This window comes from Rhizobium sp. SYY.PMSO, from assembly GCF_046840415.1.
GTDB lineage: Bacteria > Pseudomonadota > Alphaproteobacteria > Rhizobiales > Rhizobiaceae > Rhizobium.
Window position 1 is genome coordinate 2088673 of record NZ_CP177349.1, and the last position, 676328, is coordinate 2765000.

General features: G+C 61.2%; 654 protein-coding genes, 7 tRNA genes, 2 rRNA genes, 1 other RNA gene and 6 pseudogenes (2 of these 670 only partly in view). 314 read left to right on the plus strand and 356 right to left on the minus strand.

Annotated elements, in window-relative coordinates; translation table 11 throughout:
- Positions 1–690, plus strand: the 3' end of a protein-coding gene (gene xdhB / locus ACJJVH_RS10130) for a xanthine dehydrogenase molybdopterin binding subunit (protein ID WP_412063838.1). It extends 1650 nt beyond the left edge of the window; only the last 690 of its 2340 coding nucleotides appear in the window; its start codon lies off the left edge, out of view; its stop codon occupies positions 688–690.
- A gap of 320 nt (positions 691–1010) precedes the next feature.
- On the opposite strand, the gene ACJJVH_RS10135 is transcribed toward xdhB, so the two are convergent.
- Positions 1011–1214: a hypothetical protein gene (locus tag ACJJVH_RS10135; protein WP_412063839.1), complete on the minus strand. Its 204-nt coding sequence runs from the start codon at positions 1212–1214 to the stop codon at positions 1011–1013.
- Between the two features lie 81 nt (positions 1215–1295).
- On the opposite strand from ACJJVH_RS10135, the gene ACJJVH_RS10140 reads away from it, so the two are divergent.
- Positions 1296–2213, plus strand: a complete 918-nt coding sequence (locus tag ACJJVH_RS10140; protein WP_412063840.1) for a LysR substrate-binding domain-containing protein — start codon at positions 1296–1298, stop codon at positions 2211–2213.
- Positions 2214–2309: 96 nt separating this feature from the next.
- Here the strand turns inward: ACJJVH_RS10140 and ACJJVH_RS10145 are convergent, their stop codons facing one another.
- The gene (locus tag ACJJVH_RS10145; RefSeq protein WP_112803721.1) at positions 2310–2642 is read right to left on the minus strand and encodes a hypothetical protein; all 333 of its coding nucleotides are present in this window, start codon (positions 2640–2642) and stop codon (positions 2310–2312) included.
- Between the two features lie 212 nt (positions 2643–2854).
- On the opposite strand from ACJJVH_RS10145, the gene ACJJVH_RS10150 reads away from it, so the two are divergent.
- Genes ACJJVH_RS10150 through ACJJVH_RS10160 form a run of 3 tightly spaced genes read left to right on the plus strand, consistent with a single transcriptional unit; the run spans position 2855 to position 6584 of the window.
- On the plus strand, positions 2855–4093 hold the full coding sequence (locus tag ACJJVH_RS10150) for a urate hydroxylase PuuD (protein ID WP_112803719.1): 1239 nt from the start codon (positions 2855–2857) through the stop codon (positions 4091–4093).
- Complete coding sequence (gene guaD / locus ACJJVH_RS10155) at positions 4090–5397, plus strand: guanine deaminase (protein WP_412063841.1); 1308 nt, start codon at positions 4090–4092, stop codon at positions 5395–5397. Before ACJJVH_RS10150 ends, guaD begins: the two co-directional genes overlap by 4 nt.
- 47 nt (positions 5398–5444) lie before the next feature.
- The gene (locus ACJJVH_RS10160; protein ID WP_412063842.1) at positions 5445–6584 is read left to right on the plus strand and encodes an L-lactate dehydrogenase; all 1140 of its coding nucleotides are present in this window, start codon (positions 5445–5447) and stop codon (positions 6582–6584) included.
- A 150-nt stretch (positions 6585–6734) separates the two neighbouring features.
- On the opposite strand, the gene ACJJVH_RS10165 is transcribed toward ACJJVH_RS10160, so the two are convergent.
- From ACJJVH_RS10165 to ACJJVH_RS10200, 8 genes are all read right to left on the minus strand, one after another.
- Entirely contained in the window at positions 6735–7475 is a 741-nt protein-coding gene (locus ACJJVH_RS10165; RefSeq protein WP_113356508.1) for a metallophosphoesterase family protein, read from the minus strand.
- Positions 7476–7478: 3 nt separating this feature from the next.
- Positions 7479–7835, minus strand: a complete 357-nt coding sequence (gene uraH / locus ACJJVH_RS10170) for a hydroxyisourate hydrolase (protein WP_113392758.1) — start codon at positions 7833–7835, stop codon at positions 7479–7481.
- Entirely contained in the window at positions 7832–8335 is a 504-nt protein-coding gene (locus tag ACJJVH_RS10175) for an ureidoglycolate lyase (protein WP_113392759.1), read from the minus strand. The genes uraH and ACJJVH_RS10175 overlap by 4 nt, the downstream gene beginning before the upstream one ends.
- A 7-nt stretch (positions 8336–8342) precedes the next feature.
- A complete protein-coding gene (locus ACJJVH_RS10180; protein ID WP_113385730.1) occupies positions 8343–8705 on the minus strand; it encodes a HepT-like ribonuclease domain-containing protein in 363 nt (120 codons plus the stop codon).
- A 232-nt stretch (positions 8706–8937) separates the two neighbouring features.
- Positions 8938–9435, minus strand: coding sequence for a 2-oxo-4-hydroxy-4-carboxy-5-ureidoimidazoline decarboxylase (uraD, locus tag ACJJVH_RS10185; RefSeq protein WP_412063843.1), 498 nt, complete (start codon positions 9433–9435; stop codon positions 8938–8940).
- 1 nt (position 9436) lies between these two features.
- Positions 9437–10360, minus strand: coding sequence for an allantoinase PuuE (gene puuE, locus ACJJVH_RS10190; protein ID WP_112803704.1), 924 nt, complete (start codon positions 10358–10360; stop codon positions 9437–9439).
- 117 nt (positions 10361–10477) lie between these two features.
- Positions 10478–11185 carry a DUF1045 domain-containing protein gene (locus ACJJVH_RS10195; protein ID WP_112803702.1) on the minus strand — a complete coding sequence of 236 codons (708 nt, stop codon included), beginning with the start codon at positions 11183–11185 and terminating at the stop codon, positions 10478–10480.
- 106 nt (positions 11186–11291) lie between these two features.
- The gene (locus ACJJVH_RS10200; protein WP_412063844.1) at positions 11292–12476 is read right to left on the minus strand and encodes an NAD(P)/FAD-dependent oxidoreductase; all 1185 of its coding nucleotides are present in this window, start codon (positions 12474–12476) and stop codon (positions 11292–11294) included.
- Here ACJJVH_RS10200 and mnmD point away from each other — a divergent pair.
- Positions 12475–13209: a tRNA (5-methylaminomethyl-2-thiouridine)(34)-methyltransferase MnmD gene (gene mnmD / locus ACJJVH_RS10205; RefSeq protein WP_113369551.1), complete on the plus strand. Its 735-nt coding sequence runs from the start codon at positions 12475–12477 to the stop codon at positions 13207–13209. The two genes, ACJJVH_RS10200 and mnmD, sit on opposite strands and share 2 nt — an antisense overlap.
- 99 nt (positions 13210–13308) lie before the next feature.
- Here the strand turns inward: mnmD and ACJJVH_RS10210 are convergent, their stop codons facing one another.
- Complete coding sequence (locus ACJJVH_RS10210) at positions 13309–16554, minus strand: response regulator (RefSeq protein ID WP_412063845.1); 3246 nt, start codon at positions 16552–16554, stop codon at positions 13309–13311.
- Between the two features lie 317 nt (positions 16555–16871).
- Here ACJJVH_RS10210 and ACJJVH_RS10215 point away from each other — a divergent pair, with 317 nt between their 5' ends.
- The 3 genes from ACJJVH_RS10215 to ACJJVH_RS10225 all read left to right on the plus strand — a co-directional run bounded on the left by ACJJVH_RS10215 (position 16872) and on the right by ACJJVH_RS10225 (position 20960).
- Positions 16872–18458: a trimethylamine methyltransferase family protein gene (locus ACJJVH_RS10215; protein ID WP_412063846.1), complete on the plus strand. Its 1587-nt coding sequence runs from the start codon at positions 16872–16874 to the stop codon at positions 18456–18458.
- Between the two features lie 145 nt (positions 18459–18603).
- Positions 18604–18927 (plus strand): hypothetical protein, encoded by a 324-nt coding sequence (locus tag ACJJVH_RS10220; RefSeq protein WP_112803692.1) that lies wholly within the window; start codon positions 18604–18606, stop codon positions 18925–18927.
- Between the two features lie 338 nt (positions 18928–19265).
- On the plus strand, positions 19266–20960 hold the full coding sequence (locus tag ACJJVH_RS10225) for a DEAD/DEAH box helicase (protein ID WP_412063847.1): 1695 nt from the start codon (positions 19266–19268) through the stop codon (positions 20958–20960).
- Positions 20961–21100: 140 nt separating this feature from the next.
- On the opposite strand, the gene ACJJVH_RS10230 is transcribed toward ACJJVH_RS10225, so the two are convergent.
- Positions 21101–21994 carry a DMT family transporter gene (locus tag ACJJVH_RS10230; RefSeq protein ID WP_412063848.1) on the minus strand — a complete coding sequence of 298 codons (894 nt, stop codon included), beginning with the start codon at positions 21992–21994 and terminating at the stop codon, positions 21101–21103.
- Positions 21995–22391: 397 nt separating this feature from the next.
- Here ACJJVH_RS10230 and ACJJVH_RS10235 point away from each other — a divergent pair, with 397 nt between their 5' ends.
- From ACJJVH_RS10235 to ACJJVH_RS10245, 3 genes are read left to right on the plus strand one after another with little or no spacing between them, the layout of a single operon-like run.
- Positions 22392–23801: a circularly permuted type 2 ATP-grasp protein gene (locus ACJJVH_RS10235; RefSeq protein ID WP_113356494.1), complete on the plus strand. Its 1410-nt coding sequence runs from the start codon at positions 22392–22394 to the stop codon at positions 23799–23801.
- 7 nt (positions 23802–23808) lie between these two features.
- Positions 23809–24750: an alpha-E domain-containing protein gene (locus ACJJVH_RS10240; protein WP_412063849.1), complete on the plus strand. Its 942-nt coding sequence runs from the start codon at positions 23809–23811 to the stop codon at positions 24748–24750.
- Positions 24751–24762: 12 nt separating this feature from the next.
- Complete coding sequence (locus ACJJVH_RS10245) at positions 24763–25587, plus strand: transglutaminase-like domain-containing protein (RefSeq protein WP_112803873.1); 825 nt, start codon at positions 24763–24765, stop codon at positions 25585–25587.
- Positions 25588–25749: 162 nt separating this feature from the next.
- Here the strand turns inward: ACJJVH_RS10245 and araD are convergent, their stop codons facing one another.
- The 6 genes from araD to chvE all read right to left on the minus strand — a co-directional run bounded on the left by araD (position 25750) and on the right by chvE (position 34088).
- The gene (gene araD, locus ACJJVH_RS10250) at positions 25750–27495 is read right to left on the minus strand and encodes an L-arabinonate dehydratase (RefSeq protein ID WP_112803684.1); all 1746 of its coding nucleotides are present in this window, start codon (positions 27493–27495) and stop codon (positions 25750–25752) included.
- A gap of 63 nt (positions 27496–27558) precedes the next feature.
- Positions 27559–28992 (minus strand): aldehyde dehydrogenase family protein, encoded by a 1434-nt coding sequence (locus ACJJVH_RS10255; RefSeq protein WP_412063850.1) that lies wholly within the window; start codon positions 28990–28992, stop codon positions 27559–27561.
- A 66-nt stretch (positions 28993–29058) separates the two neighbouring features.
- Entirely contained in the window at positions 29059–30057 is a 999-nt protein-coding gene (gene araD1, locus ACJJVH_RS10260) for an AraD1 family protein (RefSeq protein ID WP_112803872.1), read from the minus strand.
- A gap of 116 nt (positions 30058–30173) precedes the next feature.
- The gene (mmsB, locus tag ACJJVH_RS10265) at positions 30174–31382 is read right to left on the minus strand and encodes a multiple monosaccharide ABC transporter permease (RefSeq protein WP_112803680.1); all 1209 of its coding nucleotides are present in this window, start codon (positions 31380–31382) and stop codon (positions 30174–30176) included.
- Positions 31379–32917 carry a multiple monosaccharide ABC transporter ATP-binding protein gene (mmsA, locus tag ACJJVH_RS10270; RefSeq protein WP_112803678.1) on the minus strand — a complete coding sequence of 513 codons (1539 nt, stop codon included), beginning with the start codon at positions 32915–32917 and terminating at the stop codon, positions 31379–31381. Before mmsA ends, mmsB begins: the two co-directional genes overlap by 4 nt.
- 106 nt (positions 32918–33023) lie before the next feature.
- Positions 33024–34088: a multiple monosaccharide ABC transporter substrate-binding protein gene (gene chvE / locus ACJJVH_RS10275; protein ID WP_112803677.1), complete on the minus strand. Its 1065-nt coding sequence runs from the start codon at positions 34086–34088 to the stop codon at positions 33024–33026.
- A 273-nt stretch (positions 34089–34361) separates the two neighbouring features.
- On the opposite strand from chvE, the gene ACJJVH_RS10280 reads away from it, so the two are divergent.
- Positions 34362–35369 (plus strand): LysR family transcriptional regulator, encoded by a 1008-nt coding sequence (locus ACJJVH_RS10280; RefSeq protein ID WP_112803675.1) that lies wholly within the window; start codon positions 34362–34364, stop codon positions 35367–35369.
- Between the two features lie 78 nt (positions 35370–35447).
- Positions 35448–35915: a hypothetical protein gene (locus tag ACJJVH_RS10285; protein ID WP_113422088.1), complete on the plus strand. Its 468-nt coding sequence runs from the start codon at positions 35448–35450 to the stop codon at positions 35913–35915.
- Here ACJJVH_RS10285 and ACJJVH_RS10290 read toward each other — a convergent pair whose 3' ends face one another.
- Positions 35916–36176, minus strand: coding sequence for a hypothetical protein (locus ACJJVH_RS10290; RefSeq protein WP_113422089.1), 261 nt, complete (start codon positions 36174–36176; stop codon positions 35916–35918).
- A gap of 230 nt (positions 36177–36406) precedes the next feature.
- Between ACJJVH_RS10290 and iolG the strand changes: the two genes are divergently transcribed.
- The 4 genes from iolG (at position 36407) to ACJJVH_RS10310 (ending at position 38937) form a co-directional block, all read left to right on the plus strand.
- Positions 36407–37399: an inositol 2-dehydrogenase gene (gene iolG, locus ACJJVH_RS10295; RefSeq protein ID WP_112803671.1), complete on the plus strand. Its 993-nt coding sequence runs from the start codon at positions 36407–36409 to the stop codon at positions 37397–37399.
- A 199-nt stretch (positions 37400–37598) separates the two neighbouring features.
- A complete protein-coding gene (locus tag ACJJVH_RS10300; RefSeq protein ID WP_112803669.1) occupies positions 37599–37913 on the plus strand; it encodes a metalloregulator ArsR/SmtB family transcription factor in 315 nt (104 codons plus the stop codon).
- Positions 37910–38269 carry an SRPBCC family protein gene (locus ACJJVH_RS10305; RefSeq protein WP_113356489.1) on the plus strand — a complete coding sequence of 120 codons (360 nt, stop codon included), beginning with the start codon at positions 37910–37912 and terminating at the stop codon, positions 38267–38269. The genes ACJJVH_RS10300 and ACJJVH_RS10305 overlap by 4 nt, the downstream gene beginning before the upstream one ends.
- Before the next feature lie 44 nt (positions 38270–38313).
- Complete coding sequence (locus ACJJVH_RS10310; protein WP_112803665.1) at positions 38314–38937, plus strand: ATP-dependent Clp protease proteolytic subunit; 624 nt, start codon at positions 38314–38316, stop codon at positions 38935–38937.
- A 115-nt stretch (positions 38938–39052) separates the two neighbouring features.
- Here the strand turns inward: ACJJVH_RS10310 and ACJJVH_RS10315 are convergent, their stop codons facing one another.
- The gene (locus ACJJVH_RS10315) at positions 39053–40294 is read right to left on the minus strand and encodes an ROK family protein (protein WP_412063851.1); all 1242 of its coding nucleotides are present in this window, start codon (positions 40292–40294) and stop codon (positions 39053–39055) included.
- 224 nt (positions 40295–40518) lie between these two features.
- Between ACJJVH_RS10315 and xylF the strand changes: the two genes are divergently transcribed.
- The 9 genes from xylF (at position 40519) to ACJJVH_RS10360 (ending at position 50455) form a co-directional block, all read left to right on the plus strand.
- On the plus strand, positions 40519–41559 hold the full coding sequence (xylF, locus tag ACJJVH_RS10320; RefSeq protein ID WP_112803661.1) for a D-xylose ABC transporter substrate-binding protein: 1041 nt from the start codon (positions 40519–40521) through the stop codon (positions 41557–41559).
- Positions 41560–41854: 295 nt separating this feature from the next.
- The gene (locus ACJJVH_RS10325) at positions 41855–43168 is read left to right on the plus strand and encodes a sugar ABC transporter permease (RefSeq protein ID WP_112803659.1); all 1314 of its coding nucleotides are present in this window, start codon (positions 41855–41857) and stop codon (positions 43166–43168) included.
- A 15-nt stretch (positions 43169–43183) separates the two neighbouring features.
- Complete coding sequence (locus tag ACJJVH_RS10330) at positions 43184–43966, plus strand: sugar ABC transporter ATP-binding protein (RefSeq protein WP_112803657.1); 783 nt, start codon at positions 43184–43186, stop codon at positions 43964–43966.
- 150 nt (positions 43967–44116) lie between these two features.
- Positions 44117–44190: transfer RNA gene (locus tag ACJJVH_RS10335), tRNA-Arg, on the plus strand.
- 209 nt (positions 44191–44399) lie between these two features.
- Positions 44400–45713, plus strand: a complete 1314-nt coding sequence (locus tag ACJJVH_RS10340) for a tyrosine-type recombinase/integrase (protein WP_412063852.1) — start codon at positions 44400–44402, stop codon at positions 45711–45713.
- A gap of 134 nt (positions 45714–45847) precedes the next feature.
- The gene (locus ACJJVH_RS10345) at positions 45848–46486 is read left to right on the plus strand and encodes a hypothetical protein (protein WP_412063853.1); all 639 of its coding nucleotides are present in this window, start codon (positions 45848–45850) and stop codon (positions 46484–46486) included.
- Positions 46487–46723: 237 nt separating this feature from the next.
- Positions 46724–48799, plus strand: coding sequence for a flagellar hook protein FlgE (locus ACJJVH_RS10350; protein ID WP_412063854.1), 2076 nt, complete (start codon positions 46724–46726; stop codon positions 48797–48799).
- Between the two features lie 83 nt (positions 48800–48882).
- Positions 48883–49329 (plus strand): DUF6641 family protein, encoded by a 447-nt coding sequence (locus tag ACJJVH_RS10355; protein WP_412063855.1) that lies wholly within the window; start codon positions 48883–48885, stop codon positions 49327–49329.
- Between the two features lie 343 nt (positions 49330–49672).
- Complete coding sequence (locus ACJJVH_RS10360; RefSeq protein WP_412063856.1) at positions 49673–50455, plus strand: DUF2958 domain-containing protein; 783 nt, start codon at positions 49673–49675, stop codon at positions 50453–50455.
- Positions 50456–50464: 9 nt separating this feature from the next.
- Here the strand turns inward: ACJJVH_RS10360 and ACJJVH_RS10365 are convergent, their stop codons facing one another.
- Positions 50465–51829 carry a hypothetical protein gene (locus tag ACJJVH_RS10365; protein WP_412063857.1) on the minus strand — a complete coding sequence of 455 codons (1365 nt, stop codon included), beginning with the start codon at positions 51827–51829 and terminating at the stop codon, positions 50465–50467.
- Positions 51830–51921: 92 nt separating this feature from the next.
- On the opposite strand from ACJJVH_RS10365, the gene ACJJVH_RS10370 reads away from it, so the two are divergent.
- Both ACJJVH_RS10370 and ACJJVH_RS10375 read left to right on the plus strand, forming a co-directional pair.
- A complete protein-coding gene (locus tag ACJJVH_RS10370; RefSeq protein ID WP_412063858.1) occupies positions 51922–52209 on the plus strand; it encodes a DUF6626 family protein in 288 nt (95 codons plus the stop codon).
- A 71-nt stretch (positions 52210–52280) separates the two neighbouring features.
- A complete protein-coding gene (locus ACJJVH_RS10375) occupies positions 52281–53294 on the plus strand; it encodes an ABC transporter substrate-binding protein (protein ID WP_412063859.1) in 1014 nt (337 codons plus the stop codon).
- Between the two features lie 69 nt (positions 53295–53363).
- Here the strand turns inward: ACJJVH_RS10375 and ACJJVH_RS10380 are convergent, their stop codons facing one another.
- On the minus strand, positions 53364–54713 hold the full coding sequence (locus ACJJVH_RS10380; protein ID WP_412063860.1) for a hypothetical protein: 1350 nt from the start codon (positions 54711–54713) through the stop codon (positions 53364–53366).
- 98 nt (positions 54714–54811) lie between these two features.
- Here ACJJVH_RS10380 and ACJJVH_RS10385 point away from each other — a divergent pair, with 98 nt between their 5' ends.
- Positions 54812–57466 (plus strand): hypothetical protein, encoded by a 2655-nt coding sequence (locus tag ACJJVH_RS10385; RefSeq protein WP_412063861.1) that lies wholly within the window; start codon positions 54812–54814, stop codon positions 57464–57466.
- Positions 57467–57504: 38 nt separating this feature from the next.
- Here ACJJVH_RS10385 and ACJJVH_RS10390 read toward each other — a convergent pair whose 3' ends face one another.
- Positions 57505–58074 (minus strand): tyrosine-type recombinase/integrase, encoded by a 570-nt coding sequence (locus ACJJVH_RS10390; protein WP_412063862.1) that lies wholly within the window; start codon positions 58072–58074, stop codon positions 57505–57507.
- Positions 58075–58255: 181 nt separating this feature from the next.
- Positions 58256–59088 (minus strand): annotated as a pseudogene (locus tag ACJJVH_RS10395) (ABC transporter permease).
- A gap of 363 nt (positions 59089–59451) precedes the next feature.
- Between ACJJVH_RS10395 and ACJJVH_RS10400 the strand changes: the two are divergent.
- Positions 59452–60120: a hypothetical protein gene (locus ACJJVH_RS10400; protein ID WP_412063863.1), complete on the plus strand. Its 669-nt coding sequence runs from the start codon at positions 59452–59454 to the stop codon at positions 60118–60120.
- Positions 60121–60150: 30 nt separating this feature from the next.
- On the opposite strand, the gene ACJJVH_RS10405 is transcribed toward ACJJVH_RS10400, so the two are convergent.
- The 8 genes from ACJJVH_RS10405 to ACJJVH_RS10440 form a co-directional block, all read right to left on the minus strand.
- Complete coding sequence (locus ACJJVH_RS10405; RefSeq protein ID WP_412063864.1) at positions 60151–63465, minus strand: SIR2 family protein; 3315 nt, start codon at positions 63463–63465, stop codon at positions 60151–60153.
- A 404-nt stretch (positions 63466–63869) separates the two neighbouring features.
- Positions 63870–64115 (minus strand): Sf3a2-prov protein, encoded by a 246-nt coding sequence (locus ACJJVH_RS10410; RefSeq protein WP_113369543.1) that lies wholly within the window; start codon positions 64113–64115, stop codon positions 63870–63872.
- 423 nt (positions 64116–64538) lie between these two features.
- On the minus strand, positions 64539–64736 hold the full coding sequence (locus tag ACJJVH_RS10415) for a hypothetical protein (RefSeq protein WP_112801855.1): 198 nt from the start codon (positions 64734–64736) through the stop codon (positions 64539–64541).
- Between the two features lie 45 nt (positions 64737–64781).
- The gene (gene rpsU, locus ACJJVH_RS10420) at positions 64782–65024 is read right to left on the minus strand and encodes a 30S ribosomal protein S21 (RefSeq protein ID WP_112801853.1); all 243 of its coding nucleotides are present in this window, start codon (positions 65022–65024) and stop codon (positions 64782–64784) included.
- A 25-nt stretch (positions 65025–65049) separates the two neighbouring features.
- The gene (locus ACJJVH_RS10425) at positions 65050–65334 is read right to left on the minus strand and encodes a cold-shock protein (RefSeq protein ID WP_412063865.1); all 285 of its coding nucleotides are present in this window, start codon (positions 65332–65334) and stop codon (positions 65050–65052) included.
- A 110-nt stretch (positions 65335–65444) separates the two neighbouring features.
- Positions 65445–65654: a cold-shock protein gene (locus ACJJVH_RS10430; protein ID WP_112801848.1), complete on the minus strand. Its 210-nt coding sequence runs from the start codon at positions 65652–65654 to the stop codon at positions 65445–65447.
- Between the two features lie 306 nt (positions 65655–65960).
- Positions 65961–66272, minus strand: coding sequence for a hypothetical protein (locus tag ACJJVH_RS10435; protein ID WP_412063866.1), 312 nt, complete (start codon positions 66270–66272; stop codon positions 65961–65963).
- A gap of 395 nt (positions 66273–66667) precedes the next feature.
- Complete coding sequence (locus ACJJVH_RS10440) at positions 66668–67768, minus strand: porin (protein ID WP_412063867.1); 1101 nt, start codon at positions 67766–67768, stop codon at positions 66668–66670.
- 425 nt (positions 67769–68193) lie between these two features.
- Between ACJJVH_RS10440 and ACJJVH_RS10445 the strand changes: the two genes are divergently transcribed.
- A complete protein-coding gene (locus ACJJVH_RS10445; RefSeq protein WP_112801842.1) occupies positions 68194–68655 on the plus strand; it encodes a cupin domain-containing protein in 462 nt (153 codons plus the stop codon).
- A 30-nt stretch (positions 68656–68685) separates the two neighbouring features.
- On the opposite strand, the gene ACJJVH_RS10450 is transcribed toward ACJJVH_RS10445, so the two are convergent.
- Positions 68686–69204 (minus strand): GNAT family N-acetyltransferase, encoded by a 519-nt coding sequence (locus tag ACJJVH_RS10450; protein ID WP_412063868.1) that lies wholly within the window; start codon positions 69202–69204, stop codon positions 68686–68688.
- A 19-nt stretch (positions 69205–69223) separates the two neighbouring features.
- Entirely contained in the window at positions 69224–70219 is a 996-nt protein-coding gene (locus tag ACJJVH_RS10455; RefSeq protein ID WP_112801838.1) for a LysR family transcriptional regulator, read from the minus strand.
- 120 nt (positions 70220–70339) lie between these two features.
- Here ACJJVH_RS10455 and ACJJVH_RS10460 point away from each other — a divergent pair, with 120 nt between their 5' ends.
- From ACJJVH_RS10460 to ACJJVH_RS10470, 3 genes are all read left to right on the plus strand, one after another.
- Positions 70340–71740 carry an MFS transporter gene (locus tag ACJJVH_RS10460; RefSeq protein ID WP_112801836.1) on the plus strand — a complete coding sequence of 467 codons (1401 nt, stop codon included), beginning with the start codon at positions 70340–70342 and terminating at the stop codon, positions 71738–71740.
- 328 nt (positions 71741–72068) lie between these two features.
- Positions 72069–72446: a VOC family protein gene (locus ACJJVH_RS10465; protein WP_112801881.1), complete on the plus strand. Its 378-nt coding sequence runs from the start codon at positions 72069–72071 to the stop codon at positions 72444–72446.
- Between the two features lie 213 nt (positions 72447–72659).
- The gene (locus ACJJVH_RS10470; RefSeq protein WP_412063869.1) at positions 72660–73427 is read left to right on the plus strand and encodes a phosphatase PAP2 family protein; all 768 of its coding nucleotides are present in this window, start codon (positions 72660–72662) and stop codon (positions 73425–73427) included.
- A gap of 11 nt (positions 73428–73438) precedes the next feature.
- On the opposite strand, the gene ACJJVH_RS10475 is transcribed toward ACJJVH_RS10470, so the two are convergent.
- Positions 73439–73825 (minus strand): response regulator transcription factor, encoded by a 387-nt coding sequence (locus tag ACJJVH_RS10475; RefSeq protein ID WP_412063870.1) that lies wholly within the window; start codon positions 73823–73825, stop codon positions 73439–73441.
- Between the two features lie 245 nt (positions 73826–74070).
- Here ACJJVH_RS10475 and ACJJVH_RS10480 point away from each other — a divergent pair, with 245 nt between their 5' ends.
- Positions 74071–75732, plus strand: coding sequence for a phosphoethanolamine--lipid A transferase (locus ACJJVH_RS10480; RefSeq protein WP_113385696.1), 1662 nt, complete (start codon positions 74071–74073; stop codon positions 75730–75732).
- A 60-nt stretch (positions 75733–75792) separates the two neighbouring features.
- Here ACJJVH_RS10480 and ACJJVH_RS10485 read toward each other — a convergent pair whose 3' ends face one another.
- Positions 75793–76170 carry a cupin domain-containing protein gene (locus ACJJVH_RS10485; RefSeq protein WP_412063871.1) on the minus strand — a complete coding sequence of 126 codons (378 nt, stop codon included), beginning with the start codon at positions 76168–76170 and terminating at the stop codon, positions 75793–75795.
- 198 nt (positions 76171–76368) lie between these two features.
- Between ACJJVH_RS10485 and ACJJVH_RS10490 the strand changes: the two genes are divergently transcribed.
- The 5 genes from ACJJVH_RS10490 to ACJJVH_RS10510 all read left to right on the plus strand — a co-directional run bounded on the left by ACJJVH_RS10490 (position 76369) and on the right by ACJJVH_RS10510 (position 80226).
- Positions 76369–77406 (plus strand): LLM class flavin-dependent oxidoreductase, encoded by a 1038-nt coding sequence (locus tag ACJJVH_RS10490; protein ID WP_412063872.1) that lies wholly within the window; start codon positions 76369–76371, stop codon positions 77404–77406.
- A 142-nt stretch (positions 77407–77548) separates the two neighbouring features.
- Positions 77549–78439 carry a MurR/RpiR family transcriptional regulator gene (locus ACJJVH_RS10495; RefSeq protein WP_113406069.1) on the plus strand — a complete coding sequence of 297 codons (891 nt, stop codon included), beginning with the start codon at positions 77549–77551 and terminating at the stop codon, positions 78437–78439.
- A gap of 124 nt (positions 78440–78563) precedes the next feature.
- Entirely contained in the window at positions 78564–79310 is a 747-nt protein-coding gene (locus tag ACJJVH_RS10500) for a COG4280 domain-containing protein (protein WP_113356434.1), read from the plus strand.
- On the plus strand, positions 79307–79513 hold the full coding sequence (locus ACJJVH_RS10505; RefSeq protein WP_113356433.1) for a hypothetical protein: 207 nt from the start codon (positions 79307–79309) through the stop codon (positions 79511–79513). The genes ACJJVH_RS10500 and ACJJVH_RS10505 overlap by 4 nt, the downstream gene beginning before the upstream one ends.
- A gap of 131 nt (positions 79514–79644) precedes the next feature.
- Complete coding sequence (locus tag ACJJVH_RS10510; RefSeq protein ID WP_113406067.1) at positions 79645–80226, plus strand: histidine phosphatase family protein; 582 nt, start codon at positions 79645–79647, stop codon at positions 80224–80226.
- An 88-nt stretch (positions 80227–80314) separates the two neighbouring features.
- On the opposite strand, the gene ACJJVH_RS10515 is transcribed toward ACJJVH_RS10510, so the two are convergent.
- A complete protein-coding gene (locus tag ACJJVH_RS10515) occupies positions 80315–81250 on the minus strand; it encodes a phytanoyl-CoA dioxygenase family protein (RefSeq protein ID WP_412063873.1) in 936 nt (311 codons plus the stop codon).
- Between the two features lie 133 nt (positions 81251–81383).
- Between ACJJVH_RS10515 and ACJJVH_RS10520 the strand changes: the two genes are divergently transcribed.
- Positions 81384–82247, plus strand: a complete 864-nt coding sequence (locus tag ACJJVH_RS10520) for a helix-turn-helix domain-containing protein (protein ID WP_412063874.1) — start codon at positions 81384–81386, stop codon at positions 82245–82247.
- Here the strand turns inward: ACJJVH_RS10520 and ACJJVH_RS10525 are convergent.
- Positions 82237–83664, minus strand: a complete 1428-nt coding sequence (locus ACJJVH_RS10525; RefSeq protein WP_412063875.1) for a PLP-dependent aminotransferase family protein — start codon at positions 83662–83664, stop codon at positions 82237–82239. The genes ACJJVH_RS10520 and ACJJVH_RS10525 overlap by 11 nt on opposite strands.
- 94 nt (positions 83665–83758) lie before the next feature.
- Here ACJJVH_RS10525 and ACJJVH_RS10530 point away from each other — a divergent pair, with 94 nt between their 5' ends.
- Together ACJJVH_RS10530 and ACJJVH_RS10535 are read left to right on the plus strand one after the other, a co-directional pair.
- Complete coding sequence (locus ACJJVH_RS10530; protein WP_113356428.1) at positions 83759–84442, plus strand: pyridoxamine 5'-phosphate oxidase family protein; 684 nt, start codon at positions 83759–83761, stop codon at positions 84440–84442.
- 131 nt (positions 84443–84573) lie between these two features.
- The gene (locus ACJJVH_RS10535; protein WP_112801809.1) at positions 84574–85233 is read left to right on the plus strand and encodes a GNAT family N-acetyltransferase; all 660 of its coding nucleotides are present in this window, start codon (positions 84574–84576) and stop codon (positions 85231–85233) included.
- A gap of 36 nt (positions 85234–85269) precedes the next feature.
- Here ACJJVH_RS10535 and aac(6') read toward each other — a convergent pair whose 3' ends face one another.
- Positions 85270–85710, minus strand: a complete 441-nt coding sequence (gene aac(6') / locus ACJJVH_RS10540) for an aminoglycoside 6'-N-acetyltransferase (protein WP_412065157.1) — start codon at positions 85708–85710, stop codon at positions 85270–85272.
- A gap of 133 nt (positions 85711–85843) precedes the next feature.
- On the opposite strand from aac(6'), the gene ACJJVH_RS10545 reads away from it, so the two are divergent.
- The 5 genes from ACJJVH_RS10545 to ACJJVH_RS10565 all read left to right on the plus strand — a co-directional run bounded on the left by ACJJVH_RS10545 (position 85844) and on the right by ACJJVH_RS10565 (position 94253).
- Positions 85844–86839, plus strand: coding sequence for a sterol desaturase family protein (locus tag ACJJVH_RS10545; protein WP_412063876.1), 996 nt, complete (start codon positions 85844–85846; stop codon positions 86837–86839).
- Positions 86840–87157: 318 nt separating this feature from the next.
- Positions 87158–90481, plus strand: a complete 3324-nt coding sequence (locus ACJJVH_RS10550; RefSeq protein WP_112801804.1) for a thiamine pyrophosphate-dependent enzyme — start codon at positions 87158–87160, stop codon at positions 90479–90481.
- A 254-nt stretch (positions 90482–90735) separates the two neighbouring features.
- Positions 90736–91881 (plus strand): PspA/IM30 family protein, encoded by a 1146-nt coding sequence (locus tag ACJJVH_RS10555; RefSeq protein ID WP_412063877.1) that lies wholly within the window; start codon positions 90736–90738, stop codon positions 91879–91881.
- 3 nt (positions 91882–91884) lie between these two features.
- A complete protein-coding gene (locus ACJJVH_RS10560) occupies positions 91885–92538 on the plus strand; it encodes an OB-fold-containig protein (RefSeq protein WP_412063878.1) in 654 nt (217 codons plus the stop codon).
- Positions 92535–94253, plus strand: coding sequence for a flotillin family protein (locus ACJJVH_RS10565; protein ID WP_412063879.1), 1719 nt, complete (start codon positions 92535–92537; stop codon positions 94251–94253). Before ACJJVH_RS10560 ends, ACJJVH_RS10565 begins: the two co-directional genes overlap by 4 nt.
- 82 nt (positions 94254–94335) lie before the next feature.
- Here ACJJVH_RS10565 and ACJJVH_RS10570 read toward each other — a convergent pair whose 3' ends face one another.
- From ACJJVH_RS10570 to ACJJVH_RS10625, 12 genes are all read right to left on the minus strand, one after another.
- Positions 94336–95181, minus strand: coding sequence for an aspartyl/asparaginyl beta-hydroxylase domain-containing protein (locus ACJJVH_RS10570; protein ID WP_112801798.1), 846 nt, complete (start codon positions 95179–95181; stop codon positions 94336–94338).
- A gap of 615 nt (positions 95182–95796) precedes the next feature.
- Positions 95797–96627, minus strand: coding sequence for a class I SAM-dependent methyltransferase (locus tag ACJJVH_RS10575; protein ID WP_412063880.1), 831 nt, complete (start codon positions 96625–96627; stop codon positions 95797–95799).
- 42 nt (positions 96628–96669) lie between these two features.
- Complete coding sequence (locus ACJJVH_RS10580) at positions 96670–97713, minus strand: Gfo/Idh/MocA family protein (protein ID WP_112801794.1); 1044 nt, start codon at positions 97711–97713, stop codon at positions 96670–96672.
- Between the two features lie 8 nt (positions 97714–97721).
- Complete coding sequence (locus tag ACJJVH_RS10585; protein WP_112801792.1) at positions 97722–98507, minus strand: ThuA domain-containing protein; 786 nt, start codon at positions 98505–98507, stop codon at positions 97722–97724.
- A 163-nt stretch (positions 98508–98670) separates the two neighbouring features.
- The gene (locus tag ACJJVH_RS10590; RefSeq protein WP_112801790.1) at positions 98671–99012 is read right to left on the minus strand and encodes an SMR family transporter; all 342 of its coding nucleotides are present in this window, start codon (positions 99010–99012) and stop codon (positions 98671–98673) included.
- Positions 99013–99031: 19 nt separating this feature from the next.
- A complete protein-coding gene (locus tag ACJJVH_RS10595) occupies positions 99032–99595 on the minus strand; it encodes a TetR/AcrR family transcriptional regulator (protein WP_113356420.1) in 564 nt (187 codons plus the stop codon).
- A gap of 96 nt (positions 99596–99691) precedes the next feature.
- On the minus strand, positions 99692–100780 hold the full coding sequence (locus tag ACJJVH_RS10600; RefSeq protein WP_412063881.1) for an ABC transporter ATP-binding protein: 1089 nt from the start codon (positions 100778–100780) through the stop codon (positions 99692–99694).
- 93 nt (positions 100781–100873) lie between these two features.
- On the minus strand, positions 100874–101749 hold the full coding sequence (locus tag ACJJVH_RS10605; RefSeq protein ID WP_112801783.1) for a carbohydrate ABC transporter permease: 876 nt from the start codon (positions 101747–101749) through the stop codon (positions 100874–100876).
- Between the two features lies 1 nt (position 101750).
- Entirely contained in the window at positions 101751–102656 is a 906-nt protein-coding gene (locus tag ACJJVH_RS10610; protein WP_112801781.1) for a carbohydrate ABC transporter permease, read from the minus strand.
- 72 nt (positions 102657–102728) lie between these two features.
- The gene (locus tag ACJJVH_RS10615; RefSeq protein WP_112801779.1) at positions 102729–103997 is read right to left on the minus strand and encodes an extracellular solute-binding protein; all 1269 of its coding nucleotides are present in this window, start codon (positions 103995–103997) and stop codon (positions 102729–102731) included.
- 234 nt (positions 103998–104231) lie between these two features.
- Positions 104232–105125, minus strand: coding sequence for a sugar phosphate isomerase/epimerase family protein (locus tag ACJJVH_RS10620; RefSeq protein ID WP_112801778.1), 894 nt, complete (start codon positions 105123–105125; stop codon positions 104232–104234).
- Between the two features lie 4 nt (positions 105126–105129).
- A complete protein-coding gene (locus ACJJVH_RS10625; RefSeq protein ID WP_112801776.1) occupies positions 105130–106173 on the minus strand; it encodes a Gfo/Idh/MocA family protein in 1044 nt (347 codons plus the stop codon).
- A gap of 135 nt (positions 106174–106308) precedes the next feature.
- Here ACJJVH_RS10625 and ACJJVH_RS10630 point away from each other — a divergent pair, with 135 nt between their 5' ends.
- The 3 genes from ACJJVH_RS10630 to ACJJVH_RS10640 all read left to right on the plus strand — a co-directional run bounded on the left by ACJJVH_RS10630 (position 106309) and on the right by ACJJVH_RS10640 (position 108217).
- On the plus strand, positions 106309–107352 hold the full coding sequence (locus tag ACJJVH_RS10630) for a substrate-binding domain-containing protein (RefSeq protein ID WP_112801875.1): 1044 nt from the start codon (positions 106309–106311) through the stop codon (positions 107350–107352).
- A gap of 90 nt (positions 107353–107442) precedes the next feature.
- Positions 107443–107832 (plus strand): group II truncated hemoglobin, encoded by a 390-nt coding sequence (locus ACJJVH_RS10635; protein ID WP_113356417.1) that lies wholly within the window; start codon positions 107443–107445, stop codon positions 107830–107832.
- Between the two features lie 7 nt (positions 107833–107839).
- Positions 107840–108217 (plus strand): DUF423 domain-containing protein, encoded by a 378-nt coding sequence (locus ACJJVH_RS10640; RefSeq protein ID WP_113385677.1) that lies wholly within the window; start codon positions 107840–107842, stop codon positions 108215–108217.
- A 147-nt stretch (positions 108218–108364) separates the two neighbouring features.
- On the opposite strand, the gene ACJJVH_RS10645 is transcribed toward ACJJVH_RS10640, so the two are convergent.
- The 5 genes from ACJJVH_RS10645 to ACJJVH_RS10665 all read right to left on the minus strand — a co-directional run bounded on the left by ACJJVH_RS10645 (position 108365) and on the right by ACJJVH_RS10665 (position 111288).
- On the minus strand, positions 108365–108679 hold the full coding sequence (locus ACJJVH_RS10645; protein ID WP_113356415.1) for an antibiotic biosynthesis monooxygenase family protein: 315 nt from the start codon (positions 108677–108679) through the stop codon (positions 108365–108367).
- An 18-nt stretch (positions 108680–108697) separates the two neighbouring features.
- Positions 108698–108976, minus strand: coding sequence for a hypothetical protein (locus ACJJVH_RS10650; protein WP_412063882.1), 279 nt, complete (start codon positions 108974–108976; stop codon positions 108698–108700).
- Positions 108973–109377, minus strand: coding sequence for a DUF2325 domain-containing protein (locus ACJJVH_RS10655; RefSeq protein ID WP_112801768.1), 405 nt, complete (start codon positions 109375–109377; stop codon positions 108973–108975). Before ACJJVH_RS10655 ends, ACJJVH_RS10650 begins: the two co-directional genes overlap by 4 nt.
- A gap of 191 nt (positions 109378–109568) precedes the next feature.
- Complete coding sequence (locus ACJJVH_RS10660; protein WP_412063883.1) at positions 109569–110684, minus strand: TonB family protein; 1116 nt, start codon at positions 110682–110684, stop codon at positions 109569–109571.
- A gap of 139 nt (positions 110685–110823) precedes the next feature.
- Positions 110824–111288: a hypothetical protein gene (locus ACJJVH_RS10665; protein ID WP_112801873.1), complete on the minus strand. Its 465-nt coding sequence runs from the start codon at positions 111286–111288 to the stop codon at positions 110824–110826.
- A 192-nt stretch (positions 111289–111480) separates the two neighbouring features.
- Here ACJJVH_RS10665 and hemP point away from each other — a divergent pair, with 192 nt between their 5' ends.
- The 7 genes from hemP (at position 111481) to ACJJVH_RS10700 (ending at position 116497) form a co-directional block, all read left to right on the plus strand.
- Entirely contained in the window at positions 111481–111654 is a 174-nt protein-coding gene (hemP, locus tag ACJJVH_RS10670) for a hemin uptake protein HemP (protein WP_112801870.1), read from the plus strand.
- A 9-nt stretch (positions 111655–111663) separates the two neighbouring features.
- Positions 111664–112716 (plus strand): hemin-degrading factor, encoded by a 1053-nt coding sequence (locus tag ACJJVH_RS10675; protein ID WP_412063884.1) that lies wholly within the window; start codon positions 111664–111666, stop codon positions 112714–112716.
- Positions 112717–112726: 10 nt separating this feature from the next.
- On the plus strand, positions 112727–113659 hold the full coding sequence (locus ACJJVH_RS10680) for a heme/hemin ABC transporter substrate-binding protein (RefSeq protein ID WP_112801762.1): 933 nt from the start codon (positions 112727–112729) through the stop codon (positions 113657–113659).
- Between the two features lie 19 nt (positions 113660–113678).
- A complete protein-coding gene (locus ACJJVH_RS10685) occupies positions 113679–114770 on the plus strand; it encodes a FecCD family ABC transporter permease (protein WP_412065158.1) in 1092 nt (363 codons plus the stop codon).
- A gap of 7 nt (positions 114771–114777) precedes the next feature.
- Entirely contained in the window at positions 114778–115569 is a 792-nt protein-coding gene (locus ACJJVH_RS10690) for a heme ABC transporter ATP-binding protein (RefSeq protein ID WP_112801758.1), read from the plus strand.
- Between the two features lie 160 nt (positions 115570–115729).
- A complete protein-coding gene (locus tag ACJJVH_RS10695; RefSeq protein ID WP_113356410.1) occupies positions 115730–116080 on the plus strand; it encodes a glycine zipper domain-containing protein in 351 nt (116 codons plus the stop codon).
- A 9-nt stretch (positions 116081–116089) separates the two neighbouring features.
- Entirely contained in the window at positions 116090–116497 is a 408-nt protein-coding gene (locus tag ACJJVH_RS10700) for a hypothetical protein (protein WP_112801755.1), read from the plus strand.
- A 151-nt stretch (positions 116498–116648) separates the two neighbouring features.
- Here ACJJVH_RS10700 and tnpA read toward each other — a convergent pair whose 3' ends face one another.
- From tnpA to ACJJVH_RS10715, 3 genes are all read right to left on the minus strand, one after another.
- The gene (tnpA, locus tag ACJJVH_RS10705; protein ID WP_113356627.1) at positions 116649–117083 is read right to left on the minus strand and encodes an IS200/IS605 family transposase; all 435 of its coding nucleotides are present in this window, start codon (positions 117081–117083) and stop codon (positions 116649–116651) included.
- A gap of 152 nt (positions 117084–117235) precedes the next feature.
- Positions 117236–117787, minus strand: a complete 552-nt coding sequence (locus tag ACJJVH_RS10710; RefSeq protein WP_112801753.1) for an RNA polymerase sigma factor — start codon at positions 117785–117787, stop codon at positions 117236–117238.
- 11 nt (positions 117788–117798) lie between these two features.
- A complete protein-coding gene (locus ACJJVH_RS10715) occupies positions 117799–118005 on the minus strand; it encodes a NepR family anti-sigma factor (RefSeq protein WP_112801751.1) in 207 nt (68 codons plus the stop codon).
- Between the two features lie 262 nt (positions 118006–118267).
- On the opposite strand from ACJJVH_RS10715, the gene ACJJVH_RS10720 reads away from it, so the two are divergent.
- The 5 genes from ACJJVH_RS10720 (at position 118268) to ACJJVH_RS10740 (ending at position 123976) form a co-directional block, all read left to right on the plus strand.
- Positions 118268–119062: a response regulator gene (locus tag ACJJVH_RS10720; protein ID WP_112801749.1), complete on the plus strand. Its 795-nt coding sequence runs from the start codon at positions 118268–118270 to the stop codon at positions 119060–119062.
- Between the two features lie 228 nt (positions 119063–119290).
- Positions 119291–120241 (plus strand): sensor histidine kinase, encoded by a 951-nt coding sequence (locus ACJJVH_RS10725; protein WP_412063885.1) that lies wholly within the window; start codon positions 119291–119293, stop codon positions 120239–120241.
- Between the two features lie 581 nt (positions 120242–120822).
- Complete coding sequence (locus ACJJVH_RS10730; protein ID WP_112801745.1) at positions 120823–122181, plus strand: NAD(P)-dependent oxidoreductase; 1359 nt, start codon at positions 120823–120825, stop codon at positions 122179–122181.
- A gap of 13 nt (positions 122182–122194) precedes the next feature.
- On the plus strand, positions 122195–123508 hold the full coding sequence (gene preA, locus ACJJVH_RS10735) for an NAD-dependent dihydropyrimidine dehydrogenase subunit PreA (protein WP_112801868.1): 1314 nt from the start codon (positions 122195–122197) through the stop codon (positions 123506–123508).
- Between the two features lie 381 nt (positions 123509–123889).
- On the plus strand, positions 123890–123976 hold the full coding sequence (locus ACJJVH_RS10740) for an SEC-C metal-binding domain-containing protein (RefSeq protein ID WP_349958930.1): 87 nt from the start codon (positions 123890–123892) through the stop codon (positions 123974–123976).
- 87 nt (positions 123977–124063) lie between these two features.
- Here ACJJVH_RS10740 and ACJJVH_RS10745 read toward each other — a convergent pair whose 3' ends face one another.
- Positions 124064–124708 carry a TetR family transcriptional regulator C-terminal domain-containing protein gene (locus ACJJVH_RS10745; RefSeq protein WP_112801743.1) on the minus strand — a complete coding sequence of 215 codons (645 nt, stop codon included), beginning with the start codon at positions 124706–124708 and terminating at the stop codon, positions 124064–124066.
- Here ACJJVH_RS10745 and ACJJVH_RS10750 point away from each other — a divergent pair, their 5' ends adjacent.
- From ACJJVH_RS10750 to hydA, 4 genes are all read left to right on the plus strand, one after another.
- Complete coding sequence (locus tag ACJJVH_RS10750; protein WP_412065210.1) at positions 124709–125077, plus strand: hypothetical protein; 369 nt, start codon at positions 124709–124711, stop codon at positions 125075–125077.
- Positions 125017–126270, plus strand: a complete 1254-nt coding sequence (locus ACJJVH_RS10755) for a Zn-dependent hydrolase (RefSeq protein WP_412063886.1) — start codon at positions 125017–125019, stop codon at positions 126268–126270. The genes ACJJVH_RS10750 and ACJJVH_RS10755 overlap by 61 nt, the downstream gene beginning before the upstream one ends.
- A 2-nt stretch (positions 126271–126272) precedes the next feature.
- Complete coding sequence (locus ACJJVH_RS10760) at positions 126273–126905, plus strand: endonuclease domain-containing protein (protein ID WP_412063887.1); 633 nt, start codon at positions 126273–126275, stop codon at positions 126903–126905.
- Between the two features lie 124 nt (positions 126906–127029).
- Entirely contained in the window at positions 127030–128484 is a 1455-nt protein-coding gene (gene hydA, locus ACJJVH_RS10765) for a dihydropyrimidinase (protein ID WP_112801737.1), read from the plus strand.
- A gap of 33 nt (positions 128485–128517) precedes the next feature.
- Here hydA and ACJJVH_RS10770 read toward each other — a convergent pair whose 3' ends face one another.
- Positions 128518–128931 (minus strand): cupin domain-containing protein, encoded by a 414-nt coding sequence (locus ACJJVH_RS10770; protein WP_112801735.1) that lies wholly within the window; start codon positions 128929–128931, stop codon positions 128518–128520.
- Between the two features lie 121 nt (positions 128932–129052).
- On the opposite strand from ACJJVH_RS10770, the gene ACJJVH_RS10775 reads away from it, so the two are divergent.
- The 7 genes from ACJJVH_RS10775 to ACJJVH_RS10805 all read left to right on the plus strand — a co-directional run bounded on the left by ACJJVH_RS10775 (position 129053) and on the right by ACJJVH_RS10805 (position 138450).
- Positions 129053–129844: an ABC transporter ATP-binding protein gene (locus ACJJVH_RS10775; RefSeq protein ID WP_112801733.1), complete on the plus strand. Its 792-nt coding sequence runs from the start codon at positions 129053–129055 to the stop codon at positions 129842–129844.
- A 201-nt stretch (positions 129845–130045) separates the two neighbouring features.
- Positions 130046–130381 carry a hypothetical protein gene (locus ACJJVH_RS10780; RefSeq protein ID WP_112801731.1) on the plus strand — a complete coding sequence of 112 codons (336 nt, stop codon included), beginning with the start codon at positions 130046–130048 and terminating at the stop codon, positions 130379–130381.
- 2 nt (positions 130382–130383) lie between these two features.
- Positions 130384–131271, plus strand: coding sequence for an ABC transporter permease (locus tag ACJJVH_RS10785; RefSeq protein ID WP_112801730.1), 888 nt, complete (start codon positions 130384–130386; stop codon positions 131269–131271).
- Complete coding sequence (locus tag ACJJVH_RS10790; protein WP_112801728.1) at positions 131268–132401, plus strand: ABC transporter permease; 1134 nt, start codon at positions 131268–131270, stop codon at positions 132399–132401. Before ACJJVH_RS10785 ends, ACJJVH_RS10790 begins: the two co-directional genes overlap by 4 nt.
- Positions 132402–132457: 56 nt before the next feature.
- Positions 132458–133426: an ABC transporter substrate-binding protein gene (locus ACJJVH_RS10795; protein WP_113356407.1), complete on the plus strand. Its 969-nt coding sequence runs from the start codon at positions 132458–132460 to the stop codon at positions 133424–133426.
- A 495-nt stretch (positions 133427–133921) separates the two neighbouring features.
- The gene (locus ACJJVH_RS10800; RefSeq protein WP_412063888.1) at positions 133922–135112 is read left to right on the plus strand and encodes an efflux RND transporter periplasmic adaptor subunit; all 1191 of its coding nucleotides are present in this window, start codon (positions 133922–133924) and stop codon (positions 135110–135112) included.
- A gap of 14 nt (positions 135113–135126) precedes the next feature.
- Entirely contained in the window at positions 135127–138450 is a 3324-nt protein-coding gene (locus ACJJVH_RS10805) for an efflux RND transporter permease subunit (RefSeq protein ID WP_112801723.1), read from the plus strand.
- 39 nt (positions 138451–138489) lie between these two features.
- On the opposite strand, the gene ureG is transcribed toward ACJJVH_RS10805, so the two are convergent.
- The 16 genes from ureG to urtA all read right to left on the minus strand — a co-directional run bounded on the left by ureG (position 138490) and on the right by urtA (position 152286).
- Complete coding sequence (ureG, locus tag ACJJVH_RS10810) at positions 138490–139101, minus strand: urease accessory protein UreG (protein WP_412063889.1); 612 nt, start codon at positions 139099–139101, stop codon at positions 138490–138492.
- Positions 139102–139207: 106 nt separating this feature from the next.
- Entirely contained in the window at positions 139208–139894 is a 687-nt protein-coding gene (locus ACJJVH_RS10815) for an urease accessory protein UreF (RefSeq protein ID WP_412063890.1), read from the minus strand.
- Between the two features lie 6 nt (positions 139895–139900).
- Positions 139901–140404 (minus strand): urease accessory protein UreE, encoded by a 504-nt coding sequence (gene ureE, locus ACJJVH_RS10820; protein ID WP_412063891.1) that lies wholly within the window; start codon positions 140402–140404, stop codon positions 139901–139903.
- Positions 140405–140482: 78 nt separating this feature from the next.
- Positions 140483–141265 (minus strand): GGDEF domain-containing protein, encoded by a 783-nt coding sequence (locus ACJJVH_RS10825; RefSeq protein WP_412063892.1) that lies wholly within the window; start codon positions 141263–141265, stop codon positions 140483–140485.
- A 440-nt stretch (positions 141266–141705) separates the two neighbouring features.
- Positions 141706–143418, minus strand: a complete 1713-nt coding sequence (gene ureC / locus ACJJVH_RS10830; protein WP_412063893.1) for an urease subunit alpha — start codon at positions 143416–143418, stop codon at positions 141706–141708.
- Between the two features lie 3 nt (positions 143419–143421).
- Positions 143422–144045 carry a Urease operon accessory protein gene (locus tag ACJJVH_RS10835; protein WP_113406053.1) on the minus strand — a complete coding sequence of 208 codons (624 nt, stop codon included), beginning with the start codon at positions 144043–144045 and terminating at the stop codon, positions 143422–143424.
- A gap of 17 nt (positions 144046–144062) precedes the next feature.
- Positions 144063–144491, minus strand: a complete 429-nt coding sequence (locus ACJJVH_RS10840) for a lysozyme inhibitor LprI family protein (RefSeq protein WP_113406077.1) — start codon at positions 144489–144491, stop codon at positions 144063–144065.
- A gap of 19 nt (positions 144492–144510) precedes the next feature.
- Positions 144511–144816: an urease subunit beta gene (locus tag ACJJVH_RS10845; RefSeq protein ID WP_112503616.1), complete on the minus strand. Its 306-nt coding sequence runs from the start codon at positions 144814–144816 to the stop codon at positions 144511–144513.
- Positions 144817–144826: 10 nt separating this feature from the next.
- Positions 144827–145081 (minus strand): DUF1272 domain-containing protein, encoded by a 255-nt coding sequence (locus ACJJVH_RS10850; protein ID WP_113356400.1) that lies wholly within the window; start codon positions 145079–145081, stop codon positions 144827–144829.
- A gap of 7 nt (positions 145082–145088) precedes the next feature.
- The gene (locus tag ACJJVH_RS10855) at positions 145089–145391 is read right to left on the minus strand and encodes an urease subunit gamma (RefSeq protein ID WP_034503828.1); all 303 of its coding nucleotides are present in this window, start codon (positions 145389–145391) and stop codon (positions 145089–145091) included.
- Between the two features lie 143 nt (positions 145392–145534).
- Positions 145535–146356: an urease accessory protein UreD gene (locus ACJJVH_RS10860; RefSeq protein ID WP_412063894.1), complete on the minus strand. Its 822-nt coding sequence runs from the start codon at positions 146354–146356 to the stop codon at positions 145535–145537.
- 163 nt (positions 146357–146519) lie between these two features.
- Positions 146520–147215 carry an urea ABC transporter ATP-binding subunit UrtE gene (urtE, locus tag ACJJVH_RS10865; protein WP_112801708.1) on the minus strand — a complete coding sequence of 232 codons (696 nt, stop codon included), beginning with the start codon at positions 147213–147215 and terminating at the stop codon, positions 146520–146522.
- A 168-nt stretch (positions 147216–147383) separates the two neighbouring features.
- A complete protein-coding gene (gene urtD / locus ACJJVH_RS10870) occupies positions 147384–148139 on the minus strand; it encodes an urea ABC transporter ATP-binding protein UrtD (RefSeq protein WP_113371002.1) in 756 nt (251 codons plus the stop codon).
- A gap of 4 nt (positions 148140–148143) precedes the next feature.
- Complete coding sequence (gene urtC, locus ACJJVH_RS10875; protein WP_412063895.1) at positions 148144–149304, minus strand: urea ABC transporter permease subunit UrtC; 1161 nt, start codon at positions 149302–149304, stop codon at positions 148144–148146.
- Positions 149301–150926: an urea ABC transporter permease subunit UrtB gene (gene urtB / locus ACJJVH_RS10880; protein WP_412063896.1), complete on the minus strand. Its 1626-nt coding sequence runs from the start codon at positions 150924–150926 to the stop codon at positions 149301–149303. The genes urtC and urtB overlap by 4 nt, the downstream gene beginning before the upstream one ends.
- A 70-nt stretch (positions 150927–150996) precedes the next feature.
- Positions 150997–152286 (minus strand): urea ABC transporter substrate-binding protein, encoded by a 1290-nt coding sequence (urtA, locus tag ACJJVH_RS10885; protein ID WP_112801700.1) that lies wholly within the window; start codon positions 152284–152286, stop codon positions 150997–150999.
- A gap of 229 nt (positions 152287–152515) precedes the next feature.
- On the opposite strand from urtA, the gene ACJJVH_RS10890 reads away from it, so the two are divergent.
- Both ACJJVH_RS10890 and ACJJVH_RS10895 read left to right on the plus strand, forming a co-directional pair.
- On the plus strand, positions 152516–155896 hold the full coding sequence (locus tag ACJJVH_RS10890) for an ATP-binding protein (RefSeq protein ID WP_412063897.1): 3381 nt from the start codon (positions 152516–152518) through the stop codon (positions 155894–155896).
- A 1-nt stretch (position 155897) separates the two neighbouring features.
- Positions 155898–156821 (plus strand): response regulator transcription factor, encoded by a 924-nt coding sequence (locus ACJJVH_RS10895; protein ID WP_113356394.1) that lies wholly within the window; start codon positions 155898–155900, stop codon positions 156819–156821.
- A gap of 39 nt (positions 156822–156860) precedes the next feature.
- Here the strand turns inward: ACJJVH_RS10895 and ACJJVH_RS10900 are convergent, their stop codons facing one another.
- From ACJJVH_RS10900 to ACJJVH_RS10955, 12 genes are all read right to left on the minus strand, one after another.
- A complete protein-coding gene (locus ACJJVH_RS10900; RefSeq protein WP_412063898.1) occupies positions 156861–157832 on the minus strand; it encodes a 2-hydroxyacid dehydrogenase in 972 nt (323 codons plus the stop codon).
- Positions 157833–157990: 158 nt separating this feature from the next.
- The gene (locus ACJJVH_RS10905) at positions 157991–159112 is read right to left on the minus strand and encodes a branched-chain amino acid ABC transporter substrate-binding protein (protein ID WP_113434087.1); all 1122 of its coding nucleotides are present in this window, start codon (positions 159110–159112) and stop codon (positions 157991–157993) included.
- A 183-nt stretch (positions 159113–159295) separates the two neighbouring features.
- Positions 159296–159649: a DUF6867 family protein gene (locus ACJJVH_RS10910; protein ID WP_112801690.1), complete on the minus strand. Its 354-nt coding sequence runs from the start codon at positions 159647–159649 to the stop codon at positions 159296–159298.
- Between the two features lie 24 nt (positions 159650–159673).
- Positions 159674–160402, minus strand: coding sequence for an ABC transporter ATP-binding protein (locus ACJJVH_RS10915; protein ID WP_112801689.1), 729 nt, complete (start codon positions 160400–160402; stop codon positions 159674–159676).
- Positions 160402–161274 (minus strand): ABC transporter ATP-binding protein, encoded by an 873-nt coding sequence (locus tag ACJJVH_RS10920; protein ID WP_112801687.1) that lies wholly within the window; start codon positions 161272–161274, stop codon positions 160402–160404. Before ACJJVH_RS10920 ends, ACJJVH_RS10915 begins: the two co-directional genes overlap by 1 nt.
- Complete coding sequence (gene livM / locus ACJJVH_RS10925; RefSeq protein WP_112801685.1) at positions 161274–162665, minus strand: high-affinity branched-chain amino acid ABC transporter permease LivM; 1392 nt, start codon at positions 162663–162665, stop codon at positions 161274–161276. The genes ACJJVH_RS10920 and livM overlap by 1 nt, the downstream gene beginning before the upstream one ends.
- A 4-nt stretch (positions 162666–162669) precedes the next feature.
- The gene (locus ACJJVH_RS10930; RefSeq protein ID WP_112801683.1) at positions 162670–163572 is read right to left on the minus strand and encodes a branched-chain amino acid ABC transporter permease; all 903 of its coding nucleotides are present in this window, start codon (positions 163570–163572) and stop codon (positions 162670–162672) included.
- Between the two features lie 306 nt (positions 163573–163878).
- Complete coding sequence (locus tag ACJJVH_RS10935; protein ID WP_412063899.1) at positions 163879–166305, minus strand: GcvT family protein; 2427 nt, start codon at positions 166303–166305, stop codon at positions 163879–163881.
- A 219-nt stretch (positions 166306–166524) separates the two neighbouring features.
- Positions 166525–167079 carry a sarcosine oxidase subunit gamma gene (locus ACJJVH_RS10940; RefSeq protein WP_412063900.1) on the minus strand — a complete coding sequence of 185 codons (555 nt, stop codon included), beginning with the start codon at positions 167077–167079 and terminating at the stop codon, positions 166525–166527.
- Between the two features lie 7 nt (positions 167080–167086).
- Positions 167087–170044, minus strand: coding sequence for a sarcosine oxidase subunit alpha family protein (locus ACJJVH_RS10945; protein ID WP_412063901.1), 2958 nt, complete (start codon positions 170042–170044; stop codon positions 167087–167089).
- Complete coding sequence (locus ACJJVH_RS10950) at positions 170041–170319, minus strand: sarcosine oxidase subunit delta (RefSeq protein ID WP_112801675.1); 279 nt, start codon at positions 170317–170319, stop codon at positions 170041–170043. The genes ACJJVH_RS10945 and ACJJVH_RS10950 overlap by 4 nt, the downstream gene beginning before the upstream one ends.
- Before the next feature lie 13 nt (positions 170320–170332).
- Complete coding sequence (locus ACJJVH_RS10955) at positions 170333–171583, minus strand: sarcosine oxidase subunit beta family protein (RefSeq protein WP_112801673.1); 1251 nt, start codon at positions 171581–171583, stop codon at positions 170333–170335.
- Positions 171584–171917: 334 nt separating this feature from the next.
- Between ACJJVH_RS10955 and cysQ the strand changes: the two genes are divergently transcribed.
- The 3 genes from cysQ (at position 171918) to ACJJVH_RS10970 (ending at position 173914) form a co-directional block, all read left to right on the plus strand.
- Positions 171918–172712, plus strand: a complete 795-nt coding sequence (gene cysQ, locus ACJJVH_RS10960; RefSeq protein WP_412063902.1) for a 3'(2'),5'-bisphosphate nucleotidase CysQ — start codon at positions 171918–171920, stop codon at positions 172710–172712.
- A gap of 379 nt (positions 172713–173091) precedes the next feature.
- The gene (locus ACJJVH_RS10965) at positions 173092–173367 is read left to right on the plus strand and encodes a DUF1153 domain-containing protein (protein ID WP_004107124.1); all 276 of its coding nucleotides are present in this window, start codon (positions 173092–173094) and stop codon (positions 173365–173367) included.
- A 265-nt stretch (positions 173368–173632) separates the two neighbouring features.
- Positions 173633–173914 carry a GNAT family N-acetyltransferase gene (locus tag ACJJVH_RS10970; RefSeq protein ID WP_113356386.1) on the plus strand — a complete coding sequence of 94 codons (282 nt, stop codon included), beginning with the start codon at positions 173633–173635 and terminating at the stop codon, positions 173912–173914.
- Between the two features lie 206 nt (positions 173915–174120).
- Here the strand turns inward: ACJJVH_RS10970 and ACJJVH_RS10975 are convergent, their stop codons facing one another.
- Entirely contained in the window at positions 174121–174471 is a 351-nt protein-coding gene (locus ACJJVH_RS10975) for a flagellar export protein FliJ (protein WP_112801669.1), read from the minus strand.
- 442 nt (positions 174472–174913) lie between these two features.
- Here ACJJVH_RS10975 and ctrA point away from each other — a divergent pair, with 442 nt between their 5' ends.
- On the plus strand, positions 174914–175615 hold the full coding sequence (ctrA, locus tag ACJJVH_RS10980) for a response regulator transcription factor CtrA (protein WP_069611718.1): 702 nt from the start codon (positions 174914–174916) through the stop codon (positions 175613–175615).
- Positions 175616–175791: 176 nt separating this feature from the next.
- On the opposite strand, the gene ACJJVH_RS10985 is transcribed toward ctrA, so the two are convergent.
- Both ACJJVH_RS10985 and chpT read right to left on the minus strand, forming a co-directional pair.
- Positions 175792–176154: a response regulator gene (locus ACJJVH_RS10985; RefSeq protein ID WP_112801667.1), complete on the minus strand. Its 363-nt coding sequence runs from the start codon at positions 176152–176154 to the stop codon at positions 175792–175794.
- Positions 176155–176358: 204 nt separating this feature from the next.
- Positions 176359–177006 carry a histidine phosphotransferase ChpT gene (gene chpT / locus ACJJVH_RS10990; protein WP_112801665.1) on the minus strand — a complete coding sequence of 216 codons (648 nt, stop codon included), beginning with the start codon at positions 177004–177006 and terminating at the stop codon, positions 176359–176361.
- A gap of 303 nt (positions 177007–177309) precedes the next feature.
- Between chpT and ACJJVH_RS10995 the strand changes: the two genes are divergently transcribed.
- On the plus strand, positions 177310–177921 hold the full coding sequence (locus ACJJVH_RS10995) for an EipA family protein (RefSeq protein ID WP_112801663.1): 612 nt from the start codon (positions 177310–177312) through the stop codon (positions 177919–177921).
- A gap of 185 nt (positions 177922–178106) precedes the next feature.
- Positions 178107–179318 (plus strand): hypothetical protein, encoded by a 1212-nt coding sequence (locus ACJJVH_RS11000; RefSeq protein ID WP_412063903.1) that lies wholly within the window; start codon positions 178107–178109, stop codon positions 179316–179318.
- A 153-nt stretch (positions 179319–179471) separates the two neighbouring features.
- On the opposite strand, the gene ACJJVH_RS11005 is transcribed toward ACJJVH_RS11000, so the two are convergent.
- Positions 179472–180302: a TrmH family RNA methyltransferase gene (locus ACJJVH_RS11005; protein ID WP_412063904.1), complete on the minus strand. Its 831-nt coding sequence runs from the start codon at positions 180300–180302 to the stop codon at positions 179472–179474.
- 10 nt (positions 180303–180312) lie between these two features.
- Complete coding sequence (locus tag ACJJVH_RS11010; protein WP_113371015.1) at positions 180313–180690, minus strand: hypothetical protein; 378 nt, start codon at positions 180688–180690, stop codon at positions 180313–180315.
- 50 nt (positions 180691–180740) lie between these two features.
- Between ACJJVH_RS11010 and ACJJVH_RS11015 the strand changes: the two genes are divergently transcribed.
- Positions 180741–181766 (plus strand): RluA family pseudouridine synthase, encoded by a 1026-nt coding sequence (locus tag ACJJVH_RS11015; protein WP_112801655.1) that lies wholly within the window; start codon positions 180741–180743, stop codon positions 181764–181766.
- A 372-nt stretch (positions 181767–182138) separates the two neighbouring features.
- Entirely contained in the window at positions 182139–183047 is a 909-nt protein-coding gene (gene rpoH / locus ACJJVH_RS11020) for an RNA polymerase sigma factor RpoH (RefSeq protein WP_112801653.1), read from the plus strand.
- Positions 183048–183229: 182 nt separating this feature from the next.
- Here the strand turns inward: rpoH and ACJJVH_RS11025 are convergent, their stop codons facing one another.
- From ACJJVH_RS11025 to ACJJVH_RS11040, 4 genes are all read right to left on the minus strand, one after another.
- Positions 183230–185602, minus strand: coding sequence for a hypothetical protein (locus tag ACJJVH_RS11025; protein ID WP_412063905.1), 2373 nt, complete (start codon positions 185600–185602; stop codon positions 183230–183232).
- A 61-nt stretch (positions 185603–185663) separates the two neighbouring features.
- A complete protein-coding gene (locus ACJJVH_RS11030; RefSeq protein WP_113356380.1) occupies positions 185664–186959 on the minus strand; it encodes an adenylosuccinate synthase in 1296 nt (431 codons plus the stop codon).
- Between the two features lie 201 nt (positions 186960–187160).
- Positions 187161–187961, minus strand: a complete 801-nt coding sequence (locus tag ACJJVH_RS11035; protein ID WP_412063906.1) for a class I SAM-dependent methyltransferase — start codon at positions 187959–187961, stop codon at positions 187161–187163.
- A gap of 195 nt (positions 187962–188156) precedes the next feature.
- Positions 188157–189014, minus strand: coding sequence for a GNAT family N-acetyltransferase (locus ACJJVH_RS11040; protein WP_113400279.1), 858 nt, complete (start codon positions 189012–189014; stop codon positions 188157–188159).
- 349 nt (positions 189015–189363) lie between these two features.
- Between ACJJVH_RS11040 and ACJJVH_RS11045 the strand changes: the two genes are divergently transcribed.
- Both ACJJVH_RS11045 and ACJJVH_RS11050 read left to right on the plus strand, forming a co-directional pair.
- On the plus strand, positions 189364–190686 hold the full coding sequence (locus ACJJVH_RS11045; protein WP_412063907.1) for a UDP-glucose dehydrogenase family protein: 1323 nt from the start codon (positions 189364–189366) through the stop codon (positions 190684–190686).
- 71 nt (positions 190687–190757) lie between these two features.
- Entirely contained in the window at positions 190758–191762 is a 1005-nt protein-coding gene (locus ACJJVH_RS11050; RefSeq protein WP_412063908.1) for an NAD-dependent epimerase, read from the plus strand.
- A gap of 141 nt (positions 191763–191903) precedes the next feature.
- Here the strand turns inward: ACJJVH_RS11050 and ACJJVH_RS11055 are convergent, their stop codons facing one another.
- From ACJJVH_RS11055 to ACJJVH_RS11065, 3 genes are all read right to left on the minus strand, one after another.
- Positions 191904–192632, minus strand: a complete 729-nt coding sequence (locus ACJJVH_RS11055; protein ID WP_112802279.1) for a class I SAM-dependent methyltransferase — start codon at positions 192630–192632, stop codon at positions 191904–191906.
- A 67-nt stretch (positions 192633–192699) separates the two neighbouring features.
- The gene (locus ACJJVH_RS11060; protein WP_112802281.1) at positions 192700–193089 is read right to left on the minus strand and encodes a RidA family protein; all 390 of its coding nucleotides are present in this window, start codon (positions 193087–193089) and stop codon (positions 192700–192702) included.
- Positions 193090–193150: 61 nt separating this feature from the next.
- Complete coding sequence (locus tag ACJJVH_RS11065; protein ID WP_112802282.1) at positions 193151–194047, minus strand: DMT family transporter; 897 nt, start codon at positions 194045–194047, stop codon at positions 193151–193153.
- A gap of 247 nt (positions 194048–194294) precedes the next feature.
- On the opposite strand from ACJJVH_RS11065, the gene ACJJVH_RS11070 reads away from it, so the two are divergent.
- Positions 194295–194720 carry a hypothetical protein gene (locus tag ACJJVH_RS11070; protein WP_113371173.1) on the plus strand — a complete coding sequence of 142 codons (426 nt, stop codon included), beginning with the start codon at positions 194295–194297 and terminating at the stop codon, positions 194718–194720.
- Between the two features lie 51 nt (positions 194721–194771).
- Here ACJJVH_RS11070 and ACJJVH_RS11075 read toward each other — a convergent pair whose 3' ends face one another.
- The 5 genes from ACJJVH_RS11075 to ACJJVH_RS11095 all read right to left on the minus strand — a co-directional run bounded on the left by ACJJVH_RS11075 (position 194772) and on the right by ACJJVH_RS11095 (position 200773).
- Positions 194772–195383, minus strand: a complete 612-nt coding sequence (locus ACJJVH_RS11075; RefSeq protein WP_113356372.1) for an alpha/beta hydrolase — start codon at positions 195381–195383, stop codon at positions 194772–194774.
- Between the two features lie 16 nt (positions 195384–195399).
- Positions 195400–196332: a VOC family protein gene (locus ACJJVH_RS11080; RefSeq protein WP_112802286.1), complete on the minus strand. Its 933-nt coding sequence runs from the start codon at positions 196330–196332 to the stop codon at positions 195400–195402.
- Positions 196333–196499: 167 nt separating this feature from the next.
- Positions 196500–197201, minus strand: coding sequence for a uracil-DNA glycosylase (ung, locus tag ACJJVH_RS11085; RefSeq protein WP_412063909.1), 702 nt, complete (start codon positions 197199–197201; stop codon positions 196500–196502).
- Positions 197202–197437: 236 nt separating this feature from the next.
- Positions 197438–199885, minus strand: coding sequence for a GcvT family protein (locus ACJJVH_RS11090; RefSeq protein ID WP_412063910.1), 2448 nt, complete (start codon positions 199883–199885; stop codon positions 197438–197440).
- 9 nt (positions 199886–199894) lie between these two features.
- Positions 199895–200773, minus strand: a complete 879-nt coding sequence (locus tag ACJJVH_RS11095; RefSeq protein ID WP_113383784.1) for a choline/ethanolamine kinase family protein — start codon at positions 200771–200773, stop codon at positions 199895–199897.
- A gap of 307 nt (positions 200774–201080) precedes the next feature.
- Here ACJJVH_RS11095 and ACJJVH_RS11100 point away from each other — a divergent pair, with 307 nt between their 5' ends.
- The gene (locus ACJJVH_RS11100) at positions 201081–201887 is read left to right on the plus strand and encodes a DeoR/GlpR family DNA-binding transcription regulator (protein WP_412063911.1); all 807 of its coding nucleotides are present in this window, start codon (positions 201081–201083) and stop codon (positions 201885–201887) included.
- Between the two features lie 103 nt (positions 201888–201990).
- On the opposite strand, the gene ACJJVH_RS11105 is transcribed toward ACJJVH_RS11100, so the two are convergent.
- The gene (locus ACJJVH_RS11105; protein WP_113383782.1) at positions 201991–202914 is read right to left on the minus strand and encodes a LysR substrate-binding domain-containing protein; all 924 of its coding nucleotides are present in this window, start codon (positions 202912–202914) and stop codon (positions 201991–201993) included.
- 116 nt (positions 202915–203030) lie between these two features.
- Between ACJJVH_RS11105 and ACJJVH_RS11110 the strand changes: the two genes are divergently transcribed.
- Positions 203031–204053: a YeiH family protein gene (locus tag ACJJVH_RS11110; RefSeq protein WP_112802299.1), complete on the plus strand. Its 1023-nt coding sequence runs from the start codon at positions 203031–203033 to the stop codon at positions 204051–204053.
- Here ACJJVH_RS11110 and ACJJVH_RS11115 read toward each other — a convergent pair.
- The 6 genes from ACJJVH_RS11115 to ACJJVH_RS11140 form a co-directional block, all read right to left on the minus strand.
- Complete coding sequence (locus tag ACJJVH_RS11115) at positions 204016–205848, minus strand: GGDEF domain-containing phosphodiesterase (RefSeq protein ID WP_112802301.1); 1833 nt, start codon at positions 205846–205848, stop codon at positions 204016–204018. The genes ACJJVH_RS11110 and ACJJVH_RS11115 overlap by 38 nt on opposite strands.
- Positions 205849–205976: 128 nt before the next feature.
- A complete protein-coding gene (locus tag ACJJVH_RS11120) occupies positions 205977–207761 on the minus strand; it encodes an IlvD/Edd family dehydratase (protein WP_113435601.1) in 1785 nt (594 codons plus the stop codon).
- 7 nt (positions 207762–207768) lie between these two features.
- On the minus strand, positions 207769–208653 hold the full coding sequence (locus ACJJVH_RS11125) for an NAD(P)-dependent oxidoreductase (RefSeq protein ID WP_412063912.1): 885 nt from the start codon (positions 208651–208653) through the stop codon (positions 207769–207771).
- A 334-nt stretch (positions 208654–208987) separates the two neighbouring features.
- Complete coding sequence (locus tag ACJJVH_RS11130) at positions 208988–212185, minus strand: efflux RND transporter permease subunit (protein ID WP_412063913.1); 3198 nt, start codon at positions 212183–212185, stop codon at positions 208988–208990.
- Positions 212186–212316: 131 nt separating this feature from the next.
- Positions 212317–213504: an efflux RND transporter periplasmic adaptor subunit gene (locus ACJJVH_RS11135; RefSeq protein ID WP_412063914.1), complete on the minus strand. Its 1188-nt coding sequence runs from the start codon at positions 213502–213504 to the stop codon at positions 212317–212319.
- Positions 213505–213674: 170 nt separating this feature from the next.
- Positions 213675–214487 (minus strand): alpha/beta hydrolase, encoded by an 813-nt coding sequence (locus tag ACJJVH_RS11140; RefSeq protein ID WP_112802312.1) that lies wholly within the window; start codon positions 214485–214487, stop codon positions 213675–213677.
- 234 nt (positions 214488–214721) lie between these two features.
- Between ACJJVH_RS11140 and ACJJVH_RS11145 the strand changes: the two genes are divergently transcribed.
- Positions 214722–215633, plus strand: coding sequence for a LysR family transcriptional regulator (locus tag ACJJVH_RS11145; RefSeq protein WP_113356361.1), 912 nt, complete (start codon positions 214722–214724; stop codon positions 215631–215633).
- 304 nt (positions 215634–215937) lie between these two features.
- On the opposite strand, the gene ACJJVH_RS11150 is transcribed toward ACJJVH_RS11145, so the two are convergent.
- Positions 215938–216699, minus strand: a complete 762-nt coding sequence (locus tag ACJJVH_RS11150) for an AraC family transcriptional regulator (protein WP_412063915.1) — start codon at positions 216697–216699, stop codon at positions 215938–215940.
- 137 nt (positions 216700–216836) lie between these two features.
- Between ACJJVH_RS11150 and ACJJVH_RS11155 the strand changes: the two genes are divergently transcribed.
- From ACJJVH_RS11155 to ACJJVH_RS11185, 7 genes are all read left to right on the plus strand, one after another.
- Positions 216837–217796 carry a DMT family transporter gene (locus ACJJVH_RS11155; RefSeq protein ID WP_113394291.1) on the plus strand — a complete coding sequence of 320 codons (960 nt, stop codon included), beginning with the start codon at positions 216837–216839 and terminating at the stop codon, positions 217794–217796.
- Between the two features lie 83 nt (positions 217797–217879).
- Complete coding sequence (locus tag ACJJVH_RS11160; RefSeq protein ID WP_112802320.1) at positions 217880–218602, plus strand: GntR family transcriptional regulator; 723 nt, start codon at positions 217880–217882, stop codon at positions 218600–218602.
- Positions 218603–218718: 116 nt separating this feature from the next.
- Entirely contained in the window at positions 218719–219999 is a 1281-nt protein-coding gene (locus ACJJVH_RS11165; RefSeq protein WP_113435582.1) for a cysteine desulfurase-like protein, read from the plus strand.
- 174 nt (positions 220000–220173) lie between these two features.
- The gene (locus ACJJVH_RS11170; RefSeq protein WP_113356857.1) at positions 220174–220956 is read left to right on the plus strand and encodes an aldolase/citrate lyase family protein; all 783 of its coding nucleotides are present in this window, start codon (positions 220174–220176) and stop codon (positions 220954–220956) included.
- Positions 220957–221144: 188 nt separating this feature from the next.
- Complete coding sequence (locus tag ACJJVH_RS11175; RefSeq protein ID WP_412063916.1) at positions 221145–222353, plus strand: pyridoxal phosphate-dependent aminotransferase; 1209 nt, start codon at positions 221145–221147, stop codon at positions 222351–222353.
- An 81-nt stretch (positions 222354–222434) separates the two neighbouring features.
- Positions 222435–223232, plus strand: a complete 798-nt coding sequence (locus ACJJVH_RS11180) for an ABC transporter substrate-binding protein (RefSeq protein WP_112802325.1) — start codon at positions 222435–222437, stop codon at positions 223230–223232.
- A gap of 95 nt (positions 223233–223327) precedes the next feature.
- On the plus strand, positions 223328–224002 hold the full coding sequence (locus ACJJVH_RS11185; protein ID WP_112802328.1) for an amino acid ABC transporter permease: 675 nt from the start codon (positions 223328–223330) through the stop codon (positions 224000–224002).
- Positions 224003–224073: 71 nt separating this feature from the next.
- Here ACJJVH_RS11185 and ACJJVH_RS11190 read toward each other — a convergent pair whose 3' ends face one another.
- Both ACJJVH_RS11190 and ACJJVH_RS11195 read right to left on the minus strand, forming a co-directional pair.
- Entirely contained in the window at positions 224074–224589 is a 516-nt protein-coding gene (locus ACJJVH_RS11190; RefSeq protein ID WP_112802435.1) for a MarR family transcriptional regulator, read from the minus strand.
- A 96-nt stretch (positions 224590–224685) separates the two neighbouring features.
- Positions 224686–226257 carry a phytoene desaturase family protein gene (locus tag ACJJVH_RS11195; protein ID WP_412063917.1) on the minus strand — a complete coding sequence of 524 codons (1572 nt, stop codon included), beginning with the start codon at positions 226255–226257 and terminating at the stop codon, positions 224686–224688.
- A 396-nt stretch (positions 226258–226653) separates the two neighbouring features.
- Between ACJJVH_RS11195 and ACJJVH_RS11200 the strand changes: the two genes are divergently transcribed.
- The 3 genes from ACJJVH_RS11200 to ACJJVH_RS11210 all read left to right on the plus strand — a co-directional run bounded on the left by ACJJVH_RS11200 (position 226654) and on the right by ACJJVH_RS11210 (position 229634).
- The gene (locus ACJJVH_RS11200) at positions 226654–227436 is read left to right on the plus strand and encodes a cyclase family protein (RefSeq protein ID WP_112802332.1); all 783 of its coding nucleotides are present in this window, start codon (positions 226654–226656) and stop codon (positions 227434–227436) included.
- 78 nt (positions 227437–227514) lie between these two features.
- Positions 227515–229104: a phytoene desaturase family protein gene (locus ACJJVH_RS11205; protein WP_412063918.1), complete on the plus strand. Its 1590-nt coding sequence runs from the start codon at positions 227515–227517 to the stop codon at positions 229102–229104.
- Positions 229105–229127: 23 nt separating this feature from the next.
- Positions 229128–229634, plus strand: coding sequence for a MarR family winged helix-turn-helix transcriptional regulator (locus tag ACJJVH_RS11210; protein WP_412063919.1), 507 nt, complete (start codon positions 229128–229130; stop codon positions 229632–229634).
- Positions 229635–229666: 32 nt separating this feature from the next.
- Here the strand turns inward: ACJJVH_RS11210 and ACJJVH_RS11215 are convergent, their stop codons facing one another.
- From ACJJVH_RS11215 to ACJJVH_RS11225, 3 genes are all read right to left on the minus strand, one after another.
- The gene (locus ACJJVH_RS11215; protein WP_412063920.1) at positions 229667–230977 is read right to left on the minus strand and encodes an MFS transporter; all 1311 of its coding nucleotides are present in this window, start codon (positions 230975–230977) and stop codon (positions 229667–229669) included.
- Positions 230978–231075: 98 nt separating this feature from the next.
- Positions 231076–232635 (minus strand): indolepyruvate oxidoreductase subunit beta family protein, encoded by a 1560-nt coding sequence (locus ACJJVH_RS11220; protein WP_412063921.1) that lies wholly within the window; start codon positions 232633–232635, stop codon positions 231076–231078.
- A 9-nt stretch (positions 232636–232644) separates the two neighbouring features.
- A complete protein-coding gene (locus ACJJVH_RS11225) occupies positions 232645–234798 on the minus strand; it encodes a thiamine pyrophosphate-dependent enzyme (protein ID WP_412063922.1) in 2154 nt (717 codons plus the stop codon).
- 377 nt (positions 234799–235175) lie between these two features.
- Between ACJJVH_RS11225 and ACJJVH_RS11230 the strand changes: the two genes are divergently transcribed.
- From ACJJVH_RS11230 to ACJJVH_RS11255, 6 genes are all read left to right on the plus strand, one after another.
- Entirely contained in the window at positions 235176–236711 is a 1536-nt protein-coding gene (locus tag ACJJVH_RS11230; protein WP_412063923.1) for an ABC transporter substrate-binding protein, read from the plus strand.
- 231 nt (positions 236712–236942) lie between these two features.
- Positions 236943–237950: an ABC transporter permease gene (locus ACJJVH_RS11235; protein WP_412063924.1), complete on the plus strand. Its 1008-nt coding sequence runs from the start codon at positions 236943–236945 to the stop codon at positions 237948–237950.
- Positions 237943–238836, plus strand: coding sequence for an ABC transporter permease (locus ACJJVH_RS11240; RefSeq protein ID WP_112802341.1), 894 nt, complete (start codon positions 237943–237945; stop codon positions 238834–238836). The genes ACJJVH_RS11235 and ACJJVH_RS11240 overlap by 8 nt, the downstream gene beginning before the upstream one ends.
- The gene (locus ACJJVH_RS11245; RefSeq protein WP_112802342.1) at positions 238833–239705 is read left to right on the plus strand and encodes an ABC transporter ATP-binding protein; all 873 of its coding nucleotides are present in this window, start codon (positions 238833–238835) and stop codon (positions 239703–239705) included. Before ACJJVH_RS11240 ends, ACJJVH_RS11245 begins: the two co-directional genes overlap by 4 nt.
- Positions 239702–240556: an ATP-binding cassette domain-containing protein gene (locus tag ACJJVH_RS11250; protein ID WP_412063925.1), complete on the plus strand. Its 855-nt coding sequence runs from the start codon at positions 239702–239704 to the stop codon at positions 240554–240556. Before ACJJVH_RS11245 ends, ACJJVH_RS11250 begins: the two co-directional genes overlap by 4 nt.
- Before the next feature lie 77 nt (positions 240557–240633).
- The gene (locus tag ACJJVH_RS11255) at positions 240634–241227 is read left to right on the plus strand and encodes a VOC family protein (protein ID WP_412063926.1); all 594 of its coding nucleotides are present in this window, start codon (positions 240634–240636) and stop codon (positions 241225–241227) included.
- A gap of 33 nt (positions 241228–241260) precedes the next feature.
- Here ACJJVH_RS11255 and ACJJVH_RS11260 read toward each other — a convergent pair whose 3' ends face one another.
- Positions 241261–242874: an AMP-binding protein gene (locus ACJJVH_RS11260; protein WP_412063927.1), complete on the minus strand. Its 1614-nt coding sequence runs from the start codon at positions 242872–242874 to the stop codon at positions 241261–241263.
- A gap of 300 nt (positions 242875–243174) precedes the next feature.
- Here ACJJVH_RS11260 and ACJJVH_RS11265 point away from each other — a divergent pair, with 300 nt between their 5' ends.
- The 8 genes from ACJJVH_RS11265 to ACJJVH_RS11300 all read left to right on the plus strand — a co-directional run bounded on the left by ACJJVH_RS11265 (position 243175) and on the right by ACJJVH_RS11300 (position 252421).
- On the plus strand, positions 243175–245493 hold the full coding sequence (locus ACJJVH_RS11265; protein ID WP_412063928.1) for a bifunctional salicylyl-CoA 5-hydroxylase/oxidoreductase: 2319 nt from the start codon (positions 243175–243177) through the stop codon (positions 245491–245493).
- Between the two features lie 7 nt (positions 245494–245500).
- Positions 245501–246280, plus strand: coding sequence for an SDR family oxidoreductase (locus tag ACJJVH_RS11270; RefSeq protein ID WP_113435571.1), 780 nt, complete (start codon positions 245501–245503; stop codon positions 246278–246280).
- A gap of 5 nt (positions 246281–246285) precedes the next feature.
- A complete protein-coding gene (locus ACJJVH_RS11275; RefSeq protein ID WP_113435570.1) occupies positions 246286–247137 on the plus strand; it encodes an enoyl-CoA hydratase family protein in 852 nt (283 codons plus the stop codon).
- Positions 247138–247141: 4 nt separating this feature from the next.
- The gene (locus tag ACJJVH_RS11280) at positions 247142–248320 is read left to right on the plus strand and encodes an acyl-CoA dehydrogenase family protein (protein WP_113435569.1); all 1179 of its coding nucleotides are present in this window, start codon (positions 247142–247144) and stop codon (positions 248318–248320) included.
- A 116-nt stretch (positions 248321–248436) separates the two neighbouring features.
- Positions 248437–249618, plus strand: a complete 1182-nt coding sequence (locus ACJJVH_RS11285; protein ID WP_412063929.1) for an acyl-CoA dehydrogenase — start codon at positions 248437–248439, stop codon at positions 249616–249618.
- An 8-nt stretch (positions 249619–249626) separates the two neighbouring features.
- Entirely contained in the window at positions 249627–250058 is a 432-nt protein-coding gene (locus tag ACJJVH_RS11290) for an acyl-CoA thioesterase (protein ID WP_112802357.1), read from the plus strand.
- On the plus strand, positions 250036–250434 hold the full coding sequence (locus tag ACJJVH_RS11295; protein WP_412063930.1) for a RidA family protein: 399 nt from the start codon (positions 250036–250038) through the stop codon (positions 250432–250434). The genes ACJJVH_RS11290 and ACJJVH_RS11295 overlap by 23 nt, the downstream gene beginning before the upstream one ends.
- 19 nt (positions 250435–250453) lie before the next feature.
- Complete coding sequence (locus ACJJVH_RS11300; protein ID WP_412063931.1) at positions 250454–252421, plus strand: 3-hydroxyacyl-CoA dehydrogenase NAD-binding domain-containing protein; 1968 nt, start codon at positions 250454–250456, stop codon at positions 252419–252421.
- 4 nt (positions 252422–252425) lie between these two features.
- Here ACJJVH_RS11300 and ACJJVH_RS11305 read toward each other — a convergent pair whose 3' ends face one another.
- The 3 genes from ACJJVH_RS11305 to ACJJVH_RS11315 form a co-directional block, all read right to left on the minus strand.
- Entirely contained in the window at positions 252426–253637 is a 1212-nt protein-coding gene (locus ACJJVH_RS11305) for an adenylate/guanylate cyclase domain-containing protein (protein ID WP_112802364.1), read from the minus strand.
- 157 nt (positions 253638–253794) lie between these two features.
- Complete coding sequence (locus ACJJVH_RS11310) at positions 253795–254697, minus strand: SDR family oxidoreductase (RefSeq protein ID WP_412063932.1); 903 nt, start codon at positions 254695–254697, stop codon at positions 253795–253797.
- A 51-nt stretch (positions 254698–254748) separates the two neighbouring features.
- The gene (locus ACJJVH_RS11315; protein ID WP_412063933.1) at positions 254749–255489 is read right to left on the minus strand and encodes an SDR family oxidoreductase; all 741 of its coding nucleotides are present in this window, start codon (positions 255487–255489) and stop codon (positions 254749–254751) included.
- Positions 255490–255610: 121 nt separating this feature from the next.
- Between ACJJVH_RS11315 and ACJJVH_RS11320 the strand changes: the two genes are divergently transcribed.
- From ACJJVH_RS11320 to ACJJVH_RS11330, 3 genes and pseudogenes are all read left to right on the plus strand, one after another.
- Positions 255611–256522 carry a LysR family transcriptional regulator gene (locus tag ACJJVH_RS11320; RefSeq protein WP_412063934.1) on the plus strand — a complete coding sequence of 304 codons (912 nt, stop codon included), beginning with the start codon at positions 255611–255613 and terminating at the stop codon, positions 256520–256522.
- A gap of 137 nt (positions 256523–256659) precedes the next feature.
- Positions 256660–258006, plus strand: coding sequence for an LLM class flavin-dependent oxidoreductase (locus ACJJVH_RS11325; RefSeq protein WP_112802441.1), 1347 nt, complete (start codon positions 256660–256662; stop codon positions 258004–258006).
- 13 nt (positions 258007–258019) lie between these two features.
- Positions 258020–258561, plus strand: a pseudogene (locus tag ACJJVH_RS11330) (carboxymuconolactone decarboxylase family protein).
- Between the two features lie 220 nt (positions 258562–258781).
- Here ACJJVH_RS11330 and ACJJVH_RS11335 read toward each other — a convergent pair.
- Positions 258782–259210 (minus strand): OsmC family protein, encoded by a 429-nt coding sequence (locus ACJJVH_RS11335; RefSeq protein WP_112802372.1) that lies wholly within the window; start codon positions 259208–259210, stop codon positions 258782–258784.
- Between the two features lie 210 nt (positions 259211–259420).
- Between ACJJVH_RS11335 and ACJJVH_RS11340 the strand changes: the two genes are divergently transcribed.
- The 4 genes from ACJJVH_RS11340 (at position 259421) to ACJJVH_RS11355 (ending at position 266497) form a co-directional block, all read left to right on the plus strand.
- Positions 259421–260686: a glycerate kinase gene (locus ACJJVH_RS11340; protein ID WP_412063935.1), complete on the plus strand. Its 1266-nt coding sequence runs from the start codon at positions 259421–259423 to the stop codon at positions 260684–260686.
- Between the two features lie 581 nt (positions 260687–261267).
- Complete coding sequence (gene ggt / locus ACJJVH_RS11345; protein WP_412063936.1) at positions 261268–263010, plus strand: gamma-glutamyltransferase; 1743 nt, start codon at positions 261268–261270, stop codon at positions 263008–263010.
- 348 nt (positions 263011–263358) lie between these two features.
- Positions 263359–264813: an MFS transporter gene (locus ACJJVH_RS11350; RefSeq protein ID WP_113383761.1), complete on the plus strand. Its 1455-nt coding sequence runs from the start codon at positions 263359–263361 to the stop codon at positions 264811–264813.
- A 130-nt stretch (positions 264814–264943) separates the two neighbouring features.
- Positions 264944–266497: a VOC family protein gene (locus tag ACJJVH_RS11355; RefSeq protein ID WP_412065159.1), complete on the plus strand. Its 1554-nt coding sequence runs from the start codon at positions 264944–264946 to the stop codon at positions 266495–266497.
- Between the two features lie 57 nt (positions 266498–266554).
- Here ACJJVH_RS11355 and ACJJVH_RS11360 read toward each other — a convergent pair whose 3' ends face one another.
- Together ACJJVH_RS11360 and ACJJVH_RS11365 are read right to left on the minus strand one after the other, a co-directional pair.
- Positions 266555–267832, minus strand: a complete 1278-nt coding sequence (locus tag ACJJVH_RS11360; protein WP_112802382.1) for an L-fuconate dehydratase — start codon at positions 267830–267832, stop codon at positions 266555–266557.
- A gap of 41 nt (positions 267833–267873) precedes the next feature.
- On the minus strand, positions 267874–269034 hold the full coding sequence (locus ACJJVH_RS11365) for a CaiB/BaiF CoA transferase family protein (RefSeq protein ID WP_412063937.1): 1161 nt from the start codon (positions 269032–269034) through the stop codon (positions 267874–267876).
- 231 nt (positions 269035–269265) lie between these two features.
- Between ACJJVH_RS11365 and ACJJVH_RS11370 the strand changes: the two genes are divergently transcribed.
- Positions 269266–269679, plus strand: a complete 414-nt coding sequence (locus ACJJVH_RS11370; RefSeq protein WP_412063938.1) for a carboxymuconolactone decarboxylase family protein — start codon at positions 269266–269268, stop codon at positions 269677–269679.
- A 56-nt stretch (positions 269680–269735) separates the two neighbouring features.
- Here ACJJVH_RS11370 and ACJJVH_RS11375 read toward each other — a convergent pair whose 3' ends face one another.
- Positions 269736–270125, minus strand: a complete 390-nt coding sequence (locus ACJJVH_RS11375; RefSeq protein WP_113356332.1) for a hypothetical protein — start codon at positions 270123–270125, stop codon at positions 269736–269738.
- A gap of 341 nt (positions 270126–270466) precedes the next feature.
- Between ACJJVH_RS11375 and ACJJVH_RS11380 the strand changes: the two genes are divergently transcribed.
- The 4 genes from ACJJVH_RS11380 to ACJJVH_RS11395 all read left to right on the plus strand — a co-directional run bounded on the left by ACJJVH_RS11380 (position 270467) and on the right by ACJJVH_RS11395 (position 273904).
- Complete coding sequence (locus ACJJVH_RS11380; RefSeq protein WP_113371178.1) at positions 270467–270970, plus strand: cupin domain-containing protein; 504 nt, start codon at positions 270467–270469, stop codon at positions 270968–270970.
- Positions 270971–271183: 213 nt separating this feature from the next.
- Positions 271184–272032, plus strand: coding sequence for a MetQ/NlpA family lipoprotein (locus ACJJVH_RS11385; protein WP_113356331.1), 849 nt, complete (start codon positions 271184–271186; stop codon positions 272030–272032).
- 140 nt (positions 272033–272172) lie between these two features.
- Positions 272173–273258, plus strand: coding sequence for a methionine ABC transporter ATP-binding protein (locus tag ACJJVH_RS11390; protein WP_112802392.1), 1086 nt, complete (start codon positions 272173–272175; stop codon positions 273256–273258).
- Positions 273248–273904, plus strand: a complete 657-nt coding sequence (locus tag ACJJVH_RS11395; protein WP_113371057.1) for a methionine ABC transporter permease — start codon at positions 273248–273250, stop codon at positions 273902–273904. Before ACJJVH_RS11390 ends, ACJJVH_RS11395 begins: the two co-directional genes overlap by 11 nt.
- Positions 273905–273967: 63 nt before the next feature.
- Here ACJJVH_RS11395 and ACJJVH_RS11400 read toward each other — a convergent pair whose 3' ends face one another.
- Positions 273968–274999, minus strand: coding sequence for a hydroxyacid dehydrogenase (locus tag ACJJVH_RS11400; protein ID WP_412063939.1), 1032 nt, complete (start codon positions 274997–274999; stop codon positions 273968–273970).
- A 51-nt stretch (positions 275000–275050) separates the two neighbouring features.
- Entirely contained in the window at positions 275051–275749 is a 699-nt protein-coding gene (locus ACJJVH_RS11405) for a DNA-3-methyladenine glycosylase I (RefSeq protein ID WP_113392832.1), read from the minus strand.
- 259 nt (positions 275750–276008) lie between these two features.
- Between ACJJVH_RS11405 and ACJJVH_RS11410 the strand changes: the two genes are divergently transcribed.
- The 4 genes from ACJJVH_RS11410 to ACJJVH_RS11425 all read left to right on the plus strand — a co-directional run bounded on the left by ACJJVH_RS11410 (position 276009) and on the right by ACJJVH_RS11425 (position 277785).
- Positions 276009–276269, plus strand: a complete 261-nt coding sequence (locus ACJJVH_RS11410) for a DUF982 domain-containing protein (protein WP_112802400.1) — start codon at positions 276009–276011, stop codon at positions 276267–276269.
- Positions 276270–276612: 343 nt separating this feature from the next.
- Entirely contained in the window at positions 276613–276870 is a 258-nt protein-coding gene (locus tag ACJJVH_RS11415) for a DUF982 domain-containing protein (RefSeq protein WP_112802402.1), read from the plus strand.
- Positions 276871–277158: 288 nt separating this feature from the next.
- On the plus strand, positions 277159–277413 hold the full coding sequence (locus tag ACJJVH_RS11420) for a DUF982 domain-containing protein (protein ID WP_113356326.1): 255 nt from the start codon (positions 277159–277161) through the stop codon (positions 277411–277413).
- Between the two features lie 120 nt (positions 277414–277533).
- Positions 277534–277785, plus strand: a complete 252-nt coding sequence (locus tag ACJJVH_RS11425) for a DUF6074 family protein (protein WP_112802447.1) — start codon at positions 277534–277536, stop codon at positions 277783–277785.
- A gap of 5 nt (positions 277786–277790) precedes the next feature.
- On the opposite strand, the gene ACJJVH_RS11430 is transcribed toward ACJJVH_RS11425, so the two are convergent.
- From ACJJVH_RS11430 to ACJJVH_RS11450, 5 genes and pseudogenes are all read right to left on the minus strand, one after another.
- Positions 277791–278117 carry a hypothetical protein gene (locus tag ACJJVH_RS11430; RefSeq protein ID WP_112802406.1) on the minus strand — a complete coding sequence of 109 codons (327 nt, stop codon included), beginning with the start codon at positions 278115–278117 and terminating at the stop codon, positions 277791–277793.
- A gap of 454 nt (positions 278118–278571) precedes the next feature.
- Positions 278572–278967, minus strand: coding sequence for a DUF6941 family protein (locus tag ACJJVH_RS11435; protein ID WP_412063940.1), 396 nt, complete (start codon positions 278965–278967; stop codon positions 278572–278574).
- On the minus strand, positions 278967–279374 hold the full coding sequence (locus ACJJVH_RS11440) for a helix-turn-helix transcriptional regulator (RefSeq protein WP_412063941.1): 408 nt from the start codon (positions 279372–279374) through the stop codon (positions 278967–278969). Before ACJJVH_RS11440 ends, ACJJVH_RS11435 begins: the two co-directional genes overlap by 1 nt.
- On the minus strand, positions 279364–279840 hold the full coding sequence (locus tag ACJJVH_RS11445) for a hypothetical protein (protein ID WP_412063942.1): 477 nt from the start codon (positions 279838–279840) through the stop codon (positions 279364–279366). The genes ACJJVH_RS11440 and ACJJVH_RS11445 overlap by 11 nt, the downstream gene beginning before the upstream one ends.
- 174 nt (positions 279841–280014) lie before the next feature.
- Positions 280015–280122 (minus strand): annotated as a pseudogene (locus ACJJVH_RS11450) (ATP-dependent DNA ligase); the annotation flags it as partial.
- A 179-nt stretch (positions 280123–280301) separates the two neighbouring features.
- Between ACJJVH_RS11450 and ACJJVH_RS11455 the strand changes: the two are divergent.
- From ACJJVH_RS11455 to ACJJVH_RS11480, 6 genes are all read left to right on the plus strand, one after another.
- Complete coding sequence (locus ACJJVH_RS11455; RefSeq protein WP_412063943.1) at positions 280302–281036, plus strand: hypothetical protein; 735 nt, start codon at positions 280302–280304, stop codon at positions 281034–281036.
- Between the two features lie 73 nt (positions 281037–281109).
- Positions 281110–281349, plus strand: coding sequence for a hypothetical protein (locus ACJJVH_RS11460; protein WP_412063944.1), 240 nt, complete (start codon positions 281110–281112; stop codon positions 281347–281349).
- Between the two features lie 59 nt (positions 281350–281408).
- Entirely contained in the window at positions 281409–281618 is a 210-nt protein-coding gene (locus ACJJVH_RS11465; protein WP_412063945.1) for a hypothetical protein, read from the plus strand.
- Positions 281619–281658: 40 nt separating this feature from the next.
- Positions 281659–282126 carry a hypothetical protein gene (locus ACJJVH_RS11470; RefSeq protein WP_412063946.1) on the plus strand — a complete coding sequence of 156 codons (468 nt, stop codon included), beginning with the start codon at positions 281659–281661 and terminating at the stop codon, positions 282124–282126.
- Positions 282127–282137: 11 nt separating this feature from the next.
- Positions 282138–282860, plus strand: a complete 723-nt coding sequence (locus tag ACJJVH_RS11475) for an SOS response-associated peptidase (RefSeq protein WP_412063947.1) — start codon at positions 282138–282140, stop codon at positions 282858–282860.
- 11 nt (positions 282861–282871) lie between these two features.
- The gene (locus tag ACJJVH_RS11480) at positions 282872–283171 is read left to right on the plus strand and encodes a hypothetical protein (protein WP_412063948.1); all 300 of its coding nucleotides are present in this window, start codon (positions 282872–282874) and stop codon (positions 283169–283171) included.
- Between the two features lie 400 nt (positions 283172–283571).
- Here the strand turns inward: ACJJVH_RS11480 and ACJJVH_RS11485 are convergent, their stop codons facing one another.
- Positions 283572–283805, minus strand: coding sequence for a hypothetical protein (locus tag ACJJVH_RS11485; protein ID WP_412063949.1), 234 nt, complete (start codon positions 283803–283805; stop codon positions 283572–283574).
- 282 nt (positions 283806–284087) lie between these two features.
- Between ACJJVH_RS11485 and ACJJVH_RS11490 the strand changes: the two genes are divergently transcribed.
- From ACJJVH_RS11490 to ACJJVH_RS11500, 3 genes are read left to right on the plus strand one after another with little or no spacing between them, the layout of a single operon-like run.
- Positions 284088–284639, plus strand: a complete 552-nt coding sequence (locus ACJJVH_RS11490; RefSeq protein WP_412063950.1) for a hypothetical protein — start codon at positions 284088–284090, stop codon at positions 284637–284639.
- Positions 284636–284920 (plus strand): hypothetical protein, encoded by a 285-nt coding sequence (locus tag ACJJVH_RS11495; RefSeq protein WP_412063951.1) that lies wholly within the window; start codon positions 284636–284638, stop codon positions 284918–284920. The genes ACJJVH_RS11490 and ACJJVH_RS11495 overlap by 4 nt, the downstream gene beginning before the upstream one ends.
- Positions 284893–286116, plus strand: a complete 1224-nt coding sequence (locus tag ACJJVH_RS11500; protein WP_412063952.1) for an integrase — start codon at positions 284893–284895, stop codon at positions 286114–286116. Before ACJJVH_RS11495 ends, ACJJVH_RS11500 begins: the two co-directional genes overlap by 28 nt.
- Here ACJJVH_RS11500 and ACJJVH_RS11505 read toward each other — a convergent pair.
- The 5 genes from ACJJVH_RS11505 to ACJJVH_RS11525 all read right to left on the minus strand — a co-directional run bounded on the left by ACJJVH_RS11505 (position 286102) and on the right by ACJJVH_RS11525 (position 288352).
- Positions 286102–286449: a DUF1515 family protein gene (locus tag ACJJVH_RS11505; protein WP_412063953.1), complete on the minus strand. Its 348-nt coding sequence runs from the start codon at positions 286447–286449 to the stop codon at positions 286102–286104. The two genes, ACJJVH_RS11500 and ACJJVH_RS11505, sit on opposite strands and share 15 nt — an antisense overlap.
- Positions 286450–286784: 335 nt before the next feature.
- Positions 286785–287195, minus strand: coding sequence for a hypothetical protein (locus tag ACJJVH_RS11510; protein ID WP_412063954.1), 411 nt, complete (start codon positions 287193–287195; stop codon positions 286785–286787).
- A complete protein-coding gene (locus tag ACJJVH_RS11515; protein WP_412063955.1) occupies positions 287195–287515 on the minus strand; it encodes a DUF6527 family protein in 321 nt (106 codons plus the stop codon). Before ACJJVH_RS11515 ends, ACJJVH_RS11510 begins: the two co-directional genes overlap by 1 nt.
- Positions 287515–288117, minus strand: coding sequence for a glycoside hydrolase family protein (locus ACJJVH_RS11520; RefSeq protein WP_412063956.1), 603 nt, complete (start codon positions 288115–288117; stop codon positions 287515–287517). Before ACJJVH_RS11520 ends, ACJJVH_RS11515 begins: the two co-directional genes overlap by 1 nt.
- Positions 288104–288352, minus strand: a complete 249-nt coding sequence (locus ACJJVH_RS11525) for a hypothetical protein (protein ID WP_412063957.1) — start codon at positions 288350–288352, stop codon at positions 288104–288106. The genes ACJJVH_RS11520 and ACJJVH_RS11525 overlap by 14 nt, the downstream gene beginning before the upstream one ends.
- Before the next feature lie 153 nt (positions 288353–288505).
- Here ACJJVH_RS11525 and ACJJVH_RS11530 point away from each other — a divergent pair, with 153 nt between their 5' ends.
- The 4 genes from ACJJVH_RS11530 to ACJJVH_RS11545 all read left to right on the plus strand — a co-directional run bounded on the left by ACJJVH_RS11530 (position 288506) and on the right by ACJJVH_RS11545 (position 291676).
- Positions 288506–288766 (plus strand): hypothetical protein, encoded by a 261-nt coding sequence (locus ACJJVH_RS11530; RefSeq protein ID WP_412063958.1) that lies wholly within the window; start codon positions 288506–288508, stop codon positions 288764–288766.
- A 727-nt stretch (positions 288767–289493) separates the two neighbouring features.
- Positions 289494–289781: a type II toxin-antitoxin system RelE/ParE family toxin gene (locus ACJJVH_RS11535; protein ID WP_412063959.1), complete on the plus strand. Its 288-nt coding sequence runs from the start codon at positions 289494–289496 to the stop codon at positions 289779–289781.
- Position 289782: 1 nt separating this feature from the next.
- On the plus strand, positions 289783–290079 hold the full coding sequence (locus ACJJVH_RS11540) for an addiction module antidote protein (RefSeq protein ID WP_113400824.1): 297 nt from the start codon (positions 289783–289785) through the stop codon (positions 290077–290079).
- Positions 290080–290296: 217 nt separating this feature from the next.
- On the plus strand, positions 290297–291676 hold the full coding sequence (locus ACJJVH_RS11545) for a BNR repeat-containing protein (protein WP_412063960.1): 1380 nt from the start codon (positions 290297–290299) through the stop codon (positions 291674–291676).
- Between the two features lie 206 nt (positions 291677–291882).
- Here ACJJVH_RS11545 and ACJJVH_RS11550 read toward each other — a convergent pair whose 3' ends face one another.
- The 3 genes from ACJJVH_RS11550 to ACJJVH_RS11560 form a co-directional block, all read right to left on the minus strand.
- Positions 291883–292965, minus strand: coding sequence for a glycosyltransferase family 61 protein (locus ACJJVH_RS11550; RefSeq protein WP_412063961.1), 1083 nt, complete (start codon positions 292963–292965; stop codon positions 291883–291885).
- Between the two features lie 90 nt (positions 292966–293055).
- Complete coding sequence (locus tag ACJJVH_RS11555) at positions 293056–293925, minus strand: glycosyltransferase family 2 protein (protein ID WP_412063962.1); 870 nt, start codon at positions 293923–293925, stop codon at positions 293056–293058.
- A gap of 1 nt (position 293926) precedes the next feature.
- Positions 293927–296158 (minus strand): rhamnan synthesis F family protein, encoded by a 2232-nt coding sequence (locus ACJJVH_RS11560; RefSeq protein WP_412063963.1) that lies wholly within the window; start codon positions 296156–296158, stop codon positions 293927–293929.
- A gap of 179 nt (positions 296159–296337) precedes the next feature.
- On the opposite strand from ACJJVH_RS11560, the gene ACJJVH_RS11565 reads away from it, so the two are divergent.
- The 3 genes from ACJJVH_RS11565 to ACJJVH_RS11575 all read left to right on the plus strand — a co-directional run bounded on the left by ACJJVH_RS11565 (position 296338) and on the right by ACJJVH_RS11575 (position 297840).
- Positions 296338–296577 carry a hypothetical protein gene (locus ACJJVH_RS11565; RefSeq protein WP_412063964.1) on the plus strand — a complete coding sequence of 80 codons (240 nt, stop codon included), beginning with the start codon at positions 296338–296340 and terminating at the stop codon, positions 296575–296577.
- A 191-nt stretch (positions 296578–296768) separates the two neighbouring features.
- Entirely contained in the window at positions 296769–297419 is a 651-nt protein-coding gene (locus tag ACJJVH_RS11570; protein WP_412063965.1) for an ABC transporter permease, read from the plus strand.
- Between the two features lie 139 nt (positions 297420–297558).
- The gene (locus tag ACJJVH_RS11575; protein ID WP_412063966.1) at positions 297559–297840 is read left to right on the plus strand and encodes a hypothetical protein; all 282 of its coding nucleotides are present in this window, start codon (positions 297559–297561) and stop codon (positions 297838–297840) included.
- A gap of 142 nt (positions 297841–297982) precedes the next feature.
- Here ACJJVH_RS11575 and ACJJVH_RS11580 read toward each other — a convergent pair whose 3' ends face one another.
- The 25 genes from ACJJVH_RS11580 to ACJJVH_RS11700 all read right to left on the minus strand — a co-directional run bounded on the left by ACJJVH_RS11580 (position 297983) and on the right by ACJJVH_RS11700 (position 320016).
- Positions 297983–300475, minus strand: a complete 2493-nt coding sequence (locus tag ACJJVH_RS11580; protein ID WP_412063967.1) for a glycosyl hydrolase family 28-related protein — start codon at positions 300473–300475, stop codon at positions 297983–297985.
- Positions 300476–300536: 61 nt separating this feature from the next.
- Positions 300537–302723: a hypothetical protein gene (locus ACJJVH_RS11585; protein ID WP_412063968.1), complete on the minus strand. Its 2187-nt coding sequence runs from the start codon at positions 302721–302723 to the stop codon at positions 300537–300539.
- Positions 302720–303127, minus strand: coding sequence for a DUF6950 family protein (locus tag ACJJVH_RS11590; RefSeq protein WP_412063969.1), 408 nt, complete (start codon positions 303125–303127; stop codon positions 302720–302722). The genes ACJJVH_RS11585 and ACJJVH_RS11590 overlap by 4 nt, the downstream gene beginning before the upstream one ends.
- Before the next feature lie 15 nt (positions 303128–303142).
- On the minus strand, positions 303143–303742 hold the full coding sequence (locus tag ACJJVH_RS11595) for a hypothetical protein (protein ID WP_412063970.1): 600 nt from the start codon (positions 303740–303742) through the stop codon (positions 303143–303145).
- On the minus strand, positions 303742–304473 hold the full coding sequence (locus tag ACJJVH_RS11600) for a hypothetical protein (RefSeq protein WP_412063971.1): 732 nt from the start codon (positions 304471–304473) through the stop codon (positions 303742–303744). Before ACJJVH_RS11600 ends, ACJJVH_RS11595 begins: the two co-directional genes overlap by 1 nt.
- A gap of 28 nt (positions 304474–304501) precedes the next feature.
- The gene (locus ACJJVH_RS11605) at positions 304502–307753 is read right to left on the minus strand and encodes a phage tail tip lysozyme (RefSeq protein WP_412063972.1); all 3252 of its coding nucleotides are present in this window, start codon (positions 307751–307753) and stop codon (positions 304502–304504) included.
- Positions 307754–307764: 11 nt separating this feature from the next.
- A complete protein-coding gene (locus ACJJVH_RS11610) occupies positions 307765–307935 on the minus strand; it encodes a phage tail assembly chaperone (protein ID WP_412063973.1) in 171 nt (56 codons plus the stop codon).
- Positions 307936–307961: 26 nt separating this feature from the next.
- Positions 307962–308345 carry a hypothetical protein gene (locus ACJJVH_RS11615; protein WP_412063974.1) on the minus strand — a complete coding sequence of 128 codons (384 nt, stop codon included), beginning with the start codon at positions 308343–308345 and terminating at the stop codon, positions 307962–307964.
- An 11-nt stretch (positions 308346–308356) separates the two neighbouring features.
- Positions 308357–308803 (minus strand): phage tail tube protein, encoded by a 447-nt coding sequence (locus tag ACJJVH_RS11620; protein ID WP_412063975.1) that lies wholly within the window; start codon positions 308801–308803, stop codon positions 308357–308359.
- A 35-nt stretch (positions 308804–308838) separates the two neighbouring features.
- The gene (locus ACJJVH_RS11625; RefSeq protein ID WP_412063976.1) at positions 308839–309249 is read right to left on the minus strand and encodes a DUF3168 domain-containing protein; all 411 of its coding nucleotides are present in this window, start codon (positions 309247–309249) and stop codon (positions 308839–308841) included.
- 2 nt (positions 309250–309251) lie between these two features.
- Positions 309252–309758, minus strand: coding sequence for an HK97 gp10 family phage protein (locus tag ACJJVH_RS11630; protein ID WP_412063977.1), 507 nt, complete (start codon positions 309756–309758; stop codon positions 309252–309254).
- Positions 309758–310144 carry a head-tail adaptor protein gene (locus ACJJVH_RS11635; RefSeq protein WP_412063978.1) on the minus strand — a complete coding sequence of 129 codons (387 nt, stop codon included), beginning with the start codon at positions 310142–310144 and terminating at the stop codon, positions 309758–309760. The genes ACJJVH_RS11630 and ACJJVH_RS11635 overlap by 1 nt, the downstream gene beginning before the upstream one ends.
- Before the next feature lie 180 nt (positions 310145–310324).
- On the minus strand, positions 310325–310546 hold the full coding sequence (locus ACJJVH_RS11640) for a hypothetical protein (RefSeq protein WP_412063979.1): 222 nt from the start codon (positions 310544–310546) through the stop codon (positions 310325–310327).
- Positions 310543–311097, minus strand: a complete 555-nt coding sequence (locus ACJJVH_RS11645; RefSeq protein WP_412063980.1) for a class I SAM-dependent methyltransferase — start codon at positions 311095–311097, stop codon at positions 310543–310545. Before ACJJVH_RS11645 ends, ACJJVH_RS11640 begins: the two co-directional genes overlap by 4 nt.
- Entirely contained in the window at positions 311094–311285 is a 192-nt protein-coding gene (locus ACJJVH_RS11650; protein WP_412063981.1) for a hypothetical protein, read from the minus strand. Before ACJJVH_RS11650 ends, ACJJVH_RS11645 begins: the two co-directional genes overlap by 4 nt.
- A 2-nt stretch (positions 311286–311287) precedes the next feature.
- Complete coding sequence (locus tag ACJJVH_RS11655; RefSeq protein ID WP_412063982.1) at positions 311288–311911, minus strand: hypothetical protein; 624 nt, start codon at positions 311909–311911, stop codon at positions 311288–311290.
- A complete protein-coding gene (locus tag ACJJVH_RS11660; RefSeq protein WP_412063983.1) occupies positions 311911–312570 on the minus strand; it encodes a hypothetical protein in 660 nt (219 codons plus the stop codon). The genes ACJJVH_RS11655 and ACJJVH_RS11660 overlap by 1 nt, the downstream gene beginning before the upstream one ends.
- Before the next feature lies 1 nt (position 312571).
- Complete coding sequence (locus ACJJVH_RS11665; protein ID WP_412063984.1) at positions 312572–312901, minus strand: head-tail connector protein; 330 nt, start codon at positions 312899–312901, stop codon at positions 312572–312574.
- The gene (locus tag ACJJVH_RS11670; protein WP_412063985.1) at positions 312901–313767 is read right to left on the minus strand and encodes a hypothetical protein; all 867 of its coding nucleotides are present in this window, start codon (positions 313765–313767) and stop codon (positions 312901–312903) included. The genes ACJJVH_RS11665 and ACJJVH_RS11670 overlap by 1 nt, the downstream gene beginning before the upstream one ends.
- Positions 313764–315125, minus strand: coding sequence for a phage portal protein (locus tag ACJJVH_RS11675; RefSeq protein ID WP_412063986.1), 1362 nt, complete (start codon positions 315123–315125; stop codon positions 313764–313766). Before ACJJVH_RS11675 ends, ACJJVH_RS11670 begins: the two co-directional genes overlap by 4 nt.
- A complete protein-coding gene (locus ACJJVH_RS11680; protein ID WP_412063987.1) occupies positions 315125–315424 on the minus strand; it encodes a hypothetical protein in 300 nt (99 codons plus the stop codon). The genes ACJJVH_RS11675 and ACJJVH_RS11680 overlap by 1 nt, the downstream gene beginning before the upstream one ends.
- 15 nt (positions 315425–315439) lie before the next feature.
- A complete protein-coding gene (locus ACJJVH_RS11685; protein WP_412063988.1) occupies positions 315440–315724 on the minus strand; it encodes a hypothetical protein in 285 nt (94 codons plus the stop codon).
- 70 nt (positions 315725–315794) lie between these two features.
- Entirely contained in the window at positions 315795–317774 is a 1980-nt protein-coding gene (locus ACJJVH_RS11690) for a phage major capsid protein (protein WP_412063989.1), read from the minus strand.
- Positions 317775–317785: 11 nt separating this feature from the next.
- On the minus strand, positions 317786–319540 hold the full coding sequence (locus ACJJVH_RS11695; RefSeq protein ID WP_412063990.1) for a terminase large subunit: 1755 nt from the start codon (positions 319538–319540) through the stop codon (positions 317786–317788).
- Positions 319537–320016, minus strand: a complete 480-nt coding sequence (locus ACJJVH_RS11700; RefSeq protein WP_412063991.1) for a hypothetical protein — start codon at positions 320014–320016, stop codon at positions 319537–319539. Before ACJJVH_RS11700 ends, ACJJVH_RS11695 begins: the two co-directional genes overlap by 4 nt.
- A gap of 247 nt (positions 320017–320263) precedes the next feature.
- On the opposite strand from ACJJVH_RS11700, the gene ACJJVH_RS11705 reads away from it, so the two are divergent.
- Positions 320264–320470 (plus strand): hypothetical protein, encoded by a 207-nt coding sequence (locus tag ACJJVH_RS11705; protein ID WP_412063992.1) that lies wholly within the window; start codon positions 320264–320266, stop codon positions 320468–320470.
- Between the two features lie 62 nt (positions 320471–320532).
- Here ACJJVH_RS11705 and ACJJVH_RS11710 read toward each other — a convergent pair whose 3' ends face one another.
- The 3 genes from ACJJVH_RS11710 to ACJJVH_RS11720 form a co-directional block, all read right to left on the minus strand.
- Positions 320533–320853 (minus strand): HNH endonuclease, encoded by a 321-nt coding sequence (locus ACJJVH_RS11710; RefSeq protein ID WP_412063993.1) that lies wholly within the window; start codon positions 320851–320853, stop codon positions 320533–320535.
- 263 nt (positions 320854–321116) lie between these two features.
- Positions 321117–321581, minus strand: coding sequence for a transcription termination/antitermination protein NusG (gene nusG / locus ACJJVH_RS11715; RefSeq protein ID WP_412063994.1), 465 nt, complete (start codon positions 321579–321581; stop codon positions 321117–321119).
- Positions 321582–321771: 190 nt separating this feature from the next.
- Positions 321772–323118 carry a helix-turn-helix domain-containing protein gene (locus ACJJVH_RS11720; protein WP_412063995.1) on the minus strand — a complete coding sequence of 449 codons (1347 nt, stop codon included), beginning with the start codon at positions 323116–323118 and terminating at the stop codon, positions 321772–321774.
- A 59-nt stretch (positions 323119–323177) separates the two neighbouring features.
- Between ACJJVH_RS11720 and ACJJVH_RS11725 the strand changes: the two genes are divergently transcribed.
- Positions 323178–323420 carry a DUF982 domain-containing protein gene (locus tag ACJJVH_RS11725; RefSeq protein ID WP_412063996.1) on the plus strand — a complete coding sequence of 81 codons (243 nt, stop codon included), beginning with the start codon at positions 323178–323180 and terminating at the stop codon, positions 323418–323420.
- Positions 323421–323437: 17 nt separating this feature from the next.
- Here the strand turns inward: ACJJVH_RS11725 and ACJJVH_RS11730 are convergent, their stop codons facing one another.
- From ACJJVH_RS11730 to ACJJVH_RS11775, 10 genes are read right to left on the minus strand one after another with little or no spacing between them, the layout of a single operon-like run.
- A complete protein-coding gene (locus tag ACJJVH_RS11730) occupies positions 323438–325555 on the minus strand; it encodes a DNA cytosine methyltransferase (protein WP_412063997.1) in 2118 nt (705 codons plus the stop codon).
- Positions 325555–325827, minus strand: a complete 273-nt coding sequence (locus tag ACJJVH_RS11735) for a hypothetical protein (protein WP_412063998.1) — start codon at positions 325825–325827, stop codon at positions 325555–325557. The genes ACJJVH_RS11730 and ACJJVH_RS11735 overlap by 1 nt, the downstream gene beginning before the upstream one ends.
- Positions 325827–326120 (minus strand): hypothetical protein, encoded by a 294-nt coding sequence (locus tag ACJJVH_RS11740; protein ID WP_412063999.1) that lies wholly within the window; start codon positions 326118–326120, stop codon positions 325827–325829. The genes ACJJVH_RS11735 and ACJJVH_RS11740 overlap by 1 nt, the downstream gene beginning before the upstream one ends.
- Entirely contained in the window at positions 326117–326311 is a 195-nt protein-coding gene (locus ACJJVH_RS11745) for a hypothetical protein (protein ID WP_412064000.1), read from the minus strand. The genes ACJJVH_RS11740 and ACJJVH_RS11745 overlap by 4 nt, the downstream gene beginning before the upstream one ends.
- Entirely contained in the window at positions 326308–326592 is a 285-nt protein-coding gene (locus tag ACJJVH_RS11750; protein WP_412064001.1) for a hypothetical protein, read from the minus strand. The genes ACJJVH_RS11745 and ACJJVH_RS11750 overlap by 4 nt, the downstream gene beginning before the upstream one ends.
- Positions 326582–326872 (minus strand): hypothetical protein, encoded by a 291-nt coding sequence (locus ACJJVH_RS11755; RefSeq protein WP_412064002.1) that lies wholly within the window; start codon positions 326870–326872, stop codon positions 326582–326584. The genes ACJJVH_RS11750 and ACJJVH_RS11755 overlap by 11 nt, the downstream gene beginning before the upstream one ends.
- On the minus strand, positions 326862–329486 hold the full coding sequence (locus ACJJVH_RS11760; RefSeq protein ID WP_412064003.1) for a DNA methyltransferase: 2625 nt from the start codon (positions 329484–329486) through the stop codon (positions 326862–326864). Before ACJJVH_RS11760 ends, ACJJVH_RS11755 begins: the two co-directional genes overlap by 11 nt.
- On the minus strand, positions 329483–330673 hold the full coding sequence (locus ACJJVH_RS11765; RefSeq protein ID WP_412064004.1) for an MT-A70 family methyltransferase: 1191 nt from the start codon (positions 330671–330673) through the stop codon (positions 329483–329485). Before ACJJVH_RS11765 ends, ACJJVH_RS11760 begins: the two co-directional genes overlap by 4 nt.
- A complete protein-coding gene (locus tag ACJJVH_RS11770) occupies positions 330670–331638 on the minus strand; it encodes an AAA family ATPase (protein ID WP_412064005.1) in 969 nt (322 codons plus the stop codon). The genes ACJJVH_RS11765 and ACJJVH_RS11770 overlap by 4 nt, the downstream gene beginning before the upstream one ends.
- Positions 331638–332306, minus strand: a complete 669-nt coding sequence (locus tag ACJJVH_RS11775) for a DUF2312 domain-containing protein (RefSeq protein WP_412064006.1) — start codon at positions 332304–332306, stop codon at positions 331638–331640. Before ACJJVH_RS11775 ends, ACJJVH_RS11770 begins: the two co-directional genes overlap by 1 nt.
- Positions 332307–332473: 167 nt before the next feature.
- On the opposite strand from ACJJVH_RS11775, the gene ACJJVH_RS11780 reads away from it, so the two are divergent.
- Positions 332474–333577: a hypothetical protein gene (locus ACJJVH_RS11780; protein ID WP_412064007.1), complete on the plus strand. Its 1104-nt coding sequence runs from the start codon at positions 332474–332476 to the stop codon at positions 333575–333577.
- Between the two features lie 13 nt (positions 333578–333590).
- Here the strand turns inward: ACJJVH_RS11780 and ACJJVH_RS11785 are convergent, their stop codons facing one another.
- Positions 333591–334097: a hypothetical protein gene (locus tag ACJJVH_RS11785; RefSeq protein WP_412064008.1), complete on the minus strand. Its 507-nt coding sequence runs from the start codon at positions 334095–334097 to the stop codon at positions 333591–333593.
- Positions 334098–334246: 149 nt separating this feature from the next.
- Positions 334247–334324: transfer RNA gene (locus ACJJVH_RS11790), tRNA-Met, on the minus strand.
- 139 nt (positions 334325–334463) lie between these two features.
- Here ACJJVH_RS11790 and ACJJVH_RS11795 point away from each other — a divergent pair.
- On the plus strand, positions 334464–334709 hold the full coding sequence (locus ACJJVH_RS11795) for a hypothetical protein (protein ID WP_412064009.1): 246 nt from the start codon (positions 334464–334466) through the stop codon (positions 334707–334709).
- Positions 334710–334864: 155 nt separating this feature from the next.
- On the opposite strand, the gene ACJJVH_RS11800 is transcribed toward ACJJVH_RS11795, so the two are convergent.
- Positions 334865–335020, minus strand: a complete 156-nt coding sequence (locus ACJJVH_RS11800) for a hypothetical protein (RefSeq protein WP_412064010.1) — start codon at positions 335018–335020, stop codon at positions 334865–334867.
- A gap of 234 nt (positions 335021–335254) precedes the next feature.
- On the minus strand, positions 335255–335440 hold the full coding sequence (locus ACJJVH_RS11805; protein WP_412064011.1) for a helix-turn-helix domain-containing protein: 186 nt from the start codon (positions 335438–335440) through the stop codon (positions 335255–335257).
- A 71-nt stretch (positions 335441–335511) separates the two neighbouring features.
- Between ACJJVH_RS11805 and ACJJVH_RS11810 the strand changes: the two genes are divergently transcribed.
- The 24 genes from ACJJVH_RS11810 to ACJJVH_RS11925 all read left to right on the plus strand — a co-directional run bounded on the left by ACJJVH_RS11810 (position 335512) and on the right by ACJJVH_RS11925 (position 350348).
- Entirely contained in the window at positions 335512–336138 is a 627-nt protein-coding gene (locus tag ACJJVH_RS11810) for a LexA family protein (protein ID WP_412064012.1), read from the plus strand.
- 271 nt (positions 336139–336409) lie between these two features.
- On the plus strand, positions 336410–336598 hold the full coding sequence (locus tag ACJJVH_RS11815; protein ID WP_412064013.1) for a hypothetical protein: 189 nt from the start codon (positions 336410–336412) through the stop codon (positions 336596–336598).
- 76 nt (positions 336599–336674) lie between these two features.
- Complete coding sequence (locus ACJJVH_RS11820) at positions 336675–337097, plus strand: helix-turn-helix domain-containing protein (protein WP_412064014.1); 423 nt, start codon at positions 336675–336677, stop codon at positions 337095–337097.
- A gap of 62 nt (positions 337098–337159) precedes the next feature.
- Positions 337160–337315 (plus strand): hypothetical protein, encoded by a 156-nt coding sequence (locus ACJJVH_RS11825; protein ID WP_412064015.1) that lies wholly within the window; start codon positions 337160–337162, stop codon positions 337313–337315.
- Between the two features lie 2 nt (positions 337316–337317).
- Positions 337318–337593, plus strand: a complete 276-nt coding sequence (locus ACJJVH_RS11830; protein ID WP_412064016.1) for a hypothetical protein — start codon at positions 337318–337320, stop codon at positions 337591–337593.
- Entirely contained in the window at positions 337593–337949 is a 357-nt protein-coding gene (locus ACJJVH_RS11835; protein WP_412064017.1) for a hypothetical protein, read from the plus strand. The genes ACJJVH_RS11830 and ACJJVH_RS11835 overlap by 1 nt, the downstream gene beginning before the upstream one ends.
- A complete protein-coding gene (locus ACJJVH_RS11840) occupies positions 337939–338091 on the plus strand; it encodes a hypothetical protein (protein ID WP_412064018.1) in 153 nt (50 codons plus the stop codon). The genes ACJJVH_RS11835 and ACJJVH_RS11840 overlap by 11 nt, the downstream gene beginning before the upstream one ends.
- Entirely contained in the window at positions 338091–338711 is a 621-nt protein-coding gene (locus tag ACJJVH_RS11845; RefSeq protein ID WP_412064019.1) for a hypothetical protein, read from the plus strand. The genes ACJJVH_RS11840 and ACJJVH_RS11845 overlap by 1 nt, the downstream gene beginning before the upstream one ends.
- The gene (locus ACJJVH_RS11850; protein ID WP_412064020.1) at positions 338704–339012 is read left to right on the plus strand and encodes a hypothetical protein; all 309 of its coding nucleotides are present in this window, start codon (positions 338704–338706) and stop codon (positions 339010–339012) included. The genes ACJJVH_RS11845 and ACJJVH_RS11850 overlap by 8 nt, the downstream gene beginning before the upstream one ends.
- Positions 339013–339045: 33 nt before the next feature.
- Positions 339046–339918: a hypothetical protein gene (locus tag ACJJVH_RS11855; RefSeq protein ID WP_412064021.1), complete on the plus strand. Its 873-nt coding sequence runs from the start codon at positions 339046–339048 to the stop codon at positions 339916–339918.
- A 49-nt stretch (positions 339919–339967) separates the two neighbouring features.
- Positions 339968–340858 carry a hypothetical protein gene (locus ACJJVH_RS11860; protein WP_412064022.1) on the plus strand — a complete coding sequence of 297 codons (891 nt, stop codon included), beginning with the start codon at positions 339968–339970 and terminating at the stop codon, positions 340856–340858.
- A 49-nt stretch (positions 340859–340907) separates the two neighbouring features.
- The gene (locus tag ACJJVH_RS11865; RefSeq protein ID WP_412064023.1) at positions 340908–341834 is read left to right on the plus strand and encodes a hypothetical protein; all 927 of its coding nucleotides are present in this window, start codon (positions 340908–340910) and stop codon (positions 341832–341834) included.
- Between the two features lie 43 nt (positions 341835–341877).
- Positions 341878–342258, plus strand: a complete 381-nt coding sequence (avd, locus tag ACJJVH_RS11870) for a diversity-generating retroelement protein Avd (RefSeq protein ID WP_412064024.1) — start codon at positions 341878–341880, stop codon at positions 342256–342258.
- A complete protein-coding gene (locus ACJJVH_RS11875; protein WP_412064025.1) occupies positions 342255–343583 on the plus strand; it encodes a reverse transcriptase domain-containing protein in 1329 nt (442 codons plus the stop codon). The genes avd and ACJJVH_RS11875 overlap by 4 nt, the downstream gene beginning before the upstream one ends.
- Positions 343580–343933: a hypothetical protein gene (locus ACJJVH_RS11880; RefSeq protein WP_412064026.1), complete on the plus strand. Its 354-nt coding sequence runs from the start codon at positions 343580–343582 to the stop codon at positions 343931–343933. Before ACJJVH_RS11875 ends, ACJJVH_RS11880 begins: the two co-directional genes overlap by 4 nt.
- A complete protein-coding gene (locus ACJJVH_RS11885) occupies positions 343930–344178 on the plus strand; it encodes a hypothetical protein (RefSeq protein WP_412064027.1) in 249 nt (82 codons plus the stop codon). The genes ACJJVH_RS11880 and ACJJVH_RS11885 overlap by 4 nt, the downstream gene beginning before the upstream one ends.
- Complete coding sequence (locus ACJJVH_RS11890) at positions 344171–345304, plus strand: DUF5131 family protein (RefSeq protein ID WP_412065160.1); 1134 nt, start codon at positions 344171–344173, stop codon at positions 345302–345304. The genes ACJJVH_RS11885 and ACJJVH_RS11890 overlap by 8 nt, the downstream gene beginning before the upstream one ends.
- Positions 345301–345642 carry a hypothetical protein gene (locus ACJJVH_RS11895; RefSeq protein WP_412064028.1) on the plus strand — a complete coding sequence of 114 codons (342 nt, stop codon included), beginning with the start codon at positions 345301–345303 and terminating at the stop codon, positions 345640–345642. Before ACJJVH_RS11890 ends, ACJJVH_RS11895 begins: the two co-directional genes overlap by 4 nt.
- Positions 345636–345845, plus strand: coding sequence for a hypothetical protein (locus ACJJVH_RS11900; RefSeq protein ID WP_412064029.1), 210 nt, complete (start codon positions 345636–345638; stop codon positions 345843–345845). Before ACJJVH_RS11895 ends, ACJJVH_RS11900 begins: the two co-directional genes overlap by 7 nt.
- Complete coding sequence (locus tag ACJJVH_RS11905; protein WP_412064030.1) at positions 345842–346081, plus strand: hypothetical protein; 240 nt, start codon at positions 345842–345844, stop codon at positions 346079–346081. Before ACJJVH_RS11900 ends, ACJJVH_RS11905 begins: the two co-directional genes overlap by 4 nt.
- Entirely contained in the window at positions 346078–347172 is a 1095-nt protein-coding gene (locus ACJJVH_RS11910) for a hypothetical protein (protein WP_412064031.1), read from the plus strand. The genes ACJJVH_RS11905 and ACJJVH_RS11910 overlap by 4 nt, the downstream gene beginning before the upstream one ends.
- Before the next feature lie 470 nt (positions 347173–347642).
- Positions 347643–348104: a hypothetical protein gene (locus tag ACJJVH_RS11915; RefSeq protein WP_412064032.1), complete on the plus strand. Its 462-nt coding sequence runs from the start codon at positions 347643–347645 to the stop codon at positions 348102–348104.
- A complete protein-coding gene (locus ACJJVH_RS11920; protein ID WP_412064033.1) occupies positions 348104–348628 on the plus strand; it encodes a hypothetical protein in 525 nt (174 codons plus the stop codon). The genes ACJJVH_RS11915 and ACJJVH_RS11920 overlap by 1 nt, the downstream gene beginning before the upstream one ends.
- Before the next feature lie 106 nt (positions 348629–348734).
- Positions 348735–350348: a recombinase family protein gene (locus tag ACJJVH_RS11925; RefSeq protein WP_412065161.1), complete on the plus strand. Its 1614-nt coding sequence runs from the start codon at positions 348735–348737 to the stop codon at positions 350346–350348.
- On the opposite strand, the gene ACJJVH_RS11930 is transcribed toward ACJJVH_RS11925, so the two are convergent.
- The 8 genes from ACJJVH_RS11930 to ACJJVH_RS11965 form a co-directional block, all read right to left on the minus strand.
- Positions 350305–350381: transfer RNA gene (locus ACJJVH_RS11930), tRNA-Met, on the minus strand. The genes ACJJVH_RS11925 and ACJJVH_RS11930 overlap by 44 nt on opposite strands.
- A gap of 164 nt (positions 350382–350545) precedes the next feature.
- Positions 350546–351745: a tRNA 2-thiouridine(34) synthase MnmA gene (gene mnmA, locus ACJJVH_RS11935; RefSeq protein ID WP_412064034.1), complete on the minus strand. Its 1200-nt coding sequence runs from the start codon at positions 351743–351745 to the stop codon at positions 350546–350548.
- 376 nt (positions 351746–352121) lie between these two features.
- Positions 352122–352790 (minus strand): CDP-alcohol phosphatidyltransferase family protein, encoded by a 669-nt coding sequence (locus ACJJVH_RS11940; RefSeq protein WP_412064035.1) that lies wholly within the window; start codon positions 352788–352790, stop codon positions 352122–352124.
- Positions 352791–352796: 6 nt separating this feature from the next.
- Positions 352797–353201: a hypothetical protein gene (locus tag ACJJVH_RS11945; protein ID WP_412064036.1), complete on the minus strand. Its 405-nt coding sequence runs from the start codon at positions 353199–353201 to the stop codon at positions 352797–352799.
- Positions 353198–354145: a phosphatidate cytidylyltransferase gene (locus tag ACJJVH_RS11950; RefSeq protein ID WP_112802413.1), complete on the minus strand. Its 948-nt coding sequence runs from the start codon at positions 354143–354145 to the stop codon at positions 353198–353200. Before ACJJVH_RS11950 ends, ACJJVH_RS11945 begins: the two co-directional genes overlap by 4 nt.
- Positions 354142–354795: a lysophospholipid acyltransferase family protein gene (locus tag ACJJVH_RS11955; RefSeq protein ID WP_113356323.1), complete on the minus strand. Its 654-nt coding sequence runs from the start codon at positions 354793–354795 to the stop codon at positions 354142–354144. The genes ACJJVH_RS11950 and ACJJVH_RS11955 overlap by 4 nt, the downstream gene beginning before the upstream one ends.
- A 204-nt stretch (positions 354796–354999) precedes the next feature.
- Positions 355000–356595 carry a phosphoglycerate dehydrogenase gene (serA, locus tag ACJJVH_RS11960; RefSeq protein WP_112802451.1) on the minus strand — a complete coding sequence of 532 codons (1596 nt, stop codon included), beginning with the start codon at positions 356593–356595 and terminating at the stop codon, positions 355000–355002.
- A 146-nt stretch (positions 356596–356741) separates the two neighbouring features.
- A complete protein-coding gene (locus tag ACJJVH_RS11965) occupies positions 356742–357920 on the minus strand; it encodes a phosphoserine transaminase (RefSeq protein WP_412064037.1) in 1179 nt (392 codons plus the stop codon).
- Positions 357921–358185: 265 nt separating this feature from the next.
- Here ACJJVH_RS11965 and ACJJVH_RS11970 point away from each other — a divergent pair, with 265 nt between their 5' ends.
- Positions 358186–358971: a glycosyltransferase family 25 protein gene (locus ACJJVH_RS11970; RefSeq protein WP_113371061.1), complete on the plus strand. Its 786-nt coding sequence runs from the start codon at positions 358186–358188 to the stop codon at positions 358969–358971.
- A gap of 39 nt (positions 358972–359010) precedes the next feature.
- Here the strand turns inward: ACJJVH_RS11970 and ACJJVH_RS11975 are convergent, their stop codons facing one another.
- The gene (locus tag ACJJVH_RS11975) at positions 359011–359844 is read right to left on the minus strand and encodes an outer membrane protein (protein WP_113371062.1); all 834 of its coding nucleotides are present in this window, start codon (positions 359842–359844) and stop codon (positions 359011–359013) included.
- 241 nt (positions 359845–360085) lie between these two features.
- Positions 360086–360937 (minus strand): outer membrane protein, encoded by an 852-nt coding sequence (locus ACJJVH_RS11980; protein ID WP_112802453.1) that lies wholly within the window; start codon positions 360935–360937, stop codon positions 360086–360088.
- A gap of 398 nt (positions 360938–361335) precedes the next feature.
- Between ACJJVH_RS11980 and ACJJVH_RS11985 the strand changes: the two genes are divergently transcribed.
- Positions 361336–361812: an SH3 domain-containing protein gene (locus ACJJVH_RS11985; RefSeq protein ID WP_412064038.1), complete on the plus strand. Its 477-nt coding sequence runs from the start codon at positions 361336–361338 to the stop codon at positions 361810–361812.
- Positions 361813–361899: 87 nt separating this feature from the next.
- Here ACJJVH_RS11985 and glmM read toward each other — a convergent pair whose 3' ends face one another.
- The 11 genes from glmM to ybgC form a co-directional block, all read right to left on the minus strand.
- Positions 361900–363252, minus strand: coding sequence for a phosphoglucosamine mutase (gene glmM, locus ACJJVH_RS11990; RefSeq protein ID WP_112802455.1), 1353 nt, complete (start codon positions 363250–363252; stop codon positions 361900–361902).
- Positions 363253–363616: 364 nt separating this feature from the next.
- On the minus strand, positions 363617–365560 hold the full coding sequence (ftsH, locus tag ACJJVH_RS11995) for an ATP-dependent zinc metalloprotease FtsH (RefSeq protein ID WP_112802427.1): 1944 nt from the start codon (positions 365558–365560) through the stop codon (positions 363617–363619).
- A gap of 115 nt (positions 365561–365675) precedes the next feature.
- Positions 365676–367007, minus strand: coding sequence for a tRNA lysidine(34) synthetase TilS (gene tilS / locus ACJJVH_RS12000; RefSeq protein WP_412064039.1), 1332 nt, complete (start codon positions 367005–367007; stop codon positions 365676–365678).
- Between the two features lie 5 nt (positions 367008–367012).
- On the minus strand, positions 367013–368005 hold the full coding sequence (gene ybgF / locus ACJJVH_RS12005; protein WP_113356316.1) for a tol-pal system protein YbgF: 993 nt from the start codon (positions 368003–368005) through the stop codon (positions 367013–367015).
- Positions 368006–368163: 158 nt separating this feature from the next.
- Positions 368164–368700, minus strand: a complete 537-nt coding sequence (gene pal, locus ACJJVH_RS12010; protein ID WP_112800825.1) for a peptidoglycan-associated lipoprotein Pal — start codon at positions 368698–368700, stop codon at positions 368164–368166.
- Between the two features lie 152 nt (positions 368701–368852).
- Positions 368853–370157 (minus strand): Tol-Pal system beta propeller repeat protein TolB, encoded by a 1305-nt coding sequence (tolB, locus tag ACJJVH_RS12015; RefSeq protein ID WP_113371179.1) that lies wholly within the window; start codon positions 370155–370157, stop codon positions 368853–368855.
- Positions 370158–370185: 28 nt separating this feature from the next.
- Positions 370186–370602 carry a hypothetical protein gene (locus ACJJVH_RS12020; RefSeq protein ID WP_412064040.1) on the minus strand — a complete coding sequence of 139 codons (417 nt, stop codon included), beginning with the start codon at positions 370600–370602 and terminating at the stop codon, positions 370186–370188.
- On the minus strand, positions 370602–371828 hold the full coding sequence (locus ACJJVH_RS12025; RefSeq protein ID WP_412064041.1) for a hypothetical protein: 1227 nt from the start codon (positions 371826–371828) through the stop codon (positions 370602–370604). Before ACJJVH_RS12025 ends, ACJJVH_RS12020 begins: the two co-directional genes overlap by 1 nt.
- 9 nt (positions 371829–371837) lie before the next feature.
- The gene (gene tolR / locus ACJJVH_RS12030; protein WP_112800819.1) at positions 371838–372299 is read right to left on the minus strand and encodes a protein TolR; all 462 of its coding nucleotides are present in this window, start codon (positions 372297–372299) and stop codon (positions 371838–371840) included.
- A gap of 27 nt (positions 372300–372326) precedes the next feature.
- On the minus strand, positions 372327–373049 hold the full coding sequence (gene tolQ, locus ACJJVH_RS12035; RefSeq protein WP_112800817.1) for a protein TolQ: 723 nt from the start codon (positions 373047–373049) through the stop codon (positions 372327–372329).
- A 417-nt stretch (positions 373050–373466) separates the two neighbouring features.
- On the minus strand, positions 373467–373922 hold the full coding sequence (gene ybgC / locus ACJJVH_RS12040) for a tol-pal system-associated acyl-CoA thioesterase (RefSeq protein ID WP_113356855.1): 456 nt from the start codon (positions 373920–373922) through the stop codon (positions 373467–373469).
- 136 nt (positions 373923–374058) lie between these two features.
- On the opposite strand from ybgC, the gene ACJJVH_RS12045 reads away from it, so the two are divergent.
- The 3 genes from ACJJVH_RS12045 to ACJJVH_RS12055 are packed head-to-tail and all read left to right on the plus strand — an operon-like array spanning position 374059 to position 377095.
- The gene (locus ACJJVH_RS12045; RefSeq protein WP_113356313.1) at positions 374059–375279 is read left to right on the plus strand and encodes an NAD-dependent epimerase/dehydratase family protein; all 1221 of its coding nucleotides are present in this window, start codon (positions 374059–374061) and stop codon (positions 375277–375279) included.
- Positions 375279–376142: a glycosyltransferase gene (locus ACJJVH_RS12050; protein WP_113356854.1), complete on the plus strand. Its 864-nt coding sequence runs from the start codon at positions 375279–375281 to the stop codon at positions 376140–376142. The genes ACJJVH_RS12045 and ACJJVH_RS12050 overlap by 1 nt, the downstream gene beginning before the upstream one ends.
- On the plus strand, positions 376139–377095 hold the full coding sequence (locus tag ACJJVH_RS12055) for an NAD-dependent epimerase/dehydratase family protein (protein WP_412064042.1): 957 nt from the start codon (positions 376139–376141) through the stop codon (positions 377093–377095). Before ACJJVH_RS12050 ends, ACJJVH_RS12055 begins: the two co-directional genes overlap by 4 nt.
- Here the strand turns inward: ACJJVH_RS12055 and ACJJVH_RS12060 are convergent.
- From ACJJVH_RS12060 to ruvC, 8 genes are all read right to left on the minus strand, one after another.
- Positions 377040–377603 (minus strand): DinB family protein, encoded by a 564-nt coding sequence (locus tag ACJJVH_RS12060; RefSeq protein WP_412064043.1) that lies wholly within the window; start codon positions 377601–377603, stop codon positions 377040–377042. The two genes, ACJJVH_RS12055 and ACJJVH_RS12060, sit on opposite strands and share 56 nt — an antisense overlap.
- 12 nt (positions 377604–377615) lie before the next feature.
- Positions 377616–378125, minus strand: coding sequence for an NUDIX hydrolase (locus ACJJVH_RS12065; protein WP_412064044.1), 510 nt, complete (start codon positions 378123–378125; stop codon positions 377616–377618).
- Positions 378126–378131: 6 nt separating this feature from the next.
- Positions 378132–379034, minus strand: a complete 903-nt coding sequence (locus ACJJVH_RS12070; protein WP_113383717.1) for a metallophosphoesterase — start codon at positions 379032–379034, stop codon at positions 378132–378134.
- Positions 379035–380075, minus strand: a complete 1041-nt coding sequence (ruvB, locus tag ACJJVH_RS12075) for a Holliday junction branch migration DNA helicase RuvB (protein ID WP_112800807.1) — start codon at positions 380073–380075, stop codon at positions 379035–379037. It lies immediately after the preceding gene.
- 154 nt (positions 380076–380229) lie between these two features.
- Positions 380230–380844, minus strand: a complete 615-nt coding sequence (gene ruvA, locus ACJJVH_RS12080) for a Holliday junction branch migration protein RuvA (protein WP_412064045.1) — start codon at positions 380842–380844, stop codon at positions 380230–380232.
- Positions 380845–380856: 12 nt separating this feature from the next.
- Complete coding sequence (locus ACJJVH_RS12085; RefSeq protein WP_113371070.1) at positions 380857–381270, minus strand: type II toxin-antitoxin system VapC family toxin; 414 nt, start codon at positions 381268–381270, stop codon at positions 380857–380859.
- Between the two features lie 2 nt (positions 381271–381272).
- On the minus strand, positions 381273–381524 hold the full coding sequence (locus tag ACJJVH_RS12090; RefSeq protein ID WP_075851557.1) for an AbrB/MazE/SpoVT family DNA-binding domain-containing protein: 252 nt from the start codon (positions 381522–381524) through the stop codon (positions 381273–381275).
- Between the two features lie 60 nt (positions 381525–381584).
- Complete coding sequence (gene ruvC / locus ACJJVH_RS12095) at positions 381585–382097, minus strand: crossover junction endodeoxyribonuclease RuvC (RefSeq protein WP_004117339.1); 513 nt, start codon at positions 382095–382097, stop codon at positions 381585–381587.
- 190 nt (positions 382098–382287) lie between these two features.
- On the opposite strand from ruvC, the gene ACJJVH_RS12100 reads away from it, so the two are divergent.
- On the plus strand, positions 382288–383286 hold the full coding sequence (locus ACJJVH_RS12100; RefSeq protein ID WP_112800801.1) for an LLM class flavin-dependent oxidoreductase: 999 nt from the start codon (positions 382288–382290) through the stop codon (positions 383284–383286).
- 232 nt (positions 383287–383518) lie between these two features.
- Here ACJJVH_RS12100 and ACJJVH_RS12105 read toward each other — a convergent pair whose 3' ends face one another.
- The 8 genes from ACJJVH_RS12105 to ACJJVH_RS12140 all read right to left on the minus strand — a co-directional run bounded on the left by ACJJVH_RS12105 (position 383519) and on the right by ACJJVH_RS12140 (position 392895).
- Complete coding sequence (locus ACJJVH_RS12105; RefSeq protein ID WP_113356308.1) at positions 383519–384265, minus strand: YebC/PmpR family DNA-binding transcriptional regulator; 747 nt, start codon at positions 384263–384265, stop codon at positions 383519–383521.
- Positions 384266–384400: 135 nt separating this feature from the next.
- Positions 384401–385243, minus strand: a complete 843-nt coding sequence (locus ACJJVH_RS12110; protein ID WP_412064046.1) for an MBL fold metallo-hydrolase — start codon at positions 385241–385243, stop codon at positions 384401–384403.
- 125 nt (positions 385244–385368) lie between these two features.
- Positions 385369–386193, minus strand: a complete 825-nt coding sequence (locus tag ACJJVH_RS12115) for a YmdB family metallophosphoesterase (RefSeq protein WP_412064047.1) — start codon at positions 386191–386193, stop codon at positions 385369–385371.
- 3 nt (positions 386194–386196) lie between these two features.
- Complete coding sequence (locus ACJJVH_RS12120) at positions 386197–386784, minus strand: 5-formyltetrahydrofolate cyclo-ligase (protein ID WP_113383715.1); 588 nt, start codon at positions 386782–386784, stop codon at positions 386197–386199.
- 102 nt (positions 386785–386886) lie between these two features.
- Positions 386887–387507 carry an HAD-IA family hydrolase gene (locus ACJJVH_RS12125; RefSeq protein ID WP_412065162.1) on the minus strand — a complete coding sequence of 207 codons (621 nt, stop codon included), beginning with the start codon at positions 387505–387507 and terminating at the stop codon, positions 386887–386889.
- Between the two features lie 280 nt (positions 387508–387787).
- Positions 387788–389185 (minus strand): virulence factor family protein, encoded by a 1398-nt coding sequence (locus ACJJVH_RS12130; protein WP_112800792.1) that lies wholly within the window; start codon positions 389183–389185, stop codon positions 387788–387790.
- Entirely contained in the window at positions 389182–391791 is a 2610-nt protein-coding gene (mprF, locus tag ACJJVH_RS12135) for a bifunctional lysylphosphatidylglycerol flippase/synthetase MprF (RefSeq protein ID WP_112800790.1), read from the minus strand. Before mprF ends, ACJJVH_RS12130 begins: the two co-directional genes overlap by 4 nt.
- Before the next feature lie 621 nt (positions 391792–392412).
- The gene (locus tag ACJJVH_RS12140) at positions 392413–392895 is read right to left on the minus strand and encodes an SRPBCC domain-containing protein (RefSeq protein WP_112800885.1); all 483 of its coding nucleotides are present in this window, start codon (positions 392893–392895) and stop codon (positions 392413–392415) included.
- Positions 392896–392964: 69 nt separating this feature from the next.
- Here ACJJVH_RS12140 and ACJJVH_RS12145 point away from each other — a divergent pair, with 69 nt between their 5' ends.
- A complete protein-coding gene (locus ACJJVH_RS12145) occupies positions 392965–393288 on the plus strand; it encodes a helix-turn-helix domain-containing protein (protein WP_112800788.1) in 324 nt (107 codons plus the stop codon).
- A 30-nt stretch (positions 393289–393318) separates the two neighbouring features.
- Here the strand turns inward: ACJJVH_RS12145 and ACJJVH_RS12150 are convergent, their stop codons facing one another.
- The gene (locus ACJJVH_RS12150; RefSeq protein ID WP_412064048.1) at positions 393319–394182 is read right to left on the minus strand and encodes a helix-turn-helix transcriptional regulator; all 864 of its coding nucleotides are present in this window, start codon (positions 394180–394182) and stop codon (positions 393319–393321) included.
- Between the two features lie 220 nt (positions 394183–394402).
- Here ACJJVH_RS12150 and ACJJVH_RS12155 point away from each other — a divergent pair, with 220 nt between their 5' ends.
- Positions 394403–395119, plus strand: coding sequence for an SDR family oxidoreductase (locus tag ACJJVH_RS12155; protein ID WP_412064049.1), 717 nt, complete (start codon positions 394403–394405; stop codon positions 395117–395119).
- Positions 395120–395158: 39 nt separating this feature from the next.
- On the opposite strand, the gene ACJJVH_RS12160 is transcribed toward ACJJVH_RS12155, so the two are convergent.
- The gene (locus ACJJVH_RS12160; protein ID WP_113356302.1) at positions 395159–395596 is read right to left on the minus strand and encodes a MarR family transcriptional regulator; all 438 of its coding nucleotides are present in this window, start codon (positions 395594–395596) and stop codon (positions 395159–395161) included.
- 228 nt (positions 395597–395824) lie between these two features.
- Between ACJJVH_RS12160 and ACJJVH_RS12165 the strand changes: the two genes are divergently transcribed.
- On the plus strand, positions 395825–397624 hold the full coding sequence (locus ACJJVH_RS12165) for a chloride channel protein (protein ID WP_412064050.1): 1800 nt from the start codon (positions 395825–395827) through the stop codon (positions 397622–397624).
- Positions 397625–397697: 73 nt separating this feature from the next.
- Here the strand turns inward: ACJJVH_RS12165 and ssrS are convergent.
- The 3 genes from ssrS to ACJJVH_RS12180 form a co-directional block, all read right to left on the minus strand.
- Positions 397698–397856: non-coding RNA, 6S RNA (ssrS, locus tag ACJJVH_RS12170), on the minus strand.
- Between the two features lie 66 nt (positions 397857–397922).
- Complete coding sequence (locus ACJJVH_RS12175) at positions 397923–398300, minus strand: cell division protein ZapA (protein ID WP_112800778.1); 378 nt, start codon at positions 398298–398300, stop codon at positions 397923–397925.
- A 47-nt stretch (positions 398301–398347) separates the two neighbouring features.
- Entirely contained in the window at positions 398348–398623 is a 276-nt protein-coding gene (locus tag ACJJVH_RS12180) for a DUF4164 domain-containing protein (protein ID WP_015341018.1), read from the minus strand.
- Positions 398624–399025: 402 nt separating this feature from the next.
- Between ACJJVH_RS12180 and tkt the strand changes: the two genes are divergently transcribed.
- The 7 genes from tkt to ACJJVH_RS12215 all read left to right on the plus strand — a co-directional run bounded on the left by tkt (position 399026) and on the right by ACJJVH_RS12215 (position 408445).
- Positions 399026–401008: a transketolase gene (tkt, locus tag ACJJVH_RS12185; protein WP_112800776.1), complete on the plus strand. Its 1983-nt coding sequence runs from the start codon at positions 399026–399028 to the stop codon at positions 401006–401008.
- Positions 401009–401072: 64 nt separating this feature from the next.
- Positions 401073–402083: a type I glyceraldehyde-3-phosphate dehydrogenase gene (gene gap / locus ACJJVH_RS12190; protein ID WP_113383710.1), complete on the plus strand. Its 1011-nt coding sequence runs from the start codon at positions 401073–401075 to the stop codon at positions 402081–402083.
- A gap of 2 nt (positions 402084–402085) precedes the next feature.
- Positions 402086–402670, plus strand: coding sequence for a putative glycolipid-binding domain-containing protein (locus ACJJVH_RS12195; RefSeq protein ID WP_412064051.1), 585 nt, complete (start codon positions 402086–402088; stop codon positions 402668–402670).
- A gap of 317 nt (positions 402671–402987) precedes the next feature.
- Positions 402988–404838, plus strand: coding sequence for a potassium/proton antiporter (locus ACJJVH_RS12200; protein ID WP_113356298.1), 1851 nt, complete (start codon positions 402988–402990; stop codon positions 404836–404838).
- A 72-nt stretch (positions 404839–404910) separates the two neighbouring features.
- Positions 404911–406113 carry a phosphoglycerate kinase gene (locus ACJJVH_RS12205; RefSeq protein WP_113371078.1) on the plus strand — a complete coding sequence of 401 codons (1203 nt, stop codon included), beginning with the start codon at positions 404911–404913 and terminating at the stop codon, positions 406111–406113.
- A 211-nt stretch (positions 406114–406324) separates the two neighbouring features.
- A complete protein-coding gene (locus tag ACJJVH_RS12210; RefSeq protein WP_112800766.1) occupies positions 406325–407350 on the plus strand; it encodes a class I fructose-bisphosphate aldolase in 1026 nt (341 codons plus the stop codon).
- A gap of 177 nt (positions 407351–407527) precedes the next feature.
- A complete protein-coding gene (locus tag ACJJVH_RS12215; RefSeq protein WP_112800764.1) occupies positions 407528–408445 on the plus strand; it encodes a PhzF family phenazine biosynthesis protein in 918 nt (305 codons plus the stop codon).
- Positions 408446–408483: 38 nt separating this feature from the next.
- Here the strand turns inward: ACJJVH_RS12215 and ACJJVH_RS12220 are convergent, their stop codons facing one another.
- Complete coding sequence (locus tag ACJJVH_RS12220; RefSeq protein WP_113371080.1) at positions 408484–408717, minus strand: hypothetical protein; 234 nt, start codon at positions 408715–408717, stop codon at positions 408484–408486.
- Positions 408718–408871: 154 nt separating this feature from the next.
- Here ACJJVH_RS12220 and ACJJVH_RS12225 point away from each other — a divergent pair, with 154 nt between their 5' ends.
- The 4 genes from ACJJVH_RS12225 to ACJJVH_RS12240 all read left to right on the plus strand — a co-directional run bounded on the left by ACJJVH_RS12225 (position 408872) and on the right by ACJJVH_RS12240 (position 413467).
- Complete coding sequence (locus tag ACJJVH_RS12225; RefSeq protein WP_113356295.1) at positions 408872–410146, plus strand: MFS transporter; 1275 nt, start codon at positions 408872–408874, stop codon at positions 410144–410146.
- Positions 410147–410173: 27 nt separating this feature from the next.
- Positions 410174–410365, plus strand: a complete 192-nt coding sequence (locus tag ACJJVH_RS12230) for a DUF1192 domain-containing protein (protein ID WP_112800760.1) — start codon at positions 410174–410176, stop codon at positions 410363–410365.
- 370 nt (positions 410366–410735) lie between these two features.
- Positions 410736–411251: a DUF1465 family protein gene (locus tag ACJJVH_RS12235; RefSeq protein ID WP_112800758.1), complete on the plus strand. Its 516-nt coding sequence runs from the start codon at positions 410736–410738 to the stop codon at positions 411249–411251.
- Positions 411252–411529: 278 nt separating this feature from the next.
- Positions 411530–413467: a GTP-binding protein gene (locus ACJJVH_RS12240; RefSeq protein ID WP_412064052.1), complete on the plus strand. Its 1938-nt coding sequence runs from the start codon at positions 411530–411532 to the stop codon at positions 413465–413467.
- Positions 413468–413541: 74 nt separating this feature from the next.
- On the opposite strand, the gene rpmE is transcribed toward ACJJVH_RS12240, so the two are convergent.
- A complete protein-coding gene (rpmE, locus tag ACJJVH_RS12245; RefSeq protein WP_112800755.1) occupies positions 413542–413763 on the minus strand; it encodes a 50S ribosomal protein L31 in 222 nt (73 codons plus the stop codon).
- A 174-nt stretch (positions 413764–413937) separates the two neighbouring features.
- On the opposite strand from rpmE, the gene ACJJVH_RS12250 reads away from it, so the two are divergent.
- From ACJJVH_RS12250 to ACJJVH_RS12270, 5 genes are all read left to right on the plus strand, one after another.
- Positions 413938–415758: an ABC transporter transmembrane domain-containing protein gene (locus tag ACJJVH_RS12250; RefSeq protein ID WP_113371082.1), complete on the plus strand. Its 1821-nt coding sequence runs from the start codon at positions 413938–413940 to the stop codon at positions 415756–415758.
- Positions 415759–415867: 109 nt separating this feature from the next.
- Positions 415868–416056: a YegP family protein gene (locus ACJJVH_RS12255; protein WP_015341032.1), complete on the plus strand. Its 189-nt coding sequence runs from the start codon at positions 415868–415870 to the stop codon at positions 416054–416056.
- Between the two features lie 249 nt (positions 416057–416305).
- On the plus strand, positions 416306–416644 hold the full coding sequence (locus ACJJVH_RS12260; protein WP_113356292.1) for a YciI family protein: 339 nt from the start codon (positions 416306–416308) through the stop codon (positions 416642–416644).
- A gap of 6 nt (positions 416645–416650) precedes the next feature.
- Entirely contained in the window at positions 416651–417892 is a 1242-nt protein-coding gene (locus ACJJVH_RS12265) for an RNA polymerase sigma factor (protein WP_412064053.1), read from the plus strand.
- A gap of 90 nt (positions 417893–417982) precedes the next feature.
- Positions 417983–418931, plus strand: a protein-coding gene (locus ACJJVH_RS12270; RefSeq protein ID WP_412064054.1) for an IS630 family transposase whose coding sequence is annotated in 2 segments (ribosomal slippage) — positions 417983–418318 and positions 418320–418931 — 948 coding nt in all. Because the reading frame shifts where the segments join, the coding sequence is not laid out codon by codon here.
- A 117-nt stretch (positions 418932–419048) separates the two neighbouring features.
- Here the strand turns inward: ACJJVH_RS12270 and ACJJVH_RS12275 are convergent.
- From ACJJVH_RS12275 to ACJJVH_RS12295, 5 genes are all read right to left on the minus strand, one after another.
- Positions 419049–420080: a peptidoglycan -binding protein gene (locus tag ACJJVH_RS12275; RefSeq protein ID WP_112800749.1), complete on the minus strand. Its 1032-nt coding sequence runs from the start codon at positions 420078–420080 to the stop codon at positions 419049–419051.
- 3 nt (positions 420081–420083) lie between these two features.
- The gene (locus ACJJVH_RS12280; protein ID WP_112800746.1) at positions 420084–421127 is read right to left on the minus strand and encodes a flagellar motor protein MotA; all 1044 of its coding nucleotides are present in this window, start codon (positions 421125–421127) and stop codon (positions 420084–420086) included.
- A gap of 130 nt (positions 421128–421257) precedes the next feature.
- On the minus strand, positions 421258–422058 hold the full coding sequence (locus tag ACJJVH_RS12285; protein WP_112800881.1) for an inositol monophosphatase family protein: 801 nt from the start codon (positions 422056–422058) through the stop codon (positions 421258–421260).
- Between the two features lie 192 nt (positions 422059–422250).
- Positions 422251–423471 carry a tetratricopeptide repeat protein gene (locus tag ACJJVH_RS12290; protein WP_112800744.1) on the minus strand — a complete coding sequence of 407 codons (1221 nt, stop codon included), beginning with the start codon at positions 423469–423471 and terminating at the stop codon, positions 422251–422253.
- Between the two features lie 9 nt (positions 423472–423480).
- Complete coding sequence (locus ACJJVH_RS12295) at positions 423481–424134, minus strand: thiamine phosphate synthase (RefSeq protein ID WP_412064055.1); 654 nt, start codon at positions 424132–424134, stop codon at positions 423481–423483.
- A gap of 222 nt (positions 424135–424356) precedes the next feature.
- Here ACJJVH_RS12295 and ACJJVH_RS12300 point away from each other — a divergent pair, with 222 nt between their 5' ends.
- On the plus strand, positions 424357–424617 hold the full coding sequence (locus ACJJVH_RS12300) for an ArsR/SmtB family transcription factor (RefSeq protein ID WP_034476040.1): 261 nt from the start codon (positions 424357–424359) through the stop codon (positions 424615–424617).
- A gap of 179 nt (positions 424618–424796) precedes the next feature.
- Here ACJJVH_RS12300 and ACJJVH_RS12305 read toward each other — a convergent pair whose 3' ends face one another.
- Positions 424797–424970, minus strand: coding sequence for a DUF465 domain-containing protein (locus ACJJVH_RS12305; RefSeq protein ID WP_112800877.1), 174 nt, complete (start codon positions 424968–424970; stop codon positions 424797–424799).
- A 232-nt stretch (positions 424971–425202) separates the two neighbouring features.
- Between ACJJVH_RS12305 and ACJJVH_RS12310 the strand changes: the two genes are divergently transcribed.
- The 6 genes from ACJJVH_RS12310 to ACJJVH_RS12335 all read left to right on the plus strand — a co-directional run bounded on the left by ACJJVH_RS12310 (position 425203) and on the right by ACJJVH_RS12335 (position 429160).
- Positions 425203–425406 carry a YdcH family protein gene (locus ACJJVH_RS12310; RefSeq protein ID WP_112800742.1) on the plus strand — a complete coding sequence of 68 codons (204 nt, stop codon included), beginning with the start codon at positions 425203–425205 and terminating at the stop codon, positions 425404–425406.
- A gap of 19 nt (positions 425407–425425) precedes the next feature.
- Entirely contained in the window at positions 425426–425920 is a 495-nt protein-coding gene (gene purE, locus ACJJVH_RS12315) for a 5-(carboxyamino)imidazole ribonucleotide mutase (RefSeq protein ID WP_112800875.1), read from the plus strand.
- Entirely contained in the window at positions 425917–426975 is a 1059-nt protein-coding gene (locus tag ACJJVH_RS12320) for a 5-(carboxyamino)imidazole ribonucleotide synthase (protein WP_412064056.1), read from the plus strand. The genes purE and ACJJVH_RS12320 overlap by 4 nt, the downstream gene beginning before the upstream one ends.
- A 152-nt stretch (positions 426976–427127) precedes the next feature.
- Complete coding sequence (ykgO, locus tag ACJJVH_RS12325) at positions 427128–427253, plus strand: type B 50S ribosomal protein L36 (RefSeq protein ID WP_003582204.1); 126 nt, start codon at positions 427128–427130, stop codon at positions 427251–427253.
- Between the two features lie 91 nt (positions 427254–427344).
- On the plus strand, positions 427345–427974 hold the full coding sequence (locus ACJJVH_RS12330) for a hypothetical protein (protein ID WP_112800738.1): 630 nt from the start codon (positions 427345–427347) through the stop codon (positions 427972–427974).
- Positions 427975–428110: 136 nt separating this feature from the next.
- Complete coding sequence (locus ACJJVH_RS12335; protein ID WP_412064057.1) at positions 428111–429160, plus strand: alpha/beta fold hydrolase; 1050 nt, start codon at positions 428111–428113, stop codon at positions 429158–429160.
- On the opposite strand, the gene ACJJVH_RS12340 is transcribed toward ACJJVH_RS12335, so the two are convergent.
- Entirely contained in the window at positions 429139–430080 is a 942-nt protein-coding gene (locus ACJJVH_RS12340; RefSeq protein ID WP_112800734.1) for a LysR substrate-binding domain-containing protein, read from the minus strand. The two genes, ACJJVH_RS12335 and ACJJVH_RS12340, sit on opposite strands and share 22 nt — an antisense overlap.
- 110 nt (positions 430081–430190) lie before the next feature.
- On the opposite strand from ACJJVH_RS12340, the gene ACJJVH_RS12345 reads away from it, so the two are divergent.
- The 4 genes from ACJJVH_RS12345 (at position 430191) to ACJJVH_RS12360 (ending at position 432620) form a co-directional block, all read left to right on the plus strand.
- On the plus strand, positions 430191–430583 hold the full coding sequence (locus ACJJVH_RS12345; RefSeq protein ID WP_113383698.1) for a tautomerase family protein: 393 nt from the start codon (positions 430191–430193) through the stop codon (positions 430581–430583).
- A gap of 5 nt (positions 430584–430588) precedes the next feature.
- On the plus strand, positions 430589–430990 hold the full coding sequence (locus tag ACJJVH_RS12350; protein WP_113383697.1) for a cupin domain-containing protein: 402 nt from the start codon (positions 430589–430591) through the stop codon (positions 430988–430990).
- Positions 430987–431559, plus strand: a complete 573-nt coding sequence (locus ACJJVH_RS12355) for a DUF4865 family protein (protein ID WP_113383696.1) — start codon at positions 430987–430989, stop codon at positions 431557–431559. The genes ACJJVH_RS12350 and ACJJVH_RS12355 overlap by 4 nt, the downstream gene beginning before the upstream one ends.
- Positions 431560–431648: 89 nt before the next feature.
- On the plus strand, positions 431649–432620 hold the full coding sequence (locus tag ACJJVH_RS12360) for a threonine/serine dehydratase (protein WP_113383695.1): 972 nt from the start codon (positions 431649–431651) through the stop codon (positions 432618–432620).
- A 4-nt stretch (positions 432621–432624) separates the two neighbouring features.
- Here ACJJVH_RS12360 and ACJJVH_RS12365 read toward each other — a convergent pair whose 3' ends face one another.
- From ACJJVH_RS12365 to ACJJVH_RS12375, 3 genes are all read right to left on the minus strand, one after another.
- Positions 432625–433260 (minus strand): LysE family translocator, encoded by a 636-nt coding sequence (locus tag ACJJVH_RS12365; protein WP_412064058.1) that lies wholly within the window; start codon positions 433258–433260, stop codon positions 432625–432627.
- 364 nt (positions 433261–433624) lie between these two features.
- Entirely contained in the window at positions 433625–435064 is a 1440-nt protein-coding gene (gene pyk / locus ACJJVH_RS12370) for a pyruvate kinase (protein ID WP_112800725.1), read from the minus strand.
- A complete protein-coding gene (locus tag ACJJVH_RS12375; protein ID WP_112800873.1) occupies positions 435064–435552 on the minus strand; it encodes a DUF1036 domain-containing protein in 489 nt (162 codons plus the stop codon). Before ACJJVH_RS12375 ends, pyk begins: the two co-directional genes overlap by 1 nt.
- A gap of 205 nt (positions 435553–435757) precedes the next feature.
- Between ACJJVH_RS12375 and ACJJVH_RS12380 the strand changes: the two genes are divergently transcribed.
- The 3 genes from ACJJVH_RS12380 (at position 435758) to ACJJVH_RS12390 (ending at position 437321) form a co-directional block, all read left to right on the plus strand.
- On the plus strand, positions 435758–436552 hold the full coding sequence (locus ACJJVH_RS12380; protein WP_412064059.1) for an N-formylglutamate amidohydrolase: 795 nt from the start codon (positions 435758–435760) through the stop codon (positions 436550–436552).
- Positions 436553–436592: 40 nt separating this feature from the next.
- Complete coding sequence (locus tag ACJJVH_RS12385) at positions 436593–436898, plus strand: DUF1244 domain-containing protein (protein ID WP_113356851.1); 306 nt, start codon at positions 436593–436595, stop codon at positions 436896–436898.
- Positions 436899–437069: 171 nt separating this feature from the next.
- Entirely contained in the window at positions 437070–437321 is a 252-nt protein-coding gene (locus ACJJVH_RS12390) for a DUF2312 domain-containing protein (protein WP_069613239.1), read from the plus strand.
- A gap of 77 nt (positions 437322–437398) precedes the next feature.
- Here ACJJVH_RS12390 and ACJJVH_RS12395 read toward each other — a convergent pair whose 3' ends face one another.
- The 4 genes from ACJJVH_RS12395 to ACJJVH_RS12410 all read right to left on the minus strand — a co-directional run bounded on the left by ACJJVH_RS12395 (position 437399) and on the right by ACJJVH_RS12410 (position 442231).
- Entirely contained in the window at positions 437399–438451 is a 1053-nt protein-coding gene (locus ACJJVH_RS12395; protein ID WP_412064060.1) for an NAD(P)H-dependent flavin oxidoreductase, read from the minus strand.
- A gap of 169 nt (positions 438452–438620) precedes the next feature.
- Entirely contained in the window at positions 438621–439544 is a 924-nt protein-coding gene (locus ACJJVH_RS12400; RefSeq protein ID WP_412064061.1) for an NAD(P)-dependent oxidoreductase, read from the minus strand.
- Between the two features lie 134 nt (positions 439545–439678).
- On the minus strand, positions 439679–440776 hold the full coding sequence (locus tag ACJJVH_RS12405; RefSeq protein ID WP_113356282.1) for a branched-chain amino acid aminotransferase: 1098 nt from the start codon (positions 440774–440776) through the stop codon (positions 439679–439681).
- 192 nt (positions 440777–440968) lie between these two features.
- The gene (locus ACJJVH_RS12410) at positions 440969–442231 is read right to left on the minus strand and encodes a flavin monoamine oxidase family protein (RefSeq protein WP_412064062.1); all 1263 of its coding nucleotides are present in this window, start codon (positions 442229–442231) and stop codon (positions 440969–440971) included.
- 389 nt (positions 442232–442620) lie between these two features.
- Between ACJJVH_RS12410 and ACJJVH_RS12415 the strand changes: the two genes are divergently transcribed.
- Positions 442621–442884 (plus strand): hypothetical protein, encoded by a 264-nt coding sequence (locus tag ACJJVH_RS12415; RefSeq protein WP_412064063.1) that lies wholly within the window; start codon positions 442621–442623, stop codon positions 442882–442884.
- Positions 442885–442896: 12 nt separating this feature from the next.
- Here the strand turns inward: ACJJVH_RS12415 and ACJJVH_RS12420 are convergent, their stop codons facing one another.
- The 6 genes and pseudogenes from ACJJVH_RS12420 to ACJJVH_RS12445 all read right to left on the minus strand — a co-directional run.
- Entirely contained in the window at positions 442897–443598 is a 702-nt protein-coding gene (locus ACJJVH_RS12420) for a polysaccharide deacetylase family protein (protein WP_412064064.1), read from the minus strand.
- A gap of 10 nt (positions 443599–443608) precedes the next feature.
- Complete coding sequence (locus ACJJVH_RS12425) at positions 443609–444364, minus strand: glycosyltransferase family 25 protein (RefSeq protein ID WP_412065163.1); 756 nt, start codon at positions 444362–444364, stop codon at positions 443609–443611.
- A 207-nt stretch (positions 444365–444571) separates the two neighbouring features.
- Positions 444572–445189: a hypothetical protein gene (locus ACJJVH_RS12430; protein ID WP_412064065.1), complete on the minus strand. Its 618-nt coding sequence runs from the start codon at positions 445187–445189 to the stop codon at positions 444572–444574.
- A gap of 501 nt (positions 445190–445690) precedes the next feature.
- Positions 445691–447628 carry a DUF882 domain-containing protein gene (locus ACJJVH_RS12435; RefSeq protein ID WP_112800705.1) on the minus strand — a complete coding sequence of 646 codons (1938 nt, stop codon included), beginning with the start codon at positions 447626–447628 and terminating at the stop codon, positions 445691–445693.
- Between the two features lie 175 nt (positions 447629–447803).
- Positions 447804–448016: pseudogene (locus ACJJVH_RS12440) on the minus strand (helix-turn-helix domain-containing protein); the annotation flags it as partial.
- 116 nt (positions 448017–448132) lie between these two features.
- Positions 448133–449384: pseudogene (locus ACJJVH_RS12445) on the minus strand (sigma-54-dependent transcriptional regulator); the annotation flags it as partial.
- A 220-nt stretch (positions 449385–449604) separates the two neighbouring features.
- Here ACJJVH_RS12445 and ACJJVH_RS12450 point away from each other — a divergent pair.
- The 10 genes from ACJJVH_RS12450 to hemH all read left to right on the plus strand — a co-directional run bounded on the left by ACJJVH_RS12450 (position 449605) and on the right by hemH (position 460810).
- Positions 449605–451449, plus strand: a complete 1845-nt coding sequence (locus ACJJVH_RS12450) for a M3 family oligoendopeptidase (RefSeq protein WP_412064066.1) — start codon at positions 449605–449607, stop codon at positions 451447–451449.
- Positions 451450–451737: 288 nt separating this feature from the next.
- Positions 451738–452898 (plus strand): aminodeoxychorismate synthase component I, encoded by a 1161-nt coding sequence (locus tag ACJJVH_RS12455; protein WP_412064067.1) that lies wholly within the window; start codon positions 451738–451740, stop codon positions 452896–452898.
- Positions 452883–453524 carry an aminotransferase class IV family protein gene (locus tag ACJJVH_RS12460; protein ID WP_412064068.1) on the plus strand — a complete coding sequence of 214 codons (642 nt, stop codon included), beginning with the start codon at positions 452883–452885 and terminating at the stop codon, positions 453522–453524. The genes ACJJVH_RS12455 and ACJJVH_RS12460 overlap by 16 nt, the downstream gene beginning before the upstream one ends.
- Before the next feature lie 3 nt (positions 453525–453527).
- Positions 453528–453812, plus strand: coding sequence for a YciI family protein (locus ACJJVH_RS12465; RefSeq protein WP_113356272.1), 285 nt, complete (start codon positions 453528–453530; stop codon positions 453810–453812).
- Between the two features lie 47 nt (positions 453813–453859).
- Positions 453860–454753, plus strand: coding sequence for a heme-dependent oxidative N-demethylase family protein (locus tag ACJJVH_RS12470; protein WP_412064069.1), 894 nt, complete (start codon positions 453860–453862; stop codon positions 454751–454753).
- A gap of 194 nt (positions 454754–454947) precedes the next feature.
- Positions 454948–456399, plus strand: coding sequence for a homospermidine synthase (locus tag ACJJVH_RS12475; protein WP_112800691.1), 1452 nt, complete (start codon positions 454948–454950; stop codon positions 456397–456399).
- 190 nt (positions 456400–456589) lie between these two features.
- Complete coding sequence (locus ACJJVH_RS12480; RefSeq protein WP_112800689.1) at positions 456590–456976, plus strand: hypothetical protein; 387 nt, start codon at positions 456590–456592, stop codon at positions 456974–456976.
- Positions 456977–457002: 26 nt separating this feature from the next.
- A complete protein-coding gene (locus ACJJVH_RS12485) occupies positions 457003–457326 on the plus strand; it encodes a hypothetical protein (RefSeq protein WP_112800687.1) in 324 nt (107 codons plus the stop codon).
- A gap of 147 nt (positions 457327–457473) precedes the next feature.
- Positions 457474–459678: a 5'-nucleotidase C-terminal domain-containing protein gene (locus ACJJVH_RS12490; protein WP_412064070.1), complete on the plus strand. Its 2205-nt coding sequence runs from the start codon at positions 457474–457476 to the stop codon at positions 459676–459678.
- Between the two features lie 97 nt (positions 459679–459775).
- On the plus strand, positions 459776–460810 hold the full coding sequence (hemH, locus tag ACJJVH_RS12495) for a ferrochelatase (protein WP_112800683.1): 1035 nt from the start codon (positions 459776–459778) through the stop codon (positions 460808–460810).
- Positions 460811–460933: 123 nt separating this feature from the next.
- Here hemH and ACJJVH_RS12500 read toward each other — a convergent pair whose 3' ends face one another.
- On the minus strand, positions 460934–461842 hold the full coding sequence (locus ACJJVH_RS12500) for a S1C family serine protease (protein WP_112800681.1): 909 nt from the start codon (positions 461840–461842) through the stop codon (positions 460934–460936).
- 301 nt (positions 461843–462143) lie between these two features.
- Here ACJJVH_RS12500 and ACJJVH_RS12505 point away from each other — a divergent pair, with 301 nt between their 5' ends.
- Entirely contained in the window at positions 462144–463160 is a 1017-nt protein-coding gene (locus ACJJVH_RS12505) for an SPFH domain-containing protein (RefSeq protein WP_113356268.1), read from the plus strand.
- Between the two features lies 1 nt (position 463161).
- Positions 463162–463620, plus strand: a complete 459-nt coding sequence (locus ACJJVH_RS12510; RefSeq protein ID WP_113371109.1) for an NfeD family protein — start codon at positions 463162–463164, stop codon at positions 463618–463620.
- Here ACJJVH_RS12510 and ACJJVH_RS12515 read toward each other — a convergent pair whose 3' ends face one another.
- Complete coding sequence (locus tag ACJJVH_RS12515) at positions 463621–464616, minus strand: KpsF/GutQ family sugar-phosphate isomerase (RefSeq protein ID WP_112800675.1); 996 nt, start codon at positions 464614–464616, stop codon at positions 463621–463623.
- A 196-nt stretch (positions 464617–464812) separates the two neighbouring features.
- On the opposite strand from ACJJVH_RS12515, the gene ACJJVH_RS12520 reads away from it, so the two are divergent.
- Positions 464813–466342: an outer membrane beta-barrel protein gene (locus tag ACJJVH_RS12520; protein WP_412064071.1), complete on the plus strand. Its 1530-nt coding sequence runs from the start codon at positions 464813–464815 to the stop codon at positions 466340–466342.
- Between the two features lie 154 nt (positions 466343–466496).
- Here the strand turns inward: ACJJVH_RS12520 and galU are convergent, their stop codons facing one another.
- On the minus strand, positions 466497–467384 hold the full coding sequence (gene galU, locus ACJJVH_RS12525; protein WP_112800671.1) for a UTP--glucose-1-phosphate uridylyltransferase GalU: 888 nt from the start codon (positions 467382–467384) through the stop codon (positions 466497–466499).
- A gap of 201 nt (positions 467385–467585) precedes the next feature.
- On the opposite strand from galU, the gene ACJJVH_RS12530 reads away from it, so the two are divergent.
- From ACJJVH_RS12530 to ACJJVH_RS12540, 3 genes are all read left to right on the plus strand, one after another.
- On the plus strand, positions 467586–468809 hold the full coding sequence (locus ACJJVH_RS12530; RefSeq protein WP_112800668.1) for a lytic murein transglycosylase: 1224 nt from the start codon (positions 467586–467588) through the stop codon (positions 468807–468809).
- A gap of 82 nt (positions 468810–468891) precedes the next feature.
- On the plus strand, positions 468892–470079 hold the full coding sequence (locus tag ACJJVH_RS12535) for a DUF459 domain-containing protein (protein WP_412064072.1): 1188 nt from the start codon (positions 468892–468894) through the stop codon (positions 470077–470079).
- Positions 470080–470319: 240 nt separating this feature from the next.
- Positions 470320–471069, plus strand: a complete 750-nt coding sequence (locus ACJJVH_RS12540) for an aminoacyl--tRNA ligase-related protein (RefSeq protein ID WP_412065164.1) — start codon at positions 470320–470322, stop codon at positions 471067–471069.
- Positions 471070–471151: 82 nt separating this feature from the next.
- On the opposite strand, the gene ACJJVH_RS12545 is transcribed toward ACJJVH_RS12540, so the two are convergent.
- Positions 471152–472606: a glutamate synthase subunit beta gene (locus tag ACJJVH_RS12545; RefSeq protein ID WP_113356263.1), complete on the minus strand. Its 1455-nt coding sequence runs from the start codon at positions 472604–472606 to the stop codon at positions 471152–471154.
- Between the two features lie 177 nt (positions 472607–472783).
- Positions 472784–477523, minus strand: a complete 4740-nt coding sequence (gene gltB / locus ACJJVH_RS12550) for a glutamate synthase large subunit (RefSeq protein WP_412064073.1) — start codon at positions 477521–477523, stop codon at positions 472784–472786.
- Positions 477524–478090: 567 nt separating this feature from the next.
- On the opposite strand from gltB, the gene ACJJVH_RS12555 reads away from it, so the two are divergent.
- Complete coding sequence (locus ACJJVH_RS12555; RefSeq protein ID WP_112800662.1) at positions 478091–479137, plus strand: threonine aldolase family protein; 1047 nt, start codon at positions 478091–478093, stop codon at positions 479135–479137.
- 64 nt (positions 479138–479201) lie between these two features.
- On the opposite strand, the gene ACJJVH_RS12560 is transcribed toward ACJJVH_RS12555, so the two are convergent.
- Together ACJJVH_RS12560 and ACJJVH_RS12565 are read right to left on the minus strand one after the other, a co-directional pair.
- Positions 479202–479336: a hypothetical protein gene (locus tag ACJJVH_RS12560; RefSeq protein WP_412064074.1), complete on the minus strand. Its 135-nt coding sequence runs from the start codon at positions 479334–479336 to the stop codon at positions 479202–479204.
- A 200-nt stretch (positions 479337–479536) separates the two neighbouring features.
- Positions 479537–480394: a LysR family transcriptional regulator gene (locus tag ACJJVH_RS12565; protein ID WP_412064075.1), complete on the minus strand. Its 858-nt coding sequence runs from the start codon at positions 480392–480394 to the stop codon at positions 479537–479539.
- Positions 480395–480501: 107 nt separating this feature from the next.
- Here ACJJVH_RS12565 and ACJJVH_RS12570 point away from each other — a divergent pair, with 107 nt between their 5' ends.
- Positions 480502–481518: a bile acid:sodium symporter family protein gene (locus ACJJVH_RS12570; protein ID WP_112800658.1), complete on the plus strand. Its 1017-nt coding sequence runs from the start codon at positions 480502–480504 to the stop codon at positions 481516–481518.
- Between the two features lie 111 nt (positions 481519–481629).
- On the opposite strand, the gene ACJJVH_RS12575 is transcribed toward ACJJVH_RS12570, so the two are convergent.
- Together ACJJVH_RS12575 and ACJJVH_RS12580 are read right to left on the minus strand one after the other, a co-directional pair.
- Positions 481630–482094, minus strand: a complete 465-nt coding sequence (locus tag ACJJVH_RS12575; protein WP_112800656.1) for an Hsp20 family protein — start codon at positions 482092–482094, stop codon at positions 481630–481632.
- A 384-nt stretch (positions 482095–482478) separates the two neighbouring features.
- Complete coding sequence (locus ACJJVH_RS12580; protein ID WP_412065165.1) at positions 482479–482895, minus strand: DUF2000 family protein; 417 nt, start codon at positions 482893–482895, stop codon at positions 482479–482481.
- A gap of 132 nt (positions 482896–483027) precedes the next feature.
- Between ACJJVH_RS12580 and ACJJVH_RS12585 the strand changes: the two genes are divergently transcribed.
- Both ACJJVH_RS12585 and ACJJVH_RS12590 read left to right on the plus strand, forming a co-directional pair.
- A complete protein-coding gene (locus tag ACJJVH_RS12585; protein WP_113356259.1) occupies positions 483028–483507 on the plus strand; it encodes an Lrp/AsnC family transcriptional regulator in 480 nt (159 codons plus the stop codon).
- 133 nt (positions 483508–483640) lie between these two features.
- Entirely contained in the window at positions 483641–484615 is a 975-nt protein-coding gene (locus tag ACJJVH_RS12590; protein ID WP_113383670.1) for an alpha/beta hydrolase, read from the plus strand.
- A 54-nt stretch (positions 484616–484669) separates the two neighbouring features.
- Here the strand turns inward: ACJJVH_RS12590 and hisN are convergent, their stop codons facing one another.
- Together hisN and ACJJVH_RS12600 are read right to left on the minus strand one after the other, a co-directional pair.
- Positions 484670–485443, minus strand: a complete 774-nt coding sequence (gene hisN / locus ACJJVH_RS12595) for a histidinol-phosphatase (RefSeq protein WP_112800648.1) — start codon at positions 485441–485443, stop codon at positions 484670–484672.
- 549 nt (positions 485444–485992) lie between these two features.
- Entirely contained in the window at positions 485993–486892 is a 900-nt protein-coding gene (locus ACJJVH_RS12600; protein ID WP_412064076.1) for an N-formylglutamate amidohydrolase, read from the minus strand.
- A gap of 272 nt (positions 486893–487164) precedes the next feature.
- Between ACJJVH_RS12600 and cpdR1 the strand changes: the two genes are divergently transcribed.
- Together cpdR1 and ACJJVH_RS12610 are read left to right on the plus strand one after the other, a co-directional pair.
- A complete protein-coding gene (gene cpdR1, locus ACJJVH_RS12605; RefSeq protein ID WP_004117561.1) occupies positions 487165–487527 on the plus strand; it encodes a response regulator CpdR1 in 363 nt (120 codons plus the stop codon).
- A gap of 84 nt (positions 487528–487611) precedes the next feature.
- Positions 487612–487686, plus strand: a tRNA-Val gene (locus tag ACJJVH_RS12610).
- A 126-nt stretch (positions 487687–487812) separates the two neighbouring features.
- Here the strand turns inward: ACJJVH_RS12610 and ACJJVH_RS12615 are convergent.
- The gene (locus ACJJVH_RS12615; RefSeq protein ID WP_112800644.1) at positions 487813–488121 is read right to left on the minus strand and encodes a hypothetical protein; all 309 of its coding nucleotides are present in this window, start codon (positions 488119–488121) and stop codon (positions 487813–487815) included.
- Between the two features lie 212 nt (positions 488122–488333).
- On the opposite strand from ACJJVH_RS12615, the gene ACJJVH_RS12620 reads away from it, so the two are divergent.
- Together ACJJVH_RS12620 and ACJJVH_RS12625 are read left to right on the plus strand one after the other, a co-directional pair.
- Positions 488334–488576 (plus strand): hypothetical protein, encoded by a 243-nt coding sequence (locus ACJJVH_RS12620; protein WP_112800642.1) that lies wholly within the window; start codon positions 488334–488336, stop codon positions 488574–488576.
- A gap of 170 nt (positions 488577–488746) precedes the next feature.
- Positions 488747–489217 (plus strand): hypothetical protein, encoded by a 471-nt coding sequence (locus ACJJVH_RS12625; RefSeq protein ID WP_112800640.1) that lies wholly within the window; start codon positions 488747–488749, stop codon positions 489215–489217.
- A 29-nt stretch (positions 489218–489246) separates the two neighbouring features.
- On the opposite strand, the gene ACJJVH_RS12630 is transcribed toward ACJJVH_RS12625, so the two are convergent.
- Positions 489247–489498: a hypothetical protein gene (locus ACJJVH_RS12630; RefSeq protein WP_412064077.1), complete on the minus strand. Its 252-nt coding sequence runs from the start codon at positions 489496–489498 to the stop codon at positions 489247–489249.
- A gap of 421 nt (positions 489499–489919) precedes the next feature.
- Between ACJJVH_RS12630 and ACJJVH_RS12635 the strand changes: the two genes are divergently transcribed.
- From ACJJVH_RS12635 to ACJJVH_RS12695, 13 genes are all read left to right on the plus strand, one after another.
- Complete coding sequence (locus tag ACJJVH_RS12635; RefSeq protein ID WP_412064078.1) at positions 489920–491017, plus strand: DUF475 domain-containing protein; 1098 nt, start codon at positions 489920–489922, stop codon at positions 491015–491017.
- Positions 491018–491309: 292 nt separating this feature from the next.
- A complete protein-coding gene (locus ACJJVH_RS12640; RefSeq protein WP_112800634.1) occupies positions 491310–492737 on the plus strand; it encodes a mannose-1-phosphate guanylyltransferase/mannose-6-phosphate isomerase in 1428 nt (475 codons plus the stop codon).
- A gap of 181 nt (positions 492738–492918) precedes the next feature.
- Complete coding sequence (locus ACJJVH_RS12645) at positions 492919–496239, plus strand: DUF2126 domain-containing protein (protein WP_412064079.1); 3321 nt, start codon at positions 492919–492921, stop codon at positions 496237–496239.
- A 12-nt stretch (positions 496240–496251) separates the two neighbouring features.
- Complete coding sequence (locus tag ACJJVH_RS12650) at positions 496252–498669, plus strand: circularly permuted type 2 ATP-grasp protein (protein WP_112800630.1); 2418 nt, start codon at positions 496252–496254, stop codon at positions 498667–498669.
- A 4-nt stretch (positions 498670–498673) separates the two neighbouring features.
- Positions 498674–499552 (plus strand): transglutaminase family protein, encoded by an 879-nt coding sequence (locus tag ACJJVH_RS12655; protein ID WP_412064080.1) that lies wholly within the window; start codon positions 498674–498676, stop codon positions 499550–499552.
- A gap of 147 nt (positions 499553–499699) precedes the next feature.
- Positions 499700–500917, plus strand: coding sequence for a vWA domain-containing protein (locus ACJJVH_RS12660; RefSeq protein ID WP_412064081.1), 1218 nt, complete (start codon positions 499700–499702; stop codon positions 500915–500917).
- Between the two features lie 297 nt (positions 500918–501214).
- The gene (locus ACJJVH_RS12665) at positions 501215–503677 is read left to right on the plus strand and encodes a glycogen/starch/alpha-glucan phosphorylase (protein WP_112800628.1); all 2463 of its coding nucleotides are present in this window, start codon (positions 501215–501217) and stop codon (positions 503675–503677) included.
- Positions 503674–505881 (plus strand): 1,4-alpha-glucan branching protein GlgB, encoded by a 2208-nt coding sequence (gene glgB / locus ACJJVH_RS12670; RefSeq protein ID WP_112800626.1) that lies wholly within the window; start codon positions 503674–503676, stop codon positions 505879–505881. The genes ACJJVH_RS12665 and glgB overlap by 4 nt, the downstream gene beginning before the upstream one ends.
- Positions 505882–505907: 26 nt before the next feature.
- Positions 505908–507170 (plus strand): glucose-1-phosphate adenylyltransferase, encoded by a 1263-nt coding sequence (gene glgC / locus ACJJVH_RS12675; protein ID WP_112800624.1) that lies wholly within the window; start codon positions 505908–505910, stop codon positions 507168–507170.
- A 3-nt stretch (positions 507171–507173) separates the two neighbouring features.
- Positions 507174–508616 carry a glycogen synthase GlgA gene (gene glgA / locus ACJJVH_RS12680; RefSeq protein ID WP_112800622.1) on the plus strand — a complete coding sequence of 481 codons (1443 nt, stop codon included), beginning with the start codon at positions 507174–507176 and terminating at the stop codon, positions 508614–508616.
- Positions 508617–508620: 4 nt separating this feature from the next.
- Positions 508621–510249, plus strand: coding sequence for an alpha-D-glucose phosphate-specific phosphoglucomutase (locus ACJJVH_RS12685; protein WP_113356252.1), 1629 nt, complete (start codon positions 508621–508623; stop codon positions 510247–510249).
- A 213-nt stretch (positions 510250–510462) separates the two neighbouring features.
- A complete protein-coding gene (gene glgX / locus ACJJVH_RS12690; protein WP_412064082.1) occupies positions 510463–512433 on the plus strand; it encodes a glycogen debranching protein GlgX in 1971 nt (656 codons plus the stop codon).
- A 164-nt stretch (positions 512434–512597) separates the two neighbouring features.
- The gene (locus tag ACJJVH_RS12695; RefSeq protein WP_412064083.1) at positions 512598–513086 is read left to right on the plus strand and encodes a MaoC family dehydratase; all 489 of its coding nucleotides are present in this window, start codon (positions 512598–512600) and stop codon (positions 513084–513086) included.
- A 496-nt stretch (positions 513087–513582) separates the two neighbouring features.
- Here the strand turns inward: ACJJVH_RS12695 and ACJJVH_RS12700 are convergent, their stop codons facing one another.
- The 7 genes from ACJJVH_RS12700 to ACJJVH_RS12730 form a co-directional block, all read right to left on the minus strand.
- Positions 513583–514131 (minus strand): sarcosine oxidase subunit gamma, encoded by a 549-nt coding sequence (locus ACJJVH_RS12700; RefSeq protein ID WP_412064084.1) that lies wholly within the window; start codon positions 514129–514131, stop codon positions 513583–513585.
- On the minus strand, positions 514124–517120 hold the full coding sequence (locus ACJJVH_RS12705) for a sarcosine oxidase subunit alpha (protein WP_412064085.1): 2997 nt from the start codon (positions 517118–517120) through the stop codon (positions 514124–514126). Before ACJJVH_RS12705 ends, ACJJVH_RS12700 begins: the two co-directional genes overlap by 8 nt.
- Positions 517117–517482 carry a sarcosine oxidase subunit delta gene (locus ACJJVH_RS12710; protein ID WP_112800608.1) on the minus strand — a complete coding sequence of 122 codons (366 nt, stop codon included), beginning with the start codon at positions 517480–517482 and terminating at the stop codon, positions 517117–517119. Before ACJJVH_RS12710 ends, ACJJVH_RS12705 begins: the two co-directional genes overlap by 4 nt.
- Before the next feature lie 15 nt (positions 517483–517497).
- On the minus strand, positions 517498–517917 hold the full coding sequence (locus tag ACJJVH_RS12715) for a hypothetical protein (RefSeq protein WP_412064086.1): 420 nt from the start codon (positions 517915–517917) through the stop codon (positions 517498–517500).
- Positions 517917–519170 (minus strand): sarcosine oxidase subunit beta family protein, encoded by a 1254-nt coding sequence (locus tag ACJJVH_RS12720; protein ID WP_112800606.1) that lies wholly within the window; start codon positions 519168–519170, stop codon positions 517917–517919. The genes ACJJVH_RS12715 and ACJJVH_RS12720 overlap by 1 nt, the downstream gene beginning before the upstream one ends.
- 175 nt (positions 519171–519345) lie before the next feature.
- Positions 519346–519702 (minus strand): hypothetical protein, encoded by a 357-nt coding sequence (locus ACJJVH_RS12725; protein ID WP_162746736.1) that lies wholly within the window; start codon positions 519700–519702, stop codon positions 519346–519348.
- A 72-nt stretch (positions 519703–519774) separates the two neighbouring features.
- Positions 519775–520050: a hypothetical protein gene (locus tag ACJJVH_RS12730; RefSeq protein WP_112800603.1), complete on the minus strand. Its 276-nt coding sequence runs from the start codon at positions 520048–520050 to the stop codon at positions 519775–519777.
- A gap of 339 nt (positions 520051–520389) precedes the next feature.
- On the opposite strand from ACJJVH_RS12730, the gene rpsU (ACJJVH_RS12735) reads away from it, so the two are divergent.
- From rpsU (ACJJVH_RS12735) to ACJJVH_RS12750, 4 genes are all read left to right on the plus strand, one after another.
- Positions 520390–520602 carry a 30S ribosomal protein S21 gene (gene rpsU, locus ACJJVH_RS12735; protein WP_004117638.1) on the plus strand — a complete coding sequence of 71 codons (213 nt, stop codon included), beginning with the start codon at positions 520390–520392 and terminating at the stop codon, positions 520600–520602.
- 138 nt (positions 520603–520740) lie between these two features.
- Entirely contained in the window at positions 520741–521616 is an 876-nt protein-coding gene (locus ACJJVH_RS12740) for a tetratricopeptide repeat protein (RefSeq protein WP_113356245.1), read from the plus strand.
- Between the two features lie 114 nt (positions 521617–521730).
- Positions 521731–522849 carry an NAD(P)/FAD-dependent oxidoreductase gene (locus ACJJVH_RS12745; protein ID WP_412064087.1) on the plus strand — a complete coding sequence of 373 codons (1119 nt, stop codon included), beginning with the start codon at positions 521731–521733 and terminating at the stop codon, positions 522847–522849.
- A gap of 205 nt (positions 522850–523054) precedes the next feature.
- A complete protein-coding gene (locus ACJJVH_RS12750) occupies positions 523055–524710 on the plus strand; it encodes a sensor histidine kinase (RefSeq protein WP_412064088.1) in 1656 nt (551 codons plus the stop codon).
- Between the two features lie 35 nt (positions 524711–524745).
- On the opposite strand, the gene ACJJVH_RS12755 is transcribed toward ACJJVH_RS12750, so the two are convergent.
- The 7 genes from ACJJVH_RS12755 to ACJJVH_RS12785 form a co-directional block, all read right to left on the minus strand.
- Complete coding sequence (locus ACJJVH_RS12755) at positions 524746–526140, minus strand: NAD(P)(+) transhydrogenase (Re/Si-specific) subunit beta (RefSeq protein WP_112800856.1); 1395 nt, start codon at positions 526138–526140, stop codon at positions 524746–524748.
- 10 nt (positions 526141–526150) lie between these two features.
- A complete protein-coding gene (locus ACJJVH_RS12760; RefSeq protein WP_113392944.1) occupies positions 526151–526549 on the minus strand; it encodes an NAD(P) transhydrogenase subunit alpha in 399 nt (132 codons plus the stop codon).
- Between the two features lies 1 nt (position 526550).
- Positions 526551–527714 (minus strand): Re/Si-specific NAD(P)(+) transhydrogenase subunit alpha, encoded by a 1164-nt coding sequence (locus ACJJVH_RS12765; RefSeq protein WP_412064089.1) that lies wholly within the window; start codon positions 527712–527714, stop codon positions 526551–526553.
- Between the two features lie 112 nt (positions 527715–527826).
- The gene (locus tag ACJJVH_RS12770; RefSeq protein WP_112800593.1) at positions 527827–528051 is read right to left on the minus strand and encodes an aa3-type cytochrome c oxidase subunit IV; all 225 of its coding nucleotides are present in this window, start codon (positions 528049–528051) and stop codon (positions 527827–527829) included.
- 176 nt (positions 528052–528227) lie between these two features.
- Positions 528228–528983 carry an N-acyl amino acid synthase FeeM domain-containing protein gene (locus ACJJVH_RS12775; protein ID WP_112800591.1) on the minus strand — a complete coding sequence of 252 codons (756 nt, stop codon included), beginning with the start codon at positions 528981–528983 and terminating at the stop codon, positions 528228–528230.
- Positions 528984–529335: 352 nt separating this feature from the next.
- Positions 529336–531639, minus strand: coding sequence for a putative bifunctional diguanylate cyclase/phosphodiesterase (locus ACJJVH_RS12780; RefSeq protein WP_412064090.1), 2304 nt, complete (start codon positions 531637–531639; stop codon positions 529336–529338).
- Positions 531640–531868: 229 nt separating this feature from the next.
- A complete protein-coding gene (locus ACJJVH_RS12785) occupies positions 531869–532975 on the minus strand; it encodes a TRAP transporter substrate-binding protein (RefSeq protein WP_412064091.1) in 1107 nt (368 codons plus the stop codon).
- A 292-nt stretch (positions 532976–533267) separates the two neighbouring features.
- On the opposite strand from ACJJVH_RS12785, the gene ACJJVH_RS12790 reads away from it, so the two are divergent.
- Positions 533268–534056 (plus strand): gamma-glutamyl-gamma-aminobutyrate hydrolase family protein, encoded by a 789-nt coding sequence (locus ACJJVH_RS12790; protein WP_113356238.1) that lies wholly within the window; start codon positions 533268–533270, stop codon positions 534054–534056.
- On the opposite strand, the gene ACJJVH_RS12795 is transcribed toward ACJJVH_RS12790, so the two are convergent.
- The 3 genes from ACJJVH_RS12795 to ACJJVH_RS12805 form a co-directional block, all read right to left on the minus strand.
- Positions 534057–535025 (minus strand): 2-hydroxyacid dehydrogenase, encoded by a 969-nt coding sequence (locus ACJJVH_RS12795; protein WP_113356237.1) that lies wholly within the window; start codon positions 535023–535025, stop codon positions 534057–534059.
- Positions 535026–535159: 134 nt separating this feature from the next.
- Entirely contained in the window at positions 535160–536179 is a 1020-nt protein-coding gene (locus tag ACJJVH_RS12800; RefSeq protein ID WP_412064092.1) for a LacI family DNA-binding transcriptional regulator, read from the minus strand.
- A 119-nt stretch (positions 536180–536298) separates the two neighbouring features.
- Positions 536299–536811 carry a MarR family winged helix-turn-helix transcriptional regulator gene (locus tag ACJJVH_RS12805; protein ID WP_112800580.1) on the minus strand — a complete coding sequence of 171 codons (513 nt, stop codon included), beginning with the start codon at positions 536809–536811 and terminating at the stop codon, positions 536299–536301.
- An 86-nt stretch (positions 536812–536897) separates the two neighbouring features.
- Here ACJJVH_RS12805 and ACJJVH_RS12810 point away from each other — a divergent pair, with 86 nt between their 5' ends.
- From ACJJVH_RS12810 to cysE, 4 genes are all read left to right on the plus strand, one after another.
- Positions 536898–537689: a creatininase family protein gene (locus ACJJVH_RS12810; protein WP_112800578.1), complete on the plus strand. Its 792-nt coding sequence runs from the start codon at positions 536898–536900 to the stop codon at positions 537687–537689.
- Between the two features lie 140 nt (positions 537690–537829).
- Positions 537830–538960, plus strand: a complete 1131-nt coding sequence (locus ACJJVH_RS12815) for a CobW family GTP-binding protein (RefSeq protein ID WP_412064093.1) — start codon at positions 537830–537832, stop codon at positions 538958–538960.
- Positions 538960–539949: a WD40 repeat domain-containing protein gene (locus ACJJVH_RS12820; protein WP_112800574.1), complete on the plus strand. Its 990-nt coding sequence runs from the start codon at positions 538960–538962 to the stop codon at positions 539947–539949. The genes ACJJVH_RS12815 and ACJJVH_RS12820 overlap by 1 nt, the downstream gene beginning before the upstream one ends.
- Positions 539950–540072: 123 nt before the next feature.
- Positions 540073–540888 (plus strand): serine O-acetyltransferase, encoded by an 816-nt coding sequence (cysE, locus tag ACJJVH_RS12825; RefSeq protein ID WP_412064094.1) that lies wholly within the window; start codon positions 540073–540075, stop codon positions 540886–540888.
- A 314-nt stretch (positions 540889–541202) separates the two neighbouring features.
- On the opposite strand, the gene ACJJVH_RS12830 is transcribed toward cysE, so the two are convergent.
- A complete protein-coding gene (locus ACJJVH_RS12830; RefSeq protein ID WP_112800569.1) occupies positions 541203–541793 on the minus strand; it encodes a GNAT family N-acetyltransferase in 591 nt (196 codons plus the stop codon).
- A 113-nt stretch (positions 541794–541906) separates the two neighbouring features.
- A complete protein-coding gene (odc2, locus tag ACJJVH_RS12835) occupies positions 541907–543040 on the minus strand; it encodes an ornithine/lysine decarboxylase (RefSeq protein WP_112800567.1) in 1134 nt (377 codons plus the stop codon).
- 527 nt (positions 543041–543567) lie between these two features.
- Between odc2 and ACJJVH_RS12840 the strand changes: the two genes are divergently transcribed.
- From ACJJVH_RS12840 to ACJJVH_RS12850, 3 genes are all read left to right on the plus strand, one after another.
- Positions 543568–544461: a LysR family transcriptional regulator gene (locus ACJJVH_RS12840; RefSeq protein WP_112800565.1), complete on the plus strand. Its 894-nt coding sequence runs from the start codon at positions 543568–543570 to the stop codon at positions 544459–544461.
- A gap of 91 nt (positions 544462–544552) precedes the next feature.
- Positions 544553–545212: a DUF1007 family protein gene (locus ACJJVH_RS12845; protein WP_412064095.1), complete on the plus strand. Its 660-nt coding sequence runs from the start codon at positions 544553–544555 to the stop codon at positions 545210–545212.
- A 32-nt stretch (positions 545213–545244) separates the two neighbouring features.
- Positions 545245–546315, plus strand: a complete 1071-nt coding sequence (locus tag ACJJVH_RS12850) for a nickel/cobalt transporter (RefSeq protein WP_412065166.1) — start codon at positions 545245–545247, stop codon at positions 546313–546315.
- 13 nt (positions 546316–546328) lie between these two features.
- Here the strand turns inward: ACJJVH_RS12850 and ACJJVH_RS12855 are convergent, their stop codons facing one another.
- The 3 genes from ACJJVH_RS12855 to ACJJVH_RS12865 all read right to left on the minus strand — a co-directional run bounded on the left by ACJJVH_RS12855 (position 546329) and on the right by ACJJVH_RS12865 (position 548112).
- On the minus strand, positions 546329–546544 hold the full coding sequence (locus ACJJVH_RS12855) for a hypothetical protein (protein WP_412064096.1): 216 nt from the start codon (positions 546542–546544) through the stop codon (positions 546329–546331).
- Between the two features lie 91 nt (positions 546545–546635).
- The gene (locus ACJJVH_RS12860) at positions 546636–547343 is read right to left on the minus strand and encodes a tellurite resistance TerB family protein (protein ID WP_113371135.1); all 708 of its coding nucleotides are present in this window, start codon (positions 547341–547343) and stop codon (positions 546636–546638) included.
- 130 nt (positions 547344–547473) lie between these two features.
- Positions 547474–548112 carry a 2-dehydro-3-deoxy-phosphogluconate aldolase gene (locus tag ACJJVH_RS12865; protein WP_112800556.1) on the minus strand — a complete coding sequence of 213 codons (639 nt, stop codon included), beginning with the start codon at positions 548110–548112 and terminating at the stop codon, positions 547474–547476.
- A 158-nt stretch (positions 548113–548270) separates the two neighbouring features.
- Here ACJJVH_RS12865 and ACJJVH_RS12870 point away from each other — a divergent pair, with 158 nt between their 5' ends.
- The 3 genes from ACJJVH_RS12870 (at position 548271) to ACJJVH_RS12880 (ending at position 550857) form a co-directional block, all read left to right on the plus strand.
- Positions 548271–548756, plus strand: a complete 486-nt coding sequence (locus ACJJVH_RS12870; protein ID WP_112800854.1) for a CYTH domain-containing protein — start codon at positions 548271–548273, stop codon at positions 548754–548756.
- A complete protein-coding gene (locus ACJJVH_RS12875) occupies positions 548734–549651 on the plus strand; it encodes a CHAD domain-containing protein (protein ID WP_113356230.1) in 918 nt (305 codons plus the stop codon). The genes ACJJVH_RS12870 and ACJJVH_RS12875 overlap by 23 nt, the downstream gene beginning before the upstream one ends.
- Before the next feature lie 261 nt (positions 549652–549912).
- Complete coding sequence (locus ACJJVH_RS12880) at positions 549913–550857, plus strand: rhodanese-related sulfurtransferase (protein ID WP_113356229.1); 945 nt, start codon at positions 549913–549915, stop codon at positions 550855–550857.
- 2 nt (positions 550858–550859) lie between these two features.
- Here the strand turns inward: ACJJVH_RS12880 and ACJJVH_RS12885 are convergent, their stop codons facing one another.
- The 3 genes from ACJJVH_RS12885 to ACJJVH_RS12895 all read right to left on the minus strand — a co-directional run bounded on the left by ACJJVH_RS12885 (position 550860) and on the right by ACJJVH_RS12895 (position 555174).
- Entirely contained in the window at positions 550860–553073 is a 2214-nt protein-coding gene (locus tag ACJJVH_RS12885; RefSeq protein ID WP_113383648.1) for an EAL domain-containing protein, read from the minus strand.
- Between the two features lie 110 nt (positions 553074–553183).
- On the minus strand, positions 553184–553732 hold the full coding sequence (locus ACJJVH_RS12890) for an NADPH-dependent FMN reductase (protein WP_412064097.1): 549 nt from the start codon (positions 553730–553732) through the stop codon (positions 553184–553186).
- Positions 553733–553800: 68 nt separating this feature from the next.
- The gene (locus ACJJVH_RS12895) at positions 553801–555174 is read right to left on the minus strand and encodes a GH1 family beta-glucosidase (protein ID WP_113383647.1); all 1374 of its coding nucleotides are present in this window, start codon (positions 555172–555174) and stop codon (positions 553801–553803) included.
- A gap of 258 nt (positions 555175–555432) precedes the next feature.
- Between ACJJVH_RS12895 and ACJJVH_RS12900 the strand changes: the two genes are divergently transcribed.
- Complete coding sequence (locus ACJJVH_RS12900; RefSeq protein ID WP_113371141.1) at positions 555433–555837, plus strand: DoxX family protein; 405 nt, start codon at positions 555433–555435, stop codon at positions 555835–555837.
- 47 nt (positions 555838–555884) lie between these two features.
- Here the strand turns inward: ACJJVH_RS12900 and ACJJVH_RS12905 are convergent, their stop codons facing one another.
- The 5 genes from ACJJVH_RS12905 to ACJJVH_RS12925 all read right to left on the minus strand — a co-directional run bounded on the left by ACJJVH_RS12905 (position 555885) and on the right by ACJJVH_RS12925 (position 562187).
- Entirely contained in the window at positions 555885–557072 is a 1188-nt protein-coding gene (locus tag ACJJVH_RS12905) for a Gfo/Idh/MocA family protein (protein ID WP_113371142.1), read from the minus strand.
- A gap of 188 nt (positions 557073–557260) precedes the next feature.
- Complete coding sequence (locus ACJJVH_RS12910) at positions 557261–558316, minus strand: sugar phosphate isomerase/epimerase family protein (protein ID WP_113356224.1); 1056 nt, start codon at positions 558314–558316, stop codon at positions 557261–557263.
- A gap of 259 nt (positions 558317–558575) precedes the next feature.
- Entirely contained in the window at positions 558576–559526 is a 951-nt protein-coding gene (locus ACJJVH_RS12915) for a substrate-binding domain-containing protein (RefSeq protein ID WP_113356223.1), read from the minus strand.
- 63 nt (positions 559527–559589) lie between these two features.
- Complete coding sequence (locus ACJJVH_RS12920; RefSeq protein WP_112800539.1) at positions 559590–560603, minus strand: ABC transporter permease; 1014 nt, start codon at positions 560601–560603, stop codon at positions 559590–559592.
- Between the two features lie 60 nt (positions 560604–560663).
- Positions 560664–562187 carry a sugar ABC transporter ATP-binding protein gene (locus tag ACJJVH_RS12925; protein WP_113356222.1) on the minus strand — a complete coding sequence of 508 codons (1524 nt, stop codon included), beginning with the start codon at positions 562185–562187 and terminating at the stop codon, positions 560664–560666.
- Between the two features lie 166 nt (positions 562188–562353).
- Here ACJJVH_RS12925 and ACJJVH_RS12930 point away from each other — a divergent pair, with 166 nt between their 5' ends.
- A complete protein-coding gene (locus ACJJVH_RS12930) occupies positions 562354–563379 on the plus strand; it encodes a LacI family DNA-binding transcriptional regulator (RefSeq protein WP_112800537.1) in 1026 nt (341 codons plus the stop codon).
- Between the two features lie 12 nt (positions 563380–563391).
- Entirely contained in the window at positions 563392–563748 is a 357-nt protein-coding gene (locus ACJJVH_RS12935) for a VOC family protein (protein WP_412064098.1), read from the plus strand.
- Between the two features lie 39 nt (positions 563749–563787).
- Here ACJJVH_RS12935 and xylA read toward each other — a convergent pair whose 3' ends face one another.
- From xylA to ACJJVH_RS12960, 5 genes are all read right to left on the minus strand, one after another.
- Positions 563788–565098 carry a xylose isomerase gene (gene xylA / locus ACJJVH_RS12940; RefSeq protein ID WP_412064099.1) on the minus strand — a complete coding sequence of 437 codons (1311 nt, stop codon included), beginning with the start codon at positions 565096–565098 and terminating at the stop codon, positions 563788–563790.
- 160 nt (positions 565099–565258) lie between these two features.
- Positions 565259–566716: a xylulokinase gene (gene xylB / locus ACJJVH_RS12945; protein ID WP_412064100.1), complete on the minus strand. Its 1458-nt coding sequence runs from the start codon at positions 566714–566716 to the stop codon at positions 565259–565261.
- Positions 566717–566753: 37 nt separating this feature from the next.
- Positions 566754–567779 carry a LacI family DNA-binding transcriptional regulator gene (locus ACJJVH_RS12950; RefSeq protein ID WP_412064101.1) on the minus strand — a complete coding sequence of 342 codons (1026 nt, stop codon included), beginning with the start codon at positions 567777–567779 and terminating at the stop codon, positions 566754–566756.
- A gap of 147 nt (positions 567780–567926) precedes the next feature.
- Positions 567927–569537 (minus strand): DHA2 family efflux MFS transporter permease subunit, encoded by a 1611-nt coding sequence (locus ACJJVH_RS12955; protein ID WP_412064102.1) that lies wholly within the window; start codon positions 569535–569537, stop codon positions 567927–567929.
- 26 nt (positions 569538–569563) lie between these two features.
- Positions 569564–570784, minus strand: coding sequence for an HlyD family secretion protein (locus ACJJVH_RS12960; protein ID WP_112800525.1), 1221 nt, complete (start codon positions 570782–570784; stop codon positions 569564–569566).
- 164 nt (positions 570785–570948) lie between these two features.
- Here ACJJVH_RS12960 and ACJJVH_RS12965 point away from each other — a divergent pair, with 164 nt between their 5' ends.
- The 3 genes from ACJJVH_RS12965 (at position 570949) to ACJJVH_RS12975 (ending at position 573460) form a co-directional block, all read left to right on the plus strand.
- A complete protein-coding gene (locus ACJJVH_RS12965; RefSeq protein ID WP_112800848.1) occupies positions 570949–571635 on the plus strand; it encodes a TetR/AcrR family transcriptional regulator in 687 nt (228 codons plus the stop codon).
- Positions 571636–571743: 108 nt separating this feature from the next.
- Positions 571744–572583, plus strand: a complete 840-nt coding sequence (locus ACJJVH_RS12970) for an AraC family transcriptional regulator (RefSeq protein WP_412064103.1) — start codon at positions 571744–571746, stop codon at positions 572581–572583.
- A 133-nt stretch (positions 572584–572716) separates the two neighbouring features.
- The gene (locus ACJJVH_RS12975; RefSeq protein ID WP_113356215.1) at positions 572717–573460 is read left to right on the plus strand and encodes a TerC family protein; all 744 of its coding nucleotides are present in this window, start codon (positions 572717–572719) and stop codon (positions 573458–573460) included.
- 65 nt (positions 573461–573525) lie between these two features.
- On the opposite strand, the gene ACJJVH_RS12980 is transcribed toward ACJJVH_RS12975, so the two are convergent.
- The gene (locus tag ACJJVH_RS12980; protein ID WP_112800522.1) at positions 573526–573936 is read right to left on the minus strand and encodes a hypothetical protein; all 411 of its coding nucleotides are present in this window, start codon (positions 573934–573936) and stop codon (positions 573526–573528) included.
- 361 nt (positions 573937–574297) lie between these two features.
- Between ACJJVH_RS12980 and gltX the strand changes: the two genes are divergently transcribed.
- Genes gltX through ACJJVH_RS12995 form a run of 3 tightly spaced genes read left to right on the plus strand, consistent with a single transcriptional unit; the run spans position 574298 to position 577589 of the window.
- Positions 574298–575755 (plus strand): glutamate--tRNA ligase, encoded by a 1458-nt coding sequence (gene gltX / locus ACJJVH_RS12985; RefSeq protein WP_412064104.1) that lies wholly within the window; start codon positions 574298–574300, stop codon positions 575753–575755.
- 16 nt (positions 575756–575771) lie between these two features.
- Positions 575772–577268: a lysine--tRNA ligase gene (lysS, locus tag ACJJVH_RS12990; protein ID WP_112800518.1), complete on the plus strand. Its 1497-nt coding sequence runs from the start codon at positions 575772–575774 to the stop codon at positions 577266–577268.
- 36 nt (positions 577269–577304) lie between these two features.
- The gene (locus ACJJVH_RS12995) at positions 577305–577589 is read left to right on the plus strand and encodes a hypothetical protein (RefSeq protein ID WP_112800516.1); all 285 of its coding nucleotides are present in this window, start codon (positions 577305–577307) and stop codon (positions 577587–577589) included.
- Between the two features lie 42 nt (positions 577590–577631).
- Here ACJJVH_RS12995 and ACJJVH_RS13000 read toward each other — a convergent pair whose 3' ends face one another.
- Entirely contained in the window at positions 577632–578465 is an 834-nt protein-coding gene (locus ACJJVH_RS13000) for a hypothetical protein (protein ID WP_113356212.1), read from the minus strand.
- Between the two features lie 195 nt (positions 578466–578660).
- Here ACJJVH_RS13000 and ACJJVH_RS13005 point away from each other — a divergent pair, with 195 nt between their 5' ends.
- From ACJJVH_RS13005 to ACJJVH_RS13040, 8 genes are all read left to right on the plus strand, one after another.
- Positions 578661–579569 (plus strand): LysR family transcriptional regulator, encoded by a 909-nt coding sequence (locus ACJJVH_RS13005; protein ID WP_112800514.1) that lies wholly within the window; start codon positions 578661–578663, stop codon positions 579567–579569.
- A 65-nt stretch (positions 579570–579634) separates the two neighbouring features.
- Positions 579635–580261 (plus strand): 3'-5' exonuclease, encoded by a 627-nt coding sequence (locus ACJJVH_RS13010; protein ID WP_412064105.1) that lies wholly within the window; start codon positions 579635–579637, stop codon positions 580259–580261.
- Between the two features lie 135 nt (positions 580262–580396).
- Positions 580397–581557 (plus strand): ABC transporter substrate-binding protein, encoded by a 1161-nt coding sequence (locus ACJJVH_RS13015; protein WP_412064106.1) that lies wholly within the window; start codon positions 580397–580399, stop codon positions 581555–581557.
- A 192-nt stretch (positions 581558–581749) separates the two neighbouring features.
- Positions 581750–582736, plus strand: a complete 987-nt coding sequence (locus ACJJVH_RS13020; protein ID WP_412065167.1) for an ABC transporter ATP-binding protein — start codon at positions 581750–581752, stop codon at positions 582734–582736.
- The gene (locus ACJJVH_RS13025) at positions 582733–583704 is read left to right on the plus strand and encodes an ABC transporter permease (RefSeq protein ID WP_113356209.1); all 972 of its coding nucleotides are present in this window, start codon (positions 582733–582735) and stop codon (positions 583702–583704) included. Before ACJJVH_RS13020 ends, ACJJVH_RS13025 begins: the two co-directional genes overlap by 4 nt.
- A complete protein-coding gene (locus ACJJVH_RS13030; RefSeq protein ID WP_112800504.1) occupies positions 583694–584509 on the plus strand; it encodes an ABC transporter permease in 816 nt (271 codons plus the stop codon). The genes ACJJVH_RS13025 and ACJJVH_RS13030 overlap by 11 nt, the downstream gene beginning before the upstream one ends.
- A gap of 13 nt (positions 584510–584522) precedes the next feature.
- Positions 584523–585950 carry a gamma-aminobutyraldehyde dehydrogenase gene (locus ACJJVH_RS13035; protein ID WP_112800503.1) on the plus strand — a complete coding sequence of 476 codons (1428 nt, stop codon included), beginning with the start codon at positions 584523–584525 and terminating at the stop codon, positions 585948–585950.
- Between the two features lie 355 nt (positions 585951–586305).
- Complete coding sequence (locus tag ACJJVH_RS13040; RefSeq protein ID WP_112800501.1) at positions 586306–586479, plus strand: DUF1328 domain-containing protein; 174 nt, start codon at positions 586306–586308, stop codon at positions 586477–586479.
- Positions 586480–586603: 124 nt separating this feature from the next.
- Here the strand turns inward: ACJJVH_RS13040 and ACJJVH_RS13045 are convergent, their stop codons facing one another.
- The 11 genes from ACJJVH_RS13045 to ACJJVH_RS13095 all read right to left on the minus strand — a co-directional run bounded on the left by ACJJVH_RS13045 (position 586604) and on the right by ACJJVH_RS13095 (position 597106).
- On the minus strand, positions 586604–587275 hold the full coding sequence (locus ACJJVH_RS13045; RefSeq protein WP_112800499.1) for a DUF1345 domain-containing protein: 672 nt from the start codon (positions 587273–587275) through the stop codon (positions 586604–586606).
- A 205-nt stretch (positions 587276–587480) separates the two neighbouring features.
- Positions 587481–588212, minus strand: coding sequence for an SDR family oxidoreductase (locus tag ACJJVH_RS13050; RefSeq protein ID WP_112800846.1), 732 nt, complete (start codon positions 588210–588212; stop codon positions 587481–587483).
- Positions 588213–588318: 106 nt separating this feature from the next.
- Entirely contained in the window at positions 588319–589452 is a 1134-nt protein-coding gene (locus tag ACJJVH_RS13055) for an extracellular solute-binding protein (protein WP_412064107.1), read from the minus strand.
- Complete coding sequence (locus ACJJVH_RS13060) at positions 589449–589910, minus strand: MaoC/PaaZ C-terminal domain-containing protein (protein WP_112800496.1); 462 nt, start codon at positions 589908–589910, stop codon at positions 589449–589451. The genes ACJJVH_RS13055 and ACJJVH_RS13060 overlap by 4 nt, the downstream gene beginning before the upstream one ends.
- A 3-nt stretch (positions 589911–589913) precedes the next feature.
- Positions 589914–590987 (minus strand): Gfo/Idh/MocA family protein, encoded by a 1074-nt coding sequence (locus tag ACJJVH_RS13065; RefSeq protein ID WP_412064108.1) that lies wholly within the window; start codon positions 590985–590987, stop codon positions 589914–589916.
- Positions 590988–591272: 285 nt separating this feature from the next.
- A complete protein-coding gene (locus ACJJVH_RS13070) occupies positions 591273–591602 on the minus strand; it encodes an L-rhamnose mutarotase (protein ID WP_112800492.1) in 330 nt (109 codons plus the stop codon).
- A gap of 13 nt (positions 591603–591615) precedes the next feature.
- Positions 591616–592728 carry a mandelate racemase/muconate lactonizing enzyme family protein gene (locus tag ACJJVH_RS13075; RefSeq protein ID WP_412064109.1) on the minus strand — a complete coding sequence of 371 codons (1113 nt, stop codon included), beginning with the start codon at positions 592726–592728 and terminating at the stop codon, positions 591616–591618.
- An 11-nt stretch (positions 592729–592739) separates the two neighbouring features.
- Complete coding sequence (locus ACJJVH_RS13080; protein ID WP_412064110.1) at positions 592740–593837, minus strand: ABC transporter ATP-binding protein; 1098 nt, start codon at positions 593835–593837, stop codon at positions 592740–592742.
- Positions 593838–593842: 5 nt separating this feature from the next.
- Positions 593843–594709 carry a carbohydrate ABC transporter permease gene (locus ACJJVH_RS13085; RefSeq protein ID WP_113356201.1) on the minus strand — a complete coding sequence of 289 codons (867 nt, stop codon included), beginning with the start codon at positions 594707–594709 and terminating at the stop codon, positions 593843–593845.
- A 2-nt stretch (positions 594710–594711) separates the two neighbouring features.
- Positions 594712–595605, minus strand: a complete 894-nt coding sequence (locus tag ACJJVH_RS13090) for a carbohydrate ABC transporter permease (RefSeq protein WP_412064111.1) — start codon at positions 595603–595605, stop codon at positions 594712–594714.
- Positions 595606–595789: 184 nt separating this feature from the next.
- The gene (locus tag ACJJVH_RS13095) at positions 595790–597106 is read right to left on the minus strand and encodes a sugar ABC transporter substrate-binding protein (RefSeq protein WP_112800483.1); all 1317 of its coding nucleotides are present in this window, start codon (positions 597104–597106) and stop codon (positions 595790–595792) included.
- A gap of 180 nt (positions 597107–597286) precedes the next feature.
- On the opposite strand from ACJJVH_RS13095, the gene ACJJVH_RS13100 reads away from it, so the two are divergent.
- From ACJJVH_RS13100 to ACJJVH_RS13115, 4 genes are all read left to right on the plus strand, one after another.
- Positions 597287–598078 carry an IclR family transcriptional regulator gene (locus ACJJVH_RS13100; RefSeq protein WP_112800844.1) on the plus strand — a complete coding sequence of 264 codons (792 nt, stop codon included), beginning with the start codon at positions 597287–597289 and terminating at the stop codon, positions 598076–598078.
- 65 nt (positions 598079–598143) lie between these two features.
- Positions 598144–598980: an amidohydrolase family protein gene (locus ACJJVH_RS13105; RefSeq protein ID WP_412064112.1), complete on the plus strand. Its 837-nt coding sequence runs from the start codon at positions 598144–598146 to the stop codon at positions 598978–598980.
- Positions 598981–599010: 30 nt separating this feature from the next.
- The gene (locus tag ACJJVH_RS13110) at positions 599011–599556 is read left to right on the plus strand and encodes a MaoC family dehydratase (RefSeq protein WP_112800480.1); all 546 of its coding nucleotides are present in this window, start codon (positions 599011–599013) and stop codon (positions 599554–599556) included.
- Position 599557: 1 nt separating this feature from the next.
- The gene (locus tag ACJJVH_RS13115; RefSeq protein ID WP_412064113.1) at positions 599558–600715 is read left to right on the plus strand and encodes a CaiB/BaiF CoA transferase family protein; all 1158 of its coding nucleotides are present in this window, start codon (positions 599558–599560) and stop codon (positions 600713–600715) included.
- Between the two features lie 340 nt (positions 600716–601055).
- Here ACJJVH_RS13115 and tal read toward each other — a convergent pair whose 3' ends face one another.
- Positions 601056–602021 (minus strand): transaldolase, encoded by a 966-nt coding sequence (tal, locus tag ACJJVH_RS13120; RefSeq protein WP_112800476.1) that lies wholly within the window; start codon positions 602019–602021, stop codon positions 601056–601058.
- A 503-nt stretch (positions 602022–602524) separates the two neighbouring features.
- On the opposite strand from tal, the gene ACJJVH_RS13125 reads away from it, so the two are divergent.
- Positions 602525–603514: a sugar-binding transcriptional regulator gene (locus tag ACJJVH_RS13125; protein ID WP_112800842.1), complete on the plus strand. Its 990-nt coding sequence runs from the start codon at positions 602525–602527 to the stop codon at positions 603512–603514.
- 74 nt (positions 603515–603588) lie between these two features.
- Here ACJJVH_RS13125 and ACJJVH_RS13130 read toward each other — a convergent pair whose 3' ends face one another.
- On the minus strand, positions 603589–604461 hold the full coding sequence (locus tag ACJJVH_RS13130; RefSeq protein ID WP_112800474.1) for a bifunctional helix-turn-helix domain-containing protein/methylated-DNA--[protein]-cysteine S-methyltransferase: 873 nt from the start codon (positions 604459–604461) through the stop codon (positions 603589–603591).
- Between the two features lie 112 nt (positions 604462–604573).
- On the minus strand, positions 604574–605077 hold the full coding sequence (locus tag ACJJVH_RS13135; RefSeq protein WP_412065168.1) for a DUF2244 domain-containing protein: 504 nt from the start codon (positions 605075–605077) through the stop codon (positions 604574–604576).
- 22 nt (positions 605078–605099) lie between these two features.
- On the opposite strand from ACJJVH_RS13135, the gene nth reads away from it, so the two are divergent.
- Positions 605100–605879, plus strand: a complete 780-nt coding sequence (gene nth / locus ACJJVH_RS13140) for an endonuclease III (RefSeq protein WP_412064114.1) — start codon at positions 605100–605102, stop codon at positions 605877–605879.
- Here the strand turns inward: nth and ACJJVH_RS13145 are convergent.
- A complete protein-coding gene (locus ACJJVH_RS13145; RefSeq protein WP_412064115.1) occupies positions 605876–606598 on the minus strand; it encodes a sulfate transporter family protein in 723 nt (240 codons plus the stop codon). The genes nth and ACJJVH_RS13145 overlap by 4 nt on opposite strands.
- A 254-nt stretch (positions 606599–606852) precedes the next feature.
- Between ACJJVH_RS13145 and ACJJVH_RS13150 the strand changes: the two genes are divergently transcribed.
- Complete coding sequence (locus ACJJVH_RS13150; protein WP_112800838.1) at positions 606853–607704, plus strand: MurR/RpiR family transcriptional regulator; 852 nt, start codon at positions 606853–606855, stop codon at positions 607702–607704.
- 5 nt (positions 607705–607709) lie between these two features.
- Here ACJJVH_RS13150 and ACJJVH_RS13155 read toward each other — a convergent pair whose 3' ends face one another.
- The 9 genes from ACJJVH_RS13155 to ACJJVH_RS13195 all read right to left on the minus strand — a co-directional run bounded on the left by ACJJVH_RS13155 (position 607710) and on the right by ACJJVH_RS13195 (position 617533).
- The gene (locus ACJJVH_RS13155) at positions 607710–609293 is read right to left on the minus strand and encodes an FGGY-family carbohydrate kinase (protein ID WP_112800468.1); all 1584 of its coding nucleotides are present in this window, start codon (positions 609291–609293) and stop codon (positions 607710–607712) included.
- Positions 609294–609313: 20 nt separating this feature from the next.
- Entirely contained in the window at positions 609314–609988 is a 675-nt protein-coding gene (locus tag ACJJVH_RS13160; protein WP_112800466.1) for an HAD family hydrolase, read from the minus strand.
- Between the two features lie 96 nt (positions 609989–610084).
- Positions 610085–611566, minus strand: coding sequence for a mannitol dehydrogenase family protein (locus tag ACJJVH_RS13165; protein ID WP_412064116.1), 1482 nt, complete (start codon positions 611564–611566; stop codon positions 610085–610087).
- Positions 611567–611718: 152 nt separating this feature from the next.
- Entirely contained in the window at positions 611719–612717 is a 999-nt protein-coding gene (locus ACJJVH_RS13170) for an ABC transporter ATP-binding protein (protein ID WP_112800463.1), read from the minus strand.
- Positions 612718–612728: 11 nt separating this feature from the next.
- Positions 612729–613571: a carbohydrate ABC transporter permease gene (locus ACJJVH_RS13175; protein ID WP_112800461.1), complete on the minus strand. Its 843-nt coding sequence runs from the start codon at positions 613569–613571 to the stop codon at positions 612729–612731.
- Between the two features lies 1 nt (position 613572).
- Positions 613573–614445 carry a carbohydrate ABC transporter permease gene (locus tag ACJJVH_RS13180; RefSeq protein WP_112800459.1) on the minus strand — a complete coding sequence of 291 codons (873 nt, stop codon included), beginning with the start codon at positions 614443–614445 and terminating at the stop codon, positions 613573–613575.
- A gap of 147 nt (positions 614446–614592) precedes the next feature.
- Positions 614593–615909: an ABC transporter substrate-binding protein gene (locus ACJJVH_RS13185; protein WP_112800835.1), complete on the minus strand. Its 1317-nt coding sequence runs from the start codon at positions 615907–615909 to the stop codon at positions 614593–614595.
- A 146-nt stretch (positions 615910–616055) separates the two neighbouring features.
- On the minus strand, positions 616056–617009 hold the full coding sequence (locus ACJJVH_RS13190; RefSeq protein ID WP_113356191.1) for a sugar-binding transcriptional regulator: 954 nt from the start codon (positions 617007–617009) through the stop codon (positions 616056–616058).
- Between the two features lie 68 nt (positions 617010–617077).
- Positions 617078–617533, minus strand: a complete 456-nt coding sequence (locus ACJJVH_RS13195) for an RbsD/FucU family protein (RefSeq protein ID WP_113383789.1) — start codon at positions 617531–617533, stop codon at positions 617078–617080.
- Between the two features lie 222 nt (positions 617534–617755).
- Between ACJJVH_RS13195 and ACJJVH_RS13200 the strand changes: the two genes are divergently transcribed.
- From ACJJVH_RS13200 to ACJJVH_RS13225, 6 genes are all read left to right on the plus strand, one after another.
- Positions 617756–618415 carry a response regulator transcription factor gene (locus tag ACJJVH_RS13200; RefSeq protein ID WP_112800455.1) on the plus strand — a complete coding sequence of 220 codons (660 nt, stop codon included), beginning with the start codon at positions 617756–617758 and terminating at the stop codon, positions 618413–618415.
- The gene (locus tag ACJJVH_RS13205) at positions 618412–619764 is read left to right on the plus strand and encodes an ATP-binding protein (RefSeq protein WP_113356190.1); all 1353 of its coding nucleotides are present in this window, start codon (positions 618412–618414) and stop codon (positions 619762–619764) included. The genes ACJJVH_RS13200 and ACJJVH_RS13205 overlap by 4 nt, the downstream gene beginning before the upstream one ends.
- Positions 619765–619851: 87 nt before the next feature.
- Positions 619852–620778 carry an ROK family protein gene (locus tag ACJJVH_RS13210; protein ID WP_112800452.1) on the plus strand — a complete coding sequence of 309 codons (927 nt, stop codon included), beginning with the start codon at positions 619852–619854 and terminating at the stop codon, positions 620776–620778.
- Positions 620768–621478, plus strand: a complete 711-nt coding sequence (locus tag ACJJVH_RS13215; protein ID WP_412064117.1) for a copper homeostasis protein CutC — start codon at positions 620768–620770, stop codon at positions 621476–621478. Before ACJJVH_RS13210 ends, ACJJVH_RS13215 begins: the two co-directional genes overlap by 11 nt.
- Positions 621479–621725: 247 nt before the next feature.
- Positions 621726–622613 (plus strand): DUF6030 family protein, encoded by an 888-nt coding sequence (locus ACJJVH_RS13220; RefSeq protein ID WP_412064118.1) that lies wholly within the window; start codon positions 621726–621728, stop codon positions 622611–622613.
- 238 nt (positions 622614–622851) lie between these two features.
- A complete protein-coding gene (locus ACJJVH_RS13225; RefSeq protein WP_412064119.1) occupies positions 622852–624291 on the plus strand; it encodes a DHA2 family efflux MFS transporter permease subunit in 1440 nt (479 codons plus the stop codon).
- A gap of 6 nt (positions 624292–624297) precedes the next feature.
- Here the strand turns inward: ACJJVH_RS13225 and ACJJVH_RS13230 are convergent, their stop codons facing one another.
- The 13 genes from ACJJVH_RS13230 to ACJJVH_RS13290 form a co-directional block, all read right to left on the minus strand.
- The gene (locus ACJJVH_RS13230; protein WP_112800427.1) at positions 624298–625848 is read right to left on the minus strand and encodes a SpoVR family protein; all 1551 of its coding nucleotides are present in this window, start codon (positions 625846–625848) and stop codon (positions 624298–624300) included.
- Positions 625848–627119, minus strand: coding sequence for a YeaH/YhbH family protein (locus tag ACJJVH_RS13235; RefSeq protein ID WP_112800425.1), 1272 nt, complete (start codon positions 627117–627119; stop codon positions 625848–625850). The genes ACJJVH_RS13230 and ACJJVH_RS13235 overlap by 1 nt, the downstream gene beginning before the upstream one ends.
- A gap of 18 nt (positions 627120–627137) precedes the next feature.
- Positions 627138–629084, minus strand: coding sequence for a PrkA family serine protein kinase (locus tag ACJJVH_RS13240; protein WP_412064120.1), 1947 nt, complete (start codon positions 629082–629084; stop codon positions 627138–627140).
- 335 nt (positions 629085–629419) lie between these two features.
- A tRNA-Phe gene (locus ACJJVH_RS13245) sits at positions 629420–629495 on the minus strand.
- A gap of 196 nt (positions 629496–629691) precedes the next feature.
- A complete protein-coding gene (gene yacG / locus ACJJVH_RS13250) occupies positions 629692–629907 on the minus strand; it encodes a DNA gyrase inhibitor YacG (RefSeq protein WP_112800831.1) in 216 nt (71 codons plus the stop codon).
- 5 nt (positions 629908–629912) lie between these two features.
- Positions 629913–630533 carry a Maf-like protein gene (locus ACJJVH_RS13255; protein WP_112800421.1) on the minus strand — a complete coding sequence of 207 codons (621 nt, stop codon included), beginning with the start codon at positions 630531–630533 and terminating at the stop codon, positions 629913–629915.
- A 109-nt stretch (positions 630534–630642) separates the two neighbouring features.
- Complete coding sequence (infA, locus tag ACJJVH_RS13260; RefSeq protein WP_004117876.1) at positions 630643–630861, minus strand: translation initiation factor IF-1; 219 nt, start codon at positions 630859–630861, stop codon at positions 630643–630645.
- A gap of 143 nt (positions 630862–631004) precedes the next feature.
- A complete protein-coding gene (locus tag ACJJVH_RS13265) occupies positions 631005–631472 on the minus strand; it encodes a low molecular weight phosphatase family protein (protein WP_112800419.1) in 468 nt (155 codons plus the stop codon).
- A gap of 5 nt (positions 631473–631477) precedes the next feature.
- A complete protein-coding gene (locus ACJJVH_RS13270; protein ID WP_412064121.1) occupies positions 631478–631951 on the minus strand; it encodes a UPF0262 family protein in 474 nt (157 codons plus the stop codon).
- A gap of 3 nt (positions 631952–631954) precedes the next feature.
- On the minus strand, positions 631955–633253 hold the full coding sequence (gene hisD / locus ACJJVH_RS13275; protein ID WP_412064122.1) for a histidinol dehydrogenase: 1299 nt from the start codon (positions 633251–633253) through the stop codon (positions 631955–631957).
- A 58-nt stretch (positions 633254–633311) separates the two neighbouring features.
- Complete coding sequence (locus tag ACJJVH_RS13280) at positions 633312–633755, minus strand: DUF2948 family protein (RefSeq protein ID WP_112800413.1); 444 nt, start codon at positions 633753–633755, stop codon at positions 633312–633314.
- A 233-nt stretch (positions 633756–633988) separates the two neighbouring features.
- The gene (gene murA, locus ACJJVH_RS13285; protein ID WP_112800411.1) at positions 633989–635281 is read right to left on the minus strand and encodes a UDP-N-acetylglucosamine 1-carboxyvinyltransferase; all 1293 of its coding nucleotides are present in this window, start codon (positions 635279–635281) and stop codon (positions 633989–633991) included.
- Positions 635282–635423: 142 nt separating this feature from the next.
- Positions 635424–635618, minus strand: a complete 195-nt coding sequence (locus tag ACJJVH_RS13290) for a hypothetical protein (RefSeq protein ID WP_412065169.1) — start codon at positions 635616–635618, stop codon at positions 635424–635426.
- A gap of 257 nt (positions 635619–635875) precedes the next feature.
- Here ACJJVH_RS13290 and ACJJVH_RS13295 point away from each other — a divergent pair.
- Positions 635876–635950: transfer RNA gene (locus ACJJVH_RS13295), tRNA-Thr, on the plus strand.
- A gap of 427 nt (positions 635951–636377) precedes the next feature.
- Here ACJJVH_RS13295 and ACJJVH_RS13300 read toward each other — a convergent pair.
- On the minus strand, positions 636378–636785 hold the full coding sequence (locus tag ACJJVH_RS13300) for a hypothetical protein (protein ID WP_162751887.1): 408 nt from the start codon (positions 636783–636785) through the stop codon (positions 636378–636380).
- A 310-nt stretch (positions 636786–637095) separates the two neighbouring features.
- Positions 637096–637734, minus strand: a complete 639-nt coding sequence (locus tag ACJJVH_RS13305; RefSeq protein WP_113356181.1) for an outer membrane protein — start codon at positions 637732–637734, stop codon at positions 637096–637098.
- Positions 637735–638046: 312 nt separating this feature from the next.
- On the opposite strand from ACJJVH_RS13305, the gene ACJJVH_RS13310 reads away from it, so the two are divergent.
- The gene (locus ACJJVH_RS13310; RefSeq protein WP_412064123.1) at positions 638047–639111 is read left to right on the plus strand and encodes a D-alanine--D-alanine ligase family protein; all 1065 of its coding nucleotides are present in this window, start codon (positions 638047–638049) and stop codon (positions 639109–639111) included.
- Positions 639112–639131: 20 nt separating this feature from the next.
- Here ACJJVH_RS13310 and ACJJVH_RS13315 read toward each other — a convergent pair whose 3' ends face one another.
- Positions 639132–639479 carry a hypothetical protein gene (locus tag ACJJVH_RS13315; protein ID WP_004117911.1) on the minus strand — a complete coding sequence of 116 codons (348 nt, stop codon included), beginning with the start codon at positions 639477–639479 and terminating at the stop codon, positions 639132–639134.
- Between the two features lie 456 nt (positions 639480–639935).
- Between ACJJVH_RS13315 and ACJJVH_RS13320 the strand changes: the two genes are divergently transcribed.
- The 3 genes from ACJJVH_RS13320 to ACJJVH_RS13330 all read left to right on the plus strand — a co-directional run bounded on the left by ACJJVH_RS13320 (position 639936) and on the right by ACJJVH_RS13330 (position 643023).
- Positions 639936–641135 carry a four-carbon acid sugar kinase family protein gene (locus ACJJVH_RS13320; RefSeq protein ID WP_412064124.1) on the plus strand — a complete coding sequence of 400 codons (1200 nt, stop codon included), beginning with the start codon at positions 639936–639938 and terminating at the stop codon, positions 641133–641135.
- Entirely contained in the window at positions 641132–642145 is a 1014-nt protein-coding gene (gene pdxA / locus ACJJVH_RS13325; RefSeq protein WP_412064125.1) for a 4-hydroxythreonine-4-phosphate dehydrogenase PdxA, read from the plus strand. The genes ACJJVH_RS13320 and pdxA overlap by 4 nt, the downstream gene beginning before the upstream one ends.
- A 134-nt stretch (positions 642146–642279) precedes the next feature.
- On the plus strand, positions 642280–643023 hold the full coding sequence (locus ACJJVH_RS13330) for a metallophosphoesterase family protein (protein WP_412064126.1): 744 nt from the start codon (positions 642280–642282) through the stop codon (positions 643021–643023).
- A 106-nt stretch (positions 643024–643129) separates the two neighbouring features.
- Here ACJJVH_RS13330 and ACJJVH_RS13335 read toward each other — a convergent pair whose 3' ends face one another.
- The 4 genes from ACJJVH_RS13335 to ACJJVH_RS13350 all read right to left on the minus strand — a co-directional run bounded on the left by ACJJVH_RS13335 (position 643130) and on the right by ACJJVH_RS13350 (position 648776).
- Complete coding sequence (locus tag ACJJVH_RS13335) at positions 643130–646285, minus strand: efflux RND transporter permease subunit (protein WP_412064127.1); 3156 nt, start codon at positions 646283–646285, stop codon at positions 643130–643132.
- 23 nt (positions 646286–646308) lie between these two features.
- Complete coding sequence (locus tag ACJJVH_RS13340) at positions 646309–647457, minus strand: efflux RND transporter periplasmic adaptor subunit (protein WP_112804322.1); 1149 nt, start codon at positions 647455–647457, stop codon at positions 646309–646311.
- A gap of 57 nt (positions 647458–647514) precedes the next feature.
- Positions 647515–648123 (minus strand): TetR family transcriptional regulator, encoded by a 609-nt coding sequence (locus ACJJVH_RS13345; RefSeq protein ID WP_112804323.1) that lies wholly within the window; start codon positions 648121–648123, stop codon positions 647515–647517.
- Between the two features lie 221 nt (positions 648124–648344).
- The gene (locus ACJJVH_RS13350) at positions 648345–648776 is read right to left on the minus strand and encodes an OsmC family protein (RefSeq protein ID WP_113356174.1); all 432 of its coding nucleotides are present in this window, start codon (positions 648774–648776) and stop codon (positions 648345–648347) included.
- A gap of 344 nt (positions 648777–649120) precedes the next feature.
- Here ACJJVH_RS13350 and ACJJVH_RS13355 point away from each other — a divergent pair, with 344 nt between their 5' ends.
- Both ACJJVH_RS13355 and dgoD read left to right on the plus strand, forming a co-directional pair.
- Positions 649121–649915, plus strand: a complete 795-nt coding sequence (locus ACJJVH_RS13355) for a FadR/GntR family transcriptional regulator (RefSeq protein ID WP_412064128.1) — start codon at positions 649121–649123, stop codon at positions 649913–649915.
- A gap of 31 nt (positions 649916–649946) precedes the next feature.
- Positions 649947–651095: a galactonate dehydratase gene (dgoD, locus tag ACJJVH_RS13360; RefSeq protein ID WP_412064129.1), complete on the plus strand. Its 1149-nt coding sequence runs from the start codon at positions 649947–649949 to the stop codon at positions 651093–651095.
- A 326-nt stretch (positions 651096–651421) separates the two neighbouring features.
- On the opposite strand, the gene ACJJVH_RS13365 is transcribed toward dgoD, so the two are convergent.
- From ACJJVH_RS13365 to ACJJVH_RS13390, 6 genes are all read right to left on the minus strand, one after another.
- On the minus strand, positions 651422–652138 hold the full coding sequence (locus tag ACJJVH_RS13365; protein WP_112804254.1) for a Bax inhibitor-1/YccA family protein: 717 nt from the start codon (positions 652136–652138) through the stop codon (positions 651422–651424).
- 22 nt (positions 652139–652160) lie between these two features.
- Complete coding sequence (locus ACJJVH_RS13370; protein WP_112804253.1) at positions 652161–652931, minus strand: anti-sigma factor family protein; 771 nt, start codon at positions 652929–652931, stop codon at positions 652161–652163.
- Positions 652918–653457 carry a sigma-70 family RNA polymerase sigma factor gene (locus ACJJVH_RS13375; protein ID WP_112804252.1) on the minus strand — a complete coding sequence of 180 codons (540 nt, stop codon included), beginning with the start codon at positions 653455–653457 and terminating at the stop codon, positions 652918–652920. The genes ACJJVH_RS13370 and ACJJVH_RS13375 overlap by 14 nt, the downstream gene beginning before the upstream one ends.
- A gap of 64 nt (positions 653458–653521) precedes the next feature.
- The gene (locus ACJJVH_RS13380) at positions 653522–654445 is read right to left on the minus strand and encodes a bestrophin family protein (protein WP_113372518.1); all 924 of its coding nucleotides are present in this window, start codon (positions 654443–654445) and stop codon (positions 653522–653524) included.
- Between the two features lie 122 nt (positions 654446–654567).
- The gene (msrA, locus tag ACJJVH_RS13385; protein ID WP_412064130.1) at positions 654568–655320 is read right to left on the minus strand and encodes a peptide-methionine (S)-S-oxide reductase MsrA; all 753 of its coding nucleotides are present in this window, start codon (positions 655318–655320) and stop codon (positions 654568–654570) included.
- Positions 655321–655439: 119 nt separating this feature from the next.
- Positions 655440–655649: a SlyX family protein gene (locus tag ACJJVH_RS13390; RefSeq protein ID WP_412064131.1), complete on the minus strand. Its 210-nt coding sequence runs from the start codon at positions 655647–655649 to the stop codon at positions 655440–655442.
- A gap of 235 nt (positions 655650–655884) precedes the next feature.
- Between ACJJVH_RS13390 and ACJJVH_RS13395 the strand changes: the two genes are divergently transcribed.
- The 5 genes from ACJJVH_RS13395 (at position 655885) to ACJJVH_RS13415 (ending at position 661031) form a co-directional block, all read left to right on the plus strand.
- On the plus strand, positions 655885–656721 hold the full coding sequence (locus tag ACJJVH_RS13395) for a metallophosphoesterase family protein (protein WP_412064132.1): 837 nt from the start codon (positions 655885–655887) through the stop codon (positions 656719–656721).
- Positions 656718–657881, plus strand: coding sequence for an ABC transporter ATP-binding protein (locus ACJJVH_RS13400; RefSeq protein ID WP_412064133.1), 1164 nt, complete (start codon positions 656718–656720; stop codon positions 657879–657881). The genes ACJJVH_RS13395 and ACJJVH_RS13400 overlap by 4 nt, the downstream gene beginning before the upstream one ends.
- Positions 657874–658797: a carbohydrate ABC transporter permease gene (locus ACJJVH_RS13405; RefSeq protein ID WP_113361340.1), complete on the plus strand. Its 924-nt coding sequence runs from the start codon at positions 657874–657876 to the stop codon at positions 658795–658797. The genes ACJJVH_RS13400 and ACJJVH_RS13405 overlap by 8 nt, the downstream gene beginning before the upstream one ends.
- Positions 658794–659630 (plus strand): carbohydrate ABC transporter permease, encoded by an 837-nt coding sequence (locus ACJJVH_RS13410; protein WP_113361338.1) that lies wholly within the window; start codon positions 658794–658796, stop codon positions 659628–659630. Before ACJJVH_RS13405 ends, ACJJVH_RS13410 begins: the two co-directional genes overlap by 4 nt.
- Positions 659631–659765: 135 nt before the next feature.
- A complete protein-coding gene (locus ACJJVH_RS13415; protein WP_113372523.1) occupies positions 659766–661031 on the plus strand; it encodes an ABC transporter substrate-binding protein in 1266 nt (421 codons plus the stop codon).
- 70 nt (positions 661032–661101) lie between these two features.
- Here ACJJVH_RS13415 and ACJJVH_RS13420 read toward each other — a convergent pair whose 3' ends face one another.
- Entirely contained in the window at positions 661102–662085 is a 984-nt protein-coding gene (locus ACJJVH_RS13420; RefSeq protein WP_112804243.1) for a substrate-binding domain-containing protein, read from the minus strand.
- Positions 662086–662190: 105 nt separating this feature from the next.
- Between ACJJVH_RS13420 and ACJJVH_RS13425 the strand changes: the two genes are divergently transcribed.
- Positions 662191–663213, plus strand: coding sequence for an FAD-dependent oxidoreductase (locus tag ACJJVH_RS13425; protein ID WP_412064134.1), 1023 nt, complete (start codon positions 662191–662193; stop codon positions 663211–663213).
- 72 nt (positions 663214–663285) lie between these two features.
- On the opposite strand, the pseudogene ACJJVH_RS13430 reads toward ACJJVH_RS13425, so the two are convergent.
- Positions 663286–664871: pseudogene (locus tag ACJJVH_RS13430) on the minus strand (aldehyde dehydrogenase (NADP(+))).
- A gap of 226 nt (positions 664872–665097) precedes the next feature.
- Here ACJJVH_RS13430 and ACJJVH_RS13435 point away from each other — a divergent pair.
- Positions 665098–666597: a mechanosensitive ion channel family protein gene (locus ACJJVH_RS13435; protein WP_113361329.1), complete on the plus strand. Its 1500-nt coding sequence runs from the start codon at positions 665098–665100 to the stop codon at positions 666595–666597.
- Between the two features lie 6 nt (positions 666598–666603).
- Here ACJJVH_RS13435 and ACJJVH_RS13440 read toward each other — a convergent pair whose 3' ends face one another.
- Positions 666604–668130 (minus strand): S10 family peptidase, encoded by a 1527-nt coding sequence (locus ACJJVH_RS13440; protein WP_412064135.1) that lies wholly within the window; start codon positions 668128–668130, stop codon positions 666604–666606.
- Between the two features lie 217 nt (positions 668131–668347).
- Between ACJJVH_RS13440 and ACJJVH_RS13445 the strand changes: the two genes are divergently transcribed.
- Positions 668348–669103: a dienelactone hydrolase family protein gene (locus tag ACJJVH_RS13445; protein ID WP_412064136.1), complete on the plus strand. Its 756-nt coding sequence runs from the start codon at positions 668348–668350 to the stop codon at positions 669101–669103.
- A gap of 107 nt (positions 669104–669210) precedes the next feature.
- Here ACJJVH_RS13445 and ACJJVH_RS13450 read toward each other — a convergent pair whose 3' ends face one another.
- The gene (locus ACJJVH_RS13450; protein WP_412064137.1) at positions 669211–669867 is read right to left on the minus strand and encodes a cysteine hydrolase family protein; all 657 of its coding nucleotides are present in this window, start codon (positions 669865–669867) and stop codon (positions 669211–669213) included.
- 247 nt (positions 669868–670114) lie between these two features.
- Between ACJJVH_RS13450 and ACJJVH_RS13455 the strand changes: the two genes are divergently transcribed.
- A complete protein-coding gene (locus tag ACJJVH_RS13455) occupies positions 670115–671005 on the plus strand; it encodes an amino acid ABC transporter substrate-binding protein (protein ID WP_112804255.1) in 891 nt (296 codons plus the stop codon).
- A gap of 200 nt (positions 671006–671205) precedes the next feature.
- The gene (locus ACJJVH_RS13460; protein ID WP_412064138.1) at positions 671206–673767 is read left to right on the plus strand and encodes a GcvT family protein; all 2562 of its coding nucleotides are present in this window, start codon (positions 671206–671208) and stop codon (positions 673765–673767) included.
- A gap of 366 nt (positions 673768–674133) precedes the next feature.
- Here the strand turns inward: ACJJVH_RS13460 and ACJJVH_RS13465 are convergent.
- From ACJJVH_RS13465 to ACJJVH_RS13475, 3 genes are all read right to left on the minus strand, one after another.
- Positions 674134–674210, minus strand: a tRNA-Met gene (locus tag ACJJVH_RS13465).
- A gap of 326 nt (positions 674211–674536) precedes the next feature.
- Positions 674537–674651, minus strand: a 5S ribosomal RNA gene (gene rrf / locus ACJJVH_RS13470).
- 192 nt (positions 674652–674843) lie between these two features.
- Positions 674844–676328: ribosomal RNA gene (locus ACJJVH_RS13475) — 23S ribosomal RNA — on the minus strand; it runs 1404 nt beyond the window's last position.

Below are 676328 nucleotides of genomic sequence, written 5' to 3' on the forward strand. Positions count from 1 at the left end.
CTTGTCGCCTTCGCAGTCGAGAAATGGGGTGTCAGCGCCGAGGAAGTGCAGTTCCTGCCCAACCGCGTGCGCGTGGGCGACGCCGAAATCCCCTTCCCGGATTTCATCAAACAGGCCTATTTCGCCCGCGTCCAGCTTTCCGCCGCCGGCTTCTACAAGACGCCGAAGATCCACTGGGATCGCAAGGCAGGCCGCGGCACGCCTTTCTATTACTTCTCCTATGGCGCCGCCTGTTCGGAAGTGTCTATCGATACGCTGACGGGCGAATATCTGATCGACCGCGCCGACATTCTCCACGATGTCGGCCGCTCCCTCAATCCGGCGATCGATATCGGCCAGGTCGAGGGCGCCTTCGTGCAAGGCATGGGCTGGCTGACGACCGAAGAATTGTGGTGGGATGGCAAGGGGCGGCTGCGCACGCATGCGCCGTCCACCTACAAGATCCCCCTCGCTTCCGACCGGCCGAAGATCTTCAACGTGCGGCTGGCGGAATGGTCCGAAAACACCGAGGCAACCATCGGCCGCTCGAAGGCTGTCGGCGAGCCGCCTTTCATGCTGCCGATCTCGGTGCTCGAAGCATTGTCGATGGCCGTCGCCAGCATCGCGGACTATCGCGTCTGCCCACGCCTCGATGCTCCGGCGACACCGGAGCGGGTGCTGATGGCGGTCGAGCGGCTGAAAGGGATGTGAGTCCTTTGGGACGCGAAGTTTGCCGTGATGAGGCAAGAAGGTATTTTAGGCCAAACCGGAGATTTGAGTATGCGGTAGCATACCCCCCTCTGTCACTTACGTGACATCTCCCCCACAAGGGGGGAGATTGGTAGCCTGTAGCCTTCCCCACGCGTATCAAGCGCACCAGGCATCTGTGGAAACAATGTCGCGATATTCCGCAAGGCGGGCGCGGCAAACTCCTAACGATCTCCCCCCTTGTGGGGGAGATGTCACGAAGTGACAGAGGGGGATGCACACTCTCCGCTCACAACCATCGAGCCTTCGACGCTCTCCGCCGCCTATAGCAGCCGGTTGTCGTCATAATGCGGCTCACGCCCATCCAGAAATCCGAGATCACGCTTCAGGCGGTCCGGCATCTCGTCGAGATCCAGATGCGGCGATGGTTCGCCATGCGTCACGAAGACCTGCGCCAGCGATTCCAGAAGACGGGCCAAAAGCGTGGGCCTGGCTGCATCCACCGGTTCCATGACATAACAGTCCATGACAACACCTCAATCAAATCCGTGATATGGATTGCAGTTTGTCGCGGAAAATGCTGAAATTCCAATCGAACTATCGTCTACATGCATAAAGAGAACTTATTCATTAAGCTGTCGAAACGCTTTCCGCTGAATGCGCTGCGCGTCTTCGAAGCCGCGGCACGACTCGGCAGCTTCACGCGCGCCGGCGAAGAGCTGGGCATGACGCAGACTGCGGTCAGCTATCAGATCAAGCTGCTGGAGGAGACGACCGGCGAGCCACTTTTCCTGCGCCGCCCGCGTCAGATCCTGCTGACCGAGGCCGGCGAGCAGCTGGCCCCGAAAGTCGCGGAAGCCTTTGCCATGCTGCAGGAGGCTATGGCGTCCCTCAGCGGCGACGCCGAGACGACGCTCCACATTCACTCCACCCCGACCTTCGCATCGCAGTGGCTGGCGCGTCATATCGGCACGTTTCAGCTCAAGCATCCGAAAATCGCCGTTCGCCTCGCCACCTCGGGCTCGATCATCGACTTTGCCCGCGAACCGTCGGACATTGCCATCCGCGCCGGACGCGGAGAATGGCCCGGATTGCGCGCCCACCTGCTGATGAAGATGCATTTCACCCCCATGCTGAGCCCGGCTCTCGCCGCGACCATCGGCGGCGTGCACGAGCCGGCCGACCTCCTCAAGCTGCGCATCATCGATGCGGGCGATCCATGGTGGGTCCAGTGGTTCCATGAGGCAGGCGTTCCCGACCCCGGGCTTCAGGGCAGACCGCGCAGCCGGCTCGGCGCGCAGTCCTTCGAGGCAAGCGCCGCCATAGCAGGCCAGGGCGTTGCCGTTCTCACCCCCGAATTCTATGCCGACGACCTGGCCTCCGGCCGGCTCATTCAACCCTTCGATCTTCTTTCGACCGACGGCGCCGACTATTGGATCGCCTATCCGGAAAACAGGCGTCACACGCCGCGAATCCGCGCCTTCAGGGACTGGATCCTCAACGAATTCGGCATGCCTCTCGACTAAACGCTGGCTCCGGGAAAAGCGCGATGCGGTTTCCATCCAGAACCGCTTGGAACAAGGCAATAGGGCGACCCGAGACGAGATGAATCACCAGAGCGCTCAATCGGACATGTCGGGTGCATAGAAACAGCGCGGCGTATTCTCGTCCGGAAACAGGCAGAGGTGATAGGCTCCGTCAGGCGAACGCATCGCCTTGCCCTGCGGCAGGGTGAAGATATGCGCGTGCGTTATATAGCGATGATCGCCGGGATTGAGCGTCACCCGATAGCCGCCCGGTATGATGGTGACGGTGCGCGAGGGGATCATCTCGCAATCGCCGGTCTTGCTGTCGCCATTGCAGCAATAGGGATCGTAGGACCAGCCGGAGGGCGCGTCATGCGCCAGGGCAGCGCTTGCAAAGAGAAGACATACGAACGCCGGAACACCACGCATGGGCAATTCTCCGTCGAAAGATGACGGCTGCCGCGGGCACGGCCCGCTCCAAGCAGCCGAGGGCGTTTTATTAAAAATCGCCATAATCTGATTTAATGCGCCCCGGACACTCGACAAGACCGTCGCTTTTTGCCGGCACATCAAACTCTCCGCTTCCATCCGTCTTCAACATTTTGCAAGGTGCGGAGTCGGAAGAAGAAAAGGGGAACTGAATGTACGAATACGCCATAGCGTGGGAGTGGCTTGCCTTCGCAGCACGCTGGTTCCACGTCATAACCGCCATTGCCTGGATCGGTTCGTCATTTTACTTCATCGCGCTCGATTTGGGGCTGGTGAAGCGACCCCATCTTCCGCCCGGCGCCTACGGCGAGGAATGGCAGGTTCACGGTGGCGGCTTCTACCATATCCAGAAATATCTCGTCGCCCCCGCGCAGATGCCGGAACATCTGACCTGGTTCAAATACGAGAGCTATTTCACCTGGCTTTCCGGCTTCCTGATGATGTGCATCGTCTATTACGGCGGCGCCAATCTCTTCCTCATCGACCGGCATGTGCTCGATGTCAGCGTCCCCGTCGCGATCCTGATTTCGCTCGCCTCGCTTGCCGGCGGCTGGATCGTCTACGACCTGCTGTGCAAATCGCCGCTCGGCAACAATACATGGGGGCTGATGATCGTGCTTTATGCCGTGCTGGTCTTCATGGCCTGGGGCTATACGCATCTCTTCACCGGCCGCGCCGCCTTCCTGCATCTCGGCGCCTTTACCGCGACGATCATGTCGGCCAACGTCTTCATGATCATCATTCCCAACCAGAAGGTGGTCGTCGCCGACCTCATCGCCGGCCGCACGCCCGACCCGAAATACGGCCGCATCGCCAAGCAGCGCTCGCTGCACAACAACTACCTGACGCTGCCCGTCATCTTCTTCATGCTGTCGAACCATTATCCGCTCGCCTTCGGCACGGCCTACAACTGGGTGATTGCGGCACTGGTGTTCCTGATGGGCGTCACCATCCGCCACTGGTTCAATACCACCCATGCCCGCAAGGGCCGCCCGACCTGGACCTGGATCGTCACGCTCGTCCTCTTCATCGTCATCATGTGGCTCTCCACCGTGCCGAAGGTGCTGACCGGCGAGAAGGATGCCAATGCGGTCGCGCCCGCCTTCCAGCAATTCGCCTCCGACGCGCATTTCCCGGCCGTCAAGCAGATGGTCTCGACGCGCTGTTCCATGTGCCATGCGGCCGAACCCGTCTATGAGGGGATTGTCCGGCCGCCGAAGGACGTCATGCTGGAAAACGACGCGGAAATCGCTATGCATGCCCGGGAGATCTATATCCAGGCCGGCCGCAGCCACGCCATGCCGCCCGGCAACGTCACCGACGTCACGCCGGAGGAGCGCAAGCTGCTGGTCGCCTGGTTCGAAAGCTCCATCGGAGAAAAGAGCCAATGACCACCCTTCTGCGCGGCCGCCTGCTTTCCTTCAAGCGCCTGCCGCAAAGCCTCGATGACACCGCCAGCTACGCCTACGAAAGCGACGGCGGCCTGCTGATCGAAAACGGCACGATCGTCGCGACCGGCCCCTATACGGATATCAAGGCGCAGGCGCCGGAGGACGCGACCGAAATCGACCATCACCCGCATCTGATCCTGCCGGGCTTCATCGACATGCACTTGCATTTCCCGCAGATGCAGGTCATCGCCTCCTATGCCGCCAACCTGCTGGAATGGCTGAACACCTATACGTTTCCCGAGGAATGCCGTTTCGTCGAAAGCGCGCATGCGGAACGCATCGCCACCCATTTCTATGACGAGCTGATCCGCCACGGCACGACAACGGCCGTCGCCTACTGCTCGGTGCACAAGACCTCCGCCGACGCCTATTTCGCCGAAGCCATGCGGCGCAACATGCGCATGGTCGGCGGCAAGGTGATGATGGACCGCAATGCTCCGCAAGGCCTGCTCGATACGCCAGAGATGGGCTATGACGAGACCCGCCAGGTGATATCAGACTGGCACGGCAAGGGCCGCAACCATGTCGCCATCACGCCGCGTTTCGCCATCACCTCGACACCGGCGCAAATGGAGGCGACCGCAACCCTCGCCCGCGAGTTTCCGGACCTGCACATCCAGACGCATCTGTCCGAGAACCACGACGAGATCGCATTCACCCGCGAGCTCTATCCGGACGCGATCGACTACACCGATATCTATGCGCGCTACGGGCTTCTCGGCCCGAAAAGCCTGTTCGGCCATGCGATCCACCTTTCCGAGCGCGAGGCCGACGCCATGAGCGAGGCGGGTGCGGTCGCGGTGCATTGCCCGACCTCCAACCTGTTCCTCGGCTCCGGCCTCTTCCCGCTGAAGGCGCTGGCTCGCCGCAAAAAGCCCGTCCGTATCGGCGTGGCCACCGATATCGGCGGCGGCTCCAGCTATTCCATGCTGCGCACCATGGATGAAGCCTACAAGATCCAGCAACTGCTCGGCGAGCGCCTGAATCCGCTGGAAAGCTATTATTACATGACGCGCGGCAACGCCGAATCCCTCTCCCTCGTCGACAGGATCGGCACGCTCGACGCCGGCACAGAAGCCGACCTCATCGTCCTCAACGCCGCCGCCACACCCGCCATGGCGCTGAAGATGGAGGTGACGAAGAGCCTCACCGAAGAACTGTTCCTGTTGCAGACCATGGGTGACGACCGCGCCGTCGTCGAAACCTATGTCGCCGGAAAACCGATGAAATCCATCCTGCAATAAGGCAATCCGAACCCGCCATACGATAACCTTCCAGAGGGCAGACAGCTATGACAGCGCCGCTTACCATCGCCGAACTGAAGACGCTCGCTCAGCGGCGCGTGCCGAAAATGTTCTTCCAATATGCCGATTCCGGTTCGTGGACCGAATCGACCTATCAGGCGAACGAGGCGGATTTCGCCGCGATCAAGCTGCGCCAGCGCGTCCTCGTCGACATGTCCGACCGGTCGCTGGCGACCACGATGGTCGGCCAGAAGGCATCCATGCCGGTGGCGCTGGCGCCAACCGGCCTCACCGGCATGCAGCACGCCGATGGCGAGATGCTGGCGGCCCGCGCGGCAGAGGAATTCGGCATTCCCTTCACGCTTTCGACGATGAGCATCTGCTCGATCGAGGACATCGCCTCGGTCACGAAGCAGCCCTTCTGGTTCCAGCTCTACGTCATGAAGGACCGCGATTTCGTCCTGAACCTCATCCATCGCGCCAAGGCGGCGAAATGCTCGGCGCTGGTGCTGACCGCCGACCTGCAGATCCTCGGCCAGCGCCATAACGACATCCGTAACGGTCTTTCGGCGCCGCCGAAAATGACGGTGAAGAATCTCTGGCAGATGGCGACCCGGCCGGGCTGGTGCATGGGCATGCTGAAGACCAGGCGTCATTCCTTCGGCAACATCGTCGGTCATGCCAAGGATATCTCCGACATGACGACGCTGTCGCACTGGACGCATTCGCAGTTCGACACCAAGCTTTCGTGGAACGATGTCAGCTGGATCAAGGAGCAATGGGGCGGCCCGCTCATCATCAAGGGCATTCTCGATGTCGAGGATGCGAAGGCGGCAGTCGATACGGGCGCCGACGCCATCATCGTTTCCAATCATGGCGGCCGGCAGCTCGACGGCGCCCACTCCTCCATCAGCATGCTGCTGAGGATCGTCGATGCCGTCGGCGACAGGATCGAGGTGCATATGGATGGCGGCATCCGCTCCGGTCAGGACGTGCTCAAGGCGGTGGCGCTCGGCGCCAAGGGCACCTTCATCGGCCGCCCCTTCCTCTACGGCTTGGGAGCCATGGGCAAGGAAGGCGTAACCCTCGCACTCGAGATCATCCGCAAGGAGCTGGATATTTCCATGGCGCTCTGCGGCAAGCGCGATATCAAGGACGTGGATCGATCGATACTGGCCGATCTTTAAGACGCATGTCGTTGCCGCAAAGCCGCCGCGCTCTTTTGCGCGCCAGGCTCCAGAGCGATTCCAGGAAAAGTGCGCAGCGGTTTTCCGCCCGGAAATGCGTAAAAACAAAGGGATGGAGCGGCTCATCGATTCCGTGAAACGATGAGCGGTCTAACGCAACCAGCCCGTCGCCAGACCGCTTGCCCATTCCATGCGGCCGTTCTGCGCCGCCAGCTTCGCCATCGCCATATGGTCGTAAGCCACCTGCCGGAAGACCGGCAGCCAGTGGTCGCCGGTCTTTTCGAGAATGGCGTAGGAGGCAAAGGGATGGCCGGCCTCCACCTTGTGGTAATGAGGCAGATCGTCGTCATAAGCAGGGCAGCCGACGCTGCCGGGATTGACGATCAGGCGGCCATCGGAAAGCCTGACAAGGCGCGGAATATGGGTATGTCCGCACAGGATCAACGGAAAGTCGATGCCGGCGGCCAGCGCTTCGATGTCCTCGATAGGCTTCTGATGGACGTGGCCGTCCGCCGAGACGGACTCCAGCCAATAGACATTATCGGCCCCCGGCGTGGCATGGCAGAGATAGGCCGTGTTCCGATAGACGGCGCTGAAGGGCAGATTGCGCAGCCAGTCGAGATGGCGCTCGGCAAGCTCGGAATAGGCCGCCTTGTCGGACAGATGCATGGCTTCCGGCGCCTGCTCGATCAGATACCGGTCGTGATTGCCGCGCACCGTCAACGCATTCAGCGCCAGCAGCGCATCGGCCGTCCTGCCTGCCGTCAGCGGCCCGCTGAAACAATCGCCGAGATTGACGATATCGGCGATGCCCTGCTTGCGGATATCCGCAAGCACCGCCTCAAGTGCCAGATGATTGCCATGAATGTCCGCAATGGCGGCAAACCGCACAGCTCAACTCCCGCGATAAGTGGAATAGCCGTAGGGTGAGATCAGCAAGGGCACATGATAGTGCGCCGTCGTGTCGGCAATGCCGAAACGGATCGGCACGAGGTCGAGAAAGGCCGGTTCCGGCAGCTTGGCGCCGCTCGCCCGCAAATAGTCTCCAGCCCGGAACAGCAGTTCGTAGGTGCCGGCGACGAAACCGTCTCCGATCAGAAGGGCACCGCCGTCCACGCGTCCGTCGGCATTGGTCCTGACCGTCTTCAGATGCGTGCGGCGATCACCCTCGATCCTGAAAAGATCGATCGTCAGGCCCTCGGCCGGCTTGCCGAGCGCGGTATCGAGCACATGGGTCGTCAGTCCGGTCATGGCGTCGGCGCTCCGATGATGAAGGGCGTCTCGAAGAAATACTCTTCCAGATTGTTTCCCGGCCCGTCGCGATCGACGATCAGGAAATCGCTCTGTTCGTCGAGCGCCATCAGGGGATAATGCCAGACGTTGATCCGATAGTTCACCCCCTGATCGCCCCGGGCCAGGAAGACCTCCGGCCGGCCGGGCTTGCCGCCATCGTCCTGCGCGACGACCACGAGAAACGGCCGGCCGTTCAGCGGTATGAAACACTGGCTGCCGAAAGGATGACGCTCCATCATGTCGATGGAGAAGGGAAAGGCACGCGGCTGGCCACGAAAAAGGTTCAGAATAACCCGCGCGCCATCGCCGACCGCCTCGGCATTGGACAGCGCATGGAAACGCTCCGTCGTGCCGCCGTTGATGAACCGCATCGTCGCCGGATCGGCCTCGATCACATCGCCGAACGGCGCGAACGCCGATTTTGTCAAAGGATGAATGTCTAGATACTGCTGTGCCATTGAATGATCATTCGCCTTCCGCCCGCCAGTGGCGAACGGAGTCCAGTTGCAGGAGCAACTCCGGAACCGATTTTTGCGCGATGTCCCACAGGGCCGTCGACTCGATGTCGAAATACCCTTGCGTAATCCGATTCCGGAAGTCTTGCATCACATGCCAAGGCAATTCCGGATGGTCAACGACAAACTCCGGATATTCGTCCGCAATACGCGCGGCCGCCTCGCCGATCAGCATCAGATTCATGCCGACGGCGCGCTGTTTCTCGACGGCGCCGAAAAACGCGCCCTGGTCGACTCCCCGAAGGAACCGCCCGATTTCGGATGCTGCCTGCTGCATGCGCCCAAGATGAGCAAGAAGCCGGTCCAAGCTCATGCCGGCTTCACTTCCTGGACAATGCGCTGCCCCGCCGGGATAAATCGCCTTTCGACGCCGCCGGTCTTCAGTCCGCTTCTATCTCTGTCCACTGCTTTCCATGGCCTCGTCACAGCATCGCACGGGCGGATACTAAGCCATGAACGAACTTAAGGACAGCAGGCACATCGTTGGGAAAAACGCACACAAATGCATGCACGGAGCGATGGCGGCCCGAAAGCCGCGCATGGCATCAGGCTTCCGGAAGCATGGATTGCAGACGCAGCAGCGCGATCTTTTCGACCTGGGCGGCCGCGGTCGCAAACTCCGCATCCCGGCTGTTGTCGATCCGGGTTTCGAAGGCGGCCAGAATATCGTCCTTGTTCAGCCCCTTGACCGCGATGATGAAGGGAAAACCGAACTTCGCCACATAGGCGGAATTGAGTTCGGTAAACCGGGCATGTTCTTCGGGGCTCAGCCGATCGAGCCCGGCGCCGGCCTGCTCCTTGCGGCTGTCTTCCGTCAATTCGCCGGCAATCGCCAACCGGCCGGCCAGATCGGGGTGCGCCTGCAGCACTCCAAGCCGCTCCGTCTCGCTGGCCGCGCGGAAAATCCGCACCAGCGCGCCATGCACACCGCCGGAAGTCAGCGGCTCGGCGATGGCGCCCGCATCGTAGGCACGCTCTGCGATGAAAGGCGAATGCTCGAATACGCCGCCGAAGCGGCCGACAAAATCGTCCCGCGATATCATCTCAGCGCTCGCTCCCCGGCAGGTGATTCTCATACCAGTGGTTGGCGATCTCGATGCGCTTCGGAATCCAGACCTTGTCGTGCTTCTGCACATATTCGATGAACCGCCGCAAGGCGGCTGCGCGACCGGGACGGCCGACGAGGCGGCAATGCAGCCCGACAGACATCATCTTCGGGCTGCCCTGCTTGCCCTCTTCATAGAGCGTGTCGAAGGCATCCTTCAGGTAGGTGAAGAACTGGTCGCCGGAATTGAAGCCCTGCGGCGTCGCGAAACGCATATCGTTGGTTTCGAGCGTATAGGGGATGATCAGGAATGGCTTGCCGTTCAGGCCGTCGATCCAGAAGGGCAGATCGTCGGCATAGGAATCGGAGGAATAGAGGAAACCGCCCTCCTCCATCACCAGCCGCAGCGTGTTGTCGGATGGCTTGCCCTGATACATGCCGTAGGGCCGTTCGCCGGTCAGCTCAGTATGCAGCCGCACGGCCTCGAGGATGTGCTTGCGCTCCAGATCCTCGGAAAAATCCTTGTATTCCAGCCAGCGGTAGCCGTGGCTCGCAATTTCCCAGCCGGCTTCCTTCATGGCGGCAACCGCTTCCGGGTTGCGTGCCATGGCGAGCGTCACACCATAGACGGTCGCCTGAACCTTGAGTTCGGTGAACATGCGCCACAGCCGCCAGAAACCGGCGCGCGATCCGTATTCGTAGATCGACTCCATGTTGAGATTGCGCTGATTCGGCCAGGGAGCCGCGCCGACGATCTCGGAGAGCAGGTTCTCGGAAGCCAGATCGCCGTCGAGAATGCAGCTTTCCCCGCCCTCTTCATAATTGATCACGAACTGCACCGCGACGCGGGCATCGCCGGGCCATTTCGGATCCGGCGTGTTGCGGCCATAGCCGATGAGATTGCGGGGGTAGATTTCCGTCATTGAAGCACCTTCTCTAATGGCGGAACGGTAACATTCACGCGGGGAAAGTCGAGACGGAAAGTGGGAAAATCACTTTCGCTTCAAAGCGAGGTATTGGAGCAACCGCCAACCGATATTCTAGGCGATCTTCCGTGCGCTCACCTTGCCCATCGGATGCAGCGAATGCACCCGGAAGGGACCGCCGGACCCCTCCTCAACCATCAGGGCGATGTTGGACACGGGCACCGGTACGGCCAGGGCCGGCTCGAAGACATCGCGCAGGACGCCCTCGATGCGCGGCATGTCGCAGAGACTGACCGTGCCCGTCAACATCATCTGGAAACGGAACTCCTCCATGACATGCGGATGGCCCCAGCGATGGAGATTGGCAAATTGCGCCGCCGAAAGACCGTCCGGGTCGATGCGTTCGATCTCCGCTTCGCTCAACGGCGCCCTGTAATGGTCGAAAGCCTGCACCAGCGATGCCGCCAGGAAGTTTATTTGCTGGCTCGGCACGGAAGGAACCAGCCCCAGGGCGCCGCCGAGCCGCGCAACTTCCAGCCTGGGGATTTCGAAGGGCGTGATGGTTCCGGAAAACCGCATCAACTCGCGCAGCAGCCCCGCCTCGGACATATTCTCCGCCAGCCGGAACGGTGCCTTCAGCAGGCCCATGAAGCCATAACGGCGGGGAACCGCGGTGTAAAAGGCGATCTCATGGATACCAAGCCCGCGGATCGCGGGTGGATCGACCATCTCGCCGGAATAGACGTTGCGACCGAGCCACGTCGCCGCCACAAGCGTCAGCGGGTCGCTCGCGGACGGCGTGAAGCAAATGGCGTAGCGCATAAAAATCTCCTCCAGAGCGCGACAAGCCGGCTGACCGGACCGGCACCGACGGCCAAGGAGATAGGTGATTTGCGTGACAGATTGACGAACCGAAAGGGGCGTGAACTCACGTTTTATGTGACACGGCTGAAATATGACTTGCTAAAGTGAAAGTCTGCGGCAACTGGAAGCGAAGCGGCATATCCGCCGCCTCCCGCACCGCCGTCTCGGCCAGCCGATGCGCCAGACCGAAACTCACCTTGAAGCCCCCGGTCAAGGCAATGAGGGCCGGATGATCCGGGTGCGCGCCGACCATCGGGTCCCGATCCACCGCTTTCGGGCGCAGGCCCGCCCAGCGTTCGAGCACCTTCGCGCCGGCCAGCACCGGCGCCATGGCGCGCGCGGCGACGAGCAGATCGTCCAGCTGCCCGTCCGTCGACAGCGGATCCGCAAAGCGGTTCTCGCTCGTGCTGCCGACGGCGACCAATCCCCCCTCATGCGGAACGATGTAGAGCCCATCCCGGAAAATAACCGGTAGGGCGCCGTCGATATCGGCTTTCAGCATGGCCGCCTGCCCCTTGACCGGTTGGCCGAGCGAGGCTTTGCGGCCCTCCGTCAGCCCGTCCAGGATTGGAAACGACCGATGCCCGGCGGCAAGGATGCAGCGCCCGAATCGAACGTCGCCCTCATTCGTGCGGGCCAGCCCTCTGCCGGGATCAATATTCTCGACGGCAATGCCCTCGGCAAACCGGACATGCCGCGCCGCGGTCAGAAATTTGCGCAGCATCGCCAGCAAGGCGCGGGGCGCGACGCGCGCTGCCAAGGTATCGAAGACGAACCCGCTTTCCGCAGCGGAAGGCTCGATCCAGCCTTCGACGGGAGGCGCATCGAGCACATGCCAGTGAAACCGACGGTCTTCATGCCGCCAATGCACTTCCGCATCCTGGGAGTGACCGAGCGCGATCTGTCTCAGATGCGGTTTCGGCAGCGGGATCAGGCGGCCGGAGCGGCGGTAGCCCGCCGAAAGCCCGGTCTCCGCCTCCAGCGCCACGATCTCCTCTTCCAGCGAAATGAGCGCGTCGAACTGAAACTGCTTCTTGCCGGACCATTTGTCCGGCATGTGCGGCATCAGCGCGCCCAGCAGGCCGCCGCTCGCCCCCTGCCCGAACCGGCCCGCATCGACAAGCAATGCCTGAATGCCGAAACGCTCGGCATGAACGGCCGCCCACAGGCCCATGATGCCGCCGCCGACGATCAGCAGATCGACGGACGATTGACCGGCAGGTCGCGGAGGATTATCGGCTCTTTCCATGACAGATCCAGTTTCCGATCGGACAGAAGCGTCCGAAACCAATGCGGCAAGCCCGGAGCTCGAATGGCGCGACGGCGATATGCCCTATTCGACGGCATTTGGCGACCATTTTTATTGCCAGACGGACGGCCGGCTGGAATGCGGCCATGTCTTCCTGGCGGGCAACGGCCTGCCCGCCCGCTGGCAGGGACGGCAAAACTTCCTCATCGGCGAACTCGGCTTCGGCACGGGGCTGAATTTCTGCGAAACATGGCGCCAATGGCGGCAGTTGTCCGCGCCCGGCGCGAAACTGCACTTCATGTCCTTCGAACTCTACCCCATGCGCGCCGAGGAGATCGGCCGCGCGCTGTCGCACTGGCCTGAAATCGATGGGGAGCGTCAGGCTCTCACCGATGCCTGGCCGGTCGATCCGCAGGGCGTTGTGTCACTGACGCTCGATGCACATACGCACCTCAGCGTCGTCTGCGGTCCGGCCCTTGAAGGCGTGAGCCGCGCGGCGCCGGGCTTCGATGCCTGGTATCTCGATGGCTTCGCACCCTCGCGCAATGCCGACATGTGGTCGCCGGAGCTCATGCGTGCGCTCTACGACAGGACGTCTCCCGACGGCACTTTCGCCACCTATGCCGCCGCCGGCTTCGTTCGGCGAAACCTGCAAGCGGCGGGATTTGCAGTGGAACGGCGCAAAGGCTTCGCCGGCAAGCGGGAAATGCTTTGCGGCGTCAAGCCTGCCTAGAGCATTCCTGCTTTTCATCGAACACGAAAACGCCCTATCCTTTTGTCTTCCCGCAAGTCCAAACGGAAAGCTGCCGTTCACTTTTCCTGGAATTGCTTTCTAGTTCTTGGAACGATCGGCCTGAAAAACCGCGTCGCCGAGATAGCGCTGGATCTTGGCCTCGAGAATTTCGGGGCTGATCGGTTTTGACAGGCAGTCGTCCATGCCGGATTGCATGCAGTTGATGCGGTCGACATCCAGCGCCTGCGCCGTTACGCCGACGATGGGGACATGCCGTTCCTGTCCGAGCTGCGCCTCGAATTGCCGGATCATGCGCGTCGCCTGATGGCCGTTCATGACGGGCATGGAAACGTCCATGAGGATCAGCGAGGGCCGCAGCTGACGCCATGCATCAACAGCCGCCTGACCGTTCTCCACCACGAGAAAGCGCAGGCCGGTCGCCTGCAGGATCTGCGTGAAGACGATCTGGTTCACCTCGTTATCCTCGGCGACGAGAACGTCGAGCGCGCTGCCGCCTCTGGCCGGCGTCATCTGCTCGGTGGCGTCCGGCGCGGAGGCAACCTCCGTCTCCATCGGCAAGTGCTGCGCGGCAAGGCCCGATTGCTCGTCCGCCTGCTTCCGCCGCGCCGTCCTCACGACATCGATGATCGTGTTGCGCAGCACGTTCGAGCGTACCGGTTTCATCAGATGCGCCTGCCCGTCGACAGCGCCAAACTCCTTGTCGAAGCCGGCGACGCCCATCGATGTGAGAAACACGATCGGCAGCATGTCGAAGCGTGGATCTGCGCGAACGGCGCTCGCCACCTGATAACCGCTCATATCGCGAATACCGTCGTCGATGATGATCGCATCGACCGATACGCCCATATCGAAAGCGGCATTCAGGATAGCAAGCGCAATCTCGCCATTCTCCGCGGCGTGCCCGTCGAAACCCCATTGCGCCAGTTGCTCGGTCAAGATGCGCCGATGGGTTTCATCGTCTTCCACGATCAATATTCCGGCCTGCTTCACATTGGCCGGCAATTCCGGAGCGTCGCCGCGCGCGGCGACCAGCGGCATCGGCAGATGAACCGTGAAGACCGACCCCTTGCCCCACTCGCTTTCGACGGACAGCGATCCGCCGAAAAGATCGACGAGGCCGGCCGTGATGGCGAGGCCGAGACCCGATCCTTCGAGACGCCGTGCAAAGGACGAATCCGCCAGCGAGAACTTGTCGAAGATCGTATCGAGCTTGTCGTCGGGAATGCCGATCCCCGTGTCTTCGATACGAAGCACGAGCAATATATCGTCGTCCGGCGCCGGCTGGCTGTCCAGCTCCACCAGCACATGACCGCGCTCGGTGAACTTGATCGCGTTGCCGACGAGGTTGGTCACGATCTGCCGGAAGCGGCCGGCATCGCCGAGCATTGCCGCCGGCACGCCGGGGGCGATGCGGACCATCAACTCGATATTCTTTTCCGATGCGGCCGCGGCCAGCAAGGTCGCGATATCTTCGACGGCCTCGGCGGGATCGAACGTCATCTTGCGCAGATGCATCTCGCCGGTGTCGATGCGGGAAAAATCGAGAATGTCGTTGATGATGGTCATCAACGCATTGCCGGATTTGACGATGATGTCGACGAAGGTCTTTTGCCGGGCATCCAGATCCGTCTTGCCGAGCAATTCCGCCATGCCGAGAACGCCGTTCATCGGCGTGCGGATTTCATGGCTCATATGGGTGAGGAATTCGGATTTCGCCCGGTCCGCCGCGTTGCTGCGCGCCAGCAGCATCTGCAGGTCGGCCTCGCGTTCCTTCATGTCGGTGACGTCCGTCAGCACCACCGTCCAGCGGCGGTGCTCGCCGATCGCAGCGTCGAGCTGCATCCAGCGATCGCCGACGACCTGGAACACGCAGGAGATCGGCTTGCCCGACGCGACGTTCTCACCCCACGATTTCCGCAGGGTTTCGGACTCGTCGCCGAAATCGCCGCGTTGCGCACAATAGTCGAAGGCCGCAGACCAGTTTCTGCCGACATCAAGGAGCTCCGCCGGCAACCTCAACATGTCCTTCAGCCTGTCGTTTGCCAGCATGATGGTGCCGTCCTGCACGATCAGCAGTCCCTGCGACATGGCCTGCATGGCATCGGCCATGAGCTCGCCGAGACGTTCCAGCGCCAGGCGGGTCTCGGTGATTTCCTGTGATTGCTGCCTGACGGAGGAAATATCCGTGTAGGTCATCAGCGTCCGGCCGTTCGAGATCCGGCGGGCATCGATGATGACGGATTTGTCGTCGGCAAAGTTCACTTCCGTCTGCAGATGCTCTCCTGCCTTGCGCAGCGCTGCCAGACGCGCCTGATAAATGTCGTCGATGCTGCGGCTATCGGCGCCGAAGCGTGCCAGCTCGTAGTGTTTGGCGATCAGATCGCGATAGGGGCGGCCTTCGAAGCGATCCTGCCTCGAAAACTCCCAGATGTCGTAGAAGGCGTCGTTGACGTATTCCACGATATAGTCGCTGTTGTGGATCAGAACGCCGATCGGCATCGAACGGAGAATATTGTCGAGATCCTGGTGCAGCGCCTCGGCGCGGGCCTGCGCCTCGATCAGCTGCGTCTCCCGCTGCTTCAGTGCCGAGGTATCGGTCACGGAACCGATGGCATAGTGCCTGCCGTTCGTCGTCGCACGATTGAGGCGAATCCTCACCGGGCGCTTCACCTGCTGCCGGTTGACGATCTCGCTTTCGAATTCATGCCCTCGCCCTTCGCGCAGCACGGCCTCGTTTTCCGCGAAGAAGTCGTCGGCGCCGACGTCGAACATCTCGCGCTCGGTCTTCCCCAGCATTTCCGCAAGGTCGAGCCCGATGATGTCGGCATGCGCGGCATTGGCATAGATCAGCCGATGGTCCTCGTCACGCACGAAGGTGGCGACCGGCAGGTCTTCCAGAACGCTGCGAAAAAAACCGGCTTCCTCGACATCCTTGCGCACTGCCCCGGCAGCGGAAACATCGTGCTCTGCCGCCGAAGCGGCGAGAAATATGCCAAATATGTAGACGCGCTCTTCCGAAGGAGAGAAGCTTTCGATCTGGACGCGCGAACGTCGGCGGCCCGACGCATCGAAGCACAGCGCCACCTCTTCCGAGCCGAAGACGAGCGCGCGGCGCTCCCTGTCCTCCCTGTCGGCGCTTTCGGCTGCATCGAGAAGATCATGGCTGCGATTGCCGATGAAATCGGAAATCTCACGCCCGAAAAAACGCGCATAGGCTTCGTTGACGGCGACGTAGCGCAGTTCGCTGTTCTTGATGTAGGCGGGCCTGTCCAGATAGGCGATCCGGTGGCACGCTATGTCAAGCAGTTCACCGTCCAGGGTCAAATGGAGCCTCTCTTCTCACCACGCATGACAGTTCATGAGACCACGCTCTAGCACATGTCGCTTTAACAAGCCGTTAACCATGTTTAACCATCGCGGCCACGTCGCGTTCTGACCATGCACTATCCTATAACGGTCATGCCGTGGTCGCAAACAACGACAGCACGCGGCCGTAAACTCTGCCAAGAATCCCATGAAGCAATCCCGGAGGCGTCTGCGGCGGTCGTCGCTCCGGAACTGCGTAAAAACAAGGACATGGAGCGGCAGCGCGGCTCTCGCCGAACGTTTGTCGCCCCGACCGATCACTGGGAGCGAGTGTCATGAGCGACGAAGCAAGCCTGACCCTGAACGAAGCGCAGAATGCGGCGGCGACAGGGGAGCGGCGGCGGCGTGCCGGCGGGCGCGGGGCCGAGCGCAGCCGCAAGCCGAGCGGCACGAAATACCTCAATCTCGTCAACAATCTCGCTCACACGGAACTCCTGTCTCCCGAGGCGCTGGACGACATTCACAACGCCTCCCTGACCATTCTCGAAGAGATCGGCATGGACATCATCCTGCCGGAAGCGCGCGAACGGATGAAGGCCGCCGGCGCCGATGTCACGCCGGGCAAGGAACGCGTGCGCTTCGACCGCGGCATGATCATGGAGTTGATCGCCTCCGTGCCCTCGACCTTCACCCTGCATGCCCGTAACCCGCTCAGAAGTGTCCAGATCGGCGGCCGTAACCTCGTCTTCGCCCAGGTTGCCTCCGCGCCCTTCGTCGCAGACCGCGAAGGCGGCAGGAGAGCCGGCAATCAGGAGGATTTCCGCAAGCTCATCAAGCTCGCCCAGTCCTTCGACGTCATCCACATGACCGGCGGCTATCCCGTCGAACCCGTCGATATCCACGCCTCGGTGCGCCATCTCGATTGCCTGTCCGACATCGTGAAGCTCACCGACAAGGCTTTTCACTGCTATTCGCTCGGCAAGCAGCGCAATCTCGACGCCATCGAGATCGCCCGCATCGGCCGCGGCATCAGCATGGAGCAGATGGAGCGCGAACCCTCGCTCTTCACCATCATCAACTCCTCCTCACCGCTGCGTCTCGACGGGCCGATGCTGCAAGGCATCATCGAAATGTCGTCGCGCGGCCAGGTCGTGGTGGTCACGCCGTTCACGCTGGCAGGCGCCATGGCGCCCGTCACGATCGCCGGCGCGCTGGTGCAGCAGAATGCCGAGGCGCTCTGCGGCATCGCCTTCACACAGATGGTGCGCAGGGGCGCGCCGGTCATGTATGGCGGCTTTACCTCCAACGTCGACATGAAGACGGGAGCGCCCGCCTTCGGCACGCCGGAATATATGAAGGCCGTGATTGCCGGCGGCCAGCTCGCCCGCCGCTACGGCATTCCCTACCGCACCTCGAACACCAATGCTTCCAACACGCTCGATGCCCAGGCGGCCTACGAATCGGCCCTCTCCCTGTGGGCTTTGACCCAGGGCGGCGGCAATTTCGTTCTGCACGCCGCCGGCTGGAGCGAGGGCGGCCTGACGGCCTCCTTCGAGAAATTCATCCTCGACATCGACATGCTGCAGATGGTCGCGGAATTCCTGGCGCCGCTCGATGTCAGCGCCGACGCCCTGGCGCTGGAGGCCGTGCGCGATGTCGGTCCCGGCGGCCATTATTTCGGCACGGCACACACGCTCGCGCGCTACGAAACCGCCTTCTACTCGCCGATCCTCTCGGACTGGCGAAACCACGAGACCTGGACGGAAGCCGGCAGGCCCACAACCTACGATCATGCCAACCGCATCTTCAAGGAAACGCTCGCCCGCTATGAGCAACCGCCGCTCGATCCGGCCATAGAGGAAGAGCTCGACGCCTTCGTCGCCAAGCGCAAGGAAGAAGGTGGCGTTCCCACCGATTTCTAGCTGAAAATCAACGAGTTTCGTCCGCTCCATCATGAACGAAATTTAATGTCGCGGTCCATGTTTTAGCCGCGACTTCGCCCCCTTTGCCCTGCACCTTCAAATCCGGCTTCGGCTGGGAGGCCTCTGTTTTGGGAAAGGGATCTCAATGTCTGTGCTTCGCACTTTAACGACGGCCGGTTTGATCGCGCTGACACTTGGCAGCGCCGCCACCGTAACCACCACCTCTGCCGGCGCCTCCGAGCGCGGCGCCATTTTCGGCGGTCTTGCCGCCGGTGTCGTCGGCGGCGCCCTGGTGGCGGGAGCCATGCGACCGGCCTACCCGGCCTATTATCCTGCCTACCCCGCCTATCCGGCCTATTACGCCGGCCCGGTCTATGAGCGCGTTTACGTGCGCCCCTACCCCAGATGCTATTGGGCCTGGCGCCACGATGGCTGGGGACGGCCCTATCGTGTCGAGGTCTGCCGCTGAAGCCTGACGCCCCGCACGGTGCCGGCGGCGTCCCTGTCAGTCTATCTCCGATCTCGAATGCCGTCGGTTTTCCGGCGGCATTTTCGTCTGTCTGTTGAAAAGCTTTTGCTCACACCCCTTGACTTTGGCAGCAATTAGGACCAAATGCGCCTCAGCTTTCACCTTCCGGCCGCCGCGTGAGCGTGCCCTGCGGGACTAGACGTACGCAAGAGAAGGACAAAAGCGCTTGATATGAAGAGACCGTACCCCAAGACGGTCGGATGCGCTGGAAAGCTTTTTCCAACTTACAAGTTCCCACTTCACGCGGGGTTCTTGACGCCAGAGACAGACCGGACCGCATGGTGCGACCCGGCCTATTTGCTTTGGCGCCCCCGAAAGGTATTGAATTGACCGATTTTCACTCGCTTGGCCTCTCCAAGCAGATCGTCGACACGCTGTCGCAGAACAACTTCGCGACGCCGACGCCCATCCAGGCACAGGCGATTCCGCTCGTTCTCCAGGGCCGCGATCTCATCGGCCTCGCCCAGACCGGCACCGGCAAGACGGCCGCATTCGGCCTCCCGATCATCGAAATGCTGCTGAAGGACGCCAAGCGCCCCGACAACCGTACCGTCCGCACGCTGATCCTCGCCCCGACCCGCGAACTGGTGAACCAGATCGCCGACAACCTCAAGCTCTTCGTCCGCAAGTCGCCGCTGCGCATTAACCTCGTAGTCGGCGGCGCGTCGATCAACAAGCAGCAGCTTCAGCTCGAGCGCGGCACCGACATCCTCGTCGCCACGCCGGGCCGTCTCCTCGATCTCATCAACCGCCGCGCCCTGTCGCTCGGCCACGTCACCCACCTCGTCCTCGACGAGGCCGACCAGATGCTCGATCTCGGCTTCATCCACGACCTGCGAAAGATCGCCAAGCTCGTGCCTGCCAAGCGCCAGACGCTGCTGTTCTCGGCCACCATGCCGAAGGCGATCGCCGATCTCGCTTCCGATTATCTGAACAACCCGGTCAAGGTCGAAGTCTCGCCTCCGGGTAAAGCGGCCGACAAGGTGGAACAGTATGTTCACTTCGTCGCCGGCCAGAACCACAAGACCGAAATCCTCAAGGAAACGATCTCCGCCAATCCGGATGGCCGCGCCATCGTCTTCCTGCGCACCAAGCATGGCGCCGAGAAGCTGATGAAGCACCTCGATCACGTCGGTTTTGCTGCCGCCTCCATTCACGGCAACAAGAGCCAGGGCCAGCGCGAGCGCGCGCTCAAGGGCTTCCGTGATGGTGAGGTCCGCGTTCTCGTCGCAACCGACGTCGCCGCCCGCGGCATCGATATCCCCGGCGTTTCGCATGTCTACAACTTCGACCTGCCAGAAGTTCCGGACGCCTATGTCCATCGCATCGGCCGCACCGCGCGCGCCGGCCGCGACGGCATTGCCATCGCCTTCTGCGCGCCGGATGAAATCCGCCTGCTGCGCGACATCGAGCGCCTGATGGGCATCGAGATTGCCGTCGCCAGCGGTGAGGCTCCGGCCGATCGCGGCCGTCCCGTTCGCGGCAAGGGTCGCGGCGGCCAGGGTCAAGGTCAGGGTCAGGGCCGTGGCGCAGGCCAGGGTCGCGCCGAAGGTCGCCCGGCTCGTCCGGCCCGTCGTCCCTTCTTCGACAAGGAAAACGGCGAAGCCCGCGGCCAGAACGGCGAGCGTCAGGAACGTCGCCCGCGCGAAGACCGCCCGCAACGGGAAAACAACCGCAACGCCGATTTCCGCGGCCAGCGCCGCAACGAGCAGACGCCGCGCCCGGAAGTAGACAACGATCTCGCATCGACGTCCGATTTCCGTCCGGCGCGCAAGCCGCATCACGGCAATGCCGCGAATGGCAATGGCGCAGCTCATGAGGGCGGTGCCCATCGCGGACAGCGCCACGCTCATGGCCGTCCGGCAGGCCGTCATGGCGAGGAGCGTGGCCAGGGCGAACAGCGCAACGCCGGCAATGGCCGCATGCGCCGTCGCGGCCCGGGCAATGGCGGCCAACGCCGCGAACGCGCCTGATACGATAGACCCATAGATGACAGACAAGGGGGCCGATTGGCCCCCTTGTTTTTTGGATCAGCGCAACGATTTTCCGTCCGGAATCGCGTAAAAACAAGGATAGAGCGATTCCGTGAAATGCGGAACCGCTCCGGGCCAGCCTATTCCGGCACCACATCCGCCGCGCGCCGGTTGGTGAGATAGACGCCGATCACGACGATGACCGTGCCGATGACGATCGGCAGCGTCAGCGGCTCGCCAAAGGCAATCGCCGCTTCGATGGCGACGGCCGGCGGCATGAGGTAGATCAGCGATGCCGCACGCGAAACCTGGCCGCGCCGGATGAGATAGAGCAGCAGGCCGACCGCACCCATGGAGAGACCGAAGACAGACCAGAGCAAGGCGACGATAGCCTCCTGCGTCCCGTCGAAATGGAGGTCCTCGAATATGAAGGCCAGCGGCACGGTCACGATCAGCGCCCCGACATATTGCAATGTCGCGATGGTGCGCAGGTCTCCGGTCTGCAGGTGCCGCTTCTGGTAGAGCGTGCCGTAAGTCACCGACACCATCGCCAGCAGATTGACGGCCAGGGGAACCGCGGCCTGCCAGAGGTCGGCCGCGTCGGTCGTCAGGAGCTTCGGCGAGATCGCGATGGCAATGCCGAGAAAACCGAGCAGCAGGCCGACGCGCTGGATCGGCTGCAGCCGTTCGCCGACGAGAAACGGCGCGGCCATCGCGGTCATCAGAGGCTGCAGCGCCGCGATGATGCCGGAAATGCCGGCCGGCACGCCTTCGGCAATCGCCCACCACAGGCCGGCCAGATAGAGGCCATGCAGGAACATGCCGGAATAGATGGCGCGAAACACGCTCGACCAGTCGCGCGGCCACCTGGCGCCGACGATCGAACAGAGCAGCACGAAAGCGAGCGCCGACAGCGCATAGCGCATCATCAGGAACGTGAACGGACCCGAATGCAGCGAGGCATACTTGGCGACGATCCAGCCGGTGGACCATAGAAAGACGAAAATCGCCGGCGCGAACTTATCGAGGGACATGAAAATGGACCGCTATGCGTGTGATGCGCGGGAACCGAAACGGGGGCGAACTCGGAATGCCGCGCGAGGGGCTGCAGGCTGATAGCCGATGGCAGCAACGCGGTCAAAATCGATCTGCTGAAAACAGCGATCAATTTTTCTTCACCGCATACGTGCCGTCGCACAGCTTCAGGAAAGCAGAGCCGCCATCCCGAAGTGCAGTCTGCAAAAGAAGCAGATGCTTAAATTTTGATCCCTGTGCAAGGACGAGACGCGGCAAATAGAGAAAGCGCCATCGCTAAATACGGGCAAATCCTCCATTTTTCGGTTTGGCGAAATTCGTGCGGCCAACTGCGCATAGTTCTTGCATTGTCGAAATTGTTGTATTCAAATGGAAAAAAATACGGGGACCGCACCTTTGGCATTTGATGAAATGATGACTGCGGATGAAAATCCGCGCGCGCCTTACGAGAAATACTTCGAGTGGTACTCAGGCCAGGATAGAGGCCATCTCATTGCCAAATCCCGCGATGCGGAAAACATCTTCCGGAAGACGGGGATTACCTTCGCGGTTTACGGACACGCAGACTCCTCCGAAAAGCTCATTCCTTTCGACATTATCCCCCGCATCATATCAGGCCGGGAATGGCGCAAGCTCGCCCAGGGCATCGAACAGCGGGTCGTCGCACTCAATGCTTTCCTTCACGATATCTATCACAAGCAGGAAATCATCCGCGCCGGCCGCATCCCGCGCGAGCTGATCGAGAAAAACGACGCCTTCCTGCCCGAGATGATCGGCTTCCGGCCGCCGGGTGGTGTCTATACCCACATCGTCGGCACCGACATCGTCCGCACCGGCGAAGATCAGTTCTATGTGCTGGAGGACAATGCCCGCACGCCTTCCGGCGTCAGCTACATGCTGGAAAACCGTGAAACGATGATGCAGATGTTTCCGGAGCTGTTTCATCAGAACAAGGTGCAACGCGTCGAAGACTATCCGCTGCTGCTGCGCCAGAGCCTGGCGTCGCTCGCCCCTCCCGGCTGTAGCGGCAAGCCGCGCGTCGCCGTGCTGACGCCCGGCATCTACAACTCCGCCTATTACGAGCATTCCTTCCTTGCCGACATGATGGGCGTGGAGCTGGTGGAAGGCTCGGACCTTCGCGTCATCGACGGCAAGGTGAAGATGCGCACGACGCGCGGCTACGAGGCCATCGACGTGCTCTATCGCCGCGTCGATGACGATTTCCTCGACCCCCTCACCTTCCGCCCGGATTCCGCGCTCGGCATTCCCGGCATCATGGATGTCTATCGCGCCGGCCACATCACGATCGCCAATGCGCCCGGCACCGGCATTTCCGACGACAAGGCCATCTACTCCTATATGCCGGAGATCGTCGAATTCTACACCGGCCGCAAGCCGATCCTCGAGAACGTGCCGACCTGGCGCTGTTCGGAGCCCGACAGCCTGAAATATGTGCTGGATAATCTCGCCGATCTCGTCGTCAAGGAGGTCCACGGCTCCGGCGGCTACGGCATGCTCGTCGGCCCGACGGCCACGAAGAAGGAGCGGACGGCCTTTGCAGAAAAGCTCAGGAGCAAGCCGAACAACTACATCGCGCAGCCGACCCTTTCGCTGTCGACCGTGCCGATCCTGGTCAACAAGGGCATTGCGCCGCGGCATGTCGACCTGCGGCCCTATGTTCTCGTGTCCGACAAGGTACGGATCATCCCCGGCGGGCTGACCCGCGTGGCGCTGAAGGAAGGCTCGCTGGTGGTCAATTCCAGCCAGGGTGGCGGCACCAAAGACACCTGGGTTCTGGAGGACTGAAACGGACATGCTTGGAAGAACCGCGAATGGCCTCTACTGGATGTTCCGCTATATCGAGCGTGCGGAAAACATAGCGCGCCTGGTCGATGCCGGGCAACGCATGTCGCTGACGCGCAGCGGCGCCGTCGATGACGACTGGGACGGCGTCCTGCAAAGCGCCGGCGTGCGCGAAGCCTACAATGAAGTGCACGGCAAGCTGACCGGCACCGACGCGATCGATTATCTGATGCGCGATCGCACCAATCCATCGAGCGTGATGTCCTGCATCGAATACGGCCGCAACAACGCCCGCATGGTACGCACGGCCCTGACCCGCGACACCTGGGAGGCCACCAACGAATGCTGGATCGAACTGAAGTCGCTGCTCGGCAAGAAGCTGAAAACGGCCGAGCTGCCGGAAACGATCGACGTCATCAAGCAGCGCGCCGGGCTGATCCGCGGCGCCTTCCACGGCTCGATGCTACGCAACGAACTCTATAACTTCGCCCGCATCGGCACCTTCATCGAACGCGCCGACAATACGGCCCGCATCCTCGACGTGAAATATTACGTCCTGCTGCCGTCCGTCTCGCATGTCGGCTCCTCGCTCGACAATGCGCAATGGGAATCGATCCTGCGGTCCGTCTCGGCGCATCGGGCCTACAAATGGGCCTACGATCCCGAGTACAAGCCTGCCAACATTGCCGATTTCCTGATCCTGAACGGGCAGATGCCGCGCTCGCTTGCCTATTGCTACGACAAGATCGTCAGCAACATGGGTTATCTCAGCGCCGAATACGAAACACGGCTGCCGGCCCACGATACGGCCGAAACGATCCGCCAGTCGCTGCAGCGGCTGACGATCAAGCGCATCATGGACCAGGGCCTGCACGAATTCCTCGAGGATTTCGTCGCCCACAACAACAAGCTTGGCGCGGAGATTTCCGATGGCTACCGGTTCTATGAGTAGGTGGGCGATATCATGAGACTGACGATCAGCCACATCACCGAATATCGCTACCACGAGCCGGCGCAATTCTCCCTGCAACGCTTGCGCCTCACCCCGCTGACGGATGTCGGGCAAACGGTCCTGAACTGGAAACTGTCCGTCGAGGGCGCCAGTCCGGAAGTCGAGTATGACGACCAGTTCGGCAATCGCATTACCCTCGTCTCGCTCGACGGCCAGCAGGAGGCAACGAGAATCAGCGCGACCGGCGAAGTCGAAACGCAGGATCTCAACGGAGTCATGGGAGAGCATCTCGGCTTCGCTCCGCTTTGGCTCTACCTGCGGGAATCGCCACGCACCAAGGCCGGCAAACTGACGAAAGATCTGCTGCGCAATATTTCCGGCGACAACGAACTCGGCAAGATGCATGCCCTGATGTCCGCGATCCATCAAACGGTGGAATACAAACCGGGCACCAGCGACACCGAGACAACGGCGGAGCAGGCACTGGAAGCCAAAAGCGGTGTCTGCCAGGATCATGCCCATATCTTCATCGCCGGCGCCCGCGCATTGCGCATTCCGGCGCGCTATGTCTCCGGCTATCTCATGATGGACGGCAAGAACGAGCAGGCCGCAACGCACGCCTGGGCCGAAGCGCATATTCCCGGCCTTGGCTGGGTCGGCTTCGACCCGGCCAACGACGTCTGCCCCGATGCCCGTTATGTTCGCATCGCGACGGGCCTCTGCTACCGCGACGCGGCCCCCGTCTCCGGCATGCGGGTCGGCACGCCGGGCGAGACCCTCACGGTGAAGGTGACGGTCGCGAGCCAGGGGCAAAGTCAAAATCAAAGCCAGAGTTAAGAGCGGCACTGCGTTCGACGGGAATGGCTGGGCCGCTCCATCTCATCGTTGTTGTGCGATTCCGCGCGGAAGATCGCCGCGCACTTTCCTGGCATTTCTATAGCGACTTATGAAAAGGGCGGGGCTTCCGCCCCGCCCCCTTTTTCAATTCAGGCATTCGTTTCAGTGGCTGTCGCGGTTGTTCGGGATTTCCGAGCCGCGTGGGCCGACGAGGAAGTCGAGGTCGGCGCCGGTATCGGCCTGCATGACCGACTTCACATACAGACCGCCGTAGCCGCCGTTGAGCGGCTTGACCGGCGAAACCCAGGCGGCGCGGCGCTTCGCCAGTTCCTCATCCGAAACCTCGAGCTGGATCGTGCGGGCCGGGACGTCGACGGCGATGATGTCGCCGTTCTGGACCAGCGCCAGCGGGCCGCCATCGGCTGCTTCCGGCGCGGTATGCAGGATGACGGTGCCGTAGGCCGTGCCGGACATGCGCGCGTCGGAAATGCGGATCATGTCGGTGATGCCCTTCTTCAGCACCTTGGGCGGCAGGCCCATGTTGCCGACCTCGGCCATGCCCGGATAACCCTTCGGGCCGCAATATTTCAGCACCATGATGCAGGTCTCGTCGATGTCGAGATCGTCGCGGTTGATGCGGGCGTGATAGTCCTCGATACTTTCGAAGACCACGGCGCGGCCCTTGTGCTGCATCAGATGCGGCGAAGCGGCCGACGGCTTCAAGACCGCGCCCTTCGGCGCAAGATTGCCGCGCAGAACCGCGATGCCGCCCGACTGCGTCAGCGCCTTCTCCCTGGGAACGATGACGTCGTCATTGTAGTTGACCACATCCTTGACGCCGGCCCAGATCGTGTCGCCGGTGACGGTGATAGCATCCTTGTGCAGCAGGCCCATTTCGCCGACTGCCTTGATGACGACAGGCAGGCCGCCGGCATAATAGAACTCTTCCATCAGGTGCTTGCCCGACGGCTGCAGGTTGACGATCGTCGGCACTTCGCGGCCCAGACGATCCCAATCGTCGAGCGACAGATCGACGCCGACGCGGCCGGCCAGCGCCAGCAGGTGCAAGACGGCGTTGGTCGAACCGCCGACGGCACCGTTGACGCGGATCGCGTTTTCAAAAGCTTCCTTCGTCAGGATGTCGGAAGGCTTCAGATCCTCCTTCACCATGTCGACGATACGCCGGCCGGAAAGCTGCGAGATGACACGGCGACGGGCATCGACGGCCGGAATGGCGGCGTTGCCGGGCAGCGTCATCCCGAGCGCTTCGGCCATCGACGCCATGGTCGAGGCCGTACCCATGGTCATACAGCTGCCGGCCGAGCGGGCCATGCCCTGTTCCGCATCCATGAATTCGTCGAGTGACATCTCGCCGGACTTGACCATTTCCGAGAACTGCCAGATCGCCGTGCCGGAGCCGACATCCTTGCCGCGCCACTTGCCGTTCAGCATCGGGCCGCCGGACACGAGGATGACCGGGATGTCGACGGAAGCTGCACCCATCAGCAGGCTCGGCGTAGTCTTGTCGCAGCCGCCGAGCAGCACGACGCCATCGACCGGATTGCCGCGGATCGCCTCTTCGACGTCCATGGCTGCAAGGTTGCGGAACATCATAGCCGTCGGGCGCAGCGTGCTTTCGCCAACGGAGAAGACAGGAAATTCGACGGGGAAGCCGCCCGCCTCGTAGACCCCGCGCTTCACGCGCTCTGCAAGATCGCGCAGATGCGCGTTGCAGGGGGTCAGCTCCGACCAGGTATTACAGATGCCGATGATCGGGCGACCATCGAACGTATCGGCCGGCAGGCCCTGGTTCTTCATCCAGGAGCGATGCATGATCGCGTTCTTGCCGGTGCCGCCGAACCAGTCGTAGGAGCGCAGTCTGCGCGGCCATTCAGCTTTCTTCTTCATAGTCTCAGTACCTTTTGAGTCGCCCGGGCCGCCTCGTTCGCGCCCGGGCCGTGAAGTCGGCGGTCAGGCCAGCGTGTAGGCGGTCTTGACCGTGGTGAAGAACTCGGTGGCGTACTTGCCCTGTTCGCGCGGACCGAAGGACGAGCCCTTGCGGCCGCCGAACGGCACATGGAAATCGACGCCCGCCGTCGGCAGGTTGACCATCACCATGCCCGCTTCCGCATTGCGCTTGAAATGCGTTGCGTATTTCAGGCTCGTGGTGGCGATGCCGGAGGACAGACCGAACGGCGTGTCGTTGGCGGTTGCCAGCGCCTCTTCATAGTCCTTCACCCGAATGACGGAAGCGACCGGCCCGAAGATCTCCTCGCGGCTGATGCGCATCTGGTTCGTCGCCTCGGTGAACAGCGTCGGCTGCAGGTAGAAGCCGGGCGTGTCGCGGCTGACGAGCTCGCCGCCGAAGGCGAGCTTTGCACCTTCTTGGCGGCCGATCTCGATATAGTCCGTGTCGGTCTTCAGTTGCTTGGCGTCGACGACCGGGCCGATATGGGTTCCGGCCTTGATCGCATTGTCGACGGTGAGCGTCTTCAGCTTCTCCGTCAGCGCCGCCACGAACTTGTCGTGAATGCCTTCGGTAACGATGAGACGCGACGAGGCCGTGCAGCGCTGGCCGGTCGAGAAGAAGGCGGAATTGGCGGCCGCCTCGACCGCGACAGTCAGATCGGCATCGTCAAGCACGACCATCGGGTTCTTGCCGCCCATTTCGAGCTGGTACTTGCGGCCATGCTCGACGGAGGAGAGCGCCACGCGCTTGCCGGTGCCGACCGAGCCGGTGAAGGTGATGCCGGACAGAACCGGGCTGTCGAGCATCGCCTGGCCGACGACCGAGCCCTTGCCCATGACGAGGTTCAGGACACCCTTCGGCAGGCCGGCGCGATGGAGGATATCGACGATCGCCCAGGAGCAGCCAGGCACGAGATCGGCCGGCTTGAAGACGATGGTGTTGCCGTAGCAGAGCGCCGGCGCGATCTTCCAGGCGGGAATGGCAATCGGGAAATTCCAGGGCGTGATGATGCCGATGACGCCGAGCGGCTCGCGGGTGATTTCGACGCCGATATTCGGACGCACGGAGGGAAGCACCTCGCCCGCAAGACGCAGCGCCTCGCCGGCGAAGAATTCGAAGATCTGCGCGGCGCGGATCGTCTCGCCGATCGCCTCGGGCAAGGTCTTGCCCTCCTCGCGGGCAAGCAATGCGCCAAGTTCGTCCTTGCGCGCCAAAATCTCGTCGCCAGCCTTCTTCAGGATCGTGTGGCGCTCCAGAATGCCGGAACGGGACCATGCGGGGAAGGCCGCCTTGGCGGCAGCGATCGCATCGGCGACATCCTGAACGCCGGCGCTGGCATAAAGGCCGACGACCTCGTTCGTGTCAGACGGGTTGATACTTTCGCTACCGTTCGTTCCGGTCCACTCGCCGGCGATCAGGTTCTGATGAATGGTCATGGCGTCATGCCTTTCTGGATCGTATGGAAAACCCCCGGCCGATCCCTTGCGGCCGGGCTCGACGAATTAGAGTTGGCGAACAGCCACATTTTCCTCGGCCGCGACAGCCAGCGGATTGCGCAGCGGCAAGCCGAATTCACCCACTTCGATCTCGAATACGTCGCCCGCCTCCGGCTTAATGCCCTCGGCAAACGAGAGCGTCGCCGTGCCGAACATGTGCACATGCACGTCGCCGGGAACGCGGAAAAGACCATACTTGAAGTGATGATATTCAAGGTTTGCGAAGGTGTGGGACATATTCGCCTCCCCCGACAGGAACGGCTTTTCGAAGATCACCCTGTCGCCGCGCCTGATGCGGGACGTGCCGCGAATATCGTCCGGGGCAGCGCCGATGCGGATTTCCGGCCCGAAGCTCGCCGGACGCAGCTTGGAATGGGCAAGGTAGAGATAGTTGATCCGCTCGGTGACGTGATCGGAAAATTCGTTCGACAGCGCAAAGCCGATGCGGAACGGCGTGCCGTCCTTCGCGATGACGTAGATGCCGGCCATCTCAGGCTCTTCGCCGCCGTCGAGCGCGAAGGAAGGCGACACCAGCGCATCACCTGGAGCCGCGGCGCCATAGCCATTACCCTTGTAGAACCATTCCGGCTGCACGCCCTTCTCGCCATCCTTGGGCTTGCCGCCCTCGATGCCCATCCTGAACATCTTCATGGAATCGGTCAGCGTCTCTTCCGCCGCCTCGGTCGTCTTCTTGTGCATGGAATCGCGGGTGGCGGCCGAGCCCAGATGCGTCAGGCCGGTGCCGGTCAGATGCATGTGCGCGGCGTCAGGATGCGTGATCGGCGGCAGGAAACGGCCTTCGGCATAGGCTTTTTCGAGATCGACGGCATCGCCGAGACCATGGGCCTCGATAACGGCGGCAAGCGACTTTCCACCGTCGGCCGCTTCCATCGCGAGCTTGTAGACACTGCCGCCATTGACGACGGCCTTGGCAACTTCGCCCGGGCCGTTCCGCACGGCAACGACGATTTCGCCGTTCGAGCCCTTGATCTGCGAGATGAGCATATGTTTCATCCTTTCCTAACGGACAGAGATCGGATGCAATCCGCCGTTCCGGCTCTCAGCGAGAGCCGGGCTCTGTCATGGATTTGATTTTAAAGCCTCGGCCGGTCGCGCGGCGATCAGCCCTTGTTCTTATTGTAAACGTCGATGAATACGGCAGCGAGCAGAACCGCACCCTTGATCATCTTCTGGGAGTCCGTCTGGTAACCCAGGATCGACATGCCCTGGTTCAGCACGCCCATGATCAAGGCACCGATGACGGCGCCCGTCACCTTGCCCACGCCGCCGGAGGCCGAAGCGCCGCCGATGAAGCAGGCCGCGATCACGTCGAGCTCGAGACCGTCGCCGCCCTTGGCGGTTGCCGAGTTCAGGCGCGTGGCGATGATGATGCCGGCGATGCTGGCAAGAATGCCCATGTTGATGAAGGTGTAGAATGTCAGGCGGCGGGTATCGATGCCCGAAAGCTTCGTCGCCTTCTCGTTGCCGCCCATGGCATAGATGCGGCGGCCGATCGTGGTGCGCTGCGTGGCGAAGGCGTAGAGAGCGATCAGCAGCAGCATGAGGATGAGAACGTTCGGCAGCCCTCTGTAGGAGGAAATCTGGTAGCCGATGAAGATGGTCGCAGCAGCAACGACCAGATTCTGGCCGATGAAGAAGCTGAACGGCTCGACATCGATACCATGCTTCTCGTTCACGCTGCGGCGGCGCCACGACAGCAGGAACATGATGATCGGGATGGCGATCGTCAGGAAGATCGACGTCGAATGGATCGTGCCCATATCGACAAAATCGGGAATGAAGCCCGTCGCGACGATCTGGAACGCCGGCGGGAACGGACCGATGCTGCTGCCGTTGCCGGTCGTATTGATGATCGCATAGGTCAGGCCGCGGAAAACGAGCATGCCCGACAGCGTGACGATGAACGACGGTATGCGGTGATAGGCGATGAAATATCCGTGCCAGGCGCCGACCGCAGCGCCCATGAGAAGACAAATGACCGTCGCGAGCGCGAGATTCATATGCATCTGCACGACCAGCACGCCGGCAACGGCCCCCACGAAGCCGACGACGGAGCCGACGGAGAGGTCGATATGTCCGGCCACGATCACGAGCAGCATGCCCAGCGCCATGATGACGATGAACGAATTCTGCAGCACGATGTTGGTCAGGTTCTGTGGCCTGAACAGAACGCCGTTGGTGAGATACTGGAACAGCAGCATGATGACCACGAGCGCGATCAACATGCCGTATTCGCGAATATTGTTGCGGATATGGTCGCCGATGGAAACGACGTGGCTGCTTTCCGTGGCAGGGCTGGCCGAACTCATTGATGCTTCTCCCCTGAGCGCATGATAGCGCGCATGATGCTTTCCTGGCTCGCTTCTGCCTTCGACAATTCGGCGACGATGCGACCCTCGTTCATGACGTAGATGCGGTCGCAGGTGCCGAGAAGCTCGGGCATTTCCGATGAGATCATCAGAACGCCCTTTCCGTCGGCGGCAAGCTGGTTGATGATGGAATAGATTTCGTATTTGGCGCCGACATCGATGCCGCGCGTCGGCTCATCGAGGATCAGGACGTCCGGATCGGAAAACAGCCATTTCGACAGCACCACCTTCTGCTGGTTGCCGCCCGACAGGTTGCCCGCCTCCTGGAAGACGCCGGCCGAGCGGATGCGCAGCTTGGCGCGATAGTTCGTCGCCACCTGCAGCTCCCGTACGTCGTCGATGACGGTGCCCTTGGAAACGCCGAGCAGATTGGCGAGCGTCGTATTGTGCAGGATGCTGTTCGACAGGACGAGGCCGAGCTGCTTGCGGTCTTCCGTCACATAGGCAAGACCGGCATCGATCGCCTTGCGCACGGTGCTGGTATCCACCGGCTTGCCTTCGAGGAAGACTTCCCCGCTGACCTTGTGGCCATAGGACTTGCCGAACACGCTCATGGCGAATTCCGTGCGTCCCGCACCCATCAGGCCGGCAATGCCGACCACTTCGCCCTTGCGGACGTTGATGTTGATGTCGTGCAGGATCTGCCGGTCGCGATGCTGCTGGTGAAAGGCGTTCCAGTTCTTCACTTCGAAGATCGTCTCGCCGATCGGAACCGAGCGCGGCGGATAACGGTCGGCCAGCTCGCGGCCCACCATGTTGCGGATGATGATGTCCTCGCTGATCTCTTCCTCATGACAGTCCAGCGTCTTCACCGTCATGCCGTCGCGCAGCACGGTAATCTCGTCGGCCACCTTGCGCACTTCGTTCAGCTTGTGGGTGATGATGATCGAGGTGATGCCCTGATTGCGGAACTCGATGAGGAGATTGAGGAGCGCGTCGGAGTCGCTTTCGTTCAGCGATGCCGTCGGCTCGTCGAGAATGAGCAGCTTGACGCTCTTCGACAGGGCCTTGGCGATCTCGACGAGCTGCTGCTTGCCGACGCCGATGTCGGTGACGAGCGTGTTCGGAGATTCTCTGAGGCCCACCTTGGCGAGCAGCTGCTTGGTGCGGGTAAAGGTTTCCTGCCAATTGATCATGCCATTGGCGACGACCTCATTGCCCAGGAAGATATTTTCGGCAATCGACAGCAGCGGCACGAGCGCCAGCTCCTGATGGATGATGATGATGCCGATGTCTTCGGAATCCCTGATCGTCTTGAACTGGCGGACCGCGCCATCGTAATAGATATCGCCGTCATAGGTGCCGGCCGGATAGACGCCTGAAAGCACCTTCATCAGGGTAGACTTTCCGGCTCCGTTTTCACCGACCAAGGCATGAATCTCGCCCTGACGGACCTTCAGATTGACATTTTCCAAGGCGTTCACACCGGGGAACGACTTGGTGATGTTCCGCATTTCGAGAATGGTATCGTCCATTGTCCAAATCCAACGCCGCGATCGAACATAGCAGACCGCGCGATCGTCTTAAATATCAAAGCCAGGGCTCGCATTTCGGCGAGCCCTGACCGGGTATGCGGGAAAATTACTTCAGCTGGTCAGCCTTGTAGTAACCGCCATCGACGAGGATCTTCTCGTAGTTGCTCTTGTCCACTGCGACCGGGGTCAGCAGGTAGGACGGAACGACCTTGACACCGTTGTCGTAGGTCTTGGTGTCGTTGACTTCAGGCGTCTTGCCTTCCATCAGGGCGTTGACCATGTCGACAGTGACCTTTGCGAGGTCGCGGGTGTCCTTGAAGATCGTGGAGTGCTGTTCGCCGGCGATGATGGACTTGACCGACGGAATTTCGGAGTCCTGACCGGTCACGACCGGCAGCTTCACGCCGCCGGAGCCGTAGCCGACGCCCTTGAGCGAGGACAGGATACCGATCGACAGGCCGTCATACGGAGACAGGACCGCATCGACGTGGGCGTCGGTGTAGTAGGCCGACAGCAGGTTATCCATACGGGCCTGGGCCGTTGCCGGATCCCAGCGCAGGGTGCCAACCTTGTCCATGCCCATCTGGCCGGACTTCACGACGAGCTTGCCGCTGTCGATATAGGGCTTCAGGACCGACATCGCGCCGTCATAGAAGAAGAAGGCGTTGTTGTCGTCCGGAGAGCCGCCGAACAGCTCGATGTTGAACGGGCCCTTGCCATCCTTGAGGCCGAGGGCGTCGACGATCGAGTTCGCCTGCAGGACGCCGACCTTGAAGTTGTCGAACGTTGCATAGTAGTCGACGTTCGGACTGTTGCGGATCAGACGGTCATAAGCGATGACCTTGATGCCGGCGTCATGAGCCTTCTGCAGAACGTCGGACAGCGTGGTGCCGTCGATCGAGGCGATAACGAGAACCTTGTCGCCCTTCGTGACCATGTTTTCGATCTGCGAGAGCTGGTTCGGAATGTCGTCGTCGCCATACTGCAGGTCGGTGCCGTAACCGGCGGCCTGGAGCTGCTTGACGATGTTGTTGCCGTCGTCGATCCAGCGAGCCGAAGCCTTGGTCGGCATGGCGATGCCTACCGTGCCCTTGTCCGCCGCGAAGGCAGGTACCACCAGCGTAGCGACGCCGAACGCAGCGCCGGCCATCAATGAGATAATGGATTTCATTACTCTCTCCCTTGTTAATAATATGACGGACAAAAAATGCCCGCCCGAAACTGCGGCAGGTTCCATAGAAGGAATAGTTTACTTCTAATTGTGAGACACGAAGCAGGTCTCCTCCACGCTCTCACGGTTTATGAGCTGCACCCAGCGCACGATCGGCAAACTCGTACGATTTCGTATAACTGTCAAATAGAATAACTGGCTAAACGCATACCAAGTTTGGTATGATGTCAAAAAATAGTACTTTTTTGCCGACGAACGGGAAATTTGGCCGCCATGGAGAAAATATATAACGATTATTTCAGCGAAGGCATTGAGATTCATTCCGACAGTTTTCGCGACGACACGCTGCTGAAAGCCGGTTTGAAGCTCAATCATCTGCGCATGATCGTCACGATCGAGGATTATGGGCAGATATCGGCTGCCGCTGAGTCCATGAACATGTCACAACCTGCGGCTTCGCGGATGCTCTCCGAAATGGAGTCGATCGTCAAAAGTCCGCTATATGAGCGGGTCGCCAGAGGCGTCGTTCTCACCCCTTTCGGCCTTGCGCTGGCCAAGCGGGCGCGCAAGATTCTGCTCGAGCTGCGTGAAGCGGGTCGCGAACTCGGCGCACTGCGCACCGGCAAGGGCGGCTCCGTGTTTCTGGGTGCGGTAACGGCCCCGGCGATCAGCCTCGTGGTGCCGGCGATCCAGCGCGTGACGCGCACCTATCCCGGCATCGAGATCAATATCGAGGTTGAGAACAGCAATGTGCTGGCGCGCGAGCTTCTGGCCGCCCGTCACGACTTCATCATCAGCCGCATTCCCGACGATCTCGATCCGCGCCTGTTCACGACCCATGAGATCGGCGTCGAAAAGGCCTGCCTCGTCGTCCGCAACGGCCACCCCCTGCTTGAGAAAGGGGTAGCCGGCCTGCACGACCTTGGCGGTTACGATTGGGTCTTCCAGCCGCCGGGCACATTGCTGAGACGCAAGGTGGAAGATATTTTTCTCGCGGCCGGCGTGCCGCTGCCGGAAAATGTCGTCAACACCTCCTCCCTGCTGCTGACGCTTGCCGTGGTCTGCAAGACGGATGCGATCGCCCCCGTCGCCCTCGACATGGCGCAATTCATTTGCGGGCAATCCTCCCATGCCGGCGAATCCTGCATCCTGCCGATCGACTTCGATATCGACGTCAGGCCCTATAGCCTCATCACGGCGCGCGAGCGCGCCATGCCGCCAAGCGCCCGTCTTCTGCACGACATGATCCTGGAAGAGAGCAGAAATCTCTCCATGCGGTAGCTATCGCCTCGGCCACCGCCATGTTCCATAAGCTCCGCGCCAACTTCCGCCCCTATGAAGCTTGGCGTGGAGGCTCGCATGCTGTTCAGGCAATCATTGTTCCAATCCGTGCTCGATCGTCTCGATACGGAAGAAGACGTTCCGGAAGCAGAGGAAGCGGCGCATCGTATTCGCGGCCTGAACGTCAGCTTTGCCGCGACGGTCCCCGGCGGCGAGACGCCCGAAACGTACCGCCCTGACGAAGCCTATCGCGACAATCTCGGCGATCCGATCATACCGGCCGAACCGGAGCCGGCGCCAATGCCGCAGGAACCGGAGCCGTCGGTCATGCCGGAGCATCTGGCACGGACGTCACGGGAAGAGGTCGCCGCGGAGCTGGCGATCACCTCCGACCACGCGCGCGAAGCCCTGCAGGAAAAGCGCCGCCGCTTCGCCAGGGCCAATCATCCCGACGGCGTCGATGCCCTGTTTCGCGAGCAGGCAACGACCCGCATGACGCTCGCCAACCAGCTGATCGACGAAGCCATACGCCGCCTGAAACGATGATTATTTCTTGTCGTCCGTCGGCATATCGTTCTCCTCCGCATCATCCTGCGACGGAGCTTCGACATTGGCCGCGGGCGGCTGCGGCTTGAAATTCAACAGCAGCATCCATGCCGAATAGGCACCCAGCGCACCCGATAGCATGGCCCAGAACGGTTGCGCGCCGAGCGTCTCGACCGCTGCCCAGCCGAAGCAGACGGCCACGATGAGGATACGCACCCAAAGCGGCTTGTAGAGGGGATGGCTGGGATCGATCAGTTGCATGAGTCTTCTTTGCCTGTTCAAGGAGACTTGTCTTAGCGCATCATCGGGAAAATTGGGAAGCCATCGGCATAAAATAAGGTTTCGCGGGCGGATTTCGGATAAGCCGATATCGAACTGCGATTTTAAGAAATGTGAAGGCGGGGCGGCTTGACGTCGCCTTTGGAAAATGGAATGAAAATTCCATATAGGTTGACATTCGGTTCATTTGTTCCGAATCCAGGGAGGTAAAAATGACTGTCAGATTTGGTCTGCTCGGTGCCGGACGCATCGGCAAGGTGCATGCGAAGGCCGTCAGTGGCGATGCCAATGCCAAGCTCGTCGCCGTTGCGGATGCGTTCCCGGCCGCAGCGGAGGCCATTTCCGCCGCCTATGGCTGCGAGGTCCGCACCATCGAGGCAATCGAAGCCGCCAAGGATATCGATGCCGTCGTGATCTGCACGCCGACCGATACCCATGCCGACCTTATCGAGCGCTTTTCCCGCGCCGGCAAGGCGGTCTTCTGCGAAAAGCCGATCGATCTCGACGCTGCCCGCGTCAAGGCGTGCATCAAGGTCGTGGAAGAAACCAAGGGCAAGCTGATGGTCGGCTTCAACCGCCGCTTCGACCCTCATTTCATGGCCGTCAAGAAGGCCATCGACGAGGGCCGCATCGGCACCGTCGAAATGGTGACGATCACCTCGCGCGATCCGGGCGCCCCGCCCGTCGACTATATCAAGCGGTCCGGCGGCATTTTCCGGGACATGACCATCCATGACTTCGACATGGCCCGCTTCCTGCTCGGCGAAGAGCCGGTGGCGGTGACGGCAACCGCCGCCGTGCTGGTCGACAAGGCGATCGGCGAAGCCGGCGACTACGACAGCGTTTCCGTGATCCTTCAGACGGCATCGGGCAAGCAGGCCATTATCTCCAACTCGCGCCGCGCCACCTACGGCTACGACCAGCGCATCGAAATCCATGGCTCGAAGGGACTGGTTTCGGCCGAAAACCAGCGCCCCTTCTCCATCGAACTCGCCAATGGCGAGGGCTACACCCGGCCGCCCCTGCATGATTTCTTCATGACCCGCTATACAGAAGCCTATGCCAACGAGATCGCAAGCTTCATCGCCGCCGTCGAAAAGGGCGCTCCCATCACGCCGTCGGGCGCCGATGGCCTGGCCGCGCTGAAGCTGGCGGATGCCGCCTTGCAGTCCGTCAAGGAAGGCCGTCTGGTCAAGATCGACTAGGCAGCCACCCGATCCTTCCAAAGGATACGATCCTCCCGACAAGTCCGCCGCGAATCGCTTCGCGGCGGACTTTTTCTTTGCCTCCACGCATGGTCGCGATTTGCCAAAGGCACTCAGGGCACCGGCCCCGCAAGCCATCGATCACAGGCCGGAATGGAAAGCTCTTGCGAATCACATAAGTCCGTGCTTATCTGTTTCCATGATAGAGAACGAGATATTCCGTGCTTTGGCAGACCCGACCCGCCGCGCCATCTTTGAAAAGCTGGCGGCAGGCGCCATGAATGCCAGTGCCCTGCGCGAGGGCATGGATATCAGCCAGCCGGCAATGTCCCAGCATCTCGGCGTCCTGCGCGGCGCCGGACTGGTCAGGGAGGAACGACAGGGGCGGTTCGTGAACTACGAGGTCGATCCGCAGGGGCTTGCCCTCATCGCTCAATGGCTGGCGAAATACCGCGCCTATTGGCCAGCCCGTATCGAAGCTCTCAAGGTCTTGCTGAAGGATATGGATCAATGAACCGACTGACGATCCCGGAGCGGAAGAACAGTATCGAGCTGCAATACGACCTCAGCGAACCGCCGCAAAAGGTCTGGCGCGCGGTCAGCACTCCTGAGCTTCGGGAGAGCTGGCTGCCGAAGGAAGCCCTGGCCGACCCCGAGGCGATCTCCGTCACACCGGGCAAAGAGGTCTGCTACAGGCTGCGGGATGACGCGCCGCCGTTTCTCGAAAGCATCGTGACGTTCCAGCTCGCCCCCAATGCGGACGGCGGCACGAGCCTGCGGATCATCCACGAGCTGGACGATGCAAGGCTCCGCAAGGCTGCGAAGGCCGCGGCGAACAATAACGGCGTCTCCGTCATGCGCGCCGCCTGACGCACCACCCTCACCAACAATCTCATCAACATTGGAGTTCGCCGATGCGCGAAGCGATGCAACTCGTCCCCATGGTCGTCGAGCAATCCAGCAAGGGAGAGCGGTCTTTCGACATCTATTCCCGGCTGCTGCGCGAGAGAATCATCTTTCTGAACGGCGAGGTGAACGATGCCGTCTCGGCCCTCGTCTGCGCGCAATTGCTGTTCCTCGAAGCCGAAAGCCCGAAGAAGCCGATCAGCCTTTATGTCAATTCGCCCGGCGGCCTCGTCACCAGCGGCTTTGCCATGTACGATACCATGCGCTATATCCGCGCGCCCGTGCACACGCTCTGCATGGGGACTGCCCGCTCTATGGGATCGTTCCTGCTGATGGCGGGCGAGCCCGGCCAGCGGGCCGCCCTGCCCAACGCCAGCATCCTGATCCATCAACCCCTGGGAGGCTTCCAGGGTCAAGCCTCGGACATGCTCATCCACGCCGAGGAAATCAAGCGCACCAAGTACCGCATGACGCGGCTTTATGCGGAGCATTGCGGGCGCAGCTACGAGGAATTCGACCGCGCCATGGATCGCGACCACTTCATGACGGCGGAAGAGGCGCTGGAATGGGGATTGATCGACCGCATCCTGTACGTCCGCGACGAAGATCAAAACCCGGGTCCGGCGGATTGATGCCGATGCCAGATGCGGCGGCCCATCACGGGGGCGGCTTTTGCATCTGATCTGAAACTCCGGAGGATTGGGCAGCTTGCGCCGGGCGCAGTGGTTTAGCCCGTCGCCGCTCTCCTCAAACGGCCTCGCCGCGCAACTCCACGACCGTAGCTCCCCTCTTCACGATGCCGTTGTCGATGATCGACAGCGCGCGGTTCAGATGCCCTTCGAAGACAAGCGTCGGCTCGTCGATGACGACGCGCAGCTCCGGCATGCCTTCCATGCGCACGACATGCGATTCCGCCAGCCCTTCCGTGATACCCTCGATCAGGAGATCGTAGTAACGCACCCCCGGACCGGTGATGACGATCGGCATCCGCTCATGCAGGCTCAAAACGCGCGAGAGACCGTTGCCGAGCGCCAGCCCCGCCTGCCGGAAGGCGAGCACATTGCGCCGCCCGCCATGGCGTGCGCTCGCCGCGATCTTGTCGAGCTCGGCGATCGGAACGAATTTCGCGGGAATCGTGTCGAGCGGCACGTCGAAGGCCGTGCGAAGCATGGCGTAGAAGCCGGCATAGGCTTCGATGCATCCGCGCGCGCCGCAACGGCAAAGGCCGCCGCCTGGCACATGCATCATATGACCGAAATTCGGCGCCGATATCTGATGATTGCCCTCATGGTCCCGCCGCACGATGCCAAGTCCGATGCTGTGGCCAAGCGACAGGGCCGCCATTGCGCGGAAATCGCCTCCCTTGCTGATTTCCTCCTGCCGCCCGAGAGCCGCGGCGACCAACAGCGTCTCGTTGCCGAGAATGATCTGTGCCAGCCATTCGTCGCGAAACACGGCCGCGAAATCGATCTCGTCCCGCCCGAAGATCGGCGACCATCGCAGCACCGGCTCCGAGACATCGACAAGCCCCTTGCTGCTGATCGAGATCATCAGCACCTTGTCGCGCGACAATTGCGAGCGGGCAACGATCCGGTTCAGCGCGTCGCGCATTCCCGCCACGAAATGGTCGACGCCTGCGACGTTCTGCTGCCTGTCCTCGGTAAACCGGTCGATGAGACGCCCGGTATAATCCACGAGAGAGTATTGCACGGCATCCGAAGAGATGACGACGACGATCAGATAGCCGCAATCGCGCCGCTGCGAAAACAGCACGCGCGGCCGCCCGCGGCCGCTGGCAGCCTGCTGCTCCGCCTTTTCGATGATCTGCGCCCGCTCCAGGTCGGCGGTGATGACCGAGACGGTCGCAGACGAAAGCTTGGTGAAGTCAGAAAGCTCGGTATGGGCAAGCGGGCCGTGCCGGCGCAATGCCGACAAAACCAAGGCGCTGTTCTTTTGACGGACCAATTCGGTGCTCGATTTGGCCAGCATAGGCAAGCTCCCCGCTCATTCAACCCTCCCTCTCCGCAGCTCCTAATAGCTCTTTTCGGGTGACCAATGAAAGCTGTTAGTACGGGTGTTGACAGTTGAAAAAATCTCTGACACTAAATTTCTCGACTGTCGAGAAAAAAATCCAAGGTGTTTTTCGTCAGCATTATCGCCGCGACCGACGGGAGTTCAGGATACGTGCGGTCGCATTCACTCGGGAGGATAATATGAAAGCTTTCATCAAGCTGGCTGCGGGCGCGGCCATCGTTTTGACCATGCAGACGGCAGCCTTCGCCAAGGATCTCGTCGTCGGCGTTTCATGGTCGAACTTCCAGGAAGAGCGCTGGAAGACCGACGAAGCCGCCATCAAGAAGGCGCTCGCATCGGTCGGCGCCAAGTACATTTCCGCCGACGCCCAGTCTTCCGCTTCCAAGCAGCTGACCGACGTTGAATCCCTGATTTCCCAGGGCGCCAACGCTCTCATCATTCTCGCTCAGGACTCGGACGCCATCGGCCCGGCCGTTGAAAAGGCCGCCGACGAAGGCATTCCGGTTGTCGGCTACGACCGCCTGATCGAAAATCCGGCCGCCTTCTACATCACCTTCGACAACAAGGAAGTGGGCCGCATGCAGGCTCGCGAAGTGCTGAAGGCCAAGCCGGAAGGCAACTACGTCTTTATCAAGGGCTCCTCGTCCGACCCGAACGCCGACTTTCTCTTCTCCGGCCAGATGGAAGTGCTGAAGCCCTCCATCGACGCCGGCAAGATCAAGAACGTCGGCGAAGCCTACACGGACGGCTGGCTGCCGCAGAACGCGCAGCGCAACATGGAACAGTTCCTGACCGCCAACAACAACAAGGTTGATGCGGTCGTCGCCTCCAACGACGGCACCGCCGGCGGCGCCGTTGCCGCTCTCGACGCCCAGGGCCTGGCCGGTTCCGTGCCGGTTTCCGGCCAGGACGCCGACAAGGCCGCGCTGAACCGCATCGCGCTCGGCACGCAGACCGTTTCCGTCTGGAAGGACTCGCGCGAACTCGGCAAGCGCGCCGCTGAAATCGCCATCGACCTCGCCAAGGGCAAGACGATGGACCAGATTTCCGGCGTCCAGACCTTCACCGGCGGTCCGAAGCATGTTCCGATGAAGTCCGTGTTCCTGACCCCGATCGCCATCACCAAGGACAACCTGAACGTCGTCATCGACGCCGGCTGGATCTCCAAGGCTGAAGCCTGCCAGGGTGTCAAGGCCGGCAGCGTTGCTGCCTGCAAGTAAGCACGAAAGCTTGACGGGTTGACCCGACGATAATGCCGACGCCGCAAAGGGCTTCCATTGCGGCGTCGAACGCGGATAGGAAACAGACAACAACCCCGCCTGGAACGGGGCGTCGATTTCCCGTATTGAGTTGCGTCATCGCATATACGCCCGGCCCGCCGGATGGCGGCCATGGAACCGGACGAAGACCGGATGGGCGAGCGATGACGTCTATTGAGACCAGCGCGGATACTGCCGGCGGATAGCCTCTGTGCTTTCGCGGGCCTGCGCCCAACAGTGGGAGAACGGCAAAGCGATGGCCGACATGACACACTCCACAACATCGAGCGGCCCGCGCAATGCAGAAGAAGGCGTGATCACGCGCTTCCTGCGCGCCACCGAAATCGATACCCGCCTGCTCGGCATGGTCGGCGCGCTGCTGATCATCTGGATCGGCTTCGACCTCTATACCGGCGGCCTCTTCCTGACGCCGCGAAACCTCTGGAACCTCTCCGTCCAGACCTGCGAGATCGCCGTGCTCGCCACCGGCATGGTGCTCGTCATCGTCACCCGCAACATCGACCTTTCCGTCGGCTCGCTGCTGGGCTTCGTGGCTATGGTCATGGGCGTCATCCAGGCCAAGTTCCTGCCGACCTATCTCGGCTTCGACAGTGCGTGGACCTGGGTCATCACGCTCGCCTGCGGCCTGGTCGTCGGCACCTTGCTCGGTACTTTCCAGGGCGTGATCATCGCTTTCTTCAAGGTTCCCTCCTTCATCGTCACCCTCGGCGGCTTTCTCGCCTGGCGTGGCCTTGCCTGGTACGTCACCAGCGGCCAGACGGTCGCTCCGCTCGACGTCACGTTCCGCATCATGGGCGGCGGTGCCGAAGGCTCGATCGGCGCCACCTGGAGCTGGATTCTCGGCGTCCTTGCCTGCGTGATGATCGTTCTGGGCATTGTCGGCGAGCGTCACCAGCGCAAGCGCTTCAACTTCCCGCGCCGTCCGCTCTGGGCCGAATATTTCCTTGCCATCCTCGGCTCGGCGCTGGTGCTCGGCACGATCTACGTCTTCAACATCTATTACTGGCCCGTCGGCATCGCGAAAAAATACGCGACCGAACACAATATTCCCTGGCCGGAAACCGGGCTCGATATTCCCTATGGCATCGCCGTCCCCGTGCTCATCGCAGTCGGCATCGGCATCGTCATGACCTTCATCGCCACGCGCCTGCGCTTCGGCCGCTATGTCTTCGCGATCGGCGGCAATCCGGAAGCGGCCGAACTCGCCGGCATCAAGACCCGCTGGGTGACGGTGCGCATCTTCGCGCTGATGGGCTTGCTTGCAGCCGTCGCCGCGGCCATCTCCACGGCCCGCCTGAACGCCGCCGCCAATTCGCAGGGCACGACCTACGAGCTCTTCACCATCGCTGCGGCCGTCATCGGCGGCACGTCGCTCGCGGGCGGCAGCGGCACCATCGCCGGCGCCATGATCGGCGCCCTGGTCATGCAGTCGCTGCAGTCGGGCATGGGGCTCGCCAACGTCGATACGCCGATCCAGAACGTCGTCGTCGGCGTCGTGCTCGTCATCGCCGTCTGGCTCGACATCGTCTATCGCTCGCGCGCCAAGTAAAAGGAATTCTGAACCATGACGGATCAAACCACTCCGCTTGTGGAAATGAAGAACATTTCCATCTCCTTCGGCGGCATCCACGCAGTGGACAACGCCTCGGTAGAGCTCTACCCCGGTGAAGTCGTCGCGCTGCTCGGCCATAACGGAGCCGGCAAGTCGACGCTGATCAAGATCCTCTCCGGCGCCTACAAGCGCGATAGCGGCGATATTCTGATCAACGGCGAGCCCGCCGACATCCGCAGCCCGCGCGACGCCAAGAAATACGGCATCGAGACGATCTACCAGACGCTCGCCGTCGCCGACAATGTCGACGCCGCCGCCAACCTCTACCTCGGCCGCGAGCTGCAAACCCGCTGGGGCACGCTCGACGATGTCGCCATGGAAGCCAAGGCCCGCGAGGTGATGGGGCGCCTCAACCCCAACTTCAAGCGCTTCAAGGAGCCGGTGAAGGCCCTTTCCGGCGGCCAGCGCCAGTCGGTCGCGATCGCCCGCGCCATCCTGTTCGATGCCCGCATCCTGATCATGGACGAGCCGACCGCGGCCCTCGGCCCCCAGGAGACGGCGCAGGTCGGCGAGCTGATCAAGCAGCTGAAGAAGGAAGGCATCGGCATCTTCCTCATCAGCCACGACATCCACGACGTCTTCGATCTCGCCGACCGCGTGTCGGTCATGAAGAACGGCCAGGTCGTCGGCCATGCCCGCACCGAAGACGTCACCAAGGACGAGGTCCTCGGCATGATCATCCTCGGCAAGGTGCCCCCAAAGGCCACCCCCGGCCCCGGCGCGATGCGGGAATGAGCCGGCACCGCCGATAAAAAACGAGGCCGCGCGCCAAAACCCGCGGCCTCATCCCGCTAAAACGTCCGATCTGAATTTTCCTCATTGAAGCCAAACGTTTCCTGAGCTAAGAACCAGCCATCGGACAGGCGATTCAAATCGCCACGGCATGCACCCGTAGCTCAGCTGGATAGAGTGTTGGATTCCGATTCCAAAGGTCACAGGTTCGAATCCTGTCGGGTGCGTTTCCCAACTTATTGATATAATTGACTTTTTAGTCTTTGCTTGCCCTTCCGGAAAACGGCAATATCGGTAGCACAGCGTTAGCACAACGCTTACCGTCTTCGAAAAAACTCTTTGTTTTCAATGTCGATGATTCTCGGCCCGGGCCGGTGTTAGCACAGTGTTAGCGCGGCCTGCCTACCGTAGTAACACCATTGGAGACCCGGTTCCCGTGCTGCACAGCCTCAAACAATCCAAAGACCCCTTCGTTCTTTTCCAACGCGACGGCACCAATTGGTCCATGCGCTATACGATGAATAGCCGCCAGATCAGAAAGTCCCTCGGCACATCGGATGAAACGGAAGCCCATCGGCGGGCAAATGAAATCTGGCATGAGCAGAATTATCGCCTGAAAAATGGCATGAGCATCAGTGAACACGCCTTCAATGATGTTGCCGAGGAATTCGTCAAGAAGATCGAGGACGAAGCCGAGCGTAAAGAGCGCAGCGCCGATCACGCTTATTTCTGGCCTCCGAAGATCAGACGCTTTCTCATCGGCTATTTCGGCGAAAAGCCCATCGACAAGATCACCCCGCCCGACATCGAACGCTATCTGGAATGGCGAAAGACCTACTGGACCTCGGGACCGGGCAGCGACATCGAGAAAATCCGCGTCGAGCGTGAAGATGGCCGCGTCTTCAGCCGACCCGCTCCGCGCAAAATCGCCTCCTTGAGCACGATCAAGGGCGAGATGGTTATCATCCGCAGCTTGTTTCAGCAGGCTGTCCGTTGGGGCTATTGCCAGCAGATCGTTATTCCAAACCCCGTCGTGCGCAAACGCATCGACAACCGCCGCCCCGGTTTCACACCGGAAGAATACGAGAAGCTATTCAACACGGCGCTCGCCCGTATCTCCGAACTCCAGCCGAAGACGAAGGATGTTAAGGCCAAGGATGGCCGTGAATGGACGATGAAATTCACGCCGAAAAACATCAGAGCGGATCGTATCCGGCTCTACTGCTACATCGAGATCATGGCCCATTCAGGGATGAGGCCGACAGAGGCCAAAAACCTTACCTGGGCAAACATCATCGGCTTTCGCGAGTGCAAGAATAAGCCCATCGGAGAGCAGGACGTGCGCCTGCAAGTGCGTGGCAAGGGTAAGCATGGCACCTCTATCCCGCTTCTTGACGTTATCCCGGCGCTATCGATGCTTTGGGATATGTTCGAAAAGGAGGTCGGGCGAGAGCCAGAAGACGACGATCCGGTGTTTGCCGATGCGGAAGGAAAACAGATCCTGTCTTTCAAGCGTAGCTTCAACGAACTTCTGAAAGCAGCCGGTCTCGAATACGACTATAGAGGCGTCCGCCGCACACCATATTCGCTGCGCCACTACTATATCTCGACAATGCTTATAAAAGGCGCGTCGATCTATGACGTGGCGTTGAACACGCGTACCTCATTGCAGATGATTGAGCAGCACTACGCCCACGTAGCCACCGAGCATATCAAGGATCGGCTGAGGCCGGGACAGAGTGAGTGGTGACAATTTCGGTTGGGTTATCAATCCAAGTTGGATTGTTTTCCCGCAGAACACGGCTATTGATATTTTGCCGGATAGTTCAGTGAACGAACTTTCAGACGGCCCATTGATCGTGCATAATTGAGGAATTTCCCGATTTGAGTAACGGACGCCCCGGATTAGATAATCTGGAAAATCAGTTCTTCCGCGATAGCATGAAGGCTTTGGATCTAATTGCTAACCGCAAGTCTGATTCAGGCTTTGTCATATGCATGCGTCGCCTACTCGGTAATAATCCTCAGAAGGGGAAATCCTTTAGGATTGCCAAGCGCGAACACGTTTACGCGGGAGTGGATAAGAGCCGCGTAATCTTTCTGCCCGCGCAGTGGCGGGAGGAATTCGACAAGACGAAAAGCGCATGGGCCGGGTGTGAAAACTGGTGGGCGGGCTATCCGTTCATTCTGTGGGTCGAAATACGTCTGGGCGATGACGGGACCACAGGATATCTCAAGTTGATTGCCGAAATCGGCCCCATTTCCAACTACAAAGTCCGCAAGGGGATTATCGATACGATTAGGGCTGCAGCATCTGCGAAGAACTTGGAACGAATTCAATTTCCGGCTGATGCCGCTGACAAGGGGCGGCTCTATTCGCGCTTTTTCACCAAAAATTCGATCACCGTGAATGACATTCGCGACCCGGATGAAATGGAACGTAAATTCATGCAGCTCGTTGCAGACTTCGAAGCGGAGTTCGACTTGATCGCGAGCGCGATACCGCAGCTTCTTGAGCTATGAGAACGCATTCGTCGTTAACTTCTTGTTAATCTATCACGATGCGACTAGATTTATGGCTAGTGTTCGATTCGTGAACAGCCTTGAGATATCATATGATTTGATTTCTCAGGGTGACGGCCTCGCCATGATGGCGGGTACCCTCCGTGGTTAACCGTTAAAGGTATCCTGCAATTGCTAGTTTTCATTGGCCCGGTTTCCGGTCCGATGGCTCTAGTTTGTTCTTCAGGAGCTTTTAGCATGAGCCTGTACGGAACCATGCGTACCGCCACTTCCGGCATGAATGCCCAAGCCAACCGGCTTTCGACCGTTGCAGACAATATCGCCAACGTGAACACGAGCGGCTATAAGCGCGCATCCACCAGCTTTTCATCGATGGTCCTGCCCTCCACATCGGGCAACTACAATTCCGGCGGTGTACAGACGAGCGTGCACCGCGCCGTCTCCGAGCAAGGCGATATCAGCTATACGACGTCGGGCACAAATCTCTCTATCAGCGGCGCGGGCTTCTTCATCGTGCAGGATGCTTCCGGCATTCCCGTTCTGACGCGTGCCGGTGATTTCAGCGAAGATGCGCTCGGCAATCTGGTCAATTCGGCCGGCTACACGTTGATGGGATATACGTTCGACGGCGGCGCCCCGGCCGTCGTGGTCAACGGCTTTTCCGGTCTGGTGCCGATCAATCTCAATGGAAGCGGCCTGTCCGTCGTGCCTTCGACGTCAGGTGTCTTCAAGGTCAATCTGCCGGCAAATGCGGATGAAGCGGCAACCGACATGATGCATGCTCCATCGGACAACAAGCTGCCGGCATCCTATGACCGCAAGTTCACGGTCTCCTCGTCCGATGTTACCGAGGATTTTTATGCTGACGTCTACATGACCAAGATTGGTGACAACGAATGGGAGGTGACGGCCTTCGGGCGGCATGGCGCGTTGTCGTCGGGCCTTCCCTATGACGTGTCCGATCCCGCGCCAATGGCGACGACCACGTTGACCTTCGATCCCGCGACGGGAGCGATCGTCGGCGGCAATCCTGTGCTGACGATCTCGGCGCTCGACGACCCCTTCACGATCGATCTTTCCGGAATGACCCAGGCGACCGGACCGAGCACCAACAATATTGCAGCGCAGACGAACCTGCCTTCGGATGCTCCCGAGATCGATACGGCAGGCGGCGAACTGCCACCGTCTTCAAACGATCCTGCCAGCGTTTACGTTGCCAGGCAGACGTGGACAGGCTTTGTCGATTTTGGTCCGCCGACCTCGCTCGACGTTTACTACGCCAAGACCGGTCCAAACACATGGGAAGTCAGCTTCTACGACAGCGCAGCATCCACGGCAGGCGGCTTTCCCTATTCGACGCCAGCATTGACCACGCAGAGCCTCACTTTCGATCCCGCGACTGGCGCGCTGCTTGGTCCGGCCTCGCTCACAGTGGCGATTTCGGCGGGTAACAGCTTCGATGTCGATCTGACCGGCATGACCTCGCTTGCAAGCAACGACCCGACCGTTGCCAATCAGAGCGGCGGCATGAGCCTCTCCTACAATCTCTCGCCATCAACCAGCATATTCAAACCCTTCCTGATCGGGCAGACACCGGCACAGAACCAGACCGACAGCGTCTATACGAACAAGACTTCGCTGATTGCGTATGACAAGCTCGGCGCGACGGTCCAGCTGGATATCTATTACTCCAAGGGTCCTGATGGTGCCTGGGAGATGACGGTGTTCAATCATGCCGACGCGTCCAGTGGCGGCTTTCCTTACGGCGCTGCCGGTTCGCCTCCGCTCGCCACGACATTGCTAAGGTTTGGGTTGCATGGAGAGTTGCTGTCAACTCCGACGAACATAACTCTCGCAATTCCGGGCGGCGAGCAGCTAACACTCGACATTGCCGGAACCACGCAGCTTGCGGCTGGCTTCATGACCATCGACGGCGATGTGAACGGCAACGGCGCGAGTGCCGCGATCGGCTACGATATCTCGGACGATGGCATCATTTCCCTGAAATATGCGGACGGAACGCTTCAACCCAAGTACCGCATCCCTCTCGCTGATGTGGCAAGCCCCGACAATCTCACAGCATTGAGCGGCAACGCCTACGCGGCAAACGGCACATCCGGCGTCACGATCATGGGCTTTGCAAATTCGTCAGGCTTCGGATCGATTAAATCGGGATCGCTGGAGGGATCCAATGTCGATCTAGCCAGCGAACTCACGCAGATGATCGAAAGCCAGCGCAGCTATACGGCGAGCTCCAAGGTCTTTCAGACCGGCGCCGATTTGCTCGACGTGCTGGTCAATCTCAAGCGATAGGGACGATCGAACTCTCCGCTCGCCCTTTGGGCGGGCGGCTGTATGCCGGAGACATGGAAACAAATCCGGGAAAGGATCACCGCATGTCTCACCTCAAGGCCCTCAAGCTCGCCTCCGCAGTTCCAGTTCGCGCGACCAACGACCCGGTGATGCGCGCCCGGGAAAAGATGATTGCGGCTCTGATCGAACAGAAGCAGATGGCCGAAGCGAAGATCGCGGGTCAGGCTTTCACACCCACTCATATCGTGCGCAAGAAGAACGCTGAAGGCGTCCGCGTCGAGGTCGAAGCGCCAAAGCGCGTCCGTCAGGGCTGGTTCACTGATGCAGCGGGCAAGGTGTTCTTCGCACTGCGTTACGCGGGTAAGGCAATTGAGTTCGCCAAGGACAAGAATGCTGTTGATGTGGGCGACCTTTCAGCGCTTCCGGCGATCATCGATACGCTGGCCGAGGCGGTGCGCGCCGGGGAACTTGACGTGCAACTGACCGCTGCCGCTATCGAGCGTGGCAAGATGCTGAGCAAGGCCGGATAAGCAGCAGCGCAATTCCATCAATACGGCTCCGATCCCCATGAGATGGTTACCATCTCATGGGGATCGTGCTTTCCGCCTCCGGTCCAATGGAGCGTCAACGATAAGCGCACGGCGCCGGATGCTACCGCGCTGCGCTTTTTCCCTTCGTCGCGCTCCTTGATATGTCTGTGCGTGCCTATGACGGCGCCCGACGCATGCAATTGCCCTTTCCGCTTTCTTCATTCCTACGGGATATGAAACATGACAGGCCGGTGCTTTGGGTTTTGCGTACACCGCGCCGTCTCTTCGCTCGCCCTTTGCGCGATCTGGAATTTTGTTTCCGCCGAAATCAAGCGGAGACGAGATGCAAAACCATTCAAGCGATCAGAACGGTGAGAGGCCTACGCAAGCCCAAATCGACTTGGCCTTACTGTTCACGACCGATCTGCATGTGGGTGCCGTGGCCTTCTACAAGCGGAAGTTCAAAAGCGCGTCACTGGATCTTGCTTACGACATCGACGGGGTAATTCATCACCGCAGCTATCTTTCGCCATTGTCATGGAGGGCGATTATGCTGTTCGCGTTGAACGACGACAAAACAGTCACCGTTCACGAAATAGACCGGCCCGGCCGATATCGTCGGCTCTTTCCGAAAACCGTGCTTCGCCGCATGCACTGGCACGCGCGACCGAATGCCGATTTCCCACCGGTTGTCCGTCTCCATGATCCGAATGGGCAGACCGTGATGTTGCTAACGCGCAGCCGATTTTCCGGCCATGCCGTCGACGCGCTCCATAATCTCGCTGATGGCAAGCCTGTGTTCCAGCCATTATGGATTTCCGACATCATGGCGCTACGCCCCATGCTCGGCATCGAGCTTTTTCGGGACGAAACGTTTACGGCGTCATTTTCGATCAGCACGTATATCAGGGCAGCGGCAAGGACAGGCCGGATTGTCGATGAGCCGGAATTGTCGGGGATAGACCTTTCCGGCATAGCGCCATTGCTTCCATTGCCGCAGCCCGCGCCGGTCGTCTCCCGCATCTTCGACCAGCAATGCCGCGAATACCCGCAGATGGAAGAGCTTCGCGGACGGACGATCTACGACGACTATTCGTTTCAGACTTGCGCTGAAAAAGTTCGGTGAGCGAACTTTTTACGACTGCATCATACCGCCCCGCTGAGCACCGCTGACTTGCTTCAAGGCCAAAATGCTACGCAGACGCTCGGAAAGGCCGACAACGTTTCCGGTGCATCTGGAGGTCCCGCTGATAGCTGTCGCGGCCGTCCGGTTGGTCCCTGCCAAGGGGCTGTCAATGTCGATGACTGTCCAGTTCGTATCCTGTATAATATTATTATACACACAACGCGTTACGCCCTTGCCGATACCAAAGACACCAGCGTTATTCCCTGAAACAACACGACTGTCTTCGACAACGAAAGTTCCATCCATATCGAGCCCAACGGCATGAGCTTTCATCTCATCATCAATGACTGCATGAGCAACAAGACGGTCAGACATCTCACCGTTCTCAAGCTCTTCAGCAATTGAAATACCCGAAGACACGGCACGTTGAGCATCATCGGTTGAATTGCCCTTGGCTTGCCCGATGACAACGCGAAGTGATCGAAAGCCGGATCGCTCCAGGCAGAGCCAGTCTACATATTCGCGGATATCTTCAGCTGGCCACCAGTTGCGTTCGCTTGGCATTGCCGTGCCCGCTTGCTCCTGCTCCACGAAGTCCTGTGCATCCGGTGCCTTGTAGTCGCATTCGATGCGGAATTTCAGGCAATACCGGACGATGCTCTGGATGTTCTCCTTGACATCGCGATATGCGCGAAATGGCTGAATATCCACCTGATATTTCGCCGTGTGGGTTTCCTTGCGCAAGGCGCTCGCGATTTCGTCTGTCGTCAATCTCCCCTTTCGGACAATCGCATGAAGATGCGGACGCCAGATTGTTTTGTCCGGCGCGGCCATCAACGGAAACCCCATAGCATCCAGCGCGATACGCGTGTTACGGCCACAGCTTTCGAAATCACCGAAGCTCATGCGGTCGATTTCCCACCAGCCCAACAACTGGAAATCATCCCAACGGCTATCTTTCCTGCGCTGGCGGTCGATGAAAGTGCGAAGTCGGCGCTTTTCGTTCTCCACGAGATCGGTCATGCCGGAGAAGTCCAATTGCGGCGGCAGCAGGATCGTTGCGAAGGCCAATTCGTCATTAGCGGCATCGCAGAATATCGTCTTGATCGCCTTGCCCGTTTGCACCGCTCGTTCCCGCATGTGGCAACGCGGGCAAAGCGGAACACCGCAATAATCGATATTGCTCCAGTCATCGACTTCGCCACAGGTGTCCATCCAGCGTCGGGCCAGATGGTTCGCTGGAAGTGCCGCCCTAACATACTGGCGTTGAGCTTCGTTCGCTTTCGTCAGATATTTCATCTGGCGGCGTTCGTGACGGGTGAAGACGCCGTTCGTCATCATGTCCGCCTGTAGTTGCTCCATTCTTGTCTTCATTGAAAATCCCCTTGAAAATATCCTGCTATTTATAAAGCACCCATTTTAGCACCGTGCCTTGGAAATAAATATTTGTTTCAAGGAGATAGGCTATGAAGATCAAGGAAATCTACGGCACGTTGAGCGATACCGGGCTCGCCAGTTCCCAGATGAAATTCTCGCAAATATGGCTCGGGCGCAGTCCGCGCTATTACTCGCATCTTATCGCCGTTGGACGAGAACCCGGCCTTGCGACGCTCTGCGGCATCAACTGGCGGCTTGAGCAACTGCTCGGCCATTCCTCGCCTGCGTCCAATCCACAACTGGTAGATCTCAAGCGACGGCTCACGGCGGAGATTGAACGGCGCGCAATCACAGACATTCGACGTCATTCGTCTTAACCGTCGGCAAACGAATGGGCCGGTACACCGAGGATGTTTGTCTTGTCTGCTTTTTACTTCAGGTATTATCAATGAAAGCTACGGGTTATCGCTTTGCCAGCGCCTTCTTCATGGTGACGGCAATCTCCACCTCATCCGCCTTTGCTCTCGATAAAGTTCGCTTTGGCACTGATTGGCTTGCGGAAGCCGATCACGGCGGTTTCTACCAGGCGCTTGCCGATGGCACCTATGCCAAATACGGGCTTGATGTCGAAATCGTTCAGGGCGGGCCAAGCGCACAGAACCGGGCTATGCTTCTCGCGGGCAAACTGGATTTCTATCTCGGCACGCAGCAGGAGCAGCTTGTCGGGCAGGAACAAGGCATTCCACTGGTCGATGTTGCGGCAATCTATCAAAAGAACGCTCAGGTCATTTTGGCGCACCCCGGCAAAGGCATCGACAAATTCGAAGACCTCGCGAAACTGAAAACCATCTTCATGACGCAGGGTGGCTTCGGTGCCTATTTCGAATGGATGAAAGCTAACTTCGGCGGTTTCAGCGACGAGCAGTTCAGGCCTTACAATTTCAGCCCTGCGCCATTCCTCGCGGACGAAAATTCCGCTCAACAGGGTCTGTTGACCTCGGAACCCTATGCAATCAAAACGCAAACTGGCGTAGATCCCAAGATATTCCTGCTCGCCGACGCCGGCTACGCCCCCTACGCGACGATGATCACCGTGCAGCGCCAGTTGGTCGACACCGATCCCGATCTCGTACAGCGGTTTGTCGATGCCTCGATTGAAGGTTGGTACAACTATCTTTACGGGGATAATTCAGCAGCAAACGCGCTGATTAAGAAAGAGAACCCCGACATGACGGATGACCAGATTGGCTATGCCATCGGCAAGCTCAAGGAATACGGCATCGTTGACAGTGGGGATGCACTGGACAAGGGCATCGGTTGCTTGACTGCCGAACACTACACGCGGTTCGCGAAAACTCTGGTCAGCGTCAAACTTCTCAAGTCCGAGACCGATGTTACCAAGGCATTCGACACGCGTTTTTCCTGCAAAGGCGTCGGGTTGTCGCTAAAGAATAAATCATAGGATGGTCAACGGCGCGGTGATCGAACTCCGCGCCGTTTCTTGATTGCTGGGAACTAGCTCCGTTTCGTCTCACGCCGCTGCCAGCGTATCAAGGAATGACGCCCACTGCGTTGTCTTGGATTGCGGATCTGCCCATATGTCCTCGATAGCGAAGCGGAGACCCTTTAGAATAACGGGAACATCATTTCCGTATTCTTCTGGGTTATCGAAAATCCTATTCACCTGCTTGAACACACGCAGATATGCTTCCGCGTTGTGGTTCATGAGGATCATGATGCTATCATTGTCGAGATCGGACGAACCGTTCGAGCCGACGCAAATTTCATTGACCTTCACTCGGGAACCTATCGTCGTTGCAACAGGGATGGTGTAAAAGGTCTGCTCGCCCTGCAAAGCACCATTGCTCCGCTTGGCCTTCGGGCGACGTTGCGCAATTTCCCATGCAAGCTCATTGAGAGTGCGGGTATCCGAAGGATTGCCTTCTTTCGGCATGGATACCGTCGAAAAGGTCCAGCCGGTCTTATCCAGGCGGTGTGTCATCAGCGCTTGAAACTTCGCAGCGGAAATAAACGGCCCTGCTGTGTCGAAGGTGATCTGGAGATCGGGATTGACTTCGCTGACGCAGCGTTGAAGCGCGTTGAACAGATAAGCGATCGCTGGCGTGGAGATACCCAATATGTGTATCCACTTCGCCGTTTGCAGCAAACCGTCGTTTCGCATGTCGTGAAGTCGGTTGAGCAGCAATGAAAACGAGTTCTGATGCGCGCCCGCAAAAGCCCAGCCTTCAAGGCCATACCCCTTCACGGCCTCGTACCAAGCCTTGCTTTCGGCTTCATTGCGGCCCTGAAGGACATTGAGAAGGTTCGTCGCACCTGGTTTTCGGCTGCGCATGAAATAATCGAGATTGAGCAAAGACTGCTTCAGGCACGCATTGAAATCCAATGACAAGCCGTTCGCGGCACACATAGCATTGAGGTTGTGGCCTTCGGCTATCAACCGTTCGGCGTGGACTGCGACATTGCCCGGCGTGATACCACCTGTGGGAAAATCCAGCGACATTGAATAGTCGGCATGTGTTTCCAGCCAACGCAGCATGCGTTCGCATGTGGCATCGCCAGTAAACTTGATTTTGTTTCCTTGTATCTGGAAGCCGCCGCTGTCACCGATGACCCTCGTGCGCTGGCGATCACGCGATTTGACTATGTTGTCTTCAAGCGCCGAGTTTGCGGTTTTGGCGGCTTGGCCGGCGCTATAGAGCGCATAGGGATAGTGAAACAACCCGCTTTTTGGATCGAGAAAATTCAGATCGGTTTCGAGAAACGAAAAGCTGCGTTTGAGATGCTGCGAATATCCCAACCTCGCGAATTCCTGACTGATCGCAGGAGTATAGATGGCGTAATTTGAAGGTTTGGTAATCATATCGCCTGCCAGAAAAGTTATGCGTTGAAATCGTCTGCAATTTTTAAGGATTACACCGTCTGATTGCGCCACGTTTTTAGGAATGCAGGGGGTATCCAATGGGATCGGCAGTTAAGAAATCAACAACTTACGACCAGAATTATTACGAGGCACAGTTCTCCACGATCAAAAACGCCGCCAGCGCATTCGAGCATCACGAGAGCGAGACCGAGAGCCTGCTGCACGTCGCATTGGACCAGATTTTCCAATTCGGTGAAAGTATCCGCCAGGACGCACAGGCATTCGAAAGCTTCCTGAGCGTCCATGGAAAAACCTGCAACAAGGTAACGAAAACCAACCCCTACAATGCTCTTGTCGACCTGGCTTTTTCAAATCGGCGAAGCAAATCGTGGCGCAGCCAGATGAGCAACGTTCTGGCCCTTGCAGCGGAAACAATCGGTGATCAACAGTTTGTCGACTGGCTTGTGAGCAATAGTGGTGTGTCGGGCTGCTACAATCTCGCCGTCGATCACTTTGAACGACCGGCGACAGCCAAGGCCAAAAAGCTCCGCTCGATCCGGTTGAATACGATATCGGAACAATTGAAGCGCAAGCCGATTGTCAAAACCGCCTTACCGGGTGTCAGCCTACCGAATGGTTTTCATCGATCGATGCTGTTTTCGCAGGGAGGTCAGACTTTCCTTGTCGATATCCGTGAAGGCGACAATGACGCGACAATTGAAAAATATCTTCTGGAAGCAATGGGCGACAAGGCCGTAGCAACCAATCCGCATGTCAATAAACCGCTGTTTTCTCTGTATCGAGCCATCGATCTGATTTGCGGCACTTGCAAGCCGTCATCGACAGGTCAGTTACAATGCATTGCCGTCTGGAACGAAGAAGCTGAAAGTGGCGCGGTTACGAAGCTCCGCTTTCTTTCCGAGGCTTACAGCTTTACGAACGCCACGGTCACGCTGGCCCATACGCTTTCCGAACTGAACGGCAAGGGACAACTCATTCTTGATCTGCCTGATGCCGATATTTTCCGGCAGCAGTTTCAGCAGGATCCGGAATGGACGATCCGTGAAGACAATCGTGGATTGGTTCTAGCAGACAATGCCAAGTCCCCCGCACGGTTGAGATTGCTGCCCGCGTCAGACTATGCAGACAAGAAACTCCGGCAAGGCCGCAAACTCGGACTGCGCACACGGCACTTCACGATGTCGCTGGATGCGATGCAGCGCGATAACAAGAATCTCGATATCGCAATGACATTGTTTCAGAAGGCAAACACGCAAAGGACGACGCCGATTTCGCGACCCAAGCGGTTCCAGTGGGTCTTCAACGGCAAGCATATTGAACTCGGCTTCGAACAGACGTCCGGCATGATAAACACCAACTATCCCTCCATTGCGTTCAAGGCCACTGCAACCACAGTACCTCACAACGAGCTCTTGCTTGCGGATGCGCAGGCTGTCTGGAACTCGTTCCTGTCTTACGGGGAGGATATCGGCGGATACATTGCCCATGGCGAAGTCGCAGATGCCGCATTTTGCATCGATCACGCCTTCGTCAATGGTGACATCATCGAATACAGATCGCCGCTGATTATCGGCAGAAAGACGGACCCAACGCAGATTTGCGAACCGTTTGTTCCGGTAACCGCGCCGACGCCAACAACACCGCAAACGCCGACGCAGCGATCGAAAAGCTCCACACGGCCGGGAAAGCGCAGCGGACCTGTACAGTCGATCGTGAAAAAAGCAGCATCAGCGCCGGCAAGCACCGCTGCGAGTGTAAAAGCCACTCGCAACCCTCGCCCCCGAAACTACCGGCTGATCGAAAACAACCGGCGAGCAAAAACAATGTTCCCGGCGATCCCAGTTTCAAGCGAGAAGGCCTTCGGTGCCTTCATCACCAGCTATCTACCCGATGAGGCCGAACACAGAAAAAATCGGAAATTCGATTTCGAATGGCAACTGGAATGGTGGCGTCGCATGACGGACATTCCGATTCATGTCATCGCGTCCAACTGGACTGACGAAGACGTTACAGCTAGCAAGGAACTCGGTCTGCTTACCGGGCATGGCGGCAGCATCATACGCCAGCCCGCCCAATCAATTGCCCAAAATCGCAATCTTTGCCTATCGGAACTTTACGCGAGCGATTTCGATTGGGGCATAGTCATGGATGACGATGCTGTTTTAATGCAGGCCGAAAACCATAACAGTAGCTACCGGCTGTTTGCCGAGATGGCAGCAAACGGGAAATCCGCCTACGATGGGGTAGACCTGTTCCAACCAATCTTCGGTCGGCAAGTGCCCTTCAATAAGAAATACAGCGCAGCCAACAATCCCTATGCCGACAACCATGTGTTTGAGCGAAGCACGAACCTCAAGGGAACGATGATCGTTGTTCGTAATTTTGTGAAGGAAGATCGCGAGCCGCTGTTTCTGCCGGAGGAATTCGGGTTCGTCGGTGAGGACACCTATTTGACCTTGCAGGCCATTTCCAAAGGCTTTGCGCCGATGACCTGCTGGAACCTCATCCTTGAGGAACTTGGCGGCGAAAGCCATTTCGCGATGTCGGATGCCGAAAGGGCCGAGAAAATGCGCGAAGGGCACGAAAAGCTTGTCGAGTTGTTCGGTCAGGATGGACTTAAAATGAGCGGCGATGGCTCGCACAAGTTGGACAAAGGCGATTTTACCGCCAAGTTCTGGGGAGTCAAAAAGCAAACAGTTACGGTGTCGAAACGGAGCCGCCAGACGCCGTAAAAGTTTGTTGAGCGAACTTTTACGGTGCTGGACGATGCCTAAAGCAGATCGACGGCGGCTTTCATCATCTCGTCGCGCACGTCGATATAGCGCTGCGTCGTCGTCAAGTTGCGATGTCCGGCCAGCGTCATGATGACCTTCGGGCTAACGCCGGAATGTGCAAGCCGCGTAATGAACCAGCGACGACCACTATGAGAGGTCGCCCCGTCGAGACCGGCGCCTCGGTACAGCTGACCCATCAACTGGCACAGCGTATTTGCGGAAAACGCCGTACGCTTCTGCGTCAGCAGCAACGGTGCGTCGGCAGGTCGCACGATTTTCCATTCGCTGCGATGCCGTTCGATCTCCCGGCGTAGTTTATCATTCAGGAACACCACCCGCGCATGGCCGCCCTTGGTGATCTCCGCGCTAAGCCGCAACTGCTCGCGCACCTTGCCGTCGCCCTCAAACACATCGCGCAGTGTCAGCGCGGCGATCTCGCCGACCCGTAATCCCGCGAGATGCGAGAGCATCAGCGCCAACCGGTTACGGCCCGCATGCTTCATCTGCGCAATCACGGCCAGTAGCCGCTTGAACTCCGCATCCGTCAAAACTCTCGCCTGCTTCATCAGAACCTCACAAAAGACAGCGTTTCCGTGCCGTCCGTTATGTTGCCGATGAACCGAAAGGGCGAGCCAAGTATTCAGGCCGGCTTTTGCTCTTCGGGCACAGTAGGTTAACGCGGGGAACCGATCACACATCAGAAGATTTGCATTTTGTGAGGTTTGCGTTTCGAAGGCCCAGCAGTGGCTATTTCAGTTCGCTTTCGTGCCAACGGCGAAGGACAATATTCGACAGCGTGGATGTGATGCGAAAGACTGCCGCCCCGAGAATGGCCAGAAGGATAAGGCACGCAAACAAGCGCGGCATATTCAGCCGGTACTGCGCTTCCAGCAAGCGAAAGGCCAAGCCCGCGTTGTTGCCGGCCTGCCCTGCCGCAAACTCTCCGACGACAGCGGCCACCAAGGCAAGCCCACCTCCGATTTTGAGACCAGCGAAAAAGCTCGGCAACGCCGATGGCAGTTTCAGGTAGAGAAGGGTCTGCCAGCGGGACGCGCTATACGTCTTAAGCAGATCAACATGATGCCGGTCGGCGCTCTTCAAGCCCTGCAGCGTATTCAGCATGATCGGAAAGAACGTTACGAGGAACGCGCAAATCAACTGCGCACTCCACGGTGTCGGCGCGTAAATCAGGATCAGCGGCGCTATCGCGATAATCGGCGTCACCTGAAGCGTCACCATGACCGGTGCAGCGCTTCGAGCCAGCGCGATTGTGCCAAGAGTACCGCTGCGCATCCTCCTCCAACAACAGCGAGCAACAGCGCCACGAGGGTCGTTTGGGCGGTTGTCCACAAAGCCAGCAGCAAAATGGGCCAATCCCTCACAAGCGCAGCAGCCACGGCACCAGGCCCCGGGAGGATATATGGTGGAATGCCAGACAGTTCTACCAAAGCGGCCCAACACGCAATCAGTACGCAGGCGCCAACCATCGGAACGGTGACGCAGTGTATCCATTCCCTCGTCACTATTTTTGACAGGCGTAACTTGGCGCGTCTGACGGTCACGTTGTTCCTCGAATGCATCAATCAGCCGCACGCATATTGAGCCGAGATGTTGCGAAGCTTGCGAAATGAACGGCGAGACCGAATGTCACAAAATGTGCGGAATGTGAGGTTTTGCGATTACCGCCCAAGACAACGTCACGCCAAAGCTCGGGCTGCATACCAGTGACGGAGAACGATCCTATCAATTGCCGATAGGGCTAAGACTTAAAAACATTGTAGGAAGTGAAATCCAAGGGGCACCAGCTATTATAGACGGCAAAAATGTCGTGAAGCTTGCGTAGATCGGCTAGCATGTGAATTCCGCTACAAATAACAAGCGTCTTCATTGACTTAGAACTATTGCTGAGGCCAACTTTACACGGCTGTTCCGCAGAGGTTTTCATGTCTGTTTTAGATATCCCGCTTCGTAAGGCATTGCAGTTATTTTACGCCCCGCAACACCTGCGGCGGTCTATTTTAAAGGAGGACATTCGCCTCGACCGTAGAAAGGAGAGAGGCGGAAGCAGAAGCCAGGGCGGCGACTTTTACTTGCCCTTTTGGTCTGATGTGAAAAAGCACATTGGAGGGACCGCCGATCTTTCAGAGCTGACGGATTTTCGGATAAGATCGAACAAGCGTTTTAAACGCCTTTATCCGCTCCTAAAGGATGGGGTCATTGAGTTGCTCAGTGCAAAGCTGCGCTGGTCAAACGAACCCGTAGAAATCGTGCCTCAAAGTATCCACGGAAGCCTAGCATTCTCTGACATTGGGGGGACTGTTCGTATACGCGATGCTTTACATGCCCGCGTCAGAGGCGAATATACTAGAGTTGTCTACCCATACTTTAGCGAGGATCCCACTCTTTCGGATGAAGGTGGCAGGTTAGGCTTGTGGGCGATGCAGAAAGCCTTGATTGAGATAGACCCACAAGACGCACGTGTAATCGACATTCTTCGTCGAACTTTCTTTTCTCCGCAAACGACTCCATTGCTCGGCAACGAAGAGAGTATTTTTCGAAACAATTATATCTCTTTAATAACAGAATGGGAGCGCCTGAAGGCGGAAGAGTAGAGTAAGCACGCTACCGCAAGAATACCGGTATCAAGAGGCTGTATCGCTTGAGCGCCGCTTGACGGCTCGAGGCCGACGCGATGGTGGGCGTGCGGTTTCAATCCCCAAAGCTTCCAAAATATCGAAATTCTCTTTGTATCTTACGGTGGTCTCTGGAATTCCTTTTATCTGTTCTCTCAATTCATCATCAGTAAACGCACTTTTTATCGCAAAAGAAAGTCGTACCGCACCATCCAAATAAGATCGGCGAACAGAGTGTTTCTTGAGAACGCCCTTCTGCTTCTGCGTTAGCTGATAATCAACCGAGTTTCGACTTAGTCCATACAATGTAGACGCGGCGGCGGCAAAACTACTGGTTTTGGCTTCGCTATCGCGGAAAAACCCCTCGATAATGCAGGCTATCGTAGCTTTGTCTGGTGTGGGCAAAGGCTTGTTTCTATTAAAATTTAGGTGCCGCCAATAGCCCCACACCCAGGCTGCGGAATGGCTACCCAACCAAGCCACATCTCTAAGCTGTGTCTCAAGCAAATCATATATTTGTCGATCGTTCACCGCAATTGATTCACGCCTGTGGTTGATGAAAGACCCCCCAATACCCAATATGGTACCGAGCCTATACGAAGCATCCTGGCTTTTGAGCCCTTCCACCATTTCTGGAAGTGACGCTTCGTGACCCCAGTACCCATTTTCTTTTGCCTCTGCATGAAAAAGCGCGGCGGTGTTGATGGCCTCCCACTGCGCGCCTAACGGTGCCCCGAGCGCCATATCTATGGACGCCTTCAGCAACTCCGGGCTGTATGGCCCACGAGCTAATGTGCGAATTGTGCTGTCTTGCCCATGACTACCCTTGAGGTGCGCAACGATTACATTGGCACTTTCCTGTACGATGGAAGGTGAAAACTCAGCTTCCTCCATCATTGCCTGCATCAATCGATTTGCAGCAGGTCGGCGACCATTAGAATCCAACGCGTCATTCAAATTCTCATTTCTTTTGGATTCCTTAGATATTTCCCTCAATGCAAGCCGCAAAAGATGTTCAAGGAGTGGCTGTGATCTACGCCCCAGCAGCACCGCAGTCATTGGAACGACTTCTTTCCATTCGCTACCCAAAAGGTTATCTCCGAAAGAGACAACAGGAGACGATGAAGGATCGACTGATATCATCTGACCGTTCACGACCGCCGCGGCCGCAAGGTATTCTTGGAATGTCAGATGGCGAAATTGGTAGAAAGGAACAGGCTTACCGTCCTCGAGTTTATGACCTCCTTCCAACAGGAGGCTTGAGCGGAGTTCTACCCGCTTAAGAAATTCGTCCGGTGAATCCTTCGCGTAACGTCCGATGAGGGGCAACTTGTTTCGAGCACTGGCGATAATCTCTACGATCTCTTGCTCAGTCGCCGTTTGTTTGCCTTGGCGTAGCATTTCAAATGCTAGACAGGAGAGCTGCGGGACAGCCTCTTTTGGGTTTAGTGCAGCATGACCTTTGATGTTCCAGCTGTCTAATAGGATCTCTACAGCACGCTCATAAAGGCTAACTCGGTCGGGAGGAAGTTTACCGGCACCGTGCTTCACAACTAACAGCATCGTCAACAAAAGCGGATTTTCAGCCAGTCGTCGAAGGGAGTTTGACCCCAAAATTTGCGACGCAGTCTGGGTGGCCTCTTCCTGTGCCTCTTTCGTGCTTGACGACATTAAGTTGTGCCAATAGCCGCACAGAGCGTTGATAGCCTTTTCGTTCAATGGCGAAATTCTAAACTTATCGCAGAAACGGCCGAGAGTTGGCGCAACTAAATCGAAGCCAGCTTCACGACTTGTAACTATTACCCTTATCTCAGGATATGCAGCGATGAATTTCTCTAGGTTTTCGACGAACACCAATCGATCGCCATCGTCATGAATTTCATCCAACCCGTCGATGAGAAGCAGAGCATTGCCGGACTTCAGTGGAGCTTCGAATGCTTCTAGCAACCCATCCAAGCTCGCATCACCTACGATATCAGCAAGGCTTTTGATCATACTTTGGATAGGCTTCCTGATATGATCCTTCCACTCGCGGCAACGAATGATTAGGGGCACTAAATCCAGTTCTGGGAGATCATCATCACAAGCTGTGCGTCTCGCCTTGCTGGAATAAGCGACCGCGAGACGTTTCAGAAGTAGGGTCTTGCCACCGCCAGGAAGTGCCAGCAGAGACATCCGCTTGTTTTTGCTAAACACTTCGGTAAATGGAACAGGATCTTTGTTGTCTTGCTTCCATTTTTCAAGCTTGGTCTCCCATTGTGGATCAAGCTTTGATACAGCCGGCGGAATAGCCAATGTTTCGATTGGAACGAAAAGCTTCTCAAGATTGAATTTCCGCCCAGCGGTATCGATATCTGCTCTTACTCCTTCGATAGTCATTTCACCACAATCGCGGATTAGGAAATTGCGGTAGGCATCGAGTACATGTGAAGCTTTACCTGCGGCCGCGCGCATTTGCCGGGTCGGCTTAGTAGAAGACTCAAGGGTAGGAAAACATTGCAGTAAGAAGCCTGGCAAATCCTCATGGCTGGGTCCATAGGATAGGGGCTCTACGAAATCTCGCCACGTAGGATCGGAAAGCTTCTGCTGCACCTCGCTTTCGCGCACGAGAGCATAATGGCGAGGCATGTTGGTGCCCATATTCGTGCGCAACCACTCAATCAAATTCGCGAAATTGGGGTCAGAGAACGTATCGCCACAGCCCACGAAGAGTAGGCGATTCAAGGTTGAAAGATATCTCTGAAGCAAATCTCGAGTTTGATCAGATAAGGCTTCATGATAATCTCGGATTCCGAACACGCATCCGGGCGGATTGGTCCAAACACCGTGGAGATGTAGGACGCCGCCAATTTCCCCACGAGCCCACTCCATAACCGATTTTTTGTCGGAGAAATCGATGGCTGACAAACCAGTGGCAGTCTCAACCATTGTATCATAATTTAAAGTAGCTATGGGAAGGCGCCTGGCTTCAAGCGAGCGAAGAGCGTTTACCATCCCTCCATCTTCAGGCTTCCAATGCCTAAATTCTTCCTGCATCCACCGCGCGTAATCTGACCCGTTCGGTGCTTGCAACTTCCGTGAAGTAAACTCAGCAACACCGAGTAAATCATCCACATCATTGGAGCTGAGCGCCGAGGAGTATCGGTCTAATTGCTCCTGGGCCAGCAAATTTCGGTCGAAAGAGTATCGCAACGCGGATCGTACAAGATCTTTCCAGGATAGGGCTTTGCGAGACTTCTGCGTTAATGCGATGCTCGCGCCAGCGCCAAACACAATCACGAGACGCTTCTGCTCAGCAGACGCTTTGATATCACTAATACTCACGCAGCCCCCGGACGCTAGTCGAATCTTGTCGAAATAATGACATGGACCTAACTTCTGTACGCCTAGAACAATCTAAAGTTCAAGCGGGTATCAGGTTTTGTCTTCTTTCCTACAGCTCGCATCAAAAAAGCATGATGCGTATATCGCCTCGTGAACCGACGCTGTGATAAAGCGGAGGTCTGGATTATTAGCGCAGAACCAGCACAGGTAGATGTATGTAAAAGTAATTACAGTTACTTATAAATATTATCTCCCAATTCCGATTCCAAAGGTCACAGGTTCGAATCCTGTCGGGTGCGCCACTTAGATCCTCGAAAACCGTTGTTTATGAGTCGGCTTGCGAGCGTGGCAAACTATTTCGCCTGGCCGGTGACGCAAGCCGGTCGTCCCGGTAGGGCGCTGCTTTAGCGTCGTGCCTTTTGCCCATCGAGATAGCCGTGCTCAAAGGCTTTGGCGAGTACGCTTCCTTCGGGATAAGGGTTTTCGCCGTCTTCCGTTTCACGCATGCCGGCATCGCCTCCGCGTTCGTAGGCTTCTCTGGCCGCCCCATCGGAAGTTTCCGGATCCGGAGCTGCGAGCGCCCCTGCCTTTATCGGATCGGGCAGTTCCGATCCCGAGCCGGACGAGACGGCGGAATTTTGGACGCGCATAACGGTTTCCTCCTTATTGCGGGAAAGCGGCATGCAGGGATGCTTCAGGCTGAATTGACCTGTTCTCCGAAGCGCCTGCGCTTGTAAGGGCTGTGCCGCGAAAGAGCGCCGGCCGCGCTTCTCACCGAAGTACGGATGCACCGGCGCCGACAGGAGTATTATCGCTCTTCATTTACGGCTATTTCATGCGCCGGGCTCGCGCGATCTGTCGTTCCTGGTGGAGGGGGTTTCCACGGGTATGGAGACGGCAAAGGCAGGCTCCGGTGGCGCGAAACCACCCGTCGCCGCCATGAACGATAAAGACAGGCGGGCTACGCTGGCTTTGGAGCAATTTCAGGAAAGGCGCGCAGCGGTTTTTCGTCCGGCATCGCGCACAGACAATGAGATGAAGCGGTCAGCGATTCCGTGAAACGCGGAACCGCTCTACCGCTTCTTTTTGGTTTTCCCGGTCGTTTCTGCGATCGGCTGCGCCAATCGCAGAGCACGCAGCTTTTCCGTCTTCACCTTACGTGCAGCCGTTTCAGCCGCGAGAATATCCCGCGCCACAGAGTCCGTGAGGTCGGCCTTCGCCTGAGCAGAGACCTTTGCGGGTTTGAAGAAACCATCTTTGGTCGCGGTCATGCTTCCTCTTTCTCATAAGAGCCTGGATATCGAGACGTGAAGCGGCTACCGAGCGGCAGCAGGGGCTTTCCGTTTGGGGGAAGGAAGCAGTCCTTCTCGCTGTGCCTGCTTGCGCGCGTTCTTGCGAGCCCGGCGGATCGCATCGGACTTCTCGCGGACCCGCTTCTCAGAAGGCTTCTCGTATGACTGACGCGCTTTCATTTCCCGAAACAAGCCTTCGCGCTGCATCTTCTTCTTCAGGGCGCGCAGAGCTTGGTCGACGTTGTTATCCCTCACGAATACCTGCAAAACGGCTCCTTCCTGGCTTCCTTGCCTATTTCTTCGTTCTGATTGAATTCAAATTGACCCATCGCGATCCGTCTGCCTTCGGCGTGCCGGGTGCACCGTCGAAAGAAGCTTGAGAGGTTGCAGGGTCGATGTCGTCCTGGCGAATGCTGCGTTCGAAACTCTCGTTTTCGAATCGCACGCGATAATGCGCCAGACCGCCGGCCTCAGGCAGGCAGGATAGAACCCGCCCCTCGCCCTTCGGATGGGCATTCCCGAGAACACCGGCCTTCAGCACAATCATGTCGCCGGCCTGGTAGCGTCCGTGTCGCATATCGTTCTCCAGGAGAATAAAAACAAAAGGCCGGGCGTTGAACCCGACCTCTCACAGTCACACCGCTACACTGCCAGTACATCCGTGGTCAGCGGGAGCGAGTGACAAATTCAAGCTGCCTGAAGATTGTCAGCCGAGCTCTTGCCGGACCTGCGGTCCTGCACGATATCGTAACGGATCTTCTGGCCGTCGTTGAGCGAACGCATGCCGGCGCGCTCTACAGCCGAGATATGGACGAAAACGTCCGTGCTGCCATTGTCAGGCTGAATGAAGCCGAAGCCCTTGGTGGCGTTGAACCACTTTACAGTACCAGTGTTCATAACGATTTCCTTTCATAGCAATCGTTGTTGATTCCCGCGCTACCTTGCGGGATTGGATCGATTATTTGAGAGGAAATCCGACGAGGAGCCTAAAGCTCTTAAGCGACGTCACAAGCAATGGTCGATGTACTTAACATAGGCTCTATTTCTGATTTGACAATAAGCATGCTCAAAATAAAGCCAGAGAATGCATCCGCCGCCTGCGATGAGATCCAAGGAAATCGAATCCGCATCGCAGCAGCGTCCTTGCTTCGGGTCGACAGGCGTCCTTGAGCCAGGCCGGCGAGCCTTGGGCCCGTCGCTCGATCAATGGTTCTTGTTCGGCCCTTTGCCGGTGGTAAAGCTGCAGGTTTTGATCTTGCAGTTCGGGTCATCGCTCGTCGGGACACTGGCGCTGGCCATTACCCCCTGGCCAAGACACGACATCGAATTCGAGACGGTTCGATTGTACATCATCATGCCGGGATGAAGCGACGGATAACGCAGCACGACCGAGCCTTCCTGCGCCATCTTTTCATGCACGGCTGCGCAGGTCATCGACTTGGAATTGTAGGCCGACATGGCCATCGCATTCGTGGACATCATCCCGATTGCCGCAAGTATGAGGATCGTCTTCATGGGGCTTCCTTTAGTCGGCACCTAATGGCGCTGAAAATGACTTATTCCTTCATTAGCTTCAGATTTATGACAGCGAGCCGGCTTCCCTCTGCCAGCTATTCACATCACTGTCAGTAGGCCGCCCCGCACCGCGCATCGTCCGGATGCGATCGAGCGGAGGGCTGTCTTCAGGCCGCATATGCTCCTGGCGGGATGCGGGCCGAGCGGAGAGCTTCAAATCATCCGGCAAGACAAACGAGGCCCGATGTGAATATCGGGCCCCATTTGCAACGCGATAGGGCGAACCCCAGACGTTGGAACGTTTCCGCTTTCCCTCGAATCGCGAAAACGCTCTATCCCGCTGGGTTGACGCAATTCCGGACGGAAAACCGCTATCCACGTTTCCTGGAATTGACCTAGAAGGTGCGCTCGAAACGAAGGATGCCCGAGAAGGTGTCGTCACCCGGCAGATCGTAGTGAACATAAGTCACTTCCGGCTCGACCAGAAGGTTCTTGACCGGATTGAACTTCAGGTTCGTCGTTGCCTCGAAGATCTTCGAGTCGGTGTAGGCGAGCTGAACGTTCCACTTCAGCTTGTCGTTGAACGGAACGCCGACGCCACCCCAGACAGCCCAGTCGCCCCAGCCGCAATCTGCGCCGTGCACGACGCCGGAAGACGTCGTGCAGGCCGAGACGTTCTGGTTCGAGCCGGCATATTGATTGAGCTTGTCGCCGTCCGTGTTCCAGCCGCCCATCAGGAAGGCGGAGAAGACGCCGAAATCGGCATCGACACGAGCCTTGATGGCGCCTTCCTCGACGATCGAGTCGTAACCGCCGACGACACGAAACTGCCATGCACCGGCCTTGTAGCCGAGACCGGCAACGACGTTCGGCGCGTAGTGATCGGATTCGGACAGTTGCCAGCTCCCGCCGTAGGCGCTGGTGGTCGATCCGGAATTGCTGTCTTCGAGCGAGATGACGCCTGTGAAGCCGGTGCCGCTGTCATAATTGTAGGTGATCTGGTTCAATTCGTACGGACCGTCATAGATCACGTCGTCGTTGATGACGTCGCCGGCATAACCGGTGAACTGGTTATATTGCGAGTCGGTCTTGCCCACCGTGAAGCCGCCGAGGGTGATATAGGCCCACAACAGGTTGGTGGTGGTCGCATTGCCGTCGTTCCAGTCCCAGCGAACGATGGTCTCGGTCTTCAGCGGGCCGTATTCGGTGTCGGTTGCGGTATTGACGTTCAGTTCGGCGCGGGTGTGCCACTTCGTACCGAAGCTGCTGTCGCGATTGTAGGGGTCCTTCCACTGGCCTTCCGTGCGGACCTTGCCGCCGACGCGCAGGCAGGTCTCCGTGCCGGGGATGAAGAAATAGCCGGCACCGTATGCATCACAGATGCGAACATATTCCAGCGGCTCCGGTTCCGCGGCGACGATCGCGTCGGCCGCGTGCGTACCCGATACCGCGCAGAGGGCCGCAGCGGAACCGATCAGCAAGCTCTTGATGTTCATGATCACTCCATCCGTCAAATGAACTTGCGCGACGGACGAGCCTGGGGGGCCGCTCGACATCAAGTTCCAGTGCCTAACTCGAAGCAAAACGCTTCGCTTCCGGACAGGAAATTGCTGTCGCGCGCCACCTTTCACAAGAGCTAAAATATATGTGACAGCAGGTACATAGGCCCTGTTGCCCAAACGACGCATATGTGTAGGAAAGATGACAGTCGTGTGACGGAAACAGCAGATCAGGGTTGCCGCAACCGCCACCGACGCACGCCTGAGGCGATGCCGCAAGAACAGGTCCGCCGGATCGGCGACGGCAACTTGACGCGAATTCGATCAGGATACGGCGCTGGACCGGCAGGGGCGAGTCTTGATAGACTTGCCGGAGCGCAGGATAGCGTATCCATCCATGTCAAATCCCGGGCAGGATCGTCATGCCGAAGATCGATATTGCAACCGTAGCGAAAGTCAAAGGCACCCGTTATCCCGCCCCGTTCAACGACCCCTGCGCCGAACGCATACGCCAGCGGCTGGGCGATGCCGGCGGCCTCACGGATTTTGGCGTCAACCTGATGCGGCTGCCGCCGGGCAACTGGTCGAGCCAGCGGCACTGGCACTCCGAAGAGGATGAATTCGTCTACGTGCTGGAAGGCGAGTTGACGCTGATCGAGGACGATAGCGAGACGGTGCTGCGCGCCGGCGACTGCGCCGCCTTTCCGAAGGGCTCCGGCAACGGCCACCACCTGATCAACAAATCGAACGCCATGGCGATCTATCTCGAGGCCGGTACGCGTTCGCCGACCGACCTGATTACCTGCTCCGATATCGACATGATGAGTTCCAGCACGGACGGACGCTTCGTGCACAAGGACGGCATGCCCTATCCGGACGGTTAGAACCGCCGTAAAGTCGGCTCGGGCGAGCGGCTATTGCCGTTCGCCCGTCGCGCCGGCGAACGTGCGGCATGAGAAGAGATGCGTCGGTGCGCCATGCAGCACCACTTCACGCTCGAAACCGAAGCCGCATTTCTCCAGCACGCGCCGGGAGGCGACATTGACGGGGCGAACAAGCCCGAGAACGCGTTGCGCCTGCAGATCGCCAAAGGCGAAGGCCAGAGCCTCCTTCACCAGTTCGGTCGCATAGCCGTTTCCCCAATGATCGGGATGCAGGTGATAGGAGAGATTAAGTCCTTCGAATTCCGTCGAGACGGTAACGCCGCCGAATCCGATCAGCCGCCCCTCGGCTTCGACCGCCCAGCGCCCGAACCCATGCAAGCGCCAATGTGCCCGGTCGCGGGCCAGACGCCGCCTGCTTTCGGCGGGAGAATCCGGCACCGGCTCCGGCCTGTGGGCGACGATCTCCGGCCTGGCAAAAAGCGCCGTAACGAAATCAAGGTCCCGATCTTCCGGCATGCGCAGGGATAAACGCGGTGTATGCCGGATCATGGTCCCCCCTTTCGAAGGATCATACCGCTTCGGCCAAGGGTGGGGAATCGTAGCAGCAGGCATCCGTTGAAACGCCTATGCGGCATCCGCTCGCCTCCAGCGCATCCCTGACCACGTCCACGAACAGGCGGCGCAGCCAAACGGAGCGACTGTCGGCCTGATCGACGCGCCGATAGAGCATCGTCACCGAATCCGCGGGCAGTTCGAATGGCGGCGGCGAGATGGTCAGATCGTGCAGTTTCGCCATGCAGCGGGCAATGGATTCCGGCACGGTCGCGATTGCCGGAATGGCCTGCAACGTCATCGGCAGGGCGGAAAAACGCGGCGCGGTCGCCACCACCTGACGACGGTAGCCGAGACGCGCCAGAGCGGCATCCACGTTTGTCGATATGGTGCCCTCGATAGACACGGTTACATGCGGTGCGCCGGCGAAATGCTTCAGGCTCAGCGGCGTGGCGCATTTCAGATGCCGCGCATCGTAGATGCACAACGATGTCTGTTCGAACAGGGGCGCGCGAATATGCCAGGAGGCCGGTTCGTCATGCACCGAGATGCTGAATTCGTAGGCGCCCTCGTCCAGCAGGCGCGCGGCGTCGCGCCTGTCGAACGCGACGCTGACCAGCCGGACGCCGGGAGCCAGTTGGCGCAGCCGCGCCGCCAGCGGCCCGAAGAAAGACGATTCGAGATTGTCGCACAGCCCGATGCGAAACTCGCCCTGCCAGTTTCCGGGATCGAACGCCGCCGGCGGGCGGATGGCCCGCTCGATGCCGGAAAGCGCCTCCTCGATCGCCGGCGCGATGGAAAGCGCCCGCGGCGTCGGCTGCAAGCCGCGCCCGACGCGCACGAACAACTCGTCATCCAGCGTCTCGCGCAGGCGGCGAAGCGCGGCGGAAAGGCCGGGTTGCCCCAGCAGCAGGCGCTCGGCCGCACGGCTCACGTTCCGCTCCTGCATCAGCACGGAGAAGGCGAGAAGCAGATTGAGATCGATTTTTCGAAGCGTCGCATCATTCATCATCGCCAGTAATACCTGACATGGTTACTATCAATTTGCAATAGGGTTTGAAGATGTACATTTTCTCGTTCCCTGCCGCTCTCAGCCTCCCAAAAGACGGCAGCACAGAAAGGAACGATCCCGATGACTTCTTCCCAAACCCGAAGCGGGGCCGGATTGGCGTTGCTGCTGCTATGCGCCGCCAACTTCCTCGACGCCATGGACGTCTCCACCATTGGGGTGGCGCTGCCCGCAATCCAGAAAGAGCTCGGTATGCAGGCGACGTCGCTGCAGTGGGCCGTCAGCGCCTATGTGCTCGGCTATGGCGGCTTCCTGCTGCTCGGCGGCCGCGTTGCCGACCTCTTCGGCCACCGCCGCGTGTTCCTCTGGTCGCTTGCCGTCTTTGCCGCCGCCAGCATCGCCGGCGGTTTCGTCGACAGCGCCCCGACCCTGATCGCCGCACGCCTGATCAAGGGCATCGCCGCCGCCTTCACGGCACCGGCCGCCCTCGCCCTGCTGCTCTCCGTCTTCGGGGAAGGCAACGCCCGCGCCAAGGCGCTTGGCGTATTCTCCTCCACCGGCGCCGCCGGTTTCGTGCTCGGCATGGTGCTGGGCGGCGCGGCAACCATCATCAGCTGGCGCGCCACGCTGGTCATGGGGGCTCCGGTCGCCATCCTCGCGCTGATCGTCGCCCCCTTCGTTCTGCCCGCCGATCATCAGCGGAGCGGCCCGAACGCCCGTTTCGACTGGGCCGGCGCCATCACGATCACCCCCGGCCTGCTGCTCTTCGTCTTCGGCGTCACCAACGCCGCGGCCGACGGCTGGCAGGCATTCGCGACCTGGGGATCGCTGCTGGCGGCTCTGGTGCTGATCCTGCTCTTCCTGCTGGTCGAGTCGCGCCATGCCGACCCGATGGTGCCGCTTGCCATGTTCCGGCGCGCCAAGCTCAGCCACGCCAATGCCATCGCCGCACTGTTCCAGGGAGCCTATGTCGGTTTTCAGTTCATCGCGACGCTCTATTATCAGACCGTCGTCGGCTGGTCGGCTTTCGCGACCGGCTTCGCCTTCGCGGTCGGTGGCGTCTGCGTGATGTTCCTCGCACCGCGCTTCGCCACGATCGGACAGGCCCGCGGCACGACCCTGCTGATGACGTTCGGCGTCGGATTGCAGGCCATCAGCTATCTCTTCTGGGTATTGTCCGCCGGCCAGATCGATACGATCGTACTGGTCGCCATCTCGCAGCTGTTGCTTGGCGTCGGCTATGCCATGACCTATCCGTCCATTCAGGTCGCGGCATTGTCCGATATCGAGGAGGATAAGTCCGGCCTGGCTTCGGGCATGCTCTTTGCCTCCTTCCAGATCGGCGGCGGCATCATTCTGGCGGCAGCCTCGGCGGTCTTCAGCGCGGCGCCCGGCTATGGTTGGAACCCTTACATCGCCGGTATCGGTTTCGTGACGATCCTTGCTGCCGCCATAACGCTGCTCGCTGCCGTCGGCCCGCGCTCATCCGCGGCAAGAGCCGCGAATTATCAGGCGGCCGAATAGCGCAAGACAGGTTGACCCGATAGGTGCCGGCGGTCGTCACGACCGCCGGCACCCATCAAAGCCCGAAAACATCAGGCCCTTGCTTCGGCGAGCGGGGACCATACGGCCGACCTTGATTTCACGAACGTCGTCGCCCAGGCGACTTCGACACAGGTGAAAGGTCCTGCTCGAACGATCCTCCACCCCGTTGCATGCCTTTGTTGACTTCCCACAATCCTTGCAAGATGGTGGGGCGTAAATGGACCTGCGGACTTTCGATGGCGCGGCGTTTCTTCCTTGGGCACGGCCTTCCGCAAAACTCCGCAAAACCTGGCGGGAGCCTGTTTTCATGTTCGACCATATCTCGATCGGCGTCAAAGACCTGGCGACGGCGCAGAAGTTTTACGATGCTGCTTTGGCACCGCTCGGCTATGAGCGCCTGAGCAATTTCGACGGCACGATCGGATATGGCGCGGACCGCGCCCAGTTCTGGGTCAACGAAGTGGAACGCCCCGTGCCTGCCGATCGCGGCTCCGGCCTGCATTTCTGTTTCGTGGCACCGAGCCAGGCGGCGGTCGATGGCTTCCATGCCGCCGGCATCGCCAATGGCGGGGAAGACAACGGCCAGCCGGGCATTCGGCCGGACTACAGCCAGTTCTACTATGCCGCCTTCGTCATCGATCCGGACGGCTACCGGCTGGAAGCCTATTTCCAGACCGGCGAATAGGGCACGGCCGGTCGCGACATCGGGAACCGCCTGCCCCGTCGGAACCGGCCGAAGGGGCATCAGCTTCGTGCAACCAACTTCCTAAGCATTTGAACTTTCAGGCTGCTGTCAGGCTTCTGTCGTAGTGGACGCCCGTCAGTGGCCGTCGTGGCGTTTTGTAAACGCTGGCGGAGGCTCGTTTCGAACTCGTTCAGACAGTGGCCAGCGTTCCCGATGTACGACAATTCCATCGCTTATACCAAACGGACCGCATCGGTAAGCAGACCCTTCCTGGCCTTTCTCGCACTGTTTGCGCTTTGGTGGCTGCTGCTGCTTGTCTTCTATCGGTTTCCAGGCATAGATCTCGCCGTTGCCCGAAGCGTCTTCACCGCCTCACCCTGCGCATCATCCGCTCCCTTGGGAAAAATCTGCGGCACCTTTGCTCTCGCCAGGAATCCCCTCCTTGAAATCGTGCGGGGATTAACGCTGGCGCTGCCTTACATCGCCATCGCCGTCCTGCTGACAAACCTGATCGCCTCCTGGCGCCGATACGGCATCCGGCGGAGAACATCGAAAACGGATCGGTCCATCGCCGCCCTGCTGTCGCTGGCGATCGGCTGCGGGCTCATCGTGAATACGCTGCTTAAGGGCTATGCCGGACGCCCGCGTCCGCGCAGTACGGATCTGTTCGGCGGTTCTCTCGATTTCGTCCAGGCGGGTTCGTTTGCCGGCCGGTGCCTCGGAAATTGCTCCTTCGTTTCCGGAGAGGCGTCGTCCGGCGGCTGGTTGCTTTGCCTTGTGCTGCTATTGCCGCCGCGCCTTCGCCTCCCGCTCGGCATCCCCCTCGCCGCCGCCGCGATCATTATGCCGTTCATGCGCGTGCTGACCGGCGCGCACTATCTGTCGGACGCCATCCTGGGTTGGCTTTTGTCGCTGGTGGTGTTTGCCGCGGCCATGACGGTCGTCGACTTCATGCGGCCGGAAACGCTGGTCAGATCCTGAAACCAGCCCATTTAGCCTGCATCGCGCATGCGGTGCAGGCGGCCATGCCCGGCGGCCTTCCGCACACGAGCCGTCATTTCGGCCAGCGTGAAAGGCTTCACCAGATAATCCGAGGCCCCGCTTCTCATCGCCGCCATCTGATCCGACAGCTGATCGTAGGCGGACATGACCACCACCGGCGTCGAATCCCCGTGCGCTTCCATGAGCCTCAGCACGTCGAGGCCGCTCCCATCCGGCAATCGGAGGTCGAGGAGAACCACGTCGCGCATCTCAGCCGCGACGGCGCCGGTTGCGGATTCCAGATTCATCGACCAGTCGACCGACCAGCCGTCGGCATGCAGGTGATCCCGTACGGCATTGCCGATAATCGGATTATCTTCGACCAATAAGAGCCGCACGATTGCTCCCCCATTGCAATCCGGCAGCTATGATCCCTATCTCTGACGCGAACCTGAACTCCAGTGCGGAGACCACAAAAAGCAAAGACAAGCCAAATTAGGGCCAAAACAGCCTCGCATAAGAATGCCTCGTTCAGGTAAATGTCAGGATTGGTCGCCATGGTGGCAGGCTTTAGCAGCCAAAGCACCTTGCGCTAGAGGGGTTCCCCGCCCAGCCGGCAGCAACAGGTTTCGGAGAAAAACCATTGACTCATGAAAAAGCGCCTACCGGGTGGCTAAATATCAGGCCAGCCGTCGGTAGCGTCACGCTGTGTTTTATAGCAGCCCTCTATGTACTTCTTGTGACCAACCGCATGTTCTGGACCAAGGCCTACAGTTATTTCACGGCCGAGCCGGCTGCCTTCGCCGCATTCGTCATCGGCATTTCCGCAGGCATCATGGCGCTCTTCACATTCTTTTCCGCAAAGTACGTGACGAAACCGATGCTGATCTTCTTCGTGCTGGTGGCATCGGTATCGTCCTGGTTCAACGACCAGTTCGGCGTCATCATCGACAAGGACATGATCCGCAACGCGGCGGTCTCGACGGGCGCGGAAAGCGGGCATCTGATCACGACGCGCTTCGTGACATATGTTCTGCTGACGGGCATCCTGCCCTCGCTCGTCATCGCATGGGTGCGGATCGTCCATCGCCCGATCCTCAAGAAGCTTGCCTATAACACGGCCGTCATCCTCGCCTGCGCGGCGATCTTCGTCGTGGCCGGCACCAGCTTCTACAAGACCTATGCCGGCGTCGGCCGGGCTCATCGCGATCTGATGGATACGCTTAATCCGGTGATTCCGATCGCAAGCGTGGTGCGTTACGCCATCGATACGCAGAAGAACGCCAACGTGGTCGCCCAGCCGCTGGGCACGGACGCCCGCAGGGTCGGCGTGGCCGACAACGGCAAGCCCCGCGTCACGATCATCGTTGCCGGCGAAACCGCGCGCGCGCAGAATTTCTCGCTTGGCGGCTATGGCAAGCTGACCAATCCGGAACTGGCAAAGCGCAACGTCGTCTACTTCCCCAACACCAGCAGCTGCGGGACGGCGACGGCGACCTCCATACCCTGCCTGTTCTCGATCTATCCGCGGGCACAATATACGCACCGCAAGGGACTGGAGTCCGAGAACCTGCTCGACGTGCTGACCCACGCCAAGGTCGATGTGACCTGGCTCGACAACGACACGGGCAGCTACGATGTGACGAACCGCGTCTCCTATACCTATCTGCCGCCCTCGGCCGATCCGCGCTTCTGCAAGGATGGCGAATGCAAGGACGAGATTCTCGTCGACAAGGTCGACGGCTGGCTGGACAAGGTGAAGGGCGACAGCGTGCTCGTGCTCCATCAGCTCGGCAGCCACGGCCCGGCCTATTATCAGCGCTATCCCGAGGAGTTCCGCCGCTTCCGTCCGGACTGCCGTTCCAACGACTTCAGCTCGTGCTCGCAGGAAGAAATCACCAATGCCTACGACAATACGATCCTCTACACGGATCACATCGTCGCGATGGTCATCGACAAGCTGAAGCAGCGTTCGAACTCGCTGTCCGGCGCGGTGCTCTATTTCTCCGACCATGGCGAATCGCTCGGCGAGAACGGCATCTACCTGCACGGCACGCCCTATATCATCGCCCCGTCGCAGCAGACGCATGTGCCCATGCTGGTGTGGATGGCCGACGATCTCGCCAAGGCCGCCGGTTTCGACATGGCATGCCTGTCGAAACGTGCCGGCGAAGGCGCCTATTCGCACGACAATATCTTTCACAGCGTTCTCGGCATGATGGATGTCTCGACGAAGGTCTACGATCCCAAGCTGGACGTATTTGCTGCATGCCGCACGCCGTCGAACAAGCTGGCGTTGAACTGACGAACCGTACGATACCCGGCGGCCCATGTTTCGACAGGGTCGCCGGTCATCAGGGGGCGCTCAAAGACGCCTGGGCTCGCGGATCGTCCGCTCGTTTTCCACATTGCCGGTATTGAGCGTGGTATTCCGTTCGAACAGTACGACCTCGCAGGTCGGCTCGGCGACCGGGCAATGTTCCACCCCATGCGGAACGACGATGTATTCGCCGGATCCAAGCACGATATCGCCGCCGTTTTCGTCGCGCAGCTTCATGCGCAGCGTGCCCCGGACCACGAGGAACAACTCGTCTTCCTCTTCATGATGATGCCAGTGGAATGCGCCATCCAGCTTGACGAGCTTGAGCTGGAAATCGTTGATGTCGCCGCCGATGCGCGGACTCCAGGTCTCATCCAGCGCCGCAAAAGCCTTGGCAAGATTGATCTTTTTCAGCACGGCCATGGACCTCCTCCCGCAATCCCGAAAGAATTGATGTCGCTGGGCTAATATTGGCCGGCGCGCGGAAGAAGACAACGCCGCTCGCCGCCCTGGCATATCGAATTCCTCGAAGATTTCAGCCGAAACTTTCCGGGTAGTTGATGACCTGCAACGACACTACATGCTGTCTCAACATCATTTCGACACACGACAGGAAAAACCATGACGATAAACAATGTCGAATTCGGCCTCGATACTTTCGGCGACGTGACTTTTGACGACAAGGGCACGCCGTTGCCGCACGCGCAGGTCCTCCGCAACGTCGTCGAGGAAGGCGTCCTCGCCGACCAGCTCGGGATCGATTTCTTTGGCATCGGCGAGCATCATCGCGAAGACTTTGCCGTCTCCTCGCCCGAAACGATCCTGGCGGCCATCGCCAGCCGCACATCGAAAATCCATCTGGGATCGGCCGTGACGGTGCTGAGTTCGGACGACCCGATCCGCGTGTTCCAGCGCTTCTCCAGCCTCAATGCCATTTCCAACGGTCGTGCCGAGGTCATTCTCGGTCGCGGCTCCTTCACCGAATCCTTTCCGTTGTTCGGCTTCGAGCTGTCGCAGTACGAACAGCTCTTCGAGGAAAAGCTCGACCTGTTCGCAGCCCTGCTCACCAACGAGCCGGTGAACTGGCAGGGCAGCATCCGCCAGCCGCTGCAAAACCAGAAGGTCTTCCCGTCCATCGAGAGCGGTCATCTGAAAACCTGGATCGGCGTCGGCGGCAGCCCGGAATCGGTTGTTCGCGCGGCCCATTACGATCTGCCGCTCATGCTGGCGATCATCGGCGGCAGCCCGTACCGATTCCAGCCCTATGTCGACCTCCATCATCGTGCCTACGAGCAGCTGGGCAAGCCCGCCAAGCCGATCGGCATCCATTCGCCCGGCTACATCGCCGAAACGGATGAACAGGCGCGCGAGGAATTGTGGCCCTGCTTCAAGGCGATGCGCGACCGCATCGGCCGCGAGCGCGGCTGGCCACCCATGACGCGCGCCGAATTCGACAACGAGATCGAAAAAGGCTCACTCTACGCCGGCTCGCCGGAAACGGTCGCCGCCAAGCTCGCTCCGGTCATCAAGACGCTCGGAATCAGCCGCTTCCAGCTGAAGTACAGCGCAGGCGCGCTCGGCCATGACAAGATGATGCGCTGCATCGAGCTCTACGGCCAGAAGGTGATCCCGGCCGTGCGTGCCGCCTTGGCGGCATAATACAAGGCAGATAGCCTCCCGGCTTCTGCGGGCGCTTCGCTGCATGGCGGAGCGCCCGTTGTTTTTTCCGTTGTCATTTTCATGTAGCAAATGCTACTTATGTTTATATCGGTAACATTTGCTACATAACGGCGACTTCGGAATGACCCAGGAGTTTCAAAGCTTCGACGATCGCGTTCTCGGGATGCTCGCCACGCTGGCGCCCGCGGAACAGCGCATCGCCCGCTTCTTCATCGATCAGAAGCAGGCCGCCTTACTGAATTCGGCAGCCCAGATCGCGCAGACCGCCGGCACCAGCGACGCAACGGTCGTGCGCACGGCACGCGCCCTCGGCTTCGAAAGCCTTGCGACGCTGCGCGCGGCCCTGCTTGCGGAATTGACCGGAACGCCCTCACCCGGCGCACGGCTGGAACGGACGCTGGCTGAAACGGGCAGTCATGCCGGCGATGCGCTTCGCCACGTCGTTGCCATGCATGAACGGGCTCTGGACGTGCTGCAGCGAGAGGAATTCGCCGCGAGCTTCGAACGCTGCGTCGATATGCTGGCAGGCGCGGCCCGCCGCCACGTCTTCGGCATCGGGCCATCCGGCGCCATGGCGGATTATGCCAGTCTGCAATTCAACCGCATCGGCCTGCCGACCAACGCCATTTCCACCTCCGGCGTCGCCCTTGCGGATCGCCTGCTCTGGATAGGCAAAGGCGATGCGGTACTCGTCATGGCCTATGCGCCGCTCTATCGCGAGGTCGACATATTGCTCGAACATGCAAACAGGCATGGCGTGCCGGTTATCCTGATCAGCGACGATCTCGGCCCGCTGGTTGCCGACAAGGTGGCTGAAGTCCTGCCCGTCCCACGCGGCAATGCCGGCCATCTCGCCATGCACGGCGGTACGCTGGTGCTGATCGAAGCCTTGATCGTCGCACTGGCGGCAAAGGACAGGACGGCCGCCATCGACAGCCTCGACCAGCTCAGCCAGCTGCGAGGCGCCATCGACAAGGCATGGAGCAAACGCGGCACGAGGAAACGCAAATGAACAGGCCGCGCCGGCAGCGGAAACACGCGGCCACGGACGGGCATCCACCCTCGGCACCCCAACAAAGTCGACCGGAAAAATAACGCGAATTCAAACCTTTAACCATTCATTTGAGAATCAGTTCATGAACAGCCTCACACCCATTCTCTCCACAGTGACGGCCTCTTTTCTCGGCTCGTTCGTCGAGGTCGTGGAGGCCTTCACCATCGTACTGGCCGTCGGCGTCACCCGCAGCTGGCGCCCGGCCCTGACAGGTGCCGCCCTTGCCCTTGCCGTGCTGGCCGCCCTCGTGCTGATCTTCGGGCCGCTGCTGGCACTGATACCGATCGAGACGCTGCAATTCGTCGTCGGCATTCTCCTGATCCTGTTCGGCATGCGCTGGCTTCGCAAGGCCATTCTGCGATCATTGGGCGTCATCGCCCTGCATGACGAGGCGGCGGCCTTCTCGAAGGAGACGGCCTCGCTGCAAGCGCAATCCACGGATCGCCGCGCCGATTACCTCGCCGGCCTCGCCGCCTTCAAGGCGGTGCTGCTGGAAGGCGTGGAAGTGGTGTTCATCGTCATCGCCGTCGGCGGGGCGCATGGGCTGACGCTCTATGCCGGCCTCGGCGCGCTGGCCGCCTTCGTGCTCGTCATGCTGATCGGGCTGTTGGTCCATCGCCCGCTCGCCAGTGTGCCGGAAAATACGCTTAAATTCGTCGTCGGCCTCATGCTCACAAGCTTCGGCATCTTCTGGACGGGGGAAGGCATCGGCGCGCACTGGCCGGGAGCAGATCTCGCCTTGATTGCCATCTTCGCGGTCGTGTCGCTCGCCTCCTATGCCATCATCCGCAGCATGCGCGGCACCCAAACAGCAAAGGCAGCCCAATGACCGTTTTGCGCATCGCCCTGTCCGAGCTCATCGGCATGTTCATCGATGACGGCAGCCTTGCCACGCTCTGCCTCATCCTCATTCTCGTGATTGCCGGAGCGGTGGAGTTTCTCGCCATGCCGCCGCTGGCAGGAGCGCTCCTCCTGCTGCTCGGCTGCCTCGCCATCCTGCTCTACAGCGTTCGCCGCGCCGTGAAACGATGAGATTCACAACAGCCAGCAAGCTCTTGGATTTGCAGGCTGTTGTCGCCCCGCCTTCCATCCAGCTTTAACTCTCGACAGAACTCTTCGCAGATGCGAAGAATTCCGCATCCGCCGCGAAAAGGAGAACCGGCATGAGCAGCGCCTATCCCGAAGTCTATCTCGTACGGCACGGACAGACGGAGTGGAGCCTTTCCGGCAGGCATACCGGCCGGACCGATATTCCCCTGACCGCTGCCGGCGAGGAAGCTGCGCGTAATCTTCCCAACCGCCTGCCTTCGATCGATTTCGCCGCCGTCTGGTCCAGTCCGTCGCAGCGCGCGCAAAACACCTGCGCGCTGGCCGGCTTCGGGGACCGGCGCATCGTCAAGGACGATCTGGCGGAATGGGATTACGGCGCCTATGAAGGCATCACCACCAAGGCGATCCTTGCCGAGCGCCCCGGCTGGCAGGTCTTTCGCGATGGCTGCCCGAACGGTGAAACGGCCGCCGACGTCGGCGCACGCGCCGACCGGATCATCGGCGAACTGCGCGCCATCGACGGGCCCGTCCTGATCTTCTCCAGCGCCCATTTCCTGCGCGTCTTTGCCGCCCGCTGGGTCGGCCTGCCGCCGGAAGGCGGCGAGCATCTGGTCCTCGATACCACAAGCATCAGCGTGCTCGGCTACGAGCACGATCTGACCGAGCCGGTCATCCGCCGCTGGAACCAGACCTGACGGGCGCGCCGCACTCCGGACATCTCGACAAATGTTTCGAGCGGCCAAGGGCCGCTCGATGTCTTTCAGAAAGTCGATCTTCAGCCGCTTACCAGGGCTTGAGGCCCAGCAGCTTCTCACCGAGCGGCGTCAGCTCGGCCGTGGTCGCATTGTGCTTTTCCCAGTCGCGGGGGTCGCCCGGAAAGGCATCGCGCTTCGGGGAGTCCAGCTCCCGCCACAGGCGGATACGTTCCTCGCGTTCGGCGACATTGTCGTATTCCGCCGGATGCATGGAGATATACTGCGCCATGCGAACGCGGTTGTCCGAGTGGTTGGGGCGCACGCCATGCGCCAGCAGCGAGTTGAAGATCATCAGGTCGCCGGGCTCCATGTCGATGTTGACGACCGATAGCCCCGTCATGTCGGGATGCATGGGATCGCGATCCGCCGGCTGCGTCTTTTCCCACTCTTCGAAATGCTCGAAGAGTTGCGGCACGCACTGAAAGCCGCCGACATCGCCATCCTGCTTCTTCAGGCTGAGAACGCCCTGCACGCCGATCGGCAACGGGCGGATCGAGGTGTCGACATCCCAGTGGATGAAGCCGTTCGGATTGCCCTTCACCTTCTTCGGCGGATTGAGATTGGCGCGATCGATCGTGACCCAGAGATCCTCCCGATCCCAGATGTCGACGAAGACATCGTAGATGCGCTTTTCCATCCGGTTGTCCCAGAGATACTGGTGATTGTAGATCTCCAGCATGCCGGTGTTGTTGAGCTCCTTCATCTTGTGCTCGCGCCGCTGCGGCGCATACCAGGTGGAGGGGTCGTTCGGGTCCTTCTCGTCAAAACGCCACAAAACGTCGGCAAGCCGCTCGACATTCACCGCCGGCACCGCCTGACGCACGATCACATAGCCCTTCGTGATCCAATGCTGCCAATCGTCCTTTGACAACACCCTGAGCGGCAGCGTCTTCCGGATATCCTTCAGTTGCGTCGTGACCGTGGATGCGGTCGGGTGAGCGTCTCGTTTCAAGGCAGGCTGCATCGGTTTCCTCCATCTCGGCTACCCCTTTGGTTTCGGGTGACGGAAAACTTGTAGCTGCAAGCGGCGCTTCGATGTTGCCCGGCTCTGGCCAGTTCTGATACTATTCTGGCTTCCTTGTCATTACGGACGCCCCATGAGGCCTTATCTCGAAGTCCTGCCCCGTTCGCCGGAAGCATCCTGGAGCATGCTGAACCGCCGGCTCGACGACTGCATTCCCTTTCAGTGGCATCACCATCCGGAGTTCGAGCTGACGCTCACCCTGAATTCCATCGGGCAGCGCTTCATCGGCGACCATAGCGGGGACTATGGCGACGGCGATCTCGTGCTGGTCGGCCCCAACCTGCCGCACAGCTGGGTGTCGCGCGCCAAGATCGAAGAGGAGACGCCGCATATCGCCCTGGTGCTCTGGTTCAATCGTGAGTGGCTGCAGCAGATGACGGGCGGCGCCGTCGAATTCCGAGCGATCGAGGCGATGCTGCGGCATGGAGACAACGGCCTGCGCTTCTCGGCAGCGACCTCCGCAGCCGTCCGCCCCGCCTTCGAAACCATTTTCGAAAAGCCGCCCGTGGAGCGCCTTCTGGCCTTGCTCGGCATTCTGGTGCGGGTCGCGGAAGACCGGCAGGCGATACCGCTCGCCAGCGCGCCGGCTCAGGCGCCGGACAGCAAGGAAAGCCGCGAGCGCATAGACCGTGTCCTGACGCATATGCACCTTCACTATGCCCGCGCGATCGGCCTCGACGAGCTTTCCGATATCGCGGCGCTCAGCGTCTCCGGTCTGCACCGCATGTTCCGCCGCCATACCGGCGGAACGATATCGGATTATCTCATGCGCATGCGCATCGGCGATGCCTGCGCCCGCCTTTCCTCCACGGATCAGGCTATCCATCACATCGGCGATGCGGTCGGTTATGCCTCGCTCGCCAATTTCAACAGGCAGTTCAAGGCGCTGAAGGAAGTGACGCCACGGGAATACCGGGCAATGTTCCTCAGGCGCTGACCGGCGGCGCCGCAAGCAGCCTTGCGATCTTCGCCGCCGCCGCGTCCGCCGCCTGCGCCTCCATGCGGGCGATGCCGAGCAGCAGCCCCGGCCGCGCAGGGCCGAGATACAGCGCCGATATCGGCCGCACCGCGAAACCCTGGGCATTGATGATGCGCGCTGCGGCGAGATCGTCGGTCTCGACCTCCCGGAACCAGCTTGCCAGCTGCAGCCCGCCGCCACCCGCTCCGACCTCGAGCCGGGCGCCGCAATGGCGATCGAGTGCAGAGACCGTAGCTGCCATGCGCTCCGCATAAATTCCGTTCATGCGTCTCAGATGCGCGCGGAACCGTCCCTCCCGCATGAAATCGGCAAGCGCCGCCTGGATATGGATCGGCACCACAGCTCCTCTAAGCCGCTGCGCCGCCTCGGCGGCGGTCACGAGCCTGGAGGGAACGACGGCATAGGCGACGCGCAGGCCGGGCGCGAGAGTCTTCGAGAAGGTGCCGATATAGGCGACCACCTCGTCGCGATCGATGCCCTGCAAGGCGGCGATGGGGCGCGATGCATACTGGAACTCGCTGTCATAATCGTCTTCCAGCACGATCGCGCCGCTCGCGCGAGCATATTCGAGCAGGGCGAGCCGACGCGGCAGGCTCATGGTGACGCCGGTCGGATATTGATGCGAGGGCGTGACATAGATCAGCCGTGGCGGCGAGCCGGCGCCGCGGGCAATATCGATGCCCTCGGCATCGCAAGGCACCGGCACGAGGCTGGCCCCGGCCATGCGCAGAATCGCCTGCGCGCTGGCATAACCCGGCTCCTCCATCCAGACTACCTCATTGGCCGGATCGCCTGGACGAATCAGCACGCTCGCGAGAAGCCCGATTGCAGCCCCGGTCGATGGAACGATGACGATCTGTTCGGGACGGGCAATCACGCCGCGCGTCGCCACGATATGTTCGAGGATGGCTTCGCGCAGTTCGCGCACGCCGCCATGGTCGCTGTAGCCGAGATCGTGCACCCGCAGAGAGCGGCCGCGGGCGCCGAGACAACGCGCCCAGGCGGCATGGGGAAAGGCCGAAACATCCGGCACGCCGGGCTCGAACAATCCCCCGGTCTTGAATTCAGTAATGCGGGGCTGGTTCGGCAGCGGCGCGGCGGCACGCCCGGACAAGGGTGCCGACGGGAAAGCGGCGACACGCGTTGCCGCACCGGTCGCAGACTGCAGATAGCCCTCCGCCTTCAGGCGATCATAGGCATTGACAACGGTCGAGCGCGCAACGCCGAGCGAGAGCGCCATCGTCCGTGTCGATGGCACGCGCTGACCTGCCGGCATTTGTCCGTGCAGGATCCGGTCGCGCATCACGCGATAGACCTGCCCCTCCAGATCGCCCGAAGTCCGGTCGAGTGCCGGCCACTGCGCCACCGCTGCCATGAAACCTCAACTGGTCTGCTGAAAATCAAGAAACTGGCTATTTATAGCCTACCCCTTTGCTGGCAGAGATCAACGCTCAATCGATGAGGAAGACATGACCGATCTCCGCCCGCCCGACACAGAGACCTATGCGACCACGGAGCGTACCCGCGTGCGGCGCAGCCCGAAGCGCGGCAGCCACGCGCATGCCGACGTCCATGCGATTCTGGATGCCGCCCCGCTCTGTCATGTCGGCTATGTCATCAATGGCGCGCCCTATGTGACGCCGACCCTGCATTGGCGCGAGGACGATCATGTCTATTGGCACGGTTCGTCTGCCAGCCGCTTCCTGCGCGCGGCGCAGGACATGCCGGTCTGCCTGACCTGCAGCATCATGGACGGCTATGTGCTTGCGCGCTCGGCCTTCAATCATTCGGTCAACTATCGCTCGGCCATGGTCTTCGGCACGGCTCGCCTCATCGATGACATCGAGGAAAAGACCGATGCGCTGCGCCGCCTGGTCGAAGACCTGTTTCCCGGCCGCTGGGACAGCCTGCGGCCGATGACCCGGCAGGAGGTCAAGGCGACGTCGATATTGCGGATGAAGATCGATGAAGCCAGCGCCAAGATCCGCAACGGTCCGCCGGGGGATATCGACGAGGCCGGCCATCCGGTCTGGGCCGGCGTGCTGCCCATCGAAAGTCGTCTGGTGCCGCCGCAGCCGGCGCCCGGCTTGCCCGAAGGGATAGAGCTGCCGCAATCCCTAGCAGAGCTGCTGCGATCCGGCCGGCTTCGCTAGAGCGGTTCCGCGTTTCACGGAATCGCTGAACCGGCCTATCTCTTTGTTTTCATGCAATTCCGAACGGAAAATCGCTGCATACTTTTCCTGGAATTGCTTTAGACTGCATCTGATGACCAAAGGACTGTGACATGGATCTCACGAACTGGAAGGGTGTGGCCCGCCCCGAACGCATTACCCTCGACGGCCGCTATGCCAGGATCGAACCGCTCGATCCGGCCCGCCATGGCGACGAGCTGTTTGCCTCAGCCCGGGCGCCCGGTGCGGAAGAGCGCTTCCGCTATCTTTTCGAGGATGTACCGGCCGACCGTGCCGCTTTCACTCAATGGCTCGATAAAGCGGCATCCGGTGCCGATCCGCTTTTCTTCGCGACGATCGACAAGCGAACGGGCCGCGCCGAAGGACGGCAGGCTTTGATGCGGATCGACAGCGCGCATGGCGTCATCGAGATCGGCAGCATCCTGTGGGGGCCTGCCATCGCCCGTAGCCGCGTGACGACCGAAACCCTCTATCTGTTCGCATCCTACGTCTTCGATACGCTCGGCTATCGCCGTTTCGAATGGAAGTGCAACGATCTCAACGAGCCGTCGAAGCGGGCGGCCGAACGCTTCGGCTTCGTCTTCGAGGGTATCTTCCGCCAGCATATGGTTGCGAAAGGCCAGAACCGCGACACCGCGTGGTTTGCCATGATCGACACCGACTGGCCGCGGCTGAAGGCCGGCTACGAGCGCTGGCTCGCTCCCGGGAATTTCGACGAGGCCGGGCATCAGAAAACCAAGCTGACATTCTGACTCCGCCCCACACTGACTCCGCCCCGCAGTTCCGGCCTACAGGGGCTTGCGAAAATAAACCACGCGCTCGGTTTCGATAAAGCCGAGTGCGGCATGGAAGGCATGGCTCGCAAGATTGTCGATCAGCGCGTCCGAGGCGAACTCCCGGCAACCGGCAACCCGCCCCCATGCGGCGACGGCTTGGCAAAGCGCCCGTGCAACGCCCTGCCGCCGATGTTCACCGCGCACATAAATGCCCTCGAGGAAGAGAACCGGAGACGTCTCGCAGCCATTGACGTAATCGTGCCGCAATGCCGCTTCAGCAAAGCCGACGTCATGACCGGCAGAATCGATCGCCAGAAAAGCAACCCCGTTTTTAGCCAAGCGAAACCGCGCCAGCTCCGCGCGGTGACGTTCGAGCGAACCATCGGGCCAAAGTTCTGCGCGCAAGCGCGTCCAGCCCTCCAGATGCGCGTCTTCCGCTTCCACTATCCGCATGTCCTGACCTCCAACCCGGTCGCCCGTAATCGGCCAACGGAAAAATTTCGCTTTCGACTCCACAATCATCGCGCTACATATCGCGCATACTCACGCGTCAATTTTTCGCCTATCAGAATCTGAGGACGATGGAATGAGATTTCAAAGCAGTTCGCGTCTTTACGCTGCTGTTTCATCCCTGTTGTGGCCCGCGATTCTCTGCGCCGGATTGACCGGCGCCTATTTCGCCTTCAACTCGGACATGCACCTGCTCTGGTTCAACGTCGTCTATCTTTCGACGGTGGCGGTGATCGCCTTCTTCGAAAGGCTCATGCCCTATCAGAAGACCTGGCTGAAACGGGATGACGAGACGTTCAACGACGTCGCTCACACGCTGCTGAACAAGGGCGGCGTGCAGATTGCCGCCGCGATCGGCACGTCCTTTCCCATGGCCGTCGCGACCGTCGCGCAGCCGGCGTTGAGCTATCATTCGCATTTCTGGCCCGATCAATGGCCGATGGTATTCCAGGTGGCGCTCGGCCTGGTGATTGCCGAGTTCGGCCTCTACATGGCGCATCGCCTGGCTCATGAGCATCTCTCGCTATGGCGCTTCCACGCCCTTCATCACAGCGTCGAGCGCCTGTGGGTCATCAACACGGGCCGCTTCCATGTCATCGACACGCTGTTCAAGATCGCGCTCGGCCAGATTCCTCTCTATCTGCTCGGCGCACCGTTGCCGGTATTCCTCTGGATCGGCGCGGTCACGGCCTTTATCGGCCTGCTCACGCATTGCAACGTCGATATGCGCACCGGCCCGCTCGATCTGATATTCTCCACGCCGCGCCTGCATCGCTGGCATCATTCCAAGGTGCTCGCCGAAGGCAACACGAATTATGGGGAAAACCTCGTGATCTGGGACCAGCTTCTCGGCACTTTCTACAATCCGCCGCGTCCCTCCTCGACGGACATCGGCATTACCGGCAAAGTCGCCAAGGGCTTCCTCGCCCAGCTCGCGCAACCTTTCTCCAGGAAAGGCCGCAGGGAAATCATCGGCAAGAAGCCCAAGGAACTGATCCTAAAGGAAGAACAGGCGGCAAACGCCGCAGCGGCAAGGCAGCGCGCCGACGCCTCGATCCGCAGATCCGGCTAGAGCAATTACAGGAAAAGTGCATGGCGGTTTTCCGTCCGGAATTGCGTGAAAACAAAAGGATAGAGGTTTTCGCAATTCGAAGAAAACCAAAAGCGCTCTAGCCGCCTTTCGATGGAGCATGTTATGAGGCACCGGCGGCGCCTTGCCGACCATGCCTTGTGGACAGAAACATCAGGAAAAATTTCCGCCCGGCAATATGCGTATTTCGATTTCAAACCGAAAAGATATTGTCATTTAACGTGTATTGAAAAAGGCTGCCTAGGGGTCTACCTAGGTCCAAGCAATTGAATTAGACGAAAGATTAGGAAAATCATTGAGATGGAAGGGAGGTTTACCAAAGAATACCTCAAGCAGCTTCATAGGTTATTTTTCATTTCCCGAGAAATAGACCGCCTTGAGCGAGAATTCATCAAGCAAGGCATAGCACACTTTCATGTTTCCGGCGCCGGACATGAGTCGACGGCGCTGCTCAACGAATTTCTTCAGGACGACGACTGGCTGCACCTGCATTATCGCGACAAGGCCCTGATGCTGGCGCGCGGCATGCCCATCCGGGAATTCTTCTCCAGCCTCCTCGCCACCGCCAATTCTCACTCCGCCGGCCGGCAGATGAGCGCGCATCTTTCCTCCCGCGCTCTCAACATCACGTCCATCGTCGGCCCCGTCGGCAACAATGCGCTTCATGCCGTCGGCGTCGGCGCTTCCCTGAAGCACAAGCCCGGCATGCCGATTGCCATCTGTTGCGCTGGCGACGGCACCACACAGCAGGGCGAATTCCTCGAAGCGATCGCCGAGGCCGTGCGCAGCCAATACCCCGTCGTCTTCGTCATCGAGGACAACAGCTTCTCCATCTCGACGCGTACCAGCAGGCAGACCTTCTTCGACCTTCCCGCCGGGCCTGCCTCTTCCTTCTACGGCATCGATATCATTCGCACCGACGGCGACGATCTGGCGGCATCGCGCGAAGCGTTCCGCAAGGCCGTCCGCCACAGCCGCAACAACCGCACGCCGAGCATCGTGCTTCTGAACGTCGAGCGACTTTCGGATCACACCAACGCCGACGATCAGAAGACCTATCGCACCTTGCTCGAAATCGAGGCGGGCTCCTCGCGTGACCCGCTGCCGAGCTTGCGGGCCATGCTGCACGAGGCAGGTGTCGACGCCGACGCGCTTCAGAAGATCGAGCAGGATCTGATTGCGGAAGTGCAGGCGGAGGCCGCTCTTGCCCGTAAGGAAGACGCTCCCAAGGTCGAGCCGGATGCAAAGGCTCCCTACCCCGCTTCCTTCGATGGCAAGGTGGAATATCGCGGCAATGACAGCGCGTCGACGCTGACGATGCGCGAGGCGCTGAACGCCGTTCTCGACCGGCAGCTTGCCGCCAATAGCGAGGTGGTGCTGTTCGGCCAGGATATCGAGGACCCGAAGGGCGATGTCTTCGGCGTCACCCGCGGCCTCAGCAACAAATATCCCGGCCGCGTACGCAACGCCGCCCTCACCGAATCCACCATCGTCGGCACCGCCGTCGGCCGCGCGCTGGCCGGCCAGCGCCCCGTCGCCTTCCTGCAATTCGCCGATTTCCTGCCGCTCGCCTACAACCAGATCGTCTCGGAAATGGGCAGCATGTTCTGGCGCACCAATGGCGCCTGGGAAGCCCCGGTGATCCTGATGGTAAGCTGCGGCGGCTACAAGCCCGGCCTCGGCCCGTTCCATGCGCAGAGCTTCGAGGGGATGCTGGCGCATACGCCGGGCATAGACGTCGTCATGCCCTCCAGCGCCGGCGATGCCGCCGGCCTGCTCAACGCCGCCTTCGAGTCGCGGCGCCCGACGGTCTTCCTCTATCCGAAGGCCGTGCTCAACAATTCCGACGGCCGCACGTCCGAGGATCTCGACAGGCATTTCGTCCATCCCGGTCTGTCGCGCCATGTCGCCCGCGGCCGCGATATCACCCTGGTCAGCTACGGCAACACCGTTTCGCTCTGCGCCAATGCGGCAAGCGCGTTCGAAGCCCAGGGCTTTTCCGTCGAGGTGATCGATCTTCGCTCGATCTCGCCATGGGACGAGAAGGAAGTGCTGGCGAGCGCAAGGCGCACCCGCCGCCTGATCGTCGTTCATGAGGACAACCGCACCGTCGGCATGGGGGCGGAAATCATCGCCACCGTCACCGAAAAGACCGATGTGCCGGTTGTCGTGCGCAGGCTTGCGCGCTCGGATGCCCACATCCCCTTCAATTTCCGCAATCAGCTCGAAACCCTGCCTTCCTATCGCAAGCTGGTCGACCTGATGGCCGAAGTGCTCGAATGTGAAGTGACCTGGCACGAAGAAGACGACAGCGGCCCGACGGCTGCCATCAAGGCGATCGGCTCCGGCCCAGCCGACGAAAACGTGCTGGTGACGGATCTGCTCGTCAAGCCCGGCGACAAGATCGAGGTCGGCCAGCTGGTTGCCGTCGTCGAGGCGACGAAAGCCTCCGTCGAAATCTGCGCCAATATCGGCGGCGTGGTGCAGGAAGTCTTCGCCAGGATCGGCGACCAGATCGCCACCGACAGCCCGCTTCTGACCGTCGACGCCAACCGCGATCTGAGCGAGCAGAATTTCGCGCTTGCTTCCGAGACGCAGAACAAATTCGTGCTTCGCCGGCTGAAGTCGCATGTCATCCCGACATTGCGACGTCATTCGGGCAACTTCTCGGAAATCGCCATCAACGGCATCGGTTTCGCCACGGGAGCCCGTCGCGTCACCAACGAAGAAATCATCCACAACTGGCCGAACCGGCGGGCCGAGGAAATCTTCGCACTGACCGGCATCAAAAGCCGTTTCTGGGTCGGCCCCGAGGAAGGCACGCTCAGTCTTGCCGCGAAGGCCGCGCGCGACCTGCTGCGGCAGAACCAGATCTCCATCCACGATATCGATCTGGTGATTGCCGCAACCGGAACGCCCGATATCGCCACGCCATCGCTCGCAAGCCGCGTCGCGGTTGCCGTCGCGGAAGATGGCGTGCGGCCCTCGCTTGCCGCCTACGACATGGGTGCCGCCTGCTCCGGCTATCTTTACGCGCTTCAGCAGGCCCACGATTTCATCGCGCAGCAAAACGACGCCAAGGTGCTCATCATCACCTCGGAAGTCCTGTCGCCGCTGCTCGACATGAACGACTTCTCCACCGCAATCCTCTTTGGCGATGCCGCCACGGCCAGCCTCGTGACGAGCCGCGACATGGCGCGCAACCCGCTCTTTACGGCGAGCCGCCCGATCGTCAGCGGCCGGCCGGAGCCGGGAGACCTGCTCTACGTGCCGCTGCCGGACGACGGCGTCATCGCCATGAACGGCCGCTCGGTCTTCACCGAAGCCGTACATTCCATGACCCGCTCGATCGAGAATGCCTGCGTCGACGCGGGTATCGAGCTTGCCAATCTCGATCTGCTCGTACCGCATCAGGCCAACCAGCGCATCATCGACACCATCGCCAAGCGCAGCGGCCGCCCGGCACTGAGCGTCATCGAGACCTATGGCAATACCAGCTCGTCCAGCATTCCGCTTGCCATGCTGCATGTCGCCAACGAACGCTCCGAACCCCTCAATCTCGGCCTCGTCGCTTTCGGCGGCGGCATGACGGCGGGTGCGGCTATCGTGCGGACCGTGAAGTAGCCACATCGGCGGCCGGCCCTCTGTCCGGAACGGGATTCATATCGCGATAGATCCGCCATGGCTCTCGATCGGCAATGGCTTCGCCCAATCATGCTCACCACATATGCGCGAGGCTTCGAAAGAAGCCATCGCCCATAGGAAGCGTGAAGCATCAAGTTTTTGCAACCTATGCGGCCTATCGTTCATTACAATTCATTCATGTTTGATGTCGCCATCCCTTGAAAAGCACCTGAGCGGTGCTTTACTTGAAGGGCATGGCCAAGGTAAACGCAACATCCCACCGTTCTCATCTGCGATATGATCTCGCACCCGATGAGGTGGCACGGCAGGCGCTGGACGACACCTTTGCCGCATACGGGCAGATGATGAAACTACTGGCGGAAATCGTTCCGGACAGAGCCGGTGCGAACCTCGTCACGCTTCACGACCTTGCCTATGAGACCATCCGCGAACGCACCGCCTTGCCCGCGCGCCTGGTGACGCTCGGGTTGCGTGATTTCGCGGCCAGTCGAGGCGAGCCCACCGGATCGAACCGGCTGCCGCTCGATGAGAAGCTCTTTGCCATCAAGGGTCCGTCAGACCTGACGATCTCGACGGTTCGCGGCCGCGTTGCCGTGCCCTTCGACGTGGCCGGCTATTTCAAAGGCTGGGATAGCAATATCCCCGCCTATCTGATCGCCGATGGCGGCCACTATGCGATTCACATCGGGGTAACACCAAACTCCCCCCGAACGGAGGATAACATGACGATGCATGAAGGCATTCTTTCCCGCATGGGACGGCTGATCGCAGGCCTCGCCAATGCCGCAGTCGACACCGTAGAAGGCGCCAACAAGGTCGCCGTCATCGAGCAGGCGCTGCGCGAGATCGATGCGGCCGCTGACGAAGCGCGCGCCGATCTCGGCAAGGCGCGCGCCGAGGAATACCGCATCCAGAGCCGCCGCAACGAAATCGTCGAGGATCTCGCGGCTCTGGAGGCAAAGATCCGGCTCGCGATCTCCACCGACCGCGAAGATCTCGCCAAGGCCGGCATCGCGCGCCAGATCGATCTCGAAGCCCAGACCGCCGCGCTCGACAAGGCTCTCGCGGATGCGAATGCGCAGATCGACGAGGGCCAGAAGGCGCTTCAGGCCGTGCTTGCAACCCGCCGCGAGGCGGAAGCGCGGCTGGTCGATTTCAAGCGCAGCATTGCCCGACATGCGCCCGAGGAAGCAGCGGGCGGAAATCCGCGCGCAACGCCGACAGCCGGGGCAGCCCGCGCAGCCGCCGCCGTTTCGCGCCTGACCGGCGTCCCGTCGGGCGAACCCGCCACCAGTGCCGAGCTCGATGAGCTCGACCGCCTGCACCGGGAGCAAGCCATCGAAGCACGCCTTGCCCGCTTCAAGGCCAACGGCCAGTAACCGATGCACCTCTTCCTCGCACCCGAATGTGCGCCCTTTGCCATTGCGGCAATGATCCTGGTCGGATTGACCGTCATCGAAATCCTGTCGATGCTGCTCGGCTTCTCGCTGAGCGAACTCATCGGCAAGCCGCATTTCGAAGGTCACGAAGGCGTGATCGCCGGCCTGCTGTCCTGGATCAATATCGGCGGCGTGCCGCTGCTGATCCTGATCATGCTGGTGCTCGGCATCTTCGCCGTGACAGGCTTCGCCATCCAGACGGTGGCCGACATCGCCTGGACTCCGCTGCCGGCTATGATCGCCGCGGCTCCGGCGCTCCTCGTCACGATTCCCCTCGTTCGGGGCTCGACCCGCACGATCGCCAGGATCGTGCCGCGCGATGAAACCTATGCCGTCGACGCCGCCGATTTCGTCGGCCGCACCGGCACGGTTTCCATCGGCCCTCTGGATCAGGGCCTGCCCGGCCGCGTCAGCGTCAAGGATGCGCATGGCAACTGGCATCAGCTGCGCGCCTGCGCCGCCAAGGGCGAAAGCCCTTTGCCGATCAGCGCCAAAGTTCTGCTTGTCGACCGCAAGGCCGACATCTTCATCGCAGTTTCCGCCCCATCCGACCTGGTCAGGTCCGATGACAAATCCTCTACGGAGCAACATTCATGAACGGCCTTTACGACCTTATTCTTCCCGCTGGCATCGGCCTCGTCCTGATCCTCGGGATCGGCTTTGTCCTTGCCTCGCTATACGTTCGCTCGAGCCGGGATGAAGCCTATGTGCGAACCGGCCTCGGCGGCCAGAAAGTCGTGCTCGACGGTGGTTCCGTCGTGCTGCCGATCTTCCACTCGATCGCTCGCGTCAACCTCAAGACCCTGCGCCTGGAAGTCCAGCGCGGCGAGAACGACGCGCTGATCACCAAGGACCGCATGCGTGTCGATATCGGCGCCGAGTTCTATGTCCGCGTCAAGCCGGACAGCTCCTCCATCGCGCTCGCCGCCCAGACGCTCGGCAACCGTACCAACGACAGCGAGCAGCTGCGCCAGCTGATCGAGGCGAAGTTCGTCGACAGCCTGCGCTCCGTCGCCGCCACGATGAGCCTCGATGCCCTGCAGGAGCAGCGCATGGATTTCGTCAAGGCCGTGCAGGATGCGGTCGGCTCCGACCTGCAGTCCAACGGTCTCGAACTGGAATCCGTGTCGCTGACGCGCCTCGACCAGACCGATATCAAGCACTTCAACGCCAACAACTTCTTCGACGCGCATGGTCTTGCCGCACTGACCCGCGTTACCGAGGCACGCAAGAAGGAACGAAACGAAGTCGTGCGCGATACCGAAGTCGCCATCGCCCAGAAAGACCTCGAGGCCCGACAGCAATCGCTGACCATCGAGCGGACGAAGCGCGAGGCCGAGCTGAACCAGCAGCGCGACATCGCCAACAAATCGGCAGCGACCCGCGCGGAAACCGCGCAGCAGGAACAGGCCGCCAAGCGCGCCGAAGAGGAAGCCCGCATCGCTTCCGAGCAAGCCATCGCCGAACGCGAGGCCGCTGCGAAGCAGGCCCGCGAATCCGCCAACATCGACTCGACCCGCGCCGTGCAGCAGCGTGAGACGGAAGCTCGCCGCGACAACCAGATCGTCGCGCAGGAAAGCGCCATCGCGGTTGCCAACAAGAGCCGCGAGGAGTCGGAGGCCAAGGCAAAGGCTGAAGCGGCCCGCGCGCTCGCCATCGCTGCTGAGGAAAAAGTCGGCACCGCCAAGGCCGTCGAAATCGCCGAGCGCGAAAAGCAGATCGCCGTGATCGACGCCCAGAAGCGCGCCCAGACCCAGGCAACCGCAGTCACGATTGCGGCGGAAGCCGAAAAGCAGGCCGCCACCGACCAGGCGGACGCCATCAAGACATTGGCGACCGCCGAGGCCGATGCCGCGATCATCAAGGCCAAAGGTATTCTCGAAACCGGTAAGGCGACGGCCGAAAGCGAGGCGCTGCTCAACGAGGCGCGCAACAAGCTCAGCCCCGCCATCATCGAATTCGAAATCACCCGCGAGCGCATCCGCATCGTGCCCGCAGCCCTTGCGGAAGCGGTCAAACCAATCGAGAAGATCTCGGACATCCGGATTTTCGACACCGGCGGCATGCTTGGCCGCAACGGCACCGGAGCGAGCAGCGGCAATGGCGTCGGCCTCGGCGAAGGTCTTGCCGGCCAGCTGCTTTCCTACCAGGCCAACAAGCCGATCCTCGACCGTCTGCTGAAGGAGGCCGGCTTCGACGGCGACAATGCCATCTCCGCGCTGCTCGGCAATCTGGACGGCATGGCCAATGCCCGGCAGCCGGCCGAAGAATATTACGACGACGATAGCGAGGGGACGGACAAGCCGGCCTGACGGACAAGCTCGGACGGCCTGAAAATAAACCCCGGAATCCGCAGGGATTCCGGGGTTTTTATTATATTACCAACCGGCCTGATTAAGCCTTCGGGCGATTTCTCAACGCTTCGGCCTGGGCGTAGAACTTCTTTTCCCATTCCTTGTGGTTATCGAGGCCCTCCTTGATGAAGGGCGTGAAGATCGCCAGGTTCATCAAGGCCCAGTTGACGAAGCGGGCCGGGAACTTCAACGGCTTGACGAAATCGACGAACAGCACGACGCGGGTCTTGTCGGAATGGTTCCAGGCTTCATGCTCATAGGCGTCGTCGAAGATCAGCGCCTTGCCTTCCTGCCAATGGCAAACCTGCTTGTCGACGCGGATGGCGAGCTTCTCGTTCGGCTCCGGCACGATGAGGCCGAGATGCAGGCGCAGCACGCCGTTATAGGGGCCGCGATGGGCGGGAAGATGCTTGCCCGGCTCGAAGATGGAGAACATCGCTGTCGTCAGACCCGGGATTTTCTGAACGGCCGCCCACGTATTCGGGCACGCCTTGATGTTCTGCTCCGACTTCACGCCGAAGCCGAGAAGGAAGAAGGTCTTCCAGCGCGTATCGGTGGAAATGGTCTTAACGTCGGTGGAGATGTCCTGGAAGGTCGGCAGCTCGCTCTGGCGCAGCAGTACCTTTTCGAGTTCCGCGCGGATGGCGGGATAGTCCTTCTCGATCTCGGCCGCCCAAGGAAAGGTCGCATTGTCGTAGACCGGCGGATTGCCGAGTTTGGCATATTTCAGATTGAGCCGCTCGGCCCATGAGACGATGCCCATGAAAAAGCGCGTCGTGGCGCTCGGACGATCCATCGGCGCGATGCCGGCAGTGCCGAAGGTCTGTTCCGGACTGGGAGATTGATTGGAAGTGGGAGCAGGTGCGCTCAAGGGGCTCTCCGTCATGTCTGTCTCTAAGGGCTGTCCAGGGAAGAAGTCTTGGCCCGGGGGATTCGCATGCGGATCCCGAAGAGGCGACAGGCTCGAAGCTTGGGATATTCGTCTGTCCCTTCCCGATTGACACCCGACTCCTTATGTTATGCGGTGATCACAATAGCCGATTATATGAGTTGATTAGTCGAATTTCGCAAGAGAGTCTGTCCACAACGAGCGGTGGTTTGTCATGAAACGAACTGTCGCGATTCCCGAAAGGGATTCACCTCGGAATCGGCAGAAATACGGCGAAATCGGCCGACCCCCAATCACCATGCGGACAAGCCTGAATGATTAGCCGGACAATTGCAAGTCCCGCTATCGGAACGCCGTTCGGCAGGAAAACGGATGGCGCGATAGGAGCGTTGACCAACATCCATCGGCCGCCCGTCCAGAGCGCTCCGGCGCAAAGCCGTCAGAACCGCCTGTTGTCCGCTACGACCGGACATGCTGCGACACACCGCCGCGGAAGATAAACACCCGGCTGGCTCATGATGAATGTTGCGGGGAGATCGATGATCCGGCTGCCGAACGGAAAATCGAGGCCCGAGGAAAGCGCCGGGATCGCGATGCGGGGCATCCGGGCCCTTACACCGCCCGGGCGATCATCTCGATCGGCGCCAGCAGGCCGGCTTCCACAGACGTGTTGACATTTCCGCTCCGTTCCGATGCCCGTGGCCCCATCAGCGTGCGAATTCCGGGATTTCCCCCTTCGCCTGCCGACGCTGCCTTGGCCCGCGCCTCATGCGCCAGCCGAATTGCCAGGGCGCTGCGATCCTGCTCCAGCTCAACCACGAAGCCTGCTTCCTCCAGCAGCTGGCGATAGATTGCCGGGCTGCGGACAAAACTTGTCTCCGGCGTCATTGCCCACGGCATAGGATAGGGTAGCGTGCCTTCGCGCATCTGCATGATTTCGTAAAGCCCGAAGCGACCGCCCGGCTTGAGGATGCGCCTGATTTCGCCAAACAGCGCGGCCTTTTCCTCGATGTTCATGCCGACGTGAATGAGCGTCGTGCGGTCGAAGCCGCCGCTCTCGAAGGGTAGCGACAATGCGCTCCCCTGCCGGAACGACACTCGATCCGCCAAACCGCATCGGGCCGTCAGCGAATTGGCGACCTGAACGAATTCGTCGGTGAGATCGATGCCCGATACGGTGCACCCATAGGCATCGGCAAAATGGCGGGCGGGTCCGCCCAGCCCGGAGCCGATATCGGCGAGCAGCAGACCGGCGGCAAGATCGAGATCGCGCGCGAACTCCGCCGTGGCCGCATGACGCCCCAGATGAAACTCATCGACGCCTGCGAGATCGCGAAGGCGCAGATTGTCGATATCCTTGCCGTTCTCGGCAAGCGTTTGCAGGATCGCCGTTTCCAGCGATCCGTGCGTATAGTGGCTTGCAACTTTTTCCTCGGTCGACATTCGAACCTCTCCCAAGGCGTTGCCCGAAGGCCGATGATGACATCAAACCTTCAGTTCGCGCCGTTCCGTTTCCGTCACCATGGCAAGATCCAGCACGCGCTGCAAGTTGGCGGCGTGACGGAAGCTCGGGTCCTGACTGCTGCCGGTCATGACGGCCTCGGCGAAGCGTTGATAGTTCGTCGGGACCGGCGGCACCTCAAGAACCCGCCATGTCGCCGTTTCCGTATCGTCGCCAAGGCAGCCGCGCAGTTCGGAACCGTTCGGGCTGTGGGATACTTCCAGGCCGCCGCGCTCGCCGTAGATACGCAGCTTCAGCTCGTTCAGATGCCCCGTCGCCCAGCGGCTCGCATGCACGACGCCGAGCGCGCCGTTGGCGAAATCGACCGACATCGAGAAGCTGTCGTTCGCATCGAGCGTATATTCGCCGATGCGCTCGCCGGGTGCTTTCGCAAAAGTCTTCAGCCGGGCGAAGACGTGATCGATATCGGTCGCGGCGCCATAGGCGGCAAAGTCGAGGATGTGGATGCCGATATCCCCGAGAACACCGTTGGAGCCATGCCCGGTCGACAGGCGCCACAGCCATTTGGATTCGCTGCGCCAGTCGCCCCACGCCTTGGAGACGAGCCAGCTTTGCAGATAGGAGGCCTCCACATGCTTGACCGTGCCGATCTCGCCCGAAATCACCATCTCGCGCGCCTTCTGCAGCTGCGCGACATTGCGATAGGTCAGGTTGACCATGTTGACGACCCCTGCCCTTTCGGCAGCTTCCGTCATCTCCAGTGCCTTTTCATAGTTCTCCGCGAGCGGCTTCTCGCAGAGAACGTGCTTGCCGGCGGCAAGCAGCGGCAGGGTCGTCGGATTGTGAGCCTTGTCCGGCGTGACGTTCGTCACCGAATCGAACTCACCCCAGGCCAGCGCCTCGTCCAAAGACAGGAAGCGCTTCTTGATATCGAACGTATCGCAAAAGGCGGTGAGCCTCGTCGCATCCGTGTCGACGGCGCCGACAATCTCGACGCCGGGAATGCGGGCAAAATGCTCCACATGGTTCTTCGCCATGCCGCCCGTGCCAACTACAATGAGACGCATCTGATACCTCAGCGATAACCGGCTTCGCCGGCCTGATGGAGTTTCGGGCCGCGCTCGACGATCGGCTCCAATGCCTTCTCGACCGGCACGTTCGGCGCGTCGTGGATGCTGGCCTGCGTGCCGAGCGGGTTGTGCGCCCACTTCACGGAGTTGATCAGAACCTTTTGCACCGTGTCGTTGTGATAGGTCGGATAAGTCTCGTGACCCGGGCGGAAATAGAAGATGTTGCCCGCGCCGCGGCGCCAGGTCATGCCCGAACGGAAGACTTCGCCGCCCTGAAACCAGGAAATGAACACGGTTTCCAGCGGCTCCGGAACGGAAAACTGCTCGCCATACATTTCCTCGTTCTCAAGCTCGAAATGCTCGCCGAGACCCGCTGCGATCGGATGGCGGGGATTGATGACCCACAAACGCTCGCGCTCGCCGGCTTCGCGCCACTTCAGCGCGCAGGGCGTTCCCATCAGGCGCTTGAAGATCTTGGAGAAATGGCCGGAATGCAGGACGATGAGCCCCATGCCTTCCCACACGCGCCTGGCGACGCGCTCGACCACCTCATCCTTGACGGCGCCATGGTCCTTGTGGCCCCACCACAAAAGGACATCGGTATCCTTCAGCCGGGCTTCGGTAAGACCATGCTCCGGCTCCTGCAACGTTGCAGTGGTTGCCTGAATACCGGCATCGGCGTTCAGCGCCTTGGCGATGGTGTTGTGCATGCCTTCCGGATAGATCTCGGCGACGACCTTGTTGGTCTGCTCATGAATGTTCTCGCCCCAAACGACGGCACGAATAGTCATTACGGCACTCCTCTGATACCATTGAGATTAAATAGGTTATGCGGTCCAAAGCGCTTTGGGAAAGCGCCGCATTTCAAGCCTCCGGCAGCCTATCTGCGCAAGACATAATGCCTCCACAGCGATTTGACAAAGGCAAAAGCAACCATGAACAACACCTGTGTTTTCAGTGCGACACGGATTTTGAAAACAGGTTCACGACCAGCACGCCGGCGATGATCAGCGCGAGCCCGACGATGGCGGCGAGATCGAGTTTCTGGCGGAAAAGCACCACCCCCACCATCGAAATCAGCACGATGCCGAGCGCGCTCCAGATGGCATAGGCGATGCCCACCGGGATGACCCGCAACGTTACCGAGAGGCAATAGAATGCCGCCGTATAGCAGATCACCAGGACGATCGTCGGTCCGAGACGGGTGAACTGCTGCGACAACTGCAACGCCGTCGTGCCGATCACCTCCAGCACGATCGCAACCAGCAGCATTGCATAGACCGATGCGTTCGCCATTCCATAGTCTCCGATAATGTTAGAGCTGCGTCAGTTCGACCAGCCGGTCGACCAGCCGTTGACGGGCGCTTTGGTCCATGTCGTGGCTGCCGAGCAGATCCGCGAGCCAGATCCCGTCAGTCGCCAGCCTGACGATCGCCGCATCCACCGAGGAGTCGGTGCCGACATATTCCTCGCTGCGCTCGCGCACCCATTCGCGCCAGCGCTGCCGCAGGTGCGGCTCGCTGAGCAGCACCATCGTTACCTGCGCCCAGTCCTTGTTGCCCTGCGGCTGATCGCGCAGAGCCAGGCAGGCATGCAGATAGCCTCGGGTAAAGCGGCCATGCGGCAGCGGATCGGCGCGCATCGCTTCTTCGATCGCAGCGTCCAGCCGCGCCAGCAGACTGTCGAACAACGCTTCCAGAAGCATGTTCTTGCTGGGGAAATGATGCAGCAAACCACCCTTGCTGACGCCGGACGCGCCTGAAACGGCATCCAGCGTCACCGCCGTCATCCCCTTTTCGGAAGCAAGCCGCGCCGCCACCTCCAGCAATTGCTGGCGGACGAACACTGGTTGCTTCTTTCTATGGTGCGCAGTGGACATGGCGGCATAACATACCAGTTGGACGGTTTCGTCAATGATCTAATCGGCGACCTTCGAAGGTCCTTGAATATGGCTGGTCTTTCTGTTGTTTCCTCCTCAGTTTACGGAATGATGGGCCGCATCCGCTTCATCGAAGATACTGACCTTTGTGGCATCGACGGCAAAGGCGATTGGCGAGCCGGTGGTAATCGTCGTCATGCCGGGATCGGTGCCGATGATCTTCGAGCCGTCCTTGAGCCGGACGTGAACGAGCGAACGGTCGCCCAGACGCTCGATGGTCTCGACCTGACCGCCAATATCGCCCTTGTCGGCCGTCGTGACGACCAGATGCTCCGGGCGTATGCCAAGCGTCAGTCCGGAATTCGACAAGCCTTCGAGAGCAATCGCCGTCTTGATCACCGATCCGTCCGGCAACGTGGCCGTCGCCAGCCCGCCCGCCTCGCTGACGCCGGCGATATTGATGAAGTTCATGCCCGGCGAACCGACGAACTGTGCGACATAGCGCGTGGCGGGTCGTGTATAGATCTCGACGGGTGTCGCCACCTGCTCGATCTTCTTGTTGTTCAGAAGCACGATGCGGTCGGCGAGCGTCATTGCCTCCACCTGGTCGTGGGTAACGAACACCATCGTCGCGCCCAGCCGCTCGTGCAGCTGCGCCAGCTCGACGCGCGTGCGCGTGCGCAGGCCGGCATCGAGGTTGGAAAGCGGCTCGTCGAAGAGGAAGACATCGGGTTCGCGCACGATGGCGCGGCCGATGGCGACACGCTGGCGCTGGCCGCCGGAAAGCGCCGAGGGCTTGCGATCCAGCAGATGCGGCATTTCCAGGATCTTCGCAGCCTCTTCGATGCGCCGGTCGATCTCGGCCTTCGGCGTTTTGATATTCCGCAAGCCGAAGGACATGTTGTCGCGAACGGTCATATGCGGATAAAGCGCGTAGGATTGGAAGACCATCGAGACGCCGCGCTCGCCGGGCGGCAGCTGGTCGACGCGCTTGCCGCCGATCCAGATTTCGCCGCTGGTGATCGATTCCAGACCCGCGATCATGCGCAGCAATGTCGACTTGCCGCAGCCCGATCCGCCGAGGAAAACGACGAACTCGCCGCGCTCGATCGTCAGATCGATGTCGTTCAGGACCTGCACGGCACCGAAATGCTTGGTGAGGGATTTGATATTGATACCTGTCACTTTACGCCTCCTGCGGAAAATCGAATGTCGTCGGACTTGCCATTCTTCGCGCCCCGTCCGACCGGCAAGGCCGGAACGGGACTTCCGCATTGTTCATTTGACGGCACCCACGGCGACGCCGCGCGTCAGGGTCCGCTGGAAGATCAGGAAGAAGATGATCGTCGGGGTAATGCCCAGCAGCGATGCCGCTGCGATCGCGGTCGGCTCCTGCGTGTTGGAACCTGAGAGAACGCCCATGGCGACAGAGACCGTCTGGTTGTTGTTGGAGACAAGAAAAACCAGGGGAATCAGAAACTCGTTCCACGTCCAGATGAAGAAGAAGGTCGCCAGCACTGCCAGCGTCGGCCTGAGCACCGGGACGATCACCAACCACAGGATCTGCCAGCGGGAGGCATTGTCGATCTGTGCCGCTTCGATGATCTCTCGCGGAAATGTGGCCATGACTGACGACAGCAGATAGGTGCCGAAAGCCGTGTGCAGGACGCCGAAGATCAGTATCACGGCGAACATCGAGTCGAACAGGCCGACCTGCTTGGACATGTAGTAGAGCGGATAGACCAGCGCCTCCTGCGGGGCCATGATCGAAATCAACAGAATGACGAGCATCACCTGTCCGCCGCGCACGCGGCCAATACCGATGGCATAGGCATTGAGCAGACTTAAAACGACGGCCAGGATAGCCGTGCAAACGCTGATGAGGATGCTATTGAAGAGCTTGCGCGGAAAATCGACGGTGGCCCAGAAGTTCTTCAGCGCCGTCAGATCAAAGCTGTGAGGCAAGGCGAGCGGTCCGTTGGCCGCATAGTCTGACGGCGTCTTGATCGCGTTGAGCGCCGCCAAAAGAAATGGAAACAGCGTGCTTGCCAGGAACACAAGCAGGATGGCCAGGACGACCCAACGCCCGAAGCCCTTTTTCTGAGGATTGTCAGACGAAACCGCCTGCGCTGAAATCGAGGATGTGGCCGTCATATCAGTGCCCTCCTTCGGATTGCTTCGACTGCATGCGCAGGAATACCACCCCGAGCACGATGGTCATGACCGTCTGCAGGGTTGCGATGGCGGCGGCATAGCCGACGCGGTTCGTCGTGAAGAAATGATAATAGGACAGATAGGATGGCACCGTCGTCGCATTGTCGGGACCGCCCGAGGTGAGCACGTAGATCGGCGCGAAAACCTTGAGCGCGGCGATCAGCGTCGTCAGCGCAACGACGAAGATTTCCGGCATCAGCATCGGGATCGTGATGGAGCGGAAGCGCCCGAACCAGCTCGCATTGTCGAGCTCGGCAGCCTCGTAAAGCGAAGGATCGACACGCGCCAGACCCGACATGAAGACGACGAGGCAATAGCCGACCTGCACCCACACGATAACGGCCGAAACCGCCCAGAGCGCGTAATTGGCGTCGCCCAGCCAGTTTTTGGCAAGGAAATCGAGCCCGATCGCCTTCAACACCGCATTGATGATGCCGATCGGGTTGAGAATCCAACCCCATAGGACGCCGGCAGCAGTCAGAGGCAGGATCTGCGGCAGATAGAAGCCTGCGCGGAAGAAGCTCGACCACGTCTCGTTGAATTTGGCGCTGATATAATCGAATAGCACCGCCGCGAGCACCAGCCCGAGAAGGATCGGCACGATGGTCATCGAAATGATGAAAAGGACCGTATGCTGGATCGAGCTCCAGAAGACGGTGTCCTGCAGCAACCTCTGATAATTCTCCAGACCGACATAGCGGGGCAGGAAATTGCCGCCCTTCCATGTCGTGAAGCTGATTGCGAAATTGGCAATCAGGGGAATGAGCACGATAAGAACAAACCCCAGCACGCCGGGGATCATATAAAGATAGTACCCCGCCCTGCCGGCGCTCTTCGACTTATCCATCGAAATCCTCCAGTCCGATACGGCGAGGCGGCATGAAAGCCGTCCCGCCGTTGTGATTGTAGCCGATGGTGTTTACTGCGCTGCCTGCGCGTCGTCGTAAGCCTTCTTCAGGCGCTCCACGAACTGGTCAGGCGTGGTCGAGCCGTTCACGAGGCCGGTGGTTGCCTGGATCAGCAGCTCGTAATAGCCGGGAACCGGCCAGTCCGGATAGAAGCCCAAGCCGCCCTTGCCGGAAATCTGATTGAAGAGTTCGACGTTGCGCTTGCCGACTTCGTCGGTGATGGCAGCCGGATCGGCAGCGATGGCGACACCGCCGAGGTTTGCCTGCAGATTTTGGTTATCCTTGCTGAGAACCAGATCGATGAACTCGTAGGAGAGGTCCTTGTTCTTGGCGCTCTTCGGCACCATGAACATGCTGCCCGTCGAACCCGTGCTGTACTTCGGCGTCGGGAAGATGAACTGGCTCCACTTGAAGTTCTTGATCGTGCCGGCGAAGTTGCCGTTGTTCCAGGTGCCGCTGACGAACATCGGCGCCTTGCCGGACGAGAAGAGGTTATCGGCACCGCCGGTACCCTTCAGACCCGTCGAATCCTTGGAGATGTACCCCTTGCTCACCCAGTCGGCGATCTTCTGTGCGGCGAACAGGAAAGGCTTGGTGTCGAGCGGAGCCTTGAGGCCCTGATAGTTCTTCACCCAGGTATCGTCGGCCTGCGTGAGCGCCAGCGTATAGAGCAGGTGCTGCGCATTCGAATCCACCGTGCCATAGGCGAGCGGCGTGATGCCCTTCTCTTTGAAAGTAGCGAGCGCCGCTTCGAATTCTTCGAGCGTCGTCGGCACCTTCACGTTGTTGGCCTTGAACATATCCTCATTATAGAAGACCGAGACGAATTCGGCGTAGGCCGGAATGCCGATCATCGGACCGGAGCCATAGACGCCGTTCTCGTCGTATTTGCTGAGCTGCGTGTTGGTTTCATTGAGGATCTTGTCCCAGCCGCGCGATTTGAATTCGTCGTCGAGCGGCGTCAGCAGGCCCTGCGAAGCGACGAGACCGGCCGTGGCGTTGCCCTTGTTATATTCAAGGACATCCGGGGCCTGGTCCGAATTGAGGATGAGGCTCCCTGCCTTCTGCAATTGTTCGAAGGTCTTCTGTTCGAAATTGATATTGATATCGGGGTGCTTGGCCTTCAGCGCTTCCAGAGCCTTCGTCCATGCCTTGGCCTGCGGGGTATCCGGCAGCTCGTACCACCAGACGTTAAACGTCTTGCTCTGGGCTTGCGCCACGCCGGCAGCCAACAGTAGCGACATGCCAGCCGAGATCGCCAGCTTCGAAAAAATATTCATATATTCTCCTCCACCATGCGAACCGTGACGGTGTTAGTCCGACGACATGGCTCGCGCTGCCGTCGGCGTTTTTCTCTTCTTTTGCCGGGTGCCCGCCTCTCCCGCGGGACGACGAACAGACGCTCGGCAATTCCTCCGTTTGGATGCCCGTCTTGCGCCGGGGCGTCAGCCTCCGGGCAGTTGATTAACGCACAACTCGTCTTCTAAATCGATGCAGATTCGCAAATATGTGCGCTATTCGACGAATTCCCCACCCCGGCAGCTCTTCAAATAGTTCAAGCCGTGGACCTGGCCAGTCATCTCCAGCGCATCGCGATAGACCGGATCGTGCCAGCCCTCGATGTCGATGGAGCCGGACCAGCCGGCAAGGCGCAGTTCGGAAATGATGTCGGTCCAGTTGCTGTCGCCGAAACCGGGGGTACGCATGAAGACGAACTTCTCCTTGCCGAAGATGCCGTGCTCCTTGATGACATCCCAGCGGATCGTCGCATCCTTGCCATGGACGTGGAAAATCTTTTTCGCCCATTTGCGGATCTGCGGCAGCGGCTCGATCAGATAGACCATCTGATGGCATGGCTCCCATTCCAGCCCGAGATTGTCGTCCGGCGTCTCGTTGAACATCAGCTCCCAGGCATCCGGATTGTGCGCGATGTTCCAGTCGCCGGTCGCCCAGTTGCCGTCCATGGCACAATTTTCGAAGGCGATCCTGATGCCCTTGTCGGCAGCACGCTTGGCAAGCTCGCTCCAGACCTGCTTGTAGCGCGGCAGGCTGTCGGTGAGCGGCTTGTTGCGGACACGGCCGGTAAAGCCAGCGACGCAGGTGGCGCCGAAATGATGGGCGTTGTCGATGCAGTCCTTCCAGCCCTGCAGCGTCTGCAGGTCCAGCTCGTGCTCTTCCAGCGGATTGCCGAACATGCCAAGCGTCGAAATCGTGATGTCGCGATCGCCGATGGCATCGCGGCAGCGCTTGCCGAGTTCCGCAAGGTTCTGGCCATTCGTGGTCTGCCAGAAGAAAGGTTCGAAGCTCTCGAAGCCCAGATCGGCGATCTTGGCGATGCCCTTGGCGGCATCCTCGTTCGTGGCCCTGATCATCGTTCCGATGCGGATGGCCTTTGCCGGATTAGTCATGATGTCACTGTCCTTGTGCTGAGATATCGACGCGCCGGCCTGTCCTGGCGCTCTCGATCGCACCGAGAACCATGGCGAGGCTGCGAATGTTGTCACCGCTGGCCGTTTCGGGCGGCTTGCCGGTCCTGATCGCTTCGATGAAGGAGGCGATGACGCTGGCATGGCCATGCGTCTCTTCCTCGTGACTGGGCCCGGGAACCTCGATCGGCGTGAAGCCGTGCAGCAGCCCCGGCTCGTTGCCGGCGACGGCGGCCTCGAAATTCTCCTCGCCGTCCCAGGTCAGCATGCCCTTGCTGCCGGTCAGCCGCCATTGGCTTTCCCAGCTCGTGCGCCGTCCCTCGGCGCACCAGGAGCCGCGATAGCTGAAGACGACATCGTCGGAAAAATCGAAGAGCGCATGAGCCGATGCGCCATGCTTGTACCAGGATCCGACCGGGTTCTTCTCGACGCAATAGACCGAGAGCGGCACCTTGCCGGAAACGAAGCGGGCGGCATCGAAGGTATGGATGGCCATGTCGAGCAGCAGCACATTGTCCATCTCCTCGCGGAAGCCGCCGAAATGCGGTCCGAGGAAGAAATCGCAATGAATGCCCGTCAATGCGCCGATCGCCCCCTCTTCCACCAGGCGCCGCATGCGACGGATGCCGGAGATGAAGCGACGGTTCTGGATGATGGCGTGAACCCTGCCTGCCTCGGCTGCGAGGTGGATCAGCTCGGCGCCCTCAGCCAGTGACGTCGCCATCGGCTTTTCGCTCAGCACATGGCAGCCGGCCTTCAGCGCCGTCGAGACCACGCCGAAGCGGGCCGCCGGGATGACGATGTCGAAGACCAGATCGGCCTTGGTCGCGGCGATGACCGCAGCCAGATCCGAGCCGATGACGACATTTTCGAGGGAAAACTCTTTCGCAAGGTTTTCTGCGGTCGCTCGATTGAGGTCGACCAGACCGACGATGCGAATGGATTCGGCGAGCGCCGGCGTCGAGGCGATGGCCCTGAGCCAGCCCTTGGACATAGCTCCGCACCCGCACAAAATGGCATTAAATTTCACGATGTCCTCCAGCGGGCGGCGCGCAACCCCTCATGACACGCGCTCCGTAAACGTTTACGATACTATGCGAAAAGATTTTCCTGTGTCAATAGAGGAGGACTATGGAAAATGGTTCAGGGAGGAAAACCGCGGCCGATGAAGGGAATTCGTCAGCTTGCCGAACATCTCGATATTTCGATCGGCACAGTATCACGAGCATTGAACGGCAAGCCTGATGTCAACGAGGAGACCCGCAAGCGCGTTCTCGCCGCCGCCGAGCAGTTGGGCTATGTCGCCAACCAATCCGGGCGCAGCCTTCGGCAAGGCACGACGAACGTCATCGGCCTGATGATCCAATCCAGCCGGGAAACGGTCGAAAACAGCGACAATTTCTTCCTGACCGTGACGGGCGGATTGCAGAGCGTCTTCTCGCGCCACAAGCTCGATCTGATCATGCTGCCCTGCCCGCATGACGAAGACCCTTATGAATATCTGAAGCGCATGGTGGCGCGGCGCATCGTCGATGCCCTGATTATTTCGGAGACGCAGCGTGTCGACAAGCGCTTCGATCTGCTCGCCAAGGCGAAGATTCCCTTCGCAGCGCTCGGACGCAGTCTTTCGGGCACGCAACATCCCTGGGTCGACCTCGATTTCGGCGGCGTGATCAATTGCGCCATCGACCGGCTCGTGGCGCATGGGCATCGCCGCATTGCCATCAGCGCGCCGTCGAGCGACATCAATCTCGGCTTCGTTTTTGTGGAGGGATATCGCCGGGCGCTGGAGCGGCATGGCATCCTCTATGACCCCGCCCTAGTCATTCGCGCCAAATCGAGCGAACAGGGCGGCTATCAGGTCGCGGACGAGCTGCTTCGTCTCGAGGACAGGCCGACGGCCGTGATCCTGATCTATGAGCTGATGGCGATCGGCCTTTATCGGCGCGTCATGGAATCCGGCATCATTCCGGGCCGCGACATTGCCGTGGTGAGTTTCCGCGAGGCGCCGCGCGCCAAATTCCTGCAACCGGCGCTGACCTGCTTCCGAACGTCGCTACACGACCTCGGCGTCGAACTGGCGGAAATCCTGCTGTCCAGCATGCCTGCCTACAGCCACGAATATTCCAGAAAGTCGCGCCAGACGGTCTGGCCGCTGGAGCTCATCCCCGGCGAAAGCGATGCTTTCCGGCTGACAACAACGAAATAAAGCAGCGCCGAAACGCCGCACCGGCCGCATCGACGGTTGCGGCGCCATCCGTCAGTTGTCATGTAGGACATCGCAAACAGGGGCCGAGGCTTGAGCGAAGAAACCATCACACTTTACGAAGCGATCGGCGGCGAGCGGACAGTGCGGGCGCTGACGTCGCGTTTCTACGAACTGATGGATACCTTGCCGGAGGCAGCCAATTGCCGGGCGGTGCATCCGCCGAGCCTCGAAGGCTCGCAGGAGAAATTCTACGAATATCTGACCGGTTATCTGGGCGGACCGCAGCTTTATATCGAGAAGCGCGGCCACCCGCGCCTGCGCAGCCGGCATTTCGTCGCTGCCATCGGCCCGCGGGAGCGCGATGAATGGCTGTTGTGCTTTCGCCGCGCCATGGACGAAACCATCGAGAACGAAAAACTAAGGGCGATCATCTGGGAGCCGGTCGAGCGTCTGGCCTTCCATATGCAGAACAGGGAATGAGAAAGTCATGAGCATTGGCGCCAAGATCCGACCAGTCACCCTGTTTGTCGCCGGCATTCTCGGCGGCGGCGGCGTCGCGCTCGCCGCAGCCGCAACTCATGGCGGCGATGCCCATTTCCTCGGCGCGGCCTCTGCCATGAGCCTCGCCCACGCCCCTGCCCTGCTGGCGCTTTATGCCGGCTATGACCGCATCCGCACGGCGCCGCTTGCCGCTGTTCTGCTGGGACTGGGAACGCTGATTTTCGCCGGCGACCTCATCAACAGGCATTTCGGCGGCGGCTCGCTCTTTCCGATGGCGGCCCCGGCGGGCGGAATGGGCATGATCGCCGGCTGGGTTGCGATAGCGCTCGGCGCGTTCTTTAGGGCCGGCACCGCAAAAGCGTGACGCAGGCATCATTGCGACCGGTGTTCTGCCTAACCCGGCTGCCCGGAGCGGTTCCGCGTTTCACGAAATCGCTCTATCTCTCTGCTTTTTACGTAATTTCGGACGGAAAACCGCTGCGCACTTTTCCGGGGGTTGCTCTAATTCGGTTTAGATCCCCGGCACCACGCTGAAACCTTCGAATTGCGGCGGCCCCCAGTAGAGGCGCTTGTTTTCTCCCGCATTGCGATGCGCCATGCGGAAATGCTCGGATTTCGTCCAGTTGATGAAATCCTCTTCGCTGTGCCAGGTGGTGTGCGAGGAAAACAGCGTATAGCCTTCCTCGATATCCGACTTGCCGCGCAGGAGCCGGAACTCCAAGAAACCGGGCACCTCGGAGAGCCGGGAATCCCGCCCTCGCCAGACCTCTTCGAATTCGCCCTCCAAACCGATGACGACCTTGAAGCGGTTCATGGCGATGTACATGGCAACCTCTTTCGACGATCAGACCTTCTTGCGGCGCGGAGCAGTTTTATCCACCCTCGGCGCAAAGGCAACGACATTCGCGCCATCGCGGCTGGCTTCATCCAATGGCTGGTCCGGCGCCTCCCCCGGCTGCCGTGTCTTCCAGACAGGAAAAGCCGCCACGTTCGCGGCACGCTGCCGGTCTTCGGCACGGCGCATCAACAGTTCGTAAAGTTCAGGCACCAGCCCGTCGCCATTCTGCGCGGCCAGCTTATGCAGGCCGATCAGCATAAACCCGTCAGGGCCATTCTCGATCATTGGGAAACGTCTCGTTCTTTCATGGTCTGCAGCGCACGCTCGAGGCTGGACTTGCTGCCGTTGCGCAGGGGAATGAAGGCCTTGCCGAATTTCTTGCAGCCGGTCTTCACCCGCAGGCAGGCATCGTGGCTGATACAGTCGATGGGGCAGAAGACGCAGTCGACCGAAGGCAGAACGGTATCGATGCGCGACACCGCCTCACGCAGGCCGCCATCGTGGTGGATCAGCTCGGCGCCGAAGTTGCTGGCGATCTGGCGCAAATGCGCCACCTGGCAATCGCGGCCGCCGACATAGAGGAAACTGCGGCCGTCGAGACCGGATCTTCCGGACACCGGCTCCGGCGCCGACGTTTGCGCCTGCCGGCCATCGCGGCCAAAATCCCTCTTCCCCTTACGCGCCATGTATCACCCGTTTGTTGGTTGCTCTCGCGCTCGATTCCATCGAGCACGAGGCGACCATATTAAACATGAGTTTTGGAGTAAAGTATAAAGTTGAGAGTTTTCATCATATTTTAATACGGCGAACTGCCGCCTGTATTTTTCCGGAACCAAAGCGCGATATAGAAGCGGCATGAGCACCGTTACGGTTAAACTCAGCGCCCCGTCACCTGAACTTCCTGAGTAAAGGACCAGCTCGGCTTGCCCCATTCCGGCGGCAGCGGCGGGAATGGAGCGGCACGACGAATTCCATCCGTAACAGCCTGATCCAGCTCGGGAATACCGGAACTGCGCGCAATCGAAAGAGAGCTCAAATCACCGCCCGAGCCGATCGTAAGGCGTACACGTACCGTAATTCCACCTTGATATTTCGACGAAAGTCGAACAGCTCTACGAATGCGAGCCTGGACTTTACCCGGGTAGTTGGCAACGGCCGCGCTACCCGAACCCATCCGGCGAGCATTCGATTGCGAATTGTTATCCGACTGTACCGCCTCGGTGCCGTCGACGGAACCTCTCTTCGAATCCTGCTGACTTTCGCCTCTCGATCCCGATTTCGCCTTCACGATCTTTGCGACCGGCTTTTTGATTTCCTTCGGCTTTGCAACCGGTTTCGGCTTCGCAACAGGGGTCACTACTTCCGGCGCGGGCTCGACCGGTTGGGCCTCAACGACCTGAGTGTCTACCGGCTGCACGGGTTCGGTTGGCTGAATGACCGTCGTCTCGGCCGGTGCCTGAGTTGCCAGAATTTGCGGCTGCTCGGATGTTACTGTTTCAGGTTGCACCTGCTCGACCGGCTGGACAGCTTCGGCCGTTTCGACCGGCTGAGCCTCTGTCGTCTGCGGCTGAACGACGTCCGGCTGAGGTGGCTGCGCTTCCTCAGGGGTAACTTCCGTGGGCTGAACCGTCTGCGGCTGAACGGTCTCTGCCGTCACCTGTTCCGGCTCAGGCTGTTGATTCTCTTCACCCTCCGCCATCTGATCGGTATCGGAACTGCCGATCATGATCACGCTGACGGTATCCCCTGCCTCTTCCTGCGCATCTTCCGGCGTCGGTACGAAAGTTATCAGCAGGATCGCCACGATCGCGACATGAAACAGGCAAGAGCCGAGGCCGGAGAAAACAAGCGACGTTTTACGCCGTGTCGCTGCCCTGCCTTCCCTTTCCGGCAGCGCATCCATCGACAACGGCTCGGTTGTCTCGATGGCGGCAGGGCCTGCCGGGTTATCCGGAAAGGAATCGATCTGCGTAAAGCGGATGTAGTGCGCCACGGCCTCGCCGGCCGGCGGCCGCGGTCCGTCGAGGCCGGTCAATTCGTGGCCCGGCAGCACGCTCGGATAATTGTCATTCATGCCGCCGCAGGTGCGGTGGCGCTCCATGGGAACCTTCACCGAGCGCGGCGCCATGGCGTCAGCCCTCGAAAGGAACTGATGTCTGGGAGCGGGTCGTCAGCGCCGCCTTGCATTCGCCGGCGGCCGGGCCATCGCAGACCGGCGTGTCGTTGATGATGATGCGCGTCACGGTCTCGCACTTCACGCCGGGCATGTCGAATTGCCGCACCCGCTTCTTGCCGAGCGGCAGATCGCGGAAATCGAGAACGGTGACGCGATCGACGGCGTTCTTGTCGTTGAAGAAGGCAAGCTCGAACGAAATCTTGTTGATGGGCGTCGCCATGTCGTTTTCGGCGACGAACGTCATCATGCATCCCTTCTGCGAAGGAGCCAGGGCATTGAGTTCGACGTTGAGCTTGTGCGCAGACGACGGAGCGGCCGATGCAGGCGCTGCCGCGTTCGCGTCCTGGGCAAAGGCGGAAACACAGGAAGTTGCCGCAAACAGCCCCGAAGCAGCGAGCGCCAAGATCGTTTTCGTCAGCATCGACATGTCTCCTGAATATCCTTGACGCGTGCTTGCCCGGCCAACGGCCCTGGCGTGTACCGTCGAAATTTTTAAACTTGACTTTAGTGGTCTTCTATTGCGTCTTTATGGAACCATGAGTATGAGAGTCAAGATAAATTTGGCCGGACAACGGTTCGGCCACCGATGAATTTTCAGGCAAAACTAAACAGGATGATTGCTGAGAAGACCCCACCGCAGCCGGCGCAATGCACGGCGGCACCACAGATAAGAATGGTCGAGAGCACGGATATTTTCCGGGGCCAGACCGAAATCATGATCAAGCATGAAGGCGTCATCTACCGCATGAGGATTACGCGCCAAGGCAAGCTCATACTCAACAAATAGGCATGACAGATGACTGAGACCCGACCCACTCCCGCCGAAATCCGCGCCTTCCGCGCCGAGAACCCGAAGATGCGCGAGCGCGACATCGCGGCCCGCCTCAATATCTCCGAGGCTGCCCTTGTGGCGGCCGAAGTCGGCATCTCGGCCATCCGCATCGATGCCAGCGTCGATCGCTTCCTGGAGCGGATCGCCTCGCTCGGCGAGATCATGGCCCTGTCGCGCAACGAAAGCGCTGTTCACGAAAAGATCGGCGTCTACGAAAACATGAAGTCCGGCGTGCAGGCGGCTATCGTACTGGGCGAGAATATCGACCTGCGTATTTTCCCGAAGCGCTGGGTCCATGGTTTCGCCGTCACCAAGAGCGACGGCGATCAGAAGAAGCTCAGCCTGCAGTTCTTCGACAAGGCGGGCGATGCCGTCCACAAGATACATCTGCGTCCCGCCTCGAACGTCGATGCCTATCACGCCATGGTCGCCGAACTGCGGATCGAGGACCAGTCGCAGGAATTCGTCGAGGATCGCTCGGGTTATGACAACGGCGCGACGGATGGCGACGTCAGCCGCGACGAATTGCGCGACCACTGGAGCCGCATGACCGATACGCATGAATTCTTCGGCATGCTGAAGAAGCTGAAGATCGGCCGCCAGGACGCGATCCGCACCATCGGCGACGATTACGCATGGAAGCTGGATTCCGGCGCTGTGGCCGAGATGATGCACGCCTCCGTGCGCGAGGGCCTGCCGATCATGTGCTTCGTCGCCAACGAAGGCACCGTGCAGATCCATTCCGGCCCCATCTTCAACGTGCAGACCATGGGCCCGTGGATCAACATCATGGACCCGACCTTTCATTTGCATCTGCGGCAGGACCACATCGCCGAAGCCTGGGCCGTGCGCAAGCCGACCAAGGACGGCCATGTAACCTCGCTGGAAGCCTATAACGCCAAGGGCGAGATGATCATCCAGTTCTTCGGCAAGCGGAAGGAAGGCTTCGATGAGCGCCCGGATTGGCGCGTCATCATGGAAAACCTGACGAAAGCCGGCACCAGCGTCGCCGCATGAGAGATGGCCGATGACGATGTTTAGCAACCTCAAGCGCATCCGGCCGTGGGAAATCGCCCTGACCGTGGTGGTGATGGCCCTCCCCCTCGTGCCGGCGAATCCCATTGCCGGCTTCGGTAGCCTCGTGCGCCATGCGCATGCTGCCGAATCACCCAAGCTGGATACCTCGCGCCTCGTCTCCATCGGCGGCGATGTCACAGAGATCATCTATGCGCTCGGTGAGGAAAAGCGGCTTATCGCTCGCGATTCGACCAGCCTCTACCCCAAGGAGGCGACCCAGCTTCCGGATGTCGGCTATATGCGCGCGCTGTCGCCGGAAGGCATCCTGGCCGTCAATCCGACGGCCATCATCGCCGTCGAAGGGTCCGGCCCGCCGGAAGCATTGGCTGTACTGCGCAATGCCAGCCTGCCATTCGAGACCGTGCCGCAGCATTACGATCGCGACGGCATTCTGAAAAAGATCGAGGTCGTCGGCGCGCTGCTCGGCGTACCGGACAAGGCCAAGGCGCTGGAAGACAAGGTCGCGGCCGATCTCGACGCGGCGATCAACGATTCCGCCAGGCGTCCGGAAGCCGAGCGCAAGCGCGTGCTCTTCATCCTGAGCAACCAGAACGGCAAGATCCTCGCCTCCGGCAGCGATACGGCCGCCGATGGCATCATCAAGCTCACCGGCGCCATCAATGCGATCAGCGGCTTCTCCGGCTACAAGTCGGTAACGGATGAAGCGATCATCGAAGCCAAGCCCGACGTCATCCTCATCATGGATCGCGAAGGCCCGCTGTCGATGTCGAACGAGGATCTGCTCAAGCAGCCGGCCATTTCGCTGACGCCCGCCGCCAGCCACAAGGCTGTCGTGCGCATGGACGGCCTGCATCTGCTCGGCTTCGGACCACGCACCGCCAGCGCCATCCGCGAGCTGAACGCCGCGATCTACGGAGGCTGACGTGGCATTCAACGATGCCATGGCAGGGCTGAAGCAGATGTCGCAATCCACGGCACGCCGTCGCGAAGGGGATCGCACCGCACTTGCGGTCCTCGTCATCGCCGGCCTCGTACTGGTTTCGGCGGCTGCATTTCTCTTCTCGATCACGACCGGCGCCTCGAATGCCTCCGTCATCGACGTGATTGCCGGCATGCTGGGCGGCAGCGCCGAAAGCACGCTCAGCATGCGCGACCGCATCGTCATTTTCGATATCCGCCTGCCGCGCGCCGTGCTGGGCTTCCTGATCGGAGGCGGCCTGGCTGTTTCGGGCGCGGTCATGCAAGGCCTCTTCCGCAATCCGCTGGCCGATCCGGGCCTGATCGGCGTATCCGCCGGCTCGAGCCTCGGCGCAGTCGCCATGATCGTCCTCGGCGGCGGCGTGCTGGCTCCGGTAGTGCATCTCTTCGGCATTTTCGCCCTGCCTGTCGCGGCCTTCATCGGCGGCCTGGCAACGACGATACTGCTCTACAAGATCGCGACGAGGCATGGACAGACATCCATCGCAACCATGCTGCTCGCCGGCATCGCCCTCGGTTCGCTCGCTCTCGCGGCGACCGGAATCCTCATCTACATGGCCGATGACAGGCAATTGCGCGACCTCACCTTCTGGAGCATGGGCTCGCTGGCCGGCTCGACCTGGGGCAAGGTTGCCGGTGCCGGCCCGATCATCGTCCTTTCCCTCCTGCCGCTTCCCTTCATGGCGCGCGGGCTGAACGCACTGACGCTCGGCGAGGCGGCGGCCTTCCACATGGGAATCGCCGTGCAGCGGCTGAAGAATATCGCCATCGTCAGCGTGGCCGCGGCTGTGGGCGCCTCCGTCGCGGTCAGCGGCGGCATCGGCTTCGTCGGCATCGTCGTACCGCATATCCTGCGCATGGTGATCGGTCCCGACCATCGTTTCCTGCTGCCCGCCTCGGCGCTGCTGGGCGGCTCGCTGCTCGTCACCGCCGATGTGGTGGCCCGTACCATCGTCTCGCCGGCGGAATTGCCCATCGGCATTCTGACGGCCGGCGTCGGCGGCCCGTTCTTCCTGTGGATGCTGCTGCGGCAGCGCTCTCGCCTCAGCCTGTGAGCCTGCGATGATCGAAGTCTCCAATCTGAGTGTCCGGCTTGCCGGCAAGACCGTCGTGCAGGACATATCCTTCACGGCCGAGGCCGGAACGCTGACGGCGATCTGCGGACCGAACGGCTCGGGCAAGACCACCACGATGAAAGCCGTCTCCGGCGAGCTGGCCCATGGCGGCGCCGTGCACATGAACGGTGCGGAGATCGGCGGCCTGGCAGCCTGGCAGCTTGCCGAAATGCGCGGTGTCCTGCCGCAGGCAAGCTCGATATCCTTTCCCTTCACCGTCCGCGAAATCGTCCGCATGGGCCTTACCAGCGGGCGCAACCGCCATCCGGAACAGGCCGACCGCACGGCGGCGGAAGCCCTTGCCGCCGTCGATCTCGCCGGCTTCGAAGGCCGCTTCTATCAGGAGCTGTCCGGTGGCGAACAGCAACGCGTGCAGCTTGCCCGCGTGCTGTGCCAGATCTCCGAGCCGGTCATCGACGGCAGGCCCTGCTGGCTGCTCCTCGACGAGCCGGTGTCCAGCCTCGATATCAGCCACCAGCTCACCATCATGACGCTTGCCCGGCAGTTCTGCCGGCGTGGCGGCGGCGTCATCGCCGTGATGCACGACCTCAACCTGACCGCCCTCTTCGCCGACCGGATGGTGCTGCTGAAGAACGGCCGGCTGCATGCCAAGGGCTCGGTCAAGGACGTCCTGACGGACCAGCACCTGCAGGACGTGTTCGGCTGCAACCTGCGCGTCAACCGTGTTCCCGCCGATGGCGCTCCCTTCGTCCTTGCGCATAGCGCGCTGATCGGCTGAGTCGTCTGTTCGTTCTGGAACTTTTGTTGCAGCCGCGCGTTGAGACCCGGTGATCGGAATTGAGGTTCCGAGCGCAAGGTAGCGAGTGTGTCGGATAGCCTCCGACCGCGTGGATAAAAGGCGCCTGAGGGCGCCCGGACAAAGCGAAAGGGAGCTGAACATGGCCACATCCATCCTCCATTCGGCACGAGGCAAGCGCAACGGCAGCAGCCTGCATGATGTCGAGGCAAGCATCGAAGACCAGATCGAATCGCTGCGCGAAGAAGTTGCAGCCTTCGCCAAGCTGATTGGCGAGAACAGCGCCAAGCATGGCAAGAAATTGCGGGCGACTGCCGAGTCCAGTTACGACGACCTGGCGGTGCGCGGCGAGGAACTGCTGCGCGATCTCCAGCGCGGCTATGCGAAAAGCTCGCGCGAAGTGCGCAGAACCGTACGCCAGCATCCGGTCGCCACCGTCGGCGCGGCTGCGGCGTTCGGCCTCGCTGTTGCGCTGCTGCTGTCTCGCCGCTAGGGTGGCGGGATGCTCGCTCCGATCCTCGGCCTGTTTCTGTCAGGCACTTTCAACCGCACCGTTGCGCGAACCAAGCGCAACGGTATTTTCATCGCCGTCGCGGCCCTTCTCCTGCTCACCGCCTATGCCTTCGCCCTGGTGGCGGCAGCCATCTGGCTTGCAACGATATACGGGGCCGCGGTGTCGGCGCTGCTGATCGCGGCGGGCGCTCTGCTGCTGGGGCTAATCGTCCTCGTCGTCATGGCCATCATCAACCAGCAGGAGAAGCGCCGGGTTCGCGAACGTCGGCTGGCGATGGAATCGATGGCGGCGGCGGCTCTTGGCCTGGTGCGCAAACAGCCGCTCATGACTGCGGCCATTGCCGCAGCTCTCGTATTCGGCAATCTGTTCGGCACGAGGGATGACGACGGCGATTGATCCGGCTGCTCCCGGCGCCTGAGGCGACCGGCAAATACCTCGCATCGTGATGCGGCAAAAATACAGGTAAATGATCAGAAGTCATGACCTCCACCAAAGGTGGAGGTTTGAAACGCTGCGCTTGAACCACTAGAAGTGGTTTTGTTAGCGCTTAGTAGCTACGATTAAAGAGGTCGGCAAAGTCGGAAGCTTTGTCGGCCTTTTCTTGGTTCCGGATATATTGTCTGACGACCTGCTCGTTATAGCCCGTCGTCGACACGAAATACCCACGTGCCCAAAAGTGATACCCTTTGTAGCGGCGCTTACGCGCGTACTTGTTGGCAATGTAAAGAGCCGTCTTGCCCTTCAAAAATCCAACTATATGCGCGACCGAGTATTTCGGCGGGATCGATATCAACATGTGGACATGATCGGGCATCAAATGACCCTCTTCGATCTGGCAGCCCTTTTGCTGAGCCAGACGACGTAAGAGTTCACCCAACTCTCGACGCACATCCCCGTAGAGTCTTTTCGTTCGGTATTTGCTGCCAAAAACAACGTGATATTTGCAGTCCCACGTCGCATGCGAGAGCGATTGCTCGTCCATATAACCTCCTTGTTTGAAGTCTGGGCCACACCAGAGGTTCAAGCAGGAGGTCTCTCAACTACCGTGTAAAACTCGTCCAGTCCTCCACCGTAGGTGGAGGTTTATTCTTGATATAAAAAAGAAAGCCCGGTCGTCCGACCGGGCTTTTCGTGTCAGAAAGCGAAGGCTTTGGAGGTCAGCGGCGCCGAGGTGGCATCCGGACCGAAATCCGCCTCGCCCGAAATGCCGAGCAATTCCTGCAGGCGCTGACGCGCGCGGTTGACTCGGCTTTTGATGGTGCCGACCGCGCAGCCGCAAATCTCGGCGGCTTCCTCATAGGAAAATCCGGATGCGCCCACCAGGACGATGGCTTCACGCTGATCCGACGGCAGCCGATCCAGTGCCTTGCGGAAATCCTGCAGGTCGACAGCGCCGTATTGCGAGGGATGCGTTGCCATGGATTCGGTAAAGACACCGTCGCTGTCCTGAACCTCACGGCCGCTCTTGCGCATCTGGCTGTAAAGTTCGTTGCGCAGGATCGTGAAGAGCCAGGCTTTCATATTGGTGCCCATCTCGAAATGATCCTGCTTGGCCCAGGCCTTCATGATCGTGTCCTGGACGAGATCGTCAGCGCGGTCATGACGACCGGTCAACGAAATGGCGAAGGCCCGAAGGCTCGGCAGAGCCGCGAGAAGTTCGCGCTTGAAGCTCGATTGCGTTTCCATCCCGCCTCCTCCTATTCGGAGACCTTTGCAGAGGCCAAGCGCTCGGCCTGATCGAGCTTCTCGAGAAGATCGAGAAAACGATCGGGGATGGCTTCGTCCTGCATGGCGGCATAAAACGAACGCAGCCGGTTGCCGATCTGATTATTGGGATCGAGGATATCTATCGCACGGAGGTCCGATACCTTCTTGTCTGCGTCCTCGTGGTTTTGGATAGTCATGTAACCCGCTCGCTTCTTACTTGTCCCGCGTTCCTGGATAAGGCGCACTCTTGCCTCCCCGTCCGGGAGACCGGCCAACCCCTCCAAAACTATTACCTAACGAATCGTAAAGGATGAGGTTTGCCGATTGTAAGCATTGTAATGCGACTGCCTAAAAAAAGTTCCGACAAAGAGGAACTTTTTTACTGAACTGACGTTTGTTAGTCATTGCAGTCTCTCCGGCTGTATTTAATTAGAATTTGATAAAAGGCGGGAGCCCTTGATGACACTTTCCACACGTATTGCGCCGCATCTTCCATATTTGCGTCGCTATTCCCGCGCCTTGACCGGAACACAGACGTCCGGGGACGCCTACGTTGCTGCGGTTTTGGAAGCTATCATCGCCGACATTTCCATCTTTCCCGACACGGACAGCGACCGTGTCGCACTTTATAAACTGTTCACGAAGCTGTTCGGTTCCGTAACACTGCAGATTCCTGAGCCAGCCTCTCCATTTGCCTGGGAGCAGCGCGCCTCGGTGAACCTTTCGAAGGTCTCCCCGCTGGCCCGCCAGGCATTCCTGCTCGCGTCCGTCGAAAGCTTCCGTCTCGGGGAGATCGCCGATATTCTCGACGTTTCGGAAAGCGAAACCATGCATCTGCTCGACACCGCCTCCCAGGAAATCTCTCGCCAGGTGGCGACGGATATCATGATCATCGAGGACGAGCCGCTGATCGCCATGGACATCGAACAGATGGTGGAAAGCCTCGGCCATCGCGTCACCGGCATTGCCCGTACGCATGCCGAAGCCGTCGCGCTCTATAATGCGACGAAGCCGAGCATGGTGCTTGCCGACATCCAGCTTGCGGATGGCAGCTCGGGAATCGATGCCGTCAACGACATCCTGAAGTCCGCCACTATCCCGGTGATCTTCATCACCGCTTTCCCGGAGCGGCTGCTGACGGGCGAGCGGCCCGAACCCACCTTCCTCGTGACCAAGCCCTTCAATCCCGACATGGTTAAGGCTCTGATCAGCCAGGCGCTTTTCTTTAATGAAACCACAAAGGTGGCTGCCTGATCGAAGTGAAAACCCTGAATTGGAACAAAGATTTTAACCGGGCGTTTGTGTCGGGAACGGCCGGTTTACCGACTGTTATACGGCGTTATCTTATAGGTCGGTTCAAATTGTTACGGGTGAGAATATCCTATCGGCGGGGTTCTCGGAATTCGAGTGAAAGGCAAGCCGGTGAATACGTCTGAACCATTACCCGGCGCGCCTTTGAGTTTGGAAGGCAAAGCCGCTCTGATGGAGCGGGCGCTTACGAGCGCCAACGTGTCGATTCTGTTTCAGGATATGACCCTTGCAATCCGCCATGCGGATAACCTGCCCGATCATCTGCAGCCCCTTCTCGTCATCGGCGGCAATGACACCAATCTGTTCGGTGAAAAGGATGGCGAGCATCTTTCACGCCTGAAGAAAGGCGTGCTTGAGAGCGGCAAGCCCGCGACCGCCGAGGTCGAAATCGCCAGTGGCGACGGCATCCGCATCTACGAGCTGAAAATGGAGCGCGTCGGCGCGCGCAAGCCGCAGGGCGTGCTCTCGGTCATCTCCGAAATCACCGAAAGCCGCCACCGCGAGAAAGTCCTGAAATCGCTGCTTCGAGAGTTGTCGCATCGCTCGAAGAACCTTCTGGCGATCATTCAGGGCATCGCCACGCAGACCGCCCGCCACACGCTGTCCGTCGACAATTTCCTGATCAAGTTCCGCGGGCGCCTGCAATCCCTGTCGAATTCGCAGGATCTCATCACGGATTCGAGCTGGCGCGGCGCCTACCTGTTCGAGCTTGCGGAAAAGCAATTCGCCCCCTATTGGCCCGATGCCGGCGTGCCGATGCCGATCTACGGCATCAACGCGCATCTGACGCCCAATGCCGCTGTGCATCTGGGGCTTGCCCTGCACGAGCTGATCGTCAATTCCGCATCGCACGGCGCCATCTCGACGGGCGCCACCAGCATTACGCTCAACTGCAGGGAAGCGGAACTCGACGGCAAGAAAGCCATAGAGGTCGCCTGGTCGGAACGCTTCTACCTGCCTTCGGATCACGAGTTCGAAGACAACAGCTTCAGCCGCACGGTGCTCGAGCGCGTCGTTCCGACCTCGATGAACGGCCGCGCCGATTTCGCCATCACCGACGGCGGCATCGGCTATCGCCTGACCATTCCCGAAACCGAATATGAAATCCTGAGACGCCGCTAGGAGCAATTCCGGGAAAAGTGCGCAGCGGTTTTGCGCCCGAAATTGCGTCAAGACAAAGGGATGAAGCGTTTTCGCAGTTCGCAGAAAAGCGGAAAGGCTCTGAGGCGTGCGACGATGCGATGACGGGCAAAAGAAAACAGCCAGTGCGAGGGCGGCGCACTGGCTGCTTTGCACTCATCGGGAGGGGACCGTGAGTAGAAGTCCTGAGATATTGGGCGTGCATCAGGAGATGCGATCATCATCAGGACATCTTCATAACGAGGCTGCGGGACCTTGGTTCCATGAAGTCATGAACAAATTCGTCTTTTCTTCATATCCCTGCGGCAGCGGCAATGGCACCAGCTGCACGCGCCGGCTCCAGCGCCCGCGTGGCCGAGGCAGGCACATGCGAATTCCGGCATCCGCGCTCCATAGAAATATCATTTAAAAACAATAGTATGGGCAGAATCCTCCAAGCCGCGCCGACCATGGCCGGAAAGTCGGCCGGGGCGCATCCAGCCGCCAAAATTTTACCGTTTGATAAATTTTTTATCCTGAGTTACCGTTCCCGTACTAGCCGTTTACTATAAGAGGGAACTTCAATGGGACGACTGGAAACTGGGATTCATAAAGGCAGGCTCACGCCCGCCGAATATGATACGAATTTTTCCGATCTTCACCCGCGCCTCAACAAGCATGAGGCGCTGGTCGCATCCGACCGCTGTTATTTCTGCTACGACGCGCCGTGCATGACGGCCTGTCCCACCTCCATCGACATTCCGATGTTCATCCGCCAGATCTCGACGGGCAATCCGCTCGGTTCTGCCAAGACGATCTTCGACCAGAATATCCTCGGCGGCATGTGCGCCCGCGTCTGTCCCACCGAACAGCTCTGCGAGCAGGCGTGCGTGCGCAACACTGCCGAAGAGCGCCCGGTCGAAATCGGCCGCCTGCAGCGCTATGCGACGGATGCGGCGATGGCGGAGAACAAGCAGTTCTATTCCCGCGCCGAACCCACCGGCAAGAAGATTGCCGTCATCGGCGCCGGCCCGGCCGGCCTTGCCTGCGCCCACCGTCTCGCCGTCAAGGGTCATGACGTCACCATCTTCGACGCCCGCGAAAAGGCCGGCGGCCTGAACGAATACGGCATCGCCACCTACAAAGCGGTCGACGACTTCGCGCAGAAGGAGGTCGATTATGTGCTCGCCATCGGCGGTATCGAGGTGAAGAACGGCCAGGCGCTCGGCCGCGATTTCAGCCTTTCCGACCTCTCGCAGCAATATGACGCCGTCTTCCTCGGCCTCGGCCTCGCCGGCGTCAACGCGCTGCGCGCCGAAGGCGAGGAGCTCGATGGCGTCGCCGACGCCGTCGCCTACATTGCCGAGCTTCGCCAGGCTGGCAGCAAGGCCGATATCGCCATCGGCCGCCGCGTCGTCGTTCTCGGCGGCGGCATGACCGCCATCGACGCGGCCGTGCAGGCCAAGCTGCTCGGCGCCGAAGAGGTGACGATCTGCTATCGCCGCGGCAAGGAGCATATGAACGCCTCGGAATTCGAGCAGGATCTGGCCGCCTCCAAGGGCGTCATCATCCGCCATTGGCTCGCCCCGAAGCGCATCCTCGACAAGGACGGCAAGGTTGCCGGCATCGAGGTGGAATATACCGAGCTGCGCGACGGCAAGCTTACCGGCACCGGCGATGTCGGCGTCATTGCCGCCGACCAGATCTTCAAGGCGATCGGCCAGACGTTCGAAGCCTCGGGCCTCGGCGCACTGCGCATGGAAGCCGGCCGCATCGCCATCGATGGCGAAGGCCGCACCTCGATCGAAGGCGTATGGGCCGGCGGCGACTGCGTGCTCGGCGGCGATGACCTGACGGTCTCGGCCGTGGCGCAGGGCCGTGATGCGGCCGAATCCATCAACCGTGCGCTCGCTGCCGCCAAGCCGGCCGCGGCAGTCGCCTGAAAGGAGAACCGACATGGCTGATCTCCGCAATAATTTCGTTGGCATCAAGTCCCCCAATCCGTTCTGGCTGGCCTCCGCGCCGCCGACCGACAAGGCCTACAACGTCGAGCGCGCCTTCAAGGCGGGCTGGGGCGGCGTGGTCTGGAAGACACTCGGCGAGGAAGGCCCGCCGGTCGTCAACGTCAACGGCCCGCGCTATGGCGCCATCTGGGGTGCGGACCGCCGTCTGCTCGGCCTCAATAATATCGAGCTGATCACCGACCGCGACCTCTACACCAACCTGCGCGAAATGAAGCAGGTGAAGAAGAACTGGCCGGATCGCGCCCTTATCGCCTCGATCATGGTTCCCTGCGTCGAGGATGCCTGGAAGGCGATCCTGCCGCTTGTCGAGGAAACGGAAGCCGATGGCATCGAGCTCAACTTCGGCTGTCCGCACGGCATGTCCGAGCGCGGCATGGGCGCCGCTGTCGGACAGGTGCCGGAATATATCGAGATGGTGGTTCGCTGGTGCAAGCAGTACACGCGCATGCCCGTCATCACCAAGCTGACGCCCAACATCACCGATATCCGCAAGCCCGCCCGCGCTGCCAAGGCCGGCGGCACGGACGCCGTCTCGCTGATCAATACGATCAACTCGATCGTCTCGGTCGATCTCGACAGTTTCGCGCCGAACCCGACCGTCGGCGGCAAGGGCAGCCATGGCGGCTATTGCGGCCCGGCGGTGAAGCCGATCGCGCTCAATATGGTCGCCGAAATCGCCCGCGATCCCGAAACCTACGGCCTGCCGATCTCCGGCATCGGCGGCGTCACCACCTGGCGCGACGCGGCGGAATTCCTGGCGCTCGGCGCAGGCAATGTGCAGGTCTGCACGGCTGCGATGACCTACGGCTTCAAGATCGTCGAGGAGATGATATCGGGTCTTTCCGACTGGATGGACGAAAAGGGCCATCGCAGCCTGGACGACATCATCGCCCGCGCCGTGCCGAATGTCTCCGACTGGCAGTATCTCAACCTCAACTACATCGCCAAGGCCAGGATCGACCAGGACGCCTGCATCAAATGCGGCCGCTGTTACATTGCCTGCGAGGACACCTCGCATCAGGCAATCACCAACATGGTCGATGGTGTCAGGCATTTCGAGGTCATGGACGACGAATGCGTCGGCTGCAATCTCTGCGTCAGCGTCTGTCCGGTCGAGAACTGCATCACCATGGAAGCCCTGCCGGCCGGCGCCCTCGACAAGCGCACCGGCAAGGTCGTCGACCCGAACTACGCCAACTGGACGACCCATCCGAATAATCCGATGGCGCGTCAGGCGGCTGAGTAAAACGACAAAATCCGCAATCATTCAAAAGGCGGTCGCAGCTTGCTGCGGCCGTTTTCTTCTTAGAGCGGTTAAGCTTTTCACGGAATCTCTGAACCGCTCTATCAATTTGTTTTCACGCAATTCCGGACGGAAAACCGCTGTGCACTTTTCCTGGAATTGCTTTAGTCAATACGCCTCGCAAAAGCATGGAAATAACGCTACAGAGGGCGCGAACTGCAAACCATCGCAGGAACAGCAACCCAGAGGAGGCGACCATGTCACGCAAGTCCAAACCCCTCCACGACGTGAGCTTTTGAGGTCACGTCCAAACGACGCAAGTCTTTCCCATCGGAAACTCGGGTCAAAACCGGTTCGCAATTCGTTCACGGCGATGTCGAGCTGATCGAAAAACTCGGCCGTAACGATCCCTGCCCCTGCGGTTCGCGGAGGCGGTTTCAAGAATTGCTGCCTGACGTCGGGCCGCTATGATGGCATTGAACGGGATTACTACTTTTAGGGAGAAGGGCTGACGTCATCACCTCCAAGCGCAGCGCAATTTTTGAATTGCGCTGCCGTTCAGCCCTGACGAATCCGAAGCCCATCGACGAAAAGCTGCTCCAGATAGCGCGCGGCATCCTCGAAACGCCCCTCGCCCGAATGTTCGTCGCCGAGCACCGCGCGCACCTGCACGTCGAAATCCGCATAGTGCTGCGTGGTCGACCAGATCGAGAAGATCAGGTGATAGGGGTCGCATTTGGCTATCTTCCCGGCCTGGGCCCAGGCGCGGATGACCTGGGCCTTCTCGTCGACAAGGCTCTTCAGCGGCCCGCGCAGCTCGTCCTCCACATGCGGCGCCCCCTGCAGCATCTCATTGGCGAACAGCCGGCTTTCGCGCGGAAAATCGCGGGCCATCTCCAGCTTGCGGCGGATGTAGGAGCGAATCTCGCTCTCGGGATCGCCATTGGAATCGAACGCACGCAACGGTTCCAGCCAGGTGAACAGCACCCGGTCGATCAAGGCCCGGTGCATCGCCTCCTTGGTCCGGAAATAATAGAGCAGATTGGGCTTCGACATGCCGGCCACTTCGGCGATCTGATCGATGGTCGAGCCACGGAAACCGCTGACGGAAAACACGTCCAGCGCGGCCTCCAGTATGATCTCCTCTTTCTCTTCCTGGATTCGGGTGCGGCGCTGTGTCCTCGCAGCTCTGGGGATGGCCATGTGGCTCTGTTTCTCCTTGAAATGCAAGCCTTTCGGCCGAGCTGTCGTTCACTTTGCGGATGCATCGAATTTAGGCAATCGCCTGAAATTTTATCGGAAATTTTCGTGCTTTACGTCTTGAGCCGCGCCACGGAAGTTGTAATGTTTACCAATCGGTCAAATTATCCGTCAGATGTTTCTCAAAGGCAACTGGCGATTTTCCAGGCGAAAAAAACAAGACGGCGCCAGGGAATTTGGAATAAGACCAACGGGAACAATTTTGGGCATGCACCTTGCATGCCCCAGGACAAACAGGTGAGGATTGCATCATGGTGGCAGCGCCAGGAGAAAACATGCGTATCAATGGCGATCGCCTTTGGGATACGCTGATGGACATGGCGAAGATCGGCCCCGGCATTGCCGGCGGCAACAATCGTCAAACGCTGACCGATGCCGACGCCGAGGGACGCAGCCTTTTCAAGACCTGGTGCGACAAGGCAGGCATGACCGTCGGCGTCGACAAGATGGGTACGATGTTTGCGACCCGCGCCGGCACCGATCCGGATGCCCTGCCGGTCTATGTCGGCTCGCATCTCGACACCCAGCCGACCGGCGGCAAATATGACGGCGTGCTCGGCGTGCTTGCCGCGCTCGAAGTCGTTCGCACCATGAACGACCTCGGCATCAAGACGAAGCACCCGATCGTCGTCACCAACTGGGCCAACGAGGAAGGCGCGCGCTTTGCGCCCGCCATGCTGGCCTCGGGCGTCTTTGCCGGCGTGCACACGCTTGATTATGCCTATGGCCGCAGGGACCCGGACGGCAAGACCTATGGCGATGAGCTGAAGCGCATCGGCTGGCTCGGGGACGAAGAGGTCGGCGCCCGCAAGATGCACGCCTATTTCGAATATCATATCGAGCAGGGCCCCATCCTCGAGGCCGCGGACAAGACCATCGGCGTCGTCACGCACTGTCAGGGCCTGTGGTGGCTGGAGTTCACGCTCACCGGCAAGGAGGCGCATACCGGCTCGACGCCGATGGCCATGCGCGTCAATGCCGGCCTTGCCATGTCGCGGATCGTCGAGATGGTGCAGAGCGTCGCGATGGAAAACCAGCCGGGCGCGGTTGCCGGCGTCGGCCAGGTCTTCTTCTCGCCCAACTCTCGCAACGTCCTGCCCGGCAAGGTGGTCTTTACCGTCGACCTGCGCACGCCCGACAAGGAAAAGCTCGATCGCATGCGTGCCAAGATCGAGGCGGAAGCGAAAAAGATCAGCGACAGCCTCGGCGTCGGCTGCGCCGTGGAAGCCATCGGTCATTTCGAGCCGGTGACGTTCGATCCGAAGCTCGTGGCTTCCGTGCGCAATGCGGCAGAGAAGCTCGGCTACAGCCATATGGACATCATCTCCGGCGCAGGCCACGACGCCTGCTGGGCCGCCAAGGTCGCACCCGCCACGATGGTCATGTGCCCCTGCGTCGGCGGTCTCTCGCACAACGAGGCCGAAGAAATCTCCAAGGAATGGGCAGCCGCCGGCGCGGATGTGCTGTTCCACGCAGTCGTCGAGACGGCGGAGATCGTGGCCTGAACATGGCTCGCACCCAGCCATCCCCCTCATCCGCCCTTCGGGCACCTTCTCCCCTCGGGGAGAAGGGGGTACTAGCTGCGGTCTTCAACCTCAAATTCGCAAGCTTTGCTGAAAAACTATTGTTTGCCTGGCAAGGCGCAACGGAAATCCCCTTCTCCCCTCGGGGAGAAGGTGCCCGAAGGGCGGATGAGGGGGTGTTCCGGATGCGAGACGATACCGACATCACCAAACGCCGCCCCGGCAAAACCCAACAAGCCCGTCAGTTTCGCAAGAACGATACCGAGGAAGAGTATCGCCTCTGGAGCGATCTGCGTGGCCGCCGCTTGAACGGATACAAATTCGCCAGGCAAATTCCGCTCGGCCCCTACGTGATCGATTTTCTCTGTCGCGATAGGTTGCTGATCGTTGAAATCGACGGTTTCCAGCATGCGGCATCCCAATCGGATATCATCCGAACCCGCTGGCTCAATGAGCATGGCTATTCGGTGCTGAGATTCTGGAATCATGAGATCACGAGGGAGCGTCGAGCGGTCCTGGAAACGATTCTCGCCGCGCTCGAGGGACGGATATTCGCAAGAGATGACATTCTGCGCTTTTATCCTGCGATTCAGCTGACAGAGGGCGGCAATAAATGATCTACTCGAACCATACCCCCTCATCCGCCCTTCGGGCACCTTCTCTCCTCGGGGAGAAGGAGGGAGCGATGCGGACATATGCGTGTCCTAATCGCCTGAACACCAAAAACAGGGAACAAACACCATGAGCACAGTCATCAAGGGTGGAACCATCGTCACGGCCGATCTGACCTACAAGGCGGACGTCAAGGTCGAAGGCGGGAAGATCGTCGAAATCGGGCAGAATCTCTCGGGCAGCGAGGTGCTTGACGCTTCCGGCTGTTACGTCATGCCTGGCGGCATCGACCCGCACACGCATCTCGAAATGCCGTTCATGGGCACCTACTCCTCCGACGATTTCGAGAGCGGCACGCGCGCGGCCCTCGCCGGCGGCACGACGATGGTGGTGGATTTCGCGCTTCCCTCGCCCGGCCAGTCGCTGCTCGAGGCGCTGACCATGTGGGATAACAAGTCCACCCGCGCGAATTGCGACTATTCCTTCCACATGGCGATCACCTGGTGGGGCGAACAGGTTTTCAACGAGATGGAAACCATCGTCCGCGACAAGGGCATCAATACCTTCAAGCACTTCATGGCCTATAAGGGCGCGCTGATGGTGGATGACGACGAAATGTTCTCATCCTTCCAGCGCTGCGCCGAACTCGGTGCCTTGCCGCTCGTCCACGCCGAAAACGGCGATGTCGTCGCGCAGATGCAGGCAAAGCTGCTGGCCGAAGGCAATAACGGACCGGAGGCGCACGCCTATTCCCGCCCGGCCGAGGTCGAGGGCGAGGCGACGAACCGCGCCATCATGATCGCCGACATGGCCGGCTCGCCGGTCTATATCGTCCATACCTCGTGCGAACAAGCACATGAAGCCATCCGCCGCGCCCGCCAGAAGGGCATGCGCGTTTACGGCGAGCCGCTGATCCAGCACCTGACGCTCGACGAGAGCGAATATGCCAATGCCGATTGGGATCATGCCGCCCGCCGGGTCATGTCGCCGCCCTTCCGCAACAAGCAGCATCAGGACAGCCTCTGGGCAGGCCTTGCCTCCGGCTCGCTGCAGGTGGTCGCGACCGACCATTGCGCCTTCACCACCGAGCAGAAGCGATACGGCATCGATGACTTCACCAAGATCCCGAACGGCACCGGCGGCCTGGAAGACCGCATGCCGATGCTCTGGACCTATGGCGTCAACACCGGACGCCTGACGATGAACGAATTCGTCGCCGTCACCTCCACCAATATCGCCAAGATCCTCAACGTCTATCCGCGAAAGGGCGCGATTCTGGTCGGCGCCGACGCCGATATCGTCGTCTGGGATCCGAAGCGCTCGAAGACCATCGCCGCCAAGACGCAGCAGTCGGCGATCGACTATAACGTCTTCGAAGGCAAGGAAGTGACGGGCCTGCCGCGCTATACGCTGACGCGCGGCGCCGTCGCCATCGAGGAAGGCGCGGTGAAAACCAGGGAAGGCCATGGCGAATTCGTCAAGCGCGATCCCTTCACCGCCGTCAACCGCGCGCTTTCCACCTGGAAAGACGTCACCGCGCCACGCAAGGTGCAGCGCAGCGGCATTCCCGCAAGCGGGGTGTGACGCTTGGCTCCAGCGCTTCGGCTCATCGGCCGCCTAGCGCGGCACATACCGCTCCAGATCCGGCAGCAGGACTACGCTCTCCTGCTCGTTCGGGTCGGTGCGGGCGATGACCGCTGTCGCCGGCCGGTCGCCGAGATTGGCGGGAAGATGCGGAACGCCGGCCGGAATATAGAACATCTCGCCTTCGCGCACGATGACGTGCTCCTCCAGCCGGTCGCCGAACCAGCAATGCGTCTCGCCGGAAATCGCGTAGATCGCCGTCTCATGCGAGGCGTGAAGATGGGCCTTCGCGCGGGCACCCGGCGGAATGGTCAGAAGATGCATACAGATCCCCGTCGAGCCTACTGTCTCGGCGGCAATCCCTTCGAAATAGCTGAGGCCCTGTTTTCCGGCATAGGTGCTGCCGGGCCGCACGATACGGCAGGTGGGCTTCGATGAAACACTCATGGCATTGCTCCCCTGGATCCAGCAGCCGCAAGGCACCCTCGCCAATCCAGGCCGCAATGCCAAGCAGGATAACACGCAATCCGCCCCGATCGCGCGGCGAAAACAGGACTGGTAGGTGTTAATGACGTCATCCGCTTCCTCCGTCGTCTCCGCGCGGAATCTCTGTCTCACCTACAATACAAACGACGGGCCGGTGCATGCGCTAAGCAATGTCGACCTCGATGTTCGCAAGGGTGATTTCATCTCCTTCATCGGTCCGTCCGGCTGCGGCAAGACCACCTTCTTGCGCGTCATCGCCGATCTCGAGCGCAAGACATCGGGCGACATCACCGTCAACGGCATGTCGCCGGAGGATGCCCGCAAGGCCAGGGCCTACGGCTATGTCTTCCAGGCGGCAGCGCTTTACCCCTGGCGCACGATCGAAAAGAACATCGCCCTGCCGCTGGAAATCATGGGCTATGCCAAGGAGGAGCAGGCCAAACGCATCGCCCAGACGCTCGAACTCGTCAATCTCAGCGGCTTCGAGCATAAATTTCCATGGCAGCTTTCGGGCGGCATGCAGCAGCGCGCCTCGATCGCCCGCGCGCTGGCCTTCGATGCCGATCTGCTGCTGATGGACGAGCCCTTCGGCGCGCTCGACGAAATCGTTCGCGACCACCTCAACGAACAGCTCCTGAAGCTGTGGAAGCGGACGAACAAGACCATATGCTTCGTCACCCACTCGATTCCCGAGGCAGTCTACCTCTCGACCAAGATCGTGGTCATGTCGCCTCGCCCGGGACGCGTTACCGACGTCATCGAATCGACGCTCCCGGCGGAGCGGCCGCTCGGCATTCGCGAAACGCCGGAATTCCTCGAAATCGCCCACCGCGTCCGCGAAGGGCTGAGAGCGGGACACAGCTATGAAGAATAGGATGATGGATAGTTCCGTCGCGTGGCCGCCCCTCACCCTGGCCTTCTCCCCGTATGCGAAAAGGGGGAATGATCCTGACAAGGCAGCCAAGCTCCTTCGACGGCGGGAAGGCTGTGGTCGCTATCCTCATCTCCTCGTCAGAACGGGGAGAAGGTGGCCGGCACGCCGGATGAAGGGCCAAGCCATGACGAGAGGTGCGCTATGAACCCGCAGTTTCTGCTTTGGCTCACCGGCGCAATGGCGATCTTCATCAGCGGAGCCACAGCCTCGCGCGCCTATATCGCCAACAACAACATATTTATCCTCATCCTGGCCCTCCTCCTCTATTGCCTCGGCAATCTCATGATGGTGCGGCTGATGCGCGAAGGCGGGCTCGGCCTGGCGATATCGGCGTCCTCCATCGCCCAGCTCGTCGTCGTCAACGTCATCGCCTTCATCGTCTTCGGGGAACGGCTGAGCCCGCAGCAGCTCGCCGGCGTCGGCCTCGGTGTCGTCGCCATGGCGCTCATGCTGTTTCCCGCGCAAGGAAAGGCGTGAGCATGGAGAAGGAACAGTTCTTCAAGCACAAGTTCCTGCCGGTCACGACCATCGTGCTGGCGATCCTTCTCCTTTGGTACGTTTTCGCCGTCATCCTCAACGCGCCGTTCCAGCGCGATCTCGACCGGCGTGGCAATGTCACTCCAACGACGATGGAATTCATCGGCAAGACGCTGGCGCAACCGAAGCCGACCCTTCCGGCGCCGCATCAGGTGGCGCAAAACGTATTCGAGAATACCTTCCTTCGCGCTCCCACGAGCAATCGCAGCCTCGTCTACAATGCCTGGGTGACTTTGTCGTCGACGGCGGTCGGCTTTGCCTTCGGCACGGTTCTCGGCATCCTGATCGCGGTCGGCATCGTGCATGTCGTGGCGCTGGACCGCAGCCTCATGCCATGGATCATCGCCTCGCAGACCGTGCCGATCCTCGCCATCGCGCCGATGGTCATCGTCGTGCTGGCGGCGGTCGATATCACCGGCCTCATTCCGAAGGCGCTGATCTCGACCTACCTCTCCTTCTTCCCGGTCGCCGTCGGCATGGTGAAGGGGCTGCGCTCGCCGGAGGTCATGCATCTCGACCTGATGCGCACCTACAATGCCAGCGCCGCGCAGACTTTCTGGAAGCTGCGCGTGCCGGCTTCCATCCCGTTTCTCTTTACCTCGATGAAGGTGGCGATCGCCGCAAGCCTCGTCGGCGCCATCGTCGGCGAATTGCCGACGGGAGCCGTCGCCGGCATCGGCGCAAAGCTGCTGGCCGGCTCCTATTACAGCCAGACCATCGACATGTGGGCAGCACTCGTCGCCGGGTCGGTTCTGGCGGCAATCCTCGTGGCCATCGTCAGCGTCGTCGCGCGCATCGTCGATCGCGCGATGGGAGGGAGAACGGCATGAGCTATTTTCGTTTCTCCTGGCAGGGCGTGCTCTCGCTCCTCCTCTGTCTCGCGGCGGTTCCGGCGCTGCCGCTCCTGGCGGCAGATGCCGCCACGCCGGTCAGCAGCGGCACGACTTTCGTCATTTTCATCCTCATTGCCGCGGCGGCGGCGCTTTCCTTCATGAAGCTGTCCGACGGTCTCTGCGCGGGGATTCTCTTCTTTGCCGCGCACGCGGCCGCGTGGCTGCTGCTGGCCGGAATATCGGGCAACGAAGGACAGGCGCTCGCCTCGTTCTTCATTCTGATCGCCGCGGCCTGGCTGCTTGCCTGGCGCTGCGTCTCCATCCTGTCCGCCGTCCGGGCGCAATCGACTGCCGGCAGCTACACGCTGCGCCTGCTGATCCCGGCGATCTTCGGTGCCTGGATTCTCATCATCTGGGAGGCCGTGACGCGTGGCGCCGGCATTCCCTTCATCCTGCTGCCGCCGCCGAGCGCGATCGGCATCCGCATCGCCGGCTCCCTTTCGACGCTCTGGACGGATGTGCAGCAGACGATCTTCAAGTCGGTTCTGATCGGCTACATCATCGGCTGCGGCAGCGGCTTCGTCGTCGCCATCCTCGCCGATCGCGTCGCCTTCCTGCGCCGCGGCCTGCTGCCGATCGGCAATCTGGTTTCGGCCTTGCCGATCATCGGCGTCGCGCCGATCATGGTCATGTGGTTCGGCTTCGACTGGCAATCCAAGGCCGCCGTCGTCGTCATCATGACCTTCTTCCCGATGCTGGTGAACACGGTCGCAGGCCTTACCGCCGCAGGCAGCATGGAACGCGACCTGATGCGCACCTACGCATCCAATTACTGGCAGACGCTGTGCAAGCTGCGCCTGCCGGCCGCCGCTCCCTTTATTTTCAATGCGCTGAAGATCAACTCGACCTTGGCTCTCATCGGTGCCATCGTGGCGGAGTTCTTCGGCACACCCATGTCGGGCATGGGCTTTCGCATCTCGACCGAAATCGGCCGGATGAATGTCGACATGGTCTGGGCCGAAATCGCGGTTGCCGCGGTCGCAGGCTCCGTCTTCTACGGTATCGTCGCCATTATCGAAAGAATGACGACGTTCTGGCATCCGTCTATCCGCGGTGGGCAGACGTAATCCGGGGTCTCCTCGAGGGATCAAGGCATAACTTCAGAGGGAAAAAGGGTGAAGACATGAAAAAGCTGATATTCGCATTGATGGCAGGCACGATGACACTGGCCGCCGCGCAGGCCGCAATGGCTGCGGATAAAGTGACGCTGCAGTTGAAATGGGTCGCTCAAGGCCAGTTCGGCGGCTACTTCGTCGCCAAGGACAAGGGTTTCTACAAGGAAGAAGGTCTTGACGTCGACATCAAGCCGGGCGGCCCGGATATCGCCCCGGAACAGGTGATCGCCGGCGGCGGCGCCGATGTCATCGTCGACTGGATGGGCGGCGCCCTCGTTGCCCGCGAAAAAGGCGTGCCGCTGGTCAACATCGCCCAGCCCTTCGACAAATCCGGCCTGGAACTGATCTGCCCCAAGGATGGCCCGATCAAGACGGAGAAGGATTTCAAGGGGCACACGCTCGGTGTCTGGTTCTATGGCAACGAATATCCGTTCTTCGCCTGGATGCACAAGCTCGGTCTCAAGACCGATGGCGGCAAGGATGGCGTCAACGTGCTGAAACAGAGCTTCGACGTGCAGCCGCTCGTCCAAAAGCAGGCCGACTGCATCTCCGTCATGACCTATAACGAATACTGGCAGGCGATCGATGCCGGCTTCAAGCCGGAAGACCTGACCGTCTTCAACTACACCAAGCTCGGCAACGACCTTCTGGAAGACGGCCTCTACGTCAAGGAAGACAAGCTGAAGGACCCGAAGTTCAAGGCCGACATGGTGAAATTCGTCCGCGCGTCGATGAAGGGCTGGAAATATGCCGTCGAACATCCGGACGAAGCTGCCGAAATCGTCATGGACAATGGCGGCCAGGACGAAAACCACCAGAAGCGCATGGCAGCCGAAGTCGCCAAGCTGATCGGCAGCGGCAAGCTCGACATGAAGACATATGACCGCACGGTCGAAGCCCTGCTCGATCAGAAGATCATCAACAAGAAGCCATCCGGCGCCTATACGCATGAGATCACGGACGCTGCCCTGAAATAGGCAGAGGCCACCCAAATCTGTCGAGACGCGCGAGGCTCCTGGCCCCGCGCGTTTTTTTCATTTTGTAACAGCGGCAAGAAAAGGCTGGCTTTGTCAGGGCATTTGGCTGAAAAGCCCTCGGCCATCAACTATTCGAATGCCGACATCACAATGCCGTGATTGCTTCGCAAAGTTGCAGGCGTTAAAGCAATTCCAGCAAAAGTGCATAGCAGTTTTCGGTCCGGAAGTGCGCAAAAACAAAGAGATAGAGCGGTTCAGCGATGCCGTGAAAAACAGAGCGGCTCCATATATACCCGCGAAATCACTTTCGCGTGATCTTGCGAGAAGGGAAAACCGCTCCCATCTACAGGAACAATGTCAGGATGAGGGACCCGCAGCACATGACAGACGGATGTTGATCCGCCGGATAAGCCGGCTTGCATGATTGATCCCCCCGTGTTCGCAACGGATACCAGCGAAACCCCATCTACCGAACGCCGAACTGGAACCCGACGCATGGCCCTGACGCCGTTTAGACTTCTGAGCACGACTGCAATCCTGCTTTCCCTGCTGGCGGCGCCCGCCGCCCTGGCTGAGCAGCCTGCCGTCGCGACGCCGAAGCAGAACCTGCCCGCGATCGTCATCACGGCAGCCGCGATCCGCCACCTGACCGATAAGGTCGTTGCGACCGGCACGGTGAAGGCCGTCGAGGAGGTTTATATCCAGCCGCAGGTGGACGGCCTCTCGATCCGCTCGCTCAATGCCGATGTCGGCGACAAGGTCGATGCGAACAGCACGCTTGCGACCTTGAACGACGACGCACTGATCCTGCAGAAGAGTCAGATGCTGGCGACGCGCGCCAAGGGCGAGGCAAGCCTTGCACAGCTGCGCGCGCAGCTCACCGAGGCGCGCGCCAATGCGGAAGAGGCGGAATTGCAGCGTGTCCGCGCCGTCGCCATGGGCGCCAAAGGTACGGTCTCGACCTCTTCGGTCGAACAGGCGAATGCGGCAGCCGCTGCCAACAAGGCGCGCGTGGTCTCCGCCGAACAGGCGATTGCGGTTGCCGAAGCCGATCTCAAAGTCACCGACAGCCAGATCGCCGACACCGACCTCAAGCTTGCCCGGACCGGCATCAAGACCCCGATCGCAGGCACCGTCGCCTCGCGCAACGCCCGCGTCGGCGCCATCGCCAATGGCAACGGCGACCCGCTTTTCACCATCATCCGCGAAAGCCGGCTTGAGCTCGTGGTCGACGTCTCCGAAAGCGACATCACCAAGATCGCCGTCGGGCAGAAGGCGTCCATCGCCCTTTCCGGCAGTCGCGAAAAACTTGCGGGCACCGTCCGTCTCGTCGCCCCGATCGTGGATCCCGTCACCCGCCTCGGCGCGGTGCATATCTCCATCGACGACGGCGAGAAGGCCCGGGCCGGCATGTATGGCAGCGCCGAAATCGTCATTCGCCAGGAAGACGGCATCGCCTTGCCCCTGACGGCCGTCAACAGCGATGAAAACGGTTCCTCCGCCCGCAAGGTCGACAACGGCGTGGTCAAGTTCGTGAATGTCGAGACCGGCATCCAGGATGGCGGCTATGTCGAGATCCTCAAGGGCCTGAAGGCGGGTGACGAGGTCGTGGCCAAGGCCGGCGCCTACGTTCGCGACGGAGATCACATCACGCCCGTCCGCGACGCGTCGCAAGCCTCCAACTGAGCGGGAACGGCAAGATGAATTTCTCCGCCTGGTCTATCCGAAATCCGGTCGCCCCGCTCCTCGGCTTTTTCCTGCTGCTGGTGGTCGGCGCCCATGCCTTCTTCAACCTGCCCATCACCCGCTTTCCGAACATCGATGTGCCCGTCGTCAACGTCACCGTGACGCAGAGCGGCGCCTCGCCGGCCGAGCTCGAAATGCAGGTGACGAAGGAGATCGAAGATGCCGTCGCCAGCATCAACGGCATCGACGAGATCCAATCGACCATCACCGACGGCCAATCGCAGACCGTCGTCATCTTCCGTCTGGAAGTCCCGACGGAACAGGCCGTTCAGGACACCAAGGACGCCATCGACCGCATCCGCGGCAACCTGCCCTCCACGATCGACGAGCCGATCGTCTCGAAAGTCGACGTCGAGGGCCAGGCGATCCAGAGCTTTGCCGTCTCCTCGCCGAACATGACGCTGGAAGAGCTGTCCTGGTTCGTGGACGACACGGTCAAGCGCGCGCTGCAGGGCCAGGCGGGGATAGGCCGCGTCGACCGCTATGGCGGCGCCGACCGCGAAGTGCGCATCGAGCTCGACCCGAACAAGCTGAACGCCTACGGCATCACCGCCCTTTCGGTGAGCCAGCAACTGCGCGGCACCAACATCGACCTCGGCTCCGGCCGTGGCCAGGTTGCCGGCAGCGAGCAGGCGATCCGCGTGCTCGGCGACGCCCGCAATGTCGCCCAGCTCGCCGATACGACGATCGCGCTCACCAATGGCCGCTTCGTCAAGCTCTCCGATCTCGGCGTGATCAAGGATACCTACCAGGAACCGAAATCCTTTTCGCGCTTCAACAGCGCGCCCGTCGTCACCTTCGGCGTGTTCCGCGCCAAGGGTGCCAGCGAAGTGACGGTCGCAAAGACGGTCGCCGATACGCTCGACAAGGTACGTGCCGAAAACCCGAATGTCTCGATCGAGATGATCGACGACTCCGTCTACTATACCTATGGCAACTACGAATCGGCGATGCATACGCTGCTCGAAGGCGCCTTGCTGGCCGTCATCGTGGTGTTCCTGTTCCTGCGGAACTGGCGCGCGACGCTGATATCGGCCGTTGCGCTGCCGCTATCGGCGATCCCGACCTTCTGGATCATGCATCAGATCGGCTTCTCGCTGAACCTCGTGAGCTTCCTGGCACTGACGCTCGCGACCGGCATCCTCGTCGACGACGCCATCGTCGAAATCGAGAATATCGCCCGCCACATCAAGATGGGTAAAACGCCCTACCGCGCCGCCATCGAGGCCGCCGACGAAATCGGTCTCGCCGTCATCGCGACGACCTTCACCATCATTGCGGTCTTCGTGCCGGTCTCCTTCATGCCGGGCATACCGGGCCAGTATTTCATACAGTTCGGCCTGACCGTCGCCTTCTCGGTGTTCTTCTCGCTGCTGGTGGCGCGTCTGATCACGCCGATGATGGCCGCCTATCTGATGCGCGCCGAAGACGGCGCCGACGATCATCACGACAAGGACGGCCGCTTCATGCGCGGCTATAGCTGGCTGGTGCGGCAGACGACAAAACGCTGGTATACGCGCTATCCGACGCTGCTTGCCGCCTTCGCCTTCTCGATCGCTTCCGTCGTCGCGCTCGTGATGTTCGTTCCCGGCAGCTTCATACCGCCGGACGATTCCTCGCGTATCGTATTGTCGGCCGAACTGCCGCCGAACGCGCGGCTCGACGATACCGAGCTTGCGACCAACGAAATCTATCGGCGCGTGAAGGATATCGATGGCGTCGAGAGCGTCTTCGTTCTCGGCGGCGCCTCGCCGAAGGGCGATCTGGAGCTGCGCCGCGCCACCGTGACGCTGGCGCTCGGCAAGCTCGACCAGTCGCTGACGAAGAAGCTGGTGAACGACGTGCTGGGCTCGATTCCCGGCATCGGCCCCTATCTGCCGAAGGTCACAGTCCATGGCCGCGTACGCCCGCAATGGGAGGTGGAGAAGGAAGTCTTCGCCAAGCTGCGCTCGATCCCCGATGTCCGCATCACCAAGCTGAACGATCGTGGCGACCGTGACCTGACCTATAACTTCCTCTCGCGCAGCGAGAAGGACCTGAACCAGGCCGTCGGCATTCTGGAAGCCAAGCTGCGCACCGATCCGGCGCTCGCCAATGTCAGCGCCGACGGCGCCCTGCCCCGTCCGGAACTACAGATCTATCCGCGCAAGGACGAGGCCGCGCGGCTCGGCATCACCCCGCAGATGATTTCCGATACGATCCGTGTCGCCACCATCGGCGATATCGACGCCTCGCTGGCGAAGATCTCGCTCGACGACCGCCAGATCCCGATCCGCGTTCAGGCCTCGCTCGGCATGCGCCGCGATCTGGCGGCGATTCGCGCCTTGCGTATCAAGACCGCCACCGGCAACACCGTGCCGCTGTCGAGCGTCGCCGATATCGATTATTCCGAGGGCCTGTCCTCCATCAAGCGCAACAACCGCTACCGCGTCGTCGCCCTCGGCGCCGACTTGCCGCAGGGCGTGGCGCTGGATACGGCATCGGAGCATTTCCTCGACATCGTCAACAGCGCCAAGATCCCGGCAACGGTGCATCTGGCCGAAAGCGGCGACACCAAGGTCCAGAAGGAAATGCAGCAGAGCTTCGGCAACGCCATGCTGCTCGGCCTCCTGCTCGTCCTGACCGTGCTGATCCTGCTGTTCAAGGACGTGATCCAGCCCTTCACCATTCTGCTGTCGTTGCCGCTGGCGATCGGCGGCGTGGCGCTGGCCCTGATCCTGACCGGCAATGCACTTTCCATGCCCGTCATGATCGGCATCCTCATGCTGATGGGCATCGTGACGAAGAACGCCATCCTCCTGGTCGATTTCGCCATCGAAATGATGCATCAGGGCATGCCGCGGCTTGAGGCTGTCATAGAGGCCGGCCGCAAGCGCGCCCGCCCGATTATCATGACCTCCATCGCCATGTCGGCCGGCATGCTGCCGTCCGCTCTCGGCGTTGGCGAAGGCGGCTCGTTCCGCGCGCCGATGGCCATCGCCGTGATCGGCGGCATCATCGTTTCCACCGTGCTCAGCCTGGTGGTCGTGCCGTCCTTCTTCCTGATCATGGACGACCTGTCGCGCCTGCTCGGTTTCCTCTTCGGCAAGCTCGTCGGCAAGAAGGATGCGGATGACGAGGTCGTGACCAAGGAAGGTCTGGCAGCCGCCGTCGATGAAAACCGCAAATCGCTCACCAACCTGGAAGAGCGGCTTGAAGCCATCGAGAGCAAGGATGAAAGAAGCGCGAGGTCCGTGCGCAGGAATGTGCTGAAACTGCCGCCCTTCGCGGCTGAATAGGCGAGCGCGGCTGAATAGGCGGGATAGTTACGGGGCGGCTCAGAGGCCGCCCTGTTCCTTCAGGAAATCGACGATCCTGCTGACGCCCTCGCCCCGCTTCATGTCGGAAAACACGAACGGACGCGCCTGACGCATCCGGTTGGCATCGCGATCCATCACCTCGAGGTCGACGTCGACGAACGGCGCCAGATCCTTCTTGTTGATGACGAGAAGGTCCGACTTGGTGATGCCCGGGCCGCCCTTGCGGGGAATCTCTTCGCCCTGGCACACCGAAATCACGTAGATGGTGATATCGGCGAGATCGGGTGAAAAGGTCGCCGCCAGATTGTCGCCGCCGGATTCGATGAAGACCACGTCGAGATCGGGCAGCCGTTCGTTCAGGCCGGCAATGGCCTGCAGATTGATTGTCGCATCCTCACGGATGGCGGTGTGCGGGCAACCGCCCGTTTCGACGCCGACGATGCGATCCGAGGTCAGCGCCTGCATCCGTACCAGTGCTTCCGCGTCCTCGGTCGTGTAGATATCGTTGGTGACGACGGCGACGGAATAGTCGTCCCGCATCGCCTTGCACAGCTTCTCCGTCAGCGTCGTCTTGCCCGAACCGACCGGGCCGCCGATGCCGACACGCAAGGGTCCATTTCTCGATTTCATGCTCGCAACTCCGATAAAGCGACAGCATAGCGAAGCGTCCGGCTGCCGCACAGCGGCGAATGACGTAGGCCGTGCCTCGATTTCAGTATTTTCCCGAGACTCCCCATCACGAACGAAAGAGCCGCGTGCCCTGGGTTTCATGCCGCAGGCTTGCCATATCCGCCTGCATGCTCGCCGAGCCGAGATCATCGAGGGTGGATTGCGCCGCCCGCCGTGCGGTATCGGCCAGCAGAACCTCCAGCCGCGCGAGGATGGCGACGCCGTCCTTCTGTCCGCTGACGCCGAGGCGGATACCGGCCGACACCATCTGCGAGGTCAGCGCATGCAGAAAGGCGGCAGCCGCCTTCTCGGCCGAGATGCCATGAGCGCCTGCGACGGCGCCGACCGCGACCGGATAAGCCATTCTTGCCGGGAGGGCGGAAAAGATCCCGTGCGGCCAGGCGGCAGCGGCCGAAAGGAAGGCATCGCCAAGCAGCATGGTCTCGCCATGCCGCTCTTTCGAGCCCGCCAGCGCCTCGGCAAGCTCCGCAACGGCCGCAAGCCGCGCCATGTCGCCACCTGCCCGATGCGCCTCGACCAGCAACACCGCGTCGTTCCACACGGAGCCATGCCGGACAAGTGCCGCGATCCAGTCCTCCAGCCCGGTACTGTCACCCACCAGGCCGTCGTGGACAGCGCGCTCCAGGCCGCCGGAATAGGCGAACGAACCCACCGGAAATGCCGGCGACAGCCATGCCATCAGCCGCAGCAGCGCCTGGAGATCGCCATCGTCCGTAACCGTCTTGCCGGTCATCGGCGCTCAATCATGCGAGTGGTTGTGATGATCGTGCCCGTGGTCATCATGATGGCCATGGCCATGCGAATGGCCGCCGTGGGAATGATAGGCGCCGCGCGCCGGCTGGAAAGGCTCGCTGACTTCGGTAACGACAGCTCCCAGCCCTTCGAGCATGGAGCGGATCACATGATCGCGCAGGATCAGGATGCGCTCTTCCTCGATCTGCGCCGGCAGATGCCTGTTGCCGAGATGCCAGGCAAGCTCGACCAGATGCCTGCGATCGCGCGGGCGAATCTCGAAGAGCTTCTCGTCCGAGGCCACGATCTCGATCAGCTCGCCGTCCTCGCGCACCAGCAGATCGCCGCCGGCGAACAGCACCGGCTCCTTCAGGTCGAGCATGACCATGTCGCCGTTTTCGAGATGCAGCAGCTTGCGGCGCAGATGCCTGAGATCGTGCGGCAGGACGACGCGATCGATCGGATTGGAGGAAGGGGTGCCGGCCGGCAGATAGGAGGTAACGCGTTGCATGGCGGTTCCAAACGAGAGCTTTGCCAGACCATGCAGAATAGTCGCCTTCGACGCAAGCGCCCATGAGGCTTATCGGCTCTACATCTGCTGCACGTACCGCTGAAAATCCCTGACGTCGGTCGTCGCTTCCTGTTCGTGCTCGGTGGCGCAGCGATGCCAGACCTGAGACAAGCGCTCACGCTCGTGCATGACGCGGTTCCGCCCGAGCGTCTTGGCAAGATAGAGGGCCTTGTCGGCCGCGGCATAGACGGTCTCCGTCTTGCGATCCCTGCCAATCTCGGCAATCCCGGCGGAGATGGTGATCTTTACCGAACCGCCCTCGATGGAAATCGGATGCTCGGCGATCTGTTCCTTGATCGCCTCGACGCGCGCGATGCGCTGGGCCGTATCGCTGCCGTGGATGATGGCGCCGAATTCCTCGCCGCCAAGCCGGGCAATCACGTCATCTCCGGTAAAGACAGCGGAGAATATCTGCGACACCGCAACGATCACGGCATCGCCGGATGCATGGCCGAACCGATCGTTGATCGCCTTGAACCGGTCGACATCGAAAATCGCCAATGAGGCGCCATCCCCGGCCATATTCAGGGCCTCGGTGAAGGCCCGCCGATTGAGCAGGCCGGACAGCATGTCCGTGCGGCTCAATCGCTCGAACTCGGCGCGAGAAACGGCGAGCTTGTGGATCGAAAAGCCAGCCAGCACCGCCAGCGCACCGGAAACGGTGCCGCCGATGATCCAGGCCAGGAGAACGCCGAGCCGCATCGCCTCCAGAATCGGCAATGGCAGCAGATCGAGCGCTTGCAGCACGAACAACAGCGCAAGGAGGATCGCAAGCGACATGATGACGGCGATAAAACTCATCTTAAGCGCGAAAATAAAAATTTCACGCCGCTGCTGAAAGTTAGCGAGCTCGGCCTGCAGCGAAATCCATCGTTTCATGCGATTCACCTTCCTCAGCCCAGCGTTTCGATCATGTGAGATAGGGGCCAAGGCGCTTCCAGGTCTTTAATGTAATGATTAAAATGCGCTGCATTTCCCAACTTGTGAACAGCGCGAAACATCCACCCGCAAAATCGGTTGCCGATAAAAATGCAGGTGCCGCCGCGCCGCCATCTCATGCCTTTGATAATGCTGTGTTCCACGCGCAAGATGGCAAAAACCCCGGAGAACCGGGGTTTCCACACGCGTCAGGACAATTCTGGAAAAATGCGCGGCGGTTTCCCGCCCGGAATTGCGTAAAACAGAAAAATGGAGCGGTTCGGGGGTTCTGAACCGCTCCGACGATCGGCCGTCGGAAAATCTCAGAAGAGGAAATAGCGTTGCGCCATGGGCAGCGTCGTCGCGGGCTCGCAGGTCAGAAGCTCGCCATCGGCGCGCACTTCGTAGGTTTCCGGGTCCACCTCGATATGCGGCGTCAGGCTGTTATGGATCATCGACGCCTTGGAGATGCCGCCGCGCGTATTCCTGACAGGCAGCAACGCCTTGGCGACGCCGAGCCTGCCGGCAAGCCCGGCATCGAATGCCGCCTGGGAAACGAAGGTGACGGAGGAATTCGTCCGGTTTTTGCCGTAAGCGCCGAACATCGGCCGATAGTGCATCGGCTGCGGCGTCGGAATGGAGGCGTTCGGGTCGCCCATCGGCGCTGCGGCGATGGAGCCGCCGATCAGCACCATCTCCGGCTTTACGCCGAAGAAGGCCGGATTCCACAGAACCAGGTCGGCGCGCTTGCCGACCTCGATCGAGCCGACTTCGTGGCTGACGCCATGGGCGATTGCCGGATTGATCGTATATTTGGCAATATAGCGCTTGGCGCGGAAGTTGTCGTTGTCGCCGATCTCCTGCGCAAGACGGCCGCGCTGGCGCTTCATCTTGTCGGCGGTCTGCCATGTACGGATCGCCACTTCGCCGACGCGGCCCATGGCCTGGCTATCGGATGAAATGATCGAGAAGGCGCCGATATCGTGGAGAATATCCTCTGCCGCGATCGTCTCCTTGCGGATGCGGCTTTCGGCAAAGGCGATATCCTCCGGGATCGACGGCGACAGGTGATGGCACACCATCAGCATGTCCAGATGCTCGGCGATGGTATTAACCGTATAGGGCCGCGTCGGATTGGTCGAAGAGGGAATGACGTTCGACTGGCCGCAGATCTTGATGATATCGGGCGCATGGCCGCCGCCGGCGCCTTCCGTGTGAAAGGCATGGATCGTGCGGCCCTTGATGGCGCCGATCGTATCTTCCACGAAGCCGCTTTCGTTCAACGTGTCCGTGTGAATCATCACCTGCACGTCATATTCGTCTGCAACGCTGAGGCAGCAGTCGATCGCCGCCGGCGTCGTGCCCCAATCCTCATGCAGTTTCAGGGCACATGCGCCACCGAGCACCATCTCTTCCAGCGCGGCAGGCAGGGACGCGTTGCCCTTGCCGGAAAGGCCGATATTCATGGGAAAGGCATCGAAGGACTCGATCATGCGCGCCAGATGCCAGGGGCCTGGCGTGCAGGTCGTCGCCAGCGTTCCATGCGCCGGCCCGGTGCCGCCGCCAAGCATGGTGGTGATGCCCGACATCAGCGCTTCCTCGATCTGCTGCGGGCAGATGAAATGAATATGGCTGTCCATGCCGCCGGCGGTGACGATCCTGCCCTCGCCCGCGATCGCCTCCGTGCCCGGCCCGACGACGATGTTGACGTCAGGCTGCATATCCGGATTGCCGGCTTTGCCGATTGCGACGATACGGCCGTCCTTCAACCCGATATCCGCCTTGACGATTCCCCAATGGTCGAGGATCAGCGCGTTGGTAATGACAGTGTCGACCGCGCCATTTGCCCGCGTCACCTGGCTCTGCCCCATGCCGTCGCGGATGACCTTGCCGCCGCCGAACTTCACTTCCTCGCCATAGGTGGTGAAATCCTTCTCCACTTCGATGAACAGTTCCGTATCGGCCAGACGAACCCTGTCGCCGACGGTCGGCCCGAACATGTTGGCATAGGCGGCGCGGGAAATCTTGTAAGGCATGGATCAGTCTCCTTGGGAGGCAGAGATGAGGTTCGTGTCGGCAAGGCGTGTCAGGCGGCCGAGGGAGACGTAAGCATCCACCAGCCGTTTCTCGGCAGCGAAAGGATGCTCCTCCCAGCCGGTATGGCCGAAGCCGGTAATGGCGACATCGTCGTCCGGATAGCGCAGCAGCACATCGGCAATCACGATCATGCCGCTGCTCGGCACCACATAGGAGCCGGGATGATGGCTCGCGAGCGCGGCATCGACGGCCTCGTGAACGGATTGATCGATCACCACATGGCGTTTGCCGGTCGCCTGACAGAAGGCGGCAAACTGGTCTGTATAATCGTCGCAGAAATCGTCGAGTTCCGGATGCGAAACCGCGAGCGGCGCACGCAGCGCGGCAAACTTGCGAGGATCGCGCACGCTCCAGATTTCCGACGCGGAGGCGACGGCCGGGCTCCTGCGCCACTCGGCCGAACCGAGCATCGCGCGCGCCGGGCGGCCGGTGTTGCAGACGGCGACGACATCGGTCCGGCTGCCGCCGGCGCCCATCGAGCGGCAATCGTTGAACCGGATCACGAGATCGGCGGCATCGACCGCGGCGGCTGCGCCTGCCGCGATATCACCGTTGCCGACGATCATCACGGTTCGCCTGGGGCTCACTGACTGCCCTCCGGCCCATCGGCGAGATCCTTCAATTCCCTGGTCCGCTTTTTCGTCAAATCCGCCTTGCAGCCGGAAACCAGCATGGGCTCCATGGAGCCGCCGCGTGCCTGGAACCCTTGCGTCTCGCATTCGCCGTCACGATAATCCACCCAGGCGCGCTGCGCCTTTATGAGCGCCTTCTCGGCACCCTTCATGTCGCTGTCGAGATCGGCATCGATCGCAACCATCGCGGCGCGCGTCTTCTTGTACTGCGCATTCAACGCCTTGTCGGCCGTGTCGAAATCGCGCGCGGCGCAAATATTCAGATCCTTCTGGGCTTCCGCCTTGGCGCAATCGATCTTCGGCTCGTCCGCATTCTGCGCAAAGGCGGGTCCGCAGATCAGCACAGCGGCCAGAACCGCCACGGGCGCAAGCAATTTCATCGACATCAATTCCCCCAACTTAAAGCTTGCCCATGACCTGCTGACGGAAGCCGTAGACTTCGCGCTTGCCCGATAGCGGGATCAGCGTCACCGAACGCGTCTGCCCCGGCTCGAAACGCACGGCGGTCCCGGCCGGAATATCGAGCCGCATACCCCGCGCCTTGTCGCGATCGAAGGAAAGCCCGGCATTGGTTTCGGCAAAATGATAATGGCTGCCGACCTGCACCGGCCGGTCGCCGGTATTGGACACCTCCAGCGTCACGGTCGGTGCTCCGGCATTCAATTCGATGTCGCCGCTCGCAGCGATGATTTCACCTGGGATCATGATTTTCTCCTCATGCGGCCCGCACGGGCGCGCATCCCTCAGCTTTCAGAACGCGCCTGGTCGAAGCGGGATATCTGGCAAGCATCGCTGCCGGACGGATAGGACGACGGGCGAATGCGCCGCCGCAATTCGGGCAACTGCCACCCAATACCGTTTCGACGCAATCGACGCAGAACGTGCATTCGAAGGTGCAGATCATCGCCTGCCCGCTTTCCGGCGGCAAATCCCTGTCGCAGCATTCGCAATTGGGTCTCAGCTCCAGCATTTCGGCCTCACCGGATCGGCTCGTGGACGGTCACGAGCTTTGTGCCGTCGGGAAATGTCGCCTCGACCTGAACGTCGTGGATCATCTCGGCAATACCCTCCATTACCTGGTCGCGGGTAATGACGTGGGCGCCGGCCTCCATCAGTTCGGCGACCGGCCGGCCGTCGCGTGCGCCTTCGACCACGAAATCGGTGATCAGCGCGATGGCTTCGGGATGATTGAGCTTCACGCCGCGCTCCAGCCGCCGCCGCGCCACCATCGCCGCCATGGAAATCAGCAGCTTGTCTTTTTCTCTCGGAGTGAGGTTCATCGCCTACCTATGTGATTGCTGTTTTTCACAGCATGATGCCGAAAAGTGTGAGCGGTCTTTAGACGGCGTCATGCACTGCTTCCTTGAGTTTGAAGCCGGATGATTTCAGGTCAAGCAGGTCTGAGATCATCCGGCTCCGGGGACTACAGGTTCCAGACTTTCGGCACAGGCGCTCCGTTGCGCAAGGCGGAAATGATCGGAATCAGGATTTTTCTGAGCGCGAAACCATCGGCGGCGGCAAGCCTCACGACAAGCTTTTCGCCCCATTGACTGGCACCTCCCATATGCGTTTCGAGGAGCGGCCTGACCCGGCCGAGATAGGTCTCGGCCAGCGGTCCGGCATAGAGCAAGGTCGCGAAGGCAACCTGACCGCTCAAGACGGCTGCCCTGGCCGTCAATGCGGCCACATCGCCATCCAGCCGCAATTCCTCGGCATGAACAAGCCGCCCGGCGCGACGGATGCGCCAGCGGTCGCGGAACAGCCCCTGCTCCATCGCTTCGCCCATGGCTTTCCGCCCGAGCAGGACCGCCTCGACGGCCAGGAATTCCGCCGTGTCGGCGAGCTCGACGTTCAACGCACGCGAAAGCGAGGCTCGGTCGAACAAAATGGTCTCCTGCGGCAGCCAATCGACCCGCGCGCCGCTGCCGACCTTGATCGACGTCTCGACCTCGGCCGTGCCGGCCGAAGCCTTGTAGATCTTCTCGCAGGCCTGCGTCGTCACATCGATGCGCGTGCCCGGCGCGGCAACGACGCTCCAGTCCATCCGGTCGCCACCGGTCAGGCCGCCGGCCGTGTTGATGATGACTGCTTCCATGGAATGGTCGAAGGTCTCGGGCAATCGGATCTTGGCCGCCCCCTCCTGATAGAGCTCGGCAAGGCGCGTGCGGCCGCCCAGCCACTTGGCCGCAAGATGGCCGCAGCCACGCGCGCGCTGCGGTCTTGCGCCTGTCGCCGTCATTGCCATCCGCCTCTCCACACATCACACCGCGCCGATGCCCGGTCATTGAAACCCGGCAAGGAATAAACGCAAGCAATTTCTGTGCCTTATGCGATCCGCCGCGATGACGGCCCATCGCCCGCCGGCCCAGCCGCATTTTTGGTCAAACGCCGAAAAGAAAGGCAGACGCTCAGACGGTCAGATGCCTGCGGGCCTCCGGCGTATCCAATGTCTCCGCCAGCCCCTCATGCACGATCTCGCCGCGATCCATGATGTAGACATAGTCGGCAAGCTCGCGGCAGAAATCGAGATACTGCTCGACCAGCAGGATCGCCATGCCGGTGGAATCCCTGAGATAGCGGATCGCCCGGCCGATATCCTTGATGATCGACGGCTGGATGCCTTCGGTCGGCTCGTCCAGCACCAGGATTTTCGGCCGCGTCACCATCGCCCGGCCGATCGCCAGCTGCTGCTGCTGGCCGCCCGAAAGATCGCCGCCACGGCGCGACAGCATGGATTTCAGCACAGGGAACAGGCTGTAGATATCATCCGGAATGTTGCGGTCGCGGCGGGCAAGCGGCGCGTAGCCGGTCTCGAGATTTTCCTTCACGCTCAGCAGCGGAAATATCTCGCGTCCCTGCGGCACGTAGCCGATCCCCTGCCTGGCGCGGGCAAACGGAGCCATGCCGTTCAGCGCGACGCCGTTGAAGGCGACCGTACCGGCCGACAACGCATGCTGGCCGGTGACGGCGCGCAAGAGCGAGCTCTTGCCGACGCCGTTGCGCCCGAGGACACAGGTAATCTTGCCCATCTCCGCCTTGATGGAGATGCCGCGCAGCGCCTGGGCGGCGCCGTAGTGCAGGTTTGCGTTTTCGACTGTCAGCATCTCGACTTCTTCCTTTTCCCTCACCCTGCCCCTCTCCCCGAGGGGATGCCCCCTCCATCCTCGCTCATATCGATGGCCGAGTGGCGAGGCCGCTTTTGCCTTCTCCCCTCGGGGAGAAGGTGGCCGACAGGTCGAATGAGGGGGGTCTCCACCCGCCACTTGGACGACCTACCGCCCCAGATAATTCTCGATCACCTTCGGATCGCTGCTGACGAAATCGATCGACCCTTCCGCCAAAACCGATCCTTCCGCCAGACACGTCACCTTGACACCCAGATCGCGGATAAAACCCATGTCGTGTTCGACCACCACCACGGAACGTGTCCTGGCGATTTCCTTCAGGAGCACGGCCGTCTCCGCCGTTTCCGCATCCGTCATGCCCGCAACCGGCTCGTCGACCAGAAGCAGCTTCGGCTCCTGCGCCAGCAGCATGCCGATCTCCAGCCATTGCTTCTGGCCGTGGGAAAGATTGGCGGCCAGTTCGTCTCGCCGATGCGAGAGGCGCACGGTCTCGAGGATCTCCTCGATGCGGCTGCGATCGGCAGGCGTCAGGCGGTAGAAGAGCGTCGCGAAAACACCGCGATTGCGGTTGAGCGCCAGTTCGAGATTGTCCCAGACGGTGTGGCTTTCGAAGACGGTCGGCTTCTGGAATTTCCGGCCGATGCCGAGCTGGGCGATATCGGCCTCGTCCTTCTTCGTCAGGTCGACCTGGCCGTTGAAAAACACCTCGCCGTCGTCGGGCCGCGTCTTGCCGGTGATGATGTCCATCATCGTCGTCTTGCCGGCGCCGTTCGGGCCGATGATGGCACGCAGCTCCCCCGGCTCGATGACGATCGACAGCGCATTCAATGCCTTGAAACCGTCGAACGAAACCGAGACGTTGTTGAGATAGAGCATGCTGTTGGGCTTGATATCCGGGATCATGGTCCTACTCCGCAGCCTGCACGGATTGTTGAGTGTCATCCTTCGCAGCCTTCGGCGGCGGGCTTGCCGGCTTATGTTTCCTGCCGAGATATTGCGCGACGGTGCCGACGATGCCCTTGGGCAGGAACAGCGTCACCGCGACGAACAGGCCACTGAGCGCAAACAGCCAGAAATCGGGAAACAGGCCGGTGAAGACTGTCTTGCCGCCATTGACGAGAACGGCACCGATAATCGGCCCGATCAGCGTCGCCCGCCCGCCGACAGCCGTCCAGATGACCACTTCGATGGAATTGGCTGGCGCGAATTCGCCGGGATTGATGATGCCGATCTGCGGCACGTAGAGCGCGCCGGCGATACCGGCCATCATCGCCGATACGACGAAGACGAAAAGCTTGATGTGCTCGACACGGTAGCCGAGGAAGCGCGTCCGGCTTTCCGCGTCGCGCACGCCCACCAGCACCTTGCCGAACTTCGAGCGCACGATGGCCGAGGACAGCATCAGGGACAGCGCCAGGAATACCGCCGTCACACCGAACAGCACGGCGCGCGTGCCGTCGGCCTGAATGTTGAAACCGAGGATATCCTTGAAGTCGGTCAGGCCGTTATTGCCGCCGAAGCCCATGTCGTTACGGAAGAAGGCAAGCAGCAAAGCATAGGTCATCGCCTGCGTGATGATCGACAGATAGACGCCGTTGACGCGCGAGCGGAAGGCGAACCAGCCGAAGACGAAGGCGAGCAGGCCGGGCGCGGCAAGGACCATGAGCATGGCGAACCAGAAATGGTCGAAGCCGTACCAGAACCAGGGCAGCTCCTTCCAGTTCAGGAAGACCATGAAGTCGGGCAGGATCGGATTGCCATAAGTGCCGCGCGAGCCGATCTGCCGCATCAGATACATGCCCATCGCATAGCCGCCGAGCGCGAAGAAGGCGCCGTGGCCGAGCGAGAGGATGCCGCAATAGCCCCAGACGAGATCGAGCGCCAAGGCCAGAAGCGCATAGGTCAGATATTTGCCGAACAGCGACATCACATAGGTCGGCACATGCAGCGCGCTGCTTTCCGGCAACAGCAGGTTCGACAGCGGCACCAGAACCGCCACGGCAAGCAATATCGCGATGGCGATGCTGATGCGGCGGTCGAGCGAACGCAGAATGAAGGCGGTCATCATGCTTCCACCGCCCTTCCCTTGAGCGCGAAGAGGCCGCGCGGACGTTTCTGGATGAAAAGAATGATGAGGGCGAGGACGAGGATCTTCCCAAGCACCGCCCCCGCATAGGGTTCGAGGAACTTGTTGAGAATGCCGAGCGAGAAGGCGCCGACGAGCGTGCCCCACAGATTGCCGACCCCGCCGAACACCACCACCATGAAACTGTCGATGATGTAGCTCTGGCCGAGGTTTGGCGAGACATTGTCGATCTGCGACAGCGCGACCCCCGCCATGCCGGCGATGCCCGATCCGAGAGCAAAGGTGAAGGCATCGACCCAGGACGTGCGTATCCCCATGGAGGAGGCCATGCGCCGGTTCTGTGTCACCGCCCGCATCTGCAACCCGAAGGCCGAGCGCTTGAGGAGCAGCAGCAGCGCCACGAAGACGCCGAGCGAGAAGACGATGATCCAGAGCCTGTTCCAGGTGATCGAGAGATAGCCGAGGTCGAACGAGCCCGACATCCACGAGGGATTGCCGACTTCCTGATTGGTCGGCCCGAAGATCGAGCGCACTGCTTGCTGCAGGATCAGCGAAATGCCCCAGGTGGCGAGCAGCGTTTCCAGCGGCCGGCCGTAGAGGAAACGGATAACGGCGCGTTCGATGACGAGGCCGACGGCGCCGGTGACGATGAAGGCGACCGGCAGGGCAATCGCCAGCGACCAGTCGAACAGCGCAGGATAGGAGCTACGAATGATGTTTTGGACGACGAAGGTGGAATAGGCCCCCAGCATCACCATCTCGCCATGCGCCATGTTGATGATGCCCATGACGCCGAAGGTGATGGCAAGGCCGATGGCGGCCAGCAGCAGCACCGAGCCGAGCGACAGGCCGTACCATATGTTCTGCACCGCATCCCAGAACTTCAGCTGCTCCTGAATGCCGGCAATGGCGGAGGCGACGTCCGGCTTGAGACTGTCATCGACGGAAACGGACGAGAGAATGCCGATGGCATCGCGGCCGCCTTCGTTCTTGATGGTCTCGATCGCCGCCTTCTTGTCTTCCGCAGGCCGATCGGAACCGAGCACGGCAACGGCCCGCGCCCGTTCGAGCACGCTGCGAATTTCTCCATCCTTCTCGGTCTGCAACGCAGCCTCGACCGCCTCCAGCGAATCCGCGCCCGGCGCTTTCAAGATGGATTGCGCCGCCTCCAGCCTCGTCGCGCGATCCGGGCTCATCAGCGTCAGGCTGCCGAGAGCCGCGCGAACCGCACGGCGCAGATTGTTGTTGATCTTGATCTTGCCGAGATCGTCCTTGGCTTCCTGTCCGGCGGCCTGCCCCGTCAGAGGGTCCAGCAGATCCATCGTCTCGCCGGAGGATTTGGCGATGAACACCTGATTGTCGGATTTGCGGACATAGAGATCGCCATCGGAAAATGCCTGCAAGGCCGGGACGACCTTCGGATCGCCTGTCTTGGCAAGGGCTTGAACGATCTCGCCGGCCTTCTGGAAATTCGCCTGGCCGAGCGAGTTGATCAGGCCCCGGGCATCTTCCTCGGCGCGCAGGCCTGTGGCCGTCAATGCCAGCACCAGGCAGAAGCCGGCGACCAGCGCCAGGGTTATGCGGTAAACGAATTTGTCGAACATTGCGCTCGTCCCCTCAAGCTGCCGCGGGCAGAGAAGCCTGTCCGCGGCGGTCTCGCATCGATGGCGGAACTCAGGAGCCCTTGCCGCCGCACTTGCCGGTGGAAACGTTGAAGTTGCCGCAGTTCAGCGGCATGCGCCAATCCGAGATCAGATCCTTGCTGTCCGGCAGGTAGTCCGACCATTCCTTGCCGACGACTTCGGGCGTCTGCGAGACGATGTCGAACTGGCCGTTTTCCTGCACTTCGCCGATCAGCACGGGCTTGGTGATGTAGTGGTTCGGCATCATGGTGGCATAGCCGCCCGAAAGGTTCGGAACCGAGACGCCGACGAGTGCGTCGATGACCTTGTCCGGATCGGTCGTGCCGGCCTTCTCGACGGCCTTCACCCACATGTTGAAGCCGATATAGGCGGCTTCCATCGGGTCGTTGGTCACGCGCTTGTCGTTCTTGGTGTAGGCGTGCCACTCCTTGATGAAGGCGGCGTTGGCGGGCGTGTCGACGGACTGGAAGTAGTTCCAGGCGGCCAGATGTCCCACAAGCGGCTTGGTGTCGACACCGGCAAGCTCTTCCTCGCCGACCGAGAAGGCGACGACCGGGATATCCTCGGCCTTGACGCCCTGGTTGCCCAGTTCCTTGTAGAAGGGAACGTTGGCGTCGCCGTTGATGGTGGAGACAACGGCGGTCTTCTTGCCAGCAGAGCCGAAGGCCTTGATCTTGGAGACTTCCGTCTGCCAGTCGGAGAAGCCGAACGGCGTGTAGTTGACGATGATGTCTTCGTCCTTGACGCCCTTGGATTTCAGATAGGCTTCGAGGATCTTGTTGGTCGTGCGCGGATAGACATAGTCGGTGCCTTCAAGCACCCAGCGCTGCACGCCCTCGTTCTTCATCAGGTAATCGACGGCCGGGATCGCCTGCTGGTTCGGAGCGGCACCCGTGTAGAAGACGTTGCGCTCGGATTCCTCGCCCTCGAACTGCACCGGATAGAACAGGATCGAATCCAGCTCCTTGAACACAGGCAGCACGGATTTGCGCGACACCGAGGTCCAGCAGCCGAACACGGCCGCGACCTTGTCCTTCTGGATCAACTCGCGGGCCTTTTCGGCAAAGAGCGGCCAGTCGGAGGCCGGGTCTACGACGACCGGTTCGAGCTTCTTGCCGAGAACGCCGCCCTTCTTGTTCTGCTCGTCGATGAGCATCAGCATGGCGTCCTTCAGCGTCGTTTCCGAGATCGCCATGGTGCCGGACAGCGAATGCAGCACGCCGACCTTGATGGTGTCGTCAGCGGCGAAAGCGCCGTGGAATGCGGTGGTGGACATGATGGCGCCGAGCAGCGCGCCGGAGACGAGAGTCTTGAATTTCATCGTGGTTCCCCTCTTTTTGTCTGCCGCAACGGCCGGTAGACCAAGATTGACCGTTGCCTTTCGCGACTATCCGGCAGCCATCGGGGAAACCACATACGTAATATGACGTAGGCGTCGGGGCGAAATGTGCAGCTTTGCGCGCCCTCGTGCCCTTAAGCACCGTATGGATCCATGTTACGACATCTCTGGACTGCCGGAATTCCGATGGCGGGAGTGCTGAAGGGTAAGCATGGCTGCGCGGCAACGCATCATTCCTGTGAGACGCGAGTACAACCGCTGGGTCGCGAACCAGACGCTGGAAGACTACGCCCTGCGTTTCACCGCCAAGAGCGCGCGGCAATTCTCCTCGCAGCGCATCTCGCAGACGGCGATCGGCGCCATTTCCTTCCTGGCGCTTGAGGCGATCGGCGGCGCGATCACGCTGTCCTACGGCACCACCAACGCCTTCTACGCCATTATCGTCGCCAGCCTCGTCATGCTGGCCGTCGGCCTGCCGATCAGCCGCTATGCCATCCGCCACGGCGTCGATATCGATCTTTTGACGCGCGGCGCGAGCTTCGGCTATATCGGTTCGACAATCACCTCGCTGATCTATGCCAGCTTCACCTTCATGCTGTTTGCGATCGAAGCCTCGATCATGTCCGGCGCGCTGGAGCTGACGCTCGGCATTCCCGTATGGATCGGCTATATCGTCAGCGCCGTCATGGTGATCCCGCTCGTCACGCACGGCGTTCGCCTCATCAGCCGGTTCCAGTTGCTGACGCAACCTTTCTGGATCGTTCTCAACATACTGCCCTTCGTCTTCATCGCCTTTGCCGACTGGGGCAAGTTCGATCTCTGGCGGGCCTTTGCCGGCATCCATCATCCCGCAAGCACCCCGGGCAGCGCCGCCCCCTTCGATCTGGTGGAATTCGGTGCCGCCTCCGCCGTCATCCTCGCGCTGATGTCGCAGATCGGCGAACAGGCCGATTTCCTGCGCTTCCTGCCGCCGGACGGCCATCGCAAATGGCGCCACCGGCTGGCAGTGTTCCTTGCCGGACCGGGATGGGTCATCATCGGTGCGCCGAAGCTTTTGGCCGGCTCCTTTCTCGTCGTGCTGACGCTGACCTCGGGCGTGCCGGCCGATCGCGCCGCCGATCCCGCGCAGATGTATCTGACCGCCTTCGGCTACATGATCCCCTGGCACAACGCCGCGCTGCTGCTGATGGCCGCCTTCGTGATGATCTCGCAGCTGAAGATCAACGTCATGAACGCCTATGCCGGCTCGCTCGCGTGGTCGAACTTCTTTTCGCGGCTGACGCACAGCCATCCGGGCCGCGTCATCTGGCTCGTCTTCAACGTCGCCATCGCGCTGCTGCTGATGGAGCTCGGCATCTACCGGCTGCTGGAGGAAACGCTCGGCATCTTCTCGATCATCGCCATGGCCTGGCTCTGCACCATCTCCGCCGATCTCTTCATCAACAAGCCGCTGGGACTGGCGCCGCCGGGCATCGAATTCAAGCGCGCGCATCTCTACGACATCAATCCGGTCGGTCTGGGCGCCATGGCGCTTTCCGCAACCATCGCCCTGATCGCGCATTTCGGTGCCTTCGGCACGGTCGCCGCTTCGCTCGCCCCCTATATCACCCTGATCGTGGCGCTCGTCACCTCGCCCGCCATCGCCTGGGCCACCAGGGGCAAATACTATCTCGCCCGCAAGCCGCGACAAAGCTGGAAGAACCTCGCCACCATCACCTGCTCCGTCTGCGAGCACCCGTTCGAGCCGGAGGACATGGCGTGGTGCCCCGCCTATGCCGCGCCGATCTGCTCGCTCTGCTGTTCGCTCGACAGCCGCTGCCACGACATGTGCAAGCCGAAAGCCCGGCTCAACACGCAGGTCGCCACCGTTGCAAGGACCCTGCTGCCGGAAAGCATCGTCGCCAAGCTCGCCACACGCCTCGGCCGCTACGGCATTGCCGTCGCCCTGGCGCTGACCGCCATGGGCGCCATCCTCGCCATGATCGCGCATCAGGTCGGCGCCGCCTCCCCCGAAACGGCCTCGGTGGTCGACCGCACCATTCTGATCGTCTTCTTCGTCTTCGCCGTCATCGCAGGCGTCGTTTGCTGGTTCTACGTGCTTGCCCATGACAGCCGCGTGGTCGCTGAGGAAGAATCCTCGCGCCAGAATACGCTGCTGCTGAAAGAGATTGCCGCCCACAAGAAGACGGATGCGGCTTTGCAGAGCGCCAAGGAGGCCGCCGAGGCGGCGAACCGCGCCAAGAGCCGCTATGTCGTGGGCCTGAGCCACGAATTGCGCACGCCGCTCAATGCCGTGCTCGGCTACGCGCAGATCCTGGAGCGCGACGAGACCATTCCCGCTCCCCGCCAATCCTCCCTGAAGGTCATCCGCCGCAGCGCCGAGCATCTTTCCGGCCTGATCGACGGGCTGCTGGACATTTCGAAGATCGAGGCGGGCCGCCTGCAGGTCTATTCCAACGAGATCAACATTCAGGATTTCCTCGATCAGATCGTCGACATGTTCAGGCCGCAGGCACAGGCGAAAGGACTGGCCTTCGTCCACGAGCGCTCCACCGCCCTGCCCGATTACGTCCGCACCGACGAGAAGCGGCTACGGCAGATCCTCGTCAACCTGCTCTCCAACGCCATCAAGTTCACCGATACCGGCAGCGTTCGCTTCGAAGTCGGCTACCGCAATCAGGTCGCCACCTTCACCGTCGCGGACACAGGCCGGGGAATCGCCGAAAAGGATATCACCCGCATCTATGAGCCCTTCCAGCGCGGCGAAGCCGATAGCGTGAGGCCGATGCCGGGCCTCGGCCTGGGGCTGACCATCACGCGGTTGCTGACGAACACGCTCGGTGGCGAAATCGCGGCCGTCAGCGAAAAGGACAAGGGCTCGACATTCCGCGTGCGCCTGATGCTGTCGGCGGTGCTCCGCCCGATGAAGCCGCCGGCTCAGGAGCAACGGATCGCCGGCTACGAGGGGCCGCGTCGCACACTCGTCATCGTCGACGACAACGAGGATCATCGCGAGCTGATGCGCGAAATCCTGTCGCCGCTCGACTTCATCGTACTGACCGCCGCCGGCGGCCCCGATTGCCTGACATTGATCGAAGGCATCAAGCCGGATCTGTTTCTGGTCGATATCTCCATGCCCGGTATGAACGGCTGGCAGCTTGTCTCACGGCTCAGGGAAAACGGCCAGACGGCGCCGATCCTGATGCTGTCGGCCAATATCGGCGATGCCGCCGCCGCAACCGACAGTGACGACAGCCATAACGACGCCATCTCCAAGCCGGTCGACATCCGCCAGCTGCGCGACAAGCTTGCGCTGCATCTCGGCTTGCAATGGATTTATGCCGATGCCGCCGCCCCGATCGTGCCGAAGCCGCCGCCACCGCTGAAGAGTCCGGGGACAGAGCATGTGCGCGAGCTGATGCGGCTTGGCGAGATCGGCTATATCAGGGGCATCGAGGCGAAGCTTGCGGACCTCGCCAAGCTCGATGACAACAGACCGTTCACAGATGCTTTGCGCGGCTATGTTCAGGCCTTCGATCTCGACGGCTTCCTGACCGTGCTGCGCACCTTCGACACCGAAAAGGTAGAATAGATTGGCCGAGCCCACCCTTCCCCGCGACATAGTCTTGCTGGTGGACGATTCGCCGGAGGCTTTAGGCTTCCTGACCGACGCGCTCGAGCAGTCCGGTTTTTCCGTGCTGATCGCGACATCCGGATCGGCCGCGCTGAACATCGTCGAACGCATCACGCCGGATATCATCCTGCTCGATGCCGTCATGCCGTCGATGGATGGTTTCGAAACCTGCCGCCGGCTGAAAGCCAATGCCGGCATCGCCCAGATTCCCGTCGTCTTCATGACGGGACTTACCGAAACCGAGCATGTGGTGCATGCGCTGGAATCGGGCGGTGTCGACTATCTCACCAAGCCGATCAATGTGGATGAGCTGCGCGCCCGCATCCGCGTCCACCTGCGCAACGCCCGCTCCGCCCAGAGCGCCAGGGTGGCGCTCGATGCCGCGGGCCGCCATCTGCTCGCCGTCAAGGGCAACGGCGCCATCCATTGGTCGACGCCACAGGCGACCCGTCTCATCAATGCCGCCACCGGCAGCGACGACGGCCTCGACCTCGCCTCTAAACACATCGCCGCCTTCATGCTGGAACGGGAGCGGCTCGGGCCGGGGCGCGACAATCTTCTGTCGATCAGCAATGGCGGCCAGTCCGCCCTGCAATTCACCTTCCTCGGTGCCATCGGCGCCGACGAATATCTCTTCCGCCTGACAGCCACCAACCAGCGCGCCGATGACGATATCCTGCGCCAGCATTTTTCGCTGACGCAGCGTGAATCCGAAGTCCTTCTCTGGCTCGCCAAAGGCAAGTCCAACCGCGACATCGGCGAAATCCTTGGACTATCCGCCCGCACGGTGAACAAGCATCTGGAGCAGATTTACGTAAAGCTCGGCGTCGAAAACCGCGCATCCGCCGCCGTAAAGGCCGCGCATGTGCTGCATGAAGTATAGAGGATTCACTCCCACTCTCCGCAAGCGGAGGAAAGGCGATCAGACCACGCGGTCCGGCGGCTCCTGCCCGGCAAAGAAAGCGGTGATATTGTCCACTACCTTCATGCCCATGGCGGTGCGCGTCTCCTCCGTAGCGCTGCCGAGATGCGGAAGGAGCACGACATTGTCCATGGCCCGCAGCCGCTCGGGAACATGCGGCTCCGCTTCATAGACATCGAGGCCGGCACCACGGATCGTTCCTTGCTCCAAGGCCGCAATCAGCGCCGCCTCGTCGACGACGTCGCCCCTTGCCGTATTGATCAGGAAAGCACCGGGCTTCATCGCCGCGAAGCGCGCCGCGTTCATCAGGTGGCGATTCTCCGCACCTCCGGGGCAATGCAGCGAGACGAAATCCGAAATGTCGAGAACATCCTCCACCGTCTGCAACTGCATGGCGCCATAACGCGACGCTTCCATCGGATCGATGGCGGAGCGATTGTAGAAGACGACATCCATGCCGAAGCCGAAATGACAGCGCTGCGCAAAGGCGCGGCCGATACGGCCGAAACCGATGATGCCGACGGTCTTTCCCGTAACCTTGGTGCCGACCAGATGGGTAGGCCGCCAGCCGGTCCATGCACCGGCCCTGACCTCGCGCTCGCCTTCGCCGCCGCGCCGGGCAACGGAGAGAAGAAGCAGCATGGCGATATCGGCCGTGCAATCGGTCAGGACGCCGGGCGTATTGGTGACGACGATACCTTTTTGTCTGGCAGCGGCGATATCGATGTGGTTGAAGCCGACGCCGAAATTACCGAGAATTTTCGTCCTGATCGTCTGGCCTTCGAAGAGAGCGGCCGGAAGCTTGTCGGAGACCGTCGGCAGCACAGCGTCATGGGCATGCAGCGCTTCGCGCAACTGCCCGGAATCGAGGGCGACGTCGTCCTTGTTCAACGTGGCGTCGAACCGCTCCGAAAGCACCACCTCGACCGAGGCCGGCCAGCGCCGGGTAACGAGAATACGGGGTTTGCTCATGCTGCCATCCTCCTGCCGATAGGAAGGAAGACTTAAAGCAGGTCTGCCGCGAAGGAAATGGCGAACGCGGTGATGGGTTGAGCCCCGAAGCGAAAAAGCCCGGCCATTGGCCGGGCTCCTTCATATATAGAGCGTGCCGTAAACCGGCGCCGCGAGGCTTACTTCCCGATCTCGGCGTAGTTGTACTTGCCGTCGGACCCCTTGGACCACTTGTACATGACGTAGTCCGGGCGGGTGATGTCGCCCTTTGAGTTGAAACTAAGGTCACCGATCGCGGTCTTGAACGGACCCTTTGCCTTGATTGCGTCGGCAACGGCCATCGGATCGTTGGAGCCGGCAGCCTTGGCGGCAGCAGCAATGACCTGCATCGCCGCATAGCTGTAGAAGGTGTAACCTTCCGGTTCGTAACCGGCAGCGCGGAACTTGGTCACGAGATCGGCAGCAGCCGGATTCTTGCGTGCATCCGGCGCGAACGTCATCAGCGTGCCGTCGACGGCATCGCCGGCGATGGAAGCAAGCTCGTTGGTGACAATACCATCACCCGACATGAAGTGAGCCTTCACGCCCTGGTCGGCCATCTGGCGCAGGATCAGGCCGGCTTCGGTGTGGAGACCACCGTAGTAGACGAAATCGATGCCTGCCTGCTTCATCTTGGCGATGAGGGCCGAGTAGTCCTTGTCGCCGGGAGTAATGCCTTCATAAAGAACTTCCTTCACGCCAGCGGCATTTAGGTTCTTCTTGGTTTCATCGGCAAGGCCTTGGCCGTATGGGGTTTTGTCGTGAACGACGGCAATCTTCGCGCCCTTGAAATTGTCGACGATGTACTTGGCGGCAACGATGCCCTGCTGGTCGTCACGGCCGCAGGTACGGAAGGTGTTCCAAAGGCCACGCTCGGTGTAGGTCGGGTTGGTGGCAGCCGGCGAAATCTCAAGAATGCCGTTTTCAGCGTAGACTTCCGAAGCCGGGATGGAAACGCCCGAGTTGAAGTGACCGACAACGAACTTGACACCATCGGCGACGAACTTGTTGGCAACCGAAACGCCCTGCTTGGCGTCGGATACGTCATCGCCGAGTTCGATCTTGATCTTTTCCCCATTGATGCCACCAGCCGCATTGATATCGGCGGCAGCCTGCTCGGCGCCCTTCTGAAGCTGCGCGCCAAACGCGGCATTCGGGCCCGTGAGGGGCGCGCCGACGGCAATGATGACATCGGCCTTCGCAACGCCGCCGAATGCGATCATCGCCGACAAAGCCACCGCCGACAGAAGATACTTCTTCATATTGTTACTCCCAATTTTTGAGCGGGTTCCGTTTGATCTGCCCTGCGCGATACCCACCAATCATCACGCCGGTAACGCTTGCATTCCGAACTCTGGAAGCATGATCCTGCCCCGTATCATTTGTTGTTATGGGCAGGATGACGCTCACTGTGCGTGCAGACTGTGCCTAGTTTAGGCACACTGTCAATTCTTCTTCTTCCAAGAAAAGGCCGAGGTCTTTTCATAGAGCCAGTAATAATTATTCACCATCTGATCGGTACGGCGATACCTGTAACCTGCCGTCGCAAAGACCAGCAGAAGAACGACATCGATGATGTAGATGACGATGTCGAATACCGGGCCGTTGAACAGCGCATGGTGCAGGAATTGCAATCCGAGGCCGATCAAAAAGCTGTAGATGACGACAAGCGGATAGGATTCCCAATTGGAAGCCACAGCGCGGCCGGCGCGCCATGCGGTCCAGAACCCAAGGATGACGATGATCGCGCGAATGACGACGCGGCCACCGGTATCGCTGTCGAAGAAAAGTCCCTGCATGTCAGATTCTCCGCGGAACGAAACTCAATGATGGCCGCCTTCGAGATAGGCAGCGCGCACTTCCGGATTGGCGAGCAGTTCCTGGCCGGAGCCGCTCATCGTCACCCGGCCGTTGACCATCACATAGGCCCGGTCGGAAAGCTTCAGCGCCGCAAAGGCATTCTGCTCGACGAGGAACACCGTCAGCCCCTGGGTCTGGTTCAGGACCTTGATGGCCTCGAAGATGCCCTTGACGATCAGCGGCGCGAGGCCGAGCGACGGCTCGTCCAGCAGCAGGAGCTTGGGACGCGCCATGAGGGCGCGGCCGATCGACAGCATCTGCTGCTCGCCGCCCGAAAGCGTGCCGCCGCGTTGCGACTGACGCTCCTTCAGGCGCGGGAAGAGCGTGAAGATCTTCTCGACGTCCTCGTTGAAATATTTGAGCTTGTCGAGGCTCGCGCCCATCTGCAGGTTTTCATAGACCGTCATGCGCGGAAAAATGCGCCGCCCTTCGGGCGACTGGGCGATGCGCAGCCGTGCGATCTCGTGCGTCGGCATGCGCGTGATATCGCGGCCATCGAAAGTGACCGACCCGGTACGCGCCTGCGGGCTGCCGCAGATCGTCATCATCAGCGTCGATTTACCCGCTCCGTTGGCGCCGATCAGACTGACGATCTCGCCGCTGTTGACTTCGATATCGACGCCGGCCAGAGCCCGGATATTGCCGTAATAGGTTTCGACACCCGCGACTTTCAGAAGTGGTTGCCCCGCCATCAGTTTTCACCCTCTTGGAGGTGTTCGACTTCGGCAATCACCTCTTCCACTTCCTCATCCTCGACACCCAGATAGGCGGCGATCACCCTCGGATCGTTCTTGACCTCCTCCGGCGTGCCGTCGGCGATCTTCTGCCCGTATTCGAGCACGATGACGTGGTCGGAAATTTCCATGACCACGGACATGTCGTGCTCGATCAGCAGGATCGATGTGCCTGTGTCCTTGCGGATGCTGCGCAGGAACTCGTTGAGCACCAGGGATTCACGAGGATTGAGGCCGGCTGCCGGCTCATCCAGGCAAAGCAGTTCCGGACCCGTGCACATGGCGCGGGCGATTTCCAGGCGGCGTTGCGCACCATAGGAGAGATCGCCGGCAGGATCGTCGGCACGATCGACGAGATCGGCCTTTTCGAGCCAGAAGCGCGCAAGCTCGATCGCGTTCTTCGCCTCGGCCCGATAGGGACCGATGCCGAGCAGGCCGAGGATCGTGTAGCCGGAGGCGCGCATCAGCTTGTTATGCTGCGCCACCAGCAGGTTCTCGAGCACGGTGAGACCCGAGAACAGGCGGATATTCTGGAAGGTACGCGCCACCTTGGCCTCGCGCGTGATCCGGAAATCCGGAAGCCGCTCCAGCAGATAGTCCTTGCCGCTCTTCTGGTTGAGCGTGATCATGCCCATCGTCGGCTTGTAGAAACCGGTGATGCAGTTGAACACCGTGGTCTTGCCGGCGCCGTTCGGCCCGATCAGCGCCGTGATGTCGCCGCGCTTCGCCTCGAAGGAGAAGTCGTTGATCGCCATCAGGCCGCCGAACTTCATCGACAGGTGGTCAACCTTCAGCAGGATGTCGTCGGGGGTTCTGGTCACAGCGTTCATCAGCCGTGGCCCTCCTTGGTAAAGCTGCCGGAGACCGCTTTTCGCTCCTTGAGGAACGCCGTCGGCTCACGCGTGCCGACAAAGCCGCGCGGTTTGACGATCATCACGATCACCATGGCAAGGCCGAAGATCAGCATGCGGTAGAGTTCCGGCGTGAAGTCGTCACCGAAGACCAGCTTCAGGAAATCCATGTCGCGCAGCAGCTCGGTACCGCCGACCATGGCGATCGCGGCAATCGCGATGCCCTTGAGCGACCCCATGCCGCCGAGAACCACGATCGCCAGGATCACGGCGGATTCGAGGAATACGAAGGACTCCGGCGAGACGAAACCTTGGCGCGCCGCAAAGAAAGACCCCGCGAAACCGCCGAACATCGCGCCGGTGGCGAAAGCGGTCAGCTTCGTCGTCACCGTGTTGATGCCGAGCGAACGGCAGGCGATTTCATCCTCGCGCAATGCTTCCCAGGCACGTCCGATCGGCATGCGCCGCAGGCGGATCGTCACATAGGCGGTCAGCATGCAGAGTCCCAGGATGACGTAGAACAGGAAGATCTTGTACCAGGCCGACGAAATCGGCAGCCCGAAGGACCGGATGAAGTTGTGCGGGTCCTTGAGGTCGAAGGTATAGAGGCCGAACAGCGATGCCTTGGTGATGTTGGAGATGCCGAAGCTGCCCTGCGTCACATCGGTCCAGTTGGTCAGCACGATACGGATGATTTCACCGAAGGCCAACGTGACGATCGCCAGATAGTCACCGCGCAGGCGCAGGACCGGAAAGCCCAGGATCATGCCCCAAAGCGCGGCGAGGATGCCCGATATCGGCAGGAGCAGCCAGAAGGACAGGCCGAAATGCATCGAAAGCAGGGCATAGGAATAGGCGCCGACGGCATAGAAGGCGACATAACCCAGATCGAGCAGGCCGGCGAGACCGACGACGATATTCAGGCCCCATGCGAGCATCACATAGATCAGGATCTGGATGCCGAAATTGTCGACGTAGGTGAGCGATCCCTGCGGGCCTAACATGACCACCGCCGCAATCGGATAGATGAGCAGCAGCACGAGCGCGATCTTGTTGAAGTGCCTGGCGACGAAGCCGGGCTCGCCTTCCACCTGCACGACCTTGGCCTTGGCTGCCTTGCGCGCGGCCAGATAGGGCTGAACGGCGACCGTCATGACAAAGCGGCCGACGGCGGCAATGGCAACGATGATCGCCAGAAGGCCCCAGCGCTGCACGATGATCAGCTTGTTGTCCATGTTCTGATCGGTCTTGAGACCGATATAGAGGACGAACATGCCGAAGGCTATGACCGCGGCCCAGAGGGCATCCGTAATCCCTTTCCGGACAAGGCCGGGCGCGGTCTTGCCTGCAACGAAATTTGAATTTGCCATGGCGTTATACCTTTTCGACTTCCGGCCGGCCGAGAATACCCGTCGGCTTGAAGATCAGCACGTAGGCGAGGATGGCGTAGGTCGCGACATCCTTATACGCGATGGGAAAGTTGCCAGACCAGAAGGATTCGATGAAGCCGATCATCAGGCCGCCGAGAACCGCGCCCGGCAGCGAACCGATGCCGCCGAGAACAGCCGCGGTGAAAGCCTTGACGCCCGGCACGAAACCGTCCGTGAAGTTGGCGACGCCATAATACATCAGATACATCGTGCCGGCCACGGCAGCGAGCGCGGCACCCATGATGAAGGTGACGGAAATGGTGCGGTCGACATTGATGCCGAGCAGCGCCGCCATCTTGCGGTCCTGCTCGGTGGCGCGCTGGGCGCGGCCGAGCGCTGTTTTGTTGACCAGATACCAGAAGGCGGCGAGCAGCACGATCGTCACGACGAAGATGATGATCTGCTTCAGCGATATCGAGACGCCGCCGATGTTGTAGACGTCGCCTATCAATGTCGGGATCGGCTTGTTGCGCGGGCCCTGGGCGACCTGGATGAAGTTCGACAGCACGATCGACATGCCGATTGCCGTGATCAGCGGCGCAAGCCGGAAGGAGCCGCGCAACGGCCGATAGGCGACCCGCTCGATCACCCAGTTCCAAAGGCTCGTCATCAGCATGGCGACGATGAGCATGACCAGCAGCATGACCGCTACCGGCAGGCCGGCAAAAAGCGAGACGAGGACCAGATAGGTGATGAGAGCGGCAAAACCGCCGAGCATGAAGACATCACCATGGGCAAAGTTGATCATGCCGATGATGCCGTAAACCATGGTATAGCCAATGGCGATCAGGCCGTAGATCGACCCGAGAGTCAGCCCGTTTAAGAGCTGCTGGATAAAATAATCCATATGTCATTTCCCCTGGATGCGGCGTCAAACGACCACATCTCTTATTACTTTTTAGGGTTCCTTCGAGAGGCCCATGGCCCCGATTCCATACCGCTTTCGAAGGAAATGTGAAGCCAAAAAGGCGAGAAACTGACAAATTCTTTTCAAATCGCCGCGCGCTGATGCGAAACCGACCAAAAATAACACAAAAGCGGCAGTGCCTGGCTCGAAATTAGTCAGAATCGTTGGACAATGCGTGCTTTTTGAAAAGCTTTCGTCAGCGGCGGGCCTTGCCGGGCCTGCCGCCCTCGTCTCCGACATCGCGTGTCACGCACGCATCCTTGCACCGTCAGCATCGAATAACGGCTCGGCCTGCAGGCTTGCCGGCAGAAGCTCGCCGAGCAGTTCCACCGACCACCCTTGCGGCTCGTCGGCGATTTCCTTCGGCACGTAGCCGACGGCAACGGAAAGGCCGGACGCATGGGCATATCCGCCCGATGTCACCCAGCCGCAGACGGCGCCGTTGTGATAGATCGGCTCGTCGCCGATGACATCGGCATCCTTTGCGCTCAGGATGAACGTGCGCAGCCGCAGCGCCCCGCCCTCGGCCTTCTCCCTGGCGGCTGCCGCCTTGCCGATGAAATCGGCTTCCTTGGAGAGCGCCACGAATCGGTTGAGGCCGGCTTCCAGAGGCCCGTAGAGCGGCCGGTATTCTCGCGCCCAGCTGCCGTAGGACTTGTCGAGGCGCAACGCGTTCAGCGCCCGCAGGCCAAAGAGGCGGATATCGAACTCGGCGCCTTCCTGCATCAGAAGGTCGAAGACGTAGCGCTGATATTCCGGCTTCATCCAGATCTCGTATCCGAGGTCGCCCGTATAGGAGACGCGGCCGACGAAGGCGGGCGCCATGCCGACATCCATGCGCCGGATCGACATGAAGGGGAAGGCTGCGGTGGAAAGATCCTGATGCGTCAGCTTCTGCAGCAGCTTGCGGGAATTCGGGCCGGCGATCGAAAGGCCGAGCAGCGACAGGCCGAGGGCCTTCAGCTCGACCGAGCCGTCCTTCGGCAGCAGGCTTTCGAACCAGCGCATGTGATAGGCTTCGGCAATGCCGGAGCCGATGAGAAGGAAATCCTCTTCTGCGAGCTTCGCCAGCGTGAAATCGCCGATCAGCTTGCCGTCATGCTTCAGCATCGGCGCCAGCGTCATGCGGCCGACGGCCGGGATGCGGCAGGTCAGCAGCGTATCGAGGAATGCTTCCGCGCCCGGTCCCTTGACCGAATATTTGGCGAAGCCCGACGTCTCCATCAGGCCGACGCTGTCGCGCACCGCCCTGGCTTCAGCGCCAACGACATCGAAATCGTTGGAACGGCGCCAGGAGAATTGATCGACCTCGCCTTGCGGAGCGAACCACAGCGCCTGCTCGAGGCCGTAATAGGCGCCGAAGACGCCGCCGGCCTCCTTCAGCTTGTCGTAGATCGGCGTGGTCAGCAGCGGACGTCCGGCCGGCAGCTCTTCATTGGGATAGCGGATGGAGAATCGGCGCGCATAATTCTCGCGCACCTTGGCATTGGTATAGGCGAGCGTTGCGTAGTCGCCATAGCGGGAAACGTCCATGGCGAAGACGTCGAAGCCCGGATCGCCGTAGATCATCCAGTTGGCGAGCGCCAGACCGACGCCGCCGCCCTGGCTGAAGCCGGCCATGACGGCGCAGGCCGACCAGTAATTGCGCAGGCCCCGCACCGGCCCGACGAGCGGATTGCCATCCGGCGAGAAAGTGAAAGGCCCGTTGATGATCTTCTTGATACCGGCATTGTTGAAGGCCGGGAAATGGCGGAAACCGACTTCCAGCTCCGGCGTGATGCGCTCGATATCCTCGGCCAGCAGCTCGTGGCCGAAATCCCAGGGCGTCGTCACCGGCGACCATGGGCGACACGCCTTCTCGTAGGTGCCCATCAGCATGCCCTGCCGCTCCTGGCGCAGATAGATCTCGCCGTCGAAATCGACGCAGTGCATCAGCTCCTTGCCCGTCGTCTTGTTGAAGTCGATGACCTCGGGCATGTCCTCGGTGATGAGGTACATGTGCTCCATGGCGAGCACCGGCAGCTCCAGCCCCACCATGCGGCCGACTTCGCGCGCCCAGAGGCCTGCGGCGTTGACGACGTGCTCGGCGATGATCTCGCCCTGGTTGGTGACGACGCGCCAGCAGCCATCCTCGCGCTGTATCAGCTCCTCGACCTTGGTATGCAGATAGATATCGGCGCCGTTCTTCTTGGCGGAGCGAGCATAGGCATGCGTCGTGCCATAGGGGTCGAGATGGCCTTCGACGGGATCGTAGAGCGCGCCGACAAACTGATCGGGGTCGAGAAGCGGCATCATCTCATGCGCTTCCTTCGGCGTCAGCAGCGTCGCCTCCAGACCGTTATAGCGACCCTTGGCGAGAATGGATTTCAGCCAGTCGAAGCGCTGCGGCGTGGCGGCCAGCATCAGGCCGGAGGTCAGATGCAGGCCGATGTCCTGACCGGAATACTCCTCGATCTCCTTGTAGAGCTCGACGGTATATTTCTGCAGCTTGGCGACGTTCGGATCGCCGTTGATCGTGTGCATGCCGCCGGCGGCGTGCCAGGTCGAGCCGGATGTCAGCTCGGAGCGCTCGAGCAGCACCACATCCTTCCAGCCGAATTTCGTCAGGTGATAGAGCACCGAACATCCGACGACACCGCCACCGATGACGACGACCTTGGCATGGCTTTTCATCTGGGAATCCCCTGTTTCCGGCACGAAGCCGCCGGGTGTCTTCCCGCGCGACCGACCGTGTTTGAGAGGAAACCTAGAGACTATCCGATAGGCCAAATAGCCCGAACTGCGAAACCGATATGTCTGTTTGCGCCATCGCAATTGTTCGGATCGCGCCATTGCCGCGCATAGGCGCAAGCCGGCCGGCAAGGCATCCGAACTGCGCTAACATTAGGCTTTTCAGTCGGCAAAACCGGCCGTCAGCGCGAACTCGCGGCCCATCTCCATGATCTCATCGAATACGCTGCCGGCATAGGAGCGCGGCACGATGATTTCGAAACGGTCGGGGCCGGTGCGCGCGATGTTGGTACTGACATGGCAGCACAGCATGTTGGCCGAGTGCCCTTCGGCGAAGACCTGCGGATGCAGATCGACGGCTACGCATTTGGCGAGGATGCGCCGGACGCTGGGGCCGGAGATGCGAACCATGACGCGACCATCGCTCTGCTCGAAAAAGGAGACCTTGGCTGGGTCGAGCGTGAAGAGATCCCGCGCCACGCTGTCGGCGCCCAGTGTCTCCGACACGACGAACCACTCCCGCGGCCCGATTTCGCGAACCGACACGTCCTTCATCGCCTTCAGGCTTGCCAGAACGCCGTCGTGGTCTCCTGCCCTGCCGAGCACGGAGAAGATGGCGGGACGACGCACGACGGCGAGATGGTTCGGATTGGCGGCAGCCTCGAAACCGGAAATATGATCTTCCAGCACATGCCTGTTCTGAAACGCGACGCTCATCAGCCCATCACCCCAAAAGCTTCTTGTTGTCCGGATCGACAAAGACCGGGCTGCAGACCTCCGCCGCCACTTCCTCGCCGCGCAATCCGTCCCAGACGATCACACGCTCGCCGATACGCTCCCGGCCCGATTTCAGGAAGGCCAAGGCGATGAAATGCCCGAGCGTGGGCGAGAAGCACACCGACGAAACATGGCCCTGATCGTTCACGGTCGAGGGCCTGGCGCCCTCCTTCAAGATATGCGCGCCGGCATGGATTTCCTTGGCGGTGTCGATCGGCTTCAGGCCAACGAGTTGCACGCGGTCGGCGGCGGTCAGGCCGAAGCGGGTCGACAGCCTCTTGCCGATGAAATCCGGCTTCTGTGTCGACAGCATGCGGCCAAGCCCGACATCGTCGGGAGTGGTGCGGCCATCGAACTCGCTATGGGTGATATGCCCCTTTTCGATTCGCAGCACATTGAGCGCTTCGACGCCATAGGCACAAATGCCTTGCGCCTTGCCGGCTTCCATGATCGCATCCGCAACCGCCTCGCCATAACCGGCCGGAACCGCAAGCTCGTAGGCGAGCTCGCCCGAGAAGGAGATACGGAACAGACGCGCCCTCAGGCCGCCCTTCAGTATCACCTCGGCGGCGGCGAGGAACGGGAAGAACGCATCGGAAATATCGTCCTCGACAACCTGCTCCAGCACCAGCCGCGCCTTCGGACCGGCAATCGCCATCTGCGCCCATTGATCGGACGAGGAGACGAACCGAACGTCGAGCTGCGGCCAGAGCGTCTGCGCCGAGAATTCCATGTGGCTCATCACCTCGCCGGCCATCGCCGTCGTGGTCGTCATGAAGAAATGGTCGGGCGTCAGCCGGCTCGTCGTGCCGTCGTCGAAGACCATGCCGTCCTCGCGCAGCATCAGCCCGTAGCGCGCCTTGCCGATCGGCAGCTTCAGGAAGGCGTTGGAATAGAGGCGGTTGAGGAACTCCGCCGCATCCTTGCCGAAGATCTCGATCTTGCCGAGCGTCGACACATCGCACAGGCCGACATTGTTGCGCACGTTCAGCACTTCGCGGTCGACGCTGTCGCGCCAGCCCTTCTCGCCCGGCCGGGCAAACCAGGCCGAGCGATACCAGAGACCGGCCTCGACGAAGGTCGCGCCGTTCTTCTTGGCCCAGCCATGCAACGGTGATTCCCTGACCGGTTGCGCGTGCTTGTCGCGCGCCGTGCCCGCCAGCGCGCCGAACGAAACGGGCGTGTAGAACGGCCTGAACGTGGTCGTGCCGACAGCGGCAGGGCTGACGCCGCGCATGCCGGCGATGATCCCGGCGGCATTGACGTTGCCGAGCTTGCCCTGATCCGTCGCCATGCCGCTGGTCGTATAGCGCTTGGCATGCTCCACATGGCCGAAGCCTTCGCGCAACGCGAGGCCCAGATCCTTGGTATGGACGTCGTTCTGGAAATCCACGAATGCCTTGTCCTTCGCGCCCGGCACATGCCAGATCGCCGCAAAGGACGCATCATACTCTCCTTCGACGTCGGGCAGGTCGGCCGCATGAGCGGTGCGGCCAAGGCTTTGAACGATCCGCCGTGCCTTTTCCACGCCATCGGCAAGGCAGCCGGCAACGCTCTCGACACCGGCAGCCGAGCCGGCAATCTCCAGCTCGCCACCGACGAGCGGCGCCATGAAAGCCTGCTTTTCGTCCGACCACACCGGCTTCGCGCCGCGCTGGCAGGCGAGATGAATGATCGGCGACCAGCCGCCCGACATGGCAAGCGCATCGCAGGCAATCAGCTCATCCAGACCGCCGCGATCGGCGATGACGCCGCTGAGGCGATACCTGCCCTTGGTTGCATGGACGCTCGCGCCATGCACGACGCGGACACCTTGAGGAGCAGCGTCTACCGATGCGCCCCGCGCATCGAGGATCGCCGAAATCTCGACACCTGCGGCAGCCAGATCGGCCGCCGTGCGGTAGCCGGAGCCGCCATTGGTGAAAATCGTCACCTTCTGCCCGGCAACGACGCCGTAGCGGTTGAGATAGCTGCGCATGGCGCCGGCCATCATGACGCCCGGCCGATCGTTGCCACCGAACACCAGCGGCCGCTCCTCGGCGCCGGAGGCGAGGATGGCGCGCTTGGCGGCGATGCGCCAGAGACGCTCGACCGGCAGGTCGGGCGACGGCACCGCCACATGCTTCTGCACCTTCTCGACCGCGCCGAAGACATTGTCGTCGTACCAGCCGAACACGGTCGTTCGCGGCATCAAGGTCACGTTGTCGAAGCTCTGCAACTCCTCCAGCGTCGCCTGTACGAAGACATCGGAGGAAGCGCCGCCGACAATCAATCTTTCCGAAAGCAGCGAACCGCCAAGGCGAAAGCCCTCGTCGGCCAGGACGACGCGCAGGCCCGCGCGAGCGGCGGTCAGAGCCGCCATCAGTCCCGCAGGACCGGAGCCGATGACAAGCAGGTCGCAATGCGCCCAGGCCTTCTCGTACCGATCCGGATCGGCTTGCATGACCGCCTTGCCGAGGCCGGCGGCGCGCCGGATGATCGGCTCGTAGACCTTCTCCCAGAAGGCGGCCGGCCACATGAAGGTCTTGTAGTAGAAGCCCGCACCGAGAAAGGGCGATAGCAAGCCATTGATAGAGCCGATGTCGTGCTTCAGCGACGGCCAGCGGTTCTGGCTCTCGGCCGTCATGCCCTGATAGAGTTCGGCAACGGTCGCCCGCGTATTCGGTTCGGTGCGTCCGCCCTTGCCGATGGTAACGAGCGCGTTGGGCTCGGCCGAGCCGGCGGTGAGGATGCCGCGCGGCCGATGGTATTTGAAGCTGCGCCCGACCAGCAGCTGGTCATTGGCGAGGAGAGCAGCGGCGAGCGTATCGCCCTCCAGCCCCTTCATCTCCTTGCCGTCGAACTGGAAGGAAAGCGGGCGGCTGCGGTTGACGAGGCCGCCGCTGGACAGACGATAGGCCGTCATCGCGCCGCCTCCTTCGCCTTTTCTTCGGCGTCGGTAACGGAGAAGACCTCGTGGGTGACGTTGCTGCGATCGACGACCAGCCAGCGGCGGCACCCGGCGCTGTGATGCCAGTACTCCTGAATGCGGCCGCGCTCGTTGTCGCGGACAAAGACATAGCGATTCCAGTCCTCGTCCGGTGCCGCGGGTGCCGGGCGAACGACGGACGCCGAGCCGCGAATGGAGAATTCTTCCTTGGGTCGCACGCCGCAATGCGGGCAGTTGATCAAGCTTGCCATTGGTATTGTGCCCTCAATGCAGGTTCGGCTGCGGACCCTTGCCGCCTTCGTCGATCGCGAATCCGCGCTCGAAGCGGTCAAGACGCAGAAGGCGGCTGACATCGTGGCTTTCGCCCCTGGCGATCAGATGCGCGAAGCAGAAGCCCGAGGCCGGCGTCGCTTTGAAGCCGCCATAGTTCCAGCCGCAGTTCAGATAGAGATTGTCGATGGGAGTGCGGTCGATGATCGGCGAGCCGTCCATGCTCATGTCCATGACGCCGCCCCAGGCTCGCAGCACCCGCACGCGCGACAGGCCGGGGATGAGCGACACCCCCTCCTCCATCGTATGCTCGACGGTGGCGAGATTGCCGCGTTGCGCATAGGAACTGTAATAATCGATATCGGCGCCGAAGACCAAGCCGCCCTTGTCGGACTGCGAGATGTAAAAGTGTCCCGCGCCGTAGGTGATGACATTGTCGATGACGGGCTTCAACCCTTCGGACACGAAAGCCTGGAGGACGTGTGTTTCGATCGGCAGTTCCAGATCGGCCATGTTGCCGAGGATCGAGGTATGGCCGGCGGCTGCGAGCGCCAGCTTGTTGCAGCCGATGAAACCGCGATTGGTCTCGACGCCGGTGACGATGCCGTTTTCGCGGCGAATGCCGATCACCTCGCATTGCTGGATGAGATCGACGCCGCGGCTATCGGCGCCGCGCGCATAGCCCCAGGCAACCGCATCGTGCCGCGCCGTGCCGCCGCGCCGCTGCAACAGGCCGCCGAGGATCGGAAAGCGCGCGTGGTCGAAATTGAGATAGGGCATCATCCGCCGAACCTGCTCGCGATTGAGCAGTTCCGCGTCGACCCCGTGCATGCGCATGGCATTGCCGCGCCGGGCGTATTCGTCACGCTGGCCATCGGAATGGAACAGGTTGACGATGCCGCGCTGGGAGACCATGGCATTGTAATTGAAGTCCTGCTCCAGCCCTTCCCAGAGCTTCATCGAGAACTCGTAGAAAGGCTCGTTGCCCGGCAACAGATAATTCGAGCGGATGATCGTCGTGTTGCGGCCGACATTGCCGGAGCCGATATAGCTCTTTTCCAATACCGCGACATTGGTGATGCCGAATTCCTTGGCGAGATAATAGGCTGTTGCCAGCCCATGCCCGCCGCCGCCGACGATGATCACGTCATAATGCGGTTTCGGCTCCGGCGTCCGCCACACCGGCTGCCAGTGACGATTACCCGAAAACGCCTGTTTCAGAAGCTGATATGCCGAATATCGCATGCATTCATCCCGATACTACCCGGCCGCACATTCGCATATGCAACAAAAACGACAAGTCCCGAAAGAACGAAAAAGCTTCGCAAACAGAACATGTTCTTTGCTGAATGCGCAGGCACGGCCACGCATGGCTTTCCGATGGAATACGCCATCGCCGGTCGGCAATTCCGGCAGCAGCGGGAGTGACGACAAGCTCTGTTGCTAAACCCGCGGACACGCGGTAAGGCGAAGGAAACCGGGGCATCGGAAGTCTAAACTTCGCAATCGGAACTTCCTATCTATAATGTCCGGAGACTTGAAGCGCGGAGCGGACAAGGCGCGGAAGACGAAGAAGCACATGCTTGCAACTTTTGAAAAGGCGGCGCTCGAAGCAGGAAAGGCCATATTGGAGGTCTATCGTGCCGGCTACGCGGTTGCCCTGAAGCAGGATATGAGCCCCGTCACCCTCGCCGACGAGCGCGCCGAACATATCATCCTCAGGCACCTCGAACGGGATTTCCCCCATATACCGGCCGTCGCCGAAGAGCAGGCTTCCGCCGGCAAAATCCCGAATGTCCGGGGCCGCTCTTTCTTTCTCGTCGATCCGCTCGACGGCACCCGCGAATTCATCGAGCACCGTGACGAATTCACCGTCAACATCGCCTACATCGAAAACGGCATTCCCATCGTCGGTATCGTCTACGCGCCGGCCCTCGGAATAGCCTTTACCGGCGGGTCTGGAGGAGCGTGCAAGCTGTTCGTCGACGAGCATTTCGGCATCTCCGACCGCGTGGCCATCGCCGTGCGCGAGCGCCCTGCCAGGCTGACGGCGCTTGCAAGCCGCTGCAACAGCAACGCGAAAACCGAAGACTTCCTGACCGATCATTCGGTTTCCGCCTGCACGTCGATCGGCTCATCCTTGAAATTCTGCCTGCTCGCAGAAGGCAAGGCCGATGTCTATCCGCGCTTCGGCCGCACCATGGAATGGGATACCGCCGCCGGCGACGCCGTGCTGCGTGCCGCAGGCGGCTCGACCCTGACGACCGACGGCCGCCTTCTCGCCTACGGCAAGATCGGCCAGAGCGAGGATTGCGACTTCGCCAACCCTCATTTCATCTGTTGGGGCGGCAAGAAAAGCGAGGCGCGCGCTTAGAGCTTTTCCGCTTTTCTTCGAATCGCGAAAACGCTCTATCCTGCTGCCTTCACGCAGTTCCGGACGGAAAACCGCTGCGCGCTCTTCCTGGAAATGCTCTGGGATTATACTTGCCGGAAAGGGAAATTGCTTTCATCCAGCCAAACGGGTCGCCGCCGGAAGCGTAAGTTCTTACTGACAAAAAATCATAGGATGAACGGCATTTTCCCCGCAATATCAGGGGACTAACGGGAATTTCATCCCGTCGCCCGCAAGGGCAAATCAACTGCCCGCCACATTCATTAAAGTTATTATCAAAGTCTTACCATGGGCTTAGGCAATTTTTAAATGTGGCAAGATAGAGTGCCACTCGTGGTCTTGAGTGTGTGTAGAGAGTCCAATGACCGAAATGATACGTCCCCGAGTGAAGTATGTCATCGGCCCCGATGGCAGCCCGCTGACGATAGCAGACCTCCCGCCGCCGAATACGCGCCGTTGGGTCATTCGTCGTAAGGCAGAGGTTGTCGCCGCCGTGCGTGGTGGTTTGCTCAGCTTGGAAGAAGCCTGCGAACGTTATACGTTGACCGTCGAAGAGTTCCTCTCCTGGCAGTCGTCCATCAATACCCACGGCCTTGCCGGCCTCCGGACGACCCGCATACAGCAGTATCGCCACTGACAGCAGCGACAGCACCACCTTAATCCGATCTTGCGTTCGGGCCTCTTTTCCTCAAACGGGATAAAAGAGGCCCGAATTGTTTGATGATCGCCCTGAGGCCCGCCGCCATGCCGCTCGCGCAAAACCGTCGCGCACTTCGGTGCGATATGCCGTAACTCCCTCTCAATTCGCCTGAAAGCTGGGCTGCCATATATCATTCGGCAGTTGGCAGCGCAGCGAGCGCGTGCAATCCTCGCCATCTGCAACACGGATCAGGGAGACAATCATGGATATCCGCAACGAAAACAATGCATCCGGCGGCCGTTATGTCGCGACCGCCGAAGGCCACGAGGCGGAGATGACGTTTTCCCGCACCTCTCCCAAGCTGATCATCGTCGATCATACCGGCGTGCCGGATGCCCTGCGCGGCAAGGGCGTCGGTCAGGCGCTGGCTCTTCATGCCGTCGAGGAAGCCCGCCGCGGCGGCTGGAAGATCATTCCGCTCTGCCCATTCTTCAAGGCACAGGCCCTGCGTCATGACGACTGGCGCGACGTCGTCAATCTCTAGATTCGACGGCCGCATGAGATGGCCAGACCTTAATCCGTCCATCCAGCCGGATTGATCCTGAAAATGCAAAAGCTGCGCATGGCCGGCCCCGTCACGGCCAGTCATGCGCAGCTTTCATCTGCCTTCCGTCATGTCTCTCGCGGCTCGAAAGAGATCCGTCTTACGACGCACCAACGCTCGATCCGAAAGCCGACGGAATCGCGATCTCAGGCGCGTGCCCGCGCCGGACCATCGCGCTCCTCGAGCGCGGCAGCCTTGGCATATTCCGCCTGCATTTCCTCAAGCGAAGTTTCCAGCGCCTCTTCCTGAACCTGCAGTTCGCGAATCGACACCTGCAGGTTGTCCGCGCGCTGGCGGGCGGCCTTGGCAAAGGTCGGATAAGCAAAATGACCCGGATCGGAAATGCCCGATTTCTTCTCTTCGAGCACGATCTGGCTTTCCAGCTCCTTCGTCATGCGGTCGAATTCCGCCATCATCATCTGCAACTGCTGCAGCTGGCGGCGTTTTTCGTTCACCTGAAACTCTTTCAGGCGAACAAGGCTCTCACGTGACTTCATACGCATTACTCCCGTGATGCGAGACCCCGGCTCTCGTTATTTCCGCCCGCCATGCCGCTTTGAGACGGCATGGTTAAAAAAAATTCCAGCGATCTTAATAAAAGCCTACCGCTGGTAACCTTTCGTTTACGGGCATCGTTAATGATAGGCGCAATGATTTAAGGCTCAGTAAATGTTGCGGTCGGAATTCGATATGTCGGCATTGGTGAGTCAAGTGAATCACTTGGCGTTGGTTCTTAATGTGATACTTTAGGAGATGATTTTACTGATTGTTGTTGGAAAACAGTGCAATGGAAAAATTATTTAATAAATTCGATACGACTTGCCAGAGTGAATCAGAATTTGTTAACCATTGCGTGGCAGCTTCCAAATCAAGCAGTGATTTGATCGGTATCGCGTAAAGGGGGCTGACGACCTTTCGGCGGCGGTAAAGGGGACAATTATGCGGGTTCTACTCATTGAAGACGACAGCGCGACAGCGCAGAGCATCGAGTTGATGCTCAAATCCGAAAGTTTCAACGTCTATACCACCGATCTCGGTGAGGAAGGCGTCGATCTCGGAAAGCTCTACGACTACGACATCATTCTTCTCGATCTCAACCTTCCCGACATGTCCGGCTACGAAGTGCTGCGCACGCTGCGCCTTTCGAAGGTCAAGACGCCCATCCTCATCCTCTCCGGCATGGCCGGCATCGAGGACAAGGTTCGCGGCCTCGGCTTCGGCGCCGACGACTATATGACCAAGCCTTTCCACAAGGATGAGCTGGTCGCCCGCATCCACGCCATCGTTCGCCGCTCCAAGGGCCATGCCCAGTCGGTGATCATGACCGGCGAGCTCATCGTCAACCTCGACGCCAAGACCGTCGAAGTCGGCGGCCAGCGCGTGCATCTGACCGGCAAGGAATACCAGATGCTGGAGCTGCTCTCGCTGCGCAAGGGCACGACGCTCACCAAGGAAATGTTCCTCAACCACCTTTATGGCGGCATGGACGAGCCGGAGCTGAAGATCATCGACGTCTTCATCTGCAAGCTCCGCAAGAAGCTCGCCAACGCCGCCGGCGGCGCCAACTACATCGAAACCGTCTGGGGCCGCGGCTACGTGCTGCGCGAACCCGATAGCAGCGATTTCGCCGAAAGCGCCTGATCCGCCTCCCCGCCATACCCGCCGAAATAAACAGGAATCCCGCCCCTTCAGGCGGGATTTTTTGTGGGCCTCGCCCGACGCATCCATGAGCATTTATGGGCGCCCGGCGAAGGAATGCCCAAAATAATAGCCGCCCCTAAAGGGCGGCCGCGATTGTTTCGAGATGTCTCGCCAAATCAGGCGGCTGCGGCGCGATTGCCGAATATCGCCGTCAGGATCTTGCGATCGAACGGCTTCAGCAGAAAATCCGTGGCGCCGGCGCGCTTTCCGGCCATCAGCTTGCGCAGATCGGCCTCGACCACGCAATAATAAATCTTCACGTCCTTGCCTTTCGGCATGGCACGGATACTGGCGATGAGTTCGAGCGCCCCTTCCATGCCGGCATCGACGATCAGATAATCCGGGATTTCGGCCTCGCAGCGCGTCAGCGCCTCGCGGGCATCGCCGGCTTCGCTCACGAGAAAGTCCAGCTCGGACAGGATTCGCTTGCCGACCTTTCGTACGACATCCGAACTATCCGTTATCATGAACCGCTGCATGTATGAGCTCCCTGGCATCAGCCGTCATTGCCCGAACGACGGCTTCAAATCGAGACGATAGGGGGAGCAGGCTAAGGATTCGTTACCGTTACATTATCAATTGCACGGACAACCCGGAGATTGCACGGAATCGTCAATACACGAAACAATAAACCCGCGACCGGGCTTCGGTCGCGGGCGATGGATGCATCCGCATCCTTCGGTTCATTGGGCCGCCATGGCCGCCACGAAGGTCAATTCTTCCGGTGTCGCATTGTAGGAAAGCTCCATGCCGCTCTCTTCGGCCAGCAGAACCGTGTAGTACGGCTGGATCGAATGAGCATCGACAGACTCCTCCGGCGTGCCTGAGCAGATTTCGGCAAACTTCGGCGGAATGCGCATCAGCCGCCCCTTGGCGGTGATGGTGAACCTGGCGTCGAACTCCGGATTTTCCAGTGTCACCTCGATATTGCCGCCGCGCGGAATGGCGCCGTAGGCAACGAGGAAGAGGTTGAGCAGCAGCTTGACGCGGTTCTTCGCGATGATGGCGCGCGGGCCGATCCAGCTGACCTCGGTCTTTTTCTCTGCGGCGGCGAAATCCTTGGCGGCCCGCTCCGCTTCGCCGGTATCGATCGAGGCACCTACAGAGCCGGAGGCGCCAAAGGCCAGGCGCGCGAATTTCAGGCGGACGGAAGCATTGAGCGCGCTCGTGCGGATCAGGTCCATCGCATCGGCATCCGCACCACCCTCGTCGAGCAGCTCCAGGCCATTGTTGATCGCCCCGACCGGCGAGATCACATCATGGCAGACGCGGCTGCACAGCAGCGCGGCCAGATCCGGTCCGGTCAGAGTGAGATTCGGGTTCTTCGACATTCATTGTCTCCTGAATGCTGGCAAGGCAAAACGCAGTAGAGTCCACGTTGCCACGGTAAGGTTGCCCGAGGGTTGTCGCAGCCAGTGTACCGCGCGCCATAATGACACCATATTTGGTAAACCGATTATTAAGACCATCCACGCAAAATGCATTCATCACCATCAGACTCGTTCGCGCGCGAATCGTCCTGCGATAGGTGGGCGGAAAGTCTGAGAAAAGGGGGCGTGCCATACCGGCGCGTACAGCCGAATGCGCCGTGTGTTCGTCCCCGAAGCACCGACCATGATGAACGGAAGACTTTCATGCGCTATGAATTCCTCAAGAGAATGCCAAGCCCCGGCACCAGGACGCTCGGCCTCGGCCTGATCCTGGCCATTGTCGCATTCGTCAGCTTCGTATTGCCGGTCCATCAGGCTGCTGCGTCGCCGAACAATCAGTACTCGGCGCAAGAAATCGTCGATGCCGGCCATTCCTTCTTCGGCTCCACCAGCGGCGGCCTTGCCAAGGTGGTCGAACGCGCCTTCCAGCAATATGGCCTGCCGAACGGCTACATCCTCGGACAGGAAGGCTCCGGCGCTTTCGTGGCCGGCCTGACCTATGGCGAAGGCCAGCTCAACACCAAGAATGCCGGCGAACATCCGCTTTACTGGCAAGGTCCATCGCTCGGCCTGGACTACGGCGGTCAGGGGACGCGCGTGATGATGCTGGTCTACGATCTCCCCAGCATCGACAGCGTCTATACCCGCTTCGGCGGCGTGAGCGGTCAGGCCTTCGTGGTTGCCGGCTTCGGCATGACCGTCCTGAAGAACAACAATATCGTGCTCGTCCCGATCCGCACCGGCATTGGCGCCCGTCTCGGTGTCAATCTGGGCTATCTGAAGGTTACGCCCAATCCAACCTGGAACCCTTTCTGAGCCAACTGCTATAATATCTCCCAGGCAGCAAACGCCTCGGCCCGCCTGGTTCGCGGGCCTTTTCTTTCGAAAAATCCCCTCTCGCACCGATAAACCATATCCGTGTTAAACGCTTGCTTGCATGGCTATCCCATGATTAATCATTTTATCGAGATCGAACATAACCCCAGGATACTGGCCGCGTCGTGATTCAATATGCTCTCTTGTTCGGATTGGGCTTTCTGACGGCCGCTCTTCTGGTCTTTCTCATCGCGCCGGCAATCCATCGCCGCATCGTCTGGTTCACCGAGAAGCGCATGAAGGCGACGATGCCGCTGAGCCCGCAGGAAGTGCGCGCGCAGAAGGACATGGCGCGCGCCCTGTTCGCAGCCGAAAACGCCCGGACCGAGCATGCCCTGACGCAGGAACGCGACAAGACGGTGGCGCTGCAGATCCATAGCGGCAAGCTCCAGCAGGAGGCGAGCCGCCTCTCCGCCGGCAACACCGAGCTGCAGACACGCATCGACGATCTGGAAGTCGAGGCAGGCGAACTGCGCTCGCGCCTGCGCCAGGAGGAAAGCTATATCAGCCAGCTCAAGTCGAGCATCCACGCAGCCGAGCAGGCCAGTGCCGAGAAGGAAGCCGATATCGACGGGCTGCGCAAGCGAATGACCAAGATGGGCGCCGACGCGGACAACCTCAAGATCGACCTCGCGACCCGCGAAACCGAAATCGAGAGCCTGAAGCTGCGTATCAAGACGTTGCGGGACGAACGTGATACGCTGCGCCAGGATCTGAATGCGGCAAGCCTGCGTGCGGCGGACGCCGAACAGGCGCTGCGCCAGGAAAGCGACAAGAACAAGCGGCTCGAGGAACGCCTCAACCGCGAGATCGCCGGCAGCGCCGACAAGGAAACCGCGATCGAGCGACACGCACAGGACGTCGTCCGCCTGCGGGAACGGCTGGAGGCTGCGGTCAATGAATCGCGGGAGGCGAGCAAGGCGCTGCGTGCCGCCGGCATCATGCCACCGCAAAAGCCGACGAGAACGCCGAAGCTCGCCGCCGCATCCATGATGGCGGGTGCGACTGATGACCGGCCGAATGCAACCGAGCCGCCACAGGTGGCCGAACCGGAACGAACAGTGGAAGACGAGATCGCTCACATGACGGATGAGGTCCGCAATCGGGCCGCCGCCCTATCGGATCGCCTGGTAAAGGCCCGCACGCCGGCACATGACGACGCCATGCGCGAGGAAATTGCCAGGATCGCCGCCAATATGGTGGCACTGACCGCGCTCAAGGAAGGCGACGGCTCACCGATCTTCGATCTTCTGCCGAAAGATCGGGAGCCCGCCGAACCGGGCGCTCGCGTCAGCCTCGCCGATCGGGTAGCCGCCATCCTGCCGAAACATCCTTAGAGCGATTGCCGGAAAAGCGCGCAACGGTTTTCCGTTCGGCATTGCGTAGAGATAAAGGAGCGGAACCGTTCGAGGATTCCGTGAAGAACAGAGCCGCCTCGAACGTCGGATCCTTGATTTTTCGCATGCCGCTGTCGCAAACAGCGCCACTCTTTAGATGCGCCTGCTCCTTGCGGCCATCTCGAAAAGAGCGATACCGCTCGCCGTCGCCACGTTGAGGCTGTCCAATCCCGGCGCTTGCGGAATCCGCACGCTGCCGAAGGCGGAAAGGATGCTCTGCGGCAGGCCATCGCCCTCCGTACCGACCACAAGCGCCATGCGTTCCGAAGCCGGGACGTCGCGAATATCGACGGTTCCGCGTGGCGACAGGCTCCAGATCGCAAAGCCGCGCGCGGCGAGCGCCGCAAGCAACTCGACGCCGCTCCCCTGGCGGCAATACGGCAGGGTCAGGATCGAGCCGACAGAAACCCGCAACGCCTTCCGATAGAGCGGATCGCAGCAGCTTTCATCAAGCAGTACCGCATCCGCGCCGAAGGCAGCGGCATTGCGGAACATGGAGCCGATATTGTCGTGATTGGAAATGCCGCAGCCGACAAGCACAAGCGCCTGTTTCGGGATGCGATCGAGAAAGGCGCTCATCCCGCCATCCCTCGTCCTGCGCCCGAGGGCGAGAACGCCACGGTGCAGATGAAAGCCGACAATGCCGTCCAGCACCTCTGACGCTGCGACATAGATCGGGACATCGGCTGAAAAAGTCTCGATGATGTCGCCAAGCCCGGAGACGCGGTTTTCAAGCAGCAACACTTTTTCAGCCACAAAGTCGCCGCCCGCCGCATGCGCTCCGGCCAGAAGCCGCAGCACCACCGTTCCTTCCGCAATGAAGCGGCTGTCGCGACCGGTGAGATCGCGTTCCCGAATGTTGCGGAACTCGGCGATGCGCGGATCGTCGGGATGGGTAATCTCGATGAGCCGATCGCTCGTCATCGCCAGACCGTCAGTTGGACAGCGATATGGTCGCCACGATGCGGCCGATGCCGTAATCGAAGACGATGGCCTGGCGCTGACCGCCGGCGAGCGCGCCGTAGAACAGCACCTGATTGCCCGACAGCGCCGTGGACTGGACGACAAAGCCCGCCGGCAGCAATGCCGTCACGGCGACGGGGGCATCGGACGGGATGCCGGACGCTGCTTGCCCGGCCGGCTTGGCCGATGGCTTCATCGTCTTGTAGACAACGGCGCCGAAGACGGCCATAAGGCTCACCACCATGACGGCCGCAGAGACGATCTGCAGGCGGATCATCTTGCGTCGGACTTTCTCCAGGGCCGGATCGAGGGGCTTTTCCTCTTGATCGTCTGGCTCGAGATTCGTCATCGATGCGTCCTTGCTTCCAGTAGAGCGCTTTGTGCGCCGGAGAAATACGTTTGAGCGACCCCTTTAAAGAAGCCGCGAGCAATAGAAAAGTCCTTACCGCCGATGAAAGTGCCGAAGGACGGCTCGATTCATGGTTGACGGCCGAGATCGGCGAGGAATTCTCCCGCAGTCGCGTGCAGGCGCTGATCAAGGAGGGCTCAGTTTCGCTCAAAGGCGCGCCGGTAACGGATGCAAAACGCAAGGTGCGCCCCGGCGACGTCTACGAGATCACGATGCCCGAACCGGAGGACCCGACGCCGCAGGGCGAGGATATCCCGCTCGACGTGCTCTATGAGGACGATGACGTCATCGTCATCTCCAAGCCGGCCGGGCTGGTCGTCCACCCTGCCGCGGGCAACTGGACGGGAACATTGGTCAATGCACTGATCCACCATTGCGGCGCCAGCCTTTCCGGCATCGGCGGCGTCCGCCGCCCTGGCATCGTGCACCGCCTGGACAAGGATACGACCGGCGTGATGGTCGTCGCCAAGAACGACGTCGCGCACCGGCATCTATCCCTGCAATTTGCCGATCACGGCAGGACAACGGCGCTTGAGCGCGCCTATCAGGCGATCGTCTGGGGACGGCCGCGCCAGCTCGTCGGCACCATCGACGCGCCCCTTGGCCGTTCGAGCAGCGACCGTACGCGCCGCGCCGTCAAGCGCGCGGATTCGCAGGATGCGGACGAAGCCATCACGCATTACGAAGTGCTGGAACGCTTTCACGAGACACCGGATGCGGCCGCCCTCGCGGCGCTGATCGATTGCCATCTGGAAACCGGCCGCACCCACCAGATCCGCGTGCATATGGCCCATATCGGCCACCCGCTGCTCGGCGACGCCGTCTATGGCGGCGGCTTCAAGACCAAGGCCAATCTCCTGCCGGAAGCCGCAAAGGCAGTGGTCGGCCGCTTCACGCGCCAGGCCCTGCATGCCTACATGCTGCAGTTCGAGCATCCGCGCACCGGCGAAATCATGCATTTCGAGGCGCCCCTGCCCGACGATATGGAAGAGCTTGTAGAGGCCCTGCGAGGATAAGCCATAATCTTTCGCAGCGCCGCCGCTGGACGCCTGCGGCCAGCCGCCCTATAATGCAATGTATGAAGGACCGAAGTCCGAGCGCCTGTGCTTGCCGAAAACGCGATCGCGTTTTGGAGGCCGATGTGGCGAAGTCATATGGCGCCGGAATATTCGGGAGGATAATCCCAAGGGCGATGTCACGACGGGACCAGTGGTCACGCCGCTATAACAGTTGCGTGACCAGATCCTTGAATCGCCGTTTCGCCATACTTATCTTTACATTGGTTCAGTGCGGGGTCCTCGGACCCGTACGCCTTGGTCCGCTTCGCAGAAGGCGCGCAAAATACGCCCCCAGAAGGAACCAAATCTCGAATAGGAGGGTGCACAATCATGGCCCGTAATACCTTACCGTCCATCGCTGCCGGAGAAGCCGGCCTCAATCGTTATCTCGACGAAATCCGCAAGTTCCCGATGCTGGAACCGCAGGAAGAGTACATGCTCGCCAAGCGCTATGCGGAACATGCCGACCGTCAGGCCGCGCACAAGCTCGTCACCAGCCATCTGCGCCTCGTGGCGAAGATCGCCATGGGCTATCGCGGCTATGGCCTGCCGATCGGCGAAGTCGTATCGGAAGGCAATGTCGGCCTGATGCAGGCCGTCAAGAAATTCGATCCGGAACGCGGCTTCCGCCTGGCGACCTACGCCATGTGGTGGATCAAGGCTTCCATCCAGGAATATATCCTGCGCTCGTGGTCGCTGGTGAAAATGGGCACGACGGCCAACCAGAAGCGCCTGTTCTTCAACCTGCGCCGGCTGAAAGGCCGCATCCAGGCAATCGATGACGGCGACCTGAAGCCGGAGCACGTCACCGAGATCGCCACCAAGCTGAACGTCTCTGAGGAGGAAGTCGTTTCGATGAACCGCCGCCTCTCCGGCGACGCTTCGCTGAACGCTCCGATCAAGGCCGCCGAAGGCGATTCCGGCCAGTGGCAGGATTGGCTGGTGGATGATCACGACAGCCAGGAAGACGTGCTGATCGAGCAGGACGAACTCGATACGCGCCGCCGCATGCTAGCACGTGCGATGGGTGTTCTAAACGATCGTGAGCGCCGCATCTTCGAAGCCCGCCGCCTCGCCGACGATCCGGTGACACTGGAGGATCTCTCGACCGAGTTCGACATCAGCCGCGAACGCGTGCGCCAGATCGAGGTTCGCGCCTTCGAGAAGGTTCAGGAAGCCGTGCAGAAGGATGCGCTGGAACGCGCCAAGGCCCTGCGCGTCGTCGAAGCGACAGCCTGAAGATCACATTCGGGAGGTCCTGGAGCAGTTCCAGGAAAAGTGCGCAGCGGTTTTCCATCCGGAATTGCGTAGAAACAAAGGGATAGAGCGCTTCCATGAAACGTGGAACCGCTCTGAAGGGTAGAAATGAAAAGGCGGGCCGCAAAGCCCGCCTTTTCCATATCCATCGATTTCGCGAGATCTTATTGACCGCTCGAGGCGACACCGCCAAGCGCCTGCCACTCCGCGATCGCCTTGTTGAAGGCGTCTGTGCCGGTCGGCCCCTTTTCCATCGTCAGCAGCGCACGCCGACCGTTGCGATAGACGACGGGAATATCGATCCAGTTGCGGTTCTTCAAAAGATCGAGGTTGGTCTTGCGCGCATCCGGGAAATCGTTGAGCGCGACCATGTAGACATCGTCGGTGACTTTGGCCGGCACCGCGATCAGGGCATCGCCGCGATCCTGCTCGGTTGCCTTCAAGGCGACGCGCTGGACATTATCGATCGCCCCGCCCTCGAAATTCGGCGGCACCTGGAAGGCGAGTTCGATCAGATGGCTGGCCGGTAGCGAGGAATCCGAATTCCGCGAAACCGTGATCGTCGCGGTCAGGCCGCGATCCGGAACATTGATGAGACCCTGCACCGAAGGCTCAGGCCGGCCATCGGCCCCCTTGCCTTCCTGAACTGACCAAGTGACCGTGCCCTGGAAGGCGGCGGGCGATGTCTGGCCGAGGCGCTCCTCATAAAGGAAAACCTTCTGCCCGTCCGTGGCTGAGGCGGTCTGTTGCGTCACCGGCGGCGGCTGATTGGCCGGCGCCTGCTGTTGCTGGTTGGCCGCAGGAGCCTGCTGGTCCGCAGAAGCGGCAGGTGTGGCCGGCGCGGCGGTCGCAGCAGTCGCGGGCGACTGTGTCTGCGTAGCACCGGCATCGCTGGCGGGCGGCGGCGTTGTCGCGGCCGGAGCAGCGGAAGCGACATTCTGCTCCGCCACGGATTTGCCCTCCACGACGCCCGGCTGGCTGCTCGGAGCCGGCCCGTCGTCTTCTTCCGTGCCATTGGGAAGAAGGCGCTGCGTGAACTTGGTATTGACGGTATTCGGGTCGCTCAACGCGGCGACATCCGTATTGGTGGAGCCCGCCGGCTGCTGGGCCGCAGCCGTATTATTGCTCTGCGGCGGCGTTGCAGCTGCCTGCTGCTGCGCAGGTGGCGCAGCAGCGCCGCTATTCGAGGCATTGTTGTCTGCCGTATCCGACGTCGCGGGGGCGGCCGCATTTTTCGGCGCCGAGCTGACAAGTTTCGTCACCATGTTGTTGAGCGCATCACGGTTCAGCCAGGCTGCGTAGCCGCCACCGCCGACGACGGCAAGACCGACAAGCGTGACGATGATGCCGGTAACGTTGATGCGACGGCGCTTCGGCTCCATGCGATAGCTTCGGCCCTGAAGCTTTGCAGCCATGCCCTGATCGAGATCGGGCGGGATGGAGGAACCGCCGCCCCGTTCGTCTTCCGCGCGCTTGTCGAAGCCGGCAAGCTCCTTGAGCTCGCGCCAGCCGTCATTGGCAGCATCGGCATCGGATGCCGGCTTGCGGGAGGAATGCACGTCCGCAAAGAGATCGACGTCGTCAAAAGCGTTTTCGGGCGCCTGCTGCTGGGCCGGCTTGGAGGCCGCAGGGACCGGCTCCAACTCCTCGAAGACATCGGCGTCCCAGACGAAGCCCTTGTTGCCAGCAGGCGCCTTTCCAGGCTCCGGCGGCTCTATCGGCTGCCCGAAAGGCGTTTCCGCGAAAGCCGCAGCCGGCATGACCGGTTCGCTCTGATCGGCAGCCGCCACTTCAGGCGCGGGCTGATGAGAAGGCGCATCGACCTCGGCCCAGATCTGATCGACCTGACTTATGACATCGTCGACCGAGGGTGTCGGCGCGGGCGCTGCTGGCGCGGCCTGAACGGGCTCGGCGACAACCTCCGGCACCTCTTCCACCGGATGATGCGGCTCGTCGTGAGAAACCGGCTCGGGAATCGGTTCCTCGTGAACCTCCGCTTGATGCTCGGTGCCGGCGTGCTCGGCAGCGGGAACATGAGGCTCTTCCTCGCGGTGCGGCTCGCTCTGCTCCTCTACCGGCTGCGGCGCCTGCTCGTGGCTTTGCTCAGCCTGCACCGCCGGCTCGTCGTAGGCGGGCTCCTCGTGAGCGGGCCGGGCAACGCTCGGCTCCTCATGCGCATGGATTTCGGCTGGAGCGGGTGCGGGCTCCTCTACAGGCGGCTCGGCGTGAGCTTCCTCCGCCGCATGATGTTCCTGCACGGGCTCGGGAGCGACCTCCTCATGCACGACAGGCGCTTCGGCGGCCGGCTCTTCGGCTCCCGGCAAGGCTTCGGCATGCTCGGCCTCGACCTCGACGATCGCGGCCTCAAGCTTGTCGAGCTGACGGCGCAGCATTTCCTCCGGCGGGCGCGGCTTCATGCTCTCGAGCTGCCGCTGCACGGCACCACGAGCTCGATCGTAAACCTTGACCCGCATCTCGGGAGTATTGTCCGTCAGGCCGTCAACGGCCCGTCGAATAACTGCTACAAAATCCGCCATCAGCACTTTCTCATGATGCCCGGCGCGCAGCCGGGCCGGGATTCGTCATAGGTTCGCGACTTTAGCCCTCAAAAGGGTCAGTCACAAGTATAGTGTCCTCGCGCTCCGGGCTGGTCGAAAGCAGCGCCACGGGCGCGCCGATCAGCTCTTCCACCTGCCGGACATATTTGATCGCCTGCGCGGGCAGATCGGCCCATTTGCGGGCACCGACGGTGGACTGCTTCCAGCCTTCGAGCGTGATGTAGACCGGCTCGACGCGCGCCTGTGCCGCCTGGCTTGCCGGCAGATAGTCGATCTCCTTGCCGTCGAGCTTGTAGCCGACGCAGATCTTCAGCTCCTCGAGACCATCGAGCACGTCGAGCTTGGTGAGAGCGATGCCCGTAATGCCCGAGGTCTTGACCGTCTGGCGCACCAGCACGGCATCGAACCAGCCGCAACGCCGCGGACGGCCGGTATTGACGCCGACCTCGCGCCCGACGGTCGCCAGATGCTTGCCGATCTCGTCATGCAATTCGCAGGGAAACGGTCCTTCGCCGACGCGCGTCGTGTAAGCCTTGGTGATGCCGAGCACATAGCCGAGCGCCGTCGGGCCGAGACCCGAACCGGCGGCCGCCTGGCCGGCGACCGTGTTGGATGAGGTTACATACGGATAGGTGCCATGGTCGTTGTCCAGCAGCGCGCCCTGCGCGCCTTCGAACAGGATGCGCGCACCGATCTTGCGCTGCTCGTCGAGCAGCCGCCAGACCTGGTCGACATAGGGCAGGATGTGTTCGGCAACGGAGGTCAGCTCCTGATGCAGCGCATCGAAGGAAATTTCGTCAAGGCCCATGCCGCGGCGCAGCGCATTGTGATGCGTCAGAAGGCGGTCGATCTTGGCCGGCAGCGTCTCCGGCTCGGCAAGGTCGATGACGCGGATGGCGCGGCGGCCGACCTTGTCTTCATAGGCCGGGCCGATGCCGCGGCGGGTCGTGCCGATTTTCGTGCCGCTATTGGAAGCGGCATCTTCGCGCAGCCCGTCCAGGTCGCGGTGCAGCGACAGGATCAGCGGCGCGTTCTCGGCGATGCGCAGAACATCGGGGGTCACCGCGACGCCCTGGGCGCGCAGCTTCTCCACTTCGGCGACGAAATGGTGGGGATCGACGACGACGCCGTTGCCGATGACGCTGAGCTTGCCGCGCACGAGCCCGGAGGGCAGCAGCGCGAGCTTGTAGCTGACACCGTCGACGACAAGCGTGTGACCGGCATTATGGCCGCCCTGAAAGCGTACAATCACGTCGGCGCGTTCCGAAAGCCAGTCGACAATCTTGCCCTTGCCTTCGTCACCCCATTGCGAGCCGATCACTACAACATTCGTCATTTATCCATTCCCGCTTCCTGCGCGCGGAGGCGCGCCTTGCTCAAACCCGCGCATCTATAAAGCTTTGTTTTTGGGAAAGCGACCCTGTTGTCTCAGGAGATTCGGCTTTTTGCATGACGAATCAGCGCCTCCAACAGGATTTTTCCGGCTGCGGCTGGACAGGGGCTGCGGACCAGGCCCCGTCCGGCCTGCGACCTTGCCTCATCGAACGCCCGGTTTGTGTGCGACGACGTGGAAATATTCCTGCTCGGGCGAAGCCACGGCGCCGATCGGCTTTCCATCCAGATCGAGCACCAGCGCCGGCATGGCAAAGCCGGCACCGGCCAGTTGCGACTGAACCTGCGCCGGCGTCGTGGCATAGACCATGACACCGAAATCATGCGCGCCGTGCAGCAGGATCGCATGCTCGCCCTCGCGCTCCTCCAGCGGCCTCAGGCGACGCTGGCGCAACGTGCCGGAAATGCGGCCTTCGACATAACGCAGGGTCCGCAATCCGAGCCGCACCGGATTGGGCGTCCATTCCAGCCGGCGATAATCGACGCGGCGATCGAAGCCGCGCCAGCCGCGATGGAAGGTCGAAAAGACGAAGGCTCCGCCGGAAGCCAGCACGCGCGCCGCCTCGTGCAGGATCGCAAGCCTCCCCGCCGCATCGACGGAATCGATGCCGTTATAGCTGAAGACGACCAGATCGAAACTGGCGTCGCCGAACGCCGAAAGGTCGCGCGCATCCATGTGCTCGAACCGCAGGTCCGGATGGTTCTTTCGGCACAGTTCGACCATTTGCGGCGTATAGTCGACACCGATGTAGTCGCTTGCCGCATCGCGCAGCAGCCGCGCCGTGCGCCCCCCGCCGACACCGATATCGAGGACGCGCCCCCTGCCCGTCTGCGGAATGCCGATGGCAAAGGCGGCACGCTCGCCTTCGTTGAGATAGCCGTTACTGCGGCGGTAGTCGCGCAAAGCCCAAGGATTACGCCAGGTCTGCCGGTTAATACTTTCCATGACATGCATTGCCGACTCCAATACAGAAAATGAACAATCATTGTTCAATTCCCCTTGGCGCCCCCAGGCAATCTATATAGCGGCCACGCGGAACATGCAGCCGTTAAGGTTGTTTAAGCTCCCCGTGCGGCGATTAATCGTTTGTTAAGGTTAATATCGGCGTTTCCATTCCCGCGTGAAACAAGAGGAATGGCGTTAGCCGAGCTCGAGCGTGGTGATGCCGAAAACGCGATCGAGAGGCGTTTCCGGCGGCTTGCCGCGATACATGCGTGCCGTTTCGAAGACGGGAGAAAGACCGCAATCTTCGGCAATGCGGATGGCTTGCCCGTTGTCCACCGGCACATCCAGATAGACCGGCGCGCCCCTGGTCTCGGCAAGCAACCTGCTCAACAGGGCCTGGGCCACTTCCGGCTTGCTGGCAAACAGCGGGCCGATCTTGTAGCCCTCGAAACAGCGCCGGATCGTCCCGAAGCCGCGAACTCTGCTGCCGCCGCCGACGATGAAGGACTTTCGCCTCTCGGGAGCGCCGCACCATGCCCTGATGAAGGAATAGCGCAAGCCGGGAAAAATCTCGGCATCGTAGCGCACCAGTCCGTCAAGCTTGCCGTCCGTCACCGGCACCACCTGCCTGGCCTGCTGCTCGTCGACGTCGAACGTCTTGGGGATGCCGCCATAGCGCATGGTTCGATATGCGACCTCGAAACCGTGCCGGCGGTAGTTTTCCTGCTGCGCGACTACTGCGTCCAGCCCGATAGTGCGATTTCCGGCCAGCGCCATGCCCTTGTTCCAGAGCTGCCTGCCGTATCCCTTGCCGCGAAACTCCGGGTGGAGCATGTAGAGGCCGAGAAACGCAAAAGCTTCGCCGTAGCGGACGACGGAGATGCAGCCGACCGGCACCTCGCCGATCGCGCCGACGAGAAAACCGGACGGATCCGCCTCCCAGAATGCCGGGGCATCGTCCACGCCGGGATTCCAGCCCTCTTGGCGGGCCCATTCCAGAGCGAGTTCCAACTCGCCGGCCCGCATCGTACGCACGGCAAAAATCGCTTTCATGCAAAAGTCCCGAACCGCCAACTCGATACCCGTTCCCCGCGGAACGATCATGCCACGTCCATCATGCGGTAACATGATGCCAATCACAAGCAACGGGCGATGATAAGCTTAAAGTACAAAGGCTTCGTTTCATCCGCGGCATGGGGAGCGGCATCGGTACACTTGCCGCAAATACGATCTGCTCTTTATGACACTTCCGTCGCAAAACCCCATCGCGGAGCATCGTATATAGGCGTCACCGGCGATCCTGTGTATAAGCGCATACGATCGCAATGCCGGTTTTGCTTCGAAGGCCTGGTCCGGCGCCGGCAAAGGGCCAGCAAGAGGCCAATAAGAGGATTGAAGTTTCATGCGTATCACGATGATCGGCTCTGGTTATGTGGGGCTCGTGTCGGGCGTTTGCTTTGCCGATTTCGGCCATGACGTGATCTGCGTCGACAAGGACGCCGGCAAGATCGAAGCGTTGCGCCGGGGCGAGATACCGATCTTCGAACCCGGTCTGGAGCAGCTGGTTGCCGACAATGTCCGCGCCGGCCGCCTTTCCTTTGCGACGGATGTCGAGACAAGCGTTGCCGCGAGCGACGTCGTCTTCATCGCGGTCGGCACGCCTTCCAGGCGCGGCGACGGTCATGCCGATCTTTCCTATGTCTATGCCGCCGCGCGCGAGATCGCCCGGCACGTCGACGGCTTCACCGTCATCGTCACCAAGTCGACCGTGCCTGTCGGCACCGGCGACGAGGTCGAGCGCATCGTGCGCGAAACCAATCCGGATGCCGAGGTCGCCATCGTCTCCAACCCGGAATTCCTGCGCGAGGGGGCTGCCATCGAGGATTTCAAGCGCCCGGACCGCATCGTCATCGGCCTCGACGACGAGCGCGCCCGCTCCGTCATGACCGAGGTCTACCGGCCGCTCTACCTCAACCAGGCGCCGCTGCTGTTCACCACCCGCCGCACGTCGGAACTGATCAAATACGCCGCCAACGCCTTCCTGGCCATGAAGATCACCTTCATCAACGAAATGGCCGATCTGTGCGAGAAGGTGGGCGCCAATGTGCAGGAGGTCTCGCGCGGCATCGGCCTTGACGGCCGCATCGGCTCGAAATTCCTGCATGCCGGTCCGGGCTATGGCGGCTCCTGCTTCCCGAAGGATACGATTGCGCTGGCCAAGACGGCGCAGGATTACGACAGCCCCGTGCGCCTGATCGAAACCACGATTTCGATCAACGACAACCGCAAGCGCGCCATGGGCCGCAAGGTGATTACGGCCATGGGCGGCGACATCAGGGGCAAGAGGATCGCCATCCTCGGCCTGACCTTCAAGCCGAACACCGACGACATGCGCGACAGCCCGGCGATCTCGATCATCCGGACGCTGCAGGATGCCGGCGCCGGCGTGACGGGCTACGATCCCGAAGGCATGGACAATGCCCGCCTGGTGATCGACGACATCGCCTATGCCGACGATGCCTACAGCGCCGCGCGCGACGCCGACGCCCTCGTCATCGTGACGGAATGGAACCAGTTCCGCGCGCTGGACTTCGAACGGCTCAAATCCGTCATGAAGGCACCGGTTCTCGTCGACCTCAGAAACATCTATCGCCATGACGAGGTCACAAAGCACGGCTTTGCCTATACAAGCGTCGGTAGACCCTCGAACGACGTCACGCTTTAGGGCGTTTACGCATTCCGAACGGAAAACCGCTACGCACCTTTCCTGGAAATGCTTCAAGCAAAGGCCGATCCATGCGCTACCTCATCACCGGCACCGCCGGCTTTATCGGATTCCACCTTGCCAGGCGCCTGCTCGACGAGGGCCATTTCGTGGTCGGCTTCGACGGCATGACGCCCTATTACGACGTCAGGCTCAAGGAAAAGCGCACCGCCATCCTCGCCCGCTCCAACGGCTTCAAGGCCGTGACCGGCATGCTGGAGGACAAGGCGGCGCTGGATCGCGCGGCCGAACTCGCCGAGCCGGACGTGATCGTCCACCTCGCCGCCCAGGCCGGCGTGCGCTACAGCCTCGAAAATCCGCGGTCCTACGTCGATTCCAATCTCGTCGGCTCCTTCAACGTCCTCGAACTGGCGAGAAACCTGCAGCCGAAGCACCTGCTTTTGGCCTCGACGTCCTCGGTCTACGGCGCCAACGAAAAGATCCCCTTTGCCGAAAGCGACAAGGCCGACGAGCAGATGACGATCTATGCCGCGACCAAGAAGAGCATGGAACTGATGGCGCATAGCTACGCCCATCTTTTCCATGTGCCGACCACCTCCTTCCGCTTTTTCACGGTTTACGGCCCCTGGGGCCGGCCGGACATGGCGCTGTTCAAGTTCGTCGACGCCATCCGCAACGACAGGCCGATCGAAATCTACGGCGAAGGCAAGATGAGCCGCGATTTCACCTATATCGACGATCTCGTCGAAGGCATCGTCCGCCTCATCAACGTCGTACCCTCGGAGGAAAACCGGGTGGTATCGGATACGATCATCGATACCCTGTCGAAAAATGCGCCCTTCCGCGTCGTCAATATCGGCGGCGGTCAACCGGTGGGCCTGATGAACTTCGTCGAGACCATCGAAACGATGCTCGGCAAGAAGGCGATCCGCAAGATGCTGCCGATGCAGCCCGGCGACGTGCACAACACCTATGCCGTGCCGGACCTGCTGGTAGCGCTGACCGGCTTCAAGCCGGGTATCGAGGTGGAAGAAGGCGTGCGCCGCTTCGTCGAATGGTATCAGGAAAATTATTGAGGAAACCGGTGCCGGCAGGGTGACAGGCCCTGCCGAAATAGACGAGCCCCAGGCCGCCGTCACGCCGGTTCCGACCATGCGGCGGCGAACCGTTCCGCAACCGGAGATTTTCCGCCGAAAAGGCGTCCGGGCGATCTGCCGTCAGGTTCTGGTCGAAATCAGAAGAAACATCGGCCGCTCGCGCTCGATCGCCCAATCCGGGTGAATGGCGAGATCCTCGTCGCTCGGCGACCATTCCTCGACATGAGCGATGGTGAAACCGGACCTGATCAACAGGTTGAGCGTCGTGCCCATCGTGCGATGCTGCTTGACGACACCCTCGGCGAGCCAGTTGGTCAGCCTTTTCCCTTCGATCTGATAGGCGCTGAGCGGCCAGATATTGCCGCCTTCGGCATCCGCCTGCCATTCAGGCTGTCGCGGCGCCATGTAGATCGGATGCTCGATCGAGAAGATCAACCGGCCACCCGGCTTGAGCGCCTGACGGATCGTCGACAGCAGCCCGGCAAAGCCCTCGATATAGTGGAAAGCAAGGGAGCTGTAGACGAGATCGAAGCCAGCCTTCGGAAGCTGGAGCCTTTCCAGATCGGCCCTGTCATAGCGAATGCGCGCATCCGCCGTCTGCGCGCGGGCGCGCTCCAGCATTTTCTCCGAAACATCCAGTCCCAAGACGCTGGCGGCGCCCTGCTCGGCGGCCCAACGGCAGTACCATCCAAAGCCGCAGCCGAGATCCACGACGTCGAGACCGTGCATGTCCGGCATCAAGGCCCGTATCGCCGGCCATTCCGCCGCACCTGCCAGCCCATCGACCGAGCGCTGCAGGCGGCTATAACCCTCGAAGAAGCCCGGATCGTCATAGATGTTTTGCGTCATGTTCGTCTCCTGCAGATCGGCAGTGCCGATCCGGCAGCGCTGAATTGAGAGGTCCTGACCGCCGGGATTACATCACCTTCGCCGCCGTCACCTCGACCTCTACCAGAAACTCGGCTCGGGTAAACCCGCCAACGATCAGCAGCGTGGAAACCGGTTTGGGATCGAGAATATAGCGGTCGCGCACGGCCATATAGGCCGGAAAATCTTCGCGCGTGGTGACGAAGCCGGAAATGCGGATGACATCGGCAAAGCTCATTCCGGCATCGTCGAGAATGGCCTTGATCGCTTCGAAGCACATCTCGGCCTGCGCCGTAACGTCAGCCGGAATACGGTCGTCGAGACCAATGCCGAGCTGGCCGGATGTGACCAGAAGACTGGCGCCCGGCGGCACCAGCAGCCCGTGATTGTAGTTGCCGAAAGGGCGGCGAACGGATGGCGGATTGAATACCTTTTTCATCGATACCGACTCCTGATGACCGCGTCGATTTCAGCATTTTGAGACGAAAGGGGCAAGACGCTCAATGCGCCCGCGCCGAGGTCACGGCGCGATTCCGCCGTACTTCCAACAGGATATGCCCGAAAAGCGCGGCCAGGACGATTGGGCCGCCGACCAAGGTCGCCGCCGAAGGGCGTTCGGCAAAGACCATCCAGACCCAAAGCGGCGTCAGCGGCACCTCGAGCGCCGTCAGCAGTGCCGCGTCTGATGCCGGAAGCAGCCGGGAACCGAAGGTATAGAGGCTGAGACCCATCGCATTCTGCACGATGCCGAAAGTGACGATCAGGCCGAAATCCTGGCCCGAGATCGAAAGCGGCGAAGCGAACCAGAATGTAACGAAGGAGCACAGCCAGGCGGACAGCGCCATGGCCGGCAGCATGGGCACACTGCGATGCCGGCGCATAATGACGGCAAGCGCGGCGACGGTCAGCGTCATGACGGCCGCAAGCCCTTTGCCGAGCCAGCTGCCGCCATCGCCCGAATGGCCCGAAAGCATGACGAGCACGCCGGCGAAAGCGATGCCGCTGGCAATCAGCGTCCTCATATTCGGCCGCTCGCCGATGAACAGAAATGCGACGCCCGCGGTGACGAAGGGCACGGTCGCATAGATGACCATGGCATCGGCAACCGAGGTATAATAGATCGAGCCGATGCCGCTGATCATGGATGCGGTGGAAAAGATCGTCGCCGCCAGCGAAGGCCCGCGCATGGAGCGCAGGATGCGGAAGGCGTTGCGGCGCTCGATGTAGAAAAACAGCACGAAGACACCGAGACCGGAGACGATTCCGCGACAGAACAGGATGGTCATGAGATCGGCATGGATCGCCCGCACGAAAAGACCGGATGTCGACCACGCCAGTGCCGAAAGCGCAACGTAGATCACGCCGAGCCTGTATTGTTGCTGTTCCGCCAGCGTCACGATGAATCCCCCGCCCCTTGGTGGCAGATCATTAGCGGGCGGCATCGAGGCCCACAAGCCAAGCTTGCGTCGCGGCTTGTCGCTGATGCGGGAAGATGGCGAGGGTTGCAGGAAGGCCACGGCCAACCCCTGCTCGCATGTGCATGACATGCCTCCGCGGCCGGCCCATGTTGGCAAGACCATATCGATCTTGCACATATTTGCGATCTCTCTAGGGTTCCGCGCAGCCCGGTCGAAGGAGAATCAGTTGCGCCTGCTGTCCGCCACGTTGTTCGCCTGCGGCTGCGTCAGCCTGGTCGACGGTCCATTGTGGCCGCCGGCGCAAACCTATGTCGACAAAACGGTGCAATGCAGCCAAAGCAGCAATCCCGCCCGCTGCGAGCATACGCGCGATAGCTGGAAGGTCGATTACGAGGAGGCCATCGCAGGCGGGTATCGCGCGCAGAAGCATGTCGCCTTATGCCTGAGCACCGGTTGCGACGCGGCGATCCAGCCCGACAGGATGCTCGGCTGCGCCTGGCGCATGGTCATTGCGGAAGCCAACCACGCTCAACCAGGCAGCACGGATTTTACAAATCTCAACCGCTTCTGCGGAACGGATTATATCGACGGGAAGGCAAAATTCGCGGCCGCCTCGCAAGCCAAGGCGATGCTGCGGCTGATCGGCAAATAGCGGACCACGCGCCGGAGATCTTCCGCCGCATGGTCCGGTCGTTATCCTTGCTTACGCATAGGGCGCAAGGAAGGTGCGAATGGCCTCGATCTCGCCGGGACGAATATCATGGCCGCCCGGATGCCAGTCGAGCGTCACCTCGGCACCCTGCACCGTAAAATAATCGGCCAGCGCCTTGGTCACAGGCGCGGGCGCGATCGGGTCGCGCTCGCCGGCCGTGATCAAGACGCGCTTGCCTTCCAGCCTGGCATTGGCCTTCGGCTCGAACGGGATGAGCGGATGCATCAGCACAGAGGCGTCGAACAGATCGCCATGCTCGATCAGAACGTTGGCAAGGATGTTGGCACCGTTGGAAAAGCCGAGGCCAAGCACCTGCGATGCGCCGTATTGCGCCGCCAGTTCCGAAACATAGGCCGCCATCTTTTCCGTCGCCCGGGCAAGATCGGCCATATCGTATACGCCCTCGCCCGTCCGGCGGAAGAATCGCGCCGCGCCATGTTCCGAGACATCGCCGCGCGGCGACACGATGGTCGCCTCGGGCAGCAGCCGGGCGGCGAAATCGAAAAACTGGTTCTCGTCGCCGCCGGTGCCGTGGAACGTGAAGAGAATGGGCTTTCCGGCTGCGCCGGCCTTCAGCCGGTGCACGTAACTCGTATCCGTCATGATGTCCTCTCCTGGATTAGCCTTCCAGCGGTTCGAGGTGCTGCTCGATCAAGCCGCGCAGATGCGCGTGCTGCTCGGGCAGTTTCAGCGCCTCGCCGAGATGAGCGGTATCCTCGTCGCGGTCGAAGCCGGGTTCGTTGGTGGCGACTTCGAACAGCACGCCACCCGGCGTGCGGAAGTAGATCGCCCAGAAATAATCGCGGTCGATGACCGGCGTCACCTGGTAGCCCGTATCCATCAGCGCCTTGCGAACTTCGAGCTGCTTTGCGCGGTTCTCGACGGCAAAGGCGACATGGTGGACGGAGCCCGCACCCGGAAGCGCACGGTTGATGTTCGGCATGGTTTCGAGGTCGACATAGTCGGCACCGTTGCCGCCGGGAATGGCGAGCCGCTTGATGCCTTCATGCGTATCGACCACCTCGTAGCCCATGTATTTCAGCAGCTCGGCCGTGGCGCCCTCGTCCCGCAGCCGCATGGCGACGGAATGAAAGCCCCTGATGGCATGCTCGGCATCGACGCCGCCATGGGTCCAGGGAAGGCGCTTGTCGTCCCTGACCTCGACGAGAGCGAAGCCATCGCCGTCCGGACCGGAAAAATGCAGGCGCTTCTGGCCGAAGGATTCGTCGGCCTTCAGGCCCTCGACGCCATGCTGGCCAAGCCGCTCGGTCCAATAGCCGATGGCACCCTGCGGAACGGAGTAAACCGTGTTGCCGACCTCTCCGGTGCCGGGCCGACCGCGTGCCATCTTCGGGAACGGGAAGTAGGTCATGATCGTGCCGGGCGTGCCGATTTCGTCGCCATAGTAAAGGTGATAGACATCGGGCGCGTCGAAATTCACGGTTTTCTTGACGCGGCGCAGGCCGAGCGTATCCGTGAAAAACTTGTTGTTGGTGCGGGCGTCTTCCGCCATCGAGGTAACGTGGTGAAGACCTTTGATCTGGTTGAGCATCTCTAACCCCTTTTCTGCGCCTGCACCGGCAGGCGTCTCTCATGGGCAGAAGATGGTCTTGCGGGCCCTGTTTCGATAGCCCTCAATAGCCAAACGGATTGTCTTCGATAAGTGAACGATAAATTCGGATCGTTCAACGATAAGCAATGGAATATGAGAGCAGCATCTCACGGCGCGTCCGGATTGCTCGGCAGGGCCCAGTCGATCGGTTCCCTGCCGTGCTCGACCAGATAGGCATTGGCCTTGGAAAAATGCCGGCAGCCGAGAAAGCCGTTATGAGCGGACAGCGGCGAAGGATGTGCCGCCTTCAGCACCAGATGGCGTTCGGTATCGACAAAGGCGGCCTTCTTCTGTGCGTAGGAGCCCCAGAGCATGAAGACGACGCCATCGCATTCGTCGTTGACGCGGCGGATGACAGCGTCGGTAAAACGTTCCCAGCCCTTGCCCTGGTGCGACGCTGCCTGCGATTCCTGGACCGTCAGCACGCTGTTGAGCAAGAGCACACCCTGTTTCGCCCAGCTTTCCAGGAAACCGTGCCGTGCTGGCGGAATGCCGAGATCGGTTTCCAGCTCCTTGTAGATATTGACCAGCGACGGCGGAATGCGCACGCCGGGGCGCACGCTGAAGCAGAGTCCATGTGCCTGCCCGAAGCCATGATAGGGATCCTGTCCGAGGATGACGACCTGTACCTCATCGAGCGGGGTCAGATCCAAGGCGCGGAAATACTCGCTGCCGCGCGGAAAGATCGCCTTGCCGCGCTGCTTTTCCTCGACAAGAAACGCCTTGAGCTGCTGCATGTAGGGGCTTTCGAACTCCTGCGACAGCGCCTCTTTCCAGCTTTCCTCAAGCTTGATGTTCGCCTCCGCCATCGTCTTTCGCCTCCGTTCGTTGTCAGCATGCCGATTGAGGATGAAAGCGGCGGCGTGTCAAGGAAAACGACTTGCATCGCAGCAGGCAGATCACAGCTTTTCCAACCGGCGCGACCATGCTTCTCCTGCATTTCCTGTGTCCGGGCGCGCTCGCACGCGCGTTTTGCCGCGTGTCACTTCGGCAAATTCCAAGCTGGAACAACGATGGGGGAATAACTCGCCCGCACCTCTGGCAGTCACCCCTTGATCCGCACCATCTGCGGATCATAGAGCGGCTTCAGCGACACCTGGCACGGCACGCGGCTCTGCGCGACGTCGAGCTCGTAGCGTCCTGACAACACGAAATCTTCCGTCACGCCGCCGGGGTCGCGGACATAACCGTAACCGATGGCCTTGCCGATCGTGTAGCCGTAGCCGCCGCTCGACAGCCAGCCGACACGTTGTCCATCGCGATAGATCGTCTCGCGGCCGAGAAGCACGATCTCGGGATCGTCGGGCACGAAGCAGGCGAGCATCTTCTTCACGCCGAATGCCAGCTGCCGCGCGATCGCCTCCCTGCCGCGGAATGGGACGTCCTTCTTCATCTTCACTGCCCAGCCGAGCCCGGCCTCGACCGGCGTATGGTCCGGGCCGATATCGGAACCCCAGGCGCGATATCCCTTCTCCAGACGGCAGCTTTCGATGGCGCGATAACCGGCATTGATAAGGCCGTGCTCACGGCCAGCAGCCATCAGCACGTCATAGACGGTAGCGGCATATTCCACCGGCACATGCAACTCATAGCCGAGCTCGCCGACATAGGTGATGCGCAGCGCCCTGACCGGGCAACCCGCAATCCCGACGGTCTTCACCTTGCCGAAGGGGAATGCGGCGTTCGAAACGTCGGCCGAGGTCACGGCCTGCAAGATGGCGCGCGACTTCGGCCCCATCAGCGACAGCACCGAATAGGCCGAGGTCACATCCACCAGCTCCGCATGCATCTCCGGCGGAATATTGCGGGCGATCCAGTCGAAATCATGGGTAGCGAAGCCGGTGCCGGTGGTGATGTAGAATTCGTTCTCGGCAATGCGGGCAACAGTGACGTCGCACTCGATGCCGCCCCGGTCGTTCAGCATCTGGGTATAGGTCAAGGCGCCGACGGGCTTGGCGACATCGTTGGAGGCGATCCAGGACATCGCCGCCTCGGCATCCCGCCCCTTCAGCACGAACTTGGCAAAGGACGTCTGGTCGAAGATGACGGCCGCCTCGCGCACCGCCTTGTGCTCTCGCCCGACGGCGTCGAACCAGTTCTGCCTGCCATAGGTGTAGACGTCCTTCGGCTCCTCGCCGGCAAAGAGATCGGCAAACCAGTTCGGGCGCTCCCAGCCGAGCTTTTCGCCGAAGCAGGCGCCCTGCGCCTTCAGGCGGTCGTAAAGCGGCGACTTGCGGCAGGGCCGCCCGCTCGAATGCTCCTCGAAGGGCCATGCCATGGTGTAATGCTTGCCATAGGCTTCCAGCGTGCGGGTGCGCACCCAGTCGGTGTCGAAATGCGGACGGCCGAAGCGCCTGATGTCGACCGGCCAGAGATCGTAGGGCGGCTCGCCCTTGGCGACCCATTCGGCAAGCGCCATGCCCGCCCCGCCGGCCGAGGCGATGCCGAAGGCGTTAAAGCCGGCGCCGACGAAGAAATTCCCCAGTTCCGGCGCCTCGCCAAGAATGAAATTGCCATCGGGCGTAAAACTCTCCGGGCCACAAAGGAGCTGCTTGATACCGGCGGTCTGCAAGGCCGGCACACGCACCAGCGCCTGCTCCATGATCTGTTCGAAATGATCGAAATTGCTGTCGAGCAGCGTGTAATGGAAATCCTTAGGGATGCCATCGAGCGCCCAGGGGATCGGGTTCGGCTCATATCCGCCCATGACCAGCCCTCCGACCTCCTCCTTGTAATAGGTCAGCCGGTCCGGATCGCGCAGCGTCGGCAGGTTGGAGGGCACACCGAAGGATTCGGTGATGAGATATTGATGCTCCACCGAGACGAGCGGCACGTTGACGCCGAAACGGGCGGCAAAGGTTCGCGTCCATTGGCCGGCGCAGACAACGACGCGCTCGCATTCGATACGGCCCTTCTCCGTGACGACGGCGCGAATCCGGCCTTTGTCGATCTCCAGATCGAGAACCTCGGTATCCTCGAAAATCGACACACCGCTCATGCGGGCGCCCTTCGCCAGCGCCTGGGTGATGTCGGAAGGATTGGCCTGCCCGTCGGTCGGCAGGAAGGCTGCGCCGACAAGGTCGTCGACATCCATCAAGGGCCAAAGATCGCGCGCCTCCTGCGGCGTCAGGAGATGCATCTGCAACCCGAAGGATTGCGCGGTCGTCGCCTGCCGCTTCACCTCCGTCCAGCGTTCCTCGTTGCAGGCGAGGCGCAGGCCGCCATTCATCTTCCAGCCGGTGGCAAGCCCCGTCTCCGCCTCGAGCTTCTTATAGAGATCGACGGAGTAGCCGAGCATCTGCGTGATGTTGGCGCTGGTGCGCAGCTGACCGACGAGACCGGCGGCATGGAACGTCGTGCCCGAGGTCAGCTTCTTGCGCTCCAGCAGCACCGTATCGGTGAAGCCGAGCTTGCCGAGATGGTAGGCCGTCGAGCAGCCGATGATGCCGCCGCCGATGACGACGGTTTTCGCTGTGGTCGGCAGTTCCTTCATCGCATCACCTCAAGAATTGCGAAAATCCTGCCAGGCGCTCTCGAAGCGCCGCAGATTTTCAGCTGTATAGGAAGAATAATCGAAATCGATGTCGGAATGGATTTCCGAAACCATGCTCCACATCGTCTCGCGCAGGAGCGACGCGCATTTCATCGCCTGATAGCGCCGGCGCAGATCGTCGCTGATACCGGCCTCGAAATAGGCCGCCAGCATCGCCTCCTCCTGTGCCTCGGAGAATTCATTGTTGGAGGCAAGGCCGCCGAGGTCGAAAAGCGGCGTGTTGAAGCCGGCATAATCCCAATCGATCAGCCAGAGCCGTTTGCCGTCGTCGAGGAAATTCGCAGCCAGCAGGTCGTTGTGGCCAAAGACTATCTCGAAAGGTCCGGCTTCGCGTTCGAGCCGCTCGGCAATCTCCAGGAAGGAAGGGAGCAGCGTCTCGTGCCGGCTGCCGTCCGCTTCCAAAGCCGCCGCATAGTCCCTGACGACATGGAAGACCCAGAAAATCGCCGCCGGGCCGCGAAAATGCCGGCCGATATCGCGATGACAGGAGCGGACGAGACTAACTACCCGCGCCATCGTCGCAGGCTCGCGGATATCCTGCGCAGACAGCGGCTTCGCATCGATATAGTCAAGCACCAGCAGGCCGGGCTCGTGATGGAGAACGGCCGGCGACAGGCCGGCGGCATGGGCTGCCCTGCTGGCCGCAACCTCATTGGCGCGGCTGATGTGATGGACGGGAATATCCGACCCCAGCCGCACGACGAAACGCCGGCCCGCATTGCCGACCAGATAGTTGCGATTGGTAATGCCGCCCACCAGCGGGGCGATCTCGATCGGCCCGTCCCAGATGGCGAGAGACTTTATCCTGTCTTCCGGCGTCGCAGTCATTCCCCTCTCCGGTGCTGCGCATCCTTTGGAATAAGAAGCTTCTTCACAAAAACAATGCTGTCAAGACGCGCCCCACAAAATGAAACGATTATTTGGCTTTTTGTTGGATTTTGAAGGCAAAGCCCGATTGGATGCGCTATGGATATTGTGAATACGACGCTTCACCGCCAGTGGGAATTGCCTTAAAAACTCAGGCGCGAGGCAACCGGATCGGGGTCGTGCGCGTTGACGCCTCTGGCGGCGACGGGCCGTTTTTCCGGAAGACACGCATCTTTTGGGATCGATACCCTCAATAGGATCAAGCACCATGTCGGGCATATCCCAGCCGCTTCACTCCAATCATCGCGAACGCGAGATCCTGGAGGAACTGCGCCTGGCCGGCGGCGCAAGCCGCATACAGTTCCTGGCCGAACGGCTCGGCGTTTCCGAGGAAACCATTCGCCGCAACATCCGCAGCCTGGAAGCCAACGGGCTTGTGACCAAGGTGCATGGTGGCGTCCACCTGAAAGACTCGATGAACGAGCCGCCGCTGCATCTGCGCATGAACGAGAATGCCGAAGCCAAGCGGATGATTGCCGCCGCCGTGGCCGCCATGATCGAGGATGGCGACACGATCTTCCTCGACGTCGGCTCGACCACCGCCTTCATCGCGGTCGCGCTGCAAAAGCATCAGAATCTCTTCGTCGTCACCAATGCCATCGCGGTCGCCCACGCGCTTGCCACCCGCAACGGCAACCGCGTCTTCTTTGCCGGCGGCGAACTGCGCGGCCATGATGGCGGCGCCTTCGGCATGGAAGCCGCCAATTTCCTGCGCCGTTTCAATGTGCGCCACGCCATTCTTTCGGTCGGCGCCATCAACGCGACGTCGGGCTTCATGCTGCACGATCTTGAAGAGGCCGAATATTCACGGGAAGCGGCTGCCCGCGCCGAAAATCGCATCGTCGTCGCCGACAGCGCCAAGTTCGGCCGCAGCGCGCCGATCGTCCTCAGCGAGCCGGCATCCTTCGATGTCCTGGTGACGGACGATACGCCTCCGGCCGATATTCGCGCCATGCTGGATCGCAACGAGATCGACCTCGTGGTCGCCAACCGGCAGCGGCTGGAACGGCGATAGCCTGCCGGAATTCCAGGAAAAGTGCATAGCGGTTTTCCGTCCGGAATTGCGCAAGAACAAAAGGATGAAGCGTTTTCGCGATTCGAAGAAAGGCGGAAATGCTCTATTGCTCGCGCTCGTCTGCGTCGAAGGCGATGGACTTGCGATAAGTCTTGCACATGGCTTCCAGCGTCTGGGCCGCCTTGCTGGCATGGCGCTCCTTGTGGCGCAGCAGCCGGAAGCTGCGGGCGGGCAGATCGAAGGTTGCCTGAACCAGCAGCCCCTGCCCGAGATAGGCTTTCGCCGCCGCGCTGGAAATAGCCGCCGCACTTTGACCCACGCAAACCGCCGACAGAACGGCTTCGTTGGACGGCAGGACCAGCGCCACCTCGAGTTCCCGGGGCGCCGCGCCGAGCCTGGCGACCGCATTCTCGAATTCCGAACGAGTGCCAGACCCCTCCTCGCGCATCACCCAGGATGTGCCGCCGGCAAGATCGGCGGCCGTCAGTTGCCGCCCGCCCGCCCAGGGGTGGTGCGGCGGCACGACGATGACGAGTGCATCCTGCGCGACGATCTTCATCGATAGTGCCGGCGCATCGACCTCGCCTTCGATGAAACCCAGTTCGGCCGCACCGTCGACCACGGCCTCGGTGACGGTGCGGGTATTGCCGATCGTCAGGTCCAGCTCGATGCCGGGATAGTCGCGGTGGAACCGCATCAGCAGCGGCGGCAGCCAGTAGCTGGCAATGGTCTGGCTCGCATAGAGGCTGAGCCGGCCACGCTGCAGCCCGCCCAATTCCGAGAGCATGAGCTCTGCCGAGCGCACGCGCGCAAGCGTCGCCTTGGCTTCACCCAGGAAAGAGCGGCCGGTTTCCGTGAGTTCGATCCGCCGGCCGACACGATGGAAGAGTTCGACGCCGTAATAGGCTTCCAGGTTCTTGATCGCGGAGCTGACGGCGGAGGGTGTCAGGTGGATGGCTTCCGCGGCCTGCGTCAGGTGCTCTCGCTCCGCGACGGCGACGAAAATGGCGAGTTGCTCGAAGGTCATGGGAAATCATTCTAATTAATCGAACGAAACATAGGATAATATTCGATGGATGTCGACATAGACAGATGAGACTTTCCTACCGTCACCAAAGCATAACAAATGAATGACGGCACGATATGTCCATTGCCCAACGCACGAATATGATCCTCCCAGGCCTGGCGCTGACCTGCGCCGTCGCTCTTTTGGCCTATGCCGCCGAACATGTTGAAACCAGCCTTCTCGGCGGCCGATGGATCGAAAGCCTGGTGCTTGCCATCGCGCTCGGCATCGCCGTCTGCACGATCAGGCCGCTGAAGCCGGCCATGAAGCCGGGCATCGATTTCAGCGCCAAGTTTCTTTTGGAAATCGCCATCGTCCTCCTCGGCGCCTCCATCAGCCTTTCGGCGATCCGCGGCGCAGGTGTCTGGCTGATCGCCGGGATCGCCATCGTCGTGGTCCTGTCGATCGCCGCCACCTATATGATCGGGCGGGCGCTTGGCCTGCCACCCAGGCTCGCAACGCTGATCGCCTGCGGCAATTCGATATGCGGCAACTCGGCCATCGTCGCCGTCGCACCGGTGATCGAGGCGGATTCGCAGGAAATCGCCGCAGCCCTCGCCTTCACCGCCGTCCTCGGCATCGCCGCCGTGTTCCTGCTGCCGCTTCTCTATTTCCATCTCGGCATGAGCGTTCCGCAATATGGCACCCTGGCCGGACTGACGGTCTACGCCGTGCCGCAGGTGCTGGCCGCGACCGCCCCCGTCGGCCTGCTCGCCGTCCAGACCGGCACGCTGGTCAAGCTCGTCCGCGTCCTGATGCTCGGTCCGGTCATCTTCCTGCTCGGCATCATCACCAAGGCGGAGACCGCCGGCACGGACGGACGCACCGGGCACCATCATTCGCTGGTTCCGTGGTTCATCTGCGGCTTTCTCGGCCTGATGGCCCTTCGCTCCTTCGGGCTTATTCCGGATACGCTGGTGGTGCCGATGGAAACGGTTTCCGGCATCCTGACCGTCATCGCCATGGCTGCGCTCGGTCTCTCGGTAAATATCCGTTCCGTCGCCCATGCCGGCGGCCGGGTGATCGCGGCGGCCACCCTATCGCTGCTGACGCTGGGCGCCATCAGCTATGGTCTGATCGTTGCCCTGCAGATTCAGTAGCACGCACGCCGGCACCGGCTGGCGATCGGCTCCGGCTCGTTGCCTGGGCCGATTTCAGCAAAATAGCGGTCTCACTTTCGCAAGCGGGATAGCCGATCGCATAACCCTGCAGCTCGTCGCAGCCGAGCTCGGCCAGAATACGCGCGTGATCCTCGGTTTCCACCCCTTCGGCGACGACCTCGACATTCAGAGCCTGCGCAATTTCGACGATGGAACCGACGAGACGGCGCTGTTCGTCGGATATGGCTATCGCCGTTACCAGCTGCCGGTCGATCTTCAGCCGTTTCGGCTTGAGCTTCACCAGGCCGATCAGCGAGGCATGGCCCGAGCCGAAATCGTCGATCTCGATATCGATCCCCATTTCCTTGATGCCGGCGATATTGGCGAGCACCCTGTCGTCGGGATCGTCGAGAAATATGGTTTCCACCAGTTCGAAGGCGATGGCGTGGCGGGGTATCCTGAGTGCCCGCAATCCGTCGATCAGATCGGGATCGGCAAGCCGCCGGCCGGAGATATTGACGGCGATGCGCGGCGGCGAGAGACCTTGCGAGACCCAGGCGGCCCGGTCTGCCAGCGCGCTTTTCAGCACGGACGCATCGATCTCGGCGGTAAGTCCGTATTCGTCGGCAACCTTGAGGAAGGCGGCCGGGTTCAACAGACCTCTTTCAGGATGCCGCCAGCGCGCCAGCGCTTCCAGCCCGACGATGCTGCGGGTGCGGGCATCCACCTGAATCTGATAGAAGGGTTCGATCTGGCGCAGCACCGGCGCCAGCCGCAATTCATCGGCCAGCCGGCGTTCCGCCTGCAGATCGGATTGCAGCTTCGATGTGAAGAACTCCACCCGGTTGCGCCCGAGCTTCTTGGCTTGAAAGAGGGCCACATCGGATTCCGCCAGCAGGTTGCCCGCACCCTCGGCCCCGCTCATGGCGACGCCGATGGAAGCACCGATCTTCAACATCTCGTTGCCGAAACGCACCTCGCGCCGCAAGCGCGAGAAAATATCGTCCGCGATCGCCTTCAGCTTCTCGACGCTGCCGACATTGACCAGAACAGCCACGAATTCATCGCCGCCGATGCGCGCGACGACATCGTTGGCGGTGATCGCGCCGGAGATTCGCGCGGCTGCGCTCTGCAGCGTGGCGTCGCCGGCGGCATGGCCCCATTTGTCGTTGATTTCCTTGAAACCATCGAGATCGATATGAAGCACGGCCAAGGTCTCGACCGACGCGTCCTTGCGCAGCTCGGCCAGCCGCCGGTCGAAATAACGGCGATTGGGAAGCCCCGTCAGATAGTCGTGATCGGCGGCATGCTCTATCCGCGATCGGCTCTGTTCCAGCGCCACGGCGCGCGCTTCGGCAATGGCTTTCTGCTTCGTCAGTTCCCGATTGAGCAGAACGTCGGCGGTGACATCCCATTCGGCGCCGATGAAGGAGGGCGCTCCATCAGGGCCTTCGTAGTAATGTGCGCGCGAGCGCAGGTGGCGCACCTCTCCGCCGGGCAGGATGATGCGGAACTGGGAATTGTAGAAGCCCTTGTTCTCCAGGGCGGTGTCGAAGTCGTTGATCGCCCTTTCCAGATCCTCCGGATGCAGCGCCTTCATCCAGACATCGGAAGAGACCCTGCGATTGTGCCGGCGGGTTCCGTAGAGCCTGTGCATCTGGAGATCCCAGAGCAGTTCCTGGTCATTGACGTTATGCTGCCAGACACCGATTTGAGACGCCTCCAGCGCCAGCTCCAGCCTTCTCAAAAGGTCCTGGAACTCTTCCTCGCTTCGTCCTGATATCGTCTCTGCCAAAGAGCTCCACCCCCTTCGGAATTTGAAGAGACTGCCTGACTGCCGCTAAATATATATGCACTACTCCCTTTCACGAACTTTAATGGCAGCGCATTGTTTCCAATCAGCGGTTTTTTCCAAAATCCCGGCTAGTGATTATGCCGAGGCGGAATGGCGGCGATGTTGCGGAAATCGGCAGCACCGTCGAGCACCGCGCCATCGGAAAGCTGCGTGACCGAATGGCGGTAGATGCGCTGCCATGGCGTCGCATCCGGCGGAACGGCGGGAATGCCGTCGCCCTTGCGGCGCTGAATTTCCGCCTCGTCCACCAGCATGTCGCAACGGCCCTGATTGAAATCGATGCGGATGACGTCACCGGTCCTGAGCCAGGCAAGGCCGCCGCCAGCGGCACTCTCCGGCGAGGCGTTGAGGATCGACGGGCTGTCGGCCGTGCCCGATTGCCGCCCGTCGCCGATGGTCGGCAGGCTGCGGATGCCCCGCTTCAAAAGCGCGTCCGGCGGCTGCATGTTGACGACTTCGGCAGAGCCCGGCCAGCCGATCGGTCCGGCGCCGCGGATGACGAGGATCGTCCTCTCGTCGATGCCGAGGCCGGGATCGTTGATGCGCTTGTGATAATCCTCCGATCCGTCGAAGACGACGGCCCTGCCCTCGAACACGCCTTCGTGGCCCGGCTCCTGCAGATAGCGGCTGCGAAACTCCTCGGACACGACGCTCATCTTCATGATGGCGAAATCGAAGAGATTTCCCTTGAGAACGAGGAAGCCGGCGCGCTCCTTCAGCGGCTCGGCGAATGGACGGATGACCTCGCGATCCGTTGCCTGCCGGCCCTTCAGGTTTTCCGCCATCGTCCTGCCCGTCACCGTCGGACAGTTTCCGTCCAGCTTGCCGGCCTGCAACAGCTCCCACATGACGGCCGGAACGCCGCCGGCGCGATGGAAGCGCTCGCCGAGATAGGCGCCCGCCGGCTGCACATTGGCGAGCAGCGGAATGTCGAAGCCGTGCACCTGCCAGTCGTCGGGATAAAGCGCGACGCCGGCATGCTTGGCCATGGCGGCCAGATGCGGCTGCGCATTGGTCGAGCCGCCGATGGCGGAATTGACGCGGATGGCATTGAGGAAAGCCTCCCGCGTCAGCACGTCGGAAGGCTTGATATCTTCCAGCACCAGTTCGACCGCGCGCCGTCCGGTGCGATAGGCCATCTGGCCGCGCTCGCGATAGGCGCCGGGAATGGCGGCGCAGCCGGTCAGCGACATGCCGAGCGCTTCCGCCATGGCATTCATGGTCGAGGCCGTTCCCATCGTATTGCAATGGCCGATCGAGGGCGCCGAGGCGAGCGAGGCCTCCATGAACTCCTCCTCGTCGATCTCGCCCGCCGCCAGCTTGCGGCGCGAGCGCCAGATCACCGTGCCGGAGCCGGCAAGCTCGCCCTCATGCCAGCCATCGAGCATCGGGCCGCCGGAGAGAACGATTGCCGGAATATTGACCGTGGAAGCCGCCATCAGCGCCGACGGCGTGGTCTTGTCGCAGCCGGTGGTAAGGACGACGCCGTCGAGCGGATAGCCATAGAGCACTTCCACCAGGCCGAGATAGGCGAGATTGCGATCGAGCGCCGCCGTCGGGCGCTTGCAGTTCTCGAAGATCGGATGGGTCGGAAACTCGATCGGAATGCCGCCGGCATCGCGAATGCCGTCGCGCACGCGCTTGGCAAGATCGAGGTGATGCCGGTTGCAGGGCGTCAGGTCGCTGCCACTCTGGGCAATGCCGATGATCGGCTTGCCCGACCGCAGTTCCTCCGGCGTGATGCCGTAGTTCATGAAGCGCTCAAGATAGAGCGCCGTCATATCGATATGATCCGGATTGTCGAACCAGTCCTGCGAACGCAGGCGACGCTTGGATGCACCCTTCTCGCTCATCTCTTCCTCAAGCCTTTCCTCGGGCATTCTTGTCTTCCAGATGCTGCAGCAAACCGCTGTGATCCCGCTCGCCGCCGCCGTCCTCGACGAATTCGGCAAACTCCGCCCTCACCACCTCGGTCAGCGGCAAGCGAAGCGACAGGCCCTCGGCCGTAGCCAGAACGGTGTCGAGGTCCTTCAGCTGGTTGCGTGCCGTTCCGCCGGGTTCGAAATTGCGCTCGATCATCCGCTGGCCATGCAGCTCCAGAATCCGGCTTTCGGCAAAACCGCCACGAATGGCGGCGCGAAAGGCTTCAGGCGATCCGCCACCGGCTTCGACCAGCAGCATCGCTTCCGCGACGGCTCCGATGGTGACGGCAACGATCTGCTGATTGCCGAGCTTTGCCAATTGCCCCGTACCGCTCGGGCCGACGCGGGTCACGCGGCCGAACGGCGCCATTATATCGCGGACGCTGTCTATGACATCGGCTTCGCCGCCGGCCATGATCGCGAGCGTTCCGCCCTCCGCACCCACGACGCCGCCCGACACCGGGGCATCGACATGCCTGATACCGCGTTCGGCGAGCTTTACCGCATGTTCGCGGGCAGCCGCGGGCGATATCGAGCTGGTATCGACCACGACCGCACCGGCCTCCAGTACATCGGCAACGCCGCTGCCGAACAGGACTTCGCTGACGGCGCCGCCATTGGTGAGCATGGTGAACAGTACCGATGCTCCCCGCGCCGCCTCAACCGCCGTATCCATGACGACAGCGCCCTCGGCGCCCAGAGGCTCCGCCTTGCTTCTGTCGCGATTCCAGACGGTGACGGCAAAGCCGGCGGCCAGCAGCCGCCGCGCCATCGGCGCTCCCATCAATCCCGTTCCGAGAAAAGCGATCTTCCTGCCGCCCATAGACTATCCTCCGAATTGAACCGCGCAGGCTCCAAAGCGGCATCGGGTCCGATCGTGGCTGTTGCATCCAGCCATGGTCTCCGGCCCCCCATCGCCCTTGAAAACTTTCGGTCCACGGGCAACTCCTCATGCCCGACGTACGTTAATCAACTCATCCAAGAGCTTGATAAACCCATGCTGCCAGCATGCAAAGGAAATTGGCGGCCATGCGGCAAATTCTTCAGGAATCGTATTCCATTAGCAAAATAAACATGCAGAGCCGTGAACGCAAAAGGCGGGACCTTGCGGTCCCGCCCATAGCGTGTCGAGCACTGGAGTATCCTCGGCACGGCTCCTATTCGGCGGCGATCGGGAGTACCGCCGCCGAATGGTCGTTGTCGTTGTGATGGTGCTGCTTCAGCGGACGGTTGCCCGTCAGGCTGCGGATCAGCACATAGAAAACCGGCGTCATGAAGATGCCGAAGAAGGTGACGCCGATCATGCCGGCGAACACTGCGACGCCCATGGCCGCGCGCATCTCGGCGCCGGCGCCGGTCGACGTGACCAGCGGCACGACACCCATGATGAAGGCCATGGAGGTCATCAGGATCGGGCGCAGACGCAGGCGGCTCGCCTCGATTGCCGCCTGCACCGGCTTGCGGCCTTCCAGCTCCAGCTCGCGGGCGAATTCCACGATCAGGATCGCGTTCTTCGCCGAAAGCCCCACCAACACCATCAGGCCGATCTGCGTGAAGATGTTGTTGTCGCCCCCCGTCAGCCAAACGCCCGTCAAGGCGGCCAGCACACCCATCGGCACGATCATGACGATCGCAAGCGGCAGGGTGACGCTTTCATACTGGGCAGCCAGCACGAGATAGACGAGCAGCAAGGCCAGCGGGAAGATGATGACGCCCGAGCTGCCGGCCAGGATCTGCTGATAGGTCAGATCCGTCCATTCGAAGCCGATGCCCGGAGGCAGCGTCTCGCTGGCGATCCGCTCGACGGCAGCCTGCGCCTGGCCGGACGAGTAGCCCTGTGCCGGTCCTCCGTTTATATCGGCGGCAAGGAAGCCGTTATAGCGGGTCGTGCGTTCCGGCCCGGTACTGGCCTCGACCTTCAGGAGCGCCGATAGCGGGATCATCTGGCCCGACGCCGAGCGAACCTTCAACTGGCCGATATCGCTGGCATGCGAACGGAACTGGGCGTCCGCCTGCACGCGCACGCTGTAGGTGCGGCCGAATGCGTTGAAGTCGTTGACGTAGAGCGAACCCAGATAGATCTGCAGCGTATCGAAGACATCGGTCACGGAGACGCCGAGCTGTTCGGCCTTGGCGCGATCGAGATCGGCAAAGAGCTGCGGCACGTTGATCTGGTAGCTCGAGAAGATGCCCGTCAGTTCCGGCGTCTGGTAGGCCTTGGCGAGGAACGCCTTGTTGGCCTGGTCGAGCGCCTGATAGCCGAGACCGGCACGGTCCTCGATCTGTAGCTTGAAGCCGCCGGTCGTGCCGAGACCCTGGACGGGCGGCGGCGGGAACATGGCGATGAAGGCATCCTGGATCGCGCCGAACTTCTGGTTCAGCTGCATGGCGATCGCCCCGCCCGACAGAGTGGGCGTCGTTCGATCCTCGAATGCCTTCAGCGTCACGAAGACGATGCCGGCGTTGGAGGAGTTGGTGAAGCCGTTGATCGACAAGCCCGGGAAGGCGATCGCATGCTCGACGCCCGGCTGTTCCAGGGCGATCTTGCTCATCCGCTGGATAACGTCATCCGTGCGGTCGAGGGTCGCGCCGTCGGGCAGCTGGGCAAAGCCGATCAGATACTGCTTGTCCTGCTGCGGAACGAAGCCGCCGGGGACGGCCTGGAACAGGTAGTAGGTCGCGCCGATGAGCGCGAGGTAGACGACCATGACGAGGCTTTTCACCGACAGGATGCCGCCGACGCCCTTGCCATAGGCGGAAGAGCCGCGATGGAAGACCTTGTTGAAGCCGCGGAAGAACCAGCCGAACGCGAAGTCCATCACCCGCGTCAGCATGTCCTTCGGCGCATGGTGATCCTTCAGAAGCATCGCCGCCAGAGCCGGAGACAAGGTCAGCGAATTGAAGGCGGAAATGACGGTGGAAATCGCGATCGTCAGGGCGAACTGGCGATAGAACTGGCCCGACAGGCCGGAGATGAAGGCCAGAGGCACGAAGACGGCGACCAGCACCAGCGCGATCGCGATGATCGGGCCGGAGACTTCCCGCATGGCGCGATAGGTCGCTTCACGCGGGCTGAGGCCGTTCTCGATGTTGCGCTCGACGTTTTCGACAACCACGATGGCGTCGTCCACCACGATACCGATCGCCAGCACCAGACCGAAGAGACTGAGAGCGTTGATCGAGAAACCGCAGATATACATCACGGCGAAGGTGCCGATGATCGAGACCGGAACGGCGATCAGCGGGATGATCGAGGCGCGCCATGTCTGCAGGAACAGGATGACGACGATGACGACGAGCACGATGGCCTCGAGCAGCGTGTGCACGACCTTGTCGATAGACGCGCGCACGAACTGCGTGGTGTCGTAAACAATTTCATATTTCACGCCGTCGGGCATTGCGGTCTGCAGCTCGTTCATCGTCTTGACGACGTTGTCCGAGATGGTGATCGCGTTGGAGCCCGGCGACTGGAAGACCGGAATGGCGACGGCCGGCTTGCCGTCGAGCAGCGAGCGCAGCGAATAATCGGCGGCGCCGAGTTCGATGCGGGCGACGTCTCGCAGACGCGTGATCTCGCCATTGCTGCCGCTCTTGACGATGATGTTGCCGAATTCCTCCGGCGTCGTCAGACGGCCCTGGGCGTTGACGTTCAACTGCACGTCGATGCCGGGAACGCTCGGCGACTGGCCGATGATGCCGGCAGCCGCCTGGATGTTCTGCGCGCGAATGGCGTTGGCGATGTCGCTTGCGGCGAGACCGCGCTCCGCCGCTTTCTGCGGATCGACCCAGACGCGCATCGAATAATCGCCCGAGCCGAACACGCGGACCTGGCCGACGCCGTCGATGCGGGCGAGCCGGTCCTTGACGTTCAACGTGGCGTAGTTGCGCAGATAGGTGATGTCGTAGCGATTGTCCGGCGAGATGAGGTTGACCACCATCATCAAGTCGGGCGAGCTCTTGACCGTGGTGATACCGAGGTCACGCACGTTCTGCGGCAGGCGGGGTTCCGCCTGCGAGACGCGGTTCTGCACGAGCTGCTGCGCCTTGTCCGGATCGGTGCCGAGCTTGAAGGTGACGGTCAGCGTCAGCAGTCCGTCCGATGTCGCCTGGCTGCTCATGTAGAGCATGCCTTCGACGCCATTGATCTGTTCCTCGATCGGCGTTGCCACCGTCTCGGCGATGACCTTGGGGTTGGCGCCCGGATATTGGGCGGTGACGACGATCGATGGCGGCACGACTTCCGGATATTCGGAAATCGGCAGCAGCTTCAGACCGATCAGGCCGGCGACCACGATGAGGATCGACAGCACGCCGGCAAACACCGGACGGTCGACGAAAAATCTTGAGATGTTCATGGCAGAACCCTCTCCACGAGTGAATCAAGGGACAAGAAAGTCCCGGCCCGCGGCCCAGGAGGCACCACGAGCATTGCAAAATCGAAGCATTGGAACGAACGGCCGGAAGCTAAACATTCCGGCCGGATGAATTACTTGGCGGCGACCTTCTCTTCCGGCTTCGGATCGACCACGGCACCCGGGCGAACCCGCTGCAGACCGTTGACGATGATCCGGTCGCCGGCGTTCAGGCCCGACCTGACGATGCGCAGGCCGTCCGAGGTGTCGCCGAGGCTGACGGGACGATACTCGACCTTGTTGTCTGCGCCGACCACGAAGACGAACTTCTTGTCCTGATCGGTGCCGATCGCCCGTTCGCTGATCAGCAGCTTGGTCTCGGCCTTCGGCTGGCCCATGCGGACCCGCACGAACTGGCCGGGGATGAGACGTCCGCCGCCATTGCCGAAGACGGCGCGAACGCTGACGGTGCCGCTCGCGGCATCGACTTCGTTGTCGATCAGCTGCAGCTTGCCCTTGATCGGCGTGCCGTCATCGCTTGCCGTGCCGATCTGCACCGGGATCTGCTCGACGGGCGGAACGGCTCCGCCGGTGGCCGGCAGTTCGGCCAGGGCCTGGGTCACGGTCTGCTCGTTGGCGCTGAAGCTCGCATAGATCGGATCGACAGAAACGAGCGTCGTCAGCGCCGGCGAGGAAGAACCGGCAGCCACGAGGTTGCCCACGGTGACGGCGATCTTGCCGACACGGCCGGCGATGGGAGCGCGGACCTGCGTGTAATCGAGGTTGAGCTGCGCCGTCTGCAAAGCCGCCTCGGCCGCTTTCAGATTGGCGCCCGCCTCGGCATAGTTGCTGATGCGCGTGTCCATGTCGCTCTGCGAGATCGTTCTGCTGTCGGAGAGCTTCTGGCCGCGATCGACCTCGACCTTGGCAAGGTCGAGCTTGGCTTTTGCGGCGCCCACCTCAGCCTGTGCCTGGGCGACGGCCGCCTCGTAGGGTGCGGGATCGATCGTCACCAGAAGGTCGCCCTGCTTGATCAAAGCGCCTTCGCGGAAATGCACCGATTGAATCGCTCCGGCAACGCGCGGCCGGATCTCGACGCGGTCGATAGCCTCGAGCCGGCCGGAAAACTCCTGCCACGCCGTGACGTCGCGCGGCTCGACGGCAGCAACGGTGACGGGGATGGCCGGCGGTGCCGCCTGGCTGGCCGTTTCGGTTGCCTGAGCGCCGCGCGGCAGCTCCAGATAGAAAGCCGCGCCTGCAACAGCCGCAGCAACACCCATGCCGGCGCCCCACAGGGCCCAGCTTTTACCGTTGGACTTCATGTTGGTCTCTCCTTTGGCCTCGTCTTGGGATACGAGACCGAATTCCTATCGTCGCAATAAAATCGGGGGCCCGAAGCGCCGCTTATCCGCGTGACCATCGCTCCGGTCTCGTGCCTTCGACATCCGGTCCGGTCCGCGCTTGTTCCTCGCGAACGGGATACCCTGGTCGATCAAGCCTGCACGTCTTCGACAAAGCCCTTGAAACAACAGCAGACATCCTGCTGCCACGAAGGCTTGTCCTTCGACTGCCCGCCGTAGAGAGTGGGCCAGCCTGTCCCGGCGGGAAGGACTTGCTGGCGAACACGGACCCCGGCCGCTTTCAGCCGACTGCCGTATTCCATGCTCTCGTCGCGGAGCGGGTCGTCCTCGGCCGTGAGCACCAATGCCGGCGCGAGGCCCGAAAGCCGCGAACAGTATCGAGGCGCTGCATAGGGGTGGCAGACTCCGCCCAGGAAACCCAGGTATCGGTTCCAGCCTTCCGTCCAGCGCTCGCGCATGCCGCTTTCCTCCGCCTGGAGGAAAGATTTCGATCCCATGAATGGATCGAGCAAAGGCGATATCAGCACCTGTCCGTCCAGCGAACCGGGTATCTGATCGCGCGCCTTTAAAGCGACACCCGCTGCGACATTGCCACCCGATTCCTCTCCGGCGACAAACAGCAGCGATTTTTTCGCCCCACCCAGCGCAAGCATGTTCCGCTTGTTGCTGAGGTAGGCGAGAATCCCGTAGGCGCATTCCAGCACCTTCGGAAAAGCATTCTGATTGCAGCTCGTATAATCAGCCGCAACCACGATGGCACCGGCCTCGGCGAGGCTTGCGGCCACCGGTCTGTCGGTCGCGTGCTCGGTGTCGAGAAAAGCGCCGCCGTGCAGATAAAGCACGAGAGGTGCTGCTTTCTTCAAACCTTCGCCGTTGTAGATCCGAGCTGCCACCGGCCCCGTAGGCACGTTTTCCAGCACAACATCTTTCCACGGCGCACTCATCGACCCAAATCCCTGTCTGCTCGAGTAAATATGATCCAATCCACAAGCGGTTTATCATGCTTTGCAATCATATTCTCGAAAATGCGATCCTTGGCGCCCCCATGCCGCATTGCATCAATCACGATAAAAACATATTGTTATTCCGCCTCGAGAATAAGTAGCCTATATTCGATCAGACTATTCAGGATCACAAACAATCGACTCCTTTTCTTCGGCGTCGAGGGACATCATAGAATGGATCAGTTGTCAGCAATGCGGGCATTCGCGCGTGTGGTGGAAACGGGTAATTTCACCCGCGCAGCAGCGGCCCTTTCCATGCCGAAAGCGACGGTGACGACGCTCATCCAGTCGCTGGAAGCGCATCTGCATGCCAAGCTTCTCAACCGGACGACCCGCCGCGTCATGGTGACGACGGATGGCGCGCTCTATTACGAGCGCGCAGTTCAGATCCTCTCGGAAATAGAGGAGCTGGACGGCAGCATCAGCAATTCGCAGAGCCTGCCGAGCGGGCGCCTGCGTGTCGAGATGGCCGGTGCCTTCGCCGAACGCATTGTCATGCCGGCGCTATGCGACTTCCACCAGCGTTACCCCGATATCCATATCGACCTCGGCGTCGGCGACCGGCTCGTCGATTATCTCGCGGAAAACGTCGATTGCGCCCTGCGTGCCGGCATTCCGAGCGACCAGTCGCTGATTGCCCGCCGCGTCGGCGAAATACATCTCGTCACCTGTGCCGCTCCGCTCTACATCGAGAAGCATGGCATGCCGGAACGGCCGGACGAGCTGGAAACCAGTCACTATGCCGTCAGCTATTTTCGCGCTCAAACCGGCCGCACGGTTCCTTTCACCTTCGAACGCGGCAACGAGTCCCTGGAAATCAGCCCGCGCTACATCCTTTCGGTGAACGACAGCCGCAGCTACGTCGAGGCCGCCTTGACCGGGCTGGGCATCGCGCAGGTTCCGAGCTTCATGGCGCGGGACGCGCTTGCCAGCGGCGAACTCGTCCCGATCCTACCCGGCTGGACACGCCCGTCGCTGCCCCTGCATATCGTCTATCCACCCAATCGCCACCTCAGCAACAAGGTGCGCGTCTTCGTCGACTGGCTGGCAAAGCTGCTGGTGACATCGCGCGTCGCGGAAGCTTGAAACGCCGGGGCGCCTTTTTCTCCGGCGCGTGAGAAGAAGGCGCAGCCCTCGTGAAGGATCATTTCCCGAAAGCACCTGCCGGCTGATGGACTGTCGAAGTCAACCGGTTCCAGATCTCGTCGATCGATCACGACATCCGCTCGGTCGGCGAGCCGGGTGATCGCCTCCCCGAGCATAAGGGTCGTACGCTCGGCCTCCGAAAATCGGGGCATTTCCGCCATACGGAAACGGCGACGATCCGAAAGAACAGCGCAAGCTGAAGATCGTTTTGACGGAGCCTTGCATGCGCCAATGCGTGACAAGCCTAACGCATCTGCAGTGGGCTCGTGCCCGTCAGCCTGCGGAACATGGCAATGAAGGCGGACGCATTGCTGTAACCCAGCCGCGATGCGATCCGGTGCACGGGCTCGCCCGCCTCGATCAGCGACAACGCGGCAACCAGTTTCAGGCGCTGTCGCCACTCGTTGAAGGAAAGGCCGAGATCGTCCTGACAGCGCCGCGACAACGTGCGCTCGGTCGTCCCCATCCGGCGCGCCCATTCCACCAGGGAATGCCGGTCGCCGGGATCGGACTGCAAAGCGCTCAGTACGGGACCGAGCAGCGGATCGTCCGAAAGCGGCAGGTAGCTCTCGCAGCGTGGCGCCGCCCGAATCTGATCGACCAGAACCTGCGCGAGCCGCAAGTCCTCGGCCGTTTCCGGTATGGTGACATCGCGCGCCGCGAAATCCGCCAGAATCGCCTTCAGCAGCGGGCTGATGCTGAGCGTCGAAGGCGTATCCGGCAGATCGATGCAGAGCGCGCGCTCGACATAGACGGTGACATAGCGCAGATCATGCTTGTTATGAGCGCCATGCATGGTGTCTGGCGGCAGCCAGATGGCATAATGCGGCGGCGACAGATAAGGGACGCCCTGAATATCGAACTCGCAGACGCCGACAAGCGCATAGTTGAGCTCGCCCCAGGGCTGGCTCTTGTTGGGAAAAACCGTGCCCGCCTTATAGTTCTCGGTTCGGAAGGAAACCGGGTTGGGCGGATCGCCCTCGATGCGTGGAACCCTGACCGACATGTCCTCATTTCACTACCGTTTGTCTTGATATCGTTATATACCACGATTCGGACAAAGGGTAGAAAGGCCGGGATGGCGAACCACGTCCGCCTTCCTGCATTTTGCCCCAAGCCAGAAGACGACGAGAGACCGATTCCATGAACACCCAGCCGAACACGTCCACCTCCATCCTCAGCGCGGCGGGTCTTGCGCCGCTGCTGACGGTGCTGATCTGGTCCGGCAATACGGTCGTCACCAAGGCGTCTGCCGGCGTCATCTCGCCGGGTTCCATCTCCTTCTATCGCTGGCTGCTCGCCTTCGTCGTGCTGCTTCCGTTTATCGGCCGGGCAGCATGGCGCAACCGGGCACAGTTGCGCGAACATTGGCTGAAGCTCGCCACTCTCGGCGCGCTGGGCATGGTGATCTACCAGAGCCTCGCCTACGAGGCGGCCAAAACCACCTCGGCCGTCAATATGGGCGTCATGATCGCTTTGATGCCGCTGCTGTCGACAGTGCTTGCCGGCTTGCTGGCGGGCGAAAGGCTTACCGTTGCGAGCCTCGCCGGCGGGGCAATCTCCCTGATCGGGCTTGTCTATCTGACGTCGCAGGGCGATCCGATGCGGCTGGTCACCGGCGGCTTCCATATCGGCGACGGCCTGATGATAATCGCCGTGCTCTCGAACGCGCTCTATGGCGTGATGCTGAAGCGCTGGGCGATGCCGCTGCCGATGTGGCAGCAACTCTTCTGGCAGATCGGCTTTTCGACCTTGCTGCTGATCCCGGTTTTTCTCATGGGCGATATCTCGCCAATCACCACGGCGAACCTGCCGCTGATCCTTTATGCCGCGATCCCGACCTCACTGATCGCGCCGCTCTGCTGGATGGTCGGCATCCATAAGCTCGGGGCGAGCCGGACCTCGCTGCTGATCAATCTCCTGCCCATCGTCGTTGCGGCGCTGGCCTGGGCGCTTCTTGGCGAACAGCTGCATTCCTACCATGCCATCGGCGGCGCCCTCGCCCTCATCGGCGTCGGCCTTGGCTTACGGAAGCGCCGGGCGAAGAGCGATCGGACCGCGCCCGCGACCGATCGGGCAAGCTGGGAAGCGGAGGAAGCCTGACGGCCGCTCCGGGAGACCCCTTTCCTTTCGCCCGCCCTTCGTTCTACCATGAACGAGTCCTGAAAAGCGAAAAGGAAGCGAGCGTGCGCATAGCCCTGGAACCGGTGTCCTCCAGAACGACGATCCAGGAGAGCGTCTATCAACAATTGAGAAACGCGCTCATGGCCGGCAATTTCGATCCCGGCCAAACGCTGACCATTGCCTCGCTCGCCGAAACCTTCGGAACCAGCAACATGCCGGTGCGCGAGGCACTGCGCCGGCTGGCGGCGGAAAATGCGCTGGAAGTCGCCGCCAACGGCTCGGCCAGGATTCCGATCGTCACGCTCTCCCGGCTGGACGATCTCTGCCGCGCCCGCATCGCCGTGGAAGGGCTGGCCGCCGAACTCGGCATGCCGAACCTCACCCCGACGGACATTGCGACCCTGGAGCGCATCGCCGGCGAACAGCATGTGATCGGCCTCGGCGCCAACGTCTACGACCTGATGGCCAGGAACCAGCAGTTCCACTTCACCATCTACCGCGCCTCCGGCTCCGAGGTGCTGCAGCAGCTGATCGAGACCCTGTGGCTGCGCTTCGGCCCTTACATGCGCATGCTCTCTGCCTCCGTCGAGCCCCTGATGCGCAGCGGCGAGCTCGATCCCGCCGGCGAGCATGTCGCGATCGTCAAGGCCCTGAAGGCCGGCGATTTCGCCGGCGCCCGGGACGGCGTCGTCGCCGATATCAGACGCACCCATGAAATCCTGCGGGATTATTGCCCGGCCACGCAGGACGAGCCGCGCAAGGGCTCCGGCTCGGCCCGCCGCTAACCTCACGTCGCGAACCTTCAAAGAAAAGATCGAGAAATTTGGTTGAACCTTAAAGTATTTTGTGATCAAATGATCAAACTAGAGATTTCAATCCCAACGTCCAGAGCGAGATCCCCATGAGCTCCGCACCTTCCGCCTCTCAATTCGCCGGCCATAACAGTTTTCCGGTCGATGAAGTCCGTGCCATGTTCCCGGCCATCCAGAAGGCCGGCGATTTCGTCTTTCTCGACAATGCCGGCGGGGCGCAGGTTCCCCAGACGGTGGTCGACGCGGTTGCCAACCACCTCATCGACTTCAACGTCCAGCGCATGGCGAAGTACCAGCACAGCCAGGGTGTCGACCGTAATCTCGATGAAGCGCGCGAAAGCGTGGCCATGCTGGTCAATGCCTATCGCCCCGAAGAAGTCTCATTCGGCCAGAACGCCACCTCCTTCATCCGCCTCGTAAGCCTCGGCATTGCCAAGCTGCTCGGCGAGCGCAACGAGATCGTCGTCACCGACATGGATCACGATGCCAACATCGCCACCTGGATGGCGCTGGAAGCGGATGGCGCCAAGATCGTCTGGTGGCGCATGCGCGAGGACGGCACGCTGCATCCGGAAGACCTGAAGCCGCTGCTCAACGACAAGACCCGTCTCGTCGCCTGCACCGTCACGGCACACTCCATCGGCACGATCGTCGATGTCGCCGCGGTCTGCAAGCTGGCGCATGCCGCCGGCGCCGAAACCTTCCTCGATTGCGTCCATTATGGCCCGCACGGCCTGATCGACGTTCAGGCCTGGGGCTGCGACTATCTCGTCTGCTCCGGCTACAAGAATTTCTCGCCGCACATGGGCTTCCTCTGGGGCCGCTACGACGCGCTGGTCAAGCTTCCCACATTCAAGGAAGACTTCATTCCGGACGTGCCGCCCTACAAGATCGAAGTCGGCACCTTCACCTATGAGAACGTCGCGGGCATGAACGCCGCCGTCAAATATCTCGAAGGCCTCGGCCGCCGTTTCCTGCCGGCCGGCGATCATAGCCGTCGCGAAGCGCTTGCAGCCGCCATGGGCGCAATCCGCCAATACGAGCTGATGCTTTCGCGCGAGATGATCGCGGTGCTGAAACGCCACGGCGCCACCATCTACGGCATTTCCGACGAGGCCCGCCTGGCGCAGCGCGTTCCCACAATCTGCTTCAACATGCCAGGGATCACGCCGCAGGAATTTGCCGGCGAGATGGGCAAGCAGCGCATCGGCCTGCGCGACGGGCACATGTTCGCACCGCGCCTGATGAAGCGGCTCGGCCTTTCCATGGAAACGGGTGCCATCCGCGTGTCGCTGGTGCATTATAACAAGGTCGAAGAGATCGCCCGGTTCGACGCGGTCCTGACTGAAATCATGGCACGGCGCAAATAAGCCATGCCTGTGAGCGGTGGCGGCGCCCGAACAACTCCGCCACCGCAAATCCTCCGTGCCGGCACATCGACCGGCACGAAACGCTGTCCTGAATTCAGAACAGGTTGCCGCTTCGCAGTTGTATCTTTTCGGTCTATCCCTCGTTGAGAGGACCGCTGAAATGTGAGGATGACGATGAGCGATTTCCGACGGAACTGTATCGAGCAGAAGCTGCTCGTCGGTACGTTTGCGGCCATTCCGCATCCCGTCGCCATCGAAGTCACGGCGGCCTCGGGCATCGACTTCCTCTGTATCGACTGGGAGCATTCGCAGATCGGCCGCGAGCGTATCGAGGATCTGATCCGCGCCGCCGATGTCCATCGCGTTCCGGCCATGGTCCGCGTGCCCGGCCATGCGGCGGAGGATATCGCCGCCGTTCTGGATGCGGGTGCCGCGGGCGTTCTCGTGCCGCGCATCTCGACGGCGGAGGAGGCCCGCGCGGCGGTCAGGGCCACCCGCTATCCCCCACATGGCGCGCGCGGTGTCGGCCCCGGCCGCGCGGCGGCCTACGGCTACCGCATTCCGGATTATCTCGCCAAGGCCAATGCCGAGCTGGTGCTTGCCATCCAGGTCGAAACGGCCGGCGGACTTGCCAATATCGCCGAGATCGCTGCCGTCGAGGGCGTCGATCTCATTTTCATCGGTCCCGGCGACCTTTCGGTCTCGATCGATGCCATGGGACCGGGCGGCAAGGAAAGGCTGGATGCGGCCATCGGAACCATCGCGCAAACGGCTTTGTCCGCCGGCCGCGCGGTCGGTATCTTCCGTCCCTCGCCTGACGATGTCGGCGCATGGGCGCAGGCCGGCATAAGCTTCTTCGTGCTGGCAAGCGACACCATGTTTCTCGGCGCCGCCATGGCGGCGGGCGCCGACGCCGCAAGACGGGGAAAGCAAACCGCGCAAACGAGAGAAAACTGATTATTATCAGCATGTTAAAAAGTGGGACGGCCACATGGAATCAAGCAGAGAGGTAGACTTTTTAAGCTTAAACTTTGTCCTTGAAATGCAGCCGTTTTTGGATAACCATTCGAAATTGAGGGGTCTTCCGAACGAAAGCTTCCGCAGCCGTTTCAACCCTCCAGCACCGGATTCCCAGGGGAAATTCCTTGTCTCTTCAGCCGCAGCATAACTTGCCGAACGCGATGTCAGGCCGCGATGCCCTCGAAGGCATCCGCGCCCAGATCCGCGACATGCGCACCGACAACATCGCAGTCCTTGCCAAGCGCGCCCGCGAACTCGGCGGCGTCATTCCGCTCTGGTTCGGCGAAGGCGATATGGTGACGCCGGACTTTATTCGCGAGGCGGCAAAGAAGACGCTCGACGACGGCGCCACCTTCTACGTTCCGAACATGCGCGGTCTGGCGACGCTGAACGAGGCGCTGTCGGATTATCAGACGCACTGGCACCAGCGCCCCATCCCCATCGAGCGCACGACTGTCGCTCCCGGCGGCATGCAGGCGCTCTACATGGCGCTCGAGCTGCTCGTCGATGTCGGCACCAATGTCGTCTACGTCGCGCCGCAATGGCCGAACATTCACAATGCCATCCATCTGATCGGCGGCGAGCCGCGCGCCGTATCGCTCGATTTCGACACCGACTGGCGGCTCGATCTCGACAAGCTCTTTGCCCGCTGCGATGCCCGCACCCGCGCCATCTTCCTGTCGACTCCCGCCAACCCGACGGGCTGGACAGCCTCGCGCGAGGAAATGCAGGCCCTGCTCGATTTCAGCCGCCGCACCGGCATCTGGATCATTTCCGACGAAGTCTATGCCCGCCTCTATTTCGACGGCGAAATCGCTCCTTCGATCCTGCAGGTGGCCGACGACGGCGATCGCGTGATCGCGATCAACAGTTTCTCGAAAGCCTGGGCGATGACCGGCTGGCGCGTCGGCTGGCTCACGCACCCGTCCGCCATCGCCGACCAGCTCGGCGCCATGACGCAATATATCAACAGCGGCACCTCGGCCATGGTTCAGGCAGGAGCAGCGGCCGCCCTGCGCGAGGGTGAGCCACTGGTCGCCGAGATCCGTGGCCGGATCAAGGCCGGCCTCGATCTGGCCTATGAGAAGCTGCCGAAGATACCGGGCATGATCCTGCCGGAGAAGCCGCGCGGCGGCATGTATGCCTTCTTCGCGCTGCAGGGCGAACCCGATGCGACGGCACTCTGCGAGCGCATCCTGGAAACGGCCCGCGTCGGTCTGGCACCCGGATATCATTTCGGAGAGACGTCGCGCGCGTTCCTGCGCATGTGCACGTTCCGCGAAACCGGACAGATGCGTATCGCACTCGACCGCATGGTCGATGCGATGTCATGATACGGCCGCCCGACCGGGCGGACGAGAATACTGCGGGCGAGAGGAAAAGCCTGCAGCCGTAACCAGAGGGAGACCAAGAAAATGCCTATTACTCGTCGCAGTCTGCTGGTCCTGGCAACCGCCGTCGGCCTGGCGGGCGGAAGCCATTTCGCCTATGCCGCCGATGTGCTGAACGTCGGCTCCTATCCGAACAACCCGCCTTTCGAATACAAGACCGCCAATGGCGGCTTCGAGGGCTTCGAGGTCGATGTCGTCAACGAAGCGGCCAAGCGCGCCGGCATGACGACCAACATCGCCGACTACGGCTTCCAGGCCCTGTTTGCGGCAACCAGCTCCAAGCGCATCGATGTGGCGATCTCGTCGATCACCATCACGCCGGAACGCCTGAAGTCGCAGTCCTTCACGCAGCCCTACTACGATTCCGACATGGGCGTCGCCACCAAGGAAGGCAGCTCGATCAAGTCGCTTGCCGATCTCAAGGGCGCGGTCGTCGGCGTGCTGTCGGGTTCGACCGGCGAAAAATGGGTCAACGACAACAAGGCGGCCCAGGGCTTTGCCGACGTCAAGGGCTACAATTCGCAGCAGGACATGTTCCTCGATCTCGGCGCCGGCCGCATCGATGCCGTCGTCAGCGACATTCCCGGCATGCAGTACCTCTTCATCAAGACCAAGGGCTTCGCCATCAAGGATCGCATCAAGACCGGCGAGCAGTACGGCCTGATGATGACCAAGGATTCGCCGCTGGTCGCCAAGATCAACGACGCCATCACGGCGATGAAGAAAGACGGCACGCTGGAAAAGATCCACGAGAAGTGGTTCGGCAGCAAGGCCCCGGCAGGCTCTTCCACCGTCACCGAATTGCCTATCCCCAAGGCGTGATCAAAAGATCATCATCGAAATGAACTACGCCGGTCGCAACGACCGGCGTAGATATGGAAACCTTATCCCTGTCTTCGTTGCACGCGGGAGTGCCAATGTCTTTCGTCGATACCTTCCTCAACTCCGACGTCATGATCTCGGCTTTCCCGCAGCTGCTGCGCGGGCTCTGGATGACGATCGCGCTCGGCGTGGTCAGCATCCTGATCGGCGTGACCGGCGGCCTCGTCATCAGCCTGATCCGCCTCTATGCCCCCAGGCCGCTGCAGCTGCTGATGGTCGCCTATATCGATATCATGCGCGCCATGCCGATGCTGGTCGTATTGATCCTGATCTACTACGCCCTGCCCTTCGTCGGCGTCAGCTTCTCGGCCTGGTGGTCGGCCATTCTCGGCTTTTCCATCGTCCTTGCCGCCTATTCGGCCGAAGTCTTCCGCTCAGGGATCGAAAGCGTGCCGCGCGGCCAGTTCGAAGCGGCCGCCGCTCTCGGCATTCCCTTCCTGATCACGCTCTACAAGGTCGTACTGCCGCAGGCGGTCCGCATCGTCATCCCGCCGACGACAAGCAACTGCGTTTCGATGTTCAAGGACACCTCGCTTGCCTCGACCGTGGCCTTGCCGGAATTGCTGAAAGAGGGGCAGAACGCGCAAGGATTCTATGCCAATCCCTCGCCGCTGATCATGGCCGCGGTGATCTACGTCATCCTGCTCTGGCCGATGGTGCGCCTCGTCAGCGTGCTGGAGAGGAAATTCAAGAGCGAGCGCGCCCGATAAAGCGCACCTCCGGAAAATCGCAGAGCGGTTTGGCATTTCTGTGAGATACCGGACCGCTCCCGGCGCGACTGTCAATCGAAGTCGGCACCGGAAAGATGGTTGCTCACCGATGACTTCACCGCGCCGATATCCCGCCAGAGCTCGCTGACGATCGCAGGATCGACATCCGCCATCATGTCGCGCAGCCAGCCCTCATGGGCAGCGGCCATGGCGCCGAACAGCGTCTCGCCCTTGGCCGTCAGCTTCGCGACCGTCACCCGCCGGTCGCCGTCGGGCGTTACGCGCAGCACGAGCCCATCCGTCTCCAGGCGTTCGACGAGCCCGGTGACATTTCCGTTCGTGACCATGGTTCGCTTGGACAGTTCGCCGAGCCGCAGGCCGTCACGCTCGCGGTAGAGCTGCGCCATCAGGTCGAACTGCGGCAAGGTCGCCCCGAACTCGTTGCGCAGCCGGCGGCGGATTTCCTGCGAGATCAGCTTCGTCGTGGAAAGCATGCGCAGCCAGAGCCGCAGCTCCAGCTTTTTGCCTTCCTGCGTTCCCTGAACGATGATCTCCAGGTCAACGGTTGCACTCTCGGACTCTGTCATGACGTCGCCTCGATCTACGTTCCACATCGTTCGCCTATGCGATCTAGGGAGCAATATTTGAAATGTCAAAGGTTTGGACGTCAAGTCGCGCGACTGTCACTTCGCCAGCATTTTCGCCAACATGAAACCGGAGCCGGCCCCCGTCCCCGCACCCGGCCATGTCGAGGCGCCGCACATGAACAGCGAACCCACCGGCGTCTTGTAGCGCGAGTAGCCGGCAACGGGCCGGAAAAGGAAATTCTGGTCGAGATGATGGCTGCCCGAGAGGTTGTCGCCGCCGACAAGGTTCGGATTCTCGCGTTCGAGATCGATGGGCGAAAACACCGAACGTCCCAATATCTTGCCGCGCAGACCCGGAGCGTAGCGTTCCATGATATCGAGCACGCGTTCCGCGTATGTATCCTTGATCTCGTCCCAGCTTGCGCCGCTGATTTCGCCGGCGGCGTCGCCGTGGAATTCCGCCGGCAGCACGCGCACCTGGATCCAGAGCGCATGTTGCCCCGCGGGAGCGCGGGAGGGATCGATGGCGGTGGGCTGTCCGACCACCAGCACAGGCTCCGCCGGCAGCAGGCCCCCCATCGCCTCGGCATAGACACGCGACATCATCTCCAGATCCGGCGCGATATGCACATAGGCGAAATTCTGGAGCGCCTTGCCAGCCAGCCAGTCCGGAAGGCCCGAGAGCGCCAGGTGGATCATCATCGTGCCGGGGCCGGCGCGGAAGCGCGAAACCTTGCCGTCGAATTCCTGCCGCGACGGGTCCTTTTCCAGAAGCGTGCCGAACAGGATCTGCGGATGGACATTGGCGATCACGGCGCGCTTCGCCTCATAACGGCGCCCGTCGGCAAGAACGACACCCGTCGCCTTGCCGCCCGTCGTGACGATCCTCTCGACCCGCGTGCCGAGCATCAGCTCGCCGCCCTTGCTGTTCAACACCGCCGCCATCGCCTTGATGACGGTATCGGCGCCGCCCTTGCCGATCACCATGCCGAAGGCCTGGTTGGCCATGGATTCGAGATAGGGAAACAGCGCGCCGCCGGCGACATCCGGTGCGAAATCGAGATGCAGCCCCCAGGCGGCCATCATCGTCTTGAGCTTGATATTCTGGAAGCGCGCGTCGAGAAAATCGCGGGGCGAGGCAAACAGCATGCGCGCCGTGTCGTAGACCCAGCCCATCCCCTTCTCGCGCCAGGCCTTCCACACGACCTTGGCTGCCGCCATGGAAGGCATGGGCGAGCCGAGCAGGCCGAAGATATGGGGCGCATCCGCGCCGAACTGCGAGAGCATATTGCGCCACGCCGCAGCATCCTGCGGCGATATCTCGGCAATGGCGCCCGTGGTCTTTTCAAGGTCGGTGCTGACGCCGAGATAAGTATTGTCGCGAAAGACGCTCGCGAAGCAATCCGCGGCGGGAACGAAGCCCAACCCCTCGGCCGTCAGCTCGTTCTTGTATTGAGCGAAGAAAGCCGAACCGGCGAACATGGAAAGGTTCATGGCGCAAAGATCGTGCCGGAATCCGGGCAGCGTCACCTCGCGGGTCTTGACCGCACCGCCGGCCTCGGCATTGCCCTCGATGACGGCAACCTTCCAGCCTTTGGAGGCCAAATGGACCGCTGCCGCCAGGCCATTATGGCCGGCCCCAACGACAATCGCATCATAGCTCATCACTTGCCCCTCTTTCGTCGATTATTATTATTGTCACATGCATACATCTTGAGCTTTAAGCTTCAAGTACCTGTTGGCGCGAATTGTGATCGCAAGGCACAATCAAAAGTAGATTCCCTCCAGAGTTTCCGGAAATTTACTGTTTCGCTTCAGCGATTTAGCGATATCTCTCAACCGGCGGACGAAGGATCAAATTTGGCCGCCGAAACCGCACCGGAATGCTTGCAATATCATATATTGTGACATAGGCTCCCCTTCATTCCGCTGCCGCGCGGACCCGGTGCCGGGAGGAAAGGCACCCCGCGCATGGCGATATCGACTTCAAGCCTGATCCCGATCGGAAGGTCCGCCTGACGGTTTTCCGCGCGGGATCACGCGACAACAAGGGGAACCCGACACATGACTGCCAACACCCTCGCCAGCCTCGCCTCGGCCCTGATTTCGGGCTCCGTCAAGGTCGTCGACCTCACCGCGCCGCTCGGCCCTGATACTCCGGTGCTCTACCTGCCGCCGCAGTTCGGCAAGAACACGCCCAAGGTCGCGGTCCACACGATCTCCGAATACAATCAGGACGGCCCTTTCTGGGCCTGGAACTGGCTGGAGCTCGGCGAGCATACCGGCACCCATTTCGATGCGCCCTGTCATTGGATCACCGGCAAGGACAATCCGAACAACACGACGGACACCATCCCGCCGCAGAATTTCGTGGCTCCGGTCAACGTCATCGACCGCTCCAAGGAATCCGCCGCCGATCCCGACTACCTGCTGACGGTGGACAGCATCAAGGAATGGGAAGCCCAGAACGGCGAGATCGAAGCCGGCAGCTGGGTGCTGCTGCGCACCGACTGGTACAAACGCAACGGCTCCACCGATACCTTCCTGAACGCCGATGAAAACGGCCCCCACTCTCCCGGTCCGACGGCCGAGGCGATCGAGTATCTGCTGAGCAAGGGCATCATCGGCTGGGGTTCGGAAACGGTCGGCACCGATGCCGGCTCGGCCGGCGGCATGAACCCGCCCTTCCCCGCGCACAACCTCATGCACAAGGCCAACCGCTACGGCCTCGCCAGCCTCTCCAACCTGGATCAGCTTCCGGCCAAGGGCGCGGTGCTGATCGCCGCTCCGCTGAAATTCGTTAAGGGCACCGGCTCGCCGGTTCGTGCACTGGCATTGATTGCATGATAGGCTGGAAAGGCCGGAGTCCGGGGGCGAATTAGACTCCGCCTTTCCACATATCCTGGCTGTGAGGGGCAGCGCGCAATGGGCGATCATGATTACGTCATCGTCGGCAGCGGCATCAATGCGCTTGTCGCAGCCGCGATGCTTGGCAAAAAGGGCCATAAGGTGCTCGTCCTCGAGCGTAGCGATCGCATCGGCGGCTGCCTGCGCACCGAGGAAATCACCGAGCCCGGCTTTATCCACGATGTCATGGCAACGACCATGGTGCTGTTCCTCACCTCGCCGGCCTATGGCGCCATCGGCAAGGATCTGGAGGCGCGGGGCCTGGAATTTGCCCATGCCGATCTGCCGACAGGCGTGCTGCGGCCCGACGGATCGCATGTCATCTTTTCCAAGGACAGGCGGCGAAACATCGCCACCTTCGACGAACTGTCGCTCGGCGACGGGCAGACCTTCTCCCGCGAGATGGATGCGCTTGGCGCCGATGCGCCATTCCTGTTTTCCCTCCTCGGCGGCGCGCTGTGGTCCGGATCGACCCTGAAGACCGTCGGCAAGCAAGGCTGGAGCCGCGGGTTGCGCAAGCTCGCGGCCTGGTTCGGCGATGCCCTGACGCCGGCGCGCGGCTATCTGGAAACCAATTACAAGTCCGAGGACATCCATGCGCTCTGGGCGCCCTGGGTGCTGCATTGCGGCCTCGGGCCGGAAAGCGCCTATTCCGCCGAAATGTTGAAGGTAATCGGCTTTGCGATAGAGCTGGCCGGCGCACCGATCGTCAAAGGCGGTGCCGCGAAACTGCTGACGGCCTTCGAACGGCTGATTACCGATCATGGCGGAGAAATCCGTCTCGGCGCCGATGTCGAGGCCATCCTTCCAGGCCCCGGCCGCCGCGCCGCCGGGGTACGCCTTGCGAACGGCGAAACGCTGGGAGCGAAGGCCGGGGTCATCTGCTCCGTGACGCCCAACCAGCTCTACGACCGGCTGATGGCGGATTGGCCGGACCCGCTACCGGCCGAGGTCAGGTCCGGCGTCGCCAATTACCGTTACGGCAAGGGCGACATGCAGATTCACTACGCCCTTTCCGAGCCGCCGCGCTGGAAAGCCGATGCGGAGCTCGGCAAGGTGGCGCTGCTGCACCTGACATCCGGCCTCGACGGCGTCTCGCGCGCCGCCAACGAATGCGAGCGCGGACTATTGCCCGCCGAGCCGACCGTCTGCGTCGGGCAGCCCGTCGCGCTCGATCCCAGCCGCGCGCCGGCGGGAAAATCGATCCTCTGGCTGCAGCTTCCCGAAGCGCCGCGGCATATCAAGGGCGACGCTGCGGGCGAGATCGCAGCGCCACTGGACGGCCGCTGGACGGAAGAGGTGCGCGAACGCTATGCCGACCGCATAGAAGCACTGCTCGCCAGCCACATCGAGAACTTCGCGGAGATAAAGCTCGCGCGCCGCGCCTACTCTCCGGGCGATCTGGAAGCGATGAACATGAACCTCGTCGGCGGCGACCCTTACGGCGGCTATTGCGGCCTCGACCAGTTTTTCATCTGGCGCCCTTTCAAGTCATCTGTTAACCACCGCACCCACATAACAGGCCTGTACCACATCGGCGCGTCGGCGCATCCCGGTCCAGGCCTCGGTGGAGGCTCCGGCTTTCTGCTCGCATCATCGCTGAAGTAACACGTTCCGGAGGAGTATCGTCGATGGAAGAGCGGTTTTCAGGCACCGTTTTGAGGCGCAAGCGCGATGAAAACGCCACGCGCCCGACCATGGGCGAAATCGGCCTCAATCACTTCGCACCCTATCTGATGAACCGGCTGATGGCGCGCTGGAACGCCAACCTGTCGGAAGAGCTGCGCGAATACGATATGACGACCGCCAAGATGCGGGCGCTGGCGGTCCTCTGCGTCTCCTCCAGCGTCACCATCAACGAGCTCTCCGTCTTCGCCGTGACCGAACAGTCGACGATGAGCCGCACGCTCGACTCGCTCGAGCAGCAGGGCTACATCCGCCGTCAGCCCCGGGTCGAGGATATGCGCATCCGCGACGTTTCCATCACCGAAGAAGGCCGCACCGCCTTCGAGAAGGTGTGGCCGACCATGTACGACCTGTTCCTGCAGATGTTCGACGGCGTCGAAGAGGCCGAATATCGGGCCTTCATCTCGACCCTGCACAAGGTATTGCACAACATCCGCAAGCATGAGATCTGAGCGGGCGGAAGCAGTGCCCGCTCCCGATTTCGTCAGCGTTTGTTCGGAATGAGCGCCGTTGCCAGTGCCGCGATGGCGGCGACGATGGCGAAGACATAGAAATTCCATTCGGGGCCAACGTTCAGGCTGGCGATATATCCTCCCATCAGCGGGCCGGAGAGCGCGCCGATGCGCGAGAAGCTCAGCGCCCAGCCGGTGCCGGCCGCCCGCACGAAGGGCGGAAGGTAGGCGGCAAGATAGCCTGTGAGAATCAGCGAGGCCGAAACCGTGCCGAAGCCGGCAATGGCCACGACTGTATAGTTCAGCCAGATGGAACCCTTGAAGGCGAGAAGCGCGATACCGACTGCGCCGAGCAGATAGGAGAGCGTCACGGTCAACCGCACGCCGAAACGATCCGCCCATTGGCCAAGCACGATGCCTCCGATCGCCGAAGTCAGGCTGAAAACCGCGAGAAACAGCAGGCTGTCGCCAAGGTCGTAGCCGCTCTTGCGCATGATCTGCGGCAGCCACTGGGCAAGCCCGTAGACCAGAAGCAGCCCCATGAACAGGGCAATCCAGAAGCAGGCGGTGGCAAAGGCGTTTCTCGGCGAAAAGATCTCGCCCAGCACGGCCCGCCAGCCGAGGCCGGTTTCCCGCATTGCGCCCCCTGCGGGAACGGCGACGCCGAGCCTGGCGGCCAGCCGTCTCGCGCTTTCGCTCCGTCCGCGCGCCACGAGGAAATCGAGAGATTCGGGAAGCAGCCACGCCATGAAGGGCACGAACAGCACCGGGAGCGCGCCGACCAGAATGACAGGTCGCCATCCGTAATCCGGCAACAGCCATCTGCCGACGAGCGCCGCGGCGAAAAGGCCGAGGGAATAACCGGAATACATGATGCCGTAATTGACGTTCTTCCGTGCGGCCGGCGAATATTCGATGGTCAAGGCCGCTGCCAGGGGGATGATGCCGCCGAGCCCGAGGCCTGCCGCAAAGCGGCTGACGCCGAACCATGCCGGCGTCGGGGACCATGCGGTTATCGCCGTGCAAAGGGCAAACAGCGAAAGGCAGGCCAGAAACATCGGCTTGCGGCCATAGAGATCGCTGAGCGTGCCGACGACGATGCCGCCGACAAGCATGCCGAAGACGGTGTAGCTGCCCATCGCTCCAAGCTGAAGCGGCGACAGATGCCAGACGTTGTCCGTGGACAGCGCCGGCAGGATGGCGCCGAGGACGCCGACATCGTATCCCTCCGCAAAGATCGCCAGCCAGCAGATGAGCACGACGACAAGGCTTTTGGCATGCGAGATTTCTCCGCCGCCAGGACTTGAAAGGTCCCTCGCGACGCCGTTTCGAAGACTGTCCATGCGATTATCCCTCTTGGAAGTTATCAGCCTCGACCAATATTGCCCGCTTCCCAAGCATACGGGGCGGACTGCCACCCCGTTCGGCCGATCCGGTCGGATCAGAGCGTGCCCACCGTTTTTAGCGCGCCGTCGAGTGCAGCACCCTTCTCGTCCAGAAGAGCCGCCTGCCGCAGCCGCCGCATCCAGGCGGCGCCGTCTTCCCGGTCTCGCAGCAGCGGCAGGGCCGACATGACGCGATCGAACTTGGAAAGCCCGCGCGCATGCGTATCGGAATAGCCCTTGACGAGGCGACGGTTGCCGAGCACTTCGACGGCGAGATCGTAATTCACGGCCAGCAGATTGGACGCTGCTGTCAGCCAGGCCTCGCGATGCTCCACCTCGCGCGTGTGCCGCAGCGTGCCGCGACGAATACGGCGTAGCGCCGAAACCATGTAGAGACCGAGGAACCAGAACAGCGTGCCGGTCTGAACGCGCCGCCCCTTGTTGATGAAGCGGTCGAGCCGGGCAAACAGGCGCGGCCGGCTTTCGATCCAGAGACCCATGCCCTTCGGCATCGTGCCGCAGACTTCGTCCATGCGCGGATGCATGTACTCGGTCATGTAGACGATCTGGTCGTCCCTGGCGCCGACCTCCTTGCGAACGCGCTCGAAGCGGGAGCCGCGCACCTTCAGGTCTGCGACGCGAATGACATCGTCGTAAGCCATGGCGACAGCGACATATTTGGCGGCCTGAACGGTGAAGGCGAAATCCTTGCTCGCACCGCCGGCCTTGCGGTCGAGCGCATGAAGTGCTGCGACACGGCTCAGATATTCGTCGGCATAGGCCGGGTCCTGATAGTCGGTGAGCTTCTTGGCGCCGGCAAACAGCAGCGGCCACGCCACTTCCGGAAATTCGGAGCGGATGCGGTTGACCAGACGGTCCAGCGCCGGATGACCGGCCGTCCCCGGCAGGGCATCGAAATGCTTCGGCGGCGTGGCCGAGACAGCATCTCGCGGCTTGTCCTTGACCCTCTCGAACGCGGCATTGAATGCCTTGAGGCTGGGCTCGATGCCCTTGCCGCCGGCACGGATCATCGCTTCGAAAGCCTGCTTGCCGAAAGGCAGCGCCCCGGAGCCGGCGAGCGCGCCGAACATGGAGGCGGAAATCACGCTGCCGTTCCTGACGGCCATCGTTTCCATATCGAAAGCGATGGTGCGCTTGGCAGCGAAATCCGTAGCATCGACCACCACCTCGGCATTGCCGATGCCATCGCCCGGCTTTTCCTTTTCCGCGACCGCAAAGGAGCGGTGCGTCGAGGCGATCAGCAGCGTCTTGTCCGGCGTGACGAGGCCACGCAGCACCGAGCGGCCGGCCTCCATCAGCTCCGCGGCCATGACGACATCGACATCGCCGGGCGTCGGCATCAACGAGAAGATCGGCTCGTGGCCGTCGCGGGCCGGCAGCATCTCGATATAGTAGATCGTCGCGCCGGTACGCTGTGCCACGCCGGGCACGGACGTCGTCTGCGCCATCCAGCCTTCGGCTTCGGCAAGGCCGACGATCCAGTCGGCCAGCACGCCGCCGCCCTGCCCGCCCATGGCGAGGATTGCAAGCGACAACGGCTTGTCCGTGGAAAGTCTGTTCGCACCGAGATCACTCATGTTCACATGCTCGTTCATATCGCCCTCTCAATCCGAAAAGACGATGCGGCCGGCGCGGCGGCGCGCCTGCAGCCAGCCGATGACGCGGGAGCGCATGCGGGCGACGAAGCGATCCCAGCCCGTCGGGTTATGGATGATATCGGCGCGATAGAAGGAGGGACAGAGCACCGCCGCCTCCGAGACCTCGCCGCAATTGCCGCAGCCGACGCAATTATTGTCGATCGCCGCCACCGGATCGTCCTTCAGCGGATCGTCGGTGTGCTTGACCGACAGCGAAGGACAGCCGGAAAGACGGATGCAGGCATGATCGCCGGTGCAGACGTCCTCGTCCACGCCGAAGCGCTCCTTGACCATGCGCTTGCCGTCCTTGACCGCCTTGGCGAATTGCGGCTTCACGCGCCGCTGCTTGTTCAGCATGCACTCCGAAGACGCGACGATGATCTTCGGCCCCGGCTCCTTCGATGTCAGCGCCTCGCGCAGCGTGTCGCGCATTTTTGCGACATCGTAGGTCCGGTCGATCTGCCGCACCCAGGTCGCGCCGATGCCCTTGACCGCATTGACGATGGAATTGTTGGTCTTGCGGCGCGGATTGAGCGCGCGCGAGGACGGTATGTCCTGCCCGCCGGTCGCCGCCGAATAATAATTGTCGACGACGAGGATGACGCCGTCCTGCTTGTTGAAGACTGCATTGCCGACCGAGGTCGCAAGGCCGTTGTGCCAGAAGCCACCGTCGCCCATGACGGAGATCACGCGTTTGTCGGCCTCGACATTGAAGGCGGACGCGGCGGCCGGCCCGAGCCCGTAGCCCATGGTCGTGCTGCCGATATTGAATGGCGGCAGGATCGAAAAGAGGTGGCAGCCGATATCGCCCGATATGTGATGCTGGCCAAGCTCGCTTTCCACCATCTTCATCGCAGCGAAGATCGGCCGCTCCGGACAGCCGATGCAGAAACCCGGCGGACGCGGCGGCACAACTTCGGCCAGCGCCTTGATCTTCGGATCGTTGAGGATCGGCGTCGGGTCCGGCAGCGGCGGCTGGTTGCCGAGCAGCACGCGCTGGTGGATCTCCAGAAAATTCTTGATGCCCTTCATCAGCACCGGCGCGGTATATTCGCCGCCCATCGGCAGCACGTCCTTGCCCGCGACCTTGGTCTGGATATCGCGGCGGCGCAGGATGGTGTTGAGGGACTGCTCGATATATTCGGGCGCCCCTTCCTCGACCATCAGCACGGCCTTCTTGTTGGCGCAGAAGTCGGCGAGCTGGTCGTCGACCAGCGGATAGGCGACATTGAGAACATAAAGCGGCACGGCGGAATTACCGTAGACATCGGCAAGCCCGAGCTGCTGCAGCGCGCGCATGACGCCATTATACGCACCACCCAGCAGGATGATGCCGACCTCGCCTTCCGAAGGGCCGAAATACTCGTTGAGCTGGCGCTTCTTGATGAAATCGACGGCCGCGGGCCAGCGCTTCTCCAGCTTTTCCTTCTCATGAATGAAGGATGCCGGCGGCAGCACGATACGGTTGACGTCGCGGACGGGATTTTCGAGCGCCTGCTTCAGCGTATAGCCCGGCCGCTTGTTGTCCTTGGCGACGAACTGGCCGTGCACATGACAGCTGCGGATACCGACCTGCAGCATGACGGGCGTGTTCGATACTTCCGAAAGCTCGAAGCCTTCCTCGACCGCCTGCACGATCGACGGCAAGTTCGGGCGCGGGTTGAGCAGCCACATCTGCGATTTCATCGCATAGGCATGGCTGCGCTCCTGCATGATCGACGAGCCCTCGCCGTAGTCCTCGCCGATGATGATGAGCGCGCCGCCCGTGACGCCACCCGAAGACAGGTTGGAAAGCGCATCGGAGGCGACATTCGTTCCCGCCGTCGATTTCCAGGTGACGGCGCCGCGCACCGGATACATGACAGAGGCGGACAGCATCGCGGCGGCCGCCGCTTCCGACGCCGATGTCTCGAAATGGATGCCCAGATCCTGCATCACGTCCTTGGCGTCCGCCAGGACGTCCATCAGATGGGAAATCGGCGAACCCTGATAGCCTCCCACATAGGAGACACCGGATTGCAAAAGTGCCTTGGTGATCGCGAGAATACCCTCGCCGCGGAAGACATCGCCTTCCCCGAGCTTCAGATCCTCGACCTCGCGCGCAAATGATCGCTCGGCCATAGACGTTACCCCTTTGCCCCATGGGCTTCTTCTAAATCATTTGCAAAATCATATTTTGAACTTCCTTGAACTGTCAACGAACAATTATCGGATCGCGCGCCTCTGATTTGCGATATCGGCGACGCATCCAGATCGTTCAGCCATTCGAATCCATCACTCCACGCATCGGGAGATTGGTCAAATCTATGCATATGCATAAAATTTACGCGAAATTTTGAAACCATTCGCGAAAAGAGGCCGGATTTTGCGAAACGGCCCGAGAAAGCGCTTGCCGCTCCGAAATACGTATTTTAAGATTAAAACATTCCGACAATAAATCGCCAGCGGCAGGCGGGCCTCATTGCTTTTTTGCCGCTCAACAGGGGAACGGAGTGACCATGACAACGCTTACTCGGCGCGAGGCCCTCAGCCTCGGCGCAGCCGCATTCATTACCGGGATTCTCGCAGGCAGGACGCCGGTGGAAGCCGCCGAAACCGGCACGCTTACCATCGCCTTCAACGTCAACCTGCCCTCCTTCGATCCGACGACCGGCCCGTCCGCCGTCAACCCGACGATCCAGGCGATCTATCGCTCGGTCTTCGACCAATACATCGGCCAGGGACCGGATCTGAAGTTCCAGCCCGGCCTGCTGACCGCCTGGGGCTGGAACGACGACAAGACGAAGGTCTGGATGGACGTTCGCGAAGGCGTCACCTGGCATGATGGCTCCAAATTCACCCCCGACGATGTCGTCTGGTCGCTGGAGCGCGCCGCCAAGCAGGACACCGGCAACCCGATCCAGTTCATCTGGTCCACCGCCAACAATTACAAGGTGGAAGGCAATCGCATCACCGGCGATGTCGTGCGTTTCGAGCCGACCTTCTTCAAATGGATGGCCTTCCTTACCGGCTATGTCCTGCCGAAGGACTATTATACCAAGGTGGGTGCGGAAGGCTTCGAAAAGAAGCCGATCGGCACCGGGCCCTATATGGTCGATGCCTATGAGGGCAATTCCTATCTGCGCCTGAAGGCAAACCCCAACTATTTCGGCGGCAAGCCCGCTTTCGAGACGGTCATCTTCAAATTCGTGCCGGATACGACGAGCCGCGTCGCCGAAATCGAATCCGGCTCGTCCGACGTGACGCTGGAAATCCCCTATGAGGATTTCGACCGGCTGAAGAAGAAATCCGGTCTTGCCGGCGTCGCGACCCCGATCTCCGACATCGGCATGATCTTCATCAGCAATGTCGAACCGATGCTCGACAAGAACGTCCGCCTCGCCGCCAACATGGCGATCGACAAGGAAGCGATCATCAAGCGGCTGCTGCGCGGCTACGGCAAGCCTCTGTCGACGCTGGAAGCGCCGGAATACGAGGCTTACGACGCCTCCATCAAAATTCCCTACGATCCGGAACAGGCCAAGAAGCTGCTCGCCGCCAGCGGCTATTCGCCGGAAAAGCCGGTCAAGTTCGGCATCAAGACTACCCGCGGCTTCAAGCCGAAGGATTACGAGATGATCCAGGCGATCGTCGGCATGTGGCGCAAGGTCGGCATCCAGGCGGAAATCGAAGTCTACGAAATCGCCAAGCACTACGAGTTGCGCGCCGCCCATCAGCTCGGCCCTGCCGCCTTCTACAACTGGGGCAACGCCATCGGCGACCCGACGACCTCGACGGGTTTCGCCATGTTCGGCCCCTCGCCGCACTCGGCCTGGAAGACCAAGGATGTCGACGACATGATGGGGCCGCTCTGGGTCGAAAAGGACGAGACGAAGCGCATCGAGGGCTGGAAGGCGGTGATCAAGTACATCGCCGAGCAAGGCTATGTGATTCCGCTGCTGCAATACGCCCAGCCGATCGTCTACAAATCGAGCCTGAAGGTCACGCCGAACGTTTCCGGCGCCCTGCAGCCGACGCTGGTATCGAAGGCCTGATATCGCTCTTGCGGCTTTGCCCTTCACCCCAACCCCCTCCCCGCCCCTGCGACAAGCTCAGGACGGGAGTGGGAACGATCTCTGTTCCCTCGCGTGAACAGGCGGTTGGGGGTAGGCTGCAGGCGCCTCCTTCCCTTCTCCCCGTCATGGCGGGGAGAAGGTGCCCGACAGGGCGGATGAGGGGCTTGGGACTCTTCAGCGCCATAGCCGTGCGATCGGAACTCATAACGAATGATAGCAGTGTCCATTCTCAATCGGCTGATCATGGCCGCCATCACGCTCTTCGGAGTGGCGGTGATCGTCTTCGTTCTGCTGCGGGTCGTTCCGGGCGATCCGATCGCCATGATGATCTCGCCGGGAGCAAGCCCGGCCGACATCGCCGCACTTCGCGCCCATTACGGTCTCGATGCAAGTCTGACCACGCAATTCTGGCTCTGGCTGAAATCGGTTCTGACAGGTGATTTCGGCACATCGATCTCCCTGAAGCGCGATGTGCTGTCGCTGCTCGGAGAACGCCTCCCCGCAACATTGGAACTGGCCTTTGCCGCCCTCGTGCTGGCCATTCTTCTCGGCGGTGTGGTCGCCATCGTCGGCACGCTCGCCCGCCGCACCCTGTTCGAGCCGGTCATCGACAGCCTCAACGGCCTCTTCCTTGCCGTGCCGGATTTCGTCTGGGCTCTGGCTTTGGTCCTCGTCCTCGGCGTTCTCTTTCCGCTTTTCCCGCTTTCCGGGCGCATCGATCCAAGCATCGACGCACAGTTCGCCACTCCCTTCTATCTGCTGGAAAGCCTCGTCACGCTGCGTTTCGGGATTTTTGCGGACATCTGCGCCCATATGGTCATGCCGGTTCTGGCCCTCGGCCTGCCCCTGGCGGCCATTATCGCCCGCGTGCTGAAAGCCGCGCTCTCCGAGGCGATGGTGCAGGATTATGTCCTGCTCGCCAAGCTGAAGGGCATGTCCGATCTGCGCCTCGTTCTTCAAGAGGCGCTGCGCAACGCCGTCGGGCCGACGATCGCGCTGACCGGCGTGCAATTCACCTTCCTGATTGGCGGCACCGTCATCGTCGAGCGCATCTTTGCCTATCCCGGCATCGGCAACATGGCGATCGATGCCGTCATCAACCGCGACCTGCCGCTGATCCAGGGGCTGGTGCTGGTATTCGGCGCCCTCTTCATTCTCGTCAATCTGGCCGTAGACTTGCTGGTCGCGGCTTTCAATCCGAGGCTCGCTCATGGCTGACGTCACCTCGCCCGCCATCCCCCGCCCGCCGTCGAGAATGGCGAAACGTGTTCGAGCGCTGCTTTCCGAGCCGAAGGTGATCTTCGGCGGCGGCTTCATTCTCATCCTTCTCATCCTCGCGATCTTCGCGCCCTATATCGCGCCGAAGGATCCGCTGGAGCAGGACCTGATGTCCGGCACCCTGCCGCCGGCGTGGATCGATGGTTCCGATCCGGGCTTCCTGCTCGGAACTGACGATCTTGGCCGCGATGTCCTGTCGCGCGCCATCTTCGGCACGCGCATCGCTCTGACGGTCGCCTTCGTCGCGGCCGGGCTTGCCGCCTTGATCGGCACGCTGCTCGGCCTTCTCGCCGGCTGGTACGGCGGCTGGATCGATAAGGTCATTTCCCGGCTCGTCGATATCTGGATGGCCTTCCCGCCGGTGCTCTTGTCGATCCTGCTCGTCGCCGTCTTCGGCTCGGGCGTTCACTCGGTCATCGCGGCCATCGTCATCATCGACTGGACGCGCTTCTGTCGCGTCGTGCGCTCGGAAACGCAGGCACAGGCACGCATGGATTATGTGACAGCCGCCCATACGATCGGCTTTTCGCGCGCCAGAATCCTTTTCAGCGAAATCCTGCCCAATGTGACGCCGGTGCTGATCGCCCTCGTCAGCCTGGAAATGGGCATTGCCGTCATCGTCGAAGCCATCCTGTCCTTCGTCGGCCTCTCGGTCGCCTCCGACACGCCGACCTGGGGCGGCATGATCGCCGAAGGGCGGCAGATGATCTATCAAGGCTGGTGGGTGCTGGTCGTGCCGCTGATCGCGCTCTTTGCGACGGTGCTTGCCTTCAATCAACTCGGCGACGGCCTGCGCCGCGCCCTCGATCCGGTGATGCGCCGATGACGACGCCGCTTCTCTCCATTGCCGGCCTCAGCGCCGTTTCCGATCGCGACGGCGGCATGCCGATCCTGCGCGATGTCTCCCTCACGCTGGAGCGCGGCGAAGTGCGCGGGCTCGTCGGTGAAAGCGGTGCCGGAAAATCGACCATCGCCAAGGCCCTGCTCGGCATTCTGCCGCGCAGCGTCCGCATCACCGCCGGCTCGATCCTCTTCGAGAGCCGCGACCTCCTCACTCTCTCGGCCAAAGAGCTGCGCGGCATCATGGGCAGCGAAATTTCGCTGATCCCGCAGGACCCGCAGACGGCGCTCAATCCCGGCCGGCGCATCGAGGCACAACTGACCGACGGCCTCAGGCTGAAGCGCGGAATGTCGTCGCGCGATGCAAGGCAGCGCGCGTTGAAACTGCTGGAGGAAGTGCATATCCGCGATCCCGAGCGCGTGCTGCGCGCCTATCCGCATGAATTGTCCGGCGGCATGCGCCAACGCATCCTGATCGCCGCCGCCTTCGCGCTGGAACCGAAGCTGGTGGTGGCCGACGAACCGACCACCGCGCTCGACGTCACCGTGCAGAAGCAGATCCTGCGGTTGATCCGCGGCCTGCAGGAAGCGCACGGCACCGCCGTCGTCTTCGTCACGCACGATCTCGGCGTCGTCGCCCAGATCTGCGACAGCGTCACCCTGCTTTACGCCGGCAAGGTTATCGAAGAGGGGCGAACGGGTGACGTGCTCGCGCATCCGCAGCATATCTACACGAAATCGCTCATTGCCGCCGGGCCGCGCTACGACCGGCCGGATGCGGGGCTGACGCCGGTTCCACAGGCGGTCTTCGACCAATTGCGCCGCGAAATCGGCATTGCGGAGGGCGGCCGATGAGCGTTTCCGACAGCCTTCTCTCTGCCAGGGGCATCGAGGTAACCTATGGTGCCAAGCCGCATCTCTTCGGCCCGGCTGGCGTCGGCATCAAGGTGCTGCACGGTATCGATATCGACATCCGCCGCGGCGAGACCGTCGGCATCGTCGGCGAAAGCGGCTCGGGCAAGACGACGCTCGGCCGCGCCCTGCTGCGGCTGGTCGACGTCACCGCGGGCAGCATCCATTTCGACGGCAAGGACATCACCCGTCTGCCCGATGCCCGCATGCGACCGCTACGCCGCCGCATGCAGATGATCTTTCAAGACCCGATGGCCTCGCTCAATCCGCGCCATACGATCCGCCGCATCCTCGCCGAACCGCTGCTCCTGCATGGGCTGGCTTCGAACCGGAAGGACGCCGAGCGACGCGTCGCCGAAATCCTCGAGCGCGTAACGCTGCCGCAGGTCTGTCTCGACCGCAACCCGCAGGAGCTTTCCGGCGGTCAGCGCCAGCGCGTCGGCATCGCGCGGGCGGCCCTGCTGAAGCCGGACTTCGTGCTTGCCGACGAAATCGTCTCCGGTCTCGACGTATCGACCCAGGCACAGGTGCTCAACCTGCTGAAAGAGCTTTCGCGCGACCTCGGCCTTTCCATGGCCTTCATCAGCCATGATCTGTCCGTTATCCGCGCCATTTGCGACCGCGTCTATGTGATGCGCCATGGCCGCGTCGAAGAGCAAGGCGAGTGCGAGCGCGTCTTCACCGCACCCGCCTCGGCCTATACGCGCATGCTGCTCGACGCCATCCCCTTGCCGGAGGTCGACCCGCACTGGCTGCGCCGCGAGAGCGTGGCCGCAGAAACGTCCGATGCCTGACCGAAGGGCGAAGCGAAGGCTTGAACAGGGGTAGCGGCGAGCGCGCAACAATACCCGCCTACAGAAAGGGAACGACTATGAAAGACCCGGAGTCAAAGGCAACGAACGTTTCAACTGTTGGACCGGAAGAGGCAAAAACCGCCGGACTGCCCGGCCTTCGCGGTCACGACCATACGGGAATTACGGTGCCGGACATGAAGCAGGCGATCGATTTCTTCGAGAATGTGCTGGGCTGCAAGGTCGCAATGTCGTTCGGGCCGTTTGCCGACGACAAGGGCACCTTCATGACCGATCTGCTTGGTGTCGACCCCAAGGCTGAAATAAAGCAGATAGTGCAAGTTCGCTGCGGCTTCGGATCGAACATAGAGCTGTTCGAATATTCGGCTCCCGATCAGCGCGACCTCAAGCAGAGGAACAGCGACATCGGCGCGTTCCATATCTCGCTCTACGTCGACGACATCGATGCGGCAAAGGCTTATCTCGACAGCAGGAACGTTGAAACGCGGTTGGGGCCGCTCCCGATCAACGATGGCCCGGCCGCAGGCCAGTCGATCCTTTACTTCCAGGCACCATGGGGTCTGCAATTCGAGGCAATCAGCTACCCCAGGGGCATGGCCTATGAAAAAGATGCCGAAACCGTGCTATGGAATCCGAAAGATCCAGCCAAGTGAAACGAGGCGGGATACCGTCCGTTGACGGTATCCTCAGCTACGCAGGCGGAAGCGCTGTATCTTGCCGGATTCCGTCTTCGGCAAGGCATCCACGAAGACGATGGAGCGCGGATACTTGTACGGCGCGATGACCGCCTTGACGTGATCCTGCAGCGCCTTGACGAGCAGATCCGAGCCGATGATGCCGGGCGTCAGGACCACATGGGCCTGAACGATATGGCCGCGGTCCTCGTCCGGCTTGCCGATGACGGCGCATTCCAGCACGTCGGAATGTGAAAGAAGCGCGGCTTCCACTTCCGGCCCGGCGATATTGTAGCCGGCCGAAAGAATGATGTCGTCGGAACGCGCGGCGAAATGAAAATAGCCGTCCTCGTCCTGAATGAAGCTGTCGCCGGTCAGGTTCCAGCCATCGCGCACATAATCGGCCTGGCGGTGATCTGCGAGATAGCGGCAGCCGATCGGCCCGCGAACCACCAGTTTGCCGATCGTACCGCGCGGGACCTCGTTCATCTCGTCATCGACGACGCGAGCCTCGTAGCCCGTCAGCGGCTTGCCCGTGGAGTTCGGCTTGGCGTCGGACAGCCGGTTCGAAATGAAGATATGCAGCATTTCCGTCGAGCCGATGCCGTCGAGGATCGGCTTGCCGGTCTTGCGCGTCCATTCTTCGAAGATCGGTCCGGGCAGGGTCTCGCCGGCCGAAACCGCAACTCGAAGCGAAGAGAGATCCGCCCCCTCCTCCATCGCCGCCAGCATGGCGCGATAGGCCGTCGGCGCGGTGAAGCTGATCGTCGCGCCATACTCCTGGATAATCTCGACCATGTTCTTCGGCGAGGCGTTTTCAAGCAAGGCCGTCGATGCGCCGAAGCGCAGCGGGAAGACCACCAGACCGCCGAGCCCGAAGGTGAAGGCGATCGGCGGCGAGCCGATGAAGACATCCTCGGGCGTGACCTGCAGCACCTCCTTGGCATAGGCATCGGCGATGATCAGGATATCCCGATGAAAATGCATCGTGGCCTTGGGCACGCCGGTCGAGCCCGAGGTGAAGCCGAGCAGCGCCACATCGTCACGCCCGGTCTTGACCGGCTCGAAGCGCACAGGCTTGTTGAGCGCGATGCGGTCGAGTTCGGCATCGTGATTGGCGGTGCCGTCGAAACCGACCGCCTGCTTCAGGAAGCGGCTGTCCTTCGCCACCGTGACCAGTTCCTCGAGCAGCCGCGTATCGCAGAGCGCAAAGGAAATCTCCGCCTTGTCGATAATCTTCGAAAGCTCGCCGGCCCGCAGCATCGGCATGGTGTTGACGGCAACCGCACCGACCTTCGTCACCGCCAGCCAGCAGGCAATCATCGCGGGGTTGTTTCCGGAACGGATGAGAACGCGATTGCCGGGCTTGACGCCGAAATTCTCGACGAGGGCGTGCGCGATGCGATTGGTCCAGTCCGCCAGTTCCTTGTAGGTGCGGCGGCGGCCATTGCCGATCAGGGCCACATTGTCGCCGAAGCCCTTTTCGACCATCCGGTCGCTGAGTTCGAAGCCGGCATTCAACCACTCCGGATAGTCGAAGCCATCCATCAGCAACTCGGGCCATTCGCTGAAAGGCGGCAGATTGTCCCGCGTGAATGTATCGGTATGACCGGTCGGTCCCAGCATTGCCTCGCTCCCACATTCTTCTCGATCAAACCGCCATCATCGCCGCCTCCCCCAAGAACGGCATGCATGGCGTGCCAAAAAGATCGCATTGAAGATAGAATTGTTCAAGCGAGAAATTTTAAGTCTAAACTATTTCTGATTTACCATTGATTCTAAAGGACTATTTTCGAGTTTCAGACGACTGCCGCGTACAGCGGACCGCAGATTCCGGCGGGATGAGCCTTGACGAATGGCAGCGACAAGATATTTTAAACTTAAATGATTTCGCGACAGGCTCCGGCCTCAAAGGAGGGATAAGCGATGCGTATCGTCTGTATCGGCGGCGGCCCCGCAGGACTCTACTTCGCGCTTCTGATGAAGAAGCTCCATCCTGAACATTCGATCCGCGTGGTGGAACGCAATCGCCCCTACGACACCTTCGGCTGGGGCGTCGTCTTTTCCGACGCGACAATGGTATCGATGCGCGAGTGGGACCCTGAAAGTGCTGCCGAGATCGAGGATGCCTTCAACCATTGGGACGATATCGAGGTTCTGTTCAAGGGCACGCGCCAGCGCACCTCCGGCCACGGTTTCGTCGGCATCGGCCGCAAGAAGCTGCTCAATATCCTCCAACGTCGCTGCGAGGCACTCGGCGTCGAGCTGATCTTCGAAACGGAGGTCGATTCCGATCTCGATTACCCCGACGCGGATCTGGTGATCGGCTCGGACGGCCTCAACTCCAAGATCCGCAATCATTATCCGGAGGTTTTTCAGCCGGATATGATCACACGGCCGAACCGCTACATCTGGCTCGGCACCAACAAGCTTTTCGACGCCTTCACCTTCGATTTCCGCCGCACCGATCACGGCTGGTTCCAGGCGCATATCTACAAGTTCGACGATCAGACCTCGACCTTCATCGTCGAGACCACCGAGGAAGCCTATCTCGCCCACGGCCTCGACAAGGTGGATCAGGATGGCTCCATCGCCTTCTGCGAGAACCTGTTTGCCGAAGTGCTCGAAGGCTCGTCGCTGATGACCAATGCCCGTCATGTCCGGGGATCGGCCTGGCTGAACTTCAACCGCCTGATTTGCGGCAAGTGGAGCCATTTCAACGGCAATTCGCATGTCGTGCTGATGGGCGATGCCGCCCACACCGCGCATTTCGCCATCGGCTCCGGCACCAAGCTCGCCATCGATGACGCCATCGAATTGACCCGCCAGTTCCAGATCCACGGGCACGAGAAGGACAAGATACCGGCCGTCCTCGAAACCTACGAGGAAATCCGCCGCGTCGACGTCGCCCGCATCCAGAATGCCGCCCGCAATGCCATGGAATGGTTCGAAGTCGTCGGACGCCGCTATGCCGATACGCTCGAGCCGCCGCAGTTCATGTATTCCATGCTCACGCGCTCGCAGCGCATCAGCCACGAGAATCTGAGGCTCCGGGACAAGACCTGGCTCGAAGGCTATGAGCGCTGGTTCGCCGAGAAATCCGGCCTTACCGTCGGCAACGACCGCTGCCTGCCGCCGATGTTCACGCCCTACAAGCTGCGCGATGTCCAGCTCGTCAACCGCATCGTCATGTCGCCGATGGCGATGTATTCCGCCGAGGACGGTGTGATGAACGATTTCCACATCGTCCATCTCGGCTCGCGCGCGCTCGGCGGCGCCGGATTGATCTTCGCGGAAATGACCTGCGTCACCCCGGACGGACGCATCACGCCCGGCTGCCTCGGCCTGTGGAACGAGGAGCAGGTAGCGCAGTGGAAACGGCTCGTCGATTTCGTTCACATGAACAGCGCGGCCAAGGTCGGCATCCAGATCGGCCATGCCGGGCGCAAGGGCGCGACGAAGCTCGCCTGGGAAGGGATCGACCAGCCGCTCGCCGAAGGCGGCTGGCCGCTGATCTCCGCATCGGCGATCCCCTATCTCAAGAACAGCCAGGTGCCGAAGGCCATGGATCGCGCCGATATGGACCGCGTCAAGGCCGACTTCATCCGCTCGACGGAACTGGCGGTCGAAACCGGCGCGGACTGGCTGGAGCTGCATTGTGCCCACGGCTATCTGCTGTCGAGCTTCCTGTCGCCACTGACCAATGTGCGCGACGACGAGTATGGCGGCAGCCATGAAAACCGCGCCCGCTACCCGCTGGAAATCTTCCATGCGATACGGGCGATCTGGCCCGCGGACAAGCCGATCTCGGTTCGCCTTTCCTGCCACGACTGGACGGACGGCGGCAACACGCCGGAAGATGCTGCAATCTTCGCCCGCATGTTCAAGGAGGCCGGCGCCGACCTGATCGACTGCTCTTCCGGCCAAGTCTCGAAGCAGGAAAAGCCGGTCTATGGCCGCCTGTTCCAGACGCCCTTCTCCGACAAGATCCGCAACGAGATCGGCATCCCGACGATCGCCGTCGGCGCGATCTCGGAGGCCGACCATGCCAATTCGATCATCGCCGCCGGCCGTGCCGACCTTTGCGCCGTCGCGCGCCCGCATCTGGCGGACCCGGCCTGGTCGCTACACGAGGCCGCCAAGATCGGCCTGACTTCCATTCCCTGGCCGAAGCAATATGTTTCCGGCAAGATGCAGTATGAAACCAATCTCGCCCGCGCGGCCGCGGCCGCACCGGCAAAATGAGGATGAGATGACGACTTCGGGCAAACTCGCCGGCCGTCACGCCCTCGTCACCGGGGCCGGCAGCGGCATCGGCGCCGCGATTGCCAGGGCGCTCGCGGCCGAAGGGGCTAATGTCAGCCTGGCGGGACGCCGCAGGGAGCCGCTGGAAGCGGTCGCCGCCGAACTCGGTGCGGCTGCATTCGTCGTCGATGGCTTCGATGTCACGAGCCCCGAAGCCGTGGCTCAAGGTCTCGCCAAGGCACGCGAAACATTCGGCCCGGTGGATATCCTCGTCAACAATGCCGGCGAAGCGCCGAGCGCGTCCTTCGAGAAGACGAGCCTCGATGCCTGGAACCACGTATTGTCGGTCGACCTGACAGGCGTTTTCGTGGTGACGCAGGCAGCCCTTTCCGACCTGAAAGCCTACGGCCCCGGCGCACGGATCATCAACGTCGCCTCGACGGCCGGCCTGAAGGGATATGGCTACGTTTCCGCCTATGTCGCCGCCAAACATGGCGTCGTCGGCCTCACCCGCTCGCTGGCGCTGGAACTTGCCAGAACCGGTATCACCGTCAATGCCGTCTGCCCCGGCTTCACCGACACGCCGATCATCCAGCGCTCGATCGAGACGATCGTCGCCAAGACCGGGCGTACGCCGGAACAGGCGCTTGCCGAGTTCACCAAGTCCAATCCGCAGGGACGGCTCGTCAAGCCGGAAGAGGTTGCAGATACCGTATCGTGGCTGGCATCGCCGGCCGCGGCATCGATCAATGGACAGGCAATCGCGATTGCCGGTGGAGAGGTTTGAACGCGATGAGCGATCGGGACATGACGATGAAGGGACATCTGAAGCCCTTCAAGGATTTGAAGCCTGAGCATTTCCTCTGGGATGTCAGCGAGGACGGCCGCGTCGCCACCATCCGTCTGAACCGCCCCGAGCGTAAGAATCCGCTGACCTTCGACAGCTACGCGGAGCTGCGCGATCTCTTCCGCGACCTCGTCTATGCATCGGATATCCGCGCCATCGTGCTGACCGGCGCCGGCGGCAACTTCTCCTCCGGCGGCGACGTCTTCGAGATCATCGAGCCTCTGACCCGCATGGCGATGCCGGAGCTTCTGGCTTTCACCCGCATGACCGGCGATCTCGTCAAGGCGATGCGCAAATGCCCGCAGCCGATCATCTCGGCAGTGGACGGCATCTGCGCCGGCGCTGGCGCGATCCTCGCCATGGCCTCCGATCTGAGGCTTGCGACGCCGGAAGCGAAGACCGCCTTCCTCTTCACCCGCGTCGGCCTTGCCGGCGCCGATATGGGCGCCTGCGGCATCCTGCCCCGCATCATCGGGCAGGGCCGCGCCGCCGAGCTTCTCTATACGGGCCGCTCGATGACGGCGGCGGAGGGACAGGCCTGGGGCTTCTATAACGGCCTGCACGCCAGCGCCGATCTGGAGCAGGAAGCAGTCAAGCTCGCCCGTTCGCTGGCCGACGGCCCCTGGTTCGCGCACGGCATGACCAAGACGATGCTGAACCAGGAATGGGCGATGGGCATCGACGAAATGATCGAATCCGAGGCGCAGGCGCAGGCGATCTGCATGGCGACGCAGGATTTCCGCCGCGCCTTCGAAGCCTTCGCCGCCAAGCGCCGGCCGGAATTCCAGGGGGATTGAACCAATGTCCACGGCAAGCAGCCTCCCCGGCCCGACCCGCGATCATCTGGATTGGCCCTTCTTCGAGGAGCGCCATCGCCGTTTCGCCGCCGAGGTCGATGCCTTCGCCAAGTCCGGCGTCATGGCTTCGATCGATCACGCGGATGTCGATGGCGCCTGCCGCAAGCTGGTCAAGGCGCTGGGCGAAGCCGGGCTTCTGACCGCCGCGACCGGGTCCTCCGACAGCGAACCGCTGATCGATTCCCGCATGGTCTGCCTCGCTCGCGAAACGCTCGCCTGGCACGACGGCCTTGCCGATTTCGCCTTCGCCATGCAGGGCCTCGGCACGGGCGCCATCGGCCTCTCCGGCTCGCCCGAATTGCGTTCGGCCGTTCTGCCCAAGGTGCGCTCCGGTGACTGGCTCTCTGCTTTCGCGCTGTCCGAAAAGGATGCCGGCTCCGATGTCGCGGCCATGAGCTGCGCCGCACGCCTCGACGGCGAGCACTATGTCCTTGATGGCGAGAAGACCTGGATTTCCAACGGCGGCATCGCCGATGTCTATACGGTCTTCGCCCGCACCGGCGAAGCGCCGGGAACGCGCGGCATCTCGGCCTTCGTCGTCTTCGCCGACGACCCCGGCTTCTCGATTGCCGAACGCATCGAGGTGATTGCGCCGCATCCGCTGGCGACGATCCGCTTCGACAATTGCCGTATTCCCGCCTCGCGCCGTCTCGGCGCGCCGGGCGAAGGCTTCAAGATCGCCATGCGCACGCTCGATATCTTCCGCGCTTCGGTCGCCGCCGCCGGCCTCGGTTTTGCCCGCCGCGCGCTTGATGAATCGCTTGCCCATGCGCGTGCGCGTCCGATGTTCGGCGCCACCCTTGCCGACCTTCAGTTGACGCAGGCCGCTCTCGGCGATATGGCGACCGGCATCGACGCGGCGGCATTGCTCACCTACCGGGCAGCCTGGCGTCGCGACGTGCAGCGCTTGCCGACGACGCGCGAGGCGGCCATGGCCAAGATGACGGCGACGGAAACCGCGCAGAGCGTCATCGACCGTGCCGTGCAGCTTTTTGGCGGGCGCGGCGTGAAGTCGGGCGAGATAACGGAAAAACTCTATCGGGAAATCCGCGCGCTTCGTATCTATGAAGGTGCGACGGAAGTTCAGAAACTCATCGTCGCGCGCGAACTTCTGAAGACCTAGGGCAATGCCGGGAAAAACGCCGAGCGGTTTCCCCCCGGGATTGCGTGAGACAAGGAAAATTGAGCAGTTCGGGGCCAACTGGACATATCGAACCGCTCCAATGGGAGATTAAGAGCATGAGCCGCGAGATTTTCGACTGGGCCGACCCGTTCCGGCTGACGGAGCAACTCACCGACGACGAACGCATGGTGCTGGACACGGCGCATTCCTATGCGCAGGAAAAGCTCGGCCCCCGCGTGCTCGAAGCTTTCCGCAACGAAAAGACCGATCCGGCGATCTTCCGCGAAATGGGCGAACTCGGCCTGCTCGGCCCGACGATCTCCCCCGAATATGGCGGTGCCGGCCTCAGCTACGTCGCCTACGGGCTGATCGCCCGCGAAGTCGAACGCGTCGACAGCGGCTATCGCTCGATGATGAGCGTCCAGTCCTCGCTCGTCATGGTGCCGATCGAGACCTTCGGTTCGGAAGCGCAGAAGCAGAAATACCTGCCGAAGCTTGCGACCGGCGAATGGATCGGCTGCTTCGGCCTGACCGAGCCGAACCACGGCTCCGATCCCGGCTCGATGGTCACGCGGGCAAAGAAGGTCGACGGCGGCTACAGCCTGACCGGCGCCAAGACCTGGATCTCCAACGCGCCGATCGCCGATGTCTTCGTCGTCTGGGCGAAGACCGAGGATGGACTCATCCGCGGCTTCATCCTTGAAAAGGGCTGGAAGGGCCTGTCCGCACCTGCCATCCACGGCAAGGTGGGCCTGCGCGCCTCCATCACCGGCGAAGTGGTCATGGACAATGTGTTCGTGCCGGAAGAAAACCTGCTGCCGAACGTTTCCGGCCTCAAGGGTCCCTTCACCTGCCTGAATTCGGCGCGTTTCGGCATTGCCTGGGGCGCGCTCGGCGCGGCTGAGGATTGTTATGCCAAGGCACGGCAATATGTGCTGGACCGCACGCAGTTCGGCCGGCCGCTGGCCGCCAACCAGCTCATCCAGAAGAAGCTCGCCGACATGGTGACGGAAATCACGCTCGGCCTGCAGGGTTGCCTGCGCCTCGGCCGCATGAAGGAAGAAGGCCATCCGCCCGTGGAACTGACCTCCATCCTAAAGCGCAACAGTTGCGGCAAGGCGCTGGATATCGCCCGCGCCGCGCGCGACATGCTGGGCGGTAACGGCATTTCCGATGAGTTCGGCGTCGCCCGCCATCTAGTCAACCTCGAAGTGGTCAATACCTACGAGGGCACGCACGACATTCACGCCCTCATCCTCGGCCGCGCCATCACCGGCATCGCCGCCTTTTCGAACTGAGGCCCGACGTGGCGTTCAAGACCATCAGACCTTTGCGTTTCGGAGATTGCGATCCCTCGGGGATCGCCTATTTCCCGTCCTATCTGAACATCCTCGTCGGGGTGTTGGAAGACTATTTTGCCTCGCTCGGCTTTCCCTGGAGAAAACTGATCGACGACCGCCGCCTCGGCGTGCCCACGGTGCGGCTCGATCTGACCTTCGTGAAGCCGGGCCTTCATGGCGACGATCTCGAATTCCTGCTGACGGTTCATGGCATCGGCCGCTCCTCGCTCGACCTGCAACATCAGGTCTCGGCGAACGGCCATGTGTTGTGGACGGCCAGGCACCGCGTCGTCGCCACCTCGCTCGATACGCATACATCCATTGAATGGCCGGAGGATCTCCGCGCCGCGCTGACCTCTCATCTGGAGAAAACCGATGCACACCATCCTGCAACCTGAAGGCTGGGCCAAGCCGATCGGCTATGCCAATGGCGTAGCGGCGACGGGCCGCACGGTGTTCGTCGGCGGCCAGATCGGCTGGAATGCCGATTGCGAATTCGAAAGCGATGATTTCGTCGAACAGGTGCGCCAGACGTTGAAGAATGTCGTCGCCATCCTTGCCGAAGGCGGCGCCGAGCCGAAGCACATCACCTCGATGACCTGGTATTTCACCGACAAGCAGGAATATCTCGGCAATCTGAAAGGCCTCGGTCAGGCCTATCGCGAGATCATCGGCCGGCACTTCCCGGCCATGGCTGCCGTGCAGGTCGTGGCGCTGGTCGAGGATCGCGCCAAGATCGAGATCCAGGCAACCGCCGTCATCCCGGAAGAATAGAGGACAGGCGGTCAAGGTCATGTCGGCATTGCGCTTTTCGGACACCATCTCGGCGACGCTGACCGACGAGGTGCTCGTCGTCACCATCGACAACGCGCCGGTCAACGCGCTTTCCGCCGATGTCAGGACCGGCCTGATGGCCGCGTTCGAGCACGCCGAGAAGGACGGCAATGTTGCCGCCGTCGTGCTGACGGGGGCAGGCAACAGCTTCATCGGCGGTGCCGACATCAAGGAATTCGGCAAGCCGCCGGTCGAGCCGCTTCTGCCCGATGTCATTGCCCGCATCGAGATCTTTGCAAAACCCGTTATCGCGGCGATCAATGGCGCCGCCCTCGGCGGCGGACTGGAAGTGGCGCTCACCTGCCACCGCCGCCTTGCCGCATCCGCCGCCAAGCTCGGGCTTCCCGAGGTCAAGCTCGGCATCGTGCCGGGTGCCGGCGGCACGCAGCGCCTGCCGCGCCTGATCGGCATCGCGGCCTCCATAGATATGATCGCCAACGGTCGCATCATATCCGCCGCCGAAGCCCGCAAGTTCGGTATCGTAGATGAGGTGGCCAAGGGTGAGCTGATCCCTGAAGCCATTGCCGATGCGAAATCCGCCATCGCCGCCCCCATACGCCGCACCGGATCGCTGACGGTTCAGCCGGAAGCTCCCGAGGCGGTCGACAAGGCAGCAGCCGATGCATTGCGCAAGGCGCGCGGTCAGCGCGCGCCGGCAGAAGCCGTCCGCCTCGTGCGTCTGGCGGCAACCGCCTCCCTTTCGGATGGTCTTGCCGAGGAGCGACGCACCTTCATCGCGCTGCGCGACAGCGAAGAGGCGGCCGCACTGCGCCATGTCTTCTTTGCGGAACGCGCAGCCGGCAAGGTCGACGGGCTCGATGCTGTCACTCCGCGCCGGATCGAAACCGTCGGCATCGTCGGCACTGGCCTCATGGGATCCGGGATTGCCGTCTCGGCGCTCAACGGCGGCTACCGTGTCATTGGCGTCGAGCAGACCGGCGAAGCGGCCGAAAAGGGACGCGAACGCATTACCGGCCTCATCGACAAGGCGGTGCAATCCGGTCGCCTCGATGCTGCCGGCCGTGACGATCGCCTTAGCCGCCTGACGGTGACGGCGCAAATGCAGGAACTGGCGAAGGCCGATATCGTCATCGAAGCCGTCTTCGACGATCTCGCCGTCAAGACCGAACTGTTCCAGCGCCTCGATGACATCGTTCGCGCCGATGCGATCCTCGCGACCAATACGAGCTATCTCGATCCGGATACGATTGCCGCGGCCACCAGGCTGCCGGCGCGCGTCGTCGGGCTGCATTTCTTTTCGCCCGCCAACATTATGCGGCTGCTTGAGGTGGTGAACTGCAAGGAGACCGCGCCCGACGTGCTGGCGACGGCCCTTGCCTTCGCAAAACGGCTGGGCAAGCTGCCCATCGTCTCCGGCGTCACCGAAGGCTTCATCGGCAACCGCATCTTTTCCGCCTATCGCCGCGAAGCCGAATATATGCTCGAAGACGGTGCCTCGCCGCAGGAGATCGATGCCGCGCTGGAAGCCTATGGTTTCCCGATGGGCCCATTCGCCGTCTTCGACATGGCCGGTCTGGAAATCGCCTGGGCGCGCCGCAAGCGGCAAGCCGCAACCCGTGACCCGAATGAGCGTTACGTCGTCATCGCCGACCGGCTCTGCGAGGCCGGACGCTTCGGCCAGAAGTCCGGTCGCGGCTGGTATGCCTATCCCGATGGCAAGCGCACCGTCGATCCGGCAGTGACGGCGATGATCGAGGCCGCGCGGGCCGAAAAGGGTATCACGCGGAAGCATTTCACCGCCGAAGAGATCGTCGCCCGGCTGTTGAAGGCCATGGTCGCCGAAGGAGAGAAGTTGCTTTCGGAAAGCATCGCCGCCCGCGCAAGCGATATCGATCTCGTGATGATCAACGGCTACGGCTTTCCCGCGAGCAAGGGCGGCCCGATGTTTGCCTCCGGCCGCCGTTAAACGGCTACGCAGCCGAGGAGAGCAGCGTGAACAGTTCCTGCGGCCGCTTGACGCCACGCAGCGCATAACGCCCGACGGAAACTAGGTCGTTGCTCTGCTGGCCCGAAAGCGCCTCGACGAAATTCGACGACATCAGAATATTGCGATCGGCCGAACGGCACATCGAGGCGATACGGCTGACCTCGTTGACGGCCGGCCCGATGACCGTGAAGTCCAGGCGATCCATGCTGCCGATATTGCCATAGAAGACATCGCCGATATGCAGGCCGAGATAGACGTCCGTCACCGGCCTGCCTTCGATCTGCCGCTGCGAGTTCAGGTCGCTGAGGCGTTGGCGCAGCAGCGATTCCGCCATCAGCGCGGCAGTGCAGGCATCGGCGGAATTCCTGGCCTTGAAGATCGCCAGCGTACCGTCGCCGATCAGCTTCAGCACGTTGCCGCCCGCCTCGTGGATCGAGGAGATGACCGCATCCGCATAGGCGTTCAGCATGGGAATGATTTCGTCGGGCTCGGCCGTATCCGAGATGCGCGTGTAGTTGGCGAGATCGGAGAACCAGAGCGCCGCCGAGATCCGTTCCGTCTTGCCGCGCGTGATCTTGCCTTCGAGCACATGCCGGGCCGCGTCCTCGCCGAGATAGACCTCGGCAATGGTGCGGGCGATGCGGCTCATGCCGGTGCACTTGATTGCCAGCGCCAGCGCCGGCGTCAGCTTGCGCAGCACGCGCAAATCTTCTTCCAGGAACCCCATTTCGGCGGCCGTGGCGAAGTTGGAATAGAAGCAATCCATCTCGCCGATCGTACCGCCCTCTTCGAAACGGTGCACCATGGCGATGTAATCGGTATGCCCATCGGCGAGCAGCGTGTCGAGCCCGAAGAAATCGATCGGGTCGCCAAAACCGATACGCCGGCGCACCTCGTCTCCCCCCGTCGACAACATGTGATAGAAGGCGGAACGCTGCCAGTTCTCGGAGGCGATGCCCTGGTGCGATGGACCGTATTCGAACTCACGTTCGATTACCTGGTTGCCGTCCCAGCGGAAGGCGCGGCCTTCATAGACCGGATGCAGCGTATCCATCAGCGCCATGGCCCGATCGACGTTGAGGCCATGCTGACGGCATTGCTCGCAGAAACCCGACAGGATATCGGCTTCCGCCACCCCTTTCAGGCCGGCCTGCATGAGCCAGCTGGCAATTTCGCCGATGTCCTTCGCGTCCATGGATGTCTCCCGACCCTTTGAAGGATTCGCTTTAGTACGAAACGAATAGGCTTGGAATGCCGTACGAAGCAAAATAGCCCCGATACAAGCGACAGATCGCCGCCTCTGTGGCACAGAAGCGGCGATTTGACACGTTAGAAGCGCAGCAGCGGGAGCCTCAGGCCTTCGCATGCGGCGTCAGCAGGTCTTCCAGGCCGATGCGCCGGAAAAGCTCCGCCCGGACACGATCGGCAACACCATTGACGATTTCCGCGCCGTCCTCGGCGGGATCTATATGGGTGCGGAACGGGCGCGTGCCAAACGGCATGTCGACGACATCGGCGATCGCGGCCGCAACCGAAGCGGCATCGGCATCCGCCGGCTCCAGCGAAGCAAGCCCCTTCAGCGCCTGGTCGGGCACGCCGGCATAGGGGCCGTCATCGTATTCGGCGGCCCGGGCCTTGTCGGCCGGCGAACCGGAATGGGCAAAATGGTTCGTCCCCTTCGTAAAGGCGCCGGGCACGATGATGGCGGTCTCGATCCCCCAGCGGGTCAGCTCCGAAGCGTAGGAGACGGCAAGCGAGTCCATGGCCGCCTTGGCAGCGAAATACGGGGAGAGATAGGGCGGCGTGCCGCCGCGCGTGCTGGAGGAGGATACCCAGACGACCAGCCCTTTTCCTTGCTTGCGCATGTGGGGCAGCACGGCGCGATTGACGCGCTGGGTGCTGAGCACATTGATGTCGTAGAGTTCGGCGAACTGCTCCGGCGTGAAGGCTTCCGCCGGGCCGAAGGACATATGGCCGGCATTGTGGATGATGGTGTCGATGCGGCCCTGCTCGGCGATGACGGCGGCAATGCCGGCCTCGACGGAGGCGTCCGATGCGACGTCAAGCTCGACGGTTCTGAGATCGACGCCGTTCTCTTCGGCGAATGCAGCTGCCGCCGCGACCTGCCCGGCATTGCGCCCCTTGGTTTCGCGGATGCCGGCATAGACCGTGTGTCCTGCCTTGGCGAGGGCGCGTGCCGTCAGGGCGCCGAAGCCGCTCGATGCTCCCGTGATGACGATGACTTGTTTGCTCATGATCCTGCTCCTTTCCTGGATCGGCTGTTGCTGGCGATGGCTACGGGTGTCTCAGATCATGCCGCCATTGGCGCGCAGCGTCTGGCCGTTGATCCAGCCGCCATCGGGACCGACGAGGAAGGAGACCGCCGCGGCAATATCCTGCGGCGTGCCCAGGCGCTCGAGCGGGTTCATCTTGGCCATGCGGTCGATGAGTTCGTCGCTCTTGCCGTTCAGGAAGAGATCCGTCGCCGTCGGACCGGGCGCGACGGCGTTGACGGTGATCGACCGGCCGCGCAATTCCTTCGCCATGATGCCCGTCAGCAGTTCGACCGCCGCCTTCGTCGCGGCATAGACGCCGTAGGTTTCGAGCTTGAGACCGACCACGCTGGTCGAGAAATTGACGATGCGGCCGCCGTCGCGCAGGCGCTTGCCGGCTTCGCGCAACGTGTTGAAGGTGCCCTTGAGGTTGATGGCGATATGGCGGTCGAAATGCGCGTCGTCCGCATCGGCGATCCTGGCGAGCTGCATGATCCCGGCATTGTTGACCAGCACGTCGACGCCGCCGAAGGCAGCCTCTGCCGCATCGAACATGCGGCGCACGGCTTCGACATCGGAAACATCGGCTTTCGCGGTCAGCGCCTTGCCGCCTTTTGCCTCGATCCTGCGGGCAAGTTCCTCGGCGGCGGCTTCGCTGCCGGCGTAGTTGATAACGACGGTGAAACCATCCTCGGCCAAACGCTCCGCAATAGCCGCGCCGATGCCGCGGGATGCGCCGGTGATGATCGCTACCTTATTGGAATTGCTGCTCATTTTCCTCATCCTTCTTTGCTTTGCGCCATAGCGCCTTTCGATGAGGAGAAGATGCCCCTTTTCAGGATGCGGATAATCAGCCATTAATCGCCATCACTATCCGGAATTGTCGAATAAAAAGATGGACAGATTCGATGCCATGCGAGTGTTTTGCCGGGTCGTCGAGCGGCGCAGCTTCACGCTTGCCGCCGAAGACACCGGCCTGCCCCGCTCGACGGTGACGGATGCGATCAAGCGGCTTGAGGCGCGGCTCGGCGTGCGCCTGCTGCAGCGCACGACGCGGCACGTCAGCCCGACGCTGGATGGAGAGGCCTATTACCAGCGCTGCCTGCGCATCCTCTCCGATATCGAGGATGCCGAAGGCGCCTTCGCCGGCGCCAGGCCGAAGGGCGTGCTGCGCGTCGACGTACACGGAACGCTCGCCCGGCACTTCGTCCTTCCGAACCTGCCTTCATTCCTCGAAACCTATCCCGATATCGAATTGCAGATCACCGAGGGCGACCGGTTCGTCGATCTGATCCGCGAGGGCATCGACTGCGTGCTGCGCGTCGGCACGCTTCAGGATAGCGACATGATCGGCAGGCGTGTCGCGATGCTGGAGGAAGTCACGCTTGCGGCGCCCGCCTATGTCGAGCGCTTCGGCATGCCGACTCATCCGGATCAGCTCGACGGCCATCGCATGGTCGGCTTCCGCTCTTCCGCCACGGGCGGATTGCTGCCGCTGGAATTCCAGATCGGCGGCACCGTGCGTGAAATCACACTGCCCGCCACTATTTCCGTCAATGCGGCCGAGAGCTATTTCGCTGCGGCCAGGCTCGGCCTCGGCCTGATCCAGGTTCCGCGCTATCACGCGGAAGAAGCGCTGCAATCCGGCGAGCTGCTCCATATCCTGCGGAAATATCCGCCGACGCGAACGCCCGTCTCGATGCTCTATCCGCGCAGCCGCCAGCTTTCGCCGCGCGTCCGCGTCTTCATCGAATGGCTGGTCAAAATATTTGGCGAACAGAACAACGCCAAAATACGGGCTGGATGATTATTCCATAAAAGCGATCAAATAAATGAAATCGGCTCTTTGAATGCGTCAGGGCCGCGCCTACGTCGTAATGCATCATTCCGCTGGCGATGCCGCTCCGGCGGCGCGATAGCCTGACGACCTTCGAGAGAGAGCCGATGACCGAACAGAAGCAATTGAAGCTCGGCGCCTTCATGCGCCCCGTCAGCCTGCATACCGGTGCCTGGCGCTATCCCGGCGCCTACCCGGATGCCAACTTCAATTTCAAGCATATCAAGAGCTTCGCCCAGGAGCTGGAAAAAGCGAAGTTCGATGCCTTCTTCATGGCCGACCACCTGGCGGTTCTCAACATGCCGATCGAGGCGTTGAAGCGCAGCCAGACCGTGACGTCCTTCGAGCCTTTCACCCTGCTTTCGGCGCTCGCCGCCGTCACCGACAGGATCGGCCTCGTTGCGACGGCATCCACCACCTTCGACCTGCCCTATCACATCGCCCGCCGCTTCGCCTCGCTCGACCACATCAGCGGCGGCCGCGCCGGCTGGAACATCGTCACCACGTCCAATCCGGACGCCGCCCTCAATTTCGGCCTCGAAGAGCATATGGAGCATGGCGAGCGCTACCATCGCGCCCGCGAGTTCTACGATGTCGTCACCGGCCTGTGGGACAGTTTTGCCGACGACGCCTTCATCCACGATGCCGAAAGCGGCATCTTCTTCGATCCGGAACGCATGCATGTCCTCGGCCACAAGGGCGAGGAACTCAGCGTCCGCGGCCCCCTCAATATCGCCCGCCCGCCGCAGGGCTGGCCGGTCATCGTGCAGGCGGGGCAATCGGACGCCGGCCGCCAGCTTGCCGCGGAAACTGCCGAAGCGGTTTTCGCCGCCCCCCGCAATCTTGCCGACGGCAAGGCGATCTTCGCCGATATCAAGGGGCGGATGAAGGCGATCGGCCGCAATCCAGATCACCTGAAGATCCTGCCCGCCGCCTTCATCGTCGTCGGCGACACCATCGAGGAGGCAAAAGCCAAGCGGGCGAAGCTCGACAGCCTCGTCCACTACGACAGCGCCATCGCATCGCTTTCGATCGCACTCGGGCACGATGCCTCCGGATTCGACCCCGACGGCCCCCTGCCGGAAATTCCCGAGACCAATGCCAGCAAGAGCGGACGCGAACGCGTCATCGCCCTTGCCGAGACCGAAAAGCTGACCGTGCGCCAGCTTGCCCAGCGGCTCGGCGGCTACGCCGGCCTCGCTTTCGTCGGCACGCCTGAGACCATTGCCGACGAGATGGAAAAGTGGCTGCATGAGGAAGGTTCGGATGGCTTCAACGTCGTCTTCCCCTTCCTGCCGCAGGGCCTGCTTGACGTGACCACCCGTGTTGTTCCAGAGCTTCAGCGACGCGGCATCTTCCGTCGCGACTACGAAGGCACGACATTGCGCGAACATCTGGGCTTGCCGCGCCCGGAGAACCGCTTCTTCAAGGCAACGGCTGCGGCAGCGCAGTAAGAGAGACATGAAAATGAGCCATATCACCCCGATCGACTATGAAACCGCTTCCGAGGCCGTGCGCGCCGAACATGATCGCGAGGTGCAGCTGCGCGGCCGCATGACGAACATGAAGCGGACGCTGCTGCATTCGCCAGTGGCGCATCGCATCTATGCGGAGTGGTTTCCCTTGCGCGAAGAGCTGCGCCCGGCGCTGGACGACCGCGCCGTCTGGCTGCTTTGCCAAGCTATCGCGATCGAATGCCGCTCGATCATCCCCTCGGTTTCTTCAGGCGCGCGCTCATCAATGCCGGCCTGACGCCGGAAACGATCGTGCCGACCGAAGATGAGGCCCTGCTGATCGAATTTGGCAAGGCGATCGTCAGGGATTCCAATGCCATTCCGGAAGAGGTCTGGACACGGCTTAAAGCACGCTACGACGAACCGACACTCGCCAATCTCGTGGCTTTCGCGGGGATTATGATCGCCACTGCGATCTACAACAATGCCGTCAAGGTAGATATCGATCCGGAGCTTGGCCCCTATCTCGAAGGATTTCAGTTTCCCACGAAATAGAATGGCCCCTCACCCCAGCCCTCTCCCCGTTTTGACGGGGAGAGGGCGATCCTGCCAGATCACGCCGCCCAGCGGCCAAATAAGAAAATTGATCTCCGTACCTCGCCCAACTCCGCGAGCAGAGAGGGATGGTGATAGCGCGGCTGTCCCCTTCTCCCCGTCCAAAACGGGGAGAAGGTGCTCGCCCTTCGACAAGCTCAGGGGGCGGATGAGGGGCTATTTATCCCGATATCGTCGTCGAAAACTGCGGATTGCCGCGGATCGTGTTGCTCACGGTGCAGATTTCATCTTCGGCCGCATGGGCGATCGCGTTGCGGATCTCATCGCTGAAATCGCCCTTGATGATGAAAGCGATGTTGAACTTTTCCACGCGAGAAAGCCCTTCGGCAGCCTTTTCGCCTGTGACGACGGCAGTCACTTCGGTCAGTTTGTCGAGCACGCCGAGACTGCTTGCCGCCATGCGGGCGCTTAAGACCAGACAGGCGGAGAGTGACGAATAAAGCAGATCGAGCGGGTTGAAACCGGGCTGCGACGGCGAGGTGACGATGTCGATCTCACCGCCCGTCACCGAGGTCACATGCGGAAAACCGGTGCGGCCGAGCGTAGCGGTGGCGCCGGTCTGTCTTGTCTTCACTTTCAGTTCTGCCATGTCGAAAATCCTTGAAATAAAGCCGTGAAACCCTTTCCTTCTACATAGAGATTCTTCGCGCCGGACACAATTGCCGTTCCCGCCCCTTGCGTCTTCCAACCAGTTAAGCCACCAAATGGTTACAGGCTCTTAGTGCAATTCCAGGAAAAGTGCGGTGTGGTTTTCCGTCCGGAATTGCGTACAAACGCTCCAGCAGACAGGCACTTCGACATGACCGTTTCCGATCCACGCGCCTTCCTGACTTCGCTGTTCGATGCCGCCGTTCGCGCGGCCGATCCGCTGGCCGGCATCCGCGCGCATCTGCCGGCCAGGCCGAAGGGTCGGACGATCGTCATCGGCGCCGGCAAGGGTTCCGCACAGATGGCCGCAGCCTTGGAACAATGCTGGGACGGCCCGCTGGAAGGACTTGTCGTGACGCGGTACGGCTTTTCCGCTCCTTGCCGCCGGATCGAGATCATCGAAGCGGCTCATCCGGTGCCGGACGAAGCAGGGCTTACCGCCTCCCGCCGGCTTCTGAAACTCGTCGAGGGCCTGACAGAGGACGATCTGGTGATCGCCCTGATATCGGGCGGCGGCTCGGCGCTGCTGCCGTCGCCGGCCGGCGCGCTCAGCCTTGCCGACGAGATTGCCGTCAATAAGGCGCTGCTCGCCTCCGGCGCCCCGATTTCGGCGATGAACGTCATCCGCAAGCATCTATCGGCCATCAAGGGCGGCCGCTTGGCGACCGCTGCCCATCCCGCCAAGGTCGTCTCTCTCGTCGTTTCGGATATTCCCGGCGACGATCCGGCTCTGGTGGCATCCGGCCCGACGGTGCCGGGCGCGGGCACGCGCGCCGAAGCGCTCGACCTCATCCGCCTCTACCGCATCGAACTGCCGCCGGCCGTTCTCGCCCATATCGAGAAAGCCGAGGCGGATGCGCCGCGCCCGGACGATCCGCGTTTTGCCGGCAACGAAGTGCATCTCATCGCGTCCGCCGGCGTCTCGCTGGACGCCGCCGCCGAGGTGGCGCGGGCCGTCGGGATCGAGGCGGCCATACTCTCCGACGCCATCGAGGGCGAAGCGCGCGAAGCCGCCCATGTTCACGCCGCCATCGCCCGCGAGGTGCTTCACCGCAACCGCCCCTTCGCCAGGCCCATCGTGCTCCTATCCGGCGGCGAAACGACGGTGACGCTGAAAGGAAAGGGCAAGGGCGGGCGAAACTCCGAATTCCTATTGTCGCTGGCGATCGATATCGACGGCCACACCGGCATTCACGCCATGGCGGCCGATACGGATGGTATCGACGGCAGCGAGGACAATGCAGGCGCCTTTGCCGATGCGGGCACGGTGGCGCGGCTGCGCGAGGCCGGACTGGTGCCGGCCGACATGCTGGCGAACAACGATGCCTGGACGGCCTTCAACGCGATCGGCGATCTCTTCGTGCCCGGCCCGACAGGAACCAACGTCAATGACTTCCGCGCCATCCTGATCGTCTAGATCCGCAACGCAGCCCGATATCAGGCGGTGACACTGCAATCATCGCAGCGCCAGTAGATCGCCGCCATCGACGACCATCGAAAGAAGTGCCGGCTGCAATGGCCGCACTCGATTTCAATAACATGCGTCCTTTCGGAAACGATGAGCGGCTTGACCTTCGTCAAGCGCTCGCTATTCCTCTGCTCCAGCTTCATCACAGCCATCATGGCCCCCCACGCAATACCTGGAGCGATTCCGCTTCCTTCGAATCGCGAAAACGCTCCATCCTTTTGTCTTCACGCAACTCCGGACGGAAAACCGTTCCGCACCTTTCCCGGAATTGCTCTCGCCTTGCTCGAGAGCCTATTCAGTAGCATCGACTAATAACTAAAATGTTGCACCTGTGACGTCATCTCGCACATTGGGCCGACGCCGCCGCCGCCAATGCGCATGCGCGGCGCCGCGCCGGTGGGCCCCATCCGCCGGGCGTGTATCGGCCGGATCCGAAAAATTGTGACGGCGGATATCGCCATTTTCCCGCTAGGCACCATGTCATTTAAGGGGCATTTTCCATCAATATGACAACGGGAGGCATAACCATCATGCGCCAGTTCCACCAGCGGGTGATTTCGTCCGTAACCCTGGTCACATTCGCGCTCTTTTCGGTCACGGCCAAAGCCGCCGCACCCCCGCCGGTCGAGGCGGAGCACGGCATGGTCGTCACGGCACAGCATCTGGCGACCGATGTCGGCGTCGAAGTGCTGAAAAGCGGCGGCAATGCCGTCGATGCGGCCGTTGCCGTCGGCTATGCGCTTGCCGTGGTCTATCCGACTGCCGGCAATATCGGCGGCGGCGGCTTCATGACCATCCGCCTGCGGGACGGCAAGACGACTTTCCTCGATTTCCGCGAGCGCGCACCGCTCGCCGCCACCAAGGGCATGTATCTCGACGACAAAGGCAATATCGTCAAAGGCGCAAGCACGGACGGCTATCTCGCCGTCGGCGTTCCCGGCTCGGTCATGGGCTTCGAGACCGCCCGCGAGAAATACGGCACGAAATCCCGCCAGGATCTGATGGCGCCGGCCATTCGTTACGCCAAGGAAGGCTTCACGCTGAACCAGGCCGATGCGGCGGAGCTCAACGAGGGCAGGAAGTGGCTCTCGCGCGATCCGGCCACCGCCGCGATCTTCACCAAGGCGGACGGCAAGCCCTTCGCCGCAGGCGATACGCTGACGCAGCCGGACCTCGCCAATGCCCTTTCCGGCATTTCGGATCAAGGGCCGGACGGCTTTTACAAGGGCCCGGTCGCCAACGCCATCGTCAAGGCGAGCCAGGACAAGGGCGGCATTCTCGCAAATCAGGATTTCGAACAATACAAGGTGCGCGAACTCGATCCGGTGAAGTGCGACTATCGCGGCTATCAGATCATCTCCTCGCCGCCGCCCTCTTCCGGTGGCGTCATCATCTGTGAAATCCTCAACGTGCTGGAAGGCTATCCGCTCTCCTATACCGGCTACGGCTCGGCCGACACCGTGCATTTCATGGTCGAGGCCATGCGCTACGCCTACGTAGACCGCAACTCGGCCCTCGGCGATCCGGATTTCGTCGACAATCCCGTTAGCAAACTCCTCGACAAGGCCTATGCCCAGAAGATCCGCAACAGCATCGACCCGTACAAGGCCGGCGTTTCCAAGGACCTGATGCCGAAGGGCCTCGGCGAGAGCCACGAGACGACGCATTATTCGATCATCGACAACGACGGCAACGCCGTCGCTGTCACCTACACGCTGAACGGCTCCTTCGGGGCGGGCGTCGTCGCACCCGGCACGGGCATTCTCCTGAACAACGAGATGGACGACTTCACCTCAAAGCCCGGCGTGCCCAATCTCTACGGTCTCGTGCAGGGCGAGGCCAACGCCATCCAGCCGAAGAAGACGCCGCTGTCTTCCATGAGCCCGACGATCATCGCCAAGGACGGCAAGCCCTTCATGGTCATCGGCAGCCCCGGCGGTTCGCGCATCATCACCATCACGCTCGAGGCGATCATCAACGTCATCGACTTCGGCATGAACATCCAGGAAGCGATCGATGCGCCGCGCATCCATCATCAATGGCTGCCGGATAAGGTCTATATGGAGCCGCACGCGCTTTCGCCCGATACGGTCAAGCTTCTGACCGGCATGGGCTATACGGTTCAGGTAGACAACGACTGGCCGATCTGGGGGCAGTCCGCCGGCATTCTCGTCGGCGGCAAGAGCCTCGGCGACATCGCCAAGGGCGGCGGCGCCCGCTACAACGGCGCCATGGACAGCCGCGCCGGCTCCGGACTGGCAGCCGGCTACTGATCGCCCGCCCGATACCGATGAATGAGGCCGGTGCCGCTATCCCCGGCACCGGCCTCTTCCGGCGTAAATGCCTGACGGAACAAGCACATTATCTTACGTCGCAAAACCAAGCGTGAGCGTTTCGGCGGGATATCCGGCCCATTCATTCACCTCGCGTTCATTTGTTGCGCGTTTTGGCCGTACGTGCGTTATTTTTTTCATCCCATCAATAAGATTTGCGATTTCTGATATGGAAATCGCGCCGATGCGGGAGTATACAAACCGCCGTTCAAACAGGCCTTCGCGCCGTGACCAGACTTGCGGTTCTGTCTTACGACCCCACCGCCCCATCGAGAGCGATCCCCGACAATGTCGGATCAGATATTCCAGGCCGCCCACGTCAGGCGGGCCGCACCGAATTTTCGTGTAGTGGCGCTTATTGTAGCAAGCGCGATGTTCATGGAGCAGCTTGACGCGACCGTGCTCGCGACGGCCCTTCCGACCATGGCAAGAGACTTCGGCGTCAGCGCGCCGGCCATGAGTATCTCGCTGACGTCGTATCTTCTCAGCCTCGCGATCTTCATTCCCGCCAGCGGCGCCATTGCCGACCGCTTCGGATCGCGCACCGTCTTCCGCTCCGCCATCGCGGTTTTCGTCGTGGGATCGCTTCTGTGCGCGCAGGCTCCGAACCTGTTCTTCCTCGTGCTCGCGCGCCTGCTGCAGGGTCTTGGCGGCGCGATGATGCTGCCCGTTGGACGTCTCGTGCTGATGCGCAGCGTCGCCCGCAAGGACATGGTCAACGCCATGTCCTGGCTGCTGATCCCGGCGCTTGTCGGCCCGATCCTCGGCCCGCCCGTCGGCGGCATGTTCGTCACCTATCTCGACTGGCGCTGGATCTTCTACATCAACGTGCCGATCGGCATCATCGGCTTCATCCTGGTGACGATGTTCATCGAGGAGGTGAAAGGTCCGCGCACCGGCCGCTTCGATCTCTCGGGCTTTATCCTCTCGGGCATTTCGCTCGGCTCGCTGCTCTTCGGTTTCGAAATGTCGAGCCGCGAGGGCGAAGGCTACCTGGCCGTCTTCCTCATCTCCATCGGCCTGCTGTTTGGCATCGCCTATCTGCGCCACGCCCGCAAGCATCCCTCGCCGATCATGGATTTCTCGCTGATGAAGGTGCCGACATTCCGCACCTCGGTCATCGCCGGATCGCTGACGCGCATCAGCCAGGGCGCCCATCCCTTCCTGATCCCCCTGATGCTGCAGCTCGGCTTCGGCCTTTCGGCGGCCGCCGCCGGCCAGATCGCCATTGCGACCGCGCTGGGCTCCATGGCCATGAAGCCGTTCCAGGTGCACATTCTGCGCAAGCTCGGCTTCCGCACGGCCCTCATCATTTTCGGCCTGATCGGCACGCTCGGCTACGGCATGTGCGCGATCTTCAAGCCCGACTGGCCGCTGTCGGTCATCTTCGTGATCCTGTTCTTCTGCGGCTTCTTCATGTCGTTCCAGTTCACGGCCTACAATACGATCGCCTATGACGAGATCGAGCGCGACCGCATGAGCATCGCGACCAGCTTCTACTCGACCTTCCAGCAGTTGATGCTCTCGCTCGGCATCTGCGTCGCCGCCCTTGCCCTGCATGGCTCGATGCAATTCTTCGGCCACGCAAAAGCCGAGATGGCCGATTTCTCCATCGCCTTCATCGTCGTTACGGCCATCGCCCTTCTTGCTGTGATCTGGAACGCCAGCTTCTCGCGCAGCGCCGGCTCTGAAATCAGCGGCCATCGCCGCAAATCGCCGGAAGACAGCCTCGGCGAGCATTGACGCTCGCCACCGGCCGGCGCAGACAAGAGCGACTTTTGTGAACAGTGCCTCCACGGACGGCACATTGAATTGAACGCCGCCAGCGGCCTAAATAGCGACCAGACGTAAAATGACAGTCTGGAGCATCCCCATGGTCGCCGGCATCCATCACATCACGCTGATCACCCGCAAGGTACAGGCGAATGTCGATTTCTACGTCGGCTTCCTCGGCCTGCGCCTCGTCAAGCGCACCGGCGGCTTCGAGGACGCCACGCAGCTTCATTTGCTCTATGGCGACGCCACGGGCTCGCCCGGCTCGCTGATCACCTTTCTCGTCTGGGAAGACGGTTCTCCCGGCCGCGCCGGCGTCGGTCAGATCGGCGAGATTTCCCTCGCCATCGATCCGGCAAGCATCGGCTTCTGGCTGACACGCGCCCTCAGCGCCGGCCTCAAGCCGGACGGCCCGTCGGAGGAATTCGGCGAGCCGGTCCTGCGGCTGAAGGACCCGGATGGCGTCATCGTCAAGCTGGTGGGAACCACGACGCTTAAGGCGTCGGCACCATGGGCAAGCGATTCCATCCCGCAGGAGCACGCCATCCGCCGCATCCGTGGCGCGACGCTTTTCAGCGAGACGCCCGAGGAGACGCAGGCGATGCTGGTCGATCACTTCGGCTACCGGCCGCAGGCAACGGGCGGAGCGATCAGCCGGCTCGTCTCGGAGCCCGGCGATATCCTCGACATCCGCGATGCAAGCGGCTTCTGGGCAAACGCACCCGGTACCGGCACGGTCGATCACGTCGCCTTTCGCGCCAGCGACGATGCGGAATTACAGTCGGTCCATACCGCGCTGCAGGCAATCAATTCCGGGCCGACGACGATGCATGACCGCAAATATTTCCGCTCGCTCTACGTGCGCGAACCCGGGCAGATCCTGTTCGAACTCGCGACGGATGCTCCTGGCATGTTGATCGACGAGGACGAGGCAACGCTCGGCTCACGCCTCTTCGCCCCCGGTGACAGCCCGAAGCTTTTGGCCGAACTGAACGTGATCCTGCCGCAGTTCTCGATGCCCGGCGAACCGCGCGTCATCTATCGCGATCTGCCCTTCATCCATCGCTTCTTCACGCCCGGTGAGCCCAACGGCAATGTCTTCATCCTGCTGCACGGCTCCGGCGCCGATGAAACGACGATGCTGCCGCTCGGCCACGAGATCGACGCCGCCGCGACGCTGCTTACCGTGCGCGGCCGCGCGCTTGAGGAAGGTGCGCCGCGCTGGTTCCGCCGCACAGGGCCGATGACCTTCGACCAGAACGATATTGCCGGCGAAGCCGAAGCCTTCGCGGCCTTCATCGATGGCGCAATCCACGCCTATGGGCTCGATCCCGCCCGCATGGTCTATATCGGCTATTCCAACGGCGCCAATCTGCTCAACGCCATACTGTCGCTGCACCCGCATCTCATCCGCCGTGCCGTGCTGCTGCGGTCCATGGCAGCCCTCGAAAAACCGCCGGCCGCCGACCTGTCCGACACCGACGTGCTCGTGATCGCCGGCGAAAAGGATTTGTACGGGCCATATGCTCGGCCCCTCGTCGAACGCCTGCGCGACGGTGGCGCAAATGTCGAGCTTGCCACCGTCCCCGGCAGTCACGAATTCGCCGATGCCGACGTGCCGGTCATTCAGCAATGGTTGAAGCGGAACGTGTAGGGCCGACATGCGACGGACCCCTTCTCCCCTTGGGGAGAAAGAACTTGTAGCAGAGGCTCAGCCCTTGAACGTATAGTCCTTGATCGATTCCGGCTTCATCTCGATCGAGAAACCCGGCAAGCTTGGCGGCATGTAGGCCGCATCGCGAATGATGCAGGGGTCGATGAAATGCTCGTGCAGATGATCGACATACTCGATGACGCGGCCGTCCTTGGTGCCTGAGACGGCGATGTAGTCGATCATCGACAGGTGCTGGACATATTCGCAAAGCCCAACGCCGCCGGCATGCGGCCAGACCGGCAGGCCGTACTTGGCGGCAATCAGCAGTACCGCCAGCACTTCGTTAAGACCGCCCATGCGGCAGGAATCGATCTGGACGATGTCGATCGCACCCTCGGCGATGAACTGCTTGAACATGATGCGGTTCTGGCACATCTCGCCGGTCGCGACCTTCACCGGGCCGACGGCCTGGCGAATCTTGCGGTGTCCGGCAACATCGTCCGGGCTGGTCGGCTCTTCGATGAAGAAGGGCTTGGCGAAGGCAAGCTTGCGCACCCAGTCGATCGCCTGGTTGACTTCCCAGACCTGGTTGGCGTCGATCATCAGGTAGCGGTCGGGGCCGATCACCTCGCGGGCGATGGTGAGGCGGCGGATATCGTCCTCGAGATCGCGGCCAACCTTCATCTTCACATGGTTGAAACCGGCGTCGATCGCTTCCTGGCAAAGGCGGCGAAGCTTGGCGTCGTCATAGCCGAGCCAGCCGGCAGAGGTGGTATAGCAGGCATATCCCTCGCGTTCGAGCGTCGCGATGCGATCGGCCTTGCCGGCCTCCGCCTTCTTCAGGATGGCGACGGCTTCGTCGCGCGTGAGAACATCGGTGAGATAACGATAGTCGACGATATCGGCGATGTGCTCCGCATCCATCTCCGAAACCAGACGCCAGACCGGCTTGCCGGCCTCCTTGGCAAGCAAGTCCCAGACGGCGTTGACGACCGCGCCCGTCGCCAGATGCATCGCGCCCTTTTCCGGCCCGATCCAGCGCAACTGGCTGTCGCTGGTCAGGTGCCGCCAGTATTTGCCGGGGTTTTCCAATACGGTCGAGAGTTCCGTGCCGACCACCAGATGCCGCATCGCCTCGATCGCCATGCAGCAGATGTCGTTGCCGCGCCCGATGGTGAAGGTCAGGCCATGCCCGGCAAGACCCGGCTTGTCGGTATCGAGGATGACGTAGGCTGCCGAATAATCCGGATCCGGATTCATCGCATCCGAGCCGTCGAGGCTCTGCGATGTGGGGAAGCGCAAATCGAAAACGCGAAGATTGGTGATGCGCGTCATTGGAAAACTCCTTCTAGATCCATCGGCGACCTCTCGACCCCTCAGCCGAGGTCGAACTCCTCCCAGAGCGCCGCATTATGCTCGCCAACGTGCGGGGCCGCACGCTCGAATTTCGGTCGCTGCCCGTCGATGCGGATGGGCGAGCGGGTGGTGTGCAGGCTGACGCCATCGTCCCGCCCGATAGTCTGTAGCATGTCGAGAACGCGAAAGCCCTCGCTGCCCAGCAGTTCCGGCCAGTTCAGCACCCGCGCGCACCAGATGTCGGCAGGTTCGAGAATGGCGAGCCAATCATCGACATTGCGGGTGGCGATGCGCGCCGCGATCAGCGCCTTGATCTCGTCGCGCGACGTGAACCAGCTTTTCGGATCGTCGCGATAAGGTGCGAGTTCCGCCATCCCGAGCAGATCGGCGAGCTTGGAAATCGGCGTCATGGCGATGGCGAGATAGCCGTCGGCAGCGGAATAGACGCCATAGGGCGCGGAAAGATAGGCATGGGCGCTGCGGACATGGGAGCGCTCGGGCAGCTTGTTGCCGCTGTTCATGTGCACGCTCAACACCTCGACCTGCAGGTCGACGAGAGCCTCGAGCAGACTGGTTTCGACCAGCCCGCCCTCGCCCGTCACGCCGCGCCGGACCAGCGCCGCGAGAATGCCCTGGGCCGCCGCAGCGCCCGCCAGCATATCGCCGATCGCCAGGCCGAAGGGCACAGGTCCCTGCCCCTCGTCGCCGTTCAACCACATGACGCCGGAGCGCGACTGCGCCAGGAGATCCTGCCCCGGCCGCGAAACCCACGGCCCATCCTCGCCGTAACCGCTGATCGAGCAGTAGACGAGGCGCGGATTGAGTTTGCTCGCAGCCTCGTGGCCCAACCCCAGCCGCTCGATCACCCCCGGACGGAAATTCTGGACGAGAACGTCGGCTTTGGAAATGAGATTGCGCAGCGCGGCCATGTCGCGCTCGTTCTTCAGATCGATCGCCAGGCTCTCCTTGGAGCGGTTGATCGCATGGAAGATGGTGGAATCGCCACTCTCGTCATCGCTGAGATAGAGCCCGCGCGAAAGATCGCCGCCGCCCGGCCGTTCGATCTTGATGACCCTGGCGCCCAGATCCATCAGCCGGAGGGTGCAGTAAGGACCGGACAGGAACTGGCTCATGTCGACGACGACCAGCCCGGCCAACGGCAAGTCCTTCTTCAGCACCATCGATATTTCCGCTCCCCTGACATCACCGGCTCAAGGCGGCCGGCCTATCCGGGAATAACCCCGCGATCGGCGTCCGCATCAGCCTCAGTTTTCTTATGTGAATAGTATTTTCACATATGGATGATTTTTGCAAATGAAAAGAGGCAGGATAATGGAAGCTCCGTGCGGGCCGGCCATTGGAAAATGCATTATGCTTCCATGCGATGAGGGTTCGCTGAAAGGAGAAAGAGAATGACGACGGTCAAGTTGCTCGATGATGCGGAGGCGGAGACACTTCCCGCGGTCAAGGCGGTGTTCGACGACATCCGCGCGGTCAGGAAGTCCGACTTCGTCAATAATTTCTGGCGCGGCCTGGCAAACGATCCCGCGCTGCTAAAGCGCACCTGGGAGGGCCTGAAAGCGGTCATGATGGCCGAAGGCGCGCTCGACCCGCTCGTGCGCGAGATGATCTATATCGCCGTCTCGACTGCCAACGGCTGCAGCTATTGTGTCCACTCCCATACGGCAGCGGCCAGGGCGAAAGGAATGACCGGCGCCCAGCATGCGGAACTGCTCGCGGTCATCGGACTGGCAGGACAGACGAACCATCTGGTGACGGCGATGCAGATCCCGGTCGATCCGGAATTCGACGTTGGCCGGCGATGAATGCAAAAGGCCCGCCGGCGCATGCCGGCGGGCCTCCGATAAGCGTACGTCGCTCCTTAACGATCTGATTTTTCCGTCGTCTGAGCATCCGCCGCGAGAACGGCGACGTTCAGACCGTTGTTCACGGCCAACAGCCTTTTGCGGACCAGCACGCCCATCACGCGGGCGGCGGTCGAAAAGGTCATCGTGTCGAGCGGACCTTCACCCTCCCAGGGCTTGGTCAGCCGCTCGGTCACGGCCGAGACGATGTTGTTGGGCACGATGTCGGTGCATTCGCGCATGGTTTCGAACACGACGCTGATGGGATGGATACGACCATCGAACGTCACGATCGGTTCGGTTACTTCGCTGTCCCATTCCTCGAAAGCGTAGAGCGCTTCACGGAAAAGCTGCTGCAGGGTGATGGGGGCATGACCCTCATGAAGGGGCGGCAAGGCATTCGACATGTCTGTCTCCTTTCAATTGGAAGTCGGGCGCATATATGAAAACTGACGGGTCCCGTCCCGAGACCCAAGCGCTGCTTCTTCGGTTTGGCGCGCCCTGAAACGCATTCCATGGGGGCAGGCGGCGCGGCAAACCATCTCGTGACCGGCGCAACGCGGGATGCACACGAAATGTTCCCACCGGTCATTTAACTTGATCAAGTCTATAGATTAATCACGACTTGAAAAGCCTCTTTGAGAACTTTCTGCAATTCCCTTTATTTTTGAATGACTTCGGATAGAGTGAAATAACAGCGTTGCTGTGGACAGGCTGCGAATCCCTCTGCAAAGCCGAAAGGACGACCATGTGCGGCGATCACGAGCATGAGCATCAGAACGGACACGATCACGATCATCCGCCGGTCGACTGGCGCGAACACGGCATCAAGATCATCCCGGGCAACGCTCTCGATCCGAATACGGCGCAGACGCCGGGCATGAACCGCGCGACCGCGATCAACAACGCCCGCGCGGGCGCGGAAAAGATCTGGGCCGGAACCGTGACGATCCATGCCAACGCCAAGACCGGCGCCCACCATCACGGCGATCTCGAAAGCATTATTTACGTCGTCAAAGGCAAGGCGCGGATGCGCTGGGGCGAAAATCTGGAATTCGTCGCCGAAGCCGGCCCCGGCGATTTCATCTTCGTGCCGCCCTATGTGCCGCATCAGGAAATCAATGCCAGCCGCGACGAAACGCTGGAATGCGTTCTGGTCCGCTCCGGGCAAGAGCCGGTGGTTGTCAATCTCGATATCGAACCGGTCGAAAAGCCGGAAGAAGTCCTCTGGAAAGACCCGATCCACCGCTGACCGTGCCTTATTTTTTAGCAGACGCCTATTTTGCCATAGAAATAATCTACAGTATTTATAGAAAATTAGTTTGCTCTTTTGCGCCGCACAGAAAAGAGTTTTTCAGAACCGCAATGCACAACGCATGATCCTGCTTCGCGGACGAAGCACGCCTCTGAGATGATCTAGCCGTCAACGAGAAAACGATCTCGATCATCTGGAACAGGATTTCCCATGACTGAAAAGCTTTCCAAAGGTCTCGGCACGCTGCGCCTTTCCCGCAGGGCCGGCCTTGCCGCCATCTTTGCTTCCGCTGTCGCCGTATTCGGCTTGACGGCAACCGCCCCGCAGTCCTTCGCTGCAGACAAGACGATCAAGGTCGGAATCATGAGCGGCGAGGACGAGGACGTCTGGCGCGTCGTCGTTTCCGAAGCCGCCAAGAAGGGCCTGAAGGTCGAGCCCGTCGTCTTCAACGACTACACGCAGCCGAACGAGGCGCTTGAGCGCGGCGAAATCGACGCCAACGCTTTTCAGCATCAGCCTTATCTCGACAATCAGGTGAAGCAGCACGGCTATCATATCGTCAATGTCGGCTTCACCGGCATCTGGCCGATCGGCCTCTACACCAAGAAGTACAAGACCGTGGCTGAGCTTCCGAAGGGCGCCGTCATCGGCGTGCCGAACGACCCGTCCAACGAAGGCCGTGCGCTTCTCGTGCTGCAGCATGAAGGCGTGATCAAGCTCAAGGACGGCACCGGCATCCTCGCCACCACCGCCGATATCGCGGAGAACCCGAAGAACGTCGAGATCAAGGAGCTGGATGCCGGTATCGTCGGCCGGTCGATCGACGACCTCGACGCCGCCGTCGTCAACACCGATTGGGCGCTGAAGAGCGGCCTGACGCAGAACGACCGCATCGCGCAGGAGCCGACCGAAGGCAACCCATACCGCAACTTCATCGCCGTCAAGCAGGGCAGCGAAAACGAAGCCTGGGTCAAGACCCTGGTGGCGTCCTACCAGAACGACACCGTCAAGGCCGAGTTCGACAAGGTCTACAAGGGAACCGGCCAGAGCGCCTATTGATGTCAGGACAGCGCGGGGGACAGCGCGGGGGACAGCGCTGAGCGGCGGGCGGCCGGGGCAATTTGCCCGGGCCGCCTTCGGTGTTTAAAGCCCAGCCTCAGCCCGCGCCGTACCCAAGAAAAGAAGATCGGGAAGCAGACATGAACTCCTTCATCCCAGCCACATCAATCGACGGACAGGCGCCGCCTGAACGTTCGACGGGCGACGAGATCATCCGCCTGGTCGACGTCCGCCGCCGGTTTGGCACCACACCCGCGCTGGACGGCATATCGCTGACCGCGCGACGCGGCGAAATCGTCGGCATCATCGGCCGCAGCGGCGCCGGAAAATCGACGCTGATCCGTTGCCTGAACGGGCTGGAGCGCGCCGATAGCGGCGAAATCCACATCGAAGGCCGCGATATCGCCCGCCTTTCGGAAAAGGAGCTGCAGCCGTTGCGCCGCCGCATCGGCATGGTCTTCCAGCATTTCAATCTGCTCTCCGCAAAGACGGTCGAAGAGAATATCGCCCTGCCGCTCAAGATCGAGGGCGTCGCCAAGGCCGAGCGGCTGCAGCGCGCCCGCGAACTGCTGGAGCTCGTCGGCCTTTCCGACAAGGCCAAAGCCTATCCCTCCGCGCTTTCCGGCGGCCAGAAGCAGCGCGTCGGCATTGCCCGCGCCCTTGCCGCCCGGCCGGCGCTGCTGCTGTCCGACGAGGCGACATCTGCGCTCGATCCCGAAACCACGCGCTCCATCCTGGCGCTGCTGAAGGACATCAACCGCAAGCTCGGCCTGACCATCCTGCTCATCACCCACGAGATGGAAGTGGTCCGCTCCATCGCCGATCGCGTTGCCGTCATCGATGCGGGCAGGATCGTCGAGGAGGGCTCGGTCTGGTCCGTCTTCGCCAATCCTCAAGCCAGCATCACGGCAAGCCTGCTGGGCGGCATCCGCCCACAGCTGCCGGAGCATATCGCGGCGCGCCTGTCGCAAACATCCGGCGCCGAAGCCATCCTCAGCGTCGATCTCGCCGGCCCGGCCGCGCAAGGGGCGCTCTTTGCCGAGCTTTCCGCGACCCTGCCGCGCTCCTTCCGGCTGGTCCACGGCGGCATCGACCATATTCAAAATCAGCCCGTCGCCCGGTTCTTCATTGCCGTGCCGACGCGCGACGCAACCCTGCCGGCACGGGTCGGCGATTTTCTGAAAGCCCGTTCCGCCCGGGTGGAGGTTCTCGGCTATGACAACTGACGTTATCCTCAACCTGCTCTGGCGCTCCTTCTGGGAAACGATCTGGATGACCGGCGCATCCGGCCTGCTCTCTTTGGTCATAGGCCTGCCGCTCGGCCTTGCCCTCGTCGTCACCGGCCGTGGCGGGATTGCCGAGCAGCTGCCGATCAACAGCGTCCTTGCGGCCCTCGTCAACGGCTTCCGCGCCGTGCCCTTCGTGATTCTGCTGATTGCCTTGATTCCGCTGACACGGCTGATCGTCGGCACCTCGCTCGGCACGACGGCCGCGATCGTGCCGCTCACCATCGCCGCGATCCCCTATTACGCCCGCATTGCCGAGGTCTCGCTGCGTGAAGTCGATCGCGGCCTGATTGACGCGGTGCGCGCCATGGGCGGCAACCGCTGGACCATCATCCGCGAGGTTCTGGTGCCGGAGGCCATGCCCGGCATCGTCGCGGGCTTCACGGTCACTCTGGTCACATTGATCGGCGCCTCCGCCATGGCCGGCACAATCGGCGGCGGCGGCCTCGGCGATCTTGCCATCCGCTATGGATACCAGCGTTTCGAAACCAGCGTCATGATCGCCGTCGTCGTCGTGCTGATCATCCTCGTCTGCGGCATGCAGTGGCTGGGTGATCGCCTCGCCACCCGGCTCGATCGCCGCTAGCCTTATCGGCACAGTCTCGTTCCCGGCGCGAAAAGACACCGCGCCGGGAACGGAGCACAGCGATCAGTTGCGCGTGACCGGCTTCGAGCGCATGCGCGACACGGTCTCCCGTTCCGCGCGCTTGCAGCGCATCGGCGGCAGGCCGCGATCCATCAGATCCATATCTTCCAGCACCATGTCGCCCATTCTCTTGAAGGCGCTGTCCAGCGCGCCCGCGCGATGTGCCGAGCGCAGGAAGCCCTTCAGCTTGCGAACCGGATGATCGAGGCCGAGCGGCTCTTCCGGATAGACGTCGCTTGCCGCCACGATATGGCCGGAGGCAACCGCTGCCATCAGCGCATCGAAATCGACGACATCGGCCCGGCTGAGCAGAATGAAGGCCGCTCCCGTGCGCATTTTCGCGAAAGCTTCAGCACCGAGAAAACCCTTGTTCTCGCTCGTGACGGAAGCAACCACGAAAACGAAATCGCTGCCGGACAGGACTTCGTCCAATCCCGCCGGTTGAACGCCATGTTCCCTGAGAATAGAGGGCGGCATCCAGGGATCGAACACCCTGATATTGGCGCGGAAACCGGAGAGAACCCGGTTCAGCGCCTTACCCAGGTCGCCGAAGCCGATGATGCCGATATCGCTGCCGGAAACGAGCCGCGCCCTCGCATTGCCGTCACCGCCCCAAAGCTCCCTGCCCTCGCGGAAATCCAGATCGGCATCCACGATGCCACGCGCCAGGCTGAGCGCAAATCCCAGGCCGATTTCCGCGACCGGCTCGGCAAAGACCTGCCCGGTGGTGACGACATGGATGCCGCGCTCGAAAAGCACCTCATAGGGCATATTGTTGATAAGATTGCTCTCGACATTCAGGATGCAGCGCAGCTTCGGCATGCGATCCAGCGTCTCCTTCGACAGGGGCGGCTGGCCGATGACGTAGCGCGCCTCGGCAAGCACCTCATCCCCCAGCCCGGCAATATTTTCCGGGTCGGCCTCGACGATGCGATATCTCGAATGAAGAAGCGACATCGCGTCCTTCGTGAAGATCAGCTCGAGCGAGCGCGGTTCCGGCGCGCTGATGGCCAAGGGCCGGCTGTCGGTCGTCATTCTGTTCCTCCCAGTCCCGGAGCGCGATCCAACATCATTCCACTGACCATATCAATCGGCCTCATCCTCTCCTCCCGGCATTCCGACGGAGAAGGCGCAGATGCGCGAGAGATGGGTGAACGGCAGGCCCGTTTCCGCGTGCCAGGCGTTGAACCGCTCCTGGATCAAGCGCAGATCTTTCTTGCCCGGCTTGCTCTCCGAAATGGGCAGGCCGGAAAGCCGCAGGCAGGCGAGAACGTCATGGCTCATGACGAAGCCGTCGCGGCCGAGCGCCCGCAGGAGATATTGCCCTGTCATACCGCCCAGCCGGTTCGCCTGCTTGTCCAGCACGGCAAGCAGGCCGATCTGATCCTCCAGCGGCCAATCGGCGAAGAAGCGCCCGGCGCTGCCGTGCTCATCGGCAAGCCGGCGGACGAACTGAGCGTTGGCCCGAACCGACATGATCTTGGCGCCATTGCGAATGACCCGCGTATCGGAGGTCAAGTCATGCCAGTAGTCGTCGGGGGCAAGATTGAGAAAGGCGGGGTCGAAGCCTGAAAAGGCCGCCTCGAAGCCCGGCCATTTGGAATCGATGACGTTCCGCACGAAACCTGCATAGAAGACGTAGCGCGTCATCTCGGACAAAATCCGGTCGTCGGACAGGGCGCGCAAAGCGTCATGATCGGGCATCTTCGGCAGCAAGGCCTTCAATCCGTCGGCACCGCCCTTGCGCTTCTCGGCCCGTTCCTGAATCTCCGCAAAGCGTCCCATCGCTATCCCTCGTCCGGCTGTGCTGCGCCCCCAAATCTTTTATGATCTCCCACGTCCGCGCAAGCAATCTCCGCGTCCTGATCGCCGAGGAAAACACGGCATCGGAAGATATGACTCGAAAGTTGATCGCCCCGTCGTTGGAATTGGTTTCCCGGAGATTGAAACAGTTCCAGACTGCTCCAGATATCGTCTTGAAATTAACTTGAGATTTCGCGCATCGTGGCGTTAATTGCGGCGGCGTTGGATCGGAGCCTGTACCATGAATAATAAAGACTGGAATGATCCCATCATGGTCATCTGCAAGCGTACCGGAAAAACCTACACGGTCGCCAACACGAAAGAAGCGCTGGATATGCTGCTGAACGCATGGCCCGTGGCGGAAGGCAAGGCGTTCATGATGGCCCTGCAGATCTGCGCCGACGTCGAGCGAGGCCAAGGCCGGTCGCTCGAGGCCCGAAACAGCTTTCTCGCGGCAGCGATGGAGGCTGGCGTGCCGATCGAAGTCCCGGTGGTCCAATAGAACTGCGGTCCCCTTCTGCCATGCTCTTTCGCGTGCGGCGCGATTTCCTGTCTCATTTTCGGACAGTTCGATGGCCTGAGCGGACAATGACCGACGTCGGCCCCTCATGATTGTCGCACTCTTGCTCCTCATTTTCCTCGCGGCGATGTTTCGAGGCATCCTGCGCGCCCTTTTCTTAGGATTGGCGCTCCTCGCGGTGGTCCTGCTGCTGATTGCGATATAGCAGCCAAGCATTTCCGGCCGCCGGCCCTGCTTTCGGAACCGGCCGCGATCGATTTTCACGAAATCACGAAACCTTTTGCCACCACGCGAGTTTCGATGGCAATGTCGGAGCATCATCGAAATGAACATGATCTTTAATAGCGGCGATATTCGCTGGCATGAGCCCGTTTATCTCCGTATCGGCTATGGCATCCCGGAAGCGATCAGAAGCCCGAAGGAAGCCTGCAACCACCTCCTTTTCCGTTGGCCGGCCGTTCGTGGCGAAAAATACGACGCAGCCCGAAATCTCTGCACGGAGGCGAACACCAATCCGCTTCTCTGCCAGAAAGCCCGGGAGGTGTTCGTCGAAGCCTGCATCGAGGCCAACGTGCTGGATTAGGCCATTCGTACGAGACCGAACCTGCCGCCGGCCACCCCGGAGACTGAGGGCTTGGGCACAGATTCCAAGGGATCGGCATGGCATCGCCACCGAAAAGCCCGATCGGGCCTGAAGCTCCCATGACGTCTTCGGACATATGTTCGCGCGCGCTGCAAGATCCATGGCCGGCGATTCAGCCTCAACCGGCAGACGAACGAAACCAGCCTCGTTGACGGTGGCAATCGGCGTTCGATCCGGAACGTTTCTTGCTGGGTCACCGAAGCATTTACGTTTCGGAGGTAATGCGTTTTGAAACGAAACACTTTACGGCCATTTCCAGCCGTTACGCTGGTGATAGGAGAAAGCGGCGGAACCCGTCGTATCAATTCAGTGCACCAGGTGGCGGAATTGCTGCTGGGGCAATGGCCGGTCGAAAACGGCGAGGAATATGTCGCCGCAGTGCGCGTCTGCCTTGAAGCCATGCTCGGTGCGGTTCCGCCCGAGGCCGTGAGAGATGCCTTGATCAAGGCCGCGCGGGAGGCAGGCATATCCGTCATGCAGTGAGCCGCCTCTTTCTCCCGGCGGCGATCGAGATCTCTCAAGGACAATTCACTTTTTATGAACGAGTGCCAGCGATGTTTCCAACAAAGGCGGGCGATTCGCCTTGCCAATCACGGAGAGAATATGTCGCTTCTACCATTCCCGGCCGACAGGCGTACCAGTAATGTCAGGCGGTGTGCCACAGCCCTGCAACAGCTTCACGGAGAAGCGGCAAATCGCTTCTGGCGCTCGGAAATGGCTGGCTTTGCCGCTGCCCTGCGCGAGCAGGGAGTGGAGGATGAAGAGATTTCGCGGCAGGCCGGCCTCTTCATGCATGCGGTTCAGATGGAACTGCAACTCGTCTATGCCGCCGATGAGATGAACGCATCGGCCTGACGGCGCTATTTCGGCAATCTGCAAAATGCGATCGACTTGTCGCCGCTGGTCGGAGACTTGATCTGCACGGTCCAGTTTCCGCCGGGGAAATGAAATCCCTTGGACGAGACCACGCCGGCAATCTGCGTGCAGGCCTTTCTGGCATCGGCGCTCGGCAGATCTATCGTCGCCATGACGGCATTTCTCCGGCTGGAAACCTGGCACGGGGCTGTGAACAAGCCGGTATTGTCGATCATCTTGCAGACCCGGAACGCATTAGTCACGGCATCGTCGGCAGCCATCGCAAAATTGGCGACCGCCAGCATAGTGGTCACCGCCCAAAACAGTCTCATCGAAAACCCCGATCCCCTATGACGGCACGGTGCCAGAGCACGTTTCCTCTTGCAAGACATGTTGCGCGGTTTTCCGATGACTGTTTGATAATACAACGCAAACGACGCCAACTTGTTCGCCTTGGAAACCGACAGCCCTCCGTGGCCCAGGATATCATCGTGAAATCAGGCCAGAATTCGCGCCCTTCTCGACCGAACGCCACCCGCGCTCAGGCAACCGCACCGTCATCCACGACATATCGCCCGGTCACGTCAAAGCAAAAGTCACCAACAGACTTTCGGCTCCGAACGGCGAGCGCGCTGGTATTTTTTGGGGGGATACGATGGTAGCGGAGGACCGTCTCAACCGATCCCCCCATATTTCGCTTGGCCGCGTAAGCGTCGCATAAAGCTATGTTCGCGCTAATCGGACGAATGCATCATCCTAAGTCGGCATGTCGGCTCGTCACGCCATTTATTGGGAGGCAAGGTCGCTTTTGGCTGCAGCCACATTCAATTTCGTGGCAATCAATTCACGTCCAGCTACGTTGATCGTTGCAACTATGTCGCCGGGCTGTTCCACAGTCATAGGAAATCCACTGAAAATCAAGACGAGCGGTGTCTTTGGATCACCTACTTCGGCTATATCTTTTTGTTCAAGAATGCGCTGACCGCTCGGAGAGGTAAGCGCAAAGTCGAACTCGTGAGCCCCCTTACCCAAGCCATGAACACGTAGCATCATAGCCATTGGAAACGTCGAAGGAATGACACCCGGCACCAGGTCACCGGGATAGACTCCAACGAATAGGAATTTTCCGGTTATCTCCTGCCGAATGTCGTCGCAAAAAATTGCGTCTGCTACGATGCTCATTACTCCGCAGCCTCAACGAATTTGGTCTGATCACCTTTCGTACTATTCGTCTGCGAATAGATTGCCACTTTACCGCTGGAAGTTGCGGCAGATTTTCGTTGCAATGATACATGCTCAGGCGCTCCGTTGGATGCGTCATGTTTCACGCGCCGTTTCATTGTAAAATCGGGCTCCCAACCAAGCGCCCACGCCAGCTCCCCTATTGAACGCAACGTTATGTTACTGTCACCCTTCAACATACGGTTGATAACAGAACGATGGACTCCCAACGCTGTCGCAAGCTTTTGCTGGTTGATGCCGGTTTCGCTTTTCTCATCGACTATCGCTGTCACCAGAGCTTTTCGAACCTTCCCAATAAACCGGGAGCCGGCTCTTTTTTTGGGATCGATCTTGAGTTCATAAGACATCGTCATAGTCTCCCGTGATGAACTTTGGCTCATCTAGTTGTAATTGTTGTCGTCTATAGACAACGCTATTGCGGTAGCCCGGATATAAGGCATGCTGTTTGCAGCGAAATGCGGTATCAATCTCAGCTATGACAAACACGCATTTCTGTACAAACCATCCAAATAAGCGCAAATCAGAGGTCTTAAGTTCCCAAACTCCCGGTTCTGTAGGCTGCATTGAATGCGACTTCTCGTAAAACGAGAAGTCGTTGCCACTAACGAAGTCATGGAACAACAGGTCGGCCTGTTCCAAAGGATCCATTTTCCCGTCATGAAAGTCCGCTTCATATTCAGGAAGGTCGGTTTCAAGCCAATCAACGACATGAGGAAGCGCATATAAAAGCCGCTCCGGCTGCTGATGCGCATCGAGACCACCCCCTATCGCGATTACCTCTCCTATTTTGCATAATTCAATGATTGTTGCCATATAAGTCAACAGAAAAAGGTTAACAAGATTTAGCTTGCGGGAAGCTGGTGCGGCATTTTTGCATCCCTTCGCGCGATGCGAGTCTAGGTGTATCGTAAAACATTAAGATCGCCAATGGGTTGTCTTCGCCCTGTCCACTTAGCGGGCGGAGACGACATGCTCTCACGAGGGATTCTATATCACGCGGAAGACTGCAGCATTATCCTGCTGTTCGCGTATGCCCTTATACGAGTCGTGCCTCAAATTGCCATCATGCGTCCAAACTCGATATTCGATCTCGGCACCTTAAAGCTGCGCCTTCACAGCGACGACAATATAAATATTAGTCATTCTAAATGCGTACCCGTTACTTTGCGCTTTTCATAATTGAAAATTTTAACAGACAGCAATTTACACAGGCGCCAGTTGACTAAAATCACTCATCATAGCAACCTCATTTTGAACATGGTGGAGGTGCCAGAATGAGATTTTTTACTTGGGTTATTCTCGGATTTCTTTTCACGCCTGTCATCTCTTATGCTTGCCCAGCAGGTTATGCGTCGGATTCCTTCGGCTTTTGTGAACCCACCAGCGGCCATTTATTGACTGCGGCAGATCAATATGCCCAACGATTTATTACTCTCGCAGATGCACTGGCAAAGGGAAACGACAAAGCTATAGACCAAGCTTTGGGCGACGTTCTTGTTAATTCGCCGGGTTGTCTAGGTTGTGCCGGCCTAGCTCATGAGATTGCACCGGGCCTTACAAAAGAGCAGATAAACGAAATTGTCGGGGACGGCGCGATAACATTCTATACTACCGGTGATCCCGTGCTGGTTATGGTCGATGTAGGTCAAAAACTGGTCACCGAAAAACCTATCGCGACAATGCCTATAGCGCCCTCACAATCGCCAGGACCGCGACCACCCGTAGGCTATTCGGTTCAAGCCAATTGCATTATTGGACATCAGAATCTTATAGTAGCTACTCTCCCGTCAAATGCTGTTTTCAAGAGCCCTCAAGCGTTGTCAGCATTCCCGTGGGTTGATGTACGTGCAGATGACCTGATTTATTTGACAGCACGTAGTGACTGTCCGTTTATTCTCGATCGAGCGGCGCAAACCGCCAGTTATACGGCAATTACGGTGAAGCTCTTAAATATTAAATCGGCTTCCGCAAATGAGATAGTTTTGTCGGGAGCGTTTGTGTCGCGCTAGGAGGAGGCGAAAATACGTGGCTTGACTCTTCCCCAAAATGAGAACATTTTGAGAACAAACTAAGGAAGACGCCATGAGCACTGCCGAGAAATTCATTGTCCTGCCGTATCGCAAGAACCGAGGCAACCTTGTGCCTGGTGAGATGCGCCAGGCATCGAGCGTGCCGTCTGCGGAGAAGATTGCGGCCTCCATGGCTTCCCGCTTCGTCGGCGTCGCGGCTTATGCCGTCATGGTCGATGAAGAGACCGGGGATATGTCATCCCCTCGCCTGCTTGTGAAGCATGGCGAAATCGCGGACCTGAACGCCGCCTGAAATAGATCAACCATTTTCAATATTGGACCGCCACAGTGATGGGGGCGGGATGAGGACGTATGACTATGACTGCCCAATCGATCGCCGTTGAAGAGCTTGACCTTGATCCGGTCGATGCAGCGCTTGCCCTGTATGGCGGCGATGCACGCGCGACAATCGCGGCCGCTCTGGACATGCTGCAATTCGTTCGGGGTCAGCTCGCGTTGACGGAAGTGGCAATGAGCCATGGCTTCACGAGAGGCTTCAGGCCGGGCTACGAGCCGGATTAACCCAATGTCTCACGTTAGGCTTGTAACGTCGTCTGAAAACATGCTGGCGGATGAGAAGAGAGAGACCGTCGATTTCATCTGCGAGGATTGCGAGATCCTGAAACGCATCAAGCCGGCCGTGCTTTTGAAAGAATATGGCAATCTGACTATGCCATCACTGCCGCCGCTGGTTGCCAAGTCGCTTGGATGCACACGCACCGAAAACACCTTTTATGGTCGTTGCAAGATGCATTTCCATTTTTCGGCCGACGAATGGGCAAAGCGGATGGGTTACATCGACCCTAAGGCCCAAAGAAAGGATGCGCTCGTCTTTTCCGATTTGAAGAGCTGGAATAGGCTTTACGCGCATTGCTCGTGTGGGAGGAAAAGCGAGATCGACAAAGGGGCGCTGGAAAAGGTCCTTGGAAAAGACGCGCCTGTTTCCGACGCCAGCGGGATTCTCAGGTGCCGGAAATGCGATCTGAAGGGGGAGGCAAAGATTGTCGTCACCTCGAAGGCGCGCGAATAGAGGAGGTTTTAATGTGCAATCTCTATAATATTTCGACCAATCAAGAGGCGATCCGGCAGATCACGCGCGCGATGATCGATAGTATCGGCAACCTTGAGCCGGAGCTCGATCTCTATCCCGATCAGATGGGGCCTATCGTGCGAAACACGTCGGCCGGCCGCGAACTGGTGAAAGTTCGCTGGGGTCTGCCCTCCTCGCCCAAGGCCATCTTCGACAACGCCACCAAGCGCGCCGACAAGCTCCGCGCAAAGGGTAAAGAAGTGAATTTCGATGAGCTTTTGAGGATGGAACCGGACGGCGGAACGACGAACGTCCGCAACACATCGAGCAAGCATTGGACAAGATGGCTGGGAGTTGAGAACCGCTGCGTCGTGCCCTTCACTCGTTTTGCCGAGCCGGATCCGGCAAATAAAGTCGAGGGAGGCCGAACGCCGAATGCCTGGTTCGCCGGCAGCACGGACGAGCCGCTGATGTTCTTCGCGGGGCTATGGGTGCCACAATGGCGATCGGTGAGAAAGGTCAAGGAAGGAGAGATTACGGTTGACCTCTTCGGCTTCCTGACCACGGACCCGAATAACGTCGTGAAGCCCATCCACTGGAAAGCCATGCCGGCGATCCTAAGAAATCAGGACGAGGTCGAGACCTGGCTCACCGCGCCGTGGGAGGAAGCTAAGGCGCTTCAGCGGCCGCTGCCGGATGATGAGTTAGTCCTGCTACCGCCTAAACAAGCTTGATGAGGTCTGACATGCTGAAAGAACGCGTTGATGAGCTTGAAAGCGCCATTCAGGAGATCGAGGGCCGCACCCTCATGCACGATGTCTTCATCGCGCACCTGTTGGGCCACATAGGAGCGGCCTCTGGCGATATGGAGGGATTTATTAACTCAGTGCTACCAGAGGTTGGCAGGGATCTCCAGCAGAACGCGGCCCAAGCCTCCGACGATGATGCCAAGGTTCGCTGCGCCTATGCGCTGGAAGCTTTCGAAAACTTTGCGGCGTCGATGCGGAGGTCGCTTAAATCAGCGCACAAGAAAGGCATGAACTAATATAAGCGATGAAGCTACTTCAGCAATCAATATCGCGCCATCTCACTTATATGGCCGCCACTTTTACGTAGCGTGAAGTGCCGCCAACGGCGGACCGTTTTATGACCAAATATCACCGAAGGCTTTTAGCGACAATTGAGCACAGACTGACAATGGAGACGATCATGTATCCGCGAGATCTAGGTGGCTTGATATTCCTGATCGTGATCCTGTTGGCACCGTTCATCATCGGCGCGGCTGCGCTGCTACAGCATTTCGGATTGATCAAATAGTGGATCGGAACATTCGGGGACTCGACTTCCTCCGGATTTTATCCTTTAACTGTTCACGTACCGTTTTTCTGGATTTGAATTGGACACGCCACTTTCATTCGCCCCGTCAGCCATCTGGCGGGGCATTTTTATGGCCTGACAACAGGCGTCCGGAAAATGCTCTTCTCCGCTTTGCCCTGCATGTCATCCAGCTTTGAGGAAAGCACCTGAACCTGTGTGGCAACCTTGTTCAGGCTGCCGGCGATGGCATCGAGTTTGTCTCCGAAAGATTCTACGACACGGTCGATTCGCTGGTTCGCGGCCTCGATCCCCTTCTTGTTCTCGGCCGTCGCTTCGAGGGCACGCGTCGTCTGAAAGGACAACTGCGAAGCTCGGCTTTGTCGATAGCGCCATCACTTAGATGTAAAACTCAGCTGCGCGCGCCTGAAAAAGTCTTTTGATATCAATGGGGCTGTAAAACACTGTAGGTTACGATTGTCCTTAAAATCAGGCATATTGACTCTTACCTCGATAAGAACATAATGAGAACACACGAGGCGATGGCGATCCCGCTGCCGGCTTCGGCTGCTTATGTTGGCCGCCTCGATCAAACCCGAATTTGACCCCTGAACCTGCCATGCGCGCCGCATCCGGAGGATGAAATCGTGTACCTGCGAGACAGCTATTTCAAGGCAATCGACAGATGGCCAACCGTCGACCTGCTCGACGGCTATTTTACGATCCTGTGCCGGCAGACCAACGAGGAAGTAAATCCCGCCCTGCGGCGCGAAATCTTCCGGCTGCAGTCGTCGAACAAGTTCGAGTATTTCTACAAGGGGGAGGAAACGTTCAACGGCGTGGTGAACACCGGCCCGTCAGACAACTGGCTCGAAATCGCCTGGTGCGAAGCGGCCGGCGTTGCCGCCATCCTCTACCGAGGAGAAGGCATCCCCTCACGCGTGCTGTGGTTCGACGCGTCGTCACCGGAAGAGGCCATTGACCAATGGTGTGAGGAATATGTGGTGCCTACGCCCGTCACTCAAGCCGAAGATGGGGGCGATAGCCAGCCTCCTGCTCCTTTGCATGGGAAATCCACGCAAGGCAGCGGCAATGCTGAACGAGGGGCTCGTGCCCGGCATCGAAGAGAGGTTGTCCCTTTACGCTTCGAAAGGAACACGCTCATGAGCGCACCAACAGCTGGCAAGGAGGGAAAATGACACCGTCTCCGCTCGATACATTACCTGTTTTCGCAAACGACCGAGCAATTGCCGAGGCATTGGTCGGCAAAAAAGATGCGTCGAAGTGGCTCACGGAGCGGTTGCCTGCGCTGGAGCGCGTCCCCGGCTTCCCTAAAATAGATGCACTACATGGCGGCCGGCCTGTTCCCTTGATCAAACTCTTCTACGACAACTATTTCGCCCTGCCCAAAGATGGCAAAGGCCTTCCCAATGGAAAAGAGGATGAAGAAGCATGGAAGAAATCGCGGCGCCGGGCCTGAAATGGATAAAGCGGGCCAATGGAAAAACACCATATTGGGTCGCTGCCGAACTTGACGTCAAGAATGGCTACGTGCCGAAGACCGTCAATCTCAGGGCCGTAAAAGACAATCCGTCGATGCTAAAGGCGAAATGCGATGTTCTCCAAGCAGAGATGCTGCTTTGGCGAACAGGTTATCGGAGTGAAGCCCTAAACTACAATGGAACGGTCAAATCGCTCCTCAAAATCTATCAGCATCACGAGGAAAGCCCATATCAAAAACTAAAACCTGGAAGCCTCGTACCGTACAATCACTATCTGAAAAATCTTGAGGGTCATATTGGAGCCCTCCGTCTCGATGCCATCAACGGCGTTGATATTATCAGGTGGCATCGCCTCTGGTCGTCGAATGGGAAGCATCTTGCCGCCGCATCCTTTGCCCGTTCTGTGTTCGCAGCCGCTCTTTGGTTTGGCGTTATAAACAGATGTGATGGCGCCGCGGAACTTCTCGCAATTGTTCGCGAGAGCTCGGCGAAATTACCAGGCCCAAAGGCGAGAACAACCAAGATGACGGCTCAACAGATCGCCGCCGCCAGGGTTGCAGCGCATGCTGCGGGACGGCCATCGATGGCGCTTGCATACGCCATTGCTTTCGAAACAGTTCTGCGTTTATGGGATGTCATCGGCCAATGGTGGCCGATGGATAGAGGCGGAGTATCCGACATTCTGAATGCAACCGCCGGAACGAAATGGTTCGGTCTGCGCTGGGATGACATAGATGACAATCTGCAACTCGATTATACGCCATCCAAAACCAGTGAAACCAGCGGCAAGCGCGTCCTCTATCCGCTTGTCGACGCCCCAATGGTGATCGAAGAGTTTGCTTACTGGCCGGAGCACAGGAGGAGAGGTCCGATCATCGTCTCGGAAGAAACTGGTCTTCCCTATGAGGCGCGTGAGTTTAGGCGCCTTTGGGATAAAGATCGCGCCACAGCAAGAATTCCATCGAATGTGTGGGCACGCGATCTTCGGGCATCAGGCATTACGGAGGGGCGCGCCAGCGCCGCGGCTGTGGACGATCTTGGAAAAGTCGCCGGCCACACCGGTCGCAAGATGACGGACGAAGTCTACGACCGTGCCCAGATCGAAGCGGCCGGGCGAGTTGCAAAAAGCCGAAAAGAGCACCGGGGCCGGAAAGACTTTCTAGCGCCCCAATAAGACAACCGCTATCCGCTTCAGGGCATCGGCAAACGACACCCCGAGCGCCATGCCGCCGATCCCGATCATGCCGAGGGCTCCAAGGCCCATCAGCTTCCATCGTTTCACGTCGTCTACCACTGGCCGCATCTCCTTCACGTCATCCTGAACGGCTGATGAAGTGTTTTCAACCTTTGAGACTCGGTCAACTATCTCGTCCATCCGTCGATGCATCGAGGCTCTACTGACATCGGATTTCTCCTCTGACCGCCGCGTCGCCTCGATCAGCATATCGACCTTGGCCGTGAGCGTGCCGATCTGCTGATGGATATAGTTGTCGTCGGGTGGCGTCATGTCGGAACCGTCACTGTCAGCAAGGAAGCAAGGCCAATACCGATCATGCAGATCAAAAGGCCGGCGGTGATGAAGAACAGGATGAGAGGCTTGTAGCTCGACATCAGGGACTCCTTTCGAAGTTGGTCTTGGTGTCGTCATAAAAGGAGGCGCATCGCCCTACACGAGCATTGGCGCGATTTAAGGCGCTGCGCTCCTTCACGAGAACGGAACGGAGTTCGTCCCCTACCTCTACGCGGGCATGGGGTTCTTGGTTCCGACAATCGTCGGGAAGAGCCGGAAGATTGATCCCGGCCGATATCCTGCCCTGTTCCGCGGCGGCGCTCTTCAGCCGCTCAGTGCTTGAGCAGGAAATCAACATCAGCGGGATCAGCAAGGCACTCGCGATTGGCAGCAGCGAGCTTCTTTTCGTAGTCTGCAATTGCAACATCGGTTTCGGCATCCTTTGCTTGCTGTGCGATTTCATCTGCGACCTGGCGCTTGGCGGCTTCGGTGAGGGCTTGCGACGCGGCATTGCGTTGCCGCTCCATCTCCGCGGCCTTGGCTTCGGCCGTCGTCTTCTCGGCGAGTGATACATAGCCTTCGCGTGCCGCCGCTGCGGCATTGGCCACGCGACCATTGATCAGCTGACCGATCAGCGGGAGATGCAGGCCTTCGTAGAAGAAGAGCAGCACGATTGCGGAGATCGCCATGCCGATCAGCAGCGCGGCCGGGATCTTGATGACGTCGGAAAGGTTCGCGAACATCAGAGGTCTCCATCAAAATCAGGTATTTCAACCGTCTGTCCGGCAAGCGCGTGCGTGCAATCGCTGAGGAACTGGATGCGGCCGGCCGTGACAAAGGAGTGACAGATCGCCGGCGGAGCGCCATCTATTCCAGCATCCTTGCCGTTATAGGTGACGAGGATAGACGGCGTGAACGTCGGTCGATCCGGATCGCCGTTAAAGCCCCATCGCGGACCTGGTCCTTCACCGACTTGAATCCGATGCGCACCGTCACATCCGGGACACCAGAACAGAAGGCTTCCACCATCGGCAGCGCGAAGCTTCTTTGATAGCGCGCCCATCAGAGGCCACTCACGCAAAGCTCGCCTTCGCCAACGCGGGACGCATCCCCCATCTCGCGGCGCTTGGCGAGGCCGATGATCATCCGTCCGCCAGCTTTATTGAAGGCCGTCGCTGCGTTGCAGCTCGCAAGATAGTCGGGTCGCTTACCCTGACGTGTTGCGTCATTGACGATGCGGGCTGCAGCCGAGCCGCATGCGCCGCCGGTCCCGATGTTCCATGACAGAGAAAGCATCATGCCGCGCCAGGACAATGGTTGGCTATCCCACTTCGCGATGCATGAGACCAGCGCCGGCCGATAACGCTTTTCCATCTTCATTGCCGTCCGCTGATCGCAGCCGGCCGGCGTCTCGACCAACCCAGGCCGAACATCGTCCGTGTCGCCATCACAGACTGTCCATACAGGCGGCTTGGCGATGCGATCGAGGTAGGCGACAAGCGCCCTACCCTCCCATGGCGTTGCGGTCTTGATTGCCAGGGCCGTGTCATCATGAACCTTCGGCTGTCCCGGGAAGATCGTGACATACCCGGCGATTGATGCGGCAACGATGGACGCAATGAGGGCCTTTGCCCGCGGCGTGGCGCGGAGCTTACTGATCGGCATCACGATCTCCTGAGATTTTAGCTTGAAGGACGAACCGGAAAGCCCACGCCAGCGAACCGCAGACGGACGCCGCGCCGAGAAGCCAGATCGGATTGAACGGAAGATATGCCGCGAACGCAGGCGCTATCGCCGCCGCCAGTTCCAGCAGAGTGATCGCGAGGAAAGCCTCGATCATCCGCAGACTGAGCGAACGCTTAAGCACCCGGCCCGCATTCGGGACGAGTTTCGGTTTCATTGGATGTCCTGAATTCTAAATGTTGGCCGGAACCTTTGGCCGCTAGTCGGCGTTGGGAGTTTGGTAGGGCTTGGAAACCCCGCTCCCACAGCACTTCTCACATGGCCCGACGCAAATCGGGCCATTTCTTTCTAACAACATTGGGAAAGTTGCATGGACGATGTAGATGACCAGGCGGTTTGGGATTTTTTCAAGAGCTTTGGCGCGCGCGGGATAAGAGCATTTGTCTTCTGGCTTGCATCTTTCATTCTCCTGCTATGCCTGCCATATGAACATTCGAACAGTTTCTTTCTGTCCGTCGGCCTTGGGTTGCTCTCAAGCGTAAACCTAGGCGCGCGAATAGCCGCAATCGCAATTTTTATTGTTTTTGTTCTGAACGTCCTGCCGCCACAGGTTTTCGCCGCTTTCGGTTAAGCCGTCGCTTATATCGACTAAGGGAAGCGATCCCTCGATGGCGGCCATACCCCTTCGATTACCATAAGACCAGTTCCTTTGCGACGTACGTTCGCTGGGTCAGCGGAACGCTTTCACGACTACTATGGCCCGCGGCGACTTAGACAGATGACGGCAGTTGACAGCATTTTTCCGGAGCGGCTAGAAAGCTACCCATTCGCATTGCGTTGCAACGAGGTGCGAAGCACGAGAGAAGAAATGAAGAAAGCCCGCTCTCGTTCAGCGGGCTTTTTCCTTGCACTTTAGGCACCTACTAAGCACGATAGCGCTCGTCAGCGCTTGGACTACCCGCTAGGCGTCGATACCAGCAGTTGCCGCTGGTGAGGCGACAGCAGGGAACCCTAGCCGGTGGTTCTTGCTGTCGCCGACGCGGTTTGGTTCAACGAAGTTCAGCAACATTCAGAAACGGAATAATCCTTGCGACTCGCGCGTCGCATGTGCATGACAGCGCTCATCAAATCTTGGCTACTCGCTAGGCGATGATACCGGCAACACCCCAAGCAATTGTCGGTGGCCGCGGCGGCAAGAGACAAGGATGGCTCCAAATCCTTGCCGTCGCGACTGAAGGTCTTGATCCGTTCTTCGCTCCATAGGGGCCTGCGACCATCTTTTCGTTTCGGCATTTTTGCGGACTAATTTAGTCAGCTGATTATTGACATAATACGCCATTGTGAACTATAGATTACACATGATCGAAGTTCGCAAGACCGACGTATTCCTCAAATGGCTTCAATCCCTGAGGGACATTCTGGCTCAGTTGCGGATTCAAAAGCGCATAGACCGCTTGAGCCTTGGACTTCTTGGTGACGCCAAATTTTTCAGCGGCATCGGTGAACTACGTATCGACTATGGTCCAGGCTACCGCGTCTATTTCGTCTCCCGAGGCAATGAACTCATCATCTTGCTGTCTGGCGGCGATACGGATTCTCAGGATCGGGACATCAAGCGCGCCATCGAAATGTCAAAGGAGGTCTGAAATGGCTATTGAAACCACCCCATGGGAAGGGACCGAGCTTCTGACCAGTGACGAGGCTATCCAGGCATACCTTGAGATCGCCTTCGAAGATGGTGACGTTACCGACATCGCCATTGCTCTCGGCAATATTGCCAAGGCCAAAGGCATGACCCACGTCGCCAAAGAAGCCGGCATCACTCGCGAGGCTCTTTACAAATCCCTCAGTGAAAAGGGAGACCCGAAGCTTTCAACGCTTCTCGGCGTCATGAAGGCGCTCGGGCTTCAACTGACTGTCACTCAAGCCCCCAAGGCGGCTTAACGGGACGCCTCCTCCAGGATATCGGAGCTGGAAAGCCGCTCAACCAGATGACTGCAACTTTTGCGTTTCAGCCACGCGCAGCAGAGCGGCCCTTTGACGCGAGCCACATTCGGGACGAGTTTCAGTCCTATACGGTGTTTTTTCGGGGGTAATTCCCGCTAGCGACTAATGCTAACGGTAATTTATGGCACCTAGAATCCACCAAAGGATGAGCCGAATGATTAAATCTCTCTGCATCAGCGCCCTTTTAGCAATCATGCCTGTAACTTCCTCCATGGCTGCCGATTGCTCGGCTGCCACTACCACTCCTGTTGGGAATGGAAAGAATGGTATTGTGATCGACAAAGCCTGGTCAGGGACATCCGTGATTTTTGACGCTGTTGCCCGAAAGCAGAACGTCTACTTCGGATATTATGATGCAGATCGATGGCTCACCGTCGCGGAACTGGATACCAAGTCCAACACGGTATGTCGTGTTCGACTAAACTCCCGTTATGTCGGCTGGGACAGCCATAACATGATCGCGCTTGCTTTTGACGGCAATGGGCAGCTTCAAGTTGCAGGCAACATGCACTCCAGTCCTCTGGTTTACGGGGCGGCAGCTACTTCGGATAGCATTGCCGACATGGCACTGGCACCGATGATTGGCCGCGATGAACAGAGGGTCACCTATCCAACCTTCATCAACGGACCCGACGGGAAACTTTATTTTACCTACAGGAGTGGTGACAGCGGAAATGGCGAGTGGGTTGTAAATGTTCGTGCAGGCCAAAAGTGGAAACGAACGCTGAACGGCCCAATATTTTCATCGACATGGGATGGTTCACCAACAAATGCCTACCCGAGTCCCTTCCGGATCTTCACGGATGGTTATGCGCACATTGCCGCCATCTGGCGTCGAACCTCTGATGTGGCCAGCAACTATGCAATCACCTACGCACGCACGCGTGATTTCATTCATTGGGAAGACCATAATGGAAAGCCAATCACGCCGCCGATGGACCCCGGTAACAGCGACATGATCGAAGCTACCGGTGAAGGAAAAGGGTTGGTTAATGCAGCTCGGGTGGGAATCACGAATTCTGGGACGCCAGTTGTAGCTTACACGAAATATGGTCCAGACGGGAAAAACAGCATCCTTCTGGCATCGCCAGACGGAAATGGGTGGCACCATTCTATCATTGCGACTGCAGAGAAAAAAACCGTTATCGCTGGCGGCGGGTCTGTGCCTAATCTGCCGTCCATCGGCGATCCATATGTTAACAGCGGATCATTGGGGCATATCGACGTCGCGTTTTCGGGAGAAAAACGAAAACGTATCTTCTTCGAAACAAATACGCTCAACGTTGTCAACGGGCCTAAGCCTGAGGCCAAACCCACTGCTGCTGTCAATTCTATTAACGTTTCACCACCCCTTGGCCTTGCTAATGTTCGCACCAATTCGCGCAGTGTCCGCATCGATGGAGAATCAGGAAAGACCGCTGGCTCAATAATTTACTTCTCCCAAGGTGTTAATCGCGATAGGCCTCGCAAATGCACCTCCGCACAACCGGCAGCTTGCGATCCGCCGGCATCGCCTCTCATATTCGTACCGTAGCTCGGATCCGACTTGCTCTAACTCTGAAAATGGCAGACCAGAATGTAGCTGGCCGTTGCATAAAACGGCGAGCTACGGAGCTCCGATCCTTAACAAGGTGGCTTTCGTAACGTGGCATTCGGAACCGCGACTACACGGAGAAACCGACTGAGTATCTATAACTGCACTCCCGTCAGACGCGGGAGCAAAGTATCACCAAGTAACGGCTAACCGCCAAACATCATGCTGGCCGCTTCTTCTACGATCGAAATATCAATCTCCCAATCATCGAACATTGGACCTCTTCCGTTCTGAACGGCTTGCCCTGTCACCACTCTTAACAAACTGCGGGTAGCGTGAGCTATCAACGGGTCATTAGGAAGAACGAATTTTTCAGGAGACATGAATAGTCTTTTACCTTGAGTTTGCGAGTAAATTGCCCCGTAAACGTTCGATCCCGAGGGGCCAGCGATACATTTGGCCGCGGCAAAAATTTTAATTTGGTCCTTAACGCTTAAAGTTTCAGGTGAAATTACAGTGAAACCTAGTCGTTTAAATACACTCGAGACCTTATCCTCGTTAATTAAATTTCGCTGCTTATTAAATTGCAGGCGGCCCACATAAATCTTCTCAGGAGTACCCGGCTCTAGAAATTTTGACCCTATTTTGCGCCATAGGTCATAAACCTCCTCCGACGCCGATCGATCAAGTATATAACCTTGACTGGCGATATAAATCTCACGGCACCGAATTGGTTTGTTGAAATAGATTATATTCTGTTCAAGAACGCCTAATGAAGTTAAGACTGTTTTGACATGCTCTACCAGCTTGGAAGATGTAACGAACTTAAGTTCCGTAAGAGATTGATGATGCACCAATGGCCAAAGTCTACTAAGAACTTCGAGCGTCCAATGGCCGAAGTGGGAAGCCTGCTCTCCGTCCAAATAGAAAACTGGTTCCGCGATGTCCGCCGCATCGTCAATATGTCGAGTGGGGAGAAAGCCATCGTCTCGTATCTTCAGGTGTGGGTGAGGAGATGTCACATCGTTTCTTCGAAAACTGTCTGGCAGGATCCTACCGTCTTCGCAAAGCAAGACCTGTCCAGGGATGCAGACAACGTTGCGCAACTTTACCATGTAGGTGTCCGGCGGGTCGATGCGCTTAGCAGGAGCGCCCTCCGCACCCATGTTTATCTCAAATGACATCCCATGGTGCCAATGGAGAATCTCCGCATGCGCATCGGCATAAGACGTTACGGCACGGCCTGCTCGAATGTTGGCCGCCCCCTCTGTTGACGACGATTGAGCCATACCCAGCCTCCAATAAAAAAACGACAACCGCTCCGGAACGATTGCCGCACACATCCAGAAACGTGTAAGACGATTATGCTGCTAGACGCGTCATCCGTCCAGACCGCCATAGTGCGTAGGCCATTTGGCTAGGACAGCATTTCGCATTGTCTGGAGATGCGGATTACTTTCCATGTACTGGATTGCCTGCCGGATTCGCTCCGAGCCATGTTTTTGCGCAAACATCTTTGAACCTGCGTTCATAAACGCTATTCGATCTTGAGTTGAATAACTCTTTGACTTCACATGGTATACAAAAGTGTCTATAGCAATCGCAAGGATAAAACCAGCGTCTTCGGCTCTGAAGCAATAATCATTCTCTTCGCCATACCCGCGCGGAAAGCTTTCCTCATCGAAATATCCAATAGTCTCGATTACTTTTCTGCTGATAGAAAGACAAAACCCATGTACTAGCGGAACGAACGGAAAAGTTTGTCCTGCCGCTTCTTTGCTTACGAACGCTGCGAACTCATCAATGGAGACGCCCGGGGGAAGTGAGTTGATCGCAGTTTGATTAGCTGAACTTTTCACGAATGGCAAAGATTGCGTGCTGGCAGCGTTAGAAAGTGGCCCCACTATCCCAATTTGAGGAAAGGCCTTAAAGGTGGCTCGTATCCGCTGGTCCCAACCTTGCGTAACGATTGTGTCACTATTCAAAAGTGTGCAAATGTCCGCTGAGCTTTCGGATAAGCCCTTATTTGCAGCCTTCGTATAATAATGTTGCTCATTGAGCCGGATTATAGTTACAAAGTCACGCCCTTCAGCGAATTTGCTGAGTGTCGAGACCATAGCGGCGTCGGACTGGTCATCTACGATTATTAGACGTTGTAATCCATTATTCCAATTACTGATAAGGCTCTCTAAGCAGTTTTCAACATCGTCATGTCCGTTATGAACGCATACAACCACATCGTGTAGCATATTAAAATCCCCGAAGTACGCTAATCATGCGCTCACGATCATGGTGCCGATGGCTGAAGAGCATAAAATCTGGGTGCTCACGCACTGATCGGCCTGATGGAAGCAACTCAATCCATTTCAATCCGGAATTCTCAATCGCATAGTTCACACTTAGTTGGTCTCGGTGGGTAAATCGGTTAATCTCCCCCCACCAGAGAGACATAAATTTCGCTACTCGCGGGGATTTAGGTCGGCAAATGAAAAAATTTGTTTCTATCAAGCGTGACTTAGCGACCCTTATATCCTTCGAATAACGGTCGGTCTGTCGCTCCACCGCTTCAATAGGAACAATCCCCTTTTCCGCGAGAGTTTTCGCCTCTTCCATATAAGTTTCACGGACTGGATGAGGAATAAATGCGCAATCAGCTCCCGCGTTCTCAAGTTCATCGATGTATTCGGAGAGGTCGCCAAAAAAGTGCACATTCGAATCTGACCAAACTGCATAATCGTAATCTGAAAACCACACATGAGGATGGGTTTTTACAAAACGGGCAGTCCTAACAGGTATATGGCTAATATAATTACTTACCTTATTGATATACCCAGAAGGCACCTCAACAGGGGCGTCAGTAAAGATAACCCGATCGACTTTACCTGGATTAGTTATTAATGGCATTATCGATTCGTAAGATCCCGACACGCATGAATACAATGCGACTTTCTCTTGCCTCAATCTTATATTTTTCTTTGGTGCACGTATGGATGGAGCAACCCTCGTGCGATATTTCTCAAAGTGACGAACGAGATCATAGGCTACATCAACGGTCACAAGGTGCAACTCGGTGTCGGTAAGGGCCGGCAAGAAGCCAATAACTCGTTCGATGCCGTGCGCCACCGTTCCATCCTTTTGCCCCTCTTCCTCGGCAAAATCCTCTAGTTTTAAACGTAGATCCAGAAGTGGCTTTAGCGCAGAGGTTCTTGCCCAAAAGAAGGAACCGGCTGGATAGTCAGGGCATTGCTCAGGAAGTGGATCAGAGCTCAAGCGCTTATAGAGCTTAGCAACGATCTCCTTATTTTTCCCGTAGTTCGGCTGATCAGCCAACGTCCAGAAATAGCAGGGCGCAACGAAACCTACTCGCTCATTCTCTGTAAAAATTTTGAATATTCCGTCCACGACGCCAACGGAACCAAGGAGAGTATGCGACAGGTAGCGGAACCAACCGTTATGTGAGCGGTTATGGGTCGAACGTTTCGTGTGGATATGACCGAACAGGGTTGAATCGCTCAAGACATCTGAAAAGCCTACGACCCAAGATGCAACATCCCGCCCTCTATTAGGGAAATTTCGAACGATCACGTCATTTACAGACGGTAACCTGCTGACGAAAAACGTCGTCCAAGCCTCAGCATCCTCTTGCTCTTGAACCGACACCAAAAGCGTGAATGGATGGCGAATATTACCAAGATAGCCAGCGACTTCGTCAGCCATTTCGGAAAAATAAAGGTGAACGTGGACGGCTATCTTTTCCCGATCAATTCCCGGCACCGGCGACGCAGGAGAATCAAATTCAAGTACGGTTTTCGGCGTTCCAGCCTCCGCGGGCGAGTAACGAAGGAGGCCTAAGTTATTTTGGCGGGCGGTAGGTTTTGGCGACCGTCCCTCAATCGCGCCGTGCTGGATATAATGAAGGAGGGGATTTCTCCGGGCGGCACGCACATCACGGTAAATCTCCAAGTATAAGCTGGTCGAAAAATTGGGACTTGGATCAAATCCTAAAGTGGCTCCTATACGTAAGTAGTGAAGTATTGGATCTTCGTCGCCTACCTCTTTCCCATATTCTGAAATATACCACTTTTCATCGAACAATCCGGACGAGCTTATCAGGGTAGAATCGGGACCTCGAACGGTAATTTTGGGAGGAAGAGCAGCGGGAGTAGGTACTGGCGTCTGTTGTATATTGATTTTGACAGACTTTATCGACGTTGTTTCTCGCGCCTCGTTATGACCATACTTCACATAGTGAAGGAACGCCGGATGGCCTGATGCAGCCACGTCCTCGTTCGCGCTGAGATACGACTTTGGGCAGAAGTGTGGGTTGGGCTTCCTCCCCATATGCTCGCCAATCCACAAATAATGCTCAACGGGGTCCATACGAAGCTGAAGCACATCCGGGTACTTCTCAAGGTACCATTTTTCGTCAAAGACCCCTGATCCTTTAACGATATCGATATCTTCCTGGCTAACCCGCGTCATGAAACATCCCCGTTCTAAATATGACCCTCAGTATCACCAATTTCCCCAACCTCCTACAGGCGGATAAAGCGAGGGTTAACGGCACGCTCTGGTCGAGTCAACGTTCCGACGCTTTCCAGTCAAAATGTAACCATGCTAGGATGCCGGCAAAACTTCAAAAAAGAATGACAGGAATCGTCATGCAAGACACGGAACTGGCAGATCTTCGCAATCAGTTGCGCGGCATGGGAACAATCCCTTCCATGGCGCTGTCTACGATGGGTATGCAAGAAGAAGTCCATGCCCGCATTGGGGAGATAAAATCCGCTATGCGCCAGGAGAACGCCCCCCTCTGGAGTGATCGAATCATAAAATCGTATCGGATCGCTTTTCAGGGCAGTGCGGCGGCAATAGACACCAATAGCGAACATTTAGTTTAGAACACGGCCATCTTCGATGAGAGAGCTGCAATATGCATAATAGACGATCGCTTACGCACAAATATCCTATAATCGAAGCTCTGAACTCGAAGCGAAATGTCATCGGTGCGGTTATTCTACGGGACATGCGTACTCGTTTTTTTAACCACGGCCTGGGGTTCCTTGTCGTACCGCTATGGCCGCTGGTGCACATGAGTATCTTGATACTTATTCATTCCATCGCCGGACGAACCCCACCATACGGGGAAAGCTCTCCACTCTTTTATGCTACAGGTTTGGTTCCGACACTCACCTTCATGTACATATCACGCTTCATGGGACTTTCGCTTGTGATGAATAGGGCAATGTTGGCATTTCCCGTCGTCAAGACATTGGATGTCATGACCGGTCGCGCTTGCCTGGAAATTATCGCCTCATGCATAACGCTCACCGTTATCATGCTGATTTTGTGGGGAACGGGTCAAAATCCGTGGCCGGTTGATTTGGAGCGAGCTGTTGACGCTTATCTATCCGTAGTTGTTCTAGCATTCGGTTGCGGCACACTCGTCGGCGTTATCGTAATGTTCTTTCCGCTTATGGTAACAATCTGGCAGATAACGCTAGTATGTCTTTACATTTCTTCTGGCACAATGTTTGTCGCATCGAATCTCCCAGATAAATATGCATATATTCTCGCATACAACCCACTAGTTCAATGTGTCGAATGGATGCGGACGGCATTTTATGAGAGCTACAGCGATAAGCTCGTAAATCCGGCCTATGTCTTAAGTTTCGGCTTCGGAACGCTACTCTTCGGGCTTGTCGTTGAGCGATTTTTTAGAAGGCGCATGCGGGAGACGTAAACTACTTTCATAGAGAAGTGGTCTCGATTGCTTTGGAGAGGCATGCAGGCTGATCGTAGGCCACGGCTTAGGCTCGGGCCAATCGTCTGGGTCATCAGAGGCGTAAAGGCCGCCATCCCAGCCGGTAACGATATCGGCCGTGGCCTTGATTACGCCATCGGGAAGAGGATTATCCTGGACAGTCTTCTGCGAGGATTACATCGACAGATGCGGACTTACGGAAGAGGAAGCTTTGGGCGAGCCGCCCAAACAAGAGGTTGCCGCACCTCAGGCAGCTGACGTCCTTGCCGAAGCCGTGAGGTTGTACATTTTGGAAATGGATCGCTCCAATTTTTTCGTCCACTTGGGAAAGGCAAAGGATCGCCTCATTGAGATGAAAGAAGCGGTCACCTTATACTATCTACAGCGCGGGCAGCCATAAGCTCAGAGTTGAACCCAAGAGTTCCAAGCCGTGCCGGTCCATCGGCGTCGGTACACCGCGTCGGAAATTCCACTATAGAACAGTTGATGAGCCGCGCCGCCGCCTGACTGTGAATAGGTCGCCTGACCCCTGCCATCGCAGCCTAGTCCACATACAGCATGTGTCCCGTGCCACCTGGACCTGTGCCAGCGGCACCCGGTTTGACTGTCCTCAGGGAGGTGGTGGTCCCGTCATTCACCAGTAGAATGAGCGTCGTTGTGTTTGCCAGCGCCTGGTAATTTATGCGGGCAAGCTCCGTGCCAAAGTTGTTGGCGAACCATTGGTGTAACGCATTACCCTTAGTGGAGTACGAAAACCCAACATTCGCGTCACTGCCGTCAGAGGCAAGACGAGGATTGCCGCCAGTGGCCCGACCCTCGGCGCGAAAATAGTTCACCCATGACGACGAAGGGCGGCCCAGGATCAGCGCTGCGGGCGTACCCCGGCAGCCGATAAGTTCCGTGTTGCCGCCAGCATTGAGGGAGGTGGGCGCGGACGTGTTGCCAGAAAAACCACAACCGATAAGCATATTGTCGGCAGCGGTACCGATCTCGTCAAAGCCGACGACGTTGCCGATGAGCTGCAGAGCCGCGAAAGTCCCGCCGCTGCCCGCAGTAACGACGCCTTGCTGTGCGTTTCCTTCGAAGATGCCGCCAGTGAGGGAAATCTTCGCGCCGGCTGACGGATTATTGAAGCCGTGCGCTCCGTTACTCCAACAATGGATATCGGACCCGACCAGCTTTATTTTGCCACTACCGTTCGGATCAGCGATGGCAATGCCGTCCAGCACATTTCCGTAGCTTCTCACGTCCGACAGAACAACGACAGAGTAAGCTTCACCGTCGCCGGCTGCGTCGCTGGTTGCAATCTGGACCCCTCGGGTTCCGTTATTGTACGTTTCAAGGCCCTTGAAGGAGCAATATGCTGGCGTTCCGCCGGTTGGCACGGGTCCAGCCTGAATGCTTATGCCAAACGTCGTGTTGTCATATGCAATGCAGTTTTCCGCGTAAACCTGCAGGCCACGGAAATCGAGCCCCTTGTCGGCATTGCCGTAGGCGATGCAATTCACAGCCCACAGCCTGTTGGCGGACTTCATGTCCAGGCCGTCATACTGGTCAGTGCCAGCGTTATGCCCGTTGTAGCGGAAGACGCAGTCTTCCAGCCAGCAGTCCTCCTGTGGGCCGCTGATATCGGATCCCGTGGGCTTCGCCTGCAGGCCAAGTCCATACCCGGACGCGTTCTGGAAAATACATGCCTTGGCGCGGAGACGCTTGTAACCGTTAACCGTGACGGCGCTCGCGCCGACGCTCTCGGTTCCAGAAGAGTTCCCATCAAAGATGATGCCATAAACTGACAGATCCTCGATGGGGATAGCCGACTTTTGCTTGAGGTTTGAAAATAGCTCGACGTTTATTCCACGATCGAGAGTGAATTTCGTTTGGCCGGGAACACCCACTAATTCAAGGCCGTTGCACCAACCTACATTTCCCGTCATTCGCATATTGCGAGGCGGCAAAACAATCCTCCCGCCGCCATTTGCCTCTATGTATCGAATTGCCCGATTTATGGCCGCGGTGTCGTCTGTCGCACCGTCTCCAACCACGCCCATCATTTCGGCAAACAAAAGAGGGGCGTCAAGCTCCCACCATGCTCCGTCTGCCGACTGGTACTGCCACGACTGAGGAGAGGCAGGAACCGATATACGTCTCTGACGCTGAAAACCCTTATCGCCAACGGAGGTATATCCAAGCAGTTCCACAGTGTCGGCGGAGACAGGCACATCAGCCGCCACCAAATCGCCGACCGTGGCGATACGTACACTGTTAGGCGCCGTCATCTGCCCCTCAAGCGCAGTGAGCCTATCGCCGGCGTCAACGCTCTCCAGGGCGGCGGTACGGCCCTCAAGCGCCGTCAGATCCGGCGAATAGGCCGACGCATTGGTAATATCCGTCCAGCGAATGACCTCAATGTCCGACTGTACCAGCGTGCCATAGGTCTGGACGAAGGGACGGCAATAACGGGCCGCGCCAGGAGAGACGACATTCACATCATCGGCCGCGGCGCGAGAAACCACAGCCTGGACCGTCAAACGGCCCGATCCCGTCGTGACGCCGAGCAGATTTTGTACAACGGCCTGCCCGACAGCGCCGCGTGCCTGGTCGTACCAGGCAATCGCACATTTGATCGCATCGTTATCCGGATCGGGAGAATTGACCCGCCGCTGGACGGCATATTCCACCAGATATTTGCGGCCGGGCTCCAGCGGATAAAGGGCGCGGGATGCAACAATGCCATCGCCAGCCTGCCGAATGACATAGCCGGCGTCATCAAACCGAACCCTGGCAGCATCAACCGATGGAAGTGAGGCGGGATCACCACCGGCGAGCGAAGGCGTGAAATAGGAGGCCGCGTCACCGGGACGTGTGTTGACCGGTTCCGCCAAGGGCACCGCGGCGATCGCCGATTTTCGTGCGGCTGTTTCTGCATCGAGCGCAGACTGATCGGCCTTCGTCGGTACGAGATTGGCCTGGTCGATGGCCAGGTTGACCTTGGCAATAGAATTAACGTCGCCAACCGAGATATGATCGATTGCCATGCCTTACTCCCTGCAAAGGCGTCCGGACATGAACCGGCGCGCGTGTATCGAATGAGTGAAATCAGCTAACCGTAAAGGCGCCTGTCGCGACCGGCGTACCCTCGACGCCGGACCGGTTCAGCGAAACGACCCATGCGTATTTGACGCCGGCCGTCAGAGTGATGGTTGTGCTGGCGAAAGCGCCAGGCGAGCCGTAGGTGGGTGGACTGACCGCGCTGGCCGTCGAGATACTGTCGACCGTATTCCAGTAGATGCGCGAGCCGAGATAGTTGGCGCTGTTCGGGGCTTCCCAATTGATCAGCGCATTTCCCGTGCCGGGAGATACCAAAACATCCGAAACCGGACCGGCCGGCGTCGGATCGGCCGTGGTATGTACCTCTTCCGTCGGCGATCGAGGGCCATAGGACCCATTCGAACCGATATAGCCGGCTTCAACATCGAGATCGACGTCGACAGGCACGGCGCCCGTATTCAGCTCAATAAATCCGCCCGACAGAGACCAATCCGGAAACTGCTGCTCGATCCATGCACCCGGCGATCCGCCGCCGGCGTCCGTCAACCGATAGAAGATGACAGGCGTCCAGCTATCGGAGCCAGGATCTACCAACACGATGCGGAGATAGACCGATCCGCCATTGGCGACAGCCTGGACCGTATTAATGACGCCGGGAGAGATCTCGGCCGTCCCGAGGGTGTTGGGAACAGGAGGCTGTTTTCCCTCATCGGTCGCCGGGTCCCAGTTCTCGATCCTGTCGGCGGGGTATTGAGCGATCTCCATGGTGAAGACGCCATTCAGGATCGAAAGCTCCGCATTTTTATTTTCAACGATCTTGCCGTTCAGTTCCGGAAGGCCGATCGGCGTGTCCAGTCGCACCCAACGGCTGTAGGCGGCATTGACGCCGGAAAACCGGCTGTCGATCTCGCCGCGCGGCTTTTCCTGAAGGCATTCCCATTCTCTCTTTCCGAGCCGTCTCGCCTGACGCCACTGATGGCACCACAGATATTCGCCATCCTTCGACAGCACCCGGCCAGAATCCATCTGCGCAGCGGTATCCTCGAAGTAATCGGTATCGCATGTCGAATAGCCCGTGTCGGGATATGTGAACTTCGGAACAAGACGATTGACCTCCTCCTCGAAAAGGACATCGAACTGGATGCGATGCCCGATCAGATCGTCATCCGTGATCGTCTCAACGCGGCTTTGGCGAAACTTTCCGACCGTGAGCAGGAGCGCACCATCCGGCCGTTCCTGCATCCATCCATCACAGGTCGCCAGAATGGCTTTCGTTCCGACCTTCGGGCCATTTTCCGTCGTGTCCCAACCGTTGCATTCGTAACGCTTTTCAGTGCCGCCGGAAGCTCGAGGCACATCCTCATCGCAGATATCCGCTTCCTCGATCCACATATCGAGAAGAGGCAGAATGGCGATGCGATAATCCCGCCTGTTGCCGAACTCATTGAAGCATTCGTGCCAGCAGAGGATGAGCACGCTGTTCTGCGTCCAGGCCCACGCCGCGGGGTTGGACGGATCCGCATCAATCCGGAAATCCCAGCAGATCGCCCAATCGCCTTCCGCAGAAGCCTGCGGCGCGCCGTAGGGGAAGCGCTTGTTCTGGTTTTTTGCCTCTGTCGATTCGGCGATCATGGCAAGGGAGGTCTGCCCGTCGCCGCGATGATTGTTCGTCCAAACCCCAGAAGCAGCGAGCTTGTCGACCAATGGCGCGTAAGCCGTTTCGGTCGAAAGGCCAAGCCTAGTCAACAATCGGACATTGTTGCCATAACGGCCATTATCGTCATTGGTGGTATAACCGTCCGCATCGATGAAGACTTCATCATTGTGCAACCAGTAGCGATTGATCGAGCGCGAACGGTGCCCCACCAGCGCCTGCGTCGCATACAGATAGTCTCCGCTTGCCTCCCATAGCATGTAAGCCCCGGCAATACGCGTCCGGCCCACGCCCCAGATCCGAAACGGCGTACTCTGCGTCTTCGGCACGCGGCCGCTCTCCGGATCCGGCACCTTCGGCGCCATCAGCGCATTCACGCCGATCGCCAGCGCCGTCGTCGCAATGGCGCTCGACGCCGTCACGGCGACGGATAAAGCCGTGCCGGACAGACCGAGACCGCTCGCGCCAAATATGGCGGTGAACAGCGGCGTGAAGATCGGATCGAACAGAACCTGGCTGTAAAGCGACGTGCTGTAGGAAAGCCCATAGCGCACCAGCATGCGCTGCTGATGGTTCATCATGGCATGACGCTCCAGGCGGCGATGAATTCCGCCCGGCATCCGGCGACACCCTGATATCCAAGGCATGCCCATTGATGCCCGAACTTGATGGCGCCGATCTCCTTGATTTGCATATCAGCGGCCGATCTGGCTGCGATGAGAGCGATGTCGCCGTTCGCGGGATTATCCGTGCGGGCCAGCCCACTCCTTTCGCCGATGCGGCCCACCAGAGCGAGCATACCGCCAGCCTTCCGGATCAGCGCAACCGCCTGCTCCTCGGTCTCGTAGGCGCCCCTATATTCGGCCGCCGGGTCGAAGCCGCGCACATGGTGCACCCATGAAGCACAGAACATCAGGCAGTCATCTCCGCCGATGCCGCCCCAGCAAAAGCGGTGCGGCAGCTCCAGCCATTCTCGCAAGATCATGAATTTCTCTCGAGACTAATAATTCGGCCAAACCGGCGCGATGCCATAGGAGAGGCGCTGGACCTGCTTGCAGAAATCATCGGTCGGTGAAATCGCCTTCTGCTGGGCGTCGGACCAGAGCGTCCGTGTCGCCCGAGAGCGCGTGAGCGTGCCGGCCACCACAGACAAGGCCAGCGTGATCGACGGCTGGCTGACGCCGAAAACGGCCTGACGCGCCTTGGATACATGCGAAGCCGTTCCGCGCCAGACGGGCACGATCGGCCCCATGGGCTGGTAATAGTCGTCTAGTGTCATCATCCCGACCTGAACCGTCGCACCGCGCACCGGGGGGATCGACGCGAGCACGTCGCTTGCCGTCGCCGGATCTATCCCGGAGAGTGTGATGTCGACGCTGTCAGCGGTTCCTCCAATGAGGTTCTGCAACACCGGCAGGCCGACCAGGCGGCCGCCACCAATATAGACAACGCCGTCAGGATCAACGCTCTCGAAGCGGGCCGGAATGTCGTTCACACCGAAATAGATATGAAGAGCCGGATCGGTATCGATGCGCAGGAAGATGCCAAGCATGTGGCTCTTCCGCATGGCGGCGATCACAGTGTCAGGAAACCACCCCATCAGCCGAATGCCTCGCGGAAACGGATTGTCTGCTCGAAGACGACGAACGCATCGATCGTGACCGGCAGCGTGAAGTCGGCTGGGAAATGCGCCACGAAACGAGGCCTGACGAACTCAATCCTTGTGCCGACAGTGACCGCCTGTCGCAGCGGTGGCTGGATCGCCAGAGTGTAGTCATCATAAGGCATCGTAATGCCTGACGAGGCGGCGGTACCGGAGCCGGTCTTGACGCCATCCCAATCGCGATACGCTCGCCATCCCTTTACATCATGCTCGACGGAAAACACGTCGCCGTCGATGTCGCGCGGCGCGCCCCAAACCCGGATATCGACCTGACCTGCATTGAGCGCCGCATCGGAGCGGAACTCACCCCAGACAGTCGGCTGCGTGAACCCGGATGTGCTGGCAAATACCGAGCCGTCCGTATGCGGAATAGTGGTAACAGTCGTCGTCTGCTTGCCGCCAATCGATGGGAACGGCCCAAACCAGTCGGTCGGGATTGGAACAGTGATGTTTCGAAAACTGCCATTCAAGCGCGCGGCGAGCTTGTTCATATAACGCAAGCCCTCTCTCGTGACGATTTTGCAATCGTTCAGGACGAAGGTGGCGACGCCACCGCCGCTCAGTTCGATCGCGAAGCTTTCACCGACCGCATTCCTGCCACCGTCGATGGCGTTCCCGACGACATCGAACTCTGCTTTCGGGCTTGCCAGAAGATCGAGATCGAGCAACGGCTGATTGATCAGGCTTCCCACGAAATCAGGCCTTCTGGTTTGCGTAGCGGGCCTGCACCGTGCCAAAGCCGCCGCGCTCCTGCCGCTTGTTATAAGTCTGCAAGCCTTCGCCAACGCCCTGGCGCACGAGCATGCGAACATGATCGTCGCCACTGGCGCCACTGATATGGACCTGCAGGATACCGGGCTGACGATTGTCGTTACCTATCGCCGCCATGCGTGGCACCAGAGAAGGCGCAACAGGCGCATTCACCATGCGCGGCGTCACGAGACCGCCATCGGCAAATCGTGCGATCGAGCCATTGTTGATCGCCTCCAGCATGGCGCGATGCTTCTTCGTGGCCGCCGAATTAACGACGAACTCGCCATTGGACAACCACGCGGGAACGCTGTCGCTGCGGCTGGTGCCGGGACCGGCGACATGGCCGCCATCGGCAAACAGCCCGGGTTTGAGCAGGCCAGCTTGGGCGGCCTTGAACTGACTGCCTCCGCCTCCGAAAAGTTTTCCTAGCCAGCCAAAGATGCCGCCGCCGCCAGCCGCCACACCGCCCGCACCGCTTCCCAGTGTCGAGCCGAGCTGGCCGAGACCGTTTCCAAGTGCACCAAGCCCTTGGGTGGCCTGGTTCGTCGTGCCACCGAATTTCGACAGCGCCTCATTGGCAGCATTCAGCCGGCCGGAGAAGTTATCGGCGCCTTCCGGATTGGTGAGACTCCATCCCCGTGGCCGCTCGAAACCGGCAAAGGCGGCAGTCGCCGACTTGACATCGGGCGCCGCCAAGAGGCGCTTCAACGTGGCGTTTTCCGGCCCCTGCAGTTCGTTCCATGCATGCTGGAGCTGTCCAGACGCGCCACTGGCAACAAGGCCAGAACCGCCCCCACGATCGGCATGATGCTGAAACAGGCCGAAGGCTTTTCCCGCATCACCGACAGACTTCGGATTGAACGAACTTTCGGCGCTGATATTGCCGAGAACGCCGGCGATCTGGTGCGGCTGCAACCCCTTCGACGCAAAGAAGTTCCAGGCTTGCGCCGCAACGCCGGTCTGGGTCGTCTGCCCCGCGACGGAGCCGTTGAGCGACGATGGCGACAAGAGACGCCCTACCGTCTGCGCGCCAAGGCCGGCCACCCCACTACCAGCAGCCGAATTCGTTGCAGTCGTGCCGCCGCCGAACAGCGCATTGCCGATCTGGTTGAAAAGGTTCTCCCAGAGCTTGTCCGCCTGCTTCATCAGCGCGTTTTGCAATGCCTTGCCGAACGCCTCGCCGACGCTTTCGCCATTCTTGACGAGGCCATCCTTGAACTCGGTCAGGAACGAGGTCACCGTCTCGCGATTATCATTCGCGACGAGTTGCGTGCGGATCTGTTGCGCCTGCGGACTGCTGAGATCCTTATCGTCAAGGCCATATTGGCGCAGCGTACCCGCAATCTGCTGATCCTGCTTTGAAAGTGCAGAGAGCCGTGCCTGATCGTTGAGATCCTGACTAAGCTTCAGCCTTGCGAGCGTATCCGCCAGTTGGCCATACTGATCGATCCTGTCTTGCAACGCCTTCTTCTGATCGGCGCTAAGATTGAGCTTTTCCGCCTTCTGCCATGTCTCAAGCGCAAAACGGGCGTTATCCTGAGCCACTCCATATTTTCCCAGGAGGGACGTTTCCAACTGAATGGAAGCAATGCGATCGCCAGCGGTCTTGAGGAGGTCAGCCTGCTTCTTTTTCAGCTCCTCGGCAGCCGTGGCCGCCTTCTTCTCAGCCGCCTCCTGTTTTTCCACCTCACCCGGCAATCCCTCCAATTCAATGTTTGGACGCGGCGCGGGCTGGGGAACGGCAACGATGCGGCCATCGCCCATATCGACGCCGGGATTTTGATCGGAGATGCGCTTGTTGGCGCTATTGAACGCGTCCGTTGCATTCTGGACATCCGCCTCGGTGCGAGCATTGCGCATGGCTTCGTCGAAGATCTTTTGCGCCTTCTCGCTATCGGTCAGCGGCGTGGGAGCGATATCGCCGAGCTTGTCCACCGCATCAACGAAAGCCTTGATATTTTTCGCCTGCGCAGCAGCAGCCATGCCGACACCTTCGATGGTCTGCACCAAAGGGGCGAGCTTGTCCTGCGCCTCGACGCCAGCCTTTGCGGATTCGCGGACCTGTTTGATGATTTCCCTGATATTGTCGGGCGTACCGGTCTGGTTTTCGATATCGATCAGTTGCTCGACAAATTTCCGAAGGCCGGGATTGTCCGAGCTTATAGATGCGTCCAACTGGCCAACAGCAGAACGGATCTGCTCAATCGTGTAGGTGGCGCCCTTGAAGTCACCCATTGGGATGCTGCGAAATGTCGATGCAGCCGTCCGGGAGGAATCCGCAATCTGCTGTTTGTAGAGCTTTATGGAATCCTGAAGGTCCTGTGTCAGGATCTTCTTACTTTCCGCAGCATACTCCTTCAGGCCGGCTTCAGCCTCCGGCCACGCCTCCTTGATGCGCCTTATAAGCTCTGCATGGTTCTTGATGGCCTCGGCGGCCTTGTCTGTCTCGTTTTTACTCGAAGTAAAATACTGGATGAGTGCAGCCGCACCTGCCGTCAGACCGACGGTGATTAACGACACAGGACTGACGAGCGAGGTGAAGGCAGCGCCCAAGCCGGCAATGGCGCTCCTGCCGCTGCTGAACGTCTGGATGACGTCGGCGAGCTGCGTGCCCTGCTGCAAGGCGATCGTCAAAGGCTTCTGGCCGCCGAAAGCGCCGACGCCGATATCCTGCAGCTGCGCGACGATATTCCCGGTCTGCCATGGACGCGAAGATGTCGGCGCGCTCTCGGACGCACGCGGCGTCTGCGATATCGCTACATTGCGCCCCTTGATGGCGGCGGTCGAGGCAAGGGCGGCCTGACGCTCCCTGCTCATGGCGGCCTGATACTCGGCACTGGATATTGCGCCAAGCGCATGCGCGCGACGGATATCCTCAACATTCGTCTTATACTGATTGATGACAGCGAAGAGCGGGGAATACTTGCTGCGCAACCGCTCCAGCTCCTTTCCCTGATCGGAAAGGGCGCCCGTCCATTCCTTCGCGGCCTTCGTACCGATGCCGGCCATCGCATTGATGCGGTTTTGCATCGACGTCGAGACGGAATCGTCAATTGTCTTGCCAACCGCCGCGAACTTCTGTCGCACACTGCCGGTCAGACCATCAAGCGATTGCTCGATGCGCTGGATGCTGCGGCGCAAGGTCGCCTGATCGGCGCTGATGCTGATGATCAGGTCGTCGGCATTATCGCTCATGCTGGAAGTACCTATCCATATCGGCTCACAAGGGCTTGCAATTCATCGTCACTCGGCGCATCGGACGATTTTCCAGCGCCATTGGCGTCGTTGAAGCCGCGGATCGCCTCGAAGAACTCCGTGAGGGTGGCGCTCCAGAAGTCATCCGGCCGCCATCCCAATCCGCCTATTCCAAGACGCATCCATTCGCGCCATGGAAATGGTTTGTCTATGCCGTCTCGTCGACGGCTTCCGCGTTTCCCTCGTCACCATCGAAGTGATGAGCAAGGATCGCGTTAAAGGCGATGCCGCAGGCCTCGAAGTGCCTAAGCTGGAGCTTCTCGAGCGCCTTCATGACATTTCCCTTGACTGCCAGGAGCTCGATCGCCGCCCATGTGGCCGATGCCTCGACACCGGACAGCCGAATGAAGAGATCGTTCAGGGATTTGCATTGCAGCCTGCTGGAGACAGCAGACAGGCGGCCCATTTCAGCGGCAAGCACCAGCGGGACGTCGCCGATCCACAACGGCACTTCGCCGCGCGCCTCATTGACCGGAAGCGGAAACGGCTTCTCGGTTTTTGCCGCTTCCGGTTTTTTCGTTGGCTTCTTCATCGTTCAGATCCTTACGGCGTCTCGGCTTCGTAGGTGTAGTCCGTGACCGTGTTCCAGGTCGCGCTGAACTCCATGGTATTGGTTTCATCGCCGGAGAGTTCGAAGTTGGTGACGGTCCATTGGGCCTCATAAATGCCGTCACCGGGAACGACGACCTGTGCGTTGAACGGCTCGTTATTGCGCACATAGCCCCTGAATGTCGCCATCGTCGCACCGTTGATGGCCTTGCCGGCGCCCGTGAAGCTGACGCTCTGCACGCCGGGACGCGACGTCTGCACCACCTTGCCGCCTGGGTTGGCGCAATTCGGCGTGGTCGTATCGACCCGATCGGCCGACAGTGTGAAGCTGCGCGTCTTCAGACCGCAGAAGTTCGAGAAGACTTCCGGCGAGTTGCCGTCGCCGATCTTGATCAATAGGGTGCGGCCCCATTCCTGGCCGTCCTGGAATTCGTCAGCCATGTGACTGTCCTTTTCGATGTTAGGAGTTAATCCGGTCAGGCCGGGATTTCCTCGATACGGGCATCGAAGGTGATGACCGCATGAGACGTGGCACCGTCGGCATCGCGAAACACGCGCGTCTGGCTATGAGTGATGAGTGCGAGCCGGAAATGCTGCATGGGCAGGCTCACAAGATACAGTGCGTCGGCAACCGCAGCGGCGACACGCTTGACCTCCGGATAGCCGGTCTGCTGCGACCAGGCATGCAGCGTCAGATATGCCCGCCAGGCGCGACGGCATGTCATGTCGTCGTTCAGCAACTGGCTTTCGCCGAGCGTCACATAGGGATAGCGCGCGCCATCCGGCGGCTCGTCGTAGATGCGGTCGTCAACCAGCGCCGACAGATGGGCATAGGTAGTCAATCGCGTCAGCAGCGCGCCCTGCAATTCGAGATCCGGGCTGGGCATGGCTATCTCTTCATCGCCTCGCGGACACCGCGGTTGACGGCCGCCAGCAGCTTGCGCCGCGCCTGCGGCCTGAAGGCGCGCCAGACCGGAAACAGATGCGGGTGCGCCCGTGAACCGGGATGTTTCACGCCTTCGGCAAAGACCTGTTCACCATCCTTGCCGGAAAATGCCAACATCTTCGCAAGCTTCGGCTTGATCGCATGGCCGCTCGTGCCGAATTCGAGGAAGCGCCAGATAAACATCGCGAAGATGCCGGCCGCGCTCGGGTCCTTCGTGCCATTGGCACCGTTCAGGGCATGGGCGCCCGGGCGGTTACGCAGGAAATCGCCGTCGATGCTTTCGGCGTATTCGAGCGTTGCACCGCGCGGAGCCGCATCGCGCATTCTTTCGGCCGCCTCCTGGGCGATCTCATATTTCGCATCGGCGGCATATTTTTCGACATTCGGCGCCAGTTGCGCCAGCCGGCGCGAAAGCGCCTCGCGCCCGACGATTTTCGCTTGCAAAGCCATCAGCCCGCCAACCCCTGTACGATAAGCATTTCCAGATATTGCCGGCGCTCATCCGGATCGACGATCGTCTTGATGGCGAAGAAGCGCTTCGGCTCGCCCTTGTCGGTCTTGCCGGCGCGAGCATCGTAGACGCGCCAATTCGGCGTGATCCCGCGCGTGTCGGCGCAACTGCGGACGATCAGGTTATAAGGCTGCTGTGATTGCAGCCGCGCCTGCGAAACGCCTTCGACATCGAGTTTGCTTGTGAAGAGCGGCTGCAGGCGCGCCGACATGGTGAAGCGATCGACCCATATCGTCTGCTTGTTGCCATACCCGTCATCGACGAAATCCTTATCCTGAAAGGTCACGCGCTGATCGAGCGAACCGGCACCGCTACGCTTGACCATTCCGCTTTCCTTTCGACGCGCTATAGCCAGCTGGACGGCCGATGATCTCCGCACGCCCTGAGGCAACCGCCTTGTCAGCGCAGCGGCGGTGAACGAATAGCGTCATCCCGGCGCGGTATGCGATGGTGACCGCCGGCGTTACGGCAAAATTGAAATTGCCGGTGAAGCGAACCCAGGGCATCAACGGGAAACCTTTCCGAAAACCCACAGTCCAAGAAGATGCGCGCCCCACAACGGCCAGAAAACTGGCCAGAACACGATCAGGTGAAGGTCGATCATGTCGTCGCCGGAGAAGCTGTCACCATAGGTATCGGCGCTTGCTAGCCCCATTTGCCGCATGACAGCATTGGAGAACACAGCTCCAGCCAGCCAGAACGCGAAACAAATTATCCAGATCATCATACCCGAACCCACCATGTGAAATTTGCATCCACCTGGATACGATCCCCGAACGCCTCGTCGACGGCGCGATCGACACCGAAACGGAAACGCGGATCGGGATTGCGGTAATCGTGACCGCCGATCCAGCCACCGCTCTTAACCTTGGGAAGCCATGCGGAAATATCGGCTTTCACACCCTCATAGGAGTGGTCGGCGTCGATAAACACCAGATCTAGCATGCCGTTCTCAAGCCGGGATGCCGCGTCTATCGAGGCCATCGGCATAATCGCAGCGCGAGAGCCGAACCGTTTTGCTCTGGCCTCCGCCTGCTGCCGATGACTGCGCACGCGGGCAGCGTCGGTGTGCAATGCATGATCGTCACCGGTCGCCCTGTATGCTTCCGGCTGCTGGTCGGCCGTCAGCCAGTTATCGATCATCAGCAGTTGCAGATCCTGCCGCTTGGTGAGCAGATATTCCGAAAGCTGACCGATAAGAACGCCAACTTCGGCAGCAATGGCATTTGCGCCAAGGCGCTTCAGAACCGCATGTCCGCGCTGTTCGAACGGCTTCATGCGGCCTCTCCCGAAAGCACATCGAGGCTCATGCCATCGTCGAGAACGAGCACGGGCACGCCCGGAGCGAAAGCTTCCAGAATTCTCTTTATGCGCTCGAACATCTCCGCCGAGAGACGGCCCTTCACCCGCAGGACAAGCCGATCGCCCGGCCGAAATTCAATGCGCCTGACATCTTCGATATCCATCGTCACCATCCAATGTCCCAAGGGCGCGGCTTGCCATGGAAGATCACGACGCGGGCACCCTCCGGAATGGTTCCGTTCCCGATTTCACGATCCTTGCGCACGGCTTTCCGCACATGCGCCTTGTAAGAGACGATCTGCCCCGGCAACACGTCCTGCCAGCGGTCGGCCCTGTCGAGCCAGAAGCGCTCCAGAAATGCCTGATCGCCGCCGTTGCGATAGACCGTCATCCATTGCGCGGGCCGCTCGATCCATTCCAGCCACACCCGCTCGCGCTCGGCTTCCGTCAGGAACATCATCGAGGACTGGAGGCCGAGCGGTCGATAGACGTCGCGCATGATCGTCAAACGGTCGACTGCCGCGATATCGCCGATGCTGCCGACGATCGAAGTATCGAGATCGAGGAACAGGACCGGCCCTTTGATCGATGGCCGAAACAGCTCCATCTTGGCCCACCAGCCCGGCCAACCGAATTTCAGAGGAACGGTCGAAATACCATCAATCGGTACATCCGACAGGCAGCGGAAATCCGCATCGGTAAGATGCTCCAACACCTGCTGTTGCAGGCGAATGACATGCTGGGGGCGATAATCCCCACCGACGCGAAGCACGCAGAAAACCGTCACCATCAACCGACGATCGCCTCCGCGAGGCTCATTTTCGGATAGTTCTGCAACGTCGATATCTCGCTTGCGTTGATGACAGTGACGCCGATCTTCCGCATGTCTTCCGCCGCGCCGTCGATCGCGCGGCGCCATCGGGCGATGTTCTGCTCGGTCGGATTGTTCATTCCCGACGGATGCGCGCCATGCCAATGAAGGCCTTGTACCGTGGTCATGTCGTATCCGACGAGAACGATCCGGCTGGCGCCGAACTGGATGGCAAGATTCAGCGCCTGAAAGCCGCTGTTGCCGCCCCATCCAACGTGATTGAACCGGACGAGATCCAGCCGGTCGCTCTGCTTGTTCAACCCGACCGGCTGCACGCCCCAATGCATTCGAGGCTCGCAGCAATTGCGGTCCGTCGATAATCTCAGACCTCCGAAGGCGAGATCGGGCCCATAGCGTTTCCACCAGGCGAGATCGCAAGCGAACAGGACGTCTGCAAATGGTACAAGCCGATGTGCATTGTTGATGACGATCACCCGCGCATCGTGCATGCGCAGAAGTTCGTAATCGTGCCCGGCGGCCGATGGACCGCCTGCGACGATGACGCATGTTTCGTCATGCCAGTTCGGCCACCAGGACGGGATATCCTGCTGGATAAGGTTCGCCAGATCGTGATGCATATCAGGCCAAGGCGGGATCGCGAAGCGGATAGAGAAGCGATATGACCGGCCCCGGTAGATAGCCGGGATCGAAGTCACGATCTGGATCCTGATCGGGATTTCTGTAAAGATAACCGACCATCATCACCGTAGCCGTCTGTATGACCGGGGGGATGTCGATGCCGCTCGGAACCGAACCGCCGCTGTCGAGATATTGTTCGGCAGCACTCTTCAGATAATTGATGACGGCATCTGTCGCAGCATCGATCAGCCCATCGAGCAGAGCGTCGTCATCGGCGAAATCGATTTTCAGCCGCATCTTCACGGTTTCGAGAGAAACGAACGCTGGCATCAATCTTTCCTCGCCGGGGCGCCGACACGGATCGACCCGATCGGGTTCACATCCTTGGCAACGCCATCCTTTCCGTCCCTGCCCTTCTTGGCGCAGAGTGTCCAGTCGGGGGAACCTTCACCCGGCTTTGCGTTCGTCTTGGGCGCATCGCAATGCCAGAGTGAACCGCCCCAGGTGACGGTGTCTCCTCGTTCATATTCGCCTTCACGATAGACGCCGCGATAGATCATGACCGGGAACCCAAGCTCGACCTTGTATTCAAGGTCGCCGCGGCTGAAAGACAGCAGCACCGTTCGACTGTCGTCCATCACGGCCGCATCGAACTCCTCGAGCTGAAAACCGTCGCGGCCGGGATCACCATCTTTTCCGACCACCGGCCCCAAGGCCCGTGTCTCGCCATTGGTGAGCGTGACCACGAGTTCGCCCTTGCGATCGATGAATGCTCCAGCGAGACCAATGCCATCGTTACCATCCTTTGGCTTCGGCAGCTCCGCGATCCGCTTCTCGATCTCTACGGCCATCATCGGGGCGACATCCTCGATCGTGACGCTCTTGCCGTCCTGCGGCAATGGAAGCGCCGACAGCGCCTCATCCACATGACGCTGCAACGCCGGCATTACATCGTCGATCGTGACGGAGGCGCCGTCACGGGCCGGCGGCAACTCCGCGACCCGCTTCTCGATCTCGGCGGCAATCATCGGAGCGACGTCCTCGATCGTGACGCTCTTGCCGTCCTGTGGCGAAGGCAAGGCATCAAACCGGCGTTCAAGCGCCTCGATCCTGGCCTCATATGCGTCAAATGATCGATCGACATAGGATTTGACCGCATCAAACCCGGCATCAAATGCTTCCTGCAGGTCCATCATGCAGCCTTTCGTTGCTGGCGACGACCGCTCCAGCTCGATCGAACATGCGTTAGAGAGAGAGATTTTTCGGGCGCTGGCGATAAACCGCTCGGCGCTTCGGTCTTTGACGAACCGGTCTCAAAGGGATCATCCTTCGCGTCGCGTTTGGCGAGGGCCTCAAGGCTGAAGTCCTGCTGCTGACGATAGACGCTCGATCCACCGGGAACGGGCGGAAGATTGATGCGAGCACGCGCCTCGTCCGGCGTGAGGACATTCTTGCCCTTGTCGAGAACCTCCATCTGCGTGATGCTGTCCATACGCAGAAGGTTGTCGACATCGAGCTCCGTTCCCAGCGTTTCGCCGGTTCCAAGGCCTTCATCAAGGCAAAGCTCGATCGACTCGATCAGCACCTGCAGAGCTTGAGTGTAATATTCGAGGTTCAGCGCCTGCACATTGGCATTGACCGGCAACTGGCCGACGCCGGCCTTGTAGGGCGGAACATGATAGACGCTGCAAACCACTTCCGCCGTCCATTTGAGCTGTTCGATCAACTGGGCATCGGTGGCCTTGGATTTCATCGCCTCATATTTCAGGCCATCGCCAAGAACCGCGACCTTTCCGGCATTCTTTCCGGTGAAGTTGCTGTCCCAGTTCTCCTTCAGGCGCTTTGCCGTATCGTTGCTGATGGCGCCGGGGGCAGTCAGAACGCCGCCCGGTTGCGCTCCATTCTGGAAAAAGACCGTGCTATCATTCTGAATGGCGAGGCCATGCATGGCTGCAAGGCCGCCGGCGAATATCGGCGAGAGACCAACCAGTGGATGAAAGAAACAATTGAAGCGATCATGAATGATCTCGCGCGCCGGCACGACGATACTTTCGGTGATGCCGGCAAGCGCGTCGACACTCAGCTGGTAGAAAACGCTTCCATCGTCGGCAACGAGCGGAAGAACAAGCTTCGGATCGAGAACGTAAAGAGCCACGACAACACCGCGGCTGTCACGCTGCTTCAGTATATAGGTATTGCCATTCTGCAGTTTCGAAAGCACCCAGCTTTCCAGAAACTGGATGCGATTCTGGAAACTGTTCGGCTTTCGAAGAACGGGAGAATAGGCAGGATTCCTGGTTTCGCTCCAGATGCCGTTCTTGTCCCGTTTCACCAGCTTGATCCGCAGCTTGGCGATATCCGAGGCGATCAGCGTCCTGCAGGCGAAATCGGCATGATGGCTCAAGACGAGATCGAATTTGACCTCGATATTACGCTGCCACGCACCCGCAAACGGCTCCAGAATACGAAACCATCCACCTCGGCCCTGAATGACAGGCGCAAGTGTCTTCTCCGCAATCTTGGCGATCGAGATGTCGAAGCCAAACAGGCGCATCAGATCGCTTCCTTCGCCTCGGCGATTTTCGCGCGGAGCGCCTCGGCATTCCAGCCATGGTAGGGTCTTGTGCCGACAACTGCCTGATATTCGGCGCGAAGACTCGTCAGCTCGGCCGCAGCCTGCCCATCGTTGGAAGAAAGCCCAAGGCAGCTTGCTGGCGGAACGGAATCAATCGATTGCGGCTTGCCTGTCGATCGCGACGAGATCGGCGCGATATGGCCGAGCTTTCCCAGGACGACGGCGAAACGTCCATCCTTCGATGCCAATGCGCGGCTCATATATCTGGAATTCCTCATAGGAAGTCTCCGATCTCAGGCGGTAATGTGCTTCACAGTCCACATGACTGCTTCTTCGATCCGCTCGGCAGCAATGACCAGTTCGCGGTCAATCGTGCCGATCGCCATCGAAATGCCGTCGACGTTCTCTTCAAGCGGCTGCGTGGGCGTGCGCAGACCGTCGATGAGGTCAAGGAACTCCTGCCCTTTGACCTTCACTGCGGCCATATTGGCCTTCTCCTGATCGGAAAGAACGCGATACGTGTGACGCAGGGTATTGTTGACGGTGCGCTCGTCGGAAGCGCTATCGACATGTGACATCGGATGTCTCCTCAGACTGGAAAATGATCGGCCGCACATCGATGCGGCCGATCGCGACATTTCGGGCCGATCAGGAGCCGGAGCCCGGAACGCCCCAATTCACGCCGGTCAGGTATGCGACTGCACTGTCGCGGCGCCGCTTCCAATTGATGGTGCGCTCGCCGCGGAAGCCGACGCTGTTGGTCTGCCACAGCGATACGAGCTGCGCGGCGGTTGGCGTCGTCGAATTGTGGGCCGGCGCATCGGACATTTCGAGCGAGGCCTCCATGCTAACATCGACGGTGACATCGCCATCATCGGCCAGGTAGATGTCGGATGCGTTGACCAGCGCAACGATGGCGCCGTCGCTGTCGGTCGGAACATATTCCGAGACGATCACCGGCAGACCGACGAAGGTGCCACCGTTCATGGTGATACCGGGAAATTCCGCCTGGCCGAGTGGATTGGTCATCAGCGACAACGCAAGCGCCGTTGTCGCCGGCATCAGCCATACACCCGTCGTCGGCGCATTGTTGGCGGCGATGAACGCCGCCATTAGCGCCCGCACATCGGCGCGCACATCGTCGGCCGTACCGCCGAGCGAGGCGATTGCTGCGATGCCATTCAGAACCGACGCCGGCGAAACTCCGGCGGACGCAGCCTTGGCCGGATCGATGAAGTCGATATCGAGACGCTCCCGCAAGGCGGCCGCCAGCTGGTCGCGGACGATGGTATCGGCCGAGGGGCTGGAGTCCCGGATCGTTTCCATCGTGACGACGGCGATATTGGCCACCTTGAGCGGCTCCAGCGTGGTGCGGCTGAAATCGAATTTCGTGAGCGGCTTGGCCTTGCCTTCGCCAACCCAATAACCGGAGCCGCCGGAGGTCTGCCCGATCAACGGAACGCGGAATGGCACGCGGCGCAGAGCCGGAATGCCGTTAGCGCCGAACTTGCCCACGATCGTCTGTGGCCGCAGGAACTCGACGAAGTCCGCGAAGACGGAGGTTTCTTCACCAACCAGATTGCCGGCCCAGTTCGGATTGCCGGTGTTCGCGGCAGCAACCGCAGCCTTGACGATGTTGACGACGATCGGATCGTCCTTATAGCGCTCTTCAGCAACGCTGATCGGGCTGTTGCTGTTGATCTTGGCAAGGCCGAAGCATTTGGCAACGCGCGCGAAGCGAATGCCCTTTTCGAGCACAGGCGCCTTGATGACGACCCCGGCGCGAGCCTGCGTACCGTCTTCACTGGTCTTGATCTGGTTGGCGATGATGGGCCGCGCGGTTGCGGCCTGGGCCTTTTCCAGGGATCGGAGACGCTTCAGATCGCCATCGATAGCGGTGATCTCGCCATCGAGTGTATCGAACTCCTCCTGTTCGGCCTGATCGGTGGATCGGCCTTCATCGATGGACTTCTGCATGACTTCCGACATGCGCGCGGCCTTGGCCTGTCGCGAAGCTTCCAGCGCCGCGATCTGTTCTGCAATGGTCTTCATTGCCGTTCCTTTCTTCGGGTTCAAATTGACTGAGGTGACAGATTTTCCCGAGACGCCGGGTTTCATGGGCCGATCGGCACTTCCCGGCTCCTTGCCTGTCGCGGCGAGCAGAGGACGATCAATCGACTTGATGGTGGAGATCACCGCATCGGCGTTGGCCGGAACAGTGACGAGCGAAAGTTCAAGGACTTCCGTGGACAGGAAGCGGATACCGCCATCATCCATCCAGGAATATTCCAGCGCGCGAAAGCCGATCGAGACGGCGCGCACAAGGCCGGCCTTCAGTTCACCCCACGCGGTCTCAATGCGATCACGCAACGGCCCCGGTTCCTCGATCGTCGGCAGGCTCGCTTCGAAGGTGATGCCGTTGGCCGTGGGTTTGTCGAAGGTTACGGTGCCGACGGGCTTCTCATGATCGTGCTGATGCAGTAGTGGCATCGGGTTCTTGAACTGGACACCCAGGGGTTCCACGATGTCACCGACCCGATCCGGATTGGGTGTCGTCGCCATACCCCGGATAATGCGCTGATCTTCCTCGACCGCCTTGACGGTCAGGATCGAATACATCCTGTTCATCTCTGGATTCCCTATTGGCCGAAGACCATCATCTGGTAAGCCGGCTCACGCTTGATCTCTGGGTTGCGGCTCATGACGGTGATCGCATTGAACATGGCTGTCGCGGGATCGATCTTCGCGTCTCCGGCGGTTTGTTTGGTGGCACGGATGGCGGTCGCGGTCGGCTCGATCTTCAGGTTCGATACGCACCACTCCATCAGGCCGCCGCCAGCATGCTTGAAGAGCCCATTCTTCAGCCGCCGCTCGGCGGTCTTGATCGCATTCATCATGCCGATGCCTTGCGGCGCGCCGACCAGCAGTCCGTTTTCCGGCGTGATGTCTATTTCGGCGAACGCATCGATGAGATCACCGATGACCGCGGGATCCGCCGAAACCGCCGCAAGTTTCCCCGCCTTCTTCACCTGGTCGACATACTCGACCACTTCGCCGATATCGGACAGACCATCACTGACGATCTTGAGTGATTTCTCCGCTTTCAACTCGAGCAGTTTTGGAGCGATTTTCTTGCGTCGACGCAGGACGCCTTCATCACACCAGGCATGCGACCATGAAAGCCAGCGCTTCATGAAAACCATTCTGCGGAAACCGTCGACTTCCAGCTCGACCTCGATTTCCGCAGGCTCCCTGCCGACGGCCGAGAAGCCGAGAAGGTCGTCCAGACCTCCGCCATCAATACCGATGACAATACATTCGGAGCGTCTGATCAGCTCATGAAACGCAGCCATGTGCGGCATTGCTGCCAGCGTTTCGTCTGTACCGTCGATCCAAAGAGGAGCGCCGGTCCAGCGGTTTGCCCGGTTGCGCATCCCGATCTCGACGTTGAGATGCTTGGCGAGAAACGACTGGATCGTGTCGCCTTCCTCATCCTCGCCCGACAGCACGCTTGCAAGCTTTCGCTCCAACCAGACCTGGCGGACAGACCTTCCCATGTTGGGGTTGGTGACGTAAAAGTTCGCCGGATCGAGATAGGCCTTGTCCTCGATCATATGCTCCGGAAATTCGTAGAGCACCGGCAGGCTGCGTGGGTCGTCGATATTGCCGTCACGGACATTTCGGAAGTAATCGAGCTTTTCCCGGAAAACCCCCGTTGGCGGCTCGTCCGACTGCGTCGTGATATAGATAACGAAGCCTTCCGGCCGCGATATCAGGCCGCCTGTCGCCTCCTGCAGCATCGAGGCAGCGCCGGCTTGCTTCCCGAACAGCCAGAGCTCTTCGATCAACACGAAAGCCGACTTCTTGCCGCCCGATGTCTTCGAATCGGCCGAGACGACCTTCAGGACCGCTTTCGTCCGCAGATGCGTGATCTTCTTCAGATTGCGATTGACGTCGAGGAATTCCTTCAGCTCGGGATCGGCATCGACCATGTCCGCCGCCGGATTGAAGGAGTTGCCGGCAATTTCCTGCGTCGGCGCCAATATGAGCAGCTCTGCGGAATGACGCCAATTTCGGATCAATGCCGTCAGCATGATACCGGCGGCCAACGTGCTCTTGATGTTCTTCTTTGAGATCAGGAGAAAGAACTCCTCGATCAAGCGGTGTCCCGTCTCCGCATCGTACGCGCCGAAGATGGCGCGGACGAAATCGAAAACATATTCCTCACAGGCTTCACCGAAGGTTGGCTGTCCGGCCACGTCGACGATGCGGAGCGATTTGAAGACCTCGAGGGCCGCCTCCGCCTCATCGGGAAACAGAGGCTCGAACGGAATGAGCGACCGTCGATTGACGATCCGATCCTCCCAATCTGGGCAGGCTGTGGTCCACTTCATGAGCGATTGTCAACGATGAGCTTCGGGCCGGCCGGCGGCGCGAACTTGCCCGATACCTGCTGAGCGGTAAGCTGGCGCTGCTCTTTCTTGCCGAGTTTCTTCGTCGGTGCCGGCTTTTTATGCCGGTCGCTGAAATTCGCTTCCGCACGTTCGGAGCCGACCCTGTCGAGCATCGATAGTGCGGCGTTGAGCGCAGAGGCATTCCCTGCGAGACCTTGCTTGATCTGCGTAACCCTGAGCTTCGTTTTCAGGCGATCGAGCATGAGGTGCCGTTGCTTGATCAAATGAAAATAATGTTTCCGAAAAGTCGGCACCGAAAGACCGAGCGTTTTCGCAACCTCTCCGTTGTTCATTCCGGAGGCGAGTAACACCATGACAAATATGATGTTTTCCTCGGATGGCTCATGCTCGGGCCGACCACGCTTTGGGTCACTCGCCAGCAGAGGATTACCGAAGAGGTCAAAATCCTGGGTCATAGAAAAAAATTGTGTGCGTGAGAGGGACGCGGGTCTAGGCGGCAAGAGCTTCCGGACTTTTGACCCACCCCCCCGGTCCGGCTAGGTCTCGGTGGGTGCCTCGCCGCCCTCGGTCATGACCGGCGGGTGCAACGTCCAAAGTTCGTCAGGCGTCGACCGATGAACGGATAGCCTTGAGCTTGACCAGAGGCCATGCTCTTATCTGAGCGTTTTTCGAGCCAGCGTGGACCAGCCCGGGAGGATGAAAATGAAAACCTTAAGCGATGCTGACGCACAAGAGTTTGATCGGCTCGGCGAGGAGTATGATGCCCTACAGGAGCAGATCGCCATCCTCCTAAGCAATCGTTCGACCGGCATGTCTGCTGAGGAAATCGCTGCCGTGTACGAGCTCACTAAAGAGCAGTCCCAAATCCATCAGCAGCGAATGGCCCTACTAGACTACCAACCAGCTTAGCCCAATTAGTGCATCTCGGTCCTCGCCACCGACATCCGATCTCGCCGCAGTCACGCGCCATCTTACCATCGGGCTTGCGCCCGTTCCTCTTTCTGCTTCAGCTTATCGTGGCAGGGCTTGCACAGGCATTGGAGGTTGTTCTCATCCCAGAACAGCGCTTCATCGCCATGATGCGGGATCTTGTGGTCGGCGACGAGCTGCGACGTATCGGCCTCGATGCGGCCGCATCCTTTCATCTGGCAAGTGAAGAGGTCACGCACCAACACGGACATGCGCAGCTTCTGCCAGCGCGAGGTCTTGTACCAGGCGCGCCATGGCTGCACGCGGTCGCGTTGGCGATGGCGCTCCGCTTCCGCATCCTCCCTCGTCGGCGAACCTGCCACGAGGCGAGATCCGATCGGCATCAGTCTGGATTTGATGGAGGCAAGTCTACCCATACCCCTTGACGCAAAAAGGCGACCCGAAGGCCGCCCGTCATCAAGTCATAGCAGTAGCACTGGCCCTGAATCGGCGCTCCACCTGGAAGCTGTCAGAGCGGGGTCCTACCGGTTACCAACTCCGAGGCTTTCACCTCGCTTGCCGATGGTCACGCCATCGACTCAAAGCCCACGCTGGGATCTAGGATCGTCCACGGACGGATTCAGAATCACATTTTCTCGATCTGATCAAGATGCATGTGAACCGGTGTCGGACGCCCGAAGATGTCCACCTCGACGGACACCAATGCCTTTTCGTCATCGATCGCGACGATGATCGCCGGGAAGGATGCGAATGGCCCATCCGTCACACGGACCTTTTCCTTCAGCTTAAAGCCGTGCGCTTTGGGAGTGCCGGGATCGTACTTGCCTTCAGCCGCCATCTTCTTGAATCGGCTTATCGAATCCGCATCGGCGCGATAGGGCCGGATTGCCCCGCCGACAATGTCGATCACGTCGTCAACCTGCAGCAAACCCATCATCGCAGCCGGTATGGGGCAGCAGCGCACAAGCACGTATCCCTTGATCACAGGCCGCGATGCAATGATGCATGAACGTCCCCGCTTCCACACTCTACGCTCATTCGTCATCACGACGAGCGATTCGACATCAGCCGCAGACAGCACCTTTTCCACAGCCTTTTCGCAGCCGGTCATGACCCGCAGGCAGAACCACCCCGGCTTTGGCGCATCGCCGTCAGCCTCAAGCCGCGCGACAACCCGCCTGGACGCCATGCTCAGATGATCGATGCGCATGCGATTCGCAGACGCCGCCCTGTCGCTTTTCGCCCAAGCCTCGGCGCTGACCACGATCATCCCGCGCAGATCACTTTTCCTGAATTGCATCGTCATCGCCCCGCTCCATACTCATCACTGCGCTGGCCGCCCGCTCGAAAGCAAAAAGCCCATCTGGACCACCCTTCGGGAAAAACACGACCTTCATCACCGCGGGCGTTGGCACGAACGGCAAGCCCTGATCCTCGTGATAGGTACGCCAGCGCTCCCACATGTCCGAGCCGACGGGCACCGGTTCACAGAACTCCTTCAATCGCTCGAAGGCCGGCTCGACGGTGACATGGTTGCGGTCCTTCGCCGCCGCATGCAGCCTGGCAACCTCTGGATAGCCCTCGTCTGTCTTCCGCCGCTCCCATTCCCGAGCCTCAAAATCGTCCGGAAATATCAGCTCATCGTCTTCGGAGAGCATGAGGCCGAGCTTCTGACGATAGTTCAGTGCAGCAGTGACTGACGCCCGCGCATAAACTTCGTACGTGCTTGCGACCTTGTCGCGCAGATCGTCGGGAAGCTCAAAGTACACCGGACCCTGCAGGAGAGCCCATGCCCGTGCTGCGGCGAATGCTGGTCCAAAGACGGGCACCGCCACCTTGCCGCCAGCCACGGCCGGCGCTCCGCCCGCAACAGGTCGAACCGCCGCTTTGTCGGCTTCGCCAAGCATCTCCCAGACCTTATCCCGAAAATAGTTCGCGACGGGCATTGGCGTGGTCACGCGATCGCGCTTGCACTTCGCCAGGAAGGCATCGCGCCACTCGCAGGCCAACTGTTGCTCTTGCGCAGTGAGCTGAGCAAACCGCTTGGCGATATGACCGATCGTCGATGACGACCATTTCTTCCATTCGCCTTCGCGATACCCATCGCCAGTGCAAAACTTCTGCACCCGCTTGATCAGATCGGCATTCACGATCGAACCAGAACGATCGCGCTCGCGCGCCTCTCTCTCCCTTACTGGTTCATTTACTGGTTCCCTTACAGGGTTACTGTCCAGATTCTGGACTCGGCTTTCGCCATTTTCTGGACTCGGCTCGGCCGCGTTTTCGGACACGGCTTCGTCATCCCCGTGTCCAGATTCTGGACACGGATTTTGCGGCTTTTTCGCCACAAAATCCTTTTCGAACGCCAGCCGGTAACGCGTCCGCTCCTGCTTGTTCGAACCCTTTTCGCGGCGCTGCTCACGGGCAATGAGGCCGCGCTCTTCCAGTTCGTCGAGATAGGTGTTGAGGGCCGAGCGAGAGACCTCCGCATCAAAGGCCAGCGTCTCCTGCGACGGGAAGCAACCATTGTCGGGATTATACCGGTCGCAGAGATGCCAAAGCACAACCTTCAGCGCCGGCTTGATACCGCGCTGCTGTATGGCCCAGTTCGTCGCGTCGTGGCTCATACGCACCCTCGCGGAACAAATCCGGTCGCCGCCAGTTTCCGCAGCGGAGGAATGGAATCATGCACATTCACAGCTGGACGCCGGCCGTCGAGATCGAGGTCGGCCTTGGGAAGTATCGGCACATCGCCAGCGTCGAGGATGCCGCCCGTCATCTGCTCGGAGACTGGCCGGGCCATGGCGATGCCCACAAAAAGGCGCAGCAGGCCTGCCTTGATGCGATCGAGGAAAAAGCGCCGGCCAGCAGGGCGCGCAAGGCCTTTATCGAGGCGTGCCGCGAAGCGGATATTTTCGTCAGAAACTAGCACGCATTCATGCGCCGTCATGCCGCCATCCTCTCGACGCGGCAGTGATCCGCGTTGGCGGCGGCAAGTGCCGCCGCCACGACAGGCGACACGGAGTTGCCAACGCAGCTGACCTGCACCGATTTCGGGAACGCGCGCCAGACCGCCTCACCCCCTATCTCGGGCGCGATCCAGACGCCATCTATGACATACCGCGGTGGAAAGCCCTGCGCGTTGTACAGCTCGCGCGGCGTCAGCATGCGCATGCCGATATCGACGATGACGAAGGTCTCGCCATCGATGACGACGGTCACGAACTCGCGTTCATCCCAGAAGCCGTGCGACCGGAGGAAATCGGCCACCTGCTGCGCCTGCGCAACCTGCGCTTCGGTAAATGGCGGCGCGCTGATCGACGCCTCGACGTGGCCGTGGCGATCTTTGGTGGTGATCGTACGGCAGGGACGATCTTCCTCGCCGCCGTCGCCAGTCCCGTAGTAAGCCTGGAGATACGGTGCAACGAGCAGCGACTTGCCGCCGCCATCCGCCGTCGTCGTCGCCAGCGGCTTTTCCGCTTCGTGCCCGGTCGATGCTCCGAACTGACGTGAGATGAACGCGGTCACCACGCCTTGTTGCGCACCGGTCGAGGTTACCGTCGACAGCGGCGCGTCTGCTGAACGCCCCGGATTTCCCAAACCACTGTGGCCGTCGATATTGTGCTGTGCAAGGAAAGCCGTCGCAACACAGACATCAGCCTTCGCCGTGATCGTGGCTGTCGGCTCGTCCCCACCCCGCGGACGGCTTTGTCCGGCCCTGCCGCCGCAGCCGACCAACGTCGGCGCTACAACGGTCAATCCTGCGCCGCCAGCGGTGATCGTATGTGTCGGCTCGTCAGCTCCGTTGAACGGCTTGCCGGAATTGCGCATCGTCATCAAATGCGGCGCGACGATGCCAAGCGGTGCAGCCCCGCCAGGACGCTTGATGTAGCCGTTCGCCGTGATCGTCGATAACGGCTCCCGCACATCCTGACCCGTCGCGCCGGTATTGAAGCGGATGACTGAGGGAGAGATGACCGCGTGGCGATTCTCGCATGTGACCGTCGCCAAGGGATCATTGATCTCTCTGGTTCGCTCGCTGCGATTGCCGGTATGGCTGTAATACGAGGCCAGGTGTGGCGACACGACCGCCTTCTCCCCACGATGTGCCCCGGTGATCGTATTGAACGGCTGCGCAAGATCCTCGCAGCGGCCGCCATGCGTCAGATTGACGATAAACGGGCGTTCCGCATCGAGCACATAACGCTTCATCCCGCGCGCCACGCGGGCCATGGTATTGTCCGCGAGCGGGCGAACCGCCTTGAGGCCATGCTTTGCCATGATCTCGTCGCTGGTGTCGAAGATCGACGGGCAAGGCAGCGACCAGTCGATGATTTCCGCCGCGGTGCGCCATGGCAGCTTGCGTCCGGCGATCACGTCGCGATCGTCAGGCGCACCATGTGTCGGCTTCGGCCAGACGACCGGCTTGCCGTCGAAGCGGATGATGACGAACAGACGCTTGCGGATTGTCGGAGCGCCGTAATCGCAGGCGCGCAGCTCGCGATATGCGATGCGGCCGCCGAGCTTGCGGATCTCCCGGCACCACTTGCGGAAAGTTTCGCCCTTCCGCTCGGGATCAGGCATCAGGCCGCGATCCGTCTGTACCAGCGGCCCGTAATCCTTGAACTCCTCGACGTTCTCCATGATGATCACGTCGACTTGGCCACCGCTCTTCTGGATGCGCTCGACCCACGCCGGGATGATCCAGCAGAGATCGCGGATATTGCGCTCGACAGGTTTGCCGCCCTTGGCTTTCGAGAAGTGCTTGCAATCGGGGCTGAACCACGCCAGCCCGATATGCCGGCCGCTGAGATAGTCGAGCGGATCGACCTTGTAGACATTTTCCGACAGGTGCAGGGTGTCGGGATGATTGGCGGCGTGCAGCGCCAGTGCATCGGCATTATGGTTGATCGCGATATCGGGAGAACGGCCCAACGCCATCTCGATCCCGGTCGACGCGCCGCCACCGCCGGCGAAGCTGTCGATGATCATGGGCGGAAGATGACCATATCGGGTCCGAAGGTCAGCGGTGCTGGCGTCTCCGAAGAGCGTTTCGATATACATCAGGACCGCCTCCAGACGCCGCCATAATCGACCACCAGATCGCGCACGTTCTCTTCGCTGCCAATAAAGACCGGCGGCTGCGTGGAGCCGGAAAGGATGGAGACGAAAACGCGGCCGGTGCGCATGATCTCGGCAAGCTCTTCGGGCGAGAACTCCCAGCAGGACACCGAGCAGCGGCCGTTCGTGTAGGTGAAGAGGTCGGCAACGTTCTCGGACCCTTGCGGCGGCCCGAGAACCATGTTCGCGCCATGGAAGTGAACCGGCTGAGCCATCAAAGCCCTCCCTCTTGTCTTGCGGAAATCTTGAGATCGGTCTCGGCGATATGGACCGCCGTTCGAATGGTGATCGCGATCGAGCCGTCGGCCATGCGCGTGCGCATCTGCTCGGCGAGCTTGGCCTCGACATAGGCGATGGCGGCATGGTGACGTCGCTCGTGAAGGATGCGGCGCAGCGCCATGTGCTCGCGATGGAAGACGTAAGGCGGCGCCCGCAGCAACCAGTCCACGCGCTCGGCATTCGTGGTGCAGTCGGCCAGCTCTTCGAGGATCGGCAGCAGATCCGTCATCGCAACAACGCCGCCCACATGAGCCAGACGGCCGCCGAGGCGAGCGCGGCGCCGAATAGAAGCATGCCGTTGCGAAAGGCGGAAAGCGCGCCATCCGCCGGCGTGGCGTTGGCGAAGGCCAGCGCGAACACCAGCGCCGTCAGGATGAGCGGCAGCCAGCCCATTTCGGTTTCCAGCGATGCCGCGCTCACGATCGCACCCCCGTTCCGCCGGATGTTTCACGGGTATCGATTGCTGTAACAGCCTGATTTCGCTCGGGCAGCACGAGGTAGTTCATCGGGTCGAGACCGGCGAAGCGGCATAGCAGCAGCACACTCGCCACGCTCAGGTCGTGCTGATGGATCGCCCGCGAGAGCATCGCGGTATTCAGGCCATCATGCCGGATCATCGCGGCGCGATAGGAAAGCCCCTCACGCCCCAGCCATTGGCTGATGTCGCGCCCGAAGGAAGCGCGGTCGAAGTCAGCCCGCATCGCGCATCTCCTGTCCGCCGTCGTCGGTCAGAAGGATTCTGAATTCAGCCGGATCGACCCAGAGCGCCGCCCAGATCTTCGCCCGCACACGCCCCTTGGTCAGCGAACCCTGCCAGGCATCCCAGAATTCCTGACGCGTCACATCGCACCGTTGCCGCAGCTCGGCGCGCGCCGCCTTCTCCGCCGAACGGCTCGGCGAAGGAAAGGACAGACGCACCATCATGTCGACACGGAGCCGAAGGAAGCGTTTGAGCATGTCGGGTGAAAAGTCAGGCTGCATCGTCGGCAGCCTCCAATCCCATGGCCGCAAACATGTCGGGCACGGCGATCTTCGCCTCGGCGGCGCGGCAATAATGCAGTCCGTCCGGGAAATATGTTCCCGACAACTCCGAGGCCTGACCGCGCCGGCCTTTCAGGATGGCGCGATACGGTACAGTCATCAGGCCGCCGAAGGGATCGTAGATGATGTCGCCCGAATTCGAGTAACGGTCGATCAGCCGGTCGACGATATCGAACTGAAGCGGGCAGACATGCTTTTCCAGATTGCGCTGCGACTGCTCTCCATTGAGCGTTCGCATGCGGACGACATCATGCCAGACGGCCGGATCGGCGGATGGCGGGTCGAGAAGCATGAACGTCTTCGGCAGAGCCGATCGCACCGCCAGCTCTTCGCCGAGCTCGACATGACGATCGAAATTGTAAACCGCCCTGAACGCTTCATCGAACAGCTTGCCGATGACGTTGGAGCCGAGGTGCTTGATCTCGTCGGGAGAGAGCAGTCGGTTTCCGGAGGATATCCAGAAGGCGTGCGCGTCGAGCTGCCACCGGGCCAGCGTGTAGCCGGAACCGGGGACATGCGGTCGACGGTCACCGTCCTTCCATTGCGCCGTGCCGCCGTCCTCGGTCACGACGAGCGGCTTCGGCTGCACGACCGGCACATCCGCGTAACCCTTGGACCGGTCGCTCTGCGGCTTGCGGAACAGCAGCACATATTCCGGGCAGCCCACGCCCATCTTCGTGCTGTCCTTCATCATCTCGGAATAGCCGAGGCGATAGGTCTGGTTGTTCTCGCGCACGACATCGGTGACGACCGTGATCATCCCGAAATACTGGAAGCCATGCTTGCGATAGTGGAAGATCGCTTCGGCATGGAAGGGCGAGATCGTCGGAACGCCCTCGCCGGTCACGTTGCCGAACAGCACGCGATCCTTGACGTGGATGCAGGCAAGCCGGCCGGGCTGGAGAATGCGCAGCAGCTCCGGCGTCAGATAGTCCATTTGACCCCAGAAGTGATCGTTGTCGTCGGTATGGCCGAAGTCGTTGTAGCTCTCGGTATATTCGTAATGGTTCGAAAACGGGATCGAGGTGATGATCTCGCCCACCGAGTTGCTCTCGGTTCTGCGCGCCTCGTCGACGCAATCATTGTGGGCGATCTTGAAGAAGCTCCCCTCCTCCACCCGGCGCGGCACGCCGATGGAGCGGGTCAGCATCTGATCGACGGGAAGGCTGTCGAGGCCATAGCGGCGAATGATCTCCGCCATGCGCTCCATCAGGCGATCGTGCTCGGCCCATTTGGTTTCGAGCGAACGCCTGACCTCGCGCTCCGCCTCCGAATAGATGATATCGATCCGGCATGCCCTGCTCTGCCCGAAGCGCACGATGCGATGGACGGCCTGGATAAAGTCATGGAACTTGAAGCCGATCCCAACGAAGATTTCCCAGGCGCAATGTTTTTGGAAATTGCAGCCGGCCCCGCTCATCTCCGGCTTGGTGGCCAGATCCCGGAAGGCGCCGTTCTTGAACCCGATGGCGTTCTGCTCATTGAGGTTGATATCCTGGCTGCCATAGATCGACCGCACGCCGGGCACCGCCGCCTCTATGGCGCGGCGCTCATCCTCGAGGTCGTGCCAGAGAATGCGATGTGCCTCCGGATCCTCGGCGATCAGCTCGACCATCCTGGCGATGCGCGCAGGCAGGCTGTCGCGCTTGGCCGCACTCGCCTGCGTGACGCCGAGGGCGGCATTGCGGATAAGCAGGCCCTGATTGTCGCGGTCGAAGCCGGCCGTCGAGTGATCGATGGGAACCTCGTGCCAATGCACGGTGACTTTGGGAAGCCGGTACCCTTCATCGGAAAAGCCGAGATCGGACGGGTTTTGCAGGAAGACCGCCCAGCTGTGCACCCAGAGCCAGAACTCCTCTTCCTTGTGCGGAAACAGGGTGAGGTCGCCGGCGCTTTCGGAATTGCGCTGAAAGAAGCGGGTCAGAGCCTGGCCCGTGTCCATCACGCCAAGGAAGCCGGCATAGTGGATCAGTTCCTTCGTCCGGTTCGGAGAAGGCGTGGCGGTCGCCACGAACTTGAACCGCACGCCGGCGAAGAGCGGCAGGAAGGTCTGAAACGTCTTCGTGCCGTAGCCGCGCAGCACGGCCGCCTCGTCGAGCGACACCGCAATGAAACCGGATGCGTCGATCTTCGATTCTCGGGCGCTTTCGTAGTTCGTCAGATAGATCAGCGGGCCTTGCGCATCATCCTGCTCGGCCGCTTCGTCGATGCCGGCCATCGACTGGATGAACTTCAGCCGCACGGCATGATCGCCGACGAAACGTTCGCGCACCTCATCGAAGAACTCCTGGCGGACGCCGAGCGGCAGGACGATCAGGCAACGCCCTTTCGTCTCGTTCGCGATCAGGCGCATCAGCTCGATCTGCATCGACGTCTTGTGCAGGCCGAAGTTGGCGAAGATCGCCCTGCGGCCACCCTTCAGCGCCCAGCGGACGATGACCTTGCAATGCGGCGCGAGCGCCGGATTGATCCGATCGGGCTCGATGGTGATCCCGCTGGCTTCGGCAACCTGCATCTTGCCGCGGAGAAAGCTGTCATAATCCTGAATCGTCATGCCGCCTCACCTTCCGGCCGTCCGGCCTGATTGCCCCAGAATTCCCATTGACCGGCCAGACGCACATCACCGTCCGCAAGGCTTTCCTTGCGCTGGAACATCTCCAGTTTCGGCATGTCGGGATAAAGCCGATCGATCTGCTCGGCGAAAAACGCGGGCTTGCGGGAATGGCGCCCGACCGGATGATCCGTGCACTTAATCGGCTGCGTACCCGGCAATGGCGCCGGGAAATCACCACGCGTGCCGATCAGCAGCAGCTCGCAATTGTCGAAGCTCCAATAGCCGGTGCCCGCCTGCTCGCCGGGATAGAGCTTCTTCCATGCCCAGAAGGACTTGTAGACGAAGCCCCACGACCCCATGATCCTGAGGCCATTGGCAAGATCGGTTACCCAGAGGAACAGGGCGGAGACCGACGCGGCGGGGCAACCCAGCGCGAGGATATCGTCGAGCGACATCGTCGGGTAATGATTGTCGGCGCTCTTCTCGCCCCCGGTCACGGCGGAATAGGTCTCGAAGCGATGCGGCGGATCGGCGTAGATGACCGGAAACGCCTTGCCGCTGTTTCCACCGGCCGCCCGCCACCAGGGCGACGCGTCCTGCCGGGCCGCAATCTGGGTGGCCAGATCGGAGCGCACCGCATGCCGCGCCTTCTGTTCTTCCGCGCGGATCTGCTTGCTGACCTTCTTCAGCTCGGGAATATTGGCCCTATCCGGCACGAACATCGTCCGGATCGGCTTGCGACGCTCGCGACCGTCCGCTCCGACCGTCTTGTCCAACTGCGGAATTTCCGCAGTTGCCTCAAGCTTTCCGCGCACGGATAAAACCGTCTTGTCGTCAACGCCGAGGCGCGCAGCGATGGCGCGCGACGATAGCGACGGCGTCTCGCGCAGCTGCGTCTCGATCAGATCCCGCTTCTGCGCGCTGGAGAGATGACGGCGGGCAAGATTGAGGGATCGCGCATGCGACCGCTTTTCTTCCTCCGAAAGCCCCTTGCGCACGAAGCGCGGCCAATCGACAAGGCCGAGGCTTTCGCAGATGGCGACGCGGTTATGACCGTCGAGGATATTGCCATTCTCGTCGTATTCGACGGGCACGAGGACGCCATTCTTGACGATATCGGCTTCGAGCGCCGCATAATCGTCGGCCGAGAGCGGCGGCATGACCTGATAGGGGGCGCTTTCGCTCATGCCTCGCCTCCCGGCCGCTTGAACGGAACGACCGCTTCGCCATGCGCAGCGACGGCCGGCTCTGGCGGATAATCTTTCAGGCTCTTGTGCAGCGGCCAAGGAAATCGATTGGCCGCGAGGTCCTTCGCGCCGAGGCTCCACAGGCGCGGCTTGCCGGCGTCCGGATGCGGCTGCACCGAAGACAGGACACGGCCGATCACCGCAACCCGGTTCATCTCCCATCCGGCCTTCGGCCCGACGACGATCTGCCGCTTGATGTGTTCCGCAAACTGCCGCATCAGGGCGGGCGTCGCGCCTTCCATCGACACGGACAGCGCCGTCAGCGCCGGTTCCGGCAGCACGAAGGGCGCGAAATACCGCGCCAGGATATGGCGGCGTTCGGCTTCGCCCGGCAGATCGATGACGATCTGGATCTCGAAACGGCGCCAGACGGCCTCGTCGATCCGGTCGGCGAAATTCGTCGCCGCCACCATGAAACCCTTGTAGCGGTCGAGATGCGCGAGCAACGTATTGATCGTCAGGTTATGATCCTGCTCTGCCGTCTGGTTATGGCCGCTGTTCATGCGCCTGGCGGCGAAGCTGTCGAACTCGTCGAAGAACAGGAAGACCGGCTCCGGTCGGCGCCTGAGCACGTCGAACAGCTTGCCGATCAGGCCGGCGCTGTCGCCGAGATATTTCGATTGCAGCCGCTCCGGGCGGATCACCAGCATGGGAAGCCCGAGCCGACCCGCCAGATGATGCGCCAGCGTCGTCTTGCCGGTCCCGGGAACGCCGGAAAACAGCGCGCGTTTGCGCGGCTGCAGCTTCACCGCCTCCAGCTCGTCCTTCGCCCAGATTTCGTTCAGCCATTCGAGAAGCGCTTCCCGCACGGGCCGCGAAAGAATCGGCTCGGATGCTTCCGAAGGCTCCAGCACGTCGCCGAACTGCTGCAGGCTGTCGATCTGTGTGGGGAACAATTCCTGCATCAGGTATCAGGCCCCATGCCGTCGGAGCCCGAAGCGTCGCGCCAGCCCGCATCGAACTGCGGCCGGCGCTTGTCATCCCAGGCAAATGGATTGGAGGTGATCGGCTCGTTGGCGTGATAGGCCGCCTGCCCCAGCTCGAAGGCGCCGCCCTCATCCACGTCGGGCACCTCGCGCCGTGACGCCGGCGATGGCTTGGGACTGCTGGCAGGCGCCGCCGTCTCTTGAATATCCTCGGCATGCGCCACGCCCTTGGCGTCGCGCCAGAGCCGCACCGGTTGCTTGCCGACCTTGACGATAATCTCGCCTTCCATCGGCACGAGCTGTTTGAAGGCGTCGATCACCTGCTCGCGCGCCGCCAGGTCGACGTTCATCATGCCGACGGCGCGGAACAGCGGCGCCTCAGTCGTCATGCCGAGCGCATTGAGATACATATCGAGTTCGGCCTCGACCTCCTCGATATCGGCAGGCTTGGCGGCACGGCGCTTGATGACGAGACGGACGATCTTCGGCGTAAAACCCGCCGCGCTCATCTCGGCATAGACGGCCTTCTCATCTTCGCCGATCTGCTTTTTCTCCTCGCCCAGCCGTTCCAGCCGCTCGATGTACGATTGCAGCATCTTGCCGGAAACCGTGTTGCGCCCGGTCACGCGCCCTTCATCGTTGGTCATGGTTATGCCTCCCGAGCAATTTTTGAGGAAATGTTGGCAGGCGGCCGTCTTCGTCCCGCCATGGCCCCGTAGCGTCGTATGTCACGCTTTAGTGTTTCTTTGCTTTTAGCTTTGCTCGCCTCGTGATAGGGCTTCGCTACTATTTGGCGAACTGGCGAGAAGCATGAATGGCGGACGAACACGAAGAAAAGGCGGTGTCTGACTACGCAACTTTGAGCGACAAAGATTGGTTCACGTTGGCGCTCGTCACGTTTCTGCTGTCCGCCATTATTATCGCAGGAGCCGCAATTTGGGTTTTCGCTCCCGACGAGCAAAAGTCTCTTTGGAGAGCCTTTAGCGGTGGAAGCTCGATGGTGCAGAGAGCGCAAGCTTTTGCCCCATTCGGTGTCGCACTTGGGGCTGTCGTCACATTTTGCACGATTGCCTGGCGCGGCGTGCTGAATACACGTCAATTGGAGTATCAGGCCGAGCAAATAAAACATCAGGCTCAGCAGCTCGCGCTCGCCCAAAAGCAGAACGACGCGAAAGATGAGGAAAATCTCGCAAAACTTCTGATGGAAGGCACCAAGCTGCTTGGAGCGGAACAGGCTTCTCACATCTTGGCCGGAATTGCTGCACTGCAATCTGTTGTGGTGTCCGCAAAGTTGCCGTTTGCTCCTGTCGGGATGGACATCCTGGCAGACCAAGCCCAGGCCGCGGGAAAGGAAGATTCCACAAGAAATATTCTTGAGGCGGCGGCGAATGCGCTCAATGAAGGCGCACGCGCAGGTCAAAAATCGCGCAGAAAGATTTCTTTTAATTTTTTCAACAACGCAGAAGACCGCGCACTTGCAATTAACGGCATGGTAGAGGTCAAGTATTACAATGCAGAAGTTTCTGGGGCTGAGTTCAGCCAGTTTGACGATTTGAAAAGTTACATCTTTCGCAAATGCGTTTTCAACAATTGCACCATTAAAAAGGGGGTTCAGGCACGCGATTGTACCTTCAAGAATTCGCGTATTCGCCATCTTACGGATAGAATGATGCTCGATAATACCTTCGAGAAATGTGACTTCACTGGCGTCACATTCCGCCGCATCATGGTTGCCCGAGCCCGAAAAGCCGAACTGGAGGAACGTCTGGAGGCTTTGCGCGATAAGGGCAATTTCATGGAGGTCGACTATACCGACACTTCTTGGCTCGATCCCTCTCCGATTACTTGGGGAAATTATTTGGAGTTGCGAGACGTGACAGAATCCGAAGAGGATGAATTCGACATAACTACGCAATGAACGCTGCATAGTCTTATTCCTCCCCGACCACACGCAACGGCGCTACGGTAGCGCCGCCCGCAGCGATGATTGCGGAATGGGCATTGATCAGGTCGTCGGCCTTCTCCTTGATCCGCTCTAGGTCGTTGATCGCCTGCTTCGATTCATTGCGCGTCAACTTGAAATCGGCGAATGCGACGGCAGCATTACTTTGATAGTCCGCCGTCCGCCGGGTCAGTTCCGCATTCTCGCGCATTAGGCACTGCGCATCGATGGCGCGCTCGCGGGGGTCAGACAGCTTGCAGCCGTGGATCTCCGCCTGGGCGCGCGTCACCGCATAATCACCGCATTCCGCTTCCAGCCGCATGAATGCGGTGAGCGGCAACAGCTCCGTATCGGTGTCGTTGTGGCAGCGGCCGATCTGGCTTTTCGAGAGCGACGTAATACGCGCGCTCTCTTCGATACCGCCGTTCTTCTTGATCAGCAGGCGATTAGCCGCCTTGAGCCGATGGAACCATGCATCTGTCAACGTGTCCTGCATGCCGCTCTCCAGACAAAAAAGAATTTCCCACGCCGGGAAATCAGCGAGGTTTTTCCCGTAGTGGGAAAGGATCGAACATGTGAGTGTGCAGCCGTCAGCAGATCACGGGGGACCGCATGCGCGAGGCATCCATTTCAACAACGGCAAACTGGTTGCAGGCGCTGGATTCGAACCAGCGATCTTGTGGGTATGAACCACATGGGATGACCAGGCTTCCCTACCCTGCGAAAAATGGGCCTGCGAAAAACGAACCCGCGAATAACGGGGATGAGCGCCAGCAGCGCGACGCCGGCGGGGCCGCGCTGCTGGACTATCGTCATGGATCCTGCTCCGATGGCAGTGCGAACAAACACAGGAGATATGATCATGACGAAAGTGCCCAATGCCAACGAGAGTGCGGACTCCGATCCTCTCGCTCCGATGAAAAGTACGTTTGCCCTCGCCTTCGCCTATCTGACGTCCGGAAAAACGCCGACTGTCGACGGGCTGGAGGAATGGTATCGCCGGGCTCACGACCTGATGGCCGACCCCGAAGATCGCGCGTTGCAGATCAAATGGGATCAGGAACTCATCGACCTTATTCGACACGTTCAGTCGAATTTGTCGGACTGACATCCCGCGATGAGGCATGCCGAGCAGAGTATGCGGCGGCGAGAGAAGCAAATCCCCCTTTCCGTTCGATTTCGCAGAGGCGCGCAAGGATATATGGCGCGAGATCGGCGGCAAGCCGGGCCAACGCCCTGTCATATAATGTTCGCAGCATAGCTTCATCCAACCGAATTGATCGAAAAGAAAACATCCAGCCCATGAAACGATCTCACGGGCATGAACCGCATGGGATGACCAGGCTTCCTCACCCAGAAAATAGAAATGAGCGCCAGCAGCGCGACGCCGGCGGGGCCGCGCTGCTGGGCCGTCGTCATGGATCCCGCTCCGAGGAACGTGCAACCAATCACTGGAGAGATGGCCATGACGAATATGAAGGACGAGAAGAGAAAGCGCGCCGGACGTCGAAGGTCCGCCAGTCCGGCGCGAATTGGCGCAGTCAGTTGACGACCTGCGCGAGGGAAAACGGTCGTGCCGGGCCGTAGCAAAACCCGGCACGACGATCAGGCATCCCGAGGTGAAGGACAGGACGCCGATGGGAGGAAGGCGGTTCATTCGGCAGCCTCCTCAATAATTGAGAGGCGATCCAGAAGCTTTTGCGCCGGGCCACTCGGCTTAGCTTTGCCGCTCTCCCATTTCGAAATGGTTCCCTGATCTACACCAACAAAATCGCCAAGCGTTCGCTGGCTCCAGCCGCGCTTCTCACGAATCCGAACAATGTCCTCTGGTGTTGTCATGGCGCGACTATGCGTTACGCATATTTCCGTGTCAATGCCTAACGCATATTGTTCTATGCGAAATGTAGAACATGAACGACACGAAGAAAATTGGCGAACGCCTCAAGGAAGCGCGGAGACATGCAGGTTTTGCCACTGCGGTAGAGGCGGCAGAATCGCTTGGTATCCGTTACCCAACATATGCCGCCCATGAGAACGGCAGCCGTGGCGTGGTACGAGCAGCGCAACAATATGCTCGCAGATACCGGGTTTCACTCGATTGGTTACTTCGAGGCGTGGGGGCAGGTCCAGGCGAAACCGATGAGGTACTTTCCGATCGAGCCATCGACGTCCCGCTACTTACAACTATCAGCGCTGGCGAGCTGCAACGTGATGACATCGCCGATGAAGCAAAAGGTATTGTCACCGTGGGTCAGTTGCCAGAAGGCGACTGGATCGCTCTTGAGGTTGTCGGCGATTCAATGGACCGGATATCGCCACCCAACTCCATAATTATCGTCAACCGAGCGGACAAACGCCTAGTGCCTAATGCGTGCTATGTCATTGCGGACGAAGATGGTCAGGCAACATATAAGCGCTATAGGCCTAGCCCTGATAGATTCGAGCCCGTCTCGACGAATAGTGCGCACGAACCCATATTCCCTGACAATACACCCCCTGTTGTCGGCAGAGTGAAGATGTCCATATTGAAGATGTAACGTCGCCTGCTGTCCAAAAGCCCGCCTAATGCGGGCTTTTTTTATGCCGAATCAACAGTCTGGCATCGACAGCAAGACGAGAACTTTTCCTGAACATAACTATGCATTTTGCAGATTATGCATTTCGCATAATTTCCACTTGACGACGAATTATGCGTAATGCATATTCTCTTCGTCCGGCCCACCCCTCCCAGACCGGATCGCGAAAAGCAGCCGCTGCGGCTTCCTCCCCGTAGCGGCTGCCGGAACCCCAAAGGCGAAAGGAACGGCCATGAAAACGAAAACCGCATCCACCGAAGACAAGCGCGACATCAAGCTTGCGATCGACAAGATCGTCGAGCTCGGCTCGATGAGCGACGAACAGATCCTCGATCTCGGCATTTCGCCGGAAAGCCTCGCCCGCAACCGCCACGCCATCGCGGCCGGCGTGCGCGCCAGCGGCATGCAATTCGCCGCCTGACCGGTCTGCTTTGATCTCCGCCCGGACCACGGGCGGCTTCCAAAGCAGAAGTTCAACGTCAGCACAGGGGAATACCATGACGAAGCGTCTCACCGAGACGACGGCGCAGATGGATTGCGCCATTGGGTCCAGAATTCGAAGCATCCGGTTGCTGCGCGGCATGAGCCAGATGGCGCTGGCAGAGCGGCTGGGCATCACCTTCCAGCAGGTGCAGAAATACGAGAAGGGCACGAACCGCGTCGCCGCCTCGACACTGGTCATCATCAGCGGCGCGCTGCAGGTGAGCCCGATGGAACTGCTCGGCCTTGAAGCCGATGCGGGTGAGAATACTGCCTTCGCGGAGCTGACGCACCGATACCGGGATCTCGAATTGCGTGTCGCCCGCGCCAGACGTGCGCTTGGCAGCGACGACATCGCGCCGGAGACATCCGTCACCATAGGCGTCGAGATCGACAAGGCCGGGCGCATGCAGCCGCTCGTCGGTTCACCGCCGAACTGAGCGCCCACTCTCCCGCCTCCATCCACGACACGACGATAGAGATCACCGCCATGATGCATCGCATGTCCAGCCCGTATCGGCACGGGAACCATTTCACGCCGTTCCTGCCAACCGCCAGGATGCGGGAAGCCACAGCAGACCAGCTGCGCCGGGTCGAGCTCGCCCTTCTCGCCATCATCGCCGTTTCACTCGGCGCGGCCATCGCGGGGATGATCTGACCATGGCCGCCCTTCTTGTTGTCCAGACCGTCATTTTCATCGCGAGCGCCGCGCTCTTCTACGGGATACTCGTTGGCTACCAGCGTCAGGAGGCGCGTCAGCTGCGCCTCTTTACCGCAACGCTGGAATACGCCCGCCAGCTCGGCATTTACGAATGCCGGGAATTCCTGCTGGTAGCGCAGACCGGAGACCAGGCCGAACTCGATCGCCGCTGGCCGACGTGGGTCGACTTCCGCGACGCCGCCCTGCGGGGCGACTATGCATGGGGGATTGCCTGATGGGCGACATCCTCACCTTCCCCCGCTCACCTGCCGCCGCGCACCTCGCCCTTGTTTCCGACGGCAACAAGGAGCCTGACGCCGACGGTCAGAGAAAGAATTGGCTCGCACACCAGCTCTCGGAGGCAATGGCATCGCTCTCGATCGCCGGCGCCGACATTTCCGAAGCCCAGAAGCTCTTCCATCAGCAGGGCACCGACCCGAGGTCGGGCGTCGCCGTCGACACGATCGAAAGCATCGTGCTGGCGCTCATCCCGACCATTCATCTCGCCGGCATGTCGAACCGGGATCGCGCGCTCTATGCCGCGCTTCTCCATTGGCTACAGGACCATCAGGGAGGCGACCATGCCAGCTGACACCCAGCCGCTTTTCCGCGTCCATTTCGAAGACGGCGAGAAGATCGACGTCACGGCGAATGACGCCGCAGCCGCCAACAAGGCCGCGCTCGCGCGGCACGACGGCATCATCCGCAAAACCAAGATCGTGAGGGAAAAGTGATGCTCGACGCTCTCACCGACCGCCTGTGGCAGGAACTTTGCGATACCTACGATCGCTCAATCTTGCCCGTCGAAAGTCGGGATATGTGCCTGATCACCAAGGGAGAGCTTGGTCGCTTTCTCGCCGATGCCGCCTTCGAATGGAAGCAGAGCCGCACCCACGGCATCGCGATCGAAGAATCGCGCGAGCTCGACAGCCGCGATGTCATGGGTTTCTTCGCTCGAGGCCATCATCCGGTCCATCACTTCGCCGAGGCATGCAACGCCTACACCGGGGCAGATCCCTATTACGACCGCCGTCACGTCCGGCCGGACGATTGCCGACACGAATGGTGGCGCACGGTTCCCGTGGGCGGAGAGCCCGGCGTCACGTCCTACCATCAGGCGGAACCACACTCGCGCGGCGCGTTCGCCGTCACGGTGACGACAGTCGTCGAAGATCGTGAACGCCGGCTGCAACAAAGAGCGATCGACGAGCATCACAAAGGCCGCGCGGCCGGCTTCGCGGACGGGCTGAATTGGGCGCTGCGAAAGCTTGACCAGTTGCAACATCAGGATGCGGCCGAGGCGCTGCTGCGGTTCTACCGGGAAGAGAACAAGAAGGAGCGCACCAGTGCCTGATATCACCCTCTGGCTCCCCGAAAATGACCTCATCCGCCGCCAGGTCCTCAACAAGCTCACCGAAGAAACCGGAGAGCTGCTGCAGATCGTCGGCCGCTGCCTCGCGCAGGGCGTCGACAAGGCCGACCCACGCACTGGCAAGCCGAACATCGAGGCGCTGGCAGATGAGATCGCCGACGTGACGGCCGCCGTCGCCTGGCTCGGCGAGGTCATCACGCTTCCGCCCGGCCGCGGTGCCCGCACCGCCCGAAAACTCCATGGCTTTCGCGAGTGGCAGCAGTTGCTCGACGCGGCCGAGTGAACCCATCCAACCCGTAGACCGAAGGAACAGGTCATGACCTCAACAACAGGCATCAGCATCAAACGGCCGGATCTCGCGTCCGCCATTCTCGTCGCCACCACGGGCGACGCGATCGCGATCCGCGCCGGCACGACGATCAAGGTCGGCGAACAGTCACACGTCTTTGAGACCGAGACGCCGGTCGGTATCAGCCAACAGATCGTCGGGGCCGACTATGCCGTCCTGATCGATATGGGCAGCAAACCGTATGCTACGCCGGTCGCAGCAAATCCGCTGACATCGCCCTTCGTGGCGGGCTTCCACTTCGCCCCGGGCGCATGTGTGGCGGACCGCAACGGCGGAGACGCGACGCCGGCGATCAATCCCTATTCGCTCTGGGATCTGGACTTTCGCCCGAGCTGCCCGGACCCGCGCGGCATGGCGCTCGTCGAGGCCAAGGACGGTCATCGCTTCTGGGTCGATATTTATCTGACCGGCGTCGGTCACAAAGACGATGGCACCAGCCGATATGGCGTCGAGATTGCCGACGGCTGGTCGCTTCCCCGTCTCGATTACCAGACCGCCTCCGATATCGTGTCAATCCATGGCAAGCGCCTGCTCACTTATGACGAATTCCGATCCGCCGCCTTTGGCGTAACGGAACGCTCGTCCGCCGATGGTGATCCGAAGAAAACAGGTCTGGACGCGGCGCGCACCAGCCGGTTCGGATTGATGCAGGCAACCGGCAATCTCTGGATCTGGGGCACCGATGGAGACGACGAGGATCCGCGCCCTTCCATCTTCGGCGGCTCGTGGCTCAACGGCTCGTACGCTGGTTCCCGCTGCGCGGGCTTGGACTGCTGGGCCGGGCCCTCGTCCGGCGATATCGGTCTCCGCGCGGCCAGCGACCACATGGCCCCTGTCTAGTTTGCGCGGAAGCGCAAACACCCTCCCCATACAACCAAGGAACAAAATCATGACGGCAACAGCCGCAGCCAACAACATCATTCGCATTGAAGCCCTGAATTACGAGAAGCCCATCCTGTTTGCCGCCGATCGCAACAATGCCAGCATCCGCGCCGGCACGATCGTCGAGATCGGTGACGCAGTCTATCGTTTCGCCGAGGACACGCCCGTGACAATGGGCGACATCGAGCCAGGCAAGGATTATGCGGTCAGGATTGATGCGAACGGTCAGCCCATCGCCGAAGATGTCGGCGCACAAAATCCCCTGACGATCGAAGGCTATTTCGCAGGGTTTCATTTTGCGCCCGGCGGTCACGCAGAAGGGATCGCAGGCGGCGATACGACGCCTGCGATAAACCCGTATTCTTTCTGGAACGTCGGCTTTCAGGCGACCTGCCCCGATCCGCGCGGCATGGCGCTCATCGAACTTGTGGGCGGAAAACCCTTCTGGATCGATATCTACCTGACCGGCAGCAATCACAAAGAGGAGGGCACGAGCCGCTGCGGCGTCGAGATCGCCCACGGCTCTTCACTGCCTCGGCTTGACTACAAGGTGGCTACCGAGATTTGCGCCAGCCATGGCAAGCGCCTCCCGACCTATGACGAGTTTCGCACGGCTGCCTTCGGCGTTACTGAACGCTCATCGGCAAGCAAACATCCGAAGAAAACAGGTCTGGACGCTTCGCGCACCAGCCAGTTCGGATTGATGCAGGCGACCGGCAACCTCTGGATCTGGGGCACGGACGGCCATCCAAATGATCCACGCCCTTCCATCTTCGGCGGCTCGTGGGTCAGCGGCTCGAGCGCTGGTTCCCGCTACGCGAGCTTGGGCTGCTGGGCCGGGGACTCGAGCGACAGATTCGGTCTCCGCGCGGCCAGCGACCACATGGCCCCTGCCTAGTTTGCGCGGAAGCGCAAACACCCCTCTCCCTCAACCAAGGATCAAGATCATGACGGCAGCAGCCGCACTCAACAGCAGCATTCGCATTGAAGCCCTGAACGTCGACAAGCCCATCCTGATCGTAGCCGATCGCGACAGCGTCAGCATCCGTGCCGGCACGATCGTCGAGATCGGAGACGCCACCCATCGCTTTGCCGAGGATACGCCGGTTCTGCTAGGGACGCTGGAAGCCGGCACGGACTATGCCGTGATGATCGACGCCGATGGACAGCCGTTCGCCGAAAATGTCAGCCAGCAAAACCCGCTGGCATCGGGATATCTCGCAGGGTTTCATTTTGCACCCGGCGGCCATGCACAAGGAATTGCAGGCGGCGACACGACACCCGCCATCAACCCTTACTCCCTCTGGAATATCGGCTTTCGGCCAGCCTGCACCGATCCGCGCGGCATGGCGATGGTAGAGTTCGCTCACGGCCGCTTCTGGGGCGATATCTATCTGCTTGGCACCGACCATCAGCAACAGGGCACCAGCCGTTACGGAGCCACCATTGCCGATGGCCGCGATCTGCCCATGCGGCCGGATGGCAGCGGCAGGTACAAGAAGCTCGATTATGCCGTTGCTGTCGAAATAGCCGCGCACCACGGCAAGCGTCTGCTCGGTGCGGAAGAATTCTTCGCCGCGAGCTACGGCGTCAAGGAGCGGTGCTCGCGCAGCACGGAGCCGGCCAGGACCGGCATGCTCGACGACGAGGCACAACGCTTCATTAGCAAGCGCGGGCTCTTCGACGCGACCGGGACGATGTGGCAGTGGGGCACGGATGGCCATCCCGACGACCCGCGCCCTTCCCTCTTCGGCGGCTCGTGGATCGTCGGCTCGGACGCTGGTTCCCGCTACGCGTGCTTGGACTGCTGGGCCGAGTACTCGATCGACTCTATCGGTCTCCGCGCGGCCAGCGACCACATGCGCCCTGCCTAGTTCGCGCGAAAGCGCGAACGTCCACCACACTTGACGATTGCCAATGATGACACGCGACGAACACGTAAACGCCAAGGATCTGGCGATCGTCGAAAAATACGAGGCCGCTGTGAGCTATCTCTATCCGATCATCCAGAATTGCCCGCGACGCCACGGCGTCCTGCGCGACCGGCTGATCGGGCTGATCTTCGATCAGGTCGGCCTCCTTTATGATGCGGCGAAGTCGAAGCAGGCTTCGCGGCTCTATGCAGCGGACTCCAATCTGGCGACGCTGCGCTTCTGGTTGCGCTTCGCGGCAGATCCGAAACTGAAACTGATCTCGCACAGGCAGCATGCGGTGGCGCTGCGCCACCTCGCTGAAACCGGCGCGATGCTCGGGCAGTGGATCAAGACCGCGAAGGGCAATGGGAGGTCGGGGCAATGACGTTGCGGCGCCCTTCCATCTTCGGCGGCTCGTGGATCAACGGCTCGAACGCTGGTTCCCGCTACGCGAACTTGGACTACTGGGCCGAGAACTCGAACGACAATATCGGTCTCCGCGCGGCCAGCGACGACCCGCTTTCGACTCGGCGCCGGTCACGGCCACGCCGGTCCTCTTCCACAGACGCGGTCATCGTCAGGATGGCCGTAGGGTGGTCGGCCCGACTTTCCAGCTTCGGCGAACACATTGCAAGGTCCGGTACAGCGGGGAGTAGCGGCGCTACGGCTGTCGAAACCCGCGACCGGCATCAAGAGGACGATGCCATGGCCAGGAAATACCGCAACCTGATCGGCCCGATTACCGACGACGCGAACATGCGGCGGGCCTTCCGCCTCACCTCGCTCGGCAAGCGGCTGACGCCGGGCTTTCTGGAATACAAGGAATTCTCGATCATCAACCTTCAGGATCTGGCGCGCGCCATGCGCGACGGGACCTACGTACCCGGCATGCCTTACGAGTTCCGGATCTTCGATCCGAAGGAACGTCTCATCTCGGCATTGCCGTTCGAAGATCGCATTGCCCAGCATGCGCTCTGCGCCGTCATCGGCCCAATCTTCGAAGCTACATTGCTGCCGCGCGCCTTCGCCTGCCGCCCCGGCAAGGGCACCCATGCCGCGGCGATCGCGGTCCAGGCAGACATGCGCCGGCTGTCTCGCGACAGCGGTCCGCTCTACGCCCTGAAGACGGACTTCTCGCGCTACTTCGCCAGTATCGAGCATGCCGCCCTCTGGCGGCTCATCGAGGCAAAGATATCATGCAGGGCGACGCTGCGCCTGATCGAAACCATGCTGCCACGGACCGGCATTGGCCTGCCGATCGGCAATCTCATCTCGCAGATCTTCGCCAACATCTACGCCGGCGTCGTCGACCGGCACCTGCAGCAGGATCTCGGCGAGCGCTACTGGTATCGCTACATGGACGATATCGTCGTGCTCGGCCATTCCACTGATCATCTGCGCCGTGTCCGCGCCTCAATCGAAAACCTGTCGCGCGAACGGCTCGGGCTGCGCTTCTCCAAATGGAGCATCCAGCCGGTCAGCCGCGGCGTCAATTTCGTCGGCTATCGCATCTGGCCCACCCACAAGCTGCTGCGCCGCGACAGCGTGATCCGCGCCCGGCGCAAGATCGCTGCCTATCGCGCCGCCGGCGAGCATGAGCGCCTCGAGCGCTTTCTCGCCGCCTGGACCGGGCATGCCCAATGGGCCGACAGCCGCAACTTGATGAAGAGCCTTGGTTTGGACCAAAGACACGCGAAAGGCATCCAATGAGCAGGAACAACCCGACACCCGCTTCTCAGCATGCTGGCCCGATCAGCAAATCCACGGCGATGGATCTCGCGCTCGCCTACCGCGACATGGAAATGGCAGAAACGCTGTTGGCGCAAATACTGGAAACGATGGATCGCAAACAGGTGCCCGATATCCGCGACGCTTTTGGGCGCCAGGTCGGCGGCCTGCAGCTCGGCGTTCCAAACGGAGCATCAGGCCATAGGTTGTTCGATGTCCCATGGCCGCTCGCCCGTCCGATCCTTGAAGCCTACATCGCGTCGAAGCGGGCAGCGATTGCCGCTCTCTCCGAGAAGGCGCGCGCTGAGATCGGTTTGGAGACTATCCAATGACGGATACCCGCCAGTCACCCAGCGAGCAATTCGTCAGCGAGCTCGCCGCCCTCGACGTCAAGCTGCCCGTCAACGTGACCGACGATGTCGGCGTGATCGCCGACGCCGACGGCCAGGCCATCATCACCGTCGACGTTAATGGCGAAATGGCCGACGCCCGGGTTGAACGGATCGCATTGTGGGTCGTGCTCGCCATCAACACCTGCGGCGGCTTCAAAGCCGAGCGTGGTGAGCGCCATGGCTGATCAGACCAAAATCGAGTGGACCGACGCCACCTGGAACATCGTCACCGGTTGCCAGATCGTCTCTCCCGGCTGCACGAACTGCTACGCCATGCGCCTCGCCGGCACGCGCCTGCGCAATCTCCCAAGCCGCGCCGGCCTGACGAAGGATAGCAAGGCCGGTCCGGTCTGGACCGGCGATGTCCGCTTCAACCGCGAATGGCTCGACCAGCCGCTGCGCTGGAAACGTCCGCGCATGATCTTCGTAGCCGCCCATGGCGATCTCTTTGCCGATGGCGTGACCGATGAGCAGCTCGATCAGATCTTCGCCGTGATCGCGCTCAGCCCGCAACATACCTTTCAGGTGCTGACAAAGCGACCGGAGCACATGCGCGATTATCTGCTGGAGATGCAGCGCTGTTTCAATGAAGACGAACGAGAGTACTCCAGGCGATGGGGCGCTGCAGCGACGGAAGTCACGGGTTCACCATGCGCTGCTGGCGCAATAGAGGACATCGAATTCCCGCTTCCCAATGTCTGGCTTGGAGTTTCCGTCGAGGATCAACGCCGCGCTGATGAGCGGATTCCCTGTTTGCTGGGCACGCCCGCCGCGATCCGCTGGATCAGCGCAGAGCCTCTTCTCGGCCTTACTGATATCAATCCATATCTATTCATATACACCCACGAAGATGACCGAATCCTAGGCTTGGCGGATTCGCAAGGTTTAGACGTTCCGATCCTGCCATGGCATGACCCGGCGACAACGCCAGAAGCAGACATCGCCACACCTCGCCTAGACTGGGTTGTTGTAGGCGGAGAAAGCGGACCCGGCGCTCGCCCGATGCATCCGGATTGGGCGCGACTGATCAGGGATCAGTGCTCGGACGCGGACGTGCCGTTCCTGTTCAAGCAGTGGGGCAACTGGCAGATCGCCAGCGAAGGCAACGGCCATCTCGATCACAACATGGCGCGCAACGACGCCTACTGGATCGACATCGAGGGCAAGCGCCACAAGCCCAGCTCCATCGACCTCACGAGGCCCTACGCCATGCACCGCGTCGCCAAGGCCGTCGCCGGCCGGCTGCTCGATGGCGTCGAGCACAACGGTTTTCCGCCTCTTCCAAAGCATTTCCAAGGAGCATGTCAATGACCAGAAAGCTTCCGGACATCCGCGTCCTGAAACAGCATATCGACGCCGGCATGGGCCGTATCGAGATCGCCACCATGTACGGCTGCCATCCGGATACGCTCCGTTATGTCATGCGCAAGGCTGGCCTGTTCATCGCCATGCGCAGCACGCCCGAGGCAGGACCGCGGCCGGCCTATCGCCCTCCCCATCTCCGGCGCCAGGTCGAGGTCAAGCCCGACCGCATCATCTTCACCAAGGAGGTGGCGGCCGGCATGCATGGTGGCACGATGTTCCAGCGGATCTCCGTGCCGCGCATCACCTCGCACGTTGCCGCCCTTCAGGACGCCGGCCGATGCTGACCGTCGACAAGGCCAGCGGCCGCGCGACGCTCCGCTGCGAGAGCTGCCCCGCCGCCTTCACCCGCATCATCGAGCCCTTCGATGTGCAAACCACCGTCACGAGCGCCAGGAACGATCGCTGGAGCGTCCAGCGCCATGCCGGCACCTGGCAGCATTATTGCCCGGCCTGCGCCCAAACCAGAATGAGAGGAAAGCTGCTGTGAGCGAAAATCTCAAAGACACGCACCGCGCCTTCCGCGCCGCTAAGGAAATCATCGACGGCCGCGATCCCGTCGCGCACCAGTCTGCGATCTTGGTCACCGCGGAACATGCGATAGCCAGCCTCCTGCTCCTTTGCATGGGAAATCCACGCAAGGCAGCGGCAATGCTCAATGAGGGGCTCGTGCCCGGCATCGAGGAGAGGTTGTCCCTTTACGCTTCGAAAGGAACACGCTCATGAGCACGCCGGCAGAGCCAAGACTTTACGGCCCCTACGGCTATCTGAACGGTTGCCGAGCGCTGACCGAAGATACATGGGTACTTCAGGATGACCCTATCGAGAACAACGATGAGTATTTCTCGATCCCGCTCTTTGCCAAGGTCGACATCGCGTATCCGGTTTCCATCGCTGCACCCGCGCCGCAGCCTGTGAGCGTTAAGGTGCTGGAGTGGGACCCGTATCGTGCCGAAACTCCATTTGGCTGGTATGAGATCAACGATCAACGCGATGTCCCGGATAGCGAACTTAAAGGACGCCCTCGGTTTCTGCTTTGCGGAAGCCGCATGGACTATTCCCGGCATGAAACATTAGCGGCCGCGCGAGCCGCCGCCCAAGCCGATTACGCCGAACGCATCCGCTCCGCTCTCCATTCTACATCGGGAAATGACCCCATACAGGGGCTTGTTGACGCATGCCATGCGATGGCGGGCGACTATCAAACAAGTGACACCCACCATCCAGAGCATGTCCTTGTTCCGATTGGCGCATTTGAGGCTATGCGCTCCGCTCTCTCCTCTCCGGTAGAGGGAGGGACGGATAAGGGTGAGCCGATAGCTTGCCCATGCACGACGTTCGAGCAGGGCGAAGACTGCCCAGTTGGGTATCCGTCATTGCTCTGCAGCGCATGTGAAGTCAAAGGTATCGCCACGATGGAAACAGTCGCGGCCTTGGCCGCCGAGATGCTGAAGGTCGCCGAGCAGGTAGATGAGCTGGAAGATCCGTTTGCGGCTTGGGAGAGCATCCAACTCCTCAAAAGCACCCAACGCGCATTTGACCAGCGCACGGACAAGCTTCTTGAGCTTGTGGAAGAGAACGGTCTCCTAAAGGGCCAAGCCGCCGCGAATGAGCAGGCTCTTGCTTCCTATGCCCGTGAGATAGAGTCGCTGCGGGTGGAGAACGAGACATTACGCAAGATTATTTCTGACTGTGCCGCCTCGCTGCCAAACGGAGCCTTCATCGGCACGGCCTGCTCATTGGAATTTATGCAGGAGCTTCCGAAGGAGATCTCGCTCGTTTGCGCCGCCCTCCAGCAGCAAGGGGAAGGCAAGTGAGCACCTGGGGAACCGTTTACAGTCGCTACGTCGCCAAGGGGCATGATCATGGATCAGCCGCCTATGCCGCTGACCAGTGGGAAAAGCGTCAATCCCGCGATCGCTGGCATCATTGCTCATCCACACATTGCGAGCGCTCCGAGGAGTGCCGCGCGCCGCACGACTGCAACGCATCGTTGAAGAGAATTCGCGCCGCCCTCCCACAAGAGGAGGCGTCGGATGAACGATAGGTCAGCACGCGAAATAGTCCGTAACCCGGTTCTATCGCTTCCATCGGCGAAGCGTCTCCAAGAGCTTCCTCCAGAAACACGGCAAGTCGTCGCTTCGCTCTTCAAGGAACTGTCGGCAGATGCCCGCGACCGCGCCCAGACGAGCTGGAAGCGCAACAAAGGACCTATGGCCGCCTATTGGAAGGCCGTAGGCGCGTACGCGACACATATTCACCGCGTTCTCCGGGTGGCCAAAAAATCATGAGCAACACGACAAGGGTGAATCATTCGCAAGGGCGACTTGGCCTCAAGCCGCACACGATCCAATATTCGACAGGCTTGCCGAACCTCGACGATTGCATCGTCGAACGCCCGAAGCCGTTTCGTCTCGTAATCTGGGAGCCGATCCTCACGAAGGCACCGGGCCCATCTCGCGCCCAGCCCTATTGCTGTTATATCAAGACGGTCGTCTTCTACCATCGACCCTACATCGCACGGCCGTTCAAAACCTTCTGGCGGGACAGGAGCGGAAAACTTCACACGTCGTCATCCGGGTACGAGCAATGGGATCAGGTCGAAACTCGCCTGGCTTGTGATGATGTCGTTGTTTTCGAGGGCGAACGTTTCTCCGTCGGCCTCGGCGAGGTCGTATGGGCGAACGCGCCGGCGCAGCCGCGCCGCTGGTATATGCGCCGCGACGCACGTCGCGTGGAGAATCGCTGATGGCGACGGAGGAAGAAATCCAGCGCCTGAAGCGCATACGTCATGAGCTGGCGGCGATCGGTCCTGACCTGACGATCCACGCCGATGGAAACCAGCTGTGCCTCTGCGCGGCTGACCCGATGGATGGTGAAATCGCGCCGATCGCCATCCTGCTCCCTGGCATCGACATCACCCTGCAGAACTTCCTCGTCCACTCCGTTGCGCAGCAGCGCTTCCTTGTCGCGCTCCTCGATCGTTGCGCGAGGGCACGCCAGGAGCTTGCGAGCCGTCTTCGGCAACAGGAAGAGCGACGCCAGCTGACCCGCGCCAACCTCTGCGCCATCAAGTGCCAGAAGGATCAGGCGTTTCGACGCTATCTGATCGAATGCCACGATATGCCCGAAGCGGTCGACACCGAACGGGTCAAGGTCAAGGTGCGCTCGCTTCTTGCGATCCAGTCCATGGCGCAGCTGGATGAAGATCCGGCCGCGGCGGCGCGGTGGGACGATCTGACCAAAGATTTCAATCGCTGGAGGCGCATGTGACAGCGCTGCCGCCTCCCGATCCGCTCCTGCTTGATTTTGTGCGCGCTTTGGCCAAAGCTGACGCGCGCCGCGATCGGCTGGCGGCAGCGCAGCAAGTGGAGAAGACATGTCATCGCAGCGAGCAGCCATCTACGCCCGCTTTTCAACCGACCTCCAGAACGAGAGATCAGTCGATGACCAAATTGCAATCTGCCGAGAATTCGCGAGCAGAAGCGGGTACGTCGTCACCAAAGCCTATTTCGACAAGGCGAGGTCGGGCGCATCCATCCTCGGAAGAGACGGCCTACACAGTCTTATGGACGATGCCCGATCCGGACTCTTCAGCGTCATCGTCGTTGAAGCCTTAGACAGACTGTCCCGTGACCAGGAAGACCTTCCGCACCTCTACAAGCGCCTGACGCACTATGGCGTCGAGATCATAGCGGTCCATGACGGGCGCGCAGACCCAATTCAAATTGGTATTCGCGGTCTCGTCTCGACGCTGTTTCTGGCCGACCTCAAGAACAAGATCAGACGCGGCATGACCGGCGTTGTACGAGAAGGACGTCATGCCGGCGGACGTGCCTATGGTTACCGACCCACACCGGGACAGCCAGGCATCTTGCAGATCTATGAGCCAGAAGCCGAAGTCGTTCGACGCATTTTCCATGAGTTCATCGCCGGCAAGCTGCCGCGCGAGATCGCGAACGGGTTAAACCGCGACGGCATACAGCCACCTCGCGGCGTCGCGTGGAATGCCAGTACAATCAGTGGCTCGGCGCAGCGTGGGAACGGAATTATCCGCAACCCACTCTATGCCGGGCAGATCGTCTGGAACCGGCTGCGAATGATGAGAGATCCCGAAACAGGAAAAAGGGTCAGCCGCATCAATGACCCGGAAGAAGTTCGAAAGGCGGAGGCGCCCCACCTCGCGCTCATTGATCACGAGACAGTTGAGAAGGCGATCGCCGTCTGCGAGCGTCGGGCGCGCAAGGCCAAGAGAGGACAATACGTGCGCAGGCCCAAGCGATTGCTCTCAGGACTTCTGCGCTGTAGCCATTGCGGCGGCGGCATGTCGACGCACGACAAAAGCGGGAGTGCAATCCGCATCCGTTGCTCGCGCTCAATGCAAAGCGGTATCTGCCTAAACAAACGCAAGTATCGGCTCGACAAAATCGAGACCGCGGTCATCGACGGCCTGAAATCGCAGATGTTACATCCCGCGCTATTGACGGAATACGTCAGGGCCTACCGCGAGGAGCGGCGAGACGAAGCAGCAAAAGCCGCGCGTGAGCGATCCTCGCTGGAACGGCGATTAGCGGATATCAACTTACAAATGGAACGCCTGGTGCAGGCGATGGCACGCGGCATCTTGCCGATCGAGGCGGTGGAGGCTCAATACCAGCCCTTGGAGACGGAAAGGGATCGCATCATCGCAGAGCTCGCGCATGTGCCGCAAGCAACGACTGTGGAACTGCATCCTCAGGCCATTCAACAATATAGGAAAGCGGTCGAAGATCTCGCCGGCCGGCTGAGCGAGCTGGATGAGCACGCCGACGCGGATGCGATCGCATCATTCCGAGCCCTTGTGGATCGCGTTGTTGTCCACGATACCCCTACTGGCGGGGTCGAGGCAGAGGTCGTGAGCCGTATTTCGGCACTGATCGGAGACAAGGCCGATATGTTGGGGGGACGCATGGTAGCGGAGGAGGGATTTGAACCCCCGACACAAGGATTATGATTCCTCTGCTCTGACCTACTGAGCTACTCCGCCACGTCGACGCATGATCTTTTTGGATCGTGCGCAAAGGTCAAACGAACCGTCGCTCGAAAGCATCAGCTCGTCGGTTGAGCGGCTTATAAGGTGCGGTTCGGCTTGGTGTCAAGCGGATGATTTGGAAAAATCAGTGCTTTCTCGCAGGCGGATGCATCCGGCCTTCAGGCTGCCACCGGGCTTGCCAGCAGCGCCTTGAGGGATGCCTCCGCCATGGGCTCGCGTTCCGAGCGCTCGATGAAGCCGCCGCCGTAGACGCGGGCGTCGTCGCCCGGTGCCGAATAGAGCGCGCAGGCCTGGCCTGGAGCGACCCCAGCCTCGCCGACGGCGAGGTCGACATAGATGCCGCTGGCATCGGCATGCAGCACGGCGGGAGACGGCGCGCGGGTGGAGCGGACCTTGGCGAAGCAGGCAAAGCCTTGGCCGGATGCCGCCTGCAGCAGCGGCTCGTCGCCCAGCCAGTTGACATCGCGCAGATGAACGCGGTGCGTTTCCAGCGCCTCCTTCGGGCCGACGATGACACGGCGCGAGCGGGCGTCGAGATAGACCACGTAGAGCGGCTCGCCGGTGGCAATACCAATACCGCGGCGCTGGCCGATGGTGTAGTGCAGGATGCCTTCGTGATGACCGAGCACGCGGCCGTCGAGATGGACGATCTCGCCGGCGAGCGCCGCATTCGGCTTCAGCTTGGCGATCACGTCGGAATATTTGCCCTGCGGCACGAAACAGATGTCCTGGCTGTCGGCCTTCTTGGCGACGACAAGGCCCATTTCCTCGGCAAGCGCGCGCGTCTCCGCCTTCGGCATGCCGCCGAGCGGAAAGCGCAGATAATCGATCTGCTCCTGCGTGGTCGCAAAGAGGAAATAGCTCTGGTCACGGTCGGCATCCGCCGGGCGGTAGAGTGCGCGGCGATGCGGGTGTTCCGGCGATGGATTCGGCCGCGAGCGGATATAGTGGCCAGTCGCCAGCGCATCGGCGCCGAGTTCCTTGGCCGTCAACAGAAGGTCAGCGAACTTGACGGTCTGGTTGCAGGCAACGCAGGGAATCGGCGTTTCGCCGGCCACGTAGCTCTCGGCGAAGGGATTGATCACCGTCTCGCGGAAACGCTTTTCGTAGTCGAGCACATAATGCGGGATGCCCAGCGTCTCGCAGACGCGGCGCGCATCGTCGATATCCTGGCCGGCACAGCAGGAGCCGGCGCGGTGAACGGCCGCGCCGTGGTCATAAAGCTGCAGCGTGATGCCGAGCACATCATAGCCCTGCCGCTTCAGAATGCCGGCGACGACGGAGCTGTCGACACCGCCCGACATGGCGACGACGACGCGGGTATCTTCCGGCCTCTTGTCAAAATCCAGTGTATTCACGGTCGTTGCCGCCAGTCTTGAACGATCTTCGATGCTGCGGAGAACGGGATGACTTTTCTTCGAAACGCCGTCACGATCTTGTTATTTAATATCGCATGATCTGATCCAAAACCGCTGTGCACTTTCCGGGATCATGCTTCTGACCGCCGGATGCCATGCAAAAGCGGCGAATTTCCATCATGCGGGGCTACTGCATAATTCCTTAAATCGGAACCGATTTAAGGAGAAATTATGCAGCATCTCAAAGCGTTACAGCATCCTTTGCGCGTCTCGAAAGATGCGTGGCGCTGCAATGGCCACTCTTTGCGGCCAGCCTCAATTGTGGAGGGATATAGAAAGGATTGCCAACCCATGCAAGGGGTGGGCGAATCGCTCGCTATCCCCGCGCCTTCAAATGCCGGATCAGATTGCCGCTACGCCGCAACACCGTAACCGCCGATCCGATGGCGACGATCCAGAGGGCAATGGTCAGGATCCACGCGCCGCCACTCCAAAAAGCCTCGACAACGGAGAGGAGTGCGGCCGCCGTGGTGACCGCCATGCGGTGCTGCTTGGCCATCGGTCCGCCGAAATCGCTCGGGTTGCCGGTCGCGCGTCCGAGTTCCCGCACATAGGCCGTCAGGACGGCGAAGGCGGCGGCCGCCCAGCCGAGCCCCGGCGCTGCGACACCATAACCAATGCCGGCGAAGATGAGGATATCGGCGACGCGATCAGGAAATTCGTTCCAGAAAGGGCCGTCGGCCTCCCCTTTTCCGCCCTCGACAGCCACCATGCCGTCAAGCAGATTGCAAAGCAGGCGCAACTGGCAGAACAAGGCCGCCAGGATCAGCAAGATTGCGCGTGGCCCGACGTTGCCGACGACACCGGAGAGCCAGAAGGAGACCCCCGCCAGCGCCGCCATGGCCATGCTTGCCTGCGATATCCGGTTCGGCGTCACCGAAAGCGCGGTCATGCGCCGGGCCAGCGTCTGAGCCCATCGTGTGTTGCGGCTCGCCAGCGGCCGCCTGTCGCCGGTTCCCTTGCCTGCCTGGTCCTCGCCTGTCATCGCCCCTCACCTGCCATGGCTTCGATGCCTCCCGCCCGATATCGAATAATTGTAGATGGCCGCATAGCTGGAGGAAACCAGCAGCGGCACGGCAATGGTCTTGAGGATTTCCGGCGTGCCACTCAGCGCATGGATGACGATCAGGATCGTCGCCGAGCCCAGGCAGGCAATCAGCGGCGGCACCCACAGGCGCGTGAAGCCAGCGAACCGCCTCGACAAAGCTTCCACCGCGGATTTCAAGAACAGCGTCAGGCAGCCCGAAAGCACGCCTTGCACGATGCCCGATATCAGCGGGCGCGGCATCGGATGCATGCGATTGGCGAAAACGGCCCAGCTGCCCATGGCGAGGAAGGCGAAAAGCACATGCACGATGCTGCTGCCGGCCAACGCCTTGAGCGTGCCGCCGCTCAAACCGACCACCAGAAGCGCACGAGGTGAAAGAAGATCGGCGCGGAGAATACCACCGAATCCAGCCGGTCGATCAAGCCGCCATGCCCCTCGATGAGATTGCCCCAATCCTTGACGCCGCGATCCCGCTTGATCGCCGACATGACGAGCCCGCCGAAGAATCCCATGAGGGTGATGACGAAGGCAAGCAGCCCGGCCTGCAGCGGCGTGAACGGCGTCACCCACCACAGAGCCGCCCCGATCAGCGACGCGCTGATGACACCGCCGACAAACCCCTCCACCGTCTTCGACGGCGAAAGCCGCGGCGCGATTTTCGTCTTCCCGAAAAGCTTGCCCCAGACATATTGCAGGACATCGCTGAGCTGAACGACGATCACCAGGAAGGCGATCAGCAGCACGTTGCGGCCCTCATAGCCGGGGATGTGCAGCGTCAGCAGCGCCGGCACATGCGAGGCGCAGAAGACGCAGATCATCAAGGCCCACTGCACCTCTGCGATCCGCACCAGAAACCGCTCGGTGTCGCCGCGCAGCACGGCGATGATCGGCATGAAGAGGAAGGCATAGACGGGAATGAAGATCGAATAGATGCCGTATTGCTCGTCCCAGAGCAGGTAATATTGCACCGGCAGGGCCACGAAGAAGGCGGCGGCAAGCGCCCAGTGATCCGCGCGCTTCGTGTTGATCAGCGTCACGAATTCGCGCAGCGCCGCAAACGAGCAGAAGGCGAAAAGCAGGATGACGCCGGCGCGGCCCGCCACGAAGGCGATGCCGATCAGCACCACCATCACCCACCAGGCCTTGATGCGCGCATTCAGGTTTTCGATCGCGGCATTCGATCCGTCGGGCGACAGGCGCTTTTCCAGCACGTAGCCGATGACGGAGGCGACGACCAGGACGCCGAAAATGCCGAGGACGAGATGGATCAGATCGGCGCTTGCAGCACTCATGCGCGCTCTCCCGCCCGCTTGGGTGCGAGGGCCAGCAGCGCCGCTTCCGCCCTCGCCAGGAACTCCGCCTTCTCCTCGGTCGCGCCGATACGCAGCGCCTCGCCGAAGGTGACGGTGCAGATCAGCGGAATGGGCACGAACTCGCCCTTGGGCATGACGCGGTTGAGATTGTCGATCCAGACCGGAACGAGATCGATATCGGGACGAGCCTGCGCAAGATGGAAGAGCCCGCTCTTGAACGGTTGCAACGGCTCCTCGGTCAGATTGCGGGTGCCTTCCGGAAACAGGATGAGCGAGGAGCCGGCATCGAGCGCCTGCGTCATCTGCGTGACCGGATCCTCCTTGCGGGCCTCGCGATCCCGCTCGATCAGCACGGCGTTGAAGACGTCCCGGCCGATGAAGCTGTTGAGCGGCGATTTCAGCCAATAGTCGGCGCCAGCCACGGGCCGCACGCGCCGGCGCAGCCGTGGCGGCAGAACAGTCCAGATCAGGATGAAATCGCCGTGGCTGGAATGATTGGCGAAATAGACGCAGCGGCGGGTCCGCATGCCGCTTTCGGGCCAGATCGCCCGAACGGCGGTAATCGCCCGCGCAAACAACACGATCGCCACGGAAACGGGTTTCGCCAGCCATTCGATCGGCGTACCCATCCCTTCCCCGAGAATGTTCTTCCTCAACGCCTGCATGACACAAGAGATAGGCGCGTTTGATCTGCCTCGATAGCCGATGGCCGACCTTATCCACAACCCACGCATCATGAACGAAGCCCGGCGCAACTCATGTCGCGCCGGGCTTCCGGATCGGCCTTGGGAGGAGCGAACTGCGTGGCTGCCGCCCTTCGAAAGCAGGCAGGCTCAGTCGACGTTGAACACCAGGGGCTTTGCTTGGCGAATGGCCTGATGCGCCGTCAGCTTGGCAAGCACATCGTCGCTGATCGGACCGTCGACATAGAGCAATGCGATGGCATCGCCGCCCTGCTTGTCGCGTCCGAGCTGGAAGTTCGCGATGTTGACGCCGGCGGAGCCGAGCGCCGTGCCGATGAAGCCGATCATGCCGGGAACGTCGGTATTGGCGATATAGACCATGTGGTTGCCCACGTCGGCGTCGAGATTGATGCCCTTGATCTGGATGAAGCGCGGCTTGCCGTCCGAGAAGACGGTGCCGGCAACGGAGCGCGTCATGCTGTCGGTGGTGACGGTCAGCTTGATGTAACCGTCATAGACACCGGTCTTGTCGCGCTTGACTTCGGCAAGCACGATGCCCTTTTCCTTGATCATGATCGGCGCCGAGACCATGTTGACGTCGGCGACCTGATTGCGGATCAGGCCGGCGAGCAATGCGCTCGTCAGCGCCTTGGTATTCATGTTGGCGGTCACACCATCATAGAGGATCTCGATTTCCTTGATCGGATCTTCAGTGACCTGGCCGACGAAAGCGCCGAGAACGTCGGCAAGCTTGATGAACGGCTTCAGGATCGGCGCTTCCTCGGCGGTGATCGAGGGCATGTTGATGGCATTCGAGACGGCGCCCTTCACCAGATAGTCCGCCATCTGCTCGGCGACCTGGAGAGCGACGTTTTCCTGCGCTTCCGTGGTGGAAGCGCCGAGATGCGGCGTGCAGACGACGTTCGGCAGACCGAACAGCGGGCTTTCCTTGGCCGGCTCGACTTCGAAGACGTCGAAAGCGGCACCGGCGACATGGCCGGACTTGATGGCGGCGGCAAGGGCTGCCTCATCGACGAGACCGCCACGGGCGCAGTTGATGATGCGGACGCCCTGCTTCATCTTGGAGAGAGCGGTTGCGTCGATGATGTTGCGGGTCTTGTCGGTCAGCGGCACATGCAGCGTGATGAAGTCGGCGCGGGCGAACAGCTCGTCGAGCTCGACCTTGGTCACGCCCATTTCCTCGGCGCGCTCCTTTGACAGGAACGGGTCGTAGGCAAGGACGTGCATCTTCAGGCCGAGGGCGCGGGCAATGACGATGGAGCCGATGTTGCCGGCACCGATGATACCGAGCGTCTTGCCGGTGATTTCGACACCCATGAACTTCGACTTTTCCCACTTGCCGGCCTGCGTCGAAGCGTCGGCTGCCGGAAGCTGGCGGGCAACGGCAAACATCAGCGCGATGGCGTGCTCGGCCGTCGTGATCGAATTGCCGAACGGCGTGTTCATGACGATGATGCCGCGGCGCGAGGCAGCCGGGATATCGACATTGTCGACGCCGATGCCGGCGCGGCCGACGACCTTGAGGTTCTTGGCCGCCTCGATGATCTTCTCCGTCACCTTGGTCGCGGAGCGGATGGCAAGGCCATCATACCGGCCGATGATTTCGAACAGCTTGTCCTTGTCTTTGCCAAGCTGTGGCTGGAAATCGACTTCGACGCCGCGATCGCGGAAGATCTGGACGGCGGTTTCCGACAGTTCGTCGGATACGAGAACGCGAGGTGCCATTGAGGCCTCCTGAAAAAGGTCAGCTACGACGAGCAATTCCAGGAAAGATAAAGGACGGCTTTCCGTGTGGAATTGCATGAAAAACAATGAGAATTTCGAGATGCCGGGCTCCGCCTGTCGCGGCGGAGCCATAAACGCTTCAAGCCTCAGGCAGCAGCCTGGGAGAGCGTCGCTTTCTGCGTTTCGAAAGCCCAGGCAAGCCAGGGCATCAGCTTCTGCATGTCGGAAGCTTCGATCGTTGCACCAGCCCAGATGCGCAAGCCCGAGGGTGCGTCGCGATAGTGGCCGACGTCATAGGCGACGCCTTCCTTCTCGAGGAGCGCAACCAGGCCCTTGGCGAAATTCGCCTGACCGTCGGCATCGAGAGCGACGACATCCTTGTCGACGATCTTCAGGCAGACGGAAGTGTTGGACGCCGTCTCGGCCTTGACGGCAAGATTGGCGATCCAGTCGTTGGCGGCAACGAAATCGTGGATGACCTTGGCGTTGGCATCGGCGCGGCCGACCAGCGCCTTCAGGCCGCCGAGGTCCTTCGCCCAGAGAAGCGCGTCGATATAGTCTTCCACGCAGAGCATCGAAGGCGTGTTGATCGTTTCGCCGCTGAAGATGCCTTCGATCAGCTTGCCGCCGCTGGTCAAGCGGAAGATCTTCGGCAGCGGCCACGCCGGCACATAGGTCGTGAGGCGCTCGACGGCGCGCGGCGAGAGAATGATGACGCCATGTGCGCCCTCGCCGCCCAGAACCTTCTGCCAGGAGAAGGTAACAACGTCGAGCTTGGCAAAGTCGAGGTTCTGAGCGAAGGCGGCCGAGGTGGCGTCGCAGATCGTCAGGCCCTTGCGGTCCGCCGGGATGAAATCGGCGTTCGGGACGCGCACGCCGGAGGTGGTGCCGTTCCAGGTGAAGACCACGTCGCGGTCGAAATCGACCGAGGAAAGATCGGGCAGCTCGCCGTAGCCGGCTTCGAGCTTGCGGACGTCCTTGAGCTTCAGCTGCTTGACGACGTCGGTGACCCAGCCGGCACCGAAGCTTTCCCAGGCGAGCATGTCGACACCGCGTTCGCCGAGCAGCGACCACAGGGCCATTTCGACGGCGCCGGTGTCGGAAGCCGGAACGATGCCGATGCGGTAATCCGCCGGTACTTCCAGAATTTCGCGGGTGAGATCGATGGCCTGCTTCAGCTTGGCTTTACCGACCTTCGCGCGGTGCGAACGGCCGAGGGCCGCGTCGGAAAGAGCATCGAGCGTCCAACCGGGGCGCTTCGAGCAGGGGCCAGAAGAGAAATGGGTATTGTCCGGACGGATGTCCGGTTTGGCGAGCTTAGTCATGATGCTATCCTCTCAGATAGAAAGCTCCTCGTTGGGGAGGAGTGTCCCGCCGCCGGATATATGGGAAGCCGCCTACAAGCGCAATAGCAAAAATTACGGATGGCGCTTCATCACGAAGTCGTGCGAAAAGTTTGCTGGCGTGCAAGTCACGCGCAATGAAATAACGCTAAATTCGATCTTCCAAAAGCTGGTTTTTGTGCCGGCGGACGATCATATAAGGCTAGACGCCCGATGGTTGCGCCGACAAAAATAATAAGTGTGCTTGATGTCTTTAATTGCACTCGCCGAAAGCCAATCTGCGCCTGCGCAAGCCATGCCTGTCTATCTGATCAACATCGATCGGGCGGCGGAAAGGCTCGCTGAAATCCAGCGGCAGGGCGATGAATTCGGCTTCCAGTTCGAACGTATCGACGGCGTCGACGGCGCCCTCGTTCCACGCGAGCAATGGGTCGATGTGGATCACGATCGCTTCCAGCGCAGGCATGGCCGCACCATTCTGCCGGGCGAATACGGTTGCTACCGCAGCCACCTGATGGCGCTGCGCCAGTTTCTGGCCGGCGGCGACGAGGTGGCCGTGATCATCGAGGACGATGTCGCCCTTGATGCCGATTTCCTGTCGCGCGCGCTGGCAGCGAAGGAAGCCGCGCCCACCGCCGACCTGATCAAGCTCGTCAACCACCGCTGGGGCGGCTTCCGCACCACGACGCGCAGCCGCATGGGGGATATCGTCGGCCGCTGCCTCTTCGGCCCGCAGGGCTCGACGGCCTGCTATCTCGTCACGCGCGGCGGCGCCGAAAAAATCGTGAAATCGCTGACGATCATGTCGCTGCCCTGGGACGTCGCCGTAGAGCGCGGCTGGGACATGCGCGTGTCCATCTTCAGCACGCGCACAAACATTGCAGGCTTCAGCCGGCTGCAGAGAAAGACCATGATCGGCTGGCGCCGCGATTACCGCGCCGCCAAATCATCCGCGTGGCGCCGCATACCGGCCCATCTGTTCCGTACCTGGGATTTCTTTCGCCGCATCGCCTATGTACTGACGACGCCTTAGGGAGGTTCCATGAAAGGCCGAGCCGCTCCGGGCATCGGCCTACCAGGTGGTGATCCTGAGGCCGACGCGAATTTCGTGACGCGACAGCGCACCGTCGCGTCCCATGGTGCCGCCGGCGCCCGCAGCAGAATCGGCCGCGGAATAGCCGAACATGTCGCCGCCGGCGATATGGGAAAAGCGATAGCCAAGGTCGACCTTGACGTTCGGCGCGACCTCGTAGGCGACGCCGGCCATCAGCGCATAGGTCATACGCCAGTCGCTCTCGCCGGGATAGCGCGTGCTGACCGAAGCCGCACCCGCACAGCCCGAAATTCCATCCACGCAGGAGCCGACGGCATTGACGCTGCTCCAGGAGACATGCGTCGCGCCGAGACCGGCGCCGACATAGGGTGTAAAACCGGCAACCGTTCCGAGATCGACATAGCCGTTGACCATCAGGCTACCGGCCTTGAAGGAGGACCGTGCCTTGGTGGAGCAACCGGTACCGCCCGCTCCGCCGGAGCAAGACGAATCGCTTGAAACGCGCCCGTTGAAGTCGCCAGTGAAGAAATCGCCGGTGACATCGGCCCGAAACAGGTCGTTGAATTGATAACCGATGCCCAGGCCGCCGGAAAAATCGCCGCCGAAGCGGTTCGAATCGAAATGACCGGAATCGTAATCGCCTCCAGCGGGATCATAGGCGCGGAATGTCGTATCGCTGCGGCTGGCGTTGACGGCGTATCCGACATCGCCGCGTACGTACCATCCCTTTGCAGCCTGGACGCTGACTTCGGGCATCTTGATCTCCGGCGGCGGCGCATCGCCCGCAAGCGCAACATTCGCGGATGCGCCTGCCATCGCCGCGGCCAGCGCCAAAGCGTCGAAACGGATCATTACCCCTCGCCTTCCAACCTTGGACAAACGCCCGCATGTCGAACCGGCCGACTTCTTTGCCTTGCGCAATGCCTCAAAGGAGCACTCTCTGCAGAAAGCCGCCGTTCTCATTTCATTAACCATAGGGAATTCATGGTTAATGAAGCTTTAAGACCACAAGGAATTGCTTAACGAGAGGGAAAATAGCAAAAGCCGCCCGGATGGAACCGGGCGGCTTTTCAACGACTTGGATGCGAAGTGCTTACTTGTAGACCGAAGGCTGCACCGGAATGTCGGCCGGCGGCATATAGCTTGCGGTCTGGCAGCCGCCGAAGGTGTAGCGGGCGCCGATACGGGCTTCGTGCAGGTTCAGGCCCTTGTCATAGCCGGGACCGCCGTTCTCGGCGTAACCGAACATGTCTCCACCCTGAACATGGCGATAGCGATAGCCGATATCAGCCTTCAGGTTGCAGGTCAGGTCGATGGAAGTACCGGCCATCAGCGCGTAGGTGAAGCGCCAGCTGCCGCGGCCGTTGTGCGAAACCGTCCCGTCGCACGAATCCGGATTGGCATCCGAACAGGAGGTATTCTTCAGCTTGTCCCATTTGACGTAAGTGCCGCCGAGACCGCCGCCGACATAAGGCGTGAAGACGCCGTAGGTGCCGAGATCGACATAGGCGTTGGCAAGCAGGCTGTATGCCGTCAGCGATGTCAGGTCGCGGGAGGTTGCCGCGGTCGGCGTGTAGCCCGGCCCGCAAGCGCCGCAATCGCCCTTCGTCGAACCCTTGAAATCGGACTTGAAGAGGTAATCCAGCGTCAGGTCCGTGCGCAGGTAGTTGTTGATCTGATAGCCGACGCCGCCGCCGAGGGTGACGTTGTTGTCAAGCTTCGCACGGTCGAAATCGACCAGGCTGGAGTTGGAGCCCTGGAAATAGTTGGCGCCGCGCAGGTTCGTGAAGGCGTAGCCGACATCGCCGCGCAGATACCAGCCGCTGGACTGGGCGACGGTCACTTCCGGTGCCGGCTGGGCCGGTTCCGGTGTATAAAGATCAGCGGAAAAGGCCGACGTGCCGACAAGCAAAGTGGCAAGTGCCCCCAACAGGGATTTCATCATGGCTTTGGCTCCAAATTTCTCGCCTTTGGCACAGCAGATGCTTGCCAAGCGAAAAGACATCGCAGGGATAATGAAGAAAAGGAGTTAAAACCTGATTAACTACGAATATTTACCCTGTTTTTTAAGGCATATACTTCGATCAATATATTAGTGATTTTAGATTCTACAATAAAGAGAAAGAGATACGGATGGTGGCCCCCGTTACTTCTGTAGTAAGAGATGAGCCGAAGGAAGATATCTGAGCCGGTTTTCTAAACCAATTGGCAAGAATAGCGCCATTACAGTACGGCGGCAGGAAAGCTGACTCAGGGAGGAAATCTTTGACTTGTCATCGAAGAATTTGGGCCTGCCTGGGGCTCGCCGTTATCTTCCTGAGCTCGGGCGCTCTGGCCGGCACAATGCCGATAAAGCCCGTCGCAGCCACGGTATGGAACAAGGGGCGCGAGACAGGGCTGCCGATCCCGCGCTATGTTTCGCTCAGAGCCCATAAGGCGCGCATGCGCGTAGGCCCGTCGACGATCTACGCAACCAAATGGATCTATATGAAGCCCGGCCTCCCTCTGGAGATCATCGACGAATACGGCCATTGGCGGCAGGTCCGCGACGATACCGGCGTGACCGGCTGGATGCACAGCGCCCTGCTCTCCGGCATGCGTACGGCGGTGATCGCCCCATGGCTGACGAAGAACGCCATGTTGCGCGCCGATCCCTCCGCGACCGGCAGGGCGATCGCCGAGCTGCAGCCGCGCGTGCTCGTTTCGCTGCAATCCTGCACGGGAACATGGTGCCGGGTTTCAGTCACCGAGCACGCGGCAAGAGGCTATGTCAGGCAGGACAAGCTTTGGGGCGCTTATCCCGGCGAAATGTTCCGGTAAGCCGAACCCGTATCCGGAGCCGGACAGCAAAATGGCCACCTCGACAAGGCGGCCATGATCTGAAATTCGCGATTGTCCCGCCGCCGTTCAGGCAGCCGAGCGGACATTCGATATTACGTCGATCAAGCCGCCGACAATGCGCTCGATCTGGCCGCGATCGTCGCCTTCCGCCATGACGCGGATCAGGGGTTCGGTGCCAGACGGTCGGATGACGAGGCGGCCATTGCGGGCAAGCTCGCTTTCGGCATCGGCGATCGCCTGACGCACCTGGATGTCCTCCAGCGGCTTGCCGCCGGATATGCGGACATTGCGCAGCAACTGCGGCACGGGCTCGAAACGGCGGCAGACTTCGCTGACCGGCTTGCCGGTGCGCTTTACCGCGACAAGGATCTGTAAGGCAGCCACCAGGCCGTCGCCCGTCGTGCCATAGTCGGAAAGCACGATATGACCGGACTGCTCGCCGCCGACATTGTAATCGTGCTGGCGCATATGCTCGACGACGTAACGGTCGCCGACAGCCGTGCGGGCAAGCGACATGTCGCGATCCTCCAGGAAGCGCTCCAGGCCGAGGTTGGACATGACCGTCGCCACGATGCCGTTGCCGCGCAACGTCTGGCTCTCGGCCCAGCTCTCCGCGATGACGGCCATCAGCTGATCGCCGTCGATGATGGCGCCGGTTTCGTCGACGATGATGACGCGGTCGGCATCGCCATCGAGCGCGATACCGATATCGGCGCGCACTTCATCCACCTTCTTTTGCAGCGCCACCGGGCTGGTGGAGCCGCAATTGAGATTGATATTCGTGCCGTTCGGCTCGTTGCCGATGGTTACGACATCCGCACCGAGCTCCCAAAGAACGGCCGGGGCAACCTTGTAAGCGGCGCCGTTCGCACAATCGATGGCGATCCTGAGCCCCTGCAGCGTGACGTCGCGCGGCAGCGTACGCTTGGCATGCTCGACATAGCGGTCGTGCACGCCGTCGATACGTTTGGCGCGGCCGATATTGCCGGACTTTACAAGATGCTCCGACATGTCCCGGTCCAGCATATCCTCGATCTTCATTTCCAGATCGTCGGACAGCTTGTAGCCATCGGGGCCGAAAAGCTTGATGCCGTTGTCCTCATAGGGATTATGCGAGGCGGAAATCATCACGCCGATGTCGGCGCGCAGCGAGCGCGTCAGCATGGCAACGGCAGGCGTCGGAATGGGGCCAAGAACGAAAGCGTCGACACCGGCCGCTGTGAAGCCCGCGACTATCGCATTTTCCAGCATATAGCCGGAGAGACGCGTGTCCTTGCCGATCACGACGCGGTGACGGTGGCTGCCGCGATGGAAGATCGTGCCGGCGGCAATCCCCACGCGCATGGCAAGATCCGGGGTCATCGGGTAGATATTCGATTGACCGCGAATTCCGTCCGTTCCGAAATAGCGACGCTTCATAAGCACTCCTGTCGTTGCTGCATCGTTGCGAGACATGCAGCGGCATCGAAATCGTCGCTCCGATCCGGAGGCGCTACGAGGATCGATGCTTGTGGCTCATGCCACAGATTGTAAAACTCGGCACTTAAATTACCGAGACCGCCTATTACAACGCGTTACCATTAATAAGCACTAAAAAACTGCGCCGGGCGGAGACTGACAATATTCCAATTCGCAGCATGCGCTGCCCGTATTACTTCTTCCGGCTAAGCAGATCGTGCGTCTGCCCACGTCCGGAGTATTGCGCCGGCCGGCCAGACGGAAAAAGGCCGGCTCCCTTTTTCAGGTGCCGGCCGTTTGTATTTCGCTCAAAGGTCTCAGGCCGTCAGCGCGGCTGCGGTTCGAATCCGCCTTCGGGCTCGTCACCCTTTGCGCCGAGAGAACCGTCTTTCTTCGCACCGGTTTTCGGCACGGCCGAGCCACGGCTCGGCGGCGTGTCGTCGCCAAGATCGCGGGCAGGCTTTTCGCCACGGATCAGCGCCTTGATCTCGTCGCCGGTCAGCGTCTCGTATTCAAGAAGCCCCTCCGCCAGGGCCACGAACTCGTCGTGCTTTTCGGTGAGGATATCCCGAGCCTGCTGATAAGCCTGGTCGATCAGACGGCGAACCTCGTTGTCGATCTTCTGCGCCGTTGCTTCCGAAACGTTCTTCGATTGCGAAACGGAGTGACCGAGGAAGACTTCCTGCTGGTTTTCGCCATAGGCGACCTGGCCGAGCTCGTCGGAGAAGCCCCACTGCGTCACCATCGCGCGGGCAAGCTTGGTGGCCTGCTCGATATCGGAGGATGCGCCTGACGTGATGTTCTCCTTGCCGAAGGTCAATTCCTCGGCAACACGGCCGCCCATCATGATGCAGAGGCGCGAGACCATCCACTTGTAGCTCATCGAGTAGCGGTCGCCCTCGGGGAGCTGCATGACCATGCCGAGGGCACGGCCGCGCGGAATGATGGTCGCCTTGTGCAGCGGATCGGCGACGGCGACGTTGAGCGCCGTGATCGCGTGGCCGGCTTCGTGATAGGCGGTGAGCTTCTTTTCCGCTTCGGTCATGGCCGAAGAGCGGCGCTCGGCGCCCATCATGATCTTGTCCTTGGCGTCTTCGAATTCCTGCATCGTCACCAGACGCTTGTTGCGGCGGGCGGCCATGAGGGCAGCTTCGTTGACGAGGTTCATCAGGTCGGCGCCGGAGAAGCCGGGCGTACCGCGTGCGAGCGTCTTCAGATCGACATTCGGCGCCAGCGGCACGTTGCGAGCGTGAACCTTGAGGATCCGCTCGCGGCCGACGATATCCGGGTTCGGAACCACGACCTGACGGTCGAAACGGCCCGGACGCAGCAATGCGGGGTCGAGAACGTCGGGACGGTTGGTCGCGGCAATGAGGATGATGCCTTCATTGGCCTCGAAGCCGTCCATTTCGACCAGCAGCTGGTTGAGCGTCTGTTCCCGCTCGTCGTTGCCGCCGCCGAGACCGGCGCCACGATGGCGGCCGACGGCGTCGATTTCGTCGATGAAGATGATGCAGGGCGCATTCTTCTTGGCCTGCTCGAACATGTCGCGCACGCGGCTTGCGCCGACACCGACGAACATTTCGACGAAATCGGAACCGGAAATGGTGAAGAACGGCACATTGGCTTCGCCGGCGATGGCGCGCGCCAGAAGCGTCTTGCCGGTGCCGGGAGGTCCGACGAGCAGAACGCCGCGCGGGATACGGCCGCCAAGACGCTGGAACTTCTGCGGATCGCGCAGAAATTCAACGATTTCCTCCAGGTCCTGCTTGGCTTCGTCGACACCGGCGACGTCCTCGAAGGTGACGCGGCCATGCGCTTCCGTCAGAAGCTTCGCCTTCGACTTGCCGAAGCCCATGGCACCACGCGAGCCGCCCTGCATCTGGCGCATGAAGAACAGCCAGACACCGAGAATGAGGAGCATCGGCAGCAGCGTGCCGAGGTAGCTCAGGAAGCTCGACGAGCCGTCCGATTCCGGACGCGCGACGATGTTGACGTTCTTGGTCTGCAGGCGCTCAAGCAGGCTGTCGTCGATGACCGGGGCATAGGTCTGGAAAGGGGTGTCGTTTCCGACATAGCTGCCGACGACGCGGTTGCCCGTGACGGTCACATCACGAACGCGGCCGGAATCAACTTCCCGGAGGAACTGCGAATATGGAATTTCCCTGGAGCCTGTTTGTGCCGGCGCGTTCTGGAACATGCTGAACAGGGCAATCAACAGCAGAGCTATGATTGCCCACAGAGCGAAATTACGAAAATTAGGGTTCATCGAACTCCCCAGCACTGAAACTTCCGTCGCTGAGCGACGGCATTACTTGATCCCTAACATAGGGTTGCGCCAAGCCGTTGCCAAGGCAAACCGCATCGCCGCATGTTTTTTCCGTCTATAGGGCCGAAAGCGGCAGCCGCCTATAGGCTTCTCGCCCAAAAACGATCGAAAGACGATCGGCAAATGTGAGGTCAAATCGTGTCAGAAAGCGGTCGAACGGCGCAAGATAAGGCGTAATCTCCACCGATGCCGCTCCAGTTCCGGCTTCCGCCGCAATCAGCGGCATCGCCGCGCGAGCGCGTTTCACCGCCGCTTTCGGCAGCGCCGACGGGAAAATCGTTGAACCTTCCGCTCCGCAGGCACGCACGCCGACCGGCGTCCGGCCCAAATTGCCGACCTCGAAGCGACCGTCCCAAATGCCGTTTGCGCCGGGCAGGATCGACAGCGGCGCGATGTTGCGGCTTTCCCGCATGAGGTAGAGCGCATCGCGGCGCAGGTCGAAGACCACACCGCCGGCCGTACGTCGGCCGGAATCCGCACCCTTCACGAATTCGAGAATACGTTCCATCTGCGCGCGTCCGGGGGCATAAGCCTTGCCGCCGAAGACGGCAGCCAGATAAGACAGGGCATAGGCCACGACCGCCTTATCCGCGCCGAGCGCGGATCGATCGATGGCGCAGAGCGCGTTCGCATAAACGGCGACGTGATCGTCCAGCCACGCGGCCGCCCGCCGCGAAAGGGCCGAACGATCGGCAGCCCCATCCACAGGCATGGCCATCGCCACATCCCGTGCGAGACCCATGCGGGTGCGAACCCGCTCGTACTTCACATCCTCGTTGCTGGGATCATCGAGCCAGGATACGCCGCGCATCTTGAGATAGGCTCTGATATCCGCCCTCCGGCATGCCAGAAACGGCCTGACAATCCAGATGCGGCGGTCGAACAGCACCGCATCGGCGATGCCGGTGCCGGTGCCACCTTCGTCTTCCTGCCGCCGCTTGCTGCGCATCAGCATCGTCTCGCGCTGGTCGTCCAGAGTATGAGCGGTGACGATCAGATCGGCGGAAATCTCGTCGGCGAGATCGGCAAGCAGCCCATCGCGCGCCTCGCGCGCAGCGGCCATGATACCGCTGTTCGGCTTCTCGTCGTTCCAGCGACGGATGAAATGGGAAATACCGCGCGAAGCGCAGAGTGCGGCGACATGGCGCGCTTCGTCTGCCGCTTCAGCCCGCAAGCCATGATCTATGGTCGCGGCGCTAAGAGTAACATCTTTTTGAAGGTTCGATTTCAGCCGCTCGGCAAGCGTAACCAGCAGCCCGGTGGAATCGCTGCCGCCCGAAATGGCGACCAGGATATGGGCAGGCTTCGATAGGGAATGCAGAAATTCGCCTGTGGCCACTTCGGGCACGGGAGCTGTGGCACAGCCGGTCACAGCGTCAACAGACATGGCGTTCAGCAGGCAAGCCGCTTCTCTTCGCTGGCGACCTTGCCGGTCACGGCCTTGGAGGCCTTGGGGTAACGCTTGGTCACTTCGCGAAGCGTAGCGCAAGCCGTATCCTTGTTATCAAGCGCGGCGAGCGACATGCCGAGCTTCAAAAGCATTTCAGGCGCCTTTTCGGAGCCGCTGTATTTCTGATGCGCATTCAGAAAGGTCTTGGCGGCCTCGTTGTACTTGCCCTGCGAATAAAGCGCTTCGCCGAGCCAGAAATTCGCATCCGCAGCCCGCGCGCTGCTCGGATAGCTTTCGATGTACTGGCGGAACTCCTGTTCGGCGACACTGTAGTCGCCGGACAGGACATGGCCATAGGCAGCCTTATATTGCTCGCTCTCGCTGCCGAGCGAAGCGGTCTGCGCTCCGGAACCGGCGCTCGGCGGCGCCCCCGCACCATTGCTGGCCCCCGACATCGATGAGCCAAGCTGGTTTCCGCTCTGATCGAACTGCATCGAGCCGAGCTGGCTCGGCGGCTTGCCCGCGCCGCCTCCCTGCTGCGAATCGCCGATGACGTTGGCGATGTCGTCCTGCTGGCCGCCGGAGCCCTGCGCCGGGACATCGGCCTCGCTCTTCTTCATCGCTCCGCCTGCTGCCGGCGCACCGCCGCCGCGCTTCTCAAGCTGCTGGAAGCGGAATTCGTTGTCTTCCTGCGTCTTGCGGATCTGTTCCTGCATCTGCAGGAGCTGATAGCTCATTTCCTCGACGCGACCGTTCAGCTGGCGCATCTGGTCCTCGAGCTGTTGCAGGCGAACTTCGGCATCGCTGTTTTGAACATTGACGACCGGTGCCTGGCCGTATTGCGCTTGTCTCTGATACGCGTTGTTCGGAGCCGACTGCGCGGAGGCATTGCGGCCTCCGAGATGGATGCCAAACAGCGACAAGGCAGAAGCATCGCGCTCACTACCAGCAAAGGCAGCGAGACACAGCATGCTCGCCACGACAAGTTTTCTCATATGGATCGTCCTGTCTCATTGATTCTTCGGGCCGGGGGCTCGAACAGGAGATTTTTACAATTGCTCTCAAAAAGCAACGGAGTTCGGCCAAAGTGTGGTCAAAAAAGTAAAGGCGACCACGAGGGCCGCCTTTACAGGTTTGGACAGAGTTTTACCTATCAGGAACCGGCGCCGTTCAGCACGGTGACGGCACGGCGGTTCTGCGACCAGCAGGACTCGTTGTCGCAGGTCGCGACCGGGCGTTCCTTGCCGTAGGAAATCGTCTTCATGCGGTTCGCGGGGACGCCGCGCGAAGCGAGGTAGCTTTTCGCTGCCGCTGCGCGACGAGCGCCGAGCGCGAGGTTATATTCGCGGGTGCCGGTCTCGTCGGCGTGACCTTCGACCGTGATGGAATAGTTCGGATAGCGGGCGAGCCACTGGGCCTGGCGATCGAGCGTCTGGGCAGCCTCGGAGCTGATGGAGGAACTATCGACAACGAAGAAAACGCGGTCGCCGACATTGACCGTGAAGTCCTGCGGCGAACCCGGGGCAGCATTGCCGGCGCCGCCGTTCAGGCCAAGACCGTTGGCATCGTTCGGCAGACCCTTCTTCGAGGCGCAGCCGGCCAACGAAAGGCCAACGAAAAGCGCGATCATGATCGGGTTGCGGGCGAGGTTCTGCATGTGGCCAACGGCCGGGGTTGCGATGCGGCTCATGGCCGGTCTCTCCTTAAGTCTCTATCAGGGTTGCCAGACTGTAACCGGGTTCGGTTAATCCGATTCCAACAAGTATGGTTAATGATGTCCTAAAATTGTCCCTAAACGGTCCACTCACAGGACTTTGCGGCGATAACGTGGCAAGCGCCGTCCTACTCGAGAAGCGGCGACCATGCGGGGTCGGAAGCGAAGCCCGGAGTCGGGATTTTCTGCTCGTTATAACCGGTCAGATCGATCGAATAGATTTGCGGGCCGCTCGCAGCGGACGGCTGGCGGAAGAACATGATGACACGGCCGTTCGGCGCCCAGGTCGGCCCCTCGGCGTAAGAGCCGGAGGTCAAGATTCGCTCGCCGGAACCATCCGGCTTCATGACGCCGATGGAAAAATTGCCGCCGCCCCGCTTGGTGAAGGCGATCAGATCGCCACGCGGCGACCAGACCGGCGTGGAGTAGGAGCCGTTGCCGAACGAGATGCGATGCTGGTTCGAGCCGTCGGCATTCATCACATAGATCTGCGGCTGGCCGCCGCGGTCGCTTTCGAAGGCGATCTGCGTACCGTCCGGCGAATAGGACGGCGAGGTATCGATCGCGGCGGTCGAGGTCAGGCGCGTCGTCGTGCGCGAACGCAGGTCCATCGTATAGATGTTGGCGTTGCCTTCCTGCTGCAGGCTCATGATGACGCGCTGGCCATCCGGCGAGAAGCGTGGCGAGAAGGTCATGCCGGGGAAGTTGCCGACCAGTTCGCGCTGGCCCGTCTGCAGCTGCAGCAGGTAGACGCGCGGCTGCTGGTTGGCGAACGACATGTAGGTGACTTCCTGCCGGTTGGGCGAGAAGCGCGGCGTCAGCACGAGGTCGCTGCCGTCGGTCAGCATGCGCACGTTGGCACCGTCCTGATCCATGATGCCGAGCTGCGTCTTGCGGGCCGTCTTCGGGCCGCTTTCCGCAACGAAGACCACGCGCGTATCGAAGTAGCCCTTCTCGCCGGTGATCTTCTCGTAGATCGCATCGGCGATGATATGAGCGACGCGGCGCCAGTTTTCTGGCTGGGCGAAGAACTGCTGGCCGATCATCTGCTGATTGCCGAACGTATCCCACAGGCGGAACTCGGCACGAAGACGGCCCCCTTCCTGCGTCACGCGGCCGGTCATCAACGCCTGCGCGTTGATCGACGTCCAGTCCTGGAAACGCGGAGTCGAATCCGGATTGGTGATCTTCTCGATGAATGCCTGCTTGTTGATCGGAGCGAACAATCCGGAGCGCTGCAGATCGGCGGCGATCACACCCGAAATCTGCTGGCCGAGGCTATCATTCGACAGAAGGTCGGTGATGGCGATCGGCATGGGCTGGACGTTGCCCTTGTTGATGTTGAGCTCGACCACGGCATAAGCCGGAGTAGCGAGCGCCGCCGTAAGGCCTGCCAGCACCAGCAGGAGACGAACGAGGGATTTTCTGATCATATGCGCCAAGCCTTTCAGCATTAATTCGTCAAATAGCCGATTCGAAGTTGATGGTGACTTCTTTCCAGTCGTCATATTGATCTATTGGCAGATTCTTGAACGGGGCAGCCCGGAGCACGGCTCGCATCGCGGCTGCAGCCATGGCCTGCCGTGTACCCTTGGGGCCACCGGTCACGCTAACCTTCGGTTCGCCCACAATCTCTCCGCTTCGGCTGAGCCTGAGATGCACCCGGATGCGGACATCTTTCGCCCCCTCCATGCCCGGAGGGATGTTCCAGTTTTTCGCGACGTCCTCGTGGACGCTGCCTCCGATCGAATTTCCATGTGATTGCGCAGCGCTTGCAGCATGCACCGACACGGGACCGGCCAACATCATGCCCAAGACCGTCAGCAAGCTCAGGCCGAAACGGGGACAGTGGTTGGTCGAAAGCGGCACTTCCCCCATTACATCCCCATATCCGCTGCGCTGAAGTTCACGACGACTTCCTGCCAGTCGTCATATTTATCGGCCGGAAGAATTTTCAGATAATCCGACTGTGCCCGCAACACGGCGCGCACCGCGGCGCCCTGCATTGCAGCCTGGGTCGAAGCCGGTCCGCCGCTGGTCGTCGCCTCCGGTTCGCCGACGATCTGCCCGGACTTGTCGAGCCTGAAATGCACCTTGATTCGCACGTCGCCCGCGCCTTCCATACCCGGCATCAGGTTCCAGTACTTGGCGATCAGATCGCGCAAACCGTCCTGCTGGCTCTGGCTGAGCTTGCCGGCCCCGAGCGACTTCATACCGCCGCGCGAGGCGACCTGGTTATCGGCGCCTGCCGAAGCCGGTTTGGATGAACGTGCGGCGCCACCCTTGGATGACGTATTGTTCAGAACGTCGGCGATCTCATCGGCAAGGCCATCATCCAGGCCTTTATTAGAGGCTTTTGGGGTCTGGCGCTTCTTGTCAGCGTCCTTCTTGCCGTCGTCGGCCGAGGTGGTCTTGCTGGTGCTCTGGGTCGTCGTCTTGTCCGTCGGCTTGGCGTCGGCCACCTTCACGTCCGGCTTCGGCGTCGGCTTGACCTCAGGCTTCGGCTCGGCAGCCTTCGGCGGCGTCGGCTGCGGCTTTATATCCGGCACGGGAACGTTGTTCGGTACCGGAATTTCGGCCTGCTCGGTCGGCTGCTGCGTCGGCGGCGGGGTTGGCGTGGCATCAGCCTTCGGCGTCGGCGGCGTGGGATCCGGCTTGGGCGTCGGCGTCACATCGGGCTTCTGCTGCGGAATGGCAGCCACTTCCTTGGGCGCGGCTTCCGTTTCCTTCTGCTCGATGGTCTTGACGTCGTTCGGGCGCGGATCGTCCTGCGGGACGGGCGTATCGACCTTCTTCGGCGCCAGTGCCGCCGTATCGCTCTCCGGCCGTTGCGTGGGTACGACCGGATTCTTGATATCGACCTTGTTCTCGCCGTTATTCTGGGCGTTGGCGACCTGATCCTGCTTTGTGGTCTGCTTGCGCGAGACGTGATCCGTCACCGGCGCCTTCTTCTCGCCCTGCTGGAGCTGATCCGCCTGGACGATATCGACGTCCATCGCCGTGCTTTCCGGCGTCTCAAGCGGCGCCGGCGCACTGAGCGTCACCATGGCGCCGATCAGCACCAGGATGTGAATGACAGCAGATGTAGCAAGACTGCGCTTCATGTCGGTTCGTCAGTGATCCGTTGTCTGCTGCTGCGTAACCAGGCCGATGTTTTTGTAACCGGCTTCCTGAATGCGTGACATGACGTCGGCGATGACGCCGTAAGGCGCTTTCGCGTCGCCCTTGACGAAGATGCGTTCGCTATAGCCGGTCGTGGCGATCGCTTTCAGCTTGTCGGCGATTTCGGTGGCCTGAATTTCCGATTCGCCGATATACACCTGGCCGTCGGCCTTGATCGAAATGGTGATGGGCTGGGTCTGGGCGTTCAGCGCGCCTGCCTGCGTCTGCGGCAGGTCGATCGGAACGCCCGACGTCATCATGGGAGCCGCCACCATGAAGATGATGAGCAGCACGAGCATGACGTCGACCAGCGGCGTCACGTTGATATCGGCGATCGGACCGCCCCGGCCACCGCCGCGACGACCGCCCCGGCGGCCACCGCCGCCACCCTTGCCTCCAACAGACATTGCCATATGAATTACTCCGGTTCCGTCCGCTGTTTACTGCGCAGCCTGACGCGGCTGCAGCTTCTCATCGATCTGGCGCGAAAGGATGGCGGAGAATTCGTCCGCGAAACCTTCCATGCGGCCCGAGAGCTTGCCGGCATCGCCAGAGAATTTGTTGTAGGCGATAACGGCCGGGATAGCGGCAACCAGGCCGATGGCGGTTGCCAGCAGCGCTTCGGCGATACCGGGCGCAACGACCGCAAGGTTGGTCGACTTGGAACCGGCGATCGCCTGGAACGAGGTCATGATACCGACGACCGTACCGAACAGACCGATGAACGGACCGGCCGAACCGATGGTGGCGAGCGATGCGAGGCGAGCGGTCAGGTGCTCCGATTCGCGGGCCAGCGTGACGTCCATGGCGCGGTCGATACGCATCTGAAGGCCGATCGGCGAACGGGCGCCGCGCTCGAAGGACTTTTTCCATTCGCGCATCGCCGCGACGAAGATGGCGCTGAGGCCCGTATTGTTGCGCTCCGAAAGCGTGCGGTAAAGCTCTTCGAGCGACTGGCCGGACCAGAAGACCTGCTCGAAATGATCGAACTGCCGGCGCGCTCGCGCGTAGCTCAGATATTTGTCGATGACGATCGCCCAGGTCCACACGGACGCTGCCAGCAGACCTATCATGACGAGCTTGACCACCAAGCCCGCCTGCATGAAGAGCGACCAGAGGGTGATGTCCGGTGTGGTGGCCGCTGCCAATGCTACTTGTTCCATTGATCCAAAATCCCCGAATCCAAACGCCCGGCGCTAGACCGGGCGGCTAAAAGTGATCTCACAAGAATTGTTTGGCAGCCGCCGCTGAACGCCCTGGTCAAGCCTTCCAAGCTTACAACTGCCTTCTTGCCGTCAAATTTGGTCAAAGGAAGGCGTGCACCGCACAAACTCCGACATAACCAGTAAGACACTATTATGGTTAAAAGAATGTTAGCGTCGAAACGAGAAGGATTTAACGGCGGCGAAGGCTATTCTAGCTCCTGGGAAGAATTGACCGGACGAAACCGGCGGCAAACGCAGACAGATCTTGCGCGCCGAATTCCTTCACATAAAACTCAAGTTATTGCAAGGCAGCCGTTAACGATCGCGATAATCTTTGCAAGCAGCCGATCGCCGGCGCGAACAAGGCCCCTTCGCCTAACCGGCGGTTTCCGACGCAGCCAGCATCTGCGAGGCCAGCTTTTCCGGGAGCCGGCGCGGGCGGCCCTTGGCGTTGATGACGGCGATGATGACCTTGGCAGCGATCAGCAGCGTATCGTCGCGCCTTATCTCCTGCGACAGCACCATCTTGGCGCCGCCGGCCTTTTCGGTGACGGTGCGAATGGTCAGCACGTCGTCCATGCGCGCCGGTCCCTTGAAGTCGATCTCCATGCGGTGGACGACGAAAACCAGCCCTTCCTCATCGGCATTCAGCAGCTCGCGCTGTTCCACGCCGAGACAGCGCAGATAGTCCGTGCGCCCCCGCTCGAGGAAATGCAGATAGCGCGCGTGATAGACGAGGCCGGAAAAATCCGTATCCTCGTAGTAGACTCGCTGCACCAGCCGGTGGCTGCCGGCTTCCAGTTCCCCAGCTATCAGAAAGGGGCTGTTCATCGTTGCCGCATCTCCTTGAATGTCCGGCATCTCTTTGGCCGAAGTTCTGCCATCAAGCAAGCTTTGAACAATTGTCATAAATTCCGACTATCCGGAACAGTGCCGGATAGCGGATCGGCGCAGAAGGAATACTCTCATGAAAATAGCGGTTATGGGCGGCGACGGATTCATCGGTTGGCCAACTTCGCTCCATCTCTCAGACGCTGGTCATGAAGTCCACATTCTCGACAATCTCTCCCGCCGATGGATCGATACGGAGCTTGGCGTCCAGTCGCTGACGCCGATGGATTCGATTCAGGAACGCACCCGCATCTGGCACGCCGAAACCGGGCGCCGCATTCATTTCAACCTGATCGACCTCGCCAAGGACTACGAACTGCTGAAAAAGTGGCTGGCCGAGCATCGCCCCGATGCCATCGTGCATTTTGCCGAGCAGCGCGCCGCGCCCTATTCGATGAAGAGCGACCGTCACAAGAACTACACTGTGAACAACAACGTCAACGCCACGCACAATCTTTTGAACGCGCTGGTCGAGCTCAATCTCGACGCGCATCTCGTGCATCTCGGCACGATGGGCGTCTACGGCTATTCCACGGTCGGCGCCGCCATCCCCGAAGGCTATCTCCCTGTCGGCATCGAGACGACCGATGGCCGCACCGTCAGCCAGGAGATCCTTTACCCTGCCAATCCCGGCTCGATCTATCACATGACGAAATGCCTCGATCAGCTGCTTTTCCAGTTTTACGCCAAGAACGACGGTCTGAGGATCACCGACCTGCATCAGGGCATCGTCTGGGGCACGCATACGGAGCAGACGCGCCGGCACGAGCAACTGATCAATCGCTTCGACTATGACGGCGACTACGGCACGGTTCTGAACCGCTTCCTCATCCAGGCGGCGATCGGCTATCCCCTGACGGTGCACGGCACCGGCGGCCAGACCCGCGCCTTCATCCATATCCAGGATTCCGTGCGCTGCATCGAGCTGGCGCTGAAGAACCCGCCGGCCCGCGGCGCGCGCGTCGAAATCTTCAACCAGATGACGCAGACGCATCGCGTGCGCGATCTTGCCGACATGATCGCCAGGATGAGCGGCGCGGAAGTCGTCCGATTGCCGAACCCGCGCAAGGAAGCCCCGGAGAACGAGCTGATCGTCAAGAACGACAAGTTCCTCGATCTGGGATTGGCGCCGATCACGCTGGAAGCCGGTCTTCTGGGCGAAATCGTCGATGTCGCGAAGAAATACGCCTACCGCGTCGATCGCTCGCGCGTCCCGGCCGTTTCGGCCTGGACCAAGGATCTCGCGGCTACGGTCAACCATGATCCCGAAGGCAAGAGGTTGAAATCCGTGTCATGATGCCGGGAAGCGAGATACTGCAGGGGTTGCGCCCGCGAACCCGCCCGCGCGCCGGGCAGGCATTCGTGACGCTCGTCACGAATGCCGATTATGCCATGGGTGCGCTGGCGCTCGCCCGCTCGATCGCCCGCAGCGGCACGAAGGCCGATATCGTCGTGCTTCATACGGCAGGTGTCTGCGAAGACGACCTCGCCCCGTTGGCGGCGCTCGACTGCCGGCTGGTCGAAGTCGAGCATCTGCCGCTGTCGGAAGCGTTCAACGAGCGGCATGCCCGCGGCAATCTTCACGCTGCCGCCCCCTTCACCAAGGGCCGCAAGCCCTCCTTCCACACGCCGCTCGACAATTTCTGCAAGCTGCGGCTCTGGCAGCTGATCGAATACGACACCTGCGTCTTCATCGATGCGGATGCGCTGGTGTTGAGAAATGTCGATCGCCTGTTCGACTATCCGGAATTCTCCGCCGCACCGAACGTCTATGAAAGCCTTGCCGATTTCCATCGGCTGAACTCGGGCGTCTTCGTCGCCAAGCCGTCGCTTGCGACATTCCGGCACATGCTGGAGCGGCTCGACCGGCCCGATGTCTTCTGGCGGCGTACCGACCAGACCTTTCTCGAGACATTCTTTCCGGATTGGCACGGATTGCCTGTATTCATGAACATGCTGCAATATGTCTGGTTCAACATGCCCGCACTCTGGGACTGGAACAGTGTCTCGATCCTGCACTACCAGTATGAGAAGCCCTGGGAGGAAAACCATCCCAAGACCGAGCAGCTCAGACCGCTGATCGAGCTGTGGCATAGTTTCCATACCGGCCGGAACATGCCTGACATCGCGACGCTCGCAAATCCGCGAGTCGCCGCATGAAAATCCTCGTTTCCGGGGGAACGGGCCTGGTCGGCAGGTACATCGTCGAGGAGCTGCTGTCCGCCGGATACAAGATTGCGATCGGCGGCCGCAACGCGCCGCCGGCCGGCCTCTTTCCGCAGCCCGTTTCCTTCGTGCCCCTGAGCCTCGATCCGGCGGAGGATCAGAGCTGCGCTTTCGACGACGCCTATTTCTTCGTGCATGCGGCCTTCAGCCATGTCGCCGGCAAATATCGCGGCGGCGAGGGTGACGATCCGGAAGGGTTCCGACGCCTCAACCTTGATGGCACCGTCAAGCTGTTCGAAACGGCCAGGAAGGCCGGCATTCGCCGGTGCATATTCCTCTCCTCCCGTACCGTCTATGGTGACGCGGTTGCCGGCGGCGAACTGACCGAGGCGACCAAGCCGATGCCGAACACGCTCTACGGCGAGGTGAAGCGCGATGCCGAGCATGCGCTCTTCTCCCTGTCAGCGCCCGGCTTCGTGACCGCGAGCCTGAGGGCGACGGGCGTCTACGGCGACCTCAGGCCCAACAAATGGGACGAGCTGTTCGATGACTATCTGAACGGCAGGCCCGTTCCGTCCCGCGCTGGAACCGAAGTTCACGGCCGCGACCTCGGCCGCGCCCTCCGTCTCTTGCTGGAAACGGAAGCAGCCCGGATAGACCGCGAAGCCTTCAACCTGTCGGATGTTTTGACCGATACGCACGAAATCCTCGGGCATCTTCAGAACGTGACGAACTGTCCTCACGCACTGCCCGCATCCGCGCAGCAGGGCGCGGTCCGCGCCATGGATACCTCGAAGATCCGCGCGCTCGGATGGCAGGGCGGCGGAAAAGCCTTGCTCCGGCAAACGATAGAGACTTTGGCCGGGGCGATGCCGCCACGCCACGGCAGCATCACCGCATCAGCTTCGCCTCGTCCCAACCGAGCTCCGCCAATTCCCCGCCCCTGAACCGCGCATCGTCGGCAGCGAGGAACTCGTCGAGTTGCGGCGGCGCGACGCTGGTTCCGGCGAGCATGGCATGTACCTGGCCACGGTGATGCGTCTGATGCTGGAACAGATGGTTCAGCACATCCTCCGCCCTCTCCCGCTGGATGCGGCCGCTGCGCTGGATATCGACGACCTGCATGGCGGCTTCGGGCGTCAACGCCTCGCAGAGCGCCGCCAGCCGGTGATCGACCTCCGCCTGCTCCCGGCTCAATTCATCGAGCCGGCCATACGGTTCCTCGATATCGAAAGCCCTCAGGCCCAGGGTGCCGCCTTCCAGCGCATCGACATAGAACCAGTCGACCGTCAGGATATGATTGAGGGTCGCCTTGATCGATGGAAAGAAGCTGACGCGCTTCGCTTCGAACTCGCCGGATTTAAGCATCGCGCAGGCGCGATGTAGACGGAGGTTTGCCAGAGCGTTGTTGTAGGCGAGCTTGCGAAAGCCGCGAATTGGATCGAAAGCGGACATGGAACCTCCTCGCTAAGCCCTATCCAGATCGCCATCCCGCCAGACCAGATGGCGGGAGGTCAGCGGCAGGTTCTCGATTTCCTCGGCGATAAAATAGGGCGGGATGTCGAGCGCAACCAGCGCCTCGCGCGTGGCCCGCACCCATTTGAACTCAAGATCGTTGTCGCCGTCCTGAATGCGATGCACGATCCGCTCGGGATCGAACGGAAACTCGGCCGGAATATCCATCAGATAGTAGAGGCCGAGCTCATGCCAATCCAGCTGCTCATAGTGGAAGAAGTTCTCGACCGACCAGAGCAGGCGCCCGACCGTGGCTGTAACGCCGAGCTCTTCCATCATCTCCCGCCGCAAGGTCTCTTCCGAAGTCTCGCCGATTTCGGCGCGGCCACCCGGAAAGGTCCAGAAGCTCTCATGTACGGCGCGATGCACCAGGACATATCCGTCGCGGAAGGCGAGCCCCGCCACACGCACCTGGAAGCGCGCGTGCCCGGCATTCAATCTGATGGGCTTGCGTTTCTGCATGATCCCTTATCCCACGTCGATCACGACGATTTCGGGCGGAACGCCGAAGCGGACCGGCGCGATGGAGCAGCCGAGACCGCCGGAAACGATGATATGGCGCTCCTCCTCCACGATATGGCCGTAGACATACCTGTCACCATAGCGTGAGGGCGAATAGGGCGACCAGCCGAAAATCCTCACTTGTCCGCCATGGGTGTGGCCCGAAAGGGTGAGCGATACGCGCGGCGGAACGGCGGGAAAGATATCGGGCTCATGGGCGAGAAGAACGACGGGTGCATCGTCGCCGACCTGCGCCAGCGTGCCGTCGAGATCGTCCAGCCCCCTCGTATAGGGTCGCTTCCAACGCATGCTCCGGCGCAGCGCCAGCTGATCCTCGACGCCTGCAAGCCAGAAACCCTGTCCATCCTTTTCCAGACGCACGGCCCGGTTGGAATAGACCTCTATGCTGGCGGCCGCCAATGCCCTGTGGCTGAAGGTCGGCCCATGGCCGGTCCTCTGGGCTGTCGCATCATGCCACCAGTCGTGATTGCCGAGAATGGCATGGACGCCGAGCGGTGCCTTCAGCCTCGCCAGCTCCTCCGCCCAGACACGATGATCGACGCGCGCGGTAATGAGATCGGTTCCCGAGGTGTAGTCGCCGAGCAGCACGATGATATCGCCGCCAAGCTCGTTGGCATGGGCACAGATCGAAGCAATGCGCCCTGCCGTCATCCAAGGTTCGCAGGCATGGACATCGGCAAGCGCGACGATCCTGAGCTTGAGACCCGGCGTCCATCCCGGCGGCGTCACCGCGTAACGCGTCACGTCCAGGCGGACGACCGGCTCATATCCGAGGGCATATCCCCCGAGAGCCATCCAACCGAAAACGCTGCCGCCGAAAAGCTTCAGGAAAGCGCGACGGCCAAGCATTCAATCTCCCTCCTGGAACAGCCGAAACTGGGCCGCCTCCAGATCCTTGGGCGGCTGCAGGCCGAGATGTTTCCAGGCAATCGCGGTCAGGACACGGCCGCGCGGCGTCCTTTGAATGAACCCCTGCTGGATCATGTAGGGCTCGATAATGTCCTCGATCGCATCGCGCGGCTCGGAAAGGCCGGCAGCGATGGTCTCGATGCCGACCGGGCCGCCGCCGAAATTGACCGCGATCATGTTCAGATAGCGCTTGTCGAGCTGATCGAGGCCGACATTGTCGACCAGAAGCCGCGTCAGCGCCTCGTCGGCGATCTCCCGCGTCACCGCCTCGGCCTTGGCGACCTCCGCGAAATCGCGCACGCGGCGCAGCAGGCGGCCGGCGATGCGCGGCGTGCCGCGGGCGCGGCGCGCGATCTCGCGAGCGCCCTCATCGGTGATACCCAGGCCCATCAGCCTCGCACCGCGCCGGACGATCAGCTCCAGCTCCTCGACCGTGTAGAAGCTCAGCCGCACCGGGATGCCGAAGCGATCCCGCAGCGGCGTCGTCAGCAGGCCGAGGCGCGTGGTGGCGGCAACCAGCGTGAACTTGGCAAGGTCGATCTTCACCGAACGCGCCGCCGGCCCCTCGCCGATGATGAGATCGAGCTGGAAATCCTCCATGGCCGGATAGAGGATTTCCTCGACCGCCGGATTGAGACGATGGATTTCGTCGATGAAGAGCACGTCGCGCTCCTCTAGGTTGGTGAGCAGCGCCGCAAGATCGCCGGCCTTGGCGATGACCGGGCCGGAGGTCGAGCGGAAATTGACGCCGAGTTCCTTGGCCATGATCTGCGCCAGCGTCGTCTTGCCAAGGCCGGGCGGACCGACGAACAGCACATGGTCCAGCGCTTCGCCGCGCCCCTTGGCCGCTTCGATAAAGACTTTCAGGTTGGCGCGCGCTTCCGCCTGCCCGGTAAAATCGTCCAGCGATTGCGGCCGGAGCGTCGCATCGATGTCTTCGCCCCGCTTTTCCGGCGATATCAGGCGTGCGGGTTCACTCATGTCAGACGTTCCATTCCCGGTATGCGTTTTGCGGCTCTCGCGCCGCAGGCGGGCATCATATCTTCGGCACTCAAAATGTCGTTCGGCACGGAAGCATCGCAAGCCGATCTTCCCGCTTCGAGACAATAATCAGGAACATGGAAGGTGCAAAGCCTCACCGCGACAGTTCCTTGAGCCCGAGGCGGATCAGCCTGGCGCTGTCGGCGCCCTCGCCAGCCGTCTTCATCGCCGCCGCGACAGCGTTGGCGGCCTGATCACGCGAATAGCCGAGATTGGTCAGCGCCGAGACCGCATCGGCGACGGGTGCGGTGGCAACGCCTTCCCCAAGCTCCTGCTTGAGCCCGATATTGGCGGCATCGCCGGCAAAGGCCGGCGCCTTGTTCTTCAGTTCGGTCACGATGCGCATGGCAACCTTCGGGCCGACGCCCGGCGCCCGCGAAACGGCGGCACGGTCCTGCAACGCGATCGCATTGGCAAGCTCGGCAGGCGTCAGCGTCGACAGCAGCGCCAGCGCCACCTTCGCACCCACGCCCTGAACCGTCTGCACGATGTTGAACCACTCGCGTTCCAGCGCGCTCATGAAGCCGAACAGCCGGATCTGGTCCTCGCGCACATAGGTCTCGATAAAGAGAACACAGGCCTCGCCGACGGAACCGAGTTTAGACAGCGTGCGGGCCGAGCAATAGGCGACGTAGCAGACGCCATGCACGTCCACGAGCACATAATCTTCGCCGATCTCTTCGATAGTGCCTTTCAGCTTGCCGATCATGGATGAGGTCCGTCAGGGATGGGTTTCGGGGGAAATGAGGTCAACGGTCGGGAAATAGGACCGATAGCCTTTGGAATCTCGCGTCAATATCGAATAGCCGCGAATGGCCGCATGCGCGCCGATCAGAAAATCGGGAAGAACACGCTCGCGTCCCCCGCCACTCTGGCGATAAATCTTGAAGGCAGCGGCAGCGGCAAATGCGGCGGCCCAAGGCAGGTTTTCGCGGCGGAATTCACTTTGTGGCAGCAGCTCGTCCACCTGGTCCACACTGCTGTAACGCACCGAGAACTCCGCATAGATGATGGGATTGATGACGACCGGTCCTCGCTTGAAAGCGGAAAGAACCTGCCCGCTGGACCAGCCATGCCAGGCTGAATTGGATATCGCCAAATCAACCAGCACATTCGTATCGACCATGATGACCATGTTCACCGATCACGCGTCATCGACATCAGCGCCTCGGCGTCGATATCCTGATCGCCGGTACCTTCCAAACGCTTGAGAGTGGCCATGAACCGATCGAGCCGCTGCCGATCTTCCATCTCCCGTTTACCGTTCTTGGGCGAAACAACCAGCTTTCCATCCTCGACGGAAAATATGACTTCACTGTTGAGCTCTATGCCAGCCAACTCACGCAAGTCGCGGGGGATGGTCACCTGCCCTTTGGATGTCACGCGCATTCTTACTCTCCCGTCCTGCGGTAAGAATTATCATTACCACAGGAACAAGTCAAGAACAAACTACCCTGCCAATGCCGCCTGCCGCAGCCGGCTGGCGCCGCGATTGTGGGCATGGCAGACGGCGATGGCGAGCGCATCGGCCGCGTCGTTTCCCTTGAACTCGACCTTGGGCATCAGGATCTTCAGCATCATGTGGATCTGCTGCTTCTCTCCATGGCCGACGCCGATAACGGCCTTCTTGACCGCATTCGGCGCATATTCCGACACCGGCAGGCCGGCGCGCGCCGGCACCAGCATAACGACGCCGCGCGCCTGACCGAGCTTCAGCGTCGCCACGGCATCCTTGTTGACGAAGGTCTGCTCGACAGCGGCCTCGTCCGGCTGGTAGCTGTGAACGACTTCGGCAAGCCCGTCATGCAGCTGGCAAAGGCGCGACGCCAGATCCATGTCGCCATCCGAGGTCACGGTTCCCGACGCCACGAAGCGCAGGGAGTTCCCGAGCGTATCGATGATACCCCAGCCGGTGCGGCGCAGGCCCGGATCGATGCCGATGATGCGAATCGTATTTTGCATGGGTCAACCTATCTTTCAGGTCTGACATGTGCCAGCAAAATGTGAACAAAACAAAAACAAGGCACAGTTTGCGATCGGCGAAGCCGAGCGGAAAACATCGTGACGAAATTGCGGCACGGGGTTTGGAATGCGGGCACGGCACTCCTACATGTGCAGGCGACCCTCCCTTTCACCACGCAGGTTTCTTGCCATGGTTCCCTTTTCCATCCTCGATCTTTCACCCGTTGCCGAAGGCAGCACCATCCGCCAGTCCTTCGACAGTTCGAGGCGCATGGCACAGAAGGCGGAAGAGCTGGGCTACAACAGGTTCTGGCTCGCGGAGCATCACGGCATGCCCGGCGTGGCCAGCGCCGCGACATCGGTCGTCATCGGCCATATCGGCGCCGCAACCTCGCGCATCCGCATCGGCTCGGGCGGCGTCATGCTGCCGAACCATTCGCCACTCGTCATCGCCGAGCAGTTCGGCACGCTGGAGGCCCTGTTTCCCGGCCGCGTCGATCTTGGCCTCGGCCGCGCGCCGGGAACCGACATGCGCACGGCGCAGGCGCTGCGCCGCAATATGGAGGCCGGTGCGCAGAGCTTCCCCAACGATATCGTCGAGTTGCAGCACCTCTTCAGCCCCGCCGACGAAGGGCAGGTCATCCTGGCCGTGCCGGGTCATGGCGCCAACGTGCCGATCTGGCTCCTAGGCTCCAGCCTCTACAGCGCCCATCTCGCCGCCATGCTCGGCCTGCCCTATGCCTTCGCCTCGCATTTCGCCCCGGACTCGCTGATGGACGCCATCGCCATCTACCGCGAACGCTTCACGCCTTCAGCGACGCTCGACAAGCCTCATGTCATGGTGGGCGTCATGGGCGCCGTGGCCGATACCGACGAGGAGGCGCAGTATCACTTCACCTCGGCAGAGCAGCAATTCGTCAACCTGCGCCGCAACGTGCGCGGCCCCTTCCCGCGTCCGCGCAAGGACATGGACGACTTCTGGACGCCGATGGAAAAGCTGAATGTCGAGCATACGCTGCGCTACGCCGTGGTCGGCTCTCCCGAAACGGCGGAGGCGAAGCTTTCGCAGTTCATCAAGGATACCGAGGCAGACGAAGTCATCATTTCGATGCCGATCCACGACATCGAAGCGCGGCTGAGGTCGGTGGAACTGTTTGCGACGCTGCCGAGCTTCAAGAAAGTATCCTGATCCGCAGCATCGGGCGCATATCGGACATTGGGCCGCCTCGACGCGGCTCAATCAAGCGGCGGGCATCGATCCGCTGCTGCCCCTTGGCGGTATCGCAAAGCACGGCGCGCCGACTGGTTCTTCGCACGCCCCGGATCTTGCTTCCGCAATGACTCCGCCCGGGCGACAACCCCATGACGCAAAAAAAGCCGGCCGCGTCGCTGCGTCCGGCTTCCGGATGGATCGTCGGGAATCAGGCCGAGAGCTTGGCCAGGACTTCGTCGGAGACTTCGAAGTTCGAATAGACATTCTGAACATCGTCGTCGTCTTCGAGGCTGTCGATGAGTTTCATCAGCGACTGCGCCTTTTCCTCGTCGACCGGCACGTTGTTCTGCGCCCGCCAGATCGCCTTGACCGTTTCGGCCTCTCCGAGCGTCGCTTCGAGCGCCTTGGCGACTTCACCGAGGGATTCGAAGGCGCAGAAGATCACATGGCCTTCTTCATCGCTCTCGACATCGTCGGCACCGGCTTCGATCGCCGCTTCCATGACCTTGTCGGCATCGCCAGCGGTCGGCTTGTAGGTGATTTCGCCGACGTGGTCGAAGGAGAAGGATACCGAACCGGTTTCGCCGAGCGCGCCGCCGGCCTTCGTGAAGATCGAGCGGACGTTGGAAGCGGTGCGGTTGCGGTTGTCGGTCAGCGCTTCGACGATGATCGCCGTGCCGCCCGGGCCGTAACCTTCGTAGCGGATCGCATCGTAATTCTCGGTGTCGGCACCGGACGCCTTCTTGATGGCGCGATCGATATTGTCCTTCGGCATGGACTGCGCCTTGGCGTTCTGGATCGCCAGACGCAGGCTTGCGTTCATGGTCGGGTCGGGCAGGCCCGATTTGGCAGCGACGGTGATTTCGCGCGCCAGCTTCGAGAACATTTTCGAACGCACCGAGTCCTGACGACCCTTGCGGTGCATGATGTTTTTAAACTGTGAATGGCCAGCCATGGCACCCCTGTTCACGTCTTTTGTTGGGAATGGGCTGCCTTATAAGAGCGAAGCTGCCTTCATTCAAGCAAAAAGCCGGATAATGGGCATGGAGAACGCCGCGCGTCAGGACGATCGCAGAAGCGGCCGTAACGCTCAGAGCCCCTTGAGCACATAGATCAGCGGCCTGCGCGGCAGCGTCTTCACCGACACCGTGACGCTCGGCGTCGGCGCGTAGCCGACATCGAAATCGGGACCGAACAAGGCCAGGAACTGGTCGATCGGCGGCCCCCAGCGATGCATGGGCAGGATCAGAGACGAGCGAAGCCGCTTGACCACGCGGCTCATGCTGTCGGCCCCCATGGTCAGACCGCCATCGACCGGCACCATCACCACATCCAGGCGGCCGATCTCGGCATATTGCTGGTCCGTGAGTTCGAAATGCAGATGTCCGAGATGGCCGATGCAGAGACCGGCCACCTCGAAGATGAAGATCGAATTGCCGTTGGCCTCGATACCGCCGCCCCAGGCGCGGATATCGGTCACGACATTGCGGATCAGCGTGTCGCCCACGGTCATACGGATCTTTGCCGGCTCGCCGGGGGTATCGCTCCATCCATGCAGCACATATCTGATCGCCGGATCGGGCGTCAGCGTATAGTGGCTCGGATGCGCCTTGTTCATCGTCACGACTTCCGGCGTATAGGGCGGCGGATAGGCGCCGCTGTAATCCGTGGCGATGGAATCGCCGCCCGGCGTTTCGATGAACAGCGTCGCATGGCCGAGAAACGTGATCTTCACGTCGCCATCGACGGGATCGTCGGCGAGCATGGGACCGGCGGGAGAAAAACTGGCGAAGCTCGCTTTGGGGAGAGACTGCGCGATCGCCTGACACTGGCTGGGCTGCGGGCGAACCGGCTTTTGCTGGGCATGCGCCACGCTCCAGCAGAAAAGCATCGACAGGAAGAACACGGCAAGAACAGGAAATCGCGGCATCATGCCATCCCCTCAAGCCCGACAGTGGCGGAAGGATGCGGCATGAGCCGACACAGGTCCAGCGACAATCAGACGCAATTGCTCACAATCGCGTCATCGAATGGCGACGATGAATTATCGTGCAGCGGTCAGTGCCAGAAGTCCGGAATAGTTTCCGCGAGCCGCGGCCCGAGCCGCAGCGGCGCGATTTTCTCTGCCAGTCCGGTGGCGTCCGAAATCTCCACGCCGACGCCACAGATGGTGGCAGGGCCCGAAGCCGCCTCGAAACGGCCCTTCGGCATTTTCGAGATGAAGCGGTTCAGCGGCTCCTCCTTTTCCATGCCGAGCGAGGAATCGTAGTCGCCGCACATGCCGGCATCCGACATATAGGCCGTGCCGCCGTTCAGGATCTGCGCATCCGCGGTCGGCACATGCGTATGCGTGCCGACGACGAAGCTGGCGCGGCCGTCGACGAAATGGCCGAAGCACTGCTTTTCGCTGGTCGCTTCCGCGTGAAAATCGAAGACGATGGCATCGGCCTGTTCCTTCAGCGGGCAGGCATCGAGAATGGCCTCGGCCGACTTGAAGGGATCGTCCAGCTCCGGATGCATGAAGACGCGGCCCATGATGTTGGCGACAAGGACGCGGGCACCGTTGCGCGCGTAATACAGGCCCGAACCGCGGCCGGGCGTGCCGGCGGGATAGTTGGCGGGGCGCAGGAACTGGTCGTGGCGCCCGCAGAAGACGACGGCTTCCTTCTGGTCCCAGACGTGATTGCCGGTCGTCACGACATCGGCGCCGGCATTGATCGTTTCGAGGAAGATATCCTCGGTGATACCGAAGCCGCCGGCGGCATTCTCGCCGTTGACGATGACGAAATCGAGCTTCAGATCGGATACCAGTCCCGGCAGGCGGTCCCACACCGCGCTTCGTCCCGTCTTGCCGACCATGTCACCCAGAAAAAGCAGCCGCATTCGCTATCCAATCACTTCCGAAACGAAATTGAGTCCGCTCTCGGTCAAAATCGCGTCAAGACGGATATCATGCGGCTCAGCCGGTACTGATGGCACTTCTTGGCAATCGAATGCAATGCCGATCAGCCGCGGATTCAAGCCTTTTTGGTGCAGGCGCTCGATGGCGCGATCATAATAGCCCGCCCCATAGCCGATGCGATGGCCGGTTCTGTCAAAGGCGGAGAGCGGCACCAGCATGACGTCCGGGTCCAGTTCCGCCGCGTCGGGGCCCGGCCCGAAAGTTCCAAACCCGCACGACACCAGCGGCGCCCCCGGCACGAGTTCCCGGAAGACGATCGTGCTGCGGTCGAGGATGACGGGCACGCAAAGCCGCGCGCCGCGCGCCCGCAGATGCGCCATCAGCGGCCTTATATCCACTTCGGAACGGATCGGCAGGAAGCCCGAGACGATGCTGCCCGGCCCGACAGCGATGGCGTCGCCGGCATGTGCCGCCATGGCGAGGCCTTTTTCTATCCGGTCTTCGTCCGGAACCGCGTCCCGCGCCGCCAGGCGCTCGCTGCGATATTGGGCCTTCTGTTCTTTGGGAGTCATCGGATCTTCGCGAAAATTTACAATATCACGAAAACATAATGAGCTGGCGGCCTATTGCAATGCGTGAAAGCGACATGCGGCGGGCACATGGCCGAGCCGGCATCATCCGCCGTTGCGGACAATGGACAGCTTTCCTTCCCCGTTCACATGCGCGCGGACATTTTCATAATTCGGCAGCGACGAGTGATCGGTTGCGACGGGATGGGAGTGGGTGGCGGTGATGACAAGCACATCCGCGCCCGCCGCTTCGCCTGCCTTGATGCCAGCCATCACGTCCTCGAACACCAGGCAATCCGAGGTGCGCAGACCCAGACGCTCGGCGCCAAGGATGTAGCCCTGCGGATCCGGCTTGCCGACCTTGACGTCCTCGGCGGTCACGATGAAGCGCGGCACCGGAATGCCGGCGGCGTCAAGGCGCGCCATCGCCAGACGGTATGGGGAGGACGTCACGATCGCCCACCGCTCCGGCGGCAGGGAGGCCAAGAAATCCGCCGCCCCCGGCAGCGCCACCACGCCCTCGACATCGGCAATCTCCGCTTCCATGATGCCGGCCGACTCCGCAACCGGATCGATGCCGGGCAGGTTCAACTGGCTGATCGTATCGACACCGCGCTTGCCATGCATCGTCGGCATGAATTCTTCGACGTTCAGACCCATTCTGCGAGCCCAATTGCCCCATACGCGTTCTGCAGCGGCGATCGAATTGATGATCGTGCCGTCCATATCGAACAGGAAGCCGGAATAGGTCTTGGTGAAGGCGGAAGACAATGCGGAACCTTTCTGGAGGTGACGACGAGCAACCGCGCGGATCGCGCCACTCGTAACGATTGCTTCCTCCGACTAACGACAGCCGCGGAAAGAAGCAAATGATTGCTGGGCAACGGCTGCGGAATAAGCACTCCGTTCGTTCCGGTGCACATGGGCGGAAAACGACCTCTTGCTGCGAAGAGGCGGCAGGAAAAGCCGCGCGCGGCACGAGCCGACCACGCGCGGAGTGCGTCGATTACTCGCCGAGACGGCTCTTCAGACCAGTGATGATATGGTTCGCCAATGTCTCGTAGTCGTCGTCGAAATGGTGGCCGCCATCCATGGCGATGACCTCGGCGCCGGTGCCGTTCAACAGCGGGCACGCGACATCCTCGTCGTCGTCCTTGCCGTAGACGCACTGCACCATCTTCGGGTTGATGGACTTGAGGTCGTTGACGGGATTGCCGCCCTTGCCTTCGCTCGCAGCGCCGAGCCAGCCCATGACCGAAATCACATAGTCGACCTTCTGCGACAGAGACAGCAAGGAGATCTGCACGATCTTGTCCTTTTCGGCCTGCTTCAGGCGGTTATAGCTTGCCGGCAGCACGTCGGCGCCGAAGGAATAGCCGACCAGCACCACATGCTTGACCTTGAAACGCTTGGTGTAGAAGTCGATGATCCGGGCGAGATCGTCGGCCGTCTGCTGCGGGTCCCGCTCCGACCAGAAATAGTGCAGGGAATCGACGCCGACGACGGGGATGCCCTGATCCTGCAGATAGCTGCCGACTTCCTTGTCGATGTCGCGCCAGCCGCCATCGCCGGAATAGACGATCGCCAGCGTGTCCTCGGTCGGCGTCGTTTCCATGACGTCGACCGGCAGGCCGAGCGGCGACTTGGCGCTGTCGATCGACTTCATCAGATCGGCGAGCGACGCCTCGAGCGTGGCATAGGTGTCCGTATTGTCCGAATCCGTGGACTGGACGTCAGGATGGTCTTTTTGCAGCTCCTCGACGTGCTCGCGGCCATCCTTCGGCGCATTCGGCGTGAAGGTTACGAGGATCGGGTTCGGCAAGGTGCCGTCCTGCAGGCCGAAGGACACCATGTCGCCATCGGTCTTCTTGTCGGCCGGCGTGCAGAGCTCCTGCTTCAGGCCGATGCCGGCCGCCGGATCGACGGCCAATGTGCCGGCAACCGTCGCATCCGGCGTCTGGGCCGCGATCGTCAGCGCCATGGCGCCGCCGGCGCCGACGCCGGCGATGATGGGCAGCTGGTAGGTGCTGTCGGCAAAGGAGCGCTGCACCTGCTGGCTCAGCGATTCCAGATCCGCGACGATATAGATGCAGCCGTCGTTCTGGCTGACGTCGTATTTGTTGAGCGACGCCAGGAACGACGGATAGTCGATGCCGATGACGAGCGCGCCATTGGCGACGAGCTTGTCGGCAACCGCCTTTTCCTTGTCGCTCCAGCCGGCGAGATCCGAGATCAGAACGACTTCGCTCGAAACCTTGCCCTGCGGGCGCATGATATGCGGCGCCGGGATCATGCCCAGATCGTATTTGGTATCGTCGGCATCCGCCCGCGCCGGGCCCGAGACCAGCAGGCCCATCGACATCATGCCTGCGAAAGCCCACGACATTGCGTATTTCAAGATCATTTCCTCACGACCCCCTTAAGTCCGCCTCCGATGAGGAATGTGGCATCCATCAACGCGATCATTGGACTGACACCTCCCGAGACAGCCAGGTAGCGCGGCTGCCATTCGGGATGGAACTTGGATTTGAAGGCACGAAGCCCTTTGAAATTGTAGAAGCGTTCGCCGTGCTCGAAGACGGTCCCCCCGACCCTGTCCCAAACCGGCGCCGATTCGCGTCTCGACATGCCCGATAGCGGCGCCATGCCGAGGTTGAAACGCTGAAAGCCCTGGCCCTTGAGGTATTCGAGGATCTGCACGAACAGAAAATCCATCGAACCCTTAGGGGCATCGGGCGAAAAACGCATCAGGTCGACGGACCCCTCCTCCCTGGTTTCCGTCATCAGGATATTCGCGAAAGCGACGATCTTACCATCCTTTTTCAACACGCCGACCGGCTGCGAGTACACATAGTCCGGATCGAACGCGCCGAGCGAGAAGCTCTTTTCCTTTGCATTGTGATCGGCAAGCCATGTGTCGGACACATGGGCAAGCTGATCCATGACTTCAGGTATATCTTGAGGCTCGATAACGGCAAATTCTAGTCCGTCACGAACCGCCCGGCTCGCGGTCTGCCGCAGGTTGGCCCACTTGCCGCCCTTCAGCTCGAAATTGGCGAGGTTGACCACCGCCAGTTCGCCGAGCTTGTATGCCCGCAGACCTGCATCCGCGCAATAGGACAGAAGCGCCGGCGAAATCTGGTAGAACACCGAGCGGCAGCCCGCGGCCCGGGCAGCCTCGACAAAACGCCAGATCAGATCCGGAAGCGCGTGACGCGGGCCGACCGGATCGAACAATGCGATCCACGACCGGCCCTGCTTGCCGTACATGATGAAAGCGTCGCCTTTCTCGGAGAACATGATGTTCTTGTCGCCCATGCGCACCAGATTGGCGTCGGCGATGCCTTGCCTGCGCACGATCTCGACGGCGCGCGTCACCGCATCGTCCGACACCGGCTCCAGGCGCTTCGTCGCAGGGCGCAGAAGACTGAAGATCGCGATCGCCGACGACAGGATGGAGATGCCGAGCGCTGCGCGAAGGCCGCGCGGCGCCTCGTCGGCGAATTCGAACTGCCACCAGAGCTCGTTGCTGTATCCGACGTCGCGATAGACGAAGAACAGGACCACGATCGCGCCGATGCAGATCACGGCGATGGCCGTCAGCCATCCGGCCGTGAGCGTCTGGTTGAGCAGCGAGGCCGGCCGCCTGAACAGCCGGCGGCTGACGACGAGGCTGAAGACGAAGAAGGCCAGCAGCCCGGCCTCGACGATGGCGATGGCCTTTACGAGCGACAGGAACAGTGCCAGCAGGGCGGAGAAGGTCGAAACCCACCAGGCGCCGTCGAGACGCTGGCTGAGGCCCCGCGCCGCCACGATGATCGCAAGCCCGAGAAGGCTCGAGAGAAAATGTGCGCCTTCGACGAGCGGCAATGGCAGATAGCCGGAGAGGACGATGAGATTCTGGTCCGGCGTCGGCGTCACGCTCGAAAATACCAGCATCATGCCGAGCAGCAGCGCGAAGGCCGACAGCAATTGCGGCATGACGCGGACGCCGATGCGGCGCATGCTCGACGCCACCGGATGATCGACGAAACGGCGCAGCTCCGCCACCGAAATCGCGGCAATCGCGATGACCAGCGGGATGACGTTGTAGATGACGCGATAAAGGACCAGCGAGCTCAGCACGGCATCCGCGTTCACCGAGCTGCCGAGCCAGGCGATGATGATCGTCTCGAAGACGCCGAAGCCGGCCGGAACGTGACTGAGCACGCCAAGACCGACGGCGATGGCATAGATGGCGAGGAATCCCGGCCAGCCGATGGACGAATCCGGCAACAGAACATAGAGCACGGAGGCCGATGCGGCGATATCGAATGCCGTGACGAGGAACTGCCGCGACCAGGTGCGCGAATCCGGCAGACGAACTTCAATCGGCCCGATGCGCACCTCGCGGCCGTTGCGGCCGGCATAGACGATGAAAGCGAGCGCCGCGAGAATGACGATGGCGATCAGCCGCAGCCATAGCCCGTCGACATTGATCAGCGGCCCGATCTCGTCGGCAATGACCAGCAGTGCGATGGCGCCGACGGCGGCAAGGCCGAGACCGAAGGCGAGCGTGACGAAGGCGATGACGCGGGTGATGTCGTCGGGCGACAGGCCGAGCCGGCTATAGGCGCGATAGCGGATCGCGCCGGCGCTGAGCGCACCGAAGCCGGCCGTGTTGCCGACCGCATAGGCGCTGAAGGAGGTCAGCGCCACATGCGGGAACGGCAGCTTCTTGCCGATATATTCGAGCGCATTCTGGTCATAGAAGATCAGGGATGCGAAGCTGAGGCCGGTAAACAGCAGCGCAAGCAGCACGGAAGAAATTTTCGTCGTCGTCAAGGCATGGACGACGTCGTCATAACGCACTTCGTTGGTCAGGTCGAAGATCGCATAGGCGGCGATGCTGAAGACGGCGACGGTCAGGAGAGCGACGATCAGGGCGCGGTAGCGGTTCAGCAGGCCGACGATGCCGCCACGCTCTTCCAATTCCTCATCGGCATTTTCCAGATCGATTGGGCTCGACATGCTCTACCTGTTTAAATTGATCTTCGCCGGTTCCGATCGTTCGGCCAGCCGGTAGCACCGACGAAGCGCCTCGTATTGCCGTATACGCTTATTTCGACGGGCCCGTTGTGACGCGCGCTCCATCATTCTCAATTTAGGCAATTTTGGCGCAGGCCCCGTTCCGCCAGCAATGATTCTGTTATTATTGAAAGGATTTTGTCATTCACCCGGCTTTTGAGCTTATCCACACCCAAAAATGACCTTCCCATCCTGCCTCCAGAGCGGCATGTCGAAGCTCCGCGACTCGGTTCCATTGCCTCGCGACCGCAGAAAACGCGGCTCACCCTCTGCGATTACCCCGCCGCTACCACAACGCTAAATAGATCACACTACTGCTCGATCAATCAAGTGACCCGATATGAACGATGCCGGAAGGAAGCCGGCGATCGCTCCATTTCCGTCCATACGGACAAACGGCAAAGATGTTCCTTGCCGCGCTCGAACTTTCGAAGATTCCCGCGTCGGAAAACAGACATGACACAGGCCCGGCAAAGAGATCCTTGCCGGACCTGATATGAGATGGCAACGACCTGGTTCTGACGCTCGGTGGGTAATCGATGCCTGCGATATCGCGTCAGGAAATCAGCGATCCGGCGCCTCCGCCGGCTCGCCGCGCATTTCGCTCAGGAAAAAGCCTTCGCGCAGGTTGATGCCGTATTCGACGAAGGCCTTCATGCAGCAGAGCATCTGCGTCCACCCCTCGCAATTCAGATAGGTGCCGCGGCGGCCGGCCTCATCCTCTCGCCAGCCGGTTTCCTCGATGATGACAAGCGTGCCCCCGTCGTCCAGGGCATCGAAGGTCATCTCCACCTTGGTCCGGTAGCGAACGCCATCCTCCCCGGTGCCGCCCTCCCAGTGAAAGACGATACGCTTGTTTTCCTCGACATGGTCGACCTCGACGGGCGCATTCTTCCACCAGATGACCGTCGTCCCCGCCACCAGCGGCGCACTCGCCCCGCCGACGGTGGTGAAATAGCTCGAAAGCTTCTTCGGATTGACGACCGCATCGAACACCTCGTCGACCCTGCGGCCGATCCGTCCTGATATCCGAACATTCAATGCCATGGCATCTCCTCCGTTGTTTGTCAGCATCGTTCCGTTGCGACAGGTCTCATTATGTTATAAAAATATAACATGTCAAACGAATCGGATAGCGACCTCATTTTCAAGGCTCTTGCGCATCGTCGCCGGCGCGAAATCCTGGACATGCTGAAGGATGCGCCGCGAACGACCGGCATGCTCTGCGAAGCCTTCACGGACATGGACCGCTGCACCGTCATGCAGCATCTGAAAGTCCTGGAGGACGCCGATCTCGTGATTGCCAAGAGGGACGGACGCGAGCGTTGGAACCATCTGAACAGCCTGCCGATCAAGCAGATCCACGATCGCTGGATCAGCGCCTACGCCGGCCATGCGCTATCCATTCTCGATCGATTGAAGAACGATCTGGAAGGCTGAAAGAGAGAGGGAGAGCGGCGGAAGCCGGGATTATGCCGGGCCAACCCCGCGCAACAGACGTTTCAGCGTGTCGCTCGTTCCGTCCTCCTCGAGCGGCGTATAGACCACCAGCTTCATATCGGTGCGATCCATGACGGCAAGCGCGGTATATTCGAAGGTCATCGGACCCCCTTCGGGATGGCGCAGGCGCTTGTGGCCGGTCAGCGGCCGCAACACGTCCTGTCTCGGCCACCAGGCGCGAAACTCGGGACTTGCCTGCGTCAAGGTGGCGATCAGCCGTTCGAAATCGGGATCGCCGGCATAGCGGGCACTGTCGGCACGGAACATCGCCAGCGAATTCGCCGCCACGATCTCCCAATCGACGAGAAGCCGCCGATGGGCAGGATCGGTAAATACCCGATGGACGCTGTTGCGCGCATCGCCCTGCAGCAGCGCATAGTCGCCGAAAACGGCGACAGCCGCAGCGTTCCAGGCCAGAACGTCCCAACGCCGGCCGAGAACATAGGCCGGCTGCCCGGCGAGGCTCGCAAGCATGCGCCGCAACGCGGCCGGCACGTCCTCGGGCCCGTACGACGGAACCTCCGCCGACGGCCGGTCGCTGAGGGTGAAGAGATGCCGGCGCTCGGCCGGATCGAGGCGTAGCGCGTCGGCCAGCGCCGACAGCACCTCTGCGGAGGCGCGGACGTCCCGGCCTTGTTCCAGCCATGTGTACCATGTGGTGCCGACGCCGGCGAGCAGTGCGACTTCTTCGCGCCTGAGCCCGGGCGTGCGCCGCCGGAACCCTTCCGGAAGCCCGACAGCCGCCGGCGTCAGCTTTTCCCGGCGGGAGCGCAGGAAAGCGGCGAACTCGCGACGCCTGGCTTCGAGGATGGTCTGGTTCTGGGCGACAGTCATGGCTCATCATAGCAGGATCGATACTAGGATAAAGTCAGAACTGTTTGCCGCTCTCGCAAGCTGCCAGATATCGCCATGCGGACGATCGAGAGGTGGTTGCGATCCAGGTTCGGGACGCAACCCCGCGACAGCGTCTGCGAACACTCAGCCAAAGCCTCGCCCGCCGCGTCTGAGCACCACCGTTCCTGCAATTTCCTCAATCCCAGAAAAGGAGACCCTCATGTCGTCTCAGCATGTCGTTATTATCGGCGGTTCCTCCGGCATCGGCCTCGCGGCGGCCGCCCACCTTCTCGAAAAAGGATACCGGGTCACGATTACGGGCCGCGATAGCGCGAAACTTCAGGCAGCCGCGCAAAACCTCGATGGTGACGTCGCCACCGCCATCATGGATGCGGCCGACTTTGCCGGCCTTGCCGAAGCCTTCCAGGCAATGGGACCGCTCGATCATCTCGTGCTGGCACTGGGCGGCGGTCATGGAGCCGGTCCCTTCGCCACCGTCGATATCGCCGACGTCAAAAAGGGCTTCGAGCAAAAGGCGCTGGCACACTTCGCCTGTGCCCAGGCCTGCCTCCCCCATCTTTCGAAACATGGCAGCATCACCTTCGTTTCCGCCGTCTCGGCGCAGGCGGCCATGCCCGGAACCGCAGGGCTCGGAGCCATCAATGCCGCCATTGCCGCTTTAGCGCCGATTCTCGCCGTCGAACTCAAGCCGGTCCGGGTGAACTGCGTTTCGCCCGGCGTCGTCGACACCCCCTGGTGGGATTTCCTGACCGCAGAGCAGAAAGAGCAGACCTTTGCCGGTTTTTCGGCACGGACGCCGGTCGGCCGTGTCGGCAGCTCGCAGGAGATCGCCGACGCCATCGCCTTCCTGATCCGCAACGGTTTTACCAGCGGTCACACGCTGATCTGCGACGGCGGCATTCGCCTCGGCCAATGACCGCCCGCGCCATTGCCGGCGATCCCGGCGATGGCGCCTTCAGCCGTTTCGGGCATCCGCCTGCAGTTGCGTGAGGATTTCGATGAGCCTCGGCGCCATATCGCGGATTTCGACCAGATGGATCGAGCTGAGCCTTTGCAGAACCTCTTCGGACTTCTCGGTCAGCTGCAGGGTCTGACGACGCTTGTCCGCGGGATCGGGATGCCGGGTAACATAATCGCCATCGATCAGCCTCCCCACAAGCTCCGTCGCCGTGTGCGGAGCAATCATCAGTTTTTCCGCCAGCATGCCGATGGTCATGGCCTCGCCGGAACGATTTCCCCTGATGGCAAGCAGCGCCTGGTGCTGCTGCGGCGGCAGGCCCGCCTCGTGCGCCGCCGATGTGCTGAAATCCATGAATTTGCGCAGGGTATAGCGCAGGGTCGCCAGCGCCTCGTAATCGGCCTGCGAAAGGGTTTCATCCGAACGTCGCACCATCAAATCGTCCTCGTTGCCGCAGGTCGCGGTCTAACGCATGTCACGCAAGAATGCCTAGCGGTTTTGCGGCGGCGACATGCCAAAGACCAGGGATTCAAAGCGCAGGAAGCCAATCTGAAAGATCACGGTGCGCTTCGGTTGATTTATATCGCATTACGATATATTTGCCATCTCGAAGCGCGGAACGGCTGAAGGACGGCCGCGCACGCTTAGCACAGAAGGCCTCCGATGCAGGACACCCCCACCTCACAAACTCACAATCACGATTTCTCCGGCGGGGCTTCCCGCAAGGACAATGGAGACTTCACCACGGACAGGCGCGTCCTGGTGCTCATCGCCATGGCGCTCGTCGTCGGCACCGGCGGCGCATTTGCCGCCTGGGTGCTCATCAATCTCATAGCGCTCGTCAGCAATGCCGTCTGGCTGTTCAAGATCAGCACCGAGCCGCTATCGTTTACCATGGTGGCGCGCTCGCCCTGGATGGTGGCCGCGCCCGTTCTCGGCGGTCTCGTCATCGGCCTCATGGCGCGCTACGGCTCGGAGAAGATCCGCGGCCACGGCATTCCCGAGGCCATCGAGGCGATCCTGATCGGCGGCAGCCGCATGTCTCCCAAGGTGGCCGTGCTCAAGCCGCTGTCCTCCGCCATCTCGATCGGCTCCGGCGGGCCTTTCGGTGCGGAAGGTCCGATCATCATGACCGGCGGCGCCATCGGCTCCCTCTTCGCGCAGTTCTTTCATATGAGTGCCGCCGAGCGGAAGACCCTGCTCGTCGCCGGCGCCGCAGCCGGCATGACCGCGGTCTTCGGCACGCCGATCGCGGCGGTGATGCTCGCCGTCGAGCTGCTGCTGTTCGAATGGAAGCCGCGCAGCTTCATCCCCGTGGCGGTCGCGGCCTGCGTCTCGGTCGTCTGGCGCCCGCTGCTGATCGGCAGCGGCGCGCTGTTCCCGGCGCATTTCGACATGGCGCTCTCATGGTGGGGCATCCTGCTCGCCACCGGCCTCGGCATCATTTCAGGCCTGCAATCCGGCCTCCTGACGACCTTGCTCTACAAGATCGAGGATACCTTCGAAAAACTGCCGGTCCACTGGATGTGGTGGCCGGCACTTGGCGGCATCGTCGTCGGGCTTGGCGGCTTGATCGAGCCCCGGGCCCTCGGCGTCGGATACGTCATCATCGCCGATCTGCTGCACAGCCGCATCGCCGTCGGCGCCGTCCTGGCGATCCTGCTGGTCAAGGCAGGCATCTGGCTGGTGGCACTTTCCTCGGGCACGTCGGGCGGCGTCCTGGCGCCGCTGCTCATCCTCGGCGGCGCGCTGGGCTGGCTGGTGGGTCTTGTCCTGCCCGGCGATCCCGGCTTCTGGGCGATGCTCGGCATGGCGGCGATGATGGGCGGCACCATGCGCGCGCCGCTCACAGGCACGTTCTTCGCCGTCGAGCTGACGGGGGATACGAGCGCGCTGGTGCCCCTGCTTGCCGCAACGGTCGCAGCCTATGCCGTCACCGTGCTGCTGCTGCGCCGCTCCATCCTCACGGAAAAGATCGCCCGGCGCGGCCAGCACATCACCCGCGAATACGGCATCGACCCGTTCGAACTGACCCGGGCCCGCGACATCATGATCGCCAAGGTGGATACCCTGCCCGCGTCCATGCGGCTGTCGGAAGCGCTGAAGCAGATGACGGACCGGCCGGATGCGCATCGCTTCTATCCCGTCGTCGGCGACAACGATCGCCTCGTCGGCATGATCTCGCGCGCCGACGCCCTGCGCTGGCAGAGCGAGCCGGAACTGATGGATCAGTCGCTGTATGACGTGATATCGGATACGTCCCTTCCGGTCGCCCATGTCGAGGATACCGTCGGCCGCGTCGCCGACATCATGATCCAGGCCGATACGGGACGCGTTCCCGTCGTCGAGGCCCAGACCGGGCGGCTGGTCGGCCTGATCGCCCGCAAGGATCTGCTGCGGTTGCGCAGTGCGACCAACCATGCCGAGCTTGAGCGCGGCGCCTACCTGCGGTCGAAGAGTTGAGGGGAGGAGGAGTGGCGCCAGCGCGGCAATAGAACCGCGCGGCGCCTTCCTTGCCATCGGCATGAGAATTTGAGAGCGATCCGCGACGACCGATGGATGTTTACGATCCTGGGTGCCTACAAACGTAGGTGGGCACCGTGTGTCCAGGCCCACAGGCCTGGCCAGGGACAGCTCCCTTTGGATCGAGTATGGCCCCAGGGATTGTGGTTCCTGTCGGGAAGCGCAGACCGCAAAAGCTATATAGAGCGAATTGCGCCCCCGCACCAGAGGGCGCCGGCCGGCATCCGCAGAAATAAACTCAAGCCTGCTCGGCGTTCGGCCGCGCTATGAGCTTCTCGGTGATGCCGTGAATGCGCGTCGTGACTTCGTCGATGACGCTCGCCAGCGTCTCCTCGGCGCGGGCATTGGCAGCCAGGGTCGTGTCGCGATTGCTGGTCAGCGATTCCAGCTCCGCTTCGAGCGAGGAGACGCGACGCGTCAGCTCGCTCACCTCGTCCATGATCATGATGCCGGCCATGACGGTCAGCCGGAGATCGCCGATCTCGCCGAACTGGCTCTTCAAATGCATGACATAGCGGTCGAACCGATTGGCGAGGTCCGTCAGATGGTCTTCCTGCCCCTCTTCGCAGGCCATCCGATAGGCTTTGCCGTCGATCGTTACCGTTACTTGTGCCATTCGACTTTCCGATCACTGCCGCGCTGCGACGGCTGCCTCCCGAGGGATCAGCGGTCCAGCACGGCCCTTATGGTTTCCATCGCCGTGACGAGCCGGCGTGACACTTCACGATTGACCTCTTCGAGCCGGTTCGCCCGGAACTCGGCCTGGTCCAACTCCTGTGCGAGACGGGAGCGGTCGGCATGAACCCGCCGCACCTCGCCTTCTATGTCGCTCTGCGCACGTTCCCGCTCGAACCGTCCGTCAACGGCACTCTCCAAAGTCGAGAGCGCCTGGCGCAATTGGGCGAGCGCCGCGTCCACCGTTTTGCCTGAAGGTGTCATACCCTTCGCTTCTCCGCGCAAGGCCCGAATCAAAACATCCGGCCACTTGTCTGATTTCGCAACAATATTCAACTCGGCAACAGCACGTCAATAAAGGCTGGCATATGACACCCCCCCTATTCTGTGGATGACTGCCGCCTTTGCCGATCACACAGGCCTTGTCGCATCATTGTCGTCTTTTGTAAAAGTGAACGGGCAAATGTTAAAAAATTGCCTTGGGAGGCCCGGTTTAGGCCCTCGATTTATTGACTTGCTCGCCCCAACTGCTATGTCTCAGCCGCCTGAGGCAACGTTGAAAATGGCGTTCGCAAGAGCGTCTCCCTTTCACTCGCCTTTCAACCGATGGCCCTCCCTCCCAAGCGTGCGGTCATCCCCCGAACCCGGAACACTGCGGAAAAACCCATGAACTCTCGCGAACAACACGACCGGATGGCGAATGCGATCCGTTTCCTTGCCATGGATGCTGTCGAGAAGGCCAATTCCGGTCACCCCGGTTTGCCGATGGGGATGGCTGATGTCGCCACCGTTCTCTTTAGCAAATATCTGCGCTTCGATCCGAAGAACCCCCTCTGGCCGGACCGCGACCGCTTCGTCCTGTCGGCCGGCCACGGCTCGATGCTGCTTTATTCGGTGCTTTACCTCACCGGCTATCCAGACATGACGGTCGACGAGCTGCAGCGCTTCCGCCAGCTCGGCTCCAAGACCGCCGGCCATCCGGAATATGGCCATGCCACCGGCATCGAAACCACCACCGGCCCGCTCGGCCAGGGCATTGCCAACGCCGTCGGCATGGCGATCGCCGAGCGCAAGCTGCGCGAGGAATTCGGCTCCGAGCTGCAGGACCACTACACCTATGCCATGTGCGGCGACGGATGCCTGATGGAAGGCATTAGCCATGAGGCGATCGCGCTTGCCGGCCATCTCAAGCTCAACAAGCTGATCCTCTTCTGGGACAACAACTCCATCACCATCGACGGCGCCGTCTCGCTCTCGGATTCGACCGACCAGATCATGCGCTTCAAGGCCGTTCACTGGAACACGATCGAAGTCGACGGTCACGACCAGGCCGCCATCAGCGCCGCCATCGAAGCCGCTCACAAGTCCGACCGTCCGACGCTGATCGCCTGCAAGACGATCATCGGCTACGGCGCTCCCAACAAGCAGGGCACCCACAAGGTTCACGGCTCGCCGCTCGGCGCCGAGGAAATCGCCGCCACCCGCGTCGCGCTCAACTGGCCCTACGAACCTTTCGTCATCCCGAACGACATCCTCGGTGAATGGCGTGCCGCCGGCGAACGCTCCATCGGTGTCCGCGAAGCCTGGGAAGGCCGCCTTGCCGCTGCCGACGCAGCCAAGAAGGCCGAGTTCACCCGCCGCTTCGACCACAAGCTGCCGGCCGGCTTCGACGCCGCAATCAGCGACTACAAGAAGAAGCTCGCGGAAACCAAGCCGACGGTCGCAACCCGCAAGGCATCGGAAGACGCGCTCGAAGTCATCAACGGCTTCATTCCGGAAACGCTCGGCGGCTCGGCCGACCTGACGCCGTCCAACAACACCAAGACCAGCCAGATGAAGTCGATCACCCCGACCGATTTTTCCGGCCGCTACATGCACTGGGGCATCCGCGAGCACGGCATGGCTGCTGCCATGAACGGTATCGCGCTGCACGGCGGTCTCATCCCCTACAGCGGCGGCTTCCTGATCTTCTCGGATTATTGCCGCCCGCCGCTGCGCCTCGCCGCCCTGATGGGCATCCGCGCCATCCACGTTCTGACGCACGATTCCATCGGCGTCGGCGAAGACGGCCCGACCCACCAGCCGGTCGAGCAGGTCGCCAGCCTGCGCGCCATCCCCAACTTCCAGCTCTTCCGCCCGGCCGACGCCACGGAAACGGCTGAATGCTGGCAGATCGCCATCAAGACGACCAACCGTCCGTCCGGTCTCGCGCTGACCCGCCAGAACCTGCAGGCCGCCCGTACGGAATACAGCGAGAAGAACCTCTGCGAACTCGGCGCCTACACGCTGGCCGGCAATGCCGATGCCAAGGTGACGATCTTCGCTTCGGGCTCCGAAGTCGAACTCGCCGTTGCCGCCCGCGCCGTTCTGGAAGGCAAGGGCGTCACCACGCGTGTCGTTTCCGTTCCCTGCACCGAGCTCTTCTTCGAGCAGCCGGATGCCTACCGCAAGGAAATCATCGGCAACTCGCCGGTCAAGGTCGCCGTCGAAGCCGGCGTCCGCGAAGGCTGGGATGCCTTCATCGGACCGGAAGGCGCCTTCATCGGCATGAAGGGCTTCGGCGCTTCCGCTCCTTACAAGGACGTCTACAAGCACTTCGGCATCACGACGGAAGCCGTTGTCGCCGCCGCTGAGGCAAAGCTTTCCTGAGGGCGCTGACAAGCGCTCTCAAATCCAATAGATAAACACCCTGAATGAAAGGGAGTGAACTTCAATGACTGTAAAAGTTGCCATCAACGGCTTTGGCCGTATCGGCCGTAACGTTCTGCGCGCGATCGTCGAATCCGGCCGCACCGACATCGAAGTCGTTGCCATCAACGACCTCGGCCCGGTCGAGACCAATGCCCACCTGCTGCGCTACGACTCCATCCACGGCAAGTTCCCCGCCGACGTGAAGGTCGAAGGCGACACGATCATCGTTGGCGGCGGCAAGCCGATCAAGGTCACGGCGATCAAGGACCCGGCAACCCTGCCGCACCGCGATCTCGGCGTCGACATCGCCATGGAATGCACGGGCATCTTCACTGCCCGCGACAAGGCCGCTGCTCACCTGACGGCTGGCGCCAAGCGCGTCATCGTTTCGGCTCCCGCCGACGGCGCCGACCTGACCGTCGTTTTCGGCGTCAACCACGACCAGCTCACCAAGGAACACCTGGTCATCTCCAATGCCTCCTGCACCACGAACTGCCTGGTGCCGGTGGTCAAGGTTCTTGACGACGCGGTCGGCATCGACCACGGCTTCATGACGACCATCCACTCCTACACCGGCGACCAGCCGACGCTCGACACCATGCACAAGGACCTGTATCGCGCCCGCGCCGCAGCCCTGTCCATGATCCCGACCTCGACGGGCGCCGCAAAGGCCGTTGGCCTCGTTCTGCCGCACCTGAAGGGCAAGCTCGACGGCACGTCGATCCGCGTTCCCACCCCGAACGTCTCGGTTATCGACTTCAAGTTCGTGGCCAAGAAGGCAACGACGGTCGGCGAAATCAACGAAGCCATCAAGGCTGCATCGAACGGCAAGCTGAAGGGCATCCTCGGCTACACCGACGAGCCGCTGGTGTCGCGCGACTTCAACCATGACAGCCACTCGTCGATCTTCGCGACCGACCAGACCAAGGTCATGGAAGGCAACTTCGTGCGCGTCCTGTCCTGGTACGACAACGAATGGGGCTTCTCGAACCGCATGGCCGACACGGCCGTCGCCTTCGCAAAACTGATCTGATCATGGCCTTCCGCCCGCTCCTTCCGACGACGGTCCGCTGGCGTCCCATGGAAGGAGACGGGCTGGAGCACCTGACGATCGCTCCCATAAACAATGCCGGCGGCGCGGCCATCCGCGCCGCCGGCATTATCGTTGGCGGACGTGGCGGCACGCCCTACGGCGTCTCCTACCGCATCGATTGCACCGCCGGCTGGGCCGTCCTCTCCTTTTCCGTCGAGACGACCGATGGACGCCGTCTCGTCCTGATATCGGACGGCGCGGGGCATTGGCGTACCGAGGATGGCGTGGCCCTCCCGCACTTCGACGGCTGCATCGATATCGATCTCTACGGTTCGCCCTTCACCAACAGCCTGCCGATACGAAGGCTGGAGATGACGCCGGACGACGGGACGGCGAAGCTTTCGATGCTCTATATCCCGTTCGACACGTTCGAACCGCTGCGCGACGGACAGCACTACACCTGCCTCGTGCCCGAGAAGCTTTACCGCTACGCCGCTGAAGACAGGAATTTCACCGTCGATCTGCCGGTCGACGAGGATGGGCTGGTGATCGACTATCCGATCTATTTCCGGCGCGTCGCTCCCTGAGAGGCCGACAATGCCTGCCCGCGCATCGTCTTAAAAACATTTTGATTTTTTTCGTCGCTGCCCTGCTATCGTCCAGATTTACCAGTAAATTTTCATGCAGGACGTCTCCCAGGGCATTCCAAGCCGCTTTGCCGTTCTGGCAAAGCGCATCACACCATGACGTTGCAGTCGCCGGAAAGAGTTTCAATCTTCGAGCTCTTCTCCGAACGATTTTCGTGTTTGCCGATTTGCCAGGCGCGGCGGCATGGTGGAGAGTGGGGGACTCCGGCATTCCGGGCTTTTTGCCCAGCCGCGGCGCACGGAAAGGGGAATAAAAGGTGGAGGCATTTTACGTCATCGTGCTGATCAGCACGGTCCTTATTCTGATTGCGGCCTTCTCCAGCCTCCTCGCCTTCCGTTTCGGCGCACCCTTGCTGCTGCTCTTCCTCATGATCGGCCTTGCGGCCGGCACCGATGGGCTCGGCATCGAATTCTCCAACAACTATCTCGCCTATATTCTCGGTTCGCTGGCGCTTGCCATCATCCTCTTCGATTCCGGCTATGGCACGCCGATCCAGGCCTTCAAGCTTGCCGCCGCCCCGGCGCTGACCATCGCCTCCGTCGGCGTCATCGTGACGGCGGCGCTGTTCGGCTTCGCCGCCACCTGGCTGCTGGGCTTCACCTGGCTGCAGGGCCTGCTGCTGGGCTCCATCGTCGCCTCCACGGATGCCGCCGCCGTCTTCTTCCTGCTGCGCATCGGCGGCATCAACATCCGCGACAAGGTGCGTTCGACGCTGGAGGTCGAATCCGGCACCAACGATCCGATGGCGATCTTCCTGACGCTCGCGCTGGTCGAGCTGCTGGCAAGCGGCGAAGGTTATGCGGGCATCAATCTCGCCATGCTCATCACCTTCGTGCAGCAGATGGGGCTGGGCCTCATTCTCGGCCTGCTCGGCGGCATGATGATCGTCCTCATCGTCAGCCGTCTGGAAACGGATCGCGGCCTGACGCCGATCTTCGTGCTGGCGCTGGCGCTGCTGGTCTTCTCCTTCACCGGTGCCGTCGGTGGCAGCGGCTTCCTGGCCGTCTACGTCGCCGGCATCTACGCCGGCAATCGCAAGATGCCGGCCTCGGCCTCGATCAAGCGCTTCCAGGACGGCATGACATGGCTGGCGCAGATCATCATGTTCCTCGTTCTCGGCCTGCTCGCCACGCCATCGGAATTTCCAGCCATCGCCGTTCCTGCCGTGGCGCTGGCTCTGTTCCTGATCTTCATCGCCCGGCCGATCGCCGTGTGGCTCTGCCTGCTGCCCTTCGACTACACCCAGCGCGAAACCGGCTTCGTCGCCTGGGTCGGCCTGCGCGGCGCGGTCTCCATTCTTCTGGCGATCATGCCCATCCTCGGCAACCTGCAAGCCGGCCAGACCTATTTCAACGTCGCCTTCATCGTCGTGCTCGTGTCGCTGCTCGTCCAGGGCTGGACGATCAAGCCCATGGCGAAACGCCTCGGCCTCATCGTCCCCCCGCGCATGGGCGCGATCGACAAGGTCGAAGTCGACCTGCCCGGCACCGTCAACCACGAGCTTCTCTCCTATCGCGTGGTAAAGGACAGCCCCGTCCTGCGCGGCGAACGCATCCCCCGCTGGGCCATGCCCTCGCTCGTCGTGCGCGACGGCAAGTCCATGCGCTATCAATATGCCGGCCGCCTGCGCGAGAACGACATCGTCTATCTCTTCATCTCACCCAACTATTCGCGCCTGCTCGACCGTCTCTTCGCCAGCCGCGCTCCCGTCGATCCGGACGATGCCGAATTCTTCGGCGCCTTCTCGATCTCGCCGCTGCGCCCGGCCGCCGATCTCGATGCGGCCTACGGGCCGGGCCTGCTGAGCGAGCAGGAGAAGGGCCTCACCATTGCCGAGCTCATGCGCCAGCGCCTGGGCGGCAAGGCCGATTATGCGGATCGCGTGCGTCTGGGCGAGATCATCCTCATCGTCCGCGATCTCGACGAGAACGATCACATTCAGGCCGTCGGCATGTCGCTGGAGGCGGTCGAACCACCCGTCATCCTGCCGATTTTCATCAATCTCTACCATATTCTGAAGAGCGTCCGCGCCTACCTGCAAAAGCGGCGGGAACGCTCGCAAGAGACTGTTTCAAACGATTCAAATACCGGCAAAAACGACGCCTGAATGACCTTGCGTCTCCGACCATCCGTAGTATGGTCGGCGCGATTTTCGCCACCAACAACATTGGATCCTCCCATGGCAACCTTCAAGACCCTCGACGATCTCACCGACATCACCGGCAAGCGCGTGCTCGTGCGCGTCGACCTCAACGTGCCGGTCAAGGATGGCAAGGTCACCGATGCGACCCGCATCGAACGTGTCGCTCCGACGATTCTCGAACTGTCCGAAAAGGGCGCCAAGGTCATCCTGCTTGCCCATTTCGGCCGCCCGAAGGATGGCCCCTCGCCGGATCTTTCCCTCGGCCTCATCGTGCCGGCCGTCGAGGAAGTTCTGGACCATGCCGTACTCTTTGCTTCCGATTGCATCGGCGCCCCGGCCGCCGACGCTATTGCCAAGATGAACAACGGCGACATCCTGCTGCTTGAAAACACCCGCTTCCACAAGGAAGAGGAAAAGAACGATGCGGCCTTCACCAAGTCGCTCGCCGCCAATGGCGACATCTACGTCAATGACGCCTTCTCGGCTGCCCATCGCGCCCACGCCTCGACCGAAGGCCTTGCCCACCTGCTGCCGGCCTATGCGGGCCGTACGATGCAGGCAGAGCTCGAAGCCCTGGAAAAGGGTCTCGGCAATCCGGTCCGCCCGGTCGTCGCCATCGTCGGCGGCGCGAAGGTTTCCACCAAGATCGATCTGCTGACGAACCTCGTGAAGAAGGTCGACGCGCTTGTCATCGGCGGCGGCATGGCCAATACCTTCCTGGCCGCCCGCGGCACCAATGTCGGCAAGTCGCTTTGCGAGCACGATCTGGCCGATACCGCCAAGCAGATCATGATCGCGGCCGCCGCATCCAACTGCGCGATCGTCCTGCCGGAAGACGGCGTCGTTGCCCGCGAATTCAAGGCCGGCGCCGATAACGAAGTCGTGGCGATCGAAGCCATTCCGGCCGATGCCATGGTGCTCGATGTCGGCCCGAAGTCGATCGAAGCCGTCAAGAGCTGGATCGGCCGCGCCACGACGCTGGTCTGGAACGGCCCGCTCGGTGCCTTCGAAATCGCCCCCTTCGATGCTGCGACCGTTGCAGTTGCCAAATATGCCGCCGAGTGCACCAAGGCCGGCAAACTCACCTCCGTCGCCGGCGGCGGCGACACGGTTTCGGCGCTCAATCACGCCGGCGTTGCCGACGACTTCACCTACGTCTCCACGGCCGGCGGCGCCTTCCTGGAATGGATGGAAGGCAAGGTTCTTCCGGGCGTCGCCGTTCTGCAGTCCGGCAGGTAAACAGCCCCTCGCCATGAATGACGGGAGCCGCGAAAGCAAACGCTTTCGCGGCTTTTGCATGAGTGCTAGGATGATGTCCAAAACATTCAAACGGTTGAAATCATTTCAATCGTTTCAATTAGTTAGCCCACCATTTCCCTCCTTCTACACTTCTGTTATCGCCGATCTATATTGTTCTTGACGCCGACTGAAATCGCCTTGGAGAAACAAAATGAGCGAACGCATTGAAGACATTGCCGTAAAGATGGTTGCCGGTGGCAAGGGCCTCCTGGCGGCGGACGAATCCACCGCCACGATCAAGAAGCGTTTCGACGCTATCTCTCTCGTTTCCACGGAAGAGAGCCGCCGCGACTATCGCGAAATGCTCTTCCGCTCCGACGACGCAATGAAGAAGTATATCTCCGGCGTCATCCTCTATGAGGAAACCCTCTTCCAGAAGGCCGCGGACGGCACTCCCTTCGTGGATATCATCAAGGCTGCGGGCAGCATTCCCGGCATCAAGGTCGACGTCGGCGCCAAGCCGCTGGCGGGCTTCCCCGGCGAAACCGTCACCGAAGGCCTCGACGGCCTCGCCGACCGTCTGGCGAAATATTATGACGCCGGCGCCCGCTTCGCCAAGTGGCGCGGCGTGATCGCCATTTCCGACGTGCTGCCGACCTATGGCGCCATCAAGGCCAATGCCCACGCGCTTGCCCGCTACGCCGCTCTCTGCCAGCAGGCCGGGATCGTCCCGATCGTCGAGCCGGAAGTGCTGATGGACGGCGAACCCGGCACGCAGAGCCTCGACCGCAGCGAGGACGTCACCCGCTGGACGCTGCAGATCGTCTTCCAGGAACTGGCGGAAGCCCGCGTCAAGCTCGAAGGCATGATCCTGAAGCCGAGCATGGTGATCGACGGCAAGAAGGCCCGCAAGGCTTCCGTCGAGCAGGTGGCCGAACGTACCGTCAAGGTTCTGAAGGAGACCGTCCCTTCCGCCGTGCCCGGCATCGCCTTCCTCTCCGGCGGCCAGTCGACCGAGGAAGCGACCGCGCATCTCTCCGCCATCAACTCCGGCCACGATCTGCCCTGGAAGGTCACGTTCTCCTACGGTCGCGCCCTGCAGGACAGCGCACTGAAGGCATGGGGCGGCAAGGCGGAAAATGTCGCCGCCGGCCAGCGCGCCTTTACGCACCGCGCCGAGATGAACTATCTCGCCGCCAAGGGCGACTGGACGAAGGAACGTGAAAAGGCCGCCTGATTCCAGCACGCCTTAGAATGAGCAGAGCCCCGGTCGCGATGTGGCCGGGGCTTTTTGCTTCTCGGCTTCGGCGATCAGCGAAAGCGGGAACTTGTCATGGGCACAAGTTCCCGCTTTCGCACTTGTCCAGGCAGCGGCTAAATCCTTGCAGCTTCATCAAAACTCCCGGGAGCCGCCATGAGCGCCGTTGCCTATGTCACCGTCGACGTCTTCACATCGGAGCGCTTTGTCGGCAATCCGCTGGCCGTTATCCCCGATGCCCGCGGCCTGAGCGGCGATGCCATGCAGAAGATCGCGACCGAGTTCAACTATTCGGAAACGACCTTCGTGCTGCCGCCCGAAAACCCCGACCATACGGCGCGCGTCCGCATCTTCACGCCGACGGCCGAAATCCCCTTTGCCGGCCATCCCAATGTCGGCACCGCTTTCGTCATCGCACAGCAGCCAGACATCTTCGGAAAGCACGCAGGCGACAGGCTGATCTTTGAAGAGGATGCCGGGCTGGTGGATGTGACGCTGTTGCGCGAAGACGGCAAGATCATCGGCGCGAGCATCCGTGCGCCGGGCAATCTCGCGATCGGCGAGACGATTGCCGACGACCTGATTGCGCGTTGCGTGCAGATCGACGCGCAATCCATCTGCCGGGCCACGCATGCCCCCACCTTCGCCTCCGTCGGCCTGCCGTTTGCTTTCGCGGAGCTGGACAGCCTCGAAACGCTTGCGAGAGCATGGCCGAATGCGGCCGTTTTCTCCGAGGCGGCAGCGCGGCACCGGGAAGACAAGACCGGCTTTTCGCTCTTTCTCTACGTGCGCCCGGCCGAAAACCCCTGGCATATCCGCGCCCGCATGTTCGCGCCCCTCGACAATGTGACGGAAGACCCGGCGACGGGCAGCGCCTCGGCGGCGCTTGGCGCCTATCTCGCCTCCCTGCTTCCGGCACAGGATGCGGAGGTGAAAATCACCATCGAGCAGGGTGTGGAGATGGGCAGGCGCAGCCTCATCGGTGTCCATGTCAGGAAATCTGCCGGCACGGTAAACGAAGTCTTGCTGTCGGGCCGCAGTATTCATGTCATGCGCGGCGAGATCCTGCTTTAAAGCAATTCCACAAGCGCCCGCGCGGGGCATAAACCGCCTTAAAATACCTCGTTGACGAGCAATGCGACCGTCCAGATGGCAAAGGCAAAGATGGCTATCTTCCAGAAATCGGCCCTGCGCCTCAGACCCGGCAGCCCCAGGGGCTTGATGATATGCACCACCATGGCGAGCAGCAGCAGCACCCCTATGGCTTTTGTCACGCTATTTTTCCCCGTTTGCGCAAGAGTGAGCACAACCGCGACCAAAAACCGCTGCGCAGTTTTCGCGATCATGCTCTAATCGTCATAGGACGGACATTTTTCCGCGCCAACAGACTGCTTCTACACGCCGATAGCGGCAATCCGGGACACAATCAATAGTGAAAACAGGCAGGGCGGGATCCTGCCTTATCGGTTCCTTAAACGGATCCGCATGAAGGTGGGGAGCATGAAAAGAAATATTTTGCCCGTACTCGCTCTGCTGTTCGGCACGCTCTTCCTGTTTACGGGAAACGGCCTGCATAGCCTGCTGCTGCCCGTGCGCGGCACGGCGGAGGGCTATGCCACGACCACGCTCGGCCTGCTCGGCACGACCTGGGCCACCGGCTTCGTGCTCGGCTGCCTGACCGCGCCGAAACTGGTCCGGCGCATCGGCCATGTCAGAGCCTTCTCGGGCTTCATCTCCGTCATCGCCATCATCGCACTTTTGACGGGCATCGTCGTCGATGCGACCTGGTGGGTGGTGCTGCGCGCCGTGACCGGCTTCTGCACCGCCGGCACCTCGATGATCATCGAGAGCTGGCTGAACGAGCGCGCCACCAATGAGAGCCGCGGCGCGATCTTTTCGCTGTACATCGGCATCACATTGATCGGCGCCGTTGCTGGCCAGATGATGGTGCCCTTCGCCGATATCCACACGCCGATTCTCTTCATGATGTGCGGTATCTGCTATTGCGTCGCCATGCTGCCGACCACGCTGTCGACCGCCGCCTCGCCGCAGCCGCTGAAGGCCGTCAGCCTCGACCTGAAGGCGCTCTACCGCAATTCGCCCGTCGCCTCGCTCGGCATCCTGCTCGTCGGCATCGCCAACGGCGCCTATGGTACGCTCGGTGCCGTCTTCGGCGCCAATGCCGGTCTTTCCGAAGGCGATATCGCGCTGATGATGAGCATGACCATCTTCGCCGGAGCGGTGATGCAGCTGCCGGCCGGCCGCCTTTCCGATCGCATCGACCGCCGCTACGTGCTGGCGGGCATGGCCGCGATCGCCGCGCTGGACGGCCTTCTGCTCTTCCTGCTGAAGCCCGGCAGCCCCTTCTTCCTCATCGGCATGGTGGTGATCTACGGCGCGGTCGCCAACACCCTCTATCCGATCGCCGTGGCCCACGCCAACGACTTCGCCGCGCCGGAGGATTTCGTCAAGGTTTCGGGCGGCCTGCTGCTGCTCTATGGGATCGGCACCATCATCGGTCCGACGCTCAGCGGCCCGGTCATGTCCTCCGTCGGCCCCTATTCGCTGTTCTTCGTCACCGCCACCGCCCATGTGCTGATCACGGCCTATGCGATCTTCCGCAGCCGCCGTCGCGCCGCCAGGCCGGCGAGCGATCGCGATTCCTATACGACCATGCCGTCCGCCAATGCCCAGATGATCACGCCGGAAAGCATGTCGCTCGCGCGCAGCGAGACTTCAAAAAAGGACGATATAACTGTAAATTACGGCACCTGATCCCCCGACGGGGAAGGAGGAGCCGAAATGAGCATATTCGACGAGGATCGTCCGAAGCAGCCGTCCGTTCACGAAATCGGCAGCGATCTGTCGCTGCTGTCGGTGGATGAGCTTAAAAACCGTGTCGCACTGCTTCAGGGCGAGATCGTCCGGCTGGAAGCGGAAATCGCCACCAAGGCATCCGGCCGCAAGGCGGCAGAGGGTCTTTTTCGCTTCTGAAGCCCCCGGCGGCGGCGCAAAATCCGGGCGGCGCGGGCCAGATTATGGCATGTTCAACTGAATATTAAGCTTTACGACATATTACTATGATCATCCAGATTCGCTCTGGACTCAGACAGTTCCTCGACTTGGCGAATTGGTCTGATTTTTCTCCCTGTTTTACCTTGAGAGCCGCTTTTGCGGCTCTTCTTTTTTGCTCTGTATCACGCCCCTTTCCGAAACTGTGGAGATTAACCCTTTCTTAAGAATCACCTTGCGAATTTCAGTTAAAACCAGCATCTTAAAGTCATAAAAGCGGGTGCCGAAAGCTCTTAGGGACTTGACCGGCCTTTCCTGAACAAAAGTGTTGCGTGAAGCAGGGATTTATTCGATGTCGGAACTTGGGTTGAACACGATCAGCTTCGCTGGCCACGCCGCATCGTCGGCGCAGTTCAGGGCACTCTATTCTGAGGGGATGTCGCTGGTCGAGGAAACCGCCGGCTATCTCGACGGCCAGGGCCGTGCTGCCTCCAAGGTTCTCCCGCGCATGGCCTCCGTGCTTTACGCCGCCGAATCCATGCGGCTGACGACCCGTCTCATGCAGATGGCATCCTGGCTGCTGCTGCAGCGTGCCGTCAACAACGGCGAAATGTCACGCGATCAGGTGCTCGCCGAGAAGAACAAGGTTCGCCTCGACGGTTTCAATGTGGACCGTGCCGCGCCCGGCTGGAACGATCTGCCGGAATCCTTCCGCGATCTCGTCGAGCGCTCCCTTCGCCTGCAGAACCGCGTCGCCCTCCTCGACCGCGAAATCTACCGCCCCACGGAAGCTGCCATCGTTCCGGACAACCAGAACAGCGTCAAGGCGCAGCTCACGCTGCTGCAGACGGCTTTCAGCGGCACCTGAGCCGATCGGACCATTGACGGAGAATTTGGACCGGCCGTGCCATGCGCGGCCGGTTTTGTTTTGGGCCGTCGTCTCATACCCGGAAAAGCGTCACACAACGACCAAGCCCCAAGGAGAAGCCGCGCAACGCTTGACGGATTTTGCGAAGCATCTGTAAAAAAGAGTGGCCGCCTTCCTCAAAGGGTGGGCAAACCGATATCGACTGTGCGTGGAGGACCCAATGCGCCGACTCACTTCTCACGAAAATCAAATCCGAAATTCTGAGAAGATGATGGACCATGCGCACATTGAATCTGGGCATTCTCGCCCATGTAGACGCGGGCAAGACTAGCCTTACGGAACGACTCCTTTTCGACACCGGCATAATCGACAAGCTCGGCAGCGTCGACGCCGGCAGCACACAGACCGACAGCCTCGAGCTTGAAAGACAACGCGGCATCACCATCGCTGCGGCGGTGGTCTCGTTCACCATCGGCGATGTGACCGTCAACCTCATCGACACACCAGGCCATCCCGACTTCATCGCCGAGATCGAGCGCATTCTGCAATTACTCGATGCGGCCGTGGTCGTGGTTTCGGCTGTCGAGGGCGTGCAATCGCAGACCCGCGTGCTCGTCCGGGCATTGCGACGCCTCGCCATACCCTTCGTGTTCTTCATCAACAAGGTCGATCGCCTCGGCGCGCGCTATGAGGAGGTTCTCGTGGATATTGCGACGCAGCTGGCGGTTCGCCCCATGGCGATGTCTGATGTCAGCAATGCCGGCAGCAGGCTTGCCACCGTCGCGCCTGCCGACATCGGAACCGATCCCCATTTCTCGCGTCTATGCGAAACACTTACAGCCAACGACGAGGCTTTGCTGGAAGATTACGTTCTGGCCTCCGAGCGGCTGACGCGGCAGCGACTGGAACAAGCCCTCCGCAACCAGGTGGCGATGTCTCTGATCCATCCGGCATTTGCCGGTGCGGCGACGCGAGGTCTTGGCATCCCTGCCCTGATCTCGGCGATAGAGACCTTGCTGCCCAGCCAGCATCCGAATCCTGACGGCCTGGTTTCCGGGACCATATTCAAGATCGAACGCGGATGGGGCGGCGAGAAGCTTGCCTATCTCCACCTGTCGTCGGGCACGATCGGCCTTCGCGACGACATCGAAACGGCGAACGGCCCGGCAAAGATCGGCAGTCTTCAGCTGTTCCGGGAGGGCCGGACAGACAAGGCCACACAAATCAGCGCGGGACAAATCGCCAAGGTCGGCGGCCTCTCGAATGCCCGCATCGGCGATTGGATCGGCACCGAAAGCCCACCCGGCACGCTTCGCCACTTCGCGCCACCCACCCTCGAAACTCGCATTCGCCCCATGCGGCGTTCCGAAGATGCAGCACTCTGGCTGGCTCTTGGCCAGCTCGCGGAGCAGGATCCCCTCATCAACCTGCGTGCCAATGAGGAGACGGGCGACATATACGTCTCGCTCTACGGCGAGGTACAGAAGGAGGTCATTCAGGCGACGCTGTTGAGTGAGTTCGGCCTGGACGTCGTCTTCGAGGAAAGCACCGTCATCTACGTCGAGAGGCTCGTCGGAAAGGCGAGTGCGATTGAACAGATATTCAAGGAGCCCAACCCGTTTCTCGCAACGGTCGGATTGCGCGTCGAGCCGCGACCGGAGAGCGCCGGCAACAGCTTTACCCTGGAGGTGGATGTCGGCCAGATGCCCGCGAGCTTCTACCGGGCAGTCGAGGAAGCCACGTTCGAAACGCTGAAGGAAGGTCTTTTGGGGTGGCAGGTCATCGATTGCCATGTTGCGATGACCGCGGCAAAGCAGACCTCGCCGGCAAGCACGGCGGCGGATTTCCGCAAGCTGACACCGCTGGTGCTCGCATCCGCGCTGTCATCGGCGCAAACCACGCTCTGCGAACCCATCGAGCATTTTCACATCGAGATACCGGCAACGGCTCTGGCTGGCGTGCATAGCCTCCTCGCCAAATCCGGCGCATCGCTGAGGAAATCGCTGATCGATGAGGGACTGGCGCGGTTGGAGGACACGGTGGCTTCATCCATGATCCAGAATCTCCAAAGACAACTGCCGGGATTGTCAGGCGGAGCGGGCGTCCTGGATCACACATTTGACCATTATGCGCCGCTGGCCGGGCCGCAACGTTTGCGAGACCGCGCGGGTATAAACCCTTTCGACCGCGCCGATTATCTGCGTCGCGTGCGATGAGGCGCCGAAGATCTATTCCAACGCAAAAAGCCCGGCAAAGCCGGGCTCTTTTCAAACAGCATATCGCGGAGCGATTAGATGCCGAGACCGCCGAAGCGCTTGTTGAACTTCGAAACGCGACCAGCGCGGTCAACCATCTGCTGGTTGCCGCCCGTCCAAGCCGGATGAGACTTGGAATCGATATCGAGGTTCATGACAGCGCCTTCGGAACCCCAGGTCGAGCGGGTTTCATATTCGGTGCCGTCGGTCATGACTACCTTGATTACGTGGTAGTCGGGATGAATGTTGGCCTTCATAACAATCTTCCTGTCATGCCAGGGTCCATTTGTCGCAAGCCATTGCGGCAACCGAACCGATTGAATAAATGAAGCCGCAGTCCGCTAAAGGCCACGGCTTCCAATTAAGATGGCGTGCCTATACATGAAGGCAGCGGCGATAACAAGGGGCGAAACGTCAAGTCCCTTGCTGATATGGGGATTGGAGACGACTTGTCAGAGACTGGCCAGGCAGAGGAAAAGAAAAGCAGATCAATCCGTCCCCTTGGACGACTGGCGCCATACCTCAGGCGATATCGCGGCATGGTGGCCGGGGCGCTCGTTTCGCTCGTGGTCGCCGCCGTCACCTCTCTCGCCTTGCCGGTCGCCGTCCGCCGCATGATCGATCATGGCTTCGATCAGGTCGACCGTGGCCTGATCGACAGCTATTTCGTCGCGATCATGATCATGGCCCTGCTGCTCGCCGCAGCGAGCGCGCTGCGCTACTATTTCGTCATTTCCATCGGCGAGCGCATCGTCTCGGACATGCGCCGCGAGGTCTTCGATCATGTCACGCGGCTGTCGCCCTCCTTCTTCGATGTCAATCAGTCCGGCGAGATCGTCTCGCGGCTGACGGCCGACACGACGCAGATCAAGTCCGCCGTCGGCGCCACGGCCTCGGTTGCGCTGCGCAATCTCATTCTCTGTCTCGGCGCCGTGATCATGATGATCGTCACCAGCCCGAAACTGTCGAGCATCGTCCTGATCGCCATACCGATCATCGTGCTGCCGCTCGTCAGCTTCGGCCGCTCGGTGCGCAAGCGCTCGCGCGCCGCGCAGGATACGCTGGCGCAGGCGTCGGCCTATGCCAACGAGACCATCGCGGCCAACCGCACCATCCAGGCCTATAACGGCGAGGCCGCCGCCTCGCAGCGCTACGGCGCCGCCGTCGAGGATGCCTATCGGGCGGCGCGGGCGGCGATCAAATCCCGCTCGCTGCTGACGGGCTTCGCCATTGCCATGGTCTTCGGCAGCATTGTCGCGGTTCTCTGGGTCGGCGCCCAGAACGTGCTTGCCGGTACGATGTCGCCCGGCACGCTCGGCCAGTTCCTGCTCTATTCCGTCATCGCCGGCTCCTCGCTCGGCTCGCTGTCCGAGGTCTGGGGCGAGCTGTCGCAGGCCGCGGGCGCGGCCGATCGCCTGGGCGAGCTGCTTGCCGAGGTATCGCCGATTGCGCCCCCGGCCAATCCCCTGCCCCTGCCGGAGCCGCCGCAAGGCCGCGTGGAGTTTTCCGACGTTCATTTCTTCTATCCGTCGAGGCCCGGCAGATCCGCCCTGCACGGGCTCTCCTTCTCGGTGAAGCCTGGCGAGACGGTTGCCATCGTGGGCGCGTCGGGGGCGGGCAAGAGCACCGTCTTCTCGCTGCTGCTCCGCTTCTACGATCCGCAGAAGGGCCGCGTCGCCATAGACGGCGTCGATGCGCGCGATGTCCTGCCGGACGCCCTGCGCGAGCGCATCGCCATCGTGCCGCAGGACACCACGATCTTCGCCGCCTCGATCCATGACAACATCGCCTTCGGCCGTCCCGACGCTTCCCGGGACGAAGTCCGGGCCGCAGCCGTCGCCGCACAGGCGGACGAGTTCATCACGCGTCTGGAGAAGGGATACGACACCCAGGTCGGCGAGCGCGGCGTCACCCTTTCCGGCGGCCAGCGGCAGCGTATCGCCATTGCCCGTGCCATCCTGAAGAATGCGCCGATTCTCCTGCTCGACGAGGCGACCTCCGCCCTCGATGCCGAGAGCGAAACCCTTGTCCAGAAAGCGCTGGAGGGCCTGATGGAGGGGCGCACCACCCTCGTCATCGCCCATCGCCTGGCAACCGTGCTGAAGGCCGACCGCATTCTCGTGCTGGATCAGGGCCGCATCGTCGAGGAGGGCACGCATCAGAGCCTGATCCGCCATGGCGGCATTTACGCGAAGCTTGCCCGCCTGCAGTTCGATGCCGGCATAGAGGAACACATGCTCATCGCGAAATAACCAAAAACCGGGCAAGTCACGCCGGATACAACCTTGTAGAAATAGCTACAAAATTGAGCTAGATTTTCGGCGTCATCTCGCGCTGACGCGATTCTAGGAGACGAGAACCATGTATAAATTTGAAGTCTACAAGGACAAGGCCGGCGAGTTTCGCTTCCGCTTTAAAGCCTCGAACGGTGAAACCATGTTCGGGTCCGAAGGCTACAAGGCGAAAGCCTCGGCCCTGCATGCCATCGAGTCGATCAAGGCTCACGTCGGCGGCGCCGTCATCGACGACCAGACCACCGCTACCGCATAAGACTTCGCGTCCAGCGTTTGTTGTAAAGCCATTCGCGGCCGGCTGCCTTCCAGGCATGCCGGCCGTTTCGTCTTCGCGATCATGAATTTCGAAAAAATCGGCTGTCTCTGTCGAAATCGCCGGTGCCCGCGGCTCATCGTATCGAAGCGGCAGAAGGCCGCTTCACGGCAACGTTGCTCATTCTGGAATCCAGTCCACAATGACGTCACCGTCCGGTTCATAGCCAACACAGCGAGCGGGAGTAGCTCCATGCAATATGCCTTGATCATCCGAGAAGCCCCTGAGGATTTCAGACGCCGCGAAGATCCCGCCTACAGGGATGGCTGGATCGCCTACACCCAGGCCCTTGTTCAAGCCGGCATCATGACAGGCGGCGCCGGGCTCAGCCCACCCGAGACTGCCACCGTGATCCGCCGTCGCGGCGAGGATCATGATGTGCAGGACGGCCCCTTTCCCGAAGGCAAGGAGCAGCTCGGCGGCTTTTACCTGATCGATGTGCCGGATCTCGATGCCGCGCTCGAATGGGCCGTGCGGGTACCGATCTCGCATCAGGGCTCGGTCGAAGTACGGCCGCGCTTGCAGATGTAGGCCTTCATGCTGTCCGACGCTCAACGCGCCACCGAGCAGGTGGCGCGCCAATCCTACGGCAAGCTGATCGCCTTTCTCGCCGCGCGCTCGCATGATGTGCCGGCTGCGGAAGATGCCTTGTCGGAGGCGATTGCCGCAGCGCTGCGCAGCTGGCCGGAGCGGGGAATACCCGACAATCCGGAAGCCTGGCTGCTGGTCGCCGCGCGACGCAACCTGATCCGCGGCTTGAGGCACGAGACCGTCAAGGCCGCGGGCCGGGTGAGAATAGAGATGGCGATGGAAGAGGCGCAGGAGCGCATGAATGCGGATCATCCACCCTTCCCCGACGAGCGGCTGAAACTCCTCTTTGCCTGCACCCATCCCGCCATCGACACCACGATACACGCGGCACTGATGCTGCAAACCGTGCTCGCCATCGATGCGGCCACCATAGCGAAGGCTTTCATCGTTGCGCCGGAGACCATGAGCCAGCGGCTCGTGCGGGCAAAGATCAAGATTCGCGATGCCCGCATCCCCTTTACCGTTCCGGAGCAACCCATGCTGCCGGATCGGCTGGCCGGGGTGCTCACGGCGATCTACGCAGCCTATGGCCTCGGATGGGAGGGGCTCGGAGACAGCGAGAAGCAGGGCTCGCTGGCGGAGGAAGCCATATGGCTCGGGCGCGCGCTGCATGCCACCCTGCCCCGTGAGCCGGAAGCGATGGGCCTGCTGTCGCTCATGCTCTACAGCCAATCCCGTCGCGGCGCGCGGCGCAATGCGAGCGGCGACTACATCCCCCTCGATCAGCAGGATACCGTGCTCTGGGACGCCGCGATGATTACCGAAGCCGATGACCTTCTCCGGCAGGCAGGCGCTTTCGCTCGCTTCGGCCCGTTCCAGTGCCTGGCGGCAATTCAATCCGTACACGCCGAACGGCGGCGCTGCGGCACGACCGACTGGCGGGCGCTCGCCAGGCTTTACGAAGCACTTCTGATCATGAAGCCGACCACCGGCGCACGCGTCAGTCACGCCGCCGTTGTCGCCCGCATGGACGGCCCCGGTGCCGGACTGGAGCTCCTGAACCGGATGGCCGAGCGCGATATCGTCAACTATCAGCCTTATTGGGCCGTTCGCGCGCATCTGCTGGCCGAAGCCGGCGATATGGAATACGCAACGAGCGCTTACCGCTCGGCGATCGGATTGAGCAGCAGCGAGGCCGTGCGGCGATTTCTGCTGCGACGCCTCGCCACCCGGCTCGATCGCCGCTAGAGCGTTTCCGCTTTTATCTGAATCGGAAGGGATTCCGTTTTTGGCTATTTTGTGATTCAAGATTCTGGCTGGAGTGGAGGCCAGCATCGGATGGCTCGACCTATTTCAAATGATCTTCGCAAGCGTGTTGTTGATGCGATCGAGGCCGGCGAGAGCTGCCGGTCGGTGGCGGCGCGGTTCGCTATTGCGGCCTCTTCAGCGGTGAAGTGGTCTCAGCGTTATCGTTCGAGCGGATCTGTTGGGCCGGGGAAGATGGGTGGTCATCGTAAGCGTGCTCTGGAGCCGTACCGGGCGTTTATCGTGGAACGGGTCAACCAGACGCCGCATCTGTCACTGCATGCGTTGAAGGAAGAGTTGGCCGTACGAGGGGTGAAGGTATCCCACGATACCGTATGGCAGTTCCTGCGGCGCGAGGGGTTACGGTTCAAAAAAAACACTGTTCGCCCGTGAGCAGGCGCGCGCCGACATTGCGCGGCGACGACAGCGGTGGCGGTCCTGGCAGACCGGTCTCGATCCAAGGCGATTGGTCTTCATTGATGAAACCTGGATCAAGACCAACATGGCGCCGCTTCGAGGCTGGGGGCCGAAGGGCAAACGCCTACGTAGCTTCGCCCCGCATGGTCATTGGCGCACTCTGACTTTCCTTGGCGCGCTGCGCTGCGATCGGCTCGTGGCACCTTGTGTCTTCGATGGGCCGATCAACGGCCAGTGCTTCCGAGCCTATGTCGAGCAGCTACTCTTACCGATCCTCGAACCCGGAGACATCGTCGTCATGGATAACCTCGGTTCCCACAAGTCGGTCGCCATCCGTCAGATAATCCGCAACGCTGGTGCACGGCTCTGGTATCTGCCGCCCTATTCACCCGACCTCAATCCGATCGAACAGGCCTTCGCCAAAATCAAACACTGGATGCGCCTGGCACAGAAGCGAACCGTCGATGACACCTGGCGTTACATCGGCAATCTCGTCAAAACCATCGAGCCAAGCGAATGCGGCAACTACTTCGCTAATGCTGGATACGCTTCCGTTAAAACCTGAAACGCTCTAGGACCTTTCCGCTTTTCTTCGAAATCGCGAAAATACTCTATCGCTTTGTTTTCGCGCAGTTCCAAACGGAAAACCGTTACGCACCTGTCACGGAATTGCTCGAAGCGATTACTTTTCGGTCAGCTTCAGCTCGATGCGGCGGTTGGTGGCGCGCGCATCCGGCGTGTCGCCGGGTGCGATCGGCTGGAATTCGCCGAAGCCGGCCGCGACCAGCCTGTCGGCAGGAACGCCCTGCGAAATCAGGAACTTGACGACGGCGATAGCGCGGGCCGAGGACAGCGCCCAGTTGTCCGGGTAACGGCCATTGCCGGAAAGCGGCACATTGTCCGTGTGACCATCGACGCGCAGCACCCAGTTGATTTCCGGTGGAATTTCCTTGGCCAGATCGATGAGGGCGGCCGCAAGCTTGGTCATTTCCGCCTGACCGGCGGGATTGAGATCGGCGGCGCCGGATGGGAACAGCACTTCGGACTGGAAGACGAAGCGGTCGCCGACGATGCGGATATTGTCGCGGTCGGAGAGAATTTCGCGCAGCCGGCCGAAGAAGTCGGAGCGATAGCGGTTCAGTTCCTGCACACGCTGCGCCAGCGCCACGTTCAGCCGCCGCCCGAGATCGGCGATCTTGACCTGCGACGACTGGTCCTTGGCCTCGGATGCCTGGAGAGCCGCCTCCACGGCAGCGATCTGGCTGCGCAAGGCGGCAATCTGCTGGTTGAGGAGATCGACCTGGCTGAGGGCGCGCGCGCTTACCTGTTTCTGTTCCTCTAGATCCTGCGAGAGCGTGCCGGCGCGCTGTTCGGCAGCCTGGCTATTGCCGGAACCGGCGGCGAGGAGGGCCTGCAGCCGCGAGCGCTCGCTCTCCGCCGATGACAGCGACGCTTGCAGGTTGGCGACGGCGTCCTCCAGATCCTGCTTGCCGCTCTTTTCCAGCGCCAGTTGCTGCACCAGATCGTTGATGCGGCTGTTGAGGCGGTTCAACACCTCGTCGCGCCCGGAAATTTCGCGACTGAGGATGAACTGGCCGACGACGAACACCGTCAGCAGGAACATGATGGCCATCAGCAGCGTGGACAGCGCATCGACGAAACCGGGCCAATAGTCGACGCTTCTCTGGTGGCGTCGGTTGCGGGCGAGCGCCATGACTTACTTGCTCCCGGTCTTCTCGATATGGCCGATGCGGTCGGCAAGACGGTCGAGCGTGCGGCGCATCGATTTCGCCTCTTCCTGCTGCGCCTCGATCCAGTCACGCAGCATCTGCTGTTCGTTGCGCATGTTCTTGACCAGGCCCTGAATGCCTTCGGCAAGGTTTGCCATGGCCGTTACCGAACGCTGGCCGCCGCCCTCCTCGGCAATCTTGCGCAGATAGTCCGACAGCGCCCGCACATCCTCCGAAGAGGCGCCGGCGGCACTCTCGATAACGGGGGTAAGATCGGAGCCGACGTCGGTGACGGAGGAGAGCCAGTTTTCCAGCTCGGTGTAGAAGCGGTTCTGCGCACGGCCGGCCTGCAGGTCGAGAAAACCGAGAATCAGCGATCCGGAAAGGCCGAGCAGCGAGGAGGAAAAGGCCGTGCCCATGCCGACCAGCGGGCCGGAGAGCCCTGATTTCAAGGCGCTGAGAATATCGCCGCTGTCCCCGGTGCCGGCATCGAGGCCCTGGATGACGTCGTTGATCGAACCGATCGTGCCGATCAGGCCCCAGAAGGTGCCGAGCAGACCGAGAAAGACGAGCAGGCCGATGAGGTAGCGCGAGGTGTCGCGCGATTCGTCGAGACGCGTGGCAATCGAATCGAGAATGGAGCGCAGCGTCGCCGTGGAAAGCTGCATCGCGCGGCGGTTGCCGATCAGCGCCCGCATCGGCGCCAGGAGCCGCGGATTGCGGCCGACCTTGTCCGCGTTGCCGACGGCGCGGAAATGATTGAACCAGCGAACCTCCGGCCTCAGCATCAGCACATGATTGAACACGAGCAGGATGCCGACGGCCAGAACGCCCAGGATCAGGCCGTTGAGGCCGGGATTGTGCAGGAAAGCGACCTGAGCCTGCCGAAACAGGATGGAGACGATGAAGCCGACGATAATCAGGAAGAGGACCATCGTCCAGAAGAACGCCATCGGGCTTGAAAGCTTGTAGGCGTAGCTGCCCGATACGTTGTCGGTCGATCCCAGATCCGACAGATTCACATTTTCCATCACACGCTCCGCCGCATTTTCCGCAGCCGGAGACTAGAGCAACATTGTGCCGAATTGAAGAGACGGAAAGCACAAAACAGCCCGTTGGCAACAGACTGTTTTATCGGCCGAAAAGCAGCGGAAGCTAAACTTATTTCGTCGGGATCGGCCGCTTGACCACTTCGGCGAGCGCTTTCTGGATATGCTCGTTGCCGCAGATGATCGAATTCGTGCCGAGCATGTCGGTGCCGCCATGGAAGTCCGAAACGAAACCGCCGGCTTCACGAACGAGCAGAATGCCGGCCGCGATGTCCCAGGGAGACAGGCCGGTTTCCCAGAAGCCGTCGAAGCGGCCGGCAGCAACATAGGCAAGATCGAGCGACGCGGAGCCGAGGCGGCGCATGCCGGCGACCTCGCCCATGACGTGGCGCAACTCGACGAGGAATTTGCCGTGATTGCCGCGGCCGAGATGCGGAACGCCGCAGCCGATGACGCTGTCCGACAGCACGCGGCGCGAGGCGACGCGCAGGCGGCGGTCGTTGAGGAAGGCGCCGCCGCCGCGTTCGGCCGTATAGAGCTCATCGGTCGCCGGGTTGAAGACGACGCCGGCAACGATCTCGTCGTTGCGCTCCAGGGCGATCGAGACGGCAAACATCGGAATGCCGTGCAGGAAGTTGGTGGTGCCGTCGAGCGGATCGACGATCCAGCGATGCGCGCCGTCCGTCCCCTTCACCTCGTCGCTTTCCTCGCCGAGAAAGCCGTAGGTCGGGCGGGCCTTCATCAGCTCGTCGCGGATGACCTTCTGCGCCTTCAGATCCGCCTGGCTGACGAAATCGCCCGGTCCCTTCACCGAAACCTGCAGGTTCTGCACTTCGCCGAAATCGCGGCTGAGCGACTTGCCTGCCTTGAGAGCAGCCTGAACCATGACATTGAGAAGAGCAGAACGGGCCATCGGGTTTCCTTGGGTAATGCAGAGAGCGCTGACCGGGCCCAAAAGCAGGCCCCGACGGAGCGGGAGCGTCAGCGGAAATAAAAGATTGGCGGCCTCAAGACCATAAAATCGGGGGAATTTCAAGTGGCGAGGCTGCAGCACACGCAAACTGACGTCACATCCGCTCCGATATGACGGAATTCGACGCCGCTCTTATTGCGCGCGGCGATACTTGTTGGCGGCATCGATGGCCGCTTTCTGCTGGTAGTCCTCGATGCCCTGATAGAAATCCTCAAGCTCGGAGTCCTTCAGGCCGGCACGGCGCGAAATGACATACCATGTCGCCGCCGCCACCGGGTCCTGCTTCGTGCCGATGGCATTGATATAGAGGTGCGCCAGCTTGTTCTGCGCGACGACGTTGCCGCGATAGGCAGCGACGCGCATCCAGTTGAAGCCGTTTTCCAGGTCCTGCTTGCCGCCGGTGCCGTTGATCAGCCAGATGCCCATGTCGAGCTGCGCGGTATCGAAGCCGGCATTGGCCGCACGCGACAGCCATTCGCGGGCGCGCGCCTTCTTTTCCGGCGGCAGGTCGGGAAGATTGAGATAAAGCTGCGAGACGGCATATTGCGCATCGGCAATGCCCTGCTCGGCGGATTTCTCATAATAGGGAAGCGCCATCTGCAGGCCCTTGATGCCCGGATTTTCGGCCGTCAGCATCTGGGCCACATTGAATTCGGCGGAAGGTTGGCCGGCCTCGGCCGCCTTTCTCATCCACTCGTCCGCCTTCTTCTGGTCACGAGGCACATCGCGCCCTTCGATCAGGATCAGCGCATATTTGAACATCGAGGTGGGATCCCCGCCCTCGGCCGCCTTGCTGTACCAGAAGGCGGCATTCTTGGGATCGCGCCTGACGCCCAATCCCTGCGACATCAGCTCTGCGATCAGGGTCTGCGCCGCCGGGTCGCCAAGCTGCGCCCGCGGCAACGCCTTCTGGAAAGCCGTCAGATAATAACCGCGCTGGAACGCGCCGTAGGCATCGTCGATCTTGCCGGTGAACGGCTTTTCCGGCGGCAGGTCGGGCAGCTTGGCACCCATGCGTTCGAATACGCCGACGCCCTGCGACGGCTTGATGTCGCTTCCGTTCTTCGGCTCGGCGCCCGGCTGGATGTTTTCAGTCTTGAAACTGCCGGCATCCGCGCCGAGCGGCCGCGTCACGATGCTGTCGTTGCGCGGCGGTGCGTCCGGCACGGCCGAGTCGTCGTCGGATTGCGCTTTGTCATCCGGCCGCGCGCCCTTTTCCGCGGGCGCCGCAACGCCGGGCAGCGATGTATCGCCATTGCCCGATTGCGCCGCAGCCGGCAATGGAAATGCCGCGAGCCCGGCTGCAAGCAAGGCAAGAAACGAACGATGGCGGAATCGGGGCTTGAACGACATGAATCGCTATCAATCCTCAAACCGTGGCGCTTTTTCGTCCAGAAGCGCATTCACTTCGGCGACGATCGACGGCGCCGCTGCGGGGTCCGCAAAAACCGCCGTGTGCAGCGCGACGAATTCGGCGCCCGTCAAGGCCACGTCCAGAGCCGATTTCGGATCGCTGCCGCCCATGATGATGCATGGAATCTCGATCATCGAAGCCCACCATTCGCCTAGCGCGAGGTTTTTCGGATGAGCTTCGGACTTGATGTCGCCATCGAGCTTGCCGAAGAATATGTAGTCCGGCCGCAGCTCGCCGATTTCCAGGGCGCTGTGCCTCTCGGTCGCGCTGCCACCGCCGACAATCAGCTTCGGCACGAATTTTTCCACCGCTTCCGCCAAATCCGCGAGCTTACCGGCGATGTGCAGCCCATCGGCCTTGACGCGGCCCGCCACGCGGCTGTCTCCGGCAATCAGGGCCGCCGCACCGGCCGCCTGCACCACAGGCACCAGCTTTTCCGCATGCTTCTGGAACGTGCCATCGTCGAGCCCGTATTGCGGAATGATCACCGAGGCGACATCGCCGCCCCTCAGGGCATCGGCCACTGCCTTCGTCCGCTGCTCGATATCGGCAATGTCGGGAACGATGAGAACGAGGCGGCAACGATCTTCGGGCACGGTCATGCGGGCTTCCATGGTTTCGGCTTCCATCGTCGGCGACGGCTCAGCGGTTCGAGAGTCGTGAGTAAATCCGTTAGCCCTCTCTGACAAGAGGCAGCAACCGAAACCGGCCGTTCGCGGCAAAATGCGCCATGCCGCAACCGCCGGCAGCGGCCTGCTCGCACATTATATCATGCAGCGCACAATTAACTTGCCGCCCTTGGGCGTTTGACGTAGCTTTCCGCCATGTCGACCATGGACCCTTTCGCAGCCATCGCGGATCCGAACCGGCGTTATCTGCTGGAGGAATTGCGCCGTGCACCCAAAACGGTCAACGAACTGGCACAGGGCCTGCCCATCAGCCGTCCCGCCGTTTCGCAGCATCTAAAGGCGCTTCTCGACAGCAATCTCGTTTCCGTCACCAATGAAGGGACGAAACGCATATACGCGGTCAACAGCCGCGGTTTCGACAAGCTCAATTTATGGCTGGATCAGTTCTGGTCCTAAGGTCCCCCGCTTTCGCGGCTCTGCGGAAAATCGCGCCAGCCCCTGCTTTCGACACGAAAGAACTGGCGCATCCGTTTTGATGGAAATGCTCATCGATCTCAGGAAATTTGCCTCAGGACCTTTCGATCTGCCTTTTGCCCCAAGATCGATGGCTTCTGTTGAACTTTGAAAGCGTCGCGTCAGTGAACTGACGAACGTAGACGCTGGATTTCGTCCTTGACGCGTAGTTTCTTCCGTTTGATGTCGGCTATTTGGGTATCATTTATAGAGGGAGATGACAGTGCCAGATGCAGCTCCTCCTCAAGAGCGACATGTTTCTTTTCGAGCGATTCAAGATGAGCTTGAACAGTCATATGACCCTTCCTTCCTCTGAAGAGCCTCAACCATCCATTCGCCAAGGCTCTAGGTGTCACAACCCTCTTACTGTGCCATAATATCCGGCCTTTGTCGAAGGCGAAAACGTGTCTTATAGGCGGCAAATTCGTGATGAAGGATAACTTCCCGTTACCGCCATTTGATGATAGGAGCTTGCGGGATTCAGGAGACGGAACGAATGCGATTCCGCAATATGCTGGGGAAAGAAACATGGCCGATCAGGAACAGGCGGAAATCAGGCTGATCGTGGCGCGGCTGCGTCAGGAACACGAAGATTATGACGCCGCAATCAACGCCATGATTCAGACCGGCTGCGACGCCCTTCGCATCCAGCGCATGAAGAAGAAGAAGCTCGTCATCAAGGACAAGCTGAGCAAGCTGGAAGACCAGATCATTCCCGATATCATTGCCTGAGGAGCATAACGGAACGATGATGACCGAAAGACCTCCTGTCGCCATCATCATGGGAAGCCAGTCCGACTGGGAGACCATGAAGAATGCCGCAGACACCCTGGAAGCGCTCGAGATCACCTATGATGCGCGCATCATCTCCGCCCATCGCACGCCCGACAGGCTGATGAACTTCGCCAAGGGCGCAAGGGACGAGGGCTTCAAGGTCATCATCGCCGGAGCCGGCGGCGCGGCGCATCTGCCGGGCATGGCCGCATCCATGACGCCGCTGCCGGTCTTCGGCGTTCCGGTGCAGTCCCGCGCGCTGTCCGGGCAGGATAGCCTGCTCTCCATCGTACAGATGCCGGCCGGCATTCCTGTGGGAACGCTGGCAATCGGCAAAGCCGGCGCGGTCAATGCCGCCCTTCTTGCCGCTGCCGTCCTGGCCCTCGGCGATGAAGAGATCGCCGACCGGCTTGACGAATGGCGCGCGCGCCAGAGCGCTGCGGTCGCCGAATATCCGATGGACGACCTATGAGCGCGAAGACGATCGGCATCATCGGCGGCGGCCAGCTCGGCCGCATGCTGGCCATGGCGGCCGCACGCCTGAATTTCCGGACCATCGTCCTCGAGCCGCAGGCGGATTGTCCCGCGGCCCAGGTCGCCAACGAACAGATCGTTGCCGCCTATGACGATGCGCCAGCCCTTGCCGAATTGGCGAAGCGCTGCGATGTCGTGACCTATGAGTTCGAGAACGTGCCGGTTTCCGCCGCCGGGGAGCTTGCATCCCAGGTAGCGGTCTATCCGCCGCCGAAGGCGCTGGAGATGGCGCAGGACAGGCTGACCGAAAAGCAGTTCATCAATGGCTGCGGCATCCCGACTGCCCGATTCCATGCCGTCGACAGCCAGGCCGACCTCGAAAAGGCGCTCGTCGATTTCGGCGGACAAGGCGTGCTGAAGACCCGCCGCCTGGGTTATGACGGCAAGGGTCAGCGCGTCTATCGCTCGGCGGCCGACAGCGCCGAAGGCGGCTATGCGGCTTTGGGCAACGTGCCGCTGATTCTCGAGAGCTTCGTGTCCTTCGAGCGCGAGATTTCCATCATCGCTGCGCGTGGAAGCGACGGTACGGTCGCCTGCTACGACCCGGCCGAGAATATCCATCGCAACGGCATTCTCCACACCTCGACGCTGCCCGCCGCCATTTCGGAACAGACCGCGAGCGCTGCCCGGCAAGCCGCCGAAAGGATATTGACGGCGCTCGGCTACGTGGGCGTCATCGGCATCGAGTTCTTCGTGCTTGCCGACGGCAGCCTGATCGCCAATGAAATGGCGCCGCGCGTGCATAATTCCGGTCACTGGACGGAAGCCGCCTGCGTCATCTCGCAATTCGAGCAGCATATCCGCGCCGTGACCGGCCTTCCGCTCGGAAATCCACGGCGTCATTCGGATTGTGTCATGACCAACCTGATCGGCGACGACATCCTGGCGCTGCCGGAATGGCTGCGCCTTGACGACGCGCTGGTACACCTTTACGGCAAGACCGAAGCGCGGCCGGGCCGCAAGATGGGCCATGTTACACAGCTTCTGCGCTGAGAACGGCGGGAAAAAGCCCCTGACATGGTTGACAGGCCCGGTATGACAGGGTATTTGCTCCCCACCCTAAAGAGCGCGCCCCGAGCGCGCTTTTGATTGTTAAAGACCCGGGCGAATGTGACATTCCCCCTCGAACATCGCGGATCAGAAAAATGAAGATCAAGAATTCGCTCAAGTCGCTCAAGGCGCGCCACCGTGACAACCGTCTCGTCCGCCGCAAGGGCCGCATCTACATCATCAACAAGCTGAACCCGCGCTACAAGGCTCGTCAGGGCTGATATAGCGCGCGGCTCGGATCGCAGCGATCCGGCGTTCAGTTTTAGTTGATCGCATCAAATTTGTTTTGATCTTCGACATTGGCGGGCTACTATGCCCGCCATGCGCGTTTTTGCTTTGTCATATCTAGCCCTGCCGATTTTGTTTGCCTTGACCGCCTCCGCCCCGCACGCGGCGCTGGCGGATGAGACGAGCCTGATGGAAAAGAAGGATCCCGGCGATTCTTCCGGCAGCCTGTCGCCCAAGCAGCAGCTCGACAATCTGTTCACGGCTCTGAAGCGCCAGCGCGATCCCGATCAGGCCAATATGATCGCGGAACAGATCAATGCCGAACTCAGCGATTCCGGCAGCGCCACGATCAATCTCCTGATGCAATGGGCCGACAAGGCCATTCAGGACAAGCGCAATGCCGCTGCCATGGATTATCTGGATCAGGTGATCTCGCTGAAGCCCGACTATGTCGAAGGCTGGAACCGGCGCGCGACGCTCAATTTCGCCATTGGCGACTATCGAAAATCGATGGAAGACATCAATCAGGTGCTGCGCATCGAGCCGCGCCATTTCGGCGCGCTGGCCGGCATGGCGGCCATCCTGACCGAGCGCGGCAACGATGCGCTGGCCCTCAAGGCCTGGGAGCGCTTTCTGGAAATCTATCCGGCGAGCCGGTCGGCCCAGGACGAAGCGGACAAGCTCTCGGAGAAGATTGCCGGAAGCCCCACCTGACGTTTTGCCGCAGCCAGGCTCATCCCGCCGTCCAAAGCAGGTCGGCCAAATCAGGTTGGCCAAATCAGGTTGGAAGGGATGAAAAGCTGGAACGATGCGCTAGATTGATGGCTCAAGATATTTGATCCGTGCCGCAATGATCGATTCTCTGCTCGCTGTCATTGTCATGTTTCTTGTCGTCGCCGCAGGCTTTTCCGCCTATAAGACGCGCGCCATCGAGCAGACCTATCCCAATATAGGCGAGTTGACCGATATCGGCGGCTACCGTCTCAACGCCGTGCATCTGCCACGCCCGACCACGGCGGACCTGCCCGCCTTGGTCTTCATTCACGGCGCCAGCGGCAATCTGCGCGATCAGTTCGAAGCCTTTGCCGCGCCTTTAAGCGGCCGTGCGGAGATGCTGTTCGTCGATCGTCCCGGCCATGGATATTCCGAGCGCGGAACGGCAGAGAACGCCCTTCCCTCCGGCCAGGCCGATGCCATCGCCGGACTGATGGACAAGCGCGGCATCCAGAGCGCCATCATCATCGGCCACTCCTTCGGCGGCGCGATCGCCGCCGCCTTCGGCATGCGCCATCCGGAGAGGACCGAGGGGCTGCTCTTTCTCGCGCCGGCCACGCATCCCTGGTCCGGCGGCGTCGACTGGTACTATACGCTCGCCGCCATGCCCGTCCTCGGCTGGCTCTTCACGCATCTGTTCGTCATCCCGATCGGCCTGCGCCGGGTCGAGACCGGCACGCTCAGCATCTTCCGCCCGAACGAGCGACCGGCGGATTACATCATGAAAACCGCGCCCGAACTGGTGCTGCGGCCGCACACCTTCCGTAACAACGCTGCCGATGTCGTCAATCTTCTAGCCTATGTCTCCGCTCACGCGCCGCGCTATCGCGAGATCAAGGCGCCTACGGTCATCATCACCGGCGACAGCGACGATATCGTGCTGGAAGAACTGCATTCACGCGGTCTTGCGCGAGATATCGCCGACGCCGAACTCGTCACCATCCGCAATCTCGGCCACAAGCCCGACTACGTGACGACGGATGTCGCGATTGCCGCCATCGAACGGCTGGCAGGCCAGCCGCGCGATCTGCAAGCCCTTGCTGCACAGGCGGAAATCCGCATCGCCAGCCTCGGCGGCCAGCTGTCCTGCCGACAAGCCTCCTCTCAGGCCGTGACGACACCGTAGTCGGGCACATCCTCGAATATCCGGCTCTGCGGCACGGTCTCGACCGTCTGCCGCACCGCCTGCAGGATGATCGATGCCAGCCGTTCCGTCGCCGGACTTGCTTCCGCCTCGGCACGATGCAACACGAGATCCAGCTTCGGCAAGGGCGGCAGGCCGGCTTCGCCCGGCATCAGTTGCCGCACCTTTAGCGGCAGGCCGAGCGGGGTGCGCAGCGCAAGGCCGAGACCCGCCGCCGTCGCCGCCCAAAGCCCTCCGAGGCTCGGGCTGACAAAGGATACCCGCCAGCCGATACCGGCGCGGTCGAGCGCTTTCGTGGCGACGGTCCGCAGCAGGCACGGCGCCTCGAGCGAGGCCAGAGGCATGATCTCGCCACTCTCGGCATGCCACCGCACCGCGCCGTTCGCCGGGCCGACCCAGCATGTCGGCACTTCCGCAATACGATCCGTATAGGCTGTGCGGAAGCCATCGCTCCAGGCAAGCGCCAGATCGAGCTTGCCTGACGTTATCCGCTCGATCAGTTCCGCATTGCGCACGACACGCGCCTCGATACGCACCTTTGGATGCGCGCGCGCGAAGCGTCCAAGCACTTCGGGCAGCAGCGTTTCCCCGAAATCTTCCTGCAAGCCCAGGCGAACCCACCCCTCCAGCTCGGTCCCATGCAGTGCGGTGGCAGCCTCGTCGTTCAGGTCCAGCAGCCGCCGCGCGTAACCGAGCATCGTCTCGCCAGCCTCCGTCAAAGCCAGCCCTCGCCCGGCCTTGCGAAAAATCGGCGTACCCGCCTGCTCCTCCAGCTTCTTGAGCTGGGCGCTGATCGCCGAGGTCGAGCGCCCGAGCCTGTCGGCCGCCTTGGCATAGCTGCCGAGATCCATGCCGGTAACAAAGCTGCGCAGCACATCGAGATCGAAGATAACCTTCCGCATGCATAACCATCCATATTTTTGGGATTATATATCCAGAATTATCTGATTTTCGGGATGATTATCCACTGGCATTCTATGCTCGTCAAGTGACGCAAGGACAGGAGCATCCCATGCCATTCACCCGCATCACCCTTCTGCGCGGCAAGTCGCCGGAATATCTGAAAGCGCTGTCGGACAATTTCCACCGCGCACTGGTGGAAGCCTTCGAGGTGCCGCCGACGGATCGTTTCCAGGCCATTCACCAGCTGGAACCGCATGAGCTCATCTTTGACCGGACCTATTTCGCCGGCATACCGCGCTCGGACAACTACGTCTTCTTCGATGTCACGACGGGCAAGCCGCGCAGCACGGACGTCAAGAAGGCCTTCTACCGCCGGGTTGCCGAGCTTCTCGCCGACGCGCCCGGCGTCCGCCCCGAGGACATCATGATCACCATCACCACGGCGACGCGCGAGGACTGGTCCTTTGCCGACGGCCGCGCCCAGATGATCGAGCAGGCCTGACAGCGATGCCGCAGACCACCTCTTCCCAATCGCCCGCCATCCACCGCGCCGGCACCAACATGCGTCGATCGCCCGAAGGCATCGCCACCGCCTCTTTCTGGGTGGAATCGCTGGTGGAGAGCAGTGAAAACGGCAACCTTACCGCCATGCGCTGCGACCTCGAACCGAGTGTCATGACGCGCTGGCATACGCATCCGCACGGACAGATCCTCTACGTCCTGTCCGGCGTCGGGCTTGCCGAACGTTACGGCGGCTCCGCCGAAGAATTGCGGGCGGGCGACTGCATCAGCTTCGCACCGAACGAGCGCCATCGGCACGGCGCGGCACCCGAAAGCACCTTTTCCTACATCAGCATCCAGGCGGCGCTGGACGGCAGTGCCGTGACCTGGCTGGAGGAACGACCATGATCGCCATGCAGTATGATTTCCCCCTGCCCGCGGATTACGACATGGCGATCATCGACCGCCGCATCCGCGACAAGGGCCCCTTGCTCGACAATCTGCCGGGCCTCAAGTTCAAGGCCTATCTCACGGCCAGAAAGGGCGATGCGGTCACGGCGAGCAGGCGGAACCTCTACGCTCCCTTCTATGTCTGGCATGAAGAAGAGGGCTTGAGCGACTTCGTCTGCGGCACCGGCTTCGCAGCCCTGACCGAAAACTTCGGCCGCCCGCAGGTCAACACCTGGGTCGCCTGGCGCGCTGATGCAGCAGCCGATATTCGCAGCGTAAGGTTCGCCACGCGCGAGGTCGCCGCCATCGATATCAATGCGTCGCTGGCCGACCTTCGGGCGGAAGAAAGTGAGGCCGCGGCCATGGCGCTATCGAATGGCGACGCGCTCGCCTCGGTCATCGCCTTCGAGCCGACCCATTGGACGCTGGTGCGCTTCCGTCTCCTGGCCGAGCCACCCAAACATCCGGATCGATCCGGCCTCCAGGTCTATCATGTCGGACATCTCTCGCTGCCCGGCGTCGCCTGAAGTGTCACGGGGACAATCTCCTTGTTTTAAAGAGAAGGCGGGCGCTTTATGGATGGAAAGTCTTTCTGAGTCAGAAGAGTGATCCCTCCATGGTCGATATCGCAATGATCGAAGCCGCCCGCGCTCGCCTCGGCGGCCGGGCCCGGCGCACGCCGCTTCTCTCCTCGCCCTTCCTCGATGAAATCGCCGGGCGGCGCCTGTTCGTGAAGGCCGAATGCCTGCAGCATTCCGGCTCCTTCAAGTTTCGCGGCGGCTGGTCGGCGGTTTCGGCGCTGGAGCCGTCCGTGCGCGCCAAAGGCGTTATCGCCTTCTCCTCCGGCAACCATGCGCAGGGCGTGGCGCTGGCCGCAAAGCTGCATGGCATTCCCGCCGTCATCGTCATGCCGACGGATGCGCCGAAGCTGAAGATCGCCAATACCCGCGCCTTCGGCGCCGAAGTCGTGCTCTACGACCGCATCAAGGAAGATCGCGACGAGATCGGCGCACGCATTTCGAAAGAGCGCGGCCTGACGCTTATCAAGCCCTTCGACGAGCCGCAGGTGATCGCCGGACAGGGAACGACGGGGCTGGAAATCGCCGAACAGGCGGCCGAAGAAGGCATCGAGTCGGCAAGCGTGCTCGTCCCCTGCGGTGGCGGCGGCCTGACCTCGGGCATCGCGCTGGCGCTTGAATCCCGCGCGCCGGGCCTCAAGGTGCGCCCCTGCGAACCGGAAAATTTCGACGACACCGCCCGCTCGCTGGCTTCCGGACGGATCGAGCGCAATGCCGCGCTGCAAGGCTCGATCTGCGACGCCATCATCACGCCGCAGCCGGGCAACATCACGTTTCCGATCCTGAAACGCCTCTGCGGCCCCGGCCTCGTCGTGTCGGACAAAGAGGCACAGAAGGCCATGGCGCTCGCCTTCACCCGCTTGAAGATCGTCGTTGAACCCGGGGGCGCCGTGGCGCTGGCCGCAGCGCTCTTCCACGGCAAGGATATCGACAGCGATGTGGTGATCGCCGTCACATCGGGCGGCAATGTCGATCAGGATGTCTTCGAAGCGGCGCTCGGCCGCCACTAAGCCTTCAGTTTACAGCGCGACGATACAGCGCCAGCGATCCAGCCAGAGCCAGCAGCGCGCCGCCACAGGCGCGCTCGAGCCATTTCGCTCCCTCCGACCTCAGCACGCGCACGGCCTGCGAGCCGAAAACCGCATAGCCGAACATGATCGCGAAATCGAGCGCAGCGAAGATACCGCCCAGAACGATATATTGCTGCATTTGCGGCGCCGCCGGATCGATGAACTGCGGCAGGAAGGCAGAGAAGAAGAGATAGCCCTTCGGGTTGGTGACGGCGACCATGAAGCTCTTCAGGCCGATGGAAATGACAGTTCCTCTCGGCTGACTCGCGCCGGCCTGCAGGGCATTATCGATGGTTCCCTTCGAGCGCAGCATCATGATGCCGAGAAAGGCGAGATAGGCCGCACCCACCCATTTCAGGGCGGAGAACCAGAATTCGGAAGCCGCCAGCAGCGCACCGAGGCCGATGGCGACGGCACCGATGAGAACCGCATCGGAAAGCACCGCACCGACCATGCCCGGCAAGGCGCGCCTGACACCGAAGCGCGAACCGTTCGTCAGCGCCAGCAGCACGGTCGGCCCCGGCGTCGCGATACCGATGAAGGAAACGGCGGCGAAGGCGAGCAGCGTGGTCAGATGCATGGGTCCCTCCTCTTGAAGGGAGGAAGCTTGCATGTGGTGCGGTGCTTAGCAAGAGGGGCCTGCCTGCAATGTGCCGAGCCGCTGATACCCCCTTTGTCCCTGTCGGGACAGGGGGCGCACTCTCCACAGACTCGGCTACCAATGGCTACTGCCCGTTACGACTCCACCCACCCAGCATCCTTCGCAGCCAAGGCGCCGAGCGTTGATGTCAGCAGATCGAGATAGGCACGCCGGTCGATACCACCCTTTTTCAATCCGCCTGTTGGGGTAATCGCAGGCACGCCGGCCTCAAGAAAAAACCCGCCATCTTGCGACAGCGGGTTTCGGATATTTCAGGGTGCTTGCCGTAGTCTTACATCGGCAATCACACGCCGGACTGGCCGTCCGAGCCGATATAGGCGATGCGCAGCATGTTCGTGGCGCCCGGCGTACCGAGCGGCACGCCTGCCGAAATGATGATGCGGTCACCAGGCTTGCCGAAGCCTTCTTCGGCAACGATGCGGCAGGCATTGTTGACCATGTCGTCAAGGTCGGTCGCATCATGCGTGACGACGCAGTGCATGCCCCAGACGACGGACAGGCGGCGTGCCGTCTGGATGATCGGCGAGAGAGCCAGGATCGGAACCTGCGGACGCTCGCGCGAGGCACGCAGGCCGGTGGTGCCGGACGACGTGTAACAGACGATGGCGGCAAGCTTCAGCGTTTCGGCGATCTGGCGGGCAGCCAGCGAGATCGCATCGGCGCCGGTCGCTTCCGGCTGGGCGCGCTGGGCATAGATGATGCCCGGATAATGCGGCTCGCGCTCGATCGTGCGGGCGATGGATGCCATCGTCGACACGGCTTCGACGGGATAATCGCCCGAGGCGGATTCGGCCGAGAGCATGACCGCATCCGCGCCTTCGAAGACGGCCGTCGCGACGTCGGAAACTTCGGCGCGGGTCGGAACCGGCGAAGAGATCATCGATTCCAGCATCTGCGTGGCAACGACCACAGGCTTGCCGGAGCGGCGGCAGGCGCGGATCAGCTGCTTCTGGATGCCGGGAACCGATTCAAGCGGCATTTCGACACCGAGGTCGCCGCGAGCCACCATCAACGCATCGGAAAGCTCGATGATTTCCTCGATACGTTCGACGGCCTGCGGTTTCTCGATCTTCGACATCAGGCCGACGCGGCCATGGGAGATCTTGCGAACCTCTGTGAGGTCTTCAGGGCGCTGGATGAAGGACAGCGCCACCCAGTCGACTTCATTGGTGGCAAGAACGGCATCGAGGTCGATGCGGTCCTTCTCGGTCAGCGCGCCGACGCCAAGCAGCGTATCGGGCAGGCTGACGCCCTTGCGGTCGGAAATCTTCGTACCGGAAATAACGGTCGTGACGATGCTCTTGCCGTCGCACTTCTCGGCGCGCAGAGCGAGCTTGCCGTCATCGATCAGCAGGCGATGGCCGGGCTGGACCGATTCGAGAATTTCCGGATGCGGCAGGAAGACGCGCGTGTTGTCGCCGGGCGTATCCTGATTGTCGAGCGTAAACGTCTGGCCGGGCTTGAGATCGACCTTGCCCTCGGCAAACTTGCCGACACGCAGCTTGGGACCCTGCAAGTCAGCGAGAATGCCGATCGGACGACCACAGCGGCTTTCGACGGCGCGAATGCGCTGGATCAGCGTGCGCATCAAATCATGGCTGGCATGGCTCATGTTGATGCGGAACAGGTCTGCCCCGGCCTCATGAAGCTTCTGGATCATCTCCTCGGTGGAGGAAGCCGGACCGAGCGTTGCGAGGATTTTGACTTTTCTGTTTCGTCTCATCAATTCTGGCTTTCTTGGCTGCCCGGAGTATCTGAGAGCTGAACCATCCAGCTCGCCTGACGCCCCGTGTCGTATTCCTTGAATCCCATCTTCTGGTAGCCACGCGCGTAGCAGTCCTTCACGCCTGGGATCTTGAATTCATTTTCCGCCACGCACATTTCGACGTCGCCCGTCCAGCGGCCGCCGCGGGCCGCATCTTCTGCGTAGAGATAATAATAGCGGGATTGAAGCGGCCCCTCGATCAAGGTGGCGCAGGTATTGGCCGGGATCTGCCACCAGCCCTCCGTCACCCAGCCGTCCTTCGCGCGATAACCGATCGCGACACCGACGAGGTTCTGCGTGCCGTTGCAAGTTCGGAAATCGGCATGTGCCGCATTCGGCATGAAGAAGAACGGCGCTGCCGCAGCGAGAATGAGGAAGGCGATTCGGGCTAGCGGGCCTGACCGCTTAACGAAACGTGGCGCGACTTGGCTGGACACGGCTTCCAATTGGCTCCCGGTTATTCGTTGTTGCGTCTTCTTGCGCCGCCATCCGATGAATGTCAACGCAACTCTAATCGATTATATTTTCTTCACGGTATGGTGACGGCGCCCCCGCACCGCTCCTCATCCGATCGAAGCTGCGAACCTTGCACCTTCCATCCGCACATGCAATCAAACAAAGAGTTGAAAATTACGATAATCGACAATCCGCATGACCGACTTCAGACCGTATGAAATCATACCCGGCAATCGTGACAAAGGCATGGTCGTTCTCGGCGATCACGCCATGCGGCATTTGCCCGAGCGTTATGGCAACCTCGGTCTGCCGGAAAGCGCCTTTTCCCGCCATATCGCCTACGACATCGGCATCGAAAGCCTCTGCCGCCGTCTCTGCGGGCGATTGGGCGTTCCGGGCGTGCTCGGCGGCTTCTCCCGCCTGCTGATCGATCCAAATCGCGGCGAAGACGACCCGACCCTGATCATGAAAATCTCGGACGGAGCCATCATAGCAGGCAATCATCCGATTACCGATGAAGAGTGGAACTACCGCATCGAGACCTTCCACCGGCCCTATCACCGTGCGGTCGCCGAGACGATTGCCGGCGTGGCGGCCGCGACGGGCAAGGCGCCGCTGGTCTTGTCGATGCATTCCTTCACGCCGGCGTGGAAGGGCGTGCCGAGACCCTGGCACGCAAGCGTTCTCTGGGATAGCGACGAGCGCGCCGTGGTGCCGCTTCTTGCAAAACTCGGTGCCGATACCGATCTCGTCATTGGAGACAACGAGCCTTACGACGGCGCCTTGCGGAACGACACGATGTTCCGCCATTGCATGACGAAAGGCATTCCGCATGCACTGCTTGAGATCCGGCAGGACCTGATTGGCGATGAAGCCGGCGTTGCCGGCTGGGCCGAGCGGCTGTCGAAAATCTTTGCCGAGATCAACGCCGAGCCGGTCCTGCACGAATACAGGCGGTATCCTTCGCGCACCGGGCCTTATGAAGCCTGAGCTGATGCGCGACGCCGCAAGCCAAATCGAGGAGAAAGAAATGACAACGCTCACCAAGGAACAGCAGACGGAACTCGAGGCTGCCGCATTTCGCCGCCTCGTCTCGCATCTGCGCGAACGCAGCGATGTTCAAAACATCGACCTGATGAACCTTGCCGGCTTCTGCCGCAACTGCCTTTCCAACTGGTATCGCGAAGCGGCCGAAGAAGCCGGCCTTCCCGTGAGCAAGGACGAGTCCCGCGAGATCGTCTACGGCATGCCTTACGAGGATTGGAAAAACCTGCATCAAAAGGAAGCCTCGCCTGTGCAAAAAGCCGCTTTCGAGCAGAACAAGCCGAAAGTTTAACGCTCCCTTCACCAATACGGCTTGACCTTGCGCGCCATTCGCGGCAGGTCAACTGCCCGATCGAATTCGAAATACCGCGTCGGCCCTGAAGCGATGTGCCGCATCGGTGATCCACCGATATCATCCGCGACCGGCTGCAAGCGACCCTTTGAGATCTTTTAGGAGAAGTGCATGGAAGAGAACAGCGTCGAGAACGTGGCCGCCGCGGAACTGCGTCAATTCATCGAGCGCATCGAGCGTCTCGAAGAAGAAAAGGCCGCCATCCAGTCCGACATCAAGGACGTCATGGGCGAAGCCAAGGGCCGCGGCTACGACACCAAGGCGATCCGCACGATCATCCGCCTTCGCAAAAAGGACGCCAACGAGCGTCTGGAAGAGGAATCCATCCTCCAGACCTACATGGCCGCACTCGGCATGGAATGATTACGGCTTTCATCGGCCTCAGGACAGAATCGGGAGCCGGCTTGCCGGCTCCTTTCTTTTTGAAGCGCCAGAAACCGTCATTCCACGAAAAGGCGGTCGATCAGCGTGGCGGCGCTGCCCTGCCAGAGTTCGCCCCTGCCGGTGCCGGACCAAAGCGACAGGAAATCCGGCAATCCCTTCGCCGTCGATGCGCCGCGCATGTCCCGCGTGAACTTGTTCTGCGCCGGAAAGGGAAGAATGCCTTCCGGCTTCCCGTCCATCTCGTTCATGAAGCGGTTTTCGATGCCGCGTGCGAAGCGGCCGGAAAAGGCGCGCGTCGTCCGCGTCCTGCGTTCCGCCGTTTCGAGGAGCTTCCTGCGATAGGGCGCCGATGTTCCAGCCTCCGTGCAGGCGAGAAAGGCCGTGCCCATCTGAACGGCCTGCGCCCCGGCCTTTAGCACCGCCCGAATATCGGCTGAGGTCATGATGCCGCCGGCTGCGATCAGCGGCAGGCGAACGGTGCCGACGCACTGGGCCAGAAGATCGCGAAGGCCGATTTTCGGGTCCGCTGCGCTGGCATCGAAAATGCCGCGATGACCGCCCGCCTCGAAGCCCTGAAGCGTTACCGCATCCACCCCGCTGTCTTCCAGCGCCCTCGCCTCATCGAGCGTCGTCGCCGTGCCGATCAGCGGAATCCCCGCTTTCTTTGCCTCGCGGACATGATCGCCAGGCAGCAGACCGAAGACGAAGCTGAAGCATGCCGGCTTGATGCGGAGCACAGCCTCGAACTGCGCATCGAAATCCTCTTCATAGGGCGCCTCGAGCCGCGGCGAAGGCAGCTCCAGTTCCTGCCGATAGCGTGCGGTCGCCTCCACAGCCCGCGCAAGCCGATCGGCGGCAATGTCCGGGATCGAATGCGGAATGAAGAGGTTGATCGAAAACGGCCTGTCGGTTCGCTGGCGCACCTGCGCCGCAAACGCCTCGATGGCCGCGGCATTGGAGTAAGCGCCGCCCATGGCCCCGAGAGCACCGGCAGCAGAAGCCGATGCCACCAGATCCACGGAGGAAGGACCGCCGGCCATCGGCGCGACGATCAAGGGATGCTTCAACCCAAGCTTTCGGAAAAGATTGCTATCAGAAGGGGCAGACATGTCCGTTTTCCTCTCAGGAATGTCTGTTGAAATGCCAACCCAACATAGGCATCCGCCTGTGGTTTGCTAGAGCGGTTCCTTGGTTCACGGAATCGCTGAATTGCCCTATCTGTTTGCTTTTTGCGCAATTCCGGACGGAAAACCGCTGCGCACTTTTCCTGGGATTGCTCTAGGAGCGGCCAAGCGCCGCGGTGCGGGCCTCGATGGCCGTGACCACCGACACCATGTCGAGCCGGCTGTTGCCGAGCTCGACGCTCTCCCCATAAAGAGCACGGCAGAGGTCGAGAACGGGCGATGCCACGCCGGCCGCGCGCGCCGCCCGAGCGATCAGATCGGTGCTGTGGAACGCATCGGCCGTTGCCGCCTGCACTGAAAAATCCCGGGCGACGAGCTTCGGGATTTTCACGCGCGTCAGATCGCTGGCCATCGGGCCGGCATCGATGGCGGCCTTGAAAGTCTTGAGGTCGAGCCCATTGCTCTCGGCAAAATGCGCCGCCTCGGCGAGCCCCGCCAGCATGGTGCAGAGATAGAGATTGACGGCAAGCTTCATCAGCAACGCATTGCCGACCGGACCGCACGGAATCGTTTCGCGGCACATGGGCGCAAGCAACGGCCGCACCTGCGCGACGGCTTGCGCATCGCCGCCGAGCAACGCGACAAGCTGCCCTGCTTCCGCTGGCTTCCGCGAACCGGAAACCGGCGCCTCGACATAACGCCCGCCGGCGGCAGCGATATCGGCCGCCAGCCCGCGCGAATAATCAGGTGAGTTGGACCCCATGGACACCACGATATGTCCGGCGACCAGCTTGGCAAAGGCGGGCGTCCCGCGCTTCAGGACCGCATCCAGCACCGCTTCGCTGACGAGCATCAGAATGACGATGCTCGCACGCTCGAACACCTCTTCGGCGCTGGCAGCCACGGCAGCACCCGCCTCGCGCAGCGGCTCGGCCGCGGCCGGCGAGCGGTTCCAGACGACAAGTTTCTTACCGGCTTTTGCCAGATTAAGGGCCATCGGCTGGCCCATGACGCCGAGACCGGCAAAGCCGATCGTCTCGCCCGGCTCGATGCCGGGACGTTCGCTGATCTTGGTCATCACAACAACTCCGATGGTTCGGGTGACGATGCGATCTTTCATGCCAGAGCCCGGCGGGAACGCCGATATGCGCTTCCCGCCGGGTATCGATCACAATCCGGTCAGAGCCTGACGCGGATCAGGCTGCGTTCCGCTCAGAACAGCCGGTCGAGCCACTCGTTCTTGTCCGGCGCGCGGCCGAACTGGATGTCCGTCAACGCAGCCTTGAGGCGGAGGGTGGTCGCCCCGGCATTGCCGTCGCCGATCGTAAAGTTGTGCTTGCGGCCCTTCACCTTGCCGATCGGCGTCACCACCGCAGCCGTGCCGCAGGCGAATGCTTCGCGCAGGCGGCCGCTTTCGGCATCCGCCTGCCATTGCTCGATCGAATAAGGCTCCTCGCGAACGGTCAGGCCCGTGTCGCGGCCGAGCTTGATCAGCGAATCGCGGGTGATGCCCGGCAGGATCGTGCCCGTCAGCGGCGGCGTCTGCAGCGAGCCGTCGTCGAAGACGAAGAAGATGTTCATGCCGCCGAGTTCCTCGATCCAGCGCTTTTCGACGGCATCGAGGAAGACGACCTGATCGCAGCCTTCACGCTGGCCTTCGGCGAGCGCGGAAAGGCTTGCGGCATAGTTGCCGCCGCACTTGGCGGCACCGGTGCCACCGGGAGCGGCGCGGGTGTAGTTTTCCGAGACCCAGAGCGTCACGGCCGATGCGCCGCCCTTGAAATAAGACGCGACGGGAGAGGCGATGACGCAGAAAAGGTAATCCGTGGCCGGCCTCGTACCGAGCGCGGATTCCGAGCCGATCATGAAGGGGCGGAGATAGAGCGACGATCCCTCGGCGGTCGGAATCCACTCGCGATCGATCTTGACGAGTTCGCGGACGGACTCGACGAAAATGCTTTCCGGCAAGGTCGGCATGGCCAGCCGCTCGGCCGAATTGTGGAAGCGCCGCGCATTGGCGCTCGGGCGGAAGAGGGCCGCGCCGCCATCAGGCAGGTGATAGGCCTTCATGCCTTCGAAGATTTCCTGCGCATAATGAAGCACGACGGTCGCCGGATCGAGAGCCAGCGCCTTGCGCGCCTCGATCCTGGCATCGTGCCAGCCGCGGTCCTGCGAATAGCGAATCGTCACCATGTGATCGGTGAAGACGCGGCCGAAGCCCGGATTTTGCAGCAGCGCTTCCCGCTCGCTGGCCGTCGCGGGATTGGGGTTTTTCTGGATGTGGAAGGTTAACGTGTCGCCGTTGCTCATGGCTCCTCCAATGCTTCATTTGTCGCGGTTTTCGCCGCCCATCTCCCGAAGGATGGTGTAAATCAAATCGGGTGGTATTTGATTGCGTTTACGCCTGTTCCTGCGCAAGTTTAAGAGTGATTTTCAATAAATTTGCGAGGCAAATCGCTATTTCTCGCCCGGAAGCGCCCCATTCCGCTGATCGGGCCTCCATCACAGCGCTTTCGCGACCGCTTCCGCGGCTGCGACGCCGCTTTCATAGGCGCCGTGCGCCGTCGAGTAGCGCGCCCGCGAACAGGCCTCTCCGGCAAAGAACAGACGATCGTCGCAAGGAGCCGCCAACACCCCGCGCAGATCCGAGGCGCCCGGCGTCGCGTAGGAATAGGAGCCGCCGACAAAGGACTCGCCCGCCCAGGCCGACATGACGAGGGGCGACAGTTTCACGCCGACATCCGAGCCGAAGACGCGCTTCAGCTGATCCACCGAGAAATCGAACATGGCATCGATACCCTGCCGCTCCAGATCGAGCGCGAGATCGGCGGCGAAATAGGCTTCGATGACAGGCGCGCCGAACGGCTTCAGCTGATAGGCGCCTGTCCGGCGGCTGTGCTGCGAACCCATGACGTGCGTGTCCTCCGGAAACATCGCCGGCTCGGCAGTGCGAATGAACAGCTTGTTTGCCAGCCCAAGCGGAAGGCGTGAAGCCGCCTCGATCTTCTCCGGCAGCGGCGGCTGGAAGGCGATGCGTTCGCCAGCCAGGACATTGGTGGAGACGGTAACGATCGCAGCCTTTGCCCGCAATTCACCCTTTCCTGTCGAAAGCACGATATGGTCGGCGCCGCTATGGTCGATACGGCTGACTTCCACGCCAAGAACGGTCGGCACCGGCCGGCCGTAAGTGGCCACCAGCGTTCCGTAGCCCTGCCGCACTCGCCAGTCGGGGCCGGGACCGGGATCGTAGCGGCCAAGATCGATCACCGAGGACCTGTCGAGCTCTCCGCCGGTCATGAATGCGCCGACCGCGTAAATCCTCTCGCTCCACGGATCGGCCGGCGACACCATCACGGACAGATCCGCGTCCTCTTTGCCGTCATAATCATCGACGCGCTCGAAAAAGTCGTTGACGGCCGCGGCGGCAGCCTGTGCCTCGGGTGTGTCCTGCTCCAGTCGATGACCGCCATCGCTCCAGGGCGCGGGCGTACGGTCGACGGTCAGACCGACCTCCCCCGCAATCTCCGTCCAGGCGTTGGTACGCGCACCATGCAGCCAGCCGCAGCCGAGATCGAGCGCGGCTCCATCCGGCCCGAAGGGATGGATCGACCGGGCACGGCCGCCGACGCGATCGGAGGCTTCGAGCAGCAGGATCGAAAGATCGGGTCGAAGCAGCTGCAATTGCCGGGCCGCAGCCACACCGGCGGCACCCGCGCCGATGACGGCAACGTCGATCTCGCCGCCTTTCCAGGACTCGATGGGCATTCCAGTTCCTTTTCGCGCCGGAGAGCGCACGGCGAATGGGCGATATGAGAGCCGCCAATCCGCCAGCGTGCACGCTCACAAGCATCTGTAGCCGACCTCGACGCGACGTGTAAACGGGCACGGCGAGGGCCATACCAAATTGCCGCATTGAGCTGAAACGGCGAATGTCGTACGTGCTTCATCCGGACAAACCGTGCTTCATTCGGACAGACAATGGGGAGAGATCGTGCAAAAGCGGATCTTCGCAACAACGCAATGGCTTGTGCGCGCTCCGTGCGCCGTCTCGCCGATGTCCGCCGGCCTTGCCCGTCATCCGGCCACTGTCAGCGCCGCTGAAAAGACGCCCGACCACAAGCAACACGGCAAAACTCATATTCTCGGAGGCGAAAATGCCGACACAGCTCAATAAGACCGCCGCCGGGCGCCGCGTCTCCTTCAAAGCCCGCCGGGATACGCCGATGTTCGCACGGGAATGGTCCATCCCGGCGATCCTGACCGTCTTGCTGCTCGGTGTCTGCGGCCTGATCGCCTATTTCACATGGACCCTCATGCCGCCGGCGGCGAGCGCGCAGGACCATGGCCGAGCCTCCTTCACCCTCATCGACAAAAGCGGCCATCCCGTCACGAATCCCACGACGAACAAGCAGCCGTAAGGACGCCGCCGGCTATCCGACGACGCATTTCTTGAGGAAATGCAGCCAGCTGTCGTTACGCCGCACGGTCGCGCGTGGCAGGCCGAACGGATCGTCGCCAGCCCGGGCTCGCCCGCGCCGCGTGGTCGTCGCAACGCTATAGCCCGCCTCGTAGGTCAGCACGCGATCGAGCGGCGTTTCGTCGCCATAAGGGAAGCAAAAGGAAGAGACGCCTTCATCGAGCAGGTCTTCCAGAAGCTCGCGCGAAAGCGTGATCTGACGGCGCGCCTCTTCCATCGGCAATTGCGGCAGGCGAACATGGTCGAGCGTGTGCGATCCGACCTCGTGGCCCAGGCCATGCCATCGGCGCAATTGTTCGAGCGACATGCAAGGCGCAGGCGCGACGCCGAGCGCGGCATCCCAGACATTGCTGCCGCCGATCTGGTTCACCACGACGAAATTCGTGGCGGTGAAGCCGAATTCCTGCAGCACCGGCAAGGCATTTTCATAGACGTTGGCATAGCTGTCGTCGAAGGTGATGGCGGCGACCTTGCCGGTCTTTTCACCCCTGACATAGGGCATCGCCTCACGCAGCGACAGGCCCTGAATTCCAAGCCTTTTCAGCCAATTCATCTGACGACGGAAGGCTGCGGGATGGACGACCATGCTTCTGTACGGCGCCGAGCGCGACGGCGGCACCGCGACCTGATGATATGCGAGGATAGGAACAGCCACGATGGTTCGCTCAGATGATGCGGTGCGAGCGAAAAGCGATTTGCGCGCGATAGAGCGGCCGCAAAAGCTCTCTGGCGAGCCTTTCCGCCAATGTCTTGCGGCTCTTGATGGTGCTGCCGCCGAGCTCCCCGGAAATTTCCCGGACCCCGCCCGGCAGCACCGCGAGCGGAGAGACGCGGGTAAACCAGCTCATTTGCACGGTCGTATCGACGGGCCGGTCGAAGACCGATGTCGCCTCCAGCAGGCGAATCGCGGCGTCGCGGCTGACAAGCTGAGCCACCATGCCCAGACCGACGCGTCGCGGCTGGATGACGGTGGTCTCGCCCTGGGCGAGAACGCACTTTCCATGTTCCTTGCCCATGCGAAACGGAAAGCGGATGAACGAGCCCGGCTTAAGACAGATCCTGGCCGCGGCAAAGGCCGCGTGAAACGTATCGTCGATCTCCACGTCATCCTCGAAGACGAGGCCGGCATCGATACCCTGCTCGACGATGGCGGCCCAAGCCTTTCTATGCGAGAGGAAACAGGCAATCTCGCCCGTGCTCATTGCAAACGGATAGTACGGTTTTTGCAGCCGGGGGCGATAGATGCGTTCGATGTCGGCGGCAGCCAGGGCGCGGCCATCGACTGCCTCGACGATCTGCGAGGGCACGGGGAGCTTGGCGGCGAGTCGCTCGACCTGGGGCAGGCGATCGCGGGCGCGATCCAGATGGATGATGAAACCGCGAATGACCGGCTGGCTCGGTTGATCCAGGCCGGCAGCCATCGAGCCGGGCGCGTGATCGAACTCGAATCCCGTAAGAGATCGCTCGAGCGGCATCGCCGAAGACGGACTGAATTCGTAGGTTTGCATCGGGAATACCTCGGGTCACAATTCGCGAGGCTCTAGCAACCGTGAATGAAAGCGAGCTTAGGCAAACCTGAGGCGAAACTGAAAACGGTTGTTTTCAACCGATCCCGGCAACTAAGGGAGCTATATCAGCAGGCTGATGCGTCCGCTCGCGATCCTGTCGGCGACCCAGCGGCGCTCGTCCAGCCAGGCATGACGTTTCCATCCCTCCCAGCTGAAGCCGCAAAGTTTCACGTCCCATTCGTCGGCGGGCAATTGCGACAGGGCATAGCGGATGCCGAAAAAGCCGGTGCTTGGAAAGAGCTGGCACATCCGGCTTTCGGTCACACCGAGTTCCGCACAGCCCTCGATATAGAATTGCGGCGGCATGATGCGGATCTCCTTGCCGGCAGCGCCGACCAATTCGATCGTCCGCATCGTCCAGTCGCTTCTCCTGCCTTTCAGGCGAGACAGGAAATTGGGCTTGGGATGATACAGTCGGATGATATCGGGATGATAGGCAAGCACCACCTCCCGGGCGGCCTTGAAGGTGGCGCTGGTCAGGAAGGCCGAATCCGTCAATCGCCGTTGCATCGGCTTGCTGGAGGCCGCCAGCATCAGAATATCCGTGCGCGACCCGCTCATGCCGATGGATGTTTTCGGCTCATTGAAGCGCATCGTAAATTCGGCGCTGTCCACGATCTGAGAGAGATCGCGCTGCAGCTTGCCATTGCCAACGATAATTGCCGTCTTGCGGGTCAAATGCGGATATCCGTTCAGTCCGGGAGTGTCGGCCCGGGGCCCTTCCGCTTTTCTTCGAATCGCGAAAACGCCCTGTCCTCATCCCTTTATTTTTCAAGCGATTCCGGGCGGAAAACCGCGGCGCACTTTTCCTGGAGTTGCTCTAAAGCGGTTCAGCTTTTCACGACATCTCGGAACCGCTTTATCTCTTTATTTTGACGCAACTCCGAACGGAAAACCGCTGCGCACTTTTCCTGGAGTTGCTCTAATGGAGCCGGATGAAGCCAAACTGAATGAAAACGGGCCGGCGAAGCGCAACGTTGGCCGTGGCTTGAAAGCCGGGCCGCGATGGCACCCCCAATCAACAGGCGTTTCGATCGACAATCTTCCCGCAAGAGTTTCTGAAAATCAGCCTGCCGCCGCATTCGGGAAGGGTGGGCGGAACGCCAGTCGGCCCATGCGACCAATAAAAAGGAGCCCGGGGCGGGCTCCAAAAAAATGACGATAAGTGCGGTTGCGAACCTATTCGACCGAATTGAATTTCTTCACCTGAAGGAAATTCACCGCAGTCCCGCTGAAGCGTTCAGGATCGATCGATGCCGTCTGTACCTTGAAGCCGTCCGTATACACGGCGGTCGGCTGGGCACGCAGCGTCGGGCTTACGAAGCGCGGCGCCTTGACCGGGCGATTCCCGATCTCGACGCGGGCCTTTGCGATTGCCCACTGCGAAATCATCTTCTCCGTCAGCTTCGGCGCGGTCGTCACCGTAGCCCGGCCGGCATCGGCCTCGGCGGCATCCTGCCTGCTCGGCCGGCCGCCCTTGGTCGCGATGCCCGCGGCAATCGCGCGCTCTTGCGGCGCTGCCGTTTCGAAGCTGTCATTGAAGCGATGGGTGCTGGCCCTCACTTCGTTGCGGATCGGCGCCAGTGCAGCCACCTGCATCGGCATCTGCTGGGCCGGCCTCTGCTGCGGCAGGACCGCCGCAATCGCCTGCGCCGCATCGTTACCGTTCACAGGCGCAAGCTGGTCCTTGGAGGCGACGTTATTCGTCGATGGGCTCAACGGAACCGCACCGTTCGCATCCGATCGATCGGGCCGGCTCTGCTCCAGCGCCGCGACGATGGACGGCGAAAGCGTACCTGCATCGGCCTGATCGTCCATCGCCTCCTGATCGGCATCGGCGGAAGCGAGAAGGCTTTCTGCAAGTTCGGGGCGCTGTGCGGGCACGGGAACGGCGGTCAGCTGGCCTCTCATGTCGGCCTCGGCCGAAGCCACTTCGGCATCTCCGGGCGAACGGCGATCAAGCAAGGACGGCACCGGCACATGATAGGAACGGAGATCGGCATATTGCGGCTGGTCGTCCGTATTCGGCATGGCGGCCGCAAGCGCGTCCTGAGCAGCATTGCGAGGCGGCGAGACGAGAGCGGAAGCAACGTCGCTGCCGGCAGGCTGATTGCCGAAAGCGGGCCGAACCTGTGGAACGGGTGCGTTTACGCTCGCGACACGAACCTGGGCGGGAGCCTCAGCCGCGCTGTCGTCGCCATCGTCGCTGGCGACCGGAGCCGGCTGGCCCTTACGGGCCGCCGAAGCGACAGCCACCGGCGCCGTCGTCGTGCCGTTGTCGGCATTGTCTTCTTCCTCGTCAGCACCGCCGCCGCCAAACAGGCGAGCAAAGAAGCCGCGGCGCGGCGAGGACGAGCTGGCGATCTGGATATTGTCGGAGGACATGCGGCGCTTGTAGTCCGCCACGGCTTCCTGGTAGCCCGGCAGCGGGCGGCCATCGGCCGGAATATGCATCGTCTTGCCGTCCGGGAACAGACGGACGAGATCCTGGCGGTCCATGCGCGGCCATGCGCGCACGCCGCCGACGTCCATGTGGACGAAAGGCGAGCCGGAGGTCGGATAATAGCCGACGCCGCCGACCTGCAGCTTCATGCCGATTTCGCGCAGCTTGGTGAGCTTGACGTCAGGAATGTAGAAATCCATCGCGTTGCCGAGCATGTGCTGGCTCTTCTTGGCAACGCCGGTATGGGCGGAGCGGGTGCGCAGCATCTCGTTGGTGCCGGGCGAACGGAAACCGCAGATCACGTAGATGAATTCGTGCGAGCCGCTTTCGCGGTAGACTTCCCAGATCAGGTCGAACAAGCGCGGATTCATCTTGGTCGGCTGATTCTTGCGCCAGTCGCGCAGGATGCGATTCAGCTTCTCCAGGCCATCCGGATCGAACTTGCCGTTGCGCTTGTAGGTGATGACGGCCTTTTCGCCGGTATGGACGTAATAGATCTTGAGGCTGCGGGTCTCGCCGCCCGCCTGGGACGGCGTGCCGACGAAAACAGGAGTAGAAACGGCCAAAGCAAGGAGGCCAACGGCTGCTACCTTGGCCACCTTGCGAAATAAGTCAGAGCACGCAGAATGCCAGCTCAAGCTTTTAGGCTTGGTATTTCCACTCAAATTCGGCAATTCGATCCCCGTCCGACAGACAATGTCGCATCGTGTTCCAAATGGCTGTCAATTGCGGTGACACGATGGCAAAAATGCCACACATGATCGCCCTCTTCATACATGGTGAACGATGCACTAACAAGTGCTTTACGACGGGTAACAAAATATGCTTGCCTAAACGTTAAGCATTCGCTCATGCAGCGCTTTTTTGCGGGTCGTCCGGGTCGATACCATAATCCTTCAACTTGCGATAGAGAGTTGAGCGGCCGATGCCGAGTTTTCTGGCCACCTGGCTCATCTGCCCGCGATAGAATTTCAGGGCGAATCGGATCAATTCCTCCTCGACATCCGCCAGTTTCCTGACATCGCCGGCCGTGTTGGTGCTGACGATGACATTGTCGGAAGCCAGCGCGGACTCATCGCCGGCCGGAAGCGGAGAGGTTGTAGCCACCCCATGCGAAGCGATGTGTCCGGCGCGCTCGGCCCTTTCGGCGGCAAGAGCCTCCGCTGAATGACCATGCGAATTATCCACAACTAAGGTCGGATGCTCGCCGGCGAAATAGCCGGGCAGCTGCGCGGCGATCTGCGGGAAATCGGCATCGAGCAGCTCCGGTCCTTCGGACAGGACGACCGCCCGGAAGATCGCATTCTCGAGCTGGCGGATATTGCCCGGCCAGTCGTAGGCCGTCAGCAGCGCCAGCGCGCCGTTGCTGATGCCAAGCGGATGGTCGAGCTTCTGCTCGAGCGCAAACCGGTCGGCAAAGGCGCGCGCCAGATGCGGGATGTCTTCCTTGCGGCGGCGCAGGGCGGGCATGGTGATCGGGAAGACGTTGAGGCGATAGTAGAGATCCTCACGGAACCGCCCCGCCTTCACCTCTTCGATCAGATCCTTGTTGGTAGCCGAAATCAGCCGGACATTGACCTTCTGCGCAACGCGCGCGCCGACGGTCTCGATCTCGCCCTGCTGCACGGCGCGCAGCAGCTTGACCTGGACTTCCAGCGGCAGGTCGCCGATCTCGTCGAGGAACAGCGTGCCGCCATCCGCTTCCATGAACTTGCCGATGTGACGCTCGGTCGCACCCGTGAACGCGCCCTTTTCATGTCCGAAGAGGATGCTTTCGACCAGATTGTGCGGGATAGCACCGCAGTTGACGGTCACGAACGGCTTGCCGGCACGGTCGCTGGCGGCCTGGATGGCGCGGGCCACCAGTTCCTTGCCGACACCCGATTCGCCTTCCAGCACGACGGGAATATTCGATTGCGCGGCGCGATGGGCCAGATCGATCACACGCATCATCGCCGGGCTTGCCGAGACGATGTCGTCGAAGGTGATGGTGCTGGAGCGCGACTTGCGTCCGGCGCGGGCCTTCGCCTCGCGCTGATCGAGCTTCAGCGCATTGGCGATCGAAGCCGCGATGCGCTCCGGCGACACCGGCTTGACCACGAAATCGAAGGCACCGGCCCGCATGGCCTGCACCACGGTATCGATACCGCCCTGCCCCGTTTGAACGATAACGGGCAAATCGATGCCCATGTCGTTCAGCGCGCCCAGGAATTCGATGCCGTTCATTTCCGGCATCATCAGGTCGAGCACGATCACGTTGACCTGATCGTTGCCGCGCTTCAGAAACTCAAGGCCGAGACGGCCATTCTCCGCCAGATGGGCAACGTGTCCGTGCCGCTCTATGGCATTTTTCAGCAGACGGCGTTGAATCGGATCATCCTCAACAACGAGAATCTGCGCGCCCCCCTTGGCGCTATTGGAAACGGTCATTGGTGCCTCACTTCATGCGAAACCTGAAGCGAACACTCGCAGAAAGGCTTGAACATGAAGTTTTGCCAAATCATCGCATTTTAATCATTATGACGAATGTAAAATCGCATATGAATCAACCGTCAGCGCAGGAAAATCAGGCCTTGCGGCAGGCTTTCCAGCCGAATAGACACGAACGGATCGGACGTTCCGAACAATAAAAGCAGAGGAAATATCGCCCATGAGCCCGACCTCGCTCCTTCGATCCCTTAATTTTTCCGCGAGCCAGGCCGCCGGCAGCGCGCTCGGAGACCTGCCTGCCTGGAAGCTCAGCGATCTCTATCCATCCGCGACGTCGCCGGCCTTCCTCGAAGACATGGAAAAGGCCGGCAGGATGGCCATCGCTTTCGAGGAGAAGTGGAAGGGCAAGCTTACCGACGCGACGGCCAAATCGGGCGACGCCGGCATCGGCGCGGCCATCAGGGAATATGAGGCGCTGGACGATATCATGGGCCGTCTCGGCTCGTTCGCCGGGCTCACCTACTTCTCCAACACCATCGATCCGGCCAACGGCAAGCTCTACGGCGACGTCCAGGCGAAGCTGACGGACCAGGCCGCGCATCTGCTGTTCTTCCCGCTGGAGCTCAACCGCATCGACGACGCGGTGATGGATGCCTGCATGACGAACGACCCCGCCGCCGGCCACTATCGCCCGTGGATCGTCGACCTGCGCAAGGACAAGCCGCATCAGCTCGACGACAAGCTGGAGCAGCTGTTCCTGGAAAAATCCATGACCAGTGCCGCCGCCTTCAACCGCCTGTTCGACGAGACGATGGCGGAGTTGCGCTTCGAGATCGACGGCGAGAAGCAGCCGCTGGAAGTCGCGCTGAACATGCTGCAGGAGCAGGACCCGGAAGCGCGCCGCAAGGCGGCCATGGCACTTGCCGAAACCTTCAGGGCCAACCTGCGCACCTTCACGCTCATCACCAATACGCTCGCCAAGGACAAGGAAATCGCCGACCGCTGGCGCGGCTTTGAGGATATCGCCGACTCGAGGCATCTGGCCAACCGCGTCGAGCGCGAGGTGGTGGATGCGCTGGCCGCCGCCGTGCGCGACGCCTATCCGCGGCTGTCGCATCGCTATTACAAGATGAAGGCCAAGTGGCTCGGCATGGAGCAGATGAATTTCTGGGACCGCAATGCGCCGCTGCCGGAAACGCCCACGGCGCTGATCCCCTGGACGGATGCGAAAGACACGGTGCTTTCGGCCTACGGCAATTTCGCCCCGGAAATGGCTGCGATCGCCAAACGCTTCTTCGACGAGGAATGGATCGACGCCCCGGTGCGCCCCGGCAAGGCGCCGGGCGCCTTCGCGCATCCGACCGTACCGTCGGCTCACCCTTACGTGCTGGTCAACTACATGGGCAAGCCGCGCGACGTCATGACCCTGGCCCATGAGCTTGGCCACGGCGTCCATCAGGTGCTGGCCGGCGGCCAGGGCGCGCTGATGTGCCAGACGCCGCTGACTTTGGCCGAGACCGCCTCCGTCTTCGGCGAGATGCTGACCTTCCGCGCCCTGCTCGACAAGACCACCGACAAGCGCGAGCGCAAGGCGATGCTCGCCCAGAAGGTCGAGGACATGATCAATACGGTCGTGCGCCAGATCGCCTTCTACGAATTCGAGCGCAAGGTGCACACCGCCCGCAAGAATGGCGAGCTGACATCGGACGATATCGGCGCGCTGTGGCTCTCGGTGCAGGAGGAGAGCTTAGGCCCGGCCATCAAGATTTCCGAGGGCTACGAGACCTACTGGGCCTATATCCCCCATTTCATCCATTCACCCTTCTACGTCTACGCCTATGCCTTCGGGGATTGCCTGGTGAACTCGCTCTATGCGGTCTACCGCAACGCCGAAAAGGGTTTCCAGGAGAAGTATTTCGAGCTGCTGAAGGCAGGCGGCACCAAGCATCATTCCGAACTTCTGAAGCCGTTCGGCCTCGACGCGACCGATCCGTCGTTCTGGAGCAAGGGGCTGTCGATGATCGAAGGACTGATCGACGAGCTGGAAGCGTTGGATAAGAATTGAAATTCAGTCTGCTCGCAGGAGCAGGTCAGGCACGTCTGCCATTGCCGCGAGCTCGCGCATGGCCCCTCACCCCAGCCCTCTCCCCGCCGACGCGGGGAGAGGGAGCCGCGGCTGCAGCCTTCGCATCATTTGGGCACGAATGGCACGGCAAATGCCGGATTGGTCCCCTCTCCCCGCCTGCGGGGAGAGGCTAGGGTGAGGGGCCGGGCGCCTGGCTACGGCACGCATAACCAGCCTGAAAATCGACATAACAACGCAACATAACAACGACCCGATAGACACCCGCGCATGGCCGACGCCATACCCTACGTCCTTTTCAGGGACGACAGCACCGGACAGGTGATGATCTTTGCCGAACCGGTCGAGATCATCACAGCTCGCACGCGCGCTGAGTTCTTCCACGCGCTCGACCGCATGGAAAGGGCCAGGCGGCGAGGACAGTGGCTGGCCGGCTATATGGCCTATGAGGCCGGGCACCTTTTCGAGGAAAAGCTCGCATCCTTCGCCGAGGAAAACAGGGAGACACCCCTGCTCTGCTTCGGCGTTTTCGATGCCCCCGCATCGGATGACGATCCGCTTGGGCAGCCGGCCCAGCGTCCGGAGAACCAGGAGTTCCTGACGGAGCCGAAAGCCGCCTGGAATTTCGAGACCTATCGCGAGCGCTTCGGCAGGCTGCACCGGCATCTGCGCCTGGGCGATTGCTATCAGGCGAACCTCACCATGCCGATCCATGCCCGCTGGAACGGCGACCCGCGCGCCGCCTTCTGGTCGCTGATCGAGCGGCAACCGGTGAAATACGGCGCACTCGTCGATCTCGGCGGCCCGATCATCCTGTCGCGCTCGCCGGAACTCTTCTTCCGCACCGACGAAGACGGCTGGATCGAGACGCATCCGATGAAGGGCACGGCCAAGCGCGGAGCCAATGCCGCCGAGGATGACGCCATCATTGCCGCCATGCTCGCCGATGAGAAGACGCAGGCCGAAAACCGCATGATCGTCGACCTCTTGCGCAACGACATCTCGCGCATCACCGAAGTGGGAACGCTCGACGTCCCCAAGCTGTTCGAGATCGAGACCTATCCCACCCTGCACCAGATGGTCAGCCATGTGCAGGCGAAGCTGCTTCCCGGCGTATCGATCGGCGATATCCTTGCAGCGCTCTTTCCCTGCGGCTCGATAACAGGCGCGCCGAAAATGCGGGCGATGGAAATCCTGCATGAGCTGGAGGACAATCCGCGCGACGCTTATTGCGGCGCGATCGGCATGGTCTCTCCGAGCGGCGCCATGCGTTTTTCGGTGGCGATCCGCACGATCACGCTTTTCGAAGACGGCCGCGCGGTGTTCAATGTCGGCGGAGGCATCGTCTTCGATTCGACGGCGGAAGCGGAATATGAGGAATGCCTCCTCAAGGCGCGCTTCGCCGTGGGGGACCGATGGATCGACCGGTAGAGGATTTTTCTCTGATCGAGACGCTACGCTACGAGCCGGAAGCCGGCTTCGTCCGCCTGCGCCTGCATCTTGCCCGGCTGCAGCGCTCTGCCCGCCGCCTCGGCTTTGCAACCCCGAAGAATGTGCTTGGGGAGCTGGAGCAGGCAGTCGCCGGCGCTTCCGCCCCCTTGAGAGTTCGGCTCACTCTGGATCGCGAGGGGCAAACGCAGGTGACGACGGCGCCCTTTGTCCCGCTGCCGCCAGACACCGTCTGGCGCGTCCGCATCGCCGCGACCCGTCTCGATTCCTCCGACAGACTGCTGCGCGTCAAGACCACGCGCCGCGCGGTCTATGAGGCGGCGCGTGCGGAATACCGGCCCGACGAGGCGGACGAGGTGCTGCTGCTCAACGAGAAGGACGAGGTTTGCGAAGGCACGATTACCTCTGTCTTCCTCGAAGACGGCCCGGACACGCTGCGCACCCCGCCTATTTCCGCCGGCCTTCTTGCCGGCGTCCTGCGCACCGAGCTCATTTGCCGGCGCAAGGCTCGGGTTGGCCGCATCCGGCTCGACGACCTGAAAGACCGCCCCCTTTACGTCGGAAACTCCCTGCGCGGCCTGATCCGCGCGCAACTCATATGGAATTGATGGATGTTCATTCTTTCGCTGACCTACCTCAAGGGCAATGACGAAGCCGACAAGCACATGGAGCCGCATATGGCCTGGGTGAAGGAAGGCTATGCCAGGGGCTGGTTCCTCGCCTCCGGCCGCAAGGTGCCGCGCACCGGCGGCATCATCTTCGCGCGCGGCGAGAAAGCCGAGCTGGAAGCCTATGTCGCCGCCGACCCTTTCACCATCCACGGCGTCGCCGCCTACGAGGTTCAGGAAATCGCCCTGACGACGGTAACGGAAGGGCTCGAAGCGCTGAAGGCATGAAGAGCGACGACCTTCCATCACGGAACGCTCATCGCATAAGGTCAGCCATGTCACGTCCCACCTACACGCCGTTTGACGGTTCCGCCAAACCCTTCACCATCGGCCTTGCTCCATTGGACCCCGCCCGATGGATCGAACCGGATGCCGATCTCGCTCGCTATCTCGATGAAAAGGAACGTCTTCGCCGGGATCATCCTGATGAGATTTTCGTGGCGCAGGAGGATACGCAGGCTGCGCAAAGGGAAGTGCTTGATCTGCTGAGCGCCTATCTCGTCGAGCATCACGACAAAACCTTCCAGCGCAGCGGCGACATGCTTTTCGCAGCCGGACGGCCGGTCGATCTTGCCGACGGTTCTGTTCCGCCGCTGCTGAAAGCCGGCTCGCTCGTCGCGGACGATCTCGTCATCATGCGCCGCAAGGAGGACGGCTGGCATCTTGTCGCCGGCCATGTGGCCTTCCCTTCCTCCTGGTCGCTTCAGGAAAAATTCGGCCGGCCGATGCACGCGATCCATGCCGACGTGCCGGGCTTCGGCGAAGGCACGCGCAACGCCGCCCTGATCGACCGCATCTTCGACAAGCTGCAGGTATCGCAACCGGTCGAACGGTTCAATTGGTCGGTCAATCTGACCGACGACCTGTTTCTGCCTGCCTCGAAGCACAGGCGGCCGCAGGCCGCCACTTCGCCGACGCTCGAAACCCGCTTTGCCCGCGTCGAGCGCCAGACGCTGCGCAAGCTGCCGGTTTCGGGCGATATTCTTTTTACGATCCGGGTTTATGTCGATCCGATCGCCGTCATCGCCGATCATCCCAGGGCCTCGGCGATGGCGGCAAGCTTTGCCGCGCAACTGGAAGCCCTTGACGAACATCAGACGGCCTACAAGGGGCTCGTTCACCAGAAGGCCGAGCTGGTGAGGCAATTGCGGATTCTGGCGGACATGTAGCCGCGCAACAAGCAACAAACCCGTCGCATATGGCGTGTATGATGCCGAGCTATTGACTTTCCAGGGCGTTACCCGGAGAGCTCTTTATTGTGACACCAATTTGTGATTAGAGCCGTTCACCTCGCGCATCCCAGCGCAAACTCTGATTGAATTTCGTGAACCGAACGGCGTCCTGCCTTTCGAAGGAGAAAAGAATGACGGAACAGAACTATCCGGTATATGCCGAAATTACCGGTCCGATCGTGATGATCGGCTTTGGCTCCATCGGCCGTGGCACCCTGCCCCTGATCGAGCGCCATTTCAAATTCGACAAGAGCCGGATGGTCGTCATCGACCCGCGTGAAGAGCCAGCAGACATGGAGATCCTGGCAAAGCACGGCATCCGTCACATCAAGGAATATGTCACGAAGGACAATTACAAGGATCTTCTGAAGCCGCTTCTCACGGAAGGCGGCGGCCAGGGCTTCTGCGTCAACCTCTCGGTCGACACCGGATCGCTCGATCTGGTCAAGCTGTGCCGCAAGCTCGACGTGCTCTATATAGACACCGTCGTCGAACCCTGGCTCGGCTTCTATTTCGACAAGAGCCTGAAGAACGCCGACCGCACCAACTATGCGCTGCGCGAAACCATGCGCAAGGAAAAGGCAAAGAACCCGGGCGGCACGACGGCCGTTTCCACCTGCGGCGCCAATCCGGGCATGGTTTCCTGGTTCGTCAAGCAGGCGCTCGTCAACCTCGCCAAGGATATCGGCCTGAAGTTCGACGAGCCGGATCAGCACGACCGCGAAGGCTGGGCCAAGCTGATGAAGAAGGTCGGCGTCAAGGGCATCCACATCGCCGAGCGCGACACGCAGCGTACCAAGCATCCGAAGCCGCTCAACGTCTTCTGGAACACCTGGTCCGTCGAAGGCTTCATCTCCGAAGGCCTGCAGCCGGCCGAACTCGGCTGGGGCACCCATGAGGAATGGATGCCGAAGAACGCCAAGAAGCACAAGAAGGGCTGCCAGGCCGCCATCTATCTGGAGCAGCCGGGCGCCAACACCCGCGTCCGCACCTGGTGCCCGACCCCCGGCCCGCAATACGGCTTCCTGGTCACGCACAACGAATCGATCTCGATCGCCGACTTCTTCACCGTGCGCGACAAGGATGGCGAAGTCACCTTCCGCCCGACCTGCCATTACGCCTATCATCCGGCCAACGACGCCGTGCTTTCGCTGCACGAGATGTTCGGCAACGGCGGCAACGCGCAGCCGGTCCATCACGTCCTCGACGAGGACGAGCTTGAGGACGGCGTCGACGAACTCGGCGTCCTGCTCTACGGCCATGCCAAGAACGCCTACTGGTACGGCTCGCGCCTCTCTCTCGAAGAGACCCGCCGCATCGCCCCCTACCAGAACGCCACCGGCCTGCAAGTGACTTCCGCCGTACTCGCCGGCATGGTCTGGGCGCTGGAAAATCCGAAGGCCGGCATCGTCGAAGCCGACGAAGTCGACTACAAGCGCTGCCTCGAAGTACAACTGCCCTACCTCGGCCCGGTCGAAGGACACTACACCGACTGGACCCCTCTCGATGGCCGCCCGGGCCTGTTCCCGGAAGACATCGACACCAAGGACCCCTGGCAGTTCCGGAACATTCTGGTTCGCTAGGAGCAAGAGCATACTAGCGTTTGCTCGATGCAACGCTCCAATGCCCGCACAGGTCGTGCGGGCATTTTTGTTACGCAAGCCAGATAAATCAAGCAGATCGCCTGTGAAGCCTTGCTTTAGTCCCATGGTCGCGCCATCTTCATTTGCAACCGATGAGCCTCCAGTCCGCCTTTCTCTGCGGGAGACATTTATGAAGATAAGAACCGCCTTTGCCCTCCTCGCTGCTGCGGCAGCTCTGTCTGCCTGCGTCGATTTCGGCGGATCGAGACCGCCGCCGATGGCGATGAACCCCGGCGCCCAGCCGCGGACGAACTCGGTGGAAGGCAGCTGGGCCGATTCGAACGGCCTGAATTCGACATTCTCCGGCGGCCGGTTCGAAACGCACACCACGGACGGCACGAACCAGCAGATGGCCTCGGGAACCTACACCACCGATCCTTCCGGCATGATTCAGATCAATCTCTACTCGAACATCAAGCGCACCTCGTCGAAGGTGAATTGCTTCCTGGCCAATCCCAGCCAGCTCAATTGCACCTCCGAAACCGGCGGGCATTTCTCGCTCAATCGCCAGGGCTGATAAAACCGGGGCGACGGGAAGTCATCATGCGCGGCATGACGATCCTCTACCTAGTTCTTATCGCAGCATTGCCCGTCGCCGTTCTGGCGGCGGCATTCCCGGTGAACAGCTACCGGGCTCAAGGCATCGAGGCGCTCGACTGCGACGGGCCGATGAGCGTTCTCATCTTCGCCGTGCCTTCCATGCTCATCTACGGCGCCGGCGCGCTGCTGCTCTACAGGAATAGAAACCGGCGCTTTCATGGTGCCGCCTCCCTCTGCTGCCTGCTCGTCTTCTGCTTCGTCGGCTGGAACGCCGTTGCCGCGATGCGCGAATCCTACGGCCCCGCCTCCATCGAAGCATGCGCTTGATTTGATGACTCGTTCCGCCGCTTTGTAAAATCCTAATGAAGCCAACAGCTTTTGCTTGCGCTCGCTCCGCCGTGATGAAAACATCTGCGCGGGGGACCGCCGCGGGGCATAGGCGGGCCGGATTGCGACGACCAACAGGAGAGACAGATGAAGCAGCCCTTCGGAGTGGGCCTTTTGGCCGCCACGCTGCTGGCGCTCAGCAGCAGCGCCGCCTTCGCGGACTATCAGCTCAACATCCTGCACTTCAATGATTTCCATTCGCGCGTGGAGTCGATCAACAAGTTCGACGCAACCTGCTCCGCGGCCGAAGAAGCCAAGAACGAGTGCTTCGGCGGCGCGGCGCGGCTGAAGGCGGCCATCGACCAGAGGCGTGCGGCCCTTGCCGGCCAGAATGTGGTGGTGCTCGATGCCGGCGACAATTTCCAAGGCTCTCTGTTTTACACCACTTACAAAGGGGCTGCCGAAGTCGAATTCCTCAATGATATGAAAATCGATGCGATGACGGTCGGCAATCATGAGTTCGATGACGGCGAAGGGCCGCTCGCGGCCTTTCTCGACAAGGCGCAGTTTCCGGTCGTGACGGCCAATCTGGTGGTCGACGACCAGTCCAAGCTCGGCGACCGCATCAAGAAATCCATCGTGCTCGATATCGGCGGCCAGAAGATCGGCATCGTCGGCGCCGTGACGACCGAAACGCCCGAGCTTGCCTCGCCCGGCCCGCATGTGAAGATCACCGACGATGCCGCCGCCATCAGCGCCGAGGTGGACGCGCTGAAATCGCAGGGCGTCAACAAGATCATCGCGCTCACCCATGTCGGCTATCCCCGCGACGTCGAGAAGATCGCCAAGATCGCCGGCGTCAGCGTCGTCGTCGGCGGCCACTCGCATACCCTGCTGTCGAACACGGACCCGAAGGCTGCAGGCCCCTACCCGACCATGGTCGACAATCCGGCCGGCTATAAGGTGCCGGTCGTGCAGGCCGCGTCCTACAGCAAGTATCTCGGCGATCTCGTCGTAACGTTCGATGACAACGGCGCCGTCAAGGACGCCAAGGGCGATCCGATCCTGCTCGATTCCTCCATCAAGCCCGATCCCGCCATTGCCGCGCGCATACAGGAAATGGCCAAGCCGATCGAGGAACTGCGCAAGAAGGTCATCGGCAGCTCGCAAGGCCCGATCGAAGGCGCGCGCGAAGTCTGCCGCGCTCAGGAATGCTCTATGGGCAATCTGGTCGCCGACGCCATGCTCGACCGCACCAAGGCGCAGGGTATCAACATCGCCATCCAGAACGGCGGCGGCCTGCGCGCCTCCATCGGCGCAGGCGACGTCACCATGGGCGACGTGCTGACCGTGCTGCCCTTCCAGAACACGGTCGCGACGTTCCAGTTGACCGGCGCGGACGTGAAGGCGGCGCTCGAAAACGGCCTCAGCCAGATCGATGACGGCGCCGGTCGCTTCCCGCAGGTCGCCGGCCTCAAATACAGCTTCGACAAATCGAAGCCGCCGGGCAGCCGCCTGGTTTCCGTCGATGTTCAGGAAGGCACGGAATTCAAGCCGATCGATCCTGAAAAGACCTATGGCGTCGTCAGCAACAACTACATGCGCGCCGGCGGCGACGGCTACACCGTCTTTGCGAAGGATGCCAAGAACGCCTACGATTTCGGCCCCAATCTGGAATCGGTGGTGGCCGACTATCTCGCCGCGCACAATCCCTACAAGCCTTATACGGATGGCCGCGTAACCCAGATCGGCGCGGCACAGCCAGCCGCACAGCCGGAACAGGCAAAACCCGCCGACGCCAAGCCGCAGGCTGCGCCCGAACAAAAGCCGGCCCCGGCTGCTGCCGATAGCAGCACTTCCGCCACAACGACGCCTACCGCCTCGCCGGCCCCAACCGCTACCGCACCCACAACCACCATGCCGGCAAATCCGACCCCGACCCCAGCAAAGCCGGCGAATTCGGGCGGGGACCAGTCGGCGCCCGCCACTCCTGCGCCTGCTACCGCTGCGGCACCCGCCACGGCAGCACCCTCTGCCGAAACGCCGGCGACCTCAGCCCCGCAGACGGCAGCTCCGGCAACAACGGCTCCCACAACGACCGCGCCCGCAACAACGGCACCGGCGGTGGCACCTGCAACCGCCGAACCCGCAGCCACGGCACCGGAATCCAAGGTCAGCGAAGCGCCAAAAACGCCGACGACCCACGTCATCGTTGCCGGCGACACGCTTTGGGATCTTGCCAAAACCTATTACGGCAACGCCGGACAATGGCGTAAGCTTCTGGCAGCCAACCGCAATATCAAGCCGCATCGTCTGCCGGTCGGCGAAAAGTTGAGGATTCCGGCCAAGTAAGGACGATTTGTCTCGCATGCCCCAGCCGGTCCGGGCTTTCCCGGGCCGGCTTTTGTTCCTATGTGAAGTGCTTCGTATCTCGAAAGGAATTCAACCGATGACCGCAGACCCGACCGCACTTCCGTCCGATCACCCAAGCGTGAAATACGGCAAGGTCGGCGTGCTTCTCATCAACCTCGGAACCCCCGACGGCACCGACTACTCCTCCATGCGCCGCTACCTGCGCGAGTTCCTGACCGACCGCCGCGTCATCGAATGGTCGCGCTGGAAATGGTATCCGATCCTGTTCGGCATCGTGCTCAACACCCGGCCGCAGAAGGTCGGCAAGGCCTACGAGACGATCTGGAACAAGGAACGGAACGAAAGCTACCTGCGCACCTACACGCGCAACCAGTCCGACCTGATGGCCGAGCGGCTGCGCGACCTGCCCAACGTCCGGGTCGACTGGGCCATGCGTTATGGCCAGCCCTCGATCGGCGACCGCATCCAGGCACTGAAGGACGAAGGCTGCGAGCGCATCGTGCTCTTTCCGCTGTATCCGCAATATGCGGCCGCGACGACGGCGACGGTCAACGACAAGGCGTTCGAGAAACTTCAGAAGATGCGCTGGCAGCCGGCGGTCCGCACCGTCCCGCAATATCACGACGACGAAACCTATATCGAGGCGCTGGCCAATTCCGTGACGCGGCACCTTTCGACGCTGGACTGGCAGCCCGAAAAGATTCTCGCCTCCTTCCACGGCATACCGATGTCCTACTTCAAGCTGGGCGACCCGTATTATTGCTTCTGTCAGAAGACCGGTCGCCTGCTGCGCGAGAAGCTCGGCCTTTCCGAAGACCGGTTCTTGGTCACGTTCCAGTCCCGTTTCGGCCCGGAGGAATGGCTGCAGCCCTATACGGACAAGACGGTGGAGCAGCTTGCCAGGGATGGCACCAGACGCATTGCCGTCCTCAACCCGGGCTTCGTCTCGGACTGCCTGGAGACGCTGGAGGAGATTGCCGAGCAAGCTGCCGAATCCTTCCACCACAATGGCGGCGAGAAATTCACCCATATCCCCTGTCTCAACGACAGCGAAGACGGCATGAACGTGCTGGAGAAGGTTGTACGGCGGGAACTGCTCGGCTGGGCCTGACGATCGCCGGGAACAGTTCCGGCGAAAACCGAGAGCGGTTCCGCGTTTCACGGAACCGCTCCACCTCTTTGTTTGTACGCGATTCCGGACGGAAAACCGCTGCGCGCTTTTCCTGGAATTGCTCTATTGCAACTGCGGTTTCTTGAGGAAGCTGCCGCGATCGGCGGATTTTATGCGCAACCACGCCTCCCGGCCGTCGCGCAGCACCCGCACGGGAATCTCGGCGCCTGCCGGCCCGCTCTGCCAGATCTTGCGATAGAAATCGGCAAGCCCATCGACCTCCCCGTCGCGAATTTCCGAAATGACGTCGCCCCGGCGCAGTCCCGCCTTGGCCGCGGGGCCTCCCTCGGTGACACTCATGACGACGACCTCGCCGTTGTTTTCGGCGGAGAAGGCGCCGAGCCACGGCCGCGGCGGCTTGTTGACATGGCCGCGCTTGACCAGATCGTCCAGGATCGGCATCAGCAGATTGATCGGCACGATCATGTTGATATCGGCGCTTTCGCCGTTGTGGGTCGCCATCTGCAGATGCAGCGAACCGATGCCGAGCAGCTTGCCGTCCTCGTCGAGAAGTGCCGCCCCGCCCCAGGAGGGATGGGCCGGCGCCGTGAAGATCGCCTCGTCGAGCAGATATTCCCAATAACCCGCGAACTCCTGCTTGGCGACGATCTTCGCCTCGACGAACTGGCCGATCCCGTCGGCGACGACGACCTCATCGCCGATTTCCGCCCTGTCGGCATCGCCGAATTCCAAAGCCGGCACATCGAGCGGGCCGAGCGCCTGCACCAGACCGAACCCCGTCTCCTGATCGTAAGCCAGCGCATGGCCGGGCACGACACGGCCGCTGTTGGTCGTCAGCCAGACCTCGTCGGCTTCGGTAATCAGATAACCGATGGTCAGGACCAGACCGTTTCCCCGGATGACCACGCCGCTGCCTTCCCTGCGGATGCCAAGCGCCGTCGCCGTGAAAGCGTCTTCCGGAATTGATGCGTGCACGGCCACGACCGACCGCAAGGTCCTATCTATGTTCATAGCGTCACCCTGATGATGCGTGATGGCTTGGCTCGAAAGGCTGCGTGGCAGCGGAGCCGGAAACTTCCGTAATAAGGTATGAAGATCAACCGCCGGAAGCAAGGCCCGGGTCGCGATTGATTGATCGGAGCGAACGAACATGGCCGGGTTTGAGGCCATTCCTCACTTGCCGAGAACATGCTAACCCACCACATCTGATTGAGCTGCCGTCTCCTGGCTCGACCGGGCATATGGAGGTCGGACGGCAGCGGCTTACGCGACGCTAACCCGCGACAGGCGGGCGCGTCCATGGAGGAATTCGATGGTAGTCGGTGGTTTCAGCATCGTCGTGATTGCCCTGGTGGTTCTGGTCATCCTTGTGTTGTTCGCAGGCATCAAGACCGTTCCGCAGGGCTATCGGTACACGGTCCAGCGCTTCGGCCGCTACATCCGCACGCTGGAGCCGGGGCTCAACCTGATCGTGCCCTTCATCGAAACGATCGGCGCCCGCATGAACGTGATGGAACAGGTTCTCGCCGTTCCGACGCAAGAGGTCATCACCAAGGACAATGCCAGCATCTCCGCCGATGCGGTGGCCTTCTTCCAGGTGTTGAATGCCGCCCAGGCGGCGTATCAGATCACCAACCTCGAAACCGCGATCCTCAACCTTACCAAGACCAACATCCGCTCGGTCATGGGGTCGATGGATCTCGACGAGCTTCTGTCCAACCGCGACATCATCAACGAGCGGCTGCTGCGCGTCGTCGACGAGGCGGCCGAGCCCTGGGGTATCAAGATGACGCGCGTCGAGATCAAGGACATCCAGCCTCCGAAGGATCTGGTCGATGCAATGGGGCGGCAGATGAAGGCCGAGCGTGAGAAGCGCGCGCAGGTTCTGGAGGCCGAGGGCCTGCGCAACGCGCAGATTCTGCGCGCCGAGGGCGCCAAGCAGGCGGCCGTGCTGCAGGCCGAAGGCCAGCGCGAGGCGGCGTTCCGCAATGCCGAGGCCCGCGAACGCCTGGCGGAAGCGGAAGCCAAGGCGACCCGCGTGGTCTCCGAGGCCATTGCCGAAGGCAATGTGCAGGCGATCAACTATTTCGTCGCCCAGAAATACACCGAAGCCCTTACCACGATCGGTTCGGCAACCAATGCCAAGATCGTCCTGATGCCGATGGAAGCCAGCTCCCTCATCGGCTCGCTCGGCGGCATCGGCGCCATCGCCCGCGAGGTCTTCGGCGACAATGGCGACGGCAATGGAACACCGCAGCCTGCCCGCCCGCGATCCGGCCCCGCCCGCGCCACGCCTTCGATCAATCCGCTGACGCCGAAGGAGAGCTGAGATGTTCGGCAACCTCGCCGTCGAACTCGGTCCCTGGAGCTGGTGGCTGCTGGGTCTGGTGCTGCTGGCCGCCGAACTGATCCTGCCGGGCTTCTTCCTGGTCTGGATCGGCCTTGCCGGCATCATCGTCGGCGCCCTGTCGCTGCTTTTCTGGGAAAGCGCCTTCTGGGTCTGGCAGGTCCAGGGGCTGGTCTTCGCGGCCGCGGCCGTGATCGTCACCCTGCTTGGCCGCCGCTATCTCTATAGCAACAACCAGCCGACCGACGAGCCATTCCTCAATCAGCGCGGCGCCAGCCTTGTCGGACGAACGGCAACGCTGGAGCAGCCCATAACCGAAGGCCGGGGGCGCATTCGCCTGAACGATACCTATTGGACGGTCAGCGGGCCGGACCTGCCGGTCGGCACCCGCGTCAAGGTCATTGCCAGCAGCGGCCGCGACCTCACGGTGGAGCCCGTCTGATCAGGCCACGCCGATCCGCAACAAGTCGTGGAAATGCACGATGCCGATAGGGCGGCGGGTATCGTCGACTACGATGAGCGCCGAAATATTGTGGCGATTGAGCACGGCCATGGCGCTCGTCGCCAGCGTCGTTTCCTTGACCGTCTTCGGATTGCGGGTCATCACCTCGTCCACGCGCATCTCGGCAAGGCTGGTGCCGAGATTGCGGGCGATATCGCCGTCGGTGACGATGCCGCAGAGGCAACCGTCGTCATCGACGACGCCGACGCAGCCGAAACGCATTTTCGATAGCGTCATCGCCGCTTCCGGCATGCCCGTCCCGAGGCCGACCAGGGGCACGCGATCGCCCTTGTGCATGATGTCGACCACATGCGAAAGGCTGGCGCCGAGCTTGCCGCCCGGATGGAAGGTGCGGAAATCTTCCGCCGTGAAGCCGCGCGCCTCCAGCAGCGCGACGGCAAGCGCATCGCCGATGGCAAGCTGCAGCAGCGTCGATGTCGTCGGCGCCAGCCCATGCGGGCAAGCTTCCTGCTCCTTGGGCAGGAGCAGAACCACATCCGATTCACGCGCAAGCGTCGAGGTCTCGCCGGCCGTGACGGCGATCATCGGAATCGAAAAACGGCGGGAGTAGCTGATGATGCCGCGCAGTTCCGCGCTCTCGCCGCTCCAGGACATGGCGACGATGACGTCATCCTGGGTGATCATGCCGAGATCGCCGTGATTGGCTTCGACCGGATGCACGAAGAAGGCCGGCGTGCCCGTGGATGCGAGCGTCGCGGCAAGCTTGTTGCCGATATGGCCGCTCTTGCCGACACCAGTGATGATAACGCGGCCGCTGATATCGCCGATGATTTCCACCGCGCGGCTGAAGGGCTCGGTCAGACCGCTGGTCAGGGCGCGTTCCAGCGCTTCCATGCCGCGTCTTTCGGTTTCGATCGTTCGCACGGCGGATTCGATCGCGCCGTTCGCAATGAGTCTTACAGCTCTCTTGTTCATGAGGGAGGCCTAACGCTTTTCTGCAAATCTGTCCATCGAAGATCGGGCGGCGGCCGCAGCGCCGGCCTGCCGTGCCGGCCGATAATATTACCGAACCACATACTTGCGTAGTCCTTTGGCAACCAAGCGTTAACCACGCGGCTTTACACTTGAGTAAGAATTTAAGGCATTTCCAGCAGGGTCTGACATAAACAAAATGGGCATCGGCAAGAACAAGGCGGGTCATCGTACCCTCCGGCTGACGGCGTGGGCAACTTCCGCCTTGCTCGGCTGGGGTATCGCATGCGCCGTGCCGATGCCGGTCGACGCGCAGTCGCTGCCGCCCGATCAGAATCTCGACGACACCCTCCCCGCTCCCGTGACTTCGGCAGCGCAGACCGATCCGACGGCCGCCGCGCCGGACGACACGCAAACGGCCCTGCCCGCGAGCCAGGCTTCCGCCAGCGCTTCGAATACGGATACGCCGCCCAACATGCGCCTGCGCCTCGATGGCGTCGACCCGACGACGACAGGCTCCACGCTGGACGACGATCTGCGCCGCGTCAACCTGCCGCAATCCACCGTCGACGGGTTGAGAACGCGTCAATATCCGGATCGCGCCGATGCCCAGGGCATTCCGCTCGGCACCTTCACTCTGCGCCCCTCTGTCAACCAGTCGGTCAATATCGAGCAGGACCGCACGGGCTCCACCAGGGACAACCGCTCGTTCCTGCAGACAGATCTGCGCAGCACGCTGACCTCGGATTGGGACCGGCATGCGCTGACCGTCACCGGCGAAGGCGTCTGGCAAAGGAACATCAGCGGCACCGGCGAAGAAAAGCCGACGATCAGCCTCAATGCCGATCTGCGCCTTGACCTTCCCGCCGACACCACGGCTCACGTCACCGCAGGCTATCAGTTCTACCGCGAGGACACGAGCGATCCGAACGCCATCGCCGGCGCCTCGAAGCAATCCGCCGTCAACCAGTTCACCACCGGCCTTTCGCTGGAGCGCGATTTCGGCCTGCTGCGTGGCACGACGGCCCTGGCGCTGACACGCACGGTCTATTCCGATGCCGAACTCTCGGATGGGACCCAGGTTACGCTCAGCGACCGCGACCAGACGGCCGGCACATGGCGAGGGCGCATCGGCTACGAACTGTCGCCGGCCATCATTCCCTTTGTGGAAGTCAATCTCGGCCGCGCCATCTACGACCAGACGCGAGACAGCAACGGCTATGCCCGCTCCAACCAGAGCTACGGCGGCAAGGGCGGCGTCGAGTTCGACCTCGGCGAAAAGTTCAAGGGCGAGCTCGGCTTCGGCTATCAGCACACGGAATTCGACGATGCGCGGCTCGCTTCGATCGACTCCCCGACGATCGACGGCAATCTGGCCTGGTCGCCGCAGCGCGGAACCGATGTCAGCATCGGCCTGTCGACCACGGTCCAGCCCTCCACCACTCCCGGCCTGAGCGGCTATAGCGCGTATCAGCTCACGAGCACGGTGAGCCATCAGCTGCGCGACGATCTCACGGCCAAGCTGACGGGCGGAACGATCTGGCGTGACTATCCGTCCAGCGGCAGCGCTGCCGACGAAACAGAATACGACGCGGCTTTCGGCCTGACCTGGGGGATCAACCGCTATCTCGACCTGACGAGCAATGTCGGCTATCAGCTGACCACCCGGAAGGAGGGCGACGATACGCGACAGCTCCAGGCCGGCGTCGGCCTGACCGTGAAACGCTGACGGCCGTCTCGGATATCCCGTAGCAATTGCGGGAAAACTGCGCAGCGGTTTCCGTCCGGGATCGCACTCCAGCGGCGGCCGTCAGGGCCAGGCCCGAACGAAATGAGGCCCGGCCTGCGCCGAGCCTCGATCCTTTGCCATTGAAGGCCGAAACCTATTTCAAGGCGGCGATCAGCGCCTTCAGCTCGTTTTCGATGGTCGGGCGGATATCCGCGCGCGCCAGCGAGAAGGCGACGTTGGCGAGGATGAAGCCATCCTTTGCGCCACAGTCGAAGGTCTGGCCCTCAAAGTGATAGCCGGCAAAATCCTGCGTCTGCGCCAGCTTCAACATGCCGTCCGTCAGCTGGATCTCGTTGCCGGCGCCGCGCTCCTGGCTTTCCAGGATGCGGAAGATTTCCGGCTGCAGGATGTAGCGGCCGTTGATGAAGAAGTTGGACGGTGCCGTGCCCTTGGCCGGCTTTTCGACCATTTCCGTGATGCGGAAGCCGTTGCCGATCGTTTCGCCGACACCGACGATGCCGTATTTGTGGGTCTGATCGGGGGCACATTCCTCGACGGCGATGACGTTGCCGCCGCTGTGCTCGTAAAGCTCGATCATGCCCTTCATGCAGCCCTTCTCGGCGCGCATGACCATATCCGGCAGCAACAGGGCGAAAGGCTCGTCGCCGACGATCTCGCGGGCGCACCAGACGGCGTGACCAAGGCCGAGCGGCTCCTGCTGGCGCGTGAAGCTCGCCGTGCCGGCCTTCGGCAGCAGGCCGTTCAGCAACGACAATTCGGCATTCTTGTTGCGCTGGCGCAGAGTCTGCTCGAGCTCGAACTGAATGTCGAAATAATCCTCGATGACGTGCTTGCTGCGGCCCGTCACGAAGACGAAATGCTCGATACCGGCTTCCATCGCCTCGTCGACGACATACTGGATCACCGGCTTGTCCACGACGGTCAGCATTTCCTTCGGCACCGCCTTCGTCGCCGGCAGGAACCGCGTCCCTAGTCCAGCGACAGGAAATACTGCCTTACGAACCTTCTTATGCTGTCCCACTCATACCTCCTGGGCAATAAATCGCTTGGCGCCAAGCCATTCTAAGGGTCAGTAGATTAAATTTGCTACTGTTTTGCAAATAATGACTGACCCGGACTTCCATGGTAAAGAATTTGTTGACTTCGTTCGTTTAGCGTCACGCTTGGACGAATGCCGTGTGCATCCGCCGCACCGAAATCCAACGATTGGACAAGGCTGTAGATGACCGTAAACCGCAAACACTCCCTTCGTGGTCTCGCTTTGGCGCTCGCGCTCGGCGCCTTGGCGGGATTCCTTCCCGTTAACGCCAATGCTGACCCTGGGTTCCAGAAATGGATCGCGGGCTTTTACGCAACCGCCGCGAAAAGCGGCATTACGCAATCGACCTATCGCGATGCATTTGCCGGTGTCACGGACCCCGACCCCACGGTCCTCGAAAAGGCGCAGTACCAACCGGAATTCAAGTCCCAGATCTGGGATTACCTGGATTCCCGTGTCAATCCCTATACCGTCGATATTGGCCGTAAGATGGCGGCCAAATACGCCTCCACGCTGCGCGTGCTCGAACAGCGCTTCGGCGTCGACCGAAATATCATGCTGGCCATCTGGTCGATGGAATCGAACTACGGCGCCGTTCTGGCCAAGAACGACCGGCTGCATTACGTACCCCGCGCGCTGGCGACGCTCGCCTATGCCGATCCGAAGCGGGGCGGCTATGCCAGGAAGCAGCTCATCGCCGCGCTGAAGATCCTGCAAAGGGGCGATATCTCGCGCAAGGAGCTGAACGGCTCCTGGGCAGGCGCCATGGGCCATACGCAGTTCATCCCGACCAGCTACCTGCTCTACGCCGTCGATGCCGACGGAAGCGGCCACGCCGATATCTGGAACTCCATTCCCGACGCCCTGGCGACCACGGCCAATCTTCTCGCCAAGAACGGCTGGGAAACCGGACGCACCTGGGGTTATGAGGTGGTGGTGCCGCCCGGCGGCAGCGCCCAGGCCGGCAGGACCCACACGATCGCCCAGTGGGCGGCCCTCGGCTTCGTGCGGCCGAACGGCAAGGGTTTCCGCCTGATGTCCGACCGTGCACAGCTGAAGATGCCTGGCGGCCCGAACGGCCCCGGCTTTCTGATGACCGGCAACTTCTTCACCGTCAAGCGCTACAACGCCTCCGACAGCTACGCCTTGGCCGTCGGCCTGCTTGCGGACCAGATCGCCGGCTATGGCGGCATGCAGCAATCCTGGCCGCGCCCGAGCGGCACGCTCGACGTCAAGCAGAAATTCGAGCTGCAGACGCGGCTGAAGGAGCTGGGCTATTATGACGGCGTGGTCGACGGCAATTTCGGCTCGGGCTCGAAAGCCGCGATATCAGCCGTTCAGGAACGCATGGGCATGGATGCGGACGGCGAGCCCTCGATGAGCCTGCTGAAGGCCTTGCGCAAGTAAGCCGCCATAGACCGCGAATCCGAGGTCGCTGGCGGGCACGCCGCCCTTATGCGACGCTGGAGGCGTGAGCGGAAAAGAGGCTATGATAAAACGACCTGTCCGCGCGACCATGGCAACCGCAAAGTTTGTTCTCGCGGCATTCCTTGCTCTCGTGATGGCGCTTGCCTGCCTTCCGAATGCGGCCGGAGCACAGGAACGGCGCAGGACCTTGCTCGACATGCTGTTCGGCAACCGCGAGCCCGATTACCCCGACCAGCCGGTCGAGCAGCCGCCGCCGCGACGGAAGGTACAGCCCAAAAAACGGCCGACGCCGCCGCCGCGCCAGCCCGTCGCCCAGCCGGAAACGCCGACGCCGGCTGAAAAGCTTCCTGACGCCAGGACCGTGCTCGTCGTCGGCGATTTCCTGGCAAACGGGCTGGCAAGCGGACTGGAAGACGCCTTCTCCACCTCTCCTGGCGTCATCGTCCAGGCGCGCGGCAACGTCGCCTCCGGCCTCGTTCGTCAGGATTACTACAACTGGCCGCAGCAGCTGCCCGACATGATCGACCAGCTGAAGCCGGCCATGGTCGTCGTGATGATCGGCGCCAATGACCGCCAGCAGATGATCGGCGACGGGCTGAACGAGAAATACGGCACGGACCCGTGGTTCATCGCCTACGAGGAGCGCGTTCAGCAATTTGCCAAGCTGGTGACGAGCCGCCACATCCCGCTTCTCTGGGTGGGGCTTCCGCCTTTCGGGTCGGACCAGCTGACGGCCAGCGCGGTCAAGCTCAACCAGATCTATCAAAGCCAGATGACCAGCGTCGGCGGCGAGTTCATCGACATATGGGACGGCTTTACCGACCAGAGCGGCGAGTTCATCGTCACCGGCTCCGATATCAACGGCCAGCAGGTGCGGTTGAGAACGGCGGACGGCGTCAACTTCACGGCGGCGGGCAAACGCAAGGTCGCCTTCTATCTCGAGAAGTCGGCGCGACGGATATTGGGCGACCAGGCAAGCCCCGACATCACCCGCCTCGACACCGGCAATCCAATGCAGGGGCAACAGGCCAACCTGCCCGCGACGGAGGCCGAAAAGATCACCCGCACGCAGCCGGTAAGCCTCTCCGATCCGGATCTCGATGGCGGCTCGCAGCTTCTGGGCGGCACGCCCGCCCCCGCCGCGACGACACCATCGCCACGCGACCTTCTGGTCGAGAAGGGCCAGATGGACCCCGCGCCCGCCGGCCGCGTGGATGACTACCGCCTGCCGGGATCGGTCACCCGGTAGGTGCCGGCGGACGCAGTTTGACAAGCTCGCGCACCGCCAATAGAAGAACGGCATGAGCACGAACAGCGCGGATCACATCGATCGTAATCGCACCTGCCTGCAGGCAGCGGTTCTGCGCGCTTTCTCCGGCCGAGGTCTCCACGTCCAGTCGTGACGGCCGGAGGCGTTGATGCGTCCGGCCGCGGCTGGACGTAAAGCCCTCGCCTCAAGACATCAACGTTGCCCATGGAGAAAGGCACCGTGCTCAATATCTACAACATCAATTCGCTCGTTCATTGGGAAGAGCGGGACATCCGGCTGCGGGACGATCTTACCCGGTTCTTTTCGGATGAGGTCCGCGGCTTCCTGCGATCCGTAAACCCAGCCTGGGATGTCCGCAGGGTGGAAGCCCCTGCCCTGATGCCGCGCAGCCTCGTTTCGGCTGCCTATTCCAACGAGGACATATGGGTGCAGGAACGGCTGTCGCAGGCCGATGCCGAACTCGTGCTGCGCCCGGAAACGACGCCGTCTACCTATGTCTATATGCAGCATCTTCTCGGAAATCATTCGAGGACGCGATTGCCATTATGCGTCTGGCAGGCCGGGAAATCCTATCGGCGGGAACAGGACCAGCCAAGCAAGCATGTGCGGCTCAAGGAATTCTGGCAGCTCGAATTCCAATGCGCCTTCACCGCCGACAGCGGCAACGACTATCACCCCGCCGCCCTGGAACCGGTCCGCAGGATGATCGCTTCGGTGATCCATCTGCCGACACGGATCGTGCCGTCCGACCGCCTGCCGGCCTATTCCGAGGTGACGATGGATATCGAGGTCGACAACGGCGACAAATGGATGGAGGTCTGCTCGATTTCGCGACGCACGGATTTTCCCCAGCGCTACCGCAGCCAACCCAGGAAAGGACCGCCGGTGGACCATGACATCGCAGTGCTGGAAATCGCCATCGGTCTCGACCGCTGCGTCTACAGCTGGAACATCGCCGCGAACCGATAAAGACGAAGGCCGGGTTCAGTGCGAACCCGGCCTTCGGTCCAATTAGAGCGATTCCGCGGTTCACGGAATCGCTCCATCTCTCTTAGCTCGGCAGAACCGTCGAGCCCATCAGGGCCTCGTCGATGGCGCGGGCAGCCTGGCGGCCCTCGCGGATCGCCCAGACAACCAGGGACTGGCCACGACGAACGTCGCCCGCCGTCCACAGCTTGTCGACCGAAGTCTTGTAGTCCTTGTCGTTGGCAACGACGTTGGTCGAGCCGCGACGGTCGGTGTTCAGCGTCAGCTTACCGTCAAGTTCCTTCAGCACGCTGTCGGTGAACGGGCCGCGGAAGCCGATGGCGATGAAGGCGAGATCGGCGCGGATGACGAATTCCGTTCCGGCGATCGGCTTGCGGCGCTCGTCCACTTCGCAGCACTTGACGCCCGTCAACACGCCGTCTTCACCGAGGAATTCGAGCGTTGCGACCTGGAATTCGCGAACCGCACCTTCGGCCTGCGAGGAGGAGGTACGCATCTTCGTCGCCCAGAAGGGCCATACGGCGAGCTTGTCTTCCTTTTCCGGCGGCTGCGGACGAATGTCGAGCTGCGTAACCTTCACCGCGCCCTGGCGGAAGGCCGTACCGACGCAGTCGGACGCCGTATCGCCACCGCCGACGACGACGATATGCTTGCCGCCGGCCAGGATCGGATCGCCCGGCCAGCCGACGCTGTCGATATTTTCGCGGCCGACGCGACGGTTCTGCTGTACCAGATAGGGCATGGCATCATGAACGCCGGCGAGCGCCGCGCCGGGAATGCCGGCCTCGCGCGGAGTTTCCGAGCCGCCGCAATAGAGCACGGCATCGTAGTCGGCCAGAAGCTGCTCGATCTTGACGTCGACGCCGACATTGACGCCGCAATGGAAGGTGACGCCCTCGCCCTTCATCTGCTCGACGCGGCGGTCGATGAAGTTCTTCTCCATCTTGAAGTCGGGAATGCCGTAGCGCAGCAGGCCGCCCGGCTTGCTTTCGCGCTCGTAGAGATGAACGTCGTGGCCGGCGCGGCCGAGCTGCTGGGCGGCTGCCATGCCGGAAGGGCCGGAACCGATGATCGCAACCTTCTTGCCGGTATGCACGGTTGCCGGCTGCGGTCGAATGAAGCCGAGTTCATAAGCCTTGTCGGCAATCGCCTGCTCCACGGTCTTGATGGCGACCGGCGCGTCTTCCAGGTTCAGCGTGCAGGCTTCCTCGCAAGGGGCGGGGCAGACGCGGCCGGTGAATTCCGGGAAGTTGTTGGTCGAATGCAGGTTGCGGATCGCCTGTTCCCAGTTGTTGTTGTAAACGAGGTCGTTCCAATCGGGGATCTGGTTGTGCACCGGGCAGCCGGTCGGGCCGTGGCAATAGGGAATGCCACAGTCCATGCAGCGGGCCGCCTGTTTCTGCACTTCCGGGTCCGACATGGGGATCGTGAATTCGCGGAAATGCCGGATGCGATCCGACGCCGGCTGATACTTCGCCACCTGCCGGTCGATTTCCAAGAAGCCTGTTACCTTGCCCATGCTTTCGTTTCCTCACTCAAAAAGAGGAGCTCATGGCTCCCGTGCCCGAGGGTCGTCCAAGTTTCCCTGCCCGGCACTTTAATTCAAATCCGATTCCGCTGTTCGACAGTCGCGATCGCCATGACGGCGACCGCAATGCGAGGCGAAATCCTCGACTGGCTTTTGAGCGGGAGCGGATTACTCCGCCGCCACGCTCATCCGGCTGCGCTCCATTTCCTCAAGGGCGCGGCGGTATTCGACCGGCATGACCTTACGGAATTTCGGGCGATAGTCGGCCCAGTGATCGAGGATTTCCCTGGCTCGCGTCGAGCCCGTATAGTGGAAATGGTTCGAAATCAGCTGATAGAGACGCTCTTCGTCATGGCGCGTCATGTCATCCGAGACGTCGACACGCCCCTTGTGCATGATGTCGCCGCCGTGATGATGCAGCTTCTCCAGCAGTTCGTCTTCTTCGGGAACCGGCTCCAGCTCGACCATGGCCATGTTGCAGCGACGGGCGAAATCGCCCTTCTCGTCGAGCACATAGGCCACGCCGCCCGACATGCCGGCCGCGAAGTTGCGCCCGGTTTCGCCGAGCACGACGACGACGCCGCCGGTCATGTACTCGCAGCCATGGTCGCCGACGCCTTCGACGATGGCGATGGCGCCGGAGTTTCTGACGGCGAAGCGTTCGCCCGCGACGCCGCGGAAATAGCATTCGCCCTCGGTTGCGCCGTAAAGCACGGTGTTGCCGACGATGATCGAGTTTTCAGCGACGATCTTCGAATTTTCCGGCGGACGGATGATGATGCGACCGCCCGACAGACCCTTGCCGACATAGTCGTTGCCATCGCCGACAAGGTTGAACGTTACGCCGCGTGCCAGGAAGGCGCCGAAGGACTGACCGGCGGTGCCCCTGAGGGTGATGTTGATCGTGTCGTCCTTCAGACCACGATGGCCGTAGCGCTTGGCAACCGCGCCCGACAGCATGGCGCCGGCCGAACGGTCGACGTTCTTGATGTCGACCTCGAAGGCGACGGGCGTCTTGGAAGAGAGCGCCGGCTCGGCCTTCTCGATCAGCTTGCGGTCGAGAATGTCGTCGATCGGGTGCTTCTGCACGGTCGTCCAGTAGGTCTCCTCCTTCGGAGCATCGACCTTGTGGAAGATACGGCTGAAGTCGAGCCCCCTGGCCTTCCAGTGGGCAAGCATCTCGTCCTTTTCCAGAAGCTCGGAAGCGCCGATGATCTCGTCCAGCTTGGAAACGCCCAGCGAAGCGAGGATCTCGCGCACCTCTTCGGCCACGAAGAAGAAGTAGTTGATGACATGCTCCGGCGCACCCTTGAAGCGCTTGCGCAGCACCGGGTCCTGCGTGGCGACGCCGACCGGACAGGTGTTGAGATGGCACTTGCGCATCATGATGCAGCCCGCCGCGATCAGCGGCGCGGTGGCGAAGCCGAATTCATCGGCACCGAGCAGCGCGCCGATGATGACGTCGCGGCCGGTCTTCAGGCCGCCGTCCACCTGCAGGGCGACGCGCGAACGCAGCCCGTTCAGCACCAGCGTCTGCTGGGTTTCGGCAAGGCCGATTTCCCACGGGCTGCCCGCATGCTTCAGCGAGGTCAGCGGCGAAGCGCCGGTGCCGCCATCATAGCCCGAGACGGTGATGTGGTCGGCGCGCGCCTTGGCGACGCCGGCAGCAACCGTGCCCACGCCGACTTCCGAGACGAGCTTGACCGAAACATCCGAGGTCGGGTTGACGTTCTTCAGGTCGAAGATCAGCTGTGCCAGATCCTCGATCGAGTAGATGTCATGGTGCGGCGGCGGCGAGATCAGGCCGACGCCCGGCGTCGAATGCCGGGTCTTGGCGACCGTCGCGTCGACCTTGTGGCCGGGCAGCTGGCCGCCTTCGCCGGGCTTGGCGCCCTGCGCCACCTTGATCTGCAGCACGTCGGCATTGACCAGATATTCGGTCGTCACGCCGAAGCGGCCGGAGGCGATCTGCTTGATGGCGGAGCGTTCCGGGTTCGGCGAGCCGTCGAAGAGCGGCATGTAGCGATCGGCTTCCTCGCCGCCCTCGCCGGTGTTCGACTTGCCGCCGATCCGGTTCATGGCGATTGCCAGCGTCGTATGCGCCTCGCGGCTGATGGAGCCGAAGGACATGGCGCCCGTCGAGAAACGCTTGACGATATCGGCAGCCGGTTCGACGTCCTCGACCGGGATCGGCTTGCGGCCGAGCGTTTCCGCACCCTTGATGGTGAAGAGACCGCGGATGGTGTTCATCCGGAGCGCCGACTCGTTGACCATTTCGGAAAACTCGCGATAGCGGTCCTCGGCATTGCCGCGCACGGCATGCTGCAGGGCAGCCACGGCATCCGGCGTCCAGGCATGGCTTTCGCCGCGCATGCGGTAGGCGTATTCGCCGCCGATGTCGAGCGTGCTCGCCAGCAACGGATCGCGGCCAAACGCAGACTTGTGGCGGGCGACGGTTTCCTCGGCGATCGTATCGAGGCCGATGCCCTCGATCATCGTCGCGGTGCCGAAGAAATACTTGTCGACCAGTTCCTGCTGCAGGCCGATCGCGTCGAAGATCTGCGCGCCGCAATAGGACTGATAGGTCGAGATGCCCATCTTCGACATGACCTTGAGGATGCCTTTGCCGACCGCCTTGATGTAGCGGTAGACGACTTCGGTCGCATCCACTTCCTTCGGGAATTCGCCGCGCTGATGCATGTCGAGCAGCGTGTCGAAGGCGAGATAGGGGTTGATCGCTTCGGCACCGTAGCCGGCCAGCAGGCAGAAATGATGCACTTCGCGCGGCTCGCCGGTTTCGACGACGAGACCGACCGAGGTGCGCAGGCCCTTGCGGATCAGGTGATGGTGCACGGCAGCCGTCGCCAGCAGCGCCGGGATGGCGATGCGATCCGGTCCGATCTGACGGTCGGAGAGAACGATGATGTTGTAGCCGCCGCGAACGGCTGCCTCCGCCCGCTCGCAGAGACGATCGAGCATTTCGGGCATGCCTTCGGCGCCGCGCTCGACATCATAGGTGAAGTCGAGCGTCTTGGTGTCGAAGCGGTCTTCCGTGTGACCGATCGAGCGGATCTTTTCGAGATCGCCGTTGGTCAGGATCGGCTGGCGCACTTCCAGCCGCTTGGCGTTGGCCATGCCGGTATGGTCGAGCAGGTTCGGACGCGGGCCGATGAAGGAGACGAGGCTCATGACCAGCTCTTCGCGGATCGGATCGATCGGCGGGTTCGTCACCTGCGCGAAGTTCTGCTTGAAGTAGGTGTAGAGCAGCTTCGGCTTGTCGGACATGGCCGAGATCGGCGTATCGGTCCCCATGGAGCCGACGGCTTCCTGCCCCGTCGTCGCCATCGGCGACATCAGGAGCTTGGTGTCTTCGGTCGTGTAGCCGAACGCCTGCTGGCGGTCGAGCAGCGACACGTCGCGCCGCAGCGCGCGAGGCTCCACCGGCTTCAGGTCTTCGAGGATCAGCTGCGTGCGGTTCAGCCAGCTGCGGTAGGGATGCTTGCCGGCAAGCTCGGACTTCACCTCGTCGTCGGAGATGATGCGGCCCTTTTCCATATCGATCAGCAGCATCTTGCCCGGCTGGAGGCGCCACTTCTGGACGATCTTCTCTTCCTCGACCGGCAGAACGCCGGCCTCGGACGCCATGATGATGCGGTCGTCGCTGGTGACGAGATAGCGCGCCGGACGCAGGCCGTTGCGGTCGAGTGTCGCGCCGATCTGCTTGCCGTCGGTAAAGGCGACCGCGGCCGGGCCGTCCCACGGCTCCATCAATGCGGCATGATACTCGTAGAACGCCTTGCGTTCGGCTGCCATCAGTTGGTTGCCGGCCCAGGCTTCGGGGATGAGCATCATCACCGCATGCGCCATGGAATAGCCGCCGCGCACGAGGAATTCGAGCGCGTTGTCGAAACAGGCCGTATCGGACTGCCCTTCGTAGGAGATCGGCCAGAGCTTGGAGATATCCTCGCCGAACAGCGGCGAGGACACCGATGCCTGACGCGCGGCCATCCAGTTGACGTTGCCGCGCAGCGTGTTGATTTCGCCGTTATGGGCGACCATGCGATAGGGGTGCGCCAGCTTCCACGACGGGAAGGTGTTGGTGGAGAAACGCTGGTGCACCAGCGCCACCGCCGTCTCGAAACGCGGATCGGAAAGGTCCTTGTAATAGGCGCCGACCTGATAGGCGAGGAACATGCCCTTGTAGACGATGGTCGAGCTCGACAGCGACACAGGGTAGAAATTGCTCTCTTCGCCTTCGTATTCCGCATAGATGCGGTTGGAGATCACCTTGCGCAGGGTAAAGAGACGGCGCTCGAACTCTTCGTTCGTGCCGGCATCGCGGCCGGCGCCGATGAAGACCTGCACATGATGCGGCTCGGTGGCGGCGATATCGGGCGCCTTCGACAGCGAGGAGTTGTCGACCGGCACGTCACGGAAGCCGAGCAGCACCTGGCCTTCTTCGGCAACGACCTGCTTGATGGCGGTCTTGAAGTGCTCGATCAGCGCCTCGTCGCGCGGCAGGAAGCAGTGACCGACGCCGTATTCGCCCGCCTTCGGCAGGATGACGCCCTGCTTGGCCATTTCTTCGCGGAAGAAACGGTCCGGGATCTGCACGAGAATGCCCGCGCCGTCGCCCATCAGCGGATCCGCGCCGACGGCGCCGCGATGCGTCAGGTTTTCGAGAATGAACAGGCCGTCACGCACGATCTGGTGCGACTTATGACCCTTCATATGCGCGACAAAGCCGACGCCGCAGGCATCGCGTTCGTTGCGCGGATCGTAAAGGCCCTGTTTCGGCGGGAGGCCGCCCAACGTCGAACGATTGGCGCGTTTCGACGTTTTGGCCGGCGCGGCTGCATTGGCGGCAGCGGCCTGGTCAAAACTCGTGAACGTCGTCCTGTTCGTCATGGTCTTCCCTCCGGTAAGGCCCGCGTCGCGGGCGCTCCTTCGTCCCGCGCGGTCCGTTTCCGGGGCCGACACGCGACAGCGCTGTTGCATTGTGAAGATCCGGCCGCGAACCGTGGCCCCGTGAATGGAGCCCGTCGTCAGCGTTCCGCGCCTTGCTATTCCACCGCCGCATCGTCCCCCGCCCGAAAGGCTTGAAAGGACATGCTCGCGATAACTATAGCTCGAAATCCCGACATCGTCAGGACCCCCTGGCGCATCTTCGGCCTCGGCGGCCAAAATAGGACAGCAACCCTGTCCTAATTCATCAGCTCTATGCCAGAAAGCTCACGTCTTCGCAAGAGCAAAACGGCAAAAATTCGTCAACGAAAGACGGAAGATTGCCTTTGTTGCATTAATCGAGCAATAAAGTTTCACCGCAGCGCATCATTTTATTTGTTGATTGCGTACATCAAATTCCGTGATGCATTCTTCAAGTTCATGCGCTTGATAGGTTTTCGCATTGGGGTAATGTCCCGCCGACCCTATTTAAGTCATCCGCAGTTCATTCCCTATAATTGGTGTCATTCTATGTTTTTTGCTTCCGACAACTGGGCTGGCGCCCATTCCAAGATCGCCGAACGTCTGCTTGCCGAGTCCGGCGGCTTCGCCTCCGCCTACGGTACGAGCGAGCTCGACCAGAAGGTCGAAGCCAGATTCAGCGAGGTCTTCGAACATGACGTTGCAGTCTTCTTCGTGGCAACCGGCTCCGCTGCCAATTCTCTCTCACTCGCCAGCGTCCAGAAGCCGGGCGGCATTACATTTTGTCATAGCGAGGCGCATGTCGCCGAAGACGAATGCGGCTCGCCGGACTTCTTCAGCTCTGCACGCCTGGCAACGGTCAAGGGATCGGCCGGCAAGATCGATCCTCAAGCGCTTGCCGCCAAGATCGCCCGCTTCCCGCAGGATGCGGTCCATCATGGCCGCGCTGCCGCCGTGACGATCACCCAGGCGACGGAAATCGGCACGGTCTATTCGCTCGACGAGATCGATGCGATCGCCTCCGTCGCCGGCGCGAACGGCCTGCCGCTGCATATGGATGGCGCGCGCTTCGCCAACGCCCTGGTCACGCTCGGCGCCAGCCCGGCCGAGATGACCTGGAAGCGCGGCGTCGACATCCTCTCCTTCGGCGGCACCAAGAACGGCTGCTGGTGTGCCGAGGCGATCGTCTTCTTCAATCCGGATCAGGCGAAGGAGATGCATTTCATCCGCAAGCGCGCCGCCCAGCTCTTCTCCAAGTCGCGCTTCATCGCCGCCCAGTTCGACGGCTATTTCCAGGATGGCCTCTGGCTCGATCTCGCCCGTCATTCCAATGGCATGGCCGATCGTCTGCGCGCCGGCATCGAGAAGGCTCCGGGCACCCGCCTCGCCTGGCCGACGGTCTCAAACGAGATTTTCGCGATCATACCGAAATCCTCCGCCAAGGCGGCGGAAGACAAGGGCGCGAAGTTCTACGAATGGCCGATCCCGGAATCGCAGCCCGATCTGGTCGGCAACGATGAAACGCTGATCCGCCTCGTCACCAGCTTCGCCACGACCGAAGCCGATGTCGCGAACTTCCTCGCGTGTCTCGCCTGACCGAACGCAAAAGAGCGCCGGAACCGGCTCCAGGCCGGACGGCGCTCGCAATGGCCATAAGATATCAGTTCTGACGGTGGGCGAACATTGCCGAGGTCGACAGATCGCCGTGAGCGAATGCCGGCACACGGTGAACGATCACCGTCATCGCCACGACACAGGCGACAAGTCCGGAAATGAAGATGGCACCATAGGTCATCGGGACGCTTATCCTCTCAGCTCCCATGTCGCCACTTAAGGATAGCGGCAAAAGCTGACTTGAACCTGAACCGCGTGCAATGGCGGTGCGGGACGCGCAAGAGAAGAAAACGCAGCCGGCAAAGAAATGCCGGCAGGAGATCGTTCCTGTCGGCATGATTGAAAACGGCTTTTCGCGATGCCTGACACGCAATTCCGTTGTCAGGTCGGTCTCGGCCCCCTGACCTTTGCCAGAATATCCTCCGAAAGCGCATTTACCAGGAGTTGGTCCGCGCCCTTGCGCGGCACGAGCACGAATTCCACATCCTCGAGCGCGGGCAGCCAACCCGGCGCTATTTCCGTCAATCCGGCGGGCGCCATGCTCCTGGGCTGGACGAGAACGCCCATGCCGGCGCGCGCCGCCGCCGTCAGGCCACTGAGGCTGCCGCAGGTGCAGACGATCCGCCACGGCATCTGCTGCCGGCGCAGTGCTTCCAGCGCAACCGCGCGCGTGACGCTTGGCGTCGGAAAGGCAATCAACGGCAAAGGCACCGCCAGCTTGCGGAGACGGTCCGGATCGCGCGCCAGCCAGACCAGCGGCTCGCGGTAGACAAGCTTGCCCCTGATATCGCCGAGCCGACGCTTCGCCAGCACCAGATCGAGATCGCCATTGTCCTGCATTTCATAAAGCGTGCCGCTGAGCGCCACCGTCAGTTCGAGATCGACGGACGGATGAGAGCGGACGAACTCCTCCAGAACGTCGGGAAGCTGGCTGGTGACGAAATCTTCGGAAACGCCGAGTCGAAGGCTGCCGCGCAGGCTGTTGCCGGCAAAGAGCTGTCGCACCTCCCCTTCGATCGACAGCATCTGGCGCGCATGGCCGAGCAACGCCTCACCATCGCCGGTCAGGACCACGCGATGCGTGTCGCGCGCCAGCAGCCTGCGCCCGAGTTCGGTTTCCAGCCGTTGTATGTGCTGGCTGACCGTCGACTGCCCAAGGCCGAGACGCTCCGCCGCCAGCGTGAAGCTGCCCATCTGCTCGACGGCGACGAAGCTGCGCAACTGCGTAAGATCCAGCATGGCTTATCCTGTATTGCGATAACTGTTATTTCTTGCATCGTGGATCACGATAGGTCTATCTGCAAGGATTAATCCTGTAATTTATAACTGCGATTGGGGTAGGCACGATGCGCCGCTTTCTTCCAGACACCTTCACCATGCTGCTGGTGCTCACCGTTGTAACGGCCTCCTTCTTTCCCGTGCAGGGAGCAAGCGCCAGATATTTCGGCATTGCCACCAATTTTGCCATCGGGCTGCTGTTCTTCCTGCACGGCGCACGCCTGTCGCGCGATGTGGTCATCGCCGGCATGCTGCACTGGCGGCTGCATCTCGTCATTTTGCTGACGACCTTCGGCATCTTCCCGCTGCTGGTGCTGGCCATGGGCCATATCGTCCCGAACAGCATCCTGCCCGTATCGCTCTATACCGGCATGCTTTTTCTGAGCGTGCTGCCCTCGACCGTGCAGTCCTCCATCGCCTTCACCTCCATCGCCGGCGGCAACGTGCCGGCTGCGATCTGCGCCGCCTCCGCCTCGAATATCTTCGGCATGTTTCTGACCCCGCTGCTCGTCGGCATCCTGTTTTCCGTGGGCGGCCAGGGCGGCTTTTCCTGGGACGTCCTGTGGCAGATCATGCTGCAGCTGCTCGCCCCCTTCATCGCCGGTCAGTTGCTGCAGCCATGGATCGGCGACTGGATTCGTTCGAAGAAGAAAATCCTCATGCCGGTCGATCGCGGCTCGATCCTCATGGTCGTCTATTCGGCCTTCAGCGAGGCCGTGGTCGAAGGGCTGTGGCATACCTTCTCGGCGCTCGATATCGCCACCGTCATCATCGCCAATATGGTGCTTCTCGCAACGGTGATCTGCATCACCATGTTCGGCAGCCGTGCGCTCGGCTTTGCCAAGGCCGACGAAATCACCATCACCTTCTGCGGCTCGAAGAAATCGCTCGCGAGCGGCGTGCCGATGGCAAATGTCATCTTCGCCGGTCAAAGCATCGGCGCGATCGTGCTGCCCCTCATGCTGTTCCATCAGATCCAGCTGATGACCTGCGCCGTCCTCGCGCAGAAATACGCCGATGCGGCCAAGCGCCGCGAGGCGGCGAAGGCTGCGGCCAAATCGGGCGAAGCGACCAACGCTGCCTGACGACTGCACGATCCGTCAAAACGAAAACGGCGCCCGGATGGGCGCCGCTTCTGTTTGGATCTTGGGAGGATCGGGGTCGATGGCGATAGGGATCGCCATCGACCGCATCTCTTAGTTAACGTGGGCCTCGATGGCCTTCGGAGTTTCCACCGGCTCGGCCGCGATAGAAATCCGGCGGGGCTTCATGGCTTCGGGAATGTTGCGCAGCAGATCGATGTGCAGCAAACCATTCTTCAGCGAAGCAGCCTGGACCTCGACATGGTCGGCGAGCTGGAAACGACGCTCAAAGGCGCGCTTGGCGATACCGCGATAGAGATACTCGCTGGTTTCAGCCGGCTCCTCGCTCTTTTCGCCCTTGACCTGAAGGACATGGGCGTGCGCCTCGATGCTCAGTTCCTTTTCATCGAAACCGGCAACGGCCATGGTGATGCGATAGGTGTTTTCACCGGTGCGCTCGATGTTGTAGGGCGGATAGGTCTGCGCCTGATCCGGCTGGGCAAGGCTGTCGAGCATGGTGAACAGACGGTCGAAACCGACGGTGGAACGGTAAAGGGGAGAGAAGTCTACGTGACGCATGGAGTCCTCCTGTGAGCGACAATTGCGATTTCAAGCTTTGCCCCATGGCCCCACTCCTGGCGGCCTCGGGACGGGTTCTGCGAGCCCGTTTGGCACCCGCAGAATTCAGATGGGGATCACTTTTCTGGAGTTCAAGACCCCATGCGGTCGCTCGCATTCCGCGGGAATGCATTGCGTGAACCGCAGATGAACGCGCGGTTCGGCACCCGTTCAGGCTGGCGGATCTATCAATAGAGCATCGGAACACCATCGTCCGATGACTGAAGTGTATCGTCCCTTCTTCTTCAGTCCTTGCTCGGCCGGCGAAGCGGATATCTCTATCTCCGCAAGCCGGCCTTTTTTCTCCCCCTCGTTAAGAACAATTCCAAGGAAGAGCCGTTTGCTTCAGCGCAGCAGCTTCAGCGATCCGGTCAGCGATTTCACCCACTTCGAAGGCCCGGCTATGCCCAGGCCGTCGATCGTCTCTCCGGCGAGATCGCGGCTTGGAAACGTCGCCTCGTATTCCCTGTAATCGTGCAGCGACCGGGCAAAGGCGGGAAAGGGTACGATGGCGCGGTCGGCCTGCCGCGGCAATGCCTTCAGCAAGAGCGCCGCCATGGCTTCGGCATTCGCCTGCAGCACCGGAACGGGGAGATTCGAACTGATGTCGATAGTGCGCTCCTCCCTGTCGGTCAATTGCCGTGCCGCCAGCGCAGGAAACCCGGCACCCAACCCGATGGCGATGGCAGCCGCAGTGTTTGCGATCAGCCCAAGCGGCAGGTTCGGATTGACGATGATGGCAAGACGGAAATCTGGAAGCATGAGTACCTGCTGCGGTTTGACGGTGCTTCCCCGCAGCATATCTCCGATATCGCGGATGATCCTGCCTATCATTGCTGTAATTTCCGCAATTATGGTAGGTTCTACCATAATCTTGCATCAGAGAGGTTGGATATGCCGGATACCCTTGAGCCCATCGATCTCAGAATTATGGGCGCGCTCCAGAAGGACGGACGCCTGACGAATCAGGCGCTTTCATCCGAAGTCGGGCTATCGACATCGCCCTGCTGGCGGCGCGTGCGGCAGCTGGAGGAAACGGGCGTCATCCAAGGCTATGCGGCCGCCCTGGACAGGCGCCGGATCGGCCTCGGCGTCCTTGCCTTCATCAGGGTCAAGATCGATAGCCACAGCGAAGCGGAAGCCGAGGAATTCTCGCGCGATGTTCTGAAGCTGAGCGAGGTCGTGGCCTGCTACAGCATCGCCGGCGACGCCGATTTCCTTCTGCAGGTGGTCGCCGCCGATCTCGACAGTTATGCGGATTTCGCCATGGCGGTGGTGCGCCGCCTGCCGCGAATAAAGGAGATGCAGACGACCTTCGTGCTGAAGGAAATCAAACCCTTCAAGGGCTTCCCGCTCGATGTAGGGCGGCAATAGGCAAATTAAGACAGGTTGATCGGCTTCGCGCCTGTGCGCGTCGTGCCGAGAAAAGCCACAAACCTGTTGCAATTCCACAGAGCTGCGCTATCCCCTTGAAACGAGCCATTGGTCAGCGAGGCGCGACACCGTCATGGATTCGGTCCTCTATTCCACAGCAGACAATCCGGTGCCGGACAACCGCACCGAAGGATTCTTCGAGAGCTTCGACGGGCGCAAGCTACGCTATGCCATTTTCCGCTGCGAGCAGCCGGTTGCCAGGGGAACGGTGGTTCTGCTGCAGGGCCGCAACGAGTTCATCGAAAAATATTTCGAGACCATTCGCGATCTGACAGCCAGGGGCCTTTGGGTCGCGACCTTCGATCTTCGCGGCCAGGGCGGATCGGAACGGTTGCTGAAGGACCCGCTGCGCGGCCATATAAGCCGATTTTCCGATTATGAGCGCGACCTGACCGCTTTCCTCGACAAGATCGTCCTGCCGGATACGCGCCTGCCCTTCTTTCTCCTCGCTCATTCGACGGGCGCCCTGATCGCCATATCGGCGGCGCCCGGGCTTGCAACCCGCATCGACCGCATGGTGCTGTCGGCACCTTTCATCGGCCTCACGGGTCATGGGGCCTCGCCGGGCCTTATCCGCTTCGTCTCCGGCACCGTCAGCGGCATCGGCCTTGGCCGGATGCAGTTCAGCAAGAAATTCAGGGAGAGATCCTTTGCCGACAATCCGTTGACGACGGACGAGCAACGCTATCGGCGCAACATCGGCATCGGCACCACTTATCCGCAGCTATGCCTGGGACCGCCGACGGCCCGCTGGCTGTCTCAGGCCCTGCGCGCGATCGAGCGCGTCAACCGGCCGGAACACCTGTTTTCCATTCCAATCCCGACCGTTCTGATCGCACCGACACGGGACGGCGTTGTGCCTTATGCCGATCAGGAGCGGCTGTCCCGCTATTTCCGCGCCGCGCAGCTCGTGCCGATCCACGGCGCCAAGCACGAAATCCTTCAGGAGCGGGATATCTACCGCAATCAGGCCCTTGCCGCCATCCACGCCTTCATCCCCGGCAGCGACACCGAAACCAATGCCTACGAGGTAGAGGCGGAAGCCTGAGACCCAGCCGCTTAGTCTGTCGGTTTTCGCGATTCCGTGAAAGGCGGAACCGATCTAGCGGCAGAGAATGGCCCGAGCCTGCTCGTAGACGGCGCGGCTGCCTGCTGCGATGATCGTTCCGCCCATTTCCGGACGGCCGCCATCCCAGGTGGTCATGATCCCGCCGGCCTGCTCGATGACCGGAATGATGCCGCCGACATCATAGGGCTTCAGCGAATTCTCGATGACGAGATCGACATGGCCGGCCGCAAGCAGCGCATAGGCATAGCAGTCCGTGCCATAGCGGAAGAGCCGGACCTGGCTCTCGATCTCGCGATACCGGGCAAGCTCCTCGCCGACGAAGAGATGCGGCGACGTGGTGAAGAGAATGGCATTCGACAGGCTGCCGCAATCGCGGACCTGCAGCCGCCGTTCGCCGTCGGGGCCGGAATAGGTCGCGCCGTTGCCATCGGCGAAATAGCGTTCGCCGGTGAAGGGCTGGTCGATCAATCCCATGATGGCGCGGCCGTTCTTCTGCAGGCCGATCAGCGTTCCCCATACCGGCACGCCCGAGATGAAGGCGCGCGTGCCGTCGATCGGGTCGATCACCCAGACATGCTCGCGATCGAGTCCGATATTGCCATGCTCCTCGCCCAGAATGCCGTGATCGGGAAATTCGGCTTCGATCAGCGCGCGAATCGCCTCCTCGGCGGCGCGATCCCCTTCCGTCACCGGATCGAAGCCTCTGGCTTCCTTGTTGACCACGTCGACGCCGGCACGGAAGCGCGGCAGGGTTTCGGCCTTGGCCGCCTCGGCCAGACGATAGAAGAACGAACGATCGGGAAGCATGGTCAATCCGAGTGAGTGGCGGGATGAGCGAAGTCATAGCGCATATGAACAGCGAAGCAAACCGGGTGCCGACGCGGCAGGCAAATTGCTTGCCAATCAGGCAGAATTCACGAATCTGCCTAAATATTTTGCAATGCAATAAAATGCTTGACATTTGTGCAGTGCGGTAGCAGTATCCGGCTACAGTCTTTTGACTGTGAATACCCTCCTTGGGTGTTTCCTCCCTAGACTTAACCGCGCCACGAGCGCGGTTCTTTTTAGGTCGGTATTGCTCATTCGAACGCCACGACGAATGCGGAGCAATATCTCGCCCCTGATGGGCGAGAAAACAAATTTCACTGGTTCAGGAATTGCGCGGCCAGGGACCTATATGCGCAATAAGCCTGGCGAAATTTCCAAGCCATTGAAATTGCAAGAGCGGAGGTCAAATTTCCTGTTCTTCTTGTGGGGAGATTCGGCCCGTCGCCACCCACCCCTCTTCTGCAAAATCAGCACTTAACTAAAGCTGGATGCTGATTTTGCTTTCCCGCCCGCCGGGACGAGATATCTCTACTCTGCCGCCAGCGCCGGATCGCCGGTGTAGGATTCCACATGCTCGGCCATGCGCTTCATGAAAAGCGTGATAGCAGCCGCGACCTCATCGAAATCCGGGCGTTTCTCAAGCGTCGTCTCGTCGACATAAAGCGAGCGGTTGACCTCAATCTGGAGCGCGTGCAGCCCGCGGGAGGGACGACCGTAGTGCTCGGTGATGAAGCCGCCGGCATAGGGCTTGTTGCGCACGGCGTTGAAACCCAGTTCCTCGAGGATCTGCATGGCGGCGCGCGAAAGCTCGGCCGAGGCACTGGTGCCGTAGCGATCGCCGAGGATGAAATCCGGCCGCATGTTGCTGCCGGCGATGCGGATATTGCCCGGCATGGAATGACAATCGACCAGCACGCCAAAGCCGAACTTGACATGGGTGCGCGCGATCAGCCGCCGCAGCGTGGCGTGATAGGGTTTGTAGATCGTCTCGATGCGCTTCAACGCATCCTCAACCGGCACGCGGCGCGCGTAGATCTCCATGTTCTCGGCGACGATTCGCGGGATGGTGCCGAGCCCGCCGGCCACGCGCAGCGAATTGATATTCGCGTAGGACGGCAACGCGCCGTCGAACATCCGCGGATCGAGCTCATACGGCTCGCGATTGACGTCGATGTAGGCGCGCGGAAAATTGGCAAGCAGCAATGGGGCGCCAAGCGAGCTCGCCGCCGAAAAAAGCTCATCGACGTAGTGATCTTCCGAGCGGCGGATGGCGATGCCCTGCAGGCGGGACTGCGCGATGAAATCGGGGGGATAGATGCGACCGCTGTGCGGCGAGCTGTAGACAAACGGTATCGTCTGGGAGACGGGCTCCAATACCTCGAAAATCTCGAAACTGCGCATTTCCGCGGACATCAACGTCTTTACCATGTCAACAACTTGTCGCAGTAATCATGTTGCCAGTTGCATGACCGCAAGTCCATAGTAACTTGACCGAATTGGCCTTAATCCAAAGCGCCGTATTCGAAATCTCCGGATGCCCGGCCGGCGGAAGCGCAAGGCGTTTTCGTGGAATGTACCCATGCTTCGAACAAATGCTGGAATGGCGTGTTTTGGCTGACCATTCACGGCTTGTTTACGGCGTGGCGCTAACCTAAACGCTGGACGAGTCCACCAAGACAAAGTTGATTAGCGAAAAGATGATGACCCAGAAGATACTTCTTGCCGAAGATGACAACGACATGCGTCGCTTTCTTGTGAAGGCGCTCGAAAAAGCCGGCTACAAGGTCTTGTCCTTTGACAATGGAGCAAGCGCTTACGACCGGCTGCGCGAAGAGCCGTTCTCGCTGCTTTTGACGGACATCGTCATGCCGGAGATGGACGGCATCGAACTGGCGCGCCGCGCCACCGAGCTCGATCCGGACCTCAAGGTGATGTTCATCACCGGCTTTGCCGCCGTTGCACTCAACCCTGATTCGAAGGCGCCGAAGGATGCGAAGGTCCTTTCCAAGCCTTTCCACCTGCGCGAACTCGTTGACGAGGTCAACAAACTCCTTGCCGCGTAAGGCTTTCGGCGGCCACGTCACAAAACCGAAAAAAAGCCTATTGACGGCAACCAAGGTTTTGTGATCTATGCGCCGCCATCGGATGGGCGTGTAGCTCAGCGGGAGAGCACTACGTTGACATCGTAGGGGTCACAGGTTCAATCCCTGTCACGCCCACCATCCTAATTCGCTGAAAAGCAAGGCCTTTCGAGAAATCGAAAGGCCTTTTTAGTGTCACGCTTTCAAATTGGCCTTGGACTGATTGGGGCTAAAAACTTCCCGGGAACCAAGGCGAATTTCGAGCGATCAGCGATCCAGAAAATTCCGGAAGACCGCCGTCGTCGGATAGGCGTAAGCGCCGCGATCGACAAAGCCGTGGCGGTAGAGGCAAGCCCTCAGCGCCAGCCCGTAGAGCGTGCTGTTAGGGTCCGGCGATCCCCGGTGCCAGGAATAGGCCTCGGGCTCGCAATAATTGAGAGCCCTGTCGTATTTCGCCAGCACCACCGGATCGCTGTCGGCACGAATGCCGTGATAGGTCTGATAATTCGAAGGCGCCTCGCCGGCGGAGACGCATGCCAGGCTCAAAATCGCGCCTAGCGCTAACATCATTCTCATGTGCTTCGATCTCCAACTTGCCGCGTCTCGAAAATTCGAGCGCAGGTCGAGAATAATCACCTTTTGGACGATAGCCAATCACATGCTGATGTTCGGGTCGGTTGCGAGCCACGCGACGCCTGCGACACAAGTTCCCGCGACAAGCCGCTTGACTTCCGGCCACGCCGTCATCCTACTGTCACATCAGCGCATCGATCATACGGGAGGACGAGATGACGGTGATGAAGCGGCAGTTCTACAGGAACCATAAGCCTAATGGCGACGAGTACATGTTCCACCTCGCCCGAGACACCGAAAGCGGCGAGGTGTTCGTGATTCGCCAGGCGGATTATGTCGTCGACGGCGGCAGCGAGAAAACCATGACGCTCTACGAGTTCCTGGCCGGCGGCGGCGACCGCCAGAACGCCCTGTTGCAACTGATCGGCTCTCTCGTCCCGGAAACCGCGCAGCACTGAAGCATCCCGCACGCCAGCGCGCGGCGACCCCCGCGACAACGCACGACAACAGCCCGAGGCGCGGCAAGCGAACCTCAAAAGATCGCGATGCGCCTCAGGCTTGCTACGGTTCGGGTTGACTGCCACATTTTGATCGGCGAATCTGCGTGGGCTTGAAAGGAGCCCTTCTTATGCGATTCGCAGGCATTGCTTTTGGATTGACTGTCCTGGCCGCCACGTCGGCCGGCGCGGTGGAAAATTTTCCGTCGAAAGGCGTCACCGTCGTCACTGGAAAATGTTCCAGGCTCGTGGTCGGCAAGCTCGATGCCACCAAGGGGTGCAAGGCCGAGATCGCCAGCGTGACGACCCCAGACGGCACGGTGACTTTCATCTTCACCTCCGGCGGCAAGATGCTCGGCTTCCAGGGCAACGGCAAGGGCATCAAGCCGGGCAGCCAGAAGGGAACCGCGCAGTTGCCGATCGACGTTATCTCGACGGGTGCCGGCAACAAGATGTCGGGGCAGGTGGAAGCAAAAGGCACCTGCACGTTCGCCAACCCTTATGCGGGCAAGCCGGTCGCCGTCGAATGCTCCGCAAAATCGACGGAAATGAGCTTCAACGGCAGCTTCACGTCCGACGGCAAGACGCCTCGGCACAAGTGATCGTGCTTGCCGAATGACGCCCGGCCGGCTCAGTGCCGCGGGCCGCTCTTTCGCTTATGGCCATGGTTGGCGTCGGCCGGCGCTTCGCGCGACAGGTCCGCGCCGTTGACGTGAGCCGGGACGTGAACGTCCTCGTGCGTCGCGGGATGCAGCGTCAGGTCGACCTGGTGCGGCGGCAGCACCTGCGCTTGACGCAGCGTATTCGGCCGCGCCTTCTTCTGCCGTTCCGTCAGTTCCGGCTTCTGCTCTCGTATCTTTCGGTCAATGGGATTCGGGCTCATGGGAGCTGCTCCTGTCTGTCGTTGTTGTCGAGACGATAAATCCCCGCTGGGGATGCGCCTGGCAGGCGGCACAAACGGGCCTTATGGTCAAACGCGGCCTTTTCTATTTGGTTCCCGGAATTTTCAATTATCTCAGGCGGCCGTTGCGGCCGCCATTTCAACCCTTGACCTGCGCCGCGACTTCACTAACTATGATCTACCTCCCCGCCTCATCTGACATCGGCGATGGAGCGAACTATGGTGCCGGGCCCCTCTGGCGAGAGTTTTCACGGCGCTCTCGCGATGTCGGTACCGCCTGCAGATGAGCCGGCGGATTCTTTCTCATGAACAGCTTGACCATGCCTCGCCCGCATGCCGTCTTCGGCATGTGCCGGCGCGCTCGCCACGAACAGCGTCAATTGCTTTGCGGCGAGGTGCGCCCATGACGCCGCACGCCGCCTCCAAATCCATGCTCGGCTATTTCGGCTGGGCTTTCGCCGTCACCGTCGGCGGCCTTGCTCTCGGTGCGTTTCTGGGCTGGAACGCGACCGGCACCGTCGGCGGCCTCGCCACGGCCTTTTTCATCTGTGCGGTCCTGGCCGTGCTGGAGATTTCACTCTCTTTCGACAACGCCATCGTCAACGCCAACAAGCTCAAGGAAATGACCCCGGTCTGGCAGCACCGCTTCCTGACATGGGGCATCATCATCGCCGTCTTCGGGATGCGCATCGTCTTCCCGCTGATGATCGTCGCCATCGCCGCCTGGATCAACCCCTGGGAAGCGCTGAAGCTTGCCGCCGCGCGGCCGGAGCAATATGCGCAGATCATGCATGCCGCCCATCTGCCGATCGCCGCTTTCGGTGGCACCTTCCTGATGATGGTCGGACTGACCTATTTCTTCAATCACGAGAAGGATGTGCACTGGATCGGGTTCCTCGAGAGGCGGATGGCGCATTTCGCCACGATCAAGGGTGTGGAAATCGCCTTCGTGCTGATCCTGGTCCTCGTCTTCAGCTCCCTGCTCGACGGCGATGATTCGACGACCTTCCTGCACGCTTCCATCTACGGTCTGCTGACCTTCCTGCTGGTCGAAGTTCTGGCCGGGTTTCTGGACGCGTCTCAAAAGACGATGAGCGCTGCGGCAAAGGGTGGTTTCGGCGCCTTTCTCTATCTCGAAATCCTCGATGCCAGCTTCTCTTTCGACGGCGTTATCGGCGCTTTCGCCCTTACTCAAAATCTCTTCATCATCGCCATAGGCCTCGGCATCGGCGCCATGTACGTCCGCTCCATGACGATCATGCTGGTGGAGAAGGGCACGCTCGCCCATTACCGCTACCTCGAACACGGCGCCTTCTACGCCATATTGATCCTGTCGATGATCATGTACGTGCAGACGCTGACGCACATTCCGGAAGTCATTACCGGCCTCGGCGGCGCGGCCCTGATCGGCATCTCCCTATGGTCGTCGATCCGTTACAACAGGCGCAACGGCCTCGCTCCTGCATCAGTGAACGAAGAACAGGACAGGGCAGAGGCGTAGACAGGAAGAGCGCTGAAGCCTGCTGTTTACGAGCTGGCAATGATGCACCTACGGCAAAGGTCGCATCTCGACGGCTTCCGCCTTTTCATTCAGGATAGCACCTTGAGCGGCTTTTCATTGGAGTTTGCGGGTTAAGATCGCCGAATGTTTACGTTGCCGGCATATTAGCGCTGGCGTTTTGCGTAAAAATATCGCAATGGCGATTGACGTTGTCGAAGGAGCATGACGGAAAGCGCAACGGCTGCGCGTTCGGGTGTCGGCTCTCGATTAAAGTGTCTAGGAGAGGCAGAGTATGGCAGCAAAGATCGTTCCGGTGATCATGGCAGGGGGCAAGGGTACGCGGCTGTGGCCGCTGTCGCGTGCTTCTGCCCCGAAGCAGTTCATTCAGTTCATCGGTGACAGGACATTGTTTCAGAACACGCTGGAGCGTGTGGCCGATCCGGAACTCTACGAAGCACCGATCGTGCTGACCAACGAGGAATTCCGCTTCCTCGTCGCAGAGCAGGCTCGCGAGCTCGACCTGAAGCTTGCCGCCGTGCTGCTGGAGCCGATCGCCCGTAACACCGCCGCCGCCGTCGCCGCCGCCGCCGTGCTCGTCACTGAGCTCTTCGGCAATGACGCGATCATGCACGTCCTCGGCTCCGACTACGAAATCGACGCCAGCGCGACCTATTACGATTGCGTGCGCCTGGCACGCGACACGGCGCTCCAGGGCAAGCTCGTCACCTTCGGCATCAAGCCGACGGAGCCCGCAACCGGCTACGGCTATATCGAAAGCGGCAAGGCGTTGCCGACCGGCGCTCACGCCGTCAAGCGCTTCGTCGAGAAGCCTGCCCTGGAAAAGGCCCAGGAGATGGTGGCCAGCGGCCATTTCTACTGGAATTCCGGCATGTTCATGTTCTCGGCAAGCCAGCTTCTCTCCGAGATGAAGGAATTTGCGCCGGATGTCGAAAAGGCGGCCGGCAAGGCGGTCTCCAAATCGACGCGCGATCTCGATTTCACCCGCCTCGATGCCGATGCCTTTTCCAAGAGCCCGGACATTTCCATCGACTACGCCCTGATGGAGAAGACGGCGAATGCCGCCGTCGTTCCCTCCCCCTTCACCTGGTCCGACCTCGGCAGCTGGGATGCGGTCTGGAAAGTCGGCAAGCGCGACGAAAGCGGCAACGTCTCCGCCGGCTCGGCGACGCTGGTCAACACGAAGAACTCCCTCGTGATGAGCCATAGCCTCCACGTCGCCGTTCAGGGGCTTGAGGACGTCGCCGTCATCGCCAGCGAGGATGCCGTCTACGTCGGCCCCTTGAAGGAAAGCCAGGAAGTCGGCAAGCTGGTCAAGCTGCTGGCGAGCCAGAAGGCGACGGCCAAGCTCACCGAAACGCATCCGACATCTTACCGCCCCTGGGGCGGCTATACATCGGTGCTGAACGGCGAACGCTTCCAGGTCAAGCGCATCTTCGTGCTGCCCGGCAAGAAGCTGTCGCTGCAGAAACATCATCATCGCTCCGAACACTGGATCGTCGTCAAGGGCACGGCCGAGGTGACGGTTGGCGAGAACGTGCAGATGCTGCGCGAGAACGAGTCGGTCTACATCCCGCTCGGCGAGGTGCACCGCCTCTCCAATCCGGGCAAGATCCTGCTGGAACTGATCGAAGTGCAGACGGGGTCCTACCTCGGCGAGGACGATATCATCCGTCTCGTCGACGAGTTCGGCAGAAGCTGAGCGGAAGTAATGCAATAGAGTTTTCAGAACGGCGGGCACAACCCGCCGTTTTTGTTTCGGCAATACATGGCAGGAGATGACGAAGCAAAGAGAGACGCCTTGCTTTCTTTCGCTGCATTGCACACACTGCCCGTGGGAACAGCAATCACCGCACAACGATGCGGGCAAGGCGAAGAGACATATGGCGATCAAGGCGAGCATCTATCATCTCACCCATTACAGGTACGACAACCCGGTCCGCCTCGGCCCCCAGATCATCCGCCTCAAACCCGCCTCGCATTCCAAGACCCGCGTGCTCAGCCACGCGCTGAAGGTGACGCCGCCAAATCACTTCGTGAACCTGCAACAGGATCCCTACGGCAACTATCTCGCCCGGTTCGTCTTTCCCGATCCGGTGAGTGAGCTGAAGATCGAGGTCGATCTCGTTGCCGACATGACGGTCTACAACCCCTTCGATTTCTTCGTCGAGGAGGAGGCCACCCAATGGCCTTTCGCATATCCCGAGGCGATCCGAAAGGATTTGTCGATCTACACGATGCCGGAAGAAACCGGCCCCCGGCTGAAAGCCTTCCTCGAAACGCTCGACCGCTCCGAACAGCCGACCGTCGACATGATCGTCGGCATCAATGCGCGGCTGCAGCAGGAGATCGGCTACGTCATCCGCATGGAAGCCGGCGTCCAGACCCCGGAGGAAACTCTGGAAAGAGCCAGAGGCTCCTGCCGCGACACGAGCTGGCTGCTGGTCCAGATTCTCCGTCATCTCGGCCTCGCCGCCCGCTTCGTGTCCGGTTATCTCATCCAGCTTACGCCGGACCTGAAGGCACTCGACGGTCCTTCCGGCACCGAAGTCGATTTCACCGATCTGCATGCCTGGGCCGAGGTCTATCTTCCCGGCGCCGGCTGGGTCGGCCTCGACCCCACCTCGGGACTGCTCACCGGTGAAAGCCACATTCCGCTTGCCGCCACGCCGCATTATCGCAATGCAGCCCCGATTTCCGGCGGCTATTTCGGCGAAGCCAGGACCGAATTCGACTTCGCGATGACAGTCACCCGCGTCGCGGAGCACCCGCGCATCACCAAGCCTTTTTCCGACGAAAGCTGGGATGCCCTCAACGCGCTCGGCGAAGAGGTCGATCGCGTCCTGCAAGCCGAAGACGTGCGCCTGACGATGGGCGGCGAGCCGACCTTCGTCTCGATCGACGATTTTCAATCGGAGGAATGGAACACGGCCGCCGTCGGTCCGACCAAGCGCGACATGGCCGATCAGTTGATCCGCCGCCTGCGCGATCGCTTCGCGCCCGGTGGGTTCCTGCATTATGGCCAGGGAAAATGGTATCCGGGCGAAAGCCTGCCACGCTGGACCTTTTCGCTTTATTGGCGCAAGGACGGACAGCCCGTCTGGCAAAACCCCGCTCTGATCGCCGAAGAAACGGCAAAGACCGGCGCGAATGCCGAGGATGCGGAAAGGCTTCTGACCGCGATCGCCAGGGAATTGGCGATCGAGCCCGACATGGTGCAGCCGGCCTACGAGGATCCGGCCGAATGGATCGTCAAGGAAGGCAGCCTCCCCGAAAACGTCGACCCGTCCAATTCCAAACTCAAGGACCCGGAGGAGCGCAGCCGCATCGCCCGCGTTTTCGAGCGCGGCCTGACGACGCCGACCGGCTACATATTGCCCATCCAGGCATGGAACGCCCGTGCCGGCCGCTCGCGCTGGGTCAGCGAGAAGTGGCGCACGCGCCGAGGCAGGATTTTCCTCGTGCCGGGCGATTCGCCGGTCGGCTACCGCCTGCCGCTCGGCACCCTGCCCTATGTGCCGCCGTCACAGTATCCCTATATCCACACCGCCGACCCCACCATTCCGCGCACGCCCCTGCCAGATGTCATCGTGCCGGCCGGCCGCGCCATGCCGGAAGCCTCGTTCCAGGCGGGCGAAAGCGCGCAAGCGCGCGTCGAGCAGACGCTGGGTGAAATCGGCGGCGCCGTGCGCACGGCAATCTCGGTCGAGCCGCGTGACGGCCGGCTTTGCGTCTTCATGCCGCCGGTCGAGCAGATCGAACACTATCTCGAACTGCTGGCGGCAGCGGAGAATGCTGCAGCCGAACTCGGGCTACCGGTGCATATCGAGGGCTATTCGCCGCCGCAGGACGAACGCATCAATGTCATCCGCGTCGCGCCGGATCCCGGCGTGATCGAGGTCAACATCCATCCCGCATCGAGCTGGCAGGACTGCGTCGACATCACGACGGCCGTTTACGAAGAGGCGCGGCAGACGCGGCTCGGCACCGACAAGTTCCTGATCGACGGCCGCCACACCGGCACCGGCGGCGGCAACCACGTCGTCGTCGGCGGGGCCAGCCCGAACGACAGCCCGTTCCTGCGCCGTCCCGATCTGCTGAAGAGCCTGGTGCTGCACTGGCAGCGCCACCCTTCTCTCTCCTACCTCTTCTCCGGCCTGTTCATCGGCCCGACCAGCCAGGCGCCACGCATCGACGAAGCCCGTCATGACAGCCTCTACGAGCTGGAAATCGCCATTGCCCAGGTGCCGGTTCCCGGCCGGGGGCAGCAGCCGCTTCCATGGCTGGTGGATCGCCTCTTCCGCAATCTCCTGACCGACGTCACCGGCAACACGCACCGATCGGAAATCTGCATCGACAAGCTGTTTTCGCCGGATGGTCCGACAGGGCGCCTCGGCCTGGTCGAATTCCGCGGCTTCGAAATGCCGCCGAATGCCCGCATGAGCCTGGCGCAGCAATTGCTGGTGCGCGCGCTGATCGCCCGCTTCTGGCGCAATCCCATCGATGGCGGGTTCGTGCGCTGGGGCACGACGCTGCACGATCGCTTCATGCTGCCGCATTATATCTGGCAGGATTTCCTCGGCGTGCTTGCCGATCTCAGGGAGAACGGCTTCGACCTGCGGCCGGAATGGTTCCAGGCGCAGCTCGAATTCCGCTTCCCCTTCTGCGGCGAGGTGGAGTACGAGGGCGGCAAGCTGGAGCTGCGCCAGGCGCTGGAGCCGTGGCATGTGCTCGGCGAAGAAGGCGCGATCGGCGGCACCGTGCGCTACGTCGATTCGTCGGTGGAGCGGCTGCAGGTGCGGTTCGAAACGGCCAATCCGGCGCGCTATAAGGTTGCCTGCAACGGCCGTCCCGTGCCGCTGACGCCGACGGGGCTGTCGGGCGTTTCGGTCGCCGGCGTGCGCTACAAGGCATGGCATCCGGCCTCGGGCCTGCATCCCGTCCTTCCCGTCGATGCGCCGCTGACCTTCGATGTCTACGATACGTGGTCGCAGCGTTCGATCGGCGGCTGCATCTACCATGTCGCCCATCCCGGCGGCCGCAACTATGACACCTTTCCGGTCAACGGCAACGAGGCGGAAGCGCGACGTCTTGCGCGATTCGAACCTTGGGGGCATACAGCAGGTGGCTATGTCCTGAGACCGGAGACTGCATCGGCGGAATTTCCGCTGACGCTCGACCTCAGGCGGCCGGCAGGAATTTGAGACGGAACTGTAATGGGTAGAAAACCGGCGACGAAACGGCGGGACGACGCAAAGACCGGCATCGGCAAGGGTGCGGCCTTTGCCTATCGTCCCTTGCCCGGCGTCGCCGACGAGATGGTCGACAATGCCGGTACAGTCCGCCCGGTCTGGCAGAACTTTCTGGCGGCGCTGTCGCGCATGCCGGAGCAGGAGCTGACGGAGCGTTTCGCGCGCGCCGACCGCTACCTGCGCGATGCCGGCGTTTTCTACCGGGCCTATGGGACCACGGGCGTCAGCGAACGCGGCTGGCCGATCTCGCATATTCCCGTGCTTATCGACGAACGCGAGTGGCAAGCGCTTTCCGAGGGTCTGCGCCAGCGTGCCGACCTGCTCGAAGCCATCATCGCCGACATCTACGGCGACAGCCGGCTGGTGAGCGAGGGCCTACTGCCGCCGGCATTGATCGGCGGAAATCCGGAATTCCTGCGGCCGCTCGTCGGCGTCAAACCCGCAAGCGGTCATTATCTGCATTTCCTGGCTTTCGAAGTCGGCCGCGGCCCGGACGGCAACTGGTGGGTGCTGGCCGACCGCGCGCAGGCACCGTCCGGCGCCGGCTTCGCACTGGAAACCCGCGTCGCCACGACCCGCGCCTTCTCCGATATCTATGCCGAAACCAGGGTCCACCGCCTCGCCTCCTTCTTCGGCGCCTTTCGCGACGCCCTGCTCGGCGGCAAACGCAGCGGCGAAGGACGCGTTGCCGTCCTGACGCCGGGTCCAGCCAACGAGACCTACTACGAGCACGCCTATATCGCCCGCTATCTCGGCTTCATGCTGCTGGAAGGCGAAGATATCACCGTCGTCGACGATCAGCTGATGGTGCGCACGGTCGCCGGACTGCGGCCCATCAGCGTGCTCTGGCGCCGCCTCGACGCGGCCTACGCCGATCCGCTGGAGCTCAACCAGCTGTCGCATATCGGCACGCCCGGCATGGTCGAGGCCCTGCGGGCGCAGACGGTGACGATCGTCAATGCACTCGGCTCCGGCATCCTCGAGACGCGGGCGCTGCTTGCCTTCATGCCCACCATCTGTCGGCATCTGCGCGGCGAGGAATTGAAGCTGCCGTCGATCGCGACCTGGTGGTGCGGCCAGAAAAGCGAGCGCGATCATGTCGCCGCCAGCATCGAGAAGATGGTCATCGGCCCGGCCTATTCCTGCATGCCCTTCTTCGATGACAACGGCCAGTCCGTACTGGGATCGACCTTGCGCAGCACCGCCCGCGATTCGATCGCGGACTGGCTGGCGACCGAGGGCCACAAGCTGGTCGGCCAGGAGGTCGTCACGCTTTCCACCACGCCGGCCTGGGTCAACGGCAAGCTGACGCCGCGGCCGATGAGCCTGCGCGTCTTCGCCGCCCGTACGGAAGACGGCTGGCAGATCATGCCCGGCGGCTTTGCCCGCATCGGCAGCGGCGACGATGTCGCCGCCATCGCCATGCAATCGGGCGGCTCGGCCGCCGATGTCTGGATCGTCTCCGACAAGCCCGTCGAAGCCCATACGCTGCTGCCGGCCGAGGAAACCTTTACCCGCAACATGCCGGGCAGCCTGCCGAGCCGCGCCGCCGACAATCTCTTCTGGCTTGGCCGCTATATCGAGCGAGCCGAAGGCGCATTGCGCATCCTGCGTGCCTGGCATGGGCGTTTCGCCGAATCGGCGGACCCGAACCAGCCGCTGCTTGCCGATGTTACGGCCTATCTTGCCGCCATCGACATCGACACCAGGCAGGCGGTGCCGGAAAACCTGCTGCGCAACATCGACAGTGCCGTCTATTCCGCCAGCAACATCCGCGATCGTTTTTCTCCGGACGGCTGGCTCGCGCTGAACGATCTCGCCACGACCGCGCGCCGCTTCAAGGAAAGGGTCAAGCGCGGCGATGACGCCAGTCATGCCATGACGATCCTCTTGCGCAAGCTGGCGGGCTTTGCCGGTCTCGTGCACGAAAACATGTATCGCTTCACCGGCTGGCGTTTCCTGTCGCTCGGGCGCTACATCGAACGCGGCCTGCACATGACGCGGCTGCTCGGCCACATGTCAGGCCCCGATGCGCCTGATGGAGCGCTCGACATGCTGCTGGAAATCGGCGACAGCGTCATGACCCACCGCCGCCGCTACAACGTCAATACCGCCCGCCTGACGGTGACGGACCTGCTGGCGCTCGATCCCCTCAACCCGCGCTCGATCCTCTTCCAGATGAACGAGATCCACCGCGAGGTCGAGCAGCTGCCGAACGCCTTCGTCAACGGCCAGATGTCGCCCTTCTACCGCGAGGCCATGCGCCTGCATTCGGGGCTGGCCGTCATGACGCCGGAAACGATGACCGTCGAGGTCTACCACCAGTTGGCACGCGAACTGGAGCGGCTTTCCGACCTGCTGGCGCGCACCTATCTCGGATGACGTGATGCTCTACGATCTCTCGCTTCACATGGGCTATATCTACGACGTGCCTGCGAGCGGCGCGCGCCATATTCTGCGCATCATGCCGCTCTCCCTGCCCCATCGGCAGCGGCTGGTCGCCGGTTCGCTGAAAGTAACCCCGGGCCCGGACGAGCAATCGAACTTCACGGATTTCTTCCAGCACCCTGCGACCTCGATCCTGGTGCGCGATCCGCATGAAAGGCTCGATATCCGCATGCAGGCGCGCGTGCAGGTGGAAAGCCAGCCGGTTGCCGCCGATTTCTCGCCGCTGCTTGCCAAACTGCCCGTGGAGATCGGCGACTGCTGGTCGATCGATCCCTCCTCCCCCCATCACTTTCTCGGCAGCAGCCCGCGCCTGCCCGAAACGGGCGAGATTGCCGACTATGCCCGGCGATGGAAGACCACGAACCTGACGACGCTGCAGATCGCGCATGCGGTCTGCGCGCAGATACACAAGGATTTCACCTACGATCCCAAGGCGACGACGGTCGACACCACGCCGAAGGAGGCTTTCCGCCTGAAACGCGGTGTCTGCCAGGATTTTTCGCATGTGATGATCATCGCGCTTCGCAGCCTCGGCATTCCCGCCGGCTATGTCAGCGGCTTCCTGCGCACCATTCCGCCGCCGGGCAAGGAACGGCTCGAAGGCGCCGACGCCATGCACGCATGGGTACGCGTCTGGTGCGGGGAAACGGCAGGCTGGATTGAGCTTGATCCGACCAACAACATTCCCGCCGGCACGGATCATATCGTCGTCGCCTATGGCCGTGACTATTCCGATGTCGCACCCGTTATCGGCGTGCTCAAAAGCTACGGCAACCAGAAGACTGTTCAGGCCGTTGATGTCATTCCGCTAAAATAGCATAAATTGAAATAGTAGAAAATCAGTTCAAATTGAGACCAAACGGGCTGTTTGTTAAAAAACAACCGATCGTTTAAACGTTCAACTAACATTTGTAATTGATAGTCCCGCCATTCCTGAGGCCATAACTCTATTCAATAGGCGGACATGATGATTGCCGGCTCCGATTTACTTCGCGCATTCAAGCAACTTTTACGTGATAGAGCCGGAAACTTTGGCATCCTGACGGCGATCTCGATCCCTGTGCTGGCGGTTGCCGGCGGGATAGCTATCGATGTCACGAACATGTCGCTGTCACACAGCGAGCTTCAGGCGGCGACCGATGCTGCCGCGCTCGCCTCGGCGACTGCGCTTGCCGATGGCAGTGCGACGACGACGACCGCCAAGGATCTTGCGAACAATTTCGTCCTCGGGCAGATGTCAAATTATCTTGCCGGAAATACGGACGCTGCGAATTCGCTTAAAGCTGCCACCACAACCACAGTGACGAAAACGACCGATTCCTCCGGAAACTCCGGCTATTCGGTTGTTGTGAACGCGTCGTATTCGATGTCGGTGAACAGCATGACCCGCTTGATTGGCCAGAATTCGATGAACATTAGTGCGTCAAGCACCTCAGTCAGCGGAAAAACCTCCGAAACTCAAAAGAATGCCTTGTCGATGTATTTCGTTTTGGATCGTTCCGGGTCCATGGACGAAACCACCGATACGGTTAATGCCGAACAACCGACGATATGCACGAAGACAAGACAGAACGGCACATGTAAAACCACTGCGACCAATTATTACACCAAAATGGAATCGCTGAAGATTGCGACCGCCAATTTGGCCGCGCAGTTAAATAGCGCAGATCCCAATATGATGTACGTCCGCACCGGCGCGGACTCCTATAATTCTGTGGCTCAGACGCCCACGGCTCTGGCCTGGGGCACGAGCGGCGTCACCAGCTACGTCAATAACCTGACCTCAAGCGGCAGCACGAATTCGGCCCCCGCTTTTACGGCCGCTGTCGACGCATTGACAAAAACGTCCACGACGTCGGGCCTGACGTATGAGCAGCTCCAACACAAGGACAAGAGCGGCGTTATAAATCCGACCATGTACATCGTCTTCATGACCGATGGCGACAATAACGTGTCGAACGCCGATACAAAGACTAAGGAACAATGCGACAAAGCCCGCAGCAATGGCATCCATGTGTATACGATTGCCTTTATGGCACCGGAAAACGGCCAGGCTTTGCTGAAGTACTGCGCGACATCGACCTCCGACTATTTTACTCCACAAAGCGCGGCGGATCTGTTCAAGGCGTTTACGACGATCGCCACGGAAACGTCGAAGCAAATGACGCTCCTGACCAAGTGAGCATGCTGCGCCAGCGCCCCAGGCAACAGAAGGTCGACACGAAAGAAAAAGCCTCGCGATACTCGTATCGCGAGGCTTTTCGTTTTATCGATGCGCGAATAAAAGCCCGAAACACCATCGGAATCAAGTCTTTTCCCGGCATTGGCAAACGTTTCGCGGCTATTTTCGCATCTGCCCAACTCGCTTGTTGCAACTGCTTTACATCAATGCGTAAACTGATAGTGAAACGGAAAGGCAATTCGATATATGCAGGCGTAACACCCTGAATATACATCACAAATGGCGAGAGTTGATAGTATGAATAACTTGACGAAGGCCGATCTCCCCGTTCCCGCGCCGCGCAGTTCCCGCCCTGAAATCCTTGCCGAAGAAATCATCGAGCGCCTGACGTATCGCATCGGCAAGGATGCAAAGGTTGCTAAACCGCACGACTGGCTGACGGCGACGATCCTTGTCATTCGCGACCGCGTCATCGACAAGTGGATCGAATCGACCCGCAACGTCTACGAGACGGACGCCAAGCGCGTCTACTACCTGTCTCTCGAGTTCCTGATCGGCCGCCTGATGCGCGATGCGGTTTCCAACCTCGGCCTGATGGAGGAAATCACCAACGCGCTCGCCTCGCTCGGTGTCGATATCCGCGTCATTGCCGGCCTCGAGCCGGACGCTGCCCTTGGCAATGGCGGCCTTGGCCGTCTCGCCGCCTGTTTCATGGAATCCATGGCGACCGTCGACGTGCCCGCCTACGGTTACGGCATCCGCTACGTGCATGGCCTTTTCCGCCAGCAGATGGCTGACGGCTGGCAGGTGGAACTGCCTGAAACCTGGCTGGCGCACGGCAACCCCTGGGAGTTCGAGCGCCAGGAGAGCTCTTACGAAATCGGCTTCGGCGGCACTGTGGAGACTGTCAGCAGCCATGACGATCAGCCGCGCTACGTCTGGAAGCCCGCCGAGCGGGTCATTGCCACGGCATTCGATACGCCCGTCGTCGGCTGGCGCGGCCATCGCGTCAACACGCTGCGCCTTTGGTCAGCCCAGCCGATCGATCCGATCCTGCTCGATGCCTTCAACGCCGGCGACCATATCGGCGCGCTGCGCGAAAGCAACAAGGCGGAAAGCCTGACGCGCGTTCTCTATCCGGCGGATGCAACGCCTGCCGGCCAGGAGCTGCGCCTGCGCCAGGAGTTCTTTTTCTCCTCCGCCTCGCTGCAGGACATCTTGCGCCGCCATCTGCAGCAATACGACGATCTGACCAACTTGTCCGAAAAGGTCGCCATCCAGCTGAACGACACGCATCCGGCGGTCTCGGTGGCTGAAATGATGCGGCTGCTGGTCGACGTGCACGGCCTCGATTTCGACAAGGCCTGGGATATCACCCGCGATACGTTCGGCTACACCAACCACACGCTGCTGCCGGAAGCGCTGGAAAGCTGGCCGGTGCCGCTGTTCGAGCGGCTGCTGCCGCGCCATATGCAGATCATCTACGCGATCAACGCCAAGATCCTCATGGAAGCCCGCAAGCTGCGCAATTTCAGCGACACGGAAATCCGCTCGATCTCGCTGATCGACGAGAACGGCGATCGCCGCGTGCGCATGGGCAATCTGGCCTTCGTCGGTTCGCACTCGATCAATGGCGTTTCGGCGCTTCACACCGACCTGATGAAGGTCACGGTCTTTGCCGACCTGCACAAGCTCTACCCCGACCGCATCAACAACAAGACCAACGGCATTACGCCGCGCCGCTGGCTAATGCAGTGCAATCCCGGTCTCACCAGCCTGGTGCGCGAAACCATCGGCGACGCTTTCCTCGACGATGCCGAGCAGCTGAAGCCATTGGACCAGTTCGCCCGCGACAGCGCCTTCCAGGAGAAGTTCGCCGCCGTCAAGCGCGCCAACAAGGTGCAGCTGTCCAATCTCGTCGCCAGCCGCATGGGCATCAAGCTCGACCCGAATGCGATGTTCGACATCCAGATCAAGCGCATTCACGAATACAAGCGCCAGCTGCTGAACGTGATCGAGGCCGTGGCGCTTTACGACCAGATCCGCTCGCATCCCGAGCTGGACTGGCAGCCGCGCGTCAAGCTCTTCGCCGGCAAGGCGGCGCCGAGCTACCATAACGCCAAGCTCATCATCAAGCTGATCAACGATGTCGCCCGCGTCGTCAACAACGACCCGTCGGTGCGCGGCCTGCTGAAGATCGTCTTCGTGCCGAACTACAATGTCTCGCTTGCCGAGGTCATGGTTCCCGCCGCCGACCTGTCCGAGCAGATTTCCACGGCAGGCATGGAGGCATCGGGCACCGGCAACATGAAGTTCGGCCTCAACGGCGCGCTGACGATCGGCACGCTCGACGGCGCCAATGTCGAAATGCGCGACAATGTCGGCGAGGACAATATCGTCATCTTCGGCCTGCGGGCCGATGAGGTCGCCAACCTGCGTAGCGATGGCCACAACCCCCGCGCCATCATCGAGCGTTCGCGCGAGCTCTCCCAGGCGCTGTCGGCCATCGCGTCCGGAGTCTTCTCCCCTGATGACCGCAATCGATACGCTGGCTTGATCGACGGCATCTACAGCCACGACTGGTTCATGGTCGCTGCCGATTTCGATGCTTATGCCTCGGCGCAGCGCGAAGTCGACATCCTCTGGTCCAATCCGTCCGAATGGTACGCCAAGACGATCAACAACACCGCCCGCATGGGCTGGTTCTCCTCCGACCGGACGATCCGTCAATATGCCAAGGAAATCTGGAGAGCCGGATGAAAAAGCCGAAGAAACCCGCTGACAGCACCGGCTTGAGGGATATTTCGGCAGGCGACGTTGCTGCAATTCTCGCAGGCACCCATTCCGATCCGTTCGCCGTTCTCGGCGTCCACAAGACGGACGAGGGCTATGTGACCCGGTGCTTCATTCCGGGCGCGGAGGCCGTCACCGCCTTGTCGCTCGACGGCTCGGTCATCGGCGAGCTCGACTGCCTTGACCCGGCAGGCTTCTTTGCCGGCGACGTGAAGCTTACCAAGCAGCAGCCGGTCCGGTATCGCGCCAGGCGCGGCGATTCCGAATGGGCCGTGACCGACCCCTACAGCTTCGGCCCTGTTTTAGGGCCGATGGACGACTATTTCGCCCGCCAGGGCACGCATCTGCGCCTGTTCGACAAGATGGGCGCCCACCCCCTGAAGCATGAAGGCGTCCAGGGCTTCCATTTCGCGGTCTGGGCACCGAATGCGCAGCGCGTCTCCGTCGTCGGCGATTTCAACAACTGGGACGGCCGCCGGCATGTCATGCGCCTCCGGTCGGATTCCGGCATATGGGAGATTTTCGCCCCCGACGTTCCGGCCGGCGTCGCCTATAAATTCGAAATCCGCGGCCACGACGGCGTGTTGCTGCCGTTGAAGGCCGATCCCTTCGCCCGTCGCAGCGAACTGCGCCCCAAGACCGCCTCCGTCACCGCAACGGAACTACAGCAGGTATGGGAAGATACGGCGCACCGCCAGCACTGGGCAAGCGTCGACATGCGCCGCCAGCCCATCTCCATCTACGAGGTCCATGCCGGCTCCTGGCAGCGCCGCGACGATGGCTCGATGCTGTCGTGGGATGAGCTCGCCTCGCGCCTTATCCCCTATTGCGTCGATATGGGCTTCACCCACATCGAATTCCTGCCGATCACCGAGCACCCCTACGATCCGTCCTGGGGCTACCAGACCACCGGCCTCTATGCGCCGACGGCCCGTTTCGGCGAGCCGGAAGGCTTCGCCCGCTTCGTCAACGGCTGCCACAAGGTCGGCATCGGCGTCATCCTCGACTGGGTGCCGGCGCATTTCCCGACCGACGAGCACGGTCTGCGCTGGTTCGACGGCACGGCGCTCTACGAGCACGAGGACCCTCGCAAGGGTTTTCATCCCGACTGGAATACGGCGATCTACAATTTCGGCCGCACCGAGGTCCTCGCCTATCTTCTGAACAACGCGCTCTACTGGGCGGAAAAGTTCCATCTGGACGGTTTGCGCGTCGATGCCGTCGCTTCCATGCTCTACCTCGACTATTCCCGCAAGCACGGCGAATGGATCCCGAACGAATATGGCGGCAACGAAAACCTCGAGGCCGTCCGCTTCCTGCAGTCGATGAACACCCGCCTTTACGGGGCGCATCCGGGCGTCATGACGATCGCCGAGGAATCGACCTCGTGGCCGAAAGTGTCGCAGCCGGTGCATGAAGGCGGCCTCGGCTTCGGCTTCAAATGGAACATGGGTTTCATGCACGACACGCTGAGCTACCTCTCCCGCGAGTCCGTGCATCGCAAGTACCACCACAACGAACTGACCTTCGGCCTGATCTACGCCTTCTCGGAAAACTTCGTCCTGCCGCTCTCGCATGACGAAGTCGTCCACGGCAAGGGATCGCTCATCGCCAAGATGGCCGGCGACGACTGGCAGAAATTCGCGAACCTGCGGGCCTACTATGCCTTCATGTGGGGCTATCCCGGCAAGAAACTGCTCTTCATGGGCCAGGAATTCGCGCAATGGAGCGAATGGAGCGAAGAGCGCGCGCTGGACTGGAACCTCCTGCAATACCGCATGCACGAAGGCATGCGTCGCCTCGTTCGCGATCTCAACTTCACCTATCGCAGCAAGCCGGCACTGCATGCCCGCGATTGCGAGGGAGACGGCTTCGAATGGCTTGTCGTCGATGATTTCGAAAATTCGGTCTTCGCGTGGCTGCGCAAGGCGCCGGGCGAAAAGCCGGTTGCCGTCATCACCAATTTCACGCCAGTCTATCGTGAGAATTATACCTTGCACCTGCCGGCTGAGGGGCGGTGGCGCGAGATTTTGAATACCGATGCCGACATCTACGGCGGCAGCGGCAAGGGCAATGGCGGGCGAGTGCAGGCCGTCAACGCAGGCGGAGGCATACAGGCGACGATAACGCTGCCTCCATTGGCGACCATCATGCTCGAACCCGAATTTTGAGATCACTACGGACAGGGAGGAATAAAATGGTAGAAAAACGTTTTCAGCCGCTGGCACGCGATGCCATGGCCTACGTTCTTGCCGGGGGGCGCGGCAGCCGCCTGAAAGAACTCACCGACCGTCGTGCCAAACCAGCCGTGTACTTCGGCGGCAAGACGCGAATTATCGATTTCGCGCTGTCCAACGCGCTCAATTCCGGTATCCGCCGCATCGGCGTCGCGACGCAGTACAAGGCCCACTCGCTGATCCGTCACATGCAGCGCGGCTGGAACTTCTTCCGCCCCGAGCGCAACGAAAGCTTCGACATCCTGCCGGCTTCGCAGCGCGTCTCGGAAACGCAATGGTACGAAGGCACGGCCGACGCCGTCTACCAGAACATCGACATCATCGAGCCTTACGGCCCGGAATACATGGTCATCCTTGCCGGCGACCATATTTATAAGATGGACTATGAATGGATGCTACAGCAGCACGTCGATTCCGGCGCAGACGTCACCATCGGCTGCCTGGAAGTGCCGCGCATGGAGGCCGTCGGCTTCGGCGTCATGCATGTCGACGACAAGGACCAGATCATCGATTTCGTCGAGAAGCCCGCCGATCCGCCGGGAATTCCCGGCAATCCCGATCTCGCGCTCGCCTCGATGGGCATCTACGTCTTCCACACGAAGTTCCTGATCGAATGCCTGCGCCGCGACGCGGCCGACCCGAATTCCAGCCGCGACTTCGGCAAGGACATCATCCCCTACATCGTCAAGAACGGCAAAGCCGTCGCCCATCGCTTCACGCAATCCTGCGTGCGCTCCGATTTCGAGCGCGAGGCCTATTGGCGGGACGTGGGCACGGTCGACGCCTATTGGCAGGCCAATATCGACCTGACCGCCGTGGTGCCAGAGCTCGACATCTACGACAAGTCCTGGCCGATCTGGACCTATGCGGAAATCACGCCGCCGGCCAAGTTCGTCCATGACGATGAGGACCGCCGCGGTTCGGCCGTTTCCTCGGTCGTTGCCGGCGATTGCATCATTTCGGGCGCCAGCCTCTACAACAGCCTGCTCTTTACCGGCGTGCGCGCGAATTCCTACTCCAAGCTGGAGGGCGCGGTGGTGCTGCCGAGCGTCAAGGTCGGCCGCCGTGCGCAGCTCAAGAACGTCGTCATCGATCATGGCGTCACCATTCCGGAAGGATTGGTGGTCGGCGAGGATCCGGAACTGGACGCCAAGCGTTTCCGCCGTACGGAGAGCGGCATCTGCCTGATCACGCAATCGATGATCGACAAGCTGGATTTGTAACTTATGAAGGTTCTCTCGGTTTCGTCCGAAGTCTTCCCCTTGATCAAGACAGGGGGCCTGGCCGATGTGGCCGGCGCCCTGCCTGGCGCGCTCAAGCCCTATGGCGTCGAGACCAAGACCCTTATCCCGGGCTATCCCGCCGTCATGAAGGCCATTCGCGATCCGGTTGTCCGCCTGGAGTTTCCGGACCTCCTCGGCGAACCGGCGACGGTCCTCGAGGCCGAGCATGCCGGAATTTCTTTCCTTGTGCTCGATGCGCCGGCCTATTACAGCCGCACCGGCGGCCCCTATGTCGATGCGACGGGCAAGGATTATCCCGACAACTGGCGGCGTTTCGCCGCCCTGTCGCTGGCAGGCGCCGAAATTGCCGCGGGCCTCATGCCCGGCTGGCGGCCGGATCTGGTGCATGCGCATGACTGGCAATCGGCCATGGTGCCGGTTTACATGCGCTACTATCCGACGCCGGAACTGCCGAGCGTCCTCACCATCCACAACATCGCTTTCCAGGGCCAGTTCGGCGCCGATATCTTCCCCGGCCTGCGCCTGCCGCCCCACGCCTTTTCCATGGAGGGCGTCGAATATTACGGCGATGTCGGCTTCCTCAAGGGCGGCCTGCAGACGGCGCACGCACTGACCACCGTCAGCCCCTCCTATGCCGAGGAAATCCTGACGCCCGAATTCGGCATGGGCCTCGAAGGCGTCATCGCCAGCCGGGCATACGATCTCTACGGAATCGTCAACGGCATCGACGACGATATCTGGAATCCGGCGAGCGATCCCATGATCGCGCAGACTTACAATGCCGCGACGCTGAAGGATCGCGTTGCGAACCGTCAGCGCGTCATCGAGCATTTCGGTCTCGATAACGACGACGGCCCGATTTTCTGCGTCGTCAGCCGTTTGACCTGGCAGAAGGGCATGGATCTTCTGGCAAGCATCTCCAGCGAGATTGTCCACATGGGCGCCAAGCTCGCCATTCTCGGTGCCGGCGATCCGGCGCTGGAAGGTGCGCTCTTTGCCGCAGCCGGCCGCCATCGCGGCCGCGTCGGGGTTTCCGCCGGCTATAACGAACCTATGTCGCATCTGATGCAGGCCGGTTGCGACGCGATTATCATTCCCTCCCGCTTCGAACCATGTGGTCTCACGCAGCTTTATGGCTTACGCTACGGCTGCCTGCCGATCGTTGCGCGGACTGGCGGGCTCAACGATACGATTATCGACGCCAACCACGCCGCGCTGCAGGCAAAGGTCGCGACCGGCATCCAATTTTCCCCCGTCACCGCCGAGGGGCTGCTGCAGGCCGTGCGCCGTGCCATGCATCTTTTCCAGAATCGAAAGGTCTGGACGCAGATGCAAAAGCAGGGCATGAAATCCGACGTATCCTGGGGCAGGAGCGCAGAACGCTACGCCGCTCTCTACTCCAGTCTAGTCTCGAGAGGCGCTTAACCCGATGATTAAAACCGTACCCACCACCCCCTACGCGGATCAGAAGCCCGGCACTTCGGGCCTGCGAAAGAAGGTTCCCGTATTCCAGCAGCCCAACTACGCGGAAAACTTCATCCAGTCGATTTTTGATTCGCTCGACGGCTATCAGGGCAAGTGCCTGGTCATCGGCGGCGACGGCCGCTACTACAACCGCGACGTCATCCAGAAGGCCATCAAGATGGCCGCCGCGAACGGCTTCGGCAAGGTTATGGTCGGCAAGGGCGGCATCCTCTCGACGCCCGCCGCCTCCAACATCATCCGCAAGTACAAGGCCTTCGGCGGCATCATCCTGTCGGCCAGCCACAATCCCGGCGGCCCGACGGAAGACTTCGGCATCAAGTACAATATCGGCAACGGCGGTCCGGCGCCGGAAAAGATCACCGACGCCATCTATGAGCGCTCCAAGGTGATCGACAGCTACAAGATATCGGATTTTCCGGACATCAACCTCGATCGCATCGGCCGCGAGGATATCGACGGCGTGATCGTTTCCGTCATCGATCCGGTCGAAGATTATGCGGCCTTGATGGAAGAGCTGTTCGATTTCGGCGCCATCCGCAACCTGATCAGCCTCGGCTTCCGTATTTCCTTCGATGCGATGAGCGCCGTCACCGGCCCCTACGCGAAGGAAATCTTCGAGATCCGCCTCGGCGCGCCGGATGGATCGGTCCGCAACTTCCTGCCGCTACCGGATTTCGGCGGTCATCATCCCGACCCGAACCTCGTCTACTGCAAGGAGCTCTACGACGATATGATGAGCGACGATGCGCCCGACTTCGGTGCGGCATCGGATGGCGATGGCGACCGCAATCTCATCATCGGCAAGGGCATCTACGTCACTCCGTCCGACAGTCTCGCGATTCTCGCAGCCAACGCCAATCTGGCCCCGGGCTATTCGCATGGCATCGCCGGCATTGCCCGCTCCATGCCCACCAGCGGCGCGGCCGACCGCGTTGCCGAAAAGCGCGGCGTCGGCATTTATGAGACGCCGACCGGCTGGAAATTCTTCGGCAACCTGCTCGATGCCGGCATGGCGACGATCTGCGGCGAGGAAAGCTCCGGCACCGGCTCGAACCACGTCCGCGAGAAGGATGGCCTCTGGGCGGTGCTGCTCTGGCTGAACATCCTCGCCGTGCGTGGCGAAAGCGTCATCGATATCGTGACGCAGCATTGGGCCGCCTACGGCCGCAACTACTATTCCCGCCACGACTATGAAGGCGTCGACACCGACGCCGCCAACGGCCTGATCGCGGCGCTGCGCGAAAAGCTTCCGACCCTTCCGGGCACCAAATACGGCGATCTCACCGTATCCGCCGCCGACGACTTCGCCTACCACGATCCGGTCGACAAGTCCGTCAGCCAGCACCAGGGCATCCGCATCCTCTTCGAAGGCGGCTCACGCGTGGTCTTCCGCCTCTCCGGCACCGGCACGACGGGCGCGACGTTGCGCGTCTATATCGAGCGCTACGAGCCCGATTCGACCCGTCACAATATCGAGACCCAGGAAGCGCTGGCCGATCTCATCACGGCAGCCCAGGAAATCGCCGACATCAAGGGCCGCACCGGCCGCGACGCACCGACGGTCATTACCTGATAGGGCAAGAGCCCAAGTCCCTTCTCCCCGCGCATGCGGGGCGAAGGTGGCAGGAAGCTGCTGAATGAAGTGAAGCGGCAATTGGCCGGATGAGGGGCCTTCCAAAATCCATCACAACCGCACGATTTACCGAGTGCTCTGCCCTCACCCCAACCCTCTCCCCGCAAGCAAGGAAAGGGAACAGTTTCGAGTCATCCGGAAAGCCCCTAAGACATGTCAGAACCGATAGCCCGCTGCCTGGGTGCAACCCTCACCGATGCCGGCGTTGAATTTGCCGTCTGGTCCAGGAATGCCGAGCGCTTGGAACTCTGCCTGTTCGATGCCGAAGGCCACAAGGAGATCGCTCGCCTGCCGTTCACCCGCGACGGGGACGAGCACCGTCTTTTCGTGAAGGACGCCGGAGAAGGCACGCGCTATGGCCTGCGGGCCCATGGCACCTACGATCCCGACAAGGGCCTGTGGTTCGACCCGTCCAAGCTGCTCGTCGACCCCTATGCCAAGGAAATCGACCGGCCCTTTCGCTACGATCCGCGCCTGGGCATTTTCGGCGCCGACACGCAGGATCTCATGCCGAAGGCGGTCGTCTCCCGCGACATCGCCGTCACGCCGGCAAAGCCGTTGTTCCAGCCCGGCGGCCTCGTCTACGAGATCGCCGTCAAGCCCTTCACGATGCTGCATCCGGATGTGCCGGCGCAGATGCGCGGCACGCTCGGCGCCCTCGCCCATCCCTCGATCATTGCGTATCTCAAGCGCCTGCAGGTGGACGCCGTCGAGCTGATGCCGATCACCGCATGGATCGATGAGCGGCATCTTCCGCCGCTCGGCCTGACCAACGGCTGGGGCTACAATCCCGTCGCCTTCATGGCGCTCGACCCGCGTCTGGTGCCCGGCGGCGTGAGAGAGCTGCGCGAAACGGTCGCCGCCCTTCATGCCGAAGGTATCGCCGTCATCCTCGATCTCGTCTTCAACCATACCGGGGAGAGCGATCGCCAGGGTCCGACGCTGTCTCTGCGCGGTCTCGACAATCCCACCTACTTCCGCAGCCAGCCGGATCAGCCCGGCACGCTCGTCAACGATACCGGCACGGGCAATACCGTGGCCTGCGATCAGCCGGCAACCCGCAAGCTCGTCATCGACAGCCTGCGCCATTTCGTGCGGAGTGCCGGCATAGACGGCTTCCGCTTCGATCTCGCCACCGTGCTCGGCCGCGGCAGCAAGGGGTTCGACTCGGAAAGCATGACGCTGCGCACCATACTGGCGGATGACGTGCTGCGGGATCGGATCATGATCGCCGAGCCTTGGGATATCGGCGCCGGCGGCTATCAACTGGGGAATTTTCCAGCGCCGTTCCTCGAATGGAATGACCGCGCCCGCGACGACCTGCGCCGCTTCTGGCGCGGCGATACCGGCGTCGGCGATCTGGCGACCGTGCTTGCCGGCTCCTCCCCCGTCTTCGGCCGCGACGGGCGCACGCAGACCCGCAGCGTCAATTTCCTCGCCGCCCATGACGGCTTCACGCTGATGGATCTCGTTTCCTACGAGAACAAGCACAACGAGGCCAACGGCGAGAGCAATCGCGACGGCCATAACGAGAACTTCTCCTGGAACAACGGCGCCGAAGGCAGAACGGACGACCCGTCGATCCAGCGCAAACGCCGTGCCGACATCGAAGCCATGCTTTCGACGCTCTTTGCTACGCGCGGCACGATCATGCTGACAGCAGGCGACGAAGCCGGGCGCAGCCAGCAGGGTAACAACAACGCCTATTGCCAGGACAACACGATAACCTGGATGGACTGGAAGACGCTGGACGAGGAACTGATCGGCCATGCCGCCTGGCTTGCCGGGCTGCGCCGTCGCTTCGCCGCCTTCGGCGACATGAACTTCTTTCACGGCGATGGCGATGTATTGTGGTTCTCGTCTGCCGGAACGCCGATGGCGATTTCGGATTGGGAGACACCGAGCGCGGCCGTACTCGGCATGGCATTGGGAACGCAGGATCGCGCCACCGGCCGATCGACGCGCCTTGCCGTGCTGTTCAACCGCGCCGCCAACGAGCTTCCCGCCACATTACCCCCTTCGGAAAACGGCGGCTGGTCGATGTTGACCCCGACAGGCGAAACGGCGGCTGGCGAGCGGATCACGCTTGCCCCCCGCTCCGTCACCTTTCTCCTGGAAACCTGATCCCGGTTGCACTTTCATTCCGGATTCGCCAGAAAGGGCACTGGCGCAATTCCGGGAAAAGTGCACTTTGGTTCTTCGTCCGGAATTGCCTGGCAACCAAAGAAATAGATCGGTTCTGCGCTTCCATGAGCCGTTCTGGCGAGACACAGACTGACGAGGATGGAATGCCCAGCGAAATTTCGCTTGTTGAGATCATGAAACTTGCGGGAACGGAGATCGGCGTTTCCGACTGGATCACAGTCGACCAGACGATGATCGACACCTTTGCCGATGCGACGCTCGATCACCAGTTCATCCATGTCGATCCCGAGCGCGCCAAGGCGGAAACGCCCTATGGCGGCACCATCGCCCACGGCTTCCTGACGCTCTCGCTACTCTCGGCGATGAACTATAGCGGCCTGCCGAAGATCCGCGAACAGACCATGGGCATCAATTACGGCTTCGAGCAAATCCGTTTCATGTCGCCGGTCAAATGCGGCGCACGGGTGCGCGGCCGCTTCAAGCTTGCCGAAACGCGGCTGCGCGGCGCCAGCATGCTGATGCTGACCTATGATGTCACCGTCGAAATCGAAAACGAGCGCAAAGCGGCGCTGACCGCGACATGGACGACCATATCGCAGTTCGACCCGAAGGATCGGCCGGAAGAGGCTTAGGGATTTTTTGGATCGCGAGACTTTTTTCTGAAAGACAAAATGGCAAACGCGATGGCTGCGAGCGAAATGTAGACTATATAAAAACCTAAAGCCGGCTTTCCATACAGAAAACTCAGAGAATATTCCTTTTGAACAATCCACTCTATTGTTCGTAAGACCACCTGCGCTAAACTCCACCATAAGGCGAAACGGCACATATAGTCTATACTAAGATACTCGCTTCGCACCGAAGGTCGTAAGATTTCCGGCTGCATCCCTATTCCGGTCCATGTCGTGGAATCAACTTCAAGGCTTTGCTTGTTCGAGCCCATGAACATGACCTTTTTTGTCGCTGATTACGACACGCTGATTAAGGGCAAGTGTTGCGAAAAGCAGCCGCCACTACAACCATTATGCGACCGAAATCGGCGGCAAACAAGATCGATTGCCGCCAACTATCGGCATCATGTGCCGAGCTGATCTTTATCTCAGCTTTACTCTCGAAAACCTGTAGACCCTAAAGGCCCGCATCCTCCGCACCCTCGGCCAGAAGGCCAAAGACATAGTCGGAAAAGGAGCGCCAGACCTCGACGCGGAATGTCTCTTCATCGAGTCGCAGGATCACCACTTCAGCCTTACCGTAGAGCGTGCGCGAGCAGGCGCCCACGGGGAATGCTCCCAACGAAACGTCTTGCGGGCAGCCGGCGGCAAGCGTCGCTTCCGCGCCAGGGCCGGAGACGATGACGGCCGTGTTGCGATGCGAGACATCCGTCGCCGAATGCAGCGCGCCGGACGCTCCGGCAACACCGACCAGATCGGCGCCGTTTTCATCGATGACAAGCCATTCGTCCGGGCCGAGCCAAAGGGCATGACGCCCGTTGCCGCTGGCCGAGGTCTTCGGCCGGGTCGGCAGCTGCAGGCCGAGCGCATGCGAAAGACCGCCGACGGAATCGGCCGGCGCGCGCAGCGAAATACGGCTGGCGGGGGCGGCCGGCGTCAGTCGAACAGTCGAAGAGCCGCCGTGGCGGCCGGCGAGCGGCAGTTTGCGGGTAGCGAGATCAGCCATTGATCCGGCCTCCTTCCTTGTCAAAGAACACCAGATCCGTCACCTCGACTGATATCGTCTTGTCGGGCATCGGCACATAGAGGGTCTTGCCCAGGCGCTCGCGTCCGCCGGCAACCAGCGCGAACGCGATGGAGCGGCCGAGATTTTCCGACCAGTAGGCTGAGGTGACATGGCCGAGCATCGTCATCGGCTTCTGCTCGTTCGGATCGGCGACGATCTGTGCGCCCTCCTCCAGCACCACCTTCGGATCGCGCGTAACGAGGCCGACGAGCTGCTTGCGGCCTTCCTTGACCAGATCCGGCCGCTTCAGGCCGCGAATGCCGACGAAATCGGTCTTCTTCTTGGAAACGGCCCAGGAAAGACCGGCGTCGTCGGGCGTGACGGTGCCGTCGGTATCCTGACCGACGATGATATAGCCCTTCTCGGCGCGCAGGACGTGCATGGTCTCGGTGCCATAGGCGCAGGCGCCCAGCGGTTCTGCACGAGCCCAGACGGCTTCCAGAACCGACTGGCCGTAATCGGCCGGCACGTTGATCTCATAGCCGACTTCACCGGTGAAGGAGACGCGGAACAGCCGCGCCGGCACGCCGCAAACCTTGCATTCGGCAACGCTCATATGCGGGAAGGCTTCGTTGGAAAGATCCTGCCCCTCGACGAGCGGCTCGATGATCTCGCGCGCCTTCGGCCCCTGCACGGCGATGACGGCCCATTGCTCGGTGGTCGACGTCAGCCATACCCTCAGATGCGGGAATTCGGTCTGGAGATAATCCTCCATGTGGTGCAGCACGCGCGGCGCACCGCCTGTTGTCGTCGTCACATGGAAGCGGTCGTCGGCCAGGCGTCCGACGACGCCGTCGTCGTAAACGAAGCCGTCCTCGCGGGTCATGATGCCGTAGCGGCAGCGGCCGGGCTTCAGCGTATCCCAGGCATTGGTGTAGATCAGGTTCAGGAACTCGGCCGCGTCAGGACCGACCACTTCGATCTTGCCGAGGGTCGAGGCGTCGAACACGCCGGCCACTTCGCGCGCCGTGCGGCATTCGCGGTTGACGGCCTGATGCATCGTCTCGCCAGCACGCGGATAGAACCAGGCGCGCTTCCAGTTGCCGACATCTTCGAAGATCGCGCCATGCGCCTCTTCCCAGGCATGCATCGGCGTCTTGCGGGCGGGATCGAAGAGAGATCCGCGCGAATGACTGATCAGCGTGCCGTAGGTGACGGGCGTATAGGGCGCGCGGAAGGTGGTGAGACCGACCTGCGGAATATCCTTGCCGAGCATTTCGGCGGCGATCGCCAGCCCGTGCATGTTGGAAAGCTTGCCCTGGTCGGAGGCCATGCCGTTGGTGGTGAAGCGTTTGATATGCTCGATGGAATGCATGCCCTCGCGCACCGCAAGGCGGATATCCTTGGCGCAGACATCGTGCTGGAAATCGACGAAAGCCTTGGCATTCGTGTCCGGCCCGGCGCCTTCGGCAGCGCCGATCATGCCGCCGGTCCATTCGAAGGCCTGCTCGGCATGAAGCTGGATCTTCTCGCCGCCATTGGTGCTGCCGCTGGCGCGCGCCATCAGCTCGCCGGCGGCAAGCGATTCCTCGATTGCGGCCTGCAAGCCATCCGTGCCGTTGCAGGCACCGACCGAAAGGCAATCCTGAACATAGGTGCCCGGCAGGAAACGCTGCTTCTCGGCATCGAATTTCAGTTTGCCGCGCGACTGCGAAAAGAGATGAACGGAGGGCGTCCAGCCGGCAGAAACCAGCAGGGCGTCGATGGCGATCTTGCGCCTGGCGGAGCTGCCGTTGCGCGCCACGGTCATGGAGGAAACACGCAGCTTGCCGGCCGTATCGACGACGGCGTAATCGGTCATGACCTCGATGCCGAGCCGCTTCGCTTCGGCGAGCACCGCCTCGCCCGGCCGCGCGCGGCTGTCGACGATGGCAACAACGGAAACCCCGGCGCGCTTGAGATCGAACGCCGCTTCATAGGCGGAATCATGCGCCGTATACACGCCGATCTTGGCACCGACGGCGACGCCGTAATGATTGAGATAGGCGCGCGCAGCCGAAGCGAGCATGATGCCCGGCCGGTCGTTGTTCGGAAACACCATATGGCGTTCGATGGCGCCAGTCGCCAGGATGGCGCGCTTGGTGCGGACCTGCCACAGGCGCTCGCGCGGCAGGTTGCGGCCGGGCTTCGCCAGATGATCGGTCACTCGCTGGGCAAGGCCGAAGAAATTGTGATTGTAATAGCCGAAGGCCGTCGTGCGGGTCAGCACCTGCACATTCGGCATCGCCTCGAGCCTGGCGGCGACATCCTGCGCCCAGTCATAGCCCTCGACGCCGCCGATCCTGATACCCGTATCGAAGCGCAGTGCGCCGCCGACTTCCGGCTGCTCGTCGCAGAGGATGACCTTGGCGCCGGTTTCGGCGGCAGCCAGCGCGGCGGAAAGGCCGGCAATACCGGCACCGACGACGAGGACGTCGCAATGGGCATAGCGGCTGGCGTAGTGATCGGGGTCCTCTTCCGTCGGCGCGACACCGAGACCGGCAGCACGACGGATGAAGGGCTCGTAAATATGCTTCCAGGCCGATTTCGGCCACATGAAGGTCTTGTAGTAGAAGCCGGCGGCAAAGAAGGGCGACATGAGATTGTTGACGCCGCCTACATCGAAGGCGAGCGACGGCCAGCGGTTCTGCGACTGCGCCTTCATGCCGTCGAAGACCTCCTGCACGCTGGCGCGCACGTTCGGCTGCCGCCGCGCCGCATCGCGGGAGATATCCAGCAGCGCATTCGGCTCTTCGGCCCCGGCTGACAGGATGCCGCGCGGACGATGATACTTGAACGAGCGGCCGACGAGATGGACGCCGTTGGCAAGCAGGGCGGAGGCGACGGTATCGCCCTCCAGCGCGGTATAGCTCTTGCCGTCAAAGGTGAAGCGGGCGGTTCTGGCCGGCGTCAGACGTCCCTTGCCCGCGATACGATTGGCGCCGCTCATTCAGCAAATCCCTCTTTTTGTGCCGTCTGCTCTTGTTCGTTCTGGCTCTGGACGGCCGGCTCGGGCGCACCCGGCAGCAGCGTCGCGGGGTCCGGCTTCGGCTCGCCGGCTTTATACGTGCGGTAGAAGTGATCGCTCACCGTGTCGCGCGCCGCATTGAAGAAGCGGCCGCAGCCATGAATGTGCCGCCAGCGCTCGAAAATCAGGCCCTTCGGATTGTCGCGCAGGAAGAAATACTCCTCGAACTCCTCATCCGAGATTCCGGCAATATTGGCCGGCCGCACGATATGCGCGTCGCCGGCATTGCGGAATTCCAGTTCCGAACGCTCTTCCTCGCAATAGGGGCAGTAAATCAGCAGCATCGTTTTCTACCTGTGTTAAAGCTCGGAGCCCGAAAGGCTCGTACCGGGAGGCTGCGCGCAGAGCCGCCGTCCCATGGTGACGAAAGGTGTTATGCGCTTCAGCAGCGCCTCCAGCGATCCGTAGGGTTCCAGCACCCTGGTCATTCCGATATTGACCAGGCTCATGCCCAGAAGATCCGTATCGAGCAGGAAAGCCCGTGTCGCCTCCGGCGTCTGCTTCGGCACGAAATAAACGGCCGGCTTGTTCAGCACCTTGGCGCAGATCAGCGTTCCGCTTTCGGCCGCGAACGGCCAGCCGGCCTCGCCCCTCGCCTTGTGGATCACCTGCATGCGAAAATCCCCGGCCCCCGGAATGAGATCGTTGACTGCGGTCGCGATCGTCCCGGCCGGCAATGAAAGCCCGGCCGCAAGGACGATCCCGACCGCCGCCGGCATCAGTGCGCCACGGCGGCCGCGGCCGCCTCGTCGATCAATCGGCCGGTGCGGAAGCGATCCAGCGTAAGCCCGGCATTGAACTTGTGCGGCTCGTCGCGGGCGATGAGATGCGCAAAGAGATTGGCCGAGCCCGGCGTCGCCTTGAAACCGCCCGTGCCCCAGCCACAATTGACGTAAAGGCCCGGAACCGGCGTCTTCGACTGGATCGCCGAGCGATCCGGCGTGTTGTCGACGATGCCGCCCCAGGAGCGCATCATCTTCACGCGGCGGAACATCGGGAAGAGCTCGCAGATGGCATCCAGCGTATGGGTGATGATCTGCAGACCGCCGGTCTGGCTGTAGGAATTGTACTGGTCCGTGCCCGCGCCGATGACGAGCTCGCCCTTGTCCGACTGCGAGATATAGGCATGCACCGTGTTCGACATGACGACGCAGGGGAAGATCGGTTTCAGCGGCTCGGAAACCAGCGCCTGCAGCGGGCTCGACTGCAGCGGCACGCGCACGCCGGCCATCTGCATGACGACGGTGGTGTGGCCGGCGGCGGAAACGCCGATCTTCTTGGCGCCGATGAAACCCTTGCTCGTTTCGACGCCCGTGACGCGGCCATCCGGTCCGCGGCGAATGCCGGTCACTTCGCAGTTCTGGATGATATGCACACCGCGATCGGACGCCGCGCGGGCAAAGCCCCAGGCGACCGCGTCGTGGCGCGCCGTGCCGCCGCGGCGTTGCAGGGCCGCGCCGTTGATCGGGTAGCGCGCCGTGCTGGAAATATCGAGCGGCGGACAATAAGCCTTCGCCTGTTCCGGCGTCAGCCATTCATTGTCGATGCCGTAGAGACGGTTGGCATGGATATGCCGCTTGAAGGACTGCTGGTCGTGCACATTGTGCGACAGCATCATCACGCCGCGCGGCGAATACATGACATTGTAATTGAGATCCTGAGACAGCCCCTCCCAGAGCTTCATCGAATGCTCGTAGATGTGCATGCTCTCTTCATAGAGATAGTTCGAGCGGATGATGGTCGTGTTGCGGCCGGTATTGCCGCCGCCGAGCCAGCCCTTCTCGATCACGGCGACATTGGTGATGCCGTGCTCCTTGGCGAGGTAATAGGCCGCGCCGAGGCCGTGACCGCCGGCGCCGACGATGATGACGTCATACTCCTTGCGCGGCTCCGGCGAGGTCCACTGCGCCTCCCAGCCCTTGTGAGCCCGCATCGCTTCCCGTGCCACGGCAAAAACCGAGTATTTACGCATTCGCCCTCAACTCCTTCAGGCAAGACGCCATTTTATGGGCCATACAAATCGCAAATCAAAAACGGACACAACGGCTCTTTTGCGACGCACTGGGGACCGTCTTTCGACACGGTTAAAAGAATAATCGGGCGACAACGCCGAAGCTTGCGAACAGCGAACGCGTGCGTGGCAAAATTCAGACCCGCTGCGGAATAAACCACGGTGCTGCGTCACGCGTAAAAAGAAGGCACGCGGCAAGCAGATAAAACGATGTCGACACGATCAGGAAAACGAGTTCCAATGCCGTACCTTCGGGATTGCCCTTGAAGGCAATGAAGCCGAGGGAAAAACCGATGACGAACACCATGCCGAATTGCGCGGCAAGCGTCATCCAGCGCGCCCAGTTCGTGCGTTTGCGAACAACCAGCCAAACCCAGAAAATCTGAATGCAAAGAAACGCGATTTGCAAGAGGATGAAGGCAAGCGGCGAATCGGCCAAATGTCTGCTCGTCCTATCCCAATTTACCATCTGATTTATGAAAATGATCGCCATCGCGGCATATGTGAGCCGTTCGGAATACCGAACGCTGGTCGGCATAATCTGCTCGTGCATAAATCCCCCACCCTACTTGCGCTGCAGGTGACAAACCTTCACCCGGCCACCATGGCCATCCTTGCGCCAGACGCATCCTTCGTTGCGCGGCTTCTGGTTGTAAAGATAAATTCTTGCACGGTGCCTGCTGTCGAACGTCTGGTTCGAAAAATCGTGGCCGCCGACCCGAACGTTCTTGCCGAAGCGGACTTCGCCGGCCGTGGCAGGCCCAAGCGCCCCAGCAAGAACGACGAGAGCCAGCGCAAATGCCGCCACCTTTCCAACGATCGCAGCGTCGAGCGATTTCATAAGACGATTCCCCTTTTGCTCGGACCATTGCCGAAATGGCGCAATTGCCGCAGAGCATGCGTGACTGTGATCCGAAATACTCACATAAGCATGTCAATGTCGCAAAGATCGGCACCCGCCAATCGCTTGTTCAACAGCGCCGGAGGCAACGCTAGCTGAATTCGGTACTCGACAGGCCGCTTTTTCCCCTGCAAACTCACGATCTGGCTAGACTTTGACAAACCGATCTGCTATCTCGCCTAACCAATCGCAAGGCTGCGGCTGCGCGAACGTTATATTTTTGCCTCCTGGCGCTGCAGTCGCCGCTGGCATCAACCAAACCAAAGGAACGTGATTCTCGTGCAGGTACTTGTCCGCGATAACAATGTTGACCAGGCTCTCCGCGCTCTCAAGAAGAAGATGCAGCGCGAAGGTATTTTCCGCGAAATGAAGATGCGCGACTATTACGAAAAGCCGTCGCAGAAGCGTGCTCGCGAAAAGGCCGAAGCTGTTCGTCGCGTTCGCAAGCTCGCTCGCAAGCGTGCGCAGCGCGAAGGCCTGGTTGCGAAGTAATCGCCGTTTTTTCGACGTTTTCAGATGCATGTGTGGCGGGGGCGAGTCGTTCGCCGCCGCCTTTTTGATTTATTCTCTGGGCAAATCGGATTAAATCAGAACAGCCTGATATGACGCATGGGGAAAGCGAACCCGATAATGGCAATGACGACTTCCGTAAATTTCCGCACTTCGAACCTCTCTTTACTCGTTTCGAAGCGCGCCATAGCGCTGCCTGCGCTGGCGATACTTGCCGCGATCAGCCTTTCCGGCTGCCAGACCGCCTCCACCGATAACGTGATCCGCATCGACAAGGCGCAGGGCTCCTCCGAAAATATCGCGTCGCTGACGTCGGTCATCAATGCCAACCCGCAGGATCCCGAAGGCTACAACGTGCGCGGCACCGCCTATGGCCGCGGCGGCGATTTCAATCGCGCCCTCGGCGACTTCAATCAGGCGATCCAGCTCAATCCGAAGTTCTATCAGGCTTACGCCAACCGCGCGCTCATCTACCGCAACATGGGCAAGCTGCCGGAAGCGATCGGCGACTATAACGCCGCACTGCAGATCAACCCGAATTACGACGTCGCCTATATCGGCCGGGGCAATCTCTACCGCCAGGCCGGCCGCGACAACGACGCCTTCAACGATTATTCCAAGGCCATCAGCCTCGGCACCACGGATGGCCGCGCCTATAACGGCCGCGGCGTGATCTATCAGAAGCGCAACCAGCAGGACAAGGCGATCGACGACTTCTCGAAGGCGATCTCGCTGTCGCCGAATTCGCCGGAGCCGTATAACAGCCGCGGCATCTCCTATCTCGCGCAGAACGACGACGACAACGCTTTCGCCGATTTCAACCACGCCATCGATCTGAACAACAAGGTCGCCGAATCCTGGGCCAACCAGGCCTTCGTTTACGAGCGCAAGGGCGACAAGGCAAAAGCCCGCCGCTCCTACCAGCACGCGGTCAACCTCGACCCCAATTACCAGCCGGCCAAGGACGGTTTGGCCCGCGTCGGCGCCGGCGCCTGATACAGGCGCCCGGCAATCGGACAAGCAGCCGCCCGGCGAACCTCGCCCGGCGGCTTTTCTTTGCCGTGCGGAACGCCTAGTTTCGTTTCACCTCAATCCGAACGAGACAGCGACATGCCCTCCCCTCAGAAAATCATCGTCATCGGCGCCGGCATCATCGGCGCGTCCATTGCCTGGCACCTCCAGCGCAGGGGCGCATCCGTCACCGTCGTCGCTCAGACGATCGGCGGCGTTGCGACGCCGAATTCCTTCGCCTGGATCAATGCGAGCTGGGGCAATCCGGAATTCTATTTCCAGTTCCGTCACCGCTCGATGGCCGAATGGTCGAGGCTCGCGGCCGACCTTCCTGGCCTGCCTCTAGCCTGGTGCGGCGGGCTGTGCTGGGATCTGACCGAGGCGGAACTCGATGCCTATGCGGCCCGGCATCATGGCTGGGGCTATGGCATACAGCCGGTCAACCGGGCCACCAGCACGATCATCGAACCCAATCTCGCCAATCCCCCCGACTATGCGCTCCATATCGCCGAAGAAGGCGCCGTCGAACCGGTCGCGGCCTCCGAGCTGTTGCTGAAGGATGCCTGCCGGCGGGGGGCGGTCATGTTGGCCGGCATCGAGGTCAAAGCCCTGCTCCGAAAGGGCAACCGGATTGTCGGCATTGAAACGAGCCAAGGGGCGATGCACGCCGATCATGTCGTTCTTGCCGCCGGCGCGGGCACGGCGGCGCTTGCGGCATCGGCCGATATCCTCGTGCCGCTCGAAACGCCGCCGGGACTCATCGTCCATTCCCGCCCGACACAAAAACTGCTGAACGGTCTGGTGATGGCGCCGCACTTGCATATGCGCCAGACGGCGGAAGGACGGATCGTTGCCGGCAGCGACTTCGGCGGCACCGATCCCGGCGAGAATCCAGAATCGGCCGCCCGCGAACTTTTCGCCAGGGTCCGGACGAGTTTAAAAGGTGGCGAAGAACTGGAATTCGATTTCCACACCATCGGCTATCGCCCGACACCGAAGGACGGCTTTCCCATTCTGGGCGGCACAGACGCAGCGCCCGGCCTCTATTTCGCCGTCCTGCATTCCGGCGTGACGCTGGCGCCCCTCGTCGGCCTGCTCGCAGCGCAGGAGATCACCGATGAGAGCCAGGATCCCCAGCTTGCCCCTTTCCGGCTCTCCCGTTTCGCCCAGGCCGGCGAAGGATACGGCCTACGCAAATCGAGGGACGCTTTGTCGTAATTGTAAATAACCGATATCGCTTATGATTTCGAGGCGATGACTTTTCAGATGTTGCAAGCCAATTTACCGGGCCCTAACATGGGTGCTTCGGGAACATTTAATTCGGGTCTGGGCACGGGGGCGCTTGGCATGACGACCAAAACCATTCCTTTCGCGTTTGCCGGCGCTTCTGACCGTCGTGGAGGCACGATCGGTTGATCGCCCCATGAGGAAACTGCATTTTCCGAAAGCGTCGATTGGTGCCTATCTGATCGCCATTGCCCTGGCGATTGCCTTGCCTATTCTGGCCTTCGTGGCACTGCTGCTGGTTCAGCTCGAAAACAATGAGCGCGATGCGCTGAAAGGCGACACGGTTCAGGACGCTCAGGCCCTGTCGCGCGTCATCGACCGGCAATTGCAGGATATGGCGACGACGTTGAGGCTGCTGTCTTCTTCGCCGGAGCTGGAACGCAACGACATCGCCACCTTCTTCGCCCGGACGGAAACGGTGCTGCGCACCGATTCCCTCTTCGTCCTCCTCATGGAAAAGGATGGTCAGCTCCGGCTCAACACCCGCTGGCCTTTCGGCAAGCCCCTTGGCAAGACGGGCAATCTGGCCGCGCTGCAATCGGCGCTGGAGTCCGGGCGCATCGAAGCCTCCAATGTCTTTGTGGGCTCGAACGCCCGCCGATGGGTCTACAACGTCACCCTGCCGCTCGAACACTCTCCGGCCGGCGCCGCTTTGGTCGTGACCCAGGATGCGGACGAGCTCGCCAAGCTCGTGACGACGGAAGCCCTGCCACCGGGCTGGTCAGCCGCCGTCCTGGACAAATCCGGCCATGTCGTGGCCGCCGGCGGCCCGACGACCCTCGGGCCGGGCGACGCCTTCGACAAGAACATCCTGCCAAGGCTGATCGCATCCAGCGGCGTCTACCAGGATGACAAGGTGCTACCCAACGCGGTGCTCGGCTACGCGCAGATTTCCGGATGGTCCTGGAAGGCCGTAGTCTGGGGACCTATCGCATCGGCGCAGGCGTCGTTGATGAGCACCTGGCGCTTCCTCATCTATGGCGGCGTCACCCTGCTTTTGATCGCGCTCATCGCCGTCTATGCGCTGGCGCGGCAGGTACGCATCACCATCCAGAACATCGCCGACATGGCGGACCGCATGGGACGGGGCGAGATCGTCGCGCCGGTCGACACCAGCGTCATCGAGGCAAATCAGGTGGCGGTAGCGCTTTCCAACGCATCCTTCGACCGCAGCGTGACGGAAGACCGGCTGCATTTCGTCATGCACGAACTCGTTCACCGCACCAAGAACCTGCTGGCGCTTGCCCAGGCGATGACCCGGCAGCTCGCCCGGCAGACGGACAGCGTCGATACGTTCCAGCGCGCCGTGGCCGATCGACTGGAGGGCCTGGCCCGTTCGATCGAAGTCCTGACCAGCGAACAATGGTCCGGCGTCTCGCTGCGGCGCGTGATCGACATTCATCTCGCGACCTTCCTGCAGGGACCTCAGCAGCTCGAGGTCCTCGGCAACGACTTCCTGCTGAAACCGGAGGCGGTGCAGAACCTCGGCCTGATTCTGCACGAGCTTGCGACCAATTCGGTGAAATACGGAGCGCTTTCCGCACCCGAAGGCAAGATCACCATCGAATGGACGAACGAAGCCGGCGAAAACGGAACGATGATTCGCTTCGTCTGGACGGAAAGCAACGGACCGCCCGTCGAACCGCCGCGCGAAACGGGCTTTGGAACCACCGTCACGAAAACGCACGCAGCAGCATCCTTCAGCGGCAGCGTCGACGTGGATTTCCGACGCGACGGCCTGGTATGGACGTTGATCGCGCCACGCAACACGATGGAACGCCAACGAAGCTGAAGCTGCTCGTCCTTGCCTTCGCAAGGAAAGGCAATCTACTCGTTCATCGCCTTGACGATTTCCTCGGTCACCTTCTTGGCGTCGCCGAGCAGCATCATCGTGCCGTCCTTGTAGAACAGCGTATTGTCGATGCCGGCATAGCCGGAGCCGAGCGAGCGCTTGACGAAGAGGCAGGTCTTGGCCTTGTCGACATCGAGGATCGGCATGCCGTAGATCGGCGAGGTCTTGTCGTCGCGCGCCGCCGGATTGGTAACGTCGTTGGCGCCGATGACATAGGCGACATCGGCCTGGGCAAATTCGGAATTGATGTCTTCGAGCTCGAAAACCTCGTCATAGGGCACGTTGGCCTCGGCCAGCAGCACGTTCATATGGCCGGGCATGCGGCCGGCGACGGGATGGATGGCATATTTCACTTCGACGCCGTGCGCCTTCAGCCTGTCCGCCATTTCGCGCAGCGCATGCTGAGCCTGCGCCACCGCCATGCCGTAACCGGGAACGATGATGACCTTGGAGGCATTCGCCATCAGATAGGCGGCATCCTCGGCCGAGCCGAGCTTCACGGTCTTGTCGGAATTATCGGCTCCGCCCGACGTCGTCTCGCCGCCGAAGCCGCCGAGAATGACCGAGACGAAGGAGCGGTTCATGCCTTTGCACATGATATAGGACAGGATCGCACCCGAAGACCCCACCAGCGCGCCGGTGATGATGAGCGCCAGATTGCCGAGCGTGAAGCCGATGCCGGCGGCTGCCCATCCGGAATAGGAATTCAGCATCGACACGACGACTGGCATGTCGGCGCCGCCGATCGGCACGATCAGCAGTACGCCGAGCGCCAGAGACAGCGCGACGACGGCCCAGAAGGCGAAGTGGCTTTCGCTTGCCGCCAGGCTGATGACGAAGAACACGATCAGGACAAGCAGGGCGGCATTGATGATGTGCCGGCTGGGCAGCAGGATCGGCTTGCCGGACATGCGCCCGTCCAGCTTCAGGAAGGCGATGATCGAGCCGGTGAAGGTCAACGCGCCGATCGCAACGCCGATCGCCATTTCGATGCGGGCTTCCGTGTGAATATGGCCGATGTCGCCGATCCCGAAGGAAGACGGCGTATAGAGCGCGGAAGCAGCCACGAGAACGGCTGCGAGACCGACGAGCGAATGGAAGCCGGCGACAAGCTGCGGCATCGACGTCATCGGAATGACGCGGGCGATATAAGCCCCCGCTCCGCCGCCGATGGCAAGACCGAGAACGATCAGCACGAAACCGCCGAAGGATGGCGTTGCCAGTACCAGCGTGGTGGCAATGGCGATGCCCATGCCGATCATGCCGTAGAGGTTGCCGCGCCGGCTGGTGGCCGGGTGAGAAAGGCCACGCAGCGCCAGGATGAACAGGACGCCGGACACCAGGTAGAGGAAGGCCGCGATATTGGTCAGCATGCCGCCCTCACTTGTCTTTCTTCTTGTACATCGCCAGCATGCGCTGGGTGACAAGAAAACCGCCGACGATATTGACCGACACGAGCACCAGCGCCACAAAGCCGAAGCCGGTGGCAAGACCGCTCGCCGAAATGCCCACGGCCAGCAAGGCACCGACGACGATGACCGAGGAGATGGCGTTCGTGACCGCCATCAATGGCGTGTGCAGGGCCGGCGTCACCGACCAGACCACGTAGTAGCCGACGAAGATCGCAAGCACGAAGATCGCCAGCTGGAAGACGAAGGGATCGATCGCTCCGCCGGTCGCGGCGCTGACGGTCTCCGGCGCATGCGCCGCGGCGGTCGTGACGGCGGTAACGGCGTCGTTCAGTTGCCGAAGTGCCTGGTCCATTGCTTGGCTGGCCATCTCAGAGATCTCCCTTGTTGACCGTCGGCTGGTCGGGATCGACGAAATTCGGATGCACGACCTCGCCGCCATCGGTCAGCATCGTCGCCTTGATCAGCTCGTCGGCACGGTTGAGACCGAGGCTCTTGCTGTCCTTGTCGACCATCGTTTCCAGGAAGGTGATGAGGTTTTTGGCATAGAGGGCGCTGGCGCTGGCGGCGATCCGGCCCGCCATGTTGGGATAACCGATTACGCGAACGCCCTCGACTTCGGCGATCCCTCCGTATTCGGCGCCCTCGATATTGCCGCCTCGCTCCACGGCGAGATCGACGGCAACGGCACCTGGACGCATCGCTTTCAGCATGTCGCGGCTGACGAGGCGCGGCGCCGGCCGGCCGGGAATCAGCGCCGTGGTGATGACGATGTCCTGCTTGGCGATATGATCGGCAACGAGCGCCGCCTGTTTCGCCTGATATTCCTTCGACATTTCCTTGGCATAGCCGCCGGCGGTTTCCGCCGCCTTGAACTCCTCGTCCTCGACGGCGATGAATTTCGCGCCCAGCGAGGCAACCTGCTCCTTGGCTGCCGGCCGCACGTCGGTCGCCGACACCAGCGCGCCCAAGCGCCTTGCCGTGGCGATCGCCTGCAGGCCGGCAACGCCGGCACCCATGACGAACACTTTTGCCGCCGGCACCGTGCCCGCCGCCGTCATCATCATCGGCAGCGCCCTGTCGTAAACGGCCGCAGCCTCGATGACCGCCTGATAACCGGCCAGATTGGCCTGCGACGACAGAACATCCATCGACTGCGCGCGCGTGATGCGCGGCATCAGCTCCATGGCGAAGCTCGTCAGCCCGGCACGCGCCATTTCGGCGAGCGCGGCCTCGTTGCCGTACGGGTCCATGATGGCGATCACGATCGCGCCGCTCTTATAGCCGGCGATCTCGGCGCTCGTCGGCCGCCTGACCTTGAGGACGACATCCGCCGCCCGCGCATCGTCGACGGTGCCGATGCGTGCGCCGGCGGCCTCATATTCGGCATCCGGAATGCGCGACAAGGCGCCCGCGCCGGCTTCGATCACCACATCGAAGCCCAGACCCCGCATCTTCTTCACCGTTTCGACGGAAGCCGCGACACGCGTTTCTTCCGCCACACTTTCCTTGGCTACGAAAACCAGATTGCTCAACGACCACACCTCGCATCAAACGGCGGCACGCCCGAACGGGGCTGCGCTGCTGCCTGCAGATTCACGGGAAGGCCCGGACCGAACCGGTCCGGCGTCGGTCAACGCTGGAATGTCAGCGCAACAGGATGATGCTGGCGATGGAAAGGACGATGAAAATAAGGATGCCGCCGAGGAAGCCCGCATGGCCGAAGAAGCCTGCCGCCATCGCGATCAGCAATGCAGCAACGATCGCAGATCCGACCTTGGCGCCCGAGATGAAAAGATTGTAGGTCTTCTCATGCTCCTTGTAGTCCATGGCAGCGCCGGTTTCGACCGGTCCGGTATGATGTTCGGCCATTCAGAAATCTCCCCTTGATCCTCTCCCCCGGCAGATCACGCGGACTGGCGGCCGGAGTTTGTCCTCAAAAGCCGCGGCATCCCGCAAAGAGATGCCGCAGCCAAATTTCCTCTACCGAGGGGTTACACAAAGCGAGGAAAAATGCAATGCACGAGAAGGTCGCAGAGGGGCATGATCTAGCCGAACTGCCCGCGGATTTCGCGCCGGCCGCCGCTTGCCAGCCGCGCCGTCGGCAGAATGGTCAACGGCGGCGAGCCGGTGTCCTCATTGCGCGAGAACATCAGGCGCCGTTCATAAGGCTCGGAATTGAAGAACGGATATCGCTTCATCAGTTTGCCGCGAATCTCCTTCGAGCGGGATGCCAGCAGCGTCAGCTCGAAACCATAGGTCTTGGTCATGCGCGGCGGCACCACCGTATCGGCATAGAAGACGCGTTTGTAGAAGGCGGCATGTGCCGGACGGACGTGCTGCATTACGCGATCCGTGTTGAAATAGATGGCGCCGACGATCGCCGGCCGCAGCGTGAGATAGGGCAGAGCCGGCAATTCCAGCTCGAAATCGGGGTCGACGGCAAAACGCGCCGGATCGATCAGGGTCATGCCGGCATCGAGAAAAGCGTGGATTTCTTCGGGAAAAATACCGGTCGACTGGCATACGCGATGATCCGGCGTGACATGATGTATCCGCACCGTGCTCACCAGCTCTTCATAATAATAGACGCCGAAAACATAGGCATGGTCGTCGAAGTCGATGTCATCGATCAGATTCTTGGCCGCAACCGGCAAGACGTCGCGCGCCTTGTAGGCCTTGTAGCGTAGCCGCGCGACACCCTCCATATCTTCGCAGCTTTCGATCCGGCGGTATTCTACGTGATCGAGCACCGCCATCAGCTTGCCGGCAAAGCTGCCTTGCAAAGCACTCATATGAGTCATGGTTCATGTTCCGTAATGGTTAACGAAACATTATTGGGAGTAACGGACAATTTGATCAATATTTGATTTAATTTTTATTAACTATTCGTTCATTAAGGTTAATTTCCTTAACCAATATCTGTATAGAATTGACGCTGCAAAAGCGGCCAAGCTTATCGTTGCTGTATGCGGTGACAATGCTGCATCCGCCCGCCCGCCGGCCCGAATAAAACGAGCGCGAATCTCCGATCTACAGCCGGGATAATCAGCCTGGAATGCGATGGACGATCGGAATGGATAATTGTGGTAGCGCATTACGATCGCCACCCGTCAGATTATTGTCGCGCCGCGGCGACGATACTCTGCCGCCGGGTCAGGCGACGTGGTCCTGCCGCGTCCCGGGCAGCCGGCGGCTGAGGCTGTCGACCATTTCGACCACCTGTTCGTGCGATACGGGTGCGGAAAATACATAGCCCTGGATGATGTCGGCCAGATTCTTCTCGACGATAAGCGCCAGCTGCTCCAGCGTTTCGACGCCCTCGATCACGATATGGAGGCTGAGGGCACGGGAAAGGTCGACGATGCCGCATAGCAGCTTGAAGCGGCGGCTGTCGGTCGTGATGTCGCGCACGAAAGACCGGTCGATCTTGACGACGTCGACCGGCAGCGAATCGAGATAGCTGAGGCTGGAAAATCCCGTTCCGAAATCGTCGATCGCAATCGTGATGCCTTTGGCGCGCAGATCGGCAAGTATGGAGCGGACGATCGTCACCTCATCCATCAGGCAGCTTTCGGTGACTTCGAGATGCAGCCGCGAGGGTTCCAGCCCCGATGCATCCAGCGCCTCCATGACGATGCCGACGATATCGTCGCTGCGCAGGTCCTGCGCCGAAAGGTTGACCGAGACGGCAAGCGGCGCCGGCCACGAAACGCAGTCCCGGCAGGCCTGATTGATCATGAAACGGGTGATGCCGGCGACGATGCCCATCTCCTCGGCGATCTGCACGAAGATATTCGGAGGAATCGAGCCCTTCTCCGGGTGAATCCAGCGCGCCAGGGCCTCGCAACAGTCGATGCGAGAGCCGTCAGGCGTGAACATCGGCTGATAGACGGCGTGAAGCCGGCCGGCTTCCACCGCTTCGCGCAAATCGTCCTTCAGCTTCTGGCGCTCGACGTAGCGCGCGTCCATCTCCTGCTCGAAGGCCGTGCAGCCACCCTTCATCCGCGACTTGGCGTCGAATAGCGCCAGGTCGACCTTGATCTGCCATTCTTCCGGCCGGAACTCCCGGCTCGACATCGTCACATATCCGCCGCTGACGGAAATCCGGAAGCTGTTGTCGTCCACATTATAAGTGCCGGTCATCGCCGCGTGCAGTTCGCGGATGCGGGCATCGATGTCGGGCGCATTGTTCTCGTTCGCAAAGAACAGCATGAATTGATCGCCGACGAGCCGGGCGACGATGGCCGAGGCGCCGGCGAACTCCTTCAGACGTTCGCCGATGGCGACCAGCAGCCGGTCGCCCATTATATGGCCTTTGGTATCGTTGACGTGCTTGAAATCGTCGACATCGAGGACCAGGATGCCGATCTGGCTTTCCCGCGTGCGCGCGGCGAGCTTTTCCTTGACCAGCTCGACGAAATATTCGCGGTTCGGCAATCCCGTCAAAGGATCGTAGCGCACCATATGCAGAATCTTGCGCTCCGCCCGGATACGCACGGTCACGTCCTCGAAGATCAGGATGACGATCCCGTCGGCGCGGCGGCTGGCCGAAAACTCCAGAAACTGATCCTCGCTGAACTGAATGAGGGTGCGCGACAGCGTGCCGCCGACAAGCTGCGCCATCTGCCGCTGGATGAGCCCCGGCAGCGATCCGTCGATGAAGGCATGGCGCGCACCGTAGCGCAGGACGACGTCGAACTCGCAGTCCTTGAGCTGTTCCGGATGCGCGAAATTCAAAAGCTCGCAGGCCTTGCGGTTGACGACGAGAATGCGATTGTCGGCGTCGAGCATGAACAGCCCGTGCGTCATGTTATTGAGCGCGGTGTCGAACCTGTCGGCGATCAGCGATATCTCGCGCGATGCGATGACATTCTTGTAAAGAAACTCCCGCACGCCGTTTGCCATCGCCCGCGTCGTCAGCCCGAACGGCACGAGCATGATGGAAACGATCGCCTTGTACAGCTGCTGCGACATCAGGCAGGCGATGATGATGGGCAGGCAGCAGGCGAGCGTCTGCAGGTCGATCGCCTTCTGCGAACCGTAGTTGCGGCCGACGATCGATACCATCGACGCCATCGTAACGGCGATGCAGATGAATTCCGCCAGCGGATCCTGCACGATCAGGATCGCATAGCCGCTGCCGATACCAAGAATCGATGCCGTCGCCGCCGCGCCGATCACATAGCGCGTTTCCCATTTGGCGATATCGGCGCGCGTGAAACCATGCTTGTCGGCCGCGTCGAACAACCAGAACGAATACATGCGCAAGCCGAATACGGCGGCGAAAGCCAGGCAAAGTACGAGATAGATGCTTGCGCGCGTGCTGAGAAAAACGACGACATATGTGAGGATGTGAACGAACACGCCCGTAAAGAGTGTTTTACGGTTTCCGAAAAGCGAACTGACGAACGACAGATAAACATCTGTCGGCACGGTGTCCGGACTTGGAGGCTTCATTCAGACTTCCCCTGATGCGGCGGACACCCTAGTCGAAACTTTTTAAAATTTGATTGCCCAAATAGCACGCATCTGGACAGATTTTCCAATCGTGTCGGTAATTTACATTGAATTTAGGTTACGATCCGCATCGTATTAGTGCAATGAGTCCCAGCGCACTCTACCGTAAATATAATATTCAGTCATCAACGGGCAAAACAAGATATCACTAAAGACTTATGGAATACAATCAAAGCTTACCCGCGCGCTGTTGAATCATCATGAATGTATCAAAAGTATACTCAGAAAGCTGCATCCAAAGATATGCATCCTTCTTATAGCTAACTTGATCCTCGTAAATGCGCTTGAAATAGTCGTTGGATTTGGAAATATCCGCGTAGAGCGCGCTGGCTGCCTGGAAGCAGGCCTCCATGATCTCCTGGCTGAACGGGCGCAGCGTAACGCCTTCGTGCACGATATCCTTCAGCGCCTGGGGATTTTTCACATCGTATTTCGCCAGCATGTTAGTATTGGCGAAAGCGCAGGCGTCGGCAAGGATCGCCTGGTAATTCTTCGGCAGCGCATTCCATTTTTCGAGGTTGAAGAAGGCGTGCACCACGGCACCCCCCTCCCACCAGCCCGGATAATAGTAATATTTGGCGATCTTCTGCAGCCCCAGCTTCAGGTCGTCGTAGGGGCCGACCCATTCGACCGCATCGACCGTGCCCTTGTTCAGTGCGTCATATACGCCGTTGACGGGAATATCCTGCTGCGGCGCCACGCCGATCTTCTCGATCACCTTGCTGGCAAGGCCGGCAATGCGCATCTTCAGGCCCTTGAGATCGTCGAGCGTATTGATTTCCTTGCGAAACCACCCCCCCATCTGGGCGCCGGTGTTTCCGGCCGGCAAGCCCAGTATGCCCTGGGTCGCATAGAATTCGTTCATCAGCTTGTTGCCGTTGCCCTGGTAGAACCAGGCATTGGTCAGCCGGGCGTTGAGGCCGAACGGCAGCGCCGTGCCGATGGCATAGGTCGGGTCCTTGTCGGAGAAATAGTAGGAGCAGGTATGCGCGGCATCCACCGTGCCGGCGCTCACCGCATCGGCCGCCTGCGCGCCGGGCACGATCTCGCCGGCCTCGTAGGTCTGGATGACGAAATTGCCGTTCGTCGCGTCGGACACATGCGCGGCGATATCGTCCGCTCCGCCATAGATCGTATCCAGGCTCTTGGGAAAGGAAGAGGTCATCTTCCAGGTGATCTTCGGATACTCCTGGGCAAGGGCCGGGCTTGCAAGCGCAGAGGCGGCCGCACCTGCGCCAACGGCGCCTGCCCGCCTGATGAAGGAACGGCGATCCATCGAATTCTCCCATACGGACGGCATTGCCGGGGAACGGCACGTCCCCGTCGCGGCGCAAGCGATGGAGCTAACCATGCCGCACACAGTCTTTCAAGTTTGCTCTCGCACTGCATTATGGCGATTCCTGTACATCCGCACGCCCTTGGGAAACAAAGCCTCGCGCAGACCACTGTGCGTTGCCGGTCGGGCCGTCTTCGCGTAAGTTCATGGCACGCGTATCTGCCTTCGGATTGACATCATGGTCGTCCAGAGGTCTCGGCGCCTAACCGTCTTGCAGCTTGCGGAGCCCTGAATGTCCAGACCGATCATTGCCATTCCCGCCGACATCCGTGAGTTCGACGGCACGCGCTGGCACGCGGCGCAGCTGCAATATGTCCAGGCAGCGGTCAAGGCGGCGGGATTGATGGCGCTGATCGTTCCGGCGCTGGAGGACGGCAACGATGCGGATGCCATTCTGGATCGCGTCGACGGATTGCTCGTTTCCGGTTCGGCGACCAATGTGCATCCGTCGCTCTATGGAAAGAAAGCGCAGGACAGCGACGGCCCCTTCGATCCGGCGCGCGATGCCACCTCCCTTCCGCTTATTCGCCATGCGATCGACCGCGCCATTCCCATGCTTGCCATCTGCCGCGGCATTCAGGAGCTGAATGTCGCGCTCGGCGGTACGCTGGCAAGCGAAATCCAGGATCAGCCGGGCATATGGGACCACCGCAAGCCGCAGAATGTCGACCGCGACACGATGTATTCCATTCGCCAGAGCGTTTTCGTCAAGGAAGGCTCCTGCATCGCCCGCGTCGTCGGGCCGGGCGAGGTTCGTGTGAACTCGCTGCATCGCCAGGCGATTGCCGACACGGCGCCGCGGCTGCAGGTCGAGGCGCTGGCCGAAGACGGCACCATCGAAGCCGTCTCCGTCATCGGCGCGAAGTCCTTCGCCGTCGGCGTGCAGTGGCATCCGGAATATTGGGCGGAAACGGATTCGCCCTCGCGCAAGCTTTTCGTGGCCTTCGGCGATGCCGTGCGCGATTACGCGGCAAGCAAGGAGCGGCTTGCCGCCGCTCCCCGTCCGCAGAAGGCCGTGTGATCAGCCGCGCGGCTTGACCGGCGTTTCCGGCACCGGCGTCACCGGCTGCCCCTTTGCGAACCATTCGACGATGTTGTCGACGACGAGATCGGCCATGGCGTTGCGCGTCGGCACCGATGCGGACGCCACATGCGGCAGCAGCGAAACATTGGGCAGCGAGAGATAGCCGGCGGGAACATTGGGCTCGTCATAGAAGACGTCGAGGCCGGCCGCACCCAGCGTGCCGTTGCCGAGCGCGTCGATCAGCGCATCGTCATCGACGGACCAGCCGCGGCCGACATTGATGAACACGCCCTGCGGCCCGAGCGCCGACAGAATCTCTGAATTGATGACCTTGTGCGTTTCCGGCGTCTTCGGAACGATGGAAATCAGCGTATCCACCGATTGCGCCATTTCCTTCAGGGTCGGGTAATAGTCGTAAGGCAAGGAGTCGCGCGGCGAGCGCGTGTGATAACCGATCTTCACCTTGAACGGCTCCAGCCTCTTTGCGATTTCCAGGCCGATGCGGCCGAGGCCGTAGATCCCGACACGGCGCCCTTTCATCGAAAAGGGCGAGAGCGGAAATGCCCCGTCCTTCACCCAGCGCCCGTCACGCAGCCAGCCTTCCGCCTTCGGAAACTGCCGCAGCGTGTTCAGCAGAAGCGCGACCGCGGTATCCGCAACCTCGTCATTCAGCACATCGGGCGTGTTGGTGACGACGATTCCCCTGGATGCCGCGTGCTTGACGTCGATCCCGTCATAGCCGACGCCGAAATTGGCGATGACTTCGATATTCGGGTACGCATCGATCCAGGAAGCATCGAAGCCGCCGGAGACGGCGACGCCGCGCACGCGGGCCGCCGTGGCGGCATCGACCTTGGGGCCGCCGTCGCGATCGACGGATACGATGTCGAATTGTTTTCCGAGCCTTTCAAGAACGCGCGGGTGTATCTTCCCCGGAACGAGGATGGCAATGCGGTTATCGGACATGGATCTTTCCTCTTGAGACAGGATTCGGCGCAGCTGAAGCAATTCCAGGAAAACTGCGCAACGGTTTTCCTCCGGAATTGCATGGAAACAATGAGATAGAACGGTTCAGGGTTTCCGTGAAGGGCTGAATCGTCCTAACGCGCCTTGTAGGGCGCAGTGGACTGGCGAATGCGCATCTCCGGCTTGATAAGGTGAATACCATCCGGCTCATGGCTTCCTGCCAACCTATCCAAAAGCGCTCGCGCCGCAAGCCTTCCGACCTCGGCCTGGCCGTTCCAGACGGTGGTCAGCGCCGGTGTCGCGATCGCCGCCTCTTCCAGATCGTCGTAACCGGTCACCGAAATGTCCCTCCCCGGCACGAGACCGGCGCGGGAAATGCCGTTCATCAGACCGATGGCGACCAGATCGTTCCAGCAAACGGCCGCCGTCGGCTTTTGCGGCAGCGACAGGAAATGCACCGCCGCCTCGAAGCCGCCCTGCTTGGAGCGCGCGCCGGGAATGCGCAGCTCGGGATCGACGTCGATGCCCGCCTTGCGCAAGGCATTGACATAGCCCTGATAGCGGTCGCGGCCGGTCGACGTCTGGTCCGTGCCGCCGATCATCGCGATCGAGCGATGACCGAGGCTGATCAGGTGGTTGGTCGCAAGCGAAATGCCGTAACTGTCATCGCCGCGAAAGGTCGGCAGATCCAGCGCCTCGATCTGCCGCGCGACGAGGATGGCCGGCATGCCGTTTTCCTCGGCCAGCTCGAAATCCTCTGGCGGCGTTCCGATCGCCGGCGACATGATGACGCCGTCGCCGCCGAGCTGTAGCAGCGTCTCGATGAAGGTTCGCTGCTTCTCGACCGAGTCGTAATGATTGGAAAGGATGAAGGTATGGCGGCTGCGGTCGAGCTCGCTTTCGATCGCCTTGAGAATTTCCCCGTAAAAGGGGTTCATGATGTCGTGCACGACGACGCCGATGATGCCGGACCGCGATGTCCTGAGGCTCGCCGCGCGGCGGTTGTAGATATAGCCCAGCGCCCGGGCCTGATCCTTGATCTTCTCGCGCGTGTTCACCGCGACCAGCGGACTGTCGCGTAAGGCCAGAGATACCGTTGCCGTTGAAATGCCGAGCGTTTCCGCAATCGTAGAAAGCTTTATCTTTTGCGCCACGCGCTCCCTCCCCGTGAAACGCAGCCGTAAACATATTCCGTCCGTTGTACGATTCCGGAATTTAAAATATTTAATTAAAAGCTTTAATCACGTCGCGCAACACGAATTCTCGAGGAATCTCAGAATTCGTCTTCGTCCTCGCCGCCGTCGCCCGCCTGTAGGTTGTTCTCGATCGCCTTGAGCAGGCGCACGAGGGAGCGGATGTCCTTTTCGGAGAAGCCGCGCGTCGCGAGTTCGTCGCAGCTCGCCGCCGAGCTTTCGATCTCGCTGACGCTGTTTCGCCCCGTCTCGGTGAGATAGACCTTGGTCAGGCGCGCGTCCTCGGCATCCGGCCGCCGTTCGACGAAGCCCTGCGCCTCCATGCGCCCGATGGTGCGCGTCATGGTCGGCGCCTTCACGCCGAGCTTCTGCGCCAGCGTACCGGCCGGAAGACCGTCGCTTGCCGCCAGGGCCAGGATGACGCCGTCCTGCCCGGCATAAAGGCCGCTCGCCGTCAGGCTGCGCGTCATCACCGTGCGCATGGACCGCGCCGCCTGCGTCAGTGCCGGCGACAGATCGGCAAGCGTGTAGTCACGGTGATCCTTCTTCTTACCTGACTTACTTTTCTTCCCGACCTTGTTCTTCTTGCCCATCGTGATTCCGCTGACCTTTTCGTCGCTACGCCATCACGCTATGACATTGCGCAGGTTATTGACATAAACAAGAGGCACACTCTCAGATGGCGTATCCTTTGCCATGTTTCGATGACAATGATGAAACATTGACACCGCAAGAACGGGCAAAATGGATTGCCGTGCTGCCACTTGCCGCCCATGAGCAACACGGGCCGCATCTGCCGTTCGAAACCGATGCGCTCATTGCCGAAGGCATCGTTTCGCGCCTCAAGGTTGCTCTGCCGGCCAATCTACCCATCACCTTCCTGCCCGTCGAGTCCGTCGGCTATTCCGTCGAGCATATGGATGTCGCCGGCACGAAGACGCTGACCTTCGACGATGCCGTCAGGCGCTGGCTCGATATCGCCGCGCGACTGAGCAAGCTCGGTATCCGCAAACTCGTCATGCTGAACGCCCATGGCGGCAATTCTCCGCTGATGACCATCGTCGCGACGGAGGCGCGCGTGCGCTTCGGCATGCTGGCGGTGGCGACGAGCTGGACGCGCTTCGGCGTGCCGGACGGATTGATCGCGCCGGAGGACAAGGCCATCGACATCCACGGCGGCGACATCGAAACATCGGTCATGCTCGCGCTCCATCCGGAAAAGGTGGATATGGCGAAGGCGGATAAATTCCCCTCGCGCCAGTCGGAGTTCGCCGCGCGCTTCAAGCATCTGCGCGCTTACGGCCCCCACGCCTTCGGCTGGAAGATGTCCGATCTGAACCGGCAGGGCGTCGCCGGCAATGCGGGCGCCGCGACGGCCGCGAAGGGCGAAAGGCTGATGGCGCATGCAGTCGAGGGGCTCGTCGAGCTGCTGGAGGATGTCGACAAATTCGACGCGACGACGCTGGCCTGAGCCGACGGCCGGCTCGACCGTCCGCAAGCCAATGTGATCTTATAACATATAAAAGCCTTTGAACTGACGTCTCCAACTCCTTATATGGAACCCGACCAATATCCGCTCCCCGGGGCAACCTTCCATATTTCGAGGCTCCCATGACCGAAACAGCCACGCAAAAGCCCGTTCCCGTCACCGTTCTCACCGGCTATCTCGGTGCCGGCAAGACGACGCTGCTCAACCGCATTCTTTCGGAAAGCCACGGCAAGAAGTATGCCGTCATCGTCAACGAATTCGGCGAGATCGGCATCGATAACGACCTCATCGTCGAGTCGGACGAAGAAATCTACGAAATGAACAATGGCTGCGTCTGCTGCACCGTCCGCGGCGACCTCATCCGCGTCGTCGAGGGCCTGATGCGCCGCCCCGGCCGTTTTGACGGCATCATCGTCGAAACGACAGGCCTGGCCGATCCGGTTCCCGTCGCCCAGACCTTCTTCATGGACGACGATGTCCGCGCCAAGACCGAGCTCGACGCCGTCGTCGCGCTGGTCGACGCCAAGCACCTGCCGCTGCGCCTGAAGGACAGCCGCGAGGCCGAAGACCAGATCGCCTTTGCCGACGTCGTCGTCATCAACAAGTCCGATCTCGTAAGCCCGGAAGAAATGGCCCAGATCGAGGATGTCGTCCGCGCCATCAACCCGGCCGCCCGCATCTACAAGACGACCCGCTCCGGCGTCGATCTCGCCCGCGTGCTGAACCAGGGCGCCTTCAACCTGGAGCGCGCCCTCGAAAACGACCCGCACTTCCTCGAGCACGGCCACGAAGACCATGTCTGCGGCCCGGATTGCGATCATCACCATAACGACCATGATCACGATCACCACCACCATCATGACCACGGTCACGGTCACGATCATGATCATCACCACCATGACCATGACCATGACCATGACCATCATCATCACGGCCTGTCGCCGATCCACGACGTCACCGTGCAATCGGTTTCGTTGCGCGGCGGCGAGATGAACCCGGAGCGTTTTTTCCCCTGGATCCAGAAGATCACGCAGACGCAAGGCCCGAACATCCTGCGCCTCAAGGGCATCATCGCCTTCAAGAACGATCCCGAGCGCTACGTCGTCCAGGGCGTGCACATGATCATCGAAGGCGATCATCAGCGTCCCTGGAAGGATGGTGAAAGGCATGAGAGCCGGCTGGTCTTCATTGGCCGCGAGCTCGACCGCGAAAAGCTGGAAGCAAGCTTCAAGGCCTGCGAGGCGTCTGCCTGATGCCGACTGTTGCTCCGCTTGATATCGACGGCCATGTTCTGGCCGTCGAATTTTTAGGTGACACCCCCTTTTTCGCCAGCGCCGCGGGCGCAATCCACCGCCTCGAAGGCGGCGAGAAAGTCACCGAAGCTCATCAGGGGATGCTGACCTGCATCCGCGATCCGTATAGCGAGAGCCTGATTTCGGGCGGCGAGGACGGCAAGGTGCTGCGGATCGCCTCCGACGGCAGCACGACGACGCTCGCCGAGGCGCCGCGCAAATGGATCGGCCAGGTCGCTGCCGGTCCGCAAGGCGCAGTCGCCTATTCCTATGGCAAGAGCACCTTTGCGCGCCTGTCCGATGGCACGACGAAGGAGTTTCCGGAAGAGCGCACCGTCGAAGGCATCGCCTTCGCTCCCAAGGGGATGCGTATCGCCGTCGCCCGCTACAACGGCGTGTCGCTGCATTGGGTCGGCATGAGCGCACAACCGGTCAACCTCGAATGGAAGGGTGCCCATACGGGCGTCACCTTTTCGCCGGACGGCCAGTTCATCGTCACGACCATGCAGGAAAACGCCCTGCACGGCTGGAAGCTGGATGCCAAACCGGGCGCCGAGGCCCGGCACATGCGCATGACCGGTTATCCGGCCAAGGTAAAGTCGCTCTCCTGGTCCAACAAGGGCAAATGGCTCGCTTCGTCGGGCGCCCCGGCGGCGATCGTCTGGCCCTTCCAGGGCAAGGACGGCCCGATGGGCAAGGCGCCGCTGGAACTCGGCACCCGCGCCAACATCATGGCGACCTCGGTCAAGTTCCATCCGGCCGAAGATATCCTCGCCATCGGCTTCATCGACGGCATGATTCTCGCGGTGCGCCTCGGCGACGCCAAGGAGGCGCTGCTGCGCCGACCGGGCAAGGGCGCGATCACCTCGATGAGCTGGAGCAAGTCGGGCAAGCTGCTGGCCTTCGCCTCCGAAGCCGGCGACTGCGGCGTTGTCGACGTTTCGGCCTGAGAGCGATTCCGGCAAACGGCGATGACGGTCTTTCAGCCGGAATTGCGTAAGAACAAAAATAAAATAGCGCGGTTCAGCGCTTCGACGAAACGCTGAACCGCTCTAAACGGGAAGACAAGGATCATGCCCCAGTCGGGAACGGCAGTTGCCGGAAACACCCCTGCCCCAGCCGATAACGTCTGGGACGTGATTCGCTGCGAAGCCATCGAGCTTGCGGCGCACGAGCCGACGCTCGCGCCATTGCTGCGGACGCAATTGCTTGCCGGCAGCTCCAATGCCGAAAGCCTCGCCAATATACTCGCCGCCCGGCTCTGCGTCGTCAGGATCGAGCACGGCGACATGCTGTCGCTGCTGTCCGACGTGCTGGATCGGCATCCCGCAATCCTGCAGGCGACGGAGGCGGATCTCGTCGCCGTCCGCACCCGCGACCCCGCCTGCACCACCTATCTGCATGCACTTCTCAACCTGAAGGGTTTTCACGCCCTGCAGACACATCGCATCGCCCACGCGCTCTGGACCGAAGGTCGCAAGGAAATTGCCAGCTGGCTTTCCAACCTCGTCTCGCTCGTCTTCGGCCCGGATATCCATCCGGCCGCGAAAATCGGCATCTCGATCATGCTCGACCATGGCTCCGGCATCGTCATCGGCGAGACCGCCGTCATCGAGGACGAGGTGTCGATCCTGCAGAACGTGACGCTCGGCGGCACCGGCAAGGAAAGCGGCGACCGGCATCCGAAGATCCGCCATGGCGTCATGATCGGCGCCGGCGCCAAGATTCTCGGCAATATCGAAGTCGGAGCCTTCAGCAAGGTCGCGGCCGGCAGCGTGGTGGTGAAGCCCGTTCCAGCGCATTGCACCGTCGCCGGCGTACCAGCCACGGTCGTCCGTATTCATCGCGCCGACGAGATCCCGGCCGAAACGATGGATCAGAACATCTAGCGTCAGGCGATGGGCCGCCTCGACCCCGAGGGCGGGTGAGAAAACCCGCCACTCGACCGACGAAATCCTGGAGGATGCACTACAGCTGCGGTGGAATCTCCCCACCGCCCCCTTCATGGAAATGTCATGCTCCGTCGATAGCTCGAATGGGTTCTCCATGCCCTGAACGATGCCGAGATCCCCGCTTTCCTGAAAACGCCGACGGATGGCTACGATTGGGCAAAGGACAATGTGAAGGCTGCCAAATGGAAACGTGGAAACGCCTCGGCCAGGGCGGCGAAGGCGTAACAGGACTTCAGAGCTGTTCGTTCGCCTTACGCCGCCTTTGATACGGGCGGCTGTGCGAGCTTGCGGCCGCTGGCAACGATCAAGCCGGCAGCGCTGTCCAGCCAGCCTTCCTTGAGCTCGAGAGCGAGGAACCGGTCGCGCTGGAACGGGCCCGGCATCACAAGATGGCGGGCCTTTGCGGCAAAGAAGCCGAAGCGCTCGTAGTAAGGCGCATCGCCGACGAGCAGGATGGCGCCATGGCCGCGCTTCTTGGCTTCCATGACGGCGGCGCGCATCAGCGCCGAGCCCATGCCCTTGCCTTCATAGGCGGGATCGACGGCCAGCGGGCCGAGCAGCAACGCATCGACCGGACGGGTCTCGCGGTCGACCCCGGCTTCGACATTCCACAGGCGCACCGTGCCGACGACGTGACCGGAGCGATCGCGGGCGACCAGCGCCAGGCCTTCGGCCGGAACGCGGCCCTGGCGCAGCTTTTCCGACGACTTCTTGCGGCGGTCGGGTCCCATGGCACGATCCAGCAGGTTTTCGCGCGCGACGACATCGCCTGCGTTTTCCAGGTCGAGGGTGAAAGTGGATGGCGCAAAGAATGCGCGGACAGAATCAAGAACAGCGGCCATCTCGGCCTCCCGTGCCCAATACCGTTATCAGCGGTGGTGACGAACTATTGTGAGGGTGCCGCCCCGGCTGGCTACGGGGGCGGCTTTGTCGGAATTCAGATCCTTGCCGGACCTTAGATGATGTAGGCCTTCAGCGGGTCGAAGCCGTTGAACGCCACAGCCGAGTAGGTCGTGGTGTAGGCGCCGGTGCCTTCGATCAGGACCTCGTCGCCGATGGTGAGCGACACCGGCAGCGGATAGAGGTTCTTCTCGTAGAGCACGTCGGCCGAATCGCAGGTCGGGCCGGCAATGACGCAGGGCTCCATCTCGTCGCTATCGCGCTCCGTGCGGATCGGGTAGCGGATAGCCTCGTCCATGGTTTCGGCGAGACCGCCGAACTTGCCGATGTCGAGGAACACCCAGCGAGCGGCATCGTTGTCCGACTTCTTCGAAATCAGGACGACTTCAGCCTTGATCACGCCGGCATTGCCGACCATGCCGCGGCCCGGCTCGATGATCGTGTGCGGGATCTGGTTGCCGAAATGGGCGCGCAGAGACGCAAAGATCGCCTTGCCATAGGCTTCGGCCGTTGGGACGTCGCGCAGGTACTTGGTCGGAAAACCGCCGCCCATGTTGACCATCTGCAGGTGGATGCCCTGCTTGGCCAGCGAGACGAAGACACGCTTGGCATCGGCGAGAGCATCGTCCCAGGCATCGACCTTGGTCATCTGCGAGCCGACGTGGAAAGACACGCCGTAGGATTCCAGACCGAGCTGGTGAGCGTAGACGAGAACGTCGACGGCCATCTGCGGAACGCAGCCGAACTTGCGCGACAGCGGCCATTCCGCACCTTCGCCGTCCGTCAGGACGCGGCAGAACACGCGGGCGCCGGGAGCGGCACGGGAAATCTTTTCGACTTCCTCGTGGCTGTCGACGGCGAAGAGGTTGATACCGAGCGCATGCGCACGGGCGACATCGCGCTCCTTCTTGATGGTGTTGCCGTAGGAGATGCGGGCAGCGGTCGCGCCGGCATCGAGCGCCATTTCGATTTCGGCGACGGACGCGCAATCGAAATTGGAGCCGAGGCTGGCGAGCAGGCGCAGCACTTCCGGAGCCGGGTTGGCCTTGACGGCATAGTAGATGGCGCTGTCCGGCATGGCATGACGGAAGGCATGGAAATTGTCGCGGACGACATCGAGATCGACCACCAGGCAAGGACCGTCCGGACGTCGGGTAGCGAGGAAATCGCGAATACGTTGCGTGGTCATGTCATTCCCTTTCAATTCCAAAAGCTCCGGGGAGAACCCAGAGGACAAAGGGCGACGCTCATTCGCTCAGGAACCAGCCGGTGGAGACCCCGGTACCGTGCAAATGCGCGAAGCGCGGATGATGAACCAGTGCCGCAAGCGGCGCTAATTCGCTTTGTCTGCCATGGATTGGAGGGAGTATCCCAACCGCACTTCCGGCAATGAAGGTGTGCCTCTTCAGTATCCCCGGCTGATGGAAAGCCGGGAGAGAACAAAAAGGCCCGCACCGTCGTTGCTTCAGATGTCCTCGCATTTTCCGGTTGGCCGGAATAGCGACTGGAGGGGTTAATTCCAGGTACCTTACCGATTTTCTCACCACATCGAGGATCGGCGGACACCCACGGGCACGTGCGACTTTGGGCTGATCGGGAAATAGGAATATTCGCCGTCATAATCAAGAAAATTTTTGGTCCATGCCCGAAAAAAATAATTGAACAAATCGAGGCGTTTTGTTCAACATCCTGCAACAGTTAACGGGAGGCTTCGCCATGGATACTTTGACCCGGATTCGCGCCTTTATCGACGTGGTCGAAGCCGAAGGGTTTTCGGCGGCCGCACGCAAGACCGGCCGCTCCAAGGCGCTGCTGTCCAAATATGTCCGCGAGCTGGAGGACGAACTCGGCGCGCTGCTGCTGAACCGCACGACGCGGCAGTTCTCCATGACGGAAGCCGGCCACACCTATTATCGCACCGCCTCCGACATCCTGAAGGAGATCGACAATCTTGCCGACCTCGTGCGCGAGAACAACCAGCAGCTCAAGGGACGGCTGCGCGTTTCGGTGCCGCGTACTTTCGTCGATGCCGATGTCGGGCAATCGCTGATCGATTTCGCCAGGGAAAACCCCGACCTTGCGCTGGAAATCGCCGCCGACGACCGTTTCGTCGACCTGATCGAGGAAGGTTTCGATGTCGCCGTGCGCATTACCAAGCTCGAGGATTCGGGCATGATCGCCCGCAAGATCTCGGATTTCCGCGTCCATCTGTGCGCAACCCGGGAATTCCTCGACCGCTACCCTGCCCTGGAACATCCGAGCGATCTAGCCCGCGTACCTTTCATCATCGACACCAACACCCGCTCGCAAGGCAATATCCGCTTCGTCGACGCCGACAGCACCACCTTCAACGTCGCCATCAACGGCCCGCTCGAAGTCAACAGCCCGCATGCCACGTTGCGCGCCGCGCTGGCCGGTCTCGGCATCGCCATCGTCCCGGATTTCATCGGCCGCAAGGCGATCGAAAGCGGGCAGCTGCTGACGCTGTTCAACGACTATCTGCCGACCGATCGCGGCATCTACGCGGTCTATCCGCACCGGCGCTATCTGCCGGCCAAGGTGCGCATCTTTGTGGACTACCTCTACAACTGGTTCCGCAAGCACGGCTGAAGTGCCGCAGGCGCCCCGGCCGGTCCCAATTCCGTCTCATTTTCTGACCAGACATCAAAGTGAATCAATGCTCGCGAAACATATCGGACGCATGAGAAAATCCACGACCGTCTATGCTGTTGCCCTGACCGGCGGCCTGTTGCTCGTGCCGGCCGCGGTATCGGCGCACCCGCATATTTTCGTGGAGGCGCGTCTCGAAGTGCTCGCGGGCCCGGACGGCAATGTGCAGGAACTGCGCAATGTCTGGCGGTTCGACGAGGTATTCTCCTCCTCCGTGCTCATGGATTTCGACAAGAACACCAATCTGAAGCTCGATCCGGACGAACTGAAGGAGGTCGGCAAGACCGTGCGCGATTCGCTTGCCGACTACGATTACTACACGAACCTGACGCTCAACGGCAAAACCATCAAGGTCGACAAGCCCGACGTCATCAATGTCGATTATCGCGACGGCCAGCTCCTGATGTTCTTCGCCGTCAAGCCGTCCGAGCCGATGCCGCTCACCAAGGGCAACAAATTGAGCTTCGGCATTTACGACCCGACGCTTTATACCTCGATCGATTTCCCGAGCGACAACGAGCTGGTGACGGAGGGCGATGCCTTCAAGAGCTGCACGCAGAAGGTCGTCCGCCCCAATCCGGACGAGGTGATCGCCGAAAACAGGGCGACCTTGACGGATGCCTTCTTCAACGATCCGACGGGAACGACCATGTCGAAACTCTTCGCAACGCGGATAGATGTCGAATGCTGATTTCGAAGGTAAAGAGGCTCGCTCCGGCTGCAATGCTTGCCCTTCTGGCGATGGTCGGGCTGGCGCATGCCGCAGGCTCGCCCTTGGGTATCGGCACGGCCGAACCGAGCTTCCAGCCGATCGGCGGCCCGCTTGCGCCGATCTTTCTTTATGTGAATTACGAGCAACAGGCTTTCTATCGGGCGCTGACGAAATCCATCGAGGCCATGCGCCAGGACCCTTGGCAGCTCTGGACGCTGATCGGCCTTTCCTTCGCCTATGGCATCTTCCATGCCGCCGGTCCCGGCCATGGCAAGGCCGTCATCTCCTCCTACATGGTCGCCAATGAAATCGAGCTGAGGCGCGGCATCGGGATTTCGTTCGTCTCGGCGCTCATTCAGGGCCTCGTTGCCGTCCTGGTCGTCGGCGCCGCCTATTTCGTCCTGCGCGGCTCGGGCATCACCATGACGATGGCCACCAACGCCATGGAGATCGCCAGTTTCGTCATGGTCATCCTGTTCGGCTGCTGGCTGTTGTTCCGCAAGGTGCGCGCCATGCTGCAAAGCCGGGCGCAACGTCAGGACATGCAGCTCGCGACATCGGCGGGTCCGATCAGTCTCTCGCTGTTCGAGGGGGCCGCGACCGGTACGGATTCGGCAAGAGGCTTTGCCCGCAGCAGCGCTGCGATGTCCGCCACGGGCTTTCAATGCTACGACCCCGCCCATGCGGCCGGCGACGGAGCGTTCTGCGAGGCTTGCGGACACGCCCATCTCCCCGATCCGAAGATGTTGTCGAACGAGAAGTTCAGCGCGCGCGAAGCCTGGTCGGCCATCGTGGCCGTTGGACTGCGCCCGTGCTCGGGCGCGCTGCTGGTGATGACCTTTTCGATGCTGAACGGGCTTTATCTCGGCGGCCTGCTGTCCGTGCTCGCCATGTCGATCGGCACGGCGCTGACCGTCTCGCTGCTTGCCATCATCGCCGTTTTTGCGAAAGGCACGGCCGTCCGGTTCACCGGCAAAGGCTCAAGGCTTTCCGCCTGGGTCGGCAACGGCATCGAGATACTCGGAGCGCTGCTGGTCATCTGCACGGGCGTCATTCTGCTCGGCGCCTCGCTGCAGAACTGAGCAATCAGGAAGCTTAGCGCTTGTTGCGCCGCTGATAGCGGGCACGCAGCCAGAACACGAGAAAGAACGCCAGGATGACGAGCACGCCGAAACCGGTGCCGAGCCACGGCGATACCGCGCCCAGCCAGACGATGACGTTCGGCATCAGGTAAAGCAAGGCTGTCGCGACCAGCAAGATAATTCCGGCCGCAATGGCCGCAGACCGGGTTTCGCTTTTCTTATCCGTCAATTTGGCCGACCCCTGGCACCGATGCATGTGTTCCGGCGAAGGCTTAGGCCAGCTGCCGGGGAAAGGCAACCGGCCCGAACGTCAAACGGGATCAGACTTTGGCGCCGGCGACCGTAGCTTCGATATGATCGACCAGAGCATCGGCCAGACCGAGCCGGCCGGCAAGCAGATCGAGATAGCCGCGCTCGGCGCGCGAATCCGGCTCGATCGCCAGACGCGAGGCGGTATAGACCTGCACGCGCTGCTCGTCCGTCGTCGCCGAAGCGATAATGGCGTCAAGATCGACCGGATTGGTGAGCTCGCGCTCAAAAAAGCTCTCGGCTTCCGGCCCGACGCCGGCTTCCTGCACCTTGCCGAGGATGCGCTGACGCTCCGCATCGTCGATATGGCCGTCGGCACGGGCGGCGGCGATCATCGCCCGCACGAGCGAGAGCGTAAAATCGTTGCTGGCAATCGCCGGCGCCGTGCTGAAACCGGAGTCCGACGGCGGCGGCAGGAACTGCGGCTCGGCCTGGGGGGCGGCTTCAGGCGCCGGCTGCGGCTGGTTGCCGGCCTGATAATTCTTATAGGCCTGATATCCGAGGCCTGCGATCGCCGCGAGACCGCCGAGCGTCAGGGCATTGCCGGCGACCTGGCGCCCTGTCTTCGTCCCAAGCAGCACACCGGCGATCGCACTCGTCGCCATCGGATTATCCCTGGCGAGATTGATGGCCTGCGTTGCCCTGTCTTTCACAGTTCCCTGCATTCCCGGAACCTGCGATCCGAGAAATTGGTCAAGAAGCTTGCGGGCGTCGATCATGTGGATGGTCCTTCGTCCTTGTGATGGTGAAAGGGAGATAGGAAGCGCAACCGCAAATACAAATCCGCACAATGCAAAAAGGCGCGCGGAAATGCCGCGCGCCTTTTGAAATCGAAGAGAAGCAGATATCTCAGCCCTTGAGCGCTGCGGCTTCGGCGGCAAGCTTGGTGATGCCGGCCCAATCGCCGGCGGCGACCAGCTCCTTCGGCGCGACCCAGGAACCGCCGACGCAGATCACATTCGGCAGCGAGAGATAGTCATGGGCATTCTTCAGCGAAATGCCGCCGGTGGGGCAGAAGATCGTGCCGGCAAGCGGCGACGACAGCGCCTTGAGATAGGCAGCCCCGCCCGCTTGTTCGGCGGGGAAGAACTTGAGCACCGTATAGCCCTCCTCCCGCAGCGCCATGACCTCGCTTGCCGTGGCGGCGCCCGGCAGCAGCGGCACATGCGATCCGCGAGCAGCATCGAGCAGTTCCTGCGTGGTGCCGGGGCTGACGATGAACCGGGAGCCGGCTTCGACGGCCGCATCCCACTGGCTGACATTGAGGATCGTGCCGGCGCCGACCTCGGCCCCTTCCACCTCTTCGGCGACCGCGCGGATGGCATCGAGAGCGCCTGCGGTGCGCAGCGTGATCTCGATGGCCTTCAGGCCGCCGGCAACGAGCGCCCGGGCGAGCGGCACGGCCGATTTCGCATCATCGACGATCAGCACCGGAACGACGGGCTGCAGTTTCAGGATGGAAAGAAGCTTTTCGGTTTTCTCGCCCATGGTCGGTGCGCTCCTTTAAAACGATTGAAACCGGCTTTCGAATAACCTTCCAGACGGTGCTTGTCGAGACAAAAGCATGCTTTCTGCACGACGGGTAGGAATTCGCCATAACATACTATAGTCTAGACCGATCTGTGCCGGTGGAGCATGTCAAACGCATGGCAAAAGAGATCGAGCGAAAGTTTCTGGTGCGCGGCGATCACTGGCGTGATCTCGTTTCCGAAAGGCTGATCCTGCGACAGGGATATATCGCCTCCATGGACGACCGTTCGGTCAGGATACGGCTGACGAACGACACCAAGGCGACCTTGACGATCAAGATCGGCAAGGCGATGACGAGAGACGAGTTCGAGTACGAGATCCCCGTCGACGATGCGGAGGAACTGCTGGGAACGGCAATCGGCCTCGTCATCGAGAAAACCCGCCACAAAGTACCCTTCAAGGGATTCGTCTGGGAGGTGGATGTCTTCCGCGGCGCCCACCGCGGCCTCGTGATCGCCGAAGTGGAGATGGAGGACGAAAACGACAATCCCGAACTCCCGGACTGGATCGGCCGCGAAGTGACCGGCGAATACCGCTACTCCAATCAGGCCCTCGCGACGCAGTTCGAACAGGAGTACGATGAGCTATCGCATACGGCCTGACCGGGCTCTCGATGACGAGGTGCACAAAGCCGCCGCGCATCAACTCGGCAAGGCGATGGCCGTGCTGACGGACAGGCCGCAGGGCCTGCACGAGGCGGTCCATGCCGCGCGCAAGAACATCAAGCGCGTACGCGCACTCTATCGATTGGTCGCGCCCCTCGCGCCGGAATTTCAGCAACAGGAGAATGACCGGCTTCGCGCAGTGGCGCAAACGCTGTCCGGCGTCCGCGACGCGACGGCGCTGATCGAAATCAGCCGCTACCTGCAGGCAACGGCCGCATCCGCGGATGAATTGCAGGCGCTGGCCCGCGTGAGCGATGTCCTGACCACCCGGCGCGATCGGATGGCGGAAACGGAGACGGACCTCGAAGACAAGGCCCGGGCAGCAGTCGCCACATGCAACGAGGCGCTGACCGCATTGAAAGACGTATCGTTCGACTGCGGGCGGCGCGATACGGCCCGCCTCTTCCAGAAAGGCTGGCGCAAGAACGCCCGCAAGGCAAGGCGGGCATTGTCGGAATGCCGTGCGGACGTGGCCCACGCCGAGAGTTTTCACGATCTGCGCAAGCGCAGCCAGGACTGCTGGATGCATCACATGCTGCTGCGCGACGTCTGGCCCGCCGCCATGCATGCCAAGCAGATCGAGGCCAAGGCCCTTGTCGATGTGCTCGGCCGCTATCTCGACATGTCGATATTGTCGGATGTCGCGGATCGCGAGCCGCATCTCTTCGACGGCAGCGACGATCGCGCCCGCCTGCTGGAAGCGATCATTTCCCGCCAGCAGATCGCCCGCGAGGAAGCGCTGGACCGGGCCCGCTGGGTCTTTGCCGACAAGCCGGAACGCGAAGCCCGCACGATAAAGCGCCTCTGGCTGGAAGCTGCGGATCGAGGCTGACGAATCCCTCACTCGCCTTGATGCTTCGAGGCCCCGCCTGACGGCCTGCGTAGCTCGGCATAAGGGCTGTTCGCCAGTGCCCGGTCCATCACCGCGAAGCAATGTCTGAAGCTCGAAGGTCACTCCACCCTCATCCTGAGCCCGCCGAAGGACGAGGGCAGCCCCGGCGGCAGTGCCTCGAAAGATCGAGGCTGCCGGCCGCATGGTCTCAAAATACGAATCCCGATTGCCTGAAAGCCCACAAAATTGTATTTCCCCGCCATGACCGACAAGTTTTCCGATCCACGGCGCGACGCGACCGGCGCATTCCTCGTTGCCGCGCTCTATCATTTCGTTTCCTTTCCGCGCTTCGAAAGCCTGCGCGAGCCCCTGCTCGCGCTCTGCGAGGAGAACGGCGTGAAGGGTACGCTGCTGCTCGCGCACGAGGGGATCAACGGCACCATTGCCGGCACGGACGCCGCCATCGGCGCGGTCCTTGCCTTCCTGCGTTCCCAACCGGAATTCGCCGGCCTCGAGCACAAGGAAAGCCGCGCGTCGAAAATGCCGTTCGTGCGCATGAAGGTGAAGCTCAAGAAAGAGATCGTCACCATGGGCGTCGAGGATATCGATCCGACCAGGGTCGTCGGCACCTATGTCGCGCCGCAGGATTGGAACGCGCTGATTTCCGATCCCGACACCATCGTCATCGATACCCGCAACGATTACGAGACCGCCATCGGCGTCTTCAAGGGCGCGGTCGATCCGAAGACCAAGACTTTCCGCGAGTTTCCCGAATGGGTGCGGCAGAACGGCGGCCTGCACAACAAGCCGAAGATCGCCATGTACTGCACCGGCGGTATCCGCTGCGAGAAGGCCACCGCTTTCATGAAGCAGCAGGGTTTCGACGAGGTCTTTCACCTCAAGGGTGGCATTCTGAAGTATCTGGAGGAAGTGCCCGCCGAAGAAAGCCTGTGGGAAGGCGCCTGCTTCGTCTTCGACGAGCGCGTCTCCGTGGAGCACGGACTGAAGGAGGGCAATCACAAGCTCTGCCACGCCTGCCGCAGTCCCATTACGGCCGAGGAGGTGACGTCACCCTTCTACGAGGCCGGCGTCTCCTGCAGCCATTGCTATCACGAGCGCAGCGAAGAGGATCGCGAGCGTTATCGCGAACGGCAGCGGCAGATCGCGCTTGCCCGCAAGCGCGGCCGCGAGCACATCGGCGGCTGATCTCAGGCGGCCGCGCCGCGCTCATCATCCAGCGACGCGGCCAGTTGAATGGCCAGCCGCTTGCCGATCTCGGCCTCCGGCATCGGCTTGCCGTAGAAATAGCCCTGCAGCTCGTCGCAGCCGAAACCTTCGAGCGCCCGCCCCTGCTCCTCGGTTTCGATGCCTTCGGCCGTCACCGGAATATCGAGCGAGCGCGCCAATGCCACCGTTGCCTTCAGCATTTCGCGAGCGCGGTTGTCTTCCAGCACGTCCATGGTCAGCGAACGATCGATCTTGATGCGATCGAAACCGAACTGGCGCAGATAGCCTATGGAGGAGAAACCGGAGCCGAAATCGTCGAGCGCCACCTTGACGCCGAGCGCCTTCAGCCTCTCGATCGACTTGCGGGTGCGCTCCGGATTTTGAATGATATAGCCTTCGGTAATCTCCAGCGTCACCCGCTCCGCCTCGATCCCCGTCTCGTTCAGCACGCTGCGGACATAATCGGCAAAGGCGGGATTGCGGAACTGGCCGGGCGAGACGTTGACGGCGACATGCAGATCCGGCCATTGCTGCGCCGCCTTGCAGGCCTTGCGCAGAACGAGCAGGCCTAGTGCCTCGATCAGGCCGCTGGTTTCGGCGATGGGAATGAAGGCTTCCGGCGAAATCGGTCCGTGACCGGGACGGTTCCACCGCACCAGCGCTTCGACGCCGGTCATTTCGCAGCTCGACGCATCGACCAGCGGCTGATAGGCGAGCGTCAGTTCCTCCATCTCTATCGCACGACGCAGGTCGAGCTCCAGCGCGTTGCGTTCCTCGCGATGGGCATCCATGGCCGTTTCGTAGCAGGTCATGCGGGCACGGCCGGCCTCCTTGGCCTTGTACATGGCAAGATCGGCGCGGCGCACCAGCTCCTCGCGGTCGATGCGGCCTTCCGGCGAGCTGGCAATGCCGATGCTGGCGCCGACGACGACCACCCGGCGGCCGATCTCCAGCGGCTCCGCAAGAAAATCCAGGATCTGTTCGGCCAGCCGCAGGGCCGGCGCGTCGTTGAGCTCCTTTGTCGGGAAGACGATGGCGAACTCGTCTCCTCCCAGGCGCGCCAGCGCCGCCTGCGGCGGCACCAGCACCTTGAGCCCGGCTGCGACGGCACGGATGAGCTGATCACCCGTCCCATGCCCATAGGCATCGTTGATTTCCTTGAAGCCGTCGAGATCGAGATAAAGAAGCAGGACGTTGGTCCCATCGAAGTGCGCCCGCTCGACCAGGCGATCCACGTCGAGCCGTACTCCCTCGCGATTGAGGAGGCCGCTCAACCGGTCGCGCAGCGAAACCTGGCGGGCCACGACCTCTTCCGCCCGCAAACGGCGGCCTGCAAGCGATCCGAGGATCAGCAGCACCACGAAGAACAGGCCGACGAGGCCGAGCGCGCCGAGGACCAGCGGCCGCACCTGCTGATAGCTCATATCGCCCGGTTCGCGCGAGCCCCAGACGAGCCGGCCCAGCGACTTGCCGAGCGGATCGACGATGGAGACGGCATAGCGCGCCACAGTCTCCGGCGGCACAAGCTTCAGTCCGCTGATGACGTAGATATTGGAGAGCATCTTGATCCGCGCCGCATCCAGGTAGCGAACGAGGATCAGGTAGCGCCTCTGGCCCTCGGGCACCGGAATACGGCCGGATCTTTCGCGGATCGTCGCGGCAGCGGCGGCGGCGATGCCGTCCCTTGTCATGATATAGCCGGAGGCTTCCGGCACGCCGGTCACGCGGGTATTGCGCGCCTGATCGACCAGGGCCCATACGGCGGAGCCAAGCACGTCCTCGATGTTTCCGGTCAACGGCTCGCCGTCGTGGTAGGCAGTGACAGTCTTGTTGTCGTCGTCGACGATAACGGCGGTGTCGAACAGCGCGCCATTGGAGGATATGTCGCCGTAATTGCCGGCGATCCAGCCGCGATCGTCGATGCCGTAGACGCTTCGCGCCGCATCGTTGCGGGCGGAATGGTCATGCAGCGTCGCTTCCAGCTGCCTTTGAAAGGTCTTCAACGCACCGACGGTCGTTTCCCAGGAACGTTCGTCATCGAGCTTGTTGGAATAATCGGCGACGCGCCCGATGGCCGTCAGCACCATCATGGTCACGACCGCAACGACCAATGCGAAAGAAATCAAAACGGCCGTCACGATGGAATGACGACCGAGCTGCGCATTCTTCCGCAGTGACTTGAAAGCTGCTCCCAACGCCTCTTCTCCTTGGCACGGGAGTCTGCCGTCAGGTCTTCAATAAACGGTTAAGGCGAATTCGAGATTCCTGCAGGAAAGAGTTGTATATTTGCCGAAGCCGGAAGAATTCACGCCCTGTCGGCAATCGCCCGCACGAAACGGTCGAGACTCGCGGATAAAAGGCCGTTCTCGCGCGCCTCCAACAGCATTTGCGCCTGCGTTTCGTCGCTCTTGCCCGCAATCGGCAGACGCAAAAAAGCGTCTTGCACGATCCGCAGCGACATGGTCCGCAGGACATCGGTCAACTGCGCCAATACGAGATCGCCGCGATGCGAGGCATGGGCGAACATCAGCGGCTTGAACGGCACCTCGTCGCGCGACACGAGCCAGTCCAGGGCATTCTTGAAGCCGCCCGGTATGCCGTGGGCATATTCCGGGCAGGACACGATCAAGCCATCGGCCTTGCGGATCTCCGCCGCGAATGTTTCGACCTGCGGCGGTGTCTTCTCGCCCTCATTATCCGGATTGAAGACCGGCAGATCGCCGATCAGATCGCAAATCGCGATGGTGACGCCGTCCGGACAGGCACGCCGCAGAGCTTCGAGCAGCCTGCGGCTGGTCGAAGCCCGCCGCTGGCTGCCGCAAAGCGCATAAAGGAAAATCGGACGCCGGATCATGTCCCGATATCTATCAGGCCTCGCCGATTCGGGCACGGCCTGAAATTCCCGCGCAGCAAGCCGGCCGATCAGACCGGCTTGTGATTGCCCTTCGGAAACTGCGCGGCAAGCTTGCTGTACCACTTGCCGCTCTTCTTGATCGTGCGAACCTGGGTCTCATAGTCGACATGAACGAGGCCGAAACGCATGCGGTAGCCCTCCGCCCACTCGAAATTGTCCATCAGGCTCCAGGCGAAGTAACCGCGCATCGGGTAGCCGTCCTTGATGAGATCGGCGACGACGCCGAGATGCTCGATATAGTAATCGAGACGCGGCTGGTCATCGACCTCGCCGTTGACCACGCCCATATTGTAGCAGGCGCCGTTCTCGGTGATGTAGCACTCCGGCAGCTCGTAGCGCTTGTTGAGATCCTCGACGACATGCTTCAGGCCCGGCGCATAGATTTCCCAGCCGATATCGGTCTTCACGTCGCTTGCGGGCGGCGCTTCCTTCGTCCAGGGGAAATCGCCGCTCCTGGAGGCGTCGTCCGCGACGCGCATCGGCATATAATAGTTCAGGCCCCACCAATCGAGTTTCTGGTTGATGGTCTTGAGATCGCCGTCCTCGATGATTGGCATGCGATCGCCAAGCGCCTCGACGAATTCCTTGGGATATTCGCCCTTGAAAATCGGATCGAAAAAGGCGCCGTTGTGGAACTGATGGGCGCGCTCGACGGCGGCCAGATCTTCGGGACGATCCGAACCCGGCAGGATCGAAGCGGCATTGAGCACGATACCGACGGGCACCTTGGGCGCCACCGAGCGGATCGCCTCGACGCCGAGGCCATGGGCTAGGTTCATGGTGTGCATGGCATAAAGCGCCGCCTGCATGTTGCGTTCTCCGGGCGCATGGACGCCATAGAGGTGGCTCAGCCAGACGATGCACCAGGGCTCGTTGAAGGTGGCGACGGAATCCAGACGATCGCCGAGGCGGGCCACAACGGTCTTCGCGTAACGCTGGAAGGCATGCGCGGTCGAGCGCGCCGTCCAGCCGCCGTCGCCGGCAAGCGCCAGCGGCAGATCCCAATGATAGAGGGTGGCAAAGGTCTTGATGCCGCGCGCCTTGCAGCCGTCGACAAGGCGATCGTAGAAATCGAGGCCGGCTTCGTTCACCGGGCCGGTGCCTTCGGGGATGATACGCGGCCAGGCGATCGAGAAGCGATAGGCTTCGACGCCCATCTCCTTGATCAGGTCGAGGTCCTGCTCCAGCCGATTGTAATGATCGCAGGCGACGTCACCGTTCTGGCGCTGATAGACCCGGCCGGGCATGTTGGCGAAGGCGTCCCATATGGAGGGCTTGCGGCCATCGGCCTTGGTGGCGCCTTCGATCTGGAACGCGGCGGTGGCAACGCCGAACGTGAAATCGCCGGGGAAGCGATCGGCAAGAAGCTTTGGATCGATCATGATGGAAATTCCGTCTGTTTTGGCTTCGTTGGCTGCGGTTTAACCAAGCGTCGTGACAAAGTACAGTGCCGGCACTGGAAAACTGCAACGTTGCAGGTGCCGGCAAACCAAGCCGGCCAAGGGCATGCAGGAAAATTTCGCCGGCATCGGCAACGATTATCGCACGGCTGGATAACATCAATGTCAACAGTCGTGACTTGTCTTTTCGCAACGGATCAATTGAGGGTAGCAGCCAAACTTGACAACGAAAGGATACAAATGCTCCCTGCGCTCCATATTCTCCAACCCTATCTGCTGAGCCTCCTGCGCATCGTCGCCTCGCTTGTGCTGTTCAGCTACGGAACGCAGAAAGTGCTGCATTTCCCTGCGGTTGAAAACGTGCCGCCGGTAGGGTCGCTCCCGTGGATCGCCGGCCTGCTCGAACTCACCCTCGGCTTCCTCGTCCTGATCGGCTTCCAGACGCGGATCGCTTCCTTCGTGTTGTCGGGCCTGATGGCGTTCGCCTATTTTCTGCGCCATGCGCCGCAGAGCTTCTACCCCGCGCAGAACGGCGGCGTCGCAGCCATCCTCTTCTGCTTCATCTTCCTGTTTCTCGTCAGTGCCGGCAGCGGCCCGCTGAGCGTCGATGCGCTGACGAAGCGCAAGCAGGACGTCGCTGCCTGAATGAGCAGGTTCGAGGCAGTTTCGCTGCCTCGAACCCCACCTAAAGCTCAGAGCTTGACCCAAGCGCCGTTACGCTTGGAGGAGGTAACGCAGGCTTCGACAAAGGCCACGCCCTTCACGCCGTCATCGACCGTCGGATAGACCACGGCGGGATCGACCGCCTCGCCCTTCTTGCGAGCGTTGATGGCACGCGCGGCCTCGGTATAGATCGTGGCGAAGGCTTCCAGATAGCCCTCCGGATGTCCCGACGGAATGCGCGAGACGCGCGCGGCGGCAGCGCCGGAGCCCGCGCCGTTGCGGGTGATCAGGCGCTTGGGCTCACCGAACGGCGTATACCACAAATAGTTCGGATCGGCTTGTGTCCACTCGATGCCGCCCTTGGTGCCATAGACGCGGAGCTTGAGGCCGTTCTCGTGGCCGGGCGCCACCTGGCTGCACCAGAGCATGCCCTTGGCCGGCTTCTCCTTGCCCTTTGCCTTGAAACGCAACAGCACATGGCCGTTGTCATCGAGACGACGGCCTTCGACGAAACTGTCGAGATCGGCGGCGAGGCTGTCGAGCTCAAGGCCGGTGACGAAGGACGCGAGATTATAGGCATGCGTGCCGATATCGCCCGTCGAACCGCCGGCGCCGGATTGGGCCGGGTCGGTTCGCCACGCCGCCTGCTTCTGCCCGGACTGCTCGATATTCTCGGTCAGCCAGTCCTGCGGATATTCCGCCTGCACGATGCGGATATCGCCGAGCTCGCCATTGGCGATCATCTCGCGCGCCTGGCGGATCATCGGGTAGCCGGTGTAGTTATGCGTGAGGATGAAGAGCGCGCCGCTCTCGTCGGCCACCTTCTTCAGCTTCCTGGCATCGGCAAGATTGGAGGTCAGCGGCTTGTCGCAGATGACATGAATGCCGCGCCGCAGGAATTCCTTGGCGGCGTCGTAGTGGACATGGTTCGGCGTCACGATCGACACGGCTTCGATGCCGTTCTTCAGCTTGGCTTCGCGGATCGCCATGTCGCGATAGCTCGAATAGGTGCGCGAGGGATCGAGACCGAGATCGCGGCCGGAAGCCTGGGCTTTGTCCGGCGAGGACGAGAGCGCTCCGGCGACGAGATCGAACTGGTCGTCGATGCGTGCGGCGATACGGTGCACCGCGCCGATGAATGCGCCGGCGCCGCCGCCCACCATGCCAAGCCGGATGCGCGGCTCCCGCGTCTGTTCCGATGATCCTTCGATTGCCATTTTGTCCTCCTGAGAATGGAATTGTACTTCCCTTCTCCCCAGCGGGGAGAAGGTGGCCCGAAGGGTCGGATGAGGGGGACTTCAGCGGACACAGCCCTTCGCTTACCGCTCAAGGCACTCGTCGCGACGCTCCTCGTCCCCCTCATCTGTCCTTCGGACATCTTCTCCCCGCTGGGGAGAAGAGGAAATTACGACAGGCCCAACATTCTCTTATTGGCCGCCTGGTCCGTGCCGCTGCCGGCAAAATCGTCGAAGGCCTTTTCCGTCACGCGGATGATGTGCGCCTTGACGAATTCGGAGCCCTCGCGAGCGCCGTCCTCGGGATGCTTCAGCGCGCATTCCCATTCGACCACAGCCCAGCCGTCGAAATCGTTCGCCGTCATCTTCGAGAAGACGGCGCCGAAATCGACCTGGCCATCGCCGAGCGACCGGAAGCGGCCGGCGCGCTCGACCCAGCCCTGATAGCCGCCATAGACGCCTTGGCGCCCGGTCGGATTGAACTCCGCATCCTTGACGTGGAACATCTTGATGCGGTCCTTGTAGATGTCGATGTTCTCGAGATAATCGAGGCACTGCAGCACGTAGTGCGAGGGGTCGTAGAGCATGTTGGCGCGCGGGTGGTTCTTCACGCGCTCCAGGAACATCTCGAAGGTGATGCCGTCATGCAGGTCTTCGCCGGGATGGATCTCGTAGCAGATGTCGACGCCGTTTTCATCGGCATGGTTGAGGATCGGCGTCCAGCGGCGAGCCAGCTCCTCGAACGCGGTCTCGACGAGGCCGGCCGGACGCTGCGGCCAGGGATAGACGAACGGCCAGGCAAGCGCACCGGAAAAGGTCGCATGCGCCTTGATACCGAGATGCTTGGAAGCGGTCAGCGCCATCTTCACCTGCTCGACGGCCCATTCCTGCCGCGCCTTCGGGTTGCCGCGCACTTCCGGCGCAGCAAAGCCGTCGAAGGCTTCGTCATAGGCCGGATGCACGGCGACGAGCTGGCCCTGAAGGTGGGTGGAAAGCTCGGTGACCTCGACGCCGTTGGCGCGGGCGACACCGGCGAATTCGTCGCAATAATCTTTGGAAGAAGCGGCCTTCTTCAGGTCGATGAGCTGGCCTGCCCAGGTCGGAACCTGCACGCCGACATAACCGGCGTCGGCAGCCCATTTCGTGATCGAATCCCACGAGTTGAACGGCGCCGCGTCACCGGCGAACTGGCCAAGAAACAGGCCCGGACCCTTGATCGTCTTCATCAGTAATTCCTCCCTAATCGCGTTCTGTAAACGTTTCCGATGCCTTTCGGACCCAAATCCGAGGCGGCCGGAACGCCGTGACCTCAAAAACTATAGGGTCTTCAGGATGAAAGTCGAATGCCTTGCGACCTAATCACGGCCGACCGTCCACGGCAAGAGGTACGTGCCGCAAAAATTATCACAGAGTCGATGACGAGGCGGCAACTGCATAAAAAACGCCCGCCGGAACCCGGCGGGCGCATCTGTCCGGACCAGCCGGTCAGAACGGTGAATCGGCGAAATAGAAGTCCTTGGCATTGTCCTTCGTGACGAGCGTCGCATCGAGGATGTAATTGCCGCGAACCGGGACCTGATCGTAGAAGTTGGCCGCCGTCAGCTCCATAGCCGTGCCGACCATTGCCGGCGGATAGAGCACGTCGACCGGGATCAGCTTGTCGCCGTCCATGACCTTCTTGATCATGTCCTTCGAGCCGGCGCCGGCGACGACATACTTGATGTCGGTGCGCTTGGCCTGGTCGATCGCCTGCAGAACGCCGACGGCCATGTCGTCATCCTGGCACCAGACGACGTCGATCTTCGGGAACTTGGTCAGGTAGTCCTGCATCACCTTGAAGGCGTCGTCGCGGTTCCAGTTGCCGTACTGGCGGTCGAGAATCTTGACGTTCGAGCCGGCAATGCCCTTGTCGAAGCCGTCCTGGCGCTGCTGATCGATCGGGATCGGCAAGCCGCGGATGATGACGACCTGAGCGTCCGGGTCGTTCTTCTTGATGTACTCGCCAGCGGTCTGGCCAAGCGCCGGATTGTTGCCGGCGACGTAGAGGTCACGGACGGAATCGTCGTTGTTGCTCGGCGCACGGTCGACCAGCGTCACGAACTTGCCCTTGTCCTTGACTTCCTTGATGGCGTTGACGAGCGGGTCCGGGTCCGAAGGCAGGATCACGAGAGCATCGATGCCCTGGGTCTCGAGATCCTGCACCGCGTTCGCCTGGCTCGCAGCGTCGGGCGAGGTCTTGACGATGACGTTGAGGCCCGGATGCTCCGCCATCAGCAGCTTGGCGACGCGCTCGGCATGGAACACCACACCCGAGGTCCAGCCATGGTCGGCGGCTGGAATGGAAACGCCGATCGTCACCTTCTTGTCTTCGGCATGTACCGTGCCGGCCAGAGCCGCAAGCACGACGGCAACGCCCGCCAATAGTCTTTTGCGCATTTTATCCTCCCACATGAAAACAGGGCCTTGTCCTGATGACCGGGCGCCCCCTGACCCGGTTATTCACGATTTGCGCACCAGCGAGCGCTGAACGAGCATGGCGATGATGATGATCGCGCCCTGGATGGCGCCGATCAGATACTCGCTGATGAAATTGGAAAGCAGCATGATATTGCCGACAAGCTCCAGGATGAAGGCGCCGCAGATCGTGCCCCACACCCTGCCCGCGCCGCCTTTGAGCGCCGTGCCGCCGACGACGACGGCGGTGATCGCCTGAAGCTCCCAGAGAATGCCGGTCGTTGCCGAGGTCGAGCCGAGACGCGGCACGTAGAGAAGCACGGCGATGGCGACACAGAGGCCCTGGATGACGAAGGCGATGGTGCGGACGCGGTTGACCGCAATGCCGGAATAACGCGCGACATCGCTGTTCGAGCCGACGGCGACGACATGCCGTCCGTAACGGGTGCGGTAAAGAATGAAGGCCGCAACGCCGGTGACGGCAAGGATGACGATGATCGGAACCGGCACCCCGAAGATGGAGCCGAAGTAGGCAGGGCGATAGAGCGCCTGCAGCTCCTGCGAGCGCAGCGTGATCGCGCCGCCCTGCGACAACCAGGTCGTCAGCCCGCGATAGACACCCATCGTACCCAGCGTCGCGATGAAAGGCTCGATCTTGCCCACGGTTGTAATCAGGCCGTTCGCCAGCCCGCAGAGCGCGCCCGCAACGATCCCGAACGCCACGGCTGCCGCCAGCATTAGAGTGGGATCGGCAATAATGCCGGAATTCATCAGCAGGATCATCAGGCTCGCCACGAAGGCGACCATCGAGCCCACGGACAGATCGAGATCCCCCGCCGAGATCACGAACGTCGCGCCGACCGCGATGATGGCGATGAAGGCGCTTCTTGTCGCGACATTCGCAAGATTGGTGATGCCGATGAAGTTCGGGTTGACCAGCGCACCCACGATCAGGAGCAGCACCAGCGCCGCAAACGGTGCAACGGCCCTGAGATCGACATCCCGCCAGGACCGTCCACGCCGGCTCGTCTTGCCGCTGCCGTCTTCGCCCACGCTCATAACCAAAACCAACCTCCCGTCCCATAATCGCTGGGAATTCGCCCTGCTCGTTGCCGCCCTTCAGGCAGCGGTCTTTTTCTTCAGGCCCGCCGCATAACGCATGATTTCCTGCTCGGAGATTTCGTCGCCTTCGAGCACGCCGACAATCCGCCCCTCGCGCATGACAGCGATCCGAGTGCAAAGCCCGATGACCTCGGGCATTTCCGAGGAGACCACGATGATCGAATGGCCGTCCCGCGCCAGCGCCGAAATGAAATGATAGATCTGCTGCTTGGTACCGACATCGATGCCGCGCGTCGGCTCGTCGATGATGATGATCTGCGGCTCGGTTTCCATGACCTTCGCCAGAAGCAGCTTCTGCTGATTGCCGCCGGACATGCGGCCGGCAACGATATTCCCGTCACGAACCCGGATGTCGAAACGACGGCGTGCCCGCGCCAGCGCATTGGCCTCGCTGGAGGCGCTGAGATAACCGAACTTCCCGTGTCGATCGAGAGACTGAAGGGTCAGGTTGACGGCCATGCCCGAATTCAGGAGCAGCCCCTTCGACTTGCGATCCTTGGTCATATAGGCAAGCCCGGCGTCGATGGCCGCGTGCACGTCGTGCGGCGGCACCGTCCGGCCATTGGCGACGACCTCGCCGGAGGCACGCGCGCGCAGGCCGACGATCGCCTCCATCAGCTCCGTCCGGCCCGAGCCGATCATGCCGGAAAAGCCCAGTATCTCGCCCTTGCGCAGCTCGAAGCTCGCATCGCGGACATAGCCGGTCGAAAGGGAGCCGACGCTCAGCACGACCTTTTCGTCGACATCCGGCTCGTTCTTGGCGGGGTAAAGGCTGGAGAGTTCACGCCCGACCATGAGCTGCGCAATCGATTCGCCGTCAAGCAGCGCCGTTGGCGACGTCTTCACCCATTGGCCGTCGCGCAGCACCGTCACCCGATCCGTCAGCTCCATGACCTCATCGAGCTTGTGGGAGACGAAGACGAAGCTCGTGCCCTGGTCGCGCAGTTTGCGCACCTGCTTGAACAGGAAATTGGTCTCCTCGCGCGAGAGCACGGCCGTCGGCTCGTCCATGAAGACGATGCGGGCATCGCGGCTGATCGCCTTGGCGATTTCCACCATCTGCTTGTCGGCGATGGAAAGCGAGCTGATGAGCGCATTTTCATCGACATGCGAGCCGAGGAGATCGAGCACGCGCCGCGTTTCCGCGCGCATATGCTTGCGGTCGAGCACGCCGAAACGGGTAACTTCGCGCCCGAGAAACAGGCTCTCGGTGACGGTCAGATGTTCCGCAAGATTGAATTCCTGATGGATGATGACGATGCCGAGCGCTTCGGCCGCACCGTTCGGCGGCAGCTTCACCGGCTTGCCGTCCAGCAGGATTTCGCCTGAGGTCGGCTGCTCGAAGCCGGACAGAACCTTGACGAGCGTCGACTTGCCGGCGCCGTTCTCACCCATGAGCGCATGGATTTCGCCGGCCTTGAGATCGAAGTTGACGCTGAATAGAACCTGCACGCCGTTGAAGGACTTGGATATCCCTCTCGCAGACAGCACCACCGCACCGTCGACGGCTTCCGAACTCATTGCATCCTCCCTGCGGCTCCACCCGCTTTCCATCGTATGTAAACCTTTACATACATCGTGTAAAGGTTTACATCATGGGATGTCGCACAATTTTCCGCGGTTACCTTTGACCTACACGGAAGTCTGTGTAGTCTCCGCTCCCAGACGAGACCCAAGGCAGAGCGCAGTGTCGAATTCCACGCCCGCAACTATCGAAGACGTCGCCCGAATTGCCAATGTTTCGATCGCAACGGTTTCGCGGGCAATCCACACGCCGGAGAAGGTCGCCAATTCGACGCGGCTGAAGGTCAACCAGGCCATTGCGGTCACCGGCTACACGACCAACGCCATGGCGCGCAGCCTCAGGCTCGGCCGCTCCAACATGATTCTGGTGGTTGCACCCGATATCGGCGACCCCAATTTTTCCAATATTCTCATCGGCCTGGAAAACGAAGCGCGGTCGCACGGCTATGGCGTCCTCATCGGCCACACGCAGAACGATGCGCAGCGTGGTCTGGAATACCTGAAATTCCTGAACTCCAACCAGGCGGCGGGGCTGATTCTGTTCACCGGTATCCTGCCCTTCGGGCACCAGACGATGACGGCCCGGCTGCCGCCGAGCGTCGGCGTCTTCGAGCCGGTCTTCAATGGCGGCATTCCCTATGTCGGCGTCGACGATGTCGCCGGCGCGCGCAAGGCCGTCGATCTTCTGATTGCCGAAGGCCACCGCAAGATCGCCTTCGTCGGTGATTCCCGCACCCGGCTTGCCTACAGCCGGCGTCGCATGGGCTATGAAGCCGGGCTGGATGCGGCCGGCATCGGCCCCGAATTGCGCACCGTGCTCGAAGGCGACGGCACCATCGAAAGCGGCCGGCTTGCCGTGGAGCAGCTCTTCATGCGCGACACGCTGCCGACAGCCTTCATGTGCGTCAACGACCAGACCGCCATCGGCGTGATGATCGCCCTGAAGACCCGCGGCTACGACATCCCCGAGGATTTCTCGGTGACCGGCTTCGACGACGTGCCGCAGGCCGTTTTCATGACGCCGTCGCTGACGACGATCCGGCAGCCGCGCACCGCCATCGGCAAGCACGCCATGGCGCTGCTGCTGGAGCTGCTTTCGGACGGACAGCCGGCCGAAACGGAAATCCTGCTGCGACCGGACCTCGTGGTGCGCAACTCCGTTGCGGCGCCGGCACGCCTCCGGCGTTAGGGACGCGTAGCAATGCCGCTCGGCAGGATCATCCTTTATGTCCGCGATGTCGAAACGACGATCAGTTTTTACGAGAGGCATTTCGGGTTTAAGCCGCATCGGCAGGATGGCGATCGGATCGTCGAGCTGCTGGCATCGGATGGCGGCGCAAATCTGCTGATTCATCCGACGGGCAAGGCGCAGAAAATGGGCCAGGTACTGGTAAAACTGGTCTTCGACGTCGAGCATGTCGAAGCTTTCCGCGCGAAATGCGCCGAAGAAGGATTGGAATTCGGCCCCATACATCAAGCCGATGGCTATGTCTTCGCCAACGCCAAGGACCCATCGGGAAATTCCATAGCGATTTCCAGCCGAGCCTTCCGGCTTTAGCTCGGGAGGCGATGAAGCACCGCCTCCCGACCGCATCGATCAAACGTAGCGATTGACGATGTTTTCCAGGAGTTCCTGCTTGCCGGACTTCGGCTGCGGGTTGATGTCCTTGGTTTCGACCCACTGGGCGATCTGGTCGAGCGAGTATTCGCCGCGCAGCAGCTTCTGGCCCTCGGCCGAATCCCAGCCGGCGTAGCGGTCTGCGAGCGGTTGGGAGAGCGCCTTGTCCTCGATCATCTTGGCGGCAGCCTTCAGGCCGCGGGCGCAGCAATCCATGCCGCCGATGTGACCGATGAGCAGGTCTTCCGGGTCGAGCGACTGGCGGCGCAGCTTGGCGTCGAAGTTCGTGCCGCCGCTCTTGAAGCCGCCGCCTGCCAGAACCTGGTAGTAGGCCAGCGTCATTTCCGGAACGTTGTTCGGGAACTGATCGGTATCCCAGCCGGACTGGTAGTCGTTGCGGTTCATGTCGATCGAGCCGAAGATGCCGAGCGCGTTGGCAAGCGCCAGCTCATGCTCGAAGGAATGGCCGGCGAGGATCGCATGGCCCTGCTCGATATTGAGCTTCACTTCGTTTTCGAGGCCGTACTTCTTCAGGAAGCCGTAGACGGTCGCGACGTCGTAGTCATACTGATGCTTGGTCGGCTCCTGCGGCTTCGGCTCGATCAGGATCGTGCCCTTGAAGCCGATCTTGTGCTTGTACTCGACGACAAGGTTGAGGAAGCGACCCATCTGGTCCAGTTCGCGCTTCAGGTCGGTGTTGAGTAGGGTCTCGTAGCCCTCGCGGCCGCCCCAGAGCACATAGTTTTCGCCACCGAGCTTGTGGGTGGCGTCCATGCAGGTCTTTACCGTCGCAGCCGAGAAGGCGAAGACGTCCGGATCGGGGTTGGTCGCAGCACCCGACATGAAGCGGCGGTTGGAGAAGAGGTTCGCCGTGCCCCACAGCAGCTTTACGCCCGTTTCGGCCTGCTTCTGGGCGAAGTAATCGACGATCTCGTTGAGGTTCCTGGTGTTCTCGGCAAAATTCTTGCCTTCCGGACGCACGTCGGCATCGTGGAAGCAGTAGTAGGGCGCGCCGAGCAGGGTGAAGAATTCGAAGGCGACGTCGGCCTTGAGCTTGGCGGCTTCCATCGTCTCATGGAACCAGGGGCGAAGGAAGGTCTGGCCGCCAAAAGGATCGCCGCCCGGCCAGGTGAAGGTGTGCCAATAGGCGACGGCGAAACGCAGATGGTCTTCCATGCGCTTGCCGGCAACGACTTCGTCCTTGTTGTAATAGCGGAAGGCCAGCGGGTTGGTGCTGTCGGGGCCTTCGTATTTTACCTTGCTGATGTCACCAAAAAATCCGGTGCTCATATCTTGTCTCCTTGGGTTTGGTATTTTCGTATTGTTGTTCGCGCTTGTGACGCCCCCTCATCCGACCCTTCGGGCCACCTTCTCCCCGAGAGGAGAAGGTATGGGCGACTGCAAGCTCGGTATCACCCTCTCCCCTCGGGGAGAGGGCAGGGTGAGGGGGTCAGGCCGCACTCAGCGGCTTGATCGCCGGATAGACCGCCCGGTAGCGCTTGTAGGCATCCGCATAGGCATCCGTCAGCGACGCCACGGGATCGATGGTGCCGGCCGTCTGCGGCGGGGTGCAGACCGCGACGGGATCGGCGCCGGTGGCGGCAATCAGGCCGAGACGCGCAGCGCCGAAGGCCGCGCCGAAATCGCCGTCCGCCGGCAGATCGACAGGCACGCCGAGCGCGGTGGCGATCGAGGCCAGCCAGTAGCGGGACCGCGAGCCGCCACCGATGGCGGTGACGCGGGCGATATCCGTGCCGGCCGAGCGCAACGCTTCCAGATTGTCGCGAATGGCGAAGGCGACGCCTTCGAGCACGGCTTGCGTCAGCACGACGCGGCCGCTTTCGTGACCGAGGCCGATGAAGGCGCCGCGGATCGTCGCGTCATTGTGCGGCGTGCGCTCGCCCGAGAGATAGGGAAGGAAAGTGACGCTCGTCGGCGCCTTCAGCGTCTCGCCAAGCTCGGCGGTGAGTTCGGCGGCGGATTTGCCCGTCACATTCGAGTGCCAGTTCAGCGCATCGGTTGCCGACAGGATGACGCCCATCTGGTGCCAGGTGTTCGGCAGCGCGTGGCAGAAGGCATGCACGGCGCTTTCCGGCTTCGGCAGATAGGAGCCATTGGCGGCGAAAAGTACGCCCGACGTGCCGAGCGATACGAAGGCCGCGCCGTCGCGCACCGTGCCCATGCCGCAGGCCGAGGCCGCATTGTCCCCTGCCCCGCCGGCGACGACGGCATCTCCATCGATACCCCATTTCGAGGCGAGTTCGCCGCGCAGCTTGCCGGCGACTTCGGTGCCCTCGACCAGCGTCGGCATCTGCTTCTCATCGAGGTTCGTCGCGGCCAGCAGCTCGGAAGACCATTTGCGCTTGCCGGTATCGAGCCAGGACGTACCGGCGGAATCAGACATTTCCGACATGTGCTCGCCCGTCAGCCAGAGGCGCAGATAATCCTTCGGCAGCAATACCCAGCGCACCTTGGCGAAAATCTCCGGCTCGTGCCTGGCGACCCAGGCAAGCTTCGGCGCGGTAAAGCCCGGGAAGACGATATTGCCGGTCAGCGCGCGAAAACGCGGATCGGTATCGAGCGCGGCGGCCTCCTGGTGGCTGCGCGTGTCGTTCCACAGAATGCAGGGACGCAGCACCTTGTCATCGGCATCGAGCAGCGTCGCGCCATGCATCTGGCCGGAAAGGCCGATGCCGCGCACGGCCGCCAGTTCCTTCGGATGCGCCGCCTTCAGCCCGGCAACGGCTTCTTCGGTCGCGCGGATCCAGTGGGCCGGATCCTGCTCCGACCAGCCGGGATGCGGACGCGACACATCGAGCCCGCCATTGGCGGAGCCGATGATCTTCTGATTGCCGTCGATCAGCATCGCTTTGACGCCGGACGTTCCGAGATCGAGACCCAAATACATCAGATGTTACTCCCTATGCTCTGCCGCACTCGAATGCTCAGGGCAGATTGTCCTTCAAGAAAATGTCGAGACGGATGCGTTCCTGATCGGCGATGACGGCCTGGCCGTCGGCCTTTGCCTTCATGACGCGGATGGCGCTGCGCACTTCATGGCCGGCATCCTGATTGAGAACGGCATCGACCGTGCCGTCCACCAGCGCCGCCCGCGTATGCCGCGTCAGCTCATGGACGACAACCGTCAGTTCGCGCTCGGGCCTGACGGCCTTCAGCGCCGCGATCAGACCCCTGTTGCCGGCACCGAGGCTGTAGATGCCGATGATGTCGCGATTTTCGGAAAGCGCCTTGGAAACCAGCGACCTGGTCCGCTCCGGATCGTCGCGTCCTTCCAGCACGAGCAGCAGCCGCAGGCCGGGAAATTCCTCCGCCATCACGGCCGAGAAGCCCTGCAGGCGCTCGCGGTGGTCGCGCACCAGCATCGAGCCGGCGAGAACAGTGATATCGCCTTTGCGGCCGCCGAGGAAGCGCCCAAGCAGCCGGGCGGCGGTGCGGCCGGCAGCGATGTTGTCGATGCCGGCATAGTGATGACGGGCGGAATCGGTGAGGTCCGAGACCAGCGTGACGACAGGGATGCGCTCGGACACCAGACGGTCGACGGCGGCGCGTACCTCCGGCGCATCGGTCGCCACCAGGGCGACGCCGGAAATATCCTGCCCCCGCAAGGCGTCAAGGGCGGCAACCAAAGCCGGCACGTCGAAAGCCGGCACTTCCACGATGCGGATTTCCGTGCGCTCTATGCCTGCCCGCAAGGTCGCCTGATGCACCTCGGAGCGAAGCCCGTGCATGAAGGAATTGTCGCCCGTCGGCACGATGAAAACGAGGGGATAGACGCGGCCCTTGGCCAGATTGGCGGCGGCGACATCGCGGATATAGCCGATCTCGCGTATGGCTGCCTCGACCTTCTCCCGCGTCACCATCCGCACGCCCGGCCGCTGGTTCAGCACGCGGTCGACGGTGGCGAGGCTAACGCCCGCCGCGGCGGCAATATCATGCACGGTCGGTCTCATCGGCTCCTCCTGCGGACACCCTTACCGCCATTTTTGATGTACGTAAATCAAAAATTTCCCGCAGCCGGATTTTCCATCCGGCACCACGAACAAAAAAAGGCCCCTCAAGAAGAGGGGCCATGCCTTGGGAGCATATTGAGAACCTGATCAGTGGCCGCCGCCACCGCCTCCGCCGCCCGGCACACTCGGCTTGCTCAGCATGAGAACACCGAGAATCATTGCCAGGAACAGCACGGTCAGCATCAGGAAGATGTCGCCGAAGGACATGACGATCGCCTGCTGCGTCGCCATGTTGACCATCTGTTTCAAGGCGGCCTGGTCGCCATCCAGACCAGCGGCATTGAAGCTGGCGGCCATGTTGTTCAACTGCGTCACGGCAGCCTGGCTGCCCCAATGGATATGGTCGCGCAGGTTGAAATAATGCTGGTCCTGCCTGTTCGTCAGCAGCGTGTTGATGATCGCAAGACCGACGGCGCCGCCGAGGTTGCGCGTCAGGTTGAACAAGCCGGAGGCGCCGCGCATGCGGGCGGGCGGCATGGTCCCGAGCGCGATGTTGTTGATCGGCACCATGCACAGCATCAGGCCGAAGCCGCGCAGAATCTGCGGGATCAGCAGTTCCCAGAAATCCCAATCCACCGTCAGGTGCATCATGATGTAGGTGCCGGCCGAGAAGCTGGTGAACCCGATGATCATCAGGATGCGCAGGTCCACCCTGCTCGCCAGGAAACCGGCAAGCGGCGCCGTGAAGAACATGGTCAGGCCGGACACGAACATCGTCTCGCCGATCTGCAGCGAATCGTAACCGCGGATGCGCGCCAGATAGAGCGGATAGATATAGGTCAGGCCGTAGAGGCCGATACCCATGACGAAGGAGAACATCGACCCGAAGGAGAAGTTCTTGTTCGTGAAGGCCCTCAGATCGACCACGGGAAATTCCACCGTGAAGGCGCGGTAGAAGAAGACGATCGCTCCGATGACGGAGGCAATGGCACCGAAGACGATATAATTGTCGTTGAACCAGTCGTTGGTATTGCCTTCCTCGAGCACATATTCCAGCGCGCCGAGGAAAACGCCCATCGAAATCAGGCCCCACCAGTCGAATTTCTTCATCAGCGACAGCTCGGGCTTGTCGAAATCGATGAAGTTCCAGGTGACGATGGCAACGACGATGCCAGGCGGAATGTTGACGAGGAACAGCCAGTGCCAGGAAAAGGCGTTGGACAGATATCCGCCGACCGTCGGGCCGATGGTCGGCGCGAGCGTGGCGATCAGACCGATGATCGGCGAGACGACGTTGCGCTTGGACGGCGGGAAGATCGTGAATGCCGCCGCGAAGACCGAGGGGATCATGCCGCCGCCGATGAAGCCCTGCAGGGCGCGGTAGATGATCATCTGGTCGATGTTGGTGGCGGTCGCGGCAAGCGCGCTCGCCGCGGTGAAGCCGGCGGCGGAGATGGCGAACAGATAGCGCGTGGAAATGATGCGCGCCAGCGTTCCCGATAGCGGGATCATGATGACTTCGGCGATCAGATAGGCCGTCTGGACCCAGCCGATCTCATCCGAGCCGGCGCTGAGGCCGGCCTGGATTTCGCTGAGCGACGCCGAAACGATCTGGATGTCGAGAATCGACATGAACATGCCGAGCACCATCGCCAGGAAGGCGATGAGCTTTCGCGGCTCGATATGATCGGCCGCGGCTGGCGCGGCGGGGCCGGCCGCGCGCGGAGGCGACCCGGCTGTAGTGCTGGCGGACGACATGGCGCGTCTCTCCCGAGCTTGATCGCTTACTTGTCCGGTGCCGTGCGGGTATCGACGTCGACGACGACGCTGAGGCCTGCGCGCAGACGACCGGTATTGAGCGCGTCCTGCGGCAATGCGATGCGGACGGGCACGCGCTGGATGATCTTGGTGAAGTTGCCCGTCGCGTTTTCCGGCGGCAGGAGCGAGAAGACCGAGCCGGAAGCCGGCGAGATCGATTCGACGGTGCCGACGATCGGATGGTCGCTATAGGCATCGACCTGGATATTGACCTTGGAGCCGGGAACCAGATGCTGGATCTGCGTTTCCTTGAAGTTGGCATCGATATAGAGCTGCCGGATCGGCACGATCGCCATCAGCTTCTGGCCGGGAGAGACGAGATCGCCCTCCTGCACCGAACGATTGCCGACGATACCGTCGTAAGGCGCCTTCAACACGGTGAAGGACAGGTCGCGGGCGGCCTTGTCACGAGCGGCCTCAAGCCCCTTGATCGTGCTTTCGGCCTGCCGGCGCTGGGCCTGCAGCAGGTTGATATTGGCTTGCGCCGAGGCGATGGCGGCATCGCCGCCGACCAGGTTGGCCTTGGCCTGGTCGAGCGCGATGTTGGCGCTATCCAAGGCGGCCGTGGTGCCGACCGACTTGGCTTGCAGTTCGGCAGCGCGCGTCTGGGTGATCTGGGCGCCGCGGACCGTGGCCTCCAGGGCAACCTTCTGCGCCTGCGACTGCGCAAGAGCGGCCTGGCCGGCGGCGATCTGTGCATCGATGGTGTGCAGGGAAAGCTGTTCGGTGTCGAGAGAGGCCTGGGCCTGGTCCAATGCCAGCCTGTAGTCGCCGTCGTCCAGCGTGGCGAGCACATCGCCGGCCTTGACCTGCTGGTTGGCAACGACATTCACCTTGGCGACATAGCCCGTGACCTTCGGCGAGATCGTCGCGATGTCGCCTTCGATATAGGCGTCGTCGGTGGAGACCATGAACCGACCGTTCGTCCACCAGTCATAGCCGTACCAGCCGCCGGCTGCGAGCGCCGCGACGAGGATGATGGGGAAAGCCAGGCTGCGCCGCTTCTTTTCCGGCGGCGGTGGGGCCGCAGGGGCCGGAGATGCTGACGCAGCCTGGGCGGGGGCGGGGTTGCCACGCGTCTCGGCTACAGGAGCATCGGCAGACGCTTCCGCTTCCGGAGCTTCCGCTTCGGCATCAGCGGGCTCGTTCACGATGCGCGCTACATTGTTTCCATGACTTGACGACATTGCCCTACCACCGAAATCTGGGTAAAATAAATCGAACCGAACGGTTCAGTTCAATTGACATAGAGCCTTTTTCACTCCATATCAAGAGATATCGAACCGGGTGGTTCGATTTATTTGGCGAATCTGTTTTAAGATTCGGAAAAAACGATCGAGTGAAGGAGACGATGAAACACGAATCGCAAAATGCCGCTGTGTTGAACGCGCCCGCGCCAGGTTCCGGTGGACGTTGGGCGGCGGGCGAGGATCCGGTCAAGCGACATCAGATTCTCGAAGGCGCCAAGCGTGTCTTTATGAAGATGGGTTTCGATGCGGCGAGCATGAACGATGTCACCCGCGAGGCGGGCGTCTCCAAGGGCACTCTTTACGTTTACTTCGCCAACAAGGAAGATTTGTTTGCGGCCATTGTAAACAGCGAACGCGCCCATTTCGTCGAAGCCGTGCGGGCCACTCTCGCCGACGATGTCGATATCGAGCCCGGTCTTCACGAGTTCGGCAAGGTATTTGCGACACATCTCACATCGGAAAAGACCATCAGCGCCATGCGGACGGTCATCGGCGTGCGCGAGCGCATGCCTTCTCTCTGTCAGCGCTTCTTTACCGGCCCGGACAATCTGCGCACCGTGTTGCGCGGCTATCTTCAGCGCAAAGCCGAGGCGGGTTGCGTCAAAATCGAGGACCTGGACTTGGCCGCGCGCCAGTTTCTCGAGATGGCAAGCGGCGGCTACTTCAAATACCGGCTGTTCGGCGATATGGAAGCGCCCCCTTCGATAGAGGAAATCGATTATGTCGTGCGCGGCGCCGTACGCGTCTTCCTCGCGGCTTACGGCATCGATCGCCGGGATCGGGACTGACGATTTCCCCGACTGCCGGCGGCGGAGCCTCTCCCAACTCCGCAACGGCGATCAAGCGCCGCCGCCCCCAGGCTTCTATGACTGGTCCGGCAATCAGGGGAGTGAAGCATGAGCGCGATCGGCAGGGCGATATGGTTTATCGAAAGCCATTTTGCATCCGGCATTTCGCTGGACGAAATTGCCGAGACGGCCGGGCTGTCGCGCTTTCATCTCTCGCGCGTCTTCGGCATGACCACCGGCCATTCGATCAGCGGCTATATCCGAAGCCGCCGCCTCAGCGAGGCGGCTCTTGCGCTGGCGGGCGGCTCTGCCACCATTCTCCAGGTTGCCCTCGATGCCGGCTACGGCTCGCACGAGGCTTTCACCCGTGCCTTCCGCGAGCAATTCGGCCTGACGCCGGAAAGCTTGCGCAAGCAAGGGCACGCTCGCAACCTCGCGTTACAGGGACCGATCAGAATGGACGACACCCGCCTTCCCAAGCTCGACCCGCCGCGCTTCGAGACCCATCCCGCGATGCTGCTCGCCGGCTTCGCGGAGACCTATGCCTATGACGCCACGCAGGCGATCCCCTCGCTCTGGCAAAGGTTCAATCAGCATTTCGGCCACATCCCGGGCCAGATCGGCAATGTCGCCTACGGCGTCTGCACCCAGATCGAGGCAAACAGCGAAGCCTTCCGCTATATGTCGGCCACCGAAGTCGCCGGCGCCGACGACCTTCCCGAAGGTTTCGTAACCGCGAGACTGCCGCAGCAGCGCTACGCAATATTCACCCATCGCGGCCATATCTCCGGCATCTCCGCCACGACACACCGGATCTTCGGCGAATGGCTCCCGCAATCGGGCCATCTGCACGGCGTCAACCCCGACATGATGGAACGTTACGACGAGCGCTTCGATCCACGCACCGGCATGGGCGTGACGGAGATATGGCTCCCCCTGAAAGCCTGAGATTGCACCCGCCGCCGCGAAATTGGCGGCGGTGCTTGTACGGACGACGGCACTCCTTACATTACGGCCATTCCGAAGCAGACCGGGCTGGGGGCCAGCAGCGGCGAATGCCGGCAAAAGGGGAAAACCGTCTATGGATATCGTTGGGTTGATACAGGATCCGGGCGCGTGGGTCGCACTCGTCACGCTTGTCGTCATGGAGGTGGTCCTCGGCATAGATAACCTCATCTTCATCTCGATCCTGACCAACAAGCTGCCGGCGGAACACCGCGACAGGGCCCGCAAGATCGGTATCGGGCTGGCCCTCGTCATGCGCCTTGCCCTGCTCGGCACCGTCGCCTGGATCGTACAGCTCACGCAGCCGGTTTTCGAGATCTTCGGCCAGGGCTTCTCATGGAAGGACGTGATCCTCATCGGCGGCGGCCTCTTCCTCGTCTGGAAGGCGACGAAGGAGATCCATCACAATGTCGACCCTCAGGAACAGGGCGAGGATTTCATCGCCAAGTCGACGACCTCGACCTTCGCCTCTGCCATCGGCCAGATCCTGCTGCTCGATCTGGTCTTCTCGATCGACAGCATCATCACCGCCGTCGGCATGACTCCGCATCTGCCGATCATGTTCGTTGCCGTCATCGCGGCCGTGACGGTCATGCTGGTGGCCGCCAACCCGCTCGCCAACTTCATCGAGAAGAATCCCAGCATCGTCATGCTGGCGCTCGCCTTCCTGCTGATGATCGGCACGACGCTGATCGCCGAAGGCATGGGCGTGCACGTTCCCAAGGGCTACATCTACGCCGCCATGGCCTTCTCCGCGCTCGTGGAAGCGCTCAACATGATGGCGCGCAACCGCAGGAAAAATGCGCCCGGCGGCCATTGACCGGTTGCCGCCAACCGCAAGGGCCGCGCCCCGAAAACGGATGCGGCCTCCCCGATGGCGGCCGGTCAGTCCCGAACGTGGACATCGACCCATTCGCCGATGTCGCCGCGGCCGTAGATGTCGACCTTGATCCAGACATTGCCGCGAACGATGACGTTCCCGGCATCGTCGGCGATGTGGCCGCTTGCCAGCATCGCCTCCAGCTTCTGGCGATTGGACGGCAGCGAGAAGAAGCTGTCGCCCTGGTCGCCGCGATCACGGCGGCGATAGGCGTGATAGTTGGCGCGGTCCTGGCGGATGATCTGCCAGGGCAGCGTCAGCCGCTCGCCCTTGGAATTGTATAGGTCGTCATTGCCGATATAGGCGCGGTAGGACTCGAGCAGGCGTGCGGAGCTGTCGCGCGTGATGGTCGATTGGGCCGCAGCGACGTCTGCCATGGAAGCCGCCAGCAAGAGGCTCAAAATCAATTTCTTCATTATTTCCTCGCGGTGAATGATTGAAGACCTATTTCGCCACTGCCGCAAAAATTGCAAATCAATTCCGGCAAGCGTATGGCTTTCATCCCGATACCCTTCCGAAGGGTAAACGCGGCTGGCGAATCCGCAAGGATCGGCTCTTTTCGGTGCAGCACGGTATCCTTGGCCCCTCCGCTCGCCCGGCGGCGCAGTTTCCCTTGACGCCACCCGTTGAATATGGCCTAAGGCCAGCCATATGGAAAACGTGGAATTGAAACGGCAACACGCCCTTTTCCCGCCGGTTTCCTGATCCAGATACACATCTTCGGCTGGACAGCGCTTGTCCCGAGCGCAGCCCGGCCTTTTATGACGGGCAAACAAGATGACCACTTCAGGCGTTCGCGTCCGCATCGCACCCTCCCCCACCGGCGAGCCACATGTCGGCACCGCTTATATCGCGCTGTTCAACTATCTCTTCGCAAAGAAACACGGCGGCGAGTTCATCCTGCGCATCGAGGATACCGACGCGACCCGCTCCACTCCGGAATTCGAGACCAAGGTGCTCGACGCCCTGAAATGGTGCGGCCTGAAATGGTCCGAAGGCCCGGATATCGGCGGCCCCTACGGCCCCTATCGTCAGAGCGACCGCAAGGAACTCTACAAGCCCTATGTCGAGCAGATCGTAGCGGCCGGTCACGGCTTCCGCTGCTTCTGCACGCCGGAGCGCCTGGAAAAGATGCGCGAGGCGCAGCGCGCCGCCGGCCTGCCGCCGAAATATGACGGTCACTGTTTGAACCTTTCGGCCGAAGAGGTCACTTCGCGCGTCGCCGCCGGCGAGCCGCATGTCGTGCGCATGAAGATCCCGACCGAAGGCACCTGCAAGTTCCATGACGGCGTTTACGGCGACGTGGAAATCCCGTGGGATGCCGTGGACATGCAGGTCCTGCTGAAGGCCGACGGCATGCCGACCTATCACATGGCCAATGTCGTCGACGACCACCTGATGAGGATCACCCATGTCGCGCGCGGCGAGGAATGGCTCGCTTCCGTGCCGAAGCACATTCTGATCTACCAGTATCTCGGGTGGGAACCGCCCGTTTTCATGCACCTGTCGCTGATGCGCAATGCCGACAAGTCCAAGCTGTCGAAGCGCAAGAACCCGACGTCGATCTCCTATTACACGGCCCTCGGCTATATTCCCGAGGCGCTGATGAACTTCCTCGGCCTGTTTTTCATCCAGATCTCCGAAGGCGAGGAGCTTCTGACCATGGAGGAGCTTGCCGAAAAGTTCGACCCGGAAAACCTTTCCAAGGCCGGCGCGATCTTCGACATCCAGAAGCTCGACTGGCTGAACGGCCGCTGGATCCGCGAAAAGCTCTCGGAAGAGGAATTCCAGCACCGGGTCCTGACCTGGGCGATGGAAAACGACCGTCTGAAGGCGGGCCTGAAGCTGTCGCAGTCGCGCATCACCAAGCTCGGCGAGCTGCCCGATCTGGCCGGCTTCCTGTTCAAGTCCGACCTCAACCTCGATCCCGCCGCCTTCGCGAAGATCAAGTCGACGCCGGAGGAGCTGCTGGAAATCCTGAACACGGTGCAGCCGGACCTCGAAAAGATCCTCGAATGGAACATCGAGACGATCGAGGCCGAACTGCGCGCCATCGCCGACCGCATGGGCAAGAAGCTGAAGGTCATCGTCGCGCCGCTTTTCGTCGCCGTGTCGGGCTCCTCGCGCTCGCTGCCGCTTTTCGATAGCATGGCGATCCTCGGCCGCTCCGTCGTCCGCCAGCGGCTGAAACTTGCCGCGCAGACCGTTGCGACCCTCGTCGGCCCGAAGAACTGAACCGGACTTTAAAACCATGAACGACAAGACCGAAGCATCCGCCCTCTCCTCCGACGCGACGGAAGTCCGCCGCCAGAAGCTGAAGCTGCTGCGCGAGCAGATCGGCGAGGTCTATCCGGCGCATTTCCACCGGACCATGACCAATGCCGAGCTGGCCGCGAAATACGAAGGGCTGGAGCCGGACACCGAGACCGGCGATGTCGTCACCGTTGCCGGCCGCGTCTACTCCTCGCGCAATTCCGGCATGTTCATGGACATCCATGACGCCTCCGGCAAGATCCAGATCTTCAGCCACAAGGACGTGACCTCGGAAGAGGCTCGTTCCCTGCTGCCGATGATCGATCTCGGCGACATCATCGGCGTCACCGGCGTCGTGCGCCGCACCAAGCGCGGCGAGCTGACCATCAACGCGCAGCAGATCACCATGCTGACGAAGACGCTGCTGCCGATGCCGGAAAAGTGGCACGGCGTTTCCGATATCGAGCTGCGCTACCGCAAGCGCCACCTCGACATCATGACCAACGAGGAATCGAAGCTCCGCTTCCAGCAGCGCAGCCGCATCGTCTCGGGCATCCGTCGCTTCATGGAAAATGACGGCTTCATGGAAGTCGAGACGCCGATGCTGCATTCGGTCTATGGCGGCGCCACAGCCGAGCCGTTCAAGACGCATCACAACACGCTGAAGCTCGACATGTACCTGCGCATCGCGCCGGAACTGTTCCTCAAGCGCACGCTGGTTTCCGGCCTCACCGACAAGGTGTTCGAGATCAACCGCAACTTCCGCAACGAAGGCGTCTCCACCCGGCACAATCCCGAATTCACGATGATGGAGTGTTACTGGGCCTATGCCGACTACGAGGACATCATGGACCTCGTCGAGCGGCTGTTCTCGACGCTTGCCATGTCGATCCATGGCAGCACGGAATTCGCCTTCGGCGACAAGCAGATCTCCTTCAAGGGTCCGTTCCGCCGCGTGCCGATGCCCGACGCCGTCAAGGAAGCGACCGGCATCGACTTCCTGGCCATCAAGACCGATGAGGAAGCCCGCGCCGCCTCCAAGGCAGCCGGTTTCGCCGTCGAGAAGGACGCCACCTGGGGCGAATGCCTTGCCTTCATCTTCGAGGAGAAGGTCGAGGGCACGCTGATCCAGCCGGCGCACGTCACGCATTTCCCGAAGGACATCTCGCCCTTCGCCAAGGAGGTGCCGGGCGAGCCTCGCCTCGTCGAACGCTTCGAAACCTATTGCAACGCCTGGGAACTCGGCAACGCCTTCTCGGAACTCAACGATCCGGAAGAGCAGCGCGCCCGGATGGTCGAGCAGCTCGAGCAGGCGCATGCGCGCGGCGAAAAGCAGAAGGAACTGGACGAGGAATTCCTAGACGCGATCGACCAGGGCATGCCGCCGGCAGGCGGTCTCGGCATCGGTGTGGATCGCCTCATCATGCTTTTGACCAACTCGCCGTCGATCCGCGACATCATCCTGTTCCCGGCCCGTCGCAACAAGGCGGACTGAGATCGTCTCGTCCTCCCAAAATCAAAGGCACGAACCATGACCGAGAAAGAAATATCGGCCGCAGATGCCGACAGCGAGCGTCAGCGGCTGGCCGATCTTGCGGAGATCGGCGATATCGACCTTTCGCAATATGCGCCGGGAACGTTCGGTTGCCATGAAGCGATGCACACGACGTCGCTCATGCTCGACATGACCGACGACCAGTTGCTGCAGCACCCCGCCATCCTGGCGAATCCCGACTTCTACCGCCTTGCCGGCGAAGTTCACGAGGCGCTCTTTGCGCTTTACCAGGCGATCGGCGAGAAGCATCTGGCGGGTTGACCCTCTCGCCTTGCCCTGCGGCAAGGCGAAACCGGCCCCTTGTCAGTTCGTGACGGGCGATCGGCTGTCGGCGGCACCCGTCATGGTCGGGTCCAGTCCGGGGGAGGCATTCTTTGCCTTGCCGCCAGCGTCCGCGCCGATGAATTCGCCGTTTTCGTCATGGTCCGGCTGCACTTTTCCGGTCGATTTCGGCTCGGGTGGCACCGGCTTGGCATCGTGTCCCTCCGCGTGCTTCGACGCCTTCTCTTCCGCGGCGATCGCCGCTTTCATCTTGTCCTTCTTGGCATCGCCGCCGGCATCGGCCGACAGCGCATTGCCGCAATCGCTGTAATCCTTCAGCCCGGCGATCGCGGCATCGATGTCCTGCGGCAGCATGGTGATCTGCTCGCCATAGAAAAGGCCCGCATTGCTTGCGCCGCCATCGTAGTAACGCGCCGTCACCGGCGCCTCGGAAGCGCCGTCGACGAGCTTATCGGGATGGGGCACATAGACGACATCGGCGCCCAGCGCCCGGCCGCGTATGTCGGAGCGCAACGTCGGCCCGTTCTGGTCCAGAACCACAACCTGCACGAGGTCCGGCTTCTGCTCCTGATAGACGGCTTTGGCGACCCGCAGCGCCGTCTTCACCCGCGTCAGGCCATCGGTCGGCTCGGTGCTGATATACTTGCGCACCCAGAAGCGGTTGTCCTTGCGAATGGTGATCAGATTGATGTCGGTGCATTGAAGCCCGTTGGGGGACGCGGAAGCGAGCCCGAACAGCTTGTCCTTGCCGATATAAAGCGCGAGCACGCCGGAAGAGCCTACGAGAAAGGCCGCTCCGCCGATCATGAAGACAAACTTCCGGGGCACCCGGAAAATGTGCAGTAAGGCGCTCACGCCAACTGCTCCAGCATAGACCACTCCAAGCCGATAAAGATGATCAACCCTCACGTTAGGGAATTGACGTTTCGGAATACTTAAAACAGGGTTGAAACTTGCGACGCCGGCGGCATCGTTACCAAAAAAGGTCCAAACTTTCGCAGCAACGACAAGCGCTTGCCTTCCCCGCCGCGAACATGCTCTAACCGGAGCATGGCCTTCACCTTGAGACAGCTGCAATACTTCGTCGCCGTGGCGGAACAGGGTTCCGTGACGCGCGCCGCGCAGAACCTGTCGATCTCGCAATCCTCGGTAACGGAAGCCCTCAAGGAGCTCGAAAGCGACCTCGGCGTCGAGCTGTTCGAGCGCCATCCGCGCGGTCTGTCCATTACCCATAATGGCCACCAGTTCCTGCGGCACGCGACGAAGATCCTGGCAACCGTTTCCGATGCGCGCACCAGCTTTTCCGGCAAGCGGAACGAAGCCGCCGGCACGCTGAACATCGGCGTGACGTCGCTCGTTGCCGGCTATGTGTTGTCGGATCTTCTGGCGCGCTATCGCCGCTCCTGCCCCGGTGTCGAGGTCAGCGCCATCGAGGACAATGGCGGCTATCTGGAACATCTTCTGGTTGGTGGCGAGCTCGATGTCGCCGTCATGGTGATTTCCAACCTGCGCGACCGCATGGCCTTGCAGGCCGAGATTCTGGAGACCTCGCCCTATCGCCTCTGGCTGCCGATGGGCCACCCGCTCGTCTCGGCTGACATCATCAGCGTCGCCGACATCAGCCGCGAGCCGCTGATCATGCTGACGATCGACGAGATCGAGGAAAATACCGGCAAGCTTTTGACCGCGCTTGGCGCCCGCCCTCATGTCGCCTTCCGCACGCGCTCGGTCGAAGCGGTGCGCAGCCTGGTCGCCACCGGCGCCGGCGTCGCGCTGCTGCCGGACCTCGTCTATCGTCCCTGGTCGCTGGAAGGCGATCGCATCGAAAGCCGCGACGTTTCCGGCTCGCTGCCGGTCGTGCAGGTCGGCATGGTCTGGCGCAAGGGATCGAGCCTGCCGCAGGCCGCCCGTGACTTCGTCGGCGTCGCCGAAAGCATGCGCTCGGGACGCCAGCGCTAGCAACGACGTATCTCCGGCGCGATTCGGGAGATGCAATCGAAGATTGCTGCGAAAGGGAAGCAGATATGAAGACCGCAATCATATTCGACTGTGAGTTCGTGTGTCTCGAAGGCTCGCAACGCCGGTTCTGGTGTGCCGCCCATGATCCCGATCCGGTCATTGCGCAGGTCGGGGCCGTCAAGCTCGGCCTCGAAGGTGATTTCCCGATCCTGGGCACCTACAAAGCCTATGTTCAGCCCATCGACAGATTTGGCGAACGATATGCGCTTGACCCGTTTTTTACCGCACTCACCGGCATTACCGAGGAAGATATCTCGGCGGAAGGCGTGTCGCTGCAGGATGCAGTGACCGGCCTGGATCGTTTTTCGGACGGTGTGCGCTTATGGTCCTGGGGCAAGGACGAGCTGAACATGATGGCGATCAGCTGCTATGTCGCCGGAATTCAGCCTTCGATTCCGGCGCATCGTTTCGACAACGCCGTCAAGCTTCTCCTGGCGGCAGGCATGCCGGCCGAGGATCTGGCGAAGACGCCAAGCAGCAAGCTTGCCGACTACTATAGCGTGCAGCATTCCCCCTTGCGGGGCCATGATGCGCTCGACGACGCGCTTTCCATTTCCTACGCGCTGCAGCACCTCATGAAGGCTGGAAACTTGCGGCCCGACGCCTTCGATCACACAGTCGTCGGCAGATAGGAATCGGAAAATCCGATATCGCCTTTCTGATAAATGAATTTGCGAATGCGGCGAAATCGCGTCACCTTTTCTCCCGGGAACAGGAAGCCAACCACTGGCTCCGCAATATCAAGGCTCAAGAACCGGGAGAGTCCGATGAAGCATCTGCTGAATTCATGCACGGCCGCACTCGCATGCTTAAGTTTCGCCACGCAGGTCATTGCCGCCGAGCCGCTGAAAACGCTCGGCAAGGGTGAAGGCGCCGTCAGCATCGTCGCATGGGCCGGCTATATCGAGCGCGGCGAAAGCGACAAGAATTACGATTGGGTCACGGGCTTCGAAAAGGAAACGGGCTGCAAGGTCAGCGTCAAGACCGCCGCGACCTCGGACGAGATGGTCGCGCTGATGAACGAAGGCGGCTTCGACCTCGTGACCGCCTCCGGTGACGCCTCGCTTCGGCTTGTCGCCGGCAAGCGCGTCCAGCCGATCAACACCGACCTGATCCCCAGCTGGAAGAACCTCGACGACCGCCTGAAGAATGCGCCCTGGCATACGGTCAACGGCGTTCATTACGGGGTCCCCTATCTCTGGGGGCCGAACGTGCTGATGTACAATACCGACGCCTTCAAGGGCGAGACACCGAAGAGCTGGAATGTCGTCTTCGAGGAAATGACCCTGCCGGACGGCAAGTCCAACAAGGGCCGCGTGCAGGCCTATGACGGCCCGATCTACATCGCCGACGCCGCCCTTTATCTCATGGCCCACAAGCCGGAACTCGGCATCAAGGACCCTTACGAGCTCAACGAAGACCAGTACAAGGCGGCCATCGACCTTTTGCGCGGCCAGCGCAAGCTCGTGAGCCGCTACTGGCATGACGCGATGATCCAGACCGACGACTTCAAGAACGAAGGCGTCGTCGCTTCCGGCTCCTGGCCGTTCCAGGTGAACCTGTTGCAGGCCGACAAGCAGAAGATCGCCTCCACCTTCCCGGAGGAGGGAACGACGGGCTGGGCCGATACCACCATGCTGCATGTCGACAGCGAGCATCCCAACTGCGCCTATATGTGGATGGAGCACTCGCTCCAGGCAAAGGTTCAGGGCGATGCCGCCGCCTGGTTCGGCGCCGTGCCCTCCGTTCCGGCAGCCTGCAAGGGCAACGAATTGCTGACCGACAGCGGTTGCGCCACCAACGGCTATGAGCACTTCGACAAGATCCGCTTCTGGAAGACGCCGGTTGCGAAATGCAGCACGCAGAGCGAATGCGTGCCCTATCACCGCTGGGTCTCCGACTATATCGGCGTGATTGGCGGCAGATAATGCACGCCGAGGTCTTGCCTTCTCCCCTCGGGGAGAAGGTGGCCCGAAGGGTCGAATGAGGGGCGCGCGGCATAGGAAGAATTGCCTTTCACTTGTCGCTCAAAACCCGCTTCGTGACCCCCTCATCCGCCCTGCCGGGCACCTTCTCCCCGCAGGGGAGAAGGAATGACAACACTTTCCCTGGAGCACCCAATGAACGCCGTTCGTTTCCAGCAGGTGTCGCGCCATTTCGGTCAGGTCCGCGCTGTGGACCAGGTCGATCTGGAGATCGCGCCCGGCGAATTCTTCGCCATGCTCGGCCCTTCCGGTTCCGGCAAGACCACCTGCCTCAGGCTCATTGCGGGCTTCGAGCAGCCGACGGGCGGCCATATCGAGATTTTCGGCGAAACTGCCGAAGGCGTGCCGCCCTATCGGCGCAACGTCAACACGGTGTTCCAGGATTACGCGCTGTTTCCGCATCTCAATATCCTCGACAACGTCGCCTACGGGCTGATGGTCAAGGGTATCGGCAAGGGCGAAAGGCTTCGTGCCGCCGAGCAGGCTCTGGAGCTGGTGAAGCTGCCGGGCTATGGCGGCCGCCGCCCAGGCCAGCTCTCCGGCGGCCAGCGCCAGCGTGTGGCGCTCGCTCGCGCCCTGGTCAACAAGCCGAAAGTCCTGCTGCTCGACGAACCGCTCGGCGCGCTGGACCTGAAGCTGCGCGAACAGATGCAGGAGGAGTTGAAGACCCTGCAGCGGGCGCTCGGCATCACCTTCGTCTTCGTCACCCACGATCAGGGCGAGGCGCTTTCCATGGCCGATCGCGTCGCCGTCTTCAACGATGGCCGCATCGTGCAGCAGGGCACGCCGCACGATATCTATCAGCGGCCGAAGACCCGTTTCGTCGCCGATTTCGTCGGTTCCTCCAACGTCATCGCCCCGGACACCATGTCGTCGCTCGGCGGCGAGCGCCGCTGGGCGAGCCTCCGCCCCGAGGCAATCCGCGTGACCGAGGAAAGCGGCGTGCCGGCGACCGTGAAAGCGACGAGCTTTCTCGGCGCCGCGACCCGCCTCTCGGTCGAAGCGAACGGCGCCCGCCTGCATGTGACCGTGCCCGCCGGCCAATCGGCCCCGGATACCGGCGCTTCCGTGCGTCTCGCATGGCTGCCTGCGGACGTGCATTATATGGATGACGCCGCATGAACGCCGCCGCCTTTCCCGCCTCGTCCCAGGCGCCGGCCTCGATCCTGCCCAGCCGTGGCGGCTTCTTCGGCCGCCTCTCGGATCTCTTCTGGCGCCGTCCGAAGCTGCTGCTGTTCCTGATGCTGACGCCGCCGTTGCTCTGGCTCGGTGTCATCTATATCGGCTCGCTGATCGCGCTGTTGCTGCAGAGCTTCTTCTCGATCGACGACTTCTCGGGAATGGTGAACTACCAGTTCACGCTTTCGACCTATGCGCAGCTGCTGAACTCGGCGAATTTCGACATCATCGTGCGCACGGTGGTCATGGCCGCGCTCGTGACGCTGGCTTCCGCCTTCGTCGCCTTCCCCATCGCCTATTATGCGGCCCGCTATGCGCAGGGCAAATGGAAGGCACTGTTCTATCTCGGCGTCATGCTGCCGCTCTGGTCGAGCTACCTCGTCAAGGTCTATGCCTGGAAGCTGATCCTTGCCAAGGAAGGCATCCTCACCTGGATCTTCGACAAGCTGCACCTCGGCTGGCTGCTCGACGGCGTGCTCGCCCTGCCTATCATCGGCGGCAACTCGCTGTCGGTCAGCTATATCGGCACCTTCCTCGTTTTCGTCTATATCTGGCTGCCCTATATGATCCTGCCGACGCAGGCCGCCCTGGAGCGCGTGCCGGCCAATCTGCTCGAAGCCTCGTCCGATCTCGGCGCGACGCCGAACCAGACCTTTCGCACGGTGCTGCTGCCGCTCGCCCTGCCAGGTGTGGTCGCCGGCTCCATCTTCACCTTCTCGCTGACATTGGGCGATTACATCATCCCGCAGATCGTCGGCTCCTCGCGCCTCTTCATCGGCCAGGCCGTCTATGCGCAACAGGGCACGGCCGGCAACGTGCCGCTGGCCGCCGCCTTCTCCGTCGTACCCATCGTCATCATGGCCATCTACCTGTGGATCGCCAAGAAACAGGGAGCTTTCGATGCGCTCTGATCGCGGCCAACGCGCCTCCTTCCCCTTGAAGACGGCAGCCGCGGGCGGCCTGCTCTTCCTGCATCTGCCGATCCTCCTGATCTTCGTCTATGCCTTCACGACGGAGGAGAAAAGCTATCAGTGGCCGCCTCCGGGCTTTACGCTGCAATGGTTCGGCATCGCCTGGAACAGGCCCGACGTCTGGTCGGCGCTGGCGCTGTCGGTGCAGGTCGCGACCATCGCAACCATCATCGCCCTGCTGCTTGGCACCCTATGCGCCGCAGCCGTCAGCCAGACGAAATTCTTCGGCCGCGAGGCGGTGTCGCTGCTGGTCATATTGCCGATCGCGCTGCCCGGCATCATCACCGGGATTGCGCTTCGCTCCGCTTTCAGCCTGTTCGATATCCCCTTCTCGGTCTGGACGATCGTTCTCGGCCACGCCACATTCTGCGTCGTCGTGGTCTACAACAATGCCGTCGCCCGCTTCCGCCGCACCTCCGGTTCGCTGATCGAGGCGTCGATGGACCTCGGCGCCGATGGTTTCCAGACCTTCCGCCATATCGTCCTGCCGAATATCGGCACCGCGCTGCTTGCAGGCGGCATGCTCGCCTTCGCGCTTTCGTTTGACGAAGTCATCGTCACCACCTTCACCGGCGGTCAGCAGATGACCTTGCCGATCTGGATGCTGGAGGAACTCATCCGCCCCCGCCAGCGACCCGTCACCAACGTCGTCGCCATGGTCGTCGTGCTTGTCACCTTCCTGCCGATCCTGGCAGCCTACTATCTTACCCGCGACGGCGACCGGATCGCCGGCGGCGGCAAATGAAAGGGAGAGAATAATGGATACCCAGATGCTGATCGGCTCCCGCTTCGAAGCGGGTACGGAGACGGAGGAGCGTGTCCTCAACCCGAAGACGGGCGAAACCGTGCTCGCCCTGCCCGAGGCCTCTCTCGGTCAGATCGACGCCGCCGTCGATGCCGCCGAAAAGGCCTTCACCGCCTGGTCGCAGACGACACCGGGCCAGCGCGCGGCCTATCTCCTCAAGATCGCCGATGCCATCGAGCGGGATGCCGAAGGCTTCGCGACACTGGAAGCGCTGAACTGCGGCAAGCCGATCAATGCCGTGCTCAATGACGAAATCCCGGCCATCGTCGATTGCTACCGCTTCTTTGCCGGTGCGGTGCGCAACCTGCACGGCCCGGTCGCCGGCGAGTACCTGCCCGGCCATACCTCGATGATCCGCCGCGATCCGGTCGGCATCGTCGGCTCGATCGCGCCGTGGAACTATCCGCTGATGATGATGGCCTGGAAGCTGGCGCCGGCGATTGCCGGCGGCAACACCGTCGTCTTCAAGCCCTCCGAACAGACGCCGCTGACGGCGCTGAAGATGGCGAAGCTGCTCTCTGACATTCTTCCCGAGGGCGTCGTCAACGTCATCCTCGGCCGCGGCGAAAGCGTCGGCAATGCGCTGATCAATCACCCCAAGATCGGCATGGTCTCCATCACCGGCGATGTCGCCACCGGCAAGAAGGTGCTCGCCGCCGCCGCCAAGACGGTGAAGCGCACGCATCTGGAACTCGGCGGCAAGGCGCCCGTCATCGTCTTCGACGACGCCGATATCGACGCCGTCGTCGCCGGCATCCGCACCTTCGGCTATTACAATGCCGGCCAGGACTGCACGGCCGCCTGCCGCATCTATGCCGACGCCAAGGTCTACGACAACTTCGTCGCCGATCTCACCTCTGCCGTCTCCAGCATCAAGTTCAATCTTGCCGACGATACGGAGAACGAAATCGGACCGCTGATTTCCAGACGCCAGCGCGACCGCGTCGAGAGCTTCGTCACCCGTGCCGCAGAACACAAGCACATGGAAATCACCACCGGCGGCAAGATCTCCGGCGAGCGCGGCTTCTTCTACGCCCCCACCGTCGTCGCCGGCGCCACACAGGACGACGAGATCGTTCGCCGCGAGGTCTTCGGTCCCGTCGTCTCGGTGACGCGCTTCACCAACCCCGACGATGCCGTTGCCTGGGCCAACGACAGCGACTACGGCCTCGCATCCTCGGTCTGGACCAAGGACATCAGCCGCGGCATGCAGACAGCCGCCCGGCTGCAATATGGCTGCACCTGGATCAACACCCATTTCATGCTGGTCAACGAAATGCCGCATGGCGGCCTGAAGCAATCCGGCTACGGCAAGGATATGTCGGTCTACGCCATCGAAGACTACACCGCGGTACGGCATGTGATGATCAATCACGGGTGATGTACGGCTATCGATTTGACCATCCTTTTCGAGCTTGTCGCACCGCTACGCCCCCCTCTTTCACTTCGTGACATCTCCCCCACAAGGGGGGAGATCGTTGGGAGTTTGCCACACGCTCTAGGAAGACCATAGGCCTTAGCTTCAGCAGATACGATGCTGGTTGAATACAAAAAGCTACCGCGAGTTACCAATCTCCCCCCTTGTGGGGGAGATGTCCCGACAGGGACAGAGGGGGGTGCCACACTCTCCGCAGACTTCGGAGCCACCAAACCCGAATTCCATAATCGAAACGGCTTCGGAACAATTTACCCTCCTTCCGCGTCTTTAAGGAGTACAACGCAGAGGAGACTGCTAAATGCTGAAATGGGCTCTCATTTTCTTTGTGGTTTCGCTGATCAGCGGCTTTTTCGGCTTTTCCGGCGTGTCGGCCGCGACCGCAACCATTGCGCGCGTTCTCTTCGCCATCTTCCTGATCATCTTCCTGGTGTTTCTGGTTCTGGCCGTCATGGCCGGCAACGCCATCGTCTGACGATACAAGCCAATATCGGCAAGGAGTAGACTTGGAGCGGTTCCGTATTTCACGGAACCGCTCCACCTCGTTGCTTTGACGCGATTCCGGACGGAAAACCGCTGCGCACTTTCCTGGAATTGCTTTAGATCAGGCTCGCCCCGACATTTATGGCAAGCGCCAGAATCGTCGTATTGAACAGGAACGACAGGATGGCGTGCAGAAGCGCCAGCTTACGCATCGCTACCGTGGAAATGCCGATGTCGGCGGTCTGCGCCGCCACACCGATGGTGAAGGAAAAATAGAGGAAGTCCCAATAGATCGGCTCCTCCACCGGCTCGGCGAATTTCAGCCCCTGCCCCTTGCCCGCGCCATAGAACCGATGCGCGTAGTGGATCGTGAACAGCGTATGCAGGAACGTCCACGAAATCAGGATCGTCGCAATCGCCACCATGAGGCGGAACAGGCCGACGGCCGGCGGCGCATCCTTCACGCCCAGCAGATCCAGCGCGATCCCGCCGATGCTGGCGAGCGCTGCCGCAATAGACAGAAACAACAGGAACACGTCGGAAAAATCGAGGTCGGCGGAGCGTTTGCGAATGCGCTGCGCATCCGCCGTCAGCATCCGGTAGAGGCTATAGACAATGTAAACGACGGCCGTCGTGTCCCATGCGATAAGCAGATTGCCGGCGTTCAGTTCACGGGATGTCAGCAGCAGGAAGACCGCGACCCCGGCAAGGATCGAAATCAGGATCACATGGTGCTTGCGCCATAGCACAAGCCCCCTGGAGCGATACAAAAATCCGTTGGCATCCATGCCGCTCTCCGATCGCTACCGTCTTTCGAGAAACCGATTCGTCAAGAGAGTGGCAAATAAAAGGAGGCCCCGCAATACGGGACCCTGGCTAGAGTCTTTCCGCTTTCCCTCGAATCGCGAAAACGCTCTATCCTTTTGTTTGAAGGCAATTCCGGACGGAAAAACGCCATGCACTTTTCCTGGAATTGCTCCGGGCAGGACAGGCTCAGGCCGTCCAGCCGCCATCGATGACGTGGGTCTGGCCCGTCGTGAAGCCCGCTTCGTCGCCGGCCAGATAGGTCACGAGCGCGGCGATCTCCTCGGCAGTCGCGATACGGCCCATCGGCTGGCGGGCTATGAAATCCTTCATCGCCTTTTCGTAGTCGCCGGTTGCCCGCAGCCGCTCGTGCAGCGAGGGGCTGTCGACCGTGCCGGGGCAAATGGCATTGGCACGGATGCCCCTGGCGACGAAATCGGCGGCGATCGACTTGGTAAGCCCGATGACGGCGGCCTTGGAGGCGCAATAGGCGAAGCGGTTGGGCACGCCCTTCACGCTCGACGCGACCGAAGCCATGTTGACGATCGAGCCCTTGCCCTGCTCCAGCATTCCCGGCAGGAAGGTGCGGCAGGTCGTATACATCGCCTTGGCATTCAGGTTGAAGGAGAAATCCCAGTCCTTCTCCTCGCAGTCGAGGATCGTGCCGGCATGGACGAAACCGGCGCAGTTGAAGAGCACGTCGATAGGGCCGATCTCTTCCGCGAAAGCCTTGACGGCGGCGCTGTCGAGCACGTTCAGCACATGCTTGCTGGCGCCATCCAGCGTCGAGAGCGTCTGCTCGTTGATGTCGGTGGCGTAGACATGCGCGCCGAGCGAAATGAAGCGCTCCGCCGATGCCCGGCCGATGCCCTGTCCTGCCGCCGTGATGACGACCTTCTTGCCTTCCAACCCGTGACCCATGATCCTGATCCTTTCCTCGGGAACCATGACCCCATCATCCGTAGCCGGCTGCATCGCCGACGTCTGATAAGATCAAGCAATAACAATCAGTTGGCGCAGCCTCTCCTTAAGCCTCGAAGGACTGCGCGAAGCGGCGGTTCATCTTCTCGATGAGGACTGTATGCCGCTCGCCGGTTCGCAGTCCATCGCTAATCATCTCGGACGCATCGCTTTGGAATGCCATGTAGCCGTCATGCCGCGGCCGCACATAGGCGCCTTCCAATGTCGCGCGCGTATTGCGGTAAAAATCGAGCGCCGGCGCATTGACCGCATCGCTGACCCACGCGTCGGCATGGCCCGGCTGGCCGTTACCATCGGCATAGATGCCGGCCTGCGCGGCCCCGCTTGCGATCCAGCGCGCAAAGGCCTTCGCCTCCTCAGGCGCCTGCGTGCGCGCCGACACGGCAATGCCCGTGCCGCCAAGCGCCGAGCCATTCGGCGCGCGGCCATCGATGACGGGTATATCGGCAAAGGCGATCCGCGCCGGCCTGAAACCGGCAAAGGAATAGTTCACGTAACCGTAGACGAACGGAGACGCCACATAAGGACTGTCAGCCTGGCTCATCAGATCGAACATCGCAATCGGATCCATCTCGTAGCAGCGGGAATCCATGGCAGCGACGATCCGCGCCATCCAGTCGAGCACTGCTTCGCCATCGGCCCTGGCGATGAAGTCGGGTCCTTCGATGCTGCAGGGCGTGCCGAGATGGGCCGCAAGCGTGATGAAGGTCATCAGCGAATGCGGCGGCCGCATCGGCAGGATCGCCCTGCCTTCCCGGGCGAGCGTGACGAACTCGGCAAGATCCTTGACCGGTGCGCTCAGGCGATCCGGCCGGTAGGCCTGCACCTGCGTCGCCGCGTCGAGCGGGAAGGCCCATTGGCAGCCCTGCCAGTTATAGCTCGGATAGGAGCGCCCGACGGTGCCGGCCGCGATCGCCGCGATTTCATCCGCATGGGCGGCATCGCCGAGCGGCAAAAGGCAATTCTCCCGCGTGATCTGGCCGACATGCGGATGATCGATGACGATGAGGTCGTATCGGGCAGCAAGCTCTTCGACCGGAAAAGTCTCGAAATCCTGCAGCGACCGCTTTTCCCAGCTGATCTCGACGCCGGTCTTTTCCTGCCACTCTTTGGAGCAGGCGATCATCGGATCGTAGCCGCGCGGATGCGACCAGGTCATTCCTTTAAGCTTCACCATCATGCCTTCTCCACGCGCGGCTTGCGTTCGACGATCAGAATATGGTCGGCAGCGAGCACCACTTCGTCGCGCTGGTTCAGCACCTCGCAGCGCTCGACCACGCGGCCTGCCTGTGGCCGCTTCGGGTCATCTTCCTTCGCCGAAATGGTGACGCGAGTGCGGATCGTATCGCCGATATGCACCGGACGGACGAAACGCAGCCGATCGTAGCCATAGGAAAAGGCGACGGGGTTGATCAGCGAGGCCGTGAGACCGACGCCAATCGCGAAAATCATCGTGCCATGCGCGATACGCTGGCCGCCGGGCAGGGTCTTGGCGAACTCTGCATCCATGTGATGCGGAAAGAAATCGCCGGTATGGCCGGCATGAACGACGAAGTCGGTCTCGGTGATCGTCCGTCCTGTGGTCATTCGGACATGACCTGGTTCGTAGTCTTCGAAATAGATGGTTTGCTCTGCCATTCCTCAAGCCTTTGGAAGTTCTGCGATCGGCGTCGCGGGCGCGGCGCTCGACTGATAGGCGGCCTCGACAAGGGCCATGGTCTGCCAGGCATCCTCGACCGACCCGATCAGATCCTTATCCTCGCCGGATGCGAAGCGCTGCAGGTTGGCCATGCGGTTGACGAAAGCATCCGGGAACCAGGCGCCCTCCAGCTTGACCTCGACCCACTCGCTGCCACCGGCGGGGCGGATCCAAAGCTCGTCCGGCTCGCCGCGCGGATAGTCGAGATTGACGCCGAGCTTGACGTAGGCGGCACCCTCGGTGCCGCTAATGCGAAATTCGCAAGCCTGATACTTGCGGCCGAAATCATGGTCGTGATTGACAGAGAGCACACAGCGTACCTTGTCGCCATAATCGAGGATCGCCGCCGTCCGCGTCTGCGCGACATCGTGGTTGGGATGGCCGATCGTTTTGGCATGAACGCCTTGCGGGTTGCCGAGCAGTCCGCGAATGAAATCGAAATAATGGATCGAATGCATGGCGATCTCGATGCGCGGCAGGCCTTTCAGGAAGGGCCAAAGTCCCCAGGGCGTTGCAAGGGCCAGCCAGGCATCGAAATCGACGACATCGCCGAGATAGCCCTTCTCAACCGCGTCGTAGAGCGCCAGCATCATCGGTGCGAAACGAAGCTGGAAATTGACGGCCGCCTTGATGTCCCGCTCGCGGCAAACCCTCAGAATTTCGGTGGCCCCGGCCAGATCGCTGCCCATCGGCTTCTGGATCAGCGCGAAAGAGCCGCGCGGCAATTTTGCAAGGATCGCGGCATGCGCCGCCGGCGGCGTCGCCAGATCGAAGATCGCGCCTTCGACGGCAAGTGCCTCTGCCTCGGAGCCGAAAGCGCGGATGCCCCATTGAGCGGCAAGCGCCGCAGCCTTCTCGGCATTCGGATCGTAGAGACCGGCGACCGGAAAGCCGCCTTGCTTGTACGCCGGCAGATGCGCGTCGCCGACGATGCTGCCGGCGCCGAAGACCACGATCGGACACGGGTTCGAAGGCTTCGGCCACCACTGGCGGAGGGATTTGGGATCGAAGGTCATTGAAGTGCTCCCGAAGCATCAGCTTTGGAGTTTGTTGAAGCTACATACCCCCCACTGTCACTTCGTGACATCTCCCCCACAAGGGGGGAGATCATTGGGAGCGTTTCGAGCCGCCTCAGGAAACGAACAACTGCGCCGCCTGCAGATTCGATATCTGCTGATTGCGAGAAATAGCCGCGAGTTACCAATCTCCCCCCTTGTGGGGGAGATGTCAGCGAAGCTGACAGAGGGGGGTATACACTCCATGTTCTCACTGCTGGCAGAATGAGTGGCTCCGATTGAACGTCAGTCATGATGAAAAACCTCCTCCATCATGGCCCACCACTCGCCTTGCCTGCGGGTCTCGAGCGGCTTCTGGCAGGGCATGCAGACGGACCACCATTCCTGGTTCTTCGGGCTCGCCGCCATCTTGCGCATGTCGGCCTCGAAATCGGTGCCGACATATTCCCAGTAACCGAACAGGAGATTTTCCGGCTCCTTCAGGAAGATCGAATAGTTGGTGACGTTGCATTCGGAAATCAGCGCCAGAATCTCGGGCCAGACGGCCGCGTGAAGCGCCTTGTATTGCGCAATCTTGGCCGGCTCCAGACCGATCACCATTCCCATCCGCTGCATGGCCAGCTCCTCCTCAGCCGTGGATTTCCCGGGTGAATTCGCCGATCGAGCGCGCCTTCACCGCGTCCCAGTCCCAGGCGATGCCGAGACCGGGCTCGGCGGGTGCAAGCGCCCGGCCATCGACGATTTCCATCCGCTTCGTGGTGAGATCGTCGAGCTGCGGGATGTATTCGACATATTTGCCGTTCGGCACGGCGCAGACGAGGCTGACATGCAGTTCCATCAGGAAGTGCGGGCAGACCGGAATGTCGAAGGCTTCGGCGGCATGGGCCACCTTCAACCAGGGCGTAATGCCGCCGATGCGGGCCACGTCCACCTGCACGATCGAGCAAGCGCCCTTCTGCATGTACTCGCGGAAATGCCGGATGGAATACATGGATTCGCCGACCGCGATCGGCGTCGGCGTCGAGCGCGTCAACCGGATATGGCCGTCCAGATCGTCGGCCGGCAACGGCTCCTCGATCCAGGCGAGGTCCAGCTCCTTGAGGCGCGCGGCACGGCGGATCGCCTCATCGACGGTAAAGCCCTGATTGCAGTCCGTCATGATTTCGAAGCCGGAGCCGAGCGCCAGGCGCATCGCCGAAAGCCGGTCGTAATCCTCGGAGCCATGCGGCTTGCCGATCTTCACCTTCGAGCCGGAAAAGCCTTTGGCCTTCGCCTGCAAGGCGTCCTCGACCAAGGCCTCCTTCTCGATATGCAGCCAGCCGCCCTCTGTCGTATAGAGCGGGCAGCGGTCCTTGGCGCCGCCGGCGAGCTTCCACAGTGGCAGGCCCTGCTTCTTGGCGCGCAAGTCCCAAAGTGCTGTGTCGACGGCCGCAAGCGCCAGCGCCGTGATGGGTCCGATGGTCGTCGCATGGGTGGCAAATTCCAGCTTGTGCCAGATCGCCTCGATGCAGTCGGCATCCTCGCCGATCAGAAGCGGCACCAGATGATCAGACAGCAACCGCATGACGGAAGAACCGCCGGTGCCGATTGTATAGCTGTAGCCGGTGCCGACAGCGCCGTCGCTGTCGGTAACGGTGACGATGGGCGTTTCCTGGCTGACGAAACTCTGGATCGCATCCGTCCGCTTCACCTTCGGCGGCAGGTCGACCATGCGCAGCTCAATTTTTTCGATCCGTGCCATAAGTCACCTCCTCAGTTTGCCAGGCTCTTGCCGGTTTCGACGGAGAAGAGGTGCGCCTGACTGAGGTCGAAGCTCATCTTCAGTTGCTCGCCGCTTTTCAAGGCGCGCGGATTGAGCATGCGCGTCACCCACTCGCGTCCGGCGAATTCGATGAAGACAAGCGTTTCATTGCCGAGCGGCTCGGTGATGGCGACGGGCAGCGTCAGTTCGTGGACGGCCGATTCCGCGCCGGAGTGCAGGCCATGACCCGTCGGAAAGATGTCGTCGGGCCTGAGGCCGAAGGCGACCTTTTCGCCATCCCTGATCTTGCCGGCAAACTGGCCCGGCAGCGGCAACCGGTCGCCGTTCCCGAACACGAGTTCGCCCGCCTTCACGGTGGCTTCCTCGATATTCATCGGCGGCGAGCCGATAAAGCCGGCGACGAAGCGCGTGGCCGGCCGCTTGAACACCTCGTCCGGCGTGCCGACCTGCTCGATATGGCCGTCGCGCATGATGACGATGCGATCCGCCAGCGTCATGGCCTCGACCTGGTCGTGGGTGACGTAGACCACCGTCGACTGCACCTTGGCATGCAGCTTCTTGATCTCGGTCCGCATCTGCGTGCGCAGCTTGGCGTCGAGGTTCGACAGCGGCTCGTCGAAGAGGAAGACTTCCGGCTGGCGCACGATGGCGCGGCCCATAGCGACACGCTGGCGCTGGCCGCCGGAAAGCTGTGCCGGTCGGCGATCCATCAGGGCTTCGAGGCTGAGGATGGCGGCCGCCTCGTTGACGCGGCGGTCGATCTCGGCCTGCGGCTGCTTGGCGATTTTCAGCGAAAAACCCATGTTCTCGCGCACCGTCATGTGCGGATAGAGCGCATAGGACTGGAACACCATGGAGATGTTGCGATCGCGCGGCGGCAGGTCGTTGACGACGGTATCGCCGATCTCGATCGTGCCGCCGGAAACCTCCTCGAGGCCGGCGATCATGCGTAGCGTCGTCGACTTGCCGCAGCCGGACGGACCAACGAGCGCTATGAACTCCTTGTCCGCGATATCGAGATCGATCCCGTGGACGATTTCCAGAGCGCCATAGCGCTTGACGAGTTTTTTGAGGGAAACCTGAGCCATTAAGATCAACCTTTGACCGCACCGAATGTCAGACCCGACACCAGATGCTTCTGAATGATGAAAGTGAGAGCGAGCGCCGGAATGATCATCACCACCGCGAGCGCGCACATGCCGCGCCAGTCGATGGTGAACTCGGCCGTATAGTCGAGCAAGCCCACGGGCAGCGTCTTGGAATCGACGGAGCGCGTCAGTTGCGAGGCCAGTGCATATTCGTTCCAGCAGGTAAGGAAGGCGAAGATGCCGGCGGATGCGATGCCGGGACCGGCAAGCGGGAATTCCACCTGCCAGAAAGCCTGCCAGCGCGTGCAGCCGTCGATCTGGGCTGCCTCGGCAAGATCCTTCGGCACCTGCCGGAAGAAGCCATCGATCAGCCAGATGGTGAAGGGCACGTTGAGCGCGACATAGGTAAGGATCAGGCCGAAATGTGTGTCGATGATGCCGAGCCGCGCATAGACCATGAAGAGCGGCAGCGATAGCGCCACGCCGGGCACCGAGCGCGTCAGCATCAGCCCGAGGAACACGGCCGATTTGCCGCGGAAGCGGAAGCGGGCGAAGGCATAGCCGCCGGACATGCCGATCACCAATGCGACGGCCGTCGAGGTGACGGAGATGACGAGCGAATTGCGGAAATAATCCCAGACCGGAATACCGCCCTGCCCGACGCCGCTGAACATGGCGCGATAGGCTTCCAGCGAAAGCTCCTGCGGAACCCAGACCGGTGGCTTCGCCATGATTTCCACGGTCGGGCGCAGCGAGCTGATGACGATCCAGAAGCCGGGCAGGCAGATGACGAGCATCGCGAGAAAAAGGCCGATGAGATAGGCGGCTTTACGCAGACGGCGCTGGAGGCGTTGTTGAGCGTTGCGATCCATGATTACCACTCCGCTCCGATCTGGGTGCGGGCAAGCGCCAGCTTACGGAAGAAATAGACTGTGAAGGCGATGGACAGAAAGATCGAGACATAGGCCATGGCGTTGGCGAGCCCCATCTGCGCGTCGGCATAGGCGGTGCGCCCGACCAGCGTCCAGATCAGCTCGGTACGCCGCGCCGGCCCGCCATCCGTCATGATCTTGACGATGTCATAGGCGCGGGCGACGTCGAGCGAGCGGATTGTCATGGCGATGAAGGCAAAGGGCATCAGGAACGGCCAGGTGACATAGCGGAAGGTCTGCCAGCTGGTGCAGCCATCAACCTTCGCGGCCTCCACCGGCTCCTGCGGCATGGCGAGCAGACCCGCAAGGATGAGGATCGCGAAGACCGAGGTCGAAGACCAGACTTCGGCGATAACGATGGACAGCAGCGCCAGATTGCCGTCGATGAGCCACGGTATGGCATCATTGGTAATGCCCAGCGACTGCAGCGCATTGTTGATGATGCCGACATTGTCGTTGAACATGAATTTGAACTGGAAGCCGACGAGTACAGGCGAGAACATCATCGGAAACATCATCAGCGTGCGCAGCACGCGCTTGCCGTGGGTCGCCTTGTTGACCAGAACAGCCAACCCGAGGCCAAGCAGCATTTCCAGATTGAGCGCAATCGTCAAAAGCACCACGGTACGCACGAAAGCGGCCAGAAACACCGGATCGCTCAGGATACGGATATAGTTGCGCAGGCCGATGAAGGTGAACAGCGTCGCCGGCCGCGTCAGGCGAAACGGCGTGAAGCTCGAATAGAAGGACAGAAGCAGCGGAAACAGCACCACGGCCACTAGAACGATGATCGCCGGAAGAAGAAGCAGGACCGGTGGAGATATTCTTTTGAGCATGGTTTGCACCTGTCGGCATTCCTCGCCAGCGTGGCCCGGACTGCGTGGAATGAATTGCCTGGGACCGAGAAGCCGGCGGGAACCGGCTGAACAGACCGGCCCCTGGTGCCGGTCGTAAGCCATTCTCGAAGTCGGATTGCCGAAGTCCCGCGCCTTGGACGGCGCGGGACTTCGGCTGCATCGCTCAGAGCGCGCCTGCGTCCTTCAGGACATCCGTGGCCTTCTGGGCTGCGGTATCGAGCGCTTCCTTCGAGGTCTTGTCGCCGAGGATGGCCGCCTGCAGCTCAGGATAGACGACGTTGGAAATCTCGATCCATTGCGGCGTGCGCGGAACCGGGAAGGCATATTTCATGGCTTCCTGGAAGGTGCTCAGCACTTCCTTCTTGTAAGGGTCGGAAGCCGCCTGCTGGATGTCCCAGTCCCAGACCGCCTTGCGGGTCGGCAGCGTGCCGTTAGCGGCTTCGAGCTTCTGCGAATCGTCGTTCGTCAGGAACCAGACGAGCGAGGCGGCGGCGTCCTTGTGGGCGCAGGCTTCGGTCACCGAGAAGCCGTGGTGGCCGGACCAGCCGGTGTGCTTGCCGGACGAGCCGGTCGGCTGCACGACGACGCCGACATTGCCGGCAACCTTCGAGGACTTCGGATCGTTGAAATAGGTCGCCCAGCCCGGCCAGTCGAGATCGAGCGCGACCGAACCGGACGCAAAACCGGCTCCGAGGTCGTCCCACAGATAGTTGGTCGTGCCGGCCGGAACGGCCTTGGCCTTGTACATGTTGACGAACCAGTCGAGCGCGCGCACGCCGGCTTCGGAGTTGAAGGCAGGCTTGCCGTCCTTGTCGAGATATTCGCCGCCTTCCGCGACCAGCATTTCATAGAAGCGGCCGTTGATTGCCTCTTCCTTGCCGGGGAACTGCGTGCCGAAGAAGTTCGGCGGATTGGAGAAGAAGATCGCCTGGTCGGAGACTTCCTTCCAGGTCTTGGGCGGCGCCAGATCGTAGCCGTACTTCTCCTTGAAAGCCTTCTTCTTGGCTTCGTCGGTATAGAGGCTCTTCTGATAATAGAGCGCGGAAACGTCGAACTGGGCGCGCGGCAGCATGATCAGGCGGCCGTCGATGGTCGATGCCTGAATGGTCGAATCGACGTATTTGTCGATTTCTTCCTTCGGCAGCAGCTTGGAAAGATCGGTGTAGAGGTCGGGATACTGCGGCGCAAAGGACGAGTGGTTCGAGCCGACGCACCAGGAGATGCTGCCCGAGGCCATGTCCGACTTGATTTCCTTGTCGAGCTCGAAGTGGTTCTTCTTGGAGAGAATGTTGACCTTGGCGCCCGTTTCCTTCTCCCAGTCGGCAATGCGCGCATAAAGCGGCTCGTACTGCTGACCGCCGATAAGCTTGGCATCGATCGTCACGCCCGGAAATTTGCCCGGCAGATCGGCGGCGAAGACCGCTGTGCCGGCAAGCAATGCCATCGTGCCGGCAGCAAGACCGGCCTTCCAATTCCTCATCGAAGTTCCTCCCTTGAGATCGGACCCCTTGTCCGATTGCCCTCTCGACCCAAATATGGATCAATGATTTATAAGTAAACATCTTATTCATTGGCCGTCAAGCCGAGATCGCGCGCTTGTAAAATGCATTCATTCATATATGAATGATGATTCATGTTTCTTCGCATGGGGGACTCGTTGATGAGTGTGGAAGACGACAGTGACCGCTATCGCGCGCCGGCCCTGGACAAGGGGCTCGACATATTGGAATTGCTGGCGACGATCGACGGCGGCTTGACGCAGGCGGAAATCGCCAAGGCGCTCAACAAGAGCCCCAACGAATTCTACCGCATGCTCGATCGCCTGGTACGGCGCGGCTATGTGCAAAGGCAGGATGGCGACCGGTTCTATCTGACGCTGAAGCTCTTCGGCCTGGCGCATTATCATGCGCCGGTGCGCCGTCTCGTGTCCTTTGCCACGCCGCTGATGCGCGAATTCTCCAACCGCGCCGAGCAGGCCTGCCATCTGGCGATCTACGACCGCGGCTCGGTCGTCGTCATCGCCCAGCAGGATTCGCCGACCTATTGGGGCATCTCGATCCGCGTCGGCGCGCAGATCAATCTCTACAATACCGGCTCCGGGCACATTCTGCTGGCGTTCCGCGACGACAAGCAGCGCCTGATGATGATCAACGAGCAACGGCGGCAGGAGCAGGATGCCGAAGAGCCGCCGGCCGATCTGGGAGAGAAGCTGCGGGCAATCCGCGAAAAGGGCTTCGAAACCATGGACAGCCTGCAGACCAGTGGCGTGCGCAACATTTCCGCCCCGATCCTGGCCATGGACGGCAATGGACTTGCCGCGCTCACCTGTCCCTATATCGAGCCCGTCAATCCCAAGGCACCGACCTACGATCAAGTCATCCAGTATGTGCGGGAAGCGGCAAAGGAGATTTCCGAAACCGTCGCGGGCACGATCGATAAGGCCGAGCTATAATTTTTATTTGAATAAACTATTCTTCTGTGAGTATATGTTGAGCAAGCAGGTATGGGAGGAACGCCATGCTTTTCGACAGCCATCTGCACATCGTCGACCGGAAACGGCTCGCCTATCCCTGGCTGGCTGACGCCGGCGCGCTCAACCGCGACAGCCTTTACGAAGACTATGCTCGCGAGGCCAAACGCCTCGGGATCACCGATACGCTTCATATGGAAGTCGACGTTTCCGAAGACGATATCGAACCGGAGACGGAATACGTCAAAGGCCTGAGCCGCGAGCCCGGTAGTCTGCTGCGCGGCGCCATCGCCGCCTGCCGCCCCGAAAGCACCGGCTTTACCGCCTATCTCGAACGTGTGCTCGCCGACCCCTTCGTCAAGGGCTTTCGGCGCGTGCTGCATGTCGTGCCGGATGATGTCTCCGAGGGCGCGCTCTTCCGTGAGAATCTCAAGCGCCTCGGCAATACCCGGCTCACCTTCGACCTGTGCGTCCTGCCGCATCAGATATCCAAGGCGATCGCGCTGATCGACCTCAATCCCGATATCCGGTTCGTCCTCGATCATTGCGGCGTGCCGGCTGTAAAGGACGGGCTCAGCGAAAGCTGGTCGTCGGGCATCACCGAAGTTGCGAAGCGGCCGAACGTCATCGTGAAGATTTCCGGCGTCGTCGCCTATGCCGATCCCGACAGCTGGACGCCGGAAACGCTGCGCCCCTTCATCGAACATTGCATCGCGAGCTTCGGCTGGGATCGTGTCATCTGGGGCAGCGACTGGCCGGTCTGCACGCTGGGCGGCAATCTCTCCACATGGGTCGCCGCCACTCATGCGCTGATGCAGGGCGCAAGCGCCGACGAACGCAACGGCCTCTACCATCTCAATGCCAAGCGCCTCTGGTCTCTCTGAGACCGGGGATTTCCACCGAAAGACACCGCCATGACCGCCACCGTCGGCGTATCCAGCACCTATCCGAAGACCATGCCGGTCGATCACGCCGAAATCCCCGTCTGGAACGCGGAAAACTGGTTCTACGAGGATTTCGAGCTCGGCCACAGGATCCGTTCGCTGCGCCGGACGATCTCCGAAGGCGAGTCCCAGCAGTTCAACGCGCTGGTGCTCGACATGCACCCCTACGTCAGCGACCAGATCTTTGCCGAAACCGAGGGACTGTTCGGCAAGCGGCTCGTCGCCGGCGCCTTCGTCTTTTCCGCCGGCCTCGGCCTTGTCGCCACCAATTGCGTCAATGCCTTTTCCTATGGCTACGACAAGCTGCGCTTCATCAAGCCCACCTTCATCGGCGACACGATCTACACCATCCGCACCAATCTGGATAAGCAGCCGAAATATGCCGAGCTCGGCCTGATCCGCTCCTCCTACGAAGTCTTCAAGGGCGAAGGCGAACTCGTGCTCTATTGCGAGCATATCCAGACCGTGCGCTACAAGAACGGCAGGCCGTCGGACGCGCCGCCGCTGAAAGCCTGACATGAATACTGAAAACGAAGAGGGCCTGCTCTCCGGCATTCTCGTACTGGACATGAGCCAGTTTCTGGCCGGTCCGATGGCCGCCCTGCGGCTCGGCGATCTCGGCGCGCGCGTCATCAAGATCGAGCGGCCCGACGGCGGCGACCTCTGCCGCCGGCTCTATCTCAGCGATACGGAAATCGGCGGCGATTCCACGCTCTTTCACGCCATCAACCGCGGCAAGGAGAGCTTTGCCGTCAACATGAAGGACGAGAGCGACCTGCGGGAATTGCGGGCATTAATCGCGAAGGCCGACGTGGTCATCCAGAACTTCCGCCCCGGCGTCATCGAGCGCCTCGGCCTCGACTACGCCTCCGTTGCCGCGATCAATCCCCGCATCGTCTATGGCAGCATCACCGGATATGGCCCCGACAATGGATGGCGCCACCTCCCCGGACAGGATCTGCTGGCGCAGGCCCGCTCCGGCGCCATGTGGCTGAACGGCGAGGCCGATGACGGACCGGTGCCTTTCGGGCTTGCGGTCGCCGACATGCTGGCCGGCAACCTCCTCGTTCAGGCCCTCCTTGCCGGTCTCGTGCGGCGCGGCGTGACCGGGCGCGGCGTGCATGTGGAAACGAGCCTGCTGGAAGCCCTGGTCGATTTTCAGTTCGAGGTGCTGACCACGCATCTCAACGACGGCGGCCGCCTGCCGAAGAAATCCACGGTGCGCAATGCCCACGCCTATCTCGCCGCACCTTATGGCGTCTATCGCTGCGCCGAAGGCTGGCTGGCGCTGGCCATGATGCCATTGGCGAAACTCGCGCCGCTGCTGAAGCTGCCCGCTCTTTCGGACTACACGCCGGATGATGCCTTCCAGCGCCGCGACGAGATCAAGACCATGATCGCGAGCCGCCTACAGGAAAAGACGGTTGCCGAATGGCTCGCCATACTGGAGCCGGCCGATATCTGGGCGGCGGAAGTGCTCGACTGGCCGCAGCTGCTGCAAAGCGCCGCCTTCCGCCAGCTCGACATACTGCAGACGGTGACGCGTGACGACGGGGTGTCGGTGCGCACGACGGCAAGCCCGATCCGGGTGAATGGCGTCAGAGCCAAGAATAGCCTGGCGGCGCCGACGATCGGTGGGCAGTCGGAGAAGGTCAGGGGGGAGTTTATAGGGTAGGTCATCTCGGGCCTCGCATCCGCCGCGCCTATGACACCCCCCTCTGTCCCTTTCGGGACATCTCCCCCACAAGGGGGGAGATCGTTGGGAGTTTGCCGCTCGTTCTCTTCAAACCGATAACTGTAATTTCAACAGATTCGATGTTCGTTTGAGGCGAGCGGGTGCTGCAGGCTACCAATCTCCCCCCTTGTGGGGGAGATGTCCCGAAAGGGACAGAGGGGGGTGTCATAGGCGCGCAAACTCAAAGTCCCAACCTATCACCCCAAATAAAAAGGGCGCCGCATTCCTGCGACACCCCTCTCAAATCATGACTCCCCCTAAAGAGAGAAGCAAAATCACATTAAGCAGCAGCGAGCTGCAGTTCCTTGCTGACCATGGCGCGCAGCGTGCCGAGGTCCTTGGCGAAGGCGCGGATGCCTTCGGAGAGCTTCTCGGTTGCCATAGCGTCTTCGTTCATCATCCAGCGGAAGGTCTTTTCGTCGACGGCGATCTTTTCGACGGAACCCTTGTTTTCCGGCGAGAGCTTGCGCTCCAGCTTGCCTTCGTCCTTGGACAGTTCGTCGAGCAGGTTCGGGCTGATCGTCAGGCGGTCGCAGCCGGCCAGCGCTTCGATTTCGCCGGTGTTGCGGAAGGAGGCGCCCATGACGATCGTCTTGATGTCGTTGGACTTGTAGTAGTGATAGATGTCACGAACCGAGATGACGCCCGGATCTTCATCCGCAGTGTAGTCCTTGCCGGTCGACTTCTTGTACCAGTCGAGGATGCGGCCGACGAAAGGCGAAATCAGGAATGCCTTGGCATCGGCGCAGGCAATGGCCTGGGCCTTGCTGAAGAGCAGCGTCAGGTTGCAGTCGATGCCTTCCTTCTGCAGCACCTCGGCGGCACGGATGCCTTCCCAGGTGGAGGCGAGCTTGATCAGGATGCGGTCGCGCTCGATGCCGCGCTCCTTGTAGGCGGCGATGATGGCGCGGGCCTTGGCGAGCGACGCTTCGGTGTCGAAGGACAGGTCGGCGTCGACTTCGGTCGACACGCGGCCCGGAACGAGACCGGAAAGCGCCGCGCCGACGGAGATTGCCAAACGATCGGCAACGGCATGGACGACAGCTTCCGACGCGCCGCCCTGCTTCTTGCCCCAGGCGACGGCTTCCTTGATCGCATCGGCGAACATCGGCGTGCCGAGCGCCTTCAGCACGATGGTCGGGTTGGTGGTGCAATCCACCGGCTTCAGGCGAGCGACCGCCTCGATATCGCCGGTATCGGCCACGACCGTCGTCATGGCGCGGAGTTGGTCAAGCTTGGAAGTCATAACAGGTATCCTTGTTGAATGAGGCCCATTGGGACGGGGATATCGGGCGGCAGATCCGGTCTTTTCGTCGGACGGGACGTGAAGGCGTCAGGGGTGCGGCCTTCCTTCTCCTATGTTTCGGTAACGGGGTAAAAAGCGCGAAAGTTCCATTTCCGGCGAACGGCCGAGCGATGAGGAGACAACCTTCCGAAAACAAGCTTTCCATCGGCACCGGGCGCCCTATATGGCTCCGTGTCCGGCCTGGCACTTGCTCGCAGCAGCACTCGCACATTGTCCTCCTCGACTGGACAAGACCGAATTCCTCACTGCTGACTATCAGCAATCTCGCACCGAAAAGTCAAGGACATTTGTGCAATTCGGTTGACATAAGTTTCATGTCAACCGAATATCGGCAGCAGAAGAGCCTATCTCGCCTGCTCCTGTCGTCCGCCACAACCAGATTTTCGCATCCCCGGCGGATCGTGACGTTTAATAGCGCGTGCGACAATCTTGCCGGAGGACCTGTGGCCAAACTGAGACGCGGAACCCATACCGCTTATTCGGAGACCTCCTCGCTGAGGCTTCGCGCCGCATGGCTCTATTACAATCAGGGCCTGACGCAGAAGGACGTTGCCGAACAGCTCGGCATCAGCCGCACCACCGTCATCCGGCTTCTGGACGAGGCCATGCGCCGCGCCGAGGTCCAGATCTGGATCACCGAAGGTATCGACGATTGCGTCGAACTGGCGATCAAGCTCGAACGCACCTATGGGCTCGATGAAGCGATCGTCGTTCCCGAGCCGGCGAACGGCGACGTCAATGCGCAGGCAAAAAGCGTCGGCCTGGCGCTCGGCCAGTTCCTGACGGAAGCCATCCCCGACAATTATACGATCGGCGTCGGCTGGGGCCGGACGATGACAGCCTCGCTCGCCAGCTTCCGCCCTCCCCGCCGCGACAATTGCAAGGTGGTCTCCCTGCTCGGCGGCATCGTCGCCGTCCACCAGACCAACCCGATCGACTATACATGGCGCCTGGCAAGCCAACTCGGCGCGGAGTGCTACATGTTCCTGGCGCCGCTGCTGGTCGACTCCGTCGAGACCAAGCGCAACCTCATCGAAAAATGCGGTCTCGAAGCCATCTACCGGCTGGCGGAAAACCTCGACCTCGCCATCGTCAGCTGCGGCGATATCGGCCCGCAATCGACATCCCTGTCGGAAGGCTTCATCTCGAAGCGCGAGCTGGAGGAATTGATCGAGGCCGGCTGCGTCTGCGATACCATGTTCAACTTCCTCGACGCCGAGGGCAACTCCGTCGATCATCCCATCAACAAGCGCGTCATGTCCGTCGATCTCGATACGCTGAAGAAGGCGAAGCACATCGTCATTTCCTCCGGCGGCGCCCACCGCGCCCAGGCGATCAGCGCCACCATCAAGCGCATCGGCTGCAACACGCTGATTACGGACGAAAGCGCCGCCAAGGCTCTGCTGCAGATGGCGTTGGCAAAGGCAGCTTGAGGGCTGATCCGTTATCGGCTCCGAATTTTGGGAAAGTATACCCCGGGCACGGCAAACTCCGAACCTGCGCCCCCTCAGGCATCCCCCGCTTCCCAGCCCAGCATCGCCCGCTTGCGCGTCAGCCCCCAGTGATATCCGGTGAGCTGGCCATTCTTGCCGAGCGCGCGGTGGCACGGCACGACGAAGGAGATCGGGTTGCGGCCGACGGCTGCGCCCACGGCGCGCATCGCCGTCGGCTGGCCGATATCCCTGGCGATATCCGAATAGGTCACGGCACGGCCCATCGGAATCTTCAAAAGGCTTTCCCAGACGCGAAGCTGGAAATCCGAGCCGATCAGCACGACCCGCAGCGGCTGGTCGCTCGTCCAGTTCGACCGTTCGAAGATGCGCGCCGCGTAAGGCGCCGTCGCCTGCGGGTCCTCGATGAACTGCGCATTCGGCCAGCGGCAGCTCATATCGGCCAGGCAGGCTTTTTCATTGCCGGTATCGCTGAAGGCAAGGCCGGCGAGACCTCGATCCGTGACCATGATCAAGGCAAGGCCGAAGGGAGAGATGTGGAACGCATAGCGCATCACCAGACCGCTGCCCCTGGCCTTCCATTCGCCCGGCGACATCGCCTCGTGCGTGACGAAAAGATCGTGCAGCCGGCTCGGCCCGGAAAGTCCGACTTCGAAGGACGTTTCCAGCAGCGGCAGATCCTCCTTGCGCAGGAGCCGCTTGGCATGATCCAGCGTGACAGCCTGAAGGAACGCCTTGGGCGACAATCCGGCCCAGCGCGTGAAGGTCTTCTGCAATTGGGTCGGCGACTGGCCGAGCCTGTCGGCAAGCATCTCCAGCGACGGCTGCTCACGGTATTCCTCGGTGATGAGCTCGATGACATCCCGCACGGTGTCGTAGTCCTGACCTTCCGGGGTGATGTCTTTCTTCAGCTGTGCAATCGCATTCATAAACTTTCTCCTTGGAAAGGAGAAAACCACGACGGGAAAACGAAAACCACCCGTTTCTTGCGCAAGCGGCACGGCTGCGAAAATGTGATATCCCGGATTGCGGCGAACCTGCTCATATCCGCTGCGTGACGGTCGTCAATGCGCGCTTGAAGGCCTTGGCAAAACTCTCTCGATCTTCCGGATTGAGGAAGGAGCCGACATCGGTATCGTGGCTTCTGTCGCGCACATGCATCGACACGACACCGATCTCGCGATGACGGCGAACGAGGAAACGCGTCCAGAACGGATTGAAATGATGTTCCACCATCCGTCCGGCCGGAGAGAATTTGCGGATGGAAACATTGGTGCGCGATACCGTGACCTCTTCGCGCACGCGTCCCGACCGGTAATTCAGCCAGAAGGCACCATAGAGCAGGAAGAAATCGGCACCGAAGAAAAAACCGACCGGCCATGCTCCACGGGTGATGAAGAGAATGCTGTAGAAGAAGCAGACGATGCCCGCCAGGGCCAGCATCACCCTGAACCCCTTTCGTCCCAGCGAACGATGGGGAAATAATTCGGCGGCAAAAACCGGCCTGTTGCCGTCTCCTGCCGTATCGGCGTTGCGTTCCGTCATGGGACTTGAGTATAGGTCGTTCATGGCAAATCCCAAGATCAAATCCAGCGCCCGAACCGCGAAAAAGTCAAATGCGGCCGCAGGCCGCAAGCCGGCCTCGAAAAGCCTCTATTCCAGGGCGGACATCGAGGAGATCTTCCGCCGCTTTTCCATCCAGCGCCCGGAACCCAAGGGCGAGCTGGAGCATGTCAATCCGTTCACGCTGGTCGTTGCGGTGGCCCTGTCCGCGCAGGCGACCGACGCCGGCGTCAACAAGGCGACGCGCGCCCTCTTCGCCATAGCCGACACCCCCCGGAAGATGCTCGATCTCGGGGAAGAGCGCATCCGCGAATATATCAAGACGATCGGTCTTTACCGCAACAAGGCGAAAAATGTCGTCGCGCTGTCGGAAAAGCTGATTACGGACTTCGGCGGCGAGGTGCCGCGAACGCGCGAGGAACTGATGACCCTGCCGGGCGTCGGCCGCAAGACCGCGAACGTCGTGCTATCGATGGCGTTCGGTCAGGCGACGATGGCCGTCGACACCCACATCTTCCGCATCGCCAACCGGCTGCTGCTTGCACCCGGCAAGACGCCCGACGAAGTCGAACAGCGGCTGATGAAGATCATTCCCGATCAATATCTCTACCATGCGCATCACTGGCTGATCCTGCATGGGCGCTACTGTTGCAAGGCACGCAAGCCGGAATGCGAGCGTTGCGTCATAGCCGATCTCTGTCGCTCGCCGGAGAAGACCTGGGACATTCCTGCCCCGCTGGTCGAACTGCCGGCGCAGGTCATCGGTGCGGAAGCGGCGGGCTAAGCCTGCCGAAGGCGCAGGCTCGCTTCCTTGTGCGAGATCAGCTTGTGCAGATGCACCATCATGCCGGCTGCAAAGAGCGGGGTCAGCAGGTTGAGCAGCGGGATCGCCAGAAAGGCGGCGATCACCAGGCCGGCCAGAAAGACCGTCAAGGCATGTTTGACGCGGAATTGCCGGGCATCGTCGGGCGAGCGAAAGCGCATGGCGGCGAATTCGAAGAATTCCCGGCCGAGCAGATAGCCGTTCACCAGAAAGAAGGCGACGAGATTGACGCCGGGAATGAACAGCAGCAACAGCGCCACGATATTGCCGGCGACGACTACGCCGAGAAAGCGCACCGAGCTTTTCAGCGCCGCCACGATCGGCATGGCGGTCCCGGGCGCATCGCCCGGATAATCGCGTTTTTCCACAACCTCGGCGACATCGTCGAGAAAGAGGCCGGCGATCAGCGCCGTCACCGGCGAGATCAGCAGCGCCATCGCCAGCGCCAGGGCAATGCCGGCAAAAACGGCAAGGAAGAGCGTAAGCCAGCCCGTCCAGTCCGAGCTCGACGGCATGAAGCCCTGCAGCCAGGGCAGCGCGAAGGAATTGAACACACCGCGCAGGGCGAACCACAGCACGGCAAGCGCAAGCAATGTCAGGCCCAGAACCTTCCAGAAAACCCTGCGCGTCTCGGGCGCAAAGAGGTTGGCGAGGGAAAGGCGCGCTGCAATGACAATCATCCGGTCGACCTCTTTCGGTGGCAATCGGACACCTAGGAAGCGGTTGCATCGATATCAATATCTCGCGCGAATATATGAATATGCTCAATTAAAAATTTGAATTATTGTAATACATTTTATACTAATATATCCTGTGCGCCACATTAAGAACAACAACCAAAACAAGATCGGCAACCCCAGTAGTTTTGCATGGTCGATTGACGCAGAAACGGGCGCAACCGAACATCGGAAAGACCATCGACGAGGCACAAAATTTGGAAGATCTCAGCCAGAAACTTAAGCAATATATAAAGATCGGCACTCCCGCCGAGCGAAGAATTGCTAAGTATTTCTCCGAGCACCTGAACGAGCTGCCGTTCGAGACGGCTTCTTCGGTTGCCGACAGGCTGGAGCTGAGCCCGATGACGGTGGGGCGGTTCCTGCGCTCCCTCGGTTATCACGGGCTGGATGGCATCAAGGTCCACCTCAAGGAAAACACTCCGGCGCTGACATCGCAATTGCCGAGCGTGCTCGAGCAGCTGCAGAAGGATGCCAGCGAGGGCCGTCCGCTGGCGACGCAGATCGCCGAGCAGGTCGAGATGCTGCAGCATATCTACAACCTCGCCAGCCAGCCGCAATGGCAGGAGGCGGTTGCGGCAATCCTGTCTGCGGGGACTGTTTTCGTCGCCTCCCATCCAGGCCTGGCGGGGATTGCGCGTTATTTCAGCGATCGCCTGGCCTTCGCCCGCGATCAGGTCCTGTTTCTCGATGGAGCCAATGGCAGCTATATCGAGCTGTTTGGCGGCCCGTCCGACGACGGAGTGCTTGTCGTCATCGACTCCCCGAGCTTCGTCTCGTCGCGTCTGCTTGCCCGCTCCGCCCGCCGGGCAGGCTGCAAGGTGCTGCTGGTGACGGGCCAGTTTACCGAGTGGGCGCATGAATTCGCAAACATCACGCTATCGCTGCCGCCGCAGCGAGCGACCAGCCGCGAAAGCCTCGCAGCCATGATGTCGTTGCTGGAATATCTGGCGGTGACGGTCATTCACGCCGCAGGCGAAACGGCGGAAATCAGGATTCGCCGCATAGAAGAGCTCCAGGGCATGTTCGTCCACGCGCCGCTGCGGTAAGCCGCCTATTCCATGGCGTCCAGTTCCGCACGATGTCGGTACATGGCGAGGAAACGCCTGTAGTCGCGATCGTAGAGCGCCTTCTTTTCGGCATCGGGCAGCCGTTCGTGGCTGCCGGGATACATCGCAGCGCCTGCCGCCCCGAGACTTTCGTGAAGACCGCAGGAGACGGAAGCGGCAATTGCGGTGCCGAGAAGCACGGTCTCGTTCATCTTCGGGATGACGACCTTGCAGCCGGTCACGTCGGAATAGAGTTCCATGAGGACCGAATTCTTCACATGGCCGCCGGCAACATGCAGCGTGTCGGGCACATAACCGTAATCCCGCATCCGCTCCAGGATATGGCGGATGCCGAGCGCAATGCCGACGCTGGTGCGCCAGTAGAGCCGGCAAAGACCGTCGAACGAGGCGTCCAGCGTCATGCCGCTGATGACGCCGAGCGCATGCGGATCGGCAAGCGGCGAGCGATTACCGTGAAAGTCGGGCAGAACATGGATACGCCCGCCAAGGGAATCGCCCTCGGCAAGCCGCAGCTCGGCGATGCGCCGCACGATTCGATCATGCAGCGCCGCCGTCGGCGGCCCGCCGGCCGCATGCATGCTGACGATATGGTCGAGAAGCGCGCCCGTCGCCGATTGTCCGGCCTCGGCGAGCCACATCCCCGGGAAGACGGCCTCGTAATAAGGTCCCCACATGCCGGTGCTGCGCTTGCGCTCCCGCGCAAAGGACACGACGCAGCTCGACGTGCCGGCTATCAGCGCCAGCTGATGCTCCAGCGTAGCGGCATCGCCGGCATGGGCGGCAAGCGCACCGAGCGCGCCGGCATAGGCATCGATCATGCCCGCGCCGACATGGCAGGCGCGATCGAGGCCCAGCGCTTGCGCCGCCTCGGCCGTCAGCGTGCCGATGCTCTGGCCGACGGCCACGCTCTCCTCCGGCAAACCGCCGCGCTCGCGCAGATCGCCAAGGCCGATCACGTTGAGGAAATCGGCTTGCCAGCCCGGCTCGCGGTGGGCGAGATAGTTCCATTTCGCCACCAGCGTCGAGCGCGAGCGGGCCAGAGAGCCCGTCGCCTTCCAGGTCATGAAATCCGCAAGATCGAAGAAATAGCCGGCCCGCGCCCAGCTTTGCGGCAGGTTCTCCTTCAGCCACATCAGCTTCGGCATTTCCATTTCCGGCGACATGAAGTCACCGGAATATTCGAGAACCGCGTGTTTCGTCGCGGTGCAGTAATCCGCCTCGGCAAGAGCCCGATGATCGAGCCAGACAATGGTGTCGAAGCGGCTTTCGCCACCCGTTGAAACGGTCAGCTGACCGCCGTCGCGATCGCGCACGACCAGCGAACAGGTTGCATCGAAGCCGATCGCACCGATAACGGATGCATCGACGCCGGAAGACTTCACGGCCGCACGAACGGCGGCGCAGACGGCGGCCCATATATTCTCGGAATCGTGCTCGGCGTGGTTTTCACGCGGGCGATTCATCAGGATCGGATGCTCGCTTTTTCCCAGCAGTGAGCCGCTCGCCGTGAAGACACCGGCGCGCGCGCTGCCTGTGCCGATATCGACCGCAACTACGTGATCACGCATGCAAAGGAAGTCCCGACCACTTATCTCTTGTTGCGGACAAGTTGTATCAATTCCGGCATCGCGTCAAACACGACTTCCGGCGAAAGCTGCTCCAGTTCCGCCCGGTAACTCGGCGAATGGGCGTGCGAACCGCCGGTAAAGGCAAAGACCGTCATGCCGGCCGCCCGCGCCGCCGTAATTCCGGCCGGGCTGTCTTCCACGACGATGCAATCCTTCGGCGGCACGCCCATCTTTTCCGCCGCGTAAAGAAAGAGATCCGGCGCCGGCTTGCCGCGCTTGACCATGCTGGCGCTGAAAATGTTCGGCTCCAGCTTGTCGAGAAGGCCGGTGACGCCGAGCGAGAGGCGGATGCGCTCCAGCTGGCTCGACGAGGCGACGCAGCGCGGAAGCGAAAGCGCGTCCAGCGTCGCGGCAATACCGCCGATCGGCTTCAGCTCGTGCTTGAAGCGCTCGTAGAGATCGGTGCGGATGCGGTCGAGAAATGCCTGGTCGATGAAGACATCGAATTCCGTCTGCATCGTGTCGACCAGCGTCGCCAGACTTTTGCCGAGGAAGCGGCTGTAGACATCCTCTTCGCTCATATCCACGCCGACATCGTGCATCGCCTGAATGAGCACGCCGACGGACAGCGGTTCGCTATCCACGAGCACACCATCGCAATCGAAGATTACGAGCCCTGTTCCCTCACCCGTCATCACAGATCCAACCCGAATTCTGTTGCTGTCCCGCTCTCGAAATACCGCGCGACAATGGAAAACGGCCGGAACAGGAAAATTCCGGCCGCTAGAAGGTTATTCCGCGAGTTTGTTGTCCAAGTATAGCTGCAGGGTGGCGCGGGTGCCTTTTTCCCACAGCGTTTTCAGTGCATGCGCGAAGCGCTTGCGGAAGAGATCGGACTTGGCGACATCGCCGAAGATGTCGTCGAACACCAGGAAGGCATTCGGATCGTCTTTCGCCTTGAGGGCGGCTTCATGCAGCCGATCGGCGCTGGCATCGTTGAAGACGATGTCCTTGCCGCTGTCGCTCTTGCCCGCGAAATAGCGGCACCACAGCGCCGAGACGAGTGCGAGGCCGACAATATCCTCGCCGCGGCGGAGTCGATCGGCCGTCGACGGCAGGATGAATTTCGGCTGGCGGTTGGAACCGTCCTGCGCCAGACGCGGGATGGTGTCGGCGATCTTGGGATTGGCGAAACGATGTTCGATCAGCTTGAAATAGTCGGCAAGCACGGTATTCGGCACCGGCGGGATGACGGGGATGATCTCGTCGTTCTCAAGCTTGGCGAGGAAGGCGCGGATCAGCGGCTCTTCCATGGCCTCGTGCACGAAATGGATATCCATCAGCGCCGCGGGATAGGCAATCGCCGCATGACCGCCGTTGAGGATACGGATCTTCATATGCTCGTAAGGCGTCACGTCGGGCACGAAGGTCACGCCGACCTTTTCCAGCGCCGGACGGCCGGCCGGAAAATTATCCTCCAGCACCCATTGCTTGAACTCTTCGCAATAGACCGGCCAGTTGTCCTCGATATCGAAGGCTTCCTTGAGAAGATCGATCTCGCGCGCGCCGGTCGCCGGCGTGATGCGGTCGACCATGCCGTTCGGGAAGGCGACGTTCGCAGCGATCCAGTCGGCGAAGGCCGGGTCGGACAGCCGGGCGGTGCCGACGACGGCGGCCTTGGTGACACCGCCATTGTGGGGAATGTTGTCGCAGGACATGACGGTGAAGGGCTGCAGCCCGGCAGCGCGGCGTGCCTTGAGACCCGCGACGATCAGGCCGAACACCGTCTTCGGCACCTCCGGGTTCTGCCCGTCGGCGACGATGGCCGGATGCGCGGGATTGAACTTGCCCGAAGCATCGATGAAGTAGCCGCCCTCGGTGATCGTCATCGAGACGATGCGGATGGCGGGATCGGCGAGCTTGGCGATGATCGCCCCGGCATCGCCGACCGGCAGGATGTCGACCATCGGCGCGGTGACGCGCGCAGCCGTGCGGTTGTTGTCCTGTTCGACGACGGTCGTCAGAAAATCCTGCGCCGCGAGCTTTTCCCGCATGGCCGCATCGGAGGGCAGCACGCCCGCGCCGATGATCGCCCAGTCATGCGCCTCACCGGCATTGAAAAGATCGTCGAGATAAACGGCCTGATGGGCGCGATGGAAATTACCGACACCGAAATGCACGATGCCCGCCGAAAGCGACTTGCGATCGTAAGCAGGAACGGCCGCCTTTGCAGCCGCCTGCTGGAGAGTTGCGAGCGATAATTTGCACGTCATGTCTCTGGTCCTTCTGAAAGGTCTCTGGCTCCGGTCGGCTTGGGAAGGCCGCGCCGGTCGGTATGCTTGCCGGCCCGCGGATATCTTTCGGTGCGGGCCGGGAAAACTGCGTCGGCCATGCCCGTTCGGCGCGCATGGCCTCGGCTTTCGGCTCAGATCGCCAGCCCCTCGGCGTTGAACCGGTGAATATGCGTCTTGTCCGGCGTCAGATACACGGTCTCTCCGGCTCGGGCCGGGAAATCGCCGGAGCCGCGCGCCGTCACCGTGCCGATGCCGTCGACATCGATATGGAGGAAGGTGTCGGAACCGAGGTGTTCGGCAACAGTCACCTTGCCTTGCCAGTCGCCCGACGTGGTCGACAGCAGCACATGTTCCGGCCTGACCCCGATCGTATCGGCACCGAGGGTCTGAGCATAGGCGCCCTTGACGAAGTTCATTTTCGGCGAGCCGATGAAGCCGGCGACGAAGAGGTTGCGCGGGCTGCGGTAGAGCTCCAGCGGCGAGCCCACCTGCTCGATATTGCCGCGATTGAGCACGACGATCTTGTCGGCCATGGTCATGGCCTCGACCTGATCGTGCGTCACATAGACCATCGTCGTCTTCAGCTGCTGGTGCAGTTCGCTGATTTCGAGGCGCATGTTGACGCGCAGCGCCGCATCCAGGTTCGACAGGGGCTCGTCGAACAGGAAGGCCGCCGGCTGGCGCACGATGGCGCGGCCGATGGCGACGCGCTGGCGCTGGCCGCCGGAGAGCTGGCGCGGCTTGCGCTCCAGATAGTCCGTCAGGTTCAGGACGCGCGCGGCGTCCGCCACCTTCTTGTCGATTTCCGCCTGCGGCATGTTCGCCATCTTCAGCGGAAAGGCGATGTTCTTGCGCACGCTCATATGCGGATAGAGCGCGTAGGACTGGAACACCATGGCCAGTCCGCGTTCGGACGGCTTCAGGTTGGTGCCGTCCTTGCCGTCGATCACGATCTGGCCGGCGGAGACGTCTTCAAGGCCGGCGATCAGGCGCAGCAGCGTGGACTTGCCACAGCCGGACGGGCCGACGAACACCACGAACTCGCCGTTGTCGATCTCGAGGTCGATGGAAGGGATGACCTTGGCTTCGCCGAAGACCTTGGAGACTTGTTTGAGAACAATGCTACCCATGTTTCTCTTCCTTACTTAACCGCGCCGAAGGTGAGGCCGCGAACGAGTTGCTTCTGGCTGAACCAGCCGAGGATCAGGATCGGAGCGATCGCCATGGTCGATGCCGCCGAAAGCTTGGCATAGAACAGGCCCTCCGGACTGGAATAGGAGGCGATGAAGGTGCTCAGCGGCGCTGCGTCGACGGACGAGAGGTTGAGCGTCCAGAAGGCCTCGTTCCAGGCGAGGATGATGTTGAGCAGCATTGTCGAGGCAAGGCCGGGGATCGCCATCGGCGTCAGCACGTAGATGATCTCCTTGGCGAGCGTCGCGCCGTCCATGCGGGCCGCTTCGAGGATCTCGCCGGGAATTTCCTTGAAGTAGGTGTAGAGCATCCAGACGATGATCGGCAGGTTGATCAGCATCAGCACGACGACCATGCCGAGCCGGCTGGCAAACTGGTTGTTGAGCAGGCCGAACCCCTGGAACAGCAGGTAGATCGGGATGAAGGCGCCGACCGGCGGCATCATCTTCGTGGACAGCATCCACATCAGCACGTCCTTGGTCCGCTTGGTAGGCGAGAAAGCCATGGCCCAGGCGGCTGGGACGGCGACGATCAGGCCGAGGATCGTCGAACCGAAGGCGATGATGACGGAGTTGGCGAAATGGAGGAAATAGTTCGAGCGCGACTGCACCTCGACATAATTCTCCAGCGTCCAGTGGAAGAAGAGGAACTGCGGCGGCGAGGCGATGGCATCGCCCTCCGTCTTGAAGCTCGTCAGGATCGTCCACAGGATCGGGAAGAAGATGAGAAGCGCCACGACCCAGGCGACGGCCGATACGAAAACCTTGTGTTGCGTGCTGACCTTGCGTGCCATCTCAAGCCTCCAGATTCTTGCCGACTGCGCGCATCAGGAAGATCGCGACGATGTTGGCGAGGATGACGGCGATGATGCCGCCTGCCGATGCGCCGCCGACATCCTGCGACAGGACGATCTGCGAATAGACCAGGTAGGTCAGGTTGGTGGTCGCCGTGCCCGGACCGCCGTTGGTGGTGACGAGGATCTCGGCGAAGGCGGACAGCAGGAAGATCGTCTCGATCAGGATCACCACCGTAATGGCGCGCGCCAGATGAGGCAGGGTGATGTGGATGAACTTCGAAACCGGACCGGCGCCATCCATCTCGGCGGCTTCCTTCTGTTCCTCGTCGAGCGACTGCAGGGCCGTCAGCAGGATGAGGGTTGCGAAAGGCAGCCATTGCCAGGCGACGATGATGATGATCGACAGCAGCGGCACCGTCTCCAGCCAGGTCAGCGGATCGAGCCCGAACAATCTGAACAGATGCGCCAGAAGCCCGTTCACCGGGTTCATGAACATGTGCTTCCAGATGAGGGCGGCGACCGTCGGCATCACGAAGAACGGCGCAAGCACCAGCATGCGCACGATGCCCTGGCCGAAGATCGGCTGATCAAGAAGGAGCGCCAGCGCGATGCCGCCGACGACGGTGATGAGCAATGCACCGCCGACAAGCAGCAGCGTCACGATCAGCGAACTCAGGAAGGCCGGGTCGGTGACGAAATATTCGTAGTTGAGCCAACCGATGAAATCATGCGCACCGGGCGAGAGCAGATTGTAGTTCAGCGTCGAGAAGTAGATCGTCATCACAAGGGGAACGATCATCCACGCAAAGAGAAGCAGAACCGATGGCGCCATCATGACGCGCGCGGTCGAACGGGTGTGCAACGTTGCCATGGCAAGTACCGACCTATCTTGAATAAGGAAGAGGTGGCCGTGGATCGGCTGAAACGAAAAGGGCCGCCAAGGGCAGTTCGGCGCTCGGCGGCCTAGTGGAAAGCAGTGCTCGAGAGGAGGCGCTGCTTTCCTTTGCTTCGAAGGCCCTTACTTCGGATAGCCGGCCTTCTTCATTTCGCGTTCCGTCAGCTGCTGGGCAGCCTTCAGGGCCTGGTCCACGGAGATCTGGCCGGCAAGAGCAGCGGAGAACTGCTGGCCGACGGCCGTGCCGATACCCTGGAACTCGGGGATGGCGACGAACTGGACGCCGACATAGGGAACCGGCTTGACGGTCGGATGCGTCGGGTCAGCCGAGTTGATCGAGTCGAGCGTCATCTTTGCGAAGGGAGCTGCCTTCTGGTAGTCCGCATTCGCATAGAGCGACGTACGGGTGCCGGGAGGTGCGTTCAGCCAGCCTTCCTTCTGTGCGACGAGGTTGGTGTATTCCTTGCTGGTTGCCCAGGAGATGAACTTCTCCGCGGCTTCGGTCTTCTTCGAGGAAGCCGGGATGGCGAGGTTCCATGCCCAGAGCCAGTTGCCGCGCTTGCCGAGGCCCTTATCCGGCGCCAGGGCGAAGCCGACCTTGTCGGCGACCTTCGATTCCTTCGGATCGGAGACGAAGGAAGCGGCAACCGTGGCATCGATCCACATCCCGCACTTGCCGGACTGGAACAGGGCCAGGTTTTCGTTGAAGCCGTTGGAGGAAGCGCCCGGAGGGCCGGCATCCTTCATCAGCTTGACGTAGAAGCTCAGCGTGTCCTTCCATTCCGGCTGGTCGAACTGTGCCTTCCACTTCTCATCGAACCAGCGGGCGCCGAACGAATTCGACATCGCCGTCAGGAACGCCATGTTCTCGCCCCAGCCCGCCTTGCCGCGAAGGCAGATGCCGTAGACTTCATGATCCTTGTCGGTGATCTTGCGGGCCGCATCGGCGATGAAGTCCCAGGTCGGGGCATCCGGCATCTTCAGGCCGGCCTTCTCGAACAGGTCCTTGCGGTACATGACCATCGAGCTTTCGCCGTAGAACGGTGCCGCATAGAGCTTGCCGTTGGTGGTCAGACCGCTGCGAATGGCCGGGAGCAGGTCATCCACATCGTAGTCCTTGTCGGCGGAAAGCTTGTCGAGCGGCGCAAGCCAGCCGAGCTTGCTCCAGATCGGCACTTCGTAGGTGCCGATGGTCAGCACGTCGTACTGGCCGGCCTTGGTGGCGATGTCGGTCGTAACCTTCTGGCGCAATACGTTTTCTTCAAGCGTGACCCATTGCAGGTCGATATCGGGATTCTTGGCTTTGAAATCGTCCGTAAGCTTCTGCATACGGATCATGTCGCCGTTGTTGACGGTTGCAATCGTGAGGGTTTCGGCGGACGCCAAGCCGGCAAACATCAGCGCTGAGCAGGCGCCCAGCAATAAAGTTTTCAATTTCATATCTTCCTCCCAGAAGACCAAAGATGAGCATTCGCTTTGCTCATGGGCAATTACTCACACCTTGCGACAAAATGTCAATGCGGAATCGTTGCTGCATTGCCGCGCAAACAATATATCTATTTGTTTTTATTATTTAAATTTTTTGCTCAGGCCTTGAGCAAAAATTCGGCAACTGCCTCGTCGGTGATCAAACCATTGATCTGATGGCCAACCACGGCGGCCTTGATCGCCTCGAACTTGCGTCTTCCCTTGGCGATTCCGATAACGGTGCAGGTATCCCGCGACGGCAGCGGCGCACTCGCGACGCGGTCGTTGACATCGTCCGGCATGAGCTTGCCATTGCCATCGAAAACCCAGCCGCAGATCTCGCCCGCGGCGCCGCGCTCCATCAGCGCGAGCATCTCGTCTCTTTCCAGGAAACCGTCGAGACAGAGTGGCGCCTCGACCCCCATTTCGCCGACGCCGACAAAGGTCACGTCGGCCTGCGCGCTGATATCGAGCGTCGAGCGCACCAGCGCCTGGGCGTGCAGCAGCTCGCGCTCCTCGGCTGATGACACCAGCACGGGCAGCGGCATCGGAAAGTGCCGCGCCTTGATGACGTCGGCCATGCTGAAAATAACGTTGTAGTAGGCGGCCGAGCCGTCCGGCCCGATATTGCCGGTCAGCGACACCACCCGATGCTGCAGACATTCGATCGCCGGCAACTGATCGACCGCGGCCTTGAGCGTGCGGCCCGTACCGATCGCCAGCACGATGGGGTCGCTGCGCCGCAGCCAGCGTTCGATTTCCGCAGCACCGGCTTCGGCAATGCCGATGGTGGACGACGTGCTGTCCGGGTCGCTCGGCACGACATCGACATGACGCAGATTGAATTTCTGTTTCAGCGCTGCCGCATATTCCAGGCAGGCGGCTATCGGGTGATCCAGCCGCACCTTGATCAGGCGCTCGGCGACGGCGAGCGACACCAGCCGCTGAGCCGACTGTCGGGAAATTCCCATCGCGGCGGCGATCTCGTCCTGCGTCCGGCCGGCGACGTAATAGAGCCATCCGGCCCGTGCCGCATCGTCAAGCCGCCCCTGGGAATCCAGCTTCCTCGCCATCGCCTTCCTTTACCGAAACAGTGTCCCGCGCAGCATTCCCGCCCGCCACCTGGACCATTCGTGCCGGGTCACTCAGTCTCCGGCGGGATGACGCCCTTGGTCAAGGTGAAACAACCGTAGAAGCGGCGTTCGCCCGTCTGAATCACGCAGTAGGCATCCTTGGCGCGCTCGTAGAAAGCAAAACGCTCGACCGGCGACAGCGGCCAGTGCTTGCCTTCCGCCTTGTCGATCTCCGTCTGCACCTCGCGCTGAACCTCAGGCACCTCCTCCGGCGCTCCAACCACCTCCATGCGCGTTGCGGCATCGTCGATGAACGTATCGAGAGGCATCAGCGACAATATCGCCGCAACCGCATCGGCGGCCGAGACATTGTCGATGCGCAGCAGCTCGCCGAGAACCGTCTGGCTCGCGATGGCCTCCGCCGGAAAATTGGTGTCGACCACGACGAGCATATCCCCGTGCCCCATCGACTTCAGCGCATAGAGCACGTCCGCATTCAACAGCGGTGAAATTCCCTTCAGCATGACCGACATCCTCCGACAGCCTGTTGCGGCCTTCCTCGGCCGCTTCGTTCTCCGCGCAAACAAGTAACCATCGCGTTCCTGTCTGTCCATAGGCACCGGGAACGTTTTCGGCAGACGAACGGATGCGATCCTGTGCATCGAGGTGTGGCTTATTTCGGCCGTTATTGACCCGATAGGTTCGTCGGCATTAACTGAAGCGCGGGCAATCGTTAAGAGGTACAGGTGCGCATTCTTCTGGTGGAGGACGACGATACGATCGGCAGCGCGGTTCGCGACCATATCGCAGCGGGTCCCCATGCCGTGGATTGGGTCAAGAATCTGACCGACGCCGAAGAGGTCACGCGTGCCGTGCAATATGGCCTCATCCTGCTGGACCTCCAGCTTCCCGATGGCAGCGGCATCGATTTTCTCAAGCGGTTGCGCCGCAAGCCGGACGAGACGCCCGTCATCATCCTGACGGCGCGCGACCAGATCTCCGACCGCATCGAAGGCTTGAACAGCGGCGCGGACGATTATCTCGTCAAGCCTTTCAATCTCGGCGAGCTCACCGCTCGCATCCTGGCGGTCGCCCGTCGGTATGCCGGCAGTCCGCAGCCGACCCTGCGTATTGCCGACCTCGAAATCGACCAGCCGCAGCGGCGCGTCCGGCTGGGGGACAAGGACGTGATCCTGACCGGGCGCGAATGGGCCGTGCTCGACCTGTTGATCACGCGGCCGGGCGCCATCGTGTCGAAGGACAAGATTGAGGAAGCCCTCTATGCCTTCGGCTCCGAGATCGAGAGCAACACGGTGGAAGTCTATGTCAGCCGCCTGCGCAAGAAAATCGGCAAGGACCGCATAAAGACGGCGCGCGGCGTCGGCTATTGCCTGGGTGAGCGATGACCGGACGCAAGGAGCCCAGCCGCGCCAGCATCACCCGGCGCCTGATCGCGGCTCTCACGGGCACCGTCGTCGTTTTCTGGCTGATCGCGGTGGGAATCGGCGTCTACGTGGTCAACAAGGAGCTCGCCGAGACCTTCGACGGCGCGCTTCAGGAAACCACCGAACGGCTGATGCCCCTGGTGCTCGACGATCTTGCCAATCGCGACCATTCCGGCGATCCGCAAAGCCTGGAGGAGCTCAACAGGGGGCTGAACCGCGAATATCTGACCTATCAGGTGCTGGATGCGAACGGCAAGGTCATCCTGCATTCCCACGACGCCCCGGCAACGGCCTATGACGTGCCCCTGAAGATCGGCTTTCACAACACACCGCGATACCGCATCTATACGGAGTCGTCGGCAGACGGATCGATTTTCCTGCATGTCGCCGATGCATTCAAGAATCGCCGCGAAGCGTCGCGCGAAAGCGGTGTCGCACTGCTCTGGCCCCTGCTCGCCCTCATTCCGGCCAGCATCGTCGCCATCAGCGTCATCGTCGGCCGTTCGCTGCGGCCGATCGACCGGCTGCGCTCGCAGATCGCCACCAAGGACGGCGGCAACATGGCGCCTCTGGAAAGCGAGACGCTGCCCCGCGAATTGCAGCCGATTGCCCGCTCCGTCAACCTCCTGCTCGATCGCCTGCGCCTGGCGCTCGAAGCCGAGCGGGAGTTCACCGCCAACAGCGCTCATGAGCTGCGCACGCCGATCGCGGGCGCGCTTGCCCAGACCCAGCGCCTGATCGCCGAACTGCCGCAAGGGCAGCTGACCGAACGCGCCGGCCGTATCGAGACATCGCTCTCCAATCTCGGCCGGCTGGCGGAAAAGCTGCTGCAGCTCTCCCGCGCGCAGGCCGGTATCGGCGCAGGCGACAAGCCCGTCGACCTGCTCGCCGTCATCGAAACCGTCATCGGCGATTACGACCGCGATACCGGCACGGCCGGGCGTGTGCTGCTGGAGAACGACACGACGCGCCCGCTAGTCCGGAACGTCGATATCGACGCTTTCGCCATCGTCATGCGCAATCTCATCGAAAATGCCTTGCTTCACGGTCCGGCCGACGATGAAGTGACCGTCAGCGTCGATGATGGCGCCGTCAGCGTGATCAATGCCGGCAGCGTGCTTTCGGCCGCGGAGCTTGCCGGCCTGAAGAAGCGCTTCTGGCGCGGCAAGACCAAGGCCGCGGGCTCCGGCCTCGGTCTCTCCATTGTCGAGCGCATCGTCGAGCAGATCGGCGGGCAAATCGATCTGCGGTCGCCGGCCACCGGCAGGGCCGATGGTTTCGAGGCAAGGATCATCCTGCCTGCCGGCTGATGGCGATGCCGCCGGGGCAAGGATTGATCTTGCAAAGACCGGCAAAGGGTGCGAGCAAGTGCCCATGTTTCCAGCAGGTCGGTACACATGATCGTTTCCTTCGACATCGGCGGCAGCGCCATCAAGGGCGGCATCGCCCGCTCCATGGCGGATATTGTACCCCTGGCGCGGCGTCCCACGCCCAAACACGATTTCGCCGGCTTCGTCGCAGTCCTGCGCGACGTGATCGCCGAAGCCGGCGGGAAGCCGGACTGCCTTTCCCTCTCCATCGCCGGCGTCGTCGATCCCGATACGCAGGCGCTCATCTGCGCCAATATTCCCTGCATTCACGACCGGCGCCTTGCGGCCGATCTGGAGGCGGAACTCGGCTATCCCGTGCTGATCGCCAACGATGCCGATTGCTTCGCCATGGCTGAAGCCATGTCCGGCGCGGGTCGCGGCCACCGCATCGTGTTCGGCGCCATTCTCGGCACCGGCGTCGGCGGCGGCCTTGTCGCGGATGGCCGGCTGGTCAATGCCGCCGGCGGTTTTGCCGGCGAATGGGGCCACGGTCCCATCATCGCCTCTTCAGCCGGTAATCCGCCGGTCGCGGTTCCCGCCTATGCCTGCGGCTGCGGCCAGAAAGGCTGTGTCGACACCGTCGGCGGCGCCCGCGGCATCGAACGCCTGCACAGGACGCTTCACGGCCTGGAATTCTCCAGCGAGAAAATCATCGATGAATGGCTGAAGGGTGACGAGCGCGCCGAACGCACCATCGACGTCATGGTGGATCTGGTCGCCTCGCCGCTGGCGCTGGCGATCAACATAACGGGCGCGACGATCGTGCCGGTCGGCGGCGGACTTTCCAACGTCGAGCCGTTGCTGGCGCGTCTGGACGAAGCGGTGCGGGGCCGCATCCTGCGCAAATTCGGCCGGCCGCTCGTCGTGCCCAGCCAGTGCCGACCCGAGCCGGGCCTTATCGGCGCCGCGCTGCTCGGCCTGCAATATACCGGGGAGCGCAACCATGCTGCTTGAGATCTGCGTCGAGGACATTGCCGGCCTCAAGGCCGCCATCGCCGGCGGCGGCGATCGCATCGAGCTTTGCAGCGCGCTTGCCGTCGGCGGCTTGACGCCGAGCGCCGGGCTGATGGCCGCCGCAGCCGCCATGCCCGTCCCCGTCTATGCCATCATCCGCCCGCGCGCCGGCAGCTTCGTCTATTCCGCCGACGAGATCGAGGTGATGAAGTCGGATATCGATGCTGCCCGCAATGCCGGCCTGGCGGGCGTCGTGCTCGGGGCCTCCCTGCCGGACGGGCGGTTGGATTTCGATGCGCTTGCCGCCCTCGCCGCCCATGCCGAAGGTCTCGGCAAGACGCTGCACCGCGCCTTCGATCTCGTACCCGACGTCGAGGAGGCCGTGGACACGGCCATCGCCCTCGGTTTCGAGCGCATCCTGACCTCGGGGGGAGCAAAGACGGCGGCGGAAGGCATCGCCATGCTCGAGCGGGCAATCGCAGCGGCCGCCGGCCGCATCTCCATCATGCCCGGCTCCGGCGTTACGCTGGCGACGGTCGGGCAGCTATGGCCGCGACTGCCGATCGGCGAAATACACGCCTCCTGCTCAGCCGCAGCCGCCGAGACGGATGAGCGCGTCATCGCCCTCGGCTTTTCGACGCCATCGACCCGCCGCACCGACGCCGCGACCGTCAGGGCATTGAAGGCGTATTTCGCCTGAAAGCACGCCGCGCAGAGCCATGCGGCGGTTTTGCGGGCGACGACATGCGCCAAGCCATGCCTTGAAGTGCAGGAGGCCGATCCGAAAGATCGCGGCACGCTTTGGGCAACTTGCAACGTCATGAATTGACAAAGAAACTTTAGGATGATCAATCGTTCATAAACGCATATGCTGTAGCGTGAACGAGCTGCGCAACATACGGTCATTGCAGCACGCGGAGTCCTCGGGAGTAGCTGTGAACTGAATCATGTCGGTGGCGCCACCTCGCAAGAAAAGCAAGGCTGTCTTCTGGATTGCGGCTGTTGTCATCGGCTCGGTCATTCTGGCAACGGCGCTGCTTGCCAACGACATGCGCAACCTCAGGGCGCTGGATAGCCGCTATCATCTGAATTTGTTCCCTCAACAGCAGCAACAGGCCGCCGCTGCGTCGCCGGAGCCCGCACAGGGGCAGCAGCAGACCCACGCCGCGACGCCTCCGGATGCCAAAGCGGCAACCGCGGCTGCCACGTCCAGACATGACCGGGTGCCGCCGGCCAATGCCACGACCGCCAAACCACCTGCCAGGAAGATGTCCCACCTGTGGGACCCGCCGGTGGATGCATTGCTGAGCGCCTTCGTGCGAAGCTGGCGAATATCCGGCCAGACACTTTGCGCGGATCTGGTGAAATCCGGCCTCTCCGTGGGCGAGTGGCAGCAGAGCGAATTGGGCGCCGGCACATCCGAATGCAGCTATGCCGTCCAGAAAGGCACGCCTGGCGATCCGGGCGCGGCATCCTTCTTCATCATCGCCCGCGGCAAGCCGACCGGCGAACTCGAGACGATCCGCATCAAGGTGATCATGCCCGACAACGACGATGGCAAGGCAATCGCCGGCACCTTCGTCGACACGGTGGTCCTGTTGCTGAACGAGACGCACTGGCTGGATTTCCAGGTGGCGCTGGATGCGATCGGCAAATTGCAGGACGTGACGCTGCAGGCGTTCGGGGCCAAGCTGAGCTTCTTCAAGGAATTCCAGGCAAACAACAGTTTCAATCTTCAGCTGGAACTGCGCAGGACAGCGCCGGAGCAGATCCGCACCGCCATCGTCTTCGACAAGGCGCGCTGGACGTTGCCCTCCTCTCTCTCTACCAACTGACAATTCCGGGAAATGCGGGAGGCCCTGGGGGATCTGCCCATCACGCGCCCTGGCGGCCCGGTTTTTGTTGCGCTGCGCCATGGATGGTGCTCATATAGGCGACGATTCCGAAGGCTGGCGGATCACCGGCCGGCAGTGCCATGTTTCCCGAGAGCACGAGGCAGCGTCCAAAGGGATTCATGCAAATCGTCAAACACGCCTGTTCCCCCAACCGGGCGTTGGAAAGCTAATACAATCCATGGATTCGACAGACCTTAATCCGCAAGGCCAGACTTTCGCGGTCGAACGTAACCCCCGCCTGCGCTACATCATCCCCGCCGTGGTCGCCGTGGCCTTCCTGATGGAACAGCTCGATTCGACCATCCTCATCACCGCCGTCCCCGATATCGCCAAGAGCCTCGGTGCGACTCCGGTGCGGATGAATCTGGCCGTCACCACCTATATCCTGACGCTCGCCATGTTCATCCCGGTGAGCGGCTGGTTTGCGGACCGCTTCGGCGCGCGCCGCATCTTCGCTCTCTCCCTCTTCCTCTTCACGTTCGGCTCGATCCTGTGCGGTTTGGCGACCAGCCTGCCCATGCTGATCGCCATGCGGGCGCTGCAGGGTTTCGGCGGCGCGATGATGACCCCGGTCGGGCGCCTCATCCTCATCCGCAGCTTCCCACGCAGCCAGCTGGTGACGGCCATGACCTACATGACCCTGCCCGCCGTCATCGGGCCGGTGATAGGGCCGGTGCTCGGCGGCTTCCTGACGACCTACCTTTCCTGGCGCTGGATCTTCTGGGTAAACCTGCCGTTCGGCTTGATCGGCATGGCCATGGCGTTGCGCTACGTCGAGGACACCGAGCGCGACGAGACGATCAGGTTCGACTTTCCCGGTTTCGTCATGGTCGGTCTCGGCTGCGTGCTGCTGCAATACGGGATCGAGAATATCGGCCGGCCGACGATCCCGGTCTGGGCGATCGTCCTCGTTCTCGCTGCCGCCGGCCTGCTGCTGGTCGGCTTCATCCGCTATGCGAGAACGGCGGATTCGCCGGCCGTGGACCTCACCCTGTTCAGACTGCGCACCTTCCGCATCGGCACGCTTGCCGGCGGCATCTGTCGCGTCGGGCTGAACGGCGTCCCTTTCCTGCTGCCGCTGATGCTGCAGGTCGGCTTCGGATTAAGTGCTATCGTCTCGGGCACGCTGACCTTCGTCAGCGCCTTGAGCGCCCTTGCCGTGCGGCCGGTCTCGGCAAAATTGCTGAAGCTCTACGGCTTCGACCGCCTGTTGACCTGGAGCGCCGTGTTCGGCGCTGCCGTCGTTGCCGGCTTCGCGCTGATCACGCCGGACACGCCGCACTGGTTCATCATCGTCTACGTGTTCGTCTTCGGGCTGGCGCGGGCGGGGCAGTTCATGACCTCGAACACCCTGTCCTATTCCGATACCCCGGCCGCCCAGCTCAGCCGCGCGACGAGCCTTGGCGGCGTGTTGCAGCAATTGAGCGTCAGCTTCGGCATTTCCGTCGCCGCCATGCTGCTTGGCCTGGTCACGCTGGATGGATCGCCGCTGACGCCGGAGAAATTCCATGTCGCGTTTCTGCTGATGGCGATCATTCCCCTGCTCGGCATACCCGGCTTTCTCAAACTTCAGCCTGAAGACGGCGTACAGGTCAGCGGCCACCAGCGGCGGGGATAAAGGCTTTTACGCCGCAAGCGCCGAGGCGCGCGGATGAACGAGGTGATCGCGAAGCACGGTGCCGGAGCGATCGACCTCCTGCATCAGCACATCGTAGCTCCAGAGATCGGCCAGGTGCTGCAGCACGCGCTTGGCATCCATATCGTCCAGCAGCGCGCCGTTCAGTACCGTATGCCGGACCAGCAGCCGCCGGTCGCCGGCAAGATCGACATCGACGATCTCGATATGCGGATCGATCCAGCCGACATCGTATTGCCGGGACAATTCCCTGCGGATGCGCCGATATCCGCGCTCGTCGTGAATGGCGGCAACCCTCAGCCCCTCCTCCTCTTCCGGATCGTCGGTCAGCTGGAACATGCGCATCTTGCGCATCAGATGCGGGCTCAGGAACTGCGCCACGAAACTCTCGTCCCGGTAATTGGCCCAGAGATCGCGCAGCACCGCCATGGCATCGCCGGTGCCGGCGATTTCCGGAAACCACTGGCGATCCTCGTCTTTCGGCCTTGTCACGATGCGTTCGATATCCTGCATCATGGCAAAGCCGATAGCATAGGGATTGAGGCCGGAGTAACGGGGATCGTTGAAGGTCGGCTGAAAAACCACGTTGGTATGCGATTTCAGGAATTCGAGGAAATCGCCGTCGCTGATGCCGCCGAGTTCGTGCAGCCGCGTCATGATGCGATAGTGGACGTAGGTGGCCGTCCCCTCGTTCATCACCTTGGTCTGGCTCTGCGGGTAGAAATACTGCGCGACGTGCCGCACGATCCGGATGATCTCGCGCTGCCAGGGTTTCAGGCGCGGCGCCATCTTTTCCAGGAAATAGAGGATATTCTCCTGCGGCAGGCCAGCCAGCGAACGCCGCCGCTCCAGATCGAGGTCGAGGGTCTTCTTGCCATGGCCGGTGGGAACGGTGCGCCAAAGATCGTTGAAGATCTTCTCGTCATACTCGCGCCGCTCGCGCTCACGCTTTTCCTCGTCGCGCAGGTCCGGTGTCTTCTTGCCGGCATAGCGGTGGACCCCGTGCGACATCAGCGCGTGCGCCGCATCCAGCGTGCGCTCGACGGCGGCATGGCCATAGCGCTCCTCGCAGCGCGCGACGTAGCTCTTGGCGAAATTGAGGTAATCGAGAATGCCCTCGGCATCGGTCCAGAGCTTGAAGAGGTAGTTGTTCTTGAAGAAGTGATTGTGGCCGAAGGCGGCATGCGCAATCACAAGCGCCTGCATCGTCGCCGTATTCTCCTCCATCAGATAGGAGATGCAGGGGGAGCTGTTGATGACGATCTCATAGGCAAGTCCGCGCAATCCCTTGCGGTAGAAGGCTTCGTGGTGGGCGAAGTGCTTGCCGAAGGACCAGTGCTTGTAGAACAGCGGCATTCCGATCGAGGAATAGACGTCGAGCATCTGCTCGGCGGTGATGATCTCGATCTGGTTGGGATAAACGTTGAGACCAAGCTCGTCGACGGCGATCTTCTCGCAGGCATTGTGGATCCGCTGGATGGTGGCGAAATCCCAGTCCGCACCGTCGAAGAGCCGTTCCATCGATGCCTTTTTTGCCATCACCCGCTCCTTGTTTCCGCCGTCCGGCGCTGGAAGAGATCGTGAAAGACCGGATAGATCTGGCTGCGATCGCTGACACGCCGCATGGAAAGCACAGGCCAGGCCGCCTGCATCCGCTCGTAGAGCGACCAGATCGCCGAGCCGGACGAAATCGCGACACTGCGCGATTCACCCACCTCGAGATAGGCGAAGTACTGGCAGACGGGCAGGATCTCGCTCGTCATGAGCGCCGCCGTCGTCGCATTGTCGGAATAGGCATTGTCGCCGTCGGACGCCTGCGCGGCATAGATGTTCCAGTCCGAAGCCGGGAAACGATCATGCACGATCCGCCGCATCGCCTCCAGTGCGCTCGAAACCTGCGTGCCGCCGGTTGCCGGGCTGCGGAAGAAGGTCTCTTCGTCCACCTCCTCGGCCACGTCGGTATGCCGGATGAAAACGATCTCGACGCGGCGGTATTGCCGGGTCAGGAAGATGTAGAGCAGCATGTAGAAGCGCTTGGCGAGGTCCTTCATGTGCTCGGTCATCGAGCCCGACACGTCCATCAGGCAGAACATGACCGCTTGCGCCACCGGCTTCGGCTCGTTTTCGAAACGGCGATAGCGAATGTCGATCGGATCGATATAGGGAATGCGACGGACCTTCGATTCCAGCATCTTGATCTCAGCTTCAAGCTGCGCCCGGCGCGCTTCGTCCGTGCACTGCTCCGCCTCTTCGATGAGCTTCTCGACCGTCTCGGGCTTCGGACGATGGAGAGCGACACGGCGCATCATCGCCAGCCGCATGGTGCGGTTGATGGCGAGGTTGGCGGGCGATCCAGTCACCGAATAGCCTGAGCGAACCGGGTTGATCTGGTCGGCCGACATCAGCCGCCGCTTGGCAAGGTCGGGCAATTCGAGATCGTCGAGGAAAAGATCCAGGAACTCGTCCCGGGTCAGGATGAAGCGGAAAGCATCCTCGCCTGTGCCGTCACCGCCGGCGCGCGGACTGCCGCCGCCGCTTTCCGGCCGGGGAAGGACATCCCCTTCGATAAAGTCCTTGTTGCCGGGAAGAATGTGCTCCTTGAGGCCCTCCGGGCCGCGATGGAACCGGGGCTCCTCGGTTCCATCCAGGGGAATGCTGATTTCGCCACCTTTCAGAATGTCCTGAATGTCGCGCTTTTGAGAGGATTCATAGACCGCTCTCTGCACCAGCGCTTTTGCTCTTCGCAAAAACCGTTGACGATTTTCCAGACTTTTTCCGCCTGGGTTCAGGCGTCTGTCAACAATGTGCATTCCTTCTTCCTTGGTGGCTCATCCTGCCTGTTTCACACGCATATACCATTCCACAAGCCGCCGGACCTGACGCTCGGTATAGCCCCGAGCAACCATGCGCTCGACGAATTCGCCATGTTTCTTTTCCGATTCGCCATCCTTCTTGGAGCCGAACGAAATGACGGGCAAAAGGTCCTCGACCTGGGAGAACATCCGCTTTTCGATGACTTCACGGATCTTCTCGTAGCTGGTCCAGGATGGATTCTTGCCGCCGTGGCTCGCCCGCGCCCGCAAGCAGAACTTGACGATCTCGTTGCGGAAATCCTTGGGGTTGGCGATGCCGGCCGGCTTTTCGATCTTGGTGAGCTCCTGGTTCAAAAGCTCGCGGTCGAGAAGCTGGCCCGTGTCGGGATCCTTGAAGTCCACATCCTCGATCCAGGCGTCGGCGTAATCGACGTAGCGATCGAAGAGGTTCTGGCCGTAATCGGCATAGGACTCCAGATAAGCTTTCTGGATCTCGTTGCCGATGAACTCCGCGTAGCGTGGCGCCAGTTCGCTCTTGATGAACTCTATGTAGAGCTTTTCGGTTTCAAGCGGCAGCTGCTCCCGGCGGATCGCCTGTTCCAGCATGTACATGAGATGCACCGGATCGGCGCCGACCTCCGTCGTGTCGTAGTTGAAGGTCGCCGCCAGCACCTTGAAGGCGAAGCGGGTCGAAGCTCCGTCCATGCCTTCGTCGACACCGGCCGAATCGCGATATTCCTGCACGCTGCGCGCTCTCGGATCGGTCTCCTTCAGGCTCTCGCCGTCATAGACCCGAAGCTTGGAGAAAGCCGTCGAATTCTCGTGCTTGGCAAGCCGCGTCAGGACCGTGAAGCGGGCGAGCGTCTCGAGAGTCGACGGCGCGCAGGGCGCGTCGCTGAGCTCAGATTCCTCGATCAGCTTCTCGTAGATCTTCTGCTCCTCGGTGACGCGCAGGCAATAAGGCACCTTCACGACGCAGATGCGGTCGATGAACGCCTCATTGTTCTTGTTGGCCTTGAAGCTCTGCCACTCCGACTCGTTGGAGTGCGCGAGAATGATGCCCGAGAAGGGTATCGCGCCGATATTCTCGGTGCCGATATAGTTCCCTTCCTGCGTCGCCGTCAGCAGCGGATGCAGCATCTTGATCGGCGCCTTGAACATCTCGACGAATTCGAGAATGCCCTGGTTTGCGCGGTTCAATGCACCCGAATAGCTGTAGGCGTCCGGATCGTTCTGCGCGAGACTTTCGAGCTTGCGGATATCCACCTTGCCGACCAGCGAAGAGATATCCTGGTTGTTCTCGTCACCCGGCTCCGTCTTGGCGACGGCAATCTGCCGCAGCCTGGAGGGCTGCATCCGGACAACACGGAAGCGCGAAATATCGCCTTCGAACTCTTCCAGCCGCTTCAGGCACCAGGGGCTCATCAGCCCGGTCAGGCGACGGCGGGGAATGCCGTAGCGCTCCTCGAGCATCGGCCCCATGGTGACGGGATCGAACAGACTGAGCGGACTTTCAAAGACCGGGCTCAGCTCGTTTCCGGCCTTGAGCACATAGATGGGATGCACCTCCATCAGCGATTTCAGCCGCTCGGCGAGCGAGGACTTCCCTCCGCCGACAGGCCCGAGCAGATAGAGGATCTGCTTGCGCTCCTCCAATCCCTGTGCCGCGTGACGGAAGAAGGCGACGATACGCTCGATCGTCTCTTCCATGCCGAAAAAGCCAGCGAAGGCCGGATAAGTCCGGATGGTCCGGTTCATGAAAATACGTCCAAGGCGGGTATCCTTGGCCGTATCGATCAGGACCGGCTCGCCCATCGCTGCCAGCAACCGCTCTGCCGCATTCGCGTACATGAGCGGGTCGTCCCGGCACGCTTCCAGGTATTCGGAAAATGACATCTCGACTTCGCGCCGTGCTTCGAAAGAACGGGCGAACGTGTTGAATAGCACATCGTTGTTTAACATGGCGCCTCGATAGCTTGCTATTGCAATAAACGCCGGCTTCACGAGATCACTTAATCCCGCTGTATCTAAGGTGCGGTATGACTCGCTTCGAATCAATAGGTGATCTGTCAATAATTCGTACGCTTGATTCCGAATGTCATCAACATCTTGATGGGATCATGCACCGAATTAATGAAACGCAACCCTAGGATGGTTGCGATCAAATACCACCCGCGACGATCTGCGTAATATCGACAAGCATCTTTTGCGGGTATTCACGCGAATACCCGATGTCAAAGAAGAATTGATCGAAGCCAGCGTCGGGCTTCATTGTCCGCATGATTGGGGAGAAAAGATGGTGCCCAGAGCCGGAATCGAACCAGCGACACGCGGATTTTCAATCCGCTGCTCTACCAACTGAGCTATCTGGGCATCCAGGCTTCGCGTCGAAAGAAGAGCCTTAGCAGGCGCTGGGCGGTTGGTTCGCCCCGGAAGCGAGCGGGGTTATAGCATCTTGTTCGGCCATGTCCAGCAGCAAATGACTCTTTTTTGACAGGAAATCGACTTTTGACAATTCGCGAACAAATTGAATGAGTTCGTAAGATCGAACGGTTTTGGAAAACGGTATTCAGTCCTGATCGGAGCCGTCGGCCTTCGTCTCGTCCTCGGTCACGGGGATGGCATAGGAGCCGTTGAGCCAGCGCGAGAGATCGACGGAACGGCAGCGATCAGAGCAGAAGGGATAATGGTCGCGCACCGAAGGGCGGCCGCATTCCGGACAGGGACGCGTCTTGCGCAGCGGCTCGACCTTCGAACCGACCTTGATATCCTCAGCCTTCGTCATGAGCGCTATCCTTCCTGCCATCCGGCGTGGACATCGAATCCCTCGCCCGCGAGCAGCAGCATGGTTTCATAAAGCGGCAATCCCACGACATTGGTGTAGGAACCGACCAGCTTCTGCACGAAGGAGCCGGCAAGCCCCTGAATGCCGTAGGCCCCTGCCTTGCCGCGCCACTGGCCGGAGGCAAGGTACATCTCGATATCGCGACCGGAGAGCCGCTTGAAGCGCACCTTGGTCTCGATCACCTTCTGGCGCAGCTTCCGGTCCGGCGTGATCAGGCAGATGCCGGTATAGACGACATGGCCGCGCCCGGAGAGCAGATGCAGCGCCGCGGACGCTTCATCGACGAATTCGGCCTTCGGCAGGATGCGCCGTCCGACGGCCACGACCGTATCGGCGGACAGGATATAGCTCCCCTGCCAGGCGGCATCGCTCTTGATGGCCGCGAACGCCGCCTCGCCCTTCTCGGCAGAAAGCCGCCGCGCCAGCGAGCGCGGATGCTCCGACTTCTTCGGCGTCTCGTCGATGTCCATAGGCATGAGGCGCGCGGGCTCGATGCCTGACTGATGCAGGAGCTCGACGCGACGCGGCGATCCGGAGGCCAGTATCAGCTTGTGTTTCAACGCCATCAGATCTCGACCTGTCATGCGGGAATGAGAGCGGGCTCCGGAGCATGAAGCCGAAAAGTGTCGCCGGCTTTCGGACGACGCTCCGCTTCTGCGATTCCGGAGCGGCGGCCTACTTGAAACGATAGGTGATGCGGCCCTTGGTCAGGTCGTAAGGGGTCATTTCCACCAGCACCTTGTCGCCGGCCAGAACGCGGATGCGGTTCTTGCGCATGCGGCCCGCGGTGTGGGCGATGATCTCGTGCTCGTTTTCCAGCTTCACGCGGAAGGTCGCGTTCGGCAGGAGTTCGGTAACGACACCGGGAAATTCGAGGACTTCTTCTTTCGGCATTAAAGCTTCTTTTCCTGTCGGTTGAGGCCGGAGCCCATGGCAAAAAGCCGGGGGTCTCCGGAAATTTGCGCGGAAACTACACAATCGCCGCGGTTTTGTGAACCTCGTTGATAGGGGTTTCTGCATTTGTTTCGTTTGCGGCCCTATAGAGAGCCGCGATGTTCCACCAGCCTGCTCTCTATCAGGCCGAGAAGATAGTCCCGCACGTCGCGATAGGCATCCAGAACCTGCTCGCGCGTTCCATCCGTCGCCGACGGGTCCATGGTCGGCCAGTAGATGACGTCGACGGCGTTCGCCCGCGTCAATTCCAAAGCGGCATGATGCGCCTCGGGCGACAAGGTGATGATGACATCGAAGAAATCGTCCTCCAGCTCCTCCATGGTCTGCGGCTGCCGGCGGCCGAGCGAAAGCCCGATCTCGGCAAGCACGACATCGACGAAGGGATTGCGCTCGCCGGCGCGCACGCCGGCAGAGGCGATATAGGTGCCCTGCGGCAGCATGCTGCGCGCGATCGCCTCGGCCATGGGCGAACGGATGGCATTGAGCCCGCACATGAAAAGGATGGCGCCGGGGGATTTGCCGTTATGCTCGATCGCCTGCGGCTCTTCCATATCGCTCACCCGCGCCAGTAGAGCACGCAAACGAGCGTGAAGAGCCGGCGCGCCGTGTCGAAATCCACGGTGATCTTGCCGTTCAGCCGGTCCATCAGGGTTTGGGAACCTTCGTTGTGAATGCCGCGCCGACCCATGTCGATCGCCTCGATGCGGCTGGGGGTGGCGGAGCGGATCGCCTCGTAATAGCTCTCGCAGATCATGAAGTAGTCCTTCACGATCCGGCGGAACGGGGTGAGCGACAGGATATGGGTGGCGACCACGCCGCCGTCTTCCGTGCGGATATCGAAGACCAGCTTCTGCTCGACCAGCGACAGGTGCAGGAGGTAGGGACCGCCCTCGTGTCCGGCCGGCCTGAAGCTGTTTTCCTCGATCAGGTCGAAGATGGCGACGGCGCGCTCATGCTCGACATCGGGCGTAGAGCGGCCGATCGTGTCGTCCAGGACCACATCGCTCAGCCGGAATACCCCCTTGGCCATGCCTTACCCCTCGAGATTGAGGCGGATCGCGACCGATCGCGCATGTGCGTCCAGCCCCTCGGAATTGGCAAGCGCGATCGCCGCCGGCCCAAGGGCGCGAAGCTGCTCGGGACCGAGCCGCAAAATCGAGGTGCGCTTGACGAAATCAAGCACGGAAAGGCCGGAGGAAAAGCGCGCCGAGCGGGCCGTCGGCAGCACATGGTTGGAGCCGCCGACATAATCGCCGATCACTTCCGGCGTATGCCGTCCGACGAAGATCGCGCCGGCATTGCGGATGCCGTCAAGCAACGGCTCGGGATCCTCGACGGCGAGCTCCAGATGCTCGGCTGCGATGCGGTTGGCAAGCGCAATGGCTTGTCTCAGCTCGGGAACCAGAATGACCGCACCGAAATCGCGCCAGCTCGCCGCCGCCGTCTGCGAGCGGCTAAGCTGCTTCAGCTGGCGCTCGACCGCCGCTTCCACGGCCTTGCCAAACTCTGCATCGTCGGTAATCAGGATCGATTGCGCGCTTTCGTCATGCTCGGCCTGCGCCAGGAGATCGGCTGCGATCCAGTCGGGATCGTTGTTCCTGTCGGCGATGACGAGGACTTCCGACGGGCCGGCGATCATGTCGATGCCGACGGTGCCGAAGACGTGGCGCTTGGCCGCTGCCACATAGGCATTGCCGGGGCCGGTGATCTTATAGACCGGCTTGATCGTCTCGGTGCCATGGGCGAGCGCGGCCACCGCCTGCGCGCCGCCGATGCGGTAGATTTCCTCGACGCCGGCCATGCGGGCAGCGGCAAGGACCGCCGGATTGATCGCGCCATCCTTGGCCGGCACGACGATGACGATGCGCTCGACGCCGGCGACCTTGGCAGGCACGGCATTCATCAGCACCGAACTCGGATAGCTCGCCGTGCCGCCGGGCACATAGAGGCCGACAGCCTCGATCGCCGTCCAGCGCGAGCCGAGGCCGACGCCGAGATCGTCCTCATAGATATCGTCCTTCGGCAACTGCCGGCGGTGATGCGATTCGATGCGGGTGGCCGCGACCTTCAACGCGCCCAGGACCTCGGCAGGAACGGCAGCGACGGCCGCATCGATCTCCGCTTCGCTGACGCGCATCGGCGTCACGGCGAAATCGACGCCGTCGAATTTCCTGGAGTAGTCCGCGAGGGCAGCATCACCCCGCGCCCGCACATCGTCGATGATGGCGCGCACCACGGCATTCACATCCTCGGACACTTCCCGCTTCGTCGTCAGGAAAGCGGCGAACTGCTGCTCGAACCCTTCAGACGCCTGATCCAGCCAGATAGCCAAAACTGATATTCCCTTCCATCCACGCCGCCGTCAGCGGCCGCATCCAACCGTCACAAGCCTATTCGCCCGCATCCGGATGCCGAGGCTTGTGCGCCGTTTCCCACGCACCGCCGACATCCGCAAGCTGGGCCTCGATACATTCGACATCGAGCGCGATCGTGGCATTGGCGGCAAGGGCCAGTTCGATCGTACCGTCCGGCCCTTCGCCTTTCTGCTCGAAGCGGATGGCGAGCAGCGACAACACCTCGTCGCGGTTGCGCCGGTCGATGCCGCTGGAGCGCACCGCCTGCACGCGCTTGAACACCAGCGCGGAACGATGGCGTTCGTAAGGCTTGCCGCGCTGATCCGATTGCTCCCAGACGAAACGGTTGGCCGCGAGCGAAAACTGCTCCTGCTTCGGCGCAAAAGACATGTCGCCGACCTTGAAGACGCTATCCTGCATATAGGCAGAGATGACATCCAGGTCCTCGGTGTCGAGTGCCATCAGCTTGAGATCGCTCATTCGTCCTTTATCCCCGATCGCGCCATTGGAACGCCAGGCAAAACACGATTGCCGACGTTTCTCCATTCTGGACATAGGATGCGAGCGCAAAAGACGCAACCGAAGAAAGCGGGCAGGCCCGCTCTCTTCACGACAAGAGATGGAATTGCAGCGCGTCGCGCAAAGCCGTGTCGCAGCTTTGCGACAATGGGATGCCCAAAACCGCGGAGCAATCCCGCGGAATCACGAGAGGGTCAGTCGCTGATACGCTCGACCACCGCGCCGCAGCGCGTCAGCTTGTCTTCCAGCCGCTCGAAGCCGCGGTCGAGGTGATAGATGCGCGACACCAGCGTCTCGCCTTCGGCGGCAAGGCCTGCGATGACGAGCGAGACCGAAGCGCGAAGATCCGTCGCCATGACGGGCGCGCCCTTCAGCTTCTCGACACCCTCGATGCGGGCGGTCTGGCCGGAAAGCGAGATCTTCGCGCCGAGGCGGGCCAGTTCCTGCACATGCATGAAGCGGTTTTCGAAGATGGTCTCGGTGATATGCGAAATGCCGCCAGAGCGGGTCATCAGCGCCATGAACTGCGCCTGCAGGTCGGTCGGGAAGCCGGGGAACGGATCGGTGACGATGTCGACGGGCCGGATGCCGCCGCCATTGCGCCTGACGCGGATGCCGCTCGCCGTCGGCGAAATATCCGCACCGGCGCGGCGCAGGCTTTCGAGCGCGGTGTCGAGCAGCGCGACATCGGTATTCTCAAGCGTGACGTCGCCGCCCGCCATGGCAACGGCCATGGCGTAGGTGCCGGTTTCGATGCGATCGGGCAGCACGCGATGGCGCGCACCGGAAAGCGAAGTGACGCCCTCGATGGTGATCGTGCTGGTGCCGGCGCCGGAAATCTTGGCGCCCATGGCGATCAGGCAGTTGGCGAGATCGACGATCTCGGGCTCGCGGGCCGCATTGCCGATGACGGTGGTGCCGCGGGCAAGCGTGGCGGCCATCATCATCACATGCGTCGCGCCGACGGACACCTTCGGGAACACATAGCGGGCGCCGATGAGGCCGCCCTTCGGCGCGGTGGCATTGATATAGCCGCCATCGATTTCCATCGTGGCGCCCAGCGCCGCCAGACCCTCGATGAAGAGATCGACCGGACGCGTGCCGATGGCGCAGCCGCCCGGCAGCGAGACGCGCGCCTGTCCCTCGCGGGCGAGCAGCGGCCCGATGACCCAGAAGCTCGCGCGCATCTTGGCGACCAGCTCATAAGGGGCTGTCGTGTCGACGATGGTGCGGCAGGTGAAATGGATCGTGCGGGAATAGCCGTCTTCCTGACGCTCACGCCGGCCGTTGACGGCGACATCGACACCGTGATTGCCGAGAATGCGCATCAGGAGCTCGACATCGGCCAGATGCGGCACGTTTTCGAGCGTCAGGGTATCGCTGGTCAGAAGCGAGGCGATCATCAGCGGCAGGGCGGCATTCTTGGCGCCGGAGATCGGAATGATACCGTTGAGCTCATTGCCGCCGACAATCCTGATACGATCCATATAAGCAATACGGGCGAGGCCCGCCTTTCCTGAAGTTCCGAACGCCCAAGTTTCCCGCGCCTGATTTCAGGCACTTGGTAAAAGGCGCTCTTTAGACGAAATAGATTAACGCATCAATTCGTTTGATGATGGGCGACATCAATCATTGCGATTCGTCCATTTTTGCGGCGGAATCCCCGCTATCCCCAGCCTTTGCCGCCGGCAGGCCATCCGTCTCGTCCGCCTGGCCGGCGCGCCGCGCCCTGACCTGCTGCTTGCGCCGCGACAGGTTCTCGCGCAGCTTCTGCGCCGCCCGCTCCCGCCGCCGATCCGCTTCCGTGACCTGCCTGCCGCTCACGGGCCCGCCCGCCTCGTCGCCGGCCCCGCCATCGACCCCACTGGGCGCCGAGCCGCCCTGCAAAGCCTGCCCTTCATCGATTTTCGTCTTGTCCGCAGCCATGGTTTTCCCATAACCGAAAACGCCCGCCTTCAAAAGACCGACACATTTTTTCCAACGATCTTTCACAGAACTTGCAATTTGCGGCTTGCACTCGGCCTCCACCTATGGCAATAGCCGCCTCGCCCAATACGGCGCACCACACAGCGCCACGGAATGCTGCTATAGCTCAGGGGTAGAGCACTCCCTTGGTAAGGGAGAGGCCGAGAGTTCAAATCTCTCTAGCAGCACCAGTTTTCCCGCTACTAACAATAATTTCGGCGATGGTTGCGCAAGTTGCGACCTCATTGGAGAACAAGCGGTCGGGCAATCATGCATCAAAGCCTGTGGACGGTCGCACATCTAAACGGCTTCGCGTCTAATACACTCGCCGAGTTGCAGCGCTGGGGGGGAGTGGACAACCGCTGCCAACAAATTTTCACACCGGCAGCGGATACTTGCGCATCTTGTCAATTAGATTCGAATTATCAGCGGTTTCAAAGCAAACTGCTTTCGCTTTCCATCGATCGTGATGCTGTCTTCCATTATCTAATGGAATCCATTTGATTGCCGATTCACTATGTGGAAATCACAGCCAAAATCTGAAATTAGCGATTGCCAAGCCACCAGACCGATCGGCCACATCGCACTGCAGTCAGCGTCATCTGATAACCAAAAGCACTATTGATTATCAGCAGCGTAGTTCTCCCCGACATCAAGCAAATGCTTCGCGGATTGGCAAAATCCGTCTTTTTGTTCTTGTGTCGGATATGTCATCGTTGAGACTGCGCCCGCGAGGATGAACAGTTTCTGACCTTCATCGCTCTTTAGAAACCCGTTGGCCACCACCAGCCTTTCCAACTTTTTGGATGGTTGTGGACTATTGCATGCATTGGTCGCAAACAGCCCAACAAAATAGGAAGACTGAATGGGGAACCTTGCGCTGTAGCTGGAAAATTCCCGCATTAGAAGATTTTGGTCCGTAAAAATTGCAGCCACATACTGCTTCATTTCAGGTGACAACTCGTCTGCGAACGCAGGGCAGAATCCCCATATAAGCGCACCGCAGATGACTAGTATCTTCCGCATGTTACCTCCGGCGCCCTCACGCACGACGACACGTATAAGGCGAACCACTATTTTCCGAATCATCTAAACGGTCAACGACATCTTCCTTCTTTGAAAAGAAATAGATCTCCTCTTGATTGTATCGATATGAAAGCGGGCCGCGCCCTCAAGTCAGCTCGCGCCATTTAACGGCGTCGGCTTTCCTGAATTCCATTCAGGATGCAAAGCGTCGACTCGCATGTTCACCACAGGCCGCCACAATCTCTGCGCAACAAAAAAACCCCGCCAGCGAACGCCAGCGGGGCTCTCCAAATCAAACTAGTCCTAAATCTTAGAACTTCACGCCGATGCCGACGCCGACGACGTGCTGGTCGAGGTCGGCCTTGATGCCGAGCACGTCCTTGTCGCCATAGCTGTTGAAGCGGTATTCGGCGCGGGCGAAGATATTGTTGGTGAAGGCGTAGTCGACGCCGGCGCCGATGGTCCAGCCATTGAAGGTCTTGGTTTCCTTGTCGCCCGGCACCTTGATGAAGCCGCGCGTCGCGGTCCAGCCGCCGGTTGCGTAGATGAGCGTACGGTCGAAGGCATAGCCGAGGCGGCCGCGGACCGAGCCGGTGATATCCGTGCCGACCTTTACCTTCGTACCGAAGACGTCATAACTGTTGGAGTTCCAGTTGCGGCCGATGTCGCCATCGATACCGACGACGACATTGTTGTTCAGCTGATAGTTGAAGCCGGCAAAGCCGCCGACGAAGCCGCCGTTGAAATCATCCGAGGCGCGGGCGCCCGGAACACTGAAATCACCCTTCAACCAGCTTCCGCCGCCGTGCACACCGACATAACCGCCGGTCCAGGAAAAGCCTTCCGCAGGCGCTGCAACCGGGGCGCTGGGGGTCGCCAGATCGGCTGCATGGGCAGAAAACGCGAGAGTTGACGCAATGATCGCAACGGACGCGAAAAGGGATTTCATTCTTCATTCTCCTCAAGATTGCTTTACTACGATCAATCGTAGAGCCGACTACATACAACCTTAAGACAAACAATGCTGTGTTGAAATTGCAACAAATATACAATTAATAGCAGTAGAATTAGTATTGAATCGATTGAGAAAATCACCTCGCTCCGGCGCGAACGACTACACGTATGAGGATCATGCTTGCGGCGGGGAAAACATCTGTACCGATTGTTCTTATTTCCTCCGCACCCCTCCCCAATTTAGCTGCAATCCCGCGTTTAAACCCTCCCATCATCATATCCATCCTCGCCCGGGAGAAAAACCTCAATGTCGAAACTACGCGTCGCCGTTCTGTTTGGCGGTCAGTCCAGCGAGCATGAGGTTTCCGTCATGTCGGCCCGCAATGTCGTCAGGGCGATCGATGCCGGGCGATATGAGATCGTGCCGATCCTGATCGATCGCGGCGGGCGCTGGCTGCTGGTGGAGGAAAAGGGTGGCGTGCTGCCGGAGCCGATTGCCTATGAGGGCCGGCAAGTCTGCCTGGTTCCGGGTGGCAAGGGGCGGCTTCTGGCGCTGGAAGCGTCGAGCGTCCGCGAGCTGCCTGCGGTCGATGTGCTGTTTCCGGTGCTGCATGGGCTGAACGGCGAGGATGGCTCCATTCAGGGCCTTGCCCAGATCGTCGGCCTGCCCCTCGTCGGCTGCGGCATTCTCGGCTCGGCCAATGCGATCGACAAGGACATGGCAAAGCGCCTGCTGCGCGAGGCCGGCCTGCCGGTTGCCCGTTCCGTGACGCTTGTGCGCGGCGACAAGCCTGATTTCGATGAGATCGTGGGCGCGCTCGGCTCGCCCGTCTTCGTCAAGCCCACGCGCCAGGGCTCGTCGGTCGGGGTCAGCAAGGTGCAGGATTCGGCGTCGTTCGAGACAGCGCTTGCCGAAGCCTTCCGGCATGACCGCAAGGTGCTGGTGGAGGAATTCGTCCGCGCCCGCGAGATCGAATGCGCCGTGCTGGAAGAGCCTGACGGCTCGCTCTTCGTCTCCGTGCCGGGCGAGATCGCCACGGCCGCGACCCATGGCTTCTACTCCTACGAAGCGAAATATCTCGATCAGGATGGCGCCGTCGTCACCGTGCCGGCGGATATTCCCGCCGGGACGGCAGAGGTGTTGAAGCGCATGGCGGCGGATGGCTTTCGCGCGCTCGGATGCGAAGGGCTGGCGCGCGTCGATTTCTTCGTTCGGCCGGATCAGAGTGTCGTCATCAACGAAGTCAACACCATGCCCGGCTTCACCAATATCAGCATGTATCCCAAGGCCATGGGCGCCTCGGGCATTTCCTATCCGGAGCTTGTCAGCCGCCTGATCGAGCACGGGCTTGCGCGGGCACGTCAGGGTTAATCGAGCCTACGCGCCTGCCCTCAGACCTTTTCCGTCTTCTTGGTCTTGACCTTCGGCTCGACAGGCGCATCCGGCGTCGGCGCGAGCAGTTTTCTGAGCGAGGCGATCTTGTCCTTCACCAGCGGGCGGAAACGGCTGGCGCGATAGGGCATGTCGGCGGCACCATAGCCTTCCGGCCCGTCATCATTGCCGCGATGGATCTCTTCCAGCTTCACGCCGATGAAGGTGCCGTCGACATAATGCGTGTATTCGCCGACCCAGCGGATGGTGTAGATCGTCCCCTTGCGGATCAGCTGATCGATGCTGACATGCTTGAACTTGTCGTCGATGCAGACGACCTTCTGGCCCACATGGAAATCGTAGCTCACCCTGCCCTCCTTGAAACGACGCAAGCAACCCGGCTGCGTCGTTGACAAGCATAGCCTCATATGCGCTGCCGAGTAAACGCGGGCCGAGGTCGCACGCGGGATCGATGAAATGGCGGGACAATCACATGTCAGATGAGATCGTTGCCACATACCTCCTTCTCCCCTCGGGGAGAAGGTGCCAACAAGCGGATGAGGGGGGTTTGCCGGAAGCACAAGATTTTCGAATTCGGTTTGGCCAGCCCCTCATCCGACCTTTCGAGCCACCTTCTCCCCGAGGGGAGAAGGGACATGCCGCTCTGGCTGCCTCTACGCCGTGATCCCACATGACTCGGTGACAAAGCAACCCGTTGACATCCTTCATGGAAGGCGGAAGATTGCGCGCCGCAAGAGCAGCCAAGGCCTTGCTTCCATGTCCGTATCCGAATGCCCGCAAGGCCGCTGAAGGCTCCTCCGCCAATGCCCACTCTCCGCCTCATTGCTGACGATCTCACCGGCGCGCTCGATACCGCGGTCGAATTCGTCGGCGTCTACGGCCCGATCGCGGTGCAGCGCGACGACGCGCTTCCGGCAAGACTGCCGGATTGCCTTGCGATCGATAGCGGCACCCGCGAAAAATCGGCGGCCGACGCGGCGGCGATCGTCGGCCGCATCGCGCCGTTGCTGGAGGGAGCCGATCTTGCCTTCAAGAAGGTGGACAGCCTGTTTCGCGGACCCTGGGCGGCGGAACTTGCGGCCTGCTTTCGCCTCGGCCACTGGCGTCACTGCATCCTCGCACCGGCCTTTCCGCATCACGGACGGCACACAAGGGGCGGAAGGCAGGTGCTGTTTGCCGGCAAGGACGCCTGGCGCGACATAAGCGGCGATCTCGTCACGCATTTACGAGCCGAGGGATTGCCGGCCTTCAACACGACGCTCGATCGGGCCACCGTCGAAGGCGCTGAAAAGCTGCCCATTCCGGATGGCATCCATGTTTTCGATGCCCATACGGACGACGATCTGGACGCCGTCATCGCATGGGTATCCTCGCAGCTTGAGGGTCCCGTCTTATGGAGCGGCACCGGCGGGCTGGCGCGCGCCCTGGCACGGAATATCGACCTGGCGACACATCATCGCCCTCATGCCGAAAAGAACGCCGGCACAACACGCATCACGCCCGCCGTCCCCATTTCGCGCAGGCTGCAAAGACCAGTGCTCGGCCTGTTCGGCTCGGACCAGCCGATCACGCTGGCGCAGCTCCAGGCCTGCGGCCCCAATTGGCTGAAAATCGCGGAACATGCCAACGCCGACGCCATCGACCATCAAATCCAGCAAAGCGGCGTCGCCATGGTCAGCATCGATCTGCCGACGGGGCTTGAACGTGATGACGCGGCAAGGCGGATCGAGGCGACTTTCGGCGGCATCGCCAAGGCTTTGCCGGCACCGGCCACACTGATCGTCGCCGGCGGCGAGACCTTGCGAAATCTTTGCTCGGCGCTCGACGTGGCAGCCCTCAGCATTACCGGCCAGGCCGCGCCCGGCCTGCCCCGCTCCACGATCGTCGGCGGCCCCTGGCAGGGAACCACGGTCATCTCCAAATCGGGAGCCTTCGGTGGCCCAACCCTGTGGCGCGATCTCCTGAGTGAAAACGGGCTGATTGCCGGAGGAGAAGAACCATGACGCGGCATCTGGCGATCACCATGGGCGATCCCGCCGGCATCGGCCCGGAAATCATCGTCAAAGCCGCGGCCCGGCTGAAGGATCGGCTGGACGAAGGCAGCCTGAAGCTGACGATCATCGGCAGCGGCCCGGCCCTGCGGCTGGCCGAGCGGCAGCTCGGCCTCGATATCGAGATTCCCGAAACGCAGATGGAGGGCGACTGGCCGAACCTCTGCTTCATCCAGGCCGATGCCGAGGGAGAGCCGATCCTGCCCGGCGCTCTTTCCGCCGATGGCGGCCGCATGGCGTTCAAGGCGGTCGAAAAGGGCGTGCAGCTCGCCATGGCCGGCAAGGTCGGCGGCATCGTCACGGCGCCGCTCAACAAGGAAGCACTGAACAAGGCCGGCTTCCATTATGCCGGCCATACCGAGCTGCTGGCGGAACTCACCGGCGCGCGCGGGTCGGTGATGATGCTCGCCCATGGCAATATGCGCGTCAGCCATGTCACCACCCATGTCGCGCTGGAGGATGTGCCGAAGCGGCTGACGCCCGAGCGGCTGCGCCTCGTCATCGACCTCACCGACAAGGCGCTCAGGAATCTCGGCATCGCAAGGCCGAAGATCGCGGTGGCGGCGCTCAATCCGCACGCCGGCGAAGGCGGTCTCTTCGGGCGGCAGGATATCGATATCTCCACTCCCACCATCGCCAGGGCCGTGTCGGACGGACTGGATATTGCCGGCCCCGTTCCCGGCGACACGGTTTTCGTCAAGCTGCGCGCCGGCCAGTACGATGCCGTCATCGCCATGTATCACGATCAGGGCCATATCCCCGTCAAGCTGCTCGGCTTCGAAATCGATCCGGCGACGGGCAAGTGGATGGATCTCTCCGGCGTCAACATCACGCTCGGCCTGCCGATCGTGCGCACCTCCGTCGACCACGGCACGGCTTTCGACATCGCCGGCAAGGGGATTGCCAACGAGCGCAGCCTGATCGAAGCGATCGAATTCGCCGAAAGGCTCGCAGGCGGCTGACCGTCGGCCGCTTGCGGCAAACCGATGCTTGGAATACCGTTCAACGCAGGCTCGCCGACGGCGAGTTTCTCGATACCATTTCCAATAATTGGACTGCCGCTGCCGTTCCGGCCCGGCGGGCAACGGCCGATTTCATGCAGCATCAGCGAGACCGCATCGACCTCAGCGCACGCGACTATACGGCGATCTATGCGCTGAGCGATATCCATGGCTGCTACGACGATATGGTCGCGGCCGAACGCCGCATCGTCGAGGATGCCCGCGCCCTTCCCGGCCGGAAGCTGCTGATGTTTCTCGGCGATTATGTCGATCGCGGCCCACGTTCGAGCGACGTGCTGGAGCATCTCTGCGCGCCGCCGCCCGAAGGCTTCGACCGCTATGCGCTTTGCGGCAATCACGACGATGTCTTCCTAAGCTTTCTGGACGATCCCGACGCCAACATGCATTGGCTCGAATTCGGCGCGCTGCCGACGCTTGCCTCCTATGGCATCGATGCCAGGCATGTGCTTTTCGACCTCGGTTATGGCGTCGAGGAATTGCGCGACATGACGCTCAAGGCGATGCCCGCAGCGCATGTCCGCCTGCTGCGCTCGCTCGCCGGAGCGGTTACTCTCGGCTCGATCCTTTTCGTCCATGCCGGCATCAGGCCGGGCATCGCCCTGAGCGAGCAGACGGATGAGGATCTGATGTGGATTCGCGAGCCCTTCCTGACGAAGGGGCCGCAATTGCCGCTTCTGGTGATCCACGGCCATACGCCGGGCTCGCATCCGGTTTTCGGCCAGAGCCGCATCGGCATCGATACCGCCGTTTCCATGGGCGGAACCCTTACCGTCCTCAAGATCGCCGAGGGCAGACAGACAATCCTGCCGCCGATCTAGAGCGATTCCGGGAAAACTGCATAGGGGTTCTCCGCGCGGAATTGCGTAAGAACAAAAGATAGCGAAAACCCCGGCACGAAACCGGGGTTTGCTTGTTTCTGACGGCTTACTCCGCCGCCATCGCCGGAGGAAGCTGGATCGTGCTCCGGTCGTCGTCGGCCTGATCCCTGGCCGGCGGCTCCGTCGACTTGTGCTTCGGCTCGCGGCCGAAGAACAGAGCGTAACCGGCGGGCAGGACGAAGATGGTCAGCACGGTCGCGACCAGAATGCCGCCCATCATGGCGTAGGCGAGCGGCCCCCAGAAGACGCCGCGCGAGATTGGAATCAGCGCGAGAACGGCCGTCAGCGCCGTCAGCATGATCGGCCGGAAACGGCGCACGGCCGAGCCGATGATCGCCTCCTTCCGGTCCATGCCCGCCGCGATGTCCTGGTCGATCTGGTCGACGAGGATGATCGAGTTGCGGATGATGATGCCGAGCAGCGCGATAACGCCGAGGATCGCCACGAAGCCGAAGGGCGCACCGCTGATCAGCAATGCTCCCGCCGCACCGATGATGCCGAGCGGACCGGTGGCGAGCACCAGCATCGCCTTGCCGAAGTGCTGCAGCTGCGCCATCAGGAGCACGACGATGATGACGAGCATGATCGGCGCCTTGGCGGCAATGGATTGCTGGCTTTCGGCGCTGTCCTCGGCACCGCCCTGCACCTCGATCTTGTAGCCGGCCGGCAGGCTGTTCCTCAGATCCGCCATGTCGCTATAGAGCTTGGCGGTCACATCGTTCGCCTGCACGTCGTCGGGCAAGGTCGCGCGTACGGTGATGGTCGGCAGACGGTCGCGGCGCCATTCGATGCTCTGTTCCATCACGGGCACGATCTTGGCGACCTGCGACAGCGGCACGAAGCCACCCGCATCGGTCGGGATATAGACGGAGTTGACCGACGTCAGCAGATGGCGGCTTGCCTCCGGCTCGCGGGCGACGATGCCGACTGTTTCCTCACTCTCGCGATAGTTGTCGAGCGTGACGCCGGACATCGCGGCCTGAAGCATCTGGCGGATGCGCTGCGAGGTCACGCCCAGAGCACGGGCACGATCCTGGTCGATCACCAGCTTCATCGCCGGCACCGGCTCGAGCCAGTCGTCATGGATGGCGCCGAGCAGCGGGTTCCGGGCGAAGCGCTGCTTCACCTCGTCGGCAATATGGCGCACCTCCTGCCGGTCCGGGCCCATGACGCGCAACTGCACGGGCCAGCCTGTGGGCGGGCCGAGGAACAGACGGTCGACCTTGGCGCGGACGGCGGGGAAGTCTGCCGCGAGAATGCCGCGCATCTTGGCAATCAGACGCTCGCGGGCCGGCTCATCCTTGGCCATGACCAGCATCTGGGCATAGTTCGGATTGGTGAGCTGCTGATCGAGCGGCAGGAAGAAGCGCGGTGCGCCCTGCCCGACATAGGTGGCAATGAAGCGCTTGTCGGGATCGTCAGCCATGCGCGCTTCCAGCGCCTGCGCCTGCCGTTCGACTTCCTTGATGCTGGTGCCCTCCGGCAGCCACAGGTCCACGAGGATTTCCGGACGCGACGATTGCGGGAAGAAGTTCTGCGGAATGAACTGGAAGGACCACAGGCTGCCGATGAAGGCGGCAAGCGTCAGAAGCAGCACGATGACGCGATGGCGCACGGCCCAGGTGACTGACGAGCGCAGACGGCGATAAAAACGCGTGTCGAATACGTCATGATGCTCGCCGGCATGGTGGCGCTGCTTGAGGATCATGTAGCCGAGCCATGGCGTGAAATAGACGGCCACGAACCAGGAGACCACGAGCGCGATGCCGACGACATAGAACAGCGTGCGGACATATTCGCCGGCCGTCGATGCCGCGAAGCCGACCGGAATGAAGCCGGCGGTCGTGATCAGCGTGCCGGTCAGCATCGGGAAGGCGGTGGAGGAATAGGCAAAGCTCGCGGCATCGAGCTTGACCAGCCCCTCCTCCAGCTTGCGCTCCATGAGTTCGACCACGATCATGGCGTCGTCCACCAGCAGGCCGAGCGCGATGATGAGCGCGCCGAGCGAGATGCGCTGCAGATCGATGCCGAATTCGTACATGATGGCAAAGGTCGCGGCCAGCACCAGCGGAATGGCGATGGCGATCACCAGGCCGGAACGCCAGCCGATCGACAGGAACGAGACGATCAGAACGATGACGAGCGCTTCGCCGAGCGCGTGCATGAACTCGCTGATCGCGTCGGTAACCACATCCGGCTGATTGGCGATCTGGTCGACCTGAACGCCGACCGGCAGAGAGGCCTCGAAGCGCTTGTAGGTTTCCTCGACCGAGACGCCAACATCAGTCACCTTGTAGCCGCTTGCCATGACGACGCCGAGCTGTACGCTCGGATGGCCGTTATACAAGAACTTGGCGGTGTAAGGATCTTCAAGGCCGGCGGTGACGGTGGCGATATCGCCGAGGCGCGTCACCTGGCCGCCGGCGGTCAGCCGCAGGTTCTTGATGTCCTCGACCTTGTTGACGTCGCCCTCGACGGAGATGCGTACCGAACGCGTGCTGGTATCGACGGTGCCGGCGGGATCGACATTGTTCTGGCCGACGATGGCGTTCTTCAGGTCGTTGAGCGTCAGTCCGCGCTCGGCCAATACCTTGGAGGAGACGTCGATATAGATCTGCTCGGCCTGGTCGCCGATGATCGTGGCCTTCTCGACGCCCGGCGTCGCGAGCAGCATGTCTCGGGCCTGAATGGCAAATTTCTTCAGCTCCGGATAGGTGTAGCCGTCGCCGCTGATCGAATGCAGGGTGATGAACGTATCCCCGAATTCATCGTTGAAATAGGGGCCGAGCAGCCCGGACGGCAGCTCGTTGCCGATATCGCCGACCTTCTTGCGGATCTGGTAGAAGGCATCCTTCACCTGTTCGGTGTTGGTATCGCCCTTGATCTGGACCGTGGTGATCGCAAAGCCGGCGCGGGTATAGGATTTGACCCAGTCGAGATGCGGCGTTTCCTGCAGCTTGCGCTCGATCTTGTTGACCACCTGGTCTTCCATGTCCTGCAGCGAGGCGCCGGGCCAGACGGTCTGCACGACCATGACGCGGAAGGTGAAATCCGGGTCTTCCTTCTGGCCCATATGGGTCAGGCCGAGCGCGCCGGCGATGATGATGAGCCCGAACAGGAAGCGCGCGATGCTCGGATGGGCGATCGCCCAGCGCGACAGGTTGAAACGCTTCCTCTCGCCGGAGGTGCTGTTGATGGACATGGTTTCGTCCCCCTCGATCCGGGTCAGCGTAGGATTTCCGCCGAGGCGGCGTCGGTTTCTGCGGAGGCCTGCTGAGCGGCGGCGCCCGGAAGCTTCACTTTCATATTTTCGGTCATGAACTGCGTGCCGGCCGCCACCACGACATCGCCGGTTTTCAGGCCATCGGCAACGCGCACGCCGTCATCGGCGAAATCGGCGACCTTGATGGCGCGGGAATGGACGGTGCCGGCATTGCGGTCGACGAGCCAGACGATCTGTTGCCCGTCCTTCTGCGCAAGGGCGCTGAGCGGAATGGAAACATAAGGCTTCGTGTCGTCTGCAACCGCTTCGATCGTCGCCGTCATGCCAAGCAGCACGCGCGGATCGTTCGGCAGGCTTACGCGCACGGCGAAGGTACGCGACTGATCGGCGCTGCCGGAGACCTCCCGCACCTTTCCATCCAGCACGAGCGCCGAGTCGGACCAGAAGCGCGCCTTCACGTCCTTGCCGACCTTGAACTGGGCGATATCCATTTCCGGCACGGCGACCTGCACTTCCTTTTCGCCGTCGACGGCGACGGTGATGACGGGCGTACCGGAGCTGACCACCTGGCCGACATCGGCGTTGATCGTCGTGACGATGCCGTTCATGTCGGACGTCAGGTCGGCATAGGCGACCTGGTTCTTGGCCTCGGCCAATGCCGAGACGGCGGAATCGCGCGTCGAAACAGCCTGCTCGTAGGAGAGCTCCGCCTGTTCGAGCTGCGACTTGGAGGTGACATTCTTGTCGAACAGCGTCTGGGCGCGGTTGCGGGCAAGCCCGGCCGTCTGCACCTGCTTTTCCGCGGCATCGAGATCGGCCTGCGAGCGGCGCACGGCAAGCACATAGTCGGTGGCATCCATGCGCGCGAGCACATCGCCCGGCTTGACCTTCTGGCCGATATCGACCTTGCGCTCGATAATCTTGCCGGCGACCCGGAAGCCGAGGTTCATTTCCGTCCGTGCCCGCACCGCGCCGGAATAATCCAGCTTGCGCGTCGTATCCGCCTGGGCGATCTCGACGACCTTCACCGGCCGGATCACCTCCGCCGTCTCTTCCTTTTTCTCGTTGCAGCCGGAGAGCGTCAGCGCCAGTGCGGCAAAAAGCGCCGCGCCGGCAACGTTCCTTATGGTAGTGGTCGTCAGCGAAACCATGTCGCTCTCCTATGCGAACAAAAACTGGCGTACACCGGCCATCCGGTGCGCAGGCTGCTATTTCTTCAGGGCTCGGATGGCGAACTCGATGAGTTCTTCAGGCTTGGCCTGATGCGTCTTGGCAAGGCACTGCGCCACCATCTGCGGATGACAGAGATTGACGGTCGCCGCGCCGTAGCACTTGGACGCCACCTGCGGATCCTGCTCCGCGAATTCGCCGGCGGCGATCCCCTCGGCAATGATCTCGGCAATCAGATCCTGGATGCGGTCGATATGCTTTTCGATGACGTGCCAGTCGCGCTCGATGGCGATGACGACCATTTCATGAACCTTCTGCTCATCGAGCATGGTTTCCAGCGTCATCTTGTACTGGGCCATGGTATAGGCCCGCAGCCGCTCGGATGCACTGATGGGCTGATGGCGGAGCGTCCAGGCCATCTGGTAGCTCTGCTCCAGCATGCGCCCGCACAGAGCCTGATGAATGTCGGTCTTGGAGCCGAAGAAGCGGTAGATATTCGCCGTGGACATGCCGAGATCGCGGGCAATGTCGGCCACCGTCGTCTTGCTGTAGCCATAGTGGCGAAACAACCTCTCGGCGGCATCGAGAATCCGCGTGATGTTTTCCTGACGGACCGGGTCGGCGCCAACGTCGGGGAGATCGAGCATGAGCAGAACCTGATGGTTTACGAGTGACGATTTTTAATTTTCGTCACTCGTAAACCATCAGAGTTTCGATGTCAAGAAAACCGCCCACAACCGCAGGCGGTTTTCGAAGTCTATTGATTACACCGAGAATGCGCCGAACAACCTGAAACAACGGTTAAATCATCGACAACGCATTGTCCTGAACGCGGTCGGCATGTCCGGCATTTTGTCGCAGAGGCGCTTTAGCCGATGCGAACGTCCAGCGAAATCGGAACGGAGGCAAGCGCCTTGGAAACCGGGCAACCCGCCTTGGCCTTGTTGGCAAGCTCCGTGAAAGTCGCCTCATCGGCGCCGGGAACCTTGCCCGTCAGCGTCAGATGGATCGCGGTGATGGCAAAGCCGCCTTCGACGCTTTCCAACGTCACCTTGGCCGTCGTCTCCATGCTTTCGGCGGTGAAACCGGCCTCGTTGAGGATCAGCGACAGTGCCATCGTGAAACACCCCGCATGCGCCGCGCCGATCAGTTCTTCCGGATTGGTGCCGGCAACGCCCTCGAAGCGGCTGGCGAAGCCGTAGGGATAGCGATTGAGCGCGCCGCTTTGCGTCGAAATCTGCCCCTTGCCGTCCTTCAAGCCGCCGGACCATTGAGCCGAACCTGTACGATTGATCTGCATGTCGTCCTCCTTGTCGTTGAATGAGCCTTGGAGAGCGGCAACCCGCCTTCCCATTGATGATCGACGGCAAGCGGCGTGGCCACCTGCACCGACACCATAATCCTTCTATCGATCGAACACGACGCCGCCGTAACAGCGGCAGCGTCCATTTCGAAAAGCGCGGGACGCAGGATTGTTCCTCAAGGCGGGCAACGCAAAGACGCTAAATCATCATACAAGGATATTGCTTATGTATGATGATTAGATTATCTTCCTCGATATGAAAGACAGCGGCGCGCAAGCGCATCGGCTTCTTTCCGCGAGAAGCGCTCGCGGAAAGAAGCCGGCTGGAGTGGAGGAAAAGCGTGGATTCGCTTCAAAGGCAGGAACATGGCACGGCCGCCGGGTCGGGGCGCCGTCCCCGCGTGCGCAGAAACGTGACGACAGCGATCGCCGAGGACATTTGTGCCGAGCGCTATCCCTCCGGCTCCACCCTGCCGCGCGAAAACGATCTCTGCGAAATGTATGGCGTCAGTCGTACGGTGATCCGCGAATCCCTCAAGGTGCTGGAATCGAAGGGGCTGGTGCGCGGCAAGCCGCGTATCGGCACCACTGTCTGCGACAAGGACGACTGGAACATTCTCGATGAGGATGTGCTGCAATGGATGGGCCCGTATCTCGCCGATTTCGACATTCTCGGCTCGATCCTGGAAGCACGCCGCACCATCGAGCCGGCAGCTGCCGAATATGCGGCGGAGCGCGCCACCGCCCGGGAGATTGCCGACCTCGACAGCGCATGGCAGCAGATGCGCGACAGCGGCAACGATCCGGAAGGCTTCACCGAGGCCGACATGGCCTTTCACAAGGTGCTGCTCGGCGCCAGCCACAACCAGGTGTTCCGCCGCTTGTCCAGCGCGATGCATGCCGGCCTGAAATATGCGCTCCACGCCTCCAACGTCGCAGCCCATAGCCGCGACGAGGCGATCGCGGTTCACGGCGAGCTTGTCGAGGCGTTGCGCCTGCGCGACCGCGCCGCCGCGCGGGACTGCGCCCATCGCATGCTCGATCTTGCCGTCCGCGACATCGCCGCCGGGCAGCACGCGCGCGATGACCGCAGAAGCATTTCCGATACTCCGAAATCCGCGGCGCCGCGCCGCTGATACAATTTAAAGTCCAACTGGATGCATTCCCATGAAGATCACCAAACTGACGACCTACATCGTACCTCCGCGCTGGATGTTCCTGAAGATCGAAACCGACGAAGGCATCACCGGCTGGGGCGAGCCCGTGGTCGAGGGCCGGGCGCTGACCGTGCAGGCGGCGGTGCATGAGCTGGAGGACTACCTGATCGGCAAGGACCCGTTCCTGATCGAGGATCACTGGACCGTCATGTACCGCGCCGGCTTCTATCGCGGCGGCGCCATCCACATGTCGGCGCTTGCCGGCATCGACCAGGCGCTGTGGGACATCAAGGGCAAGGCGCTCGGCCAGCCGATCCACTCGCTGCTCGGCGGCCAGGTACGCGACCGGATCAAGGTCTATTCCTGGATCGGCGGCGATCGCCCCTCCGACGTCGCCAACAACGCCAGGGACGTGGTTGCCCGCGGCTTCAAGGCGATCAAGCTCAACGGCTGCGAGGAAATGCAGATCGTCGACACCTATGACAAGGTGGAAAAGGCCGTCGAGACCATCGCCACCATCCGCGAGGCGATCGGCCCCTACATCGGCATCGGCGTCGATTTCCATGGCCGCGTTCACCGGCCGATGGCCAAGGTGCTCGCCAAGGAGTTGGAACCCTACAAGCTGATGTTCATCGAGGAGCCCGTCCTCTCCGAAAACCGCGAGGCACTGAAGGAAATCGCCAACCATTGCTCGACGCCGATCGCGCTTGGCGAACGCCTCTATTCGCGCTGGGACTTCAAGTCCGTGCTGGCGGACGGCTATGTCGACATTCTCCAGCCCGATCTTTCCCATGCCGGCGGCATCACCGAATGCCGCAAGATCGCCGCCATGGCCGAAGCCTATGACGTGGCGCTCGCCCCGCATTGTCCGCTCGGCCCCATCGCGCTTGCCGCCTGCCTGCAGGTCGACGCCGTCAGCTACAATGCCTTCATCCAGGAACAGAGCCTCGGCATCCACTACAACAAGGGCAACGACATCCTCGACTACATCTCCAATAAGGAGGTGTTCCGCTATGCCGACGGTTTCGTCTCGATCCCGCAGGGTCCCGGCCTCGGCATCGAGGTCGACGAAGCCTATGTCATCGAGCGCGCCAAGGAAGGCCACCGCTGGCGCAATCCCGTCTGGCGTCACGAGGACGGCAGCGTTGCCGAGTGGTAAGGCCACGCTCGTTCCCTGACGGACGAGAAACCGCATATCTCCAATGATGAAAGGCCCGATAGCAGCAGATCTGCGCTAATCGGGCCTTTTCTTTAGACGGTGCTCTCTTGGTCCGGCACCTTCCCCCTTTGCCGCCTGGCGGCGAAGATTGCTGTAAACTTGGTTTGCCGCCTCCCAAAAAAAGTTGCGCCTGCAGTATCGGCGCAGATACTGCAGGCGCGTCATGCGTCTCAACAAGCCCCCAGGGAGACGCATTACCGGAGCATGATCACCAAAGGCGTGGAGTGCCCTTCGGTCCAGACCATGCCCAAGCAGGCAATTTCAAACTACTCCCGCTCGCCGGTGAGATTCAGCAACAGCTGGAAGATGTTGACGAAATTCAGGTAGAGCGAAAGCGCACCGAAGACGGCTATTTTCTGCTGCGATTCCTGATCGTAGTTCTCGGCATACTGTTCCTTGATGTTCTGCGTATCCCAGGCGGTCAGGCCGACGAAGACCACGATACCGATGATCGAGATGGCGAACTGCAGCGCGTTCGAACCCAGGAAGATGTTGACGATGCTGGCGATGATGACGCCGAACAGACCCATCATCAGGAACGATCCGATGTTGGAGAGGTCGCGCTTCGTCGTGTAGCCGTAGAGGCTGGTAGCGCCGAACATGGTCGCGGCGATGAAGAAGGTGCGCGCGATGCTCGTGCCGGTGAAGACCAGGAAAACCGAGGCCAGCGACAGGCCCATGACGGCGCAGAACGCCCAGAACATCATCTGCGCCGTGCTCGCCGACATCGACTGGATGCGGAACGAGAAGAAGAACACGAAGGCGAGCGGCGCCAGCATGACCACCCATTTCAGCGGGCTCTGGAAGATCGGCACGTAGAGCGCCGGGGTGGTGCCGACGATCAGCGCGACGATGCCGGTCACGACAAGGCCTATACCCATATAGTTGTAGACGCGCAGCATGTGCCGGCGCAGACCTTCGTCGAAGAGCGCCTGAGAGCCGGCGGCGGCTCCGTAGCCGTATCGCGGATTGGTCGGGTTCATGGTCGTTCTCCTTTAATCCAAACTAGTAGAGGCTGCGGGCAAGCTTCCGGGCGTCGCCATCGAGCTCCCCAGCCTTGCCGTCGCCGATCAGCGCATAGGCGACTTCACCGATCTGCCAGTAGGCAGCCTGGACTCCATCACGCTTGATGTGGCTGACCTCCTGGACGGCGAAATTGCCCGGACGAACGGCAAAAAGTGACAAATGCCCCTCCTTGCCGGCATCGACCATCATTTCGATGCTCGGGCCGAACTCGGACGGATAGATCTGCGCATCCGTGACGCGCCAGCCGCCCGGCAGATCCGGCAATACGATTGCCGTCGATGCGCGGATTTCCTCCGGATTGTAATTTGCGGGCGCCGCCTGCGGCTTCATCTCTTCGCGCACCGTGGTCGTCCTGTAGGCACGCACCGCATCGTCGACGAATGCCGGCGCCGGCACGGACGCGTTGACCTCGCTCGCCGTGAAGGCGCCGAAGGACGTATGCGCGACCCATCCGGTCGTCACCAGCACGGCAACGGCGGCGACGCGCTGGAACGACCCCAGCATGCGGCCATAAACCAGTCCGCGCTCCAGCCGCCGGGCGGCTTCCCGCGTTTCGGCCCGGACCACATGGCCTTCCCCGGCCAGCGCCATGCGCAGCTCGCCGCGGATGCTCATATCGGCCATTACCTTGGCGGCGATCTCCGGATGTTCCGAGAGATAGGATTCCACCTCGACACGGCGCGCCAGCGTAAGCTCGCCATCGACGTAAGCGTCGAGATCGGTGTCGATGATCGGATCAACGATTTTCATTGCCGCCTCCCTCGATCAGCCGCAGATGGGAAACCTTGGAGGTCGCCTCTTCGAAATGTCTCAGGCTCGCCCTTGCCCGCGCAATGCGGGACATCAGCGTGCCGACCGGAATGCCGAGCGCGGATGCCGCCTCCTGATAGGAGAGGTCCTCGATCGCCACCAGATGCAGCGCCTCGCGCTGCTCCTCAGGCAGATTGAAAAAGGCGTCGCGAACCTGGCTCAGACGCACCGTATGGTCCTGCGACGCGGGCAGCGCCGTTTCCAGATCGGCAGCCGCCTCTTCATGGCGGCGGTTCAGCGACTTCTTCTGGCGCAGGCGGTCGATATGCACATTGTGCAGGATCGACAGCAGCCATGTGCGCAGGTTGCCGCCGTGCCGGAAGGACGCCTTGCGCTCGTAAGCCTTGACCAGCGCATCATGCACCAGGTCCTCGGCCTCGTCCGCATTGCGCACGAGCGAGCGGGCATAACGTCTCAGCGAACCGAGCTGCCCCAAAACATCGAATGTGCGTCCTTTGCGTTCCATACACCTATATACGGAAGCACTCCGGATTCTATTCCATCGCCCGACGAATATTTTTGCAGATTTTTTACATCAGCAGGAAATCTTTGGGCTGCGGCAGCGGCGGCAGGTTCTTTTCGCCGAGCGCTTCGCGCAGGTTGATCTCGATCGTATCGGCTAGGGCGCCGATGGCGAGCGCATTGGGGCGCCGCCCGAACGGATCTTCCAGCTCGTCGCCCAACGCATCGAGACCGAAGAAGGTATAGGCGATCAGGGCCGTCACGAAAGGAGAACCCCAGCCGAGCGTATCGACATAGCCGAAGGGCAGCAGAAAGCAGAAAAGATAGGCGGTGCGGTGCAGCAGCAGCGTATAGCCGAACGGCAGCGGCGTGTTGCGGATGCGCTCGCAGGCGGCCTGGGCCGCACCCATCTGGCCGATCGTGATATCCAGCATCTGATACTGGATATCCGAAATCGCACCCGACGCCTTCAGCCGCGCGAGATCGGCAGACATCAGCCGCAGAATAAGGTCGGGCCGGTTCTGGGCGGCATGATAGAATTCGGCTTCGCTTGGCGTCAGCAGGCGCAGCACCTTGCCTTCGTCGCTGCCGGGCCGCAGAAGACAGACCAGCGCCTGCGCAAAAGCCATGGTCAGGCGCAGCAGGTTCTTGCGCGCCTCGACGCCCATTTCGCCGGAGCCCTCCAGCACCAGCGTCTGCCGGGCAAAACTGCGCGCGAGCTGGACAAGCTGCCCCCAGTCGCGGCGCCCCTCCCACCAGCGGTCGTAGCAGGCATTGTTGCGGAAGCCGAGAAAGATCGACAGCGCGATGCCGAGCAGAGACAGCGCCGAGCCGTTGAAGGAGACGATGAGATGCGGCTTCTCCTCATGCCCCCAGACGATGAGGGCCGACAGCAGGAAGATGGCGATGATCTGCGGCAGGATGCGCCGGATGATCGAGCCGCGAACGATAAAGAAAAGCTGGAAAAGATTCGGCCGGTCGCGGACGATCATGACGGAACGCACTCTCGATGAATGTCTGGTGAGGCAGCAATACACCAGACGCGCCGGGAGTAACGAGCATTTCTTGCAAGGCGGCAGTGACCGGCGGACATCCCTCGCCGGTCACAGGACCGTCAGTTCGCGCTTGCGCTCGCCGTCACCAGGACCGGATCGGCGCGATAATCCTTGGGGAAGAGATGTTGGAGGCTCTTCACCTTCGGCAGGTCGTTGATGACGATATAGGGATAGGTCGGATGGGTCGTCAGGAAATCCTGATGATAGTCCTCGGCCGCATAGAATTGACGGGCCGGTTCGATCTTGGTGACAACAGCCGCATCGAACACCTTGGCGTGATTGAGCTGATCGATATAGGCGCGGGCGATATCGGCCTGCGACTGGCTGGTCGGGAAGATGGCCGAGCGATATTGCGTGCCGCTGTCCGGCCCCTGATAGTTCAGCTCGGTCGGATCATGCGCGACGGAGAAGTAGATCTGCAGCAGGTGCCCATAGCTGATCTTGTGCGGATCGAAGACGATGCGCACGGATTCGGCGTGGCCGGTATCGCCCGTGCTCACCATTTCATAATGAGCCGTACCCTTGTTGCCGCCGGCATAGCCTGACGTTGCGCTGATGACGCCGTTGACATGCTGGAACACGCCCTGCACGCCCCAGAAGCAGCCGCCGGCAAGCACCACCGTTTCCGTCCCCGCCGAAGCCGCCTTTTCGTCCAGGCCCGGCGGGGGAATGACGCGCGCATCCTCGGCCGAAGCACGGCCGACAAATTGCAGCGCGACGCCGCCAAGCAATACCGCAGCCGCCGTGAGGCCGGCAAAACGGGTGAGGCGCGCCGAATAAATGCGGATCATGTCTGTCGATAAAGTCTTCATGATGATTTCCTCTCGACCGAGATCTAAAGCTCCGGTCACAAGGAAATACGGGAAGACAGGCCCTTTTGTTACACACGCCCGCGTGAAACACCGAAACGTGAACGAGGCACTGGAAAGGATCAGTAATGCGGCGGCCTGGTAATGGCCGGCGCGTCGAGCGACTGCTCCTCCAGCGTCAGGAAGCGCTCCGTCAGCCGATCGAGCTTCTGTCGGGTCTGCTCGACGACCTTCCATTGCTCCGCGAGCTGGTCGGACAGCTCCTCGATGGTCTTCGCCTGGTGGGCGACCATTTCCTCGAGCTTGATGATACGGTTCTGTTCGTCTGACATATCTGATCCCTTTCGCAACGATCTATAGCACCGATGCAGCCGCGTACAGTGCTTCAATTCGGCATGACGCAGGCGCCGGCGCCGTTTGACGGCGGTGTGACAAAACTGAAAAACAGCTGAAAAGACCCGTTACCTAACTGACATGGGCGCCTTCTAAAGAGAGCGCAGAGACGCGCCGGTTTTGAAGGCAATCCCTTTGCCGGCGCACCCTTTCTGCAGACCTCGGAGAAGCGCCTTGAAGATCATCCAGATCACCGACACCCATTTGAGCCCCAGCAAGCCGCATTTCAACGGCAACTGGCAGCCGCTGGCGAAATGGATCGAGGCAAGCGGCACCGATCTCGTCGTCCATACCGGGGATCTCAGTGTCGACGGTGCCGACAGGGACGAGGATCTGATCTTCTCCATGGAGATGATGCGGCAGGTTTCCGTGCCGATGCTGATCGTGCCCGGCAATCACGATGTCGGCCACCTGCCCGGCTCCCATCAGCCCGTCAATCCCGAGCGGCTGGACCGCTGGCGCCGCCTCGTCGGTCCGGACTACTGGGCGAAAGACGTCGACGACTGGCGTCTCATCGGCCTCAACAGCCTGCTGATGGGCTTCGAGGATGGCGAAGAGCAGAAGCAGTTCGACTGGCTGCAGGACATGCTCGAAAGCCGGGGCGACCGCCGCGTCGCCATTTTCGCCCACAAGCCGCTCTTCGTCGATGCGCCGGACGAGGGCGATACCGGTTACTGGAGCGTGCGCCCGGCGCAGCGCCGCCGGCTCTATGATCTGATCGCAGCCCACGACGTCGCCCTGTTCGGCAGCGGCCACCTGCACTGGACCTGGGAAGGCCGGTTCAACGATACCAATCTGGTCTGGGCACCGCCCGGCGCCTTCATCCTCGACAAGATGGAACGCGAGATGCCCGGCGAACGGCTGATCGGCGCCGCCGTCCACGAGCTTGGCGAGACCGTCTCGACCGAACTCGTCGCCGTTCCCGGCATGACCGCTTACTTCCTCGACGACGTCGTGATGGAAGTCTATCCGCTGGCGGCTCCGAAAGCTCAGAAGGAGCCGACGCAATGAGCGCGCTCTCGCTTCGCGGCATCGCCAAGTCATTCGGCGGCAACGCCATCCTCAAGGGTGTCAATCTCGACGTCGAACCCGGCGAGTTCATCGCCCTCGTCGGCCCGTCCGGCTGCGGCAAGAGCACGCTGCTGCGCATCCTCGCGGGGCTCGACCATGCCGACAGCGGCGAAATCGTCCTCGGCGGCAGCGACGTTTCCGGCGTTGCGGCGGCAGACCGCAACATCGCCATGGTCTTCCAGTCCTACGCGCTTTATCCGCATCTGACGGCCTCCGAAAACATCGCCGTGCCGCTTGCCATGCGCCGTCTATCGCGCGCGCAGCGCCTGCCCTTCATCGGCTCGCTGATCCCCGGCCAGCGTGCCGCCCGCAGCGGCATCGTCCGCGACGTCCGCGAAATGGCGGTCTCGCTGAAGATCGACCACCTGCTCGACCGCAAGCCCGGCCAGATGTCGGGCGGCCAGCGTCAGCGCGTGGCGCTTGCCCGCGCCATGGTGCGCCGCCCCAGCGTCTTCCTCATGGACGAGCCGCTTTCCAATCTCGACGCCAATCTCCGCGTGCATGCGCGCGGCGAGATCGTCGACCTGCATCGCCGCGCCGGCGTTCCGACGGTGTATGTCACCCACGACCAGGCCGAAGCGCTGTCGATGGCCGATCGCGTCGCCGTCATGATCGGCGGACGGCTGCTGCAGCTCGCCTCGCCGCAGACGATCTACGACGATCCCGCCCATGTCGAGGTCGCACGCTTCGTCGGTCAGCCGCGCATCAACCTTTTGCCGGCGCTGGCCGAAAACGGCATCGTCGCCTTCGGCGGCATCCGGCTCGCGCTGGAAGACGGCAGCTTTGCCGGCAACACCATCACGCTCGGCATCCGGCCGGAATTCGTGCGCCTCACTCAAGGCCGTCAGGATGCACTTGCCGCCCGCATCGAGCGCATGGAGTTCCTCGGCTCCGAAGTCATCCTCCATGCCAGGCTCGACGCCATCGGTGAGACCATGATCGTCAAGCTCACGCCCGCCGAGGCCACCGGACTCGCCGCCGGCACGCCCGTCGCGCTGACGCTTGCGCCGGAGCAGGCCATGGTCTTTGCCGAAGACGGCCGCCGTCTGCGCGCCTCTCCGCTTACCGTGGACGCCACGCGGGAGAAGGCGCATGGCTAGTATTGCCGCCACATCCCTGCCGATGCGGACGGCGGCGGCACGCGAGCGCAGCGAAGCCCGCACGGCGCTGCTCTTCGCCCTGCCCGCCATCATTCTCATCCTGCTGTTCATCCTGGTGCCGATCGTCGCCGTCGTCGTGCTCGGCTTCACGGATTTCCAGCTCGGCGACAAAAGCCTGCGCTTCGTCGCTTTCGAAAATTACGCGCACCTGCTGCGCGACCGTGCCTTCATGAAATCGCTCTGGAACACGACGGTCTATACGGCGATCGTCGCGCCCGTCTCGATCGTGCTCGGCCTCGGCGTCGCGCTGCTGATCGAGAGCGAGGGCATCGGCCGCAGCTTCTTCCGCACGGCCTACTTCCTACCCGTCGCCTCGCTGATCGTCGCGATGGCGACCGTCTGGCAATATCTCTTCCATCCCACCATCGGCCCGATCAATGCGCTGCTGGCCGAAATCGGCGTGCGCGGTCCGAACTGGCTCGGCTCCTCGGCCACAGCCCTCTACAGCCTGTCGATCATCGGCGTCTGGCAGTCGGTCGGCTTCAACATGGTGCTGTTTCTGGCCGGCCTCACCGCCATTCCGCGCGAGCTCTATGCCGCCGCCGAAGTCGACGGCGCGAAATCGGCCTGGGACCGCTTCTGGCTCGTCACCTGGCCGATGCTCGGGCCGACGACGCTCTTCGTCACCACGATCAGCATCATCAACGCCGTGAAGGTCTTCGACACCGTCAAGGCATTGACCGACGGCGGGCCGAACCACGCCTCGGAAGTCCTGCTCTTCACCATCTACCAGGAAGGCTTCGTCTATCTGCGGGTCGGCTATGCCTCGGCGATGACCACGGTCTTTCTCGCCATTCTCGTGGTGCTGACCTTCCTGCAATATCGCGTCCAGGACCGACAGGTGCACTACACATGACCTCCACAGGCTTCACCCCCGGCCGCGCCTTGCGCCTTGCCGTCCTCATCTTCGGCACGCTCGTCTTCCTGGCGCCCTACATCTTCATGATCTCGACGGCCGGCAAGGCGCAGGACGATATCTTCACCTCGGCGCTGAAGCTGATCCCGACGCATTTCTTCTACGTCGAGAACATCACCAAGGCGCTGAGCAAGGTGTCGATGGGCACGCTGCTGTTCAACGGCGTCGTCGTCTGCGGCCTGATCTTCTTCTTCCAGGTGCTGATCGCCATTCCCTGCGCCTATGCCATGGCCAAGCTGAAGTTCCCGGCCGCGCGCACCATGATGGTGCTGGTCATGCTCGGCCTGCTGATCCCGATCCACGCGACGGCGCTGCCGCTCTATGTCGGCTTCAGCAGCCTGTCGCTCCTGAACAGCTACACGGCTCTGGTCGCGCCCTTCTCGATCTCGGTCTTCGCGATCTTCATGTTCCTGCAGTTCTTCCGCGCCATGCCGGACGATCTGATCCACGCCGCCCGCCTCGACGGCATGTCGGAACTCGGCATCGTCGCCCGCGTCATCGTGCCGAACGCCTGGCCGGCGGTCACGGCCTTCGCGATCTTCTCGGTCGTCGCCCACTGGAACGACCTCTACTGGCCGCTGATCGTCATCAGCAAGCAGGACTACGCTACGCCGCCGCTGGGCCTCATGTATTTCCGCGCCGCCGAAGCTGGCGACGACTACGGCGCGCTCATGGCAGCGACCCTCATCATCACCCTTCCCCTCGTCGCCGTATTCCTTCTCGCACAGAAGCGCTTCGTCGAGGGCATCACCATGACCGGTCTCAAAGGCTGACCGGTTCGCCTGGAGCGGATGATTCCGGATCGGTCCCGAATCTGAATTCGCTCTGGAATCAAGGAAGTAGCGCATGATGTCGTCCGAAAACCGCTTATGCTTTTTCGGCATCATGCTCGAACAGGAGAACGAGCGATGAAGCATATCACCCAGATTCTCGCCGCCGCGGCCATTTCGATGGTCGTGTCGGTTCCGGCCTATGCCGAGACGACCCTGACGGTTCACTATCCCATGCCGGGCTTCTTCAAGGACGTGATGGACACGATCTCGAAGAAGTTCATGGAAGAAAATCCCGATATCAAGATCCAGTTCGCCGCTCCTTCGGCCACCTACGAGGAAGGCATCCAGACCATCCTTCGCCAGGCCGGCACGAGCGAGATGCCCGATGTCACCTTCATCGGCCTCAACCGCCTGCGCATGATGGACGAGCGCAACGTCGCCGTCGATCTCGGGCCGCTCGTCCAGAAGGACGGCAACATGGCCGAACAGGGCTTCTCCGATACGATCCTGAAGCTCGCCCAGGTCAAGGGCAAGCAGGTCGGCCTCGCCTTCGCGACCTCGAACCCGATCATGTACTACAATGCCGATCTGGTGAAAGCTGCCGGCGGCGACCCCGACAACCCGCCGAAAACCTGGGATGAAGTCATCGCGCTCGCCGGCAAGATCAAGGCACTCGGCAACGGCGTCGACGGCATCGACTTCCGCTGGCAGGGCGACGACTGGATGTTCTCCGCCCTCCTCTTCGGCGCCGGCGGCAAGATGCTGAGCGACGACGAGACCAAGGTTGCCTTCAACGGTCCCGAGGGGCAGAAGGCCGTCGACATGATCGAGCGCATGGTCAAGGAAGGCGGCATGCCGGTCTTTACCAAGGCTGCCGGCGAACAGGCCTTCGCGGCCGGCAAGGTCGGCTTCGAATTCCAGACGACCGGCGCGCTCATCAACACCATCAAGAACGTCGGCACCAAGTTCGACCTGCGCACCGCCAAGATTCCGCTGATCGACCCGGTCAACGGCCGCCTTCCCACAGGCGGCAACGCCGTCGTCATTCTGACGCATGATCCGGCCAAGGAAGAGGCAGCCTGGAAATTCGCCAAGTTCGCCGCCGGCCCCTATGGCGCATCGGTCGTCGTTCCCGGCACCGGCTACGTCCCGAACAACGAACTCGCCGCCAAGTCTCCGGAATATCTCGGCGACTTCTACAAGAAGAACCCGTTGTTCCAGGCCAGCCTGAACCAGATGTCGCTCATGATCCCCTGGTATGCCTTCCCCGGCTCCAACGGCGTCAGGGTCACGCAGACCATCGTCGACAACCTCTCGCGCATCGTCGACGGCTCGGCCACGCCGAAGGAAGCCCTCGACGACGCCGCTGCCGACGTCGAAGGGATGCTGCCGCGCAGCTGATCTTTCGGCCCGACCTGAAAATATCGCGCCGCTTCCCGAGGGAGGCGGCGTTTTCATGTGCAGGGATGCATCAGGGTCGAATCGTGAGATTGCGCACCGTTCCGCCTGAGCGCAGCCGGTAGGGCACCGTCAGGTGGCGCGGCGGCGCGGCATTTTCCGCCATGTCGAGCAGCAGCGAGGCGGCCGCCGCCCCCATGGTCCCATCCGGTATCTCCACCGTCGTCAGCGAAACCTCCGCCAAAAAGCCGAGGGAGATGCCGTCGAAGCCGGCAACCGAGATATCGCGCGGGATCGAAAGACCCTGGCGTCGAAGCGCGCCCATCACCCCAAGCGCCAGAAGATCGTTGGAAGCGATGATCGCCGTCGGCCGCAGACGCGAAACCGCGTCCGAAAGATCGAGCTGTTCCAGGCTGCCGACGAAGGAAATCTCCAGCGCGTCGAGAGGCGGCTGCCCTGCCGCTTCCATGGCCCTGAGATAACCGAGATAGCGCAGTTTCGCCCGATCCGATGCCGAGAAATGACCCGATATGAACAGGATGCGACGATGCCCCTTCTGCAGGAGATGATCGGTCAGGTCCCGCCCCGCACCGAAATTGTCGGTCGCGACGGCGGCGGCGAAACGCGTGGTCGGCAGGTTGCCGAGCAGCACGGTCGGCGGCAGCGCGGAGGATAGGGCAAGGCTTCGTTCTGGGTCGCAGACGGTGAGGATGAGGCCGGTCGGCTGCTGCTGGAGAAGCAAGGCGACGGCATCGGCCTCCTGCGCCGGATCGTAGTTCGACTGCGCGATCAGCACGCTATGGCCGGCATGAAGCGCCCTGTGCTGGATACTGGAAAGCGAAGCCGCAAAGACCGGATTGGTGATGCTGGGAATGAGAACGCCGATCGCCGGCCGCGCATGGCCGTTGCGGTTGCCTGCCCTATAGCCGAGCTCCGCCGCCGCCCGGCGCACGCGGCGTACCATCTCGTCGCTCACCGGACCGTTGCGGTTCAGCACCCGGCTGGCGGTCGCGACCGAGCAACCGGCACGAAAGGCGATCTGCTGGAGCGTCGACATGATATCAATCACCTCCGGCTTCGGGTGTCAGGCACAGGCTTCGAAAGCCTGCCGGGATGGCGAGGATTTATATCAGCCCGATGACACTTATTTGACGGAGCCCGAGTGCCGACCTCTGCCGCCCGCAATTCGGCGGCTCTAGGACGCATCCTCCTCGGCGACGATCCGGCCCAGATTCTGATTCAGGCGGCGCATCAGCCGGACCAGCGTCTCGACTTCATCATCGCTGAAGCCGGCCAATTGGCGCTGCGCCGTGCCGGTCTCTACGAAAACTTCCTGAAGATCGCTCGTTACGAAGACCAGGGGAGCCAGCTCTACGACAAGGACGGCACGCTCATCTTTGCCGATGACGGCGCCGATGAATCCGACAGGCCGGAAGTGGACCGCACCGCATTGCGGCAGATGCTGCTTGCCTCGTTGCCGGCGGAAATGATCCGCTGGGACCACCGCCTGCATACAGTGCGTCCGCTCGACAACGGCACATACGAACTGGTCCTCGAAAGCGGCACCGCCGGCCCCTTCGATCTCGTCGTCGGTGCCGATGGCAGCTGGTCCAGGGTGAGGCCGCTGGTGTCCTCCTACCGCCCGCAATATAACGGCATCACCTTCATCGAATTCGGCATTGATGACGTCGATAAGAGTCATCCAGAACTCGCAGCCCTGGTCGGCCGCGGCAAGATCGGCGTCGAGGCCGATGGACGCGGCCTGATCGTCCAGCGCAATGGCAATGCCCATCTGCGCGGCTACGCGATTTTTCGCCTGATCGAAGCCGGCAACGACCACATCGTGCCTCGGCCGATCCATGCACTGCCGGTCGGCCATCACTGGCAGAACCGCCTCGGCATCACGCTTCTCGGCGACGCCGCGCATGTCATGTCGCCTTTTGGCGGCGAAGGCGTGAACGCCGCAATGCTAGACGCGGCCGAACTTGCCCGCCAGCTTCTTGAAAACGAAGACTGGAAAGTCGCCGTCAAAACCTATGAGGCGGAAATGTTCGATTGTGTCATCGAGCCGGCCGAGCATGCTGCGGAAGCCGTCGCCACAGAACTCTCCTATCTCGGAGCGGAACTCACCCTTCAGCATTGCCAGGCGCATCTCGACGCCCGTCTTCAGGGCTCGGCTGCCTAGTATCGCGCAAAAGAGAAGCGGGCCAAAATGGCCCGCTTCGGAAATTGTAGCCTATTGCACAGGAGCAGCCGCTCAGCTGCCCTTGCGCACGCCATCGAGAAGGTGCGGCAGCGACCTGACGCCAGCATCGCGAAGCTCGGCCGGCAGCAGCCCTTCGGGCAGATCCTGATAGGAGACCGGCCGCAGGAAGCGGCGGATGGCGAGCGTGCCGACCGATGTCGTGCGGCTGTCCGACGTTGCCGGGAAAGGCCCGCCATGCACCATGGCATGAGAGACTTCGACGCCGGTCGGCCAGCCATTGGCAAGAATACGCCCGGCCTTGCGCTCCAGCACCGGCACCAGCTTGGCAGCCGTGGCATAGTCATCCGTTTCGATCTGCAAGGTCGCGGTGAGCTGGCCCTCGAGCTTCTCCGCAACCGCGATCATCTGGTCGATATCCTTGCAGCGCACCAGAAGGCTCGCGGCACCGAAAACCTCGTGTCCCAAACGCTCGTCGGCAAGAAACTGCTCGACATCCGTCTCGAAAAAGATGCCGGGACTGCGATTGACGCCTTCGGCCTGCGCGCCATGAGCGACGGTCTTGACCGCCTCATGTTCGGCCAGTGCCGCCACACCCTTGTCGAAGGCGGCGTGAATGCCCGGCGTCAGCATCGGCGCCGGCGCGCGGCCGGTGAGAGCATCGCCGGCTGCCTGAACGAACCGGTCGAGATCGGGGCTTTCAATCGCGAAAAGCAGGCCGGGATTGGTGCAGAACTGGCCTGCACCGAGCGTCAGGGAATCGATGAAACCCGTGCCGATCGCCTCGGCGCGCGCGGCAAGCGCTGCCGGGAAAAGGAAGACCGGGTTGACGCTGCTCATCTCGGCATAAACGGGGATCGGCTCGGGCCGGTCGCGGCAATCGCGCCGAGCGCCATGCCACCGCCGCGCGAGCCGGTGAAGCCGACAGCCTTGATGCGGGGATCGCGCACCAGCGCGGCGCCGGTCTCGTTGGCGCCGGTCAAAAGCGAGAATGTGCCTTCCGGCAGGCCGCAGGCAGCAACGGCGGCGCGAATGGCCCTTCCCACGAGTTCGCCGGTGCCCGGATGGGCAAGATGCCCCTTGACGACGACCGGGCAGCCCGCGGCAAGCGCCGACGCCGTATCCCCGCCGGCGACCGAGAAGGCGAGCGGGAAATTGCTGGCACCGAAGACAGCGACCGGACCGAGCGGGATCTGGCGCAGGCGCAGGTCCGGCCGCGGCAGCGGCTTGCGCTCCGGCAATGCCGGATCGACGCGCAGATCGAGCCACTCGCCGGCACGAACCACCTGCGCGAACAGCCGAAGCTGGCCGACGGTGCGGGCGCGCTCGCCCTGCAGACGCGCCGCCGGCAGGCCGGTCTCTTGCGTCGCCCGGTCGATCAGCGCATCGCCGATTTCCACGATGTTGTCGGCAATCTTTTCGAGAAATGCCGCGCGCCGCTCGGGGCTGGTCGCACGGTAGACATCGAACGCCTGCGCCGCCAGTTCGCAGGCCTTTGCCACATCGGCTTCACCGGCAATGGCAAAGGCCGGTTCCAGATCGGCACCCGTCGCCGGATTGATGGCGCGCGCGGTTCTGTTCTCTCCGGTCGAATCCGCGCCGATCAGCAAATCGCCGCTAATTACAAAAGACTGTGTCATGGATATTCCTTGATGATGTCGGAGCGCGAAGCTCGGCGCCCCCGAAAGCAGATAGCAGGATGGGATGACACATGTAAGATGATAATCGTCATCTAATTATCAAGCCGCAAGCCGGAAGATTGAACAACCCGCCAGTCCTTGCCCTTGTTTCGTCCCCATATGGCGTCGCGGCCTCTTTCGTGCCAATTTAGCATCCATCCGAAAGACCGCGTGCGGCCAGGCTCCCATGACCATTGCCCTTCTTGGTGATCCGATCGTCCAGTTCTGTATCCTGGTTGTCGTCGGCACATTCATAAGCCGCGTCATGCTGCGCCGCCAGCGTGCGGGGCGCCTGATCGGCCAGATCGTGTTCTTCGTCTCCCTGACGGTGCTGCTGCTCTACCACGGCATCGTACCCTACGAGCCGAGCCCGCCGCAGGTGTCGGTGGCGCTGCGTACCTTTACCGGCTTTGCCAAGATCGTCTGGTGGGTCAACGGCGCCTGGGTGCTGATCGCCTTCGTGCGCCTTTTCCTGATTTTCGAGCGCAAGCCCCGCGAGGGCCGGCTCCTGCAGGATCTGGTTGTCGGCATCATCTATCTCGGCACCATTCTCTCCATCGTCGGCGATGTTTTCAGCGTCCCGATCGGCACCTTGATCGCCACGTCGGGCGTTTTCGCCATCATTCTCGGCCTTGCGCTGCAAAGCACGTTAAGCGACGTCTTTTCCGGTATCGCCCTCAATCTCGGCCGCCCCTACTCGGTCGGCGACTGGATCGTGCTGGACAACGACGTCCAGGGCCGTGTGGTCGAGACCAACTGGCGTGCGACGCAATTGCTGAGCGGCACCAACGACCTCGTCGTCATCCCCAACAGCGTGCTGGCCAAGTCCCGGATTACCAATTACTCGTCGCCCGACGAGAGCCATGGCGTCACCGTCAATGTGAGGATTCAGCCGACGACCCAGCCAAGCATTGTCGCCGATGTGATGCAGAAAGTGTTGATCAGCTGCAATTTCATCCAGAAGACGCCCGAGCCTTCGGTTGCCATCGATTCCATGGACGAACAGGCGATCGAGTTGCAGCTTTCCTTCCGCGTGCGCGACATGTCGCAGACGACCGCCGCCAGGAACGAGATCTACGATCTGCTCTATCGCCACGTCAAAGCGGCCGGTCTCAGGCTCGCCGGCCCTCCCGGAACGATCGCCATTCCGACGGAACACAAGGGCGAGGACGCCGGCGGACAGCAAGGCCCCGGCACGCCATGGCGCCTGCTCAACAACATCCCTCTCTTCTCCTCGCTGACCGAAGACGAAAAAGAGCATCTGGCAACGCACATGCAGCGCCGCACCTACCACAAGGATGCCATCATCGCCGAGCAGGACGCACGGCTGCGCGCCCTGACCATCGTGCGGTCCGGGGTCGTCAGCGTCACCCGCCGCGAGGGCCATCGCCAGATCGAACTGACCCGGCTCGCTCCCGGCGACTATTTTGGCGAAAACGGCCTGCTGATGGGCAGCGGCGAAGTCGGAACCATTCGCGCCCTGACCTTTGTCGTCACCTACGAAATCGGCGAGGATTGCCTGTCGCCGCTGCTGCACGACAGGCCCGCCCTTGCCGAAGAACTGGGTGCGATCATGGCCAAGCGCATCGAGGCAGAGCGGCACATGTTTGCCAATGCCGACATGCTGGTCAACGGCTCGCCCGTCTCGACATTGAGTTCACGCATCAAGCACCTGTTTCAGCTGTAGCCGCGATCAATTCGACTTTATCGGCGGCGGGACCTGGGCCTGTCCGGCGTAAAACGCCTTGGCATCCGTCGTGAACCGGTCGCGCGATGCCGGCCGCGTGTAGAACATGTGACCGCCGCGGTAGAGCTTCAGTGCCACCCGGTCGGCAAAGGCCGGCGGCATGTGGTCGAGCACATATTTGTTGACGCCGAAGGGGATAACGAGATCGCTATAGCCCTGTCCCACCATCAGCCGGAAGGACGGCGACAACGACAGCAGTTCCTTGAGATCGTCGGTAACCCCGGCCGTCAGCCGCGAGCCGCCATTTCGTCCGCCCCATTTCCATTCCCTGTTCACCGATGTCGACAGCAGCGAATAGGTCATGTCGGTGCGAAAGCCCAGCTCATCGCGGGCATAGCTCGAAAACATGCCGCCATAGGCCCGGACGAAACCGTCCAGAACCGGGTCGCCGCCATGCTCGGCCTCGGAACGGGGGTAAGGATCGGGGGCGAGGAAGGACGCGTCGTAGGCGCTGGCCACATCGCTGCCGCCGCCGTCGACATGCTTTTGATAGACGTCGCCCAGAAAGCCCTGGTTTCTGGCGACGACATCCTCGGGGATGCCGGTCAGCTTCGCCACCCGATCGTAGAAGGCGCCGCCTGCGTCGCCCGAAGGCGGCGCCCCGGCAAGGACAGGCAGATACTCGTTCAGGGCGAAGGTCTCGGCGTCCTGGACTGCTTTTTCGCTGAAGGCATTTTTCCGTTCCAGTTCGGCTGCGGCCAGCGAAGGCAGCTTGAGAGCGGCACCGAATGCATCTTCATCGCCGCCGAAGACCAGCCGCCCCTCCAGCAAGGGGGAGAGCATGACGATGCCGGAAATCAGAATGCCCTGATCCTCGCGCAGGCTGTTGGCGACTTTCACCGAGCGGAAGCCCCCATAGCTTTCCCCGAGAATATATTTCGGCGATGCCGCCCGGCTGTTATGGGCGACATAGAGGGTGATCGCCTTGGCCAGGCTTTCGGCATCGCCGCCCACGCTGTAGAAATCATTCTGGTCATCCGGCTTTGCCGTACGGCTCCAGCCGGTGCCGATCGGATCGATCAGCACGAGATCGGTGAATTCGAGCCAGCTTTGCGGATTGTCGACCAGCCTGGCATTGGCGCCATCGCGGCCATCCGCCCCGAAATCCACGATACGCGGCCCGACGAGCCCAAGGTTGAGAAACGCCGATGCGGCGCCCGGCCCGCCATTGAAGACGAAGGTCACGGGCCGGTTCGCATCCCGGTTCTTTGCGACATAGGCGGTATAGAAGATCGCCGCGCTGCGCTGCCCGTCCTGACCGAAGAGATCGAGCGTGCCGGCCGTCGCCGTGTAGGGGATGGCCTTGCCGTCCGCATTCAGCACATGATCGCTCACTGCGTCCGGCGGCAGGAGCGAGAGCACGCCGCTGCCGGCGGGCGCGCCATGCCCCTGTTCCGAAGGGGCAGCGGATGCGGATGCGGACAACAGCGAAAAAGCCAGCACCAGGCCGGGAACCATCTGGCGAAAAGACATGAAATCGTATCCTCCAAAGGTCCGTCGAATAGAGGCTCTTGCCGGCGATACTATGTCATGGAAGACCCTTGCCGAAACTCAAGAGATGTTGATCGGCGGATCATCGATCCCTGCCCCTTTTGAGGAAACATGCTCTTGAGAGCCTGCGGGCCGTTTGTCAAAGTGCCGGGCAGCGGCAGAAACACGCGCCGATAAGAAGATCGCAAGGGATTCGACGATGAAGCAGGAAATCGACATCAAGACGGCCGACGGGACTGCCAAAGCCGCCCTCTTCCGCCCCGACAACGGCGCATCCGCCGAACGCGGCATAATCCTCTACATGGATGCCATGGGGCCGCGTGCAGCGCTGGACGGCATGGCGCAGCGGCTGGCGGATGCCGGCTACATCGTGCTGCTGCCCGATCTCTTCTATCGCTTCGGCGCCTACGGCCCCTTCGACGGCAATTCCTTCGGCAATCCGGCGTCCCGAGAGACGATCATGACGATGCTGCGCGGCACGACCCAGGGCATGACCAGGGCCGACAGCGCCGCCTTTCTCGACACGCTGGCCGCCGCCGGCGCCAAGGGGCCGGTGGGCGTCGTCGGATATTGCATGGGCGGAGGCCGCGCCCTGACCGCAGCCGCCGCCTATCCCGATCGCATCGCCGCTGCCGCGAGCTTTCACGGCGGCAATCTGGCAAGCGACGCGGAAGACAGCCCACATCGCCTCGCCGCCGATATCAAGGCGCGCGTCTATGTCGGTGTCGCCGGTGTCGACAACAACTTCCCGCCCGAACAATCGGCCCGTCTCGCCGAAGCGCTTCGCTCCGGCGGGGTCGATCACATCGTCGAAAATTATGTCGGCATGGCGCATGGATGGACCGTGCCCGATCACGGCGTCCATGACCCAGCCGGAGCCGAACGACACTGGAAACGGCTGCTGAACCTGTTCGACGAAGCCTTCGCCGAGTGCAATTCCAGGAAAAGTGCATAGCGGTTTTCCATCCGGAATTGCGTAAGAACAAAAGGATAGAGCGTTTTCGCAATTCGAGGAAAAGCGAAAACGCCAGCCAAACCGGATATCCCGTCATCCGGCAGTCGTCAGAACTTGATCCTGTCGATGCTGGTCAGCGTCGTCTTCTGCGATACGCCGGGCGCATTGACCATGTGCCAGGCCACATATTGTTCGCCATAGAGCTCGGTGGACGACATGCCGTCGACGGGGAGCACGATGTTCATGCCGTTGAGGGCCGCATCCGTCGCCGTGTCGAGCACCGCGCCCTCCGAGGCCGTGCCTGTCACGATGACGGTCTTGATGCCCTTGTCGGAGAGAATGCTGCGCAGGTTGGTGTCGATGAACTTGTCCGGTCCGGATTTGACGATGGGCTCGCTTGCCAAAGGCGCCAACGCCGTTGCGATATCCTGCGGCTCGCCGACGCCGGCCAGGCTGAAGACGACAAGCATCTCCTTGGCACGCGCCCGATCGAGCAACGCTTTGACCTTGGGCACGGAGGCAAGGCAACGCGGCTTGGTATTCTTGTTGCATGGCCCCTTGGACGGATCCTGCGCACCGTTGAAATCGAGGATCAGCAACGCAGTCGTCTTCGGATCGACCGTAACCGGCTTCAGCTCCGGCGGAGCCGGCGGCTTCACCTGATGCCACTCGTTGATGATCGTCTGTGCCGATGCCATCGACGTGGGGGCGAGGCTGAAGGCCGCACAAAAAATGGCACAGGCGCCGCCGGCGGCAAGACCCATCCTCCGCGCTTTCCCGCCTGTCTTTCCGATCGAGTTCCTCTCCTGCATCGACGTCCCCTTGGGTTGACGGTGGTAGAAGAGAGATAGGCCATAAATCGCGACGAGGCATCGAAACTCTTCGTGAAGTTTCCGCCACCCCTGCTCGATGGAAGGCGATCCGGGACAATCCGCCGTTGACAAAAGCCTGTCAGACCATAATCTGCGGCGGCCTTTAAGGTCGCCCATTTTTCTTTCGGAGATCAGAATCATGCTGGCGAATTGCGTGAGACGACTGGTTCTGGCTGGCATTGTCCTCGGCATGTCGGCCTATGCTGCTACCGCCGCGCAGACGCTCGATCTCATTGCGCAAAGAGGCGCTATCCGCATCGGCTATATCAGCGACGAGGCGCCTTTCTCCTTCAAGAAAAAGGACGGCACTCCGGCGGGCTATGCCATCGACCTATGCGGCAGGATTGCCGATTCCGTGGCAAGCAAGGTCGCCAATCTGAAGCGGGACTACGTCGAAACCACTCTGGCCGACGGCTTCGATGCGGTAAAGAGCGGCCAGGTCGACCTTCTCTGCGGCGCGCTGACCATCAATCTCGGCAGGCGCCAGAACGTCGATTTCTCGCAGCCCATCTTCCTGACCGGCGCAAGCGCCCTCCTGCGCAAGGACTCGCCCGATTATCTGATGATGCTTTTCCTCGACAGGATGCCGACGCAGGTTTCAGCCAGACAGGCATCGGCAACGAGCACGATCGGCGTTCGCGCCGACACGACGACGGGCGCGACGCTGCGGGAAGCACTGGGACCCGACATACCGAAAACGCGAATCGCGGATTTCGCCACGCATCAGGATGGCTTGAACGCGCTCGAAAACCACAAGATCGATGCCTATTTCGCCGATCGCGCGCTGCTTTTCGACCTGGCGTCGCATGCACACAAGCCATCCGCGCTGGTGATCGGCAACCGCCTCTTCACGCACGAACCTTATGGCATCGCGCTTCGCAAGGACGATTCCGCTTTCCGCCTGCTCGTCGATCAAACGCTGACCGAAACCTTCCAATCGGATGATTTCGCCAAACTGTTGACGACCTATTTCGGCGAGGAAGGCCCGATCCTGCGCCGCGAGATCATGATGCAATCCATCCCGCGATAGGACGGCAGCAGCTTACTGGCCGCGATAGCGTCGCCTTTGCGACATCGTGGTTTGACATTCGCCGCAGCGAACCCTCCTTTTTCCGATCCGGATGGCATTGCGGTGGTCGTGCAAGCAACTTGATTATGTCGTAGACAGGCTCTGGTCGCGGTCGCACTCATCATAAAATCCCTCACCAATATCAATCAGGGTCGCACGAAATGGCAGTATTTCCTCAAAAGGCGAAGGTCGTCATCATCGGACTCGGCGGTATCGTCGGCGCATCGATCGCCCATCATCTGATCGAACGCGGCTGGGACGATATTGTCGGCATCGACAAATCCGGCATCCCCACGGATATCGGCTCGACGGCGCACGCATCCGACTTCTGCTACACGACCAGCCATGATTTCCTGTCCTGCTGGACGACCCTCTACTCCATCGATTTCTACGATAAGCTCGGCCACTATGCCCGCGTCGGCGGCCTCGAGGTCGCGCGCGTCGACGACGATGACCGCATGGCGGAAATCAGGCGCAAGGTCACATCCGGCAAGGCTTTCGGCACGAACGTCCGCCTGGTCGAGCCCGCCGAGATCAAGGAGAAATTCCCGCTGATCGAGGAAAGCATGGTCCAGGGCGGCATGTGGGACCCGGATGCCGGCCTCGTCATTCCCCGTTCGCAAACCGTTGCCGGCAAGCTGATCGAACAGGGCGAAAAGAGCGGCAAGCTGCAATCCTTCGCCAATACGCCGGCCCAGTCGCTGATTGTCAAGGACGGCCGCATCTCCGGCGTCGTCACTCATCGCGGCACGATCGAAGCCGAGTATGTCATCGTCTGCGCCGGCCTCTGGGGCCGCCTGATCGCCGAGATGGTCGGCGAAGACCTGCCGGTCATGCCGGTCGACCACCCGCTGACCTTCTTCGGCCCCTACAACGAGTTTGCCAACACGGGCAAGGAAATCGGCTTCCCGCTGATGCGCGACCAGGGCAACTCCGCCTATATGCGCGACACCGGCGATCCGAAGACCGCCGAAGGCGGCCAGATCGAATGGGGTTACTACGAAGAGAAGAACCCGCGCCTCTGCCATCCGCGCGATCTCCTCGAAAAGCACGAGGCTCGCCTTTCGCCCTCTCAGCGCGATCTCGACATGGAACAGATCCTCGAGCCGCTGGAACGCGCCATGGAACTGACGCCGATCCTCGGCGAGCTCGGCTACAACGAAGGTCATTCCTTCAACGGCCTCCTGCAGGTGACGACCGATGGCGGCCCGTCCGTCGGCGAAAGCCAGAAGATCCGCGGTCTCTGGTATTGCGTCGCCATCTGGGTCAAGGACGGCCCCGGCTTCGGCAAGCTCGTCGCCGACTGGATGACCGACGGCCGCACGCCGATCGACCATAACAGGATCGACTATTCCCGCTTCTACCCGCATATGCTGGAAGAGAAATTCATCGAGGGCCGCTGCACCGAGGCTGCCCAGAAGATCTACAATCCCGCCGTCCATCCGCGCGAACCCTATGCGACCGGCCGCAACGTCCGCCGCTCGCCCTTCTGGGAGCGCGAAAAGGAACTCGGCGGCTATTTCATGGAGCTCGGCGGCTGGGAGCGTGCCCACGGCTATGCCGCCAACGAGCACCTGCTTGAAAAATACGGCGACCGCGTGCCGGTGCGCGAGAACGAGTGGGACAACCGCCATTTCTGGCGCGTCTCCAATGCCGAGCACCTGGCGCTCAGCGAGGATTGCGGCATCATCAATCTCTCGCATTTCGCCATGTACGACATCGAAGGCCCCGATCATGTCGAACTGCTGGAATGGCTCTGCGCCGCCAGGATCGGCGGCGATGCCAATATCGGCAAGGGCATCTACACCCACTTCCTCGACGACGAAGGCATGGTGCGCGCCGATTTCACGGTGATCCGCATGGCCGACCGCTGCCGCCTGATCGACGGCGCCGATGCCGGCCCGCGCGATTTCCACTACATGCGCCGCGTTGCCGAGGACAAGGGTTTCGACGTCACCATCACCGATGTCACCGAACGCTATGTTACCATCGGCATCTGGGGACCGAATGCCCGCACCAATCTGCAGAAGGTGGTCGAGAATCCGGAAAGCCTGTCGCACGAAAACTTCCCCTTCGCCGCCATCAAGCAGATCCGCATCGCCGGCAAGAACGTCACCGCATTCCGCATCTCCTATGTCGGCGAACAGGGCTGGGAACTGCATATGGCCTATGACGACGCTCTCGCTGTCTGGGATGCGTTGCGCTCGACGGGCGCCATCGCCGTCGGCGTCGAGACCTATGCCAATAGCCGCCGCATGGAAAAGAGCCTGCGCCTGCAAAATGCCGACCTGCTGACGGAATATAATCTGCTGGAAGCCGATCTTGCCCGCCCGAAGGTCAAGGAGGCCGATTTCCGCGGCAAGGCCAGGCATCTGGAATATCGCGCCCGCGACCATCAGCCCGCGATGCTCTGCACGCTCATCGTGACCGACAATATCGATTCCAACGGCGTGGCCCGTTACCCGGTCGGCATCCTGCCGGTCATGGACCCCGAAACCGGCGAAACCCTGGTCGACGAGCTTGGCCGCCGCTCCTTCACCACCTCGATTGCCTACGGTCCGACCATCGGCAAGAACATCGCGCTGGCCTACCTCCCCTGGTCCCATGCCCAGGAGGGCCGCAAGCTGAAGGTGGAATATTTCGGCGAAACCTACCCGGTGGAAGTCGTCGGCGTCGGCTACAAGCCGCTCTACGATACGGAGAATTTGAAGCCGAGAAGCTGATCGCTCTGCTGTTCAGGACCAATCCATCAGCCGCCCGCCTGATCTCCAGGCGGGCGCTTTTTCCGCAATACGGGCATCCGCAATGCCCGGCTGCGGCCCTGTAGATAAGTCACGGAATTGACGGGTCCGGAACTGATCGTGACGGTTCATGTTGGTTCACAGCGTCTGATGGCGAGCCTTCCGGCGAGTTGCGGGCTGGCGGTGGGGGACGTGTTGCGGCTGGGTTTGGGCTGTGGGGTTCATGTATTCGATCGTGGCAGCGGCCTGCGATGCGGGTGAGTTCTGCGGGATTTTCTGGATATGGAACAGCAAGGAGCCCGGTTGCGGGATTGTTGCTGGATATTGGCTTTGAGATTGGGGAAGATTTGGTTGCGGGGGCAGGATTTGAACCTGCGGCCTTCAGGTTATGAGCCTGACGAGCTACCGGGCTGCTCCACCCCGCGTCACCAGCGCAAATCCGGAGGATTTGTCGCGAGTAGCAAGCCGGCGTAGCCGACTTGCGTCATCCGAGCAAATTGCTTTAGCAATTTGTCTCGTGTTCATTAGGCACCCTTTTTCAGGGGGCCACCAGCGTAAGCCGCGTTGCGTCCTATCGCTTGTTTCCCTTGCCCTCTATTTCAGGTGCGCAAGGGGAGAACTTCTTGCTTTCAGAAGCGACAAAGGCCGCATGAGCGGCCTATTGCAACACGGCCGAGCCGTTATTCGATCAGAGAAGATTTATGCGAGGCATAAACCGCTTACGCGATTTAGCCTGAGTTGCGATTAGCAGACCTGGCAGCGACCTACTCTCCCGCGTCTTAAGACGAAGTACCATGGGCGCAGGGGCGTTTCACGGCCGTGTTCGGAAAGGGAACGGGTGCAGCCACCCCGCCATAACCACCAGGTCGGCAAAGCGCAACTTCAGGCCAAACCTTGCGGATTTGGCCCGATTTGAGAAGCTGGTGAGACTAGACGTCTCGTTTTGTCTATTTGAACACGTCTTTGGATTGCTCATGCCGCATGAATGCTTTCGCATTCAGCGGGGGATAGGCATGAATGCTTTCGCATTCAGCCTGAGATGAGCACTGGCAATGGGAACGATCAAGCCAATCGAGCTATTAGTACCGGTAAGCTTCATGCGTTGCCGCACTTCCACACCCGGCCTATCAACGTGGTCGTCTTCCACGGCTCTGATAGGGAACACTCGTTTCCAGGTTGGTTTCCCGCTTAGATGCCTTCAGCGGTTATCCATTCCATATATAGCTACCCTGCTATGCCCTTGGCAGGACAACAGGTCCACCAGAGATATGTCCATCCCGGTCCTCTCGTACTAGGGACAGATCCTGTCAATATTCCTACACCCACGGCAGATAGGGACCGAACTGTCTCACGACGTTCTGAACCCAGCTCACGTACCGCTTTAATTGGCGAACAGCCAAACCCTTGGGACCTGCTCCAGCCCCAGGATGCGATGAGCCGACATCGAGGTGCCAAACAACCCCGTCGATATGGACTCTTGGGGGTCATCAGCCTGTTATCCCCGGCGTACCTTTTATCCGTTGAGCGATGGCCCTTCCACGCGGGACCACCGGATCACTATGACCGACTTTCGTCTCTGCTCGACTTGTCAGTCTCGCAGTCAGGCGGGCTTATGCCATTGCACTCGACGACCGATTTCCGACCGGTCTGAGCCCACCATCGCGCGCCTCCGTTACTCTTTCGGAGGCGACCGCCCCAGTCAAACTACCCACCATACACTGTCCCGGATCCGGATGACGGACCGCGGTTAGACATCCATGACGATAAGGGTGGTATTTCAAGGATGGCTCCACAAGAACTGGCGTCCCTGCTTCAAAGCCTACCACCTATCCTACACATGCCGACACGAATGCCAGTGTAAAGCTATAGTAAAGGTGCACGGGGTCTTTCCGTCTGACCGCAGGAACCCCGCATCTTCACGGGGAATTCAATTTCACTGAGTCTATGTTGGAGACAGCGGGGAAGTCGTTACGCCATTCGTGCAGGTCGGAACTTACCCGACAAGGAATTTCGCTACCTTAGGACCGTTATAGTTACGGCCGCCGTTTACTGGGGCTTCGATTCAGAGCTTGCACCCCTCCTCTTAACCTTCCAGCACCGGGCAGGCGTCAGACCCTATACGTCGTCTTGCGACTTCGCAGAGCCCTGTGTTTTTGGTAAACAGTCGCTACCCCCTGGTCTGTGCCACCCTCACATGCTTGCGCACATAAGGGTCACGCTTCTTCCGAAGTTACGCGTGCAATTTGCCGAGTTCCTTCAACATAGTTCTCTCAAGCGCCTTGGTATACTCTACCTGACCACCTGTGTCGGTTTCGGGTACGGTCTGTACGGTGGAGCTATTTCCTGGAACCGCGTCCCCGCCCACACAATCCAATAAGTGTGAACAAGTTAAGCAATCCGTCACTTCCACCAGGCCCACGAATATTAACGTGGTTCCCATCGACTACGCGTGTCCGCCTCGTCTTAGGGGCCGGCTAACCCTGCTCAGATTAACTTTAAGCAGGAACCCTTGGTCTTTCGGCGAGAGGGTCTCTCACCCTCTT

Coding starts and splice junctions, on each gene's coding strand:
- ACJJVH_RS12020 (WP_412064040.1), bottom strand. CDS start 370,602: ATGGGGGAAGTGCCGCTTTCGACCAACCACTGTCCCCGTTTCGGCCTG.
- ACJJVH_RS12705 (WP_412064085.1), bottom strand. CDS start 517,120: ATGAGCGGCGCCAATCGTATCGCGGGCAAGGGACGTCTGACGCCGGCC.
- ACJJVH_RS12970 (WP_412064103.1), top strand. CDS start 571,744: ATGAGCGCGATCGGCAGGGCGATATGGTTTATCGAAAGCCATTTTGCA.
- mnmD (WP_113369551.1), top strand. CDS start 12,475: ATGACAGATCCAGTTTCCGATCGGACAGAAGCGTCCGAAACCAATGCG.
- ACJJVH_RS11405 (WP_113392832.1), bottom strand. CDS start 275,749: ATGGGACGCTTTGCGGAGATTCAGGAACGGGCCGAGAAGCGCAAGGGC.
- ACJJVH_RS13225 (WP_412064119.1), top strand. CDS start 622,852: ATGGATTCGACAGACCTTAATCCGCAAGGCCAGACTTTCGCGGTCGAA.
- ACJJVH_RS12600 (WP_412064076.1), bottom strand. CDS start 486,892: ATGGTAAAGACGTTGATGTCCGCGGAAATGCGCAGTTTCGAGATTTTC.
- ACJJVH_RS11455 (WP_412063943.1), top strand. CDS start 280,302: ATGAGATTTTTTACTTGGGTTATTCTCGGATTTCTTTTCACGCCTGTC.
- ACJJVH_RS10900 (WP_412063898.1), bottom strand. CDS start 157,832: ATGAGCAAACCCCGTATTCTCGTTACCCGGCGCTGGCCGGCCTCGGTC.
- tolB (WP_113371179.1), bottom strand. CDS start 370,157: ATGATCAGAAAATCCCTCGTTCGTCTCCTGCTGGTGCTGGCAGGCCTT.
- ACJJVH_RS11155 (WP_113394291.1), top strand. CDS start 216,837: ATGAACACCCAGCCGAACACGTCCACCTCCATCCTCAGCGCGGCGGGT.
- ACJJVH_RS11570 (WP_412063965.1), top strand. CDS start 296,769: ATGAGTATCTTGATACTTATTCATTCCATCGCCGGACGAACCCCACCA.
- ACJJVH_RS10995 (WP_112801663.1), top strand. CDS start 177,310: ATGCGCTATGAATTCCTCAAGAGAATGCCAAGCCCCGGCACCAGGACG.
- ACJJVH_RS10730 (WP_112801745.1), top strand. CDS start 120,823: ATGGGACGACTGGAAACTGGGATTCATAAAGGCAGGCTCACGCCCGCC.
- ACJJVH_RS10565 (WP_412063879.1), top strand. CDS start 92,535: ATGAACGGCCTTTACGACCTTATTCTTCCCGCTGGCATCGGCCTCGTC.
- ACJJVH_RS10220 (WP_112803692.1), top strand. CDS start 18,604: ATGTCTGTGCTTCGCACTTTAACGACGGCCGGTTTGATCGCGCTGACA.
- ctrA (WP_069611718.1), top strand. CDS start 174,914: ATGCGGGTTCTACTCATTGAAGACGACAGCGCGACAGCGCAGAGCATC.
- ACJJVH_RS11740 (WP_412063999.1), bottom strand. CDS start 326,120: ATGACGGATCTGCTGCCGATCCTCGAAGAGCTGGCCGACTGCACCACG.
- ACJJVH_RS11705 (WP_412063992.1), top strand. CDS start 320,264: ATGAAAACCTTAAGCGATGCTGACGCACAAGAGTTTGATCGGCTCGGC.
- ACJJVH_RS11285 (WP_412063929.1), top strand. CDS start 248,437: ATGAGCCGCGAGATTTTCGACTGGGCCGACCCGTTCCGGCTGACGGAG.
- ACJJVH_RS13415 (WP_113372523.1), top strand. CDS start 659,766: ATGAAGCATATCACCCAGATTCTCGCCGCCGCGGCCATTTCGATGGTC.
- ACJJVH_RS10790 (WP_112801728.1), top strand. CDS start 131,268: ATGAGCTATTTTCGTTTCTCCTGGCAGGGCGTGCTCTCGCTCCTCCTC.
- ACJJVH_RS12555 (WP_112800662.1), top strand. CDS start 478,091: ATGTTTTTTGCTTCCGACAACTGGGCTGGCGCCCATTCCAAGATCGCC.
- ACJJVH_RS13155 (WP_112800468.1), bottom strand. CDS start 609,293: ATGCGTGATCACGTAGTTGCGGTCGATATCGGCACAGGCAGCGCGCGC.
- ACJJVH_RS11825 (WP_412064015.1), top strand. CDS start 337,160: ATGTCCAGCCCGTATCGGCACGGGAACCATTTCACGCCGTTCCTGCCA.
- ggt (WP_412063936.1), top strand. CDS start 261,268: ATGCGCCAGTTCCACCAGCGGGTGATTTCGTCCGTAACCCTGGTCACA.
- ACJJVH_RS13380 (WP_113372518.1), bottom strand. CDS start 654,445: ATGATCGTCCGCGACCGGCCGAATCTTTTCCAGCTTTTCTTTATCGTT.
- ACJJVH_RS13265 (WP_112800419.1), bottom strand. CDS start 631,472: ATGGAAGAGCCGCAGGCGATCGAGCATAACGGCAAATCCCCCGGCGCC.
- uraD (WP_412063843.1), bottom strand. CDS start 9,435: ATGATATCGCGGGACGATTTTGTCGGCCGCTTCGGCGGCGTATTCGAG.
- ACJJVH_RS11355 (WP_412065159.1), top strand. CDS start 264,944: ATGGTCGCCGGCATCCATCACATCACGCTGATCACCCGCAAGGTACAG.
- ACJJVH_RS10800 (WP_412063888.1), top strand. CDS start 133,922: ATGGCCCTGACGCCGTTTAGACTTCTGAGCACGACTGCAATCCTGCTT.
- ACJJVH_RS12250 (WP_113371082.1), top strand. CDS start 413,938: ATGGGGATTGGAGACGACTTGTCAGAGACTGGCCAGGCAGAGGAAAAG.
- ACJJVH_RS10230 (WP_412063848.1), bottom strand. CDS start 21,994: ATGTCCCTCGATAAGTTCGCGCCGGCGATTTTCGTCTTTCTATGGTCC.
- ACJJVH_RS10310 (WP_112803665.1), top strand. CDS start 38,314: ATGCGCGAAGCGATGCAACTCGTCCCCATGGTCGTCGAGCAATCCAGC.
- ACJJVH_RS10620 (WP_112801778.1), bottom strand. CDS start 105,125: ATGACTAATCCGGCAAAGGCCATCCGCATCGGAACGATGATCAGGGCC.
- ACJJVH_RS12535 (WP_412064072.1), top strand. CDS start 468,892: ATGATAAAACGACCTGTCCGCGCGACCATGGCAACCGCAAAGTTTGTT.
- ACJJVH_RS11130 (WP_412063913.1), bottom strand. CDS start 212,185: ATGAACATCTCAAGATTTTTCGTCGACCGTCCGGTGTTTGCCGGCGTG.
- ACJJVH_RS13040 (WP_112800501.1), top strand. CDS start 586,306: ATGCTGAAATGGGCTCTCATTTTCTTTGTGGTTTCGCTGATCAGCGGC.
- ACJJVH_RS11515 (WP_412063955.1), bottom strand. CDS start 287,515: ATGGGCGCGCTATCAAAGAAGCTTCGCGCTGCCGATGGTGGAAGCCTT.
- ACJJVH_RS11585 (WP_412063968.1), bottom strand. CDS start 302,723: ATGATGAACCATCAGCAGCGCATGCTGGTGCGCTATGGGCTTTCCTAC.
- ACJJVH_RS11030 (WP_113356380.1), bottom strand. CDS start 186,959: ATGACGAATGTTGTAGTGATCGGCTCGCAATGGGGTGACGAAGGCAAG.
- ACJJVH_RS11840 (WP_412064018.1), top strand. CDS start 337,939: ATGCCAGCTGACACCCAGCCGCTTTTCCGCGTCCATTTCGAAGACGGC.
- ACJJVH_RS10495 (WP_113406069.1), top strand. CDS start 77,549: ATGACCCAGGAGTTTCAAAGCTTCGACGATCGCGTTCTCGGGATGCTC.
- ACJJVH_RS11540 (WP_113400824.1), top strand. CDS start 289,783: ATGGCTATTGAAACCACCCCATGGGAAGGGACCGAGCTTCTGACCAGT.
- ACJJVH_RS12065 (WP_412064044.1), bottom strand. CDS start 378,125: ATGCAGAAACGCAAGCCCATCAGATTGAATGCCGGGCACGCGCGCTTC.
- ACJJVH_RS10460 (WP_112801836.1), top strand. CDS start 70,340: ATGACTTCTTCCCAAACCCGAAGCGGGGCCGGATTGGCGTTGCTGCTG.
- ACJJVH_RS13220 (WP_412064118.1), top strand. CDS start 621,726: ATGTCGGTGGCGCCACCTCGCAAGAAAAGCAAGGCTGTCTTCTGGATT.
- ACJJVH_RS13310 (WP_412064123.1), top strand. CDS start 638,047: ATGTCGAAACTACGCGTCGCCGTTCTGTTTGGCGGTCAGTCCAGCGAG.
- ACJJVH_RS12395 (WP_412064060.1), bottom strand. CDS start 438,451: ATGTCTGCCCCTTCTGATAGCAATCTTTTCCGAAAGCTTGGGTTGAAG.
- ACJJVH_RS12980 (WP_112800522.1), bottom strand. CDS start 573,936: ATGAAGAAATTGATTTTGAGCCTCTTGCTGGCGGCTTCCATGGCAGAC.
- ACJJVH_RS12380 (WP_412064059.1), top strand. CDS start 435,758: ATGACCGACTTCAGACCGTATGAAATCATACCCGGCAATCGTGACAAA.
- ACJJVH_RS10550 (WP_112801804.1), top strand. CDS start 87,158: ATGGAAGGGAGGTTTACCAAAGAATACCTCAAGCAGCTTCATAGGTTA.
- ACJJVH_RS10905 (WP_113434087.1), bottom strand. CDS start 159,112: ATGAAGAAGTATCTTCTGTCGGCGGTGGCTTTGTCGGCGATGATCGCA.
- ACJJVH_RS13070 (WP_112800492.1), bottom strand. CDS start 591,602: ATGCAGCGGATGGGAATGGTGATCGGTCTGGAGCCGGCCAAGATTGCG.
- nth (WP_412064114.1), top strand. CDS start 605,100: ATGGCAAATCCCAAGATCAAATCCAGCGCCCGAACCGCGAAAAAGTCA.
- chpT (WP_112801665.1), bottom strand. CDS start 177,006: ATGTCGAAGAACCCGAATCTCACTCTGACCGGACCGGATCTGGCCGCG.
- ACJJVH_RS11135 (WP_412063914.1), bottom strand. CDS start 213,504: ATGAAGTCCAACGGTAAAAGCTGGGCCCTGTGGGGCGCCGGCATGGGT.
- araD (WP_112803684.1), bottom strand. CDS start 27,495: ATGAAGAAGAAAGCTGAATGGCCGCGCAGACTGCGCTCCTACGACTGG.
- ACJJVH_RS12510 (WP_113371109.1), top strand. CDS start 463,162: ATGTTCGGCAACCTCGCCGTCGAACTCGGTCCCTGGAGCTGGTGGCTG.
- ung (WP_412063909.1), bottom strand. CDS start 197,201: ATGGCGGAGGCGAACATCAAGCTTGAGGAAAGCTGGAAAGAGGCGCTG.
- ACJJVH_RS12700 (WP_412064084.1), bottom strand. CDS start 514,131: ATGGCTGATCTCGCTACCCGCAAACTGCCGCTCGCCGGCCGCCACGGC.
- ACJJVH_RS10380 (WP_412063860.1), bottom strand. CDS start 54,713: ATGATTACCAAACCTTCAAATTACGCCATCTATACTCCTGCGATCAGT.
- ACJJVH_RS11845 (WP_412064019.1), top strand. CDS start 338,091: ATGCTCGACGCTCTCACCGACCGCCTGTGGCAGGAACTTTGCGATACC.
- ACJJVH_RS11735 (WP_412063998.1), bottom strand. CDS start 325,827: ATGGCTCAGCCGGTTCACTTCCATGGCGCGAACATGGTTCTCGGGCCG.
- avd (WP_412064024.1), top strand. CDS start 341,878: ATGATGACACGCGACGAACACGTAAACGCCAAGGATCTGGCGATCGTC.
- ACJJVH_RS11690 (WP_412063989.1), bottom strand. CDS start 317,774: ATGAACAGGATGTATTCGATCCTGACCGTCAAGGCGGTCGAGGAAGAT.
- ACJJVH_RS10955 (WP_112801673.1), bottom strand. CDS start 171,583: ATGCGATATTCGGCATATCAGCTTCTGAAACAGGCGTTTTCGGGTAAT.
- ACJJVH_RS12425 (WP_412065163.1), bottom strand. CDS start 444,364: ATGGCTGCCGGCCTGGATCAACCGAGCCAGCCGGTCATTCGCGGTTTC.
- ACJJVH_RS10650 (WP_412063882.1), bottom strand. CDS start 108,976: ATGATCGAGAATGGCCCTGACGGGTTTATGCTGATCGGCCTGCATAAG.
- ACJJVH_RS12785 (WP_412064091.1), bottom strand. CDS start 532,975: ATGGATCGCCGTTCCTTCATCAGGCGGGCAGGCGCCGTTGGCGCAGGT.
- ACJJVH_RS13330 (WP_412064126.1), top strand. CDS start 642,280: ATGCAGCATCAGCGAGACCGCATCGACCTCAGCGCACGCGACTATACG.
- ACJJVH_RS11170 (WP_113356857.1), top strand. CDS start 220,174: ATGAGCGATTTCCGACGGAACTGTATCGAGCAGAAGCTGCTCGTCGGT.
- ACJJVH_RS12140 (WP_112800885.1), bottom strand. CDS start 392,895: ATGGCATTGAATGTTCGGATATCAGGACGGATCGGCCGCAGGGTCGAC.
- ACJJVH_RS13105 (WP_412064112.1), top strand. CDS start 598,144: ATGCTTTTCGACAGCCATCTGCACATCGTCGACCGGAAACGGCTCGCC.
- ACJJVH_RS10425 (WP_412063865.1), bottom strand. CDS start 65,334: ATGCGACACGGACGCTACCAGGCCGGCGACATGATTGTGCTGAAGGCC.
- xylF (WP_112803661.1), top strand. CDS start 40,519: ATGAAAGCTTTCATCAAGCTGGCTGCGGGCGCGGCCATCGTTTTGACC.
- ACJJVH_RS11280 (WP_113435569.1), top strand. CDS start 247,142: ATGTCCACGGCAAGCAGCCTCCCCGGCCCGACCCGCGATCATCTGGAT.
- ACJJVH_RS11180 (WP_112802325.1), top strand. CDS start 222,435: ATGCCTATTACTCGTCGCAGTCTGCTGGTCCTGGCAACCGCCGTCGGC.
- ACJJVH_RS10375 (WP_412063859.1), top strand. CDS start 52,281: ATGAAAGCTACGGGTTATCGCTTTGCCAGCGCCTTCTTCATGGTGACG.
- ACJJVH_RS12480 (WP_112800689.1), top strand. CDS start 456,590: ATGAAGATAAGAACCGCCTTTGCCCTCCTCGCTGCTGCGGCAGCTCTG.
- ACJJVH_RS13345 (WP_112804323.1), bottom strand. CDS start 648,123: ATGCTCGATCTCCCCGACGTTGGCGCCGACCCGGTCCGTCAGGAAAAC.
- ACJJVH_RS10715 (WP_112801751.1), bottom strand. CDS start 118,005: ATGACTATCCAAAACCACGAGGACGCAGACAAGAAGGTATCGGACCTC.
- ACJJVH_RS13230 (WP_112800427.1), bottom strand. CDS start 625,848: ATGGCAAAAAAGGCATCGATGGAACGGCTCTTCGACGGTGCGGACTGG.
- ACJJVH_RS12745 (WP_412064087.1), top strand. CDS start 521,731: ATGCCCTCCCCTCAGAAAATCATCGTCATCGGCGCCGGCATCATCGGC.
- ACJJVH_RS13410 (WP_113361338.1), top strand. CDS start 658,794: ATGACCTCCACAGGCTTCACCCCCGGCCGCGCCTTGCGCCTTGCCGTC.
- tolQ (WP_112800817.1), bottom strand. CDS start 373,049: ATGGAACAAGTAGCATTGGCAGCGGCCACCACACCGGACATCACCCTC.
- ACJJVH_RS12780 (WP_412064090.1), bottom strand. CDS start 531,639: ATGAAGCCTCCAAGTCCGGACACCGTGCCGACAGATGTTTATCTGTCG.
- ACJJVH_RS12740 (WP_113356245.1), top strand. CDS start 520,741: ATGGCAATGACGACTTCCGTAAATTTCCGCACTTCGAACCTCTCTTTA.
- ACJJVH_RS11670 (WP_412063985.1), bottom strand. CDS start 313,767: ATGATGGACCTGCAGGAAGCATTTGATGCCGGGTTTGATGCGGTCAAA.
- ACJJVH_RS11815 (WP_412064013.1), top strand. CDS start 336,410: ATGAAAACGAAAACCGCATCCACCGAAGACAAGCGCGACATCAAGCTT.
- livM (WP_112801685.1), bottom strand. CDS start 162,665: ATGGCAAATTCAAATTTCGTTGCAGGCAAGACCGCGCCCGGCCTTGTC.
- ACJJVH_RS12580 (WP_412065165.1), bottom strand. CDS start 482,895: ATGCTTCCAGATTTCCGTCTTGCCATCATCGTCAATCCGAACCTGCCG.
- ACJJVH_RS12975 (WP_113356215.1), top strand. CDS start 572,717: ATGGATATCGTTGGGTTGATACAGGATCCGGGCGCGTGGGTCGCACTC.
- ACJJVH_RS11885 (WP_412064027.1), top strand. CDS start 343,930: ATGACGGATACCCGCCAGTCACCCAGCGAGCAATTCGTCAGCGAGCTC.
- ACJJVH_RS11510 (WP_412063954.1), bottom strand. CDS start 287,195: ATGTTCGCGAACCTTTCCGACGTCATCAAGATCCCGGCCGCGCTGCTG.
- murA (WP_112800411.1), bottom strand. CDS start 635,281: ATGGATCGTATCAGGATTGTCGGCGGCAATGAGCTCAACGGTATCATT.
- ACJJVH_RS10490 (WP_412063872.1), top strand. CDS start 76,369: ATGACGATAAACAATGTCGAATTCGGCCTCGATACTTTCGGCGACGTG.
- ACJJVH_RS13420 (WP_112804243.1), bottom strand. CDS start 662,085: ATGTCGACGCTCCAGCAGATCGCCTTTCGTGCCGGTTGCTCGGTCGCG.
- ACJJVH_RS12150 (WP_412064048.1), bottom strand. CDS start 394,182: ATGACTGTCGCCCAGAACCAGACCATCCTCGAAGCCAGGCGTCGCGAG.
- ACJJVH_RS11105 (WP_113383782.1), bottom strand. CDS start 202,914: ATGACCTTCGAGCAACTCGCCATTTTCGTCGCCGTCGCGGAGCGAGAG.
- urtE (WP_112801708.1), bottom strand. CDS start 147,215: ATGCTGACAGTCGAAAACGCAAACCTGCACTACGGCGCCGCCCAGGCG.
- ACJJVH_RS13060 (WP_112800496.1), bottom strand. CDS start 589,910: ATGGCAGAGCAAACCATCTATTTCGAAGACTACGAACCAGGTCATGTC.
- ACJJVH_RS13055 (WP_412064107.1), bottom strand. CDS start 589,452: ATGATGGTGAAGCTTAAAGGAATGACCTGGTCGCATCCGCGCGGCTAC.
- ACJJVH_RS12905 (WP_113371142.1), bottom strand. CDS start 557,072: ATGGCAATCGAAGGATCATCGGAACAGACGCGGGAGCCGCGCATCCGG.
- ACJJVH_RS11335 (WP_112802372.1), bottom strand. CDS start 259,210: ATGGCAGAACTGAAAGTGAAGACAAGACAGACCGGCGCCACCGCTACG.
- ACJJVH_RS11320 (WP_412063934.1), top strand. CDS start 255,611: ATGGACAGATTCGATGCCATGCGAGTGTTTTGCCGGGTCGTCGAGCGG.
- ACJJVH_RS13375 (WP_112804252.1), bottom strand. CDS start 653,457: ATGGAACGCAAAGGACGCACATTCGATGTTTTGGGGCAGCTCGGTTCG.
- ACJJVH_RS10930 (WP_112801683.1), bottom strand. CDS start 163,572: ATGGATTATTTTATCCAGCAGCTCTTAAACGGGCTGACTCTCGGGTCG.
- msrA (WP_412064130.1), bottom strand. CDS start 655,320: ATGAAGACTTTATCGACAGACATGATCCGCATTTATTCGGCGCGCCTC.
- cpdR1 (WP_004117561.1), top strand. CDS start 487,165: ATGACCCAGAAGATACTTCTTGCCGAAGATGACAACGACATGCGTCGC.
- ACJJVH_RS10950 (WP_112801675.1), bottom strand. CDS start 170,319: ATGGCAAGCTTGATCAACTGCCCGCATTGCGGCGTGCGACCCAAGGAA.
- ACJJVH_RS10675 (WP_412063884.1), top strand. CDS start 111,664: ATGACTGAGACCCGACCCACTCCCGCCGAAATCCGCGCCTTCCGCGCC.
- ACJJVH_RS13205 (WP_113356190.1), top strand. CDS start 618,412: ATGACCGGACGCAAGGAGCCCAGCCGCGCCAGCATCACCCGGCGCCTG.
- ACJJVH_RS10445 (WP_112801842.1), top strand. CDS start 68,194: ATGCCGAAGATCGATATTGCAACCGTAGCGAAAGTCAAAGGCACCCGT.
- glmM (WP_112802455.1), bottom strand. CDS start 363,252: ATGAAGCGTCGCTATTTCGGAACGGACGGAATTCGCGGTCAATCGAAT.
- glgA (WP_112800622.1), top strand. CDS start 507,174: ATGAAGGTTCTCTCGGTTTCGTCCGAAGTCTTCCCCTTGATCAAGACA.
- lysS (WP_112800518.1), top strand. CDS start 575,772: ATGAACGACAAGACCGAAGCATCCGCCCTCTCCTCCGACGCGACGGAA.
- ACJJVH_RS12280 (WP_112800746.1), bottom strand. CDS start 421,127: ATGGAAAATGTGAATCTGTCGGATCTGGGATCGACCGACAACGTATCG.
- ACJJVH_RS12330 (WP_112800738.1), top strand. CDS start 427,345: ATGCCCGCCATGCGCGTTTTTGCTTTGTCATATCTAGCCCTGCCGATT.
- ACJJVH_RS12180 (WP_015341018.1), bottom strand. CDS start 398,623: ATGACACCTTCAGGCAAAACGGTGGACGCGGCGCTCGCCCAATTGCGC.
- ACJJVH_RS13190 (WP_113356191.1), bottom strand. CDS start 617,009: ATGGCGAGGAAGCTGGATTCCCAGGGGCGGCTTGACGATGCGGCACGG.
- ACJJVH_RS10215 (WP_412063846.1), top strand. CDS start 16,872: ATGAGCGACGAAGCAAGCCTGACCCTGAACGAAGCGCAGAATGCGGCG.
- ACJJVH_RS12820 (WP_112800574.1), top strand. CDS start 538,960: ATGCCGACTGTTGCTCCGCTTGATATCGACGGCCATGTTCTGGCCGTC.
- ruvB (WP_112800807.1), bottom strand. CDS start 380,075: ATGAGTGAACCCGCACGCCTGATATCGCCGGAAAAGCGGGGCGAAGAC.
- ACJJVH_RS11535 (WP_412063959.1), top strand. CDS start 289,494: ATGATCGAAGTTCGCAAGACCGACGTATTCCTCAAATGGCTTCAATCC.
- ACJJVH_RS12995 (WP_112800516.1), top strand. CDS start 577,305: ATGACCGAGAAAGAAATATCGGCCGCAGATGCCGACAGCGAGCGTCAG.
- urtC (WP_412063895.1), bottom strand. CDS start 149,304: ATGATGACCGCCTTCATTCTGCGTTCGCTCGACCGCCGCATCAGCATC.
- ACJJVH_RS13305 (WP_113356181.1), bottom strand. CDS start 637,734: ATGAAATCCCTTTTCGCGTCCGTTGCGATCATTGCGTCAACTCTCGCG.
- ACJJVH_RS12910 (WP_113356224.1), bottom strand. CDS start 558,316: ATGAAGACGATCAAGGGTCCGGGCCTGTTTCTTGGCCAGTTCGCCGGT.
- ACJJVH_RS11765 (WP_412064004.1), bottom strand. CDS start 330,673: ATGAGCGAAAGCGCCCCCTATCAGGTCATGCCGCCGCTCTCGGCCGAC.
- hemH (WP_112800683.1), top strand. CDS start 459,776: ATGACCGCAGACCCGACCGCACTTCCGTCCGATCACCCAAGCGTGAAA.
- ACJJVH_RS13340 (WP_112804322.1), bottom strand. CDS start 647,457: ATGGTTTCGCTGACGACCACTACCATAAGGAACGTTGCCGGCGCGGCG.
- ACJJVH_RS12840 (WP_112800565.1), top strand. CDS start 543,568: ATGGATACTTTGACCCGGATTCGCGCCTTTATCGACGTGGTCGAAGCC.
- hydA (WP_112801737.1), top strand. CDS start 127,030: ATGAGCACAGTCATCAAGGGTGGAACCATCGTCACGGCCGATCTGACC.
- ACJJVH_RS13145 (WP_412064115.1), bottom strand. CDS start 606,598: ATGATTGTCATTGCAGCGCGCCTTTCCCTCGCCAACCTCTTTGCGCCC.
- ACJJVH_RS11625 (WP_412063976.1), bottom strand. CDS start 309,249: ATGCCCAGCCCGGATCTCGAATTGCAGGGCGCGCTGCTGACGCGATTG.
- ACJJVH_RS13440 (WP_412064135.1), bottom strand. CDS start 668,130: ATGTCTTTTCGCCAGATGGTTCCCGGCCTGGTGCTGGCTTTTTCGCTG.
- ybgF (WP_113356316.1), bottom strand. CDS start 368,005: ATGAGAAAACTTGTCGTGGCGAGCATGCTGTGTCTCGCTGCCTTTGCT.
- ACJJVH_RS10640 (WP_113385677.1), top strand. CDS start 107,840: ATGAGCATTGGCGCCAAGATCCGACCAGTCACCCTGTTTGTCGCCGGC.
- iolG (WP_112803671.1), top strand. CDS start 36,407: ATGACTGTCAGATTTGGTCTGCTCGGTGCCGGACGCATCGGCAAGGTG.
- ACJJVH_RS10530 (WP_113356428.1), top strand. CDS start 83,759: ATGACCGATCTCCGCCCGCCCGACACAGAGACCTATGCGACCACGGAG.
- ACJJVH_RS11040 (WP_113400279.1), bottom strand. CDS start 189,014: ATGAAAGCGATTTTTGCCGTGCGTACGATGCGGGCCGGCGAGTTGGAA.
- tal (WP_112800476.1), bottom strand. CDS start 602,021: ATGACTTCCAAGCTTGACCAACTCCGCGCCATGACGACGGTCGTGGCC.
- ACJJVH_RS11185 (WP_112802328.1), top strand. CDS start 223,328: ATGTCTTTCGTCGATACCTTCCTCAACTCCGACGTCATGATCTCGGCT.
- ACJJVH_RS12760 (WP_113392944.1), bottom strand. CDS start 526,549: ATGGCCAGCCAAGCAATGGACCAGGCACTTCGGCAACTGAACGACGCC.
- ACJJVH_RS12215 (WP_112800764.1), top strand. CDS start 407,528: ATGAGCGCCGTTGCCTATGTCACCGTCGACGTCTTCACATCGGAGCGC.
- ACJJVH_RS11150 (WP_412063915.1), bottom strand. CDS start 216,699: ATGTCGGTCAGGGTTCCACGCATCGAGGGCGATCCGCCCAACCCGGTT.
- ACJJVH_RS10770 (WP_112801735.1), bottom strand. CDS start 128,931: ATGAGTGTTTCATCGAAGCCCACCTGCCGTATCGTGCGGCCCGGCAGC.
- ACJJVH_RS12455 (WP_412064067.1), top strand. CDS start 451,738: ATGGCCGACGCCATACCCTACGTCCTTTTCAGGGACGACAGCACCGGA.
- ACJJVH_RS11380 (WP_113371178.1), top strand. CDS start 270,467: ATGTGCGGCGATCACGAGCATGAGCATCAGAACGGACACGATCACGAT.
- ACJJVH_RS13460 (WP_412064138.1), top strand. CDS start 671,206: ATGGCAGTATTTCCTCAAAAGGCGAAGGTCGTCATCATCGGACTCGGC.
- ACJJVH_RS11545 (WP_412063960.1), top strand. CDS start 290,297: ATGATTAAATCTCTCTGCATCAGCGCCCTTTTAGCAATCATGCCTGTA.
- ACJJVH_RS11260 (WP_412063927.1), bottom strand. CDS start 242,874: ATGCTGGGACCGACCGGTCATACCGATACATTCACGCGGGACAATCTG.
- ACJJVH_RS11475 (WP_412063947.1), top strand. CDS start 282,138: ATGTGCAATCTCTATAATATTTCGACCAATCAAGAGGCGATCCGGCAG.
- ftsH (WP_112802427.1), bottom strand. CDS start 365,560: ATGAACCCTAATTTTCGTAATTTCGCTCTGTGGGCAATCATAGCTCTG.
- gltB (WP_412064073.1), bottom strand. CDS start 477,523: ATGACGAACAGGACGACGTTCACGAGTTTTGACCAGGCCGCTGCCGCC.
- ACJJVH_RS12025 (WP_412064041.1), bottom strand. CDS start 371,828: ATGAAGCGCAGTCTTGCTACATCTGCTGTCATTCACATCCTGGTGCTG.
- ACJJVH_RS11445 (WP_412063942.1), bottom strand. CDS start 279,840: ATGGCAACAATCATTGAATTATGCAAAATAGGAGAGGTAATCGCGATA.
- ACJJVH_RS12960 (WP_112800525.1), bottom strand. CDS start 570,784: ATGTCGTCAAGTCATGGAAACAATGTAGCGCGCATCGTGAACGAGCCC.
- ACJJVH_RS11965 (WP_412064037.1), bottom strand. CDS start 357,920: ATGACTAAGCTCGCCAAACCGGACATCCGTCCGGACAATACCCATTTC.
- ACJJVH_RS13065 (WP_412064108.1), bottom strand. CDS start 590,987: ATGACCTTCGATCCCAAATCCCTCCGCCAGTGGTGGCCGAAGCCTTCG.
- uraH (WP_113392758.1), bottom strand. CDS start 7,835: ATGACCGGACTGACGACCCATGTGCTCGATACCGCGCTCGGCAAGCCG.
- ACJJVH_RS11010 (WP_113371015.1), bottom strand. CDS start 180,690: ATGACGAATCTCGAGCCAGACGATCAAGAGGAAAAGCCCCTCGATCCG.
- ACJJVH_RS11555 (WP_412063962.1), bottom strand. CDS start 293,925: ATGCTACACGATGTGGTTGTATGCGTTCATAACGGACATGACGATGTT.
- ACJJVH_RS12485 (WP_112800687.1), top strand. CDS start 457,003: ATGCGCGGCATGACGATCCTCTACCTAGTTCTTATCGCAGCATTGCCC.
- ACJJVH_RS10610 (WP_112801781.1), bottom strand. CDS start 102,656: ATGGATAAGTCGAAGAGCGCCGGCAGGGCGGGGTACTATCTTTATATG.
- ACJJVH_RS10775 (WP_112801733.1), top strand. CDS start 129,053: ATGACGTCATCCGCTTCCTCCGTCGTCTCCGCGCGGAATCTCTGTCTC.
- ACJJVH_RS12575 (WP_112800656.1), bottom strand. CDS start 482,094: ATGCGTCACGTAGACTTCTCTCCCCTTTACCGTTCCACCGTCGGTTTC.
- ACJJVH_RS11550 (WP_412063961.1), bottom strand. CDS start 292,965: ATGGCTCAATCGTCGTCAACAGAGGGGGCGGCCAACATTCGAGCAGGC.
- ACJJVH_RS12130 (WP_112800792.1), bottom strand. CDS start 389,185: ATGATCTTGAAATACGCAATGTCGTGGGCTTTCGCAGGCATGATGTCG.
- ACJJVH_RS12815 (WP_412064093.1), top strand. CDS start 537,830: ATGACCGAAACAGCCACGCAAAAGCCCGTTCCCGTCACCGTTCTCACC.
- ACJJVH_RS10240 (WP_412063849.1), top strand. CDS start 23,809: ATGCTTGGAAGAACCGCGAATGGCCTCTACTGGATGTTCCGCTATATC.
- ACJJVH_RS10935 (WP_412063899.1), bottom strand. CDS start 166,305: ATGAAAAGCCATGCCAAGGTCGTCGTCATCGGTGGCGGTGTCGTCGGA.
- ACJJVH_RS12470 (WP_412064069.1), top strand. CDS start 453,860: ATGTCACGTCCCACCTACACGCCGTTTGACGGTTCCGCCAAACCCTTC.
- ACJJVH_RS10645 (WP_113356415.1), bottom strand. CDS start 108,679: ATGTACATCGCCATGAACCGCTTCAAGGTCGTCATCGGTTTGGAGGGC.
- ACJJVH_RS12355 (WP_113383696.1), top strand. CDS start 430,987: ATGATCGCCATGCAGTATGATTTCCCCCTGCCCGCGGATTACGACATG.
- ACJJVH_RS11695 (WP_412063990.1), bottom strand. CDS start 319,540: ATGAAGTGGACCACAGCCTGCCCAGATTGGGAGGATCGGATCGTCAAT.
- ACJJVH_RS12710 (WP_112800608.1), bottom strand. CDS start 517,482: ATGCTGCTGATTTACTGCCCCTATTGCGAGGAAGAGCGTTCGGAACTG.
- ACJJVH_RS10590 (WP_112801790.1), bottom strand. CDS start 99,012: ATGGCGAACGCATCGGTCTATGCAATGCTGCTGGTTGCGATCGTGCTG.
- ykgO (WP_003582204.1), top strand. CDS start 427,128: ATGAAGATCAAGAATTCGCTCAAGTCGCTCAAGGCGCGCCACCGTGAC.
- ACJJVH_RS12900 (WP_113371141.1), top strand. CDS start 555,433: ATGCTCCCTGCGCTCCATATTCTCCAACCCTATCTGCTGAGCCTCCTG.
- mmsA (WP_112803678.1), bottom strand. CDS start 32,917: ATGGACGATACCATTCTCGAAATGCGGAACATCACCAAGTCGTTCCCC.
- ACJJVH_RS10245 (WP_112803873.1), top strand. CDS start 24,763: ATGAGACTGACGATCAGCCACATCACCGAATATCGCTACCACGAGCCG.
- ACJJVH_RS13185 (WP_112800835.1), bottom strand. CDS start 615,909: ATGAAATTGAAAACTTTATTGCTGGGCGCCTGCTCAGCGCTGATGTTT.
- araD1 (WP_112803872.1), bottom strand. CDS start 30,057: ATGCTCATCTCGCAGATCAAGGGCTCGAACGGCGAAATCGTCGTTGCC.
- ACJJVH_RS11875 (WP_412064025.1), top strand. CDS start 342,255: ATGACGTTGCGGCGCCCTTCCATCTTCGGCGGCTCGTGGATCAACGGC.
- ACJJVH_RS12715 (WP_412064086.1), bottom strand. CDS start 517,917: ATGCCGGCGGCGGTCGGGATCGTCCTTGCGGCCGGGCTTTCATTGCCG.
- ACJJVH_RS11395 (WP_113371057.1), top strand. CDS start 273,248: ATGACAACTGACGTTATCCTCAACCTGCTCTGGCGCTCCTTCTGGGAA.
- ACJJVH_RS13030 (WP_112800504.1), top strand. CDS start 583,694: ATGCGCTCTGATCGCGGCCAACGCGCCTCCTTCCCCTTGAAGACGGCA.
- ACJJVH_RS11590 (WP_412063969.1), bottom strand. CDS start 303,127: ATGATCTTGCGAGAATGGCTGGAGCTGCCGCACCGCTTTTGCTGGGGC.
- ACJJVH_RS12460 (WP_412064068.1), top strand. CDS start 452,883: ATGGATCGACCGGTAGAGGATTTTTCTCTGATCGAGACGCTACGCTAC.
- ACJJVH_RS11640 (WP_412063979.1), bottom strand. CDS start 310,546: ATGATGATCTGGATAATTTGTTTCGCGTTCTGGCTGGCTGGAGCTGTG.
- ACJJVH_RS12220 (WP_113371080.1), bottom strand. CDS start 408,717: ATGATCGCGAAAACTGCGCAGCGGTTTTTGGTCGCGGTTGTGCTCACT.
- hemP (WP_112801870.1), top strand. CDS start 111,481: ATGATTGCTGAGAAGACCCCACCGCAGCCGGCGCAATGCACGGCGGCA.
- ACJJVH_RS10605 (WP_112801783.1), bottom strand. CDS start 101,749: ATGACGGCCACATCCTCGATTTCAGCGCAGGCGGTTTCGTCTGACAAT.
- ACJJVH_RS13090 (WP_412064111.1), bottom strand. CDS start 595,605: ATGCTCAAAAGAATATCTCCACCGGTCCTGCTTCTTCTTCCGGCGATC.
- ACJJVH_RS11100 (WP_412063911.1), top strand. CDS start 201,081: ATGTCGGGCATATCCCAGCCGCTTCACTCCAATCATCGCGAACGCGAG.
- ACJJVH_RS13235 (WP_112800425.1), bottom strand. CDS start 627,119: ATGCACATTGTTGACAGACGCCTGAACCCAGGCGGAAAAAGTCTGGAA.
- ACJJVH_RS10135 (WP_412063839.1), bottom strand. CDS start 1,214: ATGGACTGTTATGTCATGGAACCGGTGGATGCAGCCAGGCCCACGCTT.
- ACJJVH_RS12730 (WP_112800603.1), bottom strand. CDS start 520,050: ATGAAATCGCTCGACGCTGCGATCGTTGGAAAGGTGGCGGCATTTGCG.
- ACJJVH_RS12775 (WP_112800591.1), bottom strand. CDS start 528,983: ATGACTCATATGAGTGCTTTGCAAGGCAGCTTTGCCGGCAAGCTGATG.
- ACJJVH_RS11675 (WP_412063986.1), bottom strand. CDS start 315,125: ATGCGCCTGTTTGGCTTCGACATCTCGATCGCCAAGATTGCGGAGAAG.
- ACJJVH_RS11200 (WP_112802332.1), top strand. CDS start 226,654: ATGACTGCCAACACCCTCGCCAGCCTCGCCTCGGCCCTGATTTCGGGC.
- ACJJVH_RS12230 (WP_112800760.1), top strand. CDS start 410,174: ATGAGCATATTCGACGAGGATCGTCCGAAGCAGCCGTCCGTTCACGAA.
- ACJJVH_RS12205 (WP_113371078.1), top strand. CDS start 404,911: ATGGCAACCTTCAAGACCCTCGACGATCTCACCGACATCACCGGCAAG.
- ACJJVH_RS13175 (WP_112800461.1), bottom strand. CDS start 613,571: ATGGCACGCAAGGTCAGCACGCAACACAAGGTTTTCGTATCGGCCGTC.
- ACJJVH_RS12155 (WP_412064049.1), top strand. CDS start 394,403: ATGTCGTCTCAGCATGTCGTTATTATCGGCGGTTCCTCCGGCATCGGC.
- ACJJVH_RS13095 (WP_112800483.1), bottom strand. CDS start 597,106: ATGAGGAATTGGAAGGCCGGTCTTGCTGCCGGCACGATGGCATTGCTT.
- ACJJVH_RS12120 (WP_113383715.1), bottom strand. CDS start 386,784: ATGACTCCCAAAGAACAGAAGGCCCAATATCGCAGCGAGCGCCTGGCG.
- ACJJVH_RS10805 (WP_112801723.1), top strand. CDS start 135,127: ATGAATTTCTCCGCCTGGTCTATCCGAAATCCGGTCGCCCCGCTCCTC.
- ACJJVH_RS10365 (WP_412063857.1), bottom strand. CDS start 51,829: ATGAAGACAAGAATGGAGCAACTACAGGCGGACATGATGACGAACGGC.
- ACJJVH_RS11075 (WP_113356372.1), bottom strand. CDS start 195,383: ATGACGGATACGAGTTACGTGCACCGGCTGAAGGCCGGCGCAGCCGGA.
- ACJJVH_RS11435 (WP_412063940.1), bottom strand. CDS start 278,967: ATGAGCATCGTAGCAGACGCAATTTTTTGCGACGACATTCGGCAGGAG.
- gap (WP_113383710.1), top strand. CDS start 401,073: ATGACTGTAAAAGTTGCCATCAACGGCTTTGGCCGTATCGGCCGTAAC.
- ACJJVH_RS12860 (WP_113371135.1), bottom strand. CDS start 547,343: ATGATCGACGCCCGCAAGCTTCTTGACCAATTTCTCGGATCGCAGGTT.
- ACJJVH_RS10370 (WP_412063858.1), top strand. CDS start 51,922: ATGAAGATCAAGGAAATCTACGGCACGTTGAGCGATACCGGGCTCGCC.
- ACJJVH_RS11975 (WP_113371062.1), bottom strand. CDS start 359,844: ATGATCCGTTTCGACGCTTTGGCGCTGGCCGCGGCGATGGCAGGCGCA.
- ACJJVH_RS13180 (WP_112800459.1), bottom strand. CDS start 614,445: ATGGCAACGTTGCACACCCGTTCGACCGCGCGCGTCATGATGGCGCCA.
- ACJJVH_RS13280 (WP_112800413.1), bottom strand. CDS start 633,755: ATGAGCGATCTCAAGCTGATGGCACTCGACACCGAGGACCTGGATGTC.
- ACJJVH_RS12115 (WP_412064047.1), bottom strand. CDS start 386,193: ATGCGGCTGCTTTTTCTGGGTGACATGGTCGGCAAGACGGGACGAAGC.
- ACJJVH_RS11430 (WP_112802406.1), bottom strand. CDS start 278,117: ATGAGACTGTTTTGGGCGGTGACCACTATGCTGGCGGTCGCCAATTTT.
- ACJJVH_RS12085 (WP_113371070.1), bottom strand. CDS start 381,270: ATGGTCATCATGGTCGATACGAATGTGCTGGTTGATTTGGCGATATCC.
- ACJJVH_RS11810 (WP_412064012.1), top strand. CDS start 335,512: ATGAACGACACGAAGAAAATTGGCGAACGCCTCAAGGAAGCGCGGAGA.
- ACJJVH_RS12070 (WP_113383717.1), bottom strand. CDS start 379,034: ATGCTTGGCCGTCGCGCTTTCCTGAAGCTTTTCGGCGGCAGCGTTTTC.
- ACJJVH_RS11230 (WP_412063923.1), top strand. CDS start 235,176: ATGACAACGCTTACTCGGCGCGAGGCCCTCAGCCTCGGCGCAGCCGCA.
- ACJJVH_RS13045 (WP_112800499.1), bottom strand. CDS start 587,275: ATGGATGCCAACGGATTTTTGTATCGCTCCAGGGGGCTTGTGCTATGG.
- ACJJVH_RS12750 (WP_412064088.1), top strand. CDS start 523,055: ATGAGGAAACTGCATTTTCCGAAAGCGTCGATTGGTGCCTATCTGATC.
- ACJJVH_RS13130 (WP_112800474.1), bottom strand. CDS start 604,461: ATGAATGCGATTGCACAGCTGAAGAAAGACATCACCCCGGAAGGTCAG.
- ACJJVH_RS11645 (WP_412063980.1), bottom strand. CDS start 311,097: ATGAAGCCGTTCGAACAGCGCGGACATGCGGTTCTGAAGCGCCTTGGC.
- ACJJVH_RS11120 (WP_113435601.1), bottom strand. CDS start 207,761: ATGAGCGAGAAGGGTGCATCCAAGCGTCGCCTGCGTTCGCAGGACTGG.
- ACJJVH_RS11060 (WP_112802281.1), bottom strand. CDS start 193,089: ATGAAAAAGGTATTCAATCCGCCATCCGTTCGCCGCCCTTTCGGCAAC.
- ACJJVH_RS12615 (WP_112800644.1), bottom strand. CDS start 488,121: ATGAGAATGATGTTAGCGCTAGGCGCGATTTTGAGCCTGGCATGCGTC.
- ACJJVH_RS12520 (WP_412064071.1), top strand. CDS start 464,813: ATGGGCATCGGCAAGAACAAGGCGGGTCATCGTACCCTCCGGCTGACG.
- ACJJVH_RS12045 (WP_113356313.1), top strand. CDS start 374,059: ATGAAAATAGCGGTTATGGGCGGCGACGGATTCATCGGTTGGCCAACT.
- ACJJVH_RS10825 (WP_412063892.1), bottom strand. CDS start 141,265: ATGAGTTTTATCGCCGTCATCATGTCGCTTGCGATCCTCCTTGCGCTG.
- ACJJVH_RS11940 (WP_412064035.1), bottom strand. CDS start 352,790: ATGACAGGCGAGGACCAGGCAGGCAAGGGAACCGGCGACAGGCGGCCG.
- ACJJVH_RS11225 (WP_412063922.1), bottom strand. CDS start 234,798: ATGGCCGAGCGATCATTTGCGCGCGAGGTCGAGGATCTGAAGCTCGGG.
- tnpA (WP_113356627.1), bottom strand. CDS start 117,083: ATGGACGAGCAATCGCTCTCGCATGCGACGTGGGACTGCAAATATCAC.
- ACJJVH_RS10410 (WP_113369543.1), bottom strand. CDS start 64,115: ATGCGCGTCCAAAATTCCGCCGTCTCGTCCGGCTCGGGATCGGAACTG.
- ACJJVH_RS10965 (WP_004107124.1), top strand. CDS start 173,092: ATGACCGAAATGATACGTCCCCGAGTGAAGTATGTCATCGGCCCCGAT.
- ACJJVH_RS11370 (WP_412063938.1), top strand. CDS start 269,266: ATGACGACGGTCAAGTTGCTCGATGATGCGGAGGCGGAGACACTTCCC.
- ACJJVH_RS11240 (WP_112802341.1), top strand. CDS start 237,943: ATGGCTGACGTCACCTCGCCCGCCATCCCCCGCCCGCCGTCGAGAATG.
- ACJJVH_RS11865 (WP_412064023.1), top strand. CDS start 340,908: ATGACGGCAGCAGCCGCACTCAACAGCAGCATTCGCATTGAAGCCCTG.
- ACJJVH_RS11525 (WP_412063957.1), bottom strand. CDS start 288,352: ATGAAACCGAAACTCGTCCCGAATGCGGGCCGGGTGCTTAAGCGTTCG.
- ACJJVH_RS13160 (WP_112800466.1), bottom strand. CDS start 609,988: ATGACGGGTGAGGGAACAGGGCTCGTAATCTTCGATTGCGATGGTGTG.
- odc2 (WP_112800567.1), bottom strand. CDS start 543,040: ATGACCACGCAACGTATTCGCGATTTCCTCGCTACCCGACGTCCGGAC.
- ACJJVH_RS13270 (WP_412064121.1), bottom strand. CDS start 631,951: ATGGCCAAGGGGGTATTCCGGCTGAGCGATGTGGTCCTGGACGACACG.
- ACJJVH_RS11820 (WP_412064014.1), top strand. CDS start 336,675: ATGACGAAGCGTCTCACCGAGACGACGGCGCAGATGGATTGCGCCATT.
- ACJJVH_RS11720 (WP_412063995.1), bottom strand. CDS start 323,118: ATGAGCCACGACGCGACGAACTGGGCCATACAGCAGCGCGGTATCAAG.
- ACJJVH_RS12890 (WP_412064097.1), bottom strand. CDS start 553,732: ATGATCCGGCGTCCGATTTTCCTTTATGCGCTTTGCGGCAGCCAGCGG.
- ACJJVH_RS10285 (WP_113422088.1), top strand. CDS start 35,448: ATGCTGTTCAGGCAATCATTGTTCCAATCCGTGCTCGATCGTCTCGAT.
- ACJJVH_RS10855 (WP_034503828.1), bottom strand. CDS start 145,391: ATGAACCTCACTCCGAGAGAAAAAGACAAGCTGCTGATTTCCATGGCG.
- ACJJVH_RS10435 (WP_412063866.1), bottom strand. CDS start 66,272: ATGAAGACGATCCTCATACTTGCGGCAATCGGGATGATGTCCACGAAT.
- ACJJVH_RS12345 (WP_113383698.1), top strand. CDS start 430,191: ATGCCATTCACCCGCATCACCCTTCTGCGCGGCAAGTCGCCGGAATAT.
- ACJJVH_RS11595 (WP_412063970.1), bottom strand. CDS start 303,742: ATGGGGTGGTTTCCTGACACTGTGATCGCCGCCATGCGGAAGAGCCAC.
- ACJJVH_RS10745 (WP_112801743.1), bottom strand. CDS start 124,708: ATGGCCATCCCCAGAGCTGCGAGGACACAGCGCCGCACCCGAATCCAG.
- ACJJVH_RS10385 (WP_412063861.1), top strand. CDS start 54,812: ATGGGATCGGCAGTTAAGAAATCAACAACTTACGACCAGAATTATTAC.
- ACJJVH_RS11920 (WP_412064033.1), top strand. CDS start 348,104: ATGGCGACGGAGGAAGAAATCCAGCGCCTGAAGCGCATACGTCATGAG.
- ACJJVH_RS12920 (WP_112800539.1), bottom strand. CDS start 560,603: ATGAGCGTGGGCGAAGACGGCAGCGGCAAGACGAGCCGGCGTGGACGG.
- ACJJVH_RS12410 (WP_412064062.1), bottom strand. CDS start 442,231: ATGCCCATCGAGTCCTGGAAAGGCGGCGAGATCGACGTTGCCGTCATC.
- ACJJVH_RS10450 (WP_412063868.1), bottom strand. CDS start 69,204: ATGATCCGGCATACACCGCGTTTATCCCTGCGCATGCCGGAAGATCGG.
- ACJJVH_RS12875 (WP_113356230.1), top strand. CDS start 548,734: ATGAGCTATCGCATACGGCCTGACCGGGCTCTCGATGACGAGGTGCAC.
- ACJJVH_RS12915 (WP_113356223.1), bottom strand. CDS start 559,526: ATGCGCAAAAGACTATTGGCGGGCGTTGCCGTCGTGCTTGCGGCTCTG.
- pyk (WP_112800725.1), bottom strand. CDS start 435,064: ATGAGACGAAACAGAAAAGTCAAAATCCTCGCAACGCTCGGTCCGGCT.
- ACJJVH_RS12340 (WP_112800734.1), bottom strand. CDS start 430,080: ATGCGGAAGGTTATCTTCGATCTCGATGTGCTGCGCAGCTTTGTTACC.
- pdxA (WP_412064125.1), top strand. CDS start 641,132: ATGACGCGGCATCTGGCGATCACCATGGGCGATCCCGCCGGCATCGGC.
- ACJJVH_RS12665 (WP_112800628.1), top strand. CDS start 501,215: ATGAATAACTTGACGAAGGCCGATCTCCCCGTTCCCGCGCCGCGCAGT.
- ACJJVH_RS10325 (WP_112803659.1), top strand. CDS start 41,855: ATGGCCGACATGACACACTCCACAACATCGAGCGGCCCGCGCAATGCA.
- ACJJVH_RS13405 (WP_113361340.1), top strand. CDS start 657,874: ATGGCTAGTATTGCCGCCACATCCCTGCCGATGCGGACGGCGGCGGCA.
- ACJJVH_RS12055 (WP_412064042.1), top strand. CDS start 376,139: ATGAAAATCCTCGTTTCCGGGGGAACGGGCCTGGTCGGCAGGTACATC.
- ACJJVH_RS12640 (WP_112800634.1), top strand. CDS start 491,310: ATGGCAGCAAAGATCGTTCCGGTGATCATGGCAGGGGGCAAGGGTACG.
- ACJJVH_RS12400 (WP_412064061.1), bottom strand. CDS start 439,544: ATGACCAAGATCAGCGAACGTCCCGGCATCGAGCCGGGCGAGACGATC.
- ACJJVH_RS12925 (WP_113356222.1), bottom strand. CDS start 562,187: ATGAGTTCGGAAGCCGTCGACGGTGCGGTGGTGCTGTCTGCGAGAGGG.
- ACJJVH_RS12260 (WP_113356292.1), top strand. CDS start 416,306: ATGCAATATGCCTTGATCATCCGAGAAGCCCCTGAGGATTTCAGACGC.
- ACJJVH_RS11730 (WP_412063997.1), bottom strand. CDS start 325,555: ATGTATATCGAAACGCTCTTCGGAGACGCCAGCACCGCTGACCTTCGG.
- ACJJVH_RS11360 (WP_112802382.1), bottom strand. CDS start 267,832: ATGACGCGCATCACCAATCTTCGCGTTTTCGATTTGCGCTTCCCCACA.
- ACJJVH_RS13135 (WP_412065168.1), bottom strand. CDS start 605,077: ATGACGGAACGCAACGCCGATACGGCAGGAGACGGCAACAGGCCGGTT.
- ACJJVH_RS11245 (WP_112802342.1), top strand. CDS start 238,833: ATGACGACGCCGCTTCTCTCCATTGCCGGCCTCAGCGCCGTTTCCGAT.
- ACJJVH_RS11005 (WP_412063904.1), bottom strand. CDS start 180,302: ATGACGAGCGATCGGCTCATCGAGATTACCCATCCCGACGATCCGCGC.
- ACJJVH_RS10890 (WP_412063897.1), top strand. CDS start 152,516: ATGGCTGCGCGGCAACGCATCATTCCTGTGAGACGCGAGTACAACCGC.
- glgX (WP_412064082.1), top strand. CDS start 510,463: ATGTCAGAACCGATAGCCCGCTGCCTGGGTGCAACCCTCACCGATGCC.
- ACJJVH_RS10720 (WP_112801749.1), top strand. CDS start 118,268: ATGACACTTTCCACACGTATTGCGCCGCATCTTCCATATTTGCGTCGC.
- ACJJVH_RS11235 (WP_412063924.1), top strand. CDS start 236,943: ATGATAGCAGTGTCCATTCTCAATCGGCTGATCATGGCCGCCATCACG.
- ACJJVH_RS10860 (WP_412063894.1), bottom strand. CDS start 146,356: ATGGCAATGACGGCGACAGGCGCAAGACCGCAGCGCGCGCGTGGCTGC.
- ACJJVH_RS12195 (WP_412064051.1), top strand. CDS start 402,086: ATGGCCTTCCGCCCGCTCCTTCCGACGACGGTCCGCTGGCGTCCCATG.
- ACJJVH_RS11390 (WP_112802392.1), top strand. CDS start 272,173: ATGAACTCCTTCATCCCAGCCACATCAATCGACGGACAGGCGCCGCCT.
- ACJJVH_RS11190 (WP_112802435.1), bottom strand. CDS start 224,589: ATGACAGAGTCCGAGAGTGCAACCGTTGACCTGGAGATCATCGTTCAG.
- ACJJVH_RS10780 (WP_112801731.1), top strand. CDS start 130,046: ATGAACCCGCAGTTTCTGCTTTGGCTCACCGGCGCAATGGCGATCTTC.
- ACJJVH_RS12265 (WP_412064053.1), top strand. CDS start 416,651: ATGCTGTCCGACGCTCAACGCGCCACCGAGCAGGTGGCGCGCCAATCC.
- ACJJVH_RS11665 (WP_412063984.1), bottom strand. CDS start 312,901: ATGCCAGCGTTCGTTTCTCTCGAAACCGTGAAGATGCGGCTGAAAATC.
- ACJJVH_RS12090 (WP_075851557.1), bottom strand. CDS start 381,524: ATGCGCGTGACATCCAAAGGGCAGGTGACCATCCCCCGCGACTTGCGT.
- ACJJVH_RS10515 (WP_412063873.1), bottom strand. CDS start 81,250: ATGCAGCCTGCCTTGAAACGAGACGCTCACCCGACCGCATCCACGGTC.
- ACJJVH_RS12695 (WP_412064083.1), top strand. CDS start 512,598: ATGCCCAGCGAAATTTCGCTTGTTGAGATCATGAAACTTGCGGGAACG.
- ACJJVH_RS12320 (WP_412064056.1), top strand. CDS start 425,917: ATGAGCGCGAAGACGATCGGCATCATCGGCGGCGGCCAGCTCGGCCGC.
- ybgC (WP_113356855.1), bottom strand. CDS start 373,922: ATGAACAGCCCCTTTCTGATAGCTGGGGAACTGGAAGCCGGCAGCCAC.
- ACJJVH_RS10690 (WP_112801758.1), top strand. CDS start 114,778: ATGATCGAAGTCTCCAATCTGAGTGTCCGGCTTGCCGGCAAGACCGTC.
- ACJJVH_RS11165 (WP_113435582.1), top strand. CDS start 218,719: ATGAGCTCCGCACCTTCCGCCTCTCAATTCGCCGGCCATAACAGTTTT.
- ACJJVH_RS11830 (WP_412064016.1), top strand. CDS start 337,318: ATGGCCGCCCTTCTTGTTGTCCAGACCGTCATTTTCATCGCGAGCGCC.
- ACJJVH_RS12720 (WP_112800606.1), bottom strand. CDS start 519,170: ATGCGTAAATACTCGGTTTTTGCCGTGGCACGGGAAGCGATGCGGGCT.
- ACJJVH_RS10535 (WP_112801809.1), top strand. CDS start 84,574: ATGGATCTCACGAACTGGAAGGGTGTGGCCCGCCCCGAACGCATTACC.
- ACJJVH_RS12225 (WP_113356295.1), top strand. CDS start 408,872: ATGAAAAGAAATATTTTGCCCGTACTCGCTCTGCTGTTCGGCACGCTC.
- ACJJVH_RS11220 (WP_412063921.1), bottom strand. CDS start 232,635: ATGAACGAGCATGTGAACATGAGTGATCTCGGTGCGAACAGACTTTCC.
- rpoH (WP_112801653.1), top strand. CDS start 182,139: ATGGCCCGTAATACCTTACCGTCCATCGCTGCCGGAGAAGCCGGCCTC.
- ACJJVH_RS12810 (WP_112800578.1), top strand. CDS start 536,898: ATGGCGTATCCTTTGCCATGTTTCGATGACAATGATGAAACATTGACA.
- ACJJVH_RS13320 (WP_412064124.1), top strand. CDS start 639,936: ATGCCCACTCTCCGCCTCATTGCTGACGATCTCACCGGCGCGCTCGAT.
- ACJJVH_RS11095 (WP_113383784.1), bottom strand. CDS start 200,773: ATGACTGCGACGCCGGAAGACAGGATAAAGTCTCTCGCCATCTGGGAC.
- guaD (WP_412063841.1), top strand. CDS start 4,090: ATGACCACCCTTCTGCGCGGCCGCCTGCTTTCCTTCAAGCGCCTGCCG.
- ACJJVH_RS11090 (WP_412063910.1), bottom strand. CDS start 199,885: ATGAAGGAACTGCCGACCACAGCGAAAACCGTCGTCATCGGCGGCGGC.
- ACJJVH_RS10580 (WP_112801794.1), bottom strand. CDS start 97,713: ATGCGTCTCATTGTAGTTGGCACGGGCGGCATGGCGAAGAACCATGTG.
- ACJJVH_RS10525 (WP_412063875.1), bottom strand. CDS start 83,664: ATGGCAGCGGTGGCGCAGTGGCCGGCACTCGACCGGACTTCGGGCGAT.
- ACJJVH_RS12845 (WP_412064095.1), top strand. CDS start 544,553: ATGAGAAAATCCACGACCGTCTATGCTGTTGCCCTGACCGGCGGCCTG.
- ACJJVH_RS12310 (WP_112800742.1), top strand. CDS start 425,203: ATGGCCGATCAGGAACAGGCGGAAATCAGGCTGATCGTGGCGCGGCTG.
- ACJJVH_RS12415 (WP_412064063.1), top strand. CDS start 442,621: ATGCCGACACAGCTCAATAAGACCGCCGCCGGGCGCCGCGTCTCCTTC.
- ACJJVH_RS13210 (WP_112800452.1), top strand. CDS start 619,852: ATGATCGTTTCCTTCGACATCGGCGGCAGCGCCATCAAGGGCGGCATC.
- ACJJVH_RS11900 (WP_412064029.1), top strand. CDS start 345,636: ATGCTGACCGTCGACAAGGCCAGCGGCCGCGCGACGCTCCGCTGCGAG.
- ACJJVH_RS12300 (WP_034476040.1), top strand. CDS start 424,357: ATGTCGACCATGGACCCTTTCGCAGCCATCGCGGATCCGAACCGGCGT.
- tilS (WP_412064039.1), bottom strand. CDS start 367,007: ATGTCTGTTGACGCTGTGACCGGCTGTGCCACAGCTCCCGTGCCCGAA.
- ACJJVH_RS10835 (WP_113406053.1), bottom strand. CDS start 144,045: ATGATCGTCGGCAACGGTGATATCGCGGCAGGCGCAGCCGCCGCGGTC.
- ACJJVH_RS12500 (WP_112800681.1), bottom strand. CDS start 461,842: ATGAACATAGATAGGACCTTGCGGTCGGTCGTGGCCGTGCACGCATCA.
- tolR (WP_112800819.1), bottom strand. CDS start 372,299: ATGGCAATGTCTGTTGGAGGCAAGGGTGGCGGCGGTGGCCGCCGGGGC.
- ACJJVH_RS11310 (WP_412063932.1), bottom strand. CDS start 254,697: ATGAGCAAACAAGTCATCGTCATCACGGGAGCATCGAGCGGCTTCGGC.
- ACJJVH_RS12950 (WP_412064101.1), bottom strand. CDS start 567,779: ATGAGACCGACCGTGCATGATATTGCCGCCGCGGCGGGCGTTAGCCTC.
- ACJJVH_RS11265 (WP_412063928.1), top strand. CDS start 243,175: ATGCGTATCGTCTGTATCGGCGGCGGCCCCGCAGGACTCTACTTCGCG.
- ACJJVH_RS11035 (WP_412063906.1), bottom strand. CDS start 187,961: ATGGAAAGTATTAACCGGCAGACCTGGCGTAATCCTTGGGCTTTGCGC.
- ACJJVH_RS12515 (WP_112800675.1), bottom strand. CDS start 464,616: ATGAACAAGAGAGCTGTAAGACTCATTGCGAACGGCGCGATCGAATCC.
- ACJJVH_RS11895 (WP_412064028.1), top strand. CDS start 345,301: ATGACCAGAAAGCTTCCGGACATCCGCGTCCTGAAACAGCATATCGAC.
- ACJJVH_RS11680 (WP_412063987.1), bottom strand. CDS start 315,424: ATGAGGAATTCCAGATATATGAGCCGCGCATTGGCATCGAAGGATGGA.
- ACJJVH_RS11495 (WP_412063951.1), top strand. CDS start 284,636: ATGACACCGTCTCCGCTCGATACATTACCTGTTTTCGCAAACGACCGA.
- ACJJVH_RS11770 (WP_412064005.1), bottom strand. CDS start 331,638: ATGCAGGAATTGTTCCCCACACAGATCGACAGCCTGCAGCAGTTCGGC.
- ACJJVH_RS12565 (WP_412064075.1), bottom strand. CDS start 480,394: ATGCTGGATCTTACGCAGTTGCGCAGCTTCGTCGCCGTCGAGCAGATG.
- ACJJVH_RS13100 (WP_112800844.1), top strand. CDS start 597,287: ATGAGTGTGGAAGACGACAGTGACCGCTATCGCGCGCCGGCCCTGGAC.
- ACJJVH_RS12560 (WP_412064074.1), bottom strand. CDS start 479,336: ATGACCTATGGTGCCATCTTCATTTCCGGACTTGTCGCCTGTGTCGTG.
- ACJJVH_RS12955 (WP_412064102.1), bottom strand. CDS start 569,537: ATGTCGTCCGCCAGCACTACAGCCGGGTCGCCTCCGCGCGCGGCCGGC.
- ACJJVH_RS10575 (WP_412063880.1), bottom strand. CDS start 96,627: ATGTCGACCGAGGAAAAAGTTGCAAGCCACTATACGCACGGATCGCTG.
- ureG (WP_412063889.1), bottom strand. CDS start 139,101: ATGAAATCGAGAAATGGACCCTTGCGTGTCGGCATCGGCGGCCCGGTC.
- ACJJVH_RS10225 (WP_412063847.1), top strand. CDS start 19,266: ATGGTGCGACCCGGCCTATTTGCTTTGGCGCCCCCGAAAGGTATTGAA.
- ACJJVH_RS12050 (WP_113356854.1), top strand. CDS start 375,279: ATGCCGGGAAGCGAGATACTGCAGGGGTTGCGCCCGCGAACCCGCCCG.
- ACJJVH_RS11440 (WP_412063941.1), bottom strand. CDS start 279,374: ATGTCTTATGAACTCAAGATCGATCCCAAAAAAAGAGCCGGCTCCCGG.
- ACJJVH_RS11610 (WP_412063973.1), bottom strand. CDS start 307,935: ATGCGTCTTGGAATAGGCGGATTGGGATGGCGGCCGGATGACTTCTGG.
- ACJJVH_RS13080 (WP_412064110.1), bottom strand. CDS start 593,837: ATGGCTCAGGTTTCCCTCAAAAAACTCGTCAAGCGCTATGGCGCTCTG.
- ACJJVH_RS13435 (WP_113361329.1), top strand. CDS start 665,098: ATGACCATTGCCCTTCTTGGTGATCCGATCGTCCAGTTCTGTATCCTG.
- chvE (WP_112803677.1), bottom strand. CDS start 34,088: ATGAAATCCATTATCTCATTGATGGCCGGCGCTGCGTTCGGCGTCGCT.
- ACJJVH_RS12160 (WP_113356302.1), bottom strand. CDS start 395,596: ATGGTGCGACGTTCGGATGAAACCCTTTCGCAGGCCGATTACGAGGCG.
- ACJJVH_RS10970 (WP_113356386.1), top strand. CDS start 173,633: ATGGATATCCGCAACGAAAACAATGCATCCGGCGGCCGTTATGTCGCG.
- ACJJVH_RS13455 (WP_112804255.1), top strand. CDS start 670,115: ATGCTGGCGAATTGCGTGAGACGACTGGTTCTGGCTGGCATTGTCCTC.
- ACJJVH_RS11970 (WP_113371061.1), top strand. CDS start 358,186: ATGTCTTTAATTGCACTCGCCGAAAGCCAATCTGCGCCTGCGCAAGCC.
- ACJJVH_RS11275 (WP_113435570.1), top strand. CDS start 246,286: ATGAGCGATCGGGACATGACGATGAAGGGACATCTGAAGCCCTTCAAG.
- ACJJVH_RS12795 (WP_113356237.1), bottom strand. CDS start 535,025: ATGTCCGATAACCGCATTGCCATCCTCGTTCCGGGGAAGATACACCCG.
- ACJJVH_RS11800 (WP_412064010.1), bottom strand. CDS start 335,020: ATGACGACGGCCCAGCAGCGCGGCCCCGCCGGCGTCGCGCTGCTGGCG.
- ACJJVH_RS11985 (WP_412064038.1), top strand. CDS start 361,336: ATGCCGATAAAGCCCGTCGCAGCCACGGTATGGAACAAGGGGCGCGAG.
- ACJJVH_RS11615 (WP_412063974.1), bottom strand. CDS start 308,345: ATGAAGAAGCCAACGAAAAAACCGGAAGCGGCAAAAACCGAGAAGCCG.
- ACJJVH_RS11465 (WP_412063945.1), top strand. CDS start 281,409: ATGACTATGACTGCCCAATCGATCGCCGTTGAAGAGCTTGACCTTGAT.
- ACJJVH_RS11140 (WP_112802312.1), bottom strand. CDS start 214,487: ATGAGTGCGCCGTGGAAAGATGTTGTGCTGGAAAACGTGCCTACGGGG.
- ACJJVH_RS13370 (WP_112804253.1), bottom strand. CDS start 652,931: ATGAAAATCGTTGATCCGATCATCGACACCGATCTCGACGCTTACGTC.
- xylB (WP_412064100.1), bottom strand. CDS start 566,716: ATGTATTTGGGTCTCGATCTCGGAACGTCCGGCGTCAAAGCGATGCTG.
- ACJJVH_RS12365 (WP_412064058.1), bottom strand. CDS start 433,260: ATGCATCTGACCACGCTGCTCGCCTTCGCCGCCGTTTCCTTCATCGGT.
- ACJJVH_RS13085 (WP_113356201.1), bottom strand. CDS start 594,709: ATGGATCGCAACGCTCAACAACGCCTCCAGCGCCGTCTGCGTAAAGCC.
- ruvA (WP_412064045.1), bottom strand. CDS start 380,844: ATGATCGGCAAGCTGAAAGGCACTATCGAAGAGATCGGCGAAGATTAT.
- ACJJVH_RS12880 (WP_113356229.1), top strand. CDS start 549,913: ATGACCGACAAGTTTTCCGATCCACGGCGCGACGCGACCGGCGCATTC.
- ACJJVH_RS12895 (WP_113383647.1), bottom strand. CDS start 555,174: ATGATCGATCCAAAGCTTCTTGCCGATCGCTTCCCCGGCGATTTCACG.
- ACJJVH_RS12870 (WP_112800854.1), top strand. CDS start 548,271: ATGGCAAAAGAGATCGAGCGAAAGTTTCTGGTGCGCGGCGATCACTGG.
- ACJJVH_RS11880 (WP_412064026.1), top strand. CDS start 343,580: ATGAGCAGGAACAACCCGACACCCGCTTCTCAGCATGCTGGCCCGATC.
- ACJJVH_RS11520 (WP_412063956.1), bottom strand. CDS start 288,117: ATGCCGATCAGTAAGCTCCGCGCCACGCCGCGGGCAAAGGCCCTCATT.
- ACJJVH_RS10985 (WP_112801667.1), bottom strand. CDS start 176,154: ATGCAGCGGTTCATGATAACGGATAGTTCGGATGTCGTACGAAAGGTC.
- ACJJVH_RS13005 (WP_112800514.1), top strand. CDS start 578,661: ATGGCCTTCACCTTGAGACAGCTGCAATACTTCGTCGCCGTGGCGGAA.
- ACJJVH_RS10520 (WP_412063874.1), top strand. CDS start 81,384: ATGAGGCCTTATCTCGAAGTCCTGCCCCGTTCGCCGGAAGCATCCTGG.
- ACJJVH_RS10795 (WP_113356407.1), top strand. CDS start 132,458: ATGAAAAAGCTGATATTCGCATTGATGGCAGGCACGATGACACTGGCC.
- ACJJVH_RS12145 (WP_112800788.1), top strand. CDS start 392,965: ATGTCAAACGAATCGGATAGCGACCTCATTTTCAAGGCTCTTGCGCAT.
- ACJJVH_RS12110 (WP_412064046.1), bottom strand. CDS start 385,243: ATGATGCCGCGATTTCCTGTTCTTGCCGTGTTCTTCCTGTCGATGCTT.
- ACJJVH_RS10910 (WP_112801690.1), bottom strand. CDS start 159,649: ATGCAGGGACTTTTCTTCGACAGCGATACCGGTGGCCGCGTCGTCATT.
- ACJJVH_RS13050 (WP_112800846.1), bottom strand. CDS start 588,212: ATGGGTCACGGGTTGGAAGGCAAGAAGGTCGTCATCACGGCGGCAGGA.
- ACJJVH_RS10755 (WP_412063886.1), top strand. CDS start 125,017: ATGGTGGCAGCGCCAGGAGAAAACATGCGTATCAATGGCGATCGCCTT.
- ACJJVH_RS12290 (WP_112800744.1), bottom strand. CDS start 423,471: ATGTCGTTCAAGCCCCGATTCCGCCATCGTTCGTTTCTTGCCTTGCTT.
- ACJJVH_RS11565 (WP_412063964.1), top strand. CDS start 296,338: ATGCAAGACACGGAACTGGCAGATCTTCGCAATCAGTTGCGCGGCATG.
- ACJJVH_RS11205 (WP_412063918.1), top strand. CDS start 227,515: ATGGGCGATCATGATTACGTCATCGTCGGCAGCGGCATCAATGCGCTT.
- ACJJVH_RS11365 (WP_412063937.1), bottom strand. CDS start 269,034: ATGGTGCTGAAGAAGGACTTGCCGTTGGCCGGGCTGGTCGTCGTCGAC.
- ACJJVH_RS13445 (WP_412064136.1), top strand. CDS start 668,348: ATGAAGCAGGAAATCGACATCAAGACGGCCGACGGGACTGCCAAAGCC.
- ACJJVH_RS11210 (WP_412063919.1), top strand. CDS start 229,128: ATGGAAGAGCGGTTTTCAGGCACCGTTTTGAGGCGCAAGCGCGATGAA.
- ACJJVH_RS11750 (WP_412064001.1), bottom strand. CDS start 326,592: ATGCGGGCTGACTTCGACCGCGCTTCCTTCGGGCGCGACATCAGCCAA.
- ACJJVH_RS13215 (WP_412064117.1), top strand. CDS start 620,768: ATGCTGCTTGAGATCTGCGTCGAGGACATTGCCGGCCTCAAGGCCGCC.
- ACJJVH_RS11055 (WP_112802279.1), bottom strand. CDS start 192,632: ATGACGCAAAACATCTATGACGATCCGGGCTTCTTCGAGGGTTATAGC.
- ACJJVH_RS12060 (WP_412064043.1), bottom strand. CDS start 377,603: ATGTCCGCTTTCGATCCAATTCGCGGCTTTCGCAAGCTCGCCTACAAC.
- ACJJVH_RS10555 (WP_412063877.1), top strand. CDS start 90,736: ATGGCCAAGGTAAACGCAACATCCCACCGTTCTCATCTGCGATATGAT.
- ACJJVH_RS13195 (WP_113383789.1), bottom strand. CDS start 617,533: ATGCTGAAGGGAATTTCACCGCTGTTGAATGCGGACGTGCTCTATGCG.
- ACJJVH_RS11635 (WP_412063978.1), bottom strand. CDS start 310,144: ATGGTCAAGCGTAGCGGTGCCGGTTCGCTCGATCAGCGCGTGACCTTT.
- ACJJVH_RS11925 (WP_412065161.1), top strand. CDS start 348,735: ATGTCATCGCAGCGAGCAGCCATCTACGCCCGCTTTTCAACCGACCTC.
- ACJJVH_RS11955 (WP_113356323.1), bottom strand. CDS start 354,795: ATGGGTACGCCGATCGAATGGCTGGCGAAACCCGTTTCCGTGGCGATC.
- ACJJVH_RS12830 (WP_112800569.1), bottom strand. CDS start 541,793: ATGGCCGCTGTTCTTGATTCTGTCCGCGCATTCTTTGCGCCATCCACT.
- ACJJVH_RS13350 (WP_113356174.1), bottom strand. CDS start 648,776: ATGCAGATCAATCGTACAGGTTCGGCTCAATGGTCCGGCGGCTTGAAG.
- ACJJVH_RS11080 (WP_112802286.1), bottom strand. CDS start 196,332: ATGCTCAACCAGATCAAAGGTCTTCACCACGTTACCTCGATGGCGGAA.
- pal (WP_112800825.1), bottom strand. CDS start 368,700: ATGAGCCGCATCGCAACCCCGGCCGTTGGCCACATGCAGAACCTCGCC.
- ACJJVH_RS11325 (WP_112802441.1), top strand. CDS start 256,660: ATGACCGAACAGAAGCAATTGAAGCTCGGCGCCTTCATGCGCCCCGTC.
- ACJJVH_RS10680 (WP_112801762.1), top strand. CDS start 112,727: ATGACGATGTTTAGCAACCTCAAGCGCATCCGGCCGTGGGAAATCGCC.
- ACJJVH_RS10430 (WP_112801848.1), bottom strand. CDS start 65,654: ATGAACACTGGTACTGTAAAGTGGTTCAACGCCACCAAGGGCTTCGGC.
- ACJJVH_RS10695 (WP_113356410.1), top strand. CDS start 115,730: ATGGCCACATCCATCCTCCATTCGGCACGAGGCAAGCGCAACGGCAGC.
- ACJJVH_RS10945 (WP_412063901.1), bottom strand. CDS start 170,044: ATGACGGCCTATCGTCTGTCCAGCGGCGGCCTCGTCAACCGCAGCCGC.
- ACJJVH_RS12545 (WP_113356263.1), bottom strand. CDS start 472,606: ATGGGCAAGGTAACAGGCTTCTTGGAAATCGACCGGCAGGTGGCGAAG.
- ACJJVH_RS11110 (WP_112802299.1), top strand. CDS start 203,031: ATGTCCATTGCCCAACGCACGAATATGATCCTCCCAGGCCTGGCGCTG.
- ACJJVH_RS13400 (WP_412064133.1), top strand. CDS start 656,718: ATGAGCGCGCTCTCGCTTCGCGGCATCGCCAAGTCATTCGGCGGCAAC.
- ACJJVH_RS10915 (WP_112801689.1), bottom strand. CDS start 160,402: ATGGCGGGGCAACCACTTCTGAAAGTCGCGGGTGTCGAAACCTATTAC.
- ACJJVH_RS11725 (WP_412063996.1), top strand. CDS start 323,178: ATGCACATTCACAGCTGGACGCCGGCCGTCGAGATCGAGGTCGGCCTT.
- cysE (WP_412064094.1), top strand. CDS start 540,073: ATGCCCCAGTCGGGAACGGCAGTTGCCGGAAACACCCCTGCCCCAGCC.
- ACJJVH_RS11910 (WP_412064031.1), top strand. CDS start 346,078: ATGAGCACGCCGGCAGAGCCAAGACTTTACGGCCCCTACGGCTATCTG.
- ACJJVH_RS12285 (WP_112800881.1), bottom strand. CDS start 422,058: ATGGCCCGTTCTGCTCTTCTCAATGTCATGGTTCAGGCTGCTCTCAAG.
- ACJJVH_RS13450 (WP_412064137.1), bottom strand. CDS start 669,867: ATGGGTCTTGCCGCCGGCGGCGCCTGTGCCATTTTTTGTGCGGCCTTC.
- ACJJVH_RS11505 (WP_412063953.1), bottom strand. CDS start 286,449: ATGACGCCACCCGACGACAACTATATCCATCAGCAGATCGGCACGCTC.
- ACJJVH_RS10175 (WP_113392759.1), bottom strand. CDS start 8,335: ATGGCACAGCAGTATCTAGACATTCATCCTTTGACAAAATCGGCGTTC.
- ACJJVH_RS12590 (WP_113383670.1), top strand. CDS start 483,641: ATGGATTCGGTCCTCTATTCCACAGCAGACAATCCGGTGCCGGACAAC.
- ACJJVH_RS10760 (WP_412063887.1), top strand. CDS start 126,273: ATGGCTCGCACCCAGCCATCCCCCTCATCCGCCCTTCGGGCACCTTCT.
- ACJJVH_RS11915 (WP_412064032.1), top strand. CDS start 347,643: ATGAGCAACACGACAAGGGTGAATCATTCGCAAGGGCGACTTGGCCTC.
- urtD (WP_113371002.1), bottom strand. CDS start 148,139: ATGATCCCGGATATCAAGCCCAACAGCATGCTCTATCTCAACAACGTC.
- yacG (WP_112800831.1), bottom strand. CDS start 629,907: ATGACGAAGGCTGAGGATATCAAGGTCGGTTCGAAGGTCGAGCCGCTG.
- ACJJVH_RS13255 (WP_112800421.1), bottom strand. CDS start 630,533: ATGGCGTTGAAACACAAGCTGATACTGGCCTCCGGATCGCCGCGTCGC.
- ACJJVH_RS12630 (WP_412064077.1), bottom strand. CDS start 489,498: ATGAGCCCGAATCCCATTGACCGAAAGATACGAGAGCAGAAGCCGGAA.
- ACJJVH_RS10845 (WP_112503616.1), bottom strand. CDS start 144,816: ATGATCCCAGGTGAAATCATCGCTGCGAGCGGCGACATCGAATTGAAT.
- ACJJVH_RS10595 (WP_113356420.1), bottom strand. CDS start 99,595: ATGTCCACTGCGCACCATAGAAAGAAGCAACCAGTGTTCGTCCGCCAG.
- ACJJVH_RS11410 (WP_112802400.1), top strand. CDS start 276,009: ATGAATAATAAAGACTGGAATGATCCCATCATGGTCATCTGCAAGCGT.
- ACJJVH_RS12360 (WP_113383695.1), top strand. CDS start 431,649: ATGGTCGATATCGCAATGATCGAAGCCGCCCGCGCTCGCCTCGGCGGC.
- ACJJVH_RS12295 (WP_412064055.1), bottom strand. CDS start 424,134: ATGACCGTGCCCGAAGATCGTTGCCGCCTCGTTCTCATCGTTCCCGAC.
- ACJJVH_RS12305 (WP_112800877.1), bottom strand. CDS start 424,970: ATGACTGTTCAAGCTCATCTTGAATCGCTCGAAAAGAAACATGTCGCT.
- ACJJVH_RS11350 (WP_113383761.1), top strand. CDS start 263,359: ATGTCGGATCAGATATTCCAGGCCGCCCACGTCAGGCGGGCCGCACCG.
- ACJJVH_RS11805 (WP_412064011.1), bottom strand. CDS start 335,440: ATGACAACACCAGAGGACATTGTTCGGATTCGTGAGAAGCGCGGCTGG.
- ACJJVH_RS13165 (WP_412064116.1), bottom strand. CDS start 611,566: ATGACGTGCAAATTATCGCTCGCAACTCTCCAGCAGGCGGCTGCAAAG.
- ACJJVH_RS11145 (WP_113356361.1), top strand. CDS start 214,722: ATGGATCAGTTGTCAGCAATGCGGGCATTCGCGCGTGTGGTGGAAACG.
- ACJJVH_RS12465 (WP_113356272.1), top strand. CDS start 453,528: ATGTTCATTCTTTCGCTGACCTACCTCAAGGGCAATGACGAAGCCGAC.
- ACJJVH_RS10685 (WP_412065158.1), top strand. CDS start 113,679: ATGGCAGGGCTGAAGCAGATGTCGCAATCCACGGCACGCCGTCGCGAA.
- ACJJVH_RS12105 (WP_113356308.1), bottom strand. CDS start 384,265: ATGGCTGGCCATTCACAGTTTAAAAACATCATGCACCGCAAGGGTCGT.
- ACJJVH_RS12385 (WP_113356851.1), top strand. CDS start 436,593: ATGACAACGCTCACCAAGGAACAGCAGACGGAACTCGAGGCTGCCGCA.
- ACJJVH_RS10360 (WP_412063856.1), top strand. CDS start 49,673: ATGCAAAACCATTCAAGCGATCAGAACGGTGAGAGGCCTACGCAAGCC.
- ACJJVH_RS12275 (WP_112800749.1), bottom strand. CDS start 420,080: ATGGCGCTCGCCCGCAACCGACGCCACCAGAGAAGCGTCGACTATTGG.
- ACJJVH_RS12335 (WP_412064057.1), top strand. CDS start 428,111: ATGATCGATTCTCTGCTCGCTGTCATTGTCATGTTTCTTGTCGTCGCC.
- ACJJVH_RS10615 (WP_112801779.1), bottom strand. CDS start 103,997: ATGAATATTTTTTCGAAGCTGGCGATCTCGGCTGGCATGTCGCTACTG.
- ACJJVH_RS12635 (WP_412064078.1), top strand. CDS start 489,920: ATGACGCCGCACGCCGCCTCCAAATCCATGCTCGGCTATTTCGGCTGG.
- ACJJVH_RS12570 (WP_112800658.1), top strand. CDS start 480,502: ATGCGCCGCTTTCTTCCAGACACCTTCACCATGCTGCTGGTGCTCACC.
- ACJJVH_RS12685 (WP_113356252.1), top strand. CDS start 508,621: ATGATTAAAACCGTACCCACCACCCCCTACGCGGATCAGAAGCCCGGC.
- ACJJVH_RS12350 (WP_113383697.1), top strand. CDS start 430,589: ATGCCGCAGACCACCTCTTCCCAATCGCCCGCCATCCACCGCGCCGGC.
- ACJJVH_RS10415 (WP_112801855.1), bottom strand. CDS start 64,736: ATGACCGCGACCAAAGATGGTTTCTTCAAACCCGCAAAGGTCTCTGCT.
- ACJJVH_RS13300 (WP_162751887.1), bottom strand. CDS start 636,785: ATGCGGAAGATACTAGTCATCTGCGGTGCGCTTATATGGGGATTCTGC.
- ACJJVH_RS12450 (WP_412064066.1), top strand. CDS start 449,605: ATGAGCCCGACCTCGCTCCTTCGATCCCTTAATTTTTCCGCGAGCCAG.
- ACJJVH_RS13170 (WP_112800463.1), bottom strand. CDS start 612,717: ATGGGTAGCATTGTTCTCAAACAAGTCTCCAAGGTCTTCGGCGAAGCC.
- ACJJVH_RS11795 (WP_412064009.1), top strand. CDS start 334,464: ATGACGAAAGTGCCCAATGCCAACGAGAGTGCGGACTCCGATCCTCTC.
- ACJJVH_RS10150 (WP_112803719.1), top strand. CDS start 2,855: ATGTACGAATACGCCATAGCGTGGGAGTGGCTTGCCTTCGCAGCACGC.
- ACJJVH_RS11045 (WP_412063907.1), top strand. CDS start 189,364: ATGCGTATCACGATGATCGGCTCTGGTTATGTGGGGCTCGTGTCGGGC.
- ACJJVH_RS11650 (WP_412063981.1), bottom strand. CDS start 311,285: ATGGATATCGAAGATGTCAGGCGCATTGAATTTCGGCCGGGCGATCGG.
- ACJJVH_RS11270 (WP_113435571.1), top strand. CDS start 245,501: ATGACGACTTCGGGCAAACTCGCCGGCCGTCACGCCCTCGTCACCGGG.
- ureC (WP_412063893.1), bottom strand. CDS start 143,418: ATGCCTTACAAGATTTCCCGCGCCGCCTATGCCAACATGTTCGGGCCG.
- ACJJVH_RS13240 (WP_412064120.1), bottom strand. CDS start 629,084: ATGTTAAACAACGATGTGCTATTCAACACGTTCGCCCGTTCTTTCGAA.
- ACJJVH_RS13015 (WP_412064106.1), top strand. CDS start 580,397: ATGAAGCATCTGCTGAATTCATGCACGGCCGCACTCGCATGCTTAAGT.
- ACJJVH_RS11760 (WP_412064003.1), bottom strand. CDS start 329,486: ATGACGATTCAGGATTATGACAGCTTTCTCCGCGGCAAGATGCAGGTT.
- ACJJVH_RS10390 (WP_412063862.1), bottom strand. CDS start 58,074: ATGAAGCAGGCGAGAGTTTTGACGGATGCGGAGTTCAAGCGGCTACTG.
- ACJJVH_RS12175 (WP_112800778.1), bottom strand. CDS start 398,300: ATGGCACAAGTAACGGTAACGATCGACGGCAAAGCCTATCGGATGGCC.
- ACJJVH_RS10455 (WP_112801838.1), bottom strand. CDS start 70,219: ATGATGAATGATGCGACGCTTCGAAAAATCGATCTCAATCTGCTTCTC.
- ACJJVH_RS12725 (WP_162746736.1), bottom strand. CDS start 519,702: ATGGCGATCATTTTCATAAATCAGATGGTAAATTGGGATAGGACGAGC.
- ACJJVH_RS11480 (WP_412063948.1), top strand. CDS start 282,872: ATGCTGAAAGAACGCGTTGATGAGCTTGAAAGCGCCATTCAGGAGATC.
- ACJJVH_RS10140 (WP_412063840.1), top strand. CDS start 1,296: ATGCATAAAGAGAACTTATTCATTAAGCTGTCGAAACGCTTTCCGCTG.
- ACJJVH_RS13075 (WP_412064109.1), bottom strand. CDS start 592,728: ATGGCACGGATCGAAAAAATTGAGCTGCGCATGGTCGACCTGCCGCCG.
- ACJJVH_RS12770 (WP_112800593.1), bottom strand. CDS start 528,051: ATGGCCGAACATCATACCGGACCGGTCGAAACCGGCGCTGCCATGGAC.
- ACJJVH_RS11580 (WP_412063967.1), bottom strand. CDS start 300,475: ATGGCAATCGATCATATCTCGGTTGGCGACGTTAATTCTATTGCCAAG.
- ACJJVH_RS11620 (WP_412063975.1), bottom strand. CDS start 308,803: ATGGCTGACGAATTCCAGGACGGCCAGGAATGGGGCCGCACCCTATTG.
- glgC (WP_112800624.1), top strand. CDS start 505,908: ATGGTAGAAAAACGTTTTCAGCCGCTGGCACGCGATGCCATGGCCTAC.
- ACJJVH_RS11500 (WP_412063952.1), top strand. CDS start 284,893: ATGGAAGAAATCGCGGCGCCGGGCCTGAAATGGATAAAGCGGGCCAAT.
- ACJJVH_RS10255 (WP_412063850.1), bottom strand. CDS start 28,992: ATGACCATTCATCAGAACCTGATCGCCGGCGAGTGGACCGGAACGAAC.
- ACJJVH_RS10545 (WP_412063876.1), top strand. CDS start 85,844: ATGAGATTTCAAAGCAGTTCGCGTCTTTACGCTGCTGTTTCATCCCTG.
- ACJJVH_RS10465 (WP_112801881.1), top strand. CDS start 72,069: ATGTTCGACCATATCTCGATCGGCGTCAAAGACCTGGCGACGGCGCAG.
- ACJJVH_RS11855 (WP_412064021.1), top strand. CDS start 339,046: ATGACCTCAACAACAGGCATCAGCATCAAACGGCCGGATCTCGCGTCC.
- ACJJVH_RS13335 (WP_412064127.1), bottom strand. CDS start 646,285: ATGTCCATCAACAGCACCTCCGGCGAGAGGAAGCGTTTCAACCTGTCG.
- ACJJVH_RS10290 (WP_113422089.1), bottom strand. CDS start 36,176: ATGCAACTGATCGATCCCAGCCATCCCCTCTACAAGCCGCTTTGGGTG.
- ACJJVH_RS12210 (WP_112800766.1), top strand. CDS start 406,325: ATGAGCGAACGCATTGAAGACATTGCCGTAAAGATGGTTGCCGGTGGC.
- ACJJVH_RS12865 (WP_112800556.1), bottom strand. CDS start 548,112: ATGGGCGAGAAAACCGAAAAGCTTCTTTCCATCCTGAAACTGCAGCCC.
- ACJJVH_RS10510 (WP_113406067.1), top strand. CDS start 79,645: ATGAGCAGCGCCTATCCCGAAGTCTATCTCGTACGGCACGGACAGACG.
- ACJJVH_RS11425 (WP_112802447.1), top strand. CDS start 277,534: ATGTCGCTTCTACCATTCCCGGCCGACAGGCGTACCAGTAATGTCAGG.
- ACJJVH_RS11460 (WP_412063944.1), top strand. CDS start 281,110: ATGAGCACTGCCGAGAAATTCATTGTCCTGCCGTATCGCAAGAACCGA.
- ACJJVH_RS12165 (WP_412064050.1), top strand. CDS start 395,825: ATGCAGGACACCCCCACCTCACAAACTCACAATCACGATTTCTCCGGC.
- ruvC (WP_004117339.1), bottom strand. CDS start 382,097: ATGCAAAATACGATTCGCATCATCGGCATCGATCCGGGCCTGCGCCGC.
- ACJJVH_RS12490 (WP_412064070.1), top strand. CDS start 457,474: ATGAAGCAGCCCTTCGGAGTGGGCCTTTTGGCCGCCACGCTGCTGGCG.
- ACJJVH_RS11630 (WP_412063977.1), bottom strand. CDS start 309,758: ATGGCTTTGCAAGCGAAAATCGTCGGGCGCGAGGCGCTTTCGCGCCGG.
- ACJJVH_RS10305 (WP_113356489.1), top strand. CDS start 37,910: ATGAACCGACTGACGATCCCGGAGCGGAAGAACAGTATCGAGCTGCAA.
- ACJJVH_RS12850 (WP_412065166.1), top strand. CDS start 545,245: ATGCTTGCCCTTCTGGCGATGGTCGGGCTGGCGCATGCCGCAGGCTCG.
- ACJJVH_RS12100 (WP_112800801.1), top strand. CDS start 382,288: ATGGTTCCCTTTTCCATCCTCGATCTTTCACCCGTTGCCGAAGGCAGC.
- ACJJVH_RS10160 (WP_412063842.1), top strand. CDS start 5,445: ATGACAGCGCCGCTTACCATCGCCGAACTGAAGACGCTCGCTCAGCGG.
- ACJJVH_RS11785 (WP_412064008.1), bottom strand. CDS start 334,097: ATGCAGGACACGTTGACAGATGCATGGTTCCATCGGCTCAAGGCGGCT.
- mprF (WP_112800790.1), bottom strand. CDS start 391,791: ATGTCGAGCCCAATCGATCTGGAAAATGCCGATGAGGAATTGGAAGAG.
- puuE (WP_112803704.1), bottom strand. CDS start 10,360: ATGACGGAAATCTACCCCCGCAATCTCATCGGCTATGGCCGCAACACG.
- ACJJVH_RS12620 (WP_112800642.1), top strand. CDS start 488,334: ATGACGGTGATGAAGCGGCAGTTCTACAGGAACCATAAGCCTAATGGC.
- ACJJVH_RS12505 (WP_113356268.1), top strand. CDS start 462,144: ATGGTAGTCGGTGGTTTCAGCATCGTCGTGATTGCCCTGGTGGTTCTG.
- ACJJVH_RS13020 (WP_412065167.1), top strand. CDS start 581,750: ATGAACGCCGTTCGTTTCCAGCAGGTGTCGCGCCATTTCGGTCAGGTC.
- cysQ (WP_412063902.1), top strand. CDS start 171,918: ATGCTTGCAACTTTTGAAAAGGCGGCGCTCGAAGCAGGAAAGGCCATA.
- preA (WP_112801868.1), top strand. CDS start 122,195: ATGGCTGATCTCCGCAATAATTTCGTTGGCATCAAGTCCCCCAATCCG.
- ACJJVH_RS11340 (WP_412063935.1), top strand. CDS start 259,421: ATGACCGTTTCCGATCCACGCGCCTTCCTGACTTCGCTGTTCGATGCC.
- ACJJVH_RS10180 (WP_113385730.1), bottom strand. CDS start 8,705: ATGAGCTTGGACCGGCTTCTTGCTCATCTTGGGCGCATGCAGCAGGCA.
- infA (WP_004117876.1), bottom strand. CDS start 630,861: ATGCCGAAAGAAGAAGTCCTCGAATTTCCCGGTGTCGTTACCGAACTC.
- ACJJVH_RS10355 (WP_412063855.1), top strand. CDS start 48,883: ATGTCTCACCTCAAGGCCCTCAAGCTCGCCTCCGCAGTTCCAGTTCGC.
- ACJJVH_RS12235 (WP_112800758.1), top strand. CDS start 410,736: ATGTCGGAACTTGGGTTGAACACGATCAGCTTCGCTGGCCACGCCGCA.
- ACJJVH_RS11950 (WP_112802413.1), bottom strand. CDS start 354,145: ATGAGTGCTGCAAGCGCCGATCTGATCCATCTCGTCCTCGGCATTTTC.
- ACJJVH_RS11775 (WP_412064006.1), bottom strand. CDS start 332,306: ATGACCAACGATGAAGGGCGCGTGACCGGGCGCAACACGGTTTCCGGC.
- ACJJVH_RS10725 (WP_412063885.1), top strand. CDS start 119,291: ATGGAGCGGGCGCTTACGAGCGCCAACGTGTCGATTCTGTTTCAGGAT.
- ACJJVH_RS13010 (WP_412064105.1), top strand. CDS start 579,635: ATGAAGACCGCAATCATATTCGACTGTGAGTTCGTGTGTCTCGAAGGC.
- mmsB (WP_112803680.1), bottom strand. CDS start 31,382: ATGAGTTCGGCCAGCCCTGCCACGGAAAGCAGCCACGTCGTTTCCATC.
- ACJJVH_RS10920 (WP_112801687.1), bottom strand. CDS start 161,274: ATGAACGCTGTGACCAGAACCCCCGACGACATCCTGCTGAAGGTTGAC.
- ACJJVH_RS12255 (WP_015341032.1), top strand. CDS start 415,868: ATGTATAAATTTGAAGTCTACAAGGACAAGGCCGGCGAGTTTCGCTTC.
- ACJJVH_RS11890 (WP_412065160.1), top strand. CDS start 344,171: ATGGCTGATCAGACCAAAATCGAGTGGACCGACGCCACCTGGAACATC.
- ACJJVH_RS12585 (WP_113356259.1), top strand. CDS start 483,028: ATGCCGGATACCCTTGAGCCCATCGATCTCAGAATTATGGGCGCGCTC.
- ACJJVH_RS11560 (WP_412063963.1), bottom strand. CDS start 296,158: ATGACGCGGGTTAGCCAGGAAGATATCGATATCGTTAAAGGATCAGGG.
- ureE (WP_412063891.1), bottom strand. CDS start 140,404: ATGCAACGCGTTACCTCCTATCTGCCGGCCGGCACCCCTTCCTCCAAT.
- ACJJVH_RS10400 (WP_412063863.1), top strand. CDS start 59,452: ATGTCTGTTTTAGATATCCCGCTTCGTAAGGCATTGCAGTTATTTTAC.
- ACJJVH_RS11025 (WP_412063905.1), bottom strand. CDS start 185,602: ATGGCGGATTTTGTAGCAGTTATTCGACGGGCCGTTGACGGCCTGACG.
- ACJJVH_RS13035 (WP_112800503.1), top strand. CDS start 584,523: ATGGATACCCAGATGCTGATCGGCTCCCGCTTCGAAGCGGGTACGGAG.
- ACJJVH_RS10710 (WP_112801753.1), bottom strand. CDS start 117,787: ATGGAAACGCAATCGAGCTTCAAGCGCGAACTTCTCGCGGCTCTGCCG.
- ACJJVH_RS12240 (WP_412064052.1), top strand. CDS start 411,530: ATGCGCACATTGAATCTGGGCATTCTCGCCCATGTAGACGCGGGCAAG.
- ACJJVH_RS10350 (WP_412063854.1), top strand. CDS start 46,724: ATGAGCCTGTACGGAACCATGCGTACCGCCACTTCCGGCATGAATGCC.
- ACJJVH_RS10315 (WP_412063851.1), bottom strand. CDS start 40,294: ATGCTGGCCAAATCGAGCACCGAATTGGTCCGTCAAAAGAACAGCGCC.
- ACJJVH_RS11700 (WP_412063991.1), bottom strand. CDS start 320,016: ATGACCCAGGATTTTGACCTCTTCGGTAATCCTCTGCTGGCGAGTGAC.
- hisN (WP_112800648.1), bottom strand. CDS start 485,443: ATGCTTCCCGATCGTTCGTTCTTCTATCGTCTGGCCGAGGCGGCCAAG.
- ACJJVH_RS10940 (WP_412063900.1), bottom strand. CDS start 167,079: ATGAGCGTCGCGTTTCAGAACAGGCATGTGCTGGAAGATCATATTTCC.
- ACJJVH_RS13115 (WP_412064113.1), top strand. CDS start 599,558: ATGAATACTGAAAACGAAGAGGGCCTGCTCTCCGGCATTCTCGTACTG.
- ACJJVH_RS11295 (WP_412063930.1), top strand. CDS start 250,036: ATGCACACCATCCTGCAACCTGAAGGCTGGGCCAAGCCGATCGGCTAT.
- ACJJVH_RS12650 (WP_112800630.1), top strand. CDS start 496,252: ATGGGTAGAAAACCGGCGACGAAACGGCGGGACGACGCAAAGACCGGC.
- ACJJVH_RS12655 (WP_412064080.1), top strand. CDS start 498,674: ATGCTCTACGATCTCTCGCTTCACATGGGCTATATCTACGACGTGCCT.
- ACJJVH_RS12625 (WP_112800640.1), top strand. CDS start 488,747: ATGCGATTCGCAGGCATTGCTTTTGGATTGACTGTCCTGGCCGCCACG.
- ACJJVH_RS12405 (WP_113356282.1), bottom strand. CDS start 440,776: ATGAGCAACGGCGACACGTTAACCTTCCACATCCAGAAAAACCCCAAT.
- ACJJVH_RS11980 (WP_112802453.1), bottom strand. CDS start 360,937: ATGATGAAATCCCTGTTGGGGGCACTTGCCACTTTGCTTGTCGGCACG.
- ACJJVH_RS11860 (WP_412064022.1), top strand. CDS start 339,968: ATGACGGCAACAGCCGCAGCCAACAACATCATTCGCATTGAAGCCCTG.
- ACJJVH_RS10145 (WP_112803721.1), bottom strand. CDS start 2,642: ATGCGTGGTGTTCCGGCGTTCGTATGTCTTCTCTTTGCAAGCGCTGCC.
- ACJJVH_RS10975 (WP_112801669.1), bottom strand. CDS start 174,471: ATGAAGTCACGTGAGAGCCTTGTTCGCCTGAAAGAGTTTCAGGTGAAC.
- ACJJVH_RS10470 (WP_412063869.1), top strand. CDS start 72,660: ATGTACGACAATTCCATCGCTTATACCAAACGGACCGCATCGGTAAGC.
- rpmE (WP_112800755.1), bottom strand. CDS start 413,763: ATGAAGGCCAACATTCATCCCGACTACCACGTAATCAAGGTAGTCATG.
- ACJJVH_RS12645 (WP_412064079.1), top strand. CDS start 492,919: ATGGCGATCAAGGCGAGCATCTATCATCTCACCCATTACAGGTACGAC.
- ACJJVH_RS10500 (WP_113356434.1), top strand. CDS start 78,564: ATGAACAGCCTCACACCCATTCTCTCCACAGTGACGGCCTCTTTTCTC.
- ACJJVH_RS13365 (WP_112804254.1), bottom strand. CDS start 652,138: ATGAACCCGACCAATCCGCGATACGGCTACGGAGCCGCCGCCGGCTCT.
- ACJJVH_RS11400 (WP_412063939.1), bottom strand. CDS start 274,999: ATGACGACCGACAGCCGGCCCTTGGCCATCAGCGCGCCGGAACCGCGC.
- ACJJVH_RS11385 (WP_113356331.1), top strand. CDS start 271,184: ATGACTGAAAAGCTTTCCAAAGGTCTCGGCACGCTGCGCCTTTCCCGC.
- serA (WP_112802451.1), bottom strand. CDS start 356,595: ATGGCACCTCGCGTTCTCGTATCCGACGAACTGTCGGAAACCGCCGTC.
- ACJJVH_RS10585 (WP_112801792.1), bottom strand. CDS start 98,507: ATGACTATTCGTGCCGTCGTTTGGGGCGAGAACATTCATGAGCAGACC.
- ACJJVH_RS10785 (WP_112801730.1), top strand. CDS start 130,384: ATGGAGAAGGAACAGTTCTTCAAGCACAAGTTCCTGCCGGTCACGACC.
- ACJJVH_RS11655 (WP_412063982.1), bottom strand. CDS start 311,911: ATGGTGACGGTTTTCTGCGTGCTTCGCGTCGGTGGGGATTATCGCCCC.
- ACJJVH_RS13110 (WP_112800480.1), top strand. CDS start 599,011: ATGACCGCCACCGTCGGCGTATCCAGCACCTATCCGAAGACCATGCCG.
- ACJJVH_RS10200 (WP_412063844.1), bottom strand. CDS start 12,476: ATGGAAAGAGCCGATAATCCTCCGCGACCTGCCGGTCAATCGTCCGTC.
- ACJJVH_RS12530 (WP_112800668.1), top strand. CDS start 467,586: ATGACCGTAAACCGCAAACACTCCCTTCGTGGTCTCGCTTTGGCGCTC.
- ACJJVH_RS11470 (WP_412063946.1), top strand. CDS start 281,659: ATGCTGGCGGATGAGAAGAGAGAGACCGTCGATTTCATCTGCGAGGAT.
- ACJJVH_RS12935 (WP_412064098.1), top strand. CDS start 563,392: ATGCCGCTCGGCAGGATCATCCTTTATGTCCGCGATGTCGAAACGACG.
- ACJJVH_RS11300 (WP_412063931.1), top strand. CDS start 250,454: ATGTCGGCATTGCGCTTTTCGGACACCATCTCGGCGACGCTGACCGAC.
- ACJJVH_RS12965 (WP_112800848.1), top strand. CDS start 570,949: ATGAAACACGAATCGCAAAATGCCGCTGTGTTGAACGCGCCCGCGCCA.
- ACJJVH_RS11530 (WP_412063958.1), top strand. CDS start 288,506: ATGGACGATGTAGATGACCAGGCGGTTTGGGATTTTTTCAAGAGCTTT.
- ACJJVH_RS13390 (WP_412064131.1), bottom strand. CDS start 655,649: ATGTCAGACGAACAGAACCGTATCATCAAGCTCGAGGAAATGGTCGCC.
- ACJJVH_RS11660 (WP_412063983.1), bottom strand. CDS start 312,570: ATGCATCACGATCTGGCGAACCTTATCCAGCAGGATATCCCGTCCTGG.
- ACJJVH_RS12390 (WP_069613239.1), top strand. CDS start 437,070: ATGGAAGAGAACAGCGTCGAGAACGTGGCCGCCGCGGAACTGCGTCAA.
- ACJJVH_RS11375 (WP_113356332.1), bottom strand. CDS start 270,125: ATGTCGAATGCCTTGCCGCCCCTTCATGAGGGTCATGCCCCCATCACC.
- ACJJVH_RS10850 (WP_113356400.1), bottom strand. CDS start 145,081: ATGCTGGAGCTGAGACCCAATTGCGAATGCTGCGACAGGGATTTGCCG.
- urtB (WP_412063896.1), bottom strand. CDS start 150,926: ATGTTCGACAAATTCGTTTACCGCATAACCCTGGCGCTGGTCGCCGGC.
- ACJJVH_RS12805 (WP_112800580.1), bottom strand. CDS start 536,811: ATGGGCAAGAAGAACAAGGTCGGGAAGAAAAGTAAGTCAGGTAAGAAG.
- ACJJVH_RS11685 (WP_412063988.1), bottom strand. CDS start 315,724: ATGTCACATGTCGATAGCGCTTCCGACGAGCGCACCGTCAACAATACC.
- ACJJVH_RS11835 (WP_412064017.1), top strand. CDS start 337,593: ATGGGCGACATCCTCACCTTCCCCCGCTCACCTGCCGCCGCGCACCTC.
- ACJJVH_RS10195 (WP_112803702.1), bottom strand. CDS start 11,185: ATGCGCTACGCCATTTGCTTCACGCCGTCCGCGAGCGACCCGCTGACG.
- ACJJVH_RS10700 (WP_112801755.1), top strand. CDS start 116,090: ATGCTCGCTCCGATCCTCGGCCTGTTTCTGTCAGGCACTTTCAACCGC.
- ACJJVH_RS11125 (WP_412063912.1), bottom strand. CDS start 208,653: ATGGGCGGCAGGAAGATCGCTTTTCTCGGAACGGGATTGATGGGAGCG.
- ACJJVH_RS11780 (WP_412064007.1), top strand. CDS start 332,474: ATGGCGGACGAACACGAAGAAAAGGCGGTGTCTGACTACGCAACTTTG.
- urtA (WP_112801700.1), bottom strand. CDS start 152,286: ATGAAATTCAAGACTCTCGTCTCCGGCGCGCTGCTCGGCGCCATCATG.
- ACJJVH_RS12475 (WP_112800691.1), top strand. CDS start 454,948: ATGACGGAACAGAACTATCCGGTATATGCCGAAATTACCGGTCCGATC.
- ACJJVH_RS10570 (WP_112801798.1), bottom strand. CDS start 95,181: ATGACGGAGAGCCCCTTGAGCGCACCTGCTCCCACTTCCAATCAATCT.
- ACJJVH_RS11305 (WP_112802364.1), bottom strand. CDS start 253,637: ATGGACGCGAAGGACATCGGCGAAATTGCCAGCTGGCTCATGCAGGCC.
- ACJJVH_RS10440 (WP_412063867.1), bottom strand. CDS start 67,768: ATGAACATCAAGAGCTTGCTGATCGGTTCCGCTGCGGCCCTCTGCGCG.
- glgB (WP_112800626.1), top strand. CDS start 503,674: ATGAAAAAGCCGAAGAAACCCGCTGACAGCACCGGCTTGAGGGATATT.
- ACJJVH_RS11415 (WP_112802402.1), top strand. CDS start 276,613: ATGAACATGATCTTTAATAGCGGCGATATTCGCTGGCATGAGCCCGTT.
- ACJJVH_RS12125 (WP_412065162.1), bottom strand. CDS start 387,507: ATGGACGGCACGATCATCAATTCGATCGCCGCTGCAGAACGCGTATGG.
- ACJJVH_RS11250 (WP_412063925.1), top strand. CDS start 239,702: ATGAGCGTTTCCGACAGCCTTCTCTCTGCCAGGGGCATCGAGGTAACC.
- ACJJVH_RS10330 (WP_112803657.1), top strand. CDS start 43,184: ATGACGGATCAAACCACTCCGCTTGTGGAAATGAAGAACATTTCCATC.
- ACJJVH_RS12660 (WP_412064081.1), top strand. CDS start 499,700: ATGATGATTGCCGGCTCCGATTTACTTCGCGCATTCAAGCAACTTTTA.
- ACJJVH_RS10815 (WP_412063890.1), bottom strand. CDS start 139,894: ATGACCGGCAAGACGGTTACGGACGATGGCGATCTCCAGGCGCTGCTG.
- dgoD (WP_412064129.1), top strand. CDS start 649,947: ATGAAGATCACCAAACTGACGACCTACATCGTACCTCCGCGCTGGATG.
- gltX (WP_412064104.1), top strand. CDS start 574,298: ATGACCACTTCAGGCGTTCGCGTCCGCATCGCACCCTCCCCCACCGGC.
- xylA (WP_412064099.1), bottom strand. CDS start 565,098: ATGAGCACCGGATTTTTTGGTGACATCAGCAAGGTAAAATACGAAGGC.
- tkt (WP_112800776.1), top strand. CDS start 399,026: ATGAACTCTCGCGAACAACACGACCGGATGGCGAATGCGATCCGTTTC.
- ACJJVH_RS11315 (WP_412063933.1), bottom strand. CDS start 255,489: ATGAGCAGCAATTCCAATAAGGTAGCGATCATCACCGGCGCATCCCGC.
- ACJJVH_RS11605 (WP_412063972.1), bottom strand. CDS start 307,753: ATGAGCGATAATGCCGACGACCTGATCATCAGCATCAGCGCCGATCAG.
- ACJJVH_RS10655 (WP_112801768.1), bottom strand. CDS start 109,377: ATGGCGCGTAAGGGGAAGAGGGATTTTGGCCGCGATGGCCGGCAGGCG.
- ACJJVH_RS11755 (WP_412064002.1), bottom strand. CDS start 326,872: ATGCAGCCTGACTTTTCACCCGACATGCTCAAACGCTTCCTTCGGCTC.
- ACJJVH_RS10485 (WP_412063871.1), bottom strand. CDS start 76,170: ATGGCCGTGCTGAAAAAGATCAATCTTGCCAAGGCTTTTGCGGCGCTG.
- ACJJVH_RS11050 (WP_412063908.1), top strand. CDS start 190,758: ATGCGCTACCTCATCACCGGCACCGCCGGCTTTATCGGATTCCACCTT.
- ACJJVH_RS10665 (WP_112801873.1), bottom strand. CDS start 111,288: ATGCTGACGAAAACGATCTTGGCGCTCGCTGCTTCGGGGCTGTTTGCG.
- ACJJVH_RS11215 (WP_412063920.1), bottom strand. CDS start 230,977: ATGGACAGTCTTCGAAACGGCGTCGCGAGGGACCTTTCAAGTCCTGGC.
- ACJJVH_RS10300 (WP_112803669.1), top strand. CDS start 37,599: ATGATAGAGAACGAGATATTCCGTGCTTTGGCAGACCCGACCCGCCGC.
- ACJJVH_RS10630 (WP_112801875.1), top strand. CDS start 106,309: ATGAAGGGAATTCGTCAGCTTGCCGAACATCTCGATATTTCGATCGGC.
- ACJJVH_RS11255 (WP_412063926.1), top strand. CDS start 240,634: ATGAAAGACCCGGAGTCAAAGGCAACGAACGTTTCAACTGTTGGACCG.
- ACJJVH_RS10840 (WP_113406077.1), bottom strand. CDS start 144,491: ATGAAATTGCTTGCGCCCGTGGCGGTTCTGGCCGCTGTGCTGATCTGC.
- ACJJVH_RS12790 (WP_113356238.1), top strand. CDS start 533,268: ATGTCCAGACCGATCATTGCCATTCCCGCCGACATCCGTGAGTTCGAC.
- ACJJVH_RS10505 (WP_113356433.1), top strand. CDS start 79,307: ATGACCGTTTTGCGCATCGCCCTGTCCGAGCTCATCGGCATGTTCATC.
- ACJJVH_RS10560 (WP_412063878.1), top strand. CDS start 91,885: ATGCACCTCTTCCTCGCACCCGAATGTGCGCCCTTTGCCATTGCGGCA.
- ACJJVH_RS13025 (WP_113356209.1), top strand. CDS start 582,733: ATGAACGCCGCCGCCTTTCCCGCCTCGTCCCAGGCGCCGGCCTCGATC.
- ACJJVH_RS10280 (WP_112803675.1), top strand. CDS start 34,362: ATGGAGAAAATATATAACGATTATTTCAGCGAAGGCATTGAGATTCAT.
- purE (WP_112800875.1), top strand. CDS start 425,426: ATGACCGAAAGACCTCCTGTCGCCATCATCATGGGAAGCCAGTCCGAC.